824 protein-coding genes, 83 pseudogenes and 3 riboswitches (2 of these 910 only partly in view) are annotated in these 909,216 nt (G+C 61.6%); of the genes and pseudogenes, 462 read left to right on the forward strand and 445 right to left on the reverse strand.

Annotated features, from left to right (window positions below; all coding sequences use genetic code 11):
- The 4 genes and pseudogenes from NGR_RS00600 to NGR_RS00615 form a co-directional block, all read right to left on the reverse strand.
- A protein-coding gene (locus NGR_RS00600) for an SIS domain-containing protein (protein WP_164923783.1) crosses the window boundary here: on the reverse strand, positions 1-36 show its start. It extends 996 nt beyond the left edge of the window; only the first 36 of its 1,032 coding nucleotides appear in the window; it begins with the start codon at positions 34-36; the stop codon falls past the left edge of the window.
- 50 nt (positions 37-86) lie between these two features.
- Entirely contained in the window at positions 87-848 is a 762-nt protein-coding gene (locus tag NGR_RS00605; protein WP_012706191.1) for an ATP-binding cassette domain-containing protein, read from the reverse strand.
- A 10-nt stretch (positions 849-858) separates the two neighbouring features.
- Positions 859-2,055: an alanine racemase gene (locus tag NGR_RS00610; RefSeq protein ID WP_012706192.1), complete on the reverse strand. Its 1,197-nt coding sequence runs from the start codon at positions 2,053-2,055 to the stop codon at positions 859-861.
- A gap of 12 nt (positions 2,056-2,067) precedes the next feature.
- Positions 2,068-2,421 (reverse strand): annotated as a pseudogene (locus NGR_RS00615) (ABC transporter permease); the annotation flags it as partial.
- Positions 2,422-2,553: 132 nt separating this feature from the next.
- Between NGR_RS00615 and NGR_RS00620 the strand changes: the two are divergent.
- From NGR_RS00620 to NGR_RS00650, 7 genes and pseudogenes are all read left to right on the forward strand, one after another.
- Positions 2,554-4,194, forward strand: a complete 1,641-nt coding sequence (locus NGR_RS00620; protein WP_240545092.1) for an amidohydrolase — start codon at positions 2,554-2,556, stop codon at positions 4,192-4,194.
- Positions 4,195-4,296: 102 nt separating this feature from the next.
- A complete protein-coding gene (gene torT, locus NGR_RS00625; protein WP_012706195.1) occupies positions 4,297-5,373 on the forward strand; it encodes a TMAO reductase system periplasmic protein TorT in 1,077 nt (358 codons plus the stop codon).
- 3 nt (positions 5,374-5,376) lie between these two features.
- Positions 5,377-6,927, forward strand: coding sequence for a sugar ABC transporter ATP-binding protein (locus NGR_RS00630; RefSeq protein WP_012706196.1), 1,551 nt, complete (start codon positions 5,377-5,379; stop codon positions 6,925-6,927).
- A complete protein-coding gene (locus NGR_RS00635) occupies positions 6,924-7,961 on the forward strand; it encodes an ABC transporter permease (protein WP_012706197.1) in 1,038 nt (345 codons plus the stop codon). The genes NGR_RS00630 and NGR_RS00635 overlap by 4 nt, the downstream gene beginning before the upstream one ends.
- A 99-nt stretch (positions 7,962-8,060) precedes the next feature.
- On the forward strand, positions 8,061-9,185 hold the full coding sequence (locus NGR_RS00640; protein WP_012706198.1) for an FAD-dependent oxidoreductase: 1,125 nt from the start codon (positions 8,061-8,063) through the stop codon (positions 9,183-9,185).
- A 97-nt stretch (positions 9,186-9,282) separates the two neighbouring features.
- Complete coding sequence (locus tag NGR_RS00645) at positions 9,283-10,284, forward strand: Lrp/AsnC family transcriptional regulator (RefSeq protein WP_164923784.1); 1,002 nt, start codon at positions 9,283-9,285, stop codon at positions 10,282-10,284.
- Between the two features lie 5 nt (positions 10,285-10,289).
- A pseudogene (locus NGR_RS00650) lies at positions 10,290-10,796 on the forward strand (tetratricopeptide repeat protein); the annotation flags it as partial.
- A gap of 169 nt (positions 10,797-10,965) precedes the next feature.
- On the opposite strand, the gene NGR_RS00655 reads toward NGR_RS00650, so the two are convergent.
- The 5 genes and pseudogenes from NGR_RS00655 to bdcA all read right to left on the reverse strand — a co-directional run bounded on the left by NGR_RS00655 (position 10,966) and on the right by bdcA (position 17,128).
- Positions 10,966-13,242, reverse strand: coding sequence for a xanthine dehydrogenase family protein molybdopterin-binding subunit (locus NGR_RS00655; protein WP_012706200.1), 2,277 nt, complete (start codon positions 13,240-13,242; stop codon positions 10,966-10,968).
- Between the two features lie 9 nt (positions 13,243-13,251).
- Positions 13,252-14,149: pseudogene (locus NGR_RS00660) on the reverse strand (FAD binding domain-containing protein).
- A gap of 4 nt (positions 14,150-14,153) precedes the next feature.
- Positions 14,154-14,808 (reverse strand): annotated as a pseudogene (locus tag NGR_RS00665) (2Fe-2S iron-sulfur cluster-binding protein).
- A gap of 133 nt (positions 14,809-14,941) precedes the next feature.
- Positions 14,942-15,825, reverse strand: a pseudogene (locus tag NGR_RS00670) (helix-turn-helix transcriptional regulator).
- Between the two features lie 589 nt (positions 15,826-16,414).
- On the reverse strand, positions 16,415-17,128 hold the full coding sequence (gene bdcA, locus NGR_RS00675) for an SDR family oxidoreductase (RefSeq protein WP_012706207.1): 714 nt from the start codon (positions 17,126-17,128) through the stop codon (positions 16,415-16,417).
- 232 nt (positions 17,129-17,360) lie between these two features.
- On the opposite strand from bdcA, the gene NGR_RS00680 reads away from it, so the two are divergent.
- The 3 genes from NGR_RS00680 (at position 17,361) to NGR_RS00690 (ending at position 20,652) form a co-directional block, all read left to right on the forward strand.
- Positions 17,361-18,266, forward strand: a complete 906-nt coding sequence (locus tag NGR_RS00680; protein WP_012706208.1) for a LysR family transcriptional regulator — start codon at positions 17,361-17,363, stop codon at positions 18,264-18,266.
- Positions 18,267-18,554: 288 nt separating this feature from the next.
- The gene (locus tag NGR_RS00685) at positions 18,555-20,339 is read left to right on the forward strand and encodes an adenylate/guanylate cyclase domain-containing protein (protein WP_012706209.1); all 1,785 of its coding nucleotides are present in this window, start codon (positions 18,555-18,557) and stop codon (positions 20,337-20,339) included.
- Positions 20,340-20,361: 22 nt separating this feature from the next.
- Entirely contained in the window at positions 20,362-20,652 is a 291-nt protein-coding gene (locus NGR_RS00690) for a hypothetical protein (RefSeq protein ID WP_282096850.1), read from the forward strand.
- A 703-nt stretch (positions 20,653-21,355) separates the two neighbouring features.
- On the opposite strand, the gene NGR_RS00695 is transcribed toward NGR_RS00690, so the two are convergent.
- Positions 21,356-23,818, reverse strand: a complete 2,463-nt coding sequence (locus NGR_RS00695) for a sensor domain-containing protein (RefSeq protein WP_012706213.1) — start codon at positions 23,816-23,818, stop codon at positions 21,356-21,358.
- A 417-nt stretch (positions 23,819-24,235) separates the two neighbouring features.
- Here NGR_RS00695 and NGR_RS00700 point away from each other — a divergent pair, with 417 nt between their 5' ends.
- On the forward strand, positions 24,236-24,838 hold the full coding sequence (locus NGR_RS00700) for a hypothetical protein (RefSeq protein WP_012706215.1): 603 nt from the start codon (positions 24,236-24,238) through the stop codon (positions 24,836-24,838).
- A gap of 156 nt (positions 24,839-24,994) precedes the next feature.
- Here the strand turns inward: NGR_RS00700 and NGR_RS32220 are convergent, their stop codons facing one another.
- Positions 24,995-25,147, reverse strand: coding sequence for a hypothetical protein (locus NGR_RS32220; protein ID WP_012706216.1), 153 nt, complete (start codon positions 25,145-25,147; stop codon positions 24,995-24,997).
- A gap of 668 nt (positions 25,148-25,815) precedes the next feature.
- Between NGR_RS32220 and NGR_RS00705 the strand changes: the two genes are divergently transcribed.
- Positions 25,816-26,292, forward strand: coding sequence for a transposase (locus tag NGR_RS00705; protein WP_012706218.1), 477 nt, complete (start codon positions 25,816-25,818; stop codon positions 26,290-26,292).
- Between the two features lie 255 nt (positions 26,293-26,547).
- The gene (locus NGR_RS00710; protein ID WP_012706219.1) at positions 26,548-27,159 is read left to right on the forward strand and encodes a hypothetical protein; all 612 of its coding nucleotides are present in this window, start codon (positions 26,548-26,550) and stop codon (positions 27,157-27,159) included.
- A gap of 126 nt (positions 27,160-27,285) precedes the next feature.
- On the opposite strand, the gene NGR_RS00715 is transcribed toward NGR_RS00710, so the two are convergent.
- Complete coding sequence (locus NGR_RS00715) at positions 27,286-27,525, reverse strand: helix-turn-helix domain-containing protein (protein WP_012706220.1); 240 nt, start codon at positions 27,523-27,525, stop codon at positions 27,286-27,288.
- 288 nt (positions 27,526-27,813) lie between these two features.
- On the opposite strand from NGR_RS00715, the gene NGR_RS00720 reads away from it, so the two are divergent.
- Together NGR_RS00720 and istA (NGR_RS00725) are read left to right on the forward strand one after the other, a co-directional pair.
- Entirely contained in the window at positions 27,814-27,975 is a 162-nt protein-coding gene (locus NGR_RS00720; protein ID WP_240545151.1) for a ProQ/FinO family protein, read from the forward strand.
- Between the two features lie 127 nt (positions 27,976-28,102).
- Positions 28,103-28,888 (forward strand): annotated as a pseudogene (istA, locus tag NGR_RS00725) (IS21 family transposase); the annotation flags it as partial.
- Here the strand turns inward: istA (NGR_RS00725) and NGR_RS00730 are convergent.
- From NGR_RS00730 to NGR_RS00745, 4 genes are all read right to left on the reverse strand, one after another.
- Positions 28,862-30,946, reverse strand: coding sequence for a recombinase family protein (locus NGR_RS00730; RefSeq protein WP_010875070.1), 2,085 nt, complete (start codon positions 30,944-30,946; stop codon positions 28,862-28,864). The pseudogene istA (NGR_RS00725) and the gene NGR_RS00730 overlap by 27 nt on opposite strands.
- Positions 30,936-31,202: a transposase gene (locus tag NGR_RS32735; RefSeq protein WP_010875069.1), complete on the reverse strand. Its 267-nt coding sequence runs from the start codon at positions 31,200-31,202 to the stop codon at positions 30,936-30,938. Before NGR_RS32735 ends, NGR_RS00730 begins: the two co-directional genes overlap by 11 nt.
- Before the next feature lie 19 nt (positions 31,203-31,221).
- Positions 31,222-31,671 (reverse strand): helix-turn-helix domain-containing protein, encoded by a 450-nt coding sequence (locus tag NGR_RS32740; protein ID WP_010875068.1) that lies wholly within the window; start codon positions 31,669-31,671, stop codon positions 31,222-31,224.
- A 190-nt stretch (positions 31,672-31,861) separates the two neighbouring features.
- A complete protein-coding gene (locus NGR_RS00745; RefSeq protein ID WP_010875067.1) occupies positions 31,862-32,131 on the reverse strand; it encodes a DUF5372 family protein in 270 nt (89 codons plus the stop codon).
- A gap of 38 nt (positions 32,132-32,169) precedes the next feature.
- On the opposite strand from NGR_RS00745, the pseudogene NGR_RS00750 reads away from it, so the two are divergent.
- From NGR_RS00750 to NGR_RS00765, 4 genes and pseudogenes are all read left to right on the forward strand, one after another.
- Positions 32,170-32,952 (forward strand): annotated as a pseudogene (locus tag NGR_RS00750) (Mu transposase domain-containing protein); the annotation flags it as partial.
- An 11-nt stretch (positions 32,953-32,963) separates the two neighbouring features.
- Positions 32,964-33,701 (forward strand): IS21-like element ISRel16 family helper ATPase IstB, encoded by a 738-nt coding sequence (gene istB, locus NGR_RS00755; RefSeq protein ID WP_012706223.1) that lies wholly within the window; start codon positions 32,964-32,966, stop codon positions 33,699-33,701.
- Entirely contained in the window at positions 33,640-34,176 is a 537-nt protein-coding gene (locus NGR_RS00760; RefSeq protein WP_164923785.1) for a ProQ/FINO family protein, read from the forward strand. The genes istB (NGR_RS00755) and NGR_RS00760 overlap by 62 nt, the downstream gene beginning before the upstream one ends.
- A pseudogene (locus tag NGR_RS00765) lies at positions 34,160-34,339 on the forward strand (helix-turn-helix domain-containing protein); the annotation flags it as partial. The gene NGR_RS00760 and the pseudogene NGR_RS00765, both read left to right, overlap by 17 nt.
- 291 nt (positions 34,340-34,630) lie before the next feature.
- Here the strand turns inward: NGR_RS00765 and NGR_RS00770 are convergent.
- On the reverse strand, positions 34,631-35,215 hold the full coding sequence (locus NGR_RS00770) for a winged helix DNA-binding protein (RefSeq protein WP_164923786.1): 585 nt from the start codon (positions 35,213-35,215) through the stop codon (positions 34,631-34,633).
- Positions 35,216-35,321: 106 nt separating this feature from the next.
- Here NGR_RS00770 and NGR_RS00775 point away from each other — a divergent pair, with 106 nt between their 5' ends.
- From NGR_RS00775 to NGR_RS00785, 3 genes are all read left to right on the forward strand, one after another.
- Positions 35,322-38,933 (forward strand): hydantoinase B/oxoprolinase family protein, encoded by a 3,612-nt coding sequence (locus tag NGR_RS00775; protein ID WP_012706226.1) that lies wholly within the window; start codon positions 35,322-35,324, stop codon positions 38,931-38,933.
- Positions 38,934-39,256: 323 nt separating this feature from the next.
- A complete protein-coding gene (locus NGR_RS00780) occupies positions 39,257-42,598 on the forward strand; it encodes a M10 family metallopeptidase C-terminal domain-containing protein (RefSeq protein WP_012706227.1) in 3,342 nt (1,113 codons plus the stop codon).
- A 126-nt stretch (positions 42,599-42,724) separates the two neighbouring features.
- The gene (locus NGR_RS00785; protein WP_012706228.1) at positions 42,725-43,126 is read left to right on the forward strand and encodes a hypothetical protein; all 402 of its coding nucleotides are present in this window, start codon (positions 42,725-42,727) and stop codon (positions 43,124-43,126) included.
- A gap of 64 nt (positions 43,127-43,190) precedes the next feature.
- On the opposite strand, the gene NGR_RS00790 is transcribed toward NGR_RS00785, so the two are convergent.
- On the reverse strand, positions 43,191-43,763 hold the full coding sequence (locus NGR_RS00790; RefSeq protein ID WP_012706229.1) for a DinB family protein: 573 nt from the start codon (positions 43,761-43,763) through the stop codon (positions 43,191-43,193).
- A gap of 178 nt (positions 43,764-43,941) precedes the next feature.
- Here NGR_RS00790 and NGR_RS00795 point away from each other — a divergent pair, with 178 nt between their 5' ends.
- A complete protein-coding gene (locus tag NGR_RS00795) occupies positions 43,942-45,669 on the forward strand; it encodes an adenylate/guanylate cyclase domain-containing protein (protein ID WP_164924030.1) in 1,728 nt (575 codons plus the stop codon).
- Between the two features lie 124 nt (positions 45,670-45,793).
- On the opposite strand, the gene NGR_RS00800 is transcribed toward NGR_RS00795, so the two are convergent.
- The 6 genes from NGR_RS00800 to NGR_RS00825 all read right to left on the reverse strand — a co-directional run bounded on the left by NGR_RS00800 (position 45,794) and on the right by NGR_RS00825 (position 50,387).
- The gene (locus NGR_RS00800; RefSeq protein WP_012706231.1) at positions 45,794-46,468 is read right to left on the reverse strand and encodes a 4-carboxy-4-hydroxy-2-oxoadipate aldolase/oxaloacetate decarboxylase; all 675 of its coding nucleotides are present in this window, start codon (positions 46,466-46,468) and stop codon (positions 45,794-45,796) included.
- Positions 46,469-46,617: 149 nt separating this feature from the next.
- Positions 46,618-47,454, reverse strand: coding sequence for an ABC transporter substrate-binding protein (locus NGR_RS00805; protein WP_012706232.1), 837 nt, complete (start codon positions 47,452-47,454; stop codon positions 46,618-46,620).
- Positions 47,455-47,487: 33 nt separating this feature from the next.
- Entirely contained in the window at positions 47,488-48,219 is a 732-nt protein-coding gene (locus NGR_RS00810) for an amino acid ABC transporter ATP-binding protein (RefSeq protein WP_012706233.1), read from the reverse strand.
- The gene (locus NGR_RS00815) at positions 48,216-48,920 is read right to left on the reverse strand and encodes an amino acid ABC transporter permease (RefSeq protein WP_012706234.1); all 705 of its coding nucleotides are present in this window, start codon (positions 48,918-48,920) and stop codon (positions 48,216-48,218) included. Before NGR_RS00815 ends, NGR_RS00810 begins: the two co-directional genes overlap by 4 nt.
- Positions 48,917-49,624, reverse strand: a complete 708-nt coding sequence (locus NGR_RS00820; RefSeq protein ID WP_012706235.1) for an amino acid ABC transporter permease — start codon at positions 49,622-49,624, stop codon at positions 48,917-48,919. Before NGR_RS00820 ends, NGR_RS00815 begins: the two co-directional genes overlap by 4 nt.
- Positions 49,617-50,387 (reverse strand): SDR family oxidoreductase, encoded by a 771-nt coding sequence (locus NGR_RS00825; protein ID WP_012706236.1) that lies wholly within the window; start codon positions 50,385-50,387, stop codon positions 49,617-49,619. Before NGR_RS00825 ends, NGR_RS00820 begins: the two co-directional genes overlap by 8 nt.
- Positions 50,388-50,669: 282 nt before the next feature.
- Between NGR_RS00825 and NGR_RS00830 the strand changes: the two genes are divergently transcribed.
- Positions 50,670-51,575, forward strand: coding sequence for a LysR substrate-binding domain-containing protein (locus NGR_RS00830; RefSeq protein WP_012706237.1), 906 nt, complete (start codon positions 50,670-50,672; stop codon positions 51,573-51,575).
- 73 nt (positions 51,576-51,648) lie between these two features.
- On the opposite strand, the gene NGR_RS00835 is transcribed toward NGR_RS00830, so the two are convergent.
- From NGR_RS00835 to NGR_RS00865, 7 genes are read right to left on the reverse strand one after another with little or no spacing between them, the layout of a single operon-like run.
- Positions 51,649-52,851 carry a pyridoxal phosphate-dependent aminotransferase gene (locus NGR_RS00835; RefSeq protein WP_012706238.1) on the reverse strand — a complete coding sequence of 401 codons (1,203 nt, stop codon included), beginning with the start codon at positions 52,849-52,851 and terminating at the stop codon, positions 51,649-51,651.
- A gap of 57 nt (positions 52,852-52,908) precedes the next feature.
- Positions 52,909-53,676 (reverse strand): 5-oxoprolinase subunit PxpA, encoded by a 768-nt coding sequence (locus NGR_RS00840; RefSeq protein ID WP_012706239.1) that lies wholly within the window; start codon positions 53,674-53,676, stop codon positions 52,909-52,911.
- A gap of 39 nt (positions 53,677-53,715) precedes the next feature.
- Entirely contained in the window at positions 53,716-54,714 is a 999-nt protein-coding gene (locus tag NGR_RS00845) for a biotin-dependent carboxyltransferase family protein (protein ID WP_012706240.1), read from the reverse strand.
- A complete protein-coding gene (gene pxpB / locus NGR_RS00850; RefSeq protein ID WP_012706241.1) occupies positions 54,711-55,421 on the reverse strand; it encodes a 5-oxoprolinase subunit PxpB in 711 nt (236 codons plus the stop codon). Before pxpB ends, NGR_RS00845 begins: the two co-directional genes overlap by 4 nt.
- The gene (locus NGR_RS00855; protein ID WP_012706242.1) at positions 55,418-55,873 is read right to left on the reverse strand and encodes a hypothetical protein; all 456 of its coding nucleotides are present in this window, start codon (positions 55,871-55,873) and stop codon (positions 55,418-55,420) included. The genes pxpB and NGR_RS00855 overlap by 4 nt, the downstream gene beginning before the upstream one ends.
- Positions 55,870-57,255, reverse strand: coding sequence for an acetyl-CoA carboxylase biotin carboxylase subunit (gene accC / locus NGR_RS00860; RefSeq protein WP_012706243.1), 1,386 nt, complete (start codon positions 57,253-57,255; stop codon positions 55,870-55,872). Before accC ends, NGR_RS00855 begins: the two co-directional genes overlap by 4 nt.
- Positions 57,252-57,695 (reverse strand): acetyl-CoA carboxylase biotin carboxyl carrier protein, encoded by a 444-nt coding sequence (locus NGR_RS00865; protein ID WP_012706244.1) that lies wholly within the window; start codon positions 57,693-57,695, stop codon positions 57,252-57,254. The genes accC and NGR_RS00865 overlap by 4 nt, the downstream gene beginning before the upstream one ends.
- 269 nt (positions 57,696-57,964) lie before the next feature.
- Between NGR_RS00865 and NGR_RS00870 the strand changes: the two genes are divergently transcribed.
- Positions 57,965-59,038, forward strand: coding sequence for a flavodoxin family protein (locus NGR_RS00870; protein ID WP_240545152.1), 1,074 nt, complete (start codon positions 57,965-57,967; stop codon positions 59,036-59,038).
- 228 nt (positions 59,039-59,266) lie between these two features.
- Here NGR_RS00870 and NGR_RS00875 read toward each other — a convergent pair whose 3' ends face one another.
- The 4 genes from NGR_RS00875 to NGR_RS00890 all read right to left on the reverse strand — a co-directional run bounded on the left by NGR_RS00875 (position 59,267) and on the right by NGR_RS00890 (position 62,904).
- On the reverse strand, positions 59,267-60,151 hold the full coding sequence (locus NGR_RS00875; protein WP_012706246.1) for an MBL fold metallo-hydrolase: 885 nt from the start codon (positions 60,149-60,151) through the stop codon (positions 59,267-59,269).
- A 137-nt stretch (positions 60,152-60,288) separates the two neighbouring features.
- On the reverse strand, positions 60,289-60,924 hold the full coding sequence (locus NGR_RS00880) for an NADPH-dependent FMN reductase (RefSeq protein ID WP_012706247.1): 636 nt from the start codon (positions 60,922-60,924) through the stop codon (positions 60,289-60,291).
- 109 nt (positions 60,925-61,033) lie between these two features.
- On the reverse strand, positions 61,034-61,945 hold the full coding sequence (locus tag NGR_RS00885) for a LysR substrate-binding domain-containing protein (RefSeq protein ID WP_012706248.1): 912 nt from the start codon (positions 61,943-61,945) through the stop codon (positions 61,034-61,036).
- 86 nt (positions 61,946-62,031) lie between these two features.
- The gene (locus NGR_RS00890) at positions 62,032-62,904 is read right to left on the reverse strand and encodes an alpha/beta hydrolase (RefSeq protein ID WP_012706249.1); all 873 of its coding nucleotides are present in this window, start codon (positions 62,902-62,904) and stop codon (positions 62,032-62,034) included.
- Positions 62,905-63,176: 272 nt separating this feature from the next.
- Between NGR_RS00890 and NGR_RS00895 the strand changes: the two genes are divergently transcribed.
- The 8 genes from NGR_RS00895 to NGR_RS00930 all read left to right on the forward strand — a co-directional run bounded on the left by NGR_RS00895 (position 63,177) and on the right by NGR_RS00930 (position 70,470).
- On the forward strand, positions 63,177-63,986 hold the full coding sequence (locus NGR_RS00895) for an alpha/beta fold hydrolase (RefSeq protein ID WP_012706250.1): 810 nt from the start codon (positions 63,177-63,179) through the stop codon (positions 63,984-63,986).
- Positions 63,983-65,179 (forward strand): LLM class flavin-dependent oxidoreductase, encoded by a 1,197-nt coding sequence (locus NGR_RS00900; protein ID WP_012706251.1) that lies wholly within the window; start codon positions 63,983-63,985, stop codon positions 65,177-65,179. The genes NGR_RS00895 and NGR_RS00900 overlap by 4 nt, the downstream gene beginning before the upstream one ends.
- 42 nt (positions 65,180-65,221) lie before the next feature.
- Entirely contained in the window at positions 65,222-66,193 is a 972-nt protein-coding gene (locus tag NGR_RS00905) for an ABC transporter substrate-binding protein (RefSeq protein ID WP_012706252.1), read from the forward strand.
- 17 nt (positions 66,194-66,210) lie between these two features.
- Positions 66,211-67,002, forward strand: a complete 792-nt coding sequence (locus NGR_RS00910; RefSeq protein ID WP_012706253.1) for an ABC transporter ATP-binding protein — start codon at positions 66,211-66,213, stop codon at positions 67,000-67,002.
- Positions 67,003-67,011: 9 nt separating this feature from the next.
- Positions 67,012-67,848 carry an ABC transporter permease gene (locus tag NGR_RS00915; RefSeq protein WP_012706254.1) on the forward strand — a complete coding sequence of 279 codons (837 nt, stop codon included), beginning with the start codon at positions 67,012-67,014 and terminating at the stop codon, positions 67,846-67,848.
- Positions 67,841-68,608 carry an isochorismatase family protein gene (locus NGR_RS00920; RefSeq protein ID WP_012706255.1) on the forward strand — a complete coding sequence of 256 codons (768 nt, stop codon included), beginning with the start codon at positions 67,841-67,843 and terminating at the stop codon, positions 68,606-68,608. Before NGR_RS00915 ends, NGR_RS00920 begins: the two co-directional genes overlap by 8 nt.
- A 167-nt stretch (positions 68,609-68,775) precedes the next feature.
- A complete protein-coding gene (locus NGR_RS00925) occupies positions 68,776-69,864 on the forward strand; it encodes an AbrB family transcriptional regulator (RefSeq protein ID WP_012706256.1) in 1,089 nt (362 codons plus the stop codon).
- A 351-nt stretch (positions 69,865-70,215) separates the two neighbouring features.
- Positions 70,216-70,470 (forward strand): YMGG-like glycine zipper-containing protein, encoded by a 255-nt coding sequence (locus tag NGR_RS00930; RefSeq protein ID WP_012706257.1) that lies wholly within the window; start codon positions 70,216-70,218, stop codon positions 70,468-70,470.
- 134 nt (positions 70,471-70,604) lie between these two features.
- Here NGR_RS00930 and NGR_RS00935 read toward each other — a convergent pair whose 3' ends face one another.
- Both NGR_RS00935 and NGR_RS00940 read right to left on the reverse strand, forming a co-directional pair.
- Positions 70,605-71,426 carry an alpha/beta fold hydrolase gene (locus NGR_RS00935; protein ID WP_012706258.1) on the reverse strand — a complete coding sequence of 274 codons (822 nt, stop codon included), beginning with the start codon at positions 71,424-71,426 and terminating at the stop codon, positions 70,605-70,607.
- Between the two features lie 92 nt (positions 71,427-71,518).
- Entirely contained in the window at positions 71,519-72,469 is a 951-nt protein-coding gene (locus NGR_RS00940; protein WP_012706259.1) for a LysR family transcriptional regulator, read from the reverse strand.
- 201 nt (positions 72,470-72,670) lie between these two features.
- Between NGR_RS00940 and NGR_RS00945 the strand changes: the two genes are divergently transcribed.
- From NGR_RS00945 to NGR_RS00955, 3 genes are all read left to right on the forward strand, one after another.
- Positions 72,671-74,746: a tripartite tricarboxylate transporter permease gene (locus NGR_RS00945; RefSeq protein WP_012706260.1), complete on the forward strand. Its 2,076-nt coding sequence runs from the start codon at positions 72,671-72,673 to the stop codon at positions 74,744-74,746.
- A 363-nt stretch (positions 74,747-75,109) separates the two neighbouring features.
- Positions 75,110-76,090 (forward strand): AraC family transcriptional regulator, encoded by a 981-nt coding sequence (locus NGR_RS00950; RefSeq protein ID WP_012706261.1) that lies wholly within the window; start codon positions 75,110-75,112, stop codon positions 76,088-76,090.
- A 59-nt stretch (positions 76,091-76,149) separates the two neighbouring features.
- Complete coding sequence (locus tag NGR_RS00955) at positions 76,150-77,358, forward strand: MFS transporter (protein WP_012706262.1); 1,209 nt, start codon at positions 76,150-76,152, stop codon at positions 77,356-77,358.
- A 427-nt stretch (positions 77,359-77,785) separates the two neighbouring features.
- On the opposite strand, the gene NGR_RS00960 is transcribed toward NGR_RS00955, so the two are convergent.
- Both NGR_RS00960 and NGR_RS00965 read right to left on the reverse strand, forming a co-directional pair.
- Positions 77,786-79,555, reverse strand: coding sequence for a thiamine pyrophosphate-binding protein (locus NGR_RS00960; RefSeq protein WP_012706263.1), 1,770 nt, complete (start codon positions 79,553-79,555; stop codon positions 77,786-77,788).
- A gap of 88 nt (positions 79,556-79,643) precedes the next feature.
- Entirely contained in the window at positions 79,644-80,690 is a 1,047-nt protein-coding gene (locus tag NGR_RS00965) for a Bug family tripartite tricarboxylate transporter substrate binding protein (RefSeq protein ID WP_012706264.1), read from the reverse strand.
- Between the two features lie 216 nt (positions 80,691-80,906).
- Here NGR_RS00965 and NGR_RS00970 point away from each other — a divergent pair, with 216 nt between their 5' ends.
- Complete coding sequence (locus NGR_RS00970; RefSeq protein WP_012706265.1) at positions 80,907-81,410, forward strand: TIGR02444 family protein; 504 nt, start codon at positions 80,907-80,909, stop codon at positions 81,408-81,410.
- A gap of 3 nt (positions 81,411-81,413) precedes the next feature.
- On the opposite strand, the gene NGR_RS00975 is transcribed toward NGR_RS00970, so the two are convergent.
- The 4 genes from NGR_RS00975 to NGR_RS00990 form a co-directional block, all read right to left on the reverse strand.
- On the reverse strand, positions 81,414-81,998 hold the full coding sequence (locus tag NGR_RS00975; protein ID WP_012706266.1) for a UbiX family flavin prenyltransferase: 585 nt from the start codon (positions 81,996-81,998) through the stop codon (positions 81,414-81,416).
- Positions 81,999-82,013: 15 nt separating this feature from the next.
- Positions 82,014-82,700, reverse strand: coding sequence for a GntR family transcriptional regulator (locus NGR_RS00980; RefSeq protein ID WP_012706267.1), 687 nt, complete (start codon positions 82,698-82,700; stop codon positions 82,014-82,016).
- 111 nt (positions 82,701-82,811) lie between these two features.
- The gene (locus tag NGR_RS00985) at positions 82,812-85,100 is read right to left on the reverse strand and encodes a xanthine dehydrogenase family protein molybdopterin-binding subunit (RefSeq protein WP_012706268.1); all 2,289 of its coding nucleotides are present in this window, start codon (positions 85,098-85,100) and stop codon (positions 82,812-82,814) included.
- Between the two features lie 174 nt (positions 85,101-85,274).
- On the reverse strand, positions 85,275-86,906 hold the full coding sequence (locus NGR_RS00990) for a UbiD family decarboxylase (RefSeq protein WP_012706269.1): 1,632 nt from the start codon (positions 86,904-86,906) through the stop codon (positions 85,275-85,277).
- 255 nt (positions 86,907-87,161) lie between these two features.
- Between NGR_RS00990 and NGR_RS00995 the strand changes: the two genes are divergently transcribed.
- From NGR_RS00995 to NGR_RS01025, 7 genes are all read left to right on the forward strand, one after another.
- Positions 87,162-89,594: a xanthine dehydrogenase family protein molybdopterin-binding subunit gene (locus NGR_RS00995; RefSeq protein ID WP_164923788.1), complete on the forward strand. Its 2,433-nt coding sequence runs from the start codon at positions 87,162-87,164 to the stop codon at positions 89,592-89,594.
- Between the two features lie 10 nt (positions 89,595-89,604).
- A complete protein-coding gene (locus NGR_RS01000; protein WP_012706271.1) occupies positions 89,605-90,537 on the forward strand; it encodes an ABC transporter substrate-binding protein in 933 nt (310 codons plus the stop codon).
- A 21-nt stretch (positions 90,538-90,558) separates the two neighbouring features.
- Entirely contained in the window at positions 90,559-91,221 is a 663-nt protein-coding gene (locus NGR_RS01005; protein WP_012706272.1) for an SRPBCC family protein, read from the forward strand.
- Positions 91,222-91,242: 21 nt separating this feature from the next.
- Complete coding sequence (locus NGR_RS01010) at positions 91,243-91,734, forward strand: (2Fe-2S)-binding protein (protein ID WP_012706273.1); 492 nt, start codon at positions 91,243-91,245, stop codon at positions 91,732-91,734.
- Positions 91,735-91,744: 10 nt separating this feature from the next.
- Positions 91,745-92,560, forward strand: a complete 816-nt coding sequence (locus NGR_RS01015; RefSeq protein WP_012706274.1) for an FAD binding domain-containing protein — start codon at positions 91,745-91,747, stop codon at positions 92,558-92,560.
- A gap of 76 nt (positions 92,561-92,636) precedes the next feature.
- The gene (locus NGR_RS01020; RefSeq protein WP_012706275.1) at positions 92,637-94,016 is read left to right on the forward strand and encodes a class II 3-deoxy-7-phosphoheptulonate synthase; all 1,380 of its coding nucleotides are present in this window, start codon (positions 92,637-92,639) and stop codon (positions 94,014-94,016) included.
- 64 nt (positions 94,017-94,080) lie between these two features.
- Positions 94,081-95,001: an XdhC family protein gene (locus NGR_RS01025; RefSeq protein WP_164923789.1), complete on the forward strand. Its 921-nt coding sequence runs from the start codon at positions 94,081-94,083 to the stop codon at positions 94,999-95,001.
- A gap of 60 nt (positions 95,002-95,061) precedes the next feature.
- Here the strand turns inward: NGR_RS01025 and NGR_RS01030 are convergent, their stop codons facing one another.
- A complete protein-coding gene (locus NGR_RS01030; RefSeq protein ID WP_012706277.1) occupies positions 95,062-95,316 on the reverse strand; it encodes a hypothetical protein in 255 nt (84 codons plus the stop codon).
- A gap of 135 nt (positions 95,317-95,451) precedes the next feature.
- On the opposite strand from NGR_RS01030, the pseudogene NGR_RS01035 reads away from it, so the two are divergent.
- Positions 95,452-95,871, forward strand: a pseudogene (locus NGR_RS01035) (fumarate hydratase C-terminal domain-containing protein); the annotation flags it as partial.
- A gap of 74 nt (positions 95,872-95,945) precedes the next feature.
- Here the strand turns inward: NGR_RS01035 and NGR_RS01040 are convergent.
- The 6 genes from NGR_RS01040 to NGR_RS01065 form a co-directional block, all read right to left on the reverse strand.
- Positions 95,946-97,268, reverse strand: coding sequence for a TadE/TadG family type IV pilus assembly protein (locus tag NGR_RS01040; RefSeq protein WP_012706279.1), 1,323 nt, complete (start codon positions 97,266-97,268; stop codon positions 95,946-95,948).
- A 292-nt stretch (positions 97,269-97,560) separates the two neighbouring features.
- Positions 97,561-98,430 carry a glycerophosphodiester phosphodiesterase gene (locus NGR_RS01045; RefSeq protein ID WP_240545093.1) on the reverse strand — a complete coding sequence of 290 codons (870 nt, stop codon included), beginning with the start codon at positions 98,428-98,430 and terminating at the stop codon, positions 97,561-97,563.
- 52 nt (positions 98,431-98,482) lie between these two features.
- Positions 98,483-99,547 carry an ABC transporter ATP-binding protein gene (locus NGR_RS01050; protein WP_012706281.1) on the reverse strand — a complete coding sequence of 355 codons (1,065 nt, stop codon included), beginning with the start codon at positions 99,545-99,547 and terminating at the stop codon, positions 98,483-98,485.
- A gap of 5 nt (positions 99,548-99,552) precedes the next feature.
- A complete protein-coding gene (locus tag NGR_RS01055; protein WP_012706282.1) occupies positions 99,553-100,653 on the reverse strand; it encodes a carbohydrate ABC transporter permease in 1,101 nt (366 codons plus the stop codon).
- Between the two features lies 1 nt (position 100,654).
- Positions 100,655-101,608: a carbohydrate ABC transporter permease gene (locus tag NGR_RS01060; protein ID WP_012706283.1), complete on the reverse strand. Its 954-nt coding sequence runs from the start codon at positions 101,606-101,608 to the stop codon at positions 100,655-100,657.
- Between the two features lie 76 nt (positions 101,609-101,684).
- Positions 101,685-103,058, reverse strand: a complete 1,374-nt coding sequence (locus NGR_RS01065) for an ABC transporter substrate-binding protein (RefSeq protein WP_164923791.1) — start codon at positions 103,056-103,058, stop codon at positions 101,685-101,687.
- A 112-nt stretch (positions 103,059-103,170) separates the two neighbouring features.
- Here NGR_RS01065 and NGR_RS01070 point away from each other — a divergent pair, with 112 nt between their 5' ends.
- The 7 genes and pseudogenes from NGR_RS01070 to NGR_RS01100 all read left to right on the forward strand — a co-directional run bounded on the left by NGR_RS01070 (position 103,171) and on the right by NGR_RS01100 (position 109,852).
- Complete coding sequence (locus NGR_RS01070; RefSeq protein ID WP_164923792.1) at positions 103,171-104,193, forward strand: LacI family DNA-binding transcriptional regulator; 1,023 nt, start codon at positions 103,171-103,173, stop codon at positions 104,191-104,193.
- Positions 104,194-104,225: 32 nt separating this feature from the next.
- Complete coding sequence (locus tag NGR_RS01075) at positions 104,226-105,035, forward strand: glycerophosphodiester phosphodiesterase (protein WP_012706286.1); 810 nt, start codon at positions 104,226-104,228, stop codon at positions 105,033-105,035.
- Between the two features lie 192 nt (positions 105,036-105,227).
- Positions 105,228-106,745 carry a sulfatase-like hydrolase/transferase gene (locus NGR_RS01080; protein ID WP_012706287.1) on the forward strand — a complete coding sequence of 506 codons (1,518 nt, stop codon included), beginning with the start codon at positions 105,228-105,230 and terminating at the stop codon, positions 106,743-106,745.
- 331 nt (positions 106,746-107,076) lie between these two features.
- Positions 107,077-107,874, forward strand: a complete 798-nt coding sequence (locus NGR_RS01085) for an inositol monophosphatase family protein (protein WP_012706288.1) — start codon at positions 107,077-107,079, stop codon at positions 107,872-107,874.
- A gap of 31 nt (positions 107,875-107,905) precedes the next feature.
- Positions 107,906-108,181: a type II toxin-antitoxin system ParD family antitoxin gene (locus tag NGR_RS01090; RefSeq protein WP_012706289.1), complete on the forward strand. Its 276-nt coding sequence runs from the start codon at positions 107,906-107,908 to the stop codon at positions 108,179-108,181.
- Positions 108,178-108,502, forward strand: a pseudogene (locus NGR_RS01095) (type II toxin-antitoxin system RelE/ParE family toxin). The gene NGR_RS01090 and the pseudogene NGR_RS01095 overlap by 4 nt, the downstream one beginning before the upstream one ends.
- Before the next feature lie 558 nt (positions 108,503-109,060).
- Complete coding sequence (locus NGR_RS01100; RefSeq protein ID WP_012706291.1) at positions 109,061-109,852, forward strand: helix-turn-helix domain-containing protein; 792 nt, start codon at positions 109,061-109,063, stop codon at positions 109,850-109,852.
- A gap of 198 nt (positions 109,853-110,050) precedes the next feature.
- On the opposite strand, the gene NGR_RS01105 is transcribed toward NGR_RS01100, so the two are convergent.
- From NGR_RS01105 to NGR_RS33750, 3 genes are all read right to left on the reverse strand, one after another.
- Positions 110,051-110,356, reverse strand: a complete 306-nt coding sequence (locus tag NGR_RS01105) for a hypothetical protein (protein WP_012706292.1) — start codon at positions 110,354-110,356, stop codon at positions 110,051-110,053.
- A 95-nt stretch (positions 110,357-110,451) separates the two neighbouring features.
- Positions 110,452-111,456, reverse strand: a complete 1,005-nt coding sequence (locus NGR_RS01110) for an ABC transporter substrate-binding protein (RefSeq protein WP_012706293.1) — start codon at positions 111,454-111,456, stop codon at positions 110,452-110,454.
- 229 nt (positions 111,457-111,685) lie between these two features.
- A complete protein-coding gene (locus tag NGR_RS33750) occupies positions 111,686-112,144 on the reverse strand; it encodes a twin-arginine translocation signal domain-containing protein (protein ID WP_432654009.1) in 459 nt (152 codons plus the stop codon).
- On the opposite strand from NGR_RS33750, the gene NGR_RS01120 reads away from it, so the two are divergent.
- Positions 112,088-112,360 (forward strand): type II toxin-antitoxin system prevent-host-death family antitoxin, encoded by a 273-nt coding sequence (locus NGR_RS01120; protein ID WP_012706295.1) that lies wholly within the window; start codon positions 112,088-112,090, stop codon positions 112,358-112,360. The genes NGR_RS33750 and NGR_RS01120 overlap by 57 nt on opposite strands.
- A gap of 172 nt (positions 112,361-112,532) precedes the next feature.
- On the opposite strand, the gene NGR_RS01125 is transcribed toward NGR_RS01120, so the two are convergent.
- Positions 112,533-112,967, reverse strand: coding sequence for a pyridoxamine 5'-phosphate oxidase family protein (locus NGR_RS01125; protein WP_164923794.1), 435 nt, complete (start codon positions 112,965-112,967; stop codon positions 112,533-112,535).
- A 338-nt stretch (positions 112,968-113,305) separates the two neighbouring features.
- Here NGR_RS01125 and NGR_RS01130 point away from each other — a divergent pair, with 338 nt between their 5' ends.
- Positions 113,306-113,986: a DUF2161 domain-containing phosphodiesterase gene (locus NGR_RS01130; protein ID WP_012706297.1), complete on the forward strand. Its 681-nt coding sequence runs from the start codon at positions 113,306-113,308 to the stop codon at positions 113,984-113,986.
- 196 nt (positions 113,987-114,182) lie between these two features.
- On the opposite strand, the gene NGR_RS01135 is transcribed toward NGR_RS01130, so the two are convergent.
- The 4 genes from NGR_RS01135 to NGR_RS01150 form a co-directional block, all read right to left on the reverse strand.
- A complete protein-coding gene (locus NGR_RS01135; protein WP_012706298.1) occupies positions 114,183-115,124 on the reverse strand; it encodes an ABC transporter permease in 942 nt (313 codons plus the stop codon).
- Position 115,125: 1 nt separating this feature from the next.
- Positions 115,126-116,175 carry an ABC transporter permease gene (locus tag NGR_RS01140; protein WP_012706299.1) on the reverse strand — a complete coding sequence of 350 codons (1,050 nt, stop codon included), beginning with the start codon at positions 116,173-116,175 and terminating at the stop codon, positions 115,126-115,128.
- Positions 116,165-117,694 (reverse strand): ABC transporter ATP-binding protein, encoded by a 1,530-nt coding sequence (locus tag NGR_RS01145; protein ID WP_012706300.1) that lies wholly within the window; start codon positions 117,692-117,694, stop codon positions 116,165-116,167. The genes NGR_RS01140 and NGR_RS01145 overlap by 11 nt, the downstream gene beginning before the upstream one ends.
- Before the next feature lie 132 nt (positions 117,695-117,826).
- Positions 117,827-118,852, reverse strand: a complete 1,026-nt coding sequence (locus tag NGR_RS01150; RefSeq protein WP_012706301.1) for a BMP family protein — start codon at positions 118,850-118,852, stop codon at positions 117,827-117,829.
- Between the two features lie 196 nt (positions 118,853-119,048).
- Between NGR_RS01150 and NGR_RS01155 the strand changes: the two are divergent.
- Positions 119,049-119,241, forward strand: a pseudogene (locus tag NGR_RS01155) (nitric oxide dioxygenase); the annotation flags it as partial.
- Positions 119,242-119,419: 178 nt separating this feature from the next.
- Here NGR_RS01155 and NGR_RS01160 read toward each other — a convergent pair.
- A complete protein-coding gene (locus NGR_RS01160; RefSeq protein ID WP_012706303.1) occupies positions 119,420-120,226 on the reverse strand; it encodes an SH3 domain-containing protein in 807 nt (268 codons plus the stop codon).
- 460 nt (positions 120,227-120,686) lie between these two features.
- Here NGR_RS01160 and NGR_RS01165 point away from each other — a divergent pair, with 460 nt between their 5' ends.
- The 9 genes from NGR_RS01165 (at position 120,687) to NGR_RS01205 (ending at position 130,403) form a co-directional block, all read left to right on the forward strand.
- Positions 120,687-122,444, forward strand: a complete 1,758-nt coding sequence (locus tag NGR_RS01165) for a cytochrome c biogenesis protein DipZ (protein WP_012706304.1) — start codon at positions 120,687-120,689, stop codon at positions 122,442-122,444.
- Between the two features lie 32 nt (positions 122,445-122,476).
- A complete protein-coding gene (locus NGR_RS01170; RefSeq protein ID WP_164923795.1) occupies positions 122,477-122,668 on the forward strand; it encodes a hypothetical protein in 192 nt (63 codons plus the stop codon).
- Between the two features lie 116 nt (positions 122,669-122,784).
- Positions 122,785-123,588 carry an SDR family NAD(P)-dependent oxidoreductase gene (locus NGR_RS01175; protein WP_012706305.1) on the forward strand — a complete coding sequence of 268 codons (804 nt, stop codon included), beginning with the start codon at positions 122,785-122,787 and terminating at the stop codon, positions 123,586-123,588.
- Positions 123,589-123,645: 57 nt separating this feature from the next.
- Complete coding sequence (locus NGR_RS01180; protein ID WP_012706306.1) at positions 123,646-125,235, forward strand: MFS transporter; 1,590 nt, start codon at positions 123,646-123,648, stop codon at positions 125,233-125,235.
- Between the two features lie 163 nt (positions 125,236-125,398).
- On the forward strand, positions 125,399-126,343 hold the full coding sequence (locus NGR_RS01185; RefSeq protein WP_164923796.1) for a GlxA family transcriptional regulator: 945 nt from the start codon (positions 125,399-125,401) through the stop codon (positions 126,341-126,343).
- Positions 126,344-126,487: 144 nt separating this feature from the next.
- Positions 126,488-127,534 carry an alpha/beta fold hydrolase gene (locus tag NGR_RS01190; RefSeq protein ID WP_012706308.1) on the forward strand — a complete coding sequence of 349 codons (1,047 nt, stop codon included), beginning with the start codon at positions 126,488-126,490 and terminating at the stop codon, positions 127,532-127,534.
- A 409-nt stretch (positions 127,535-127,943) separates the two neighbouring features.
- The gene (locus tag NGR_RS01195) at positions 127,944-128,360 is read left to right on the forward strand and encodes an organic hydroperoxide resistance protein (RefSeq protein ID WP_012706309.1); all 417 of its coding nucleotides are present in this window, start codon (positions 127,944-127,946) and stop codon (positions 128,358-128,360) included.
- Positions 128,361-128,498: 138 nt separating this feature from the next.
- The gene (locus NGR_RS01200; protein ID WP_012706310.1) at positions 128,499-129,164 is read left to right on the forward strand and encodes a VOC family protein; all 666 of its coding nucleotides are present in this window, start codon (positions 128,499-128,501) and stop codon (positions 129,162-129,164) included.
- A 30-nt stretch (positions 129,165-129,194) separates the two neighbouring features.
- On the forward strand, positions 129,195-130,403 hold the full coding sequence (locus NGR_RS01205; protein ID WP_012706311.1) for an NADH:flavin oxidoreductase/NADH oxidase family protein: 1,209 nt from the start codon (positions 129,195-129,197) through the stop codon (positions 130,401-130,403).
- Positions 130,404-130,590: 187 nt separating this feature from the next.
- Here the strand turns inward: NGR_RS01205 and NGR_RS01210 are convergent, their stop codons facing one another.
- The 4 genes from NGR_RS01210 to NGR_RS01225 are packed head-to-tail and all read right to left on the reverse strand — an operon-like array spanning position 130,591 to position 133,245.
- Positions 130,591-131,913, reverse strand: a complete 1,323-nt coding sequence (locus NGR_RS01210) for an ATP-binding protein (RefSeq protein ID WP_012706312.1) — start codon at positions 131,911-131,913, stop codon at positions 130,591-130,593.
- A complete protein-coding gene (locus tag NGR_RS01215) occupies positions 131,913-132,650 on the reverse strand; it encodes a response regulator (RefSeq protein ID WP_012706313.1) in 738 nt (245 codons plus the stop codon). The genes NGR_RS01210 and NGR_RS01215 overlap by 1 nt, the downstream gene beginning before the upstream one ends.
- Positions 132,651-132,689: 39 nt before the next feature.
- Positions 132,690-132,833 (reverse strand): hypothetical protein, encoded by a 144-nt coding sequence (locus tag NGR_RS01220; RefSeq protein WP_164923763.1) that lies wholly within the window; start codon positions 132,831-132,833, stop codon positions 132,690-132,692.
- A gap of 10 nt (positions 132,834-132,843) precedes the next feature.
- Positions 132,844-133,245 carry a cupin domain-containing protein gene (locus NGR_RS01225; RefSeq protein WP_012706314.1) on the reverse strand — a complete coding sequence of 134 codons (402 nt, stop codon included), beginning with the start codon at positions 133,243-133,245 and terminating at the stop codon, positions 132,844-132,846.
- A gap of 388 nt (positions 133,246-133,633) precedes the next feature.
- Positions 133,634-133,865: riboswitch (cobalamin riboswitch) on the forward strand.
- 191 nt (positions 133,866-134,056) lie between these two features.
- Here NGR_RS01225 and NGR_RS01230 point away from each other — a divergent pair.
- The 13 genes from NGR_RS01230 (at position 134,057) to NGR_RS01290 (ending at position 147,007) form a co-directional block, all read left to right on the forward strand.
- Positions 134,057-135,091 (forward strand): ABC transporter substrate-binding protein, encoded by a 1,035-nt coding sequence (locus tag NGR_RS01230; protein WP_012706315.1) that lies wholly within the window; start codon positions 134,057-134,059, stop codon positions 135,089-135,091.
- Complete coding sequence (locus NGR_RS01235) at positions 135,088-136,116, forward strand: FecCD family ABC transporter permease (RefSeq protein ID WP_164923797.1); 1,029 nt, start codon at positions 135,088-135,090, stop codon at positions 136,114-136,116. The genes NGR_RS01230 and NGR_RS01235 overlap by 4 nt, the downstream gene beginning before the upstream one ends.
- Positions 136,113-136,916 carry an ABC transporter ATP-binding protein gene (locus tag NGR_RS01240; RefSeq protein WP_012706317.1) on the forward strand — a complete coding sequence of 268 codons (804 nt, stop codon included), beginning with the start codon at positions 136,113-136,115 and terminating at the stop codon, positions 136,914-136,916. The genes NGR_RS01235 and NGR_RS01240 overlap by 4 nt, the downstream gene beginning before the upstream one ends.
- Positions 136,913-137,368 carry a pseudoazurin gene (locus NGR_RS01245; RefSeq protein ID WP_012706318.1) on the forward strand — a complete coding sequence of 152 codons (456 nt, stop codon included), beginning with the start codon at positions 136,913-136,915 and terminating at the stop codon, positions 137,366-137,368. Before NGR_RS01240 ends, NGR_RS01245 begins: the two co-directional genes overlap by 4 nt.
- Positions 137,369-137,688: 320 nt before the next feature.
- A complete protein-coding gene (locus tag NGR_RS01250; RefSeq protein ID WP_012706319.1) occupies positions 137,689-137,880 on the forward strand; it encodes a DUF6494 family protein in 192 nt (63 codons plus the stop codon).
- A gap of 343 nt (positions 137,881-138,223) precedes the next feature.
- Entirely contained in the window at positions 138,224-139,249 is a 1,026-nt protein-coding gene (locus NGR_RS01255; RefSeq protein ID WP_012706320.1) for an ABC transporter substrate-binding protein, read from the forward strand.
- Positions 139,250-139,321: 72 nt separating this feature from the next.
- Complete coding sequence (locus tag NGR_RS01260) at positions 139,322-140,827, forward strand: sugar ABC transporter ATP-binding protein (protein ID WP_012706321.1); 1,506 nt, start codon at positions 139,322-139,324, stop codon at positions 140,825-140,827.
- Complete coding sequence (locus NGR_RS01265; protein ID WP_012706322.1) at positions 140,827-141,819, forward strand: ABC transporter permease; 993 nt, start codon at positions 140,827-140,829, stop codon at positions 141,817-141,819. Before NGR_RS01260 ends, NGR_RS01265 begins: the two co-directional genes overlap by 1 nt.
- Positions 141,816-142,772: an ABC transporter permease gene (locus NGR_RS01270; protein ID WP_012706323.1), complete on the forward strand. Its 957-nt coding sequence runs from the start codon at positions 141,816-141,818 to the stop codon at positions 142,770-142,772. The genes NGR_RS01265 and NGR_RS01270 overlap by 4 nt, the downstream gene beginning before the upstream one ends.
- The gene (locus NGR_RS01275) at positions 142,769-143,788 is read left to right on the forward strand and encodes a LacI family DNA-binding transcriptional regulator (protein WP_164923798.1); all 1,020 of its coding nucleotides are present in this window, start codon (positions 142,769-142,771) and stop codon (positions 143,786-143,788) included. The genes NGR_RS01270 and NGR_RS01275 overlap by 4 nt, the downstream gene beginning before the upstream one ends.
- 18 nt (positions 143,789-143,806) lie before the next feature.
- Entirely contained in the window at positions 143,807-145,051 is a 1,245-nt protein-coding gene (locus NGR_RS01280; RefSeq protein WP_012706325.1) for a Gfo/Idh/MocA family protein, read from the forward strand.
- Positions 145,052-145,171: 120 nt separating this feature from the next.
- Complete coding sequence (locus NGR_RS01285; RefSeq protein ID WP_012706326.1) at positions 145,172-146,098, forward strand: bifunctional helix-turn-helix transcriptional regulator/GNAT family N-acetyltransferase; 927 nt, start codon at positions 145,172-145,174, stop codon at positions 146,096-146,098.
- A gap of 141 nt (positions 146,099-146,239) precedes the next feature.
- The gene (locus NGR_RS01290) at positions 146,240-147,007 is read left to right on the forward strand and encodes a 3-hydroxyacyl-CoA dehydrogenase (RefSeq protein WP_164924031.1); all 768 of its coding nucleotides are present in this window, start codon (positions 146,240-146,242) and stop codon (positions 147,005-147,007) included.
- Positions 147,008-147,017: 10 nt separating this feature from the next.
- Here the strand turns inward: NGR_RS01290 and NGR_RS01295 are convergent, their stop codons facing one another.
- From NGR_RS01295 to NGR_RS01345, 11 genes are all read right to left on the reverse strand, one after another.
- Positions 147,018-147,443 (reverse strand): type II toxin-antitoxin system VapC family toxin, encoded by a 426-nt coding sequence (locus NGR_RS01295; RefSeq protein ID WP_012706328.1) that lies wholly within the window; start codon positions 147,441-147,443, stop codon positions 147,018-147,020.
- Positions 147,440-147,688 carry a FitA-like ribbon-helix-helix domain-containing protein gene (locus NGR_RS01300; protein WP_012706329.1) on the reverse strand — a complete coding sequence of 83 codons (249 nt, stop codon included), beginning with the start codon at positions 147,686-147,688 and terminating at the stop codon, positions 147,440-147,442. Before NGR_RS01300 ends, NGR_RS01295 begins: the two co-directional genes overlap by 4 nt.
- Positions 147,689-147,717: 29 nt before the next feature.
- The gene (locus NGR_RS01305; protein ID WP_012706330.1) at positions 147,718-148,845 is read right to left on the reverse strand and encodes an ABC transporter ATP-binding protein; all 1,128 of its coding nucleotides are present in this window, start codon (positions 148,843-148,845) and stop codon (positions 147,718-147,720) included.
- Complete coding sequence (locus NGR_RS01310; protein WP_012706331.1) at positions 148,842-151,106, reverse strand: glycoside hydrolase family 2 protein; 2,265 nt, start codon at positions 151,104-151,106, stop codon at positions 148,842-148,844. Before NGR_RS01310 ends, NGR_RS01305 begins: the two co-directional genes overlap by 4 nt.
- An 8-nt stretch (positions 151,107-151,114) precedes the next feature.
- Positions 151,115-151,936, reverse strand: coding sequence for a carbohydrate ABC transporter permease (locus NGR_RS01315; protein ID WP_012706332.1), 822 nt, complete (start codon positions 151,934-151,936; stop codon positions 151,115-151,117).
- Entirely contained in the window at positions 151,933-152,832 is a 900-nt protein-coding gene (locus NGR_RS01320) for a carbohydrate ABC transporter permease (protein ID WP_012706333.1), read from the reverse strand. The genes NGR_RS01315 and NGR_RS01320 overlap by 4 nt, the downstream gene beginning before the upstream one ends.
- Before the next feature lie 118 nt (positions 152,833-152,950).
- Positions 152,951-154,225: an ABC transporter substrate-binding protein gene (locus NGR_RS01325; protein ID WP_012706334.1), complete on the reverse strand. Its 1,275-nt coding sequence runs from the start codon at positions 154,223-154,225 to the stop codon at positions 152,951-152,953.
- Between the two features lie 125 nt (positions 154,226-154,350).
- Positions 154,351-154,788: a type II toxin-antitoxin system VapC family toxin gene (locus tag NGR_RS01330; protein WP_012706335.1), complete on the reverse strand. Its 438-nt coding sequence runs from the start codon at positions 154,786-154,788 to the stop codon at positions 154,351-154,353.
- Positions 154,788-155,033 (reverse strand): type II toxin-antitoxin system VapB family antitoxin, encoded by a 246-nt coding sequence (locus NGR_RS01335; RefSeq protein WP_012706336.1) that lies wholly within the window; start codon positions 155,031-155,033, stop codon positions 154,788-154,790. The genes NGR_RS01330 and NGR_RS01335 overlap by 1 nt, the downstream gene beginning before the upstream one ends.
- 125 nt (positions 155,034-155,158) lie before the next feature.
- Positions 155,159-156,229: a LacI family DNA-binding transcriptional regulator gene (locus NGR_RS01340; protein WP_012706337.1), complete on the reverse strand. Its 1,071-nt coding sequence runs from the start codon at positions 156,227-156,229 to the stop codon at positions 155,159-155,161.
- A 69-nt stretch (positions 156,230-156,298) separates the two neighbouring features.
- Positions 156,299-157,234: an AraC family transcriptional regulator gene (locus NGR_RS01345; RefSeq protein WP_012706338.1), complete on the reverse strand. Its 936-nt coding sequence runs from the start codon at positions 157,232-157,234 to the stop codon at positions 156,299-156,301.
- A 198-nt stretch (positions 157,235-157,432) separates the two neighbouring features.
- Between NGR_RS01345 and NGR_RS01350 the strand changes: the two genes are divergently transcribed.
- The 7 genes from NGR_RS01350 (at position 157,433) to NGR_RS01380 (ending at position 167,642) form a co-directional block, all read left to right on the forward strand.
- Positions 157,433-158,905, forward strand: coding sequence for an alpha-glucosidase/alpha-galactosidase (locus NGR_RS01350; protein ID WP_012706339.1), 1,473 nt, complete (start codon positions 157,433-157,435; stop codon positions 158,903-158,905).
- Positions 158,906-159,236: 331 nt separating this feature from the next.
- On the forward strand, positions 159,237-161,318 hold the full coding sequence (locus NGR_RS01355) for an ABC transporter substrate-binding protein (RefSeq protein WP_012706340.1): 2,082 nt from the start codon (positions 159,237-159,239) through the stop codon (positions 161,316-161,318).
- A gap of 109 nt (positions 161,319-161,427) precedes the next feature.
- Positions 161,428-162,441 carry an ABC transporter permease gene (locus tag NGR_RS01360; RefSeq protein ID WP_012706341.1) on the forward strand — a complete coding sequence of 338 codons (1,014 nt, stop codon included), beginning with the start codon at positions 161,428-161,430 and terminating at the stop codon, positions 162,439-162,441.
- Positions 162,438-163,565, forward strand: a complete 1,128-nt coding sequence (locus NGR_RS01365; RefSeq protein WP_012706342.1) for an ABC transporter permease — start codon at positions 162,438-162,440, stop codon at positions 163,563-163,565. The genes NGR_RS01360 and NGR_RS01365 overlap by 4 nt, the downstream gene beginning before the upstream one ends.
- 11 nt (positions 163,566-163,576) lie before the next feature.
- A complete protein-coding gene (locus tag NGR_RS01370) occupies positions 163,577-165,247 on the forward strand; it encodes an ABC transporter ATP-binding protein (protein ID WP_012706343.1) in 1,671 nt (556 codons plus the stop codon).
- A 23-nt stretch (positions 165,248-165,270) separates the two neighbouring features.
- Positions 165,271-166,644, forward strand: coding sequence for an alpha-glucosidase/alpha-galactosidase (locus NGR_RS01375; protein WP_012706344.1), 1,374 nt, complete (start codon positions 165,271-165,273; stop codon positions 166,642-166,644).
- An 812-nt stretch (positions 166,645-167,456) separates the two neighbouring features.
- Positions 167,457-167,642: a hypothetical protein gene (locus NGR_RS01380; protein ID WP_012706346.1), complete on the forward strand. Its 186-nt coding sequence runs from the start codon at positions 167,457-167,459 to the stop codon at positions 167,640-167,642.
- A gap of 259 nt (positions 167,643-167,901) precedes the next feature.
- On the opposite strand, the gene NGR_RS01385 is transcribed toward NGR_RS01380, so the two are convergent.
- The 4 genes from NGR_RS01385 to NGR_RS01400 form a co-directional block, all read right to left on the reverse strand.
- Positions 167,902-168,627 (reverse strand): hypothetical protein, encoded by a 726-nt coding sequence (locus tag NGR_RS01385; protein ID WP_012706347.1) that lies wholly within the window; start codon positions 168,625-168,627, stop codon positions 167,902-167,904.
- A gap of 138 nt (positions 168,628-168,765) precedes the next feature.
- Positions 168,766-170,112, reverse strand: a complete 1,347-nt coding sequence (locus NGR_RS01390) for an SLC13 family permease (protein ID WP_012706348.1) — start codon at positions 170,110-170,112, stop codon at positions 168,766-168,768.
- A gap of 97 nt (positions 170,113-170,209) precedes the next feature.
- Entirely contained in the window at positions 170,210-171,724 is a 1,515-nt protein-coding gene (locus NGR_RS01395; RefSeq protein WP_012706349.1) for a malonate--CoA ligase, read from the reverse strand.
- On the reverse strand, positions 171,721-173,142 hold the full coding sequence (locus NGR_RS01400; protein WP_012706350.1) for a malonyl-CoA decarboxylase: 1,422 nt from the start codon (positions 173,140-173,142) through the stop codon (positions 171,721-171,723). Before NGR_RS01400 ends, NGR_RS01395 begins: the two co-directional genes overlap by 4 nt.
- 169 nt (positions 173,143-173,311) lie before the next feature.
- Between NGR_RS01400 and NGR_RS01405 the strand changes: the two genes are divergently transcribed.
- The 3 genes from NGR_RS01405 to NGR_RS01415 all read left to right on the forward strand — a co-directional run bounded on the left by NGR_RS01405 (position 173,312) and on the right by NGR_RS01415 (position 174,838).
- The gene (locus tag NGR_RS01405; RefSeq protein ID WP_012706351.1) at positions 173,312-173,962 is read left to right on the forward strand and encodes a GntR family transcriptional regulator; all 651 of its coding nucleotides are present in this window, start codon (positions 173,312-173,314) and stop codon (positions 173,960-173,962) included.
- Positions 173,963-174,074: 112 nt separating this feature from the next.
- Positions 174,075-174,377: a type II toxin-antitoxin system Phd/YefM family antitoxin gene (locus tag NGR_RS01410; protein ID WP_012706352.1), complete on the forward strand. Its 303-nt coding sequence runs from the start codon at positions 174,075-174,077 to the stop codon at positions 174,375-174,377.
- Positions 174,374-174,838 (forward strand): type II toxin-antitoxin system VapC family toxin, encoded by a 465-nt coding sequence (locus tag NGR_RS01415; RefSeq protein ID WP_012706353.1) that lies wholly within the window; start codon positions 174,374-174,376, stop codon positions 174,836-174,838. Before NGR_RS01410 ends, NGR_RS01415 begins: the two co-directional genes overlap by 4 nt.
- Before the next feature lie 190 nt (positions 174,839-175,028).
- On the opposite strand, the gene NGR_RS01420 is transcribed toward NGR_RS01415, so the two are convergent.
- The 5 genes and pseudogenes from NGR_RS01420 to thiC form a co-directional block, all read right to left on the reverse strand.
- Entirely contained in the window at positions 175,029-175,634 is a 606-nt protein-coding gene (locus NGR_RS01420) for a thiamine phosphate synthase (protein ID WP_012706354.1), read from the reverse strand.
- Complete coding sequence (locus NGR_RS01425; protein ID WP_012706355.1) at positions 175,631-176,404, reverse strand: thiazole synthase; 774 nt, start codon at positions 176,402-176,404, stop codon at positions 175,631-175,633. Before NGR_RS01425 ends, NGR_RS01420 begins: the two co-directional genes overlap by 4 nt.
- Before the next feature lie 2 nt (positions 176,405-176,406).
- Positions 176,407-176,637 carry a sulfur carrier protein ThiS gene (gene thiS / locus NGR_RS32745; protein WP_348774922.1) on the reverse strand — a complete coding sequence of 77 codons (231 nt, stop codon included), beginning with the start codon at positions 176,635-176,637 and terminating at the stop codon, positions 176,407-176,409.
- 195 nt (positions 176,638-176,832) lie between these two features.
- Positions 176,833-177,783: pseudogene (gene thiO, locus NGR_RS01430) on the reverse strand (glycine oxidase ThiO); the annotation flags it as partial.
- A gap of 1 nt (position 177,784) precedes the next feature.
- On the reverse strand, positions 177,785-179,617 hold the full coding sequence (gene thiC / locus NGR_RS01435; RefSeq protein WP_012706357.1) for a phosphomethylpyrimidine synthase ThiC: 1,833 nt from the start codon (positions 179,615-179,617) through the stop codon (positions 177,785-177,787).
- A 97-nt stretch (positions 179,618-179,714) separates the two neighbouring features.
- Positions 179,715-179,826, reverse strand: a riboswitch (TPP riboswitch).
- A gap of 222 nt (positions 179,827-180,048) precedes the next feature.
- Here thiC and NGR_RS01440 point away from each other — a divergent pair.
- Positions 180,049-180,237: a DUF1059 domain-containing protein gene (locus NGR_RS01440; protein ID WP_012706358.1), complete on the forward strand. Its 189-nt coding sequence runs from the start codon at positions 180,049-180,051 to the stop codon at positions 180,235-180,237.
- 38 nt (positions 180,238-180,275) lie between these two features.
- Complete coding sequence (locus NGR_RS01445; protein WP_012706359.1) at positions 180,276-180,884, forward strand: class I SAM-dependent methyltransferase; 609 nt, start codon at positions 180,276-180,278, stop codon at positions 180,882-180,884.
- A 73-nt stretch (positions 180,885-180,957) separates the two neighbouring features.
- Here NGR_RS01445 and NGR_RS01450 read toward each other — a convergent pair.
- Positions 180,958-182,153, reverse strand: a pseudogene (locus NGR_RS01450) (MFS transporter).
- A 78-nt stretch (positions 182,154-182,231) separates the two neighbouring features.
- Here NGR_RS01450 and NGR_RS01455 point away from each other — a divergent pair.
- Together NGR_RS01455 and NGR_RS01460 are read left to right on the forward strand one after the other, a co-directional pair.
- The gene (locus NGR_RS01455) at positions 182,232-182,900 is read left to right on the forward strand and encodes an ArsR/SmtB family transcription factor (RefSeq protein ID WP_012706361.1); all 669 of its coding nucleotides are present in this window, start codon (positions 182,232-182,234) and stop codon (positions 182,898-182,900) included.
- 2 nt (positions 182,901-182,902) lie between these two features.
- On the forward strand, positions 182,903-184,162 hold the full coding sequence (locus tag NGR_RS01460) for an MFS transporter (protein ID WP_012706362.1): 1,260 nt from the start codon (positions 182,903-182,905) through the stop codon (positions 184,160-184,162).
- Positions 184,163-184,458: 296 nt separating this feature from the next.
- On the opposite strand, the gene NGR_RS01465 is transcribed toward NGR_RS01460, so the two are convergent.
- Entirely contained in the window at positions 184,459-185,199 is a 741-nt protein-coding gene (locus NGR_RS01465) for an SDR family oxidoreductase (protein WP_012706363.1), read from the reverse strand.
- The gene (locus NGR_RS01470) at positions 185,192-185,941 is read right to left on the reverse strand and encodes an SDR family NAD(P)-dependent oxidoreductase (RefSeq protein WP_012706364.1); all 750 of its coding nucleotides are present in this window, start codon (positions 185,939-185,941) and stop codon (positions 185,192-185,194) included. Before NGR_RS01470 ends, NGR_RS01465 begins: the two co-directional genes overlap by 8 nt.
- A gap of 90 nt (positions 185,942-186,031) precedes the next feature.
- Between NGR_RS01470 and ydiJ the strand changes: the two genes are divergently transcribed.
- The 3 genes from ydiJ to NGR_RS01485 all read left to right on the forward strand — a co-directional run bounded on the left by ydiJ (position 186,032) and on the right by NGR_RS01485 (position 191,138).
- Entirely contained in the window at positions 186,032-189,100 is a 3,069-nt protein-coding gene (ydiJ, locus tag NGR_RS01475; protein WP_012706365.1) for a D-2-hydroxyglutarate dehydrogenase YdiJ, read from the forward strand.
- A 47-nt stretch (positions 189,101-189,147) separates the two neighbouring features.
- The gene (locus tag NGR_RS01480) at positions 189,148-189,876 is read left to right on the forward strand and encodes a FadR/GntR family transcriptional regulator (RefSeq protein ID WP_164923799.1); all 729 of its coding nucleotides are present in this window, start codon (positions 189,148-189,150) and stop codon (positions 189,874-189,876) included.
- A gap of 350 nt (positions 189,877-190,226) precedes the next feature.
- Positions 190,227-191,138 carry a nucleotidyltransferase and HEPN domain-containing protein gene (locus NGR_RS01485; RefSeq protein ID WP_012706367.1) on the forward strand — a complete coding sequence of 304 codons (912 nt, stop codon included), beginning with the start codon at positions 190,227-190,229 and terminating at the stop codon, positions 191,136-191,138.
- 122 nt (positions 191,139-191,260) lie between these two features.
- On the opposite strand, the gene NGR_RS01490 is transcribed toward NGR_RS01485, so the two are convergent.
- The 9 genes from NGR_RS01490 to pedF form a co-directional block, all read right to left on the reverse strand.
- Complete coding sequence (locus tag NGR_RS01490; protein WP_012706368.1) at positions 191,261-192,946, reverse strand: thiamine pyrophosphate-binding protein; 1,686 nt, start codon at positions 192,944-192,946, stop codon at positions 191,261-191,263.
- A gap of 29 nt (positions 192,947-192,975) precedes the next feature.
- On the reverse strand, positions 192,976-194,169 hold the full coding sequence (locus NGR_RS01495) for an NAD(P)/FAD-dependent oxidoreductase (RefSeq protein WP_012706369.1): 1,194 nt from the start codon (positions 194,167-194,169) through the stop codon (positions 192,976-192,978).
- A gap of 9 nt (positions 194,170-194,178) precedes the next feature.
- Complete coding sequence (locus tag NGR_RS01500; protein WP_012706370.1) at positions 194,179-194,991, reverse strand: NAD-dependent epimerase/dehydratase family protein; 813 nt, start codon at positions 194,989-194,991, stop codon at positions 194,179-194,181.
- A 13-nt stretch (positions 194,992-195,004) separates the two neighbouring features.
- Positions 195,005-196,207, reverse strand: a complete 1,203-nt coding sequence (locus NGR_RS01505; RefSeq protein ID WP_012706371.1) for an aminotransferase class I/II-fold pyridoxal phosphate-dependent enzyme — start codon at positions 196,205-196,207, stop codon at positions 195,005-195,007.
- 20 nt (positions 196,208-196,227) lie between these two features.
- Entirely contained in the window at positions 196,228-197,880 is a 1,653-nt protein-coding gene (locus tag NGR_RS01510; RefSeq protein ID WP_012706372.1) for a hydantoinase B/oxoprolinase family protein, read from the reverse strand.
- Positions 197,881-197,893: 13 nt separating this feature from the next.
- Positions 197,894-199,975 carry a hydantoinase/oxoprolinase family protein gene (locus NGR_RS01515; protein WP_012706373.1) on the reverse strand — a complete coding sequence of 694 codons (2,082 nt, stop codon included), beginning with the start codon at positions 199,973-199,975 and terminating at the stop codon, positions 197,894-197,896.
- A gap of 310 nt (positions 199,976-200,285) precedes the next feature.
- A complete protein-coding gene (locus tag NGR_RS01520) occupies positions 200,286-201,269 on the reverse strand; it encodes a L,D-transpeptidase family protein (protein ID WP_012706374.1) in 984 nt (327 codons plus the stop codon).
- Positions 201,270-201,380: 111 nt separating this feature from the next.
- Complete coding sequence (locus tag NGR_RS01525; RefSeq protein ID WP_012706375.1) at positions 201,381-202,283, reverse strand: substrate-binding periplasmic protein; 903 nt, start codon at positions 202,281-202,283, stop codon at positions 201,381-201,383.
- Between the two features lie 3 nt (positions 202,284-202,286).
- Positions 202,287-202,973 (reverse strand): cytochrome c-550 PedF, encoded by a 687-nt coding sequence (gene pedF / locus NGR_RS01530; RefSeq protein ID WP_012706376.1) that lies wholly within the window; start codon positions 202,971-202,973, stop codon positions 202,287-202,289.
- 158 nt (positions 202,974-203,131) lie between these two features.
- On the opposite strand from pedF, the gene NGR_RS01535 reads away from it, so the two are divergent.
- Genes NGR_RS01535 through NGR_RS01555 form a run of 5 tightly spaced genes read left to right on the forward strand, consistent with a single transcriptional unit; the run spans position 203,132 to position 207,383 of the window.
- On the forward strand, positions 203,132-204,319 hold the full coding sequence (locus NGR_RS01535; RefSeq protein WP_012706377.1) for an ABC transporter substrate-binding protein: 1,188 nt from the start codon (positions 203,132-203,134) through the stop codon (positions 204,317-204,319).
- A gap of 1 nt (position 204,320) precedes the next feature.
- Complete coding sequence (locus NGR_RS01540) at positions 204,321-205,283, forward strand: YVTN family beta-propeller repeat protein (protein WP_012706378.1); 963 nt, start codon at positions 204,321-204,323, stop codon at positions 205,281-205,283.
- Positions 205,284-205,310: 27 nt separating this feature from the next.
- Positions 205,311-205,766 (forward strand): hypothetical protein, encoded by a 456-nt coding sequence (locus NGR_RS01545; RefSeq protein ID WP_012706379.1) that lies wholly within the window; start codon positions 205,311-205,313, stop codon positions 205,764-205,766.
- Between the two features lie 10 nt (positions 205,767-205,776).
- Positions 205,777-206,490 (forward strand): ABC transporter ATP-binding protein, encoded by a 714-nt coding sequence (locus NGR_RS01550; protein ID WP_012706380.1) that lies wholly within the window; start codon positions 205,777-205,779, stop codon positions 206,488-206,490.
- Entirely contained in the window at positions 206,490-207,383 is an 894-nt protein-coding gene (locus NGR_RS01555) for an ABC transporter permease (RefSeq protein WP_012706381.1), read from the forward strand. Before NGR_RS01550 ends, NGR_RS01555 begins: the two co-directional genes overlap by 1 nt.
- 89 nt (positions 207,384-207,472) lie before the next feature.
- Here the strand turns inward: NGR_RS01555 and NGR_RS33640 are convergent, their stop codons facing one another.
- The 7 genes from NGR_RS33640 to NGR_RS01590 all read right to left on the reverse strand — a co-directional run bounded on the left by NGR_RS33640 (position 207,473) and on the right by NGR_RS01590 (position 214,900).
- Positions 207,473-207,697 carry a hypothetical protein gene (locus NGR_RS33640; RefSeq protein WP_012706382.1) on the reverse strand — a complete coding sequence of 75 codons (225 nt, stop codon included), beginning with the start codon at positions 207,695-207,697 and terminating at the stop codon, positions 207,473-207,475.
- A 168-nt stretch (positions 207,698-207,865) separates the two neighbouring features.
- Entirely contained in the window at positions 207,866-208,117 is a 252-nt protein-coding gene (locus tag NGR_RS01565; protein ID WP_012706383.1) for a type II toxin-antitoxin system prevent-host-death family antitoxin, read from the reverse strand.
- A 150-nt stretch (positions 208,118-208,267) separates the two neighbouring features.
- Positions 208,268-208,702: a pseudoazurin gene (locus NGR_RS01570; RefSeq protein WP_012706384.1), complete on the reverse strand. Its 435-nt coding sequence runs from the start codon at positions 208,700-208,702 to the stop codon at positions 208,268-208,270.
- Between the two features lie 162 nt (positions 208,703-208,864).
- Positions 208,865-211,069 (reverse strand): hybrid sensor histidine kinase/response regulator, encoded by a 2,205-nt coding sequence (locus NGR_RS01575; protein ID WP_012706385.1) that lies wholly within the window; start codon positions 211,067-211,069, stop codon positions 208,865-208,867.
- Positions 211,066-212,247, reverse strand: coding sequence for an FIST N-terminal domain-containing protein (locus tag NGR_RS01580; protein ID WP_012706386.1), 1,182 nt, complete (start codon positions 212,245-212,247; stop codon positions 211,066-211,068). Before NGR_RS01580 ends, NGR_RS01575 begins: the two co-directional genes overlap by 4 nt.
- Before the next feature lie 73 nt (positions 212,248-212,320).
- Positions 212,321-213,043 (reverse strand): response regulator transcription factor, encoded by a 723-nt coding sequence (locus tag NGR_RS01585; protein WP_012706387.1) that lies wholly within the window; start codon positions 213,041-213,043, stop codon positions 212,321-212,323.
- Positions 213,044-213,133: 90 nt separating this feature from the next.
- Positions 213,134-214,900 carry a PQQ-dependent methanol/ethanol family dehydrogenase gene (locus NGR_RS01590; protein WP_012706388.1) on the reverse strand — a complete coding sequence of 589 codons (1,767 nt, stop codon included), beginning with the start codon at positions 214,898-214,900 and terminating at the stop codon, positions 213,134-213,136.
- A 486-nt stretch (positions 214,901-215,386) separates the two neighbouring features.
- Between NGR_RS01590 and pqqA the strand changes: the two genes are divergently transcribed.
- The 9 genes from pqqA to NGR_RS01635 all read left to right on the forward strand — a co-directional run bounded on the left by pqqA (position 215,387) and on the right by NGR_RS01635 (position 222,132).
- A complete protein-coding gene (gene pqqA, locus NGR_RS01595; RefSeq protein ID WP_037399381.1) occupies positions 215,387-215,482 on the forward strand; it encodes a pyrroloquinoline quinone precursor peptide PqqA in 96 nt (31 codons plus the stop codon).
- 45 nt (positions 215,483-215,527) lie between these two features.
- On the forward strand, positions 215,528-216,439 hold the full coding sequence (gene pqqB / locus NGR_RS01600; protein ID WP_012706390.1) for a pyrroloquinoline quinone biosynthesis protein PqqB: 912 nt from the start codon (positions 215,528-215,530) through the stop codon (positions 216,437-216,439).
- Positions 216,436-217,203: a pyrroloquinoline-quinone synthase PqqC gene (gene pqqC / locus NGR_RS01605; protein WP_012706391.1), complete on the forward strand. Its 768-nt coding sequence runs from the start codon at positions 216,436-216,438 to the stop codon at positions 217,201-217,203. The genes pqqB and pqqC overlap by 4 nt, the downstream gene beginning before the upstream one ends.
- Positions 217,200-217,493 carry a pyrroloquinoline quinone biosynthesis peptide chaperone PqqD gene (pqqD, locus tag NGR_RS01610; protein ID WP_012706392.1) on the forward strand — a complete coding sequence of 98 codons (294 nt, stop codon included), beginning with the start codon at positions 217,200-217,202 and terminating at the stop codon, positions 217,491-217,493. The genes pqqC and pqqD overlap by 4 nt, the downstream gene beginning before the upstream one ends.
- Positions 217,490-218,614 (forward strand): pyrroloquinoline quinone biosynthesis protein PqqE, encoded by a 1,125-nt coding sequence (gene pqqE / locus NGR_RS01615; RefSeq protein WP_012706393.1) that lies wholly within the window; start codon positions 217,490-217,492, stop codon positions 218,612-218,614. Before pqqD ends, pqqE begins: the two co-directional genes overlap by 4 nt.
- A gap of 264 nt (positions 218,615-218,878) precedes the next feature.
- A complete protein-coding gene (locus NGR_RS01620; protein ID WP_012706394.1) occupies positions 218,879-219,910 on the forward strand; it encodes a helix-turn-helix domain-containing protein in 1,032 nt (343 codons plus the stop codon).
- A 270-nt stretch (positions 219,911-220,180) separates the two neighbouring features.
- Positions 220,181-221,158, forward strand: coding sequence for an AraC family transcriptional regulator (locus NGR_RS01625; protein WP_012706395.1), 978 nt, complete (start codon positions 220,181-220,183; stop codon positions 221,156-221,158).
- Positions 221,159-221,242: 84 nt separating this feature from the next.
- Positions 221,243-221,749 carry a hypothetical protein gene (locus NGR_RS01630; RefSeq protein ID WP_012706396.1) on the forward strand — a complete coding sequence of 169 codons (507 nt, stop codon included), beginning with the start codon at positions 221,243-221,245 and terminating at the stop codon, positions 221,747-221,749.
- A gap of 209 nt (positions 221,750-221,958) precedes the next feature.
- The gene (locus tag NGR_RS01635) at positions 221,959-222,132 is read left to right on the forward strand and encodes a hypothetical protein (RefSeq protein WP_012706397.1); all 174 of its coding nucleotides are present in this window, start codon (positions 221,959-221,961) and stop codon (positions 222,130-222,132) included.
- Here NGR_RS01635 and NGR_RS01640 read toward each other — a convergent pair.
- On the reverse strand, positions 222,107-223,171 hold the full coding sequence (locus tag NGR_RS01640) for an adenylate/guanylate cyclase domain-containing protein (RefSeq protein ID WP_012706398.1): 1,065 nt from the start codon (positions 223,169-223,171) through the stop codon (positions 222,107-222,109). The two genes, NGR_RS01635 and NGR_RS01640, sit on opposite strands and share 26 nt — an antisense overlap.
- A gap of 237 nt (positions 223,172-223,408) precedes the next feature.
- Between NGR_RS01640 and NGR_RS01645 the strand changes: the two genes are divergently transcribed.
- A complete protein-coding gene (locus NGR_RS01645; RefSeq protein WP_012706399.1) occupies positions 223,409-223,864 on the forward strand; it encodes an SRPBCC family protein in 456 nt (151 codons plus the stop codon).
- A gap of 280 nt (positions 223,865-224,144) precedes the next feature.
- Here NGR_RS01645 and NGR_RS01650 read toward each other — a convergent pair whose 3' ends face one another.
- Positions 224,145-225,236 carry an extracellular catalytic domain type 1 short-chain-length polyhydroxyalkanoate depolymerase gene (locus tag NGR_RS01650; RefSeq protein WP_012706400.1) on the reverse strand — a complete coding sequence of 364 codons (1,092 nt, stop codon included), beginning with the start codon at positions 225,234-225,236 and terminating at the stop codon, positions 224,145-224,147.
- A 380-nt stretch (positions 225,237-225,616) separates the two neighbouring features.
- Here NGR_RS01650 and NGR_RS01655 point away from each other — a divergent pair, with 380 nt between their 5' ends.
- Positions 225,617-225,811: a hypothetical protein gene (locus NGR_RS01655; RefSeq protein WP_012706401.1), complete on the forward strand. Its 195-nt coding sequence runs from the start codon at positions 225,617-225,619 to the stop codon at positions 225,809-225,811.
- Between the two features lie 472 nt (positions 225,812-226,283).
- Positions 226,284-226,754, forward strand: a complete 471-nt coding sequence (locus tag NGR_RS01660; RefSeq protein ID WP_012706402.1) for a hypothetical protein — start codon at positions 226,284-226,286, stop codon at positions 226,752-226,754.
- On the opposite strand, the gene NGR_RS01665 is transcribed toward NGR_RS01660, so the two are convergent.
- Entirely contained in the window at positions 226,744-227,397 is a 654-nt protein-coding gene (locus NGR_RS01665) for a response regulator (RefSeq protein WP_012706403.1), read from the reverse strand. The genes NGR_RS01660 and NGR_RS01665 overlap by 11 nt on opposite strands.
- Positions 227,394-228,836, reverse strand: a complete 1,443-nt coding sequence (locus NGR_RS01670; protein WP_164923801.1) for a sensor histidine kinase — start codon at positions 228,834-228,836, stop codon at positions 227,394-227,396. The genes NGR_RS01665 and NGR_RS01670 overlap by 4 nt, the downstream gene beginning before the upstream one ends.
- 228 nt (positions 228,837-229,064) lie before the next feature.
- On the opposite strand from NGR_RS01670, the gene NGR_RS33755 reads away from it, so the two are divergent.
- Complete coding sequence (locus NGR_RS33755; protein WP_012706405.1) at positions 229,065-230,207, forward strand: hypothetical protein; 1,143 nt, start codon at positions 229,065-229,067, stop codon at positions 230,205-230,207.
- Between the two features lie 68 nt (positions 230,208-230,275).
- Positions 230,276-231,085, forward strand: a complete 810-nt coding sequence (locus tag NGR_RS01680; RefSeq protein ID WP_012706406.1) for an EAL domain-containing protein — start codon at positions 230,276-230,278, stop codon at positions 231,083-231,085.
- Here the strand turns inward: NGR_RS01680 and NGR_RS01685 are convergent.
- Entirely contained in the window at positions 231,071-231,988 is a 918-nt protein-coding gene (locus tag NGR_RS01685) for a LysR family transcriptional regulator (RefSeq protein ID WP_164923802.1), read from the reverse strand. The genes NGR_RS01680 and NGR_RS01685 overlap by 15 nt on opposite strands.
- Positions 231,989-232,109: 121 nt before the next feature.
- On the opposite strand from NGR_RS01685, the gene NGR_RS01690 reads away from it, so the two are divergent.
- Positions 232,110-233,567 (forward strand): MFS transporter, encoded by a 1,458-nt coding sequence (locus NGR_RS01690; protein WP_012706408.1) that lies wholly within the window; start codon positions 232,110-232,112, stop codon positions 233,565-233,567.
- Positions 233,568-233,827: 260 nt separating this feature from the next.
- Here NGR_RS01690 and NGR_RS01695 read toward each other — a convergent pair whose 3' ends face one another.
- From NGR_RS01695 to NGR_RS01720, 6 genes are all read right to left on the reverse strand, one after another.
- Positions 233,828-234,736 (reverse strand): homocysteine S-methyltransferase family protein, encoded by a 909-nt coding sequence (locus NGR_RS01695; RefSeq protein WP_012706409.1) that lies wholly within the window; start codon positions 234,734-234,736, stop codon positions 233,828-233,830.
- 114 nt (positions 234,737-234,850) lie between these two features.
- Positions 234,851-236,128, reverse strand: coding sequence for a trans-sulfuration enzyme family protein (locus NGR_RS01700; RefSeq protein WP_012706410.1), 1,278 nt, complete (start codon positions 236,126-236,128; stop codon positions 234,851-234,853).
- 141 nt (positions 236,129-236,269) lie between these two features.
- The gene (locus NGR_RS01705; RefSeq protein ID WP_012706411.1) at positions 236,270-236,959 is read right to left on the reverse strand and encodes an ABC transporter permease; all 690 of its coding nucleotides are present in this window, start codon (positions 236,957-236,959) and stop codon (positions 236,270-236,272) included.
- Positions 236,960-236,968: 9 nt separating this feature from the next.
- Positions 236,969-237,691 carry an ABC transporter permease gene (locus NGR_RS01710; protein ID WP_012706412.1) on the reverse strand — a complete coding sequence of 241 codons (723 nt, stop codon included), beginning with the start codon at positions 237,689-237,691 and terminating at the stop codon, positions 236,969-236,971.
- 76 nt (positions 237,692-237,767) lie between these two features.
- Entirely contained in the window at positions 237,768-238,535 is a 768-nt protein-coding gene (locus NGR_RS01715; protein ID WP_012706413.1) for a transporter substrate-binding domain-containing protein, read from the reverse strand.
- A 39-nt stretch (positions 238,536-238,574) separates the two neighbouring features.
- Positions 238,575-239,351 carry an ABC transporter ATP-binding protein gene (locus tag NGR_RS01720; RefSeq protein WP_012706414.1) on the reverse strand — a complete coding sequence of 259 codons (777 nt, stop codon included), beginning with the start codon at positions 239,349-239,351 and terminating at the stop codon, positions 238,575-238,577.
- 610 nt (positions 239,352-239,961) lie between these two features.
- Here NGR_RS01720 and NGR_RS01725 point away from each other — a divergent pair.
- Genes NGR_RS01725 through NGR_RS01755 form a run of 7 tightly spaced genes read left to right on the forward strand, consistent with a single transcriptional unit; the run spans position 239,962 to position 248,185 of the window.
- Positions 239,962-240,393, forward strand: a complete 432-nt coding sequence (locus NGR_RS01725) for a ParB N-terminal domain-containing protein (protein WP_012706415.1) — start codon at positions 239,962-239,964, stop codon at positions 240,391-240,393.
- Positions 240,390-241,763 carry a Y4yA family PLP-dependent enzyme gene (locus NGR_RS01730; RefSeq protein WP_012706416.1) on the forward strand — a complete coding sequence of 458 codons (1,374 nt, stop codon included), beginning with the start codon at positions 240,390-240,392 and terminating at the stop codon, positions 241,761-241,763. The genes NGR_RS01725 and NGR_RS01730 overlap by 4 nt, the downstream gene beginning before the upstream one ends.
- The gene (locus NGR_RS01735) at positions 241,764-242,774 is read left to right on the forward strand and encodes a PLP-dependent cysteine synthase family protein (RefSeq protein WP_012706417.1); all 1,011 of its coding nucleotides are present in this window, start codon (positions 241,764-241,766) and stop codon (positions 242,772-242,774) included. It begins immediately after the preceding gene.
- Entirely contained in the window at positions 242,771-243,910 is a 1,140-nt protein-coding gene (locus NGR_RS01740; RefSeq protein WP_012706418.1) for an NAD/NADP octopine/nopaline dehydrogenase family protein, read from the forward strand. Before NGR_RS01735 ends, NGR_RS01740 begins: the two co-directional genes overlap by 4 nt.
- Positions 243,910-245,796, forward strand: a complete 1,887-nt coding sequence (locus NGR_RS01745; protein WP_164923803.1) for an IucA/IucC family protein — start codon at positions 243,910-243,912, stop codon at positions 245,794-245,796. Before NGR_RS01740 ends, NGR_RS01745 begins: the two co-directional genes overlap by 1 nt.
- The gene (locus NGR_RS01750) at positions 245,793-247,022 is read left to right on the forward strand and encodes an MFS transporter (protein ID WP_012706420.1); all 1,230 of its coding nucleotides are present in this window, start codon (positions 245,793-245,795) and stop codon (positions 247,020-247,022) included. Before NGR_RS01745 ends, NGR_RS01750 begins: the two co-directional genes overlap by 4 nt.
- 35 nt (positions 247,023-247,057) lie before the next feature.
- On the forward strand, positions 247,058-248,185 hold the full coding sequence (locus tag NGR_RS01755; protein WP_164924033.1) for an ABC transporter substrate-binding protein: 1,128 nt from the start codon (positions 247,058-247,060) through the stop codon (positions 248,183-248,185).
- Between the two features lie 300 nt (positions 248,186-248,485).
- Here NGR_RS01755 and NGR_RS01760 read toward each other — a convergent pair whose 3' ends face one another.
- From NGR_RS01760 to NGR_RS01785, 6 genes are all read right to left on the reverse strand, one after another.
- A complete protein-coding gene (locus NGR_RS01760) occupies positions 248,486-250,627 on the reverse strand; it encodes a TonB-dependent receptor (RefSeq protein ID WP_012706422.1) in 2,142 nt (713 codons plus the stop codon).
- A gap of 402 nt (positions 250,628-251,029) precedes the next feature.
- Positions 251,030-251,791 carry an SDR family NAD(P)-dependent oxidoreductase gene (locus tag NGR_RS01765; RefSeq protein WP_012706423.1) on the reverse strand — a complete coding sequence of 254 codons (762 nt, stop codon included), beginning with the start codon at positions 251,789-251,791 and terminating at the stop codon, positions 251,030-251,032.
- A gap of 4 nt (positions 251,792-251,795) precedes the next feature.
- On the reverse strand, positions 251,796-252,614 hold the full coding sequence (locus NGR_RS01770; RefSeq protein WP_012706424.1) for an ABC transporter permease: 819 nt from the start codon (positions 252,612-252,614) through the stop codon (positions 251,796-251,798).
- Positions 252,614-253,480, reverse strand: coding sequence for an ABC transporter permease (locus tag NGR_RS01775; protein ID WP_164923804.1), 867 nt, complete (start codon positions 253,478-253,480; stop codon positions 252,614-252,616). Before NGR_RS01775 ends, NGR_RS01770 begins: the two co-directional genes overlap by 1 nt.
- A 147-nt stretch (positions 253,481-253,627) precedes the next feature.
- The gene (locus NGR_RS01780; protein WP_012706426.1) at positions 253,628-254,788 is read right to left on the reverse strand and encodes a polyamine ABC transporter substrate-binding protein; all 1,161 of its coding nucleotides are present in this window, start codon (positions 254,786-254,788) and stop codon (positions 253,628-253,630) included.
- Between the two features lie 51 nt (positions 254,789-254,839).
- The gene (locus NGR_RS01785) at positions 254,840-255,919 is read right to left on the reverse strand and encodes an ABC transporter ATP-binding protein (protein WP_012706427.1); all 1,080 of its coding nucleotides are present in this window, start codon (positions 255,917-255,919) and stop codon (positions 254,840-254,842) included.
- Between the two features lie 173 nt (positions 255,920-256,092).
- On the opposite strand from NGR_RS01785, the gene NGR_RS01790 reads away from it, so the two are divergent.
- The gene (locus NGR_RS01790; RefSeq protein WP_012706428.1) at positions 256,093-256,896 is read left to right on the forward strand and encodes a helix-turn-helix transcriptional regulator; all 804 of its coding nucleotides are present in this window, start codon (positions 256,093-256,095) and stop codon (positions 256,894-256,896) included.
- Between the two features lie 427 nt (positions 256,897-257,323).
- On the opposite strand, the gene NGR_RS01795 is transcribed toward NGR_RS01790, so the two are convergent.
- Positions 257,324-258,619: a pilus assembly protein TadG-related protein gene (locus tag NGR_RS01795; RefSeq protein WP_012706429.1), complete on the reverse strand. Its 1,296-nt coding sequence runs from the start codon at positions 258,617-258,619 to the stop codon at positions 257,324-257,326.
- 205 nt (positions 258,620-258,824) lie between these two features.
- Between NGR_RS01795 and NGR_RS01800 the strand changes: the two genes are divergently transcribed.
- From NGR_RS01800 to NGR_RS01815, 4 genes are read left to right on the forward strand one after another with little or no spacing between them, the layout of a single operon-like run.
- Entirely contained in the window at positions 258,825-259,337 is a 513-nt protein-coding gene (locus tag NGR_RS01800; RefSeq protein ID WP_012706430.1) for an A24 family peptidase, read from the forward strand.
- 34 nt (positions 259,338-259,371) lie between these two features.
- Positions 259,372-260,163, forward strand: a complete 792-nt coding sequence (gene cpaB / locus NGR_RS01805; RefSeq protein WP_012706431.1) for a Flp pilus assembly protein CpaB — start codon at positions 259,372-259,374, stop codon at positions 260,161-260,163.
- A gap of 25 nt (positions 260,164-260,188) precedes the next feature.
- Positions 260,189-261,931 carry an AAA family ATPase gene (locus NGR_RS01810; protein WP_012706432.1) on the forward strand — a complete coding sequence of 581 codons (1,743 nt, stop codon included), beginning with the start codon at positions 260,189-260,191 and terminating at the stop codon, positions 261,929-261,931.
- Positions 261,928-262,350, forward strand: a complete 423-nt coding sequence (locus NGR_RS01815; RefSeq protein WP_012706433.1) for a TadE/TadG family type IV pilus assembly protein — start codon at positions 261,928-261,930, stop codon at positions 262,348-262,350. The genes NGR_RS01810 and NGR_RS01815 overlap by 4 nt, the downstream gene beginning before the upstream one ends.
- 18 nt (positions 262,351-262,368) lie before the next feature.
- Here NGR_RS01815 and NGR_RS01820 read toward each other — a convergent pair whose 3' ends face one another.
- Positions 262,369-262,887 (reverse strand): pilus assembly protein N-terminal domain-containing protein, encoded by a 519-nt coding sequence (locus NGR_RS01820; protein WP_012706434.1) that lies wholly within the window; start codon positions 262,885-262,887, stop codon positions 262,369-262,371.
- A 268-nt stretch (positions 262,888-263,155) separates the two neighbouring features.
- On the opposite strand from NGR_RS01820, the gene NGR_RS01825 reads away from it, so the two are divergent.
- The 4 genes from NGR_RS01825 (at position 263,156) to NGR_RS01840 (ending at position 266,867) form a co-directional block, all read left to right on the forward strand.
- Positions 263,156-263,317, forward strand: a complete 162-nt coding sequence (locus NGR_RS01825) for a Flp family type IVb pilin (protein ID WP_012706435.1) — start codon at positions 263,156-263,158, stop codon at positions 263,315-263,317.
- Positions 263,318-263,419: 102 nt separating this feature from the next.
- Positions 263,420-264,844 (forward strand): CpaF family protein, encoded by a 1,425-nt coding sequence (locus NGR_RS01830; RefSeq protein WP_164923805.1) that lies wholly within the window; start codon positions 263,420-263,422, stop codon positions 264,842-264,844.
- Positions 264,845-264,888: 44 nt separating this feature from the next.
- On the forward strand, positions 264,889-265,887 hold the full coding sequence (locus NGR_RS01835; protein ID WP_012706437.1) for a type II secretion system F family protein: 999 nt from the start codon (positions 264,889-264,891) through the stop codon (positions 265,885-265,887).
- A gap of 8 nt (positions 265,888-265,895) precedes the next feature.
- Complete coding sequence (locus NGR_RS01840; protein ID WP_012706438.1) at positions 265,896-266,867, forward strand: type II secretion system F family protein; 972 nt, start codon at positions 265,896-265,898, stop codon at positions 266,865-266,867.
- A 154-nt stretch (positions 266,868-267,021) separates the two neighbouring features.
- On the opposite strand, the gene NGR_RS01845 is transcribed toward NGR_RS01840, so the two are convergent.
- The 6 genes from NGR_RS01845 to NGR_RS01870 form a co-directional block, all read right to left on the reverse strand.
- Entirely contained in the window at positions 267,022-268,068 is a 1,047-nt protein-coding gene (locus NGR_RS01845) for a chemotaxis protein CheB (RefSeq protein ID WP_012706439.1), read from the reverse strand.
- A gap of 8 nt (positions 268,069-268,076) precedes the next feature.
- Positions 268,077-270,203 (reverse strand): hybrid sensor histidine kinase/response regulator, encoded by a 2,127-nt coding sequence (locus NGR_RS01850; RefSeq protein ID WP_012706440.1) that lies wholly within the window; start codon positions 270,201-270,203, stop codon positions 268,077-268,079.
- A complete protein-coding gene (locus NGR_RS01855; protein WP_012706441.1) occupies positions 270,200-271,834 on the reverse strand; it encodes a methyl-accepting chemotaxis protein in 1,635 nt (544 codons plus the stop codon). The genes NGR_RS01850 and NGR_RS01855 overlap by 4 nt, the downstream gene beginning before the upstream one ends.
- Positions 271,831-272,469 (reverse strand): chemotaxis protein CheW, encoded by a 639-nt coding sequence (locus NGR_RS01860; protein ID WP_012706442.1) that lies wholly within the window; start codon positions 272,467-272,469, stop codon positions 271,831-271,833. Before NGR_RS01860 ends, NGR_RS01855 begins: the two co-directional genes overlap by 4 nt.
- Positions 272,456-273,310 carry a CheR family methyltransferase gene (locus NGR_RS01865; RefSeq protein ID WP_432654010.1) on the reverse strand — a complete coding sequence of 285 codons (855 nt, stop codon included), beginning with the start codon at positions 273,308-273,310 and terminating at the stop codon, positions 272,456-272,458. The genes NGR_RS01860 and NGR_RS01865 overlap by 14 nt, the downstream gene beginning before the upstream one ends.
- 191 nt (positions 273,311-273,501) lie before the next feature.
- Complete coding sequence (locus NGR_RS01870; RefSeq protein WP_012706444.1) at positions 273,502-274,185, reverse strand: LuxR C-terminal-related transcriptional regulator; 684 nt, start codon at positions 274,183-274,185, stop codon at positions 273,502-273,504.
- 305 nt (positions 274,186-274,490) lie between these two features.
- On the opposite strand from NGR_RS01870, the pseudogene NGR_RS01875 reads away from it, so the two are divergent.
- Positions 274,491-274,631 (forward strand): annotated as a pseudogene (locus NGR_RS01875) (tyrosine-type recombinase/integrase); the annotation flags it as partial.
- 112 nt (positions 274,632-274,743) lie between these two features.
- Here NGR_RS01875 and NGR_RS01880 read toward each other — a convergent pair.
- From NGR_RS01880 to NGR_RS01955, 16 genes and pseudogenes are all read right to left on the reverse strand, one after another.
- Positions 274,744-275,310: pseudogene (locus NGR_RS01880) on the reverse strand (Fic family protein); the annotation flags it as partial.
- Positions 275,262-275,654, reverse strand: coding sequence for a hypothetical protein (locus NGR_RS01885; protein ID WP_012706447.1), 393 nt, complete (start codon positions 275,652-275,654; stop codon positions 275,262-275,264). The pseudogene NGR_RS01880 and the gene NGR_RS01885, both read right to left, overlap by 49 nt.
- Before the next feature lie 27 nt (positions 275,655-275,681).
- Positions 275,682-276,269 carry a HupE/UreJ family protein gene (locus NGR_RS01890; RefSeq protein ID WP_012706448.1) on the reverse strand — a complete coding sequence of 196 codons (588 nt, stop codon included), beginning with the start codon at positions 276,267-276,269 and terminating at the stop codon, positions 275,682-275,684.
- A 25-nt stretch (positions 276,270-276,294) separates the two neighbouring features.
- Positions 276,295-276,828, reverse strand: coding sequence for a hypothetical protein (locus tag NGR_RS01895; protein ID WP_012706449.1), 534 nt, complete (start codon positions 276,826-276,828; stop codon positions 276,295-276,297).
- A gap of 10 nt (positions 276,829-276,838) precedes the next feature.
- The gene (locus NGR_RS01900; RefSeq protein ID WP_012706450.1) at positions 276,839-278,044 is read right to left on the reverse strand and encodes an agmatinase family protein; all 1,206 of its coding nucleotides are present in this window, start codon (positions 278,042-278,044) and stop codon (positions 276,839-276,841) included.
- Positions 278,037-278,843 (reverse strand): ABC transporter ATP-binding protein, encoded by an 807-nt coding sequence (locus tag NGR_RS01905; protein ID WP_012706451.1) that lies wholly within the window; start codon positions 278,841-278,843, stop codon positions 278,037-278,039. Before NGR_RS01905 ends, NGR_RS01900 begins: the two co-directional genes overlap by 8 nt.
- Positions 278,840-279,664 (reverse strand): ABC transporter permease, encoded by an 825-nt coding sequence (locus NGR_RS01910; protein WP_012706452.1) that lies wholly within the window; start codon positions 279,662-279,664, stop codon positions 278,840-278,842. The genes NGR_RS01905 and NGR_RS01910 overlap by 4 nt, the downstream gene beginning before the upstream one ends.
- 80 nt (positions 279,665-279,744) lie before the next feature.
- The gene (locus NGR_RS01915) at positions 279,745-280,827 is read right to left on the reverse strand and encodes a putative urea ABC transporter substrate-binding protein (protein WP_012706453.1); all 1,083 of its coding nucleotides are present in this window, start codon (positions 280,825-280,827) and stop codon (positions 279,745-279,747) included.
- A gap of 93 nt (positions 280,828-280,920) precedes the next feature.
- Positions 280,921-281,028: riboswitch (guanidine-I (ykkC/yxkD leader) on the reverse strand.
- 258 nt (positions 281,029-281,286) lie between these two features.
- Entirely contained in the window at positions 281,287-283,092 is a 1,806-nt protein-coding gene (gene atzF / locus NGR_RS01920) for an allophanate hydrolase (protein ID WP_012706454.1), read from the reverse strand.
- A 4-nt stretch (positions 283,093-283,096) separates the two neighbouring features.
- Entirely contained in the window at positions 283,097-283,444 is a 348-nt protein-coding gene (locus tag NGR_RS01925; RefSeq protein WP_012706455.1) for a cupin domain-containing protein, read from the reverse strand.
- Complete coding sequence (locus NGR_RS01930) at positions 283,437-284,105, reverse strand: cysteine hydrolase family protein (RefSeq protein WP_012706456.1); 669 nt, start codon at positions 284,103-284,105, stop codon at positions 283,437-283,439. Before NGR_RS01930 ends, NGR_RS01925 begins: the two co-directional genes overlap by 8 nt.
- Entirely contained in the window at positions 284,105-285,649 is a 1,545-nt protein-coding gene (locus NGR_RS01935; RefSeq protein WP_012706457.1) for an ABC transporter ATP-binding protein, read from the reverse strand. Before NGR_RS01935 ends, NGR_RS01930 begins: the two co-directional genes overlap by 1 nt.
- On the reverse strand, positions 285,646-286,362 hold the full coding sequence (gene biuH, locus NGR_RS01940; protein ID WP_012706458.1) for a biuret amidohydrolase: 717 nt from the start codon (positions 286,360-286,362) through the stop codon (positions 285,646-285,648). Before biuH ends, NGR_RS01935 begins: the two co-directional genes overlap by 4 nt.
- 12 nt (positions 286,363-286,374) lie before the next feature.
- Entirely contained in the window at positions 286,375-287,301 is a 927-nt protein-coding gene (locus tag NGR_RS01945; RefSeq protein ID WP_012706459.1) for an ABC transporter permease, read from the reverse strand.
- Positions 287,301-288,431, reverse strand: coding sequence for an ABC transporter permease (locus NGR_RS01950; RefSeq protein ID WP_012706460.1), 1,131 nt, complete (start codon positions 288,429-288,431; stop codon positions 287,301-287,303). The genes NGR_RS01945 and NGR_RS01950 overlap by 1 nt, the downstream gene beginning before the upstream one ends.
- A gap of 14 nt (positions 288,432-288,445) precedes the next feature.
- Positions 288,446-289,588: a BMP family ABC transporter substrate-binding protein gene (locus tag NGR_RS01955; RefSeq protein WP_012706461.1), complete on the reverse strand. Its 1,143-nt coding sequence runs from the start codon at positions 289,586-289,588 to the stop codon at positions 288,446-288,448.
- Between the two features lie 339 nt (positions 289,589-289,927).
- On the opposite strand from NGR_RS01955, the gene NGR_RS01960 reads away from it, so the two are divergent.
- The 14 genes from NGR_RS01960 (at position 289,928) to dhaK (ending at position 302,840) form a co-directional block, all read left to right on the forward strand.
- On the forward strand, positions 289,928-290,605 hold the full coding sequence (locus NGR_RS01960; protein ID WP_164924036.1) for a GntR family transcriptional regulator: 678 nt from the start codon (positions 289,928-289,930) through the stop codon (positions 290,603-290,605).
- Between the two features lie 302 nt (positions 290,606-290,907).
- Positions 290,908-292,233, forward strand: a complete 1,326-nt coding sequence (locus NGR_RS01965; RefSeq protein ID WP_164923806.1) for an ABC transporter substrate-binding protein — start codon at positions 290,908-290,910, stop codon at positions 292,231-292,233.
- A 124-nt stretch (positions 292,234-292,357) separates the two neighbouring features.
- Positions 292,358-293,284, forward strand: a complete 927-nt coding sequence (locus NGR_RS01970) for a carbohydrate ABC transporter permease (protein WP_012706464.1) — start codon at positions 292,358-292,360, stop codon at positions 293,282-293,284.
- A complete protein-coding gene (locus tag NGR_RS01975; protein WP_012706465.1) occupies positions 293,281-294,237 on the forward strand; it encodes a carbohydrate ABC transporter permease in 957 nt (318 codons plus the stop codon). Before NGR_RS01970 ends, NGR_RS01975 begins: the two co-directional genes overlap by 4 nt.
- Positions 294,234-294,446: a hypothetical protein gene (locus tag NGR_RS01980; RefSeq protein WP_012706466.1), complete on the forward strand. Its 213-nt coding sequence runs from the start codon at positions 294,234-294,236 to the stop codon at positions 294,444-294,446. The genes NGR_RS01975 and NGR_RS01980 overlap by 4 nt, the downstream gene beginning before the upstream one ends.
- 3 nt (positions 294,447-294,449) lie before the next feature.
- On the forward strand, positions 294,450-295,547 hold the full coding sequence (locus NGR_RS01985; RefSeq protein ID WP_012706467.1) for an ABC transporter ATP-binding protein: 1,098 nt from the start codon (positions 294,450-294,452) through the stop codon (positions 295,545-295,547).
- Positions 295,540-296,547: an ABC transporter ATP-binding protein gene (locus NGR_RS01990; protein ID WP_012706468.1), complete on the forward strand. Its 1,008-nt coding sequence runs from the start codon at positions 295,540-295,542 to the stop codon at positions 296,545-296,547. Before NGR_RS01985 ends, NGR_RS01990 begins: the two co-directional genes overlap by 8 nt.
- Before the next feature lie 41 nt (positions 296,548-296,588).
- Positions 296,589-298,223: a dihydroxyacetone kinase subunit DhaK gene (locus NGR_RS01995; RefSeq protein ID WP_164924037.1), complete on the forward strand. Its 1,635-nt coding sequence runs from the start codon at positions 296,589-296,591 to the stop codon at positions 298,221-298,223.
- A gap of 138 nt (positions 298,224-298,361) precedes the next feature.
- Positions 298,362-298,982 carry a dihydroxyacetone kinase subunit DhaL gene (gene dhaL, locus NGR_RS02000; protein ID WP_432654016.1) on the forward strand — a complete coding sequence of 207 codons (621 nt, stop codon included), beginning with the start codon at positions 298,362-298,364 and terminating at the stop codon, positions 298,980-298,982.
- The gene (gene dhaM, locus NGR_RS02005; RefSeq protein WP_164924038.1) at positions 298,979-299,377 is read left to right on the forward strand and encodes a dihydroxyacetone kinase phosphoryl donor subunit DhaM; all 399 of its coding nucleotides are present in this window, start codon (positions 298,979-298,981) and stop codon (positions 299,375-299,377) included. The genes dhaL and dhaM overlap by 4 nt, the downstream gene beginning before the upstream one ends.
- Entirely contained in the window at positions 299,377-299,721 is a 345-nt protein-coding gene (locus tag NGR_RS02010; RefSeq protein WP_012706472.1) for an HPr family phosphocarrier protein, read from the forward strand. Before dhaM ends, NGR_RS02010 begins: the two co-directional genes overlap by 1 nt.
- On the forward strand, positions 299,705-301,318 hold the full coding sequence (locus tag NGR_RS02015; RefSeq protein ID WP_012706473.1) for a putative PEP-binding protein: 1,614 nt from the start codon (positions 299,705-299,707) through the stop codon (positions 301,316-301,318). Before NGR_RS02010 ends, NGR_RS02015 begins: the two co-directional genes overlap by 17 nt.
- Positions 301,319-301,729: a hypothetical protein gene (locus NGR_RS02020; protein WP_012706474.1), complete on the forward strand. Its 411-nt coding sequence runs from the start codon at positions 301,319-301,321 to the stop codon at positions 301,727-301,729.
- 115 nt (positions 301,730-301,844) lie between these two features.
- Positions 301,845-302,840 carry a dihydroxyacetone kinase subunit DhaK gene (gene dhaK, locus NGR_RS02025; RefSeq protein WP_012706475.1) on the forward strand — a complete coding sequence of 332 codons (996 nt, stop codon included), beginning with the start codon at positions 301,845-301,847 and terminating at the stop codon, positions 302,838-302,840.
- A 761-nt stretch (positions 302,841-303,601) separates the two neighbouring features.
- Here dhaK and NGR_RS02030 read toward each other — a convergent pair.
- Positions 303,602-305,236 carry an ATP-binding protein gene (locus tag NGR_RS02030; protein ID WP_012706476.1) on the reverse strand — a complete coding sequence of 545 codons (1,635 nt, stop codon included), beginning with the start codon at positions 305,234-305,236 and terminating at the stop codon, positions 303,602-303,604.
- Positions 305,237-305,426: 190 nt separating this feature from the next.
- On the opposite strand from NGR_RS02030, the gene NGR_RS02035 reads away from it, so the two are divergent.
- Positions 305,427-306,059: a CGNR zinc finger domain-containing protein gene (locus tag NGR_RS02035; RefSeq protein ID WP_164923809.1), complete on the forward strand. Its 633-nt coding sequence runs from the start codon at positions 305,427-305,429 to the stop codon at positions 306,057-306,059.
- On the opposite strand, the gene NGR_RS02040 is transcribed toward NGR_RS02035, so the two are convergent.
- Complete coding sequence (locus NGR_RS02040; protein WP_012706478.1) at positions 306,031-306,759, reverse strand: GntR family transcriptional regulator; 729 nt, start codon at positions 306,757-306,759, stop codon at positions 306,031-306,033. The two genes, NGR_RS02035 and NGR_RS02040, sit on opposite strands and share 29 nt — an antisense overlap.
- A 103-nt stretch (positions 306,760-306,862) precedes the next feature.
- Between NGR_RS02040 and NGR_RS02045 the strand changes: the two genes are divergently transcribed.
- The 15 genes and pseudogenes from NGR_RS02045 to NGR_RS02115 form a co-directional block, all read left to right on the forward strand.
- On the forward strand, positions 306,863-307,738 hold the full coding sequence (locus NGR_RS02045) for a fumarylacetoacetate hydrolase family protein (protein WP_012706479.1): 876 nt from the start codon (positions 306,863-306,865) through the stop codon (positions 307,736-307,738).
- Positions 307,739-307,762: 24 nt separating this feature from the next.
- On the forward strand, positions 307,763-308,716 hold the full coding sequence (locus NGR_RS02050) for a VOC family protein (RefSeq protein WP_012706480.1): 954 nt from the start codon (positions 307,763-307,765) through the stop codon (positions 308,714-308,716).
- 94 nt (positions 308,717-308,810) lie between these two features.
- Complete coding sequence (locus tag NGR_RS02055; protein ID WP_240545095.1) at positions 308,811-309,503, forward strand: SDR family NAD(P)-dependent oxidoreductase; 693 nt, start codon at positions 308,811-308,813, stop codon at positions 309,501-309,503.
- A 70-nt stretch (positions 309,504-309,573) separates the two neighbouring features.
- On the forward strand, positions 309,574-310,002 hold the full coding sequence (locus NGR_RS02060) for a nuclear transport factor 2 family protein (RefSeq protein ID WP_164923810.1): 429 nt from the start codon (positions 309,574-309,576) through the stop codon (positions 310,000-310,002).
- A complete protein-coding gene (locus NGR_RS02065) occupies positions 309,999-310,817 on the forward strand; it encodes an SDR family oxidoreductase (RefSeq protein WP_012706483.1) in 819 nt (272 codons plus the stop codon). The genes NGR_RS02060 and NGR_RS02065 overlap by 4 nt, the downstream gene beginning before the upstream one ends.
- Complete coding sequence (locus NGR_RS02070; protein ID WP_012706484.1) at positions 310,804-311,544, forward strand: SDR family NAD(P)-dependent oxidoreductase; 741 nt, start codon at positions 310,804-310,806, stop codon at positions 311,542-311,544. Before NGR_RS02065 ends, NGR_RS02070 begins: the two co-directional genes overlap by 14 nt.
- A complete protein-coding gene (locus tag NGR_RS02075) occupies positions 311,495-312,625 on the forward strand; it encodes a sugar ABC transporter substrate-binding protein (RefSeq protein WP_164923811.1) in 1,131 nt (376 codons plus the stop codon). The genes NGR_RS02070 and NGR_RS02075 overlap by 50 nt, the downstream gene beginning before the upstream one ends.
- Entirely contained in the window at positions 312,622-313,419 is a 798-nt protein-coding gene (locus NGR_RS02080) for an SDR family NAD(P)-dependent oxidoreductase (RefSeq protein ID WP_012706486.1), read from the forward strand. Before NGR_RS02075 ends, NGR_RS02080 begins: the two co-directional genes overlap by 4 nt.
- A 21-nt stretch (positions 313,420-313,440) precedes the next feature.
- Positions 313,441-314,502, forward strand: coding sequence for a sugar ABC transporter substrate-binding protein (locus NGR_RS02085; protein WP_012706487.1), 1,062 nt, complete (start codon positions 313,441-313,443; stop codon positions 314,500-314,502).
- 7 nt (positions 314,503-314,509) lie between these two features.
- Complete coding sequence (locus tag NGR_RS02090; RefSeq protein WP_012706488.1) at positions 314,510-314,857, forward strand: putative quinol monooxygenase; 348 nt, start codon at positions 314,510-314,512, stop codon at positions 314,855-314,857.
- Position 314,858: 1 nt separating this feature from the next.
- Positions 314,859-315,896, forward strand: coding sequence for a sugar ABC transporter substrate-binding protein (locus tag NGR_RS02095; protein WP_012706489.1), 1,038 nt, complete (start codon positions 314,859-314,861; stop codon positions 315,894-315,896).
- A 30-nt stretch (positions 315,897-315,926) separates the two neighbouring features.
- Entirely contained in the window at positions 315,927-317,465 is a 1,539-nt protein-coding gene (locus NGR_RS02100; RefSeq protein WP_012706490.1) for a sugar ABC transporter ATP-binding protein, read from the forward strand.
- Complete coding sequence (locus NGR_RS02105; RefSeq protein WP_012706491.1) at positions 317,458-318,438, forward strand: ABC transporter permease; 981 nt, start codon at positions 317,458-317,460, stop codon at positions 318,436-318,438. The genes NGR_RS02100 and NGR_RS02105 overlap by 8 nt, the downstream gene beginning before the upstream one ends.
- A gap of 104 nt (positions 318,439-318,542) precedes the next feature.
- Positions 318,543-318,818: a VOC family protein gene (locus tag NGR_RS02110; protein WP_164923812.1), complete on the forward strand. Its 276-nt coding sequence runs from the start codon at positions 318,543-318,545 to the stop codon at positions 318,816-318,818.
- Between the two features lie 48 nt (positions 318,819-318,866).
- Positions 318,867-319,244, forward strand: a pseudogene (locus NGR_RS02115) (histidinol dehydrogenase); the annotation flags it as partial.
- 46 nt (positions 319,245-319,290) lie between these two features.
- Here the strand turns inward: NGR_RS02115 and NGR_RS32765 are convergent.
- The 9 genes from NGR_RS32765 to NGR_RS02155 all read right to left on the reverse strand — a co-directional run bounded on the left by NGR_RS32765 (position 319,291) and on the right by NGR_RS02155 (position 328,358).
- Positions 319,291-319,851 (reverse strand): Gfo/Idh/MocA family oxidoreductase, encoded by a 561-nt coding sequence (locus NGR_RS32765; RefSeq protein ID WP_012706494.1) that lies wholly within the window; start codon positions 319,849-319,851, stop codon positions 319,291-319,293.
- Positions 319,852-320,093: 242 nt separating this feature from the next.
- Positions 320,094-320,417 carry a Gfo/Idh/MocA family protein gene (locus NGR_RS32770; protein WP_012706495.1) on the reverse strand — a complete coding sequence of 108 codons (324 nt, stop codon included), beginning with the start codon at positions 320,415-320,417 and terminating at the stop codon, positions 320,094-320,096.
- 33 nt (positions 320,418-320,450) lie between these two features.
- On the reverse strand, positions 320,451-321,188 hold the full coding sequence (locus NGR_RS02125; RefSeq protein ID WP_012706496.1) for an SDR family oxidoreductase: 738 nt from the start codon (positions 321,186-321,188) through the stop codon (positions 320,451-320,453).
- A 26-nt stretch (positions 321,189-321,214) separates the two neighbouring features.
- Complete coding sequence (gene iolG / locus NGR_RS02130) at positions 321,215-322,222, reverse strand: inositol 2-dehydrogenase (RefSeq protein WP_012706497.1); 1,008 nt, start codon at positions 322,220-322,222, stop codon at positions 321,215-321,217.
- A gap of 11 nt (positions 322,223-322,233) precedes the next feature.
- The gene (locus tag NGR_RS02135; RefSeq protein WP_012706498.1) at positions 322,234-323,235 is read right to left on the reverse strand and encodes an ABC transporter permease; all 1,002 of its coding nucleotides are present in this window, start codon (positions 323,233-323,235) and stop codon (positions 322,234-322,236) included.
- Entirely contained in the window at positions 323,232-324,749 is a 1,518-nt protein-coding gene (locus tag NGR_RS02140; protein WP_012706499.1) for a sugar ABC transporter ATP-binding protein, read from the reverse strand. The genes NGR_RS02135 and NGR_RS02140 overlap by 4 nt, the downstream gene beginning before the upstream one ends.
- Positions 324,746-325,783 (reverse strand): ABC transporter permease, encoded by a 1,038-nt coding sequence (locus NGR_RS02145; RefSeq protein WP_012706500.1) that lies wholly within the window; start codon positions 325,781-325,783, stop codon positions 324,746-324,748. Before NGR_RS02145 ends, NGR_RS02140 begins: the two co-directional genes overlap by 4 nt.
- Before the next feature lie 13 nt (positions 325,784-325,796).
- Positions 325,797-326,861 carry a sugar ABC transporter substrate-binding protein gene (locus NGR_RS02150; RefSeq protein ID WP_012706501.1) on the reverse strand — a complete coding sequence of 355 codons (1,065 nt, stop codon included), beginning with the start codon at positions 326,859-326,861 and terminating at the stop codon, positions 325,797-325,799.
- Between the two features lie 423 nt (positions 326,862-327,284).
- On the reverse strand, positions 327,285-328,358 hold the full coding sequence (locus NGR_RS02155; protein WP_012706502.1) for a LacI family DNA-binding transcriptional regulator: 1,074 nt from the start codon (positions 328,356-328,358) through the stop codon (positions 327,285-327,287).
- Here NGR_RS02155 and hisD point away from each other — a divergent pair.
- Positions 328,357-329,667 (forward strand): histidinol dehydrogenase, encoded by a 1,311-nt coding sequence (gene hisD / locus NGR_RS02160; RefSeq protein ID WP_012706503.1) that lies wholly within the window; start codon positions 328,357-328,359, stop codon positions 329,665-329,667. The two genes, NGR_RS02155 and hisD, sit on opposite strands and share 2 nt — an antisense overlap.
- 8 nt (positions 329,668-329,675) lie before the next feature.
- On the opposite strand, the gene NGR_RS02165 is transcribed toward hisD, so the two are convergent.
- On the reverse strand, positions 329,676-330,854 hold the full coding sequence (locus NGR_RS02165) for an IS110 family transposase (protein WP_012706504.1): 1,179 nt from the start codon (positions 330,852-330,854) through the stop codon (positions 329,676-329,678).
- A gap of 220 nt (positions 330,855-331,074) precedes the next feature.
- Here NGR_RS02165 and NGR_RS02170 point away from each other — a divergent pair, with 220 nt between their 5' ends.
- The 3 genes from NGR_RS02170 to NGR_RS02180 are packed head-to-tail and all read left to right on the forward strand — an operon-like array spanning position 331,075 to position 334,907.
- Positions 331,075-331,848: an SDR family NAD(P)-dependent oxidoreductase gene (locus NGR_RS02170; RefSeq protein WP_012706505.1), complete on the forward strand. Its 774-nt coding sequence runs from the start codon at positions 331,075-331,077 to the stop codon at positions 331,846-331,848.
- A 22-nt stretch (positions 331,849-331,870) separates the two neighbouring features.
- On the forward strand, positions 331,871-333,445 hold the full coding sequence (locus NGR_RS02175; protein WP_012706506.1) for a Re/Si-specific NAD(P)(+) transhydrogenase subunit alpha: 1,575 nt from the start codon (positions 331,871-331,873) through the stop codon (positions 333,443-333,445).
- Positions 333,446-333,461: 16 nt separating this feature from the next.
- Positions 333,462-334,907, forward strand: a complete 1,446-nt coding sequence (locus tag NGR_RS02180) for an NAD(P)(+) transhydrogenase (Re/Si-specific) subunit beta (RefSeq protein ID WP_012706507.1) — start codon at positions 333,462-333,464, stop codon at positions 334,905-334,907.
- Positions 334,908-335,035: 128 nt separating this feature from the next.
- Here the strand turns inward: NGR_RS02180 and NGR_RS02185 are convergent, their stop codons facing one another.
- On the reverse strand, positions 335,036-336,136 hold the full coding sequence (locus tag NGR_RS02185) for a LacI family DNA-binding transcriptional regulator (protein ID WP_012706508.1): 1,101 nt from the start codon (positions 336,134-336,136) through the stop codon (positions 335,036-335,038).
- Positions 336,137-336,257: 121 nt separating this feature from the next.
- Here NGR_RS02185 and NGR_RS02190 point away from each other — a divergent pair, with 121 nt between their 5' ends.
- Positions 336,258-337,145: a TIM barrel protein gene (locus NGR_RS02190; RefSeq protein ID WP_164923813.1), complete on the forward strand. Its 888-nt coding sequence runs from the start codon at positions 336,258-336,260 to the stop codon at positions 337,143-337,145.
- An 82-nt stretch (positions 337,146-337,227) separates the two neighbouring features.
- Positions 337,228-338,121: a sugar ABC transporter substrate-binding protein gene (locus tag NGR_RS02195; protein ID WP_012706510.1), complete on the forward strand. Its 894-nt coding sequence runs from the start codon at positions 337,228-337,230 to the stop codon at positions 338,119-338,121.
- Between the two features lie 37 nt (positions 338,122-338,158).
- Here NGR_RS02195 and NGR_RS02200 read toward each other — a convergent pair whose 3' ends face one another.
- Both NGR_RS02200 and iolD read right to left on the reverse strand, forming a co-directional pair.
- Positions 338,159-339,031 carry an SMP-30/gluconolactonase/LRE family protein gene (locus NGR_RS02200; RefSeq protein WP_012706511.1) on the reverse strand — a complete coding sequence of 291 codons (873 nt, stop codon included), beginning with the start codon at positions 339,029-339,031 and terminating at the stop codon, positions 338,159-338,161.
- Between the two features lie 10 nt (positions 339,032-339,041).
- Positions 339,042-340,919, reverse strand: coding sequence for a 3D-(3,5/4)-trihydroxycyclohexane-1,2-dione acylhydrolase (decyclizing) (gene iolD / locus NGR_RS02205; RefSeq protein WP_012706512.1), 1,878 nt, complete (start codon positions 340,917-340,919; stop codon positions 339,042-339,044).
- A gap of 127 nt (positions 340,920-341,046) precedes the next feature.
- Between iolD and NGR_RS02210 the strand changes: the two genes are divergently transcribed.
- The 6 genes from NGR_RS02210 to NGR_RS02235 all read left to right on the forward strand — a co-directional run bounded on the left by NGR_RS02210 (position 341,047) and on the right by NGR_RS02235 (position 347,115).
- Positions 341,047-341,820: an SDR family NAD(P)-dependent oxidoreductase gene (locus tag NGR_RS02210; RefSeq protein ID WP_012706513.1), complete on the forward strand. Its 774-nt coding sequence runs from the start codon at positions 341,047-341,049 to the stop codon at positions 341,818-341,820.
- A 26-nt stretch (positions 341,821-341,846) separates the two neighbouring features.
- Entirely contained in the window at positions 341,847-342,989 is a 1,143-nt protein-coding gene (locus tag NGR_RS02215; protein ID WP_012706514.1) for a Gfo/Idh/MocA family protein, read from the forward strand.
- Between the two features lie 142 nt (positions 342,990-343,131).
- Complete coding sequence (gene iolG, locus NGR_RS02220; protein WP_012706515.1) at positions 343,132-344,118, forward strand: inositol 2-dehydrogenase; 987 nt, start codon at positions 343,132-343,134, stop codon at positions 344,116-344,118.
- Between the two features lie 100 nt (positions 344,119-344,218).
- A complete protein-coding gene (locus tag NGR_RS02225; RefSeq protein WP_012706516.1) occupies positions 344,219-345,346 on the forward strand; it encodes a Gfo/Idh/MocA family protein in 1,128 nt (375 codons plus the stop codon).
- A gap of 9 nt (positions 345,347-345,355) precedes the next feature.
- Complete coding sequence (locus NGR_RS02230) at positions 345,356-346,339, forward strand: phosphoglycerate dehydrogenase (RefSeq protein ID WP_012706517.1); 984 nt, start codon at positions 345,356-345,358, stop codon at positions 346,337-346,339.
- 2 nt (positions 346,340-346,341) lie between these two features.
- Positions 346,342-347,115 carry an HpcH/HpaI aldolase family protein gene (locus NGR_RS02235; RefSeq protein WP_012706518.1) on the forward strand — a complete coding sequence of 258 codons (774 nt, stop codon included), beginning with the start codon at positions 346,342-346,344 and terminating at the stop codon, positions 347,113-347,115.
- Positions 347,116-347,355: 240 nt separating this feature from the next.
- Here NGR_RS02235 and NGR_RS33540 read toward each other — a convergent pair whose 3' ends face one another.
- Positions 347,356-347,481, reverse strand: coding sequence for a hypothetical protein (locus NGR_RS33540; RefSeq protein ID WP_282096847.1), 126 nt, complete (start codon positions 347,479-347,481; stop codon positions 347,356-347,358).
- A 404-nt stretch (positions 347,482-347,885) separates the two neighbouring features.
- The gene (locus NGR_RS02240; protein WP_012706520.1) at positions 347,886-348,818 is read right to left on the reverse strand and encodes a LysR family transcriptional regulator; all 933 of its coding nucleotides are present in this window, start codon (positions 348,816-348,818) and stop codon (positions 347,886-347,888) included.
- 91 nt (positions 348,819-348,909) lie between these two features.
- Between NGR_RS02240 and speB the strand changes: the two genes are divergently transcribed.
- The 5 genes from speB to betA all read left to right on the forward strand — a co-directional run bounded on the left by speB (position 348,910) and on the right by betA (position 354,928).
- Positions 348,910-349,887 carry an agmatinase gene (gene speB / locus NGR_RS02245; RefSeq protein WP_012706521.1) on the forward strand — a complete coding sequence of 326 codons (978 nt, stop codon included), beginning with the start codon at positions 348,910-348,912 and terminating at the stop codon, positions 349,885-349,887.
- Between the two features lie 89 nt (positions 349,888-349,976).
- Positions 349,977-351,485 carry an aldehyde dehydrogenase family protein gene (locus NGR_RS02250; protein ID WP_012706522.1) on the forward strand — a complete coding sequence of 503 codons (1,509 nt, stop codon included), beginning with the start codon at positions 349,977-349,979 and terminating at the stop codon, positions 351,483-351,485.
- Positions 351,486-351,593: 108 nt separating this feature from the next.
- Entirely contained in the window at positions 351,594-351,761 is a 168-nt protein-coding gene (locus NGR_RS32225; RefSeq protein ID WP_012706523.1) for a hypothetical protein, read from the forward strand.
- 1 nt (position 351,762) lies between these two features.
- Positions 351,763-353,226: a purine-cytosine permease family protein gene (locus NGR_RS02255; RefSeq protein WP_012706524.1), complete on the forward strand. Its 1,464-nt coding sequence runs from the start codon at positions 351,763-351,765 to the stop codon at positions 353,224-353,226.
- A gap of 16 nt (positions 353,227-353,242) precedes the next feature.
- Positions 353,243-354,928 (forward strand): choline dehydrogenase, encoded by a 1,686-nt coding sequence (gene betA / locus NGR_RS02260; RefSeq protein ID WP_012706525.1) that lies wholly within the window; start codon positions 353,243-353,245, stop codon positions 354,926-354,928.
- A gap of 134 nt (positions 354,929-355,062) precedes the next feature.
- Here the strand turns inward: betA and NGR_RS02265 are convergent, their stop codons facing one another.
- Positions 355,063-355,314: a hypothetical protein gene (locus tag NGR_RS02265; RefSeq protein WP_164923814.1), complete on the reverse strand. Its 252-nt coding sequence runs from the start codon at positions 355,312-355,314 to the stop codon at positions 355,063-355,065.
- On the opposite strand from NGR_RS02265, the pseudogene NGR_RS02270 reads away from it, so the two are divergent.
- Positions 355,313-355,597: pseudogene (locus NGR_RS02270) on the forward strand (PIN domain-containing protein); the annotation flags it as partial. The gene NGR_RS02265 and the pseudogene NGR_RS02270 sit on opposite strands and share 2 nt — an antisense overlap.
- Before the next feature lie 179 nt (positions 355,598-355,776).
- Here NGR_RS02270 and NGR_RS02275 read toward each other — a convergent pair.
- Both NGR_RS02275 and NGR_RS02280 read right to left on the reverse strand, forming a co-directional pair.
- Entirely contained in the window at positions 355,777-356,160 is a 384-nt protein-coding gene (locus tag NGR_RS02275) for a type II toxin-antitoxin system VapC family toxin (RefSeq protein ID WP_012706527.1), read from the reverse strand.
- Positions 356,157-356,357 (reverse strand): type II toxin-antitoxin system VapB family antitoxin, encoded by a 201-nt coding sequence (locus NGR_RS02280; RefSeq protein WP_012706528.1) that lies wholly within the window; start codon positions 356,355-356,357, stop codon positions 356,157-356,159. The genes NGR_RS02275 and NGR_RS02280 overlap by 4 nt, the downstream gene beginning before the upstream one ends.
- Before the next feature lie 285 nt (positions 356,358-356,642).
- On the opposite strand from NGR_RS02280, the gene NGR_RS02285 reads away from it, so the two are divergent.
- Positions 356,643-357,278: a DUF1326 domain-containing protein gene (locus tag NGR_RS02285; protein ID WP_012706529.1), complete on the forward strand. Its 636-nt coding sequence runs from the start codon at positions 356,643-356,645 to the stop codon at positions 357,276-357,278.
- 261 nt (positions 357,279-357,539) lie between these two features.
- On the opposite strand, the gene NGR_RS02290 is transcribed toward NGR_RS02285, so the two are convergent.
- Positions 357,540-357,896, reverse strand: a complete 357-nt coding sequence (locus tag NGR_RS02290; RefSeq protein WP_012706530.1) for a low affinity iron permease family protein — start codon at positions 357,894-357,896, stop codon at positions 357,540-357,542.
- A 237-nt stretch (positions 357,897-358,133) separates the two neighbouring features.
- Between NGR_RS02290 and NGR_RS02295 the strand changes: the two genes are divergently transcribed.
- Positions 358,134-358,943 carry a Ku protein gene (locus tag NGR_RS02295; protein WP_012706531.1) on the forward strand — a complete coding sequence of 270 codons (810 nt, stop codon included), beginning with the start codon at positions 358,134-358,136 and terminating at the stop codon, positions 358,941-358,943.
- Positions 358,944-358,945: 2 nt separating this feature from the next.
- On the opposite strand, the gene NGR_RS02300 is transcribed toward NGR_RS02295, so the two are convergent.
- Genes NGR_RS02300 through NGR_RS02310 form a run of 3 tightly spaced genes read right to left on the reverse strand, consistent with a single transcriptional unit; the run spans position 358,946 to position 362,634 of the window.
- Entirely contained in the window at positions 358,946-359,161 is a 216-nt protein-coding gene (locus NGR_RS02300) for a KTSC domain-containing protein (RefSeq protein ID WP_164923815.1), read from the reverse strand.
- 50 nt (positions 359,162-359,211) lie between these two features.
- On the reverse strand, positions 359,212-361,764 hold the full coding sequence (gene ligD, locus NGR_RS02305) for a DNA ligase D (protein ID WP_012706532.1): 2,553 nt from the start codon (positions 361,762-361,764) through the stop codon (positions 359,212-359,214).
- A 3-nt stretch (positions 361,765-361,767) separates the two neighbouring features.
- Positions 361,768-362,634: a Ku protein gene (locus tag NGR_RS02310; protein ID WP_012706533.1), complete on the reverse strand. Its 867-nt coding sequence runs from the start codon at positions 362,632-362,634 to the stop codon at positions 361,768-361,770.
- A gap of 265 nt (positions 362,635-362,899) precedes the next feature.
- Between NGR_RS02310 and NGR_RS33545 the strand changes: the two are divergent.
- Positions 362,900-363,004 (forward strand): annotated as a pseudogene (locus NGR_RS33545) (DUF2934 domain-containing protein); the annotation flags it as partial.
- A gap of 21 nt (positions 363,005-363,025) precedes the next feature.
- Positions 363,026-363,208: a hypothetical protein gene (locus NGR_RS32780; protein ID WP_240545153.1), complete on the forward strand. Its 183-nt coding sequence runs from the start codon at positions 363,026-363,028 to the stop codon at positions 363,206-363,208.
- Positions 363,209-363,592: 384 nt separating this feature from the next.
- On the opposite strand, the gene NGR_RS02320 is transcribed toward NGR_RS32780, so the two are convergent.
- The 6 genes from NGR_RS02320 to NGR_RS02345 all read right to left on the reverse strand — a co-directional run bounded on the left by NGR_RS02320 (position 363,593) and on the right by NGR_RS02345 (position 370,288).
- The gene (locus NGR_RS02320) at positions 363,593-364,081 is read right to left on the reverse strand and encodes a GNAT family N-acetyltransferase (protein ID WP_012706536.1); all 489 of its coding nucleotides are present in this window, start codon (positions 364,079-364,081) and stop codon (positions 363,593-363,595) included.
- A 380-nt stretch (positions 364,082-364,461) separates the two neighbouring features.
- Positions 364,462-366,669, reverse strand: a complete 2,208-nt coding sequence (locus NGR_RS02325) for a xanthine dehydrogenase family protein molybdopterin-binding subunit (protein ID WP_012706537.1) — start codon at positions 366,667-366,669, stop codon at positions 364,462-364,464.
- A complete protein-coding gene (locus tag NGR_RS02330; RefSeq protein WP_012706538.1) occupies positions 366,666-367,643 on the reverse strand; it encodes an FAD binding domain-containing protein in 978 nt (325 codons plus the stop codon). Before NGR_RS02330 ends, NGR_RS02325 begins: the two co-directional genes overlap by 4 nt.
- A 3-nt stretch (positions 367,644-367,646) precedes the next feature.
- Entirely contained in the window at positions 367,647-368,249 is a 603-nt protein-coding gene (locus NGR_RS02335; RefSeq protein ID WP_012706539.1) for a (2Fe-2S)-binding protein, read from the reverse strand.
- A gap of 120 nt (positions 368,250-368,369) precedes the next feature.
- Complete coding sequence (locus NGR_RS02340; RefSeq protein WP_240545097.1) at positions 368,370-369,059, reverse strand: helix-turn-helix domain-containing protein; 690 nt, start codon at positions 369,057-369,059, stop codon at positions 368,370-368,372.
- 380 nt (positions 369,060-369,439) lie between these two features.
- Positions 369,440-370,288 (reverse strand): oxidoreductase, encoded by an 849-nt coding sequence (locus tag NGR_RS02345; RefSeq protein ID WP_012706541.1) that lies wholly within the window; start codon positions 370,286-370,288, stop codon positions 369,440-369,442.
- Between the two features lie 149 nt (positions 370,289-370,437).
- Here NGR_RS02345 and NGR_RS02350 point away from each other — a divergent pair, with 149 nt between their 5' ends.
- Positions 370,438-371,328 (forward strand): LysR family transcriptional regulator, encoded by an 891-nt coding sequence (locus NGR_RS02350; protein WP_012706542.1) that lies wholly within the window; start codon positions 370,438-370,440, stop codon positions 371,326-371,328.
- A gap of 457 nt (positions 371,329-371,785) precedes the next feature.
- Here the strand turns inward: NGR_RS02350 and NGR_RS02355 are convergent, their stop codons facing one another.
- On the reverse strand, positions 371,786-372,712 hold the full coding sequence (locus NGR_RS02355; RefSeq protein ID WP_012706544.1) for a LysR family transcriptional regulator: 927 nt from the start codon (positions 372,710-372,712) through the stop codon (positions 371,786-371,788).
- Positions 372,713-372,866: 154 nt separating this feature from the next.
- Between NGR_RS02355 and NGR_RS02360 the strand changes: the two genes are divergently transcribed.
- The 5 genes from NGR_RS02360 to NGR_RS02380 all read left to right on the forward strand — a co-directional run bounded on the left by NGR_RS02360 (position 372,867) and on the right by NGR_RS02380 (position 380,264).
- Entirely contained in the window at positions 372,867-374,564 is a 1,698-nt protein-coding gene (locus tag NGR_RS02360) for a GMC family oxidoreductase (protein ID WP_012706545.1), read from the forward strand.
- A gap of 22 nt (positions 374,565-374,586) precedes the next feature.
- A complete protein-coding gene (locus tag NGR_RS02365) occupies positions 374,587-377,100 on the forward strand; it encodes a CoA transferase (RefSeq protein WP_012706546.1) in 2,514 nt (837 codons plus the stop codon).
- Between the two features lie 111 nt (positions 377,101-377,211).
- Positions 377,212-378,210 carry an ABC transporter substrate-binding protein gene (locus NGR_RS02370; protein ID WP_012706547.1) on the forward strand — a complete coding sequence of 333 codons (999 nt, stop codon included), beginning with the start codon at positions 377,212-377,214 and terminating at the stop codon, positions 378,208-378,210.
- Between the two features lie 100 nt (positions 378,211-378,310).
- Positions 378,311-379,198: an ABC transporter permease gene (locus tag NGR_RS02375; protein WP_012706548.1), complete on the forward strand. Its 888-nt coding sequence runs from the start codon at positions 378,311-378,313 to the stop codon at positions 379,196-379,198.
- Positions 379,191-380,264, forward strand: a complete 1,074-nt coding sequence (locus tag NGR_RS02380) for a quaternary amine ABC transporter ATP-binding protein (protein WP_012706549.1) — start codon at positions 379,191-379,193, stop codon at positions 380,262-380,264. Before NGR_RS02375 ends, NGR_RS02380 begins: the two co-directional genes overlap by 8 nt.
- 99 nt (positions 380,265-380,363) lie before the next feature.
- On the opposite strand, the pseudogene NGR_RS02385 reads toward NGR_RS02380, so the two are convergent.
- The 3 genes and pseudogenes from NGR_RS02385 to NGR_RS02395 form a co-directional block, all read right to left on the reverse strand.
- Positions 380,364-380,606, reverse strand: a pseudogene (locus tag NGR_RS02385) (tyrosine-type recombinase/integrase); the annotation flags it as partial.
- Between the two features lie 189 nt (positions 380,607-380,795).
- Entirely contained in the window at positions 380,796-382,064 is a 1,269-nt protein-coding gene (gene fabF, locus NGR_RS02390) for a beta-ketoacyl-ACP synthase II (RefSeq protein ID WP_012706551.1), read from the reverse strand.
- A 76-nt stretch (positions 382,065-382,140) separates the two neighbouring features.
- A complete protein-coding gene (locus NGR_RS02395) occupies positions 382,141-382,731 on the reverse strand; it encodes a TetR/AcrR family transcriptional regulator (RefSeq protein ID WP_012706552.1) in 591 nt (196 codons plus the stop codon).
- A gap of 96 nt (positions 382,732-382,827) precedes the next feature.
- Here NGR_RS02395 and NGR_RS02400 point away from each other — a divergent pair, with 96 nt between their 5' ends.
- The 3 genes from NGR_RS02400 to NGR_RS02410 are packed head-to-tail and all read left to right on the forward strand — an operon-like array spanning position 382,828 to position 387,802.
- Positions 382,828-383,940: an efflux RND transporter periplasmic adaptor subunit gene (locus tag NGR_RS02400; protein ID WP_012706553.1), complete on the forward strand. Its 1,113-nt coding sequence runs from the start codon at positions 382,828-382,830 to the stop codon at positions 383,938-383,940.
- Positions 383,940-387,053 carry an efflux RND transporter permease subunit gene (locus NGR_RS02405; protein ID WP_012706554.1) on the forward strand — a complete coding sequence of 1,038 codons (3,114 nt, stop codon included), beginning with the start codon at positions 383,940-383,942 and terminating at the stop codon, positions 387,051-387,053. Before NGR_RS02400 ends, NGR_RS02405 begins: the two co-directional genes overlap by 1 nt.
- Positions 387,054-387,094: 41 nt before the next feature.
- The gene (locus NGR_RS02410) at positions 387,095-387,802 is read left to right on the forward strand and encodes a TetR/AcrR family transcriptional regulator (protein WP_240545098.1); all 708 of its coding nucleotides are present in this window, start codon (positions 387,095-387,097) and stop codon (positions 387,800-387,802) included.
- 103 nt (positions 387,803-387,905) lie between these two features.
- Here the strand turns inward: NGR_RS02410 and NGR_RS02415 are convergent, their stop codons facing one another.
- Positions 387,906-388,463, reverse strand: coding sequence for a PaaI family thioesterase (locus NGR_RS02415; RefSeq protein ID WP_348774919.1), 558 nt, complete (start codon positions 388,461-388,463; stop codon positions 387,906-387,908).
- A 195-nt stretch (positions 388,464-388,658) separates the two neighbouring features.
- Here NGR_RS02415 and NGR_RS02420 point away from each other — a divergent pair, with 195 nt between their 5' ends.
- Entirely contained in the window at positions 388,659-389,480 is an 822-nt protein-coding gene (locus NGR_RS02420) for an oxidoreductase (RefSeq protein ID WP_012706557.1), read from the forward strand.
- 835 nt (positions 389,481-390,315) lie between these two features.
- Here the strand turns inward: NGR_RS02420 and NGR_RS02425 are convergent.
- From NGR_RS02425 to NGR_RS02450, 6 genes are all read right to left on the reverse strand, one after another.
- A complete protein-coding gene (locus NGR_RS02425; RefSeq protein ID WP_012706558.1) occupies positions 390,316-391,926 on the reverse strand; it encodes a DUF1254 domain-containing protein in 1,611 nt (536 codons plus the stop codon).
- Positions 391,927-392,013: 87 nt separating this feature from the next.
- Positions 392,014-393,951, reverse strand: coding sequence for a DUF3604 domain-containing protein (locus tag NGR_RS02430; RefSeq protein WP_012706559.1), 1,938 nt, complete (start codon positions 393,949-393,951; stop codon positions 392,014-392,016).
- A gap of 66 nt (positions 393,952-394,017) precedes the next feature.
- A complete protein-coding gene (locus NGR_RS02435; RefSeq protein WP_012706560.1) occupies positions 394,018-394,698 on the reverse strand; it encodes a hypothetical protein in 681 nt (226 codons plus the stop codon).
- Positions 394,699-394,821: 123 nt separating this feature from the next.
- Complete coding sequence (locus NGR_RS02440; protein WP_012706561.1) at positions 394,822-395,823, reverse strand: HupE/UreJ family protein; 1,002 nt, start codon at positions 395,821-395,823, stop codon at positions 394,822-394,824.
- The gene (locus NGR_RS02445) at positions 395,820-396,695 is read right to left on the reverse strand and encodes a peptidyl-prolyl cis-trans isomerase (protein ID WP_012706562.1); all 876 of its coding nucleotides are present in this window, start codon (positions 396,693-396,695) and stop codon (positions 395,820-395,822) included. Before NGR_RS02445 ends, NGR_RS02440 begins: the two co-directional genes overlap by 4 nt.
- A 12-nt stretch (positions 396,696-396,707) precedes the next feature.
- Positions 396,708-397,004 (reverse strand): hypothetical protein, encoded by a 297-nt coding sequence (locus NGR_RS02450; protein WP_012706563.1) that lies wholly within the window; start codon positions 397,002-397,004, stop codon positions 396,708-396,710.
- Positions 397,005-397,133: 129 nt separating this feature from the next.
- Here NGR_RS02450 and NGR_RS02455 point away from each other — a divergent pair, with 129 nt between their 5' ends.
- From NGR_RS02455 to NGR_RS02475, 6 genes and pseudogenes are all read left to right on the forward strand, one after another.
- Entirely contained in the window at positions 397,134-398,903 is a 1,770-nt protein-coding gene (locus tag NGR_RS02455; protein ID WP_012706564.1) for a hypothetical protein, read from the forward strand.
- 139 nt (positions 398,904-399,042) lie between these two features.
- Positions 399,043-399,858 (forward strand): DUF2092 domain-containing protein, encoded by an 816-nt coding sequence (locus NGR_RS02460; protein WP_012706565.1) that lies wholly within the window; start codon positions 399,043-399,045, stop codon positions 399,856-399,858.
- A 2-nt stretch (positions 399,859-399,860) separates the two neighbouring features.
- Positions 399,861-400,142: a hypothetical protein gene (locus NGR_RS32785; RefSeq protein WP_240545100.1), complete on the forward strand. Its 282-nt coding sequence runs from the start codon at positions 399,861-399,863 to the stop codon at positions 400,140-400,142.
- A gap of 246 nt (positions 400,143-400,388) precedes the next feature.
- A pseudogene (locus NGR_RS02465) lies at positions 400,389-401,650 on the forward strand (alpha/beta hydrolase).
- Positions 401,651-401,758: 108 nt separating this feature from the next.
- Positions 401,759-402,550, forward strand: coding sequence for a hypothetical protein (locus NGR_RS02470; RefSeq protein WP_012706567.1), 792 nt, complete (start codon positions 401,759-401,761; stop codon positions 402,548-402,550).
- 115 nt (positions 402,551-402,665) lie between these two features.
- Positions 402,666-402,992, forward strand: a complete 327-nt coding sequence (locus tag NGR_RS02475; RefSeq protein WP_012706568.1) for a DUF2721 domain-containing protein — start codon at positions 402,666-402,668, stop codon at positions 402,990-402,992.
- A gap of 368 nt (positions 402,993-403,360) precedes the next feature.
- Here NGR_RS02475 and NGR_RS32790 read toward each other — a convergent pair.
- Positions 403,361-403,945 (reverse strand): annotated as a pseudogene (locus tag NGR_RS32790) (tyrosine-type recombinase/integrase); the annotation flags it as partial.
- Between the two features lie 339 nt (positions 403,946-404,284).
- On the opposite strand from NGR_RS32790, the gene NGR_RS02485 reads away from it, so the two are divergent.
- A complete protein-coding gene (locus NGR_RS02485) occupies positions 404,285-404,704 on the forward strand; it encodes a DUF1236 domain-containing protein (RefSeq protein WP_012706570.1) in 420 nt (139 codons plus the stop codon).
- A 12-nt stretch (positions 404,705-404,716) separates the two neighbouring features.
- On the opposite strand, the pseudogene NGR_RS32795 reads toward NGR_RS02485, so the two are convergent.
- The 3 genes and pseudogenes from NGR_RS32795 to groES all read right to left on the reverse strand — a co-directional run.
- Positions 404,717-405,111 (reverse strand): annotated as a pseudogene (locus NGR_RS32795) (trypsin-like peptidase domain-containing protein); the annotation flags it as partial.
- A gap of 183 nt (positions 405,112-405,294) precedes the next feature.
- Positions 405,295-406,923 (reverse strand): chaperonin GroEL, encoded by a 1,629-nt coding sequence (gene groL / locus NGR_RS02490; protein ID WP_012706571.1) that lies wholly within the window; start codon positions 406,921-406,923, stop codon positions 405,295-405,297.
- 29 nt (positions 406,924-406,952) lie between these two features.
- A complete protein-coding gene (gene groES / locus NGR_RS02495; protein ID WP_012706572.1) occupies positions 406,953-407,267 on the reverse strand; it encodes a co-chaperone GroES in 315 nt (104 codons plus the stop codon).
- A gap of 349 nt (positions 407,268-407,616) precedes the next feature.
- Here groES and NGR_RS02500 point away from each other — a divergent pair, with 349 nt between their 5' ends.
- The 3 genes and pseudogenes from NGR_RS02500 to NGR_RS32800 all read left to right on the forward strand — a co-directional run bounded on the left by NGR_RS02500 (position 407,617) and on the right by NGR_RS32800 (position 409,083).
- The gene (locus NGR_RS02500) at positions 407,617-408,078 is read left to right on the forward strand and encodes an Hsp20 family protein (protein ID WP_012706573.1); all 462 of its coding nucleotides are present in this window, start codon (positions 407,617-407,619) and stop codon (positions 408,076-408,078) included.
- A gap of 100 nt (positions 408,079-408,178) precedes the next feature.
- A pseudogene (locus NGR_RS02505) lies at positions 408,179-408,676 on the forward strand (Hsp20/alpha crystallin family protein).
- Positions 408,677-408,897: 221 nt separating this feature from the next.
- Entirely contained in the window at positions 408,898-409,083 is a 186-nt protein-coding gene (locus NGR_RS32800) for an NADH dehydrogenase ubiquinone Fe-S protein 4 (RefSeq protein WP_240545128.1), read from the forward strand.
- A gap of 114 nt (positions 409,084-409,197) precedes the next feature.
- Here the strand turns inward: NGR_RS32800 and NGR_RS02515 are convergent, their stop codons facing one another.
- The 3 genes from NGR_RS02515 to NGR_RS02525 all read right to left on the reverse strand — a co-directional run bounded on the left by NGR_RS02515 (position 409,198) and on the right by NGR_RS02525 (position 410,998).
- Positions 409,198-409,560: an SPW repeat protein gene (locus NGR_RS02515; protein ID WP_012706575.1), complete on the reverse strand. Its 363-nt coding sequence runs from the start codon at positions 409,558-409,560 to the stop codon at positions 409,198-409,200.
- Between the two features lie 123 nt (positions 409,561-409,683).
- Positions 409,684-409,983: a hypothetical protein gene (locus NGR_RS02520; RefSeq protein ID WP_012706576.1), complete on the reverse strand. Its 300-nt coding sequence runs from the start codon at positions 409,981-409,983 to the stop codon at positions 409,684-409,686.
- Positions 409,984-410,281: 298 nt separating this feature from the next.
- On the reverse strand, positions 410,282-410,998 hold the full coding sequence (locus tag NGR_RS02525; RefSeq protein WP_012706577.1) for a Crp/Fnr family transcriptional regulator: 717 nt from the start codon (positions 410,996-410,998) through the stop codon (positions 410,282-410,284).
- A gap of 299 nt (positions 410,999-411,297) precedes the next feature.
- On the opposite strand from NGR_RS02525, the gene NGR_RS02530 reads away from it, so the two are divergent.
- Both NGR_RS02530 and NGR_RS02535 read left to right on the forward strand, forming a co-directional pair.
- Positions 411,298-411,513 carry a hypothetical protein gene (locus NGR_RS02530; protein WP_164923817.1) on the forward strand — a complete coding sequence of 72 codons (216 nt, stop codon included), beginning with the start codon at positions 411,298-411,300 and terminating at the stop codon, positions 411,511-411,513.
- Between the two features lie 203 nt (positions 411,514-411,716).
- A complete protein-coding gene (locus tag NGR_RS02535; RefSeq protein ID WP_012706579.1) occupies positions 411,717-413,099 on the forward strand; it encodes an IS1380-like element ISRsp7 family transposase in 1,383 nt (460 codons plus the stop codon).
- Between the two features lie 310 nt (positions 413,100-413,409).
- Here NGR_RS02535 and NGR_RS02540 read toward each other — a convergent pair whose 3' ends face one another.
- On the reverse strand, positions 413,410-414,303 hold the full coding sequence (locus tag NGR_RS02540) for a LysR family transcriptional regulator (protein WP_012706580.1): 894 nt from the start codon (positions 414,301-414,303) through the stop codon (positions 413,410-413,412).
- 99 nt (positions 414,304-414,402) lie between these two features.
- On the opposite strand from NGR_RS02540, the gene NGR_RS02545 reads away from it, so the two are divergent.
- On the forward strand, positions 414,403-414,864 hold the full coding sequence (locus tag NGR_RS02545; RefSeq protein WP_012706581.1) for a cupin domain-containing protein: 462 nt from the start codon (positions 414,403-414,405) through the stop codon (positions 414,862-414,864).
- A gap of 68 nt (positions 414,865-414,932) precedes the next feature.
- Positions 414,933-415,770 (forward strand): annotated as a pseudogene (locus NGR_RS02550) (arylamine N-acetyltransferase family protein).
- A gap of 427 nt (positions 415,771-416,197) precedes the next feature.
- On the opposite strand, the gene NGR_RS02555 reads toward NGR_RS02550, so the two are convergent.
- The 6 genes and pseudogenes from NGR_RS02555 to NGR_RS02580 form a co-directional block, all read right to left on the reverse strand.
- Positions 416,198-417,100, reverse strand: coding sequence for a PGN_0703 family putative restriction endonuclease (locus NGR_RS02555; RefSeq protein WP_012706583.1), 903 nt, complete (start codon positions 417,098-417,100; stop codon positions 416,198-416,200).
- A gap of 85 nt (positions 417,101-417,185) precedes the next feature.
- The gene (locus NGR_RS02560; protein ID WP_012706584.1) at positions 417,186-417,905 is read right to left on the reverse strand and encodes a DUF2726 domain-containing protein; all 720 of its coding nucleotides are present in this window, start codon (positions 417,903-417,905) and stop codon (positions 417,186-417,188) included.
- Positions 417,906-418,239: 334 nt separating this feature from the next.
- Positions 418,240-418,884 (reverse strand): HNH endonuclease domain-containing protein, encoded by a 645-nt coding sequence (locus tag NGR_RS33760; RefSeq protein WP_432654017.1) that lies wholly within the window; start codon positions 418,882-418,884, stop codon positions 418,240-418,242.
- A 107-nt stretch (positions 418,885-418,991) separates the two neighbouring features.
- Entirely contained in the window at positions 418,992-419,855 is an 864-nt protein-coding gene (locus tag NGR_RS02570; protein ID WP_012706586.1) for a class I SAM-dependent methyltransferase, read from the reverse strand.
- Positions 419,856-419,909: 54 nt separating this feature from the next.
- Entirely contained in the window at positions 419,910-421,364 is a 1,455-nt protein-coding gene (locus tag NGR_RS02575) for an ATP-binding protein (protein WP_012706587.1), read from the reverse strand.
- A 341-nt stretch (positions 421,365-421,705) separates the two neighbouring features.
- Positions 421,706-424,064: pseudogene (locus NGR_RS02580) on the reverse strand (hypothetical protein).
- A gap of 170 nt (positions 424,065-424,234) precedes the next feature.
- Between NGR_RS02580 and NGR_RS02585 the strand changes: the two are divergent.
- Positions 424,235-425,147: pseudogene (locus tag NGR_RS02585) on the forward strand (HNH endonuclease).
- 172 nt (positions 425,148-425,319) lie between these two features.
- Here the strand turns inward: NGR_RS02585 and NGR_RS02590 are convergent.
- From NGR_RS02590 to NGR_RS02605, 4 genes are all read right to left on the reverse strand, one after another.
- Positions 425,320-425,799, reverse strand: a complete 480-nt coding sequence (locus NGR_RS02590) for a DUF302 domain-containing protein (RefSeq protein WP_164923819.1) — start codon at positions 425,797-425,799, stop codon at positions 425,320-425,322.
- Between the two features lie 138 nt (positions 425,800-425,937).
- Positions 425,938-427,212 carry an MFS transporter gene (locus NGR_RS02595; RefSeq protein ID WP_015886664.1) on the reverse strand — a complete coding sequence of 425 codons (1,275 nt, stop codon included), beginning with the start codon at positions 427,210-427,212 and terminating at the stop codon, positions 425,938-425,940.
- A gap of 78 nt (positions 427,213-427,290) precedes the next feature.
- On the reverse strand, positions 427,291-427,785 hold the full coding sequence (locus NGR_RS02600) for a cupin domain-containing protein (RefSeq protein WP_015886665.1): 495 nt from the start codon (positions 427,783-427,785) through the stop codon (positions 427,291-427,293).
- Positions 427,786-427,898: 113 nt separating this feature from the next.
- The gene (locus tag NGR_RS02605; RefSeq protein ID WP_015886666.1) at positions 427,899-428,843 is read right to left on the reverse strand and encodes a LysR family transcriptional regulator; all 945 of its coding nucleotides are present in this window, start codon (positions 428,841-428,843) and stop codon (positions 427,899-427,901) included.
- A gap of 267 nt (positions 428,844-429,110) precedes the next feature.
- On the opposite strand from NGR_RS02605, the gene NGR_RS02610 reads away from it, so the two are divergent.
- The 10 genes and pseudogenes from NGR_RS02610 to NGR_RS02655 all read left to right on the forward strand — a co-directional run bounded on the left by NGR_RS02610 (position 429,111) and on the right by NGR_RS02655 (position 438,812).
- Entirely contained in the window at positions 429,111-429,941 is an 831-nt protein-coding gene (locus NGR_RS02610) for a 3-hydroxybutyrate dehydrogenase (RefSeq protein WP_015886667.1), read from the forward strand.
- Between the two features lie 26 nt (positions 429,942-429,967).
- On the forward strand, positions 429,968-431,050 hold the full coding sequence (locus tag NGR_RS02615) for a patatin-like phospholipase family protein (protein ID WP_015886668.1): 1,083 nt from the start codon (positions 429,968-429,970) through the stop codon (positions 431,048-431,050).
- A 283-nt stretch (positions 431,051-431,333) separates the two neighbouring features.
- On the forward strand, positions 431,334-431,603 hold the full coding sequence (locus tag NGR_RS02620; protein ID WP_164923820.1) for a BufA1 family periplasmic bufferin-type metallophore: 270 nt from the start codon (positions 431,334-431,336) through the stop codon (positions 431,601-431,603).
- A 36-nt stretch (positions 431,604-431,639) separates the two neighbouring features.
- The gene (gene bufB, locus NGR_RS02625) at positions 431,640-432,671 is read left to right on the forward strand and encodes an MNIO family bufferin maturase (RefSeq protein WP_015886669.1); all 1,032 of its coding nucleotides are present in this window, start codon (positions 431,640-431,642) and stop codon (positions 432,669-432,671) included.
- Positions 432,658-433,458, forward strand: a complete 801-nt coding sequence (locus tag NGR_RS02630; RefSeq protein WP_164923821.1) for an HvfC/BufC family peptide modification chaperone — start codon at positions 432,658-432,660, stop codon at positions 433,456-433,458. Before bufB ends, NGR_RS02630 begins: the two co-directional genes overlap by 14 nt.
- Entirely contained in the window at positions 433,455-433,928 is a 474-nt protein-coding gene (locus NGR_RS02635) for a DoxX family protein (RefSeq protein WP_015886671.1), read from the forward strand. Before NGR_RS02630 ends, NGR_RS02635 begins: the two co-directional genes overlap by 4 nt.
- Before the next feature lie 3 nt (positions 433,929-433,931).
- Entirely contained in the window at positions 433,932-435,248 is a 1,317-nt protein-coding gene (locus tag NGR_RS02640; RefSeq protein WP_015886672.1) for an NAD(P)/FAD-dependent oxidoreductase, read from the forward strand.
- A gap of 2 nt (positions 435,249-435,250) precedes the next feature.
- Complete coding sequence (locus NGR_RS02645) at positions 435,251-437,173, forward strand: adenylate/guanylate cyclase domain-containing protein (RefSeq protein WP_015886673.1); 1,923 nt, start codon at positions 435,251-435,253, stop codon at positions 437,171-437,173.
- Positions 437,109-437,486 carry a DUF3307 domain-containing protein gene (locus NGR_RS02650; RefSeq protein ID WP_015886674.1) on the forward strand — a complete coding sequence of 126 codons (378 nt, stop codon included), beginning with the start codon at positions 437,109-437,111 and terminating at the stop codon, positions 437,484-437,486. The genes NGR_RS02645 and NGR_RS02650 overlap by 65 nt, the downstream gene beginning before the upstream one ends.
- Before the next feature lie 242 nt (positions 437,487-437,728).
- Positions 437,729-438,812, forward strand: a pseudogene (locus tag NGR_RS02655) (nucleotidyltransferase family protein).
- 5 nt (positions 438,813-438,817) lie between these two features.
- Here NGR_RS02655 and istB (NGR_RS02660) read toward each other — a convergent pair.
- From istB (NGR_RS02660) to NGR_RS02670, 3 genes are all read right to left on the reverse strand, one after another.
- The gene (istB, locus tag NGR_RS02660; protein ID WP_010875204.1) at positions 438,818-439,714 is read right to left on the reverse strand and encodes an IS21-like element helper ATPase IstB; all 897 of its coding nucleotides are present in this window, start codon (positions 439,712-439,714) and stop codon (positions 438,818-438,820) included.
- Entirely contained in the window at positions 439,711-441,225 is a 1,515-nt protein-coding gene (gene istA / locus NGR_RS02665; RefSeq protein WP_010875203.1) for an IS21 family transposase, read from the reverse strand. The genes istB (NGR_RS02660) and istA (NGR_RS02665) overlap by 4 nt, the downstream gene beginning before the upstream one ends.
- 543 nt (positions 441,226-441,768) lie before the next feature.
- Positions 441,769-442,371, reverse strand: a complete 603-nt coding sequence (locus NGR_RS02670; protein ID WP_164923823.1) for a TetR/AcrR family transcriptional regulator — start codon at positions 442,369-442,371, stop codon at positions 441,769-441,771.
- 156 nt (positions 442,372-442,527) lie between these two features.
- On the opposite strand from NGR_RS02670, the gene NGR_RS02675 reads away from it, so the two are divergent.
- Positions 442,528-442,926, forward strand: coding sequence for a RidA family protein (locus NGR_RS02675; RefSeq protein ID WP_164923824.1), 399 nt, complete (start codon positions 442,528-442,530; stop codon positions 442,924-442,926).
- A 175-nt stretch (positions 442,927-443,101) separates the two neighbouring features.
- Positions 443,102-443,214 (forward strand): annotated as a pseudogene (locus NGR_RS32805) (tyrosine-type recombinase/integrase); the annotation flags it as partial.
- Between the two features lie 26 nt (positions 443,215-443,240).
- Here the strand turns inward: NGR_RS32805 and NGR_RS32810 are convergent.
- The 4 genes and pseudogenes from NGR_RS32810 to NGR_RS02690 form a co-directional block, all read right to left on the reverse strand.
- Positions 443,241-443,424, reverse strand: a pseudogene (locus tag NGR_RS32810) (tyrosine-type recombinase/integrase); the annotation flags it as partial.
- Positions 443,425-443,871: 447 nt separating this feature from the next.
- Positions 443,872-444,048 (reverse strand): annotated as a pseudogene (locus NGR_RS32815) (ATP-binding protein); the annotation flags it as partial.
- A 17-nt stretch (positions 444,049-444,065) separates the two neighbouring features.
- Positions 444,066-445,385 (reverse strand): epoxide hydrolase family protein, encoded by a 1,320-nt coding sequence (locus tag NGR_RS02685; protein ID WP_164923825.1) that lies wholly within the window; start codon positions 445,383-445,385, stop codon positions 444,066-444,068.
- Between the two features lie 46 nt (positions 445,386-445,431).
- Positions 445,432-445,833 (reverse strand): cupin domain-containing protein, encoded by a 402-nt coding sequence (locus tag NGR_RS02690; RefSeq protein WP_164923826.1) that lies wholly within the window; start codon positions 445,831-445,833, stop codon positions 445,432-445,434.
- 284 nt (positions 445,834-446,117) lie between these two features.
- Between NGR_RS02690 and NGR_RS02695 the strand changes: the two genes are divergently transcribed.
- Genes NGR_RS02695 through NGR_RS02705 form a run of 3 tightly spaced genes read left to right on the forward strand, consistent with a single transcriptional unit; the run spans position 446,118 to position 448,036 of the window.
- Positions 446,118-446,804 (forward strand): TetR/AcrR family transcriptional regulator, encoded by a 687-nt coding sequence (locus tag NGR_RS02695; protein ID WP_240545101.1) that lies wholly within the window; start codon positions 446,118-446,120, stop codon positions 446,802-446,804.
- 35 nt (positions 446,805-446,839) lie between these two features.
- Entirely contained in the window at positions 446,840-447,061 is a 222-nt protein-coding gene (locus NGR_RS02700) for a DUF2798 domain-containing protein (RefSeq protein ID WP_164923827.1), read from the forward strand.
- A 33-nt stretch (positions 447,062-447,094) separates the two neighbouring features.
- Complete coding sequence (locus NGR_RS02705) at positions 447,095-448,036, forward strand: alpha/beta fold hydrolase (RefSeq protein WP_015886684.1); 942 nt, start codon at positions 447,095-447,097, stop codon at positions 448,034-448,036.
- Positions 448,037-448,276: 240 nt separating this feature from the next.
- Here NGR_RS02705 and NGR_RS02710 read toward each other — a convergent pair whose 3' ends face one another.
- The 6 genes from NGR_RS02710 to NGR_RS02735 all read right to left on the reverse strand — a co-directional run bounded on the left by NGR_RS02710 (position 448,277) and on the right by NGR_RS02735 (position 452,647).
- On the reverse strand, positions 448,277-448,441 hold the full coding sequence (locus NGR_RS02710; protein WP_015886685.1) for a hypothetical protein: 165 nt from the start codon (positions 448,439-448,441) through the stop codon (positions 448,277-448,279).
- Between the two features lies 1 nt (position 448,442).
- Positions 448,443-449,006, reverse strand: a complete 564-nt coding sequence (locus NGR_RS02715) for a hypothetical protein (protein WP_015886686.1) — start codon at positions 449,004-449,006, stop codon at positions 448,443-448,445.
- A 286-nt stretch (positions 449,007-449,292) separates the two neighbouring features.
- On the reverse strand, positions 449,293-450,252 hold the full coding sequence (locus tag NGR_RS02720; RefSeq protein WP_015886688.1) for a YeeE/YedE thiosulfate transporter family protein: 960 nt from the start codon (positions 450,250-450,252) through the stop codon (positions 449,293-449,295).
- Positions 450,253-450,384: 132 nt separating this feature from the next.
- Positions 450,385-450,840, reverse strand: coding sequence for a carboxymuconolactone decarboxylase family protein (locus NGR_RS02725; protein ID WP_015886689.1), 456 nt, complete (start codon positions 450,838-450,840; stop codon positions 450,385-450,387).
- Between the two features lie 24 nt (positions 450,841-450,864).
- A complete protein-coding gene (locus NGR_RS02730) occupies positions 450,865-451,275 on the reverse strand; it encodes a cupin domain-containing protein (protein ID WP_015886690.1) in 411 nt (136 codons plus the stop codon).
- Between the two features lie 163 nt (positions 451,276-451,438).
- Positions 451,439-452,647, reverse strand: a complete 1,209-nt coding sequence (locus tag NGR_RS02735) for an NAD(P)/FAD-dependent oxidoreductase (protein WP_015886691.1) — start codon at positions 452,645-452,647, stop codon at positions 451,439-451,441.
- A 281-nt stretch (positions 452,648-452,928) separates the two neighbouring features.
- On the opposite strand from NGR_RS02735, the gene NGR_RS02740 reads away from it, so the two are divergent.
- On the forward strand, positions 452,929-453,468 hold the full coding sequence (locus NGR_RS02740) for an RrF2 family transcriptional regulator (RefSeq protein WP_015886692.1): 540 nt from the start codon (positions 452,929-452,931) through the stop codon (positions 453,466-453,468).
- A 121-nt stretch (positions 453,469-453,589) separates the two neighbouring features.
- Here the strand turns inward: NGR_RS02740 and msrA are convergent, their stop codons facing one another.
- The 7 genes from msrA to NGR_RS02775 all read right to left on the reverse strand — a co-directional run bounded on the left by msrA (position 453,590) and on the right by NGR_RS02775 (position 458,770).
- Complete coding sequence (gene msrA, locus NGR_RS02745) at positions 453,590-454,096, reverse strand: peptide-methionine (S)-S-oxide reductase MsrA (protein ID WP_015886693.1); 507 nt, start codon at positions 454,094-454,096, stop codon at positions 453,590-453,592.
- Complete coding sequence (gene msrB / locus NGR_RS02750; protein ID WP_015886694.1) at positions 454,097-454,540, reverse strand: peptide-methionine (R)-S-oxide reductase MsrB; 444 nt, start codon at positions 454,538-454,540, stop codon at positions 454,097-454,099. It lies immediately after the preceding gene.
- Between the two features lie 46 nt (positions 454,541-454,586).
- Entirely contained in the window at positions 454,587-456,047 is a 1,461-nt protein-coding gene (locus tag NGR_RS02755) for an amidase family protein (RefSeq protein ID WP_015886695.1), read from the reverse strand.
- 94 nt (positions 456,048-456,141) lie between these two features.
- The gene (locus NGR_RS02760) at positions 456,142-456,639 is read right to left on the reverse strand and encodes a DUF6130 family protein (protein ID WP_015886696.1); all 498 of its coding nucleotides are present in this window, start codon (positions 456,637-456,639) and stop codon (positions 456,142-456,144) included.
- Between the two features lie 286 nt (positions 456,640-456,925).
- Positions 456,926-457,924 carry a thioredoxin-disulfide reductase gene (gene trxB / locus NGR_RS02765; protein ID WP_015886697.1) on the reverse strand — a complete coding sequence of 333 codons (999 nt, stop codon included), beginning with the start codon at positions 457,922-457,924 and terminating at the stop codon, positions 456,926-456,928.
- 56 nt (positions 457,925-457,980) lie between these two features.
- Positions 457,981-458,136 carry a DUF1127 domain-containing protein gene (locus NGR_RS02770; protein ID WP_164924046.1) on the reverse strand — a complete coding sequence of 52 codons (156 nt, stop codon included), beginning with the start codon at positions 458,134-458,136 and terminating at the stop codon, positions 457,981-457,983.
- A gap of 103 nt (positions 458,137-458,239) precedes the next feature.
- Complete coding sequence (locus NGR_RS02775; protein WP_015886698.1) at positions 458,240-458,770, reverse strand: YkgB family protein; 531 nt, start codon at positions 458,768-458,770, stop codon at positions 458,240-458,242.
- Between the two features lie 288 nt (positions 458,771-459,058).
- Between NGR_RS02775 and NGR_RS02780 the strand changes: the two genes are divergently transcribed.
- Both NGR_RS02780 and NGR_RS02785 read left to right on the forward strand, forming a co-directional pair.
- A complete protein-coding gene (locus NGR_RS02780; RefSeq protein WP_015886699.1) occupies positions 459,059-459,679 on the forward strand; it encodes a TetR/AcrR family transcriptional regulator in 621 nt (206 codons plus the stop codon).
- Between the two features lie 49 nt (positions 459,680-459,728).
- Positions 459,729-460,549, forward strand: a pseudogene (locus NGR_RS02785) (IS630 family transposase); the annotation flags it as partial.
- Positions 460,550-460,770: 221 nt separating this feature from the next.
- Here NGR_RS02785 and NGR_RS02790 read toward each other — a convergent pair.
- Both NGR_RS02790 and NGR_RS02795 read right to left on the reverse strand, forming a co-directional pair.
- The gene (locus NGR_RS02790; protein WP_015886700.1) at positions 460,771-462,534 is read right to left on the reverse strand and encodes an adenylate/guanylate cyclase domain-containing protein; all 1,764 of its coding nucleotides are present in this window, start codon (positions 462,532-462,534) and stop codon (positions 460,771-460,773) included.
- A gap of 766 nt (positions 462,535-463,300) precedes the next feature.
- Positions 463,301-465,262: a protein-L-isoaspartate(D-aspartate) O-methyltransferase gene (locus NGR_RS02795; protein ID WP_015886701.1), complete on the reverse strand. Its 1,962-nt coding sequence runs from the start codon at positions 465,260-465,262 to the stop codon at positions 463,301-463,303.
- Positions 465,263-465,458: 196 nt separating this feature from the next.
- On the opposite strand from NGR_RS02795, the pseudogene NGR_RS32820 reads away from it, so the two are divergent.
- Both NGR_RS32820 and NGR_RS33765 read left to right on the forward strand, forming a co-directional pair.
- A pseudogene (locus NGR_RS32820) lies at positions 465,459-466,024 on the forward strand (IS5 family transposase); the annotation flags it as partial.
- Positions 465,987-466,124, forward strand: a pseudogene (locus tag NGR_RS33765) (DUF982 domain-containing protein); the annotation flags it as partial. The pseudogenes NGR_RS32820 and NGR_RS33765, both read left to right, overlap by 38 nt.
- Before the next feature lie 66 nt (positions 466,125-466,190).
- Here NGR_RS33765 and NGR_RS02810 read toward each other — a convergent pair.
- Positions 466,191-466,313 (reverse strand): annotated as a pseudogene (locus NGR_RS02810) (heat-shock protein Hsp20); the annotation flags it as partial.
- A 353-nt stretch (positions 466,314-466,666) separates the two neighbouring features.
- Between NGR_RS02810 and NGR_RS02815 the strand changes: the two are divergent.
- The 5 genes from NGR_RS02815 (at position 466,667) to NGR_RS02835 (ending at position 470,900) form a co-directional block, all read left to right on the forward strand.
- Positions 466,667-466,981, forward strand: a complete 315-nt coding sequence (locus NGR_RS02815; RefSeq protein WP_015886705.1) for a co-chaperone GroES — start codon at positions 466,667-466,669, stop codon at positions 466,979-466,981.
- 54 nt (positions 466,982-467,035) lie between these two features.
- Positions 467,036-468,664 carry a chaperonin GroEL gene (gene groL / locus NGR_RS02820; RefSeq protein WP_015886706.1) on the forward strand — a complete coding sequence of 543 codons (1,629 nt, stop codon included), beginning with the start codon at positions 467,036-467,038 and terminating at the stop codon, positions 468,662-468,664.
- Positions 468,665-468,846: 182 nt separating this feature from the next.
- On the forward strand, positions 468,847-470,190 hold the full coding sequence (locus tag NGR_RS02825) for a DegQ family serine endoprotease (RefSeq protein WP_164923830.1): 1,344 nt from the start codon (positions 468,847-468,849) through the stop codon (positions 470,188-470,190).
- A 49-nt stretch (positions 470,191-470,239) separates the two neighbouring features.
- Positions 470,240-470,551: a DUF982 domain-containing protein gene (locus NGR_RS02830; protein ID WP_015886708.1), complete on the forward strand. Its 312-nt coding sequence runs from the start codon at positions 470,240-470,242 to the stop codon at positions 470,549-470,551.
- A gap of 94 nt (positions 470,552-470,645) precedes the next feature.
- The gene (locus NGR_RS02835) at positions 470,646-470,900 is read left to right on the forward strand and encodes a DUF982 domain-containing protein (RefSeq protein WP_240545104.1); all 255 of its coding nucleotides are present in this window, start codon (positions 470,646-470,648) and stop codon (positions 470,898-470,900) included.
- A gap of 223 nt (positions 470,901-471,123) precedes the next feature.
- On the opposite strand, the gene NGR_RS02840 is transcribed toward NGR_RS02835, so the two are convergent.
- From NGR_RS02840 to NGR_RS02870, 8 genes are all read right to left on the reverse strand, one after another.
- Positions 471,124-471,777: an IS630 family transposase gene (locus NGR_RS02840; protein ID WP_012708199.1), complete on the reverse strand. Its 654-nt coding sequence runs from the start codon at positions 471,775-471,777 to the stop codon at positions 471,124-471,126.
- Positions 471,716-472,075 (reverse strand): helix-turn-helix domain-containing protein, encoded by a 360-nt coding sequence (locus NGR_RS32825; RefSeq protein WP_015886710.1) that lies wholly within the window; start codon positions 472,073-472,075, stop codon positions 471,716-471,718. Before NGR_RS32825 ends, NGR_RS02840 begins: the two co-directional genes overlap by 62 nt.
- Before the next feature lie 402 nt (positions 472,076-472,477).
- Positions 472,478-473,656 carry an IS91 family transposase gene (locus tag NGR_RS02845; protein WP_015886711.1) on the reverse strand — a complete coding sequence of 393 codons (1,179 nt, stop codon included), beginning with the start codon at positions 473,654-473,656 and terminating at the stop codon, positions 472,478-472,480.
- Between the two features lie 12 nt (positions 473,657-473,668).
- Entirely contained in the window at positions 473,669-474,529 is an 861-nt protein-coding gene (locus tag NGR_RS02850) for a tyrosine-type recombinase/integrase (protein ID WP_012708196.1), read from the reverse strand.
- A gap of 281 nt (positions 474,530-474,810) precedes the next feature.
- A complete protein-coding gene (locus NGR_RS02855) occupies positions 474,811-475,494 on the reverse strand; it encodes a transporter substrate-binding domain-containing protein (RefSeq protein ID WP_015886712.1) in 684 nt (227 codons plus the stop codon).
- Positions 475,495-475,499: 5 nt separating this feature from the next.
- Positions 475,500-476,273: a 4-hydroxy-2-oxoheptanedioate aldolase gene (gene hpaI / locus NGR_RS02860; RefSeq protein WP_015886713.1), complete on the reverse strand. Its 774-nt coding sequence runs from the start codon at positions 476,271-476,273 to the stop codon at positions 475,500-475,502.
- An 8-nt stretch (positions 476,274-476,281) separates the two neighbouring features.
- A complete protein-coding gene (locus NGR_RS02865; RefSeq protein ID WP_015886714.1) occupies positions 476,282-477,064 on the reverse strand; it encodes a fumarylacetoacetate hydrolase family protein in 783 nt (260 codons plus the stop codon).
- 24 nt (positions 477,065-477,088) lie between these two features.
- Entirely contained in the window at positions 477,089-477,982 is an 894-nt protein-coding gene (locus NGR_RS02870) for an intradiol ring-cleavage dioxygenase (protein WP_015886715.1), read from the reverse strand.
- 254 nt (positions 477,983-478,236) lie between these two features.
- Here NGR_RS02870 and NGR_RS02875 point away from each other — a divergent pair, with 254 nt between their 5' ends.
- The 10 genes from NGR_RS02875 to NGR_RS02920 all read left to right on the forward strand — a co-directional run bounded on the left by NGR_RS02875 (position 478,237) and on the right by NGR_RS02920 (position 485,709).
- The gene (locus NGR_RS02875; RefSeq protein WP_015886716.1) at positions 478,237-478,974 is read left to right on the forward strand and encodes a GntR family transcriptional regulator; all 738 of its coding nucleotides are present in this window, start codon (positions 478,237-478,239) and stop codon (positions 478,972-478,974) included.
- Entirely contained in the window at positions 478,974-479,795 is an 822-nt protein-coding gene (locus NGR_RS02880; RefSeq protein WP_015886717.1) for a sugar phosphate isomerase/epimerase family protein, read from the forward strand. The genes NGR_RS02875 and NGR_RS02880 overlap by 1 nt, the downstream gene beginning before the upstream one ends.
- A gap of 46 nt (positions 479,796-479,841) precedes the next feature.
- The gene (locus NGR_RS02885) at positions 479,842-480,510 is read left to right on the forward strand and encodes an amino acid ABC transporter permease (RefSeq protein ID WP_015886718.1); all 669 of its coding nucleotides are present in this window, start codon (positions 479,842-479,844) and stop codon (positions 480,508-480,510) included.
- A 9-nt stretch (positions 480,511-480,519) separates the two neighbouring features.
- Complete coding sequence (locus tag NGR_RS02890; RefSeq protein ID WP_015886719.1) at positions 480,520-481,170, forward strand: amino acid ABC transporter permease; 651 nt, start codon at positions 480,520-480,522, stop codon at positions 481,168-481,170.
- 41 nt (positions 481,171-481,211) lie between these two features.
- A complete protein-coding gene (locus NGR_RS02895) occupies positions 481,212-482,036 on the forward strand; it encodes a transporter substrate-binding domain-containing protein (protein ID WP_015886720.1) in 825 nt (274 codons plus the stop codon).
- Positions 482,037-482,145: 109 nt separating this feature from the next.
- On the forward strand, positions 482,146-482,919 hold the full coding sequence (locus NGR_RS02900; RefSeq protein ID WP_164924047.1) for an amino acid ABC transporter ATP-binding protein: 774 nt from the start codon (positions 482,146-482,148) through the stop codon (positions 482,917-482,919).
- 18 nt (positions 482,920-482,937) lie between these two features.
- Positions 482,938-483,798 carry a shikimate dehydrogenase gene (locus NGR_RS02905; RefSeq protein WP_164923831.1) on the forward strand — a complete coding sequence of 287 codons (861 nt, stop codon included), beginning with the start codon at positions 482,938-482,940 and terminating at the stop codon, positions 483,796-483,798.
- 14 nt (positions 483,799-483,812) lie between these two features.
- Entirely contained in the window at positions 483,813-484,181 is a 369-nt protein-coding gene (locus NGR_RS02910) for a 5-carboxymethyl-2-hydroxymuconate Delta-isomerase (protein WP_015886723.1), read from the forward strand.
- A gap of 33 nt (positions 484,182-484,214) precedes the next feature.
- Complete coding sequence (gene aroQ / locus NGR_RS02915) at positions 484,215-484,664, forward strand: type II 3-dehydroquinate dehydratase (protein ID WP_015886724.1); 450 nt, start codon at positions 484,215-484,217, stop codon at positions 484,662-484,664.
- Positions 484,665-484,671: 7 nt separating this feature from the next.
- Positions 484,672-485,709, forward strand: coding sequence for a Gfo/Idh/MocA family protein (locus NGR_RS02920; RefSeq protein ID WP_015886725.1), 1,038 nt, complete (start codon positions 484,672-484,674; stop codon positions 485,707-485,709).
- A gap of 330 nt (positions 485,710-486,039) precedes the next feature.
- Here NGR_RS02920 and NGR_RS02925 read toward each other — a convergent pair whose 3' ends face one another.
- From NGR_RS02925 to NGR_RS02950, 6 genes are all read right to left on the reverse strand, one after another.
- Positions 486,040-486,591 carry a tyrosine-type recombinase/integrase gene (locus NGR_RS02925; protein WP_015886726.1) on the reverse strand — a complete coding sequence of 184 codons (552 nt, stop codon included), beginning with the start codon at positions 486,589-486,591 and terminating at the stop codon, positions 486,040-486,042.
- A gap of 197 nt (positions 486,592-486,788) precedes the next feature.
- On the reverse strand, positions 486,789-489,098 hold the full coding sequence (locus NGR_RS02930) for a rhodanese-like domain-containing protein (protein WP_015886727.1): 2,310 nt from the start codon (positions 489,096-489,098) through the stop codon (positions 486,789-486,791).
- 325 nt (positions 489,099-489,423) lie between these two features.
- Positions 489,424-490,866, reverse strand: a complete 1,443-nt coding sequence (locus tag NGR_RS02935; RefSeq protein WP_015886728.1) for an ABC transporter ATP-binding protein — start codon at positions 490,864-490,866, stop codon at positions 489,424-489,426.
- Entirely contained in the window at positions 490,863-491,681 is an 819-nt protein-coding gene (locus tag NGR_RS02940; RefSeq protein WP_015886729.1) for an ABC transporter permease, read from the reverse strand. Before NGR_RS02940 ends, NGR_RS02935 begins: the two co-directional genes overlap by 4 nt.
- Entirely contained in the window at positions 491,678-492,616 is a 939-nt protein-coding gene (locus tag NGR_RS02945) for an ABC transporter permease (RefSeq protein WP_015886730.1), read from the reverse strand. Before NGR_RS02945 ends, NGR_RS02940 begins: the two co-directional genes overlap by 4 nt.
- Positions 492,617-492,628: 12 nt before the next feature.
- Positions 492,629-494,149 (reverse strand): ABC transporter substrate-binding protein, encoded by a 1,521-nt coding sequence (locus NGR_RS02950; protein ID WP_015886731.1) that lies wholly within the window; start codon positions 494,147-494,149, stop codon positions 492,629-492,631.
- Positions 494,150-494,340: 191 nt separating this feature from the next.
- Here NGR_RS02950 and NGR_RS02955 point away from each other — a divergent pair, with 191 nt between their 5' ends.
- From NGR_RS02955 to NGR_RS02970, 4 genes are all read left to right on the forward strand, one after another.
- Positions 494,341-494,742 carry a DUF2946 family protein gene (locus NGR_RS02955; protein ID WP_015886732.1) on the forward strand — a complete coding sequence of 134 codons (402 nt, stop codon included), beginning with the start codon at positions 494,341-494,343 and terminating at the stop codon, positions 494,740-494,742.
- Positions 494,743-494,808: 66 nt separating this feature from the next.
- The gene (locus tag NGR_RS02960; RefSeq protein ID WP_015886733.1) at positions 494,809-496,179 is read left to right on the forward strand and encodes a PepSY-associated TM helix domain-containing protein; all 1,371 of its coding nucleotides are present in this window, start codon (positions 494,809-494,811) and stop codon (positions 496,177-496,179) included.
- A 122-nt stretch (positions 496,180-496,301) separates the two neighbouring features.
- Positions 496,302-496,832 carry a YcnI family copper-binding membrane protein gene (locus NGR_RS02965; RefSeq protein ID WP_015886734.1) on the forward strand — a complete coding sequence of 177 codons (531 nt, stop codon included), beginning with the start codon at positions 496,302-496,304 and terminating at the stop codon, positions 496,830-496,832.
- 44 nt (positions 496,833-496,876) lie between these two features.
- Positions 496,877-498,484: a copper resistance CopC/CopD family protein gene (locus NGR_RS02970; protein ID WP_015886735.1), complete on the forward strand. Its 1,608-nt coding sequence runs from the start codon at positions 496,877-496,879 to the stop codon at positions 498,482-498,484.
- A gap of 413 nt (positions 498,485-498,897) precedes the next feature.
- On the opposite strand, the gene NGR_RS02975 is transcribed toward NGR_RS02970, so the two are convergent.
- The 3 genes and pseudogenes from NGR_RS02975 to NGR_RS02980 all read right to left on the reverse strand — a co-directional run bounded on the left by NGR_RS02975 (position 498,898) and on the right by NGR_RS02980 (position 501,074).
- Positions 498,898-499,539, reverse strand: coding sequence for a peroxiredoxin-like family protein (locus tag NGR_RS02975; protein ID WP_015886736.1), 642 nt, complete (start codon positions 499,537-499,539; stop codon positions 498,898-498,900).
- Positions 499,540-499,554: 15 nt separating this feature from the next.
- A pseudogene (locus NGR_RS32830) lies at positions 499,555-499,882 on the reverse strand (adenylate/guanylate cyclase domain-containing protein); the annotation flags it as partial.
- A 292-nt stretch (positions 499,883-500,174) separates the two neighbouring features.
- The gene (locus NGR_RS02980) at positions 500,175-501,074 is read right to left on the reverse strand and encodes a LysR family transcriptional regulator (RefSeq protein WP_015886738.1); all 900 of its coding nucleotides are present in this window, start codon (positions 501,072-501,074) and stop codon (positions 500,175-500,177) included.
- A gap of 113 nt (positions 501,075-501,187) precedes the next feature.
- On the opposite strand from NGR_RS02980, the gene NGR_RS02985 reads away from it, so the two are divergent.
- The 4 genes from NGR_RS02985 to NGR_RS03000 are packed head-to-tail and all read left to right on the forward strand — an operon-like array spanning position 501,188 to position 504,917.
- Entirely contained in the window at positions 501,188-502,270 is a 1,083-nt protein-coding gene (locus NGR_RS02985) for a 4-oxalomesaconate tautomerase (RefSeq protein ID WP_015886739.1), read from the forward strand.
- A 45-nt stretch (positions 502,271-502,315) separates the two neighbouring features.
- A complete protein-coding gene (locus NGR_RS02990) occupies positions 502,316-503,317 on the forward strand; it encodes an ABC transporter substrate-binding protein (RefSeq protein WP_015886740.1) in 1,002 nt (333 codons plus the stop codon).
- A gap of 12 nt (positions 503,318-503,329) precedes the next feature.
- A complete protein-coding gene (locus NGR_RS02995) occupies positions 503,330-504,160 on the forward strand; it encodes an ABC transporter ATP-binding protein (RefSeq protein WP_015886741.1) in 831 nt (276 codons plus the stop codon).
- Entirely contained in the window at positions 504,144-504,917 is a 774-nt protein-coding gene (locus NGR_RS03000; RefSeq protein ID WP_015886742.1) for an ABC transporter permease, read from the forward strand. Before NGR_RS02995 ends, NGR_RS03000 begins: the two co-directional genes overlap by 17 nt.
- Positions 504,918-505,084: 167 nt before the next feature.
- On the opposite strand, the gene NGR_RS03005 is transcribed toward NGR_RS03000, so the two are convergent.
- Positions 505,085-505,252 carry a hypothetical protein gene (locus tag NGR_RS03005; protein ID WP_202800173.1) on the reverse strand — a complete coding sequence of 56 codons (168 nt, stop codon included), beginning with the start codon at positions 505,250-505,252 and terminating at the stop codon, positions 505,085-505,087.
- A 119-nt stretch (positions 505,253-505,371) separates the two neighbouring features.
- Positions 505,372-506,253 carry an aldo/keto reductase family oxidoreductase gene (locus NGR_RS03010; RefSeq protein ID WP_015886743.1) on the reverse strand — a complete coding sequence of 294 codons (882 nt, stop codon included), beginning with the start codon at positions 506,251-506,253 and terminating at the stop codon, positions 505,372-505,374.
- A gap of 201 nt (positions 506,254-506,454) precedes the next feature.
- Here NGR_RS03010 and NGR_RS33770 point away from each other — a divergent pair, with 201 nt between their 5' ends.
- Both NGR_RS33770 and NGR_RS33775 read left to right on the forward strand, forming a co-directional pair.
- Positions 506,455-506,703, forward strand: coding sequence for a helix-turn-helix domain-containing protein (locus NGR_RS33770; RefSeq protein ID WP_432654011.1), 249 nt, complete (start codon positions 506,455-506,457; stop codon positions 506,701-506,703).
- Between the two features lie 16 nt (positions 506,704-506,719).
- Positions 506,720-506,865: pseudogene (locus tag NGR_RS33775) on the forward strand (Lrp/AsnC family transcriptional regulator); the annotation flags it as partial.
- Between the two features lie 176 nt (positions 506,866-507,041).
- Here NGR_RS33775 and NGR_RS03025 read toward each other — a convergent pair.
- The 6 genes from NGR_RS03025 to NGR_RS03050 all read right to left on the reverse strand — a co-directional run bounded on the left by NGR_RS03025 (position 507,042) and on the right by NGR_RS03050 (position 514,635).
- A complete protein-coding gene (locus NGR_RS03025; RefSeq protein WP_015886745.1) occupies positions 507,042-508,703 on the reverse strand; it encodes an ABC transporter ATP-binding protein in 1,662 nt (553 codons plus the stop codon).
- Complete coding sequence (locus tag NGR_RS03030; protein WP_164924049.1) at positions 508,703-509,563, reverse strand: ABC transporter permease; 861 nt, start codon at positions 509,561-509,563, stop codon at positions 508,703-508,705. The genes NGR_RS03025 and NGR_RS03030 overlap by 1 nt, the downstream gene beginning before the upstream one ends.
- 2 nt (positions 509,564-509,565) lie before the next feature.
- Positions 509,566-510,516: an ABC transporter permease gene (locus NGR_RS03035; protein ID WP_015886747.1), complete on the reverse strand. Its 951-nt coding sequence runs from the start codon at positions 510,514-510,516 to the stop codon at positions 509,566-509,568.
- A gap of 94 nt (positions 510,517-510,610) precedes the next feature.
- On the reverse strand, positions 510,611-512,221 hold the full coding sequence (locus NGR_RS03040) for an ABC transporter substrate-binding protein (RefSeq protein ID WP_015886748.1): 1,611 nt from the start codon (positions 512,219-512,221) through the stop codon (positions 510,611-510,613).
- A gap of 185 nt (positions 512,222-512,406) precedes the next feature.
- Positions 512,407-513,783, reverse strand: coding sequence for an aspartate aminotransferase family protein (locus NGR_RS03045; RefSeq protein WP_015886749.1), 1,377 nt, complete (start codon positions 513,781-513,783; stop codon positions 512,407-512,409).
- A gap of 15 nt (positions 513,784-513,798) precedes the next feature.
- Positions 513,799-514,635: a GNAT family N-acetyltransferase gene (locus tag NGR_RS03050; protein ID WP_015886750.1), complete on the reverse strand. Its 837-nt coding sequence runs from the start codon at positions 514,633-514,635 to the stop codon at positions 513,799-513,801.
- Between the two features lie 321 nt (positions 514,636-514,956).
- Here NGR_RS03050 and NGR_RS03055 point away from each other — a divergent pair, with 321 nt between their 5' ends.
- Both NGR_RS03055 and NGR_RS03060 read left to right on the forward strand, forming a co-directional pair.
- Positions 514,957-515,625, forward strand: a complete 669-nt coding sequence (locus NGR_RS03055; protein WP_015886751.1) for a haloacid dehalogenase type II — start codon at positions 514,957-514,959, stop codon at positions 515,623-515,625.
- A 12-nt stretch (positions 515,626-515,637) separates the two neighbouring features.
- On the forward strand, positions 515,638-516,915 hold the full coding sequence (locus NGR_RS03060) for an NAD(P)/FAD-dependent oxidoreductase (RefSeq protein WP_015886752.1): 1,278 nt from the start codon (positions 515,638-515,640) through the stop codon (positions 516,913-516,915).
- A 27-nt stretch (positions 516,916-516,942) separates the two neighbouring features.
- On the opposite strand, the gene NGR_RS03065 is transcribed toward NGR_RS03060, so the two are convergent.
- Positions 516,943-517,860: a LysR family transcriptional regulator gene (locus NGR_RS03065; RefSeq protein ID WP_015886753.1), complete on the reverse strand. Its 918-nt coding sequence runs from the start codon at positions 517,858-517,860 to the stop codon at positions 516,943-516,945.
- Positions 517,861-517,972: 112 nt separating this feature from the next.
- Here NGR_RS03065 and NGR_RS03070 point away from each other — a divergent pair, with 112 nt between their 5' ends.
- Together NGR_RS03070 and NGR_RS03075 are read left to right on the forward strand one after the other, a co-directional pair.
- The gene (locus tag NGR_RS03070; protein ID WP_015886754.1) at positions 517,973-518,584 is read left to right on the forward strand and encodes a glutathione S-transferase family protein; all 612 of its coding nucleotides are present in this window, start codon (positions 517,973-517,975) and stop codon (positions 518,582-518,584) included.
- Between the two features lie 12 nt (positions 518,585-518,596).
- Positions 518,597-519,547 (forward strand): pyridoxamine 5'-phosphate oxidase family protein, encoded by a 951-nt coding sequence (locus NGR_RS03075; protein ID WP_015886755.1) that lies wholly within the window; start codon positions 518,597-518,599, stop codon positions 519,545-519,547.
- 4 nt (positions 519,548-519,551) lie between these two features.
- Here the strand turns inward: NGR_RS03075 and NGR_RS03080 are convergent, their stop codons facing one another.
- From NGR_RS03080 to NGR_RS03105, 6 genes are all read right to left on the reverse strand, one after another.
- Positions 519,552-521,006, reverse strand: a complete 1,455-nt coding sequence (locus tag NGR_RS03080) for an NAD-dependent succinate-semialdehyde dehydrogenase (RefSeq protein ID WP_015886756.1) — start codon at positions 521,004-521,006, stop codon at positions 519,552-519,554.
- Between the two features lie 13 nt (positions 521,007-521,019).
- The gene (locus NGR_RS03085; RefSeq protein ID WP_164923832.1) at positions 521,020-522,063 is read right to left on the reverse strand and encodes a tartrate dehydrogenase; all 1,044 of its coding nucleotides are present in this window, start codon (positions 522,061-522,063) and stop codon (positions 521,020-521,022) included.
- A gap of 109 nt (positions 522,064-522,172) precedes the next feature.
- Positions 522,173-523,636: an aldehyde dehydrogenase family protein gene (locus tag NGR_RS03090; RefSeq protein ID WP_015886758.1), complete on the reverse strand. Its 1,464-nt coding sequence runs from the start codon at positions 523,634-523,636 to the stop codon at positions 522,173-522,175.
- Positions 523,637-524,053: 417 nt separating this feature from the next.
- Positions 524,054-524,977, reverse strand: a complete 924-nt coding sequence (locus NGR_RS03095; RefSeq protein WP_015886759.1) for a 2-hydroxyacid dehydrogenase — start codon at positions 524,975-524,977, stop codon at positions 524,054-524,056.
- Positions 524,978-524,997: 20 nt separating this feature from the next.
- The gene (gene argE / locus NGR_RS03100; RefSeq protein WP_015886760.1) at positions 524,998-526,122 is read right to left on the reverse strand and encodes an acetylornithine deacetylase; all 1,125 of its coding nucleotides are present in this window, start codon (positions 526,120-526,122) and stop codon (positions 524,998-525,000) included.
- A 9-nt stretch (positions 526,123-526,131) separates the two neighbouring features.
- Positions 526,132-526,305, reverse strand: a complete 174-nt coding sequence (locus NGR_RS03105) for a hypothetical protein (protein WP_164923833.1) — start codon at positions 526,303-526,305, stop codon at positions 526,132-526,134.
- A 278-nt stretch (positions 526,306-526,583) separates the two neighbouring features.
- Here NGR_RS03105 and NGR_RS03110 point away from each other — a divergent pair, with 278 nt between their 5' ends.
- From NGR_RS03110 to katG, 4 genes and pseudogenes are all read left to right on the forward strand, one after another.
- On the forward strand, positions 526,584-527,441 hold the full coding sequence (locus NGR_RS03110; RefSeq protein ID WP_164924050.1) for a GNAT family N-acetyltransferase: 858 nt from the start codon (positions 526,584-526,586) through the stop codon (positions 527,439-527,441).
- A gap of 464 nt (positions 527,442-527,905) precedes the next feature.
- Positions 527,906-528,024, forward strand: a pseudogene (locus NGR_RS32845) (threonine/serine dehydratase); the annotation flags it as partial.
- A 495-nt stretch (positions 528,025-528,519) separates the two neighbouring features.
- Positions 528,520-528,876 carry a cupin domain-containing protein gene (locus NGR_RS03120; RefSeq protein WP_015886762.1) on the forward strand — a complete coding sequence of 119 codons (357 nt, stop codon included), beginning with the start codon at positions 528,520-528,522 and terminating at the stop codon, positions 528,874-528,876.
- A 353-nt stretch (positions 528,877-529,229) separates the two neighbouring features.
- Positions 529,230-531,387, forward strand: a pseudogene (gene katG, locus NGR_RS03125) (catalase/peroxidase HPI).
- A 358-nt stretch (positions 531,388-531,745) separates the two neighbouring features.
- On the opposite strand, the gene NGR_RS03130 reads toward katG, so the two are convergent.
- From NGR_RS03130 to NGR_RS03150, 5 genes are read right to left on the reverse strand one after another with little or no spacing between them, the layout of a single operon-like run.
- Positions 531,746-533,173 (reverse strand): aldehyde dehydrogenase family protein, encoded by a 1,428-nt coding sequence (locus NGR_RS03130; protein ID WP_015886765.1) that lies wholly within the window; start codon positions 533,171-533,173, stop codon positions 531,746-531,748.
- Positions 533,170-534,690, reverse strand: coding sequence for an NAD(P)/FAD-dependent oxidoreductase (locus tag NGR_RS03135; protein WP_015886766.1), 1,521 nt, complete (start codon positions 534,688-534,690; stop codon positions 533,170-533,172). The genes NGR_RS03130 and NGR_RS03135 overlap by 4 nt, the downstream gene beginning before the upstream one ends.
- Positions 534,687-534,989, reverse strand: a complete 303-nt coding sequence (locus tag NGR_RS03140) for a (2Fe-2S)-binding protein (RefSeq protein ID WP_015886767.1) — start codon at positions 534,987-534,989, stop codon at positions 534,687-534,689. The genes NGR_RS03135 and NGR_RS03140 overlap by 4 nt, the downstream gene beginning before the upstream one ends.
- Positions 534,970-536,097, reverse strand: a complete 1,128-nt coding sequence (locus tag NGR_RS03145) for an NAD(P)/FAD-dependent oxidoreductase (RefSeq protein WP_015886768.1) — start codon at positions 536,095-536,097, stop codon at positions 534,970-534,972. The genes NGR_RS03140 and NGR_RS03145 overlap by 20 nt, the downstream gene beginning before the upstream one ends.
- Positions 536,098-536,155: 58 nt before the next feature.
- Positions 536,156-537,478 (reverse strand): NAD(P)/FAD-dependent oxidoreductase, encoded by a 1,323-nt coding sequence (locus tag NGR_RS03150; RefSeq protein ID WP_015886769.1) that lies wholly within the window; start codon positions 537,476-537,478, stop codon positions 536,156-536,158.
- Positions 537,479-537,876: 398 nt separating this feature from the next.
- Between NGR_RS03150 and NGR_RS03155 the strand changes: the two genes are divergently transcribed.
- Positions 537,877-538,581 carry an aspartate/glutamate racemase family protein gene (locus NGR_RS03155; protein WP_015886770.1) on the forward strand — a complete coding sequence of 235 codons (705 nt, stop codon included), beginning with the start codon at positions 537,877-537,879 and terminating at the stop codon, positions 538,579-538,581.
- Positions 538,582-538,870: 289 nt separating this feature from the next.
- Here NGR_RS03155 and NGR_RS03160 read toward each other — a convergent pair whose 3' ends face one another.
- Positions 538,871-539,848 (reverse strand): threonine/serine dehydratase, encoded by a 978-nt coding sequence (locus NGR_RS03160; protein WP_193377871.1) that lies wholly within the window; start codon positions 539,846-539,848, stop codon positions 538,871-538,873.
- Entirely contained in the window at positions 539,845-540,840 is a 996-nt protein-coding gene (locus NGR_RS03165; protein WP_015886772.1) for an ornithine cyclodeaminase family protein, read from the reverse strand. Before NGR_RS03165 ends, NGR_RS03160 begins: the two co-directional genes overlap by 4 nt.
- Before the next feature lie 321 nt (positions 540,841-541,161).
- Here NGR_RS03165 and NGR_RS03170 point away from each other — a divergent pair, with 321 nt between their 5' ends.
- Entirely contained in the window at positions 541,162-542,004 is an 843-nt protein-coding gene (locus tag NGR_RS03170; RefSeq protein ID WP_164923835.1) for a GNAT family N-acetyltransferase, read from the forward strand.
- 229 nt (positions 542,005-542,233) lie between these two features.
- Here the strand turns inward: NGR_RS03170 and NGR_RS03175 are convergent, their stop codons facing one another.
- The gene (locus NGR_RS03175) at positions 542,234-542,716 is read right to left on the reverse strand and encodes a GNAT family N-acetyltransferase (protein WP_164923836.1); all 483 of its coding nucleotides are present in this window, start codon (positions 542,714-542,716) and stop codon (positions 542,234-542,236) included.
- 220 nt (positions 542,717-542,936) lie between these two features.
- On the opposite strand from NGR_RS03175, the pseudogene NGR_RS03180 reads away from it, so the two are divergent.
- A pseudogene (locus NGR_RS03180) lies at positions 542,937-543,050 on the forward strand (haloacid dehalogenase type II); the annotation flags it as partial.
- A gap of 12 nt (positions 543,051-543,062) precedes the next feature.
- Here the strand turns inward: NGR_RS03180 and NGR_RS03185 are convergent.
- The 6 genes and pseudogenes from NGR_RS03185 to NGR_RS03205 form a co-directional block, all read right to left on the reverse strand.
- Positions 543,063-543,539, reverse strand: coding sequence for an Lrp/AsnC family transcriptional regulator (locus NGR_RS03185; protein ID WP_015886776.1), 477 nt, complete (start codon positions 543,537-543,539; stop codon positions 543,063-543,065).
- Between the two features lie 15 nt (positions 543,540-543,554).
- A pseudogene (locus NGR_RS33780) lies at positions 543,555-543,646 on the reverse strand (MOFRL family protein); the annotation flags it as partial.
- Positions 543,647-543,959: 313 nt separating this feature from the next.
- Positions 543,960-545,033 (reverse strand): tartrate dehydrogenase, encoded by a 1,074-nt coding sequence (locus NGR_RS03190; RefSeq protein ID WP_015886777.1) that lies wholly within the window; start codon positions 545,031-545,033, stop codon positions 543,960-543,962.
- A 227-nt stretch (positions 545,034-545,260) separates the two neighbouring features.
- On the reverse strand, positions 545,261-545,944 hold the full coding sequence (locus NGR_RS03195) for a GntR family transcriptional regulator (protein ID WP_164924051.1): 684 nt from the start codon (positions 545,942-545,944) through the stop codon (positions 545,261-545,263).
- Between the two features lie 98 nt (positions 545,945-546,042).
- The gene (locus tag NGR_RS03200; RefSeq protein WP_015886779.1) at positions 546,043-547,413 is read right to left on the reverse strand and encodes an aspartate aminotransferase family protein; all 1,371 of its coding nucleotides are present in this window, start codon (positions 547,411-547,413) and stop codon (positions 546,043-546,045) included.
- Positions 547,414-547,421: 8 nt separating this feature from the next.
- Positions 547,422-548,423, reverse strand: coding sequence for a phosphotransferase (locus tag NGR_RS03205; protein ID WP_015886780.1), 1,002 nt, complete (start codon positions 548,421-548,423; stop codon positions 547,422-547,424).
- 476 nt (positions 548,424-548,899) lie between these two features.
- On the opposite strand from NGR_RS03205, the gene NGR_RS03210 reads away from it, so the two are divergent.
- A complete protein-coding gene (locus NGR_RS03210) occupies positions 548,900-549,589 on the forward strand; it encodes a haloacid dehalogenase type II (protein ID WP_015886781.1) in 690 nt (229 codons plus the stop codon).
- Positions 549,590-550,182: 593 nt separating this feature from the next.
- Here the strand turns inward: NGR_RS03210 and NGR_RS32855 are convergent.
- Positions 550,183-550,317 (reverse strand): annotated as a pseudogene (locus tag NGR_RS32855) (IS91 family transposase); the annotation flags it as partial.
- Positions 550,299-550,604, reverse strand: a pseudogene (locus NGR_RS03215) (site-specific integrase); the annotation flags it as partial. The pseudogenes NGR_RS32855 and NGR_RS03215, both read right to left, overlap by 19 nt.
- A gap of 319 nt (positions 550,605-550,923) precedes the next feature.
- On the opposite strand from NGR_RS03215, the gene NGR_RS03220 reads away from it, so the two are divergent.
- The 5 genes from NGR_RS03220 to NGR_RS03240 all read left to right on the forward strand — a co-directional run bounded on the left by NGR_RS03220 (position 550,924) and on the right by NGR_RS03240 (position 556,321).
- On the forward strand, positions 550,924-551,592 hold the full coding sequence (locus NGR_RS03220; protein ID WP_015886784.1) for a haloacid dehalogenase type II: 669 nt from the start codon (positions 550,924-550,926) through the stop codon (positions 551,590-551,592).
- A 116-nt stretch (positions 551,593-551,708) separates the two neighbouring features.
- Positions 551,709-552,983 carry a phosphotransferase enzyme family protein gene (locus NGR_RS03225; RefSeq protein WP_015886785.1) on the forward strand — a complete coding sequence of 425 codons (1,275 nt, stop codon included), beginning with the start codon at positions 551,709-551,711 and terminating at the stop codon, positions 552,981-552,983.
- A gap of 106 nt (positions 552,984-553,089) precedes the next feature.
- Complete coding sequence (locus tag NGR_RS03230; RefSeq protein ID WP_015886786.1) at positions 553,090-554,424, forward strand: aspartate aminotransferase family protein; 1,335 nt, start codon at positions 553,090-553,092, stop codon at positions 554,422-554,424.
- A gap of 70 nt (positions 554,425-554,494) precedes the next feature.
- Complete coding sequence (locus NGR_RS03235) at positions 554,495-554,971, forward strand: Lrp/AsnC family transcriptional regulator (protein WP_015886787.1); 477 nt, start codon at positions 554,495-554,497, stop codon at positions 554,969-554,971.
- A 75-nt stretch (positions 554,972-555,046) separates the two neighbouring features.
- Positions 555,047-556,321: an NAD(P)/FAD-dependent oxidoreductase gene (locus NGR_RS03240; RefSeq protein ID WP_164923838.1), complete on the forward strand. Its 1,275-nt coding sequence runs from the start codon at positions 555,047-555,049 to the stop codon at positions 556,319-556,321.
- A 351-nt stretch (positions 556,322-556,672) separates the two neighbouring features.
- On the opposite strand, the gene NGR_RS03245 is transcribed toward NGR_RS03240, so the two are convergent.
- The 3 genes from NGR_RS03245 to NGR_RS03255 are packed head-to-tail and all read right to left on the reverse strand — an operon-like array spanning position 556,673 to position 559,537.
- The gene (locus tag NGR_RS03245; RefSeq protein ID WP_015886789.1) at positions 556,673-557,371 is read right to left on the reverse strand and encodes a 4-hydroxythreonine-4-phosphate dehydrogenase; all 699 of its coding nucleotides are present in this window, start codon (positions 557,369-557,371) and stop codon (positions 556,673-556,675) included.
- A 1-nt stretch (position 557,372) separates the two neighbouring features.
- Positions 557,373-558,371 carry a 4-hydroxythreonine-4-phosphate dehydrogenase PdxA gene (pdxA, locus tag NGR_RS03250; RefSeq protein WP_015886790.1) on the reverse strand — a complete coding sequence of 333 codons (999 nt, stop codon included), beginning with the start codon at positions 558,369-558,371 and terminating at the stop codon, positions 557,373-557,375.
- Positions 558,368-559,537 carry a four-carbon acid sugar kinase family protein gene (locus NGR_RS03255; protein WP_015886791.1) on the reverse strand — a complete coding sequence of 390 codons (1,170 nt, stop codon included), beginning with the start codon at positions 559,535-559,537 and terminating at the stop codon, positions 558,368-558,370. The genes pdxA and NGR_RS03255 overlap by 4 nt, the downstream gene beginning before the upstream one ends.
- 75 nt (positions 559,538-559,612) lie before the next feature.
- On the opposite strand from NGR_RS03255, the gene NGR_RS03260 reads away from it, so the two are divergent.
- Complete coding sequence (locus NGR_RS03260) at positions 559,613-560,497, forward strand: LysR substrate-binding domain-containing protein (protein ID WP_164923839.1); 885 nt, start codon at positions 559,613-559,615, stop codon at positions 560,495-560,497.
- Between the two features lie 93 nt (positions 560,498-560,590).
- Here NGR_RS03260 and NGR_RS03265 read toward each other — a convergent pair whose 3' ends face one another.
- A complete protein-coding gene (locus NGR_RS03265) occupies positions 560,591-561,259 on the reverse strand; it encodes a FadR/GntR family transcriptional regulator (protein WP_015886793.1) in 669 nt (222 codons plus the stop codon).
- A gap of 227 nt (positions 561,260-561,486) precedes the next feature.
- Between NGR_RS03265 and NGR_RS03270 the strand changes: the two genes are divergently transcribed.
- From NGR_RS03270 to NGR_RS03300, 7 genes are all read left to right on the forward strand, one after another.
- Complete coding sequence (locus NGR_RS03270; RefSeq protein WP_015886794.1) at positions 561,487-563,151, forward strand: ABC transporter ATP-binding protein; 1,665 nt, start codon at positions 561,487-561,489, stop codon at positions 563,149-563,151.
- Positions 563,152-563,188: 37 nt separating this feature from the next.
- Positions 563,189-564,853: a peptide ABC transporter substrate-binding protein gene (locus NGR_RS03275; RefSeq protein ID WP_015886795.1), complete on the forward strand. Its 1,665-nt coding sequence runs from the start codon at positions 563,189-563,191 to the stop codon at positions 564,851-564,853.
- Between the two features lie 70 nt (positions 564,854-564,923).
- Positions 564,924-565,874: an ABC transporter permease gene (locus NGR_RS03280; protein WP_014332683.1), complete on the forward strand. Its 951-nt coding sequence runs from the start codon at positions 564,924-564,926 to the stop codon at positions 565,872-565,874.
- Between the two features lie 34 nt (positions 565,875-565,908).
- Complete coding sequence (locus NGR_RS03285) at positions 565,909-566,787, forward strand: ABC transporter permease (RefSeq protein ID WP_015886796.1); 879 nt, start codon at positions 565,909-565,911, stop codon at positions 566,785-566,787.
- Between the two features lie 174 nt (positions 566,788-566,961).
- Positions 566,962-568,272, forward strand: coding sequence for an NAD(P)/FAD-dependent oxidoreductase (locus tag NGR_RS03290; protein WP_015886797.1), 1,311 nt, complete (start codon positions 566,962-566,964; stop codon positions 568,270-568,272).
- 76 nt (positions 568,273-568,348) lie between these two features.
- A complete protein-coding gene (locus NGR_RS03295; RefSeq protein ID WP_164923840.1) occupies positions 568,349-569,683 on the forward strand; it encodes an NAD(P)/FAD-dependent oxidoreductase in 1,335 nt (444 codons plus the stop codon).
- A 113-nt stretch (positions 569,684-569,796) separates the two neighbouring features.
- Positions 569,797-570,273 carry an Lrp/AsnC family transcriptional regulator gene (locus NGR_RS03300; protein ID WP_015886799.1) on the forward strand — a complete coding sequence of 159 codons (477 nt, stop codon included), beginning with the start codon at positions 569,797-569,799 and terminating at the stop codon, positions 570,271-570,273.
- A 130-nt stretch (positions 570,274-570,403) separates the two neighbouring features.
- On the opposite strand, the gene NGR_RS03305 is transcribed toward NGR_RS03300, so the two are convergent.
- Positions 570,404-570,877, reverse strand: a complete 474-nt coding sequence (locus NGR_RS03305) for an Lrp/AsnC family transcriptional regulator (RefSeq protein ID WP_164924053.1) — start codon at positions 570,875-570,877, stop codon at positions 570,404-570,406.
- A gap of 525 nt (positions 570,878-571,402) precedes the next feature.
- On the opposite strand from NGR_RS03305, the gene NGR_RS03310 reads away from it, so the two are divergent.
- The 8 genes from NGR_RS03310 (at position 571,403) to eutC (ending at position 578,521) form a co-directional block, all read left to right on the forward strand.
- Positions 571,403-572,803, forward strand: coding sequence for an aspartate aminotransferase family protein (locus tag NGR_RS03310; protein ID WP_015886801.1), 1,401 nt, complete (start codon positions 571,403-571,405; stop codon positions 572,801-572,803).
- Between the two features lie 16 nt (positions 572,804-572,819).
- Positions 572,820-573,599, forward strand: a complete 780-nt coding sequence (locus NGR_RS03315) for an amino acid ABC transporter ATP-binding protein (protein ID WP_164924054.1) — start codon at positions 572,820-572,822, stop codon at positions 573,597-573,599.
- 33 nt (positions 573,600-573,632) lie between these two features.
- Positions 573,633-574,448: a transporter substrate-binding domain-containing protein gene (locus tag NGR_RS03320; RefSeq protein ID WP_015886803.1), complete on the forward strand. Its 816-nt coding sequence runs from the start codon at positions 573,633-573,635 to the stop codon at positions 574,446-574,448.
- A gap of 60 nt (positions 574,449-574,508) precedes the next feature.
- Positions 574,509-575,222 (forward strand): ABC transporter permease subunit, encoded by a 714-nt coding sequence (locus NGR_RS03325; protein WP_015886804.1) that lies wholly within the window; start codon positions 574,509-574,511, stop codon positions 575,220-575,222.
- Position 575,223: 1 nt separating this feature from the next.
- Positions 575,224-575,904, forward strand: a complete 681-nt coding sequence (locus NGR_RS03330) for an ABC transporter permease (RefSeq protein ID WP_015886805.1) — start codon at positions 575,224-575,226, stop codon at positions 575,902-575,904.
- 22 nt (positions 575,905-575,926) lie between these two features.
- Positions 575,927-576,280 (forward strand): cupin domain-containing protein, encoded by a 354-nt coding sequence (locus NGR_RS03335; protein ID WP_015886806.1) that lies wholly within the window; start codon positions 575,927-575,929, stop codon positions 576,278-576,280.
- Between the two features lie 263 nt (positions 576,281-576,543).
- Positions 576,544-577,509, forward strand: a complete 966-nt coding sequence (gene eutB / locus NGR_RS03340) for a hydroxyectoine utilization dehydratase EutB (RefSeq protein ID WP_015886807.1) — start codon at positions 576,544-576,546, stop codon at positions 577,507-577,509.
- A 16-nt stretch (positions 577,510-577,525) separates the two neighbouring features.
- Positions 577,526-578,521: an ectoine utilization protein EutC gene (gene eutC, locus NGR_RS03345; RefSeq protein WP_015886808.1), complete on the forward strand. Its 996-nt coding sequence runs from the start codon at positions 577,526-577,528 to the stop codon at positions 578,519-578,521.
- 423 nt (positions 578,522-578,944) lie between these two features.
- Here the strand turns inward: eutC and ltaE are convergent, their stop codons facing one another.
- The gene (ltaE, locus tag NGR_RS03350; RefSeq protein ID WP_164923841.1) at positions 578,945-579,979 is read right to left on the reverse strand and encodes a low-specificity L-threonine aldolase; all 1,035 of its coding nucleotides are present in this window, start codon (positions 579,977-579,979) and stop codon (positions 578,945-578,947) included.
- Between the two features lie 395 nt (positions 579,980-580,374).
- Between ltaE and NGR_RS03355 the strand changes: the two genes are divergently transcribed.
- Both NGR_RS03355 and NGR_RS03360 read left to right on the forward strand, forming a co-directional pair.
- Entirely contained in the window at positions 580,375-581,871 is a 1,497-nt protein-coding gene (locus NGR_RS03355; RefSeq protein WP_015886811.1) for an NAD-dependent succinate-semialdehyde dehydrogenase, read from the forward strand.
- A gap of 132 nt (positions 581,872-582,003) precedes the next feature.
- Positions 582,004-582,357, forward strand: a complete 354-nt coding sequence (locus tag NGR_RS03360) for a cupin domain-containing protein (RefSeq protein ID WP_015886812.1) — start codon at positions 582,004-582,006, stop codon at positions 582,355-582,357.
- A gap of 169 nt (positions 582,358-582,526) precedes the next feature.
- On the opposite strand, the gene NGR_RS03365 is transcribed toward NGR_RS03360, so the two are convergent.
- The 5 genes from NGR_RS03365 to NGR_RS03385 all read right to left on the reverse strand — a co-directional run bounded on the left by NGR_RS03365 (position 582,527) and on the right by NGR_RS03385 (position 587,102).
- Positions 582,527-583,366, reverse strand: coding sequence for a GNAT family N-acetyltransferase (locus tag NGR_RS03365; protein WP_164923842.1), 840 nt, complete (start codon positions 583,364-583,366; stop codon positions 582,527-582,529).
- A gap of 289 nt (positions 583,367-583,655) precedes the next feature.
- Positions 583,656-584,009 carry a cupin domain-containing protein gene (locus NGR_RS03370; RefSeq protein WP_015886814.1) on the reverse strand — a complete coding sequence of 118 codons (354 nt, stop codon included), beginning with the start codon at positions 584,007-584,009 and terminating at the stop codon, positions 583,656-583,658.
- Positions 584,010-584,146: 137 nt separating this feature from the next.
- Positions 584,147-585,469, reverse strand: a complete 1,323-nt coding sequence (locus NGR_RS03375) for an NAD(P)/FAD-dependent oxidoreductase (protein WP_015886815.1) — start codon at positions 585,467-585,469, stop codon at positions 584,147-584,149.
- Between the two features lie 29 nt (positions 585,470-585,498).
- Complete coding sequence (locus NGR_RS03380; RefSeq protein ID WP_015886816.1) at positions 585,499-585,924, reverse strand: RidA family protein; 426 nt, start codon at positions 585,922-585,924, stop codon at positions 585,499-585,501.
- A complete protein-coding gene (locus NGR_RS03385; RefSeq protein ID WP_015886817.1) occupies positions 585,924-587,102 on the reverse strand; it encodes a DSD1 family PLP-dependent enzyme in 1,179 nt (392 codons plus the stop codon). Before NGR_RS03385 ends, NGR_RS03380 begins: the two co-directional genes overlap by 1 nt.
- A gap of 91 nt (positions 587,103-587,193) precedes the next feature.
- Between NGR_RS03385 and NGR_RS03390 the strand changes: the two genes are divergently transcribed.
- Positions 587,194-588,123 (forward strand): LysR family transcriptional regulator, encoded by a 930-nt coding sequence (locus NGR_RS03390; protein ID WP_015886818.1) that lies wholly within the window; start codon positions 587,194-587,196, stop codon positions 588,121-588,123.
- Here the strand turns inward: NGR_RS03390 and NGR_RS03395 are convergent.
- From NGR_RS03395 to NGR_RS03425, 7 genes are all read right to left on the reverse strand, one after another.
- Positions 588,117-589,547 carry an aldehyde dehydrogenase family protein gene (locus NGR_RS03395; protein ID WP_015886819.1) on the reverse strand — a complete coding sequence of 477 codons (1,431 nt, stop codon included), beginning with the start codon at positions 589,545-589,547 and terminating at the stop codon, positions 588,117-588,119. The genes NGR_RS03390 and NGR_RS03395 overlap by 7 nt on opposite strands.
- Positions 589,548-589,758: 211 nt before the next feature.
- The gene (locus tag NGR_RS03400; protein ID WP_015886820.1) at positions 589,759-590,202 is read right to left on the reverse strand and encodes an Lrp/AsnC family transcriptional regulator; all 444 of its coding nucleotides are present in this window, start codon (positions 590,200-590,202) and stop codon (positions 589,759-589,761) included.
- 19 nt (positions 590,203-590,221) lie between these two features.
- Positions 590,222-590,956 (reverse strand): phosphotransferase, encoded by a 735-nt coding sequence (locus tag NGR_RS03405; protein WP_015886821.1) that lies wholly within the window; start codon positions 590,954-590,956, stop codon positions 590,222-590,224.
- Positions 590,957-590,968: 12 nt separating this feature from the next.
- Positions 590,969-592,384 carry an aspartate ammonia-lyase gene (locus NGR_RS03410; RefSeq protein ID WP_015886822.1) on the reverse strand — a complete coding sequence of 472 codons (1,416 nt, stop codon included), beginning with the start codon at positions 592,382-592,384 and terminating at the stop codon, positions 590,969-590,971.
- 114 nt (positions 592,385-592,498) lie between these two features.
- Complete coding sequence (locus NGR_RS03415; RefSeq protein ID WP_015886823.1) at positions 592,499-593,914, reverse strand: aldehyde dehydrogenase family protein; 1,416 nt, start codon at positions 593,912-593,914, stop codon at positions 592,499-592,501.
- Complete coding sequence (locus NGR_RS03420) at positions 593,914-594,972, reverse strand: homoserine dehydrogenase (protein ID WP_164923843.1); 1,059 nt, start codon at positions 594,970-594,972, stop codon at positions 593,914-593,916. The genes NGR_RS03415 and NGR_RS03420 overlap by 1 nt, the downstream gene beginning before the upstream one ends.
- Before the next feature lie 683 nt (positions 594,973-595,655).
- Positions 595,656-596,120 (reverse strand): Lrp/AsnC family transcriptional regulator, encoded by a 465-nt coding sequence (locus NGR_RS03425; RefSeq protein WP_164923844.1) that lies wholly within the window; start codon positions 596,118-596,120, stop codon positions 595,656-595,658.
- Positions 596,121-596,244: 124 nt separating this feature from the next.
- Between NGR_RS03425 and alr the strand changes: the two genes are divergently transcribed.
- From alr to NGR_RS03440, 3 genes are read left to right on the forward strand one after another with little or no spacing between them, the layout of a single operon-like run.
- A complete protein-coding gene (alr, locus tag NGR_RS03430) occupies positions 596,245-597,378 on the forward strand; it encodes an alanine racemase (protein ID WP_015886826.1) in 1,134 nt (377 codons plus the stop codon).
- Positions 597,379-597,399: 21 nt separating this feature from the next.
- A complete protein-coding gene (locus tag NGR_RS03435) occupies positions 597,400-598,647 on the forward strand; it encodes a D-amino acid dehydrogenase (RefSeq protein WP_015886827.1) in 1,248 nt (415 codons plus the stop codon).
- A gap of 35 nt (positions 598,648-598,682) precedes the next feature.
- Positions 598,683-599,063, forward strand: coding sequence for a RidA family protein (locus NGR_RS03440; protein ID WP_015886828.1), 381 nt, complete (start codon positions 598,683-598,685; stop codon positions 599,061-599,063).
- 656 nt (positions 599,064-599,719) lie between these two features.
- On the opposite strand, the gene NGR_RS03445 is transcribed toward NGR_RS03440, so the two are convergent.
- Entirely contained in the window at positions 599,720-600,214 is a 495-nt protein-coding gene (locus NGR_RS03445; RefSeq protein ID WP_193377878.1) for a DUF305 domain-containing protein, read from the reverse strand.
- 181 nt (positions 600,215-600,395) lie between these two features.
- Here NGR_RS03445 and petA (NGR_RS03450) point away from each other — a divergent pair, with 181 nt between their 5' ends.
- The gene (petA, locus tag NGR_RS03450; RefSeq protein ID WP_164924056.1) at positions 600,396-600,914 is read left to right on the forward strand and encodes a ubiquinol-cytochrome c reductase iron-sulfur subunit; all 519 of its coding nucleotides are present in this window, start codon (positions 600,396-600,398) and stop codon (positions 600,912-600,914) included.
- A gap of 111 nt (positions 600,915-601,025) precedes the next feature.
- On the opposite strand, the gene NGR_RS03455 is transcribed toward petA (NGR_RS03450), so the two are convergent.
- Complete coding sequence (locus tag NGR_RS03455) at positions 601,026-601,742, reverse strand: L,D-transpeptidase (RefSeq protein WP_015886831.1); 717 nt, start codon at positions 601,740-601,742, stop codon at positions 601,026-601,028.
- 181 nt (positions 601,743-601,923) lie between these two features.
- Between NGR_RS03455 and NGR_RS03460 the strand changes: the two genes are divergently transcribed.
- Positions 601,924-602,292 carry a hypothetical protein gene (locus NGR_RS03460; protein ID WP_164923845.1) on the forward strand — a complete coding sequence of 123 codons (369 nt, stop codon included), beginning with the start codon at positions 601,924-601,926 and terminating at the stop codon, positions 602,290-602,292.
- Here the strand turns inward: NGR_RS03460 and NGR_RS03465 are convergent.
- The 7 genes from NGR_RS03465 to NGR_RS03495 form a co-directional block, all read right to left on the reverse strand.
- Complete coding sequence (locus NGR_RS03465) at positions 602,208-603,563, reverse strand: adenylate/guanylate cyclase domain-containing protein (RefSeq protein ID WP_015886833.1); 1,356 nt, start codon at positions 603,561-603,563, stop codon at positions 602,208-602,210. The two genes, NGR_RS03460 and NGR_RS03465, sit on opposite strands and share 85 nt — an antisense overlap.
- Positions 603,564-603,765: 202 nt before the next feature.
- Positions 603,766-604,050, reverse strand: coding sequence for a copper-binding protein (locus NGR_RS03470; RefSeq protein WP_015886834.1), 285 nt, complete (start codon positions 604,048-604,050; stop codon positions 603,766-603,768).
- A 19-nt stretch (positions 604,051-604,069) separates the two neighbouring features.
- Complete coding sequence (locus NGR_RS03475) at positions 604,070-604,549, reverse strand: cupredoxin domain-containing protein (RefSeq protein WP_015886835.1); 480 nt, start codon at positions 604,547-604,549, stop codon at positions 604,070-604,072.
- A gap of 39 nt (positions 604,550-604,588) precedes the next feature.
- Complete coding sequence (locus NGR_RS03480; RefSeq protein WP_015886836.1) at positions 604,589-605,938, reverse strand: multicopper oxidase family protein; 1,350 nt, start codon at positions 605,936-605,938, stop codon at positions 604,589-604,591.
- A 14-nt stretch (positions 605,939-605,952) separates the two neighbouring features.
- Positions 605,953-607,416 carry a TolC family protein gene (locus NGR_RS03485; protein ID WP_015886837.1) on the reverse strand — a complete coding sequence of 488 codons (1,464 nt, stop codon included), beginning with the start codon at positions 607,414-607,416 and terminating at the stop codon, positions 605,953-605,955.
- Positions 607,413-607,640 carry a hypothetical protein gene (locus tag NGR_RS03490; protein WP_015886838.1) on the reverse strand — a complete coding sequence of 76 codons (228 nt, stop codon included), beginning with the start codon at positions 607,638-607,640 and terminating at the stop codon, positions 607,413-607,415. The genes NGR_RS03485 and NGR_RS03490 overlap by 4 nt, the downstream gene beginning before the upstream one ends.
- A gap of 94 nt (positions 607,641-607,734) precedes the next feature.
- Positions 607,735-608,115 carry a hypothetical protein gene (locus NGR_RS03495; RefSeq protein ID WP_015886839.1) on the reverse strand — a complete coding sequence of 127 codons (381 nt, stop codon included), beginning with the start codon at positions 608,113-608,115 and terminating at the stop codon, positions 607,735-607,737.
- A 274-nt stretch (positions 608,116-608,389) separates the two neighbouring features.
- Here NGR_RS03495 and NGR_RS03500 point away from each other — a divergent pair, with 274 nt between their 5' ends.
- The 4 genes and pseudogenes from NGR_RS03500 (at position 608,390) to NGR_RS03515 (ending at position 611,315) form a co-directional block, all read left to right on the forward strand.
- Positions 608,390-608,842, forward strand: a complete 453-nt coding sequence (locus tag NGR_RS03500; protein WP_015886840.1) for a YqaA family protein — start codon at positions 608,390-608,392, stop codon at positions 608,840-608,842.
- Between the two features lie 447 nt (positions 608,843-609,289).
- The gene (locus NGR_RS03505) at positions 609,290-609,712 is read left to right on the forward strand and encodes a DUF305 domain-containing protein (protein ID WP_015886842.1); all 423 of its coding nucleotides are present in this window, start codon (positions 609,290-609,292) and stop codon (positions 609,710-609,712) included.
- Positions 609,713-609,742: 30 nt separating this feature from the next.
- A pseudogene (locus NGR_RS03510) lies at positions 609,743-610,077 on the forward strand (four-helix bundle copper-binding protein).
- A gap of 71 nt (positions 610,078-610,148) precedes the next feature.
- A complete protein-coding gene (locus NGR_RS03515; RefSeq protein ID WP_015886844.1) occupies positions 610,149-611,315 on the forward strand; it encodes an FAD-dependent monooxygenase in 1,167 nt (388 codons plus the stop codon).
- A 9-nt stretch (positions 611,316-611,324) separates the two neighbouring features.
- Here NGR_RS03515 and NGR_RS03520 read toward each other — a convergent pair whose 3' ends face one another.
- Positions 611,325-613,550, reverse strand: a complete 2,226-nt coding sequence (locus NGR_RS03520) for a copper-transporting P-type ATPase (protein ID WP_164923848.1) — start codon at positions 613,548-613,550, stop codon at positions 611,325-611,327.
- A gap of 190 nt (positions 613,551-613,740) precedes the next feature.
- Between NGR_RS03520 and NGR_RS03525 the strand changes: the two genes are divergently transcribed.
- Positions 613,741-614,304, forward strand: a complete 564-nt coding sequence (locus NGR_RS03525) for a cytochrome c (RefSeq protein ID WP_015886846.1) — start codon at positions 613,741-613,743, stop codon at positions 614,302-614,304.
- Positions 614,305-614,331: 27 nt separating this feature from the next.
- On the opposite strand, the gene NGR_RS03530 is transcribed toward NGR_RS03525, so the two are convergent.
- Positions 614,332-614,853 (reverse strand): hypothetical protein, encoded by a 522-nt coding sequence (locus NGR_RS03530; RefSeq protein WP_015886847.1) that lies wholly within the window; start codon positions 614,851-614,853, stop codon positions 614,332-614,334.
- Positions 614,854-615,157: 304 nt separating this feature from the next.
- Between NGR_RS03530 and NGR_RS03535 the strand changes: the two genes are divergently transcribed.
- From NGR_RS03535 to NGR_RS33785, 4 genes are all read left to right on the forward strand, one after another.
- Entirely contained in the window at positions 615,158-615,508 is a 351-nt protein-coding gene (locus NGR_RS03535) for a hypothetical protein (protein ID WP_015886848.1), read from the forward strand.
- 29 nt (positions 615,509-615,537) lie between these two features.
- Positions 615,538-615,756, forward strand: a complete 219-nt coding sequence (locus tag NGR_RS03540) for a hypothetical protein (protein ID WP_164923849.1) — start codon at positions 615,538-615,540, stop codon at positions 615,754-615,756.
- A gap of 34 nt (positions 615,757-615,790) precedes the next feature.
- Complete coding sequence (locus NGR_RS03545) at positions 615,791-615,976, forward strand: hypothetical protein (protein ID WP_164923850.1); 186 nt, start codon at positions 615,791-615,793, stop codon at positions 615,974-615,976.
- 101 nt (positions 615,977-616,077) lie between these two features.
- Entirely contained in the window at positions 616,078-616,383 is a 306-nt protein-coding gene (locus tag NGR_RS33785) for a hypothetical protein (protein ID WP_432654018.1), read from the forward strand.
- A 280-nt stretch (positions 616,384-616,663) separates the two neighbouring features.
- Here NGR_RS33785 and NGR_RS03550 read toward each other — a convergent pair whose 3' ends face one another.
- From NGR_RS03550 to NGR_RS03595, 10 genes are all read right to left on the reverse strand, one after another.
- Positions 616,664-617,941 (reverse strand): MFS transporter, encoded by a 1,278-nt coding sequence (locus tag NGR_RS03550; protein ID WP_015886852.1) that lies wholly within the window; start codon positions 617,939-617,941, stop codon positions 616,664-616,666.
- Positions 617,942-618,035: 94 nt separating this feature from the next.
- Positions 618,036-619,529 carry an ABC transporter substrate-binding protein gene (locus tag NGR_RS03555; RefSeq protein ID WP_015886853.1) on the reverse strand — a complete coding sequence of 498 codons (1,494 nt, stop codon included), beginning with the start codon at positions 619,527-619,529 and terminating at the stop codon, positions 618,036-618,038.
- 76 nt (positions 619,530-619,605) lie between these two features.
- Positions 619,606-620,658, reverse strand: coding sequence for an ABC transporter ATP-binding protein (locus tag NGR_RS03560; protein ID WP_015886854.1), 1,053 nt, complete (start codon positions 620,656-620,658; stop codon positions 619,606-619,608).
- Positions 620,655-621,659, reverse strand: a complete 1,005-nt coding sequence (locus tag NGR_RS03565; protein ID WP_015886855.1) for an ABC transporter ATP-binding protein — start codon at positions 621,657-621,659, stop codon at positions 620,655-620,657. Before NGR_RS03565 ends, NGR_RS03560 begins: the two co-directional genes overlap by 4 nt.
- Positions 621,652-622,563 (reverse strand): ABC transporter permease, encoded by a 912-nt coding sequence (locus NGR_RS03570; RefSeq protein ID WP_015886856.1) that lies wholly within the window; start codon positions 622,561-622,563, stop codon positions 621,652-621,654. Before NGR_RS03570 ends, NGR_RS03565 begins: the two co-directional genes overlap by 8 nt.
- On the reverse strand, positions 622,553-623,497 hold the full coding sequence (locus NGR_RS03575; RefSeq protein WP_015886857.1) for an ABC transporter permease: 945 nt from the start codon (positions 623,495-623,497) through the stop codon (positions 622,553-622,555). The genes NGR_RS03570 and NGR_RS03575 overlap by 11 nt, the downstream gene beginning before the upstream one ends.
- 440 nt (positions 623,498-623,937) lie before the next feature.
- On the reverse strand, positions 623,938-625,428 hold the full coding sequence (locus NGR_RS03580) for a multicopper oxidase family protein (protein ID WP_015886858.1): 1,491 nt from the start codon (positions 625,426-625,428) through the stop codon (positions 623,938-623,940).
- Positions 625,429-625,460: 32 nt separating this feature from the next.
- Positions 625,461-625,934, reverse strand: a complete 474-nt coding sequence (gene cueR, locus NGR_RS03585; RefSeq protein WP_015886859.1) for a Cu(I)-responsive transcriptional regulator — start codon at positions 625,932-625,934, stop codon at positions 625,461-625,463.
- Entirely contained in the window at positions 625,931-626,974 is a 1,044-nt protein-coding gene (locus NGR_RS03590; protein WP_015886860.1) for a 2Fe-2S iron-sulfur cluster-binding protein, read from the reverse strand. The genes cueR (NGR_RS03585) and NGR_RS03590 overlap by 4 nt, the downstream gene beginning before the upstream one ends.
- Before the next feature lie 22 nt (positions 626,975-626,996).
- On the reverse strand, positions 626,997-629,519 hold the full coding sequence (locus NGR_RS03595) for a heavy metal translocating P-type ATPase (protein ID WP_015886861.1): 2,523 nt from the start codon (positions 629,517-629,519) through the stop codon (positions 626,997-626,999).
- 174 nt (positions 629,520-629,693) lie between these two features.
- On the opposite strand from NGR_RS03595, the gene NGR_RS03600 reads away from it, so the two are divergent.
- On the forward strand, positions 629,694-629,942 hold the full coding sequence (locus NGR_RS03600; RefSeq protein WP_164924058.1) for a heavy-metal-associated domain-containing protein: 249 nt from the start codon (positions 629,694-629,696) through the stop codon (positions 629,940-629,942).
- A gap of 1,228 nt (positions 629,943-631,170) precedes the next feature.
- Here the strand turns inward: NGR_RS03600 and NGR_RS03605 are convergent.
- Positions 631,171-631,839 (reverse strand): FadR/GntR family transcriptional regulator, encoded by a 669-nt coding sequence (locus NGR_RS03605; RefSeq protein ID WP_015886864.1) that lies wholly within the window; start codon positions 631,837-631,839, stop codon positions 631,171-631,173.
- A gap of 437 nt (positions 631,840-632,276) precedes the next feature.
- Between NGR_RS03605 and dmeF the strand changes: the two genes are divergently transcribed.
- Together dmeF and NGR_RS03615 are read left to right on the forward strand one after the other, a co-directional pair.
- Positions 632,277-633,275 carry a CDF family Co(II)/Ni(II) efflux transporter DmeF gene (gene dmeF / locus NGR_RS03610; protein WP_015886865.1) on the forward strand — a complete coding sequence of 333 codons (999 nt, stop codon included), beginning with the start codon at positions 632,277-632,279 and terminating at the stop codon, positions 633,273-633,275.
- Positions 633,276-633,298: 23 nt separating this feature from the next.
- Positions 633,299-633,574 carry a metal/formaldehyde-sensitive transcriptional repressor gene (locus tag NGR_RS03615; protein ID WP_015886866.1) on the forward strand — a complete coding sequence of 92 codons (276 nt, stop codon included), beginning with the start codon at positions 633,299-633,301 and terminating at the stop codon, positions 633,572-633,574.
- Between the two features lie 607 nt (positions 633,575-634,181).
- Here the strand turns inward: NGR_RS03615 and NGR_RS03620 are convergent.
- Positions 634,182-634,508: an HWE histidine kinase domain-containing protein gene (locus tag NGR_RS03620; protein ID WP_164923853.1), complete on the reverse strand. Its 327-nt coding sequence runs from the start codon at positions 634,506-634,508 to the stop codon at positions 634,182-634,184.
- 572 nt (positions 634,509-635,080) lie between these two features.
- Between NGR_RS03620 and NGR_RS03625 the strand changes: the two genes are divergently transcribed.
- The 15 genes and pseudogenes from NGR_RS03625 (at position 635,081) to NGR_RS03690 (ending at position 652,068) form a co-directional block, all read left to right on the forward strand.
- Positions 635,081-636,109: a substrate-binding domain-containing protein gene (locus tag NGR_RS03625; protein WP_015886869.1), complete on the forward strand. Its 1,029-nt coding sequence runs from the start codon at positions 635,081-635,083 to the stop codon at positions 636,107-636,109.
- Between the two features lie 62 nt (positions 636,110-636,171).
- Entirely contained in the window at positions 636,172-637,698 is a 1,527-nt protein-coding gene (locus tag NGR_RS03630; RefSeq protein ID WP_015886870.1) for a sugar ABC transporter ATP-binding protein, read from the forward strand.
- A gap of 22 nt (positions 637,699-637,720) precedes the next feature.
- Complete coding sequence (locus NGR_RS03635; protein WP_164923854.1) at positions 637,721-638,710, forward strand: ABC transporter permease; 990 nt, start codon at positions 637,721-637,723, stop codon at positions 638,708-638,710.
- 1 nt (position 638,711) lies between these two features.
- Entirely contained in the window at positions 638,712-639,719 is a 1,008-nt protein-coding gene (locus NGR_RS03640) for a sugar-binding transcriptional regulator (RefSeq protein WP_015886872.1), read from the forward strand.
- Positions 639,716-640,711: an aldo/keto reductase gene (locus NGR_RS03645; protein ID WP_015886873.1), complete on the forward strand. Its 996-nt coding sequence runs from the start codon at positions 639,716-639,718 to the stop codon at positions 640,709-640,711. The genes NGR_RS03640 and NGR_RS03645 overlap by 4 nt, the downstream gene beginning before the upstream one ends.
- Positions 640,712-640,723: 12 nt before the next feature.
- Positions 640,724-642,472, forward strand: coding sequence for a glycerol-3-phosphate dehydrogenase/oxidase (locus tag NGR_RS03650; protein ID WP_164924059.1), 1,749 nt, complete (start codon positions 640,724-640,726; stop codon positions 642,470-642,472).
- Entirely contained in the window at positions 642,445-643,287 is an 843-nt protein-coding gene (locus NGR_RS03655) for a class I fructose-bisphosphate aldolase (RefSeq protein WP_015886875.1), read from the forward strand. Before NGR_RS03650 ends, NGR_RS03655 begins: the two co-directional genes overlap by 28 nt.
- A gap of 31 nt (positions 643,288-643,318) precedes the next feature.
- The gene (locus NGR_RS03660) at positions 643,319-644,848 is read left to right on the forward strand and encodes an FGGY-family carbohydrate kinase (protein ID WP_015886876.1); all 1,530 of its coding nucleotides are present in this window, start codon (positions 643,319-643,321) and stop codon (positions 644,846-644,848) included.
- 2 nt (positions 644,849-644,850) lie between these two features.
- Positions 644,851-646,470: a GMC family oxidoreductase gene (locus NGR_RS03665; RefSeq protein WP_015886877.1), complete on the forward strand. Its 1,620-nt coding sequence runs from the start codon at positions 644,851-644,853 to the stop codon at positions 646,468-646,470.
- Between the two features lie 744 nt (positions 646,471-647,214).
- A complete protein-coding gene (locus tag NGR_RS03670) occupies positions 647,215-647,805 on the forward strand; it encodes an SOS response-associated peptidase family protein (RefSeq protein WP_015886879.1) in 591 nt (196 codons plus the stop codon).
- Positions 647,806-647,886: 81 nt separating this feature from the next.
- Positions 647,887-648,096: a cold-shock protein gene (locus NGR_RS03675; protein ID WP_015886880.1), complete on the forward strand. Its 210-nt coding sequence runs from the start codon at positions 647,887-647,889 to the stop codon at positions 648,094-648,096.
- A 3-nt stretch (positions 648,097-648,099) separates the two neighbouring features.
- Positions 648,100-648,462 (forward strand): annotated as a pseudogene (locus NGR_RS32860) (YkvA family protein).
- Between the two features lie 231 nt (positions 648,463-648,693).
- Entirely contained in the window at positions 648,694-650,088 is a 1,395-nt protein-coding gene (locus NGR_RS03680) for a sensor histidine kinase (RefSeq protein ID WP_164923856.1), read from the forward strand.
- Positions 650,089-650,818: 730 nt separating this feature from the next.
- A complete protein-coding gene (locus tag NGR_RS03685) occupies positions 650,819-651,292 on the forward strand; it encodes an Lrp/AsnC family transcriptional regulator (RefSeq protein WP_015886883.1) in 474 nt (157 codons plus the stop codon).
- Between the two features lie 284 nt (positions 651,293-651,576).
- Positions 651,577-652,068 carry a metallophosphoesterase family protein gene (locus tag NGR_RS03690; RefSeq protein ID WP_015886884.1) on the forward strand — a complete coding sequence of 164 codons (492 nt, stop codon included), beginning with the start codon at positions 651,577-651,579 and terminating at the stop codon, positions 652,066-652,068.
- Between the two features lie 33 nt (positions 652,069-652,101).
- Here NGR_RS03690 and NGR_RS03695 read toward each other — a convergent pair whose 3' ends face one another.
- The 3 genes from NGR_RS03695 to NGR_RS03705 are packed head-to-tail and all read right to left on the reverse strand — an operon-like array spanning position 652,102 to position 654,873.
- Positions 652,102-653,292, reverse strand: a complete 1,191-nt coding sequence (locus tag NGR_RS03695; protein ID WP_015886885.1) for an NAD(P)/FAD-dependent oxidoreductase — start codon at positions 653,290-653,292, stop codon at positions 652,102-652,104.
- A 30-nt stretch (positions 653,293-653,322) separates the two neighbouring features.
- Positions 653,323-653,643, reverse strand: coding sequence for a 2Fe-2S iron-sulfur cluster-binding protein (locus tag NGR_RS03700; RefSeq protein WP_015886886.1), 321 nt, complete (start codon positions 653,641-653,643; stop codon positions 653,323-653,325).
- Positions 653,644-653,691: 48 nt separating this feature from the next.
- Complete coding sequence (locus NGR_RS03705) at positions 653,692-654,873, reverse strand: cytochrome P450 (protein ID WP_015886887.1); 1,182 nt, start codon at positions 654,871-654,873, stop codon at positions 653,692-653,694.
- Positions 654,874-655,029: 156 nt separating this feature from the next.
- Here NGR_RS03705 and NGR_RS03710 point away from each other — a divergent pair, with 156 nt between their 5' ends.
- A complete protein-coding gene (locus tag NGR_RS03710; protein WP_015886888.1) occupies positions 655,030-655,953 on the forward strand; it encodes a LysR family transcriptional regulator in 924 nt (307 codons plus the stop codon).
- 35 nt (positions 655,954-655,988) lie between these two features.
- Here the strand turns inward: NGR_RS03710 and NGR_RS03715 are convergent, their stop codons facing one another.
- Positions 655,989-656,708: a GntR family transcriptional regulator gene (locus NGR_RS03715; protein ID WP_015886889.1), complete on the reverse strand. Its 720-nt coding sequence runs from the start codon at positions 656,706-656,708 to the stop codon at positions 655,989-655,991.
- A gap of 369 nt (positions 656,709-657,077) precedes the next feature.
- On the opposite strand from NGR_RS03715, the gene NGR_RS03720 reads away from it, so the two are divergent.
- The 6 genes from NGR_RS03720 to acnA all read left to right on the forward strand — a co-directional run bounded on the left by NGR_RS03720 (position 657,078) and on the right by acnA (position 664,728).
- The gene (locus tag NGR_RS03720) at positions 657,078-657,407 is read left to right on the forward strand and encodes a YciI family protein (protein ID WP_164924060.1); all 330 of its coding nucleotides are present in this window, start codon (positions 657,078-657,080) and stop codon (positions 657,405-657,407) included.
- A gap of 223 nt (positions 657,408-657,630) precedes the next feature.
- Positions 657,631-658,599 (forward strand): Bug family tripartite tricarboxylate transporter substrate binding protein, encoded by a 969-nt coding sequence (locus NGR_RS03725; protein ID WP_015886891.1) that lies wholly within the window; start codon positions 657,631-657,633, stop codon positions 658,597-658,599.
- Positions 658,600-658,651: 52 nt separating this feature from the next.
- Positions 658,652-659,125, forward strand: a complete 474-nt coding sequence (locus tag NGR_RS03730) for a tripartite tricarboxylate transporter TctB family protein (protein ID WP_015886892.1) — start codon at positions 658,652-658,654, stop codon at positions 659,123-659,125.
- 10 nt (positions 659,126-659,135) lie between these two features.
- Positions 659,136-660,635 carry a tripartite tricarboxylate transporter permease gene (locus NGR_RS03735; protein ID WP_015886893.1) on the forward strand — a complete coding sequence of 500 codons (1,500 nt, stop codon included), beginning with the start codon at positions 659,136-659,138 and terminating at the stop codon, positions 660,633-660,635.
- Positions 660,636-660,733: 98 nt separating this feature from the next.
- Positions 660,734-661,618, forward strand: coding sequence for a GntR family transcriptional regulator (locus NGR_RS03740; RefSeq protein WP_015886894.1), 885 nt, complete (start codon positions 660,734-660,736; stop codon positions 661,616-661,618).
- Positions 661,619-662,085: 467 nt separating this feature from the next.
- Positions 662,086-664,728, forward strand: a complete 2,643-nt coding sequence (gene acnA / locus NGR_RS03745) for an aconitate hydratase AcnA (protein ID WP_015886895.1) — start codon at positions 662,086-662,088, stop codon at positions 664,726-664,728.
- 93 nt (positions 664,729-664,821) lie between these two features.
- Here the strand turns inward: acnA and kdgD are convergent, their stop codons facing one another.
- The 3 genes from kdgD to NGR_RS03760 form a co-directional block, all read right to left on the reverse strand.
- On the reverse strand, positions 664,822-665,727 hold the full coding sequence (gene kdgD / locus NGR_RS03750) for a 5-dehydro-4-deoxyglucarate dehydratase (RefSeq protein ID WP_015886896.1): 906 nt from the start codon (positions 665,725-665,727) through the stop codon (positions 664,822-664,824).
- 187 nt (positions 665,728-665,914) lie between these two features.
- Positions 665,915-667,174 (reverse strand): hypothetical protein, encoded by a 1,260-nt coding sequence (locus NGR_RS03755; RefSeq protein ID WP_015886897.1) that lies wholly within the window; start codon positions 667,172-667,174, stop codon positions 665,915-665,917.
- A gap of 68 nt (positions 667,175-667,242) precedes the next feature.
- On the reverse strand, positions 667,243-668,172 hold the full coding sequence (locus tag NGR_RS03760; protein ID WP_015886898.1) for a prohibitin family protein: 930 nt from the start codon (positions 668,170-668,172) through the stop codon (positions 667,243-667,245).
- 90 nt (positions 668,173-668,262) lie between these two features.
- On the opposite strand from NGR_RS03760, the gene NGR_RS03765 reads away from it, so the two are divergent.
- Positions 668,263-668,436 carry a hypothetical protein gene (locus tag NGR_RS03765; RefSeq protein ID WP_164923764.1) on the forward strand — a complete coding sequence of 58 codons (174 nt, stop codon included), beginning with the start codon at positions 668,263-668,265 and terminating at the stop codon, positions 668,434-668,436.
- Positions 668,437-668,513: 77 nt separating this feature from the next.
- Positions 668,514-670,664 carry a hypothetical protein gene (locus NGR_RS03770; protein ID WP_164923857.1) on the forward strand — a complete coding sequence of 717 codons (2,151 nt, stop codon included), beginning with the start codon at positions 668,514-668,516 and terminating at the stop codon, positions 670,662-670,664.
- Between the two features lie 47 nt (positions 670,665-670,711).
- Here the strand turns inward: NGR_RS03770 and NGR_RS03775 are convergent, their stop codons facing one another.
- The 5 genes from NGR_RS03775 to NGR_RS03795 form a co-directional block, all read right to left on the reverse strand.
- Entirely contained in the window at positions 670,712-671,728 is a 1,017-nt protein-coding gene (locus NGR_RS03775; protein WP_015886900.1) for a sensor histidine kinase, read from the reverse strand.
- A gap of 2 nt (positions 671,729-671,730) precedes the next feature.
- Positions 671,731-672,420 carry a response regulator transcription factor gene (locus NGR_RS03780; RefSeq protein WP_015886901.1) on the reverse strand — a complete coding sequence of 230 codons (690 nt, stop codon included), beginning with the start codon at positions 672,418-672,420 and terminating at the stop codon, positions 671,731-671,733.
- Positions 672,421-672,433: 13 nt separating this feature from the next.
- Entirely contained in the window at positions 672,434-673,960 is a 1,527-nt protein-coding gene (locus tag NGR_RS03785; RefSeq protein WP_015886902.1) for a DUF4153 domain-containing protein, read from the reverse strand.
- Between the two features lie 329 nt (positions 673,961-674,289).
- Positions 674,290-674,775: a peptide-methionine (R)-S-oxide reductase MsrB gene (gene msrB / locus NGR_RS03790; RefSeq protein WP_015886903.1), complete on the reverse strand. Its 486-nt coding sequence runs from the start codon at positions 674,773-674,775 to the stop codon at positions 674,290-674,292.
- Between the two features lie 104 nt (positions 674,776-674,879).
- Positions 674,880-675,275: an organic hydroperoxide resistance protein gene (locus NGR_RS03795; protein WP_015886904.1), complete on the reverse strand. Its 396-nt coding sequence runs from the start codon at positions 675,273-675,275 to the stop codon at positions 674,880-674,882.
- Positions 675,276-675,427: 152 nt separating this feature from the next.
- Here NGR_RS03795 and NGR_RS03800 point away from each other — a divergent pair, with 152 nt between their 5' ends.
- The 3 genes from NGR_RS03800 to NGR_RS03810 all read left to right on the forward strand — a co-directional run bounded on the left by NGR_RS03800 (position 675,428) and on the right by NGR_RS03810 (position 677,778).
- Positions 675,428-675,937, forward strand: a complete 510-nt coding sequence (locus tag NGR_RS03800) for a MarR family winged helix-turn-helix transcriptional regulator (RefSeq protein WP_015886905.1) — start codon at positions 675,428-675,430, stop codon at positions 675,935-675,937.
- Between the two features lie 244 nt (positions 675,938-676,181).
- Entirely contained in the window at positions 676,182-676,466 is a 285-nt protein-coding gene (locus tag NGR_RS03805; protein WP_164923858.1) for a helix-turn-helix transcriptional regulator, read from the forward strand.
- A complete protein-coding gene (locus NGR_RS03810; RefSeq protein WP_015886907.1) occupies positions 676,456-677,778 on the forward strand; it encodes a type II toxin-antitoxin system HipA family toxin in 1,323 nt (440 codons plus the stop codon). Before NGR_RS03805 ends, NGR_RS03810 begins: the two co-directional genes overlap by 11 nt.
- A gap of 302 nt (positions 677,779-678,080) precedes the next feature.
- Here the strand turns inward: NGR_RS03810 and NGR_RS03815 are convergent, their stop codons facing one another.
- Positions 678,081-678,476, reverse strand: a complete 396-nt coding sequence (locus NGR_RS03815) for an Ohr family peroxiredoxin (RefSeq protein WP_015886908.1) — start codon at positions 678,474-678,476, stop codon at positions 678,081-678,083.
- 392 nt (positions 678,477-678,868) lie between these two features.
- On the opposite strand from NGR_RS03815, the gene NGR_RS03820 reads away from it, so the two are divergent.
- From NGR_RS03820 to NGR_RS03830, 3 genes are all read left to right on the forward strand, one after another.
- On the forward strand, positions 678,869-679,225 hold the full coding sequence (locus NGR_RS03820) for a hypothetical protein (protein ID WP_015886909.1): 357 nt from the start codon (positions 678,869-678,871) through the stop codon (positions 679,223-679,225).
- Positions 679,226-679,348: 123 nt separating this feature from the next.
- Positions 679,349-679,678 carry a hypothetical protein gene (locus NGR_RS03825; protein ID WP_015886910.1) on the forward strand — a complete coding sequence of 110 codons (330 nt, stop codon included), beginning with the start codon at positions 679,349-679,351 and terminating at the stop codon, positions 679,676-679,678.
- A 215-nt stretch (positions 679,679-679,893) separates the two neighbouring features.
- Positions 679,894-680,970 carry a diguanylate cyclase domain-containing protein gene (locus NGR_RS03830; protein ID WP_164924061.1) on the forward strand — a complete coding sequence of 359 codons (1,077 nt, stop codon included), beginning with the start codon at positions 679,894-679,896 and terminating at the stop codon, positions 680,968-680,970.
- Positions 680,971-681,247: 277 nt separating this feature from the next.
- Here the strand turns inward: NGR_RS03830 and NGR_RS03835 are convergent, their stop codons facing one another.
- Positions 681,248-682,378, reverse strand: coding sequence for an IS5-like element ISRsp5 family transposase (locus NGR_RS03835; RefSeq protein ID WP_015886912.1), 1,131 nt, complete (start codon positions 682,376-682,378; stop codon positions 681,248-681,250).
- A 135-nt stretch (positions 682,379-682,513) separates the two neighbouring features.
- Between NGR_RS03835 and NGR_RS32870 the strand changes: the two genes are divergently transcribed.
- The 3 genes from NGR_RS32870 to NGR_RS33790 all read left to right on the forward strand — a co-directional run bounded on the left by NGR_RS32870 (position 682,514) and on the right by NGR_RS33790 (position 684,275).
- The gene (locus tag NGR_RS32870; RefSeq protein WP_240545107.1) at positions 682,514-683,062 is read left to right on the forward strand and encodes a hypothetical protein; all 549 of its coding nucleotides are present in this window, start codon (positions 682,514-682,516) and stop codon (positions 683,060-683,062) included.
- A 668-nt stretch (positions 683,063-683,730) separates the two neighbouring features.
- Positions 683,731-684,078 (forward strand): helix-turn-helix domain-containing protein, encoded by a 348-nt coding sequence (locus tag NGR_RS03850; RefSeq protein WP_015886914.1) that lies wholly within the window; start codon positions 683,731-683,733, stop codon positions 684,076-684,078.
- A gap of 32 nt (positions 684,079-684,110) precedes the next feature.
- On the forward strand, positions 684,111-684,275 hold the full coding sequence (locus tag NGR_RS33790) for a helix-turn-helix domain-containing protein (RefSeq protein WP_432654012.1): 165 nt from the start codon (positions 684,111-684,113) through the stop codon (positions 684,273-684,275).
- A gap of 147 nt (positions 684,276-684,422) precedes the next feature.
- Here the strand turns inward: NGR_RS33790 and istB (NGR_RS03860) are convergent, their stop codons facing one another.
- The gene (gene istB / locus NGR_RS03860) at positions 684,423-685,319 is read right to left on the reverse strand and encodes an IS21-like element helper ATPase IstB (protein ID WP_010875204.1); all 897 of its coding nucleotides are present in this window, start codon (positions 685,317-685,319) and stop codon (positions 684,423-684,425) included.
- Positions 685,316-686,830 (reverse strand): IS21 family transposase, encoded by a 1,515-nt coding sequence (gene istA / locus NGR_RS03865; protein ID WP_010875203.1) that lies wholly within the window; start codon positions 686,828-686,830, stop codon positions 685,316-685,318. The genes istB (NGR_RS03860) and istA (NGR_RS03865) overlap by 4 nt, the downstream gene beginning before the upstream one ends.
- Positions 686,831-687,008: 178 nt before the next feature.
- Between istA (NGR_RS03865) and NGR_RS03870 the strand changes: the two are divergent.
- The 3 genes and pseudogenes from NGR_RS03870 to NGR_RS03880 all read left to right on the forward strand — a co-directional run.
- Positions 687,009-687,437: pseudogene (locus NGR_RS03870) on the forward strand (IS630 family transposase); the annotation flags it as partial.
- 80 nt (positions 687,438-687,517) lie between these two features.
- Positions 687,518-688,777: a group II intron reverse transcriptase/maturase gene (gene ltrA, locus NGR_RS03875; RefSeq protein ID WP_164923859.1), complete on the forward strand. Its 1,260-nt coding sequence runs from the start codon at positions 687,518-687,520 to the stop codon at positions 688,775-688,777.
- Positions 688,778-688,830: 53 nt separating this feature from the next.
- Positions 688,831-689,346, forward strand: a complete 516-nt coding sequence (locus NGR_RS03880) for an IS630 family transposase (protein ID WP_432654013.1) — start codon at positions 688,831-688,833, stop codon at positions 689,344-689,346.
- Between the two features lie 194 nt (positions 689,347-689,540).
- Here NGR_RS03880 and NGR_RS03885 read toward each other — a convergent pair.
- Positions 689,541-690,717, reverse strand: a pseudogene (locus tag NGR_RS03885) (IS701 family transposase).
- Between the two features lie 231 nt (positions 690,718-690,948).
- Between NGR_RS03885 and NGR_RS03890 the strand changes: the two are divergent.
- Positions 690,949-691,254, forward strand: coding sequence for a PilZ domain-containing protein (locus NGR_RS03890; protein ID WP_015886921.1), 306 nt, complete (start codon positions 690,949-690,951; stop codon positions 691,252-691,254).
- A 54-nt stretch (positions 691,255-691,308) separates the two neighbouring features.
- Here the strand turns inward: NGR_RS03890 and NGR_RS03895 are convergent, their stop codons facing one another.
- On the reverse strand, positions 691,309-691,746 hold the full coding sequence (locus NGR_RS03895; protein ID WP_240545108.1) for a hypothetical protein: 438 nt from the start codon (positions 691,744-691,746) through the stop codon (positions 691,309-691,311).
- Between the two features lie 618 nt (positions 691,747-692,364).
- On the opposite strand from NGR_RS03895, the gene NGR_RS03900 reads away from it, so the two are divergent.
- Positions 692,365-695,682: a PAS domain S-box protein gene (locus NGR_RS03900; protein WP_015886923.1), complete on the forward strand. Its 3,318-nt coding sequence runs from the start codon at positions 692,365-692,367 to the stop codon at positions 695,680-695,682.
- 296 nt (positions 695,683-695,978) lie between these two features.
- Here the strand turns inward: NGR_RS03900 and NGR_RS03905 are convergent, their stop codons facing one another.
- From NGR_RS03905 to NGR_RS03925, 5 genes and pseudogenes are all read right to left on the reverse strand, one after another.
- Positions 695,979-696,944 carry a hypothetical protein gene (locus NGR_RS03905; protein WP_015886924.1) on the reverse strand — a complete coding sequence of 322 codons (966 nt, stop codon included), beginning with the start codon at positions 696,942-696,944 and terminating at the stop codon, positions 695,979-695,981.
- 275 nt (positions 696,945-697,219) lie between these two features.
- Positions 697,220-697,612 (reverse strand): hypothetical protein, encoded by a 393-nt coding sequence (locus NGR_RS03910; RefSeq protein WP_164923860.1) that lies wholly within the window; start codon positions 697,610-697,612, stop codon positions 697,220-697,222.
- Between the two features lie 260 nt (positions 697,613-697,872).
- A pseudogene (locus NGR_RS03915) lies at positions 697,873-698,082 on the reverse strand (hypothetical protein); the annotation flags it as partial.
- A gap of 16 nt (positions 698,083-698,098) precedes the next feature.
- Positions 698,099-699,754 (reverse strand): M10 family metallopeptidase C-terminal domain-containing protein, encoded by a 1,656-nt coding sequence (locus tag NGR_RS03920; RefSeq protein WP_015886927.1) that lies wholly within the window; start codon positions 699,752-699,754, stop codon positions 698,099-698,101.
- 182 nt (positions 699,755-699,936) lie between these two features.
- Positions 699,937-700,092 carry a Flp family type IVb pilin gene (locus tag NGR_RS03925; RefSeq protein ID WP_015886928.1) on the reverse strand — a complete coding sequence of 52 codons (156 nt, stop codon included), beginning with the start codon at positions 700,090-700,092 and terminating at the stop codon, positions 699,937-699,939.
- A gap of 360 nt (positions 700,093-700,452) precedes the next feature.
- Here NGR_RS03925 and NGR_RS03930 point away from each other — a divergent pair.
- Positions 700,453-701,325 (forward strand): annotated as a pseudogene (locus NGR_RS03930) (pilus assembly protein TadG-related protein).
- Between the two features lie 207 nt (positions 701,326-701,532).
- Here the strand turns inward: NGR_RS03930 and NGR_RS03935 are convergent.
- Together NGR_RS03935 and NGR_RS03940 are read right to left on the reverse strand one after the other, a co-directional pair.
- Complete coding sequence (locus NGR_RS03935) at positions 701,533-701,799, reverse strand: DUF4242 domain-containing protein (RefSeq protein WP_240545109.1); 267 nt, start codon at positions 701,797-701,799, stop codon at positions 701,533-701,535.
- 234 nt (positions 701,800-702,033) lie between these two features.
- On the reverse strand, positions 702,034-702,618 hold the full coding sequence (locus NGR_RS03940; RefSeq protein WP_015886932.1) for an NYN domain-containing protein: 585 nt from the start codon (positions 702,616-702,618) through the stop codon (positions 702,034-702,036).
- An 884-nt stretch (positions 702,619-703,502) separates the two neighbouring features.
- On the opposite strand from NGR_RS03940, the pseudogene NGR_RS03945 reads away from it, so the two are divergent.
- The 5 genes and pseudogenes from NGR_RS03945 to petA (NGR_RS03965) all read left to right on the forward strand — a co-directional run.
- Positions 703,503-703,778: pseudogene (locus NGR_RS03945) on the forward strand (class I SAM-dependent methyltransferase); the annotation flags it as partial.
- A gap of 94 nt (positions 703,779-703,872) precedes the next feature.
- Complete coding sequence (locus NGR_RS03950) at positions 703,873-705,288, forward strand: hypothetical protein (protein ID WP_015886936.1); 1,416 nt, start codon at positions 703,873-703,875, stop codon at positions 705,286-705,288.
- Positions 705,285-706,604: pseudogene (locus NGR_RS03955) on the forward strand (glycosyltransferase family 4 protein). The gene NGR_RS03950 and the pseudogene NGR_RS03955 overlap by 4 nt, the downstream one beginning before the upstream one ends.
- An 18-nt stretch (positions 706,605-706,622) precedes the next feature.
- Complete coding sequence (locus NGR_RS03960; protein WP_015886939.1) at positions 706,623-707,801, forward strand: polysaccharide pyruvyl transferase family protein; 1,179 nt, start codon at positions 706,623-706,625, stop codon at positions 707,799-707,801.
- Between the two features lie 134 nt (positions 707,802-707,935).
- Positions 707,936-708,274: pseudogene (gene petA / locus NGR_RS03965) on the forward strand (ubiquinol-cytochrome c reductase iron-sulfur subunit); the annotation flags it as partial.
- A 372-nt stretch (positions 708,275-708,646) separates the two neighbouring features.
- Here petA (NGR_RS03965) and NGR_RS03970 read toward each other — a convergent pair.
- From NGR_RS03970 to NGR_RS04000, 7 genes are all read right to left on the reverse strand, one after another.
- Positions 708,647-709,999 (reverse strand): adenylate/guanylate cyclase domain-containing protein, encoded by a 1,353-nt coding sequence (locus NGR_RS03970; protein ID WP_015886941.1) that lies wholly within the window; start codon positions 709,997-709,999, stop codon positions 708,647-708,649.
- 93 nt (positions 710,000-710,092) lie between these two features.
- On the reverse strand, positions 710,093-710,377 hold the full coding sequence (locus tag NGR_RS03975; RefSeq protein WP_015886942.1) for a copper-binding protein: 285 nt from the start codon (positions 710,375-710,377) through the stop codon (positions 710,093-710,095).
- A 20-nt stretch (positions 710,378-710,397) separates the two neighbouring features.
- On the reverse strand, positions 710,398-710,877 hold the full coding sequence (locus tag NGR_RS03980; protein ID WP_015886943.1) for a cupredoxin domain-containing protein: 480 nt from the start codon (positions 710,875-710,877) through the stop codon (positions 710,398-710,400).
- Between the two features lie 39 nt (positions 710,878-710,916).
- Positions 710,917-712,266: a multicopper oxidase family protein gene (locus NGR_RS03985; protein WP_015886944.1), complete on the reverse strand. Its 1,350-nt coding sequence runs from the start codon at positions 712,264-712,266 to the stop codon at positions 710,917-710,919.
- A gap of 15 nt (positions 712,267-712,281) precedes the next feature.
- Positions 712,282-713,742 (reverse strand): TolC family protein, encoded by a 1,461-nt coding sequence (locus NGR_RS03990; protein ID WP_015886945.1) that lies wholly within the window; start codon positions 713,740-713,742, stop codon positions 712,282-712,284.
- Positions 713,739-713,966: a hypothetical protein gene (locus NGR_RS03995; RefSeq protein ID WP_015886946.1), complete on the reverse strand. Its 228-nt coding sequence runs from the start codon at positions 713,964-713,966 to the stop codon at positions 713,739-713,741. Before NGR_RS03995 ends, NGR_RS03990 begins: the two co-directional genes overlap by 4 nt.
- A 92-nt stretch (positions 713,967-714,058) precedes the next feature.
- A complete protein-coding gene (locus NGR_RS04000; RefSeq protein WP_015886947.1) occupies positions 714,059-714,463 on the reverse strand; it encodes a hypothetical protein in 405 nt (134 codons plus the stop codon).
- 213 nt (positions 714,464-714,676) lie between these two features.
- Between NGR_RS04000 and NGR_RS04005 the strand changes: the two genes are divergently transcribed.
- Positions 714,677-715,129, forward strand: a complete 453-nt coding sequence (locus NGR_RS04005) for a YqaA family protein (RefSeq protein ID WP_015886948.1) — start codon at positions 714,677-714,679, stop codon at positions 715,127-715,129.
- A gap of 70 nt (positions 715,130-715,199) precedes the next feature.
- Here NGR_RS04005 and NGR_RS04010 read toward each other — a convergent pair whose 3' ends face one another.
- From NGR_RS04010 to NGR_RS04020, 3 genes and pseudogenes are all read right to left on the reverse strand, one after another.
- Positions 715,200-715,694: a DUF305 domain-containing protein gene (locus NGR_RS04010; protein WP_015886949.1), complete on the reverse strand. Its 495-nt coding sequence runs from the start codon at positions 715,692-715,694 to the stop codon at positions 715,200-715,202.
- Between the two features lie 183 nt (positions 715,695-715,877).
- Positions 715,878-717,368 (reverse strand): annotated as a pseudogene (locus tag NGR_RS04015) (heavy metal translocating P-type ATPase); the annotation flags it as partial.
- Between the two features lie 83 nt (positions 717,369-717,451).
- Positions 717,452-718,935 (reverse strand): annotated as a pseudogene (locus tag NGR_RS04020) (multicopper oxidase family protein).
- 595 nt (positions 718,936-719,530) lie between these two features.
- Between NGR_RS04020 and NGR_RS04025 the strand changes: the two are divergent.
- Entirely contained in the window at positions 719,531-720,103 is a 573-nt protein-coding gene (locus NGR_RS04025; RefSeq protein WP_015886954.1) for a cytochrome c, read from the forward strand.
- Positions 720,104-720,267: 164 nt separating this feature from the next.
- Positions 720,268-721,530 (forward strand): acyltransferase family protein, encoded by a 1,263-nt coding sequence (locus NGR_RS04030; protein WP_015886955.1) that lies wholly within the window; start codon positions 720,268-720,270, stop codon positions 721,528-721,530.
- Positions 721,531-721,559: 29 nt separating this feature from the next.
- Here the strand turns inward: NGR_RS04030 and NGR_RS04035 are convergent, their stop codons facing one another.
- Positions 721,560-722,069, reverse strand: a complete 510-nt coding sequence (locus tag NGR_RS04035; RefSeq protein WP_015886956.1) for a hypothetical protein — start codon at positions 722,067-722,069, stop codon at positions 721,560-721,562.
- A gap of 337 nt (positions 722,070-722,406) precedes the next feature.
- On the opposite strand from NGR_RS04035, the gene NGR_RS04040 reads away from it, so the two are divergent.
- On the forward strand, positions 722,407-722,763 hold the full coding sequence (locus NGR_RS04040) for a hypothetical protein (RefSeq protein ID WP_015886958.1): 357 nt from the start codon (positions 722,407-722,409) through the stop codon (positions 722,761-722,763).
- Positions 722,764-722,814: 51 nt separating this feature from the next.
- Here the strand turns inward: NGR_RS04040 and cueR (NGR_RS04045) are convergent, their stop codons facing one another.
- A complete protein-coding gene (cueR, locus tag NGR_RS04045) occupies positions 722,815-723,261 on the reverse strand; it encodes a Cu(I)-responsive transcriptional regulator (protein ID WP_015886959.1) in 447 nt (148 codons plus the stop codon).
- Between the two features lie 92 nt (positions 723,262-723,353).
- Positions 723,354-725,207 (reverse strand): annotated as a pseudogene (locus NGR_RS04050) (heavy metal translocating P-type ATPase); the annotation flags it as partial.
- 393 nt (positions 725,208-725,600) lie between these two features.
- On the opposite strand from NGR_RS04050, the gene NGR_RS04055 reads away from it, so the two are divergent.
- The 3 genes from NGR_RS04055 to NGR_RS32885 all read left to right on the forward strand — a co-directional run bounded on the left by NGR_RS04055 (position 725,601) and on the right by NGR_RS32885 (position 728,136).
- Positions 725,601-727,340, forward strand: coding sequence for an adenylate/guanylate cyclase domain-containing protein (locus NGR_RS04055; RefSeq protein WP_015886962.1), 1,740 nt, complete (start codon positions 725,601-725,603; stop codon positions 727,338-727,340).
- Positions 727,341-727,735: 395 nt separating this feature from the next.
- Positions 727,736-727,957 (forward strand): hypothetical protein, encoded by a 222-nt coding sequence (locus NGR_RS32880; protein WP_240545110.1) that lies wholly within the window; start codon positions 727,736-727,738, stop codon positions 727,955-727,957.
- Positions 727,954-728,136: a hypothetical protein gene (locus tag NGR_RS32885; protein ID WP_240545111.1), complete on the forward strand. Its 183-nt coding sequence runs from the start codon at positions 727,954-727,956 to the stop codon at positions 728,134-728,136. The genes NGR_RS32880 and NGR_RS32885 overlap by 4 nt, the downstream gene beginning before the upstream one ends.
- Before the next feature lie 189 nt (positions 728,137-728,325).
- Here NGR_RS32885 and NGR_RS04065 read toward each other — a convergent pair whose 3' ends face one another.
- The gene (locus tag NGR_RS04065; RefSeq protein ID WP_015886965.1) at positions 728,326-728,547 is read right to left on the reverse strand and encodes a heavy-metal-associated domain-containing protein; all 222 of its coding nucleotides are present in this window, start codon (positions 728,545-728,547) and stop codon (positions 728,326-728,328) included.
- A gap of 194 nt (positions 728,548-728,741) precedes the next feature.
- Between NGR_RS04065 and NGR_RS04070 the strand changes: the two genes are divergently transcribed.
- The 10 genes and pseudogenes from NGR_RS04070 to NGR_RS33795 all read left to right on the forward strand — a co-directional run bounded on the left by NGR_RS04070 (position 728,742) and on the right by NGR_RS33795 (position 739,571).
- A complete protein-coding gene (locus NGR_RS04070) occupies positions 728,742-729,119 on the forward strand; it encodes a hypothetical protein (RefSeq protein ID WP_240545134.1) in 378 nt (125 codons plus the stop codon).
- Between the two features lie 109 nt (positions 729,120-729,228).
- The gene (locus NGR_RS04075) at positions 729,229-729,633 is read left to right on the forward strand and encodes a FixH family protein (RefSeq protein WP_015886967.1); all 405 of its coding nucleotides are present in this window, start codon (positions 729,229-729,231) and stop codon (positions 729,631-729,633) included.
- Positions 729,630-731,057, forward strand: coding sequence for an efflux RND transporter periplasmic adaptor subunit (locus NGR_RS04080; RefSeq protein ID WP_015886968.1), 1,428 nt, complete (start codon positions 729,630-729,632; stop codon positions 731,055-731,057). Before NGR_RS04075 ends, NGR_RS04080 begins: the two co-directional genes overlap by 4 nt.
- Entirely contained in the window at positions 731,054-734,230 is a 3,177-nt protein-coding gene (locus NGR_RS04085) for an efflux RND transporter permease subunit (RefSeq protein ID WP_015886969.1), read from the forward strand. Before NGR_RS04080 ends, NGR_RS04085 begins: the two co-directional genes overlap by 4 nt.
- A gap of 329 nt (positions 734,231-734,559) precedes the next feature.
- On the forward strand, positions 734,560-734,826 hold the full coding sequence (locus tag NGR_RS04090; protein ID WP_240545112.1) for a hypothetical protein: 267 nt from the start codon (positions 734,560-734,562) through the stop codon (positions 734,824-734,826).
- Between the two features lie 99 nt (positions 734,827-734,925).
- A pseudogene (locus NGR_RS04095) lies at positions 734,926-736,367 on the forward strand (multicopper oxidase family protein).
- 30 nt (positions 736,368-736,397) lie between these two features.
- Positions 736,398-736,838: a DUF411 domain-containing protein gene (locus NGR_RS04100; RefSeq protein ID WP_015886973.1), complete on the forward strand. Its 441-nt coding sequence runs from the start codon at positions 736,398-736,400 to the stop codon at positions 736,836-736,838.
- Positions 736,835-737,485 (forward strand): TlpA family protein disulfide reductase, encoded by a 651-nt coding sequence (locus NGR_RS04105; protein ID WP_015886974.1) that lies wholly within the window; start codon positions 736,835-736,837, stop codon positions 737,483-737,485. The genes NGR_RS04100 and NGR_RS04105 overlap by 4 nt, the downstream gene beginning before the upstream one ends.
- The gene (locus NGR_RS04110) at positions 737,482-738,213 is read left to right on the forward strand and encodes an SCO family protein (RefSeq protein WP_015886975.1); all 732 of its coding nucleotides are present in this window, start codon (positions 737,482-737,484) and stop codon (positions 738,211-738,213) included. Before NGR_RS04105 ends, NGR_RS04110 begins: the two co-directional genes overlap by 4 nt.
- A complete protein-coding gene (locus NGR_RS33795; RefSeq protein WP_015886976.1) occupies positions 738,207-739,571 on the forward strand; it encodes a DsbA family protein in 1,365 nt (454 codons plus the stop codon). Before NGR_RS04110 ends, NGR_RS33795 begins: the two co-directional genes overlap by 7 nt.
- Here the strand turns inward: NGR_RS33795 and NGR_RS04125 are convergent.
- A pseudogene (locus NGR_RS04125) lies at positions 739,540-739,956 on the reverse strand (class I SAM-dependent methyltransferase); the annotation flags it as partial. The gene NGR_RS33795 and the pseudogene NGR_RS04125 sit on opposite strands and share 32 nt — an antisense overlap.
- A gap of 143 nt (positions 739,957-740,099) precedes the next feature.
- Between NGR_RS04125 and NGR_RS04130 the strand changes: the two are divergent.
- On the forward strand, positions 740,100-741,482 hold the full coding sequence (locus tag NGR_RS04130; RefSeq protein ID WP_012706579.1) for an IS1380-like element ISRsp7 family transposase: 1,383 nt from the start codon (positions 740,100-740,102) through the stop codon (positions 741,480-741,482).
- A 405-nt stretch (positions 741,483-741,887) separates the two neighbouring features.
- Here NGR_RS04130 and NGR_RS04135 read toward each other — a convergent pair whose 3' ends face one another.
- The 7 genes and pseudogenes from NGR_RS04135 to NGR_RS04165 all read right to left on the reverse strand — a co-directional run bounded on the left by NGR_RS04135 (position 741,888) and on the right by NGR_RS04165 (position 747,829).
- Entirely contained in the window at positions 741,888-742,088 is a 201-nt protein-coding gene (locus NGR_RS04135; RefSeq protein WP_348774920.1) for a DUF1059 domain-containing protein, read from the reverse strand.
- A gap of 227 nt (positions 742,089-742,315) precedes the next feature.
- Positions 742,316-742,968, reverse strand: a pseudogene (locus tag NGR_RS33800) (IS630 family transposase).
- Entirely contained in the window at positions 742,907-743,266 is a 360-nt protein-coding gene (locus NGR_RS32900) for a helix-turn-helix domain-containing protein (RefSeq protein ID WP_015886710.1), read from the reverse strand. The pseudogene NGR_RS33800 and the gene NGR_RS32900 overlap by 62 nt, the downstream one beginning before the upstream one ends.
- 402 nt (positions 743,267-743,668) lie before the next feature.
- Complete coding sequence (locus tag NGR_RS04150; RefSeq protein WP_015886711.1) at positions 743,669-744,847, reverse strand: IS91 family transposase; 1,179 nt, start codon at positions 744,845-744,847, stop codon at positions 743,669-743,671.
- Between the two features lie 12 nt (positions 744,848-744,859).
- Positions 744,860-745,720 carry a tyrosine-type recombinase/integrase gene (locus NGR_RS04155; RefSeq protein WP_012708196.1) on the reverse strand — a complete coding sequence of 287 codons (861 nt, stop codon included), beginning with the start codon at positions 745,718-745,720 and terminating at the stop codon, positions 744,860-744,862.
- Positions 745,721-745,896: 176 nt separating this feature from the next.
- A complete protein-coding gene (gene fabF / locus NGR_RS04160) occupies positions 745,897-747,165 on the reverse strand; it encodes a beta-ketoacyl-ACP synthase II (RefSeq protein ID WP_015886980.1) in 1,269 nt (422 codons plus the stop codon).
- Positions 747,166-747,241: 76 nt separating this feature from the next.
- Entirely contained in the window at positions 747,242-747,829 is a 588-nt protein-coding gene (locus NGR_RS04165) for a TetR/AcrR family transcriptional regulator (RefSeq protein WP_015886981.1), read from the reverse strand.
- A 98-nt stretch (positions 747,830-747,927) separates the two neighbouring features.
- Between NGR_RS04165 and NGR_RS04170 the strand changes: the two genes are divergently transcribed.
- The 4 genes from NGR_RS04170 (at position 747,928) to NGR_RS04185 (ending at position 753,919) form a co-directional block, all read left to right on the forward strand.
- A complete protein-coding gene (locus tag NGR_RS04170) occupies positions 747,928-749,040 on the forward strand; it encodes an efflux RND transporter periplasmic adaptor subunit (RefSeq protein WP_164923863.1) in 1,113 nt (370 codons plus the stop codon).
- Positions 749,040-752,153, forward strand: coding sequence for an efflux RND transporter permease subunit (locus NGR_RS04175; RefSeq protein ID WP_015886983.1), 3,114 nt, complete (start codon positions 749,040-749,042; stop codon positions 752,151-752,153). Before NGR_RS04170 ends, NGR_RS04175 begins: the two co-directional genes overlap by 1 nt.
- A gap of 41 nt (positions 752,154-752,194) precedes the next feature.
- On the forward strand, positions 752,195-752,902 hold the full coding sequence (locus NGR_RS04180) for a TetR/AcrR family transcriptional regulator (RefSeq protein WP_240545114.1): 708 nt from the start codon (positions 752,195-752,197) through the stop codon (positions 752,900-752,902).
- A gap of 204 nt (positions 752,903-753,106) precedes the next feature.
- Positions 753,107-753,919: an oxidoreductase gene (locus tag NGR_RS04185; protein WP_015886985.1), complete on the forward strand. Its 813-nt coding sequence runs from the start codon at positions 753,107-753,109 to the stop codon at positions 753,917-753,919.
- Positions 753,920-754,138: 219 nt separating this feature from the next.
- Here the strand turns inward: NGR_RS04185 and NGR_RS04190 are convergent, their stop codons facing one another.
- The gene (locus NGR_RS04190; protein ID WP_164923864.1) at positions 754,139-754,372 is read right to left on the reverse strand and encodes a hypothetical protein; all 234 of its coding nucleotides are present in this window, start codon (positions 754,370-754,372) and stop codon (positions 754,139-754,141) included.
- A 231-nt stretch (positions 754,373-754,603) separates the two neighbouring features.
- On the opposite strand from NGR_RS04190, the pseudogene NGR_RS04195 reads away from it, so the two are divergent.
- Positions 754,604-756,293: pseudogene (locus tag NGR_RS04195) on the forward strand (ISL3 family transposase).
- Positions 756,294-756,635: 342 nt separating this feature from the next.
- Here the strand turns inward: NGR_RS04195 and NGR_RS04200 are convergent.
- On the reverse strand, positions 756,636-756,845 hold the full coding sequence (locus tag NGR_RS04200) for a hypothetical protein (protein ID WP_164923865.1): 210 nt from the start codon (positions 756,843-756,845) through the stop codon (positions 756,636-756,638).
- 635 nt (positions 756,846-757,480) lie between these two features.
- Between NGR_RS04200 and NGR_RS04205 the strand changes: the two genes are divergently transcribed.
- From NGR_RS04205 to NGR_RS04215, 3 genes are all read left to right on the forward strand, one after another.
- Positions 757,481-758,557 (forward strand): diguanylate cyclase domain-containing protein, encoded by a 1,077-nt coding sequence (locus NGR_RS04205; protein WP_165447128.1) that lies wholly within the window; start codon positions 757,481-757,483, stop codon positions 758,555-758,557.
- Between the two features lie 177 nt (positions 758,558-758,734).
- Positions 758,735-760,600 carry a putative bifunctional diguanylate cyclase/phosphodiesterase gene (locus tag NGR_RS04210; RefSeq protein ID WP_240545115.1) on the forward strand — a complete coding sequence of 622 codons (1,866 nt, stop codon included), beginning with the start codon at positions 758,735-758,737 and terminating at the stop codon, positions 760,598-760,600.
- A gap of 287 nt (positions 760,601-760,887) precedes the next feature.
- Positions 760,888-761,196, forward strand: a complete 309-nt coding sequence (locus NGR_RS04215; protein ID WP_015886994.1) for a PilZ domain-containing protein — start codon at positions 760,888-760,890, stop codon at positions 761,194-761,196.
- Positions 761,197-761,461: 265 nt separating this feature from the next.
- Here the strand turns inward: NGR_RS04215 and NGR_RS04225 are convergent.
- The 7 genes and pseudogenes from NGR_RS04225 to NGR_RS04255 all read right to left on the reverse strand — a co-directional run.
- Positions 761,462-761,950 (reverse strand): annotated as a pseudogene (locus NGR_RS04225) (nucleotidyl transferase AbiEii/AbiGii toxin family protein); the annotation flags it as partial.
- Complete coding sequence (locus NGR_RS04230; RefSeq protein ID WP_164923867.1) at positions 761,940-762,755, reverse strand: type IV toxin-antitoxin system AbiEi family antitoxin domain-containing protein; 816 nt, start codon at positions 762,753-762,755, stop codon at positions 761,940-761,942. The gene NGR_RS04230 and the pseudogene NGR_RS04225, both read right to left, overlap by 11 nt.
- A 284-nt stretch (positions 762,756-763,039) precedes the next feature.
- Positions 763,040-763,702, reverse strand: coding sequence for a GntR family transcriptional regulator (locus tag NGR_RS04235; protein WP_164923868.1), 663 nt, complete (start codon positions 763,700-763,702; stop codon positions 763,040-763,042).
- Positions 763,703-763,833: 131 nt separating this feature from the next.
- Complete coding sequence (locus NGR_RS04240; protein WP_015887001.1) at positions 763,834-764,853, reverse strand: TRAP transporter substrate-binding protein; 1,020 nt, start codon at positions 764,851-764,853, stop codon at positions 763,834-763,836.
- Between the two features lie 22 nt (positions 764,854-764,875).
- A complete protein-coding gene (locus NGR_RS04245) occupies positions 764,876-766,159 on the reverse strand; it encodes a TRAP transporter large permease (RefSeq protein WP_015887002.1) in 1,284 nt (427 codons plus the stop codon).
- Entirely contained in the window at positions 766,156-766,686 is a 531-nt protein-coding gene (locus NGR_RS04250; protein WP_015887003.1) for a TRAP transporter small permease, read from the reverse strand. Before NGR_RS04250 ends, NGR_RS04245 begins: the two co-directional genes overlap by 4 nt.
- Positions 766,683-768,101 carry an FAD-binding oxidoreductase gene (locus tag NGR_RS04255; RefSeq protein ID WP_015887004.1) on the reverse strand — a complete coding sequence of 473 codons (1,419 nt, stop codon included), beginning with the start codon at positions 768,099-768,101 and terminating at the stop codon, positions 766,683-766,685. Before NGR_RS04255 ends, NGR_RS04250 begins: the two co-directional genes overlap by 4 nt.
- A 124-nt stretch (positions 768,102-768,225) precedes the next feature.
- Here NGR_RS04255 and NGR_RS04260 point away from each other — a divergent pair, with 124 nt between their 5' ends.
- Positions 768,226-769,119 carry a dihydrodipicolinate synthase family protein gene (locus tag NGR_RS04260; RefSeq protein WP_015887005.1) on the forward strand — a complete coding sequence of 298 codons (894 nt, stop codon included), beginning with the start codon at positions 768,226-768,228 and terminating at the stop codon, positions 769,117-769,119.
- A gap of 12 nt (positions 769,120-769,131) precedes the next feature.
- On the opposite strand, the gene NGR_RS04265 is transcribed toward NGR_RS04260, so the two are convergent.
- Entirely contained in the window at positions 769,132-769,725 is a 594-nt protein-coding gene (locus NGR_RS04265) for a TetR/AcrR family transcriptional regulator (RefSeq protein ID WP_015887006.1), read from the reverse strand.
- Positions 769,726-769,842: 117 nt separating this feature from the next.
- On the opposite strand from NGR_RS04265, the gene NGR_RS04270 reads away from it, so the two are divergent.
- The 3 genes from NGR_RS04270 (at position 769,843) to NGR_RS04280 (ending at position 773,454) form a co-directional block, all read left to right on the forward strand.
- A complete protein-coding gene (locus tag NGR_RS04270; RefSeq protein WP_015887007.1) occupies positions 769,843-771,066 on the forward strand; it encodes an MFS transporter in 1,224 nt (407 codons plus the stop codon).
- Between the two features lie 157 nt (positions 771,067-771,223).
- Positions 771,224-771,652 (forward strand): OsmC family protein, encoded by a 429-nt coding sequence (locus NGR_RS04275; protein ID WP_015887008.1) that lies wholly within the window; start codon positions 771,224-771,226, stop codon positions 771,650-771,652.
- Positions 771,653-771,972: 320 nt separating this feature from the next.
- A complete protein-coding gene (locus tag NGR_RS04280) occupies positions 771,973-773,454 on the forward strand; it encodes a Do family serine endopeptidase (protein ID WP_015887009.1) in 1,482 nt (493 codons plus the stop codon).
- 36 nt (positions 773,455-773,490) lie between these two features.
- Here the strand turns inward: NGR_RS04280 and NGR_RS04285 are convergent, their stop codons facing one another.
- Positions 773,491-773,673 (reverse strand): hypothetical protein, encoded by a 183-nt coding sequence (locus NGR_RS04285; protein WP_015887010.1) that lies wholly within the window; start codon positions 773,671-773,673, stop codon positions 773,491-773,493.
- Between the two features lie 354 nt (positions 773,674-774,027).
- Here NGR_RS04285 and NGR_RS04290 point away from each other — a divergent pair, with 354 nt between their 5' ends.
- From NGR_RS04290 to NGR_RS04305, 4 genes are all read left to right on the forward strand, one after another.
- The gene (locus NGR_RS04290; RefSeq protein WP_015887011.1) at positions 774,028-774,618 is read left to right on the forward strand and encodes a helix-turn-helix domain-containing protein; all 591 of its coding nucleotides are present in this window, start codon (positions 774,028-774,030) and stop codon (positions 774,616-774,618) included.
- A complete protein-coding gene (locus NGR_RS04295; protein ID WP_015887012.1) occupies positions 774,611-775,840 on the forward strand; it encodes a type II toxin-antitoxin system HipA family toxin in 1,230 nt (409 codons plus the stop codon). Before NGR_RS04290 ends, NGR_RS04295 begins: the two co-directional genes overlap by 8 nt.
- Before the next feature lie 375 nt (positions 775,841-776,215).
- Positions 776,216-776,497 (forward strand): type II toxin-antitoxin system RelB/DinJ family antitoxin, encoded by a 282-nt coding sequence (locus NGR_RS04300; RefSeq protein WP_015887013.1) that lies wholly within the window; start codon positions 776,216-776,218, stop codon positions 776,495-776,497.
- Positions 776,487-776,822 carry a type II toxin-antitoxin system YafQ family toxin gene (locus NGR_RS04305; protein ID WP_015887014.1) on the forward strand — a complete coding sequence of 112 codons (336 nt, stop codon included), beginning with the start codon at positions 776,487-776,489 and terminating at the stop codon, positions 776,820-776,822. The genes NGR_RS04300 and NGR_RS04305 overlap by 11 nt, the downstream gene beginning before the upstream one ends.
- A gap of 143 nt (positions 776,823-776,965) precedes the next feature.
- Here the strand turns inward: NGR_RS04305 and NGR_RS32905 are convergent.
- The 9 genes and pseudogenes from NGR_RS32905 to NGR_RS04345 all read right to left on the reverse strand — a co-directional run.
- A pseudogene (locus NGR_RS32905) lies at positions 776,966-777,245 on the reverse strand (hypothetical protein).
- A 100-nt stretch (positions 777,246-777,345) separates the two neighbouring features.
- The gene (locus NGR_RS04310; protein WP_018237856.1) at positions 777,346-777,528 is read right to left on the reverse strand and encodes a hypothetical protein; all 183 of its coding nucleotides are present in this window, start codon (positions 777,526-777,528) and stop codon (positions 777,346-777,348) included.
- Between the two features lie 179 nt (positions 777,529-777,707).
- On the reverse strand, positions 777,708-777,884 hold the full coding sequence (locus tag NGR_RS33805; RefSeq protein WP_432654019.1) for a hypothetical protein: 177 nt from the start codon (positions 777,882-777,884) through the stop codon (positions 777,708-777,710).
- Between the two features lie 114 nt (positions 777,885-777,998).
- Positions 777,999-778,253, reverse strand: coding sequence for a type II toxin-antitoxin system ParD family antitoxin (locus tag NGR_RS04320; RefSeq protein ID WP_015887017.1), 255 nt, complete (start codon positions 778,251-778,253; stop codon positions 777,999-778,001).
- Positions 778,254-778,404: 151 nt separating this feature from the next.
- Complete coding sequence (locus tag NGR_RS04325) at positions 778,405-779,199, reverse strand: ATP-dependent Clp protease proteolytic subunit (RefSeq protein ID WP_015887018.1); 795 nt, start codon at positions 779,197-779,199, stop codon at positions 778,405-778,407.
- Positions 779,186-780,493 carry a hypothetical protein gene (locus NGR_RS04330; protein WP_015887019.1) on the reverse strand — a complete coding sequence of 436 codons (1,308 nt, stop codon included), beginning with the start codon at positions 780,491-780,493 and terminating at the stop codon, positions 779,186-779,188. Before NGR_RS04330 ends, NGR_RS04325 begins: the two co-directional genes overlap by 14 nt.
- Positions 780,494-780,595: 102 nt before the next feature.
- Complete coding sequence (locus NGR_RS04335; RefSeq protein ID WP_015887020.1) at positions 780,596-780,859, reverse strand: hypothetical protein; 264 nt, start codon at positions 780,857-780,859, stop codon at positions 780,596-780,598.
- Positions 780,852-782,414, reverse strand: coding sequence for a S8 family peptidase (locus NGR_RS04340; RefSeq protein ID WP_015887021.1), 1,563 nt, complete (start codon positions 782,412-782,414; stop codon positions 780,852-780,854). The genes NGR_RS04335 and NGR_RS04340 overlap by 8 nt, the downstream gene beginning before the upstream one ends.
- A 158-nt stretch (positions 782,415-782,572) precedes the next feature.
- A pseudogene (locus tag NGR_RS04345) lies at positions 782,573-783,086 on the reverse strand (IS5 family transposase); the annotation flags it as partial.
- Positions 783,087-783,832: 746 nt separating this feature from the next.
- Here NGR_RS04345 and NGR_RS04350 point away from each other — a divergent pair.
- Together NGR_RS04350 and NGR_RS04355 are read left to right on the forward strand one after the other, a co-directional pair.
- The gene (locus NGR_RS04350; RefSeq protein WP_015887023.1) at positions 783,833-784,162 is read left to right on the forward strand and encodes a helix-turn-helix domain-containing protein; all 330 of its coding nucleotides are present in this window, start codon (positions 783,833-783,835) and stop codon (positions 784,160-784,162) included.
- Positions 784,155-785,411 carry a type II toxin-antitoxin system HipA family toxin gene (locus NGR_RS04355; protein ID WP_015887024.1) on the forward strand — a complete coding sequence of 419 codons (1,257 nt, stop codon included), beginning with the start codon at positions 784,155-784,157 and terminating at the stop codon, positions 785,409-785,411. Before NGR_RS04350 ends, NGR_RS04355 begins: the two co-directional genes overlap by 8 nt.
- 280 nt (positions 785,412-785,691) lie before the next feature.
- Here the strand turns inward: NGR_RS04355 and NGR_RS32910 are convergent, their stop codons facing one another.
- The 3 genes from NGR_RS32910 to NGR_RS04365 form a co-directional block, all read right to left on the reverse strand.
- Positions 785,692-785,901 (reverse strand): hypothetical protein, encoded by a 210-nt coding sequence (locus NGR_RS32910; RefSeq protein WP_240545135.1) that lies wholly within the window; start codon positions 785,899-785,901, stop codon positions 785,692-785,694.
- 135 nt (positions 785,902-786,036) lie between these two features.
- Entirely contained in the window at positions 786,037-786,336 is a 300-nt protein-coding gene (locus NGR_RS04360) for a hypothetical protein (RefSeq protein WP_015887025.1), read from the reverse strand.
- A 427-nt stretch (positions 786,337-786,763) separates the two neighbouring features.
- Positions 786,764-786,970: a hypothetical protein gene (locus tag NGR_RS04365; RefSeq protein WP_164923869.1), complete on the reverse strand. Its 207-nt coding sequence runs from the start codon at positions 786,968-786,970 to the stop codon at positions 786,764-786,766.
- A gap of 776 nt (positions 786,971-787,746) precedes the next feature.
- Here NGR_RS04365 and NGR_RS04370 point away from each other — a divergent pair.
- The 4 genes from NGR_RS04370 (at position 787,747) to NGR_RS04380 (ending at position 791,152) form a co-directional block, all read left to right on the forward strand.
- Positions 787,747-788,607 carry a tyrosine-type recombinase/integrase gene (locus NGR_RS04370; protein WP_012708196.1) on the forward strand — a complete coding sequence of 287 codons (861 nt, stop codon included), beginning with the start codon at positions 787,747-787,749 and terminating at the stop codon, positions 788,605-788,607.
- Positions 788,608-788,619: 12 nt separating this feature from the next.
- Positions 788,620-789,798, forward strand: a complete 1,179-nt coding sequence (locus tag NGR_RS04375; RefSeq protein WP_015886711.1) for an IS91 family transposase — start codon at positions 788,620-788,622, stop codon at positions 789,796-789,798.
- Positions 789,799-790,200: 402 nt separating this feature from the next.
- A complete protein-coding gene (locus tag NGR_RS32915; RefSeq protein WP_015886710.1) occupies positions 790,201-790,560 on the forward strand; it encodes a helix-turn-helix domain-containing protein in 360 nt (119 codons plus the stop codon).
- Positions 790,499-791,152 (forward strand): IS630 family transposase, encoded by a 654-nt coding sequence (locus tag NGR_RS04380; protein ID WP_012708199.1) that lies wholly within the window; start codon positions 790,499-790,501, stop codon positions 791,150-791,152. Before NGR_RS32915 ends, NGR_RS04380 begins: the two co-directional genes overlap by 62 nt.
- Positions 791,153-791,530: 378 nt before the next feature.
- On the opposite strand, the gene NGR_RS04385 is transcribed toward NGR_RS04380, so the two are convergent.
- Both NGR_RS04385 and NGR_RS04390 read right to left on the reverse strand, forming a co-directional pair.
- Positions 791,531-791,779, reverse strand: coding sequence for a hypothetical protein (locus tag NGR_RS04385; protein ID WP_015887027.1), 249 nt, complete (start codon positions 791,777-791,779; stop codon positions 791,531-791,533).
- Between the two features lie 738 nt (positions 791,780-792,517).
- On the reverse strand, positions 792,518-792,949 hold the full coding sequence (locus NGR_RS04390) for a hypothetical protein (protein ID WP_164923870.1): 432 nt from the start codon (positions 792,947-792,949) through the stop codon (positions 792,518-792,520).
- Positions 792,950-793,315: 366 nt separating this feature from the next.
- On the opposite strand from NGR_RS04390, the gene NGR_RS04395 reads away from it, so the two are divergent.
- The 6 genes and pseudogenes from NGR_RS04395 (at position 793,316) to NGR_RS04420 (ending at position 802,334) form a co-directional block, all read left to right on the forward strand.
- Positions 793,316-794,566 carry a hypothetical protein gene (locus NGR_RS04395; protein WP_015887029.1) on the forward strand — a complete coding sequence of 417 codons (1,251 nt, stop codon included), beginning with the start codon at positions 793,316-793,318 and terminating at the stop codon, positions 794,564-794,566.
- Positions 794,567-794,811: 245 nt separating this feature from the next.
- Positions 794,812-797,298 carry a GMC oxidoreductase gene (locus NGR_RS04400; protein WP_015887030.1) on the forward strand — a complete coding sequence of 829 codons (2,487 nt, stop codon included), beginning with the start codon at positions 794,812-794,814 and terminating at the stop codon, positions 797,296-797,298.
- A 628-nt stretch (positions 797,299-797,926) separates the two neighbouring features.
- Positions 797,927-798,682, forward strand: a complete 756-nt coding sequence (locus NGR_RS04405; RefSeq protein ID WP_164923871.1) for a YrbL family protein — start codon at positions 797,927-797,929, stop codon at positions 798,680-798,682.
- A 279-nt stretch (positions 798,683-798,961) separates the two neighbouring features.
- Positions 798,962-800,782: an ABC transporter ATP-binding protein gene (locus NGR_RS04410; protein ID WP_015887032.1), complete on the forward strand. Its 1,821-nt coding sequence runs from the start codon at positions 798,962-798,964 to the stop codon at positions 800,780-800,782.
- A 415-nt stretch (positions 800,783-801,197) separates the two neighbouring features.
- Positions 801,198-801,571 (forward strand): annotated as a pseudogene (tnpB, locus tag NGR_RS33810) (IS66 family insertion sequence element accessory protein TnpB).
- Between the two features lie 131 nt (positions 801,572-801,702).
- Positions 801,703-802,334: pseudogene (locus NGR_RS04420) on the forward strand (transglutaminase-like cysteine peptidase).
- A 158-nt stretch (positions 802,335-802,492) separates the two neighbouring features.
- On the opposite strand, the gene istB (NGR_RS04425) reads toward NGR_RS04420, so the two are convergent.
- Together istB (NGR_RS04425) and NGR_RS04430 are read right to left on the reverse strand one after the other, a co-directional pair.
- A complete protein-coding gene (gene istB / locus NGR_RS04425; protein ID WP_015887034.1) occupies positions 802,493-803,230 on the reverse strand; it encodes an IS21-like element ISRel16 family helper ATPase IstB in 738 nt (245 codons plus the stop codon).
- Between the two features lie 11 nt (positions 803,231-803,241).
- Positions 803,242-804,024 (reverse strand): annotated as a pseudogene (locus tag NGR_RS04430) (Mu transposase domain-containing protein); the annotation flags it as partial.
- Positions 804,025-804,062: 38 nt separating this feature from the next.
- Between NGR_RS04430 and NGR_RS04435 the strand changes: the two are divergent.
- From NGR_RS04435 to NGR_RS04445, 3 genes are all read left to right on the forward strand, one after another.
- The gene (locus NGR_RS04435; protein WP_010875067.1) at positions 804,063-804,332 is read left to right on the forward strand and encodes a DUF5372 family protein; all 270 of its coding nucleotides are present in this window, start codon (positions 804,063-804,065) and stop codon (positions 804,330-804,332) included.
- A gap of 190 nt (positions 804,333-804,522) precedes the next feature.
- Positions 804,523-805,119: a helix-turn-helix domain-containing protein gene (locus tag NGR_RS04440; RefSeq protein ID WP_015887036.1), complete on the forward strand. Its 597-nt coding sequence runs from the start codon at positions 804,523-804,525 to the stop codon at positions 805,117-805,119.
- Positions 805,120-805,248: 129 nt separating this feature from the next.
- Complete coding sequence (locus tag NGR_RS04445; protein WP_010875070.1) at positions 805,249-807,333, forward strand: recombinase family protein; 2,085 nt, start codon at positions 805,249-805,251, stop codon at positions 807,331-807,333.
- On the opposite strand, the pseudogene istA (NGR_RS04450) reads toward NGR_RS04445, so the two are convergent.
- Positions 807,307-808,092 (reverse strand): annotated as a pseudogene (istA, locus tag NGR_RS04450) (IS21 family transposase); the annotation flags it as partial. The gene NGR_RS04445 and the pseudogene istA (NGR_RS04450) overlap by 27 nt on opposite strands.
- Before the next feature lie 252 nt (positions 808,093-808,344).
- Between istA (NGR_RS04450) and NGR_RS04455 the strand changes: the two are divergent.
- The 3 genes and pseudogenes from NGR_RS04455 to tnpC (NGR_RS04465) all read left to right on the forward strand — a co-directional run.
- Entirely contained in the window at positions 808,345-808,686 is a 342-nt protein-coding gene (locus NGR_RS04455) for a transposase (RefSeq protein WP_240545084.1), read from the forward strand.
- Positions 808,683-809,027, forward strand: coding sequence for an IS66 family insertion sequence element accessory protein TnpB (gene tnpB, locus NGR_RS04460; protein WP_015887039.1), 345 nt, complete (start codon positions 808,683-808,685; stop codon positions 809,025-809,027). The genes NGR_RS04455 and tnpB (NGR_RS04460) overlap by 4 nt, the downstream gene beginning before the upstream one ends.
- Before the next feature lie 74 nt (positions 809,028-809,101).
- Positions 809,102-810,520 (forward strand): annotated as a pseudogene (gene tnpC, locus NGR_RS04465) (IS66 family transposase); the annotation flags it as partial.
- Positions 810,521-810,608: 88 nt separating this feature from the next.
- Here tnpC (NGR_RS04465) and istB (NGR_RS04470) read toward each other — a convergent pair.
- The gene (gene istB / locus NGR_RS04470; RefSeq protein ID WP_012708757.1) at positions 810,609-811,385 is read right to left on the reverse strand and encodes an IS21-like element ISRsp2 family helper ATPase IstB; all 777 of its coding nucleotides are present in this window, start codon (positions 811,383-811,385) and stop codon (positions 810,609-810,611) included.
- Between the two features lie 11 nt (positions 811,386-811,396).
- Positions 811,397-812,947 (reverse strand): IS21-like element ISRsp2 family transposase, encoded by a 1,551-nt coding sequence (istA, locus tag NGR_RS04475; protein ID WP_010875060.1) that lies wholly within the window; start codon positions 812,945-812,947, stop codon positions 811,397-811,399.
- A 172-nt stretch (positions 812,948-813,119) separates the two neighbouring features.
- On the opposite strand from istA (NGR_RS04475), the pseudogene NGR_RS04480 reads away from it, so the two are divergent.
- A pseudogene (locus NGR_RS04480) lies at positions 813,120-813,323 on the forward strand (transposase domain-containing protein); the annotation flags it as partial.
- Positions 813,324-813,631: 308 nt separating this feature from the next.
- Positions 813,632-814,358: pseudogene (locus NGR_RS33645) on the forward strand (ABC transporter permease).
- On the opposite strand, the gene NGR_RS04490 reads toward NGR_RS33645, so the two are convergent.
- The 5 genes from NGR_RS04490 to NGR_RS04510 all read right to left on the reverse strand — a co-directional run bounded on the left by NGR_RS04490 (position 814,339) and on the right by NGR_RS04510 (position 821,519).
- Positions 814,339-815,418 (reverse strand): capsular polysaccharide biosynthesis protein, encoded by a 1,080-nt coding sequence (locus tag NGR_RS04490; RefSeq protein WP_164923873.1) that lies wholly within the window; start codon positions 815,416-815,418, stop codon positions 814,339-814,341. The pseudogene NGR_RS33645 and the gene NGR_RS04490 sit on opposite strands and share 20 nt — an antisense overlap.
- A 193-nt stretch (positions 815,419-815,611) precedes the next feature.
- On the reverse strand, positions 815,612-818,632 hold the full coding sequence (locus NGR_RS04495; protein ID WP_015887044.1) for a hypothetical protein: 3,021 nt from the start codon (positions 818,630-818,632) through the stop codon (positions 815,612-815,614).
- Positions 818,633-818,840: 208 nt separating this feature from the next.
- Entirely contained in the window at positions 818,841-819,608 is a 768-nt protein-coding gene (locus tag NGR_RS04500) for a hypothetical protein (protein WP_164923874.1), read from the reverse strand.
- Entirely contained in the window at positions 819,605-820,648 is a 1,044-nt protein-coding gene (locus NGR_RS04505; RefSeq protein WP_164923875.1) for a GSCFA domain-containing protein, read from the reverse strand. The genes NGR_RS04500 and NGR_RS04505 overlap by 4 nt, the downstream gene beginning before the upstream one ends.
- 487 nt (positions 820,649-821,135) lie before the next feature.
- Entirely contained in the window at positions 821,136-821,519 is a 384-nt protein-coding gene (locus NGR_RS04510; RefSeq protein ID WP_015887047.1) for a GNAT family N-acetyltransferase, read from the reverse strand.
- Between the two features lie 205 nt (positions 821,520-821,724).
- On the opposite strand from NGR_RS04510, the gene NGR_RS04515 reads away from it, so the two are divergent.
- From NGR_RS04515 to pseI, 8 genes are all read left to right on the forward strand, one after another.
- Positions 821,725-822,309, forward strand: a complete 585-nt coding sequence (locus NGR_RS04515) for a class I SAM-dependent methyltransferase (RefSeq protein ID WP_164924069.1) — start codon at positions 821,725-821,727, stop codon at positions 822,307-822,309.
- Positions 822,310-822,571: 262 nt separating this feature from the next.
- Positions 822,572-822,673, forward strand: a complete 102-nt coding sequence (locus NGR_RS33815) for a DUF1515 family protein (protein WP_432654014.1) — start codon at positions 822,572-822,574, stop codon at positions 822,671-822,673.
- Positions 822,674-822,878: 205 nt separating this feature from the next.
- A complete protein-coding gene (locus NGR_RS04520; RefSeq protein WP_015887049.1) occupies positions 822,879-823,655 on the forward strand; it encodes an ABC transporter permease in 777 nt (258 codons plus the stop codon).
- Between the two features lie 360 nt (positions 823,656-824,015).
- Positions 824,016-825,014, forward strand: a complete 999-nt coding sequence (pseB, locus tag NGR_RS04525; RefSeq protein WP_015887050.1) for a UDP-N-acetylglucosamine 4,6-dehydratase (inverting) — start codon at positions 824,016-824,018, stop codon at positions 825,012-825,014.
- Between the two features lie 3 nt (positions 825,015-825,017).
- A complete protein-coding gene (pseC, locus tag NGR_RS04530; RefSeq protein ID WP_015887051.1) occupies positions 825,018-826,178 on the forward strand; it encodes a UDP-4-amino-4,6-dideoxy-N-acetyl-beta-L-altrosamine transaminase in 1,161 nt (386 codons plus the stop codon).
- A complete protein-coding gene (gene pseF, locus NGR_RS04535; RefSeq protein ID WP_015887052.1) occupies positions 826,175-826,879 on the forward strand; it encodes a pseudaminic acid cytidylyltransferase in 705 nt (234 codons plus the stop codon). The genes pseC and pseF overlap by 4 nt, the downstream gene beginning before the upstream one ends.
- The gene (gene pseG, locus NGR_RS04540) at positions 826,854-827,987 is read left to right on the forward strand and encodes a UDP-2,4-diacetamido-2,4,6-trideoxy-beta-L-altropyranose hydrolase (protein ID WP_015887053.1); all 1,134 of its coding nucleotides are present in this window, start codon (positions 826,854-826,856) and stop codon (positions 827,985-827,987) included. Before pseF ends, pseG begins: the two co-directional genes overlap by 26 nt.
- Before the next feature lie 166 nt (positions 827,988-828,153).
- Positions 828,154-829,206 (forward strand): pseudaminic acid synthase, encoded by a 1,053-nt coding sequence (gene pseI / locus NGR_RS04545; protein ID WP_015887054.1) that lies wholly within the window; start codon positions 828,154-828,156, stop codon positions 829,204-829,206.
- A 119-nt stretch (positions 829,207-829,325) separates the two neighbouring features.
- Here the strand turns inward: pseI and NGR_RS04550 are convergent, their stop codons facing one another.
- The 5 genes and pseudogenes from NGR_RS04550 to NGR_RS04570 form a co-directional block, all read right to left on the reverse strand.
- Positions 829,326-830,657 (reverse strand): RkpR, polysaccharide export protein, encoded by a 1,332-nt coding sequence (locus tag NGR_RS04550; protein WP_015887055.1) that lies wholly within the window; start codon positions 830,655-830,657, stop codon positions 829,326-829,328.
- The gene (locus tag NGR_RS04555) at positions 830,658-831,317 is read right to left on the reverse strand and encodes an ABC transporter ATP-binding protein (RefSeq protein ID WP_015887056.1); all 660 of its coding nucleotides are present in this window, start codon (positions 831,315-831,317) and stop codon (positions 830,658-830,660) included.
- Positions 831,314-832,084 (reverse strand): ABC transporter permease, encoded by a 771-nt coding sequence (locus NGR_RS04560; protein WP_015887057.1) that lies wholly within the window; start codon positions 832,082-832,084, stop codon positions 831,314-831,316. Before NGR_RS04560 ends, NGR_RS04555 begins: the two co-directional genes overlap by 4 nt.
- Before the next feature lie 4 nt (positions 832,085-832,088).
- Positions 832,089-833,313: pseudogene (locus NGR_RS04565) on the reverse strand (capsular polysaccharide biosynthesis protein).
- 175 nt (positions 833,314-833,488) lie between these two features.
- Positions 833,489-834,403: a nucleotidyltransferase and HEPN domain-containing protein gene (locus tag NGR_RS04570; protein WP_015887060.1), complete on the reverse strand. Its 915-nt coding sequence runs from the start codon at positions 834,401-834,403 to the stop codon at positions 833,489-833,491.
- Positions 834,404-835,032: 629 nt separating this feature from the next.
- On the opposite strand from NGR_RS04570, the gene NGR_RS04575 reads away from it, so the two are divergent.
- Together NGR_RS04575 and NGR_RS04580 are read left to right on the forward strand one after the other, a co-directional pair.
- Entirely contained in the window at positions 835,033-835,464 is a 432-nt protein-coding gene (locus NGR_RS04575; RefSeq protein WP_015887063.1) for an antitoxin Xre-like helix-turn-helix domain-containing protein, read from the forward strand.
- Positions 835,461-835,943: an RES family NAD+ phosphorylase gene (locus NGR_RS04580; RefSeq protein ID WP_015887064.1), complete on the forward strand. Its 483-nt coding sequence runs from the start codon at positions 835,461-835,463 to the stop codon at positions 835,941-835,943. Before NGR_RS04575 ends, NGR_RS04580 begins: the two co-directional genes overlap by 4 nt.
- A gap of 62 nt (positions 835,944-836,005) precedes the next feature.
- Here the strand turns inward: NGR_RS04580 and NGR_RS04585 are convergent.
- A pseudogene (locus NGR_RS04585) lies at positions 836,006-836,511 on the reverse strand (adenylate/guanylate cyclase domain-containing protein); the annotation flags it as partial.
- A gap of 234 nt (positions 836,512-836,745) precedes the next feature.
- On the opposite strand from NGR_RS04585, the gene NGR_RS04590 reads away from it, so the two are divergent.
- Positions 836,746-838,917 (forward strand): adenylate/guanylate cyclase domain-containing protein, encoded by a 2,172-nt coding sequence (locus NGR_RS04590; RefSeq protein ID WP_164924070.1) that lies wholly within the window; start codon positions 836,746-836,748, stop codon positions 838,915-838,917.
- Between the two features lie 18 nt (positions 838,918-838,935).
- Here the strand turns inward: NGR_RS04590 and NGR_RS04595 are convergent, their stop codons facing one another.
- Entirely contained in the window at positions 838,936-839,445 is a 510-nt protein-coding gene (locus NGR_RS04595) for a YHS domain-containing (seleno)protein (RefSeq protein ID WP_015887066.1), read from the reverse strand.
- Positions 839,446-839,458: 13 nt separating this feature from the next.
- The gene (locus tag NGR_RS04600; protein WP_164923876.1) at positions 839,459-840,052 is read right to left on the reverse strand and encodes an ankyrin repeat domain-containing protein; all 594 of its coding nucleotides are present in this window, start codon (positions 840,050-840,052) and stop codon (positions 839,459-839,461) included.
- A gap of 226 nt (positions 840,053-840,278) precedes the next feature.
- On the opposite strand from NGR_RS04600, the gene NGR_RS04605 reads away from it, so the two are divergent.
- From NGR_RS04605 to NGR_RS04615, 3 genes are all read left to right on the forward strand, one after another.
- A complete protein-coding gene (locus tag NGR_RS04605) occupies positions 840,279-840,539 on the forward strand; it encodes an adenylate/guanylate cyclase domain-containing protein (RefSeq protein ID WP_193377873.1) in 261 nt (86 codons plus the stop codon).
- A gap of 191 nt (positions 840,540-840,730) precedes the next feature.
- The gene (locus NGR_RS04610) at positions 840,731-841,228 is read left to right on the forward strand and encodes a hypothetical protein (RefSeq protein WP_015887068.1); all 498 of its coding nucleotides are present in this window, start codon (positions 840,731-840,733) and stop codon (positions 841,226-841,228) included.
- Between the two features lie 134 nt (positions 841,229-841,362).
- On the forward strand, positions 841,363-841,656 hold the full coding sequence (locus tag NGR_RS04615; protein WP_015887069.1) for a hypothetical protein: 294 nt from the start codon (positions 841,363-841,365) through the stop codon (positions 841,654-841,656).
- Between the two features lie 815 nt (positions 841,657-842,471).
- On the opposite strand, the gene NGR_RS32930 is transcribed toward NGR_RS04615, so the two are convergent.
- From NGR_RS32930 to NGR_RS04635, 3 genes and pseudogenes are all read right to left on the reverse strand, one after another.
- Complete coding sequence (locus tag NGR_RS32930) at positions 842,472-842,738, reverse strand: hypothetical protein (RefSeq protein WP_015887072.1); 267 nt, start codon at positions 842,736-842,738, stop codon at positions 842,472-842,474.
- Between the two features lie 916 nt (positions 842,739-843,654).
- Positions 843,655-843,816 (reverse strand): hypothetical protein, encoded by a 162-nt coding sequence (locus tag NGR_RS04630; protein WP_015887073.1) that lies wholly within the window; start codon positions 843,814-843,816, stop codon positions 843,655-843,657.
- 29 nt (positions 843,817-843,845) lie between these two features.
- A pseudogene (locus tag NGR_RS04635) lies at positions 843,846-845,016 on the reverse strand (ATP-binding protein).
- 209 nt (positions 845,017-845,225) lie between these two features.
- Between NGR_RS04635 and NGR_RS32935 the strand changes: the two are divergent.
- Positions 845,226-845,462: pseudogene (locus NGR_RS32935) on the forward strand (cytochrome c biogenesis protein DipZ); the annotation flags it as partial.
- A 129-nt stretch (positions 845,463-845,591) separates the two neighbouring features.
- Here the strand turns inward: NGR_RS32935 and NGR_RS04645 are convergent.
- Both NGR_RS04645 and NGR_RS04650 read right to left on the reverse strand, forming a co-directional pair.
- Positions 845,592-845,867: a type II toxin-antitoxin system RelE/ParE family toxin gene (locus tag NGR_RS04645; RefSeq protein ID WP_015887076.1), complete on the reverse strand. Its 276-nt coding sequence runs from the start codon at positions 845,865-845,867 to the stop codon at positions 845,592-845,594.
- On the reverse strand, positions 845,864-846,127 hold the full coding sequence (locus tag NGR_RS04650) for a CopG family ribbon-helix-helix protein (protein ID WP_015887077.1): 264 nt from the start codon (positions 846,125-846,127) through the stop codon (positions 845,864-845,866). The genes NGR_RS04645 and NGR_RS04650 overlap by 4 nt, the downstream gene beginning before the upstream one ends.
- Before the next feature lie 451 nt (positions 846,128-846,578).
- Between NGR_RS04650 and NGR_RS04655 the strand changes: the two genes are divergently transcribed.
- The 4 genes from NGR_RS04655 (at position 846,579) to NGR_RS04670 (ending at position 849,528) form a co-directional block, all read left to right on the forward strand.
- Positions 846,579-846,866 carry a transposase gene (locus NGR_RS04655; RefSeq protein WP_164923877.1) on the forward strand — a complete coding sequence of 96 codons (288 nt, stop codon included), beginning with the start codon at positions 846,579-846,581 and terminating at the stop codon, positions 846,864-846,866.
- Entirely contained in the window at positions 846,863-847,210 is a 348-nt protein-coding gene (gene tnpB / locus NGR_RS04660; RefSeq protein WP_015887079.1) for an IS66 family insertion sequence element accessory protein TnpB, read from the forward strand. The genes NGR_RS04655 and tnpB (NGR_RS04660) overlap by 4 nt, the downstream gene beginning before the upstream one ends.
- Positions 847,211-847,288: 78 nt before the next feature.
- Positions 847,289-848,941 (forward strand): IS66 family transposase, encoded by a 1,653-nt coding sequence (gene tnpC, locus NGR_RS04665; RefSeq protein ID WP_015887080.1) that lies wholly within the window; start codon positions 847,289-847,291, stop codon positions 848,939-848,941.
- Positions 848,942-848,943: 2 nt separating this feature from the next.
- Positions 848,944-849,528 (forward strand): plasmid pRiA4b ORF-3 family protein, encoded by a 585-nt coding sequence (locus NGR_RS04670; RefSeq protein WP_015887081.1) that lies wholly within the window; start codon positions 848,944-848,946, stop codon positions 849,526-849,528.
- A 110-nt stretch (positions 849,529-849,638) separates the two neighbouring features.
- Here the strand turns inward: NGR_RS04670 and NGR_RS32940 are convergent.
- Positions 849,639-849,812 (reverse strand): annotated as a pseudogene (locus NGR_RS32940) (calcium-binding protein); the annotation flags it as partial.
- A gap of 201 nt (positions 849,813-850,013) precedes the next feature.
- Between NGR_RS32940 and NGR_RS04675 the strand changes: the two are divergent.
- A complete protein-coding gene (locus NGR_RS04675; protein WP_015887083.1) occupies positions 850,014-850,325 on the forward strand; it encodes a hypothetical protein in 312 nt (103 codons plus the stop codon).
- Between the two features lie 109 nt (positions 850,326-850,434).
- Here the strand turns inward: NGR_RS04675 and NGR_RS04680 are convergent, their stop codons facing one another.
- The 3 genes from NGR_RS04680 to NGR_RS33820 form a co-directional block, all read right to left on the reverse strand.
- Positions 850,435-850,713, reverse strand: coding sequence for a BrnA antitoxin family protein (locus tag NGR_RS04680; RefSeq protein ID WP_015887084.1), 279 nt, complete (start codon positions 850,711-850,713; stop codon positions 850,435-850,437).
- The gene (locus NGR_RS04685) at positions 850,697-850,999 is read right to left on the reverse strand and encodes a BrnT family toxin (protein WP_164923878.1); all 303 of its coding nucleotides are present in this window, start codon (positions 850,997-850,999) and stop codon (positions 850,697-850,699) included. The genes NGR_RS04680 and NGR_RS04685 overlap by 17 nt, the downstream gene beginning before the upstream one ends.
- Before the next feature lie 723 nt (positions 851,000-851,722).
- Positions 851,723-851,839, reverse strand: a complete 117-nt coding sequence (locus NGR_RS33820) for a hypothetical protein (RefSeq protein WP_432654015.1) — start codon at positions 851,837-851,839, stop codon at positions 851,723-851,725.
- A gap of 43 nt (positions 851,840-851,882) precedes the next feature.
- On the opposite strand from NGR_RS33820, the pseudogene NGR_RS04695 reads away from it, so the two are divergent.
- From NGR_RS04695 to NGR_RS04705, 3 genes and pseudogenes are all read left to right on the forward strand, one after another.
- Positions 851,883-852,152: pseudogene (locus NGR_RS04695) on the forward strand (nucleotidyl transferase AbiEii/AbiGii toxin family protein); the annotation flags it as partial.
- A 73-nt stretch (positions 852,153-852,225) separates the two neighbouring features.
- The gene (locus NGR_RS04700; protein WP_015887087.1) at positions 852,226-852,471 is read left to right on the forward strand and encodes a type II toxin-antitoxin system VapB family antitoxin; all 246 of its coding nucleotides are present in this window, start codon (positions 852,226-852,228) and stop codon (positions 852,469-852,471) included.
- Entirely contained in the window at positions 852,471-852,908 is a 438-nt protein-coding gene (locus NGR_RS04705; protein WP_015887088.1) for a type II toxin-antitoxin system VapC family toxin, read from the forward strand. The genes NGR_RS04700 and NGR_RS04705 overlap by 1 nt, the downstream gene beginning before the upstream one ends.
- Before the next feature lie 468 nt (positions 852,909-853,376).
- Here NGR_RS04705 and NGR_RS04710 read toward each other — a convergent pair.
- The 4 genes and pseudogenes from NGR_RS04710 to NGR_RS32955 form a co-directional block, all read right to left on the reverse strand.
- Positions 853,377-853,677 (reverse strand): annotated as a pseudogene (locus NGR_RS04710) (PIN domain-containing protein); the annotation flags it as partial.
- Positions 853,678-853,855: 178 nt separating this feature from the next.
- A pseudogene (locus tag NGR_RS33825) lies at positions 853,856-853,930 on the reverse strand (FitA-like ribbon-helix-helix domain-containing protein); the annotation flags it as partial.
- A 76-nt stretch (positions 853,931-854,006) separates the two neighbouring features.
- Positions 854,007-854,270 carry a hypothetical protein gene (locus NGR_RS04715; protein ID WP_164924072.1) on the reverse strand — a complete coding sequence of 88 codons (264 nt, stop codon included), beginning with the start codon at positions 854,268-854,270 and terminating at the stop codon, positions 854,007-854,009.
- 90 nt (positions 854,271-854,360) lie between these two features.
- Entirely contained in the window at positions 854,361-854,885 is a 525-nt protein-coding gene (locus NGR_RS32955) for a hypothetical protein (RefSeq protein WP_240545118.1), read from the reverse strand.
- Positions 854,886-855,137: 252 nt separating this feature from the next.
- Between NGR_RS32955 and NGR_RS04725 the strand changes: the two genes are divergently transcribed.
- The 3 genes and pseudogenes from NGR_RS04725 to istA (NGR_RS04735) form a co-directional block, all read left to right on the forward strand.
- Positions 855,138-855,452 (forward strand): sunset domain-containing protein, encoded by a 315-nt coding sequence (locus NGR_RS04725; protein ID WP_015887093.1) that lies wholly within the window; start codon positions 855,138-855,140, stop codon positions 855,450-855,452.
- Between the two features lie 136 nt (positions 855,453-855,588).
- Positions 855,589-856,581, forward strand: coding sequence for an adenosine kinase (locus tag NGR_RS04730; protein WP_164923880.1), 993 nt, complete (start codon positions 855,589-855,591; stop codon positions 856,579-856,581).
- A 788-nt stretch (positions 856,582-857,369) separates the two neighbouring features.
- Positions 857,370-858,155, forward strand: a pseudogene (gene istA / locus NGR_RS04735) (IS21 family transposase); the annotation flags it as partial.
- On the opposite strand, the gene NGR_RS04740 reads toward istA (NGR_RS04735), so the two are convergent.
- The 4 genes from NGR_RS04740 to NGR_RS04755 all read right to left on the reverse strand — a co-directional run bounded on the left by NGR_RS04740 (position 858,129) and on the right by NGR_RS04755 (position 861,398).
- Positions 858,129-860,213: a recombinase family protein gene (locus NGR_RS04740; RefSeq protein ID WP_010875070.1), complete on the reverse strand. Its 2,085-nt coding sequence runs from the start codon at positions 860,211-860,213 to the stop codon at positions 858,129-858,131. The pseudogene istA (NGR_RS04735) and the gene NGR_RS04740 sit on opposite strands and share 27 nt — an antisense overlap.
- Positions 860,203-860,469 (reverse strand): transposase, encoded by a 267-nt coding sequence (locus NGR_RS32960; RefSeq protein WP_010875069.1) that lies wholly within the window; start codon positions 860,467-860,469, stop codon positions 860,203-860,205. Before NGR_RS32960 ends, NGR_RS04740 begins: the two co-directional genes overlap by 11 nt.
- 19 nt (positions 860,470-860,488) lie before the next feature.
- Positions 860,489-860,938 (reverse strand): helix-turn-helix domain-containing protein, encoded by a 450-nt coding sequence (locus NGR_RS32965; protein WP_010875068.1) that lies wholly within the window; start codon positions 860,936-860,938, stop codon positions 860,489-860,491.
- Positions 860,939-861,128: 190 nt separating this feature from the next.
- A complete protein-coding gene (locus NGR_RS04755) occupies positions 861,129-861,398 on the reverse strand; it encodes a DUF5372 family protein (protein WP_010875067.1) in 270 nt (89 codons plus the stop codon).
- Between the two features lie 38 nt (positions 861,399-861,436).
- Between NGR_RS04755 and NGR_RS04760 the strand changes: the two are divergent.
- Positions 861,437-862,219: pseudogene (locus NGR_RS04760) on the forward strand (Mu transposase domain-containing protein); the annotation flags it as partial.
- A gap of 12 nt (positions 862,220-862,231) precedes the next feature.
- Entirely contained in the window at positions 862,232-862,969 is a 738-nt protein-coding gene (gene istB, locus NGR_RS04765; RefSeq protein WP_015887098.1) for an IS21-like element helper ATPase IstB, read from the forward strand.
- A gap of 141 nt (positions 862,970-863,110) precedes the next feature.
- Here the strand turns inward: istB (NGR_RS04765) and NGR_RS04770 are convergent.
- The 3 genes from NGR_RS04770 to NGR_RS04780 form a co-directional block, all read right to left on the reverse strand.
- Positions 863,111-864,171 (reverse strand): IS630 family transposase gene (locus NGR_RS04770; RefSeq protein ID WP_164923881.1). Its coding sequence is split into 2 segments (ribosomal slippage): positions 863,111-863,679 and positions 863,679-864,171, totalling 1,062 coding nucleotides; the frame shifts between segments, so codons are not numbered across the junction.
- Between the two features lie 306 nt (positions 864,172-864,477).
- Positions 864,478-864,834 (reverse strand): type II toxin-antitoxin system HicB family antitoxin, encoded by a 357-nt coding sequence (locus tag NGR_RS04775; RefSeq protein WP_015887101.1) that lies wholly within the window; start codon positions 864,832-864,834, stop codon positions 864,478-864,480.
- Complete coding sequence (locus tag NGR_RS04780; RefSeq protein ID WP_015887102.1) at positions 864,831-865,085, reverse strand: type II toxin-antitoxin system HicA family toxin; 255 nt, start codon at positions 865,083-865,085, stop codon at positions 864,831-864,833. Before NGR_RS04780 ends, NGR_RS04775 begins: the two co-directional genes overlap by 4 nt.
- 571 nt (positions 865,086-865,656) lie before the next feature.
- Here NGR_RS04780 and NGR_RS04785 point away from each other — a divergent pair.
- Positions 865,657-866,106, forward strand: a complete 450-nt coding sequence (locus NGR_RS04785) for a helix-turn-helix domain-containing protein (protein WP_015887103.1) — start codon at positions 865,657-865,659, stop codon at positions 866,104-866,106.
- Between the two features lie 206 nt (positions 866,107-866,312).
- Here the strand turns inward: NGR_RS04785 and NGR_RS04790 are convergent, their stop codons facing one another.
- On the reverse strand, positions 866,313-867,170 hold the full coding sequence (locus tag NGR_RS04790) for a Hint domain-containing protein (protein ID WP_015887105.1): 858 nt from the start codon (positions 867,168-867,170) through the stop codon (positions 866,313-866,315).
- Between the two features lie 355 nt (positions 867,171-867,525).
- On the opposite strand from NGR_RS04790, the pseudogene NGR_RS33650 reads away from it, so the two are divergent.
- Positions 867,526-867,757: pseudogene (locus NGR_RS33650) on the forward strand (hypothetical protein); the annotation flags it as partial.
- Here NGR_RS33650 and NGR_RS04800 read toward each other — a convergent pair.
- Positions 867,753-868,907, reverse strand: a pseudogene (locus NGR_RS04800) (tyrosine-type recombinase/integrase); the annotation flags it as partial. The pseudogenes NGR_RS33650 and NGR_RS04800 sit on opposite strands and share 5 nt — an antisense overlap.
- Positions 868,908-868,977: 70 nt before the next feature.
- Here NGR_RS04800 and NGR_RS04805 point away from each other — a divergent pair.
- The gene (locus NGR_RS04805; RefSeq protein ID WP_015887109.1) at positions 868,978-869,253 is read left to right on the forward strand and encodes a type II toxin-antitoxin system prevent-host-death family antitoxin; all 276 of its coding nucleotides are present in this window, start codon (positions 868,978-868,980) and stop codon (positions 869,251-869,253) included.
- Positions 869,254-869,307: 54 nt separating this feature from the next.
- On the opposite strand, the gene NGR_RS04810 is transcribed toward NGR_RS04805, so the two are convergent.
- The 3 genes and pseudogenes from NGR_RS04810 to NGR_RS32970 form a co-directional block, all read right to left on the reverse strand.
- Complete coding sequence (locus NGR_RS04810; protein ID WP_015887110.1) at positions 869,308-869,694, reverse strand: type II toxin-antitoxin system VapC family toxin; 387 nt, start codon at positions 869,692-869,694, stop codon at positions 869,308-869,310.
- The gene (locus tag NGR_RS04815) at positions 869,694-869,948 is read right to left on the reverse strand and encodes a type II toxin-antitoxin system VapB family antitoxin (RefSeq protein ID WP_015887111.1); all 255 of its coding nucleotides are present in this window, start codon (positions 869,946-869,948) and stop codon (positions 869,694-869,696) included. Before NGR_RS04815 ends, NGR_RS04810 begins: the two co-directional genes overlap by 1 nt.
- A 321-nt stretch (positions 869,949-870,269) precedes the next feature.
- Positions 870,270-870,371: pseudogene (locus tag NGR_RS32970) on the reverse strand (integrase); the annotation flags it as partial.
- Between the two features lie 86 nt (positions 870,372-870,457).
- On the opposite strand from NGR_RS32970, the gene NGR_RS04825 reads away from it, so the two are divergent.
- From NGR_RS04825 to NGR_RS04835, 3 genes are all read left to right on the forward strand, one after another.
- A complete protein-coding gene (locus NGR_RS04825; RefSeq protein ID WP_015887113.1) occupies positions 870,458-870,733 on the forward strand; it encodes a type II toxin-antitoxin system ParD family antitoxin in 276 nt (91 codons plus the stop codon).
- Complete coding sequence (locus tag NGR_RS04830; RefSeq protein ID WP_193377875.1) at positions 870,714-871,064, forward strand: type II toxin-antitoxin system RelE/ParE family toxin; 351 nt, start codon at positions 870,714-870,716, stop codon at positions 871,062-871,064. The genes NGR_RS04825 and NGR_RS04830 overlap by 20 nt, the downstream gene beginning before the upstream one ends.
- 222 nt (positions 871,065-871,286) lie before the next feature.
- Entirely contained in the window at positions 871,287-872,645 is a 1,359-nt protein-coding gene (locus NGR_RS04835) for an IS5-like element ISRsp18 family transposase (protein WP_015887115.1), read from the forward strand.
- Between the two features lie 11 nt (positions 872,646-872,656).
- Here the strand turns inward: NGR_RS04835 and NGR_RS32975 are convergent.
- The 6 genes and pseudogenes from NGR_RS32975 to NGR_RS04865 form a co-directional block, all read right to left on the reverse strand.
- Positions 872,657-872,916 (reverse strand): annotated as a pseudogene (locus tag NGR_RS32975) (tyrosine-type recombinase/integrase); the annotation flags it as partial.
- 126 nt (positions 872,917-873,042) lie between these two features.
- Positions 873,043-873,280, reverse strand: a pseudogene (locus NGR_RS04845) (type II toxin-antitoxin system prevent-host-death family antitoxin).
- 937 nt (positions 873,281-874,217) lie between these two features.
- The gene (locus NGR_RS04850; protein WP_015887115.1) at positions 874,218-875,576 is read right to left on the reverse strand and encodes an IS5-like element ISRsp18 family transposase; all 1,359 of its coding nucleotides are present in this window, start codon (positions 875,574-875,576) and stop codon (positions 874,218-874,220) included.
- 221 nt (positions 875,577-875,797) lie between these two features.
- Positions 875,798-876,040 carry a hypothetical protein gene (locus NGR_RS04855; protein WP_015887120.1) on the reverse strand — a complete coding sequence of 81 codons (243 nt, stop codon included), beginning with the start codon at positions 876,038-876,040 and terminating at the stop codon, positions 875,798-875,800.
- 219 nt (positions 876,041-876,259) lie between these two features.
- Entirely contained in the window at positions 876,260-876,619 is a 360-nt protein-coding gene (locus tag NGR_RS04860; RefSeq protein WP_015887121.1) for a hypothetical protein, read from the reverse strand.
- Between the two features lie 144 nt (positions 876,620-876,763).
- The gene (locus tag NGR_RS04865; protein ID WP_015887122.1) at positions 876,764-877,141 is read right to left on the reverse strand and encodes a MarR family transcriptional regulator; all 378 of its coding nucleotides are present in this window, start codon (positions 877,139-877,141) and stop codon (positions 876,764-876,766) included.
- 89 nt (positions 877,142-877,230) lie between these two features.
- Between NGR_RS04865 and NGR_RS32980 the strand changes: the two genes are divergently transcribed.
- From NGR_RS32980 to NGR_RS04930, 14 genes are all read left to right on the forward strand, one after another.
- Positions 877,231-877,752: a hypothetical protein gene (locus tag NGR_RS32980; RefSeq protein ID WP_015887123.1), complete on the forward strand. Its 522-nt coding sequence runs from the start codon at positions 877,231-877,233 to the stop codon at positions 877,750-877,752.
- Positions 877,752-878,366, forward strand: a complete 615-nt coding sequence (locus tag NGR_RS04870; RefSeq protein ID WP_015887124.1) for a transglycosylase SLT domain-containing protein — start codon at positions 877,752-877,754, stop codon at positions 878,364-878,366. The genes NGR_RS32980 and NGR_RS04870 overlap by 1 nt, the downstream gene beginning before the upstream one ends.
- On the forward strand, positions 878,363-878,665 hold the full coding sequence (locus tag NGR_RS04875) for a TrbC/VirB2 family protein (RefSeq protein ID WP_015887125.1): 303 nt from the start codon (positions 878,363-878,365) through the stop codon (positions 878,663-878,665). The genes NGR_RS04870 and NGR_RS04875 overlap by 4 nt, the downstream gene beginning before the upstream one ends.
- 4 nt (positions 878,666-878,669) lie before the next feature.
- Complete coding sequence (locus tag NGR_RS04880) at positions 878,670-879,008, forward strand: type IV secretion system protein VirB3 (protein ID WP_015887126.1); 339 nt, start codon at positions 878,670-878,672, stop codon at positions 879,006-879,008.
- Positions 878,983-881,358, forward strand: coding sequence for a VirB4 family type IV secretion/conjugal transfer ATPase (locus NGR_RS04885; protein WP_193377876.1), 2,376 nt, complete (start codon positions 878,983-878,985; stop codon positions 881,356-881,358). Before NGR_RS04880 ends, NGR_RS04885 begins: the two co-directional genes overlap by 26 nt.
- A complete protein-coding gene (gene virB5, locus NGR_RS04890; protein WP_015887128.1) occupies positions 881,358-882,053 on the forward strand; it encodes a P-type DNA transfer protein VirB5 in 696 nt (231 codons plus the stop codon). Before NGR_RS04885 ends, virB5 begins: the two co-directional genes overlap by 1 nt.
- Complete coding sequence (locus tag NGR_RS04895) at positions 882,050-882,283, forward strand: EexN family lipoprotein (RefSeq protein WP_015887129.1); 234 nt, start codon at positions 882,050-882,052, stop codon at positions 882,281-882,283. The genes virB5 and NGR_RS04895 overlap by 4 nt, the downstream gene beginning before the upstream one ends.
- 4 nt (positions 882,284-882,287) lie before the next feature.
- Complete coding sequence (locus tag NGR_RS04900; protein WP_015887130.1) at positions 882,288-883,202, forward strand: type IV secretion system protein; 915 nt, start codon at positions 882,288-882,290, stop codon at positions 883,200-883,202.
- Complete coding sequence (locus NGR_RS04905; RefSeq protein WP_015887131.1) at positions 883,202-883,531, forward strand: VirB7 type IV secretion related protein; 330 nt, start codon at positions 883,202-883,204, stop codon at positions 883,529-883,531. The genes NGR_RS04900 and NGR_RS04905 overlap by 1 nt, the downstream gene beginning before the upstream one ends.
- A 3-nt stretch (positions 883,532-883,534) precedes the next feature.
- The gene (locus NGR_RS04910; protein WP_015887132.1) at positions 883,535-884,206 is read left to right on the forward strand and encodes a virB8 family protein; all 672 of its coding nucleotides are present in this window, start codon (positions 883,535-883,537) and stop codon (positions 884,204-884,206) included.
- Positions 884,207-884,229: 23 nt separating this feature from the next.
- Positions 884,230-885,072, forward strand: a complete 843-nt coding sequence (virB9, locus tag NGR_RS04915; RefSeq protein ID WP_015887133.1) for a P-type conjugative transfer protein VirB9 — start codon at positions 884,230-884,232, stop codon at positions 885,070-885,072.
- Positions 885,069-886,235, forward strand: a complete 1,167-nt coding sequence (gene virB10, locus NGR_RS04920; protein ID WP_015887134.1) for a type IV secretion system protein VirB10 — start codon at positions 885,069-885,071, stop codon at positions 886,233-886,235. The genes virB9 and virB10 overlap by 4 nt, the downstream gene beginning before the upstream one ends.
- 13 nt (positions 886,236-886,248) lie before the next feature.
- On the forward strand, positions 886,249-887,244 hold the full coding sequence (virB11, locus tag NGR_RS04925; protein ID WP_015887135.1) for a P-type DNA transfer ATPase VirB11: 996 nt from the start codon (positions 886,249-886,251) through the stop codon (positions 887,242-887,244).
- A 758-nt stretch (positions 887,245-888,002) separates the two neighbouring features.
- A complete protein-coding gene (locus NGR_RS04930; protein WP_015887137.1) occupies positions 888,003-889,193 on the forward strand; it encodes a hypothetical protein in 1,191 nt (396 codons plus the stop codon).
- 304 nt (positions 889,194-889,497) lie between these two features.
- Here NGR_RS04930 and NGR_RS04935 read toward each other — a convergent pair whose 3' ends face one another.
- Positions 889,498-890,688, reverse strand: a complete 1,191-nt coding sequence (locus NGR_RS04935) for a DUF1173 domain-containing protein (RefSeq protein WP_015887138.1) — start codon at positions 890,686-890,688, stop codon at positions 889,498-889,500.
- Between the two features lie 294 nt (positions 890,689-890,982).
- Between NGR_RS04935 and NGR_RS04940 the strand changes: the two genes are divergently transcribed.
- The 4 genes from NGR_RS04940 to NGR_RS04955 all read left to right on the forward strand — a co-directional run bounded on the left by NGR_RS04940 (position 890,983) and on the right by NGR_RS04955 (position 894,213).
- Positions 890,983-891,174 (forward strand): hypothetical protein, encoded by a 192-nt coding sequence (locus NGR_RS04940; RefSeq protein WP_164923884.1) that lies wholly within the window; start codon positions 890,983-890,985, stop codon positions 891,172-891,174.
- Positions 891,175-891,188: 14 nt separating this feature from the next.
- Positions 891,189-892,226, forward strand: a complete 1,038-nt coding sequence (locus NGR_RS04945; RefSeq protein WP_015887140.1) for a DUF7146 domain-containing protein — start codon at positions 891,189-891,191, stop codon at positions 892,224-892,226.
- Between the two features lie 320 nt (positions 892,227-892,546).
- Positions 892,547-893,488 carry a DUF2493 domain-containing protein gene (locus NGR_RS04950; RefSeq protein ID WP_015887141.1) on the forward strand — a complete coding sequence of 314 codons (942 nt, stop codon included), beginning with the start codon at positions 892,547-892,549 and terminating at the stop codon, positions 893,486-893,488.
- Positions 893,489-893,583: 95 nt separating this feature from the next.
- Positions 893,584-894,213 carry a plasmid pRiA4b ORF-3 family protein gene (locus NGR_RS04955; protein ID WP_164924077.1) on the forward strand — a complete coding sequence of 210 codons (630 nt, stop codon included), beginning with the start codon at positions 893,584-893,586 and terminating at the stop codon, positions 894,211-894,213.
- A 99-nt stretch (positions 894,214-894,312) separates the two neighbouring features.
- Here NGR_RS04955 and NGR_RS04960 read toward each other — a convergent pair whose 3' ends face one another.
- Both NGR_RS04960 and NGR_RS04965 read right to left on the reverse strand, forming a co-directional pair.
- On the reverse strand, positions 894,313-894,714 hold the full coding sequence (locus tag NGR_RS04960) for a type II toxin-antitoxin system VapC family toxin (RefSeq protein ID WP_015887143.1): 402 nt from the start codon (positions 894,712-894,714) through the stop codon (positions 894,313-894,315).
- On the reverse strand, positions 894,711-894,971 hold the full coding sequence (locus NGR_RS04965) for an AbrB/MazE/SpoVT family DNA-binding domain-containing protein (protein WP_015887144.1): 261 nt from the start codon (positions 894,969-894,971) through the stop codon (positions 894,711-894,713). Before NGR_RS04965 ends, NGR_RS04960 begins: the two co-directional genes overlap by 4 nt.
- Before the next feature lie 342 nt (positions 894,972-895,313).
- Between NGR_RS04965 and NGR_RS04970 the strand changes: the two genes are divergently transcribed.
- From NGR_RS04970 to NGR_RS32240, 5 genes are all read left to right on the forward strand, one after another.
- Positions 895,314-895,574 (forward strand): type II toxin-antitoxin system Phd/YefM family antitoxin, encoded by a 261-nt coding sequence (locus NGR_RS04970; RefSeq protein WP_164923885.1) that lies wholly within the window; start codon positions 895,314-895,316, stop codon positions 895,572-895,574.
- A 362-nt stretch (positions 895,575-895,936) separates the two neighbouring features.
- The gene (locus NGR_RS04975) at positions 895,937-896,203 is read left to right on the forward strand and encodes a type II toxin-antitoxin system Phd/YefM family antitoxin (RefSeq protein WP_015633558.1); all 267 of its coding nucleotides are present in this window, start codon (positions 895,937-895,939) and stop codon (positions 896,201-896,203) included.
- Positions 896,200-896,598, forward strand: coding sequence for a type II toxin-antitoxin system VapC family toxin (locus NGR_RS04980; protein WP_015887146.1), 399 nt, complete (start codon positions 896,200-896,202; stop codon positions 896,596-896,598). Before NGR_RS04975 ends, NGR_RS04980 begins: the two co-directional genes overlap by 4 nt.
- A 613-nt stretch (positions 896,599-897,211) precedes the next feature.
- Positions 897,212-897,535, forward strand: a complete 324-nt coding sequence (locus NGR_RS04985) for a DUF736 domain-containing protein (protein WP_015887148.1) — start codon at positions 897,212-897,214, stop codon at positions 897,533-897,535.
- 489 nt (positions 897,536-898,024) lie between these two features.
- On the forward strand, positions 898,025-898,165 hold the full coding sequence (locus NGR_RS32240) for a hypothetical protein (protein ID WP_165447119.1): 141 nt from the start codon (positions 898,025-898,027) through the stop codon (positions 898,163-898,165).
- Positions 898,166-898,207: 42 nt separating this feature from the next.
- Here NGR_RS32240 and traG read toward each other — a convergent pair whose 3' ends face one another.
- Genes traG through NGR_RS05000 form a run of 3 tightly spaced genes read right to left on the reverse strand, consistent with a single transcriptional unit; the run spans position 898,208 to position 900,628 of the window.
- Entirely contained in the window at positions 898,208-900,121 is a 1,914-nt protein-coding gene (traG, locus tag NGR_RS04990; RefSeq protein WP_015887150.1) for a Ti-type conjugative transfer system protein TraG, read from the reverse strand.
- The gene (locus tag NGR_RS04995; RefSeq protein WP_015887151.1) at positions 900,112-900,351 is read right to left on the reverse strand and encodes a conjugal transfer protein TraD; all 240 of its coding nucleotides are present in this window, start codon (positions 900,349-900,351) and stop codon (positions 900,112-900,114) included. Before NGR_RS04995 ends, traG begins: the two co-directional genes overlap by 10 nt.
- Positions 900,341-900,628 carry a TraC family protein gene (locus NGR_RS05000; protein ID WP_015887152.1) on the reverse strand — a complete coding sequence of 96 codons (288 nt, stop codon included), beginning with the start codon at positions 900,626-900,628 and terminating at the stop codon, positions 900,341-900,343. Before NGR_RS05000 ends, NGR_RS04995 begins: the two co-directional genes overlap by 11 nt.
- Before the next feature lie 221 nt (positions 900,629-900,849).
- Here NGR_RS05000 and traA point away from each other — a divergent pair, with 221 nt between their 5' ends.
- Complete coding sequence (gene traA, locus NGR_RS05005; RefSeq protein WP_015887153.1) at positions 900,850-905,463, forward strand: Ti-type conjugative transfer relaxase TraA; 4,614 nt, start codon at positions 900,850-900,852, stop codon at positions 905,461-905,463.
- Positions 905,464-905,552: 89 nt separating this feature from the next.
- Here traA and NGR_RS05010 read toward each other — a convergent pair whose 3' ends face one another.
- The 4 genes in view from NGR_RS05010 to NGR_RS05025 are tightly spaced (at most 39 nt apart) and all read right to left on the reverse strand, a layout consistent with a single transcriptional unit that may run on beyond the window.
- Positions 905,553-906,626: an extracellular solute-binding protein gene (locus NGR_RS05010; RefSeq protein ID WP_015887154.1), complete on the reverse strand. Its 1,074-nt coding sequence runs from the start codon at positions 906,624-906,626 to the stop codon at positions 905,553-905,555.
- A 39-nt stretch (positions 906,627-906,665) separates the two neighbouring features.
- Positions 906,666-907,538 (reverse strand): ABC transporter permease, encoded by an 873-nt coding sequence (locus tag NGR_RS05015; protein WP_015887155.1) that lies wholly within the window; start codon positions 907,536-907,538, stop codon positions 906,666-906,668.
- Entirely contained in the window at positions 907,528-908,415 is an 888-nt protein-coding gene (locus NGR_RS05020; RefSeq protein WP_015887156.1) for an ABC transporter permease, read from the reverse strand. The genes NGR_RS05015 and NGR_RS05020 overlap by 11 nt, the downstream gene beginning before the upstream one ends.
- Positions 908,412-909,216, reverse strand: partial view of an ABC transporter ATP-binding protein gene (locus tag NGR_RS05025; RefSeq protein WP_015887157.1) — the 3' portion only. Its footprint extends 308 nt past the window's final position; the window shows 805 of its 1,113 coding nt (coding positions 309-1,113); its start codon lies beyond the right edge, outside the window; the stop codon is at positions 908,412-908,414. The genes NGR_RS05020 and NGR_RS05025 overlap by 4 nt, the downstream gene beginning before the upstream one ends.

Here is a 909,216-nt window from a genome sequence, read left to right on the forward strand (position 1 = left end):
GATCTCGCCCAACATATGGGTGGTGAACTCTTGCACCGCAAAACTCTGCTGAATCGAATGAAAGGACTGCCGGAACGTTCCAGCCGTCAGTGCTGCTGCAGGCCGGTGATCATGGCGATGATCTCGTTCTTGTCGGTCTTCGCGGTCTCGCGAATGCCGATCTGATTACCGCGCCGCAGGACGCAGATGCGGTCCGAGAGCTTAAACACCTGGTCGAGGCTGTGACTGATGATCAGAACGCCGATGTTGCGTTGCTTCAGCGACTGGACGATCTCCTCGACCTTCGCCGTTTCCGCCACGCCTAAAGCCGCCGTCGGCTCGTCGAGAAGGATCAGCTTGCTCGCCCAATGGGTGGCGCGGGCAATGGCAACGCCCTGGCGCTGGCCGCCGGACAGATCACGGATCGTCGCATGGGCGGAGGGAATGCGGACATCCAGATCCTTCACCAGCTTCTCCGTCTCGTCGATCATCCTGCGGCGGTCGAGCAGTCCGAAGCGATTGACCGGCTCACGGCCAAGGAACATGTTCATGTAGACGGTTTGCTGGTCCGCCAACGCCAGATCCTGATAGACGACCTCGATGCCATGGGCGCGGGCCATCGTCGCGTTCGACATGGCGACTGTCTCGCCTTCGATGGTGATCGCTCCCGATGTCAGCGGATGGACGCCGGAGATGATCTTGATCAGCGTCGACTTACCGGCGCCGTTGTCGCCGACGAGCGCGACGATCTCTCCAGGGTAGACTTCCAGCGAAAAATTCTCGATCGCGGTGATGCCACCGAAGGTCTTGCGTATATCACGCAGCTCCAGGACCGGAGCGTTTCTGTTGATCTCTACGTTCGCAGTCATGACGAAGCTCCTACACCGGCCAGGACGCGGTTTCACCGAAACCGTTCTCGATCGTTTTAACCTTGGGCGTCCCCTTTGATATGCCGGAGACGCCGACGACATAGGCGCGTGTGACGAAGGCCTGCCCACGAAACCCGAAGACGGCGGTATCGCCCGGCTTCGGGGCATTGGGGCCGGTCGCGTCGATCATCGCGTAATAGTCGATCGCCGACGGCGGCGGGATCTCGACGCTCCTCAAAGCAGCAGTCGTGGTCGGCTCCGCGCCGACGATTGCCCTGACGTGATAATCCGGGAAGATCGGGTCGATATAGAAGCCTCCGCCGAAGCAATAGGCCTTGCCGCCCGAAAGGTGGGACACTTCCGTCAGGTAGAGGATCGCCGGCAGTTCCGGCAGGTCTTCCATCACGTGCAGTGCCGTCGTGCCGTGCAGGCCGTTGCCGGGCTCGCACTGCGTCGCTCCGGCTTGAGCAAGGGAGGCAAGCATGACGCTCGAGTTCGTGCCCGGCGCGTTCACCTCGACCCCCCTGCGCCCGGCCCTGGCGAGCGCCTCGGCCGCCTTTGTCAGCGTTGCGAGGTTGTGGGTGGGCAGCACCTTCCTCGTCTCGTGATCGAAGAGCAGTGCCGGGAAAGTCGTGATGCCGGCGAAGCGGCCGCCATCGAGCGCATCGAGCCGATCGGCAACCGCGACCACATCGTTGGCATCAAACCCGCCCTCGTGACCGCGATAGAAGGTATCGCCCTCCGCGCGGATGCGGGCGAGCAGGTCCTGCCTGTAACCCGCCTGCTTTGCGCCGGCGGCCGCCTCGGCGGCCTTCGTGTCGTTGAATACCGTCCAAAATTCCGGCTCGAACGTCCGCGCCGCGGCAGCCGCCTCGTGGCGCGCAATTTGCTGGAGATGCCCCAGATGGGCGACTTTCAGGCCTGCATTGTGTGTGGCGCGCGCACAGGCCATGTCGACGGCGACCGAACGGTCGATGCCGCCACGCTTGACCGCCTGGCAGAAGGAGCTTGAACGGCCAACCTGTTTGGTCATGGCGAAGATCTTCAGGCCGAGGCGGTGCGCCTCTTCGCTGAGGGTGCGCGCATTGCGTTCGACCGTATCGAGGTCGAGCACATAGGCGTTCGCCGGGATCTTGCCCTGCTGATGCAGGGCCATCGCGGCTTCGATGAAGGCCGGGTTGCGGCGGCGCAGAACGTCGAGAAACATGGTCGAGCTCCTTCAGCGAGACTTTTCGCGCAGCGAAACGGCGACTGCAGCGAGAATAATGAGACCGCGAACGATCATCTGGTCGGAGACGGAGAGACCCATGAGGATCAGCCCGTTGTTGAGCATGCCCATCATCAGCGAACCAACGAGTGCGCCGACGATCGACCCCTTGCCGCCGTTCAGGAGCGTACCGCCAACGATGACCGCGGCAATCACGGTCATCAGATCCGTCTCGCCAAGCGTGTACTTCGCCGCCTGCAGACGGCCGGCATAAAGGAGGCCGGCAAGGCCGGCGAGACCGCCGCTGATCATCAGAACCGCAAGGCGGATGCGTGGGACGCTGATGCCGGAAACGCTCGCCGCGCGGCTGGCGAAGCATGCGACGAAAAAAGCCTAAAATGGCGGCAAACGTGCCGAATAACGGTATGATCACACATATTGACAACGAAATTCGGTTATGTTTTTCTTTTCCTATTGCTGGACATTGAAAGGCCCCAAATGAAGAAGGTAGTGCTCGGCGGCGGCGTCATCACCTGCGAAGATGGTTCCCGACCCGACTGGCAAGGTGTCGTCATTTCCGGCGATCGTATTGAGCGGCTGGTCCGTCGTGACGACGTGGCGGGCCTGGATGGTTATCAGGTCGAGGATCTCGGCGACGCGACGCTGATGCCGGGTTTCGTGGACGTGCATGCACATGCGGAGGTCGTCTGCCGCACCGCCTTCAGGACGATCGATTGCCGGGCGCCGGAATGTTCTTCGGTAGAGGATGTATCCGACGCCCTCATTGCAGGCGCGACCGACCTCGACCCCGGTGAATGGCTTGTAGGCCAGGCCAACCTGTTCTTCGACAGAAAGCTCAAGGAAGGCCGCCTCCCCACCAGAGCGGAACTCGACCGTGTTTCCAGAGACCGGCCGATCGCATTGCGAGCAGGGGGGCACATCACCGTGCTTAATTCGGAGGCACTCGAACGGGCCGGGATCGGTCGCGGCTTCCGTCCGCCGGAGCATTCGATCACCGGGAAGCCAGAAGTAATATTCGGCGACGACGGTGAACCCACCGGCGTCATCAAGGAGATGGACTCGCTGCTACCATTGCCGAGACCGAATGCGGATGAGTTGCGCGCCTGCATCGCCTCGGGCCTCAGGGATTTTTTCACCGATTTTGGTGTCACCACGATCGGTGAGATTTCCGAGACGGTGGCGGGTATCGAATGCATGAATGACCTTGCGGAGAGCGGAGAACTGCCCACCAGCATGCGTGTCTATCTCTGGTCGCCGGGCACGCTGGATGGCCTGGACAAGGTGAGAAACTGGCGCCACCACATCCGCCTGACGACCTCCGAAAAGGATCTGCGCATCCAAGGACTCAAGTTGTTTTCAGACGGGGGGTTCTCGGCTAAATCCGCAGCTGTCAATTGCTGCTATGTCGGCCATCCAGGTTCGTCGGGCTCCATCGCTTTCGACCAGTATTTCTTGAGACGGGCCTTCCTGATGACCCGCGAGGCCGGACTGCAACTCGCCGTCCATGCCAACGGCGATCGCGCTCAAGACTGGCTTTGCGACATGGTGATCAAGCTCGGCGGCACGGAGCCCGGCCGGTCGCGGATGCGCATTGAGCACGCCGGAAATCTCTTGCCGACTTCCGAGACGGCGCACAGATGGGCGAGGGCGGGTATCATTCCAGTTCCGCAGCCGGTCTTCCTCTATACATTCGGCGAGTACTTTCCGGACTATCTCGGCGCCTATGGCCGGCGGGGACGTTTTCCCTTCCGCAGCCTCATTGAGCAGGGTTGGCGTTTGTCCGGCAGCTCCGATGTCTGGATCGGCTCGGAGCGGGAAGCGACCAATCCTTTCTTCAGCATCTGGTGCTGCATGAAGCGCCAGACCTATTCGGGCCTCACGATCGATGAGGACGAAGCGCTCGATTTCGACACGGCGCTGAGGATGCACACGATCGATGCTGCAGCGGTGCTGGGCGAAGAAGATGACAAAGGGAGCCTTGCTCCAGGGAAGATGGCGGACGTGATCGCGCTCGAATGCGACCCGCGCAAAAAGCCCGTGGACGAAATTCGACGACTGAAGCCGACATATGTGATGTCACGCGGCAGAACGGAGAAGCATGCCGCGCCGCGCCACTAGATGATTTGAGAAGTTTGAGCGGGATGTGGGGGCGCACGCAGTTATCCTCATCCCGCCCTGAAGGGCACGCATTCCGGCGTGCTTTCAACTGGGAGGAAAGAAATGAAACTCAACAACACGCTCGCCTGCGTGGCAGCGATTGCATGCCTATTCGCTGGTTCGGCCCTTGCAACTGACAAGAGCTGGTTTCCCGTTGATGTCGAATCCTGGAATCCGCCCTTCGATATGAATAGCGCCCGCACCACGGTCCAGTATACGCCGACCGGCAAGCCGGCCGCGCCGCTCAACATCTGTGTTTCCGTGCCTCACATGAAGGATGCTTACTGGGTGGCGGTCGACTATGGCGTGACGCAAGAGGCAAAGCGTCAGAGTGTCCAGATGACCGTCCTTGAGGCCGGCGGATATACCAACCTCGCCAAGCAGATCTCGCAGATCGAAGATTGCGTCGCGAGCGGCGCACAGGCGGTGATCCTGGGTGCGATCTCGGCGGACGGTCTCAACAACCTGATTAAGGAACTGTCCTCGCAAGGTATTCCCGTCATCGACTTCATGAACGGCGTCACCTCGAAAGATGTCGCAGCCAAGTCGCTGGTCTCCTTCCGCGAGATGGGTGCCGGGGCGGGCACCTATATCGCTCGTAAGCATCCGACCGGTTCTGGGAAGGTGAAGGTCGCCTGGTTCCCAGGACCGGCCGGCGCGGGATGGGTCGAGGCGGGAAATCAGGGCTTCCTGAAGGCCGTTGACGGCAGTGATGTCGACGTCGTCGATACGCGTTACGGCGATACCGGCAAGGAGGTCCAGCTCAAGCTGGTGGAAGATGCGCTGCAGGCCAATTCAGACTTGACCTATATCGTCGGAACGGCGCCGACCGCAGAAGCTGCGATTGAGGTTCTCAAGCAGCGGGGCCTTACGGACAAGGTCAAGGTCATTTCCTATTACATCACGCCCAGTATCTATGAGGGCATCGTCAAGAAGGAGATTCTGGCTGCCCCCTCCGATCTCGCCGTCATCCAGGCGCGCATCGCAGTGGACCAGGCGATCCGCATTCTCGAAGACAAGGACTATATCCGCCATGCCGGACCGAAGCTGGCGGTCGTCGACCAGGAGAACGCGGCGAGCTTCGATCTCTATTCCTCGGTTGCACCAGCCGATTTCAAGCCCGTATTCACGGTCGAGTAAGCCATGGCGCACCAACTTGTGGCCACTCATGATCCAGTCGCCTTGGCGGCTGGACCGCCGTCTCTCCTCACAACGGAGGGGCTGACCAAGCGCTATCCCGGTGTCACTGCGCTCGCCAGCATAGACTTCGAGCTTCGGCATGGGGAAGTGCACGTGCTCTTCGGCGAGAACGGAGCCGGCAAATCGACGCTCATCTCGCTCCTTGCCGGCGCCCAGCAGCCAACGGAGGGCAGGATCAGGATGTGCGGACAGGAAGTCTCCTTCCAGTCCGTCCATGATGCGCGTGCTCATGGGGTGCGGGCAGTGTTCCAGGAATTTTCACTGGTGCCGCAGCTAACGGTCGAGGAAAACATGTTTCTCGGCCAGGAGTTCCGGCGCGGACCGTTCCTCGACAAGGCCATGCTTCGCCGACAAGCGCGGGAAATCCTGGATCGGCTAGAATTCGAACTGAGGCCGGAGGCGCTCGTCGCCACACTCTCCCGCGCCGACCAGCAGATGGTTGAGATCGCCAAGGCCTTCACCGAGGGGGTCTCGGTGCTGATCCTTGACGAGCCGACGGCGTCGCTGACGGAACGGGAGACGGACCGACTCTTCGCGCTCATCGAAACGGCGAAGCGCAACGGCACTGGCATCGTCTATATCACCCACCGTATGGCGGAGATCCGTCGGATCGGCGACCGGATCACAGTCCTGCGCGACGGAAGAAAAGTCGCGTCCCTGCGCGCCGATGAGGCTAATGATGACCAGTTGATCGAGCTGATGACCGGTCGGGTGATCGACCAGATCTATCCGCGCATCGCCCACCGGCCGGAGCGTGTCCTGCTCGAGCTCGATCGCGTCACATTGGCGAACCGGCTTCTCCGTTCCGTCTCGTTGAACGTGCGGGCAGGCGAGGTGGTTGGTGTCGCCGGTCTCGTCGGGTCGGGCAAGAGCAATATCGGACGGGCCGCGTTCGGACTCGAGAAGATCGAGGATGGCAGGATCCGATTCAAGGGCCGTGACGTTACCGGATTTTCGGTGAGTACCATGATGCAGGAGGGGCTGTTCTACGTTCCCTCCGACAGGCGAGACGAAGGGCTGGTGATGATGCGCGGCGCGCGGGAGAATATGGCGCTGTCCGCGCTCGATTCACCGAGCTTTGCGCGCTTCGGTATCCTGCGGCGGAGCGCGGAGGTCAAGCGGGCTTCCGATCTGGCGAAGCACCTGAAACTCCGGCCGATGGACCTCGAACGGGGCGTCGAGCAGTTTTCCGGCGGCAATCAGCAGAAGGTGATGATCGCCAAGGCCTTGGCCCGCGAGATCGATCTCTTCATCTTCGACGAGCCGACGGTCGGCGTCGATGTCGCAACACGCACAAGCATCTACGAGCTGATCGGCAAGCTTTGCGAGGCGGGCGCTGGGATCCTGCTCATCTCGTCCGACCTGCCGGAAATCCTCAATCTCAGCAACCGCGCCTACGTCATGTACCGCGGCGAACTCAGGGCCGAATTGTCCGGGGCAGAGATTACCCAGGAAAATGTGCTCGGCCACTTTTTTGAAAGGGACGCCAAATGACGTCTATTGAACTCACACATCTGGATCGAAGGACCACGGCCACGGCAGCAAGGGAGGTGATGAAGCGCCTGTTCGTCGGGCTCGGCGTCCTGCCGTTTCTGATGCTTGCGGCGATGATCACCTTTTCGCTCATGTCGGATAACTTCTTGACGTCGCGTAACCTGATCAATGTCGCGCGGCAATCGAGCTATCTCACGATCGTGTCGCTTGGCCAGATGCTCGCGCTGATCTCGGGGGGCATTGATCTTTCGGTCGGAACGACGCTGGCCGTCACTTCGGTGGTCAGCGCCATGGCGATGGTGGCCTCGCTCGCCGCCATGCCCGACATGGTGGGATTGGCGATCTTGATCGGTGTCTTCGCTGGCCTCGCCGCGGGCGTGGCGATGGGCGCGATTAATGGGCTCGGGATTTCGCTCTTCGGCGTGAACCCGTTTATGATGACGCTCGGCATGTCATCGGTCGGCTTTGGCCTGGCGCTCTATCTCACCTCGGGCATACCGGTACAGGGGATGCCGGAAGCCTTTGGCGCTATCCTTGGCTTTGGAACCCTGTTCGGGGTGCCGGTGCCAATCTATGCCACTGCGGTGCTGATCGCGCTTGTCTATCTCCTGCTCAACTGGACGCGTCTCGGCCGGTATATCTATGCCGTGGGCGGCAACATCAAGGCCTCCCGCCTGTCCGGCATCGAGCCCAAGCGCACGCTGTTCAAGACCTACGTCCTGTGCAGCGCGCTGACGACGATAGCGGGTCTGATGCTGACGGCGCGGCTCGCCACGGGGGAAGCGAACATCGGCGGCTCCATGCCGCTGGAATCGATCGCGGCCTGCGTGATCGGCGGCGTGAGCCTGAGCGGCGGCTCGGGCAGGGTCGGCGGCGTGGTGCTGGGCGCCGTCTTCATCGGCCTCGTACAGAACGGCATGAACCTAGCCCATGTCGACTCCTACCTGCAGATAGTGGCGATCGGTGCGATCCTGATCCTGGCGGTGATCGCCGACCGGGTGCGCTTAAGGCTCGCGAGCGAGATGACGAACTGACGCCTGCCGCGTCGCCGCGATCAACAAACCTAGAGACAACAAGACCACCGGCTTTGGCCCGTGCGGCATGCCGGCCGGTGAAACTGTGAGGAAAAAACCATGACGATCAACGGAAGACATGCGGAAATTGCTGGCGCGGGAATAGCCGGCCTGACCACGGCTGCGGCGCTCGCGCAGAAGGGCTGGAGCGTGCGGGTACACGAACGCGGCGAAGAGTTGCGCGAAATCGGCGCTGGCATCTTCATGTGGGAAAACGCGCTGCGCGTACTCGAAGCCATAGGCGCCTATGACGAAGCGATCGACGGCGGCGAGCGCAATCAGTATTGGGAGATCCGCGACGAGCGCGAGCGTCTCCTCCAATCTGGCTGGATGATGCAGGGTACGCGGCTCTACACCATCCTGCGCAGTCAGTTGCACAAAGCGCTTGCGAACGCCGCAACGCGCGCCGGCGTCGAGATCGTCGTCAATTCCCGGGTCTCGGGTGCCACCGAAGATGGGCAGTTGCTCCTCGAAAATGGCCAGAAACTGAAGGCAGATCTGATCGTCGGTGCCGATGGGGTAAACTCGGCGGTTCGCAATAGCCTGGGCCTGGCGAAAAGGGTCGTCGATCTCCAGGATGGTTGCGGGCGCTATCTCATTCCCCGTATTCCGGAGGATGCAGCGGGTCGGTCGCTTGAATACTGGAACGGTGGCCGCCGTGTCGGCGTGGTGCCCGCGAGCCGCGACACCGTCTATCTTTACGTCTGCTGCCCGGCCAGCGACCATGTCGGGCGGCTCTCCCCACCGGACAGGAAATCCTGGACGAAATCCTTCCCTGCACTAGCTTCCTATATCGATCGCCTAACGGACAACGGTCGGTGGGCCTCCTTCAGCGATGTGACCTGTCATTCATGGCGCAAGGGCAACGTCGCGATCCTGGGCGACGCCGCTCACGCCATGTCGCCCAATCTCGGCCAGGGCGCTGGTGTCTCCATGCAGACCGGGTTCGTGCTTGCCGACGAGCTTTCCAGAACGCCTGAAATCCGTGCCGCCCTTGCGAGTTGGGAAGCGCGGCAGCGTCCCGTCGTCGATGCGACGCAGAAATTCTCGCGTCTTTATGGCCGGGTGGGAACGCGCTGGCCGAGGCCCTTGCTCGACCTGCGTTCCGCTTTCGTCTGGGGCGTGGGAAAATCGACGCGGATCCAGCGCAGGGTTAATGTCGCAGCGCACAGCGACGTGACTTGAACCAAGGTGCACACGCGCCTAGAACCAAATAGTGGCAGGCCTCACAGGGGACAATCGGGGCTTGCCACCCCTTCGTTGCGTCTCCATGAGATCCGGCATGTCAGCGATCAAACGATCACCCCAGACACGGCACGCGAGCCTGCTGCGTGCCGGCAGCGGTTGCGAAATCAGCACATCGGATATCGAGCTTATCCGCCTGCTACAGGCCGATGGTCGCATCTCCTTCGTCGATCTTGCCGAGAAGCTGGGACTAACAGAAAAGACGGTGCGCAGGCGGGTTGGAGAGCTTCGCGCGCTCGAGCTCATAGAGATTACCACGGTCGCCTCGCCAAGGGCCATTGGCTACAGTTCGGTGGCGCTCGTCGGCATAAGGATAGTGGGTGGCTCCAATCGACTCGACATCGCTGAACAGCTCTTTGAGCTCAACGCCGTTGACTATGCTGTCACGACCTTCGGTGCTTATGACATTCTCGTCGAGCTTGTGTGCCGCGACAATCGTGAACTCGGGGACCTGCTGGACGGGGCCATCCGAGGCATGGATGGTGTCAGGGAGATCGACATCTTTCCCTATCTCAGCCTGCATTACCAGCAGCCGGCCTGGGACCGGACGCAGGTCAAGGAGGGAGGCTCGCGGTTCTCTTCCAACATTGTGCTCGACAAGGTGGATCGCGAGATCGTTCGCTGTCTCAGCCAGGACGGGCGCATGCCGTTTCTCGAGATTTCCCGTCATATCGGCATCTCCGAAAGCCAGATCCGGAAGCGTTACGCTCGGCTTCTCGAACAGGGTGCAGTCCAGGTGCTCGCCATGACAAACCCGCGCAGCATCGGATATCGCACTATCGCATGGGTATGTCTGACCGTCGCATCGGGCGCCAGCATCACCGCAGTCGGTGACCAGGTCTCGGCACTCCCATCCGTCGCCTATATCGCCCTGTGCGCCGGCAAGTTCGACATCATGGCGGAGGTCATGTGTCGGGATCCAGACGACCTGTTCGAACTGCTGGACAAGCGTATCAAGTCGCTTCCCGGGATAAGTTCAGTTCAGACGATCCTCTGCGAGGATTTCCTCTATCGGCGGATTACGCCCATAGAGGAATGATGGGACTGATGGCGCTGGCAAAGGCGCAGGTTCGGTTCGGCAGCTATGACGAGGCGGTACGCAACGCCGAGCGGGCGCGCCGGCTGCATCCGATGGCACCGGAGTACTATACCTATGTCTACGGTCAGGCGCTCTATGCTGCCGGCCGCCTCGATGAAGCCGACCAGGTCCTGCGGGAATGCCTGATCCGCGCGCCGCGCGAGGCGGATTGCCTGCTGATCCACACGGCCGTGCTCAGCCAGCGTGGTGATTTGCAAGGCGCGCAGCGCGCGATGGCACAGCTGATGGACGACGACCCTCAGTTTTCGCTCGCCCGGGAGCGCGCCAATCGTCGCTTCGGCAATTCCGCGCTCATGGACAAATTCCTACTCCAGCCTGCGGCAGCCAGAGCCCCGGAGGTTACAAGCGGATTCCATTCCCAGAGTATGCGATCATTGTTGTGGGCGCCCGCGCGGTTGGATCGGGAGGGGGAATGCGTGTGCGGTCTGCCGCCGGCATCCCGCTCTGCCTGATTTGGAATCGATCACACCTGAAAAATCTGGCGTGCGGTGTTGATACCCCTCTGCCCGGCAGGGCAGAGGGGGTGCTGCCCCGCGCAGCTTGGAAATGCGACCCTCGCGCGATGCTCGCATTCGTCCAATCAGGCCCGTCGTGTCCGTTGCGTCTGACCGCATCGACGCGTCAGATGGCCGTCAGCGGCAGGCCGGGGAGCAGCCTGTCCAGGGTGATCGGGAATTCGCGCACGCGGACGCCGGTCGCATTGTACACCGCGTTGGCTATTGCCGCGCCCGAGCCGCAGACGCCGAGCTCGCCGAGCCCCTTGGCGCCGAGCGGATTGGCCTTGTCGTCGAATTCCTCGAGAAAGACGACTTCCATCTCCGCGACGTCGCCGTTGACGGGGACATGATACTCGGCGAGATCGTGGTTGACGAAGTGGCCGGAGCGGGGATCGAGCACGGCTTCCTCCATCAGCGCAGCACCGATACCCCAGGTCATTCCGCCGAGGATCTGCGAGCGTGCGGTCCTGGCGTTGAGGATGCGGCCGGCGCCGATCACCGAGAGCATGCGGCGCATGCGGATCTCGCCGGTGTCGCCGTCGACCGCGACCTCCGCGAAGTGCGCGCCATAGGAGTGCTGGGAGTAGGCTCGGTAGCTTTCCGTGTCGCGGGCGGCGGCGACCGAACCGGTCGCCGCAATGCCGTCGGGCGCGATTCTGGCGATGAGATCGGTCAGGCTTACGGAACGGTTGCCGACCCGCACCTTTCCGTCGGCGAAACTCGGCGCGACGTCGTTCGCGCCCCTGAGCGGCGAGCGGTCGCTCGTTCGTGACGCCGCCATGATCCTCTCCCTGAGGGCGTTGCAGGCATGGTGCAGCGCCGAACCCGCGCTCGCCGCACCCCAGGAGCCGCCGGAGCCGGCCGTGCGCGGGAAGCGGCTGTCGCCGAGCTCGACCTTGACCGCGGCGACCGGAACGCCGAGGCTTTCAGCCGCGATCTGCGCGAGGATGGTGTAGGTGCCGGTCCCGATATCGGTCATGTCGAGCTGAGCCGTGACGCGGCCGTTTGCATCGATCGCCACGCGCGCCGTCCCGGCGCCGATGTAATTCGGCCGAATGGCGGCCGCCATGCCATAGCCGATGAGCTTGCGGTCTTCGCGAATGCGCCCCGGGGCCGGGTTGCGGCGCTCCCAGCCGAAGCGCCGCGCGCCTTCCTGCATGCAGGCGACGAGGTTGCGCGTTGAAAACGGAACGCCCTGTTCCGGGTCCGCGGTCGGCTCGTTGCGGATCCTGAGCTCGATCGGATCGAGGCCGAGCTTCTCGGCGAGCTCATCCATCGCCGATTCAAAGGCGAGCATGCCGGGCGCCTCGCCCGGCGAGCGCATCCATTCACCGCGATTGAGGTCGACGGGGACGAGCTGGTGGCGGGTCAACCGGTTCGGCGCGGCGTAGAGCGAGCGGCCGAAGACCGCGGTCTGCTCGCAGAACTCCTCGAAACCGGAGGTCGCGGACCAGACAACATGGCCGATCGACGTCAGTCGTCCGTCGCGCTCGGCGCCGAGCCGCACCCGCTGGACCATCTCGGCACGATGACCGGCATTGGCGAACATCTGCTGCCGCGTCAGCGCGACCTTGACCGGGCGGCGCAGGACCCTTGCGGCGAGCGCGGCGAGGACGGTGTCGGCATGGACGATCAGCTTGGAGCCGAAACCACCGCCGATGAACGGGCTGACGGTGCGTACATGCTCTCGCGGAATGCTGAGCGTGCTGGCGAGGCCGGCCTGGAAATTGGCAAGCGTCTGCGCGGACGTATAGACCGTCACCTCGTCGCCCGACCAGACCGCGAGCGTCGCATGCGGCTCCATGGGGTTGTGGTGCTCGTAGGGCGTCCGGTAGGTCGCATCGACCGTGACGGAAGCGGCGGCGAAGGCGCGGTCGAAGTCCCCGACGGCGCTGTCCGTCTCGAAGCCGGCATTGGTGCGCCGGGGCGCGTAGGCGTCGGCGAGACGCGCCGGCAGATCGAAGGCGCCGCGCTCCTCTTCATAGCGCACGTCGATGAGCGCCGCGGCAGCCCGCGCCGCCTCGAAGGTCTCCGCCAGGACGAGTGCGACCGGCTCGTCGTGGAAGCGAACGCGGTCGCTGTTGAGCATGGGCCTGGCGCGGCTGAAAACCTCCGGCACCGTGGGCGTAACCGCCGGGCCGAATTCCGGCTGGGCCGGTGCGTTGCGATGGGTCATGACGTGAAGGACGCCCGGCGCCTGCTCGGCTTTCCTACTGTCGATCTCGACGATGCGGCCCTTGGCGATGGCGGCGCCGAGAATATAGCCGTAGGCGGCGCCATTCACGGCGTGCTCATAGGCATAGGTCGCGCGGCCGGTGACCTTCAGCGGTCCGTCGATCCGCGCGATCGACTGGCCGACAAGGCCGTTCTCCGAGGAACGGTTTTCCATGGTCTCGGTCATCGTTGCACCTCATGCACCTTCGGCAGCCGCGGCAAGCGTCTGTCGTAGCGTGCGCTTTGCCAGCGGGATCTTGAAATCATTGCCGCCGCGCCCCACCGCTCCGGCGAGCGCGGTCTCGGCCCCGGAAAAGGCGGCGTCGGCGGCGGCCGCGCCGGCGAGCACGTATTCCGCTTCCCGCGGGCGCCAGGGCTTCGGTGCAACGCCGCCGATCGCGATGCGGGCGCTCCTTATGCGGTCGCCGCTCGTTTCGACAACGGTTGCGACCGAGACGAGCACAAAGGCATAGGAAGCGCGGTCGCGCACCTTGCGGTAGAGCTGCCGGCCGGGCGGCGGGGGCGGCAGGGTCACGGCCGTGATCATCTCGCCGTGGCCGAGTGCCGTCTCGACATGCGGGGTTGCGCTCGGCAACCGGCGGAGGTCGCCGATCGCGATCGTGCGAGTCGTGCCATCGGGCAGGGTGGTCTCGATCTGGGCGTCGAGTGCGGCCATGGCCACGGCCATATCCGAGGGATGCACCGCGATGCAGGTCTCGCTGGCGCCGAGCACGGCGTGCATCCGGTTGAAGCCCTGAAGCGCCGCGCAGCCCGATCCGGGCGCGCGCTTGTTGCAGGGCATGCTGCGGTCATAGAAATAGGGGCAGCGGGTAGCGGGACCGCACCCGCGGATCGGCGGCGAGATCGCCGTTGCGGACCTGTGCGCCGATGCGCAAGCCACCCTCCGGCGTCTCCTCGATCCGGTCAAGCGGCAGTCGGCTGATGTCGACGAGATGCGTCGGCCGCTCGATCTCCAGCTTCATCAAATCGAGAAGATTGGTACCGCCGCTGATGAACATCGCTTCCGGCACGGCCGCCACTGCGGCTGCCGCCTCGTTGACGTTGCCGGGGCGCACGTAGGTAAAGGGTTGCATGAGCTCACGCCTCCTCGGATGCGTCGCGGATGGCAGCGACGATGTTGGGATAGGCGGCACAACGGCAGAAATTGCCGCTCATGCGCTCGCGGATCTCCGCCTCGGTCAGCGCCGCGGGCCCGGCGACGTCGCTGCTGGCATGGCTTGGCCAGCCGGCGCGGATTTCCTTAAGCATTCCCACGGCCGAACAGATCTGTCCCGGTGTGCAATAGCCGCACTGGAAGCCGTCATGGGCGACGAAGGCCGCCTGCACCGGGTGCAGCCGGTCGCCGTCGGCGAGCCCCTCGATCGTCGTGATTTCGTCGCCTTCGTGCTGGGCTGCGAGCGAGAGGCAGGAGTTGATCCGTCGGCCGTTCACGAGAACGGTGCACGCACCACACTGGCCGTGGTCACAACCTTTTTTTGGAGCCGGTGAGGCCGAGATGGTTTCGCAGGGCATCAAGCAGGGTCGTGCGCGGGTCGAGCTCCAGGGCATGTTCCGTGGCGTTGATCCTGAAGCGCATCGGCGTTCTCGGTATCGGCGGCGCGACCGGCCCGGCCGTCATGGGGCCGCCAGTCACCGCGGCACCGGCGGGCAGGCCGGATGCGAGGACGAGGCAGGTCGCCGCCCCGCTTTCCAAAACCGCCCTGCGGGTAATCCTGTAGTCCGTTACAGCCATGAATGATCTCCCGGTCGCAACGGCATGAGCCGGGAGGGCTTCTGCCCTCCGGCGAGCCGGCGCCTTGCTATCTTCGACAGGCGGAATTTGGGCGTGCGGGGGGTCGCTTTCTTTCAGGAAACCGGAGGTCCTGTCAGGATTCCGGAGAAAACTGCAGCCGGTAGGCGCGCGGGGTGATGCCCTTGAGCCGACGGAAGGTCGTGGTGAAACGGCTCTGGCTGGAGAAGCCGAGGCGGAAGGCAATGGCACCTATCGCCAGGTCCGTCTCGCGCAGCAGCAGTTCCGCCCCGCCCCACGCGTTCCTCGAGGATATAGGCATAGGGCGGACGGCCGGTCGTCTCCTTGAAACAACGCGCGAAGCTATCGACCGGCATCTCGGCAATGGCTGCCACTTCGCTCAGCGAGATATCGGAGGCGATATGGGCGTCAATGTAGTTGCGGACGCGCTCGAACGTGCGACGGCCAAGGCGGCCTGCGCTCGCGGCCGGACGTGGCCGCCCCCAGGCCGGCCGTGCGCAAACCGACAAGGGAAACCAGATGCTCTACATAGACTGTGTCCGGGCGGTGGCCGAATAACATCTCGGTACAAAGCGATCGCAGAAGCGTGCCGATGACTGCGTCGCTTTCGTTTACCAGAATCGGAATGTCGCGCAGCCGTTCCAAACCGGGAAGCGCAAGGTCGGGATCAATCCACAGGGCAGAATAGGAGAGGTCGACGTCGCGGTAGAATCCGATCCGTTCCGCGCCGGCGGGAACGAAAGTGAGGATTCCGGGTCGGTCCTGCCCGTCATAGATGATCTTGCGCTCGGTCCGGCTCGATGTCCGGGACGTACTTCCCCCATCTGTCAGCACGATCAGATGATGAGGTGCCGTCCAATGGAGTTCTGCCTCCTGGCATGCCCAGCGCCGACTGTCGAACATGACTGACGAATCAATCCAGGACGCAGTTTGCAGCGGTGCTGATTCTTCTTCCCGGGTCCGGATACGTCCGTCGCCAAGCAATGGTTTGAATGACATCGCAGCATTCCATCAGTTCACCTCGGGAGCCCCGGCGGCTGCGCCACAAAGTGTATCGGTGAGGTTCGTCACCGACACATCGGAAGTCATAGGAACAACAGTCCGGCCTTGGTAGACCCCAGTCGTTCAAGGATGTTCAATGATTGGTGACCGCCTATTGCGGTGCGTTGTTACGAGCACTTCGATCGTCACGGGCTGTCGACCGATTTGTACAGCGTCACCCCCCTTCCGAATGGCGCGTGGGCGTTGAGATTGCGGACCTGTGGTTCGATTCCTATCAAGGCGAGGATGCACAGTCGACGGTCACATCGGCGAAAGATCGATCGCCTCCCGCGGCTTCCTCCTTCCAAGGTTTTCCAACGCGAGCCGGAACACACCCGGTGGCAACCGTCAGTTCGTGGCCCGCATCGAAAAACCTTCAGGTAGGCAGTCGCTCGCTGCGGCGAGCGCGAACGGCCGAGATGCGCTAAAGCGGTCATCTCGAATGTTGGTTGGCGATGGCCAAAAACTGAGGCCGCTAACGGGACCGGCCGCTGAAAGCGGAAGATCTGCTTTGGTGGGTCTGCGGACCTAGTGCCCACTGTGAAGACTAAGCACCGAAGCCGCCGTCTATCGTTTGCATTGAGCCAGTGATCATCGCGCCGTGTGGTCCGGCGAGATAGGCGGTCAGCTCGGCGATTTCGTCGCCGCGGGCGTGGCGTTTGATCGCCATGAAACCGTGCATCGTGTCCGCCATCGGCCCGCCGGCGGGATTCATGTCACTGTCGGTCGGCCCAGGCTGGATGCTGTTGACCGTGATCCCGCGTCCGCCGAAGTCACGCGCCAGGCCGCGAACCATGCCCTGCATCGCCGACTTGGTCAGCGCATAGGCGGCCCCGCCGGCGAACGGCATGCGGTCGCCGTTGACCGAACCGATCACGATGATGCGGCCATCGTCGTTCATCTGTCGCGCCGCCTCGACCGAGGCGTGGTAGGGCGCGCGGACATTGACATCGATCATCCGGTCGATGTCGTCGGAGTTCAGGGTGAGTGGGTCGCCCATGACCAGCGTACCGGCATTAATGACGATGACATCGAGCGCCCCGCGGTCAGCGACGGTCGAAATCAGCCTGTCGCGATTGGCACTATCGGCCTGGATGGCCTCGGCGCCCGTTTCCGCCGCGAGCGTCTCCGCCGCATCTTTCGAACCGGCATAGGTGAAAGCGACATTGCCGCCAGCCTTCGCAAAGCGCCGCACGATCGCGGCCCCAATTCCGCGGCTGCCGCCGAGGACCAGCACATTTTTTCCAGTGAAATCGTTCATGTCCGTTGTTCCTATTGCGTTAGATTTGGTCAGGGCCGGGGATCGGCGGCTTGATCGATGTAATGGGTGTCAGTTGGCCCGAAGCCGTGAATGTAGAGGACGACGGGCTTGCACACATCCTCCAGATCTTTGGCGCCGCCTTCTGACGCGCTTTCTGGACACGTAAATGCTTCTGATGCATTGTTCGTACTAGCCGGAGAACTCCGAAATTGGCCGACGGAATTTCCGAACAATGATCAAATTTGACGGCATCGCCGCTTTCGTTGCCACCGCCGAGGCAGGATCGATCAGCGCAGCCTCAAGACGGCTCGGCCTGGCCAAGTCGGTAGTCAGCGAGCGCCTGGCCGAATTGGAACGTATTCTCGGCACCAAGCTGATTCAGCGGACGACGCGCAAGCTTTCCCTGACGGAGAACGGGCAAACCTTCCTGCCGCGCGCTCAGCGCATCCTTCGCGAGGCCGACGAAGCTGCCGCCGAACTGGCGGCGCGGAGCGGGAAGCTCGCGGGCCCGCTGAGACTATCCGCACCGGTCAGCTTCGGGATCCTCCATCTGGCGCCGGCGCTCACCAAATTCATCCAGGAGCATCCCCAGATCGAAGTCTCGGTGGAGCTGGACGACCGATTCGTCGATGCGGCCGCCGGCGGGTTCGACGCAGTCCTTCGGCACGGCGCGATCGGCGACAGCCGGCTCATTGCCCGGCGCCTGGCGACGAGCCGCCGATTGCTCGTCGCCTCCCCCGCCTATTTGGAACGGGAAGGGCATCCGGCGTCGATAGACGAGCTGCAGCATCATTGCGGCATCCTCTATTCGATGCGCGAGGGCGATTGGCGCTTCTCGACCGAGCATGGCTGGCAAGTCGTCCGGCCGAAGGCCGCGCTCCGGGCCAACAATGGCCTGGTCATGAGGGAGGCGGCGATGGCGGGCCTCGGAATCACGCTACTGCCGACCTTCTTCATCCATGAAGCCGTAAAAAGCGGAGTGTTGGTGCCGATCGACGTCGGCGCCCGGGCCGAGGGCGCAGAGCTTTTCATAACTTACCCCCGCGATCATGGCGCCTCGGCGAAAATCCGCGCATTGGCCGACAGCTTGCAGCGGAGCTTCGGCAACCCACCCTACTGGGACCGGCTGGCCAGCTAGATTGATCTTCCGGCGGAGCTAATGGCTCGACTGGGGCCGAGAGAGGATTGGCAGCTTCGAGACTCGGAATCGTCAGAAGGAGACATTCAGGCGCCTCAGGGGCATCGACGTGATCTGGCCCCGAGCGGGTTTTCGTGTCAATCGATCGACCGCCGACAGAACAGTCATTGCCCGAATCTATACGGCGCTCGCCCACATGAGACATCGCCCACGATCGCTCCGCAAAGAAGCGAAAAGTTCCGTGTTGCCCACTGTCTTCCTGCTATAGTGGAGAAGAGGAGACGCTCAATGGGCGAGAACCGCAAGCTGGCCGCAATTCTGGCCGCCGACGTGGTCGGATACAGCAGGCTCGCAAGCGCGGACGAAGATCGAATCCTGGCGCGGTTGCGGGCACTGCGCAGCGACCTGATCGACCCAACTATAGCTGTGCACAACGGGCGCGTGATCAAGCGCACAGGCGATGGGGCATTGGTCGAATTCCGCAGCGTGGTGGACGCCGTCCGCTGCGCCGTCGAGGTGCAGAACGCCATGGTCGAACGCAATGCCGGCGTGCCCCATGACCGCCGTATCGAGTTCCGGATCGGCATCCATTTAGGAGATGTGGTCGAGGAAAGCGACGGTGACCTGATGGGCGACGGCGTCAATATCGCGTCGCGCCTGGAGGGCGTCGCAGCGCCGGGTGCGATTTGCATGTCGGAGGATGCCTATCGCCAAGTCAAGGCGAGGCTCGATCTCTCCGTCACCGATCTCGGCAGCACACAGCTCAAGAACATCGTCGAGCCGATCCGGATCTATTCGCTCCAGGTCGGCGCCGCCGCACCGTCAAAATCAACAGCGGTCACGTACGCCGCCGCTGGTCGCGCGCCAGCCGCATCGCCGCCGGCGCTCTCAATTGCCGTGCTGCCCTTCGCCAATATGAGCGGTGATGCCGAGCAAGAATACTTTGCCGACGGCATCTCCGAAGACATCATCACGGCTCTGTCGAAGCTGTCGCAGCTGTTCGTCATCGCCCGCAACTCTTCGTTCACCTTCAAGGGTCGGAACGTGAACGTCCAAGAGGTGGGTCGCGGCCTTGGCGTGCGCTACGTGCTTGAGGGCAGCGTCCGCAAATCGGGCAGCAGGGTGCGGATCACCGCACAGCTGATCGACGCAACATCAGGCGGCCATCTGTGGGCGGAGCGTTTCGATCGCGACCTGACCGACATCTTTGCCGTGCAGGACGACGTTACGCAGCAGATTGTCGACGCGCTCGCGCTCAACCTGAGAGAGGGCGACCAGCAGCGGCTGGCTGCGGAGCAGACCGAGAGCCTGGAGGCGTATGACTGCTTCCTTCGTGGCCGTGAACACATGTGGCGCTTGACGAGAGAGCAAAATACGCAGGCCCGTGAACTGTTGCAACGCGCCATCGAGCTTGATGCGAAATTCGTGCCGGCCTACGCGTTCCTCGCTGTCACACATGGCCTGGCCTACATCAACCAGTGGAGCCAATCGCCCTCAAAATCGCGTGAACTGGCGATTGAGGCTGCCACGCGGGCGGTGGCGCTCGACGATCAATATCCCTACGCCCATTGGGCGCTCGGCGTCGTCAAACTGCACTTGCGACAGCATGACGTGGCGATCGCCGAGGCCGAACGCGTGATCGCGCTTGCTCCCAATCTTGTCGAGGGATACGAGAATCTCGGCAATGCACTGCACTATGCTGGCAGGTCGGCCGAGGCGCTCGCCTATTTCGAGCGGGCAATGGCCCTGAATCCCTATTACCCGGATCTGTTCCTGCACTTCTACGCGCAGGCGATGTTCCAGCTAGGCAGGTACGAGGAGGCCGTCGTCATCCTGAAGCGGCGGCTCGTCCGTAATCCAGACACCGACGTCTCGCGAGTGCTGCTGGCGGCGAGCTATGGTCACTTGGGCCGCTTCGAGGAAGCGCGCGGTGAGTGGGTGGAAGTGTTCCGAATCAATCCCGATTATTCCCTGGAGCACAGGCGCAAAGTACTGCCCTACAAGAATCCTGCCGATTTCGAACGCATTGTGGACGGCCTGCGGAAGGCTGGCCTGACTGATTGTCGGCTTTGAGCCTCCGGCGACGCAAGGCGCCATTGGCCGGCTGCTGCTGGCGGCGAGGAAAGGCGAGGGACTCCATTACGTCGGCGGATGCGGGACAGGTTGGAGCTATCAGGAGTCAGCAAAGCTGCGTGAGCTGCTCGACGCGATCCGGACCGATCAGCCGGCGGTGGCGCTCAAACGCAAGGCTGCGGTCTTCATCAGGCCGGTACTTGTCGCCGAGACCGAGTATCGTGCCTGGACGCAGGACGGGAAGCTGCGCCACCCGTCGTTCAAGGGCATCCGCGAACGGGTGGATGATGCGACGATTTTTGCGATGCCATGAGGGCGCGGAAGCCGCTTACCTCTCGCGTCACGGCATCAGTCGAACTTCACACCCATGCTCTTTTGAACAAAATTGGAGGCTTCAGCAGGTGGCTTGAACAGGGGGGATCCAACAGCCGACCGTGACGACAATGTCTATATCGCCGATCTCTGGGGCGCGGCCTGGGGGATAGGGGGCAGACCAGCCCAAACGGAGCAGCTTGCCGGCGGCAGTCGGTCCCGATTTCCGCTCCGCCTGTCGGCGGCGCCATGCTAAATCTCCTGCGGCTACCGTGTTAACCGGTCAAGCTGCGCGGAACTGACTTCGGCGCTTCATTCGCCTGCGCCTGGTGTGCTCATCCTTGCTGATGCCGCACCAGTGTGCGGCGACCGCCTTGAGCATTGCCGAAATGAACTGCCGGCCGCATCGAGCCACCCATCAGAATAAGCGCGGAAGAAAAAAGGGCCGCCGGAAAAACCGCGGCCCGTGAGTTTGAAGGTATGAACCTCCAGAGGGGAACAGCTGTTGCAGCGGAACTGGGAGGAAAACCGCCATGTGCATCAACTGTGTGCATGATGATCGTTTTTTGATCATTTGGGAAACGTTTTTTGTACAAAGCAGCTATGCAAATGCCGGCTCTGTTGTGCAAGTGGCCACAGCCCTGGCGGTAGTCCTTTCATCCCAATGGGTTGCGGCGAGACAGCGCGTAACACCAGAGCGTTCCTCATCCCCGTTCGGTTGTGGAAGTCTCGACGTGGGCGGAATGAGCGAGCTTCGTTGCCTGCTCAGCGGGCAGGGGACGTGCGATCAGGTAACCCTGCGCCTCATCGAAGCCTTCTGCCTTGATCACGTCGAACTGCCTCTGGCGCTCCACACCTTCAACCGTTGTGACGATGCCGAGCGAGCGGCCGATCGCGGCAACCGCCCGGACAATCGCCAAGGATTCCCGGCCATCCGGAAGATCGGTGATGAAACTGCGGTCGACCTTGATCTTGTCGAACGGAAAGGTCCTGAGATAGCCAAGCGACGAGAAGCCGGTTCCGAAATCGTCAATTGCGATCTTCACGCCGAGCCGCCGGATCGCCTTCAGGATCTGAAGATTGCCGTCGCAGTCGTCGAGCAACACCGACTCGGTGATCTCGAGCTGCAGACGCGAGGCCTCCAGACCCGTCTCTTCCAAAATGTCGCCCACAGTCGCGGCGAGCCCCTGGTTCCTGAATTGCAGCGGCGAAAGGTTGACGGCGACGCTGACGTGGGGCGGCCACTTGAGCGCCTCCGTGCAAGCCTGTCGAAGGATCCACTCGCCGAGCGAGCCAATCAGGCCGGTTTCCTCGGCAACAGGAATGAATTCGGCCGGCGACACCTGGTCTCTTTCCGGATGTGGCCAGCGCGCCAGTGCCTCAAACGTCGTGATCTTGCCGGTATGAAGGTCGACGAGCGGCTGGTAGTGGACTTCCAGATCGCCGTTTGCGAGCGCCTGCCGCAGTGAAACCCGCATTTGCTGCACCGCCTGCAGATGCGCATCCATTTCGGGCTCATATTGGACGTATGTGCCACGGCCACCGGACTTGGCCCGATCAAGCGCCACGTCCGCGGCCTTGATCAGCTCGTCGACCGGCTGGTCACCCTTCGGGGCAGCCGCAAGTCCGACAATTACCCCTAGATCGACATGCGTGCCTGCGAGTTCATACGGTGCTTCGATGACATCGATCAGCTGCTGGGCCAGCAAACGGGCCTCAGCATTGCTGTTGATGCCAACGCGCAAGACGACAAATTCATCGCCACCCAGGCGACAGAGGATGTCGGATTGCCTGAGACAGTTCTGTAGCCGCTCCGCCACACGGCGCAGCAGCAGGTCGCCCGTGGCGCGACCATAGGCGTCGTTGACCGCCTTGAAGCCATCGAGGTCCAGGCAGAGAATTGCGATTCTCGTCCCCGCGGCGATCTGGTCCGACAGGCGCTCGAACTCTTCGCGCAGGAACTGACGGTTCGGCAAGCCGGTCAGCGCATCGTGCCGCGCCATGTGGTGAATTTGCTTCTGCGCCAGCAATCGCTCCTGTTCGGCGTTGCGGCGCTCGGTGATGTCGAGCGCAATGCCGACGAAGCCGAGAAACTTCCCGTCGGTTGCGAAGCGCGGTTGTCCAATGTCGATGACCCAGGCCGAGCCTCCGCCCGCGCGTTTCAGACGATATTCCATCCGGACTGACTTGCGGCGCTCAAAAGCCTGGTAAAATGCCCTTTCGACCGCGTTTCGGTCCTCGGGATGGACGGCATTCAACCAGCCTTTCCCCGCCGCCTGCTCGGCGGTTTGCCCCGTTGTCTCGAGCCACAGGCGACTGTGATAGTCGTCGGCGCCGTCTTCGCCGGTCACCCAGATCATCACCGGCGCGTCGTCGGCGATTGCCCGGAAGCGGGCCTCACTCTCCTTTGCGGCTTCGAGCGCCTTGCGGCGGTCATCGATATTTTCGACCGTGCCGTACCACCGAAGGATGCTTCCGTCTTCGGCTCTGCGTGTGGCGGCACGACTGCGATACCAACTGTAGCCGCCCTCCGCAGCCGCCAGGCGAAACTCGATATCCAGCGGCTCTCCGGTCTCAAGCGATTTCGCCCACGCTTGCTGCACGGGGTCCAGGTCATCCGGATGTGTTGCCTTCGCCCATCCCTCTCCGAGAGCTTCGTTTGGGGCAAAGCCGGTGTTTTCCCAACGCGGACCGATCTCCAGAACCTGTCCCGACGGATCGGCCGTCCAAGGCACCTGTGGATGCAGTTCCACGAGCGATCGATAATGTTCTTCGCTGGCGTGCAGTTCCGACTCGGCCCTTCGCCGTTCGGTGAAGTCAAGGATCGTCGCCACGATAACGTTTTCGCTCGTATTCCCTCTCGTCAGCTCGGCACGACACGTCCTTGTCAGCAGCGTCCTTAGCTCTCCGCCCGTTACGACAATCTCTGCCTCGATCGAAACCTCCTCGCCGGTACAAAGAACGCGTTTGTCCATCTCGCGAATTCGATCCGCCTCTGCCGTCGGATGAATGTCGTAATCGGTGCAGCCGATCAGGTCGCCGGGTCGTCGACCAACCAGCGCGCAAGCCGCCTCGTTGAGGAAGCTGAAGCGAAACTGCTCGTCCTTGACGATAATGGGGACGGGGATTGCGTTGAGGATGGCTTCGAAATCGGCGCCGACAGTCACATGCTACTCCGATGATCTCAGTTGCGTTTTTCTCATGGCGCCCCGCATCGCGGTTGCGGAAAGCGTGCTGCCGATATCGGCTTCGCAAGGGGCGAACCGGGACATGATCCGTGTTTCAGAGGCGAAATGGCGCGCACTGGCACCTTTTCAACACCCTAGAGTGGCGTCAGTTAACAGGAAATTGACGACAACGGTCCTGAGAACGAAGTTGTGCAAACCGTTGCAAATCACATCACGTGACCCATGGATTTCGCTCTCGCCATGGTAAGGTGTTGAAGGGCGCCTCAGCAGATGAGGGCGGCTTTGTTAACTGCGTCTTTCGGTCGGTTCGAACCTGTCGCAGCCGCATCACAAAGATGACCGGGCGGGTACAATGCTCAACAGGATCTCCGTCCGGCTTGCTCAAGGTGGAACGCTATGAAAACACCGTGGAAATTCCTTGCCCAACTGACGTCGCGGCGGCCATCGACGAAAGCGCAGGAGAGTTCGATCAGGCGTGACACCGATCCCAAGGCTCACGAGAGCGATGAGAAGCATAGGTCCGCACTGCGGCTGAGTCTGAAGGTAGCGGCCAGCCCACCTGCTCACGAGGACGACGTCCCGGTAGATCAAGTGTCGGTCGTATCGGATCAGGCGCAAGGCGAAGGCGACGTCGCCCAAGCGTTAAGATCGCCGATCGATGCTGAAAAGGCGCAAGCCACTACTGGTTCTGAAGCCGACACCTCGGGGGGCGAAGCGAATTGCTTGGCTCCGAAAAGCGTGGCAGGCACAAAGTCTCAAAGCAAACCGCGGATCAAGCGCCGAGAACGTCGGAATAGAGCCAATCCCCAGGCGGCTGCTCAGAGCGCTGTCGCTCCAAAGCATCAAAGATTGCAGCCCTTGTCTTCACGTGACTTGTTCTTCCGTGAAGCGACAACCCTCGATGAAGACATCAAAATGCTGAGGATCCAACTCGCTCAAAAGCTTCATCTGCAGAACGGTCAGCTTACGAAGATGCTTGAGCGGTTCGACGTACCGTGAGTCTGGCGGCGGTCCCGATAAGCGTGCACTTGCGTCATCTTTGCCTGGCGCGGCGACGGCCTCGCCGCCGCCACTCACTTGAAAGAGTGCGAGAGCCTGCTGAGCAGTCAGCCATCAATCGGCTCAGTGCGTACTCGCCGTTGGGCGCGCTGCTTCTCAGGACAGCCCCGCGACAATACTCAAGCCCAGGTCGTCGCGAACCCCTGCTTGACAAGCGTTGATCAGCTTTGCGGCGAGCGCTTCAGCTTCTTCAGTCTGGCGTGACAGAGCTCGCCTCTGCAGCTCGTCCTGGAAAGCCCTTCCGATCATTTCCAACTCGTCAGGCCCAATTGGATTGAAACTCAAGGTTTGAGCCGAACAGCCGAACTCATCAATCCCTCTCCTTCCACTACTCGATGCGACGGAAGAACCCTTGTGATGCTCGCGTTTTCAGTCCGATTTAGAAGGATGCAGCTTCGTTGGAGATTTATCGAAGAGCCGTTCTTACGGCCGGACCATCCGTATCGGTCGACTGCAGTGCCGCCATGGCGGAGCCGAACAGCAGAGCAGCTATTGCCAAAGCTCCCACGGACGTGAGCATTTGGAGCCGACGTGTGCGCTTTCCATCCCAGTCGTAAGTCATTGCTACGCCCTTGCACCCGGAAACAGACGCCAAGATAGAACCAGAGAACGACCTACTGGTCGAGCCAATTTTCAAGTACCACTTTCAAAACGAATCTCCTTTCGAATTTTATACTGCGCACCCTGAGTGTGCCGGTAGAAAGTTGGAAGCATGGTGGTCGAGCAACTGAAGCTGACGATCGCGCTGGCTGATCGGGGCCGTTGTTGAGATGGAAGCCGGGTGCCTTTCACCGTTGATCGTCAGGTTCCAGGCACAAGCCCAACAGCAATGATCCGTAAAGCAGGACTTGATGGTTGTGTTGACTCTGTGGTGCACTCAGCCGAAAACAGGCGATCACTAAAGGAAGGAATTGCTGATGGCTGACGAGAGTAATGCGGGTCCAGTTGCTGCGGATGTAGCGGCGGACGCGGAAGTGAAAGCACCAGCGGCTAAGAAGCAGAGGTCGCCACGGTCTCAGAAGGCGGCTTCCGAGCCGGCTCAATCAAAGACGCCGGCCGCCAAACGCAGAGGGTATAGCGAGCAAGAGAAGAAAGAGAAACTCAAGCTGATCGAGACGCAAGTCAGCGGAGGCAGCACCCTCAAGGACGCTATCAAGGGCGCCGGCATATCAGAGCAAACCTACTATCAATGGAAAGGTGCTGCCAAGCCTGCCGAGCCAAAGGCCGCCAAGAGCGAGTCAAAAGACACCAAGAGCACCAAGCCCCTGCCGGCCGGTGACGAGTTGGCAGATCTTGTCCAGCTCGAAGAGGAAAACCAGCGGCTCCGCAAGCTGCTGGCGGAAAAGCTGCGCAAGGAAAACACCGAACTGCGCAAGAGACTCGGCCTGGACTAGCCAGGACCGGGAATGCGCAGGGCGAGCGATTCTCCGGCGTGCTCGATTACGCCTGATGCTTCTATTTGCTCCATTTGACATTCCCGCGGCAACCGAAGCGCTGCCGTTCGCCCGCTCTTGTCGGGTGAACGGCGCGCAGGGCGAGTTTGCGAGCAGTTGAAGGACGCGAAGAAGGGCTGTATGGCTGCTCCAGCGTGGATGCCGCTGGCGCCAATCGGTTTTGCCTTTTTTATGCTCGCTTGGGATCGAAAGTAGATGAAGACGCCACAACGGAGATTCGTTGTTGAATTCAAGTCGGGGCGGCGACAGCCAAAAGCCCAGACGAAGTCAATCTGGGGAGACACGGATCTCAAGGCTTTGGCCCGCGACGTGGAAGAGACGGCGTCGCATCTGTTCAATTCAGATGAAGCACTTGGAACGCCAGACTCGGTTGAACCCAGGCTGGCCGATCCGGTCGATGCAGAACCTGTCAACGGACTCGCCGACGATGCCGGCGTTGCGTTAGCAGCGATACCAATCGCCGACGGCGCCGAGGTTGAAATCTCCAAGCACCATGGGGCCGACCATCCGGCCGAAGCGGTTGTGCAAGGACGGGAGATCCAACCGACAGCGCAGCCTCGAACGACAGGAACCGAGACTCCTCGAAGGCGGGCCAAGCGCGCCCCGGCCCAGACGATCGCCCAGAACTCGAAGCCTGGGCACAAGGATCGCGACGCGCAGATCGGGAGTGTCGACAATCCGGTCTCCCGCGACGAGCTTGCTGCTCTCGACGCGGACAACAAGCGCCTCAAGAGGTTGCTAGCCGAACGGCTTCGGGAGCAGAATCTTTGGCTCAATAAGAAGCTTGAACGCTTTAATGCGGACTAGCGAGGCCGCACCCCTGGCGTCGGCGCCAAAGAAGCCGGCTGAGGCGCGATTTCCTTGGATAGCCGCGCTGGCTGCGCGCTGAATGGTGAAGGGCTCGTGTCCGATGGAAAGTGAGAACCTATACTGCTAAACCAGGTGGAACGTGGAGGTTGACACTTGGAGCGCAGCGGCGATGCGCCTGAGCCTGTCGGGGTCGACATCGGTACCCAGTTCAATTCGTGTAATTTCGGCGCCGGTGAGACCGCAGGTCAAGGAGAGGTCCTCGACGCTATATCCCATTGCCTCGCGAGACTGCTTGACAGCGCCACCTATGTCGACGCGGCCTCGGCCGGTTGCAACGTCGAGGTTGTTCATAGCATTTGTCATGAAATGACTCCTTCGATAACGCGCTAGGAGCGCGCGCTTTACTCTGAGAGGGAGCCTGCAGCCATCGATAATCGGCCTGGCAGGATCAGTGATGTTGCGCCGCAATATAGTGCCAATAAATCGCTTTACAATGCTGGAACACTCCCCTGGGCCGAGAGTTAGCCTGGGAAGCGGGGTCGCGACAGATGAAATCGATGAACTCGGCTGGATGCTTCACGAACTCGTGGCCTGTCGCAACGATGGCCGAATGCCTTTGACGCAAAAGAGCCGAAGCCGCTTAAGATCGGCATTCGGGGAGACATTCGCGCACTTGGTAGCGAACTGTCCGAGGAGGAGTTGAACAAGGCCTTGCGCGCCTATACCCGAAGGGACAAATACCTGGCGTGCGGATTCCGAGGCAAGCCGCCCCCGCATTCCGAAATCATTCCGCCCCCCAATTCCGAGAATTAGTTGCCCCCTGATTCCGAGATGATGCCGCCCCCTGAACGGGGTCGTTTGTCGGGGTGTCCTGCTGGTGAGACGTTCCTCCTTTCAGTGTCAGAGGGGAAGGAACGGGATGCCAGCGGAGAGACTAAAGATGCGGCGTGTCCGCGAGATTCTGAGATACAGATTTGAGGAAGGGCTTGGCCACAAGTCGATTGCGGTGCGCGTTGGCGCGGCCCCCTCGACCGTGCGCGAGACGTTGCGCCGTTTGGAGCGTGCCAGACTTTCCTGGCCGTTGGGCGACGATGTCAGCGATGCGGTGTTGGAAGCGGCTCTCTATAAAGCTGCCGGCACGAAGACCGGTCACCGGCGCAGCGTTGAACCGGATTGGGCGCATGTTCATCGCGAACTGAAACGCAAGCATGTGACGCTGCAGATCCTGTGGGACGAGTATATCGGCCTTCATCCCGATGGATATCGCTACAGCCGCTACTGCGATTTGTATCGCGCTTGGGCCCTGAAGCTGCCGGTGACGCTGCGCCAGGACCATGCGGCCGGCGAAAAGCTGTTCGTCGACTATGCCGGCGACACGGTCACAGTGGTCATCGACCGATTGTCGGGAAAGACGCGGCAAGCGCACCTGTTCGTGGCAGTGCTCGGGGCATCGAGCCTGTCATTCGCACATGCTCGCTGGAGCGAAACACTTCCCGACTGGATTGAATGCCACCTGCTGGCGCTTGAGGCGTTCGGTGGTGCGCCGGCGCTGCTGGTGCCCGATAATGCCAAGGTCGCCGTCATCAAGGCCTGCCATTTTGATCCGCAGGTCAATCGCACCTATGCCGGCATGGCAGCGCATTACGGAAGCGCTGTTCTTCCGACGCGACCGCGCCGGCCGCGCGATAAGGAGCGGACATCACGATGCACCTTGTTGGAGTGGTTGAGCGACAATTAATCTGGGTTGACGGCCACCATATCGACTGCCGGCGCCTTTTTCGAGTCTGACGTTGCCCGGCGGTTCGTACAAGTATCGATGGTTGCTGGCGTATCGATGACGCTTGAGAGTGCCTTTGCGCCCGAGTTGGTGAACGGTCGATTCGCATACGCCGAGCTGCTGGGCTACTTCCTCGCCGGTGAGCATGCCGCCCTCGCGCAGCCGTTCGTACCGGCTCTTCAAACCATAGGTGCGGCGCACGAGCATGACCTTCTTCGGCGTGAAGGGTTCGCCGCGCCAGTTGCGATGCCCGAGTTCGTTGAGACGAGCGGCGATCTGCCGGTCGTTGGTGGCCTCCAGCAGCTCGTTGATCAACGCCACGACCTGTGCCGGCGTCTTGCGTATCACCGACATAGGCCGAGGTCTGGCCACCGACAGGCTCTGCGTGCGCCCGCCGCGCCAACGGATGTTGATGTTGACCTCATCGTCGACGAGCAGCGTCACGTCTTCGATGAGAAGGCCGAGCATGCGCTTGCGTTCGACGGCACCGGTGCGCTCGTCGTTCCAGATGCGCGGGAAATCGGCGGTCAGCGCCCTGATGCGCTGCTGCGCTGGCTCGTCCAGCAGCGAGTGGTCGGCCTCGTTCTGGCGCTCGTGCTCGCGCTGGAGTGCGTCGAGGTCGCGCAGCCGTGCGTTCCAGTCGGCTTCCAGCGCGTCGGCGACCAGGCGGTTGTCCGGATCGACCTTCAGGTAGCGCCGGCGGGCCAGTTCAGCCTCATAGCGGGCGCGTTGCAGCTGCGTGCCGCGCAGCGCCGCGGCCTGCTCCACGCGCTGGGTGATCTCCTGCTGCACGGCAAGCGCGACATCGATCGCTGCCGGCGCCATTACCTCCAGCAGTAGCGCGCTCACCGCCTCGTCGACCGGAGCACCGCGCACCCATTGGCAGTGTTTGCCGGCGTGTCGCACGACGGCTTCGTTGCAGACGTAATATGGGCGCAGCCGCCCCTCGAACGGCTCGTAATGGACCCGCATGCGTGCACCGCAGCGGCCGCACAGCAGCCGTCCCTGCAACAGGCCGCTGCCCTGGCGGGGCATGCGTCCACGCAGGCCGGGTGAAAAACCGGTGGCGTTCTGTTCCAGGGCTGCCTGATTGCGTTCGTATTCGGCCCAGGAAATGTAGCCGTCGTGGGCGTCGGGAATCAGTACCTGCCAGTCGGATCTCGCCACGCGCAGTTGCACGGGCTTCAGCTTGGCATTGTAGGCGGTGCGCGTGCGTCCATAGGCGAAGGCGCCGGCATAGCGCGGGTTGTGCAAGATCTGGAGCACGCGGGAATGGTCGATCTCGTTCCACAGGACGTCGCCCTTGCCGATGCCGCGACGGATACGCCGCGGAAAGAGGATCTTCTCGCCCCGCAGGCGGCGCACGACGGCGCAGGCCGAGCCGGTCTGGCGGAAAGTATCGAACAGGAGCCGCACCGTGTCCTGGATCTGTCGGTCGGGATCGAGCACGACCCGCGCGTCAGGGGTGTAGACCAACCCGATCGGCAGCGGCATCTCGAGTTCGCCGCGGCGCGCCTTGTTGAGAATGCCGCCTTGCAGCCGCGACTTCAGGATGTGCAGTTCGGCCTCGCTCATCGTGCCCTTCAGGCCGAGCAGCATGCGGTCGTTGAAATAGGCCGGATCATAGACGCCGTCCTCGTCCATGATGAGCGTGCGCGACAAGGCGGCCAGCTCAAGGAGACGGTGCCAGTCGGCATTGTTGCGTGCCAGGCGCGACACTTCCAGCCCCAGCACGATCCCTGCATGTCCCATCGCCACTTCGCTCACCAGGTGCTGGAAGCCGTCGCGGTCCTGCGACTGCGCGCCGGAGAGGCCGAGGTCGCTATCGATGACGTGGACACGTTCGATCGGCCAGCCCAGCGCCACGGCGCGATCGCGCAGGGCGTATTGCCGCTTGGTGCTCTCGGTGTTCTCGAACACCTGACGAAGCGAGGACTGACGCACGTAGAGGAATGCATCACGCCGCAGATGGTCGGCGTCAACCTTTATGGCGATGTCAGTAGACATGGTTCCCTCGGGTCTCTGCTGCCAGCACCATGTTGGCGAGCATGTGCACGAGCTGGCGATCGTGCACTGCGACCGAAGCCGTAGGCCGTGATTCCAGCCGCCGATGCGTCGGCGGGGGAGGCTGCGCGATCAGCACCGCCAGCCCTTGCCAAAGGCCGTGGAAAACGATGGCGCCCATGTCCTTGGCGCAGGCCTGACCGCAAAGGACGGCGGTGCGCAGCGTCTCGTAGAAATCCTTGCAGCTGCGCGGTAGCACCGGGGTGCGTGCATGGGGCTCACCGTTTTTTTTTACGGGCGATCGCGCGTTCGATGCTGCGGGGATGGACACTGATGCCGAGCGTCGAATGCAGCAGTTCTGCCAGGGAGCGCGCCTGCAGCGGGGCGCCCGCATGCTGGTTCTGCTCGATGAGCTGCATGACCTCGTCGGTGAGTTTGTGGGCCGACTTTGGCCCTCGGGTGCGCGGCAGCAGGCCGGCAATGCCGTCGCGTTCGAACGCGGCCTCGGCCTGATAGTAGGTTGGCCGCGACAGACCGAAAAGCGCGGCGGCATCGGCCTTGTTGACGCCATCCTCCTGGACGTGACGCAGCATCTCGTACTTCACCTGCACGAGATCGAGAGGATCGAAGAAGGTGGACTCACGAAACCAGGGTGCACGGACGGCTTCGGGCCGCGCATTGAGTGCTCCGAGCTCGCGCAGTCGCTCACGTTTGGTCTCGTTGGGCATGGCATAACCTCTTCCTAGTGGTGTAAATCAAATTACGCCTCGATAGAGAACGTGTCAACCTAACGACGCCGGGCGATATGGCTGTTTATGCTGCATATAACTACAATGTAGAGGCAATTATCGCTGTGAGCGCCCGTATGATTCGGCATAATTAGATTTACATAATCGGCATAAATTGCCTGACACGCATTCAGCCGCCATGGCTGCGCTCGATTTGCTCGATCAATGCGGCTAGGGTTGCCAGATCATCTGGACGCACGAACGACCTACCGGCCGCGATCTGAATGAAAACATCGGGTGCAGCGACGTCCGTCCATGACGCAAGCAGCGAGCGAAGCCGCCCATCCGCGTCGTAGAACATGACGCGATCCTCGCCCCAGTTCTGCTTGCGTGTCGACAACACGAAGCGCTGGCCGCGCCACGGATGGAACGGGTGCGTGACCTCGAACTCTATACGCACTTGAGTGTCAGTACGAACTGCAGTCCTGGACTTGAAAGAAGGCAAAAGTCGAAGCCGCGGTTCGCATTGTCGAGCGCTGGCTGCTGGGCCGGCTACGCCACCGCGTCTTCTACAGCCTTGCCGACGTCAATGCTGCGATTGGTGAATTGCTCGTCGATCTCAACGACACCCGTGTTCTGCGCCGGGTCGGGCGCACGCGACGGCAGTTGTTTGAAGAGATCGACCATCCTGCTCTGCGGCCGCTGCCCGCCGAACGCTACGTCTTTGCGGAATGGCGCATACGCCGGGCCGGGCTCGATTATCATGTCGATATCGACAAACATTATTACTCGGTGCCCTACCGATTTGCCCGTGAGCAGGTCGAGGCGCGCATCACCGCCAATACCATCGAGATCTTCCACAAAGGTGAGCGCATCGCTGCCCACCGACGCTCGAGTGGCAATGGCAAGCACACGACAACACCCGAACACATGCCATCATCGCATCGCCGCTTTGCCGACTGGACGATCGAGCGCATTAGCCGCGAAGCATCGGCAATCGGATCGGACGTTGCCTTGCTCTGCGAACGTATTCTCGCTGATCGGCCGCATCCGGAACAGGGCTACAGAGCCTGTCTGGGCATTATCCGCCTCGTCAAAGCCTTCGAGCGCGAGAGGGTCAATGCGGCGTGCGGCCGGGCATTGGAAATCGGCGCGCGAACCTATGGATCGGTGCGCTCCATTCTCGACAACAATCTCGACCGATCGCCAGCGTCAGCCGGCACAGCCTCACCTGAACCCATCCACCACTCCAACATCCGCGGTCCCCGCTATTACCACTGAGGAGAAGACCTATGCTTGCCCACCCGACCCTTGATAAATTGAACGCCATGGGCCTGACCGGCATGGCCAAGGCGTTCAACGAACTGATCAGCAACGGCGAGAGCGAACAATTGTCCCATGCCGAGTGGCTGGGGCTGCTGCTCGAGCGAGAATGGAGCTGGCGCTACGATCGCAAGCTTGCCGCACGTCTGAGGTTCGCCAAGCTGCGCCATCAGGCCGTGCCGGAGGATGTTGATTATCGCAGTGAACGCGGCCTCGATCGCGCGCTGTTCATGAAGCTGATCGGCGGCGACTGGATCGATGCCCACGACAACCTGGCGATCTGCGGGCCGTCCGGCGTCGGCAAGAGCTGGTTGGCCTGTGCGCTTGGGCACAAAGCCTGTCGCGACGATCGCTCGGTTCTCTACCAGCGTGTGCCGCGGCTGTTTGCCAATCTTGCCTTGGCTCGCGGCGACGGTCGATACGCAAGACTGCAGCGAACCCTCGGGCACGTCCAGCTCTTGATCCTTGACGATTGGGGTCTGGAACCGCTCAATGAGCAAGCGCGCCACGATCTTCTGGAGATCCTCGAAGATCGTTACGGACGCCGCTCGACGATCATCACCAGCCAGCTTCCGGTCTCAGCCTGGCACGAGATCATCGGCAATCCAACCTATGCCGATGCCATCCTCGACCGCCTCGTTCACAATGCCCACCGCATCGACCTATCCGGCGAAAGCTTACGGCAAAACCAGCGCCGGAAATCTTGACACGCGACCACGATCAACTGACAACAACTACAGCCAGCAGGACCCCAGCCTCAAGGGGGCGAGATCATCCCGGAATCCGGGGGCGCAATCATCTCGGAACAAAGGGGCGGCTTCATCGGAATCGGCATACCTGGCGCAATTGCGTGCCGGCGCGACGCGGGTTGATCTCGCCGGTGATGCCGCCGGCGAAGTGACGGAAGCAGACGCGGCAACGGCCAGGGCGTGGTTGCAGGCTCGTTTCGGCATGGTAGACCCGGCGCAGTCACCACGGCTAGAAGAAGAGCCGGCAGCGTTGGCGAAATCCGATCTCACGCAGGACGGCAAGGTAAACTTTCGCCCGGTAAGCCTCAGCGGTTTATCGTCGAGACGAAGCGCCGCCGCTTCCCCAGCCGCCGCTTTGGTACCTGACAGGTGGCTTGTCCGCCACCGAATGAGCCGGAGGTCGAAAAAGCGGTCGGCGGAAGGTGTTCCGTGACGCGTGCGAAGCGAGGGCCACGCTCGGCATTCAGGACCGCGCGCTGGCGGTGCTCGATGCCCTGCTGACGCTCTATCCGGATAACGAGCTTTGCGAGGATCGCAGTCTCGTCGTCTTCCCGTCGAATGATCAACTCTCGGTTCGCGTCCATGGCATTGCCGGCGTCCGCACCGCGTGAACGCGTTCACCGGGCACGACACCGTAATTGGGCTTGGCGGAGGCCCTTTCGCCCTCATCCCTGTGCTCGTCACAGTGATCCAGGAGCGCCGCGTCCGCGGCGCGGAAGAGTCTTTTGCGCCGAAGGACTTGGGCTGGCTGGATTCCTGTGACGAGCACAGGAATGAGGACCAAGAGAGGCCCGGCCGTACGCAATCGACGACGCACAGTAGCTGTTGTCGTGTACTGTGGAATACGTTTGAACGCGACGCGCTTTAGGCGGATTGCCGGACCGTCGTCAGAGCGTCGTCGCCGCGCGCGCCGATTGCTCGTAGGCGCCGGACAGGAAGCGCAGCACGGCGGCGATCTCCGAGAGAGTTTCTTCCGAAGGCCGCGCATGGGCCGTCGAGGCGACGAGCAGGCGCTCGCGGATCTGCGCGTAGCGGCCGCAGGCCTCGGCACCCTTCGGCGTGATCCGGACCGTCTTTTCCTTGCCTTGCCGGCCGGTCGTCGCCAGACCTGCGGCTTCGAGCTTGCGGATCGCATAGGTCGCGACGTGGGTGTCCTCGATGTCGAGGACGAGGCAGATATCGGAAAGCTTCTTGCCCCGGTCGCGGTGGCGGATGGTGTGCAGGACCATGATCTCCATCGGCGAAAGGCCGGCAACGCCGGCCGCCGCCATGCAGCGCACCATCCAGCGGTGGAAGGCGTGGGAGGCGAGGATCAGGCCGTATTCCACTTCCGAGAGTCCCGGCGAACCGCCTTCGGCAAGGTGCGCCGACGAGACGATCGGGCCGATGGCGGAGACGGGTTTCAGATGGTCGGGCAGCTCGGTCCCGGCCCAGTCCCGATTTTTCGGCATCTGCCCTCGCTTCTTGGTCATCCGCCTGCTCCTCATTTGATCAACGACAACATTTTATCGACAAATTGTCAATAAAATGCTCTTCTCTGCTCATGCGGAATGCTCATTTCAGCGAGGAGAGGCGAGGATGGCTGGCACTTGGAACTTCTGGGTGGATCGCGGCGGCACCTTCACCGATGTGATCGGCCGCGATCCCGATGGCCGCTTGCACGCCCTCAAGGTTCTTTCCGAAAATCCCGGCGCCTATCGCGACGCCGCCGTGCACGGCATCCGCCTGCATCTCGGCCTTGCCGCCGGCGCGCCGGTGCCGCCTGGTCTGATCGGCGAGGTCAGGATGGGCACGACGGTCGCCACCAATGCGCTGCTGGAGCGCAAGGGCGAGCCGATGGCGCTCGTCACGACGCGCGGCTTCCGCGATGCGCTGAGGATCGGCTACCAGGAGCGTAAGAAGATCTTCGCCACCGAAATCATCAAGCCGGAAGCGCTCTATTCGGAGGTCGTCGAACTCGACGAACGCGTGCTTGCCGACGGCGCGGTCGAGCGCCCGCTCGACGAGGATGCGGCGCGGAGCATGCTCGAAGCGCTGAAGGCCAAGGGTTATCGGGCGGTCGCCATCGTCTTCATGCATGCCTACCGCTATCCCGATCATGAGGCGGTTGTTGCACGGCTCGCGCGCGAAATCGACTTCGAGCAGGTCTCGGTCAGCCACGAGGTCTCGCCGCTCGTCAAATATGTCGGCCGCGGTGATACGACCGTCATCGACGCCTATCTCTCGCCGGTGCTCGGCCGCTATGTGGCGCAGGTGTCGGAGGAACTCGACGTCGCCCGCTCCGGCGCCCGGCTGATGTTCATGATGTCGTCGGGCGGGCTGACGGCTGCCGACCTCTTCCAGGGCAAGGACGCGATCCTGTCCGGACCGGCCGGCGGTGTCGTCGGCCTCGCCAGAACCGGTGAGGCGGCCGGCTTCGACCGCGTCATCGGCTTCGACATGGGCGGCACCTCGACCGATGTCGCCCATTTCGACGGCGAATATGAGCGCGCCTTCGAGACCGAAGTCGCCGGCGTGCGCGTCCGGGCGCCGATGATGCTGATCCATACGGTTGCGGCCGGCGGCGGCTCGGTCCTCCATTTCGACGGGGAGCGCTTCCGTGTCGGGCCGGATTCGGCCGGCGCCAACCCGGGCCCGGCCTGCTATCGCAACGGCGGACCGCTCGCCGTCACCGACGCCAATGTCATGCTCGGCAAGCTGATGCCGGAGTTCTTTCCGGCGCTGTTCGGGCCTGGGCAGAACCTGCCGCTCGACGTCGAAACGGTGCGGGCGCGTTTTGCCGCGCTCGCCGCCGAGATCGGCGACGGGCGCAGCCCGGAGGATGTCGCCGACGGCTACATCCGCATCGCGGTCGCCAACATGGTCGAGGCGATCAAGAAGATTTCCGTGCAGCGCGGCTATGACGTGACGCGCTATGCGCTGAACTGCTTCGGTGGCGCGGGCGGTCAGCACGCCTGCCTCGTCGCCGATGCGCTCGGCATGACGAGCATTCTCCTGCATCCAATGTCGGGCCTGCTCTCCGCCTATGGCATGGGCCTCGCCGATATCCGCGCCACACGCCAGAAGGCGCTCGGGGTGGCGCTCGACGATGCCGCACCACAGGCGCTTGCGGCGCTCGGCGCGGGACTGCAAACGGATTGCCTCGCTGAACTTGGCGCCCAGGGGATCACCCGCGACCGTATCCGCACGCATCTGCGCGCCCATATCCGCTATGCCGGCACGGACACGGTGCTGGCCGCCGAGGCAAGTTTTCCGGAGCATGACAGTGCGCCGCGTCTGCGCGCCGAATTCGAGCACTTGCACAAGCGCCGCTTCGGCTTCATCGCCGAGAACAAGCCGCTGGTGATCGATGCCGTCGAGGTCGAGACTGTGGGCGGCGGGGCTGCTGAGATGGAGACGGACGGGTTGGCGACCACCGCTGGCGACGTGGCCGTTAGTCGGCAAACCCGCATCTATTCGCAAGGCGCGTTCCACGACGCGCCGGTGGCGCTGCGTTCGGATATCAAGCCGGGGCAACGGCTGACGGGACCGGCGATCATCGTCGAAGCGAACCAGACGATCATCGTCGAGGATGGCTGGCAGGCCGAGCTGACGGCCAGGGACCACATCGTGCTGAAGCGCATCAAGCCACTGCCCGAGCGCACGGCGATCGGCACCAGGGCCGACCCGGTGATGCTGGAGATCTTCAACAACCTCTTCATGTCGATCGCCGAGCAGATGGGCGTGACGCTGCAGAACACCGCCTATTCGGTGAACATCAAGGAGCGCCTCGATTTCTCCTGCGCGGTCTTCGACAACAAAGGCAATCTCGTCGCCAACGCGCCGCACATGCCGGTGCATCTCGGCTCGATGGATGCGTCGGTCGCGACCGCGATCCGCGAGAACCCGGTGATCCATCCGGGCGACGTGTTCCTGATCAACGCGCCCTATAACGGCGGCACGCATCTGCCGGACCTGACGGTCTGCACGCCGGTCTTCGACGACGCGGGCCGCGAGATCCGCTTCTGGGTGGCAAGCCGTGGCCACCACGCGGATATTGGCGGTATTTCGCCGGGTTCGATGTCGCCGCTTGCCACCAATATAGAGGAGGAAGGCGTCTATATCGACAACTTCAAGCTGATCGACCGGGGCCGCTTTTCGGAGGAAGGACTGGAAAGACTGCTGAACGGGGCGCGCTATCCGGTCCGCAATATCCTGCAGAACGTCAACGACCTGAAGGCACAGGTCGCCGCCAACGAGAAGGGCGTGGCGGAACTGAAGAAGATGATTTCCCAGTTCGGCGAGGAGGTCGTCGAAGCCTATATGGGCCATGTCCAGGACAATGCCGCCGAAAGCGTGCGCCGCGTCCTCGATCAGTTGAGCGACGGCGAATTCTCCTACGAGATGGACCAGGGCTGCCGGATCGTCGCGAAGATCTCCATCGATCGCGAGCGCCGCGAGGCGACGGTCGATTTCACCGGCACATCGGCGCAGCGCGCCGACAATTTCAACGCGCCGGAGCCGGTGACGCGGGCGGCGGTGCTCTATGTCTTTCGGGTGCTGGTCGAGGCGGATATCCCGATGAATGCCGGCTGCCTCAGGCCGATCCGCATCGTCATTCCCGACGGCACGATGCTGACGCCGCGCTATCCGGCGGCGGTCGTCGCCGGCAATGTCGAGGTCAGCCAAGCCGTCACCAATTGCCTGTTCGGCGCGGTCGCGGCGCAGGCGGCCGCGCAGGGGACGATGAACAACCTGACCTTCGGCAATGCCAACTATCAGTATTACGAGACGATCTGCTCCGGCGCGCCGGCCGGCCCCGGCTATGACGGTGCCGACGCGGTCCACACTCACATGACCAATTCGCGCCTCACCGACCCGGAAATCCTCGAGACGCGCTTTCCCGTGGTGCTCGAGGATTTCCACATCCGCAAAGGCTCCGGTGGCCGCGGCAAATGGTCGGCTGGAGACGGCACCAAGCGGACGATCCGGGCGCGCGAGCGGCTGGATTTCGCCATCCTCTCGGGCCACCGCCGCATCCGGCCCTTCGGGCTGAAGGGCGGCGCGCCCGGCGAGCTCGGCCGCAACCGCGTCCGCCGCAATGACGGCCGGATCGAGGAACTGCCCGGCTCGGCCCATACCATCCTCGAAGCGGGCGAAGCCTTCACGGTGGTGACGCCGACCGGTGGGGGATATGGGGAGGCTGACTAACCCGGCGACGATAATCCGACATCGACCGAAGAGCCAAACAGACGCGCATCCACACGCCAGCAGCCGTCTCCCGTTCGGCGGGTAGCGTCGACGCCTTTCGCTGCGGTTTCGCAGCCCATTTGCCGCTCCAGGGCGGCCGCGGCGCTTCCAATCGCTTACGTGACGTTACCCCCGGCTTTATGGGGGTGACAAATCAGAGGTTGTAATAACATTATCCGGGCCGGGCGGTGGGGCTGACAGGCATGTGATGCCTGTCGTGGAAAATTGGCAGCTGCAGAACGGTACGCCGTACTGCGCATAATCGTCAGAGAGGGAACCTCACGATGCCGAATCCAAGCCAAACGAACGACGAATGGTGGGTCAACGATCAGACGCCGGATAACCCTTACGGCAAGAGCGAGGATTATGAGTCCTTTCTCGACTATCTGGGCGCACTGCCCCGCAGCCTGACGCCGGAGATCGCGGCGGGGACGCTGAGAATCAACGTCTACGAGCTCAACGATCATCCCGAGTACAAGGCCGCCGCAATCGGCGCCTTAGAGATGTGGGCGTCCGTCACCCCTCTGAAATTCGAGATCGTCGACGACGCGCCGTTCGACAGCACGACCGACTGGATGGAGGTTGTCAGCCCCGAACTCGGCGAGGAGGACGATGGCAGCGCCTATTCGAGCAATCGCTATGTCAGCATCGGCCAGCGTTTCCACGACACGGAACCGAACAAGACGGATATCGGCGGCTATGTCTTCGATTCCTTCATCCATGAATTCGGCCATGAATTCGGCCTCAATCATCCCGGGCTCTACAATTACAGCGGTCCCGGCGGCGTGCAGATCAACTATCTGAACAATGCGACCTGGACCTATGATCGCCAGCAATACAGCGTCATGTCCTATTTCGATGGGATCGATGTCGGCGAAACCACCCGCTGGTCCGCGTCGACGCCGCTGATGGCCGACATCGAGGCCGTCATTCGCCGCTTTTTCTCGACCGTCGACGCGAATGGCGTGCGCACCTATCAGCACATCGAGCTCAACACGGGGGACAATGTCTACGGCTTCGGGAGCACCCAGTACGGCTACCAGCTGACCTCCTCGGGCATGCAGCATGACATCGGCTTTGTGATCCATGACACCGGCGGAACCGACACGATTGACTTCTCCGGCTCGACGGCGGGCACGATCCTCGACCTGCGTGCCGGACAGTTCTCCAGCGTCAACGGTCATAGCAACAATGTGTCGATCTTCGCCGGGCACAACGCGGATCAGACCGACTATTACGTCGAGAACGGCATCGGCAGCAGCTATGACGACATCCTGATCGGCAACGACGGCGCCAACACGCTCGACGGCCGCGGCGGCGGCGACCGCATGGCCGGCAACGGCGGCGACGATATCTATTTCGTCGACTCATGGGACGACATCGTTCGCGAGGAAGCGAACGGCGGCAACGACACGGTCATCCTCCTGTCCAGACACCTGAAAATCAGGAAAATCGCCAATGTCGAAAACATCATCTACGCCGACGAGTCGACGACTGAGCCTGGCGACGGCGGCGACGAGACCCCGCCGAGCGTCGGCGACGACACGATGACCAGCATCATCATCGGCGGCGACGGAAACGATACGCTTGACGGCGGCGCCGGCGACGACACGATCTTCGGGCAGGGCGGTGACGACCTGATCGTCGGCGGCCGCGATTCGCTCGCCAGCCGCGACATCAACAACACGATCGACGTAGAGGATCTCGAAGACCAGACGGAAAGCGACGACGGGAACGACACGCTCTACGGCGGCGGCGGCAACGACACCATTCTTGGCGGCCAGGGCAACGACATTCTCGACGGCGGCGACGGCGACGATACGCTGAGCGGCCAGGACGGAGTGGATATATTCAGGGGCGGTGCGGGCGTCGACACGGTCGATTTCAGCAAGGAGAGCCCTTTCCAACTGCTCGTCAACCTCGCAACGAATGTCGCCAGCGGCGGCACCGCCTCGGGCGACACGTTCTACAGCATCGAAAACCTGATCGGCTCCGATGACCGCATCGACCGCTTCATCGGCACGGCCGCCGCCAATCATTTCTGGGGCCAGGGCGGCGGGGATTATTTCAATGGCGGCGACGGCAATGACATTCTGGATGGCGGCAACGATGGCGATATCCTGTATGGCGAAGCCGGCGACGACACGATCATCGGCGGCGCCGGCCAGGACTATCTGGACGGCGGCTCCGGCAATGACACGGTGGTCTACGCGGGTAGTCCTGACGGTGTGACGATCGATCTTGCCAACGGCACGGCCAGCGGCGGCGACGGCGACGGTCCGGTGCAGATCGTCGGCCGGGGCGCAGCGATCCGACACGACATACTGGCGGGCTTCGAGAATGCCGTCGGTTCGTCTTTCGAGGACCATCTCATCGGCAATGCGCTCGCCAATGAGCTCTCCGGCGGCGCCGGCGACGACACGCTGACCGGCGGCGGGGGGGCCGACAGATTGAACGGCGGCGCCGGCAGCGACACGGCAGACTACGCCGACGCGACGAGCGGCGTCAGGCTTGGTCTTTCTGGAGGCAGGTCCGGCGGAGATAGATATGTCTCCATTGAAAATCTTGCGGGTTCGGGATTCAACGACCGACTGACCGGCAACGACGCAGCCAATGTCTTGACGGGCCAGGGCGGGAACGACGCGATCGACGGCGGCCGCGGCGATGACACCCTGCTCGGCGATTTCGCCTATCAGGGCGACGCGCCGCCACGCCCGGGCATGGGGACCGGCTATGCGACGTTGGGACCGGACGCGACGAACAACTCGGTCGCAACCGCCTTCGACATCTCCAACAACTTTTCCCTCACCGCCGACCCCGACATCTTCGATTCGACGACGGTCCTTCACACGACCGTCAACGCCACCGGAAACGGCCAGGGCGGATATTATAAGATCGATCTCGCGGCCGGCACGGTCATCACGATCGACATTGACGGAATTGCCGATCCGAATGTCCATGACAGTTGGGTCAGGCTGCTCGACAGCGCCGGCAACATCGTCGCTCAGAACGATGACGGCGGCGGCGATCCCGGCTCTACAAGCAGCCGGGATTCGAGCCTGGTATTTGTCGTTCAGGAGAGCGGACCCTATTACATCTTGGAAGGCAGCTGGTCGCCGACGGCGCCGGGCGATGGCTGGGCGGAGGCCGTGCCGGCAGGCTCGACCTACGAGTTGAACGTATCGGTCGAGTTTCCCCCTGCGCCGGCCCAGCCGGGCGTCGCGGGATCCGACACGCTCAATGGCGGCGGCGGCAGCGATCTGCTGGATGGCGGTCTGGCCGCCGACACGCTCACCGGCGGCGAGGGAGAGGATGCTTTCCGCTTCTCGACGGAGCTTGGCAACGGCAATGTCGACTGGATCAGGGATTTTAGGGTCATCGACGACACGATCCTGTTGGACAACCTCATCTTTGAGAGCGTCGGTGCCGACGGCGCCCTCGCCTTGGGCGCATTCTACGGGAGTGCGGGAGGCGTCGCTCATGATGCCGACGACCGCATCATCTACGATACCGATAGCGGCGTCCTGTCCTATGACGCCGATGGTGCCGGAGAAGTCGCAGCCATTCAGTATGCGCAGCTGAGCACAAATCTGCGGCTTTCGGCGGCCGACTTCATTATCATCTGACGCGACCGCAGGTGGGGCGCTTTCAGGCGCCCCACCTGATGACACTGTTGCGGTTGGTTTCTCTATTCGAGGCACTGCAACGCCGCTACCGCACGGGTCTTGCGGGGCGATCATGGAGAGTGTGTGATGAAGCGCCGGACCGACCGCCGCACAGTGTTGATGACCGTCGGAGCCGCGGCTTTCGCCGTGGTCGCCGGGCCGGCCGCGGCGCAATCGACAGATATTCGCGGCACCGTCACGTTCGAGGGCGGCGCGGTTATCCCGGAAGGTCATCTCGAGGTTTACCTCGACGAGCCTGCCACTCAGGGGAGTACGCCACGTCGCGCCACGAAAACGCGCATCAAGAGCGACGGCAGGTCAAAGACGATAGCCTTTTCCCTGCTTCCGCCCGCAGGCTCGACTGCTTCGCCAACGCTGCGGATCATTGCGCGCTTGGAGCGTGCAGACGGCTGGCTGGTCGCGCGCGGCAGCACAAAGGTCGAGGCGGGTTCACCCGTCTACGTCACACTCAACACAGTTATGTATTGAAGCCAGCGGCCGACGACAAACTCATCTGGTGTCGGTTCGGATGCCGGGCGGCAACGGTTCTAGCCTATTGCGTCAGCCGCGCCTCGTTCCACCCGAGTGCGGCGAGGTCCTCCACCCGCGCCTCGCCATTGTCCGTCAGGATGAATTCATCGATCTGCGGCGGCGGAACGCTGGTGCCGGAGAGCATCGCGTGGATCTGGCCGCGATGGTGCTGGCCGTGCAGCAAGACGTGGAGGAGGGTATCGGCGACGGTTTCGGTCAGTGTCCGGTCCGGCCAGGGGATGCTGATCTGCCGAGAGAGCGCCTGTGGCGTCAGTGTCTCGCAGAATTCGACGAGCCAGTCGTCGACCTCGGCCCGTTCGGTCGCGAATTCGGCGGGTGTTGCGCGGCTGCCCGCTGGGTTCACGGGGCCGGGCCGGTCACCTCGAAGCGTGTCGATGTAGTAGCGATCGGCATCGAGAAGGTGGACCATCGTCGCCTTCAGCGAAGGGAAGAAAGACGTCCGGGCCGCCTCCCACTCGCCGGGCCGCAGCGCCATGCAGGCGCGATCGAGCCGCGCATTGGCAAGGCGCGCATTGCGCGCCAGCTGCCGATACGGCCGGCAGATGAGGTCCGCTGGAAGGGTCGTGCTGTCCATGGCTCGATCTCCTCGCATCCTCGGGCTTGCGTTTTGTGGCGGCTGCAGCGGGTCGAGTCAACGGCAAGGTGCAGGCCGGACGACAATCGCAGCCGAGACTTGCGTGGATTCTCGGCTGGCGATCCTCTACATTCTCCTTTGGGAGGGTAGGGTTTTGGAACGCCGCCTCGCCGCCATCATGGCCGCTGATGTCGTTGGCTACTCGCGTCTCATCCGGGTCGACGAGGATGGCACGCTCGCGGCGTTGAAATCGCTGCGCGATGAGCTGATCGGGCCGAAGATCGCCGAGCATCATGGGCGCGTCGTCAAGCTCATGGGCGACGGCCTGCTCGCCGAGTTCCCGAGCGTCGTGGAGGCGGTGCGGGCGGCCAGCGAGATGCAGCAGGCAATCGCCGATCGCAATGCCGGCCTGCCGGAAGGGCAACGGATCGAGATCCGCGTCGGCATCAATCTGGGCGATGTGGCGATCGACGGCGATGACATCTATGGCGACGGGGTGAATGTCGCGGCGCGCCTGGAGGCAATGGCCGACCCGGGCAGCGTCTATGTCTCCGGGGCGGTTCACGACCAGGTGCGCGACCGCCTCGAGCTGCGCTTCGAGGATCTTGGAAGACAGCAGGTCAAGAATATCGATCGGCCGGTGCGGGTCTGGCGCTGGCTGCGCGACGCCGCGGCGCCCGACCGCGGCGCCGTTCTGCAGGAAGCATCGCTGCCGGACAGGCCATCGATCATCGTGCTCCCCTTCAACAATATGAGCCGCGATGCCGATCAGGAATATTTCAGCGACGGGATAACCGAGGACGTCATCACCGACTTGAGCAAGGTCTCCGGCCTGTTCGTCATCGCGCGCAATTCGGCCTTCGTCTACAAGGACAAGACTTTCAACGTGCCCCAGGTATGCCGCGAGCTCGGCGTCAAGTTCGCCCTCGAAGGCAGCATTCGCAAGGCCGGAAACCGGGTTCGCGTCACCGCGCAGTTGATCGACGGATCGAGCGGCGGCCACGTCTGGGCCGAACGCTACGATCGGGACCTGACCGACATCTTCGAGGTCCAGGACGATATTACACAGCAGATCGTCGCGGCACTGAAGGTGACGCTCAGCGCAGCGGAGAAATCGCGCAGCGCCGAGGCCGGCACGCGCGATGTCGACGCCCATGACCTGTTCCTGCGCGGCCGGGAAATGCTCCGTGCCGTCAAGAAGGATCGCGACATGTTCGAGCAGGCAACGGCCTGCTTCCGGCAGGCGCTCGCACTCGACCCGAACTATGCCGCCCCCTGTGCGGGCCTCGGCCTCGCCTATGTCCTCGATTACCAGAACCACTGGAGCGCTGCGCCCGAGACCTCGCTCGACGCGGCCGAGCGCTTCGCCGACGAGGCGATCGGCAAGGACGACCAGGATCCTTTCAACCACTTCGTGGTTTCCCTGGTCGCCATGTTCAGGCGCAACTACCGGCGCTGGGGGGAATCGGCCGACCGCGCCCTGGCGCTCAACCCCAATTTCGCCTCCGCCCTCAATATGCGCGGCGTCCTGCATCTCTACACCGGCGAGCCGAAGCTGGCGATCCCCGATATCGAACGGGCGATGCGCCTCGATCCGGCCGTGCAGCAGCAATATCTGCATTTCCTCGGCACCGCCTATTTCGTCGATGGCGACTACGAAAAGGCGGCGACTCTCTTCCGCGACCGGATCGAAGTCAACCCGACCACCGATCTGTCGCGCGCTTTCCTGGCTTCGGCATTGGGGCATCTCGGCCGGCTCGACGAGGCGCGCCGGATCTGGGGTGAGCTCAAGGATATCAATCCGAAATACGAGCACGCGAAGCACGTTGCGCGTTTGCCGTTCCGGGATCCTTCCGACGCCGGGAAATTCACCGACGGATTGCGCAAGGCGGGCCTGGTCGAGTGACCTGGTGGAGTGACTTGGCGCGCATTGCTTTCGCGCCGGCGGGCGTCGCGATCAGCGCCCGGGCCGCGGCAGCAAAATCATGGCGATCGAAAGAGCCGACGTAGCGGCTCTCGAGAGGTGTCCGTCAGTCTTCGACCACCAGCCCCTTGGCCTTCAGCACGGCCTCCAGCTTGCTGACCTCGACGACCGACTTGCCGGCCTTGTAGGCGGCGATGTAGCCGGCTTCGGCATCTTCTCTGGCCTGCGACAGCTTGGCCACTTCGCCTGCTTCCTGTCGCCTGACGACGACCAGGCCGTCCGCGTCGCCGACGATAATATCGCCCGGATGGACGATTTCGTCGCCAATCAGGATCGGTTCGTTGGTGGCGCCCAGCGTCTCCTTGACGGTGCCCTTGATGCAGACGCTCAAGGAAAAGACCGGGAAGCCGAGCTCCCGCAGCTGCAAGGTGTCGCGAACGCCGGTATCGGTCACGAGCCCGCCGATGCCCTTGGCCAGGCAGGCATTGGCGAGCACGTCACCGAACGAACCCGCCTCCTCATATTCACCGGCCGAAACGACGATGATGTCGCCGGGCTGGGCGTAGTTGATCGCGACCTGCAGCATGATGTTGTCGCGCGGCGCGCATTTGACCGTGAAGGCCGGGCCGCAGAGCTTCATGCGATAGTCGATCGGCTTCAATCGGGAGGACAGCGCGCCCCTGCGGCCCTGCGCTTCATGAAGGGTAGCCGGCGAAAACCTGGCAATGGCCTCGATCTCCTCCTTGCTCGGGCGTTCGAACCGTTGCTTCAGTTTGATCATTGTCATGTCTCCTTGGGGCCGAAGGCGGCTGCCGGTATTGTTTTGATGGATGCTCCGGGCATTTTCCCGCAGGCCGGGCGCGCACGGGAGAGAATGCGGCCTGAGCTCAGGCCGCATTCTGGGAAGCGACATTCATCGCTTTAGAATGATTACGGGATCGGCTCGAACTTCAGTTCGGTGATCGGCACGACCTTGTCGGTGCGGGTCATCTTGTACTCGGTGTTCGGTCCGAGCCACTTCTCCCAGATCTTATTGATCTCGCCGGAGGTGTCGAGCGCAACCAGGATCTCGTTGATCTTGGCGGTCAAGGCCGGCTCGTCCTTCTTCATGCCGATGCCGATCGGCTGGAAGAGCATCGGCTCTTCGATCATCCGCATCTCGGCACCCTTGGTCTTCGACTCCTTGACGATCTTGGTCGTCGTCATCGTGTTGGCGACCAGGCCGCGCGCCTTGCCCTGCTGGACCGCCAAATAGGCCGAACCGGTGTCCTGGAACGTCAGGGGCTTCGACTCATTCTTGCGGATGGCGAGCTCAGACGTCGAGCCCTTCGTCGAGGCGAGCCGGACGCCGGCAAAATCCGCCTTCTTCTGGCCGGGATCATCGGCCTTCACGATCAGCATTTCCTTGGCGAGATAATAGGGGTGGCTGAACTGGATCTGCTCGGCGCGGCTCAGCGTATAGGCAAGATTGGCCACGGCGATGTCGACATGGCCGAGCTTCACTTCGGGAACGCGCGCTTCGACGGAGAGCGGCTTGATCTCGGCTTTCACGCCGAGTTCGCGGGCAATCGCGTTGCAGAGGTCGACGTCGAATCCCGCCATTTCTCGCGTTGACGGGTCCGGTGCGGCGAAGGGCGGCACGTCGGCGAAGGTTCCGCAACGGATCACCTTAGCGGCCGTGATGTCTGCGAGCTTGTCTGCCTTTGCCGGACCGGCGATCGCGGTCGCAACGAGCGCGGCGCCCAGTGTCCATGATTTCAATTTCATTGCTTAAGTCTCCTCTGGGGTTGGGTCTTTTGGTTAGTGCCGCAATTCGCTCAGGAAGCGCTGCGCTCGCGCGGTTTGGGGGCGAGAGAAGAATTCTTCGGGCGGGGCGGATTCGACGATCTGCCCCTGATCTATGAACCAGACGCGATCCGCTACATCGCGCGCGAATCCCATCTCGTGGGTGACGCACATCATCGTCATGCCGTCGGCGGCCAGACCCTTCATGACGGAGAGGACCTCGCCGACCATTTCCGGATCGAGTGCACTCGTCGGCTCGTCGAACAACATCACCGGCGGTTCCATCGCCAAGGCGCGCGCGATCGCAACGCGTTGCTGCTGACCGCCGGAGAGCTGGGCAGGATAGGCATTGGCCTTCTCGGCCAGGCCGACGCGCTCCAGGAGCTTCGTGGCCTTGGCATAGGCGACGTCGCGCTGAATATCCTTCACGCGGATCGGCGACATGGCGATGTTGTCGATGGCCGACAGGTGCGGAAACAGATTGAAGCTCTGGAAGACGAAGCCGATCCGGCTGCGCAGCCGGTTGAGCTCCTTGGCAGGCATCGGCTGATGGATGTTGTTGCCGTCGCAGGTGATCGAGCCGCTGCCGATTTCCTCGAGCCGGTTGACGGTCCGGATCAAGGTCGACTTGCCGGAGCCGGACGGGCCGCAGATGACCACGACCTCGCCGCGCGCCACTTCGGCGTCGATTCCCTTGAGGACCTCGTAGCTGCCGTAGCTCTTGTGAACGCCGGCCAGCGCAATCATGGGCGAATTCTTCGAGGGCGGGTGATGCGGCGCTCCGTGACGATGGCCACCCGGCTCAACGACCAGCAGATCACGTAGTAGACGGCCGCGAGGATGAAGAAGACCTGGAACGGCTGCGTCAGCAGCTGATTGTTGATCTGGCTGGCAGCAAACGTCAGGTCGGGCACGTTGATCACGTAGCCGAGCGTCGTATCCTTGATCGTCGCAACGAAGACCGAAATGATGCTCGGGATAACGTTGTAGAGCGCCTGCGGCAGGATGACGTAGCGCATGGCGCCGAGATAGCTGTGGCCAAGCGCCCGGGACGCCTCCATCTGGCCGTGGCCGAGGGCGACGATGCCGCCGCGGACCACCTCGCTCAGGAACGCGCCCTGGTAGACGACGAGCGTCACCAGCATGGTGAGGAAACTCGGGACATTGGCTCCCGTGGCAAGCGGCACGAGGAAGTAGCCCCACAGGATCAGCATCAGCAACGGCACGCCGCGGGTGAAGTAGACGAGCGCCGTTACTGGCCAGTTCAGGAAGGGGGACTTCGAAAGCCGGGCAAGCGCCAGGGCAATGCTCACCGGAAAGGCGAAGGCGATGGCGAGGATCGAAAGCAGCAGCGTTGCCGCAAGTCCTCCAAGCGGACCGTTCGGATACTGCCCGATGAGCAGCAGCAGCCAATAATCGCGGATGATGGCTATGATGTCGCTGATCATGCTCGGCCGCTCCTGACTGGGTCCGCTCGGCGGGCGACATAGGCGCCGAGCGCCATGATCATCAGCGAGAAGACGAGGTAGAGGACGGTGACCAGCAGGTAGCTCTCGAAGGTGCGGAAGCTTAAGTTTTCGATCTCCTTGACCGCGTAGGTGAGCTCCGCCACGCCGATCGCCACGGCAAGACTGCTGTTCTTGAACAGGGAGACGCTGTGGTTGATGAGCGCCGGCAGCGCGTTTCGGCTGCCTTGCGGAACCATCACGAAGCGCATGGCCGAAACATAGCTGTGGCCGAGAGCGCGGGCCGCTTCCATCTGGCCGGGGCTCACCGCCCGCATGCCGGAGCGAAGGTCCTCGCTGAAATAGGCCGCCTGGCAGAGGCCGAGCCCGATCACTGCGAAGATCGCCTCGGCATTGTGGTCGTTCAGCCAGAAGGTGACCGGGTCCGGCATCAGCGTGAAGATGCCGAAATACCAGAGCAGGAGCTGCACCAGCGTCGGGACGTTGCGGTGATAGGAAACGTAAGCCGTGACGAACGCATTTCCGAGCGGACCGGGCGCATAGCGAAGGCCGAGCAGAAGCAGCGCCAGCGTCATCGCAAGAGTCCAGGAGCCGATCGCCACGACGAAGGTCATCTTGATGCCGAGCAGCAGCATCGAGACGTATTCGGGATTGCCGAGGATCTCGGAAAGGTCGAAGCTACTCACGGCTCTCATCCCCGCTTTTCGGAGATTGCGGCTTTGCCGTCTGCAACCCGCCCATCACCTGAAGTGTCGGCGTGATCTCGATATGGCCGATATTGACGGCGACAGGTGCTGCGACCGCGAAGGCTATCGCATTGGCGATGTCCCTTGCCTCAGGGAGTTCGAAGCCGTCGATGAAGCGCTCGCGGATCTCCGGGCTGTCGCCATGCACATGCGCGAAGATGTCGGTCGCGACCCGCCCCGGGCAGATTTCGGTGACGCGGACACGCTTGCCGAAGGCATCGATGCGCAGCTGGTTCGACAGCATGCTGACCCCGGCCTTCGTCGCATGGTAGGAGGAGTTTCCGCCGAAATTGTAGATACCGGCGATCGACGAGATGTTGATCACGTGGCCGCGGTCACGCGTCACCATTCCCGGAACCACCATGCGGCACAAATGCAGGACGGCGCGAAGATTGACGTCGACGAGCAGATCGATGTCGCCGTCCTCGGCTTCGAGAAACTTCTTGGGACGATCGACGCCGGCATTGTTGACGAGAATGTCGAATTCGACGCGACGGGTGAGATCGGCAAGGGCGGCGCGGTCCGTGACGTCGATCGCATGCGCCACGCAACCGGTGCGCTCTGCGAGCTTGCGCAGCGGCTCGGCGCTGCGCGCGACTGCATGGACTTCAAGCCCTTCGGCTGAGAAGCGCTCGACGATCGCCGCTCCGATTCCGGAGGAAGCACCGGTGACAAGGGCGGTTCTGTAATCGGAAAACGGCATCGGCGATCCCCTTTGTTTCAGGAACCTTAGCTGAGCTTTCGAGACGGCGATAATTCCGATTATCTTTGGAGGGATAAGCCTATCTTATGAAGGTGGCGAGAAATCTCTACAGAATTGATTTTATTTGCTTAATCTGTAACTTCCCGGCGCGGCGGACCGACCTTTGCCGCGATCCGGGTTGCGATTTCGCCCTCAAGCCCGGCTTGGGAGAGAAGACGTTACAAGCTAACAGCGAGGCTGTAACATTCCGGCCGGCTGCAACAGTGAGCGAAAATTTCACCCATGGATACCAGGCGTTTCAAATCCTTCGTCGTGATCGTCGACACAGGCAGCATCACCAGGGCCGCCGACATCCTCCACATCGCGCAACCTGCCCTCAGCCAGCAGCTCGCCGCGCTGGAGGAACACTTCGGAACGAAGCTTCTCACAAGGAGTCAGCAGGGGGTCGTCATGACGGACGCCGGCGCGGAGGTTTACCGGCACGCCCAGATCATCCTCAGGCAGATGGATCAGGCGCGCGCCGACGTCACTGCCGCGGGGAAGCATCTCGCGGGCCGCGTATCCGTCGGGCTGACGCCGTTCAGCAGTGCGGCGACCCTGTCGTTCGAGCTTCTGGCGGAGACCCGGCGGCGCCATCCGGGCATCGTCCTGCACCTCACCGAAAGCGTCGGGCAGACCTATAGCCAGATGTTGATGAACAACCGGCTGGAGATCGCGTTGATCCATGGTGCCGGTCCGATGAAGGGCGTGCGCTTCGATCCGCTTCTCAGGGAGGATTTCTATCTCGTCGCGCACGAGACGTTCGGCATTGAAGCCGGCGACACACCGGTGCCGATCTCGGCTCTCGAACCGCTGCCTTTTCTGATGCCGCCGGCCTACAACTTCGTGCGGCGCGCGGTGGAAGCCGCCTTCGCGAGAAGCCGGGCGAATCTCACCGTTATCGGCGAGGTCGAGGTCATCCGGACGCTGACCCGCGCCGTCGGCAGCGGTCTCGGCGCGACGATCATGCCGAAGGCGGTCGCCGATCGAATTGTCTCGGAAGGGGCCGGTCCGATGATTTGCCGGAGCATCTCGCCGAGGATCGAGGAGACGCTCTCCTTGTGCGTGTCGGAATTCGCACCGCTTTCGGAGCCGGCCCTGGCCGTTCAGGAGCTTCTGCGCGAACTGACCGAGCGGCTGAAGCATTGATGCATGGAGCCCCGGGGACTGCGCCCCCTCTGCCCGGCAGGGCAGAGGGGGGCGACACCCGCTTCTCCGATCCCTATCTCAAATTGCTGCAGAACTCGGCGATCCGGGCGCAGCCGTCGGCGAGTTTCTCCACGCTGGTCGCGTAGGAGATGCGGAAGAACGGGCTCATGCCGTAGGCCGCACCCTGCACGATCGCCACATGCTGCTCGTCGATGAGCGCCATCACGAAGTCCGTGTCGGTTTCTATTCTGCGGCCCGCTTTCGTGGTCTTGCCGATCAGCCCGGCAATGCTCGGAAAGAGATAGAAGGCGCCCTCCGGCTTGTGGCAGGTGAGGCCGTCGATGCCGTCGAGGTTTTCGAGCACGAAGTCGCGGCGCTTGCGGTAGATCGCCGCGCGCTCCTTCAACAGATCCTGCGGCCCGTCGAGCACGGCAACCACCGCGGCCTGGGTGATCGTCGACGTGCCGCCGCTGTTCTGGCCGTTGACGTTGCTGATGGCCGAAATGAGGGCCTTCGGCCCGCCGCAGAAGCCCAGCCGCCAGCCGGTCATGGCATAGGCCTTGGAGGCGCCGTTGACCGTCAGGACGCGGTCGTAGAGGCGCGGCTCCACCTCGGCGATCGTGCAGAATTCGAAATCGTCATAGACGAGGTGCTCGTACATGTCGTCGGTCATGATCCACACATCCGCATGGCGCAGCATGACCTCTGCAATCGCCGCCATTTCCTGGCGCGAGCAGGCCGCGCCAGTCGGGTTGTTCGGGAAGTTGAGGAGCAGCCACTTGGTCCGCGGCGTAATCGCCGCTTCGAGGTCCTCGGGCCTAAGCTTGAAGCCGTTCTCGTGGCTGCAGGCGACGGGGACCGGCACGCCGCCGGCGAAGCGGACGATGTCGGCGTAGCTGATCCAAGCCGGAGACGGGATGACGACCTCGTCGCCCGGATTGCAGGTGGCAAGCACCGCGTTGAAGATCACTTGCTTGCCGCCGCCGGAAACGAGGATCTGGCCGGGTTCGTAGTCGAGATTGTTGTCCCGCTTGAACTTGCGGGCGATCGCCGCCTTGAGGGCCGGCGTGCCGTCCAGCGGCGGATATTTGGTGTCGCCCGCCAGCGCCGCGGCATGGGCCGCCTCGATCGCGTGGGAGGGGGTGGGGAAATCCGGTTCGCCCGAGGAGAGCGAAACCACGTCGACGCCCCGCGAGGCGAGATCGCGGGCACGCTGCGTCATGGCGGCAGAGGCGGATACGGAGACGTTCTTGAGGCGATCGGCGAGCGTGGGCATGGGTTTGTTTCTTTCGGATTCGTTGACGGTGTCGGTTCTTGCGCCAATCGGGGCCAGCTAGGCGAGGACCTCTCGGGCCGGTGCGATCGTCGCTCCGGCCGCCTCGATCTCGCTGCGGACGATCCGGGCGAGTTCGAGAGAGCCCGGCGTATCGCTGTGGACGAGGATCGAGCGGGCGCGGACCTCGATCGTCCGGTTGTCGATCGTCGTCACCGTTCCATATTCGAGGAACTGGCGAACCCGGGCGCGAACCGTTGCTTCGTCCTTGAGGACGGAATTCGGCAGCTTGCGCGATACGAGTTGACCCTTGGAATCATAGGCGCGGTCGGCCAGGAAAAGGGTGAGGCTTCTCAAGCCGGCCCGCGTGGCGGCCCGCTCTATTTCGCTGTCGGGCATCGCGAAGACGATGAGCTCCGGGTCGACCGTTCGGATCGCCTGCATGATTAGGTCGGCGAGCGCCGGGTCGCGGTTGATCATGTTGCCCATGGCGGCATGGAAGCCGATATGGGCGACGGGGACGCCTTCGCCCCTGGCGATCGCCGTCAATGCGCCCAATTGGTAGAGGACCTGCTGGCGCAGCTCGTCGGCTTCGACGGGCATTTCCCTACGCCCGAAACCGAGCCGGTCGGGAAAGCCGGGGTGAGCGCCGACACCGACGCCGCGTGCCTTTGCCAGCCGCACCATCCGCGCCATCGTCTCCGGGTCGCCGGCGTGAAAGCCGCAGGCGATGTTGGCCGACGACACCACGTCCATGAGGGCCGCGTCGTCGCAGAGCCGGTAGGGTCCGAAACCCTCTCCCATGTCCGAATTGAGATCGATTTTCATCGTTGCCTCTTCTGTCTTGGCTTGATCAGCATCGGAAAGCTATCGGCGCGCCATGGCTGCAAGGGCTTGGGCGAGCATCGGCACGGTGTGGTGGATGTCCTCGAGATAGGCTTCAACCGCCCGCTCGGCGGAACGCGCCTCGGCGACGCTCGATTGGACGAATCGGATGCGGCTGCCGATCCGCGCCTGGCCGAGCCGCCAAAGGTCAACCTCTATGACACCGGCGATCTTGGGGTAGCCGCCGGCGGTGTTGGCATCGCTCATCTGGACGATCGGCTCGCCCGACGGCGGCATCTGCACGACCCCCGGAACGACGCCGTGCGAGCGCAATTCCACCGGAGAGGCGAGCCTGATCGGCTCGCCCGACAGCCGATAGCCGGTGCGGTCGCTTTGCGAGGAAATCTTCCAGGTCTGCGTCCAGAACCGTTCTTCCTCGGCGCCGAAGAGCGCGTGTTCGCCGGCGGGAATGGCGCGAACGAGCAGCGTGCCGTCATCCGAGGCCGGGAAGTGCTCTGACAGTGCCGCCTCGGGCGGCTTGGCGCCGAAACCGTGGGGCGGCAGCGCGAATGTGCCTGCGCCGCCAATGTCCAACCGATCGTTCGCCGCCAGAAAGCGGCCGTCCAGTCCGCCGAAGCCGCCGCGCAGCGACGTGCTGCGCGACCCCATCACCGGCGCGACATCGATGCCGCCGGCAAAGCTCAGATAGGCGCGGGCGGAGCGTCGCGGCGTGTCGAGTTCGAGAACCTGGCCGGCCGAAACCGCTATCGCCCACCATGGCGGAAGCGGTCGCCCGTCGAGACGCGCGCCGCAATCGGCGCCGGTGATTGCGACGGTCATATCCCGACCGAACCGAAGGCGGAAGGGGAAGGTCTGCACTTCAAGAGCGGCCTCTCCCTCGTCATTGCCGACAAGCAGGTTGCCGACCGACAACGCCAGCCGGTCCATGGCGCCGCTCGAGGTGACGCCGGCGTTGCGGAAGCCGAAGCGGCCGAGATCCTGCACGGTGTTCAGGGGGCCGGTTTGAAGAACCTCGATCAAAGTTCGATCCTCTCGGGAACGAAGCGGACCTTGTCGCCGGGAGCAAGCAATGCCGGCGGGTCTTTCATCGGGTCGAACATCGGCAGTTCGGCGAGGCCGATCGAGTTCCAACCGTTCGGGCCGGTCAGCACCGACACGCCCGTCTGCATGCCGCCGATCGTCACCGTGCCCTTGAGCATCCGGAGCGACGGCACGGTCTTGCGCGGCATGTGGATGCGCGGATCAAGCCCGTGCAGATATCCGAAGCCCGGCGCGCTGCCGAGCGCGACGACCGTGTAATTGCCTTGCCAGTGCAGGCGCACGACCTCCCGATCGGTCAGTCCCGTGTAATCGCAGACGGAGGCAAGGTCCGTCGCATGCTCGCCGCCATAGGTGACGGGAATTTCCACCGTCTTTCCGGTGAGGTCGATGCTGCGTGCGCCATCCCATTCGTGCCGCAAGCGCGCCTCGAATTGCGCTGGCTCCTCAGGCGTCTGCTTGAGGATGACCAGCAGGTTCGTGACCCCCGGAACGACCTCCCGAATTTCCGGCCATGGCTCGACTGCATGCGCCAGGGCCCAGATTCGCCTCTGTGCGAGAAGGTCGAACGCCCCCGGGGCCTCGATAAGATAGGCACTCGTGCCGATGACGGAGATCTTCGGCTGTTCGGCGGAGGCAGTAGAAATGGATGCCGGCGTCGACAGGGCTTTGCTTTGCGCGTACGTCATTGGGCGGGCTCGATCAGAAAAACGGTGTCGCCATAGCCGACCAGACTGCCGGGTTCGACGACGCAATCTTTGAGGGTGCCGGCGTCTTCGGCCCGGATTGGCATGATGAGCGGTCCGATCCCGACGAAGCCGATGATCTCTTCCGGCGAGACGGTGCTGCCGATGGTCGCTTCCGCCGCATCACGGCCCGGATGCACGGGCAGGAAGTGGCCGGCGATCGGCGCCTTGGCGGGTCTTGCATCGTCTTGCGTAACCGAAGCATCCAGTGCCTCGCCGGCGCCATCCGCCGCGGCGCCCGTGCCGGCCACGATCCGCATGAGCCGGCCGCCTTCCGTTTCGATCTCGATCGAGTCGACGCCGGCATCCTCGAGCCAGCCGGCGATCTTCTCCAGGGTCGCCGGATCAAATATCTGTCCGGTGATCGCGCTCTTTCGCTTCCGCCCCTTCGTCATTGCTTTCGCTCGTCCAGCCATTTCTCGAGGTGATGGATATCGGTTTCGCCGGCGCAGAAGGCAGGGTCCTCGAAGAGCGCCCGATGCAGCGCCAGGTTGGTCGAGATCCCTTCGATCCTGGTATCCGCCAATGCCAACCGCATGCGGCGAATGGCCTGGTCCCGGGTCGGCGCATGGACAATCAGCTTGGCGATCAGCGAGTCGTAGTGGGGCGATACCTTGTAGCCGGTCGTGACATGCGTATCGACGCGGATGCCGGGGCCGCTCGGAAACTCGGCGGCGGTGATCCTGCCGGGCGAGGCGGCGAAGGTGAACGGATCTTCCGCATTGATCCGGCATTCGAAGGCATGGCCATGCGCCCGCACGTCGGCTTGCGCAAGGGTCAAAGGCAGCCCCTGCGCAACGCGAAGCTGCTCACAGACGATATCGATGCCGGAGGTCATCTCCGTTACCGGGTGCTCGACCTGGAGGCGCGTGTTCATTTCGATGAAATAGAATTCGCCATTCTCAAAGAGAAACTCGAAGGTCCCGACGCCCCGGTATCCGATCTGCTGGCACGCATCCGCACAACGCTTGCCAACGGCGGCAGCGATCTCGGCGGGAATGCCCGGAGCAGGCGCCTCCTCGACCACCTTCTGGTGGCGGCGCTGCATCGAACAGTCGCGATGGCCGAGCCAGACGGCATTGCCGTGGTCGTCACAAAGCACCTGGATCTCGACGTGGCGCGGGTGCTGGAGGAACTTCTCCATGTAGAGTTCCGGCGTGCCGAACGCCCGTCTCGCCTCTTCGCGCGTCACCGACACGGCATCCTTGAGGGCCGAAGCATCGTGGACGACGCGCATGCCCCTGCCGCCACCGCCGCCCGCCGCCTTGATGATCACGGGGTAGCCGATGCCGTCGGCGATCGCCGTGATGGAGGCGATATCGTCGGGAAGCGCCTCATCCGGCCCCGGCACGCAGGGCACACCCGTTTCGATCATCGCGCGCTTGGCGGCGATCTTGTCGCCCATCGTGCGGATCGCCGAGGCGGGCGGCCCGACGAAGACGAGACCGGCGGCCTCGGCGGCTTCAGCGAAACCGGCATTTTCGGAGAGAAATCCGTATCCGGGATGAATTGCGCCGGCGCCAGCCGACCGCGCCGCAAGGAGGACCGCAGCCTGGTTGAGGTAACTTTGTCCAGGAGCGGCTGGTCCGATGCAGACGAACGCGTCTGCTGTTGCCCGGTAGGGGGCATCCCGGTCGGCATCGGAGCAGACCATCACCGTCCGCAGGCCCAATTCCCGGCAGGCCCGCTGCACGCGCAGGGCGATTTCGCCGCGATTGGCGATCAGCACCGTATCGAAGCGGCGCCCGATCTCTCCCTTCTCGACGGCCGCTATCATCCGATCTCCATCAGCGGCTCTCCGGCTTCCACTTCTTGGCCGTCGCCTGCAAAAATGCGCGTGATCGATCCGGCCCTGTGGGCGGACACGGTGTTGAAGACCTTCATCGCTTCGACGATGCAGAGGCTCTGACCCACCTCGACGGTATCGCCTACCTCGACGAAGGGACGCGCGCCGGGATTGGGCGAGCGATGCAGGACGCCGAAGACGGGTGCCTTCACCGTTCGGCCGTCGGCTGGCTGGATTTCGGGCCTGTCGCTCCGATCGACGGCGGGCGGCGCTTCTGCTTGACGGCCGCGTTGCGGCTTCGGGTCCGCCGGGGTGCGCTTGGACCGATCACGCGATATCCGAACAATGGTACCGTTCTCGCCCACCACCAGTTCGGAAACACGCGAACGGCCGACGAATTCGATAAGCGTTCTGATCGTTTCCAGATCCATCAGGTCCCACCCATGCATCGCTCCCGGGTCGTCCTCGGACGATAAACTCGATCGATGACCGAGCGGTCCGACGATCAAATGAAGCGATTGGGAGTGTTACACGAGGGCCCCGTTGATGGGGGCAGACAAAGTTTCTATGGCCACGCCCTGCCTCATCCCTTGACGTTGCATCGCGGAACAATCGTTGCCGTACTCGATTACAGCGGGACAGAACCTCGCCGGTAGTACTGAACATGTCGAAACGCTCCGAGACGAAATCTTCGCCTGAAATGCTCGAGCCGCGGACGGGAACGCCGAGTCCCAGGCTGACGCAAAGCGAGTTTCGCCGCCGCTTCCTCAGCCGGTTTCCGGACCGGGCCTTCGACGGCCTTCGATCGGAACTGGACAAGATCGCTGCGGCGGCATGGGACGCCTATGAGCACCAGCGAAAGGCACCCCACACCCGCAAGGCCGGAGCCGCGTTCAAGGATCCCGACTACGAGCTGTCCGTCGATTGGCTCGCGGCGCGCGATGCCATCCATGCGGCGCAACAGCGCCACGTCGACCCGGACGGCCCGGCGCGCATTCTCCTGATCAGCGGGTCGTCGCGCAGCGAGCACACCTGTCCCGGCGAGATGTCGAAATCCTATCGGCTGACGCGGATCGCGCAGGAAACGATGGACCAAACGACCGGGGTGAAAACGACCGTTCTCGAATTGCATCGCCTCGCTTCCGAATACGGGCGGATGATCCATCCGTGTAAGGCCTGCTTTTCCACGTCGCCGGCGCTGTGCCATTGGCCGTGCTCCTGCTATCCCAACTATTCGCTCGGCCAGGTCGACGACTGGATGAACGAGATCTATCCGATGTGGGTCGAGGCGCATGGCATCATGATCGTCACGCCGGTCAACTGGTACCAGGTCTCCTCGCCGATCAAGCTGATGATGGACCGCCTGGTTTGCGCCGATGGCGGCAACCCCGACCCGACCTCGACCGAGGGCAAGGATGCGAGGCTCGCCAAGGCGCTCGAGCTCGAGGGCTGGAACTATCCCCGCCATCTTGCCGGGCGGGTCTTTTCCATCGTCGTGCATGGTGACGTGGAGGGGGTCGAGAACGTTCGGCGCAGCCTTTCGGACTGGCTCCGCTACATGCATCTCGAACCGGCCGGCCCCTTGGCGGAACTGGACCGCTATATCGGCTATTGGAAACCCTACGCGCAGAGCCACGCGGAGCTGGATGCCGACGAGGCGGTGCAGGAGGAGGTGCGCAACGCAGCGCGAACCGTGGTCGAGGCGGTGACGCTCAAACGAGCCGGAAAGCAGGTCTCTGCCGGGAGAGAGCTCTCGCAACCGCGGCAGAAGTAAGAGGTTTCAGGTCGATCGGCAGCGTCGGCGTGCAGCCTGACCATGCGATGCCGTCCGGCGTCCGGATGAGGTCCCAGTGGCGGCGGGTCTCCTCGTCCTCACGCGCCTCAGCATGTCCCCGGTGGGTTTGCGTCAAGCCGCGCGTGACCGCCGCCGATCAGGGTCGCATCAGACAGCCGGTCACCGATCGAGATCGTCGCAGGCCCGCGATCGGCGCGGTGGAGAAGCTCATATTGCCGATAGGGCGGCGATGTTCTTGCGGTGTACCGCTTCATAGGGCTCGAAATAGGAAACGGCGCCTCTCGCCAGCTCCGGTGCGATGAAGTCCGTCAGCGGTGCGACCGCGGCGGTTTGGCCTCCCTGCTGCACGGCATCCATCAACCGCTCGAGGTAGCGCCGGTTGGCGTCGATGAAGCGTGTGTCATAGCCGCCCGCCGCGATCCGATCCGGAGCGCCGTGGTTCGGCAGGATGCGGTCGATCGGCCAGGTCGCCAGGCGCGCCAGTTCGCGAATGTGCGTCGCCGTGTTTTGCGCTTCGGAGACATAGGTGATGGTGTCTTCAAGCGTATCGCCGGCCAATAGAATTCTGTCGTCCGGCAGCCACAGGACATTGCCGTCGGCGCTGTGGATGTCGAAATGATGAAGTTCGACGCGGCGGTTGCCGACCTGAAGATCCAACCGCCTTTCAAAGAGCCGGTTGGGCATGACGAGCGGGCTGATCGGCGGCGTGCCCGCGGCGAGTTGCTCGCGATGCGCCTCAAGCGCGTCGGCGGTCAGCTTCAGCGCGATGATTTCGCAGTCGGCAAAGACGGCATTGCCGGCGATATGGTCGTCATGCCAATGGCTGAGGACGACCCGAATAGACTTTGCGCCAAGCCCCTCGACATGGCGCCGGACGGCCTGCCCATGGGCAAGCGAAACATGCGTATCATAGACGAGCGCTTCGCCCGCATCGACGATGGCATAGGAGGCGATGCCCAATTCATAGGCGCCGTCATCGAGCCAATTCGGCTCCGTACTATAAAGCCTCCGCCCCTCGACGCGGCCGTCGTAATAGGCAAACACGCCCGGATGAGGTTCGAAGATCGTAAGGGTCTCGGTCATGCTCGTCATAAGGGCCCCCGCCAGCGCCGTGCGTCGTTTCGGCGCTGGCGGAGCTTTATCACGGCCCGCTCGGCGCCGAAATCGGCTTTTGCGGAGGGAGCGTTCCTGGAGCTTCGCGGCGGAGACGGCGCGGCCCTCTGAAGCCCTCATGCGACCGCGATCAGGCGGTCAGGCTTCCGGGCTGCGGCGAGCCCGGCCCGCATGGCAAAGGCGCCTTTGGCGACTTGCGTCGCCATGATCTTCAACTGATCGGCAATGGCCGTTTCGCTCGGCTCGCCTTCCGGCGAGAAACGGCAGGTCGCGCTGTTGATGCCGACGCCGAGCGGGGTCGGCCAGCCGCGCAGCGCATGGACGATCGAGCGCAGCGCGACCAGCGTCGTTCCGGCCGCCTGCGGACCATAGGCGCAGGTAATGCAGCCGACGGCGCGTCCGTCGAGATAGGCTGCGGCGTCGTTGCGCATGTCTTCCGTGTAGTCGAGCGCGTTCTTGACGAGGCCGGAGATGCTGCCGTGATAGGCGGGCGAGGCGATGATGATGCCGTCGGCGGCCCGCAGCGCCGCGATGAATGCCTGCGCTTCGGCGGTGCGGTGCGGCACCTCCGGCGCATACATCGGCATCATCAGCGCCTGGCCGTTGAAAAGCATGGTGCGGGCGCCGGCCTGCTCCGCCTCGTTCAGGGCATAGCGCAGTGCGAGCTCGGTCGATGATCCATCGCGCGTCGTGCCGCCCAGGCCAACGATCAGCGGGGCAACGGAATTCTTTTCGGTCGGCTCTCCAAACATCGCAAGTCCTCCTCTGCTTGACTGAAATCAAGTCTAGGCGCGGTGGCGAGGGCTGTGCAGACGACGATGAACCGGGCGTCATAACCCCTCGTTATCGCCGGCCGGGACCTTAGCGCGCGAGATTGTTGTAGCGCATGCCGATCTGGCGGAAGGCCTTGGCGAGGCTCGCGGCGAGCGGGGTCAGCGGCACCCCGGCGCGGGTGACGAGGCCGACCATGGTGTGCGAGCCGCCTCCGTCGAGCGCCAGGCCGACCATCCGGGCGCGGACCAGCGGATGGGTGAGACAGCTTCTCGGCAGGGCGGCGACGAGATCGGTCGAGGGCAGAATATCGAGCACCGCCGAGAAGGATTCGCAGGTCAGCAGAACCCGCGGCGGCGGCACGCCGTGATCGACGAAATGCTGGTTCATCAGCGCCATGAAGGCCGGTTGGTCATTGGTGTAAAGCCAGTTCGCCCTGGCGAGATCCTTGAGCGACCTTGCGTCCGCAAGCGGATGTCCAACCCGCACGACTGGAACGATACGGTTCTCGAAAAGCGGCTCGATCGTCAGGTCGTGACCGAGCGACGAAGGCGGCACGCCGCCCACCGCGAAATCGAACTCGCCCTGCCGGACACCGCCGACCAGCCGGTCGAGCAGTCCGTCCGATATCCGCACATTGACATTGGGGTTCTTCTTCCAGAAGCGTTCCAGCGCCTGCGACGCCATCAGCATCGAGGCGATCGCCGAGAGGCCGACGGCAACCTTGCCACCCTTCGCCCCCACCATCTGGCTGATTTCCTCCTGGGCGCGGGAGAATTCCGTATCAATGATGCGGGCCCGATGCAGGAAGGCACGGCCGAACTCGGTCGGCATGCTGCCATGGGCCGAGCGGGTATAGAGCGGCGCGCTGAGGATTTCCTCAAGCTCCTGAATGGTCTTCGAGAGCGCCGGCTGCGAGACGTTGAGTCGCAGCGCCGCGGTGCGGATGCTGCCGGTGTCGGCGACCGCGAGAAAGGCCTTGATGTGGCGGAGCTGGATCATCAACGCGCCGTCCTCCGTGGGGTTGTCCGAGCGTTTTTGTGCATGTCGTCACCCCAAAACCGCTGCACACTTTTGGGCGACATGCATTAGAGCTTCGCTTCGAGAAATCGCAGCAGCCGCGGTGCGAAAAAGCCGGAAAAGCTGCCGGCCTCGTCGAGCGGGTCGGAAATCCAGTAATGCGGAGCGGACGGGACCGGCAGACTGCGCACGAAAATGCCGGCCTGTTTGAGGGCAAGCACGAAGGCCTCGCTCTGGCTTGCCGGGTCGACCACGTCGTCGTTGATACCCCAGGCGACGAGGAACGCGGTTTCCTTGCGCGTCGCCGAGACATGCGAGAGCGGCGAGGCGTCGAAATAGGGGCGCCGGTCGTCGACGAGGCGTTCCCCCAGGAACCGTTCGACGATGTGGTCGTCGAAGCGCACGGCCTGGTCGTGCTGCCATTGGGCGGCAAGGTCGAAGATGCCGTAGACCGGGATGCACGCTTTGACGCCGGCGCTCCAGCGGTCAAGCCCGCCGTTCGGGGAACCGTCCTTGAAAAGCGGCAGGTCGCCGGCAAGCGCCACAAGCGCGGCCAGATGCGCTCCCGACGAATCCCCGAGAAGGGCGAGGCGGTTGGCGTCGAGGCCGAGATTTTCTGCCTCGGCGCGAACGAACTGAACGGCGGCGCGAACGTCGTGAACGGCCGCCGGATAGGAGGGCAACTCACCTTTCGCCAGCCGGTAGGTCGGGGCAAAAACCGCATATCCCTGCGCCGCGAGGTAAGGGCCGATATGCTGGTAGTTGCCCTTCGGGGCGAGGCGCCAGCCGCCACCATGAACGGCGACGAGGGTCGGAAGTTCGCTCTTTGCCCGGGGCCGGTAGAACGTTCCCGACAGCGGCGTTCCATCCCTTGCGACATAGTCCAGTGCGGTCGCCTCGACCGCATAGCGCCCGCTCTGCTCTTGGGTATGTGCGTTCATTTTTCGATTTCCTCCCGTCACATTGTATGCTTAACATAACGTATGACAAAAAACCATTCCCTGAAACCTGTTGCGATGACGCTCGATCGAGGCTCGGAGATCCTTCGATCTGCCAATGCTTTCAATGCCTTCTGGGAGATGGCCAGGTACTCGTCCGGGAGTGCCGCGATAACCGGTGTTTATCACCGGACTCTAATTTGCATCTGCCCTGGGGAATTGCGTTTTGGCAAAGTTGCCTCGCTTCAAACGACATGCAGGGAGGATGTTTGGTCGTGAAACATCATTTTCTTCACACAGGAGATGTGGAGCTGGAATGGCACGAAACGGGGGAGGGCGCTCCGATCCTCTATCTCCATGGCGGCCAGGGCTTCTTTCCGGATGATGCCTTTGTGGCGGAACTCGCCAGGACGCGCCGGGTGATCGTTCCTTCCCATCCGGGCTTCGGAAAATCTTCGCTTCCCGATTGGCTGGATTGCGTCAGCGACATCGCCCACGTGCATCTTGCCCTGCTCGACTATCTCGGCCTCGACGAGGTCGATGTCGTCGGCTGCTCGATCGGCGGCTGGATCGCCGCGGAAATGGGCACCATGTCGCCGGAACGTTTCGGCCGGATCGTGCTCGCGGCGCCGGTCGGCATCAAGGTCGGCCCGGTCGACCGCCTCGACGTGCCGGACATCTTCGCCCTGTCGCAGGAGCAGGTCACCGGCCTCTTCTATCACGATGCGGCGAAATTCCGGTTCGATGCTTCGGCCCATTCGGACGACAGGCTCACCATCATCGTGCGCAATCGCGAGACGCTGACGCTGCTCACCTGGGAGCCCTACATGCACAATCCCAAGCTCCGCCATCGTCTCCAGCGGGTGACCGCGCCGACGCTGATCCTGCGCGGCGGCTCCGACGGCTTCGTCTCGGCCGACTATGCGAACGCCTACGCCCGGCTCATCCCGAACGCCTCGGTCGAGACGATCGAGGCGGCGGGCCACAACATCGCCGAAGAGCGGCCGGAGGCCCTTGCGGCGCGTGTCGAGGCCTTCCTGGCCGACCCCCAGACAACCAAGACCCTTTGGAGGAACGCCGGATGAGAGCCTGGTTCTTCAGCGAAAACGCCTATCCGGATCTGCCGCCGGAAACCGAATACGACTCGATCCGGGTTACCCTGCCCAACAGCCTCTACGACCCGAAGAAGGGTGCGGCCCTCTACGATCGCTATATCGACGAATGGCTCGTCGCCGAGGAAGAGGGCCTGGACATCATGCTCAACGAGCATCACCAGACCCCCACCTGCGTCGACCCGGCAGCACCCCTGGTGCTTGCCGCCCTGGCGCGGCTCACCTCCAAGGCGCGGCTGCTGCTTCTCGGCAATCCGATCTCGAACCGCCGCGATCCCGTTCGCGTTGCCGAAGAAATGGCGCTCGCCGACATCCTGTCGCACGGGCGCCTCGAAGTCGGCTTCGTCCGCGGTGTTCCTTACGAGCTGGCGGCGGCCAACAGCAATCCGGTGCGCACCAACGAACGGCACTGGGAGGCGCTCGACCTCATCCTCAAGGCCTGGACGACCCGCGACGGACCGTTCAGCCATGAAGGGCAGTTCTTCCACCACCGCAATGTCAACATCTGGCCGCGTCCCTACCAGGACCCGCATCCGCCGGTCTGGGTCAGCGCCACGAGCCCGGGCGGCGCGGCGCGCGTCGGGTCGCGCGGCTTCGTCCAGGCGACCTTCCTGACCGGTTTCGGCGGCACGCCGAGGGTCTACGAATCCTATCGCCAGGGTTGGCGCGAGGCCGGCCGCGGCGCGGTCACGCCCGTCAACCGGCTCGCCTATGCGCCGCTCCTCTATACGAGCCCGGATCCGGCCCGCGCCCGGGCCGGCGCCGAGCAGCTGCTCTGGTACCTCAAGGCCAACAAGGTGCCGGTCCACTACAAGAACCCGCCCGGCTACGTGCCCGTCGACGTGAACGTCCGCTTCTTGCGCGGCGCCATGCCCCAGCTTGCCGCGTCGATCAAGGATCTGAACGTCGAGAAGGCGATCGAGGCCGGCATCATGTTCGCCGGCACGCCCGACCAGGTCTTCGAGCAGGTCAAGCACTTCTACGGCAAGGTCGGCGGCTTCGGCCACATGCTGCTGATGGGGCAGGCGGGCTTCCTGGACCACGAAGACACGGTTCATGGCATCCGCACCTTTGCTCGCGACGTCTATCCGCGACTGAAGGAGGCGTTTCCGGACGACGCGGCATCGGGCGCCGACGAGGAGCGCGTCCAAGCAGTCGCAGGCTGACCATCGGGGGCAGGATGCCCCACCATTCAGGGAGGAGAACACATGAAGCATATCCTTAGATCGCTTGCCGCCGGCGTGGTGGTTCTCGCCGGCATCGGCACCGCAGACGCTGCCGATGCCTGGCGCCATGGCGTCGTCGAAGCAAAGGGCGATGCCGGCATCCAGTTCATGCCGTCGAAATTCGCCGAGAAGTTCAACCTCGATCTCGAGACGGTGGAATTCGCCAGCAGCACCGTGCCGGTGAAGGCGCTGCTGGCCGGCGAGATCGACAGCTATGCGACGACGCCGCTCACCGCGATCGCCGCGATGGCGGAGGGAGCAAGCCTGAAGTTCCTCGGCTGCAACTGGCCGGGCATGACCTACGATCTCTATGCCAAGGGCGACATCAAGACGATCAAGGATCTCAAAGGCCGCAGCGTCGGCATTTCCGGTCCCGGCGGCGCGCCGGATCTCTTCGCCCGCGAAGCGCTGCGCTGGGGCGGGCTCGACCCGTCGGAGGTGACCTTCGCCAATGCCGGCGGCGGCGGCGACCGGTTCCGCGCCGTCGTGGCCGGCGTGGTGGACGCCACCGCAACCTCCAGCGAGTTCGAGCCGGAGGCCGCCGAACGCGGCGTCAACGTCATCGCCCGCGCCCCGGAGGCGACGCCGAACCTGCTGCGCATCTGCGTCGTCACCTCGGACAAGGTCATTGCCGAAAAGCACGACCAGCTGGTGCGGTTCCTCGCCGCGCAGATGGTGGGTCACAAATACGCGGTCGAGAACCCGAAGGAGACGGCCGACTACGCCCGTGAGGTCGCCAAGCTGCCGCCGGACGACAAGTCGCCGGAGTTCATCTTCGAGGAGGTCGTCAAATACGACGCGGTCAAGCCGGACCTGCCGATCATGGCCGACAAGCTGCAGTGGAATGTCGACATGATGCATCGCAACGGCCGCATCAAGGAATCCTACGACATCAAGAACTTCATCGACGAAGGCCCGCGTCAGGAAGCCCTGAAGCTGGCCGCCACCAATTGAAGCAAATCGGAGCCATCATGGGACATGTCGAACTTCTGAACGTCTCGAAGACATTCCCGTTGAAGGTCAAGGGTGTCCAGCGCCATGCAAGGGCGCTGGACAATCTCTCTTTCAGCGTGAACAAGGGCGAGATCGTCGCACTTGCCGGGCCGAGCGGCTGCGGCAAGACCACGGCGCTGCGCATCATCATGGGCCTCGAAAGCGCCAGTTCCGGCTCCGTCACGGTGGCGGGTCGCCAGATCAACGGCTGCGGATTTGACCGCGGCATGGTGTTTCAGCATGCCGAGCTCCTGCCATGGCGCAGTGCTGTGGAGAACATCAAGTTCGGCTTGGAGATGAAGAACCTTGCCCAGAAGGAGATTGACGAGCGCGCCGAGCGTTTCATCAACCTCGTCGGCCTCGGCCACGCCAAGGATCACCGTCCGCACCAGCTTTCCGGCGGCATGAAACAGCGCGTCGGCATTGCCCGGGCCTTAGCGATCGATCCGGAAGTGCTGCTGATGGACGAGCCTTTCGGGGCGCTCGACTCGCAGACGCGCGAGACGTTGCAGATGGAATTACTCGACATCCATCAGCGCACCGAAAAGACGATCATCTTCGTCACCCACGATCTGGACGAAGCCGTCCTGCTAGCGGACCGGGTCGTCGTCATGGTCGGCGGGCACCTGCGCGAGATCATCCCCGTCGAACTCGAGCGGCCGCGCAGCGACATGCGCCGCATACGCTCCGCAAGCGAGTTCACCAGGAAGCGCACCATGATCTGGGAGGCATTGCACGAGCCGGCGAAACCCCATGAGCTGGCCGCCTAGGAGGAATCCATGAGCATCACAGAAACAACAGCCCGCGCGAAGACAGGGAAGGAGCAGGCATCCGTGGCAGCGGAAAAGGCCTGGTCAATGCCCGATTGGGCAATCACGACGATTTCGCTGCTCATTCTGGTCGGTGTCTGGCAGGCGGCAGCGCCCTTCATCGATCCGCTGTTCGGATCCTATCCGTCGCAGATCTTTTCCTCGTTCCTCGTGATGATGGAGAGCGGCACGCTGGCAAGGGCATTCTGGCAGAGCATCCAGCCGTTCTTTGCCGGTTACCTGCTGGCTGCAGCGATCGGCGTCCCGGCGGGCCTTCTGCTCGGACGCTACCGGGTGGCTGAAGCGGCCCTCGGCATCTATGTCATGGCCGGCTACGCAACGCCTCTCATTGCACTCGTGCCGCTGCTGATGGTCTGGTTCGGCCTCGGTTTCGCGGTGAAGATGGTGATCATTTTCCTGCTCGCCTTCTTCCCGATCTGCATCAATACCTGGGTTGGCGTGAAGGCCGTGCCGAGAACGCTGGTCGAAGTCGGGACGGCCTTCTGCGCGCCGCAAAGCCGGATCATGCGCCAGATCGTCTTGCCGGCGACACTGCCCTACATCATGGCCGGCCTGAGGCTCGCGATCGGCAAGGCGGTCATCGCCATGATCATTGCGGAGTTCCTGACGGCGATTTCCGGCCTCGGCGGCATCATCATCAACGCGGCGAACAGCTTCCGGACCGCCGAGATGTTCGTGCCGATCATCTGCGTGATGATCCTGGCCGTGGTGCTCGATCGTCTGGTCGCCTGGCTCGAACGCAAGGTCGCGCCGTGGCAGAGCGAGATTGCCGGCGACCATGCGTGAGGGATCGAAAGCGGAAAACCAAGGCGCCCGCGTCTGGGACCGGTTCCTGACGGAACGTGACCGGGAGGTCGTCGGTATTGCCGGTTACGGCGCCCGGCAGGGCTTCGGTACAAGGCCGGCTGTTCTCGTCGTCGACGTCAACTACGCCTTTTGCGGCGACCGGCGGGAGCCGGTGCAGGACTCGATCCTGCGCTGGCGCCAATCCGGCGGCGAAGAGGCATGGGACGCGCTTCCGACCCTGTCCGGCCTCATCGGCCTTGCCCGCTCGAAGGGGCTGCCGCTCATCTACACGACCGGGGCCGAGCGGGAGGACAAATGGGACCGTGGGTCCTGGCTGTGGAAGAACAGCCGCAGCCGGGAGCGTCCCAAAGCGGTGGAACTCGACGGCAATACGATCATGCCGCAGATCGCGCCGGCACCCCAGGATGTCGTAATCCACAAGCAGAAGCCCAGCGCCTTCCACGGCACCAACCTCCTCGATTATCTCTTCCTCTTCAAATGCGACAGCCTGATCGTCATGGGCACGGCGACGAGCGGTTGCGTCCGGGCGACGGTCGTCGATGCCTTCAGCCATAACCTGCGCGTTACGGTGGTCGAGGACGGCTGCTTCGAGCGCTGCCAGGCAAGCCATGCGATGAGCCTCTTCGACATGAACTCGAAGTATGCCGACGTCTTGCCGAGCGGCGAGGTGCGGACGTTCATGGAAGGGCTGGAGGCCGGCCTCTTCGATCTGCCGGCCGGCAGTCGCGGCAAGGCCTGACGATGTCGGGCGTCCAGGATAGGCGCGGCGTCGACCGCGGGACCGATACATCGGTCGCACCGGATCTCCCGTTCGGAACTTGCAATGCCACGGCTATGATTGCTGAATGCGCCACCCCGCTTCAGCATGGCGGGCCTTCGCGACGAGAGGAGACTGGAGAGAAGTCCATGCGACGATACTTGGGTCGGTTCGCGCCAAGCAAGTTCCCCTATCGCAAGCTCCTGCTGGCCCTGGCGATCGGCTTTATCGGCGGATGCATCTTCTTCTATTTCCACCTGCCGCTGCCTTGGATGCTCGGCTCGCTGGTCGCCTGCCTCGTCGCGTCTCTCTTCAACATGCCGGTCGCCGTGCCCGGCATCGTCAGGCCGCCGATGCTGATGCTGGTCGGCGTCGTGCTGGGCTCCGGCTTCACGCCTGCGATGGCCGGCAGCATGATCGACTGGCTGCCGGGACTGGGCATATTGATGGTCTTCGTCGTCCTGACCGCCGGTTGTAGCTATGTCTATTTCCGGCGCGTCGGCGGCTTCGATCACTGGACCGCATTCTTTTCCGGAATGCCGGGCGGGCTCGTCGAGATGACGGCGCTCGGGGATGCCTATGGCGCGAATACAAGGGCGATCGCGCTCGTCCATTCGAGCCGCATCATGCTTGTGGTTCTGACGCTCCCCTTCGTCCTGACCGTTGTCGGCGGCCAGACGCTGGCCGGCATCAGCCGCTCCGGCGCGTCTGTCCTGGAGGCGCCGATCAGCGCCGAACTGTGGCTGTTCGGCACGGGCCTATGCGGCGCGGTTCTCGGGCGGCTTCTGTCGATGCCGTCACCCTTTCTGATGGGGCCGATGCTGGCGAGCGCCGCCGTCCACCTGACGGGGCTCTCGGCGTTTCATGCACCCTGGGAGATCATCGCTTTTGCGCAGCTGGTGCTCGGAAGCGCGCTGGGCTGCAGCTTCGCGGGGGTGAAGAAATCAAGCATCCTGCATATCTTGCGCCTGTCGGTCGGATCGACGGCCTTTCTCGTCGCGGCGAGCACCAGCTGCGCGCTGCTTGTCTCGCATCTGACCGGAAGCCCGATCCTCAGCCTGCTGCTCGCCTATTCTCCCGGCGGGTTGACCGAGACCAGCCTCATGGCCCTGTCGCTGCACGTCGACGTCGCCTTCGTCGCCACGCACCACGTGCTGCGCGTCTTCTTCGTCGCGGTTTCGGCGACGTTTCTCGCCCGGTTGCTGAGGCGGGGCAGGCTGGCAAACAAAGACGGGTAGCCGAACGTCATACCGGACGACCGTGTAAAGGCTACCTCGCGCGTAGCGTCAGACTGAGGAGCGCTGCAGCGCCATCGGTCCAGTCCATCCCGCCCTGGCGTCGGCGGCGCGACCACTACAGCGCGCGCGCCTCATCAGGCGCGCGAAGGTCGCTGTAGCACTTTGAATTGCTGCATGTCTTTGTCCCTGTATCGAGGTCGATTTAAGGGGACATGCAGTAGGGACAACCTCTTTCACCTATAGGAACCGGGCACTATCGACAATTGTGCGCGTTGCGTAGATGCTGGACCTCACGCGAAGGATGCAAAGTGGTGAAACGTCCAGGTTGATATCGAGCAAAGGGGTGAAAGCATGAGAAAGCTTGTCATTGCCGTTGGAATGATTGGTACCCTTGCGTCCTGCACCCAGACAGAGCGAGCAACGGCAATCGGTGCAGGAACCGGCGCAATCATCGGAGGCGTTGTGAGTGATAGCTGGGGCGGCGCGGCTATCGGCGCTGTGGCCGGTGGAGTCATGGGCAACTTGATAGGCCGCTCCCGGGAGCGCGACGGGTATTGTATCTATCGCGATCGCTATGGGCGCCGATACGAGGCACGCTGCCGGTGACGGCAGGCGGTCTCGGCGCCGACGGAGAAGGACTTCCGCCCACCCCCGTTTCCCGCTCCGCCTTTGGCGGAGCGAAGCAGGCGGAGGACTGAACGCGCGCTTCCAGACGTTGGCAAAGCCAGCCCCGCGAGGCCTTATGACCCTGGAGCGCCAGCCTTGACCAGTTCCTTGAGGTGCCCGGCGATGATCGACGGGATCTCGAGCGGCGTGAAATGCCGCACGCCCTCCAGGATGAAGAGCGAGGCGCCGGGAATGTTATCCGCCATATAGCGGGCCATCTCCGGCGGCGTCGCGTAGTCCTCGGTACCGACCGCGACGCGGCAAGGGAAATCGAACCTGGGAAGGGCGGCGCGCAGATCGGCATTGCCGAGCATGGCGCAGGTCGCCGCATAGGCCGGCAGCTCGTTCTCGAGGAAGACGCCGATCGCCCTTTCGACGACATCCGGATTGGCCTCGCGAAAGCCGTCGCTGAACCAGCGCGTCTTCTGGAAGCCGACGAGCGCGGCCATACCCTCCGCCAGCGCCTTGTCGGCGCGCTCGGCCCAGGCCTTGGGTGCGTTTTCGCCGTACCAGGCGGTGGTGTCGAAAAGGCCCAGCGCCTCGACGCGCTCCGGGTAGTTGGCGGCGAAGGCGAGCGCGACGCAGCCGCCCATCGAGGCGCCGGCGACGACGGCCGATCTCCAGCCGGCATGATCCATCAGATCGGCGACGTCATCGGCGAAGAGCTCGACGCTATAAAGAGCGGCGGGCTTGTCCGAGGCGCCATGGCCGCGGCAATCGAAGATCAGCGCATCGGCAAAACCGTCAAGGGCAGACACCGTCGGCTGCCAGAAGGTCTTGTCCATCGCAAGCGAGTGCACCAGGACGACGCGCCCTTGTCCGTTACCCCTCACCAGCCGGTAGGAAATCCTGGTGCCGTCGCGGCTCACGGCGATGCTGTCGGTGTTGTCGCTCACGTCGATATCCTCCACAAGATGACGTCATATTGTATGACAGTCATATAAACGAGACTCGTGCGTGAGACAACAGTCAATGTCCGGTTTCGCTTTCAGCCGGCGGCGGAGAGCGGCCTAACGTCGCCGCCCGACTCTGCGGCAAGCTGCCGCGCCGCCGCAGCGAGCTGCCGGCGCAGCCATTTATGGGCGGGAAGCTCGCTATGTACGTCGCCCCAGACGGCGGTGGCCGCGACCTGCATGTTCGGCACGGGGACGGAACAGAAATAGAAACGGGACGGGTCGAAGATGGGCACCATCTTCTCGAAGACCAGCACGATAAGGTCGGAACGGGAAACGATCGCGGGCGCGGCAAGAAACTGATGGACGGTGGTAGCGACGCGTCGCTTGAGGCCCGCCTCGGCAAGCAGCCGGTCGACGCGGCTGATATCGCTGATCCCGGGTTTGACCGAGAGCTGATCTGCGGCAAGAAACTCCTCAAGCGTAATCGGGCGGCCGGCGAGCGGATGGCCCTGCCGCATCATGCAGAGATACTTGTCCTCGAAGACGGCCATGTGCTTGAAGCGGCGTGGCAGGTTCGGGATGACGCCGACGGCCAGATCGATCTCGCCGTTGTCGAGCAGGGCCGGCAGTTCCTCGTTGGGCCGCGACTGGATGTTGAGCGTGACCCGGGGCGCGACACGGGCGATGTGCTCGATCAAGAGCGGCAGCAGGACCACCGATGCATGGTCGGAGACGGCGAGGCTGAAGGTCCAATCGGGATCGTGGGGCTCGAAGGCGGTCGGCTCCAGGGCCTCCTCGATCTGCCGCATCGCCGACTGGATCGGACCTGAAATTTCGATCGCGCGCGGCGTCGGCCGCATGCCCTCGGCAGTGCGCAGGAAAAGCCGGTCGTTGAGGAGCAGCCGCAGGCGGTTGAGCGCATTCGACAGCGCCGGCTGCGACATGCCGAGACGCGCGGCGGCGCGGCTCACACTGCCTTCCGCCATCATCGCATCGAAGACGACGAGAAGCTTCAGATCGATATTCGCCAAATTCATCGGCATGATATTACTCTTCGCTTTTTGAATTTGCCACGGCCGTCCGGTCGGTCCACCATTGTCATACAAGAATACAGTACTACACAAGCGCCGACGAGGGAACCGGTCGTGCGCCGCTTTTGTTTATCTCCCGGAGGGGGAAACAGGGCGCAGGCGCCCGTGTTTCCGTAGAATGAGCCTTGCGGACTGCGAGGCGGTGGAGGACTTATGCATCTTTTCGAACAGGCCATGATGGCGTTCACGGTCATATTCGACCCGATCCGCTTCATGATCATCATGCTGGGTTGCGTGCTCGGCCTTTTCATCGGGGTCATTCCCGGTATCGGCGGTCTGGCGGGCATGGCCCTGCTTCTGCCGTTCACCTACACGATGGATCCCTATACGGCACTCGCCTTCCTGATCGGCATGTGGGCGGTAACGCCGACGGCCGATACGATCCCGTCGATCCTGATCGGCGTGCCGGGAGCGGCCGGCTCGGCGGCGACGGTGATGGATGGCTATCCGATGGCGCGCCGCGGCGAAGCGGGAAGGGCGCTCGGCGCCTCCTACACCGCTTCGCTGATCGGCGGCATTTTCGGGGCGATCCTGCTGGGCCTGGCGATACCGATCCTGAGGCCGTTCATGATGGCCTTCGGCACCCCGGAACTGCTGGCGCTTTGCATTCTCGGCCTGACGCTGGTCGCGGCCGTCAGCCAGGGCAATATGATGAAAGGCCTCGTGGCGGCCTGTTTCGGCGTCGTCATCGCCTCGGTCGGCGATGAAGCGCAGACCGGCGAACTGCGCTGGACCTTCGATTCGCTCTATCTGTGGGAAGGCGTGCCACTCGAGGCGCTGGTGCTCGGTCTGTTCGCCGTCCCGGAACTGCTCGAGCTCGGCGCGGCCCGCCAGGCCGTCGCGATGCACAAGAGCGAAAGCATCCTGCGCGACCAGTTCCGCGGCGTCAAAGACGCGATCCAGAATATCCGCCTTGTCTTCCAGAGCTCCTGGCTGGGCGCCATCCTCGGTTCCGTCCCAGGCCTCGGCGGCCCGGCGATCGACTGGATCGCCTACGGTTCGGCGGCGAAATCCGTCAAGGACGGCACCAAGACCTTCGGCACGGGCGACGTGCGCGGCGTCATTGCCTGCGAGGCGGCCAACAATTCCCGCGAAGGCGGCGCCCTCATTCCGACGCTCGCCTTCGGCATTCCGGCCAGCGCCACCATGGCGATCCTGCTCGGCGCCTTCATGATGCACGGCATCCAGCCGGGCCCGAAGCTGCTGACCGAGCAGCTCGACATCACCTATACCATCGTCTGGAGCCTGATGATCGCCAACATCGTCGGCGTGCTGATTTGCTTCGCCTTCGTGTCGCAGCTTGCCAAGCTGGCGTTGGTGCCGGCCGCGATCCTCGTGCCGACGGTTCTCGCCATCGTCTTCATCGGCGCCTATTCGGCGACCCGCGACATCGGCGACATCATCGTGCTGTTGATCTTCTCGGTGATCGGCTGGGCGATGAAACGCTTCGGCTGGGCGCGTGCCCCTGTGCTTCTCGGTCTCGTGCTCGGCGATCTGGTGGAGCAGTACCTGTTCATCTCGACCAGCCGCTACGGATCCGACTGGCTCTATCGCCCGGGCGTGATCTTCATCCTGATGATCCCGGTCGTCTTCTTCATCTACAGCGCCCTCAGGTTCGTCATGAAGCGCCGCGGAGCCGTTCCCGTCGCCGTCGGTGCCGCCGTCAGCGAGCCGGCGGCGCCGAGGGAGCCGACAGGCCCGGTCTCGGCGGTCGACCGGATCATGCTGCCCGGCATGTGGGTGCTCGCCGCCATCCTCTTCGCCACAGCGCTTGTCACCTCGACCGAATGGGCGTTCGCCGCCAAGCTGATGCCGCAGACCGTCTCGGCGGTCGGCCTCATCGTGGTGGCCTGCGCGGGCGTCGGCGTCTTTATGAGGCAGCGTGCGGGCGAAGTCATCATCAAGCCGCGCCGGGCGCACGAAGCCGATCCGCTGGAAGCGATGTCCGACGGGGCACTCTACAAGCGGATGGGCGGCATGGCGGCCTGGGTGCTTTCGGTCTATATCGGAACGCTGCTGATCGGGCTGCTGCCGACGCTGCTCCTCTTCATGATCGCCTACATGCGTTTCGAGGGAAAGCAGCCCTGGGTCCGGACCCTCGTCATCTCGATCGTCATCTGGGTCGCCATGGTGGTCCTGTTCGACAGGCTGCTCGTGATGCCCTGGCCGCAGTCCTATCTGGGCGACGCCTTGCCGCAAGTGCGTACCCTGGTGTCCGACCTCATCTGAGGGAGCTCGGACGCACATAGGAGGCCGGGGCGGCGACGCTCCGGCCTTTTGCCTTGCCTTCTTCCAAAGGATGAGGGTGCTCAAGCCCGGAACCGGCGGACATTGCCTTCCGAATGGAGCCCTGGCGGGCTTCTTGTTCCGTTGGGAGCAGGGCTTCTGACGGGGGGTTCGTGCCATCGGCCATCCCCGCTGCCTGCCCATGCGGCCAAAGCGCAACGGGTACGTCCGGGCGTCAGTCAGGCCGAGACATTTGACTTCCACAAAGGAAAGGGTCAGCTGCCCATTGCCAATGATGACGCCGAAGGCGGCCGTGGCACAGATGCCTTACTTGCATGCCGGACGCCTGGCATATAAATTGGCCCAATGCTTGACCGTTCATCCCAATCTCCGACACATATTCCCACGGACGCGCTAAGCGAAGTTCTACAGGACTTTCGCCTCAGTGGGGTCAACTACGGCCGTTGTGAGCTACGCCATCCATGGAGCATCGCCTTTCCGCAGCAACAGCTGCTTCGCTTCCATTTCGTCAGTGAGGGGCCATGCTGGGTCCATACCGAAGCCCAGGGATGGCAGGAGTTACGAGACGGCGATCTGGTGTTGTTGCCACAAGGTGTGGAACACCGACTGGCCAGCAAGCCTGATGTTGTCGGGGACTCGCTTAAGAGCTGTCACGTCACCAAGTTGGGGGGCAATGTCTGCGAAGTGGTGCAGCAAGGAACAGGAGCAACGAGCACCCTGTTTTGCGGTTCCATGGCTTTGGGTGCGAATGCCCTCAACCCTTTGATCGCTCTGATGCCACCGATCATCAGGGGCTGTGATGTTGCTGGCAATGATCCGATCGTCGGCCCTCTCCTCGCCGCCATGACGGCAGAGGCGTCGCAGCCTCAGATAGGCAGCGCCACGGTTTTGTCGCGCATGGCGGACGTACTCGTCGCGCGGCTTATACGCTGCTGGGTCAATTGCAGCGGAGCCTCGACCAGCGGCTGGCTCGCCGCGATCCGTGATCCTCATATCGGTCGTGCGCTGGCAGCCATGCACCGAGATCCCGGCCATGACTGGACGCTTGAGACCCTTGCTGGCGTGGCAGGTCAATCGCGCTCGATCTTCGCGGAACGCTTCAGCGCCATTTTGGGGGAAGGCGCGGCACGCTATCTCGCCCGTCTGCGCATGCAGCTTGCACGAGAGTTACTCGGTCAAAACATGTCGGTTGCCGAGGTCGCTTCTCAACTGGGCTATGAATCTGAAGCTTCTTTCGCTCGCGCCTTCAAGCGCATCACCAGCGTTTCACCTGGCGTTGTGCGCCGCACCATTTCCGGACGAACGGACATGGAATTCGGACTTTAGGGCACATATCATCCTGAAAGACTCCGCTATGAAGACCTCCAAACCTTGGAGGTACTTCAATGACGGACACAACATCACAGCTTGACGGCCCCGCGATTGGCCTCGATTCTGCCGATCCGAGTGCATGGAGCCCCACTACCTGGCTTGCCGTTATTTCAATGGCAGCCACAAGCTTTGCGCTGGTGTCAGCTGAATTCCTGCCGGCAGGCCTGTTGACGCCAATGGCACGTGACCTTGGCATCAGCGAGGGAACCGCCGGTCAGGTTGTCACCGCCACCGCGTCTGTTGGAGCGGTGACGGCCTTGTTGAGTAATGTTCTCATCGGCAAACTGAACCGGAAGACTGTCCTGGTTGGCCTAAGTGCCTTGGCTATTGGCTCCAACCTTCTGGCCGCGTTCGCGACCGATTTTTGGCTATTGTTGTTGGGCCGAGCCGGGCTGGGCGTGGCGCTAAGTGGTTTCTGGGCGCTTTCAGTTGCCGTTGTGGCGAGATTGGTTGGCACCAACGCGACAGGTCGGGGCATGGCTATAGTCACCCTCGGCGTCTCTGTTGCCACCATCGCTGCACCATCGATGGGTGCTTTGATCAGCGATTGGCTCGGCTGGCGTGCCGCCACAGGCATGACGGCAGGGCTCGCAGCGATTGCGATGCTGCTGCAGACACTCAGCTTGCCGTCACTACCCGCAAGCACAAGCAACAGTCTTTCTGACGTTTTCCGGCTGACGAAACGGCGCACTGTTCAACTCGGAATGCTTGCCATCCTCTTGCTGATGACCGGACATTTTTCCGGCTCGGTCTACGTGCGCCCCTTCCTCGAACAAGTGACGCTCCTTGGCACGGGGCCGATTGCCTTGGCGCTCCTTGGGTTTGGCATCGCCGCTGTGATCGGCAATGTCGCCGGCGGCCGACTGGCAGACACCAATATCCACATGGCACTCGCTGTCACCGGCGTATTGATGGCGTTTGCGGCGCTTGCTCTCGTACTCTGGGGTGCACATAGCGGCATCGCGTTTGCCCTGGTTACACTTTGGGGTTTAGCTTTTGGGATGGCTCCGGTGGTATTGCCTACTAACCTGTCCCGGGGCGCAGGGAATGCCTTGGAGGCTGCCGGCAGCTTGATGGTCGTTTCGTTCCAGGTCGCCATCAGCATGGGTGCTGTGTTCGGCGGCTACATCGTCGATCATCATGGCGCTTCCGGGCCGTTGATCATTACCGCCGTCTTGGCGGCATCGACCATCGTCCTGGCGTTGCTGCAGCCCCGCAGCTGACTCTTGAGGCCCCAGCGAAGGTGAGCAGAAGAGGCGAGGTCTCAGGTGGCCAGAAGGCCGGGTGAGGCTAAATACGGGACGTGGCGATGCTTCTCGTTGCGGCGAGGAGCATTGACCGATCGCCCATGACCGCAATCACAGAAATTGGACTGAGCGGCGCTGCAGATCGGCGCTCACGAATGGCGCAACAAGTTTGCGCCCGCATGTCGGCCGTAGAGCCCGCGGTGGCGCCTCCCCGAAAGCAGACGTCTAGGAGTACCGGAAGCCGACCGGCAAAAAAACCCCGCTCGGATGAGCGGGGCCTACTGCATGCATCCTTAAATCCTAGCCGATTCAAGGATAAAACATGCAGCGTTCCAAAGTGCTACAGCGTCCTTTGTGCGTCTGAAAGACGCACGGCGCTGTAGTCGGGGGAAATGGGTATCGTCTAAGCGAGCTCGACCATCGGGTCGCGGCAATATTCCGGCGGCACGCGGACATCGATGACCCAGGGCTGGCCGGCCCTCACCTTCTCGATGCCGCGCTCCAGCGCGCCGGAAAGCTCGGTGATGTCGGTGATCGGGCCTTCGCCGTCGATGCCTTGGGCTTTCGCGAGCATCAGCAAGTCCGGGACCGGGTCCTGGAGGCGCTGGCCGACCCAGGCGTTCTCCGGCGGACGGCCGCGTTGGACGGCGACCTGCGCCTGGTGGTGCTCGTCGTTGAAGTAGGAATTGTTGTTGGAGATGACGTAGAGCAGCGGAATTCCCTGCGAGGCGGCGCTCCAGAGGGCCGTATTGCCCATGGTGAAGTCGCCGTCGCCGACGATTGCGATCGGCACACGCGGAGACTTCATGTCGCGCAGCGCCAGCGCTGCACCGATGCCGATGCTCGGACCGGAACCGACGCCGCCGCCGCCATTGTGGCCGAGATAGTCGTGCGGATGCTCAAGCTCGTTGGCATTGGTCGGCCAGCCGAGCGGCCGCGACGTGAGGCTGACGTCGAGATCGCGGGTCACCCGATTGAACACCCGGGCGAGATCCATGAGGCTGATCGGGCCTGAGGTTCTGGACGGTTCCGCGTCGAGCCGGCGGCGCTCGTAGGTCCTTGGCGCAGACAGGCGGGTTTCGAGCGCTTCGAGAAGCCGCGACACGGCGGTTTCCGGCACGGTCGGAATATTGACGTCGACCGCCGGCAGGCCCTGATAGTCCATGTTCCAGCCGCGATGGATGTTGAAGTCGTTCGAGACGCTGATGATCGGCGCACTTGGGCCGCCGGCCGGGAAGACCTGGTTGATCGTGCCGGCGAGGTCGAGCCAGTCGAGCGACAGCACTGCATCGGCTTCGGTGAGGTGCTTCAGCAGGTTCTTCGACAGTTTCCAGCCGGTCTCGCCGATGAACAGCGGATGGGTTGTCGGGAAGCTGGTCGCGAGCTTCACATGGGTAAGCACCTTGGCGCCGATGAGTTCGGCGAGCTTGACGCGTTCGGCCCAGCCGTCTTCGCTGCGCGAGGTGCGGCCGCTGAGGATGACCGGACGCTTGGCCTTGGCCAGGATCTCGATCGCCGCCTCCAGCTCGCGGCGCGGCGGCTCCGGATCGGCGGGGGCGCGGAAGCGGGAAATGTCATGCAGGGCCGGCACCTCTTCGAGCTCCATTTCCTGCACGGTAACGTCGAGATTGACATAGGTCGGGCCGGATGGACGTGCCGTCGCCAGCATCGCGGCGCGGCGGATCGATTCGACCGCCGCTTCCGGCGAGGCCGGCTCGTCGTCCCATTTGGTGAAGTCCCGCACGAGACCGCCCTGGTCGATCGTGCAGTGGATCCACTCGATCCACGGGCGGCGCTTTGTCGCGTCGAGCGGTCCGGTGGCGCCGATGACGACGAGGGGAACGCGGTCGCACCAGGCGTCGAAAATGCCCATCGTCGCATGCATCAGGCCGACATTCGAATGGACGGCGGCGGCAAGCGGCCTGTCGGTGATCTTCGCCCAGCCCTGGGCGATGCCGATCGCGTGTTCCTCGTGCATGCAGAGCAGGATCTTCGGCTTCTCGTTTCCGAGATAGTTGACGAGACTGTCATGCAGATGGCGATAGCTCGCGCCGGGATTGAGGCAGATATAGGGAAAACCCTGCTCGCGGATCGCTGCGGCGATCAGGTCGCTGCCGTATCGCGGCGCGCCGGTTTCAACCGGGACGAAACGCTTCGTACCCTGGTGGTCCATGGTCAAAATCCTCGATTTGCTGGAAGGGGAGACGCCCGGAGGCAAAGAAAAACGCGCGACGCAGGGGCGTCGCGCGTGTCTAGTTCGATCAGTTGTTGAAACCGTCGTTGATCGCCTGCTTCAGCGTGGCGACGACTTCCGGCGAGGTCGAGATGATCCGCTCGACGATCGCGTCCACTTCCTTGCCGGTTATCGGCGCAATCGGGATCGACCGGGCCTTGGCATCGGCGAGGAATTCCGGATCCTTCATCAGACCGTCGAAGGCGGCCGAGAGGCCGGCGACGCGGTCCTCCGGTGTTTCCGGCGGGGTCATCAGGGCGCGGCCGATATCGCCGCCGGCACCGAAGAACTCGATCGCCTGCTTCTTGGCCGGATCGTTGGTCAGTTCGACGGCGGTCGGGGTGTCCGGCAGGGCAGCCAGGCGCTTTTCGGAGAACTGGACGACCGGAACGACGTCGCCGGCAGAGAGCTGCTGGGCATAGTTGACCGACCAGTTGGCCCAGACGGTGGTCGTCAGATCGGCCTCGCCGCGGAACACGGCGAGCGCGCTGGCGGTGGCGCTGTCATAGCCGCAGACCATGTTGAACTTCGAGCCGATCAGCGATTTCAGTACCGCGCCCGTCTGGGCACTCGAGGTCGTGCGGCCGGAGCAGCTCACATTGGCTTCGGCTCTCAGCGAATCTTCGATCGACTTCACCGGCGAATCCTTGCGCGCCATCATGACGGAGGTGACGTCCGACACCCGGCCGATGAAGCGCATCTTGGAAACGTCCCAACGGCTCTTCTTCGGCTCGAGGACCTGGTCCTGTGCCAACGATTCCGGCAGGAGAGCAACGATGGTGCCGTCGCGCGGTGCTTTCGCATAGAAATGCGCCGCAGCGAGCGAGCCGCCGCCGCCCGGCATGCCCTGCACGATCACGGTCGGCTGGCCGGGAATATGCTTGCCGAAGTGCTGGGCGATAAGCTGAGCGTAAAGATCGTAAGAGCCACCCGGCGGGTGGCCGATCAGGATTGTCACGGTCTTGCCGGAATAGAAGTCGGAAACGGCATCGGCCTGTGCCGTCGCCGCGCCTGACATGGTGGCGCAGGCCGTAGCCGCAGCGGCGGCCAGCAGACGAATGGACTTGAGCTTCACAATTACCTCCCTTGCAGCCTGCCTCCCGGCAAGCGCTCCGTTTGATCACATGTTGTGATGATATGATTGTATGACAAAGATCATATCCATGCAACAGGAAAGCAGTCGCCTGCCCGGTGCCGCGGTCACTTTGTTTTAGGGTGCGCTAAATCTAGCTGGGAACCTTGCCTCTTTTGAGGCCCGGTTGTTAGATCGCGAGAATGATGGGAGAAGCACATGGCAACCGGGAGGCAGGGGCTTTGGGATTTCGCACTGCGTCTCTATGGCGCGCCGGGTGTCGGCGATGCCTGCCTCGTCCTGCAGGACGAAAGCGGTGTCGACGTGCCGGTCCTGCTTTTTGCCGCCTGGCTTTCGAAGCATTCCGTGGCGCTGACCGAAGCGGAGCTCGTCCGCATCGACCAGATCGTCGCGGACTGGCGCAACGAAGTGGTGAAGCCGTTGCGCGCGGTGCGCCGCCGGCTGAAGGGCGGGCCTTATCCGGCGCCGGCGGAGACAACCGAGACATTGCGAAACGGCGTGAAGGGCGTCGAGCTCAGTTCGGAAAAGATCGAACTGGCGGTGCTGGAAGCGGAAGGCGAGGCACTGCTCGCGGTGGGCGCGTCAGCGGTCAATGCGACCGGAAACCTTGCGGTCGTGCTGCGCCATTTCCGTGGGGCGGACCCGGACGCGACGGCGGCGGAAGCGCTTGCCACTGTCGGAAAGGCGCTGGCGGCGCTCTAGCGCCTAATGCTGGCCCGGAGAGCCCGGGCCTTCCTTCCAGCGTTTCACCATCGGCAGGTGAATATCGAAGAGGTCGAGCGCCCGTCCGACCGTCTGCGTGACCATGTCATCCAGCGTCTTCGGCTTCGAATAGAAGGCCGGGACCGGCGGCATGACGATCGCGCCGTTGCGGGTCGCCTGGTCCATCAAGGCGATGTGGCCGGCATGCAAGGGCGTCTCGCGGAAGAGAAGAACGACGCGGCGGCGTTCCTTCAGGCAGACGTCGGCGGCGCGGACAATCAGTTCCTCGTTGTAGCAATTGGCGATGCCGCTCAGGGTCCTGACCGAACATGGCGCGACCAGCATGCCCGCGGTGCGGAACGAGCCGGAGGAGATCGCCGCGCCGATGTCGCGATAGTTATAGAGAACATCGGCGAGCCCCTTGATCTCGTCGGCGCTCATGTCGATCTCGTCGGTCGCGGTGCGGAAGGCCGCCGGCGAGATGACCGCATGCGTTTCGACGTCCTCGAGCTCCCGGAGGAGTTGCAGCGCCCGCACGCCATAGATGATGCCGGAAGCTCCGGTGATGGCAATGATGATGCGGCGCATGCGGCTATCCCGTGATTATGACGCGTCGAAGGCGTTGCTGAAGGCGGAGACCGCCGAATTGGCGACGTGTTTTTCGGCGGCGGCCTTGGCCGCCGCCTTGTCGCGGTTGACGATCGCGGCGACGATCGCGTCGATTTCGGCGATGCTCTGGCTGCGGCGCTCCTTGCGCACGACGGAGCTGCGCCGCAGCGGCGAGGTCAGAAGCGTCAGCTTCTTCAGGAGATCGAAGGCGATCGGATTGCGGGCTCCTGTGCAGATGCGATCGTAGAAATCCCGCTTGGTGGCGACGATCTCCTCGGCATTGCCGCTCAGGTAGGCCTTCTTCAAAACGTCGCTCTGGGTCTTCAGCGCCTTGATTTCGTTATCCGGGGCGTTTTCGATGAACTGTTCGACGATCAGCGGCTCGAGAACGCCGCGAATGCGGTAGATGTTTTCCGCGTCGGCGCGGGTGACGGTCACCACGGTGAGGCCGCGATTGTTGAGATCGGTGAGGATGCCCTCCGCCTGGAGTTGGCGCAGCGCCTCGCGCAGCGACGTACGGCTGACATTGAGCTTCTCGCACAGGTCCTTCTCCACGAGACGGGTGCCGGGCTCCAGCGCTCCCGTCTCGATCGCCCGCCGCAGCGAGTTCATGATCTTGTTGCGCAAGGGGGCGGGCTCGTGGACGAGTGGATTGAGCGACTCTGCAAGTGAATTGGCCATGTGTGTCCTCGTATGCCCCTGCATTTCAAACCAATGTGATCGGATGATTGTCATACAAACAAAACGCGGCTCCGTCACCCTCCTTGCCGGGATATACGCCGTAAATCGAGCTCACGGAGCAGGCTCCTTGGCGGGTTGCATCTTGAGACAGCGCCAGATCCGATCGGGCGTCGCGGGCATATCCACGTGCCTCACGCCAAGCGGCCGCAAGGCGTCCGCGACGGCGCTCATCACAGCCGAGAGCGCCCCGACCGTTCCCGCTTCGCCGACGCCCTTGACGCCGAGCGGGTTCTGCCTGGTCGGGACGGAACGATCGACGATGTCGACGTCCGGCACGTCATGGGCGCGCGGCATGGCGTAGTCCATGAAGGTCGCTGAGAGAAGCTGGCCGGAATTCGGGTCATAGACAGCGTTCTCCGTCAGCGCCTGGCCGAGCCCCTGGGCCACGCCGCCGGTGATCTGTCCCTTGACCAGCAGCGGATTGACCATCTGCCCGACGTCATCGACCACCGAATAGGCGAGAAGGTCCACATGTCCGGTTTCGGGATCGATCTCCAGTTCGCAGATATGGCAGCCATTCGGGAAAGTGGCGCCGTCATTGCCGATGAAGTTCTCGGCCGCGACCGGCGCCGTTTCCTCGGAAATGACCTGCGCGAAAGAGACGGCGCGGTCGGTGCCGGCAATGCGGTATTCGCCGCGCTCGAAGAGAATGTCCGACCTATCTGCCTCCAGCCGATCGGCCGCTTGGTCCTTCAGGCGATCGATGATCGTCTCCGTGGCTGTCCAGATGGCCCCGCCCGCGGCCGCCAGCGTCCGCGAGCCGAACGTGCCGGTTCCCTGCGGCACTGCGTGCGTATCGCCGGTGACGATTTCCATGTCCTCCGCGCCGAGACCAAGCCGATCGGCGATGATCTGCCGGAAGGCGGTGCCATGGCCCTGGCCGCTGTCCATCGAACCCACATGGATTCGGACTTTTCCGGCGGGAGAGATTTCGACGCGGGCGAACTCGGGATTGGGCCTGGCAACCGGCCCGCCGGCAATCTCGATCGGATTGGCGATGCCGATGCCGCGCAGTTTTCCCCGTGCCCTGGCTTCGCTCCGACGGGCCTCGAATCCGGCCCAGTCGGCCATTTCGAGCGCCTTGTCGAGCACGCCGGGAAAGTCGCCGGAATCATAGGTGAAGATGAAACCGCTCGCATAGGGCATGGCTTCCTTCGGCACGAGGTTGCGGCGGCGAAGCTCGGCCCGGTCCAAACCGATCTCGCAGGCGGCGAGGTCGATCATCCGCTCGATGATATAGGTCGCTTCCGGCCGGCCGGCGCCGCGATAGGGCGCCGTCTGCTGGGTATTGGTGAAGACGCCGTCGACCTTGGCATAGATCTTCGGGGTGCGGTAAACGCCGGCAATGCCGCCGAGATTGGCAACCGGCGGATGCACTGTCGCCGGACCGAGATAGGCGCCGAGATTGGCACGGACATGCACGTCCAGCGCCAAAAACATTCCGTCGGCGTCGAGCGCCAGGGCGGCATCGGCCCACATGTCGCGCGCATGCGCGTCCGACTGGAAGGCTTCGAGCCGATCCGCCGTCCAGCGCAGGGTGCGGCCGGTCTTTCGCGCCGCAAAGAGGAGCGCCGGATATTCGGGATAACCGGCATTCTTCATGCCGAAGGAGCCGCCGCAATCGGACACCACCACATGAACCTTGTCCGGCGCGACGCCGAGCACCGGCGCCACATCGCCCGAAACCCGGTGCGGCGCCTGGGTGCCGAGTTCGAGCCGGTATTGGTCGGCGGCGGGATCGTAAGAGGCGATCGCCCCGCGCGTTTCGATCGGAGCGGCAACGACGCGGGAGATCCGCAAGCGCTGCCGGACCACGGTGTGCGCAGAGGCGATCGCGGCGTCGACGCCGGCCTTGTCGCCCTTCTCGTAGGTGAAACAGCGGTTGTCGGGAAACTCGTCCCAGACGCGCGGCGCGCCGGCGGAAACGGCTTCCAGCGGATCGACCACCACCGGCCGCTCGTCGATCTCGACCACCATGGCTTCGGCAGCGGCGAGCGCGGCCGATCTCGTCTCGGCGACGACGATGGCGACCGGATCGCCGACATAGCGCACGTGATCGATCGCCAGCGGATAGAAGAGCGGAACGCGCATCGCGCCGCCATCCGGCCCCGGGTGCCTGCCGCGCGGCTCTATCGGCGCGAGGCCGGCGGCCTTGAGGTCCGGACCGGTAAGGATGGCGAGGACCTCAGGCATTGCGGCCGCGGCTTCGGTATCGAGCAGGGCGATCCGACCCGAAGCCACCTGCGAGCGGACGAAGACGGCCGCGGCCTCGCCCTTGCCGGTGAGGTCGTTCACATAGCGGCCGCGGCCGGTGATCAGCGCGTCATCCTCGAAACGCAATTGCGATTGGCCGATCTTCAGCTTCGTTCCTCCCAAATTAGGTTAGAGCGGGATGCGGGCGGAAAACCGCACACACTTTTCCTCATCCCGCTCAAGGGCGCGTCGAATAAGTATGGATCGAACTTGCACAGTTGTGGCGCAGGCGGCCGTCGTGCCGCCTGCGCCCGGTTGCCGTCAGTCCTTTTCGATGTCGCGCGTCGGCGTCTCCGGCTTCATGCCGCCCTTGCGGCGGGCAAGGGTGTTCTCGCCGGTCCTGCGCCAGTCGCCGTTGACCGCATCGTCGGCGAACTCAGTCCAGCGGTCGGTCCAGTCGCCGAGCGAATAGCCATGCCATGGCGGCTGCGGGGTGAGGCGGGGAAGCTGGAGATCCTCCCAGATCTGTCGCGCCCTGACCATGTAGGGCTCGGCCGGCAGGGCGAGCGGCGGCATCGGTGCCTTCAACGTCGCGTCGATCAACAGCGTGCCTTCGGCGCTCTTCGAGCCGGACTTCGGCCCGTGTCCGCCGGAGCGATAGGGCGTGACGTGCACGTCGTCGATCATGTTGGCGCGGTAGGCGAGCGACCAGAAGACCGCGTCGGCATTGCGGCTGTCGATGTCGTCGGAAACGGCAATGATGATCTTGCCGCACTGGGCCTGCAGCGTTGCCGCCCCCTGCAGCCCGCGCCAGACTTCCGACTGCGGTGCCGAGCGGTCGAACTCCAGGAAGATCACCTTGCGGATATTGGTGAGCGGCTCGTGCATCACGACGCGCTTGAGGCCCTTGACGTTCAGCACCTTCTTCAGGTGGTTCAGGAACAGCGGCTCATAAGCGACGCGCTTCAGAACGCTCGATTCGCTCGGGGTCACCTGCGAGACGATCGAGACGAGCACCGGCTTCCTCTTGCGGGTGATCGCCGTCACCTGCATCGACATGTTGAAATCCTCGAGCGCCACATGGCCGTGGCTTTCGCCGAAGGGGCCTTCCGGCTCCAGCAGGACGGGATCGATGAGGCCCTCGATGACGATCTCCGCATCGGCAGGAACTTCCAGATCGATCGTCTTGCACTTGACGATGCGGATCGGCTCGCCGATCAGGCCGCCGGCGACGCCGAGCTCGTCCTGGTCGATCGGCAGCTTCTGCGGGCCGGTGAAGAGCACGGCCGGCGCACAGCCGATGACGATGGCGCAGGGCATCGGCTTGCCCATCTTCTGGTATTTCAGCCAGTGCTGGTAACCGCCGGCGCCGGAAAGGCGGCTCGCCATGCGAACGCCGAGCCGGTCTTCCGCCTTCAGCGCCGCCCGGTAGGTGCCCATGTTGCGGATGCCGTTTTCCGGGTCGCGGGTGACGCAGAGCGTCGCGGTGAAGTAAGGCGCGCTGTCGAAACCCGGCGTCGAGATCGGCACGGGCAGCGAGCCGAGCCCCTTGCCCTCCTGCTTCAGCGCGTCGCCGGTCACGACGACTTCCTGGCAGGGCGCCTCTGTGACGGTCACCGGATCGATCGGCTGCTCCATGGCCCTTACCCAGACGTCGCCGATCTCCTCCTCCGAGACGCCGAGGCCTGCCGCATAGATCGCCGGCGAGGCGGCCAGCACGCCGACGGCGACCGGAATATCGTATGTCTCGCCCTTGGCCCCCTTCACGTCGGTGAACAGGAAGCCGCGGCGCTGCTCATCCGGGAGCCCGCCCTGGAATTGCCAGCGGGCGAGCGGATGCAGCTCGCTGTCCTTGTCGATCGGCACCTGGATCTTCGTGAGAAGACCAAGCTCCTCCAGCCGCTGCAGGTGCTCCTGCAGATCGAGCGGCGCCTTGCGCGCGAATGGTGTCATAGCGTGCCTCCAAAGCCACGTTCGGCCTCCGCCCCCGGTGGGCCGATAAGCCGATGTTATTCCTCAATCGAAAAAGCACCGAGCCGGTTGCGGCGATCGACCTCTTGTCGAAGAGCGATCTTTTCGATTGCTTTATGTTTGCCATACTGTCATACATTCATACGAAGAGCAACAGCATACGTGCGATCTCGGGAGAACATCGCCGTAGCTCGGCGGGCAAGCAAAACCGCCGTGTTTTCAAAGAGAAGAGGTGTCATGACTAGCCCGCTCAAGACCGCCGCAACCGAGGTGATCATGCATCCGCTGAAGCAGTCGAAGTCCCCTTCGGCCGAGCTTTCGCCGGAAATGAAGCTGGTTCAGGAGGCCCTTTTCAAACATGTCGGCAAGCCTATCCCGCGCAAGGAAGACGGCCGCCTGATCACCGGCAAGGGCCGTTTCTCGGATGATTTCTCGCTGCCGGGCCAGACCTATGCGGCAATCGTCCGCTCTCCCTATCCGCATGCGCGCATCCTCGGCATCGACAAGGCCGAGGCGCTGGCGAGCCCGGGCGTGCTGCTGGTGCTGACCGGCGAGGACGTGCTTGCCGATGGTCTCAAGGACATTCCGCACAATCCGGTGCCGTCGACCAATTTTGACATGAAATTGCGGGCGAAGGACGGCAGCCACGCCTTCACCGGTCCGCACCACCTGCTGCCCGCCGACAAGGCGCGCCATGTGGGCGAGGCAGTGGCCATCGTCGTCGCCGAGACTGCCGCTCAGGCTGCCGACGGCGCCGAGAAGGTCCTGGTGGACTGGGAGGAGCTCCCTTACGTGACCGACACGGCCAAGGCGGCCGAGCCCGGCGCACCGACCATCTGGGACGAGGTTCCCGACAATGTCTTCATCGACACGACCTTCGGCGACAGGGAAGGCACCGACGCGGCCTTCGCCAGGGCCGATCATGTGGTGAAGGCCGAGTTCCACATCCATCGCGTCACGGCCGTCACCATGGAGCCGCGCGCTTCGCTTGGCCACTACGATCCGGAAACGAAGCGCTACACGCTCTATGCCGGCAGCGGCGGCGCCGTTCGCCAGAAGAACGAGCTTTCCAAGGTGCTCGGCATCGAGCCGAAGGACTTGCGCGTGCTCTCCTTCGACGTCGGCGGGAATTTCGGGGCCCGCAACCGCGTCTATGTGGAATTCGGCCTGGTGCTCTGGGCCTCCCGCAAGCTCGGCCGGCCGGTGAAATATACCGCGACGCGCTCGGAAGCCTTTCTCACCGACTATCAGGGCCGCGACCTGGTGACCAAGGTGGAGCTGGCGCTCCGCAAGGACGGCAGGTTCCTGGCGATGCGCGCCGACAACCTGTCGAATGTCGGCGGCCGCGCCGTGTCGCTGTCGCCGCTCAGCAAGGGTTCGGGCCTGATCACCGGCTCCTACGACATTCCCTACGCGACGCTGCGCGCCCGTGCCGTCTTCAGCAACACGATGTGTACCCAGGCCTATCGCAGTTCGGGCCGTCCGGAAGTGACCTACGCGATCGAGCGGATGGTCGAACTCGCTGCAGACCAGCTCGGCTTCGACAAGCTGGAATTGCGCCGCATGAACCTCATCCCGCCTTCGGCGATGCCCTACACCAACGCCGTCGGATCGGTCTACGACAGCGGCGAATACGAAAAGAACATGGACCGCGCCCTGGAGATCTCCGAGTGGGCGACCTTCGATGCGCGCAAGGCGGAGGCTGCCAAGCGCGGCAAACTGCTCGGCCGCGGCTTCGCCAACTATGTCGAATCGTCGATCGGCACGCCGAAGGAGCGCGCCGAGATCGAGATCAAGGACGACGGCAATATCGAAGTCGTCATCGGCACCCAGCCGAGCGGCCAGGGTCATGAGACGAGCTTTGCCCAGGTCGTCGCCGACATGATCCAGGTGCCGGTCGAAAAGGTCTGGATCGTGCTCGGCGATACCGACATCGTCAGCGTCGGCGGCGGCTCGCACTCGGGCCGTTCGATGCGCCACGCCGGCACGGTCATGGCCATGGCCTCGGCCGATCTCCTTGCCGAAGGCCGCAAGCGCGCCGCCGAACTGCTCGGCTCGGCGGCCGACGAGATCGACTTCGAGGGCGGCGTCTTCAAGCTGCGCAACACCAACCGGACGATCGACATTTTCGAGCTCGGCCGCCGCACGCGCCAAACGCACGGGGCACTGCGCGTCGTCAAGGACAACGAGATGCACACGCCGGTCTACCCGAACGGCGCGGCGGTCTGCGAAGTGGAAGTCGATCGTGAAACCGGCCATGTGGAGATCGTCCGCTATGCGACGATCGACGATGTCGGCCGCTGCATCAATCCGCTGATCGTCCACGGCCAGACCCATGGCGGCATCGCCCAGGGCGTCGGCCAGGCGATGTGGGAACTCTGTGCCATCGACCCGGGGAGCGGCCAGCCGCTCGCCGGCTCGCTGATGGACTACGGTATGCCGCGTTCGGACACCATGCCGAGCTTCAAATGCGAAATTGCCGAAGTGATTTCACCGACCAATCCGCTCGGCATCAAAGCAGGCGGCGAGGGCGGCACGACGCCGGCGCTCGCAACCGTCGTCAACGCGGTCGTCGATGCGCTCCAGGAATTCGGCGTCAAGGACATCCAGATGCCGGTGACGCCGGCCAACGTCTGGCGCGCCATGAACAACGGACGCAAGGCGTCCTGAGGAGGATTTTATGAGTGACTTGAAGACCGTCCGCGTCATAGCCTTTCCGGGCGCGCCGAACCTGCCGACCTTCGCGGCGATCGAACAGGGCTTTTTCGCCGAGGAAGGCATTGAGGTCGAGCTGGCGCTGACGCCGAGCTCGGTCGCGCAGGCCGAGAAAACCGCCGCCGGCGAATTCGACATCGTCTTCACCGCCTATGACAACGTGGTGGCCTATGGAGAAGGCCAGGGTGCCACGGCCGCTGGCGTCAACCCGGACTATGTGGTGCTGATGGGTGCCACGCAGCTCGAGCTCGCGATCGTCACCGCACCGGACGTCAGGACCTACGAGGACCTGAAGGGCCGTTCGATCGCCCTCGACGCACTGACGACCGGCTTTGCCTTCGTGCTTTTCGAGATGATGGCGAAGAACGGCCTGAAGCGCGACGACGTCAGCTTCGCCGCGGTCGGGGCGACACCGCAGCGCTGGCAGTCGGTCAAGGCCGGCGAGCATGCGGCGACCCTGACGATCGAGCCGTTCACCAGCATCGCCAGACGCGCCGACTTCAACGTGCTCGACGTCTCGTCCAACCATTTCGACAGCTACCAGGGCGGCGTGGTCGCGTCCCGCCGGTCCTACGCGGCCGAGAATCCGGAGACGGTCGAGGCCTTCCTGCGCGGCTACTTCAAGGGGCTCGAATGGACGCTCGATGCGAAGAGCCGCGACGCAGCCGCCGAACTGCTCAAGTCGAGAATGCCGGACATCCAGCCGGCCGCCGTGCCCTCGATCATGGCGAGCCTGCTTTCGCCACGCTCCGGCCTGACGCCCGGCTCGAAGATTCTGCCGGACGGCATGCGAACCGTGCTCGATCTGCGCTCCCGCTACGGCAAGGGCAGCAAGCTCACCGACATCTCGAAATATCTCGACCTCTCGTTCTTCGAGGCGGTCACGGGCGCCAAGTGACGGCAAAGGGAGGATAGATCCATGGATATGAAGGGCGAATACCGCATCGCCGCACCCCGCGAGCATGTCTGGGCATTGATCAACGACTCGGCCGTGCTGAAAGACTGCATTCCCGGCTGCGACAGCCTCGAGGGCACGCCGGAAACCGGCTACGCCGCCCGCGTCACCACCAAGATCGGCCCGGTCAAGGCGACCTTCGCCGGCGAGGTGATGCTCTCCAACGTCCAGGCGCCCGAAAGCCTGACCATTTCGGGCGAGGGCAAGGGCGGCGTCGCCGGCTTCGCCAAGGGCGGCGCTGACGTGCAGCTCTTCGTCGACGGTTCGGAGACGGTGCTGACCTATATCGCCAAGGCGCAGGTCGGCGGCAAGCTGGCCCAGCTCGGCGCCCGGCTCATCGATTCCACCGCCAAGAAGCTGGCCGACGAATTCTTCGAAAAGCTGGCGACGCGCGCGGCCAGCGAGGCGGCCGATGCAGGCGTAACGGAGAGAGCAGCCGCGACGATTGTACCGGTGAAACAGGCCAAGTCTGCGGAGACGGCCCGTGCTGCCTCTGCGACCGTTGAAGCCGCAGCGCCCGCTACAGCGCAGGCGGTGTCCACGGCGAAGCCACCGCGCCGCTTTCCCTTTGTCGCCTTCGGCCTCGTGGCCGTGACCGTCGTCATCATCGCGGCGCTCGCCGTCTGATAGTTTGAAGAGGAGGGGCCGATGTCCCGTATAACCATCACGATCAACGGGAAGGCAGAGACCCGGGAGGTCGAGGACCGCACGCTTCTCGTGCAGTTCATCCGAGAGCATGTCGGGCTCACCGGCACCCATGTCGGCTGCGACACGACGCAGTGCGGCGCCTGCACCATCCATCTCGACGGCGAGGCGGTGAAGAGCTGTACCGTGCTCGCGGCTGCTGCAGACGGTTGCGAGGTCACCACGATCGAGGGGCTTGCCGACGGTCCGAAGCTGCATCCCGTCCAGCAGGCCTTCCACGAGCATCACGGTCTGCAATGCGGTTACTGCACGCCGGGCATGATCATGGCCTCCGTCGACATGATCCGCCGCCATGACGGCGTGCTCGACGAACAGACCGTCCGCCACGAACTCGAAGGCAATATCTGCCGCTGCACCGGCTACCACAACATCGTCAAGGCGGTGCTGGACGCGGCGGAAAAACATCGCGCGGCACATGCCGTGGCGGCCGAATAGGGGACAAGCCGTGTACGCAACCACCTACCACAAGCCCAGGACGCTCGCCGAGGCCGTCTCATTCTACGAAGCCTCGGAGGAGCCCTCCTACATCTCCGGCGGTCACACGCTCATTCCCACCCTGAAGAACCGGCTCGCCGCTCCGCAGCACCTGATCGATCTGCGTTCCATTCCGGAACTCTCCGGCATTGCGGTGACGCCAGACAAGGTCATCATCGGTTCGGCCACCAAACATGCGGTCGTCGCTGCGTCGAAGGAGGTGAAGGCGGCGATCCCGGCGCTCGCGGGCCTCGCCGGCTCGATCGGCGACGTGCAGGTGCGCCATATGGGTACGATAGGCGGCTCCACCGCCAACAACGACCCGGCCGCCGACTACCCGTCCGCGGTGCTGTCGCTCGATGCGATCATCCACACGGACCGCCGGGAAATCCCGGCCGACGAATATTTTCAGGGGCTCTACACGACGGCGTTGGAGCCGGGCGAAATTCTCGTCCGCATCGAATTCAGGATTCCGGAAATCGCCGGTTACGCGAAGTTCCGCAATCCGGCCTCGCGCTACTCGATGGCGGCGGCGTTCGTCAGCAAGCACCGCGACGGACACGTCCGTGTGGCGATCACCGGCGCCGGCAACGAAGGTGTTTTCCGCTGGACGGAGGCTGAGGAGCGGCTGACGGAAAGCCTGACGCCGGCGGCGCTCGCCGGCCTCGCCATCGATCCGTCGCGAATGATGGGCGACATGCATGCGCCGGCCGACTACCGGGCGCATCTGGTTTCCGTGATGACCCGCCGCGCCGTCGAGAACCTCGGCGGCACGCACATTCTTTGAAGGACCAGCCGGCTGGGTTGGCTGACGATATTGGAACAAGGGTCCGTCGGTGCGCGACGAACCCAAGGAGCATGAAATGGCACAGAATTGGACCCCGAGCAGTTGGCGGCAAAAGCTGATAGAGCAGGTGCCGGACTATCCGGACCAGGCCGCGTTGGCGGCGACGGAAGCCCAACTCGCGACCTTTCCGCCCCTCGTCTTTGCCGGCGAGGCGCGCCGCCTGAAGAAGCAGCTTGCCAGCGTCGCGGAAGGAAACGCCTTCCTGCTGCAGGGCGGCGACTGCGCCGAAAGCTTCGTGGAGCACGGCGCCGACAATATCCGCGACTTCTTCCGTTCTTTCCTGCAGATGGCCGTCGTGCTGACCTATGGTGCCCAGCTTCCGGTCGTCAAGGTGGGCCGCATCGCCGGCCAGTTCGCCAAGCCCCGCAGCAATTCGCATGAGACGCAGGACGGCCGGACGCTGCTCACCTATCGCGGCGACATTATCAACGGCACGGATTTTACCGAGGAAGCGCGCACGCCCGACCCGGAGCGGCAGCTCGATGCCTACCGCCAATCCGCTGCGACGCTCAACCTGCTGCGCTCCTTCGCGATGGGCGGTTATGCCAATCTCGAAAATGTCCACAAATGGATGCTGGGCTTCGTGAAGGAGAGCCCGCAGAGCGAGCGCTACCGCACACTGGCCGACCGCATCAGCGAGGCCATGAATTTCATGCGGGCGATCGGCATCACCACGGAAAACAATCCGAGCCTGCGCGAGACCGACTTCTTCACCAGCCACGAGGCGCTGCTGCTCGGCTACGAGGAGGCGCTGACTCGCATCGATTCGACCTCGGGAGACTGGTACGCGACCTCCAGCCACATGATCTGGATCGGCGACCGGACGCGCCAGCTCGGTCATGCGCATGTGGAATATTTCCGCGGCATCAAGAACCCGATCGGCCTCAAATGCGGCCCCTCGCTCGAGCCCGACAGCCTCATCGAACTGATCGACGCGCTGAACCCGATGAACGAAGCGGGCCGCCTGACGCTGATCTGCCGCTTCGGCTCCGACAAGATTGCCGACCGGCTGCCGAAGCTGATCCGCGCAGTGGAACGGGAAGGCAGGAAGGTCGTCTGGTCCTGCGATCCGATGCACGGCAACACCGTCACGCTGAGCGGCTACAAGACGCGGCCCTTCGAGCGGATCCTTTCGGAAGTCGAAAGCTTCTTCCAGATTCATCGCGCCGAGGGCACCCACCCGGGCGGCATTCACGTCGAGATGACCGGCAAGGACGTCACCGAGTGCACCGGCGGTGCCCGTGCGGTGACGGCCAGCGACCTGCAGGATCGCTATCACACCCATTGCGATCCGCGCCTCAATGCCGATCAGGCGCTGGAACTCGCCTTCCTGCTTGCCGAGCGGATGAAAAGCCGCCGCGACGAGAAGCGGACCGGCGTCTGGAAGGCGGTCTAATCGTTGAAACGCCTGCTACAGCGCCGCGGGTCTTATCAGGCGCATGCAGCAGCGAGGACGTCCTATGTTGCGCAAACTTGACGAGGAATTGCCGGTTCCGCAGCCTGCCGTCCTCACCGACGACGCGGCGGAGATCCTCGCCTTTGCCCGCGACGCGCTGCGCAGCGGCTCGCGCTGCGCGCTGGTCACGCTCGTCGAGATCCGCGGTGGCGCGGCCCGTTCGCTCGGCGCGCACATGGCCGTGCGGGAGGACGGGATGTTCTGCGGCTTTGTCTCGGGCGGCTGCGTCGAGCCTGCCGTCGCTGCGGAAGCCCTTGAGGCGATCAGGGCCGGATGCGACGGCATGCTCGTCCTCGGCCAGGGTTCGAAGTTCTTCGACATCGTTCTTCCCTGCGGCGGCGCGATCACTCTCGCCATCCACGTGCTGCGGCGGAACGACCCGCTCGAAGCCGTGCTTGCGGCGCTCGCCGCCCGCAAGCGGGCCGGATTGCGCTACGACGCAGCGGCTCAGTCCCTCGAGTTCATAAATGCAGCGACGGAGCCAGGGTGGGAAGAAGGGAGGTTCTTCACCAGCTATCGCCCCGCGACGCGGGTCGTGCTCTGCGGGCGTTCGATCGAACTAAGGACGACCATCAGCCTTGCCGAGGCCGTCGGCTACGACGTCGTCGCTGTCGAGGGAGCAGCAGAACTGCGGCCCGAGCAGCTCGACGCGGATTCCGCCGTCGCCTTTCTGCATCATGACCTCGACAGGGAGATGGCCTTGCTCGAGATCGCGCTGGCAAGTCCGGCCTTCTATATCGGCGCGCTCGGCAGCGAGCGGACCCATCGGCGCCGCTGCGACGAACTCAGACGGCGCGGTTTCCCCGAGGCGTCGATCGCCCGCATCAAGGCGCCGATCGGCTTGTTTGCGAAAGCGCGCGATGCGGGGTCGCTCGCCCTGTCGGTTCTGGCGGACATCGCCGCCTGTCGTGCCGCGGGAAGATGAGCAGGGCGTTCAGCGGACGGCGGGATAGGCGGTGGCATCGACGATCGCTGTTTTCCCCCGTCAGGTCATCCGCCGAACGACCCACAGCGACCGGCCCGCATGCGCGATCCCGGACACCAGCCGAAGGCGAGGATTGTCCTTCAGCCGTTCGGCCTCGACCGCATCGAGAAGCAGCGCCTGCCGGTCGGTCTCGTTTGCGTTCGGCGTAATCCAGCAATGCCGATCGTCGCAGCAGAGGCCGGATTCCGGATGCTCCTGCAGGTATTCGATCGCATATTCGGCATCCACTTTTCGGAGTTCCGCGTCGATCGACATCTTCCTTCCTCCCGACCTGAGATAACCAAGGATTATACTTGATTGTACGGCATCAAGTAGCGGCTGTCGCACGGCCACCGGCGCGGCCCCCATCCCCAATCGTCAAGGTACGAAAAAACGAGGCCGCGGCGATTCCTGCCTGTGAGCTTCAAAGATAGAGTCGTCTACTATGTCGGTCCCGTGGGCCCCGTCGGAGACGAACCAGTCGGACCCGCCGGACCGACGACGGCCACTCGGATGGACAAGTATACGGACATGATGCTTGAGCTCGGCCTGCTTGGGAAGGTGGGAAAGGCGGAGCGAGGGCCTGCTGCCGACGCGTCGATAACGGCACATCGCAGAGCATATCTGATGGCGGTGGGCGGGGCCGCCTACCTTGTTTCAAAAGCTATCCGGTCCAGCCGCGTGGTCGCCTTCGAAGACCTCGGAATGAAGGCCATATTTGAATTCGACGTCAAGGACATGCCGGTCACCGTGGCGGTCGCAGCGGATGGTGAGAATGTACATGCCTCCGGCCCTAGCTATTGGCGACAAAGGCTTCCTCTGAACCGTTAGGCCGCCTTCCGGTGTGAGCCACGCCATCGGAGGACCCATGACGGGTCCCCCCGAGGTGCCGCGGCAAGGCGCATTCACTGAACCAGCCTGATAGCGCCCGGATTCAATATCTTGTTGTCAGCCAATTCGCTCTTGCAGTCGATTGCAAATCCGCTGTTGCCGATCATGGTAATTTCTTGCGCGATGATGCGGACACATTCGCCTCCGCTAGATCCATTGCCGGAATATTGGATCTCTTGGGATGCCGGCATGTAGATGATGCCGCTCAGCGAGGAGTTGCTGTTGCCGTTGATCACCGCCGGCTCTGTGTTGTTCCGGGCCGAAACGATTACGAAGCCGGCCCACTCACCGCTTGTGGCTGCTGTGACATGAAAGTTGGAACCACCATGAAGGTCGATCTCAGCGCCGTTGAGAAGGAAGAATGTCACCCCCTCGCCGCTGACTGCCGACTGGCTGGCGAACTTCAGGACACCGCCGTCGATGATGTAATTGCCGGGCTGCAGGGTGACCTTTCCCTTGATCTCGAGTTCCCCGTAGGTGCCTGGTTTCAGCGTAACGCTGTAGCCGTCCGGAACCTTGTTCGGCGTTTTGCCGGTGCCGTTGCAGTCCCCGTTGCCGCCACCATTTCCTACAAATCCTTGACCGCAACCAGACAGATTCACCCAGTTTCCCGCCGTCGGCACGGCTTTCTTCTTGAAGGGATCCGGTGTTCGTGACACGCCCTCGCGGGCTTGCCCGCAAGCCAACTCCAGATGAGCTAGGGTCGCATACACTTTGCCGGTTGCGTAAAGACATTCAGCGCTCAGCGTGGCTGTCCCACTCAGGTAGATTGATTGTGCGTCGTCTGAATTCGATGTGATCGTACAGTTCGACGTATCTACCGCCGCGCTTCCGCTAACCTCGATTGCGCGACTGGCGGTCGGATGCAGGGCCAATATGCAGGCTTCCCGATCCGTCAGTCGCGCAGCTACGCTTCGTCTACTAATGACGAAGGGCTGCAGGCCCCAGAACACCGGGTTATACTGTGCTGCATAAGAGGCACTGGCCCTTGTCTCCTGGCCAGTCTCGGAGAAGGTAAATTCCACCGCAGGACTTTCAGGAGAGGCCGAATTGTATCCGTCGGTGGCAGAAGGCGTTTGAAAGTTGGCAAAAAACAATCTGTTCGCCTCAGTCCGCACCGCATTCTCGCTTTCGCCTTCCCCGTAGGACCGGACGGCTTTTATGGCCGCAGCGTCCAACGCATCTTGCATTTTGGAAGCTTCCCTGGTCGCGTTCGCTATGTTCAGTGCCACCGAACCGCTAAGGAAGAGTACCGGAACCAATAGCGCCGTCATGAGGCCGAAGTTGCCGCTCTGATCCTTCAGCAGACGCTGCATCGCAGTTAAGACTTTAATCATGTCTATCGATGCCCCCATTTAAGGAGACGCTACTTTAAGGCGCCGTTCGTTGAACTCTCGTTGCCAAATTCATTAGACTTTTCGCATCCGGCCATGCCGAGAGAGCGCGTCGATAGTGGAATGTCCCGGTAGTAGGGAAAGGGCGCAGAGGGAGGCGGGCACGAAGAGTTCCGGGGCAACCGCAGCATTGCTGCCATCACGCGCGATCGATCGGCTTTCTCAGCCTGCCCGAAGCCGTCGAGCACCCAACGCCGCTCCGGCGGCTCGCATCCAACGCCCCAATGAAGCGTGCTCACAGCGAACGGATCAGGCGGAAGATCTCGCTCGGAACATCGGTCGTGATCTGGCGCACTCTCGCCCCCACGAGCGTACGCAGGATGGAGTCGTCGATGTCCCGGCCGGGATTGACCGTCCAGGCGTCCGTCTCGATGCCGAGGTCGAGCAGGCACGCCACGAGAGGGAAGCCCTGGTTTTCCGCGGCGACAATCGCATCGTAGCGGAGGTAGGCGAGGCTGACGCCGGTCATGCGCCGCTCGATGTGGCGCAGCAACCGCTGCGGATCGCGCAGGTCTCGCTGGCGGGATATCGCGAGCATCGGATCGTAGCCGAGCCGGGCTCCGGGAATGGCGGCGGCGAGACGGCGTGCGTCATCCAGGTGATGCGATCCGACGACGATGGCGTCCGCCAGCCCGGCGACGGCCGCTGCGGCATCGGTGACCGCCGAATCCGCAAGCGTGTGACCTTCGAGCAGCTTCAGGTCGAGCTGAAGGTTGGCCGATGGCGCTCTCGGCAGCCTTCGAAGCGGGTCTACCAGTTCGGCGAGCGCCAGGACCGGCGCATCGGGATCGGGGGCGCCGTCGGCGTTCCGGTGGAAAAGCCCTCTCATCGATGCGATCGGCATGCGCGCAACGCGACCGCGGCCGGTCGTCGAGGGGCCGAGCGTCGGATCGTGAAGGACGGCGAAGCGTTCGTCGGCTGTGGCGAGTATGTCGACCTCCAGGCTCGCGCCGAGTTGCCAGCCGAGGGCGAGATTCGAAAGTTTGAAGGGAGCCTCGGCGAGGTGCGTGCGCAGTTTGTGCCATTTGAGCCGCACCGGGCCATAGGGACCGTCAACTGCCACCGGCGGGTTCGACGTCTGAATGCTCGCCTCAAACGCTTCCACCGGCGCGCCCTCCTTTGCGCCTCGAGAACGGGGCAGCCACCGCTCGAGCTTGTCAATCGGGTGCACGGACATGCGCGCCCGCAATGAGCTTCTGTCGTTCTGTCTCGAACACAAGCGAGTCCTCGGGCAGGAAACCGATCCTAACCTCTTCGCCTGTCGAGTGCGCGGCGGACGAGCCCTGTTCGAGGACGCGAACGGCACCCAAGCCGGTTTCGACGACATAGAGGATCTCGCGGCCCATCGGCTCGATCTGCGCAATGCGACCGGCGAAGCCGGTATCACCGAACCTCAGGTGCTCCGGCCTCAGCCCGACCGTCAGGAGCCCCGACGCGCCCTCGACCGGAAATCTGGCACCGTTCACGGTGAGTGTGCCGTGCTGGGCTTCGCCGGCAATGAGATTGATGGGCGGCGAGCCGATGAAGCCGGCGACAAACAGGCTCGACGGCCTCAGATAGAGGTCGTCCGGCGTCCCGACCTGCTCGATCCGCCCAGCGTGCATGCAGATGATACGGTCGGCCATCGTCGTCGCCTCGATCTGGTCATGCGTGACGAGGACGGTCGTTACGCCGAGCTGCTCGTGAAGCGACTTGATCTCGGTCCGCATCGAAAGGCGCAGCGAGGCGTCGAGGTTGGAGAGCGGCTCGTCGAGAAGGAGCAGTTGCGGCTCCTTCACGAGGGCGCGTGCAAGGGCGACGCGCTGCTGCTGGCCGCCGGAAAGCTCGGCGGGGCGACGGTCCAGTAGTTCCGCGACCCGGACCAGCTCAGCAGCCGCCTTCACCTTCGCGAGAGCTTCGTCGCGCGGCGTTTTCTTGAAGCGCAGCGGAAAGGAGATGTTGTCGCGCACGCTCATGTGCGGGTAGAGCGCGTAGGATTGAAAGACGATGCCGACATTGCGGTCGCGTGCCTCAACCTCATTGACGACATGGCCGTCAAAGAGGAGCTCGCCGCCGCTCGGAAGGTAGATGCCGGCAAGCATGAACAGGCTCGTCGACTTGCCGCAGCCGGAGGGGCCGAGAAGCGCGACAAACTCGCCGTCCTCGATGACCAGGTTCATATCGGGGATCACTTCGACGGCGCCGAAGCGCTTCACGACGTTGCGGAATTCGATCTTTGCCATCGTCGTCAGCCCTTCACGCCGCCGATCGACATCTGCATGAGGTAGCGTTGCGCCGCCATGTAGAGGATGAGGCTCGGGACAAGGTAGAAGACTCCGACCGCAGAGACGACGCCGTAGTCGACGCCCATGACATCATCGCGCACCCAGTACATATAGAGGCTCATTGTCCAGTTGCTGTTCCTGATCAGAAATGTGAACACGAAGATGTACTCTTCCCAGCCGCGGATGAAGGTGAAGACGGCGATGGCGAGGATGCCGTTCCTCACCTGCGGCAGCACCACGCTCACGAATGCCTGGCGCCGTGACGCGCCGTCGGTCAGCGCGCTCATCTCGATGTCCCAGGGCACTGCGTCGAAGAAGCCCTTCATGATGAATATCGCGAACGGCAGCTCGAAGGCGACAAGCACGAGGATGACGCCGGACAGCGTGTCGAGGAGCCCGATCCAGTAGAGCATCAGGAACATCGGCACGATCAGCGTCAGCACCGGGAAAGCATGGAGCACCAGAAGCGAGCGCAGCATCGAGGAGCGGCCGGGAAACTGGAAGCGCGACAGATAGTAGGCTGCCAATGAGGCGACGGTGACGACGATGGCCGTCTGCGCACCGGCGATCAGGATCGAGTTGCCGAAGGCATGCCAGACGTTGGGAAACTGGACCGCGCCCTTGACTTCCCCGATCCTCGACCGCACGACCGAGGCGAAGTCCGGCTCCCACAGGAAGATGAAATTGCCGACGTGCAAATCGGGGCCGACCAGCAGGGCGAAGGCGAAGGCGGCGATCGCGGCGACTGCCGCAATTCCGATCCATACCTGGCGGCGGCTCTGCGCGAGCGCGGCAGTGAGCCAGAATGCGACGATGGCCGGCACGACCACGGCCATCGAGCGCCACAGAACGGCGGTCTCGGCAACACCGGTCCTGGCTGAGAAGGCGATCGTGACGAGCCAGAGATAGGGAAGGATGATCGGCAGCGACACGGCGATCAGGAAGGCGTAGAGGACGACCGCCTTGGCGTGCCGGACGGCACGCGCCCGCGCTGCCAACGCGTCCCAATCGGCCCCCCGCCTGGATGCCGCCGTGGACCCCATGGGGATCACTTGCTCGGCCATCTCAATGCACCTCTATGCGCGGCCGCTGCAGCAGGCGCTCCATATCGAAAAAGCGCCAGCCGATGAGCGCCACGATCACGCCGATCACGATGAGAAACAGCGCGAGCGCGGCTCCATAGCCGTATTGGCCGCTCTCGAAGGCGCGACGATAGACGTAAAGCGCATAGACAGTCGTGTCGTAGAACGGTCCGCCCTTGGTGAGGAGCAGGATGTATTCGAAGCTGACCAGCAGCGAGAGCGTCTGGTAGATCGTCACAAAGCTGATCGGCCAACGCAGCGCCGGCAGGGTGATGAAGCGGATCGTTGCGAACGTTCCCGCGCCGTCCACTGCCGCGGCGTGGAACAGGTGTTCCGGGATGCCGCGGATCGCGGCCGTGAAGATGATCATCCCCATCGAGGCGCCGATGAAGCCGTTCGAGATGATGATGAGCGCGATCGGCGCCGAGGTGAGCAGGTCGAGCGGCGCGTCGAGGCCGAACGCCTGCATGAGCACCTGGTTTACCAGGCCCGCCTCGGTGGGGCTCACCGCCCACAGCCAGAGCAGGATGTAGAGGACTGAGGGGCTCATCCGCGGCAGCAGCCACACACCCCGGAAAAAGCTGCCGGATACATTCCTGATCGCCGTGGTGGTGATGGCGAGGATCAGGCCAAAGGTCACGTTGAAGATCGCCAGCGTCCCGAAGACGTAGATGAAGGTTAGCCCGATGACCTGCGACAGCCGGCGATCGGTTCGAAAAACCTTCTCGTACTGCTCGGTGGTGAACTCGCTGATGCGCAGCGACCGGCTGAGGTCGGTGAACGACACCGTGATGTCGATGATCACGGGGACGACGAAGAAGAGGACCGTCAGGATGATCGCCGGGCCGAGAAAGATCACGAAATTCGTGCGCCGGCGTGCCGCCGACCCCTGATGGCCGCGTCGTTCGATCGTGAGTTCATCTGCTATCGTTGTCATCGTTTGGCTCGCAAGGCAGATGTCGTGAAACCCTCGACCCGGCGCGCCGGGTCGAGGGTGGCGAGAGCGATCTGACCTATTTGACGATCACGTCCTCGAGGGTGGACGACGCCTCCTCGATGACGAAATCGGCTGCCTGCTGTGCCGATAGCCGCCCCGATTCTATGCCTTGAATTCCAGCAAAGATGATGCCGTTAAGATCGCCGAACTGCGAGTTGTTGGGCAGGAACTTGGTGATCTTGAGCAGTTCGGTTGCTCTGGCGAGCGGCCAGGCCTTGGCATAGCGCGGATCTTCGAGTTGCTCGGGCTTAATGCCGAGATGTGTCGTCGTGACCGCGTGATCGGTGTTGAGGTCGGCCGCTGAAGCGTGGCCAAGCAGACGGACGGCGAGTTCCGGCTCCTTCGTGTCGGCTGCGATCGCATAGACGATCGGATGGGTCAGACTGACCGGCTTGCCGCCCTTCTGGGGTGCCGGCCCGGTGATCCAGCCCCAATCCGCGAAGAAGGCTTTTTCGTCCTGCGGCAGTCCGTAGGTCGGGAACGCGACGCTGCCGAGGTCCCAGATGCCGTACATCCAGAATGCGGCATTGCCGGTGTAGAACTCCTTGCGCAAGGCATCGAATTCCATCGCCGTGTTGTTGGCCGGGATGACCTTTTCCTTCACCCCGCGCTCGAACCAACCGAAGGCGGCAGCGAGCTTGTCGCGCTCGAGCAGCAGTTTGCCGGTTTCCGGATCGGCGAAGTCGCTGCCGTAGGCCTGGAACACCATGATGTAGTCCGGACCCTTGTTCGGCCGGTGAAGCACACCGTATTGCGCCTTGGTCTTGTCGACGACCTTCTTGGCGATCTCCAGCACCTCATCCATCGCCAGGTCGCCCGACAAGGCCCGCTCCGGCATGGCGTCGACAAAGGCGGCGTCGTAGCCGGCTTCGCGCAGCAGCTTCTTGTTGTAGAAGAACATCCTAGCCTCGGCGTCCTGCGGGATTGCATAGGTGCCGTCGGGGCACTTCGCCGATGACCAGAGCGACGGAAAGATCGTGCCGAAGTGCTGAGGATACTTGGCGATATAATCATCGAGCTTGAGAACGAAGCCATCCTCCTGGAAGGCGCAGATCCATTCGTGCGCGGCGATAAATATATCGGGGCCCTCGCCGATACCGAAGACCTTGAGAAGTTGCAGTGCGTCGTCGTCGAAGCCCTTGGCGGGGCTCTCGCGCACGGCAACCTCGACGCGCTTGGGGGAGCCCTCGGCCTCGAGCTCCTTGTTCAGCCGCTCGGCAGCCTTGACCACATTGCCCGGGCGCAGCGGCCCAGAGGGATCCTGACGCGACCAGAGCTCAAGCTTCACGGTTTCTTGGGCGAACAGAGGTGTGGCCGCAAGCAACGCCGCACTGCCGACCGACAATGCGGCGCCCAGAAGCGCAGCAGTTCCAATTTTCCAGTGAGTCATCTTGGTTTTCTCCCAGCAGCGATACGTTTTCATCGTGTCGTCATTGATTGTTGCAATGCTGTGCAACACGATTATGAATGCGCTGTGGGGAAAGTCCAGCGGGGTCGAGCGGGTGTCGGATAGCAGAGACAACAACCAGGGCCGCTTCGTGAGCGCCCAGGCAGTCGCCGAGCTTGCGGGGGTGTCCCGATCGGCGGTCTCGCGGGCCTTCACCCCTGGCGCAAGCATCGCACCGGCAACGCTGGCACGGGTGCGCGAGGCAGCCGCGGCGCTCGGATACCAGGTCAATGATCTCGCTCGCGGGCTTCTCGCCAATCGGAGCCGGCTGGTCGGACTCGTGACCTCCGACGCCGACGCTCCATTCCGGGCCCAGATGATTGCGGCCCTCTCGCACGCCTTGATCGAGCGCTCCAACATTCCGGCGATCATCAGCATCGGACCCACGGCGGACGATATCGCGAATGCCAGCCGGCAGTTGCTGCGCTATCGGGCAGAGGCGACCGTCTTCCTCTCGGGCTCGCCACCGGCCAGCCTTGTCGACCTCACGCGGCGAAACGGACAGCCGCTGATCCTGATCAATCGGGCCGAAACCGGCCTCGACAGCGTCCATTGCGATGACCGGGACGGCGCGCAGCAGGCCTTTGAGGCCCTGTGCATGGCGGGAGCCACCCGTTTCGCCGTGGTCAACAGCGCGAGCCCGAGCCCGAGCCTTTCCGCGCGTGAGCACGCCTTCGCCGAGTTTGCCGCCGCCTCCGGATTCGAAGCGAGGATCGTTCGGGCCGGCCGCTCCGACTATGGCGGCGGGCAAGAGGCGGCGCGACAGCTGCTTTCGAACGGCCCGGCGCCCGACGCGGTCTTCTGCGTGAACGACCTCATGGCGTTCGGAACACTCGATCACTTGCGTGATGCGGGCTTGCGCGTACCCCACGACGTTTCAGTCATCGGCTTCGACGATGTGCCCATTGCCGCATGGTCCTCATACCGTCTGACCACGCTGCGGCAAGATCCCTGGCGGATTGCCCGCGATGTCGTATCGATTCTCGACCGGCGCCTCGCCGATCCCGACTCGCCGCCGATTTCCGTCTATGTCCCGGTCGAGCTCGTTGTTCGCGAAACAGTCATGGCGCGGCGGTAGAGAAGGGCGTTCTGCGATAGAGGATATCGAACATGGCCTTCAGCTTTTTTGCCCATGAACAGGGGCGTGTCCATGTCTGTGGCCACCGCGGCTACAGCCTTCATTACCCGGAGAACACGCTGCCAGCATTCGAAGCTGCAAAGGCTGCAGGGGCGACTACGGTCGAGATCGACGTCGTGCTGACCGCGGACGGTGAGCCGATCATTCTGCACGACCTGACCGTCGACAGGACGACGGATGGACGCGGCTTTGCCGCCGACCTCTGCCTCGAGCAGATTCGCAGTCTGGATGCGGGTGGGCGGTTTCATCCCGCATTCGCCGGAACGAAGATACCGACCGTGGCGGAGGCACTCGATTGGGTGAAGGCGGATGACATGGGGGTTGTGCTCGAGATCAAGGAGGCGGAGCGCCCGGACATTGCCGTCGATCGCGTGGCGGCCTTGCTGCGATCGACGGGAACGGTCGACCGGGTCATTGTCATCAGCTTCGATCACGTGGTGCTGAAGCGTGCGGTCGAGCGCCATCCGGACCTGAGGACCGAAGCCATTACCCATGCGCGCCACGCCGACCTCGTCGGGGTGTTGAAGGCGTGCAGGGCAAGTTCGGTCTCGATCGAGCTCGACATGTTCCGCCCCGACGATGCGAGGGCGCTGCATGAAGCAGGCTTTAGCAACCGCGTCCACGTGCCTCGCCCAGATGTTCTCGCTGAGTTTTGGCGCAGCGGACGCGATCCCTTGCCGGACCTCGTGCAATGGATCGCCGACGGGCTCATAGACACGATCTCGGGTGATGACGTGCCCTTCATCGCCATGCTGGTCGGCCGCGCCGGGCGGGCCGGCTGAGCCTCCCCGATTCGAAGTCTCGTGGGGGCAGGCTGGCGCTCGGAAGTAAGTACAATCCAGTTGCGACCGCGCTCTTTTCGGCGAAAATAGGTGCCGGTGCCTTTCTGAGCGGCCAGCCGACGGAGGCGAGGACCGATCGAAACGCGCAAACAAGAAGCTGCATCGGCAGCTCTGAACGAGGGCCGAGACTCGATGAAGGCCGTCTTCGTCCTGTTTGATTCGCTCAATCGGCACGTGCTCGCCCCATACGGGGGAAGGCGGGTGCCGACGCCCAATTTCACCCGCTTGGCCGAGCGCGCCGCGACGTTCGACCGCCATTATGTCGGCAGCCTGCCCTGCATGCCGGCGCGCCGCGACCTGCAGACCGGACGGCTCGACTTTCTCCACAGGAGCTGGGGGCCGCTCGAGCCGTTCGACAATTCCTTTCCCGAACTGCTGCACCGTGCCGGCTTCTACAGCCACCTCGTCACCGACCACTTCCACTATTTCGAGGACGGCGGCGCCACCTATCACACCCGATACGACAGCTACGACTTCATCCGCGGTCAGGAGGGCGACCCGTGGAAGGCAATGGTGCAGCCACCATGGGAGCGCCTGCGCCAGATGTATCATGAGCGGCAATTCAGCCAGTCGGCACGCGACAAGTTTCGGCGCAACATCGTGAACCGCGAGTTCATCAAGGATGAGAGCGCGTTCCCATCGGTGCGCTGCTTCTCCGCCGGGCTGGAGTTCCTCGAGCGGAACCGGACCGCCGACAACTGGCTCCTGCAGATCGAGACGTTCGATCCGCATGAACCCTTCACCGCGCCCGAGCGGTTCCGCGAGGCATTCAGGACGGGCTGGAACGGTCCGGTTCGAGACTGGCCGCGCTACGGCCGGGTCGACGAGCTGCCGGAGGAATGCGAGGAACTGCGCGCCAACTACTACGCCGTCATGGCGCTTTGCGATTTCCTCGTCGGACAGCTTCTCGACTATTTCGATCGCCACGATCTTTGGCGTGATACTGCGCTGGTTGTCACCACCGATCACGGCTTTCTTCTCGGCGAGCACGATTTCTGGGCAAAGAACCGGATGAACATGTATGAGGAGATCGTGCACATCCCCCTCTTCCTGCGCGATCCGCGCCGGCCGGGAAGCGCCGGCACCCGCCGCTCCGCTCTGACCCAGACCATCGATCTCGCTCCGACATTCCTCGATCTGTTCGACGTGCCGGCCGCTGCCGAGATAGAGGGACATTCGCTCCTGCCGCTGCTTGACGCTGATCGCTCGCTGCGACAGGGCGCACTGTTCGGCTATTTTGGCGGCGCGATCAACGTGACGGACGGACGCTACACCTATCACCGCTTCCCGCCCGACCTTCGCTCCCAGGAGCTTTACCAATACACGCTGATGCCGACGCACATCTGGGAGCCCTTCACCCCGGAGGAACTCGCCGGAGCCTCGCTGGCACAGCCGATGTCCTTCACGAAGGGAGCGCCGGTCCTCAAGATCCCGGTGATCGAGCGGTCGCCCATGTTCGACAACTACGGTCCCGGCGCGCTCCTTGAGAGTGAAACCCGACTCTACGACCTTGCGGATGATCCAGGGCAGAATACGCCCCTTTATTCCCCGGAGATCGAGGAGGCGATGACGCGTCTCATGCGGGATCTCATGCGCTCCAATGATGCTCCGCCCGAAGCCTTCGCACGTATTGGGATTGAAGCTCAGTAACGCAAGACGCTTTTAGAACTGCCGTTCGCCGACTTGGCGGTTCAGCTTTGAAAGAGATTTTTGCTACTCATGGTCATGGCCTGTTTCGGCCAACTGCCCCGATCAGAGCCAGCACGCCGTAAAGCGGGTCGAGCGCGGAGATAACCTCGTTGAGAAGCATACCCTCATGCCGATCTCGGCGACCATGTCGAATGGGAGGTGGAAACCGAAGTCGGCACGCTCTTCATTACCGATCGACGTTTTTTGGCCAACGTTGCATACCGGCTTCAGGAATCGGGGCATCTCATCGATCACGAAGTAACACTTCTCTCATTGTGAAAAGGAAAGAACCATGAGCATGCATGAAGCGGGTCTCGACCGGCGATTTGCACTTGCGAAATCAATTGCCGAGGAGGCGGGGGCGCTCGCGCTCGACTACTTCAACAAGCGCGATACCCTGGTGATCGAGACCAAGCGCGACCCCCAGGATGTCGTCTCAATTGCCGACCGGAACGTCGAAACGCTGATCCGAGAGCGCGTCGCCGCGGAGCTCCCGGAGGACGGGTTCCTCGGCGAGGAATTCAGCCCCGTCGAGGGGGCCTCCGGCTATACCTGGGTCGTGGACCCGATTGACGGTACCGCGCCATTCGTCAATGGCATGTCGACGTGGTGTGTGTCGATCGCGGTGCTGCATGGCGGCGTGCCGGTGATCGGCGTGATCCATGCGCCCTGCGATGGCGAAGTCTATGCTTCGGCCGCGGGCAAGGGCGCGAGCCTCAACGGAAGGAAGTTGAGCCTCGATCCGTCTCGAACCATCCAGAACGCCATCACCGGCATCGGCTGCAATACCCATGTCGAGCCGGAGCGGGTTGGCCAGATCATCGCCACGCTGCTCGGCATGGGCGGCAACTTTATCCGCAATGGCTCCGGCGCATTGATGCTCGCCTATGTCGCGGCCGGTCGTCTGGTGGGTTATTACGAGCCGCATATGCACGCTTGGGACTGCATGGCCGGTTATTGCCTCGTCAAGGAAGCCGGCGGCGACCACCTGTCCTTCCCGGCCGAGGGCGAAGCCTTGTTGAAGGGCCACCCAGTGCTGGCCAGCAATCCGACGGCCTATGCCGATCTGTTGGCAATCCATGGCCGTTGAAAGAACGCGGGCTTGAGGGAAAGGGCCGGTCTTGCCAATTTTTGCCAACGCCGCCATCGTCATTTGCATGGGCACCATGAACATTTCCTTGCCGGACCATCTTAAGAGCTTCGTCGATGAGCAAGTTGCCGGAGGGGGTTACGGGTCAACCAGTGAGTATATTCGGGAGTTGATACGTCGAGATCAGGATCGGCTCGCGTTACGCAGGCTTCTGCTTGACGGAGCATCGTCCGCACAGACCGAACCGGTCGACGAGCACTATTTCACCAGTCTACGCGATCGAGTGCATGGTCAGCGCACCACGTGAAGAATAAGGCTGTTATTCCCCGGGAGTTGGCTCGGAGTCGAGGCGGCCATCGACTACTGTGTACGCGAAGCAGGAAGCGAGGTCACGCTCGGCTTTATCGACGCCCTTCAAGAGGCGTTCTTTTTGATCGCAAGTCATCCCGGGTCCGGATCGTTGCGGTATGCATACGAACTGGGATTACCCGACTTGCGGACTGTCTCACTGAAGCGATATCCCTATCTCGTTTTCTATCGCGACCAGCCGGGTCACGTCGACGTGTGGCGCGTGCTTCATGCCAAGCGGGACATTCCGCAGTGGATGCAGGAGCCGAACAGTCACTGACCGAACATTCCGGCCGTTGGAATCTATTGATGCCGGCGGTTCGCACCCGCTCAAGAGCACCGTCCCAGTGCCGCGGCGATTTACCCGTTGCCGCAGGTCTCACGAGGATCAGAGGAATCTTTAGCGCGTCGGACAGGCCGCGCGCCGTCGCAATTGAACGCCGGGAATTTCTGGACCGCAAAGTTCGACTATGTCGAGGCGAGTGCTGACGCGACAGTCCGGCCGAACTCCAGCACTCGGAGCTGTTTGACTTGCCCACAAAGAGCATCGCTCCTCAGGCACTGCACCCTGGTTGACGACGATCTGATCTAGACCATTTTGAGTAGAAATGAACGGCGCGACAACTATCGGAACCAGGTGATAACGACAATGGCGCTCGATGGCTGTATAGATATGAGCCAAGTATTCGTCGCATATCCGAGATCTTGTTTGGGGTTGTTTCCAAACTCCATTGGTTTTTACATGAATTTAATACGACGATAGTGAACGATTTTTTATAAAAATACATACAAGGAGACATGGAGACCGCAAGATAGCCGGAATGTCAAGGAGGGATAAATGTATCTCACGAACTCGACAATGAGCAATATTGAAGATTGCAACAAGGTATTGCCGAAAAGCAAGATTGTAATGCTCGCGAAGACCGACCTGTTCGCCGAATGTCTGACGCAGGCGATCAGCGCGCGTTTTCAGGATCAAGACATCGTAAGCCTTGCCGATGCCGACGGTCTCCTGGACCACAACCTTATCGACGTAAGCCTGGTCATCCTCTACAGCCTACCGGCGGCAGAATTTCCTTCGATCATGCGGACGATCCACGAGTTCCATCCGAAGGCTGCGGTCGGTGTGATGGTGCAGAATGCCGACGAGCTCGACTCGTCGATCGCGGACCTTGTCGACGAAGGGTTGGTCCACGGCGTGCTGCCCCTTAATCTCAATCTCGACGTATGCCTTACCGCCATCGATCTCTTGATGAAGGGCGGCGAGCACTTTCCCGCCGCGTTGCTTCGGCGCCTGGCGCCGGGCGGGCTCGCAGGCAGCGGCGTCCTCGGGCAAAAACCGGCGTCCTCGGAAGATGTCGACATGGAACGCAAGACCGACTTTGCCCAGGGCCTGCTGAGGATGCGCGAGATCCAGATTCTCGATCTCATATGCGTGGGCACGCCGAACAAGATCATCGCCCATCGTCTCGGGCTTTCCGAAAACACCGTCAAGGTGCATGTCCGCAACATCTACAAGAAGATGAACGTGCACAACCGGACGGAGGCGGCGTCGCGCTGCTTCCGGAGCGACGCCGATCTCGCCTCGCTCCCACGCTCTTGCGCCGACGCACCCGAGGTGTCGGCTTGAATGTCGTGGCGCCACGCGACCACAGCGCATGGCATTTGCCTCGATTGCGGCCGGCGGAGTCGAAACCTGCATGGCTGGCTCGATCGCAGCCAGATGTGGTTTTTACGCCCAGGCACAGGCTGCAGCGACGCCGTGAATGGCTATCGGATCAGGTTCAAAGGAACGAGCCGGATCGAAAGGTCCGCCCGGCGCGAGTTCTTAGATTCCTGACCCGTTGAGCTCTTGGTCGTCGTCGCCTTCCCAGGGTGAGGGCATCGTGATGCGATTGAGATTGGCCGAGGGCATCGGCATCCAGCACTTCAATTCCGGCTCGGCGTATTCGATGATGCGGCCGGGCGAGGAATCGGAGGCGCGCCAGCCTTCTGCGCCGAACTGATCGCCGTTCGACCAATAGGCGAGGTCAACTTCTGCCGCCCCCTGTTCGGACGGGCGGATCGTGACAAGGATCCGACTGCCGTTTTTCGGCGCGCTTGCCATGTGGCGCCAGCGGTCTGGCTCGGCCATTATTCTTCCTCCTGCCTTGCAGCAGGTTGCAAGTGTCTCCTCACCATCGAAAACGGTCAACTCAAACTTTGCACATACTCGCGTGCCAACGAAGCTCAGCTTTTCAACTCCTTCTTCAGTTCGTTCAAGAAACGCCAGTCGGTGCCTTGGGCCAACAGCTTCTCGGGCGAGCTCTTGAGCATCCCGACCTCGTGGAGGCGCAGCGCGTAAAAGCGCAGGGTGTCCTCGGCGCTATACTCGCGCCAACCGTAGGGAAGCGCCTTCACGACCTGGAGGGCATGGTCATAGCGCTTGGCATAGCCCTGCTCCACCATGAACTGCGCGGACTGTTCTGGCTCGCTTGCGCAGAAATCCGCCGCTTTCAGGATGGCGCGGAGGGCGCGTTTGGTGGCCACCGGATACGCGCGGACGAACTCCCGGTTGCCGGCCAGCATGCAGCAGAAGTATTGCGACCAGGGCCGGTCCACCGTGCTGCTGATCACCACATGGCCGATCTGCCGCTCCCGCATCTCCTGCGGTTCGGGGGGAAAGCCCAGGTAAGCATCGATCTTCCCCTCACTCAGGAGCCGGATGGACTCGGGTCCCGGATGCGTGACGAAGTGTATGTCCTTATGGAGATCCAGGCCCACATAGGCTGTTATACTGGCGAGAAAGACGTATCGGCTGGAATCCAGCGTCGGCACGGCAACAGTCTTCCCCTTGAGGTCGCGGATCGCCTGGACGCGATCGGTCCCGAACAGCTCAAAGCAGCCGACGTGGAGTCCTGCCAGGATGACGATGGGATCCCCCGCCTCCAGGTGGAGAAGGAGCGGGGCAGCGAAATGCCCATTGAGGTCGGCTTCGCCGGAGGCGAGGGCCGGCGCGATGTCTGCGGTCCCCTCTTTCTGGAGGTAGCGCACGTCGGTGAACCCTTCGCTGCGCAGCAGTTCTTCGGCCACATACTGGGGGGCCTGACAGATGCTGGGAATCCGGACGAGCGTGATCCGCGTCGTTTCCGCCGGTGGTTCGGCCCACGCCTTTGTCGCCTTTCCGAAAAAGCTCACAGCGCCGGCCGCTGCGGCGCCCGCGACGAAAGTGCGGCGATTCTGAATGATCTGCATCGGACGCTCCTCTCCCCAAATTGCCAAACGGCAAGTCTGGCCGGAACCGAGCAGGACGTATCCCGATTAGAAGCGCACGCGGCGCAGATCGAACAGCGCCTTTTCCTGATACGAGGGTTTGCGCTCTCAGATCACGATGATTTTAGGCCGGATCGACCTAAAATCATGAGCGTGATCGATTCTAACAGGTTAGAGCGGGATGCGGGCGGAAAACCGCACACATTTTTCCTCATCCCGCTCTTGTCGCTGGCCCGTGAGATCCCAGCCGGAAATGCGAAAGGATACGCCCTCCGGAGATTACTACGCTGCGTCTGCCGAAGACCTTCAGAGCTCTTTTCGAGGCGACCTCCTGGAACAGACGCACATTCTCGATCGCGATCGCCGCCTGGTATGTCGCGGCTGCGTTGTTGCGTGCCGAAGGGTTTACCTTCGTTCGGAACAACCCTGTAGCCACCAAGCGCGTGTTGCGCGCCATTCTCGGCGACGGCATTCTTGTCGTTTTCAACGATCCGGCCGTCCTGCCGAGAAATCCAACGGCGCCGGCTGCCGCTGCGCGCGTCAAAAAAGAGCGGCGGTTCTGTGCAAGGCCTCGGTTCAACGCCGCACGTGTTCGTGACCAGCATGGCTGCCTATGTCGGGCTTGACTGGACTTCGTGGTCGACTCTTGTCCAGCCGAGAGTTGGACCATGACGTCAGCAGCGCCAAGAAGGCGGCAAAGAGCGGCTCGGTTATCATCACGAGTCGCGGCAAGCCCTCCCATGTCCTGATGACCTATGATGAATTCGAGCGCTTACGCGGCAGGCACCGCAGCCTTGTCGACGCTCTCGCTATGCCGGGGCTCTCGGCAATCGATTTCGAGCCGCACCGCGTTGAAATCAGACCGCGCGACGTGGATTTGTCTTGAAACACCTGCTCGATACCAACGTCGTTTCCGAACTTCGCAAGTTCGAAACCCCGCGGACGCCGCTGATTGCTTTCGTCTCGGATCCCATAGGACGCGCGTCGAGCCAGCGAAGCAGGATTGGCAGGCCTCCGACCACGCCCTTAAGATTATAAATCGGGATTTTCATTCAGTCTCAGACGTGTATGACGCCGTTGTCCTCGCTGTCCCAATATTGAATGCGGTCGCCATGGACCTTGATCAGGACAAGACCCGGTGTCTCGACGCCCTGCGCAAACCAGCGCTCCAGATCGGCGACCCAGTGCTCTTGGAACTGCGCCTTGTCGCGAATGAGGGTCGCAGCGCCCTCGATAGAGATGAAGATCCCGGGCTTGCCGAGAAGGCTCGGCGGCTCGGCGAAGGCGAGCGTGATCCGGGGGTCGCGGATGATGTCCGATACCTTGTGGGTGTCTTCAAAAGAAAAGAACCAGGAGTCACCGTCATATTCGACATCACCATTGTTGCTCATCGGCCGGTTGGCGATGGCGCCTGAGCTCGCTTTTGTCGCCATCATGCAGAAATCGATTTTCTTGAGTTTCCTGGCGATATCGCGAAGCGTAAGCGAGGACATGGAAAGACCTTTCCGAAACGTGGGTAGGGTTGAGGCGGACCGGACAGGTGAGCCCGGTTGACAAGGCCCGCGCGCAACAGGGAATGGGGAAGCGGCGGAGAAGGTTCCTTCGCTTGGTCTACCGTCCCGCGGTGATTTTCGCTGCATGGCCGGAACCAAGCCGCCCTCGGGTTTCGAGAATTCCCCGCTCGACATCGACACGGTTCCCGTCGGTTGTCGATTTGGACGAAATGCCTCCATCGCCATACGGTGTAACTGGGTCGGCAGAGATAGATGGGTGTCTCGTACGGACGGATCGATGTAGTAAGGGAACGATTCTCCCTTAAACCTGCAGGCATATGGAAACGTCGCTTTATCTGCCCATCAAAGGTTTTCTCGAAAAGGCAGGTTACGTCGTCAAGGGCGAAGTCGGCGGCTGCGATCTCGTCGGCTTGAGCGATGACGATCCGCCTGTGGTGGTGATCTGCGAGTTGAAGCTGAGCTTCAATCTGGAGCTCATACTGCAAGCTGTCGATCGCGCAGCGATCGCGGACGAGGTCTGGATCGCGGCGCGCGTCTCGGCCAAGGGCAAAGGTCGGGAGGCCGACAAGCGCTACCGCGACCTCTGCCGCAGGCTCGGGATCGGCATGCTCGGCATTTCGGATGCCGGCGAGGTCAGCGTTATCGTCGGTTCCGTATCGCCGATGCCACGAACCAATCCGAAACGGCGTTCGAGGCTTATGCGCGAACACCAGAGGCGACGCGGCGATCCGGCCGTAGGCGGAAGCACACGCACGCCAGTCATGACCGCGTACCGTCAGCAGGCGCTCGGCTGTGCGGCAGCGCTGGCGTCAGGACCGCTGCGCGTGCGTGAAATCAGATGCCGCGTACCGGATGCCGGGAAGATCTTGCTTTCCAATGTCTATGGCTGGTTTGAACGGCTTGACAGAGGCGTCTACGGCTTGACCGATGCTGGACGGGAGGCACTGCAGCGGTGGCCGCAGCAAGACGTGCCGGCAACGATCGCCGTCCCAGCCTGAGTTGTATCCCACGAGAGAGGTTTGCTGCCCCATCGATGGCATGGCCTGGAGTTCGACTGCGCCCAAGGCGACGGGCCGGTTCTCGAAAGGGTGGCTACAGACCGGTTTGCGCCTGCAAAAGTCCTTCACCGTCGGCGTGATAGCCGATATCGGCGACCGTTCCATCGGGCAGCGTGCCGTCCTTTCAGGTCGAAACTCATCTTTCGCCTTTCTGGTACGGGATCATCAAAGCCTTGGGATAGGTGGCGCGGCGTGCGACCAGGATCAGCGCCAGGATCGAGAGCGCATAGGGCATCATCAGGAAAGCCTGATAGGGCACGATGCCGCCCGATATCTGCTGCAGACGAACCTGATAGGCATCGAAGGCGGCGAACAGGATGGCGCCGATCAGCGCCTTTCCCGGCCGCCAGGAGCCGAAGACGACCAGCGCGATGCAAATCCAGCCGCGTCCATTGATCATCTGGAAGAAGAAGGAATTGAAGGCCGAGGTGGTGAGAAAGGCGCCGCCGACCGCCATCAGCGCGCTCCCTACGGCGACGGCGCCCATGCGGATGCCGGTGACGGAAATGCCCTGCGCCTCGACCGCCGACGGGTTTTCGCCGGCAGCGCGAACGGCGAGGCCGATGGGTGTGCGATAGAGGATCCAGGCGACGGCTGCGACTGATACAAATGCGAGGTAGGTCAGCGGCGTCTGGGTAAACAGCGCCTCGCCAACAACGGGAATGCTGGACAGGCCGGGGAGCGGCAGGGGCTGGAACGGCTCGATCTTGGGCGGCGACGTCACCTCGGGTAGCGCAAGACGATAGATGAAATAGGTAAGGCTCGTGGCAAGCAGCGTAACGCCGATGCCGACGACGTGTTGTGACAGGCCGAGCGGTACCGTGAGCGTGGCGTGCAGCAGGCCGAACATGGCGCCGACAAGGGCAGCGACCAGCAAGCCGGCCCAAAGATCGCCGCCGGAATATACGGTGAACCACCCGGCGAAAGCGCCTGCCGTCATGATCCCCTCGATGCCGAGGTTGAGGACGCCGGCGCGCTCGCAGATCAACTCGCCCATGGTCGCGAAGATCAGCGGGGACGCTATGCGGATGGCGGCAACCCAGAAGGAGGCGGTGAAGAGGATTTCAAGCGCGTCCATGTCACCTCCACCTGATCCAGAATCGCGTCAGAAGGATCGCGACAACCATCGTCAGCAGCGAGGTGGCAACCATGACATCGGCGATGTAACTCGGCACCTTTGCCGCACGGCTCATGGCATCGGCGCCGACGAAGATGCCGGCGACGAAGATGGCCGATGCGATGACGCCGAGCGGATTGAGCATGGCCAGCATGGCGACGACGATGCCGGTGTAGCCGTAGCCCGGCGACAGGTCGAGCGTCAGGTTGCCCTTGAGCCCGGAGACTTCGGAAAAGCCCGCAAGTGCGGCCAATCCGCCCGAAAGCAGCGCCGTCTTCATCAGCGCGCGGTTGACCGGAATGCCGACAAATCGTGCGCCCTCGGGATTGAGGCCGACGGCGCGCATCTCATAGCCGAGAACCGTCTTTTTCATGACGACCCATACGAGAACGGCCGAAGCAAGGGCGATGACGAAGCCGCAGTGCAGGCGCTTGCCCTGGATGAGGCGCGGCAGTTGCGCTTCGGCGATGACCTTCTGCGATTGCGGCCAGCCGAGCCCCATCGGATCCTTGAGCACACCTTCGAGCAGCATTGAAACGAACAGCAGGACGATGAAGTTGAGCAGCAGCGTGGTGACCACCTCGTCGACGCCGAAGCGGGTCTTCAGCACGGCCGGGCCGAGCAGAAGCAGCGCGCCTGCAGCCATGACGGCGACGATGATCACCGGGATCAGAATGGCCGAAGGGAGTGGCAGTGCGCCGGTTCCCAGCACCACCGTGACGACGCCACCGATGTAGAGTTGGGCTTCTGCGCCGATATTCCAGAGTTTGGCCCGAAAGGCGACGGCGATCGCCAGGCCCGTGAAGATCAGCGGCGTCGCGCGGGTCAAGGTTTCCAGCAGCGCGAACTGTGAGCCGGCCGCGCCCTTGGCCACAAGGTAGAAGACGGACAGTGGCGAAGCGCCAGCGGCGAGAACCAGTATCGACGTCAGCATCAGCGTCGTGGCGATGGCTGCCAGCGGAAACAGCAAGGTGACCGCCAAGGATGGTGCGGGCTTCGGCTCAAGCCGCATGATCGCTGTGCTCCCCGCTGTGGCCTGCCATCAGTTCCCCCAGTTCCGGAATGGTGCGTTCGCCACGCGAAGACGGCGTCGAAAAGCGTCCCTTGGACATGACGATGATGCGGTCGGACAATGCCAGGATTTCCTCGAGGTCTTCCGAAATCAGCAATATCGCCGCGCCCCTGTCGCGCGCTTCAAGCAGCATGCGGTGTACATAGGCGACGGCTCCGACATCGAGGCCGCGGGTCGGTTGGCTTGCAAGGATGACCGCCGGGTCGGGATCGAGTGCGCGGCCGAGGATAAGCTTCTGCATGTTGCCCCCCGAGAGCAGGCGCATGCGGGCCTCGGGCGAGGGGCATTTGACGTCGTAGTCGGCAATGAGTTTCTCGGCGAAGCGTCCGGCTTCCTTCCAGTTCAGGAAGCCCATGCGGCTGAACCGCGGGCTCCGGTAGCGTTCGGCAATGACATTCTCCGCCACGCTCATGTCGCCGATGCTGCCGACAGCGTGGCGGTCTTCCGGAATCCGCGCCACGCCATGGGCGAGCGCGGCGCGCGGCGACCAGTCGGCGACTTCCCGCCCGGCGATGGAAATGCTCCCGCTGGTCGGATGCCGGATGCCGGCGATAAGGGCAGCAAGGACAGCCTGGCCATTGCCGGCAACGCCGGCAATGCCGGTGATTTCACCGGCTGTGAGGGTGAGCGACACCTCATCGAGGCCGGCCCCGTTGTACGGCGTCGTGGAGATGCGTTCGAGCGCCAAAAGCGGTGCCCCCAGTTTCAAGGGGCTGACCTCCGCCGGCTTGATCTCCCGGCCAACCATAAGGGCCGCCAGTTCCTTGCGATCAGTCGAGCCTGTTTCGCGCTCGCCAACGAGCTGGCCGGAGCGCAGAACCAGCACACGATCGCTGACAGCCATCACTTCGTGCAATTTGTGTGAGATGAAGATGATCGACAGGCCCTTGGCGACGAGCAGCTTCAGCGTCCGGAACAGTGCGTCAGTCTCGGCGGGAGTCAGAACGGCCGTCGGCTCGTCCAGGATCAGGATGCGGGCTTCGCGATAAAGGGCCTTGAGGATCTCGACGCGCTGGCGTTCGCCGACCGAAAGGGTGGAGACGGTGGCTGCGGGATCGACGGCGAGGCCGAAGTCGGCGGAGAGTTGCTCGATACGCCGCCGCACTGCGGCCCGATCGAGCCGCATGCGCCAGAGGCGCTGGGTGCCAAGCGCGATGTTTTCCTGGACCGTCATGTTGTCGGCGAGGGTGAAGTGCTGGTGGACCATGCCAATGCCGGCATCGAGGGCCGCGCCTGGATCTCCCGGCGGAAGCGGCTTGCCAAAGGCCTCGACGGTTCCCTCGTCGGCGACGTAGTGGCCGAAGAGAATGTTCATCAGAGTCGTCTTGCCGGCACCGTTCTCCCCGAGAAGTGCGATGACTTCGCCCCGCTTCAGGTCGAAGGAAATGGCCTCGTTGGCCCTGAGCGGGCCGAAACGCTTGCTGATGCGGGAAAGGCGAAGGGCCGGATTGCTGGACACGTCGGTGACCGGAAGTGGCGTTGCAGGGAGGCTTCCTTTCCCGTCCGGGGAGAGAATGGGCGCAGCCGGTGAAGGATAGTCCCTCGTCCGGCACTGCCGCCCACCTTTCCCATGAACGGGAGGGAAGGCGGGCTAGCTCGACTTCGGTTCGGCGTCGTTGATCTCGACGGTGAACGAGCCGCCCTTGATCATCTTTTCCTTCTCGGCGACCTTGGCCTTGATGTCGTCCGGAACCTTGCCGTCGAAGGTGCCGAGAGGCGCTAGCGAGCAGCCGCCGTTCTTCATGAAGGAATAGACGCCATAGTCGTCCGCCTTGAAAGTGCCGGCCTTCACTTCGGCGATCGCCTTGTCGAGCGTCGGTTCGAAATGCCACAGCGCGGAGGCGACAACGGTATCCGGATAGTCTGCCTGGGTATCGATGACATTGCCGATGGCCAGGATCTTCCTCTCCTTGGCGGCGTCGGACACACCGAAACGTTCGGCATACAGGAGGTCCGCGCCGCCATCGATCTGGGCGAATGCGGTCTCCTTGGCCTTGGGTGGATCGAACCACGAGCCGATGAAGGCGACCTGGAACTTGGTGTCCGGGGCGACTTCCTTCACGCCGGCCATGAATGCGTTCATCAGCCGGTTGACCTCAGGGATCGGATAGCCTCCAACCATGCCGATATTCTTGGACTTGGTCATCGCGCCGGCGATGAGGCCGGACAGGTAGGATGCGTCCTGGATATAGTTGTCGAAAACCGAGAAGTTCGGTACGGCGGCATCGGGCTTGAAGCTCGAGCCCATCAGGAAGGCGACGTCCGGATAGTCTTTGGCGACGGCGCGGGCGGCATCCTCGACGCCGAAGACCTCGCCCAGGACCAGCTTGTGACCGGCCTCGCAATATTCGCGCATGACGCGCTCGTAATCGTTGTTCGCGGTGTTTTCCGAATAGACATATTCGATGTCGCCGCGCTCCTTGGCAGCATTGGCCGCCTTGTGGATACGGCTGACCCACTGCTGCTCGACCGGCACGGTATAGATGGCCGCCACCTTTATCGGGTCCGCAGCGAACAGACGACTGGGCAGGCCCGCCGCAGCCACTAGGGCGGAGGCGCCGGCAGTTTTGATCAGAGCTCTTCTGGAAATGGCGAATTTGAAGGAATCGCTATGCATGAAATTCCCCTCTGATTGATTTGCGCGTATTGGAACGCGTCTTTTTTACCACTTGGTCAATGTAGGTGAAGTTGGGGGTTGCAGCAATTGGATGCGGCGGAAAGTTCACCGCGCTTTCAAGGGTGGAAGCAGGAGATTTGGGGTACTCGGGATTGCCGACAATCCGGACAACGCCATTTTCAGTCATCATGGGCTACTTGAGGGCCAGGACTACGACTATCCGGGTCTGGTCGACGTCGAGAAGATCAGGGACGAGATCCTCCTGGAAAATGCCGACATCTGCGGACCGGTTCCATTCATGCGCATGCAGCACGACCAGCTCCTCGGGCTTGGCATTCCCGAAGCGCATATCCACTACGGTATTCGGCCCGAATTTATTTGCTGAGTGAATCCCATAGTTCGGACTTGCTGATTGGTGCAGCCATGCGGTCGCATAGCCTCGGCGTGGACGGTGGTTCGGTTGCCTGATTGCTCGCTCGTCATCGCGCCTCGCTGCTGCGACGCCATGACCTGATTTGTCGACCGATGGTTCGCCCGGCGCGTCATGCTCTGCCGCCCCGGACCACATTAGTTCGGGCACTCCGGATCGCCGGGTTGGCAGACACGTCTCTGCGGCCTGCGGCGCTCATTGTCACCACCGCTGCGGCTACGATTGTCGTCGCCGCGGCGGATGACGCGGTTCCCATCGTCGCCCCCGCGCTCTAAGTTCCGGCGGCTGCGATTGCCGCTGGGCAGATCACGGTCAAAGTCCGGCTGCCTGTCGACATTAGGCCTGCGGTTGGGGGTGCGATCGAAATCCGGAACGCGATCCGGACGATCGTCAAAGTCCCGGCGTCTTTCGGGGGTCCGGCTGAAATCGGGGCTCCGCTCCAATCTCCGTTCGAATTCCGGGGGCGGAGCCGGCCGCTCGAAATCAGGTCCGCGGCTGGCGCGGCCAGGTGCGGCACGGCGATCCGGGCCGCGGTAGAATTCCGGTCCGCGGCGCCAGCGAGCGCGGTCGCGATAAAAATCACGGTCGCGGTAGTGGCGATCCCAATAGCTGCTGAAGCTGAAGACAACGACGGGAATACCGAGCCGGCCATAATATTGCGGACCGACATAGACTCGGCGCTGTTGATAAAGCGCCTGAATATATCGGCCGTGTACCCAGCCTCGACCGTCGTAAAACTCCACGTCGCACCAGGGTACGTCGGCAAGACAGCCGTAGATTTCGATGGATTCGCCAGCCGGAATTACGGTGATCGCCGGATATGCTGTGCTTGGGCCGGCCCGCATATTGACGTTCGCCGTCGCGTAGCCTTCTGCTGCCTGAGCGATCGCCGGAGCCAGCAAGAGCATCGCGGTCGCGGCGATTTTCAAAAGGGTGCGTTCCACGTTTTCAACTCCCTTGGAGGCAGGGCGTCATGCCACATTCGGCATTGGATTTTCCTCCGGCTTGTTCCCGGGCATATCTGGAGCGACTGCCAGCTCTTGTCAGAGCGGCCGCCAACGCCTTGTCTTTCAATGGTTTATAGCGCGTTTCGCATGAACGCAGCTTGAACGATTTGGGCGGCGCTGTTTCGCGCTCTAACCGCTCGCGGACACGCCGGTTGGCTTTTCGCGCTTCAGGCAGCCGAAGGCAGACCGACGCGATCGATGCAAACAGTGATCGCCGTCTTCGCCGACGCCACCGGAGATCCGGCCGCTGCGCTATGACGAACCGTGGCATTGTGCACTTCGATACAGTTCCTCGTGAAACGGGACACAAACGAGATACTTCGCGCTGATCCCATGCAGTGAGTGTCAAGCTCGACCGGCGCCGGAGAAGGCGCGGGTCCACTGCAGAGGGACGACGATGATCCTTTTCACGATAGCGTATATCGCAGGCGTGCTGACGATAGTCAGCCCCTGCATCCTTCCCGTCCTGCCTTTCGTCTTTTCTCGAGCCGGTCAGCCATTCACGCGCAGCATTCTTCCGATGCTCATCGGCAAGGTCGTAACATTCGCGGCGGTCGCAACACTGGTCGCCATCGGCGGCGACTGGGCGGTGCATGCAAATGAGGCCGGCCGATATGCGGCAATCGCGGTGCTTGCGGTCTTCAGCGTCATGCTGCTCTCGCCGCAGTTTGCGGCTGTGGTCACCCGCCCCGCCGTGACGCTGGGCGATCGCCTGTCCCAAAGGGCGGCCGGTCAGAAGACGAGCGTTGGAGCGTCTCTGCTCCTTGGTGTCGCGACCGGACTTCTCTGGGCGCCCTGTGCCGGTCCGGTTCTCGGGCTGGTCCTGACGGGCGCCGCCCTTCATGGCGCCAATGTGGGGACTACGCTTCTGTTGACGGCCTATGCGGCCGGCGCGGCCACCTCGCTGGCGCTAGCTGTGCTCGCTGGCGGCAGAATTTTCGCGGCGATGAAGCGGTCGCTCGGCATTGGCGAGCGTCTCAGGCAGGGTCTCGGCATCGCCGTGCTGGCGGGTGTCGCAGCAATCGCGTTGGGCCTCGATACGGGGCTCCTTGCACGCCTGTCCTTTGCCGGCACGACGGACCTCGAGCAATCGCTCTTGAATCGGCTCGTTAGCGACTCCCCCGAAGCGGCGCTCAGTCAGAGCGCCACACCGGCCGTGGGTGGCCAGCAGCAGGCCTATCGAAGCAATTTGCCGGTGGAGGGCATCTTCCCGCCGCTGGACGGCGCCGTAGAGTGGCTGAATTCCAAGCCGCTGACAGTGGAAGAGCTGCGCGGCAAGGTCGTGCTCGTCGATTTCTGGACCTATTCCTGCATCAACTGCATTCGCACCATCCCCTATGTTCGCGCCTGGGCGGAAAAATACCGGGACCAGGGCCTGGTGGTCATTGGCGTGCATGCGCCCGAATTCGCCTTCGAGAAGCGGATCGACAACGTCAGGAAGGCGGTCCGGGATTTTGAGATCGGCTATCCCGTGGCGATCGACAACGACTTCTCGATCTGGCGCGCCTTCGGGAACAGTTACTGGCCGGCGCACTATTTCATCGATGCGGAGGGACGGATCAGGCACCGCCACTTCGGCGAGGGCGATTACGACCAGTCGGAGCGCGTCATACAGGAACTGCTGGCGGAAACGGCAGGCAGCCGCAGAGGCGACGGTCTCGTGAAACCGGACACGAAGGGTACTGAAGCCGCCCCCGATCTCGCCAACCTTCAGTCCGGCGAGGACTATCTCGGCTACGTGCGTGCCGGGAATTTCGTGTCGCCCGAAGGTGTCGCAGCCGACAAGGCACGCGACTATTCCGTCGGACGACCGCGCCTCAACCGGTGGGGCCTCACCGGCAACTGGACCGTCGGAGCCGAGCAGGCAACGCTCAATCGAACCGGCGGGAGCATCACCTACCGGTTCAACGCGCGGGACTTGCACCTTGTTCTCGGGCCGGGGGCCGGCGGCAGGCAGGTGCGTTTTCAGGTAAAGGTCGACGGCGTTGCACCGGGTGCCGATAGCGGCTCGGACATCGATCCCGGCGGCAATGGGACGGTTTCCGAGACGCGCCTTTATCAACTCGTGCGCCAATCGGGAGAGGTGCGGGAGCGGACGTTCGAGATCCGCTTTCTCGATCCCGGCGTCGAAGCCTTTGTCTTCACGTTCGGATGAGCGTCACGCCATAACCAACAAGGAGAGTTCGAATGCGGATTTTTGCGATGGCCGTCGCCATCACGGCGCTCGCGGTCGCGCCGTGCGCCTGGGACACCGCTCCGCCGGAGCCGCCGGCGATCGGAGCGCTCTTCGGCGGGCCAATGGCTTCGCCCGATGAAGGTCCGGCGTTGGCGACGCCGAGACCGGTCACGCCGATTGCGGTAGATGCCGTGCTCAAATGACAGTACTCGCCGACATCGGTGCAGCGCATGACCTAAATCGACGGATATACGACATTTGAGACAAGAAGCGCGTGCCCTACGATCAAGGCTCCAAACTCGAACCAATGGAGCCTGTCATGACACAGAAATCAAAAGGGACCGCGCTGATTACCGGCGCTTCCTCCGGCATCGGTGCGATTTATGCCGATCGGCTGGCACGCCGGGGATATGATCTGATCCTGGTCGCCCGCAACCAGTCCCGCCTCAATGAACTGGCCAAGCGCCTGGCAGACGAGACGGAGCGTGCCATCGAGGTCGTTGCGGCCGACCTCGGCAACAAGCCGGATCTCGGCCGGGTCGAGCAGATACTTCGGACCGATGCCAGCATCACATTGCTGGTCAACAATGCCGGCGTCGGTGCAACAGGGCCGCTGCTCACGTCCGATGTCGACAAGATGGAGGAGATGATCACGCTGAATGTCAACGCCCTGACGCGACTGACCTATGCAGTGGTGCCCGGCCTCGTCGCCCGCGGCACGGGCGCGATCATCAACATCGCTTCCATCGTCGGTATCGCGCCGGAAGTGCTGAACGGCGTCTACGGCGCCAGTAAGGCCTTCGTGCTCGCCTTTACCCTGTCGCTTCAGAAGGAACTTGCCGACAGGAATATCCGCATTCAGGCGGTGCTCCCCGGCGCCACGGCCACCGATTTCTGGGACATTGCGGGAACTCCTCTGGAGCATGTGCCGAGTGAGATCGTCATGCCCGCCGAGGTTATGGTGGACGCCGCGCTCGCCGGCTTCGATCTCGGCGAACAGATCACAATCCCGTCGCTGCCGGAGGCTGCCGATTGGGAGGCTTATGAAGCGGCTCGGCAGACACTCATGCCAAACCTTTCCCTCAGGACGCCGGCGGCACGCTACCGGTCTGCGGCATTCTAAGGCGCGAAAGATCTCCCACAAACCACCTGCGACAACCCGGGCACCGAGGAGGGTTCAATGAGTACGCCACCCCTGACACGTCAAAATTTGCTGTTCCTCGCGACCGGGTTGGCCGGGTCCTTCCTGGTGAATCTGTCGGCCCAATTCACCTCGGCAAACATCTCCGACATCCAGCAAGGGCTCTTGGCAGGCGCGGACGAGGGCTCCTGGATCACTACCGCCTATACCATGGGCAGTTGCGTCGGCATCGTCACCTCAGGCCTGTTGATCGGGGCCTTGAGCATCGGCCGGTATCTGGTCGTAAGCTCCATCCTGTTTGCGGCCGCGGCTCTCGCTGGCGCCTCGACGAGCGAGCTTGGTGCAATGGTCGCATTGCGATCGCTGCAAGGCTTCGCAGCCGGCGGGTTCGGGCCGGCGGCATTCGTCGCCGTCTTCATGGTCGCCGGCGGACCGCGTCTGGCCCATGCCGTAATCATATTAGCATTTGCCCTCCTCTTTTCCGGGACAGCAGGGGCTGCCATTGCGGGCTATGTCTCAGACAGTTTCGGCTGGCGCGGTCTTTTCGCCGTTCAGGCAGCCATCGGCGCAGCTTTGGCGCTTGCCGCCTGCCTCTGGGTTCCACACAAGGCCCTGAACTGGTCGGCACTGAGGGCTGATTGGAGGTCCATCATTCTGTTGTCGCTCGCGCTTGCGAGCCTGATGCTGGTTCTCAATCAGGGAGCACGCCGCTTCTGGTTCGCAAACGAGATAATTGTCTGGGGCACGGCCTTGACCGCCGCCGCTTGGGCGAGCTTCATTTTCGTGTCCCGCTCTTCGCCTGTGCCGATTGTAGCGCCCCGGCTGCTTCTCACCCAGAAGTTCGGTCTTCCGATAGGCCTGAATTTTCTGCTACGCGCCGGCCTCGCCGTAAGCTCTTACCTTGTGCCGCAATTCCTCGCGACCGTAGAAGGTTATCGGCCGCTCGACGTTTCCGAGCTCATGCTTTGGGCCGCGGCTGCCCAATTGCTCGCCCTCCCGCTGGTATGGTGGTTTCTGCATCTATGCGACCTGCGCGTGGCGATGGCAATTGGTGTCGTCCTCCTGCTGTCCGGCATAATCCTCATGGGCAGTGAAGCGACTACGTCGGCGCGGGAATATTTCCACTATGGGCTCGCCATATATGCGGCCGGCCAACTGTTGCTGTTGACCCCAGCGATGATTGTGGGCACGGGCAGTTTAAAGCCTGCAGACCTTCCGACAGCATCGCTGACATTCAACATCAGCAACCTGGCTGGAACGACTCTCGGCGTCGGAATTCTATCCAGCTTCGTTGCTGAGCGTCAGAAATTCCATTCGGACGCCCTTACCGAGGCCGCGTCGCTCTACCGTGCGTCTGACGGAGAGTGGGTCTCCGGCCTCGTCGGCGCTGTTGCGGGCCGGGTTGCGAGCGATGCCGGCGCCACGGTGCGGGCAGCAGCGCAGATTGGGTCGGCGGCTAGGCGGCAGGCCTGGGCACTTGCATTCGGCGACGGCTTTCTCGTCGTAGCCCTCATGCTGGTGCTGGGCATCGTCGCGGTTGTGGCAATAGGCCGTTCGCCGCCCATTCCGCGTCCGGTCAAGTTTTTTCGCAGAGAGAAGCCGCTCGAGACTGAGAATCATGTCGCCTGAACAGACCGCGGTTGGGAGAACGATGTGCACAAAAGCAAAGTGCGTCACTCAAAATTTCCCCGATCGTGACGCGCTTCAGGCCCGGATCGGGGAAACCGCGTGGCAGTTTGCTTCAAGCAGGAATATCGTATCGCGGAAAAATCCAGCAAGGAAGTTGCCTCCAATGCACAGGGTCGGCTTTGTCGTCTTTCCAAGATTCCAGCTCATGGGTTTCGCGGCGGTAACCGCTTTCGAGATGGCGAACTCCGCAATTGGGGGCCCGGCCTACGGGATCGAGCTGCTCTCGGAGGCGGGCGGCGAGGTCAAGTCGTCGGCCGGCTTCGGCGTGCTCACGAAATCCTTCGACGACACGCCTTATGAGACCGTAATATTCGGCGCCGGCGCGACAATCGAGCCGATCACACCCGGGCTGATCGCATTTGCGCGGCACGCGCTTGAAACCTCGCGCCGAGTGGCAGCGCCCTGTACCGGCGCCTTCGTTCTTGCGGAGGCGGGCCTGCTCGATGGACGCCGCGCCACCACGCATTGGGCCTTCGCGCGCCAGCTTCAGGAGCGCTTCCCGGCCGTGAAAGTCGAGGACGATCGCATCTTCATCGTCGATGGAAGCGTGTGGACGTCTGCCGGGATGACCGCAAGCATCGATCTCGCTCTCGCGATGATCGAGAAGGACCATGGTCAGGACGTTGCGCGCTGCGTCGCTCGCAAGCTCGTCGTCTATCACCGGCGAGCCGGCGGCCAGTCGCAATTTTCCGCTTTGCTGGAACTCGAACCGAAGTCCGACCGGATCCAGAAGTCGATCGATTACGCCAAGGCGAATCTCCGCGGTGCGTTATCGGTAGAGGACCTGGCGGATGCGGCGGGGCTCAGTCCGCGCCAGTTCAGCCGGGCGTTTCGGTCCGAAACAGGACAGTCGCCCGCCAAGGCGGTGGAGAATCTCCGGGTGGAGGCGGCCCGGCTGATGATGGAGCAGGGCCGGCACTCGATGGACGTGATCGCGGTGGAGACCGGTTTCGCCGATCCTGACCGCATGCGCCGCGCTTTTCTTCGCACGCTTGGACAGCCACCGCAGACGATCCGGAGGAATGCGCGCGATCGTGTGTCCGCATAGCAAGCGGGGCCGGAGAATTGTAACGCACAGTATCCCGGGGCGCGCGCCCTACATGGGCTTTCAATCGCGGTCTTGCGAAGTCACAAGCAAGATACATGAACATCGCAATCCGCGACTGTAGTTCACACAGTCCGGAGAAGATCGATGACAGGGGAAATCAACTCACAGCGGCGTCGGTTCGTGGGGGCAGCGGCGTTGACGCTAGCGGCTGCGCAATTGGGCATGACCAGCCTCGCCGCCGCAAAATCAGCCAGCGAAGCCGGCATTCCGGCGATAACGCCGGGGACGAACACATCCTTCACCTCGTTCAAGCAAATCGAGGCCGGCGTCCTCAATGTGGGCTATGCGGAACTCGGCGCGGGCGATGCGCCTGTGGTCATCCTTCTGCATGGCTGGCCCTATGACATCCACACCTATGTCGACGTGGCGCCCTTGCTGGCGGAAGCCGGCTACCGGGTGATCGTTCCCTATCTGCGCGGCTATGGCACGACGCGCTTTATTTCGGAGGACACGCCGCGCAACGGTCAGCAGTCGGCGATCGCCGCCGACACCGTTGCGCTGATGGATGCGCTAGGCATCGGCAAGGCGATCATCGGCGGCTGCGACTGGGGCGCGCGAACCGCCAATATCCTCGCCGCCCTCTGGCCGGAGCGGTGCAAAGCCCTGGTCTCCGTGAGTGGCTACCTGATCGGCAGCCGCGAGGCCAACAAGATGCCGCTGCCGCCAGGCGCGGAGCATGCCTGGTGGTATCAGTTCTACTTCGCCACTGAACGCGGGCGAGCTGGCTACGAGCGAAACCGAAAGGAATTCGCCAGACTTATCTGGCAGCTCGCATCGCCGAAATGGAATTTCGACGACGTCACCTTCGACCGGAGCGCGGCCGCCTTAGAGAACCCGGATCATGTCGATATCACCATCCACAATTACCGCTGGCGGATCAGCCTGGCCGACGGCGAGCCGAAATATGACAACCTGGAAGAAAGGCTCGCCAAATTGCCGCTGATCGGCGTGCCGACGATCACGCTCGAGGGCGACGCCAATGGCGCCCCGCATCCGAAGCCCGCGGCCTATGCCAAGAAGTTCTCGGGCAAGTACGAGCATCGGCTGATCACCGGCGGCATCGGCCACAACCTTCCCCAGGAAGCGCCGCGGGCCTTTGCCAAGGCGGTGATTGACGTCGATCGTTTCTGATCCCTTTTGCCGCGCAGCTCGGGTCGCGTCCTTTCAGGCGCACTTCAGCGGCGCGCGCCTTATCAGGCGCGCAAAGGTCGATGTAGCGCTTTTGCTGCATGTCTTTTTCTTAAATCGAGGTCGATTCAAGGAGACAAGCGGTAGGACAGCTGTAGAATTCCAAAGCGCGTCCGCGTTCAACAATGCGACGCGCTTTAGGTTTCGTTTTCATGCAGTCGTGTTCGAACCGCGCCGCGCTTCTGACAGCGCTTTTCGTATCGCAGTGTGTCAATTCCGTCTTCTGCCAGCATTCGCTTACTTTTCGGTCGCGTCACGAAACATTCCATACATGTGCGGAGCGGCATGTGTGCCTCGACGGTCGGACAAGCCAATTGAGCCAGGCGTCATCATCTCAGGAAGGAAGGACACCATGACCGAGACCGAGAAGGTACTTTACACCGGCAAGACGCGCACCACCGGTGGCCGTGAAGGCGCATCCCGCAGTTCTGACGGGCGCCTGGACGTCAAGCTTTCCCTACCCGGCAGCTCGAAGCCCGGAACAAACCCGGAGCAGCTCTTCGCGGCCGGTTGGTCGGCCTGCTTCATAGGGGCGATCGGAAAGGCGGCCAGCGAGCGGAAGGTAACACTTCCGGTCGATCTGGCGGTGGATGCGGAAGTGGATCTTTTCCACGACGCCGGCGCCTATTCGCTGCAGGCACGGCTCAATGTGAACATGCCGGGCATCGAGCGCGACACGGCACAGGCGCTGGTCGAGAGGGCGCATCAGACCTGCCCTTACTCCAAGGCGACGCGCGGCAATATCGACGTCGCGATCAGCATCGTCTGAAACTGAAGAAGACGCATCCCGACCGAGGCGTCTCGGTCGGGGACAGCCGGCGATTTTCGCGCAGCTGAGGCAGCGTTCAGATCGCGGCGCACCGAATTGCACCGGCGCCTTGCGCCTCCCAAACTCAAGGAGAAAAGCATGACCACTGCAACCAACAGCGAAAGAGCGCGACCCCTCGATATGAAGCTCGAGGTCATCGTCGTCCCCGTGACCAATGTCGATCGCGCCAAGGAATTCTACGCCAGCCTCGGCTGGCGGCTCGATGCCGATTTCGCAGACGGCGAGGCGTTCCGAGTGATCCAGTTCACCCCGCCCGGATCCGGCGCCTCGGTCATCTTCGGGACCAATGTCACCGACGCGGCACCGGGTTCCGCGCGGGGGCTGTACCTCATCGTCTCCGACATCGAGGCCGCCCGCGACGACTTGCGTCGTCGTGGCGTCGACGTCAGCGAAGTGTTCCACGCGGGCGATGTGCATGCGGGGGACGACGAGCCCTATCTGTTCGGGCGGCTGCGGGTCGGCGGTGCGGATCCCGAGCGCCGCAGCTACCGCTCCTACGCTTCGTTCAGCGATCCAGATGGCAACGGCTGGCTCTTCCAGGAGGTCACCGCGCGATTGCCCGGGCGCGTCGACGCGAGTACCACGACGTTCGCCTCGGCCGCTGATCTGGCGAGCGCGTTCCGCCGCGCCGAGGCTGCCCACGGCGACTACGAGAAGCAACTCGGCCACCGGGACGAGGACTGGCCCACCTGGTACGCCGACTACATGGTCCGGGAACAGACGAGCGCACCGCAGCCGTCATGATCGGCCGGCGGCAAATGAAGAGTGATTCCAATGCAACACCGTGGAACTCTGTTCGAACCGCTGCAACTGCCTTGCGGTCTAACCCTGAAAAACCGAATTGCGAAATCAGCGATGTCGGATTCCCTAGGCGACGGAACCGGCCATCCGACTGCCGAACAGACCAGGCTGTATCAGCGCTGGGCTGAAGGTGGGTTGGCCGTGTCCATAATCGGTGAGGTACAGCTCACCGGTTGTTACGCCGAGAACCCCGGCAATCTGGTACTCAATGAGGCATCCAACCTTGACCGGTTCCGGGAACTTGCGCGACATGGCAGCGAAAACGGCACCAAGCTTTGGCTGCAACTGGGGCACGCCGGAGCGCTTGCGTACGCGCCGACCAGCAATCCCAAGGGCCCGAGTGCCCTCGATCTGCCGGGTCTGCGCTGCGTGGAAGTAACATTGGACGAAATGCGTCAACTACCCTTGGAGTTTGCGAGGACAGCCTGGTTAGCACAGCAGGCCGGTTTTGGCGGCGTCGAAATTCATGCGGCGCACGGGTTCTTGCTTAGCCAATTCCTTTCGCCACTGTTCAACAAGCGGAGCGACGAATACGGAGGGGCAATCGCCAATCGCATGCGTCCTCTGCTGGAAGCTATCGAAGCAACTCGAGCAGCGGTCGGCCCGGACTTCCCCATTGCCGTGAAACTCAATTCCTCAGATCAACTTGAGGGCGGATTCGACAAGGAAGACGCGCTCAAGGTGGTGGCGGCGCTGGACCGGTCTTCGGTCGACCTGATCGACATTAGCGGCGGGACTTACTTTCCCGGAGCAAAGTCCGCCTCCGACGGAATGGGACGTGGACCCTACTTCCTCGAATTTGCAAAGCGCGCCCGCGCGGTAACGACCAAGCCCCTTATGCTGACAGGCGGTTTCAAGACGCGCGCGCAAGCCGAGGACGCTGTGGCAAGTGGTGCGGTTGATATTGTCGGTCTTGCGCGCGCGCTCGTCCTCGAGCCTTCACTTCCCGACCTCTGGAAAGCAGAACGGAAGCCTGAACCGTTCTTTCCCAGGTTCTCCGACGCCCCGGAGGGCGGGATCACCGCGTGGTACACGATGCGGCTCACCGAGATCGGCGCTGATAAAGAAACACCGGTTTTCGGCGATCTCGGCCAGGCAATCCGAGACTATGAAGCGCGCAACCAATCTCGAACAGGAATTTGGTTGCGTCACTTTGCCAATGATGTCGTGAGGCAAACCTAAAGCGCGTTGCGTTCGAACGTACCCACGCGGCGCGCTTTAAGTCTTTGTTTTTGTGCATGTCGTCATCCTAAAACCGCTGCACACTTTTGGGCGACATGCATTAGCTATAGGCGTCGATTGGCCAGCCGTGGAGGTCATGTCGAACACAGTCATCGGCTTTCGAACGTTTGTCAGCCAACGCCAAAGTCTACTGGCGCAGCGCAATTTCAGCCGCAAGACCGCCGCCATCGCGGTTGCGCAAGGTGAGTGTGGCGCCGATCGCGGTTGCCAACTGAAGGGCAATGGCAAGGCCGAGACCCGTCCCGCCGGTGTCGCGGTTGCGGGATTGCTCCAGCCGGAAGAAGGGTTGCAGCACCGCTTGCAACTGGCCGTCCGGTATGCCCGGACCGCGGTCGAGCACTGTTATGAGCACCGTGCCATCGTGGCGCTGAACCTCGATCTCCGCACCGCCGGCGAATTTCAGCGCATTGTCGATTAGGTTGGTGAGAACGCGTCTCAAGGCGTGCGGCCGGGTCACGATCGCGCCGTCGCTCAATTCACCGATGGTGACCGCCTTGCCGGTATCCTGATAATCACAGGCGAGACTCTCGATGAACGAAGCGAGATCGACGCGCGAGGCGTTTTCCTCCTTGCCGTGGGCGCTGCGCGCATAGGCGACCCCTTCCTTGACGAGGCGTTCGACTTCGCCGAGGTCCTGAACCAGCTTGTCCTTATCGACCGAGTCTTCGGCCATCTCCGCGCGGAGCTTCATGCGGGTGATCGGCGTTTGTAGATCATGCGAGATCGCCGCAAGGATCTGCACGCGCTCCTCCAGATATTGGGCGATGCGATCGCGCATCGCATTGAAGGCCGTGGCCGCATTGGCCACTTCCGTCGGTCCGGTCTCGCTGAGGCGCGGCGTGTTGCTGTTGGGGTCCAGCGTGTCGGCGGCTTTCGCCAGGTTGGCAAGAGGACGGATGGCCTGGCGCATGGCGAACCAGCTGCACAATACTAAAAGAGAAAGCTGCGCGACGAGCACGTAAGGCAGCCAGTCGGCAACCGGCATGACGCCTCTTGGCGTGACGTCTATCGTCAACGGCTCGCCATCGTTCAAGCGAAGATGCGCCTGAAGATGGCGGCCTGCCCCGGGGATCGATTGAACCTCGACCGGGTATTTTGCACCTATTGCAGCCTGGATCTTTGACGCCACCTCGGCGTCGTCCGGCTCGAGTACAGGATTGCCGGGGATGCCCGGCCCCAGAACGAACCGATAGGAGCCACGAGCAAGTTGATCGAGCCAGCCGGCGCGTTCGGCCGCCGGCAACCGGTCGAGGATAGCGATCGATGTCGCGACGTCGTTCTCGAGCGTATTGAACATCACCGACCTGGCGGCGAAATAGCGCTCGGAAAACAGCGCCGCAAACGACATGGCGTGAGCGATCGCGAGGCCTGCAAGAAGAATAATGAAAAGCCGCGCCCTGAGCGTGCGCGGCCACAGACGGATCCCTTTGAGAACCGCAGGCGTGGCCATCAACGCGGCTCCAAGATTTCGACCGGCATCGAGAAAACGTAACCTTCGCTGCGCACCGTCTTTATGTAGGTCGGGTCGCGGGCATCATCGCCAAGGCGCTGGCGAACCCGGCTGACGAGGAGATCGATGGAACGGTCGAAGAGTTCGGCCTCGCGTCCCTGCGTCAGATTGAGCAGCTGGTCGCGATTGAGGACACGCTGCGGGTGATCGACGAAGACGCGCAGCAGCCGGTACTCGGCGCCGCTGAGCGCGATCACGGTGCCGTCGGCGTCGATCAGATGCCTCGCCGTCGTGTCTAGCCTCCACTCACCGAAGCCCAGCAATTGCCCGGCTTCCGAGATCTGCAAGTTCGGAGGCAGCATGCGCGCGCGCCGCAGGACGGCTTTGATGCGGGCGAGCAACTCGCGCGCCGAAAAAGGCTTGGCGAGGTAGTCGTCGGCGCCCATTTCCAGCCCGATGATGCGGTCCATCTCGTCGGAGCGGGCAGTCAGCATGACAATCGGTGTCGCCTTGTGTCTGCCGACGCGCAGCTCGCGACTGAGCACCAGACCGTCATCTCCCGGCATCATGAGGTCGAGAATGATGAGATCGACGGTATTTCCATCGAGGAACGCGCGCATCTGTCGCCCGTCGGCGACCGCGGTAGCGCGCAGACCGTTCTTCTTCAGGTAGCTCGACACAAGCTCCCGGATTTCCCGATCGTCATCGACAATCAAGATGTGATCGATATGCTCCATGCCGCGACCTCCACCGTTCGACTACCATTTCTATCAAACTCAGAACGCCGTGGTAGCGGTATTCACCGATTGGTGCGTCGTGCGCCGAAGGGGAGGTCGACGCAATGGCTGGAAAGCGGCGCGCAACTCGGTGCTGAACAGGGCCGGCTCTTCCCAGGCGGCGAAGTGGCCGCCCTTGTCCATGCGGAAACGCTCACTTGACCGGAACGACCAGCGGGGTGCCCTTCTCGACGATGTATGTCGCAAGCTCGGACGCCCTGCCGTCGCCGACATTCTTCGCCAAGTGTGCCACTCCAGCCGGGATGAACAAAGTTTCTCCGGCATGAAGGGTGACCGGCGCTCTGCCCTCGAGCTGATATTGCAACGAGCCTTCGAGCACATAGGCCACCTCTTCGCCCGGATGAGAGTGCTTGATGGAGACTGCGCCGGGCTCGAAGTCGACGCGCACCTGGACCGCCTCCCGACCAGGGACGCCGAGGTCGCGCTGCACGAGATCGGTACGCTGAATTCCCGCTTGCTGCGCCTTGGCCCCGTGCAGCGCCAATCCGCTCCCCACGATCAGCAGCGCAGTCGTCATGATCCGCGACGTTCTCATATACTCGTCCTTTCAGCATTTGGGTCGAGGCTCGTTTTCGAAGCCAATGCCGCCATTTGAGCGCCTACGTATATTGACGCTGTGTCCGCCGGCCCGGACTTTTGTAACCGCATGTATGGCGGAAGCAGCGGAGCGAACGCGGCGCTCGGCGGGAGGCAGGCTCCACTCGTGCGGGCCGGGGAAAGCGCGAAACTGAAATGGCATTGTTTAGCAACGCAACGTCGATTGCCGGCGGTCGCCCGGTGGCAGCCAGCGAAGTTCAGGACGGGGCCAGGACTATGCCGGTACCGTGCATATCCTTTCAACTGCGCCTCCCTCAGTCACCGAGGTCGATTTGAGGAGACATGCAGCAGCAATGGAACCGGCCTTGACCAATTAAGATCAACTCACTAAGCAAGCCGACGACGGTTCCCCTACGACGAAGCGAAGGGGATTAATAGGGAACACGGTGCGGACGACCCAACAGGGACCAAGACCGTGGCTGCCCCCGCAACTGTGAGCGGATTGCCGCCCATCCTCGTGACGCGCAAGCGTCGTGCCACTGCGAATTCGATCGCGGGAAGGCAGGTGGACGGCAGATATCCGCAAGCCAGGAGACCTGCCGTCATGCGTTCACTCCAATCACGGGCGGGGATGCCCGGAACAGGACACGTCATGACCTCTCCTTGCGCCGACCTGCGCCTTGTTGCCTTCGGTCTTTTCCGTTCCTCGACACCCTCGAGCTGTCGCTAGGCGGGCTCACTCCGTCCGTTCGCGCCATGCCAGACCGCATTTCCTTGCGGCCGCTTTATCGAATCCGGGGAATAACCTTATGAAAAGCATCTTTGCGAAATCACATCGCGGCATCGCCTGCGCCGCTGCCGTTCTGCTGGCGGCAATCGGCGTCGAGGCTCAGGCCGCCGAAACCAGCTACCCGCTGACGCTTACCAATTGCGGCCATCAGGTCATCTTCCAAAAGGCGCCCGATCGTGCAGTCTCGATCGGCCAGAGCAGCACGGAAATCCTGTATCTGCTCGGCCTCCAGGATCGCATGGTGGGGACCGCCGTGTGGATCGGTCCGGTCATCAATGGCTATGAAGAAGCCAACGCCAAGGTCGAGCGGCTGGCCGACAACGACCCGAGCTTCGAAAGCGTCGTTGCCAGGAAGCCGGATCTCGTGACGGCGCAGTTCCAGTGGCATGTCGGGCCCGAGGGCATCGTCGCCAGGCCCGAGCAGTTCGAGGAACTGGGCGTTCCGGTCTACACGTCGCCGGCCGATTGCGTCGGCAAGGACAATAGCGGCGGCGGCGACGGCGTTCGCCATACGGTCTTCACGATGGACCTGATCTACCAGGAAATCACCGAACTCGTCCAGATCTTCAACGTCCAGGAGCGCGGCGAGAAGCTGGTCGCCGAGCTGAAGGCGCGCGAGGAAGCGGCGAAGAAGAAGATCGCCTCGGCAGACGGCAGGCTTTCCGCGGTGTTCTGGTTCTCGAGCGCCGAGCTCGACATCGATCCCTATGTCGCCGGCAAGAACGGCGCGCCGGGCTACATCATGCGCTCCCTCGGCATCAGGAATGTCGTCGACAGCGAAGAGGAATGGCCGACGGTCGGCTGGGAAACCATTGCCAAGTCAGGACCGACGCTTGTCGTCGCCGGCAAGATGGAGCGCCGCCGCTTCCCTGCCGACGACATTGCCGTCAAGCACAAGTTCCTGGAGTCCGACCCGGTCACCAGCCTCATGCCTGCCGTCAAGGAGGGTCACGTCGTCGAGATGGACGCCCAGGCGATGAACCCGACGATCCGGACCATCGAGGGCATCGAGGTGCTCGCCGATGCCGTCGAGAAATCCGGCCTGAACAAGTGATCGGCATCACGCCATCCTTGTCGCGGACGAGCGCCGGCCTGCTGGCACTCGTCGTGCTGCTCGTCGCGCTCTGGTTGGGCGCGGCGATCGGCGAAACGGCGATCCCCATGGGCGTCGTCGCCAAGACGGTCGCCAACCGGCTGTGGGATGCCGGCTACGGGCTCGATGCGCTCGACGAGGGGATCATCTGGAACTACCGGGTGAGCCGCGCAATCGTCGCCGCCTGCTGCGGTTCGGCCCTGGCGCTTTCCGGCGTCGTGCTGCAATCGCTGCTGCGCAATCCGCTGGCCGATCCCTATATCCTCGGGATCTCGGCGGGTGCATCGACCGGTGCGGTCGCCGTCGCCGTTCTCGGCATCGGCGCCGGGCTGCTGACGCTGCCGGTCGGTGCCTTTGTCGGCGCGCTCCTCGCCTTCGGGCTCGTCAGCCTGCTGGCGATGCGCGCCGGCAGGGGCCATGGCGCAATCATTCTGGCCGGCGTCGCCGGCTCGCAGCTCTTCAACGCGCTCACCTCCTTCATCGTCACCAAGGCCGCCAATGCGGAGCAGGCGCGTGCCATCATGTTCTGGCTGCTCGGCAATCTTTCCGGCGTGCGCTGGCCGGACGTCTGGGTCGCCGTGCCGGTCGCGGCGGTCGGCCTCATCGTCTGCCTGTGGCATGCCCGGGCGCTCGACGCATTCACCTTCGGCTCCGAATCCGCCGCCTCGCTCGGCATCCCGGTTCGCCGGGTCTATGGCGTCCTGATCGGCGTAACGGCGATGATGACGGCGGCCATGGTCAGCATGGTCGGTTCGATCGGCTTCGTCGGCCTCGTCATCCCGCACGTGTCCCGGATGATCGTCGGCGTCCGGCACGGATTGCTGTTGCCGGGCTCCGCCCTGATCGGGGCTGTGTTCATGATCGCCGCCGACATCGTGTCGCGCATTATCATTCCGGGGCAGGTTCTGCCGATCGGCGTCGTCACCGCGCTTGTCGGCGCCCCCGCCTTCGCCGTCATTCTCAGCCAGCGCAGGACAGTTCGATGACGCTCGCCGCTTGCAACGTGTCGTGGTCGACGGGCGGGGTTTCGATCCTCCGGGATGTTTCGCTCGACGTCGTTCCGGGTGAGTTTCTCGGCATCGTCGGCCCGAACGGCTCCGGCAAGACCAGCCTGATGTCGCTGCTCGCCGGCCTTCGGCGGCCGCGATCGGGCCGGGTGCTGCTGGACGGAGACGCTGTCGAGAAGCTGGGCCGCAAGGACATCGCCAGGCGCATCGCGCTGGTCGAGCAGCAGGCCGAAACCAGCGAGCGCATCTCGGCGCGCCGGGCGGTGGAGCTCGGCCGCACGCCGCATCTCGGGCCGTTCACGCCGTGGTCGGCGAGGGATGACGCCATCGTCGACGAGGCGATCCGCAATGTCGGCATGGCCGAGCTTGCGGCGCGGCTGTGGCACACCCTGTCGGGCGGCGAGCGGCAGCGCCTGCATATCGCCCGTGCGCTGGCGCAGCAACCGCAGATCCTGCTTCTCGACGAGCCGACGAACCACCTCGATGTCGGCCACCAGATCGGCCTGCTGCATCTCGTGCGCCAGCAGAAGCTGACGGCGGTCGCCGCGCTTCACGACCTCAACCATGCCGCCACGTTCTGCGACCGCGTCGCCCTGATGAGCGGCGGTCGGATTGTCGCGTCGGGGCGTCCGAACGAAGTGCTCACCGAAGAGCGAATCCGCGGCGTTTTCGGGGTCGACGCCGACGTCGAATTTCATGGCGAGGGCCGCTGCCATATCCGTTACCGCGCACCCGGTTCGCCGGCTGCCGAAAGGCCGATGCTGAAGAGGATTTCATGATCAAGCCTGCCAGGTTGCTGTTGACCACGATAGTCGCGCTCTCGACACCGGCACTGGCCGGCGCCGAGACGGTCGAGGTCAAGATGCTGAACCGCGGCGAAAAAGGTTCGATGGTCTTCGAACCGGATTTCCTGGGGTTGCAGGCCGGCGACAGCGTCAAGTTCATCGCCACCAGCAAGAGCCACAACGCCGCGACGATCGACGGGATGGTTCCCGACGGGCACGCGGGGTTCAAGGGCAAGATCAACAAGGAGATCCTCGTCACCTTCGATCAGCCCGGCTTCTACGGCATCAAATGCTCGCCGCATTTCGGCATGGGCATGGTGATGCTGATCAAGGTCGGCGACGTCGAACTGCCGCAGAGCTACCGTGCGATCGAGGTTCCCGCCCGGGCGAAACCGCGCTTCGACGCGCTCTGCGCCGCAGCTCAGGCGGAAGTGGCAGGGAAATAGCCTCCGCGGACAGGGCCACAGGCAGTCTGGCGAAATCCACTGCCCTTCGGTGCTGGCGCCGCGGCGCAATGCTGCAATGTAACCCAGGGCACTACTTGCTGATGGGAAACGCTCTATTTTCATGATTGTCAAAGAGCAGTTCTCCTCCACCGCCCAAAACGACCGGTTGCACTCCTCCGCCTCTCGGAACCGGTCAGCTCAGCAACCCCGACGCCTCCTCCAGGCTCGGGGTCTCTTTTGTATGGCGCCGCGCGTCGCCGTCCTCTTTCCTTGGCTGCTGGCCTTCCCTTACAATCCCTTCTGGACAGAGGAGATCCGCCATGAGCGAAGACGCCTTCAACATGTCGATCCGCAAATTCCTGAAGGAAGTCGGCATCACCTCACAGCGCAAGATCGAGGAGACGGTGCGCGAGGGCCAGACCGGCGGCAAGAAGCTGAAGGTCCGCATGACGCTAACGGCGGAAGGCACCGGCCTCAACCACGTGGTGGACGGCGAGATCGAGCTTCCATAAGCCCCGGCGAAGCGATCAAGCGGCTCGTCCGGCGCGACGGAAGCAAGAAAGGACAGCCAGTCAACCGCTGGTGCAGTCCGGGGACGAATGCTTGACGACCAAGCCTCGAGCATCTGCCGAATGTGCCGACCCCCCGGGAGATTCCGATCAGGCAACCAGCACCACCGAGCCCGTCGTGCGCCGCGCCTCGGTGGATTGCGGGGAGTGGGTGATCGACGGACGGGTGACTTGAAGAGATCCTGCCGCTCCAGCATCGCGGGGTTCGGATACAACTCTAAACTCGCCATTGAAATCGATTACATTTTCTGGCTTCATAGCTCACGCAAGATTTTGGGAGGATCTTATGACGAAATTCATTGCTTTTGCGCTTGGCACGGTCGCGTCCATCGTTGTCTCGGCCTCGGCGGTCAACGCGGAAACATTCAAGATCGGCCTGTCGAACGGTTGGGTCGGCAGCGAGTGGCGCACCCAGATGATCGACGAGGCGAAGGAAGCCGCGGCGAAATGGAAGGACAAGGGCGTCGACGTCGAGGTTTCGGTGCAGAGCGCCAATGTCGACGTGCCCGGGCAGATCGCCCATATCCGCAACTTCATCGCCGAGGGCGTCAACGCCATCATCGTCAACCCGAACAGCCCGACGGCCTTCGACCCGATCTTCGCGCAGGCGAAGGAAGCCGGCATCCTGGTGATTGCAACCGATGCGGAAGTATCCTCGCCCGATGCGGTCTATGTCGGCATCGACCAGACCGCCTGGGGCGCGGCCGGCGCCAAGTGGCTCGCCGAGACACTCGACGGCAAGGGCAAGGTGGTGGCGATCAACGGCGTCGCCGGCCATCCGGCCAACGAGATGCGGGTCGCCGGCTACAAGTCGGTCCTCAAGGATTTCCCGGATATCCAGATCGTCAATGAAGTGAATGCCAACTGGGATCAGGCCCAGGGACAGCAGGCGATGCAGAACATTCTCGCCACCTATCCGGACATCAACGGCGTGGTGGTGCAGGACGGCATGGCAGCAGGCGCCTGGAAGTCGATCATGGATGCCGGCAAGAAGGACCAGATCGCCGCGACCGGCGAGATCCGCAAGGACTTCATCGACCTCTGGATCAAGGACAAGCTGAACTCCGGCGCCACCGTGAACCCGCCCGGCGTCATGGCGAGCGCCCTCAACGTCGCCGTGCTGATGCTGCAGGGCAAGGAACTGAAGGAGCCCGCCAAGGCCGGCCAGTACGGCAACGCACTCTACCTGCCGATCCCGTTCATCGACTCGAAGAACGTCGAGAAGGCGGCAAAGCAGCTCGAAGGCAAGCCCGGTTACTATTCCTATACGAGCTCGCTTTCGATTTCAGACGCGGAAGCGCTCTTCAAGTGAGCCTGTCGGAGCGAATGGGCGCCGGCCGATCTGGCCGGCGCCCATGACCCGCAGCGTAACGGACGCGGTTCCATGTCGAAATTGAAACTGAACGGCGTAAGTAAGGCTTACGGCGCGACCTTGGCGCTCCGCCGCGGCGACCTCGAGGTGATGGCCGGCGAGGTCCACGTGCTGATGGGCTCGAACGGTTCGGGAAAGAGCACGCTCTGCAAGATTATTGCCGGCAGCGTGCGGCCGGACGACGGCCGGATCCTGATCGACGACACGCCGGTGACGATCACCGGACCGCGTTCCGCGCGGGCGCAGGGGATCGGCATCTTCTATCAGGAGCTCAGCCTCGCCGCACATCGCACGGTCGAGGAAAACATCTGCCTTGCCGCGCTGCCGGCCAAGGCCCGCCTCTTCGTCGACCGGACGGCGCTGAAGGAGCGGGCGGCGCGCTACATAGCGCTGTTCGACGGCGTATCCGGCGATGGCTTTTCCGCCGATGCGCTGGTCGGCAATCTCAGGCCCGACCAGCGCCAGCTCGTCGAGATCATGAAGGCGCTGGCAAGCGAGGCGCCGCTGCTCATCTTCGACGAGCCGACCTCGGCGCTCGACCGCGCCCAAGTCGAGCGCTTCTTCGAGATCCTGCGCGATCTGAAGCGGCGCGGCCGCGGCATTATCTTCATTTCGCACCGCATGGACGAGATCAAGGCGATCGGCGACCGCGTCACGATCATCCGCGACGGCGAGACGATCACCACGCTCAGTCTTGGCGAGACCGATGCCGGCACGGTTATCCGGCTCATGGTCGGCGGCGCCGGCGACATGCCCGCCTCGCAATCCTCCGCGCCGGCGATTGTCGACGCGAAGGACGGGGCGGCGCTGACGGTCCGCAATCTTTCGGGCGCCGGTTTCCGCAATGTCAGCTTCGAAGTGGCGCGCGGCGAAATCCTTGGCTTCGGCGGGCTGCACGGCCAGGGCCAGTCGGCGCTGCTCCGGGCGATCTTCGGCGCCGGCTCGATCGCGTCGGGCGAAATCCTGATAGGCAACGACCGGTTCGATGCGGCCAGTCCCCGCGACGCGATCAGGCGCGGCTGCGCCTACGTCTCCGGCGACCGCGGCCGCGACGGCGTCATCAGCGGCCGGCCGATCATCGAGAACGTCACGCCGATCCACTATCTGCGCGACCGGCTGATGATTGCCAGGCCGTCGAAGCTCAGCGACCGCGTCGCGCCGGCGCTCGAAAGCATGCATACGAAATTCGCGAGCCTCTTCCACCCGATCAACTCGCTGTCCGGCGGCAACCAGCAGAAGGTGATCATCGCCCGCTGGCTGATCGACCGTCCGGACGTGCTGCTGCTCGACGACCCGACCAAGGGCATCGACCTCTCGGCCAAGGCCGACCTCTTCGCGCTGATCAGGCAACTGGCGGCCGACGGGCTCGGCATCATCCTCTACTCTTCGGAAGATGCCGAGCTGCTCGGCAATGCCAACCGCATCCTGGTCTTTAACGGCGGCTCGGTCAGCCGGGAGCTCACCGGTCCGGAGCGTACCCGCTACAACCTCTACCAAGCCGCTTACGAGGCCGCCTGATGGCAGAGATCGCAACCAGCCCGACCTATCGGCGCGCCGGCGGCATCCGCAGGCTGCTCGAGCGCTATCCTTTCCTGCCGGCCCTCGCCATCGTGCTGGTGCTGCTTGCCTTGAACGGCTTCTTCTCGCCGAACAGCCTCAGCTACCGCTCGCTGACCGGACTGTTGAGCACCTATATGGCGTTGATCCTGCTGGCGATCGCCCAGACCTATGTCGTCTATGCCGGCGACATCGATCTGTCGGCCGGCTCGATCCTGTCGCTCGTCAATGTGGCGATCGTCGTGCTGATGGAGCGATGGGGCGGCGGTGCCGGCGCCGTGCTGCTGGCGCTCGCCCTCGGCCTGCTGCTCGGGCTCGCCTGCGGCCTTGTCAACGGGCTCGTCGTCGCGGCGCTGCGGCTGCAGGCGATCGTCGCCACCTTCGCGACCAGCATCTTCTTCACCGGCCTGGCGCTCTACATCCTGCCGGTGGCCGGCACCCCGGCGCCGACGATCTTCTGGCGCACCTATGGCGGCCGGCTTCTTGGGCTGCCCTTCGTGTTCTACATCCTGGCCGGACTGGTCTTGCTCCTGCTGGTGCTTGGCCGCACCCGTCTCACCACGCAATTGCTCGCCGTCGGCGACGACCAGCAGGCGGCCTTCCAGACGGGACTGCCGGTGGTGTCGATCAGGATCCGCGGCTACCTGCTCTGCGGGCTGTTCTCGGCGCTCGCCGCCTTCTGCATCACCGGCGACACGGCAAGCGGCGATCCGCTGGTCGGCGGCAAGATGACGCTCTTCAGCGTCGCCGCGGTGGTGCTCGGCGGCAGCGCTCTCTCCGGTGGCTGGGGCACCGTGGTCGGCTCTCTCCTCGGCGCGCTGACGATCGGTCTCATCAGTTCGGTGGTTTTCTTCATGGGGACGCCGTCCGAGTGGCAGAACTTCGTGCAGGGCCTTGCGATCCTCGTCGTCCTGATGGCCGGCGTGCTCGCCGGCCGGAGGGCGCGTCCATGAGCAGCGTTGTCTCGTTCCTTCGCCAGCCGATCGTCGTCGCGCTCGTCCTCATCGTCCTCCTCCTCTATCTCGGCGAATTGTTGTCTCCGGGTTTTGCCAGCGGTGCGCAGATCCTTCGGCTGATGATCGTCGCCTCGCTGCTCGGCATCGTCGCGGCCGGCCAGAATGTCGTCATTCTCGGCGGACGGGAGGGCATCGATCTCTCAGTCGGCGGCGTCGTCTCGCTGTCGGCGATCATCGCCGGCAATGTCATGCAAGGTGCCGATATCGGCATTGTGCCGGCGATCGCCGCCTGCCTTCTGGCCGGGGCCTTCTTCGGCCTGCTGAACGGCCTCGGCGTCACGCTGCTGCGCATTCCGCCGCTGGTGATGACGCTCGGCATGCTCGGCGTGCTGCAGGGCCTCCTCGTCGTCATCCGTATGGGCATTCCCTCCGGCCAGGCGGCGCCGGCCCTGTCGCGCTTCGTCACCCAGCCGCTTTTCTTCGGCGTGCCGGGGATCATCTGGCTGTGGGTCGCGATCGGCATCCTCATGGCCTTCATGCTCAACCGCACCGTCTTCGGCCACCGCATCTACGCGATCGGCTCGAACGAGCACGCCGCCTATATGGCGGGCGTGCCGGTCCGGTTGATGCGCATCGCGCTCTTCATGATCTCCGGCATGTTCGCGGCGGTCGCCGGCCTTTGCCTGCTCGGCTATTCCGGCTCGTCCTTCGCCAATGTCGGCGAGCAATATACACTGACCTCGATCATCGCCGTCGTCTTCGGCGGCACATCGCTCGCCGGCGGCAAGGGCGGCTATACCGGCACCATGGCCGGCGCCTTCCTGCTCGTCATCCTGCAGGGCATCCTCACCACGGTGAACATCGACGAATCCGGCCGGCAGATGGTATTCGGGGCGACCCTGCTCATCCTCATGATGTTCTATGGCCGGGGTCGGGCGATGCGCGCATGAGGGATCGGCCGAAGATCAAGGATATAGCCGAGAAGGCCGGCGTGTCGGTCGCCACCGTCTCGCGGGCGCTTTCCGACTCGGCGCTGGTGACGGCCGAGACGCGCCAGCGCATTCATGATCTGGCGCGCGAGCTCAACTACCGCCCCAATGTCAGTGCCCGCAACCTGCGCACCCGCAAGTCGATGGCGGTGCTGCTCGTCGTCCGCGACGTCGGCAACCCCTTCTATCTCGACATCCTGAAAGGCGTCGAGGCGACGGCGCGGGAAGCCGGCTATGCGGTGCTGATGGGCAATACCGAGAATGATCCGCTCCGCGAGATCGAGTATTTCAACATGCTGCGCGACGGCCATGCCGACGGCATGATCCTGATGACCGGCAAGCTGCCGCCGGCCGGCGGCAATCGCGCCGGCGGCTGGAACCATCTGCCTGTCGTGGTGGCACTCGAAATGATCGAAGGTTCAGGCCTGCCGCATGTGCAGGTCGACAATGTCGGGGCGGCGCGCGCGGCGGTCGAGCACCTGATTTCGCTCGGGCACCGGCGGATCGCCCATATCAGTGGTCCCGTCCCCGAGCCGATGAGCGTCTACCGCCGCGAGGGCTACCGGCTCGCCATGCGCGAAGCCGGCCTCGCGATCCCAGACGGCTACGAGGTGCGCGGCAACTTCCTGCTCGAAAGCGGCCAGGAATGCTGCCGGGAACTCCTTGCCCTGCCGGAGCCGCCGACGGCGCTCTTCGTCGCCAATGACGAGATGGCCTATGGCGCCGCCCATGAGCTGCGGCGGACGGGGCGCGACGTCCCCGGCGAGGTTTCGGTCGTCGGCTTCGACGATCTTTATCTGAGCAAGGCCTTCTATCCGCCGCTGACGACCGTCAGCCAGCCGCGCGCCGAGATCGGCCGCACGGCAATGGGGCTTCTGCTCAGTATCCTGTCGGGCGGCAGCGTCGGGGGCGACGAACCGATCGTGCTGCCGACGGCGCTCAATATCAGAGGCAGCACGGCACCGCCACGTGGTTGAATTAGGGGGAGGGAAGGAATGACTGCACTGCCAAGGCAGACCCTGCGCATCGGATTTGTCGGAACCGGCTTCATCGCCCGCTTCCATCTGCAATCCTTGATCGGTGTACGCAATGTGGAGGTGACCGGCGTCTATAGCCGCAAGGCGGAGAACCGCGAGCGCTTCGCCGAAGCGGTGAGGGAACTCGAACTCGGCATCTGCCGTCCTCATGGCAGCCTCGACCACCTTCTCTCGGCCGGCGACGTCGACGCGATCTGGATCCTGTCGCCGAACTATACCCGGCTCGAAGTGATGCGGACGCTGCATGCGGAGATCAAGGCGGGCCGCAGCCAGGTCTTCGCCGTCGCCTGTGAAAAACCGCTGGCGCGCACCGTCGCCGAAGCCCGCGAGATGCTGCATCTGGCGCAAGACGCAGGCCTCAACCACGGCTATCTCGAAAACCAGGTCTTCTGCACGCCGGTACTTCGCGGCAAGGAGATCATCTGGCGTCGCGCCGCCTTGACGACGGGTAGGCCCTATCTGGCCCGCGCCGCCGAAGAGCATTCCGGCCCGCACGAACCGTGGTTCTGGCAGGGCGACAAGCAGGGCGGCGGCGTGCTCTCCGACATGATGTGCCACAGCGTCGAGGTGGCGCGCCATCTGCTGACGGCGCCAGGTGCTGCGCGCAATTCCCTAAAAGTCAAGGCGGTGAACGGCACGGTGGCGAACCTCAAATGGACCCGTCCGGCCTATGCCGACCAGCTGCGGCAGCGATACGGAAACGAGGTGGACTACCGCAATCGGCCCTCGGAGGATTTCGCCCGCGCCACCGTGACGCTAGAGGACGAGGAGGGCCGTGAGCTGATGATCGAGGCGACGACCTCCTGGGCCTATGTCGGCGCCGGCTTACGGATCCAGCTCGAGCTTCTCGGCCCTGAATATGCGCTGGAATACAATTCGCTCGGCACCGGGCTGAAGATCTTCCTGTCGCGGGCGGTCAAGGGTTCCGAGGGCGAGGATCTGGTCGAAAAGCAGAATGCCGAACAGGGACTGATGCCGGTGCTCGAGGACGAGACCGGCGTCTATGGCTACACGGACGAAAACCGGCACATGGTCGAGTGCTTCAGGAAGGGCGTGAAACCGCTCGAGACCTTCGAGGACGGACTCGCAGTGGTCGAGATCCTGATGGGTCTCTACCGTTCGGCCGAAATCGGCGCGACGCTCCATTTCCCGGCGCCTGAGCTCGAGACCTACGTGCCGCTGGTGGCGCGAACCGGCGTGTAGCCGATCCCGAACGGAAGCTGCAGTATTAGATCCAGCATTGCGCTGCCGATTTTCCATTCAAAATTAGTTGACTCAGTCCACTAATGGGGCGAAAGTCATGCTGCTTTCAAGGGAATGGAAATGCAGGTCGATCGGAGCGCGGTTGTCGGCGAAATCAGACGGTTCAACCGTTTCTACACGCGCACCATCGGCCTTCTCGACGAGACGCTGACTGAAAGCGCCTTCACGCTCACCGAGGCGCGTGTTCTCTTCGAACTCGGCCATCGCGAGAGTCCCGCAGCATCGGAAATCGCGACGGAACTGCGCCTCGACCCGGCCTATCTCGCGCGCATCCTGCGCAGATTCGCCGCCAACGGGCTCGCCAAGGCGCGCGCCGACGGCGCCGATCGACGGCGCCGGATATTGTCGCTCACCGAAAAGGGCCGGTCGGCACTGGCAGAGCTTCAGGCGGCGGCCGACGAGGACGTCGCGCGACTTGTCGATGATCTTTCCGATGAGAAACTCCGAGAACTCGACATCGCCCTCCGCAGGACGATGGAACTGTTGCGCCGGTCTCCCATGGAAACGCCGGTCATAACACTACGACCCCATCGTATCGGTGATATCGGCTGGGTCGTTCAACGCCAGGCGGTGCTCTATGCCGAGGAATATGGCTGGGACATCACTTACGAGGCCCTGGCGGCGGAGATCGGCGCCGCCTTCCTTCGCAATTTTCGGGAGGGTCGCGACTTCTGCTGGGTTGCCGAACGCGACGGGACCCCGGTCGGCGCAGTGTTCCTCGTATGGGAGGACGACGAGACGGCGAGGTTGCGCCTGCTCCATGTCGAGACGGAAGCGCGCGGCCTTGGCATCGGCAAGCGACTTGTCGACGCCTGCATCGACCAGGCGCGTGTCTCAGGGTACCGACGCGTGGTCCTTTGGACGAACGATGTCCTCGTCGCGGCCCGGACGCTTTATGAGCGCGCCGGCTTCCGGCTCATCGGCGAGGAAGGGCACCACAGCTTCGGCAAGGACCTTGTCGGCCAGACGTGGGAACTGGCGCTCTAGTATGCGCCCCAAAACCGACTTTGGGCAAAGACATACGTCAAAACAAAAACATGAGCACGGATCGAACAGCCAACGGCGGGAGGATGAGATGACGGTAGAGAATGCGGCCAGGCTGGGTGGCCCGGCATGCGGAGCACGGCCATGCTGATCCTCGACAAGGTATTTCTGGTCACCGGCGGCGGGTCCGGGCTCGGCGCGGCCGTCGCTCGGATGTTCGTCGCCGACGGTGCCCATGTGATCATCGCCGACGTCAATGTCGATGCAGGGACGGCGATTGCCGCCGAACTCGGCGCGCGTGCCCGTTTCGTGCGGACCGATGTGACGAGCGAGGCGGACGGCGCCGCCGCGGTGCAGGCGGCGCTCGACAGCTTCGGGCATCTCCACGGGCTCATAAACTGCGCCGGCATCGCGCCCGGCGAGAAGGTGCTCGGGCGCGACGGTCCGCACCGCCTCGACAGTTTTAGCCGTGCGATCGGCATCAACCTCATCGGAACTTTCAACATGATCCGGCTTGCCGCTGCGGCGATCGCCCGGGAGGAGCCGGATCTGGAAGGCGGCCGTGGCGTGATCGTCAACACCGCCTCGGTCGCCGCCTTTGACGGGCAGATCGGCCAGGCGGCCTATGCGGCCGCGAAGGGCGGCGTCGTGGCGATGACGCTGCCGATCGCGCGCGAACTCGCCCGCTCCGGCATCCGCGTCGTCTCGATCGCGCCCGGCATTTTCGAAACGCCGATGATGGCCGGCATGCCGCAGGAGGTGCAGGATTCGCTCGGCAAGAGCGTGCCCTTCCCGCCGCGCCTCGGCCGGCCGGGCGAATATGCCGCGCTGGTGCGGCATATCTGCGAGAACGACATGCTGAACGGCGAGGTCATCCGCCTCGACGGAGCGCTGAGGATGGGCGCGCGGTAGGTGTAACGGCCTATGGCCGATGATCCCAGGGATTGACGATCACGACGCCGGTGTCGGCGAAGTCGACGACGTTACGGGTCGCCAGCGCAGCGCCGCGGGAGAGGGCGATCGCGGCAATCTGGGCGTCGAACTGGCTGATGGGGCGGCCGCTCTTGCGCCGCCGGGTGGCAATGGAAGCGTAAGCGTCGGCGGCGTCGCTGTCGAATGCCAGAACGCGTCCGGAAAGGTCCTCGCGGAAGATGAGAGCGATCGCCGCTTCCAGCTCCCGCCGCGGGCGACCGTCGGGCATAAGTCGCACGCCGTAGAGGATTTCTGCCTCGGTGACGGTTGTCGTAAAGATCACCGCCGGCGGCTGCCCGGCAAGCCACGCCTCGACTGAAACTGACGGAGCGGGTGCCAGCAGGTCCGAGAGAACGTTGGTGTCGAGGATAATCAAGCCGAGAAATCCGGGGCTTCGCGAATTGGTTCGCGAGCGGGAAGCTCAAGCGCGACGCCCCCAAGCGGCGCAATGCGATCTCTGATCGCCGCGGCAAGATTGCGCGGCCGCCCTTCGCCGGTCGACAGTGCGGCGCGCAAGATATCGCGTGCCTCGTCCTCCATCGATCGCCCGTGCGCGGCGGCGCGAACGCGCAAGCGTTGCTTCAGCGCGTCATCAAGATTGCGGATCGTCATACTCGCCATGGATTGCCTCGTTCATCAATGATTGCATTTTAATCATCGATTGCAGGCATCGCAAGGTGGGCCTGTTCTGATCTTGGCTCCAGTAACCGCAACCGCTTGCCGCCCTCGTCGAATACCAACGCGCAGCCCGGGTCGAAGCGGGCGGCGATGCGGTCGCCGGATCTGAGGTCGCGGCCGTTCTTCGTTTCGATCACTACGAGCTCGCCATTGCCATGCCGGGCATAGGCGAAAGTCTCGCCGCCGAGATGTTCGAGCATGTCGATCGTCAGGTCGAGTGCTGCGGAGCCTTGCTCCTTGAAGTGTTCGGGGCGGATGCCGACGGTCACCGGCATTCCGGACGGTGCCCCCTTGAGACCGACGGGAATCTTCGTGTCGGCATAGTCCGGCAGCCGCGCATAGACTTCGCCGTCGACGGTCTCGATCACGCCCTTCAGAAAATTCATCTTCGGCGAGCCGATGAAGCCGGCGACGAAGAGGTTGGCGGGATCGTCGTAGAGGTCGAGCGGCGAGCCGACCTGCTCGACGACGCCGCCGCGCATGACGACGATCTTGTCGGCCATCGTCATCGCTTCGACCTGGTCGTGCGTCACATAAACGATCGTCGCGGCGAGTTGCTTGTGCAGCCTGGCGATCTCGATCCGCATGTGGACGCGCAGTTCCGCGTCGAGGTTGGAGAGCGGCTCGTCGAAGAGGAAGATTTTTGGATGCCGGACGATCGCACGGCCGATCGCGACGCGCTGGCGCTGGCCGCCGGAAAGCTGCTTCGGCTTGCGGTCGAGCAGGGAACCGAGTTCGAGGATGTTGGCAGCCTCCATTACGCGCTTTTGGATCTCGGCCTTCGGGACGCCGGCGAAGCGCAAGGCAAAGCCCATGTTCTCCCGGACGGTCATGTGCGGGTAGAGCGCATAGGACTGAAAGACCATGGCGATGCCGCGCTTCGACGGGTCGACATCGTTCATCAGCACATCGTCGATCGTGAGGTCCCCGGAGGTGATCTCCTCCAGCCCGGCGATCATCCGAAGGAGGGTCGACTTGCCGCAGCCGGAAGGGCCGACGAAGACGACGAACTCACCCGACTTGATCTCGAGGTCGACCCCCTTGATGACCTCGAAACCGCCATAAGACTTGCGGACGCCGTTGAGTTGCAATTCGCTCATACGCGCGCCGCTCCTTCGGATGTGGCGGAAAGGTCGAGTTTCGTTGTGCCGACACGCGACGAGGTGACGGTGACGGAAATGTTGCCCGCGGCACCCGTCGATCCCAGCCAGAAGCCGGTCGAGCCGCCCTGGAAGACGAGCCGGTTTGGGCCGATGAGCCGCGCCGGACCCTCAACCGCGATATCGACGGCATCATTGAGGAACGGCAGGACGTTGCCGACCTGGTCGAGAGCGCGGACGACGACGCGGACGCTGTCGCGCCCCTCGGCCCTGAGCGTCTTGCTGTCGGCCTCGACTTCGAGCGTCGTCGGCAGCGGATCGGCGACCATCCGGAGATGGGCGACCGCCTTGCCGCCGATGAAGCCGGTGAATTCCGCGCTTTCCCACTTCATCCCCCAGACGCCGAGCTCGTCCTTGGTGAAGTGGCGGTGGTCGATGACGACAGGGGCGTGCGGCAGGTGCGGGAAGGTCTCGCGGTCCGGACCGACGCGCTTCGTCAGCGAGCCGTATTTCAATTCGATCTCGTCGCAATTGGTGAGTACGATCAAGGGCAGCACGCCGCCGATATTGCGCTCGCCACGCGCCCAGAAGGTGACCGGCTTCATCACCACTTCCTCAGACGGCGCGCATTGGCTGGCATAGACGTAAGCGGCGAATTTCGGTTCGCGGAACATGTCCATGACGCCGTGATAGCAGATTCGGTCGCCGGAGCCGAAATCCTTGTGGGTGTTATAGTCGAACATGCACCAGCCGATCGCGCCGGAGATGCTCGGATCGCCATGCGCGGCGTTCAGCACCTCGAGGTGCCGGCGGACGTGCTCGGCCTGCCGCTGCTCCTGGTCGTAGATCTTCGTCGGATACATGTGGCCGCCGAATTCGGTGATGAGATAGGGCACCTTGCGGGAAAGCCCTGTGCATTCCTGCTGCGGGCGGAGGGCCGTGCGCGGCCGGTTGGAGCCGGGCAGTTCCTCGTTGCCAAGGATGAAGTCGTTCATCGTGTAGACGTCTTCGAGGAATTCGCTGTCGGTGATGTAGCGCACGCCGCCGGTCTGCCGGGTGGGGTCGAGCTCGCGGGCGAGCCGGTTCGTCTCGACATAGAAATCATGCGAATCCTGCGACTCGTTGATCCTGACGCCCCAGATGACGATCGACGGATGGTTCCAGTCACGCTCGATCATGCGGGCCACGTTCTGGATCGCTTCCTGTTTCCAGGCCTCGCCACCGATGTGCTGCCAGCCGGGGATCTCCTCGAAGACGAGCAGGCCGATGCGGTCGCAATGGTCGAGGAACCATTTCGATTGCGGGTAGTGCGAGGTGCGGACGAGATTGCAGTGAAGCTTGTGCTTCAAGAGTTCCGCATCGCGCTCCTGCGCGCTGCGCCCCATCGCATAGCCGACATAGGGAAAGGCCTGGTGGCGGTTGAGGCCGCGGATCTTCAGCGGCCGGCCGTTAAGCCGGAAGCCGTCGACCGTGAACTCCGCGGTGCGGAAGCCGAAATGGGATGCAAGCCGGTCGCGGCCGTGATCGGTGCGGAGCTGGACGTCCACCTGATAGAGCACCGGAGCGTCGATGTCCCAGAGCGACAGGCCCTTGAGGCCGGTCATATCGAGGGTGACACTTTCGCCGCTCGTCTCGCCGACCGCCTCGGCAAGGACCTCGCCATTGGCGTCTCTGAGGAGCGCCGTCACCGTGCCGGCAACGGCGAGGCCCTGCGGATTGGCGAGGTCGCAACGAACGCTGACGGATTTGGTGTCGCTCAGAACGTCGCGGGGCTCGATCTTGATATTGGCGATCGCGACCGGGTCGGTGATTTTCAGCCAGACGTCGCGATAGATGCCGGCATAGGTGAGATAGTCGATGCGGCCGCCGAAGGGCGGAATTTCCGGGTTCTCGCTGCCGTCGATCTTGACGGTGATCAGGTTGTCGCTCTCGCGGAGCCGGCCGGTCAGGCGCGCCTCGAACGGGGTATAGCCGTCCTTGTGGGCGATGATCTCCTCGCCGTTCAAGTAGACGACGGCATCGGCCATCGCCGCGTCGAAGACGATCGAGATTTCGCGGCCGGCGAAGTCCGGACGCCAGGCGATGACCTTCTGATAGGTGAAGGCGCGCTGATACGAGGTCTCGTCGAAATAGTTGAAGGGCAGCTCGACCGCATTGTGCGGCAGGCTGACCGGATCACCGGCTTGCAGCATGCCGGCATCGGCGGCGTTGAAGCCTTCGGAAAAGACCCATGAATCGTTGAATGAAGTGACAGAGCGCATCATCGTTCCTATTTGACTGAGCCCAGCATGCCCTGGACGAACTGGCGTTGCATGAAGAAGAAGACGGCAAGCGTCGGCAGCGTCGCCAGGATGGTGCCAACCATCACCACGCCGTAGTCGGGGTAATAGGCCGAGGCGAGCGACGAGATGACCAGCGTGATCGTCTTCGTCTCGTTCGACTGCAGCACGATCAGCGGCCAGAGATAGTTATTCCAGGCGGTCATGAAGACGATGATGAAGGCCGCCGCATAGGTGGAGCGCATCACCGGCACATAGATGTAGAAGAAGATCTGCCACTCTTTCAGGCCGTCGACTTTCGCGGCGTCGCGCAATTCCGAGGGGAACGCCTTCGTGCTTTGGCGGAAGTAGAAGACGATGAAGGCCGAGCCGATCGTCGGAAGCACGACGGCGATATGCGTGTTGATGAGGCCCATCTTGCCCATCATGATGAACAGCGGGATCATCAGCGCCGCAAAGGGGATCATCAGCGTCAGCAGCATGGCCCGGTAAAGGCGCTCGCGGTGGCGCGAGCGGAAGATCTCGAAGCCGTAGCCGGCGAGCGACGAGACGGCCAGTGTGAGCACGGTCGCGAAGATGGTGACCTTCGCCGAATTCCAGAACACCAGCGGCAGATTCACCAGTGTGAAGAAGTTGGCGATATTCGTCGTCAGCGCCTCGCCGGGCAGCAGCCGGCCCTTGATGATATCGATCGACGAATTGGTCGCCCCGAGCGCCATCCAGATGAAGGGGAAGATGGAGAGGAAGGCCATAAGCCCGACGAAACCATAGGTGAGGACGGCAGACGCGATATTTGAGGGGTTGGTTCTCATTTCTCGCGCTCCCTTGCCAGGAAGAACTGCAGGAAAGCGAGCAGCGCCACGAGCACGACGATAACGTAGGAGACCGTCGCCGCATAGCCGAAATTCGGCATGAAGCGGAAAGTCAGGTTGTAGATATAGAGTGACAGCGTCAGCGTCGCATTCGACGGCCCGCCCTTGCCCTCGGTCAGATTGTAGACCTCGTCGAAGAGCTGCAGCGTGCCGATCGTCGAGATTACCGTGGTGAAGAGGATGACCGGCTTCAACAGCGGAATGGTGATGTGGGTGAAGCGCGCCCAGGCCGGGACGCCGTCGATCCGCGCCACCTCGTAAATCGACCTGTCGATGTTCTGCAGCGCCGCGAGATAGAAGATCATGTTGTAGCCGGTCCAGCGCCAGGTGATGGCGATGATGACGAGCGCCTTCGCCCAGAAGGGATGCGTCTGCCACGGGATCGGCGAGGCGATGATGCCGATTGCCTGCAGTGTCGAATTGACGATGCCGTCGAACGCGAACATGCCCTTGAAGAGCACCGAATAGGCGACGAGCGAGGTGACGCACGGCAGGAAGATCGCGGTGCGGAAGAAGGCGCGGCCGACGAGCCGGGGATTGTTGAGCAGCGACGCCAAGATCAGCGCCAGCAGGATCATGATCGGTACCTGCACGACGAAATAGGTCATCGTGTTGGTGAGTGCCTTGATGAACACCGGATCGTTCCAGAGGCGGGCAATGTTTGCGAAGCCGGCGAACTTCATCATCATGCCGCGGCCGGACTGGAACGACATCCAGAGCGACCAGACGATCGGATAGACCATGAAGAGGGCGATCAGCCCGAGCGCCGGCGCGACGAAGAGCCAGCCATTGATGTCATAATATCGGCCGATGCCGCCGCGGCGGGCGAGAGCCATCGTCAACCTCATCGAAAACGGGGATCACTGGCTATGGCTTGGGGCGCCACGGCCGGCAAGCGGCGGAAAGGGCAACCTGCCGCCGAGATAGAGGCAGGCTGCCCGATGCAACACGCGGCTATTGGATATGACCGCTGATCTCGGTTTCGATCGCCTTCAGCGCGTCGTCGACCGGCATGCCCTGCGTCAGCGCCGGCAGTTGCGCGGTGACTGCAAGATCCGCCTCGTTGGTGAACACGCCGTAGTTCACCGACGGCACCTTCACCAGCCAGTCGGAGAAGTTCTGCCACACCTTCTCGCCGCCGAAGAACGGATCGGCCGCCTCGTAGGCCGCGCCGCCGCGGGCGGCAAGCAGCGAGCCGACAGCGCCGCGATCCTGCAGGATCTTCTGGTAGAAATCGATGTCCTTGCCGTAGATCTCATTCAGGAAGTCGATGGCCTCGGCCTTTTCCGCCGAGCTTTCAAGCACGTACCAGCTCGATCCGCCGAGGTTCGAGGCATGTGTCGCGCCTTCGATCGACAGCGCCGGGATCGGCGCCACGCCCCATTTGCCGGCCTGGTCCGGCTGCGCCTTGACGGTGCCGGTGATCCACACACCGGTGACGACGCTGGCGACGTCGCCGGAGGTGAAGGTGCCGACCCAGTCGGACCAGCCGTTGGCCGGCTTGTAGATATTGGCGGACATGATCTTGCCGACGGTCTCGACCGCCGCCTTCAGCGCCGGGTTGCCGGTGATGTTCGGCTTGCCTTCCTTGTCGAAATACCATTGGCCGGCCGACTGCATGATGATGCGGACGAGGCCGCCATCGTTCGGGTCGAGGCCCATCATCTTCTTGCCGGTCTTCGCCTCGACTTCCTTGCCGATCTCGATGAAGCGATCCCAGGTGAGGTTCTGCATGTCTTCGGGCTTGAAGCCGGCCTGCTCGAGGTAGTCCTTGCGGTAATAGAGCCCGGTGACGCCGGAATCGAAGGGCATGCCATAGACCTGGCCGTCGACGGTCATCACCTCGACCTTGTAGGGCGCGAAACCGGAATAATCGACGGTACCGGATAGGGGCGCAAAGGCACCCGGGAAGGATTGCAGATATTTCTGCGCGCCGTAGTCCTCGATCAAGACAATATCGGGCAGCGCGTCGGCGGTGCCGGAGGCAAGACCGGTCTGGAGCTTCTGCTCGACGTCGGTCTTGGCGAAATCGACGACGTTGAAGGTGACGTCCGGATGCGTCTTGGTATAGCGCGCGCCCGCTTCCTTCATGATCGCGACGTTAAAGTTCGGATCCCAGCACCAGATGGTGATTTCTTTCGCCTCGGCGGCGGTCACCGCCAGAAGGCTCGCGCTCGCAAGCGCCAGAGCGGCGATCCGCGGCAGATGGGCACGCGCGAAATTGTCCATGCATTCCTCCCTCAAGGTTCGTTCCCCGAGACAGTCCTCTCTGTCTCTGGGGCGGAGTATTTCCTAAAATCGGAGGGGACGCAATATTTTCAGTAAATTTTTACTCGGCTATTTTCTGAGCCAGCTTACGCCGGCTCGAGGTCGGTCTGGGAGAAATCATCGCCCTTGAAGAGCAAGGGGAGGCGGTAGGTTTTCGCGCAGGCATAGGAGAAGCAATCTCCGAAATTGAGCCTTGCGGGGTGGGCCACCACGCCGCCATAGGTCCGGCACGCATCGATCGCGGTGCGATGCATTGCGCTGTCAATCGTCAACTCTTTCGCGCCGATCGTCTCAATAAAAGCCTCGACATGCTGTTGCGCCAAATCGATCAGGTGCGGCGGGATAGGCACTTGGTTTCCGAGGGCGCCGTCCCGCTTATTGCGGGCGAGGCTGATGACCGCCTCAAATATGGAGAGCGAAGAATAGTAGATTGGCGTTGCCGCATTTTCGATCTTGGCGATCAGGAGATCGGCGTCCTCCTCGTCGCCGAGGATCGCGACGATGGCTGAGGCATCCAGGAACATCAGATATTGCCCCACTGTTCATCGGCAAATTTCTTCATATCAAAGTCGGGATCATCCGGCCCCATGGCGCGAACCTCGTTTTGAAGCCGCTTGATTCGGTCTTTCAAGGGAACAGCTTGTCTGGCGCGTTCCAATTCGTTGAGCAGCGCCCGACGCACCGCCTCCGTCTTGTTGGGAGCATTGATCGCCTGCTGGACCTGTTTCGCAAGTTCGTCGACTGCGCCATCGCGAATATAGAGTGACATCGGGGCATTTCCCGTATATTCCAGATTGAATATACACATATTCTAGTCGGAATATACGGCGGCGGCAAGCGCCGCAAGGTGGCGCCGACCGTGATATGCGACCGGCAGGGATCATGCGTAAGCGTCTACACGGACCGCAGCTCTTCGCGGGCGGCCATTGATCGGCCTGGTTCGCGATCGACCGGCTGGGGCGTGCTTCCCCGCCAGACCATCTCGGTTCCGAGAACCACCTTCTTGGCGACGTCGCGCCCGGAAAGGCGCTCGAGCAACAGGTCGACGGCGGTTTCGCCGATCAGCTCGGCCGGAATCTTGACGGTCGAAAGCGGCGGCCCGAGAAATTGTGCGACGGGAATATCGTTGAAACTCGCCACGGCAATGTCCTCGGGGATCCTCAGGCCCATCTCCTGAATGGCCCGGTAAGCGCCGAGCGCCATGTTGTCGTTGCAGGTGATCAGGACCTTCGGGGGATTGGGCTTCGACAGCATCGCCTTTGTCAGCGCGTAGCCGCTGTCGGGCGTCATCCGCTCGACGAGGCACAGTTCCGGATCGTAGAGCCCGGCCTTCACCATCCAGTCGATAAAGGTCCGGCAGCGACGCTCAGAATGGATGTTTTCCGGCTCGTGGAAGGCGTCGATCCAGCCGATGAAGCCGATGCGGCGATAACCCATGCGGTGGACTGCTTCGAGGAGCCGGGTCATGGCCATCGCGACGTCGCTCAACACGCTGTCGTCCGCATCGCCGGCGGGCGCGTAATCGGCAAAGACGAGATGGCGGCTGTGGCGGCGCAGCCATTCGAGCGCCTCGCCATAATAGTGACCGACCGCAACGACGCCCGATGCGCCCTCCAGGATCGCCGCTTCCGGCGGGCTGCCGGTCGGCACGACCTTGACGATCTCGCTCTTCATCGCCTGACAGCGGCTTTCGATGCCGAGCCTTACGCCGACATAGTAGGGATCGGCCAGTTCCTGGGCCGGCTCGAGGAAATGGACGAGCGCAATCTTCTGCCCGGCGCCGACCCCTTGGGCCGCCGCCCGGCCACGGTTGCGCGGCGTGGCGTAATTCAGCGCCTCGGCCGTCTCAATGATCGCCTGGCGTTTCCTGGTGGAGATCGACAGGGTCGGGTCGTAGTTCAAGACCCGCGACACGGTCGCCGACGACACACCGACAGCCGCTGCGATTTCTTTGATTGTCACCATTTTCTTACGCCCCGCCAGTCAGTCGCGTGCTTCGCGTCTTTTATTTAGTAAAATTTTATCGCGCAGATTTCAATCGCAAGCGGCAGCCAGCGTGGTCACCGATTCACTTATCTTCGGGGTTTTCGCCGGTACGCTGGCATACATACCGGTGGTGCGGAACTCCGTCGGGCTCGCGCCGAAGACGCGGCGGAAGACCTTGGCGAAATAATTGGGGTCGTCGAAGCCCGACAGGATAGCCACTTCCTTGACCGGCAGGTCCGCCGTCTTGGTCAGGAGCTTCACCGCCCGTTGCAGCCGCTTCTGCAGCACGAATTCGGCCGGCGGCATACCTTCGCTCGCTGCGAAGATGCGGGAGAAATGCGCGCGGCTCAAGCCGGAGACGCGGGCCAGTTCCTCGACGGGCAGCGGTTTCTCCAAGTTCGAAAGGATGTGGTCGATGACGTGCTGCATCTTCCGATACTCTTCACTGATGACCGGATGCGAACCGAAGACGTCGTCATAGAGCGCCATTGCTGCCTCGTAGGCGATTGCCGAGGCGCTGCCGGGCATTTCGCCGCCGGTGATGAGGCGCAGGCTGCAGTCGGCCAGGTGTTCGACCGTCTCCGGCTGCAGCTTCAACACCGGGCCGGTGACGGCGAGAATGGCGCGGTGGATGCGCAGCGCCTCCTCGCCGTTCATCGAGATCCAGAAGAACTCCCAGCGCCCGGCCTCCTCCAGCCAATAGCGGTGGTTGTGCGGGACGAGCAGCAGCAGCGTGTCGCCCTCGCGCAGGCGATAGCTGCGGTGCTCATAGCGGAGGTTTCCGGCGCCGCCGATCGTGTGCTGCAGCACCGTGAACGGCGTCTGGCCGCGCTTTCGCCCGTCCCAGTCGTAGCCGCCATCGGTCCTGATTTCGTAGCCGGTGCTCGTCGGCATGGTGTGCAGGCTCTGCCTTCCCCGCGGCAGCGAAACGGTCCGCATCACCGGGCCTCGGTCGATCAATTGCTGCAGCACAGAATTACCCATGAAAGCACAATCCCTCTCTAGTCGTGCGTGGGATTATACACATAATGGCCACAGATCGCGCAAGACGCATGGCTAACCGGTGTCTGGAGCAGGGTTTTCGGTGAAAACGGTCCGCCGCTCGTGGCCGGATCAATTCGATGAACTGATTTTACCCTTATAGCGCGAAGATCGACATTCGCGAGGAGGAATTGAACGAAGATGGCCAGCTTCAAGATCGCCATTATCGGCGCCGGCAGCGTCGGTTTTACCAAGAAGCTCTTCACCGACATCCTGTCTGTGCCGGAGCTCCGCGACGTCGAGTTCGCCCTGACGGACTTGAGCGAGCACAATCTCGGCATGATCAAGTCGATCCTCGACCGGATCGTCGGGTCGAACAATCTGCCGACGCGAGTGACGGCAACCACAGATCGCCGCAAGGCGATCGAGGGTGCGCGTTACATTATCAGCTGCGTCCGCGTCGGCGGCCTCGAGGCCTATGCGGACGACATCCGCATTCCGCTGAAATACGGCGTCGACCAATGCGTCGGTGACACGATCTGCGCCGGCGGCATCCTCTACGGCCAGCGCAACATCCCGGTGATCCTCGATTTCTGCAAGGACATCCGCGAGGTGGCCGAGCCGGGCGCCAAGTTCCTGAACTATGCCAACCCGATGGCCATGAACACCTGGGCGGCGATCGAATACGGCAAGGTTGACACGGTCGGTCTCTGCCACGGCGTCCAGCACGGCGCCGAGCAGATCGCCCAGATCCTCGGCGCCAAGGACGGCGAACTCGATTATGTCTGCTCGGGCATCAACCACCAGACCTGGTTCATCGACGTGCGGCTCAACGGCCGCAGGATCGGCAAGGACGAACTCGTCGCCGCCTTCGAGGCGCATCCGGTCTTTTCCAAGCAGGAAAAGCTCAGGATCGACGTGTTGAAGCGCTTCGGCGTCTATTCGACGGAGAGCAACGGCCATCTCTCCGAATACCTGCCCTGGTACCGCAAGCGTCCTGACGAGATCACCAAATGGATCGACATGTCGGACTGGATCCATGGCGAGACCGGCGGGTATCTGCGCTATTCGACCGAGACCCGCAACTGGTTCGAGACCGAATATCCGCGCTTCCTCGAAGAAGCGGGCAGGCCGCTTTCGACGATCAAGCGGTCGAACGAGCATGCGAGCCACATCCTCGAGGCGCTCGAGACAGGACGCGTCTATCGCGGGCATTTCAACGTCAAGAATGATGGCGTGATCACCAACCTGCCGGCGGACGCGATCATCGAATCTCCTGGCTTCGTCGATCGCTTCGGCATTAACATGGTGTCCGGCATCACGATCCCCGAGGCCTGTGCCGCCACCTGCAACGCGTCGATCAATGTCCAGCGCATGTCCGTGCATGCGGCGATCACCGGCGACATCGATCTTCTGAAGCTCGCGGTGCTTCACGACCCGCTGGTCGGGGCGATCTGCACGCCGGAGGAGGTCTGGCAGATGGTCGACGAAATGGTCGTCGCCCAGGCTGAATGGCTGCCGCAATACGCCCATGCCGTCGACGCGGCCAAGGATCGGCTCGCCCGGTCGACGGTGAAGACCCGCGAGTGGACCGGTGCCGCGCGGCGCGAGGTGCGCTCGATCGAGGAAATCCGCGCCGAGAAGGACGCCGCGAAGCTGCGCGCCGCCGGGTAGGTGGCGTGGCTGGTGATAACCGCTACCGCTCTGGCCCGGAACTGCCCCTCTCCTCGGTTTAACCCGAGGACTAGCCCTCTCCCCGCAGGCGGGGAGAGGGGACTGAGTGGATGCCGCGAGTCCCTTCGCCTCGCCTGCGGGGAGAAGGTGGCCGGCAGGCCGGATGAGGGGCAGTCCCCGGCCAGCGCGGCGTACGCGCGCGGGCCAAACCGTCCGCGTATCGAAAATACAGCCCCAAGAACACCTGCGTGAGGAGACGCGGATGCTTTTTGAGGCAGGAGGAATGCCACCCGTTCCGGGATGGCAAGTTTAGGAGGGAGAACCTGAAACAATGAAAACGCATCGACTGACAACGACGGCCAGCCTGCTGATCGGCATATCCGCCTTTGCCGTGCAGGCCTTTGCATCCGAGCCGACCGTGGTGCCCGAGCAGCCGCCCGTTCCGGCGCAGGGCAAGATCACCTATGTGCCGCGCGATTCCATTCTCGAGTTCAAGGCCTTGCCCGAATATCACGAGCCGGAATGGGTAACGGAGAAATTCGTCAAGGCCGGCAAGCTGCCACCCGTCGCCGAGCGCCTGCCGAAGGAGCCGATGGTCTTCAAGACCGGCAACATGCCGGACGGCGCTGGCGTCTATGGCGACGTCATGCGTCATGTGATCGGCGGCCGGCCGGAAGGCTGGAACTACAGCGCCGGCCAGACCCAGGGCTGGGGCGGCATCGACATCGGCATGTCGGAATGCCTGACGCGCACCGCACCGCTCTACCAGGTGGAGGCCAGCGACGTCGAGCCGCTGCCGAACCTCGCCAGAAGCTGGGAGTGGTCCGAGGACGGCCACAAGCTGACCATGCATCTCATCGAAGGCGCGAAATGGTCCGACGGCGACCCCTTCGACGCCGACGACGTGATGTTCTACTGGGACGACAACGTCGTCGATCCGAACGTTTCGCCGCTGAACGGCGCGACGCCCGAGACCTTCGGCGAAGGAACGACGCTCAAGAAAATCGACCAGAACACCGTCGAATGGACCTTCAAGGAGGCCTTCCCGCGCCAGCACCTCTATGCCATGGCCTATGGCACCTTCTGCCCCGGCCCGTCGCATATCCTCAAGACCAAGCATCCGAAATATGCCGGCACGACCTACGACCAGTACAAGAACGGCTTCCCGCCGGAATATATGAACATTCCGGTGATGGGCGCCTGGGTTCCGGTCGCCTACCGGCCGGACGACATCATCGTGCTGCGCCGCAATCCCTACTACTGGAAGGTCGACGAGGCCGGCAACCAGCTGCCCTATCTGAACGAAGTGCATTACAAGCTGTCGACCTGGGCCGACCGCGACGTTCAGGCGATCGCCGGGTCGGGCGACTTCTCCAACCTCGAGCAGCCTGAAAACTTCGTCGAATCGCTGAAGCGCGCCGCCAACGAAGCGGCACCGGCCCGGCTTGCCTTCGGCCCGCGCGTCATCGGCTACAATCTGCGCTTGAACTACTCGGCCAATGGCTGGGGAGAACCGGACGAACGCGCCCAGGCAGTCCGCGAACTCAACCGCAACCTGGATTTCCGCAAGGCAGTCACCATGGCGGTCGATCGCAAGAAGCTCGGCGAAGCGCTGGTGAAGGGCCCCTTCACGGCGATCTATCCGGGCGGGCTTTCCTCCGGCACCAGCTTCTATGATCGGAACTCGACCATCTACTATCCGTTCGACCTCGACGGTGCCAAGGCACTGCTCGAAAAGGCGGGGCTGAAGGACACGGACGGCAACGGCATCGTCAACTTCCCTGAAGGCACCGCCGGCGGCGCCGACGTGCAGATCGTCATGCTCGTCAATTCCGACTACGGCACCGACCGCAACCTTGCCGAAGGCCTCGTCGGCCAGATGGAAAAGCTCGGCCTCAAGGTGGTGTTGAACTCGGTCGACGGCACCAAGCGCGACGCGACGCAATATGCCGGCAAGTTCGACTGGCTGATCCGCCGCAACGACCAGGAGCTGACTTCCGTCGTGCAGAACACGACGCAGCTTGCCCCCACTGGTCCGCGCACCAGCTGGCACCACCGGGCCCCGGAAAGCGGCAAGGTCGATCTCCTGCCGCACGAGCAGGAACTCGTCGACATCGTCAACAAGTTCATCGCGAGCAACGACAACGAGGCGCGCGCCGATCTGATGAAGCAGTTCCAGAAGGTCTCGACGGAGAATGTCGATACGGTCGGGCTCACCGAATATCCGGGAGCGCTGATCATCAACAAGCGCTTCTCGAACATTCCTCCGGGCGCGCCGATCTTCATGTTCAACTGGGCGGAAGACACGATCATCCGCGAGCGCGTCTTCGTACCGGCCGACAAGCAGGGGGACTACGAGCTCTATGCCGAGCAGCTTCCCGGCAAGCCCGGCGACAGCGGCCCGAGCAACTGAACGTGATCGTCTCCCCCGGCTCCTGACTTGTCGGAGCCGGGGGACCGCCCTTCACCCCGCGGAGTGCCGCGCCAGCACTCCAACGGAAAACCGACAGAAGGAAACGGCCATGTTCAGGTTTCTGCTTGTCCGCATCGCCTCTGCCATCCCGGTGCTGTTCGTCCTGAGCGTGGTGACCTTCGCCATCATCCAGGCGCCGCCCGGCGACTACAGCGACTACATCCGCTCGCAGCTGATCAACCAGGGCGGCGCCTCCTTCGAAGAGGCCGACGCGCAGGCGCAGGCCTATCGCAAGGAACACGGTCTCGATAAGCCGCTGCCCATCCAATACGCCAACTGGGTGACCGGCATCGTGACGCGCGGCGACTTCGGCCACAGCCTCTATTACAACAAGCCGGTTGCCGACGTCGTCGGCGAGCGCCTGCCGCGCACGCTGGCGCTGGCGCTGGTCTGCCACATCCTCGCTTCGGTCATCGGCATTGGCTTCGGCATCCTTGCCGCTACACGGCAATATTCCTGGGTGGACAGCCTGCTTTCGACCGTCTCCTTCCTCGGCATGACGGTGCCGCGCTTCCTGATGGCGCTGATCATCGTCTATGTCCTCGTCTTCCATTTCAATGTGAGCGAGATCAACAGCTTTCATTCCGCCCGCTATGGCGGCGCGCCCTGGTCGTGGGACAAGTTCGTCGATCTGGTGAAGCATGTCTGGCCGGTCGTGGCGATCGCCACGTTCGGCGGGCTCGCCTACAACATGCGCGTCATGCGCGGCAACCTGCTCGACACGCTGAACGCCCAATATGTCGAGACGGCGCGCGCCAAGGGCCTGAGCGAGGGCGCCGTCGTGATGCGGCATGCCGTACCGAACGCGCTGCACCCGCTCATCATGTATCAGGGCGTCGTGCTTCCCTACATGCTGACCGGCGAGATCGAGACGGCGATCATCTTCGCGCTGCCGACCGTCGGGCCGGCGATCGTCGGCTCCATGTGGGTGGGTGACGTCTATGTCACCGCAACCTTCATGCTGGTGCTCTCGGCAACGCTGATCGTCGGCAACATCATCGCCGATATGCTGCTCGCCGCGCTCGATCCGCGCGTGCGCATGGGAGGAGGGGCCTACGCATGACCATCGAAGCCCACAGCACCGTGCCGGTCGCAATGCAGCCGGAAGAGAAGCACCACCACGAGAGTTATACCGCCCTTGTCTGGCGGCGCCTGAAGCGCTCCTGGACGGGCCTGCTCGGCCTGATCCTCGTCAGCCTCTTGATCCTCATGGCGATCTTTGCCGATTTCCTGTCGCCGGTTGATCCGAAGGCGACCGGCGTCGCATTCGCACCGCCACAGGCGATCAGCTTTACCGACAAGGACGGCAACTTCGTCTTCTCGCCGCGCAGCTACCCGGTGCGCGAGACGGAGGAGCTCGACCCGATCACCTTCCAGCCGGTCATCGGCCCCGATTACGAGAACCCGCAGATCCTCGGCTTCTTCGTCCAGGGCGCGCCCTACAGGCTCCTGGGGCTGATCCCGGCCGAGCGCCATTTCTTCGGCGCCGTCGACGGCACGCCGGTGCATCTGCTCGGCACCGACAAGTTCGGCCGCGACGTGCTGTCGCGCATTCTCTACGGTTCGCGCATCTCGCTGATCATCGCACTGACGGTGGTGTCCATCGTCACCGTGGTCGGCACGACGGTCGGCATGGTGTCGGGCTATTTCGGCGGACGCTTCGACGCCTGGATGCAGCGTTTCGTCGAGCTCGTGCTGGCCTTTCCGCAATTGCCGCTCTACCTGGCGCTCGCCTCGCTGATCCCGGTGACGGCGCCGACCAACGTCTTCCTCGCCTTCGTCGTCATCGTGATGTCGGCGCTCGGCTGGGCGCAGATGTCACGCGAGGTGCGCGGCAAGACCTTGGCGCTGGCGCGGATCGACTATGTGCGGGCGGCGATCGCCATCGGCGCGACCGACCGGCGCATCATTTTCCAGCACATTTTCCCGAACGTTATGAGCCATGTGATCGTCGCCGTGACACTGGCCATTCCGCAGGTGGTGCTGCTCGAATCCTTCCTGGGCTTCCTCGGATTTGCGGTCAAGCCGCCGCTCATTTCCTGGGGGTTGATGCTGCAGGACACGGCAAACTACTCGGCGATCGGATCCTATCCGTGGATCCTCTCGCCCGTCGCCTTCGTGCTCGTCACCGTCTTCGCCTTCAATGCGCTGGGTGACGGCCTGCGCGACGCAATCGACCCTTATTGAGGAGAACGCCGATGGCAACGATCGAAAGCATTGTCCCGGCACCCGAAGAACGGACGGACCGCCATACGAAGGAAACTCGGCCGGTCATCGACGCCCGCAAGGTGGCTGTCAACTTCAAGGTCGAGAACGGCACGGTCGAGGCGGTGAAGGACGTCTCATTCCAGCTCTATCGCGGCGAGACGGTGGCGATCGTCGGCGAGTCCGGTTCGGGAAAGTCGGTGACGGCCCGCACCATCATGGGGCTGCTTTCCAAGCGCGCCACGATCGCCTCACATTCGCGCATCGAATATGACGGTCGCGACGTCCTGAAGTTCTCGAAGCGCGAGCGCCGGGCGTTGCGCGGCGACCGCATCTCGATGATCTTCCAGGAGCCGATGAGCTCCCTGAACCCGGTCTATACGATCGGCAGCCAGATCATCGAGGCGATCCGGGCGCATCGCCGGATGAGCCGCCGTGCGGCGGCGGCCCGCGCGCTGGAATTGCTGCAGCATGTGCAGATCCCGGACCCGGAGGCCCGGCTCAACCAGTACCCGCACCAGCTTTCCGGCGGCCAGCGCCAGCGCGTGATGATCGCCATGGCGCTTGCCAACGACTCGGACGTGCTGATCGCCGACGAGCCGACGACGGCGCTCGACGTCACCGTGCAGGCGCAGATCCTCAACCTGATCCGCAAGCTGCAGCAGGAGCTCGGCATGGCGGTGATCCTCATCACCCATGACCTGACGGTGGTCAGGCAATTCTCCGACTACGTCTATGTGATGCAGCTCGGCGAGGTGAAGGAGCACAACACGACGGCGGCGCTCTTTGCCAATCCGCAGCATGTCTATACGCGCCGGCTGCTCGCCTCCGAACCGTCGGGCTCGGCCAAGCCGCTCCCGGACAACGCGCCGATCGTCCTCGACGGCCGCAACGTGCGGGTCTCCTTCATGCTGAAGAAGGGCGGCTTCTTCAAGCCGGAGCTCAAGGAGCTGGTCGCGGTCGACAGCCTCAGCCTCAATCTCCGCCGCCACGAGACGCTAGGCCTCGTCGGCGAGTCCGGCTCCGGCAAGACCACCTTCGGCCAGGCGCTGATCCGCCTGATCAATACCGATGCCGGCGAGATCTTTTTCGAAGGCGAGCCGATCCATGGCAAGGATCGCAAGGGCATGCGGCCGCTGCGCTCGCGCATCCAGATCGTCTTCCAGGATCCGTTCGCCTCGCTCAATCCGCGCATGTCGATCGGCCAGATCATCGAGGAGGGGCTGATCGTCAACGGCATCGGCGAGAACCGCAAGGACCGGCTTGCCCGCGTCCAGGATGCGCTCATCAGCGCCGGCATGCCGGCCAATATCCTGTCGCGCTTCCCGCACGAGTTTTCCGGCGGCCAGCGCCAGCGCATCGCCATTGCCCGCGCCATTGCCCTGGAGCCGGAGTTCATCCTGCTCGACGAGCCGACTTCGGCGCTCGATCTTTCGGTGCAGGCCCAGATCATCGAGCTCCTGCGCAAGCTGCAGGACGAGCGGGGCCTCAGCTACCTCTTCATCTCCCACGACCTGAAGGTCGTGCGGGCACTCTGCCACCGCGTCGTGGTGATGCAGCACGGCAAGATCGTCGAAGAGGGGCCGGTGAGCGAAATCCTTTCCAATCCCAAGACTGCCTACACGGAGCGGCTCGTCAGAGCCGCCTTCGAAGTGGCCGCGTGACTCCCAAGAACAGAGGCTATTCCATGACCAGACAACCCAAGATCACTTTCATCGGCGCCGGTTCGACCGTCTTCATGAAGAACATCATCGGCGACGTCCTGCAACGGCCGGCGCTTTCGGCCGCGACCATCGCGCTGATGGACCTGAACCCCGAGCGTCTCGCCGAAAGCGAGATCGTCGCCGGCAAGCTGGTGCGAACGCTCGGCGTCAAGGCCAAGGTCGAAACCTATTCGAACCAGCTGAAGGCGCTCGAAGGCGCCGATTTCGTCGTCGTCGCCTTCCAGATCGGCGGCTATGAACCCTGCACCGTCACCGATTTTGAGGTGCCGAAGAAATACGGCCTGCGCCAGACGATCGCCGACACGCTCGGCGTCGGCGGCATCATGCGCGGGCTGCGCACCGTGCCGCACCTGTGGAAGATCTGCGAGGACATGCTCAAGGTCTGCCCCGAGGCGATCCTGCTGCAATACGTCAACCCGATGGCGATCAACACCTGGGCGATCGCCGAGAAGTACCCGACGATCAGGCAGGTCGGCCTCTGCCATTCGGTGCAGGGGACGGCCTTCGAGCTTGCCCGCGACCTCGATATCCCGCTCGAGGAAATCCGCTACCGCGCCGCCGGCATCAACCATATGGCCTTCTACCTGAAGTTCGAGCATCGGCAGAAGGACGGCAGCTATCGCGATCTCTACCCGGACCTGATCCGCGGCTACCGCGAAGGGCGCTTCCCGAAGCCCAGCCACTGGAACCCGCGTTGCCCGAACAAGGTGCGCTACGAGATGCTGACGCGGCTCGGCTATTTTGTCACCGAAAGCTCGGAACATTTCGCCGAGTACACGCCCTATTTCATCAAGGACGGCCGTCCGGACCTGATCGAGAAATTCGGCATTCCGCTCGACGAATATCCGAAGCGCTGCATCGAGCAGATCGAGCGCTGGAAGGGGCAGGCGGCCGCCTTCAAGGAGGCCGAGACGATCGAGGTGGCCGAGAGCCACGAATATGCCTCGTCGATCATGAACTCGGTCTGGACCGGCGAGCCTTCGGTGATCTACGGCAACCTCAGGAACAATGGCTGCATCACCTCGCTGCCGGAAAACTGCGCCGCCGAAGTGCCGTGCCTCGTCGACGCCTCCGGCATCCAGCCGACCTATATCGGCGCGCTGCCGCCGCAACTCACCGCGCTGATCCGCACCAACATCAACGTCCAGGAACTGACGGTGCAGGCGCTCGTCACCGAAAACCGTGAGCACCTCTATCATGCGGCGATGATGGATCCGCACACCGCCGCCGAGCTCGACCTCGACCAGATCTGGTCGCTCGTCGACGACCTGCTCGTGGCGCATCGCGACTGGATCCCGGAATGGGCCCGGGTCTCGAAGAAGGTACAGGCCGCCTGATTCCTTTCTCCCGGTCAGGCGACCAGATGGCCCCGGAACGCACGCGTTCCGGGGCTTTTCTTTGGTGCGCCAGGCATGGCGCGTGGTGCGAAAGCACCGTTTGATCGGGATGGTATCCGGTCGATGACTTGGAGGTGGAAGTCCTCTACGGGCCCTGGTGATGGGAACCGTTAGCCGAACAGCAAGGGCGTCGTCGCGAGGCGGGGTCTGAAGGAAAGCTGTAAGCAAAGTGCCGGCCTGACGAACAGGAAGCGCATATAAGGCGTCCGCATCCGGGCGAGGGAGCCAAAGTGCCCGAAGCCCGATATCACCCGGAGGGTGCGGGCGTAGATGCGACAGGTATATGGCACGAAGGTCACGCGCATTACCCTGGGAGACCTGCCGGCCTGCCTCTGGAGACAGATGTGCTACCGGCGTCGAAAGGCGCCGGGATGGGGCGGCAGGAGTCAGCAGAGGCCGTAGTAGCCGGACCAAGCGGTGAAGGGCTGAACCTGACATGCGAAGCAAGGACCGCTTTTCTGATCGCCTTGAGCAGATGCCTCGCAAGAGGACCTAAAGCTGGAAGTAGCGGACGGAATCCGTGAGATAAAGCTGGGTGCTTATAAGGTGGCAGGCATTAAGGACCACAACGCCGAGGATGTCAGGAACCGCCGTGTACGGAACCGTACGCACGGTGGTGTGGGAGGAGGGATGCCGTAAGGCTCCCTCCTACCCGATCATGGCGGGTTCAGCAAGCTGGAACCGATCGGCCTTCAAACTGTTGGAGATTGGTCGCTCAGCGGCAACGCCCGAGACAACAGATGGAGCCTCAGATGGAAAAGAAACCGGATCGCCCGAAAAACAAGGGAGAAAGCGGTACCGCCAGGAAAAACCAGCCTGGCCATGTCGGCGGGGATCAGGCCCGCAAGGCGCAGGAGTGGGATGGAGGCTCCAAGGGCTCGAAGGGTCCCGTCACCGAGAAAGACAAGCACAACCCGAATTCGAGCGCCAAGACCTGAACTCAGAGAGAGCGGAATTGAAAATCGGGAGAACGGGTGTGACACCCCCCTCTGCCCTGCCGGGCATCTCCCCCACAAGGGACCCACAAGGGGGAGAATCGCTGGAAACGCCGCTCTGCCTCGCTTGGGCATGCCGAAATCACGGCACCTGCAAGTCCATGCATTGGATATTGATAGGCCGGGACGTCGCCACTTGCCGATCTCCACCCTTGTGGGGGAGATGCCCGGCAGGGCAGAGGGGTGTCTCCGCTTCAATCCCTCAGCTTCCGCACTTCTGGCTCTGCGACCAGCCGGAGCCGATCTGCTGGCTTTGGCTCCGCCCGTCTTGTTCCTGGCGGAAACCGCCGGAAGCGTCGGCTTCGGCCTGGGGCCAGGCACCGGAATTGGGCGAATGCGGCTGGGGTTCGTAAATTCCGCGCGGCGGCGTTTCGTGCACACTGACCGGTGCCGAAGCGCTTTCTGTCCGGTATGTCCGAACGGTCCCGGAGCTCCGGACATGATCCCTTGTCGCGGCTGCCGGGCGAGGGGCGTCGAAAGTATCTTCCGTGGACCCGGTCGGCAGTGCGTTCGGCGCAACGCCGCCTCCCTGCCAGCCGCTCCAACCCTCGCTCCTCCACAGGTCGGCACGCTCGTCGAGATCGATCGTGCCTTCGTCGTCGAGGATGTCGCGGACGGCTGCGTAACTCTGGTCGTCGATGCCGCTCACCGTCACCAGATATCCGCCGCGGGCGAGGCCCTCGGCATAGATCTCTCGATCCTCGTCGGGGAAGAAAAAATTCTCGATCGCCGACCAGATTCCTTCTCGCTCGAAATCAGAGCACCTTTCGCCGATGCCGAGGACAAGCTGAACCGAGGCGGCGCCGAGTTCTGCCTTGTGCAGCCTTTCTACCGCCGCTTCCGCGTCACGCCGACTATCGAAGAAGGCCGTCATCGTGCTGGTTCCCTGGGCGGCGGCAGTGCGTCCGTCCCTGTCAAAGTCGGGCATGGGTTCCTCCTGGGGTACGTAATCGATTTGGGGCACGGGAAGGCAAACCAGCGCCGTCGGCGATTGTTCCGAGTGCCTGTGGGAAGGCGGAGGAGGGCTCCGCTCTTCCCGGAGAAGGGGATGCCGACGCAGACGTCGTCAGACCAGGCCTGGCACGACGAAGACCAGCCAGGCGACGACCGGTCCGATGATGGCGATCAGTGCGCTGTAGATGAGCAGCTGGCGCAGCACGTGCTCGCGCTTCTCGTCCGGTGCGTTGGCGACGACGAGGGCGCCGTTCGTCGAGAACGGGCTGGTGTCGACGATCGTCGTCGAGATGGCGATCGCCGCGACGACGCCGATGGCGCTGATATGGCCCTGCAAAAGGAATGGCACGGCGAGCGGGATGATGGCGCCGAGCAGCGCCGTCGAGGAGGCGAAGGCCGAGACGATCGCTCCGGTGAAGCACAGGAGCAGCGCCACCAAGAGCGGCATGCCGAGGCTTGAAATGCCACTGGCGACATAGTCGATTGTCCCGGCCTTCTCCATGACGCCGACATAGGTGATGATGCCGGTGATCAAAAGCACGGTCGACCAGCTCACCTTGTCGATCGCCGCCTTCTGGGTCTTCGGCGAGATGAGCGCCAGCACCACGGCGACGGTGATCGCCACCAGGCCGACATTGAACTTGAAGACCAGGGCGCCGATGCCGAGCGCCGTCAGGCCGCCCAGGGTGAAGATCATTTCCGGGGTCAGGCGCAATGTCTGCAGGGTGTCCGCCGCCGTACCGTAGGCGTGCTCCCGGATCGGCTTGGCGGGCGTGCCGCCATGGCCGCGGATCGATGCGGATACGCCCTCGGGGTGGAGCTCGGGCAGCGGCCCGGCCGTTGCCGGTCTCTGCCTCATGATCTTGGCGCCGCCGAAGACGAAGAACACCAGCACGGCGATTGCCAGATTGAAGAAGAAGCTGGAGAGGAACAAGGACGTCGGGGCGAAGGGCAGGCCGGCTTTGACGACGATCTGGTTCGTGATGCCGCCATAGACGCTGATCGGCGAGAAGCCGCCGGCCTGTGCGCCATGGATGACCATCAGACCCATCATCGCCGGGTGGATGCGGTATTGTACGGCAAAGCTCAGCGCCACCGGTGCGAGGATGGCGACGGCGGCCGGCCCAAGGGCGCCGAAACCGGTAATGACGGCGGCGACCAGGAACATCACCCAGGGGATCCAGACGACATGGCCGCGCACCAGCCTGACGGCGCATTCGACGAGCCAGTCGATGGTGCAGTTGATTTGCGCGATGGCGAAGAGATAGGTGACGGCGACCAGCGTCAGGAACAGGTCGCTCGGGAAGCCGGCGAAGATGTCATTGGCCTTCATGCCGATGATCAGCGATCCGAGCAGGAAGGTGCAGCCGAAGGCCAGCGCACCCATGTTGATCGGCTGGATGGTCGCGATGATGAACATGCCGACCAGGAGCAGTATGGATAGGATTTCGATGCCCATGATTCCCCTCCCTCCGGCGCCTCGCGCGCCGGCAGTTCGCGATTCTTGAAGACTGAAAATTCCCGTGCGCCTCCCTCCTAGAGGCGCACGGGATGGGTTACCTCTTTCCGTAGAGGTCGGCGTATTGCTGCCGCAGCACGTTCTTCTGGACCTTGCCCATCGTGTTGCGCGGCAGGTCGTCGGCGAAGATGATGCGTTTCGGCTGCTTGTAGCGCGCCAAGCGGTCGTTGAGCGCGCCGAGGATGGCGCTCTCATCGATCGCCGCTTCGGGCTTGCGCACGACGATGGCGGTGACGCCTTCGCCGAAATCCGGATGCGGGACGCCGATCACGGCGCTTTCGGCGACGCCCTCGAGCTGGTCGATCTCGCCCTCGACCTCCTTCGGATAGATGTTGTATCCGCCCGATATCACCAGGTCCTTGCTGCGGCCGACGATGTGGACATAGCCGTCCCGGTCGATCTTGCCGAGATCGCCGCTGATGAAGAACCCATCGGCGGTGAATTCCGCGGCCGTCTTTTCCGGCATGCGCCAGTAGCCCTTGAAGACGTTCGCCCCCCTGATTTCGATCATGCCGGTCTCCTCCGGCGGCAGTGGGGCGCCGGTTGTGGGATCGGTGACGCGCACCGTCACGCCGGGCAGCGGAAAGCCGACCGTTCCGGCAATCCGTTCTCCGTCATAGGGGTTCGAGGTGTTCATGTTGGTCTCGGTCATGCCGTAGCGCTCGAGGATCGCGTGACCGGTGCGCTTCCTGAATTCGACATGCGTTTCGGCGAGCAGCGGCGCCGAACCCGAAATGAAGAGGCGCATGCTGGCGACCGCCTGCCGGTCGAGGCGCGGGCTCTGCAGCAGGCGCACGTAGAAGGTCGGAACGCCCATCAGCAGCGTCGCCTCGGGCATCAGCGACAGGATCTCGTCCGGATCGAACTTCGGCAGCAGGAACAGCGAGGCGCCGGCCAGCAGCGTGACATTCGTGGCGACGAACAGTCCGTGCGTATGGAAGAGCGGCAGGGCATGGATCAGCCGATCGGCGGCGGTGATGCGCCAAGAGTCGCGCAAGGTCGTGGCATTCGAGAGCAGGTTGCCGTGGGTGAGCATCGCCCCCTTGGAGCGGCCCGTCGTTCCCGAGGTATAGAGGATTGCCGCCAGGTCGTCGGCCGAGCGCGACGCATCGACGAAACCGGCCGGCTCGTCGCGTGCGAGATCGAGAAGCGAGCCCGTGCCATCGGCGTCGAGCGTTTCGACGATCGCGCCGTGCGGTTCCGCGATCGTCCTGACGCCCTCCCGGGCGGCCGGCGAAACGACGACCAGGCGCGGCTCGGCATCGCCGATGAAATAGTCGAGTTCGGCGAGCGTATAGGCGGTGTTGAGCGGCAGGTAGACGGCGCCCGAGCGAAGGCAGGCGAGATAGAGGATCAGCGCCTCGGCGCTCTTTTCGACCTGCACCGCGACCCGGTCGCCCGGACGGATGCCGAGCGCATCGATCGCGCTGGCGATGCGGCCCGAAAGGTCGAGCGCGTCATCATAGGTCCAGGTCCGGCCGCCATTGATGCGGATGAACGGCGCATCGCCGGTGGCGGCGGTCCGAATGGCGTCGAAAAGATGGTTGCTCACTTGCGCCCTCCTCCAGTCCTGTCGTTCATGACCTGTGCGAACGGCCGTGAAATTTCGCTCCTGCCGCCGCGGCGGCTTTCGCCGTTTCGGCCGAGCAGGCTCTTGACGGCCGGCGATGCGGTGACTTCACCGCGCTGCGCCAGAGCCTCGTGGTTCGCCTCGATGTCCTCGAGCTTGTAGAGATAATTGACCATCAGGCCGTGCCCCTGCTGCATGGCCTTGGCCGAGCGGTCGCCGAGGAAGTTCAGCCTGTCCAGGCGGGCGCCGTTGCCGAGATGGAAGCGGGCGACCGGATCGACCGGCCGACCTTCCGGCGTGCGCTCGATCAGGAAATAATGGGCCGCGAGCGGCAGCAGCACGCGTTCGATCTCGTTTGCCGCGTTCGCGTCGTCGACCCATGCCGGATCGTCGAGCAGGCCCAGAACCTTGCGATCTTCCTCGGTCAGCAGCGGCTCGGCTTCCGATGTGCGCGCCCTGGCAAGCCAACGGGCAAAGCCCGGCACCGGCGAAAGCGTGACGAAGTTCCTGAGGCCGGGCAGGTCCCTGCGCAGGTCCTCGACGACCTGCTTGATGAGGAAATTGCCGAACGAGATGCCGCGCAGGCCCTCCTGACAATTGGAGATCGAATAGAAGACGGCGGTCGTCGCCTGATCGGGATCGATCTGTTCCCGACCCTCGTCGAGCACGTCCCTGATGGCGCCCGGGACGGATCGGGCAAGCGCCACTTCGACGAAGACGAGCGGCTCGTCGGTGAGCCGCGGGTGAAAGAAGGCGAAGCAGCGCCGGTCGGCCGGCGCCAGGCGTCGACGCAGTTCCTCCCAGCCGGCGATTTCGTGCACGGCCTCGTATTTGATGATCTTCTCCAGGATGTGCGCCGGGGTCGACCAGTCGATGGGGCGGAGTGTCAGGAAGCCGCGATTGAACCAGGAACTGAACAAATGGGCGAAGTCGCTGTCGACGGCGCGAAATTCGTCCGATCGGTCCTTGGAGGCGAGAAGCTGCTGGCGTATCCGGACCAGCTTGGCCGTACCGCCTGGCGCATGATTCAACCGGCGCAGCAGTTCCTGACGACGTGGCTCCGCCGCCCCGTGGAGAGCGATGATTGCCGATGGGCTCTTTTCGGTGCGGTACCGGTCGACCGCCTTGTCGAGCTTTACCGTATCGGCGCCGAATTTTTCAGAGAGCACGTGCAGGAACGCTTCAACGCCGTCGCTGTCGAGCTTGCTCCAGCGCGCGAGGATCTCGGCTGCGATGGCCATGCCGGATGCTTCGCCGCGGCTCGACAGCAGCATTTCGCAAAGGGTCTCGAGATTTGCTTCGGCTGCGACATCCGCGGCGCGCGAACCGGCAAACAGCAGCTTCCGACCGCGTTCGGTGATGCCTTGCAGCATATCGCTGAAAAAAGAGGTTCCGGGCATGCCATTCTCCTCCTGCTGCATGGGTGCGTCGTCAGTCTAATCTATCGGCGCGCGCCGGCGTTCTCATTTTCAAGCTTGGCGGTATGGTATATAAACTGGCACACTACGTGTGCAACGTCAATGATCGTGTATACAAGATTTGAGTTCCTGCATTACGAAGGTGGAGCGGATGTCCGAGAATGTTGGCCGGTGGCTCCGGGACGAGATCGAAAACGCCATCCTTTCCAATGAGTTCGCTCCCGGCGAGCGGTTGGACGAGATGGTTCTGGCGAGCCGCTTCGGCGTATCGAGAACGCCGGTCCGCGAGGCGCTGATGCAGCTCAATGCGATCGGCCTCATCGAAATTCGGCCGCGCCGCGGCGCCGTGGTCATCGATCCGGGTCCGCACCGCATCTATGAAATGTTCGAGGTCATGGCCGAGCTCGAGGGCCTCGCCGGCTCGCTTGCCGCCCGCCGTCTCGACGAGCGGTCGCGTCAGGCGATCACGGCGGCGCACGAGCGCTGCGAGCACTCCGCCGAGGCCGGCGACAGCGACGCCTATTATTACGACAACGAGGAGTTCCATAGGGCGATCTATGCGGCGAGCCGCAGCGACTTCCTCGAGGAGCAATGCACGCAACTGCATCGGCGGCTGCGCCCCTATCGTCGGCTGCAGCTAAGGGTGCGCAATCGTCTTACCACGTCCTTCTCGGAACATTGCGGCATCGTCGACGCGATCTTCGCCGGCGACGGGGACGAGGCCCGCCGGCTCTTGCGCAGCCATGTCGGCATCCAGGGCGAAAGGTTCAGCGATCTCGTCGCCAGCATGGCGGCCAGATAGACGCATCGCGTCCGGGCTGGCATCGTGCTCCTCTTGACCGCGCCGGTGACGCAATCTGGAAAATCTGTGAGAGACGTGCTACATATCTGACTATCTGACTAGGTGAGCGACGATGGGCAAGAACGCGGACCTGACGAAGTTGAAAAAAGCGCGCCGACAAAACGCGGCCGGATGGTGGAAGCTCGAAGACGCCAAGGCGCGCTTCAGCGAGGTGGTGCGGCACGCGCGCGAGGACGGGCCGCAGCGCGTGACAGTGCGGGGCAGGGATGCGGTTGTTATTATGAGCGCCGAGGAGTTCGACCGCCTCGTACCCGAGAAGCCGCGAGCACCGTTCATCGAATTCATGGAAAGTCTGCATCTTGCCGAGCTAGATCTTGAACGCGAGATGGATCGCGGCCGGGATATCGAGCTTTGAAGGGCTGGTTGCTCGACACCAACGTCGTGGCCGCACTGATCAATCCGAGGGGTGCGCCTTCGGTAAAGACGTGGGCAGCCGATCAGGATGAGGAAGCCATCTACATCAGCATCCTGACACTGGCCGAGTACGACAAGGGCATTCACAACCTTCCGGAGGACCATACCGACCGGCCGCGCTACATGGCGGCGCGCGACGCGCTGGCCGAGCGTTTTGGCCGGCGGGTCCTCTCGCTTGACGACGTCGTCGTGCGGCGATGGGGACGAATTTCAGGGGAAGTGAAACGCGACAGCGGTCACGCCCCGCCTGTGATCGACACGATGCTCGCAGCGACGGCGATCGAACATGATCTCTATCTTGTCACACGCAATGTGAAGGACGCTCGGCCATCCGGCGCAACAATCTTCGATCCGTGGAATGACGATGCGGAGAAATTCCCGCTGAGCCCTCGCGGCCGCTGAGCGTCAGCGACAGAAACAAGGGCCGGCCTCACTGGAGACCGGCCCTTTGAGGTTGGGGGGCGAGGCCGAAATCGCCCGTTGCGGTTAGCCGAGAGCCGCCATCGGGAATTCGGCCGCCTTCCGGTCGACGGACCGGGTCGACGTGGCGCTTGAACGGCTTCGAAGTTGCGCCGAAGGCGACATGCATTAGCTAACGCCACGCTTCGGTCTTCCGAATCCATTCCCTGGTCCTCGCTTCGGGGTCGGCGTTGAGCGTGATGTCGGTGACGACGGCAGCGCTGTCGGCGCCGTGGGCGAAGACGCCGTCGATCCTCTCCGGATTGAGCCCGCCGATGGCGACGAGCGGCAGCGGGTGCACGCGCTCCCGCCAGGCGGAAAGCCGCGCCAAGCCCTGCGGCGCCCATTTCATTTTTTTCAGGATCGTCGGATAGATCGGCCCCAGCGCCACATAGTCCGGCGCGGCGGCAAGCGCCGCTTCGAGTTCCGCCTCGTCATGGGTGCTGAGTCCGAGCTTCAGCCCGGCGGCACGGATGGCGCCGAGATCGGCCTCGGCAAGATCCTCTTGGCCCAGATGGACGAAGTCGCAGCCCTCCTCGATCGCCAGACGCCAAAAGTCGTTGACGATCAGTTGGCAGCGATGGGCCGTGCAGATCGATTTGGCAATGCGGATCTGGTTTCGGATATCCTCGTCGCTTCGTTCCTTGATCCGGAGCTGCACCAGCTTGACGCCGAGCGGCACCAGGCGTTCGATCCATCGGGCGCTGTCGACGATGAGGTAGAACGGGTCGAGCGTCACGAGAAGACCGCCTTTCCAATGACCGGAGTGGAGGGGACGGCCATGTCGCGCGGTTCCAGCATGCCGGCCCCATGGGCCATGTGTCCGGCCTCGATCGCGGCTGCAAAGGCTTCGGCCATGGCGGCCGGATCGTCGGCGCCGGCCACCGCGGTGTTGAGGAGCACGGCGTCATAGCCGAGCTCCATGACCGTTGCCGCATGCGAGGGGCGGCCGATGCCGGCGTCGACGATCAGCGGCACGTCGGGAAATTCGGCGCGCATGGCGCGTAGCGCGGCCAGGTTCTGCGGACCCATGGCGCTGCCGATCGGCGCGCACCAGGGCATCAGCACCTGGCATCCGGCTGCGAGCAGCCGCTCCGCGACGACCAGGTCATCGGTCGTGTAGGGGAATACCTCGAAGCCTTCGCCGGTGAGGATACGGGCGGCTTCGACCAGGCCGAAGACGTCCGGCTGCAGCGTGTCGTGATGGCCGATCACTTCCAGCTTGATCCAGTCGGTCGCAAACACCTCGCGCGCCATCTTGGCCGTCAGCACTGCTTCGGAGACGGAGTGGCAACCGGCGGTGTTCGGCAGGACGCGCACGCCGAGCTCGCGGATCAGCTCGAAGAAGGCGCCGCCCTGACGGCCGCCGGCCGTCTCGCGGCGCAGCGACACCGTGACGATATCGGTGCGGGAGCGCCGCACCGCTTCAGCCAATATGGCGGGCGACGGATAGCGGGCCGTGCCGAGCAGCAGCCGCGAGCGCATGTCGGTTCCATAGAATTGCGGCATGGTCAGCCTCCCTGCATCGGCGACAGGATTTCGATCCGGTCGCTCTCGCTTAATCTGTGGCGCGCGCGATCGGCGCCGTGCACCAGTTCGCCGTTGACGGCCGTTGCCAGCCATTCGCCCTCGTATTCGAGGAGTAAGAGCAGGTCGGCCACAGTGGTCGCGGGGAGTTCGTGCTCCTCGCCGTTGATGGTGAACTTCATCGGGCATTTCCTTTCTGAGAAACCTTTCCTCATCCCGCGCCAGACTCTCCTGATTTCACCCCTCCCCAACCCCTCCCCACAAGGGGGAGGGGCTTCCTCGGCCGCGTTGCCTCCGCCTCGGTCACGTCCTTTGCATCTGGCGCGATGGTCGAAAATGGCGGGCGATCGCAGCGGCTGCTTAGCCCCTCCCCCTTGTGGGGGGGGGTTGGGGAGGGGTCTGCCGCAAGGTTGGCCAAGGGCGAGCGCCGCCACCTCCTCGGCCAGGGCTGGCGACAGGAGAAAACCGTGGCGGTAGAGGCCATTGACGGTGATGGTGCTTTCGTGTCGCGACACTCGCGGCAAGTTGTCGGCATATGCCGGGCGCACCCCCGTGCCGGTTTCGACAAGCCGTGCCTCGGCAAAGGCCGGATGCAGCGTATAGGCGCCGTTCAGGATCTCCATCAGCGAGCGCGCCGTCATCGGGCCGGCGTCGTCGCTCTCGATCATCGTCGCCCCGCACATGAAGAGCCCGCCGGAGCGCGGCACGATATAAAGCGGGATGCGCGGATGCAGCAGACGCACCGGGCGGGACAGGGCGACCTCCTCCGTCTGGAGATAGAGCATTTCGCCGCGAACGCCGCGCAGTCCCTCGATGTCGCCGATTTGGGCGGCGCCAGTGCAATCGATGGTCAGGTCGAAGCGGCCTTCGTCAATCGGCCCGCCGCTGAAAACCACGCCTTGCGCCTCGAGCCCCTGCCGGAGCGTCGAAAGCGCCAGGCGCGGGTCGAGATGCGCCTCCTCGGCAAAGAACAGCGCCTGACGGAACCGCCCGGCCAGCGCCGGTTCCAGCGCGCCGATCTCTTCCGCGCCGATCCAGCGGAAGCCGGAGGTGCGCGAGGCGAAGCGCTTGAGTTCGGCCGCATCGCGCGGCGGGGCGACGACCAGCGTGCCGTTGCGATGCACCGAACCGGCGGGAAGCACTGCCTCCCACCAGTCGGCAGCGCCGATGCCACGGGTAAGAACCGCCTCCTCGGCGCTTTCCCGCTCGCACCAGGGGGCGAGCATGCCGCCGGCATACCAGGACGCGGCGCTCGCGAAGCCGGGAGAAGGGTCGGACACCATGACCTCCGCGCCGCGCGCGACGAGTTCATGGGCAGAAGTGAGGCCGGCGACGCCGGCCCCCTTGATCAGCACACGCATGCTACTCTCCGGCGGGCTCGGCGGCCCCTGGAAGCGGCATGTAAAGGTCGCCGCCGTCGCGGTATTTCGCCGCCATCGCCTCCAGCCCCTCCTTCTGCGCCTCGGCGCGGATGTCGTGCGAGATCCGCATCGAGCAGAATTTCGGGCCGCACATCGAGCAGAAATGCGCCACCTTGTGCGCCTCCTTCGGCAGCGTCTCGTCGTGGAAATTGCGGGCCGTCTCCGGATCGAGCGACAGGTTGAACTGGTCCTCCCAGCGGAACTCGAAGCGGGCGCGCGACAGCGCGTCGTCGCGAATGCGGGCGGCCGGATGGCCCTTGGCGAGGTCGGCGGCGTGGGCCGCGATCTTGTAGGTGATGACGCCCACCTTGACGTCGTTGCGGTCCGGCAGGCCGAGATGCTCCTTCGGCGTGACGTAGCAGAGCATGGCGGTGCCGAACCAGCCGATCATCGCCGCGCCGATGCCTGACGTGATGTGGTCGTAGCCGGGCGCGATATCGGTCGTCAGCGGCCCGAGCGTGTAGAAGGGCGCCTCGCCGCAGACGGCGAGCTGCTTGTCCATGTTCTCCTTGATCTTGTGCATCGGCACGTGGCCGGGCCCCTCGATCATCACCTGGCAGTCCTTGGCCCAGGCGATCCTGGTCAGTTCGCCGAGCGTTTCGAGCTCGGCAAACTGCGCCGCGTCGTTGGCGTCGGCGATCGAACCGGGCCGCAGGCCGTCGCCGAGCGAGAAGGAGACGTCATAGGCGCGGCAGATGTCGCAGATCTCCTCGAAATGCTCGTAGAGGAAGCTTTCGCGGTGGTGATGTAGACACCACTTGGCCATGATCGAGCCGCCGCGCGAGACGATGCCGGTGACGCGACTGACCGTCAGCGGGATGTAGTGCAGCCGGACGCCGGCATGGATGGTGAAATAGTCGACGCCCTGCTCGGCCTGCTCGATCAGCGTGTCGCGGAAGACCTCCCAGCTGAGATCCTCGGCGATGCCGTTCACCTTCTCCAGCGCCTGGTAGAGCGGCACGGTGCCGATCGGCACCGGCGAATTGCGGATGATCCATTCACGGATATTGTGGATGTTGCGGCCGGTCGACAGGTCCATGACCGTGTCGGCGCCCCAGCGGGTCGCCCAGACCATCTTCTCGACCTCTTCGGCCATCGACGAGGTGACGGCGGAATTGCCGATATTGGCGTTGATCTTCACGAGGAAATTCCTCCCGATGATCATCGGCTCGCTTTCCGGATGGTTGATGTTGGCGGGGATGATCGCCCGGCCGCTAGCGACCTCCTGGCGGACGAATTCCGGGGTGACGAAATCGGGGACCGCTGCGCCGAAGCTCTCGCCGTCGCGGGCGAGCGCTTCCTTGGCGGCCTTGCGGCCAAGGTTCTCGCGGATGGCGATGAACTCCATCTCCGGCGTGATGATACCGGCCCTCGCATAGGCGAGCTGGGTGACGGCCTGGCCGGGCTTCGCCTTCAGCGGCTGGTGGCGAACGGGGAATTCCGGCGTCAGGCGCTCGCCGGTGGCAAAGCCGTTATCCTCCGCCTTGACGGTGCGGCCTTCGTAGCTGTCGACATCGCCACGGGCGAGAATCCAGTCGCGGCGCAGCCGCGGTAGGCCGGCGTCGATGCGGATATCGGCATTTTCGAGCGTGTACGGGCCGGAGGCGTCATAGACGGTGACCGCCGGCTCGCCGGAGGTCGGGTGCAGCGCGATCTCGCGCATCGGCACGCGGATGCCGGCATGGATCTCGCCGGGCTTGTAGACCTTGCGGGAGGCCGGCAGCGGCCCTTGCGTGACCGAAGGCGCTGCGGCGAGAGGCTTGAAAACATTCATCTTGAGGCTCCAAAGTTTTCGCGTTGGAGACCCAGTTCTGAAGCCGGAAGGATGAAAAGACGCATCGCCGGTGGATCGCGGGAATACGGAATCCTGGCATCAAACGTCCGCACCGTCCCTACGCCAGTATGAACTGGATCAGGTTCAACGGGTCACTGCGCGCTCTAGCAGTATCTCAGCCCCTTGCCGGGACCCCCCTGGTGAATGGACGCCAATAGTCACCGTTATCGCCGCAGCGTCAAGACTGTTTTTGTCGGTTGGCGGGGGAAACGGCGAAGCGTGGTGCTGGATGCGGTGTGTTGGTAGTCCGGTTTGAGCCCTATGCGGTCATTCGCAGAGTTCGTCCCAGGTTCGGCGGCTCCAGAGTTTTGCCTCTGTTCGTTGTCGGTACGACCCATGCTACTCTGATGGCAGCGTAGGAGGGTGAAGCAATGGCCTACTCATATCGCTGCAAGGACTACCCTGGAATGGAAACCTGTCCGGCGTCGTTCACGGCCGAGACTGAAGCGGAGCTATGGAAGCACATCGAACTCCACGGAGAAACCGCTCATCAGGAGGAACCCAACAAGTGGTCCTCGGAAGATCGGCAACAGATCAAAAACTTAGTTCACGAAACGTAGGACCGACGCGCACCGTCGCGTCATAAGGAGCCGCGCGGATGGGCATTTACAGCGATGTGATCCTGCCGAAGCTATGCGATCTTTCCATGCGCAACGAGCGCCTGCACCCCTATCGCGAGCGCGTGGTCGGTGCTGCAGAGGGCCGCGTTCTGGAGATAGGCAGCGGCTCGGGGCTGAACCTTCCCTTTTACCGTTCTGTCCGGGAAATACTCGCCCTGGAGCCTGACCCTGCCCTTCTCGCGATGGCCCGCCGCGTCCCGCATTCGGAGATGCCGGTCAACTTCATTGAGGCGTCCGCTGAAGCCATTCCGCTTGAGGACAAGAGCATCGACACGGTCGTGACGACCTGGACCTTGTGCACGATCCCCAGGGCTGCGACGGCACTGGCGGAAATGCGCCGGGTGCTGCGGCCCCAGGGCAAGTTATTGTTCGTCGAGCACGGGCTCTCTCCTGACGGTGGAGTGCGCTGGTGGCAAAATAGGCTCACGCCGGTCTGGCGGCGCATCGGCGGCGGCTGTCACCTCAACCGACCGATCAGGTCGATGATAGAGGACGGTGGCTTTCGTATCGATCGAATTGAGACGGGCTACATGCGAGGGCCGAAGCCAACGACGTTCATGTACGAAGGCGGCGCAACGCCCAATTAAACCCTGCTGGGAACCCGAGCCGATGACCCCTCATTTGCGAGAGGTAATTTTCGCAAGGCGGACGGAGGCTGCGTCACGCTGCGTGGGCGGGCTCGAGACCTCGGCGCCGACGGTAGCCCAGCCATGCCAAGGCAGCGGCAGCCACGGCCAGCCATGGCAGCAGCGCGAGGTTCAGCATCTGCCAGCCAAGCCGCTGCAGCAACGCCCCTGTTCCGAAAGAACAAGCGAGCCCGACCGCAAAGATCGTCATGTCGTTAATCGCCTGCGCGCGGCCCTTCTCTTCTTGCGTATAGGTGGTGGTCAGGAGCGCGGTGCCGCCGATGTACAGAAAGTTCCAGCCGACCCCGAGGAGCACCAGCGCCGCGGCGAAAGACCCGAAGCCAGTTCCGGTCAGGGTCATCAGCACGTGGCCCGAAAGGATCAGGACCCCGATGAACATGATCTGCAGGACGCCAAAGCGGGCGATCAGTGAACCCGTGAAGAAGGACGGCAGAAACATGCCGAGCACGTGAAGTTGAATGACCGACGCAGCGGTCGAAAGATCATGGCGGTGGTGAACCATGGCGATCGGCGTCGCCGTCATCGCCAGAATCATGATGCCGTAGCCCGTTGCCGCGCCGAACAGGGCCACGAGGTAGGCGGGTTGCGACACGATCGCTTTCCAATCGCGTCCTTCGACGATCGAATTCGCGGCCGTCGCAGCGGGTATCCTGAGGCCGAGCAGGATGCCAGCCGACAGCAGCGACACGAGCGAGAGCAGCAGGAACGACCCGAGATATTCCGGCCCGAGGAGCGGCCCGCCGAAGCGCCCGATCATCGGCCCCGCGAACGCAGCGACGATACCGCCCCCGAGAACGAGGGAAATTGCGCGTGGCCGGAACGCTTCGGTGGCCACTTCGCTCGCGGCGAAACGGTAGAACTGCGCGAAGGCCTGATAGACTCCGACGAGCATCGTCCCGAAGGACAGCAACAGGAGATCGGCTACCCATACGCCAAGGGCGGCCGTCGCGCCTCCAGCGACGCCAAGCAGCGCCCCGAGGACAAAACCGGGACGTCGTCCCACCCTGGACATCCACATCGACGCGGGCAAGGTGGCAATGGCCGTGCCTAGAAACATGGCGGCGATCGGCATGGTCGTTAGAGCGGGCGACGGCGCAATCTTGCTTCCTGCCAATCCGCCGACGGTCATGACCATGACGGATGCGGTCTGAACAGTGCCTGGGCGCTCGCGAGCAAGAAGACCTGACGATGCATGCCGCGACTGGTCATCGCATCCACCTTTCGACTTTACAGAACTAATCATTCAAGGTATAAATTGAATGATTACTCTTTGTGGATTGCTTTGCGATGTCAAGCCCCAAGGTCCAGATTTACGAGCAGCTCGCGGAACTGGCGAAGATGCTGGGCAGCGCCCATCGTCTCGAGTTGATCGAGTACGTCTCGCAAGGCGAGCGCTCCGTCGAACGGTTGGCCGAACTGACGGGGCTGACGGTCGCCAACACCTCGCAGCATCTGCAACTGCTGCGCCGGGGCGGCTATGTCCGCTCCCGGCGCGATGGCAAGCGCGTGCTGTATCGTCTCGGCGACGGACCGATCCTCGAACTGCTCGCGTCGCTGCACTGCTATGCCGAACGCAACAGCGCCGAGGTGCGCGAGATCGTCGGCGACTATTTCGGCAAGCTCGACCACCTCGAACCCGTGACCCGCGAGGAACTGCTCGGTCGTCTCGACGATGAAGATGTGACGCTTCTCGATGTCCGTCCGGAGGACGAATTCAACCTCGGCCACCTTCCCGGAGCGTTGAACGTTCCGCTTGGCGAACTCGAACGCCACCTGGCGGAGCTGCCGAGGGATCACGAGATCGTCGCCTACTGCCGAGGACCCTATTGCGTCCTGTCATTCGAGGCCGTCGCAGCGCTGCGCGCGAAAGGATATCACGTCCGTCGGCTAAAGGATGGCTTTCCGGAATGGAAGGCGGCGGGGTACGCGGTCGAGGTCGCCAGTTCCGGTATGTGACCATGGCAGGAGAGAGCGCAGCCGAGCCTCCATCCAGCATTCGACTCGGTCTGCGCGAAAACTGGTCTCAGTTCGCCTTGCTCGTTCTGATCAACGCCTTCGTCGGCGGCATGGTCGGGATCGAGCGGACCGTCGTGCCGCTGATCGGATCGGAAGAATTCCACCTCGCTTCGACGACTCTTGTCGTCTCCTTCATTGCCAGTTTCGGCGTTGTGAAGGCGTTCGCCAACCTCGTCTCCGGTCAGATGGCCGACGTCTGGGGGCGCAAGCGCGTGCTCGTCCTTGGCTGGCTTTTTGGCCTGCCGGTCCCCTTCATGGTCATCTGGGCACCGAGTTGGGCATGGGTCATTGCCGCCAACGCGCTGCTCGGCATCAACCAGGGGCTCGCCTGGTCGATGACCGTGATCATGAAGGTCGATCTGGTCGGACCCAAGTCACGCGGACTGGCGGTTGGATTGAATGAATTCGCAGGCTATCTCGCCGTCGGTTTGACGGCATTCATCACGGGCTATCTCGCTTCGGAATACGGATTGCGCCCGATGCCCATCTACATCGGCATCGCTTACGCCTTGTTCGGGACTGTGCTTTCCATCCTGCTGGTGCGTGATTCGCGGGACCATGTCCGCCTCGAGGCATCGGCCCGCCCGGAGCAATCCCCATCGATCGGGTTCCGTGAGGTCTTCGCAATGACCTCCTTCAAGGACCGCAATCTGTTCGCAGCATCGCAGGCCGGTCTCGTCAACAATCTCAACGACGGCATGAGCTGGGGCATCTTTCCGCTGTTCTTTGCCTCATTTGGCCTTGGCGTCGAGCGTATCGGCATTCTCAAGGCAGTCTATCCCGCAACCTGGGGCATTCTTCAGATTGCCACTGGTCCGCTCAGCGACCGCTGGGGACGCAAGGGCCTTATCGTTTCTGGCATGTGGGTGCAGTCCTTCGGCCTTTTCCTGACGGCGCTGACCCGTAGTTTCGAGTGGTGGCTTGTTGCAAGCCTCTTTATCGGCCTCGGCACGGCGATGGTCTACCCGACCCTGATCGCGGCAGTCTCGGATGCCGCGCATCCGACGTGGCGGGCCCGCGCCCTCAGCGTCTATCGCTTTTGGCGGGATCTTGGTTATGCGATCGGAGCGGTGTCGGCAGGTCTCATCGCTGATCGTTTCGGTCTTGCATGGGCGGTTGCATCGGTCGCCGCACTCACATTTGTTTCCGGCAGCATCGTCGCCTTCGCGATGCAGGAGCGCCCATCATCGGAGCCTAAATAACTACGCGCGGCGCCCCACCGTTAACTGGTGCTTGACACGTCTCCATTGGCGCAGCTTGCTCGTTCAGATGAGCAGGACGAAAGGCCGTCTTCCCTCAGATAGGAACCGGAAGAATCGACCCGTTTCAGTCGTTCGCCTGAAGGTTTGGAAGGTCGCCAATGTCCGCAATGCACCCATTGGCATGTGATCGAGTCATTGGTCCATGCGGTCGATTGCCGAGTGACACGCGCCCTGGATCTGGGGCTGCCGTGGTTATGGCATCTGGGTTAGGCAAGTCCCCAGCCGAAACCAATTGCTCACCCGTCGAACTTCACCATCAATCCGCCGCCAGTGGCCTGATCGGTCGGGAAGACCTCGATGCGGGCGACATCGACGAAGGCCGGGAGATCGATGACGGTGCCGATAAGACTTGCAATGTGTTCCGGCTGGATCGGGCGGTAGCCGTCATAGAGGGCGGAGCGGGCCTGTTCGGCGCCGAGTGCCGTCCGGTAAAGGTCCGTCTGCACGCGGCCGGGGACGATTTCGCTGACGCGGATGGAGGTGCCCAGCAGATCGCATCTGAGATTGTCGCAGAACAGGCTGAGCCCGGCCTTGGAGGGGCCGTAGGCGCCCATCGACGGGAAGGGCGCCAGGCCGCCGCTGGAGCCGAGATAGATCAGGTGGCCGCGCCTGCGCGCCACCATGCCCGGCAGCACGAGGCGCGTCAGGTGCATCGGCGCCTTCAGGTTGATGTCGATCATCGCGTCGATCTCGTCCGGATCGATCTCCTGGAAGCTCGCCCGGGTCGACAGGATGCCGGCATTGTTAACGAGGATGTCGATCTCGCGGTCGCCGATCTCCTCGGCGATCACTCGCGTGTCGCGGACATCGGCCTTTATCGGCAGGGCCCCGCACTCCGTGGAAAGCGCGGCAAGTGCTTCCTCGTTGCGCCCGACGGCGAGCACCGTCAGTCCCATGGCGCAGAGCTTAAACACGGTGGCGCGGCCGATGCCGCTGGTGACGCCGGTGACGAGCGCCGTCCTGTAGGCGTCAGACATAGATGTATCCTCCGCTGATGACGACGTTCTCGCCCGTTGCATAGGTATTGCGGCTCGACGCCATCATGACGATCCATTCGGCCATTTCGACCGGCTCGGCGGCGCGGCCGAGGGCGCTCGCCTTGGCGAGTTCCGGCAGGAAGCCGAGCTCCTTGGCCCGATCGGTCGCAAAGCCGGCCGGCGCGACGGAATTGACGAGGATTTGATCCTTCGCGCATTCCTGGGCGAACGACTTGGTCAGGCTGACGACGGCCGCTTTCGTGGCGGCGTAATGGGCGTTCTGGGGATGCGCCTTGAAGGCATCGACCGACGTCACGTTGACGATCCGGCCGGTCACGTCCGGGGCATTGACGAAGCGCCGCATGTGCAGCACGGCGGCCACCATCATGTGATAGGTGCCTTTGATGTTGATGGCATTTTCGAGATCCCATTCGGCGTCGGTGATCTCGAAGATGGCTTTGCGCGGATAGATCGCCGCGCTGTTGACGAGTGCGTGGATGCGCCCCAGGCGCCCGGCCAGGTCCTCGAAGGCGGCGTGGGCGCTTTCCCTGACAGAAATATCGCCGCTGGCGATCGCGACTTCGGCGCCGAGATCTGCCAGGATCCTCGCGGCTTCGGCGAGGCGTTCCTCGTTCTTGTCGATCAGGCCGATCTTCGCGGCACTCCGCTCGACCATCAGCTTCGCGGTGGTGAGGCCGAGGCCCGAAGCGCCGCCCACGATGACCGCTGTTTGTCCTTTCATTGCTACGCCCTCGCAATTTGAACTGTTGATTGCCAGGCTAGTATGATATCACTCATATGCCAAGTTATAAGATGCATCCGAGGTAAATCGATGATACCGGCCTTGGCCGCAAGACCCAAGATGGGACGCCAGTATACGGACTATCTCGACGCCCTGCGGCAAGCGAATTTTGCTGGCGATATGGAGGCAAGTGCCGGATCGACCACCGTCTTTGCGACCGATAACTCGATCTATCAGCTTCGTCCGCAGGCCGTGCTGTTTCCGAGGGGGCGGGCGGATCTCGTCCTGATCGCCCGGCTTGCCTCCGAGCCGCGGTTCCGGGGTGTCTGCTTCGCCGTGCGGGGAGGAGGGACCGGCACCAACGGCCAGTCGTTGACCGACGGCATCGTCATCGACATGTCCCGTCACATGAACCGGATACTCTCCATCGATCCGGCCGGGCGAACGGCGGTCGTCGAAGCCGGTGTCGTCAAGGATCAGCTGAACAAGGCGCTTAAGCCCTATGGCCTGTTCTTTGCGCCCGAGCTGTCGACCTCCAACCGCGCCACGATCGGCGGCATGATCAACACGGATGCCTGCGGCCAGGGCTCCTGCATCTATGGCAAGACGAGCAACCACGTTCTTGCGCTGAATGCCGTCCTCATGGACGGGACCGAGTGGCTGTCGCGGCCGCTTGCGCCCGAAGCGCTCAAGGATGTCCTCGAGCGACCGGACCGGGTCGGCGAAATTCATCGGCTTGCCGACGCGATCGAGCGCGAAAACCGCGATCTGATCGGTGCGACCTTCCCGAAGCTCAACCGCTTCCTGACCGGCTACGATCTCGCCCATCTCCGCACCGAGGATGGCGGTCTCAACCTGAACGCCGTGCTTTGCGGCGCCGAGGGTACGCTGGCGATGATCGCCGAGGCCGAACTCAATCTGCTGCCGATCCCGCGTTTCGCAGCGCTCATCAACATCCGCTACGACGATTTCGACATGGCGCTCCGGGATGCGCGCTTCCTCGTGGAACTGAAGGTCGCCTCGGTCGAAACGATCGATGCCAAGGTCCTGTCGCTGGCGCGAAGCGACATCGTCTGGGAGGAGGTCGGGCAATTCTTCGCGGATAATCGGGCCGGGGATGTCGCGGGGATCAATATCGTCGAAGTCCTCGCAGATGACGAAGAAGGGCTCCAAGCGAAGCTCGATCAGGTCACATCGGCGTTGTCGGCTGACGGCAGGCCCGGACGGCGTGGATTTACGCTGGCGCCAGACAAGCGCGACGTCGAGGCGATCTGGGCGATGCGCAAGCGTGCCGTCGGGCTGCTCGGCAATGTCGAGGGGCCGCGTCGGCCCGTCGCCTTTGTCGAGGACACCGCCGTGCCGCCGGAGCATCTTGCCGATTACATCGGCGAGTTCCGGGCGCTTCTCGACGCCGAGGGGCTCGACTACGGCATGTTCGGCCATGTCGATGCCGGCGTCCTGCACGTCCGGCCGGCCCTCGACCTGACCGACGAGCGACAGGAGCCCTTGGTGCGCCGGGTGAGCGACGCGGTGGCAAAGCTGACGCGGAAATATGGCGGCGTCTTCTGGGGCGAGCATGGCAAGGGCGTCCGTTCGGAATATGCTCCCGACTTCTTCGGTCCGCTCTATCCCGAGCTGCAGCGGCTGAAGGCCGCCTTCGATCCGCACAACCAGCTCAATCCCGGAAAGATCGCCACCCCCGGTCACGGAGCGCTGACGCGAATCGACGAGCTGCCCTTGCGAGGCGCCCTCGACCGCCGGATCGACCCAGAGACCCGCCAGGCCTTCGACAATGCCGCCTACTGCAACGGCAATGGCGCCTGCTTCGATTTCAACACTGATTCCGCCATGTGCCCGTCGTTCAAGGGAACCGGCGACCGGCGTTTCTCGCCCAAGGGGCGGGCCTCGCTGATCCGCGAATGGCTGCGGCTTCTGGCCGAACGGGGCGTTGATCCGAAGGCCGAGGCCGAGAGGCTGCGCCGGCGTCCCGTTTGGCGCGGCTTTCTTCCGCGCCTGATCGCCAGCCTCGGCCGGACGACAAAGGGCGACTTCTCTGATCAGGTCCGCGAGGCGATGGACACCTGCCTTGCCTGCAAGGCCTGCGCCGGCCAATGCCCGGTGAAGGTCAACGTGCCGGCTTTCCGCTCGAAATTCCTCGAACTCTATTACGGCCGCTACCTGCGGCCGCTGAAGGATCCGCTGATCGCCTCCATCGAGCACCTGCTGCCTGTGATGGCAAAGGTCGGCGGGCTCTACAATCTGGTCGCCGGCAGCCGGCCAGGCCAGGTGCTGATGGGGAGGGTCGGGTTGACGGCACTGCCGCTCCTTCCAAGCCAGTCTTTGCCGGCGGAGCTGCGCCGGCGCGGTGTCGCCCTCGCGCGGCCAGCAGAACTGGCTGCGCTTTCCGCATCGGAGAAGGAAAGAAGCCTGATCCTCGTCCAGGACTGCTTCACCTCGTACTTCGAGCCCGCGCTGCTCCTCGATGTCATCGATCTGCTTCTCGCTCTCGGCTTCAGGCCGTTCGTCGCGCCGCTGATGGCCAATGGCAAGGCCCTGCACGTCCATGGCTATCTCGGCGCCTTCGAGCGGGTGGCGGAGCGCAATGCCCGCCATCTCTCCCGCCTGGCGGCAAGCGGCGTGCCGCTCGTCGGTCTCGATCCGTCGATGACGCTTTGCTATCGCAGCGAATACCCGGGCGCATTGGGGGCGGAAAGGACGCCGACGGTGTTGCTTCCGCAGGAATGGCTGGGCGCCCGGCTCGACCGGCTCGCGAACCGCAAGTTCGACAGGCCGGAGACGCAGTATGTGCTGCTGCCGCACTGTACCGAGCGGACCAATGCGGCGGACAGCGTCCGGTCCTGGGGCGCGATCTTCGAGGCCTTCGGGCTGAAGCTGACCATCGAGGACGCGGGCTGCTGCGGCATGGCCGGAACGTTCGGCCACGAACGCAGGAATCGCGCCTTGTCCGAAACCATCTACAGGCTCAGCTGGCAGCAAAAGTTCGAGGGCGCCGGCCCGCATCGCGTCCTGATGGCGACCGGCTATTCCTGCCGGTCGCAGGTCAAGCTGATGGGCGCACCGGGTCTGCCGCATCCGCTGCAGCTATTGAAAGCGCTGGTCTGTAGCGATGCTGATTTCCACAACTCACATGATATGTGATATGTGAAACTATAGACCCGAAAGACCCGAAGGAATCAGGCCCAGACGTGAGCGTCATCACACAACGAGGCAATCTCGCCGAAATCGTCGTCGCGCAACTCGCCTCACGCATCGATTCAGGCCTGTACGGTCCCGGCGACAAGCTTCCCTCAAGCGCGCAGCTCTGCGAGGAGTTCGGCGTCAGCCGGACGGTGATCCGCGAAGCGCTGACCTCGCTGAAGGTGGCCGGGCGCGTGACCGCCCGTCAGGGTGCCGGCGTCTTCGTCACCGAGAAGGACGCCAAAACGCTCAATTTCGAGATCAGCCGGATCGACGATATTCGCTCCGCCATGCAGATCATCGAGCTGCGTCTGGGCGTCGAACTGCAGTCGGTGGCACTTGCCGCGTCGCGACGGACGCCGGAGGCCTTGGCCGAGATCGCGCGGGCCTACGATCAACTGGAAAGCCTCGACACGACCGACGCCGAGATCGAGGCAGAGGCGGATTTCGACTTTCACCTGGCGATCGCCAAGGCGACGCGCAATCCGCATTTTCCGCGCTTTCTCGAGGCTGTCAGAGGCGAAATCAGCCTTGACCTGGTGCTGAAGCACCGCCAGTCGGCCGGCGGCTATCAGGCTTATCTGAAGAAGATCAACAAGGAGCACGCGGCAATCCTCGCGGCGATCACCCAGGGCGACGTCAAAGGGGCGAAGAACGCCCTGGCGCTGCATCTCGAGGAGAGCCTCAACCGCTACCGCGCCATGCTCGACGAGCCGGCAACGGTGGCGGAGGAGTGAGAGCGCGGTTCTGCTGACACAAAGTCGAGAGCGGCTGTTGATACCCCCTCTGCCCTGCCGGGCATCTCCCCCACAAGGGACCTACAAGGGGGACATACGTGGGCGACGGGCTCATACCTGAAGGCCGCAGGTTTAAATCCTCCCCCGCAACCAAATTAACAAAGCCGCCCGTAGTGCGACTTTTTGCGCCTCAGCGAGATTAGCCATCATCAGCGCAGCGCCGTGTCGACAAAGTACGCGCGATCGCCGAGTACGGCCGCTGCCTTCCTCGCCAAACGCCAACGATCGCGGACGGTGTTCTCATAATTCCAGTAGTAGACGACGAGTCGTCTTTATCTTATCGGTTGCATATGAAAACGAGCCTCGAACATCTTCCGGAAAAGAAGCAGCGCGAGCTTGCCCGCGTAGTCGCGATCATCCACGAGGAGTTTGCCGATGCGCTCGAGGGAAGCTCGTCCGCCTTCAAGAAGCGCGGGCGAATCCTGAAAATCATCCTGTTCGGTTCGTATGCACGCGGCAGCTTCGTCGACGAGCCGCACACGATGAAGGGCTACCGCTCGGATTACGACATTCTCGTCATCGTTAATTCGAAAAGGCTCGCGGAACGTGAGTATTGGGACAAGGCGACCGACCGGCTGATGTGGGACAAGGGAGTCTCGACCCCGGTTGGGCTGATTGTCCATGGCGCCCGGGAGGTGAATAACTTCCTTGCGGACGGGCAATATTTCTTCGTCGACATCCTACGCGAGGGCGTCGTACTCTACGAACTCGATGACCGGCCGCTGGCCGAACCGAGACGGCTCTCGCCCGCCGATGCATTTCGATTTGCAAAGCAATATTTCGATGACCGCATACCTCACGCCAGGGTGTTCCTAAAAACCGCAAAGTTCTGCGTCAGAGAACACGATCTCAAAGAAGCGGCTTTCCTGCTACACCAAGCGATCGAACAATTGTACGCGGCGAGCCTCTTGGTCCTTACCAATTACAGTCCGCCGTCGCACAACCTCAAATTTCTCCGTGGTCTCGCTGAGGATCGTGATCAGCGGCTCGTCGAGGCCTGGCCGCGCAACCAGCACCGCTATATCGCCTGGTACAACATTCTCAACGAAGCCTATGTGAAGGCGCGCTACTCGAAGCACTTCGAGATCAGCGAGGAAGCACTCGCTTGGCTCCTCGAGCGGACCGAGCATCTGCACCGCCTCGTCGAGACCGTCTGCCAGGAACGACTGGCGGAATTGAAGCGGGCCGCGGGCGCCACCTAGTGGTTTGCGCCGGAGCGACTGCAGGGTGCAAACCGTGGCCTCCGATGTCCGGCAGGGCAGAAGGGGGTGCCGCCCCGGGGTAAGGCCCAGATGATGCTTGTCGCGATGTGGCGGTCGCACCGTTACGTGCCTTGCGCAAGTGCCTGGTCGCGGATCTGGGTGAGGCTCATTTTCGGCGTCAGGGCTTCGGGATCGATGCGCACTTCGATCAGCGCCGGCTTGCCGGATTGTTCGGCCCGCTCGAAGGCGGGCGCGAAGTCTTCCGTGGTCTCGACGGTTTCGCCATGCAGCCCGTAGGCGCGTGCCAGCGCCGCGAAATCCGGATTGGTCAATTGCGTGCCGGACACGCGGCCCGGATAGTGCCGCTCCTGGTGCATGCGGATCGTTCCGTACATGCCGTTGTTGATCACCAGGACGATGACCCGGGCGTCGTATTGCATGGCCGTCGCCAGTTCCTGGCCGTTCATCAGGAAGCAACCGTCGCCGGCAAAGGCGATCACCGGGCGCTCGGGCGCCGAAAGCTTGGCGGCGATCGCGGCCGGAACGCCGTAGCCCATCGAGCCGTTGGTCGGGCCGAGCTGCGTCCGGAATGTCCGGTACTGGTAGAAGCGATGCGCCCAGGCGGAATAGTTGCCGGCGCCGGTGGTCAGGATGGCATCGGCAGGGAGATGGTCGCGCAGCCATGCCATGATGTCGCCCATCTGCACCGGACCTGGGACGGCCGGGTGCTCGAGGTTTTCGCGGTAGTCCGCATTGGCTCCGCGCGTCCATTCGGCCCATCGCGGCTCGGCGATCGGCGCCAGTCCGGCCGCCTGCCGCGCGAAGGCGGCGGCGCTGGCGTTGATCGGCAGGTCGGCGTGATAGACACGGCCGAGCTCCTCGGCGCCGGCATGGACGTGGACGAGCGTCTGCTTCGGCACCGGTATGTCGATGAGGCTATAGCCGCCGGTCGTCATTTCGCCGAGCCGGGCGCCGATGACGATCAAAAGGTCGCTGTCCTTGATGCGCTGGATGAGTTTCGGCCCGGCCGCAAGGCCGAGATCGCCGGCGTAGTTCGGATGGGTGTTGTCGAACAGGTCCTGGCAGCGGAAGGAGGCGGCGACCGGCAAGCGCATCGCCTCGCTGAAGCTGCGGATGTCGGCGACAGCGTCCTCCGTCCAGCCGGCACCGCCGACGATCACGATCGGCCGTTCCGCCTGTTCGAGGCGGCTGCGCAGTTCGTCCAGTTGCGCTTGTCCGGCGTGCATCTCGACGGTCTTGTAGGCGGGCGCATCGGCAACATCGACGCAATCGATCAGCATGTCTTCCGGTAGCGCAACGACGATGGGGCCGGGCCGGCCGTTGACGGCGCGGTGAAAGGCCTGGCTCACCAGTTCAGGAATGCGTGCCGCGTCGTCGATCTGCACCACCCATTTCGCCATCTGCCCGAACATCCGGCGGTAGTCGACCTCCTGGAACGCTTCGCGCTCCACCTGATCGCGCGCGACCTGGCCGATGAAGAGGATCGTCGGCGTCGAATCCTGGAAAGCCGTGTGAACGCCGACCGAGGCATTGGTGGCGCCGGGGCCGCGGGTGACGAAGCAGATGCCCGGCTTGCCGGTCAGTTTTCCGTAGGCCTCCGCCATGTAGGCGGCGCCGCCTTCCTGGCGGCAGACGACGAGCTCGATATCGTCCTTCGCTTCATGCAGCGCATCGAGCGCCGCGAGATAGCTTTCGCCCGGAACGCAGAAGGCGCGCTCGACGCCGTGAATGCGCAGGGCATCGATCAGAATCTGTCCGCCATTGCGGCCCTTGGTGCCGGTTGTCATAGCTTGATCCCCCAATGTGGCCGGTTGTTTCAGATGACCGCGTCTTCGAGGAACGGCCTGTTGGCGACCACCCGCTCGTAGCCGAAGGGCGAAAGATCGAGCGTGCGGAAGCCGCCATAGGCGATGAGTTCGCTGAGGCCCCGGCCCATCGCCGGCGACTGCTGCAGGCCATGGCCGGAAAAGCCGTTGGCGAAGAGGAAGTTCCTCACTTCGGTATGCGGCCCGAGGATGACGTTGTGGTCGAGCGTGCAATAGTCGTAGTGGCCGGCCCAGCAATTGACCACCTTCAACGCCTCGAAGGCCGGGACGCGATTGGCCAGGATCGGCCAGATTTCTTCGTCGAACTCGTCGTGCATCACATCGAAATCGTTCGGATCGACCTCCGGATCGTGCTTCGGATAGGTGCCCATCAGGTAGAACTTGCCTTCCGGGCGGAAGAAGACGCCGGTCGGATCGATAGTAAGTCCTACCCTACCTTCAAGTGGTGTCCGGCAATCCACCACGAAGAGCGAACGGCGGCGCGGCTCGACCGGGATGTCGAGACCGGCCAGGCGCGCCACCTTTTTGCCGTTGGTGCCTGACGTGTTGACCATCGTCCCGCAGCCGATCGTCTGGCCGCTTCTGGTCGTCACGGAGACGATCCGGTCATCCTCCCGGTTTACGGCGACGACCTCGTCCTCGACATATTCGACGCCGAGCGAACGGGCCTTCTTGCGGAAGCCCTGCATCAGCCCGACGCTGTCGAACCAGCCTTCGCCGCGCTCGCCGGTGCTGCCGAGCACCAGGCCCTCGAGGTTGAGCCAGGGGAAGCGGCGGCCGAGTGCTTCGACATCGAGAAGCGTCACTTCGGCGCCGCAGGCGACCTGGTTTTCGTGGTTGCGACGCAACACCTGCTCGCCGCGTTCGTCACCGGCCAGGAACAGGTAGCCCGCCTCGTGGAAGCCGATTTCCGGCGTGTCGTCGTCGACCGCGACATGCTTCTTGAAGTCGCGGATGAACTCGGTTCCGAACTGGGAGACCTGCACATTGATGGCGTTTGAGAATTGATGGCGGATCGAACTAGAGGACAGCGCCGTCGCGCAACGCTGATACGTCCAGTCCTTCTCGATCACCAGAACAGAACCGGTGAAATCGGGATTGGTCGCCAGAAAATAGGCGGCCGAGCTGCCGACGACGGCGCCGCCGACGATGACGACATCATAGGAGGTTTTGGAAGCCTGCATGGCGGCGCCTTACTTGTTCTCGTCTTCGAAATGGCCGGCAGCACAGAAACTGCCGCCCTGGAAGCGCACCGCCGGATCGTTCGGGTCGCCCTGTGTGGTCTTGGCGAAGACCTTGTCGCGATAGTCGTCGGCGCTGTCCTCAGGCTTGTAGCCGAGCACGGCGGCGGTGCGGTTGTCCCAGAAGGCTTCCGAATTGTTGGACATGCCGTAGGCGATCATGAAGCCGACCCGGGGGGCCGACAGCGACTTTTCGACCAGCTGGCGGCAGTCGCGATAGGAGAGCCACGTGATCAGGTGACGACGATCGGTCGGCTCCGGGAAGGACGAGCCGATGCGCAGGCAGACCGTCTCGATGCCGAACTTGTCGAAATAGTAGCGCGCCAGATTCTCGACGAAGGTCTTCGACACGCCGTACAGGCTGTCGGGCCGTGTCGGCACGTTGCCGTCGATCGTCTGCGTCCGCTCGTAATAGCCGATTGCGTGGACGGAGCTTGCATAGACAATGCGCTTGACGCCGTGGCGGCGGGCCGCCTCGTAGATGTTGTAGCCGCCGACGATGTTGGAATCGAGGATCGTCTGCCACGGGCCTTCGAGCGCCTGGCCGCCCATATGGACAATGGCATCGCATCCCTTCACGGCTGCCGACACCGCGTCAAAATCAGCGAGGTCGAGCGGAAAGTCCTCTTCGTGAGGCGCGAGATTTTCGCAAGGGCCCCGGGCCGAGAGCCTGACGACTTTTCCAAGCCTGGTTCCGGATTTGCGAAGTTCGGACCCGAGGGCGCCGGCGGCACCGGTCAGCAATACTCTTTGATAATCGGACATGGGATTTCCCTCTTTAGCGAAGCTTGGCGAGTGCTTCGCCGATGCGCTCGATGGCGATGTGCAGGTTTTCCCGCGACGTTGCGAAAGACAAACGGATATAAGGCTCGACGCCGAAGGCAGCACCCGGAACGGTCGCGACCTTTCCGGCCGTCAGCAGGAAGGAAGCCAACGCGGTGTCGTTCTCGATGACCGTTCCGTCCGGCGCCGTCTTGCCGATATAACCGGCGCATTTGGGAAAGAGATAGAAAGCCCCGTCGGGTGCACGGACCTCGAGGCCGGGAATGGCGCTGAATCCCCGCGTCACCAGTTCCCCGCGTGCCTTGTATTCGGCGACGGCCTCAGCGACGAAGTTCTGCGGGCCGTTGAGCGCGGCAGCTGCGGCCGCCTGGGAGATCGAACTAGGGCATGTCGTGCTCTGCGACTGCATCTTGTTCAGGACCCTGGTCAGGCTCTTCGGCCCGGCGGCGTAGCCAAGCCGCCAGCCGGTCATCGCATAGGCCTTGGAAACGCCGTTGATGATCAGCGTCCGCTCGCGGACTTGCGGGCAGGCGTTCGCAAAGGAGGTGAAGGGCACATCATCGGCAACGATGTGCTCGTAGATCTCGTCGGACATGACGAGGACGTGCGGATGGCGCTCCAGCACCTCACCGAGTGCGGCGAGCTCGGCGCTCGTGTAGATCGCGCCGGTCGGGTTCGAGGGCGAGTTGAACAGCACCCAGCGGGTCTTCGGCGTGATCGCGTGTTCGAGGCGTTCCGGCGTCAGCTTGAAATCGTCCTCGACGCCGCACGCGATGATCCTGGGTACGCCGCCGTGAAGGATGACGATATCGGTGTAGGACACCCAGTAGGGGGCCGGGACGATCACCTCGTCGCCGGCTTCGAGCGTGCCGAGAAAGGCGTTGAAAAGGATCTGCTTGGCGCCATTGCCGATGGAGATCTCGTCCATGGCATAGTCGAGGCGGTTCTCGCGCTTGAACTTCGCGACGATCGCCGCGCGGAGTTCCTCCGTGCCGTCCGGGCCGGTGTAGCGGGTCTTGCCGCCGCGCATCGCCGCGATCGCCGCCTCGACGATGAAATCCGGCGTCTCGAAATCCGGCTCGCCGAGGGAGAGATCGACGACGCTTTCGCCCTTGGCCCGCATCGCCTTGGCGGCCAGCGACACGGCCATCGACGGAGACGACTTGATGCTGCCGGCCCGGCGGCTTTCGAAATTCATGATGTTCGTCCCCGCTCGTCCTATTTCTTCCTGCCGTAGTCGGCGGCCGCCTGGTCCTTGGTGATGTAGCCATTGGCGATATCGGCATCGATCGCCGCCGCCGGGCGCTTGGCCGCGTCCCCATAGCCCCCGCCGCCGGGGAGATGGAGGACGAGCTTGCGGCCCGCCGGGACGAATTGCAGGCCCTTGCCCTTGAACGTGGTGCCGTCGTCGAGCGACACGGAGCCCGCCGCCCCGTCGCCTCCGCCGTCGCGGCCGCGAGCCGGATGGCCGAGCCGGTCGAACATCGCGGAGAAGCGGAAGGCGTAGCCTTCGGCGGCGGCGATTTCGATCACTTGGCCGAGGCCGCCGCGCTGCTCGCCGGCGCCGCCGGAGCCTTCGCGCAGTTCCTTGCGCCAGACGATGATCGGGCCGACATTTTCCGTCGCTTCGATCGGCATCGTGTGGACGCCGCTCGGAAAGGCCGTGGCGCTGAGACCGTCGAGCGACGGGCGCGCACCGGTGCCGCCGGAATTGAACATCAAGATTTCGGCGCCCTTGCCGCCGATCTCGTCGGAAACGGGGCGCACACTCATGTGCAGGTTCCAGAGGGCGCTTGCGCCTTCGGCCGGCACCTTGCCGGGCAGAGCCTGGTGCAGTGCGCCGAGCACGAGGTCGGGCACGAAATGGCCGAGCACGTGGCGAACCGCGACGGGCGCCGGTCGCTTGGCATTGAGGATGCAGCCTTCCGGCGCGACGACGTCGAAGGGCGCCAGCGAGGCGGTGTTGTTCGGGATCTCCGGGGCAACGACGCATTTGATGCCGTAGCAGGCATAGGCCTTGGCGTAGACGAGCGGCACGTTGATGCCGAACCTGCTCATGCCGGACGTGCCGTCGAAATCGACGAGAACACCATCCGGGCTGATGGTGAGCTGCGCCGCGAGATGCACCGGCTCGTCGTAGCCGTCGAGGTCGAGACTGTAGGACCAGCTGCCGTGCGGAAGGTTCCTCAGCCGTTCGAGCGTCGCTTCGCGGCTGTGCTTCAGGATGAACGAGCCGATGGTGCCGAGGTCTTCGAGGTTGAATTCCGTCAGCATGTCGACAAGCCGGCGATGGCCGGTCTCGTTGCAGGCGGCGAGCGCGTAGAAGTCGCCGACCACCTTGTCGTTTTCGCGGACATTGTTGCGGACGATATGAATGAGCGTGCGGTTGACCTCGCCCCGATCGAAGAACTTCATGATCGGAATGAACAGGCCTTCCTCGTAGACTTCGCGCGCATCCGGGCCGAAGCCGCGGCCGCCGACATCGACGACATGCGCCGTGGAGGCGAAATAGCCGACCAGCTTGCCATGGTGGAAGGAGGGCGTGACGACGGTGATGTCGTGGAGATGGCCGGTGCCCTTCCAGGGATCGTTGGTGATGTAGACGTCACCCTCGAAGATGTTTTCCGGGCCGATGTCGTTGATGAAGTGCGCGACGGATTCGGCCATGGCGTTGACGTGGCCCGGCGTGCCGGTCACCGCCTGGGCGAGCATCCGCCCTTCGAGGTCGAAGATGCCGGCCGAAAGGTCGCCGGCCTCGCGCACGCTGGTCGAGAACGCGGTGCGGATCAGCGTTTGTGCCTGCTCCTCGACGACGGAGATCAGCCGGTTCCACATCACCTGCATGTGGATGTCGATCAGGGGTTCACTCATGGTCAGGACCCTTTCAGCGGCGCGTGACGAGAAGGCAGCCATCCACCTGGACGGTGGCGACGAAGGAGGAGGTGAGCACGGTCGACGTTTCGCGCTCGGCGATCACCGCCGGGCCGGAAACGACGTCGCCGGGGACGAGCATCTCGCGTTCGTGGATGCCTGCCTCGAGGAACGACCTTTGCCCCACATCGAACAGGCGGCGGCGTTTTCCGGGTTCGGCCTCGCGGCTTCGGCCGACGGCTTCGACACGCGCGACCTCGGGGAGGGGCGAGCTTGCCTTGACGGCCCAGCTGACGATCTCGATGTCGAGGCCTTCGATCGCCCGGCCGAAGAAGCGTGCATAGGCTCCCTCGAACAGCGCCCGGATCTGCTCGGCACTCGCCGCATCGAAATGCTCGAACGGGAGCGCAACGGGAATGTCCCAGCCCTGGCCGGCATAGCGCATGAAGACGGTGCGTTCGATGACCGGATCGGCCGTGTCGAGGCCGCCGGCGACGAAGCTCAGCGCTTCGCTCTTCATCGCGGCCATCAGCCGGTTGGCGCCATCGACGTCGAAGCGCGAGAGATTGAACACGGCGCTGCGGACCGATTCGTAGCCGAACGGCGCCCGCAGGAAGCCGATCGCCGACCCCACGCCGGCGCCGGGCGGCACGAGGAAGGTCGAGATGCCCATCTTCTCGCAGAGCCGGGCGGCATGCAGCGGGCCGGCGCCGCCGAAGGTGATCATGGTGAAATCGGAGATGTCCTTGCCGTTTTCCACCGTGTGAACGCGGCCGGCATTTGCCATGTTCTCGTCGACCATTTCGCAGGTCCCGTAGGCCGCGCCTTCGGCGTCGAGGCCGAGGCCGGGCCCGATCTCGCGGTCCATCGCATCGCGCGAGGCGGCAACGGAAAGCGGGATCGCGCCGCCGGCGAAATTGTCGGGATCGAGCTTGCCGAGCAGCAGGTCCGCATCGGTGACGGTCGGCTTGAGGCCGCCGCGCTGGTAACAGGCCGGGCCCGGTTCGGACGCGGCGCTGTGCGGCCCGACGCGAATCTGGCGCATGACGTCGACGCTGGCGATCGAGCCGCCTCCGGCGCCGATCTCGACCATCTCGACCACCGGAATGGAGATGGGCATGCCGCTACCCTTGCGGAAACGGTAGGTGCGAGCCACTTCGAAGGTCTTCGCGGTCTTCGGCACCTGGTTCTCGATCAGGCAGATCTTTGCCGTCGTGCCGCCCATGTCGAAGGAAAGGACGGTGTCGAGACCGTGCCGGCGGGCGATGTCGGCCGCGAAGATCGCGCCGCCGGCCGGGCCGGATTCGACGAGCCGCACCGGAAATTCGGCGGCACTCTCAACCGAGACGATGCCGCCGCCCGAATGGATCATGTAGACCGGGCAGCCGACGCCGATCTCCTTCAGCGAGACGACGAGCCGGTCGAGGTAGGATTTGATCGCCGGCTTCACATAGGCGTTGGCGCAGACCGTGTTGAAGCGCTCGAATTCGCGCATCTGCGGCGAGACTTCCGAGGAAACCGACACGGAGATCTGCGGCAGACGCTTGAGGAGCGCATCGCGCACGGCGGCCTCATGCGCGCCGTTGGCATAGGCATGAATGAAGCCGACGGCGACGCTCTCGTATTCACCTTTCGCGACCTGGTCGACAACGGCAGCGACGGACGCCGCGTCGAGCGGTTGCAAAACCTCGCCCACCGCATTCATGCGTTCGCGGACGGTGAAGCGGTCGGCGCGCTGGATCAGCGCCGGGGGCAGCGAAATGTTGAGGTCGTATTGCTCGAAGCGGTTCTCGGTGCGCATTTCGAGCACGTCGCGGAACCCTTCGGTGGTAACGAAGGCCGTCTTCGCGCCGCGTCGCTCGATCAGCGCATTGGTCGCAAGCGTGGTCCCATGGATCAGGATGTCGATGTCCGAAAGCGCGATGCCGGCCGTTTCGGCCACCGCCTTGACGCCCTTCAGGATGGCGCGCTCGGGTGCGGTGTAATCGGTCAGAACCTTGGTCGAGTGGAGCGTCCCGTCGAGGTCAAGGGCGATGTCCGTAAACGTCCCACCGATGTCGACGCCGACGCGGCAGTTCCGAGAAGCGCTTGTCACTGTTCAGTTCCCCATCGTTCGCTGAGCCGCCATTCCATTTAAGCCGCCAGCTCGAAGAGATGATTCCCACGGGCGCCTTGGCAAGGGCAAGAGGCTCAAAAAATATTCCGATGCAGAAGTAATATGTCACTTATCATACAAGTGTCAACTGCAAAGAACGGGTCGTGGCTGGTCTTCAAATCGGGTGGAGGAGGAGCGACCGCTTCGAGCCGAACTCGGCAATCGCTGCGCGGGCGCGCGACGAGGGGGAGGTTCAAACCCGCGAAAGAGAGCGAACTGCCGGCCACCGGGCTTGCGGATCGAGACCGGTTCAGTCGGTGAAGGCGACGACCACCCCCGGCTTGACCATCGCAGCCAGTTCCTCGGCGTCCCAGTTTGTCAGGCGAATGCAGCCGTGTGACCCCGCCTTGTCGACGAGCGACGGTTCCGGCGTGCCGTGGATCCCGTAGGTTGGCTCCGTCAGGTCGATCCAGACGCTTCCGACGGGACCGTTGGGACCCTTGGGGAGTTCCAGGACCTCGCTGTTGTCGCCCTGTTGGAAATTGACCTTGGGGTTGTAAACATAGACGGGCATTCGGGCGACCCCCTTGACTTTGTGCGTTCCGGAGGGGGAGGGCGACTCTTCGCTGCCGATCGTGGCGGGATAGACGGCAAGCACCGAGCCGTCCTCAGCGAATGCCAGGACTTGCCCGGCTCGCCTGCGCGCCTCTATCCGTTTGACCGTGCCCTCCTTCGCGGTGCCCGGCATGGCAACAGACACCGTCGCTCCGACGGCAAATGCCGAGCCGGGATTGAGCGCCTTCAACAGATCGATGTCCATGTGAAACCGCTCCGACAGTTTCTCCTCGACACTCGTATAGCCGAGATGCTCCATTTCGGCCTGCTCGGCGTAATCTTCGGGAATGCTGTCGACGAGACCCTTGGCATCGTCTTCGGAGATGACATAGGGCTCGATGACCGGCTTGCCGCCGGACAGCCTTTCGGTGACCTCGGGGTCCGGCTTTCCATCAACCGGAAGACCTTGCATCGCCTCGAATCCGGCAACCGCCTTGGTGACATTCTCGCCGTAGTAGCCGTCGATCACGCCGGGCGATGCACCGGCCCGATCCAGAAGAACCTGGAGACGAACGATTGCCGGCTCCGGTCGAGGCGAGGCTTTTGATGGCCGCTCCGACGGAATGGAAGCCATCGAAGCAGCGTTGACCGCCTCCGGCTGGAGTTCCTGAGCACTGACGGAGCCACTGAGCCCCAATGTGAGTGATGCTGCGAAAATAGCGACGCTCTTCATGACCATGAAATTCTACAGCCACCCAACTTGTTCCCTCTGCTGGTCGGTGATCGTCCCGCCAGACGCAAGCCTCCAACGTTGCCCGTGCTGACGTCAAAGATGTGTTGGCTTGCGGTACTATCTCGGCGGAGGTTCGAAGGTCAGGCCATACGCCTGGAAGATCGCCGCGATCCGCCCATCGGCAAGTGCCGCGGCGAGGGCGTCGTCGACGGCATAGGCGAGATCCTTGTGCTGGAAGTTCACAGCGACGCCCAATGTCCATTTGCCGCGCGCCATGCCGACGAGCGGCGGTTCGTGCACCGCCAGTGCGGCAACGGGATGAGCGGCAATGCCGGCCTGAAGTTGTGCCCGCGGGCCCATCGCGGCCATGGTCTCGCCGCCCGCCAGCGCTTCCACGGCAAGGGCGGTGCTGCGGTAGCGGCGGATCTTGTCCACCGGGCCGAGCAGCGACGTCAGATGGAAATCGGAAATCGAGTCGTTTTCCACCGCCACCGTATCGAAACGGAAGTAGGACGGCGTCGGTCCCTTGTCGGGGTAGCCGGCCTTGTCATAGGCAATGGCGATGGCCTCCCGCGCATATTGCCCGGTGAAGGTCACTTGCTCGATGCGGCAGGCATAGTCGCTGTCATAGGGCACATGCAGCATCACGTCGCTGACATGGCCGCCGACGACGGCTCCTTTCCACACATAGTTGATGAGGTCGGCGTCGAGCGTCTCGCCGGCCTGCACGAGACGGAAGCGGGGCTCGACGCCGAGTGCGGCGGCGACGAGCTTTCCGATCTCCACGTCGACCCCGTGCGCCTCGCCCTTCTCCTCAATGGACCAGGGCGGGAAATCCTCGTAGACGGCGAACTCGATCCAGCCCTCCTCGAGGATCCTGTCGAAGGAGCGCCCGACGTCCTGCGGAAAGGTGTTCTGCGGTTTCGGCTGCGGCACGTGGCCCTCGCATCGCGCGAAGGCCACGCCCGGCAGGACAAGGCAGGCCAATGCCGAGAGCACCACGGACCGAGGCGCGCGCATGGCTCACTCCGATGCCGATAGCCCGACGGTCAGGATGTCACTGGCCTTCTTCCAGCTCTCCGGCGTATCGGTCAGGACCCGGGCCGCCTCATAGGCGACGCTGTCGGCAACCGGCGCGCCCGAGGCGGTCTTGACTTCGGCGGCGATTTTCTCGAGCTCGGCTTTCAGGGCCTTGGGGTCCGAGACTTTGGACGAGGCCAGCTCGTTGCGGACTTCGTGCAGCCGGTCGGAGTGGGCGTCGAGCGCCCCGTCTTCCGGTCGCGTCTCGATATAGGTGCGGATTGCCCAGGCCGCCTTCTGGCCGAGAATGTCGCCGAAGGCCGGCATTTTCGTCGTCCCATCCTGGGTGTAGCCGAGACGGAAGCGCTCGATGAACCACTCGTCGCCATATTCCTCCGCCTCCAGGAGCCGGAGGTCGGGAGCGAGCCCGCCGGATACGGCGCCCAGCCCGTGACAGCGGGCGCAGTTCTGGTTGAATCCGGACGCGCCGATCTCGACGGCCTTCAGCCAGGTGTCGCGCCCGACTTTCTCCTCGCGATAGGGGTTCTCGGTAAGCCATTCCTCACCGACCTCCGGTAGCGCGTCGGTGTTGACGGGCTGGGGCGCCACATCGCCATGCGCGGCGACGATCGTCGCCGTTCCGAGCAGTGCAAGCGCCGCAAGCCCGGCGCGGATACGGTTCGTGGACATCTTTCCTCCCTGGCAAGACTTCGTTCCGATCCGCATTTTCTTACCGCTCATCGGCGATGCCGCGGAATACGACCTATGTCGGAACCGGGCATGGCACCTTGGTCGTATTCCACGCCGTGTCACCCACGACTTAAATTTGGCGGAGGGAGGAGTGCCCAATGCCGAAACGCCGCATCAGCTGGAAAATCTCTGCGTGCCTCCTGGTCGCCCTGGCCGGCTCCTCCGGTCCGGCGCGGGCGGAGATCACCGTCGCCATGACCTATCTGCGGCAGGAGGTGCAGGCGCCGCCGGTGCTGTCGAACCTCGACCCGATCCCCGCGGACCTCGGCATCGCCGGGGCGGAGGTCGCCCTTGCCGATACGGAGACGACCGGCAGTTTCCTCGGGCACCACTACACGCTGAAGGTGATTTCCGTTGCGCCGGGAGGGGATATCGCGGCTGCCGCGAAGGCCGCGCTCGCCGCCTCGTCCGTGCTCCTTATCGATGCGCCCGCCGAGAGCCTGTTGAACGTTGCCGACCTGGCCGAGGCCGGCGGCGCGCTGCTTTTCAACGTCGCATCGGGTGCGCGTGCGTTGCGCGACGCCGACTGCCGCGCCAACCTCCTTCACACCATCCCCGAGGACGCGATGCGTGCCGATGCGCTGATGCAGATGCTGAAGGCGCGGCGCTGGACGCGCACCGCCATGATCGTCGGTCCGAGGCCTGAGGATGCGGCTTATGCCGCAACGTTGCGCGCGGCGGCGGAAAAATTCGGTGTCGAAATCCTCGCCGACAAGGTGTGGAGCTTCGACACCGACTTGCGACGGGCGGCCGGCAAGGAGGTGCCGCTGTTCACCCAGGACCTGCCGGATCACGATGTTCTGCTTGTCGCCGACGAGGCGGACGATTTTGCCCGCTATGTTGTCGACAACACCTGGCTGGCGCGTCCGGTCGCCGGCTCCGACGGTTTGCGCGGCGAGGGATGGGCGCCCGTGCTGGAGCAGTGGGGAGCCGTGCAGCTGCAGAACCGCTTCGAAGGCGCGGCGAAACGCGAGATGCGGACGCGCGACTACGCCGCCTGGGCCGCTCTGCGCTCGGTCGGCGAGGCGGTGACACGCACCAATTCGGCCGACCCGGCGGAGCTCAGGGCCTACATCCTGTCGGATGCCTTCGCCCTCGACGGTTTCAAGGGCCGCTCGCTCACCTATCGGCGCTGGAACGGCCAGTTGCGCCAGCCCATGCCGGTCGTCAACGCCCGTGCGCTCGTCGAGCTCACGCCGATCGACGGCTATCTGCATCAGGAAAACGACATGGATACGCTTGGTCTCGACCGTGCGGAAAGCGCCTGCAAGGCATTCGGAGGCTGAAATGAGACGGATCTGCCTTTTCCTGGCCGCCGTTGCCGCGTTTCCCCTCGCGGCAACGGCCGGCGAAATCTGGGTGACGAACGAAAAGGACGACAATATCTCCGTCATCGACATCGCGACGCTCGAAGTCATCCGCACCATTCCGACCGGTGAGCGGCCCCGCGGGATCACCTTCAACTCCGACCATTCGCGCGCCTATATCTGCGCGTCCGACAGCGATGCCGTGGAAGTGATGGATCCGGCGACCGGCGAAATCCTCCACGAGCTGCCCTCCGGGGAGGACCCGGAGCAGTTCGTGCTCGCTCCAGACGACAAGCACTTGTGGATCGCCAACGAGGACGATGCGGTGACGACGGTGGTCGACGTCGATAGGCGGGAGGTCGTGGCGCAGATCAATGTCGGCATAGAACCGGAAGGCATGGCCGTTTCGGCCGACGGCAAGATCGTCGTGGCGACCTCCGAGACGACCAATATGGCGCATTGGATCGACACGGCGACCATGAAGATCGTCGCCAACACGCTCGTCGACAGTCGTCCTCGCCATGCGGAGTTCACGAGCGACGGCAAGGAGCTCTGGGTGTCCTCCGAGATCGGCGGCAGCGTGACGGTGTTCGACGTCGCGACGCGGTCGGAGAAGGCCAAGATCCGCTTCGCCATTACCGGCGTCAACGACGACCTGGTCCAGCCGGTCGGTTTCAAGTTCACGCCCGACGGCAAGACGGCCTTCGTCGCGCTCGGTCCGGCGAACCACCTCGCCGTGATCGACATGAAGACCTTCGCGGTCGAAGGCTACATCCTGGTCGGCCGGCGTGTCTGGCACATGGCCTTTTCGCCGAATCACAGCCAGCTTTTCACCACGAACGGCGTTTCCGGCGACGTCACAGTCATCGATGTGGCTGAGCGGCAACCGCTGAAATCGATCAAGGTCGGCCGTTTCCCCTGGGGGGCGGCGACGCGACCCTGACGGACTTCGAGAGCAAGGAGAAAGAGGATGAGGCACAGGATCGTGTTTGCGGCGCTGCTGGCGCTGGCCCTGCCAAACGGCGTGGCGCTGGCCGATGAAGAGAGCGAGACACCCGAGACGGGGCTTGCCGGGCTTCTTTCGGCGCCGAACCGCAAGGAACTGCCGAAGCTGACGCTTGCCGCCGGCGCCGCCCTCGCCGCCGAACCGATGCGGCTGAAGTCCGGCAGCTATTACAAGCTGACGGTCGAGGCCGATGGCAGCCAGGAACTGGCGCTCGAAGGCGCCGGCTTCTTCCGTGCCATCTGGATGAACGAGATCGTCGTCGAAGGCATCGAGATCCGGCCCCTCGGCGTCGCCTCGCTGGAGTTCGACGAAGCGGGGGAGGCGGAAATCAGCTTCGTCGCGGTCGTGCCGGGCAGCTACGAGCTGAAGGTTCCGGGCACCAGCGGCGACTTGCAGAAAGTCGCCATCACCATCGAATAGGGGGACGGGCGTGGACGGGCTGGCGGTCGAGGCGATCACGCATGATTGGGGCGCGCGGCGGGCCCTCGACGCGGTGAGTTTCTCCGTGGCGCGGGGTCAGTTCTGCGCGCTGCTCGGGCCGAACGGCGCCGGCAAATCGACGCTCTACGGCCTGCTCACCCGGCTGTTCACCCCGCGCGCCGGAGCGATCGTCATCGCCGGCCACGATCTCGCCCGCAATCCACGCGCCGCCCTTGCGCGGATCGGTGTCGTCTTCCAGCAACCGACCATCGATCTCGACCTCACGGTGCGGCGCAACCTTCTTTATTTCGCGGCGCTGCACGGCCTTTTCGGACGGCAGGCGGAGGCGCGGGTCGCGGCAGCGCTGGAGCGGCTCGGCATGGCGGATCGCGCCGGTGAAAAGGCGGCAGCGCTCAATGGAGGGCACCGCCGGCGCATGGAGATCGCCCGTGCCCTTGTCCACGGTCCCTCCGTCCTGCTCCTCGACGAGCCGACGGTCGGCCTTGATGCCGCCGCTCGCGCCGCCATCGTCGATCATGTGCACCGCCTTGCCGCCGAGGACGGCCTGACGGTGCTCTGGGCTACGCATCTCGTCGACGAGGTCCGGCCGCGGGACCGGCTGGTCGTTCTTCATCGCGGCCGCGTACTCGCTGCCGGTGAAGCCGGCGACATCGGTGGCGCCGATCTCACCGGCCGGTTTCTGGCACTAACGGGAGGAGCGTGATGACGCATGCTGAAGAGTGCAATGATCTTGAGCCCAGGCGCTTCGATGTCGTGACCGTCACTCGGTCCAGAACGCTGGAGTCGTCGGCGGCCGACACTCTCCTTAATCGCGCTCTCGTCGCCCTCAGCTCCATCCTTTGTCGGGAGGCGCTGCGTTTCCTCGGCCAACGTGGTCGCTTGCTCGCAGCCCTGGTGCGCCCGCTCGTCTGGTTGATCGTCTTCGCCGCCGGGTTTCGTGCGGCGCTCGGCCTGTCGATCACGCCGCCCTACCAGACCTATATCACCTACGAGATATACATCACCCCCGGCCTCGTCGGGATGATCCTGCTGTTCAACGGCATGCAGTCCTCGTTGAGCCTCGTCTACGACCGCGAGATGGGCTCGATGCGCCTGTTGCTGACGGCGCCGCTGCCGCGTTGGTGGCTGCTGACGTGCAAGCTCATCGCCGGCAGCCTGATCTCGGTCATCCAGGCCTATGTCTTTCTCGCTGCTGCCGCCGCCTGGGGCATCCGTTTTACCCTGACCGGCTACCTCTGCGCCCTGCCGGCCATCATGCTTGCCGCCCTGATGGTCGGGGCGCTCGGGCTCGTTCTTTCCTCATTCATCCGGCAACTGGAGAATTTCGCGGGCGTGATGAACTTCGTGATCTTCCCGGTCTTCTTCCTTTCAACGGCGCTCTATCCGCTGTGGCGGATGGCGGAAGCCTCGCCGCTCCTGCGCAACATTTGCGCCGTCAATCCGTTCACACATGCCGTCGAACTGGTCCGCTTCGCGCTCCATGCTCAAGTCGAGCCGCTCGCACTTGCGGTCACGGTCGCCGCGCTCGCCGTCTTCGGCGCCGGCGCCCTGTGGGGCTACGACCCGGCCCGCGGCCTCGCGGCCCGCAAGGTCTGAGCACGTCGCACTTGTCCCCAACGCTGCACACGCTTGGGCTACGTGCCGTGGGATGGCACAACCACGGCAATATGGCCGATGCCTGTTGTTTATTTACGGACGACGGCGCGGAGACGGCGCTGTGTTGCTGCCTGTTTGATGAGGATGGCTATTTTCCGGACGAAAGCCGGGCTGAAGGCGCCGCTCGGCGTCGTCGTCGAGAAATCATAGGCTTCGTCCAGTTCGACCCGATTGTACTCGTCGAGGACGAGCCAAGACGGGAAGCGAAGGCCGCCGCGGCGGCATTCGATTTCGCTGATGACGATGTGCACCATCGACGAACCGGGCCTCTGCGTGGTGATGGGAAATAGGAACAGCCTGGCCGGCTCCGTCGGTGTCTTTACCAGCAGGCAAACGGGCCGCTCCTTGCGGCCCGTTTCCTCCCCGGCGTCTGCCTCGCCCAGGGGTAGTGGTAGCGCAGGATGTCGCCGGCCTTGAGTGCCTTAACCATGGTCGTCATCGCCGGCAATAATGGCGTCGAGGCCGGCGATGAGCTCTTCGTGAACATCGTCCGGCGCATCCGCAAGCGTATAAGCCTCTACACGGGGCCGACCGACAAGCTTGTGGTAGTCGGTGGCAGACAGGATGACGAGCTTTTCCTTGCCGCGCTTGGTGAGAGCGACGGGCTCGATCAATGCCGTCTCGAGGATTTCGCCGGATGCCCGGTTCATGTCGCTGAAGGTGAATTGCTTCACAGGGACGCTCCGCAATCTGATATACGTAAAATACGTAATTTATGCGATTCTGTCCACTGAAACGTCACAGGTGTTTGCGGTGCGTGCGACCCCGCTCGGCACCGGAGCGGGCGAGCCTGAAGCCCGCTCCAAGCCAGTATGTTACTCTCGTCAACGAAATGAAGCGGCCAGCGCCTCCTTTATCCGCTCATCGGCCTTTTTCGGCAGTTTCACGGCCTTCACGGCTTCGACATTGGGCGGCACTTCACCCACCTGGATCAGCGCCACCATGCCCATGGCGAAATGCGGCGAGCACTTCACGCCGTAGAGGCCGGGCACGGTCGGCGTCATCACATATTCTTCATTGACCTTGCTTTTGAACTTGTCGACGCCGTCGGGCAGCATCCCCTTGATCGACTCGACATTGTGGCCCTTGTCGACGGGCACGAAGCGGATCGTGTCGCCGGCGGCGGCCTTCACGAAGGCAGGCTCGAAGATCATGGTCCCGCTCTCTCCCTTGTTCAGCATCTTCACTTCGTGCTCTGCGGCGATTGCCGCTCCTGCCATGAGCACCATCGCGGCAACGATTCCCATTCTTCTCAGCATTCGCTTCTCCCTGAGGCTTTCGACTGTCCTCAAGGAAACCTCGAAAGGCGGGGGTCATGCAATGCGACCTTGGTGCCGGTCATCGTCGTGCGGAGGGGCAAAAGGTATGGATTACAATAGGTTGGGATGAAGAGCGAGGACGTCGTGCCGCAATCGCTTTCCTCATCCCCCTCTCGTGACGAAGGCGTCGAGCACCTCCGGGTCGAGGGGCTTGTAGATGATCTCGATCTCGGCCGCGGCGCAGGCATCGCGCACACTCGGCGTGCGGTCGGCGGTGATGATCCTGGCCGGCCGGTCGCCGTGACGCTGCTTGAGAGCCGTCAAGGTCTCGATCCCCGTCAGTCCGTCGCCGAGCTGCTGGTCGACCAGGTAAAGATCGGGAACGATGCCCATCTCGTCGACCAGTTCCAGCGCCTCCTCGCCGCTCGCCACCTCCAGAACGGTGACGCCGCGCCGCTCCAGAACCAGGCTGATCGCATGGCGCAGTTCCTCGTCGTTCTCGACGAGAAGGGCGATGCGGTCGCCGACGTCGTCCGTCGCGCCGTCCTCGATCGCTTCGCCGCAAGGGTAGCTCGCCACGGCGCGCGCCGGCGCCTGTTCCAGTTCGATGGCAAAGCAGGTGCCGCGCCCGGGCGTCGAGTTGAGCGTCAGACGGTGGCCGAGCAGCGCGCAGGCGCGCTCGACGATTGCCAGGCCGAGCCCCAGGCCCTCGGAGGCGGATGCCGAGGCATTGAGGCGGTGGAACTCCCGAAAGATCGCCCGCTGGTCCTCGGGAGCGATGCCGGGACCGGTATCGTGCACCTCGATCCGCACGCCGCCCGGCAGGCGCCGCGGACCGACGAGCACGCGGCCGGTGCGCGTATATCGGATCGCATTGCTGATGAGGTTCTGCAGGATGCGCCTGAGATAGGCCGGATCGCTGAAGACCGTCAGAGCGCAAGGCAGGATGGCAAGCTGCAAGCCCTTGCGTTCCGCCATGGGCGCGAATTCGTCGGTGAGCTGGGCAAACAGCGGCGCAAGACGGACGGGCGATATTTCGACCACCGCCTCGTCGAGGCGCGAAATATCGAGGAGGGCACCGAGGATCGCCTCGACGCTCGCCAGCGCCTTGTGTGCCTTGTCGAGGGTGCCGCCGGCCCGCTCGTCTTCCGTTTCGTCGCGTGCCGAGGCGACAAAGAGCTTGGCGGCGGAAAGCGGCTGCAGGAGGTCGTGGCTGGCGGCCGCGACAAAACGGGCGCGGGTGGAATTGGCGCGCTCCGCATCGGCAAGCGCGGCGCGCAGGTCTTCGGTACGGGCCGCCACCCGCGCCTCGAGCGAAGCGTTGGCGCGCTGCATCGCCTGGATCGCTAGCCGCTCGCGCGTCACGTCGCTGAACGACATGACGAAGCCTCGGTCCGGCGTCTCCTCGGCAAACACAACGAGCATCACGCCCGAGGTGCGGCGGATCTCGAGGAACAGCGGCGGCCGTTGCGTCTGCTGGACAGCCCAGGAGAAAAGCTCGGGGGGCGTGATGGAACTGAGCAGTTCGCCGTCACGCTGCATCCAGCGTTGCAGCGTGTCGAAGCCTGTCCCGGTGCGCAGCACGGTCACCGGGATGTCGAGCAACAGGCGAAGCCGTTCGTTCCAGCCGACCAGCCGGCCGGCCGCGTCGAAGATGCATATGCCCTGGTTGATATGTTCCAACGTCGCGTGGATCAGGCGGGCCTGATCGTCCAGCATCCTGCCCCGTTCGCTTCGCTCCATGCGGATGATTTCCGTCACGTCGGTCTGGAGAACGACCGTGCCGCCGTCGGAGGTCGGCTGCTCGCTCACCTGCAGCCAGCGGTCGCCGGCAAGCGCCACCTGGAAGACGCTCCGCGTGCGATGGCGCTGCATCCGCGTCGCCATCCAGTCGGCCGGCCCCCCGCCCTTCGGCAAGGCGAGGAAGCGTGAACGGCTGCAGGCCTCGATGTAGTCGGCAAAGGACAGGCCCGGGCGAAGCGTGGCACGGACGTCCTCGAGATCACAGCAGAATCGGGAATTGTACATCACCAGGATTTCGCTGGCGTCGAACAGGGCAAATCCCTCTTCAACCGCCTCGATGGCATCGGCAAGGTTGCGGCGCGCACGCTCGGTCGCACGGTTCGCTTCGGCCAGCCGCGCATTCGTCTCGTTGAGAATCTTCAGTGTCGATTCAAGGTCGGATGTGCGCTGCCGCACCCGATCTTCCAAGAGGGCGGCGCGCTGGAACTGCTCGTAGGCGACGCCGCGTTCGCCGGAGGCCTGTTCGACCTGGCGCATCAGCACCTCGGCGATGGTCAGAAGCTTCGCGGTGTTGCGCTCGGGGTTGTCGGCAGGATCGATCAGCCAGTCGGAGATGCGGGTCATTCCGGGACCTTCTCGGGCAGTACGGTGCCCGGCGGGTAAATGGCGACGCCGGTCATCGTCTGGTTGACATGCATCGGCCCGAACTGTTCGCCATAGGTGGAAAAGCCGACGACGCCATGGCGGCGCAAGAGCCCGGAGACGCGGCCGATGACCTGCTTCTCTTCAGCCTCCAGCCGGCGCAGGATGCAGTCGAAGGCAAGGATTGCCGTCGGCCGCTCCGGCATGCACAGGCCGGCGAGTTCGCGTTTGAGCTGACCTACCATGTCGGCGGGCTCGGTGATCGTCAGCACGACGCCCTCGTCGATGGCCGAGAAGAAAACAAGATCGCCGTTGTCCATCACCTGACGGATGGCACGCACGTGGTGGCGCGTTCCCATGCGGACCGCGACCGGATGCGCGGCGAAAGTGAACGGGCTGAGCTGTTGCGGGTCCTTGCCGACGAGGCGGGCATATTCATGCGCTGCCGGTTCGGCATTGATCTGCCGGACGACGCGGCGGCGCGGATCGGCCTCGGTGACCACCATGCGTCTTTCGGTGGGCATGAGGTGGTCGAAGTTGAAAACGCGGACCGGACATTCCGTACGCACCAGCGCCAGAACGGCCGCGTTGCGCGACAGCCGACCGCCGTCGAGCACGAAGGTGCGCGCGTAACGCGTCCCGTCGCCGGCCGAGCCGCCGAGCATGGGCATCGCTCCGAGGCCGGCGGCAAGCGCGGAGGTCAATTCGTCCTCCTTCTGCGACAGGCCATCGACGAGCAGCAACGCGAATTCATGCGCCAGCTCGGGATATTGCCGGGCCATCGCCACACGCTTGCGAACGACGGCGGCGGCGAGCGCGGGCGGATCGAGCCGCATGAGGTCGGGAATAGTGACGGTATCGACGCGGAAGAATTCGGAAGGCAGGGCGAGTGCGACGACGGTGCCCTCGTCATAGCCGGCGCCGGAAATCTCGCCTGCGGTGGTGCAGCCAACGATCGGGACGTCGACGAAGACCCGCGCCGCCTCGGCCGGCAGGCGCTCCAGGTCGGCCGCCGGCGACAGGAAAAGCATGATCAGCGAAAACGGTCCGGGTCCCAGTTGGCGCGACAGGGTTTCCGCGGCATTCGGATCGTTTGCCGCCGTACTGGCACTTGGGACGATCGCGTCGCGAACCACGCCGCTTCCGCCGAATATCCTCATTCCCTCCTCCTGCGCGAACCGCAATGCAGCGTGTCTTGGGCTGCGAACCCACGCGGGCAGCGGGCCGAAGGCGTCAGTCCTCCGGCGCCAGAGCCGTAAAGCGCGCCTCCTGTGCGAACAAGACGGCCTGCATGCGTGTCTGCACGCCAAGTTTCCGCATGATCGCGGTAACGTGCGCCTTCACCGTGGTCTCGGCAATGGAAAGTTCATAGGCGATTTGCTTGTTCATCAGGCCGGCACAGACGAGTTGGAGTATCTTCGCCTGTTGTCGCGTCAGCAGCCCCAGCCGGGCGACGGCCTCGTCCGACAGGGAGGGGCTGCCCGGCTCCAGGGCCATCTGCGGCGCATGGATTTCGCCTCGCGCGATCGCCGCGAAGGCGGCGCGAAATTCATCCCGGGCGGCATGCTTCGGTACGAAGCCGTTGATGCCCGCCTTGAGCAACGCGCGGATGACCCTCAACTCGTCGAGCGACGAGACGACGACGATCGGAATTTGAGGGGCGGCCTGGCGGAGCCGCACGACACCGTCCAGGCCGTTGACGTCAGGCAGATTGAGGTCCAGCACGACCACATCCGGCGGCCCATCCTGGTCCAGCCGCGCGAGAGCGGCATCCAGCGTGCCGACGGACTCGATCGACTGGATCCCGACGAGTCCGCTCAAAGTCATCGCCAGCGCATCGCAGAACAAGGGATGGTCGTCGACGATCAGTGCCGATCGCAGTTCGACAGGTTTGAACAGCGGCTGCACCGGCGAAATCGTACGCGGTGTCTGGAAAGAATTGCGGATGATGATCATGTGAGCGCCCCGCACCGTTCTGCCATTGTCGTAACGGTCATTGTCGCACCGGTCAGGGGGCCGGGCGACCAGGCCCGACCCCCCTGTCCCCTATTTTGCCAAAGCCAGCTGCTTCGGCAAGCGGAAGGTCCAAACCATGCCACCTTGGTTGAGATAGTTGACCTTCTTGGCGACTTCGCCGCCCCAAAGGGGGACCGCGCCGCCCCAACCGGAGATCACCGACACATATTGCTCGCCGTCCTGCTCCCAGGTGATCGGCTGGCCGACCACGCCCGAGCCGGTCTGGAAGGACCAGAGCTCTTCGCCGGTCTCGTCGTCGAGCGCCTTGAATTCGCCCTCGGGCGTTCCGACGAAGACCAGCCCCCCGGCAGTGGCCATGACACCGCCCCACAGGGGCGCGGCGTTCTTGTATTCCCACTTGATCTCGCCGCTGTTCGGGTCGATCGCCTTCAGCGAGCCGATATAGTCTTCGAACAGCGGCTTGATGGTGAAGCCGGCCCCGAGGTAGGCGGCCCCCTTCTTGTAGGAGATCGGCTCATTCCAGATATCCATACCCCATTCGTTCGAGGGCACGTAAAAGAGCTCGCTCTTCTGGCTGTAGGCCATCGGCATCCAGTTCTTGCCGCCGAGGAAGGAGGGAACCGAAAAGACCTGCTGCCCCTTGCCGCCGTCGGCCGCCGAAGACGGATCGCCGGGGCGGTTTTCCTCGGCATAGATCGGCCGACCGGTCTCGTCGATACCCTTCGCCCAGGTGATGTTCTTAACGAAAGGATAGGCGGCGACGAACTTTCCGTCCTCGCGGTTGAGAACGTAGAAGAAGCCGTTCCGGTCGGCGGTCGCAAAGCGCTTCGTGCCGTCCTTGGAGATGAAGGGCACGACTTCATTCACACCGTCGAAATCCCAGCCTTCCCTCGGCGTCGTCTGGAAGTGCCACTTGATCTCGCCATTCTCCGGATTGATGCCGAGGCGGCTCGCGGCGTAGAGGTTGTCGCCCTTGTTGCCCTCGACCGGCTTGCCGGCGTTGCGCAGATGGCTGTTCCAAGGAGCGGGGTTGCCGGTGCCGAAGACCAGCGTATCGGTATCGGCGTCGTAAGATCCGCCGAGCCAGGTGGCGCCGCCGCCTGTCTTCCAAAGGTCGCCGGGCCAGGTCGCATTCAGCGTCCCGGTCATCGAGCTATCCTTGCCCTTGTAACTCCCGACGTGCCCTTCGATGACCGGACGGGTCCATACCAGTTCGCCGGTCTTGGCATCGCGGGCCTGGACCTCGCCGACGATACCGAACTCGCCACCGGAATTGCCGGTGATGATGAGGCCGTTCACGATCAAGGGCGCGGCCGTGTAGCTGTAGCCTTCCTTGTAATTGGCGATCTTCTTGTTCCAGACCACATCGCCCGTCTTGCGGTTGAGGGCGACGAGACGGGCATCCAGGGTGCCGAAATAGATATTGTCGCCGTAGATGGCGGCACCGCGGTTGATCACGTCGCAACAGGGCAGGATACCCTCGGGCAAGCGGGCGTCGAACTGCCAGAGCTCCTTTCCGGTCTTGATATCGATGGCGTAAAGCCGGCTGTAGGAGGCGGTGATATACATCACGCCATCATAGACGATCGGCTGGCTTTCCTGTCCGCGCTGCTTTTCGCCGCCGAGGCTGAAACCCCAGGCAGGCAGCAGGTTCTTGACGTTCGTCTTGTTCAGCGTTTCGAGGGGCGAGTAACGCTGCAGCCCCCTTCCCATGCCGTTGGTGAGCACGTCGCCGACCGTAGTGGCATCCTTGGCGAGGTCCTCCTCCGTCACCTCCGCCGAGGCCAGTCCCGCCAGTGACAGGAGCGTCACGGCAGTCAGCATCAATCTTTGCATATCCTTCTCCTTCCCTCGCAAATCCGTTGCGCGAGCCGCAACCGTCTGGCAGCACCGATCATCCCCCCGCGACAAAGCTACGGATATTGCACCTTGGTCGTAATTGCGGGGGTCGTAATGGCGGGGGGCGTAATGGCAGGAGTCGCAATGGCGGGTGCGGCCGAGGCCCGATGGGCGCCTCAGCGTTCAAGACCCGTTGTCGATTGTCCGTAGGTCGTATTGCCGGCCCCGACATGGTTGCTACCATCGGCACGAACAACGGGGTTCCGTAGTGCTGACCAGTTTGATCTGAACTACGACCACCGATGCGAAAAAGCCCGGCGGCAGCGCCGTTGCCGGGTCTTGCCGGTGCGGCAGAAAGCCGACCCGGCTCCTCACCCAAGCGGCGTTCCGACAAACACCGCTTGTTCCGTGCTCGACCCGGCAGCGACGGCGCCTGCAAGGGCCGGACCGGGCACCAAACCGCCTGAAGCGAATGGAGAAAACATGTCCTGGCATGCACCAAAATTCATCGACGTCAGCTGCGCCATGGAAATCACCCGCTACGCTCCCGCCGACGGGAGCGAGCCGGTCCTTTTTTGACGCTCCGCCACACGTTGGTCGGCGGAAAGCTCGTTAGGTCAGCCAATGAAGAATGCGTCCGATCTCCGTGTTGTCGTTCTGGGGGCCGCCGCTGGCGGCGGCCTCCCTCAATGGAATTGCGGTTGCCGGAACTGCGCAGCCGCCCGTGAGCCGGGTTCTTCCCTGCGGCCACAAACACAGTCGTCGCTGGCCGTCAGCCTGGACGGCGAGGCCTGGGCCATCTTCAATGCCTCTCCCGATATCCGCCAGCAGATACAAGTCAACGCGGCGCTGCAGCCCCACCGGCTCCGTCACAGCCCGATCAAGGCCGTGGTGCTGACGAACGGCGATATCGATCATCTGGCGGGACTTCTCGTGCTGCGGGAAAAGCAGCCGTTCACCGTGTTCTCGACCGGCGCGGTGGCCGAGGTGATCGCCGACAATCCGGTCTTTGGCGTCCTCGATCCGGGATTGGTGTCGAAAAGCGTCGTCGCCATCGAAGAGCCTTTCTCGCCGCTTCCGGGGCTCGAGGCGCGGCTCTTCGCCGTGCCCGGCAAGGTTCCGCTTTTCCTGGAAGACGGCGATCCCGAACTCGGTCTCGAAGGCGAGCAGACGGTCGGGCTCGAACTCAGGGCCGACGGCAAACGCGTCTACTACATTCCCGGTTGCGGCGCACTGAGCGGCAGCCTTGTCGCGCGCCTCGAAGGCGCGGACGCCTTGTTCTTCGACGGTACGCTGTTCAGCGACGACGAGATGATCGCAGCCGGCGTCGGCCAGAAGACCGGCCGCCGCATGGGACACATGCCGATCGCAGGCGAAGACGGCAGCCTGAAAGCGCTCGGTCCCCTGAAAATCCCGAGAAAGATCTATGTCCACATCAACAATACGAACCCGATCTGGCAGGCCGGTCCCGAGCGGGAGTGCGCCGAAGCCCACGGCTTCGAAGTCGGGTTCGACGGAATGGAGGTCCGCCCTTGACCATCGCCGCTGACAAACAGGCGTTTCACGCCCGCCTCTTGAGCATCGGAAGCGACCGCTATCACGACAAGCATCCTTTTCATGTGATGCTGCATGGCGGCCGCTGCACCATGACCCAGGTTCGCGCCTGGGTCCTCAATCGGTACTATTACCAGACCCGGATCCCGATGAAGGACGCGGCCTTCCTGTCGCGCTGCGACGACCCGCAAATGCGTCGGGCATGGCGCTCCCGCATCGAGGATCACGACGGCGGCCACGACGAGGGAGGCGGTATCCGGCGCTGGCTGCGCCTCGCCGAGGCGGTCGGCCTCGATGCTGATTTCGTCGCTTCCACAAAAGGCGTCCTGCCTGCAACCCGATTTGCCGTCGACGCCTATGTTGCCTTCGTTCGCCAGCAGCCGCTGCTGGAAGCGGTCGCTTCCTCGCTGACCGAGCTCTTTGCGCCCAAAATCCATTCGGAGCGGATCGCCGGTCTCCTCGAGCACTACGCCTTCGCCGACGATGCGGCGCTCGCCTATTTCCGCCAAAGGCTGGTGGAAGCGCCGCAGGACGTGAAGTTCGGCCTCGCCTATGTCCTCGACCATGCCGATACGGCGGAAAAACAGAATGCCGCCGTCGCGGCGCTGACCTTCAAGACGGAGGTCTTGTGGTCACAGCTCGATGCGCTCTACGGGGCCTATGTTGCCCCGGGCCTCATTCCGCCGGGCGGTTGGGATGGCCGGGAAGGCGTAACCGCTGCGGCAGCGGCGGAGGCGGCCGAATGACCGAGGCTCCGGCGATTTCGAGTTCCAGCGTCGTCAAACTGGCCCGCGGCGTGCGGTTGCGCGATGACGCGGTTCGGGGGCAGTTGGTGCTGTTGGCGCCGGAGCGCGCCATGGCCCTCGACGAAATCGCCGCCCGGATCGTCCAGGCCCTCGACGGTGAACGGACGCTCGATCGGATCGCAGCCGACTTTGCGGCGGAGTTTGAAGCACCGGCGGAAGAAATTGCAAACGACATCACGATCTTCATTCAGCAACTCGCCGCCCGCCGCATGCTGGAGATCGCCGAATGAGCAAGCCCATCACCGTCGGAAGCGATGCCGCCAGACATGCAAGGCCCGTACCGCCGCCCATGGCCATGCTGGCGGAACTGACGCACCGCTGTCCCTTGGCTTGCCCCTATTGTTCCAATCCCATCGATTTGACGCATGCCGATGGGGAGCTTTCGACCGGAGAGTGGATCGGCGTCTTCGAGCAGGCGGCCAAGCTCGGCGTGCTGCACCTGCATCTGTCCGGCGGTGAGCCGGCCGCGCGGCGCGATTTGGCCGAGCTGACGAGGGCGGCGGCTTCTTTCGGCCTCTATACCAATCTGATCACGTCGGGCGTCGGGCTGACAGAGGCCCGGATTGGTGAGCTTGCGGACGCCGGGCTCGACCACGTCCAGCTCTCCCTTCAAGGGGTTTCACCCGAGGGAGCCGACCGGATCAGCGGCTATAGAGGCGGTTATGACCGCAAGATGGCTGTCGCCGGCTGGGTAACGGCCGCCACCATCCCGCTGACGGTCAATGCCGTCTGCCACCGGCAGAACATGGATCAGATCGACGCCATGATCGATCTGGCGATCGGACTCAGGGCACGGCGCATCGAAATCGCGACGGTGCAGTTTCACGGCTGGGCCGAGCGCAACAAGGCGGCTCTCTTGCCGACACGGGTGCAAGTCGAGCGTGCGACCAGCACCGTTGCCGAAGCGCGTCGGAAATACGAAGGCGTAATCGAGATCGACTATGTGCCGGCCGACTATCACTCCAATTATCCGAAAGCCTGCATGGGCGGCTGGGGCCGTGTCGGCCTGAACGTCACGCCGTCCGGCCGGGTGCTTCCCTGTCATGCGGCCGAGACCATCCCGAGCCTCTCCTTCGACAATGTGCGCGACGGTTCGCTCGCTCGGATCTGGTATGAAGGCGACGCCTTCAATGCCTATCGTGGCGACACATGGATGCCGGAACTTTGCCGGAGTTGCGAGCGCAAGAATGTCGATTTCGGCGGCTGCCGTTGCCAGGCCATGGCGCTCGCCGGTGACGCCAGCGCGATGGATCCGGTTTGCGTTCGATCGCCGCTGCGCGGCGGGTTGACTGAGGATACGGATCGGCTGCTGGCACTGTCGTCGGCAGAGTTGGTTTTCCGCGGCCGGTGAGGGCATTCCTGCTGTAATTGTGCTTGACCACGCAGGCAGCCGCGGCCGTCCTCTGTGTTCGTCTACCTTTTAGGTGCAGACGGTCGAGCGCGCGCCCCGAAAGTCTTCAACGGCTCGCACACATGCGTGTCGACAGCGCGTCGTCGTAGGTCAAAACTGTCTCGGCATCGTCGCGGAGCGCTGTTGCGCATCGCTCTTGCCGGCTCTATGCTCCCGGCCAATTCGCGCCACAGCGTGCCGCTTTGAGGGAAAAACCGGGAACGCATGCCGGAAAACAGCACCGCACACGCCTCGTTTCAGTTTCGTGGTTCGTCATTCGACAGCATGATCGAAACGCTTGGCGGGGCGTTCGGCACATTCGATGCCGAGCCGATCAGCCAGGCCCGGGATTTCCGTTGGGGAATCGATCTTTCGGCCTGCGACAGTGCCGTACTGATCACCGGCTTCCATCAGACCGATTTCCAGTTCCACATCGAGCCAACCGCCGATACGACTGAGTATTTGTCGATCGTCGTGCCTCGAAGCGGCGGCATGGGGGTGACCTATGGGCCGCGCACGGCCGAGGCGGGGCAAGGAGAATTGCTTCTCTACAACAATTTCGAACCCAACAGCGTCATCATGCGCGGCGAAGAAAACGTGGTGGACGAGCTGTTGATCAACTGGTCTGTCGTCCTCCAGACATTGGGGCAGACTTTCGAGGCGCCCTTCGACGGGTCTCTCGACCTGGTGCCGCAGGTGAGTTTGGCTACGCCGGCCGGCCAGTTGATCGGCAATCTCACGGAAACGATCATGGGCGGCATCCGCAACGACGGTCCCCTGCTGCAGTCGCCGATCGCCATGGCGCATGTCACGCAGGCGCTGGCCGACGTCGTGGTGCGGCTGGTCCCGCATCGGCTATCGCATTTGCTGGACAAGAAGCCGTGCTTGATCGCCCCGCGTCACGTGCGCCGGGCGATCGAGTTCATGCAGGCCAATATTAGTCGGCCGATCACGATGCCGATGGTGGCCGAGGCGGCGGGCGTCTCCGTCCGGGCCCTCGAAACCGGTTTTCGTGCCTTCAGGGATACGACCCCCGCCGCTTATCTCCTCAGGCTTCGGCTGCGCGCAGCGCGACAGGACCTGCTCGATCCCGACAACAACCAGCCGATGAGAAAGATCTGCCTGAAATGGGGCTTCTTCCATTTCGGGCGGTTTTCCGCGGTCTACCGGTCGACCTATGGCGAAAACCCGTCCGACACAAGGCGACGTGTGGGCAGCTCGACGGCGCCTTACGTCTTTTCGGACGCGCAAAGGTAGTCCGCGTTCGACTACAGCGCCGCGCGTCCAATCGGATGCGATAAGGTCGCTGTAGCACTTTGAACTGCTGCATGATTCCTTAAATCGATCCCGATTTAAGGAATCATGCGTAGCTCGACGAGACGCGGTCCCGAGAGCCTGCGCTTAGCTGGCTTCTGGGGCCGCCTGTTGCATTGCAGGTTCGATCGTATGATGCTGTGCCGCCGCTGACATGCGTGACGACGAGAGCGGAAACCTGCTCATCCAGGATCCGCGAGGAGAGGATTATTCATGGCTTTGGGGGATCCGGCGAATCGTCCGGACTGGGTTACATTCGAAGGAAGCGACCCGGACCGCCTCGCAGCAACACTGACGAGCTGGACCTCCAATGTCGTTGTTCGACCACTCAGCAGGGAAAGGATCTCCTACAAGTGCGCGTGGGCGAACGCCGGCATCGTATCGATCGGCAGTACGCACTTCGACGGGCAGATTCTTTTCGAAAGCGAGGGCGCCGGCGGTCAGCTCGTGCTGATCGTGCCGCGCCGTGGCGGCGTCGATCTTCGTATGGGAAGGCAGGCATTTTGCACGTCTCCCGGACGGGGCGCCGTCATAGAAGGCAACCAGCGCATTGCCGCCCGATCGCTGAGTTCCCGGGAGCACATGTTCGTCGCTATCGATCAGGCGGCGCTTTACCGCCGACTGTGCGATGTGGTCGAGATGCCGGCCTCCGGGGCCTTGGAGTTCTCGCCGGAAATCGATCTGTTATCGGGACCAGGAACTGCAATCGCCAGCATTGCGGCGACGCTCCGAGCAGGCCTGGACGGCGAGGCACCGCTGCGCAGGTCGCCGCTCGCGCTGACAAACCTCAGTGAAGCCTTGATCCAGGTGATCCTCGATACGTTACCTCACCGCTTCTCGGAAAAAATGCGCCGCGCCGCTTCGCCGGTACCGCGTCATGTGAAGAAGGCGGTCGAGTTCATGATGGCCAACCTGTCGAAGCCGATCACTCTGGTGGAGGTCGCGGCCGTCTGCGGGGTCAGTTCGCGCACGCTCCAGCAGGGTTTTCGCCAGTTCAAAATGACCACTCCCATGAGTTATCTGCAGGATTTGCGCCTGAAGGCGCTCCGCGAAGAGCTGACCCAGGCGCGGCCCGGCCAAAGCATCGCCGATATCGCCTTCAAATGGGGCTTCACCCATATGGGACGTCTGGCCACGGACTACCGCAACCGTTTCGGCGAGCTTCCATCTCAGACACTCCGCTCCTGCTGATCGGCCGACAGGACGCCTGACTGCTCGAAATCGTCAGGCCCGGCCCTATAAATCAAAAGGCGACTAGATATGCCGGAGCCGGAGATGCGTGAACCTGAAACCATCAGTTTCCAGCCGAGCGAATGGGTACCGAACCACCCACGGCTGCCGGTGCTGGTCTATCGTCAAGCCTTGCCTTCTGTCGAGCGCGATGTCGCGGCTGAATTCGAGCGGCGCTTTGCCGAGGCCGGTTGGCAGGGCCTTTGGCGCAACGGCGTCTTTTCCTATCAGCACTACCACATCGGCGCCCACGAAGTCCTTGGTATCGCCAGGGGCATTGCAAGGCTGTTGATCGGCGGTTCCGAGGGCGCCGTGCTGGAGGTCGGCCCGGGCGATAGCCTGGTCCTGCCGGCCGGAACCGGTCACATGAATCTCGGAGCGAGCGACGGTTTTCTCGTCGTCGGCGGCTATCCGCCCGGCCAGACGGCCGATATTCAGACGAAGGCGGCCAGCAGAAGCGCCCTCCAAACGATTGCCGACCTGCCGCTTCCTCCAGCCGACCCGCTCTATGGCGCAAACGGGCCCCTCACGCGCCTCTGGCACAGTGCTTAGGCAGCAATTGATCACGGCACCGCGCATTCGAATGCGCTACCTTTGAACCCCCACGGCACTGCGAATCACGGGACGCTCACCGTTGAATTTCGAGCCTTGGGCCGGCTGAAGCCCCGCCTGTTCGATGCATTCACGGCACTAGGTACGGCGGAGGAGCACATTCAGGCGGTGCTTCCGCTGTTAGAGATCGCGCTTACTAGGAGAAGCGAATGACCGTAACTTTGGACCAGGCAATTGCGAAGATGGAAGCAACCGGAGACTGGGAGTTCGACGAGGACACTCTTTGGTCCGACAAGGATATTGCCGATTACGAGGCGGAGACCGGCCTGCTAAAGGGCGCCGATCTTCCAGGTCGGACTACGCGCGCGTCGCCGGCAGCGTGAACACGGGGCAGGGCGCCTGGATGCCGCGCAGCACGTGTTCGCCGAGCGGCACCAGCGGGCTGGAGGCCTCCGCGGCGACGGCTCCCGAAATCAGCACCGACTGGCCGAGCGGCCGGCACAGCCCCTCAAGTCGGCTGACCAGGTTGACGGCCGGGCCGATGGCGGTGAAGTCCAACCGGTCGACCGCGCCGATATTGCCCCACAGCACGTCACCGAGATGCAGCGCCGTTCCGAAGGGGAGCGGCGGCAGGCCCTGGGCCTGCCGCACGGCATCCAGATGCGCCATCCCGGCTCGGGCGGCGACCACGGCGCGCAGCGCCGCCTCACAGGCCTCGGGCGCCCAACCGGTGACCGGGAAGATCGCCAGCAGGCCATCGCCGATGAACTTCAGCACCTCGCCCCCGAAGGCATGGATCGCCCCGGCCACCCGGTCGAACCAGGCATCGAGGGCGGCGATCATCTCGGTGGGCTCTGTCGCTTCGGAGAGTGCGGTGAAGTTGCGCAGGTCGGCATAGAGCAGTGCGGCGCGTATGGTTTCGCCGGTTCCCCGTGTCAGCGCGCCGGCCTGCACTCGGGCAGCACTCCGCCGGCCGAGATAGGCCTCGAGCAGCGCCGACAGCGCCGCCTTCTCGGACAGGGCGGCCAGAGGCGCCGCGGCGAAGCGCGCCGCCTGGCGCAGCCGGCCGGCCTCGTCGTCGTCGAAGCCGCGCGTCCCGGCCCAGGCGAGTACGGGTTTGTCGGGCGCCGCACCGATCCTGTCCTCCAGCACCGGGCCGAGCGCGGCCAGCCAGTCGCGTTCGGCCTGGCTCGGCGGTCCGCCGGCGAAGCCCAGGGACTCGATCACCGCGCCGGACTCGGCCCGCCAGAGCCAGGTGCGACGGGCGATGATCGGATGCGGCACCGCGAGAGTCAGGGCGCCGCCGGCCAAGGGAAGACGGTCGGCCAGCAATCGGCCGCCGAGATCGGCCAGGAACCGGTCCGGCCCTGGTGAGGCGCCGGCCTCGTCCACCAGCCAGGCGAGGGGAGTGGGCAGATCCATGCGGCGATCATACCGCCACGGCCCGCGGCCTGTCACCCGCGTGAGGACATGGCCATTAAATCAAGATCGGTCGGGTGAAAGATCATTCAGCAACGCCATCCCTCGTGTGCGATTCCGGGGCGCGGCGCTGTCGGTGGTGGCATATCCGGCGCGGCGCGGCTATCATCAAGGCCGGCCCCGATCCTCTGCCGCGCATTCGCCGCAGTGGGGCCAGCCAACGCAATCATGGGGAGACCGATGCAAGAGTCCCTCGTCGTCCGTCGTGAGACGCACATAGCAGCGCCGCCCGCCGCGGTATTTGCGCTGCTGACCGATCCCGAGAAGATCCTGCGCTGGATGGGCACAGAGGCCGAGATAGAGCCGCAGCCCGAGGGGCTCTATCTGGTCAATGTGACCGGGGCTCGCTTCGCCCGCGGCGCCTTCCGTGAGGTCGTGCCAGTGCATCGGCTGGCCTATAGCTTCGGCTGGGAGGGGAGCGAGGTCGTGCCGCCGGGGTCGAGCCTTGTCGAGATCGACCTGATCGAGCAGCCGGACGGAACGCTGCTGCGCCTGACCCATACCGGCCTGCCCAGCGCCGAGCAATGCGCGGGGCATGCGGAAGGCTGGGCCCATTATCTCGACCGGTTGGGCGAGGCTGCCGCCGGGCGCGACCCTGGCCCGGATCCCTGGCATGGCCGCACCGGCAGCGACTGAATTTGGCCGTGCGCGGGTCGCGCTACTGGCCTATGGCGCTTCGTCGATTTCGGTACGGAGGGCTTCTCCTCCCTCCTCATTCCTGTGCTTGTCACAGGAATCCGGCCAGACCAAGTCATGGGCTGCAAAGACTCCTCCGCGCCGCGGACGCGGCGCTACTGGATCCCTGTGACAAGCACAGCGATGAGGATGAAAGGGCATTCGCCAGGCGCAAACACGTTGTCGCGTACTCCGGCGTCTCAAAAGACGCATAGCGCTGTAGGCGGCGAAAAATGCCGGGTTAAGGTTTCAAACGCGTCGTTCGCAGCGCATACCCGATGACAGTCCGGATTTTCTCGCCCAGCGAAAATGGGCGATCAGCGGGCGTGACGCGTACGGAAGGCGGTTTTGCCGCCGATCTGTTCTGCCGGCGACGCGCGGGCTTACGCGTCAGCCCCCATGAATGGGCGATGTGTGCGGTGGACGAGATGCCGACATCGAGCATGTAAGGACCACTCTTCCCGTAGCCGCTCGCCACGTCGAGCGGCAGCCCATGCCCCATGTCGCGGATGCTGTAGAGGGCGATGCGGTCGCGTCCGTCGATGCCTTTCCACACGTTCCTCGCCTGCCCGTCCACTGTCTCGGTGACGTCCGGCGTCGAACCAAGGCCGTGCGCGCCGCGCCATTGTTCGACGATTGCCCGCGCGTTTGCTTCGGAGACGGTACCATCGTTCGTCCCGTGCCAGACAGAGAGCGTCGGCCATGGCCCGGTGTGGCCGGAGGCGGCTCGAAGGATGGTGCGAAGCTCTCGAGCTTGCGGGATGCCGTGTCCGCGCATCCGGTCGAATGCCTCCGACACGGTCGACGCGGTTGCATAGGGAAGGCCGGCAATGATCGCCCCGCCGGCAAAGACTTCCGGATAGGTTGCGAGCACGACATTCGCCATTGCGCCGCCTGCGGAAAGTCCGGTGACGTATATGCGCTCACTGGCAAGCTTGTGCCTCGAGACCATCGCAGCGATCATTTGCCGGATGGAGAGAGCCTCGCCCTTTTCGCGGCCGAAGTCGTCGGGCAGGAACCAGTTGAAGCAGAGATTGCCGTTATTGTCGCGCAGCTGCTGCGGGTAGAGCAGCGCGAAGCCGTGCTCGTCAGCCATCTTCGACCAGCCTGATCCGGCATCGTAGTCGGCCGGAATCTGGGTGCATCCGTGCAGGACGACGACGAGCGCCGGCTTTTTTGCGAGGCTTTTCGGCAGGTAGTACTTGGCTTTCAGTCCTCCGGGGTTCGAACCGAAATCGGTGAGTGTCAAAAGCCTGCTGCGGGGGTGAACAGGCTCGGCCTTGCCTGGCTTGAGCCGCGTAGTCCTTGCAAGCGTATCGGATATTGTTCTCATGAAGGAGATCTCCTTGCGTCAGGAGCCGGGGACGCCACCAAAGCCATAACGTAGCTCAGCGGAAATTGTTGCTGCGCTGCACAATTAAATATCCGTGAGCTCCATCAGTACGCCCGGGAGCGGCAAGGGCAACGACCGGGCGGCTCCGTTTCGCAGGGATGACAAACTGGCTTGTGGCCCTGAAACACCGGTCCCTGCCTCACTCGAAGGACGGGGCGAACCACTGTCCATCCACCCGACCAGACCTTTGGTTAGATATTCTCCCCGCCCTTTGGACCGCCCTCTCACCGCAAAGGTCTGAGGACCACGTTGCCGTGGAACGAAAGACCATGGAACCGCATAGCTGTCGTTGAGGTCGCCCAGATGGATGGAGGTGCGCGATGCGATACAGAATATCCGCCTATCCGGAACGAGAAGCCCGCAGCGGAATACCCGTGGCATTGATGCTTGCGCTGATCGCCGTGTTGAGCGCCTATCTGTTCGTCGGGGATATGCTCACGGAGCCCCGCCAGCAAACCCGTGTCTATCCACCCGATGCCGTCACGATGGTCGAAAACGCGAAGAAGACGCCGTAGCGAGAGGCGTCCTGTCGCGCCCCTGGACATCCGACGCGCGGCGCATCGGCCTTTGGTCTGATCGGTACGCGCATAGGTCTGAGTGATGAGAAGATAAGGAACTTATAGGCGAAAGCGCTGTTCTTGACGCAAATCTTCGCGCAGCGCCGTCCCTTCCTGCGCGAGGGTAGAGCTCGCCGGGCCATCCGGCGGGCTCTCTTTGCGGCTGCGATGGCCGACAGGACGGCTGCGCCAAATGGATCTCTTCAGACCTTGGTCCGAAGGGAACTGGGCAAATGTCCGGGCGCGATGTGAGAAAGGTCCAAGAACCCCCGATATGACAGGCGGCGGGTTGACGATTGCGTAGCGCCGTGGGCAAGGTATTCCGAGAAAAGGCGAGCAACAAGAACGCCGGCTCGACTCCAACGAACTCGACATATGCCGGCCTTTGCTCGTCATAGCGGGTAGCCACTGCCAGGCGAATGGTGCGCCAATGATTTTTGTTAGAAGCAATGCCAGGACCAACGGACAAAAGTTCGTGGCGGTCCTGTGCACCGTGACGATCAGCTTCGTCCTCGCGAGCCTTCCCTATAAAGCAACCCTTACCGACTCCGCGCTCGAACTCTCGCTTCAGTCCGCCTTCGCCAAGAATGGCGGCAATGGCGGAAACGGGAACGGCGGTGGTGGGAACGGCAATGGTGGTGGGAACGGCAATGGTGGCGGAAACGGCAATGGAAAGGGCGGCTCGAACAGCAGCAGTTCGAGCAGCAGTTCCACCGGGGCGAAGGCAAAAGGCACGACCGTCGGAACCTTCGGCTCGATTCTGAAAATTCGCCACGTCGAAGGGATAAGCGAAGAAATCAGGAACGGCCGCTACATCATGAAAGATGGCCGCGGGCGCACCATCGTGAACCGGCGCGCGACGTCGGCTGACCAGAAGCGGCTGCTATCCCTTATTGACTGAGCGGGCGGTCGAGGGCATCGCGCAGCACCATCGCCGCCTCGGTCCGGTTGGCGACGTCGAGCTTTGCCATGATCTGCGTCATGTGGTGCTTGATCGTCTTCTCGTGAAGATTGAGATTGCGCGCCACCTGCTTGTTGCTCATGCCCGACGCCACGAGCTTAAGGACCTCTCGCTCCCGCGTGGTCAGTTCGCCGATCCCGTCGAATTTGCTGCCCGGTGTCGGTGCGCTATTGGACAGGAGCTTGGCCGAGAGGGTCGGAGCCACGTAGCTCTCGCCCGAGGCCACCGAGCGAATGACGTCGGCCAGCGCCCTCGATCCGATCCCCTTGAGGACATAGCCCTTGGCACCGCCTTGCAGGGCTGCCTTCACGTCGTCGCCTGCCTCGGAAACCGTCAGCATGACGATCTTTTGCGACGGAGCGATCTGAAGAATAAGCGGAACCGCCTCCAAGCCGCTGCCGGGCATGGAGATATCGAGCAGCATGACGTCCGGCGCGAGGTTCTCGGCAATCCTCAGCGCATCGTCGCGCGAGCCTCCTTCGGCCACGATCTCGAAGCCGTCGATCTCCGACAGGCTTCTCGTGACGCCCTCCCTGAAAAGAGGGTGATCGTCGATCACTGCAACGCGAATAGCAGCCGTCATATCTGAGCAATCTCCTCGATGCCGAGCGACATCCGGACAACCGTGCCCGGAGCGGCCGCATTCAGCTCAAACGTTCCGCCAAGACTTTCTATCCGTTCTCTCAGACCGGCAAGCCCAAGGCTGGTCGGCGTTACTTTATTCGGATCGAAGCCGGGCCCGCCATCGGCTACCTCGATTCGGATCCTGTTGCCATCGATGCTCTGCACGACACGCTGCCCGACGCCGCCGCCGTGTCTGTAGGCATTGTTCAGCGCTTCCTGCACAAAGCGGTATATACATATCTTTGCCGAAGGGGAAAGGCGATCGGGCGGACGGGATAGCGACAAGTCCACCGCCGAACCGGTTCGCTGCTTGTGCGCGTGAATACAGCGCTCGAGTATTTCCGGCAGGCTCGCGGTTTCGATCTGCGGCAGCACCAAGCCATTGCAGAGCGTGCGGATTTCATGCATCGCCTCGTCGAGGCTCGCCTTTATGGAGGCAACCTCGCGCTCGCGTTTTTCGGCCGGGACCAGGGGGTTCATCACGGCGTCGCTGTCCAGCCTCAGCGATGCGTAGGCCAGAAGCTGCGCCGGCCCATCGTGCAGGTCCGCTCCGATGCGCCGCAGCATCTGCTCGTTGAGAGCGGTTGTTCGTTGCGACGCTTGCTGCAGGCGCCCGCGGAGCGTCTCGTTCTGCGACAGAGAAGCGGACAATTCGTCTATCCGCTGCTTGAGCGCCAGGCGCTGCTTCTCGATCGTCCTGCCGCCGCGCATCACGATCGCGGAAAGGACGATGAAGAACGCAAGGGTAAACCCGGCAACCGCGAACCACGTCATGAGCCGCGCCCGGTGCAGGCTGAGCTCGAAGTCATTGGCAATTTCATGGAATTCCGAAACGGCGACGACCTGCCCCGACCAGGGCTGCAGCACCGGATTGTAGATTTCGAGAAGCGGCTTGTTGGCCGCCCGCTCGGTCTCGTTGTCCAGTTCGTCGACCGGCTTGAACTGAGCGCCCACCTGGCCATCGAATGCTGCTTGCAACTCCGGACTGAGCTCGAACCGTTTTCCGACCATCGCCTCTTCGTTGGCGTAGAGGATGGTGCCGTCGGCGCGCCAGAGGCGAAAGGCCAGCAAGCGGTTGCCGAGCGCACCCTGTCCCAGCGTCTCGTCGAGGGCGCGGGAGACGGTATCGTCGAGCACTTCGGTCGTTTGCATGTCAGGCAGCAGGGGGGCGATCACGCTATCGACATAGAGCGCTGTCGTCGCTGCCGAGTTTCGGGTGACGGCCTCCTCTATGAGGCTGGTGACGAAGGCGCCGACGACCAGCATCGCCACCGTCGCAACGATACCGCCGGCCGTCAGGAACTGCTTCGCCAAAGGCTGCGCGTTCCATCGTGTGATCAGGTTTTTGGCGCGCACGACAAATCTCGGGCCTGTCCGCTCGATTCGCTGGCGGCACATCGTTTGATTTGATGCCGATATAACTACCGCCTCCGGGAGGTGGGTCAATGGTGTGCCGTCCCCGACCATGGTCGCTCGGACTTTCTTGTGCCGGTCTGTCGGACCTAAGTCCTAGCCGCCTACGCAATGGTCCGACCGCTGTGGTGCCGCGGCATTGTGCAAGTTACCGTCGCTTTGAATTGAAAACTAGATGCCTCCGGTGATGAGGCGAGCAAAGGGAGGCCAGCCATGGCGATTTCCAGAACAATCGGACGGAGCGTCGTTGCTCTCTCCATCGCGGTCGCACCGCTGGCAGCCGTCACCTTCGGCGCCACGGAGACCGCTTTCGCCAAAAGCGGCAATGGCGGCGGCAACGGTGGCGGGAATGGCGGCGGAAACGGCGGCGGCAATGGCAAGGGTAATGGTAACGGCGGCAGTCACGGCGGCGGCCAGAGCAAGTCGCATTCTGGCAGTGGCAAGCAGGGCACCACGCGGGCCGGCAAGAGCAACGGCGACAACCTCCTGAAGTCGCTCTTCTCGCGCGGCACCAAATCCAAAAAGACGATCAAGGCGGCAAAGCCGGCGAAGACCGGAAACGTTGCCAAGATCAAGACAAAAAGCGTCGACCCGGAAACGCCGGGGCTTCGTCCGGCTTTCAGTTCGCTGAACAGGAACTATCACGCCTATCTGAACTCCAACGATCCCCGCATGGCGGCGATCGCGGCCTACGCCCTCTCCTATGCCGAGTTCGAGGCCGAGAACGGCACGGATGCGATCCCGAGCGATCCCGCCTTGAGCGACGAAGCACTCCGCGAGGCGCTCGAAAGCTTCAGCAAGGACGGAGTCGTTACCGATAGCGACCTTCTCGAGGCCAAGGAGATTCTTGGCGTCGGACCGGCATACGGCAAGATCGATGAGATACGCGGGACGCTGCCGGACACGTCGGACGTTTCGGATGTCTCGGATACGTCGGATGATGGCTTGGACACTTCGGATGATGGCTTGGACACTGCCGAGGACACTTCGGAAGATATTCCGGACGAACTGCCTGAAGTGGACGGGCACCGTCCTGGGTTCAATTCGTTGAACCGGAACTATCACGCCTATCTGAACTCCAACGACCCCCGCATGGCTGGGATCTCGGATTATGCGGTAGCCTATGCGGAGTTCGAGGCGGAGAACGGCACCGACGCCGTCCCGACCGATCCCGCCCTGAGCGACGAAGCGCTCCGCGAAGCACTCGAAAGCTTCAGCAAAGACGGCTTCGTCACCGACGAGGATCTGCTCGAGGCCAAGGCGATACTTGGTGTTGGACCGACATTCGGCAAGATCGACGAGATACGCGGGACGCTGCCGGAAACGACGACTGACGACTTGGGCGTCGCTGAGTGAACCTGAGCGCGGACGGTGCCGGCGGCAGTCGGCATCCGTCCGGCAATCCGGATGGGGCAGTCTGATCCATGAATTTGGAGACACGCGACGACGCAATTGGTGGTGCCGTGCGGGCGATGCAGCACGGACGGATCGGTTTTTCCCTGCAAAAGATCAACGCCGTCGATGATCCAAGCACGATCCTCTATTCCGAATGCCTGGGCAGGTTCGTGGAGCCTGACGGCACGGTCAGGACCCGCGGAGAGTTTTCAGCATTCCCCGAAGCCTCGCAGGTCGATCTGGCCTTTGGCCCCGATCTCCTGGGCCTGGCTTTTGAATGGCTCGCTTGTCATCCGTCGTATGTGCTCGGCTGCGATATCTCGGCTGAGAACATGGCCGACGAGCGAACCTGCACGGTGCTATACGATCTCCTTTCCAGGCATCGCGCATTGGCCACGCGCATGGTTCTTGAAGTCACGGAAAACCTGCGCCCGAACGGACTCTCGGTCGCTGCGGACCTGCTCAAGGGCGCTCGCGCGATCGGGTACAGAATTGCCATAGACAAGTTCGGGACCGGCAATTCGCGCTTGTCCATCCCGGCCGACGCCGTGAAAATCGATGCATGTTTCGCCCAGCATCGCCGGGGTGACGCAGCGCCGATCCTGCGCGACATGGTCGCTCTGGCCTCCTGTGCGGCAACGACCGTGGTTGTCGAAGGCATCGAAACCTACGATCAGCTTGAAGCCGCCAGGATCGCCGGAGCGACACATGTGCAGGGTTTTCTCCTTTCGGAGCCAACCCTGCCGCCCATTTACTCGCGAAGCGTCAGAGCGTTCAGGCGACGGCATCGCCCTGTGTCGCCCAGGTCGCAACCCCTGCAGCCATCATGGCCTCTGTAGCGGGCTGGCCAGCGGCTTGACGCACATTGCCCTGACGCATTCCCTGAGCCAGCGGTGGGCCGGATCGGCATCGAGCCGAGGATGCCAGAGCATCGACACGGTGATCTCCGCAATGGGTATCGGTAGGGTAAAGCTGAACAGACCGGCGCGTAGATTGCCGGTGTGGCGCTCGGGAACGGTGGCGATCATGTCGGAGTTTCGGGCCAGCGCCAGTGCGGGTGAAAAGCCGCCGACGGTCGCGGCGATCTCCCGCTCCAGCCCGAGCATCTCCAGAGCATCATCGATCGGTCCCTTGTCGAGCCGGTGACGGGCGACGAGGATATGCCGCCCGGCGGCATAGCGGACAGGCGTGACTTCGCCCTGGCAGAGTTCGTGTCCGACGCGCACGACGCCGACGAAGCGATCTCTGAACAGGGCCTGTGCGCGAACCTCCGGACCCTGGCTCCCCCCGACGACGCCGGTCTCCAGATCGACGCTGCCGTCGCGCAAGGGGGTGCTGTCCTTGTCCAGCTTCGGGACGAAGCGCAGCCGCACGCCGGGTGCCTCGGCGCCGACGCTGTCGATCAGCGCCGGCCCGAAATTCTCGACAAAGCCGTCGCTGGCGCGGAGCGTGAAGGTCCCGGCCAGCCGGCGGAGATCGAGCTGCTCGGCAGGCCTGAGCATCGCTCCCGCCTCCTCGACCAGATGGCCGACCCGCTCGCTGAGCTCGAGCGCTCGCGGCGTGAGGACGAGGCCGCGCCCGGCCCGCACCAGCAGGGGGTCGCCGGTCGTCTCTCGCAATCGCGCCAGTTGCCGGCTCATGGCGGAAGGGCTCAGCCGCAGCCTTCGAGCGGCGCGGGCGACGCTCCCTTCGGCAAGCAGTACATCGAGTGTCACGAGAAGATTGAGATCGGGGTGTGGCATGGCCGACGATAGCACGAACTCAATGTAGCGTTCTATGCACGAATGAAGTGCAGATCGTGCGTCTTCCGCCATGTCCGGCGACGATCTATCTGTCGCCTGACACTTTTGAAGGGACGCGACGATGACATCATCCTCACAGGATACGGCTGACGCAGCCACCGGGCGAACTGTCTCGGTCCGATGGAAGCTTGTGAGCCTCTCCCTCTCCATGCTGCTGGCCTCTTTGGGCACCAGCATCGCCAATGTCGGCCTGCCCACCCTGGCTGAGACTTTCTCCGCCTCGTTTCAACAGGTGCAATGGGTCGTCCTCGCCTATCTGTTGGCCGTCACCACGCTGATCGTCAGCATCGGAAGGCTCGGCGACATCGTCGGACGTCGCAGGCTGCTGCTGGCGGGGATCGCCCTGTTCACGCTGGCCTCGGCATGCTGCGGCAGCGCTCCGCACCTCGTCTGGCTTGTCGCGGCACGCGCAGTGCAGGGATTGGGCGCGGCGGTGATGCTGGCGCTTGCCGTGGCGCTCGTGAGCGAAACGGTCCCGAAGGAAAAGACCGGCAGCGCCATGGGGCTCCTCGGCACCATGTCCGCGATCGGCACGGCGCTCGGTCCTTCGCTGGGCGGCGCGCTGATCGCCGGTTTCGGCTGGTGGGCGATGTTTCTGGTGACGGTACCCGTCGGGCTGCTCGTTCTGTTTCTCGCTTACCACGCTCTACCGGCGGATCGTCCAGCATCGAAGGCCGGTCGATCCGGTTTCGACGCCATCGGGACGTTGGTCCTGGCCTTGACGCTTGGCGCCTATGCGCTCGCCATGACCATTGGGCACGGCGCAATTGGTACGACCAACCTGGCTCTGATGCTGGCGGCGCTGCTCGGCATTTTCCTTTTCCTGTTCGTCGAGACCCGGGCGGCATCGCCCCTGGTCGAGCTTGCGATGCTTCGCGAGACCCCGCTGCGTTCGGGGCTTATCACGAGCATGCTCGTTGCGACGGTCATGATGACGACGCTGGTGGTCGGGCCGTTCTACCTGTCGCGCGGCCTGGGGCTGGACGCGGCGCTCGTCGGCCTGGTGATGTCGGCCGGTCCGGTCGTCTCGGCACTCGCAGGCGTCCCCGCGGGGCGGCTTGTGGATCGCTTCGGGGTGCGGCACGTGTCCGTCGCCGGGCTCGGCGCCATGGCGACCGGCTGCCTCGCACTGTCCGTTGTTCCGCAACTCTTCGGCGTCGCCGGCTATCTCCTGCCGCTCGTCATCCTCACCGCCGGCTACGCGCTGTTCCAGGCGGCCAACACGACCGGCGTGATGAAAGACGCGCTGCCGGAGCAAAGGGGGATCGTCTCCGGCCTGCTGAACCTTTCGCGCAATCTGGGGCTCATTACTGGCGCGTCGGTAATGGGGGCAATCTTCTCCCTTGCGGCGGCGAGCGAGGCCGTAACAGCCAGTCCCGCCGCCGCTGCGGCCGGCATGGCAGCGACTTTTGCCGTCGCCACCGCGCTGGTCGTCCTGGCTGCCGCCATCGCGGCGGCAAGCCGGGCGCCTGCGGTAAGGCCGACAGCCCCAGAGGCGCAGCAAGCCGGGGGAGGATAGCCGTTCCGGAGCAAGGACCGATCTGGTTCAATCTCGGCTGCGGTCGGGGCACCCCCCCTGCCCTGCCGGGCATCTCCCCCACAAGGAGGGAGACTGGCCAGAGGCACGGCCCTGCCGAAATCAAGGCACCTGTAAGTTCCGGACATTTTGATGGCGGGACATCCCCACTTGCCGATCTCCACCCTTGTGGGGGAGATGCCCGGCAGGGCAGAGGGGGGTATCACCTGTTCTCCCGCCATTCTAACCCGATCGAATTCCGCTTAGCCCTTCAAGCTGTATGCCAGGTTGTGAATGTGACGCGCGCCAATGCCGCAGCAGCCGCCGACGATGGACGCGCCCGCTTCGACCCAGTCGCAGGCAAAGCGCGAATAGCGATCGGCCGTCAGGTCGGCGCGGGTGTGATGAAGCGTCTCATTGGCAGCGCCATCGGTTTCTTCCGCCTCGAAGGCGTTGGCATAGACGCCGATGCCGATATTCGCCTGCCTTTGGCGGAACGTCGCGGCAGCGGCAGCAACGGCACCGGCCATGACTTCCGGACGGCTGCAGTTGAACAGAAGCGCCTCGGCCCCGGAGCCGGCTGCCCAGTCGGCAGCCGCGGCCACGCTTTCCCCCGAGCGGAGCTTCGGCATATCGCTTGCCAACGCCTCTGCGTCGTCAGCCAGCGTAAAAGAAACCCAAAACGGCTTGCCGGTCGCGGCAACGGCGGCGCGCACCGCATCGCCTTCGGCGATCAGGCTCAGCGTTTCGCCGAGCCAGACATCGACATAGGGCGCCAGTCCTTCGACAAGCACCTTCAGATAGTCCTGCACGCGTGACGGGTCGAAGCGCTCCGGCTCGTAGGAGCCGAAGATCGGCGGCAATGAACCGGCCACCAAAACCTTGCGATCGGCGCTACCATCGGCAGCTTCGCGCGCGAGCTTTCCGGCCAATTCGGTCAGCGAAGGTCCTTCGGAGCGAAAACGCTCCTCGCCGATGTGGAACGGCACCAGCGCGTAGCTGTTGGTGGTGATCACGTCGGCGCCGGCCTCGATGAATTCCCGATGAACCTGCCCGACGATTTCAGGGTTCTCCATCAACGCCAGCGCGGACCATTCGGGTTGCCTGAGTTCGGCGCCGAGGCGGGACAACTCCCGGCTCATGCCGCCGTCGAGAATACGTATTTGGTTCATTTGATAATGGACTCCAATTTGCAGCTTCAGCGCCGGATCACCGCCGACGGGCAAATGCCGTCAGGCTGTCTTTCCGGGCTGTCTGGGAATTCGGATGGGATTTCGCTGCGGCCTTCATCGGAGCGCCCGATCCAGATCGGCGATGATGTCGTCGACCGACTCGAGGCCGACGGAAAGCCGGAAGACGCCGTCGCCGGCGAAGGCGCGATAGTCATCGAGCTGCGGGCCTTCCAGCCCATAGGTCGAGTTCATCATTTCCTTCGTATCGAGAAGCACGACGATGCTGCGCTGGTGGCCGAGCGAGAAGGCGTAGTGCACGACGCGCAGCCGTTCGGCGAGCCGGAGCGCGATTTTCTGCGGGTCGTCCGTCTGGAACGTGACTATACCGCCGAAGATGCGCATCTGACGTCTTGCCAGCGCATGCTGGGGATGCGTCTCCAGACCGGGGTAGGTGACCGATCTGACGCCCGGATGATCGCGGAGGAAATGGGCAATCCGCATTGCCGAATCGGACATCGCCTTGAGCCGCGGGAAGAGCGTATCGATGCCGCGCATGATAAGCCAGGCATTCTGGGCCGAGAGCGAAGCGCCGAGATAGACGCCGGCGCGCGATCGGATCTTCTCGACGAGTTCCTTGCGGCCGCAAACGATCCCGCCAAGCGCATCGCCGTGGCCATTGATGAACTTCGTCAGGGAGTGAATGACGAGGTCGACGCCGAGCGCAAGTGGCCGGGTCGCAACCGGCGTTGCCAGAGTGGAATCGACCGAAACCAATGCCCCGTGCCGATGTGCGAGCGCCGCTACCGCCGAAAGATCGGTCAACCGCAGGATCGGGTTGCAGGGGCTTTCGCAATGGACGAGCCGCGTGTTGGGCCGGAACGCCGCGGCGACCTCGTCGAGGCGCGACATGTTCACCGCGGTCACCTCGATGCCGTAGTCGGGCAACATCCGCCGCGCCAGCTCGTTGGCGCCCGCGTAGCAGACATCGCTGATGATCAGGTGATCGCCCCTTTTCAGGCAGGTCAGGAAGGTGGCGGCGATCGCGGCGACGCCGGTCGCGGTCGCCAGCGCATCGTCGGCGCCTTCGAGCGCGGCCATTCGCAGCTCGAGCTGCCGCACCGTCGGATTGGTCCAGCGCGCGTAGAGGAAGGGCAGCGCTGTCAGATCCTCGACGCCGTCGGCCGAAAAGGCGCCGTCGCCGGGGACCAGCAGGTTGTTGACCGACATCGATATATTGGGGGCGATCGCCTTCGTCGCAGGATCGATCGTCAGGCCGCCGTCGAGCGCCAGGGTTTCCCATGCAAGGCTCGGGTGGCCGGCAGTGTGCGGCCGGGCCATCGTCGGGCTGCGGCTCTCGGCTTTGGCCAGGGGGCCTGCCAGTTTCGAGGGCATGGAGGTCCTTTCCGAGGTGCGGTTCGATAGCGACTTTATTGCTCTCGGGATGGTTTTGGCCGCTCAGCTGCTTCCGATCCGCCGAGAAAAGGCGCGACAAGGGCTTCGTGCGCGGTCAAATCGAACGGGCATGCCGTCGCGCTAGCGCCGCACCGGAACCTGCGCTTCGACGATCTTGAAGGCGCGGGTGATGATGAGGGTCAGGCAGACATAGAAGACGGTGACGACCATCAGCGGTTCGTAGACCAGCAGCGTGTCCTGTCTCACCTTGTAGGCGACGGCATAGAGGTCCATCACGGTCACCGTGAAGGCGAGAGGTGTCGCCTTCAATTGCAGCACGACCTCCCCGGCGATCGTCGGCAAGGCGATGCGGATGGCGCGCGGCAACCAGATTCGCCTGAAGAGCGTCGAGGACGACATACCGAACGAGCGGCCCGCCTCGAGTTCGCCCTTCGGAACGGCGAGAAGCGCGCCGCGCAGCACCTCGGCCTCGTAAGCCGCATAGTTGAGGGTGAAGCTCACGGCTGCAAAGAAGAAGCCTTCGCGCAGGATCGGCCAGAGGAAACTCGCACGCAGCCCCGGGATCATCGGCAGCAGCGAGCCGACGCCGTAGTAGAGCAGCCAGAGCTGGATCAGCAGCGGCGTTCCGCGCAGGCAGGTGCAGTAGCCGCGTGCGAAGAGTTTCAGCCAGCGCGGCCCGACCACCTGCGCCAGGGCAAGGCCGATCGCCAGAATGAAGCCGCAGCCGACCGAAATCACCAGCAGCAGCACGGTCTGCACGGCGCCCGCGGCAAGCAGCGGCCAATAGGAGAAGATCCACGAAAAATCCAACGGAGCCTCCTATGCGGTCTTCGGCTGACCGCGCCGAAAGCGGGTTTCGAGCGCCGAGAAAACGACGTTGGAGATGAGCGTAATGGCGAGGTAGAGCGCGGCAGAGGCGAGGAAAAACAGGAAATAGTGCTTTGTGTTGCCGGCGGCGATCCGGGTCGCGAGCGCCAGCTCCTGATAGCCGACGACGGCGATCAGCGCGCTGTCCTTGGTGACGCACATCCAGAGATTGGCAAGGCCCGGCAGCGCATTCGGCATCAGCGCCGGCAGCACGATGCGGCGGAACCGGAGCGAAGGCCGCATGCCGAAGGCGGCGGCCGCTTCGATCTGCCCGACCGGGATGGCGAGGATCGCGCCGCGAAACACCTCGGTCATATAGGCACCCTGAACGATGCCGAGCACCGCGACGGCTGCAACAAATCCGTTGATCTCGACGGCTGGAAGGCCGAGCACTGCAAGGATGCGGTTCAGCCCGTCGGTCCCCGCGTAGTAGAGGCCGATGATCAGGATCAGCTCCGGGATGGCGCGAATGGCCGTGGTATAAAGATCGAGGACGAACCGGACCGGGCGATTGCCCTTCAGCTTGCCGATCGCGCCGGCAAGGCCGATGGCGATGCCGACGAGATAGGCGCCGAGCGAAATCAGCACGGTCGAAAGCGCCCCGGCAAGCAGCACGCCTCCCCAGCCCGGCGGGTAGGGGGAGAGCAGCTCCAGGAGTGATTGGCTGGACGACATGCGGGGCCTAACTGATCGGGTTCATAGGCAAGGAGCGGCCGGCGGATGATCGCTCATGCGCCCACAGCTCCTCCGGTCACTCGCCATAGGGATCGAAGTCGAAGTATTTCTTGGAGATCTCGGCATATTTGCCGCTGGCCCTGACGGCGGCGATCGCCGCATTGAGCTTGTCGCGCAGTGCGGCGTCGTCCTTGCGCAGCCCGCCGCCGATGCCGGTTCCGAGGATTGCCGGATCGTCCTTGACGTTGCCCTTGTCTTCGCAGCAATCCTTGCCGAAGTCCGACTTGAGGAATTCCGCCAGCGGAATTGCATCGCCGAAGACGTAGTCGATCCGCCCGGCGGCGAGGTCCTGGAAGGCCTCGTCGAGCGTCGCATAGCTCTGTTCCGATGCCTTGTCGGCGAAATACTTCTTGTAATATTCGGACTGGATCGTCGAGACCTGGATGCCGATGGTCTTGTCGGCGACATCGTCGGGGGCTGCTCCCGCCTTGCCGTCCTTGGCGCCGATCAGCTTGCTCGGGGTGTTGTAGTATTTGTCGGTGAAGTCGATCGTCTTCTTGCGTTCGTCGGTGATCGACATCGACGACCAGATGACGTCGAACTTCTTCGCCTCGAGACCGGGGATCAGGCCGTCCCAGGACATGTCGACGATCGAGCAGGTCTCCTTCATCTCCGCGCAGACCGCATCCATCAGCTCGATTTCCCAACCGACCCACTTGCCGGACGGGTCCTTCGTGAAGAAGGGCGGGTAGGCCTCGTTCATGACGCCGAAGCGCACTTCCGCACTGGCAGCGCTCGCAAGCGAGAGGGCCACGCCGGCCATCAGGATGGACATCAACTTCATTCGACTACCCCTTCTAGTTTTCGTCGGAATGGATACGGATCAATGGCTGAGACTACCGGTGAACGCGCGGCAGCGCGCGCTGAGCGGCGCACCGAAGACCTGGGCGGGCGGGCCTTCTTCCTCGACGCGCCCCTGATCGAGGAACATCACGCGGCTGGAAACGTCGCGGGCGAATTTCATCTCGTGCGTGACGATGAGCATGGTGCGCCCTTCTTCGGCCAGTTCGCGGATGACTTTCAGCACCTCGCCGACAAGCTCGGGATCGAGCGCCGAGGTGGGTTCGTCGAACAACATCACGCCCGGATCGACGCAGAGCGCACGGGCGATCGAGGCGCGCTGCTGCTGGCCACCCGACAGGAATGCCGGATAGGCGTGCCGCTTGTCGTAAAGACCGACCTTGGAAAGCAGGGCCTCGGCCTGCTCGGTCGCTTCCTTGCGGCTCGTTCCCAGGACGTGAATCGGCGCCTCTGTGACATTCTCGAGCACGGTCATATGGGCCCAGAGGTTGAAGCTCTGGAACACCATGGCGAGGCCGGTCCGGATCCGTTCGATCTGCCGCCAGTTGGCTGGATGAGCGCGCCCCTCACGGCCCGGCTTCATCCGGATTTCTTCGCCGTTGATGACGAACCGGCCACGGTCGGCAATCTCGAGAAAGTTGATGCAGCGGAGGAAGGTGCTCTTTCCGGAGCCCGACGAGCCGATCAGCGAAATGACGTCGCCCTTTTTCGCTGACAGCGAGACGCCCTTCAGCACATGGTGATGTCCAAAACGCTTATGGACGTCTTCCACCTGCAAGGCGGCGGCCGTTCGCGTCATACCTATCGGTCCCCGATGCGGTTTTCTAGTTATTTGGTCGGAATAATATTGTCATGTAGAGCGGCTTTACCGCAGATTTGACGCGTCGGATGCGGGTTGTCACTGAAAATGTGGCAAATTTGCTGTTTCGCCGCGCCGGCGGCAATTCAGGCTGGCGATGATTCAAATCCTGCCCGAGACCTGCACCAGACCATAGCTAGGGATCGGACATCGTTTCCGCTTCCGGTCTCAAAGACGACCTTTAGCTCCGCCGCTCTCGACAGCGGTAGCGGTGGTCGTCTGCTGGGTTAGTCCGAATGGCCGAGACGCGGACTTGCGACGTTCGTCCAACTGACCTTCCACCCTTCTCTACCCTTTCTCGCAGTAATCCTCCGGCAATCCGTGACCATAAGAGACGGGTCGGAACGAGGAGTAGCTCGAAATCAGGCAGGTGCATTTGCTGCCTTAAGAAAAGGGTTACGTTGTCGCGCGCTCTCCGGGCGCGCCAAGCAATCGTTCATTGAAGGCGCTCTTGACGATACAATCACCGCTGGCTATAGCGGCACATATCTTGAGTCATATACTCAAGAAATGTGTGCGATGCAAAACAGCGAGCGCGAGGCCGGACCGCATGGAATTTTGCCTTCTCTCCCCAGCACAATTGATCCCGACAGAAGAGGTGAATCTCGACAGGGTCGATGCACTGCAGACCCAAATCCTGCAAGCGGGCTCATGGACCGCCCCAATAACAGTCGAGAAGGATGAGTTGTTCGTGATGGACGGTCATCACCGGCTGACCGTCGCGCACCGCCTCCGACTCGCCATGGTGCCCGTGGTCCTTCTCGACTACGATTCCGTGCGGGTGGAAAGTTGGCGCCCGGATGAGAACATCACGCCCTCGGAAATCTTCGCGATGGCGCGCAGTGGGCGCAAGTTTCCCTACAAGACGACTCGGCACATTTTCGCGCAGGGCTTGCCGAGATGCGATGTGCCGCTTGAGCTTTTGAGCAGTCCCTCTCCGATGGACGTGGCGCCGGTCCATTCCGCGGGGGCCCTGTCATGACGCTGCATGGTCACAAGATCGGCTTTGGCCTGCCGCCCATCTTGCGATCGGCGACGGCAGACCTTCTCACCCGACACGGTCCCCTTCTTCTGGACTGGGTTACTTGCTATGGCTCGCCTCTCAATCTGGTTTGGCCGGATGCGTTGCAAAAGAATCTTGCCGCCTTGAAAGGCGTGCTGACGGAGCGCCGCGTCGGGCATGCGGTCTATTATGGGGTGAAGGTCAACAAATCGCTCGGTCTCATGCGGGCAGCGCTCAGCGCGGGTGCCGGGCTCGACGTTTCCAGTCTTTGCGAACTTCGCGACGCAAGGCGGCTCGGGGCCGAGGGTGTAAGGCTCGTGGCGACGGGACCGGCGAAGACGAGCGCTTTTCATAAAGAGCTGATCGATTGCAGCGCGCTGATATCGGTGGATTCGCCGGAAGAGCTGGAGGATCTCATCGACGGTCTGCCGGCAGATGCCGGTCCACAGCCGATCCTCTTGCGTTTGCGGCCGAGGGACCAGAGCAAGAGCCGCTTCGGCATGCCAGGCGACGCGGTCGTTCATTGCCTTGCTCGCCTTACCGCTGAAAACAGGTTGCGTTTCGACGGGCTGCATTTCCACCTGAGCGGCTATCGCTGGGAGACGCGTGTCGCGGCGCTCAGCGAAGCTGCCGACCTAATTACCAAGGCCCGGCGGATGGGATTTTCTCCGCGCATGATCGATATCGGTGGCGGCCTGCCCATCCAATATGTCGACCAGGTCAAATACCGGGCACATCTCGCGGCGCAGGCGCCCGAGGACTATCGCACCGGGAAAATACCGGACTCCTTCTATCCCTATGGTGGCACTCTCTCGCCGGCCGATTGGCTGCACCGGCTCCTGGAGGCGGAAATGAGCCAGGGGCAAAGCGTAGCCGGCTATCTGGCGCGTGAGGGCCTCACCCTCGCGATGGAGCCGGGCCGCGCCCTGACCGACCAGGCGGCGATCACCGTCTTCCGGATCTCGCGGGTGAAGGCACTCGGTCCGGATTCGCACGTCATCTTTGTCGAAGGCAGCAGCTTCAGCGCCTGCGAAACCTGGTTCGCCTCCGAATTCCTGGTCGATCCGATTCTCGTGCCGGTCACGAGGCCGGCCGCTCAATCGCCGCCAATCCGTGCCTATCTGGCCGGCCATAGCTGCCTGGACGAAGACGTCATCAGCAACAGATGGCTGACCTTCCCGATTGCACCGCAGGCCGGTGACCTTCTGGTCTACGCCAACACCGGCGGCTACCAGATGGATCTCCTCGAAAACGAGTTCCATCGCCACCCCATGCCCGCCCGCCTCTGCGTCATTGACGACGCAGAAGGGCGGGCCACTCTCGTCCCCGACACTATTGGAGAGGTTTAGATGCTGCACACGACCGTAACGCAACTGATCGGCCAGACGCCGGTCATGTCGATCGACGTACCGGAACGCGACGCCACCCTGGTGCTGAAGATCGAGAAGAACAATCCGGGCGGCTCAATGAAGGACCGCATGGCGCGCAGCATGGTGGTTGCCGCACTTGAGGACGGGCGCCTGGCACCCGGCGGCACGATCGTCGAATCCTCCTCCGGAAACACCGGTACCGGCCTGGCGCTGGCGGCGCTGGAATTCGGCCTGCGTTTCATCGCCGTGGTCGATCACCATGCGGCACCCGACAAGATCCGGATGATGCGGGCGCTCGGCGCCGAGATCCGCTACGTCGAAGGCGATTTTGCCGAGGACCAGGTCGCCGTCGTCGAGCGGCAGCGCCTCGCCGCGCAGCTTGGCGCCCAGCTTCCCGGCGCGATGTTCATGAACCAGTCCGACAACCCGGCGAATCCGGACGGCTATGCCGGCCTCGTCGACGAACTGATCGCCCAGCTTCCGGGCGGCATCGATGCCTTCGTCGGCTGCGTCGGGACCGGAGGATCGATGACCGGCATCGCGCAACGCCTCAAGCGACACAACCCGGCGGTGCGCACGATCGCCGTGGAACCGGCCGGATCGATCGTCTTCGGCAAGCCCGGGCATCCTTACTATCAATCCGGCACGGGCACGCCCGCCGGCGACGAGGTCGGCAAGGTGCTCGACTACGGCTGCATCGACGAGGGGGTCCAGGTGACCGACGTGCAGGCCTTCGAGACGGCGCGCTATATCGCCCGCCGCAAGGGACTGCTCGTTGGCGGTTCGACCGGCGGTGCCATCTTCAAGGCACTGGAGTTCATCGTCGAAGGCAAGCTGACCGGCACGGTCGTGACCACCGTCGCCGATGGCGGCGAGAAGTATCTCGGCACGATCTTTGACGATGAGTGGATGGCGAAGCGCCGCCTGCTCGAACCCGCCATCGCCGCCCAGCTCGACGGTTGGCTCGCCGGAAGGGCGCGTGCCGCATGAAGGTGACGATTTGCGGAGCGGGCCGCACTGGACATTTGAACGCGGTCCTCTTCAAGCAGCGCCCGGGCATCGAAGTTTCCGTGCTGACGAGTTCCACGGAAGTCGCGGAAGCCTGGGCGGACGGCGACGGCCTATGGTATGCGCAAACGCCGAACGATCAGTTGCTGAGCGCCCGGCCAGACCATGTCGGCACCGATCCCGGCATGGCGCTCGAACGCGCCGACGTCGTGGTGATAACACAGCCGGCCCAGGCGCGGCCGGCACTCCTATCGCAAATGGCACCGCACCTGCCGCGCGACAGAAGCGTCTATGTCGGGGCGATCCCCGGCTTTTGCGGCTTCGACTGGCTTGCGGCGGGAGCACTTGAGGGTCGCGATAATGTCGTCGTCTGGGGCATGAAGGACGTGCCGCACACCGCGTTTGATCTCGTCCCCGGGCAACGAGTGCGGATGGGCGGCGGCAAGGCCGAACTCTTTGCCGCCCTTCACCGCCGTGAAAGCGCGGAAAGCGCCGCCGCGCTCGGGGCGATGCTCAATCGCCTCTACGACGCGCCCGTTACCATGCTCGACGACTACCTCGAGATCACGCTGACCCCCGGCAACCCCTTGATGCACCCGGCGGTGCTCTACGCCCTGATCGGCCCCGGGGCTCCGTTCGAGGACAGGCCCTTCGCCGAGCCGATCTGCTGGTGGAGCGATTGCCCGCTTGCGGGTGCCGAACTACTCGAGGCCCTGGACGCGGAAAACCAGGCCATCCGGCGGGCGAGCGAGGCACGGCTCGGCATCGACCTCAGTTCGGTGAAGCCGCTTCGCCAGGAACTGATCGAGGCTTATGGAGACCAGATCGGAGACGATCGGACCATGTACTCGCTCTTGCGCACCAACCGCGCCTATGCGGGGATACAGGCGCCGCTCGTCCCCAATCCCGATGGCCCGGGTCTCGTCATCGATCGCGAAAGCCGCACCTTTCATGAGGACATTGCCTTTGGACAGGCGCTGCTCGTCTCGATTGCCGCACGGCTCGGAGTGGCGGTCCCCACGATCTCCAAGACCTATAACTGGGCGCGCCATTACCACGGCCAATTGGCCGGCGGCGCGCCGGACTATGTTCCGACAGGCTGGCCGGAGGCTCAATGATGGACGACAGAACTTCTTTCGCGGCAGATCCCGTTTCGGGCGATGATCTCGCGCTTTTGTCGAACGCGTCGCGCAACGCGATCAACCGGCTGGTGCGCTGCCTGTTCGCCGAACGCCTGCTCGATCCCGACGCGTTGCTGTGGGCGCGTGACGGCCGCCAGGCCTGGTTTCCGCTCTGGGCGTCGCGGCGCGTGCTGCATTTCACCGATTTGCGCCTTGCACCGGCCGGAACGTTGCGGAATCGCGGCCAGATCGAGGTGCTGGACGCGGCCAACGGTCGCCAGAGAATAGACGATCCGGCGGCACTGATGCGGGAGGTTGCTCCTTCTCTCACGTTCACGCCTGCTCCCGACGGGATCGAGCATCTGCTGCGCGACATCGACAACAGCATGAGCAACGATATCCTCGCCCGCCGCGCGCGGGAAAGCTGGAGTGCCACGCTGCGTCAGCAGATCGCCGTGGCCGGCGCGCGCGGCTTCCTTGCCTATCTCGAAGAAGCCCTGCCGACGCATCTCGCGGCGATGACGCTCGACCAATGGGGCGCCCTCGAGGGCCATCCCTTCTATCCGACCTGGAAGGCAAAGCCGGGGCTGGCGCCCAAGGATGTCGCGGCGCTGTCGCCCGAGTTCGGCGCGCGGGTGCCCCTGCGCATCGCGGCACTGCGTAGCGACTGGGCCTATGTCGAGAAGATGCCGCAGGTAGGCAGCTATTTGGAATGGTTTGCCGCGAACTTCCCGGACCTCTGGTACGAATGGGCCGAGGGCTTGAAGGCGCGCGGCAAGGCGCCCGAGGATTGGCTGCCGCTGCCCATCCACGGCTGGCATCTCGAAAATTTCGTGCGCCGCGAATTCGCGGCCGAAATCGAGTCCGGCGTGCTCGACCCGCAAGGTCCCGAGATCGTCACGCTCCCAGCCATGTCGTTCCGCACGATGCTTCCCGAGACCGAGGCGCCAAGGCCCTTCATCAAGCTGCCGGTGGCGATCTGGATGACAAGCGAACAGCGCACGCTGCAGGGGAAATCGATCCATATGGGACCGCGCCTCAGCACGCTGATTTCCGACATCCTGTCGAAGGAGGATGATCTGAGACTCGGGCTGGAGATATTCACCGAAGAACTCGGCGCGATTCTGCGCCATCCGGAGACGGGCGACGAACATCCCGGCCGCTTCCTTTCGGTGGTCTATCGCAATGTCGATGCCCTCGCTCGGCAAGACCGCATGCTGCCGGTGACCGTGGCGGCGCTGCTGACGGCAGGTCCGCTCGACGGCCGGCCGCTCATTTGCGAACTCATCGCCAGGGCCGGCAGCGAGAGCGAGGCGACTGTTACGGCGTTCTTCCGCGCCTATGCACGCACCGTCGTCCGGCCGGCGCTTGCCATGTATCTGCTCTACGGCATCGCCTTCGAGGCGCATCAGCAAAACAGCACCGTGCTTTTCGACGATCACGGCATGCCGCAAAAGCTGCTGATCCGCGACTTCGGCGACGCCCGCAGTTTCACGCCGCTCTTCAAGGAGCTTGGCTACGATCTGAAGCCGTTCAGCCGCAAGGGCATTCTGCCGACCACGTTCGACGACGACATCAGCCCCGTGCGATCTTTCGTCATCGACGCCTGCTTCGTCTGCCACCTCCATGAGATCGCGCTCTGCCTCACCGGAGAATATTCGCTCACGGGCGATAGCCTGTGGCGGATCCTGCGGGAAGAGACGGAATCCGCGTTCGAGGCGCTCCGGCCGCGCATGCAGTCGGATGCATTCTGGATCGAGGAGCGCGAAGCCTTCCTCGAACGGCCTTGGCCGACCCGCTCGGTCCTGCGCATGCATCTGGAGCGCTATCGCGATTACCGGGTCGAACATCACTTGCCCAATCCGCTGGCGAGCGCGCAATGACGGGGGCAGTCGCCGTCCTGCGCGGCTTCGGACCCGTCTTCGCGCTGCTCTTCGCCCTGCAGTTCATCTCCATGGGCGCCATGGAGATGAGCGGTCCCTTCTGGCCGATCCAGATCAGGGCGTTGAGCCCCTCCGAAGGCGTCTTCGCCCTCGCAGGCATCGGGGTCTATGTCTGCCCCATGCTCGGCGTCTCGCTGACGAGCGCTTTCTGGGGACGCATGGGCGACCGCTTCGGCAATCGCCTGATGATGGTGCGGGCCCTGGCGGGACTGGCGGTCACGCAACTGCTCGTCGCCTTTGCGCAGGATGTCTGGACCATTCTGGCGCTGCGCTTCCTGCAAGGGGCCTGCGCCGGCTACATCGCCCCGGCCCAGGCCTACGGCGTCCAGGTGACCGGCGGGCGCGATCGCGCCGCTCTCTTCGCCTGGCTTCAGGTGGCGACCAACGTCGGCTCGCTCGGCGGCGCCTTTCTCGGAGGCCTCATCCTCGATGCCTTGCCTTTCGCTGCCGTCAATCTCACCGCCGGCGTGATCTGCGCGCTCTGCGCCGGCGTCGCCTGGGCGAGCCTGCCGGTTCCGCCACAAGGAACCGGCGGCGTCGGACCGGCCAAGGCGACGGCGGCATCCGGCGCTGTCTCGACCGGCATATCCGTCTCCGGACTTCTCGTGCTGATGGGTTTGCTGCTCACAAGCCGGATGGTTCTGCAGGTGCCGTTTGCCCTCTATATGTCCGAGGTTTACGGCGCCCAGCACTGGATCGCGGGGTTGAGCTACGGGCTGCTTGCGCTCGGCTTCGTCGTCGGTGCGCCGGTTTGGGCAAGGATATTCGCGTGGCGCGCGCCGGCCTTTGTGCTCGGGTGGAGCGTGTTGATCGTGGCCGGTTGCCTCTTGGTCACTGGCCTCGCCGGCTCGACCCGCAACATCGGCCTTTTCGCCGTGCTCTATCTTGCCTGGGGCGCCCTTCTGGGGGGAACGACCCCGGTCCTCCTGTCGCTCGTTTCGGCCGCGACGCTGAGCGACCGGCAGGGGTCGATCCTCGGGCTCGCGCAAACCTGCCAGCAGGGCGCGTCGGTCGTGGGGATCATCGCCGGCGTCGTCGCAACTCAACGCTTTGGGCTCGAAGTGGCGTTCCCGCTCGTAGCAAGCCTCTACGGCCTTTCATTTTTAGTGGCGCTCGCCCTGTGGCTCAAATCGCGCCGGTCGTTTGATAAGGGAGAAATATCGTGAGGAGAATACGTTCGGCGTTTCTAGCCGTGGGAGCCATGCTGGCCCTATGGATGCCGGCCCCGGCCTTCGCCGAGGAGCAGGCGGCGACGGAGGGGCAAGCCCCGATCACCGTCACCGACATTGCCGGCCGCGAGGTGACGGTAAACGCGCCGGTCAAGCGCATCCTCCTTGGCGAGGGACGGCACCTCTATCTGATCGCCTCGCTCGATACGGAAGATCCCTTGTCCCGCGTCGTCGCCTGGCGCAACGACCTGATCGAAGCCGATCCGGCCACCTATGCGCAATATCTCCAGGCCTTTCCCAAGCTCGCCAAGCTGCCGGCCTCCCCGGGGCAGGAAAACGGGCTGATCGAGATCGAGTCGACCATCGTCCAGAAGCCTGACGTCGTCCTTCTCAATCTGGAGGCCATGCGCGCCAACGAGGACGCCAAATATATCGAGAAGCTGGCGGAGCTGAAAATCCCGGTCCTCTATATCGACTTCCGCCACTATCCGCTGAAGAACACGGAGCCGACCATTCGCCTGCTCGGCAAGATCATGGGGCGCGAGGCGCGCGCGGAAGAGATCATCGAATTCCGCCATAAGGCCATGGCCCGCGTGACCGACGTTCTTGCCCTGGCGAAGCCCGAGCGCCCAAGGGTCTTCGTCGAGCGGATCGGCGGCTATGCCGACGATTGTTGCCTTTCCTTCGGCGCCGAAAACTTCGGCAAATATGTCGAGCTTGCCGGCGGCCACAATATCGGCAGCGACATCCTCCCCACGACCTTCGGCCAGCTCAACCCCGAGCAGGTGATCGCCGCCAACCCCGAACATGTGGTCGTCACCAGCGCCGACTGGGAGGCCTATGTACCCGGCGGCCACTGGATCCCGCTCGGCCCCGGCGCCGATCCGAGGGTGACCCGGCAAAAGCTCGAATGGTTCACCAGCCGCAGTGCCTACACAGATATCGCAGCTGAGAAGACGCGGAACTTCCACGGCATCTGGCATCAGTTCTATAACAGCCCCTACGAGTTCTTTGCCGTCCAGCAACTGGCGAAATGGTTTCACCCGGACCTGTTTGCCGATCTCGATCCGGACGCGACATTTGCGGAGTACCACCGCCGTTTCCTGCCCATTCCCTATCGTCCGGGCTATGCCATCAGCCTTGCTGACAGCACCGAGTAAGGTGCATAAAAATGGCAGGCCGCTGCCAGCTCATTCTCAATGGACAACGAGGGAGCGGCGTCCGGCAATCAAACCTGAAAGTGCTTTTAATGGGCGGGATTCAACGAAGAGCCTGGCCTTTGCTTTTGCGCAGCGGCAACGCGTGTAGAACTGGTCGCCTGCGTCGGCAAGTCGCCGACCGACTTTCGCAAACTTGTATTTGTTTGGATCAAATGGCTGGAGGCCGCCGGCTACTAGCCGGCGCCTCCTCTAATTTCACCAGAGGCTGTGTCGTCATCGGCGATGGACGTGCACCCGATATCAGAAATCGGTCGTCATGGAGACCTTCACAGTCAGCGGCGCACCCTGCGAAATCGTGCCGAAGCTCGCGACCCCTGACCAGTAATCGAGGTCGAAGACGTTTTCGACGTTGGCCCGGAGAGTGACCGGCCTCTCACTGATCTCGGTCAGGTAACGGGCGCCGAGATCAAGCCGCGTCCAGGAGGGGATTTCCTGGGTGTTTGCGGTGTTCACAAATTGCTCGTCGGTGTGGATGACATTGCCGGTGAGCGTCAGGCCGGTCAAGAAGGGCGTATCCCACTCCGCCCCCAGATTGACCTGCAGCGAAGGCACGCCGATCGGCGTATTGCCGCGCGTCGCGTCATCATTCGTTTTCGTGATTTCACCGTGAATGAAGGTGACGCCACCGAGCACTCGGATCTCGGGGGTCACCTCGCCGAAGACGTTCAACTCCACGCCGCGGTTGCGCTGCTCGCCGCCTTCGACGAAGACCAGATCGCTGCCGCGCGCCTCGAGCACGCCGAAAGGCTTTTCGATCTGAAAGGCGCTGACGGTCACCGCGACCCGGCCCAGGTCGACCTTGGTGCCGACCTCGTACTGCCTGGATCGGTAGGGCGCGAGTGTTTCGCCCGAATTAACCGCCGTCGTCGGAGCGGTGTCGCCGACGCTCAGCCCCTCGACGTAGTTGGCGTAAAACGCGACATTCTCCCACGGCTTGACGACGATGCCGGCAAGCGGCGTCAATGCACTCTCATCGGAAGAGCTAGAGACGTCACCCGTGACTGGGCTGTAGTTTTCGGTGTCGATGTGCTGCCAGCGCCCACCCAAAGTCAGTTGCACGCGCTCGTCGAACATCGACATCGTGTCAGACAGCGCGAAACCGTGGAAGATGTTTTCCGAGACTCTTGGCACATGCGTCGGTTGCGGCACATCCTGCTCGGGGCGAGGAAGCGGATCGAAGATATTGGTTAACTGCGCAGTCCCTGAGTTCGAGCCGCGGGCGAGACTCTGCTGAAGTCCGCTGACCTGGAATGTGACCGAATGATCAATTGCCGCCGTCTCGAACTCGGCCCGAACGCCCGCCTCCGCCGTCAGGCGGTCGACATCGAAAACGAAATTCTGCGGCGTGACACTGACGTCGCCGGCGGAGTTAAGAAGCAGTGGCGTACCGAAGAGCCGCTCGACGCGCGAATTGCCGCCGCCGACGGCTGCGAACACGGTGACGGCGTCGCTGACGTCATATTCAACCCGCCCCAGCCAGGACAAGTCGTCCGTCCTTGCCCATTCCCAAGGTTCCTGGATGTTGGAGCGGCCGGCCGGCGCGTCGGGAATTTCAAAGCTGCCAAAGGGGAAGAATGGGCGCAATGGGGCGTCGATGTCCTGGCGCTGCCCGACGACGTCCAATGTCGCTCTGAAGTCTTCGCCCTCGTAGTCGAGTGCCAGCGCCCCGACCGCAACGTCCAGCGAGTGGTTGTCGATCGCCGTGTCGCCGCCGTGATAACTGCCGTTGAAGCGAACGCCGAACTGCCGCTGGTCGCCAAACCGGCGGCTGACGTCTAAATGGCCGCCGCCATAAAGATCCGAAGCATAGTCGGTCGTCACTCGGGTCAGGTCGACGTCAGACGCGCGCTTCGGCACGATATTGACAGTGCCGCCGACGCTGCTGTTGGGAGAGATGCCATAGAGGAGTGCTGTCGGCCCTTTGAGGACCTCCACACGTTCGATATAATCCGTAAACAGGCGGTAGGTCGGGGCGACGCCGTAGACGCCATCGAAAGCGACCTCGCCGAAGTTCCCCTCATTCAAAGGGAAGCCTCTGATGTAAAACGAGTCCAGCATGCCGCCGGATGCGTGCGTGCTCCTTACCGAGGGGTCGTTGGCCAGGACGTCGGCCACGGTCTTTGCATTCTGGTTTTCGATCGTCGCCGCCGTGTAGCTGGTGATATTGAACGGCGTGTCCATGAAGTCGCGATTGCCGAGGAAGCCCACGCGACCGCCGCGCGCCACCTGCCCCCCGGCATAGTCTTCCACCGCTGTGCCAATCGTCGCATTCGCGTTGCTCGCCCTCACTTCGAGACGCTCCAGCGCCGTCGCATCTTGCGCCAGTGCGACGCGGCTTACCGTCGCCAGCAAGACAGCCAGCAGTCCAACACGCAGTTCCATACGAGCCCCCTTTGAGAACAATGACCAAAACAGTCGGCTCGCTTTGCAGGAGCTGAGTGCGTTGGCACAAAGGGGTGTTAGATAACTTGATTTTTTCTGTCAAGAAATAGAGCGCATTGTTTGTCACTTACTCACTGGCACACCAACGTGCACGCGTGGGCTGCCCGGATAATCAAAGTGAAAACTACCTGTACGGCATCGTCTGCCGAGTCTGCATTGAGCTGCCCGTATCTTTTTTGGACCGAGTCCGCTTAAGATTCGTCTGGGAAGCAGCAAAGCATGAAGCCCTCTCTGAAGGATCATGGCGGCGTCGAACAGACCGTCGAGCACATAGGCTGCCTCGCTCCCGGGTTGCGAATGCTGTAAGCCGCATCACTCGCGGTTCTCGACTTGAACTGACTTTCAAACCACGGTTTCGCCGCCGTCGACCACCAGAATCTGACCGGTCATATAAGAGGAGCGGTCGGAAACAAGGAAGAGGATCGACTCAGCGATCTCGTCGACACTCGCCCAACGGCCGAGCGGCACCTTCTTGCGGATGTAGGCATCGATGGCGCTCCGCCCCCCCATCTGGTTGATAAAGGGTTCGTTGAAGGGGGTGTCGACCCAGCCGGGACAAAGAGCATTCACCCGCACACCATACTTCGCATAGTCGCCGGCCATCTGCCGAGTCATGGCGATCACCGCATGCTTCGTCGTTGTATAGGCGATCATCTCGCGGTCGTAGAGCACGCCGGAAGACGAGGAGGTATTGACGATCACGCCGCGGCCTGCGGCTTTCATCGCCGGCATGACGAAGCGGGCGGCCATGAAGTGAGCGCGGACATTGAGGTTCCAGGAGCGGTCGAAGCCCGCCACTTCGACCTGTTCAAGATCGCCGGCGACCTGGGCGCCAGCATGGTTGTGCAGGATATCAATGCGGCCGTGCCGCGCGGCGACGTCAGCTATGCCGCCCGCGAGCGCCTCGTCGTTGGTGACGTCGATAGCGAGCGCTTCGGCGCTGCCCCCCTTGGCGGCGATCGATGTCACCGTCTCTACGGCAGCCTTCGCGCTGCGGTCGACGACGACCACATGGGCGCCTTCACGCGCCATGATGGCAGCGCCCGCCTGACCGATCCCGGAGCCGGCGCCGGTCACGATCGCGATCCGGTCTTTCAGGATCATGGTTTCACTCCCCGGATTTACTTTTCTTCTCGCGCATCAGCAGGCGCGCTGTCAGGATCAGGAGAAGCGAGGCGACCAGAACCAGGGTCGCGATCGCATTTATCTCCGGCGTCACGCCGCGACGGATCGAGGCGAAGACATAGATCGGCAAGGTGGTCTTCGAGCCCGCGACGAAGAAGGCGATGATGAAATCGTCGAAGGAGAAGGTGAAGGCGAGCAAGAAGCCGGCGAGGATCGAGGGCAGGATCTGCGGCAGTACGATCAGCCGAAAAGTGGTGAGCGGCGTCGCATAGAGATCACTCGACGCCTCGACGATGTCGCGGCCGAGACTGGCGATTCGCGCCTTCACGATCATGGCGACGAGCGCCATCGAGAAGAGGCCGTGGGCAGCGATGATCGAGCCGTAGCCAAGCCCGAGCTGTGGCGGGTGATCGCCCGGCCAGATCGTCGCGAGCGCCGGATTGACGAAGGAGAACACAGCGACAAGGGCGACGAGCGTGGCGATGCCAATGACGACACCCGGAACGACGATCGCCGCGGCGAACAATGCATCGAAGACCGCCCGCGTGCGGATGCCGAGCCGCTCCATGCCGAGCGCGGCCATGGTCCCGAATACCGCGGCGAGTGCGGCGCTGGTGAAGGCGATCATCAGGCTGTTCTGCAGCGCGGAGACCAGGAAGGTGTTACCGAGGGCTTTGCCGTACCAGGCGGTCGAGAACCCGGTGAACTCGCTGGCATTGCGCCCCGCATTGAAGGAGAACAGGACGACCAGAACGATCGGCGCATAGAGAAAGAGATAGACGGAGGAGACGAGAGCGCGCATCAGACGAGATCCACCTGTCTTGTTCCGGCGACCTTCCAGGCAATGCGCATCGCGACCATGAGCACAATGACCACAACTGCGACCAGCGTGACGGCGATCGCCGAACCGAAAGGCCAGTTACGCGACTGTAGGAAAAGATCGACCAGCGCGTTGCCGATGAAGAAGACCTTGCCGCCACCGAGAAGCTGCGGGATCAGATACTCGCCGAGAAGCAAGATGGTCACGAGCGCGACACCGGTCATGACGCCCGGGAGCGACAGGGGCAGGGTTACGCCGAAGAAGCTCGAGACCGGCTTCGCCCCAAGATCGGCGGAGGCCTCCAGAAGACGCCGATCGAGCTTTTCGAGGCTCACATAGATAGGCATGATCATCAGCGGCAGGTAGCCATAGACGATGCCGAGCAGCACGGCTCCGGGCGTGTTGAGCAGGCGGACGTCCTCGATCCCGATCATCGCGAGCAGGTGGGGAATGCCGCGCGAGCCGAGAATATACATCCAGGCGTAGGTGCGCACGAGCAGGCTCGTCCAGAAAGGCACCACGACGAGCGACACGAGGATTAAACGGAAGCGCGGGTTCGCTTTGAGCGCGAGGTAATAGGCGACAGGGTAGGCGACAAGCAGGCAGAGCAGGGCGCCCGCGGGCGCCAGCAGCAGCGTGTTCCAGAAGGCGGCCGCCCGTGTCGGGAGATTGGCGAACTGCGCAAAGGTGAAGGCGGCCTGATAGCCGCCCTCCGGCGCGCGTTCACCGAAGGCGAAGACGAGCATGGCGATGAAAGGAAGGACCAGGAAGACGGTCAGCCACGCGGCCGCCGGCGCAACCAGCGCCGCCGTTACCAGGTTCCTCTTCGTCTTCATTGCCTTACGCATAGAGTGGTCCGTCAGAAATGCTCGTGAACCTGGCCCCCACCTTCTCCGGCAGCAGGGCGAAGGGCACTCGCGGCACCCGCCTGTCCCTTCTCCCATCAAAACTGGGAGAAGAGCGCGGCAGCGGGATGAGCGGCGATCAGCCTCACCTCAAGCCGCCTTGAAGCGCGCCATCAGCTCCGCGCGGCCCGGGTCGGTGAGCGTTACGGCGGCGCCGAATTCGAGCGGGGTCAGCGCCGCTTCGTCCGGATAAACGATCTTGTTCGAAGTCACCTCTGCCGGCAGCAGCTTCAGGACGCGGCTGTCGGTCGTCGGCGCGCCGTTGGCGATGTGCTCCTTGACGGCGTTTTCGGGCGCCATCAGGTAGTTGAGCAGGGCATATCCCGCAGCCTTGTTGGCCGCGCTCTTCGGGATCGCGTAGAAGTCCGACCAAATCTCGCCGCCGTCCTTACCGAGCACGAACTTGATTTCCGGCATGTCGCGATTGAGCTGAGCGCCGTCGTTGGTCCAACACATGGTCATCCAGGCGTCGGTCGCGCGCATGGCCGGCTGGTAATCGCTGTTGATCGCGTAGAGATGCGGCTTGACCTTGATCAGAACCTCCTCTGCCTTGGCGAGTTCATCGGGCTTGATCGAATTGAAGGAGAAGCCAAGCGATACCAAGGCATTGCCGATGGTGGTGAGCTGGTAGTCGTGCACCATGGCGCGGCCGTCGGCCTCGGCCATCGCCACCTCGAAGAAGTCCTTCCAACTCGTGACGGGCTTCTTGATCTTGTCGGAATTCAGCGCGATTCCGGTCGTTCCCCAGTTCTTCGGCAGCGCATAGGTCTTGCCGTCGACGATGCCTTCATTCGTGAAGCGGGGATTCTCCGTCGAGGCGTCGTAGTTCGGCAGCTTCGACATGTCGAGTTCGTCGATGAGGCCGAGCTTCACATAGGTCGAGATCGTGTAGTTGGTGGGCACGAAGAGGTCCCAACCCGTGCCCCCGGCCTGCAGCTTTGCAAGCATCTCCTCGTTCGAGCCGAAGACGTTGACCTCGACGGCGACGCCGGTTGCGGCCTTGAAAGCCTCGAAGGTGGCGGGGTCATGATAGTTCGGCCAGGTCGCGATCGACATCTGGGTGCCAAGATCTTCGGCGAATGCCGTCGCGTTGAAGATGCCGGGTTGGCGCGCCAGCACCGCGGTCGCGAGGCCAAGGCCGGTGACACCGAGGAAGTGACGGCGGGTGACCGAGCCGCGCTTCAAGCGCATCAACTCGTCAGCAAGCTTGTCCGCGGTGATCGGTGCATTCTTTCTATACCACTTCGTCATGATGCTGTTCCCTTATCGTTGACATGCGTTGATGCGATGGCTCCGGCGCGTTCAGGCCGGAAAAACATGCATTGCGTTTGGGTCGAAGACGAGCCCGATCCTTTCCCCGGGCTCCGCGAGCGCGCTTTCATCGAGACTGCGGCGATCGGCGGTGACGAGAAAATCGCCGAGCCCATCGACCTCGACCGAGTATTCGACTGATGAACCGAGAAAGATGCGGTGGGTAACAATGCCCTGGAGAGTTGCATCGCCAGCGCGAACGATGCTGATCGCTTCAGGGCGCAGGGCCACCAAGGCCGGGCCGACCGTGCCGTTGGCGCGCGAGGGCTTTTGAAGGCTGACCCCGTTGGCGAACCGGATCGCGCTTGCGTCCGGTTCGATTGTCGCGGCGATGCGGTTCGTCTTGCCGACGAAATCGGCGACGAAGAGGCTTGCGGGGCGGTCGTATATTTCCTGGGGCGGTCCAATCTGGACGATGCGGCCGGTACTCATGACGCAGACGAGGTCGCTCATCGACAGCGCTTCTTCCTGGTCATGGGTAACGAGAACGAAGGTGATGCCGAGCTCGCGCTGCAGGCTCTGGAGCTCGATCTGCATGGCTGTGCGCAGCTTCTTGTCGAGCGCCGCGAGCGGTTCGTCGAGAAGCAGCACCTTTGGCTTGTTGACGATGGCGCGAGCAAGCGCCACGCGCTGCTGCTGACCGCCGGATAGTTCATGGATGCGGCGCTTGTCGTAGCCGCCGAGGCGCACCAGTTCGAGCGCCTCCTGCGTGCGGCGGGCGATCTCGACAGGCGCGATGCGCGGGCGCATCTGCTTCAGCCCGTAGGCGACGTTCTGCTCGACGTCGAGATGGGGGAACAGCGCATATTGCTGGAAGACCATGTTGACCGGACGGCGATAGGCCGGGACACCGTTCATCGGGTCGCCACCGATATAAACGGCGCCCTCGCTCGGCTGCTCGAAACCGCCGATCATGCGCAGGCACGTGGTCTTGCCACAGCCGGAGGGGCCCAGCAGCGCCACGAACGCGCCTCTGGGTACGGTGAGGTTGATGTCCGACACGGCCGTCACGCTGCCATAGCGTTTGGTAACCGAACGGAATTCGATGTCGTTCGTCGAAGCGGATGTCACGTCTGTTCCCTGCGGCCATTCTCGGAATTTTAGCGGTTGTCCTGCCGCTTCTTCCCACCGTCATTGACAGTCAGCCTAGTCTTAGGCAGGCGCGCCGGTATATACCCCAAGAGAGGTATTTCAACGCCGCCGGTCCTGTGGAAGGAGTATACCTTGGAGCAGGGGAGAATGAGGTGGGCATCGATCTCGAGAAACTTTTTGAGATTCTGGCGCCGCTGATCAATGGCACGCCGATGAATGACGAGGCGGTAGGCAGCACGTTCCGGCGACTGATGTCCGCTCTGATGACCTTTGACTATGTGGTCGTCTTTGCTTATCGCGGCAAAGAGCGGCCGCTTGATCTCTACAGTACCTTCGATGCCAAGGATCACGTCCTCTTCGTAAGCCTTTACCAGGCGGGACCCTACCTTCTCGATCCGTTCTACCATGCGGCCTGCGCGCCGAAGCCGGGCGTTTGGCGGATGCGAGAGCTCGCGCCCGACCGGTTCTTTTCAAGCGAATATTACCGCACCTACTATGTGCGGACGGGGCTGGCCGAAGAAGTTGGCTTCTTTGTAACGGTGAGCGAGCAGGTCACCGTCGTTCTGTCGCTGATGCGGCGCGAGGCGACGGGCGTGTTTGGCCCGGCTGAATTCGCGCTTCTCAAAAAGGCGGAACCGATGGTGGCGGCGCTGGTGCGTCACCATTGGGCGGACCTCGATCGCCGCTTCGATGCGGCGCTTGCGAATATGGGGCGAAGCCGCCGCAAAGCAGTGCATCCGCCCGCCGATGGCGTCTGGCAGCATCTCAATCTCACCGAACGAGAGGCGGCGATCATCGAACTCGTGCTTCAGGGCCATTCGTCCGAATCGATCGGTTTGAAGCTCGGGATTTCAACCGGAACGGTCAAGGTTCATCGCCGCAACGTGTACCGAAAGCTCGGCATCTCTTCACAGACGCAGCTGCTCTCGCTTTATATCAAGAATCTCGGCCAGTGAGATTGGCGCTGAGCACGCATCGCAAGCGCCTGAAGTCCGCGAAAAAGTTCTTCGGCCGCTTGCTGTGTTAGGCCGCTCGCGCTGGTTTCTTCCCTGTCGGAGCAAGTTTCGCCCGTCCGCTAATGTCGTTCGCCGGAATGTCGGCAACCCGGTCACGAAACTGAATCGGGAGGACATAGACCCAAGCGCCGTTCGTCTTGTCACCAGAGGAGAATGGAGAGAGATCCTGGATTGCTGCTGCACTCCTGGCTGAACGAGACCCTATATCTATCCATTGTGACGTTGGCCGAACTGATGTTTGGAATCGCCGGCGACCGCCCTTCGCGCTGGAAGAACGGGTGATTAGAACCGACGCCGGACGTCCGTGACGATAGTGGAGGGACACCGCTTCAAAGCTTCCCGTTTCATAGCAGCGGTGCTTATACGACTATTCGACGAGCATTACCGTCTTGCCGACGATGATCTCATCGGTACGCGAGGCGCAGGTCTCCATCGCCGAATTGCCCGTAAAGGTGATCTCATTGGCAACGATCTGGGTGCAGCCGCCCGATACCGTTGAGTTGCCGGTAAACTCGATGCGGCCGGTCGGGATGTAGATATTCCCTTCAAGCGTCGATTCCGAATTCCCCGTCACCTGATGGACAACGCCCGCGTCGCGGCGACTTCCGAAGAAGAGCAGGCCGGCATAGGGGCCAGTCGTCGGGGCGGTCAGATCGATGTCACCATTGCCAAGCAGCTTCGCAGTCGCGGAGTTCGTGAAATAGAAGGTGACGCCCTCGCCAGAGAGCTTCGCTCCCGCGGTCACGGTAAAATCGCCTCCGTCGATGATGTAGAGGCCAGGCTTCAGGGTAATGGTTCCCTTGATGTCCAGCCCCCCGCAGAAGCGGATCGCGGGAACACCGCTTAGGAGGTGGTCGAGCACGTAGGACGAGTTGGAGACATGGTCAAGCGTCCGGCAGGGAAGCAACTGGACCTGCAACCTGTCCGGCTCGGCGACGCTCGCAAAAGGGTCCGGGGTTGGCGGGACCCGTTCGATCGGCTCGCTGCAGCCGGTCATTGTCAGCCCTGTCGTTGTTACCGCCTCGCCAACCGTGTAGACGCAATCCGTCGACATGACCGCGCTGCCGTTCCTCATCAGGAAGGCGTCCGCCGCGCTCGAGTTGGAGACCACGCTGCAGCCCGACAATTGCACCTGGGTCGAGCCGGTGACGGTCACCGCACCCGACGCCGAGCCCGACAGGGCCAACACGCAGGCCTTCGAGCCTCCCTTGACCTCCGCGACCGCACGGGCCGAGAGCGTGACGGGCTCGCCGACGAAGATGGACGAAAACAGGCGCGGGTGCGTCTCCGTCAGCTCGACCGTGATCTTGCTTGATCCTGCGCTCAGTCCGGGCTTCGTGCTGACGGTCATGGTGCCGGGCGAATAGCCCGATGCGCTTGCGATCCTCAGCGCCGTGTTCTCGAGCGCCGGTTTCGGATCGCCCGCCCGATGACGGATGGCAGCGGCATGGGCCGAAACGTCCGCCGCATGCTGCAGCTTACGCTGCTCCATATACCAATAACCGCTTTCCGCCCCGAGCCCCATGGCGCCGACCAGCACGGGGAAAACGATCGCCGCAACAACGGCGACCGCGCCGGCATCGTCCTTAAGGAGGCAGTGTGCACGTCGGCGCAGACGCGGCGACGTCTTTTCCACCTTGGTCACATAGTTCTCCCTGCTCATTTGGAAAGTCTCCGCTCCCGATATTCAGCGCGGATATATATCCGGCGCCGGGTGCACAAGCGATTCGGCTGGTTGGCCTAGTCCGACCGAGACCCCTCGATCCGTTCGCTTAGGCCATCAGGTCGAATGGCGATTGGGTGCTGCAGGCGGCATATTCGCGGCACTGAAACGGGCGACCGTTGCCCTCGTAAAAGGCACCACCACGATGATCTCCACAACCGCAACTTGGCTCGCATTCTTGCTCTTTGCCGGAACGATGACCTACGCCGGCATCAAGGACGTGATGACTATGACGATCTCGAACCGCCTTGTAGGATTCCTGTTGGTCGCCTTCGCAGTGCTTGCGCCGCTCGCCGGCGTGGATCTGCCGATGATCTGGTCGAGCATCCTCGTTGCGTCCGCGGTGCTCGCCTTCACTTTCACGTTTTTCGCCCTCGGCTGGATCGGCGGCGGAGATGCGAAGCTGCTGCCGGTCGCGGTGCTCTGGCTCGGTGCCGGCCTTGCTCTTCCCTTCGTCGTCTGCGCCTCGGTGCTTGGCGCGGTTCTGACGCTTTCGCTGATGCAGTTCCGCAAAATGCCATTGCCGGTCCTCCTGCAGAAACGAGCCTGGTCGAGCCGCTTGCACACGCCCCAGACGGGCATTCCGTACGGTGCCGCCATGGCCCCTGCTGCACTCCTGCTGCTGCCGGAAAGCCATTGGTTCGCTGCTCTCCTCTGAAGACATAATAGTTCGTAACAAAACAGGTCTTGCCATGATCCGCTTGGTCATTCTCCTCTTCGCACTCGCGTCGGGCGGTGCCGCCTCCTGGCTGGCGCTCGGCTTTGCCGATCAGCCGACCGTCGAGGCCGCCGAAGTTCAACAATCTCCTTCCCAGGAGGTGCTCGTCGCCGCTCAAGAGCTGGCCCGCGGCACGACCCTCGAGGAACCCCACCTGCGCTGGCAGGCGTGGGAGGGCGAGATTCCTCCTGTGTTCATCAGCCGCAGTGCGCGGCCGGACGCGAAGGAATCGCTCAAGGGTCTGCTCGCCCAGAGCAGTTTCGTCGCCGGAGAGCCGATCCGCGAGGACAAGCTTGCGCAGCGAGGCGCCGGCTTCCTGTCCAGTATGCTGCCTTCGGGCAAACGGGCGATTGCCGTTCGCGTGACGGCGGAAAGCACGGCCGGCGGCTTCATCCTGCCGAACGACCATGTCGACGTGATCCACACCGTCGCGCGCCCGGATTCCTCTGGAAAGGACGGCAAGGTCGTCAGCCGCGCGGTCCTTTCCAACATACGGGTGCTGGCCGTCGACCAAACTATTTCCGAAGGCGCCGATGGGACATCGGTCGTTGGAAAGACCGCGACGCTCGAGGCCGATCCCGGGCAGATCGACATCATCGCCGCGGCGGAAGCCTCCGGCACAGTCTCGCTTGCGCTGCGCGCGGTTGCTGACAACCTGGAGGCACCGGTTGTCGAGACGGAAGGAAGCCGACCAGGGGTCGTGCGCATTGTTAGTGGTGGGCGGCTGTCGATGATCGAAGTTCCGTCCCGCTCCGGTGGCAGCTGATGATTTTCAAAGGAATGTCGGAGAGATGAAACAGCTCGGCAAAATTATCCAAGAGGCCCCGCGGGAACCGGTTGCACCGCTCCTGTCCATCCCGAAGGTGGACATTGCCGTCTTCTGCCGATCGGAGGCGTTGATGGGGACGGTCCGCACGGCGGCGATCGACCGCCGGATGGCGCGTGCCACCGTGACGATCAACGAAGGTGGGATAGAGGAAGCGGCGGCGCTTTACGGCGGCGTCACCTCGCCGAACCTTGTCGTCGTGGAGAGCGGCGACGAGGAGGACCGCCTGATGAGGGCGCTCGAAGACCTGGCGATGGAGTGCATCACCGGCACCAAGGTCATTGTCGTCGGCCGTTCCAACGACGTGGGCCTTTATAAGAGGCTTTTGGACGCCGGCGTCAGCGACTACCTGGTCACGCCGCTCGACCCGATGGACTTCGTTGCGGCGGTGCATCGCTGCTTTCGCGACTCCGTCGACGGGAAACTCGGTCGTATCGTCGCCTTCATCGGCGCCAAGGGCGGTACCGGATCCTCGACGCTCGCCCACAACGTGGCCCTGGCGATGTCGAAACGCATCGCTTCTGATGTGCTGGTTGCCGACCTCGACCTGCAGTTCGGTACGCTCGGGCTTGATTTCGATGTTGAGGCCGTCCAGGGCATGACCGACGTCCTCAGTAGTCCTGATCGCCTGGACGATGTCCTCCTGCGGCGCCTGACTGTGCCGTACACGGAGCACCTGCACTTGCTTCCGACGACCACCGATCTCAACCGGTTCTTCTATCTCAAGGAGGAACATGTCGACCATCTCCTGGATGTTGCCCGGTCCAGCTCCTGGCAGATCGTCGTCGATCTGCCGCACATATGGATGCAGTGGACCCGAAAGATCCTGCTTGAGGCCGACGAGGTCGTTATCACGGCAACCCCGGATCTCGCGTCGATGCGCAACGTGAAGAACCTGGTCGACCTGCTGAAGAAGGCGCGCCCCAACGATCCGCCGCCCAGACTCGTGCTGAACAGGACAGATACGCCGAAGCTTGCCGAGATCAAGCCAAAGGACTTCGTCGCCGCAGTAGGGCTGGAGGAAAGCATATCCGTTCCCTTCGATCCGCAACTGTTCGGCAAGGCGGCCAATAATGGCCAGCTGGTCATCGAGTCGGCACCCGAGTCAAAGGCGGGGCAGGCCATTGTATCGCTTGCGTGGCGGGTCGGCGGCACGAGGGAGCGACGGACGCGGAAGAAAGGACTTGCGGGATTGGTGCAGAGATACATGCAGCAACGCAAGCAGAAGGCAGCGGCAGGGCTTCGCAATAAGGCGCAGGACCTAAAGAAGTCCGAGGCCGGCGCCTCGGCCGTGGAGTTTGCGCTGTTTGCACCGGTATTGGCGCTCGGCCTCGTCGCCATGGCCGATGTCGCACTGGCGCTGCACGAGCGCATGACGATCGACCATGTCCTTCGGGCGGGTGCGCAAGCCGCCATGGCCGATCCCGGGGCGACGCAGGTTGACAAGGTGCTGCAGTCGACACTGGCGCAAAGCGCCAAACCGGCCAATGTCACCCTGGCGCCGGTGAAGCGCTACTGCGCCTGTCCGGAAAACGCCGATGTCAAGCCGGAGGCCGCGCCGCAATGCGGCACGACACCCTGTGCGGATGCAGTGCAGCAGCTGGTATTCTATCGGCTCGAAGCGGCGAAATATTACCAGCCCATGTCCCTGCCGGAGGTGCTGCCGCCCTTCCAGCTCAACTCCTCGATGCAGGTGCAGGTCCGATGACCTTATCCCTCTTCCTTCGTCGCGCCTGGCGTAGCCAGTCGGGCGCGACGGCAGTCGAATTCGCGCTTGTCTGTTTCCCGCTGCTTCTGCTCGTCCTTGGCGTCATCGAGTTCGGCCGCGCCTTCTACGTGCGCAACGACATGTCCTACGCTGCCGACGTCGCCGCCCGGGAAGTGCTCATCGGGAAGATCGCGCGTGATGCGCCCGACAGCGAGGCGCAGGCGAAGCTGGCGAGTGCAGTGCGCGACAGCTTCGACAGCGGCGATCCAGCTCGCCTGGAAATTGCCGTGACGAAGCAAACGGTGGACGGGATCGATTTTCGCGTGCTGTCGATCCGCTATCCGCTCGAATTTCTTCTTCCCGGGATGACGGAGACCTCCTTCAGCCTTGCGCTTTCACGGCGCATCCCGATCGGCTGAACGATCGGCGGCAGTCGTTCATGGTTCGCCCCCTTCGTTGATCGGCGGAGCGGGACTGGCAGGGGGCGGAGGAGCAGTCGTTTCGTCGTTCGACTGAACCGGGTCGCAGCGCTCCGTGCAGCTGTAGGTTGCCCGGCCACTACCGCCGTCGACGGTGATCAACCGGCCGCCAGCAGCAGCCACATCCAGGATGATATTGGCGACCTCGGCGCCGGCGGCGTCCATGACGATGAGGTTCGTCGATCCCGGCGTCTTGCCGGTCAGGATGACTGTCTTGTCGTCGCTGAGCGTTGCCTGGGCGATGGTCGGATTGCCGATGATGAGCGTGCTTGCCGGCCGGGCGAGGATCAGCGGCCTTGCAAAGTCGACAATGACCCTGACGACGCCCTCGGTCTGCCGGGTCGGTTCCAGCGCCGTGGTCGGCGGGCGATCTTCCGCCGCCTGCGCCGCGCCAAAAAGGGTACAGGCCAGCAAGGCGGGAACAAGCCATCCGGCCCCTATATGCCCTGGAACCACATGCCTTGGAACCACCCGCATTTTTCGCTCCCGTCTCTGTGAACGGACGACGAGCCGTCTGTTCGAACAAGCTGGCAAAGCAAGAGGATAGTGCGGCCGGACGATTGGACTAGGCCAACAGGCCGACCCTGCCGCGGAAGTGGTATCGGCCATCAGGCTGAATGGATCAAAAGGGTTAATAAAGTCTATATCAAGGCCACACAGCAAGCGGGAACGAGCAGAACCCAGCCCCGGCCCTGTGATGCCGAACTTGGCGTCGGCGCAACCCCAACCCAATAAGGATCGCCCCATGAAAAATCTTCTCGTCCGCTTCGTCCGCAACGAATCCGGTGCCACGGCCATCGAATACGGCCTGATTGCAGGCCTCATCGCCGTCGTCATCATCAGCGCGGTGCAACTCGTCGGCACCGACATCGGCGCCAAATTCACCGCCATCTCGACGGCGCTCTGACCCCTTCCAGGATCAGCGCCGATCGCCAAGCGAAGCGGAAGGCATGATCGCCTTCCGCTGTCGCATCTGGAGAACACCCCAACGACGAGCGAAGCGACACCCATGTTCGGCAGAAAATCCATCCCGGATCATAAGGTTACCGAAGCGGAAGTCCATCAGGCGGCGAGTGAGGCGCCCGTCGCCATGCCGCGGGAAGTGCCGAAGCCTGCCGTAGTTCCGGCCGCTGCGAAGGCGGAAAAAGCCGATCAATATTACAGCTTCAAAAAGGAAATCTTTAGCGCGCTCATCGCCACCATCGACGTGGCGGCGCTGTCGACCATGGACGGAGACGAGGCGCGCACGGAAATCGGCGCCATCGTCAACGATATCGTCGCGGCCAAGAAGGCCGGGATTTCCATGGCGGAGCAGAACGAGCTGCTGCGCGACATCTGCAACGACATTCTGGGCTATGGCCCCCTCGAGCCTCTTCTCGCACGCGATGACATCGCCGACATCATGGTGAATGGCGCCGACCAGGTGTTCATCGAGGTCGGCGGCCGCGTGCAGCAGACTGGTATCCGTTTCCGCGACAACGAGCAGCTTCTCAACATCTGCCAACGCATCGTCAGCCAGGTGGGCCGGCGGGTCGACGAAGCGAGCCCGATCTGCGATGCGCGTCTGGCCGACGGCTCGCGTGTCAATGTCATCGCGCCGCCGCTGGCGATCGACGGACCGAGCCTGACGATCCGCAAGTTCAAGAAGGAAAAGCTGAACCTCGACCAGCTGGTGCGATTCGGCTCGATCTCGCCCGAGGGCGCCGAGATTCTCAAGATCATCGGCCGCGTCCGATGCAACGTTTTGATTTCGGGCGGCACGGGATCCGGCAAGACGACGCTGCTGAATTGCCTTACCGGTTATATCGACGACGGCGAACGCATCATCACCTGCGAGGATGCCGCAGAACTTCAATTGCAGCAGCCGCATGTCGTGCGGCTCGAGACCCGCCCGCCGAATATCGAAGGGCAGGGTGAGATCACCATGCGCAGCCTCGTCAAGAACTGTCTGCGCATGCGGCCCGAGCGGATCATCGTCGGCGAAGTGCGCGGGCCGGAGGCCTTCGACCTCCTGCAGGCGATGAACACCGGCCACGACGGCTCGATGGGGACGCTTCACGCCAACTCGCCGCGAGAAGCGATTTCGCGCGTCGAGGCGATGATCACCATGGGGGGCCATTCGCTGCCGGGCAAGGCGATCCGCGAGATGCTCGTTTCGTCGGTGGACGTGATCGTCCAGGCGGCGCGCCTGCGCGACGGCTCCCGCCGCATTACCCACATCACCGAAGTGCTCGGCATGGAGGGCGACGTGGTGACGACGCAGGACCTCTTCGTCTACGACATTCTCGGCGAGGACGGAAAAGGCAACATCATCGGTCGGCACCGTTCCACCGGCATCGGCCGCCCGGCCTTCTGGGATCGCGCCCGCTATTATGGCGAGGAAGCGCGCCTGGCCGCTGCCCTCGATGCCGCCGAAATCAAGGCAGCCGCCTGACGACCGTGAAGATCTCCGAGTATCCGAGAAAGGCTAATACGGACATGCTGAGTGCTTCGCTGTTTCCCGTGCTCATCTTCTTTCTGGCGTCGAGCTTCGTCGGCGGCCTGATGCTCGCTGCCTTTTATCCGCGGACCGTGAAAGCCAGCGCCTATCGGCAACGGTTCGAGCGGGTCGCCGGCCACACGCAGATCAACCGCACTGGTTCGGCTGATGAGAGCCGCGACCGTCGCCGCTCAGTGGAAAAGACGCTGCGCGACATAGAGGAGCAGCAGAAGGCACATGTGCGCAAGGGCCGCAAGCCGAAGCTTGAGGCTCGCCTCCGTCAGGCCGGTCTCGGCTGGTCGACCCGAGCCTATTGGGTCGCTTGCGCCGGCACGGGCCTCGCCATCTACGTTCTGGTGGCGCTTCTGGGGTTGGGCGCCTTCGCGGCGCTGGGCTTCGCCACAGCGGGCGGCCTGTACCTGCCGCACTTCCATGTGAACACGACGCGCAACAGGCGGCTGAAGCGGTTCACCGCCGAGTTCCCGAATGCGGTCGATGTGATCGTGCGCGGCCTCAAGGCAGGCCTGCCGATGACCGATTGCTTGCGCGTGATTGCTGCGGAAGCTCAGGAGCCGGTCAAGGGCGAATTCCTGACCATCGCGCACGACCAGACGCTTGGATTGCCGGTTGACGAAGCGGTCGAGCGCCTGTGCGAACGCATGCCCTTGCCCGAGGCCAGGTTCTTCGCGATCGTCATCACTATCCAAAGCCGCACGGGCGGCAGCCTCTCGGAGGCGCTGGGAAACCTCTCCAAGGTGCTGCGCGAGCGGAAGAAGATGAAGGCGAAGATCAAGGCCATGAGTGCGGAGGCAAAGTCCTCCGCCGGCATTATCGGCGCCTTGCCCTTCTTCGTCGCCGGTGCGGTGTACCTGACCAGCCCCGACTACATGTCGCTCCTGTTCACGACGATGACCGGGAAGATGGTGCTGGTCGGCTCGGCCCTGTGGATGGGCATCGGTACCCTCCTCATGCGCAAAATGATCAACTTCGATTTCTGAGAAACGACATGAACCTTGGCGCCCATATCCCCGATCCGGACCAGCTTTCCGCGATGTTGACTGGCATAGCCGCCTTTTCCGCCGTCGTGGCGGTTTCCTGGCCCTATGTTTTCCGCAATACCCTTGCAGAGCGGATGCGCAAGGTGGAGAGCGAGCGCGAGCGCATCAGGCAGCGTGAGCGCACTCGGCTGAATGCCGAAAAGAGCAAGGTGGCGCTGCGCGCAGAGCCCAGGCGCTTCTTCCAGGCGATCGTCGATCGCTTCAATCTTGCCAAACAGGCGGAGAATAGCGACATCCTCCGCCAGCTGAGCATGGCCGGTTACCGCGGCTACGCGCCGGTCACGACCTTTCTTGCCTTCCGGTTGATAGCGCCAATTGTGCTCTTTGCCGCTTGCCTCCTCTATATACTGCTCGTCCTCCGGCCCCAGGCGCCGCTGCTTGCGGTCATTGCGATGGCCGGCGCCATGGGGTCGCTCGGATATTTCGCTCCGGCGATATTCATCCGGAACAGGATCACCAAGCGCCAGCAGGCGATCCGCCGAGCCTGGCCGGAGGCGCTGGACCTCCTGTTGATCACCGTCGAATCCGGCATGGGCATCGAAAGTGCCTTTCGCAAGGTGGGCGAGGAGATCGGCGCACAGTCGCCCGAGGTCGCCGAGGAGATCCTGCTCACGACGGCGGAGCTTTCTTATCTGCAGGACCGGCGGCAGGCCTTTGAGAACCTGGGACAAAGGACCGGCGTCGAGGGTGTCCGCGCCGTCGTGACCAGCCTGATCCAGGCGGAGAAATATGGAACGCCGCTTGGTCAGGCGTTGCGGGTCATGGCGCAGGAGAACCGCGACATGCGGATGAGCGAGGCGGAGAAAAAAGCCGCCGCGCTTCCCCCGAAGCTGACCGTGCCGATGATCGTATTCTTTCTGCCGGTTCTCTTCGCCGTGATCGTTACGCCAGCTGCCATTCAGATTTCCGGGATTCAATAGGCAAGGCAGCGGCGTCGCGACGCGGCGCTTTGATGCGCGGCGCCGCAATCGAGCAAGGGTGTGCTCACATACGTTCGCGACGCCGCTCTGACACTTTTTTTGCCGGATTTGTGCTAACTGCAAAATCCTCCGTGAAGCGCAAACTCGCGGGCGGCTACGTGCCACTCTCTCGACCTTCGGCGAGGGCGACAATTTTGCCGCCGATGCTCTCCAGAGGCAGCACGAAATCGACAAGACCCGCACCAATCGCCGATTTAGGCATTCCAAAGACCACGGAACTCTCCTCGTCCTGGGCAATCGCCTTGCCGCCCGCCTCGCGGAGTGCGCGAAGCCCCTCGGTCCCGTCATTGCCCATGCCGGTAAGGATGACGGCGAGCGCCTCGCCTTTGAAGGCGCGGGCGATGGAGCCGAAGAGATAGGAGCCCGAGGGCTTGAAGCCGTCGACGGGAGCATCGTTCACGACGCGGATTCGAGATCGGCCGGAGACCCCGAGTTGTCGACCGTCCGGGGCAAGGTAAACCATTCCTGCCCTCAAGCGCTCGCCGTCCGTCGCGACCTTCACGTTCAGCGGTACGGTCGCGTCGAGGGAAGCGGCGACCCGGTCGATGAAGCCGCTCGACATATGCTGTACGATGAGGATCGGGGCGGGAAATTTACTCGACACATTCATCAATATAGACCGGATAGCGGCGGGACCGCCCGTGGAAGCCGCAATGCCGACAATGCCGATCGGCGCGTGAGCCGCAGCTAGATCGCCCTGGTCGTTCCGGCCGTCGCCTCCCGATTTCTTGCGCCATTGCCTGACAACCTTCACATGGGCCATGGCCTTGATCGTCGACAGGAACTTCTCCGTCGCCGCTTTCTCGAGGCGACCATCGACCGGTGGCGGCGCTGGAATGACCGCGAGAGCCCCGGCGTCGAGGGCTCGAGCCGCCACGGATCCCAGCTCCTCGACACGCGACACCATGACGATCGGCGCCGGCGCTGAAACCATGATTTCCCTGACCGCCTCGACGCTGTCGTGCTCACCGAGCCGTAGTTCCATCGTCACGATATCGGGCGACAGCTGCCGTGCCATCGTGACCGCCTCGGCAAAGCTTCTTGCGACGCCCAGGAGTTCCGCCGACGCGTCGCTGCGAACCGCCCTCTCGACGAGTTCCTGAAGGTCAACCCTGGAGGTGGCAAGCAGAATGCGAACCATTTGCTACCTCAGACGACCTGGCTCACCGTTTCCAGAAACTGATGTGCATCGAACTGGTTCTTCGCGACGTAAGCATTGGCTCCCAGTTCCAGGCCGTGAGCCTTGTCTTCCGGCGCTTCCCGCCCGGTGACGAGTATTATGGGCAGGCCGGCCAGCCGCTCGGAACGCCTGATCGCCTGGGTCAATTCGAACCCATTCATCGAGGGCATATCGACATCGGCCACTACGACATCGACCTCTTGATGGTGCAGGTGCTGCAAAGCCTCCTGACCGTCGGACGCCATGGCAACGTCATAGCCTGCCGCTTGGAGGATGAGCCTGACCAGCGTGCGGATATACTTCGAGTCATCGACGACGAGAACCTTGCGGCGCTTGGGCTTTCTAAACTGAGCGGCATCAGGAATGGATGCCGCAAATGACTCCGGCGCCGGCGCACACAGAAGGGAGGTATTGAGAAGCAGCGCGATGCGACCGTCGGGCAGCACCATTGCGCCGCAATAGCGTCGGACTTTCTCAAGGCGCGGCCCGAGCGAACGCGCAAGCAACTCCTGTTCGGCGGCGATCTCGTCCACAAGAACCGCAGCTTCCCTGCCCCCGGCGCGGATGATGATTGCTGGCCGGGCCTCCCTGGATATAGGTTCGCCAGCCGCCCGCAACCCCAGCCAATGGGCAAGATCGACAAGGGAGAACGTGCCCACCTCGGTTGTCACGACCTGCCTTTCCTGTTCGAAGCCGATGTTCTCGGCGGAGACCCTTATGACGCGCTCGACGCAAGAGGTGTCGATCGTGAGAACATGCCCGGCTACATGGACCACCAGGGCGCGCACCGTAGCGAGCGTGAGCGGAAGGGTCAGGGTGAAAGCGGCCCCGCCTTCCGGAACTTGCGCGACCGCCGCCGTGCCGCGCATATCCTCGACAGCCCTTCTGACGATGTCGAGCCCGATGCCGCGACCAGCCAGTCTATCGACCGAGGCCGACGTGGAAATGCCAGGCTCGAAAACGCGCTGGAGAAGATCTCCCTCGTCTTCCGATGCAATCGGAGCCCGGTCCGCGAGCTTGCGCAGCGATGCCATGTCCAGGCCCCGGCCATCATCCTTGACCACCACTTGCACCCGATCGCCCGAGACGGAAGCGGAGACGACGATCCTTCCCTTTTCAGGTTTGCCCGCCAAACGCCGTTCCTCCGGCGACTGGATGCCATGCGCCACGGCATTGCGGACGAGGTGGCGGAGCGAATCCTGCAATCCGGCGAGAATTGAGCGATCGATGTCGATTTCACCGCCCCTGATTTCCAGCGTCGCTGATTTATTCACGTGGGCTGCCATGTCCCTGACGATGCGCTCCAGCCCCTTGCACGCCGCGGCGAAGGGTTGTGTGCGCGCGCGGCGAACCTCGTGGCTAAGGGCGGTGACCGCGCTATGTAGCAGTCGTCCATTGCTGTGGAGCGAAGCAGCAAGCTCGCGCAACCCGTTTTCTATGCCAGCGGCGTCGGTCTCGGAAAAGGATCCGACCGTCCGCAATCTTCCTGCCTGTTCTCTGAGGTCCGAAGCCCGCTCGGCATGAGTCCGGACGACTGCATCGAAGGCGAGCAATTCTCCGCTCCTGTGAAGAAGCGCGTCGAGTCGATCGGCTGACACACGCATCGAGCCGTCCAGATCGGTCGAGCGAACCGGGACCTGATGTTCGGCGGAGGGTGGCGGTGGCCCCGGTGGCATATTGCCGTAAGCCACGCCTGGGGTAACCGTGGCCTCTAATTCGCGAACGACACTTCCTGTCTTGGCAGACGAGGGCATCTCGCCCCCTGCCAGGAGCCGGCCCGCCTCCTTAATCGCATCCGCCGCCCGTAGAAGCACGTCGAGCTCCAAACGACTGAGCGCCGACTGCTCCTTCGAGGCGCGCATAAGCACCTCCTCCATCCAGTGGCAAATGCTTTCGATGCCCCGCACCTCGACAAGTCCGGCGGCGCCCTTGAGACTATGCGCCATCCTGAGCAGCTCATCCTGGAGCCGACGTTTGTCTTCGGCGTCGCCAGCCTCGTCGATACCGATCAGTATGCGCGCCATGTCGGAGGATCGTAACCGCACCTCTCGCGCGAAGATCGTCAGGAGCTGGCGGTCAAGTTCTTCAGCTTTCATCGTCTTCCGTTGCTATGGTCAGCGAGCATGTCCCTCAGCCGGGATCCGAGCTCATTCAGGTCTTTTGCGGCTTCTTCCGCCTGGCGAATGGCCGACAGGTTCTGGCTGCTGGCCTGCTGAATGTAATGCATGGCGTCATGTATCTGCTTCATGCCAGCCTTCTGCTGGCCGGCAGATGCGGCGATCTGCGCGACGGAGCGCGCGGAATCCCCGATGATCGCCTCGAGCTGCCGGATCGTCTCGCCTGCTTCCTTGACCGTTTCGAGCGCTCGGCCGACGCTCTTGGAACCCTCTTCGGCACCAACGACTGCGGCGTTCGTCGACTTCTGGATCTCCATAAGGATCCGACGAACCCTGGTGGTGGCGGTTTTCGACTGGTCGGCCAAGGTCCTGATCTCGCTGGCGACGACGCTGAAGCCCCGACCGTGTTCGCCCGCACGCGATGCTTCGATCGCCGCGTTGAGGGCAAGCAGATTGGTCTGGTCGGCGATCTCGGCCACGACCGAGACGATCTCGCCGATTTCGAGGCTGTTTTCCGCGAGCAAGAGAATATTGCCGGCAATCGCCCCAGTTCGCGCATTGACCGCGTTCATCGTCGTGACAGTGTTATCGAGCGCCGTGCGCCCCTCGCTGCTAACCTTCACGGCGGTCTCATAGGAGGCGGCGACCTGCTGGGCGCGCTGTGCCGCTTGTTCCGACGTTTGCAACACGTCATCGACGCTGGTTACCGTTTCCGCGACGGCGGTGGACTGGTCGCGCATGCCTTCGACCTGTTGCGTGGTTCCGGCCAGGATCTCCGCCGCCGAGGACGAAAGATGCTGCGATGTCTCCGAGATCGTCGCGAGCAGGTCCTCCAGCCGTTCGCGGGCGGCACGCTCATTCTCGATCATGCCTGCAAGTTTCGCGGTCATGCCGTTGAAGGACGCGCCGAGAACTGACAGTTCGTCATATCCCGTGACAATGGCCCTCTGGTCCAGATTTCCGGCACTAACGCCTTTCGCTACATCCACGAGGATACGCACCCGGCCAGCGTAGTGGCGAACGACCCTCAGAACGAGGAAAAGCAAAACGATCGCCAGTGCGGACAAGCCCAGCTGCAGCATCTGCGACCGGTAGAGCCTTGTCGCGGCCGTCTGCTCGATTCCGTCGATCTTTTCGTTGATGCGGGCGGCGTAGGTGCGGATATGTCGATCGAGTTCCTCGAGCACGGCTTGGCTGGGCGGCGCCTGGCTTATGGTTCTTTCAAGCGCCGGTTTCACCTGATGCTGCCAGAGCTGGCGCAACTGCTCCAGCTGGGCAATGGCTTCCGGGTTGGCCTCCAAGGCAAACCCAAGCGCCTCGTCCCCGCCAGCCAGCCGGGCGAGCATCTGTTCATTGCGCTGCATTAGGTCGCGAAGCTCCGATACGGCTGCCGGGCGGTTCGGGTCGTTCGGTCCCGGCAGGCGGCCAACCCTATAGAGCATCTGGTAGAAGATGCGCTCCTTGCTGAGCGACGAGGCCGCAGCAAGATCGGCGCGGACTCTCTCCAAAGCGATGAAGCTTGATCCGACGAGCAAGGCGGATGCCACAGCGAACAGCAGCATTGCTAGACCCAGCATGCCGTAGAGGCTCTTCGTGCGCAGGAGTTTCATGGTCGCTCATCCCCTGCAATCTCCCCGACAGGCTGCTCGCTCTCCAGAAAGAACCGGCGATCGCTGAGGAGAAGAGCGCCGTCAAGAACAATGGTATCCTGGCTCGCGGTGGCGCTAGCCCATTCGGGGCCATCCTCGTTGCCAAACGAAGCACTATCCGGTGCAAAAACCCTGCTGATTTCGGGCATTCCCTCCGCCACGATCAGCAATTCCGCCTGCATCTCCCCACAGACGATCACCCAATCGCTATCTGGCGAAAGAGCGTCGGGAAGGTGGAGCAGGCTGCGCAGATCGAAAACCGGAAGCAACTGACCGCGTAGGTCAAAAATGCCCCGCACGTAGGTCGGCATGCCCGGAAGCGGCGTGACACGCGCCATGGAAACGATCTCGCAAACGTAGCGGACTTCCAGCGCAAGGCGGCGGCCCGACAGTACAAAGGATACGAAACGTGCCGAGCCTTCGGGCTCTTCACCCATCTCCACGTCCGACCGGGTCAGTGGGAAGTTTTGCTGGCCTGCCGCTTCGGCGTCCTGCGCCGCCGAACCGAGCAGCGCCTCCGTCTCCTCAAGGGCCATGGCGATCCTTCGTTTCACGTCGGCCCAGTCGGGACGTATCTTTCGGTCAAGGGCGATCATCTGCAGGCCTTTCCCGGCCGGACACCGCTCGTCGATAAACGGCGCCCGCGGATGTGATCGATGTTTCGAAAGGCGCATACTTCCAGAGCGGTGGATCGGTTGGTGCGGTCATCAGCCAGCCACCCTTGACCAGGCACGTAAAAAGCTGCCGTGCTATCCGGTGGACGGCGGCCGCATCGAGATAGACGAGGACGTTTCGACAGAGGATCAGGTCGAAATCGGCAAGGCCGATTTGGGGCGCAGGAAGGACGTCGGCCCCAAGGGCGACTTTTGTCAACGTCACACGCCGCGCCAGATCAGGTCTCACGCGATACCGGCTCCCGCTTCGGAGGAAATAGCGCTGCCTCCAGCATTCGCCGGTGTTCCTCAGAGACCATTCGCCGTATTCGGCCTCCGCGGCATCGCTGAGCGCCTTACGTGATATGTCCGATGCAGTGATTTCAACGCGGCTCGATAGATTGTCCGCCTCGCAGAGTATCGCCAGCGAATAGGGCTCTTCCCCGCTCGCGCAGCCGAGGCTCCAGATCCGGAGGGGCGAGCCGATCAGCCGGCTTCGGCACCGCTCCGGAAGAATTGTGTCCCTTATCAGGTCGAACTGGGCCGCACCGCGGAAAAAATGGGTCTCGCCGACGGTCAGTTCGTCGATGAATTCCTCCTTCAGATCTTCGTCCGCATCGATCTGACCGAGAAGATCGCTGACATGATTCAGACCTCGCCTGGCCATGACGCGGCCGATCGCCGAAACGGCAGCCTCTTTGCGGGACGCCGCGATGCTCAACCCGATCCTGTCGGCGATCCTTCCAGCGAGTGCGCCTGCCTGCAGGAGCATTGCGCCGGACATGTTTTCCACGTCCTCGTCCTTCACGGAGCGGCTTGGCGGGAGTGAGGCTCTCGTAGATCTGGCTTTCGCTGGGGCGCGGCGCATCGTCGTTCCACCTCAATTTCGTTGTTATCGTACCTACGTCCTCGCACGCATCTGAGCTATTCGTCCGGATGGCTAGAAAGCGGCCTAGCCGTCCGGCCTATCGGGGCTTACCTTTGCGCAATTGGCAACAGGCGGGCACCGGCGGCTGCTGCCTCCTGCCGGTTCCTCACCCTGAGGCTGCGGAAGAGCGCCGCCATATGTATCTTGACGGTTCCTTCACCGAGGCGAAGCTTGCGGGCGATTTCCTTGTTCGAAAGGCCCTCGACCAGGAGCAGCAGTACCTCGCGTTGCCTCGGTGTGAGGAAGTCGATCGTTCGCCGCGACGGCTCGTCGCTATGCCCGGTTGCTGCTGGCGGCGGTTCAGATTCAGCCGAACGGGGTGTGCAGCCGGCGAGGGAAGGCGGGACATAGATGGCGCCGTTCAAGATGACGCGCAGCGCGGCGGCGAGATCCGAGGCGCCGAGGCTCTTCGGCACATAGCCGTGGATTCCCGCCGCCAGGGAGGCAAGAATATCGTTCCGGCGCGATGAAGCGGAAACCACGGCCACTTTCACGTCCGGGTGAACTTCGCGCACTGCACCGAGGCTCGCGGCACTCTCCATACCCGGCATGGTAAGATCGAACAGAGCCAATGAAACATCATCGCGGTCCGCCAGGCGCTCGATCGCCTCATCGAGGGATCCTGTCTCGACCACGTCGGAAAAACCAAGCTTCGTCTTCAAGATGGCCGCGAGCGCGATCCTGAAGAACTCGTCATCGTCCGCGACAAGTGCGACGCCAAACGCATTCATCGATGCTCCCCCAGGTTCAGGTTGACCGGATCTCCGCGTCAATGGAAAAGGTCGGTCCTCCGATGAAGGTCACAAATGTCCTGCAACTAACGATCGTCCCGGCAGCTCGGTTCCCACTCTCGGCGTGTACGGTTAACTTTTTCCGCGAATTCCTTAGCCAATTGTTCTAGCTTGGCTGTCGTGACAAATTAAGCGGGGGAGGATTGAACTAACCCGCTGACGCGGGAGAGGTCGGGTTTGGAGGCGCGGTCTCCTGATGGGATGTTGGGGTGTTAAGAACCAACCCCTGACCAGGAGACCGACCGATGACCGACGCCCCGGCAGCGGTGAACCCGCTGCGCCGCCGCATGATCGACGACATGACGCTCCGCAACCTGTCGCCGGCCACGCAACGATCCTACCTGCATCAAACATCCAGGCATAATCCAGATTGGATACCCAGCCCGGCACATAGATGATATCGAACGGGCCATCGCCTATCGTTTGATAGGCGATGCGAGAAAGTTCCCGTTTCGCTCTCAAAAGATCGCGTAATATATCAACGGGAACCGCCCAAGCCTATGAACGAGCAGCGTCAGTGCCTGCGCCGTCACTGAGAATGTCCATATAAGCTCGATAAACGAACACCCGGCCACGGCGCCGCCCGGTGGCTTCCTCGACAATGCCGAGTCTCTGTAGTTGGTCCAGTGCAGCGTTCACGGTCGGCACTGTGAGAGCGCTTCGCTTCGCCGCGGACGCTGCGGTCAGATAGGGGCTCGTGCGCATGATGTCATGGATCTGAAGGACTGATCCTGTACGTTCGGATTCTCTCACGATCCGTCCCCTGTCGTCGTCAAGTAGTCGTGCAATACGGCTGGCTGTCTCAAAAGTTTGATCCGCTGTTTCGGCCACACCGTCCAGGAAAAACTCTAGCCAGGCTTCCCACGTTCCATATTCTCGGACTTCCTGCAAAAGCCGGTAGTAATCGGGCCGTCGCGATTTGAAATAAAGGCTGAGATTGAGCAGAAGTTGTCGAAGCACTCCGGTCGCGCAAAGGTAGAGTGTGATCAGAAGCCGACCGAGGCGACCATTTCCATCTAGGAAGGGATGAATGGTTTCAAACTGGACGTGGATGAGGCCGGCCTTTGATCGGCCAATACGGTTTCTGCGCCATAGCCAATGAGTGTATGCCCTCCGACCACGATCACCTCGATCGGGGCAATGATCACCAGCAGTTCCGCGGTATGGTAAACGGTGAGCGGCCGGGTCCCCAGAACACCCGGCAGCAGTGCGAGGTAAGAAATCGGCATCCTTGGGTTGGAGATGTTGAGAAGCAAGCCCGTGAGGTAAAGTCTGATCAGGCTGCCCGCATCACGTGCGGCCTGATGTCCGCCGAAGCGCTTGGTCCAAGGCCTTAAGACCAGCAAAGCGGAAAGCCATGCCCGCGAAGACGAGCTGTCGCCAGTAAAGCAAGATATTGATAATGGCACGCATATCCATCTCCTCACGCTAAAGCGTCATGCAATAAAGGCCAAGCCAATACCGGCGCCGATGATCCCCGTGCCGATGATGCGATGCGCCGGCATGGGGCCGGTGCCGCGCCGGGCAAGTGCATGCCAAACGGTCATGCCGGTGATGTGGAGGATCACCGTGCCGCCGATGAAACCGAGGATATGGCCGAGCGGTGCTGCGGCCGGACCCTCCGTGCCATGGGCGAAGCCATGGAAAAAGCCGAAGGTGGCGGCGCCGGTGATGGCGAGCGTAGCTGGTATGTTCGCGTTCGCGATCAACGCCGCGCCCAAGAGGATGACGGAGGTGATTACCGCCGCCTCGACGAGGGGGACCGTTACGCCGGTCAGGACATAGGCCGCGCCCGCAACCATGGCCGAGACGAAGGCGAGCGGCAGCCGGAAGAGCGCCGAGCCGCCGAGCCGTCCTGCGATCAGTCCGACCGCGATCATGGCGAGCAGGTGGTCGACGCCGGAAAAGGGATGCAGGAGTCCGCTTGCAACACCGTGGACATGATCATTGCCGGAATGGGCCAGCGCCTGGCCGGGAAGGCTCGCGGTGATGATTGCGAGTGCCGTCAGAGTCTTGAAATTCATGGTGTTGCCTTTTTGAAGGAGGAATTCATTCGGTCGGTTCTATGTCGAAATGCGAGGCGTCGGTCCGGTCCTCGAGCTTGCGCGCCTCGGCGAAGGAAAGCCGGACGACCGCCTCGCCGTCGTGATAGAGGAACGAGAGGTCGTGGCGGCGCGACGTCATGCGTGCCGGCAGCACGTCGTAACGCACGCCGTTGCCGCCGAGGAGCGGCACGACCGCGCCGATATCCGTACGATCTGCGATCTCGACGCGCAGCAGATGCAGGGCTTTCCCGGAAGCGTCGATGCCTACAAAGGGAATGCCCGCAAGTCTGAGAAAACTCGTCGCATCACTCGCGCGGGCAAAGTTCTCGACGAAACTCGCCTCGACGAGATCGAGATCACGCTCGTGCGGCGGCGACAGGTCCTTTCTTGTGGGGCGATGCGGCACCTGCCATTGTACGGTGCCGCGCTGCCGGTTATGGCCGGGACCCGCATGCTGGTGGCCGTGATGGTCGTGATCGTGATCATGATCACGGTGATGCGAATGCGCGCCGTGATGGTGATGATGTCCGCCGTGCATGGCCACCTCCTCAGAAGCTCACCGGCTTGTCGATCAGGTGCTTGTGGGAACCGAGCTTGCCATGTGCCAGCATCGATCCCAGCGCCTCCACCACCACCCGAACGCCAAAGAGTGCCGTGATGTCGGATGTGTCGTAAGGCGGGCTGACCTCGACGACCTCGAGGCCGCAGAGCCCTTCTGCCGCGACCAGCCCGAGGATCTTCAGGGCCTCGCGCGGCAGGAAGCCGCCCGGTTCCGGCCAGCCTGTGCCGGGCACGAAGCCGCAATCGATACTGTCGACGTCGAAGGAGATATAGACGGCGTCGGCGTCCTTCCAGGCAAGCTCGAGGGCGATCTCCGCAGTCTTCTCCGGACCGAGCTTTTCGATGTCGTCGATCGTCAGCACGTTGGTTCCGCGCTCGCGCGCCACCTTCACGCCGTCGCGCGGCACCTGCCAGCCGCCGATACCGAGCTGGACGAGATTTTTCGGCGAGACGTTCGGCAGATTGGTTGCCCAGTACCAGGGCGTCGTGTGCATGCGCTCGTCGAGATCCTTTTGCTGGATGTCGATATGCCGGTCGAAATGGATGATCCCGATGCGTTTCGATGTGCATTCGGCAATGCCGCGCACGCAGGGAAAGCCGATCGAGTGGTCGCCGCCGAGCATGATCGGCAGCGCGCCGGACGAAAAGACATGGGAGACGCCGCGGGTGATCTGGTCGAAGCTCTTTTCCAGATTGGCCGGGATGGTGAAGACGTCGCCGGCATCGCAGAGCGTCATCTGTTCGCGCAGGTCGACACCCATTTCGTAGTTATAAGGCGTGTAGAGCGCCGAGATGCGACGGATGCCCTGCGGTCCGAAGCGGGTGCCTGGACGATAGGTCGTGCCGCTGTCGAAGGGAATGCCGAGCACGGCCGCATCATACTTGCCGACATCGCGAACGTTTTCGACGTAGGGCGCCTTCAGGAATGTGTTGATACCGGCGAAATGCGGCAGCTCGCCCCTCGCGAAGGTCGGGATCGACTTGTCCGTCAGGCTCTCCGAGCCCGGCAGACCCATTTCGAGCGCCCATTGCTTTTCCCGCCCCCAGCCCTTGCCGGAAAGCTTCGCCTCCGCCTCGAGCGCCTTCCAGCCCTGGCTGTCGAGCATGTTGAAATCCGGATGGTGGCGGCGCTCGCGAACGGGCGCGTGCATCGCGCCGGCGCGCCGGGCTTGGCGGCTTGGGGGTTCACGCATGGGGCATGCTCCTTTTCGTTTCCTGGGACATGGTGTTGGGCTCGATCGGCCGCGAAAAGCCGAGGATCGGTACAGGGCCGTCGCGGCTCAAATCGAGGTCGTAGATGATGCGGGCGCCGTAGCGCTCAGGCGCTTGCGGATCGATTCGCGGCTTGTCGAAGGCGAGCAGCCGCGTCCCGAGACCGAAGGCTTCCTTGAGATCGTGGGTGACCATGATCACGGTCATGCCGCGCTCGCGCCATAGCGGCTTGATCAGCGCGTGCATCTGCGCCCTGGTACCCGGGTCGAGCGCGCCGAAGGGCTCGTCGAGCAGCAGCACCTTCGGCTCCTTGGCGAGCGCCTGGGCGATCGCCAGCCGCTGCTGCTGGCCGCCCGAAAGCGCGCTCGGATACTTCCAAGCGTGCTCGCTGAGGCCGACCGCTTGAAGAAGCGCTTCCGCCTTCTCGCTGGCCGCCTTTCGCTTCGCTCCAAACAGCTTGGCCAGAAACGGGCTTTCGGCGAATTCGTAGGCGATCAGGACATTCTGCAAAACGTTCAGGTGGGGAAAAACCGAATACCGCTGGAACACCACGCCGCGGTCCGAACCCGGCTCGCCCGGCAGCCCCGCGCCGTCGAGCGTGATGATGCCGCGCGTCGGCCGCTCCTGCCCAAGGATCATCCGAAGAAAGGTGGATTTGCCGCAACCCGAGGGGCCGACGACGGAGACGAAGGCGCCGGGGGCGATATCGAGCGAGACGCCTTCGAGCACGATCTGGTCGCCATATTCCATCCAGACGTTATGGACGCGGATCTCGCTCATCGGCGCGCCTCCTGGGCATAGGCCCAGGGGAAGCCGCGTCGCGCAATCCGTGCCAGCAGCCAGTCGAGGACGTAGGCGATGAGGGTGATCCAGGCCACATAGGGCAGGATAACGTCCATGGCGAGATAGCGCCGGACGAGGAAGATTCGATAGCCGAGGCCGCTTTCTGCGGCGATCGCTTCGGCCGAGATCAAGAAGAGGAAGGCTGGGCCCAGCGATAGCCTCATGGCTTCGATAAGCCGTGGCATCGCCTGCGGCAGTGCCACGCGCAGCATCACTTGCCACGTCGAAGCGCCGAGCGTCTGCGCCTTGACGATCTGCTCGCTCGGGATGGCGGCAACGGTCATGGCGAGGTCGCGAACTAGGAACGGTGCAATGCCGATTACGATCAGCACGACTTTGGAGAGTTCACCAAGACCGAGGATGATGAAGAGCACTGGCAGGATCGCCATCGGCGGGACCATCGAAATGACGGCGACGAGCGGCGACAGGCCGGCGCTTGCCACCGGAAGCAGCCCAAGCGTCAGCCCGAGCACCAGGCCGATGGCAGCAGCCGCACCGAGGCCGATGAACAGTCGCTGGAGGCTCGCCGTAGTATCCGACCAGAGGGTCAAGTCTCCCGACCGGCGGTCGGGCTCGGTCGCCAGCCGGTCCATGCTCGTGGCCATTTCCGCGATCGGTGGCAGCAGCTTGTCGCCCGGATTTGCTGCCCGCCGTTCAGCCGAGACGACGACATAGAGGCAGGCGATCAGCAGGAAGGGCAGGAGGGCGAGCAGGATCCGCGTTCCCGATCCTGGGACGATATTGATGGCACGTCGCATGAGCCGGTTCTCATCTTGGAGAGGCAAGTGGAGGCTAAGATCGTCAGGGTGCGCCAGCTCGGCCGCCTGAGCGGATGGACCTAGAGCGAGCCGTCGGCGGCGAGCTTCATGTAGCTCGCATCGAAGCGCAGCTTCACATTGTCTGCAGAACCCAGCACCTGGCCGCCCGGGAAGGCGATGCCCACGACGTCCTTGTCCGCGGCGCCGTCGCCGAGAAGGCCATGATCGAAGGAGAAGGTCCGCACCAGTTCCATGGTCCTGACGAGGTCCTCGCTCTCGGTGAAGGAGACCGCCTCCTGAGGTGTAGCGAACAGCTTGGTCGCCGCAAGCTGGGCCTCGAAGCCGGCAAGGTCCGTGCCGGACATAGTGCCCATCGCGGTGCGTGCAGTCTTGCCCTTCTCGCCCGGGTCCGTCAGGACAGACATTATCTCGTACCAGATGCCGGCGAGTGCCTTGCCGAAGTTGGGATTGTCCTTGAGTACCTCGGTGTTGACCATCATCGTATCGATGATCTCGCCTGGAATTTGCGTGGAATCGAACAGCGCGGCGGAACCGGGCTCGGCCTTGACCTCGGCGAGCAACGGGTTCCAGGTGACCACCGTCGAGGTCTCCGGCGACTTGAAGGCGGCGACCATGTCGGCATCGGAGGTGTTGACGATCGTCACGTCCCTTTCTGAAAGCCCCGCGGTTTCAAGGGCGCGCGCCAGCAGATAGTGCGAGACCGAAAGTTCGACGAGATTGATGCTCTCACCCTTGAGATGGGCGGGCGTCTTCGCGGTCTTGGAGACGATGCCGTCATTGCCGTTCGAGAAATCGCCGACGATCAGGATCGTCGTGTCGACGCCGCCTGCGGCCGGAATGGTCAGGCCATCCATGTTCGTCGCCGTCACGCCGTCGAAGCTGCCGGCCGTGTACTGGTTGATCGACTCGATGTAGTCGTTGACCTGCTTGACGTTGATGGTGATGCCGTATTTGTCGGCCCATTTCTTCACAATGCCGGCATCCGCCGCATAGGGCCACGGCATCCAGCCGACGTAGATCGTCCAGGCGATATTGAATTCCTTCTTCGGCTCCGCCCGCGTCCCGCTCGCCAGAAGCGTGAGCGACAGGCCGAGAGCGACCGAGAGGGCACGAAAACCGAATCTGCCATTTCCAAAACGCATCGTTCTATTCCCCTGTTCAAGTTGGGGCTCACGCTGCGCTCTTTTCTCGGAAACCACAGGCGGGATTCCCAAAGCAACGGCACCGCTGCATGAGCCTCCCGGGCTTTTATCCCGCCGTGGACCCGGTGGATGTCTCCCCACCGGAGGTTTCTCTCGGTCCAGACATGCCCTGACGGCATCGGAACCCTAGAAACATCTGCAGTATAATTCCATGACTCCGAAAGTAAAGTGGAAGTTCTGCCGAATTCCGCCCATAATTTGTGCATGAATGCTTATAAAATGATCAAATAGATCAATAATTATTGCGAGCATTTGAGGAGCCCTTGTAGCGCCGTTCTTCCGCGCGCTGAGACGTGATTGGCGATCGGCGGGTTTGGCCGGCCTGCCGAGAGTTATATTGAGTAGAAGCGACATTTTAAGGTCGCTCTCCCTCACCAGTCGGCTTCTCCATCAGCGCTCTCAGGCGGCCAAGCTGGCGATGTAGGCACGCCACCCGCCATAGCGGCTGATGTCTGCAGCTCCGGCGAGCCCGGCCGGCTCGACCAAAAAGCCCTTGCAGGCCGTTCCGTCGGCAAGCTGGACGGTACCGATCGCAAGTGGTGATGGAACGGCTGCGACGAAGAGTCCGAACGCCTCTGCCCCCAACTTCCAGACCTCAACCTCGATCGAGGCACCTTCACTCTCCTGACAACGCACGAGGCCGGGTTTCGCGGGCTCGGTGCTCGAAAGAGCATAAAGCCTGTAACATTTGGCCGTCAGCGCCCGCCGGGAAAATCTGGCGCCCAGGTCTCGCAACTGGGCGTTCAAGGGCATGCCGGAAAGATGCGCGCCGACGACAACGAGTTCTATCATCTGGCCCTCATCGGTGGCGGCCGGGAGATAGTTCGCCGGCTGCGGCCATCCCGTGGCGCCGAGCGGCAGGGCGCTTAGCCGATGCAGTTCGGCAGCGAGCGATGCGGTCAGGTGATCCTTGCCGGCAGGCGCGAGCAAGGTGACGCTCGCAGGCCGACCGTCGGATCTGTGACCCGTCGGCACGGCCATGCCGCACATGTCCAGCAGGTTGACGAAATTGGTATAGATGCCGAGCCGCGCGTTTTCGCGGATCGGTTCCGCTTCGACTTCCATACGTGTGAAGTGCGTCGGCGCGGTCGGAACGCAGATCATGTCGACGGACGCGATGAGCGGCGCGACCTTTCGCTTCAGCGCCTGCAACGCATAGAAACCCTCGAAGGCATCCGCCGCCGACAGTGCCTTGGCGCCGCCATAGATCTCTCGCGTCACCGGATGGAAGCTCGTCTCGTTCGCATCGAAGAAGTCCTTGACCGCTGCATATCGTTCGGAGACCCAGGCGCCTTCGTAGAGAAGCGCGGCCGTGGCATAGAAATCGGCAAAGGGCAACTCGACAATCTGATGCCCCAGTGAGCGCAGCATCTGAAGCGCGTCGGCGTAGGCGCTCTCCATGAGCACGTCCCCGAAGAAGCGCCGATCCGCCGTTGCCGGTACGCCGACTTTGAGGACCGGTGGCAAGGAGAGACCGCCCCTCGGCGCAATGTCCCGGGAATAGGAGTCGGTCGCATCGGGTCGCGCGGCGACTTGGAAAATTTGATAGGCGTCCGCGACGGCCAAGGCGAAGATAGAAACGCAGTCGAGAGTACGGCAGGCCGGCACGACGCCCGTGGTCGACAGGGCACCGATACTCGGCTTGAGGCCGACGATGTTGTTAAGTCCGGCCGGGATGCGGCCCGAGCCAGCCGTGTCGGTACCGAGCGCGAAGCTGACGATGCCGTGGGCAGTCGCCACCGCCGATCCGGAGCTCGATCCGCCGGGCACGAGCGCTGGATCGATGGCGTTGCGCGGCGCCGGATAAGGGGTCCGCACGCCAACGAGACCGGTCGCGAACTGGTCGAGATTGGTCTTGCCGACGACGAGGGCGCCGGCCTCGCGCAACAGTCGTACAACCGTGGCGTCCCTTTCGGCCAAGTAGGCATAATCCGGGCAGGCGGCCGTCGTCGGCATGCCGGCCACGTCGATATTGTCCTTGACGGCGAAGGGAATGCCCCACAACGGTTTGGCGACAGGATCGAACGCGCCGAGAGCGGCGGCCTCATCGAGGAGTTCGCTGCGATCGGCGAGATGGAGAAAGATACCCAGATCGTCGACGGCCGCGATGCGCTCGAAAACCGTCTTGATCGTCTCAGCCACGCTCCAACCCGACCGATAGGCGGCATGAAGAGAAGCAATGTCGAAAGCCTGTCCGTCTTTCATCGTTTCAATTTCCTTCAAGCATCGTCACGGGCCGATACCACTGGATCAGAACGACACAGCCGGTATCGCTCCAGACGGAATGTTCCGTGCCCGCGGCATTGACGATGTAGGTGCCGACCCCATAGTCGCCGCTTTCGTCGGATTGGGTGCCGGTGAGCACCAGGATCGTCTCCAAGCCGTCATGACGGTGACGCGGCACGGAAGCGCCGGCCTCGTAGCGGAGCAATGCAACACCGGGCTGACCGCCATCGAAGTGCCTTATCCAATGGATCATCACTCCATCGCGGAACGGCTCGAATTCAAGGTCACGCCAACTTCCCTGTGTCAGGCTCTCGCGTGTCGTTTCAGGCATGGGCGATCCCCCTGAGCACATCGGCGAGATGCGCCGTCCATCCGACGATAGCGCCCTGCGCACGGATCATCGCCAGGGTCGCGGACTTGAACTCGGGGAAGTAGCTTTCCGTCGCCTCCTCGACGAGCAGGCACTCGTAGCCGCGGTCGTTCGCTTCCCGCATGGTCGTCTGCACGCAGACCTCGGTCGTCACGCCGGCGAAGACGAGCTGTCCGATGTCGCGCTCCTTCAGGATGTAGTCGAGCGGTGTCGCATAGAACGCACCCTTGCCAGGCTTTTCGATGACCGTCTCGCCAACGGCCGGCGCGAGCTCCGGCAGGATCGCGGTGCCCGGCTCGCCCGCAATCAGGATGCGGCCCATGGGACCCTCGTCGCCGATCCTAAAGTGGGGGCGGCCGCGTTCGCGCTTGGCCCGCGGCAGATCGGAAAGGTCCGGACGGTGACATTCCATGGTATGGATCACCGGCAGGCCGGCGGCGCGAAAGCCCTCGATCAGCCGCTTGACGTCGGGCACGATCTTCGCCACGCGCGCTACGTCATTGCCGAGGCTTTCGCCGAAGCCGCCTTCCTCCGTGAAGTCGCGCTGCATGTCGATGACGATGAGCGCGACGGCGTCGCGGTCGAGCCGGAACGGAAAAGGTTCTGCCTTGATCTCCGCCATCAGTGGTGCCCCGCCATATGGGCTCCGATGACGGCCACGTCCGCGTCGCGAGTCGGCGTCTCGTAGACGAGCTTGCCGTCCGACATGACGATGATCCGGTCCGACATTTCCATCAACTCATCGAGATCCTCGGACATCAGGAGCACCGCAGCGCCGGCATTGCGCGCCTTCATGATGCGGGCGCGGATTTCCGCGACCGCTGAAAAGTCCAGGCCGAAACAGGGATTCGACACGATCAGGAGATCGACGTCGCCCGACAGTTCGCGCGCCAGCACGGCTCGCTGCACATTCCCGCCCGAAAGGGCTGCAATCGGCGAGGCGGGGGAGGCGGTCTTCACCTTGAAGTCGGTAATCAGCGCCGTCGCGCGCTTCTTCATGCCGCGTGCGTCGAGCCAGATCGCATCGCTGCCGTCCTTGGCAAGGTCGAAGGTGCGGAAGGCGAGGTTCTCCGTCACCGTCATCTTTTGGGCGCAGGCATTGTTGAGCGGCTCTTCCGGGATGAAGCGGACGTTGTTTGCCCTGGTCTCGGGCCGCGTTGCGCCGTAGGGCTTTCCCTTGACGATGACTGCCCCCTCGGCCGTGCGCTGGCCGGCGAGAACCTCGGAGAGCTCCTTCTGCCCATTGCCGGATATACCCGCGATGCCGACGATCTCCCCGGAGCGAACGACCAACTCGTCGATCTCGATAGGCTTCAGCCCGGTGCGGTCCGGCGCCTTGACCTTCTTGACCGCGAGCACCGGAGCGGCGTCCGGGGAAACGGGCAGGCGCGTGTCCAGTTCGGCGAGCTTGACGTCACCGATCATCATCCCCGCCATGTCTGCGGTGGAGAGCTCGGATACCCTGCCGGTGCCTGAAAGTCTGCCGCGCCGGAGCACGGAGACCGCGCCGGCGAACTTCGTCACCTCGTGGAACTTGTGGGAAATCATCAGGACCGTCAGCTCGCCGCGTTCCGTCATGCCGCGCACGAGGCCGAGCATGTCGTCGGCCTCGGCCGGAGTGAGAACGGAAGTCGGCTCATCGAGCACCAGGAACCGGCGCCCGAGATAGAGCTGCTTGATGATCTCGAGCTTCTGCTTCTCGCCGGCGGCGAGTTCGCTCACCGGACGATCGAGCGGTATGTCAAAGGGCATCGTCTGCATGAAGGCGCAAAGCCGCTTCTTCTCCTTCGACCAGTTGATGATCGCGGGCACGCGCGCGCGGCTGATGACCAGGTTTTCAGCGCCAGTCAACGAAGGCACGAGCGTGAAGTGCTGATAGACCATCCCGAGGCCGTGAGCGGCCGCATCGCGTGGCGAAGCGATCGCCACTTCGCGGCCGTCGACCTGCAATTGCCCGGAAGTCGGGTGGTAGAAGCCCATGATGCATTTCACGAGCGTGGACTTGCCAGCCCCGTTTTCGCCGAGAAGAGCATGGAAGGTGCCGGCCGGCACCTTGATCGACACTTGGTCGAGCGCGGTGAAGGAGCCGAAGCGCATCGTCATCTCGACGGTCTCGATGCCGACGGCGGGAATGCTCTTTGGAGCAGGGATTTCGCCGATGATCATGGCAACTGACCCACGAGCGTCGCAGAATTGGAGACGGAGCCGAAGACGCCGCCCTGCATCTTCACCATCTTGATCGCGGCAAGATGGTTGCCGTAGTCGGTCGCGCCGCAGCAATCCTCGAGCAGGAGGCATTCGAAGCCGCGGTCATTGGCCTCTCTCATGGTCGTGTGCACGCAGACATCGGTGGTAATGCCGGTCAGGACGATGTTGTCGATGCGCTTCTGGTTGAGGATCAGTTCGAGGTCGGTGGCGCAGAACGAGCCCTTGCCCGGCTTGTCGATGATTGTTTCCCCTTGGATCGGCTTCAACGCGTCGATGATTTCCCAGCCGGGCTCGCCGCGCACCAGGATCCGCCCGCAGGGACCGGCATCGCCAATCCCTGCCTTGATCCGCTGCGAGCGCCAGCGCTTGTTTGCGGGAAGGTCTGCCAGATCCGGCCGGTGGCCCTCGCGCGTGTGAATGATGTGGTAACCCTTGGCGCGCATTGCCGAGAGCACCTTCCTGATCGGTTCGATTGGCGCGCGAACCAGCGAGAGATCATAGCCCATGTGGTCGACATATCCGCCCGGACCGCAGAAATCGGTCTGCATGTCGATGATGATCAGCGCCGTGTTCTCGGGTCTGAGGTCGCCGTTATAGGGCCACGGATAGGGATCGGCATCGATATGGCTGAGCTTATGGCTCGTGATCGGCAGGGAGCCGAGACTGTTCATGACGGATCGCTCCTATTTGGTGATCGACAAGGCGCCAGGGGCGCCGGCGAGCGAGCGGGTGGGAGAGGATGTGGCGATCATGATGACGAGGGTCAGCACGTAGGGGGCGGCATAGAATAGGTAGTAGCCCTTCGTGACGCCGACCGATTGCAGGGCGGGCCCAAGCGCACCGGCGCCGCCGAAGAGAAGCGCGGCTAGGAAGCAGCCGATCGGGTTCCATCGGGCGAAAATGACGAGCGCGACGGCCATGAGGCCTTGGCCCGACGAGATGCCCTCGTTCCAGGAGCCCGGATAGTAGAGCGAGAGATAGGCGCCGCCGATCGCTGCCAGCGCTCCCCCGGCGGCTGTTGCAAGCAGCCGCACCGTATCGGGGTTCAAGCCCATCGCCCGGGCGGCGTCCGAACTGTCGCCGACAACGCGCAGGATGAGGCCGACACGGGTATTGCGGAAGGCCCACCAGAGAAAGAGGGCGAGGGCTGCGCCGATGAGGAAGAGAACGTTGATGTTGAGGACGGCCTGGATCGGCGGCAGATCCGACCAGGCGCCGAAGGCGATGGCCGGCAGCTTCGGAGCGGCGGGCTGAATGAAGGGCTTGCCGAGAAAGAAGGCGAGGCCGAGGCCGAACTGCATCATGGCAATGCCGATTGCGATGTCGTTCACCTTCCGAAACTTGCAGATGAAGCCGTGGGTGAGGCCGAAACAGGCGCCGACTGCCATTGCCGCCAGAACGCCGAGCCATGGCGAGAGCGTCATGACCGCGACCGCATAGGCCGTCATTGCGCCGAAGACGAGCGTGCCTTCGAGACCCAGGTTGATACGGCCGGTGCGCTCGGTGATCGCCTCGCCGAGACTGACGAAGATGAAGGGCGTGGAGACGCGGATCGCGCCGGCGAAGATCGCCAGCGGAACGCCCCAGACGCCAATGCCGGTGGCTTCCATCATGCGCTCCTTTTCCAGAGGTCCGGATTGAATATCTTGAAGCGGCCGTAGAACGTCTCGCAGAACAGGATGACGACGAAAAGCGTGCCTTGAAGCACCAGCACGGTTGCATCCGGCAGACCCATGCGGCGCTGGATCAAACCGCCGGAGGCATCGATGCCGCCGAGCAGCACCGCGACTGGAATGATCGCCAGCGGATTGTGGCGCGCAAGGAAGGCGACGAGGATGCCGGTGTAGCCATACCCTGCGGCAAGCGATGCATTGGCGCTGCCCTGCACCGCAGCGACTTCGATCATGCCAGCAAGACCGCCGAAGGCGCCGGCGAGCGCGGTGAAACCAACGATAAGCCTGCCTACCGGCAGCCCCTGGATCTGTGCGGCACGGACGTTGCCGCCGGCAATGCGCGCGGCGAAGCCGAAGCTCGTCGCCTCGATCAGCACCCAGGAGAGAATGCAGGCCATGACGCCAACGACGAGACCCCAGTGGAGATCCGTTCCTGGGATGCTGCCGAGCATGTAGTCCGGTGGCAACGGGGCAGTGGATGGCTTGTTGAGGCTTGCCGGATCGCGCAGCGGCCCCTCTATGAGGTGGTTCATGACGGCAATTGCGATATAGGCGAGCAGAAGTGAGGCGATTGTCTCGTTGACGCCGCGATAGTGCCTGAGAAAGCCCGCGAACCCGAACCAGACGGCTCCGACGAGCATGCCTGCAAGCGCCATGATGAGCCAGACGAGCGGAGCGGGTGCGTCGCCGACGAGGGGCAGGGCGATCGCGGCTCCGGCGACGCCGCCGAGTACGACCGCGCCTTCGGCGCCGATCACGACGAGGCCGAGCCTGGCGGGAAGGGCGACGCAGAGCGCGGTCAGGAGCAGCGGCGCCGCGCGGCTTAACGAATTCTGCACCGAGAACCATGTGCCGAAGCCGCCGGCGTAGATAAGCTCGAAGAGCTGGATCGGCGATCTGCCGATCAGTGCGATGAAGAGCGAAAAGAGCGCGAGCCCGACGAAGATGGCAAAGAGCGTAATCGCCAGCGGTTCCGCGCGGCGCGCCAGCCATTCGAGGAAGGGCCGGAGACTACCGACCCGGCCGTCGAGCGTGGCTAAAGTGTGGGAGTTGGCTTCGAGGGTCATGATGCCGACGCCCCTTAAGCAGTCGAGCCGACGACGCCCTCGACCAGGTAGTCCATGCTTTCGAGCTCGATCGCGTTCTCGGCGAAGGATTGCCCCACCGCCACGACGACATTGCCCTTGTTGTCCCTGATCGATCCCTTGAAGACCGAGAAGCCGCCGGCCATTATTGCGGCGAGCGTCGCTTCGAATTTCTTGCGCGCCTCCTCGGTAACCGCCGTGCCGAGCGGGCTCATCTTGACAAAGCCTTCCTTCAGGCCGCCGCGAACGAAATTTCCAAGCTTTTGCCCAGCCTGGGCCTTCGTCACGAAATCCGTGTAGACATTGCCCCATGCCCATTCGGCGCCGGTGAGGTACTTCTCGGGAGCGAGCGGACTTTGATTGGCGTGATAGCCGCAGATGAACGCGCCGCGGCCGGCGCCCGTCTCGACGACCACCTTGGGGCTATCCACATGGCAGGTCACGACGTCAGCGCCCTGGTCGATGAGCGCGTTGGTGGCCTCCGCCTCCTTGACCGCGAGCGACCATTCTCCGGTGAAGATCACTTGGCAGGTGATCGCGGGGTCGACCGAGCGGGCGCCGAGCAGGAAGGAATTGATGTTCTGCAGCACCTGCGGAATGGGCTTGGCGGCGACGAAGCCGATCTTCTTGCTCCTGGTCGCGTAGCCGGCGGCAATGCCGTTGAGATATTGCCCCTGGCCGATATAGCCGAAATAGGAACCGGTGTTGCCCGGATGCTTGCCCTCCTGCCAAAGGCCGCCGCAATGGCGGAACTGGATGCCGGGATATTTCTTCGCCAGCTCCAGCATGTGGGGATCAAAATAGCCGAAGGAGGTGGGGAAGAGGAGCGTCGCCCCATCGAGGTTGATCATCGATTCCATCGTCTTCTGAACGTCAACGGTCTCGGGGACGTTCTCCTCCTCGACGACGGTGACGCCCGGCAAGGCCTTGATTGCCGCCGCTCCCTCCGCATGCGCCTGGTTGTAGCCGTAATCGTCCTTGGGGCCGACATAGATGAAGCCGACGGTCAATGCGCTCTGGGCGGCGGCAGGCGAAAGGAGAAGACCCGGCGCGAGGCTCGCCACGGCGGCACCCGCGGCAGATGATTGCAGAAATGCGCGGCGGGATATGGCGTGGGAGGCATGAAGGAGTTTGGTCATTGGGATGCTCCTTGCGAGTGGCGCTGGCCGGTTCGAATTCGATGCAATGAAAAGTGCATGCAATGTGTGTGCCAAGAAGTAACCATATGATATCGTTGAGTCGCCCTCATTGGGTGGATCGCCGTTGAGCAAACTGTATGCAGTTTTCAAGCGATATGCTGATTTTCTATGCGACGCTAATGGAATGGGCGAGATGGTCTTGTGTGGGCGCCAATCCCTACGGAAGCTAAGCTAGGCGAGCTTGGAAAACCGGCTGAAGTTCTAGAGAGTTAAGCTTCCAGTTTGACTTGCGGACCACGTGCGTGCATCTGTATGCAAATTCCAATGTCGAATCCGCGCGTGAAACAGCCAAGAAGAAGAGAGATCATTCGGGCAGGTACGACCGTCGATGAGATGGTGCGGGCGATCGCCGACATGATCGTCACTGGTGAGATGCAGCCCGGAGAGAAACTCGACGAATTCTCGCTCGCCGCTCGCTTCGAGGTCTCGCGGACCCCGGTGCGGGAATCGCTGCGGCAACTCTGCGCCATGGGTCTCGTGGACCGGCAGCCCAATCGCAGTGCAATGGTCATGAACGTGACCGGTGAATACCTCGCCTCGATGTTCGAGGCCATGGCCGAACTTGAGAGGATCTGTGCGCGGCTTTCCGCCGAGCGTATGACCGTCGACGAGCGCCGCGCACTGGAAAAGATGCACGGAGACTCCATGCGCCTTGTCCATGCGGGCGCCGATGACGACTATGCCGCGCATAACATTGAATTCCATACAAGGCTTTATCGCGGCGCGCACAACGACCACATCTTCGAAATGGTCACTCAGACCCGGGCTCGACTTGCACCCTTCCGTCGCGCCCAATTCCGTCTGCCGGGGCGGCTCGCGAAGTCCTATAAGGAACATCAGGGCATCGTCACAGCCATTCTTCGTGCAGATGCTGAAGAGGCCGCCAAGGCGGCCTATTGGCACGTATCGAACGTCAGCGACGCAAGCACGGTCTTCGTGAGCCGCAACAAAGGCTGAACCGGAGCCCTGCACGCTCTCCCTTCTGGCCCTCTCCTCCCTACAGCGCCGCGCGTCTTATCAGACGCGCAAAGGCCGCTGTAGCACTTTGAAGTGCTGCATGTCTTTGTCCTTAGATCGAGGTCGATTTAAGGAGACATGCAGTGGATGCTGCATCGCAGCGACGAATTGCTCTTGATGTGTTTAGTAAAGTGTATATCACTAAACATATTGCTCAACATGAGGGAGTACGGCTTGGGCATGTGAGCAACGGAGAATTTTCCGAGGCCGACGTCGGTCGGCTCTGTATCTGGGAGGAATACATGCGGAAGATGACGAAGGCCCTGATGGGCATGTCGTCGGCGCTCTTGCTGTCGACGGCGATACCGGGAATGGCAAAGGCCGATGAATTGACGCTCTGCTGGGCCGCCTGGGATCCGGCCAACGCATTGGTCGAGCTCTCCAAGGATTTCACCGCGCAGACAGGCACCGCCATGAAATTCGAGTTTGTGCCCTGGCCGAACTTTGCCGACCGCATCCTCAACGAGCTCAATTCTGGCGGCAAGCTGTGCGACCTGCTGATCGGCGACAGCCAGTGGATCGGCGGTTCAGCCGAGAACGGCTACTACGTCAAGCTCAACGATTTCTTCGACAAGGAAGGGATTAAGATGGGCGACTTCGCCGAAGCCGCGGTCAATGCCTATTCGACCTGGCCGAAAGGCACGCCGAACTATTGGGCGCTGCCGGCCATGGGCGATGCCAACGGCTGGTTCTATCGCAAGGACTGGTTCGCCAAGCCTGAATTGCAGGCCGAGTTCAAGCAGAAATACGGTCGCGACCTCGGGCCGCCGCAGACTTGGGACGAGTTGAAGCAGGTCGCCGAATTCTTCACCGGGCGCGAGATCGACGGGCAGAAGGTCTATGGCGCGGCGATCTTCACCGAGCGCGCCTCCGAGGGCATTACCATGGGTGCGACCTCGGCGCTCTATCCCTATGGCTTCAAGTATCAGCAGACCGCCGGCAAATACGACATGGACGGCGCTGTCAATTCGCCCGATGCCGTCGCGGGGCTGGAGGCCTACAAGGCGCTCTACAAGTGCTGCCAACCGCCCGGTTATACCGACAGCTACATGGGCGAGGGACTCGACGCCTTCAAATCCGGCCAGGTAGCTATGGCGATGAACTGGTTCGCCTTCTTCCCTGGCCTCTACAAGGACGAGAAGGTCGGTGGCGAGAGGATCGGCTTCTTCGTCAATCCGAAACAGAAGGTCGCTGCCTCGACACTTGGCGGGCAGGGGATCTCCGTCGTTGCCAATACCGACAACATGGACGGCGCGCTCGCCTATATCAAATGGTTTGCCCAGCCTGAGGTGCAGAAGAAATGGTGGGCGCTCGGCGGCTATGCCGTGCACAATGCGGTCCTGAACGATCCGTCCTTCAAGGCGAGCCAGCCCTTCGCCGCCGACTTCCTCGTCGCGATGAACCAGGTGCAGGACTTCTGGCAGGAGCCGTCCTACGCGATCCTGCTGCAGGCGATGCAGAAGCGGCTGCACGACTATGTGGTGGCTGATCAGGGCACCGCTCAGGAGGCGCTCGACGCATTGGTCAACGACTGGAAGGAGATCTTCGAGGACGAAGGCAAGCTCTAGGCTTGCCTCAGTTTCACGGCCCGGCAGCGAAGTCCGGGCCGCGGGCCTCGAACCGATCCTTCCTCGACTTCAGGTGACGTCAGTGACCGATGCCCCTTCCACCATTGCGGAGCGACCCGCCGACATGCTTGCGCGCGCTACGCCATCAACGATCGCGGTTCGGGTGCGTGGCCTTTCGGACCGCGCCATCGCCTGGCTGTTCATAACGCCCACGATCGCCTTGCTGCTGGCGATCAATATCTTTCCCCTGATCTGGGCCGTCTATCTGTCATTCACGAATTTCCGCGCCAACCGCCCCAACGCCGAAGTCGAGGGCGTCGGCCTGCGCAACTATCAGCGGGTGCTGAACGATGCGGACATCTGGATCGCCATGCAGACGACGGCGCATTTCGTCTTCTGGACGATTCTCCTGCAGACCGTCATCGGCTTCGCGCTTGCCTATCTCATCGACCGCAAATTCCGCGGCCACGCGTTCTGGACGACGGTCATCCTCATCCCGATGATGTTGTCGCCAGCGGTCGTCGGCAACTTCTGGCGGTTCCTCTACCAGCCGCAGATCGGCCTCTTCAATTACATCGTCTCGTTCTTCACGGGCATTCCGCCGTCATCCTTCGAGATGCTCGGTTCAGTGAATCTCGCGCCTTGGGCGATCATCATCGTCGATACGTGGATGTGGACGCCCTACGTCATGCTGATCTGCCTCGCCGGCCTCAGGTCCATCCCGGACTACATTTACGAGGCGGCGGAGGTGGATCGCGCCTCCGCCTGGCGGCAATTCTGGTCGATCACCGTGCCGATGGCTCTGCCCTTCATCATGCTCGCGGTGCTGTTCCGCGGCATTGAGAACTTCAAGATGTTCGACATGGTGATGCTGCTGACGGGTGGCGGCCCCGGCTCGACGACCGAGGTCGCGTCGATCACGCTGAAGCGTGAAGCCTTCGAAAGCTGGCTGACCGGGCGCTCCTCGGCTTTCGCGATCGTCCTTTTCGTCGCGGTATTCGGCCTCGCCAACATCTACGTCAAGGCGCTCAACAAGGTGAAACAGCGATGAGTTCGGTCAACACCACCGCCCATTCCGTGGTCGAGCCGACGCCGACCGTGAAGCGCATCGCCGGCGCGATCGTCATCCTCTATGCGCTGATAACCATGGTCCCGCTCGGCTGGATCTTCCTGACGAGCATCAAGTCGCCGCCGGACTCGATCAGCTATCCGCCGAAGATCGTCTTTACGCCGACACTCGAGGGTTATTGCAACCTCTTCACCACGCGCACGCGGCAGACGCCGGACTATATCCAGTCGCTTCCGCCGCCGACCGGCACCTGCGACGAGATCACCCGCGGCCGCAACATGGTCATCGCCGGACCGTCGAACTACTGGCCGCGTTTTGGCAATTCGCTCATAATCGCCTTTGGATCGACCTTCCTCGCCGTCTCTTTCGGAACGCTTGCGGCCTATGGGTTCTCGCGCTTTCGCGTGCCGCTCGCCGACGACCTCCTGTTCTTCATCCTGTCGACCCGGATGATGCCGCCGATCGCGGTCGCGATCCCGATCTACCTTATGTACCGCCAGTTCGGCCTCTCCGACACGGCGCTCGGCATGATCTTGCTCTATACCGCGGTCAACGTCTCGCTTGCCGTCTGGCTGCTCAAGGGATTCATCGACGAAATTCCGCGCGAATACGAGGAGGCGGCGATGATCGACGGCTATACCCGCCTGCAGGCCTTCTGGAAGGTCGTGCTGCCGCAGGCGACGACCGGGATTGCCGCGACCGCGATCTTCTGCCTGATCTTCGCCTGGAACGAGTATGCCTTCGCGGTGCTGCTCACCTCGGGTTCGGCGCAGACGGCGCCGCCCTTCATACCGACGATCATTGGCGAAGGCGGCCAGGACTGGCCGGCGGTCGCCGCCGGCACAACGATCTTCCTGGTGCCGATCCTCGTCTTCACCATCATCCTGCGCAAGCAGTTGCTGCGCGGCATCACCTTCGGGGCGGTACGCAAATGACGAATCCGCAAGAGATGACTCGTGCAACCCGGCAGAAGCGGCCGGTCTTCCTCAGGCGTGGACCGATGGAGAACATCGCGACGGCGCTCATCGCCGCCGGCTTCCTGATGTTGTTCCAGCCGTTCCTGCTGGTTCTCTATACTTATTCGCTCGCCATGCTTCTCACTGGAACCGTCATGTTCATCATCGTTTCGAAATTCCCGGAGTGAACGATGTCCGAGATCAAGATCGTAAACCTCCGCAAGCAGTTCGGCGATTTCATCGCCGTCCAGGATTCGAGCTTCACCGTCGAGGACGGCGAGTTCCTGGCGCTGCTCGGTCCCTCCGGCTGCGGCAAGACGACGACGCTTCGAATGATCGCCGGGCTCGAACTGCCGACCAGCGGCAGGATCTATCTCGACGGCGAGGACGTCACCTTCAACCGCGCGAGCGCCCGCGACATCGCCTTCGTCTTTCAGCTCTTCGCCCTCTATCCGCACATGAATGTGCGCCGGAACATCGGTTTCCCGCTCCTGTCCCAGGGCGTGCCGAAGGCGGAAATCCGGGCTCGCGTCGAGGAGACCGCGAGGCTCTTGAGGATCGACCATATCCTTGACCGGTCGGTGTCGGGCCTCGCCGGCGGTGACCGCCAGCGTGTCGCGCTCGGCCGCGCGATTATCCGGCGGCCGAAATGTTTCCTGATGGACGAGCCGCTCGGAACGCTCGATGCGGAATTCCGCGAAGTCATGGTCCATGAGTTGCGCGAGCTGCACAACCGCATCCATGCGACGACTGTCTACGTGACCCATGACCAGCACGAGGCGATGGCGATGGCCGACAAGATCGCGGTGATGAACCATGGCGTCATCGAGCAGTACGGCACGCCGCGGGAAATTTACGATCGCCCCGCTTCGATGTATGTCGCCGACTTCATCGGATCGCCGCCGATGAATTTCATGCGCTTCCATTCGGGGCTCAACAAGGGGATGCGGTCGATCTTCCTCGATGATGTCGAGGTTGCCGTGCCGGAGGTGGGGGAGGACGTCGCACCGGGCGAAATGGCGCTCGGCATCCGTCCGGAACATATCCGCTTCAGTGATCAGTCCCCCATCCGCGGCGCCGTCTATGGCAGCGAATATCTCGGCACCAACCAGATCGTCGCGGTCGAGACCGCTGTCGGCATCGTCAAGGCGCGCGTTTCGGCCGATCACAGCTTCAGGCTCGGCGAAGCCGTCGGCCTCGAATTCAATCCGGCCAACATCGCCGTCTTCGATTGCGTCTCCGGCAGGGCGATCGCCTCCTCCCTTTACGCGGAGGCGCGCCATGGCTGAGGTCGTTCTTCACGGTATCGGTAAGACCTTCGGCGACACGGTCGCGGTCGACGATCTGTCGCTCACCGTCAGGGATGGGGAATTCGTGGTCCTCCTTGGGCCGACGGGTGCCGGCAAGACGACGACGCTCCGTTTGATCGCCGGACTCGAAAGACCGGATTGCGGGCGGATAGCGATTGGCGGTCGTGATGTCGGCGCCCACTCGCCGGCCGACCGGGACGTGGCCTTCGTCTTCCAGCAATATTCGCTCTATCCGCACCTAAGCGTCTACGACAATCTCGCCTTTCCGCTACGCTCGCCGGCACGCCGGCTCGGCGCCGAGGAGATCGACCGCCGCGTGCGCGAGGTGGCGCGCATGGTTCGGATCGAGCACAAGCTGCAGAACCGCTCGACTCGGCTTTCGGGCGGTGAGATGCAGCGCGTGGCGATCGGCCGCGCGCTGGTGCGCCGTCCGGCGATTTACCTCATGGACGAACCGCTGTCTTCACTCGATGCAAAGCTCAGGGCAGAGCTTCGGCTGGAACTGAAGCGGATCCAGAAAGAATTGAGCTCCACACTGCTCTACGTCACCCATGACCAGGTGGAGGCGATGACGATGGCCGATCGCATCGGCATCCTGTCCGAGGGGAAGCTCGTGCAGATCGGCACGCCGCGGGAGATCTATGCGGACCCGGCCAATCTGCACGTCGCCGCGCGCCTCGGCCAGCCGCACATAAACCTGCTTCCCATAGACCTTCTGCCCGGGGCCACACCACCTTCCGGCGCGCTGACGATCGGCGCGCGGACAGAACATCTGGAGATCGCGACCAACGCTCGGGGGAATGCCGAGGTGGACTGGATCGAGCACCTTGGCGACCAGAATCACCTGCATATCCGGGTGAAGGGCCACAAGCTCGTGACACTCGCAGATCCCCATCTCTCTATCAAACCAGGGGACCAGATCAGCCTCACGCTGAGACAGCCCCTTTATTTTGGGTCCGAGGGAGAGCGGTTGCGCTGACGCTACGGCGACCGATCGACGAGGCAATTTGGATGAGTACGATGAAGCACTTTTTCAACCGCAGGGAAAACATCGTTACCGAAGCATTGGACGGCCTGCTGCAGACCGCACCGGCCGGTAGCCTGGCGCGGCTCGACACCTATCCCGACATCAAGGTCGTCCTGCGCGGCGACTGGGACAAGGCGAAGGTCGCGGTCATCTCAGGCGGGGGGGCCGGCCATGAGCCATCGCATGCGGGTTTTGTCGGGAGAGGCATGTTGACCGCGGCGGTTTCCGGCGAGATCTTCGCTTCGCCGAGCGTCGAGGCGGTGCTGACGGCGATCCGCGCGGCGACCGGGCCGAAGGGCTGCCTGCTGATCGTCAAGAACTATACCGGCGATCGCCTCAACTTCGGGCTCGCAGCTGAAAAGGCGCGCGTCGAAGGCTTTCGCGTCGAGATGGTGATCGTTGCCGATGACATCGCGCTCCCGGATATCGTTCAGCCACGCGGTGTTGCGGGAACGCTCTTCGTCCACAAAATCGCCGGTCACCTCGCTGAGTGCGGCGCCGGTCTCGAGACCGTTGCCGCCGCCGCCCGCTCGGCGGCGCGCGATATTGTTTCGCTCGGCGTTTCGCTCTCCTCCTGCTCGATTCCCGGCCAGGCCCATGCGGAACGGCTCGAGGCGGACGAGGGGGAACTGGGGCTCGGCATCCACGGCGAACCCGGTGTCGAACGGATCGCCCTGCAGGAGGCGCGCAGCATCGTTGCGACCATGTCCGAGCGGCTTTCCAGAGCTTTGCGCGGGGGCGGCGGCTATGCGCTTCTCATCAACAATCTCGGTGCCGTGCCGCCGATCGAGATGGGACTGATCGCTCACACGGTCCTGTCCTCCTCACTCGCCGAGCGTGTGAAGCTGACGATAGGCCCAGCGCCGCTGATGACGGCGCTCAACATGAACGGCTTTTCGCTTTCCCTGATGCGGCTTGATGGGGAGCGCGAGGCAGCTTTGAAAGCGCCCGTCGGGCCGCACGCCTGGGTACCCGCAGTCGAGCGGCATGATGTCACCGTGCTGCCGGCGATTGCCGCGCTGGCCAAGCAGCCCGTGCCGGCCAGTCACGATCCGGCCGCCGATCGGCTGATCGCGGCGATTTGCGATCACCTGCTCTCGCTCGAAGCTGAGCTCAACCACCTCGACGCACGCGCCGGTGATGGCGATACCGGCTCGACCGTGGCGACAGGCTCGCGCAGCGTCCTGGCGCAGATCGAAAGGCTGCCGCTGAAGGACGTCGCCGCGACACTCTCGTCGATCGGCAGCATTCTCAGCACCAGCATGGGCGGCTCGAGCGGCGTGCTTCTGTCGATCTTCTTCACCGCCGCCGCCAAGGCCTATTTGGACACGAAGGACATGGCGGGGGCGCTGCTGGCGGGACTGGAACGGATGACCTTTTACGGGGGGGCAGGGGTCGGCGACCGCACCATGGTGGATGCTTTGGACCCGGCACTGCGCGCCCTCAAGGCCGGCGGTCTGGCCGCGGCCGCTTCCGCAGCGCGCGCTGGTGCCGACGCAACGCGGGCGATGAAGAAGGCGAAGGCCGGGCGCGCTTCCTATGTCGGCGAAAGAGACCTCGACGGCATACCCGATCCGGGAGCCATGGCGGTGGCCGCGGTCTTCGAAGTCGCGGCGGGGCTTCGTTAATGCATGTCGCCCTAGACTGTGCACCGGTTTGGGGATGACGACAGCACGAACCCTTTAGAATGCAAACGTGCCTTTAGCACATGCTCTAACGATGGCGGCCGATCGCGAGTAAGATCGAGCGAGGGTTGGTAAAAGGTGTTGGTCGTGCTGGCAAATGCAGCGCTTATAGGCGGGTTGATCGAGGTCTGCCGCGAGGCGATCGCCGCCAATGCCGATCACCTGTCGGAGCTCGACAGGGCGATCGGCGACGGAGACCACGGCATCAATATGCGGCGCGGGTTGGAGGCGGTCTATGCCGAGCGAAACCGGCTCGCAGAGCTTGCCCTGCCGAAAGCCTTGGAGGAGATCGGCTTGACGCTCGTCATGAGCGTTGGCGGCGCGGCCGGTCCGCTCTACGGGACGCTGCTGATCGCGATCGGCCGCCAGTTGGGCGGTGCGAACGGCCAGCAAGACTTCGCACGCGCGCTCGAGCATGCCATCGATGCCGTCGCCCGGCGCGGCCGCGCAAGCCCCGGCGACAAGACTCTGCTCGACGTGCTTTACCCTGTGCATGCCGAAGTGGTAAGGCGCGCGGGACTGGCAGGTATTTCCGAGCAGGCGGAAAGGGCGGCAAGCCTCACTTTCGGCATGAGGGCGATGCGCGGGCGTGCCGCGTTTCTCGGCGACCGGTCGATCGGGCATGTCGATCCGGGCGCGAAGAGTTGTGCGCTGCTGACGGCAGCGATCTGTCGTTTCTTGGAGGAGCAATGTCCGGCATGATTCCGAAATCTGCAAATGTCGGCATCGTCATCGTCTCACATTCTCCGCTCGTAGCGGAGGGCGCCGCCGACATGGTGCGCCAGATGGTCGGCGATTGCGTGCCGCTCGCCTGGTCGGGCGGAAACGCCGTAGGTGGTCTCGGTACGCATGCAGCCGGCATATTGGCAGCGATCGAACGGGCCTGGTCGGATGCGGGGGTCGCCGTCTTCGTCGATCTGGGCGGGGCGGAGACCAATAGCGAAATGGCGATCGAAATGCTCGGCGAGCCGCGTTCTGGAAAAGTGATCATTTGCGACGCGCCTCTGGTCGAGGGGGCTGTGATGGCCGCCGCTGAAGCATCGGGCGGTGCGGTTCTCGCCCGCGTCGTGGCGACCGCGCAGGAGCTGTCGCCGTGATGGATAACAGGTCGCGACGGGAAGCGCCGGAAGCAGTCGATACGCACGGTTACTACAAGGCGGAGATCGAGGTGACTCACGGCTTCGGGCTGCATGCTCGTCCGTCGGTCATCTTCACGCGGCTCGCAAAGTCGTTTCCCTGCAGCGTTGAGATCGAGGTCAACGACAGCCACGTCTGGCTGAACGGTAAGAGCATCGTCAAGATCATGGGGGCAAAGATTCGCAGGGGCTCGATGCTTAAAATCCGCGCCCGAGGTTTACGGGCCGCCGAAGCGATCCATGCCCTCAAGGCGCTTGTCGAGCGCGACTTCGATGAAGCAAAGAAGCATGGCCGAAGCGCTTGAAATCGCCGGAACCGCCGCCTCTCCGGGCGTGGGGCTCGGACCGGTCCATCGCGCCACCGATGTCACGGCAGAGGTGCTTGCGCTGCCCGACACCGTGGCCGCGGAGCGCGACAAGCTGCGGCAGGCCGTCGCTACCGCCCTTGCGGAGCTCCAGGCGCTCGCGGACCGGTCGGACGAGGAGAGCGCCGGCATCCTCGGTTTCCAGATCGAGATGCTGCTCGATCCGGCTCTCGCCGAAATGGCCGAGGACCGGATCGTCGCCGGCGATGGCGCCGCTCTCGCTTGGATCGGGGCCCTGGACGAATATATCGCCGGTATCAAGGAGGCGCCCGATGAGCAGCTGCGCGCCCGCGCGGTCGACATCGTCGATATCCGCAATCGCGTCATGAGCGCGCTCACGGGTCGCCCTCTGGACGGTTTCGCGCCGGGTTCGGTCTTCGTCGGCAAGGACCTTGAGCCAAGCCGCTTCCTTGCGCATGACTGGACCGCCGGCGGCGGAATCGTCCTCTTTGAAGGCAGCGTTTCAAGCCACGTGGCAATGCTTGCGCGTGGCCGCTGTGTGCCCATGGTCGTGGCGACGGGGCAGTTCGAAGTGGCTGACGGCGCACGCGTGCTCATTGATGCGAACAACGGCCGAGTCGTTGTTGCGCCCGACGACTCGCATGTTCGCCAGGCGAAACCGGCAAGAGCTGAAGCAACCCCGATCGCCGCGCGCCGCGCCGGCGGTGTGGTCGAAACCGCCGACGGCGTTGCGATCCGGCTGTCCGCCATCATCAACGATCCAGCGGAGCTCAAGGCCGTTGATCCCGCTTCCTTCGCCGGCATCGGTCTGATGCGGACCGAATTTCTGGTGGCTTCGCCCGCGGATGCCGTCGACGAGCAAAGGCATTACGACATCTACCGGCAAGCACTGGAATGGGCCGGCGACGCGCCGGCGATCGTGCGCATGCTCGATCTAGGCGGTGAAAAGACATTGCCGGGCATGGGGGACAGGAAGAGTGAATCCTTCCTGGGCCTTAGAGGCATCCGGCTGCTCCTGGCACGGCCGGCGCTTGCCCGCGCCCAGGTGCGCGCGCTGTTGCGCGCCGCCGTGCACGGCGATCTAGGCGTCCTCTTGCCGATGGTGACGGTGCCGGACGAGCTCGACGCGATGCGGACCTACTTCGAAGAGGAGCGTGCCGATCTGTTCAGGCACGGGGTGGAGACGCGCATGCCGGAGATCGGTATGATGGTGGAGGTTCCGGCGGCGGCGCTGATGCTCGAGCGCTTTTCGCACTCGGCTTTTTTTTCCTTCGGCACGAATGACCTGGCGCAATATCTGATGGCCGCCGCACGAGACGACCAATCCGTGGCCGCACTTTACGACGCCGCCACGTCAGCGGTGCTGAGGGTGATCGCGCAAGGCGTCGGGCATGCCGAGGCGATGAAAAAGCCGATCGGGATTTGCGGCGAGATGGCCTCCGACCCCCGACATATACCGGCGCTCATGGCCGCGGGCCTTCGCCACTTCTCCGTGGCCCCCAATCGCGTGACTGACATACGATCCACAATCGGCGGCTTTTACTCGGACGGCCGGGCCGCGGCGGAGATGAAATGAATGTCGCGCGAGACGGTTGAAGACCCCATCATCGCTTACAAGACGATCCTGGCGCAGATTATCGACAATCGGCCGTCAGGAACCCGTCAGCGGCTCGCAGAAGCACTCGGCAAGCATCGCAGCTTCGTCACTCAGGTGACGAGTCCGGCCTATTCGACCCCGCTGCCGGCGCGCCACCTCGCGGCGATCTTCCGCGTCTGCCATTTTAGCCTGGGCGAGCAGGAACGCTTTCTTCAGGCCTATCAGTCAGCGCACCCCGGCAAGCTGCCGGATTTCGGAAGTGCGCAAAAGCTGCGCCAGCTCTCGCTGATCGTTCCCGATCTGGGCGACGAAAAGAAGAACCGCCTGTTCGACGAGGCGATAGCAGAACTCGTCCGGAATATGGCGAAACTGGTCGGAACGATGGATTAGAGGGTTGTGATGTGTTTCAGTATGTCGCTGCCTCCGGCAGAGCCCTCTGCATTCGTGTCGGATCGGGCGGCGATTTGCGCGAGGCAGGAGAGCACGGCGTCGTGGGAAGGGCAGGATGAAGAAATTCATGAACCGAGCCGAGACGTTGGTTGCTGAGAGCCTGGCGGGCCTTGTGTCGGCCCACGAACGGCTGGTGACCTTCGGAGCCGACGGGAAGTTCGTTCGCCGGCGCAGCCTTCGGCCGGGCAAGGTCTCGCTCATCTCGGGCGGCGGTGCCGGGCACGAGCCGATGCATGTCGGCTTTGTTGGGAGAGGTATGCTGGATGCCGCGTGTACCGGGCATGTCTTCACTTCTCCAACGCCAGACCAGATTGTTGCCGCGATCCGGGAAACGGACCGGGGCGAGGGATGTCTGCTCATCGTTAAGAACTATGACGGCGATGTCATGAATTTCGAGATGGCCGCCGAACTCGTCGCGGCGGAGCACCGGATCGCCACCGTCGTGGTGCGCGACGACGTCGATCCCGGCGGGTCGAAGCGCAGCCAAGGCAGGAGAGGAGTTGCAGGAACCGTTGTGATGGAGAAGCTGCTCGGGGCGGCGGCGGAGGCCGGCTGGCGGCTCGATGAACTGAGCGCGCTCGGCGAGAGCCTGAACGGTCGCATCCGCACGATGGGGGTTTCGCTGCGTGGTGTTACCGTGCCCGACACGGAGCGGGAGACCTTCGTTCTCCCTGAGGATGAAATGGAGATCGGGGTAGGCATCCATGGAGAGCCGGGACGCGCACGGGTCAAGTTCGCCACCGCCGACGAAATTGTGGAAACCATGCTGGAGGCAATCTTAGGCGAGTTGGCATCGGAACGTGATGAAAATCTCCTTATGTTCATCAACGGCTACGGTGGTACACCGGCATCGGAGCTTTACCTCGTATACAATTCTGCGAAAGCGCAGTGCGAGCGCCTCGGCCTTACGATCGCCCGGCCGCTGGTCGGGACCTACGTGACCTCTTTGGACATGGCGGGGCTGTCAATCACCGTCGCGCGTCTTGCGGAACGAGAGCTTTCGCTGTGGGACGCGCCGGTCGACACCGCGGCGCTGCGCTGGGGAGGTTAATTTAATCCTGCCCTCTGCGCGCCGCAGCCCGAGGCGGGTACGCTTCGTGGCAGCATGATGTTTTTGCTCAGAACAGGTCCCAGGGCGACGCCATTCGGATGACGTTCGCGACAAATTTATGACCATGCCACGGGCCGCAACAGGCGCGCCTGATGGCGCGCAGGTAGGAAACTGCTGGGCCCGCCATTTGCACCGTTCCTCGACTGGCCGAGAGCTGTTCGTAGCGAGAAAATTGCCAATCAACGGCATACGATACGGCGGGGGGTGCGCAGGCCTGCTCTTTGGCGGGATGTTCATTGCCGCTGGCGGTCCGGGCTTCGCGGGATTCCGCAATTGTCGATCGATACGCTCGTCGCAGGGGCCACGATCGCCATTCCAGTTCGACGCCTTAAACCGAGTACTCGAAGCCCATGTGGCACAAGAGGACGCAGTTCGCATCAAGTCGACTGCATCGGAGTAGGAGCTTGAACCGCGGCAACTTCGCCTTTGTTTTCTAGACACTATGCCCGGCGAGTCAACAACTGAACGATCTCGTTTCGGGCTCCAAAGATCACATAATGTATCAACCGGAACAGCATGCCATAATCGGCCGGTCCGACGTTCAAATCCGTGCAAGGTGTTTAGCTCAGAATTTGGCTCAGCCAAGGAAGATGAGCCAAAGGAAGAAATCATAATTCTCATAGGTTTACCGGGCATTTTCCCTCAGTTTGGCTCAGAGCTTTGGTTCGAGTGAGACTGATAAGCTCTAGTTTGAGCCAAACTCATGGAATGCTGTAACGCGTGCCGCTGCGAATCCCGCTGGATATCAATCGCCCATCTTTCACCAGTTGCTCAACGCTTCGGCGGATCCGCGACCTTGGGATCTCAGAGCCAACTCGCTTATGGATATCGCCGATCTTTGATTGTGGGTAGCGACCGACATCTTCGACAATGAGCGCGAAAAGCCTGTGTGGCTCTATACGTTTGAGAGTGGTCCCTCCGATGAAGTCGTGACGCCGGAGCATTTCTGGATCCACAAAATAACGCGTGGCTTGCGTGCGGCCGGCGCTCCTGACGAGTTGCCATTCCAGAAGTCGCTTGATCCAGGGCTGAAGTGCATCGATCGAAGGAAGTTCAATTTGGGCAGCAAGCTCACGCGCCGTCAACGCATCATGTTGGGCGAGAAGGCCAAGCGCAATACGCTCCCGTTGAGTGAGTTGGTATGTGTCGTCAGCCTTGGCGATGAAGTCGATGATTTCCGGCTTCAATATGCGACGGCGAATGGTGACCTGCACTCGGTCATGTTGCTCAACCAGTTCCGGTGCCGGCCGGCCCTGTGAAAGTAGCACCTCATAGACTTTGTCGTATCCGCTTCCCTCTCTTTCCATAAGCTTGAGGTCGTGGAAAAGCCGAGCCAAGTGTTCATTGCGTCGTACCGTCGTATGAAGCACGTTCTGTGGAGTAACTCCTAGAGGGAGCAGCCCGGGATTGACGACTTCCAATCGATCCGGATGGAGATTGAGGAAAATGTCTCCCCGCTGCGTATAGGGCCTATGGACGAGCGCGTTGACTAGCAATTCGCGAACTACAACTTCGTCGAATGCTGGGACATTCTGCCGGAAGAGACCATCGGGCAATTCGTAGGACTCTTTGAAGTCGGGAACTTCCTGCCAAACGGCTTCTACCAGTTCCATAGGGTTGAGGGCGTGATCATCCCAGACGATCTTATTGACCTTCTGCCCATGATCGTCGAACTTGATGAACTGGAGCACCGGCGCTGTTATCAGCTGTGCCCTCCGAAACTGCTTTCCGACACAAAGGACACCGAGATTGGTGAGATACTCGCCTTGAGCCAACAAGTAGTGGTCCAGCAGCTCGTTCGGCGTCTTTTCCTTCACCGAGGACTTGACGCGATCAGACGCTCGTAGTCCCGTAACGATAGCATCGACCTTTACCGCGTCCAGTTCGGATCGAGGGATCTGCAACGAAATCTGCGTTTCCCATGGCAGTGCGGCGCGTTCGGATGCCAATCGCATGACATCATCGCCGGTGACCGGTTTGCTTTGGTCGGCCACACGAAGGTAGTAGCGACCGTCGGTCGTTGACGCGACGGCAAGAGATCTCGGAACTGTAAGCTCAATGTACTGGCCGCCGTTGATCGCCGTTACGATGTTTGGCAGGCCGATTACATTCACGGTTCTTTCCGCAAGCTTTCGCCGCAGCAAATCCGGCAGATCAGATTGAACACGTTGTTCTGCAGGGGGCAGCTCGTGACCATCTTCAATTCCGATCTTCAGAGTTCCGCCGGCGGCATTGGCAAAGGCAATGCAGTCTTTCGCCAACTCGGCCCAATTTGCGGTATTGCCGGTCACAGCCCGGAGCGATTTTTGGTCGGACAGGTGACCTTCCAAACTCAAGACTTTGTTCTTCCTTTGTTTTTCTAAGCAGACTAGCTGACAAAATATGCTGTCCGTTGAAGGAATCTTATGTGTTTTGTATCAGCTTGTCGGGTTTTTATCCAACCCGGTTTGCTGCCGCTGATGATAATGGCACCGCACGCTGGAAGGAACGATTCATGTTTGCCCAGAATTCGTTCCTCCTCGCAATATGCCACGACAATCGCTATATACGGAACTGACTAAGGTGGTTCCTATGCGACATGAATTTTCCGAAGGCGATCTTGCGTTTCGCTTTACATCCCATCGGCTGTGCCTCGATTTTCTTTCGACGATCGGCGAGGTCGGGCATAGGGATATTGAGCGAATTGGCACTCCCACATCCTATTCCCGGTGGATCGCAGCCTCGGGAATTCTCGATCGCGAACCACTCGTTTCAGTGACGGATGTCGAGGATGCGGTGGAGTTCCGGCGAATATTGCGGAGCTTCTTCTCGGATGTCACTGCCGAGATCAGGCCGCCTGCCAATGTGATCCGCGCGATCAACGATACGTCGCGTCGTCCCATTCCCTGGATGGAACTGGCAGATGACGGATATACTGTCTCGCGCCGCGCCGTTGCTCCGGCTCAGGCCGCGCTCGCCTCCGTCGCGCGCGACGCGCTTCTGCTGGTGTCGGAAGGCCTGCTTCCCCGTGTCAAGCAATGCAACGATCCGACATGCAACATGTTCTTCCTCGACAACAGTCGCGGAAACAACCGGATCTGGTGCTCAACAGAGGGGCGCGGCTGCGGCAACAAGGCCAAGAAGCGAGCGTTCAGGAAGCGTCACTCGGAACCATCTTGATAGGTTCCTCGCCGCCGCCATCCAGCCGCCGGCCGGCGGCCTCGCTGATGAGCATCGCGGTGCGTGACAGATGCGTTTCCATCAGCCGGCATGCATTTTCCGGATCTCTCTGAAGGGCGGCCTGCGCCAGAGCGTCATGTTCCGCCGCAACGTCGCGGTGATCCGCATCGACCGGTATGGACAGCCTGCGATAACGCTCAGCGCGGTCGAATAAGGTCTGCCGGATACCGAGCAGGGTCTGGTTTCGGCACCCGGCGACCAGCGCGACGTGGAAGTTCGCATGGGCTTCACTCCATGCCGCCGACATTTCGTCGTCGGATCCACGCTGCTCCCGCGGCGTTCCGTTCAGTCGGTAAAGCGCTGCCACGACTTGACTTTCCCAGGCGAGATCGCCCTGCGCGATGGAGAGGCGAAGACAGGCGCATTCGACTTCGATCCGCGCCTGCGTGAGGTCGAACATATCCTCTAGAGATACGCCCGTTACCTGAAATCCACGCTTGGCGTATGCATGCAGCAACCCTTCACCTTCCAGACCTGAAAGAGCTTCGCGGACAGCGCCAAGGCTAACGCCGAACTCCTCGCAGACATCGTTAATGACGATCCGTTCGCCTGGCTGCAGCTCGCAGCGAAGAATCCGTTGTCTCAACGTGCGGCGAACCAGAGCCGCGTTATTTTGCTTCTGATGGTCCATAGCCAACATATAGCCCCTCGGGACGAAAACGCATTACGAATATAAAAATATATTATTGCGTTGACAATGTCAGATTTGTGGGAGTATCTCTAACTCACAAATGGAGGAAAACATGCGCTTTCTAGCCTACACGCAAGGAAATCAGACCGGAGTCGCGGTTTTATCAAACGGGGAATGGCGCGGGGCGGCTGATGCAGGAACTACCTATGCAGGTTCCATTCAGGCCTGGATTGAGCAGGGAGGCGAGGCCCTCTGGCTTGCGGGCGACCGACTTTCGCGTGAACCGATAGTCGATCTCGCCAATGTCGACCTGCTTCCGCCCATCCTCCGACCGGGCAAGATCGTCTGCGTGGGCCTGAATTACGCTGATCATACGGAGGAGAGCGGCTACAAACAGCCCGACCATCCAACCCTGTTTCCCCGGTTCACATCCAGCCTGATTGCGGCGGGAGAACCGATCGTGCGGCCCTTCGTGTCCGAGACCCTCGATTTCGAAGGAGAGTTGGTTGCCGTCATAGGACGCCGCGGCCGGCATATTTCCAAGCATGACGCGCTCGATCACGTCGCCGGCTACTCGATTTTCAACGATGCATCCATTCGCGAATTCCAGCACCGGACCCCTCAGTGGACGCTTGGCAAGAATTTCGACGGGACGGGCTCGTTCGGCCCCTGGTTCGTGACGGCCGATGAATTGCCGCGCGGCGCGGCGGGTCTCCGCATCGAGACGCGCCTCAACGGCGAGGTGGTGCAGGCGTCGAACACCGATCAGCTGATCTTCGATGTCGCGACGCTGGTATCGACCATTTCGGAAGCGATCACCCTCGAGCCCGGCGATCTCATCGTCACGGGAACGCCGTCCGGCATTGGCCATGCGCGTAACCCGCGTCTCTACATGCGGGCCGGCGATGTGGTGGAGGTCGAGATCCAGTCGATCGGAACACTCAGGAATCCTGTTGTCGACGAGCCGCTCCAGCGCGCGGCCAGTTGATCGAAAAGGGAGGGGAGGCCCCAGATGACCGCAAACAGAGGACAGATCGGCGCAGAGGCGGTGAACGGACTTCTTGGCGCCCATTCGCTCGACACGTTCAGCTTCGGCGTGCCTGATCTGGATAAAGCGGAGGAGTTTCACCGTGCGTTCGGCCTCGTGACGCGAGAACGCGGCGGCGCATTGGAACTGCGGACCGAGGGCAACGACCATGTGTGGGCCAGGCTGACGGAAGGGCCGAAGAAAGCGCTCTCCTATCTTAGCTTCGGCATCTATGAAGAGGATCTGGAGCGCTTCAAGCGCCACTTGAAGTCCAATGGCGTCCTCGAGACCGACGCGCCTCCGGGCCTTGAATCCAACGGTATCTGGCTGAGGGACTTCGAGGGAACGTTGGTCGAGCTGAAGGTCGCAGCCAAAAGCTCGCCGGATCAGAAGTCCCACGGCGTGATGAACTCCTCGCCTGCCGGGATCGCCGGGGCTCCGAAACGTTCCGCCGCCGGGCTCGTGATGCCTTCCCGCATGTCCCACATCCTGCTTTTCACATCCGATGTCGACCGCGCCGTCGATTTCTACACGCGTGTTCTCGGCCTCGGCCTCTCGGATCGGGCCGGCTCCAACATCGCATTCCTGCACGGCCGTCATGGCAGCGACCACCACATGGTCGCCTTCGTGCGGTCGCATGCGCCCGGCATTCACCACACGAGCTGGGACGTGCCGAGCGTCCATCATGTAGGTCTCGGGGCAATGTGCATGGCGGACCGCGGCTTCTCGCAAGGGTGGGGTGTCGGCCGCCACGTGCTTGGGTCGAACTACTTCCACTACGTGCGTGACCCGTGGGGAAGCTATGCCGAGTACTCCTGCGACATGGACTTCATACCGAAAAACATCGACTGGTCGGCCGCAGACCATGACGACGAGGATGCATTTTATGTGTGGGGGCCGAAGCCTCCAGCCGATTTCGGCGTGAATCACGAGGCCTGACCTCGAACGGCATAAACAGAAAGGTCTGATAGTGGAAAACCGCGTTGAAGGTGCTGCGACAGCAGCGCCAAGGCCTCTTATTGGCAAAAGGATCGTGCTGACCGGCGCAACCGGCGGCCTCGGGCGCGCGATGGCCGTGGCCTTCGCCGCGGCGGGAGCCGACGTCATTCCCGTCGCACGCGGCGGTGAAGCGCTTGAAACGCTTGCCGATGAACTCGGCTCTGCGCCTCTGGCGGTGGATCTGACCGATCCGGCCGTGATCAGCAGCGCCATGAACGGTATCGGCCCGGTTGACGTGCTGGTCAACAATTCTGGCACGAACCGCCCTGGACCCTTTGAAGCGGTCACAGTGCAGGATTTCGACTTGCTCGTGAACCTCAACTTGCGGGGCACCTTTTTCGCAACCCAGTCGCTGCTGCCGCACATACGTGCCGGGGGAGCGATATTGAACGTCGGGTCGCAGATGGGGCACGTCGGGGCCGAAAACCGGACGGTCTACTGCGCGACGAAGCACGCCATCGAGGGGTTCACGAAAGCACTGGCGATCGAGCTTGCGCCCCGCGCCATCCGGGTCGTGTCGATCGCGCCGACATTCATCGAGACGCCGATGACCGCGCCGATGTTCGCCGATCCGACCTTTCGTTCGCAGGTGCTAACCAACATTCCCATGGGACGCATGGGCCGGCCGGAGGACGTGGCGGCGGCTGCCGTTTTCCTGGCGTCGGACGCCGCCGGCATGATCACCGGCACGAGCCTTCTGATCGACGGCGGCTGGACCGCCCATTGAGAAGCAAAAGGAGGATTTGGAGGTGACGTGCGCAAATCGAGACAGAAGCAGCGAGCCGCAGAGAAGCACCATGAGCGGTGACAATCCCGCTTTCGCAACCCTGAAGCGGTTCTACGCTGCAGAGACGGTCTACCTCGCGCCCGGCGGCGGCGATTTCGGGCCGATTGCGGAGACACTGGATCCGGGCTGCGTGCTTTATCAGCCGGCCACTCTTCCCTATGGCGGCGAATGGCGCGGTCCGGAAGGTTTTCGGGCGTGGATGGAGGCCTTCGGCAGGGTCTGGTCGCACCTGGAAGTGCGCGATCCGCAGTTCTATCCGTCGGGCGATGAGGTCATCGTCAGCCGCTCCCATGTTCATGCCACGGTGCGTGCGACCGGGCAGGCCGTCGACTGGCCATTGATGCAATTCTTCCGCGTCCGCAACAACCGCATCGTCGAGCTGCGTCCTTTCTATTGGGATACGGCCGCCCTGCTTGCCGGCATCGGAGGCAGGTCATGAGCAAGCGTGAAGTGGTCATCGTCACCGGCGCGAGCTCCGGCATCGGCCGCGCCACCGCGGTCCATCTGGCTGAGTTCGGCTATGATGTCGGCCTGACCTTCGGGTCCAACGAGGCGGCAGGCGAGGAGACGGCACGCCGGGTGCGCGCCGCGGGAGGCCGCGCAGAAGTGCGACAGATGTCGCTTGGCGATCCCGCAAGCATAGAGCGGGCGTTGGGCGGACTGATCGAAGCCTTTCGGGGCGTTGCTGCCTTCGTCAACAATGCCGGCACCTTGGCCCTTGCGAGTTTCACCGACATCAGCCTCGCCGATTGGCGCGGCGTGATCGACGTCAACCTGACGGGCAGTTTCCTGGCCGGCCAACTCATCGCCCGCCACATGATCGAGACGAAAACGCCGGGCCGGATCGTCAACGTCTCATCGGTGCACGAGGCGGTGCCACTTCTGGGAGGGGCCGCCTACTGCACATCCAAGGCGGGCATTGGCATGCTGACCAAATGCATGGCGCTCGATCTTGCGCCGCATGGCATCCGCGTGAATGCCGTAGGTCCGGGAGAAACCGCGACCCCGATGATCGGTGTGGCCGAAGGCGAGGACATCATGGGTCGGCGCCGGCCCGAAACACCGCTCGGCCGCCCCGGCACACCGGGCGAAATGGCCGGCGCGATCGCCTATCTGCTGGCTCCGGAGGCGAGATTTACGACAGGCACAACGCTGTTCGTCGATGGGGGACTGACGCTGATGGCGGCGATCGGCAATCAGCGGACGATCATGGAATCGATGCGCCAAGGGGAGGTCACCAATGGGAATTCTTGACGGAAAAACAGCGATAGTAACGGGAGGAGCAGGCGGCGTCGGCTCGGCCGTTGCCTCTCTCTTTGCTCAGGAGGGAGCAAAGGTCGCGGTCTTCGACATGAAGGAGGACGGTCCGCAGGGCATCGATTTCTACCGCAAAGTGGATATTACCGATGAAGGCGCCGTCCGCGCGGCCGTGGCGACTGTCGTGGAGGTGCTCGGCCTGCCCGATGTGCTCGTCAATGCGGCAGCCATAGCTGGTACCGGCGCGCCCACCCACGAGGCAACGTCGGAGGATTTTGACCGCGTCTTCGCGATCAACGTCAAGGGCACGTTCCTGTGTACCAAGCACGTCATCGCCGGACTGCTTGCGACCGGTCGCCCCGGCAGCATTGTCAATATCTCATCGACCTACGGCGTCGTCGGGAACGCGGATATTCCACTCTATCACGGCACCAAGGCGGCCGTTCGTCTTCTGTCGAAATGCGACGCCGTCACCTATGCCGAGAAGGGCATCCGGTCAAACGCAATCATCCTGGGGTCGACCCGCACGGACATGACGGTCGCGGCCATGAAGGCGAGTCCGGAGGGCGAGGCCTATGTCCGTAATCTGATCGCTGCACATCCGATGAAGCGGCAGGCCGAACCGGTCGAGATCGCAAGGGTCATCGCGTTCCTGGCGTCCGATCTCGCCTCCTTTGTCACCGGCGCAGATATCCCAGTCGATGGCGGCTACACCGCTCAGTGATCGAAAAACAAAACATAGGGAGGAGAGAATGAAACTGAGGAACTATTTTGCGGCCCTTCTGGTGTCGATGGCAATTTTGCCGGGCAGTGTGCGGGCGCAGGAGGTCAGGATCGATGTCGGCGACGGCATCACGGTGCCGCTCAAAACTGAAGGGCCATTGAAGATCGCCTTTTTTTCCGAAGGCGCGAACAATTCAGCAATGCAGGCCAGTATCGACGGGGCAACACGGGCGGCCACGGAGCTCGGTTGGCAGATCGACGTCTTCGACGGGAAGTTCGACGCTGTCACGCAGCTGAACCAGCTTCAGAACGCGCTGACCAGGGGCTACGACGCATGGGTTCTGAAGGCCGTCGAAGGCAATACCATGTGCGAGATCGCGACGAAGGACGCACCCGCCAAAGGGATTGTAGTCGTGATCTCCGTTCTGTCGATCTGTGGGCGAGGTGCGAACGAAGGCGAGGCGCTCTGGTCGCCGGGTACGCTCGCCTATGTCGGCGGGGCAGAAACGCCGAAGGCCTTTTTCCAGGTCCTCGATCGCATGGGGCGAGAGAATCCAGGCCCACAGAAGCTCGGTGTCATCACTGGCCCGGAACTCAACCCGATCACCAAGAACCACGAGGCAGCGCTGCGGATGTTCGAGGCCAAGTATCCCGACGTCGAAGTGGTTGCTGTCGCGCGAACCGACTACTCGACGCCCTCAGCCTTGGAGAAGGCAGCGCCGATGGTGCAGGCCAATCCGGACATCACCCTTTATTACACCGCTTTTTCCAACCTTGCGAAGGGCCTGGTCCCGGTGCTCGAGCAGGCGGGCTTAATCGATAAGGCGAAAATATACGACAACGGCGCCACCGCATGGGCCGCGGGGGCGATCATGGAAGGCGCTGTAAAGCTGTCGAGCGCCAACCGGCTAGGTTCCAACGCCTACAACGCCGTGATGGCGATCGACCGCGCCAGGAAGGGTGAGAACCTTCCGCGTGCCATCGGCGATCTCGGAGAGCCGCTGGTCGACGGCACGCCTCCAACCGATCCCTATCTGATCGATTCCGCCAACGTGGCGTCCTATCAACCGGAGGTCGAATGAGCACCGTCGGCGCCTCCATCGTTTACAACGTGCCGGTCCATTCGATGATGTCGCTTGCCGGCAGGCGGGCGCTTGTCACCGGCGGCTCCGGCGGCATCGGTCGCGCCATCGTGGACGAGTTCCTGGACCTTGGCGCCGCGATCGGCGTGACGGATCTGGTCGCGCCGGAGGTTGATCTCGCTTCCGGAGCCGTCTTCTGCGCGGCCGACATCACCGACGAGACCGATGTGCAGCGCATGTTCGATACGCTCACCACGAGCCTCGACGGCGCGTTCGATATTCTGGTGAATTGCGCTGCGATCGCCGGGACAGGCCGACCGACACATCTCGCCTCTGCCGAGGACTTCGATCATGTCTTCGCCGTCAACGTGAAGGGCGCGTTTCTATGCGGCGGGCAGTTCATTGCCCGCTGCCTCGAACGCGATGCGGAAGGCGTCATCGTCAATGTCTCGTCGATCAACGGTGTGATCGGCAGTGCCGACATCCCGCTTTATCACGCGACCAAGGCGGCGCTGCAGCTTCTGTCGAAGTGCGATGCCATCACCTATGCGGACCGGAAAATCCGCTCGAACTGCGTGCTGCCAGGTTCGACGCGCACGGAGCTGACGCTTCGCGCGCAGGCGGAGAGCGATGATCCGGACGGTTATGTGCGCCGCCTGGTTCAGGCACATCCGATCGGCCGGCAGGCGCTGCCGGAGGAAATCGCAAGGGTCGTGGCCTTTCTCGCTTCGGATGCATCCGCCTTCGTGACGGGTGCCGATGTCGCGGCCGACGGCGGTTACACCGCTCAATAAGATCAAAGGAGGAGGTTAAACATGAGAAAATTCAAATCACTGAAGAGCTCCCTGTCAATCGCCAGCCTGCTCGCCGCACTGGCGGCTCCCGCAGCCGCAGAGGATGTCTCGATCGACGTTGGGACCGACAAGCCGATCGTCGTGCAGAAAGGCGCATTGAAGCGCATCGCGCTCTTCATCGAGATGGGAACCAACACCGCTGTCCAGTCGACGGTGACAGGCGCTCAGGAGGCCGCAGCGCTGCACAGCATCACTGTCGATGTCTTTGATGCGCGTTTCGACATCGGCCGGCAGGTGAACCAGATGCAGAATGCGCTGATCGGCGGCTATGACGCCTGGATCGTCGCGGCGATCGAGGGCGAGCAGGTGTGCAACATGGCCGCCAGCGAGGCGCCGAAGGCCGGCATTCCGGTGGCGGTGGTCACGATGGCGATCTGCGGCCGTTCGATCAACGAGGGCGAAGCGATGTGGTCGCCTGGCACACTCACCTATATCGGTGGGAACGAAAGCCCGAACTCCTTCGAGCGCGTGATGCAGCAGGCGGTGATCGACCATCCCGGACCGCAGAAGATCGCCGTGCTGACCGGTCAGCCGTTGCACCCGATCACGCTCGCCTTCGACAAGGCACTCAAGAAATTCCTTGCCGAGAACCCGCAGGTGACGCTGGCTGCCACCCATCGCACCGACTATTCGCCGGAAATGAACCAACAGAAGGTGCAGACCACTCTGCAGGCAACGCCAGATCTCGACGCTATCATCGGTGTCTACACCAATATGTCGAAGGGCGCAGTCCCGGCGCTGGAGGCGGCGGGATTACAAGGCAAGATTCGTCTCTACGAAGCAGGCGGTACGGTGTGGTCGGTCGATGCGCTGAAGTCCGGCGCCATCGCCGCCACTACCGGATACTACCGCGGCACTGCCGCCGAAACCGCCGTCGAAATGCTCGTCAAGGCCTTCAACGGCGAGCCCGTGCCACGCGCCGTCATGAACGACGGCCATGCGCTGATCCCCGGACAGTCGCCCGGCCAGGTCGGAATCGTCACGGTCGCCAATGTCGACCAGTACGTTCCTCAGTCCCCGTGAGGCCGCGATGACCAACACCACCGATCAAATCGTCCTCATCGTGGCCTTCGATCCCATGCCGGGGCGTAAGGAGGCCTTTCGCGAGCACCTGTTCGCGCTGGTGCGCGCGATGAGCAAGGAACCGCACTTCGTCAACACGATTGTGCATGACGATCTGAACCACGCCGACCGGCTCGTCCTCTACGAGATCTGGTCGGGAACCAGGGAGCGCTGGCTCCGGGAGGAGCCGCAGAAACCCTACCGCAAAACCTATGAAGAGGGCCTGCCGGGGCTGCTCGCCGACCGCATCGTGCAATGGATGGTGCCTGTGGCCGAGTGGGGCAGCAGCCTGACGGCGCATATCCAGGGAGAATGAGATGAAACACGCAGCAATTGCCGCCTTCCTCTTAGCAGCCGGCTCGGCCTCGGCCGAAGAGATCAAGGTCGATGTCGGCCTGGACAAGCCCGTCGTCATCGATACCGAACAGCCGCTGAAGCTCGCACTGTTCATCGAGATCGGCACGAACAGCGCGGTGCAGTCGACCATCACCGGCGTGGAAAAAATGGCCGCGAAATACGGCTTTTCCTATGACGTCTTCGATGCCCGCTTCGACGTGGCGCGCCAGATCAACCAGATGGAGACGGCCCTTTTCAACGGCTACAACGCCTGGATCGTCGTACCCGTAGAAGGAAGCCAGGTCTGCGACATGGTGACGAAGCGGGCGCCGGCTGAAAACGTTCTGGTCGCCCATGCCACCGGAACCGCCTGCGGCCGCTCGTCGATGGAGGGCGAAGATCTCTGGTCTCCCGGAACGCTGACCTATGTCGGCGGCAACGAGACGCCCGGCGCGTTCAAGGCCATTATGGAAAAGGCGGCGGCCGACAATCCCGGTCGCCAGAAGGTTGGCATCCTGACCGGTCCCAACCTGCACCCGATCACTGTGTCCTTCGACAAGGCGCTCGACGAGATCAAGAAAGAGTATCCGGACTTCGAAGTGGTCGCCCTCCATCGCACCGACTACTCGCCGCCCGACAATCAGATGAAAACGCAAACCATGCTGCAGGCCAATCCGGACCTCAGCATCATGGTCGGCGCCTACACCAACATGTCGAAGGGCGCTGTTCCTGCACTGGAAGCCGCAGGCAAACAGGGCCAGGTGAAGGTCTACGAGGCGGGCGGTACCGAATGGTCGGTGGAAGCGCTGAAGTCGGGCGCGATCCAGGCAACGACCGGCTTTTACCGGCAGACGGCCGCCGAGGCTGCCGCTCAGGCCATCCTCGATGCGCGGGCCGGCAAGAAGGTACCCCGAGTGATCCTCAACGACGGTCATGCACTGATCCCGGGTCAGGAGGCTGGAAAAGTGGGTCTTGTCACCCGCGACAACGTCGCCCAGTACACACCGGAATCACCGTGATTTCATGAGGGCCACGGAGGAGGAACGGACATGAGCACGCTTGCAGCACAAAGACCACCGGCCATACGCCTGCGCGGTGTGCGCAAGTCGTTCGGAATGGTGGAGGCACTGAAACCGGTCACGCTGGACGTTGAGGCTGGGAAAATTCACGCGCTTGTCGGCCAGAACGGCGCGGGAAAGTCGACCACGCTGGGCATTCTCGCCGGCCGCATCGCTGCGAGCGGCGGCGACATCGAGATCGGCGGCAGCAGGGTAGAACTCGGCGATCCGCGCCGGGCCCGCGCAGCCGGCGTGGTCGCCATCTACCAGGAGCTGACCATCGTTCCCGCGCTCTCCGCCGTTGCCAACGTTTTCCTTGGCCAGACCTATGCACGCCGGGGCCTATTGGCCGAGGCGGCCATGCGCCGCCGGTTCCATGAACTGACCGCCCGCCTCGGCGTGACGATATCTGCCGAGGCGGAGGCCCGCAGCCTGTCGGTCGCCGACCAGCAGACGCTCGAGATCCTGCGCGCGCTTGAGGCGAATGCACGCATCATCCTGTTCGATGAGCCTACGACCGCGCTCGCGCCGCCGGAGCGGGAGGCCCTCTTCAAGGTGATGCGGGATCTTCGTGCGGCGGGACATACGCTGATTTATGTCTCCCACAACCTCGACGAGGTGCTCGACATTTCCGACGCCATCAGCGTCTTCCGCAATGGCCGCCTCATCGAAACGCGTCCAAGACCGGATTGGACCAAATCGCGGCTCGTTGCCGCGATGCTGGGCGAGGACATGGGCGACATCTATCATCGCCGCCCCGCCGCCCGGCCGCTCGGCGGCCCGCCCGCCCTCAGCGTTCTCGGCTGTTCTCTGCCGGGCGCGATCGAAGGCATCGGGTTCAGCGTCAGGGCAGGGGAAGTGTTGGGTATCGGCGGTCTCGTTGGCTCGGGGCGCAGTAGTCTGCTGAGGGCCGTGGCCGGCCTCGAGCCGCAATCCAGCGGCTCCATGGAGATCGGCGGCAAGGCCGTTGAATGGCCACGCACGCCACGGGCGGCGCGGCGGCTCGGCATCGCCCTTGTGCCGGAGGATCGTAAGCATCAGGGGCTCGTGCTCGGTCTACCGGCCGCCGACAACGTGACGCTTCCCAATTTCGGCGCCGTCGCCCCGTTTGGGCTCATCAACAACCGGTATATGACCGATCGTTCAGCCGTCGCCACGCGCGCCTTCGGCTTCGACCCGCGCAGGTTGGCGGCGCCGGTCGGAACGCTTTCCGGCGGCAACCAGCAGAAAGTGCTGCTGGCGCGCTGGGCCTATGAACGGCCGAAGATCCTGCTTGTGGACGAACCCACGCGCGGTATCGACGTGGGTGCAAAGTCCGAGATCCTCAATTCCCTCCGCGCCTTCGCGGACCAGGGCCTCGCCGTCATCATCGTTTCCTCCGAGCTTGAAGAGATCTGCGCGCTTGCCGATCGAGTGGTCGTGCTCGCCGAAGGTCGGCTTGTCGATCACATCGATTCGAACCGCGCCGAACTCTCCGTCCATCTTGTCCTGAACAGCGCCTTCGGCGTGGAAAGGCACCATCATGACTGACTCTCTCGCAATCGCTGCTCAGCCCATCGCAACTGGCCGCAGGCACTTCGTCGACATCGCGCTACGTTACGGGCTGATTATCGTGCTTGTCGTCCTGGTCGCCGTCAGCCAGTTCCTGTATCCACGTTTTCTCGATCCGCAAAACATCAAGAATATTCTGAGCCAGAACGCGCCGCTCGGCATCGTAGCGGTCGGCATGACGCTCGTCATGATCACCCGTGGTTTCGATCTCTCGGTTGGCGCGAGCTACGCTGCCGGCGCGACCGTTTTTGCAAGCCTTGCAGTTGCCGGATGGTCCCTATGGTGGGCCGGCGCGGTGACGCTACTCATCGGCCTTGTGGCCGGCCTGATCAACGGGACGATCATCACGCGTATCAACGTCAATCCGTTCGTGGCAACGCTCGGCACCACCTCGGTCTTCAGCGGTCTCGCCTTGCTCTACTCGAATTCCTCGCCTTTCGTGGTCTCCGACAAGACCTTCGCCATGATCGGCCGCGGGAGTTTCCTCGACGTGCCGATCAGCATCTGGATCCTCGCTGCGGTGCTCGTCGTCGGCGAGCTCGTGCTGGCGCGTACCGTCTACGGCCGCTCCCTCTACGCGATCGGCGGCAATGACGAGGCGGCTCGCCTCGCCGGGCTTCCCACAGCGATGCTGCGTACTTCGACATATGTCATTTGCGGCGTGTGCGCCGCGCTCGGCGGCATGATCATCGCCTCGCGCCTTTCCATAGGGCAAGCGGATATCGGCACGTCGATGGCGCTCGATTCCATCGCCGTGGTGGTCATCGGCGGCACGTCACTGATGGGCGGCGAGGGATCCGTCTGGCGAAGCGCCATCGGCCTCATGATCGTTGCGGTGCTGACCAATCTTCTCGACAGTCTGGCGGTCGATTCCAACTACCAGCTCGTCATCAAGGGAACGATCGTGGTTGCCGCGGTCGCGCTCGACGCCTTCGCTCGGTCGCGCCGATGATCGCCGGCATCACCATGTCGCGGTCGCCGTCGACGATCTCGCCGCAGGCCTCGCCTTCTACGGGTTCTTCGGCTTGCGGGAGGCGCAACGGGCGGAACTGCCCGATGGCAGGCTGCTGGTCCTCCTGCGAGGGGACCGCCGTTGAGCTCGTCTGGTCGAATACGACGACCCGCTCCGTTCCGCTGCCGCTTCCCGACGATCTCCGGCGAACCGGTGTGAAGCACGTCGCATTCCAGTCGGACAATCTCGATGCGGATCTGGGGCGGTTGGCGGATCTGGGCATCCGGCCGGTCGTCGGTCCATCGCATTCGCCCTACGGGCTCCGCTTCGTATTTTTGAACGACCCGGCGGGAAACCGGGTCGAGATAATGGGCAACTAAGCCCCCCAACGACGCCGCATCGCCCCGATGCGGCCTGAAAGGAAAGAGATGAGCAAATTTCTCAAATCCGGCAAGGCTGCAGACGCCCGCGCCGAGGACGATGCCAAGGTGCGTGCGACGGTCGAGGGCATTCTAAGCGACATCGAGAGACGAGGCGATCTGGCGGTCCGTGACCTGTCGGAGAAATTCGACCGCTGGTCGCCCGAAAACTTCCGTCTTTCCGAGCAGGACATCGAGCGGCTGATCGGCGAGGTCCCTGCACAGGATCTCGCCGCCATCCGTTTCGCGCAGGACCAGGTGCGGCGCTTCGCCGAACACCAGAAGGCTGCGCTTCGCGACGTCGAAGTCGAGACCTTGCCGGGCGTCGTCCTCGGACACCGCAACATTCCAGTGAACTCGGTCGGCTGCTACGCGCCGGGCGGCAAATAATCGCTATGCCTTGCTATTCAAACGGCGCCAGAGGCGCCGCTTGTCAGAATGATGTTTGAAGGGTCTGTCGTTGCCCTGTGGCAGCGGACTTATAGGCCGCCTCGATTATCTCCACCACGTGACGCGCGTGTTCGGCCGTTGCCACGCTACGTTTCCCTTCGCGAACCCAATCAACAAGTTGCATGAGGTCAGCAAATACGTGCTGTTCGCCGATAGTCCGGTGGACACCCTCAACATTCGGCAGGATCCATTCGTTTCCTCCAAAGCCTGGCTGTGTGCCGCCATCCGGTGCAGTTACTGCAATCTCACGGCCTGGATAATCGAAATACTCGCCGTTGAGCTTAAGTCCCTCGATCTTGCCCTGCGTTCCGAAATAGGTGCCGCTGAAATCCAGTGAGTGTTTTACTGCACCAGCTGCCGTCCCATAGACCTTCGCGAACAGGCCACTACCAAAATCAAGCAGCAGCAAGGTATTGTCGTCGGCTTCAGTGGGAATAACCCGCTCGACAAACCGTCTTTCTGGAATCCTTACGCCCGAAAGTGCTGTCACGGCGCGGGCAGGCCCAAAAATTCCGGTCATGCCATGCAAGGCGTAGACTGTCATATCGAAGAGCGGGCCACCACCCTAGGATCAATCGGTGTCAGGCCTTTGCCAAGATCGCGCTCAGGCTCGTCTTCATGCTAGGACTCAAATGCTGCGCCCGCGATTGCCCAGGTGACATCGCCGATAACATGTTCTTCGATCATCTTCTTAACAGCGACGTTGTGTGGCCGCAGCATCTCACCCGGTGAAGAAACAATTCTCAGATCCTTCGTCCCCGCCAGTTCTATCAGTTTATCGGATTCCTAGGTTGTGACCGACATTGTTTTGTTAAAATGAACATGCTTGCCCGCGTTCAGGGCCTTCATACCCTGTTCGAAATGGAGGCCAATAGGCGACGCAATCGTAATAGCATCGACGTCGCCTCTTTCCAGAAAGTCGTCAAATGAACTGAATGCATGTGGCACGCCATACTCGTGTGCCGCATGCTCTACCCGGTCAGAGATCGGATCACACAGGGCCGTCAACTGGACGCGATCGGCTATGTCATCCTGGGCGAGATGCGGAATCAGTCCACGCAAGCTCACCGTCTCGCAGCCAACAACGCCGAACTTCAATGGTGCTTTCAAGGTTTTTACTCCCACTATCGGGTTTCTAGTAACTCAGAGCAGTGTCCGGCCGCCATTGACCGCGAGCTTCTGCCCTGTGATGAAGTCAGCTTTCTCGGATGCGAGGAAGACGACCATGTGAGCGATGTCCGCGGGAGTCCCGAAGTGCCCGGCCGGCGTACGGTCCAGATACCAGTCGATCCGCTCTTTCGGTGATTCTGCGTGCCTTTCGACCGGGATCCAACCTGGCGCAACAAGGTTCACCGTAATGCCTTCTGGCGCAAGTTCCTTTGCCCAAGAGCGGGTCATGGAAAGCATCGCACCCTTAGCCGAGGCGTAATTGCCAAAATAGGGATTTCCGAGCTCAGCGATCTCTGAGCCAATATTAATTACCCGGCCGGCTTTGCGTTCCCTCCAGTCGGGCAGCACTGCTTGGAGCATTTCAAGCGGCGCTTTGACGAAAAATTCAAGCTGATCAAGATAAGTGCGCCAGGACTGCTCCATCAGCGGCATCTCCGGCTGCGGTCCCGTTGCGTTGTTGACGATAAGATCCACGGGGCCAAGCGAGTTCTTAATTTCCTCGATGCCCCTCGTGATCTCAGACTGATCGATGACGCTAAACCTGGCTGCGTGTGCTCTTCCGCCGCCGTCACGGATCTTGGCGGCCACCGATTCTGCTCCGGCGGTGTCACTTGCGTAATTGACTGCGACAGCCCAACCCGCAGAGGCCAATTCCTGCGCCATCACCGCTCCGAGACCGCGTGACGCGCCTGTCACGAGTGCAACTTTCATATTGGATGTCCTTTCGTTTCTGAATGTCAGCCCAGAGTCACGGTTTGCCCTGTGCGTGCAGATTGTTCAGCCGCGTAAGCGATCTGCAGCGCTTTCACTCCGTCGGCTACGCCCGGAGAGATTGTGCGGCCCTCCCATAGAGCACTGATGAAATAATCTAGCTCGGCATTGTATGCGTTGGCGTAGCGCTCAAGGAAAAACGGCTCAGGATTGGATTTCCAGGTACCCGAAGCACCCATTTGGGTAACGCCGTTCTGTAGGCGATTAGCAAGTTTCAACATACCCAGCTCTCCCAGAACTTCCACTCGCTGGTCGTAGCCATAGGCGGCGCGCCAGGAATTGTTGATGGAGACAATAGCACCGGATGGCATCGTCATCGTCACAACGACCGTGTCCGGCAATTTGGCTTCCTTCATAGCCACGGTGGTGAGGGCGGACGCTGTTGCGTGTACCGAAATCGGCTCTTCACCCGTCAACCATCGGGCGACATCGATATCGTGGATCGTGGTTTCTCGAAAAACTCCACCTGACTTCACGACGTAATCGATGGGCGGCGGAGAAGGATCGCGGCTTGTGAGAATCGCAAGCTCGACGGCACCTATCTCGCCGCCGCGCAGACGACTGGCCAACGCAACGAAATCCGGATCGAAACGGCGATTGAACGCCAACAGAAAAGGCAGCTTTGTGGCCTCGACCACCTTTGCGACCGACTGTACGGCTTCCAGATCTCGTGCCAAAGGCTTTTCGCAGAAGATCGCCTTGCGCGCGGCCACACTCCGTAGGATCAGGTGTGGATGAGAATCCGCAGCACTGGCTATGACCACCGCGTCAACATCTTCGTCATCGAACACGGCATCCTCTTCAAGGACACGCACACCGTGTTCAGCAGCTAGCCGCTCGGCGCTCGGAAGATGCGCATCGACGATACCGGCAAGACATGCATCGGAGCGCCGCACCAGAGTTGCGGCGTGGATGGCGCCCATACGACCTGCACCGAAGACGGCCACACGCAGGTGCGATTGCTTTGTGAACATATCGTTCGACTTCACTTTATGATGCCGATTTTTTCACGGTCGATGGTCAGCGCGACCGATACCAGCACCATTATGCCGAACAGAATATTCTGAAAGGCGGGATTGAGACCTAGCATGACGGTTCCGAGGCGCACCATCACCGCGATCAATCCACCTATGAGTGCGCAGCCTACGCCTCCAACACCGCCAGAAATCGCGTTACCACCAACCACAACCCCAACAATTGCCGGCAGGAGATAGTTATTGGCCATGGCAGGTGAACTGTATCCGGTCTGACTGAGAAACATCAAACCTGCGCCCGCGGCAAAAAACGACGACAGCGCGAAGGCAATTGCCTTGACTGGTCCGACCTTGACGCCGGCGACCAATGCTGCTCGTTCGGAGCTCCCAACCGCGAATAAATCTCGACCAAGTCGTGTAAAACGCAGCGTTAGGCTGAGACCAACAGCACAGAGCACTGCGACAACCAGGCCGTGGGGGACGCCCGCTGTCTTTGCTCCAAGGAACGGTATGATGAGAGACGAGCCGAGGGGTGCAGCAGTCGCCTGGGTTATATAATGGGCAGTTCCATAGAGAACCCCCAGCGTGCCAAAACTCACCACAAATGACGGTATTTGTGCGCGATGATGAATGACGCCCTGTAAGTAGCCGATAAAAGCCGCGAGACTCAGCACCACGACGATACCCAGATCGCCTGTCGTCGGCGAGATGATCACCAAGAGAACGGCAGAGAACGACGCCATTGTCGCCACCGACAAATCGATACCGCCAATCAGGATGACGACTGCAGAGCCCACCACGAGCATCAATAGCGGTGCGGCATCGGTTGCGACTGCTGTAAGCGCCCGCAGAGATAGGAAACGAGGTTGAAAGAAGGTGATGACCGCGCAGATAAGCAATAGCGTGACAAGCGGCACGACAAGCATACGCAGCAGTCTACGCGAGGAGATCCGCTTGAATTCTGACTTGCGTTCCCTTGAATTATAGCTAGTCGCCATTTGAATAAAGTTCATACCATAGCCTCCACTATAGCCTCAGGCGCCGGTTTCGCATGGAAGAGATCGGAGAACGTGGCAGAGACTTGTCCATCACGCATGACGACGATCGTATCGGCCATTCCTAAGGTTTCCTCCAGCGTTTCCGACACAAATAGAATCGATATTCCCTGATCTGAGAGATCACGTATTGCTTCGAACAAATCGGCCTTTGCACCGGGATCAAGTCCGCGGGTTGGATGATCGAGTATCAGTAACTGCAAGTTTTCTGACAGGAGCCATTTCGCCAGCGACACCTTCTGCTGGTTCCCGCCGCTTAACCTCTCGACATATTCGGCCGCGTTCGGAGTTTTTACCTTGAGGCGCGCGATCCAGTGAAGCGCCGAGCTGATTTCACGATCTCTGTCGATAAACAGTCCCTTCCCAAGTTTGCTTCCGAATGACAGTACGATGTTGTCAACAATGGTTCGCCCGGTAACCACTCCCTCAAGCTTTCGTTCTGCAGCGACATAGCCGATACCCTCCGCGATTAAGTCACTGGGACGCGCATCAACAGGATGTTCCTTGCCATTGAAGATGATTTTGCCCGTGACGCCCTCTTCGAGCCCGAAAAGAGCGCGGCAGAATTCTTCGGCGCCGGACCCGGCAACACCTGTTAGAGCCAGTATCTCACCTTGGCGGATGGCAAAGGAAACATCCTTAAAAGCCCCGGGCGCCGATAGTCTATGGGTTTCGAGCCGCGGCGGCGCTGCGCTCGTAGGGCGGCGGCGCTCCTCGAGAAAGTAGTCCTCGGATCGACGCGAACCGACCATCAGGTGATAGAGTTCCTTGTGATCTGTTTCCGACGGAGTGCGTTCGGCAACGTTTTCCCCATTGCTCATGACGTGAACGCGGTCGGAGATTTCAAGGACTTCGTCCATGCGATGCGAAACAAATACGATAGATGCGCGCTCTTTGAGCCGCCGGATCTGCCGAAAAAGCCCCTCAATTTCAGATGGGCTGAGAAGGGACGTCGGCTCGTCGAAAAGGATGACGAGTTGGTCGTCAATTAACTCTTCAACAGCGAGGACCTTTGCGAATTCCACAAGCTGTCGTTCCGGGAAGCTGAGCTTTTCCACTTTGAGGTCCGGTGGAATTTCGCATTCAAGCTTCGCAAGCTGGCGCTCAGCGGCCTTGTTCAGGCTCCTCCAGTTGTAGAAACCATACCGTTTGCCAAGTGCGTGCTTGTCGAAGAAGATGTTTTCGGCGACCGTCAGGTTTGTAATCAATGATTGTTCCTGATGCACCATGCCGATGCCGAGGGCGGCCGCTGCAAGAGGAGAGCGGATGATAGTTTGCTGACCCCTCAGCAGCAGCGAGCCTTCCGTTGGTTGTTCGACGCCAGTGAAAATCTTCAGTAGCGTCGACTTTCCAGAGCCGTTCTGGCCGATCAGGCCGAGGATCTCATTTTCCCGCAACTCCATCGAGACGTCAGCTAGCGCTCGAACACCAGGATAGCTTTTCGAAACATGTCTTGCAGCTAGGACACTCATTTAACCACCCTCGTCCGTGCGCGAAGTTGCCAGTTTCCAACGACCAGCGCGGCGATGATTATGATTCCTTCAACCACATGCCGCAGATATGGATCGACGCCGAGTTGAACCATGCCATTGCGGAGCACCTCGAGGATCAGAACGCCGTTGACGGAGTGAAGAACCCCCCCTTTTCCCCCACTCAAAAGCGTACCACCGATCACCGCGGCGCTAATGGTCGGAAACAGAAACCCTTGACCTGCACTGGGGTTGCCGACTGCAAGCTGGGCGGAAATCATCGCACCACCCATACCAGCGAGAACGCCCATAAATGAGAAAGCCAAAATCTTATGCAGCCTCACAGAGTTGCCAGAGAGACGTGTCGTCTTCTCGTCGATACCAATAGCGAAAGACATGCGGCCAAATTGAGAGTAATTTTGAAGTACAACACCAATTGTTGCCACTACAAAAGCGATACACACCAGGAATGATAGTCCGAACGGCTTATAGATGGCCAACATCGTAATTCGACCATCAAGTATTTCTGGCTGCCTACCTGGAAAGAGCAGTGTTGCGACACCAAGACCGATGAACCAAGTTGCCAAGGTCACGATCAACGAGGGCAAGCGGAGGTAAGTGTAGAGAAGGCCGTTAGAAAGTCCGAACGCCAGACCAAACACAGGGCCAGCGGCGATAGCAAGCCAACCATAGTCGAAGGTCGTGATAGAATTGGCGATGAGAAGCGCGACTGCCATGCTTGACGCGGCCATCACACCTTCTATCGAAAGGTCAATCGAGCCTTGAACAATAATAAACGTGATCCCCACGGCAAGCACTACAGGAATAGCCGCAGATTCCAGGATAGCTTGCACATTGGACATCGAGAAAAACTGCGCCGAAAGAATTGAAAAAGCCAAAGCCAATACGACAAGTGTAAATGCTGGCCCGAGTTCTTTTATGTTGATTTTCATTGCCTTTTCCGTGGTGCCAGAAAATAGTCGCCCCTCGTCGTAACGAGGGGCGATGCTGGCGGCAGTGCTTGGGAGTTGTGCCATCAGCCTGAACCTTTTATTTGTTGGCTCCAGCCGGAATCTGACCAACGGAGGCTGCCCAGAAGTTCCCCTTGAGCGCGTCGTAAGAAAACTGCGACGCATCCTTCTTTGAGTTTAGAACGGACGCCGCGTTGTCTTTTGTGACAAGCGTCTGAGACAGGAAGAAATCACGCTGATCCTGCTTCAATTCGTCCATCTTGATATCACCTTTGACGGCGGCGGCGGCGAGCGCGACGGCATAGGCGCCTTGGACATAACCGTCGATATGCATCGTCGATAGCATCTCGCCCTTTTCAATGAGCTTTATCACGTCACTTGAGCCGTCGGACCCTGTAACCAGGATCTTGCCAACCAAACCCTTCTCACGAAGAGCAGCGACTGCCCCCAGCGCCATGCCGTCGTTAGCGGAGAAAATGCCGTTGAGTTCATCGCCATACTTCGCGAGCCAAGCTCTAGTAATTGACTGACCTTGGGTCTGATCCCAATTACCTACCTGTGTGTCCAACAGCTTCAAGCCCGGGCACTCCTGCAGCGCCTTGTGAAGCCCTGCAATGCGCTGCTTTGCTGGCGGGTTGTCGGGGATACCGTTCAGGGCGACAATATTACCCTTTCCTCCCAGCGCGTTGCAGAGGGCCATACCGTTCTGGTAACCGGAGTCCACTCCATCGAATGAAATGTTTGCGATCCAAGTGTTGGGCACGGTGTCCCAGGGGTGGATTTCGTCGGGCCGGTTCCACAGGTTTACGTATTTAGCACCGGCAGTGTCAGCACGCTCAATCATCGCTTTGGTGAATGCGTTGGATGCGGGGTCGACGGTGACGACGCAATCCTCACAGCCGGCGGCAAATACTGCGCCGAATTGCTCCAGGAGTTTCTGCCCATCGAATTCACTCGGAATGACGTTCACGTCTTTGCCTAGCGACGATGCTACGGCCTTTGCCCCTTCGATGTAGGCGGCCCAGTATTCGCTGGACGCGCTACCGACGCCCAAGTAAACGTCGCCGACATCATTCGCGTGCGCTGAAGCTGCAAGCGCCAAAGCCGCCACGCTCGATACGAGCGCCATCGTAAGTTTCCTCATTGATAATCCTCCTGTGAGGCTCCTTCTCCCAAGGAGCAATTTGTTCTCTCATAAAATGCATAGCAATGCAACAGTGGAATTACTCTAAAGATGAAGCTTGTGACTTTGACCTACGCGGTGCGGAAGGCCGATAGCTGGCGTCTGGAACAAGGATTTAAACGAATTCAACGGCTTTGGAGCTGATTGGGGCTAAAAAGAGTTTCACCCAAACCTCGCGAATAGATCATGGGATAATGTGCAACGCTATGCATCAGCTTTGAGGAGCGTCTAGCTGATTCTGTCAAGAATGACGTTTGGCGAGTGTGGTCCTGATCGACCCGATTAGAGATATTGTTTGCATGCGTAGTCTCGTGCTAGGCGCATATGAAAGCCGCGAGGTACTTGCAAAACTGGAGGAGCGCCGACAAGTTTTAGGATCTCAAATCAAGCGCTGTCACGACGAATTAACAGACCCGAGAACATCCTGGTAATGCCATCGTCGCCCGGTTTGATCGCCGGATCGACGATGAGACTGAGCGCTTCCTGCACCATGCGCTCGACAGGCTGGCGGATCGTGGTCAGTCGGTACGCATTCCAGGAGGCCATCGGAATGTCGTCGAACCCAACGACGGCAACATCCTCGGGGACCCGGATGCCACGTTGGCGTGCCACGTCGATCAGTGCGAGGGCCATGATATCGTTGCAGCAGAAGATGGCATCCGGCGGGTCGTTCGCCGACATCAGCGTTTCGCCGGCACGGTAGCCGCGCTGGTAGTCGAACTCGCCGGATGTCTGCGCGTGGATCGACAGGCCGGCTTCCGCGAGCACATCGCGAAAACCGCGCAAGCGCTCCGCATGTGTCGAGGTGTTGGCAATCCCTCCGATAAAGCCGATTTTGCGGCGGCCGCGGTCCAGCAGGATACGGCCGGCATCGCGGCCGCCCTGGTAATTGTCGCAGGCAACAGCGTTGATGCGGATGTCGCGCTGCACCCGGTTCAGAAGCACCACCTTTATCTGGTGTTGTCGGCAGGCGCGCGTCATCCTTGAGGTCAGCTGTGCTGAGGTGACGATAATGGCTGACGGGCGCGACGCCAGGACCTGGTCGGTGGCCAGGTCGACATTGGCGTGTGCCGGAAGCGCGTAGACGATCAATTGCCGGCCGCTTTCCTGCAGACTGTGGGCCAGCGTGTCAACGACCGTTGGATAAAACGGGTTCAGCAGATCTCCCGATACCAAGGTGATGGTTCCGGCCGCAATCACATTGGCCGTCCGTCGCGCGGGGCTGACATAGCCGATCTCTTCGGCGGCGGCGAGAATGCGCTTTTTCTTCCCTGCCTCGATCGGTGCGCCCGGCGAGAAGGCTCGCGAGACTGCCGCCACAGAAACCCCCGCTGCGTGGGCGACCTGCTTTGCCGTCGGCTTCATCCGCAACTCCATTGAAAGTTTTTCACTCAAGCGATGAAAACTTGCAATCACCTCATAGCACCATATCCTCGCCATCGAAAGGGAGACATCCATGGCCATTACCTATCTTAAGCGCGGAAAGCCTGAAGCGGCCCGCTCCGAAGACGACGCCAAGGTCCGCACGACCGTTGAAGGCATTCTCAAGGACATCGAAACCCGTGGCGACGCCGCGGTGCGCGAGCTTTCAGAGAAGTTCGACAGATATTCGCCCCCGTCTTTCCGCCTCAGCGAAGGCGAGATCGAGGTGCTGATGAACAAAGTGTCGGCGCGCGACATGGAAGACATCAGGTTCGCCCAGAGGCAGGTTCGCACCTTCGCCCAGGCGCAGCGCGATTCCATGCGGAACATCGAGGTTGAAACGCTTCCCGGCGTCATCCTCGGCCACCGCAACATCCCGGTCCAGTCGGTCGGCTGCTATATCCCCGGCGGCAAGTTCCCGATGGTCGCTTCAGCCCATATGTCGGTCGCAACGGCCTCCGTCGCCGGCGTACCGCGCATCATCGCCGCGACGCCGCCGTTCAAGGGCGAGCCGAACCCGGCGGTCATTGCCGCGATGAAGCTCGGCGGCGCCCACGAAATCTACGTCATGGGCGGCATCCAGGCGATCGGCGCCATGGCGATCGGCACGGAGACGATCAAGCCGGTCGACATGCTCGTTGGTCCCGGCAATGCCTTCGTCGCCGAGGCCAAGCGTCAGCTCTATGGCCGAGTAGGCATCGACCTCTTTGCCGGCCCGACGGAGACCATGGTGATCGCCGACGACACGGTCGACGCCGAGATCTGCGCGACGGACCTGCTCGGCCAGGCCGAGCATGGCTACAATTCGCCGGCCGTGCTGCTGACCAACAGCCGGAAGCTGGCGGATGCCACCTTGGTCGAGATTGACCGCCTTCTTTCGATCCTGCCTACTGCCGACACGGCAAGACGCAGCTGGGAAGACTATGGCGAAATCATCGTCTGCCATACGCATAAGGAAATGCTGGAGGTCGCCAATGACATCGCTTCCGAGCATGTGCAGGTCATGACCGATCGCGACGACTGGTACCTGCAGAACATGCACAGCTACGGCGCGCTCTTTCTCGGCGCCCGCACCAATGTCGCCAATGGCGACAAGGTCATCGGTACCAACCACACCCTGCCGACCAAGAAGGCCGGACGCTATACCGGCGGTCTCTGGGTCGGGAAATATCTCAAGACCCACAGCTACCAGAAGGTCTTGACGGACGAGGCGGCGGCGTTGATCGGCGCTTACGGTTCGCGGCTGTGCATGCTCGAAGGCTTCGTTGGCCACGCCGAACAGTGCAACGTGCGCGTCCGCCGTTATGGGGGCCGCAACGTGGGTTACGGGCAGGCGGCTGAGTAATGCGCAAGTCAAGCGGCTTTTTGAGTTGGATCGAAGGTTTGCCTGGTCCGGAGCATTGTCCACAGGACGGTGACGCGTCGGCGGGCCAAGGCGATGATGGCCTGGGTGTGATGTTTTCCCTCTCGCCGTTTTCGGTCGTAGAAGGCTTTGGAGAGCGGGTCTCTGGTAGAGACGGCGCAGAAGGCACTCTGGAAGAATACCCGCTTGAGGGCCTTGTCGCCGCCAAATGCGCGGCGCCAGTTCCTGGATTTTCCGGATTGGCGGATGACGGGGGTCAGGCCTGCGGCGCTGGCCAGGGCGTCGGCCGAGTGGAATCGCTCGATGGTGCCGATGTTGGCGATGAGTTCTGCCGACAGCACAGCCCCCATCCCCGGCAGCGAGCGGATGAGGGCGCCGTCAGGGTGGCGCTCGAGCAGGGCCTCCAAGTCGCGGTCGATGCGGGCGATCGCCTCGCGCGCCCGCAGGGCCTCAGCGGCGAGCTCGCGGATCATGTCGGCGAAGCTGGCCTCGCCGGGAACGGCGATGCTCTGGCCCTCGGCGGCTTCGAGGGCGCGTTGGGCCAGTGCCTCGACGGCGTGCAGGTGAGGTGTTCGCTTGAGATGCGCCATGAGCCGTTTGAGGCCGGCCCGGCGGATCTCGGTCGGCGTGACGTAGCGGGTGACAAGGACGAGCGGTCCCTTGGCCGTCAGGTCGAGCCGGCGTTCGAGGCCGGGGTGGATAGCGCCCAGGAGCTGGCGCATGCGGGAGATGCGGCGCGTCTGGTCGTCGCTGAGTTCGCGGCGTCGCGTGACTTTGAGGCGCAGTGCGATGGCGGTCTCGTCGTCTGGCAGGATCGGGCGCAGATCACGCGTCCGGACCAGCTCGGCGATGGTGCGCGCATCGCGCGGGTCGGACTTGCTCTCTCCGCCGGGAAAGCCCTGTCCGGCCCGGTTGACGGCGATGCCGGGCACATGGACGAGACGCAACCCCTCGGCCAGGAGGATGGCCTCCAGGAAGCGCGCCAGCGATCCGGTGATGTCCAGCCCTACCACGACATCGCCGCCGAGGCCGCGCAGGTCGGCGACGAAGCGCTCGATCGCGGCCTGATCGTTATCGACCGCGCGGTCGAGCAGAACCTGCGCGCGCGCATCGAGAGCGCAGGCCCAATGGGTTTCCTTGGCAACATCTATTCCAACGTAAATCTCCATGACCTCGCATGACGTGGCGACCGCGCAGGCCCGGACACGCCGACATCGCCTTACATAGCCATCGCGGGCATCGAGCAATCAGCGGTCGATCCAGGTCGGTGAAGCGGGCGGCTCAGCCGCCGGAGCCATCAAGGACAGCCAGAATGACAACCATACCCGCATCACCTGCGCCTCAGCAGCTTCGCACCGCAGTAGGCACTATGAAAAGGGGTAAGGCGGAATGACCTCGTCCGCTCTGCCGCGCACTCCATCGTTCCGCCTCGACGGCAAGACAGCGCTTGTCGTCGGTGCGTCGTCGGGGATTGGTCAGGCGGCGGCCGTTGCACTGGCCGAGGCCGGCGCGAATGTCACTCTCGCCGCTCGCTCGATCGACAAGCTCGAGCGGACCGTGGAAGCATTGCAGCATATGGAACTCAGTGCGACTGCGCTGGCATTGGATGTTGAGGACGTTGAAGCAACCGAGCTAACCATTGAAAGCGGTGCGGCCTTCGACATTCTGGTCAACAGTGCGGGCCTTGCCTGCCACGGACCAGCGCTCGAGACCACAATTGCCGACTTCGACACCGTAATGGGGATCAACGTGCGCGGCGCTTATTTCGTGACGCGCGCCGTCGCCCGGAAGCTGGTCGCGACCGGCCGCACTGGCTCGCTCATCAATATCTCCTCGCAGATGGCGCATGTCGGCGGCATCGACCGCGCGGTCTACAGTGCCACCAAGCATGCCGTCGAAGGCTTCACGAAGTCTATGGCGATCGAGTGGGGCATGCACGGCATTCGCGTGAATACCATTTGTCCGACTTTCATCCGGACCCCGCTCGCCGAACGGACCTTTGCCAATCCCGAACGCGTCCGCTGGATCGAGGAGAAGATCAAGCTCGGCCGCATCGGCGAGCTGGAGGACATCATGGGTCCCGTGACGTTTCTCGCCTCCGAGGCGGCCGCCATGATCACGGGATCCGCACTCATGGTCGATGGTGGTTGGACCGCCGACTGATCACATCAACAGGGACAAGCCGATGAAAATAGCCACACCGAGCGAGGTGTTTGGGGGCGAGGCGCGCGTCGCCATGACTCCGGACAGCGCCTTGCACCTGCAGAAGTTGGGATACGAATGTCTCATCGAGACTGGAGCCGGGAAACTCGCCGGATATTCGGATGACGCCTATCGCGCGGCTGGCGTAAAGGTTGTGGAGGATCCGAGTGCCCTCTATGCCGCCGGTGACGTGATCGCCAAGGTGCGGCCGCCGGAACCTTCCGAGGTTGCGCACCTGCTGCCCGGCCAGACTTTGATTTCGTTCTTCTACCCCGCACAGAATAATGAATTGCTGGAGCTTGCGCGTTCCAATGGCGCCAACATCATAGCGATGGACATGGTGCCGCGTATTTCGCGCGCCCAGAAGATGGACGCCCTATCTTCCATGGCCAATATCGCCGGCTATCGCGCGGTGATCGAGGCTGGCAGCAATTTCGGCCGGTTCTTTACCGGTCAGGTCACGGCCGCGGGAAAGGTACCGCCGGCCAAGGTGCTGATCATCGGCGCCGGCGTCGCGGGTCTTGCGGCAATCGGCACGGCGACCTCGCTCGGTGCAGTCACCTATGCCTTTGACGTGCGCCCTGAGGTTGCCGAACAGATAGAGTCCATGGGCGCCGAGTTCGTCTATCTGGACTTCCCCGACCAGCAGCAAGATGGCGCGGCCACCGGCGGCTATGCCGCTCCCTCCTCGCCGGAGTTCCGCGAGAAGCAGCTGGCAAAGTTCCGGGAAATGGCGCCGGAGATCGACATCGTCATCACCACGGCGCTGATCCCTGGCAGGGCCGCGCCAAAGCTCTGGCTCGCCGACATGGTAGCGGCGATGAAGCCAGGTTCTGTCGTGGTCGACCTTGCGGCCGAACGCGGCGGCAATTGCGACCTGACGGTTCCCGACCAGAAAGTCGTGTCGGCGAATGGTGTGACCGTCATTGGTTACACGGATTTTCCGAGCCGTATGGCCGCGCAGGCCTCGACGCTCTATGCGACGAACGTCCGCCACATGGTCAGCGACCTGACGCCTGCGAAGGACGGCGTGATTGTCCACAACATGGACGACGACGTCATCCGCGGTGCGACGGTCACCAAGGATGGCGAGATCACCTATCCGCCACCACCGCCGAAGATCCAGGCGATCGCCGCGCAGAAGCCAAGGGAAAAGGTCAAGGAGCTGACGCCAGAGGAAAAGCGAGCCGCCGAGGTTGCCGCCTTCAAGGCGCAGACGAAGACCCAGGGTATCCTGCTGTTCGTCGCGACGGCTCTACTGCTCGTAGTCGGCGCTGTGGCGCCTGCCAGCTTTATGGGCCATTTCGTGGTCTTCGTACTTTCCTGCTTCGTCGGCTTCCAGGTCATCTGGAATGTCAGCCACTCCCTCCACACGCCGCTGATGGCGGTGACGAACGCAGTGTCCGGTATCGTCATCCTCGGCGCGCTCCTTCAGATCGGCTCGGGCAATTGGCTCGTGGTCACGCTCGCAGCCCTTTCGGTGCTTGTCGCCACGATCAACATTGTCGGCGGGTTCCTTGTGACACGTCGCATGCTCGCCATGTTCCAGAAGTCTTGAATTCGGGCCCACAATCATGACCATCGGTATCGTTTCGGCCGCCTATATCTCTGCGGCAGTTCTCTTCATCCTGTCGCTAGGCGGCCTGTCCGGCCAGGAAAGCGCCAAGCGCGCCGTCTGGTACGGCATTGCCGGCATGGCGCTTGCCGTCGTCGCCACCGTCTTCGGCCCCATGATCGACAAGTCCGTCGGCACCTGGTTCATCATTCTCCTGATGATTGCCGGCGGCTCCGTGCTCGGCACTTATGTCGCACGCCGCGTCCAGATGACCGAGATGCCGCAGCTTGTCGCCGCACTCCATTCCTTCGTCGGCCTTGCCGCCGTATTCATCGGCTTCAACGCCCATATCGAGGCGGGTCAGGTCGCCGGCATGGACGAGGCGGCGCGCGCGGCCCTTTCCGGCTTTGCCGGCATCCTCGCCCACAAAACTCCGGTCGAACTGGCCATCATGAAGGTCGAGGTCTTCCTCGGCGTCTTTATCGGCGCCGTTACCTTCACCGGCTCCGTGATCGCCTTCGGCAAGCTCGCCGGCAAGGTCGAAGGCAAGGCGAAGAAGCTGCCGGGCGGTCATTTCCTTAACGCTGGGGCGGTGGGACTGTCGCTGGCCTTGCTCGTGCTCTACTTCTATGGTGCCGACGTCTGGGCGCTCGTCGCCATGACGGCTCTCGCCTTCTTCATCGGCTATCACCTGATAATGGGCATCGGCGGCGCCGACATGCCGGTCGTCGTCTCGATGCTGAACTCCTATTCCGGCTGGGCGGCCGCCGCGATCGGCTTTACCCTTGGGAACGATCTTCTGATCGTCACCGGCGCGCTGGTCGGCTCTTCCGGTGCGATCCTCTCCTACATCATGTGCAAGGCGATGAACCGTTCGTTTGTTTCCGTCATCTTCGGTGGCTTCGGCGCGACGAGTGGCCCGCAGATGCAAATTGCAGGTGAGCAGATCGCGATCGATACCGATGGTGTCGCCGCCGCCCTCAACGATGCCGACAGCATCATCATCGTGCCGGGTTATGGCATGGCGGTGGCCCAGGCGCAGCAATCGGTCTCCGAACTCACGCGCAAACTGCGTGCTTCCGGCAAGACCGTACGCTTCGCCATCCACCCCGTCGCCGGTCGCCTGCCCGGCCACATGAACGTGCTGCTCGCAGAAGCCAAGGTTCCCTACGACATCGTGCTGGAGATGGACGAGATCAACGAGGACTTCCCGAACACGGACGTCGTGATCGTCGTCGGCTCCAACGACATCGTCAATCCGGCCGCCCAGGAAGACCCAAACTCGCCGATCGCTGGCATGCCGGTCCTCGAAGTCTGGAAAGCCAAGCAGGTGTTCGTGTCCAAGCGCGGCCAGGGCACCGGATACTCCGGCATTGAGAATCCACTCTTCTACAAGGACAACGCGCGCATGTTCTACGGGGATGCCAAGAAGAGTATCGATCTCTTGTTACCCACCATCGTTTAACCGCCACAAGCGCAACAAAGGAGTTATCGATCGCTTGAACGAAACGCCAATTGATTGATTATTTTTGCTGAGCTCACAGAGAAATGCCCGGCGTTGAAGGAGCAGTCAAAGCTCAACCTCGGGTTTATTCATTCAGCTTTTCGCGGCTCCCGTGCAGTAGATCCTCTCTCGACTAGCGGTGCTTGAATGAGATGGAGCGAATTTCCAGCGAGGTGCTCTCCATCAACCATGCGCGCGAGTTGGTCCATAGCCCTGCCAATCATCGCATCTCCGTCCTGTCGAACTGTGGTCAGGTCAAAACTTGGCCAAGCCGCAGCCGGGATGTCATCAAACCCCGCGACAAGCACGTCGTCAGGTACTGATAATCCGAGTGCTTTTACTGCCTCCATTGCACCGATTGCCATTAAATCATTAGCGCAGAATATGGCATCAGGTGGTTTTCGAGAGGAAAGTAGCTTTTTGGCTGCTATGAAGGCCTCGTCGTGTCGGAAATCTCCGTAAGCCATAGCCACGTCGCTGATGCCATTTTGCATAAGGCCGCTTAGATACCCGGCAAAACGGTCCTCGCTTGCGAGGTTACCCTTTTTGCCTCCGATGTAGGCAAAGCGCCGCGCCCCACGTTTCAAGAAAAGGGCTGCGATCTGCCGTCCGCCCTCCACATTATCGCTGCAGATCGACGCAACCCATTCGTTGGAGAGCTTGTTATTGAACAAGACCACCGGCGTGTGCATCTTGGCGCAACGCTCTGCTGCCTCCGCCGAAACAATCGACAGGGCTGAGACGATACCATCTACCCGGTAACTTAGTATATCCGGGATTATCTCATCGATGTATTCACCGTGGTTCACCGAGAAAAGCATAACGTTCGAACCAGATTTTTGGACCGCATGGGAGAGTTTTTCTACCACCCCCGCGTAAAATGGGTTGTACAAACCTCCGCTTACAATGGCGATCAAAGACGATTTGTGCGTCAGCATTATCTTCGGGATGATACTTGGCCCGTAGCCCAATTCGTCGGCCGCCTTCATCACTTTTTCCCGCGTCTTCGCAGAAACACTGGCCCCCTCGGTGAATGTGCGGGAAACCGCCGACTGCGAGACCCCTGCGAGCCTCGCTACGTCGATAGACGACGCGTACTTCTTTCGAGAAGGTCCGCTATCCAAGGCTTTTGCGCTTTTTTTCAACTCGCGTCCGATCCGCTGAATTCTTATCGAGTCAGAAAATAGCATAGGACACAGGAATTCCTAGCCATATCGTGGGTAGCTATTCATAAACATTGCATTGCTATGCAAAAGAGGGTAGATGGTTGCAAGGCCAGCGAATGGACCGTTGGAAAATGGAGGATTTCCTATGCATGTAAAACTTGCGAACGCCCCAGTATCCTGGGGCGTCGATTATGCCGACGATGCGAAGAACCCGCCTTGGCCGAAGATCATGGACGAGATCGCGGAGGCTGGCTATAGCTACACCGAGCTCGGTCCCTATGGCTTCTACCCGACCGAGCCCAAAAGGCTGGCGAGCGAATTCCAAAGTCGAGGGCTGACCGTCGAAGCAGGGTTCGTCTTCCAAATTCTTCACGATCCGGCGAAAACGGATACCGTGCTCGACAACGCGGCGCGGACTGTACAACTGCTTTCGGCCGTAGGCGGCCGCTATCTTGTAACAATCGACCACATCTCCGAAGAGAGAATGGCGACGGCAGGCCGTCGCGACCTCGCCAAGAAGCTGAGCGAGAGCCAATTCGAGCACATGATCGGGCTTATCGATCGTATCGCCGACATCGCGCTTGCTGCCGGTGTGAAGCCTGTGGTTCACCAGCACGCGGGCTGCTACATCGAGTTCGAGGACGAGATTGAAGGTGTCCTTCAGCGGCTAGATCCCGAGCGTGTCGGCATCTGCATCGACACCGGCCACATGGCATATGCCGGCATCGATCCTGTCGCCTTCTATGAGCGCCATGCGAAGCGGGTGCAATATTTCCATTTCAAGGACATCGATCCCGAGGTTCACAAGCGCGTTCTCGCCGAGAAGGTTCCGTTCCTCGCCGCAGTCGAACAGAAGATCTTCTGCCCAATGGGGGTTGGCGTGGTCGATTGGGAAAAACTGGCCAAGGCCTTCAAGACGTATGGGTATGACGGTGCGGCCAACATCGAACAGGACATCGATCCCACGATTTCCTTCGACCCACTCGGTGACGCTCGAAAGAGCCTTGCCTATCTTAAGTCGGCGGGTTTCTGACCAGTTTGCGGGCGGCTTGTGCCGCCCGCCTCACAAGCGGCTGTCAGCCGCCGGAGTTCGATTCGGAGGGTAGGGCTTACCTATGAGCAAGAAACTGAAATTCTACGCGGTCACACATGACATCCTCGGGGACGTCTTCTGGGAGGTGTTCCGCCGCGGACTGCTGGACGCCGCTGCGCGGTTCGATGTCGATGTCGAGCATCTGCGCCCCGGCAAATTTTCTCCCGAGATCCAGGCTGGCCTAATTGACGGCGCTCGTCATGCCCGTCCCGACGGGATCATCTCGACGGTGCCTGACGTCGCAGCAGTGGAAGGTGCGCTCAAAGCGGCGATTGCGGACGGGATACCCGTCATCTGCGTCAACGCGAAGGACAGCCGACCGGAAGGTGAACGCATTCCGTACCTGTTCTACATTGGCGGTGACGATTTCAACGCCGGCGAACTTGCTGGCCGGTACCTGCTCGAGCACGTGAAGCCGCGAGCGGCGATGTGTGTCGATCACTACCTCTACCAGCACATCTGCCATAGCGACCGCTGGCATGGCTTCAAGAGCGCCTTCGACAAGGCTGGCGTGCCGGCGGAACGGCTGCGCGTTCCTGGCGGGCAGCCTGAAGAGTGCGCCGAGGCCGTGGCCAAATATATGGAAAGCAATCCGAATGTGGACGCTGTCCTGACACTCGGCCCTCCGGGCGCGCAAGCCGTTCTTGATGCTGAAGCCATCGTTGGCGCCGGGCGGACCTGGAAGCACCTGACTTTTGACGTCGCCCAGCTTCAGCTTGACGGCATTCGCTCCGGCCGCATCATGGCGACGATCGATAGCCAGCAATATCTGCAGGGGTTTCTGGCAGTGCAGCACATGTGGATGCACAAGACCCAAGGCTTCACTCTCGCGGCGGATATCTATACCGGGCCCGCGATCGTGGACCTGTCGAATATCGATGAAGCAGAGCAGGGCGTGAAGGCTGGCACGCGGTAAGGAAAAACCCGGGCGGTTCAGCCGCCCGGGCTTTCGTCTATCCGAAGAGATGAGGCTGAAGTCCCCGAACTCCGGGCTCTACGACAAATAAATCACCGGAATGCGGCTGGGCTTTTCGTCCGCTCTCGTCCAACAGTCGTTTTGTTGTAATGATGACCAGGTGCTGCAGATCGGGCCCCGCGAAGACGCATGACGTTACCTGCGTGGCCGGCAGGATCACCCTCCCGATCCGCTTTCCCTCTGCCGAGAAGTGATGCACCGCCGCACCGCCGAATTCGGCAATCCACAGGCCGCCTTCCGAGTCGATCGCAACGCCGTCGGGAATGCCGGTAAAATCACTGACATCGATGAATACTTCGCGATTGCTGATCGCACCTGTGCCGGCGTCGTATTGGAAGCGCCAGACCTGCTTCGTGACGCTATCGGCGAACACCATGCCCTTACTGTCAGGCAGCCAAGCCATGGTGTTCGGGACGCTGACCTCGCTCAGGACTTCGCTGACAGAACCATCCTTTTCCAACCGGTAGAGGCACCCCGAGGGAAAGCGGCCGAGCGTGGAAATGGAGCCGATCCAGAACCGCCCTTCCGGATCGCATTTGCCTTCATTCAGCCGATGATCAGGTTTGTTTGGTTCCGGGTCGGTCACAAATTCAATGGCTCCCGACTCCGGCTCGATCATATGGATGCCGTTTTGCAGGCCAGCAATCAGCCGGCCGTCTTTCGCAAGCGCTAGCGCTCCGCCCAGTGCCGGAAGCTCCAGCACTCGGTCGTTGCCCGAGCTCCATTCGTAAGCATGGAGTTTCTTGCCGATGATATCCATAAAGAAGAGGGTGTTCCGGTCTGGATCCCAGACCGGGCACTCTCCGAGCTCCGTTTGAGCGGCAAGCAGCAGCTTCGGTTCGAGGCTCATCGGTATCTCCTCAGCCGAGATAACGCTGGTTGCGTTCGCCAGCACGGAACTTGGTGGTCGCGTCCGAAACGGATTTTGTGTTCGTCACCTCGGAAGCGCCAACATCCCACCAGACCCCAGAGCCGATGGACCGGCCGCGCTTTTCCGCCTTGACGACTATTACGGTCGGACCTCGAACGTCGCGTGCCTTCGCCAGCGCGTCCTTGAACTGCTCTTCGTCGGAGGCGGAAAGAACCGCGGCGCCCATGGATCTTGCGTTTGCGGCATAGTCAACTTCAAGGTAGCTGCCGTTCGGGCGCAGGACATCGTTATCGCGGGCGCGAAACTCGTTGCCCAGATTGTCGATACCGGTCGAGTTTTCCTGCAGATCGCGAATACACTGGTAGCCGTAGTTTTCGATGACGACCACGGTAATCTTGGCATTCTCCTGCACGGCCGTGACGATCTCGGTCGGGCCCATCAGATAGGTGCCATCGCCGATAATGACGAAAATCTCCTCGTCGCTGCGATTTGCCAATCGTGCACCGATAGCAGCCGGGATTTCGTGGCCCATCGTGGAGAAGCCGAACTCCAAAAACGCCTTCGAGCCGTTGGAATTGTCCCATGCCTTGTGAATTTCGCCAGGCGGCGTGCCGGCGGCGGCAATCACAACGTCGCCGGCACGCGTCGACTCGTTGACGATGCGCACGATGGTGCCCTGGTTCAGTTCTCCGCCAGGCGGCACGGCGATGTCGTTCCGGTAGGCTTCCTTCCACTCGCGCTGCCGCGATTTGATTTCGTCTCGATAGGTGCTGGCAGTCGAATACCCCGCCTCGCGGAGGCCAGCGGCAATGCGTTCGATGGACAGCCGGGCATCGCCGACGACCGGCACGCCGCGAAGCTTGTGCGCATCGTAGCTGTTCGTGTTGATCGAGACGAAGGTGACGTTGGGGGCGTGGAACGCCGAGCGCGAACCTGTCTGGAAATCCTGGAGGCGGGTGCCGATCGCCACGACGACATCGGCCCGTTCTGCAATTCGGCCGGCCGCGCCGGTTCCGGTGACGCCCATGCCGCCGAGGCACAGTGGCGTGTCAAGGCTCACGCCTTTGCCGGCATGCGTCTCGGCCACAGGAATCCCGAATTGATTGGCGAAGTCGCGGAGAGCGCGCTCGGCCGCGGAATAGCGGACACCACCACCTGCGATGATTAGAGGCGCGTGGGCTTGAGAAAGGGCGGCGATGGCTTCGTTCACGTCGTCCTGCGAGGGGTCGCGGCGGCGGATGACCCAGTTCCGCTCGCGGAAGAATTCGACGGGATAATCGTAGGCTTCGCCTTCGACATCTTGAGGGAATGAGATGGTGACCGCGCCGGTGTCGGCGGGATCCGTCAGGACGCGCATCGCTTCGGGCAGGGCGGTCAGGATCTGCTCGGGGCGCGAGATGCGGTCGAAGAAGCGGCTGATCGGTCGGAAGCAATCGTTGACGGTCAGGTCGCCGTCGACGGGATGTTCAAGTTGCTGCAGTACGTTGCCCGTGCGGCGATGGGCAAAGGTATCCGACGCAAACAGCAGAACCGGAATCCGGTTGACGGTCGCGGTCGCCGCGCCCGTGATCATGTTCGTCGAGCCCGGACCGATGGAGGCGGTGCATGCCAGCGTCGCGCGTCGGTTCTTCATCTTGGCGTAGCCCATTGCGGCGTGGACCATCGCCTGCTCATTCTTCGGCTGGTAGTAGGGCAGTTCCTCGCCATATTCCTCGATCGCCTGACTGATCGAAGCGACATTGCCGTGCCCGAAGATGCCGAAGATGCCGCCGATAAGTCGTTCCCGTTTGCCATCGAATACCGAATATTGCTTCTGGAGATATTTGATGGTGGCCTGGGCCGCCGTCAGTCTGATCGTGCTGGACATGGATTCCTCCCGCTGTGGCTGAGCACTTCCTGCGATTTTGAGATTTTTTCACTTAAACAAATTTGCAAAGCTATGCAAAGATAAAAGTTTGCGGTATATCCCGAATTAATCGCGGGGAACTAGCCGGTTGGAGGCGTGCTTCCATGGAGGAAGGCGAAAGCAAGCTATGCAACGATTTGCAAATAAAGTCGCGCTGGTTACCGGCGCCTCGACGGGCATTGGCCTGGAAACGATCAAGCGGATTCGCGAAGAAGGCGGTACGGTTTTTGCTGCGCACAGACGCGGGAAGATCGATATCGAGGGGGTCGCCTCCATCAGCCTCGACGTAACGGACGAAGGAAATTGGACGCGGGCCATCTCGAAGGTCGTCTCAGCAGCCGGTCGCCTCGACATCTTGATCAACAATGCCGGGGTTCGCGAAAGTGGCTCCGTCGAAGAGACAAGCCTGGAGCAGTGGCGCCGGCTCATCGACACAAACCTTACGAGCATCTTTCTAGGATGCCGGGCGGCCGTTCCGGCAATCCGGCAAGCCGGCGGTGGGGCGATCGTCAATGTGGGGTCCATCACCGGCATCCGGGGCACAGAAAACATGGTCGCCTACAGCGCGTCCAAGAGCGGCATCACTTCTATGACCTCGTCGCTCGCCCTAGATCTCGCGTCCGACAACATACGGGTGAACGCTGTTTGCCCCGCAGCGATCCGGACGCGGATGGTCACGAACTGGTTGAATTCTTCGCAGGACACCGATGCGGCCGAAGCCGCCGTCCTCGCAAAGCACCCGATCGGTCGCATTGGTCGGCCGGACGAGGTCGCAAGCGTTATCGCCTTCCTGGCAAGTGATGATTCTTCGTTCATGACGGGGATGTCCATCCCGGTCGATGGCGGCAGAAGCATTCGCTGAAATCAAAACATTCGAGGAGGATTTCCATGGAAAAAATTCGCTTTGGTATCGTCGGCTCCGGCTATATGGCCAAACTGCACAGCTTAGCGCTGCGAAATATCGGCGCCTACCTCTGGCCGAAGCTGCCCCGCATCGAGATGGTCCGCATGGCGGATATCGTGCCGGAGGCAGCGAAGGAAGGGGCGGAGCGCTGGGGTTGGCAAAGCCATACGAGTGACTGGAAAGAGGTGACCCGGGCAGACGACATCGATGTCGTTATCATCATCACGCCCAACGATAGTCACGCAGACATCGCCATCGACGCGTTCTCTCATGGCAAGCATGTCTTCTGCGAGAAGCCGCTGTCAAACACCGTGGCCGAGGCCGAGCGCATGACGGAAGCCGCCCGCGCATCCGGAAAGGTGAACCTCGTCAATTTCTCCTATCGCACTTGGCCGGGAATTGAACTTGCGCGGCAGCTCATCCGCGAGGGCGAGCTCGGCGAGGTCCTCCATTTTGAGGGGCACTTCTTCCAGGATTACGCAGCCGATCCTGCGCTTCCTTTCTCCTGGCGGTTTGACAAGCCGGTTTCCGGGGGTGGCGCTTTCGGCGATATCGGCTCCCATATCATGGACATCGCATCCGCTTTGATGGGTCCCGTCGAGTCTATCACCGCCAAGACGCGCCGCCTGTACGAAAAGCGCCCGGTCAACGGGCCGGATGCAAAGCAGGTCACTGTCGACGACCTGACCGCTTCGCTGGTGCAGTTCTCGAACGGCGCTCTTGGTTCGGTTCATGCGTCATGGGCAGCCGCTGGCCACAAATCCGATCTCAGCTTCTCGGTGACGGGCACCAAGGGCGCGCTCTCCTTCAGCTGGGAACGCAACAACGAATTGCACTTCTTCAGCGCCGCTGACCCGCAGCGCGTCGGCGGTTTCCGCCGGATCATGCTCGGCGGCATCCATCCTGAGGCGGACCCGTTCTGGTACGCGCAGGGCCAGGGGCTCGGATATGGCGAAGCCTTCGTCGTCACCGCCCGCCGCGCGATTGAGGCGGTCATCGATGCGAACCCCAACGCCGCGCCGAACTTCGCGCAGGCCCTACACATCAATCGCGTCATCGCCGGTGCTTTCCAGGCCGCGGAAGAGGACCGCTGGGTCAAGATCGAGAAAACCTCGGCGTTCGACTGAAGCAGCTTGATAAAAGGACCATAGAGGTTTCACTGGATCAACTGATCCTAAGAGATAATTCCTGGTCGTTGAGTCGGCGATCATTCGAACGCGATGGCGCCGACGCCTTCCCTTAGAGTCCAAGAATTTTTGAGATCACGCCATGGCACAATACGAGGTTGTTATCATCGGGTCCGGCCGAATAGCCGATGTTCATGCGATATCCGTCACTCGAAATCCGAGAATGCACCTCGCAGGTTTCGTGGATCCATTTGATGGAGCCTATTTCGGCGAGAAATGGTCCATTCCAGGATTTCAGACGCTCGCTGCGGCCATTGATACGTGCAAGCCGGACGCGCTTGTGATCGCCTCTCCGACCGAAACCCATGTGTCCTACGTGCTGGAGGCCTGCCGTTTTGGCTTGCCAACTCTTTGCGAAAAGCCCGTCGCCTTCTCGCGAGAGCCAATCCTGGAGGCGATCTCGGCTGTCGCAAGCAGCAACATCCCCGTAATTCTGGGCTTTCATCGGCGATTCGACGCCTACCGGCAAGAAGTTCACGCGCGCGTTCGGGCAGGGGATGTCGGGAAGGTCGAGCATATCCTGCAATTCAGTCGAGATCCCCGTCTTGCCGCTCGCTCGGCGGTCCTTCACCAGGGCAACATTGTTGCTGATATGGTGGTCCACGACCTCGACGAATTGAACTGGTTTATGGGCAGTCTTCCCGAGCGCGCTTACGCTCAACTGGACCGTAATGCCGACCCGACCCTCGCGGAGATCGGCGACTTCGATACCGCCAACATCATACTCTCGTGGGAGGGCGGGGCGGTAGCCCACGTGTCGGCAACGCGGCGCGCGGCACACGCGTTCGAACAGCGTCTAGAGGTCTTTGGCGGGGAGGGCCGGATTATCTGCGAAGATCCGCGTATCAGCCCTGTGATTTTTGACAGCGCAAAAGATACGCGTATTTCGCGCCGGTTCGAGCACTTCTGGGATCGCTATCGGCCAGCATACCAAGCCGAGATCGACCATCTCGCCGACATTCTCGCGAGAGGGGAGGCACCCCTCTGCACATTAGAGGATGGGCTGCGGGCGTACGATCTCGTCCAGATCGTTCTCTCCTCGGTTCAGGCCGTGACAGAGAGCAAATAACAGCGCTGTTTCATTCTCGCGCTGCAGGCTTTGGAGTTTGCAGCGTTGACATAGAAGCGACAGCAAAATACAAATGCATAGCTATGCAATGGAGGAGCTTATGACGGGACGAAACACAGTCGGGGTTGGCATGATCGGTCATGCCTTCATGGGGAAGACCCATTCCATTGGTTATCGGGATGTCGCCGTGATCGCGCCGCTTGACGTGCCCCGGCCGCGCTTGAAAGCGATCTATGGACGGGACACCGCTCGGCTTGAGGAGGCGCGGGAACGTTACGGATGGGAACGGGCTGTCTCCGACTGGAAGGAAATCATCGACGACCCAGATATCCAGCTGGTCGATAACGTCGGTCCGAACTCCATCCACGTCGAACCCATCATAGCGGCAGCACTTGCGGGAAAGCACGTCTATTGCGAAAAGCCGCTGGCGCCCGATGCGACTCAGTCCTTCGAAATGTGGAAGGTCGCACGCGAGGCCGGTGTGAAGCACATGTGTGCTTTCAACTATCGCTTCTTCCCCGCCCTGCAACTGGCCCGCCAGATGATCCAGGAAGGGGAACTCGGCGATATCTATCATTTCCGCTCGAACTTCCTCGTCTCCTCCTCTCTTTCCGAAAACCGGGTGAAGAGCTGGCGCGATGACAAGACGCTCGCCGGTTCAGGTGTGTTGGGCGATCTTGGTTCGCACCATATCGATATCTCGCGCTTCCTTCTGTCTTCCGACCCTGTTCGGGCGACAGCAGTAACCGGGATCGCGGTCGGCAAGGCAGGTGACCAACAGCGCATCGAGACCGACGATCTTTTCGCCGCCCTCCTGACCTACGAGAACGGCGCACTCGGCGTGCTCGAAGCGTCGCGTGTCGCCGGTGGCAACATGGTGACAAGCCGGATCGAGGTCGATGGGTCGCGCGGCTCGATCCGTTTTTCGATGCAGAATCTTAATGAGCTGGAATACGCCGGCACGGACAAGATCTGGCGGCGGATCAATGTGCTGCGAGACGGAGATCCCTATCAGAAGAACTGGCTGCCACCTGGGCATCCATTGGGGTGGGTCGACACCTTCAGCCACGAAGCCATGCATATGCTTGCCGCAATCGGCGGACTAGGGGAGATCGCGCCGATCGGCGCCACATTCCGCGACGGATATTATTGCGCGGAAGTCGTCGACGCCATCGTTCGTTCCGCCGCGGAAGGTGCGACCGCCAACGTCACCTATCGCAATCTGTGAGGACCGGACATGGCAAGGGTATTTATAAGCTGGCCGGGATATAGCCCCCGCGACGAGGACACTGGCGCCCGACTGATCGCAGCCGGCCACGAACTGGTGTTGAGGCCCAAGAGGGGCAACCGTACCGCGGATGAACTGGCGACGCTGCTCGAGGATTGCGACGCGGCAATCGTTTCCACTGATCCTTTCACCCGCGAGGTTTTGGCGGGTGACAGAAACCTCAAGGTGATCGCGCGTGTCGGGGTCGGTACAGACTCCATCGACCATGATGCAGCGAAGGAATTCGGCGTCGGGATTTCGGTTACGCCCGGCATGAATGCCGAAACGGTCGCAGATCAGACGCTCGCAATGATCCTTGGCCTGATGCGCAGGGTCGTCACCCAAGACCAAGCCGTCAAGGCGGGTCGATGGGACAGGGTAGGAGAGGCGACGCCGACCGAGCTTTACCGCAAGACCGTCGGCCTGATCGGTGCCGGCATCATCGGCAAGGCCGTCATTCGGCGTCTTCTCGGTTTCGGGGTGCGCGTGCTCTACTTCGATGCGATGGTAGAGAAAGTCCACGGGGCGGAACGCTGTGGCTCTCTAGATCAACTGCTGGGCAGCTCCGATATCGTCTCGTTGCACGCTCCGCTGCTTGCCGATACACGCGAGCTGATGAACGCCGCGCGTATCGCTCTCATGCCGAAGGGGTCCTACCTGATCAATACGTCGCGCGGTGGCCTTGTCCAACAGCCCGCAGTGTTTGCCGCCCTTCGCTCCGGCCACCTCGCCGGTGCGGCTCTCGACGTCTTCGAAGTCGAGCCGCCCGGTGCGGAGGCATTGGCGGACGTACCCAACCTCATTGCGTCGGCCCATATCGGCGGTATCAGCACGGAGTCGATTGCGAGGATGACGCGATCCGCAACGACATCCGTGCTCAGTGTCCTGAATGGAGAAATTCCCGACACGGTGATCAATCCCGATGCGCTGCGCGAACGTCTCGCCGGAGCTTGACCATGGAACGAACCCTGACCTTCAAAGAGCGCACGCGCGCTCGCGAACTCACCGTCGGAACGTGGATCAAGACCCCGTCGAGAATCGTCACCGAGGTCCTCTCCGGATCGGCTATGGATGTCCTTTGCCTGGATGCCGAGCACGCACCATTCGACCGAATGGACTTGGACGGAGCAATATTGTCGGCGCGGGCACAGGACATGCCGGTCTTGGTTCGGGTTCAGGCCCCATTTCCAACGGAGATATTAAATGCACTGGACCTCGGTGCCACCGGCGTCGTGATCCCCCATGTTTATGATGCCGCGAAGACGCGGGAGCTCGTGTCTTCCTGCCTCTACGCGCCCGGAGGCCGCGGTTACGCCGGGTCAAGCCGCGCGGCCGGGTACACTCGCGTCAAAATGGCCGATCACATAATGGCCTCGAATAAGATGACAACAATCATAGCGCAGCTGGAAGATGCAGAGGTCCTTTCGACGCTTGACGAACTTATGGCAATCGAGGAAATCGACTGCTTCTTCATCGGCCGCGCCGACCTGGCCGTAGGCCTCGGCGCCTCCTCGGCTGTTGCTCCAGAGGTAATTGATGCCTCGACAATGATCTGTGAGACCGCAGCAAAGCGTGGGAAGGCGGTCGGCATGTTTGTACCGGACCTAGCTGAGATCCCACGGTGGAATCAACTAGGAGTTAGCCTTTACTTGTTAGAATCCGATCAAGCTTTCCTCATTAACGGCGCGTCCCGTCTCAAGCACGCGGTATATCAGGCGAGTGGCCTCTAAACGGCCAATTGTTGGTTTCGGCGTAGATGGTGTCGCGACGTTTGCTATGGACGGCTCTTCAGATGGTCTACTTCACTTCCTCTTGTCATAGCGCTTCTGGAGTAATCTCACATATCTCCGCCGTATAGACCACCGCGGCGCCCGCTGCTATTCGCGTCCGCTCACCAAGATCGTGTTGAGAACCACGGATCATCTTGTTGATCGACGCCTTTGGCAAGCAGAAGTGCGTTCAGATAAAACTCAATCGAATGCAGAGCCAAAAGACGCCACGGAATGTGGTTGAGTTTCACCAAGCTTGACGGCCGTTTCTTTGTACTGCGCCGCTAAATCTAGAATACCTTGCTGCTTCGCCAGGATACGGCCCATCGAGATTGCCATCCAAGGCCGAATGAGACCCATTGGACGGGTGAATTCGAGGATCGAACCTGACGCAACTGCTAATTTTAAGGTCGGCGGTAGCGGATCGTGAACCGGACAAAAATTCGGGTGAGGAGGCCCTGTAAGGTCATACATGGGACAGGCTGTGCAGCCGATACTTCCATGACTGCTAGTGGCCGGCCGGAGGATCGAAGAGCAAACGGCGAAGTTGGGTATCGTCGCCGGTCAGGTAGAGGAAGTTCGACGCTGCACGGGGTCACGAGCATTGTGCAGTGTTTGTTTCCGTTTTGTGCGATAGGATCGCATAATGTATCATGCGGAACACCACTCGCGGCCGTTTGGCCGGCGTACAAGAGGTATGCACCTTGGAAGGGCCTTCCGAGCAACGTGGCTCAATGCGGCTTTCGCGCGCTTTTGGTAATGGCCAGCGCAAGTGTTTCGGCGGCCCGAGAGGGCTTGTTGCGCGGATAGGCGATGTGGAACATATCCTCGAAGGCCATTCGCTCCGGCGCGAGCATCCGCAGGCGGCCGGTGCGGACCCATTCGTCGGCGTAGTGATCGGGCAGGAAGCCGATATAGGCGCCAGAAAGGAGCAGTAGTAGCGTACCCTCCATGTGCGGCGTGGCGGCGGCCCAGCTGAAGTTCACGCCGCAGATCGTCTCGTTCAGCATGTAGGTGCGGCCGGCGAAGGATTGCTCTTCGAAAAGTTTGTCAGTGAGTTCCGCATCTGGCCGGGAGTAGAGCGGGTGCCCCTGCGCGCAGTAGAGTTTCTGTACTTCGGAGAAGACCGGGTGGCTGCGGAAATGCGGCGCGACACTGCCGACCGAGGGCATCAGCACAATCTGGTAGGAGCCGTTCAGCAGGCCCTGATGCAGCACCTGTGGCGCCGCGACATCGATTTCCAGATGCACGCGCGGTGCCGTGGCCCGAAAGGCGGCAAGCGCGCCCTGCAGGTCGAGGTCGCGATTGGTGATCATGGCGTCGACGGTGCCGAAGCTGAGATTGCCGGTCAGTTCGCCCTGCGCCTCGCCAATGCGACTCTGGAATTTTTCCAAGGACCCGAACAGTTCGAGCGCTGCGTCATAGACGAGCCGGCCCTCGTCGGTAAGCTGGAAGCCGCTGCGCCCGCGGCTGCACAGGCGCAGGCCCAGCCGCTCCTCCAGATGGCGCATATGAGTGGAGATCGTCGCCTGCGTCATGCCGAGCGCCGATTGGGCAGCGGAAAAGCCGCCCTGCTGTACCACAGAGGCGAAGACGCGCAACAGCCGAAGCTCTGCATCGCCGAGAGAGAGCTTTAGGACGCGGTGGCGGACCTTGTTGATCATGCATTGATTAATGCACAAGTAAACATGCAATCATAGAGGCTTTTAAACGTATCAGCCCCTGGCACACTCCTCCGATCTTGGAGGAGGGGACATGGCCAGCAATTCATATGAAACCGGACGTTTGAACCTGCCATTCGTCGGCATCTGCACCTTCGGAAAAAATCCCTACCAGCCGGATTGGGACGCGATCGACGCCGACGTCGCGATCCTCGGCGCTCCCTTCGACTGTGGCACGCAATGGCGGGCCGGCACCCGCTTCGGGCCGCGCGCGATCCGCGAGGCCTCGACCCTGTTCTCCTTCGGCCACCGCGGCGCCTACGATCACGAGGACGATATCACGTATCTGCCGAGCGGCGAGGTCTCGATCGTCGATATCGGCGATGCCGACATCGTCCACACCGACACGATGAAGAGCCACGCGAATATCGAATTCGGCGTGCGCAAGATCCTCGCTGCCGGCGCGCTGCCGGTGGTGCTCGGCGGCGACCACTCCGTCAACATCCCCTGCGTCAATGCCTTCGACGAGGACTGCGCCAGGAAAGGCCCGATCCATATCGTGCAGATCGACGCCCATCTCGATTTCGTCGACGAGCGGCACGGCGTGCGCTACGGCCACGGCAACCCGATGCGACGCGCGGCGGAAAAGCCCTATGTCAGCGGCCTGTCGCAGCTCGGCATCCGCAACGTCTCCTCGACGGCGAAGGAAGGCTATGAGGACGCGCGCAAAATGGGCTCTGACATCCTTTCGGTGCGCCAGATCCGGGTGTTGGGCACCGACGCCGTGGTGGAGCGGGTGCCGGCCGGCGCGCGCTACTACGTCACCATCGACATCGACGGCTTCGACCCGTCGATCGCGCCGGGCACCGGCACGCCGTCGCACGGCGGCTTCATCTATTACGAGGTGCTGGAGATCCTGGCGGCGCTGGCCAAGCGCGGCACGGTGGTCGGCATCGATTTGGTCGAAGTAGCCCCGGATTACGACCATACCGGCGGCACCTCCATCCTGGCGGCGCAGGTGCTGATGAACCTGATCGGCCGCGTCATGCATGCCAAGGCAAAACAACGCTGATCGATGAGCCCCGGCGGGTGGGTGCGACACGGCCCGCACAATAGGAAACCGGCAGGCGTGCAGCGGCCGGCTGATGAGGAGGAAAGGGCATGGACGAAAGCGTCCGCAATTATCTGGATCAGTATGGCGTCAGTGACGCGACGCGGCGGTTTCTGGCCAAGCCGCAGAAGATGTTCATCGATGGCGCCTGGAGCGATAGCAGCAATGGCGCGACCTTCGATATCTTCGAGCCCTCCACCGGCGGCCTGATCACCCGCGCTCCTTCGGGTACGCCTGAGGACCTCGACCGGGCCGTCCGGGCCGCCCGCCGCCAGTTCGACGGCGGAGCCTGGCGCCGCCTCAAGCCGCTCGAGCGCGAACGCCTGTTGCATAGCCTTGCCGACCTGATCGAAGCGCATTCCGACGAGTTGGCGGAGATCGAAGCGATCGACATGGGCAAGTCGGTGACCTTCGCCCGGGAAATCGATATCCGAGGCACGGTCGATACATTCCGCTATTTCGCCGGCTGGGCCTCCAAGCTGCACGGACGCACCGTCGAGCCGTCTCTTCCCGGCAATTACCTTGCCTATACCCGCAAGGAGCCGCTCGGCGTCGTCGCAGCCATCGTGCCGTGGAATTTTCCGCTTCAGACCCTGGCCTGGAAGCTTGCGGCTGCGCTGGCGGTCGGCTGCACCGCCATCGTCAAGCCGGCGGAGCTTACCTCGCTCTCTACGCTGCGCTTTGCGGAACTGGTGCAGGAGGCCGGCATCCCCGATGGGGTGGTCAATATCGTGACGGGCAAGGGCAGCATCATCGGTGCAGCCATGTCGACCCATCCGGGCATCAACAAGGTCACCTTCACCGGCTCGACGCCGGTCGGGCAGGAGGTCGGCCGCACGGCCGTCGGCAATCTCAAGCATGTGACGCTGGAACTTGGCGGCAAATCGCCCGTGCTGGTGCTCGACGATGCCGATTTGCAGAGTGCCGCCGTGGCCGTCGCAAACGGCGTGTTCTTCAATTCCGGGCAGGTCTGCGACGCCGGTACGCGCGTCTATGTCCAGGGGTCGGTGCACGATGCATTTCTCGACGAGCTGGTCTCCGTCACAAGCGCGCTGAAAATCGCGCCCGGCCTCGACCGCGATTGTTACATCGGCCCGCTGGTCTCGGCGCAGCAGAAGAAGGTCGTTTCCGGCTACATCGAGGCTGGCCGTCGCGAGGGCGCCGAGCTGATCCATGGCGGCGCCAGCCTCCACCGGCAGGGCCATTTCATCGAGCCCGCCATCTTTTCTCATTGCAAGCCGCAAATGAGCATCGTGCGCGAGGAAATCTTCGGCCCCGTGCTGGTGACCAGCCCCTTCGACGACCTGGACGATGCGGTGTCGCTGGCCAACGATACGCCCTTCGGGCTCGCAGCGGCGATCTATTCGAACGACCTGTCGCGGGTGCACACGCTCATCCCGCGCTTGCACGCCGGTTCGATCTACGTCAACGCCCATAGCACGATCGATCCCGCGATGCCGTTCGGCGGCTTCAAGGCCTCGGGCTTCGGCAAGGACCTTGGGCCCGAGCAGCTCGACTACCTGATGGAGACGAAGGCGGTGTGGATCACGCTGCCGTGAAAATTCGCCGGCCGTCGCCCATGGGCGGCCGGATTCGCAAGATCCGCGGCTGATGGGGTCGCATGATCGCGGAAAGACGCCGAAGGCGCGACGCGAAAGGGGAACGACATGGAAAACGATACCGCCTGGCAGAACGAACTGGCGCGTCGCGCCCGTATCTACGAGGACATCGAGGCGGGCCACCGCTTCGAAGGGACGATGACCGTCCTCGACTATGCCGGCATGGGCGCGCTGACGCTCGTGCTGGTCGTGGCCTTCTGGATCTGGGGGGCGTGAGATGACCGATCACGTCACGCACGGCGGGTTTGCCGCCATCGAAACCGAACGGCAGGAAGCCAGCCGCAACCGCGCCGCCGCAGAACGCGGCGATGCGCCGCTGCTGCCCTACGAACGGCTCTGGGGTTTCTGGGAGTTCACCTACGCCAATTCGGCCCTCGCCATTGCCACCTGGGCGTTCCTGATCGGCGGTTCCGTCGGCCTCTTCGTCGGGCCGAAGGAGGGCATCGCCGCCATCGTCATCGGCAATATCGTCGGCGTGATGCTGACGGCGCTGGCCACCACGCCGCTTTCCGGCCGCTACGGCATCGAGCAGTTCGTCGCGCTGCGCAGCCAGTTCGGCTACAACGGCAGCCGCGTCGTCTATGTCCTGGCCGTCGTAGTGCTCACCATGGGCTGGCTTGCCGTGCTTGCCATGATGTTCGGCCGCTCGATCGACGGGCTGGCGGCGCTCAGCGCCGGGGAAGCCGCCAACCCGACCGGCATCAAGATGATCGTCGCCGCCGTTGGGGCCATCCTCGTCACCTGGTTCGTCGTCGCTAGGGGGCCGACCTCGATCAAGTTCTTCAACATGGTCGTCTCGCCCGCGCTGGTGATCCTGATGATCGTCATGCTCTACCTCATTCTTCAGCACCGCTCCTTCGCGGAGCTTCTGGCGATGCCGGCGCTTGCCCCACCCTTCGAGGACAACACGCTCAACTTCATCATCGCCGTCGAGGTGAACCTTGCAGCCGGCTTCTCCTGGTGGCCCTATATCGGCAATCTCGCCCGCCTGACAAAGAACGAGCGCACCGCCTTCTGGCCAAACATCCTCGGCATCTTCGGCGCGGCCGCCCTTGGCGAAATCGTCGGCCTGCTCGCCGCCGTCGCGCTCGGCGACAGCGACCCGACCATCTGGATGACCAAGATCGCCGGCCCGGTGATCGGCATCATCGCTCTGCTTTTCGTCGCCTTCGCCAACATGACCTCGATGGCGAACATTCTCTACACCTCGATCGTCGGCCTTAGACAGGTGGGGACGGCCTCCGTGCGCGCGATTTCCTGGGGCACCATACTCTTCCTATTCTGCGTCATCCCGCTCGGGCTCGTGGTCTTCTATCCGCAGATGTACGACGGTTTTTTCATCTTCCTCGTCTGGACCTCGGCGCTCAATTCCGCGCTCGCCGGCATTGGTATTGCCGACTACTTCTTCCTGCGCGGCCAGAAGCTGGACATGCGCAGCCTGCATGGCCCGCAGGAAAACGGCCCTTATCGTTTCTGGGGCGGCTTCAATCCCATCAGCCTCCTCGCTCTCGCCGCCGGCTTCCTCGTCTATGTCCTCGTCTTCAATCCGCAGACGCTCGCGAGCCTGCCGGCCTTCAAGTACTTCACCGCCTCCGTGCCTTCCTGCCTTGCGGCCGGCACGGTTCACTATGTCCTGACCCGGCTCTTCGCCCGCAGGCGCGGCTGGGGCCTCTATCCGTAACTCCGGAAGCACCGTCATGACCGAGACATACGACTACATCATCATCGGCGCCGGATCGGCCGGCTGCGTGCTCGCCAATCGCCTGTCCGAAGACCCGGCCGCGAAAGTGCTCGTGTTGGAATACGGTGGCAGCGACATGTCGATCTTCATCCAGATGCCGACGGCGCTGTCCATTCCGATGAACGGCACGAAGTACAACTGGAAATACATGACCCTGCCGGAGCCCGGCCTCGGTGGGCGTCGGGTGCATTGCCCGCGCGGGAAGGTCATCGGCGGCTCCTCCTCGATCAACGGCCTCGTCTACATGCGCGGCCATGCCCGCGATTTCGACGAGTGGGAGGAACTGGGCGCGCGCGGCTGGCGCTATGCCAATTGCCTGCCCTATTTCCAGCGCGCCGAAAGCTGGCAGGACGGGGGCGACGCCTATCGCGGCGCCTCCGGGCCGCTCGCCACCAATGCCGGCAACAAGATGAAGAATCCGCTTTACCGCGCCTTCGTTGATGCCGGCCGTGAGGCGGGCTACATCACCACCGAAGATCCGAACGGTCATATGCAAGAGGGGTTCGGCGCGATGCACATGACCGTCAAGGACGGCGTGCGCTGGTCGACGGCCAATGCCTACCTGAAGCCCGCGATGAGCCGGCCGAACCTCACGGTGATCACCCATGCCATGACGCGGCGCGTGGTCTTGGAAGGAAAACGCGCCGTCGGCGTCGAATATGAACTCGAGGGCGAGCGCGTCGTGGCGAAGGCCAGCCGCGAGGTGTTGATCTCCTCCGGCCCGATCGGCTCGCCGCATCTCCTGCAACGCTCCGGCATTGGCCCGGCGGCGGTGCTGCGGCAGGCCGGCGTCGAGGTGTTGCACGATCTGCCGGGTGTCGGCGAGAACCTGCAGGACCATTCCGAGGTCTATATCCAGTATGTCTGCAAGGAGCCGATCACGCTGAACGGCAAGATGGGTCTCCTGAGCCGCGCCCTGATCGGCGCGGAATGGCTGCTGTTCCAGAAGGGTCTGTCGGTCTCAAACCATTTCGAGAGCGGCGGTTTCATCCGTTCCGACGCTTCGCTGCAATGGCCGGACATCCAGTTCCACTTCCTGCCCGCCGCCATGCGCTACGACGGCAAGAAACCGCTCGACGGCCATGGCTTCATGGTCCTGACCGGGCCGAACAAGCCGAAGAGCCGCGGCTATGTGCGCCTGCGCTCGGCCGAAGCGCATGAGCAGCCGGACATCCTCTTCAACTATCTCGACCGCGAGGAGGATCGCGAAGGATTCCGCCGCTGCCTGCGGCTGACGCGCGAAATCATCGCCCAGCCGGCCTTCGACCGCTTCCGCGGCGAGGAGATCGCACCGGGCGCGAATGTGCGCAGCAATGATGAGATCGACGCCTGGGTGTGCGAGACCATGGAAAGCACCTATCATCCCTGCGGCTCCTGCCGCATGGGCGAGGATGCCATGGCGGTGGTCGACAGCGATCTCGGGGTGCGCGGCATCGCGGGGCTGCGGGTCATCGACAGTTCCGTCTTTCCCTCGGAGCCGAACGCCAATCTCAACGCGCCGACCATCATGCTCGCCGAACGTGCCTCGGACATCGTGCGCGGCAAGCCGCTGCTTGCCGCCTCCAATGCCGAAGCGGGCGTCGCACCCGGGGTCGGCGTGACGCAGCGCAGCGGCACGCCGATGCGCACCGTGCGGCACTGACGCCTTCAAGGGGCGCAAGATGCCGCGGGGTATCGGCTACGTCATCGCACGCCGGGATCACGACGTTCCGGAGGAGACGCATACCTGGGCCATCGCTGTCGAGGCCGCCCTGAGCTGTCTCGTCTCCCGCTGCATCAGGTTCGCGCGATCGCTTCGGCGAGGCGAAGAACATAAGGCTTCATCCGGTCCGCCGGGACGCCCGCATAGCCGAGGATGATTGCGTCCGGCCGCGGTGTGGCGATCGTGTAGTCGGAGAGTGGATAGCATTGCAGCCCGGCATCGAGCACGGCGCGATGCACCGCCCGGTCGCCCCGGTCATCTTCCAGCCAGGCGTTGAGGCCGCTGTCGGAGCAGTCGATGCGAGCGAGGCCGGCAAGTGTCGCCATCCGAGGCATCGCCCTGACACAGAGGTCGGATCCGAAGAGTGCCGCGCACTTCACCGAATGGCTGCGCAAGCTGCGCCACGACCATGGCGACCGCATTTTGCCGACAACCGACCAAATCGCGGTCGAATGGGGCCGCATCGGGGCGATCCGCCTCCGCGGCGATATCGATGGGTTGATCGCTGCGACCGCTGTCGTCCACGATCTCATCCTTGTCACACGCAACGTCAAGGATTTCGAAGGCACGCACGCCTCCGTGATCAAACCTTGGGAGACGTCGGCGTGAGCCGTTCGGTGTAGAACATCCGTTGTAGAACATCCGCTGTATGCCGGCATTCACAGCGTCCATTCGACGGAAGTACCGGGTCGCTGCTTTGGACCTCTGAAGTTGCACGTATCTATCGGACTCTGCTCTCAGGCGGCTCACGACCAGCATGAGCAACGGCTATCGCTTTGAATCGGCATTTAGTTGCGCGCATTGGCAGGGGTGTGCAGCGGAGCCCCCACCCTTTCGGCCGCTGCCCGCAGACGCTTGTCTCTTGTCCACAAGGCGGCTCGCTGATCGAGAAGAACCGAGGCCATCAAGTGGGCATCTGTGTAGCCAATGCCCATACTGAAAATGGCGTGGCGATCAATCATCATCATGACTTCGTCGTGTGTTGCGACGAATGCTTCGCGCTGAGCCGCCAGGAAAGCTATCACATTACTGCGATCCCGGAGGCTGCCAAGCGCGAGTTCGCCAATCACGGCCGGGTGGCAGAAAAGACGATCGTCCTCAATAATCCTACGCAGCTCTGAATCGGCATGCCGGAAGTGATCAATCCAGATGGAAGTGTCAGCAAGTATCACTTGGCAGCTGCGCTCCGGCGGCGTGGGGCAGCCTCCGCATCCGGCATAGTTCCCCCGAGCGCGATGAGGCGTTTTCCCGACTCCACACGAACAAGCGTCTCCAACGCTTGGCGCACCAGAGCGGCGGTTTCTTTCGTGCCGGTTAGGGACCTAGCCCTTTCCAGGAGAGTGTCATCGAGGTTGATTGTCGATCGCATCGTTTGGTTCCTGATTCTGGTGTTGTAGATAGCACCATTTGGTGATGAAATCTACGCCTCGATCGCCGACGAAAGGCCGTCGACGCGTCGAAGCCCCTTTGAAGCGACAGGACTTACCGTCGTGAATCCTTGCAATCTACGAATATAAAGCGCGATCGCTGGTCTTGGGACCGATAGGTTCGAGGCGGACATCAGCATCGTGTTCGCACTCCAGCCACGGCGCGGCTGGCCGGTCGAGACAGTGTCTGATACATTCTCCTCCACTGGAAAATCGGGGACGTTGCCATGGCCTATGTTGATTGGGCGATCAAAGGCCCCAAGATCGCAGCGTGCAGTTGCGATTACGGCTGCCCGTGCGAATTCAACGGCAAGCCGACCGAAGGCCTGTGCGAGGGCCTCGAATGCATGCTCATCGAAGAGGGATGGTTCGGCGACCTGCGGCTCGATGGACTGAAGGTCGCTGCCGTCTATCGCTGGCCGGGTCCGGTGCATGAGGGCGGCGGCGTCGTACGCGGATTCTTCGATGCCAATGCGGACCAGGCGCAGATCGATGCGCTGTTCACCATCCTCGGCGGCAAGGAACAGGAGCCGACGACCGTCTTCAATATTTATGGCTCCACCATCGCCCAAGAGCTCGAACCAATTTTCGCCCCGATCGAGTTTCACAGCGACATAGAGAAACGCACCGGCGGCTTCCGCATTGACGGCCATCTTGAACTCGAACTCGAGCCGATCAGGAATCCTGTCACCGGCGCGCTCCATCGCGCGCGCATCGTCCTGCCAGAAGGCTTCGAGTTCCGCGAGGCGGAGGTCGCAAGCGGTACGTTTACCGCAAACGGCGCAATCGCAATGGGGCGGCAGAAGCGTTACGGTGCACTTTGGCGCGCCGCCTACGGGCCGTACGGCATCATCGAAGAGTGAGCAAGCGCACGGTGCAACGCACCGAAGTCGGATGGCCCTTCTCGTCGAGCACGACGGACTCGCCATCCAGGTTATTCCTCTTATTCCTGACGCATGAATGGCATTACCACTTCCTGAGCAGTGCGGCATCGCGAGCGCCTGACTGGTAGATCCCCAATCGAGGAAAAACACAAAAATTCCCGGCCGGGATCGGGCTCGGAACCGCCGATCGGAGAGGGGTTGCAAAAACCTGCAGAGCTCCGAGGCAGCGCATGCGGCGCTCTATCGAGCGGTCTCTGTATTGGCTCTGCCTTGCTCTTCAGCTTCCGCTTCAAGCCGTTGGACTGCCGCGGCTATGTGCTCCGGCTGTTCGTGTTCCAGACCGACCACTTCATTCCGGGTCTCACGCATCGACACGATGATTTCGTCGAGCTTGGCATGGATTGCCGCTGTGTCGCGATAGCCTTGGATCAGCACCACGCTGGTGATCAAGATCGCTGCGACCGACAGAGCATAGGTGACGACGTTGGTGAGGCCGAAAGGCACCAGAGCGGTGCTGGCAATCATCGCCACGATCACGAAATAGAAGCCCGGCGGGCGAGAAAGAAAATCAGCCATTCGAAAAAGAAGTTGATTCACTTTTAGGCACTCCGCGATTTGGTGCTCTCATAACGCATCAATCGAGATCTGGTTCTACGTCCCTGCTTGGGCATAGGCGCGCGCAGTGGCGCGACAATGTTCGCATCAACGTGGCTGCGCCGACCCAATGAGCGAAGAGGGGATGGCCATTGGGACTTTGCGCTGCTGCTTAGGAACTAACTCGCACCAGGGCCGTTTCGATTGATCGAAGCTAGCAAGTTCACGAGGCCTCGCATTATGGCGCCCCGCTCCTTCTGGAAAGGCTACCTGAAACTGTCGCTCGTCACCTGTCCGGTGGCGATGTCTCCAGCGACCACCGAGAATGAAAAGGTTCGCTTCCACACGTTGAACCGGAAGACCAGCAATCGGGTCGTCAGCCAGTATGTCGATGCGGTCAGCGGAAAGCCCGTCAGCGAAGATGACGAAGTCAAAGGTTACCAGCGTGGCGAGGACGACTATGTGCTTTTGGAGGACGACGAGCTTGAGGCCGTCGGTCTGGAAAGCACGCGCACCATCGACATCGACATGTTCGTCGAGGCCGACAGCATTCGCTGGATCTGGTACGACAAGCCCCACTATCTCGTTCCCGACGACCCTGTCGGGGAAGAGGCCTTCTCGGTGATCCGCGATGCGATGGCCTCAACTGGCACAGTCGGGATCTCGAGGCTCGTCATGTATCGTCGTGAGCGCGCCGTTATGCTCGAGCCGAGAGGCAAGGGGATCGTTCTTTGGACGCTCCGATACGGCGACGAGGTCAGGCAACCCGAAGAGTTCTTCCGCAACATCGGCGATGACGACAACGATCCCGAACTGATGCGGCTCGTGACGACACTCATCGAAGAGCGCAGCAAGCCGTGGAATCCCGACATGGTGGGTGATCCCGTGCAGGACCGTCTCCTGGATATCATTTCCGCCAAGAAGAAGGGCCGCAAACGGGTGGCGAAAGCAAAGGCTGACGAAGGGGAGCGCCCGAGCAACGTCGTCAACATCATGGACGCCCTTCGCAAGAGCATCAGCTCGGAAAAGACGAAGAAGACGAAAAGCTGAGATCATGGAGATCCGTCGGGCTCCGAGACGTGATACTTGAAACGGTCTCGGATATGCGCGTTGAAGAACCGCCCCTTCGAAAACGCTCTTCTGAAGGCCGCATAGGTCTCCACAGGCACATCCTGATAGTCGTAGCGTTTGTCGTTGGTCAGGAGCCAGACAGACAACGTCCGCGTCTCGGCATCGTAATCTGCTCGCTTTATCAAATGCGACGGCATCGGCTTCACCGCTTTGAACTAGAAGATCGCTCGCGGCTCCTGTTCCACGATCAGGCAGCTTTCTTTCGTCTGACCTTCGGCTCCGCCAGTGGAACGGCCGCGGCGCGAAATTCCCCCCACGGGTCGGTGCTCAAAGATGCAAGCCGCGTCGGCGTATTCTCCACCGTGAAGTAGGCCGGGCCTATGCCAGGGGCCAGTTCATCCCAGGAGAGCGGCATCGATACCGCAGCCCCCGGTCGCGCTCTCGTCGAATAGGCTGCAACGGCAGTCGCTCCGCGTTGGTTTCTGAGATAATCGACCAGGATCTTGCCACGGCGCTTCGATTTGGTGATCGTTGACACGAAGCGGTCGGGACTGTCGGACGCCATCGCGTCGGCAATCGACTTGGTAAAAGCTTTGGCTACGGGCCATTCTGCCTTTGGCTTCAAGGGGGCTACGACGTGAAGGCCTTTGCCGCCGGATGTCTTGACGAAGGGAACAAGACCGGCCGCTTTCAGCCGGTCAGCGGTCTCAAACGCGGCTTCGATAACAGCTTCGAATGGCACGTCATCGCCCGGATCAAGATCCATGATGATCGTGTCCGGCCTTTCCCAGTCGGCCACCGTCGATCCCCACGGGTGGATTTCGAGAACGGCTGACTGGACGAGCGCCGTCAGGCCGTCGAGGTTCCTGATGCTCAAAAGCTGTTCGTCGGGTGGCTCCTTCGGATCATTGACGAGCACTATGTTGGGGTTCAGCCCCTTCCAGGCGTGTTTCTGGAAAAACTGCTCGCCGGCAATGCCGTTCGGGCATCGGACCAACGCCAGGGGACGTCCGACTATATGCGGCGCGATGAAGCGCCAGACCTCGGCGTAGTAGTCGGCGAGCCCCTCTTTCGTCACGCCTTCATCAGGCCAGTAGAGCCGGTCCGGGTGCGTGAGCTTGACGGTCCGCTGCGGCGGTTTGGGCTGAGCGGTCGCGGACCTGGGTGCCTCCCGCACGATGTCGCTGGCGAGCTTGTCTTCTCGCAAACCCCGGAACGACGCGTGGCGCAGATGGCCGTCGGCGGTCCAGGCCCTGAACTCGATCTCGGCGACGAGCTCGGGCTTGACGTATCGCACCTGGCGCGCGTCTTCCGCGCTAAGCCGCGCCGAAAACGGGCTATGCGTCGTCCTCAGGCGGTCCAGTCTTTTGAAGAGGTCTTCGGCGAGCGCCGCAGTGAACCCCGTGCCAACCCGCCCGACGTGGTGAAGCTTGCCGGCATCGTAGACGCCGAGCACCAGCGAGCCGATCGCCTTTCTCGACGTGGTCGAGGGCACGTAGCCAGCGACCACGAACTCCTGGCGTGCCGAGCACTTGGATTTGACCCAGCTCTTGTTCCGGCCGGTGCGATAGGGCGCGTCGCGCAGTTTCGAGACGACACCTTCAAGGCTCAGCCTGCAGGCGTGACGCAGCACCAGCTTGCCTTCCTCCTCGAAGTGATTGCTGAAGCGGATGATCCCGTCCGCTTCGCCGATCAGCTGTCCGAGCAGCTCTTTCCGTTTGGTGAGCGGCAGGGGGCGCAGATCGTAGCCATCGAGATGAAGAAGGTCGAACACGTAAAACCGGAAGCGGTCGCTGCGACCTTCGCTCAAGTCGGCTTGCAGCGCCGAGAAGTCCGACGCACCAGAACCGGTTTCGACGACGATCTCACCATCGATCAGCGCCGTTCCGATCGGCAGAGCCTGCGAGGCCGAGACCAGCGTCTTTCCGAATTTCTTGGTCCAGTCCAGCCCGCCGCGGGTGAGAAGCTTGACGCGGCCAGCTTCGATCCGCGCCTGCAGCCTGTAACCGTCGAACTTGATTTCGTGGAGCCAGCGCTCGCCGGCAGGAGCGGATGAAACAAGGGTGGCCAAGGCCGGCTCGACGAAATCCGGCAAAGGCGCAGCCTTGGCGCCCTTTATTTTGGCGGGATCAGGAACGTTGGCAACGGCCTGGCGCTCCGCTTGTTGCGAAGCGGCTTTCGTCGTGCCGCGGCCCTTCTTGCGTATCCTGCCTATCTTCGATGACCAGCCCGGCTCTTCGCCCGCCACATCCTTGATTTCGCGGCCGGTCAGAACCGATTCCGGCCGTTCCTCGAGAATGTCGGGGTCGTCTTCGGATCTGGCCGCCTCGTCGTCACCCTTGATCAGCAGCCAATTCTCACGCTTTTCGCGGGGTTTGCCGGCCATCCGAACCAGGTGCCAGCGCCCGCCAAGCTTTTCGCCACTGAGTTCGAAGTCGAGATGCCCCTTGGCGTAGCCCCGATCCGCGTCGCCAATCGGCGACCAGGTGCCACGATCCCAGAGAATTACGGTTCCGCCGCCATATTCTCCCTTCGGGATCGTCCCCTCGAAATCCCCATATTCGAGCGGGTGATCCTCGACGTGCACCGCCAGTCGCTTCTCGCCGGGGATAAGGCTCGGCCCCTTGGTGACGGCCCAGCTCTTCAAAACGCCATCCATCTCCAGGCGGAAATCATAGTGCAGGCGTGTGGCGTCGTGCTTCTGGACAACGAAGCTGTTGCCCGAGCGGCGCGCCTTGCGGCCTTTCGGTTCAGGGGTCGATCCGAAATTGCGCTTTTTCCGATAGATCTCGAGAGCCATGGCTCAGCTCGCCTTACGCCGCGGCGCAGCTTCCTTCGTCTTCGCCGCGCGGGTCGCTTTCTTCCTGGTTGGGGTGGTCGCGTTGGTTTTCTTGGCCTTCACGCCGGCGCTCTGCCGCAACGCCTCCATCAGGTCTACGACCCTTTCGCGTTTCGGCTCCTTGCGCGGCTCGATCTTCTTGCCTTCGAGTTTCGCCTTGACCAACTCGGCAAGTGCCTCCTCGTAGCGATCGTCGAACTTTGCCGGATCGAACTTGCCTCGCTTGGTCTTGATGATGTGCTCGGCAAGTTCCAGCATCTCGCCCTCGATCTTCAGGTCCGGCACTTCATCAAACGCGTCTTTGGCCGAGCGAACCTCGTAGTCGAAATTCAACGTCGTCGCGATCAGCCCGTCCTCATAAGCGCGGATCAGCAGCGTGCGCACCCGTCGGAACAGAACGGCTTGAGCAATGGCGGCTACCTTCTTCTTTCGCATGCCCTCGCGGATCAGAGCGAAGGCTTCCTCGGCATGGCTCTTGGTCGGAGCAAGGTAGTAGGGCTTGTCAAAATAAACGTCATCGATGTCACCGCAGGCGATGAAGGCCGAGACCGACAGGGTCTTGTCGCTCTGCGGAACGGCCGCGGCGATCTCTTCGGGCTCAAGCACGACGTAATCGCCGGATCCGACCTCATATCCCTTGACCTGATCGTCCTTTTCGACCGGCTTTCCCGTTTCACTGTCGACGAATTGCCGGTGAACGCGATTGCCGGTCGCACGGTTGATGGTGTGAAAGGCAATCCGTTCCGAGGTAGAGGCTGCAGTGTAAAGCGCCACCGGACAGCTCACCTCTGCGACTTTCAGATAGCCCTTCCAATTTGCTCTCGGCGCCACGTGCGGCCTCACTCTGGCAAAACGGCGCGGCATAGCGCGCGCAACATCCTTCGACGATCTGGAACGTGGATGTGAACGGGTTTGTTCCGCGCCTAGACATTGAGGAGGGCGTTGAGCTGAAAGCGCTTCGACGCCGACCAGCATACACCCGAAACAGGTTGCCGTTGTGCCTCATCCCACCTAAACTCGACCGCAGACACCCGACCAGCCGACACCGCCTTTCTCCCACCATTTCCCAGCCCTCATTCGACAAGGAGCGTGTGCCATGAGGACGAGCCAGGAAGAACTTATCAGGACGCGGGCTTACGAGTTATGGGAGCGAGCCGGGCGTCCGGAGGGGGACGGCGTCCAGCATTGGCTGCAGGCCTCTGAGGAGATTCGGTCGACCGGGATGGATGGCGCAAGCGTCGGGGCGAACACGACACCGAATGCTGAAGCTGCACCGGCGGTCGGGGTCAACGCGAAGAAAGTCGCTAAACCAACTGGAAAGGCCGCGAAGCCGCAGAAGAGTGCTGCCAGCGGCAACGGCGTCCCTCCCACCAAGAAGAAGGCCAAACGGACGGAAGGCGCTTGATCAGCCACGCCGCCGTTGCGCCGTCGCTGTCCTATTTCAGTTAGGATGGCTCCAGTTGTATGGAACACATCCCGTCGCGGAAGATGCCTTCGTCAGGGAAGGTCGGTCGCCGCGTCGGTCTCCTGCGTTTGCGTCGATCAACCGATTTTGTGCCGGCGCAGAACAAGGATCTCAAATCCTGATGACGGCGGCCGCGTCAACGAGAACGTCTCTGATCTTGTCTACAGGCAGGTCTCATTTTCCCGCCGCTGAGTTGAAATTGGCGCCAAAAACGACCTTTGGCTCCGCTGCTCTCGATAGCGGCAGCGGGCGGGGAGCGGTCACCCAGGGCTGGCACGCGGAACGACCGAGTTGCGGACTTTGCTGCCGTTGCATCCATTCTGCTCACCGCCTAGCCAGCATTGGCAAGATCAAGCCCCATCTGGTCTCTTGAGGTGGTCCAGACGGTTCGAACCCCAACTTCTTGTAGACGGCTATCGCCCGTTCATTGTCTGGATGCGGATCGGTCGCGATCACAGGTACGCCCTCATCGAAAAGAGCCTGCATCCTCATTCCGATAAACGCTGAACCATGTCCAACGCCGACCATTTCGGGGTCTCCGATATATTGATCAATTCCCCGCGACCCTTTGGGAAGACCGGCAAAATGGTGATCTTCCCATCCGTGCACCGTGTAGTCCTGCAAGAACGCAAAGGGCCGTTCGTTAATTGAAATGATCCAGCGAGCCACCCGAGGATCAATCAGTTCTGCTTCACCATACGGCTCACCAGAACCCCACCATTCCAGGACATACGGATTCGACCGCCACGCCTTCAGTAAGGCGAGATCATCCAGGGTCGCTCTGCGAAACTCGTACGAATTGATCGCGAACATTAGATCACTCTAGCAGATTGTGCGACGGTGGTATGGGTGGATCTTTCGTATTGCTCAGAGGCCAAAAGGGCGGGTATCCGCTTGGGTCAGGTCTGCAGCGATGCGAACGAGCTCTCCGTTTGATGTGAGTTTCGAGGGCAGTCAGGTGACGACGATCGTTGTTCCGACTGAAGGAACCAGCAACCGGGTTATCGTGAATGCAGCAATGAAACTGGCGAGCAGCAGCGCTGCATCCGCACGGCTCATGCCGTGCGGGTTGATCTGCGCGTCTAGCTACAACCGGCAGCGCCGGCCATTCACGACCGCGTGGGAGAGATCGATCGCGGTCGCCCGATGACCTCCGCCAAAGCGTACATTCGGCGCATAAGCCAATGTCATGGTTATGCGGTCAGCACATCCTCGATGTGGATTGGCAGTGAGCGCACACGCTTGCCGGTCGCGTGGAATACCGCGTTTGCTATCGCCGGTGCGGTACCTACCAAAGCGATCTCGCCGAGCCCTTTCACCCCAAGCGGGTTTACATGCGGATCGACTTCATCGACGAAGAGCGCTTCCAGCTTGGGGATATCGAGATTCACGGGCATGAGATAATCGGCCATGTGGGCATTGACCGGCCGGCCGTCACGCCGATCGAGAACAGTGCGCTCCATCATCGCCATGCCCATGCCGCCAATCATCCCGCCCGTGCATTGGCTTCTGGCAAGCAGCGGATTGACCACGCGGCCTATGCCGTAGGCTCCGACGATGCGACGTATCCGGATGGTTCCGACATCGGGGTCAATGGCGACTTCGGCAAACACCGCGCCGAAGGAATGCATCGAATAGAGTTCCGCCGCTTCGGGATCGCGCTGTGCAGATCCCTCCGCCTCCACCGGCGCGCCGGTCCTGGCGACGATGTCCTGATAGGACAAACCGCCCGATGCTTCCCCACGTCGGCGCAAACGCCCCTCGCTCCACTCAAGATCGTCCACCGACGCCGCGAAGATCGGTGAGTCAGGATCCGCTACCGCGCGCCGGGCCGCCTGCGCCTGCGCCTCAACACAGGCAGCCCGGATTGCCGATCCCACCGACGCCATCGTCCACGAACCGCCATGCGAGGGAGTCTGCGGGAAATGCGACCTGCCGAGCCTGAACCGGACCTGCTCTTGCTGCAAACCGAGGAATTCCGCCGCGACCTGGGTCATGGACGTATAGGTTCCCGGCCCCATGTCGCTCGCCGCCGCCTCGACCTCGGCCAAGCCGTCCGCGAGCAGCCGTACTCTGGCGCTCGCAGGCGCATGGTAGGCCGGATAGGTGGCGGTTGCGGCTCCCATGCCGATCAGAAGACGCCCGTCGCGCATGGAACGCGGTTCAGGTGTTCTCCGAGCCCAGCCGAAGCGTTCGGACCCGAGCTCATAGCATTGCATCAGCGAGCGACTGGAAAACGGCTTGTTTTCGGCTTCGTCGCGTCGCGGTTCATTTCGCCGCCTCAATTCGATCGGATCGACCCCGAGCTTGTAGGACAGCTCGTCCATCGCGCTTTCGAGTGCAAAGATGCCGCTTGCCTCACCTGGACCACGCATATGATTGGGCGTGCTCGTGTCGAGTTGCGCCAAGCGGTACTGGGTGCGCACATTGGGGCAGGAATACAGGTAGGCGGTGACGGCGGTAAGTGCCTCCGTGAACTGCTCGTAGCGGCTCGTTTCGCCCGTGCCTTCGTGTATTACTCCGGTAAGCTTGCCGTCCGGTGTCGCGCCAAGCGCAATGCGTTGAAGCGTGCGCGGCCGGTGGCCGGTCGTGAAGAACATCTGCTTGCGGGTCAGCACAAGCTTGACGGCTCGCCCTGTTTGGCGCGCCGCAAGTGCCGCTAGCGTCACATGCGGCCAGGTCCTCAGACTTGTTCCAAAGGCTCCACCGATGAAGGGGCAGATGACTTCCACATTATCGACGGGCAGACCAAACACCGCGGCGATCTCGGCTTGCTCATTGACCAGATACTGGCTCTTGCTCCAAAGCGTCAGTCGATCGCCGCTCCAGGCAGCGATCGTCGCGTGCGGCTCCATGGGATTGTGGTTTTCTCGGGCAATCTCATAGGTCTCGTCGATCATGACCGGTGCCTGCGTCACCGCGGCATCGGCATCGCCCCGTGATCCGTCGGCCGACTTCGGAGCGATCCTCTCCATGGTCTGGTCTGCATGGTCGACGATCGGCCGCTTAGCCACGTATGTGATACGCAGTGCGGCCGCAGCGCGCTCGGCGTGATCGAGGTTGTCCGCAACAACGATGGCAACGGGCTGCCCGTAAAATTGCACCCGGTCGTCCTGCAAGACATGAAGGCGCTCACCCACGGCCGGGTCTATGACGCCTTTATGCGGTAGATAGGGCAGCTTCTGCGCATTGCGGTGCGTTATCACGGCGACAACGCCTGGCATGCGCTCGACCTCGGTGCTGGCGACCTCCGTCACTCGGCCGAGACCGACAGTGGCGCTGACAATCACGGCGTAGAGCTGGCCCGGTTGGTTGAAATCGGCGGCGTAACGTGCCGTGCCGGTGACCTTGGCGCGACCGTCGACACGGGTCACAGGCTTTCCAATGAAGCTCACGCTCATGCGACTTCTCCCGCCAGTTCCAGCGCCCGGACGACCGTCCGCGGCAAGAGTTCGACTTTGAATTGGTTGTGATGCAGCGGCCGCGCGCCCTGAATGGCGAGTTGCGCAGCTTCCTCGAAGGCCCGCCGTTCGGGCCGTTTTCCCACCAACGCGGCCTCGCAATCGCGAAGACGCCAGGGCCGCGTGCCGACCCCGCCCACCGCAAGACGTACCTGACGGATCACGCCATCTGCGACCAGGAGGGCGACCGCCGCCGACACCAGCGCGAATTCGTAGGAAGCGCGGTCGCGGACCTTCAGATAGCGCGCATGGCGACTGTGAGGCCCACCGGGGACACGTATTTCGACGATGAGTTCGCCTGGAAGCAATGTGTGTTCGAGATGCGGCGTGTCGCCCGGCAGCCGGAAGAGTTCTTCAACCGGGAAGCTGCGCTCGCCCTGCGGCCCTCGCACCCGCATCGTCGCATCGAGAGCCACGAGGGCGACGGCGACGTCGGAAGGGTGGGTGGCAACGCAGTAATCGCTCGTGCCAAGGATCGCATGACCGGAGTTCAAGCCGTCGATCGCGGCGCAGCCGGAGCCGGGCGCACGCTTGTTGCAGCCGGCATCCAGCATGCGGAAATATGGACATCGCACCCGCTGCAGCAGGTTGCCGCCCATCGACGCCATGTTCCGCAGTTGGGGGGACGCGCCCTCGATCAGGCTTTCCGCGATCAGCGGTTGCAGGCGCTGGACGTTCGGATCCGCGGCAACCTCGGCCATGCGCGCCAGCGCGCCGATGACCAGATCGTCACCCTCAATACGGATGCCGCCGAACGGAAGGCTGTTGATGTCGATGAGCCGCTCCGGACGCTCGACCTCCTCGCGCATCAAGTCGACAAGCGTCGTGCCGCCGGCAATGAAGCGCGCGCCGGAAGCGGCCGCCGCGATCGCGTCTTCGGTGCTAAGTGGCTTCTCCAACGTGAAGGGGAACATGGCTCAGCTCCTCCCGGCCGCGTCGGCGACGGCTGCGACGATGCCTGGATAGGCACCGCAGCGACAGATATTGCCGCTCATCCAGAACTGTATTTCCTCCGGCGAGCCGGCGTGGCCTTCGGCAATGCAGCCGAGACCGGACATGATTTGGCCGGGCGTGCAGAATCCGCACTGCAACCCGTCGTGCTCCACGAAGGCTTCCTGGAGGGGATGAAGGGCGCCGTCCTTCTCGACCCCCTCGATCGTTTCGATCCGGGCGCCGTCGTACATGGATGCCAATGTGAGGCAGGAGACGATGCGTTTGCCGTTCACAAGAACGGTGCACGCGCCGCAGGCACCTTGGTTGCAACCTTTCTTCGTGCCGGTCAGATCGAGAGTCTCGCGCAGGACGTCCAGCACCGACTGGCGCGGGTCGACAGTCAGCGTGTGGCCGCGACCGTTCACGGTCAGCGTCAAGGTCACGGCGGCAGCGGCAGGGGCATTCGTCGCTGCAGCCGAACCAGGCGGCAATGCGGCAAGTGCCGCTGCCGCGGCTGTTGCCTGAAGCGCCTCCCGGCGCGAGATGCGGGGTCCCGATAAGTGCAGTGCTGACGGATTCTCGGCCATGGAGGAACCTCTTCTGCAACTGGAGTGATCGATCGCGGCAAAGAATAGGGGCGACGCTGCCGCGGCACTGTCGCGATCTTTTGAAGTTGTCTGAAAGTTGCGATGATCGGTGGCCCAACTTCAGAGCCGCCTGCGGAACTCGCTCGGTGTCAGGCCGACGACCTTGCGAAAGCTCGCCGAGAAAGAGGACTGTGTTTCGTATCCCACGATGAGAGCGATATCGATGATGCGCAGCGCTCGGTCCTTCAGCAGCGTCTTGGCATGGGCGATCCGCTGGTGGGTCAGCCAGCCGTATGGCGTATGCCCGGTGGCCATCCGGAAGGCCGTGCAGAAATGAAAGCGGCTCAAACTGACCAGATCCGCGAGCTCCTGAATCCGGATATTCGCCGCAAGATTTTCGCGCATGTAGGTCGTCACGCGCCTGACTTGCCAGTTCGACAGGCCGCGCCGCGGCCCAGGCGAGATTGGCACCGAAGTTGCGGAGTGGGCTCTGAGGAGCTGAAGGCATGCAAGATCGAGAAGTTGCTCGATGAACAGGTGCGATATCGCATCGCCCGAACTGATTTCGTCGTTGATCAACGTCATGATCGTGAACAGCTTGGGGTCGCTGAAATGCACGCGGCCGAGAAGGTCGGGTTCCCGACCATTTCCCACCTGATCCGAGCAGGCGAGAAAGCGGCTACGCCCCAGGAAGGCGTTCGAGACCTCGACGGCACCATCCACGCGCCAGAACCCTCTATGCCCTCTCGGCCAGAACGATATCATCCCGGACCTTGCCGGAGCAGAAATCGTTTGCCGGCCGATCTTCACCGAGGCGGTGCCGGTACCGGCATATGTCGCGGAAAGAATGTGATCTTCGAGGGCCGGCAGATCGTATTCGAATGGCTTGTTATGCCAGCGGCCGACGAGCCGTGTGTCGCCGGAAAACGCCTCTGGAACGACAGGGGGCGATACGCCTCCTTGCAAACGGCGAACGTGAACCGTCGTATCCGCAAGCGCATGTCCGCCCATGGAGGACATCTCCTATCGATCTGCAGGAGCCTGTGTCTCCTGTGACGCTTAGCATTTCTCGCGGCGATCGATAAGTCACACTTTTGTCGGGCGCTGCTGACGTGGGCATTCGCCCCGTTCTGATTGTCAAGGACGATGGCTCCGTTGGCCTCATTGCGAACGGAGCCTCGGAGGAGGGATCAGGCGGCTATCTCGTCCTTCGGGAAATCCGTGGAGAGCGCAAGTTCGCGCCACTCGGCAAGCTCCCTGGCTACACCGGCATTCTGCTCCTCGATCACGGCGACCGTGTCGCTTCCGAAGGGCATGCGGAGCGGCGGGTTGGCCGCGTTGACCAGGGTGGCGATCCCGGCGGCAAGCTTCACCGGATTGCCCGGCTGAGAACGGTTCGCCTGGGCCGCAAAGGTGCGCATGTCGCCTGCCGGCGTGCCGACATAGTCGGGGATTGCAGCCGCACTGACCGACAGCGAGTTGTCGGCGAGAAAATCGGTGCGGAAGAACCCGGGCTCGACGATCGTCACCTTGATGCCGAATGGCTTGAGTTCGGCCGCAAGTGACTCCGAAAGCCCTTCGACGGCGAACTTGGTGGAACCGTAAACGCCCCAGCCGGGATAACCGAAGTATCCGCCGACAGACGAGAAATTCAGAACATGACCAGCACGCTGGCGGCGCATGTACGGTAGTACGGCACGCGTGACCTTCAGCAATCCGAAGACATTGGTGGCATAGAGCTTCTCAACTTCCTCTGCCGTCGCTTCCTCGACTGCGCCGAGCAGACCATAACCGGCATTGTTGACGAGGATGTCAATGCGGCCGAAGCGCTCGATGGCCTTTGCGGCCGCGTCCTTCGCCTGGGCTTCGTTCGTGACGTCGAGTGCGACGGCGAGAAGATTGGGGTTATCGCCAAACTGCTCGACGACGGTGCTTGAATTGCGGGCGGTAGCGACCACGGCGTCGCCGGCTGCCAGTGCTTCTTTGGTCATCAGCGCGCCGAAGCCGCGGGATGCACCAGTGATGAACCAGACCTTCATGACACGTTCCTTTTAGGGTCGATTCGGCCTTTCAAAGCCGATGTGGTTGTTCGCGTCCGCATCTCTGTGCTGACGGGCTGAATTTGACCTAAATCGTTCTGATGCATAAGGTTTGTTATTTTCGAGACTATGATGAGCGGTGTTCAGTAATGCGCGCGTCCGAGCTTTCCGAACTTGCAGCCTTTGCGGCCGTCGCCCGTCACAAGAGCTTTCGAATGGCGGGCGAGGAGAGGGGCGTTACGGCTTCGGCAATAAGCCACGCGATCCTCAATCTCGAGAACCGGATCGGTGTTCGGCTCTTGAATCGCACGACGCGCAGCGTCTCGCTGACGGAAGCAGGCGACCTCTTGCAATCGTATCTCGATCCGGCTTTCGGCGAGATCACATCCGCGCTCGATGCGCTGAACAGATTTCGCGACACGCCCTTTGGCCGGGTCAGAATCAATGTGCCGAACTCTGTCGCCCCATTTGTGATTGGCCACGTCATCGGGCCTTTGCTCGCGAAGAATCCCAACCTGCAACTGGAAGTCAGCGCCACCGATCGCCTGGTTGATATCGTCAAGGAGGGTTTCGATGCTGGCATAAGGTTCGGGGAGCGGGTGAGCGAGGGGATGATTGCAGTGCGCATCAAGCCACAGCTGCGCCTCGTCGTCGTCGGCTCGCCCGCCTATTTCGAGCGGCGGTCGGTGCCGATCACACCGCACGACCTCAAACGCCATTTCTGCATCCAGAATATGTTCCCTTCCGGGGCCAGATATGCCTGGGACTTTAAGAAGGGCGGACAGTCGGTGAGCTTCCAGCCGACCGGGCCCCTTTCGCTTGACGATCACGAGTTGATGGTTGAGGCCGCGCTCAGCGGTGTGGCGCTCGCCTATGTCTGGGAAAACCGTGTGCAAAAGCACATTGCAGACGGTGAACTCGTGCAAGTTCTGGACGACTGGTGTCAGCCGGAGGAGCCCCTTTACCTCTACTACCCCAGTCGGCGCCACTTATCTGCGGGTTTCCGTGCTTTGATCGATGCGATGAAGGGGCCAGTGTGAATCTATCGCGCGGTTTGCTTGCTGCGTCCTACCGCTGGGCAGCAGGCGCTCGAGGCGGGCGCGCTCGGTCGTCTGTAGTGGGTCGAATTTACCCGTTCCCATGCGTCTCGGAAGGGTGGTGAGCGGAAGTTTAAGCCGCAAAAAGCAGCTACTGCTGATCGCGATCAAAGCAGACTTACACTCTTAGGAGGCTAAAGTTCTTCACCACCGATAGAACCTCCTTGTACGGAAGCGTCGTGGCGCCGGCGACAGCGACGGAGATAGGGCGGCAACAGCGATCGGCAGCACCGCCGTCCGGTTGGATTGTCGAAAGCTTGCGCGTCGCCTCGAACAACTGGCTCGAATCGGGGATGTTGTCGGCCGGCCCGGGAGTGGGATCTTCAAAGACGTTCGTGGCCGAGCCCTTGCGTTCGGCCCGCCTGGTGATTCGCGCGTCATTTGCACGCCGGGTTCAACCTCAGTTCCACACGCGGTTGACAGCGTCAAATGCAATCTTGATAGCCGGATCGTCCATGCGCGCACCCAAGCACACGAAACTCAAAGCCGTTTCGATTGCGACCTTGTCGGCAATTACAAGACCGTGTGCTTGCTGCTCATGTAGTGCAAGGGATTCTCGGCAGAGGCTTAGCCCAAGACCCGTGCGGACCATCGCAAGCATGGATGGCTCCTGATCGACGGATGCGACGATGTTTTGGCGGACCCCTAGCTTTCCAAACACCTCGCTTAAAAGGCGATTGTGGACGGACGCGTGCGGCGTGCCGATCCACGGCAGGGCCGCAAGGGCAACCCAGTCCTGTCCACGTACAAAAGCCGCGAGCGATGGCGGCGCGACGACGCGGTAGGTCAGTCGGGCCAGTTCGCGAACGTGAAAGAGGCTGTCGCTTCCGTCCGCAGTGGCGCTTGCCACTGGATCGAAGTCTCTGATATCGCCAAGGAAAAAGCCGACATCCAGTTCGTTTCGCCGGAGCCCTTCCGGCACATCGCCGCTCATGCCGTGGCGAAGCTCCGTTTCGATCCCAGGTCCGCTGTCGACGAGGGCCTTCAGAAAACCGCCAAGCCTGGTGAACTCCGGATCGATGATCGTGCCGATCCTGAGCTTGCCGCGCACCTGCGCGCCTAAATGTCGGGCCGTCTGCCCGAAATCTTGGAGAGCGGCGAACACCTGTTCGGCCTTCGCGGCCAGCAACGCGCCCTGATGGGTCAGTTCCAATCCCTTGGACGTGCGCCGGAACAGGGTGACGCCTGTATCGGAGGCAAGACGTTTCAGGTGCTGGCTGAGAGCGGGCTGGGTGAGGTGCAGTTGCTCGGAAGCGCGCGTGACATTTCCTTCGCGAGCCACCGCAACAAACGCTCTCAGGGTCTTCAAGTCGATCGGGTGAGGCATATTAGTCCCGCTTATAATGTTTTGTCGCACTTCTAATTGGATTTCTCTCGGATTCAAGTTTTATCTGAGAAAGGACGAGGGAGGCGTGGGAAATGAGCCTATTACCGATCGATCTTTATAAGCCTGTGTCTCGATGCGCAGGAGCGTTCGCCCGATGAAACAGACGTCCGCCGTGCGCGACAACAATCTGGAGTTCGACTACATCGTCGTCGGTGGAGGCTCTGCCGGCTGCCTGCTGGCAAACCGTCTCAGCCGCGATCCCGCGACGCGCGTGCTTTTGCTGGAAGCGGGCAGGAAGGATGATTATCCCTGGATCCATATCCCTGTCGGCTACCTCTATTGCATCGGCAATCCGCGCACCGATTGGCTATTCAAGACCGAGCCGGACGCCGGGCTGAATGGCCGGTCGCTACGCTATCCCCGCGGCAAGACGCTCGGCGGCTGCTCCTCCATCAATGGCATGATCTATATGCGCGGGCAGGCCCGCGACTTTGACGGCTGGGCCGCGGCAACGGGAGACGATGCCTGGTCGTGGGAGAATTCTCTGCCGGACTTCAAAGCCCATGAGGATCACTACCGCCTGGACGGCGGCGCGGATTATCAGACGGGCGGCAACAGTCGGTTCTCCGACATGCACGGTCATGGCGGTGAATGGCGTGTCGAGAAGCAGCGGCTGAAATGGGACATCCTGGAGTCCTTTGCCGAGGCGGCCGTTCAGGCCGGCATCCCGCGTTCGGACGATTTCAACAGCGGTGACAATGAAGGCGTCGGCTATTTCGAAGTGAATCAGAGATCCGGCTGGCGCTGGAATACGTCGAAAGCCTTCCTCCGCCCTGCCAAAACTCGGCCGAACCTCAGCATCTGGACGCAGTCGCATGTCGAGAGGCTGATGTTGGAGACGGACGCTTCAGGGCGCACGCGCTGCGCCGGCGTCGTTCTGAGCCGTCGGGGGGACAGGGTGGAGGTACGCGCCAAGAAGGAGGTCATCCTTTCCGCCGGCGCGATCGGCTCTCCGCATATCTTGCAATTGTCGGGCATTGGGCCGGCACACCTGCTGAAGCGCCACGGCATAGAGGTGGTGCATGATCTACCTGGCGTGGGAGAAAACCTGCAGGATCACTTGCAGATTCGCGCCGTCTACAAGGTCGGCAATGCGAAAACACTGAACACGATTGCCAACAGCCTGATAGGGAAGGCGATGATCGGGCTTGAATATGCATTACGGCGCAGCGGCCCGATGAGCATGGCGCCCTCCCAACTTGGCGCCTTCACCCGGTCGGATGCAGCGCAGGCCCACGCCAATCTGGAATTTCATGTCCAGCCGCTCAGCCTCGATGCCTTCGGCGAGCCGCTGCACCGCATTCCCGCCTTTACCGCGAGCGTCTGCAACCTCAATCCGACGAGTGTCGGAACCGTCCGGCTGCGCTCCGGCAAGGCCAGCGATGCACCGGCGATCGCGCCGAACTATCTCAGCACGGAAGACGACCGGCGGATTGCCGCCGACAGCATCCGCCAGATCCGCAGGATCGTGACGCAGTCGGCTCTTGCGAAATATCGGCCGGAGGAGTGGAAGCCTGGCCCCCAGTTCCAGAGCGACGAAGAACTCGCCAAGCTCGCCGGGGACATCGCCAACACGATTTTCCATCCTGTCGGGACGACAAAGATGGGGCGCGATGACGATCCGACGGCGGTGGTCGACAGTCGCCTGCGGGTGAGAGGAATCGCCGGCCTTCGTGTCGTCGACGCGGGCATCATGCCAAAAATCACCAGCGGCAACACGAATGCCCCGACGCTGATGATTGCGGAAAAGACGGCGCGCTGGATCGTTGAAGAAGCCCGGCAGCTCGCATGAAATACTTTGGGAGGACACTTCAATGACATCGATCTCGCGTTCGGCGCTTCCGCTTTCCGGCGTTCGGGTGGTCGACTTCGGCCAATATATCGCCGGGCCAGCGGTGGCCATGATCCTCGGCGATCTCGGCGCAACCGTCGTGCATGTCGACCCACCCGGAGGTCCCATGTGGGACAATCCCGCCAACGCAATCCTCAATCGCAACAAGCTGATCGTCACCATCGATCTGAAGACCGCGCATGGGCTTGAAGAGGCGAGGGCGCTCATTGCCGGAGCCGATGTTGTCATCGAGAATTTCCGCCCCGGCGTCATGGCCCGGCTCGGCCTCGATTTTGAAGCGTTGCGCACGGTGCGCCCGGAGCTGATTACCCTGTCGATCCCCGGTTTTGGCTCCAACGACCAGTTGCGCCGCGATTGGCGGGCTTTCGAAACGGTGATCGCGGCGTCCTCCGGTGTCTTCACCGATATGGGGCTGAACCGGGTGTTGATGGGCATCAACCCGTCCTTCTCGCCGCTGCCGTTGGCCTCCGCCTATGGCACAATGCTGGCGGCCTCCGCGACGGTGCTCGCGCTCCAGGCACGGGAACGCACCGGCCACGGCGACCATATCGAGGTGCCACTGGCAAGCGCGGTGATGGAGGGGCTCTCCTACAACTCGATCAAGATCGACGACTATCCGCTGCGCTACCAGACCCAACGCGAGCGAGAGATCGAGCGGCGGCAGCGCGAAGGCTTGCCGATGGACATGTCCTACGAGGACCTCCAGCAGTTTCTGGATCCCTTCTATCGCAGCTACCTGTGCAGCGATGGGCGCATGTTCTACGTCGTCTGCCCCAGCCACAGGAATCATGCAAAGCGCTGCCTGCAGGCCCTGGGCCTCTACGATGAGCTCGCCGCCGAGGGTCTTCGCGAAGAGGAAGACACTTACCTGCCGGTTTCGCAGTGGTCTTCGGATGTCTCGCTGGGCGTTTACCCCCTGCCGAAACACTGGGCCGACAAAATCGCGGCTCGGATGAAAGAGGTTTTCCTGACGAAGACGGCGGCAGAGTGGGAACGCATTTTTGGGGAAGGTCTGTTTCCGGGCGCGCCGCAGCGCTGGCTGAAGGAGTGGATCAGCGATGATCACGCCAACGCCGCGGGGCTGATGATCGAGGTCGACGATCCGGTTTACGGACGCATGACGCAGCCGGGGCCTTTGACTTGGCTCCAGGAAAGCGCCGAAGCCATGCTTACGCCGCAACCGCGACGGTGGGGATCTGTCGATGAAGCGGTGGAACTGCTGTCCCGCACGGGCTCGTTGAAGATACCGGCCGCGACGTCGAGCAACTCCGGAGGCTGGCTGGATGGCGTAAAGGTGCTCGACCTGTGCAACGTCATAGCCGGTCCCCATTCGGTCGCCTATCTCGCCCGCTTCGGGGCGGAGGTCATCAAGATCGACCCCGCCAAGCCGCTTTACGACTGCTGGAATACCGTGATTTTCGGCATGTCGCATATGTGCGGCAAGCAGTCAGTTCTCTTGAATATCGGCTCGCCCGACGGGCGAGTGGTCTTCGAGCACTTGGTAAAATCCGTTGATGTCGTGGTCTGGAACGCCACCGATCGGCAAGTGAAGTGGATGGGCCTCGATGCCGAGAGCCTGGAGGCGCTCAATCCGAATGCGATCTTCTGCCAGCTCGACTGCTTCGGCGGCGTGAGGAAGGGGCCGCGCACCGACTATCTCGGCTATGACGATCTGGTCCAGTCGGCAACGGGCATCATGCTGCGTTTTGGCGGATCGATGCAGACGCCGGAAGAGCATGCGCATGTTGGCACGATCGATGTCATGTGCGGCTTTGGAGCCGCTCTGGGTGTGGCGGCTGCCCTCTATCAGAAATCGAAGACGGGTATCGTCGGCCGGCCACGGACTTCCCTTTCGGCGCTGACCGGACTTGCGCAGATTCCGTTCTGCTACGAATACGAGGGGCGCGGGCCCTTCGACGAGCCGTCCGGCCGTGACATCAAAGGGTATGACGCCCTGTCGCGGCTCTACGAGACCGGATCCGGTGACTATATTCTCCTATGCGCAACCGAGGCGGATCTGCCGCGGCTTGTAACTGTTGAAGGGCTGGAGAGGCTCGCTTCGGTCGCGGTGCCAGACCGCGAAGGCTGGCTTGCCCGCGCCTTCATGTCCGCACCGGCCGAAACCTGGCAGCACCGATTGTTACAGGCCGATGTCGGCGTGTCGCTTTGCGAGAACATCGAGACGATTAGGGCCAGGAGTGCGAGGGTTTCGGACGGAACTCCGGGTACCGACCGTGGCAGCTATTCCTTTTCGATCTTCCCCGACCATCCGAGTGGTCACACGGTGACCCAGCTTGATCCCTTCGCGATCCGGCCGGCGGTCGGCAAGGTCATCGCAGTGACTCCGGCGGAAAAATACGGCGCCTCGACGCGCTCGGTCCTCAAGGCCCTGAATTACACCGATGCTGAGATCGATCGGATGATCGCTTCGGGAACGGCAAGCGAAACATGGAGCGCGGAGTATCTGCCGAGCTGACGGATAACGGTGGTGCCGGTTCGTGGAGGAGCCGGAGCCGCCCGACAGTCCCTCGATGTTTGGCGATGGCGTCAGGGGCGAAGAACGGACATCGTATTGGGAGGAAACACGATGAAGAAACTGCTTGCTTCTACCTGCCTCATTGCCGGCTACCTGGCCGTGACGGGCACAGCCAACGCCGCCTGCGGCGACGTGACCATCGCCAGCATGAACTGGCAGAGCGCCGAGGTCCTTGCCGCGCTCGACAAATTCATCCTGACCGAAGGCTATGGCTGCAACGCCGAAATTATCGTGGGCGACACGGTCCCGACGATCACCTCGATGATCGAGAAGGGTGAGCCGGATGTCGCGCCTGAAGGCTGGGTCGGTCTGCTGCCGGAGGTCGTCAACGGCGGTATCGGGGACGGTAAACTCGTCGCCGCCGCCGACTCGCTCTCCGACGGTGGCGTGCAGGGCTGGTGGATCCCGAAATATGTCGCAGACGCCCACCCCGACATCAAGACGATCGACGACGCCCTCAAGCATCCGGAACTTTTCCCTGACCCAGAAGACAAGAGCAAGGGCGCCGTTCACAACGGCCCGGCCGGTTGGGGCGGGACGGTTGTGACCGGCCAACTCTACAAGGCCTATGGCGGTGCGGCAGCCAACTTCACGCTGATCGACACCGGCTCGGCCGCCGGCCTCGACGGCTCGATCGCCAAGGCTTACGAGCGCAAGGAAGGCTGGGTCGGCTATTATTGGGCACCGACTGCGCTGCTCGGCAAGTACGCCATGGTGAAGCTCGACCACGGCGTCGCTTTCAACGCGGCAGAATGGAAGCGGTGCAACACGGTTGCCGACTGCGCCGACCCGAAGAAGAACGATTGGCCGAAGGACAAGGTCCAGACACTTGTCACCAAAGGTTTCTCGGATCGCGCGGGCGCCGAGGTCATGGGCTATCTCGGCAAGCGCTCCTGGACGAACGACACGGTCAATAAACTGATGGCCTGGATGACCGATAACCAGGCGACCGGCGAGGATGGCGCCAAGCACTTTCTGGAAGAGAACGAAGCGCTCTGGACCCAGTGGGTCTCGCCGGAAGTGGCGGAAAATATCAAAGCCGCGCTCTAAGCAACACCTCATCTAACAATCGGCCGGCGCGCCTTCTGGCGCGCCGATGCGGGGATGCTTTGCGGCCAGCAACGGCCAACAAGGCGAGAAAGGGATCGGCATGGATTGGTTCATGAAATTTCCGACGATGGATGCTAACGGGCTTCGCAACCTCAAGAAGGCAATCGACGAGGGCTTTCGCGCTTTCACCCGCGCCTATGGGGACAGCATCGAATCCATCTTCGAGCCGTTGCAGCACTTTCTGATCTGGTCCGAGCGCTTCATGACGCGCACGCCGTGGCCGATCATTCTGCTGCTGATCGGCCTCATCGCCTGGCTCGCTAGCCGAAACTGGAAGATCGTCACCGGCGCCGTCGGCACGCTGCTCCTCATCGGCTACTTCGACATGTGGGACGACACCATGAAGACAGTCTCGATGATCTTCGTCTGTACGGTCCTCTCCATTGTTATCGGCATACCGATCGGTATCGTCATGTCGCGCTCCGATCGGGTGCAGAATGCTCTCAACCCGATCCTCGACGTCATGCAGACGATGCCGAGTTTCGTGTACTTGATTCCGGTCGTCATGCTGCTCGGTATCGGCAAGGTTCCCGGCCTGATCGCCGTCATCATCTACGCCATTCCGCCGATGATCCGGCTTACCAATCTCGGCATCCGCCTCGTCGATAAGGACGTCTTGGAAGCGGCCGACGCCTTCGGTTCGTCGAACTGGCAGAAGCTGAAGAACGTGCAGATGCCGCTCGCGCTGCCCACTCTCATGGCCGGCATCAACCAGACGATCATGATGGCGCTCGCCATGGTCGTCATCGCCTCGATGATCGGCGTGCAGGGTCTCGGCCAGCCGGTGCTGAAGGCGATCGCCAACCAATATTTTACGCTCGGCATCTTCAACGGCCTCGCCATCGTCGGTATCGCCATCATCTTCGACCGGGTCAGCCAGGCCTATGGTCTGCGACTACAGAAGCATCGGGAGATTGTTCATGGGTAATCGAAAAATCGGTGGTTTGGGTATCGAGATCAAACACCTCTACAAGATATTCGGGCCCGACGGCGCAGACTATATCAAGCTGGTGGAAGACGGTCTCACCAAAGCCGAACTGAACAGTCGCTACGGTCATATTCTCGGGTTGAGGGACATCAACATCTCCATGCCGGCTGGCGGGATTCAGGTGATCATGGGTCTTTCCGGCTCGGGGAAATCCACGCTGATCCGCCACATCAATCGCCTGATCGATCCGACATCGGGCGAGGTCCTCATTGGCAGCGAAGACGTGGTGAAGATGGACTCGAAGCAACTGCGCGAATTCCGTCGGCACAGAACGGCGATGGTGTTCCAGAAGTTCGCCCTTCTTCCGCACCGTACCGTTGTGGAAAACGCGCTTTACGGCCTGGAGATTCAAGGGGCGCCGCGCACACGTCAGGTAGATTGCGCGATGCGGTGGATCGAACGTGTGGGGCTCAAGGGTTTTGAACGGAAATATCCGAACCAGCTTTCGGGCGGAATGCAGCAGCGGGTCGGACTTGCCCGAGCGCTCGCGAACGATGCGCCGATTCTCCTCATGGACGAGGCCTTTTCTGCGCTCGACCCCCTCATTCGCATGGACATGCAAACAGTGCTGCTCGACCTCCAGAAGGAGATCAAGAAAACGATCGTGTTCATCACCCACGATCTCGACGAAGCGCTGAGACTGGGCGATCGGATTGCGATCTTGCGAGACGGTGAGGTGGTGCAGCAGGGAACCGGCCAAGAAATTGTGATGACCCCCGCCAATGAATACATCGCAAGCTTCGTCAGGGAAGTGAACCGCGCGCGGGTGCTCAAAATCGAGACGATCGCGCTCGGACCGCGCACCGCCGCTTCAGTGCCGAGAGTTTCGGTGCCGGTAGGCGCCACATTAGAAGAAGCAGCAAGGGTGATGACACGCGCCGGGGAAACAGAGATTGCGGTTGTCGACCCTGACAGGCAGACGATTGGAACGGTGACGCTGGAGCGCGTTCTCGCGTCCATGGTCGACGGCGTGGAGATGAAGACGGCCCTTCGCGGCACTGGGTGAGGCGGATTTCTCTGTTGCGGCAGAAAGCCGACGCGACCGCACCTCGCGTTTCGCGTGGCCACAGGGCGGCGCCTCTGTTCGAGGCGCCGCCATTGAGCACTACAATTCAACTTGCTCAGAGATGGCCAGGGCGTCGTCCACCTCGATTCCGAGGTATTGTATGGTGCTCTCCAGCTTCTTGTGGCCGAGCAAGAGCTGGACGGCGCGCAGGTTGCCTGTCTTCTTGTAGATGTGTGCGGCCTTCGTCCGCCTCATTGAATGCGTGTCGTAGCGTTTGGGATCAAGCCCGATGCTCGACACCCGTCGCTCGACAACCCTGCTATATTGCCGCGTCGACAGATGCGAAGCAGTGATTGCCCCTTCCATCGACGTCGAGGGCGATCCTCGCGAAGGCGTCCCGAAGACAGGACGAGAGTCCGCGTCGGCAAGTCGCCTCCGGCGCGGGTTCGCGGGTCCCAGAGCGTCGTCGTATCGTTCTTCGGAGCAGCACCGCTCTGGGGCTTCACCTTTCGGACCTGTGGTTTAGGCCGATCATTCGCTCCAACGCCGGAACAGGGCACTCGCATTCACGCCTCCGAACCCAAATCCGTTGGTGATTGCATAGTCCATCTGTAGTGGCCGGGACTTGCTCGCGACGAAGTCGATTCCGTCGCCAGCGGGATCGGGCGCATTCAGGTTCAGCGTGGGCGGTGCGACCTGATCCCTGAGTGCCAGGATCGTGAAGATTGCCTCCAGCCCACCCGCGGCGCCAAGGAGGTGCCCGGTTGCGGACTTCGTGCCACTGACTGCGATCCCTGCTGTCGAACCGAACACTGTCTTGATAGCCCCGATTTCTCCGCGATCGCCGAGCGGGGTCGATGTGGCGTGAGCGTTGAGATGTTGGATCTCATGCGGGGAAATACCTGCCTGCCCGATGGCAATTTGCATCGCTCTTGCGGCGCCGGATCCGTCCTCGGGACCGGAGGTAACATGATAGGCATCCGCCGTTGTTCCATAGCCCACCAGTTCAGCCAGCGGCTCGGCCCCGCGAGCCAGCGCATGGCTCAGGGATTCGAGCACCAAGACTCCCGCGCCTTCACCCATTACGAAACCGTCACGCATCATGTCGAATGGTCTGGACGCGAGGGCAGGGCTTTCATTGAACCCGGTTGAAAGAGCCCGGGCGGCGGCGAAGCCCCCGAGGCTTACGGTGTTCATGCACGCTTCCGTGCCGCCACAGACGGCAATGTCAGCCTCGTTCGCCCGGATCATCCGGGCCGCGTCACCGATTGCCTGGACGCCGGCCGCACATGCTGTCACAGGAGCTCCCAGCGGTCCCTTGAGACCATGTCGGATGGATACCTGGCCTGCCGCGAGGTTCACCAGGAACGATGGAATGGTGAAGGGTGAAAGGCGCCGCGGCCCTTTCTGATCGACGGTGCGCACCGCATCCGTGATCGCTGGAAAGCCTCCGATCCCGGAGGCTATGATCGTCGCCGTTCTGAGGCGGTCCTCTTCCGAGACAGGTCTCCACCGGGCTTGCGCAAGGGCTTCGTCTGCCGCCGCCATTGCGAAGAGGATGAATCGGTCGACCTTGCGCTGATCCTTCGGCGGCAAGACCCTGTCCGGATCGAAGCCAGCTTCGGCATCCTCTTCCAGGAAGGGGACAACGCCTCCGACCTTGGCGGGCAGATCGCCGACGACCTCGTCAGGAAGACGGTGGATGCCAGACTTGCCCGCGAGCAGGCGGCTCCAAGTGCTGCTGACGTTGGCACCGAGCGGACTGACCGCTCCCATTCCTGTTACGACGACACGACGCATGATGACTCCAGAAATAAAACCCGCAAACTCGCGGACAGCGGATGCTGAACCGCTTGAGAACTTGTCACTCCGCTCGTTACTCGGCCGGCTCCATGGCCGCGACACGCTTTGCTTCAGCCGCCGCTGCTTCAAGGAGACGGTCCGCCAGCTTCTCGTCCGTCAGGATGCGCGACAGAGTGACGGCGCCAACCATGAGCGCGAGCATCGCCATGGCCTTGCGGGAACCATCGTCATCGTCGCCGCTGGCCGGCATCAGTTCTTCGAGAACCTGCAGGTGGGCTTTAATGCCATCCTGAAACGGTTTGCGGACGTCTACGCTCTGGCGAGCAGCATCGGATCCGAGGGCGACCAAGGGGCAGCCATCTCCAGTTTCCCCACGGTGTCCTGCCGAAAGATAAAGGTCGATGACGCCTTGGAGCGGATCCCGGCTCGAAGCAGCGACCGAGGACCACCTGCGGGTCGCGCTTTCCATCGCGCGCCGCGACGCAAGTGCTACCAGATCATCCTTGGATTCGAACTGCTTATAGAAGCCGCCCTGGGTAAGACCGGCACCCTTCATCAAATCCTTGAGGCCGATGCCATCGAAGCCGCGCTCACGAAAGAGCCTGCTGGCGACGTTGATGACCGTCTCACGGTTCGCTTCGGCCTGGGCACGACTGACTCTCATGATCGCCTCCTTTAGATTTCAGTTGACATCTATACTTCTTTTAGAGTTAGAGGGCAATCTAAGAATTATGCCGCCCCCGTCAAGAAGGCCAGTGCGATGAAACGAAAAATCCTCCTATCAACCGTGGCAGTGGCCGCCCTGGTCGCTGTCGCCGCTGCAATTTTCCTTCTCCCCTCGACGAGCAGGGATGCTGAGGCCGCAGATCCCCGCAGCCTGGCTCCGCTCGTCAGTGTGACGAAGGTCAAGACCCCAGACGCAGCAAACCGAAGCTTCACCGGCACGGTTGCTGCCCGGGTGCAGAGCGATCTCGGCTTTCGAGTCCCCGGCAAGATCGTCGAACGGCTTGTCGGCCTTGGCGAAGAAGTCAAAGCCGGGCAGCCGCTGATGCGGGTTGACGACACCGATCTGCGTCTCGCTCTGTCGGCAAAGCGCAATGCTGTTGCTGCGGCCAAGGCAACATTCATCCAGGTGCAGGCCGACGAGCGACGCTATGCTGCCCTGGTCAAGAACAGCCTGGCAGCGTCTCCGCAGAGATACGAACAGTCGAAGGCAGTGCTCGATACCGCGACTGCCCAGCTCGCCGCGGCCGAAGCAGAAGCGAAAGTTGCAGAGAACGAGGCGGCTTATGCGGTTCTCGTCGCGGACGCGGACGGCACGATCGTTGAAACGCTCGGCGAGCCGGGGCAGGTAGTCTCGGCGGGCCAGCCGGTCATTCGGCTGGCGAAATCAGGGCCCCGCGAAGCGCTCGTTTGGCTGCCCGAAAATCTCAGACCCGAGATTGGCGCCGTGGCGCAGGCCACCATCTATGGCCGGAGCACGGCAGAAAACGCGGCACTCAGGCAGATCTCCGATGCCGCCGATCCTCAAACTCGGACCTATGAAACGCGCTGGGTATTGCAGGGTTCTGCGGCGTCCGCGCCCTTGGGGGCAACGGTCACGATAAGCCTGCAGAACGAAGCGGCCAAATCACATGCCGAAGTCCCCGTTGGCGCGCTTCTCGATGACGGCGCCCGCACCGGTGTCTGGGTTTTGGATGAGCAGGGTTCCAGCGTTCATTTCCGGGAAGTGAAGGTCGAACGGATCGGCGAGGAGAAGGCCATAGTCTCGAACCTGACGGCCGGGGAAGCGATCGTTGCCCTTGGAGCGCATTTGCTTCGGGACGGAGCAAGCGTGCGCACCGGCGTGGAAAAAGCAGAGGCGGCCAACTGATGAGCTTCAACCTCTCCGCGCTTGCTGTCCGCGAGCGAGCTGTCACCCTGTTCTTCATCGTCCTGCTGGCCGCCGCCGGCGCCTATGCCTTTGTCAAGCTGGGCCGAGCAGAAGACCCGTCATTCACCATCAAGACGCTGACCGTCACAACCGTTTGGCCGGGCGCGACCGCGCGCGAGATGCAGGATCTTGTCGCCGAGCCGCTCGAAAAGCGCCTTCAGGAACTGACCTGGTATGATCGCGTGGAAACGACCACGCGGCCGGGCTACGCCTTCCTGACAGTGACGCTCAAGGACAATACTCCCGCGTCGGCAGTCGAGGGGGAATTCTACCAGGCGCGCAAAAAACTCGGCGATGAAGCTCGAAATCTTCCTCCCGGTGTCATCGGTCCTTTCGTCAATGACGAATACTCCGATGTCAGCTTCGCCCTTTATGCCTTGAAAGCAAAGGGCATGGCGATGCGTGACCTTGTTCGTCAGGTCGAGACGATACGCCAGGACATGCTTCACGTCCCGGGCGTTAAAAAGATCAACATTCTCGGCGAGCAGCCGGAACAGATTTTCGTCGAGTTTTCCTATTCCAAGCTGGCAACCCTCGGGATCTCGGCGCAAGATATCGCTGCTGCCCTGCAACGGCGCAATACCGTCACACCGGCCGGATCGATCGATACGCAGGGGCCGCAAGTCTTCATTCGGTTCGATGGTGCCTATGACAGCATCGAGTCGATTGCCGAGACGCCGATCGTCGCGGCCGGACGCGTCCTGAAGCTGTCTGACTTCGCCGAGGTGCGCCGTGGATATCAGGACCCGGCTACCTATATCATTCGCCATGACGGCGAGCCCGCCATCATGCTTGGGGTGGTGATGCAGCAGGGCTGGAACGGGCTGGAACTCGGCAAGGCGCTGGAAGAACGATCCTCCAAAATTGCGGATAGTCTGCCGCTTGGCATCACGCTCGCAAAGGTGAGCGACCAGGCGGTGAACATTCAGGAAGCCGTCGGCGAATTCATGCTGAAGTTCGCCATGGCACTCGGCGTCGTCCTGTTCGTTAGCCTCGTTAGCCTTGGCTGGCGCGTCGGGATCGTCGTGGCGCTTGCCGTTCCGCTGACGCTTGGCGTCGTTTTCCTCATCATGCTGGAGACCGGGCGATTTTTCGACCGCATCACACTCGGTGCGCTGATCCTGGCGCTCGGTCTGCTCGTGGACGACGCGATCATCGCCATCGAGGTCATGGTGGTGAAGATGGAAGAAGGCATGGACCGTATCAAGGCGGCCGCCTATGCCTGGAGCCATACGGCCGCCCCGATGCTTTCGGGTACGCTTGTAACCATCATCGGGTTGATGCCGGTTGGCTTTGCCCGGTCTACCGCCGGCGAATATGCCGGCAACATCTTCTGGATCGTCGGTTTCGCGCTGATCGTCTCGTGGATCGTAGCTGTGATCTTCACGCCGTATCTCGGCGTCAAGATGCTGCCGGCGATCAAGCCGGTGGAAGGCGGTCATCACGCCATCTACAACACCCCGAACTACCGGCGCCTTCGTGGGCTTATCGAGTTCGCAGTCCGTCACAAGTTTCTGACCTGCGGCCTCGTCGGCGTTATCATGGCTGTCTCCGTCGTCGGCATGGGGTCCGTAAAGCAGCAGTTCTTCCCGACGTCGGACCGCCCCGAGGTTCTGGTGGAAGTGCGCATGCCGGAAGGAACCAGCATCGAGACGACCACTGCAACGGTCGAGAAACTCGAAGGCTGGCTCAAAGAGCAACCCGAAACGAAGATTGCCACCAGCTACGTCGGCCAGGGTGCGCCGCGCTTCTTCTTTGCCATGGCACCCGAATTGCCAGACCCGGCATTCGCCAAGATCGTCGTGCTGACACCCGATGCGCATGGACGCGAAGCCTTGAAGCATCGCCTGCGGGAGGCAATTGCGGGCGGGCTTGCTCCGGAAGCCTATGTGCGGGTAACACAGCTCGTATTCGGCCCTTATACGCCGTTCCCAGTCGAATTTCGCATCATGGGACCTGACCCGGATGAATTGTACAAAATCTCCGAACAAGCCCTCGCAATCATGAAGACTGTGCCCGACGTTCGCCAAGCAAACCGCGACTGGGGCAATCGCACACCTGTACTGCGCTTTATTCCCGATCAGGACCGGCTCAACCTTATCGGCCTTTCTCCTTCGGAAGCCGCCCAACAGATGCAGTTGTTGCTGAGTGGGGTGCCAATCACGCAGGTTCGCGAAAACATTCGTAACGTTCCGGTAGTCGCGCGCAGCGCCGGTGAAAACAGGCTCGATCCTTCGAGGCTGGCGGACTTCTCGCTGATGAGCAGGAATGGCCGTCCGGTTCCGCTCGATCAGATTGGCCACTCCGAGATCCGCTTCGAAGAGCCGATCATGAAGCGCCGCGACCGCACTCCGGTCATCACCATCCGCTCGGACATCAACGAGGCAACGCAGCCGCCGGAAGTTTCGCAGCAAGTCATGCTGGCACTTCAGCCGCTGATCTCCTCTTTGCCTGTTGGCTATCGCATCGAAATGGGTGGCAACATTGAAGAGTCACTGAAAGCGAACGTGGCACTTGTTCAGATTTTCCCTGCCATGATTGCCGCCATGCTTATCGTCATCATCCTTCAGGTTCGGAGCCTGTCGACGATGACCATGGTGATGCTGACGGGGCCGCTCGGGCTCGCAGGTGTGGTTCCGGTCTTGCTCATCTTCAACCAACCCTTCGGTTTCAACGCCATCCTCGGCTTGATTGGATTGGCCGGCATCCTCATGCGCAACACCTTGATCCTGACGGAACAGATCAAGGAAAATCAGGCGGCGGGTCTGGATGACTACCATGCGGTCATCGAAGCCACCGTGCAAAGGACGAGGCCGGTCATCCTGACCGCCCTTGCTGCCGTCCTCGCCTTTATTCCGCTGACGCACTCGGTCTTCTGGGGATCGATGGCCTATACGCTGATCGGTGGCACGGCCGTCGGAACAGTGATGATCCTGCTGTTCCTGCCGGCGCTTTACGCGACCTGGTTCCGCATCAAGCCGCCTAAGAGGGAGTCGCATCCGCAGTCAGAGGAGGGGGCTCCCAACCTAAAACTGGCGATGGCGGCGGAGTGACCCCCATGTCCAGTCTATGCACTCGCCTGGCCGACCCTGGCATGCAGGAAAAAGACAGCGGCTCAACATCGATGGTCCGGGACGCCGATTGGGCATCCCGTGGACATAAACCGGACGCTCAAGCGCTCGGGGTGTATTCCGCAGATTCGGATGGTGCGGTTTTGGCGCAGTGGCGCAAGCGTATCCTGGATGTCGCGGAAGAGCAGATTCGCCGTGTCGGTCATCGCAAGACAACAGTTGCTGACATAGCGTTCGATCTGGGTATAAGTCGAGCGAATGTGTACCGCTTCTTTCCCACGAGAGCGGCAATTAATCAGGGTGTCTGCGCTCGGATCGCCAACAGGATTCTCGACGTCGCGCGGGAAATCTCGCAAGGGGCCGTTCCGGCAACCATCAGGCTTGCTGAGATGTTTGCCGCTCTTCATCGACATATTCAGTTGCAACTGGCGGAAGAACGGCACGCTCACGAGCTTTTCGTCGCCGCCACAGACGGCAAGTGGGAGGTCGCGAAGTGGTACTTCGATGAAATGACGAGGATATTTGAAGCGACCATTCGTAAGGGCTTGGAAGCTGGGGAGCTCAAGGGCGATGATGCAGGCAACGCTGCTCGCTGCGTTATGGTGGCGCTAATTCCGTTCGTTCACCCGCGCCTCATGGAGGAGCGGATTTCGAAGGACGGCGATTTGAAATCTGAACTCGAAGCCCAGACCCACTTCGTACTGCGGGCTTTAGCGAAGGTGCCGGGATGACCGGGTGCTTCAGTTCCCGGTGACTGATGGTCAACCCCTGAAATTTGTCGTTTCGGTTCAATCAGCGTCAGTTGTCGCTCCTACAGATCGGGCTGACGGAGGCCTAGCCGCCTTTCGGCATGATCATGCAAGTCGAAGTGCCGTGCGCGTGAACTCTACCCTGCAACGTCTCTATTCTTCCCTCCAGGATTATGATGGTCCGGCTACGCGAAAGGACATGGCCTACAATTCGCAATTCTCCGCTATCGGCGAGGATCGGACGAACGAACTTCACTGACGTTTCCAGGGTGGGACATAGTTCACCGGGCTTGAGCGTCGTATGCGCAGCGAGCGCCATAGACGTGTCCAGCATAGTCATGCTCCAGCCGCCGTGCACGGTGTTCAACGTGTTGACGAAACGTGGTTCGGGAGAAGCCCTCAGTTCAACGGCGCCCTCGTTCGGTGGCAGGAGGAGGAACGGCAGCAACTCTGCCATCGGTGGGCGTGGCCGGCTTCCTTTTGCAAGGCTTTGTACGAACTCAAGGCCAGTGAGTTTTGCCAAATTCGACGATGGGTTGGTGGATGTCAGGGGTTCGCTTCGGTGTGTCATTGCTGGGTCAGCCTCTTTGGTTCCATGTGGGACGTTCCGCAACTGACGCGGGGCCGATTGCCTGCTCACCATCAAACTCGTGCTTCTCTTCGGATGCGCCGTTCACCGAGATTTTTTGACTGATGCCACTTGATTTTTTATATTATGAATGACATCTAAGAGCACCATAGATTGCAATCAACATCTATCAAAATTATGCTACCGCCGCGCTCCTGCCTGATGAGCCACCGGTCAGAACCGAAAACAAATTGGATAGAGGAGGCCACTGTGCCCGAACAGAAAGTTGTAGTGATCACGGGGGCGTCCTCAGGGATTGGCGAGGCAACCGCCGGTCTTCTTGCGCAGAACGGATACCGTGTATTCGGCGGGGCGCGCGATCCCAAGCGGGCCAAATCGATTTCCGGCGTAAGATTCGGGACCCTGGATGTGACTGATGACGCATCCGTTGCGAGCTTTGTCGATTGGGTTCTGTCCGAGGCCGGAAGGATCGACATCCTGATCAATAATGCCGGTGTTTCTCTGGCGGGCCCGGTCGAACACACTTCGATTGCGGAAGCAACGAGGGTCTTTGATGTCAACGTCTTCGGCCCGCTTCGCATGATCCGCGCCGTCCTGCCGTCAATGCGAAGCGAACGCAGCGGGCTCATAATTAATATCAGCTCAGTTCTGGGCTTCCTGCCGGCGCCGTTCATGGGAATCTACGCCAGCACCAAACACGCTCTCGAGGGTATGTCCGAATCTCTCGACCACGAGATCCGCGACTTCAACGTGCGCGTTATCCTGATGGAACCGACGTTCACGAACACCAATCTCGACGTGAATGCCGCGAATACGGAGGCGCCCTTGGGCGTTTATGCCAGCCAGGCCGAAGCGACGATGAAGACTATTCTGGCTCAGATCAAATCTGCGCCAGCTCCGATTTTGGTTGCAGAAAAAATCCTGGTCGCCCTCAAGAGCCCATACAAAATGCGTCAGCCTGTCGGGGGGCAAGCGACTCTTCTAAGCCGCCTGCGCAGATTCATGCCAGCAAAGGCGGTCGATGGGAGTCTGCGAAAGACGTTCGGATTTGGTAAGGCGCCATCCTCATAGGCCCGGTTAAATTGTCCGGAGCTTAAGGGCATGCTCGCGTCCAGGTCCCTCAGGCTTCGCAAACAACTGGGCAGGTCGCTCGTCTGGCGCTTGCAAGGCCGGATGTCATCGCCTTCGGCAGCGCTCGTTCGATCGCTGCCGTTTGCTCCGTCTCAGCCACCTCGGTCACACACCTTGCTACCGCCCTTCGACAGTTTTCGGGATTTCAAGTTATTCTAACAGCGCCTAAGGAGAACTGCGAACTCCTAGACCCGCTGGTGTGTTTGATGGGCTTCGGTCGACCGCGGCCTCTGCGGCGACCACCCTGGGCTCGTCGACGCGAGCAACGGTCAGCGACCGCTCTGGGGTCAGCACCGGAAATTGCGGGCGCTATAGGCGAATGACAGCGTCGGGTCGAGAATTAGCCTTCATCAGCGTCGTGGGTGGGTGCAGGCGGAAGTCCAGCGTGAAGGCGCGGAGTAGCTGCTTTGCGGACTTGAGCCGGCGCTCACGCGCAGGGCCCGCTCTTGAAGCCAGTGGCCAACGGGCTCTACGCCAATTCCAGAATGACCGGAACTGCAGAGTAACCGCTGACCAAACCCTGCTACCCCTCGCCAGCGGAGCAATCTCGCGGCGGATCTGATTTGGCAGCTGACGAAGGCCGGGGCGGCCTGCTCCTGCGGGGGGGGGCAGACGCGGTCGCCTGCGCGAGCGCCCCGGGTGCCTGGATTGACAGCATCAATATGCTGCCAATTGCAATCATCGCTGTCCTGATCATCTGTTTACTCCCTAGCGCCGGTTCGCTCTCGACCTCCCGGAGCAAACCGGCCACGCCTCTAGTTCCAGCGGCGACCCCTTACTTCACCAATTCGATCTCGCTCGGCCGCCATTCCTTCGTGAAGAAGCTCTCGAGAGGGCTGTAGAGCCGTAGGAGGGCAAACCAGCCTTTGCCGGGGACCGTTTGGATCCAGTTGCCACGCGCGACCCCCTTTGGTTGTTCGGGACCGAAATAGATTGTCGTGGTCCCGTCGGCAGCCGCCTCGACCGCCGGGGAGGGGTAGCTCTGGCTGCCAGCACGAGGATAGCGCTGCGGCGTTTGGAGCATCGACCGCGTCTGGTTGTCGTACAGGGTGAATGACCAGAACGCGGCGGCGGGAATATTTGGCGGCAGCGTCACCTTGTAGGTCTTGCCGCCGTCAAAGTAATTCTTGTCCGCGTCCACGAAGCTCATCAGATACTGAGATCCCACTTTCGGGACGCGCATGATCATGCCCGGCGAATCGAGCGTGTAGGCGTAGTAGAAGGCCGTCTTCGAATTCAGCGTTCGGGCGCCCGTCGCCGGCAGCGGCTTGAAGAGCCCCTCGCTGGTGATCATCGGCGGCGGCGTCTCGAAGTTCGCGCCACCCTCCCACAACATGTTCGACCAGCCCGATCCCGGATAATAGGCCCAGCCCGGCACCTCGTTGGCCCGCCAGTTGAGGGCGCGTCCGACGGCGTTTCCCATCGCGGCGGCTTCGGTCAGAATCTTGCGCATCCGCTCATCAGGTTCGAACGGCTTGCCTTTGGCGATGCCGATCGCGGCGAGTTGTCCCGCGAGCTCCACATTATAGGACTCCGCTGGTTCCTGCTGAACGTTCGCGTTGATCATCTCGAAGAAATCAAAGTCGCTCGGGGGGATCGTGTTGAACGATTTGCCGCTCGCCTCGACGAACTTCGTCTCCGGAACGGGCGGATTGGCTGCGAGCTTGACGGTTCCTTCGAGCGCGGTGGCGACGCTGGTGCCAAAGCCCCCGGCGGTGTATGGATAGATCTTCAGGGTTTTCCTGACCAGTTCAGCGGTGGCCTTCGGGTCATTGTCGACGAGATAGCCGCGGCAGGCATAAAGCACCCGCATCGTCCTCGACCGAGCCACGAAATATCCGCCCTCCGGCAGCGGGCCGTCATAGCCCGGTGGGACGAGAAGATACTTTCCCCCTTCGCCGCGGTCGGGGCCGGGGTAGCCGATGTCGATGATCCAGCCGAACCACATGTCGTTGATCGTGCCGACGCCCTTGGGCGGCTGTTCGACGACCATGGGACCATTCGTAAGATCGACCACGCCCATGTAGTAAACGGTATCGGCATTCGGGGTGAGAAACAGCGAATTCGAATCCATCAGCTCCGAAAAAATCGCGATCGAGTTGTCCTTCGCACCGATGCTGCGGAATCCTTCCCGAAGGGCATAGGCCGATGCGCCGCCGTAGCTGTTGAGGTAGGCGTCCAGCGCTCGGGTGAAGTCCAGCGTGTCGTAAGCCTTTTCGACGGTTTCCTTGCTCGGGGCACCGTCTTTGAACCCTAGCGCTCCGAGACGCGTCTCGACCTTGTCGGGTGTCGAAAGCGATTTGAGGGTCTCGTGTGAGACTTGCGCCGGCGCTGCTGCGGTTTGCGCCAGAAGGAACAGGAAACCGGCGGTGACTGCGTATCTCATTGTTGCAATCTCCTGGATCAAAACTCTGCTTATGTCGCGGTTCGAGACGAACTCCGGGAATATAATCGTGCACGCGCATTCTCGGCCTCAGGGCTTGGGCGTGTACCAGATCGGTGACGTGTAGGCGCGCTCCTGCAGGGTCATCGTGGTGCCGCTGAGCGCCTTCACACCGAAGCGCTTGGCGTCGTAGGCTGTCCAGCGCGGGGTCGGGATCTCGATGACGCGGCCGTAGTAGAAGGCGGATTGGCTGAGGTCGAAGTCGGGGTCCTGCCATACGGCGATCAACTCCGGCGCGCCGATCGTATTGGTCCATGTGGCGTTGGCGACATCCACGCTGTCGCCGACCGGCGGAAGCTTTCCGTCGGCGCCGGACTTGCGGTCGCCCGACCAGGCGACGTCGTAGACCTTCTCCTGCAGCTTGCCGTCGTTGTCGAGCCAGCCTTTGACGATCTGGTAACGATCGAGATTCGCCCCGATCGGATCCTTTAGCGCCGCGACGAGGAAGGTCGGCGCTTTACCCTCTGGTGCTTCGCCGAGATCTCCGCCCATCGGCACGCCCTTGGCGTAGCCGATGCCCGCCGGCATGCGGTTTTCCGCGTCCCCCGGTCCGAAATTCCAGCCGCCGAAGAAGCGCACGATCATCCGCGGGCCGGTCGTGGCGTAGGTTTCCTTGCGCTGCATGGCATCCCACAGCGATTCGCGGGTGTTTTCCTTGGCCCAGACGGCGGCATAGCCGGAAGCAGAGACTTCCCAATCCATCACCTTCACGCCGGTCTTCGGGTTGTCGATGAAGGCGGCGGTCATGCGATGCGGGCTCGGTTCCTGCGGCACGGTCTTGCCGAAGAAATTGTCCTCCTCCAAGGCCGTGAGGGAATTATGCGCGTCGCTGCTGCCGACCAGGCCGAACTTGTAGGGGTTGGTGCCGAGTTCCTTCTCCAGCTTCAGACCGTTCTTGTAGGCCGAGCGGACGTATTCGAATTCAAGCATGTCCTTCGTCTTCGCAACGCTACCATCGAGATTGCCCTTGTCCCAGATCTCGAAATTGGCGAACTCGTCATTCGGCGACAGGAACGGGTGCGCCTCGCCGGTGCCCTTGGTCTGGGTCGCTTCATAGAGGCGCTCCCACCTCGCGCGCGTTTCGACATAGCCGCTATCGAGTTTCTTGCCGAAGGCCTCGACGGTGGGGAACATCAAACCATTGCTCAGATTGCCGTTATGCGCGATCGCGAGGACGTTGCCGCCGGTCTTTTGTTCGTAGGCTTCCATCCACTTCCAGAGGTCGACCGGATTATCGCTGCCGTAGGGCGGATAGACGGTGAAGGGTTCGACCTGGCTCGCCTTGTCGCCATTGTCGCGGAAGATGACGTTGCGGTGCAGGTTGTTGCCGCCCGTATTCCACGTCCATTCGAAACCGATGAAAGCGGTGAATTGCCCTGGGTCGTTGTGGTGCTCCGCCGCGGCAATCGTCTCCTGCCAGGCGCTGTGATAGGGACGCGTCCCCGGGAAGTACATCAGATCCTTGGGGAAGGTGCCGTGCGAAAAGGCGACGATGATTTGCATCGCGGCCTCGCCGCCCTCGCCGGATTGGATCATGTCATACCATTTGCGGCCGGTTGGATCGGCGACAAGGTCTGGCTTACCGGCGAACAGATCGGGGAAAAAGCCCATATTGTCGGAGTGATCGGCGACGACGAGAAAGTCGAGCGGGCGGGAGAGCTTCACCGGTTGGCCGGTGGAGGAAACAACCTCTTCGCCCTTTGCGAATCGATAGGCGTCCATCGGTCCGAGACGCGCACCAAAGGCGCCGGCGTCCATGGAAAAGGACGTGTGCAGATGCGTGTCGCCGAAGAACGGTCGCGTCGGAAAGTCGCGGCCGACATAGGGCGAGTAAGCCGGCGGGCGCTGGTGCGCGCGGTCGGCGGCGTCCTTGCCGAGCGTGCCGGCGTCCTGCGCCAATGCGGGCAGCACGAGACCGAATATCACCAGGCTGGTAAGCGCCGTACCTTGCAACAAAGCTTTCGTCATGATTTTCCCTCCTGAGGCATCGATTTGTTTCAATGGTGTCCCGGACCGCAGGCGAGCGCGCCGCCGTTATCGGAAGTCATTGAGTTGGGGTGGGCTACTTGCCTTGGCGGTTGTCGTCGCGGGCGCGGCGAAAGCCGGCGACTTCGACGAGGCGGCCTTACCTGCGGTGACGGGAAGCGGCTGACGTCCGACCTGTTCATAGGCAAGCAGGAACTGCGCCTGTTGCGCCGCCGATCCATAAAGGCGGATGAGGCCGATCTCGTGCGCCTTGCCGATCGTCAATCGTCCGCTCGCAATTTCGCCGATGACGCTCTCGCCGGATACGAGAACGAGATCGTCCGGTTCGGGGCCTGTTACGTGAACGCGTGTGCGCCCGGCACCGCCCGGCTCAAAGCGCGCCCACAGCATCGGCTCGATGAGAACGACCGCCACCGGCGGGCCGCGCATCCCGCCCGAGGTCGCACCCAGTCCTCGGCCAAGCCGCTCGAGCGATCGCACCGTCTTGCCGTATTTTGCGCCGAACAGATCCGGTGCTCGGGCCGCTGGGGCCGGCGGCGGCAAACGATGCGCGGCGATGGCGGCCGAGATCGAGCCAAGCACGTGCAGCGCGTCCGGATAGACCCAGTTCAACAGCCCCCGCGCCATCGTGACATCGTCATGATAGCCGCAGGCGGAACTAGCCGAGGGCGACAGCGTTGCCGCGAGCGACAGCAGAAATAGACGGGTCACGTATACGTGTCGGCGCATCGTCGACTCCTCTATTTCACGATGATTTTAGGTTCGATCGACCTAAAGTCATGAACGTGATCGTTTCTAATAAGTCAGCGCGGGATGCGGGCGAAAACCGCGAACACTTTTCCTCATCTTGCGCTAAAACATCGCCAGTCGTTGCACCGTCCAGAACATCGCAACCGAACCGATCGCATAGGCCGGAACGCGTTGCCCCCAAGTTGGAAGCGGCAGGGGGACACGACGTGCAACGGCTGCAAGCGCCAGCACCGCGGCCACGAAGAGAAGCTGACCGATCTCCACACCGAGATTGAAGAAAAGAAGCGCAAGCGGAATGTGGGTCGTGGGCAGGCCGGTTTCGCTGAGCGCGCCGGCAAAACCGAAGCCGTGCAGCAGACCGAAACCGAAGGCGACGAACCACGGCGCCTGCGCCGCTATGCCATGGTATCCTTGGTCCCGACGTATGATTTCGGCGGCAACGAAAACGATGGAAAGCGCGATCACCGCCTCCACGGGTGTCTGTGGCACATGCACAAGCCCGAGTGTCGCGAGGGCGAGCGTGATGGAATGGGCAATGGTGAAGGCGGTGATCGTCTTCACCAGCGGCCTGATGCCATGTGCCAACATGAGAAGCGCGAACACGAAGAGCAGGTGGTCAATGCCGAACAGGATGTGCTCGATCCCGAGCACCAGGTAGACCCCGGCGACTTTCATGGCGGACTCGGCTACCGGAATCGTTGTCGACGGCTCGCTTGGGGTCAGACGCTGCGTCCATGCGCTGCCATCCAGGTACTCTATGTGCGCCAGAACGTCGGTCATCGTTGCCTCGAGGCCAGCGATCGTCAGCATCTGCCCGCGTAGGGCAGGGGCGTTTAACGCCCAGGTCTCGATTGCCGCACCTGGAATGATGTGGACTGTGGGCAGCGACGCTTTGCTCGCACCGGAAAATACGGGCCTGAGGGCCAGCCTCATCTCGCCGCGCATCGGTACCTTCCACATAACGGCGAACTCGCCCGGCGCCTGTTCGCGCAATTCGAGATAGGCCGGCCGGACCTCGTGCGCGAAGGCTGCGGCGGCGACGAGCAACGGCATAAGCCAGCCAACGACAAGGGCCGCGCAGCAGATGACGGCAAGTCGCCTCATCGGACACCCACCATTGTCTGTGCCCAGCTGCTGATAAGTGGCTCGGCGCTCGGCTCCGCCACGATCTCGTATTTCTTCAGCAACTCCGCGAAGTAGCGCCGCTCGTAATTGCGCCGCTGCTCGTCACGCCATTGCGCAAGCACTTCGGCTTTCACTTCGGCGAAGGGCCTCCCCGCGGCGGGAACGACTTCGTATACGCGAACGAGATGCTGCCCGTAGGCGGATTCGATCGGGCCCATCCATTCGCCCGTCGGCAGCGCGACGACCGCGCGGGCGAAGGCCGGGCCGAACTGTGCGGCGATGTCGCTTTCCTTGCCGGCCTTCAATCCCGCGGCAGCAAGCCACTGATCCCCTTGATCGATGATCGCCGTTTGGTCGGGGCCGCCTGATGCGGCGAGCACGCGACGCGCTTCGGCTGCCGCGTCGGGCCGTCTCGAGCCGCTGAAGAAGACGTGATCGAAAGACACACGCGCTTCCTGGCGGAACATGTCGGGATGGGCATCGTAGAACTGACGCAGATCGTCTTCCTTCGGTTCGGCGATGCGTGCGGCGTCCTCGATCAGGAAGGTTAGCTTTTGTGCCAGTCTGCGCCGAATGACGGTATCGTCCTGGTCTAGGCCCAAGGCGCGGGCTTCTCGCGCCAGCAACTCTTCCTTCACCAACTCGGCAACGAGACCGCGCAGTTCGTCGTTGGAGGGCGTGCGGCGCCATTGACTGGACCAGGTCTCGGAAACCCAACGCAGATGTCCGTCACTGATCCTGATCTCAGTCCGGTCGCTTGCCACAGTGTCGTCGTTCAGCCAGGCGTAGGCGGCAAACAGGGCGAGGCCGCCGATGGCGAAATGGACGAGAGGTTCCCTCAGCAGCTTCATGACACCATCCAGTTAGTACTTTGGCGATCGGGAGATCGGGAAGATGTTCGCCCGCTCCAGCGCCTCGGCAATCTCTTCAGCGAGGTCCTTGATGAGTTCCTCGTATTCGCGGCGTCGCGCCGTACGGAGGTATTCCGGCAGCTGCTCGGCTGCCGCGAGAGCCTCCTCTGCGGCGGCTAAATCATCGCACAGCCCGCGAAAGTTCTCGTCGCGTGCAAGCAATGCCCCAATTTCGGAGCCTAGCGCCGGAAAGCGCCGAGCGGCGGCCCGTAATCCGTTCCCCCCAGGGTCGTCCGACTGCAGACCCATTTTTTCGACCTCTCCGCGATATTTGCAGGTAGAGTATATTGCGTTGGACCAATGCAGGGATGTAGTTTACGCGAGCAAACAGGAGCGCTGGCAGGCAACGAACCTGCCTGGCCTGTGGAGGGGCAGGCAATGGTCCGCACCGGTTCTGTCGAAGTCGAGCCTCCGCCGGCAGCACCATTGCCGACAGAAGCAAAAATTCGTGCGCAGTTAGACCGCATTCGGTCGAGCCCGGAATTCGACGTGCCGGAACGGGCGCGAAGGTTTCTCTCCTATGTCGTGGAGGAAGCCATCGCCGGGCGAGGGGATCGGATAAAGGCCTATTCGATCGCGGTAGAGGTCTTTGGCCGTGACTCGTCGTTCGATGCGCAGAGCGATCCCGTCGTTCGAATACAAGCCGGACGCATTAGGAGAGCGCTTGAACGTTACTACCTGACCGCCGGTCAAAGCGACCCGATCCGCATCACCATGCCGAAGGGGGGGTATGTTCCTGCTTTCAGTCGGAATGATCGCGGCCCGTTCCCGGAAGGGAACGCTCAGGGCAAAACAGACGAGCATAGCGAGCCTTGGGTAGGGCGTTGGAAACCGATCCTTCTCGCCGCCTCCGGCATCCTCATTCTCGCATTCAGTGTACTGTACAGCTTCTCGAGAACCGACGAGTTGGCCGACGCCCCCATGAACTCGGCGGACATCGTGCGGGCGGTGCCGGATGTGCCGCGACTGATTGTGCTGCCGTTCGAGGATCTGTCGCGTACCGGTAGTTCGGACATCGTCGCGAGAGGTTTGACCGATAAGGTCATCGAACAGATCTCCAAGTTCAAGGAAATCGTCGTGATCGCCGGCCACTCACCCGAACCATCGGGGCAGACGCACTCGAGTGGCGACGCCATGGCGGCGCGCTATGCCCTCTCGGGTGGTGTGCGGCTCGACGGTGACAAGCTTCGCCTTACAACCCGTCTCGTCAAACGCGACGACGGTTCGGTCTTGTGGGCCGAAAGTTATAGCGAGAGCCTTCAGGTTCGCAGCCACCTTGACCTCGAAACCAATGTGGCGCGCGCGGTGGCCACGGCCCTGGCTCATCCCTATGGGGTCATTTTCCGAGCGGATGCATCGAAGGCTGCCAACATGCCGCCGGACGACTGGGAAGCCTATCAATGCACCTTGCTCTATTATGGCTATCGTGCCGATCTCAATCCGCAAACCCATACTGCGGTTCAGGGCTGTCTGAAACGGGCAGTCGAAAGATTTCCCGGTTATGCGACCGCTTGGGCACTGCTTTCGCTCACCTACATCGACCAGTTGCGGTTCCGACACCGGCTGGATGCGCCCTCTCCATCGCCGCTCGACCTTGCCATCGGTGCAGCCAGGCGCGCCGTCGAACTCGATCCGCAGAACGTGCGCGGTCTCCAGGCCGAGATGCTCGCCTTCTTTTTCCGCGGTGATGTCGACACGGCACTGAAGATCGGCTCGCGCGCGCTGGCGCTCAATCCGAACGATCCGGAGCTGAGAGCGGAATATGGCCTCCGGCTCGCCCTTTCAGGCGAATGGAAGACCGGCTGTGCGCTCGTCGCCGAAGCTGTCAGCAGAAATCCGGGGCCGATCGGCTACTTCGAGGCGACGCTCGCGCTGTGCTCCTACATGCAGCAGGACTACGCCACCGCCGAGCAATGGATCCGGGCGGCCGACGTGCAGGCCAATCCGCTTTATCATCTCATCGTCGCAGCCATTCTTGGGCAGCTTGAAAAGTCAGCGGAGGCGGCCAGGGAGCGCCGATGGATCGAGGCCCATGCGCCGGACCTTCTGGAAAACATTCGCGGCGAGGTGGCGATGCGAATCCTCCGACCGGAAGACCAAACCCACTTCCTTGAAGGGCTGGCAAAGGCGGGTATCGCTGTTCCGTAAGCCCGCACCGCAAAGGGCGACTAATCGCGTTCGGGGTGGTCACATCGATAGACGTTACACGATGCTACATGTGCTCAGCCCCTCTTCATACTAAAAGTCGCTAAGAAAACGCGGTCCAGACGATGAAGAGGAGGTACGCATGAACAACTCGCGATCGAATGGCCCACCATCGACTGCCCGGCCGAAGAGGGCGCGGCTGGCATCATTGACATTCCTGGTCGCTCTTGCGGTCTCATCCCCTGCACTGGCCGAGGGCGAGGACGCAAAGCAAATCTTGAAGGCGATGTCGGACTACGTCACCAGCCAACAGCACATCCAATTGCAGTATGACGTCGATATCGAGGTGATCACGCCGCACGTGGAAAAGCTTCAGTTCGCCTCCTCGGGCCATCTGAAACTGAGCCGACCCGACAAACTGCGGGCGACACGGAGCGGGGGATATACGGACGTTGAAGTTGTTTTCGACGGAAAGACCGCGACCGTGCTCGGCAAGGACAGCAATACCTTCACCCAACTCGATGCAAGAGGGTCGATCGACCAGATGATCGATCGGCTGAGAACCGAACACTATATTGAATTGCCGGGAGCGGACCTGCTTCTATCCAACCTCTATGACGAACTCGTCGCCGGTGTGATCGAGGCCAAATATATCGGCCACGGTGTCGTGGATGGCGCCGAGTGCGAGCACCTTGCCTTCCGCAATCAGGAGACGGACTGGCAGCTCTGGGTGGAGCGCGGAAACGCACCCATCCCGCGGAAGTACGTCATCACCAGCAAGACCCTCGCCGCGGCGCCGCAATACACCTTGCGGATCAAGGCATGGGATACCGACACGCCGCTCGACGCAAAGGCATTCACCTTTGAACCACCTGCAGGCGCAAAGTCTGTCGACGTCACGGCACTGGCCGATATCGGCGAACTGCCGCCCCCGGCAGAAGTGATGAAGGAGCAATGACGATGGATATACACAAAACGGCAACGCTCGTGCTCACAACTGCTGCCGGCCTATTCGCGCTCTTCTGGGACGGGACGTTTCCCGCTGGGGCACCAAGCCGATTGATATCGCAAGCGGAGGCAAGAATCGGGAGGCCATTAACACCCGTCAGCTACGCCGGTGTCGCGCGCCGCACGACACGGCGCGCCGTCTACGCGGGCGCTGCAGCGTCGACCTACTATGCACCGGCATGCGTACCCGTCCGGGATGCTTACGGAAACGTCGTCGGGTATCGATGCCCTTAGTCGATGCCTCCTGCCGAAATTCGCTCGTCGGGCGTCGCCGCCATTTGCTGCGCCAAGGGTCTGGTCCGCTGAAGATACACGTAGTCGTAAATTACGGCGACCGCCACCGCCAACCCGGGATATCAAGATGACAGTTGGGCAGGTTTCAGCTTGCGCGTCTAACAAGAACGGACTTGTGCCCCTATGAAGCACAGGTCCACCATCCATCCCTTCTTTGGAAATTCTGCGGGACGCGGTTTTGGCGCGCTGGCCGTGGTTGTTCTCGTCACGTCCTTGTTGGCAGCTTGCGCCAGCCGCCCGACGGGCGTGCTTCAACCGGTAACCGCCTCACCGGCCGCCAGCCAGGTCGAGATGCTGGTTGCGACCACGCGAGATCGATCGGAAAATCCCGGCGAGATGTCAGCGGCGAGCGTGCGCTGGCGCCCGCCTTCGCCGAGATCACCGTATCGGTTCCACCCACCGGTGTGAGAAAGGCCGGCGAAGTCGCTTGGCCGCGCAGGCTTCCGCCCAATCCGTCAACGGATTTCGCAACGCTCAAGGCCGAGCAGATCGATCGGACGGCGGCCGAGCAGTGGTTGAGCAATTCCGTGCGCAAGAGCCCGGATCGCAGCGTCCTCGTCTTCATCCACGGCTTCAACAATCATTTCGAGGATGCCGTGTTCCGCTTCGCCCAGATTGTCCACGACTCAGGCGCGCACAGCACCCCGGTACTGGCGACATGGCCGTCGCGCGGCAGCCTGCTTGCCTATGGCTATGATCGAGAGAGCACGAACTATACGCGCAATGCGGTCGAAAGGCTGTTCCAATATCTGGCGCGCGACCCGGAGGTGAAGGAGGTCGCGATCCTCGCCCATTCGATGGGCAACTGGCTGGCGCTCGAATCCTTGCGCCAGATGGCCATCCGCAACGACGGGCTGCCGGCCAAGTTCAAGAATGTCATGCTGGCAGCGCCCGATGTCGATGTGGACGTCTTTCGCTCGCAGATCGCCGACATGGGCAAGCAACGTCCGCGCTTCACGCTCTTCGTCTCGCGCGACGATCGCGCGCTGGCCGTGTCGCGACGCGTCTGGGGCAATGTCTCGCGGCTCGGCGCGATCGATCCGGAGCAGTCTCCCTACTGGGAGGAACTGGCGGCGAACAACATCGCGGTCATCGACCTCACCAAGATCCAGGCGGGTGACAGGCTGCACCACAGCAAATTCGCGGAATCGCCCGAAATCGTCCAACTGATCGGCACGCGTCTGTCGGCCGGTCAGACATTGACCGACAGCCGGCTGGGGCTTGGCGATCACATCGTGGCGGCGACCGCCGGCGCCGCGCATGCGGTCGGGACCACAGCGGGCCTGGTCGTTGCCGCTCCGGCTGCGATCGTCGACCAGAATACCAGGCAAAACTATGCCCACCACGTCGAGGCGCTTGTCGGGCCCGCGGGTCAGGCAACGGGAATCACAACCGACGCCACGTGCAACGGCAGAAATCAGGCCAAGGCCGCAAGTTGCGCTCGGTAGTTAATTCTAACTACGCGTGTCAAAAAGTGTCTGGTCAAACGACGGCACTCGGTCATGATGAAATCAAGGTGAGTCAATGACGATGCAACAGATCTATCGGGGGAAAAGATGACGTCTCGCCTCATTAGAGCTCTGACATTCGTCGGAAGCCTTCTCGCCACTGGCGGGGCCATGGCCGCGGATATCCGTTCACCGCTGACGCCGGAGGTTCAAGAGACGACGACCGAGAGCGGTTGGACCTTCTTGTTTGCGCCTTACTTCTGGGCGGCGGGACTATCGGGGGACGTTGCGCAATTCGGGCTGCCGGAAGCCCATGTCGACGCCAGTTTCAGCGATATTTTCGATCACCTCGATTTCGGGGCGATGGCAATCGGCGAAGCTCGCTATGGTCCCTACAGCATTTTCGGCGATGTCATGTACACCAAGATTTCCGGTCAGACCGGCACACCGAGGGGCATTCTTGCAACCGATGTCGAACTGACGTCCGAGACCTTCGCCGGCCTGCTCGGGGTGGGTTACGCGATCTTTGAGGACAGTTCCGGGCGGCTCGATATCGTCGGTGGCCTGCGCCTGTGGTCGGTCGAAAGCGAACTCTCCTTCCGCGGCGGAATTCTCGACGGGCGTTCCAGAACGGATGACGCGATCTGGGTGGATGGGTTGGCCGGCTTTCGCGGCACCTACTCGATCACGCCGGAAATCTACCTGACAGGTTGGGGGCTTGTCGGTGCCGGTGGTGCCGACCTCGACTGGGATGTCGCCGCGGCGATCGGCTACCGATTCAGCGATACGGTCTCGGCTGTCGCCGGCTACCGCGCCCTCGCGGTTGACTACAGCGACGACGGTTTCGTGTTCGACGTCGTGCAGCAGGGGCCGATCCTGGGCCTGGTGGTGCGGTTTTAAGGGCCGCTGCCGTCGAGCGTTCGCGCCAAATCCAGTGGAACGCGCGCCGACCACTGGCGTGCTGCTTTCCTACCTGAGACGTCGTGCCGTTCCGCCATAATAATGAAGAGCACTCATGGAGCCGCCACCAATCATCAATGATCTTGCCTCCATAATCCAAACCTCTCGGGCGCCCGTGTTTCTCCTCGCCGGTACGGCGGGTTTCGTGAGCGTGTACGCGACTCGCCTTGGCAGGGTATCGGATCGGGTCAACGAGGTAGGGGAGAAGGACGAGCAGAGCGAGGCACGCCGCGCGCAACTGGGCTATCTTCGGCGACGGACTCTCGCCCTGGAAATAGCGGTCGCCTTGGGGACACTGGCTGCCATCTGCACCTGCTGTGCGATCCTGAATCTGCTTTCTGGTGCGCTCGCGCTCGGATTCCGCGAGGAAAATCTCTTTTGATTTTTCGGCGGTGCGATCCTCTCGCTCATCGGGTCCCTCGTGGCGTTTCTTTTCGAGATGATCGCCGCCGGTCGGAACATGTTGCGCCAGATGCGCATGAATAAGGCAACCCTCAGACCAGATTGACTGCCTTGCTACGAAAGTCGCCAGCGGACTTTCGTCAGTGTCAATCTGCTCAGCGCGTCAACGAGTGAGCTTCAGCCAACTCGCTGCGGCTGTCGCCATAGATCTTCCCGTTCCCGGTGACTGCTTATTGTCCGATCCCTGACATGACCGGCGCTACAGGCGAGCGGCGGCTTTGGGTCGACTCTGGCCCTCGGCGGGGCAGCGAGCGGCGCTTCGATGAGAAGCACCGCAATTCGGTAGTACAGTTCAACTTGTTCAGAGATGGCGAGCGCGTCGTCGACCTCGATGCCGAGATACTGTACGTTGCTCTCCAGCTTTTTGTGGCCGAGCAAGAGCTGGCGCGCAAGTTGCCGGTCTTCTTGTAAATGTGCGCCGCCTTCGTCCGCCTCATCGAGTGGGTGCCATAGCGTTTGGGGTCAAGTCCGATGCTCGACACCCACCGCTCGACGATCCTGCCATATTGCCGCGTCGAGAGATGCGGCAATGCGTGCACGCGGCTCGGAAACAGGTAGTCCCGTTCACCGAGCGACTGCCAATCCATGCAGCGACGGCCTCCCGCGTTTGGTCGGTCAGTTCGAATTGTACAGGTCGGCTGGTTTTCCTCTGGATGATGATCGCCCGGTCGCGAACCCTTCCAGAAATCGAAACATCACCAACTGAGATCGCGACGAGATCACAAGCGCGCAATTTGCTGTCGATCGCGAGGTTGAACAGCGCCAGATCGCGCACTGCGCTCAACATCTGAAGGCGGTACGGATGGCCCAGATCTCCTTCGGCTTCAATGGCGGCTTCTGACCGATGATGCGGCCCGAGTTCCAGCTAGATATAGCCTTCCTCCCGACAGCCACCCCCCACACCACAGCGCTCAACTTCAAGCGGATGGATCGTACTTCGAAAAGCAATTGTTCGGGTGGTAGGCAGTCGTTCGCTGCGGCCAGCGCGAACGACTAAGATGCGCGCCATTTGCGGCCATTGCTACCGCCGCGCCGCAAACCATTGGTGCTGGCCGGTGGCTGCAAACCCGGAAACCCGCTCATGGCGGCAAATCTGGCGCCCGCTGCGGCCGCCAGGCGAAGGATATGACGCCTGCGCGCCGGAGCACTGGAACAAAACCTGAAGCGTGCGGTTTGCGCCGGGGAAGGGACGTATAACGAGGAGATTCTGTGATGGAAGGTGTACTCATCAAGGGTGCAATTGTGTTGAGTCTTGGAATTGCCGGGGCAGCTTTTCCTGCTGCAGCACAGAACACATCGAAGAACAGCACGGTCACCGGAGCCGCTGGTGGTGCCGCCGCTGGTGCAGTCATAGGTGGACCAGTAGGTGCCGCTGTTGGAGGCGTCGCAGGCGCTGTCGCCGGAGCGGCAATCGATCCCCCGCCGCCAAAGGTGATCGAATATGTTGAGGCGCAGCCGCTTCCAACTCAGCCGATCGTGATTCAAGAGCAGGTCGTGGTCGGCAAACCACTGCCAGAGACGGTGGTTCTTACCCCGGTTCCCGAAGACAGCCGCTATGCCTATGCGGTAGTCAACGAGAAGCGGATCATCGCTGACCCAAAGACACGCACCGTAGTACAGGTCATTCAGTAAAAAAAACGGACACCCGGTGAGTTCGGCCGCGAACCGGCGGCGGTCCTTCAGGGTCACGACAACCTCGCCGGCGTCCGCGACGACGTGGTGATTGGTGAGGATATAGCCTTTGTCGGCATCAACGATGACGCCGGAACCAGCGCTCAGCCGCTGCCGCTGCTGCTCAGGCAAGTTGAAATATCGACGGAAAAACGATCGTTGTAGAGAGGGTTGGTTTCGGCCGGAGCTCGGGACCTCACCGCAATGTTGACGACTGCCGGCGTGATGTCCTCCAGGACATCAGCGAGGGAACGTTGAGTGCCTGTCGAGATGGCGGCCTACGGCTGTGCCGCCGGTGGCGGCCCAGGAACCATAACGAGGACGAGTGCGGCGAATACGCCAACATATTTCGACGAACGCGTGGTCACGTTTGGCCCCGATTTTTTTTTAAGATCCTCCTTCGGGAGCGGGCTGGCGGTTCCGCGTCCAGCCTGTCGGAGCTATGTCTCGGGCTCGTGCCGACCTGCTCCAAACCTGTTCGAACGCTTTACCCATCGATGGGCAAGGCATTGGTTCACGGGGTCCGCGCCCGTCGGGCGCGGACCCTTCGGTCAGAAGTCCATGCCCCCAGGCGGCATCGGTGGAACCGGTGCTTCCTTCTTCGGCTTCTCGGCGACCATTGCCTCGGTGGTAATCAGAAGCCCGGCGACCGAGGCGGCGTCCTGCAAGGCGGTTCGAACGACCTTGACCGGATCGATTACGCCCTGCTCAAAAAGGTCACCGAACTCGTTGGTCTGGGCGTTCCAGCCATAGCCAAATTCGGTCTTCTCGCGCAGCTTACCAACGATGATCGAACCTTCGGCACCCGCGTTCTCGGCGATCTGGCGCACCGGCGCTTCGATCGCCCGGCGGACAATCTCGATGCCGTGCCTCTGGTCGGGGTTCTCGGTCTGAACTCTATCAAGGGCTTTGACGGCTCTCAGCAACGCGACACCACCGCCAGGCAGCACGCCCTCTTCGACCGCCGCCCGCGTTGCATGCATCGCGTCATCGACGCGGTCCTTGCGTTCCTTCACCTCGACCTCGGTTGAGCCACCCACGCGAATCACCGCAACACCGCCGGCGAGCTTGGCGAGACGCTCCTGCAACTTCTCGCGATCATAGTCTGAGGTGGTTTCCTCGATCTGCGCCTTGATCTGGGCAACACGGCCCTCAATCTCGGTCTTCGAACCAGCCCCGTCGACAATCGTCGTGTTTTCCTTTTCGACGACCACCTTCTTGGCGCGGCCGAGCATGTCGAGCGTCACGTTCTCAAGCTTGATGCCGAGATCCTCGGAGATTGCCGTACCGCCCGTCAGGATGGCGATGTCCTCGAGCATGGCCTTGCGGCGGTCGCCAAAACCCGGCGCTTTCACGGCAGCGACCTTCAGGCCGCCACGCAGCTTGTTGACGACGAGGGTGGCAAGCGCCTCGCCCTCGACATCCTCGGCGATAATCAGCAGCGGTTTGCCGGATTGAACGACCGATTCGAGAACCGGAAGCAGCGCCTGCAGATTGGACAGCTTCTTCTCGTGGATGAGCACATACGGCTCCTCCAGCTCGACGCGCATCTTGTCGGGATTTGTGACGAAATAGGGCGAGAGATAGCCGCGGTCGAACTGCATGCCCTCAACGACCTCGAGTTCCGTCACCGCGGTTTTGGCTTCCTCGACCGTGATCACCCCTTCGTTGCCGACCTTTTCCATCGCTTCTGCCAGGAAGCGGCCGATTTCCGTGTCGCCATTGGCCGAGATCGTGCCGACCTGGGCGATTTCATCGTTTTTTGTGACCTTGCGGGCGTTCCTCCGCAACTCCTCGACCACAGCATCCACCGCCTTGTCGACGCCACGCTTGAGGTCCATTGGGTTCATGCCGGAGGCGACCGCTTTTGCTCCTTCCTTGACGATCGCCTGGGCGAGAACTGTTGCCGTGGTGGTGCCGTCGCCGGCGATGTCACTGGTCTTGGAGGCCACTTCGCGCACCATCTGGGCGCCCATGTTCTCGAACTTGTCCTCGAGCTCGATCTCCTTGGCGACGGTGACGCCGTCCTTGGTGATCCGCGGAGCGCCGAACGACTTGTCGAGCACCACGTTGCGGCCCTTTGGGCCCAACGTCACTTTCACAGCATTGGCGAGAATGTCGACGCCCCGCAGCATCTTCTCGCGGGCTTCGGTGTGGAATCTCACTTCCTTGGCAGCCATTTTTCTACTCCTTCAATCGGCCCGATCGCTCAGGCGACCTTCTTGGCCGAGGCTTCGCTCTCAATCACGCCCATCACGTCGGATTCCTTCATGATCAGCAGATCCTCGCCATTGAGCTTGATCTCTGTGCCGGACCATTTGCCGAACAGAATGCGGTCGCCGGCTTTGACGTCGAGTTCGACAAGCTTGCCGCCGTCATCGCGTGCGCCGGGGCCAACGGCGATGACCTCGCCTTCCTGCGGCTTTTCCTTCGCCGTGTCGGGGATGATGATGCCGCCGGCCGTCTTCTCCTCGGCTTCAATGCGGCGGACCAGGATACGGTCATGCAAGGGACGAAACGTCATGTCGCTCTCCTCGTGGACTGACAGATTTTCAGAGAGTCCTCCCCGCCGCATCCGAGACGAATCCGACGCGGGACGCACGATGTTTTGGCATCGCGCCAATCGATCTGGTTTCCGATTTTTTTAGTTTCAAGAGGGGCGATGAATTTTTTTAGCACTCCATCACATGGAGTGCTAAAGGCATGATTTCGCAGCATCGCCGTCTGCTCTAATCGTCTCGCCTCACCTCTTGACGCGAGGCTCTGTATTTCCCTACTCATTCCTGCCGATGCCAATTGGGTCGGCATGGTCAGGGAGCGCCACGCTTCTTGGCGCTTCCTCGTATCTATGTTGCTCTACGGAGGATGTAGCTATGAGAACAAGCTTCGACTTCAACCCTTTCTACAGGTTCAGCATCGGCTTCGACCGCATGTTCGATCTGCTGGAAAACGCCAGCCTCAATGCTGAGACCTGGCCGCCCTACAACATCGTCAAACTCGGCGAAGATGCCTACCGGATCGTCATCGCGGCAGCGGGTTTTGCCGAAGACGAACTGATGATCACCCATGAGGCGAATATGCTCGTGATCACCGGTGCCAAGTCCGAGGATGAGGAGGTGCAGTACCTCCATCAGGGCCTTGCCGTACGATCGTTCGCGCGCAGATTCGAACTCGCCGATCATGTCCTCGTCGAGGGCGCAAAGCTCGAAAACGGGCTGCTCGTCATTAATCTCAGGAGGGAGATACCTGAGGAGATGAAGCCGCGTCGGATCACCATCGAAACCCAGACGGCGATGACCGCTTCGAAGCAGATCGAAGGCGACAAGGCAGCGTAGACGGCGCACCGCTCGAACGTCGCCTGTCGCCGGGCAGGCGAGGGGAGGGAGACTGCACCGAACCAAGAGGAGAGAATGAAACGAAAGAAAGGATGAAGCCATGAATGTACGTGACCTGATCCCGTGGAACCGTGGCAGCAGCCAGGTCCCGAGCGTCTATCGCGGTGATGAGATGGATCCATTCCTGTCGTTGCACCCGTCTGTTTGACGACGTCTTCCGCGGTTTCGGTCAGCCATCGCCGTTCGGTGGCATGACGCCCCTTAATGGATCGTGGCCGACCGTGGAGGTCGAGGAGAACGACAATGAGATCCGCGTGATAGCGGAGGTTCCGGGCATCGATCCAGACGTATGAAGGTGCTGCTGGACGAGGGGGTGCTTACCCTTCGGGGCGAGAAGAAATCGGACACCGAGGACAAGGAGCGCCGGTTCACCGAGCGTTACTACGGGCGCTTCGAACGGCGGCTGGCTCTTGGTCGCCAGGTCGATGAGAACAAGGTTGCCGCGACGTTCAAAAACGGTGTGCTCGCAGTGCCGTTGCCGAAGACTGAGAAGGCGCGAGCCAACGTCAAGCGGATCAGCATCGATAGAGACAAATAGTGCCACCGCCCGCCGACCGGGCATCGATTGCCCGACCGGCTATTCTCGTTACGAAATCGACGTCATGATGGAATTCCGTTCTCGACAGGGAAAATCTGGTAGCGCTGATCGGAAGTTCGCAAAGCAGGTAAGCGACAACCAGCACCCCGCGGCTGACAAGGACCCTCCACGGCCGAGCATCGATGCGGGTAGCACGCATCTTTCGTCCCTCACGCTCCGTAATGACGTCGGCGCGCGTTTCTAGACGACCTTGGCTGCTGGTGTTCGAACGGAGAGTCCCGCCGACGATCGATCATCTCATCGGCTATACCGGCGGGAGTGACACGCTCACGCAGGTCGAACTGCGCTTCCCGTCTCGCGATACCGCGGTTGCCTACGCCTGGATGACAGGAGCCGCTAGTGTTTAGGGGAGCAGTAAATGGCTTTGGCCGAAGCGCTGCACCGTTCTTGACGGCGAATGTTAGGTTCCCATCGTCAATACGGAACCGCCCGCCGCTGCAGCGGCGGGCGGTACTCTCGGATCATACATGGGCGTGCGGGTTCTGCCGATAGTCCCAGAGCGCCCAAGCCGACACGGCTGCCACGAGCACACCGAGGACCACATGGGTCCACATCGCGTTGATGTTCGTCGCGAATTGCAACAGCCAGGGCGAGACGATCAGCCAGATCCCGAGCACCAGGTTGGCCCACTCTTCCCACTCCGCAAACGCCGCGAGCGCGGCAATTGCCAGAGCGCCGAGCACGATGCCAACGATCCATGCGTTCCACGCCGGCATGGTCTCAGGCGCGAACCCGATCACCCACGGTGAGACAAACAGGGCGACAGCGAGCACCAGATTGAGCCAATCCTGTGCTTTCTTGCCCTCCATCAGTCCGTTTTCCATGACAACCTCCACGAATGAAGCTTGTTGACGGTGTTTTTGCGTTCTGCGCACGCTGCGTCACACGATGTAATTTTAGGCGAATTTATATTCAAGAGGTGATTTTTGCTGGCAGGCGCCGGCGCCCTAAAAATAGCTGACACTCAGCGGGCCAACATATTCGATGCGGTATCCTTCGTCGCGCGCGTTTCTCATGAACCGGTTAGCCCCGGTGAGACAGGTTCTGAACGCGTCGTTTCGCACAGGAGAATCTGGCCGATACTCGGTATTCAGCCATTTCAGGGCGCGATCGGACAAGGCTGAGATCTCCCAAATTCGCTCGGCTTTCTTCTGGATGCGGAAGTCGGCTGCAGTGGTGAACTGAGTGGAAAAGTGCGTGCTACGTGAAGCTGTACGCGCCTGAAACGAAACGACTGAATGATTCATGTTTCTCCTCCCATGCATTCTGTCGGATTTCTTTTGGGATGTGGCATGCGCAGCCGCTAATTTAGAGGTCCTAACGCTGGCGTCCAGTCAACAGGCCTGTTTCGTACGGTGGCGGACACGGACGTCCGTTCGAATCCGTGCAGAAGGGAGTTCACGGATGGAGCATTGGGGCAGGCGCGAGCCCGACCAAAGCGTGGCTTGCATCGAACTTGGCCTCTCTCGCAAAGAGGGGCCTTTCTTCTGAGCAAGGGACACCTTCGGCGATCCCAGCAAGCGGGAGGGTATTGCGCCAAGGCCCTCAAAAGAGCCCGGACATGAGACGCTGATATTCTTTCTCGGGTTTGCCGTATGCGTCACGCGCGAACTCTTCGAGGTCCGCGCGGTTGCGGATGACAATCTGCCCTCTCAAGGAACGAATGAAGCCGTTGCCCTCAAGAATGTGGAGCGCTGTCGTGACACTCGGACGCCGGACCGCTAGCATCAGCGAGAGGAACTCGTGCGTGAGCGGGATTTGGTTTCCGGGAACGCGATCGTGACACATCAAGAGCCACCGGGCGAGCCGCTCGTCGACACCGTGAACGGCGTTCGAAATGGCTGTGTAAGTGAGTTGGATCGAAAAGGCCTCGATGCAGCGGATCATGACCCTGGCAAAATTCCGGTTCCGCTCCATCCAATACCGGAACAAAGAGAACTCCATCCGATGGGCATCCCCGTCGATCTGCATGACCACCTGGTGGACGCTCAGCTCCACGCCCATAGCTGCGGATGTCGGGACATAGCCTTCGCTGCCGAATATGCCCGCCTCCGCTCTGTTGCCCTCAGGCGTCGACGCGATAAGGGAGCCGATGCCGGACGTCAGAAAGTAAACGTGCTCGATTGGCTCGCCTGCGTTCGCTAGAAGCGCCCCCCTTTGTAGATCGACATATTCGAGCTCGCCCGCGATCTGCAGATAGTCGGCTTCAGGGAGAAGCGCCAGCAACTGGTTGCGCAGCGGGCTCTGAGAAGTAACTGCCATTTAGCTCCCCGGCGAATGAGGCTCGGGAGTAGCCCTCGCCACCTGGACCCCTGTTCACTCTATCACAGTAACACAGGCGCCGTTGGGCGCCTATTTCTCAGGTCGATCTGGATGGGCCGGCAGACAAATTGGTTCGAAATGCTTCAGAGAATTGGTGCGGGCTGTCGCCGCAGTAGTCCCCTTCCGTACGGTATCAGACCCTGGGCGTCTCGGCGTTCTATTGACTCGTTATTCGCCTTAACAAGCGTAGAGTCCACTTGACGCAAGGCCCGGCAGGTTGGGCGCATGAAGGAGAAATCATGAGAAGCGCTCTGGATTTCGGATTTGAACCGATCGGGCCCGACGAACTGGAACTCATCGACAAGGTCTTCAAAAGCGAGTTGCAAACAAGGGCATTGCCGAGCGACGGCGAACAGGCGGAGGTGCTCGCGGCGACGCTGATCCGTGCCTATCAATCGGGGATTCGTGATGCCAGCGGTCTCAGCGCAGTGGCGAAGTCCGCCCGGAGTCCATAGGCCGGCTCACTGCACGTTGATGTTTTGGTTGGTGGTAAGCGCCCGGTTTCCGGCGCGATCATGTCCGGAAAATAGCGACGCTGCGGTGAGCCTTCCGGTGGATACTTTAGCCTGAATATCTCAAAGTAAGAGGTGCATCGGGCCCGCGAATCTGAGAAACTTCTTTTGCTACAAAGGGTTATCAGATTCGTTGAGGGGGTCCGATGCAAACACACTGTATCGCCGAGCAGCTCGAATTTGAAGGCTTCGACGGTCACAAAGTGGTCGCTGGTTTCGACGGCGGAGCGATCACCTCGGATGCCGGCGCCCTGCTGCTTCGCCATGTCGATGGGGTCATCGGACTGTTCGACCGGGTGGCCGCTTGCTTCGTTGATGACCGCGATCCGACGTGCACGGTCCACAGCGTGCGCACGCTGGTCGGGCAGCGCGTTGCGGCGATCGCGCTGGGCTACGAGGATGTCGATGACCACGACAGGCTGCGCCACGACCCGGTGCTCGCGCTTCTGTCGGAGCGGCTGACGCCGAAGCGGCAAGACTGTGCGGTGCTTGCCGGCAAATCCACCTTGAACCGGCTGGAGCACGGCCGTCTCGGCCAGCCGACGCGCTATCACAAGATCGCTTACGACAGGCAAGCGCTGGAAGCGCTGTTCATCGAGCTGTTCCTGGACGCGCACGACAGCCCGCCTGAGGAAATCGTGCTCGATCTCGACGCCACCGATGATCCGCTGCACGGTCACCAGGAGGGTCGGTTCTTTCACGGCTATTACAACTGCTATTGCTATCTGCCGCTGTACATCTTCTGCGGCCGCCACCTGCTTTCGGCCAAGCTACGGCGTTCGAACATCGACGCCAGCGCAGGCTCGGTCGCCGAAATCGATCGTATCATCGGGCAGATCCGCCAAAGCTGGCCAAACGTGCGCATCATCCTGCGCGCCGATTCCGGCTTCGCCCGCGACGAACTGATGGACTGGTGCGAGACCAACAAGGTCGACTATGTCTTTGGCCTTGCTCGCAACCCGCGGCTGGAAAGGCAAATCGCGCCGGCCATGGAGGAAGCAAGCCTGTTATCCCAGGCAAGCGCCCAGGCGACCCGCGTCTTCCGCGACTTCCTGTGGTCGACCAAGGACAGCTGGACACGACGACGGCGGGTCGTTGGAAAAGCGGAATGGACGCTGCTGGGCGCCAATCCGCGCTTCATCGTCACCTCCCTTAAGTCAGAGCGCTGGGCGGCACAGACGCTTTACGAGGATCTCTACTGCGCCCGCGGTGACATGGAGAACCGCATCAAAGAATGCCAGCTCGATCTCTACGCCGACCGCACCAGCGCCCACACCATGCACGCCAATCAACTGCGCCTCTGGTTCGCCTCGTTGGCCTACGTGCTGATCTGCGCCCTGCGCCGCCTTGGCCTTGCCCATACGCGGCTCGCCGAGGCGACCTGCGGCACCATCCGGCTGAAGCTGTTAAAGATCGGCGCCCAGGTCCGCGTCTCGGTGCGTCGCATCAAAATCGCGATGGCATCCGCCTGTCCCTATGCCGACGAATTTGCACTGGCACACGCCCGAATACGTGCCGCGGCCCGCTGATGCCGCCGGCCTGAAACCCTTCCGCAACCAGAACAGGAGACATCGCCGAACCCAGACCCGCCGCTCACAGTGGCGCCGACTCCGTTCGTCTTCGAAGCCGGAGCGCCAAACAGGCGTCCCGGCGGGCCGAGTTGCGCCACCGGCGCTAAAGGCGGTGAGAGAAGCGGGTTAGGGCAGCACCAGACATCGCCGCGGCCATCAGAGAGCGGCTGCAACGGGTCGAGCGTTGGTCTTCAGCGGGGCGTCCGTGAGAGCCTCCTGTCGCTTCTGCTCATTCTCACATTCATCCGGAGCGCGGGTTTCGCCTCGGCTACGGCCGCAGTTTGCCTGCCAGAAACGAGACGAAGCGTCGGACCTTTACCGCAATATGGCGATTGGCCGGATAGACCGCTTGCAATTGTATCGTGCTGATATGCCAATCGGGGAGAAGACGTATCAACCGGCCCTGCCTGAGGTCTTCGCCAACGATAAAGTCGGGCAGGAGGACGATACCCACTCCCAGCAAGGCGGCGTCGCGCAGGCCAAGGCTGTGATTGAGTTCCAGCCGAGGCACGATTGGAATGCGAAACTCCTCACCGTTCCTGCTGAACGGCCAGATCCGCCCCCATCTTAGTTCGGCGAAGTGGAGACAGGAGTGGTGGGCGAGGTCGTGCGGCGACTCCGGCGCACCATGTTCGTCAATATAGGCGGGCGAAGCGCATATTACGATTTGCGATGTCGCCAGTTGCCGGGTGATGAGATTGATATCGACCTCGAGGCGACCTCGAATTGCAAGGTCGAAGCCATCCTCGACCAGGTTCACGGCCCGATGCGACAGGTCCAGCTCCAGGGACACAGCCGGGTTGAGCTTGAGGAACTCCGAAACTGCCGGCACGATCACCAGATGCCCGAGATCGGGCGGCGCGGACACCCGCAACCGCCCGACGGCTTCCTTCTGGAACGAGGTTGCCGCCCGTTCCGCCTCTCTTATCTGCGGCAGGATACCCGAAAGGGCTTCCCGGTAGGCGGCGCCCGCCTCGGTCAGAACGACCTTGCGCGTCGATCTCTGAAAGAGGCGGATGCCGAGGCGATCCTCGAGCTGCCTGACCTGGGCTCCCACCGTCGCACGCGACATGCCCAGTTCGTCTGCCGCCTTCGTGAAGCTGAGATGCGTGGAAACCGTTAGGAAGGCGGCAATCCCGTCAAGCGGATCCAGCGTTTTCATGAGAGCGATTATCCGTTCAATAATGTCAATTTATCGCTCTTATCATGAGACGGAGCACAAAGTAATCGATGGGTGTCCTCAAGCAGAAGGAGACCCGACATGAAGACATTCACCTATGCGGCGGTATCACCGCCCGACCATGGAACGCCGGCAGCGGCGTTCGGCAAACACGTCATACGCATGTTGGCGGCCAATACAGGCGGCGCGCTGGGCATGCTAGAGGCCATCGTGCCGCCCGGAGAAGGCCCGCCGCTTCATGTGCATGAGCGAGAGGACGAGTTCTTCCGCGTCCTGTCCGGCTGCTTCGGCTTCTGGTGTGCCGGCGACTATGTCGAACTGGCGGAGGGTGGCTGCATCGCGTTGCCACGCGGCGTGCCGCATCGATTCCGGAACATTGGAGAAACGGAAGGCCGTCTGATGGCCGTCGTTACCCCCGGCGGGTTCGAAGCCTTCTTTCCGATCATCGAGCTCTGCAAGCCCGAAACGCCCGAGCAAATCGCCTCCGTCGCAATGGCTTTCGGCCTTACGTTCCTGCCCAACGAAGATCGTAAGGTCGCCTGATCCGGCGACAGGCCGTCCTGAAACACAGCGTCGAGAGTCTCAACAACGGTCCATCGAAAGGAGCAAGAATGACACACGTGCCTTCAAACGAAAACGGAATGTCCCTGACAACCAGCCAGTTGGACACCTATCTCGCAAGGATCGGAGTCGACCGGCCGGTTTCTCTCGACCTTAACACCCTGTCGAGACTGCACCGTGCTCATCTCATGACATTCACCTGGGAGGCGCTGGATGCCTTCATGGGATGGCCGTCCTCGATGACCCCGGCGTCCGCCTTCGCCAAGATGGTGGAGGGCAGGCGTGGCGGCTGGTGCTACGAGATGAACGGTCTCTTTGGCGCAGCTCTTGATGCGCTCGGCTTCCGGGTCACCCGTCTTTGCGGTGGCGTTGATCGTGAAAAACTGGGCGACATTGCCATCGGCAATCATCTGACGCTGCGCGTCGATCTCGACCGCCCCTATCTCGCCGAGGTCGGCGTGGCCGACGCCATCATCGAACCCGTGCCGCTTGCTGTCGGACCGATCAGCCAGCGGGGTTTCGATTTTTCAATCATGCCGACGGAGGACGGCTGGCTGCGCTTCAATAATCATGTGCATGGAATCGCGCACAGTTTCGATTTCCGGGCCGATCACAGCCTCCATGGCCGCGACGCGTGCCTGGTTGATGCGAGATCCAGGATCGCCCTTCACAAACGCGCTGGCAGTCATGCGTCATACCGCGGACGGCTATGTCGCCCTGCAGAACGACCGCTTGCGCACCGTCACGCCCAACAGCGTTAGCGAACACCGCATCACAAGCGCGGACCATCTCGCGGACGTCTTTGAGACCATTTTCGAACTCGACATTCCCCGGCCCGGACGTATCTGGAACAAGGTCCAGGCAATTGGCCGCGACAAGGCGGCCTGAATAGGCGGCAGCCTTGCAACACTCTGGAACTCGAGGAAACATCAATGCTTCGCATAGCCGCATTCTGTATCGGTTTCGCACTGAGCACGGTTCTCACGGTTGCCGCAGGTTCGATGAGCAGGCCCCCGCCGGTGGCTCTCCGTTGAACTTGGCTATCGGGGTAGCTCAGGGTCAACATACCCTGATAGGTCGGTTTGATTGCCGAACGACTGAGGATCGGCGCAAAGCGGTTTTCCACGGTTCGATCTATGAAAGTCGCCTTTGGGTCGAAGCGAGTCGTCTTCACGAGCTCTGTGCGCCTTGTTGCGAGGATGTTCACGTTCTGGGCTCAGAAGATCGCATAATGTCGTCTGGAACCGGATGCGGGTGCAGGGGCGTCGTGCGAAAATCCGAATTTAGGGAGTAATAAGCAAACCGCTGCAATCTGCTAGCGGGTGGCGACGGCGCTCTCAGGCTGCTGTGATGAGACCCTCGTAATTTTTTCGCCGACCCACTCGGAAAGATCGGTCCAAAGCTGCTGATCCAGCCCCACTTGGCGAGCGATCTCGATGATCTCCTGATAGGAGATCGGCGTGATTGCGGCTTGGCCGCCGCCCAGCCTGGCATCAAACAGGCCCAGTTTTGCCTTCCGGGCCGTCGGGAAATTTGGGTGGTCGGCGAAGGCGGCAACTGCGGCGGCGTGAAGGTTGCGGTGCTTGCCTATGGCTGCCGCCAGCACCGCGTTGCGCATCCACTGATAGGCGTCGCCGGCGAAAGGACAGGGTGCATACTCGGCCGTCGGATCCAAATCGAAGAGCTTAGGGATGTAATCCCAGTAGCGAATTCCCTTGCCTGTCAGGGTGCAGCGGGACCGGACGCCGTTGCCGGGATTGATCTGGTCGCTGTAGCTCCCATTGCACTGGGGCTTTCCAGTGCGGGACGCGGCAGTTTGGTTACATTTCCCTCCCGTCTCGGTAAACTTGCATTCGATAATCAGTGCCGCCTTGGAGCCAACGGCAAGGGCGTCGACTTGTGTCGGTCGGAGCTCGCGCAGGAGGCGATCGCCATCAGTCCATTCGAGGTTTATCGACCAGGGACCGCCGGGCGGCACGCCAACTTGCCTGGCGATGGCGTCGAGGATCCGGTCGCGATCAGTGCTCATCTTGAGCGTGCCGAACACATCAATGGCAATGGCTTGCGACGAATGCGCCTTGTGCGCCTGAACCCGGTTTTCACGGTCACGATGCCAAGGGAATGACCGCCAGTCGCTGATTGCTCCGTGACTGGCCGAAAACAGGTTCTGCCGAACTGCCGCGAAATCAATATCAAGAGCAACTGGCCATTCAGGCATCAAGCAACCTTCCAATGCGGGGGAGCCACTCCGACCCCGCTGGTGGTCGTGGCTCGTGATGCGCAGAATTCGACGAGGCAGGGAGCTAGTTGACATTCGGCTTTTCCACTAGCTTTTCGATCAAGCGCCTCAGCTCCGCCGGGGTCGTTTGGCCAGCCACGACCTCGTGGTAGCCGATTCCGGCGCGACGGAGAGCCTCTTTCTTGATGGCGTCGCGCGCGGCCGCGGCGCCCTGGTGGTGCGCACCACCCTGATACTCAATGGCGTGCCGAGGCTGGCAGTTTCCGTCGACCAGGAGCAGGTCGACGCGTTTTGAATTGATGCAGCTATGCGCGACCGGATCCTTGCTGCGGATGATCTCGCCCATAGAAACTTGGGCCATCACCTGCCATGTCGGGTTGCAGCCCATAACGACTCGGTCGAGTTCCTTGAACACGCGCGCTTCGCTCTTGTTGAGGAGGGGCTGAATCGTGAAGTTTGCGCCCATCACGATGCGCAACTGTTCGGCAGCATCGGGCTTTTTCGGCGGCTCCGGAACGAGTGCTGGCAGCCACGGCCCAGTGACGATGCTCGCGCCGCCACGCTTTTCCTGCCAGCGTGTATTGGCCCGCCAAGCCTGCCGCCGCATCGCGGACAAACACTGCTCAACGGCCATGCCAACGATGACCCCGACGAACAGAGCGGCGACCAGCAGCTCGGGTTTCTCGAAGTCGCTGACGGTCATGCCGCCAGAGACGACCACCGCGACCAATCCAACAACGAGCCAAGGTGCCGCGAACAGCACCGACTTCTGGCGATAGTGCATGCGCTTCTCCGCTCTACGCGCCAAGATAGTAGAACGCTTCGTCAAACGGCGAAAAGCTACACAAAGTAGTTAGTCCGACCTGCGGGTGCCTACGCGGTGGGCACTTCAAAACTCCGCTGAGAAATCTGAGGCGTGTTTCGGTGTGGTCCGGGTCCATTTCACCGATGCGCGTCCGGGTGCAAATTCTGGTCAGCCGAATCTCGCTTTCATGACCTGCGATCGCCCCTGTCAGAACAAATCCTCGACAGCCACCTTTCGAACACCTGCCCACTCGGGCACCTGCTGGTCCTGCCGCAGGCGCAGACGCCTCCATTCAAGGGCAGCAAAAACGTCTTCAGTGGAAGCACCGGTGCCGACCGGTAGCGCGGCTACGATTTCTCGTTCGAACCGGAGCTGAAGCGCCCTCGTCAGGGAGCCAGGCTTGGTCCCACCAGGCGATGATACTCTCCCGCGCCGCAGCCAGAGCTGACGCCGAGGGCAGCCGATCACGCTTGAGGTGCTGATTGACCCGCGGTGAGGCGGGAAGCAGATTCCAGAGATCTCCACAGGGCCAGACCGACCAAGGCAGGCAGTGATCAATGTCCAGCATTCCTGGGCCGAGCTGCGCACCAGTCCACACGCAAGTAACTGGCCGTCCTTGCTCGAGCATGCGCTTAGCCGTCGATCGTGCGAGAAGAGTGTCTCGGGCCGGGTCGAGCCAAGCAAGGGCAGCCTCGACTTCGCCATGCAATACGGGACGACCCATTCGCTCGCCGTAAGCGCGGACAAGACGCGACCACTCATGAACCAGCACCGGCTCGATCCATGGGCCGAGTCGCTGAAGCGTCCGCCAGATGTGTCCCGGATCGGTAAGGCTCCCGTAGGCCGTGAGCACCTCTCGGTCTAACGTCAGGTCGCCCCTGATACGTGGAGCCTTGGATGTGGCCGCCCGAAAAACCCTCACCTCTGTGTTCGGGAACCGGGTGTAGTTGGCCGGCATGTCGGCAATGGTGCGTCGGGCTTCTGCTAATGCGCGCGCAACAGCGGCAGCTCGGTCGCCGATGAAACGCGCCCCGATACGCAGATCCTGGCCGACGACCTTGTGGGCTAACAATTCACGGAAGCCTGCCTTGGCGAAGCCCAAGCCGTCCGGCCCTGAGTTGCCGGGCGTCTGCGGCAGCCGGCGCTGACGAGCGGCAGGTACATGCGGATCCAATTCAGGGCGACCATTCCGAGGGGTATGTCGACCACGTCCTCATCGGCGTGCGGTACGGCGAGCGCGGGCGTCGCGTCGGCGACCCGCGCCACGGCCCGGAGAAGGCCGAGCTTGTAGGTGGAAGACTTCTCGTCATTCAGAACGATACCTCGCAGCAGCGGGAGAGCGCCAGCGCCATCGTCTGGCAGGCGCAGGCACATTCCAGTCCATCGCACTTCATTGCGGCCGAACTGGTCCTGGCTCGTTACGGCTCGCAGGACGGCAAGTCCGTGCGTGCGTGCGAGCGCTTCCACCTCGCCAACCGGTGCCGGCCACATCGGTCGGTTCGGCTCGGACGGACCCTCGCGCAGGCTGATGAGGACGACGCCGCCCGGTTTCAACAAGGTCGCAAGCTTGCGAAAAGCGCGCGCCCGCGCAGGTGGCGGCACATGCATCCATACGGCACTTAGCAGGATTAGGTCGAATGCGAGGCCGAGGCGATGCACAACGGCCAGATCCGGTAGCCGGTCGTCGAGCCACCGAATCCGCGGGTCAGGGTGGCGCCGCTGTGCTTCGATGCGCATACCAGCCGCCGGCTCGGCCGCGACGACTTCGTAACCGAGTGAGGCAAGCCACGCCGCATCGCGACCGGATCCAGCGCCCACATCCAGTGCAATCAGATTGTAATCACGGCGAATGTATTCGAGCAGGGCAGTGCACCGCTTCGGCGGAGCCGCTTTCGTATTGGGTCGCGAAGGCGCCGGCGTGAGCGTCATATGCACTGACGGTGTCGCTCATTTGGTTTTGCATCCCGCTACTCATCGAAATGCTCAAGCGGCCCAGTAGGGGACATATCTTGCGTTCCGCTTTCCCTGGTCGGGATCGGCAGGTGCAATGCGGCCGAGCTTAATTGAGTCAGCGATGACCGCGGACACAGCCTGATACTCTTCCGGTGCCAGAGAGAACCGCTCTCTGAGCGTGGCGTTGCTCATGTAATCATGGGTGAGCCAGCGCAGGACGCAGTGGAAGAAGCATGCCCGCAGCTTCTCAGCCTTCGACATTTGACCGAACGTCTTCGGTGCGAACAGCACGACCCGCATCGAACTCTCGGATGAGATGAAGTCAGGAGCGGGCAGGTGCTGTGCTTCGATTTCGATCAGTGTTTTGTCAAGCCCACCGCCGCGCTCCTCGCAAAGGCCGAACGACCGCATGGTCGCAGCGAGCTTCTCGTTTCTCGAGCGGCGCTCATCGAGAATGCGGTCAGTGCTGATCAGAGAGCTACCTGGATTGGTGACTTCGATGCGGTTCTCATAGATTTCGACGACGGGACCGACGCCGGTCGCCATGAAATCCTGGTGTATGAGAGCATTGGCGATCACTTCACGAACGGCCGTTTCCGGGAAATGCGGCACCATCCGCCGAACGCCATCGATGTATCGCTCCTCTTTCGGCAGCCGCTCCATCAGAAACCGCATCATTCCGGTAAAGCCGACGGCGTACCCTTTCTTGCCTTCCTGCTCGAAGTCGGAACGCGATTTGTCGCGGCCGGAGTATTTGACGATGCGAACGGTCTTGCCAGCTATCGATGGGAAAACGGTGACATCACGCGCCAACATGATGGCGCCCAGATTGGTGATATCGAAACGGCCTTCCAGATTGTCGAGAAGGAAGCCAGCATCGACCATCTTTCGAATGATCTCCTGAGGATTTTTCGGCTTGGGATCACCTGTCAGATCGTAGATGGGGTCCGGGTCGAGCATAGCGAAGACGCCGTCCGCGGTGACGTTCGATGACGCAACTGCGGTTTCAAAGCGTCGGCGCCCTGTTGCTATCCAGAGTGAACGCTCGTGCTCAGGGAACTCGGCGAGCTTCTTCTTGTTTTCGCCGATGCGAACAAATTCGGTGCCTGCAAATTTTACAGGCCGCTCATAAGACGGCTCGATGGCAACGACGGAATACGCCAGATCATCGCAAACAAAGTCCAGAACCTCAATGAGCACCCGCGGCTCGACCATGCGAGTTAGCCAGTTGGTGAAATCCTCGTTGCCTTGCTTTTGTTGCTGCAGACGAAGCTCCGTGCCTACCCGCCTCTTCGTACGATCCTCCACTCCAAAGACGAGAAAGGCGCGATCTCTGCCGGCGAGCATGGCCGAATTCGCAAGCGCGGACACATATTCCCCGATCTCGCGTGGATCCTTATTGTTGACCTTGAATTCCAACCATGCGCTTTCGGTGGGTTCTTCCAGCAGTCGGCTTAGAAGTGCGCAGGGATCGTGAATCGGCATGGTTATGTCCTCGTTTTATCCCCCTTATATCAGATTCGGATGTGTCAGAACCCTGCGCGCAACAGAAACCGCAGAAATTTTGCATTGAAAACAAAGGGATGCCGCTGAGCATTCCATGCGGATTTTTATCCACGTTTTGAATGCTCGGTTCGCGGTTATACATTTCGCCGGCGGGCAAATTTAGTCGTTAGGTTTTATCCTTGTTATGTCAGAGTCCGAAGCTTTTTCTCTATCCGGGCACAATGAAAACAATAGGATAGATGTCTCGACCGACGATGCGTCATATCATTGCCGTAGACTGACGTGGTCCCTTTACTCGGCCCCTAGCGTGGAGCTCATCACTAAGCGGCGGACTCCCATACCTGGTTCAGAATCTTGGCCGCAAGAGCGGCCTTGTCTTGCGGGAGGAAGCGGCCATAGTGGCTGGCGACCATCTCGGGGGTGTCCTGGATGGCGTAACTCGCCTGCTCGTAGGAGCCCGTCTGTTTGAGGATGTGCGTGGCGAGCACGTCACGGACATTGTGCGGCCCATGCGGTAGCAGGCCCTTGATCGCGCCGCGGCCGGTATAAGGATTGTAGATGCCATAGCGTTGGATCGTCAGCCGCCAGGCCTCATAGAAGGTCGTCTGGTTATAGGCGGCGTCCCTGCTGTTTGCCTTCACCGTCTTCACAAATAGAGTGCCGGGGTCGTCGGCGCCGGCCAACAGCACCCCGCGATGCCGCTCGATGTAGGCGTTTAGGTATTTGTAAAGGTCCAAAGAGGTCCGGCAGGACCAGGCGGAAGGGTTTTGAGCCGAAGAAGGAGGAGTTGGCGTTCTTGAAGGCGTTCGCCGGGACCAGTACTTCCCAGCCGCGGTCGCGATCGCTCCAGCGGATTTCTCCACGCTTCATATCCTCGAGCCGGCGCTCCGATGTCGGGAAATGCCCGCGCGGGCAGACAAGCAATTGCCGCAGGTTCTTCTGGCGAAGGCCGAGGTGCAAGCCGAGCCGCAACATCAGGAACGACCGGACAGCCTCGGCGGCGGCCCGCGGATAGCGATCCTCGTCCGGCATGCGCTTGAGGATGTCGTCGGTGATCTTGCGGTATTCGGCGAGGGGGCTGTCCGCCTCGAGCACGCACATGATCGGCTCGAATGGATCCCGGTGAACCCGCATCACCCGCTGAATTTCCTTCGAGCGATTCGAAGCGTGCTTGAAGCAGGCTTCGCAGACCGCGTGCCAATCCCGCTCGGCCGCTGCAATCGCTGCCGCGGAGATCAGCCCAGGTATCGGCGTCACATTTCGGACGAGCTCCGGGTGTTGCCAAAGCCAGCCCGTTTCGGCGCGCACCAGGTTGAGAAGAACGCTCAGCATGTCCTCTTCCCAGGTGGTGTAGAAGCCGCGTCGACGCTCGCGCCACTGCAGATACCAGTCCCAGACACCGGGAAAAACCAGGAGGTCGAAGGTCTACTGGCTGAGCGGAACGCCATAGCCTTTGACGGGGCCCTTCGGAGATGCAGCCAAGGCGCCGAACATCAGCCCGAGATGTTCGATCTTCTGCGCAGCCGTTTCCTCTCCCCAGACGCCGTTTCGCTGGAACCCGAGTGCCGTCAGCGTGGCCGTCTTGAAACGGATGAGATTGGCCATTTCCATGGCGAGGCGGGGAGGGGCGTCGACCACGCCGAAAGAAGGTCGGGATCCTCGATAGGCGTATGATCGTTTTCTTCCCAATCCAAGGCATCAGCCGACGCTCGTGATGACGGGGATCCGCCGTAGGAAATCGCCGGGAATCGGATGGCGTAGCGCTGTCTGGTCGCCATTGCTTGGAAACGGCGGTAGTCGGTGGAACCGGAGATAATCACGCGGCGAACCCATTCGAGGATTTCCTGGCGCTTACCAAACGGCAGGCTGTTGAAGTTGTCCGGCAGATGCCGAGCGAGCCGGCGCCGCTCCGCGGCACTGATATTGCTTCCGACCTCATGGCCAGACGCCGATCGCGCCTGGTGCGGCAGCTTGGCCTTGAAATAGCCGTCGGGCAGCCGGTACCGACGCTCGATACGGGACAGGATGTCAAAGCTCGCGATCGACCGCGGCGCTTTGGTGCCTTTCGCCCAGCTCAGCAGAGTCTTGCGGTCGAAGGCATGCTCGTCGCTGATCACGGCGCGATGCAGATGCCAATAGCTGTCGCCGTGCCGGCGCATGTGATAGATGAGCGCCTGCTGAAATTCTTCAGGCTCCTCGGTCCGGTCGAACAGCGGCGTCGGGAAGTCCTCGATCGGCCTTAGCTCAACGGCCTGCTTCGCTCGTGACTGCTCTGGTTTCACGGTGGCCGTGGCTGCCGCGGAACTCGGCCGAGCCGCCATTGCTTTGGCCGAATCGCCAGCAGGCTTCATTTTCCCTTCTGGGTTGCTCGACTGCCGGGCGGTCATCCTCCTCCGGTCGCTCCTTGTCCAACCACCGAAGGATGGCTTCAAGGCCAGGACGAAGGTTCTTCTTCAGCTCCGCCGTCATCTCGTCCTCGATGCCGCAGGTGTCGGCGACGGCCTGCCAATCGATGCGCCCGTTCCGCATGGGCGGCGTCTTTCGATAGATGACCAAGCTGATGAGGTAAGGCCTGATGTTCTCGAGCGCGCGCTTCGAGGCAAACGGAGCGACGCGGATATTGCAGAATTCGGAGATCTTTCGCTGAAAGTAAAGGGAGGAAGTAGACTGTTTTCTCATGGCGATAAGCAGTTCACATGGTCTTTGGCCGGTTGTTGCCGGGCGTGGCCTGCTAAGCCCTTATGTTTAATGAAAGTTGAATCTTTATTGGGACGCATGCCGCATCGCGCCGTGTTCCGATATGACTACAACTCTGTCGAGCAGGTGCGAGAATCTGCTATAGCGGCAATATGGGATTCGGGGTTTTCATTCATCGCTCAGATTCGATCTACGACGACAGCCCGGCGGAACGGTATCAGTTTCCGAGCCAATATCTGGGACGTGCCCAGGGCTGCATCGGAGATTGGATCATCTACTACGAGCCGAGGAAGGTAGCCGAGACGCGTGGTTATTTTGCCATCGCCAAGGTAGCTGAGGTCATTCCGGATCGCAAAGCGCCCGGCATGTACCTTGCGTTGATTGAGCCGGGGACCTATCTCGATTTCATCAACCCGGTTCCATTCAGCAATGCCGAAGGGGTGGTCGAACGGGGCCTGCTGAATGCCGACGGCCGCATCTCCGGAAGAGCGCAGTCCGCCGTCAGGCCGATCTCTCCGGGTGATTTCAATCGCATTCTCTCGCTGGGATTCGATGAACGGGAGCCGGAGTTGCCACGGGTCTGCGAGCCGGAGATCGTCGATCCGGCGCCCGGATTTGGGGAGCAGCTGCAGCCACCCTTCGCTTTTGAGCAGGAGCGTGATCGCGTCACTCAGCTCACTTCTAGAATTGTTCGCAATCGTCTTTTCCGCCGTCTTGTCCTCAAAAGCTTACGACAAGCGATGTGCAATCACCGGATTGAAGCTGATCAACGGCGGCGGCCGTGCCGAAGTCGATGCCGCGCACATTCGTCCGGTGGAAGCCAACGGCCCTGACATCTTGAGCAATGGCATAGCACTTTCCGGAACCGCCCACTGGATGTTCGATCTGGGCCTAATCAGTCTTTCCGACGACCTGAACATTCTTGTTTCGCGGCAGGTAAATGACCCGGAGAGTATCCAGTCACTCATCAACAAAACGGGAGACGCGATCGTTCCGCAGCGACCTTTCGAAAGGCCGCATCCGCACTTCCTCCGATGGCACCGGGATAATTGCTTTAAGCATTGAGCGCGCGGTGGTTCCGGAGCGGACAGCATGGGGCCCGCGGTTCGATTCCCTTCAAGGCGAGCACGTAAGGGCCGAGGCCCTCTCGTCGAGAGCCTTCAAGCCCGTCGATGGAGAAGTGCAGAAGCGCTCGCCGGCTCCTGGAAGGAGTCAATGAGCGCTTTTGGCCGCGCGTCTACTCTCTGACACTTGATGTGACAGCTTGGATCACCTGCGACGCCATGGCAAACTCGCGCTCCCGACTCGAAATTCGATGCCGTTTTGCGATCCAGTCGAAGTCAGTGTAGGCGGCGTAGACGGATCCGTCCTTCGCCTGATAGACGAGGACCCGGACGGGCCAGTCGAGTCCGGCGAGAGGATTGGCGGTGATGAACGTCGTGCCGAGTGCCGGATTGCCGAACATCACCAGGCGCGACGGTCGCACCTCGTTGCCGGCGGCATTGCCGAGCTTGGCCTGGTCGATGACGCCGAAGAGGGTAATCCCCTTATCCTCGACGCTGACCTTGATGCGGTTCACGGTCTCGCTGACCGAATAGCGGCTCTTGACCGTGACGATACCGTCCCAGTCTGCGGCCTCGGCCGTCGACACATGAGCCAGTGCCGTCATTGCGATGAGCAAGGCTGCCGATAGTATCGCATTGCTGATCTTCATCATTTCAAAGCTCCTCTCTCTACAGCTTTGCGCGTCCAACGGACGCGCAAAGGTCGCCGTAACACTTTGAGTTGCTGCATGAATTGTCCCTGAATCGATTTCGATCAAAGAAATCATGCAGTAGCCCCCGATGGGGCTCATTCAAGGATGAGGCTCGTCGTTGCGATTTGATAATGCCGTCTCTTGTCCATTTCGATAACCGGACCTTATGGCGCGCAGCGGCACGGCAAAGAACATAGCGAGCACAGCCATCGCGACGAGCGTCAGGACTGAAGTGCTCCATCCGAAACGATCGTAGATCTGGCCGATCACCAGGCTGCCGAAGAGCCCGCCCGTGTAATAGGAGGCGAGGTAGGCGCCGCTTGCCGTTGCCTTCTCCGTCTCGGCGATGTGGCCGACCTGGCTGGTGGCAAGCGCCTGCGCGAGAAACGTGCCGACGGCGACCATGGCGAGGCCGGCAAGCACAACGGCGCAACTACTGCTCAGAAGGGCGACGAGCCCGAGCGCAGCGCATAGGAGCGTCAGCACAATGCCGGCCCCGGCTCCGAGGCGACGCGAGATATACCCGCCGAGCGGCGTCGTGAACAGCGATGGCAGGAATACCAGATAGACGAGGCCGAGCTGCATCGGCGACAGCCCGAGCTCGACCAGCCGGAAGTTGACATAGGTGAATGTCCCTATGAAGACGAAGAGGATCAGGAAGCCGATGGCGAGCACGATCTGCAGGCGTCGATTGCCGAGCACCGAGCGCCCACTTAGGTTCCAGTTTTCGCTCCTGCTTCGCCTGTGTCGGTCCGGCATCATGCGTTCCGTCCGCTTCAACGTGGTCCAGACGAGGGCCGCGCCCGCCAGGTTGAGCAGCGCGAAGGTCTGGAAGTTGATCGACAAACCACCGAGATCGGCAACTGCCGCCGAGAGAATGCGGCCGAAGAGGTTGCTCGCGACATTTCCGGTGATATAGGCGGCAAGCGCGCCCGTCGCCCGCTCGGCCGGGAACCGCTCCGAAAGATAGGCCATGGTGAGCGTGAAGGCGGTCGCCATGCACAGGCCCTGCGCCACGCGCAGGCCAGTGAAGATCGCGATGTCCCGCGATGTTGAGAGCAAGGCGGTCGGTATGGCAAGCAGTGCGAGACTGATCCAGATGCCGTTTCGCCGATCCAGATTGCGCCCGAAGATGCCGACGGCAACGCCAGCGGCCGCCATGCCGAAGGTGCTGGCATTGACCGCGAGACCCATTGTAGCGCGGCTCACCCCGAACTCTCGCTGCAGCGATGGCAGGATCGCCTGGGCGGCGAAGAGATCGACGAGGGTTAGGAATGCGATGAGCGCAATGATGCCGAAATGCCAGCGGTCGGCTACGGGGTTTGCCAGCACGGATACGGACGCCGGCGGCAAGGCATGATCGAGGTCCGCCATCGCTGTCCTCCTATAAATGTGGACGTTTCCGCCAGCGGCCGGAAACGTCCGATGATTGTATTGCTGTCGCCTTGCGGCTCACATGGCGTGATCGTCTTTCGACATCGGCGGCAGGATATCGGCCGAATAGAGCACGGCGGGCTTTGAGCCGTTGTTCTTCCACCAGTGGGCAAGGCTGCCGAACTCGGCGGTGACTTCGCCAGCCTTGTGCTGGATCGGGACCTTGCAGGTGCTGCGATATTCGGTGATCGAACCTTCGACGATCAATATGTTGGCGGGTCGCGCCTCATGCGAGTGCCACGGCACGACACCGCCCGGCTGGATGACGAGCTTGCGAAACCTAAGTGCATTTCCCTTCCAGGTACTACCCTTCGATGACAGATCAATCGAGGCGAGGACGTCGTCCGTGACGCCTTCCGGGGCAGTCGCCCCCGGCTCCATGGCGCCTGCCATCACCTGATCGCTGGGGCATTCCCCAGCAAAAGCGGGCATCGCCACGCTAGTGGAGGCGAAGAGGGCGAGCGTCGCAGCGACTGTCATGGGCAGGCGGCCTGCAGTGAGCTTTCGAGGCATGTGGGGTTCTCCTTTGTCGATCACGCCGGAGAGATTCCGGCGGGCACAAGGAGATTGCGAGATATTCGGCCGGCAAAGAAATGCCGCTTGCTTTTGATTTCGATAGCCCAGAGCTATTGCGGCAGAGGGGGCGCATCCGCATGGGCGTCGGGCGTGCGCCGCATATCGACGCCGGCGTGCGGTGCCGCCCAGCCGTAGGACTTCACCGCGCCGACGAAGGTGGCGACGGCCGGGGAGAATCGCCGACCGGCGACGGTGACGAGACATACCTCCCGCGTGACCTCCGGTTCAGCAACGGGCCGCACCTGAAGTCCAGGAATGACTGCGCTGTATTCGGGAATGAAGCAGATTCCGAGGCCCCCGGCTACCATGTTCTGTATCCAGTCCTCACGCTCGCTCGAATAGGAAACCCGGGTCTTCACCCCGAACGAGTCGCAAAGGTCCGACAGATAGTCCCAGTATTCGCAGTTCACTCGCCTAAGGTAGATCTCGCCATCAATCGCCGTGATCGGTATGGCATCATACTGACAGAGGCGATGGCCGGCGGGAAACGCCAGCATGAACCGTTCGCGAAACAGCGGCGTCACGTCGAAACGCTCGGGGAACTGGTCACTGCTCGCCATGATGGCGACGTCGATCTCTCCGGCCTCGAGCAGTTCGGAAAGTTTGGTGGGCACGCCTTCGACGAGTTGGAGCTGAATGCCGCGGTGCCGCATGTTGAAGTCGCTGAGCAGGCCAGTGAAGCGGCGCGGCCCGATCGTGCACATGACGCCGACCTTCACATGCGCATCCTCGAGGCAGAGGAAGCGCGAGGCCTCCTGCCGGACGCCCGACAACTCGTCTACGATCGACTGAAAGCGAGGCCGCAGCAAGTTTCCAAGGTCGGTCAGGTGGGTAAGATTGCGCTCGCGCCGGAACAAAAGCCCACCGACTTCGTCCTCGAGTTGCTGAATAGCGCGGCTCAGCGCTGGCTGAGTCACGTGGCAGTTCTCGGCCGCCCGCGTGAAGTTGCGCGTTTCGCAGACTGCCAGGAAATAGCGAACATGGTGAATGTCCATACCTGTCCCCCCGGAAGGCTTCTACGCCAATTCCTTCGGATCGACCCGAAGCTAAAAGGAATCTTGCAAATCGTTGCTAGCGAGACGCCACCAACTCTGACGCCGCGGAGTGCCGAAATCGAGGCAGCGAACTTCCTACGCACGCGCCGCCATCGCCAATGCAATTCACCTATCGAATTCATAGCACAGTGGCATTTCAGTTGAAATGAATACAGCGCCATTCTCTCCCCGAAGAGGCCCTTCGGCCAAACGAGAGGAGACGCGGACATGCTGAAAAGTACTGACGTTGAAACCGATGCAATCCTCGGGCGCAGAACCCTCGAGGGGCGCAGCGCCATTGTGACCGGCTCCACCAGCGGCATTGGTCTCGGCATCGCCCAGGCGCTGGCGAAGGCGGGCGCGGCAGTGATGCTCAATGGTTTGGGTGACCCGGTCGAGATTGAGCGGCAGCGGGCCGAGATGGCGGACGAGAACGACGTCGACGTCGCCTATGACAGCGCCGATATGTCGAGTCCGGAGGCGATCCGGATGATGGTCGAGCGCGCCGGCGCCCGCTTCGGGCAGGTAGATATCGTCGTCAATAATGCCGGTATTCAGCATGTCGCCCCGATCACCGAATTCCCCGAGGCCAAGTGGGACGCGATCCTGTCTATCAATCTTTCCGCAGCCTTTCATCTCGTCCGCGCGACCTACCCTGCCATGCGGGCCCGCGGTTACGGGCGCATCATCAACGTTGCCTCGGCCCATGGTCTTGTCGCCTCACCCTACAAGGCCGCCTATGTAGCCGCCAAGCATGGGCTCGTTGGTCTCACCAAGGTTGTTGCCCTCGAAGGAGCGGAATTCGGCATCACAGCCAATGCGATCTGCCCCGGCTATGTCTGGACGCCGCTCGTCGAGGCGCAAATCGACGCGCAGGCAAAGTCGCACAGTATAGCCCGCGATGCGGTGATCCGCGATATTTTCCTGAAGGACCAGCCGACGAAACGCTTCGCGACCGTCGACGAATTGGGGGCGCTGAGCATCTTCCTTTGCGGCAGCGCTGCCGCCTCGATAACCGGCGCGGCCATTCCCGTCGACGGCGGATGGACGGCGCACTGATTGTGCGGCGAAAGAGGAGGAGAGCCATGAACAAGCACGCCAAAGTTGGCCCCGCGCCTGATGATCAGGAAAAGCCCGCATTCGTCGATCTGAGGTCGCCACGAACGATTAACCTCGCGCTCCAGGGAGGGGGGGCCCACGGCGCCTTCACCTGGGGGGTGCTCGACCGGCTTCTCGATGAGCCGAACCTGTCCTTCGAGGGCATTGTCGCGACCAGCGCTGGTGCGATGAATGCCGCTGTGTTGGCCTACGGGCTTGCGGAAGGTGGCCGCAGCGGCGCCCAAAAGGCACTCGCCAATTTCTGGCGTCGCATCAGCCACGCGGCCGCCTTCAGTCCGCTGCAGCCGAGCTTGCTGGATCGCATTACCGGGTCGAAATCTCTGGAGTTTTCGCCAGCCTTTATCATCTTCGACATGGTGACGCGACTGCTATCGCCCTATCAGTTCAATCCGCTGAACTATAATCCTTTACGTCAGGTGCTGGAGCAATCGATCGATCTCGATGCGATCCGCATGGCGCGTTGCCCCGTCAAGCTGAACATCTGCGCAACCAATGTGCGCTCCGGCAAGGTCAAGGTGTTTCCGAATGACGAGATTTCGATAGACGCGGTGATGGCCTCTGCCTGCCTGCCCTTCCTCTTTCAGGCAGTCGAGATCGACGGCGAAGCCTATTGGGACGGCGGTTACATGGGAAACCCCGCAATTTTCCCGTTGATCTACGGCTGCGAGACGCCGGATGTGCTGGTAGTACACATCAATCCGCTCGAGCGAACGGAATTGCCGAGGACTGCGGCCGAAATCCTCAACAGGATCAACGAGATCAGCTTCAACTCATCGCTGCTCAGGGAGATGCGTGCAATCGCCTTTGTGACGCAACTGATCGATTCCGAGGCAAGCAATTCCCTCGGACTCAAACGCATCTTCGTGCACGGCATCTCGGACGATGAGACGATGAGAAACCTCAGCGTCTCGAGCAAGCTCAATGCCGAGTGGGGAGCCCTGGTAGACCTCCGTGATCGCGGCCGACAATGCGCGGAGGACTGGCTGATGGCGAACTACGACGCGATAGGGAAGCGTTCGAGCGTCGATATCAGTACGCGTTACCTCTAGGGCGCTTGTCGCTTCCCGACCAATCGCAGCGCGTCGCCGCAGAGTGCGCGCAAGCCCTCGTTGCCATCTCCCTCCCGATGGCAGTCTTGCTCCCTCCCTCCCGATGGCAGTCTTGCCCCTCCCCAGGGGCCTTTTTTTCGTCTCGGGTGCGCCATCGCCGACGGATAGCTCGGCCTATCGAAACCATGCCTGAACAGCATTTCAAAGAGCGAGAGCGGTCTGCCAAGCTTCCTCCATCAGGCCGATATCCGGTCTGAGCAACGTCAGATCCAGGAGATGTTCAATGATCAACTCTCGTACGCTCATCGGTTCCGCGCTTGCGGCGATCGCCTCTGTCTCGGCTTCGACGGCCTCGGCAGGTCCGGCCGCCCAGCCCGAGTTCTCGTTCGAGAAGTGCTACGGCATCGTCAAGGCGGGGCAGAACGATTGCCAAACAGCAACCCATTCCTGCGCCGGCACCTCGACGATGGACGACCAGGTCGACGCCTGGATCTACGTGCCAGCCGGTACCTGCGGAAAGATCGCCGGCGGCAGCAACGCCCCGAAGGCCTGACGGGCCGCTCGACAACAAAGCAAAGGGAGTAGACCGATGCCCAAGACGTTCCCAACCCACCCGGTGCCATGCGCTGCGGGCATCGGCCTCCGTTCCATACACATTGCTGAGATGCTTTCCCGCAGGCCTGCTGCGGGTTGGCTGGAAATTCATGCCGAAAACTACATGGGCCAATCAGCGGCTGTGGACGCGCTCGAAAAGCTGCGCGAGATTTATCCGCTTTCAGTGCACGGCGTCGGGCTGTCCCTAGGCAGCGCTTCAGGCCTCGATCGGGCGCATCTGGAGCGGCTTCGCCTCGTCTGCGAACGCTTCCAGCCGGCGATCGTCTCAGAGCACCTTGCCTGGAGTGTCGCAGACGGCGCCTACCTCAACGACCTCCTGCCGCTACGCTACGACAAAGAGGCGCTCGCCATCGTTTCCGGGAACATCGGTCGACTGCAGGACACACTCAAGCGCCAGGTGTTCATCGAAAACCTTTCCGCCTATCTGGCCTTCGCCAAATCCAGGATGACAGAGGCCGAGTTTCTGGCCGAGCTCGTCAGCCGCACCGGTTGCGGATTGTTGCTGGACGTAAACAATGTCCACGTCTCCGCATGCAACCTCGATTTCGATGCGCTGGCCTTCATCGACGCACTGCCTGCCGACGCGATCGGCGAAATCCACCTAGCCGGCCACGCGGTCAACGAAGTCGACGGTGACGTCATACTCATCGACGACCATGGGTCGCGCGTGCCACCGGCCGTCTGGTCTCTCTATGCCCACGCGCTCCGCAAAATTGGACCGCGACCGACACTGATCGAATGGGACACGGATGTTCCGCCGCTCGATGTGTTGTTGGGCGAAGCCATGTGGGCCGACATGCTCGCCAGCCGGATCGCCTTCGACGCGCGCCTTGACGAGCCGCCGGTTACTGCACCAGACGGTCGTTTCGAGACGATGAGGTTGCCCGGCCGCGATGGCACAAATGGCATCCGTTTCCCGGCGCTTGCCGCAATTGCGGCAGTCAAAGCCGTGTGCGGCAAGTGCGCATCGGCTCATTGCAGGAGGGACGGCCATGTCCTCCATTGAAACCCTACAGAGCGTCGTCGCTCGTGCGGTACTGACCACCGGCCCCGCAGATATCCTGCCGCTCCTGACGCAGGGCCGTTTCGACCCTGCAAGGCGGCTCAATATTTACCGCAATAATACGCTGGTATCGCTCACGACTACCTTGAAGGCCGTGTTCCCGGTGACGGTGCAGCTGCTCGACGAACGCTACTTCAGTTATGTGGCGAGCTGCTTCATCCGGAGCAATCCGCCACAAGAGCCACGCCTTTCGCGTTACGGCGCTGGACTTGCGTCATTTCTCGCGAACTTCGAGGGAACCGCGCACATGCCGTTCGTCTCCGAGGTCGCGCGTCTCGAGTGGAAGATTGCCGAAGCGCTCGACGCGCCGTTGGAGCGGCCGAGTACACTCATCGAGCTCTATGAGAGGCTTTCGAGCGGGTCCTTTGCGCTCTTCCTGCAGCCTTCGCTTCGACTTGTTCTCTGCCGCTGGCCCGCCCTCAGCATATGGGCGGCGCACCAGCATGGAGGCGAACCCGACAGACTCGCGGATTTCAACCGCGAACCGGAGCGCATCGCGCTCTGGAGACATGGCGACACTGTTCGCTTCCTGCGCCTCGACGCCGCGGAGTTTGCGTTTTGGCATGTATTGAGGCGGGGCAGGGGACTCGAGGCTGCGGTTGCCCGCGCCTGCCGCCACTCGCCTGAGTTCGATATCGCACGAGCGCTGACGGGCCTTTTCGTCAGCGAGCTCGTCATCGGCATCCATCACATGAAGGAATCTTCCAACCAGCCGGAGAGAGTGCCATGACCACAATGCGCGCAACACCGATCAGTTTTTCGAGAACGATATACAGGCTTCACGACACTGTCGTGGAGTGGGCGACCGCCCTGCCCCTATCGATCGTGCAATTGGCGTCCCGCGTGGCGATCGCAGAGGTTTTCTGGCAATCCGCCCAGACGAAGCTCGCATCCTGGCCGGTTACGCTCCAGCTGTTCGCCTTCGAATATCGCGTGCCGCTACTCGATTCCGGACTGGCCGCCGTCACGGCGACGACGGCGGAACTCAGTGGCGCGGCGATGCTCGCCTTGGGACTGCTCGCGCGGCTCGCCTCACTGATGCTGCTCGGCGTCGTCGCCACCATCCAGATCTTCGTCTACCCGGATCATTGGGTCGAGCATCTGATGTGGACGAGCCTGCTCCTGCTCATCCTATCGCGCGGCGCCGGAGTCATCTCCGTCGATCATCTGGTCTCCCGACGCATCCGTGCCGGAGGCTGATCGATGTCGGTGACGCCTGTTCAGAGCGGCTCCGTGCCGGGCAAGACTGCGGCCGGCACGGACCAGACAAAGCACCGGCCGCACGTGGTCATTCTCGGTGCCGGCTTCGGCGGCCTGAACGCGGCGGTGGCGCTCCATCGCGCGCCGGTCGAAGTCACCGTCATCGACCGGCGAAACTATCACCTGTTCCAGCCTCTGCTTTACCAGGTAGCGACCGCGGGGCTCTCGCCGGCGCAGATTGCCATGCCGATACGCCGCATTCTTTCGCGGCAATCGAATGCCACGGTCCTGATGGACAAGGTCGAGGCTCTCGACACCGCCGCGCGATGCGTCGTGACCGTCAGCCGGCGCATCCCCTATGACTACCTGATCGTCGCGACCGGCGCCCGCCATACTTATTTCGGCAACGACGACTGGGCGGACCACGCCCCGGGCCTGAAGACAATCACGGATGCGACGGCGATCCGCGCCCGCATCCTCTCAGCCTTCGAACGGGCGGAGGTGACCGATGACCCTTGTTTGCGTCACAAGTTGTTGACCTTCATTGTCGTCGGCGGCGGACCAACCGGCGTCGAACTCGCCGGTGCGATAGCCGAGCTCGCCCGAAGGACGATCGTTCGCGATTTTCGGCGCATTGACTCATCCTCTGCTCGCGTGGTGCTTGTCGAGGCGGGTGAGCGAATCTTGCCAGCTATGCCGTGCTGCCTTTCGAGGAAGGCCCAGAGGCAACTCGAAGGGCTTGGCGTCGAGGTCCTGCTCGGTAATGCCGTCGCTTCCTGCGACGATAGCGGTGTGCGGCTCGCTGACGGAACTGAAATCGGTTCCGCCTGCATTCTTTGGGCCGCCGGCGTCATGGCTTCACGTGCCGGCAAGTGGATCGGTGCGGCGGCCGACCGCGCGGGGCGGGTCATCGTCGACGAGCGCCTTAATCCGCCAGGCCACAGCGAAATATTCGTCATTGGTGATACGGCTTCGGTGACCGGTGCTGACGGACGTCCCGTACCGGGCGTGGCGCCGGCAGCCAAACAGATGGGGCGCTACGCGGCTCGCATGATTCTCGGCGACATCGCTGGGCGGCCATCGGCGCCTTTTCGCTACCGTGACTACGGGAATCTCGCCACCATCGGGCGCAAGGCAGCCGTTGCGGATTTCCGCCGGGCCAGACTTTCTGGCTATGCCGCGTGGCTCGTCTGGAACTTCGCCCACCTCTGGTTTCTCGTCGGCTTCCGTAATCGCCTCATGGTGTTTCTCGACTGGGCGGTCGCCTATCTCCGCAACGATCGCGCCGCGCGGCTGATTACCGGTCAACATGAGGCCTAGCGATGTATCGCCCGAAGCTCGCCCAGGTCGTCGTCGTTCTCGTCATGCTATCGGTGCTCTCCACTGCGGCGCTAATCCATCTCATCTGGCAGCGGGCTGCCGGCGAGAACATCGAGGAGATCGTCGCCAGCCTCGATGCACAGACAGCGGGGTCCGTCAGGAACGACCTGTCCCGGACGCTGACGCTCGTATCGAGCACTAGCGAAATTGTCCGCTCCATACTTTTCCAGGGTGCAATCAGCGCCAATGATGAGGTCAAACGCGAGTTCCTGTTCTTGTCACTGCTGCGCGAGCAGCCGGCGATCGCCTGGATCGGCTTCGGTTTTCCGGATGGCGGCTTTTTCGGGTCGCATGCGACCGCTGACGGCCGGATCGAAATGGTCGAAATCGGCGCTGCGAAAGCCGGCGAGGTCCGTCCGCTGCGGCGCGATCTCTACCGACCGATCCCGGGCGACATCTTTTTCGAGGAGCGCATCAAGGCGGAGAGCGCCTATGTGGCACTCGGCGCCCCCTGGTATCGGCTGGGCAAGGAAACCGGAGAGCCCGTCTGGACGGTCACCAATGTACTGCCGAACGGTTTCGAGCCCGCGATGGTGCTGTCGAAGCGAGTCGTGACCTTCGGGCGGTTCACTGGCGTGGTGATGGTGGCCGTGAGTCTCCGACGCCTTTCCGAGACCCTGCAGGCGCTCGAGCTACCGGCGCTCGGCAAAGCCTTCGTTCTTGACGAGCGCGGGCAGGTACTTGCGACATCGCAACCCTCCGACGGCGTGATGGCGGCGCATTTTTCCGACTTTCCGGCCTCCGATGCGGTGACGACGGCCGCCGCCAAGGCCGTCGCGGCCAATAAGGTCGACGCGTTCCGCGCCGTAGTGCCAAATGCTTTGCTCGGGCCCATCCTCGTGTCCTCGTCGCGCCTGCCATTCGAGAACTGGCGCTTGGTTACCGCCACCCCGCGCTCGACCTTCGCGGGCGGTATCGACAAGAATATCCGCCGCATAGCCGTAGTCGTGCTCGCCATGGCCGCGCTTGCCGCAGCCACTGCCGTCGGCTTTGCAAATTTCCTCTTCGCCCGGCCGCTCGCCCGGCTGGCGGAGCAACTGCGTGCGGTCGAGCGATTCTCGCTGGAAAGCATCCGCCATCACCCGACCTTCCTCGGCGAACTCAACGATTTGTCCCAGGCGTTGAAGCGGATGGCGGGGGGGCTTTCGGCCTTCGCCCGTTACATGCCGCTCGACGTCGTGCGACCGCTCATCGAAGGCGGCACCGAGCCGAAGCCCGGCGGCGAGCTCTGTGAAGTGACGGTCATGTTCGCCGACCTGCCCGGCTTCACCGAGTTGACGGAGAGGCTCGGGCCCGGCGTCGAGCCGCATCTTACGCGCTTCCTGACGATCGCGGTCGCAGCTATCCATGCCGAGGGAGGCACTGTCGACAAGTTCATAGGGGATGCCGTCATGGCGATCTGGAACGCTCCGGGCAAGCAGGCGGACCATGCCGCCCGCGCCTGCCGCGCGGCTGTCGCGATCCGGACGGCGATGCATGACGAGCCGCCAATTGCGGCCGGCGAGAATGCGATCCGCGTGCGCATCGGTATCAACACCGGCACGGCGCTGATCGGCAATATCGGCTCCGCTGAGAGACTGAGCTACACCGCCATCGGCGACATGGTCAATCTCGCGAGCCGGCTGGTGAACGTGGCCAAGGAGCGCGGCGTCGAAATCGTGATCAGCGACGCGACCATGCGCGAGCTGGGGGCAGAGCCGATAACGAGACCGCTCGGACTTGCGACGGTCCGCGGCAAGGTCAAGCCCGTTGGCGTACATACGATAGACCAGTTAAAAGTTCGGTCCGCGGGAGGAAGCGATGGAAATGGCGATTACGACGGTGGCGATGCTCGCGTGCCTGCAACTCAAGCACTTCGTCGCTGATTATGTGATACAGCCAGCCTGGATCCTGCGCGGCAAGGGCAATTTTCGCATGTTCGGCGGCTACGTGCATGCGGGAGGGCACGCGCTCGGAACCGTGCCGGCGCTGATGCTTGCCAACGCTGGCATGACGCGCATCACCATTCTTGTGCTCGCGGAATTCCTGGCTCACTATCTCATAGATTACGGTAAGGCACTGCTGTCACAGCATAGCCGCGCGGATGCTACGACCCGGGCCTATTGGGCCATGCACGGAGCCGATCAACTGCTGCACCAGCTCACCTACGCGGGGCTGATCCTTGCCGCGCTGCTGTAGGTGCTTTCGTTCCCGCGCTAAACATCACCGGCGGGGAATGGGCGTTGTTTGCGATGGCGTATCCGACGAAGAACCCTAGCTTATCCTCGTTCTGTGCTGAAAGGATCGCATAATGGATCGTCGGGAACCGGTTGAAACGAAGTTATAAGAATTTCACGATCGTCTTATAGTAGGCGGCTCCTGCCAGCGAACCGTTATGCACGTTATAAGAAGATTGCGTAAATCTTATAACTGGCTTTCTGATGAAGATGATCGACCTGATATACCGGACGATGTTCGCGGAGCTCGTTCAGCGTAGCCTTGATGCGTCGTTTGAGACAGATTTCTCCACGTCGGGCAATTTTGTCCGGGTTCCTGTGAAGGGAAGATATTACTGGTATTTCGAGGAGACCCAGCCAAAGAAAACACGCAAATATGTCGGTCCGGCAGATGATCCGGAGATTGCAAGACGTGTGGAGAGTTTCCAAAGCATCAAGGATGATCTGCGCGGTCGTCGAAAACTGGTGTCGACCTCTGACCCGGGAGGCAGGGCTGGCTGGGCCCGAGCGGTTCACGGGAGACGTGGTCGCAGCCATGGGCGCAGCCGGCATCTTTCGCCTACGCGGTGTTCTAGTCGGCACAGTCGCATTTCAGACCTATGCCGGACACCTGGGTGTCCGGCTGCCCGGAGCCTTGTTGCAGACCGGAGACGCCGATTTCGCTCAGCATTATTCGGTGTCCTCGACCGTCGAGGACAGCCTGCCGCCCGTCATCGACATTCTTAAGAGCGTTGATGCTACTTTCAGGGCGGTTCCACTTCGATCAGACCCGCACAGGATCACGCAGTTCGAGAATGCCGCCCGATACCGGGTCGAATTCCTCACACCCAATCGGGGTTCCGATGACTATGCCGATGCCAGCCCGATGCCCGCTCTTGGCGGGGCGTCGGCACAGCCATTGCGTTTTCTCGATTTTCTGATCCATGAGCCCGTACGGACTGTCATGCTGCATCGCTCGGGTGTTCCCGTGATGGTGCCATCGCCGGAGCGCTATGCAGTGCACAAACTGATAGTCGCCTTTCGCAGACAGTCGGATGCAAACGGCATCGCGAAACGGGAGAAGGACGTGTACCAGGCCAGCCTCCTGATCGAGGCACTGAAAGCCACCCGCCGACAAGAAGAACTCGCGGCGGTCTTTGCCGAAGCTTGGGGCAGAGGTCAGAGCTGGCGGGCCGCGATCAAGAAGGGCCTTAGCCTGCTTCCGGAAAAAAGAAAGGCGGCGGCCGAGCTAAGTCTTGGAGACTATAGCGCGGCGATCAGGATGAGACGGCGGCGACAATCTGGATGAGACTCTTATGTCGCGGTCGGCATGAAGGTATCATGTTGATTGTCGCTGGCAAGGGTCTCATCGTGTTCTGATTGTCGCTCCGCGACAATCAGGGAAGCACTTTTGGTTGTCGCGAAGGCGGCGGGTCTGCCGCGGTGGCGTTTGGCTTCCATGGCGGAACGTCGCCGATAGCTTTCGACGTTCATTTCGAAGATCGTTGCGTGATGAACAAGTCGGTCCACCGCGGCAAGCGTCATGGCCGGGTCCGGAAAGACGCGGTTCCATTCTCCGAAGGGCTGATTGGCGGTTATCATGATGGAACGCCGCTCATATCTTGCGGAGATGAGTTCGAACAGCACGCTGGTTTCGGCCTGGTCCTTGGTGACGTAGGCCAGATCGTCGAGGATGAGCAGATCGAACTTGTCGAGCTTTGCGATGGCGGATTCGAGCTGGAGTTCACGCCGTGCGACCTGAAGCTTCTGGACGAGGTCGGTCGTGCGCGTGAACAGCACCCGCCAACCATTCTCGATCAGCGCGAGGCCGATGGCGGCGGCGAGATGGCTCTTTCCGCCGCCCGGCGGACCGAACAGGAGGATATTGGCACCTTTGGCGAGCCAACTGTCGCCGGCGGCAATGGCCATGACCTGGGCCTTGGAGACCATGGGCACGGCGTCGAAAGCGAAGCTCTCGAGCGTCTTTCCGGGCGGCAGATGCGCCTCGGCGAGGTGACGTTCGATCCTGCGATGCGCCCGTTCAGCCAGTTCATGCTCGGCGATGGCCGAAAGGAAACGAGCCGCAGGCCACCCTTCACGATCGGCCTGTTCGGCAAATTGCGGCCACAGCGTTTTGATCGTCGGCAGCCTCAGGTCATTGAGCATGATGCCGAGGCGGGCTTCGTCGATGGTGTTGTGGACGTTTTTCATGCGGCCTCTCCCGCATAAGCAGACCCCATCAGGGCTTCATAGCTATTGAGCGATGCGAGCTGCACATGCACGGTCGGCAACTGATCCGGGTCCGGACCGAAGATGGCTCTCAAGGCCATCAGGTCGGGCAGTTTGCGGGCGTCGAGCGTTCTGGCAAGCTCCTCGGCCAGTTCACGCTCGCAACCGCGATCATGAGCCAGGGCCAGCAATTCGACGGTGATCTTGCAAGCCTGCCGGTCAGGCAGTTGCTCGATGAGAGCGTCGAAAGCCCTGCGATATTCCGGCCGGGGGAAGAGCTTGTCGCGATAGACCAGGTTGAGAAGCGCCATGGGCTTTTTGCGCAGAGAGTGGATGACGTGGTGATAGTTGACGACCTGGTCATGCTTGCCGCTCGCGTGGGCGCGACCTCGTGGCAACGTCAGCAGATGCGTGCCGCCGATGAAGACGTCGAGACGATCGTCAAACAAACGCACACGCAGCCGATGGCCGATCAAACGGGAGGGGACGGTGTAGAAGACTTTGCGCAAGGCGAAGCCGCCGGTGCGCGACACGGTGACGACTACCTCCTCGAAGTCGGTGGTGCGGCGCTCGGGAAGCACCTGCAGATGCGGGCGCTCGGCATCAATGCGCTTGCCATGCGCGGCATTGCGGCGGCTGACGATCTCGTCGATGAAGGCGCGGTAGGAGCGCAGATCGTCGAAGTCTCTGGTGCCGCGCATCAGGAGTGCATCGCGGACTGCGTTCTTGAGATGGCCGTGGGAGCTTTCGATTGAGCCGTTCTCGTGGGCGACGCCCTTGTTGTTGCGCGTCGGCGTCATCCGGTAGTGAGCGCACAGCTCCTCATAGCGGTTTGTCAGATCGACCTTGGCATCGGCATCGAGGTTGCGGAAGGCAGCCGACAGGCTGTCGCTGCGGTGATAGAGCGGCGAACCGCCGACCGACCACAGGGCGTTCTGCAGGCCCTCCGCCAAGGCGACGAAGCTTTCGCCGCCAAGGATGACATGGGCGTGCTCAAAACCCGACCAAACCAGCCGGAAGTGATAGAGCAGATGGTCGAGCGGTTGGCCGGCGATCGTCACGCTGAGGCTGCCCATGTCGGTAAAATCCGACAGCCCTAGTCGGCCGGGCTCGTGCGTCTGGCGGAAGATCACCTCCTGTGCTTCACCGTGAACCGCCCGCCATGACCGGATGCGCCGCTCAAGTGTGCGGCGAATGCCTTCGGGCAGTTCCGGATGACGCCGCAGCATCTCGTCGTAAACGGCGACCGCACGAATGCCGGGAGCGGCCTTGAGGAGCGGAACGACCTCCGCATCAAAGATATGCTCAAGCGGATCGGGTCGACGCCGACCGCGGGGCGGCTTGTTCTGCGACGGAAGGCGCTGCTCTTTCTCCATGCGGAACGCCGTCGCCCGGCTGATCGACGCCTTCGCGGCGGCGACCTCAACAGAATGCGTTTGTCGGTACTTCATGAATAATCTCATCTGATGATCGGTTACATGGCGACCCGGCACAAAGGTGGTTCTCCATTCCAGAAAACCGCCACCGTAGCGGGCCGACCGCGATCATGAGACGCCTAAAAATTGCGCCGCGGCGGGGGTGTAACTCCGGTCGGGCTACGCCCTCCCTTCGTCACACCCCCACCGCCGAGTCTCATCCTGATTGACGCTGAGTCTCACCTTGTTTGTCGCCGCGCATGGAGACGCTCTATCATCAATCGGAGCGGAACTCGAAGGCTTCACCGAAGCCGTCAAATAGCAGATAAGCTCGTTGGCGGGTTTTCGGCCCGTTCCCCCCTTGCATGAATGGCATTGCTGCGATTGTAGATGCCATGGTCTGCAGTTCGAATTGTGTCAAGGCGAGAGATAGGAGTCGACATCCCGGTCCGGTCGGCATGTTGGTCTGCATCGGTCGTAAGCCGCCGAGGTATCTCGGCGCGGTTCGCGCCAGAAGCGGAAGTTGCCCCAGTCGCAAGCCTCCCGCGGTCTTGAAGGCTGTAGCTTTAACTGAGGTTTCCGCGAAGCCAAAGTGTCAATCTGGAAGCTCGACTTTGGCCCTTAGTGGGCTCGCAAAGGGTCCAAATGCAGACCTGCCGCCAAGGAGCGAAAAGCCTCGACCGCCTTCGGCAGCACGCTCTGCGGGTTTTCGCTCGCGGCGATCCAGAGAGCAGCATTGAGAGCCGCGCCACTAAGCAATCGGGCCGCCGCTTCTGCGTCAAGCGGCTTGAGGATGCCTTGTGCGATTAGGCGCTCCACTGTTCTCTTGGTCACCTGTAGACAACTGTTCTGGCTAGGCCACTGCGAGGGATCACCTAACACCGCAGGTCCGTCGAGCAGAACGATGCGTTGGACTTCCGGATTTAGCGCCATCTCGATATAGGCCGCACCCTCGGCGAGCAGACGCTGCCAATCGTTATCCGCCCGAGCCCCAATCTCTTTAGCGCGCGCCGCCATTTCCATGTCAATCTGATCGACAACCGCTGCCAGGAGGCCGCGCTTGTCTCCAAAGTTGTGGTAAAGCGCGCCCCGTGTCAGACCGACGTCAGCCGTCAGCTCGTCCATAGACGCTGCCGCGTACCCCTTTTCCGCAAAAGCCTTTCGCGCAGCCGCTATCAACTTGACGCGGTTTTCCTGCATCGTTTCGCTGCGTGTTTTTGCCATCCGATCTCTCAATTTCACATACGAAGCGTATATGCGCTTGACGTACGGCACGTATGCCGGATATTCGACATACGTATCGTATATCAAATGGAGCGGCAGCTTGTGAAGCGTTGCTCCGCACTCATCGGTCGTTGCCAACAAAAAAGAGAGATCAGAATGCCCAAACGCGAAGCAATTTTTCCTGCTAACCGACACACTCTTTACGAGGAGCACGGCTATTCCGCCGCTATCCGATCCGGTGATCTGCTGTTTGTGTCCGGACAGGTCGGCAGCCGTTCCGATGGAACACCCGAACCCCATTTCGAACGCCAAGTACGGCTGGCCTTTGAAAACCTGACGGGCACGCTGAGCGCAGCGGGGTGCACGATGGATGATATCGTGGACGTAACCACCTTCCACACTGACCCTGAAAACCAGTTCGGAACTATCATGGCTGTCAAGCAACAGATTTTCAGCAAGCCACCCTACCCGAATTGGACTGCCCTCGGCGTAAACTGGCTCGCCGGCTTCGATTTTGAGATAAAGGTCATTGCCCGTGTTCCGGCAAGTACCTGACATCGTCACACCCCGGCTGCGCGGGAATCGCCTATTCTGTCGCACGCGCGCTCCAGAAGAAGGCTCATGCATTGGAGTTCGCGAAAGCTCGACGACCGCTTCGGCCGAACAGAGCCATTCATGTGCCGGATGTCGACGTCCGGATCGGGTCGACTATTGACCTTCAGCGGGGCCGAAGACGGGGAAGCTGCGCGCCGTCCAACTCTTGCTCGGCCACAAGAAGCTGGAGAGCACCGTACAATACTTCGGAAGGTTGACGACGCGCTCGCCATCTGTGAACAAGTTTGAATTGTAATAGTTTCGCGGCGCTCTTAGATGTGCCCCGCCTTGGTCCGTCTCATCGAGTGTGTGCCGTAGCGTTTGGTGGTCAAGCCCGATGCTGGACACCCACCTTTCGACGACCCTGCTATATTGCCGCGTCGACAGATGCGGCGAGGCGTGCACGCGGCGGGGTCACAGGCAGTACCGTTCACCGAGCCTGCCCCCGCCAATCCATGCACCACAGCGTCCCGCAAGGACGTTGTGGCAAGTGGTGCGGTTGATATTGTCGGTCTTGCGCGCGCTCGTCCTCGAGCCTTCACTTCCCGACCTCTGGAAAGCAGAACGAAGCCTGAACCGTTCTTTCCCAGGTTCTCCGACGTCCCGGAGGGCGGGATCACCGCGTGGTACACGATGCGGCTCACCGAGATCGGCGCTGATAAAGAAACACCGGTTTTCGGCGATCTCGGCCAGGCAATCCGAGACTATGAAGCGCGCAACCGATCTCGAACAAGAATTTGGTTGCGTCACTTTGCCGATGATGTCGTGAGGCAAACCTAAAGGGTCATCCGCAGCTATGTCATCTTGTCCGCATTCCCGACTTAGCTATAGGCGTCATGACCAGCCGTGGAGGTCATGTCGAACACAGTCATCGGCTTTCGAACGTTTGTCAGCCAACGCCAAAGTCTACTGGCGCAGCGCAATTTCAGCCGCAAGACCGCCGCCATCGCGGTTGCGCAAGGTGAGTGTGGCGCCGATCGCGGTTGCCAACTGAAGGGCAATGGCAAGGCCGAGACCCGTCCCCCCGGTGTCGCGGTTGCGGGATTGCTCCAGCCGGAAGAAGGGTTGCAGCACCACTTGCAACGGGCCGTCGAGGAAGACTAGAGTTGACGCAGTGGCCGGAAAGCGGCGCGCAACTCGGCGCTGAACAAGCCCGGCTCTTCCCAGGCGGCGAAATGGCCGCCCTTGTCCACGCGATTGTAGTAAATCAGGTTGCGGTAGGCGCGTCCCGCCCAGCTCTTCGGCGGCCTGTAAACTTCGCCGGGGAAAATTGTAACTGCCGCCGGGATCGCGATAGGCGCCAACTTGCTGTTGCCCGCGCTGTTCTCCCAGTAAATCCGGCCGCTCGAGGTCCCGGTGTTCGTCAGCCAGTAAAGTGTGATGTTGTCGAGGATCTCGTCACGGCTCAACGCGCGTTCCGGTTCGCCACGGGTGAATACCCAATCTGCGAGCTTGTCATAAAACCACGCCGCCAGTCCAACCGGCGAGTCGGCAAGGCCGTAACCGACGGTTTGCGGACGCGTCCCCATGATTGCCGCGTACCCGAAGCCTTTACCGAGGAATTCCCTGGCCTCATCAAACACAGCCCGTTCGTCGGCGTTCAAATACGCCGGCGCAGGATCACCGCTTCTCAACGCCCTGGCAACTTCCGGTGGAATGGTCGTCGAGCGCTCGATCCTGTTGACGTGGATTCCGAGCAAACCCGGAGGAGCCTGACGGCCCATCGCGTCAGAAATGATGGCACCCCAATCGCCGCCCTGTGACACGTATTTCTGGTACCCAAGGCGCTTCATAAGGAGGTCCCAGGCGCGGGCGATGCGGTCCGCATTCCAGCCAGTACCCTTCGGCTTCTCGGAAAAGCCGAAGCCGGGAATGGACGGTAGCACGAGATGGAATGTGTCCTCCGCGGTCCCACCATGCGCCGTCGGATCCGTTAGAGGACCGATGACTTTCAACAGCTCCAAGACCGAACCCGGCCAGCCGTGGGTCATGATGAGCGGCAATGCGTTTTCGTGACGCGAGCGAACATGGATAAAGTGGATGTCGAGGCCGTCGATATTCGTTTGAAACTGAGGCAAGGCATTGAGTTTCGCTTCGGCCTTACGCCAGTCATAGTGCGTTTCCCAGTAGCGGACAATTGACTGAAGCTTCGCAAGCTGCACCCCCTGGGTGCGGTCGTCGACCGTCTCCGGGTCGGGCCAGCGCGTGGCGGCAAGGCGCTGTCGGAGGTTGACGAGCTCTGCCGCCGGCACATCCACACGGAAGGGGCGTATGTCACCGGCTTCCAAAGGTGTCGCGGCCTCCACTTGGGCGAGGGCCGTCGCAGGGCGAAGCACCGCAAAGGCGGCCACCGCGGCTCCATTCAGGAGCAGAGCCCGGCGAGACGGCGCGGAAGCGCCGGTTGTTTCCTGTGCGATCATTTTCGCACTTCCTTCCACGTGGTTCTCAATGTCCTTGTTGAAGCGCTCACTTGACCGGGACGACGAGCGGGGTGCCCTTCTCGACGATGTATGTTGCAAGCTCGGACGCCCTGCCGTCGCCGACATTCTTCGCCAAGTGTGCCACTCCAGCCGGGATGAACAAAGTTTCTCCGGCATGAAGTGTGACCGGCGCTCTGCCCTCGAGCTGATATTGCAACGAGCCTTCGAGCACATAGGCCACCTCTTCGCCCGGATGAGAGTGCTTGATGGAGACTGCGCCCGGTTCGAAGTCGACGCGCACCTGGACCGCCTCACGACCAGGCACGCCGAGGTCGCGCTGCACGAGATCGGTACGCTGAATTCCCGCTTGCTGCGCCTTGGCCCCGTGCAGCGCCAATCCGCTCCCAACGATCAGCAGCGCAGCCGCCATGATTCGAGGCGTTCTCATATGCTCGTCCTTTCAGCATTTGGGTCGAGGCTCGTTTTCGAAGCCAGTGCCGCCATTTGAGCGCCTATGTGTATTGACGCTGTGTCCGCCGGGCCGGACTTTTGTAACGGCATGTATCGCGGAACAACGGAGCGAACGCGGCGCCCGATCGGCACGCATTGCTTTGAGGAAGAGGGCGCGCGACACATGAAGGCTCGCGGCCCCTGATGGCGGGAGGCGCAGGCTCCCACCCAGCGAGCGGGGCGCCCGGCGGGGTCAGCGAGGCGAGGTATCGCGGCAGCTATTTGGAGACAAAGCCCTATCCTTTGCGTCGGGACCAGTTTGCGAAGGGCCGCGGCAGCACCGGCATTGACAAAAAATACCGATCGGTATATTTCTGGATCATGAAGAAATCTGAGCGAACCAGACAGTTCATCGTGGAAAAGACAGCCCCTATCTTCAACGTGAAGGGCTACGCCGGGACGTCGATCGCCGACATGACGGAAGCCACGGGACTTACAAAAGGCAGCATCTATGGCAACTTCGCCAACAAGGACGAGGTCGCCTTGGCTGCCTTCGAGCATAACTGGCAACGGGTGAAAACGACGGTGCGCGCGGAAATGGACAAGCGCAGCACCAGCAAAGATAGACTGCTCGCCCTCGTGGGCGTGTATCAAGACCTCCAGTCCCACGACTTTCCTCAGGGGGGCTGCCCCCTGCTGAACACGGCAGTGGAGGCGGATGGCACTCACCCTGATCTCCGGGAAAAAGCGAGGGACGCCTTCAACGGCTGGCTGAAGAACATCGTCACGGTCGTTGAGACGGGTGTTGCGGCCGGGGAGTTCCGGGCGAGCGTTGATGCGGAACAGACCGCCCTTACGCTGATCGCCCTGATCGAGGGGGGGCTGATGATCTCCCAACTGACCGGCAATGTCGGTCACCGCACTGCCGTTATGCCTGCGGTGGAAAAAACGATCCTCGACCTCACGTGACGGCGGCCGAGTTCCTTGCGCGATTGGAGAAACCAATGAACATGCACCTGAAACGGAAAATTGCCTTTGCCCTGTTGATGGGCATCATGACGACCGGGATCATCTCGTTCGTACTTCTCGCCCTCAATATGGGTTTTTCTGAAACGTTCGCCGGGGCATGGCTGCGGTCCTGGGCTATCGGATACGTGATCGTCATTCCCGCGATCCTTCTGGTCGGACCTCGGCTGCAAGCCTTGGTCGATCGCGTGGTTCAATGAGCCAGCACACGGCACAAGCCGAGGAAGACTGCCATGATCAGACCATCGCTATCTGCGTTCTTTGCCCTCCTTTTCAGCTCTTCGATTGCCTGGGCGTGTGACCCCGCGCAAACGGAGAAACTGGACATCGATTACATCGAGACAAGTCCGGACATCACCCTCAGAAGGATGGTGGTGCAAAACTCCAACCCGAAGGGGACGGTGCTCTTCCTCCATGGTTTTCCAGAGACCCTGTGTGTCTGGAAGGATATCTCCCTTGCGCTCGCAGATGATTACGAAGTCCACGCTTTCGACTGGCCCGGCTACGGTCTTTCCTCGAGGCCTCCGGTCGACAAGTTTTCCTATGCGCCAAATGAATATGCCCGCGTCCTGCACGACTACATCGAGAAGGCGAACATCGACGAGTCCAAGCTCACGATCTACGCGACGGACATCGGAGCGTTGCCGGCACTTCTTCTGGCGCTGGAAAAGCCGGACATCGCCAAAAAGATCATCGTCGGCGATTTCGCGCCGTTCGACAGGCCGCAGTACATGTACGAGAGCTTACAAAACCTGAAGTCAGAGCCATCGGCAGGGAAGACACGCGCCTACATGAACCAGACACGCGCGGAAATCCTCGAAAATGCCTACAGGAGAGGTTTACCCGAAGAGGCACAATTCGATCTTTCCCCGGACGTCAAAGAAGACATGTCCAGAGGATGGGACCATGGCGGACTGACGTCAGCGGACGCCTTCTATTACTACTATTCCAACTTCACGCGTGACGAAAACTACTTCGAGGCCAACACCGACAAGCTGACGACCCCCGTTAAAGTGATTTGGGGCGAGAAAGACATTTACATCAAAAAAGAAATGGGCATCGAGTTAGCCGAAAAGATCAAGGCACAGCTTCGGCTTCTTCCGAACGTCGGTCACTACCCCCACCTGCAAAGTCCGAACCAGACCATAGAAGAGCTTCGTGACTCGTTCCGATGAGAAAGCACTGCCGCCTCTCTGTCACTTTTAAAGACGAGAAGCCGGGCGGCCAAGATTCTCACATTAGCTGCAATTGCGAGCGCGCTTTCGATCTGCACGTATGATCGCCTCGATAAGGCTGCTGAGCTGCGCTTTGGCCCCACCCGTCCCTTGGCCGAGCAGCGTTCGGGGCGGTTCCGATCCGGCGGGCCGGACGGTAATTGCTTGTACGGGACGACACAGTAACCACGCAGCGTCATCTCAGAACAGCGCGTAATCCGACAGCTCGATTGTGACGGCGTTGAAATCGCGGTCGAGAGTGCCATCCGGCTTGAGTGTGAACACGCTGCGGCGGGTCGGGTACTTCAGCCCGTCGACGTCGACGTAATCAGAAACAAAGTGCGCAGCCGGCGTGTCCGCCCACACATCAACCGTATAATCGTGTCGGCGCAGCAGCCCACCCGAGCCGAAGTAGAAGCGCTGTTCCCGCGTGTGGCTGTGGACGCCCCTCGGGAAAGCGCACCGCTACGCCGCGAAGCGTCTCACCGTCGTTCTCGATCGGAGCAACATCGCGAGCTTCATAGCCGGGCTCGCCGAACACAAACGGCGTCGCATGGTATGTCCACATCGCATAGCCGTTGAAGTAGGCGAGGTTCAGCGGGTCCCATTGTCCGTTAAAACTGCGATCGAACGCTTCACGTCCGTTGTCTCGCTCGGCGATAATCGAGCCGTCTCCGGCCCTGATCTCCACATGCTCGGGAGTCCAGCTCATCGTCCAATCTGGTTCTCCAAAGGGAGTAACTCGGGTCCATTGGCGGCGAAACTCGCTTGTTGCACGCCGCGGCACAGGAATCAAAGGAGCGCCTTTCAGCTCCCATAGCTTTCCACCGGTCCGTATGGTTGAGGCAATACCCTTAAACTTGCGCCAGCGGTCGTGCCCGCCATGCGCTTCCAGAGCCTCTTCCAGCAGCGGGTGCAACTTGCCACGCATCGATCTTCTCCTCAATTAGGATCCATGACGATCAAATTTAACGCTCCTGACCTTTGCCTCGTACCTCATATACCACCTTTAAGGACGCATCGCTTCAATCGCCGTTCCAAGCCAGGCGGCGGAGGCGACGATGTTGCGACCGCGCCGCAAGTCCACCTTGACTGGCAAGCCCTCCGGGTACGTTGCTCCAGGCATTTCATCGCCCACCTTGCGGGCCGGCGGACAAATCGGGTTCCAAGTGATGGCCCCGACATGGTTCACTGTCATTTTCGCCGGGGGAACAGCGTCATGACCAAGGTCTTGCCATTGAACCGAATTTGACAATGAGTGCGGCCAGCGTCGCAACGAATATCACGTAGGCGAGCGCCGCCTGCCAGGCCCCGGTGGGAAAACCAATCAGCAGCAGCGTGTCGTTCCCACCGGGAATGAGGAGCGCAGCCAATCCCATGAGGATGCCTGCGAGCGTTTTCTTGACTATGGTCGCCACTGTCGGCCATTTCAGCATGAATCCTTGCTTCCTAAGTCTTGCGGAGACAAGACTGCCGCCGAACATGCAGACAGGGATCAAGGCACCTGCGACCGGTATCGAAGCGATCGGTCCAAAGGATGCAGTGATCGAGAACCCAGGCGCAGGAACCGCCAGGATCGTAGAGGTGATGCCGATCGCCCCCATCACCAGCGTCAACTGCCGGAAATTTGATTCGGATCTGCGTGACACACCGAGCCTCAGAGCCACGATGGCCAACAATGCGAGCGCAAGCAGCGCCGCCTCTAGCGACGGGGGAGCACTTGTCGGTGGCTGATGCGAAAGCAGATCAAACAGGGAGTCAATGTATAGGACCGCATAGATGCCGAGAAACGTGAATGCGAATCCGATCTCCCCGTTTCCGATATGCCCAACAGACCCGAACACACAAGCGCCGTTTACATAGGTGCCGAGCCCAAGCAAAATGGCCGCAGGAACCAGGTAGCCGAGTGGCGACCAACCCTCCTGCATCATCGGTGCCGTTTCAAGGATTGCGTAGACGAGGGCCGCCCAGACGGCGCATTCGATCAAAGCGATGAAACGTGCCGGCCTCCTCTCCGATACCAACTGCCTCGTGGCGATGACGGTGCAGATCGATCCCCGGTTCATCGCGAAACCGAGAACAAATCCCAGCGCCGCGGCCAAAGCCATAATCGCCCAGGTTTCCAAGCTGGCGGCGACAGGTCCCATGCCTGATATGTCAATGAGAATTTCGCTCATTCGGCAAACGGCCTCGCGCACCGCTCGAGTTTCAGACACATCCAAGCATTCATTACTGATGGCCGTTTACTGATGGCCGTCGCTGCGATTTCGGACGCGCGACGAGCGCGCGTCCGCAAAGCGTTGCTACCATTATTTTTCGAGCGCAGCCTGTGGCGTGTTTCGGAAACTGATCGCCATGCGATTGTAGGCGTTCATCAGGCCGGTCGCGATCGTCAGATCGACGAGTTCGCGCTCATTGAAGACGGCGCGTGCGGCCTCGTAGGCTTCATCGGGAACGCCGGTCTCGGCCACGCGCGTCACCGTTTCGGCCCAGGCAAGGGCGGCTCTCTCACGTTCGTCGAATAGGTTGCCAGCTTCCCGCCACGCCTGCACCAGCGCGATCTTCTCGATCTGTTGCCCCTTCTTCAGCAGGTCGCGGGTGTGCATGTCGAGACAGTAGGCGCAATTATTGATCTGCGAGATGCGCAGATAAACCAGGTCGACCAGCACTCCAGGGAGGCCGCTCTGCAGGATGTAGCCGTAGACGCTACCAAGGGCTTTGGCGCCCGCCGGTGCGATCTGGTTGTAGTCGAGACGCTTGCTCATCGTTCTGTTCCTTAAAGGTCGGTTTTACTCAATGGGAGTGGTCAGGGCCTTTTCGTCGCTATTGAGGACGAATACGGCGAGGAGCTTTGCGGGCTTGGTGTTACTCGCATTGCGGCTGACGAGATGCTTGGACGCCGGCGGTTCGTGCCAGCTCTCGCCGGTGCGGTAGATCTGCCTCGGGCCGTCATTCACCTTCGACTCGATTTCTCCGGAGAGCACGTAGGCGAAGATGAACGACGAGCCCGCGTGCCGGTGCGGTACCGATGCCCCGCCCGGCGGATAGTCGACGATTACGGCCTTCAGCGTCTTGCCCGGAATGTTGGGAATGGCCTCTTCGAAATGTGGCGTGACAACTTCACCGGGGTCATGCGCTGCGGCAGGCATGGCGGTGGCGATGGCGATGCAGGCCGCGCCTATGATGAACCGTGCATTCATGATGACATTTCTCCTTTGTGACGTCTTCTTGGGAAAACGAGCCCGTATCCTCTCGGAAGGAGGAGTTGGGACAGGCTCGCTTGCGGCAGCCAGTGCAGCGCGGGGGATGCGTGCATTTGGCTGCCTGGAACGGTCGTTGGCTTTCCGGGACCAGATCTCACGATCAAGCGACGACGATGCGCAGAGGGTCTGCAGCCGCAAGCGCCGCTGCGCGTTCGGCACTCGGCGGATAGATCCATTCGGTGTTGATCCTGGTTTTCAGCCTTTTTGCTTCGGCACCGGAAAGCTTTATCTGACGGTCCCAGCCTTCGGTATAAACTGCGCCCCATGGGCCCAGATCGAGGCACGTGACGTACTTCTCCTGGCTGTAGGGTATCGGATCCACCCCGAGCAAATCCGCCGCGACGTTGTGTCCCGCGGAGCGCCCGAGATTCTGGGCGTGCTGGCAGCTCATCTTCGTGCGGTTGCCGTCATCATCGGTCGCGGCATAGGCAACGTCGCCGGTCGCATAGACGTTAGAGTGACCGATGACCTTAAGGTTCCGATCGACATGAAGACGTCCGAAAGCATCTTTTTCCGCGTCGATCTGCTTCGTTATGGGGTTGGCGCGGGCCCCTGCCGTCCAGACCACTGTGGCCGCGTCGATCCGTTCGCCGGACGCTAGCGTCACGCCCTCGGGATCGATGGCGATGATCCCTTCGCCGAGACGGGTCTCCACCCCGAGTTCCGCGAACGCCTGCTCGATGACCGGGCGAGGGCCTGGTCCGAGATCAGGTCCAATCGCATCGTTGCGCTCGACGACGACGACGCGGACGTCGGCGTCCTTTCCGAGTGCGGCACGAAGACGATGCGGCATCTCTGCGGCCGTCTCGATCCCGGTGAAGCCGCCGCCGGCGACGACCACCGTATTGCGGGAACGGCTTTCCGGAAGGCGCGCCAGTTCAGAGATATGTTCCTCGAGCACCGCGGCGTCGGCAAGCTGGTCGACATTGAAGGCGTGCGCCAGCCCCGGGATGTCGGGACGGAACAACACGCTGCCAGTCGCCAGAACAAGCTTGCTATAGCCGATTGTGGTCTCGCGGCCCTCCTCGTCCGAATAGGTCACGGAATTCTTTGCCGTTGAGACAGCCGTCGCATAGCCTTTGATGAAGCGCACGCCTGCATTGGCGAATATCTCCGACAAGGGTGCCTTCATCGTGGACGCGTTTTTCTCGTAGAGGCGTGGGCGGATGTGCAGTTCGGGCTGCGGGGCGATTACCGCAACCTCGACAGAACCGTCCGCCTTTCCCTGCTGGTCCAGCAGCCGCATCGCACCAAGTGCCGACCACATTCCGGCAAAGCCGGCGCCGATAATCAGAATTCGTTCGCTCATTTCTGTTCCTCTTAGACAAGGCTTGGCTTTCGGCGGGACGACGTCCAACCGGTCAGACGATTGCCGTTCAGCTAGCTGTCTCCGGAGCGGAGACGGGTTCCGCGACGATCTTCATAGCGCCGCGTTAACTACGACTAATCTAATCGTAGTTAACGCGCAACGATAATTCCGGCCGATTCCGGAGACGCATTGTCAATACGAGGGAGACGGGAGAGGCATTGCAGAAACGGATCACCAATAGTATCTACGACTGCATTTGTCGTTGTTTTAGCGGTGGTTCCATGGCGCATGTAAGCGCAGGCGTTGAATACGCTCTTCACTGTCTCCTTTACCTCATCGATGCGGAGGAGTTGGGCCAGCCGGCAAGCGCGCGCGATCTTGCCGAGTTGCAAAAGGTCCCTGCCGAATTTGTTGCGAAGCTTTTCACCAAACTCCAGAAGTCGGGCATCGTGGTCGCCCGTGAGGGAATTGGCGGTGGCTTTGCGCTCGCGCGTCCTGCGACAGACATCACCGCACTCGATGTCATCGAAGCTGTCGATGGGCGTAAAGCGCTGTTCGAATGCAAGGAGATCCGTGCTCAGTGCGCGCTTTTCGGAGACCGCACGCCCGTCTGGGCGATGGACGGCGTCTGCTCCATTCACGCGGTCATGATCGAGGCTGAGAAGCGGACAAGAGAAGTGTTGGCCGGTCACACGCTGGCAAGCATCGCCGGACGCGCAGCGGCGAAGGCACCCAAGGATCATGCGGACCGCGTAAAAGAATGGCTGGCGGCGCGCACGCCGCGGCGTCGCCGCCGCGGCATCCAGCAAAGGGTCGATTGATATACGGTCCTCTGCGGAGAGACGTGCGTTCAGTCTGAACGCGCTCCCCTGGCTGCACGCCTCGATGAGCAGGCATGAACGCGAGGACAGACGCCCGCGGCCAGAGATTAGCGCTGGCCGGCTATTCGGCCGCCGCGCGCCGGGGCAGCACCCAGTCGGGGCGCGGGAAGTGGCAGGTGTAGCCGGTGGGGTAGTTCTCCAGGTAATCCTGGTGCTCCGGCTCCGCGTCCCAAAAGTCTCCCACCGGCTCGACTTCGGTCACGACCTTGCCCGGCCACAGGCCCGAGGCCTCGACGTCTGCAATCGTGTCCTCGGCAATTCGCTTCTGCTCGTCGTCGACATAGTAGATCGCCGAGCGGTAGGAGGTGCCGATGTCGTTGCCCTGTCGGTTCTTCGTGGTCGGATCGTGGATCTGGAAGAAGAACTCCAGAATCCGCCTGTAGCTGATCTTCTCGGGATCGAAGATGATTTCGATGCCTTCGGCGTGGGTACCGTGATTGCGGTAGGTCGCATTCGGCACGTCGCCGCCGGTGTAGCCCACGCGGGTCTCGATGACGCCGGGGAGCTTGCGGATCAAGTCCTGCATCCCCCAGAAGCAGCCACCAGCCAAAACAGCTCTCTTGGTCATTCAGATATCCTCCACCTGGTTGATATAGGCGCCGTAGCCCTCTGCCTCCATTTCCTCGCGCGGAATGAAACGCAGTGCGGCGGAATTGATGCAGTAACGCAGGCCGCCCCGGTCCTCGGGGCCGTCGGGAAACACATGGCCGAGATGGCTGTCGCCATGCTTCGAGCGCACCTCGGTGCGGATCATACCATGCGAGGCATCCCTGAGTTCGTTGACATTTGCCGGTACGATCGGCTTGGTGAAGCTCGGCCAGCCGCAGCCGGAATCGAACTTGTCGGCCGAGGCGAACAGCGGTTCGCCAGAGACGATGTCGACATAGATCCCCGGCCTCTTGTTGTCAGTGTACTCCCCGGTGAAGGGGCGTTCGGTGCCATTCTGCTGGGTTACCCGATACTGTTCGGGAGTAAGCTTGCTGACCGCTTCGTCGGTCTTTCTATAGGTCATTTTCCTTGTCTCCGTTTTTAGATCCTGATCGAGCAGCGCCGATCATTCAGACAGGTGATGGGAGCGCCCCGACGGCCGCTTCCACAAGGCGTGCGAGTTCGAGGAGGCTTCTGTCACGCCCGTGCGCACCGTCGATTTCGAGCCCTATCGGGAGCCCATTCCTGGACAGGCCCGTAGGAATGCTGATGCCTGGCAAACCGGCTGCGCTCGCGGCGATGGTGTTTTTTGCCAGAACCAGATCACTGACCTCCTGATCCGCAATCGAGAACCTTGACTGATGCTCGATCAATGGCGCCGTGCAGGGAGTCGTTGGAAAGAGAAGTGCAACGGCTCCGCTGCGAGTAAAAGCTTCGCTGAATCGACGTTGAATTTCCGGACGATCCAGCGATAGCGCTGCCTCATATGTTTCGCGAGAATATCCAGGTCCGCTCGGCAAGACGACGTTCCCCCAAGCTTCTCTCAGGCCAGGTTTCAAGCCGTCATAGATTGCGTCGAATGAGGTCGGAACGCGGTTGTGATGAAGAAATCCTGAGATCGCTTCCATCGTCTCATGGAAAAAGATGTTCCACGTTGCCCTTTCGGTGATCGAGGAGAAGTCTTCTCCGAGGTCTATCGCGACAATCTCTGCGCCAGTCTCGCGTAGCCGCCGAACCGTCTCGTTGAAATGCACCTCGATCTCAGGGTCGACCAGATCGAGATATTGCCGAGGCGCATAGGCTAACCTGACACCCTTCAGGTCGGACCGATCGGAGCGTCCGGTTGCTTCAGCCTTCGTGACGATCTGATCGATCAGGGCGCAATCTTCGACATTGCGCGCAAGCACGCCTGTCGTATCGAGGGTATGAGAGATCGGGGCGACCCCGTTACCCGGCCACCGCCCCGTCGTCGGCTTGAAGCCAACCACGCCACATAGCGATGCGGGCACCCGGATCGAACCTACCGTATCGCCCCCTAGGGCCGCGGGCACGATGCGAGCCGCGACGGATGCGCCACCCCCGCTGGAGGAGCCCCCAGTGACATGATTGCGCTCATGCGGGTTTTTCACCTGACCATAGGGTTCGTTGTTGCCGGTCAAGCCATAGGACATCTCGACAAGGTTATTTTTGCCAAAGACAACGCCGCCAGCATCCTTGATCGCGCCAACCACCACGGCGTCCTCTTCCGGCACAAAACCTTCGAGGTTCCGCACCCCAAGCGTCGTTCGCAGTCCTTTAGTCAGATAGCTGTCCTTGACCGCCAACGGAACGCCGAGAAGGGAAGCGTTGGAACCAGCGGCGCGAGCCTTGTCAGCGTTTCTGGCCGCCGCCAGCGCAGCGGTTTCATCTATCGTGATGAAGGCATTCAGATCGGAGTGCGTCCGCGCGCGCTGGAGGAGCGCGGCCGTATATGACTCCGACGAGATGTCGCCATTACGAATGGCGGCAGCCGCAGCGGCGACGCCAAGCCCTGTGAGCCCGTCCGCCTCCAGTTCCAAGGCTGTTCTAACGAATGCTTCGTTCTCGTGCATGATAACCTCACTTTAGCACGGGACGATCAACGTCCCGTTGCCGGTTCAGGGGCGCGCAGTGCCAACTGTGCGGCAGCGCATCGGAGAGCGATCCTCAGTGGCTGTGAGGCGTCGCCGTGTCGGGGACAGTGAACGTATGCGTCACCTCCTGCCCGGGGATCACGTTGTGATTGGCGTCGACCAATCGGATATTCACCTTGTGCGGGCCGGGCGGGAAATTGGCTATGTCGACCGTGTTGTTGTCGCTCGCATCCGCCCACCACCACGGCAGGTCATCGACGATAACGTGGAGATGGCCGATGCGTGGAGACACGTCGACGGCGCCGGCTCCGAACACCGGCACGATGCGCAGGTTCTCCACGCGGTACTGGGCCCAGTAGACACCCTGGGCAATCCCTTCGGGAAGCGGGGGGTCCACGATCAGCTTGGGCTCGGGCTGGTTCTCGACGGCGACATAGGGCGAAGGGCCGCGGATCTCCCGTGCGCTCTGGGCGAAGGCTCCGGTTGCGAGCACGGTGGCGGCAGTGGCGGCGGCAAGCGTCTTGATGAACAGGATCATTTTCAATCGTTCCTTTGGTTCGGAGAGATCCATTTCCTCATCCCGGACATCAACATGAGCCCGGCAGGCGAAAGACCGAATAACCACGTCGCGGGAGGCTCTCTTTCACGTTGTGCGCGAACGATCCCAGCTCATGCCCCGGTCTCACGGCTCGCTCTCGGTCCGAACCGTTGGGCGAGACTGACGCAAGCTCGTATCTTGAATGTGTTCGGATGCCCGCAAACTGTATCGCTATGTAGGAGCAGGGGCGATCCACGCCACCGAGCACTGCGGCCGGAGTCCGCGCTTTCTCAGGGGACGGCTCCTGTCGCCGCCGTCCTTACGCTCCAACCATCTCCGCTTCGCGCGCCTCGACCGCCCGGGCGACCGGATCGGGTGAATGCTCGGCCAGAAATTTCTCGGCTTCCAGGGCCGCCATGCATCCCATGCCGGCGGCGCTGATGGCCTGACGGAATACCGGGTCGATGACATCGCCGGCGGCCAGCACCCCGGGGACGGTTGTTTTCGTCGACCAGGAGCCGACCTTGATGTAGCCGGCCTCATCCATGTCGAGCAGGCCGCGAAACAACGCCGTTGCCGGATCGTGTCCGATCGCGACGAAAAGGCCGTGCGCGGACAGCTCCTTCACGTCGCCCGTCTTCACGTCACGGATCCGGACGCCGGTTACCGATTTTCTCGGCTCGTGCTCGCCGATGACCTCGTCGATGACGTGGTTCCAGACGACTTCGACATTCGGTTTCGCCAGGAGACGGTCCTGCAGGATCGACTCCGCGCGGAAACGATCGCGGCGATGAACGACCGTGACCTTGGAGGCAAGGTTCGACAGGTAGAGCGCTTCCTGCACGGCTGTGTTACCGCCGCCGACAACGACTACTTCCTTGTTTCGGTAGAAGAAGCCGTCACAGGTCGCGCAAGCCGAGACGCCGAATCCATTGAATGTCTTCTCCGAGGGCAGGCCAAGCCAGCGGGCCTGGGCTCCAGTCGCGATGATGAGTGCATCGGCGATGTACGTGTCGCCGGAGTCACCTTTGAGACGGAACGGGCGCTCGGAGAGATCGACGGAGGTGATGATATCGTACACCACCTCGGTGCCGACATTCTCCGCCTGCTGCCGCATCTGCTCCATCAACCAGGGTCCTTGGACCGGTTCGGCAAAGCCGGGGTAGTTCTCGACATCCGTCGTGATGGTGAGTTGGCCGCCCGCCTGCAGCCCGGTCACAAGGAGCGGTTTCAGGTTGGCGCGGGCAGCGTAGATGGCGGCGGTATAACCGGCCGGTCCGGCCCCGATGATCAGGACCCTGGCATGGTGCGTGTTCATGAGGTGATCTCCTTCTGCGTCACGGTCTGGGATCAGCCGTGACGCAGTCTCAGGGTTCATTGATCGTATTGCCGGCGCGCGACTACGTCGATTTCGTTGCGGGTAATGCCGACATCCTCGAGCAAGTGGTCGTTCAATTGCGTGAACGCGCGAAGGGTCCGACGATAGCGCTGGTGGGCGCGGATCTTAGACAGAACAAAGGTCAAATACATGGGATGTTCCTTTCGTTGAACCGACCGGCACGGCTGATCTGGAATGGTGGTTTCGTTCATTGCAATTTCGGGATGCGGGCGGAGGCGGGGCTCCGCCCGTTGGTCAAGCGCTGGTTGAGCGGAGCGCCGCGAGCGAGTCGACGGCAATCCAGAGGGAGAGTGCGAGCAGGCCGATGTCCTTGAGCAGGAACTGACCGGCAGCGACCGAAATCGCCGGAAAGCCGAGCTCCGGCACAGTGACTCCCGGGGTCGTCACCATGAAGCTGAGCGTGGTTGCGAACAGCCCGGCCGAGAGCAAGCCGCCGACGAGCGAGTAAACCGGGTTGACGAGCCGTGCCGCGATCAGGGCGCCGATGCTGAGTTCGAGGAAGCCTAGAAGGCTTGAGAAGTCCCTTACGCTGAAGAGCGAGTAGGTCCAGCTCAACAACGGACTGTTGCCGACCAGGCCGGTTAGCCCTTCCGCTTCATAAGCGGTGAACTTCATACCGCCGAACCAGCCATAGATCACGACCAGCGAAATATAGAGGCCAGCCGCGCTTACGGTCCGGCCGTGGTGCTCGGCCAGATCGAGGGAAGCGGCGCGAGCCTGCGCACGCGAATGAGCCGCGGCGCTGCGGATAGGAACATGAGGCATTGTCTTCTCCTTGGGTTGTCCGCGGTGGGCGATCCGCCCGGCTGATGCGGAGTAAACGATACCGATCTGTATCGAACGAAAAGAAGAATTATACCGATCTGTATCGTTTTGCAAGGGCGATCTCTGAAGGGGTCCCGGCCTTGTTCCCCAGGGAACTCTTCTTGTTCGGGGCCACAGTGAGCAAAAAATGGCTGCTCGCTGCAGGGAAAGCCTCAGAAAGCCCCTTGTATTTGCCTCCCGCTACCAGTAAGAAACGATACAGATCTGTTACAGATTGAGAGGACGATAATGCGCCGTTCGGAAATCCGGGACCACCTGCTCGACATCGCACTCCGGCTGTTCAATCAGCACGGCTATCACGCGACGGGCATCGACCTGATCATCGCCGAGGCGAGGGTGGCCAAGACGACGCTATACCGGCACTTCGAAACCAAGGAAGACTTGATCCTCGCCGCGCTCGAACGGCGCGACGAGGAGGACCGCAGTGCCATGCGTGCCTTCGTGGAGCAGCATGCGAGCGATTCGGTCGAGCGCCTCCTGACGACGTTCGATTTCCTCGAGGCCTCGGTCCGCGACAAGCAGTTCCGCGGCTGCATGTTCGTGAGCGCCGCGGGGGAGCATAAGGACACGGTCAATCCCGTATTCCGCGCTGCAGTGATGCACAAGCGCCTGGTAATCGCCTATTTTGAGGAACTCGCCCATGCGGCGCAGTTTGCGGAGCCGAAGCGGATCGCGACCGAGATCAACCTGCTGCATGAAGGGGCGATGGCCGTCGCACAGATGACCCGGATGGCCGAGCCCGCGCGGCAGGCCAAACGCATGGCGCAGCAACTGCTCCCGGCGAAACAGCGTTCTCCTTTGACGTCAGGCGGGAGAGAGGACGCCGAGCAGCGAAAGCAGGCCTCCTGATTTCTCCATCTGGCACTGCATCGCCAAGTCGCATAGTGGATTAGGGATGGTACGGCTCTTCCGTGAGACGGGCAGCGCCGCCGCCGGCCAGATGGGCGGCCACAAGCCGCGGGCGATCGCCGGTGAGCACCGGGTCTGGCTGGTCGAGCGCTGCCGTGCGCAGGCGTTCACCTTGCGCGGGCTGGTCGCGGAATTGGCGGAGCGGGGCCTGCAGGTCGACTACCGCTCCGTCTGGATCTTCGTGCATGAGGAAGGGCTGAGTTATAAAAAAGACGTTGGTCGCCAGCGAGCGCAACCGGCCCGATGTCGCCGCCCGACGCAGCCGCTGGCTGAGACATCGCCATCGCATTGATCCGGCCCGCCTCGTCTTCATCGACAAGACCTGACGAAGACGAACATGGCGCCGCTGCGAGGCTGGGCACCGCGCGGCGAACGGCTGTTCGGCCACGCTCCCTTCGGCCACTGGAACACCATGACGTTCATTGCCGCCCTGCGTGTCGATCGCGTCAGCGCGCCATGGGTAATCGACGGGCCGATCAACGCGACGAGCTTCCTTGTCTATGTCGAAAAGGTGCTGGCGCCGGAGCTGAAGCCCGGCGACATCGTCGTAATGGACAATCTCGGCTCGCACAAGGCCGCGGCGATCCGCACCGCCATCCGCAAGGGCGGCGCGCGGCTGTTCTTCCTGCCGCAATATTCCCCCGGTCTCAATCCGATCGAAAAGCTATTCGCCAAGATCAAGCACCGGCTACGCGAGGCGCAGGCCAGAAGCCGCAACGCCATCCATGACGCGCTCGCAACCACCTCCAAACCGCTTCACCTAAAGAATGCCAGAACTATTTCAAAGAGGCCGGATATGAACGGATCTAAAATCATCCCGCTTTAGCGGCGGCGCCGGCAGCTCGCTCGGAGCTCGATTTCCTGAGGTTAGAGATCTCGCGGTCCCGACCCTCAGGTCTCGAGGCCAAAGGCTGGTAAACGCAAAAATCCGCCTCGGGACACAAGAGAGCGCCGGCGCCAAACCCGAACGGCGAAGACGCCCCTTAGCCTCGAGGGGCACGGCACGCTGCCGTGCGCACAGGATAGCGGCACTATTGCGCCGCCATGCCGCTCGCTGTCGGCGGACCTTCGTCGGCTCCGGCTTTGACAAGCCCTTCGCGGATGTGCTGGGTCTCGGATTCCTGAGCATAGTGCAAGGTAGCGAGGAAGGATTCGATGCCGAAGTCAGGAGCGAGCGCTCGAAGCTTCTTGATATGCGCAGAAGCAGCGATTTCATCGCCGAGCCAGCCATAGCAGGCGGCGACGAAAGCTTGTTGGACGTGGTCCATCGTCGAAAGATGCATGAATGCCTCGATCGCTTCGGCGTACTGCCGTGCCGCGAAGTGAGCCTTTCCGAGATGGCTCCAGAATCGTTCCGGGTGATGGGGGTTGAGCCGCATTGCCTTGCGGATCCATTCTACCCCTTCCTCCGGACGACCGAGCCACGTCAGCAGCTCGCCCTGCTGAACCACCACCAGGTCGTAATTGGGATTGAGCGATAGGGCGCGCTCCTGATGATAGCGTGCCGTCGTCAGCTCGTTGTTGTTTACGCTTACGGCCGCGAGGATGCGATGCACGTCGGCATCGTTGTCGTCGAGCGCCAGCGCCTGTTCAAGCTCGGCAACGATTTCGGCCCAGACCGCGTCCTTGTCCTCGCACCAGCCGTACACCCATGCCTGCCCGAGGATGCAGGCCCGCCAGGCATGGGCATGCGCGTATGCGGGGTCGAGCGCGATCGCCCTGTCTATCAGGGCCTGCGCCTGCTTGTTATCCGCGACAGTGGTGCGATGGTGCAGCACCTTGGCAGTGAGGGCGCACTCGTAGGCGGCCATGTTCGTCGGCGTCGTTCGGGCGAGCTGGTCTCGCTGGGCCGCTTCAAGCCGCCCTGGAAGAGTCGCTGAGATCGCCGCCGTCACCTCGTCCTGAATGGCGAAGATGTCGTTGAGTCTTCGGTCGTATTTATCGGCCCAGACGTGGGTATCGTTGGCAGCGTCGATGAGCTGGACTGTTACGCGCACCCTGTCGCCAATCTTACGGACGCTGCCTTCCACCAGATACTGGGCCCCAAGCTTCTCGGCCACTTCGCGGACGTTCACGGGCTGGTTCTTGTAGAAGAAGCTGGAGTTGCGCGAGATGACAAAGAGCTCGTGGCGGCGGGACAACTCGGTGATGATATCCTCGGTCAAGCCGTCGGTGAAAAACTCCTGCTCGGGATCGCCGCTCATGTTGTCGAACGGCAGCACGACGATCGATGGCTTGGAGACGGCCCGCTTTGCGTCCTTCTCGTCCGGCAGGACGGAGCCTTCGAGTCCAACCCGGTAAAGATGCACGGGACGGCTGATGTTCTTTAGCATCTTGTCGCCAAGGTCTTCAATGGAGACCTCGAGGCGATCGGCAATTTGCGTCGCAACCGCCGCCGTGACGCAGATGCCGCCCACATCGGCCAGTTGCTCGATGCGGGCGGCGATGTTCACGCCGTCGCCAAAGATGTCGTCATCATCGAAAATGATATCGCCGACATTGATCCCGATCCTGAACTCGATCCGCCGATCCTGGGGCACGTCGGAATTGCGACGTTTCATGCGCTGCTGGATTTCCAGGGCGCATCTTACGGCGTCAGTGACGCTCTGGAATTCAACGAGCATCCCGTCGCCCGTCGTTTTGATGATCCGGCCCTCGTTCTTTGCGATGGCGGGATCGATCAACTCTATGCGGTGCGTTCTGAGACGGGCGATCGTGCCTGCTTCGTCGGCCTCCATCAGCCGGCTATAGCCTGCCATATCGGCCGCCAGGATTGCGGCTAGTCTCTGTTTCATCGAGTCGCCACCGGACTGGCAGATTAGCGATCGATTCTAACCCAACACAGTGTTCTCGCCTATCTTAAATTAGCGCCTTCTTTCCAAAGGCGCTCAGGCCGCAAAGGGCGAAGGGCAATCACCGCCAAGGCAGTTCGCGGGCGGCGGCGGCCGTGGCGTCACGCTGTCGGGCAGGCTGAAGACGTCGAACGCTGAGGCTTGCCGTTCGTGCTTGTTCCCTCTGGAAAGGCAAACCGGCCGCCTTAAATTGCGGGGAGCCGCATTCAATTCCGCTCTCCGACGTGCCCGACCGCGTTTTCGCAGGAACTCTTTTGCCCATTTTGCCACTCTTATTCTTGCGTAGCATCGGCCGACGGTTCGGGGACACCTGAAGCGCGGAGCCACGATTGCTCCTGCCGGGCCGCTGAGAGGCGCGGTGCAGTGACGGAGACGTCTCCGCCGATCGATCTGCCCCGGCAAGTCTTTGTTGGAGAGGAAGGACGACAGATGGGCGGTCAAATAGCGCTTGTACTCCCGATTGCCATCTGCGCCTTCCGAGGCCTCGGAAGGCGACGAGAACGTCGAGCAGGCTTGAAGCCGTCAAAAGAATCCCAGAAAAGCAAAAGCTGAAGGTGGCAAGCTCACGACGCCGTCCATGGGTCTTTCGGATGCGGGCGATCGGGACATGGTGCGGGGGCGCAACCAGGAGAGCCGTAACAAGGGCTAGTCTTTGGGCGCTTGCAGCGACAGTGCGTAGCGGACAGGTCTGTACCATCGGCTCGAAAGATCAAAGCCCGAAAGGAAAAGTGTCCGGCACGTGCCCGGACCCTGCTGTGACGGGCAGCGGCGACACGGCCCGCGTTTCGTCGAACCACACGTATGCATCGAACTGCTTCGAAAGCTCGGCGCGGGCGTAGTGGCTAAGGAGTTCACTCTCTGGGCGGTAGATGACGCCGATGAAGCGTTCCAGCCGCTCGCTCGAAAGGCTCTGTGCCACATCGGGTTTGCGGACGAAATCGAGTAAAAATCGTTCCTTCCCGGAGAGGTGGCAACATCGCTCAACGGTCTCCTCAAGTGAAGGGCGTACGGCCTTGATCTCCATTTGGCCGTCCCATTCGCTCGCTGCGGCAACCGTTCCCCTGTGGGTGCCAAAGCCGACAAGAGCGACCTCGTCTCCGTACTTCTCCCGGCAGAGCTGGCCGAGATTGAGTTCCCCTCGCAGCTTGCCCATGTCGGTGTGGCGGGCATCCCCTATGTGAGAATTGTGCGCCCAGACGATTGCTTTGGACGTCGGGTCGGCTCGTTCGAGGAGGTGGTCAAGCGTCTCGAACATGTGCCGGTCGCGCAAGTTCCAGGCGTCCGCACCGCCATAATACATGATGCGGTAGTACTTTTCCGCCGTTGCTATGAGGCGGGCATTTTGCGCCGCATCGAACACCGCATCGTCTCCTGCCGTATCGAGAGCACGCGCTAGTAGCTCCTGGCATTGGCGGATGACCGCGTCCTCGCATCTGCGGTAGCCAGAGGTCAATACAGCGCGGCCGTAGGTGCCAGGCTCGTTCTGCCATGGAGTGAGACAACCATAGCGTTCGCGTGCCACGGTCGCGGCCTCGCGGTCGGACTCGTCGAGATAGGAGAGGACGGCCGCGATCGAGCCCCGCATGTTGTAGAGATCGAGCCCGTAAAAGCCGGCCTGCCGCTGCGTCGACTGTGTTCCGTTGTGAGTCTTCAGCCAGGAGACGAACGCCGCGAATTCGGCATTTCGCCACATCCACGCGGGAAAGCGCTGAAATGGTGGCTCCCCACTCGCTGCTTCCCGCGTGCGCACGACGGCGTTGACCGCGGCGGCATCGGGCCAGTCCGCCTCGACAGCGACGATGGCAAAACCGTGCCGCTCTATGAGGCGTTGGGTAATGACGGCGCGCGCCTGGTAAAACTCCGATGTCCCATGGGTTGCTTCACCCAGCAGAACGATACGATGACGGGCAAACCGCTCGAACGGGTCGGCAAAGCCTGGGTCTGTGACCAGTGGCAGATCATCTGCGGCCTCTGCAACCAAATCCGGCACACGCCTTCGTGCGTGTGCGTCTGGCTCGCTAGATTCGCTCCATCCTCCTTCGCCGATCAAAGGTACAAAAAGAACGCCGCCGAGATCCTCCTCCTCGTAGCGATTGGCGGCGGTCCGGGTGATGCGGAGTAGCCGTTGTGCCTGCTCTTGGCGACCCACTGGAATGATCAGCCGGCCGCCAATCTCCAGCTGCTCCTTTAATGCTCGCGGGACTACGGGCCCGCCAGCGGCGACAAGTATGGCATCGAATGGGGCTCGCTCCGGCCATCCCTTGGTCCCATCACTTGCACGGACGTCTACGTTGCTCCGCCGGAGCTTCAAAAGCCGTGCCGACGCCGTCTCGGCAAGCGTGCGGTGTCGCTCGATGGCAAAGACACGCTCGGCGAGATGGCTGAGTACGGCCGCGGCATAACCCGATCCGGCCCCGACCTCGAGGACGCTGTCGTCGGGCTCGATTTCGGCAGCCTCGGCCATGCGGGCGACGATGTAGGGCTGCGAGATCGTTTGACCTGCGGCGATCGGCAAAGCGGAATCCTCGTAGGCGAATTCCTGGAAGCCGTCTTCCACAAAAGCCTCCCGCGGCACGGCCCTCATCGCCGCAAGCACGCGTGCGTCAGTTATGCCGCGCCGAACGAGCTGCCGTTCAGCCATCTGGTGCCGGGCATGGGCGTAGTCGAGCATGACGATCTCTCCTGGCCAAAATGGGATTGTGTAAAGCGGCAAAATTTTTCCATATTCGGGAACCCAGTGGAGCGCGCATTGTTCCCGATGTTTGGGAGCCAGCAAGACACCATTCGTCGGGGCCGCGGGGCGGACGGGAATGCAGGAACTAGCGTGTGCGCGAGGATGTGGTGGACGGTGAAGCTAGCCGCATTGTCTGGGTAAGCCAACCGACCCCGGACGTAGCGGTAGCGACAATCGTCGCTTCGTGGAGGCGGTGTTGTGGATTGTGCGAACCGGCTCGCCGTGGCGCGATCTGCCCGCGCATTTCGGGAACTGGAGCACGGCGTTTCGCCGCTTCAGCGACTGGCGCAAGGCCGATGTCTTCGTGAAGTTCTTCCAGGCCTGCTCGGACGAGCCCGACATGGAATACGCCATGGTCGACGCCACCATCGTCAAGGTCCATCGCCACGGACAAGGCGCAAAAGGAGGACTCAGAGCCAGGCCATTGGCCGCTCCAAAGGTGGCATGACCACCAAGATCCTCGCGTTGACCGACGCGCTTGGTAATCTTGTGCGCTTCGAACTCCTGCTCGGCCATCGCTTCGACACGGTCGGAGTCGAGCCGCTGATCGAAGGCATCGATTTCGGTGGCCTCATCGCCGACAAGGCATTCGACAGCGATGCCATCATCGCCGATCTCAACGCGCGCGGTGCCAAGATCGTCATCTCTCAACACCCAAGACGCGATAAACCGAATGACGCCAGTCGCCATCGCGCGCGAGGCGTTCATTGACGCCTGCCGTGATGCGGGCATGTCGACGGTCGCGGATGGGCCGTTCGGGGCGACGACCGGCGCTGGCGGCCAACACTCGCTTGCTTAGAATGGCTGGGGCCGGCCACTTGCAGGAGCCGCATGCCATGTATCATCGAGAAAAGAGAAAGTGGGGTTTGACGATGTTGTGGGGCGGCCAGTTGTCAGCGTTGAGGCTGGCGTTCTCGAGCAGGTCGAAGATGCGGTCGAAGCCGATGCTTGATCTGTAGAAGGGGGCAAAGTCGAGGTTTGTTCTCATAGCTACATCGTCCGTAGAGCAACATAGATATGAGGGAGCGCCAAGAAGCTCGGCGCTCCCTGACCAGGCTGACGCCATTTTGGCGGTCGGCGAAAATGAGATGGGGATTGGGTTGTCTTCCGTCAAGAGGCCGCGAATGGGCATGGGCGAGAAATAGCTCCATGAATTCATGCCGGTAGCACTCTCAAGTGGCGAGTGCTAAAAAATTTGCGCCCCCTCTTGAAACTCGAAAAAACAAAAACCAGATCGATTTGCGGGCGAGGCCGAAAGGCTCGGCGCGCCCCGCGTCGGTTCGCTCCGAATGCGGCGCGGAGGACCTCTTGAAAAATCTGATTGTCCATGAGGAGAGCGATATGACGTTCCGTCCCTTGCATGATCGTATCCTGGTTCGCCGCATCGAGGCCGAGGAAAAAACGGCCGGCGGCATCATTATCCCAGACACGGCGAAGGAAAAACCACAGGAAGGCGAGGTCGTTGCCACCGGCCCTGGTGCGCGCGACGACAGCGGGCAGCTGCGACCGCCCGACGTGAAAGTGGCTGATCGCATTCTCTTCGGCAAATGGTCGGGCACCGAGATCAAGCTCGATGGCGAGGATCTGCTGATCATGAAGGAATCCGACGTGATGGGCGTGATCGAGGTCGACGCCGCAGCGAGAAACGCAGCCTAGGCTGATCCGGACCCATGTCAGAGAAGGAATGCTGCCTCAGGAAGGAGTAGAAAAATGGCTGCCAAGGAAGTGAGATTCCATACCGACGCCCGCGAGAAGATGCTGCGCGGCGTCGATATCCTCGCCAATGCCGTCAAGGTCACGCTGGGCCCGAAGGGACGCAACGTGGTGCTCGACAAATCGTTCGGCGCTCCGCGGATCACCAAGGACGGTGTCACTGTCGCCAAGGAGGTCGAACTCGAGGACAAGTTCGAGAACATGGGAGCGCAGATGGTGCGCGAAGTTGCCTCGAAAACCAGCGACATCGCTGGTGACGGCACCACCACCGCGACAGTGCTCGCCCAGGCGATCGTCAAGGAAGGTGCAAAAGCGGTCGCCTCCGGCATGAACCCGATGGACCTCAAGCGCGGCATCGACAAGGCGGTCGACGCTATCGTTGAGGAATTGAAGACAAACGCGCGGAGAGTCACCAAGAACGACGAGATCGCCCAGGTCGGCACGATCTCGGCCAACGGGGACATCGAGATTGGCCGCTTCCTCGCCGAGGCTGTCGAGAAAGTCGGCAATGAAGGCGTCATTACGGTCGAGGAAGCCAAGACCGCCGTGACGGAACTGGAAGTCGTCGAAGGCATGCAATTCGACCGCGGTTATCTCTCGCCGTATTTCGTCACCAACCCGGACAAGATGCGGGTTGAGCTCGAGGAACCTTACCTGCTCATCCATGAGAAGAAGTTGTCGAACCTGCAGGCGCTGCTTCCGGTTCTCGAATCGGTCGTTCAATCCGGCAAACCGCTGCTGATTATCGCCGAGGATGTCGAGGGCGAGGCGCTTGCCACCCCTGTCGTCAACAAGCTGCGCGGCGGCCTGAAGATCGCTGCTGTCAAAGCGCCAGGCTTCGGCGACCGCCGCAAGGCCATGCTGGAGGATATCGCGATCCTCACCGGCGGAACGGCGATCTCCGAAGATCTCGGCATCAAGCTCGAGAACGTCACCCTCAATATGCTTGGCCGCGCCAAGAAGGTCGTCGTCGAGAAGGAAAACACGACGATCGTCGATGGCGCAGGCTCGAAGAGCGAGATCCAGGGCCGCGTCGCTCAGATCAGGGCGCAGATTGAGGAAACCACGTCGGACTACGATCGCGAGAAGCTGCAGGAGCGGCTGGCCAAGCTTGCCGGCGGCGTTGCCGTCATCCGCGTTGGCGGCTCGACCGAGGTCGAGGTGAAGGAACGCAAGGACCGCGTTGACGACGCCATGCATGCGACGCGGGCGGCGGTGGAGGAGGGCGTGCTGCCCGGCGGTGGTGTCGCGTTGCTGAGAGCCGTGAAGGCACTGGACAGCATCCGGACCGAAAATGCCGACCAGAAACATGGCATCGAGATCGTCCGCCGTGCACTCGAGGCGCCGGTGCGCCAGATCGCCGAGAATGCGGGTGCCGAGGGTTCGATCATCGTCGGCAAGCTGCGCGAGAAGACCGAATTTGGTTTTGGTTGGAACGCCCAGACCAACGAGTTCGGCGATCTTTACGATCAAGGGGTAATAGATCCGGTCAAGGTTGTTCGTACCGCGTTGCAGGACGCCGCCTCGGTCGCCGGCCTGCTGATTACCACCGAGGCAATGGTCGCCGAGAAGCCGAAGAAGGACGCACCGCTCCCGCCGATGCCGGGAGGCGGCATGGACTTCTGACGGAAACGATCGGTCGGCGCCCCGACGCGGCGCCGACCGATCGATAGATTGTGAACCATGCGTTGCGCCGGATTGGGGCAGCGTTTGCGCAGGTGGCCGGAGCCAAACGGGGCTCCGATGAGGCTGGCCCGATGGCCCGCCCGCCTGCACGCAAGGAGGATCTGAAGAATTCGGGGCCAAAAATGACCGCGCGTTCGTCGAAATATGTTGGCGTATTCGCCGCACTCGTCCTCATCCTGGTTCCTGGGCCGCCACCGGCGGCGCAGCCGCCGTCGGCGATTTCGGCAAGCACTCAACCGTCGCTCGCTGATGTCCTGGAGGGCGTCACGCCGGCAGTCGTCAACATTGCGGTGAGGTCACGCGCTCCCGCCGAAACCAATCCTCTCTACAACGATCCTTTCTTCCGCCGCTATTTCAACCTGCCGGAGCAGCAGCAACAGCGGCTGAGCGCCGGTTCCGGCGTCATCGTCGACGCCGACAAAGGTTATATCCTCACCAATCACCACGTCGTCGCGGCCGCCGGCGAGATCGCCGTGACTCTAAAGGACCGCCGCCGCTTCACCGCCGAGCTGGTCGGCAGCGACGAGGCAACCGATATGGCGTTGCTGAAGATCGACGCTGACAAGCTGACGGCGCTTTCGTTCGGCGATTCCGGCGCGCTGCGTGTCGGCGACTCGGTTGTTGCGATCGGCAATCCGTTCGGGCTTGGTCAGACCGTCACCTCCGGCATCGTCAGCGCCCTTGGCCGTGGCGGCATCAATGTCGAGGGCTATGAGGACTTCATCCAGACGGATGCCTCGATCAATCCCGGCAACTCGGGAGGCGCGCTGGTGACGGCGGACGGGCGTTTGGTCGGCATCAACACCGCAATCATCGCGCCGGCTGGTGGCAATGTCGGCATCGGCTTTGCGGTTCCGATCGCGATGGCGTCGGCCGTGATGGAGCAACTGATCGAGCATGGCGAAGTGCGGCGCGGCCGGATCGGCATCTCCGCCCAGGACCTGACGCCCGACCTGGCCGAGGCGCTCGGCATCGAGCAAAGCTACGGCGCCGTCGTCGGCGGCGTTGAGCGGAATTCGCCGGCGGCACATGCGGGCCTTCGAGCTGGCGATGTCATCATCGCCGTCAACGATCGTAAAATCACGGGCTCGGCAGATCTCCGCAATCGCATCGGCCTGGCTCCGGTCGGATCGGAAGTCGAAATCGAATATCGGCGCGATCGGGTTCCTAAAACGGTAACAATGCGCGTCGAGCCGGACGAGACAATTGCCAATCCAGGCTCCATGCCCTCCCGCCTTGACGGCGCTGAGTTCCAGGACGCGGCCGGTAATGTGATCGTTTCCAGTGTTGAAGATGGAAGTGCTGCGGCCCGAGCCGGTCTGCGCATGGGCGACGTCATCGTTGCGGCCAATCGCCGGCCCGTCGCGACAGTGGCGGAGCTCGCGGCGGCCTTGAAGAACGCCGGCGGCACGATAGCGCTCGATCTGTTTCGCGGCGGGTCGAAACACTTGCTGGTGATCCGGTAGGTGGTTGCCCGACGCATGACGTTAAATGTCGCGTGAATGGAGGAGAACGATGAAACACGATTGCTTCCGACATCCAGTCACAATCCTTGTGGGGCTCGGATTTCCGGCTGAGATCCACGGCGTGAGAGACGCCTATGCCTGGCTGAATGAGTGGCCGCCATCGAAGCGAAATGCAACCCACGCCGTCGCGCTCAAGGCCTGCAGAGCAGCACTTGAAGGCGAAATTGAAGTCGAGACCGCTCGCGGAACGTTTGTCGCCTTCGCGCGACGGGCCAATCGTCTCGCGCCAGACACCGAGGCGATCGTCGCAGGTGGCGGAGCCGATGCGCGTGCGCAAGCCGGAAACAGTAAATCGGTGTGATCCCTGGGATCGAGTAGGTGATGAGCGATATTCAGTTTCCCGTTCCAGTGAGACTGCATCTGAACTCTGCTGGCGAGCGGGTTGTCGCCAATTCATGGGAAGCATTTGGAGTGTCTTCGCGACCAGTGGCCCGAAGGCGCGAGAGGGCCCCGTCGCAGCCTATCGGGCCTGCCGCGACGTCCTGGACGGCTGGAGACAGCCGCACGAAGCAAGGCGCGCATTCGTGAAGGCGGCACGCCGCGCCGGGCTGCTAGAGGACATAGCGTGGGGTTCCCCCGCCAAACAACGCAAGAACGAAGCCGGATTACCGTCACGCAGCGCGTCATTTTCGCCGACCAAAGGGAGGTAGCGTTATGTGCCCCAGCATAGACTTCTATTCCCTGCCGCTCTCGTCCGCTGACCTCGATATGCTCCAACGAATACTGGATCGAGAATTGGAAGCTAGACACGTCTCAGGCAGCAGCGATGAAGCGGGCATGCTTGCACGAACTCTTATAGAGCTTTTTCAGGCCGGCGTGAGAGCTGAAGAAGCCCTGCGCGAAATGGTGAAGGCGGCCTAAAGCGTGTCGCGTTCAATCGGCCTCATATCCGGCCGCATTGAAGTAGTTCCGGCATTCTGTGACGGAGAAGAGATTGCAGATATCGCCGAGTGCATCGGCGATGGCGTCGAAACTGCGGGCGGCCCGCTTGCGCAGCAGCGCCTTGAGCTTGGAGAAGGCCATTTCGATCGGGTTGAGGTCGGGCGAATAGGGTGGCAGGAAGAGCAGCCATGCGCCTTTCGCCTTGACCATTTGTTCGGCCCGCTCGCTCTTGTGGAAGCCGACATTGTCGAGAATGACGACGTCTCCGGGCGACAGCGTCGGGGCGAGTTGCGTTTCGATCCAGGTCTCGAAGATGCGCCGGTTCATCGGCGCGTTGACGATAAAGGGCGCGACCACGCCATGTGATCGCAGGCCGGCGATGAAGGTCTGCGTCTTCCACGAACCGAAGGGGGCGTGGGCGCGATAGCGTTGCCCTTTTGGTGCCCAGCCTGAGCGCTTGGTCAGCTTGGTATTGGTCGAGGTCTCGTCGATAAAGACCAGTCGCGCCAATGCCTTGTTGAAGAAGCGCCGGCGTCGCCGGGTCCAGAGCTCACGCGCCCGCGCGATCTCTGGGCGCTGCTGCTCACTTGCCTGCAGGCTTTTTTTTATGGCTGAGGTCGAGGCGGTGGAGAAGACGGCCAACATTGGAGCGGTGCACGATGACGCCGCGCCCGGCGAGTTCCAGGCACAGTTCGTCCAGCGTCAGGTCGCCATTCTGCGCCAGGCGCTCGCGGACCCACTCGCCATGCGCGTTCAGCTTGCCGCCACCCAGATGGCCTTGCCGCCGTGGCGCCAGCGATCCGGTCGCGCGTTTGAGCTTCACCAGATTGTTCACGAAACGCGGCGACACCCGGAAGTGCCGGGCCGCGGCCCGATGGCTGTGACCGTCCTCGACAAACGCAATGACACGACTACGCAAAGCAAGCGGATGTGATTTGCCCATGGTGTCCCTCCCGTCAAAGCGAGGGAATCACAGCCAACCCCGATTCGGGAATCTGGAGGGTTCTGTGAGGTCCGGCCGCTTTGGATGCAGCATTCGCTGATCGGACCTCATTGAAGCCGGATTGAGCGAAGGCGCGGGTTGTTTGGCACTATGGGGATTTAACCGAAGCGGTGGATGGCGTTTGGCTGGGGCGAGCCCAGGCGGGGCTGGAAGAGCGGCTGAGAAGAAGGTTCTTGTCGCCAATTGAGATGTGTCTGGCGGTGTTTTTGGTTGATCTGTGCCGAACGAGGCTTCGGCGATGCTGCGTTTTGTGTTGCGCCGGCATGCTTGGCCAAAGCCATTCGCTCGCGGCCCTTCGATCTGCCGACGTTGATTGTTGGAGTGATGCCAGGTCTGATAGGGTCATGAGCTATCGTTCCATGCTGGTCGACAGGCTGGTTGACGCGGCTTCCAGGTGCCGAGGATGTTCATCCTTCCGCCGCAACAGGGACAGCGGTGTGCAAATGGCGGGGCCTCGACCGTATCCAGGTCTTCGACCGGCTCTTCCGGCTGCGGGACATTGAGGAGATTGCGGCATGCCTCCAGCTTCTGCTGCCGCTGTCCGTTGGCAAGCAAGCCAAAGTGACGGATGCGATGGAAGCCGTCCGGAACCGTATGCAGCAGGAAGCGACGAATGAACTCGTGGGCATCGAGCGTCATCCGCTTCTGCCTGCCACCCCTGCGATAATCCTTCCAGCGGAATGTGACCTGACCACCATCCATGCTGACGAGGCGGGAATTGGAGATGGCGATGCGATGGGTGTAGCGGCCGAGATAGGCCAGCACCTGTTGGGGTCCGGCAAAGGGCGGCTTGGCATAGACGATCCAATTGACGCGCCGCGCTTCTCTGATCATGCGCGTGAATGCAGCTGGATCGGCCAGGCTCGCGATGCTGCCGAAGAACTGAAGCTGGCCTTCGTCATGAGCCTGCTTCAGGTATTCGAGAAACAGTCGCCGGAACAGGCGCGACAGCACCCGCACGGGCAGGAAGAAGTTCCTCCGACAAGCCACCCAGCGGGTTTGATCGAACGACAATCCGCCGCCCGGCACGATGCAGTGGATGTGTGGGTGATAATGGAGGTTCTGCCCCCAGGAATGCAGCACGGCGATAAAGCCGAGTTCAGCACCCAGATGTCTGGGGTCAGCGGCAAGTCTGCGGAGTGTCTCGGCGACGGCGCGAAACAGGACAGCATAGACCACCTGCTTGTTCTGGAAGGCAATCGCGGCGATCGCTTGCGGCACGGTGAAGACGACGTGGAAATAGCTGACCGGCAGCAGGTCGGCCTGCCGGGCGGCAAGCCAATCGCGGCTGGCCTGTCCCTGACACTTTGGGCAATGCCGGTTACGGCAGGAATTGTAGGCGATGCGGAGCGCCTCACAATCCCGGCATTGCTGGACATGGCCGCCCAGCCGCGCGGTCCGACACATCTCGACCGCGCTCATCACCCGGCGCTCAACCCGCCCGAGATGCGTGTCATGCGATTGACGATATCCTTCCCCGTGGCGGCGAAAAATGTCCGCCACCTCCAATCCCGCCGCCATGGCGGAATGTCCTCAGCCTGTCGGCACCACCTCCAGCGTCAGCCGGTCGAGCGGACTGGTCGTGGCGCGGATGAGTGTGTTGGACACTTTCGTGTAACGCGCCGTGGTCGACAGATTGTTGTGGCCGAGCAGGACCTGGATGATACGAATGTCGGTGCCGCTCTCCAAGAGATGGGTGGCAAAGCTGTGGCGCAACGTGTGCACCGATATCCGCTTGTCGATGCCGGCTGCGGCACGTGCCGAACGGCAGGCAGAATGCAGAACCTGGACATCGATGGGTTTGCTCTCGTCACGTCCCGGAAACAACCAGACCTGCGGTCGCACCAGCTTCCAATAGACCCGAAGGATATGAAGCAACTGCGCCGACAGCATCACGTTGCGGTCCTTGCCGCCTTTGCCATGCTCGATGCGGATGACGCCGCGCTCGCCGTCGATGTTGCTGACCTTGAGACTGACCGTCTCGGTGGCGCGCAAACCAGCCGCATAAGCCGTCGTCAGCGCCGTTCGTGTCTTCAGGCTCGGGACCGCTTCCAAAAACCGCACGATCTCATCGCCGTTCAATATCGTCGGCAACTTGGCGGGCGTTCGGGCATAGGCAATGCGCTCCGGTATCTCCGCATGTCCAAGCGTGACGCCGAAGAAGAAGCGAAGGGCGCAAACCGTCTGGTTCAAGGCCGGCCATGATAGCCCCGACGACACCAGATGCACCTGAAAGGCACGCACATCCTCCAGCCCCAACCGGTCCGGCGACCGACCGAAATAGCGCGAAAACTTCGTCACTGCATGCAAATACGATCGCTGCGTCGCCGGCGACAAATTGCGGATCGTCATGTCCTCGATCATCCGTCGCCGCAGCGGGCTCATCTCACTCATGATACTCTCCTGTTCAAAGGTTGGGCCAAACAGCCCAATCCTTCAAAACAGGGGCACACCATGCAAATCAGATGCCCCAAATGCCGCGTCAGCGGCTTCGTTCAATCCTGAATCCTAAAAATCGCGACCCGCTTTAGGCATACGAACAGCCTGGGCGTAGGCGCCGATCTGGCCCATTCTCGCGGTCGCCGCGGGGCGCGGCGAGGATTCCAATTGACTATTCGAGGATTTACGTGTCGTGCCCCCTCGACTTGGCTCCATCGCATGTCTCGCCGACTGCTTCAGTTGCCCGGCTTCCCAGCACTGCGATGCTGCTGGATGAAGTCCGACAGGAACGTTGAAGCGTGAACACACCTCCGATGCACAGCGATCGCCTGAGGCACTTTCGAGAATGTCCCCTCAACAATGCGGAAACCTGGATTCTCTTCGCAGAAACGTGACAGGGACTCGGTCAAGCCCGCAGCCGCATCGCATTGAGAGGATACAAGCATGTCCAGGGCGGAGGCGGGATTTTCGGTACGGAGGAGGATTGCATTTCTAACCTGTCGCTCAAGCTGCTTTGTATACGCAGCGGTTCTGGCGGCGGCGATGCGTACCCCTTCGACGTCGACATGCTCGACGCTGCCCAGCGGGCTGCTGTCTGACACCAGAAAGCTGCCGGTCACCGTGGTATAGGGGGGCGAGAAGGAGAACCTGCCGGCACGTGACGGATCGGAAGCAATGAATGCAACGTCCCACTCGTTGCCTTCGGCAGCCGCGAGAATGTCAGCGGCCGATCCGTATCCAATCAGCGACAAACTGCAGTCGAGTTCTGCCGCAAGTGCGATCGCGATCTGCGCGCTCCGCCCTGTGAGAGAGCCCGTCACCGGATCGAGTTGGACAAGTGCGGCATTCGACATGTTGACCGCCGCTCTGATGACTCCCGTCGGTGCGATTTCAGCGAGGATCTCATCACGTTCCGGCATCGTGGTCACGCTCTTTGCGATGCAAATCGTGCCGCCAGTGCCTCCGATCCCCTTGCCAGAACGGCGACATCGACGCCAACGGCAGTAAATAGTGTTCCCATTGCGATGCACCGTGCCGCGAACTTCTCATCCGGGGTAAGAATACCCGCAGGCTTGCCCAACGCTTTCAGGCGTTCAATCGCGTCGACAATTGCATCGACCACCTCCGGGTGGCTCGGTTGGCCCCTGTGTCCGAAACTCGCCGCGAGGTCTGCCGGTCCTACGAATACCCCATCCACTCCCTCTACCGACGCAATCGGCTCGAGGTTGCCAAGGGCTTCACGCGTCTCAACTTGCAGCAACAGGCAGATTTCCCGTTCCGCATTTTGCGCATAATTCGCAACTCGGCCGAAACGAGTGGCGCGCGTCAGGGCAGAAACGCCGCGAATTCCATCCGGAGGATATCGCACCGCCGCGACTGCGGCTTTCGCCTCTTCCGCGTTCTGAACGTAGGGAACGAGCAGGGTCTGGACACCAATATCCAGGAAACGTTTGATGAGAACGGGGTCGTTGATGGCCGGGCGGACGACTGGGGAAACGTCGTATGATGCGACCGCTTGCAATTGCGGCAGGACGGTCAGAACGTCACCCGGAGAATGTTCCGTGTCGAACAGGAGCCAGTCGAAACCCGAAAGCGCGACGATTTCCGCGGCGTAGCTTCCAGGCAAGCCACACCACAGGCCGATCTGGCTTTGACCGGCAAGAAGCTTCTGCTTGAACCGATTGACAGGATGTTCCATCCAGCACCTCACACGAACGACACGCCGATGGAGCCAACAGGGCCGTAGTCGGCCTGAATGACATCACCTTTCGCGATATCGACCGGACGCGTGAAGGAGCCGGCCAGGACTATCTGTCCTTTCTTCAGGCCACCGCCCACGGCATGAAGTTTGTTGACGAGCCACGCGATGCCGGCTGCCGGATGTCCCATGATCGCCGCCGACACGCCCGACTCCTCGATGATGCCGTTCTTGGAAAGAGTCGCTCCGACCCAACGGATATCAATGTCCATCGGGCGAACTATACGGCCGCCAACGACAAGGGCCCCGAATGCCGCGTTGTCCGCAATGGTATCGGTGATCGCTCGAGGGACTTCGGTCCGGTAGTCGATAATCTCGAGCGCCGGGACAACGAACTCGGTCGCACGCATGACGTCATAGATCCTGGTGCCGGGGCCGACGAGATCCTCACCCATGACAAAGGCCAGCTCGACCTCGAGGCGCGGCTTGATAAACAAGTCAGCCCTGATCTGCGCTCCGTCGTTGTAAAGCGCATCGTCAAGAATGCAGCCGTAGTCCGGCTCCGTCATCTTCGAAGCCATCTGCATTGCGCGTGATGTCAGGCCGATCTTATGCCCGACGATCCTTGCGCCCTTTGCCACCCTCGCCTCCGCCCATAAAGCCTGAATCCGGTAGGCGTCCTCGAGTTCGAGGTTTGGGTAGGTCTCGCTGGGCTGTATGATGGGCTTGCGATCGATTTCAGCTTTGAGCAGCGCGTCTGCCGCGGCCCGGCGTTCTTCTTCGGTGATCATGTCGTTTGCTCTGCTGATCGTGATTTATTTGATCGGGGGACGCGGCAAAACGGCTTCGCCGGGCTCCATGACGTAGGTGTAGTCGAGCGAGAACCACGGACCAGGAATATCCGCTTCGGTCGGATGGGGGTCCTCGTGACGAATGAAGTCGCCGGTCAGCGCTGCCGTGACACCAAACTGAACATCGGAGTCGATGTTCGGGTCGCTGGGGTCGAAGACTTGCGAAATCAGCGTTTTGTATCCGTGCTTGAAGATCAATGCGTGCAGGTGCGCTGGTCGGTACGGATGGCGTCCCTGAGCTTTGAGCAGGCGTCCGACCACGCCATCGACCGGTATCGGATACCCGACCATCTTGACGGTCCTGAACCAGAACCGACCTTGCTCGTCGGTCCTGAATTTGCCGCGCAAGTTCATCTCGGCCTGGTCCGGGTCCTGGTTTTCATAAAGACCGACGGGAGATGCATGCCACACATCCACTTCGGCGCCGGCAATCGGCTTACCGTCGCGGTCAACGACCTTGCCATGCACGAACAAGGGCGTGCCCGGCGTCTCGGACCGGATGATCGACCCGCCATTTTCGACTCGTGGAGAGTTGAGGCGCCAGAATGGGCCCAACAGCGACTGGGAGGTCTCAGTCTGTCCCCTGTCGCCATTGTTCAGCAGGCAGACAAGTGAAGACACGCCAAGAGAACCGGCCATCAGCACAAACTCGTTGTGTTGATCAGTATGCAGCTTCCCGATCTCGTTCAGCATGGCTGTCGCCTCCCGAAACTCAACCTCCGTCAGTCGAACCTCGCGCACGAAGGCATGAAGATGCTTGACCATCGCGACGAGGATTTCTCGCAAACGGGGCTCTTCAGTGCGATTCATCACAGCGAGGACGGCTGCCGTCAGATCGCTTTCCTTTTTGATCACCATGTGGGCTACCTCCCGATTTCCCGACTATCAAAATAATCGATTATTTGTCAAGGCCGCCGCACACTCTCGCGGCGCCAATTACACAAACAAAATACGATAACGACATCCATTAAGTTGATTTAATTACATTATCGTTTTTCGAAGGGAGGCCGAGGCTTATCTTTCTGCAGATTTCGGTGCGCTCACGTTGACACGAATAATCGTTTATTATATCGATCATCGACAATTAGTTCGGGGGAGCCTTGGGAGGAACAATGGTACCGCATGACGACGGCGCATTTGCTCCGACGACAGAAGATGCTCCATCGTCTTCTGGCTTTCTTGACGACGGCAAAATCACCATCGGAAGCCAGCTTGCATCCCGTCTTCGCGAAGCGATCATCTCCGGCGAGCTTCAGGCCGGCAGCAAGATCAATCTCGACAAGGCGCGCAAGACGTTCAACGTGAGCCTCAGTCCGCTGCGGGAAGCGTTGGCACGGCTGATATCGGACGGTTTAGTCGAGTTCGAGGACAATCGCGGCTACCGCGTTTCCTCAATTTCCTTGGCCAATCTGGAAGAGATCACCACCCTGCGCGAAGAGTTTGAAGTCTTTGCGCTTCGCGAGTCCATGCGGCTCGGCGATGTGAAGTGGGAGGGCAACGTCATGCGCGCGCTGCATCGCCTTAACCGCACCGAGCGCGACGCGGCTCGGTCGGAGACACTGGAGCGCTGGGAAGAGCTCCACCGCGAATTTCATCTGACGCTCATCTCTGGTTGCGGGAAGCCGATCCTGCTCCATTTCTGCAGGTTGCTTCTTAATCTCAACGACCGCTATCGCCGGGTGTTTCTGACCCGCACGTCGGGCGACCGCAACGTCAGCCAGGAGCACAGTGAGATTGCTCAGGGAGCCGTCGCGCGGGATCTGGACTATTCGTGCGACATGTTGCGTCAGCATATCCACCGCACGGGGACCAATCTGCGCAATCACCTCGCGACAAAGGGAATCTTGTGATGACCGTCGCGACGCCAGGACCGAGCCTTGAACTGGGCGTGGCGCATTTTTCATCCATCGCGCTGCCGCCCAGGGAATTCGCCGCGATAGCTGCTCGGGCGGGTTTTGCGTCGATAGGTCTGCGTCTGCACCCCGCCTTTCCGGGAGCTCCTTTCTACGAGTTGCCGGTGGGCAGCCACAGTGCCCAGGAATTCAAGACAGTTGCCGATGGCGAAGGCATCAAGGTGTTCGATATCGAGTTCTTCGTGATCGACGAGAGCTTCGACCCGGGCTCGCATGAGGCGACCGTGGCAGCCGCTGCGAACATAGGGGCGCGCCGGCTGAGTGTTTGCGGCGATGATCGAGAAGGCGGCCGTCTTGCCGCAAACCTTTCTGAGTTTTGCGCCCTCGGGGCGCGATATGGCATGTCGGTCGACATCGAAAACATGGGCTGGCGGACGGTAAGGACCTTTCGCGACAGCCTAGCGGTCGTGAAAGCCTGTGGAGCAGAGAACGCCGGTGCCCTCGTTGACGGGATTCACTTCTTCCGCAACGGCGCTTCGATCGACGAGCTTCACGGAAATGCAGGGACGATAAAACACGTCCAGCTTTGCGACGTCCGGGGGCCCGCTCCGAAAACATCGGACGCAATGATCGCCGAGGCGAGGAGCGGTAGGCTCGCTCCAGGAGAAGGCGAACTGCCATTGAAGGACCTCTTGGCTGCAACCGAATATGGTACTGCTATCTCGGTTGAAGTGCCACTCGTCGGGTCGGTGGACCCGGAGGCACATCTAAAGCATCTGCATGACAGCGCATCGGGGATCTTGAAGCCGGATCAGTGATCCGGCGCCGACGCGGCGTAAGCCGGTCGGAGGGAGGAAGTCTTACATGACTTATGGGTTTGATTTCGGCGCGGTCCTCGACCGCGCCCCGGAATTGCTGTGGGGTTCGCTTGGAACGCTTGGCCTTGCGTTGGCTGGGATGCTCCTCGCACTCGTCATCGGAATCCTGGGCGTTGTTGCAAGGACTTCCAAGAGCGAGATCGCGCGCACGCCCGTGATCGTCTTCGTCGAGGTCGTGCGCAATACGCCATTCCTGGTGCAGATCTTCTTCATATATTTTGCCCTTCCTCTCATGGGCATCCGCCTCAATCCGACCGTTACGGCGATCCTTGCCCTTGGCATCAATGGTGGGGCGTACGCAATCGAGATCATCCGAGGCGGGGTCGAGAGCGTGTCGCGCGGCCAGATCGAAGCAGGTTTCGCACTTGGTCTGCACAAGGCGGATGTCTTCCGGCTCATCGTGCTCAAGCCGGCGCTGCGGGCGATTTATCCCTCGCTCACTAGCCAGTTCATCATGCTGACACTGACAACGTCTGTCTGCACGTCAATCGCCGCCTACGAACTGACCTCGGCCGCTCAGCGCATTGAGTCTGACACCTTCCGCAGCTTCGAAGTCTATTTCACGGTGACCGCTATCTACCTGGTTATCTCGACGCTGATGATGGGCCTCTTTGCCCTCGTTTCTCGTCACTACTTCAACTACCCGACGCGATAGGAGGCAGCCATGGGTCCCATCGGCGAAAATGAATTCTTCTTTTTGATGCAGGGTTTGAAGTGGACCGTGCTGCTCGCGATCGTGGGTTTCATCGGTGGGGGGATATTCGGAATCCTGATCGCGCTGCTGCGCACCTCCAAGAAGAAGGTCGCCCGGACGATCACCGCAGGATATATAGGCGTCTTCCAGGGCACGCCCCTTCTGATGCAGCTCTTCGTTGTATATTACGGCGTTGCGCTATTGGGCATCGAGGTCAACGCGTGGATCGCGGTCGCAATCGCCTTCACGCTCCATGCCAGTGCTTTCCTGGGCGAGATCTGGCGCGGCTCCATCGAGGCTGTGCCGAAGGGCCAGACGGAAGCCGCCAACGCCCTCGGTCTGCATTATGTCTCGCGGATGAAAGACATCATCCTGCCGCAGGCCCTGAAAATCTCGATGCCGGCCACCATCGGCTTCCTTGTCCAGCTCATCAAGGGCACGTCGCTGGCAGCAATCGTCGGCTTCATTGAACTCACTCGCGCCGGCCAGATCATATCAAACCAGACCTATCGTCCGCTGCTCGTCTTCGGGATCGTCGGCGCAATCTACTTCATCATTTGCTGGCCGCTCTCCCATGCCGGAAGTGGCCTCGAAAAACGGATGGCGAAAGCTGCCCGCTAACCGCTTCGCTCGAAGCAAAACTCTTGAGGAGGAGAATAAGCATGCATAACAATCGTAGGAGTTTTCTCGGACTTGCACTGGCAACCGTTGCCTTCGCAACCGTTGGCGCTGCCGCCGCCTCTGCGGCAAGTGTGGAGGAAATCAAGGCAAAGGGCACGCTGGTGGTCGGCATCCAGGGCGACAATGCGCCATGGGGGTTCGTCAACACAAGCGGCGTTCAGGACGGCTTCGACGCTGACGTCGCCAACCTTTTTGCCAAGGAATTGGGCGTGAAGGTTCAATTCCAGCCGCTCGCCGTTGCCAACCGAATTCCGGCACTTACGACCGGCAAGGTCGACATCCTGTTCGCAACGATGGCGATGACGGAAGAACGCGCGAAATCAATTCAATACAGCAAGCCCTACGCCGCCAACACGATTTCGCTTTATGCCGCGAAGTCCGACACGGTTACGAAGCCTGAAGACGTTGCGGGATGGGAGATCGGCGTCCCGAAGTCCAGTTCGCAGGATAAGGCAGTAACGGACGCCGTGGGATCCACCGCAACGGTTCGCCGCTTCGATGACGACGCCGCAACCATCCAGGCTCTGATCTCCGGACAGGTCAAGGCGGTTGGCGGCAACCAGTTCTATGGTCAGCGTCTGGATGCGGCGAGTGCCGGCACCTACGAGCGCAAGATTGACTTTCTGACGACCTACAACGGCGTCGGAACCCGCCTCGGCGAGAAGGACTGGAACGAAGCCGTCAACGTCTTCATCGACAAGATCAAGGCCAATGGTGAGCTGGCCGCCATCACGAAGAAGTGGATGGAGATCGATCTGCCGCAGTTCCCGGAATCCATTCCGAACATCCCGTTCACCGTCAATTAGAGCGCGTGTCGATCTGACTGGATCAGATCGGCGCTCTAACGCTTTCTTTCTGACGCATGATCTTATCGATCCTCGTTTCACTCCGGTCGGATCATGCTCTAAAGCCCAAATGGAGGGTTCCGTGCTCAATTGCGCAAAAGATCAACCGACGCTGATTTCCCTTGAGGACGTGCAGAAGTGGTACGGCGCTTTCCATGCCTTGAAATCCATCAGTCTGTCGGTCCGCAAAGGCGAAAAGATCGTCCTCTGCGGGCCGTCAGGCTCGGGGAAATCAACGTTAATCCGCTGCATCAATGCCCTCGAAACGATCGAGGACGGCAAGATCGTCGTCGAGGGTCAGCTACTGGACGGAAGCACCAAATCCGTCGATGCGATACGTCGCGAAGTGGGAATGGTCTTCCAGAGCTTCAATCTCTTCCCGCACATGACCGTACTTCAGAACTGTACACTTGCCCCGATGCGTGTTCGCGGCACAAGCCGCACTGACGCAGAGCGACTGGCTCAAAAATATCTCGAGCGCGTTCGGATCCTTGACCAGGCGGAAAAGTATCCGGCACAGCTATCCGGCGGGCAACAACAACGCGTTGCCATCGCTCGCGCGCTCTGCATGGAGCCGAAGGTCATGCTCTTCGACGAACCGACCTCTGCCCTCGATCCAGAAATGGTGAAGGAGGTACTCGACACCATGATCGGGCTCGCCCGTGACGGCATGACGATGATCTGTGTCACGCACGAAATGGGGTTTGCCCGTCAGGTCGCTGATCGCGTCATCTTCATGGCCTCCGGAGAAATCGTCGAAGAGGCCGAACCGGACGTCTTCTTCAAGTCTCCCAAGCACCAACGCACGAAAACCTTCCTCGGCGAAATCCTCGCCCACCACTGACGTTCGAAAGCGATGCCAATGCACGACAAGAAATTCCTCGTGGGACTGATCGGCGCCGATATCCAAATGTCAAAGTCCCCGGCGCTCCACGAAACGGAGGCTCGACACCAGGGCGTCGACTATCGTTACGAGCTTCTCGACCTAGCCGAGCGAGGCCTTCCCCCTTCGGCGCTGCCGGACCTCCTAGACGAGCAGGAGCGGCGCGGTTTTGCCGGGAGCAACATTACACATCCGTGCAAGCAGACGGTGATCGCCCACCTCAATCGCCTTTCCGATGATGCAGAGATGCTCGGTGCGGTCAACACCGTGGTCTTTCGTGACGGCGAGAGGATCGGCCACAACACTGATTGGTACGGTTTTTACGAGAATTTCCAGCGCGGCCTTCCGCACGTCGCGAAGTCGCATGGCGTCCTGCTTGGCGCCGGCGGCGCCGGTGTCGCCGTGGCGCATGCCGCAATCAAGCTTGGTATTGAGACATTATCGATCTTTGACCAGGATTCGAAACGGGCAGAAACCTTGGCTCGGCAGTTGAACCATCGGTTCTCAAGGGATTGTGCTCGTGCCACGACGGATGTCGGCAGCACCCTGCGCTCCGCGGACGGCCTCATTCACGCGACGCCGACGGGTATGAAGAGCCATCCTGGTTTGCCGATCGACCCGGAATGGCTTCTGCCACGGCATTGGGTCGCCGACATCGTCTATATGCCGCTCGTCACAGAGCTCCTTGCTCTCGCTGAAGGAAAAGGCTGCCGGACCCTTCGTGGCGGCGGCATGACCGTCTACCAGGCAGCAGCGGCTTTCGAATTGTTCACCGGGATAGCACCCGACGCAGAGCGCATGTCCCGTCACTTTACGGATCTATGCCGCCTGTCGGCTTGATGGGGAGATCCCAAATGCCGCATATCATCATCGATTATAGCCGGGGCGCAGGCGAGCATGTAGCCATGGACCGGCTGACGCTGACCGTACATCGCTGCGTCCGCGATGGCGGTCTTGTGAAACCTTCCGCCGTGCGCACGCTTGCGCGGGAGGCGACATACTCCTGCGTGGGCGATGAGCATGTCGATAATCATTTCATCCAAATCATCGTGCGGATGGCACCGGGGCGTACTGCAGAGACCAAGCAGAAGCTTCTCACTGCCGTTCTCGACGCCGCGCGGGCGATCGCCGCGCCTGCTCTCGAAGCGGGAAGGCTCGGCTTGCGCGCAGATCTCTACGAGTCGGACCCTGATTTTGCTGTTCAAGCAATCGCGTTCGTCTGACCAGGACGAAGTGCTCAACAAGGACACTATGCTATGAGCCTGATCTACGTTCTCAATGGACCAAACCTCAACCTGCTTGGCAAACGCCAGCCGCATATCTACGGGCATGAAACGCTCGCAGACGTGGAGGCGGACTGCCGCAAGCTGGCAGCCGAACTCGGCCTTGAAATCCGCTTTCATCAGAGCAACCGGGAATACGAGATCATCGATTGGATTCATGAGGCGCGCGAGGACGGTGCGGGCATCGTCATCAACCCGGCGGCCTTCACCCACACCTCACTCGCCATCCTTGACGCTCTGAACACATTTGAAGGGCCTGTGATCGAGATCCACATCTCCAATGTGCACAAGCGCGAAAGCTTCCGACATCATTCGTACGTTTCGCACCGCGCGGACGGCGTGATTTGCGGCCTTGGAACAGAAGGATATCAGCTTGGCATCCGGCGTGCGGCGACAATGATCAGCGGCGCGAGCAAGGGCTGAGGTGGTCATGACCCAACGGGTTAAGCTGGCCGTACTTGGGGCAGGCCTCATCGGTAAGCGGCATATTCAGCACCTCCTGGCCGAGCCCTCGGCGCAACTCAGTGCCGTGGTCGATCCCACGCCCGCTGGCCAGACCATTGCCAAGAAAGCGGGTGTGAAGTGGTTTCCAAGCTTCGCAGACATGATTGCCGCAGACCGACCTGACGGGATCATCGTGGCTACGCCCAACCAGGCTCACGTCCAGAACGGGTTGGAAGCCGTTGAAGCCGGCGTTCCCGCACTCATCGAGAAGCCGATCGCCGACGACACTATATCCGGGGAAAAGCTGATCGCAGCGGCTGAGGCAAAAGGTGTTCCTCTTTTGACCGGCCATCACCGCCGGCACAATCCGGTGATTCAGAAGGCAAAGGAAATCATCGAAAGCGGGAAGCTCGGCCGCGTTCTTGTTGCCAATGTGATGTTCTGGCTGTTCAAGCCCGACGATTACTTTGACATCTCGTGGCGTCGTGAGCGCGGCGCGGGGCCGGTTTTCCTCAATCTCATCCACGATGTCGATAATCTGCGTTATCTTCTCGGCGATGTGGCTGCGGTTCAGGCACGCGAGTCCAACGCGGTGCGCGGCAACGCAGTTGAGGAAACTGCTGTGATCCTGATCGAGTTCAAGAATGGCGTTTTGGGAACTGCGACAGTCTCGGACGCGGTGGTCGCACCGTGGAGCTGGGAGATGACAAGCGGCGAGAATCCGGCTTACCCCAAAACCGAGCAATCCTGTTACATGATCGGAGGAACGCACGGGTCGCTGGCTGTTCCGTCGCTCGAGGTCTGGCGCAATCCTGGTAAACGGAGTTGGTGGGAACCATTTGACCAAACGCGCATCGAGGTCGACGACGAGGACCCGCTCGTTCTGCAGATCAGGCAATTCTGCAAGGTGATCCGCGGAGACGAACCGCCGCTTGTCAGCGGGCGCGAGGGGCTCGAAACCTTGAGGGTAGTCGATGCGGTAAAACGCGCGGCGGCAACGGGAGAGCGTATCGCTTTGAACTGAGGCCTGAGTAATGTAACCGCCTGCTCGCTCTTCGCGTCTCCTTGCATCCGATGCGATGAGAACGCCGGCTCAACACCGACGTTAGGATCGCGCCTCTGGCGGAGGAAATCGTCGCCGCCCTGTCTTCGCCGCCATAGAAACGCGCCGTCTTCCGGCAACGACCCAACGCTTCATCGAATTTCTGGGGTGACTGCTTGAAGCCGACTTAAGGCAGAAATCAACGTCCGCCTTGACGTACCTTTTTGTCATTCGGATGTCCGCAACGCGTCGAATTTGGCCTTCCGCGTAGCGAGATAGCGGCGCTTCTGTTCGAAGCGCCGCAATTCATCACTACAATTCAACTTGCTCAGAAATGGCCAGGGCGTCGTCGACCTCGATCCCGAGGTACTGCACGGTGCTCTCCAGCTTCTTGTGGCCGAGCAAGAGCTGGACGGCGCGCAGGTTGCCTGTCTTCTTGTAGATGTGTGCGGCCTTCGTCCGCCTCATTGAATGCGTGTCGTAGCGTTTGGGATCAAGCCCGATGCTCGACACCCACCGCTCGACAACCCTGCTATATTGCCGCGTCGACAGATGCGGCTTTGTGTGCACGCGGCTCGGAAACAGGTAATCCCGTTCCCCGAGTCTGCGATTTTCAATCCATGCGCCGAAAGCCTCCCGCGTTTGATCGGTCAATTCGAATTGCACGGGTCGGCCGGTCTTCTTCTGAATGATGATCGCCCGGTCACGAACCCTTCCGGAAGTCGAAACATCACCAACTGAGATCGCGACCAGATCACAAGCCCGCAATTTGCTGTCGATCGCGAGGTTGAATAGCGCCAGGTCGCGTACTGCGCTCAACATCTGAAGGCGGGTACGGATGGCCCAGGCCTCCTTCGGCTTCAATGGGGGCTTCTGACCGATGATGCGGCCGAGTTCCAGCTAGACATAGCCTTCCTCCCAGAAGCCACCCCCACACCGAAGCGCTCAACTATTTTTCGGGTGGAAGACGGCCCTTCGTCCTGCTCATCTGAACGGGCAAGTTGCGCCATTTGCCGTCATGAGATCGCGGATGGCATTTGGCAAGGCTACTCCTGCCCGAGCTACTTCCTGACCTCGACCACAAGGGGATAGCCTTCGTCTTCCCACTCCAAACATCCGCCGGCGAAATAGTATATGCGCGTGTAACCCCAGGCAATCGCCTTGGCCGAAGCATAGGCCGCGTAGGGGCCATGCTTGCCGTGAGAGTAGAACGCGACTTCGTCTTCCTTGCCCACCACCTTGGCGAGACTTTCCTTTGACAGGCCGGTGACCAGCGATAAGTTGATGGCTTTTGGAATGTGCCCATTGTCATAGTTGAGCGGGGCACGCACATCTATGAATGGTACGTCGCGTGCCAGCAGCGCCTTTGCTTCCGTGACATCGACTTTTATCGTCCTGTCGACGCTGAGATCGCCCTTCGTAAGGGTCATGAACTTGAAATAGTCGTCAAGAGCGAGGTCTGTGCCGGCCCCCTCGGGCACTCCGGCCTTACGGAGTCCTTCCTGCAGGCGCGCAATGTAAGGCCGATGGTACCTGAACGCATTGCCATACCAGTCAAACGCACTTTCCTGGACGGTGAGCGAATCGCCTAAGAAGGACGTAGCCAGTTTGTTGTACCTGTTGATCAGCGCCTGAATGCCGTCCGTCCGTCCGAGATAGCCGTAACTCGATATCAGCGTGGCGTAGTCCGCTTGGAGATCAGACTTCTTCTCGATCACGCGTTCGAGGGTGTCGGCGGCTTCGTTGTATTTTCCCTGAGAGAAGAGCGAGACTGCGAGCATGCGCAGCGTTGCCTTCGGGGGATGGGGATCGATTCTCATTGCCAGGCGCACTTGCTGTTCCGCCTCCGCCGCATGTCCCGTCGCATTGAGAACCCGCGCCATGCTGACATGGTTGTCGGGATCATTCGGCGCAAGCTTCATCGCCCGGTCGATGGCAGCGAATGCTTCATCATAGCGGCCCTGCTGAGCAAGCAATTGCGCCGATATCGCATAGGCAAGCGGCGTCGGCTTCTCCATGGCCTTCGCAAGATTTCTGTCCAGGTTCCTGGAAGCGGCCTCTCTACGAGAAAAATTCCAGGATAAGATGCTGGTCCTCCAGTTTGCCGCCGCGAGCGACGCATAGGCGCGACTATAGCTCGGATCGAGCACGATAGCCTTCTGGAAGAACGCGGCGGCCATTGCCATTTCCGCCTCGGTGTCCCGGCGAAGATGATCCCAACCCTGAAGCAAAGTATCGTAGGCCCGCGGATTTATTGTTTCCGGTACTGCTGCGACGCTTTTTTCGGCACTCGTCAGCTTCACGGAGAGCGTTGAAACGATCTGTCCGATCACCCTGTCCTGCAGCCCGAACACGCCGCTCATTTCACCATCATAGCGCTGAGCCCAGAGGTGGTGTCCGTCGAGAGCGTCAATCAATTGGGCATTGACCCGAACATGATTTCCCTCTCGACGTACGCTGCCCTCCAGGATGTAGTGCACGCCCAGTTCTTTGGCCACCTGCTGCACCTTGGTGGGTTTGCCCTTGTAGGCAAACGTCGAGTTGCGTGCGATGACGAAAATGCCAGATAGTTTCGAAAGTTCGGTGATCACGTCGTCGGTCATTCCATCGGCGAAATAGCTCTGCCCGGCATCAGAACTCAGGTTTTCGAATGGCAGGACGGCGATCGAGGGCTTCTGGGGAAGCGGAAGAGCCATCCGCGGAACGGACGCGGCGTCAGCGCTCTCGCGCCTCTGGGCCAGCCATACTGCGGGAACGCTGATCAGCAGTAGGAGGGCCAAAGCGGCTGGAATTATCCAACTCCGAAAGCTTCTGACCTGGAAGCGCCGATGCCGTGCATTTCCCTCGAACCTCACCCGGTAGACACGGACAGGCCGCTTGATATTCTTCACATGCTGCTCGCCGATGAATTCCAGCGGCAATTCGAGCGTGCCCTGCAAGTGATCGAAAGCAGTGCCAGATATGAAAAGGCCTCCTGGCTCACACATCTGCTCAAGGCGAGCCGCGACGTTCACGCCATCACCGAGCAAATCATCCCCGTCGACGACCACATCGCCGAGATTGATGCCCATGCGGAGGAGAAGTCGATGTTGGGATGCTACATCCGCCTGGCGTGCAGCGATCTTACTCTGTGACGCGACTGCGCAAGCAACCGCGTCGACGACGGAACCAAATTCCACAATCGCGCCGTCGCCCATGAGCTTCACGATGCGTCCGTGATAATCTTCCACAAAGGGGTCGAAGATTTCGGAACGCCACGCCTTCATTGCTGCCAGGGTCCGGGCCTCGTCGGCTTCGATGAGGCGCGAATAACCGACAATGTCGACGGCAAGAATTGCAACCAGCCGCCGCTCGGCGCGAGCTGCTTCCATAACCACCTCTCCCAAAAGGAGTAGAAGGCCTCGCTGTTGCGTTGGTCAGGGGCGGGAACTCTCAGCCTCCTAACTTGCGAAGCTACACTTGTTTCCTCGCTCGTTCCAGATTTATTGGGACTTGCCGGTATGGCCGCTTCAGGCCGCGTCACCGGAAATTCCGGCTTGTAACCACGAGCGGCAGCTCAGGGTCGACCTTTGGCCTTCAGCAGGGTCAGCACGCGGCATTTCAATAAGAAGGGCCGCAGTTCAGTGCTTCAGCTACGTGTTCGCGATCAATCCCCTCCACCTTCTGTCCCTCAAAGCGGTTTCGCAGATGCCTCGCTCAATGTTGGCACTTGGGAGCGGTTTCATGTGGCCCTTTGTTCTCGAGATTTATTACTCGTGCCGATAGCTTCTCGGCGATGTCCCGGTCGTGTGTAACCAACAGGACAGCGAGGCCGGTTTCCCTGACGATCTCCTGCAGGAATGAGATCACCTCTTTCTGGCTGACGGGATCGAGCCGTGAAGTCGCCTCGTCGGCGAAGAGAAAGGCCGGATTGAGCAGCAGCGCGCGCAACAACGCAAAACGCTGCAGCTCGCCGCCCGAAAGGTGGCCGGGCAGACGATCGAGAAGAATTTCCGGCAGGCGCAAGCGGTCCAGCAATCCCTTGACTGCCGTCCATTCCTTGGCATGGAGGCGCACCAGATCGGTGAGCCCTTTGCGGATCGTCTGATGCGACGCGAACGCGGCGGGCGGATCCTGGTAGAGCTTCTGGAAGCGGAGGGGCGACACTCCCGCCTTGCGCTCGACCACTCCTGCATCAGGCGGGGTCAGGCCAAGAAGGATATTGCCGACCGTCGTCTTGCCGCAGCCGCTCGGCCCGAAGATCGAGACGATATCGCCGGCAGCGACCGCAATATCCAGATCGGAGAAGAGGATCCTGTTAGCATATCGCTTCGCCAGCCCGCGACCGGCAAGGATGACCTCGCCGAAGGCCGATGACGCCCGCCGCCCCCAGCTTGCGGGCTCAGAGGCGAGAAGCGCCTTCGTATAGGCGTGCTCGGGCGCTTGGAGCAGTTTTTCCGCGGGCGCGTATTCGACCAGCCGGCCATCGAGCATGACGCCGATCATGCCGCCGAGCGCCCTGGCGACGGCGACGTCATGGGTGATGGTCAGCAGCAAACGACCCGCTTCGGCCTCCTGTTTCAGGCGTGCCGTCACCGAGTCCCGCAGCGCCGTGTCGAGACCCTTCGTCGGCTCATCCGCGATCAGAAGCTCGCTGTCGGCGGCGTGCGCCATCGCGATCGCCGCCCGCTGTCCCATGCCGCCTGACATCTGAAAGGGATAAAGCGCTTCCGTAGAGGCAAGGGAAACCCCCGCGAGATTCTCCTTGGCAAGCGCATCGCTCCGCGTGGCATCCTTGTCTTTGACGAAGCGATGTATTTCTGCCACCTGCGGCAGGACGCGCATGGTCGGATCAAGCGCCAGCCACGGCTCCTGCGGCAGCAGGCAAATGCTCCGGCCCCAGTGGCGGCGGCGCTGGGCAGGCGTCTCCGCAAAAAGGTCCGTCCCCTTGAAGATCACGCGCCCCGTCGTACGCAGCCCTGGCGGCAAATTGCCCATGATAGCCTGGGCGACAAGCGACTTGCCCGATCCACTTTCGCCAAGCAGCGTTAACGGGCGCCCCCTTGCTATCGCAAGGGACACGTCGGACACGATGCGGCCTTCCAGGGAGTCGATCGACAGAGCGGCAATCGACAGGTTCAGGTTTGCTTGAATGTTCATGGATGATCTCCCTGGGCGAGAAGCTGAAGGCCGAGGACGAGCAGGAAGATCAGCATGGCTGGAAGCAGCACATGCACCGGCGCCTCCGCGTAATACGGCAAGAGCTCCACGATCATGCTGCCGAGTTCCGGCGTCGGAGGCTGTAGCCCAACGCTGATGGCGCTCAAAGTCGACACCGCAATGATGGCCGTAGCCATGGCAAAGGTCGAAAGCGTTGCGATCATCGGTGCGACCACCGGCAGGACGTAGTTGACGAGGATATAGCGCGAGCCGAAGCCGAGCATGAGCGCCGCCTCGATATGCGGCTGCGCGAGGGCGGACTTCGTCGTCGCCTTAGTCACACGATAGAACTCGACCCACAGGGTCAACGACAGGCCCAGGAACAGCGGGCCGTAATTGCCGGGTGCGAAAGCCAGCAGCAGGAGCACCAGCATCAGACCGGGCAGTGCCAGCACAATTGTGGCCGTCAGTTCCAGGAACCGCTCTGTCCAGCCGCCTTTCCAGGCGGCGGCAAGACCGAGCAGAACGCCGGGGACCGCGGCCGCGAGCATGGTCAGGAAAGCGAGGCCGAACGAAAGGCGCGCGCCGTGGGCGAGACGGGCGAGGAGGCTACGCCCGTAGTGATCGGCCCCGAGCAAAAAGTCGCCACCGAAAGGCGCGAGGCTGGCGCTAAAATCCTGCGCCGCGGGATCGGCAGGAATGAGCACTGGCCCGATGGTCGCAAAACCACCGAGCAGGACGAGGAGCCCGGCGCCAAACATGCGCCCCGTGGTCAGCCGCCCTTTCGGCCGAGCAATGTCGCCAATCGTGCTCATGCCATTCTCCTCATACGCGGATCGAGCCAATGGGTTAGAAGGTCGACAATGGCGGCGATGACGACGAACATCAGCCCCATGGCCAAGGCTGTCCCCTGCACCATGGGAATGTCCCGCTCGACAACCGCATGGACCAGGGCGTGACCGATTCCCGGATAGGCAAAAAGCGATTCCACGACGACGACGCCTTCGACGAGGTAGACGGCCTGCAGTGCGATATAGGAAACGACAGGGATGGCGGCGTTCCGAAGCCCATGTCGGCGCACGACAACGGACTCCGGCAGACCCTTATACCGGGCGAAGGCGAAATAGGGTGCCCTCGCGACAGCAGCGACCGAATTGCGCATGACCCGGCTCGACATGGCGGCGAGCCCGAGAGCGAGCGTCAGCGCGGGAAGCAGCATCTCACGCGCCGAGCCAAAACCGGCTGGAGGCAACCAGCCGAGCTGCTTCGAAAAGACCAGCATCAGCATCAGGCCGAGCACGAACGGCGGGATGGCGCGGAAGATCACCGCACCCGCCAAACCCAGACGGTCAATGGCGCCTCCCGCCTTCAGTCCCGAGAAGAGACCTATGACCGGGCCGATGAGAAGCGATAGCGCGAGCGCCGATGCGGCGAGCCACACGGACGCGCCGAGCTGCACCTTCAGCTCATGAATGACGGGCGAGCCCGTGACGAGCGAATGTCCAAGATCAAGGCGCAAGAGGTTGCCAAGCCATTCCAGGAACTGGGCTACGAGTGGCCGGTCGAGGCCCAGCTCGAGCCTGACCATTTTTGCCGCTTCGGCAATCCGCGCATCCGGTCCATAGCGGCCGGCAGCAATGCGCATGGCGGCGTCGCCGGGCATCACGCGCATGAGGACGAAACAAAGGGCGCCGACCACGACGGCCACTAGCCCCGCCTGGAGCAGGCGCGCAAGGAGGAAGTTTCGCATTGTGGCTCCCCGTTAGTCTGCCCAGCGGATAGCCGACAGGCCGTAGTTCACCTCAAGGGGATCGACCTGGACGCCAGAGACCCTCTTGTTCGAGACGATGGCGAGCTCCGACCAGGTGACTGGTATGCTCGGCAGTTCTTGCTGCAGGATCTCGACGGCGCGGCCCTGAAGCGGAGCTCGGGCCGCCGCATCGCTCGTCGCAGCAAGTTGTTCGACAACGCTCTGGATTTCCTTGTTGTCCCAGCCCATCGAACCCCAGTCGCTTCCGCCGGGACCGTAGTCCTGGAGCAGCGTGCCGACGGGATCCGGCACGATGGAGTAGAGCCGCGATATCAGCCCCATCTCCAGTGTTCCGTCCTGGTGACGCGCCGGAATTTCCGAGCTATTGCCCACGGATACTTTTGCCTCGATCCCCACCTGTCTGAGCTGAGCCTGCAGTGCCGTCGCGATGGGCGGCAGTTCGGGCCAACTTGAATAGGTCAGCAGCGTCACGCTGAACCGCTTGCCATCCTTTTCCAGAATACCGTCGCTGCCGGCTCTCCAGCCCGCGGCAGCCAGGAGTTCTTTCGCCTTGTCTACGTCCCGCACGAGCGGCTGGACGTCGGGGGAATTCCAGCCCTTCATCGCAGGCGGGAATAGCTGGGTTGCAGCAAGATCGGGGTTGCGCAGGATCACCTTGGTAATCCCGGCGCGGTCGATCGCTGCACTGATCGCCTGCCGCTCCTCAATCTGGTCGAAAAATGGGGACGCCGCATTGAGCTTGAGAATGCGCGTGCGGGGGATGGTGGCAATCTGCACATCGAGTCTCGGATTGGCTTTGAGACGATCCACCGAGACCGGCAGCATCGAAAAGGCCAGATCGACTTCGCCGCTTTCCGCCATCAGCGCTCGGGTCTCGCCTTGTCCCACTGCGAGATAGCTGACTTCCTCGATCGCGGGCTTGCCGCCCCACCACCCGCCGGAGGCCTGCAACTCCAAGCGTGCCGGAGCGGTGAGGCTTTTCACCTTGTAGGGTCCGGACCCAACAATCTGCGTGACTTTGCCCGCCGCATCGAATGAAGACGGCGCCAGCACGATGGTGCTGAAATGCACGAGATAGGCGGGCAGAGCAGAGAATGGTTTCGTCAGCCTGATTACTACGTCACGACCGTCACTGGCGATGTCTTCAATCGGCGCCTGAGCCAGCACACCGACGCCTGCAAGGGCTCGCTGCAGACTGGCCGCTGCCGCTTCCCCCGTCACGGGCATGCCGTCGTGGAAACGCGCATTCTCACGGAGTGTAAAGCGCCATGTCAGACCATCGCCACTGACGCTCCACCGATTCGCCAGAGCGGGCACGATCTCGCCTTCGTGGTTGGCGGTCACGAGCGTTTCGGCGACTTGCAATCGGCTGAAGACATAACCGGTCTGGGCCGGATCAATGCCGGTAATCTCCCATGGGCCGGCAACCTTGAGCACCTCGGCATGGGCCGGGTTAAGCGACGCGGCGACGCTGAGTGCAACCGTAGTGAACAGCACGCGCAGTGTGCGCATTCAGACCTCCAATCATTTTTTCCGTGACGAAAATGGGTACGAGTGCATGTGCCCGCTCCCTCGATATGTTACGTTATTACGTTCGTCAATTGGAAAGTTACGTAATAACATTATGAGCCGTCACGGATGTCGACGCGTATAAGCCGGCAGGCAGCGGTGACTTTTCGCTGCAACTGTGCGATGGGCAATTCATGATCACCATGCGGGGCATAGTAGGGGACAGGATAACGGCGACGGCGATTGCGCTGCTGTTCGCGTATCTGTTGCTGCTGCAGGGGCTCTTGTCGGGCACGTCGCAAGGTGCGATGGCGGCCGCCGCTGTCGATCCTCTCCACGAAATCTGCTTCTCGTCGGGATCCATTGGCCAGGCACGGGACGATGGCACTCCGGCCAAAAAATCGAGCAATTGCCCTTGTGGTACTCTCTGTCGCCTCGCCTCGACCGACATGCCGGCGATCCTCGGCGGCGAGAACCCTGTCGCTCTTGCCGCCGTTGACATTCCAGTCGGGGTTGTGCCTTCTCCTGAAGAAGTCGCGTCAACCACGCTTCGGCGATTGATCGCCGAGCCTCGCGCGCCTCCCTTCTTCTCCTGACATCGCCGTTACCATCGCCGACCCGCCTTCGCGGATTGGCCGCGTTTTGATGTTTTGGAGTCACCAATGACCGACCTGACCATTGGGCAGGAGAGCACCGGCGCTGCCGTGCGATCCGCGTCCGACCTTTATCGCGCCGTCTGGCGCTGGCATTTCTATGCGGGGCTGCTTGTCCTGCCTTTCATGATTACCCTGGCGATCACCGGGGCGCTTTATCTCTTCCGCGACGAGATCGACGCGGTCGTCCACGCCAACCTGAAGCAGGTCGAAGTCCGAGAGGGCGAGGCGAAGGCGACCCCGTCGGCGATGGTGGCCGCGGCGCTGGCCGCCCATCCGGGCACAGCCGTCAAGTTCACCGACCCGGCGTCGCCAGTCTCCTCCGCGGAGATCACGGTCAGCACCGAGGCTGAGGGCAAGCTTGCCGTCTATGTCGATCCGTACAGCGGAAAAGTGCTGGGCGCGCTCCCGGATCGCGGCACGATCATGTGGACGATCCGCTATCTGCACAGCCTCAAATATTTCGGATCGTTCAGCCGCGCCCTGATCGAGATCGCCGGTGGCTGGTCCATCCTGCTGGTCGGCACGGGCATCTATCTCTGGTGGCCGCGCCGGCAGACGGGCGGCGTGCTCAGCGTCCGCGGCACCCCGAAGCGGCGGGTGTTCTGGCGCGATACCCATGCGGTCACCGGTATCTTCGTCGGCTTCTTCATCGCCTTCCTCGCCGTCACCGGCATGCCCTGGTCCGGCGTCTGGGGCGCCAAGGTCAACGAATGGGCGAACGGCAACAATTTCGGCTATCCGGCCGGGGTCCGTGTCGCCGTGCCGATGTCCGACGAACATCTCGACCACGTCGCCAAGACCTCCTGGTCGCTCGAGCAGGCGCAGGTGCCGCAGTCGCCCGGCGATCAGCATGGCGCAACGCCGATCGGCCTCGACGAAGCCGTCGCGACCTTCGATCGTCTGGGCCTGCATCACGGCTACACGGTTGCCATCCCCGCGACGCCGACCGGCGTCTATACCGGTTCCGTCTATCCCGACGATCTGTCGCAGCAGCGCGTCGTGCATCTCGATCAATATTCCGGAAAGCCGCTCCTCGACACGAGCTATTCGGACTACGGCCCGCTCGGCAAGTGGCTCGAATGGGGCATCAATGTGCACATGGGACAGGAGTTCGGGCGGGTGAACCAGATCGTGCTCCTTGTAGCCTGCATCGCCATTATCGCTCTCGCCGTATCTGCCGGCATCATGTGGTGGAAGCGCCGGCCGGCGGGGTCGCTTGGCGTGCCGCCGATGCCATCCGACAAACGGGTGTTTCGCGGGCTGCTGGCGATCCTGGTCGCTGGCGGTATTGTCTTTCCGCTGGTCGGAGTTTCGCTGGTGATTATGCTTGCCTTGGATTGGAGCTACTCGAAGCTTTCGAGGCAGCGAAGCGCGTAAGCGGGCCGACTGACCTGTATCAATGCAATTTGCCATGGCGCGAAGCAAACCTGCCTGCGACGACACGATCGGGCTTTCCGCTCGCGCCATACTGCAACACGACAATTGCAACGGAGAACACCATGTTGAAATCCCTCATAAGCGCCGCTGCCCTGACCGTCCTCGGCGCGACTGCCGCGTCCGCCCACTCCACCCTCGAAGTGACGGATGCCCATGTCGGGTCCTCCTACAAAGCGGTGATCCGCGTTCCGCATGGTTGCGAGGGCAAGCCGACGATCGCGGTCCGTGTCCAGGTTCCGGAAGGAATGATTGCGGCAAAGCCGATGCCGAAGACCGGCTGGACGCTGGAAAAGATCAAGGGTCCCTACGAGAAGTCCTATGACTACTTCGGCACGCCGATGAAAGAGGGCGTAAAGGAGATCGTCTGGAAAGGCGGCAGTCTCGCTGACGACGAATATGACGAGTTCGTGTTCCGCGCCTTCCTGACCGACAGCCTGCCCGTCGGCAAGACGATCTACGTGCCGGTGGTGCAGGAATGCCCGGAGGGTGCGGCCGAGCGCTGGATCGAGATTCCGAAAGAAGGGCAGTCGAGTGACGAGCTGGAATTTCCGGCGCCTGGGATCAAGCTGCTTGAAAAGCAGAGCGCGCACTGATCAAGGCTAAATGGCCGCACAGGTCCGCTAACCGGGGAGCACGCATGGCGCTCATGTCACCGATCGTCTCTCGCCTGGCGAGGCTGTTGGTGATCGCACTGTGCGGGCTTCTCGCGCAGGTTGCCGTGGCCTCAGCGCATGCGACGCTCAACTCGAGCGACCCAAAGGACGGCGCGGTTGTCGACGCCGCGCCATCTTTCTACGCGCTGACGTTTAGCGAGCCGGTGTCGCCGCTCTCTCTGAGGCTCGTTCGGCCGGACGGGTCGTCGATTCCGCTCGACCGGTTCGAGGTGAAGGATCGAACCGTCGAAATCGCCGCGCCGGCGGATCTCGGCCGCGGGACCCATGTGCTGAGCTGGCGGGTGACCTCCGCGGACGGGCACCCGATCGGCGGATCGGTCGTGTTTTCGATCGGTCTGGCAAGCTCTGCGCCGCCGCTGGTCGGCGACCAGATCGACTGGGCTGTGCGTGCCGGCGTGCTGGCAGGAAGGATCGCGCTGTACGTTGGCCTGTTCATCGGTGTCGGCGGCGCGTTTTCGTTGTGCTGGCTCTTCGGCGGCTCTCGATCCGGCCGCAATGTCGTTGCAGGCACTCTTGTCATCGGGGCTCTTGGCGCGCTCGGTTCTGTCGGCTTCCAGGGCCTCGATGCGCTGGCCGTCCCGGTAACGCGCATCGCCGAGCCAATGGTCTGGTCCACGGCGATGGGAACAAGCCTTGCGCACACGGTCATCGCCGCCTTCATCGCTTTTGCCGCGGCGGCATTGGCTCTTCTCAAAAAGGGACAGTTTTCGCGCGTGCCGTCGCTCGCCGCACTCATCCTTGCGGGTGCGGCATTGTCGCTCAGCGGCCACGCGGCTGCTGCCGAGCCGCAATGGCTGATGCGACCGGCAGTCTTCCTGCACGCCATGGCAATCAGCTTCTGGGTAGGATCGCTCGCACCTCTAGCCCTTGCACTGAGGCGCGGCGACCCGGCCGCCGTTCCCGGACTGCGTCGCTTCTCAACGGCCATCCCGCTCCTGCTCGTCGTGCTTATAGCTGCGGGAGCTGTGCTGGCCATCGTGCAGGTGGAGAAGCCCCAGGCCCTCGTCGATACCGCCTATGGCCGGGTGTTTCTGATCAAACTCGGCCTGCTTGTCGGATTGTCCCTGCTGGCTGCCGCCAATCGTTGGCGTTTGACCAAACCGGTTGTGGCCGGCGATGGCCGCGCCACCAAGCGGCTGGTTCGCTCGATCGCCGCGGAAACGGCGATCGTGCTCTTGATTTTTGCAGTCGTGGCCTGCTGGCGCTTCACGCCGCCGCCGCGCGCCCTGGCGGCCGCTGCGGCCCAGCCCGCGACCGTGCACATCCACGCCGACGAGGCGATGGCATTCGTTCAGGTCATGCCCGGACGTGCCGGCGACGTGACGGTGTCGATCGGCGTCCTCTCCGGCGAGTTCCAGCGGCTCGATGCGAAGGAGGTGACCCTTGTCCTTTCCAAGCCCGATTCCGGCGTCGAGCCGTTCAGACGGGCGGCCGGCCGTCGTGACGAAGCGACCTGGCGGATCGACCATATGACCATCCCGCTGCCGGGAACCTGGCGTGTCCGCGTCGACATCCTGATCAGCGACTTCGACAAGGTCAGCCTCGAAGATCAGATCAGCATCAGGCCGTGAATTGACTGCCCGTCCTCCGCAACACGATACCTTGACCCGGCGTCTGCCGGTAACGTCGCCTCCCGATGCCGCCGATGCGGTAGATTGTTCGCCTCTGCGCGCATGGCTGTGACACATGGGAAGACTGACAATCATCGCGGCTGCATTTTTATGGATCGTCGGGTCGTCCGCTTGGGCCCATGAAACGCGTGCGCCCAGGAACGACTCGGGAATTCCCATCCCCTTCGTGACGCATGGCGAGATGGCAGTGCTGTCCTCCTATCGCCATGACATCTTGGCGCTCGGTGCCGTTGCATGGAAATCGCTACGAAGCTTACGGGCAGACCTTAGCCGCCGCGCTTGACTACCTTGATGATGGCTCAAACCCACGGAATTACCACAGGACGGTGGTCGTCGAGCGAGTTTTCAGCAGCCTATTGATGTGCGACTTGGGAAGCCGCCGACATCAGTTCCTCGGGATTGGGGGCCGTGAACGTATAGCCAACCTCCAAAACTTCAGTGAAGCTCCAGCGTACGATTCCCGCCCGGTCCAGTAGGAACTGACCGACAAGTTGCGCCTGGCCGGAAGCCATCATCTGCTGATCGGCTTTCGTAATCTGATACCTTTCCTTCTTGTTGAGAAACTCGTTCATTGCCACTACGTCCATAGGCTCGGGCAACTCGCCCGGGAGATGAACCCGTATCGCCATGATCGTGTCCATCCCGACCTCACGCAAGCCGAAAGCACGATGCGAGGCTCGCTCCGGGTCGGACGCCGCGAGAAGATCTAGTGTCGGGTGGTACCGGAAATAGAGCCGCGCGCGTTCGACCGGCGTGTTGACCACCGCCAGGCATTCGACGCCTTTCTCATGTAGGGCCGGTTTGAGTTGCGCCATCGCCGCGACATGGCGCCGGCAGAACGGGCAGTGTAGGCCTCGAAACAAACCGATCAGTAACGGGCTACGGCCTCGAAAATCATTGAGCGCGACCTTGCCTTCGCGCGAGATGGCATCGAGTACAACATTTGGTGCCCGGTTGCCCGGCTGCAGCGGGCGGTCGACACTACCTGTGGACATGGACAACCTCCTCGCAAGAAAAGGCAACACGACAAGCGCTTCGGGGTTTGAGCCCGTGCTGGGCGCAAACTTCCCGCGTCAGAGTAAGTTAGCGTTTGGCTTCTGCCACATTGCCGAGGTCGAGATTAAGCGTTGCAAGCCCATCTTAACACTGAAAAAGCATCTGCGGTTCGCCTGTCTCCCGAGCCGTCATGAGCGCTCGCTGTATAACGGACGGCGAGTTCCGGCTTCCGTGGCATTGGTGGATTTGCGCCAGCGCCAGGACGATCAAAGGCACCGCCAGATGCTCACGTTGGTCGAGCGCACAGTGGATCTCGATTGCCTTCTCGGCGGTCGATACACCTCCCAGTGTCCAACGTCTTGAATCTCGGGCGGCCTCGATGTGACCGGATGCCAAATGAGGCGAATGACCTCACACGAGAGCACTCCCGAATGCTATTGCGGTGAAAGTCGGATTCCCGACCTCGTTTTGGACGCTCAAGTCTGCGACGAGCAAGTTCTTCAACGGGTCGATTACCTCAGAGCACTTCTTCGCGCTCCTGATCCGGCGTAGTCCCATCATGTGCTGGAACGGTCAAGGTATACTTCCACGATTGCGGTGTTCACCTAAACCAGACGCGTAAAGGGGCTCGCCTTCAATTACGGCCCCATGCGCCCATCAGCATCTCGAGAAATCTCTCCGCCGCGGGCGACAAGGTGCCGCCGCGACGGCGGACCACGCCGATGGTACGCGATATCTCGGGATCGCCAATCGGACGTGTGATCAAGAACGGATGGTCATCCTGCGGGGTAGCCATGCGCGGCAGGACCGAAATACCGAGGCCGGCCTCCACCAGACCGAGCGAGGTGGACAGATGGGTCACCTCGTAGAACCAACGCAGCTTGATATTCGATTTTGCCAGGGCCGCGTCAAGCAAGGTTCGGTTGCCGCTCGATCGATGAACGGTAATCAGATGGTAGGGCTCGAGCTCTGCCCAGCCGACCGCGGGCTTGGCGGCGAGGGGATGATCCCTGCGCGCTGCCAGCACGAAAGGGTCTTCCACAAGCCGGTCGAAGATCAAGTCCGGATCCGACGTGCCCATGATATTTATCCCGAATTCCACCTCACCGCGTGCCACGGCCTGGAGGCCGTCGGTCGCGGGCAGGTCGAGGATACGAAAGCGGATGTTGGGATACTCCTCGTTGAACTGGCGCACGACGGTCGGCAGAAAGTAGAATGCTGCGGTCGGGAGGCATGCGATTGTTACCAATCCGCCCCGATTGGCACCAATATCGCGCACGGCGAACAAGGAGCCGTCGAATTCCTCCAACATGCGTCGGACAAGTGGAATGAGCTCCGTCCCGAGGGCCGTCGCCGACACATGTCTCGTCGTGCGCTCCAGGAGCGGTGCTCCGATCGCCTGTTCGAGCTTCTGGATCCGCCGGCTCAGCGCCGGCTGCGACAGGTGCAGCGCATCTGCAGCGCGATGGAAGCTCTCCAACTCGACCACGCTCAAGAACGCCCGAAGATCAAGGATCTCGCAATTAATGCTCATCTTGCATCAATTTCCCGATTCTTAGCATTTCACAAATCAACCGTACTTCCGATAATTGGATCAAATAGGCCGATTGATACGGCGATGACATAATTCCAGTGGAAGCACAAGCGATGAACGACCTGTTGGCGATCCCTTGCGTCCTGATGAGAGGCGGCACCTCGAAAGGTCCGTTCTTCCTGGCAAGCGATCTTCCTGCGGATGCCAGCGAGCGGGACAAGATTCTGCTGTCCGTCATGGGTTCGGGTCACCCGTTGCAGATCGATGGCATCGGCGGCGGCAATCCGGTCACGAGCAAGGTGGCCATCGTCGGACCTGCCACCATCCGTGGCGCTGACGTGGATTACCTCTTTGCCCAGGTGCGGGTCGACCAACAGATCGTCGACACGTCACCGAACTGCGGCAACATGCTTGCTGCGGTCGGCCCTTTCGCCATCGAGGCGGGTCTCGTTCCAGCCCGAGGGGAAACGACGCTCGTCCGAATCCACAACGTCAATACCGGCAAGATGATCGAAGCCGACGTTCCCACGCCGAATGGCAACGTCTCCTATCTCGGCGAAGCGGCGATCGACGGTGTACCGGGCAGCGCAGCGCCGATCGCGCTGACCTTCATGGACGCAGCCGGCGCGCGTACCGGTCAGCTTTTTCCCACCGGCAAGCCTATCGATTCGATCGACGGTGTGGCTGTCACATGCATCGATTGCGCTATGCCGATGATGTTGGTCGAGGCTGGCGCGATTGGCGCAATCGGCTTCGAGACGGCGGTTCAGCTCAATGCTGATAAGACGCTGCTTGACCGGTTGGAGAGGCTGCGCATCGCTGCCGGAGAACGAATGGGCCTTGGCGACGTGCGGAGCCAAGTAACCCCGAAGCCCGTGCTCATTTCCCGGCCAAAGTCGGGAGGCGACATCAACGTGCGCTATTTCATGCCGCATCAATGTCACCCTTCGCTGGCGACGACCGGGGCCGTGGGGATTGCCACCGCCTGCATCAATGAAGGCACCGTCGCTTCCCTTCTCGTCGGCACGCGCAAACCGCCGGTGGTGCTCTCGATTGAGCAGCCGAGCGGCCACCTGGACGTCAAGCTTCATGAAAGGGACGGCAAGGTCGTTGCCGGCATCCTTCGCACCGCCAGGCGGCTGTTCGAAGGACATGTCTTCGCAAAACCTGTCACGCAACTGGGTTGCGCGGCATAATGATCGTGGTCGCCGGGAGGGCGTCACCAATAGGAGGAGAATATCATGCACAAGCTCATGCTCGCCCTCGCGGCAACCGTCGCCTTCGCCGGTTCGGCGTTGGCGGATCCCGTCCGCATCAGCGTCGGTTCTTATAATCTCAACAATCTTCCCTTTCCGGTCGCCCAGGGGCTTGGCCTCTATGAAAAGGAAGGTCTGGAGGTGACCGTCGAAAACTTCGCATCGGGCGGCTCGAAGACGCTCCAGGCGCTCGTTGCCGGCTCGACGGATATCGCCGTCGGCTTCTACGACCACACCATCCAGATGCAATCTCAGAAGAAGGCCGTCGTGGCCTTCGTGCAGCTCGCCCGCAATTCCGGGCTCGTGCTGGCTGGCGGCAAGAACAGCACTTTCGACCCGGCCAAACCGGAAACGATCAAAGGTGCAAAAGTCGGGATCACCTCGCCAGGCTCGTCTTCCGATTTCTTCGTCCGCTATTACCTGCAGCGCAACGGCTTGTCCGCGGACGACGTCTCGCTGATCGGTGTTGGCTCCGGGTCTGCCGCCGTCGCGGCCCTTGAACAGGGCAAGGTGGACCTCCTCGTCAACTACGACCCGGCGGCGACCTTCATCGAGGCCAAGGGCGTCGGCAAGATCCTGATCGACGGGCGTAGCGACGAGGGTGCCAAGGCGATCTATGGCGGGATCTATCCAACCTCCGTCCTCTATGCCACGCAGAGCTATATCGAGGACAACCCGGAAACCATCCAGAAGGTCACCAACGCGACAGTCAAAGCGCTCGAGTGGATGAATAGCCACTCCGCTGAAGAGATCGTCGAAAAGCTGCCGAAGGAATTTATTTCCGGCGATCGCGATACCTACATCAAGGCGGTCGAGAACGCGAAGGCGATCTTCTCGAAGGACGGCCATATCGACGAGGAGGATGTCAAGACTCCGCTCGCCGTCCTCAAGAGCTTCAACGAAAAAGTCGCTGCGGCTGAGATCGACCTTACGAAAACCTACACGAACGCGTTCGTCGGCAAGGTACCGAACGTCGCCGCCAACTGACAGGAGGAGGTCATGGCATTGGCCGTAGTAAAACCCGCATCCCCAACGGACAGTCCGCATCCAGCAAAGTCGATGGTTTCCATCGAATCGGTGACCATGTCCTTCGGCGCCTATGTGGCCGTGCAGGATGTGAACCTGAACGTCAACGATGGCGAGTTCCTCGCCATCGTTGGACCTACCGGATGCGGCAAGAGCACCATACTCAATGCGATTGCAGGCCTGCTGAAACCTGCGAGCGGCACCGTCTCGATCGATGGTCAGCCGGTGTGCAGGATCCAGAACGACATCGGTTACCTCTTCCAGCAGGATGCATTGCTTCCGTGGAAGACCGCGATCGAGAACGTGGAACTCGGTCCCATGTTCAAGGGTGTCGGCGGCTCCGAACGTCGCGAGCAGTCGATGAGATGGCTGGCCAAGGTCGGCCTCAAGGGCTTCGAACATCGCTATCCCCATCAGCTTTCCGGCGGTCAGCGCAAGCGGGTGCAGATGGCACAGGCGCTGATCACTGGCCCCAAGGTGATCCTGATGGACGAGCCTTTCTCCGCGCTCGATATCCACACCCGCCACCTGATGCAGAACGAGCTATTGCGGCTTTGGCAGGAGGAACGGCGCGCCGTGGTGATGATCACGCACGATCTCGAGGAGGCAATTGCTCTCGGTGATCGGGTCGTGGTGCTTGCCGCCGGACCGCGATCGCGGGTGATCGACAGCTTCCCCGTCGATCTCGAACGCCCGCGCGATGTCGCCGAAATCAAGCTCGATCCACGCTTCATGGATCTTTATCGCAACATCTGGTCGTCTCTGCGCGGCGAAGTGGAGAAAAGCTATGAACGCCATGACTGAACGCCTCATCCAAGTCGTGCTGCTGGTGGTAATTGTCGGCAGCTGGCAGCTCGGTGTCGCGGCAGGGGTTATCGACGTCTTCTTTTTCCCGGCGCCGGTCGACATCCTCAACCAGGTTGTTTCATGGGTAATGGACACCAGTTTCTATAGCCATGTGGCGATCACCCTGACGGAAACCGTGCTGGGCTATCTGGTCGGAACGGCACTTGGCGTGGCGGCAGGCGTCTGGCTCGGTCTTAGCCGTTCGGCCGCGCGCATCCTGGACCCCTTCATCAAGGGCCTGAACGCAATTCCCCGTGTCGTGCTTGCACCGATCTTCGTGCTGTGGCTTGGCCTCGGGCTGTGGTCGAAAGTGGCGCTGGCCGTGACGCTGGTGTTCTTCGTCACCTTCTTCAACGCGATGCAGGGCGTCCGTGAAGTGAACCCGGTGGTGCTGTCGAACGCCCGCATTCTCGGTGCCAAGCGATCGGACCTGCTTCGCCACGTCTACTTCCCGGCGGCAGCAAGCTGGATACTCTCCTCCCTGCGTACATCGGTCGGCTTTGCCGTCGTCGGGGCGATCATCGGCGAGTATCTCGGTTCTTCCGCCGGCCTCGGATACCTCATCGCACAGGCCGAAGGCAATTTCGATGCAGTGGGCGTCTTTGCAGGTATCTTTATTCTTGCGATCTTCGTCCTGATCATCGACAGCGTATTGGACGTGGCAGAGAGACGCTTGATCAAGTGGCGGCCGAGCGCATCCGAACGCCCGGCTTGAAGCAGATCTTTGACCCGGCACTAGGCAAACCCATTGACGCCGCGTTCTCCCCTTCGGTCATGAAGGGGAGAACGCTAGCGCCAGCGGAATTCGATGCACTACGTTCGCAACCGCTCGCGAACTCGGTCTGCCTGGTCAGCGTTGTCGTGCGCTGCTCGTGCTAATGTTCAATGGCCGCGTCGGGCGAATATCTGCTGCAGGGTCTGGGCCAGAATATCCTCGCGGCTGATCTTGTCGTACAGGGCGTAAAAGCGATAGTCGGCTTCCGCCTTGGCTTTCGCGCGTAACGCGGTCTGCAGTTTCTCGACACTTGTCGGAGTTGATAGGTTTCCCAAGCTCCGGCCCCTCTCCACTTGCCGCGTTCGATTTGAACAGCCTATCCACTAGAGGCACATCCGCCCCCCACCACCAAAGCCGTTGCAAAGCTTGGGGTCGTTTTCGCGTTTCCAGATTGTCAGGCGGAACCGGCATTTTCCGCCATATAGTCCAGATCCTTGAGCGTATCATCCGACAGATTGATTTTGGCCGCAGCGATGTTTTCACGCAGATGGGCGACGGACGACGTGCCGGGGATCAGAAGGATGTTAGGCGCGCGGCGAAGCAGCCATGCGAGCGCGACCTGCATCGGTGTTGCGGCAAGGCGTTGGGCGATCGCGGATAAGGTGGACGACTGCAATGGCGTGAACCCGCCGAGCGGAAAGAAGGGGACATAGGCAATGCCGTCGCGAGCGAGATCGTCGATCAGGGCGTCATCAGCGCGATGCGCCAGATTGTAGCGGTTCTGAACACAGACGATATCGCAGATCCGGCGTCCTTCGGTAACCTGCGCAGGCGTGACGTTGCTCAGGCCGATATGGCGCACCAGGCCTTGTTGCTGAAGCTCGGCCAGAGCCGCGAGTGGCGCCTCGATCGACCCTTCAGAAGGGCCGTGCGCATCGAACATGATGCGGAGGTTCACCACGTCCAACACGTCGAGCCCGAGGCTGCGCAGGTTCCCATGCACCGCCTGTGTCAGTTCTTCGGCCGAAAAGGCGGGGAGCCATCCGCCATTTTCGTCGCGTCGGGCGCCGATCTTCGTGACGATGACGAGATCGTCGGGATAAGGTGCGAGCGCCTGGCGGATCAGCTTGTTGGTGATATGCGGGCCGTAGAAATCGCTGGTATCGATGTGGTTCACGCCGGCAGCCACGGCCTGGCGCAGCACGGCGAGTGCCGCATCCTGATCCCTGGGCGGGCCGAACACGCCGGGCCCGGCGAGCTGCATGGCGCCGTAACCGAGACGTTTTACGGTGCAGTCGCCAAGCGTGAAGGTTCCTGACTGGTCGATGCTGGTCATGATCTCTCCTTATCTGACGGTGCACAGATAAGCGTTGCTGGAATGCGCGATAATCCGGTACAATCCGCACAGGCTGTACGGATTCGCGAACGATGAAGGTGGACCTAAGCGATCTGAACGCTTTTGTGGCGGTGGCGCGCGCCGGTTCCGCGACGCCGCACGCCCAAGCGGCGCAAGCGCGTAGGGTTCTTCAGCGAAACGGTGCGGCGTCTGGAAAGCCTGCTCGGGGTCAGGCTGCTGAACCGGACCACGCGCAGCGTCGTGGTGACCGAGGCGGCGTCCTCGAGCCCGTCCTCGAGCCCGTCCTCGAGCCCGTTCTCGAGCCCGTTCTCGAGCCATGGTGGGAGCGCTTCTCGGGGCCGTTCCTCTACTATCCCGGATGACGCCTGGTGCCCACTGCGCTTAGGGGCATTCATCGACTTCATTAAAGCGTCGGCCGGCCAATCCTGACGTTTGGTGGACGAGCAAGTTCGTCACCGCGGGTATCGTCGAATACAGACGATCATGGAACGGCTGACGACACGGATGTCGGCATCGAGATTCAGCTACGTCGTCTTGAAATCGCCGATTGTCAAATCGCACATGCCGCTGACGAGCCTGTTTCCGGTGTAATTTGGATTGTCGCGATCGATCGACGGTTGCCCTTGAATTAGCCTCAGTCCCTTCTCCCCGTTCTGACGGGGAGAAGGGACTGAGGCTAATGCGGCATCGTCCCATCGCCCCGTCTTCACGGGAAGAAGGTGCCGGCAGGCGGCTGAGGGGCTGCTGCAGCGCGAGACCGCAGCCCGCTATCCCGCCTTGCTGAAGGCCCGTGCTAGTTCCGGCTGATGGTCGAGAGTGTCGAGCCAGCCGGTGTCGAGTTTCGGCACCGAGGCGAAGAGCAGCTTGGAATAGGGGTGCCTGGCGCCGCTTGCAAGCTCGGCGGCGGCGAGCTGCTCGACCTTCTCGCCCGCATACATGACGACGACCTCGTCGCAGATCGCCTGCACGGTCGACAGGTCGTGGCTGATGAAGACGTAGGAGAGGCCGAGCTCGCGCTGCAGCTCCTTGAGCAGGTCGATGACCGCGGCGGCGACGACGGTGTCGAGCGCCGAGGTGATCTCGTCGCAGAGGATCAGCTTCGGCTCGGCGGCGAGCGCCCGGGCGAAATTGACGCGTTGCTTCTGCCCGCCGGAGAGCTCCGACGGCCGCCGATGGCGCAGGTTGCGCGGCAGGCGCACCATGTCGAGCAGCTCATCGATGCGGGCGCTGCGGGTGCTGCGACCCATGCCGTGATAGAAGGCGAGCGGCCGGTCGAGGATGTCCTCGACGGACTTTGCCGGGTTGAGCGCCGTGTCGGCATATTGGAAGACGATCTGCATCTCGCGCAGTTGTTCGCGTGAGCGCTCGCGGGCGCTGCGGCCGAGGTCGCGGCCGTCGAACCGGATGCTGCCCGAAACCGCAGGCAGGATGCCGGCAATCGCGCGGGCAAGGGTCGACTTGCCGCAGCCGGATTCGCCGATGATCCCGAGATTGCGGCCCTTCTCCACCTTGAGAGAGACCTGCTTGACGGCGCGCACGAGCGGCAATCCGTCCGCCTGGCGCGGCCCGTAGCCGGCGATGAGCGTATCAATCTCCAACAGCGGGGCCGGGTGCGGCGCGGCGGGACCGGCGGCGCCGCGCGGCTTCGGTTCGAACGCGTCGAGCAGTTCGCGCGTATAGGGATGCTTGGCATCGCTGAGGATTTCCTCGGTCGTGCCGACCTCCTGCACTTCGCCGCCCTTCAGGACGACGATGCGATCGGCGATCTGGGCGACGACCGCGAGGTCGTGCGAGACATAGACGCCGGCAATGCCGCCCTTCTTCATCACCGACTTGAAGGCACGCAGCACCTCGATCTGGGTCGTGACGTCGAGCGCGGTGGTCGGCTCGTCGAAGATGACGAGCCTGGGATCGCCGATCAGCGCCATGGCGGCGGAAAGGCGCTGCAGCTGCCCGCCCGAGACCTGGTGCGGATAGCGGCTGCCGATCGTCTCCGGCTCGGGCAGCGACAGCGCCCGGAAGAGCTCGACGGCCTTGGCGCGCGCCGCCTCGGGCGGCATCAGCTTGTGGATGCGGGTGATCTCGATCACCTGGTCCATGATGGTGGCAGCCGGGTTGAAGGCGGCGGCTGCCGATTGCGGCACATAGGCGACCTCGGTGCCGCGGATGCGGGCGCGTTCCTTTTCGCCGAGCGCCGCCATGTTCCGGCCGCCAACGGAGACGCTGCCGCCGGCAATGCGGCAGCCGGGACGGGCGTGGCCCATCAGCGTCAGCGCGATCGTCGTCTTGCCGGAGCCGCTCTCGCCGATCAGCGCGACGATCTCGCCATCGGCTATGTCCAGGCTTATCCCCTTGATGATCTCGACGCGGCGGCCGGAATCGGTGGTCGCTTCGACCTTCAGGTCACGGATTTCGACGAGCTTTGCCATTATGTGCGGTCCCGGATTTTCTGCGGCAGGTTGTCGATCAACAGGTTGACGCTGATCGTCAGGCTGGCGATCGCAAGCGAGGGGAACATGACCGCCGGTGCGCCGAAAGGCAGACCGCCGATGTTTTCGCGCACAAGCGCGCCCCAGTCGGCATACGGCGGCTGCACGCCGAGGCCGAGGAAGGAGAGGCCGGAGAGCAGCAGGACGATGAAGACGAAGCGGAGGCCGAGATCGGCGAGTACCGGCCCGACAATGTTCGGCAGGATCTCGGAGCGGATCAGGTACCAGGTGCTTTCGCCGCGGATGCGGGCAACGGTGATGAAGTCCATTGCGTTGATGTTGACGGCGAGCGCCCGGGCGAAGCGATAGGCTCCCGGGATGTAGATCACCGACAGCGTCAGAATCAGCACCGGAATGGAGGAACCAACGGCGGCTACGACCACGAGGCCGAAGAGCTTGCTCGGGATCGAGTTGAGCGCGTCGAGAAAGCGGCTCAGAAGCGTGTCGGGCCAGCCGCCGGCGACCGCCGCGATCATGCCGAGCACGACGCCGGAGAAGCAGGCGATCGTCACTGCGGCCAGCGAAATGCCGACGGTGTAGCGGGCGCCCGTCAGGATTCGCGAAAGCATGTCGCGGCCGAGATAGTCCGAACCGAGCCAGAAGTCGCTGCTCATCGGTCCGAAATAGTCGAGGTCGACGATCTCACCGACGGGGTAGGGGATGATCAGCGGCGCGAAGATCGCGACGAGCGCCCAGGCGATGATGATCGAAAAGCCGATAACGCCGACGAGGTTGAAACGATAGCCAAGGCGGCTTCCGGACTTCCGGATGGAGGTGGTCGATGTGCTCGAAGTGGTCATTGTCATCGAAGCCTCGGATTGGAAAGGATGGCGATGAGGTCGGCCGTGGTGGTCAGCAGCAGGTAGCCGAGACAGAAGATCATCGCGCAGCTTTGGATGAGCGGCAGGTCGCGCGTGGCGACAGCGTCGACCATCAGCTTGGCAACACCCGGATAGTTGAAGATCGTCTCGACGATGATCACGCCGCCGAGCAGGTAGGAGAGCGAAAGCGCAATCGCATTGACGATCGGGCCGAGAGCGTTCGGCAGCGCGTGGCGAAACACCATGCGCGGCCGAGAGGCGCCCTTGAGCAAGGCCATCTCCACATAGGACGTGTTGAGCGTCTCGATCACCGCTGCCCGCGTCATTCGGATCATCTGCGCCGAGACACCGAAGGTCAGCGTGATCACCGGCATGGCATAGATGCGCAGGAGATCGGCGAGCGAGGTGACTTCGTTGGCAAAGGAGAGCGCCGGCAGCCACTTCAGATAGACGGCGAAGACCAGCACGGCGGAGGTCGCGATCATGAATTCCGGCACCGAGATGACGCCGATCGTCAGCACGGTGACGGCGCGGTCATAGAGCGAGCCGCGCAGCATCGCCGCGGTGATCCCAAGGGTGAGCGCGATAGGCACGGAGAAGAGCGCCGTGACGCCCGCGAGCTTCAGCGTGTTGACGAAGCGCCCGGCGATCAGATCGGCGATCGGCATCTCGTTGGCATAGGAGGTGCCGAGGTCGCCCTGCAAAAGACCGACGATCCAGCGCAGGAAACGAAAGATGGCCGGTTCGTCGAGATGCATGGCCTTTCGCAAGCCTTCGACGGCTTCCGGCGTGGCGGCCTGGCCGAGCAGGATCGACGCGGTGTCCCCCGGCAGGAGCGTCGTCGCGAAGAAGACGGCGAAGGAGACAATCATCAAGGTGATGAAGGCGATGAGCAATCTGCTCAACGCAAGGGATAGGACCCGGTTGTTCACGCGCGCTCCCCTTTCGGCTTTCAAGATAGGTTTCAAACCACAATGCCGGGGGTCGCAGCGTTGCAGCTGCAGCCCCCGAGCGCAGTTGCTTCAATCAGGCTTCGAACCACACATGCTCAGCCATGCGGTAACCCATCATGCCGCCGAGCGGGTTGGTTTCCATGCCTTTGAGCTTGTCGGTGATGGCGTCGATACCTGTCAGGTAGGCGGGAATGATGGTGCCGGCCTCATCGGCGACCATCGCCTGCATTTCGCTGTAGATCGCTCTGCGCTTCTCCTGATCGAGCGAACCACGCGCTTCGATCAGCATCTTGTCGAATTTTTCCGATTTGTAGTGGCTCTCGTTCCAGGGAGCCCCGGAAGCGTAGAGCAGCGAGAACAGGATGTCGGGCGTCGGCCTGTAATTGATGTTGCCGAAATGGATCGGCGCCTTGAGCCAGTAATTGTCCCAGTAACCATCCGAGGGCACGCGCTGGACATCCAGCCTCAGACCGATCTCGGCAGCGGCAGCCTGGATGACCATCGCCATGTCGACCGAACCGGTAGCCGCGTCGGAAGCGACGACGGGAATCGTCTGGCCGAAAACGCCGGCCTTCTCGAAATGGAACTTCGCCTTTTCGGGATCGTACGCCTTCGCCTTGATATCGTCATTGCGGTAGACGTTGCCCGGAAAGACCGGCTGGTCGTTGCCGATTTCGCCGCGCCCGCGCAGAGCTGCCCTGAGGATCTGCTCGCGATTGATCAGGTGCTTCATGCCGGCCACGAAGTCCTTGTTCTGACCCGGGGCCGCGTCAAGGCGCATGTTGAGGTTGGTGTAGCTGTTGGCGCTCGACTTCGACAGGACGAAACCTGGCTGGCTTGCGACAAGGCGCTCCGAACGGGGGTTGATGGCGGCGGCGACATGGATGTCTCCGGACAGCAACGCATTGACGCGCGAGCTATCGTCGCTGATCGCCAGGAACTCAAAGGAGTCGACATAGGGCCCCTTAGACTTCCAGTAGTTCTCGTTCCTCCGCATGACCGAGCGTACGCCCGGCTCGAAATTTTCGAGAACGAACGGTCCCGTGCCGTTCCCCTTGGAGAAGTCGGTGGTGCCGTCGGCGACGATCATGAAGTGATGCAGCGCCAGGATTGTCGGCAGATCTGCGTTGGCATCGGCAAGTGTGATTTCGACCGTGAGATCGTCGACCGCCTTGAAACCGGTTATCTGCTTCGCGATGGCATTGACCTTGGAACCGACATCGGGATCCAGATGGCGCTTGAGCGAGAAGATCACGTCCGCAGATGTCAGCGGCTTGCCATCGTGGAACGTAACGCCCTTGCGCAATTTCACGGTCCACACCTTGGCGTCGGCACTCTCGATGCTTTCGGCCAGCTCCATCTGGGTGGTGCCGGATTTGTCGAGGTTGGAGAGGCGGTTATAAACCGCGCTGCAGCGTGAATAGTCCGTCGAGTTCGAAGCTTTGGCCGGATCGAGCGTGTCGGCGGTCGAAGACGTGAAGCCCGCCACCTTGAGGTGGCCGCCGGTGGCCGGCGTTGCGGCCAGCGCGTGCGAGGCGCGACCGAGAATGACCCCGCCTAAAGTCATCGCGACGCCGCCCGCGAGCAGCATCTGGAGAAGTTCTCGGCGCGTGGCGCCACGCCGGATGGCGCTTTCAACCACGACGTCGTCGGATCTGGTCCAATTGGTGATCTTGTCGTTCATCGCATTCCCCTTTTCTCAGTTAAACAACGGCGTGCGGCGCGGGATCTCTGTCCCGCTTTGATCTGAAGGCTGCATCTGCTGTTCAGTTTGGCAGCCGTGCCGCGCCGAAGCTTTCGAAGCGACGTCGTCGCGCGGCACAAAATTTCGAATATGATCCATCCGCGATATATCGCGAATGGCACTCTTCAATCGCTTAACCCGGAACGCACGGCCGGATCCTCCAGCGTCTCGTCCAGCACCTTGCGGGTGCGCTCGACGATGCCGTCTATTTCCGCTTCGGTGCAGCAGAGCGGCGGCGCATAGCCGAGTACGCCATTGGCAAAGGCGCGGATGACGAGGCCGTTTTCCCAGGCGCGGTCGAAGATACGGCGTGCCGGTTCGGCTTTGGCGGGCAAGGGCGTCTTCTTTTCCTTGTCGACGACGAGTTCGACGGCGGCGAGCATGCCCCGGCCGCGCACGTCGCCGACGAGGGGATGATCCTTGAGGCTTTCGAGGCCCGCCATGAGACGCGCGCCCGCCTTCCGGCCATTGTCCAACAACTCGTTCTCGTAGAGCTTCAGCACTTCGAGACCGACCGCTGCGCTGACGGGGTGGGCCGAATAGGTGTAGCCGTGGCCGACCGCCCCAGCACCGGCGCTGTCGGCGATCGTCTGGTAGATATGGTCGCCCATGAAAACCGCGCCCATCGGCACATAGCCGGAGGTCAGGCCCTTCGCCACGGTCATGAAGTCCGGCACGATCTCATCCTCGTGGCAGGCAAAGAGCGGACCGGTGCGGCCGAAGCCGGTGATCACCTCGTCGGCCACGAAGAGGATGCCGAGCTCCTGGCAGAGCTGGCGCATTGCCTTCATCCAGCCCTTGGGCGGTACCAGCACGCCGCCGGAGCCCTGGATCGGTTCGGCATAGAATGCGGCGACCCGCTCAGGCCCGATCTCCTCGACCTTCTGCCTCAGGGCGGCGAGCGAGGCGTCGATGATCGCCTGCGGATCGTCGCCGACCGGGTTTCGGTAGGCATAATGCGACGGAATCTTGTGCTGCCAGTCGAAGGGGATGCCGAAGCCGGCATGGAAGGCCGGCAGGGCCGTCAGGCCTGCGCCAACGGTGGATGAGCCGTGATAGCCCTGTTCGACGGAGATGAACTGGTCGCGCTGCGGCTCGCCGCGGCCGATCCAATAATAGCGGATGAAGCGGATTGTGCTGTCGACGGCATCGGAGCCCCCGAGCGTGAAGAACACATGGTCGAGGTTGCCGGGGGCTCGCTCGGCGAGTTCCGAGGCAAGACGGATCGCCGGCTCCGAGCCCAGCCCGAAATATCCGGTTGCATAGGGAAGCTCCCGCATCTGCCGGGTGGCGGCTTCGACAATGCTCTCGTGCCCGTAGCCGGCATTGACGCACCAGAGCCCGGCGAAGCCGTCGATCAGCTGTCTGCCGGAAGCGTCGGTTACCGTCGCGCCCTTGGCCGAGGCGAGCACACGCACGCCGAGCTTCTCGTGGCCGCGATAGGATGCGACCGGATGGATGAGGTGGGCGCGATCGAGTTCTATGAGGGAATTGCTGTACATGGGGATGTCTCCGGATCAGCCGAGTGCCTGGTTGGTGAGGGCGAAAGTCATGGCGACGGGATCGGCCGGTGGCGCGGTCGGAGGTTTCATCATGGCGACGCCGCCGCCGACATGGGCGAGACCCTGCGCCGCGAGCCACGGTGCGAGGCCGGAACTTTCGATCGTGTCGACGCGCAGAAACCGGGCAGGGCGACGGGCGATGAAATGGGCGACGAGCGCCTTGGCATCGTCGAGGTCGGCGGCGACGACCGGCCCGATGACCTCGCCACGGCCGAAGGCGCGCAACGCTGCGAAGCCGGCCACACGGCCGCCACGGCGGATGACGGCGAATTCACCGACCTTGGCGAGATAGGCGATCAGCGCCTGCCGGTCGGCGCCGAAGGCGAGCCGATCGAGTTCGGCGATCGCTTCGAGATCGGCCATCGCCGCAGCCTCCGTCTCAACCGGTGCGGCGATGTCTCCGGCAACACCCTGGTGCTGCAGGATGCGATCGGTCTCCTTGAAACCGAACTTTTCATAGAGGGGCAGGCCTTCGGTGGTTGCCACGAGCCGGAGCGACCGGTCGCCGGCGAGCCGCAATGCGGCGTCCATCAGCTTGCGACCGAGGCCACGGCCGCGCATCGCCTCGTCGACGATCACCATGTTGATCGTCGCGCAGTCGTTCCCGTAGGCGGTCACCAGCGTCGTTCCGACGACCCTGCCGGCTTCGAGGGCGACGACTCCCTGGCTCAGCGCTAGCGCCATCCGCCAGTCTTCCAGACGGTGCGGCCAGCCGGCCTGCCGGGAGAGATTGACGGATGCCTCCAGGTGTTCGGGGCCGAAGGCCGCAAGATCGATCTGATTTGTCTGCATGGGTCGTTCCTTCATGTCCTGGCTGGAAGTCTGAAGGATGGCGGGCCGGCAGATCGTCTGAAGGCCATGGTCCGCGCGGTATCTTATAGCTTTGCATTGATCGGCCGCCGCATCTTATGCTGGCGGGGATGGCACCGGAGGACATGGCAGGCCTCCAACAGAGCAGGGCGGCGGGAAGGCCCACAACCTTCTGCCGAAGCCGACTTTGTATACGATAGATTCTGCTTTCGACGGCCCCACAATCAGGCGAGCCGAGGGGCGGCCGCCGCCTATGCTTCTTCTGGAGATACCCGGATCGCGTCATTGAAGAGGAGAATGCGCATGGCGAGCTTCCGCCCGAAATACATCACCTTCGACTGCTACGGCACGCTGACCAACTTCCAGATGGCCGAAGCGGCGCGCGATCTTTACAGCGAGCAGCTCGACGAGCCGCGCATGCAGGAGTTCATCAGGAATTTCGCCGCCTATCGCCTCGACGAGATCCTGGGCGACTGGAAGCCCTATGCCGAGGTGGTGCACAATTCGCTGGAGCGCACCTGCAAGCGCAACGGCATAAAATTCCGCGATGAAGCCGCCCGCGTGGTCTACGAGCGCGTGCCGAACTGGGGCCCGCATGCAGACGTGCCGGCCGGGCTTGCCAAGGTCGCCAAGGAGATCCCGCTGGTCATCCTGTCGAATGCGATGAATTCGCAGATCATGTCGAATGTCGAGAAGCTCGGCGCGCCCTTCCACGCGGTCTACACGGCCGAGCAGGCGCAGGCCTACAAGCCGCGCTTCAAGGCGTTCGAATACATGCTCGACATGCTGGGCTGCGGCCCGGAGGACATTCTCCACTGCTCGTCCTCCTTCCGTTACGATCTGATGTCGGCGCACGATCTCGGTATCAAGAACAAGGTCTGGGTCAATCGCGGCCACGAGCCGGCAAATCCCTATTATGGATATACGGAGATAAAGGATATTTCCGGCCTGCCTGGCGTCGTCGGGCTCTGACGGGAGATCATCATGCAGTTCAAGTCCTACTGGCACGATACGGCCCGCCCCTTTGAGAGGGGCAGCCGCGCACCGGTTGAGGGCCATTATGACGTCGCCGTCATCGGGGGCGGGTTCACGGGGCTGGGGGCTGCACGCCAGCTCGCGATGGCCGGTGCGAAGGTGATCGTGCTGGAGGCGGGCGCGGTCGGCTCGGGTGCCTCCGGCCGCAACGGCGGCCATCTCAACAACGGCATCGCCCACAGCTTCGCCGCGGTCAAGGCGGAACTCGGGGCCGAGCGAGCGGCAGCGCTCTACCGTGCCTATGACGCCTCCGTCGACACGATTGAACGGATCGTTGCGGAAGAAAATATAGACTGCAGCTTCCGGCGCGCCGGCAAGCTGAAACTCGCGTCGAAACCGGCGCATTTCGACGCCATCGCCCGGAACTTCGAGATTGTGAATCGCGAGGTCGACCCGGACACGGCGCTTCTGACGAGAAACGACCTGAGGGACGAGGTCGGCTCGGACTGCTTCCATGGTGCGATGCTTTCGAAGAAGAGCGCCATGATGCACATGGGCCGCTTCGTCGTCGGCCTTGCCGATGCAGCCGTCCGCCATGGTGCCGTCGTCGTCGAGAACACGCCGGTGACGGGCCGGCGTCAGTTGGGCGGCAAGCAGGAACTGACGACGCCGCGCGGCAGCGTGACGGCGGATACGGTACTGCTGGCGACCGGCGCCTATACCACCGGCGCCTTCGGCTATTTCCGCCGCCGTATCATTCCGGTCGGCAGCTTCATTATCGCGACGCGGCCGCTGACTGGGGCGGAGGTCGCCGCGACCATGCCCGGCAACCGCACCTGCGTGACCTCGCTCAACATCGGCAACTATTTCCGGCTGTCGCCCGACAACCGCCTGATCTTCGGCGGCCGGGCGCGGTTTTCGGCGACGTCGGACCAGAGCTCCGATGAAAAGAGCGGCGCCATCCTGCGCGCCAGTCTCGCCGAGATCTTCCCGCATCTCGCCAAGGTCGAGCTCGACTATTGCTGGGGCGGTCTCGTCGACATGACCAAGGATCGTTTCCCGCGGGCGGGGTTCACCGACGGGCTTTGGTACGCCATGGGCTATTCCGGCCACGGCGCCCAGATGTCGACGCATATGGGGATGCTCATTGCCGACGCGATTCTCGGCAAGGCGGATCGCAACCCGGTCAAGGATCTCGCCTGGCCGGCGGTGCCCGGCCATTTCGGCAAGCCGTGGTTCCTGCCGCTGGTCGGCATGTACTACAAGATGCTCGACAGAATTCAGTAGCCGCAGTGGCCCGTTATGCTGCGGCTCTCATCCGCCTTCCAAGAATCCAACATGCATCCCAGGGTGACGGCGAAAGCGCTCGGCCGCGAAATCGACGAATGCACGTACGCGTGCCGAGACCATGCGCCCCTCCGCATGCACGATATGAATCGGCACCGGTTCGCGCTCGTAATCGGCTAGCACAACCTTGAGGCGACCCGCCTCGATCTCCGGCGCCACCTGGTAGGACTGGAACCGGGATAATCCCCATCCGGCCACTGCGGCGGCGATCGCCACGTCGTTGGTGTTGCAGATGAGGCGCGGACTGATCGGAACGCGAATGCTGTTGTCGCGCCCGAAAAGCCATTCCGAATGACCAAAAAGGCCGTCGCGCCCAATGATGCGGTGATGAATGAGGTCCTGCGGGATCTCCGGTTCGCCGAAGCGCGCGAAATAGCCCGGCGACGCACATAGCACTTGCCTGACCGAGCCGACCCGACGTGCGATCAATCCGGAGGCGGGCAGTGCCGCGATGCGGACGGCGACATCCAGGCCTTCCTCGACCAGATTGGTCACGCGGTCGACAAAAACGGTCTTGACCTGCATGGACGGATAGCGATCGAGAAATTCGAGAATGACAGGCAGCACATGGATGCGCCCGAAGAGCGCAGGCGCGGTCACCGTGAGCAAACCCGCCGGGTGAATGAAGCTGCCCGCCGCATTGGCTTCCGCTTCGGCGATCTCGGCGAGGATACGCCGGCAATCGGCGACATAACCCTCGCCGGCGGCCGTCAGCTTCAACGAACGGGTCGTGCGAACCAGAAGCCGCGTGCCGATCTGTTCCTCCAGCTTCGCGATGGCTCGAGTCACCGAGGGCGGGCTCATATGCAGCATCTTGGCGGCAGGCGCAAACCCGCCGCTTTCCACCACCTGCACGAAGACCTGCATCGCCTGCCAGCGATCCATTGCGCTTTTGTCCAACTATTTCACTTGATGAAATAGTCTAGTGTCACATGGAAGGCTTATCAACTCTGCGCTCAATAATCATTCTGTGCCTCCATTCTTCCAGGAGGCAAACATGAAACTTTACTATCATCCGCTGTCCGGCCATGCGCATCGCGCCCGGCTCCTACTCACGCTGCTCGGTCTCGAGCATGACCTCGTGCTCGTCGATCTCGCTGGAAGAGAACACAAGCAGGAGCCGTTCCTGAAGCTCAATCCGTTCGGCCAGGTTCCGGTGCTCGATGACGACGGCACGATCATCTGCGATTCCAACGCCATTCTCGTCTATCTAGCCAAGAAGGCAGGCCGCACGGACTGGTTGCCGGAAGACCCGCGAGCCGCGGCCGCCGTGCAACGCTGGCTGTCGGTCGCCGCCGGCCAGATCGCCCATGGTCCGGCGCAGGCGCGGCTCATCACCGTGTTCAAAGCCCCCTACAGGCCGGAAGAGGTCATCCCTCGCTCCCACGCCATCCTGACATTGATCGAGGATGCGCTCGAAGCCGGGGACTGGATTGCTGCCGACCGCCCGACCATCGCCGATGTGGCGCTTTACAGCTATGTGGCGCGAGCGCCCGAAGGCGACGTGGATCTTCAGCCCTATGCGAATATCCGCGGCTGGCTCGAGCGCATCGAAGCGTTGCCGGGCTTCGTCGACTTCCAGAAAACCCCGGTTGGTCTCGCCGCCTGAGGAGGCAATGTCATGGACGGTCGCATTCTGCCTGCCTCGCCCTGGCATGAAGGTGAGATCATGCTGCAGCGGCAATCGGGCGTTGAGACACGCATGGACGAGGTCGGCCGCCGCGTCGTGCGCGACCATCTGGTCGAGCAGCACCGCGAATTCTATCCGCTGCTGCCGATGGTGGTGCTGGGGGCGGTGGACCAGGACGGGAACGCTTGGGCGACGCTGCGGGCAGGGCGCCCCGGCTTTCTCCGCGCACCGGATGCCCACCGGCTTACCGTCGAACTCGTCAGGGAGCCGGCGGATCCCGCGGAGGGAGGCATGGAAGACGGCGCGTCGCTCGCCCTTCTCGGTATCGATCTTGGCACGAGGCGCCGCAACCGGCTGAACGGTCGGCTCAATCGCCACGCCGGGGGCTTCGATGTCAGCGTCGACCAGTCCTTCGGCAACTGTCCCAAATATATCCAGCTCCGGCAGGTCCGCTTCATTCGGGATCCGTCGGAGTTGCCATCGGCGCCGCCCACGATGAGCGCAGAGCTCGACGACGCTGGACGTGCTCTCGTCGGGCAGGCGGATACGTTCTTCGTCACCACCTATGCCGATCTTCCGGATGGGCGTCAGGTGGACGTCTCCCATCGCGGCGGCCGCGCGGGGTTCGTCCATGTCAGAGAAGACAGTAGCCTGATGATCCCGGATTTCGCCGGCAACCGCTTCTTCAACACGCTCGGCAATATCGCACTTAACCAGCGTGCCGGGCTTGTCTTCCCGGACTTCTCGACGGGTGGTCTGTTGCACATGACCGGCGAGGCCGAACTCTTTTCCGGGCAGCCGGCGGCCGGGCCTCTCGAAGGCGCCGAACGCCATTGGCGGTTTCGTCCGTGCCGGATCGTCTGGCGGGCCGACGCGCTGCCGATCCGCTACGAACTTGCCGAATGGCCGCCCTTCGCGCTGGCCACCGGTAGCTGCTCCTAGAGGCTTACGCCAGCCCGCCGATGTGGAAGCTCTTCAGTTCGAGATATTCCTCGATGCCGACCTGCGCCCCCTCGCGGCCGAGCCCGGATTGCTTGACGCCGCCGAAGGGCGCGACTTCGGTGGAAATGGCGCCGGTGTTGAGGCCGACCATGCCGAATTCCAGCGCCTCGGCGACGCGCCAGGAGCGCTTCAGGTTTTCGGTGTAGAAATAGGCGGCGAGGCCGAATGGCGTGCCGTTGGCAATAGTGATCGCCTCTTCTTCGGTCTCGAAGCAGAAGAGGGGGGCGACTGGACCGAAGGTCTCTTCGCTGGCGAGCAGCATTTCGGTGGTGGCGCCGGTGAGGACGAGCGGCGCCGTATATTGCCGTCCCACCGGCAGCGATCTGCCGCGCGCTGCGATCTTCGCACCCTTGGCGAGCGCATCCTCGACATGGCGGTCGATCTTGTCGATCGCCGCCGCGTTGATCATAGGGCCGATCGCGACGCCCGGCTCGGTCCCCGGGCCGACCTTCATGGCATTGACACGGGCGGCGAGCTTCTCGGCGAATGCGTCATAGACGCCCGATTGCACCAGGATCCGGTTGGCGCAGACGCAGGTCTGGCCGCCGTTGCGGAACTTCGATGCGATCGCGCCTTCGACGGCAAGGTCGAGATCGGCGTCGTCGAATACGATGAAAGGAGCATTGCCGCCAAGTTCGAGCGAGAGCCGCTTGACGCTGTCAGCGGCGCCGCGCATCAAGAGCGAGCCGACGCGGGTCGAACCGGTGAAGGAGATTTTCCGGACCGTCTCGTTTGCCATGATCTCGTTGCCGATCGCCGTCGGCATGCCCGTGACGATGTTGACGACGCCGGCCGGAATGCCGGCGCGCTCGGCGAGCACGCCGAGAGCGAGCGCCGAAAAAGGCGTGAATTCGGAAGGCTTGATGACAACGGTGCAGCCGGCGGCGAGCGCCGGCGCCACCTTGCGGGTGATCATCGCGTTAGGGAAATTCCACGGCGTCACGATGGCGCAGACGCCGACCGCTTCCTTGAGGACGACGATGCGGCGGTCCGGCGTCGGCGAGGGGATGGTGTGGCCGCCGATGCGGCGGGCTTCCTCGGCGAACCACTTGACGAAGGCCGCGCCGTAGCGGATCTCGCCGCGCGCCTCGTCGAGCGGCTTGCCCTGCTCCAGGGTCAGGATCAGCGCCAGATCCTCGAGATGTTCGATCATCAGCGCGTGCCAGCGTTCGAGGAGGGCGGCACGCTCGGCATGCGTCTTCTTCTTCCACGGGCCGAAGGCGGTCTCGGCCGCTTCGATGGCGGCCCTGGTTTCGGCCGTTCCCATGTCCGGGACGGTCCCGAGGACCGCCTGGCTCGCCGGATCGAAGACCTCGACGACGTCGCCCGATGCCGCCCCGATCCACTCACCGCCGATCACGCCCGCTTGCCGGAACAGTTCCTTGTCCTTCAACTTCATGTGTCGTCCCTCCTCAATCGAGTGCGGCGAGAACTGCCGCGGTGATGGTTTCGGTCCTGTTCTTGCCGGGCACGGTGCCGATGCCGCGGGCGGTCGTTCTTTCGAGCGCCTCGATCACCTTGCGTGCGGCCCTTGCCTGGCCCAGATGGTCCAGCATCATCGCGCCGGACCAGATGGCGGCGATCGGGTTGGCGATGCCGAGATGGGCGATGTCCGGTGCAGAACCGTGCACCGGCTCGAACATCGATGGGGCGCTCCTGTCGGGATTGATATTGGCGGAAGCCGCAAAGCCGAGGCCGCCCTGGATGGCGGCGCCGAGGTCGGTCAGGATGTCGCCGAAGAGGTTGGAGGCGACGACGACGTCGAGGCTTTCCGGCGCCATCACCATCCGCGCGGCCATGGCATCGATGTGATAGCTCGTCACCTCCACGTCCGGATATTCGGCAGCAAGCTCACGGGTGATCTCGTCCCAGAGCACCATCGAGTATTTTTGGGCATTCGACTTGGTCACCGAGGCGAGCTTGCGGCGACGCTGGCGTGCCTGGTCGAAGCCGAAGCGCAGGATTCGCTCGACGCCCGTGCGGGTGAAAATCGAGGTCTCGACCGCGACCTCGTCCGCCGTGCCCTGATGCACGCGGCCGCCGGCGCCGGAATATTCGCCCTCGGTATTCTCGCGGATGCAAAGTATGTCGAAGCCCTCGGCCTTCAACGGCCCCTTCACACCCGAGAGCAGCCGGTGCGGGCGAATATTGGCATATTGCACGAAGGCCTTGCGGATCGGCAGCAGCAGGCCGTGCAGCGAAACGGAATCCGGCACTTCCGCCGGCCAGCCGACGGCGCCGAGCAGGATCGCGTCGAAGCGGCGGAGCGTTTCGATGCCGTCCGGCGGCATCATCGCGCCGGTCTCCTTGTAGAAGGCGCAGGACCAGGGGAAGGGCGTGGCGGTGAGGGTAAAACCGGAATGTCTGGCGACGGTCGAAAGAACCTGCCAGGCGGCGTCGGTCACGTCCTGGCCAATGCCGTCGCCGGGGATGAGTGCGATCGAATAGGATTTCATTGAGGCTCCCTGGTGCATTTTGCAGTCAGGTGGATTCACCTGACGCCGCACAAATGCGGCAAAAACAAACGGATAGAGCGGCAGCGCGAACGCATGTGAGCGCTCCGCTCTAAAGGCTGATGAGTACGCTCTTGCTCTTGCGGTTGGCGTGGTATGCCTCACGCCCCAGGTCCTTGCCGATGCCGGAGCGCTTGTAGCCGCCGGTCGGCAGGATGTGGTCGCGTGAGCGGCTGTAACGGTTGACCCAGACCGTGCCGGCCTGGAGGCGCCGCGTCAGCCGCAGTGCCCGCGACAGGTCGCGGGTGAAGAGGCCGGCGGCCAGGCCGTAGGTCGGATGGTCGGCGAGAGCGAGTGCTTCCTCCTCGTCGGCGAAGGTCTGCATGGTGAGGACCGGCCCGAAGATTTCTTCGGTGATCGCTGGCGAGGAGCTGTCACGCACCGCCATCAGCGTAGGCTGGTAGAAATAGCCCGGCGCATCCATTTGCTTGCCTCCGAACAGGCATTCGCCACCCGCCGCAACGGCGGCCTCGACGATGCCGTGGATGCGGTTCAACTGCCGCTTCGAAATGATCGGCGAATATTCGGTCGCCTCGTCCCAAGTCGGACCGGGCTTGGCGGCCTTCATACGGGTGACGATCGCCTCGGCAAGCGGCGCGGCGACGCTTTCCTCCACGATCAGACGGGAGCCGGCGACGCAGGCCTGGCCGGCATTGGAGAGCATGCTCTGGGCAATCGCCGCCGCCGCCTTGTCGAGATCGGCATCGGCGAAGACCAGTTGCGGGCTTTTGCCCCCGAGCTCCAGCGTCATCGGCTTGACGCCGGTGCGGGCGATATTGGCCATGATCGCAGCGCCGGCGCCGGTCGAGCCGGTGAAGCTCACCTTGGCGATGTCCGGGTGACCGGTGATGGCCGTCCCCGTGACGGTGCCGTCACCGAGAACGATGTTGATCAAGCCCGCCGGCATGCCGGCACGGATCGCGAGCTCGGCGAGATATACCGTCGAGAAGGGAGTCATCTCGGAGGGTTTCAGAACCACCGCATTACCCGCCGCGAGCGCAGGGCCGAGCTTCCAGGCGGCCATGGAAACAGGAAAGTTCCAAGGCGTGATGGCGGCGACGACTCCATAGGGCTCGGTCATGATCATCCCCAGGTTGCTGTCGTCGGTGGGGACGAGGTCGCTTCCCTCCTTGTCGGCGAACTCGGCGAAAAAGCGGATCTGTTCGGCACTGACGGCTATATCGCCCGCGACGAGGTGTCCGACGGGGCGGGTCGAGGAAAGCGCTTCGAGTTTGGCGAGAGTTTCAGCCTCGCTCTCGATCAGGTCCGCCCAGCGCTGCAGCGCCACCGTGCGCTCGCGCGGCCGGAGACCGCCCCAGTTACTCGCCTTCAAAGCTTTCTTGGCCGTCTCTACGGCTTGGTCTACGAGAGCTTCGTCGGCGATCGGGCAACCCGCATAGGCCTTGCCGTCGGACGGCCGATGCATGTCGATGAAGCCTTCGGCCGGAAGCAGCCGGTCGCCGATGAAGTGCCCAACGGGCAGGGGAAGACTGTCTGGATCAAAGCTGAGTGTCATCGCGCGTCCTCGGTATGGGCTCATGGCAAGGCTAGCGGAGGAAGGCGAGCAGCATGCATCGACTGAAGATGCAGGAACGGCGGAAAATTACGTTTTTCGCGGCGCGACAGTAAAATCTTCGGCGGTCGCGCAGGCCTGGGCAACCGGCGCGTCGGAAAAGGAATCGAAAAACCCTCCCGGCCGCATAGCGATACGGTGACGATCCGGGTCGCGCCGCAGGTAAGGGCGCGTGGTGCCGACGGCGGCCGCTGGGTGCAGTTGATGACTGAGCCTCCGGGCAGTTGGCCCGCCCCGGCCGCAGCGTACCGGCGTCGAGGAGCAGGCCGTTGTCCAGACACTCCGGGAGCTGACCGAATCCGCGCGCCGCGAAGCAGGGCTGGTGTCGATCACCTTCAACAGGGGCATGGCTTTCGTTTACTAATAGCCGCGGCCACGGTCGACCAGTCCGATGGGATCGCGACCCGACCGGTGGCGCCGGATGTTTTCGATGACAGCCTGGGTGGCGGTTCTCGGCTGTGTGACGCTCGCAACGTGCGGCGTCAGCAGGATTTTCGGGTGGTTCCAGAAGCGATGGCCCGCAGGCAGCGGCTCGGGATCCGTGACGTCGATTACGGCACCGGAGAGATGCCCGTTGTCAAGCGCCTCGAGAAGTGCGTCGTGATCAAGCTGCGGGCCGCGGCCGACATGGACAAGCGCGGCACCGGCGGGGAGTTTGGCGAAGAGCTCGGCATTGATGAAGGCGCGCGTTTCATCCGTCAGTGGCAGCAGGCAGATTAGGATGTCGGTCGAACCCAGCAGAGTATCGAGACCGTCACGGCCGTTCAGGCATCTGACACCTTCGATTTCGTGCGGGCTGCGGCTCCAGCCGGAGAGCGGAAAACCGAAGGGTTTCAGCCGTTCGAGCACCGCGGTGCCGAGCATGCCGAGGCCGAGCACGCCGATGCGGCGTTGCGAGGCCTGAACCGGTGAGATGGCCTGCCAATTTTGGCTGCGCTGCTGGCTGAGATAAGCCGGAAGATCGCGGTGGAGCGCGAGTACGCCGAGCGCCACATATTCCTGCATCATCCGGACGATGCCGTCTTCGACCATCCGCACCACTTTCACATGCGGCGGCACCGCATCAATACGGAACTGGTCGACGCCGGCGCCGATCGAGAAGAGGATTTCGAGGTTGCGATAGCGCGCGAGATCTTCCGGAACCGTCCAGGTGATGAGGTATCTGACCTCGTCTGGCTCGACCGTCGCGGGGTCCATCGAGAAGGGAATTTCGGGCAGTTCACGCGAAAAGGCTTCGGCAAAGATCTCACCGCGCTTCGCGTCGGAATTAAACAGGAAGGTCATCGCTGCTTCTCCTTGAGTTCTCAAGCGCGGCAGCGCTCGCCGAGCGCCTCGACCATGGCTTGGCAGGCCACGAGTTCGTCAGCGAGGATGAATTCGTCCGGCTTGTGGGCGCGGCCGATCTCCCCGGGACCGCAGATGATCGCGTCGATACCCGCCCGTTGAAAGAGTCCTGCCTCGGTCCCGTAGCTGACGGCGGGCAAAGGCTCGAGCCCGGTCAACTCCTCGAGAAGTGCCGCGAGCGGCGCATCGGGAGGGAGAGAAAGTGCCGGATAGGCGCTGAGTTGCTGCCATTCTACCTTGAAGCCCCGTCCCGACAGCGTCTCGGCAGCCTCTCGCACGGGCGCGAGCAGCGCGGTTGGATCGACGCCGGAAATCGCGCGCGCCTCGAATTCAGCCTCGCAGCTGTCCGGAATGATGTTGACCGCTTGACCGCCCTTCACAATGCCGACCTGCAGGGAGGAATAAGGCGGCTCGAAGACATGCTCGAAGGGACCCTGGGTCAGCCGGTCGGCTGCCGCGACGGCACGCGAAAGGACGTTCGCGATGGCGTGAATGGCATTCAGCCCCTCGTCGGGCCTTGAGGAATGGCCTGAGCGACCCCTGACCGTCAGCCGCGCAGCCGCCTTGCCCTTGTGGGCGCGGATCGCCCGCATGCCGCTTGGCTCGCCGATGATCGCGCCGAGCGGGCTTGCACAAAGCTCCGGCAGGCGCGCGATCATGTGCGGCACACCGCGGCAGCCAGCCTCCTCGTCATAGGAGAAGGCGAGGTGGATCGGACGGCGGAGCGGCGACGCCGTGAGCCTGGGAAGAGAGGCAAGAACCGCCGCAAGGAAGCCTTTCATGTCCGTGGCACCGCGGCCGAAGAGCGTGCCTGTCTCGGCGCGCAGGCGAAAAGGATCGCTCGTCCAGCCACTCTCGGCGGCGGGGACGACGTCCATGTGACCTGAGAGAATGTAGCCCGGCACCTCCTTCGGACCGATCGTCGCAAACAGGTTGGACCGGTCACCCTCTGGCCCCGGAAGGACGGCCACGGCGATGCCGTGGATTTGCAGATAGTCGCGGATCCAGGCCACGATGTCGGCATTGGACGTGCCGACGACGGTGGGGAAGCCAACAAGCTTTTCGAGGATTTTAATTACCTGCATAGGTTGTCCTCACAGCATGCACTCGCCGAGGTTAGGTGCCGTCGATGGTGCCGGATCGAAGAAGAGCGCATCACCGCGGAGAAGATCGACGGAGAGGCGACCTGCCGCGGGGCCGATGACGACGCCATCGGCATGGGGCGGGATTTTCGAGGCGCTTTCGATGGGACTGACGGGCGACGACATCTCTGGGCTCTTGCGGAGAATCGGCAGCGACTACCGGTTCGCTTCATGCCCGACTACTTTAGAAGCCCGTGCTGCCTTTACGTGCCGAATGTGCAGCTTGATTTGAATGAATGTTGTGTATGTGGCCGCCTCACAAGCGATTTCTATCGGCCACGCTGCTGTATCTTGAAGCAGACGCGAACCAGATGCGACGCCATTGGCATTGCGTGGCATGAAGTTAAAAGTCCGGGAGGAAGAAGGTGGTCGCCGGAGGATCGAGAGTTGTCGATAGCTTCGAAATGCGGATTGGCGATATCAACAATGCAGATATCGAGCAATTGCATGGATTGTCGCTTGCGGTCGGCTGGCCGCATCGCGCTGAGGATTGGCAACTTGCGCGAGAGGTCGGCAACGGCATCGTGGCGCTTGATGGAATCGGTCGCATACAAGGCTCTGCGATGTGGTTTCCATACGGTTCAGATTTTGCCACGATTGGCCTGGTCATAACCACACCCCGCCTGCAGGCCTATGGCGCGGGAAAATGGCTAATGGGCCATGTCCTGGACCGGGTCGGTGGGCGGAACCTGGGACTGAACGCAACGCGGGCAGCGCGGCGTCTCTATCGTTCTCTGAATTTCAGCGCTGAAGCGCTCGTCTTCCAATGCCAGGGCGAATCGACCCTCCCGCCTGATGTGGAATCTTCGTCCGGTAGGGTGCTCCGGGCGCTCGCGCAGACAGATCTTCAGGCAATCGCTGAATTGGACAGGGTCGCGTTCGGCGCAGACCGCGAGATGCTCCTGGCCCGGTTGCTTGGATGTTCCGAGAGCGTTGGACTGATTCGCGACGGTAGGATCGAAGCCTTTTCGCTTTGCCGGCGGTTTGGGCGCGGCCGGGTCATCGGCCCGGTGGTGGCAGCAAATGACGCCGACGCGATCGCGGTCGTTCGCCCATACGTCGCCAAACATGCAGGATCGTTCCTGCGCCTTGACACTCGTGAGCAGGGCGGAGCCTTTTCCGAATTTCTCTCCCGCTGCGGTCTTCCTGTTTACGACACCGTGACGACCATGTCGCGGGGTCACCCATGGCTAACTGCTCCGGGGCGTCAAGCTCCGCGCGAGCCGAGAACATATGCTCTTGTTGGTCATGCGCTCGGTTGACACAAGTCAACCCCGGCAATCAGGGAGGGATATCCATGGCGGTCGAACCGCTCGCCGAACGGACCCAAAGGATCGTTCATGAGGATCGAGCAAGTCTTCCTCGGGGACTTCGCCTTGCCGTCGCAACCACCCGAGGCGTCGCCTCCACGCAGGTATCGGCTCGAAACCCCTCTGTGGGGATGGGTGGGGATGGGAATCCGCAGCACAAACTCGGCACCTTCCAATACAAGAGTACGCATCCGAGGAGGGCCGCCCGATGGGGACAGCGGGCAAGGTCTGGCTCTCGACAGGGTTGACGGACATGCGCTTGGCTTTCCCTCCCTGGCGCTTCGGGTGCAGGAGGTTCTGAAGCATGATCTGTTGGCAGGCATCTCTTCGTCTTCAGGGGGCGCAGATCGGATATTTTAAAGATCTGGATGATGGTCTGGATGCCTGCCTCTTTACCCGGCGGCTGGAGAAGGGCCGTCGGAGCACTATTGGCGGACAGCATAGACGTGGAGCCCGATGAAAAAGTCTGTGCGGTGTTGTTGGCGGAAACTGGGATCTACGCGACCTTGCCGAGATCTACAAATCTGCTGAGTAGGCATATCTAGAACGGACTTGAACGCTCCCTAACGCTAGAAAAGTCGAACTGCTTGGGAGAGCATTTCAGCATCTGCAGGAGCTTACATGCCGGGCTGAATAAAAAAAACGTAAGGGATGGGGTAAAGAAATTTGCCGCTGTGTAAGCAAACTCGGCGGCATCTGTCACAGGGACGAGCAGGTTTCGCTGGTTTGCGGTGAATTTCTGTAATTATCTGCTTAGCCGACGCTCTATTTGGCAAGACCTACTCCTGCATCGACCTATTCTGGGTGACACCTAACGCAGGTCAGGGCGCACCGCGATATACTCAATGTAGCGGTTGCCGGCTGCTGCCGAAGGAATGCGCGTGTTCATCTGAAGGTACTGACAGTGCCGCCTCTCGCTGGCTCCACCGCGCAGGGCAGCATAGTCGGTCAAAATATCGGGCCGCGCCGGAAAAAGAATTTGGACGGCCTCATCGATCCGTCAATCCGCGAACCAAAGAAGGAACATGACATGTCACTGTTGCTTACTATCGACACCGATCCGGACTTCACACCAAAGGACGCGATTCCCGGACCCGAACGGCTCATTTCGGGCAATCCATTCTTCAAGACCTGGGCACAGGATGCCTCCAAAGGAGAGAAGGTGCTGACCGGCGTCTGGGAGGCGACACCTGGCGAGCACCATTCGATCAAGGGGACCACCTACGAATTTTGCCATATCGTCTCCGGTCTCGTGGAAATCGAGGAGATGGGCGGCGAGACGAAGACCTATCGCGCTGGCGACAGCTTCGTCATGAAGCCTGGTTTCGTCGGCGTTTGGCGCACGATCGAGACTGTACGCAAAATCTACGTTTGTGTTTACGAGTGACAGCGAAACTCAGGTGCGTCCGACTGCTGGCGCACCTGAATCCCAGATGACGCGAACTGAACCGACGCGGTTCGGCTCCAGTGGTCTCTGAAGACGGCGTTCACGGTGTCGTTCCGCGAACAACATCCCGCGCTGCCGCTGCCTCGAAATAGCGAAGCTGCATGGTGAGGTTGTTCATAATCTCAACTTATCGAGACGATCGGTATTTCAAACTTAAATTTATGAGGCGCTTCCGATAGGAAGAGAGAAGGGAAGGGTGCGCGCCGCGGAACAGCATGCAGCTGAAGCGAACAGTTTGCGGACAGGCTGCCTTTTTTGAAGGGTAGCCTCACACAAAGAAGCAGGAGATGACCATGGATCAGAAAAGTGACAACGCGGGCAAATGTCCCGTCGCACATACGGTACCGAAAGGCAGGTCGAACCGCGACTGGTGGCCGGATCAACTTGACGTCCAGGTTCTCCACCAGCATTCCGGTCTTTCCGACCCGATGGGCAAGGCGTTCAACTACGCCGAGGAGTTCAAGAAGCTCGACCTCGAGGAGCTGAAGAAAGATCTGCACGCGCTGATGACGGAGTCGCAAGATTGGTGGCCGGCCGACTTCGGTCACTACGGCGGACTCTTCATCCGCATGGCCTGGCACAGCGCCGGCACCTACCGCATCACTGACGGCCGCGGAGGCGCCGGTCAGGGCCAGCAGCGCTTCGCACCGCTCAACAGCTGGCCGGATAACGCCAATCTCGACAAGGCCCGCCGTCTGCTGTGGCCGATCAAGCAGAAATACGGCAACAGGATTTCTTGGGCGGATCTGATGATCCTCACCGGCAACGTCGCACTTGAATCCATGGGCTTCCAGACCTTCGGTTTTGCCGGCGGCCGTGCCGACGTGTGGGAACCTCAGGAACTGTTCTGGGGACCGGAGGGCACTTGGCTGGGCGACGAGCGCTATAGCGGCGAACGGCAATTGGACGAGCCGCTCGCCGCCGTGCAGATGGGTCTCATCTATGTCAATCCTGAAGGTCCGAACGGCAATCCCGATCCGGTTGCTGCCGCGCGTGAGATCCGCGAGACCTTCGCCCGCATGGCGATGAACGACGAAGAGACCGTGGCGCTGATCGCCGGTGGCCACACCTTCGGCAAGACCCATGGCGCCGGCGATCCGTCGTTCATCGGTCCGGACCCGGAAGGTGGTGCGATCGAGGATCAGGGTCTCGGCTGGAAGAGCACCTTCGGCACCGGTGTAGGCAAGGACGCGATCACGGGCGGGCCGGAGGTGACCTGGTCTCAGACGCCGACCCGGTGGAGCAACTATTTCTTCGAGAATCTTTTCAACTACGAATGGGAGCTGACCAAGAGCCCGGCTGGTGCCCATCAATGGAAGGCGAAGAATGCCGATGCCTCCATCCCGGACGCCTTTGACGCGTCCAAGAAACATGTTCCGACCATGCTGACCACCGATCTGTCGCTCCGCTTCGACCCGATTTACGAGAAGATCTCGCGCCGCTTCCTCGAAAACCCGGATCAGTTCGCCGACGCCTTCGCCCGCGCCTGGTTCAAGTTGACCCACCGCGACATGGGTCCGAAGGTCCGCTATCTCGGCCCGGAAGTTCCGGCGGAAGACCTGATCTGGCAGGACGTGATCCCGGCTGTCGACCACAAGCTGGTTGACGAGAATGACGTCGCCGACCTCAAGGGCAAGGTCCTTGCCTCCGGTCTTTCGGTGCAGGAACTGGTTTCCACGGCCTGGGCTTCGGCTTCGACCTTCCGCGGCTCCGACAAGCGCGGCGGTGCCAATGGTGCCCGCATCCGCCTCGCACCGCAGAAGGATTGGGAAGTCAACCAGCCGGCCCAACTCGCCAGGGTCCTCTCCGTTCTTGAGGGCATCCAGAAGGACTTCAACACTGCTCATACCGGCGGCAAGAAGATTTCGCTTGCCGACCTGATCGTGCTTGCTGGCGCGGCCGGCGTGGAGAAGGCGGCAAAGGCAGGCGGCCACGATATCACCGTGCCGTTCACGCCGGGTCGAGCGGATGCCTCGGAGGCGCAGACCGACGCTGCGTCTTTCGCGGCGCTCGAACCCCGTGCCGACGGCTTCCGCAATTATGTGAGCCGCCGCCGCCGGCAGTTCATGAAACCGGAAGAGGCTCTGGTGGATCGGGCGCAGCTGCTGACGCTGACCGCGCCGGAACTGACCGTGCTCGTCGGCGGCCTGCGTGTGCGTCTTCACCTCCCGTCCGGAGGTTCTGACGAACGACTTCTTCGTCAACCTTCTCGACATGGGCACGCAGTGGTCACCCATGGCCGAAAAAGAAGGCGTCTACGAAGGGCGCGACCGTAAGACACATGAAGTCAAGTGGACCGGGACCCGCGTGGACCTCATCTTCGGCTCGCACTCGCAACTGCGTGCCCTGGCGGAGGTCTATGCGTCGTCCGACGCCAAAGAGAAGTTTGTGGGGGACTTCGTTGCGGCCTGGACGAAAGTGATGAACGCCGATCGGTTTGATCTTGTCTAATCGGCAAAACCTTGGCTTGGACGTGGCTTCGAGCTGCGTCCAAGCCCGCGCTTTCTCGTGAAGTCAAATCTGCGCGAAACTTTCCAGAACGTTGACGTTGACGATCATCTCGAGAGGCGACTGTCAGATCTCTACCTGACCATATGTCGCATCTCAAAATGCCGCTACACGGCGAGGCAGATCGCTGTTGTCGCCCCCGCTGTTCCGGCTCGAGGATGCGGGTGCCCGCCTCTTTCGGCCATTCGGCTCGGTCGCAACTCCCACCTGGCGTCACGACCTTGCGGGGGAGCTACTTATGCGGCCAGAAGCAATATTAGGCGCGACGTGCGCCAGGCATCCGGCCGGGCTTTCGCACATTTCACTCGTTCAGGAACCCGACGATGCCCTTGATCTCGGTAAACTCGTGCAGCCCGAACTTGCCGTACTCCCGACCGTTGCCTGATTGCTTGTAGCCGCCGAAAGGGGCGGCGCTGTCCCAGCCGGAGCTGTTGAGGCGAACAGTGCCGCTGCGCAGCTTGCCTGCGAGCGCCCGTGTTTCCTTCGGATCGCCCTGAATGTAGGCTGCCAGGCCGTAAGGCGTGTCGTTGGCGACCGCGATCGCTTCATCCTCGCTGTCATAACCGATGATCGACAGCACCGGGCCGAAGATCTCCTCGCGCGCAATCGACATCTGGTTGGTGACGCGGGCAAACACCGTCGGGCGCACGTAATAGCCGGCATTGAGATGCGACGGGCGGCCGAGGCCACCGGCGACGAGCTCCGCTCCTTCGGCGATGCCGCGTTCGATCAGCGCCTGGATCTTGTCGAACTGGGCGGCGCTTGCGACCGGTCCGAGGTCGGTGCGCGAATCCGAGGGGGGACCGACGACGAGCGCATCCGCTTGCCTCGCGGCGATCGCGCCTGCCTCGTCCATTCGCTCAGCGGGCACCAGCATCCGCGTTGGCGCGGTACAGGTCTGGCCGGAATTGCCGAAGCAGCGGCGCACGCCGGCGGCGACTGCGGCGGGGAAGTCGGCGCTGCGCAAAATGATGTTCGGCGACTTGCCGCCGAGCTCCTGATGCACCCGCTTGACGGTCGGCGCAGCCGCCTGCGCCACGGCAATGCCGGCGCGGGTCGACCCGGTGAAGGACACCATGTCGACGTCCGGATGGCTGGCGAGGGCCGCACCCACCGTCGGCCCGTCGCCCTGGACGAGGTTGAAGACCCCCTTCGGCACGCCGGCCTCATCCATGATCTCTGCGAAGAGCACGGCGTTGAAGGGGGCGATCTCCGAAGGCTTGAGCACCATGGTGCATCCCGTGGCGAGCGCCGCAGCGACCTTGCAGGCGATCTGGTTGATCGGCCAGTTCCACGGCGTGATCATCGCGACGACCCCGACCGGCTCGTGGACGATGCGCGTGGTCCCCTGCATGTAGTCGAAGGCAAAGGTCTCGAAGGATTTGATCGCCTGCTCGAAATGCGCAGCGCCGATGCCGGCCTGCTCGGCCCGGGCCATGGCGAGCGGCGCGCCCATCTCCCGCGAGATGATGTCGCCGAGCTCGTCATTGCGGCGCTTCAGGATCGTTAGAATGCGCCTCAGCAGTTCGACGCGCTCTTGCTTCGACGTCTGCGAGTAGGAGGCAAAGGCCCGCCGCGCGGCCGCGACCGCCTTTTCCGCGTCGGCGGCACTGCCGAGTGCGATCGTCCCCATCGGCTGCTCCGTCGAGGGATCGATGACCTCAAGTGTCTTCGACACGGACGGCTCGACCCACTCACCGTCGATATAGAACTTGCGGGCATGTTTCATTGCTGGCTCCCATTTATGATGTCCTGCGCCCCATCGGCGGCGCGTTCCACGAATCCGGCGACAGCGACGATGGCTGCCTCGGTGTGCGGCAAAGCGGCGAGCTCGCCGAGCGTCACCGGTTTGATGGGTGGGCGTAGCCGGTAGTAGCCGACTTCGCCGGGCGCAACGCCGCGGCATTGCGCCAGCAGTTCAACCGCGGTCAGACCGCACAGCCGGCCCTGGCATGGTCCCATTCCGCATCGGGTGAACGCCTTCATCTGGTTAGGGCCCGGCACGCCGAGCGCCGCGACTTCACGCAACTTGCCGGCGGTAATTTCTTCGCAGCGGCAGACGATGGTGCCGTCGTCCTCGGGCACGCGAAACCTTTTGCCGGGCCGGAACCGATGCTCGATGAAAGCCCTGCCCCTCAGGGCCCGCGCGAGCTTTCGCGCGAGTTGGTTCCGGCGCTGTTGGTAGGCAGCCTGGCCAATGCGATTTAGGTCGAGCGCTGCAGACAGGCCAGCGAGCTCTCCCTGGTGAGCCGAGGCAACCGCCCCGACAATTCCCGCCGCATCACCGGCGATCGAAACCCCCGGAACCGAGCTTGCGCCGCGACCGTCGACGGTCGGCCGGAAGGCTGCCAGCCGCTCGTCCCAGACGTAGTCGCATCCGGCTGCCAGCGTGAGATTGAGATTCGGCGCGATCCCCTGGTGCAGGAGGAGCAGGTCGCCCTCAATGTGCATGGACTTGTTGCCGCGACGAACCCGCAAGGCGCTGAATTGTCCGGAACCGACCGCCTTGAGCGCGGTCACCCCGCGAATGACGCGGGTACGACGGTGAACGTCCAAAAGAAGCTTCAGGCCCTTGAGGGCATAGGGCGACGCGGCAAAGCCAAGCAGATGAGGCAGGGCCGAACGCCAGTTCCCGGCCGGCGTAGTATCGATAACCGCTGTTACGGACACGCCTGCCCGCAGGAGTTGGCTCGCCAGCAAGTACAAAAGCGGCCCGGCCCCGGCGAGGATGGTCCGTCCGGAGGGCACCAGGCCCGACGACTTCATCAAGATCTGCGCCGCGCCTGCCGTCATGACGCCGGGCATGGTCCACCCCGGGAACGGGAACGGACGCTCGAGCGCGCCGGTTGCGAGAATGACGCGATGGGCGGCGATCGGCCGAGCAGTGCCGCCCAGCGAGATCGTGACCTCGAGCGCATGTGCGCCATCGCCGGTTTCCTCGTCAGCGGGTCCGACGCTCCACACCGTCGCCCGGCGGGCATAGCTCAGGTCCGCGCGCCGGAAGCGCTCGATGAGCATCCGACCGGCAGCGTAGTCCGGCCCCATGCGCGCGCGATCGGCGTCCGAAGCGCGCTCGACCGCCCGATAGATCTGGCCGCCAGGCGCTTCGTTTTCGTCAGCCAGCAATACGGCGAGGCCGTGGGCCGAGGCTTCGATGGCTGCCGAGAGGCCGGCGGGCCCGGCGCCAACGACGACGAGGTCATAGGCAGGCGCGAGATCGGCGGCAGACTGCAGGTCTTTTATCATTCTTCCTGCCCCGGCATGGCTGCGCCATCCTGTGTTTCGACCCGCATGCCCTCCACGACGGTGGTCATGCAAGCCTGCCGGTTCGGCCGGCCATTGATCTTGACGAGGCATTCGAAGCACACACCCATCATGCAGTAAGGACCACGGGCGGCGCCGGAAACCGGGGTGCGCCGCGTACTGCAATGTCCCGCGGCCAACAGTGCAGTGGCAAGGCTGTCGCCCTGGCGGGCGATGGTCGGCACGCCGTTGAATGTGAATGAGACCGAACTCTCTTTTCTGTCAGACAGCCGCCGGAACATGGAACCTCCGGGAATGAAATACGGAAAGATCCTCAGAAAGCGCCCCGGCCGAGATTTGCCGCGGCAGGATCAGCGCATGGTTCGCCGCCAGCGTCACGCCGGAATGGCAGGCGACTGCAAACGCACCTGGGAACCGCTCCGATTGCTCGTAAATCGGGTAGCCGTCCGGCGTCACCACGCGGAATGCGGCCCAGATCCGCACCGCCCTGGCGTCCCTGAGCAGCGGGAAGGTGCGTTGCGCGCGTTCGGCCAGAACTGCGGTGATTGGTCCTCGCGGCCGCTGATGATCGATCGTCGCCTCCTTGCTCTCGCCGATCAGCACAGAGCCCTCGTCCGTCTGCCGCAGGTAGCCGGTGGCATGGCTGAGGAAAGGCTTCAGCCGCTCGGTGACGATGATCTGGCCACGGCTTGGGGCGAGCGGAACGTCCAGCCCAACCATCGGGGCGAGCGCGGTATTGCCGATGCCCGCCGCAAGCACGATCTTGCCGGCACCGAGCCTCCACCCTTCCCCGGCCACTTCGAAGCCGTCAGCGCGATGGCGGATCGCGGTCGTCTTGCGATGTGGCAGATAGTGAACGCCACGCTGCTGCAGCGCCTTGTGAAAGGCGGCGAACAGCCGCAGCGGGTTGGCATGTCCGTCGAGCGGGCTGAAAATCGCGCCTGCCACCGTCTCGCCGACGAGGGGCAAACGGCGGCGCGTCTCCGCCTGGTCGAGGATCTCATATTCGAGCGGCGGCGTTCCTTCCGCGTCCATTCCTGCTTGGCCGGCGAGCTTCGCCATCGATGCGATCCCGCGTTCCAGCTCCGTTGGCGTGAGCCGGATCGAGAAGCCGCCCGACTGGACAAAGCCGGTATCGATGCCGGTTTCGGCCTTGAGTTCGGCTGCCAGCCGGTGCCAGTTCGCCGTCGAGGTTCGCGACCACCGTGAATAGGCGGCGTTGCCGAGGCCCTTGCTGGAGCTCCATACCAGGCCGAAATTCGCCCGGGCGGCCCTGTTTGCCACATCGCCCTCGTCGACGATCGCAACCCTTTGTCCGCATCTCGCCAGCCCCCAGGCTATCGATACCCCGACCAGCCCGCCGCCGATGACGATTACGTCGTAATCCATCCCGCTAGCTTCCCTCGGCGCATCACCCCAACGGCTGTCTCCGGATCTGGCCTCACGATCAGATTGCTCCGACTTTGACTTTCGAACCATCAAGGAGACGCGACAGGCGGAAGGGGGCGGGGTCGACACAGGGTGTATCATTGGCCACCAGGTCGGCCGCCAGGCGGCCGATGCCCGGGCCAAGTCCGAAGCCATGGCCGGAGCAGCCCGCGGCCAAATAGAGACCTTTCACACCATCGGCCGGCGAGATGACCGGCACCGCGTCCGGCGTGAAATCCACGTAGGCTCCCCAACTGTCGGCGACTTCGACCCCCGCCAATGCAGGAAACTGCTCGGTGACCCGTTTCAAGATTGCCGCGATGGTGCGGCGGCTCGGCGGCGGGTCGAGAACCCGCATCCGCTCGAAGGCCGTCGGTTTGCTCTTGTTCAAGCCTCCCAATGCCTCCGGACCCTGGAGGAAGGATTTGCCGATGCCGAACTGCACCGCTTTCAGACGCTTCATGAACATCGGCATGAACCAGCGAGCGTAGCGAATGCCTTGCGGGGTGATGTCGAGCATCGCCCTGCCGCTGATGGCAAGCGTGTAGCTGCCATCCAACCGGCGGGTCAGCGCGCACTCCGGCGTATAGATCGCCTCGCCCAGATCCGCTGTCGGTCGCGTACGAAGCGCTGTCTGGCGCACGCTCGCTTGCGGAAACAGAACGCCGTGCTGGCGACAAAACATCGACGTCCAGGCACCGCCGGCGCAGAGAACGGCTTGTGTCCGGATGAGCCCCTTTTCGGTGATCACCCCGGCGACGGCCCCATTGACCAGATCGAGCCCTCGCGCAGCACACTCCTGGTGGATCGTCGCCCCGAATTTGCGAGCGCCGTTCGCGATCGTCGGTGCGGCGATGGCGGGTTCGCCCTTGCCGTCATCGATCGAATGCACTCCGCCGAGCCATCGGCGGCCGTTCGCCGGAATCGTGGCGGCCGCCTCCTTGGCGCTCAGCATCTTCGTATTGACGTTGAACTGCCGGGCCGTCTCGCGCCACGCCTCCCACTCCGCAAGTTGCCGCGGATTATCGGTAGCGTAGAGCAGGCCGCAGCGACGGAAGCCGACGTCCTCTCCGATTTTGGACTGAAACTCACCCCATAGCCGCAGCGCGACGCCCGAGAGCGGCAGTTCGCGCTCGTCCCGGTTCTGTTGGCGGCACCAACCCCAGTTGCGGCTCGACTGCTCGCAGCCGACATGACCTTTTTCGACCAGGGCGACGGACAGTCCCCGCTCCGCGAGAAAGAACGCTGCCGTTGCACCAATAATGCCGCCGCCGACGACGACGACATCCGCCTTGGCGGGAAGCTCTTGATCGCTGTGTATGCGCTTGACGATTGGAGACATGAGGGACTGACCTGTAATTATTGGCGGCTGATCTACAGCGCACTATTGTCTGCCCCTTCGACCGCGCACTCCCTCGCCGATGAAATTCCCCGACGGGGGAGACTGTCTCAAAGCTTGTCGTCGCGCGTCCTCGAAGTGAGCTCATTGGAGGCTACCCGAGGCAGGCGAGCAGCATGCATCGACTGAAGATAGAGGGACGGCCGAAAGTTCCGTTTTCGGCGGCGCGACGGTCAAATCTGCGGCTGTCGCGCCGGTAAGCTACAGAGCATCGTCAGACGACAGTGGTTTTGAATCGACTTCCGGTCGAGCATGACGAACGCCGCGATCGGTTCACGGCACCCCTGCTGCTACAGGCTCGAATTGTAGAGCGTGCACAATCAAGAACAGAGATGTAAGCCATGACTACAGGCACTCACGAGTCCCCCGCGCTTGCCATGATCCATACGGTCCCCGGGATCATCCCCGCGTTCAACGATCTCGTCGGCCGCCATCTGCCCGGTTGGCGCCCGTTCAACATGTTGGATGAGAGCCTGCTGGGGAACACGATCCGCGAAGGCACGCTGTCACGTCAGACCATGCGGCGGCTTGCGACTCACATCTGGTCGGCGGTGGATGCGGGGGCTTCGGCGGTCCTCGTCACCTGTTCCTCGCTCGGCCCTGCAGTGGATGCGGCAATGCCACTCTGCCCTGTCCCCCTCTTCCGTATCGATGACGGGATGGCGATCGAGGCGATCAACCGCGGAAATCGAATCGGTGTCCTCGCGACCCTGGCCACAACAATGGAGCCTACGACCCGGTTGATTGAACGCCATGCGCAAAGAATGAATCGCGACGTTTCCGTCACCGGTCGTCTTTGTGAAGGAGCCTTTGATAAATTGCGAAACGGGGACAGGGCGGCGCATGATGCGATGATACGTGAAGTCCTCGCTTCCCTCGTGAACAGCGTCGACGTGATTGTTCTCGCTCAAGCATCAATGGCAAATGCCCTGAACGATATAGGCGAGATATCGGTGCCGGTACTTACCAGCCCTGAACTCGGCGTGCTGCACATGTCCTCCGCACTGAATGTGCGCTCCCGCGTCCACGAAAGTGCGCAAAGTTAGAACAAGCCGTTGAATGACAGCAATGCGCGCGAGAGGTCGGTAGTTGCCACACCCCCCGGGGGCAAATGTGCACAGATCACATCTGAGCCTGAAAGTCGCATGCGGTTATCAGCACCCCCTGTGCACCGGACGACCACCTGTTGAGGCTTTGCCTCCGTCATGGTAGTCCGAAGGCACTATGGGCGCTTTGATGCAGATAACGGATCGCAATAGATCCTCGCTCAGGAAACACTTTGTGGCCGGCCTGCCGCGACAATATTGCCCTGCTGATGCACGAAAGGCCGTGACCTTACCCCGCTGCCTTGTATATCTCTGCAAGATCGCCTAGGTCCCAGTTGCCGCCAGACAACACCGCACAGACTTTTTCATCGGGCTTGACGTCTATGCTGCCCGCCAACAAGGCTCCAATGCCAATCGAGGCGGCTGGTTCAGCGATCAACTTCGCATCCCTGGCAAGCGCGCGCATCCCGGAGATGATGTGCTCGTCTTCAACAAGAACAATCTCGTCCACATATTTTTCGATAATCGGATACGGGTTTTTACCCGGAACACTTAACCTCAAGCCATCCGCAATGGTGTTCTTCAACGGAAGCGATGTGCGCTCCTTGTTGATCCGGCTGTGATAATACTTCGGTGTCAAGGCAGGCTCTGCCCCGATAACGCGCACCGATGGTTTCGTTTCTTTTATGGCGGTAGCGATTCCCGAGATTAGGCCTCCGCCGCCTAAGGGGACGATGACCGTGTCCACATCGTCCAAGTCTTCGAGTATCTCGCACCCGATCGTTCCCTGGCCAGCCATTACAATGGGGTCTTCAAAGCCGTGAATAACCGCATACTTGTTTCCTTCAGCGATTTCGTAGACCTTTTTCCATCTAGCAGCATTATCACCATCAAAAAGAATGACTTCCGCGCCAAGGGCTTTTGTATTTTCAATCTTGATTTTGGGTGTGGTCACCGGAAGTACCAATATCACCTTTACGCCGAGCATCTTGGCCGCGTAAGAAAGCCCCTGGGCATGGTTGCCCGACGACGTCGCGATGATGCCGTTTGCGATCTCTTCTCTCGAGAGCGAGAGAGCCTTGTTCAGGGCGCCGCGGATCTTGAAGGCGCCAGTAATCTGCAGGGTTTCGGGTTTGAGATAGAGCTGACAACCAGCAGCTTTCTCAATCTTGTCCGCGCGCAACAGCGGCGTGTGCCTGACGTGTGGTCTCAGCCGTTCCCGGGCTTCACGGATGTCCTGAATGGTGGGGTAATTGCGCATGGTCATTCCTCAAAGAACTGGAAGAAGGTGCCGACGTTATTGGCTATGGCGTTCTGGTAGATTTTGCCGGCTGTCGTATTGTCTTGTATGGCCATGCCGGTGGAATCGAAGATCGTGATTTCGTCATCCCTTTCTCGTCCGGGTTTCCTTCCCAGCAATATCTCGCCGATTTCGCCATGGATGGCGTTTCTGGTGATGATATTCTTATTCAGCGGGTGCCAGGTCTCGCCTTTTTCGGCGCACTGCGCAATTGAGTCGACGACTACTTTTGCGTTCCTGAATATCTCCGGATCCAGTTCTTGTTTGCCGCGTTGATCGGTGCCGATTGCAACGATGTGTGTGCCGGGCTTCACCCAATCCGCTTCCACAAGCGACCCTTTTCCGCGGGTCGTCGTGATCAGGATATCGGCCTGCTCAACGGCTTCTTTCTTGGAGTTGGCCACGATGACAGGAATGCCAAATTCGCTTTCGATATCCGTCTTGTATTTGGCAAGCGTGTCCGGGTGACGGTCCCATGCGTGGATCTCTTCGATCTTCATGATCTCGTTGATCGCCCGGATTTGCATTCTTGCTTGATTGCCAGTGCCTATCGATGCGATCGTCGAGGCGTTCTTCCTCGCCAGTGCTTTGACGGAAACGGCACCAGACGCACCGGTTCTGAGACCAAGGATCAAGCTTCCATCCATGACGCAAATCAACGCACCGCTCCTGCCATCAAACAGGAAAATAGTCGCCATGCCGTTGGGCACGCCATGTGCTGTCGGGTTGTCAACGAACCCTCCAGACGAGGCTTTCATGGAGATCACTTCATTGGCTTTGTAATACCCAAGCTTGAAGTCGATTTCCCCACGAGGCGACGGGAGATCTATTCCGATATAGTCGGGTTGTTCGACCTGATCGCTGTTAAAGGCCTTGTATGCCTCTTCCACCGCGCCGATGACTTCCGGCATGCCGATTAGCCGTCTTACTTCATCCTTCTTAAGCAGCAGCGTTTTCATGCATGACCTTTCTGTTTCTGGCATCGGCATAGCACGCCCAGCACCGCAATCACGATAGTGGGAGAGTCGGGAGATTAGTGGTCGGATTCGCCTCGACCGGAAGCAGATTGTTCTGTATCGCACAAAGGCTCTGGCAGAGAGTTGCAGCCGGCGCCTTTCCGAGTGCAGGCATTGGCGTATCGGTTCCGTTACGGTCGGCACAAGATGCGGCACAGTTGGTAAACCTTAGCGCTAACGCGTGGCGGATGTCGGTGGGTCGGGAGGAACTGCTGTCTTATGCGGGCTACCTTGAACCTTGAAGACACAGGCCGGAACCGCATCATGACCAACCAAGCGATCATTCTCGAGAAGATGACACCAAAGCATCTGGACAGGGCATTGGAACTGTCCCGCAAGGTCCAATGGCCGCATCGGCGCGAGGATTGGGAGCTGGTCCAGTCAATCAGCCAAGGAATCGTCGCACTCGAAGAGGATCGCCTCGTCGCGACCGTCATGATGACGCCCTATGGCGATGACGCCGCCACTATCAACATGGTCATCGTCGATGCCGCGATGCGCGGCCGCGGCCTCGGCCGGAAGATGTTGGAAGAGGCGCTTGTCAAAGCGGGAGAGCGCACCTGCTATCTGGTGGCGACGCAGGAAGGTCTTCCGCTCTACGAGAAGGTGGATTTTGTCGTGACCGGAGAGACCGTGAAGCACCAGGGCGAGCCGTTGCGGGTTGAGGCGCCGGCCCATGTAACATGGAGCGAGAGTGGCGACCATGCCTACCTGGTGGAGCTCGACCGCGCGGCAAGCGGCCATGACCGTTCGGCATTGATGGAGATTTTGCGCGAGCGAGCGAAGTTCGCTGTCATTCGCGATGACGGGGAGATCCAAGCCTTCGCGGCGATCCGGTCTTTCGGCCGTGGGCTGGTCATCGGACCGGTGGTAGCGAGGAACGATTCCGAAGCCAGGGCCCTGATCGATTTCCTGCTCGCCCATCACCAGGGCAGCTTCGTCCGTATCGACACGGATGTCTCCACGGATCTTGCAGGGTGGCTCACCGCGCGCGGGCTCAACCACGCGGGCTGTGGGATCAAGTTGCGACGTCGCGGGGCCGCGTGCGGGCAAAGCAAACCCACGTATCACCGCAACTACGCGCTGGTCAGTCAGGCACTCGGTTGATCTTGGTGGAAGAAATGCGTGGACTCGCTTGTCGAACTCGACGGTGCGATCTGTCTCATCCACTCGCCCTCCTATCGCGGCCATCGGCGGGCGGGTGGTGAAACGGCCAAAGGCGCGATTGTCACCGCGACCGGATATAAGCTGCTCGACGAGCTCGCGGGTCTGTGGAGTGTCAATGCGGATACGGGCAGCACAGCATCTCACCCTACATCCCGAACACCAACTGCCCTTATAGCGCTTGATACATAACGAAGGCGTCGACGTAGCCATGCGTCGGGTGCCTGAACGCGCCGGGCAATGTGCCCACGACTTCAAAACCCATTTTCTGCCATAGTGAAATAGCCCGCAGGTTGGTGCTCACGACGAAGTTGAACTGCATCGCCCGATAGCCGTGGGCGCGGGCGGTTGCGATTGAGTGTTCGCACAAACTACGTGCGACGCCTCTACCGGTCGCATAAGGCGCTGTGACGTATCCACAGTTGCAAACATGCTGACCACCGCCAGCCTGATTGGGGCGCAGGTAATAGGTGCCGAGGATGGCGCCCGCTTGCTCGGCAACGAAGACTTCCTTGTCTGCTCCCATCCAGTACGCGAGAGCCTCTGCCCGGCTCAGGTTGGGGTCAAGCGCATAGGTTTCTCCCGCTCGGATCACGGGCTCGATGATTGACCAGACGGCGGGAGCGTCCGCGGATGAGGCGGGGCGAATATGCATGGCAGCATCATTAGGCCTTGCGGCAGGTGCTGAGAAGCGGGTCATGGTGTTTTTAGCCTTTGCTGAGTTGCATCCCGCCGCGCGAAGTCGAAAGACCCAACCTGACCTTTAGTCCAGAATTCGTGCTGACGGGCCGAGGAATCCGGCCGGTACAGCGGCTGAGGCGCGGCCTACGATTGCTCATAACGGAAACAGATTCCGCCAATAAAGGGCGAAGCGCATGACCACTTTCCGCCCGAAAAACATCACCTTCGACTGCCACGGCAGGCTGATCAACTTTCAGATAGCGGAGGCGGCCCGCAATCTTTACGGCAATCGAATGAGGGAATCGAGGTCTGCCACGAGGTTACTGCTGGAACAGGTTTGCCAGCGGCAAATGCGCTTTGACCAGGGGCGATTTCAGCACGACGAAGCTGAAGTACTTGTCGATGCCGATTTCCAAACCGAGGAGCCGCTCCATCAGCATCTGATACTCTTCGATTCCTGCGGTGACGAATTTTACGAGATAATCGTAGCCTCCCGAAACCAGATGGCACTCGATGACCTGATCGACCTTCTCGATCGCAGCAAGAAATCTCGCGAAGTCGACTTGACGGTGGTTCTTCAGCGTGATTTCGGTGAACACCGTCAACGTCTGCCCCAGTTTTCCGATATTGATCTGCGCAGAATAGCCCTCGATATAGCCCTCCGCCTGCAGCTTTTTCACTCGCAGCAAACAGGGACTTGGCGAGAGATTGACCATTTCCGCAAGCTCGACATTCGTCATTCGGCCATTCTTCTGCAATGCGTTGAGTATCCTGACGTCGATCCGATCAAGTTTCATTGGCTTGCTCCCGCTGATGAGGATGGCGCGGATGTCATTGATGTTAGTGAGGGTTGGGCCGGTGAGCCCGAGATCCCCGATGGCCTGAAAGCCTTATAACTATTGTGGTGCGCGGCTTCAGCCCAAGGCTCGTCGGAGCTTCGGCAGCGGCTGCAAGCGCCAGAGCGGGCGCCGCCGCGGCACGTACTTCTGCTGGCGGCCCCAGGGCCTTCGGCGTTTCTTCCCCTTACTCGAGCACCCGAAGGGTTGCCGGCGAATGCCTTTCCGGCGCCGATCACAACACATCTGCCTTTCGGCAGGGGCGGCAGATGCCGCGGGACGATCAACATGGGGTCGGCGCTGCCGACAGAAGCGTCAAAGATCCGGCGCAATGCCTTCCTTGCTTTATGATCGTCCCACATCATCATCTGCCACGTGTCCCTAGACGTTGGATGAATGAATCGCGTCGCAGACGGCCTCGGTAACCTCCCGGGTCGTGGCGGTACCGCCTACGTCGGGGGTAAGGATTCTGGCGCCAGTCACCCGCTCGACAGCGCGCATGAGGCGGGCCGAAGCGTCCTGCTCGCCGAGGTGGTCGAGCATCTGGGCCGCCGTCCAGAACGTGGCGACGGGGTTGGCGATGCCCTTACCGGTAATGTCGAAGGCGGACCCGTGGATCGGCTCGAACATCGACGGAAAGCGGCGCTCCGGATCGATGTTCGCCGTCGGTGCAACCCCCAGGCTACCGGCAAGCGCGCCAGCGAGATCGGAGAGTATGTCGGCGTGCAGGTTGGTTGCCACGATGGTGTCGAGGCTCTGCGGCTTGAGCGTCATCCGGACTGTCATCGCATCGACCAGCATCTTGTCCCAGGTCACGTCCGGGAATTCCTCCGCCACTTCGGCGGCGATCTCGTCCCACATGACCATGCCATGCCGTTGGGCATTCGATTTCGTGACGACGGTGAGCAATTTGCGCGGTCGGGATTGGGCCAACTTGAAGGCGTAGCGCATAATGCGGGTGACGCCGACGCGGGTGAAGATGGCGACCTCAGTGCCGACCTCTTCAGGCAGGCCGCGGTGGGCGCGACCGCCATGGCCAGAATATTCGCCTTCGGAGTTCTCACGCACGATCACCCAGTCGAGGTCGCCGGGGCCGCAATTGCGCAGCGGGGAGGTTATGCCAGGCAGGATCTTGGTTGGCCGGACATTGGCATACTGGTCGAAACCCTGGCAGATCGGCAATCTGAGCCCCCAAAGGGTGATATGGTCCGGAACATCCGGTGCTCCGACCGCGCCGAAATAGATAGCGTCGAATTTCTTGAGCTGCTCCAGCCCATCCGACGGCATCATCACGCCATGTTTTCTGTAATAGTCAGATCCCCAGTCGAAATTTTCGACGGTGAATTTTACGTCGCCGAGTCGCTTCTCGAGGGTCGCAAGAACCGTCCGGCCGGCCGCGATCACCTCAGGTCCGATGCCGTCGGCGGGTATGGTTGCGATGGAGTATTCACGCATCAAACTTCTCCGTAGCGTTATTCACTCAAGCTGGCAGCGGCCGTTACTGCGCCTTCGGCGCCATGCGATTGGCGTCGACGCTGCGACTCCGCCGAAAAGCAGGCTCTGGCGGAGCCGGAGAGGAAGCATCCGAGATGGTGCTTGCATCGCAACCGGCGGCACCGGCATCCTGAGCGCCGCCTGGCAGGATATCCTTCGGAGCTGTCAAATTCCGCAGGGAGCGCTGGTCAGCGTTGATCGAGCAATTTGATCTGGAGATCTTCCCAGTGCTCCTGGAACGCCTCTCGCGCCGTATCGTAGTGGCGGCTTCTCAAGCTGTTGATGAGCCGCTCGTGTTCTTCCGCCATTTCTTCTGCAGTGGCGTAGAAATCCTGCCGCTGTGCGAGGAGAAGCTCGATCTCGCCCTCGAGGTCTGAATAGGTTCGCTTCAGCCGAGGGCTGCCGCTAGCGGCAATGATCGCGCGGTGGAAATCACGGTCCGCAGCAACCAGCAGGGATCTGTCGGAGGATAGAGTCGACCTGTGCATAACCTCGACCGCCTCCAGCGCCTGAGATGGGATGACGCCGGTCAGCACGATCAGACGAATGGCCTCGCCTTCGATGGCGCCGCGCACGCGTGTGATATCGACAATATCGTCGGGCCCGAATTCAGGCACCACAAAGCCTCTGTTCGGTATCTGACGCAGCAGGCCCTGCGTGACGAGCACCTGGGCTGCTGTACGGAATGTGTGCCGCGAGGTCGAATGCTCTTCGCACATCTTCACGTCGCGAAGGAACTCGCCCGGTCGGAAATCTCCCGACAAGATGCGCCGTCGCAAGGTGTGGGTCAGGGTTTCCACGGCGCTAGTGGGCAGGGGCTCGACATTCATCTCGAGGTCTTCGGCTTGATTCTTGGCGTGCAGCGGCGGCATGGCTTTGCTCGTTGATTTTGTTTGCATACCTACGCCACATGCGGTGGCGTAGGGCAAGGGAGATGATATTGTGCCGCTCAACTTCATGGTGGCGGTTCCTAGATCTGCACGGACCGAAGCGCCTCGTCGACGCCCTCGAGCAGCCGCGCGGCGTTGGCCGATGTGAAGATGAGCGGAGGCCTGATCTTCAGGATGTGCGCGTCCACTCCAGTGGCGGAAATGAGGATGCGCCGGTCGCGCAAGGCATTGACGGCTGCAAGCGCTCGGTCCATGTCCGGCGTTTTCCGGTCTCTATCCTTGACGAGTTCGACGGCGAAATAGAGGCCGGCCCCGCGAACGTCGCCGACGAATTCATATTTCGTCTGTAGGTCCCGGAGGCCGTCGAGGATCTCGCTGCCGACCTTGGCGGCGTTGTCCATCAGGCCCTCTTCGAGGATCGTGTCGAGCACGGCCCTTGCCGCGGCGATCGCGACGGAGTTGCCGCCAAACGTGTTGAAGTAGCGCATGCTGGATCCGAACTCGGCGACGAGTTCGGGCCGCAGGACGACGCCGGCAACGGGATAGCCGTTGCCCATCGGCTTGCCCATGGTGACAATGTCCGGATCGACCTTGTGCCGGGAGTGACCCCAAAGATGGGTGCCGGTCCGCCCGAATCCGGATTGCACCTCGTCGGCGATGAACAGGCCGCCCGCCTTTCGCACCACTTCCGCCACCGGTGCCAATACGTCCGTCGGATCGACGTAGAGACCATCGGAGGAGAAGACGGAGTCGGCGATGAAGGCCGCTAGGCCGCCGCCATGCCGCTCCATGTCGGCGATCTGCCGCGCGACATCCTCGGCCATCCGCCGGCCGATTTCCTCGACTGGCAGGCGGTAGGAATCCGGCGCGGCGACCGTGCGAAGATAGGGGTCCAGGGCCGACTTCTTGCCGAGCGAGGGCGAGATTGCCGCCACCGCCCCGCTGTTGCCGTGATAGGCTTCGGCCGTGACGATGACGCCGGTCTTGCGTGTGTGGTAACGCGCGATGCGCAAGGCGAGATCGTTGGCTTCCGAGCCCGTGCACGTAAACATCGCGCATCCGGTCCGGCCGAGTTCGCCACCGAACGTATTGATCAGGGCTTCGGCATAGTCCAGCAGGGGCTCCTGCATGTAACGCGTGTGGGTACACAGTACCTCGAGCTGCTTCTGGATCGCCTCGACGACACGCGGATGAGAGTGACCCAGCGATACCACGTTGTTGTAGGCGTCGAGATATTCGTTGCCGTGCCTGTCATAGAGGAAGACGCCCTTGGCGCGGGAGACCTCAACCGGCGACTTGTAGAAGAGCCGATAAGCCGGCCCGAGCAGCCTTTGCCGCCTGGTGATATGGGCCAGATCTTCACTTGTGAGATGAGACGTGTCCTGAGGATTGAAGCCATTTGGCATGTCGCCACGGAAGCCCTTGGGCAGGGTAGTCGCTTGCTTGGACATTGCGGTTCCTATCGTGTCAGAAGGTCGGAAATCTGTGCGGTCGAAATCGAGTGGAACCACTCGAGGTGGGCCCAGCCGGCTTCGGTATTTCGCAGGATATAGCGGCTATTCTCGGGGAAGATTTCGGCGCGCCAGCACGTCAGCAGCGCACGGACTGCAAGACGGCCCATTGACAGGAAGGGGATGAGCCGGAGTTCCTCGTCCGTCAGTTCGGCGTGGCGAAGATAGCCACGCAGTACGTCGCGCGGTTCGTCGAACAGGTCACGCCGGTTCCCATGGTCGAACGTTTTTGGCATCTGGTTCATCAACGCCGTGGAGACGTCGACGGCGATGGCGGTACGGACCGCATCGCCGAAATCGATGACGCCGGTCAGGAACTGCGGGCTGGCGTGATCGACGACCAGGTTCGACGTATTGAAGTCGTTGTGGAGCACCTGCCGCCGGCACCGGTCGAGGCTCGGCTTGACCTCGGAAAAGCGCTCGAGCGCGCGGACGGTCCAGGCCCGCTTGCCGCCGTCGGGGATAAAGCTCAACAGTTCGGTGAGATCGAGCAGATGGGTGACGTCCCATGCTACCGCCCGGCCGTCTGCGGGATGCGAAAAATCGGCCAGGGAATGACGCAGCTTCGCCAGGATCTCGCCGATTCTTTCGCGCTGCGGGGCTGTGGCAGATGTCCGATCGAGCGGAGTGCCGGGAAGGAAGGTAATGAGCCGCGCCACGCGCCGCTCGCCGGCACTGGTCGTGACGATGGGCAATTCCGCGCCGTCGAGGTCGCGAAGTGCACGGGGGATGGGTAGATCAGGGGCCCGCTGCTCGAGATGACGCATCAGCGCGACCTGGAAATCGAGCTCCTCCATCCGCTCGGAAGGGTGAGCGATCTTCAGCACGAACTTCCCGCGGGCCGCGCAATCGAGGAGAAACGTGTCGTCTTTCTCGGTCTCAAAACGCGTGGCCGAGCCACGCGCGCCATATAGCCGTGCGGCGATTTCTTCGGCTTCCGCAGCGCCCACGCGATGGCACGCCTCGGAAAGCTCAGGGACGCGGGCTGGCCCGCACTGATGCTTGTGACCCATCTTCAACTCATTCAGATCCTGCCTCGTGAATGGGCAGCTCGATGGCCTCACTATCGCACATCCCAACTTTTGTACAACAATTTATTTGTAGGGGGAGATTTCTTACCGTTGGAATGGATCTCTTTCTGATGAATGATCATTGACGATAGCGCGGGGGGCATGCCAGTGAAATTCCTACAGAACTTTGGAATTTTGGGGCGCTTTAGCTGTATACCGCGTCAGTTTGCTGTTGTTTGGATGCGGCGCACGCAAGCTGGGGCAAGTGCCAGGGCGGCCGGCCATCGGAAAAAATTGTTGGACAATCAGTTGCTATCGCCGCAAAGTTATGCCAGTGTGCTCGCACTGGCCAAAATGCAGTTACGATGACCTTGGATAGGCACACTGTGCCGTCAGAATTGGAAGGAATACACGCCATGACTCAATTTCGACCGAAGTACGTCACCTTCGACTGCTACGGAACGCTCACCAATTTCGATATGGCCGGCGCTGCGCGACGCGTCTACGGCGAGCGTCTCTCCCCAGAAGCGATGACCGGCTTTGTCGAGGCCTTTAGAGGCTATCGCCTTGACGAGGTGCTAGGGCCATGGAAGCCTTTCCTCGAAGTGGTGCACAATTCCATCGAGCGCAGCTGCAAGCGCATCGGTATCGCGTTCAAACCCGAAGACGCGCAACGCATCTATGACGAAGTGCCAACCTGGGGTCCGCACCCGGACGTCCCGGCTGGCCTGTCCAGGGTGGCCAAGGAAATTCCGCTGGTCATCCTGTCGAACTCCATGAACAACCTGATCATGTCGAATGTGGAAAAGCTAGGCGCGCCCATTCATATGGTTATCACGGCAGAAGAGGTCGGGGCGTACAAACCTCTGATGAAGGGCTTCGAATACATGCTCGACAAGCTCGGCTGCGGGCCAGAAGACATTACTCATGTGTCCTCATCCTTCCGCTACGACCTGATGACCGCCTATGACCTCGGTATCAAGAGCAAGGTCTGGGTCAACCGCGGGCATGAGCCGGCCAATCCCTATTACGAGTACACCGAGATCAAGGATATCGGCGGGTTAGCCGCTGCCGTTGGCCTGGAGACAGCCCTCAAGCGCGCCTGAAAAACTAGCGTTCAGGCGCTGTTGCTACGAAGAGACAGGGGCGGTTCATTCGCCCCTTCGCTTTATTGTTCGACAGGGGAGCAAAGCATGGCCTTTCCGGCGACGCCTTCCGCACGAGTGACCTGCTGGCGTTAGAGGATGGTGTGATCCGAACGTGACGCAACGGCACGTCGGGGCTCGGGAGGCGTTGTTACGCGGCCGCTATCGATGTCCGCTTTCGAGTAAGCGGGGCTGTTCCTCAACGACCGATTTGGTAAAGGTTTTTCGATGCGGGCTCCTGCATGACGGTGGCGGCTGGGGCTGTGTCGGCCTGCGTTGAAAAACCTCCCAAGGAGGAGGCCGCGGGGGCTGGGTGGAGCGCCTATGGGGAAAGCGTGCGGCGGCGGTTGTTCAAGGTGGCTATCGGTGGGAGCGTCGGGTGCAAAAGGAAAGCCCCGAAGGCTTGCAATGGGTGGATCGGGATCGGGATCACTGGTGTTTCGTAGGCTGGCATCGGCGGTTTTGCAGCGTGCTGGGTTGCTTGGGGCAGACCGGCGCCCTCCCGGAACGCATCGCGATCCCGGCCGGCCTTGGCTGATGTGACATGCGTTTCGTCATGCGGCGTCCTTTCGGGGTGGCGCGCGGGATCTGGGTTGCTGGCGACGGCGGAATATCTCAACGATGCGCATCGGACCGCCGCAGTGCGGGCATGGCTCTCTCAGGGTGAGCGGGGTAGCCTCGGCGTTTGGCGCTTTACCCTGCGCTTCATCGCCTCGCGGCCGCAGGTGGTGGCGAAAAAGAACCGCAGCGCCACGATGCGGGCGTTGAAGGTCGTCGGCGTGACGCCGGCGTTGGTCATGTGCAGTTGGTAGGCGCGCAGGTCATCGGCTGTCGCCGTATCCGGTGATCGCTTCAGAAACCCGGCGAAATCCTTGATGGCTCGAATATGCGCCTGCTGAGCTTTGTCGCCCATCCCACGGATGCGCATGTCTTCGATCATCCGCTCGCGCAGCGGGGTCGTCGTCTCCTCCGTCATGGCAACCTCCTGTCTGAAGATTGAGAACACCCCAATCGTCAGCCAGGATCACAGACCCGCAAATGCATAGCGTTCAAATCATTGCTGCACCCTCACCACGGGCGCCAGTGCCGCGCGAGCGGCTTCGTCCTTGGTTGCACAGCGGTCGCGGCTTTGGACGCCGGTCGGATCACCGTTCACGCGCAATCGAAAGGGCTAAGCCGACGCCGGGTGCAGAATTTTCTGCTGACAAACCGAGGAATCCGACCGATGCATCGGCTGGGACCGGCCTACGATTGCTCATAACCGAAACCGATCCGGTCAAAAAAGGACGAAGCGCATGACCACTTTCCGCCCGAAATATATCACCTTCGACTGCCACGGCACGCTGATCAACTTCCAGATGGCGGAGGCGGCACGCGATCTTTACGGCGACCGGATGAGCGAGCAGAAAATGCTGCAGTTCATCGCGGACTTCTCTGCGTACCGGCTCGATGAAGTCATGGCCGACTGGAAGCCCTATGCGGAGGTGGTCTATAACGCACTGGCGAGGACCTGCAAGCGCAACGGCGTCGACTTCAAGGACGAAGACGCCCAGATGGTATACGAACGCGTTCCCACCTGGGGGCCGCATCCGGACGTTCCGGCTGGTCTTGCCAAGGTCGCCAAGGAAATCCCGCTGGTCATCCTGTCAAATGCCATGAACTCGCAGATCATGTCCAACGTCGAGAAGCTCGGCGCGCCTTTCCACGCTGTTTACACCGCCGAAGAGGCTCAGGCCTACAAGCCGCATTTCCGGGCCTTCGAATATATGCTCGACATGCTTGGTTGCGGTCCGGAGGACATCCTGCATTGCTCCTCCTCGTTCCGCTACGATCTGATGTCCGCACATGATCTCGGGATCAAGAACAAGGTTTGGGTCAATCGCGGTCACGAGCCGGCCAATCCCTATTACGGCTATACCGAGATCGCCGGCATCTCGGAATTGCCAGGCGTCGTCGGGCTCTGAAAGTCTCTCTCCGGCAGTTCGATTACTCGGTTCGCAGGAATGTCGAGGACCGATGGAAAGCCATCGCGGTGCCGCCGTCTTCGGCGGTGGCATCACGATCCCGCGCGGGTAAGGTAATGCCCAAAGCGAACCGAGACGATCGTGCTGGAGGCGGGGACGGTAGTTCCGGCGCCCTCAGCAGCAAACGCCCGACCGTAATCGAGGCTGGGCGCAGCGAAACAGATGCCATCTCGACGGCCGCTTTTGGGATGAGCATGCCGCTGGCACCAAACAGTGCGAGGGTCTCTATCTTGGGTGCTTGTAACGATGCGGTTCCAGACGACGGCGAGGGTCATCTCGACGGCAACCAGTCGGTCTGCGCGCCTTTCACCGAAGCATATTTTCGAGCCGCTGCCGCTATTCTGGCGACAAAGCGAAGCGCTGCGGAAGCACGAGTGTCGGGTGGTGAGCTGCTACTACGCCATTACGGCTTGACGGGAACGATCATGGTCCTGTCCTCGGAAGTCGAGTGTACCTCGGACGTCACCCTGTTGAACGGCGATCGGTTGATCCTCAAAACGTCAGCGCGGCCGGAAGGACGAGACAGTTTCCGCTTCCAGGTTGCGGCCCTTGCAGGGCTGGAAGGCGCTTCCGGTTTCGCAGTACCTCAGATCGTGCGTACCAGCGGCGGCATGCTGATGTTCGAAGAGGACGAGATTTGCGGCTACCTGCAGACCCGACTTTCGGGGGTGCCGCTGCACCAGGCGAACGCAACTCCGGACGTCCTTTACCAGGTCGGCCAGGCGCTTGGTAGGCTCAGTTTGGCTCTCGAGCCTCTGAAGTTGCCCGACATTCACCGCCCAGTCCTTTGGCATGTCGGATGCTGGCCGAGGCTAATGGAACTGGAGAAGCACCTGCCTTCAGGGTCGGTTGCCGATTCCGTGCATCTTGCCATCAGCAACTATGTCGAGTTTACCAAGCCGCAGCTGCGCGAGGTAGCATGGCAGGTTACGCACAATGACCCTAATCCGTTCAACACATTCCTGATCGATGATGGTGTCGCGTTCATCGATTTCGGCGATGGTTGCTGGGGCCCACGGATCCAGGATCTCGCGATTGCGGCAAGCCATGTGGTGGCGGAGCCGCCTTTGGCTCTGGGCGGCGCAGAAAATCTCATCGCTGGTTATGCTTCGGTGCGCCCGCTTTCCGCTCTTGAGGCAAAACTGCTCGTCGGGCTGATAAAGGCGCGGCAGAGCGCCCTCATCCTGATCAACTACTGGCGAGCCGAGCTGTTTCCGGCCGAGGCAGCTTATATCAAGAAGAACGTGGCCCGAGCCGAACGCGGGCTCGCTATCCTATCGGCCCTGGACGAAGGGGAGGCGGAGATGGCTGTGCGTCGCTCGGTGACTTAGCCCGGCGTCGCTGGAGGCAATCGGAGTGTTGCATCCCTCACCTCGGTAATCACTACGGCAACTCGCGACCTTCTCGCGGATGGAAACTCTAAGCAGGATCAAAGCTATGTCCACCGATCTCATGCCCAACCGCTTTACCCCCGGGGAAGCTACAATTCCCCCGCGGGAATCTGAGTTGATCGCCCGGCGCGACAGCGTGCTGGGAGCCTCCTACAGGCTTCAATACCGCCGACCGGTCCTTTTCGTTCGCGGCGAGGGCATATGGCTCTACGATCCCGACGGACGTCGCTATCTGGATTTCTATAACAATGTGCCTTCTCTCGGGCATTGCAATCCAGAGATCAACGCTGCCGTGGCGGATCAAGCCAGCCGAATAAGCGCAAATACCCGCTATCTCGAACCGAGGCTTGTCGACTATGCCGAACGGCTCGTGGCCACCTTCCCTGGGGAGCTGAACCGCGTTGTCTTTACCTGTACGGGAAGCGAATCGAACGATCTGGCGCTTCGGATCGCCCGTTTGACCAGCGGCAATGAGGGCGTAATCGTCTCTTCCCACGCCTATCACGGCACCAGCGCGGCCACGGCGATGGTGTCGCCCAATCTGGGCGACGCCGTCAAGCTCAGTCCTGCCGTCCGCATGGTGTCTCTACCAGGCCCGGCAGGCATTTCGGAAGCGCAGGCAGCGGACTTCTTTGAAGCGCAAGTGCGAGCCGCCATTACAGACCTGAACCGGCGTGGCACTGGCATCGCGGCACTCCTCATCGACAGTATTTTTTCGAGCGACGGCGTCTGGGTCGACCCGCCTGGCTTCATCGTCGGCGGTGTTAGGGCAGTGCGGGAGGCGGGCGGCCTCGTCATCGCCGATGAAGTTCAGCCGGGATTCGGACGGACGGGCACGCACATGTGGGGTTTTGAGCGGCACGAAGTTGTTCCGGACCTCGTTACCCTCGGCAAGCCCATGGGCAATGGATTTCCAATCGGCGCGGTCGTCGGCCGTAAGGCGCCGATGGATCGCTTTGGCGCCACTGCCCGGTACTCGAACACCTTCGGCGGCAACACCGTCGGCATCGCGGCGGCTGACGCCGTCCTGACAATCTTGCAAAGGGATCAGATCCCCGAGCATGCGCACGCCATGAGTGAGCGCCTGAGGCTGGGGTTGGAGCATCTTGCCAAGCTGCACCCCGGCATTCGCGGTATCCGAAATGCCGGGCTGTTCTTCGGCATCGACATCGGGTTGGACGGAGCGGAAGAGGCCAGCCGGCGCGCCATGGCCTTGGATATCGTAAACCTGATGCGTGACGATGGCGTTTTGATCAGTACGACGGGCGCCAACGAGGATACGCTGAAGGTGCGCCCGCCGCTGATTTGCCAGGCGGCGCATGTGGACCGGTTCCTCGAAGCCATGGAATGCGCGCTCAAGAAGGCCGTCGCGCAGATGTAACATGGACTGCCTCGGCGGCCGAATTTACCGGATCGCGGGCTCGAGCGATCCTCATAAGCGAAAGTAAGTCATGAAACTCGATCGGATCGACGTCAAGATACTGCACGTGCTGCAGCAGAACGGCCGCATGACAAATGTGGAGCTTTCGGAGGTTGTGAACCTATCGCCGAGCCCGTGCCTCATGCGCGTGAAGAAGCTGCAGTCGGAGGGCTTTATTGAGGGCTATTCGGCGCAGATCAATGTCGCCAAGTTGGGGCAGACATTAACGGTGTTCACGGAGGTCACGCTCAAGAACCACCGGCAGACCGACTTTGCACGCTTCCTCGCCGCCGTTGAGAAGATCGATCAACTGATCGAGTGCCATGTGGTCTCCGGCGGCTATGACTACCTGTTGAAATTCGTGACCACCGGGATCGGCGAATATCAAGAGATCATGGAGCGGCTGGTCGAGTTGGACGTTGGCATCGACAAATATTTCAGCTTCGTCGTGCTGAAATCGCCGATCGTGAAGGGGCACCTACCGCTGACGGACCTGTTTCGGCCATAGAATCTTATCAACACTTCGCCCTTTGCTCCGATGGGACAAAGGGCGTTTCGATCTCGAGCGAGAAGGCGCACCCCCATGAAATTCCTCCCCTACTGGCACGACAATGCCCCGGCCTTCGCAGGGGCGTCACAGGGTCCGGTCGATGGACACTATGACGTCGCAGTGATCGGCGGCGGCTTCACCGGTCTCGGCGCTGCCCGGCAGCTCGCCAAGGCAGGGGCCAAGGTCGTCGTGCTGGAGGCGGAAAAGGTCGGTTCGGGCGCCTCCGGCCGCAATGGCGGGCATTTGAACAACGGGCTCGCCCACAGCTATCTGGCCGCAAAGGCGGAGCTCGGCAAGGAACGGGCAATCGCCCTCTATAAGGCGCTCGACGATTCGATCGACACGATCGAGGCGCTGATCGCGGAGGAAGGCATCGACTGCAATTTCCGCCGTGCCGGAAAGCTGAAGCTCGCCTCCAAGCCCCAGCATTTCGACGCGATCGCGCGCAACTTCGAAGCCGTGCACACGGAGGTCGACCCCGACACGGCGTTGCTCAGCGCCGACGACCTGAAGCAGGAAATCGGCTCGCCCTTCCATGGCGCGATGCTCTCGAAAAAGAGCGCAATGATGCATATGGGCCGCTACGTCGTCGGGTTGGCCGAGGCAGCCAAGCGTCACGGCGCGACGATCTTCGAGAAGGCAGCCGTCACAGAACATCGGCAGGCGGGCAGCCGCCATCGTCTGAAAACGACCCGTGGCAGCGTCACCGCGGATGCGGTGCTTGTCGCCACCGGGGCCTATACGCCCTCGACCTTCGGCTATTTCCGCCGTCGGATCATCACGGTTGGCAGCTTCATCATCGCCACGCGGCCACTGACCGAAGCGGAGATCGCCACGACGATGCCGGGCAACCGCACCTGCGTCACGTCAATGAATATCGGCAACTACTTCCGGCTCTCGCCGGACAACCGGCTGATCTTCGGCGGCCGCGCTCGCTTCTCGGCAAGCTCCGACCAGCGTTCGGACGCGAAGATCGGCGCAATTCTCCAGGCACGCCTCGCAGAGATCTTCCCGCAACTCGCCAATGCCGAGATCGACTATTGTTGGGGCGGCCTTGTCGACATAACCAAGGACCGCTTCCCGCGCGCCGGCTATCATGACGGCGTATGGTACGCCATGGGCTATTCCGGCCATGGCGCCCAGCTTTCCACCCATCTCGGTATGATCATGGCGGATGCGATCCTTGACCGACCGGACCGCAACCCGCTGAAGGGCCTCGATTGGCCGGCGGTGCCGGGACATTTCGGCACGCCCTGGTTCCTGCCGCTGGTTGGCATGTATTATAAGATGCTGGACAGGTTCCAGTAGGATACTTCTTCTCTGCTTACGGAAACGTCAGGGCCGAGGTTACGGACGGTCGACGTAAGGCGAGTCGGAGGGCCTAGCCGATACACAGACGGCGTCCCCGTTCGTGCTCAATCAACTGGAGCTGAGCGCCGCTGATCGGAGACTCGCGCGACGCTCGAGGCAGTCGATTCTTCCATCGTAGATGAACGAGAGCGAAGTCCGGTGACCTTAACGAGCAGGGTCTGGACAACGCCGATCTCGACCTGTTCTTCGAGCCGACCGACATCAGCGGCGCCGACATGACCTTTATGCACCAATTTCCGGTTCGACGCAGAGGAGGAGGCTAGCGCCCTGACCAAGGCCGCATTTCCGTTACTGGTCGATTAACGCTTTCGCTTGGTTCTTCATGGAGGTGATCGCAAGAAGCTGATGCGTCAAGCCTGGACTGCTTGCAGGGAAGCGGCCCTCCAGGGCGGCGGTGCCTACCGTGAAGCCGGCTGCCCGGCCGCTGACGACGGCATGGATGCGTTCGGCGCGGTCGATCGAACCTGCGACGATGACGGGCTTGGCGACGGCGTCGCAGACGGCCCGGATGAGGTTTGCGACATCGACGTCGGCGCGATAGGCGAGGAGATCGAGGCCGTGGACGCCCTCGCGGGCCGCAAGGTCTTTTGCGCTTGCAACTATCTCCGTCGTGGACCCCTCCAGAACGCTGGGATGGCCCACAATGCGGCCGGGGAACGGGTAGTAGCGGATTCCACTTCCCTTAACGAGGGGAAGGACGTCGTCGACATGGGTGCCGCCGAGCAGATAGTCGACGCCGAGTGTGAGGGCGGCCCGCACCGAGGCGATTTCGCTGGCGCGGTCGAGTGAAACCACTTCGAGATAACTCTTCGCGCCCGCGGCCCGGATTTCCCGATTAAGCTGCGAAAGCACCTCGAAGGGGAGGCCGATATCCTTGAAGCCGATATGACGGACACCCGCAGAAAGCACCAAGGGAAGCTGCGCCAGAGCATCCGGGATCGTCCGGTCGTTGCGGGTCAGCATGAAGATGAAATCGATGGGGGTCATGTCAATCCTCCTGGTCGCACGATGCCTTCGCCAGTCGGCGGGCGTAGTCGATCGCTGTTTCGAGACTCCTCGGATCGGCAATGCCACGGCCGGCGATATCGAAGGCGGTGCCGTGGTCGGGGCTTGTGCGCACGAAGGGCAGGCCGAGCGTGATGTTCACGCCCTTTTCCAGTCCGAGATACTTGACCGGGATCAGCCCCTGGTCGTGATACTGCGCGACGACCACATCGAAGTGGCCGTTTCGCGCCTGCATGAAAACAGTATCGCCGGGCCAGGGGCCGCTGGCGTCTATGCCTTCCGCGCGGGCTGCCGCGATGGCGGGCGCGATGATGCGGATTTCCTCGTCTCCGAAGAGACCCCCTTCACCCGCATGCGGATTGAGCCCCGCAACGGCGATGCGCGGAAGGGCGATTCCCAACGCACGACCCCCCTGGTGGGCGAGGCGTATCGCGGACATCTGGGCCGGAAAATCGGCCTGGCGGATCGCGTCTGCCAGTGAACAGTGGATCGTCACCAGAACGGTTCGAATATCGTCATTGGCGAGCATCATCGCCACGCGTCCCGCACCACCTTTTTCCGCGAGGATTTCCGTGTGGCCGGGGTATGGAAGCCCCGCAGCGGAGAGCGCCTCCTTGTGGATCGGCGCCGTCACCATGCCGGCGACTTTGCCCGTCCTGGCGAGTTCGATCGCCGCAACGATAGCATCGTAGGCCATGCGGCCGCTGGCGGCGCTCACTTTGCCGATTGCAGGTGGGGTTTCGATGCGGGTCGCGGCGAGGATATTCAGGGCCCCATCCGGTTTCGCGTCGACGACGTCATGGATCTCGTTCAGGTGCAGACCGCCGCCGAGGCTGGCGATGGCCTTCGCCATCACGGCCGGATCGCCGACGACGACACTGCGACGGAGGTCGGTGCGGGCAAGCATCGTCTTTGCCACGATCTCCGGCCCGATGCCGGATGGATCGCCCATGGTGACGGCGAGCGGCAGGGAGGTGTTCATGCTGGCTCCTTTCCAATTCGGCGAATGGTGTCGGCGGCATTGCGCAGCGTCATGCCGGAACCGAAACCGCCTGCTTTCATGGCAAGGAGCATCATTCGGCCATCTGCAAGACGAGCGCAGCCGAGGGGAAAGCCGGGCTCGAGTTCGCGAATCAAATCGAAGGCGTGAATGGTGAGCCGTTCCAAAAGGGCTTGCATCGTTTCTCCACCCGTTGCGACGATGGCGTCGTATCGGTGCCGGGATAAAGCGATCTCTGCCTCGTCCACTAGAGTGGCGAGAGCCTTCGCGGGATCACTGGTTCGGATGTGCGGTGTACGGATGCAGACAACCGAAGCTGCCTCGTCGAGATCAGTCGCACGCATTGCGACCGAAGCGCCTGTCGCGGCCAACCTCTCGCACTGCGAGCGGCTGACATGGTTCGCGCTGCCGACAAGCACGAGTACACGGTTCGGCGTGACTTCGGGCGTGAAGATGTCCTGGCCTGTGCGCCGCTCGACTACCGTGGCCAACGCCTCCGCCATTCCTGGTGAGCCGACCCACAGCGCCGGGCCGTGCTTCTGAATTTCCGCAATCCGACGATTCAGCATCACCTGCTCGCATGCATCGACGATGACCACCGGAGCGTCGCCAATGGCGTTGCCGATCTCGCCGTCCTCGGTGTGCGCGGAAATTCTGGCGATCCGGCCGAGGCTGGGCTCGATCAAGTCTTCTATGCGAGACGTGCGGGCGGGATGGACAGGGTCGCGGCTGTACGCCGTTTGTGCAACCGGCTCGCCGTGCAGCAGTTGAATGCCGTCAATCGTCGTTCGCCCGGCAGCGGGAAAAGCAGGCGCGATGACCAGACGTGGCCGGCCGCTGGCTTGGAATGCGGCGGCAATTTCCACGCGGATATGACCACGTAGGGTCGAGTCAATCGTCTTATAGAGGAGCGGCCTGTCTGCAAGCGTGGTTACCGCCTGGCGCGTCACATGCGCTGCATCGGCTTCATCGAGTGTGCGGCTGCCGGTGTCGATTGAGACGAGACTGGCGTGGGTATCGTCGGATCCTACTCTGCAGATGCGAGGGATATAGCCGCGTTCCAGGAAAGCGATTGCCCCGTCCGCCGCGCTTGTCAGGTCGTCTGCAACGACGCCGATGTGTTTGATTTGGTCAATGGTTTCTGCCATGACCTCAAGCTATTCTTTAAATCTTGGGACGAAAATCGATATGATTTCACGGGTATTGGTGATACATTGTCACCAATGAAGCGTTCGGACTTTCCTTCTCTCGATGATCTGCGTGCCTTTGAGGTCGTTGCGCGCCTGGGTTCCGTACGTGCGGCCGCGTCTGAGTTGAACTTGACGCATGGTGCCGTCAGCCGGCGCGTTTCGAAACTCTCCGAACATCTCGATATCCGGTTGCTCGAACCGGATGGGCGCGGCCTAAGGCTGACGCACGAGGGAACGCGGCTCGCGCAGGCGACGACGAACGCGCTGTCGCTCGTTGCGTCGGCGTTGGAGGATATTCGCAAAGTCGACGTGTCACCGCCGATCGTCGTTTCCTGCGAACGGTCGGTCGCCATGCGCTGGCTGATCCCCCGGCTTTCGGAGTTCCAGGATCGCCAGCCTGAGATCGACCTTCACCTTTCCGTCGGTGGTGGGGGCTTCGACTTTGCGCGCGACCATATCACGCTCGCAATCCGCAGGCTCGATTTCGCGATCGATGCGAACTGGCAGGTCGAACGGTTGGTCGAAGAGGAAGTCGGTCCTGTCATGCATCCCGCCATGACGGAACGGTTCGCAGCCGGTGATTATATCGCGCTTGCAGCAAAGACCCGGCCCGATGCCTGGCAGACGTGGTCCGCCGCCCATCCGGAGGCGCCGAAGCCGCGCTCGACGCGCTTTCTTGACCATCATTTCCTGATGGTGGAGGCCGCAGCCGGCGGTCTGGGTGTGGCCATGTGCCCTAAGATCATTGCCATCGACGATATCCGCAAAGGCCGCCTCGTCGCGCCACTCGGCTTCCAGCCTGATGGCTCGCATTACGGCATCATTCGTTCGGCGCAGGCGAAGAAGTCGACCGGGATCGATCAATTTGTGTCTTGGCTTCTCGCCACCATTCACGCAGATTTCCATGCTGCGTCTTGAGTCGACACACCGTCGCGGTGCCCAACCTGACGTCAAACCGGTCTAGCATTGGAAGTGCAACAACACGCTTCAACACCAGACGCTATGAGGTGCTCAGGTATTCGGGCCAAGGATATTTGTTCTGGCCTCGACAATGTGGTCGTACATGTGTCGCTCGGCCTCTCTGCTGTCGCGATCTTTGATGGCGTCGAGGGTGGCCTGATGCTTGGCGATATAGGCCTTCATGCGCTCAGGGGTTAGTGACTGCTCCTTCATTTTCCCCCAGAGATTTCCTGCCCGTACCGTGTGAATGCCTTCATAGATCGAGGCGAGCAAACCATTACGGGCGGCTCCGACGATGATGCGGTGAAAGACAGCGTCCCATTTCTCGAATTCGACCAGGGTGTCTGCCGCGCTCCCCCGATCGATCGATTTCTGCATTTCGTCGATCTCCTGCCTGGTTGCCCGTAACGCCGCCAACGCCGCGATCTTGGGCTCCATGATCAGCCGAGCCTCAAAAACTTCGGCCGGATAGGTGCGCAACGCATCTCCCGTGCTGCCTGGCGGGCGACGCAGGGCCGTCGAGGTAACCCCGCTGCCAGCGATAAATGTTCCCCTGCCCACGTGCCTGATGAGCCGGCCCTCCTTCTCCAGAGACGCAAGCATTCGTCGAAGTGCGGTGCGGGGTAGCCCGAGTTTGAGCGCCAGGTCGCGCTCAGGCGGTAATCGATCCCCGGGCTCCAGACCTTCGGCTTCGATGAAATCTTTCAAGACTACGCTCATGAGCCCTCGCTAACTATTTTTCGCAACCAAATTGATCTATATTGACACCAATTGCAAGACCAATCTTATATTGATTGCAGGTCCAGCCCTGATTGGTAGCGAATGGCGCTGAAGTACAGGGAATGCATGTTGGGCACTGCCGGCAGAACGCTTGCCGGACGGCAGCGCGCATAGGAGCAGCGATTAAAATCGCAAGGTAACGGCTCCATTGAAAGGGAGGAATCTCGATGGCCGCTAGAACAGAGGCTGTTTCTGGAGACGACGCAGCGCTTTCGGTGCGCGGCCTGACGGTCGACCTGCCGAAAGGCATGGAACGGACCCACGCTGTCGAGAACATCTCGTTTGATCTCAAGCGGGGTCAGATCCTGTGCATTATCGGCGAGTCCGGTTCAGGCAAGTCAGTAACGGCCAACACGATCATGGGGCTCTTGCCGAAGCTGATCCCCGTTTCGTCCGGCGCTATTCATCTCGATGGTACGGCCATCATCGGCGCACCGGCGAAAAAACTGCGAGGACTGCGCGGCCGCGTCGTGTCCATGATTTTCCAGGATCCTCTTTCGGCGCTCAACCCGCTGATGACGGTCGGCGAGCAGATTACCGAAGTCCTGACGGCACATGGTGTGGGCACAAAGGCGTCGCGGCGCAGCCGCGCCATCGTGCTGCTGACGGAAGTGGGTCTGCCCGATCCGGAGCTCATGTACTACCAGTATCCGTTCCGGCTTTCGGGCGGGCAGCGTCAGCGCGTCATGATCGCCATGGCGCTGGCGCTCGAGCCCACGGTCCTGATCGCCGACGAACCGACCACGGCCCTCGACGTCACCACGCAGGCGCAGATCCTGAAACTGATCCGTGACATTCAGCGCCGCAAGGGCATGAGCGTGATGTTCATTACCCACGACTTCGGTGTTGTGGCTGAGATCGCCGACAGTGTCGTGGTGATGGAAAAGGGCCGCGTTGTCGAGCAAGGCAGCGCCGAGCAGGTTCTGAAATTCCCCACTCACCCCTATACCCAGCGCCTGATTGCCGCCGTACCCCACCTGACGGGAAAGGATCGAGCAGTTCAGGAGAAGGCGAGCAACGAGACGATCCTGAAGGTCGAAGGATTGTCCAAGACTTATCGCAGCGGCAGTGCCCTGTTCGGCAGCCAACGCATCGTGCCTGCGGTGAAGGACGTCTCATTCGATCTGGCTGCGGGACGCACCCTCGGCGTTGTCGGCGAAAGCGGTTCCGGCAAGTCATCGCTCGGAAGGCTTTTGATCAAACTGCAGGACAATGATGGCGGTCGGATTCTCTTCGAAGGCCGGGATATCGCAAAGCTTTCGGAATCGGAGTTCCGTCCACTGCGGCCTCGGATTCAAATGATCTTCCAGGATCCCTTCGCGTCGCTCAACCCGCGTTCGACCATTGGACAAATTCTTACCGTCGGTCCCGTCGCGCACGGCATGCCTTATCATCAGGCGCGTGAGGAGGCGCGAGCGTTGCTGGCCCATGTCGGTCTCGATGCCGGCGCCTTCGGCCGCTATCCGCACGAGTTTTCCGGGGGGCAACGCCAGCGTATCGGCATCGCCCGGGCTTTGATGTTCAAGCCCAAGCTGCTGATCGCCGACGAGGCGGTCTCTGCGCTCGACGTGTCCATCCAGGCGCAGATCCTCAAGCTGCTCGACCAGATCCAGCGGGAAACTGGCGTTTCGATGATCTTCATCACCCATGATCTGCGCGTCGCTAGCCAGATCTGCGACGAAATCGCCGTGATGCAGAAGGGGCAGATCGTCGAGCGCGGCCCGCCATCTCAAATCTTCCTGGACCCGCAATCGGCCTACACGCGAGAGCTGGTGGCCGCGATTCCCGGGGAGCGACCGAGGGACACTCGACCGATTGCCGTTAACTCTTGAGAGCTGCCGACGAAATACAAACTAGGGAGGAAATATCATGACGAAAGATTCTACACCGAAATCGGGCTATTCACGGCGCGACGCGCTCCGCTTGATGGCAGCGGGCGGAATTGCGTGCTTTGCCGCTCCCAACCTGCTCGGCAAGCCTGCCTTTGCCGATACTGCTAACCCAACCGGCCGCGTCGTCGTCGGGCTTTCGCAGGAACCCACCGTCTTCCATCCGCTGATGGCCCATATCGAGGTAGACGATGCGGTCCATTTTTCCCTATTCGACGCCCTCTTCCGCATGGATCCAAAGGGCGTTCTTCAGCCCAATCTTGCGGCGGAAGTGCCCACACAGCAGAACGGCGGCATTTCGGAGGACGGTCTGAAGTGGCGCGTCCGCCTGCGTGATGACGTTCGCTGGCACGATGGCGAGCCCTTCACCGCCGAGGATGTGAAGTTCACTCTCGAGCTCATAACCAACCCGAACTTCCGCGCCTGGCGCACGGGCGGGCATTCACTGGTAAGAGATATCACGGTGGTTTCGCCGACTGAGCTTACCTGGCGGATGGAGGAGGCTTTCGCCCCTTATCTGTCGTTCCTCACCGAAACCTTTATGGTGCCCAAGCACATTCTTGAGAAAGAGGCCGATCCCAACGCTGCCGCCTTCAATCAGGCGCCTGTCGGCACCGGTGCATTCAAATGGGCGCAGCGCGTCGCGGGCGATCATCTCGAGCTGGTCGCGAACCCTCAATATTTTGGGGATGGCCCCTATGTCGAGCGGCTCGTCTTCAAGTACATCCCTGACATGACGGTGCTCTACACCCAGTTCAAGAGCGGCGACATCGACCTTACCGACCAGGCATACATCACCGCCGACCACTACGAGGAAGCCAAGACATTGCCGGGCCGTGTGGTGACGCTGGTATCCGGGGCATCAGTCGAGTCGATCTATCTCAATCTCGAGAAGCCGCAATTCAAGGACCCGGCTGTCCGCAAGGCGCTCTATGCCGCGATGGACAGAAAAGCAATTATCGACGCGATCTATTACGGCGTCGGCACGCTCACCGAGACGTTCATGCCACGGACGTCCTACTATTACAATCCGAATCTGCCGGCGCAGGAGTTCAACCTTGACCGGGCGCGACAGATCCTCGACGAGGCGGGCTGGGTTCCGGGGCCGGACGGAATACGTGCCAAGGACGGGGTGCGGCTGTCGTTCGCCAATTCGACGACGTCGGGCAACAATCTGCGCGAACAAGTGCAGCAGTTCCTGCAGCAGACATTCGCGGAGATCGGCGTCGAGATGACGATATCCAATCTGCCGGCGGCCGTCATGTTTGGTGAGTTCTGGCTCAAGTCGCAATTCGACTCGGCCATCGCGGGTGTTACCCATCTCATTGCGGCGGATCCGGACGCCACTAACCGCCTCGCTACCAGCGCAATTGCTGCCAAGGGCGGAAAAGGCTCGAATGTCGGCCAGTACTCCAATCCGGAAGTTGACGCGCTGCTCAAGAAAGGTGCCCAAACCTTCGATCCGGAGGCGCGTCGCGAGATCTACTCCCGTATTCAGGAAATCGTTCGTGAGGACCTGCCGTTCCTGCCGTTGTTTGCGTCTACCTATGTCGTTGGTCGCAAGGAAGGTCTCGAGGGGTGGGAGCCCAATTCCAACACCCGCACGGCCTCCTGGCATGCCGCCGGATGGCGCTGGCAAAGCTGACATACGCTGCCGCCGTCGCGAGTTGCGGCGGCGGCCTATCCATTGATGCTGTCATGAAGGAGGAGAGCCAATGCGCGGCTTCCTGCTCAATCGCCTTTCACAAAGCCTCGTCCTGCTCCTGATCGTTTCGGTCATCGGGTTCGTCGTCCTGAATCTCATTCCGGGCGGCCCGTTGGCGCAATTCGGGCTTGATCCCAGCATGACACAGGATGATCTCAATCGTCTGAAGGAGCAGCTGGGGCTCAACCGCCCGCTGTGGATGCAATATCTGGACTGGGCCTGGCGCCTCGTACAGGGCGACTGGGGTCACTCCTTCCGCGACGGCGCGCCGGTCCTGGATGTGATCGGCCGTCACCTCGTTGCAACGCTGTTGTTGATGGGTTCATCCACAGTCATCGCGATCGCCATCGGCACGTGGATCGGCATTCGTGGCGCCACGCACCGCTACTCTGTCTTCGACTATCTGGCGACAGTCGGTGCGATGGTGGCGTTGTCGATCCCGACCTTCTGGTTTGGGCTTGTCGGCATCTACGTATTCTCGCTCAGGTTGGGCTGGCTGCCGGCTGGCAACATGTACACGATCGGCGACGGCTCGGCCCTGAATTACCTCCATCACCTAATCATGCCGAGTATTGTGCTGGCGCTGGTCCATGTCGCCATCTGGAGCCGCTACATGCGCACGGCGACGCTTGACGTCATCAGCCAGGAATTCGTCAAGACAGCCCGCGCCAAGGGGCTGAGCGAGCGCCGGATTTTGATGAAGCATGTCGTCGGCAATGCGCTGCTGCCAATGATCACACTTGCGGGAATGCAGCTTCCCAGCGTTCTCACTGGTGCTCTGGTCACCGAGACGGTGTTTACCTGGCCGGGGATGGGCCGGCTCTTCCTCGACAGTCTCGGCTACAGCGACTACCCGGTGGTGATGGGACTGCTCATGTTCTCGGCAATACTCGTCGTGCTTTGCAACCTGATCGCCGATATCGTCGTCGCCATCATCGATCCCCGTATTCGTCTGAGCTAAGCGCCTCATGGACGCTCAACAGGAGGCCACCATCATGACTGCAATTGTCGCAAATTCACCCCACGAGCGTTGGTGGAACAGCCGAACGGCACACCGCTTCATGAACCACCATCTGGCCCTCATCGGGATGGTAATGATCGCCGTCCTGACGCTGGCGTGCGTCCTGGGCCCGTACGTGCTGCCGTATGATTCACTCTACATCGATCTGCGCGCCCGCTTTGCTCCGCCGTTCACCGGCCACCATTATATGGGCACCGATCCACTGGGACGGGACCTGGCGGCGCGGCTGTTCATGGCGGGGCGGGTTTCCCTGCTGGTCGGCTTCTCCGCGATGCTGTTGTCGACGCTGATCGGCACCCTTGTCGGCGTGCTCGCGGGCTACCGGGGCGGCTGGATCGGCACGACGCTGATGCGGACGGTGGATGGGTTCCTGTCCTTCCCGTCGATCTTCCTGGTGCTGGCGCTTGCCGCAGCGCTGAAGCCAAGCCCGATGATGATTACGGTTGTCATCGCTGCCACGAGCTGGATGGAGGTTGCGCGGATCGTCGAGGCCGAGGTCCGCTCCCTTCGCGAGCGCGAATTCGTCCAGGCCGGTCGCATGCTGGGCTTGAGCGGAACCCATATCATGTTCCGCGAAATCCTTCCCAACGCCATCGGCCCGATCATCGTCGCGGCCACTTTGACCGTCGCCCGCGCGATCCTCATGGAGGCCTATATCAGCTTCCTCGGCTATGGAATTCAGCCGCCGCTGCCCAGTTGGGGAAACATGCTGAACGGCGCGCAACAGTATCTGGGTAGCGCCCCGTGGTTGGCGATCATTCCGGGTGCCGCCATTACCATCGCGGTAACCAGCTTCAACTTCATCGGCGACGGCCTCAGGGATGCGCTCGATGTTCGCGGTGATCACACCTGAGGGAAATGGGTCCGTCCGATGGCGGCAGCTTCGGGGAAAGGCTCGCTCTTCGCGGGGTTCGCAAAGGGGGAAGCGTAGCTGCCGCCACACTTGATCGAACCATATTGGGCGAACGCCCCTGTTTTCCCAGAAACCTCAGAAGGCTTTGGCCGAACGCAACGAGAAGTCAGTCTTATGGAAGACTCCAGAATCGCAGACAAGAATACGCCCTACTGGTGGGAAGAGGCGCCGGTCAAACCGCTGCCGCGGCAGCCGCTGGCCAAGAAGCTCGACGTCGCGATCATAGGCGCCGGATACGCCGGGTTATCGGCCGGGCTCGTTCTGGCGCGCGAGGGTCGGTCGGTCGCGGCCTTCGATGCGATGAACCCGGGCGAGGGCGCGTCGACGCGCAACGGCGGGATTACCAGCGGAAGCATTCGACCGGACTACGCCACGATTACGCGGCGCTTCGGCGAACAGAAGGCGATTGCAATCGAGGCGGAGGGCAAGATCGCCCGCGAATTCCTTTATGATTTCATCAGGACCGAAGGGCTCGATTGCGACTTCCAGCTGGTTGGCCAGTTCAAGGGCGTGATCGGATATGACGATTACGAGAAGACGGCCCGGAGCGCCGAAGTGCTGGCGAAGAGACTGGGGATCGAGGCCTTTGCAGTGCCGTACGCCGAACAGCGCAACTTCATCGGCACGGACTTCTATCGCGGCGGCATGGCGCGGATGGATATTGGCGGGCTGCACCCGGCCAAGTTCCACGCTGAGCTCCTGCGTGTGGCGCTGGCTTCGGGACTGACGGTCCATTCGCAGACCCACGTGCACTCTATAGAGAAAGACGGCTCAGGGTTCCGGGTCGTGACTTCGGCCGGAACGGTTCAGGCGCGGCAGGTCCTGGTCTGCACGAACGGCTATACTGACGGCGCGGTTCCCTTCTTGCGCCGCCGGCTTGTCCCGGTCCGCAGCCGGATCATTGTCACGGAGGAGCTTGCGCCAGAAGTGATGGCGCGGCTGATGCCGAAGCGAATGATGATGATTGAGGGCAGGCAGCTTGGGTTCTACTACCGCCCGACGCCCGACGGCAAACGCATTCTTCTAGGGGGGCGCGACAGTTCTCGCGCCGGCGATCCCGCCGCTCCGAAGCTGTTCCTGCGCCGGGGTCTCGTGAACCTATTCCCGGAACTGGAAAACGTCCGCCTTTCGCACACCTGGTTCGGCAATGTGGCCATGCACCGCGACATGCTGCCCCGCATCTTCGAAAAGGGCGGCGTGGTCTACGCGACCGGTTTCTGCGGCTCGGGCGTCGTCTGGGCGCCATGGATCGGAACGCGGGCAGCTCACAAGCTCATGGGACATGGCGAGCAGGCGCGCACGGCCTTCGACTTCCGGCCGCCTGCGTTCATTCCCCTTTACCGGGGCAATCCCTGGTTCATGCCGGCCATCATCCAGGGCTATCGGATGCAGGACCGCATCGCCCTGTTCCGCGCCCGCCGATAGAGCTTAATCGTTTGAGGAATTCAGCGCTCCTGCCGGGGGCGAGAATCTCATGCATTGTTGCAGAGGAATACAGATCATGCCGGTCGACGTTCAGAAAGTCCGTAACAGCGCCTCTTTCCCAACTCAGGTCGATGTCGTCGTCATCGGGGCAGGAATCGTCGGTACATGCACGGCCTATGAACTCTCCCGCCAAGGGGTCTCCGTTGCCCTGCTCGAAAAGGGCATCGTCGGCGGCGAGCAGTCAAGCCGCAACTGGGGGTGGGTCCGTCAGCAGAACCGCGACCTCCATGAGCTTGCCCTTGCGATGTACAGTCTGCGGCGCTGGGAGGAATTGGGAACCGAGATCGGCCGCGATCTCGGGTTCCGTCGAAGCGGGATACTCTACTGCTCCAAGAACGAGGCGGATGTCGCCCGTTGGGAAAAGTGGGGCCAGGCCGCACGCGTCCAGGGATTTCACAGCCAGATACTCACGGCTTCCGAGGCGAACGAGCGGGCCTCGGGCGGCACGTCCTCCTGGGTCGGCGGCGTGTGGTCTCCGAGCGACGGGAGAGCGGAACCGAGCCTTGCCGTGCCGGCCGTCGCCGAGGCAGCGAAGGAAAAGGGCGTGTCCCTCCACCAGAACTGCGCCGTTCGGGGCCTCGACATTACCAATGGCCGGGTAACGGGGGTATGGACCGAGCGGGGAATTGTGAAAGCGAGCACGGTTGTTTGCGCCGGCGGGGCATGGGCTTCCCGCTTTTCTCATCGTTATGGTATCGAACTGCCAGTCGCCAACATCGCCGGGACTGCGATCAAGACAACCCCGGCGCCCGAAATCGTTCAAGCAGGGTGCCTATCGGCTTCGAACTTCGTGTTGCGGCGTCGGATTGACGGCTCCTACACCATTGCCGTACCCGGTCATGGTACGCTCGACATCACGCCGCGAGGGATGCGATATGCGTTCAAATTCTACGAGATGTATCGCAGCAAGATCGGCAAGAAGCTCAAATACCGCCTCAACAGCAGCTTCTGGAATGGTCCCGACGCATTCGGCAGCTGGGAGAACGACGAGATCTCGCCGTTTGAAAAGAGCCGCATTCTGGATCCGGCGCCCGACGCGGAACTCGTCAAGCTCGCCGTGAAGAACCTTGAAAGCGAATACCCTACGCTTAAAGGGATCGGGGTCGAGCGCGCCTGGGGCGGGCTTATCGATACCTCTCCGGACCTCGTGCCGGTTATCTCGCGAGTGGAGGAACTTCCCGGCTACGTAATCGCAGCAGGCTTCAGCGGACACGGTTTTGCGATCGGACCGGGGGCTGGCCGGCTGGTGAGCGAGATCGTCTTGAATAAAGAGCCACTGACCGACATTTCGCCTTACAGGCTGAGCCGGTTCGGCGATGGCTCGGCGATCCGAAGACCGGAAATGATGTAGCCGTTAGATCGGCTGCCGTTTGGAATCCAAGGGATTATTGTCACCGGGTCCCGTCCACTGACGAGACTCCAACCGCTCATGCACAGGTCGTGGCAACAACCGGGTGGGCGCACATGAAACTGGACAGAATTGATATCAAGATCCTTTCCGAGCTCCAGAAGAACGGACGTATTACTTATGTCGAGCTCGCTGAGCTCGTCAACCTATCCGCGACCCCTTGTCTCGCGCGAGTAAAGAAGCTGCAGGCAGAAGGCTATATCGGCGGCTACTCTGCGCGGATCAACATGGGAAAGCTAGGCCAGGTTCTGACCGTCTTTACAGAGATAACCCTGAGGAACCATCGCCAGGCCGACATCGCCCGCTTCATGTCGGCCATCCAGAATATAGAGCAAATCATCGAATGCCACGTCGTCTCGGGCGATTACGACTATCTCGTCAAGTTCGTGGCGAGCAGCATAGGGGAATATCAGTCGCTGATGGAGCGGCTGATAGAAATGGACATCGGAATCGAGAAATACTTCAGTTTTGTCGTGCTCAAATCGCCGATCACGAAATACCATATGCCCCTGACGAATCTGTTCGACATTTAGTGAGCCGTGGATCGACCGGACAGCTCCCTTGATGGAGCCCGGTTTATCAAGCATTCGACGATAACGCCTCGCAAGGCGAAACAGCCGCAGTACCAAGCCAGCAACCGGGTTACCCTGATCGAAGCAGAACTCAGAAAGCAGTAAGGTCGATCGGCAATGCAAAGCCGACCTTCACTCTGTCCATGATCACCATTGTCTTGAATCCCTTGATATCCGGGTTCTCATAGAAGAACTTTCGCGTAAACACCTCATAATCCTCCATGCTTTGGGCTGTAACGATCAAGACAAAGTCCGACTCGCCGGTGATGTAATAGCCGTTCATCACCTCAGGTGTTTGGCGGATAGATTGCTTGAAGCGGTCCACTATGTCGGCGCGTTCCCGTTCCAAGGACACAAGCACCAGCATGGCGATCGGCCGGCCGATCATCTTCGGCTTCACGATCGAGACATCCGCCTCGATGACCCCCTGCTCCCTCAGGCGCCTTACACGTCTCTGCACGGCCGTCGGCGACAGCCCCACCATTTCACCAAGCGCCTCATAGTTGTGCCGGTTGTTTGTCTGCAAAACGCTCAGGAGGCGAGCGTCTAGCCTGTCGAGTTCCACCATACACTCCCTATGCAGTTTATCTTCGCTTGAGCGCCGCAAAAGCAGGATTCCTGCGCGCGGGGCCCTCAGTCCGTTAAAATCGATCGCTCGGATGCACATAAGCTCTCGCTCATTGGACACGCCAATCCGAGAGAAAATATGCTGAATAATGGGCTGTCGGCGCGGGATGCGCTGAAAACAAGGAGCAATCCGACGCTTCTCCGCACCCGAACTTTTGTGGCGGGGAGATGGTATGGATCGGGTGGCGCCGCGCTCGTCGATCCTGCAGGCGAACGGAAAATCTCCCATGTCGATGACGGAGACCTTAGCCGCTTTAGCGAGGCGATCGAGCGCGGCCCGATAGGCGGCGTCTCTGTACAGCATCACTAAACGCGCAATGGGCCTCTATTCGGCGAGGTCACAGCTCAACGCGGCGACGCGTGCACCGATCCCTTTTGGCGTTTGAAGCAATCGGCTCCCCAGAAGGCATCCATCAATTTTGAAACGTGTGTTTCGGCGGTTGTGCCGCCTGAGGAAGTTGCAATGAAAACTGTTGTTGAAATAGGCGAAATGGATAGGCGCTCTGTCCTGCATCCATTCACATATCTGAAGGACTACGCAGAAGGTGCGACCGCGCCGACCATTGTGGAAACCGGCAAGGGTGTTCGCATCAAGGATGCGAGTGGGCGCGAATATATCGATGGTTTTGCGGGTCTTTATTGCGTAAACGTCGGCTATGGCCGAACGGAGGTGGCCGAAGCCATCGCTCGTCAGGCGTACAAGCTGGCCTATTATCACTCCTACGCCGCTCATACCACGGAAGAACTCGCCCGGCTTTCCGATCGGCTTGTGAAAATGGCACCCGGGCACATGTCCAAGGTCTTCTTCGGCCTTTCCGGGTCGGACGCCAACGAGACGCAGGCTAAAATCGTTTGGTATTACAACAATCTTCGCGGCAAGCCCGCGAAGAAGAAGATCATTGCGCGCGAACGTGGCTATCACGGATGCTCCGTAGTGTCGGGCTCGATGACCGGCCTCAGCTTCTACCACGACCACATGGATCTGCCGGTAGCCGGCATACTGCGCACCGGCGTGCCCCATCATTATCGGGGCGCCTTACCGGGCGAGACCGAAGAGACGTTTTCCGAACGTCGCGCACGTGAGCTTGAAGCCCTTATCCTGGCCGAAGGCCCGGAAACGGTGGCCGCACTCATCGCTGAACCGGTGCTCGGCACCGGCGGTATTATCCCGCCGCCCTCAGGCTACTGGCCAAGAATCCAGGCGGTGCTGAAAAAGTACGACGTCCTGTTGATTGCTGACGAGGTGATCTGCGGTTTTGGCCGCACGGGAGCAATGTTCGGCTCCGATTTGTACGGCATGGTGCCTGACCTCGTCACGGTCGCGAAGGGGTTGACATCGGCATATGTGCCGCTTTCGGCCTCGATTGTGTCCGAACAGGTTTACGAGGTCATGCAGGAAGCTACGCCTCAAGTGGGCGCCTTCTCGCACGGCTACACCTATTCCGGCCACCCCCTCGGCGCAGCAGCCGCAAACGCAGTGCTCGATATCGTAGAGCGCGACGACCTTCCCGGACAGGCGGCGAAGAAGGGGGCCTATCTCATGGGCCGGCTCAAAGCCGAATTTGAACAGAACCCAATCGTCGGCGAAGTGCGCGGCGTGGGCATGATGGCGGCGGTCGAATTTGTCCCGGACCGCGGGGCGAACGTGCCATTCAGTCCTGCGTTGAAGGTCGGCGCGCGTATTTCTCAGGCGGCGCGCAACCGGAACCTCATCGCTCGCGCCATGCCCCATGGCGACATCCTGGGCTTCGCACCACCTCTCACCATGAGCGAAGCGGAGATCGACGAGATGGTCTTCATCGCAAAGGCTGCAGTGGATGAAGTCCTGCGCGAACTTTACGCGCAGGGTGCGGTGAAAGGCTGAGGATACGGCATTGGTGATGACGGCAAACGTGCTGAAGGTCCGTGAACTCTGCAAATCCTTTGGGCCAACCAAGGTTTTGAACGGCGTCAGCTTTCGAATGACAGAGGGCGAGGTCATTTCGCTGGTTGGATCGTCCGGTTCGGGCAAGAGCACGGCGCTACGCTGCGTGAATTTCCTTGAGACGCCCACCTCCGGTGAAATCGAGGTTATGGGGGACGCCGTTTCGGCGGTCGTGAACGAGCATGGCAAGACCGTGGTCCACGGTGCTCACAACATACATAACTTCCGCCGTCGCATCGGCATGGTGTTCCAGAATTTCAATCTGTGGCCGCACCAGACTGTCCTCGGCAACGTGACCCTGGCGCTGCTCTACGCCCTGGGAAAGAACAAGCGCGACGCGAAGGAGATCGCGCTCTCGGCACTTTCGAAGGTCGGCATGGCCGATTTTCGCGACCGATATCCTCATCAACTCTCCGGCGGCCAGCAACAGCGTGTCGCGATCGCCCGCGTGCTCGCGATGAGCCCGAAGATCATGCTTTTCGACGAACCCACCTCCGCCCTCGATCCGGAGCTGGTCGGGGAGGTTCTGAGGGCCATCAGAGGGCTTGCAGATGAGGGAGCCACCATCCTTCTCGTCACCCACGAGATGCGGTTCGCGCGAGACGTCTCGAACCGAATGATCTTCCTGCACAAAGGTGAAATTGAGCAGGACGGTACGCCGGAAGAATTGCTTCGCAATCCAGCGTCTGACGCTGTGGCGCGATTCCTTTCCAGCGTGATGCCACTGGCCGCCTGACGGCCGCTTTCAAACGAAAAGAGGGGTAACTCCATGTCGACAATCACGAAACTTCGCTCAGTTCTCGCATCCGGACTCTTCCTGGTCTCAGCCGCGGCATCGCAAGCCGAAGAAGGCGTGCTGCGGATCGGCACTGAAGGAGACGCACCGCTGTTCAGCATGGCCGACGCTGACGGTAACGTTACCGGCTTCGATGCCGACATAGCGAACGGCATCTGCGCTGAACTCAAGTTGAAGTGCAAGTTCGTTGTCCAATCCTTCAGCACGCTTGTGCCTTCCATGGACAGCGACCGGTTTGACGTCATCATCTCCGGTTTGGGCATCACGGCGGAACGCCAGAAGAAAATCGACTACTCCATTCCGTATGCCACCACGCCCCTCTATTTCGTGGTGGCGAAGGACTCTCCCCTTGCCGGTCTCAAGAGCCTGGATGAGATCGTAAAGGCGCTCGACGGCAAGAGCCTCGGCGTGGTCACCGGAACCACATACGCCAAGTTCATCCAAAAACATGTTCCCGGCGCAGATCTGAAAACCTACGACGCCACGACGCAGCAGACGGCTGACCTTGCTGCAGGCCGCCTTGATGCCGCCTTCGGCGACTCTCCGACCTGGGCGGATTTCCTCGCCACTCCGGACGGGGCGGGGTTCACCCGAGTGGACGTCAAGATCATGGCGATGGACGATCCAACGTCGCTCGGTCACGGCATGGGCGTCGGGATGCGCAAGGGCAATTCCGAGCTCAAGGCAAAACTGGATGCGGCGCTCTGTAAGATGGTCACCGAAGGCGAGGTGAAGAATGCCAGCCTTCATTGGTTCAAGGACGATTACACCATTCCCTGCACGAAGTGAGGCTGAGATCCACACGTCGTCGCGGCCGAAGTCGCGACGACGTCACGGGAGATATGTCCGATGTCTTTTGACCTATGGGTTCTATTGGTTGAGCGGGGGTGGGGATTTGCCCTTCTGCGCGGCGCGACGGTGACACTGGCTGTCGGCCTGCTCGGGATGCTCGCTGGGATCATCGTGGCAGTGCCGCTGGCCCTTTTGAGGTGGCGACGCCTTCCCATATTCTCGCAAGCGGTGGACGGCTACAGCATTCTTGTGCGCGGCGTTCCCGGACTGCTCGTCATCTACCTCTTGTTCTTCGGCTCGATCGAGTGGGTTCAGCGGCTGGCAACCGCTTTCGGTTATCAAAATAGCGCCGACGACGCTTATCCCTTCGTCATCGGCGTTGTTGCGATCGCGGCTATATCATGTGCCTATTCGATCGAAGTGTTCCGCGGCGCGCTCGAAGCCGTGCCGGTGGGCTTGCTAGAAGCGGCAAAATCCCTTGCTCTGCCGAACCACGTCACCTTCTTCCGCGTCACGCTGCCTATCGCTTTGCGACTGGCGCTCGGCGGCCTCAACAATGTTTGGCAGATGACCATTAAGGACACCTCGCTGGTGTCGGTCGTGGGTATGCAGGAATTGATGCGCTCCGCGGCGATCGCCGCCGGCATTACTCGCTCTCCACTTTTGTTCTACTGCGCTGCTGCCGGGATGTTTTTTGCGCTGACGGCAATCAGCCAGACGCTCTTCAGTCATACGGAGCGCTTCTTCAACCGTGGCTTCAGTCGGGGATAAGATGGAACTAGATCTTGTCACATACGCGGTTCCGTTCCTTCTGGTGGGCGCCAAGATAACCTTGCTGATCAGCGTCTTCGGCGTCGCTCTCGGATTACCGTTCGGCATTGCATTGGCTGTCATCCGCGCATCCAAGCACCGGATGTTGAGCAGGAGCGCGGATATCTACTGCGCGGTCTTTCGCGGCACGCCCATGCTGGTGCAGATCTTCGTGATCTACTATGGGCTAGGCCAGCTTAGCGCCATTCGAAGCAACCCGGTGATCTGGTGGATCGTCGGCGACAGCCTGCATGCGGCGATCCTGGCCGTCGTGCTCAACACCGGTGCCTATACCGCGGAAATCTTCCGGACGGCACTGCTTTCCCTTCCGCGGGGTCTGATCGAGGCGTCGCAAGCCTGCGGCCTGTCGGTGTGGTCCACTTTTCGCCACGTCAGGTTTCCGCTGGCGGTTAGGCAAGCCTTGCCTGCCTATAGCAGCGAAGTGGCCATCATCGTCAAGGAATCAAGCCTTGCATCGACGATCACGGTCCTCGAGATCACCGGCTATGCCAAACGGTTGATGAGCGAAACCTTCGCCATCATGGACATCTTCATCATCACCTCGGCGTTTTACCTGATGATGAATGTGATCAGCTTAACTTCGCTAAAGTTGATCGAAAGAAAATTGTCTTTCGACAAGTAATCCTCAACTAGAAAGGTGATTTATGTCCAAGCTAACCTTCATCGACCAGAACAATCTCCCGACGCCGCGCAAGGGCGCCCCGCCTCCCGAGCGGCTGGTCGACGGACAGCCGCAGTTTCTTGCCTGGGACATAGCCGCGACCGCAGACGGAAAGATGCGGACGGGCGTATGGGAGGCAACTCCAGGCGCCTACCGTTCGATCAAGGGCGAGACCTTTGAATTCTGCGTCATTCTTTCCGGAGTGTCCGAACTCACCGAGGATGGAGGCGAGCCCCGCAGGATCAGTGCTGGTGACGCATTTGTGATGCATCCCGGATTCGTCGGCACATGGCGGGTTATCGAGACCACACGAAAACTTTGGGTCGCGCGCGACTGAGGGCGCCAACATCCGCGCAAATCGGTGAAGTGCGCGCGACCGCCAGCTTTGTGAAATAGCGGCGCGCGCAATAACCTGAACCTGTTTCTGCGGCAGGCTCCTGATTGTGATTCACATAGCGTCTGGCTGTTCGACGGTGCCACCAACTCGGTGGCGTACGATGAACTGGGCGGTCGCGCCGAGTTGCTGCGTCAGCACCTCCGATGAGGAGCCGGGACCATTCCGCCGATCATGACCGGTTTAAGCAGGTGAAATATAACGCAATGATTAGCCATGACCTGATCAAGCAGGCACGTGAGCGCATCGCCAGTCACGTCCTCCGTACTCCTCTAACGATATCGACATCGCTCTCCGAACGCACCGGAGCGCAGGTCAGTTTGAAGCTCGAGCATCGCCAATCGACCGGTAGCTTTAAGCTCCGGGGTGCAACAAATGCAGTTCTTCAACTCAGCCAAGTGGAGCGCGATCGCGGCGTCATCGCAGCCTCAACCGGCAACCACGGAAGGGCATTGTCCTATGCTGCCCGGGCAGTCGGTTCCTGCGCGACCATCTGCATGTCACGTCTGGTGCCGGAGAACAAGGTCGCGGAAATCCGACGGCTGGGCGCAACAGTACGCATAGTCGGTTCTTCGCAGGACGATGCGCAAGCGGAAGTCGAGCGGCAGGTTGCAGAGGAAGGGCTCAGCATGATCCCGCCTTTTGATCATCCTCACGTCATCACCGGCCAGGGAACGGTCGGGCTTGAAATTGTCGAGGAGATGCCCGAGGTCGCGACCGTTCTTGTTCCTCTTTCTGGAGGTGGGTTGGCCGCAGGCGTCGCGGCAGCCGTAAAGACGATCCGACCCCAGGCCAAGGTAATCGGCGTCACTATGGACCGGGGGGCAGCCATGAAGGCTAGCATCGACGCCGGCCACCCGGTGCAAGTGAAGGAATATCGCAGTCTGGCCGACTCGCTCGGCGGCGGAATCGGCGTGAATAACACCTGGACTTTCCCGATGTGCAAAACCCTTCTCGACGACATCGTCCTCGTCAATGAAGGCGAGATAGCTGCCGGTGTGCGGCACGCGTACGAGCAAGAGCGTGAGATTGTCGAAGGCGCTGGCGCCGTTGGTATCGCGGCGCTGCTTTCCGGCAAGCTGGCTCATCTTAAAGGTCCGGCAGCAGTCATATTGTCGGGTCAGAATATCGACATGACGTTGCACCGAAAAATCGTCAACGGACGCATATAGCGACTGAGGTGGAGTGATGCCTATTATCAGAATACTTACTGAGCCTGAGCTCAGACAGATCATTCCGCTCGACGTCGATGCGGTTGAATGCACGGAACGCGCGTTTCGCGCGCTGGCCGTCGACAATCAGGTGGAGATGCCGCCCATTCTGCGTCTGGATGTGCCTGAGAGCAGGGGCGAAGTCGATGTGAAAACCGCCTATATTCCAGGCTTGAGCGGTTTCGCGATCAAGATCAGTCCCGGTTTCTTTGACAATCCAAAGCTCGGCCTTCCGAGTACAAACGGGATGATGGTTTTGCTCTCAAGTCAAACCGGACTGGTTCAGGCACTCCTCCTGGACAATGGTTACCTGACCGACGTCAGGACAGCTGCCGCTGGTGCAGTCGCGGCAAAACACCTGTCGCGAAACGATGCTTCGATCGCAACCGTCTTCGGCGCCGGTGTTCAGGCGAGACTGCAACTCCAAGCGCTCAGTCTGGTGAGACCAATCCAGGAAGTCCGTATCTGGGCGCGTGATCACTCCAAGGCGGAGGCGCTCGTCGGACAGTTAAAGCTCGAGCACAGCGTGCGGGTTACTGCATTCGCCGATCCGAAGGAGGCAGTCGCGGGTTCCCATGTCATTGTGACAACGACACCCGCAGACCGGCCGATCCTGAATGCCTCTTGGCTTGAACCCGGGCAGCACGTGACAGCCATGGGCTCCGACGCTGAACATAAAAACGAGATCGATCCGATGGCGATTGCGCGCGCAGACATTTATGTGGCGGACAGCCTGAAACAGACGCGGAGGCTGGGGGAACTTCATCATGCCATAGAGGCTGGGGTGGTTGCGAGCGACGCGGATTTTCCGGAACTCGGCCACATCATTGCAGGCGGGAAGGTCGGACGTACTCGCGATGCGGACATCACAATAGCCGATCTTACCGGTACAGGTGTTCAGGACACCGCAATTGCCACGTTGGCCTTTCAGCGCGCCGAGGAACTTAAGACCGGCAAAATGTTTGAGTGCTGAGCCGGTTTGTGTCTTTGCGTCGCGCTCAGGTTCGGGCACCCGCCGACTGCGGGCTCAAAGGTGACCACAAAGATCGCAGCAAGGAAGCATCGTCGCTGCGGAAAATCGTGCAGCTGAACTCGCGACATCGTTAAAGTCTAATACCAAGGTGCGCTGATGCCGACCTATGAGACCGTTTGCTGGCGAGCAGGAGTGGCGAAGGCGATGTCGTGCATCGTCGAGCCGCTCGAAGCCCAGCGGGCGGAATCGACAACCCTGCGGGCCAGCTTGCGGCGGCCCTCGGACTGCGTCGCGCCCTCGGTCCGATCAAGACATCACTCCTTCGGACGCGGCGCAGTCATGAGGCTATGACGACGCAGGGGCTGTTCGGTGCGTCAGTGGCGTTTGTTATTCTGACGATCAATTGTGGATTGGGGACGCCTCTCACGTCCGGCTCTCAGTGATGTCGCGCACTGCCGCGATGGCCTCGTCGACAGCGGCACGGTTCACATCGAGATGGGTGACCCAGCGCATTCGCCCACCGGGCCAGAAACTCGCCGCGATGCCGAGCTCGCGTAGCGCCTCGGACAGCCGGGTCGCCAGATCGGGCGCGAGCTCGACAAAGACCACGTTGGACTGCGGCGGGGTCACCTTCATCCCCTCGATTCCCGCAAATGCTTGCGCAAGCACCTGAGCATTGGCGTGGTCCTCGACCAGCCGGTCGACATGATGGTCGAGGGCGTACAGCCCCGCCGCTGCAATTATTCCTGCCTGCCGCATCCCTCCGCCGAGCATCTTGCGCCAACGGCGCGCGCGCGCGAGCAAGGGGGCATCCCCGACCAGCACCGATCCGAGCGGCGCACCGAGTCCCTTCGACAGGCACAGCGACACGGTGTCGTAGCCATCGGCCAGGCACCCGACGTCAACGCCGAGCGCCGCGGCCGCGTTGAACAGCCGCGCACCGTCGAGATGGGTGGCGAGCTTCCGCTCCCGCGCGAAGTCGGCAACCTCGGCCAGATGATCGCGCCGCAGGACCCGTCCGGCGAATGTGTTCTCGATGGTTACCAGTCGCGTGATCGCAAAATGCGGATCGTCGTCCTTCACCGCGGCGTGAAGGTCCTCGAGGGGGATCGTGCCGTCGGTGCGCACCGGCAAGGGCTGCGGCTGGACCGAGCCCAGCACCGCAGCGCCTCCGGCTTCCCACAGATAGGCATGAGCGCCGGTTGCGCAGAGAAATTCCTCGCCGCGCTGGCAATGGCTCATGATCGCAGCGAGATTGGACATGGTGCCGGTTGGCACGAACAGTCCCGCTTCCTTGCCGAGCAGTGAGGCAAGTCGGGCCTCGAGCGCCTTGACCGTGGGGTCGTCGCCCAGGACATCGTCGCCCACCTCGGCGGCAGCCATCGCCGCACGCATGCCAAGGGTCGGACGAGTGACCGTATCGGAACGGAAATCAAGGCGGATGACAGGGGTTTGCATAGTCCATATCCATCGTTGCGGCTGCCTGGTGATACACCCAAGCGACCGCACCGGACTATCGAATTTTGCTGACGGCTTTTGGTGATGCAGGGTCACCAATACGGCGATCAGTATTTCCTCGATTGATGAGTGTCGCGACGGATTATTGTGACCGAGAACCGGTACCAAGGCGCATTGATCAGCACCAGAGAGCGGCGGGGAAGTTAAAAGCGGCCGCTTCGAGATCGTTTTGCGCGTAGTGGCGTTAGTCGAAGAACCTGGTGCTTCGGGGGGGAGCGCGTTCATGAGCGTCGCAAATTATTTCCGCAACCAATTTGATCTATGTTGACACCAATTCGAAAACCAATCTTATATTGATCGCGTGTCGAACCTGATTGGTAGCGAAGGTGCTGAACGTGAAGCCAACTCCCGCGCAAAAAACAACCCCGCTTGTCTCTCCCGCCTCGGCTGCAGTAGTCCGCGATGCTCCTACGCGACTGTTCATCGGCGGCCAATGGGTTTCTGCAAAAGAAGACCGCACCTTTGAAGTGGTCGACCCCGCGACCGGAGATGTGATCGCCACCGTTTCCGATGGCGATATCGCCGATGGAATATCCGCGGTCGATGCAGCGGAAAAGGCCGCAGCGGCTTGGAAGGCGACCTCGCCGCGGCGTCGCTCGGACGTTTTGATGAAGTGTTTTCACCTTGTGCTCGAACAGGCTGAATGGCTGGCACAACTGATCACCGTGGAAAACGGCAAGGCACTCGCGGACGCCAGGTCGGAGGTCGCCTATGCCGCCGAATTTTTCCGCTGGTACGCGGAAGAAGCTGTACGGGCGCCGGGCGAATTCGGACCTGCGCCCTCCGGCGCCAACCATATCATCGTCAACCATGAGCCGATTGGTATCGCCGTATTGGTGACACCCTGGAACTTCCCCGCGGCAATGGCGACCCGAAAGATGGCACCCGCACTGGCCGCGGGCTGCACGTGCATCCTGAAGCCCGCAGCGGAGACCCCGCTGACGGCGCTGGCGATCGGCGAGATCATGCGTCAGGCCGGCGTTCCGGCCGGAGTGGTCAACATCGTGACAACGCGGAAGGCCGGCCCCGTGGTCAGCGCCATGCTGCATGACAAGCGGGTACGGAAACTGTCGTTTACCGGCTCGACAGGCGTCGGCCGGACATTGCTGCGCGAGGCTGCGGACCAGGTCGTCAGTTGTTCCATGGAACTCGGCGGCAATGCGCCCTTCGTTGTGTTCGACGATGCCGACCTCGAGACGGCTGTCGCCGGAGCAATGGTTGCCAAGATGCGCAACGGCGGCGAGGCATGCACTGCTGCGAACCGCTTCTATGTCCAGAAGGGGATTCTGGCGGACTTCACGCGGCGGTTCGCGGAAGAGATGGCCGTACTCAATGTCGGACCAGGGCTGGCTCCGGACACGCAACTCGGGCCACTGATCACCGAGGCCGCGGTCGCCAAGGTGGAACGCCTGGTGGACGACGCCATTGCCAAGGGAGCCCGCCTGATCACGGGTGGCAGCAGGTTGAACGGCGATGGATTCTATTATCTGCCTACCGTACTGGCAAACGTTTCTCCCGATGCCGAGATCCTTCGCGAAGAAATCTTCGGGCCGGTTGCGCCAGTCATTGCATTTGAAACCGAGGACGAGGTCGTCCAGATGGCCAACGACACCGAATACGGGCTGGTGTCCTATGTGTTCAGCAGTGACCTCAAACGTGCGCTTTCGGTCGCCGGACGGTTGGAAAGCGGCATGGTCGGAATCAACCGAGGCGTCGTCTCCGACGCTGCCGCGCCGTTTGGCGGCATGAAGCAGAGCGGCCTCGGCCGCGAGGGAAGCCACCACGGCATGCTCGAATATCTCGAAACGAAATACATCGCCGCAAGCTGGTAGGCACCCGGCGATTCTGACCGCTTCCTCTACCGTTTATTTGACAATCCCGTACCGAGGTCGGGGCCGACTCGCGTCCGTCTTGTCTGTCGATGACGCGGATTTGCTTTCACTCGGGTGAAAATGGAGAACCAGATGTCACTACTCAAATCGATCGACCCGAATCCTTCCTTCGAACCGAAGCACGCGACGCCCGCGCCGGATCGCCTTATTGCCGGGGCACCCGCCTTCAAAACCTGGGCGCAGGACAGCGACAAAGAGGGCAAGGTGAATACCGGCGTCTGGGAGGCCACTCCCGGCGAGACGCACTCCATCAAGGGCGAGACCTTTGAGTTCTGCCATATCCTGCAGGGAGTGGTGGAGCTGACAGAGAACGGTAAGGAGCCGGTCATTTATCGCGCCGGCGACAGCTTCGTGATGAAACCCGGTTATGTCGGGGTCTGGAAAACGATCGAGACGGTACGGAAAATCTACGTCACCGTCACTTGATCGTTGCCGCCGAGCGCCTGCCTTCTATTTCTAAGGCGAGGACGGAGGGACCTGGCAGGGGAGGCCCGCCGGTCGGCAATGCCCAAAACGGGCTGGGCGGATTATTCGCCCCAGCGTCTACTAAACCCAGTCCCGTGCTTCCAAGCAGTATGCCCTGGAGATATTCAGGTCAGCCAAGAGCCTGGCTGGCCAGGACGAAAGTTCGGACCTCCGGCGTTTGCGGCACGCCGGTAGCGCCTCGAGCCATCGCAACCACGCCGCCATCGTGAGGCAGCCCCCAACCTTCGAGCAAGGACGAAAGGCCGCTCTGTTCAGGGATGTCGATGCGCACGAAACGGCCTTCCTTACTGGAGAGGATGAAGGCGATCAAATCCCGCGCCTGTTCGGCGTTCTCTGCCACGACCGGCCCGACGACTTCGCCGATCCCGAAAGGCCGCGTGGCCGCGAAGGCGACGATATTGTCACCGTTGCGGACAACGGCGAACGGTCCCTCCTTCGCCAGCGCATCGTGGAGGGGGCCCCGATCGGCGCCAAAGGCCGTACGATCGAGCGCTTTGATTGCCGACAGGGCGTCGTCGGGCGCGATCCATCCGACATTTTCAGGTGTATCGACCCGACCCACAACACCCTGATGGCGAAGGATTTCATGCGTCGCAACGAACCCCAGCTTCTCGTAAAGAGGTAAGCCGTCACTCGTCGCCGTCAAACGGCATTCCCGATCCCCGGCGAGTTCGATCACGGCGGTGGTCAATTGTCGTCCCAGTCCCTGGCCACGCTGGCTTTCGTCGACAATAATCATGTTGATGGCTGAACAGGTGCTGCTGAAGGGGGTCATCAGCGCCGTGCCCACCACACGGTCACCCGCGAGCGCAACGCGTCCCTCGCTTATCGACCAAATCATTTTCCAGTCTTCTCTCCTGTGCGCCCAGCCCGCTGCCCGCGACAGCGCCAGTGCACCATCCAGATGGTGAGCCTCGAAAGGCGCGATAGTGACCGTTTCCGTTTGCATGGGTTTATCCATTTCGTTGGCCTCTAAGCTCACCTCGGCGGGTTGTCGCGATACGGGTGAAATATTGAAGTTTCAGGCTGTACCCGCGACGACAGCGATGGGCGAACCCTTCTTCGAAGGGGCTTCCGCTGCAAGCGCGAGCCGGGGTTGGAAGTCGGCATGGGCGGATAGACCGCCCATCCAATTTCGGGATGAAGCCGATCGAAAGGCCCTGCCTGCCGGATCGGTCCGTTCCCACCCTGAAATCAGGAGACAATGCACCTCGAAACGGCATCGCTCCTTCGAGTGATCAGGTGACTGTGACGAAGATTTTCCGCACCGTCTCGATCGTTTTCCAGACTCCGACATAGCCGGGTTTCATGACAAAACTGTCGCCCGCGCGATAAATGACCGGCTCCTTACCCTTCTCGGTCAATTCGATCACGCCATGGACAATATGGCAGAACTCAAACGTTTCGCCTTTGATGGAGTGCGTCTCGCCCGGGGTCGCCTCGAAAACACCGGTATTGACTCTGCCCTCCTTGGCGGTGTCCTGCAACCAGGTCTTGAAAGCGGGGCTGCCGGCGATCAGGCGATCCGGCTCGGCAGTCCTATGCTTTGGTTCAAACGATGGATTCGGGTCGATGGTTTTCAGTAGTGACATCTGGTTCTCCGTTTTTTACCTGAGTGAAAGTGATATCCGCGAATTGGCCCGCGTCGCGGGGGAACTGGGGACGCATCGGGGCTCCTCGCCCAGGCGAAACCTGTTGCGCCGACCTCACACGAGCTTCATCCACACCATCAGATTCCGCCCACCTTGATTCTGGAGCCGTCAAAGAAGCGCGACAGCCGGAAGGGCGCGGGGTCGACACAGGGTGTATCATTGGCAACCAGGTCGGCTGCCAGACGGCCGATGCCCGGCCCGAGCCCGAAGCCGTGGCCGGAACCGCCCGCGGCCAGGTAAAGGCCTTTCACACCATCGGCCTGCGAGATGACCGGTACCGCGTCCGGCGTACAATCCACATAGCCTCCCCAACTGTCGGCGACTTCGATGCCCGTTAGTGCAGGGAACTGGTTTGTGACACCTTTCAGAATAGCCGCGATCGTGCGGCGGCTCGGCGCCGGGTCAAGAACGCGCATCCGCTCGAACGGCGACGTCGTGTCGCTATTCCAGCTAGCGAATGCCTCCGGACCACGAAAGAAGGACCCGTTGATGCCTATTTGCACCGCTTTCAGACGCTTCATGAACATCGGCATGAACGAGCGGGCGTAGCGAAGGCCTTGTGGAGTGATATCCAATGTAGCCCTGCCGCTGATCGCAAGCGTGTAGCTGCCATCCAACCGGCGGGTCAACGCGCACTCCGGCGTATAGATCGCCTCACCCAGGTCCGTTGTGGGTCGGGTACGCAGCGCCGTCTGGCGCACGCTCGCCTGCGGGAACAGGACTCCGTACTGGTGACAAAACATCGACGTCCAGGCACCACCGGCGCAAAGAACGGCTTGCGTCCGGATGGTCCCCTTTTCCGTGATAACCCCCGCCACCGCTCCATTGACCATATCGAGGCCTCGGGCAGCGCATTCCTGGTGGATCGTCGCCCCAAATTTGCGAGCGCCGTTCGCGATCGTCGGCGCGGCGATCGCGGGCTCGGCCTTGCCGTCATTGATCGAATGGACCCCGCCAAGCCATTGGCGGCCTTTCGCCGGAATTGCGGCAGCCGCTTCCCTGGCGCTCAGCATCTTCGTATTGACGTTGAACGGGCGGGCCGTCTCACGCCATGCTTCCCATTCCGCCAGCTGCTTCGGATTGTCCGTGGCGTAAAGCAGACCGCATCGGCGGAAGCCGACGTCGTCACCGATCTTCGCCGCGAACTCATCCCAAGCTTGCAACGCGATGCCTGAGAGCGGCAACTCGCGCGCATCCCGCATCTGCCGCCGGCACCAACCAAAGTTGCGGCTCGACTGCTCGCAGCCGACATGGCCTTTTTCGACCAGAGCGACGGACAGCCCCCGCTCTGCGAGAAAGAAAGCTGCCGTTGCACCGACGATGCCGCCGCCGATGACGACGACATCCGCCTGGGCGGGAAGCTTTGGATCGTTCTGTATGCGTTTGACGATTGGAGACATGGGGGCTGACCTGAACTTTGGCGGCCGATCTAAACGGCACTGTTTCCTGCCCCTCCGGCAGGAGCATCTGAGGCAATGACGGCTATCGCATCGACTTCGACGAGATATCCATAGTGCAGTTCCGGCACCGGAACGACGGTGCGAGCCGGGCGGGAATCCCCTAGTCGCGCCGAATAAACCTGGTTGAAGCGGGGCCAATTGGCCACGCCGACGATGTAGGCGGTCACCCTGACGAGATCGGCCGGGGTTCCGCCTGCGGCTTCAAGGATCGCCAGCAGGTTGTCGAGGGCCTGTACCGCCTGGGTCTCGAAGCTGTCGTCCGGCAGGGCTTCTCCACCCGGTCGGATCGGCAGCTGGCCCGAAATGTAGAGGTGCTGACCGACGAGCTTCGCTTGTGAGTAGTGGCCCGCCGGGCTTGGCGCTCGATCGGTATTCACTGTCATGGATTTGGGCATCACCAGCCTCCAAAGCGGGTCCAACGGGCCTCGACAGCGTGCGAGCGGCCGCGGACCACGTGATACGTTTCGTGCTGCGCAGCGGTCGCACAGGCGTGATTCGGCAGGATCCGCACCCGGTCTCCGACCGCCAGATCCGGGAGTCGTGCATTCGATCCGGGGCGCACCGCTATGATTCCATGTTCCTGGTTCGCGTCGGCAACGATGATGTCATGATAGGGCGCGCCATCCATGTCACAGACCAGGCCATAGCCCTGGTCGGCGGCCTGCTTGCCAGTGCCGCGGTCCCGCGACAGAGACATCCATCCGCCATCGGTTATGATCCAGCCTTTCTCGCGCTGGTGTCCGATGACGGTTGCGAGCACGCTGAGCGCGATATCGTCGATTTGGCAAACACCAAGCCCAGCCATCACCAGGTCGAAGAAGACGAACACGCCCGCGCGGACTTCCGTCACTCCAGCAAGATCCGTTGCGTGATGGGCCGTCGGGGTCGAGCCGACGCTGACGACCGGGCAGGGCAGCCCCGCGTTCCGCAAAATGCGCGCGGCCTCCACGACGGCCAATCGTTCCGTTTCCGCGTAGAGCCGCAGCGCCTCGACACCTCCGCCCTTATAGCTGTCGCCGGCATGGGTGAGCACGCCACGCAGCTCGGCACCTGCCGTCAACGCCTGCCCGATTTCCACCAGCTGCGCCTGGTCAGTAGGTCGCACACCGGAGCGGTGGCCGTCGCAATCGATCTCGATTATGGCCGGGATGCGCGTCCCGCTCTGCCGAGACGCCTCGGCCACCGCTTGTGCCTGCAGAACAGTATCCAGAGTGACGACGAGATCGACGCCGCTCGCCCGCAGTTCCGCGACACGCGCGAGCTTCGCTGGGGCGATGCCGACCGCATAGATTATGTCCCGGACGCCTGCCGCCGCGAACTGTTCAGCCTCCTTCAGGGTAGAGACGGTCGCCGGCCCCTCCGGCGAGCTCATCACCCGCCGTGCGACTTCGATCGACTTAGCGGTCTTCAAATGGGGCCGGAGTGACACTCCCATGGCGTCAAGTCGGCTCCTGAGCCGCTGAACATTCCTGTCCATTCGGTCGGCGTGCAGGACCAAACAGGGTGTTTCCAGGTCCTCAAGGCTGGTCGAGGCGGCCAGCCGGGTGGTCGGGTCGATCGTCGCTAGGACCATGATCTGATCTCCAATTCGGGTTTTCACCTTGCGGTCAAATCATAAAGATGACAATTAATGACAAGTGAATGTTTGCTTCAGGTTTTCATTAATGTTGACGTCCGATGACCTTGCCTTCTTTTCGGTGCTGACAGGCTCGAAATCTCTCGCGGAAAGCGCGAGAAAGCTGAACGTTACGCCTCCGGCAGTGACACAGCGCCTGCGAGCGCTGGAAGAGAAAGTCGGGGTGCGGCTGATCGATCGGTCCGGACGGCGGCTGCGCCTCACGGAAGAGGGCTCGCTGGTTGCTTCTCACAGCGTTATCGTCAGCGAGACCATCGATTCGCTTGCCGAAGCCCTAGCTGATCGCAGAGGCGCGGTTCGCGGGCACCTCAGGGTCGCCGCACCACACGGCTTTGGACGGCTCTATGTGGCCCCGGTCGTGGAAGCGTTCGCACGAGAGCACGGCGGCGCGACCGCTACGCTGCAGTTGTCCGATCATCCGGCGGCTCTGCTCGTCGAAAGCTATGATGTCGTTGTTCACATTGGGGCGCCGGGGCATCTGGACCAGGTCGTCACGACACTGGCGCCGAACCCTCGAATACTCTGCGCAAGTCCGAGGTACCTCGACTCGGCATCACCGATTTCAACGCCCGCTGATCTTGCTCAGCATCGCTGTCTTGCCGTTCGGGAAAACGACGAGGACGTGACGCTGTGGCGCTTCAAGGGGCCGCGACAGGAGATGGCGACGGTGCGCGTCAATCCGGTCATGTCGAGCAACGATGGTGCCGTCATCCGCGAGTGGGCGCTTGCCGGTCAGGGCATCATGATCCGTTCCGAGTGGAACGTGGCAGAAGATCTCGCTGACGGACGGCTGCAGCAGGTGCTGCCCAACTGGAAGCTCCCACCGGCCGACATCGTCGCGATGCTCGGCTCGCGTCACGGGCGAAGCGCCCGGACTACTGCTTTCCTGACGATGCTTCGACAAGCGCTGAAGCCGCCGCCCTGGCAAGCGGCTTGTGCGGAACCGGGTGGTCAATAGCCCAGAATGGACTTCGTCTCGAGATACTCCTCAAGCCCGTGCACGCCATATTCGCGCCCATTGCCCGAGTGCTTGTAGCCACCGAACGCGGCCGTCCCGTCCCACGCCGGATAGTTGATGTGAACCTGCCCGGCGCGGATCCGCGCGGCGACTCGTCGAGCCCGCTCCGGATCCGGGGACTGGACATGGGCTCCCAGTCCATAGACCGTGTCGTTGGCGATCGTGATTGCCTCTTCTTCGTCCCGGTAGGGCATGATCGCAAGGACCGGCCCAAAGATCTCCTCGCGAGCAACGCGCATCTCTGGCCGAACCTCGGAAAAAATCGTCGGCTGCGTGAAGAAACCTCGATCGAGACCTGCCGGGCGTCCCAGTCCGCCGCACAGGAGCTTCGCGCCTTCGTCGATTCCCGCCCGGATCATGGTCTGCACCCGCTCATACTGGGCGCGATTGGCGATGGGCCCCATTGCGGTCGCCGGATCCCTCGGATCGCCGACGCGGATGGCATGTGCGGTTTTGCTGGCCAGATCCTCGACCTCGGCGAGCCGATGGGCGGGCACGAGCATGCGTGTCGGGGCGCTGCACGACTGGCCGACATTGCGCATTCCGGCAAGGACGCCTTTTGGTACCGCCTCGGCGAAATCAGCATCATTCAGCAGGATGTTGGGGGACTTGCCGCCAAGTTCCTGGACCACCCGCTTGACCGTCGGGGCCGCCGCCTGCGCGACGAGTACCCCCGCACGCGTCGAGCCGGTGATCGAGATCATGTCGACCTCTGGGTGGCTGGAGAGAGCTGCGCCGACACTCTCTCCAGTGCCATTGACCAGGTTGAACACGCCTGGCGGAGTGCCGGCATCATGCATCAGTTGGGCGAAGAGCAAGGCGCTGTAGGGGGACAGCTCACTGGGTTTGAGGACGACGGTGCAGCCCGCCGCGATCGCTGGGGCAAGCTTGGCGGTGATCTGGTAGAGTGGCCAGTTCCACGGGGTGATCAGGGCGCAAACGCCGATCGGCTCCTTGGCCGTTGCGGTGCGCCCATCGACCGTCACGAACCGGTAGTTCTCGAGCACCTCCATCTGGACACGAATGTGTTCCGCGGCAAAAGGAACCTGCGAGGCCCGCGCAAAGCTGATCGCCGCCCCCATCTCCATCACGAGCGCCTCGGCGAACAGCTCCGCTCTCTCCTTCAGGAGCGAATGCACCCTGCCGAGGAGCTCAAGCCTCTCGGGCACAGATGATTGAGAGAAGGCCGGGAAGGCCTTGCGCGCTGCCGCAACCGCGAGATCGACGTGGTTTGCCTCTCCGGCGGCGATATGGCCGATAACCCGTTCCGAGGCGGGATCAACGACGGGCAGACTTGTTGCGTCCGCGTGTTCTTGCCACTCCCCGCCAATATAGAACTGGGTTCCTCGTTCGGTTATCGTCATTTGAACCTCTTGGTAGTGCCATACGGCTGGGGCGGGCCTGCGTCAGAAGCATGCCTCATTTCACCTGAAGGCGACATTTAAGTCGCCTGAATGTCGGCTTAAGAAGGGAGTTAACAAACGCGTCTACGCTCGGTGTCGAGCGATCGCTGATCTGAACGCGTCTCCTTTTGCGGTAACGTCCAAACAAGATGTGCCCCTGTTTTGCGGCGCTCTATTTCCGGATTACAGAGGAGAGGGCAAACGCAGTCAGGGTATCGCGCACCCCCGGCATCTCGGCTATCTGCTGCCAAATCTGCCGGATGCGGTCGGCCTCGGGAGACTCGACCCTGACGAGGAGATCGAAGTCGCCGGTCATAACGTCGCAAGCCACGACTTCCGGGATTTTCCGCAGCGCTTGAATAACGTCGCCGCCCCTCATGCGATCGTGCCGATAGACGAAGATCAGTGCGGTCGTAACGTGCTGGCTACTCCCCCCATCGCCGGTGACGATCGTATATCCTTTAATGAAGCCTTCGCGCTCAAGTCGTTCGATCCGCACTCGCACGGCGTTACGCGAGAGATTCACCTTCGCCGACAACTCCGCGTGCGAGATCCGGGCGTTGGCCTTCAATTCGACAAGTATCTGTTCGTCGGTTCGATCGAGAAGATATTTCATGGGGTCGGTGCCGGGTCGATTAGCCTGTGATTTCGGGCGTTACCGATCGATACGCTACCACGGCGATTTCCGGTAGGAAGGCTCTTTCCTTCTGGCTCGCAAATCGCTTCGATGTCGAAGCCATTATGAAGCCTGGCAATGCCTCCCTTTCCGCGCCGGTCAGGCCTCGAACCTCTTCATAACCCTGCAGCAGGGCGCGCGCCCGCTCCTTGTTCAGTTCGCCGTTGGTTTCGTGCCGCAGCCTGAAATTAATGACCCCGCTTACGTCCTCTCCAAGAAAAAAGACATTCTCTCGGGCCAACGCGCCATGAACTGCCCCAGTTGGAAGATCCGCTGATGTGCGCTTTACCTTTCGTTCCAAGACAGTATGGATTTGAGCCATCACACGACCCAGGCTTCGGCATTTTGCCGCGCCTGCAATGGTGGATGAGGAACCCGGTACGAAGCTGACGACGGCAACCAATCGACCCGCGGCCCGGCACGTGGCGTGGCCATCGACGGTGCGCAGCGGTTTGGGGCAGGGGACGCCCTTTCGATGGAGCTCCTCCATGGTTTCGAAGGCTTTTTCGAGATCTAAGGGCTGGGCTCCGTTCTCGAAAAGCGTAACGATGAATTCGCCTTCCTGGGCGCGAAACAGGTAGGTGGTCTCAGTGTCGCCGTCAGCGATCCCAATCACTGACAAGAGCGACATAAAACCATAGGCTGCAGTGATCGATTGGCGATCTTCGTCAGAGAGCTCTGTAAAAACAGCCATTTTCCTACCCTATCAGACCGATGAACTCAGCGAAGTATTTGCGAAATCCGAGCTGCCTTCAAAGAGCTCGTCAATTTGGCCAGGCGCCAAAATTCCTTCCTCTTCCACGACCTGCCGCAATTCCCGCTTTTCAGTCAGCGCCTTTTTGGAAAGATACGCTGCCTTGCTATACCCGATAAGCATTGCCAACGGCGTCGCGAGCACGAGAGACTGGTCCAGGAGGGCTTTACAGCGGTCGACGTCGACTTCAATTCCGTCGATGCATCGCTGCTTAAAAATATCCATCCCCCGCGTCAGCATCCGCATGGATTGAAGGATGTTGAGAACCATCACTGGCTCCATTGCATTCAGTTGCAACTGCCCCGCGCTGGCCGCGAGCGTTACCGTGAGATCATTTCCGATAACCTGGAACCCGATCTGGTTCATCATTTCCGGAATGACGGGATTGACTTTGCCGGGCATGATTGAGGATCCCGCTTGCATAGGCGGCAGTCGGATTTCACCCAGGCCCCCGCGAGGTCCACTGCTCAGTAGACGTAAGTCATTGCAGATCTTAGTCAGCTTCACTGCGATTCGTTTCAGAACACCGGAGAACGAAACGAACCCGCCCGCATCAGATGTGGCCTCAATCAGGTTTCGGGCCGGAAAGACGTCGATTCCCGAGATCTGCGTAAGGTGCACGCAAGCTGCGCCGGAAAATCCGGGAGGGACGTTGATTGAGGTGCCGATTGCAGATCCACCGAGATTGACCTCTTTCAACAGCTTGGAAGCTGACTGCAGTTGGATGATATCTTCGTCGAGGAGCTCCGCGAACGCTTCAAATTCCTGCCCTACTGTCATCGGAACAGCATCCTGCAACTGAGTGCGGCCGACCTTCAACGCAGCCGCATACTGACTTGCCTTTGCACGGAATGCGCCGCGCAAGCCGACCTGGGACGCTATCAGCCCGTCACAAGCGCGAAGTATGGTCAGACGGAGCGCGGTGGGATAGACATCGTTGGTCGACTGGGAAAGGTTCACATCATCATTGGGATGCAGCTTTGCGTAATCGCCGACATCGGCCCCGAGCTTCAAGAGCGCCAGGTTCGTTACCACCTCATTAACATTCATATTCGTCGACGTCCCAGCGCCGCCCTGCATCATATCGATCGGGAAGTTCTCATCGACACCCTTCAATTCGATGAGATCATCGCAGGCTTCGGAGATCGCCCATGCTTTTTCCACCGGCAGAAGACCAAGCTCAGCGTTCGCGAGAGCGGCCGCTTTCTTGACCGTAGCCATAGATTGGATAAGTTCGGGAAAGTCTTTCAGCCGAAGGCCCGAAACGTCGAAGTTGAGCTCGGCTCGACGAGTGTGGACGCCGTACAGAACATTACGAGGGATCGGAAGAGACCCGATCAAGTCGGCCTCTATGCGTACAGTTCCCATTCTCTACTCCCCGTAGCCTGAATTCCGGCGTGTGCATTGCATCAGTGATTGCCTTTTGAGCACGTGGGCTCACCTAGACGCATTGATGAGCTGACCTGAAGGAAGCGGCGCCTGCTACCGCTTCAGCCGATTGATGCAGACGACCTTCGGCTGGGTCATGTCTTCGTAGGCAAACCGAACGCCTTCACGTCCCATGCTGCCGTATTTGAAGCCGCCAAAGGGCATCGCGTCGAACCGATAGTCGGACGAGTCATTGATCATGACACCCCCGGCGTCGATTTGATTGGCGGCATCGAGAGCCTCCTCCAGATCGTTGGTGAAGATACCAGCGTGGAGGCTGTATTCCGGGCTGTTTGCCAACCGGATTGCCTCCTCCAGTTCATCGAACGTCTGCAGGATGGCAATCGGTGCAAAGACCTCCTCATTCCACAGGTCGCACGTTGCTGGCACGTTCTCCAGCACTGTTGGAGGGTAAAGATTGCCGGAGGGCCTATGCCCGCAAAGGAGAGTGGCGCCAGCGGCGATTGCGCGCTCGACCATGGCAGCAGCTCGGCTGACCGCCTTTTCGGAAATCATCGGCCCCACGTCAGTGTCTGCTTCCAACGGATTGCCGGTCTTGAGCTTTGCAGTCTGAGCCACGAACTCTGCTTTGAACCGTTCATAGATCGGTCGCTGGACCAGAATCCGCTGCGTGCCGATGCAGTTCTGGCCCGCCGCCCAGTAGGCACCCGACACGCACCCTTGAACCGCCGCGTCAAAATCGCTGTCTTCCATGACGATAACCGGTGCATTTCCGCCGAGATCCATCGCGAGCTTCTTGATGCCGGCACTCTTTGCGATGGCCTCGCCGGTGGAAAAACCACCCGTGAAGGAGACCATCCGGACGTCCTTGGCCGAGACGAGGGCTTTGCCCAGATCCGCCCCGCCGACAGCTACCGTGATGACTTCCTCCGGCAACCCGCTTTCGAGCAGCACTTCCACCAGCTTGATGGCCGAGAGAGGCGTAAGCTCCGACGGCTTCAGGAGTATCGCATTGCCGCCGGCGATAGCCGGGCCGAGCTTGTGGGCCACGAGATTGAGCGGGTCATTGTAAGGTGTGATTGCAGTGATGATGCCGAGCGGCTCCCGTGTGTACCAGCCTTGACGGGATTCCGAGCCGCCATAGGAATCGAAGGGGATCACCTCGCCAGCATTCCGCTTGGCTTCGTCCGCCGAGAGCTTCAAAGTATTGACGCACCGCGTAGCTTCTTTGCGGGCCTGGGTGATTGTCTTCCCCGCCTCCCGCACGATAAGGAGTGCAAATTCTTCCTTGCGGGCTTCAACGGTCGCTGCCGACTTTTCCAGGATTGCGGAGCGCTTATGACGGGGCAGGAACCGCGCGATCTGCGCACCCCGATTGGCGCGCTGAAGCAGCAGGTACACACTGTCGGAATTGGTCTCAGAGACTGTTCCGACAAAGCTGCCGTCGAAGGGATTGCTGATAATGATCTCGTCCACGGATGTCTTCTTGCTGAAGGCGAGGCTCTGCATCAGGCGGCCTCCCTCTTAGCAGTGGCCTGGGCATTGTGGATGGCGATAATGTCGGAGAGCAGCGCATAAGCGGTCTCAATTCGGCCGGCGCCAGGGCCGGTGATGGTGACAGAGCCGAGTAGTTCGGTGTTAAGCGACACGGCATTGGTCGCGCCGTTTACACCAGCGAGTGGATGCTCGAAGGGAAGTTGCTTCGGAGAAACACTGCCTGTTACCGTCCCGTCTTCATTCCGAACCGCCGATCCGACCAACTTCCAACGGCTATTTGCTGCTGCCGCGTTTTCGATATCGGACGGAGAAAGCTTGGAGATCCCCTTGCACGTGACCTCTTCGGGCTTGAGGCTTGCCCCCAGCAGCTCGTTTGCCAGGATCACCACCTTGAGGCGAACGTCAAAACCTTCGACATCGGCGGTCGGATCGGCTTCCGCATAGCCGAGTATCTGCGCTTCCTTGACTGCAGTGGCGAAGTCAAGGCCTCCTTCCATACGGCCGAGGACGAAGTTCGAAGTCCCGTTCAAGATCCCCTCGAAACCCTTCACCTCCGCGCCCGCAAGCGTCCTTTCCGCCATGCGGATGACAGGGGTACCGCTCATGACGGAGCCCTCATATTCGAAATGAACGCCGTTCGCGTGCGCAACGGCCTTCAGTTCCTGGGCAGCGATCGCGACCGGCCCTTTGTTCGTGGTGACGACATGCTTGCCGGATTGGAGGGCCCAGCGGCAGTGCGAAACAGCCGGCTCGCCGTCCTTCGGGTTTGTAAATGTCGCTTCCACGATGAGGTCAGCAGGCGCCGTCTTGATGATTGTTTCGTTGTCTGCTTCCGCACTGCCTCCAGAGAGCTGGCCAAACCCGCCTTTCGCGAAGTTCGCTTCAACGAGGGTCTTGGCATCAAGCCCGTTGGGCGAAATAACGGACCCGAGATAGAGGTCGCTGACAGCTACGATGTTCAGGCGAAAGCCGAGGTCTCGTTCCCACAGCGGGTTCTTCGTCGCGATGAGCTCGGCCAAAGCGCGATTGACGCCACCAAACCCGATAAGTGCAATGTTGTAGGTTGTCATGTGGATCCTCCGGTGAAGCATTCTGCTCCGCAATGATGAGATGCGGATCGCTCAGTCGGAACGGCACAAACAGACCAATCTACCGAGCGTTTTGCTCATTCCACCGCCGTCGTGGCCGGTGACCCGGGTTGAGCCGACGGCAACCGTCGTCCAACATCCCACGTGCGGGCAGCTGGAACCCGGGTCAGGCGGTTCGAGAAGAAATCCGAGGGCGATTCGGATGAAATGTCAGCCCGTCCATGCGGATTGTTGCGGCTGCTCGCCGGGCTTAGGCGGCCGCTGTCCCGCCAGATCACACTCGATGGCAAGGATATAAGGCAGAGCGAGGACATACCGGCTCTTTCCACCCGCCCCACTCCGAGGTGCCGTGACGTGGATACTTAGGAGCCTACAAGAAAAGCGTAAGCTAATTTAGCTGTATCGCTGTCAATTAACGGATGAACATGCTTGCGAGCTTCGGAATGCGGCAGCCCATCCGCCGCTTCGCTGTTAGGATATAGATCGATGGTGGGGACCACGAAGCCTCTTTTATTCGCCGTGTCCACCGCGTCGCCCTTCCTCCCCAGGGCAAAATTTGGCTGCCGTCGCACAGGTCCCGACGGCAGCCGTGCTTTTTTCAGGCCAAATTCGGGACGATCAATGGTGCAGCGGCGCCGGTACACGTCGGCTCGATTGACTCGACTTCACCGTTGCCCCTTGATCCGGGTGGCCAAGACGTTACGAATTGAGAAGCTTGAATGAATTCTCAGGACGCCGGGCAGTGTCGAGAGAATCTCCTTATGGATCTTCTCGAACTCGCCCGCGCCCCCCACTTCCACCCTAAGCAGATAGTCCGAGCCGCCGGTCATCAGAAAGCACTCGCGGATTTCCGGGTGCTTGCGTACGGCAGCTTCAAAACGGTCGAGGTGTTCCTCGGTCTGCCGCTCGAGCGTGATGTTGATGATCACCGCAATCGTGTCCTCAGAACTCCCGCTGTCCACCAGGGCCGTGTAGCCGCGGATGACGCCGGCTTCCTCGAGCAATCGTATGCGACGCAGACAAGCCGAAGGTGAGAGGCCAACTTCCTCCGCAAGGCGCGCATTGCTCAACCGAGCATTCAGCCTCAGCAGACGCAGGATATTGCGGTCGATCGCATCAATGGCGGCCATGCATAATCTTCCATTTGTTCGCAGTTTATTCGACGAATGATCATACATCGAAACCATCGATTATAAGTAGGAGGGATATTCAACGAAAGTTTCAATATGTTCCGGTGCAACGAAAGGGTTGCACATGAACTGTCATGCTTCGCATATTCAAAGTTGGGATGCAGACGCTGTTACGGGCTCTTCAGGCCACCTGACCATTGATCTCGCCGCCTTACAGCGAAACTACCGCAAGCTTTCAGCCGCGGTCGCCCCCGCATCGGCCGCCGCTGTGGTCAAGGCCGACGCGTATGGGCTTGGCGCCGAGCAGGTCTCCAAAGCGCTTCATGCGCAGGGCTGCCGGCACTTCTTTGTTGCACATCTCCCTGAGGCGCTGAAACTCAGACCGCTTCTGCCGAACGACACGCACATATTCGTGCTCAATGGGCTGCAGCCGGGAGCAGAGATCACTTGCACCAATGCCGACGTCGTTCCGGTTCTCAACTCTCTCGAGCAGTTCCGGCGGTGGTCCTTCACCGCTGAGAAGCTCGGACGCGTTTTTCCTGCCGTTCTGCAGTTCGACACTGGCATGTCGCGTCTCGGCGTACCTCCACAGGAAAGAACCGCGCTCGCCGCCGAACTCAAGGGCTGCGGGAACCTCGAAATCCTCTTCATCATGAGTCATGTCGCCTGCGCCGACGAGGCCGACAAAAAGCAGAATGCCGATCAGCTCGCCGAGATGCGCGTTATCGCCGCCGAGTTCGCAGGGCTCGATGTCTGCTTTGCCAATTCGGGCGGCGTCTTTTTGGGCGGGGACTATCACGGCGTGCTGGCTCGTCCCGGTATCGCCCTCTACGGCGGCGCCCCCACTGCCGGCAGATACAACCCCATGGAGCCCGTCGTTCGGCTCGAGGTCGCTGTCATCCAAACAAGGACGGTCCCTGCCGGAACGCGTGTCGGATACGGCGGTGCGCACGTGACCTCCGCTAAGACCAGGCTCGCTACAATCGCTGCAGGTTACGCCGACGGTCTTCCCCGCAGTCTCAGTGATTGCGGCGCCGTTTTCTACGATGGCGTTCGCCTGCCAATCGTTGGCCGCGTCTCGATGGACAGCATCACGGTGGATATCACCGCCTTGCCCGAGGGCACGCTTTCCCTGGGCAGTCTCGTCGAGGTTCTCGGTCCCCATCAGACGCTTGAGGATGTCGCCGAAGCCGCCGGCACGATCTCCTACGAAATCCTGACCAGCCTCGGCCGGCGTTACGAACGTCGGTATCGCTGAGCAAACATCATCGAGGAAAGCATGAAAGTCATCGTTCTCGGCGCCGGCGTCATCGGCGTGACCAGCGCGTACCGGCTTGCCAAGGCAGGACACGAGGTCACAGTCATCGACCGCCAACGGGGGCCGGCTCTGGAAACCAGCTTCGCCAATGCAGGGGAGGTCTCTTTCGGTTACTGCTCGCCATGGGCCGCACCGGGCATCCCGATGAAGGCGCTGAAATGGCTGTTCATGGAGCACGCGCCGCTGATCCTGCGCCCGAAGCTCGATCGCGCCATGCTCACATGGATGTTCCAGATGCTGAGAAACTGCACCGCTGAACGCTACGCGATCAACAAGAGCCGAATGCTGCGTCTCGCGGGCTACAGTCGGACGTCTCTGGCGGAGGTGCGGGCGGAGACCGGCATTGCCTATGACGAGCGCATGCAAGGCACCCTGCAGCTCTTCAGGACGCAGCAGCAGCTCGACGCTTCGGCCAAGGACGTCAAGGCGCTCGCCGCCGACGGTGTGCCGTACAAGGTGCTCGATCGCGACGGCTGCATCCGGGTCGAGCCCGCGCTGAAGCATGTCCGCGACAAAATCGTCGGCGGGCTGCTGACGCCGAAGGACGAGACGGGTGACTGCTTCAAGTTCACCAACGCACTTGCCGCCAAGGCCGCGGCGCTTGGCGTTCGCTTTGTCTACGGCAGGCAAATCGCGGGACTGGACGTCGAGAGTGGCCGCGTGCGTGGCGTGCTGACTGACCGCGAACGGATGAGCGCGGACGCCGTCGTCGTCGCACTCGGCAGCTATTCGCCGCTGCTCCTCAAGCCCCTCGGCATCAAGCTGGCGGTCTATCCCGTCAAGGGCTATTCCCTGACGATCCCGATCACCGACGCATCGCGCGCACCGGAGTCGACGGTAATGGACGAGACCTACAAGATTGCGATCACCAGGCTGGGCGATCGGATCCGCGTCGGCGGCATGGCGGAAATATCCGGCTACACCAATGACCTCGGCCACGCGCGGCGTCGCACGCTCGACCATTCGGTAACCGACCTGTTTCCCGGCGGGGATTTGCAAAAGGCATCATTCTGGTCGGGGCTGCGGCCGATGACCCCGGACGGGACCCCGGTGATCGGGCCGACAAAGGTTGCCGGCCTTTTCCTCAACACGGGCCACGGGACGCTGGGATGGACGATGAGCTGTGGCTCGGCGCGACTGATCAGCGATCTGGTCAGCGGGCGAAAGCCGGAAATCGACGCGGCCGATCTCGCGATCAGCCGCTACTGATCAATCACTCACCCAGAAACAACTTGGAGCCAGCAATGATCGAGGCGGTAACAACAACTGAGGCACCGGGCGCGATCGGCCCGTTCTCGCAGGCGATTAAAGGGGGCAATCTGCTTTTCGTCTCGGGGCAACTCCCGATCGATCCCGCAACCGGAGAGCTCGTTTCGAACGATCCCGTCGAGCAGGCGACGCAGTGTTTGAGAAACATCGCCGCGATCGCCGAAGCGGGGGGATCGGGAATCGAGAGGACCGTCAAGACGACCGTGTTGCTGACGGACCTTTCCCGTTTCGCCGACATCAACAGCGTATATGCGACATTCTTCCAGAAGCCATTCCCTGCCCGCGCGTGCTATGAGGTCAGCGCGCTGCCAAAAGGGGCACAAGTTGAAATCGAGGCGGTGATCGCGCTGGGATAAGTGCCGCCAAGCCGGCAGTCTCGCGCCGCCCCGACCACCGACGGGTGGCCGCCACGCAGCTGTCCGGCTCAACGCGATTTTCCCCACTCATGATGGGACGCGAGAATTGGCCGCCCATGGAAAGCCGGCAGCCGATAAACGAAACGCCGCATTTCATGACTCTGGTGAATACTTAAGCGAGTTAAAGAGCCGGATAGTTGCGGACCCGCATGCGCCACGCGAACCACCGCGATGCTCGGGCGTCGGTTCTTGACCGAGGACCGCTTTTGGTTACGTCAGCAGGCATTGGACCATCGCATGTTGAAGTTCAGCAACGGGTCGATCTTTCTGGTTCCCGGAGGGTGGCCGCACTGGGTGGTGAGCAGAAGTCCAACGTGAGGAAACCATACAGCGGCTTTGCAGGACTTAGCTGCCAATCAAACCCCGTCCGACACCGCATGCAACAAGCACGCTGGCGGTTAGGCTCACACGAATAATGCCGATTTCCTCGCGCCTCTGCCTCGTCGCCGATGCTTGGCATTGTACCGACGTACCGCCTTTAAGGGAGGTAGGGAGCGGGGGGTACGGTGACTATAGGGTCTCAGCGGAGCCTGTGCCGCTATATGGCACCCTGACACAGTCGTTTCTCATCCGAATACTATCGGCGATACCGTGACTTACTGCCCTCGATCCAACCTCGCGCGAATGGCATTCATCTGCTCGATTTCTTGCCGCTGTCCTTGCGAGATGTTTCTGCAAAGATCCTTAAGTTCTTCGTCCTCAAGACGGGCCTCGCGACACATTAGGATCGCCCCAGAGTGATGCGGGACCATCGAAGCAATGAACTGCCGGTCGCCGATTCCCGATTGGATACGGGTACCCGCGAAAGCAGCGCAGAAGAGCGCGAGCAATCCGATGTAAAGGAGGACGTTTAGCCGCCTGTTCTTGTACATGCCCGCCATCGTCGCGAGCATAATGATCCCCATCGGAGCCACCATGGTTAGCGCCATGTAGAACGTATTCAGGTTGTTGCGGAAATCACCCCATCCGTCGATCATCGAAAACATTACGAAGTACATGACGACAACGCTGAGGATCACGTTGACGGCGAACATCAGATAATGGTGCCCAATCGTGCCATGCTGCTCCGTTGGTTTGCCGTGCGTTACCATGACGACCTCCATCTTCCTACGCTCAACCATTCGCCATTCGATTTTAGGGTGCGGAACCGACAAGATCGTCGTTCGTTCCATCACAACCTTTCCGCCAATAACCAGCGAAGGTGCCCTCCTTTCCCTGCCCATCCATACGGGATAGAATTTGTTTGCTGGATATTGCTCAACCGCGAACCGCCTGCATCGTGAAGAGTGCTATCCAGAAAAGGGCAGCGTTTCTTGCGATGACGAAACAGCCGAACCTACCAAACGTGAATTTCTCTATCTGGTGACAGCCATGGCCGGGGTGATGGGTGTCGCAGCCGCCTCTTGGCCGTTCATTGACCAGATGCGTCCTGACGCGTCCACGCTCGCAATGGCCTCCATCGAGGTGGACGTATCGTCCCTGGTGGAAGGTGTGTCGCTGACCGTCCAATGGCGGGGCCGGCCTGTTTTCATTCGCAACCGGACCCAGCCTGCGACCGATCTCGCACGCTCTGCGGGGGAGGGGAGGGAGAACTGGATCGTGATGATTGGAGTGTGCACGCACCTCGGCTGCGTACCTCTCGGACAGGCCGGTGACTTCGGGGGCTGGCTCTGCCCTTGCCACGGATCGCATTATGACACCGCCGGGCGTATCCGGAAGGGACCCGCACCGGAGAACCTCGCGATTCCCCGCTTCGAATTCGTCTCGGAAGCCGTCGTTCGCATCGGATAAGCCGCGCACCAGGTGGAGCACTCGCAACGCGCCGCTATATGTCGCATCTTCTTCAATCGTGAAGCGCCCTCCTCCTCCGGCCCCGCTGGGGAATTTGGTGTGGGCACGTTTCTAGGATCGGTCAGGCCTGTTGTTCGACAGGTCCGTGACAAGGATCGGGGTTCCGTCCGCAACTCGGTCATAGAGATCGATGACATCCTGGTTGATCATCCGGACGCAACCGGACGAGACATGCTGGCCAATGGTCCACCATTCCGGCGAACCGTGAACGCGGTAGAGCGTGTCCTCGCCATTCTGGAAAATGTAGAGAGCGCGGGCTCCGAGCGGATTGTCTGGACCGGGCTCCATTCCGCCGCGCTCCAGACTGTATTTCTTAAGCTTCGGCTCCCGCTCGAGCATCTCATCCGCTGGTATCCAGCGGGGCCACTTGCGCTTGTACTGCACGACACCACGACCTGACCACTCGAAGCCGGCGCGGCCCAGAGCGACGCCGTACCGCAAAGCCTGACCCTTCACCTGCACGAGGTAGAGGAAGTGGTTGCCGACGTCGACTACAAGAGTTCCGGGCGGGTCGCCCGTCGGGTCTGCCACGACCTGTCGGTGAAACCGGGGGTCGATCTTTTGGTAGGGAACCGCCGGCACTGGGTAGGGTTCTGTCGGCCTTTCCCCGTACATCTGCGCCAGGATTGAGCCTGTGCCTGAAGCAGGCGGCGTGCGGCCCTCGTTCTTTGGGGCGCTTACGGCGGCGGTGCGGCCAGTCCAGCCCAGGGCCGCCATCATGGCAGCGAGTTTCAAGAACGAGCGGCGGCAGACCTCGTATCCATCCATCTTTCTCACCTGTCTCGATCTCCCGCAGCCGCGGACGAGAACGAGTACGCTTAGATGTTGATCCGTGAATTTTGAACGGGGAGCGGCGGCATCGGTTCCCGTGGGATCGCGGAAATGGTGATCGCAGGCGGGGCCTCGTCATGATACAATCTGATCAGCGCATGAACCATGGGAGGTGGGAATGCGTCACCTTGCATCCGCACTAGCGGCTGTGATGCTCGCCGCTCCGAACGCGGCAGCCGAGGAGCCCGTTGTTTTCCATACGGCGCAGTTCGACGACGCCACAGTCGTCAGCCTCGGGCTCGTCAGCAACATGATGACCGAACGCCCCGGATACGACTACGACGTCATCATATCGCTTTGGCAGACCGACTCCCGTAGCGGGGCGGTCTACAGCGATCCCGGAAAGCATCGGGCACTGGTAAAGTGCGGCGATCCGGCCATGGTGTCGGTCAGGGGCGTCGACTATACGGTACCTGCGTCCGGCGCAGGTGGAGAAGACTGGAAGACGGATCTCTGGCGAGCGGTCTGTGAGACGCCCGTTTCGTAAGCCGGCACATGCTCCACGGCTCGGGAATCCATCGCTCCGAGCAGATACCAGACATCTATGGGAAGCCGCCGACCTGGCAGGGCGGCTGATTTCAAGGACATCCATGTGGCGTCCGCGACCGGCATTCGCAGCCGCGCGACCAGGTCGGAAGAGATCACAAGCGAAGCGTCGAGGGATTTCGCCAGAATTTCAAGGCGCTGAGCGACGTTCACCGCGTCACCGATGACCGTGAACTCGCTGTGGCAGCCGCTGTCGAGAACGCCGCCGACCACCGTGCCGTAGTGCAGCCCAATTGCGACATCGAGGGCGGGATAGCCCTTCAGGAGGTTGTTGTTTTTCCAGTCGTTCAGTGCATCGACGAGATCGAGAGCGCATGCGAGCGCCCGATCCGCATCGTGGGCGGTCGGTTTGGGCTGCCCGAACACCGCCATGACGCCGTCGCCGATAAACTTGTCGACGGTTCCGCCATGGTCGAAGATCGTCTGGGAGACGAGCTGGCGATATTCCGCCAGCACGAAGGCAAGCTCCGGAGCGGGCGCGGTCTCGGCAAAGCTCGTGAAGTCGCGCAGGTCGACGAACATGATTGCGGCGTTCCGGCGCTCGAGACCGAGACCGACGCCTCCGTCCTGAAGCTCCGCCACCACCAGCGGCGAGAAGAAGTGTGAGAGATTGAGACGCCGCCGGTCCGCTTTCAGCGCCTCCTTGCGCGTCCGGTCGTGATCCCGCGCGAGCAGGTAGATGGCAAAGGCGGTAAAGGCGAAACTGACGGTCAGGCCCAGATCCTGGTTGAAGAACGCCGCGAGCAACGATGCCACGTCAGCGGTGTGATGTCTGACGGCGGTGATCGCCAGCATCGCCACCCAGGAGACGAGGACGATGCCGGAGAAGACCAGCACGAGCCGACGGTCCAGCTTGAGGCCCACATGGTTGAGCAGGATGAACGCCACCACCAGGCTCGTCGTCGTCAGGTTGTGATTTTCGGTGACGGGGCCTGCAAGAATATGGGCGTAGAGAAGCAGCGCTACCAGCAACGCATCGAGGACGACAAAGAGTGTCTTGAGCCAGGAGCGGTCAGGCAGGTGGGGCGCGGTTGCGACCGAGGCGATGCTGATGACGAGATAGCTGAGGACGACAATTGAATGCATGCCTTCGGCTCCCTCGTTGCCGCCGAGCAACAGGTTGGCGAGAAGAATCACGAAGGCGACAAAGCGCAGAAGGATCGAGCGCATTTCGCGCGCGGAATCCCAGTGGGGGTGGAGTGTAGACCTCATGTCTTTCGACTTGCAATAGCAGGGATTGAGAACAAACAGCACTCCGCGCCTATCAGACGCGGATGGGCCGCTGCTGCACTTTGGATTACTGCATAATTCCTCAGATCGTATTCGATCTGAGGAATTATGCAGGAGCCGCTCTATACGTCGTGAACGCGCGCGGCAAAGGACGCGGCCGGGTAGGGCCGCGTCCTGATCTGGATTACTTGACCTGCGTGACGGTCAGCTTGCCGCCGACGCGCTCGGCGACGAACTCGATATTCGCGCCTTCCTTCAGCTTCTCCATCAGCGCCTCGTCCTGGACGCGGAACACCATCGTCATCGCCGGCATTTCGAGGCTCTTCAGTTCCTCGTGGATCAGCGTGACCTTTTTGGCTTTGGCGTCGACCTTCTTGACGGTGCCCTTGGTGAACTCCTGCGCCAGCGCGCCGTAGGCAGTTCCGAGGGCAAGCGTAGCGGCGAGCGTGAGCTTGACGAGGCTTTTCATATTGGACTCCTTTCGATGATCACTTCTTGGCAACGGTGACGTCGCCGTGCATGCCTGCGTCGTAGTGGCCCGGCACGAGGCAGGCGATCTTGAACGTGCCGTCGTTGGTGAACTTCCAGATGATCTCACCGGATTCGCCGGCAGCGAGGCGGATGGCGTTCGGGTCGTCGTGCTCCATCTCCGGGAACTTCTCCATCACCGCCTTGTGCTCCATGATCTTGTCTTCCTGATCGAGCACGAACTCGTGGTCGAGTTCGCCGGCGTTCTTGATCGCGAAGCGGACGGTCTGGCCCTTGCGGACCTTGAACGTCGATGGCGTGAAGATCATCTTGCCGTCTTCCGTCTCCTTCATGGTGACGCGGATCGTCTGGGTGGCGTCGGCTTTCTTGCCGGGTTCGCCGACGGCCATGGCTTCGCCATGCCCGCCTGCGTGATTGCCGGTGGCGAGCGCCGGAGTGGCGAGCGCGGCGATGAGAAGTCCAAAGGTTTGAGCTTTCATTGTGTGGTCCTTAGGTTTGTTGAACATCGGCATGCGGGATCAGCCGTGGCTTGAGTGTTTCGGCGTGATCTGGGTCTTGGCGTCTTTGGACTTGGTCGCGTCGGGAACTTCGCCCGTCCACTCCCAGGCCTGGGTACCGGGTGGGTTTTCGTACCAGCCGGGATCGGCGTAATCGCCGGCCGAGATGCCTTCGCGCACCTTGACGACCGAGAACATGCCGCCCATCTCGATCGGGCCGTGCGGACCCCAGCCGGTCATCATCGGGATGGTGTTTTCGGGGATCTCCATCTCCATCTCGCCCATGTCGGCCATGCCCTTGGTGCCCATCGGCATGTATTCCGGGCGGATCTTCTTGATCTTCTCGGCGACCTTCGTCTTGTCGACGCCGATGAAGGTCGGGATGTCATGTCCCATGGCGTTCATGGTGTGGTGCGACTTATGGCAGTGGATCGCCCAGTCGCCGGCGTATTTGGCGTCGAACTCATAGGCCCGCATCGCTCCGACCGGAATGTCGATGCTGACCTCCGGCCAGCGCGCCTCCGGCCGCACCCAGCCGCCGTCGGTGCAGGTGACCTCGAAGTCGTAGCCGTGCATGTGGATCGGGTGGTTGGTCATCGTGAGATTGCCGACCCGGACCCGCACCCGGTCGTTCTTGGACACGACGAGCGGGCTGATGTCCGGGAACACCCGGCTGTTCCAGCACCACATGTTGAAGTCGGTCATCTCCATGACCTTCGGCACGTAGGAGCCGGGGTCGATGTCGTAGGCGTTGAGCAGGAAGACGAAATCGCGGTCGACCGACATGAACTTCGGGTCCTTCGGATGGACGACGAAGAAGCCCATCATTCCCATGGCCATCTGCACCATCTCGTCGGAATGCGGGTGGTACATGAAGGTGCCGGACTTCACGAGATCGAACTCGTAGACGAAGGTCTTGCCGACCGGGATGTGCGGCTGCGTCAGGCCGCCGACGCCGTCCATGCCGGAGGGAAGGATCATGCCGTGCCAGTGGATCGTCGTGTGCTCCGGCAGCTTGTTCGTGACGAAGATGCGCACCCGGTCGCCTTCGACCGCTTCGATGGTCGGACCCGGCGACTGGCCGTTATAGCCCCAGAGATAGGCGGTCATGCCCTCCGCCATTTCCCGCTCGACCGGTTCGGCGACGAGGTGGAATTCCTTGACGCCGTTGTTCATCCGGTAGGGCAGTGTCCAGCCGTTGAGGGTAACAACAGGGTTGTAGTCCGGACCGGACGTCGGCTTTACCGGCGGCTGCGTCTCCGCCTTCTCCATCACGGCGGCCTCCGGCAGACCCATGTTGGAAGTCTTCGCCCAGGCGGCGGTCGACACCAATGCGGCGCTCGCGCCGAGCAACTGTCTTCTGTTGAACATCGTCTGTTCCTTTCTCAATGGCCGCCACCGCCGCTTTCGGCGGCGGCCGCGACTTCCGTCCCGCCGGAGGTCGATCCCGCGCCACCGCCGTAGATCGCGGGGGCGAGATTGGCCTCGGCCAGCCAGAAGTCGCGCTTGGCGTTGACGGCAAGCAGGATCGAATTGACCTTCTCGCGGCTATCGGCGAGCAGTTCGAAGGTGTTGGTGATCATCGCGTTGTAGGTGAGGAGGGATTCCTCCTCGATCTTGGTGCGCAGCGGCACGACGCTGTTGCGGTAATGCCGGGCGATGTCGTAGTTGGCGCGATAAGCCTGGTATGCCGAGCGTGCTTCCGACCGCACATTGACGGCCTTTTCGGCAAGCAGGTTGGCCGACCGCATGTAGGCGAGCTCGGCCTTGCGCATGCGTGCCCTGCCGCTGTCGAAGATCGGGATGACGAATTCGACCTCGCCTTGCCCCGTTGTTTCGCTCTTGATGTCCCCGTCTTCAAGTTCCCTCTCGGTCTCGAATCCCGCCAGGAGTTCGAGGTCCGTCACGTAACGGGTCGCTTCGGTGAGCTTGTAGGATTTGGCCGTCGCCTCGAGATCGAGCTTCGCCATCTGCAGGTCGACGCGGCGCTGCAACGCTTCCGCCTCGATCAGGTCACGCTTCATTATTCCCGTAGGCAACTGCGGCAGACGGTTCGGAACCTGATAGTTAATGCCCGAACCCCAGAGCCCCATCAGCCGCGTCAGTTCTTCCTTGGCGAGCCTCGCCTCCAGCCGCGCCTTTGCCGTCTGTCCCGCCAGCTCGGCATAGAACACATGCTCGCGGGCCTGACCTTCTTTCGTCAGCGCGCCGCTCTTGCCGAGTTCCTGTGCAAGTTCCGAGGCCGCATCCGCCGCCGCCTGCGCCTGATTGAGCTGGGCCACCGTTTCCCAGGCAGCCACCGCATTGATCCAGGCACGGCGGGTATCCGAGGCAAGCTGCAGCGTGCGAAGCGCGGCATTCAACTGCGCCTTTCGGAATTCGGTATCGGCGATGGCGATGTTCCGGTCTCGCGTGGCGAGCGCCAGGATGTTGTTGGCGATCATGCCTTCGACGGTCTTGAACGCTTCGAGCCCCGGCGTGCCGATGCCCGTAAACCCGACAGAGACGGTCGGATTGACGAGCATGGTGGACTGCCAGGCCTCGGCGGCCGAGTCGCCGAGGTCCGCGTAGGCCGCCTGCAGACCCTTGTTGTTCAACAGCGCCACCTGAACGGCGGTCTCGACGTCGATGGTCTTCTTCGCCATCAGCGTCTTCACCCGGTCGGAGACGACACGTGCCTGCTGTTGGTTCTGGATCCAGACCGTCTGCTTGCCTGCGGCCTCGGAGGTCTTGGCCTCGACCGACGAGAAGCCAGCGTTCTTCGCTGCATATTCGCTGGCGGACACGCAGCCGCCGAGCACAAGCGGTAGGGCGAAGGCCGCAGCCAGTTTGACAGTGGCTCTCATCATGACGCGCCTCCTTCCGGAGTCTGCGCGCCGTTCTGGTTGCGCCATGGCTGGGGATCGACCGGTACGCGGTGGGTGTAGCCCGAAACCGGACTCGTATATCTGATTGGGCGGACCTCGGTCTGGGAGGCGGCGAGGTCGCCCGTAGCAATGACATCGGGAGGCAATGTGGCGGCGCATCCGCTGGCAAATAGCGGCAGGGCGGCCACGAAGAACAATGGTTTCATGGTTTTATCCGAATAGGAAATTGCAGCGGCGCTCGAGAGCGAAACTGCTCGCGAACACTCCCTAGACCCGTGAGAAGAACGGGTGAGATCCTATTCAGATGTTCGGGGGTCGGTGCAGAGGCGGAAGCTCGCCTGTGGTCCGGGCGTCGTCGATGAACTCGCGGATGGAGGCTACCCGCGGTCCACCAACAGGGTCGGTTTCCGCGACAATCGCCATGCTGGCGCAGAATCCCTTGCAGCACTCGGTCTTCGCGAGCTTCTGCGCATCGTCTGGGGAGGATTTCTGGTCACCGTGTGTATGTCCGCCGCTCGCCAGCTCATGATGATGGCCCTCGGACTGCGAAATTTCCGGAGTGGACCAAGCGTCGTGCATGGCAGCAGTGGCGGTCGGCAATGAGTACACCGTCAGCGACATGACCATCGCCAACCGGAGCAGAACCAACATCCTTTGCAATGTGATTCGAACCATACCCATGCCCGAGGACTACCATCGGTCCCGAAGTTGTCAATTGTCAGCTCGTATCAACACGCGATTCGCGTCGATAGTGTGGCACGGCTACAGCGGCAAACCCAACCTGCAGCCCGGTTCGAGTTCTAGGGCTTACAACAGTGGTAAGGTCAATTGGAAAAAAAATCAAACAACACTGTGAACTGCTGCTGCCGCTGGTGGCAGCAGCAGTGTGTGGCGATAGATTGGTGGTTCTCCTCCTGGCAAAGCTGATGACATCGTCAAACTTGGACGTGACCGGATGCTGGCATTGAGCGCCTACCTCGGATTGTTCACCGTCGCCTTCGGTGCGGCAACCCTGCTGCCGTTCCAGTCCGAACCGCTGCTGGTCGGCCTTCTTCTGTCCGGAGAGTTCTCAACCCTCGGGCTTGTCGCCGTTGCGAGCTTCGGAAATGTCCTCGGCGCTGTTTGCAACTGGATTGTCGGGCTTTTCATCGACCGCTTCCACGACAGGCCTTGGTTCCCGGTCAAGCCCTCCGCCTTGGAAAGGGCGAGCGGCTGGTATAGGCGCTATGGTCGGTGGTCGCTGCTTCTTTCCTGGATGCCGCTGTTCGGGGACGCCTTGACCGTGCTTGCCGGAGTGCTGCGGGAGCCGCTGTGGTCCTTTCTCATTCTGGTGACGGTCGCGAAGACGGGACGCTATCTTGTGCTGGCGGCCGCAACACTCGGAACGAAGGCGGCGATCGGCTTCTGATCCGGTTCCGCACAGCCCATACGGGAACTTTCGTCGACAAGGCGGGTTTGGCCGACGAAAGGGAATCCGGCCCGATGCCCGTCCTCAGAACAATATCCCGGTTCATCCGGTTCGCCGTCCTATGCTTCGCTTTGGTGAACCTCCATGGCTTTGCGGCGGCGGCATATTTCCAGGCGGACCATCAGTGCCCATCAATAGCCGCGTCAGATCACGACGGCTCCCAGAAGGCGATCCACCCCGGACCCTGTTGCCCAAAACTTCACTGCTGCCCGATCCTGCAGGTGCCGCCGTCCGAATCCATGCACGGGATTTCGCGAACCTGGCCGACGCTTCTTGCCGGAGCGCAGCCGTTCCTGCTCATACGGGCGCTCTATCCTCCCCCCAAACCTCGGTTCTCCTGACCAGATTACACAAGCAAGTTCAATCGTGAGATGACAGGAGAATGAAATGAACAGAATTCTCAGGACCGCGGTCGTGGCTGCGGGCGTGGCGGCCATCAGTCTTACTGCTGCGACCGCGGCGTTGGCCCAGATGACAATGCCGGAAGCCTGCAAAGCCAAGATGTCTGCGAGCGGCATGATGCAGATGCCGGATGCCGACATGGGCCAGATGGCCGAACACCAGAAGGCAATGATGGAAGGAATGCGGGAGACGGAACCCGCCATGATGCAGGGCATGATGGCGAAGAATCCGGACGTAGCGTTCGTCTGCGGCATGATCGCCCACCACACGGCCGCGATCAACATGTCGGAGGTCGAGTTGAAGTATGGCGGCGACCAGCAGGCGAAGTCGATGGCCGAGAAAATTATCGCGGCGCAGAAGAAGGAAATCGAAGAGATGACCGAGTGGGTGAAGCAACACGCCAAGTGAGCCCTTCAGTCTCTCGAAAGGAGGTTTGCCATGCATCATCATCAATCGCCGGAAATGAAAGCTTGCACTGCCGAGTGCCTGGCCTGCTATCAGGAATGTCTCTCTACGGCGATGCAACACTGCCTGGAGACCGGTGGCGAACATACCGGCCCCAAACACTCAGGTTGATTTCGGCTTGCGCGGAGATCTGCCGGACGGCGGCCCATTTCATGTTGATCGGCTCGGAACATCACAAGCATGTCTGCCGTGAATGCGCCGAAATCTGCACCGAGTGCGCGGCGGACCGCGAGCGGATCGGCGATATGCAGGGCTGCGTCGATGCGTGCCGCCGATGCGCCGAGAGCTGCCGCAAGATGGCGGCCTAGTTCAACGGCGCGCTGCCAGGAACGTCCGGCAGCGCAAGGTGTTGCGCTGCCGGACGAAGAAAGGACACATCATGCGCACAGTGATCGTCGGCGCGGGCATTGCCGGATTGACGGCGGCGCAGGGACTGCGTCTCATTGGATGGGATGCAGAGATCTACGAGCAGGCAGAGACGCTCGAGCCGCTCGGAGCAGGGCTCAGTCTAAGCGCCAACGCGCTTCGGGCCCTTCGCACGCTTGGTCTTTATGACGCGGTCACTGCCGCGGCGCAGCCGATTCAGCGGCTTGAGCTGCTGGACCAGGGCGGGGGAGTTCTGCAATCCACCGACTTCCAGGATTTCGGGAGCCGTTACGGACATCTGGGGATGGCCGTGCTTCATCGAGGCGACCTTCACAAAGCGCTTCTTTCGCAACTCCCTGAGAGGATGATCCGGACGGGCATGGAGTGCGTGGGCGCACGCAAGGCCGACGATCGTATCGTACTGGATTTCGCAAACGGCGAAGCAGTCGAGGCTGATTTCGTCCTCGCCTGCGACGGCATTCACTCTGCGGTGCGTAAGGCCCTCTTTCCGGAAGCGCGTGAGCATTTTGCCCGCTACACGTGCTGGCGGGCAATCTCGCCGGGCGTGCCTGGTGGCATGAATCCGGTTCGCCTTACCGAGAGTTGGGGTGCTGGCAATCGACTCGGCCTCGCCGCATTGCCAGGCGAGCGAGTGTATTGGTTTGCCTGTTGCGGGTCCGAGAGGACAGATGATCCTGCCTTGGCCCAGCTCGATCTGGAGGGTGTTAAGGACATCTTTGCGAACTTCCATGAGCCGATCCCGGAGGTGCTCGATTGCACGCCACCAGACTCGCTGATCTGGACCGACATTCTCGATCTCGATCCGATGCCCTCGTTCACCCGGGGCAAGATCGTGCTGCTAGGGGATGCTGCCCATGCGGTGACGCCGGACCTCGGGCAGGGGGCCAGCCTGGCGATCGAGGATGCCGCAGTTCTTCCAGCGTTGCTCGGAGGCCTACCCATTGAGAAAGCCTTAAGCGAATACGACGCGCGCCGGGTCAATCGTGCGCGCCGCATAGCGAAGGCGTCCCGACTTTATGCGCGGGTGGCGCAATGGAGCAATCCGCTGGTCGTTCCGATCCGCAATTTGCTGATCAGCAGCATTCCCCATGGCTTCATGGACCGGCAGCTCAATGCCGTTCTCGACATCGGTTTCGAGCCCATCCGGTCAGCCGCGTAGACCACAGTTTCATGGCTGTGAAGTCCTCAGCCTGAGCGAATTGCCGATCACGCTGACGGATGAGAGCGCCATCGCGGCGGCGGCGATAATCGGCGACAGGAGGAGTCCGAAGGCGGGGTAGAGGACGCCCGCGGCGACCGGCACGCCGGCGGCGTTGTAGATGAAGGCGAAGAACAGGTTCTGCCGGATGTTCCTCATCGTGGCGTGGCTGAGCTGCCGCGCCCGCACGATGCCCTGAAGATCGCCCTTCAGCAGTGTGACGCCGGCGCTCTCGATCGCCACGTCGGTTCCCGTTCCCATGGCGATGCCGACGTCGGCGGCGGCGAGGGCAGGGGCGTCGTTCACCCCGTCGCCTGCCATGGCGACGATGCGGCCTTCGCCCCGCAGGCGCGCGACGATCTCGCTCTTGTGCTCCGGCAGGACTTCCGCCTCGACCTCAGTGATGCCGAGCTTCCGTGCAACGGCGTTAGCGGTCGTCTTGTTGTCCCCGGTGAGCATCACGACGCGTATGCCGTCCTTCACCAGCGTCTCTACCGCGGCGGGCGTTGTCTTCTTGATCGGGTCGGAGATCGCGAATATCCCGCCGACGCGGCCATCGACCGCGGCAAAGATTACGGTCGCGCCTTCGCCGCGAAGAGTCTCCGCCTTGTCGGCGAGCGGGCTCAGATCCACTCCTTCCTCGGTCATGATGCGGTGGCTTCCGATAACGAGCCTGCGGCCGTCGACCGTGCCGGTGACGCCCTTGCCGACGGGGCTGTCGAAGTCCTTCGCCGCGCCGAGCGCCACGCCGCGTTCACTGGCAGCCTCGACAATTGCTGTTGCGAGCGGGTGCTCGCTGGACCGCTCAAGGGTGGCGGCCAGTCGCAGCAGTTCGTCTTCCGCGAGACCGTCGACGGCCACGATCGATGTGACCTTCGGCCTGCCCTCCGTCAGGGTGCCCGTCTTGTCGACGACGAGCGTGTCGACCTTCTCGAAGCGTTCAAGCGCCTCGGCGTTCTTGATGAGCACGCCCTGGCGCGCGCCCTGTCCAACGCCGACCATGATCGACATCGGAGTGGCGAGGCCGAGAGCGCAGGGGCAGGCGATGATGAGAACGGCGACGGCGCTGACAAGCGCATGTGCAAAACGCGGCTCCGGTCCGAGCGACATCCAGGTTGCGAAGGCGATGAGGGCGATGAGAATGACGGCGGGGACGAACCAGCCGGAGACATCGTCTGCGAGCCGCTGAATGGGGGCGCGCGAGCGTTGTGCCTCGGCGACCATGCGGACAATCTGCGACAACATGGTGTCGCGGCCGACCTTTCCAGCTTCCATGACGAAGCCGCCCGTCTTGTTCATAGTACCGCCAATCAGATTCGCGCCGACCTCCTTGGTCAGGGGCATCGGCTCCCCGGTGATCATCGATTCATCGACCGAACTGCGGCCTTCGACGAGCTTCCCGTCGACCGGAACCTTCTCACCCGGACGAACGCGCAGTCGGTCGCCGACGGCGACCGCCTCGAGCGGTACGTCTTCGTCGGTGCCATCACCGCGGACGCGACGAGCGGTCTTCGGCGCAAGGTCCAGCAGCGCGCGGATGGCACCACCAGTCTGCTCGCGGGCACGCAGTTCAAGCACCTGGCCGAGCAGGACGAGCACGGTGATGACGGCGGCCGCCTCGAAGTAGACCGGGACGGAGGCGTCGGCGGATCGGAGCGCTGCCGGAAACAGACCGGGAACGAGCGTTGCGAACACGCTGTAGACCCAGGCGGCACCAGTGCCCATGGCGATCAGTGTGAACATGTTCAGGTGTCTGGTGACGAGGGACCGCCAGGCCCGTTCGAAGAAGGGAGCGCCCGCCCAGAGCACAACCGGCGTCGCGAAGACCAGTTGCAGCCAGTTCGAGGTCTGAGGACTGAGCAGCATGTGGAGATCAATAAAATGGCCCCCCATCTCCAGGATGAGAACGGGGATGGTGAGCGCCAGTCCGATCCAGAACCTCCGCTGCATGTCGACAAGTTCCGGGCTTGGACCTGTTTCCGCTGTCACGAATTCGGGTTCGAGGGCCATACCGCAGATCGGGCAGTTGCCGGGGCCGATCTGCCGTACCTGCGGGTGCATCGGGCAGGTGTAGATGACGTCCTCACGCTCTTTCGTGCGCGCTGCCTGCGCGGACTCTGCAGCGATATTCCCGGTGGCGGAATGATGGTGATGGTGGTGCTCGTGCCCATCAGGCTGGTGTTTGTGTTCATCCATGGTCAACAGCTCCATGACGGGACCCGCTCGGAGCAAAGATAGAGCCGGAAGCCTCAGGGCCAATGCCACGCCCCAAAATGGCCAATATCCCTGACGATCTCGCTGCAGGCCTTTGTGCTCACATTGCGGCGAGGGTCGAAACGGTTACCTTGATCCTGGTCAACAGTCGACGTGTTAGGAAGGTTTGTGAATGGGCTCGACGGCGGTGAAGATGTTCGGTCTCATTCTGCTGGCGAACGCAGGCGCAGCGTTGTCCGTCACGGCGGCAGAGGGGCTGCAGTCGGACAATGTCGCGCAAAGACAGCAGGGCATGAAGGCAATGGCGGCAGCCGCCAAGACCATCAATGCCATGTTCAAGGGATCGTCGGCCTATGACTCGAAGGCGTTCAAGGCCGCCGCAGAAACGATCGGGTCTCATTCGGGGGAAGGCCTGTCGTCCCTCTTTACCGGTTCCGTCATTGCGCCGGGTTCCAAGGCCAGCGCGAGCATCGCAGCCGAGCGCGAGCAGTTCGACAAGCTCGCCGCCGACCTTTTAATCTATGCTTCCGCGCTCTCAGCCGCGGCGGATCGCAACCCGAATGTTCTCAGCCCTCAGATGCGCATGCAGGGCGGCGATGCGATGATGGGCGGACCGCTCGCGAAGAAACCGCAGGCGGCACGGGACGTCGCGTCGATGCCCGCCGAACACGCGTTTCACATGCTGCTGCAGACTTGCACCTCTTGCCACGCCAAGTTTCGCATGAAGGACGAATAGCCGGAGGCTTGAAGCTAACCCGTATCTCTACGGTCGCTCGCGGAGTTGGCTCTGCTGCTTTCGCCAACCGTATCGTGTCAGACCGCGCGGCTTGTAGATCGAAAGCACCGTCGTCATGAGCAAAACGACGATCCCGCCGGCGGCGTGGACTACGAGCGAGCGCCTCATGCCGAGAAGATCGCCTTCCGCCAAGCCTTTCGCGGCCGCCCCCGCGACGTAGCTTATCAAATCCAACTGTAGCAGCAGCACGACCGCGGTCAGCAGGGTCAGCAGCAATTTCGCGAGCACCCAATAGTGTCGGAACAGGCCCCAAGTGGTGCCGAGCGCCTGCACGAGGCCCGTAAGGAGCGACGCGAAGACCAGCGGGACGATGACGAGGCGTGCGATGGCGTCCATCGCGGCATACGGGCTTTGCGCCGTCTCAGCTCCCGTGCTGACCAGCCCGACTACGCCGAGCGCTAGGAAGCACGCCACCGCACCAAGTGAACTCACCGATGAAATGACATGAAGAACGAGGGTGAACTTGCGGAGAGCACCAGGCATTGTCATGGGCGGTCATTCGCGGGCGGCGTTTCGCTTGCGGGAGACATGTGGCGGCCCGGCCCATGGGGACCGCCGATGTCAAACGCGATGACAATCACCGCCAGCGATATGAGCATCGCGGCAACGACCCCGGAGATTTTCACCCAACGTGGCATGCCAGGGTAAGGGGACTGATCTGCCATCTTTGCTCGCCTCGTGGCCATTGCTTATCTCGATAGCGCAATTCTACATGAGTGATCACTAAAATTAGCTCCCAACTGTCGGAGTCTGGCGTAGAATCGGTTGGGCCAGGCAGCGCGTGAGGGGTCGAATGACATTCAAACCGTTCTCCGTGTCGGTGATCAGCTTAGCCGTCATGTCGATTGGCCTCGTTGTAGCGAGCGACGCCCATCAGGCCAGCAGTGGATGGAGCTATCCTCCGGCCTGCTGCAAGGGCAACGACGTCGGAGGGGACTGTCATGCGATCCCCGGCTCGGGCGTCAGCAAGGGCCGCCGAGGTTTCTCGGTTGTCCTCAACCCCGGCGACCATCACCTCGCAACCAAGCCACACAGTTTTTTCATTCCCTACAGGGGGCACGGCTCGCTTCTTCTGCTTCCTGTTGTCGCCGGCGGCGGAACTCTGTCTCGATCCTCATTTGGCTTGACCTTGCCACCGTTGTAAGCCGTAGCATTATCGGGTGGAGACTACTTATGACGAACCCTCGCCGCAAATTGGAGGAGGACATCCTCGCGCTGTTCGAACGGGCGTGTCGCCTGCGTGAGCTCGCTGTGGCCGAACACCTGTTGCGGGCATTGGAAGCGGCTACCGAAGCGAACGACCCTGACAGACTGGCTGATGGCAGCGGCGCGCTAGCGGATGCTTACCATGCCGTCGCAAGGATGCGGCCATATCGCCGGCGCTCGCGCTGACGCAGTGCCGGCAGGTCATGTCGGGGATATCAAGATGGTGCGTTTGGAAGTCTCCTTTGATCTGACTTGGCCGAAAATCGAGTTTCCGGTGTGCGCGAAAATCTTTGCCGATGTTGGCGCGCGCGGCGCACCATCTTCGCTGGTGTTGATGCTGCTGCCATTGCTTATGACCAGGTCGAGAGGGCCGGCCGAAGGCATCCCCCGGTTCGCGAGTTTCTAAGCTTTCAGCAGATGGGACGTCGAACGGAGTAGAGCTAGGCGTGTTTACCGAGGCCGTGAACAAGAGGATTCGCCATGCGCAGCACGAGACCGCCTGCACGTATGCTGTTTCTGCACTTCGGCTTCGTCGTTGCCGTCTGCATTGGAAGGGAGGCGTCGGCGCATAGCTCCCCGTCGGGATGGTATTATCCCTATCAGTGCTGTAGTGATCGGGACTGCCAACCGGTCCATGGTGCCGCCATCACGGAAGGACCGGAAGGATATGTGGTCGAGGAAACAGGCGAGGTCATACGTTACCGCGATTCGCGAGTGAAATCGTCTCCGGATGGCGAGTTTCATCTATGCATGCAACCGGGTAAGGTTGGCTCTCGAGCGATATGTCTCTTTGTGCCGCCGCGGTCTTTTTAGGCTGAATTCACCAGCGTCGGGCGCACGCTCGAGTGGAATGCGTTTGGAGCGGATCGGTCGTTTTTCGTCGCTGGGACCTCACCGAAACCTGGCATGGTAGCCCCCGCACAATCGCGGCTGCCCCCGTGGTCAGATGGCAGAGTACTCGGTCGGGATGATGCTACGTGTGACCGGAGGCATCATGCGGCCGGCGCGGGCATCCGGCCGCTCCTTCCTCCACCTCAAGAGTGAGCCCGTTCACTTCGAACATTTGAAACGAGAGTGCGTGCAAAACGACGCCTCATTGCTCGCGGTGATCGTCGCTGACGATAGCCGCTACGGCGGCATGATCGGCGGGCCAGACTAGCGCGGCGACGAACAGCCCGGCCGCGGACATGGCAGCGAGAATTGCGAACGTGAATGCGATGCCAACAGCCGCCCCCGCCATCCCGGCCGTCAGATAGGCAACGAACCAGCAAGCGTGGGTCAGGGCAAACTGGGCGGCAAAGAGAACGGACCAGTCCGACCTTCCCGCCGCCCGCGCGACTAACCGGCCAGCCGGCGTGAGGATCAGTGCGTAACCCGACCCAAGGACCAACCAGAGCAGCAGCATAGTTGCATAGCCGGTGACCGCAGCACCGGCGCCCAAGCCGCCCGAGCAGAGACACGCGCCCGCCAGCATTACGACACGTTCCGGAAAGCGGTCGAGCAGCCTCGGTATGAGCATGGCCGCTGACATGGATCCAACCCCGAAAACACCGACTGCAAGGACAGTGGCTTTCGGCCCCAGGCCCAGTTCCGACTGGACGATTACAACCGTGTTGACGAGCACCATGGCGCTGGCGGTGGCCGCGCAGAAGGTAAGAGCGAGAAGACATCGCAACCTCGGCGTGCCGACGTAAATCCGAAGACCTTTCACTGCGCGCGCGCCCACGCCGAGACCGACGGCAAGGTTCTGCGCCGGGAGAGACACGGACGCGATCAGGGCCGCCGAAACCAAAAACCCTGCGACAGCAACGATGAAAAGCCCGTCGAGCGGGACGAGGCTCAGCAGGAGGAGGGCGAGCAGGGGACTCGCCACCGTCTCCATGTCGTAGGAGAGCTGGGTGAGTACTAGGGCCCGGGTGTAATCCTTCTCGTCGGGCAGGATGTCGGGAATGGTGGCCCGCACGCTCGGCACGAGACCGGCGGAAACCGAATGCAGCAGCACGATCAGGAGGTAGACCTGCCAGACTTCCGTGACGAATGGGAAGAGGAACATCACCGCCCCGCGGGCGATTTCGAGCCCGATCAGGACGCTGCGTCGGGAGAACCGCTCAAGCCCGGCGGTGACGAAGGGAGAAAGTCCGACCGTGGTCAGCGTCTTCAAGGCAAGCGCGGTGCCGAGCACAGCGCCGGCCGCACTGCCGGCCAGTTCGAAGGCCATGAGCCCGAGCGCGACGGTCGCCAGCCCCGATCCGACGAGCGAGGCGACCTGTGCAAGGTAGAAGGCACGGAAGGTCGGATTGGAGAGGACACTGAGCATCTGACGCGCCTGCAGGTTCTGGGATCCGGCGGTTCCGACGTGACTCACGCGCATGGCTGCGCCTGCCGACGCATGGACTGAAACGCGCGGGGAGAGATTGAGTCGGTGTGGGATCGCTCGGAGAAGCCCGCGCGATCCCGAGACGAAGTTATTCGACGGAAAGATCCTTGGTCATGAGGTAGTAGACTAGAGGATGCATGTCGTAGTTCTTCACCCGCTCACTGCGAGCGTCGAATGACGTCTCGTTCACCAGATAGACGGTAACCGCCTCATCGAACAATTTCTTGGCAAGCTGCGCATAGATCTCGTAACGCGCCTGCGGATCGATGAGCGAGGATGCCTTCTCGATCAGTGCATCGACGTCTTCCGAGCAGTAATGCGACATGTTGTAACTGCCGCCGCAGGAATAATCGGCCGTCAGAAAGCCGTAGGGATCGGCAATGTCGGTGAGGTATCCACGCGACATCAGCGCCATGTCATAGTCGCCGGAGATCATCTGGGGTTCGATCGCAGTATACTCGGCCACGCGCAGATTGACCTTGATGCCGATCTCGCCAAGTTGTGCCTGGATGATGGCACCAACGTCCCTTAGTTCAGTTCTTGACGTATAGGCCAGAAGTTCAAGCTGCAATTGCCCCGGCCGGATTCCGGCCTCCTCCAGCAGCGCCTTCGCTCGAGCCGGATCGTAGATCGGCTTGAGATCCTTCGGCGCCCAGGGATCGTCAGGCTTGAAGGCAGAAGCGGCCGCCGTCACCGTGCCTTCATAGACGCTTGCCGCAATCGCCGCGCCGTCGATTGCGGCCTGGATGGCCTGGCGGACGCGAACATCGTTGAGCGGTTCCTTCTTGTTGTTGAGCAGCAATTCGGTCACGCGCGGCGTTTTAAGCTGTATCAGGTCGATCCCCTGCGCCCCTTCCAGTTGCTTGACGCCATAGGCCGGGATCAGCCGTGCGATATCGGCCTCGCCGCTGCGAACCTGGGTCATGCGGGTATTGGCATCGGGAATGAAAACAACCATGCCTCCCTCGAGCACGGGCTTGCCGCCCCAGTAATTGTCATTGCGCTTGAATTTCAGATATTCCTTGGGCTTGACTTCAACGATCTCGAAGGGGCCGGTGCAACGGCCGACGGGATCGATCGTCGCGCCCTGATAGGCGGCGGGCGACAGGATCGTGGTGTTTGGCGCAGCGAGTTGCGCCGGCAGCAGAACCGAAGGGGTCTGGGTGATGATGCGAACCACCTTCTCCCCGACCGCCTCCACGGACTTGATCAGTTTGGGCGAGAAGGGCCGCGCCGGCATTTCTGCGGCCAACAAATGCTTCAGCGCGCCGACCACGGCTTCGGCCGTCAGAGGCGCACCGTCCTGGAATTTAACGCCATCGCGCAGCGTGAACTCCCACACCATCGGCTCGACCTGTTTCCACGACGTGGCGAGACCCGGTTCAAGCTGCAATTGCCAATTGAGACGCACAAGCGTCTCGAAACAGCCGGCGCGGCTACCAAGGTAGGAATCGTCGCTGGCCATCTGCCAGTTGGTCTGAACCGTCTGAAAATCAGCATAGGTCAGCGTTTTGCCTTCCTGGGCACTGGCGCTTGTAGCCAATGCCGTCGCGCAGACTGCCGCCATTGTGTATCGCTTCATCTTCTGTTCCTCCTCTTTTTGTTTCGTATCGACCTGTTCCACCATGCCGGGATGTGACCGACGGCCACGACCCTCTCTAGGCCGAGCTCGCCTCTGCCGACTTGTCAGGCTGCAACTCCCGCCAGAAGTGGCAGCGCACCTGATGGCTCTCGCTCGCCGACTCGAATTCCGGCTCGGCCTGTGAGCACTTCGCCTGTGCGTGGGCGCAGCGGGTGTGGAAACGACAGCCGCGGGGTGGGTTGAGCGGGCTCGGAAGGTCGCCGCGCAACTGGATCTCCGGCGCATAGAGCCCCGTCCGATCGAGCATGGAGGCGGCGATCAGCGCCCGCGTATAGGGGTGGCGCGGCGTCTTGAAGAGCGCATCACGGTCGGCGACCTCGACGATCCGCCCCAGATACATCACGGCGATGCGGTCGCAGATGTGGCGCACCACCCTGAGGTCGTGGGAGATCATCAGCATCGTCAGGCGGTGGCGGCGCTTCAGATCCGTCAACAGGTTGAGGATCTGCGTGCGCATCGAGGCGTCGAGCGCCGATGTCGGCTCGTCGCAGATCAGGAACCGCGGCTCGAGGAGCAGGGCCCGACCGATGACGACTCGCTGCAATTGTCCGCCCGAGCATTGCCGCGGGTAGCGTTCATAGAAGCTTTCGTCCAGGCCGACTTCCGCGAGCATGCGCATGACCTTGTCGCGGCGCTCCTCGCGCGTTCCGATGCGGTGCTGCGCCAGCGGTGCCTCCATGCTCGTGCCGATCCGCATACGCGGGTCGAGCGCCCCGAACGGGTCTTGGAAGACGAGTTGCACGGTGCGCCGGAGGCGCTTCAGATCCTCGCCGCAGACGTCGGCAATCTCCTGCCCGGCGATTCTCACCTGGCCGCTCGTCGGCGGTGTTTGCCGTGTCAGCAGCCGGGCGATCGTACTCTTACCGCACCCCGACTCGCCGACAAGGCCGAGCACTTCGCCTTGTCGAATGGCGAAAGAGACACCGTCGACCGATTTGATCGAGAACAACCGGCTGAGGAAGTAGTGCTTGGCAAGCTGCTCGACCTCGACGAGTGGCGATTGGACGGCCTGGCCGGCGGGCTCCGAGACATTCCTCGGAACGGTCTGCAAAAGCGTGTGGCTGTTCATGCGGCCGTCTCCTTTTCGGCTTCGACGGCCCAGCAGCGCGTCACGTGGCCATCCGGATCAGGTTTGAGCGCCGGTTCGGATCGCATGCACCGGCCGGCGACGCCGTGCTGCGACGCCGCACTGCAACGCGGATGGAAGCGGCAGCCGCAGGTCAGTTCTCGCGCATGCGTCCCCGAGCCGGGGATCGACAGCAATTGCCCTCTCGGATCAGGAACGAGCAGCGAGCAGCGCATCAGTGCCTGCGTATAGGGGTGTTGCGGCGATTGAAGCACCGCCTTCGCCGGTCCCTCCTCGACGATCCGCCCGGCATACATCACCGCTACCCGGTCGGCGAGCGCCGCGACGACGGCGAGGTCGTGGGTGATGAGCAGCGTCGCCAGGTTGCGCTTGCGCCTCTCCTCGTCGATAAGCCGCAGGATCTGCGCCTGCACGGTGACGTCGAGCGCGGTCGTTGGCTCGTCCGCGATCAGCATATCCGGATCCCCGCTCAGGGCCGCCGCCATCATAACGCGCTGCGCCATGCCGCCGGAGAGTTCGTGCGAGAAGCACCGCGCCCGCACCGCCGGATCCGGGATGCCAACGTCGCGCAGGAGATCGAGCACCCGGTCCATGGCCGCCCGTCGCCCGAGGCCACGATGCAGCCGCAGCGGTTCGGCAATCTGGGCGCCGACCCGCGAGGTCGGATCGAGCATCGCCTGTGGCTGCTGGAACAGCATCGCCATGCGGCCGCCGCGCAGCCGGTTCATCTGCCGGTCCGGCAGCGACAGGACGTCCTCGCCGTCGAAGCGGATGCGCCCGCCGGCAATCGCGCCGCCGGCCGGCAGCAGCCGCATGAGCGATAGCGCCGTCATGCTCTTGCCCGAGCCCGATTCGCCGACGAGCGCCAGGACCTCGCCCCGGTCGAGCATCAGGCTGAGCCCGTCGATCACCGGCGTCGGCTGGCCGGGGAAGGCGACCGTGAGATCCTCGATCACCAGCAATGGTTCGTTCGTCTTATTCATCGCCCGAGTCTCCATCTCTGGCTTCGATCTCCAGCCCATGGCCGATCCAGGTGACGCTGAGCGCGGCCACGAAGATCGCCAGACCCGGCGCGATCATCAGGATCGGCAGCCGCTCGACATAGGGCTGTGCATCGGCGAGCATCAGCGCCCAGTCGGCCGCTGGCGGCTGTACGCCGAGCCCGAGGAAGGAGAGCGCTCCGACCGTGATCAGCTTGTGGCCGAAGCGCAGGAAGCTCACCGCCGCGATCGGACGGATGATGTTCGGAATGACGTGGCGAAGGATGATGAAGGACCGGCTGCAGCCCAGCACCTCCGCCGCCCGGATGTAGCCCTGAGCGTTGATCGCCAGGGTCAGCCCGCGGGCGAGCCGCGCAAACGGCGTCCAGCCGATGACCGTGAGCGAGGCGATCAGCGTCGCATAGCCCGGGCCGAAAATGGCCACGAGGAAGATCGCCACCACGACGTCCGGGATCGAGATCAGCACGTCGATGATCCGCATCGTGATCTCGTCGAGCAGACTGCCTTGGACGCGTCCGGCGACGACGCCGGTCAGCGTGCCGATGGCAAAGGACAAGAGAACGGTGATCATGGCGATGGTGACGGTGAAGCGACCGCCAACAAGGAGGCGGCTGAAGAGGTCGCGCCCGAGATGGTCCGTGCCCAGCCAGTGCTCGGCGCTCGGCGCAGACAGCCGTGCAACCAGGTTCTGCACCGCCGGATCATGAGGAACGATCCACGGCGCCAGGATGAGCGTTATCACGAGCGCCACCAGGATCACGACCCCCGTGCGGAAGGTCCAATGGCGTCCGCGGAGGAACCGCCACAGCCGCAGCGCCGCCGGGTGCCTCGGCATCGGCAGAAGCGAGCTGGCAGCGACACCTTGTGAAGTGTTGTCAATGCGCATGGCCGGACCTCACTGCCGGGTTGAGCGCGACATAGAGCATGTCGGCGATTGTGTTGATCAGGATCGACAGCGCCACGATGGCGACGAAACCGCCTTGCAGCATCGGGACGTCGCGATTGATGACAGCCTCATAGAGCAGCCGCCCCATGCCGGGGATGGCGAAGATGACCTCGATCACGACCGAGCCGCCGAGGAGCCCGGCAAGCCACAGCGCGAAGAAGGTGACGACCGGCAATGAGCCGTTTCGCAGGCCGTGGCGCATCACCGTCTGGCGCATGCTGAGGCCGCGGCTGCGCGCTGCGGTGATGTAAGGGGCTTGGAGCACATCCATCATCGCGGCCCGCGTCACCTGCGTGAAATAGGCCATCGGGCGCAGCGACAGCACCGTGGCCGGCAGCACGAGCGCAGTCCAACTCGTCCAGCCGGCCGACGGCAGCCATCCGAGGTAAAGCGCGAAAACGAGAATGCCCATCGGCGCCAGCCAGTATTCCGGCGTCGCCACGAAGGTCTGGACCATCAGCGTCGTGGCGCTGTCGACCGTCCCGCCCGGCCGCGTTGCCGCCAAGGTGCCCAGCGGTATGGCGACGGCAGCGGCAATGCCGAGCGCCGTCAGCGCCAAGGTTATCGACACGCCGAGCGCCCGCCCGATCTCGGAGGCAACGGGCCTGCCGCTCGCGAACGAATAGCCGAGATCTCCCTGGAGCGCCTGCCACAGCCAGGCGCCATATTGCACCGGCAGCGGCCGGTCGAGGCCTAAATGGACGCGCATCGCCTCAACGGCGGCAGGATCGACATCAAGATCGCGAACCCGAGACATCAGGATCGTCCGCACCGGATCGCCACCGCTTACATACGGCACGAGGAAAGCCAGAAGCGAGACGCCAAGAAGCATCAGGCCTAAGATCAAGAAACGTTGAAGCCACGTCGTCCACATGCCCGTTCTCCCATTTTCGCGCCGCGGTTACGAGTCGCCTCGTCACTACAGGACGCCGTGCAGAGGGAGTCTAAGCTCCGCCGAGGCCCCACTCCTGCGGAGCTCGAACAAGATGCGGACATCTCAGTCCTCCCATTTCCGGCGAGCGCCTGCCCCCTCTGGCTTATTGCGCTCCCAACCCGGCTGGCTGTCGCAAAGGTCACACTGGACCTTCGCTTCCGTTCATTCCTTCATCGCTCGTCACTTCGGTCAAACAGAGTGTACTGCATTTCAAAAAGACGAATATGCTAAATTAGGACCACTAAAAGCATTTGTTATTGTTTCTAAGAACTTTTTCGAGAACTCCGGATATAGTCCAAATAAAAATGTCACAACGTCCCCGAGATATATTCACCGAGATACAAATTCTCATAACGTCACCTGACGAGCTGTAGAAGAATCTAGGTTTGATACTCGACCGCCGTCATCATTCCTCCGTTCATATGGTAGAGGTGGTGGCAGTGAAGCGCCCACTTGCCTGGGTTCACCGCATCGAAAGCGATTGTCACGCTACCCTGCGACGGCACGAGGACGGTGTCGCGCACCGCGCCCGGGAACCGCTTGCCGTTGATGGCAACCACCTGAAAGTGATGGCCGTGCAGATGCATCGGGTGCGCCATCGTGGTGTGGTCACGGAAGGTGATCTCGACGCGCTCGCCCTCGGCCACCGGGAGCGGCGCATCCTCACCGTGCCTCTTGCCGTTCAGCATCCAGACATAACCGGGTGCCTCGGTGATGGTGACCGTGTGCTCGCGGTCGGCCGGACGTCCCGCCAGCGGCTGCGCAGCCCGTAATTTTCCTTCAAGCGCGAGCCCTACGGCGGCGGCGGCTTCGTCTGCATCTCCGCCGACGCGCTCTACGGCACCGGAGGCGGTGGCCAGTATGAAACCGGTGCGCGCACGCTCTCCCTCGCGGATGGCAAAGATCGGCCATGCGCCTTCGTTCTTCGGCAGGTCCAGCGCGATATCGAGGCGTTGCGCGATGGCGAATTCGAAACGCCGTCCGCGGACCGGCTCGACCGGCATTCCGTCGACCGCGATCAGGCGCCCCTCGAGCCCGCCAAGATCGATCCAGAAGTTTGTCGCAGCAGCGCCGTTGATCAGCCGCAGGCGCACCCGCCCACCGCGCTCCACCCGGAAGATTTCGGGATCGTCAAGCGTACGGTCATTGGCGAGGAAGGCGTCGTATTCGACATCGTTCAGGTGCGCACCTGCGGGCGCAGCCACGCCCCTTCCGCCGGAATGCCCGCCTGCGGCGGGCGCCGGAGCACCATGACCCATCGCTGCGTGGCCCATTGCGGCATGGTCCGGCGCGGCCGGTGCCTGGGCAACCTGTTCAACACCCTGCAGGCCGGCCAGCACCTCAGCCGGATCGCGGAACGTGAAATCGTGGAAGAGGACGACCACTTCCTGCACGTCTTCGCGAGCTTCGGCAGGGCCGCGCACGACAAGCGGCGCCGCCAGCAGGCGCTGTTCCTGCAGACCGTGATGGGAGTGCATCCAGTTGGTGCCGGCCCGGTTCAGCAGGAAGTCGTAGTTGTGCGCGCCGCCGGGGGAAAGCAGCGCCTGAGAGACATTCGGAACACCGTCTTGCTTCCACGGAGGGGTAAGGCCGTGCCAATGAATCAGCGTCTCCTCGTCGAGCCCGTTTTCCAACCGCACTTGGAACGGACCGCCTGCCTCCGCGATAAGCCCGTGCGTGCCGTTAGCCTGCATCAGACCGTACACCGTGGCGGCCCGGCCGTTGACCTCTATCGTCCTGGTTCCGGCCCTGATCAAGGTTGCCGGCGTTGCGGAAGCGTGGCGCGCGGGGACCAGCAATGACGGACTGGCTACAGCCATACCGGCGGCGGCGCAGGAAGTGAGAAACTGACGACGTGAGAAGTCTGGCATTTTCGTCTCCAACTCTTTTCCCTAGCGGCCGCTCACAGGATTTCTTTCTTACGGCGCACGGGGTCGACACCGCCCGCCCCAAAGCGCGTAAGGTCCATGTGCCTGGCTTCAACCTCAATCGCGCCGGCCAAGTCCTCGAGGATCGGACACTCCGGGCGGTGGTCGCCATGACAATGTTCGGCCAGGTGTTTCAGTGCGTCTGTCATCGCCCGGAGTTCCTGGAGCTTGTGTTCCAGTTCCGCGATGTGCTGGCGGGCTATGCGCTTGACGTCTGCGCTGGCGCGATGGCCATCCGACCAAAGGGCCAGCAACTCGGTCAGTTGCGTCACGGAGAAGCCGAGATCCCGCGCCCGCCGGATAAAGCGCAGCTTGTGCACATCCTTCTCGCAGTAGATGCGGTAGCCCGCCTCAGTCCTATGAGCGGCCGGAATGAGCCCGATCTCTTCATAGTAGCGGATCATCTTTGTGGAAACGCCCGACTCTCGGGAAACATCACCAATATTCATTTCACATCCTCCAGTTCCTGCTCCGGCTCGGCCGGTGCTTCAGGTGTGAAAAACACATCGACATGCAGATTTTCCGGCCTGAGCCCGCACTCGAGAAGGATCGGCGTCGCGCTGTCGGTCATTGCCGGCGGACCCGCCATATAGGCTTGCCAGCCATCGAGATCCTGCAGATCCTCCGCGATCGCCCGGGTAACCATGCCCGTCCGGTAACCAGCACACTGCTGGATCTGCGAAAGGACCGGGATAAAGGACAGGTTTGGATGGTGCTGGCACAAGGTCCGGAAGTGGTCCACCAGGTAAAGGTCCCGCTCCTCGCGCACGCCGAAGTACAAGTGGATAGGCTGCCGGAATCCCTGGTTCAACGCCGTGTCCACGATAGCCTTCATCGGCGCCATGCCGGACCCGCCGGCAATGGCCAATATCGGCCCCGTATGGCGCTGGCGCAGGAAAGCGCTCCCGAAGGGGCCGCGCACCGTCACCTCGTCTCCGACGGCCAGCGTGCTGGCTACCCGTTCGCTTGCCGCTCCATTGGGGATGCGGCGTATGTGGAACTCGAGTTCCCTTTCGCCAGGCCGGTTTGCCATGGAATAGTCGCGCGTCGGCGCTCCCGGAAAGGAAAGCTGTGCATATTGCCCGGCGCTGAAGGAGAGCGGCAGGCCGCTTTCCGGCATAATCCTCACACGCTTTATATCATGCGTGGCGTCGTCCAGCGAAATGACCTGTGCCTGAAACGTCTCAACCGAATGGTCCGCCCGGTCTTCCTCTCTGCCCAGCCAGGCGACCGTCGCGTCCGTCTTCGGCTGCGCCCGGCAGGCAAGGATCAGCCCGATAGCCCGCTCTTCGGGCGTCAGAGCGAAGGGCGTGTGCGGCAACAAGTCAACCTCACCTGTTATCAGGCGCGACTTGCAAGAGCCGCAGCGACCTGAGCGGCAGCCGTGAGGATAGGCGATACCCTGCTCCAGGGCAGCCTCGAGGATGGTGCGCTCGTCCGCTACAGCAATCTCCCGGTCCGCCTGACGGATATGGACTGACTTTCCCACGAGTACCTCCTCCTCACCATTGCTATTGCGCTGCCGCCAGGCGGCCATTCAAGTCAGTCTGCACCGCATCAAATTTCATGGGAGCCCGGAAGCGCTTGAGCCGCAGCGCGTTGCCCAAGACAAAAACACTGGACAGCGCCATCGCGCCGGCTGCGATCATGGGCGAGAGCAGCAGCCCATAGGCGGGAAACAGCGCGCCGGCCGCAACGGGTACTAGTACCGTGTTATAGGCGAAGGCCCAGAACAGGTTCTCCTTGATATTGCGGATCGTCGCCTTCGAAAGGGCGATGGCATTCGGCACCCCGCGCAAATCGCCGGACATCAGCACGACGTTTGCACTTTCGATGGCCACGTCGGTCCCCGTGCCGATAGCAATGCCGACATCAGCGGCCGCCAAAGCAGGGGCATCGTTGATGCCGTCCCCCACGAACGCCACCTTGCGGTCACCGGCGCGCAAGTTTTCCAGAGCCTGAACTTTTCCGTCTGGAAGCACCTCGGCCACCACCTCGTCGATCTTCAGCCGGCGAGCAATCGCCTCGGCGGTCTTTCGGTTATCGCCGGTGATCATCGCAACTCTAAGCCCGAGCTTGTGCAGCGTGTTGACGGCCTCGATGGTTGTCTGCTTGATCGGGTCCGATACGGCGATCACCGCGGCGATCTTGCCGTCGATGGCTGCGAACAGCGGGCTCTTGCCCTCATCGCCAAGCCGATTCACTTCGCCTGCGAAGGCGGAGACATCGAGGCCGAGCTTTGTCATCAGCCGGTCAGCACCGACCTGGACAGTACGCCCCCCCACCTGCGCCTTGGCGCCGAATCCGGGGATAGCGTCGAACCCTTCCACTTCAGGCAGAGTAAGACCTGCACGGTTCGCCGCCGCGATGATGGCTTCTCCGATGGGGTGCTCCGACCGCGTTTCGACGGCGGCCACAGCGGCGAGCACCTCCTCCCTGTCGAACCCCCCGGCGGGGATGAGATCCGTGAGTTCGGGACGGCCCTTGGTCAGGGTGCCTGTCTTGTCCACGGCGATTACATCAGCGCTTTTAAGCGTTTGGAGCGCCTCGCCCTTGCGGAAGAGAATACCCATTTCGGCGGCACGACCCATACCGACCATGATCGAGGTTGGAGTAGCAAGGCCCATCGCGCACGGGCAGGCGATGATGAGGACGGCCACCGCGTTAACGAGTGCGAAACTGAGTGCCGGCGTCGGACCAAAGAAAAGCCAGACGACGAAGGTGGCGGCGGCTGCCAGCATCACTGCCGGAACGAACCATGCCGTGACCTTGTCGACAAGCGCCTGGATCGGCAACTTGGCGCCCTGTGCCTGCTCAACCATTCGGATGATCTGGGCGAGCACCGTATCGGCGCCGACCTTGGTGGCGCGGAAGGTGAAGGCGCCTGTCTTATTAATCGTGCCGCCGACCACGCTCGCCCCCAAGCCCTTTGCAACGGGCACGGGCTCTCCGGTGATCATCGATTCGTCGACATAGGACGAACCGTCCACCACCTCGCCATCGACTGGCACCTTGTCGCCCGGGCGCACGAGAATGAGGTCCCCCATCTGCACCTGATCGAGCGGGACCTCGACAGTCTCGCCATCGCGCACAACTCTGGCAGCCTTGGCCTGCAGGCCAACGAGGCGCTTGATCGCCTCGGACGTGCGGCCCTTGGCGCGGTTTTCCAGATAGCGGCCGAGCAGGATGAGGGTCACGATCACTGCAGCGGCCTCGTAATAAATATTGGCCGTGCCGTTGGGTAGGATCGACGATGCGAAGGTGGCGACGACGGAGTAGCTCCATGCCGCAGCCGTGCCGAGCGCCACGAGGCTGTTCATGTCGGGGGCCCCACGCAAGAGAGCGGGCACGCCCTTGCGGAAGAAGCGGAGGCCGGGTCCGAAGAGCACGATCGTCGCCAGCAGGAACTGCAAATACCAGCTCTCCTGCATGCCAATACTGGTCATGACGAAATCATGGATCGCCGGCACGAAATGCGAGCCCATTTCAAGCACGAAAACGGGAAGCGTCAACACGGCCGAGACGCTCAAGGCGCGCGCGAGACTGCGCGCCTCGCGCTCGCGAGCCTCTGCCTGTACATCCTCGGGGTTTTCGGCCGCGACTGCCCGGGCGGTGTAACCCGCCCGCTCAACGGCCGTCATCAGGTCGTGGACACTGGCAGCGCCGCTGACCACACGCAGGAAGGCCCTCTCGGTGGCAAGGTTCATCGCGGCGTCGAGGACACCCGGCACCCGTTTTAGCGCCGCTTCAATGCGATTGACGCAGGAGGCGCACGTAGCGCCCTCGACTGCGAGTTCTATGCTGTCCGTTCTCGTGGAATAGCCGGCGTTCTGAACCGCCTTTAAAATGGCACCCAAATCGGCCGGGCCTGTGAACGCCACATCGGCGCGCTCCGTCGCCAGGTTCACGGCGGCGGACTTCACGCCAGGTACGGTTCGAATAGCCTTCTCGATTCGATTGACGCAGGAAGCGCAGCTCATTCCTTCGACATAGATGCCGAGAAGAGCAGGATCTGTAGCAGTCGCCGGGCTCATATTGCTCCTCCGAAAAATCGACTGCATCTATTTGTGGGGCTTACAACGGTCGGAAGGTCAAGCCCCAAAACAAAATTTATTTCGGCCGCGTAAAGGCGAAAAAAGCTCTTGACCTTCCAACCGTTGGAGACGGCAGGATGCGCCTGCATCAATCATAACCAGGAGATGAATTTCATGTGCGGAGAACATCAGCATCATGCTTCCAGCTCTAGCGAACCTGCCGTTTCGGGGGTCCGCTTCAAGGTAGCGGACATGACCTGCGACCATTGCGCGGGTACCATACGCAAGGCCTTCGCGACGACCATGCCGGGGACCGAAATCTCTATTGATCTGGCCTCTCGGGAGGTCACTGTAGCAGGAGACGCGGCCGCAGCCGCAGAGACCCTTCGGACAGCCGGATACGAGCCCCAGCCGATCGGCTGATCCACGAGAGCAGCCGCTCGGCAGCGATCAAGGCAAACCTCTGAGGCTCCGACATCGACGGGCCTCGGAGGCGTGCCTGGGGAGCGGCGGCGTCTGAAAGATGTTTCCGCCATGTTCCAAGAAAGCTGCCGGCTGCCTTTGGCGCAGGTGCGCATAGCCATCGCACCAGGTTTTGGTTCGCGGCGCGTCCAGGGCCGCCGCAGATCCTGGGCCCCATGTCAAAAGTTGTCAGCCACTTGCGATTGGGCAGCCGAAGTGGCTCGGCCCAGATGCAGCCGTCACGATCGATCTCCTTGTGAGTCATGCCGTTCGGCCGCTAGCACCTTGACCCCTTGGCGGAGGCATCAAGCTGCTGCTGCGGAATGCTGCGAGGCCCTGAGTTCGGCGAACCGGCGCAGCCAATCATTCTTCCCGAAGACCGTTACGACCATGTCGAAAGGGCGCAAACCCGAACCGAGATATAACGTGGTCTTACGGCTTAGTCGGGCATGCTCGAAAAAAGTGGTTGACGGACTCCTGTGGTCGAACAGTGAAGCTCGTCCGTTACGTCCAAAAAGAAAAGTGGCTGCCATCGTCCCTTGGACGGCAGCCAATCTGGTTCACGAGGGGGAATATGAAGGATGGAAGGCTGTGATGCACTCGGCTTCGGAAGTCTCCATCCAACGATTGCTATTCTAACACCGGCGCCACCGGTGGGCTGCGGTATTTGAAGGATTACAAGGCATATCATTTGGTTTTCGGCCGCTCTACAGCTATTTTGGCTGGCGCTCCCTCGCTCTCAATCGTCGCCAGAATGGTGTCAAACCGGAACTCAGTCTAAGGACGCAGTTGCCCAATTTGGGGGAGAGGTGATCGCCGCTGAAAAAGCAGATTTTCGGGTCAATAGACGGAGGAAGTCTTCCCGTTCGGCAGATTAAAGAGAGATGGTGCACTTGTCTCCTTTTCATCTGAACCCGTCGACCCTAACCCGAGAGGTAGAATGGGATGGTTCCGGGCGCGCTTGTGCGCCTGCGCCATGCCACGCCTCAGCCTCCCCACGCCATAGACGGATGCCGGGGCTGATGCAGCCGCCGATCAGGCCCGGCAAGAGCTTCCTGTACGAGTTCATCCCGCCGAATGCTCCCCCCGCATGCCACTGTCTCGAGCTCGGCCGCGGACGCCTGAGCCCGAACCGATCGCTATCAACCGTGACGACAACACGCACTCAATAGACCGCTTAAATAGATGCTCAGGTATTTGGGCCAAGTATATTTGCTCTGGCTTCGACAATGTGGTCGTACATGTTTAGCTCGGCTGCCCCGCTGTCGCGATCTTTGATTGCGTCAAGAATGGCCTGATGCTTGGCGATATAGGCCTTCATGCGCTCAGGGGTTAGTGACTGCTCCTTCATTTTCCCCCAGAGGTTTCCTGCCCGTACCGTGTGAATGCCTTCATAGAGCGAGGCGAGCAAACCATTACGGGCGGCTCCGACAATGATGCGGTGAAAGACGGCGTCCCATTTTTCGAATTCGACCAGGGTTTCTGCCGCGCTCCCCCGATCGATCGATTTCTGCATTTCGTCGATCTGCTGGCTGGTCGCCCGTAACGCCGCCAACGCGGCGATCTTGGGTTCCATGATCAGCCGAGCCTCGAAAACCTCGGCCGGATAGGTGCGCAACGCGTCTCCGGTGCTGCCTGGCGAGCGACGCAGGGCCGTCGAGGTAACCCCGCTGCCAGCGATAAATGTTCCCCTGCCCACATGCCTGATGAGCCGGCCCTCCTTTTCCAGAGAAGCAAGCATCCGTCGAAGTGCGGTGCGGGGCAGTCCAAGTTTGAGCGCCAGATCGCGCTCGGGCGGCAACCGATCCCCCGGCTCCAGACCTTCCGCCTCGATGAAATTCTTCAAGACTACGCTCATGAGCCCTCGCTAATTATTTTCCGCAACCAAATTGATCTACATTGACACCAATTTCAAGACCAATCCTCTACTAATCGCGTGTCAAACCTGATTGGTAGCGAAGGGTGCTGAACCTGGACCCAACTCCCGCGCAACAAACCAATCCCCTTGCCTCTCGGCCTCGGCTAGCAGTAGTCGGCGATGCTCCTGCCCAGTTGTTCATCCCCGCCGTGATCGTGACCCAGACACTCGGGTAGCTGCTGAGCCAATTGTTCTATGTACGCTTTCCGCCCAGCTGGGAGCAATTGCCGCAGCATTCTCGCCGGCGGCTTGATCACACACCGACGACGGCATTCGTCACTGGTATTCTAAGCTTGCATTCAGCAGACAGGCGTTGCCCTCTGTCGTCCATTATAGTATACCCCCCTATGTCATTATCCGAGTAGTTTGGGAACTTCATGATGCCATCCCACAACCTGCATGGTCATTCCGACCCTCACAGCCAGGATCACGGACATCGCCACGAGTCCAGTCGGGCGCTCAACGCGGCTCATGATCATCTTTTCCTCGGCGACAGCCACGCTCGCAACGAGCGGCGGACCTGGCTCGTCATTGCCATCACCGCCACTATGATGGTGGTGGAGATCGTCGCAGGAAACCTGTTTGGGTCGATGGCGCTTGTGGCCGATGGTTGGCACATGTCGACACATGCCACCGCCCTGCTCATCACGGCGCTCGCCTACCTCTATGCTCGCAAACACGCCCATAACCGGCGTTTTTCTTTTGGCACCGGCAAGCTCGGTGACCTTGCCGGCTTTGCCAGCGCCGTCGTGCTCGCCCTGATTGCTCTGCTGATCGGCTGGGAAAGCCTCATGCGTCTCAGAAGTCCTGTCGCCATCGACTTCAATGAAGCGATTTCTGTTGCTGTCGTGGGCTTGGCTGTCAATCTCCTTTGCGCATGGCTTCTGAAAGACGATCATCACCACCACGGGCACGATCACGGTCATCACGCGCATCATGGCCATGCGGGCGAGGACAAGAACCTTCGGGCAGCCTATCTCCATGTCCTGGCCGATGCACTGACGTCGGTACTGGCGATCGCAGCGCTGGCCCTTGGCAGCCTTTATGGTTGGACCTGGCTGGACCCCGCCATGGGCATCGTCGGCGGCTTGGTCATCGCGCGCTGGTCATGGTGGCTCATTCGCGATGCCGGCTCGGTGCTGATCGACTACATTCCTGAAGGCGAGGACCTGCCGGACGAAATCGAGGAGATCATCACGCGCGAAGGTGCGGACATCGTTGATCTGCACGTATGGCAACTCGGACCGGGCCATCACGGCGCCATCGTTTCGATCGTAACGGACAAGCCCCGTGCGCCCTCCTATTATCGGGAAAAGCTTGCAGCTATTCAGGATTTGTCGCATGTGACCGTGGAGATTGAAGCTCGCGCGGCTTAAACCGGGGCGACAAGGAACTGCACATGAGCCACACCATCCGCGAAAAACAAAAGCTGATCAATCGCGTGCGCCGCATTCGCGGCCAGATGGAGGCTGTCGAGCGGATGCTCATCGACGAGAAGGACTGCGCCGAAGTCATGCAGGTGCTCGCCGGGGTGCGTGGCGCGGTCAACGGCCTCATGGGCGAGGTGATCGAGGACCATGTCCTGATGCACGTCGCCGCCGAGGGGCTATCCCAGAAGGAACGCGACGAGGGCGCTGCCGAACTGATCGATGTTCTGCGCGCCTACCTAAAGTAGCGGTCGGTTTTGCGGGCCTGCGGTACAGGGTTCGGCGCCCGTTCGACCGCGAGCTTCCGTCAGACTGACGTTCGTGGCCAAGTCGAAGGCGGCTCCGGCTAGAATGTCGCCTGTGGCCCCCGGTCGGTTCGCCGCGCGCAGCCTCGGATCTTCGCCTGTCGCGGCGAGAACTAAATTAAAGCGCGGGTGCAAATGTCCGCGAATTGCGCGGCCGCGGTCAATAGCCGTTTCCGGTTCGGGGACCGGCCGTTCTGACTGAATGCTAGCGAGGTCCGCAAAGGGTCGTTCTTTGCATTCCCGTGAAAGGTGTGAGGGCGCGTCACCACCGCCTTGTCATTGCAAGCGGCGAGCGAAAACCTATTCCTGCAGTTTGAATTCCGCAACGAACTCGGCACCGTCGGGATGCAGCGTCAATTCGGACGTGCCGTCCAGGGAATCGCTGAACACACCCTCACTTGCAAGCCGTAGCCCTTGCGAGCGGGAGCCGTATTGATCTCACGGCGGTTCTCTCGCCAGCGAAAACTGATATGTGTTGCATTGCCCTTTGGTCGGTGTGCTGTCCAAGTTACCTTCAGCCGGCCTTCGGGCGAGGCCCAGGCGCCATGCTTTATGGCATTGGTCGCCAGTTCATGAATCGCCATGGCAAATGCTTGCGTAGCCTCGCGCGACATGGTGATGTCGGGACCGTCAAGGTGGTAATTTTCCCCCTCATGGCCGCCCTGGCCTGCAACTCCAAGCGCAGAACTTCTGCCATGAGGACATCGCGCTCAGGTGCTCGCATCAGCAGGTCCTGAGTCCTGGAGAGAGCACCTAGGCGCGTTGCAAAGCTGTTGCGAAACTCATCAAGCGATCGGCTCTCATTCAGGCTGCGCATTGCCAGCGCGTTCACGCTCGCCAGATCGTTCTTCACCCGGTAATGGAGCTCGCCCATCATTGTCCGCTGCTGCGCCTCCATTCGCCGTGGTCGCGCACTGCACCCGCGGGTTCCTCTCGACGGAATGCCTAGAGTGTCGCCGCTCGGATTCAATTGTCGGAGTGGCCGCGACTCCAGGAACACAGCTTCGTCCTGACCCTTGCCATCCCCAAGCGTCTCGACATTGCGGAGGAGGTGACACTTCAAGGGTGTTTTTCGGTTCCTCTGTCTACTACGCCTACGTCGCACACCCAGTTTGACGTGAATATCGAAATGCCCAGCGAAGCATTCCTGAGCCGCGCAGGAGGAAGTAGGCTCGACTGTACGGTCCTCTCGTCCGGAGGCTGCCGCTTGCCGCATTGCTCCCGCTTGTCGAAGGGACCTTTTGATCGACGCTCGCCACATCGCTCTCGCTCGGCGTGCCGCTCTAGCGTGAATTAAAATTCATGCCGTGAATTATATTGACATAGAAGCCGCTTTGCGTTTAGCTGCCCATACCGGACTTCGAGGAGGAAATCCGGTCTTCACTCAGATCGGCGCCGGTTCGGCGCCCTCGGGTTTTTTGGGAGGGGCTCCGGCCTCGAGGAGGACACTTGCGCACTTTTTTCAACACCACCGCGATGGCGGTCCTTGCGGCAACGCTTTTTGCCGGTTCCGCGGCCGCCGAGGCGGAGAACCCGTTCCGCTGCAAGCCGGGCGAAAAATACGTCATGAACGTCATGGTCTCGGGCGTCGAATACTGGTTCCCGGTCTATGAAATGTTCAAGCAGGCGGGCCAGCAGTTCGGCTGCGAGACGGAATATACGGGCACGCCGGAATATGACGTCAACAAACAGATCGCCACATTCGACCAGGCACTGGCACAGAATCCGGCCGGCATTCTCGTCCATCCGATGAACTCCGACCCCTTCATCGAGCCGATCAACCGCGCGATCGAGCTGGGCACGGCGGTGGTGACCTTCGCGGCCGACTCGCCGCTCTCCAAGCGCGTGTCCTTCATCACCTCGGACAATACCCGCGAAGGCATCTATGCCGCCGACGCAATCGCCGAGAAGATGGGCGGCAAGGGTGAATATGCGGTTCTGGAAAATCCGGGCCAGGACAACCACGACAAGCGCATCGCGGCTTTCATAGGCCGCATGGAGGAGAAGTGGCCGGACATAAAGCTGGTCGGTCGTGCTGCCTCCAACCAGGATCCGACCAAGGCCTATCAGGGTCTCAACAGCATCATCCAGGCCAATCCGAACCTCGGCGCCGTCTTCATGCCGGAGGCGAATTCGGCGATCGGCGCTGCCCAGGCCAACAAGGAAAGCGGCGGCAAGGTCCTCGTCATGTGCGCGGACGTCAACGCCAATATCCTCGACATGATCAAGGCCGGCGAGGTCTTCGGTTCGATCAACCCGAACCAGGGCATGCAGGGCTATATGGGTTTCATGTTGCTTTGGCTCGCCAAGCATCCGGACCTGATCGATCCGATGAACGACGCCAAGCGCTCCGGCTTCAACCCGATGAGCATCCCGGTCGTCGACAATGGGCTCTCCATCGTGACGGCGGAAAATGCCGACGACTTCTATTGGGACAAATACCTGAAGCGTCGCGGCACGAAGGGTATTGAGGAATAAGTTCCGGATTTGCGCCATCCGCGCCTCATGGCGCGGATGGTCTCAGGGAGGGGAGGAACACGATGGCGGAGCCATTGCTTACAATTCATGGCGTCACCAAGCACTTCGGTCCGGTGAAGGCGCTGACGGACGTTGATTTCACACTTGAGCAAGGTGAGATCCATGCGCTCTGCGGCGAGAACGGCGCCGGAAAGTCGACGCTGATGAACATCATCGCCGGAGTACTGCAGCCGACCCAGGGCGAGATCCGCATGGACGGCAAAGCCGTGCGAATCTCCTCGCCTGCCGTCGCCCAATCGCTCGGCATCGGCCTCGTGCATCAGGAAATCGCGCTCTGCCCGGACGTGACGGTTGCGGAAAACATGTTCATGGCGGCGACCAACCGCCGCCGCGTTCCCTTCATGAACTACAGCGCGCTCGAACGCGATGCGCAGGCGGTAATGAACCGGCTTGCCGCAATCGACGTCGCCCGTAAGGTTGCGGAGCTGTCGATCTCCAGCCAGCAGCTCGTCGAGATCGCCAAGGCTCTGACGCTCGACTGCCGGGTACTGATCCTGGACGAGCCGACCGCAGCGCTGACCGAAAGCGAGGCACAGCAGCTCTTTTCGATTATCCGCGACCTCAAGGCGAACGGCATATCGATCATCTATATCAGTCATCGCATGGCCGAGATATTCAGCCTCTGCGACCGGGTCACCGTGTTGCGCGACGGCCGTTACGTCTGTACCGATCGCATTGCCGAGATCACGCCGGACGACGTGGTACGCCGCATGGTGGGGCGCGAGATCAGGCAGCTCTACCCCGAAAAGCTCAGGCCGGGTGAGGCGCCCGGGGAGACGATCTTTGAGGTGGACGACATCGGGGACGGCGAGCGGTTCCATGGCATCAGCTTCGCGCTGCGCAAGGGCGAGATTCTTGGCATCGGCGGCCTGATCGGATCCGGCCGCACGGAAATCGCCGAGGGCATCTGCGGGCTTCGAGCGCGCACGGCGGGCATGGTACGCGTGCGCGGCGAAGCGCAGAAGATCAATTCCTATTCCGATGCCGTGCACGCCGGGATCGTCTATCTGTCGGAGGACCGCAAGGGCTCTGGCGTGTTTCTGGAGATGTCGATCGCGCAGAATATTTCCGTGCTGGATCTGAAGCCGCTGACCAATTCCGCTGGCCTGATGAACACACGTGCGGAAGCTGCTCTTGCCGAGGGGTTCGCCCGGCGGCTTGCGGTGCGGATGGCCGGTATCGAGGCACCCGTAAAATCGCTCTCCGGTGGTAACCAGCAGAAGGTCGCGATCGCCAAGCAGCTCGCGGTGAAACCGAAAGTCATCCTGATGGACGAGCCGACACGCGGCATCGATGTCGGCGCGAAGGCGGAGATTCACCGCCTGCTGCGCGAGCTTGCGCGCTCGGGCATCGGCATCGTCGTCATCTCTTCGGAAATGCCGGAACTACTCGGGCTCTCGGACCGCGTACTCGTCGTCCGGGAGGGGCGCATCGCTGGGGAGCTCGGCGTCGACGAGATGACGGAGGAGGCTGTGATCCGCCTCGCCTCGGGGGTGGGAACGGCAAGGGCGGCAAGCCATGCAGCGTGACGAGAAAATGGGAGGGACGGGAATGGCAATCGACACGATGGTGGCAGGTGCGCCGAAGACATCGTCCTGGAAGCGCATAGGCAGGATGCGCGAGGCGGGGCTGATCGCGATCATCCTTGCACTCTGCGTGATGATGAGCTTTGCCTCGCCGCATTTTCTGACACTAGGCAACTTCCGCGCCATGCTGATGAGCTTTTCGGTCGAAGGAATCGTCGTTGTGGGCATGACGATCCTGCTCATCGTCGGCGGCATCGATCTCGCGGTTGGCTCCGTCGTCTGCTTTGCGATGGTGTTCTCGGGTTCGCTCTTTCTAGCCGGCGTTGACCCTTGGACGGCCTCTCTTGTAGGCATTGCCGCAAGCAGCGTGATCGGCGGCATCATGGGTTTCTTCGTGACGATCGTGGGCCTGAACCATTTCATTACGTCGCTCGCCGCCATGGTGATCGTGCGCGGGCTTTGTCTCATCATCACAAAGGGCACGCCGCTTTCGCTCTTCACACTGCCTTCGGGCTTCAAGGCGGTGGGGCAGGGCACGCTTTACGGCGTTCCCTATGTCATCCTGATCTTCATCGCCGTCGTCATCCTGTTTGACTTCCTGCTGCGCCAGGCAACCGCCTTCCGCAAGGTCTTCTACACCGGCAGCAACGAGAAGGCGGCGCTCTATTCCGGCATCAAGACCAATTGGGTGAAATTCTGGGTGACGGTGCTCTGCTCGACGCTCGCCGGTGTGGCGGGAGCCATCTACATGTCCCGTTTCGGTGCCGCGACTCCCACTTTCGGCGTCGGCATGGAACTGAACATCATTGCGGCGGCGGTAATTGGTGGCGCCTCGCTAAACGGCGGCTCCGGCACGATCCTCGGCGCCATCCTCGGCATAGCGCTTCTCTCTGTCGTCACCAGTTCGCTGATCCTGCTCGACGTGTCCGTCTATTGGCAGGACATGATCAAGGGGTGCATTCTGCTCGCTGCTGTTTCAATCGACCATTTTCTGCACAAGCGGAAGGCCGCCTGACATGCCGATCACAAAACTGAAACCCAGGACGACAGTACCGCGCGAGGAGATCGTCATTGCCCGCCAGATGCACCAGGCGCTCGTCCTGCACTATATGGAAGGCTTGACGCAGGCACAGATTGCCGACCAGCTCGGCATCTCGCAGGCCACCGTCAACCGCCTCATCAAGCGCGGGCGCCAGCTTGGTCTCGTCGAGATCAAGATCAAGTCTCCGGTCGAGCCGCTGGTCGACATGGAGGAACGCCTGCGCGGGCTCGGCGGGATCAGCCGAGCGGTCGTGGTTCCGGCGGTCTCCGACAATCCGCAGATCGCACTCCAGGCGGTCGGCGAGGCGGCGGCCCGCCTGCTGACCCAGGAGATCGGCGACGGCGACACAATCTGCATCACCGGCGGCAAGGGGGTGAGCGCCGTCGTCGCCGGCCTGCAGCCGCCGCGCCGCTTTGATGTCGAGGTGATTCCGGCAACGGGCTGCGTGCAGGGCAAGCACTATACCGATGTCAACCATGTTTCGACCCTGATGGCCGAGCGGCTCGGGGGGCGCTCCTACCAGATCCACGCGCCGCTCTTCGCGGACGATGCCGAGCAGCGGGAAATGCTGATCAACATGCGTTCCGTGGCCGACGTCTTCAAACGGGCGCGCGAGGCGAAGGTGGCGGTGGTCGGCATCGGCTCGATCCTGACGGACGACTCGAGCTACTACGATCTGCATCCGTCTTCCAGCACCGACCGGGCAACGATTGAACGCTCGGGCGCGACTTGCGAGCTGCTCGCCCACCTGCTCGACCGGCGGGGCCAGGTTTGCGAGTACAGCCTCAACCGATCGCTGGTATCGCTGACGCTTGAGGAATTCGCCTTGATCCCGACCAAGATCGGCGTTGCCAGCGGGCCGAACAAGGCGGGCCCAATTCTCAGCGTCATGCGGGGCAACCATCTCGACACGCTCGTCACCGACGAGGCGACCGGCGCGCGTATTCTTGAAATTGCGTCCGAGGAAGGATTTTCCGCATGAGCGGTGAGCAGCTAACCCGCGAGATCGGACGCTCCGGCGTCAGGGCATCGGCCGTCGGCCTCGGTACCTGGGCGATCGGCGGCTGGATGTGGGGCGGAACGGATGAGGCGGAATCCATTGCCGCCATTCACGCTTCGCTCGATGCCGGCGTTACCCTTATCGACACCGCGCCGGCCTATGGCCTCGGCCGGTCGGAAGAGATCGTCGGCAAGGCGATCGCGGGCCGCCGCGACAAGGCGGTGATCGCCACGAAATGCGGCCTCGTGTGGCACATGCAGGAAGGCAGCCACTTCTTCGACCAGGACGGCAAGCCGGTCCATCGTTATCTCGGTCGGGACTCGATCATCCATGAGGTTGAGCAAAGCCTGCGGCGGCTCGGCACAGATCATATCGACCTCTACATCACCCACTGGCAGGACGCGACGACGCCCATCGAGGAGACGGTCGCGGCGATGGAGGACCTGAAGCGGGCCGGCAAGATCCGCGCGATCGGCGCCAGCAACGTCAACCGCTCGGAACTGGAGCAGTACATCAACACCGGGTCGCTCGACGCGATCCAGGAGCGGTACAGCATGATCGATCGCCAGATCGAGGCGGACCTGCTGCCCCTCACCATTGCCAATCGGGTGTCTACGCTCAGCTACTCTTCGCTGGCGCTCGGCCTGCTCTCCGGCACGATCAGGTCGGACCGGGTCTTTTCGGGCGACGACCAGCGCAAGGACAATCCGAGATTTTCCGTCGCCAACCGGCAGAAGGCGAAGGAATTCGCCGAGGCGATTCGGCCCGTCGCCGAGCGGCATGGTGCCAGTATCGCGCAGACGGTAATCGCGTGGACGCTCGGTCAGCCAGGCGTGACCTTCGCGCTGTGCGGCGCGCGAAATCCGTCGCAGGCGCTCGACAATGCGCGGGCCGGAACGCTGCGGCTTGCCGATGAAGACCTGGCAGCTATCGAAACGGCCGTTTCGGCGAAGCTGGCCCACATGGACGGATAACGGATCGTCATGATGAACCGGAAAGAGATATTGGACGGGCTCCGCCACAGCCCGACGGTAGACGTGTGCGTCCTCGGCGGCGGCATCAACGGGATCAGCGTCTTTCGCGAGCTTGCGCTGCAGGGCGTGAGCGTGCTGCTGGTCGAAAAGCGCGACTATTGCTCCGGCGCGAGCGCTGCCCTCTCGCGCATGGTCCATGGCGGTCTGCGCTATCTCGAGAATGGTGAGTTTAGTCTGGTGCAGGAGTCGCTCGTCGAGCGCGATCGGTTACTGCACAACGCCCCGCACTATGTCGCGCCGCTGCCGACCACCGTGCCAATCTTCGCTACCTTCTCCGGTCTCGCCAATGGCGTCGTCCGTTTTCTCGGCCTCACTCGCCGTCCCAGCCGTCGGGGTGCCGTCGCCATCAAGGCCGGTCTTGGCATCTACGATTTCCTGGCGCGCAAGCGGGCGCTGCTGCCGCGCCACCAGTTCCGCGGCCGCAAGTCGACGCAGAAAAAATGGCCGGCGCTCAATCCGGCGATCTGCGGCTCCGCGACCTATCATGATGCTTGGGTCAGCCATCCCGAACGGATCGGCATCGAGCTGTTGCGCGACGCTCTGTCTGCCGGGGCGAATGCCGGTGCCTTGAACTACGCGACGATCGAACGGGCCGATGCCGGGGAAATCCTGCTTCATGACAAGCTTTCTGGAGAAAAATTCCCGATACGGTCGCGGCTGGTCATCAATGCCACCGGCGGCTGGATTGATATGGCAAACGGCACGCTGTTTCCTGCAGATGACCGACCCGCTCCGCTGATGGGTGGCACGAAGGGCTCGCATCTGATCGTCGACAATCCGGCACTTCACGACCTGCTGGACGGGCACATGATCTACTACGAGAACGAGGACGGCCGCATCTGCATCCTGTTTCCCTATCTCGGAAAGGTACTGGTTGGCTCGACGGATATCCGCGTCGAAGATCCCGATGCGGTGCGGTGCGAGGCCGAAGAGCGGGACTATATCCTGCAATCGCTCGCCTTCGTGCTGCCGGGGGTGCGCATCCGCCCGGAAGAGATCGTCTTTCAGTTCGCCGGCGTACGACCGCTGCCGGCCAGCAAGGACAGCTTCACCGGCCGCATTCCGCGTGACCATTTCTGCACCCTGCTCGAGGGCCGCGACGGCGTGCCGCCGGTGCTCTGTATGATCGGCGGCAAGTGGACGACTTTCCGCTCCTTCGGTGAACTCGCCGCCGAGATCGCGCTGGAAGCGCTTGGCCGGGGCCGCCGCCTCGACACGGCGGATCGCGCTTTCGGCGGTGGACGCGCATTTCCGAAAGACCGGAGCGGCTGGATCCGGAACTTGTCGAAATCGACAGGCCTTTCCGTGGATCGCGCCGCAGCGCTTTTCAAGCGCTATGGCACGGACGCGAAGGACGTCGCCCGCTTCATTATGGCGGGGCCGGACCATCCCTTGCCTCACGCCAACTATAGTGCTCGGGAGCTTCTCTATCTCATCGGCAAGGAGGCGGTCGAGCATCTGGACGACCTGCTCATCCGGCGCACCACACTTGCCATCACCGGCGAGCTTTCCCTCGCTATGACCGAAGCCGCGCTCGACCTGCTTGCAGCCGAAAAGGATTGGCCGGAGCTGCGCAAGGCCGAGGAGCGCAGTCGCTTTCTCACCCTCATGCGCGACCGCCACGGCGTCGCGGAGGCAACCCTTTCCGCCAGGAACGAACAAAGGAGTGAATTATGCGAGACAACCGCAAGGTCCGGATGAACCGGCTGTTGGGGAGAGGCCGTTGCCTGGACGTGGCGATCGATCACGGTGTGTGCAACGAGCCGTCTTTCCTCGATGGGCTGGAGAATATGCCAGCCGTCGTAAAGGCGCTGGTCGATGCCAGACCTGACGCGATCCAGATGAACTACGGCCAGGCCGACCTGTTGCAAGACATTCCCGGTAAGGACAAGCCGGCGCTCGTCATGCGCATCGACATGGGCAATCCCTATAACCGCATCCGCCATCGCGACATGTGGGCGGTATTGCAGAACGAGGCAGAGCCGCTGGTCGGCGCATTGCAGATGGATGCCGCCTGCGTGGTGGTCAACCTCTTCATGCTGCCGGACGAACCCGATCTCTTCCGCCAATGCGTTCAGAACATTTCGCGCGTGCGGGCAGACTGCGAAAAATACGGCATGCCGCTGATGATCGAACCGCTCGTCATGCAGCCTGTGACGGAGCGCGGTGGCTACATGGTCGACGGCGATGCGGGAAAGATCGTCACGTTGACGCGGCTTGCCCGCGAGATGGGGGCCGACATCGTCAAGGCGGACCCGACGACGAATGTGGAGGATTTTCATCGCGTCGTGGAGGCGGCGCGCTGCCCTGTTCTGGTGCGCGGTGGCGGCAAGGAAGACTTGCGGGCCGTCTTCGACAAATCGGCCGCCTTGATGCGGCAGGGCGCTATGGGCATGGTCTACGGGCGCAACATCTACCAGCACGACAACCCGAGCGCCGTTGTGCGCGGCCTGATGGCGATCGTGCACGAGGATGCGCGCGGCGAGCACGCCTTCGCACTCTATCAGCAAGGGTGAGGCGCGACACGAACCTTGGGAGGGGTTCAGAATGCAACAGTATCTGCTGGGCCTCGACGCCGGCAACACCGTTATCAAGGCGGTGATCTTCGACCACACAGGCAGGGAAGTGGCGCATGCCGGGGAGGAGGGCCATAGCCGAATGCCCTTCCCCGGCCATGTCGAGCGTGATGTCGGCGAACTCTGGGCGAATGCCAAGCGCGTCATTCGTGCCTGCCTTGACAAAGCGCGGATTGCCCCGACCGACATCGCTGCGATTGGTTGCGCCGGTCACGGCAACGGGCTCTATGCGCTCGACCGGCAGGGCGAGCCGCTTCTCGGCATCCAGTCGCTAGACACGCGGGCGACCGCCCTCGTCGGGGAATGGTCAAGGGACGGCGTCGGTGACCGAACGTATCCGATCGCCCGCCAGCGCCCATGGTCCTCGCAGACGCCGACGCTGCTCGCCTGGCTGAAGCGCAATCGGCCCGACCTCTTCAAGCGCATCGGCACGGTGTTCTTTTCAAAGGATTTCGTCGTCAACCGCCTGACGGGAAGCCGCGTCAGCGAGGTCTCGGACATGTCCGGCGCCGGCCTCCTCGACCTCGCTAGCCGCCGCTACGATGAGACCCTGATGGACGCCTACGGGCTCGCCGATTGCATGGACCTGCTGCCGCCGCTCATCGAAAGCGCCGACATCGCCGGCACGGTCACGGAAAGGGTGGCGCAGGAAACCGGGCTTGCCACCGGCACACCGGTGATCGGGGGGCTCTTCGATGTCGTCGCCTCGGCGCTCGGTTCCGGCGTCTCGCGCACCGGCAGCGCCTCGATCATTGCGGGCACATGGAGCATCAACCAGGTCATCATCGACCGTCCCGACCTCGACGGCCCCGTATTCATGTCCTCGACCTTCGACCGCACCCGCTTCATGGCGATGGAAAACAGCGCCACCTCTGCTGTCAATCTCGAATGGCTGGTGCGGGAGTTCTTTGAGGGCGAGCATGCGGAGAGTGTGTCGCCCTTCGACGCCTGCTGCGCGCTGGCGGCTGGCGTCGAACCCGCCGCGGACGATCCGCTCTACCACCCTTATCTCTACGGCGCCCAGCAGGACGGCTACGCGAGGGCCGGTTTCTACGGAATTGCCGGCTGGCACGGAAAGGGGCATCTAATCCGTGCCCTGCTCGAAGGCGTCGCCTTCGGCCACCGCCAGCATATCGAGACGATCCGCAACGCGGGGGCCAGATTCGACGAGGCGGTGCTGTCCGGTGGAGGTTCGCGCAGCCGATTCTGGCCGCAGGTCTTTGCCGATGTGCTCGGCGTACCGGTGTCCGTCTCGGCCTCGCGGGAAACGGGGGCGCTGGGTGCCGCGATCGCCGCGGGAACGGGCGTCGGCCTCTTTGCCGATTTCGCGGAAGGCGCGGCTGCCATGGTGCGGGTCGACCGGCACTATGAACCGAACGGCGCGCTCGTCGCGCACTACGACCGCCGTTACGCGCTCTGCAAAGACATCACTGAAGCCATGGCGCCGCTTTGGCGGCGGCTTTCTGCACAGAAAAAGACGGCAACGGGGGTGGCGGCGTGACCATGCATGTAAACGAAACGCCGGTCGACGAGGGCAGTTACGATTTCATCATCGTCGGTGCCGGTTCCGCCGGCTGTGTGTTGGCAAACCGGCTCTCGGCCGATCCGAAGAACCGGGTTCTCCTGCTCGAAGCAGGCGGCTCTGACCGCTACCATTGGGTGCATGTGCCGATCGGCTATCTCTACTGCATGGGCAATCCGCGCACCGACTGGCTGATGAAGACGGCACCTGAGGCCGGCCTCAACGGCCGGAGATTGAATTATCCGCGCGGCAAGGTGCTCGGCGGCTGCTCGTCGATCAACGGCATGATCTACATGCGCGGCCAGGCTGCCGACTATGACGGCTGGCGACAGGCGGGCAATGGCGGTTGGGGCTGGGACGACGTGCTGCCCTATTTCCTGAAGTCGGAGAACAATTACCGCGGCAAGTCCGCCGTGCATGGGGCAGGAGGCGAGTGGCGCGTCGAGCGCCAGCGCCTCTCGTGGCCGATCCTAGACGCCTTCCGCGATGCGGCGGAAGAGCTCGGGATTCCGAAGACTGATGACTTCAACGATGGTGATAACGAGGGTTCCGGCTATTTCGAGGTCAACCAGCGCGGCGGCGTGCGCTGGAACACAACAAAAGCGTTCCTGCGGCCGGCAATGAAGCGCAAGAATCTGCGCGTCCTGACCGGGGCCGAGACCGAAAGGCTGATTTTCGACGGCATGATGGTCACCGGCGTGCGTTTCCGCATTGGCGGCCGCCTCTGCTTCGCTCATGCTTCGCGTGAAGTGGTGCTGTCTGCGGGTGCCATCAACTCGCCGAAAATCCTGGAGCTGTCGGGCATCGGTCGGCCGGACCTGCTCTCCGCCGTCGGCATTCCCGTCCATCACGAACTTCAGGGTGTCGGTGAGAACCTTCAGGACCACCTGCAGATCCGCACCGTCTTCAGGGTCGAGGGCGCGCGCACACTGAACCAGCTCTATCACAGCCTCTTCAGCCGCGCCGGCATGGGGCTGCAGTACGCCATCAGCCGATCCGGCCCGCTTTCCATGGCACCGAGCCAGCTCGGGATCTTCGCCAAGAGCGATCCGGCCGTCGCGACGGCCGATCTCGAATATCACGTTCAGCCGCTCAGCACGGACCGGCTCGGAGAGCCCTTGCATCGCTATCCCGCCGTCACCGTATCCGTCTGCAATCTCCGGCCGGAAAGCCGCGGCACCGTACACGTCACCGTGCGTGATGCGGCACCGCCACCTGAAATCCGCCCGAACTATCTCTCCACCGCCGGCGACCGATTGCTTGCGGCGAAGTCCATCCGCCACGCCCGCAGCCTCATGGAAACGAAGGCGCTCGCGCAATTCCGGCCGCAGGAAATGCTGCCCGGCCGAGAGCACGATAGCGATGAGGATCTTATCCGCCGCGCCGGCGACATTGCGACGACCATCTTTCACCCCGTCGGTACCTGCAAGATGGGAAGTGACCCTATGGCCGTGGTGGACGCGGAGCTGCGTGTGCACGGCATCGAACGATTGCGCGTCGTCGACGCCTCCATCATGCCGACGATTGTGTCCGGCAACACGAACTCGCCGGTGATCATGATCGCGGAGAAGGCATCAGAAGCCATTCTGAGGCGGTTATGAGAATTACTCGAGACGTGCTTGCTTGGAGGCGACTTGGAGCACAGCCACGGCGCTGGAGCCCGCACTCGGAAGTTATGGGGGCTACGTCGAAACCGGTCGCTTGACGAATAATAGAGCTTGGCTTGATAACCCGCTCGGCGATCGCCGGCGTCACCTTTGACCCGGTGGCAGTGCCATGACGGCACCCCGCAGCAAACGTTCGCCTTTTGCAATGGCAGGTCGGCGGTCATTCGACAAATCGGCGATTCACCTGCAAACGTCGTTATGCGAAGTAATGGGGGATAACAGCATATAGCAACAAACGCCGTTTGGAGTCCGGCCCTGAGGCCCCTGGGTTGAGGCGCGCGCTGGGCCGGTCAAGCAGATGACTCTTCCCGCGGCTTGCGACGAAATCCCCAGCCATCGACATATTTGTCGATCAGATCGCCGAGGACCCTGTCCGATTCCCATGGATCGCAGCCCTGGGCATTCAACCCCTCGAGGACCGCCTCTTCAATAAGGTTCATCCGACGAGGATTGCCTTACACGCCGTGCCGACGATCAGCAAGCGGAGTGCCACCCCGGCGATGTCGTCGCGCCTTCTTTTGCTGGTCGCGATAGGCCCGTTGCCGCTGGCGCTGTTCCCGCAGATGTACGCTCTTCGGCTTTGTCATTCCCGCCCCTCTGCAACGCCGTTCGCAGCTGAATCGCGAGTGTTGGGGTAGGAATCACGAGCAATCGCCCGAGAATCGAGGGCTGCAAGCGATGAATCGAAAGGGGAATGCAATATCGCGGCTTAGGGGGACGCGACCTCAACTACTCCCGCTCCATCCGCCGCAAAAAGCCGGATGGTCAGATGAATCTGAGGGGGTCAAAATTGGACGCCGATTACTCCGCCAAGACCCCGCCAAGGGGTCAAATTTGCGTGCCGAAACACACAGGCTGGCACCGCAATATCGCTGCATCGTGCCGTGGACGGCATTTTGCGAGTACGAGGACACAAAGCCGAAGAAGACGGCGCGGTGGTTCTCACTCGACCCGAGCGAGCCGGCTGCCTTCTTCGCGGGGATCTGGACTCCCTGGAACGGAGAGCGCGGTTCTATGAAAAACCCGCGCGCCGGCGAACACGAGCCATTCGACTTTCTGACCTGCGATGCCAACGAGATTGTGAAGCCGATTCATCCGAAGGCCCTGCCGGTCACCCCTGACGGCGCCTGCAGAAATCGAGCTCTGGCTCACTGCGGAGTGGAAGGAAGCAAAGCAACTGCAGAGACCATTCCCTACAGATGCTATGATGCTGCTGCCAGTTGGACGGGACGAGGAGGCGATCCTCATCTAACGTTCCATCGATGGTAGATTTCCGCGGTTGCGCCTGGCAAGGTTCATTTTGCAATCGCCGAAAGGAATATTTTCTCTAACGACGAAAGGGGCACACTCGTGGCTTCGGGAACGGTAAAGTGGTTCAACAGCACCAAAGGCTTCGGCTTCATAGCACCTGACGACGGCTCGCCGGATGTTTTCGTCCATATTTCGGCGGTAGAGCGTGCCGGGCTCTCGACTCTCAAGGAAGGTCAAAAGGTAAGTTTCGAAGCTACCCAGGATCGCCGATCGGGCAAGACGTCCGCGGATAATCTTCGCGCACTCTGATCGATGATGCGGCTCGAAGACCGGGCGAGGGCAATCACACGGGACGTGCACGCTCTCTGGCTCGCGGCCGCGATCTTCGTACGCCGTGGTACGCAAAGGCATTCGCCTTCGCCATAGCTGCCTATGCGCTCTCGCTCATCGATCTGATCCCCGATATTATTCCGCCCTGGATACCTCGACGATGCGATCCTCCTGCCTCTGGCAATTTGCTGGCGGTTCGGTTACCGGCAGGCGGAGCATCGGGAGACTGCTGCTGCCGACGCGGAAAAGCCCCTTAGTCGCGGTGGCGCCATTTTCATAGTGGCGCTTTGGGTCCTGGCTGCCGTGTCGATTCAATGGTCGTTCATGCCGACTGCTGCAAAATAGACTCCCTTCGAAGCTGGTACCTATAGCGGCAAATACCATCAGTACTGGACGCGCTTTGCGATGTTCGGATACGCTGCTCCCGGTCGGTAGCTTCGCCGCCGAATGCAGCGCCCGACAGTTCTGGTCAGCGGCGATAGCAACGCATAACGGTCCTCCGCGATGGGTTCCGCAGACGCTTGCCCTTCCTACAATTGGCTAGACTCTCGCGCAATAGGTGCCACATTATGAAGCATGATCGGCGGGAACGACAGCGTGGGGAATGCGGGTGACGCAAGGCAGCGCTTCGCTTTGGCCGGACTTGCTGAAGCGATCGTCGAAACGCTCGATCAGCCGCTGCTGATCCTCACGTCCAATCTCACCGTCGCGGACGTCAACTCCGCATATTGCCAAACTTTCGGTGTTACAGCCGAGGAGACCCGCGGCCAGCCGATATACCGGCTGGGCAATAGCCAATGGGACATTCCCGAGCTGCGCCGGCTTCTGGAACAGGTTCTGCCCGAGCGCACGATGGTGAAAGGCTACCGGATCGAGCACAAGTTTCCCAATATCGGAAGGCGAGTCATGATCCTGAACGCCCGAAGACTAACCGACGATGACGGGCGTCCGGAACTGATCCTGCTCACAGTCTCTGATCGAACGGAAGCCGAGCAGGCCCGGTTCGAACTCGAGGGACATCGGGAGTTTCTGGAAAAGCTGATCGATAGCGTTCGCGAAGGGCTTCTGGTGCTTGGCTGGGATCTGAAGGTCGTCAGGGCGAACCAGACCTTCTATGACCTGTTTCAGGTTTCCCCGGCCCACACCGAAGGCCGGCTGGTGTACGAGCTTGGGAACCGGCAATGGGACATTCCGAAACTGAGGGAGCTCCTGGAGGACGTTCTTCCCGACAACAATGCCTTTGATGATGTCGAGGTAGAGCACGACTTCGAAACGATCGGACGGCGCATCATGCTCCTCAATGGCCGTCGTCTCGATCATCTCGACCTGATCCTGCTGGCGATACGGGACGTCACCGAACAGCGCCGAATGGAGGCGCAGCAACAGACGTTGATGGGCGAGCTTCATCACCGGGTGAAGAACGCCCTATCGAGCGTGAACGCGCTGGCGAATCGCAGTTTGGACGAAAGTCAATCTCTTGATGAGTTTCGCGACAGGTTTGCAATTCGCCTGGGCTCCCTCTCGAGGACTCAGGATCTGCTGATGCGCGCACCTGAGCACGATGTCCTCATGGCTGAGGTTCTGCGCTTGGAGTTGGGGGCCCAGGGCGGCCATGAGGGAGAAAACTTCCACCTTGCGGGCCCGGACGTCGCCATGTCGCGCGAGGCCACGCAAGCATTTGCCATGGCAATCCATGAACTGACCACCAACGCCGTAAAGCATGGTGCCTGGGCCTCGCCCGAAGGGCGGGTGAACGTCACCTGGACAGCCCGCGCAGGTGAGGGCGACGTAACGCATGTCTCTTTCCGCTGGCGAGAGAGTTGCGTCGACATTGATACCGCCCCCGCTCGCGAGGGTTACGGCTCGCGTGTTCTGGAGGGAGTGTTCAGCCATTCCCTGGATGGCGCGGCGGAGTTGACGCTCCACCCCGACGGCGCCGAGTTTGCCGCGGAGTTCAAGCTGCGCGCTTAGTTTGGCCTGCTACGGGCTTCCCGACACGATGAACGGCGGCTGTTCGGACATAAAACCTGACTTCGACCCCTGCATCGGGCAGCACCGGAAATACCCATCGGCATTGACGGGCGATAACTATCAGGGTCGTCTCTGGCGGTGCGGCAAGCGGCACTTCAACGCCACGGTTGTTCTTTGGAAGTTCGCCCTACTCCTCCTCCTCGTCGTTTTCCTTCGTAGCCCGGTGCCAATGGCCCTCGTGATTTCCATAAGCCCGGCCTTCGCGCGCTCCCAAACCTCATGCTCATCAAGGGCGAAAGCCGCGCCAGCGCGCTGGCCATCTGCCTCGCGGCCGCGCCGGACTATCACCTGAAAGAAGCGGAAGCCGCCGCACTGATCACTGATCGAGCAGCAGGTCACGACCATCGCCGAACATCCGAAAGCGATCTGCGAGGAAGCCGAACTGAGCCCGGTCGATCGGAGGTTGTTCGCCGGGCGTCAGTTTCTCAATAGCTGTGCTCTTGAGAGGCTGGATGGTACAAGCCGCTGCAAGACGCGTTTCGTGCCGCACCGGGATGCGCTCAAGCGCAAACGCTTAAAAATGCCAGGGCCTACCCAGTTAAGGAACCAGATTGCGGGACCGCGGGCCGAGCGTTCGCAATGCGGAGGAAATGCGTGAACTTGGTGAAATTGGGCTGTGTCAAGCGCTGATGCTGTATAAGCTGCGGCAAATCACCGAGGCGAGGAAACAATGACGGAGCCACTGGACCAATTCGACCGGAAGATCCTCGAGATCGTGCAGCGCGACTGTCAGCTCAAGGCGGAGGCGATCGGCGATATCATCGGCCTTTCGGCGTCCGCCGTTCAGCGCCGCCTCAAGCGGATGCGCGAGGACGGGATCATTTCCGCCGAGATAGCCCTCGTCGACCGCAAGGTCGCCGGAAATCCGATGACCTTCATCGCCGGCATGGAGATCGAGCGTGAAAACTACGATGCTCTGGCGAGATTCCGCAGCTGGGTCGACAAGCAGGATCACATCCAGCAGGTCTATTACGTGACCGGCTCGGTGGATCTCGTGGCCATCATCACCGCCCAGGATGTCACCCAGTACGACGAGATCACCGCGCAGATCATGTCGCAAAATCCGCAGATCAAGCGCATCCACACGAATGTCGTGTTGAAAGATGTCAAGCTCGGAATGTTCGTCCCCGTGGCCTCCGATTAGCGTCGCATCCGATCGAATTGGAACGGTGAATAGGTGTGCCCCCCTCTGCCCTGCCGGGCATTTCCCCTACAAGGGTGGAGATCGGCAAGGGGCAATGTCCCGCTCATCAAATACCCAAACTCATGGCGTGTGCAGGGGCCTTGATTTCGGCATTCGCAGGCTGGCGTGGGGCAGAGCGGCGCCTCCCAGCCGATCTCCCTCCTTGGGGACTCCTTGGGGGGGATGCCCGGCAGGGCAGGGTGTACCCTCGATCTCAGCAATGATTCAAGCGGAAAGCCGCCAAGATGATCTACTTTACGAGTGACACCCATTTTGGCGAGGCGCGGGTCCTCAACATCGATCGTCGACCCTTCTCAACTCTGGCCGAGCATGACGCGGCCCTGATCGCCAACTGGAACGAGACGGTCTCGCCGGACGACGAGATCTGGCACCTCGGCGATTTCGCATCGAAGAAGAAGGGCCTTGCAGACGACCTGCTTTCCCGGCTGAACGGCAGGAAGCATCTGGTTGTCGGCAACAACGATCCGGTCGGAACGATCGAAGCGAGCGGCTGGCGGAGCGTGCAGCACTATGCGGAACTCACCGTCGAGGGGCATTTGCTCGTCCTCTGCCACTATCCGTTTCGAACCTGGAACCAGATGGGAAAGCGGTCGATCGATCTGCATGGCCACTCGCACGGTCGATTGAAGCCGATGCCGCGGCAGTTCGACGTTGGTGTCGATGCCAGAGGGCTGCGGCCGGTCAGCCTCGCTGATCTTCTGCCGCGGCCGCGTTAAAGGCATGGCGCCCGGCCCAATGCTCGGCGCGCTTCAGGCGAGCGCACCGTCCGCAACATCGCGCGGCGAGGGCGATCGTCCCGCGTCAATCAGTCTCTTGGCCGTCATGTAGGCGCGCGCATCGTTGATCGCGTCGACGGCGAGCAGTTTCTCGCCGGCAAAGTACCAATAGGAGCACGAGCCCGGCCTGGCGCCCTTTCTTTCGACGGTCCGGTCGTAGCCGCTGTTGAGGCCGGCGATCTGCAGCTTGACGTCGAACTGATCCGACCAGAACCATGGCCTCGGGCGATAATCGCGGTTCGCCCCGAGGATGTTGGCGGCGACCGTCTCCGCCTGATCGATCGCATGCGGCACGCTTTCGATGCGCAGCCGGCGGCCACTCCATAGGAGGGAAGCGCAGTCGCCCGCCGCCCAGATCCCGGTTCCGGACGTCCGTCCCTGAAGATCGACGCAGATGCCGTTCTCCACCGCCAGTCCGGCAGCTTCGGCAAGTGTCACGCTCGGGCGGACGCCGATGCCGACGATGACGAAATCCACGTCGACGCAGGAACCATCCGAAAGCCGCGCCCTCAGGACGCGATCTTCGCCCTCCAGAGAGACAAGTCCGACGCCTTCGAGGAGCCTGACGCCGCGCTCGGCATGGAGCGATCGGAAATAGGCGGAGGTCTCGGCGGCGGCGACGCGGCCGAGGATGCGCTCCTGAAGCTCGACCAGCGTGACGTCGACACCCGTCTGGTTGAGTGCCGCGGCAACCTCCAGCCCGATGTAACCGCCGCCGACGATCAAGGCGCGCTTTCCGGGGCCGACATGTGGGGCGATCTCTTCGACGTCGCCGATCGTGCGCAGCGTGAAGATATTGGCGAGCGCTCCGCCGACCTCGACCGGCAGAGAGATCGGTGTTGCGCCCGTCGCAAGCACCAGATCGTCATAGGCGAGGCTCTCCGAACCGAATTCGATGCGATTTTCGGCCGGCACGATCCGCGTGACCGTCGTTGCAAGTCTGAGATCGATGCCACGTTCGGCGTAGAAGGACGGGCCGCGAAGCGCGAGCCTGTCGGCGGCGAGCTTGCCGGTGAGATAGGCCTTGGAAAGGGGCGGGCGCTGATAGGGCGGATGGGGCTCGTCGCCGATCAGCGTGACGCGGCCGTCAAAGTCGAGTTCCCTGAGCTTTGCCGCAAGACTGCTGCCGGCCTGGCCCGCCCCGATGATCGCCACGTGGCGCATATTGCCCTCCCTTGCTTCCGCCAGCAGGTCCTACTGCATGGCAGGAATGCGCACGGTCATCCCGTCGAGCGTGTCGACGACGCGGACCTGACAGCTGAGCCGGCTCTCCGGACGGCGCGGCGCCGCGGTGAAATCGAGCATGTCGCTCTCGTGCTCGCCGACCGGGCCGATAGCCTCGGTAAAGGCCGGGTCGAAATAGCAGTGACAGGTGGCGCAAGCGGCCGATCCGTTGCACTCGGCGACGACGCCCGGGATGCTTTTCTCCAGCGCGATCTCCATGACCGATCTGCCGATCTCGGCGGTCACCGCGTGTTGCTTGCCCTCGGCGGTAATGAAGGTGATGGTCGGCATTGAACGTTCCTCCTGGTCAGGCGGGTAGGTTGAACATGGGGGCGGGCGTCATATGTCCCAGGCGACGGGCAGGGAAACAGGCCCGCGGAACACCCATCCGTGGATCCGTGCCGGCGCGTCGGGTCTGAGCCGCAGGTTCTTCAGGCGCGAGAACAGCATCGGCACGACGATCCGGCCTACCATCTGGCGAGCAACCCAGGCGCCGGCGCAGAAATGCGGCCCGGCGCCGAAGGCGAGATGCGGCTGCTTGGGGCGGAAGAGGTCGAAGCTATCAGGGTTGTCGAAACGGCGGTCGTCGCGATTGGCCGCGCCGACACAAAGGCCGATCTGGTCGCCGGCGCGCAGTTCTACGCCTGAGAGCTCGACATCGCGCGTCACGCGGCGCGGATACATGCCGATCGGCGAGATCCAACGTATCGCTTCCTCGAAAGCCAGCGGCCCGAGATCGGGATTGGCCATGACCTCGGCCCGTTGCGCCGGATTGGACAGAAGCCCGAGCGTCAGGGAGAGAATGGAGTCGCGCGGCTCGTTGAGACCGCCGCCGATGATTACCTTGATGTTCGCCCGGATCTGCTCGATGTTCATCGGGTTTTCGGCATTGACCATCGAGGACAGCACTGCCGGGTTGGGGTTCTCGCGATGCCAGGCGATGACCGCGTCGATCGCCGCATCGACGCCCGCGGCGGCTTCGGTCGCCCGGGCGGAAATCTCCGGATCGCCGGAATAGTTGCCGGCGCCATCCATCAGCGCCTGAGACCAGCACGCCAGCGTCTGCCAGGAAACATCCTTCAATCCGAGAAGCTCGATGAGGGCAAGCGATGCCATCGGCGCCGCCAGGGTATCGAACAGGTCCGCCGCGCCCTGGCTTTCGATATCCGCGATAAGCCGATCGCTGGTCGCCTCGAATTGCGCCGCCCAGTGGTTCTTGATCGTGCCCGGCCGGAAGCTGATCTCGACGGCACGGCGTTCCATGGCATGCGCTTCGCCGTCCTTGCGCATCATGGTGTGACCCATGACCTTGTTGACGAGCGAACCGGGATTGCTCGAGGCGAAGGTCTCGGAGTCGCGCTCGATCGCCATGATGTCGTCGAAGCGCGTCACCAAAGCGAGCCGGGCGGAATCCACATAGACGGCCGGAGCCATCTCGCGCAGGCGCTTGTAGATGGGATAGGGATCCGCAAGCAGATCCGAAACAGCGATGTCCGACACCACGGGAACGGCGTGCGCCATCTTGTCCCTCCCTGACAATCCGTTGCACTGAATGCCAGGACGTTACCGCAAACCGAGATCATCATTCAATTCGATGAGTTCTATTGATGATATGCAATAATTGCATAGCCTCTGGCTGGGACGTATTCTGGGTCAGACGATACGGGGGAGGGACGAATGGGCCAGAAGCAGCAGCTCGACGGGATCGATCTCGGCAGCCTCAAGGTGCTCGTGCTGGTTTGCGATCTCGGCTCGTTTTCTGCGGCTGCGAACCGCCTCGACGTCAATCAGTCGACGGTGAGCTACACGGTGGAGCGGCTGAGGGCGGTATTCCGCGACCCTTTGTTCCTCAGGCAGGGCAACCGCATGCTGCCGACGCAAAAGTGCTCGGAACTGACCGAGGCAGCCCGCCGCATGCTCGATCAACTTGCCGCCTTCACGGCCGAACAGGCTTTCGATCCGAGCTCGGCGACGGGGTCGGTCACGGTCGCCTGCAATTTCCACGAACGGCAGATCGTCCTGCCGGAATTCTGCGCCCGCCTCAGGCGGGCGGCGCCGAATGTTCGGCTCGTCGTGCTCGAGTCCGCCGTGCACGGCAAGCGGCAGTTGAAGCAGAACGAATGCGACATCGTGCTCGGCCCGATCGAGATATTCGGCGAGGCCTATTTCCGCACGCATCTCTTTACCGACCGCTATGTCTGCGTGATGGATCCCGGCAACGTGCTGGTACAGGCGCCGCTCAGCCTCCAGGCCTACCGATCAGCGCAGCACATCCAGGTGAATCACAATGGCGAATGGCAGGGCCTCTATATCGCGGCGCTGGAGGCAAAGGGCGTCCCCTTCGAGCCGGCCGTCGTTCTTCCGAGCCATGACAATCTCGATCGCATCATAGCCGGAAGCGATCTGGTCGCGACCATTCCCGGCCGGCTTGCGCACGGCTTGAAAGAGAAGCTGAGCGTGGTGGAATTTCCGCTCGACGTGCCGATCCATATCGACATGTACTGGACGGCGCGGACCGCCCAGTCCGGCCTGCATCGCTGGGCGAGACAATTGCTCGCCGAGGTCGCCCGGTCGAGGCCGGACGGAGATGGTCCGTCTTAGCAACAGCGCGCGTCTCGCTGTGCCGAGAAACGAGACTATTCGGCGGCCACGTCCGCGCCGCTACTCGGAAGGCCGCCGCTGAACAGGTGGCCGGCATGCTCAACCACGTTCTCGGTGGTTTCGCGGATATGGCGCTCGATCAGATCGCTGGCCCGTTTCGGATCGCGCGCCAGAACAGCTTCCATGATGGTGCGATGCTCGACGTCCTTCTCGCGCCATTTCGGCCGAAACTGCGAGGACATGCGCCGGTAACGGTGGGCGCGCTCGAAGAGTTTCTGGCGGATTTCCAAAAGGGTGGGCGAACCGCAAGCCGAAACGAGCGCATAGTGGAATTCGCCATGGACCTTGGACCAGTCCTCCGACAGGTAATATTCGTGGCCGAGACGGCCCTGCAGCCTGTCCATGCGGTGATAGGTACCGATGATCTCGGCCTCCCAGCGATCGTCGCCCTTATCGATGGCGAGGCGAAGCGCCTCGCGCTCGACCAGCACCCGCACGTCGGTCAGATCAACCAGGTCAGCCAGTGAGAGCGGCGCGACGATGAAGCCGCGCTGGCCTTCCGCAACGACCAGACCTTCCGCGACCAGACGGGACAGCGCTTCCCGCAAGGTCGAAAAACTGACCGCATACATGTCCTTCAACGATTCGAAGCGCAGCTTCGCCCCGGGTTTCAGAACGCAGGAGATGATGTCGAGGCGCATGCGCTGCAGCACGTCGCCGGCGCGGGTTTCTCCCGATGATTTCCGGCCGTTCATGTCTCTCGGGATCCTCTTCGAAGGTGCTGCGGGCGGTAGAGTCACAGGTGCATCGCATAAAATAACGATAATTTCGAAAAGATCAAATTGACCGAGCCCGACAGGCAGGCGCGGATCCACCCAGCAGTAGAACAGAGCGGTCCGCTAAAGGGAAACCGCTTTGTGAAGACCGTGCAGCGGAAAGCAATAATTTCGAAATCATCCTCAACTTCATGGTGCGGTTGTCATCTAGACGCGGTCATAGTTCCCTGCACGGGAAGGAGGGTCGTGGTCTGCCTTCGTCAGAAGCGGGATCCTTCGATGTCGGCAAGGCTTGCCGGAACCGGCACGACTGTCCGTCCATTATCGTTGGCGATGGAGGAACTGCAAGTGCCAAAGTACATTACCATCGGCTACGGCGACCAAGCTGGATATGATCGGACGCCGCAGGACACCAGGGAGGCAGCCCATCATCACGATGCGTCACTCAAGCAGCGTGGTGTGACGATGGGAATTGCCGGGACACCCGTTCAAGTGCGAAATCCGAACGGTGCAGGGGTCCTGACCCAAACCGGCCCCTACCTGTCTTCGGACCTGCCTATCGCCGGCTTTTCGATCATGGAAGCGAAGGACCTCAACGAAGCAATCGAACTTGCATCGAAATCGCCATGTGCCGTCACACATGGCGTGGTTGAGATTTGGCCACTCAAGGAACAGTAAAGGGCTGTCATGGATGGTCGCGGCTCTTCGGCCGTTACGCGGTGAAGACGTCCAAATGGGGGCGCTTGAAGAAATCGGGGAGGGCGGGGTCTCATTGTAAGGCGCATTCGAGAGGGGCTTTCATGCCGTCTCACTATTGCATTTTATAATTATTTAATGCAGATTGCTTGGCAACGGCTAAGGAGGCTCGCCGTTCGTTTTCCGTTTTGGGAGGAGCAATCGCATGCGACAATTTCTGAAAACCGCCATCTGCCTGGCTGCATTGGCGGGAACGGCCCTTTATCCCGGCGTCGCGCCCGCCAGTGATCTCGAATTGACCATCACGGCGCCGGCCGGCGCCGGCGGCGGCTGGGATTCGGCCGCGCGCTCGCTGCAGGAGGCAATGATGGCGACGGGCCAGGCGAAAAGCGTCCAGGTCGTCAACGTGCCTGGCGCCGGTGGCACGGTCGGCCTCGCCCAGTTCGTCGGCAGTGCAAAGGGGGCGGCCGATCAGCTACTTGTCGCCGGCATCACCCTCGTCGGTGCGAGCATTTCGAACAATTCGCCGGTCGACCTCACCCAGGTGACGCCGTTGGCGCGTCTGACGGGCGATCCTCTCGTCGTCGTGGTCCCGAAGGACTCGCCGATCAAGACGATCGACGACCTGCTCGCGACGATCAAGAAGGATGTCGCGACCACCATCTGGGTGGGTGGATCGGCCGGCGGGGCCGACCATATCCTGGCGGCGCTGATCACCAAGTCTGCCGGTGCCGATCCGAGCAAGATCAACTATGTCGCCTATTCCGGCGGCGGCGAGGCGCTCGCCGCCATGCTCGGCGGCCAGGCGACGGCCGGCGTCTCCGGCTACGGCGAATGGGAAGGGCAGATCAAGTCGGGCGATCTGCGGGCACTTGCGATTTCCTATCCGGAGCCGATTGCAGGCATCGAGGCAAAGCCGCTGAAGGCCCAGGGTCTCGACATCGAGCTCGTCAACTGGCGCGGCATCTTCGCTGCTCCCGGCGTCGAAGGCGAGGACCTCGAGGCGCTCAAAGCCGCCGTCGACAATACGGTCAAGTCGCAACAGTGGCAGGACATCGTCAAGGCGCGCGGCTGGACCGATTATTATGCCCCGTCCGACGAGTTCAAGGGCTTCATCGCCTCCGAAACCGACCGCGTCCGCACCATCCTGACGTCGATCGGCCTTGCACAGTGACGACTGCTAGAGGGGAGGCAATAGCCTCCCCCGACTGCCCGATGAGGATTTCATGACCGAGAGAAGCTTGAAGCTGGCAAACCGGCCGGCGGCGGCCGTTGCCATGGTGCTGTTTACAGTGGCAGCGGTGACCTATTGGGATGCGAGCCAGATGACCGCCCGCGCCACCTACGGCATGGGCGCCAGTGCCGCCTCCAATTTCATCTGTCTCTTCCTGGCCGTGCTGGGCGTCGGGCATCTGCTTACCGCCTTCCAAACGCCGGCCATTGAGGCTGAAGACTCCGACTGGAAAGCGATCGGCTGGATTGCGATCGCCCTGTCGGGGCTGATCGGCTCGATCTTTCTGGGAGCCGGCTTCATCCTCGGCTCGACCTTGCTGTTCGCGTTCACCGCGCGTGCCTTTGGCCGCAAGGCGCTGTTCGTCGATCTCGCCATCGGCGCCGTCATGGGCCTCATCATTTTTCTGCTGTTCAACAAGCTCCTGAGCCTCGCCTTGCCGCAAGGTCCATTCGAGCGGCTGTTCTAGGGGCGCGGCAATGGACGCAATCAATCTGCTTCTCGAAGGTTTCGCGCTGGCGATCCAGCCGGCCAACCTCATCTTCGCGGCCATCGGCGTATTCATCGGAACGGCCGTCGGCGTGCTGCCGGGCATCGGCCCGGCGCTGACCGTCGCGCTTCTGCTGCCGGTGACGTTCAAGCTCGATCCGGGCGGCTCGATCATCATGTTCGCCGGCATCTATTATGGCGGCATGTATGGCGGCTCCACCACGGCGATCCTGCTGAACACGCCGGGCGAAAGTGCTGCCGTCGTCACCGCGCTCGAAGGCAACAAGATGGCTCGCTCCGGGCGCGGCGGTCCGGCGCTGGCGACGGCCGCGATCGGTTCGTTCGTCGCCGCCTTGGTCGCCACCTTTGCCTTGGCCTTCCTGGCGCCGCCGCTCGTCAAGGTCGCGGTCAAATTCGCGCCGTGGGACTATTTCGGCCTGATGCTGATCGCCTTCGTCACTGTCTCGGCGACCTTCGGTTCGTCGCCGCTGCGCGGTCTTACGAGCCTTGCCTTCGGCCTGTGGCTCGGCCTGATGGGGCTCGACCAGCTGACCGGGCAGGCGCGCCTGACCTTCGGCCTGCCGCAACTGCTCGATGGCGTCGAGGTGACGACGCTCGCGGTCGGCCTGTTCGCAATCGGCGAAGCGCTGCATGTCGCCTCGCGGCACCTCTACAAGCCGGAAAAGCCCATACCCGTCAAAGGCTCGATCTGGATGACCCGGGAAGACTGGGGGCGTTCCTGGAAGGCCTGGCTGCGCGGCACGGCGGTCGGCTTCCCGATCGGCGCATTGCCGGCCGGTGGCACGGAAATTCCGACCTTCCTCAGCTACACGATGGAGAAAAGGCTGAGCCGCAAACCGCAGGAGTTCGGCTCCGGCGCGATCGAGGGCGTCGCCGGCCCGGAGGCGGCCAACAACGCCTCGGCGGCCGGAACGCTGGTTCCGCTCCTGACCCTCGGCCTGCCGACCTCGGCGACCGCCGCCGTCATGCTCGCCGGCTTCCAGCAGTACAACATCCAGCCGGGTCCGCTGCTCTTCACCCAGCACGCCGATCTCGTCTGGGGGCTTGTGGCCAGCCTGTTCATTGCCAATGTGATGCTGCTCGTGCTCAACCTGCCGCTTGTCGGCCTGTGGATAAAGCTCTTGCGCATCCCGCTGCCCTGGCTCTATGGCGGCATCCTGGTCTTCGCCTCGATGGGAACGATCGCCGCCAATCCTTCCGTCGTCGAACTGCTGCTGCTCAGCGCATTCGGCGTGGTCGGCTTCCTGATGCGGCGCTACGATTACCCGGTGGCGCCGGCGGTGGTCGGACTGATCCTTGGCCCCTTGGCCGACAACGCTCTCAGGCGTTCGCTGCAGATGAGCCTCGGCGACCCGATGATCTTCCTGCAGCATCCGAGCTCGGCGATCATGATCGCGATTGCGACCATGGCGCTGATCGCACCCTTCGTGTTCAAGGGACTGTCGCGCTTCCAGCAGGACGAGGATTGAGGCTTTGGATGAGAAAAACGCCTTTTGCAATCGCGATGCCGGATGCATAAATCGACGTTGAGCGCGCTCGTTACCGAGCCGAAACCGCACGGCGAACCATGGCAAGACAAAGCGTATCCCCGCAGATCACGGCAAATATCCTCGACTTCGTGAAAACGAACCAGATGCGCGCCGGCGAGCACCTGCCTTGCCAAATGCTCGCCGATGCGTTTCGTGTCTCCCGCGCGCCGGTCAACGCCGCATTGAAGAAGCTCGAAACGATGGGGATCGTCCGGGCGGAACCCAATCGCGGCTATTTCCTGACGATGGATGCGGCAAAGGTCGAGACGGCGAAACCCGACGGTGAGCCGCCGCACGAGGAGGAGGATCCGCTCTACTTTCGCATCGCCGAGGACCGCCTCGCCGGCAAGCTCGAGGAACGCGTCAGCGAGAACGAGCTGATGCGGCTCTATGATGTCGCCCGCAGCCGTCTGTTGAAGTCGCTGCATCGGATCGCCGAGGAGGGCTGGATGGAGCGACTGCCGGGCAACGGCTGGGCCTTCCGCGAGACCCTGACATCGCGCCAGAGCTACGAAGAGGGCTATGTCTTCCGTGCGGTCATCGAGCAGCAGGCGATGCTTTTGCCGACGTTCCGGCCGAATGAGGAAGAATTCAGGAAGGCGCGTGCCGTGCAGACGGCGCTTGGGCAGGGCGGTTACGAAATCTGGTCGCGCGCCGAGATCTTCAAGGCCAACAACGATTTTCACGAAATGCTCGTGGCCTGCTCGCAGAACGACTTCTTCCTCGATGCCATCAAGCGGATCAACCGGCTACGCCGCCTGATCGAGTACCACATCACGATCGACCGCAGCCGCCTGCCTCGGCAGACGAGCGAGCACCTGCATATCCTCGATCTGGTCGAGGCGGGACGCAGAACGGAAGCGGCAGCGTTTCTCTATACCCACATCCTGGGCGCGAGCCGGATCAAGACGCCGCAGGTTTAGTACGAAGGATGCGGAGTTGTCCCACTGCAGCGATTGAAAGTGCAGCAGCGACCTTTTCTGCGTCCAAAAAGGCGCACGGCGCTGCAGGGCTTGGTTTTCCCCGGAGGCTTCTCCGGCCGTGGACCTCCGATTGTGGCCTCGACGTACCTGCATTCAGTGATGCGCCCAGCGTGGGCCAATTGATAGCGTGGGTCTTGCTGATTAGCCCAGGCCAAAGAACGCCAATATAGCGAGCACGACCACGACCAATCCAACCAGGTAAATTATCTGATTCATCGTTCACTCCTTTCATGGGCAATGAACGGACTTCTTCGCGGGTATGTTCCAAACCGGCTATCCACATGCCGGCCGCGTCGCAAGGGAAGAGGCCGCAGCTTTCACAATCTGAATTGCATTTTATAACTACAATATGTAATTTGCTGCCGAAGGCTTACGGAGCCGCTGATATCTTGAGACGGAGGACACCAATGCCCGCGACAAAGCTGGCACATCTCGGCGTCAACGGCGTGGATCATACGATTATCGATCTTCCCGCGGAGGCCGGCGAGGCACTGGCGCGTCTTCCCTACATCCACCGCGTCCTGCTGGAAAACGCGCTGCGCACCGCCGGCGACGATGCCGCGCTGGCGAAAGAGGCGATCCTCGGCTGGCTCGACAGAGGAACCAGCGAGCAGGAGATCCCGTTTCTGCCCAATCGCGTCCTCATGCACGACACCACTTGCGGTCCCGCTCTCGTCGACATTGCCGGCATGCGCTCGGCGCTCGCGGAAGCCGGCGGCGATCCCGCGCTTCTCAATCCGGTGGTTCCGGTGGACGTCTCGACGGATCACTCGGTCGGCGTCGATTTCTTCGGACAGACAGGCTCGCTCGAAAAGAACATGGAGCGCGAGTTCGAGCGCAATGCCGAGCGCTACCGTTTCATGAAATGGGCGACCAACACGATGAGCGGCTTCACGGCGCATCCGCCCGGAACCGGGATCATGCACACGCTCAATCTCGAAAGGCTCGCGACGGTCGCGACGAGCAAGCTTATCGACGGTGTCCTGTGGGCAATGCCGGACACGCTGATCGGCACCGACAGCCACACGCCGATGATCAACGGCATCGGCGTGCTTGCCTGGGGCGTCGGTGGTCTCGAGGCGGAGAGCGTGTTCTTCGGCATGCCTGTGACGCTCCGGGTCCCGGACGTCGTCGGCGTGAAGCTCACCGGCGCGTTGAAGAGTGGCGTGCTGGCAACCGACCTGGCGCTCACCCTGACCGAACAGCTTCGCAAGATCGACCTGCAGGACCGCTATGTCGAATTCTTCGGCCCCGGTGTCTCGACGCTGACCGCCGGCGACCGTGGCGTCGTCGCCAATATGACCCCGGAGTTTGGTGGAAACAGCGGTTACTTCCCGATCGATGCGCAGACGCTCAAGTATCTCGAAGCCACGGGGCGCTCGCTCACGCAGGTCGCGTTCGTCGAAGCCTATGCCAGGCGCGCCGGGCTGTGGTTCGATCCGCAGACGGACCCGCGCTATACGTTGGTCGTCGAGCTCGATCTTTCGAGCGTCGAAGTCAGTCTCGCCGGACCGACACGACCGCAGGACCGCATCGCTGCCGGGGCCACCCTCCAGGCGATCAAGCCGATGATCGAAGCGCGCGACCAAGACGAACGGACGGGCAGGCCGGAGGGCGGCGCGGTGGCGATCGCGGCGATCACCAGCTGCACCAATACTTCCGATCCGCGACTCGTCGTGGCCGCGGGACTGATGGCCCGCAAGGCACGGGCGCTCGGACTGAAGCCGCCCCACTGGGTGAAAACGTCGCTCGCACCCGGCTCGCCGACGGCGGAACGCTACCTTCGCCGCGCCGGGCTACTCGAGGACTTGGAGGCGGTCGGCTTCGGCATCGTCGGCTATGGCTGTACGACCTGCATCGGAAATTCGGGGCCGCTTACCGCGCCGATTGCCGCTGCCATGGAGGAGCGCGGCATCGTGCCGGTCGCGGTGCTGTCGGGCAACCGGAACTTCCCGGGCCGCGTCCACCCGCAGCTCGAAGCAGGCTTTCTCGCCTCGCCGCCGCTGGTCGTCGCCTTCGCGCTCGCCGGTACGGTGAAGCTCGATATCCTGACCGATCCGATCGGAACCACCGCCGACGGCAGGAGTATCACCCTTTCGATGCTGTGGCCGACGAGCGCCGAGATCGACGAGGTGCTGGCGCTTGCATCGAGCGCGGACGATTTCAAGCCGGCCTATGACGCGGCGGAGGCAAGCCGTGTCTGGGGCGCACTCGACGCACCGACCACGACGCTTTTCCCGTGGGATCCGCGATCGACCTATATCCGCAGGCCGGCGTTCGCGGGTTTCGGCGACGGTACCCTGCTCGGCTGCTACGAGGCGCATCCCCTGCTTGTTCTTGGAGACGACATCACCACCGACCACATATCGCCGGCCGGCGCCATTCCGGCAAGCGGCGCGGCCGGCCGATATCTCATCGAGCACGGCGAGAACCCCACGGACCTCAATGTCTTTGCGTCCCGGCGCGGCAATTGGGAGGTGATGGTGCGCGGCCTGTTCACCAACAAGACAGTGACCAACATGCTCGGCGACGTCCCGCCGGGCTCGACCATCCACGCGCCGTCGGGCGATATACTGCCGCTTTTGGACGCGGCGCGGCGCTACCGCGCCGCAGGCCAGTCGGTCGTCGTCGTCGCCGGCGAACGCTACGGCATGGGTTCGTCGCGCGACTGGGCGGCAAAGGGCGTGTCGCTGCTCGGCACCCGTGCCGTGCTGGCCTTGAGCTTCGAGCGTATTCACCGCTCCAACCTGATCGGCATGGGCGTTCTGCCACTGCGTTTGCCGGCGCAGTTCGGTCCCGAGCGGCTGCACCTGGAGCCGGGGGACCTTATCGCTATCTCGGCAAGCCCGGAGGCAATCCTCCCGCGCTCTCCGGTGGCGGTGACGATCCGCAGGAAGGACGGCAGCAGCTTCTCCTTCGAGGCGAGCGCGGCCATCGAAACGAACGTTGAAATGCGCACCCTTCGGGCGGGCGGTATTCTTCCCTACATCCTCAATGACGTTCTGAATTCAAGCGGCAAGGCAAAGCGCGCCGACGGCGACTTCCAATAGCGCTTGCACCCGTATGCCATCAGCACCATGCCGGCTGCGCACGGTGCTGGAAATGGCGAACATCTCTTCTGCTTCCGGGAAGCAGACGGAACCCTATGCGGCAGCCTTTTCGATCAGGCCCCAGAGGAGTTCCTTTTCCTTGGGCTTCAGGTCCGTCAGCGGCGGACGCACCGGCCCCGGTGTCCGCCCGATCAGTTCGACGCCCGCCTTGATGATCGAAACCGGATAACCCTGCTCGCGGTCGCGCAACGCCGCGAAGGGGAAGAAGAAGAAGTGCAGGATCTCTTCCATCGTCGCGCGATCGCCCGCCCGCATGGCCTTGTAGAAGCGCTGCGCCAATTTGGGCACGAAGTTGAAGACTGCCGAGGAATAGGTCGTCACGCCGACGCCGTTGAAGCCCTCGGCAAAGAGTTCATGGGTGGGCATGCCGCCGATATAGCAGAGCCGGCTGCCGAGCTTTGCCGTCACGTGACGGACGAGATCGACCTTGCCGGTGCCGTCCTTGAATCCGATGAGGTTGGGGCAGGCTTCGGCGAGGCGCGCCACCGTATCGGCATTGGCGACCGAGTTCGCCCGGTTGTAGATGATCACCCCGAGGCCGGTCGATTCGCATACGGCCTTCACGTGGCGGTAGATGCCCTCCTGTGGCGCTTCCATCAGATAGTGGGGTAATAGCAGAAGTCCGTCGGCGCCGGCCGCTTCGGCCCGGCGGGCCGTCTCCCTGGCGAGCGCGGTGCCATAGCCGCAGCCGGCAATGATCGGCACATTCCCCGAGGCTTCCTTTGCGGCGCGGGTCACCTCGCCGACTTCCTCGGGCGACAGCGAAAAGAACTCGCCCGTGCCGCCGGCAGCGAACAGGGCCGCCGCGCCGAAGCCGGAAAGCCACTCCACATGGCTGCGATAGCTCTCGAGATTGAGGCTGAAATCTTCGTGGAAGTGGGTGACCGGAAACGACAATAGCCCCGAAGCGATACGGCCTTTGATCTCATCTGGCGACAAAGGAAACTCTCCCAAATTGATAATATGTCTTGACCAGTCATATGATGATGGATGACGGGTGTCAACCGTGGAGGTGCCCGCTTATCCCCGCCGAGACAGCGGAAACGTGAGGCGCGCCATATAGACCGGACGCGCCTTTGCATGAGGTCATCATATGTATTTGCTGGCCAGGAGCCTCTCTGTCCTCTCAGTTGAAGTAGAAGGCATAGGCGGCGAAATTCCCCTCGAAGATCGCCAAAATCTGGTTCCATTCATTGCCGGCCATCACCGGTCCTTCGGAGAGGTAGGGTAGCGCCGCCGGCCCGGTCACCCACAGGATGAGATCGAACGACTGCGGCTCATCGAAGAGCTTGGCGATGTCGATGCCTTTCGAGAAACGCCAATGCGGGATCAGCAGCCTGCCATCAAGAGCCGCTTCGAAACGCGAGAGCAAGCCGAGCCAGGCCTCGATCCGTTCTTCGGTGACGTTGAAGGACGGCAATACGCCCGACTTCTGCCGCGGGCCGGGCAGCCATTCATGGTCATCATCGGTTTCCTTGCCGATCAAAGTCCAGGTTTGGCGATTGAGGGCAATGACGGTCTTGAGATGGTTGCGCACTTCGGCCCAAAGCGCCTTGTCCTGAACCGGCCAGCGGATGGTATGCAAAAAAGTGACGAGATCGGCGAGATCGTCGGCCTGCTGCTTCTCTACCCCGAACAGGGTGTTGTCGTGCACGTCACCGCCCTCGGCGGCGGCAATCGTCGACACGGCCCGTGGAAAAAGCAGACGGAAGCTGAAATCCCAGGTTTCCGAAAAATCATGGGACAGCCAGGCCTTCGTCACCGCCATCAAGATGTTGCAATAGCCGCGCAGCCATTTGGCGTCTGCCGTGTCGAAGCTCACGAGAAAGGGCTTTGGGCTGCCGGCATCATTGATATCGGAGATGGCCATGCCGAACTGGTCCTCGGGACCAAGCATGCCATCGCCATTCCAATCGAAACGCGCGACGGAAAGGTCCACGCTCAGTTTTGCGGGTTTGTCGCCGACTGCCTGCAGCGCCTGGTCAGCCGATTCGAGGTCGGCGATGAAGGTCGCCAGCATGCCGCGGAACTCCTCATAGGTGACCGGCTGCGGGTCCGGATTGACGGGAATTGGAGCGTGCAAGCCGAAGAGCGCTTGATACCCCCCGACCTTGGAAGCGAAGCCGACGCGATAGAGCGCCTGCGACAGTTTCTCGAACGCACGCGCCGATCGCACCAGCCCGAGGCCGAGGTGTGCATCGGCATTGCCGCCGGTTGCGGCGGTCATGGCCAGCAGTTGCTCTTCGGCTTCGCCGATACGGCCATTACCAAGATGGGTTTGAACGAGAGCCGCGGCATTGGTTTTAGCATGCGCAGGCAAGCCGGAATAAATCAGGCCGACAGCCAGGAGGGGCGCGATGAAGGATTTCAGAATGCGGTACTGCATGCGCTTTCCTCCCATTGCGGGCAATCATGCAAGGCCGGGCGGATTGCAGGCGACCCGCATCGGCCCGCTCACTGCGTGAAGCCGGATTCACCATCGGCCATCGGCGGAGCCTTCAAATCGATCATCGGCAGCGCACCGTTCGGCAACATGGTGCTGGGTAGCCTTCCGTCCCAGCGTTCCGCCTGGGTCAGGGAAACGAGGCCGGGATTGTCCTTGAGCGCGTCGCCGCGCGCCTTGATCGCCGTTGCTTCGGCCTCACCCTTGAGCTTTATGGCCTCGGCATCCGCTTGCGCCTGGAGGCGAACCGCATCGGCCTGCGCCTGCGCCTCGGCGCGACGTGCGTCGGCAAGCGCGTTCGCCTGGGTGACGGTGATTTCGGCCTGCACCTTCTCGCGCTCGGCATTCTGGCGCAGCTTCTGGACCTCGACCTCGGCGAGCATTCGCTGTTCGATACTGGCTTCATAGGCATCGGAAAAATCGATGTTCTCGATCTGCACGCTGTCGATCATGACCGGGCCGCTCACACTTTTCTGAATGGCTGCCGCGACTTCCTGATTGAGCCTGGCGCGCTCTTGAATGGCGGTGACCGCATTGAAGCGACCGAAGACGGTCTTGGTCTCCTCGAACACCTTGCGCTCCACCAGACGGCTCAGCAAGCCGTCTTCCGAGCCATAGAGTTCATAGACGGTCGCGACCCGATCGATCGGGATGCGGTAGTTGACCGACAGCTTGACGGTGGCGGGCTGCTGGTCACGGCTATAGGCCTCCATGCTCTCGTAGACGGCGGCCTTCGACTGGACGGAAATACGCACGATGGAGTCGATCAGCGGCAGCTTGAGGCCGAGCCCCGGATCCGCGGTTCCGACGATTGCGCCATAGCGCAGAACCACGCCGCGTTCACCCTGATCGATCGTGTACCAGGAGCCGAAGATGACGCTCAATGCGCCAAGAGCGACAAGCCCAAAGATCACCGAGGGGATTGGGGCGAAGGTTCTCATGTTGCCTCTTCTGATTTCAGTGAAAAGTCCGCTGTGGACGTTTCGCGCATAGGACGCACCATCCGGGGTCCTGCATAGCAGAGAGGTTGCATGCGTACACTGATTTCTTTGGTGGTGAAGCTGCAGCCCATAGAAGAAAACCGTGAAAATCACTACCGCAAAACTTGCGAAGCCATCGCCGCCTGTCTACTTCGTGATTCCTTAAATCGGAATCGATTTAAGGACAAAATCATACAGCGCTTCAAAGTGCTGCAGCGACCTTAGCGCGTCCGATTGGACGCGCGGCGCTGTAGTCAACGCGCAGCAGTTTCAGCCATGCGGGTCGCGAAAGGATGAAGATCGTGGAGCAGTCAGGGAAGGAAACCGGCCAGGGCCGCGGCAGGGCGCTCTGGGCAGCCGTTGCAGTCATCGCGATCGCCGCAGCGGGTGTCGTCGGCGGCAAGATCGCCCTTAAAAGCAAAGTCAACGAATTGGTCGCCGAGCGTGGTGGCAAGGCGGGCGCCGTCGAGGTGGACTTTCTGGGACGAATTCACCTGCGTGACGTGACGCTGCCGCTTGGCGGTCGCTCCAATGCTCGCATCGCGGCGATCGACGGGCGACCCAAAATCCTCTTTCTGAATGGGACGCTCGAGATGACCGGTCTCGACATCGAACTGCCGACGGCCAGGATCTTAGTACCGCATGCAAGCGTCGAGGACGCCAATCTGGACCCAGCGACGCTGACGGAACTCATCAGCCGCAAAAGTGCTGCCCCGCTCGCGAAGCGCATCGACCGCTTCGCGGCAAAGCGCGTGTCCGCGACGGAGGTCGCCATCACCCAGGCCATTGCCGGCAGCGAGCAGAAGACCGTCTACAGACAAGTCAACCTCACCGACATCGCCAATGGCAGCGTTGCGCGCTATTCCGCCGACGGCGCCAGCTTCGAGTTCGCCATGGCCATCCCCGATGGAGCGGGTGGGTCGAAGCAGGAGGTGATGACCGGTTCGATCGGTCAAATGACGGGACAGGACTTCGACGCGGCCTACATGGCCCGACTTTACACGGAAAAGGCCGGTCCGGACGACAAGGAGCCAAGGCCGCTCTACGGTCCTCTTTCCGCCAAGGCGATCGCGTTTTCGAACGGCCAGGCGCGCTTCGCCTACGACGAAATGCGCAGCAGCGGATTCAGCATGCGCATGCCGGCCGAGCCGCTTCTCGAAACACTGGAGAAGTTGACGTCGGTCACGAATCCCGAAGAACTCGAGCCCGAGGAACGCCGCGCCTTCTTTGGTCGGCTCCTGTCGCTTGCCGACATTATCGGCAAGGGCGACATGGAGATGCTTGGCCTCAAGATCGACGCGCCGGCAAAGGCCGGCGAAGCCGAGGGCGAGAAGGTCAAGCTCGCCGTCGATCGCATGGCGCTTCAACTCGACGGACGGAGGCTCGACGCGGCCCTTCATGGCGTGTCGATGGGGGAGGGCGGGGACTACGTCAAGTTCTCCGAAGCGAGCATGACCGGCTTTTCGTGGGATTCCACCTTGGAAGCGCTGAAGAAGATGGCCGGCCTCGACGAGCAACAGCTTGAAACCTTCCCCTTCACCACGCTGCTGCCGGAATTCGGCACGTTCCGCGTCGCGGGCATCGATGTCAATCTCCCCAATCCGGATACCGGCGCAGACAGTACCGGTACAGAAGGCTACGCGGACGAAACGGGCGAGACGGATGCGCTTGCCGCCGAGGGGCTTATGCCCGATGCCGAACAGGAGGCCGGGGCGGATCAGCAGACGAATCAGCCGGTAACCTCCATGGAGAAGCCCGCTGCCGCCGTCCCGGAACGCATCCGCTTCACGCTGAAGAATTACGAGCTGGCGCTCACCAAGCCCTTTAACGGCATACCGACGGATATCCGCTTCAGCTATGAGGATCTGAGCGTGCCCGTGCCGGCGAAGGCGCAGGACGAAACCTCGGTGCAGCTTCGCAAATTGGGTTTCGATGAGCTGGTGGTTTCCTCGAACATTCAGGCGGCGTGGGATGAGCCCAGTCAGAACCTGGCGATCAAGGATATTTCGGTGAGCGGCAAGGATGTGGGCAGCTTCTCCGTCTCAGGCTTGATGGGGGGATTTACCAAAGACTTCTTCTCCGGCGACCCGGCCATGGCCCAGGTAGCGCTTCTCGGTCTCACCGCGCGGGAAATGAAGCTCGAGATCGAGGACAAGGGGGGCATGGCCAAGGGTATCAAGTTCTACGCCGACCAGAACGGCATGACGGAGGATCAGGCGCGCGGAATGTTGACGATGATGGCCGCGGCGGTGTTGCAGCAACTCGCCGCCGACCAGCCGAAGCTCCAGGGTCCGGTCGACGCGCTCTCGCGCTTCATCGCCAAGCCCGGAACCTTCACTCTCACGGTCAGATCCAAGGCTGAAACCGGCATCGGCGCGTTTGATCTCATTGCGGCTTCCGAGAACCCAATGCTGCTTCTCGACAAGGTCGACCTCGAGGCGACAGCGCAGTAAGCCGATTTTCTCCAGGCCTTGCGCGGCAGGGCCTGGAGGTGAAGTCTTCACCCGACAACTGGTATGGCGATCTCAAACCGGGTGCCGCGTTCGTCGGCGTCCATGAGTCCGATTGTGCCGCCATGCGAGGCGAGCATTGTCCGGGTGATCGCCAGACCCATGCCGGTGCCGCCGCTTTCGCGGCGGGTCGAGAAGAACGGCTGAAATATGAGGGCGCGACTACCGTCGGGGATACCGGAACCGTCGTCGGCGACGAGGACCTTCAGCATGCGCTCTTCGGTGGTGGCAACAAGCGTCAGCCGAGACGCCCCATGCTGGTGGGCATTCTCAGCGATGTTTCCGATTGCGATCGCGAAGGCTTCCGGCGTCAGAGCAATGGGGGTCTCGATGTCGCCGGAGCTCGTAACCTCGAGTCCTGGAAATCGTCGGGTCAGTTCGGCAGCGACCTCCGCTATCGTCGTCCGGCCTTTCGCCGCCGGCAGTTCGGCATGCGCAAGCTCTCTCAGCCGCACGAGCAACCGGTCGAGCCTCTCAGCATCGGCCAGGATATTTTCAAGGAAACGTTGGCGGTCCGCTTTGGGCATGGGCGCCTCCGGATCGTCGTCAAGCAGCAGTTCGGCGGCACCCCGGATCGCGGTCAGCGGTGACTTCAGCTCATGGCATACGTGGGCGGCGAAAGAACGAACATAGTCGGTGCGATCGACCAATTCGCCGGCAAGATCCAGAAAGCTTTGCGAGAGCGTCGCGATCTCGCGTGTGCCGTAACGCTCCAGCGGACTAAGAGCGGCCTTTCCCTTTTGTGCGATTTCCTCAGTTCTGCCGATCAGCGCGTCGATCGGTCCGGTAATGCTGCGTGTCAACACATAGGCAACTACCAGCGTGAAGGCGAGGGCGATGACAAGGGCGCCGATTTCCGCGGCAGCGAGGTAGCCGGTCCCTCGTTCGACAGTACGAAACCAGATGAGAATGATGATCGGCAGGGCAAGGACCGCGAGAAGGACCGCATAGACGACCAGCGACAAGGTCGGTCGCCATTTCCGCTTGATCCGTGGTGCTCGCGTCATGCTCATGTCCCGAGGGCTGGGGCAAGCTTGAAACCGACGCCATGAACTGTGGCGATGACAGTCGTGCATCCGAGGTTGGAGAACTTCGCCCTGATGTTGCGGACATGGCTGTCTATGGTCCGGTCGGCCACGTGGATGCCGGCTCCATATGCCGCCGCCATAAGCTGCTCCCGCGTGTGTACTGTATTTGGACGAGCCAGCATGGTTGCAAGGATGGCGAATTCAACGGCAGTCAAACCGACATCCAAATCGTCATAAGTGACGGACCTGCTATCCCGATCGAGACGGATCGGCCCTCTCGTCAGATGCAATTGCTGTTCGCCCGCGGTCCCGTTCGCTCGCTTCAGGATGGCTTTGACACGCGCAATCAGCTCGCGCGGACTGAAAGGCTTGGTAACGTAATCGTCGCCGCCGATCTCGAGACCGACAACCCTGTCGATCTCGTCGTCGCGAGCGGAAGGAAAAAGGACAGGCAGTGCCGACTCGGTGCGAATGCGGCGGCACACTTCAAGGCCATCCATTTCGGGCATTCCGATATCCAGGATGGCAAGGTCTACGTTTCCGCGCCGGAACGCCATCATGGCTTCCGCGCCGTTTCTGGCGACGACCGAAGTCATGCCGGCTCGCTCGATGGCGAAGCAAATAACGTCGCGAATATGCGGCTCGTCGTCGACGACCAGGATGCGTAACACCGTGTCTGTCCTGTCAGAATTGTTCTCGATAGTTCTTATCGGCCTGCGCACGTGTTGCAACGTTTATGTGCCCCGAAAGGTAGGCCCGAAGACGATGGCGACGATAGCTCCAGGCCCGCCAATTGGAAGCCTGTCCAAAGTCGGCGGCAAGGCGGGCCCTGACGGAACGGGCCCGAAGGCTGCTTTCGATGGCATCTGACGGCAGCGCGGCGATGTAAGTGTCGAGTGCCGGAATGGCGGATGGCCCAAGCGAGAGCAAATAGTCGATGTCGAGCGGCATCGCGGTTCCGGTGAGCTCCCGGCTGTGCTCTACATTGAATCGCGCCACCAATGCCGGAATATCGACAAAAGCGCAGACATAGAGCGTCGACGCCAACGCCGTCAGGTTCGTCGCGATCAGCCACGCGTTGGAACGGCGCAACAAGATGCGCAAGAGGATCAGGGCGAGGCCGACTGCGACAAGGCCCATCCAGATGCCTGCGGCAATACGCAATTGGCTCAGTGAATAAACCTCCACATAGAGCTCGAGCCGGAGGATAGAAGACACGCAAAGCAGGATGTTCTGGCCGATCCACACGTGAACAAGACCACGGATCAACGGGTTGCTTTCTCCCGGCCCGTCACGGCGCATGGCAACAAGCACGAAACCGCCGGCGAGCAGAGCGGTGATGATCAGCGGATAGGCACCGCGATGGGCGTATTCCGCATGGGTCATGCCGGCCGGTAATTCCGCTCGGCCCCAGAGATAGGCGAGATCCAGCAAGGTCTGAACGGCGAACAGGGCGTTGAAGACAAGCAGCGATCGCAGAATGGTGGCCTCTGCGAGGAGCAGGCCCTCAATGGCGTTGCTGCTGGCTTGCGCCGGCGCGGACGATCTCTTGCGTCGCTTGAGCCGCGGCCGAAGCACCGGCCAGACCGTCGCAGCAACGAGAAGCCAGAGGCCAATGCGCCACGGATTGCAGAAGCGAAGAAGTGCGGCGAGATCAATGGCCGAGATCGCCTGCTCGATGAGGGGATTGGCGAGTGCGAAGAGCGACACGAAAATCAGGGCGAAGACCGCGGGGATGAGCCAAACGATCAGGCCGGCCATGACAGTGGCAGTCGTGTGCCGCGATGCGCGTTTGCCAAAGTGCCTGCGGCAATCCTGGACGAGCCGCATGGGAGCGGCAAGGGCGAAGCGGAACAGGACAGAGGGCAGGCGAGTGAGCCGCTCAGGGACAAGCTTCGATCGGATCAATGCCACCAGGATCAGACCGCAGGACGCGCTCACGGCTCCCAACAAGGTCGGCGCTTCCAGCAACGGGGCGGCGGCAATGAACGACAACCCTGACAGGCCGGCGACCGCCGACGCCTCCAGCCGCCTTGGTCCGGAAAGCAGGATACCGGTGGCGACAGCCATCGTAAATGCAAACGCGTTCACGCCGAGCGGTTGCTGGAAGAAGAGGACGTCGGCCAGTATCACGAGGGCAAGCCCGGCGGCTGCGCGGCCATTTCGGCGATCGATCCGGTTTGGTTCGATAGCGTTATCGGTCAATGTCATCAGCTGATTTCTCCTTGAAGCCGTCTGCGGCCATGACAAGAATTCGCGCGCGGTCGCGACCGGAGAGGACGCCTTTGCTGACGGCTTCCGGTTTCAGCCACCATCCGTCGTTGCGGAGGCGATCTGGAACGGGGCGTGGGGAGGAGGGACTATCGGTGCGGGCCATGACAACAGCATGCCGCCCGCTCTTGCAGATTCTGTGCAGGCGCTTGGGAATAATTCAGGAGCGTAGCGCCCGCTTGGCGCGAGATGTCGACGCGATTTTGCTCAGCCGCCGCAAACCTTGGCTGCACCGGCCTCGAGGATAAGCGGCGGTGGCAACTGCTTGTTCAGCTATTCCACGGCTGACCTTCGGGAGCGCCGCGGCCGAGCTTGTCGGGGAGCGGTTCTCCCTTGGGCGTGAATTCGAGCGATCCTGAGTTTATGCAGAAGCGCTCTCCGGTCGGTGGCGGGCCATCCGGGAAAACATGGCCCTGGTGCGCGCCGCAACGGGTGCAGACGATCTCGGTCCTGACCATGCCATAGCGAGTGTCGCGTATGCTCCGAAGATGAGCTTCGGTGAAGGGGGCAGTGAAGCTCGGCCAGCCGCTGCCGCTTTCAAATTTCGCACCGGCCTTGAACAATGGCAGGCCGCACAGGCGGCAACTATAGATTCCCTGCCGTTTCTCATGCAGGAAGATGCCGCAGAACGGCGCCTCCTCACCATGATCGAGCAGCAAGTGCCGCTCATCCTCGCTTAGGTCTGCCACCAGTGTCCGCATTTCGTCGCGGGTCGGAGGTGTGAGATCAAACAGCATTTCGAATGTGTCGCGCAATGTCTATCTCCCTGTCGATCGACGGGCCCTGCATCCCTTTCAGGGGCAGAGCCCGTAACGTTGCCATTCGGCCCGGCTATTTTGCCGGAGCGGTGGTGATCCAATCAGACGAGGTTGAGCGCAACGTCGATGTTGCCGCGGGTCGCCTTCGAATAAGGACAGATGTCGTGCGCCGCCTCGATCAGCTCCTCGGCAAGCTGGCGCTCGACGCCGGGCACGCTGACATTGAGGCGGGCCCGCAGGAAGTAGGAGCCGTCGTCGACATTGAGATCGATCTCCGCATCCACCTCCGCATCCGAAGGCAGCCTTACCTTTCTCCGGCTGGCCGCGACCTGGACGGCCGCGATGAAACAGGCCGACCAGGCAGCGCCGAAGAGCTGTTCGGCGGCGGGGTGGGGCTGCGAAAGGCGGAGCTCGAGCTGGCCGTCGCTGCTGCGCGTGCCGCCGTTGCGGCCGCCGGTGTTGTGGGTCTTGCCGGTGAAAAGGAGCTTCTCGGTCATCGGTCATTCCTTCTATTAGAGGTTTACATCGGATCCGTTTAAATCGGATGCGATTCTAATCCGCCTCGACAGCTCCCCTGTCAATACCATTGCGATTTAATCGCATCCGATTTATATAGGTATCAGAGGCAAACACCTGGATTGGATATGCAATGACCACTTTCCCCACGGCCAAGAATGCGGACACGCCTGCCCCTGCTGGCCCCCGGATAAGCAAGAAAAAGCCGAAGCTGTCGAATTTCCTGTGCTTCGCGATCTATTCGGCGAACCTCGCCTTTGGCCGCGCCTATAAGCCGATTCTCGATGAGCTTGGACTTACCTATACGCAGTACATTGCACTGGTCGCGCTCTCCGAACGGGACGATCAGACGGTTGGGGAACTCGGCGAAAAGCTGTTTCTCGAATCCAACACGCTGACGCCCATCCTCAAGAAACTCGAGCAGATAGGTCTCATCAGCCGCCGCCGCGATCCGCAAGACGAGCGGCAGGTTCGGGTAAGCCTGACACCGAAGGGCGAGGGCCTGATAGATGCGGATCCCGGCGCGTCGCTGACGGACGCCACCGGGCTCGGGGACGACTTTGACGCGGTACAACAGACCGTAGCGAGGCTGCGCGACAATCTCCTGCGCGCCACCCGGGACGAGCGAGAGAAGCCGGAATAACTTCTCGAGTCGCGCCCTACGACCAGCTTTACTGACTAACCGGTCTCGAACTTCCGTGTGTTCATAATTATGAGCACGAAGTACCCTTATGATCAATCTAATGAGCAAAGCTTGCCTCATGGTTAAGCCTCATGGCACAATGTGCAAGATTCTGGACGCAAGCGCCGTACAACCAAATGCACAAAACAGGTGACAGGTGCCCCGCACGAGAAGCTATTCCAGAGTAACCCGCGAAGCGCTCACCATGCTCGGCAAACTGATCCGCATCGGCCGGGCCGAGCGCGGCCTGACGGCGCAGGATCTCGCCGACCGCGCCGGCATCAGCCGCACGACGTTGTCCAGCATTGAAAAGGGCGCGGCAGGCCCAGAGATTGGCATCGTCCTCGAGGTCGCCTCCCTCGTTGGTGTGCGCCTGTTCGACCATGACGAGCGCACCCTGAAGATGCACAATGCCCGCCTTGATGAAAAACTGACCCTGCTGCCCAAGAGCGTCCGCCATACGGTGAAGGAGGTCGATGATGACTTCTAGGCCGGAGGCAACTGAAGGCTTTGTCTGGATGTGGCTGCCAGGTGCAACGGAACCGGTCGTGGCGGGCCGCCTCGACCAGAATGGCGAGCGCCTGCTCTTTATCTATGGCGCCAGCTACCGGCGCCGCGGGAACGCCATTCCTATCTATGAGCCGGAACTTCCCCTTCAGGAAGGCGTCATCGTGCCCATCAACGGCCTGTCGATGGCGAGCTGCATTCGCGATGGCTCGCCGGATGCCTGGGGCCGCCGGGTCATCATCAACAGGCTGACGGGCAAGAAGCCTGACGCAGCCGGCGTGCCGGAGATCAGCGAGCTTACCTATCTGCTTCAGTCAGGGTCCGACCGGATTGGCGCCCTCGACTTCCAGGCATCGGCTACGGAGTACGCCCCCCGCCTTGCAGCGCAAGCCTCGCTCGACGAACTCCTCGAAGCAGCCGCTTTCGTTGAAAAAGGCGTCCCCTTGACCCCGGCGCTCGACCAAGCCCTCAATCACGGCACTTCGATTGGCGGCGCGCGCCCCAAGGCGCTTATCGATGACGACACGAAGAAATGCATCGCCAAATTCTCGGCCAGCAACGACACCTACAGTGTCGTGAAGGCCGAATTCATCGCCATGAAGCTGGCATCAGCTTGCGGCCTGAACGCCGCAGCAGTCTCCATGACCCGCGCCGCCCACAAAGACGTCCTGCTGATCGAGCGCTTCGACCGCACGCACACAAAGGATGGCTGGACGAGACACGCTATGGTCTCAGCCCTCACCATGCTGGGCCTTGACGAGATGATGGCCCGCTATGCCTCATACGAGGATCTTGCCGAACTGATCCGCCACCGTTTCACTGATCCCAAGGATACGCTCAGGGAACTCTACGGGCGGATTTGCTTCAACGTACTGTGCGGCAACACGGACGACCATGCCCGTAACCATGCGGCGTTCTGGGATGGCAAGATGCTGACCCTGACGCCCGCCTATGACATCTGCCCGCAAAACCGGACAGGCAACGAAGCCACGCAGGCCATGCTGATCAAGGGCGATGGGCGCGCCAGCACGCTTGCAACCTGCCTTGCCGCCGCGGCGGATTATCACCTGAAAGAGGCCGAAGCCGCAGCGCTGATCGAACACCAAGTCACAACCATCGCCAAACACTGGCAAGCTGTATGCGAGGAAGCCGAGCTGACCCCGGTCGAACGCAAGCTGTTCGCCGGGCGTCAGTTTCTCAATAGCTACGCTCTTGACGGTCTGAATGGTCTCAAAGCGCTGCAGGACGCGTTTCGCGCTGCCCAGGATAACCTGATCGCAAGCGGAGGCGCCTGAGATGGCAGCGCCGAACCAGCTCAAGAGACGCGCATGGCCGAGCATTTCTCCGCTCCGTTGATCTTGCGTCATGGGCTGCAGAGCAGACAGCCCCAGGCATCACCTTCCTTGGCAGCCCTTCTCACTCCTGTCCCTGCGCGCGACCGCCATCATCGGTTCATTACCCGCAAAACATCCCTGACGGCGTCCTGTCAGAGGACCAGCAAAAGGCGGGGTTCCTGGTTGTCGCCATTCTGCCAGGTCTGGCGAGGGAGTCGGGGTCTGCCTGCCCGCCAGGCAGACCCGAGCGAAAGCTTTTGCTTTTAGAGAAGGCTGGTCGCAACGTCGATGTTGCCGCGGGTCGCCTTGGAGTAAGGGCAGATGCTGTGTGCCGCCTCGATGATCTCCTCGGCGAGCCCGCGCTCGATACCCGGCAGGCTGACGTTCAGCCGTGCCCTGAGGAAGTATGAGCCGTCGTCGGCATTGAGATCGATCTCGGCATCGACTGCGGCACCTGCGGGGAGCTTGATGTTTCTCTGCGAGGCGGCGAGCTCGACCGCTCCGATGTAACAGGCCGACCAGGCGGCACCGAAGAGGTTCTCTGCTGCCGGATGCGGCTGCGACAATCTGAGGTCCAGCTGGCCGTCGCTGCTGCGCGTGCCGCCGTTGCGACCGCCGGTGTTGTGAGTCTTGCCGGTGTAAAGAAGCTTCTCGGTCATGGCGAAATCCTTTCTAGATCTGCTTGTGTTGTAATCCGAGTTAATCGGATGCGAGCTAAATAGGCGTGGCAAAGCTCCATGTCAAGCGAGTCCGATTTAATCGGATCCGAATTATACGAAGGTCGAATGGCTTGCGGGTTGTCTGAAGGGTCTCTTCAGGGCAAGGGGTTGGGGGTGGCGGCTCGCGAGAGGCCGGTACGCGGGCCCTGCAAGTCTCGACAATGCTAAATTAGAGAGTGATAATGTGAATGGCGCGACCAAGGTCGGGGCAGGGTAGGCGCTATCGAGCCGAGCCGTTACCGATGGATGCGGCAGGGCCCGGCATATGGCCGCTGGCCCCGCTGGACCCGGGGCGGCCGTGGATCAGGACAGCAGGTCTGTTGGAGGGGGCGATGACTTCCACGTCACTAACGATGTCCGTGATCACCCTTGCTGGCATCTCGATGGTTCTTGTCGCGCCGAGCGACGCCCACCAGGCTCGCAGCGGCTGGATCTATCCTCCAGCGTGCTGCAAGGAGAAGGATGTCGGAGGAGACTGCGCCCCCATACCGAGCTCGGACGTCAGAAAAGGTGCCCACGGGTTCTCGGTGACCCTTCGTCCCGGGGACCATCACCTTGCCACGAAAAACCATCGGTTCTTCATCCCCTATGGCGACGAGATTCCGTCGGGAGACGGCGACTATCACATCTGCCTCCATCCGACTGAAGACAACGTCAACTGCTTCTTTGCGCCCCCTGAGGATGTTTGACGGCATGCCGCATCGCGTTGCGTACGGAGACGCGGCATCGAACCGGGCAGGTTGAAGTTAAATCTGCGTTCAACTTTTAGAGATACTGGTACCCGTAGAGTTGATTTTCATGAGTTTATATCGATGAGCGTATTTCAAAACAAAGCCGTTCGACTGATGGCGACCTGCGAAGAGGGTTCCCTGGGTGATCTCGCTGAGCGCCAGAGGAAGTTTTTGCTTTCGGCGCTCGAGCTCTACCGGGCGATAGGCGGATCGTTCGAGCAACTCGAGGCGGTCGTCATGCGCGATGAATCGGAAATTCCCCGGCGCGTCGACCTGGTCCTCGGCGAGCTGATGAGCGAACTGGCCGCCATCGGCTACCTATATGACCTGGACATCATGCAGGCCGCCCACAACACACTCGACAGGAGGCGCCAGGAGGAGGCGGCCATGGGCGTTGATCTGGCGGGGTGACAGCCGCTGGACTTCACCAATTCTTAAGCGGCCCGGTTTTACTTTGAGTTGTCTGATCGGATGCACTAGCGCCAATACAACCGCATGAACGCGGGTCGGACGCGACAATTCCTGCCGCCGCAAAATCCGATGCGAGGTCCTGACCTCACGCCTACCTGTTTCGACGTCGTCACGGGCGTGATTGCCTGCGACGCTTCTTTGAAAGGCGCTGCATGATGGCAATTGTGAATGCATCTTCCAAACAGCTTGCGCTCCAGAACCGCAAGGAGCTGTTCTACACGGTCTTTGCGACCCTGAGCCGGTTGGAGATCGACGCGTCTCCGGTGAACTACGAACTCATGTATGAGATCGTCAGCGGCAACAATCCGGAGCTTCGTGAGAAATTCGCGCGGCTTGGCAAGCCGATCTCCGACGAGGAACTCGAAGCCCTGGCGCGGACCTACCTGCCGCATCACTTCGGCAAGTCGATCCATGACCAGTCCGCAGGTCGCCTGCAGAGCGAATTGTCGACCCTGAAGGAGTCTCTGCTATCGGGTCAGAACTCGCTGTCCAACTACACGAGCATGCTCGGCCAGGCGACCGGCAAGATTTCCTCTGCCGATCCGCGCGACATGAATACGATCCAGTCCGAGCTTCAGGCGATCCGCCAGATGACGGAAGTGCAGCACTCGGCGAGCACGCAGATCCTCGAGCGCGTCTCGAACCAGATATCGGCCGTCGCGGCGATCACCAGCGATGTGGACGCGTTCGAGCGGACAAAGTTCACCCACCTCGTCACCAATCTCGCCAACCGGCGTGGCTTCAACAAGAAGCTCGCCGAACTCTATGGTGGCGAACACTATCCCGACGGGGTGTCGCTTCTTCTCTCTAATCTTCTGGTCCTCGAGCCCTTCGAGGGCAAGGATCTCATCAAGGTCAGGGAAGCCATCCTGGAGCGCCTCGGTTTTGCCGTGACGCGCGCCGTTCAGGCCACCGACTTCGCCGCCTGGCTCGAGCGGCCCCAGATCGGCATTCTCGTCTGGACGACGGCAGAAGCGGAAATTCAGAAAATGGCGGACCATCTTCGAAAAAGCTGCCTTGCGGCATTCGATAGCCGCCAGGCGAAGATGCCTGCCGTCGTCACTCGGTTCGGCTGCAGCACGACCTATGACGCCAGCACGGCCTCGGACCTTGTGGGGCAAGCGGAAAAGGCCCTGCAGACCGCCACGGAGACGACTAGCGACAAGGTAGTGTTCTCTTCTACGGGCGGGGCTGGCGGCGCCCGCAAGGATTGGATGCTCTATCGCGGCTGACCGGCAGGATCGGGCAGCGCCTTGAATTTATAATTTGCAGTAAAAGCATTCTTTGCAATCGGTTTTGGCGAATGGGTGAGTGGGGGCGAGCCTGTGTGCGCAAGCAATTTGATTCAGGATTTAATTCTATCCAGATCGGCCGAATACAAGGACGCGCTGCTTAGCAGGCTGCTGAAAATCGTGTTGCGTTACCGCAAGATACTGCGGTGGGCGCGGTTTTTTGGCGGGTATCGGCAGGAAACAGGCCGGTCAAGGCAGGTTTTCCGGTCATATTGGCCTATTTGCCTCCCTCAAGGCACACTTCTCCCGTCGAGCCGAGCAATTTCGGAAGACGAACGATGTTGTAGGCGGCAAGGGCGAAGGTGAAGGCCGCCTTCACCTTGTCCAGTCCGCGGACCTTGAGTTGGGTGAAGCCGGCCGTCGTCTTGATCCAGCCGAAGATTTCCTCGATCCGCTTGCGGCAGCGCAGGCTGATCGCATAGCCGGGACTTTGCGCGACCTGCGGCGGCACTGCCGTCTTGCGCACCTTGCCGGTCTTGCTCACCGTGCCGTTGATCGCCACATGCGGCACGATTTTGCGGTCCTTCAGCCCCTCGACGAACGCTTCCGCGTCGTAGCCCTTGTCGCCGCAAAGCGTCGCGCCTTCGGCAAGGTCCGCACTCAGTTCGGTGGCCGCTTCCCGCTCGGCGGTGCCGGTCGCATGCGTCACCATGCCGGCGACCGCCAGGCCGTTGCGGTTCTCCATCAGCGCGTGCCCCAGATAGGCCAGCCGGCTCTCCTGACCATTGCCCTTGCGGTAAAGCCGCGCGTCCGGGTCGGTCGTCGAGGCATGCGTCTCGTTCGAGCGCTTCTCCTTGCGGAAGTCGCGCTCGCCGTTGCGGCCGTCTTCCGGTGGCTGGTCATTGTCGCCCTTTGGGCCATCCTTGGCCCGGAAGCTCTTCATCGAGGCGAACGCCTTCAACATCGTGCCGTCGACCGAGAAATGCTCGGCGCTCAGGAGCTTCTTCACCGCCGGCTGCGAAAGCAGCGCCGACAGGAAGCCCTGCGCGATCTTAGTCGTCAGCAGCCGGTCCCGGTTCTTCGAAAACGTCGAGGCGTCCCACACCGCATCGTCGATCCCAAGGCCCACGAACCAGCGGAACAACAGGTCGAACTCCAGCCGTTCCATCAACTGACGCTCGGAGCGGATCGAATAGAGCATCTGCAACAGCACTGCCCGCAGCATCCGTTCCGGAGCAATCGATGGGCGACCCCTCTTCGCATAGAGCGCCGCGAACGACCCATCCAGCGCCACAAGCGAAGCGTTCACCAGCGCGCGCATCACCCGAAGCGGGTGACTGGCCGGAACCCGTGCCTCAAGGTCGACATAGGAAAACAGTGATCCCGTTTGGTCGTCCCCACCGCGCATGCAAATCAGTCCCCTCTGTTGCAACCGCAGGGAATCATTGATCCAACCCAAGCGCCAGGGCTTTTTCAGCAGCCTGTTAGAGCGCAGTGCAAGGTGATATCGAGGCAGGTTCCGCTGATGCATGTCCTGTGCATCGTGAATATCTGGGCGCTCTCCTTTACGACGTTCAGCGATGCGCCGCTCGCCCTGAGCCTGTATTGTCCCTTGATCCTGACAATGCTCTGCGCAAGCCAGGCCCTATGGTGGCTGAAGATTGGTGCGGGCGTTCCAGCGGTTGAAGACGCCGAGCTCGCCTTGGTTCGCACCGGCCGGTTCTCGGGCCTTATCACGCTTGCACTCTGCGCCTGGGCGCTGGCCGTTTTTGCGCATGTCGATGCGTATGGTCAGTCGCACGTCATGTTCTTCATGGCGATAACGATTATCGGCAGTGTTTCCTGTCTCACGCATCTGCTGCCCGCCGCCATTGTCGTCGGCCTCGCACGGCGGCAAGGCCATCTGGGTGGCGGCAAGCTGAACGCGCATGGCGAGTGGGTCCGCGAGCGCCTGGCGCAGAATGGCGACCTGACGCTGGACGAACTGTGCCTGGAACTCGCCGGGCGCGGCGTCATCGTGCACCGCTCCAATGTTGGCCGTCTTCTCCACCGCCTCGACCTCAGCCATAAAAAAAAGCCTGCAGGCAAGTGAGCAGCAGCGCCCAGAGATCGCGCGGGCGCGTGAACTCTGGACCCGGCGACGCCGGCGCTTCTTCAACAAGGCATTGGCGCGACTGGTCTTTATCGACGAGAGTGTGCTGCAGAGGCACGGAAGGAGTTCAACATGAACTAAGACCGTGGCGTAAAGCTGCGTGAATGATGGGGGACGGCCCTCCGGGATCGGCTTTCAGGAGCGGGTCTCAAACCAGTCCGAGCTGCTGCGGTAAAGAGCCGTGGTGGTGAGCGTCGGATGAAACGTTCGGACGAGATCCGAGCAGGTGCATGTCCAAAAGACGAACGAAAGTGAACCCTCCGAGGACGCGTCGTTATGAACGTAAGTGTCGTCGAAACCAGGACCGTTTCGTCATCCTGGGGCAAGTCCGCCAGATGCCTGATGACCGGGCGGTGCGGCGACCGGCGTAGAGGGGGCGTGAGTTGGACATAGGCTTTCACGCGGAACTGCAGGAACCAGGCTCCTGATGCAAAGGGAGAAGCTCAAGCGGAGCAAACCGCAAGGCGAGAGTACCGATGCAGGAGACTGGGGCGGACCGACCCGTACGAGCGTTGAGGGCCATGTAATACCAAGCCTCAATAATCCCGACTCTCGAGATTCCCAAAAGCCGACGAATCTGAATCGATGGCGCAAACAGGAGGTTTGCGATGGGTTCAGCGATTTCGTTGCGATCGGACTTTGATGGGAACAGGCTGCGACTACTGGCCCGACAGACAAAGGATGCCAGCCAGGCGCGGCGTTTAGAGGCGCTTGCGTCGATTTATGATGGCGGCTCTCGTGCGGATGCTGCTCGGCTCGGCAGCGTCACTGTGCAGATCGTGCGTGACTGGGTGGTGCGGTTCAACAGGCGCGGTCCCGACGGTTTGATCAACGGCAAGGCTCCAGGCAAGCCGACGCTGTTGAACGATGATCAACGCGCGGCCTTGGCGCAAGCCATCGAGCCGGCCCCACACCCTATCTGGATGGCGTCGTGCGCTGGCGTCTGTGTGACCTAGCCCAGTGGCTGTGGGCGGAATTCGGTGTCTCGGTGAGCGAGCAGACCTTGGGTCGCGAAGTGCGCTCGATGGGCTACCGCAAACTCTCAGCTCGCCCGAGGCATCATGCGCAGGATGCTGATGCGGCCGAGGCATTTAAAAAAACTTCCCCGCCGCAGTGGCAGAAATCGCCGTTGGCCCCGCCAAGGGTAAAATGATCGAAGTTTGGTTTCAGGACGAGGCGCGCATCGGCCAGAAGAACAAGATCACACGTCGCTGGGCCAAGCGTGGATCGAGGCCATCCGCGCCGCACGATATAGCGCGGCGATCAGGATGAGACGGCGGCGACAATCTGGATGAGACTCTTATGTCGCGGTCGGCATGAAGGTATCATGTTGATTGTCGCTGGCAAGGGTCTCATCGTGTTCTGATTGTCGCTCCGCGACAATCAGGGAAGCACTTTTGGTTGTCGCGAAGGCGGCGGGTCTGCCGCGGTGGCGTTTGGCTTCCATGGCGGAACGTCGCCGATAGCTTTCGACGTTCATTTCGAAGATCGTTGCGTGATGAACAAGTCGGTCCACCGCGGCAAGCGTCATGGCCGGGTCCGGAAAGACGCGGTTCCATTCTCCGAAGGGCTGATTGGCGGTTATCATGATGGAACGCCGCTCATATCTTGCGGAGATGAGTTCGAACAGCACGCTGGTTTCGGCCTGGTCCTTGGTGACGTAGGCCAGATCGTCGAGGATGAGCAGATCGAACTTGTCGAGCTTTGCGATGGCGGATTCGAGCTGGAGTTCACGCCGTGCGACCTGAAGCTTCTGGACGAGGTCGGTCGTGCGCGTGAACAGCACCCGCCAACCATTCTCGATCAGCGCGAGGCCGATGGCGGCGGCGAGATGGCTCTTTCCGCCGCCCGGCGGACCGAACAGGAGGATATTGGCACCTTTGGCGAGCCAACTGTCGCCGGCGGCAATGGCCATGACCTGGGCCTTGGAGACCATGGGCACGGCGTCGAAAGCGAAGCTCTCGAGCGTCTTTCCGGGCGGCAGATGCGCCTCGGCGAGGTGACGTTCGATCCTGCGATGCGCCCGTTCAGCCAGTTCATGCTCGGCGATGGCCGAAAGGAAACGAGCCGCAGGCCACCCTTCACGATCGGCCTGTTCGGCAAATTGCGGCCACAGCGTTTTGATCGTCGGCAGCCTCAGGTCATTGAGCATGATGCCGAGGCGGGCTTCGTCGATGGTGTTGTGGACGTTTTTCATGCGGCCTCTCCCGCATAAGCAGACCCCATCAGGGCTTCATAGCTATTGAGCGATGCGAGCTGCACATGCACGGTCGGCAACTGATCCGGGTCCGGACCGAAGATGGCTCTCAAGGCCATCAGGTCGGGCAGTTTGCGGGCGTCGAGCGTTCTGGCAAGCTCCTCGGCCAGTTCACGCTCGCAACCGCGATCATGAGCCAGGGCCAGCAATTCGACGGTGATCTTGCAAGCCTGCCGGTCAGGCAGTTGCTCGATGAGAGCGTCGAAAGCCCTGCGATATTCCGGCCGGGGGAAGAGCTTGTCGCGATAGACCAGGTTGAGAAGCGCCATGGGCTTTTTGCGCAGAGAGTGGATGACGTGGTGATAGTTGACGACCTGGTCATGCTTGCCGCTCGCGTGGGCGCGACCTCGTGGCAACGTCAGCAGATGCGTGCCGCCGATGAAGACGTCGAGACGATCGTCAAACAAACGCACACGCAGCCGATGGCCGATCAAACGGGAGGGGACGGTGTAGAAGACTTTGCGCAAGGCGAAGCCGCCGGTGCGCGACACGGTGACGACTACCTCCTCGAAGTCGGTGGTGCGGCGCTCGGGAAGCACCTGCAGATGCGGGCGCTCGGCATCAATGCGCTTGCCATGCGCGGCATTGCGGCGGCTGACGATCTCGTCGATGAAGGCGCGGTAGGAGCGCAGATCGTCGAAGTCTCTGGTGCCGCGCATCAGGAGTGCATCGCGGACTGCGTTCTTGAGATGGCCGTGGGAGCTTTCGATTGAGCCGTTCTCGTGGGCGACGCCCTTGTTGTTGCGCGTCGGCGTCATCCGGTAGTGAGCGCACAGCTCCTCATAGCGGTTTGTCAGATCGACCTTGGCATCGGCATCGAGGTTGCGGAAGGCAGCCGACAGGCTGTCGCTGCGGTGATAGAGCGGCGAACCGCCGACCGACCACAGGGCGTTCTGCAGGCCCTCCGCCAAGGCGACGAAGCTTTCGCCGCCAAGGATGACATGGGCGTGCTCAAAACCCGACCAAACCAGCCGGAAGTGATAGAGCAGATGGTCGAGCGGTTGGCCGGCGATCGTCACGCTGAGGCTGCCCATGTCGGTAAAATCCGACAGCCCTAGTCGGCCGGGCTCGTGCGTCTGGCGGAAGATCACCTCCTGTGCTTCACCGTGAACCGCCCGCCATGACCGGATGCGCCGCTCAAGTGTGCGGCGAATGCCTTCGGGCAGTTCCGGATGACGCCGCAGCATCTCGTCGTAAACGGCGACCGCACGAATGCCGGGAGCGGCCTTGAGGAGCGGAACGACCTCCGCATCAAAGATATGCTCAAGCGGATCGGGTCGACGCCGACCGCGGGGCGGCTTGTTCTGCGACGGAAGGCGCTGCTCTTTCTCCATGCGGAACGCCGTCGCCCGGCTGATCGACGCCTTCGCGGCGGCGACCTCAACAGAATGCGTTTGTCGGTACTTCATGAATAATCTCATCTGATGATCGGTTACATGGCGACCCGGCACAAAGGTGGTTCTCCATTCCAGAAAACCGCCACCGTAGCGGGCCGACCGCGATCATGAGACGCCTAAAAATTGCGCCGCGGCGGGGGTGTAACTCCGGTCGGGCTACGCCCTCCCTTCGTCACACCCCCACCGCCGAGTCTCATCCTGATTGACGCTGAGTCTCACCTTGTTTGTCGCCGCGCAGCACGACCAGAGAACCCGCTCGGCCTACATCTTCGGCGCGATCTGTCCCAGCCAAGGCAAGGCCGCAGCCCTGGTGATGCCTTGGTGTGACACTCATGCCATGAACCAGCATCTGATCGAGATATCGCGAAACGTCGCCGACGGTGCGCACGCCATCCTGATCATGGACCAGGCAGGGTGGCATATGTCCAACAATCTGATGGTTCCCGAGAACATCACCATTCTGCCCCTGCCGCCGAAATCGCCCGAACTCAATCCCGTCGAGAACATTTGGCAGTTCATGCGCGAAAACTGGCTCTCAAACCGCGTCTTCAAATCTTACGAGGACATCGTCGACCACTGCTGTCACGCATGGCGAACACTGCAGGACCGACCCTGGAAGATCATGTCCATCGGTCGCAGGCAATGGGCCCATGGGTTCTGATCAATGAGGGTTGGTATAATGGGGCCGGAGCAAAGGGGTCGGATCAGGTGGTCGTATTATTTGGAACAACTGGCGACAGGATGACTTCGACAGGTACGACAGACAAACCGTTTCGAATTGAGAAACGTCGAGTGTACGAAGCTTACAAAGCGGTCAAAGCCAACCATGGCGCAGCCGGAGTGGACGGGCAGACGCTGGAGATATTTGAGAAAGACCTTGCAGCAAACCTCTACAAGATCTGGAATCGGATGTCCTCGGGAACTTACTTTCCGCCGCCGGTGCGCGCCGTCTCCATTCCGAAGAAGGCTGGAGGCGAAAGGGTTTTGGGTGTGCCCACGGTCAGCGATCGGATCGCGCAGATGGTGGTCAAGCAGATGATCGAGCCGGATTTGGACTCCCTCTTTCTTCCGGACTCCTACGGTTACAGGCCGGGAAAATCGGCTCTGGATGCCGTCGGAGTGACGCGTCAGCGGTGCTGGAAGTATGATTGGGTTTTGGAATTCGACATCAAAGGGCTGTTTGACAATCTTCCGCACGATCTCCTGCTGAAGGCGGTCAGAAAGGACGTGAAGTGCAAGTGGGCTCTGCTCTACATCGAAAGATGGTTGACAGCGCCGATGGAAAAGAACGGAGAAGTCATCGAGCGGTCACGCGGTACCCCACAGGGAGGCGTGGTTAGCCCGATCTTGTCGAATCTCTTTCTGCACTATGCATTTGATCTCTGGATGACGCGGACGCATGCCGACCTTCCATGGTGTCGATATGCCGACGATGGTCTTGTTCACTGCCGGAGCGAGCAACAAGCCGAAGCCCTCAAGGTGGAGCTGAGTTCTCGGCTGGCAGCGTGCGGACTTCAGATGCATCCGACAAAGACCAAGATTGTCTACTGCAAGGATCAACGGCGCAGGGAGGCGTATCCGAATGTCACGTTCGACTTTCTCGGGTATCAGTTCCGGCCGCGACGGGTGGCGAACACACAGCGGGACGAGTTCTTCTGTGGCTACACGCCTGCGGTCAGTCCGACGGCGCTCAAGTCGATGCGGGCAACGATCAAAAGTTTGAACATCCCGCGGCAGACGCCGGGGACGCTGGCCGAAATCGCCAAACAGCTCAATCCACTCCTTCGGGGATGGATTGCCTACTATGGACGGTACAGTCGTTCGGCCCTGTCCACTCTGGCTGATTACGTTAATCAGAAACTCAGGGCTTGGATCAGGCGCAAGTTCAAACGCTTTCAGTCCCATAAGACACGCGCCAGTCTCTTCTTGCGAAAGCTGGCGCGGGAAAATCCGGGGCTGTTCGTGCATTGGAAGGCGTTCGGAACGAACACGTTTACCTGATGGGAGCGGTGTGAATCGAGAGGTTCACGCACCGTTCTGCGAGAGGCCGGCTGGTGAAACTCCTCCGGCCTACTCACCCCTCGACCAATACCAAGCTGACCAAGCGCTCAGGCTGGGCACCAAAAGGGCAACGCTATCGCGCCCACGCCCCCTTCGGTTCGTGGAAGACGCAGACCTTCATCGCCGGCCTGCGATCACATGGCGTGGTCGCGCCCTTTATCGTCAACGCGCCGATGAACCGGCGCATCTTCGAGACCTGGATCGAAACGCAACTCGCCCCGACGCTGTCGCCCGGAGACGTCGTCATTCTCGACAATGTCGGCTTCCACAAGAGCGAGCGGGCCGAACAAATGGTCAAGGCGAAAGGCGCATGGCTGCTCTTCCTGCCACCCTATTCGCCCGACCTCAACCCGATCGAAATGGCCTTCTCCAAGCTCAAGGCGCTGCTGCGCAAGCGGGCCGCCCGCAGTTTCGACGCCATCGCCGATGCACTCGGCGATATCTGCAATCTCTTCTCCGTCACAGAATGCCGGAACTACTTCAATGCGGCCGGATATGAGGCCGATTGAACGCGACACGCTTTAGTTCTACAGTTGCAAATAACCTCGTTTTCTGTAGTGGGCGAGCATGGCTTGCGCCTGATGGGTTCGTCGCCAGAGAGACCAGGCGAGAATGAAAGCCCGTTTTGCGGGCTTTCGCATGATCAGCCGAGCGATGAGGGTGCGGATTTCGGCGACGGTGGGGATGAGTCTGAGCTTGCGCGTCAGGCAGCGATTGGCGGATTTGGACTCGTTTCGTTCGGTTTGCCGCAGGCCGAACGGCGTAGATCGGCGCCGAGCTTGGCGAGGAAGGCAGCGGCGGCCATGACGAGCGTCATGTGGCGATGCCAGCCGTGCCAGGAGCGGGCCTCGCAGTGGTCGAGGCCGAGATCGTCCTTGGCGCGCTGGAAGCATTCCTCGATCGTCCAGCGCAATCCTGCCGCGCCTGCCAGTTCCGCAAGCGTGGCCTCGGCGGGCGCAAAGACCAGATAATAGCTGAGGGCGTGCGGATCCGAGCGGCTTTTGCGGATGAGGACGTAGCGGGCATAGCCTTCCTCAACGACATAAGGCAGAGCAATGCGTGCCCAGTGATAGAGACGCAAACCCTTGGCGCCTTCACCGGCCGGACAGGCGGCCCAGGCCGCAGCGGGCAGTTCCTCGGCCATCTCTTTCGGGTCCGTCTGCAGCAGCCCCTGATCGGTCAGCAACCGTAAGGTATTGTTGGAGCGTACCGCGACACATAATCTGTCGGCGCTCCTCCAGCATGCGGCGCGTCTGGTAATCGCCACCATAGACCGCATCGGCCAGAACCCAGGCGCACGGCACGCCGCGATCAAGGGCTTGCGCCAACATGGCGCGCGCCATCGCCGGCTTGGTCAAGAATTCCGCCTCCTGGGGAATGCCGGCCGCCTTGCGCCGCGCCGGGTCTTTCGCCCAGGCTTCCGGCAGATAGAGCCGTCGGTCGATCAGCGTCTGGCCAAAGCGGCTGGCATAGGCGACGAACACGCCGATCTGGCAGTTCTCGATGCGGCCGGCGGTGCCCGAATATTGCCGCGCCACCCCCACCGAATGGGTCTTCAAGCCGGTTTCGTCCACCACCAGCACGCCCGATCGATCGCCGAGCGCCTCAATGGCGTAGTCGCAAACGATGTTGCGCAACCGGTCCGCATCCCATTGCGACCGCCCCAGCAGTGCCTGGATCCGCCACGGGCGCCCAAAGCCGGCCTGCTCGGAAAGAAGCCAGCCGGTCTTGCGTTCAATCCCCGACAAAAGCCCGTCGATAAACGCCCCGCAGCCCTCCCGCGCCTCGGAACGGCGGAACACCACGCCGAGACGCGCCTTCAGCGCCGACAGCTCCCCCTCCCAGGAAATCCCCGAACCCGACCATTCCGAAACAGACATGCCAAACCCTCTTCAAGAAATCCCTTGAAGAGAATCATGATTTGCCTTCATTTACAACTGTAGTATTAGGTATGTCGTTGCGAATTTTTTTACGCACATAGTACAGGTCCATCTATGCGATAGAATAGCTATGTCGTATGTAGAAATATTGAGCTGTTGTTGAGGTATTATAAGTTGATTCAGGTTTTTAAGCTAATTTCCAGGCGGTCAATGTAAATTCGCGAGGACGATATGCCATACAAGGACAGTGTTCAGCGTGTTTCTACGAGAACGCAAACCCAGATCACCGGGAACGTCAGTTGCAAGACAGGATCGAGCAACGGGATCGTCAAGGACCTTTCCGAAGAGGGTATCTGCTTTCAGCTCTTTTTCGACATCGGCGCCCGCACCGGCCAGGAGGTCACGATCCGCAGTGCCGAGCTCGGGCTGCTGACCGGCATTGTTCGGTGGAACAGGGGGGACCGCATCGGCATTAAGCTCAAGCTCTCATCCAATACCGCGGCGCAGATCGCCTCGTACTACAAGATCTTTCGCTGACAGAAGCACCGGTAGCAGGCGACCCAGGAGTTCACTATCGTCGGAACTGGATATTCATCGATAAAGGTCGATACGAAACTCACCTTGTCGTTGGTGACGACGCAAGCCCATGACTGCGCGGGGTGGGACGAAGAGACATGTCGTTAGTCGAGGATGGATGTCATCCGCGTCCAAACAGAGATGGATCTCACCATCTGGCGACGGCATTACTCGTGGATCGCGGTAGTCGATGGTCTCGCCTGTTCCTCTCACCACATACCCTTCAGGCCCTTCAACTACTGAGCCATCGTGGACCGGCCAGCAATCTCTCTCACCGCAGCACTGGGATGGATAGTCCCATCCTGATGGGGCGCTGTGCGCCTCCAGCTTTGCGGGAGGGGAAATGCCGATGAGCAGCCCCAGCGGCATCAGGAACAATCGTGCGGCATTCCACGCCTGCCGCGAGATCCAAAAATGAACCGGGTCAACAATCTCTTTGCTGGAATCGCGCATGACAATCCTCGGCATTTTCAGAATCGCGTGATATGGGCAGCGTCTTTACCAATTAAAGCGGCGAGCAGACAATTGTTCAAGTGGAAGGGTCTGCCGCGCACCTCATCCGTCGACCGACAGAATGGCCCGGGATCCGGGCGGGGATCACGGGAGTCCCCTCCAGAGGATACGTGATAAGACGCGACCGCCGATTAGGCGAGAGTGACTCTCTGAGAGAGAAGTAGTACTCTAAGAGATCGCTAGCGGGAAATTTTCCCAGGGCGTCGATCAACTTACCCCGCTTCGGCGGGGTTTTTGTTGCCTTCGGGTCAGGCAGCCAGGCGAGACCCGTCGGCTTTGCTGGCCTCTGGCCGCCCGACCTTTGGCGTGAAGGCGGCTAAGTCTGCTCGCGCCCTCTTTCGATCACCCCTGACGGCGAGGCGATACTGATCGACCGGGGAGCGTCCGCTGCGTCGATCTGGCTGTTCGCATGGCTCTCGCGCACGTCTTGTTCACCGATACTACCAACGGCTGTTGAAATCATTTCGGCCCGCGCCATTTCCACAGCGGAACGGATTTCATTTCGCCGCCGCGTTCGCACAAGGCGCCAAACTTTCCAGAATGGGTCATTGAAGCACTATGGAAAACACGCAACTCAGCTTATCGAAATCGCCTTTGCGTTTCGATGACGGCCTTGAAGCCATTCTCGATGCTATTCCTCAACCGATTATCGTCAAGGATGAGCAATCGCAGTTCCGCTTCCTGAACGATGCGGCATGCGCCCTTATCGGCAGAGGACGCGACGATCTCATCGGCCTCACAGATTTCGACGTCCTGCCGGCGAGCGAGGCCGATCGTATTCGCGAGATGGATAGAAGAGTCCTCAGCACCGGCGAGGAGTTTTTGTTTGAGCAGGAAATTACCTCCGCTGACGGAAGCGTGAGGAACCTGCTGACACAGAAGCGACGCGCCGAACTGACCAGCGGGCATTCGAAACAGCAGCTGGTCGTCGCAACGATTCTAGATGTCACCGCGCGTCGGAGGGCCGAATCGGAGCTGCGCGCCAGCGAAGAGCATTATCGCTCGCTCGTTGAACTCCACCCTCAGGTGCCTTGGACGGCCGATCCATCGGGAGACGTTCTCGAGGTTGGCCCACGCTGGAAGGAAATCACCGGCTTTGAACCCGCCGATGCGTTCGGGACGGGATGGGCGAAGGCGATGCAGCCTGATGACCTCGAGACTGTGGAGCGGCAATGGTCCAAATCAGTTGCAACCGGGAATCCGTTGGACGTCGAATTCCGTCTCGCGGACGGACAAGGAGGCTATCATTGGTTTCGCAGTCGTGCTGCCGCGCGAAGGGCCGAAGACGGCACGGTTACTCGCTGGTACGGTCTTGTGGAGAATATCGATGATCGCCGCAAGGCGTTGGAGGCGCTCAAGGAGAGCGAAGCTCGCTTTCGGGCAATTGCCGACGACGCACCGGTGATGATCTGGGTGGCCGATGAGAATGGGGCATCCGTCTACCAAAGCCGCGTCTGGCTGGAGACGACAGGGCAGATTGCAGAACAAGCTCAGGGCTTCGGTTGGCTCGATGCGATACATCCTGACGACCGGATCGACGCCGAGGCTGCCTTCAATGAGGCCCTTCGGCTCCGCACACCCGTCCGAACCGAGTATCGTCTTCGCCGCGTCGACGGCAGTTATGCCTGGGTGATAGATGTCGGGCAACCACGATTTGCAACGGACGGCGGCTTCCTCGGCTACGTCGGCGTTGGCCTCGATATTACAGAACGCCGGCAGGCCGAACTGGCCCTGGTGGAAAGCGAGGCTCTCATCCGCAGTGTCTTTGAGAGCACACCAGATTGCATACGCCTCCTCGACCTCGACGGGCGTCCGCTGCTTATGAACCGTGCGGGAAGGCAGCTTTTTGGACTCGGTGAGAGCACAAGGCTAGAAGACGTACGCTGGGAAAAGATGGTTCCCGCATCGGATGTGGCCAAGGCGGAAGCGGTTTATTCCGAGGTTCGCCAGGGCAGGACGACGCGTGTCGAAACCGCCATCCGCGACAATACGGGTGCGGAACGATACATGGACGTCATCACCGCTCCGGTGCTTGGAGCATTCGGTGAACCGATCCGCATGCTCGCAATCTGGCGCGACATCACAGAGGCGCGGAAAGCCAGAGACGACGCGGAGGCGGCCCGCCTTCATGCCGAGCGTCTCGCTGAACGCCTGTCTGGGGTGCTTGAGAGCACAATGGACAGCGTGGTGGTTGCCGACCGTGACTGGCGGATAGAGTATCTCAACTCCAAAGCCATGCGTCTCCTGCAAGTGGACGAACAGGCAGTCGGACTGGATCTTTGGCGTTTATTCCCGGTGAACGACAGTTCTGTGTTCGCCGTCGAATACCGGAAGGTAATGTCGGAGCACAGCAGCACAACGTTCGAGGCGTATTTGGAGGGGCTGGAGCGCTGGCTTGAAGTGCACGCCGCCCCGACTTTTGAGGGGATATCTCTGTTCTTCAGAGACATAACGGAGCGCCACAAGGCGGAACAGGAGCGGTTGCTTGCTCACAGGCAAATCCATCATATGGCGCGGCACGACGCCGTGACTGGGCTGCCAAACCGTCAATTCCTGCGCGAGGCCTTCGAACGCCTTTTTGAAGGGACCCGCGCAAGGTCGAAGACAGCGGTTCTCAGCCTGGATCTCGACGGCTTCAAGGCCGTCAACGATGCTTATGGTCATCCAACCGGCGACCTGTTGTTGCGAAGCGTGGCCGAGCGGCTGCGCAGATGTGTCGAGGGGGGCGACACTGTTGCTCGGTTGGGTGGTGACGAGTTTGTCATCCTGAGGACCGGCGTACGTCAGGAGGAGGAGGCGATCGACCTGTCGCAAAGGATCATAGATGCCCTTGGCGCGCCCTATGAGCTGGACGGCGTGCAAGCCGACATAGGCGTGAGGGTGGGTATAGCGTTTTCCCCAAGAGACGGGAGAGCGGCAGATCAGCTTATCAAGGCGGCCGACATTGCGCTCTATCGGGCAAAAGCGCGCGGCCGTGGCACTTACATCCAGTTTGAGCCCGGAATGGACGCGCATCTGCAGGCTCGACAGCAGATGAAGGTCGAGCTTCGACGGGCGCTGGCAAATGATGAGCTCGAACTGCACTATCAGCCACTGGTCAATCTCCGTACAGGCCTGATCGCGACTTGCGAGGCGCTCGTCCGGTGGAACCATCCGGAAAAGGGGGCCATCTCGCCCGTGGATTTCATTCCGCTCGCGGAAGAGACCGGATTGATCGTTCCCTTGGGAGAATGGATACTGCGCCGGGCGTGCGCCGAGGCGGTTCAATGGCCGCAACAGGTCAGCGTGGCGGTCAATCTATCGCCCTTGCAATTTCGTAGCCGGCGGCTGGTCTCTGTCGTTAGAGACACGCTGAAAGAATCGGGTCTGGATGCTTCCCGTTTGCAGATTGAAGTGACCGAGTCAGTTTTGCTCGATGAAAGCGACAACAATCTGCGTGTCCTTCAGGATATCCGACGGCTTGGGGTCAAGATCGCAATGGACGATTTCGGGACGGGGTATTCCTCCCTCGGCTATCTCAGAACCTTTGCCTTCGACAAGATCAAGGTCGATCGAGGCTTTATCAGCGATTTGCCAACGGGCAAGGAGTCTCTGGCGATTATCAGGGCGGTTGCCGGAATCGGGCGCACGCTCGGAATAACGACAGCCGTGGAAGGTGTGGAGACTCAGACGCAACTTGACGTCATTCATGCCGAGGGATTTGACGAGGCCCAAGGTTATCTGTTCGCGCGCCCTCTGACCGCTGCACGGGTGCTTGAGGCCATTCAAGTTTCACTGCTCTGTCGGGTCGACTTTGTCAATTCCCACACCACCGATCCACGGTCTCGCTCTGTTAAGGCGAGGGTTTCCTTCCCAAAGGGGAATGCCGGTCGATGACGAGATACTTTGATTGGCCCCAGCAATTCAGCGCTCGGAGCCAGACGCCCTCGTTCCCTCTCCGAGCTTCTCCAGCGACTGCATGGGCAACGGGCGCATCTGGAGAGTAGTCTTCCGCCCCCTTCCCAAGGGTGCTGGTCTCATTTCCGCCGCTAAGCTTTCCACCCAGGAGGTGCTAATGAACGGCCACCTCTTCCTTCCACCGCTCCCAATCTCCTTGTTGTCGCCGGCCTTAGCATCCATGCGTTTGCGGCTGCGGCGCTCGGGATCTGTTGTGCTGCTTAGCGGGGGGTCCGTTATCGAATCACGGGCTCGCCATGGTAGCGACGCTTTGATGGCTTTGACACGCCAAATCCGACTTCCATCATCAGGCGCGGAGTCTGGCGCGCCAAGGTTCCCATATGGAAGCCGAAAGGATCCTCGACGAAGCCTGAACCCGCCTTGCCTGTCAAAGTGATAGCATTTTCTTCACCGTAGAAATCCAGCACTTCTTCTGCCGGATGCCCGACGAGCAGCGTCAACTGATGCTTCAAGCGTCGGCGATTATGGCTGCCACGCATGTAGACATGCGGACCTGAATCGGGATCGACGTCTGAAAGATAGAAGAAGAACTTCAACATTCGCCAATCATCAAGATCAAAGTGGAATTTGAAGGAAGCTCGGCTGAGATCCGCGTCTGTGGCGGTCTTTGTCGGGAAGCTCCACCAGGTTCGCGTGGTGATCAGCTTCGCTTCACCGCCAAGGTAATGCTTGGCCACATTGAGGAGCAGCGGGTCTTGCTGTACGGCGACGGCCGCCTCGCATTGCAAGACTCGCTCGAAATGATGACCGCTCAGAATGGTTCGGCCGAAGCGTCGCTCGGCTTCGGTATGCTCGCCGGCCAAAAATTCGAGCTTCCGGTCGAAATTGCCGAAACAAGGGGTCTCTTGCGCAAACCGCGCGATCGCCTCATGAATTTCGGCGGGCAATGTGAAGCCGGAAAATATACCGGTTGATTTCAGTTTCGCCGCGATCATCCGCGCGTCGAGATCACCGAACATTGAGGGCGAAGAATTTGCTTCTCGCGGAACAGGCCTTGCGGTCAGCCAATGCGCCTTGCGAAACAGGATGGTCCGGGCCAGCAGGAACATCGGTAGCCAGGCCGGATTCTCCCTCGCGTCCGTCCAATAGGTCGGTATGCGTGCTGCCATGCGATGCAAAGCTCCGCCGCTGCGGGCTATTGATTCGAGGTCCTTCGTTTTGGACTCAGGTGAGCCAAGCATCCGATATCCTTTCGTGCATGCTACCATCCTCGTGATCTCTTGGGACATTACCAGCAGCTGCGGATGCTGCAATGCACAAAAATGGGGGTGGAAGCTGAAGATTGATCCGCCTGGACTCCCAAATGACCGTTTGCCTGCGGCAGCTTGGATGCGATACGCGTGACGGGAAACCATATCGCAGCTCGCATAACGCTGAATGACCGGGGACTTCGATGTGATCGTTAGGCCATGCCTCGCCACGCGAAACGCCTCCGCTATACAGTGCGTAGCCGTAGTCAAACAACCATCCAATAAATTGTCAGGCCGTCTTCGCGCTCGCCCTTGTCAACGAAGCGGCAGCCAAGAAATTCCGCTGCGGCGTACACTTCTTCCTCGCTAGGTGTCGAAATCTCATCCGTTGTCTCCGGTAAAGGCGAGTCGGGTGAGTGATGGGCCACCCATCCAAGCGTTAGGATGGCGGCGCCGTTCACAATTTCAACCTGCCGCCGTAGGCTCGGAGTCCACCCAATTGCGGCGTATTGAAAAAGGCGTCTTTTGACGGCCTCGGTAAGGGTCGGTAACTGCATCACACCTGTTTCCCTTATCGCATATTGCACAATACCAGCGGCAGGAATTCCTACCGGCTGCAGTAGCCATTGCAACGTTTCCGGGTTAATCGGCGGTTTCATTCAACTGCGCGTGAGGATAAAAGTTCCTTACTATGCTGATTTCTGGCCGTATAATTTCAACTCTAAGAAGCGCGAGAAGCGCCTGCTGGCTGGGTTAATGCATCGCAACGCAGGCGCGGAGGGTGCAACACCCACGTCGGGAAGTCTGGGGCATGACACCTTCACATCAGTTTATTGCATAAGTTGAAAAGTCGATTGAGCGGCCCGTTCGGCTGGTTCACAGCCGTTCCGAGATCCAGACTCATCAGCCAGCGATCCAGCGGCTCCGGTATCGGCGAGGAGTGCCGCGGCCGGCGCTGCGGTACGGCGCGAAAGCGCTTGGGCTGGGCCTCCCAGTCAAAAGGCAGCGGCAGCGGGACGACGCAACCGGTGAACAGGGTCTGCTCGCCGTTGGTCACCTCAAAGACTATGCCGGGACGCTCCATGCTCTTGCAGTCCGGCCAGCGTTCAAAATCGATCCATTCGCCCATCGCGTTTCGAGCCCCGTCAGAGGAAGAAGTCGGCTCCAGAAAGAACCGACAGGTTCAGGGCCTTCACCTGGAAGTCCGCGAGACCGTCGCCGTTGATGTCGCCGGCGATGACTCCGTTCTTCACGTTGAGCTCGCCTGCCCTGCCGTGGAATGCATTGCTGCCGATGAACAGGAATGCCTGGTCCCCACTGTTATTGCTGTTGGCATCAATGGAACGCAAATCGATCCGGTCCACGCCGGAGGCGAAGTCTTCGATGATATCCCTTGCGGCCGGTGCCGATTGAACCGTCGTCTGAAAAACAAAGGTGTCTGCGCCGCTTCCTCCGATCAGCCGATCAGCACCGCCACCGCCGATGAGCGTATCGTTGCCATCGCGTCCATGGAGCACGTCGTTACCGCCCAGTCCGTTCAAAAGGTTTGCGAGATTGTCTCCGCGCAGCGTGTCATTGAAGGCCGATCCGTAGAGCCGCTCGACAGACACATAGGTGTCGCCGGCCGCCTCGCCGCTGTTGGCGCCAGGCGAATGCAGATCGGCAACTATGCCGGCCGCGGCCCTATAGTAATTCGCTAGGTCGCTTCCATTGCCGCCGTCGAGCCGGTCGGCGCCTATGCCGCCGACAAGATTGTCGTTACCGTCGCCACCGATGAGCGTGTCTTTGCCGGCATTTCCCCACAAGGTATTCGCCGCGGCATTGCCGGTGATGGTGTCGTTGCCTGCGCCACCCTTGGCGTTTTCGATGAGCGAGCGGGCGTCGCCCTTGTATTGCAGTGCGTTGGCAATATTGCCGACCGCCACCTTCGAACCGTCATAGCGCAACCTTGCCAGTTGCGCCGACGAGGTCGTGGTCCATTCGCCCGGGCGCAGATCAACTTTCAGTGCGGTCGCATAGTTGGAGAAGTCGTAGGTATCGATTCCGCCACCATCCCACACCGTGAGAAGGATCTTGTTACCGCCCGGTGCACCCTGTGCGACGCCGTTGATCGACATCTCGCCCGTCGCCTGGTTCCAGCAATAGGTCGTGTTCTCGCTGTGCGTGGTGAAATCCGCCCCATACATGTGCTGTATGGCGGCAATGTCGTACATCATCAGCGACTGCGCAAAGCCCCAGGTCTCGTTGGTATAGCCGGTTGTCGTCGAGGCCCCGACATAAGAACGGTAGCTCATGACGGTGTATTCCATCGAGTCGCGGTTTGCCGGCATCACGTTCCCTTCATGGGCGTGCTCCAGTCCCAGCGCATGGCCGATCTCGTGAAGGAAAGTCGTGTAGGCGTAGTTTCCCTTCACCGGCCGGCTGTAATAGCCGGATGACTTGTCGAACCATGCATCGCCGCCTTCTGCCGCCGTCGAAGGGAAATACGCCCAGGCGGTACTCGGAGCGTCGGACGAGGCGAGGCGGAGATCGCCGTGCTTTGTTGCGCTCTCCGTTATTTCGGTGAGGGTCACGTTGGCGACCGAGGCGAACTGATCGAAGGCGGCCCGCGCGGCGGTCATCTGTGCGGCATTGAAGGTCGCGAAACCTTTGAGCGGCTCGCCACTTCCATAACCGTAACCGTAGAAGGAAGCACTGGCCGGAAAACTGAATGTGAAGTCACTGACGGCCCATTTCCAGTCGCCGAGGATCCCGTCGATATAAGCATTGCCGGTCAGTGCATAAGTCGTCGTTGCAGGCATTCTCGTTCCTGGTCAAAGTTGGGGTTATGTTAGCACCCGAACGACAGCAGTTCGGGGAGGAAGATGTTGGCGTGCTGTCTATTCAATCGCCTGATTTCTCAATTCAGCAGCCCGGCCCGGTGGATAGAGGATGGCGATTCTGCCTTCCGCTTCGCTTCGCGACTACTGTGTGCGAGGTCTGCTTAGAGTGCAGCCGCGATAGCGTCGAACGCGGCATCGATGTCTGTACCGACGGTCTGCACGGCAGTGATGACGGCGATGAGGCCTGTGATCAGGCCGTATTCGATGGCCGTGGCACCGGATTCGTGGCGGACGAAGCGGAGGAGAAGATTTTTCATGAGACGATCCTTCAAGTGGCCGGGTTGCGCGAACGCCAAGTTCGGTATCACAGGCCGGGGCCGCTTTTGCTTCCCGCTGCGGCGTGGCGCTCATATAGACTCCACGAATCCCTTTGATCCATTCAGCCTGTTGGCCTAGTCCAATCGTCCGGCCGAACACTGCCCTCTTGCTTTTGCCAGCTTGTTTGAACGGATTGGCTCGTCGCCCGTTCGGCATCGACAAGAACGGTATAAATTTGCCGTTCATGAGACTGACATGCTGCCGTGGCGCTGGAGGGCTAGGCCGAGTGGTCGAGTGGTAAGACGTTCCAAACCGGCATATCTGGGTCGTCTGCGGCATGAGGATTCAAGGAGATCCAAATGAACGAGAAACTCGGCACCACGAATTCGCGCCGTCGGAGCGGTCTTCCCCGTGGTTGGCTCAAAGACGAGAGCGGCACAGTTGCAGTTATCGCGGCGGTCACGCTACCCGTCCTGGTCGGCGCTATGGGACTGGGTGCGGAGACGGGGTATTGGTATCTGAAAGACCGTAAGCTGCAGCATGCGGCAGATGTCTCCGCACATGCGGCCGCAGTACGCTATCGGGCGGGTGATCAGAAGCCGGCCTTGGAGACCACAGCGAAGAGGATCGCCATGGCGTCGGGCTATTCTCCCGGTAGTCTCTCCGTCAGCACCGGGGCCGGCGCGGGAGGGAGTCACAAGGTAACGGTCGAACTGAGCGAAACGCATCCCCGCTTGTTTTCGTCCATCTTTTCCAGCGAGCCTGTCACGATGAGCGCGCGCGCGCCGTGGCCGAGATCAATGGTGGCTCCAAGGCTTGCGTGCTAGCTCTGTCCAACTCGGCCTCGGGCGCACGGTAACCGCGGGGGCGCGGCTCTCGGGCGAAGGCGTCACCTTGTTCTTCACCAATGGGGCCGCGACCAAGCTTCTCGGCAATGGCGACATCGATTTGACTGCTGCGACCAGCGGACCCTACGCCGGCCTGCTCTTTTTCGGCAGCCGCCATGATACAGGTGTCACCCATCAGGTTACGGGTAACTCCGAGTCGAGGTTGGAGGGGAACCTCTACATGCCCACGGCCGCATCGACTTTACCGGAAACTCAAACGTATCCGGAGGGTGCACACAAATCGTAGCGAACCAGATCACGTTCACCGGCAATTCAGCCATGGAAACCTGCGCTTCGCCAACGGACGAGATTCTCGTGGGTCAGACCGTGTCAATTATCGAATAGGCTGCAGATCCGAGCGCGCCGGAGACTTCAACCTCGCAGGCTGTCGCAATTTCGCAATCGCGACACGGTTCACCGCTGGAGCTTAGGACAGCGTGGCGCCTCATCGCGCCCGCTGCCCCAAGGAGTAGGGGCTAGGCCTCCTTGTTCACGCCTTGCTCTCGGTGTTTCCCTGACGCCGCAGGTGCTACCGCCGTGTTGCCCTGCTCGTCATGGCGTGAGGTCGAGCGCCGGCACGATCCTGTCATAGGGCAAGCCCGCATCGTCGTTCAGGCGCTTCACATCTGCGGCGGACTGCGCATCAAACAAACACATGCAGCGCCCATCTTCCGGTGCGAAGGTGGATCGCAGGTATTTGATATCCGTGCCTTGGGATGACATTTCTGCGGCTTTGTCGATGGCCGCCTTCTGCGCGCCGCCGAGGTCCTCCATAGTAATTCCCTTAAGATCTCGTTCCACCATGTAAACGGTCATCATCAGCCCTCCTCTAAACCGAAATTTACCGCCCGTGAATTTCAGCGCAGCAGTCCCAAAAAAGAACAATCATCTTATCATTGATCGATGGCCGACAATATCGACCAAAGGGCCAAAATTGTCGGAAGTTAGCCCTGAGCGCCCCTCGAGCTTCCTTGCCATTCTGCTCGTCCTTGCCCCCCGTACGCGAGTGCGGTGTCGGACAAACATCGCGACAGCCTCAGGTCGTTTCTCGGTCTACGGGTCAACATCGGCCTCATCTAAAACTGGCGCGGCCGTTCGCATCGCATGTTCCCGTGGATGGCGACCAATCTCACTACGGAGCGTGGCCAAATCGATGAAATGATCCGCCTGTCTGCGCAACTGGTCAGCAATCATCGGCGGCTGCGTCAAGATGGTCGAGACAACGGAAACCTTGCGTCCCTTGCGCTGAAGCGCCTCCACCAGCGGGGTGAAATCACCATCGCCCGAAAAGATCACGAAGTGGTCGACGGTTTGCGAATGTTCCATCGCATCGATCGCCAGTTCGATATCCATGCTTCCCTTGATCTTGCGTCGACCTTGGGAGTCGGTGAATTCCTTGGCCGGTTTGGTGACGACCGTGTAGCCGTTGTAGTCCAGCCAGTCGATCAGCGGCCGGATCGAGGAGAATTCAAGATCTTCGATGAGTGCCGTATAATAGTAGGCTCGCAAGAGGTAAGCGCGGCTGCGAAAAGCCTCGAGCAGCTTGCGGTAATCGATGTCGAAGCCCAAGGTTTTGGATGTGGCGAACAGATTGGCGCCGTCGATGAAAAGTGCGATTTTCTCGCGAGGATCGAACATAGTGAATCCCTTTTGTGTCGGCCTCTGTTGAGCCGCTCCGCACTCCTCACGCGCCGAACAGCGGCGCGTCATAAACAATATTGAGATGTAGGGCTTTTCCAGCTAGTGGCAATTTACGAGTGCATCTGAGCGATCGATTTTCAATCGAACGGTTAACCATCCTTGATCAGAATCGGTTCGGGATAAAAGTCGATGAAGTTAATCGGGAAAACGCGTCTGCGGTAGACCTCATCACCGACTTGCCGAAAGTCGCCGGTCCCCTGGTGATCGCCCGGCATTCTTCGTTCGCATACGAAGGCAAGCAGGCCGTCGATCAATCGTCATAAGGACGAGATAATGGCCAAGGTCCTGAGTGCCTGCTGCCGCCGGCACCCGCCGTTGCAAGTCAAAGGGCAGCAAATCTTGAAGCCTATGACCTTTTTGTGCGCGGGCGGGCGCTGGTCAACCAGTCGGTCAAAGCAAACATACGCGCTCGTCTTCTCATTGAGAGATCAATCGAACTCGATCCGGGTTTCGCGGACGCCCACGCCTGGCTCGCCGTGAGCGACCTATGCGACCTGGCTGCGGGTCAACGGGCCGTTTCGCTCGATCCATTCCTGGCAACCGCTCTGATCTGCGAAGGCAGACTGGAGGCGAGCGCGGCGGAATTGGCCTCGGCCCTCGAGATCAACCCCAACCACGCCGACGCCTGGTTATTATTCCGGGGTGAGTAGAACGCGTACCAAGAGCGACGCTGCCACGGGCATCGACCATGTCGAACAAGGCGTTTCGCCTTAAGGATACCCCATCAAAGCTTGGGATCAAACACCTAGCGTCACCCTTGAGGAACCGCGCGTCTCGGCATTTACAGCGATGTCATCCTGCCGAAGCTCTGCGATTTTTTCATGCGCAACGAGCGCCTGCATCCCTATCGCCAGCGCGTGATCGGCGCTGCGGAAGGTCGCGTCCTGGAGATAGGCAGCGGTTCCGGCCTGAACCTGCCCTTCTATCGTTCGGACGTCCGGGAAATTCTCGCCCTTGAACCTGACCCAGACCTCCTCGCGATGGCGCGCCGCGTCCCGCATTCGGGGATGCCGGCCAACTTCATCGAAGCGTCCGCGGAAGCCATTCCGCTTCACGAAAAAAGGGTCGACACGGTCGTGACGACTTGGACGCTGTGCTGCGACGGCACTGGCGGAAGAACGGCGGGTAGTCGTTGGAGCGTCCGCCAGATGTGCCCCGGAACAGTAAGGCTCACCCGGCCATATCCGCTCGGTGCTGCTTCAGACCCACACCTCGCCCGAGGTTCTTCTGCGCCTGCGGGCGGCCGCGAACAGTTTCGATGGCCGGGAGACGGTCTCCACGCTTTCGCTTCCCGTGCGCATGGGTCTGGACAATGTCTTTCAGGCGAACGGCGGGCTCCTGATCTCGGGGTGGCTGCTCGACCCCGACAGCCATGTCCAAAGCGTCAGGCTTTGCTGCCAGCGGGCCGCAATGCGGATCGACGATCGCTGGACGAGGATCGACCGGTCCGACGTAACGGATGCCTTTACGGACCAGCCGTCGTTCCGAAATGGGCTTGAAGGTGGAGGTCATGGCCACGGCTTCCTCATCTTTGCCGATCGCCTCGCCGGAGGCGCTCAAGCGCCCCTTCATCTGGAGCTGACGCTCAGGGACTCGCGTCGCGCCTTCCTGCCGCTGACGCCCCTCAGGATTCCGGCCCGTGCTGCCGTCCTTCGGCAGTTGAAGTCCATCAACCCGACCGATTGGGCTCTGCCGGAGATCATCGATCGCCAGATCGTGCCGTTCCTGTCCGGATCGGAAAGACCTCTACCGACGGTTGGCGCCACGCTCGAGGCAGGCTCGTTCGACCGGGCGGGCGGCCCGCCGATCGTCGTCGCCGTCGGCGATAGCGAAGAGGAAGACATCGCCCCGTTCCTCGGGCTCCTCGCCCTCGACCCGGAAACGCGGCGGGCGCCGATCGCCCTCGTCCTTACCGCCGCACGCTTTCGCCGGCAGGCCGCCCGCATACGGCGGCTTGCCGAATTCTACCAACTGTCGTTGCGGCTGATGTCGACCGACGCGGCTGGGGACGTCTTCGATCTCCTGGAAGCCGGGGCACGTGCACTCACCAGAGAAACGGTGGTTCTGCTTGCCGGCTCGTTGCTGCCGCATCGGAGGGGCTGGTACGGCAAGCTCGCCGCCGCCCATGCGGCGCGGAAGGGTTCGATCATCTCCCCGACACTTGCCTATGAGGACCACTCCGTGCGCTGGGCCGGAAGCTGGCCGACCGCCGAAGCAGAATGCCCGCCGTCGGCCCGCTATGCCGGCTATCCGCTGGGCGCACTGGCCGGTCTGAAGCTGACGCAGGTCGCGGCGGCGTCGCTCGACTGCTGCATCCTGCCGCGCGAGTCTCTCCTGCTCGCCGGAGGCTTTGCCGCCGGCTATCTCGGCTCCGGGCACAAGGGGCTTGATCTCGGCCTGAGACTCGGCCGATCCGGCACCGAGTCCTATTGGCTTCCATCGGTGCAGATGCTCGGTTCCGACGAGGCATCCGGCGTCACCACAGCCGCAACGGCTGCGCTCGTGGAACGGATCGACCAGAGGATGTTCAGCATTCGCTGGGCAGTCGCTCCAGCAGGCGAAACAGAGCCGACGGACAGGGCTTCCGCCAAGAGGATCTCCGCATGAACGAACTGCTCCGGGTCCTCGTTGTTTCGCATGGCCATCCGGCAATGTCGCTCGGCGGGGCGGAGATCGCGTCGCACAGCCTGCACAAGGGCCTGAATGCGCTGCCGGGGGTCGAGTCGATCTATCTCGCCCGGACCGGCCATCCGGTGCCGCGCCACGGCGCGTCAGCGCTGATGAGCCTGCGTCTAACCGTTGATGAGGTACTCTACCACGCCGACGACTAAGACCATTTCTTCCTGTCGAATGGAGATACCGATGCGATCCGCCGCGACCTGCTGCGGTTCGTCGGCGACCTCAAGCCCCATGTCGTTCATTTTCATCACATCATCGGCATGGGGCTGGAGGCGCTCTATGCGCTTCGCGAGGCCCTGCCGCACTCGGTCATCGTGGTGACCTTCCATGAATATCTGCCGATCTGCCACAACCACGGTCAGATGGTGAAGCGGGCCTCGGGGCAGCTCTGCAGCGAGGCGTCCCCGATCAGTTGTCACGGATGCTTTCCCGAGATCCCGGTCTCGCAATTCCTGAAGCGGGAACAGTTCGTCCGCGGCATGCTCGACCTTGCCGACGCCTTCGTTTCACCGAGCATGTTCCTCGCCACGCGCTATGTCGAATGGGGAATCGAGGCGGAGAAACTCTCGGTGATCGAGAACGGCATTGTCATGCGGGAACCGGCGCCGGCGCGCGATCTCCCCGCTCCGGCCGCACGCCGCAACCGCTTTGCCTACTTCGGTCAGATGACGCCCTTCAAGGGCATCGACGTGCTGATCGACGCGGTGTCGCGCGTGCGGGAGGAGATCTGGGGCGACGATTCCTGCCTGATGATCTATGGCGGCAATCTCGAGCGGCAGCCCCTGGAATTCCAGGACCGCGTGAAGAAGCGCATCGACGAGGCCGGTCGCCGCGTGCGCTTCTACGGAGCCTATCAGAATGGCGACCTGCCGCGGCTGATGCGCTCTGTCGACTGGGTGGTGCTGCCCTCCATCTGGTGGGAAAACTCGCCGATCGTCATCCAGGAGGCGCTGCATCACCGCAGGCCGATCGTCTGCTCCGACATCGGCGGCATGGCCGAGAAGGTGCAGGTCGGCAGAGACGGTCTGCATTTCCGCGCCGGCAGCGCCCAGGATCTCGCCGACCGGCTGGTCGAGGTGTTGAGCGAGCCGCAGGCCTGGGACCGGCTGCACGCAAGTCTCAGGCCGCCGATGAGCCATATCGACTCGGCCCGTCAACAGGCCGAACTCTATCGCCGGCTGCTGCGGGAAAAGCTCGGGCAAGCGAATGCCGCGAATCCCGCCGTGCTCGCGCGCGCCGGCTGACGCTCGAGAAGGATCGCCATGACACGCGTGCTTGTGATGATTCCCTCGGGGGAGGTATACGGCCACGACAATGTCCGCTGGTATGAACATCACGACGTGCAGCGCTACATCGATAGCTACCACAATATCGGCGACGCCTTCGTTTTCGATTCCTCGCTGAAGCTCCTGAGCTACGACAAGCTCGCAGTCCTCGATATATCCACATTCCGGCCGGACGTCATCGACCGGCTCCGCGGCGAATACGATTTTGTCTTCCTGCGCGGCTCCAACTACATCCACGCATCGATGAACTGGGAACAGGCCATCCCGATCCTGAAGCGGCTGGGGCTGCCGGTGATCGGCTTCGGCATTGGGGCGCAGGCGCCTGTGAACGGTAAGATCCAGCTTTCCGACGAGACGCGGACGCTTCTCCATCTGATCGCCGACTCCGCCGTCTCGGTCGGCATGCGCGGCGCCTATTCGGCACAGGTTCTATGGGATCTCGGCATCCGCAATGTCCGCATCGTCGGCTGTCCCACCGCCTTCCGGCGGAACGACCCCGAGCTCCGGGTCAAGCTGCCGCCGCTCGAAAGCGTGCGGAAGGTCGGCGTCACGATCCGACGCGAAGTCTCTCCCGACTATGCGCGGGATATCGAGCGCTACCTCACCTTCCAGCGCGACCTTGCCAAGTCCATGGCGGAGCGTTTCGATACGGTGCTGATGGCGCAAGGCGAGGTCGAGGAAAAAAAGCTCGTTCTGGGGACCGAAGCACAGCGGGCGGACGCGATGGCCGCCTTGCGATCCAATGGCTGGGCCGCATCCTGGTATCTCGATGACACGATGGAACGGCTTTATCGCGAGCGGCTGTTCTATTCCGACGTCGTCGCCGACTACGAAGCGCTGGTGCGCTCACAGGACCTTGTCCTCGGCTATCGGCTGCACGGCAACCTCATGGCGCTCGCCAACGGGACCCCTTCCATATATTTCACCTACGACAGCCGGACCGTCGAATTCGCCGAGACATTTCAGATCCCCAGTTTCGATCTCTTCGGCCGCGACGCGTTCCGGCTCGAGGACTATTGGGACCAGTCGCTGTTCGACAGGTACAACCGTGCCTGGTACCAGACCTACGGCGAGATGCACCGGCTCCTCACGGAAAACGGCGTCGCCCATAAGCTGATCGACACGACCAAGCCGCTGCCGAGCCCCGCTCGCTAGGTCGCATGACAAGGGGGTGCCCCATGCGCGGAATCTGGAAGCCTGTCGAGAACCAGGTGACGATTGTGTGTATCCATCTTCGCATCAGCGGACGAGGCCGGCGTGGCCGGCTGGGAGAGTTTGTCCCGCCTGTGAACCGCACCCAGCAGGAGATCGAGACGGCAAGGGCGACTGCACTCGATGATCTCAAGGACCCCTTGGCGCGGAATGCCAACCTTGCCGATGACCAACCGGCGACCGATCTTGCCCGCTCAGCAGGCGAGGGAAGGGAGAACTGGATCGTCATGATCGGGGTCTGCACGCATCTGGGCTGCGTTCCGCTCGGCCAAGCAGGCGATTACGGAGGCTGGTTCTGCCCGTGCCACGGTTCGCACTACGATACGGCCGGTCGTGTCCGCAAGGGTCCAGCGCCGGAGAACCTCGCCATCCCGAATTTCGCATTCGTATCCGACACCGTAGTTCGGATCGGCTGAGCTCGCTCCGCCACTGGAAACTCGGGGGGCACGAGCTGCCAGCGATTATGATATAGTCAGCTTTTCGCATGAGCCACGGGAGGGGTGAATGCGTGCCACTGTTTCATTCCTTGCGGCCCAGGTCCTGCTGCTGTCAGCTGCAATGGCCACAGAGCCCTTAGTCTTCCATACCGCGCACTTTGCAGACGATACGGTCGTGAGTCTAAGCCTTGTCGGAAACCAGGCCGCCGCGAGTGTCGAATACGACTATGATGTCTTCATTTCGCTCTCACAATCGAGGGCCGACGGAGACGCCGCTTATAGCGATCCCGGCAAACACAAGGCATCAGTGCGATGCCATCCACCGCAGGCGGTCTCCGTGAGGGGCGTCGATTACCCGATACCCACGTTAGAAGCGGGCGGGCCTGATTGGAAAGACGACCTCTGGAGAACTGTCTGCACGCCTTCGATATCGTAGCGCCGACCAAGCATTCGCTTCGCATCGGGTTCCCGACGCAGATACCAGACGTCTATAGGAATCCGTCGACCAGGTAGCGCAACGGCCGTTTGTGGCGTCCAGAGTGCAGGCGGAACTGGACCTTTCAGCCGCGCCAGCAGTTCTGATGACACCACCAGCGGTGTGTCGAGCGACTTCGCCAGGGTCTCGAGGCGTTGAGCCACGTTCACCGTGTCGCCGATGACGGTGAACTCGCTGTGGCAGCCGCTGTCCAGAACGCCGCCGACCACAGTGCCGTAGTGCAGCCCGATTGCGGCATCGAGGGCAGGATAGCCATTCCGAACGCCGTGGTTCCTCCAGTCGCTCAATGCGTCGACCAGATCGAGCGCGCATGCGAGTGCACGGTCCGCATCGTCCTCCTTCGGCTGCGGCTGTCCGAACACGGCCATGATCCCGTCTCCGATGAATTTGTCGACGGTTCCGCCATGGTCGAAGATCGTCTGGGTCACCAGTTGACGATACTCAGCCAGCACGAGCGCAAGCTCCCGGGCGGGCGCGGTCTCGGCGAAGCTCGTGAAGTCGCGCAGGTCGACGAACATGATCGCCGCGTTGCGATGCTCCAGACCGACGGCGTCGCCTCGTTCCTGCAATTCCGACACGATGAGCGGTGAGAAGAACCGCGAAAGGTTGAGACGTCGCTGATCCGCTTTCAGGGCCTCCCTGCGCGTCCGATCGTGGTCTCTGGCAAGCAGGTAGATGGCGAAGACGGCGAAGCCGAAGCTCACCGTCAGGCCGAGGTCCTGGTTGAAGAAGGATGCGAGCAGCGACACGGCGTCGGCGGTGTGATGCCGGACCGCAGTGGTCGCCAGCATGCTCACCCATGAGGTGAGCACGATCCCTGCGAAAACGAGAACGAGCCGCCGCTCGAGCTTCAGTCCGACGTGGACGAGCAGGATGAAGGCGACGACCAGACTCGTGGTCGTCAGATTATGGTTCTCGGTGATCGGTCCCGCGAGGATATGGGCGTAGAGGAGCAGGGTCACCAGCAGGGCATCGAGGACAACGAAAAGCGTCTTGAGCCAGGAGCCGCCCGGGAGATAGCGCGCGACCGCGACCGAAGCGATGCTGATCACGAAATAACTGACGACCACGGCAACGTGCGTGCCTTCCGCCCCCTCGCTGCCGCCGAGGAGGAAGTTTGCGACCAGGATCGCGAAGGCGACGAACCGCAAGAGGATCGAGCGGATTTCCCTTGCGAAGTCCCATTCTGGATGAAGCGAAGACGTCATTTCGGACCATGTGGGGCTTGGCTGCGTCGCCCCGGTTCACACTGGGCAGAGGTAGAAGGACGCGGCCGAGTACGGCCGCGTCCGCTGTCTTGATTACTTGACTTGCGTGACTGTCAGCTTGCCGTTCACGCGCTCGGCGACGAACTCGATGTTCGCGCCTTCCTTGAGCTTCTCCAGGATGGCGTCGTCCTGGACGCGGAACACCATCGTCATCGCGGGCATCTCGAGGCTCTTCAGTTCCTCGTGGATCAACGTGACCTTCTTAGTCTTAGCGTCGACCTTCTTGACGGTGCCCTTGGTAAACTCGGCGGCGAGAGCGCCGTAGGCGGTACCGAGGGCGAGCGCGGAGGCGAGGGTGAGCTTGATGAGGGTTTTCATGTCGTTCTCCTTTGCAGTGATTACTTTCCGGCGACGGTGACGTCGCCATGCATGCCAGCGTCGTAGTGGCCGGGGAGCAGGCAGGCGATCTTGAACGTTCCGCCATTGGTGAACTTCCAGATGATCTCCCCGGATTCGCCTGCGGTCAGACGGATGGCGTTCGGATCGTCGTGCTCCATCTCCGGGAACTTCTCCATCACCGCCTTGTGCTCCATGATCTTGTCTTCCTGGTCGAGCACGAACTCGTGATCGAGCTCGCCCACGTTCTTGATCGCGAAGCGGACGGTCTGGTCCTTGCGGACCTTGAAGGTCGATGGCGTGAAGATCATCTTGCCGTCTTCCGTCTCCTTCATCGTGACGCGGATCGTCTGGGTGGCGTCGGCTTTCTTGCCGGGCTCGCCGACGGCCATGGCCTCGCCGTGGCCGCCTGCGTGGTTGCCGCCTGCGAGTGCCGGCGTGGCGAGCGCGGCGACGAGAAGTCCGAAGATTGCAGCTTTCATCGTGTGTTCCTTTGGTTGGTTGAACATCGGCATGCGGGATCAGCCGTGATTTCCATGTTTCGGCGTGATCTGGGTCTTGGCGTCTTTGGCCTTGGTTGCGTCGGGGAGCTCGCCCGTCCACTCCCAGGCCTGGGTTCCGGGTGGGTTTTCGTACCAGCCGGGATCGGCGTAATCGCCGGCCGAGATGCCTTCGCGAACCTTGACGACCGAGAACATGCCGCCCATTTCGATCGGGCCGTGCGGTCCCCAGCCGGTCATCATCGGCACGGTGTTCTCTGGGATTTCCATTTCCATTTCGCCCATGTCGGCCATGCCTTTGGTCCCCATCGGCATGTATTCCGGGCGAAGCTTTTTGATCTTCTCGGCGACCGTCTTCTTGTCGACGCCGATGAAGGTCGGGATGTCGTGTCCCATGGCGTTCATCGTGTGGTGCGACTTGTGGCAGTGGATCGCCCAGTCGCCGACGTACTTGGCGTCGAACTCGTAGGCCCGCATCGCCCCGACCGGGATGTCGATGCTGACCTCTGGCCAGCGGGCCTCCGGCCGGACCCAACCGCCATCGGTGCAGGTGACCTCGAAGTCATAGCCATGCATGTGGATCGGATGGTTGGTCATGGTCAGGTTGCCGACCCGGACGCGCACCCGGTCGTTCTTCGAAACCACCAGCGGGCTGATGTCGGGAAACACGCGGCTGTTCCAGCACCACATGTTGAAGTCGGTCATCTCCATGATCTTCGGGACGTAGGAGCCGGGATCGATGTCGTAGGCGTTGAGCAGGAAGACGAAGTCCCGGTCGACCGGCATGAACTTCGGGTCCTTGGGATGGATGATGAACATTCCCATCATCCCCATCGCCATCTGCACCATCTCGTCGGAGTGCGGGTGGTACATGAAGGTGCCCGACTTCACGAGGTCGAACTCGTAGACGAAGGTCTTGCCGACCGGGATGTGCGGCTGCGTCAGGCCGCCGACGCCGTCCATGCCGGACGGCAGGATCATGCCGTGCCAGTGGATGGTCGTGTGCTCGGGCAGCTTGTTGGTGACGAAGATGCGCACCCGGTCGCCCTCGACGGCCTCGATCGTCGGTCCCGGCGACTGGCCGTTGTAGCCCCAGAGATAGGCGGTCATGCCTTCCGCCATCTCGCGCTCGACCGGCTCGGCGACGAGGTGGAATTCCTTGACGCCGTTGTTCATCCGGTGGGGCAGCGTCCAGCCGTTGAGCGTGACGACGGGGTTATAGTCCGGGCCATAGGTCGGCTTGAGCGGCGGCTGCGTCTCCGCAGTCTCCATCACCGCAGCCTCGGGCAGTCCCGTGTTGGAGGTCTTCGCCCAGGCGGCCGAGGACACAAGCGCCGCTCCTGCTCCCAGTATCTGTCTTCTGTTGAACATCTTGCGTTTCCTTTCTCAGTGGCCGCCGCCGCTTTCGGCGGCCGCCGCGACTTCCGTTTCGCCGGAGGCCGCTCCCGCGCCACCGCCGTAGATCGCCGGGGCGAGGTTCGCTTCGGCGAGCCAGAAGTCGCGCTTGGCGTTGACCGCGAGCAGGATAGAATTGACCTTGTCGCGGCTGTCGGCGAGCAGTTCGAAGGTGTTGGTGATCATCGCGTTGTAGGTGAGGAGCGACTCTTCCTCGATCTTGGTGCGCAGCGGCACGACGCTGTTCCGGTAATGCCGGGCGATGTCGTAGTTGGCGCGATAAGCCTGGTATGCCGAGCGTGCTTCCGACCGCACATTGACGGCCTTTTCGGCAAGCAGGTTGGCCGACCGCATGTAGGCGAGCTCGGCCTTGCGCATGCGCGCCTTGCCGCTGTCGAAGATCGGGATGACGAATTCGAGTTCGGCAATCCCGGTCGTCTCGGTCTCGACGTCACCATCCTCCTTCTCCCGCTCGGTCTCGAAGCCCGTGAGGAGTTCGAGGTCGGTGACGTAACGGGTTGCCTCGGTCAGATTGTAGGACTTCGCCGTCGCTTCGAGGTCGAGCTTGGCAACCTGGAGGTCGACACGGCGCTGCAGCGCTTCCGCCTCGATCAGGTCACGCTTCATTATTCCCGTAGGCAACTGCGGCAGACGGTTCGGAACCTGATAGTTAATGCCCGAACCCCAGAGCCCCATCAGCCGCGTCAGTTCTTCCTTGGCGAGCCTCGCCTCCAGCCGCGCCTTTGCCGTCTGTCCCGCCAGCTCGGCGTAGAAGACATGCTCGCGGGCCTGCGAGCCCTTGGTCATCGCCCCGGACTCGCCAAGTTTCTGGGCGAGTTCGGAGGCCGCGTCGGCGGCAGCCTGCGCCTGGTTGAGCTGGCCGACCGTTTCCCACGCCGCAACGGCGTTGATCCAGGCGCGGCGCGTGTCGGCTGCGAGCTGAAGTGTCCGCAGCGCCGCGTTCAACTGTGCCTGGCGGAACCGGGTGTCGGCGATGGCGACGTTCCGCTCACGGGTGGCGAGCGCGAGGATGTTGGAGGCAATTACTCCCTCTACCGACCTGAATGCCTCGATTCCTGGCGCTCCAATGCCGTTGAAGCCGATGGCGACGGTGGGATTGACCAGCATTGTCGACTGCCAGGCTTCGGCGGACGAATCCCCAAGGTCGGCGTAGGCGGCCTGGAGTCCCTTGTTGTTCAACAGCGCGACCTGCACCGCCGTCTCCACGTCGAGGGTCTTCTTTGCCATCAGCGTCTTCACGCGGTCGGAGACGATACGGGCCTGCTGCTGGTTCTGGACCCAGACTGTCTGTTTTCCGATCGCACCAGCGGTCTTCGCTTCGACTGAGGAAAACCCGGCGTTCTTCGCTGCGTAGTCGGTGGCCGAGACGCACCCGCCGAGGATGAGTGGAACTGCGACCGTCGCCGCCAGCTTCATCCTACTCCTGATCATGACGCATCTCCTTCCGGAGCCTGCGCATCGTTCTGGTTGCGCCACGGCTTGGGGTCGACCGGGGCGCGGTGGGTGTAGCCCGAAACTGGGCTGCTATAGCGAAGGGGGCGAACTTCGGCCTGGGAGGCGGCCAGATCGCCCGAAGCAATGACATCGGGAGGCAATGTAGCTGCGCATCCGCTCGCGAGAAGCGGCAGGGCGGCCACCAGAAATATGGGTTTCATGGCGTTGTCCGAATAGGAGATGGCGTCGGCGCTCCGAGCAGATCACGCTCGCAAACGCTCGGGTTCGACCCGCAAAAACGGGTGCGTCCTATTCAGATATTCGGGGGGCGGTGGAGCGCCGGGAGTTCGCCGATGATATGTGCGTCGTCGATGAATTCGCGGATTGAGGCCACACGCGGGCCGCTGACGGGCATGCTGCCGGTCACGATGGCCATGCTGACACAGAAGCTGTTGCAGCAGTCCTGTTTGGCGGCTTTCTTGGCAGCATCGTCCGGTGAGGATGCGTGATCACCGTGCGAATGGTGGCCGCTGTCCACCTGGTGATGATCATCCACCTGAACCTGGTGATCATGGGATTGCAGGAGTTCCGCCCCGGACCATGATCCGTGCATGGCGGCGGTGGCGGTCGGCAAGGAGTATCCCGCCAGTGACATGACGATCACCAGGCGAAGCAGAACCAGCATCTTCTGCAATGTGATTCGATACATCTTGCTCATGTCCGAGGACTACCAGCAGCCCCGTAGTTGTCAATTGTCAGCTCGTATAACACGCGATTCGCGATCATTATGTGGCAGCACAGCGGGTTATTCCGAAGTCCTATGAAGGCTTAATGTTTCCAACGATGGTAAGGTCAAGCAGGAAATGGCCGGACGTGCAACGAAGCAGCTGCAGCGCCCGTTCTTCTCGTTCCTGAACCCGCGCGAGGTTGGATGACCGGACTAACCGCGTATCTCGGATTGTTCCTCGTCGCGTTTGGCGCGGCCACTGTGCTGCCTTTCCAGTCCGAACCCTTGCTTGTCGGCTTGCTTGCGTCAGGAAAATTCTCGACGACTTGGCTCCTCGTCGTCGCAAGCATCGGCAACGTTCTGGGAGCAGTGTTCAACTGCGTGCTCGGGCGTTTCATCGATCGGTTTCACGATCGGTCCTGGTTCCCGGTGAAGGCGTCGTCATTGGACAAGGCCGCTGGATGGTACCGGCGCTATGGTCGGTGGTCGCTGCTGCTCTCGTGGATGCCAGTCTTCGGAGACGCACTGACTGTACTTGCCGGAGTCTTGCGGGAGCCTTGGTGGTCCTTCCTGCTGCTGGTCACAGTCGGAAAGACGGTGCGATACCTTGTCCTCGCCGCCGCAACGCTCGGGACGCGGGCGGCGATCGGAATCTGAGGTTTGGAAGGGCTGGCCCGCACGCGCGGAGCGAGGGCCCACTCGCAGAGCAACTGCACAACACTCATTTTCAGCCGGAGCTGTCCAATCTTACTCGGATCGAGTCCATCTGCTCGATTTCCCTGCGCTGCCCCTCAGAGATTCGATTACAAAGATCGACCAGCTCTGCATCCGTGATACGCGCTTCGCGACACATCAGAATTGCTCCGGAGTGGTGCGGGATCATCGACGCGATGAACTGATGATCATCGATAAGGGCCTGCGTGCGTGTGCCCGCAAACGCTGCAACAAAGAGGGCGGCCAGACCGAGGTAAAGGGCTACGTTCAGTCCCTTCTTCTTGTACATCCCACCCATGGTCGCCAGCATGATGATCCCCATCGGAGCAACCATCGTCAGCGCCATGTAGAGCATGTTGAGATTGTTACGGAAATCGCGCCAGCCGTCGATCATGGAGAACATCACGAAGTACATGACCACGAGGCTGACCACCATGTTGACGGCGAACATCAGGTAGTGGCGTCGTGACGTACTTTCGTGTTGGTTCGAGTGTTCGGGCTCTTTCATGGCGATCCTCCGCTCATTGGCCGTCGTCGACGGCTACAGCGCGTGAGATGAGCTTTGCGCAGCCTTAGGAACCGCCGGTTGGGTCGTTCGTTCCATCAAAAGCGGCATTGGGACGCGACTATGCAACCCAATTCAGCTCGAAGAACCACTGTCCTGAGACTTGGCGGGACCGCTTTAGGCTATGACACCTTTGCCGACGGGGCTATCGAAGTCCTCTGCCGTTCCAAGGGGAAGACCTCTTTCCGTGGCAGCGTCTACGATTGCGGTCGCAAGGGGATGCTCGCTGGCCCGTTCCAGCGTTGCCGCCAGTCGGAGCAGCTCGTTCTCGGTCAGTCCGTCTGTCGCGGCAATCGACGTCACCCTGGGCCTGCCTTCGGTCAGCGTCCCGGTCTTGTCGACGACGAGCGTGTCGACCTTCTCGAAGCGTTCCAGCGCCTCGGCGTTCTTGATGAGCACCCCAAGGCGTGCACCCCGTCCGACGCCAACCATGATCGACATCGGCGTGGCGAGACCAAGAGCGCAGGGGCAGGCGATGATCAGTACGGCGACCGCCGCAACAAGGCCGTGGGTGAAACGGGGTTCCGGTCCCAGCCACATCCAGACGACGAAGGCTATCACGGCAATCGCGATGACCGCCGGAACAAACCATCCTGACACCTCATCGGCCAGGCGCTGGATCGGAGCACGCGAGCGCTGGGCTTCCGCCACCATCTGCACGATCCGCGACAGCATGGTATCGCGGCCGACCTTGCCCGCCTCCATGACGAAGCCGCCCGTCTGGTTCATCGTTCCGCCGATGAGGTTCGCGCCGACCTCCTTGGTGACGGGCATCGACTCTCCGGTAATCATCGATTCATCGACCGAGCTGCGGCCTTCAATGAGGGTACCGTCGACAGGAATCTTCTCGCCTGGCCGAACGCGCAGGCGGTTGCCGACGATAACTGCTTCGAGCGGCACATCTTCGTCGGTGCCATCGCTGCGGATGCGCCGGGCGGTCTTCGGGGCAAGGTCGAGGAGGGCGCGTATTGCGCCGCCCGTTTGCTCGCGGGCCCGCAGCTCCAGAACCTGTCCGAGCAGAACAAGCACGGTGATGACGGCGGCCGCCTCGAAATAGATCGCGACCGCTCCGTCGGCGGATCGGAACGTGGCCGGAAAGAGACCAGGGAAGACAGTGGCGGCAACGCTGTAGACCCAGGCGACGCCGGTACCCATGGCAATCAGGGTGAACATGTTCAGATGCCTGGTGACGATTGAGCGCCATGCTCGTTCGAAGAACGGAGCGCCCGCCCACAGGACCACAGGCGTCGCGAAGACAAGCTGCAGCCAGTTCGAAGTCTGCGCACCGAGCAGCATGTGCAGGTTGGTCAGGTGGCCGCCCATTTCCAGGGCGAGAACCGGAATGGTCAGTACCAGCCCAATCCAGAACCTGCGCTGCATGTCGATCAATTCTGGGCTGGGACCCGTTTCGGCGGTCACCACTTCCGGCTCCAGCGCCATGCCGCAGATCGGGCAGTTTCCAGGGCCGATCTGCCTCACCTGCGGATGCATGGGGCAAGTGTAGATCACCCCTTCGGTCCGATCGGCAGCGGCTCGCTTTTCGGCTGGCGCTGCGACTACGGCATGGTGCTCATGATGATGGTGATGATGACCTTTATGGTCTTTCTGATCGTCCATTGGATTACTCCGTGATGGTCCGTCTCTTATTGGAAGGCCCAGCGCTCAATCGGCGCTAAGCCCGGCCGCACTAAGCTGTCGGCTCAGCTACCTTTCTCGTAGGCGACGAAGGACATCATCCCGGCCGCCATATGGTAGAGATGATGGCAGTGGAGCGGCCAGCGGCCGGGATTGCCCGCGTCGAAAGCGATGACAACGCTGCCCATCGGCGGCACCAGGACCGTATCGCGTACCGCTCCCTGAAGCGCCCTGCCGTTGATGCCGACCACCTGGAAGTGATGACCGTGCAGATGCATCGGATGAGCCATCATCGACATATTCTGCATGGCACCTCGACCCTGTCGCCGCGCTTCACGTTGAGCCTTTCGCCGCCGTCGATCTTCCAGGTGTAGCCCGCCATGTCGCCCTTCAACGTCAGCGCGACGTGGTTATCTGCGCGACGGGTCGGAAGCGGATCAATCGCTTTCAGCCCCTGTTCAAGATCAAGTCCGAGAACAGGCCCTTTCTCCGATCCGATGGGGGCGATCCTTCCGATGTCCGCCCCAGGCGAGGCGAGGATCACTCCAGTCCGTTCCATCGAGCCTTCGCGCAAAGCGAGGATCGGATAGGTTCCGCCGGTCCTGGGAAGCTCCAGCAGGATATCGAGGCGCTGGCCCATCGAAATCGGAAAGCGGCTTCCCGAAACCGGTTCGATAGGCTGTCCATCGACGGCGACAAGCTGGCCGCTCAGGGCTCCCGTATCCATGGTAAATGCGGTGGCCGTTGCGCCGTTGATGACGCGCAGACGGACGGGGCCGCCTTTCTCCGTCGCAACGACTTGCGGGTCGTCAAGGGTACGGTCATTGGCGAGATAGGCATCGTACTCGATGTCGTTGAGGTCCATGGCTGCCATTCCCGGCATCGCCATCCCGGTCATGTGTCCGCCATGCGCCCCGCCTGCCATGCCTTGCATCATGGCCTCATGGTCCATGGCCATGCCGCCCTTGGACCCGGAGCCTTTGAGTTCGGCGAGCAGTTCCTCTGCAGGCGTGAACGAGAAATCATGCAGGAGAATGACGACTTCCTGCTCATCCCGTTTCGTGTCTTCGGCGGTTCTGACGATCAATGGTGCTGCCAGCAGGTTTTGTTCCTGCAGCGTATGACCGTGCATCCAGTGCGTGCCCCCGGCACCTACCGGGAACGAGTAGCGCCGGGTCTCGTTCGCCGCCAAAAGCGCGGCTGGATTGTCCGGCACGCCATCCATTTCCCACGGAGGCGTCAGGCCGTGCCAGTGGATGAGCGTGGGTTCGCCGCTGTTGTTGGAAAGGGCGACGTCGAATTGCCCACCGGCGTCCAGTACGAGGCCCGTAGTGCCGTCTGGCTGAACGAGTCCGAAGACATTCGCGGCCTTTCCGTTGACCTCGATGACCCGCTTTACGATCGAAAGCGACCGCGTTCCGGTGCCCGCTGACGATATGGGATTGTCGGGGGTCGTCTGGGACCAGCCGGTCGCAGGCGATATTGCGGAGCCGGAAGCAATGATCGCAGCACCCGTCGCCAAGTGCGCCAAGAACTCACGACGTTTCATGTATTTGACCCTCTTTTTCGTATCGGCGACTGCCGACGAGATCGTCGCCATGCGGAATCGACTGGCGACCGACGAACCCTCCGACGTAAAGGCGAAGGACGTTCAGATGACGGAACGGGGAGGGCCAACGGCGGGCGGAGAATCGAGCCCGGCTATGGATTGATCCGGATCGGGGTATAGGTGACCGCCGGATGCCAGGTGCAGAACGGCGAGATCAGGAGCCGGAACGACGGCGCTGCACCAACCGCACGCGGCGACACAGCAGACCTTCTGGGGATGGAGGCCCTTGTCTCCCGTATGATCTGAATTTTGCTGCGTTTCGGAGTGTTCAAATTGCGCGACGTGGCCATCGCATATTGCCGCAGCGGCCGCGATCGTCGGCGCGGCGAGGAACATAATTGCGACCAAAACGGCCAGCAATTCTCTCGCGCATCTTCTAAAGGTCTGGCTTGCGACGATCATGTTCTCGTTCGACCCTTCATCTCGTATTCAAGCACAGTGCCGTACCGTTGCAAGCGCTGCGTTGACCTTGATCAAATACGACGCTCGCGCCTGGAGACCACCGTCTGTCGGGCGGATCGAGTTGGAGACAACTATGCGAGTGAATGTAAATGTGACGAGAATGGCTGCTCTTATGCTCTCGATCGCGGCTTTCGTCATGGTGATCTCGGATGCGACGGCGCAATCGGTCCCGCCGAATGTTGCCCGGAGACAGCACGACATGAAGGCGATGGCAGACGCGGCCAAGAGCATCAACGCCATGTTCAAGGGCACGTCGCCCTATGATTCAAAGCTATTCAAGGCGGCCGCCGAAACCATTCGGTCCCAATCGGGAACTGCCCTGTCGACGTTGTTCGAGGGGTCGGTGACGGCGGCCGGATCGAAAGCCAGCTCGAACATCGAGATCGAACGCCAGGAGTTCGACAAATTGGCCCTCGATCTCGGTGCCTACGCAGCCGCCTTGTCGGGAGCAGCAGATCGAAATCCGGATACGCTCGGCCCCGGAATGCGGATGCACTCGGGGGATGCAGTCATCGGCGGCGGCCCCCTCGCGAAAAGGGTCGATGCGACAAGAGACGCAACATCGATGGCCGCAGAACATGCCTTTCATCTGATGCTGCAAACCTGCACGTCCTGCCACGCCAAGTTTCGTGTCGAGAGCAAATAGAGGTCTCCCTTCGATCCGGCCTGGACATTTCAAAGTTTACGAAAAATTTAGGTTAATTTTGTCTAAACTCGCCTATTCCGATCTATAGAAAGAACGCTACAACTTTCCGTGACGCGTCCCTGGGCGTGTGCCAACCCCTTCAGACAGAGCCACGGATCGTCGAAATGAATATCATTGCCAATTCGAATTCTGCATATTTTCCGGCAGCGCGAAGTCTCTCAGAGCAAACCACAGAGAAGGTCCAGTCGAGGGCGGTTGGCCCCGATGTTTTGCGATCCTTGGCGATCCTTCTCGTCATGCTCGTGCATCTCCCGGTCGAGGCGACACCATCCTTGCTGGTCGGCGTCCGTACCTATGCGTGGCTGGGCGTCGATATTTTCTTTGTCCTGAGCGGTTTTCTGATCGGAACCCAACTCTTCAAGGAGGTTGCTCGGAGGGGAGGCGTTGACTTGAAATGCTTCTATCTCCGCCGCGCCTTTCGTATTTTCCCGGCGTTTTTCGTTGTTCTCGGCCTTTACGCAATTTTCCCCATTCTCCGGGACGCGCCGACTATGCAACCGTTCTGGAGCTTCGCGACCTTCACCGTGAATTTCGACTTCGACCCGCGCGTAGGCAGAGCTTTTTCGCAGGCGTGGTCGCTTTGTGTCGAGGAGCATTTCTATCTGGTTCTGCCGCTAGTCGTTTTGCTTTTGAATCGGCAGATCAGCACGGGTTGGACGCTTCTCCTCGCAGGTTCGATAGTAATCGCAGGGATGATCCTTCGATACACGCTTTGGGAGAGCCAAGTCGGCGTGCTCGTTGATGCAGGCAAACTGAGAGATGCCTTCGCCGTATATCTGAGGGACGTATACTATCCGACATACACCCGCCTGGACGGTCTGATGTTCGGTGTGATCCTTGCGGCGGCGAGATTTTTCAAACCTGAACTTTGCAAGCGTTACGCACCTCCGCGTGTTGCTCTGCCCGTCGGCGTTGCTCTCGTCATAGCCGCACTTGCGCTGTTCTCAATTCGGGGTCCACTTGCGGGATCAAATCTCTTTCTCGTCTTTCAGGCTCAGCTCGGTGCGGTCGCCGGATTCCCGCTCATCTCGATCGGTATCGCTATTATTCTTGGCGCTATGCTCGACCTGGAGCAGGTTCTGCGACGGTGGCCGGTTCCGGGTGCCGCCCTCGTCGCCACCCTATCGTACAGCCTCTATCTCACTCACAAATCAGTTTTCCATGTCGACAGGCTCATCTTCGGGGAAGAGAACCTTCAGGGTGGTTTTGGCTTCGTGATTTATGTGGCGACCAGCTTTGCGGCAGCAGCGGTGCTCTGGTTTTGCGTAGAGAGAACCTTCCTCGATCTTCGAGATCACCTTCTCCCTTCCGACAAAGGACCGGGACTTGCAGAGCTTCGACCAGAACTCGAAGCTGCCTCACGGTGAGGAGTTGAAGCCTTCGCTCGCACCCCCTTCTACTGGCGCTGCAATTTCCGCCATCCGTATCGCGTCAGTCCGCGCGGCTTCAGCACTGACAGCGTCGTCGTCACGAGAAGCACGACGAGGCCGCCAGCGGCGTGCACCACGAGTGAGCGTCGCAGTCCGAGGAGATCGCCGCTGGAAAATGCTGTTTCGGCCGCCCTGGCTGCGACGTATGCAATCCCGTCCATCTGGAGCATCAGGACAGTCGCCGTGAAGATGGTCAGCAGGAGCTTGGTCAGGACCCAGTAGTGCCTGAACAGGCCCCACGTCGTACCCAGCGACTGGATCAGTCCTGTCGCCAATGACGCGAAAACCAGAGGGATGATAACGGTACGCGCGATCACTTCCATTGTGACATAGACGCTGCGGATCACCTGACCGTCCTCGCTGGAGAGCCCTGCGATGGCCAGAGCAAGGAAGGCAGCGACTGCGCCAAGCGAGCCTACCGAGGAAATGATATGCGCTATCAGCGCGATCTTGCGCAGCAGAGGTGCCATCGTCATTGGCGGTCACCCGCAGGAGGTGTCTGGTTCCCAGTATCTTCGGGCGAAAGGTGCCGACCTGGTCCATGTGGACCACCGATGCCGGACACCATCAGCATGGCGGCCAACATTATCAGCACTCCAAGGAGGATACCGGAGATTTTCACCCAACGTGGCGTTCCGGGATAAGGGGACTGATCTGCCATCTTCGCTCGCCTCGTGGCCATCCCTGCTTTGAAGTCTCGCTCGCTCTGCACTGATATCGCAATGCTGTATCTCACTAAAATTAGCTCCCAATCGTTGGCATTCGGCGTAGAGTCGTCTCGACAGGACGCGCGTTCGAAGCGGGGGCGTTCGGATGACCTTCAAACCGTCAGCAGCGTCGGTGTTCAGTTTTGCTGTAATATCGATCGGCCTGGTCGTACCGAGCGACGCTCATCAGGCCAGCACTGGTTGGACCTATCCTCCGGCCTGCTGCAGGGGCACGGACATCGGAGGCGACTGCGATGCGATCCCCAGTTCGGACGTCAGCAAGGGCCGCCGTGGGTTCTCGGTTATCCTCCGGCCCGGCGACCACCATCTCATCACCCGAAGGCACAATTTTTTCATTCCTTACGGAGACGAAATTCCCTCCGGCGACGGCAACTATCACATCTGCCTTCACCCGACCGAAGACAACGTGAACTGCTTCTTTGCGCCGCCAGACAACGTCTGACGCCCAGCGATATCCGGCGACAGGCTTCTGAACACCGGATCAACAACACGATCATTTCAGCGAGGCAACGCCGAACCGCGCACTGACGGCATCTATGCGGTCGATTTCGGCTCCGTTGGCGATTTCGTCTATGATCGGGCACGCCGGGCGGTCGTCGCCGTGGCAGTGGCTCGCGAGGTGCTTGAGCGTTTTCGTCATCTCCTGGATGGCGGCGATCTTTCGCTCCAGTTCGGCGACGTGTTCCAGGGCGACGGCCTTGACGTCCGAGCTGGCTCTGGCGCGGTCCCGCCATAGGGCAAGCAGTTCCTTGATCTGTTCCACCGAGAAACCGAGATCGCGGGCTCGGCGTACGAAGCGAAGGGTATGAATGTCGTTGTCGCCGTAAGTCCGATAGCTGGAAGCGGTCCGGAGAGCGGGTTTGATCAGCCCGATCTGCTCGTAGTAGCGGATCATTTTCGAGGAGACTCCGCTGGTCCTGGAGGCTTGGCCGATGTTCATGTCTTTCTCCTTCTTTGTCGTTTGGGCATCCGACCAGGGCCGGACGCCGATGCGCTCAGGCCGGGTTGACGGACTTCAGCCGCAGCGCGTTGCCGCTTGGCATCGGCTGCGAAACCGGAGAGATCGATCTTGCGCTTGACCAGCGCTCGGTCCGCACCGACGAGTACCTCCAGGCCGGAGACTACGCCGCGCACGCCGAAGCCAGGGGTGGCTTCGAAGTCCTTGGCGGGAACCAGCGCGACACCCTTCGACTTTGCTGCTGACACGATCGCTTCCGCGATCGGATGCTCGGAAAGGGCTTCAAGGCTTGCGACGAAGGACATAACCTCGTCCGCATTGAACCCATCGCTAACGATGATGTCCGTCAGTTCCGGGCGGCCCTTGGTGAGGGTCCCAGTCTTGTCGAGCGCGACGACATCCGCCTCGCGGAGGCTCTGCAAAGCTTCGCCCTTGCGGAACAGGATGCCGAGTTCGGCGGCGCGCCCCGTGCCGACCATGATCGAGGTCGGCGTTGCCAAGCCCATGGCGCAGGGGCAGGCGATAATCAGCACGGCGACTGCATTCACCAGCGCGAATGAGAGCGCGGGCGAGGGGCCGAACGCGTACCAGGCAACGAAGGTCAGCACGGCCGCAAGGATTACCGCGGGAACGAACCAGCCCGTCACCTTGTCGACAAGGGCCTGGATCGGCAACTTCGAACCCTGCGCAGCCTCCACCATCTTGATGATCTGAGCGAGCAGGGTGTCGCTGCCGACCTTGGTGGCCTTGAAGGTGAAGGACCCGGTTTTGTTGATGGTTCCGCCGACGACCTCGCTGTCCGCCGCCTTCTGAACGGGGACCGGTTCTCCGGTGATCATCGATTCGTCCACGTAGGAGCTGCCATCGAGGACCGTGCCGTCGACGGGAATTTTTTCGCCAGGCCTGATCCGGATGACGTCGCCGACCACGACATCGCTGATCTGAATCTCGACGAACTCTCCGCCATGCGAGACGAAGGCAGTCTTCGGCTGCAGGCCGATCAGCCGCTTGATCGCCTGGCTGGTCCGGCCCTTCGCACGGGCTTCCAGGTATCGTCCGAGCAGGATCAGGGTGACGATGACCGCTGCTGCCTCGTAGTAAACGTTCGCGGTTCCGGAAGGCAGAATGCCAGGAGCGAAGGTCGCCACGACGGAATAGCCCCAGGCTGCAGTCGTACCGAGGACCACCAGCGAGTTCATGTCGGGCGTCCATCGCAGGAGGTTCGGCACGCCCTTTTTGAAAAAGCGCAGCCCCGGTCCGAACAGGACAACAGTGGCTAACACGAACTGGATATGCAGGTGGTGGCGCATGCCGATGGTTTCCATGAGCAGCTCGTGGACACCCGGCAGGAAGTGAGAACCCATCTCGACCAGGAAAAGCGGGAGCGTCAGCAGGGCCGAGAATATCAGCAGGGTCTTGAGTGTTCGGATTTCCGCGGCGCGGTGGTCTTCAGCGTCCTCCGCTGTCTCGGTGGCGGCCGTCTTGCGGACCGCATATCCGGCCTCTCGAACCGAGGCTTCGAGAGCGGCGACGGCAACCGCACCGGAGACAAGGCGAACGGTGGCCTTCTCCGTTGCAAGATTTACCGATGCATCCGTCACGCCTGGAACGGTCTTCAAGGCCTTTTCGACACGCGAAACGCAGGAGGCGCAGGTCATGCCTTCGATATCGAGTTCCTGGGTTTCGACCTTGGGCTCATAGCCCACCTTCTCTATCGCGCGGAGGACTGCCTGTGTGTCCGGCGCGCCCGCGAACTGAACGGTCGCTCGTTCCGTAGCCAGGTTGACGTTTGCCGAGGCGACGCCGGGCACCGCCGCAATTGCCTTTTCGACGCGCCGCACGCAGGAGGCGCAGGTCATGCCGTCGATGCCAAAGTCGGTGGCAATCGAAAAAGAGGCGGACTTCTCAATCGGAGTTAATGCAGTCATCGGAGCGATCCCAATTGCAACTGCACTATCAGATAATCCTTCCAACAATGGTAAGGTCAAGAGAAGTCGTAAAATATTACGAGCAGCTAGTGGTCATCATCAAAATCTGACGCCTGGTACCGGAGCCGCAGGCCCGCTCAGGGTGGGGAGCGTCCCCCCGACCAACCAAGCTGCCACGGCTGGAACGCGGAGTTTGCGGAAGTTCGAGGCAAATTCGACGAACGGCCGCTGTCGATGCGACGCGGCCGTTCTGGCTGCGGTAATTCGTGCAACGGTTCTAACTCAAGCCGGTAGAAAAGTGAAAAGCCCCAGCATCGGTTTCGATTGCTGGCTGCAGTCGAAGGTGCGAGAATTGCAGCGCATAGCCTGGCGGACTGGCGCTGGAGGGCTTTCATGCCGAAAATTCGGGTGGAGCGGCGGCTCGCTGCAATCTTAGCGGCCGACATTGTGGCCTACTCACGTCTGATCGAGAAGGATGAGGCCCGCACCCTCACCGCAATCAGAGCGATCCGCTCGGAAGTACTGAACCCGCTTATCGGAGACCACAAGGGACGTGTCGTCAAGCTAATGGGCGATGGCGCGATCGTGGAGTTTGGCTCTGTCGTCGATGCCGTGACTTGTGCCGTCGCGGTCCAGGAAGCGGTGGCTACCCATCAGCGGGAGGTCCCGACCGACGGCCGCATCCTGTTTCGCATCGGGATCAATGTCGGCGACGTCGTAGTGGACGACAGCGACCTGCTCGGGGATGGCGTCAACATCGCGTCGCGGCTTGAGGCACTGGCGGAGCCGGGGGGAATTTGCGTCTCCGATGCCGTGCATAAGCAGCTTGCGGGCAAGACCGATTTCGCCTTTGAGGATACGGGCGAGCGCATGCTGAAAAATATCGCGCAGCCGGTTCGCGTGTGGCGCTGGGCCGGGGACCAGGCTCCGACTACCGCGGCTGCTCTGCTGCCGCTGCCAGGCAAGCCCTCCATCGCTGTGCTTCCCTTTGACAATCTGAGCAGCCAACCGGAGAAAACCTATTTCAGCGACGGCATAACCGAGGACATCATTACCGGATTGGCGCGCTTCCGTTCTCTCTTTGTCATCGCGCGCAACTCCTCCTTTGCCTTTCGCGGCAAGCCGATCGACCTTGCTGAGATCGGCCGACGGCTCGGCGTTTCCTATCTGCTGGAGGGCAGCGTACGGCGGTCCGGCGACCGCGTGCGCATCACCGCACAGCTGATTGAAGCGGCGACCGGGGCGCATCTCTGGGCTGAACGCTATGATCGAAGTCTCGACGACATCTTCGCAGTCCAGGAGGAGGTCGCCCAGATGATCGTCGCGGCCCTCTTCGGCCGCATCCAGGAAGCTGACTTCGAACGTTCATCACGCATGCCGACCGCGAGCCTCACCGCATACGACTGTCTGCTGCGCGGCCTCGCTCACTTCAGGGCCTATGCGGAGGACGCGAACCAGCGCGCCTGCGAGTTGTTCGAGAAAGCGGTCGCGCTCGATCCACGTTACGCCTTGGCACATTCGTATCTCGCTTTGGTGCGGATCACGTTCCATGGTTGGGCCACCGCGCCGACTGAGATTCTGGACACCGCATTTGCGGAGGCAAGACGCGCAACCGAACTCGATCCCCAAGAGAGCCGCTGCCATCGAATTCTATCGGAAATTTGCCTCCTCCGCCGTGAGTACGACATGGCCGAAGAACATGCCTGCCAGGCATTTGACCTGAACCCAAACGATGCAGACGCAATGATGGAGAAGGGCCGTGTATTGGCTTTGCGTGGCCGGCCGGAGGAAGCGCTGAATTGCCTGGAGGCGGCCGTCCGCCTGAACCCGCTACACCCCCCCTGGTACAATTCTTCTTTTGGCATTGCACTCTATTCACTTCGACGTTTCGGCGAGGCAGCGCGGGCTCTCAAACGGATACCGGACCCGGGCACATGGTCGCGGGCGCGGGTCGCGGCCTGCTATGCCCAGCTCGGAAAAAGTGCGGAGGCACAGGCAGTGGTAGCGGAGGTCCTGCGACTGCAGCCCGATTTCTCGACGGCCGAATACATGCGCAAAAGCGTGCTCCTTGAACGCGCAGAAGACCGGGAGCTACTTAGCGAAGGGCTCATCAAGGCGGGATTCCCCCCGTGAGTTGGTTCCGTGCTCGAATGACCGCGCAAATGTGCTCGTCAGGACGGCTGGAATGAATGACGGCTCGTCACTCCTGAGCCGCCCTTTGCAACGCTAGGGGCGAACGACGGCATCGGGTCGGAACAGGTAATCCGCATCGGGCACCAACCGTCAGATTTTTACCACGTGGTGAAAGCCTGACGGTTGATACCCGTCGTGGAAGACCGCTCTGGTAGGACTTTCCGTTCGTCTTTCGCAATTAGAACGAGCAAACAGTATACTATGCTGACTTCGATGATTGCGAGGAAACGGCCTGTCGATGGTATGGGGTTGCCTGCTGAACCGATCCCGTACCGGCCTGGGGAGTACTGGGGCGGGTTATGCAAAGAGATGCTGTTTCGGACCGAGGTTCAATCATGATCGACAACCGCCTCACCATCCTGAATCTATACGAGCTGAAGAAGACGCCGGGAGACTTCGAGATTGCGGTAGGCGCGCTGGCAAGGCGGGTCGAAGCCGAAGGTCATCCGGGAGTCCTGTCCTACAGGTTCTTCGTGAACGCCTCGGAGGGGACAGCGCGCGGCGTCATCGACTACAACGATCCTGACGCTGGATCGGGCATCATGACATCGCCATGAGCTGGCCCGAAATGACCGCGTTGCATGCGGCCGCGACATTGGCGGAAATCATCTTTCTCGGCCCGCTGACATCCGAAATCCAGGCCTGGATTGGAAGCTCGGCGCTGACCGCACGAGTTTGTAACGGGAATATATTCGGAGGCGGATTCCAGAGGCTGAGTGGCTGGTCGAACGAATGACTGGATTGGATCACGACTTTCCCCTTCGGACTCTTCGGCGGAAGGGTAGAAAAGGGGTCGTGAGTTGTATTCGCCTCGGGTACCAAGTGTTGGATTTTCACCACTAGGTTTCCATCCTTGTTTTGGAGATAGCACGCGCCGTTTCGACGCCGCGTGCTTGTGTTCGATGACATAAAAGCGCGAGCTGGATCAGGCGACGTGGCTGCAGCAGGATTTCCTGAATGACGCTTTGTATCCCGCGTCTTCGATAGCGACGATGAATGCGTCGGACCCCAGTTGGGAGTCGATGGATGCGGTCTTGGAATCAAGATCGACGGCGACCTTGGCATCCGGATCGACCGTTTTCACGGCCTTCTCGACCGCGCGCGCGCAGTGGCCGCAGGTCATGTCGGACACGTTGAGATGATACATTGAAGTCTCCTATTTGATTTCACTGCTGCAACATGGGGCTTCCAACGATGGCAGGGTCAAGAGGCTTTGCCGAGATTATCGCCGCTCGCAAGAAGAGGACAATTCGATCACTTGCTATGCGTCACAGCCGAGTGCGTCCCTCCGTCGCAACTTTCCGTGACGGGCTTCCAATGAACTTCTCCCTGTGCCAGCATATGCGAATGTTCTACCTTGTCGTGCTCCGGCGTCTCATGCTCGCGCTTGCATTGCTCGGGATCGTTCTCGGTCCCATGAGCGTCAGCACGGCTGTCAGCGCCATGGCGGCTTCGTCGGACATGCAGATGGCAGCCATGCCCGGCATGGACAGTGCCGATGAAATGCCCTGCTGCCCGGAAGAACAACCTCAAAAGAATACCTGCGGAAGCTCATGCCCGCTGGCGCTGATATGCTCCTCGACCATCCTGGTGCATGAACACAGCGCCGATGGCTGGCGCGTCGACCTGGCATCGCTCGGTTTGGCGCATCAGTTCCTCCAGGACAGCCAGCTGCCTTCCGCAATCGTTGAGCCGCCTGCGCGACCTCCCAAAGCCTGATCTCATCCGCTGATTAAGCCGAACGGCTGCTTTCCATACGGCGAGCACCCCACCGATCTTAGTTATTTCATGGACGCGGCCCGAAGTGCCTGTCCAGGGTGAGATTCACATGACCACAAGCTTTATTTCTCCGAGGACGATCCTCGGTTCGGTTGCCATCATTTTGGCTGCAACCACGACATCGTTCGCCGCTGCCACGGACTATGAGTTCCAGCTCGTCCAGCCGGAAGTAGCGCAGGGACCCGAAGCGACCGTTGCCGTTCGCCTGATCGACAAGAGGACGTCAAAGCCCGTGCCAGACGCCGTCATCTTCAGCACACGGCTGGATATGGCTCCGGAAGGCATGGAAGCCATGACGACGTCGGTCGAGGAGATGCCCTCGACGGAGCCCGGCGTCTACTCTTTCAAGACGAACCTGAGCATGGAGGGCGGCTGGCGCTTCAAGCTCGCCGCCAAGGTCCAGGGCGAGACCGACACTGTCCAGGCCGAACTGGTTCTGCAGGCGCAACCGTGAAGACCTTCAAATTTCTGCTGTTCGTCAGCTCCCTCGCCATTGCAGGCGGGGGAGGGTACGTGGCTGGCACTCGCGGCCTTGCCCCGGAACTGAGCCAATTTCTCTCCGAGCGTGCGTTCGGAGAGACGGTCACCGCGCGGCCGGTGCCGACGGGAAGGATTATCTATTATCAACACCCGGACGGGCTGCCGGAGTATTCCGCCAAACCCAAGTCGGCATCGGATGGACGCCCCTTCCGTGCCGTGCGGCAGAGCGAAGACGTGAGTTTCGAACCCATCAAGCCGAGCGCCGTGAAAACAAACGCCGCATCGGCCGGTGGCGGCCGCAAGATACTGTATTACCGCAACCCCATGGGCCTTCCCGACACCTCTAGGGTGCCGAAGAAGGACTCGATGGGCATGGACTATATCCCGGTCTACGAGGGCGACGAGGCGAACAGGTCCGTCGTCAAAGTCTCCCTGGGCAAGTTGCAGCGTACGGGAGTGAAAACCGCCACGGCAGAGCGAACCGTGATTGCACGTGAGGTGCGGGTCCCAGGGACAATCGCCTTCGACGAGCGGTTGACCCGCATCGTCTCGATGCGGGCGGACTCCTTCATCGAAGACGTCGCGAACGTCACTACGGGCGACCTCGTGAAGAAAGGCGACGACCTCTTCCGCTTTTATTCGAAGGATATTGCGAAGGCAGGAGCGGAATACGCAACCGAACTCCGGAGCGGCGGGAAGCCGAATCCAGATGTCGGAGGGGCGCTGCAATTGCGCAATCTCGGAGTGCCGGAAGAAGCGATCAGCTCGATCGCCAAGAGCCGCGCGGTTCCCCGGAGTATCGCCTATCTCTCGCCGAACGACGGTATCGTCCTCGAACGCAGTGCGACGACCGGAATGATGGCGGAGGCAGGCGACGTCCTGTTTCGCATTGCCGACACTTCGCGGATATGGGTGATCGCCGACGTTCCCGAATATGATGTCGCATCGATCCGGAAGGGCGTTCCGGCGACGGTCACGGTTCGGAACCTTCCCGGTAAGACCTTCAAAGGCGTCATCGATCTGATCTACCCGGAAGTCCAGACGCAGACCCGGACCGCAAAGGTCCGGATAGAGCTTCCCAATCCCGACGGGCTGCTGCTCGCCAACATGTATGCCGAGGTCGAGATCGAGTCCGGTGCAGCCGACCCCGTCGTCGCCGTCCCGAACAGCGCCGTCATCGATACGGGCGATCGGCAGATCGTGTTCGTCGACAAGGGGGACGGGCGGTTCGAGCCGAGGGATGTGTCGATCGGCATGCGTGGCGAAGACAAGACGGAGGTTACCAAAGGGGTCGACGTCGGGGAGAAAGTTGTCGTCTCTGCGAACTTCTTGCTCGACGCCGAAAGCAACCTCAACGCGGCGCTGGACGCGCTCGGCAACAGCGAGGCCCAGCCATGATAGCGAATGTCATCGCATGGTCGGCCCGCAATCTCGTGCTGATCGTCGTCGGGGCGGCGCTCGCCGTCGCGGCAGGCGTCTATTCCCTGCGCACGCTTCCCCTCGACGCCATTCCCGACCTCTCGGACGTCCAGGTCATCGTCTTCACCGACTATCCGGGGCAGGCACCGCAGGTCGTCGAGGACCAGGTCACGTATACGCTGACGACGTCGATGCTAACGGTACCGCGATCGCGGGTCGTCCGGGGCTTCTCCTTCTTCGGCGTCTCCTTTGTCTACGTGATCTTCGAAGACGGAACCGATCCCTATTGGGCGCGCAGCCGCGTGCTCGAATATCTGAACGCTGCGTCCAGCCGTCTTCCCGAAGGCGTGTCGCCGAGCCTCGGTCCAGACGCGACCGGGGTCGGCTGGGTCTACCAGTACGCCCTTGTCGCCAAGGAACTCTCGCTCGCCGAACTGCGCTCGCTCCAGGACTGGGTCGTCCGTTTCGCCGCCTCGAAGTCCGAAGGCGTCGCCGAGGTCGCGAGCGTCGGCGGCTTCGTGAAGCAATATTCCGTCGTCGTCGATCCGGCCCGGTTGAAGGCCCAGAACGTCACGCTGAAGCAGATCGCCGACGCCGTTCGAGCAAGCAACCGCGACGTCGGTGGCCGAACCGTCGAAATCTCTGAGTTCGAATTCATGGTCCGGGGCAAGGGCTACCTGCAGGGCGTTAAGGACATCGAGAGGATCGTCATGACGACCGAGAACGGCACGCCGCTGCGCCTCGGCGACGTCGCCCGGGTGGAGATAGTCCCCGACGAACGGCGTGGCATCACCGAGCTGAATGGCGAGGGAGAGGTCGCCAGCGGCATCGTGCTCCAGCGCTTCGGCGCGAACGCGTTGACCGTCATCGACAATGCGAAGAGAAGCCTGGCCGCAATCAAGGACAGCTTGCCTGCCGGGACGGAAATCCTGCCCGTCTATGACCGTTCCGAACTGATCAACGCTGCCATCGAGACGCTGAAGGGAACGCTGGTCGAGGAATCCATTGTCGTCGCCTTGGTGACGATCGCGTTCCTTCTCCATGTCCGCAGTGCCCTGGTGGCGATCATCATGCTGCCGATCGGCATCCTGATTTCCTTCGTCGCCATGCGGTCGCTCGGCATCGGGGCGAACATCATGAGTCTCGGCGGCATCGCCATCGCCATCGGCGCGATGATCGACGCCGCCATCGTGATGATCGAAAACGCCCACAAACATCTCGAACGTGCGCCGCCCGACAAGCCGCGGACGGAGATACTCATCAAGGCCGCGAGCGAGGTCGGGCCTGCGCTCTTCTTCAGCCTGCTGATCATCACGGTGTCGTTCCTGCCGATCTTCACGCTGGAATCCCAGGAAGGCCGGCTGTTCGGGCCGCTCGCCTTCACGAAGACCTTCGCCATGGCGGCGGCCGCCCTCCTTTCGGTGACGCTCGTGCCTGCGCTGATGGTGGTCTTCGTCCGGGGGCGGATCGTTCCGGAGCACAGGAACCCGCTCAACCGTTTCCTGATCTGGATTTATCGCCCGGTCATCTCCGGGGTGCTCCAGGCGAAGACGCTTACCATCCTTCTGGCAATCGTCGCCTTGGCGGTAACCGTCTGGCCCGCCCGTCAGATCGGCAGCGAGTTCATGCCCAGCCTGAACGAAGGCACGCTGATGTACATGCCGACGACCTTGCCCGGCCTTTCGGTAACGAAGGCAGCCGAACTGATGCAGACGCAGGATCGGATCATCAAATCCTTCCCGGAGGTCGAGACGGTCTTCGGCAAGGCGGGAAGGGCGCTGACCGCCACCGATCCCGCGCCCACGGAGATGTTCGAGACGATCATCACTTTGAAACCGAAGTCGGAATGGCGGCCCGGCGTCACAATTGACAGCCTGAAACAGGAGATGGACGCAGCGCTGCAGTTTCCCGGCGTCTCGAATGCCTGGACAATGCCGATCCGCGCCCGAATCGATATGCTGTCGACGGGCATCAGGACCCCCGTCGGCGTCAAGGTCTACGGGACGGACCTCAAGGAGATGGAGCGGATCGCCCGCGATGTCGAGACCGTCCTGAAGACGATCCCCGGGACGTCGAGCGCCTACGCGGAGCGGGTGATCGGCGGCTACTATCTCGACATCGTTCCGGACCGGATGGCGCTCGGGCGATACGGCTTGAGCGTCGATGACGTCCAGGAGGTCATCGGCACGGCGCTGGGTTCGGAGGTGGTGACCTCGACGGCCGAGGGCCGAGAGCGCTACGGGGTCGCCGTGCGTTATCCGCGCGCCTTCCGGAGCGATCCCCAGTCGATAGCCCGGGACGTCCAGGTCGCCCTTCCTGGCGGCGGCACGGTGCCGTTGGGGGAGGTCGCCGAGGTGAAGCTGACTCGGGGCGCGACGACGATCCGGACCGAGAACGGCCAGCTTGCCGTCTATGTCTTCGTCGACATAACGGGTCGCGATCTGGGCGGCTATGTCGCGGAAGCGCAGCATGCGGTCGCCAGCAGCGTGAAGATGCCGGCCGGGTATTCGGTCGCCTGGAGCGGCCAGTACGAATACCTCGAGCGGGCGAAGGCGCGTCTCGCGATCGTCGTGCCGCTGACGCTCGCCCTGATCTTCCTGCTGCTATACCTGAACTTCAAGGCGCTCACCGAGACGCTGATCGTCATGCTGTCGCTACCGTTCGCCTTGGTCGGCGGCATCTGGATGATGTGGTGGCTTGGCTTCAACGCCTCCGTCGCGGTGGTCGTCGGCTTCATTGCCTTGGCCGGGGTCGCGGCCGAGACGGGCGTGATCATGCTGATCTATCTCGACCAGGCTTGGAAAGAGCGGAGCTCTGCTTGCCAAGCCGACAATCGAGAACCGACCAGAACTGACCTTCATCAGGCGATCATGGTCGGCGCGGTCGAACGGGTTCGGCCGAAAATGATGACCGTCGTCGCGATCATGGCCGGGCTTGTGCCGATCCTCTGGAGCACGGGTGCAGGCTCGGAAATCATGCAGCGCATCGCCGTGCCGATGATCGGCGGGATGATCTCGTCCACGATCCTGACGCTGGCGGTCATCCCGGCGATCTACGGGCTGGTTAAGGGTTGGCGGCTGCAGGCAGGCGGGACCGTCGGGACGGCGCGAATCGAGGCAGAACAGGCGGCCCTGAAAGAGGCTGCCGAATGAAGGGAGGATGCCATGACGGACGATATGATGGGCGGCGGCATGATGTGGGGCATGGGGGGCATCGGCATTCTCGCGCTACTTATGATCGTGCTCGTAATTGCGGCCCTGATAAAATACGTGTTCTTCCGCTGAGACGTCCGCGGGCGTCGCATAACGCGATGTTGACCCGCCGGGCCGCCGTAGTGCCGCATAGTGGCTTGTATTCCCGAGTGTTCGGCGCGATTCTCTCTGGTGATATGAAACACCTGTCGGTCCGACAACTTGTCGTCTTGATCCTCGCGATATTCGTCGCCGCGGGAATGGGGCTGGCCGTCGGCCAGGCGAGTGGCATGGCTGCGAAGATGGCGGTGATGTCCGAAATGGCGGCGGCGGATCACGGCGACTGCCAGGACTGCCCTGAGCAGCCCGCCGATAGCGCCATGAAGGCGATGGCTTGCGGCAACGTCTGCGCCGCTCCGGTCGTCGCGCCGCTACCAATCGCGGCGCTCGTCCCGACCGGGGAGAAGGCGGCTCCCTTCGCGGTTGGCGATCTGCTCGTCGATGGCAGGGCGCTGCCGCCCGACCCCGATCCTCCACGAACCTCCTACATCGGCTGATTTCCGGCTGCCGCGACCAGTGGCCGAGCCGGGCAAGCGAACGCGTGCGCATTCAAGGCCCACGTGTCCTCTCATCCTCGATGATCGGAAAGATCGAACGTGACTGAAGTACCCAACAGCGTCGTGTCTCGTCGGAGCCTGCTCCAGGCCGGAGCGGGTCTTCTGCTGGCGACGGCATTGCCGCCGCTCCCGACGCGGGCCGCGTCGCCCGACGGGTACCGGATCGTCACCGCGCCGGCCCGCGCACGGCTTGTCGGTCCGGATCAGCCAAAGACGGATGTCTGGACCTATAATGGCACCGTGCCCGGTTCGCTTGTCCGGCTCCGCCAGGGTGAACCAGCCCGCCTCCTCGTAGAAAACCGTCTCGCCCAGGAGACGACGGTTCATTGGCACGGCATCAGGCTGTCCAATTCGATGGACGGCGTGCCTGGCCTGACGCAACCGCCGATCAAACCCGGGGGGAACTTCGTCTACGAATTCACCCCACCGGACGCGGGTACCTTTTGGTACCACCCGCATGCCAACAGCCTCGAGCAACTCGGTCGCGGCCTCGCCGGAGCGGTGATCGTCGAAGAGCGGGAACCCGTCGCCGTCGATCGGGCCCTTCTCTGGCTCCTTTCCGACGGGCGGCTGACCGGGGAAGGCGGCATCGCCTCCGGGTTCGGCAACCGCATGGAAGCGGGGATGTCCGGGCGGGTCGGCAATACCGTCACCTTGAACGGCCGGGTCTCTGCAGCGGAAACAGTCCGAGCAGGAGAGCGCGTCCGTCTGCGCCTCGTCAACGCTTCGCTGGCGCGGATCATGGCCCTGCGCTTCGAGGGACATCGGCCCCGGGTCGTGGCGGTCGACGGCCAGCCCTGCGATCCCCACGAGCCCGACGGCGGCCGCATCCTTCTCGGTCCGGCGATGCGGGCCGACGTCATGCTCGACATGCTGGGCGAACCTAGACGGCGCTACGATGTCATCGACGATTTTTACGATGGCCTGTCCTATCGGCTGACGCAGCTCGTCTATGATGGGAGGCAACCGATCCGCGGGCACGCTCCCGACGCGCCGCTGGAGTTGCCCCGCAATCCCTTGCCCGAACCCGATCTCGCCTCCGCCGAGCGCCACACGCTGACCCTCCAGGGCGGCATGATGATGGGCGGAGGTGGCATGCAGGGCGGGATGCTGGTGGTGGCGGCATGATGGGCATGGGCCATGGCGCTGTCTGGGCGATCAACGGTCAGTCGATGACCGGGGACGGTCATGCCGGAATGGAGCCCGTCCTCGCTTTCAAGCGCGGCCGCAGCATCGTGCTGGAACTGCGCAACGAGACTGCCTGGTGGCATCCGATGCATATCCACGGGCACAGCCTGCGGGTCCTGAGCCGCAACGGCAAGACCGTGCCGCATCGCCAGTGGCAGGACACGGTGTTGGTGGCTCCCAAGGATGTCGCCGAAGTCGCGTTCGTCGCCGACAATCCCGGCGACTGGATGCTCCACTGCCACGTCATGGACCACCAGATGACCGGAATGATGACCGTGCTGCGCATAGCCTGAACAAGCAAAGCCTGCTCAAGGAGAACAGAAATGAACCGAACAATCCGTTTCGCCAGCGTCGCCGCTCTCGTAGCCTTCGCCGCGCCGGCGCTCGCCGATCCGCTCCAGGCGACGCTCTACAAGAATCCGCAATGCGGCTGCTGCGAGGGCTATGCCGTCTATCTCCGCGAGAACGGCTTCAACGTCGATGTTAAGCCCACAAATGACCTTCTGGAGATCAGCCATAAGGCGGGCGTGGCGGAAGGAATGGAGGGCTGCCACACGATGTTCATCGACGGCTACGTTGTCGACGGGCATGTGCCCGTGAACGTCGTCCGAAAGCTCCTGAAGGAGCGGCCCCCGATCGCCGGCATCACGCTGCCGGGCATGCCGATGGGCTCGCCCGGAATGGCCGGGACGAAGACCGAGAAGTTCGTGATCTACACCGTGCCCAAGGACGGCAAGAAACCGGAGGTTTACGCGACTGAATGAATAAGACCGTCCGCGTCGTCACACCCCACCGATCCGGCGCATCCGGCCCGCGCCGACGGCTGCTGCTTCTGTTGGTGATCCTGGCCGTCACCGGGATTGGGACCATGCTCATGCTCCGCGCTCCCGTCGGCCCCACGCTTGATGGCACTCCAAAAGGCTTCGTGCTCAGCGATGACCCGAGGCCCGTCGCGGATGTCCGGTTTACAGAGGGCGATGGGCGGCCGCGCGCGCTCGCCGATTTCGGCGGCAAGATCGTGTTGCTCAACGTATGGGCGACTTGGTGCCTGCCATGCCGCAAGGAGATGCCCACGCTCGATCGGCTGCAGGCGACGCTGGGCGGCGACGGCTTCGAGGTTGTCGCGCTCTCGATCGACCGCCAGGGAGCCGAGGCAGTGAAGACGTTCTACTGGGAGATCGGCGTGCGGAACCTCGCCGTGCGAGTCGACGCCTCCGGTCAGGCGCTCTCCGCCCTTGCGGCGGTCGGGCTGCCGACGACGATCCTGATTGACGCCGAGGGGCGCGAGCTTGGTCGTCTGATTGGGCCTGCCGAATGGGACGCGCCGGACATGGTCTCGTTCCTCAAGTCGATCGTCGCGCGGAAAACGGAAAGCTCCGCTGCATCCGAAATCAAGGAGAATTCGCCGTGATCGTTTGTGCCTCCGGCTGGACCTTTGGCGTTTCCCCGATTCTCCGCCTGGCGACGCTGGCGATCGCCACGCTGATCGCGTTGATCACGTGCGCGGCGGCGCACTCGCTCGAGGAGGTGGGCCAGGACATGCGCGATAAGGAGCGGTACTTCCAGGCCGTCGACAGCGAAGCGCCCCGGTTCTCGTTGCAAGACGCGGGCGGCGGCATGGTCAGCCTCGACTCCCTGCGCGGCAAGGTCGTCGTCTTGAATTTCGTCTACACAAACTGTCCCGACGTCTGTCCGCTTCACGCCGAGCGGATCGCCGAACTTCAGAAGATGGTCAACCAGACGCCAATGAAGGAGATGGTCGAGTTCGTCACGATCACCACCGACCCGAAGCACGACGCCGGACCGGTTCTCCGCGACTATGGCGCGGCGCACGGGCTAAGTCCCGCAAACTGGGTCTTCCTGACGTCTGCGCCGGACAGGCCGGAGGACACAACCCGCAAGATCGCCGAGGCCTATGGACTCAAGTTCACCGAAGGCGATGACGGCATGCAGATGCATGGGATCGTCACCCACGTCATCGACCAGGACGGCCGCCTCCGCGCCCGGTTTCACGGGCTGAAGTTCGAACCGATCAACCTCGTCGTGTTCGTCAACGCGCTGACAAACCGGACCCAGAAGCCGCATCCTCACCCTGAGCCCGGCTTCTGGGACAAGCTCAAAGGATCGCTTCCATGGTAGCAGACGCGCCGAAAGATTTGCCATCGGTTTCCCCGGAGCCGAACGCCGACACTGGAAAGCGGTCGTGGGGCCTGAGGCCCTTGGTGTTCGCCTCGTTTGCCCTTGCCGGGCTGTCGGCTGTGTTCTCCGCCCTCGCGCTGCTGTTCGCGGCGGGAGTTCTTCCGCCGCTTCGCGGTACCGACGATCTGGAGCATCAACTGCGCGCTTACCTCCTCGACAATCCCGAGGTGATCGTCGAATCCGTGCAGGGCATGGAGGCCCGCCGGCAGGCCGCGGCAAACAGCGAAGCGACCGCCGTCATCGCGCAACGGCGAGATGAAATCTTCAACGATCCCGATGCCCCGGTCGGGACCAATCCTCGGGGCGACGCCGTCCTCGTGGAGTTCTTCGACTACAACTGCCCGTACTGCCGTCAGGCGACGCCGATGCTTGATCGGTTCGAGCGGGAGGACAAGGGACTGCGCCTCGTTTTCAAGGAATATCCGATCCTCGGTCCCGGCTCGGTCTTCGCCGCCCGAGCCGCCCTCGCAAGCCAGAAGCAGGGCAAATACCTCACCTTTCACAAGGCAATGATGGCCTACGAGGGCCGCATAACGGAAGCCTCCAGCCTCGAAGTCGCAGCCAATGTCGGTCTCGATGTCGAGAAATTGAAGCAAGACATGAAGGACCCGGCAATCGACGCGGCCATCAAGCGCAACATCGCGCTCGCACAGGCGTTGCAAATCTCGGGTACGCCGAGTTTCGTCGCAGGCCGGAAGATCGTGCGAGGTCTGACCGACGCGGACGGGTTCAAGCGACTGATCGCTCGGCTCGGGGGAGCTAGCCATCATGTCTGCGAGGACGGCTCTCTTCTCAGTGCTGGGAATTGCCGCGGCGGCCTTGGGAATCGTAGGCGCGTGGCCATGGCTGGCCGCTCGGATCACGGGCGGCGATCCCTCGTCCGAGACCATCGCGCTCGGCAAGACGCTCTACACCAGACATTGCGCCGCCTGTCACGGAGCGAACCTCGAGGGGCAGCGCGACTAGAAGAGCCCGCTGCCATCCGGGCGCATGCCCGCGCCGCCGCACGATGCATCCGGCCACACCTGGCATCATGCGGACCGCGTGCTCTTCCGCATTACCAGGGAAGGACCGGCGGGGGTTGTCGGCGGGGGTTACCAAAGCGATACGCGAGGCTTCGGGAATATCATGAGCGACGACGAAATCCGCGCCGTGATCGCCTTCATCAAAAACACATGGCCGGAGCAGGAGCGGCAATATCAGGCGGAGATGACCCGGCGGGAGCGGGAGACGCAGTGACAGAGGGCGTGCGCCACTCGGATCATGTTACTTCGGCCGTGCGCTGCCCTCGTACATGAACGTCATCGGCTTTGGCCCTTGCATGTAGCCGGTCTCGATCCGATCGCCAGATCGGCGTAAGGCTATCCTGCCACCAGCGCACACCATGATCGGGCGACAGGCCGTGCTCGACGAACAGCAGCCTGCCTTGAGGTTTGAGGACGCGGCGCATTTCCGAAAGTGCGACGGCCGATCCCGGAATGGTGCACAAGGTCCACGTCGTCACGACCGTGTCAACGCTGCGGTCGTCGAGCGGGATTGCTTTCGCGGACGCTTCGATGAAATTCATTTGCATCCCGGAATCCGGAGCATGACGGGCCATCGCGAGCAGGTTTGGGTCAGGCTCGGGCGCAAGTACTTCCCGCACCGCCGCACAGTAAATGGCAAATTTGGGCCTCCGCTAACGCGAGTTGCCCGAGTTGCAGGTCGATCAGAGCCGTTCTTGACCGACCTAGCCTGAATATCTCAAAGTAAGAGGTGCATCGGGCCCGCGAATCTGAGAAACTTCTTTTGCTACAAAGGGTTATCAGATTCGTTGAGGGGGTCCGATGCAAACACACTGTATCGCCGAGCAGCTCGAATTTGAAGGCTTCGACGGTCACAAAGTGGTAGCTGGTTTCGACGGCGGAGCGATCACCTCGGATGCCGGCGCCCTGCTGCTTCGCCATGTCGATGGGGTCATCGGACTGTTCGACCGGGTGGCCGCTTGCTTCGTTGATGACCGCGATCCGACGTGCACGGTCCACAGCGTGCGCACGCTGGTCGGGCAGCGCGTTGCGGCGATCGCGCTGGGCTACGAGGATGTCGATGACCACGACAGGCTGCGCCACGACCCGGTGCTCGCGCTTCTGTCGGAGCGGCTGACGCCGAAGCGGCAAGACTGTGCGGTGCTTGCCGGCAAATCCACCTTGAACCGGCTGGAGCACGGCCGTCTCGGCCAGCCGACGCGCTATCACAAGATCGCTTACGACAGGCAAGCGCTGGAAGCGCTGTTCATCGAGCTGTTCCTGGACGCGCACGACAGCCCGCCTGAGGAAATCGTGCTCGATCTCGACGCCACCGATGATCCGCTGCACGGTCACCAGGAGGGTCGGTTCTTTCACGGCTATTACAACTGCTATTGCTATCTGCCGCTGTACATCTTCTGCGGCCGCCACCTGCTTTCGGCCAAGCTACGGCGTTCGAACATCGACGCCAGCGCAGGCTCGGTCGCCGAAATCGATCGTATCATCGGGCAGATCCGCCAAAGCTGGCCAAACGTGCGCATCATCCTGCGCGCCGATTCCGGCTTCGCCCGCGACGAACTGATGGACTGGTGCGAGACCAACAAGGTCGACTATGTCTTTGGCCTTGCTCGCAACCCGCGGCTGGAAAGGCAAATCGCGCCGGCCATGGAGGAAGCAAGCCTGTTATCCCAGGCAAGCGCCCAGGCGACCCGCGTCTTCCGCGACTTCCTGTGGTCGACCAAGGACAGCTGGACACGACGACGGCGGGTCGTTGGAAAAGCGGAATGGACGCTGCTGGGCGCCAATCCGCGCTTCATCGTCACCTCCCTTAAGTCAGAGCGCTGGGCGGCACAGACGCTTTACGAGGATCTCTACTGCGCCCGCGGTGACATGGAGAACCGCATCAAAGAATGCCAGCTCGATCTCTACGCCGACCGCACCAGCGCCCACACCATGCACGCCAATCAACTGCGCCTCTGGTTCGCCTCGTTGGCCTACGTGCTGATCTGCGCCCTGCGCCGCCTTGGCCTTGCCCATACGCGGCTCGCCGAGGCGACCTGCGGCACCATCCGGCTGAAGCTGTTAAAGATCGGCGCCCAGGTCCGCGTCTCGGTGCGTCGCATCAAAATCGCGATGGCATCCGCCTGTCCCTATGCCGACGAATTTGCACTGGCACACGCCCGAATACGTGCCGCGGCCCGCTGATGCCGCCGGCCTGAAACCCTTCCGCAACCAGAACAGGAGACATCGCCGAACCCAGACCCGCCGCTCACAGTGGCGCCGACTCCGTTCGTCTTCGAAGCCGGAGCGCCAAACAGGCGTCCCGGCGGGCCGAGTTGCGCCACCGGCGCTAAAGGCGGTGAGAGAAGCGGGCTAGCCGGAAGGAGCGACTCGGATAGAGCTATTCACTCTGTTACAATTTGAGAGCCAATATAGGCGGAGGGTCGCGTGCTTGAGATTGGCTGCGGTTCGGGCCGTCCGCATACAGAACCTCCTAAACGTTATTGAAAGCGCCAGTTGAGCTCGCCGGGAAGGCGTGGCGTGAACCGCTCAGCAGGTGCTTCCAAGCTCCCGTGCGCAAATGCGGAGGCGATGCAAAGCTGCGCCAGGCTACGTTTCGCGTATCAAGTTTTCGATCTGTTGCCGATCCTCCGAGGACCACTTCTCGGGATTCTTCTGATGAGCAGTCGCTCCATGGAGTTCAATGTGCTTCCACAGCTCCGCTTCGGTCTCGGCCGCGAACGACGCCGGACAGGCTTCCATTCCTGGATAGTCCTTGCAACGGTATGAGTAAGCCATAGCTACTGCCATCACAGTAGCACGCGGAGTCTCGACTACGAACAGAGAAGCGGGGGCTGTGGGAGGCTTGCCGAAAATGTGCTCGCGCCAAGCCTTAAAATCACTGTGATCTTAGGCTTCCAGCCAGTCATCTCAAGCGAAGGCATTACTATCATCCCATTCGGTCTTGGTGTCCGATATGTCGCCAGGCACCAGGCGCCCACCATGGTCAAGCTTTTTCATCCTAAAGCGTGTCGCGTTCAATCGGCCTCATATCCGGCCGCATTGAAGTAGTTCCGGCATTCTGTGACGGAGAAGAGATTGCAGATATCGCCGAGTGCATCGGCGATGGCGTCGAAACTGCGGGCGGCCCGCTTGCGCAGCAGCGCCTTGAGCTTGGAGAAGGCCATTTCGATCGGGTTGAGGTCGGGCGAATAGGGTGGCAGGAAGAGCAGCCATGCGCCTTTCGCCTTGACCATTTGTTCGGCCCGCTCGCTCTTGTGGAAGCCGACATTGTCGAGAATGACGACGTCTCCGGGCGACAGCGCGGGGCGAGTTGCGTTTCGATCCAGGTCTCGAAGATGCGCCGGTTCATCGGCGCGTTGACGATAAAGGGCGCGACCACGCCATGTGATCGCAGGCCGGCGATGAAGGTCTGCGTCTTCCACGAACCGAAGGGGGCGTGGGCGCGATAGCGTTGCCCTTTTGGTGCCCAGCCTGAGCGCTTGGTCAGCTTGGTATTGGTCGAGGTCTCGTCGATAAAGACCAGTCGCGCCAATGCCTTGTTGAAGAAGCGCCGGCGTCGCCGGGTCCAGAGCTCACGCGCCCGCGCGATCTCTGGGCGCTGCTGCTCACTTGCCTGCAGGCTTTTTTTTATGGCTGAGGTCGAGGCGGTGGAGAAGACGGCCAACATTGGAGCGGTGCACGATGACGCCGCGCCCGGCGAGTTCCAGGCACAGTTCGTCCAGCGTCAGGTCGCCATTCTGCGCCAGGCGCTCGCGGACCCACTCGCCATGCGCGTTCAGCTTGCCGCCACCCAGATGGCCTTGCCGCCGTGGCGCCAGCGATCCGGTCGCGCGTTTGAGCTTCACCAGATTGTTCACGAAACGCGGCGACACCCGGAAGTGCCGGGCCGCGGCCCGATGGCTGTGACCGTCCTCGACAAACGCAATGACACGACTACGCAAAGCAAGCGGATGTGATTTGCCCATGGTGTCCCTCCCGTCAAAGCGAGGGAATCACAGCCAACCCCGATTCGGGAATCTGGAGGGTTCTGTGAGGTCCGGCCGCTTTGGATGCAGCATTCGCTGATCGGACCTCATTGAAGCCGGATTGAGCGAAGGCGCGGGTTGTTTGGCACTATGGGGATTTAACCGAAGCGGTGGATGGCGTTTGGCTGGGGCGAGCCCAGGCGGGGCTGGAAGAGCGGCTGAGAAGAAGGTTCTTGTCGCCAATTGAGATGTGTCTGGCGGTGTTTTTGGTTGATCTGTGCCGAACGAGGCTTCGGCGATGCTGCGTTTTGTGTTGCGCCGGCATGCTTGGCCAAAGCCATTCGCTCGCGGCCCTTCGATCTGCCGACGTTGATTGTTGGAGTGATGCCAGGTCTGATAGGGTCATGAGCTATCGTTCCATGCTGGTCGACAGGCTGGTTGACGCGGCTTCCAGGTGCCGAGGATGTTCATCCTTCCGCCGCAACAGGGACAGCGGTGTGCAAATGGCGGGGCCTCGACCGTATCCAGGTCTTCGACCGGCTCTTCCGGCTGCGGGACATTGAGGAGATTGCGGCATGCCTCCAGCTTCTGCTGCCGCTGTCCGTTGGCAAGCAAGCCAAAGTGACGGATGCGATGGAAGCCGTCCGGAACCGTATGCAGCAGGAAGCGACGAATGAACTCGTGGGCATCGAGCGTCATCCGCTTCTGCCTGCCACCCCTGCGATAATCCTTCCAGCGGAATGTGACCTGACCACCATCCATGCTGACGAGGCGGGAATTGGAGATGGCGATGCGATGGGTGTAGCGGCCGAGATAGGCCAGCACCTGTTGGGGTCCGGCAAAGGGCGGCTTGGCATAGACGATCCAATTGACGCGCCGCGCTTCTCTGATCATGCGCGTGAATGCAGCTGGATCGGCCAGGCTCGCGATGCTGCCGAAGAACTGAAGCTGGCCTTCGTCATGAGCCTGCTTCAGGTATTCGAGAAACAGTCGCCGGAACAGGCGCGACAGCACCCGCACGGGCAGGAAGAAGTTCCTCCGACAAGCCACCCAGCGGGTTTGATCGAACGACAATCCGCCGCCCGGCACGATGCAGTGGATGTGTGGGTGATAATGGAGGTTCTGCCCCCAGGAATGCAGCACGGCGATAAAGCCGAGTTCAGCACCCAGATGTCTGGGGTCAGCGGCAAGTCTGCGGAGTGTCTCGGCGACGGCGCGAAACAGGACAGCATAGACCACCTGCTTGTTCTGGAAGGCAATCGCGGCGATCGCTTGCGGCACGGTGAAGACGACGTGGAAATAGCTGACCGGCAGCAGGTCGGCCTGCCGGGCGGCAAGCCAATCGCGGCTGGCCTGTCCCTGACACTTTGGGCAATGCCGGTTACGGCAGGAATTGTAGGCGATGCGGAGCGCCTCACAATCCCGGCATTGCTGGACATGGCCGCCCAGCCGCGCGGTCCGACACATCTCGACCGCGCTCATCACCCGGCGCTCAACCCGCCCGAGATGCGTGTCATGCGATTGACGATATCCTTCCCCGTGGCGGCGAAAAATGTCCGCCACCTCCAATCCCGCCGCCATGGCGGAATGTCCTCAGCCTGTCGGCACCACCTCCAGCGTCAGCCGGTCGAGCGGACTGGTCGTGGCGCGGATGAGTGTGTTGGACACTTTCGTGTAACGCGCCGTGGTCGACAGATTGTTGTGGCCGAGCAGGACCTGGATGATACGAATGTCGGTGCCGCTCTCCAAGAGATGGGTGGCAAAGCTGTGGCGCAACGTGTGCACCGATATCCGCTTGTCGATGCCGGCTGCGGCACGTGCCGAACGGCAGGCAGAATGCAGAACCTGGACATCGATGGGTTTGCTCTCGTCACGTCCCGGAAACAACCAGACCTGCGGTCGCACCAGCTTCCAATAGACCCGAAGGATATGAAGCAACTGCGCCGACAGCATCACGTTGCGGTCCTTGCCGCCTTTGCCATGCTCGATGCGGATGACGCCGCGCTCGCCGTCGATGTTGCTGACCTTGAGACTGACCGTCTCGGTGGCGCGCAAACCAGCCGCATAAGCCGTCGTCAGCGCCGTTCGTGTCTTCAGGCTCGGGACCGCTTCCAAAAACCGCACGATCTCATCGCCGTTCAATATCGTCGGCAACTTGGCGGGCGTTCGGGCATAGGCAATGCGCTCCGGTATCTCCGCATGTCCAAGCGTGACGCCGAAGAAGAAGCGAAGGGCGCAAACCGTCTGGTTCAAGGCCGGCCATGATAGCCCCGACGACACCAGATGCACCTGAAAGGCACGCACATCCTCCAGCCCCAACCGGTCCGGCGACCGACCGAAATAGCGCGAAAACTTCGTCACTGCATGCAAATACGATCGCTGCGTCGCCGGCGACAAATTGCGGATCGTCATGTCCTCGATCATCCGTCGCCGCAGCGGGCTCATCTCACTCATGATACTCTCCTGTTCAAAGGTTGGGCCAAACAGCCCAATCCTTCAAAACAGGGGCACACCATGCAAATCAGATGCCCCAAATGCCGCGTCAGCGGCTTCGTTCAATCCTGAATCCTAAAAATCGCGACCCGCTTTAGCCTTGTGCCTTCACCTTTCGGACCTGTGGTTTAGGCCGGTCATTCGCTCCAACGCCGGAACAGGGCACTCGCATTCACGCCTCCGAACCCAAATCCATTGGTGATTGCATAGTCCATCTGCAGCGGCCGGGACTTGCTCGCGACGAAGTCGATTCCGTCGCCAGCGGGATCGGGCGCATTCAGGTTCAGCGTGGGCGGTGCGACCTGATCCCTGAGTGCCAGGATCGTGAAGATTGCCTCCAGCCCACCCGCGGCGCCAAGGAGGTGCCCGGTTGCGGACTTCGTGCCACTGACTGCGATCCCTGCTGTCGAACCGAACACTGTCTTGATAGCCTCGATTTCTCCGCGATCGCCGAGCGGGGTCGACGTGGCGTGAGCGTTGAGATGTTGGATCTCATGCGGGGAAATACCCGCCTGCCCGATGGCAATTTGCATCGCTCTTGCGGCGCCGGATCCGTCCTCGGGACCGGAGGTAACATGATAGGCATCCGCCGTTGTTCCATAGCCCACCAGTTCAGCCAGCGGCTCGGCCCCGCGAGCCAGCGCATGGCTCAGGGATTCGAGCACCAGGACTCCCGCGCCTTCACCCATTACGAAACCGTCACGCATCATGTCGAATGGTCTGGACGCGACGGCAGGGCTTTCATTGAACCCGGTTGAAAGAGCCCGGGCGGCGGCGAAGCCCCCGAGGCTTACGGTGTTCATGCACGCTTCCGTGCCGCCACAGACGGCAATGTCAGCCTCGTTCGCCCGGATCATGCGGGCCGCGTCACCGATTGCCTGGACGCCGGCCGCACATGCTGTCACAGGAGCTCCCAGCGGTCCCTTGAGACCATGTCGGATGGATACCTGGCCTGCCGCGAGGTTCACCAGGAACGATGGAATGGTGAAGGGTGAAAGGCGCCGCGGCCCTTTCTGATCGACGGTGCGCACCGCGTCCGTGATCGCCGGAAATCCTCCGATCCCTGACGCAATGATCGTCGCTGTTCTGAGGCGGTCCTCTTCCGAGACAGGTCTCCACCGGGCTTGCGCAAGGGCTTCGTCTGCCGCCGCCAGTGCGAAGAGGATGAATCGGTCGACCTTGCGCTGATCCTTCGGCGGCAAGACCCTGTCCGGATCGAAGCCAGCTTCGGCATCCTCTTCCAGGAAGGGGACAACGCCTCCGACCTTGGCGGGCAGATCGCCGACGACCTCGTCAGGAAGACGGTGGATGCCGGATTTGCCCGCCAGTAGGCGGCTCCAAGTGCTGCTGACGTTGGCACCGAGCGGACTGACTGCTCCCATTCCTGTTACAACGACACGACGCATGATGGCTCCAGAAATAAAACCTGCAAACTCGCGGACAGCGGATGCTGAACCGATTGAGAACTTGTCGTTCCGCTCGTTACTCGGCCGGCTCCATGGCCGCGACACGCTTTGCTTCGGCTGCTGCTGCTTTCAGAAGACGGTCTGCCAGGTTCTCATCAGTCACGATGCGCGACAGAGTTACCGCTCCGACCATGAGCGCGAGCATCGTCATGGCCTTGCGGGACGCATCGTCATGGTCGCTAGCCGGCATCAGTTCTTCGAGAACCTGCAGATGTGCTTTGATCCCATCTTGAAACGGTTTGCGGAGGTCTGCGCTCTGGCGAGCAGCATCGGATCCCAGGGCAACCAGCGGGCAGCCATCTCCGGTTTCCCCACGGTGTCCTGCTGAAAGATAAAGGTCGATGACGCCTTGGAGCGGATCCGGGCTCGAAGCGGCGACCGAGGACCACCTGCGGGTCGCGCTTTCCATCGCTCGCCGCGACGCAAGCGCTACCAGATCATCCTTGGATTCGAACTGCTTATAGAAGCCGCCCTGGGTAAGACCGGCACCTTTCATTAGATCCTTGAGGCCGATGCCATCAAAGCCACGCTCGCGAAAGAGCCTGCTGGCGACGTTGATGACCGTCTCCCGGTTCGCTTCGGCTTGGGCACGACTGACTCTCATGATCGTCTCCTTATTAGATTTCAATTGACATCTATATATCTTTTAGAGTTAAAATGCAATCTAAGAATTATGCCGCCCCCGTCAAGAAGGCCAGTGCGATGAAACGAAAAGTCCTCCTCTCAACTGTGGCAGTGGCCGCCCTGGTCGGTGTCGCCGCTGCGATTTTCCTACTCCCCTCGACGAGCAGGGATGCCGAGGCCGCGGATCCACGCAGTCTGGCTCCGCTCGTCAGCCTCACAAAGGCCAAGACCCCAGACGCAGCAAACCGAAGCTTCACCGGCACTGTTGCTGCCCGGGTGCAGAGCGATCTCGGCTTTCGGGTCCCGGGAAAGATCGTCGAGCGGCTGGTCGGCCTTGGCGAAGAAGTCAAAGCCGGGCAGCCATTGATGCGGGTTGACGACACCGATCTGCGCCTTGCCCTGTCGGCAAAGCGCAACGCCGTTGCGGCGGCCAGGGCAACATTCATCCAGGTGCAGGCCGACGAGCGGCGGTATGCTGCCCTCGTCAAGAACGGCTTGGCAGCGTCTCCGCAGAGATACGAACAGTCGAAGGCAGCGCTCGATACCGCGACAGCCCAGCTCGCCGCGGCCGAAGCAGAGGCGAAGGTCGCGGAAAATGAGGCCGCATATGCGGTTCTCGTGGCGGACGCGGACGGCACGATCGTTGAAACGCTCGGCGAGCCGGGACAGGTAGTCTCGGCGGGCCAGCCGGTCATCCGGCTCGCCAAAGCAGGTCCCCGCGAAGCGCTCGTTTGGCTGCCCGAAAATCTCAGACCCGAGATTGGCGCCGTCGCGAAGGCCACCATCTATGGCCGGAGCACGGCAGAAAAGGCGGCACTTAGGCAGATCTCCGATGCCGCCGATCCTCAAACTCGGACCTATGAAACGCGCTGGGTATTGCAGGGTTCTGCGGCGTCCGCGCCCTTGGGGGCAACGGTCACGATAAGCCTGCAGAACGAAGCGGCCAAATCACATGCCGAAGTCCCCGTTGGCGCGCTTCTCGATGACGGCGCCCGCACCGGTGTCTGGGTTTTGGATGGGCAGGGTTCCAGCGTTCATTTCCGGGAAGTGAAGGTCGAACGGATCGGCGAGGAGAAGGCCATAGTCTCGAACCTGACGGCCGGGGAAGCGATCGTTGCCCTTGGAGCGCATTTGCTTCGGGACGGAGCAAGCGTGCGCACCGGCGTGGAAAAAGCAGAGGCGGCCAACTGATGAGCTTCAACCTCTCCGCGCTTGCTGTCCGCGAGCGAGCTGTCACCCTGTTCTTCATCGTCCTGCTGGCCGCCGCCGGCGCCTATGCCTTTGTCAAGCTGGGCCGAGCAGAAGACCCGTCATTCACCATCAAGACGCTGACCGTCACAACCGTTTGGCCGGGCGCGACCGCGCGCGAGATGCAGGATCTTGTCGCCGAGCCGCTCGAAAAGCGCCTTCAGGAACTGACCTGGTATGATCGCGTGGAAACGACCACGCGGCCGGGCTACGCCTTCCTGACAGTGACGCTCAAGGACAATACTCCGGCGTCGGCAGTCGAGGGGGAATTCTACCAGGCGCGCAAAAAACTCGGCGATGAAGCGCGAAATCTTCCTCCCGGTGTCATCGGTCCTTTCGTCAATGACGAATACTCCGATGTCAGCTTCGCCCTTTATGCCTTGAAAGCAAAGGGCATGGCGATGCGTGACCTTGTTCGTCAGGTCGAGACGATACGCCAGGACATGCTTCACGTCCCGGGCGTTAAAAAGATCAACATTCTCGGCGAGCAGCCGGAACAGATTTTCGTCGAGTTTTCCTATTCCAAGCTGGCAACCCTCGGGATCTCGGCGCAAGATATCGCTGCTGCCCTGCAACGGCGCAATACCGTCACACCGGCCGGATCGATCGATACGCAGGGGCCGCAAGTCTTCATTCGGTTCGATGGTGCCTATGACAGCATCGAGTCGATTGCCGAGACGCCGATCGTCGCGGCCGGACGCGTCCTGAAGCTGTCTGACTTCGCCGAGGTGCGCCGTGGATATCAGGACCCGGCTACCTATATCATTCGCCATGACGGCGAGCCCGCCATCATGCTTGGGGTGGTGATGCAGCAGGGCTGGAACGGGCTGGAACTCGGCAAGGCGCTGGAAGAACGATCCTCCAAAATTGCGGATAGTCTGCCGCTTGGCATCACGCTCGCAAAGGTGAGCGACCAGGCGGTGAACATTCAGGAAGCCGTCGGCGAATTCATGCTGAAGTTCGCCATGGCACTCGGCGTCGTCCTGTTCGTTAGCCTCGTTAGCCTTGGCTGGCGCGTCGGGATCGTCGTGGCGCTTGCCGTTCCGCTGACGCTTGGCGTCGTTTTCCTCATCATGCTGGAGACCGGGCGATTTTTCGACCGCATCACACTCGGTGCGCTGATCCTGGCGCTCGGTCTGCTCGTGGACGACGCGATCATCGCCATCGAGGTCATGGTGGTGAAGATGGAAGAAGGCATGGACCGTATCAAGGCGGCCGCCTATGCCTGGAGCCATACGGCCGCCCCGATGCTTTCGGGTACGCTTGTAACCATCATCGGGTTGATGCCGGTTGGCTTTGCCCGGTCTACCGCCGGCGAATATGCCGGCAACATCTTCTGGATCGTCGGTTTCGCGCTGATCGTCTCGTGGATCGTAGCTGTGATCTTCACGCCGTATCTCGGCGTCAAGATGCTGCCGGCGATCAAGCCGGTGGACGGCGGTCATCACGCCATCTACAACACCCCGAACTACCGGCGCCTTCGTGGGCTTATCGAGTTCGCAGTCCGTCACAAGTTTCTGACCTGCGGCCTCGTCGGCGTTATCATGGCTGTCTCCGTCGTCGGCATGGGGTCCGTAAAGCAGCAGTTCTTCCCGACGTCGGACCGCCCCGAGGTTCTGGTGGAAGTGCGCATGCCGGAAGGAACCAGCATCGAGACGACCACTGCAACGGTCGAGAAACTCGAAGGCTGGCTCAAAGAGCAACCCGAAACGAAGATTGCCACCAGCTACGTCGGCCAGGGTGCGCCGCGCTTCTTCTTTGCCATGGCGCCCGAATTGCCAGACCCGGCATTCGCCAAGATCGTCGTGCTGACACCCGATGCGCATGGACGCGAAGCCTTGAAGCATCGCCTGCGGGAGGCAATTGCGGGCGGGCTCGCTCCGGAAGCCTATGTGCGGGTAACACAGCTCGTATTCGGCCCTTATACGCCGTTCCCAGTCGAATTTCGCATCATGGGACCGGATCCGGACGAATTGTATAAAATCTCCGAACAAGCCCTCGCTCTCATGAAGACTGTGCCGGACGTTCGCCAGGCGAACCGCGACTGGGGTAACCGTACGCCCGTGCTGCGTTTTATTCCCGATCAGGACCGGTTAAATCTCATTGGCCTTTCTCCGGCGGAAGCTGCCCAGCAGATGCAGTTGTTGCTGAGCGGCGTGCCGATCACACAGGTCCGCGAAAACATCCGCAACGTCCCCGTGGTCGCGCGGAGCGCCGGTGAAAACAGGCTCGATCCTTCGAGGCTGGCGGATTTTTCGCTGATGAGCAGGAATGGGCGGCCGGTCCCGCTCGATCAGATCGGCCACTCCGAGATCCGCTTCGAAGAGCCGATCATGAAGCGCCGTGACCGCACTCCGGTCATCACCATCCGCTCGGACATCAACGAGGCGACGCAGCCGCCGGAAGTGTCGCAGCAGGTTCTGAAGGCGCTGCAGCCGCTGATTGCCTCTTTGCCTGTGGGCTACCGCATTGAAATGGGTGGCAACATCGAAGAGTCATTGAAAGCAAATGTGGCGCTTGTCCAGATCTTCCCGGCCATGATTGCCGCCATGCTCATCGTCATCATCCTCCAGGTTCGCAGCCTGTCGACCATGACAATGGTGATGCTGACGGGGCCGCTCGGGCTCGCCGGTGTGGTTCCGGTCTTGCTCATCTTCAACCAGCCCTTCGGCTTCAACGCTATCCTCGGGCTGATTGGTTTGGCGGGCATCCTCATGCGCAATACCTTGATCCTGACGGAACAGATCAAGGAAAACCAGGCGGCTGGTCTGGATGACTACCATGCGGTCATTGAGGCGACGGTCCAAAGAACAAGGCCCGTCATCCTGACCGCGCTCGCGGCAGTCCTGGCCTTCATTCCGCTGACGCATTCGGTCTTCTGGGGATCGATGGCCTATACGCTGATCGGCGGCACGGCCGTCGGAACGGTGATGATCCTACTGTTCCTGCCGGCGCTTTACGCGACATGGTTCCGGATCAAGCCGCCTAAGGGGGAGTCGCATCCGCAGTCGGAGGAGACGGCTCCGCGCCTAAAACTGGCGATGGCGGCGGAGTGACCCTCATGTCAAGTCTATGCACTCGCCTGGCCGACCCTGGCATGCAGGAAAAAGACAGCGGCTCAACATCGAATGTCCGGGACGCCGATTGGGCATCCCGTGGACATAAACCGGACGCTCAAGCGCTCGGGGTGTATTCCGCAGATTCGGATGGTGCGGTTTTGGCGCAGTGGCGCAAGCGTATCCTGGATGTCGCGGAAGAGCAGATTCGCCGTGTCGGTCATCGCAAGACAACAGTTGCTGACATAGCGTTCGATCTGGGTATAAGTCGAGCGAATGTGTACCGCTTCTTTCCCACGAGAGCGGCAATTAATCAGGGTGTCTGCGCTCGGATCGCCAACAGGATTCTCGACGTCGCGCGGGAAATCTCGCAAGGGGCCGTTCCGGCAACCATCAGGCTTGCTGAGATGTTTGCCGCTCTTCATCGACATATTCAGTTGCAACTGGCGGAAGAACGGCACGCTCACGAGCTTTTCGTCGCCGCCACAGACGGCAAGTGGGAGGTCGTGAAGTGGTACTTCGATGAAAGACGAGGGTATTTGAAGCGACCATTCGTGCGGGCTTGGAGGCCGGGGGGACTTAAAAGCGATGATGCGGGGAATGCTGCTGGGTGCATCATGGCAGCGATTATTTCGTTCGTTCACCCCGGCCTCGTAGAGCAACGGATTGGCGGTGGTGAGGATGTGGAGGATGAACTCGAAGCTGAGACCCGCTTCGTATTGCAGGCCCTGGGGAACGCGCCGGACTGAACATTTGGACGCCAACAAATGCGAAATCCATCGACATTTCGCGCCTTCTCGGTCGATATCACCTGATTTTAATATGACGAATGACATCTAATTCTGAAATCGATTTCATGAGAAATCTATCAAGTTCGGTACCGTCGCCGCGTGAACTCATCTGACGAGCCACCGGTCTAGCACAGAAGACAAATTTCAATAGAGGAGGCCGCTGTGCCCGAACAGAAAGTAGTAGTGGTAACAGGAGCGTCTTCAGGGATTGGCGAGGCTACAGCCCGCCTTCTCGCGCAGAACGGCTACCGCGTGTTTGGCGGTGCGCGCGACCCTAAGCGGACCAAATCGATTTCGGGCGTAAAGTTTGGGACGCTGGATGTGACTGATGATGCATCGGTTGCGAATTTCGTCGGGTGGGTCCTGTCCGAGGCGGGCAAGATCGACGTTCTGATCAACAATGCTGGTGTTTCGCTGGTGGGCCCGGTCGAAAATACCTCGATTGCTGAAGCAACAAAGGTTTTTGATGTCAGCGTCTTCGGCCCACTTCGCATGATCCGAGCGGTCCTGCCATCAATGCGGAGTGCACGCAATGGGCTGATCATAAACATCAGCTCGGTTCTGGGTTTCCTGCCCGCGCCTTTCATGGGAATCTATGCCAGCACCAAACACGCTCTTGAGGGCATGGCCGAATCTCTCGACCACGAGATCCGAGACTTTAACGTGCGCGTTATCTTGCTGGAGCCGACTTTCACGAACACCAATCTTGATGTGAATGCCGCGAATACGGAAGCGCCCTTGGGCGTCTACGCCGATCAGGCCGAAGCGACGATCAAGACGGTCTTGGCCCAAATCAAATCCGCACCTGCTCCAACCTTGGTTGCAGAAAGGATCCTCGTCGCCCTTAAAAGCCCGTACAAAATGCGTCAGCCCGTTGGAGGCCAAGCAACACTTCTGAGCCGTCTGCGCAGGTTTATGCCAGCAAAGGCGGTCGACGGGAGTCTGCGAAAAACATTCGGCTTCCGTAGGACTTAACTCCCCGAGAACGGGAGGCCAGCTCAAATCGGGTGCCACGCTATGCTTATGCTGCCGCTTGGGATGGTGGGCGCGGTGAATCCACCTCGCTTTCGACCGCGACATGCGGGAAGCACTGAAGGAATTGGATGTCGTCGAGATCGAGTGCCTGATTCTAGGCGCTCAAGTAGGACGCGGCCGCAGAGACTGAGAGTCAAGCGTCGGAAGAGGACTGAGTTTCTAGAACTGGCAGCGGTTGGTCGGTGGTGATCGTCGCATGCGTCGGGCGGCCGGTGTCGCGGCGCTGAGCAAGTTTGAGAGGTCGACGATTGGTCGGCGGTCCTTGGTCGCAACTGGTCGCCCCGTTTTGCGCACGAGCGCATCCGCAAGCTGCCGGATCAACGCGTTGTGGCCATCCGCCGGTGGAAGCATGAAGCGCTGCTGATCGACGACCTCACCATGGTCCTCCATCATCCAGTCGCTCGGGTGACCGACAAGCCGTTCGAAGCAGCGCGTCCGGGTGGATATCGACAGGCTGGTCAGGATTGTCCCCGGATAGATGCCGACGAGCCGGGGTATGTTCAGAAGACGCCGAACGAGCGCGCCGCCGACGGGCGAGCCGGCTATCGATTCCAGTCCGCAAAGGGGTCTTCCTCAATTTGTGTGGTTCACTCGCCGTTAGACATAATGCCGCTATAGGCGGGTATGCGAACGAAAATGAAATGGTCGCCCGGCCCAGGGGCAATAGTTCTGGGTGTTGCGCTCACAGATGATGGTGGTTGGGTTGTTTCCGCTGCCGGGCCAGCTTTCGGCATCTGCCCTGATTGCGGCCGGCGGACCCGAAAATCGGCACGGTTGTTCCGACCGAAGCCTTCAGGATCTGCCGGTCCAGGGCAAGACCAGTTAAGCTTCGGTTGAGCCGCTGGCGGTGCGCACACCAGCACTGTCAACGACAAACGTTCGCCGACCAACTGCCGACGATTGCTCCCCCTTATGCGCGCCGGACAAGGAGGGTCTCGGAGATTGTCAGTCTGCTCGGCCACAGTGCCGGCGGTCGTCCTGGCGAGCGCTTGATGCGTAGACTCGGCATGGCTGTCAGCGACGACACGATCCTGCGGCAGCTGAAGCGGGATGCCGCGCTCGTGCGTAGCGACCCCACGATCCGGGTCGTCGGCATAGATGACTGGAGCTGGCGGCGATCCTGGCGCTACGGCACGGTGATCGTCGACCTGGAGCGCCGTGCGGTTGTCGATATCCTTGAGGACCGGAGCGTGGCGAGTGCCGCGCAATGGCTGGAGCGGCACCCTTCTGTCGAAATCGTGAGCCGAGACCGATGCGGGCTTTACGCGCAAGCTGCTCGCGAGGGTGCGCCGCAAGCGCGTCAGGTGGCTGATCGGTTTCATCTCATGCAGAATCTGCGCGTCGCAATCGAGGAGCAGATGAGCCTTTCCGGCCGCGCCACGGGACGAGCTTTGCTGCCGAATAGAAATACCGGAAGCGCGCAAATGGATCTGATTGAGGAGGATCCGCAGGTTGATGCAACGCATCGGCGCCGAGTGCGCCACGCTCATCGACAATCACGGCAGGCGGTGTTCGATACCGTGCACGCCTTGCACAAGGAGGGCCTGTCCTGTTCGGAGATCGCACGGCGCACCGGCTACGGCCGGCGCAGCGTTGCGAAATGGCTGACTTTCGAGACATCACCCGACCGGCGAAGGTCGGCGTTGAAGCCGACATCCCCCTTATATTTCGAGGCGTTCTCGCCGAGTGCTGGAAAGATGGCAATCGCTGTGGACGGCATCTGTTTCACGATATCAAACAGCGCGGCTACACGGGCAGCTTTTCGAATCTCGAGCGGCTTCTCGCAACCTGGCGCCGCGCCGAGAGGTCGGTCAAGGACAGTGCGTCGCCGGCTCCTATCATACCCGATCAACCGGCTCGCGATGCTGTCCCGATACGGGATCCGGAGACCGGCCATGTGATCTCGCCGGTAGTCGCAGCTGCCCTCTGCATGAAGCCGCGAAGCATGGTGACGATCAATCAGGCTAGCAAGGTGGACGCGCTGAAGCAGGGATCACATAAGTTTGCCCTGATGCGCAGCCTTGCCATGCGATTTCGCGGCATTCTCCGGAGCGGTGAATCGAGCAAGCTCGACATTTGGATCGACGATACCATCAGCTCCGGGCTCGCCCCGATGGTCCGGTTCGCGCGGGTCTTGCACCGTGACATCGGCGCCGTCCGCAACGCCATCGAATTGCCCTGGAGCAACGGCCAGGCAGAAGGCCAGATAAACCGCCTGAAGACGATCAAACGCGCGATGTACGGCAGAGCAGGCCCGGAGCTGCTCAGGGCGCGCATGCTGCCGCTTGACCAAAATCGCCACCACACAAAGTGAGGAAGAACCGCTTTAAATGCCAAGCGACAACAACACCGAAAAAATCTTAGGATTCTTGCGCTCCACTTCCCGAAGACTGCGACGAATGCCCAGACGATCGGAAAAAGCGTTTCTCCCGAATTTGGGGAACGGCCGGAGCAACTCGGGCTCGGCGGTCGCCCGGCGCGAAGATGAGAGCAGCACCCGCGGGAGGTACGGACACTGCTCTCCAGGTGCACCCACATAGTCGCTCGGGAAGTAAGCGACGCACGCAAACTGATCAGCTGGTGAATTGTTCCGAGCAGATCGCAGCTAAATGAAGATCTCAGTCACGAGCTCGCCCCCGGACCCGATCCGCCAACGTCACGGTTGAAGCCGAAGCGCCAGTCGTTTTCCCTGTCTATCCTGGATTGCTTGCATGAGCAGGTCGAGCTCCCTGGCAGAAGGACCAAACTTGCCGAACAGCTCACTCGCCTTTTGTCGGGCGAGACTGTATCTTTCTGCAAATTCGTCCAGGCAATACTCGGGACCTGTTTGCCGCTTCACCTGGCGCTGTTTTACTATCTCCACCATGAAGACTGCTCCAATCTCCCCAAGTGCGGACACTGCGTTCCTCTGCCGACGACGACAAGTCTGGACATGGGATTTTGTTCCACGGTGAACCAAAAAATAGTTTACCCGAGGCTAGTGGTCGAGACCACGGCCCGACCGTGAACAACGTGGCGAATTTTCCCGAGGTTCTGGGCGACGGCTGCAAGTCAGCGTGGGCACCCGATATCGACAGGGCGTGCGATGTGTTGAAGGTGGTGTCGGGCGCGAAAAGGTGCGGAGAAACGCTGTGGTTGGAGGTTAAGTCTGTTTCCCAGTAATTCATGCTCTTTGCGAACATCACCGCGTCCGATGACAAAACGCTGTGCACTCGATGGAAAACGTCGGCAGACGCGGCCTCGCCTAATTCTCTTCGTCGGGGTGGCAGCTCCTCTTTACGGCTGTTTCTCAACAGCGTTTCACCAATTATTAATTGGGGCGGTTTTACCGTAAGTTGTCCGATGGGTTGCATCTAGCGCCAATACAACCGCATGAACACGGGTCGGACGCGACAATTCCTGCCGCCGCAAATCCGATGCGAGGTCCTGACCTCACGCTTACCTGTTCGACGTCGTCACGGGCGTGATTGCCTGCGACGCTTCTTTGAAAGGCGCTGCATGATGGCAATTGTGAATGCATCTTCCAAACAGCTTGCGCTGCAGAACCGCAAGGAGCTTTTCTACACGGTCTTTGCGACCCTGAACCGGTTGGAGATCGACGCGTCTCCAGTGAACTACGAGCTCATGTATGAGATCGTCAGCGGCAACAATCCGGAGCTTCGTGAGAAATTCGCGCGGCTTGGCAAGCCGATCTCCGACGAGGAACTCGAAGCCCTGGCGCGGACCTACCTGCCGCATCACTTCGGCAAGTCGATCCATGACCAGTCCGCAGGTCGCCTGCAGAGCGAATTGTCGACCCTGAAGGAGTCTCTGCTATCGGGTCAGAACTCGCTATCCAACTACACGAGCATGCTCGGCCAGGCGACCGGCAAGATTTCCTCTGCCGATCCGCGCGACATGAATACGATCCAGTCCGAGCTTCAGGCGATCCGCCAGATGACGGAAGTGCAGCACTCGGCGAGCACGCAGATCCTCGAGCGCGTCTCGAACCAGATATCGGCCGTCGCGGCGATCACCAGCGATGTGGACGCGTTCGAGCGGACAAAGTTCACCCACCTCGTCACCAATCTCGCCAACCGGCGTGGCTTCAACAAGAAGCTCGCCGAACTCTATGGTGGCGAACACTATCCCGACGGGGTGTCGCTTCTTCTCTCTAATCTTCTGGTCCTCGAGCCCTTCGAGGGCAAGGATCTCATCAAGGTCAGGGAAGCCATCCTGGAGCGCCTCGGTTTTGCCGTGACGCGCGCCGTTCAGGCCACCGACTTCGCCGCCTGGCTCGAGCGGCCCCAGATCGGCATTCTCGTCTGGACGACGGCAGAAGCGGAAATTCAGAAAATGGCGGACCATCTTCGAAAAAGCTGCCTTGCGGCATTCGATAGCCGCCAGGCGAAGATGCCTGCCGTCGTCACTCGGTTCGGCTGCAGCACGACCTATGACGCCAGCACGGCCTCGGACCTTGTGGGGCAAGCGGAAAAGGCCCTGCAGACCGCCACGGAGACGACTAGCGACAAGGTAGTGTTCTCTTCTACGGGCGGGGCTGGCGGCGCCCGCAAGGATTGGATGCTCTATCGCGGCTGACCGGCAGGATCGGGCAGCGCCTTGAATTTATAATTTGCAGTAAAAGCATTCTTTGCAATCGGTTTTGGCGAATGGGTGAGTGGGGGCGAGCCTGTGTGCGCAAGCAATTTGATTCAGAATTTAATTCTATCCAGATCGGCCGAATACAAGGACGCGCTGCTTAGAGCGCAGTGCAAGGTGATATCGAGGCAGGTTCCGCTGATGCATGTCCTGTGCATCGTGAATATCTGGGCGCTCTCCTTTACGACGTTCAGCGATGCGCCGCTCGCCCTGAGCCTGTATTGTCCCTTGATCCTGACAATGCTCTGCGCAAGCCAGGCCCTATGGTGGCTGAAGATTGGTGCGGGCGTTCCAGCGGTTGAAGACGCCGAGCTCGCCTTGGTTCGCACCGGCCGGTTCTCGGGCCTTATCACGCTTGCACTCTGCGCCTGGGCGCTGGCCGTTTTTGCGCATGTCGATGCGTATGGTCAGTCGCACGTCGTGTTCTTCATGGCGATAACGATCATCGGCAGTGTTTCCTGTCTCACGTATCTGCTGCCCGCCGCCATTGTCGTCGGCCTCGTCGCCAACGCAGTCTTCCTCGCCTTTCTGGTGCCGAGTGGAAATACCGTCTTCCTGACGATGTCGCTCAATGTCGTCGTCGTATCCGGCGCCTTTCTGCTTGTTCTCGCGGGCAATTACAGGGAGTTTACCGCACAGGTCGAAGCGCAACTGAGAACGGAGGCGCTCGGCCGCGAAAACCAGCGCCTGGCGAACATCGACAGCCTCACGCACCTGCCGAACCGGCGGAGCTTCTTTGCGCGATTGTCGGCGGAATGCGCCGCCGCGTCGTCGAACCAATCGCGGCTGGCCGTTGCCATGCTCGATCTCGATGGGTTCAAGGCCGTCAACGATCTGTACGGCCACCCCACGGGGGACTGCCTTTTGGTCGAGGTCGGGCGCCGCTTGGAGCAGGCTTGTCCAGGTGACGCCTTTCTTGCCAGGCTGGGCGGGGACGAGTACGCCATCATTGTCGCAAGCGCCGACGAGGCCGATCTGCTGAGGCTCGGCGACCGGATATGCGAAGAAGTCGCGGCCCCTTATGTGCTCGACGGCATCAGCGTGCTGATTTCGGCCTCTGTCGGTTTCGCCGTCTATCCGGACCATGCGGCCGAGCCGGATCTGGTTTTTGAATATGCCGACTATGCGCTCTACGAGGCGAAGCAGAACAAGACGGGGCGGCCCGTATTGTTCTGCAGGGAGCACAGCTTTGCGATCCTCAGAAACGCCAAGATCGAACAGGCGCTCCGCGATGCGGATTTGCGCTCGGAGATCGCCGTCGCCTTCCAGCCAATCATCGACCTGGAAACGGGTCGCGTCGCGGCTTTCGAAGCGTTGTCTCGCTGGGAAAGTCGCGAGCTCGGCGATGTTTCGCCCGCACAGTTCATCCCGATTGCCGAGAAGGCGGGCCTCGTCAGCGAACTGACGCGCGTTCTTCTCGAGCAGTCGCTTTGCGCCGCGCAACAATGGCCGGAACCGTTGCGGCTCTCATTCAATCTCTCGCCGAAGGACATATGCGCGGCCGGGGGTGCGTTGCGGATCGCCAATATCGTCCTGAAGAGCGGCTTCGACCCGAGGCGGATCGACTTCGAAATCACCGAGACCGCGATGATGCACGACTTTCCGCATGCCAGGCAGGCCGTCGAGGCCCTCAGGGCGCTTGGATGCGGCATTTCGCTTGATGATTTCGGTACCGGATATTCGAGCCTTACCCAGCTTCAGACGCTGCCGATCACGAAGCTCAAGATCGATCGTTGCTTTGTCACCGACCTCCAGGAGCAAACGACGGGCTACAGGATCGTCAAGTCGATGCTTTCGCTGGCAAGGGAAATGGGCATTGATTGCATTGTCGAAGGCGTGGAAACCGAGGAGGAGTTGCGTACTTTGCGTCAGCTGGGCTGCCGGCTGGTACAGGGATTTCACATGTCGAAGCCGCTCGATCAGCAGGCCGCTCGGCGATATGTGGGAGCGGTCTTGATCGAACCGGGCAGGCTCTCGGCCTGATGGCGCCGCTCGATCGATGCATCGGGGAGTTTGCGGCACCTGTCTATCGCGATGCCGCCTGGCTAAGGAGGACTTTCCAACCCGAAGTGTGCGTCGCGCCCGAAATGTTGGCGTAGAATACGCGGGGAATGTCTTGCGCATTTTCTGGTTTCCACGAGTAAAGGTCTATCTATGCGCTTGAATATCTTATGTCGTATCTTAAAATGCAGAGATATTGCGGAGATTATAAGTTGATTCAGGATTTTAAGCTAGTTTCCAGGCGGTCAAGGTAATTTCGCGAGGACGATATGCCATACAAGGACAGTGTTCAGCGTGTTTCTACGAGAACGCAGACCCAGATCACCGGGAACGTCAGTTGCAAGACAGGATCGAGCAACGGGATCGTCAAGGATCTTTCCGAAGAGGGTATCTGCTTTCAGCTCCTATTCGATATCGGCGCCCGCACCGGCCAGGAGGTCACGATCCGCAGCGCGGAGCTCGGCCTTCTGACCGGCATCGTTCGGTGGAACAGGGGCGACCGTATCGGAATCAAGCTCAAGCTCTCATCCAACACCGCGGCGCAGATCGCGTCGTACTACAAATTCTTCCAGGCCTGACTGCCTGTCTCCTTAAATCGACGTCGATTTAAGGACAAAGACATGCAGCAATTCAAAGTGCCACAGCGGCCTTTGCGCGCCTGATAAGGCGCGCGGCGCTGTAGGTCCCGTTCGCCCGGCTGACCAGCGAGCTCGGGAAATGCCGGGAGGTATGTGAGGATCAGAGGCGCAGCGCCGCCGTGTAGGCTCTTGGCGGTGTCCGTCACGTGGATGCGCATCAGCCGGTCGAATTCTTCGAAGTCGCCCTTTTCGAGGAGCGCGACGAGCGCGGGTGCTGGCGGTCCATGGCGGCGTGGAGCTTTCCGCCGAACAGATCTTCGAAGGAGACCACCTGCACGGCGGCGTAGCCGAACTCGTCTTTTACGGCCGCGGATACGGCGCGTTCCTCTAGATCGTGGACGACGCCCCGTGTGACGGGCGAGGTTTCGACTTTGACTTCGGCGCCGCCGAGGCGGGCGCGGATGCGGGTTGCGCCGCCGCCGCCGCCGTCGATGCGGCGGGCATCGAGTCCGGCGATGCCGCGACTGGCGGCGATCATGATCCGGTCGAGTGTTTCGTTGATGTCGGCCAAGCTTTCGGCTCGGTCGCGCACGGGCAGGTAGGTCAGGTCGATGTCGACCTACAGGCGCGGCATATCGCGGTAGAACAGGTTGATGGCCGTGCCGCCTTTGAGGGCGAAACCCTTCTCCAGCGCAATGAACGATAGGAGGCGCATCAGCAGGGATACCTGCGCGGCGTAAGGTTCACGGGCCATCGGTCTCTCCTATTGGCTGGACGAATTCCGGAGGGACCGTGATCCGGTACCGGGGATGTAACTTGCCCCCCTTCACCAGCGCGCGGTCGCCGGTGCCGAGGTCGAATTCCTCTGCCTGGAGGCGTTCGCGCCAGGAATGCTTGTGGCGGTCCGCGAAGACGAAGAACAGGCGGCGGACCTTGATCTTGCGGCAGCTGTTCAGGAGTGCTGCGAGGCGGCGCGGGCTAAGAGTGGCGAGCCCTTCGAACACCATGTCGAGATTATGGAAGCTCTCATGTTCCGGCAGTTCGTCGAGAGCTTCGAGGATCGCGCGTTCCGGGGAGGATATCCGCATGGCCCATCCCCAGGGCAACGTAGTCGCGCTCGCCGACTTGTTTTCGGTGAGGCCGAGATCGGGTTCGCTGAACAGGGAGAGGGTGCGCGTGGTTATCGGTGCGTCGAGCTGAAGGCGGGCCAGCCATGACGGAATGTCATCGCCATAGAGCCAGGCGGGCCTAGATGCGCCAAGCGGCAGGTGGTGGATGTAGCCCAGCAGGCCGAGAGCGGTGCTGCCGCCGGCATGGACCGGATAGTTCATGATATGCTGGAGTGAAAGCAGGCAGGTCTGCCAATCAAGCGGGACCGGCTGCGGGGCTGGACGGCGGAAGACCCCGCGCTCAAGGCGATCCAGCCAGCCGCTCTCTATATATTTGCGGGTCAGGAACCGGCTGACGCCGTGTGACTCCAGCCATGGCGCATCGACAACGAAGCCAGCCGGGACGGCTTCGAGAACGCTCTTTAGCTTGTCTTCTTTAAGTGCACCCATGGTACACATAATAACAAATTTATAAAGAGATGTGCAAGGGACTCTTTGAGAGCCGCCTAATTTGGGTATCCAAGGTACACGAAAATGGCAATTTTCGAAGAGAGGCTCGCTCCGCCATAGGCTAGCCAGGCTCTGGGCTGGCGCCCGAACCACTTAAGGGCAAAGGCATGCAGCAATTCAAAGTGCACAGCGGCCTTTGCGCGCCTGATAAGGCGCGCGGCGCGGTAGGTCCCGGTCGCCCGGCTGACCAGCGATCTCGGGAGGAGCGCGGAGGCGTGCGCGGATCAGAGGCGCAGCGCCGCCGTGTAGGTCTTCGCGGTGTCCGTCACATGGATGCGCATCAGCCGGTCGAATTCTTCGAAGTCGCCCTTTTCGAAGAGCGCGACGAAGGCGCGGTGTTCCTTGAAGGAGCGGGGCGTCTGCACGTCGATCGGCGCGCTGTAATTGGTCCTGAGCGCCGCAACCCGCCCGGCGACCAGCCGGTAGGAGTCCTCAACGTAGCGATTGCCGCAGTGGTTGACGAAGGCGTCATGAAAGGCCGTATCGGCCCGTCCGTAGGCAACCTTGTCCTTTGCCTCCACGGCCATCTCCATCTCGCCGATTACCCGTCTGAGCTCGACGAGCGTGCCGTCCCGGTCATTGCGGTAGGCAAGCCTGGCCGCCTGCGGTTCCAGAATGGCGCGGAATTCGCAGAGCATGGCGATATCCTCGGCGTCCGGGCTGAACACGAAGCTGCCGACCTGCGGGCGGATCACCACCAGTCCCTGCAACTGGAGCTGGTTCAGGGCTTCCCGAACGGGGGTCCGGCTGATCCCGAAGGATTGCGCCAGCATCTCCTCGGCGATGACGGCGCCCGGCGGAAACTCGCCTTCGATGATCGCCTGTCTGAGACGCGACGCCACCTTCTGGGCCAGAGATTGTGACGGCTCGAGCTTCAATGACGGCATGGCGGGATCCATTTGCAGGCGACTGCCGCCGTTGAGGAAAGACCCGTTACGGCGGCTGCCAGAGATATATACACGGGCGCCGGATGGCGACAAGCCGGTCCGGCGCCGAGCGATCTTGCTGCTTCGAAGTGTCAATCGGCCCGGATGCGCTTGAGCTCGCCGAAGACGAGATCGAGCGTTTCGGGTCCGATCGCCGCCGCATGGCGCTCGGAGATCACCTTGAGCTTGTCGCGCAGCCGCTCCATCTCCTCGGGCGTGATCTCGTTGACCTCCATTCCCTGGGTCTTCAGGTTGGCCAGGCTCACCTCGGACTTCTCCCGGTTGACCTTGCGCTGTTCCTTCTGCCCGACGAGGGCGCAGTCCTTGAGGACCGTCTGCTCCTCCGGCGAGAGCCCGTCCCATATCTTCTTGGAGAACAGCACCAGCGTCGGGCTGTAGGCGTGCTTGGTGAGCGTCAGGTATTTCTGAACCTCGTAGAACTTCATGTTCTCGATGTTGTTGAACGGGTTTTCCTGACCGTCGACGGTTCCGGTCTCGAGCGCAGAATAGATCTCCGAAAAGGCGAGAGGCACGGCGTTGGAGCCGAGCTCCTTGAAGGTGTCGATGAAGATGTTGTTCTGCATGACGCGCATCTTGACGCCCTCGAAATCCTCGGCCTTGGCGATCGGGTGGCGCGAGTTGGTGGTGTGGCGGAAGCCGTTCTCCCACCAAGCGAGGTTGACGGCGCCGACCGCCGGCAGCTTGTCGGAGAACCATTGGCCGACCTTGCCGTCGAGCACCTGGTCGGCTTCCCTCTCGTCGTTGAACAGGAAGGGCAGATCGAAGACACCGAAGGACGGGACGATCGAGGTCAGCGGCGCCGTCGAGGTCAGCACCATCTCGAGCGAGCCGGTGCGAACGCTTTGCGTCGCGGTCAGGTCATTGCCGAGAGCGCCGTCCCAATAGGGCTGCATCTTCATCTTGCCGCCGGTTTTTTCGAGCGTGCAGGCGCCCATGGCGGCAAGGCCGTTGCCCATTGGGTGTTCCTTGCTGACGCCGTTCGAGACGCGGATCGTTCGTTCCTGGAACTCGGCGTTGGCCGATCCGGCAGTGAAGAGTGCGGTGGCGGCGATGGCCGCCGCCATGCCGGTTCGTGTGAAGAGCATGCGCATTTTCAATCCTCCCTTGGATTTCTTATCGATGCGTGAGCCAGTCGAGTGGTACCATGACGAGATCGGGGAAAAGGACGAGCAGGAAGAGAACGATGAGCTCGGCCCAGAGGAAGGGCCACAGGCCCTTCATCAGATCGCCCATGGAGATGTTGGCGACCCGGCACATGACGTTGAGCACGATGCCGACGGGGGGCGTTATCAGCCCGATCGCGTTGTTCATGATGAAGAGGACGCCGAAATAGACCGGGTCGATGCCTGCCTGCTTGATCACCGGCATCAGCACGGGGGTCAGGATCATCAGGGTCGGCGCGAAGTCGAGCGCCGTGCCGACGATCACCACGATGACCATGATGACAGCCATCAGCAGGATCTTGTTGTCCATGAAGGGGCTGAGCATCGCCTCGACCTGGGAGGGCAGCTCCGACAGGGTGATGAGCCAGGCCGAAATCAGCGCTGTCGCGATCAGGAAGACGATCACGGCGGTGCTCTTTGCCGCGGCGACGATGATCGGGTGAAGTTGGCGGAGCGGCAGTTCCCGGTAGACGAAGGCGCCGACCAGGAACGCATAGACGCAGGCGACGACTCCGGCCTCCGTCGGTGTGAAGATGCCGAATTTGAGCCCGCCGATGATGCCGGCCGGCATGACGAGCGCCCATATACCGTCGATGCCGGCGCGCAACCGGGCGCCCCAGTCTTGACGCGGCAGAACCTTGGCCTTGTCGCGCCGAGCCACCCACAGCCAGGCGAAGAGAAGAGAGATCCCCATCATCAAGCCCGGAACGATCCCGGCCAGGAACAGCTTGCCGATCGAGACATTGGCGATGACGCCGAAGACGATGAGGCCGATCGAAGGCGGGATCACCGGCGCGATCACGCCGCCGGCGGCGATGAGGCCCGCGGACCGCGGCACGTCGTAGCCGGCCCGGCGCATCATCGGGATCAGCAGCGCGCCGATCGCCGCCGCGTCGGCTGCTGCACTCCCCGAGATCGCGGCCATCAACACGGAAGCGAAAATCGCCACGAAGCCGAGGCCGCCGCGAAGATGCCCGACGAAAGTCAGCGCGAAGGTAACGATACGCTTCGAAATGCCGCCGGCATTCATGAGTTCGCCGGCCAGCATGAAGAACGGAATGGCGAGCAGCGGAAAGCTGTCGGCACCCTCGATGATCTTCTGCGACAGGATCGTCGTGTCGATATTGCCTTGCAGCACCATCAGCGCGACGGCGCAGATCAGCAGGGCGAAGGCGATCGGCACGCCAAGGGCAATGGCGCCGATCAGCGAACCGGTGAAAATCGCGATGGTCATCGCTCAGCCCTCTCAGTTGCGGGAACCGGCGGGATCTCTTCGCTCTCGCTGATTTCGAGAAGTTCGTCGTCGCGGATCTGGCCCGTTACCGCGCGCCAGAGCTTGGCGAGCGCGTGCAGGCCGATGCCCGTCGCCGATAAATAGACGACGCCATAGACCCAGATCATCGGAATTTCCGTCACCGGTGCCAGGGTGCTGGCATTGACCTCGTGCTGAAGCCATGTGCCGCGCAAGAGCATCGCGCAACAGATCAGGATGAGGCTCTGGCCGAGCACGCAACAGGCAATCCTGCCGCGCCGGGAAAGGGCGCGCACGAAGGTGTCCATCCCGAGATGGGAGCCGTCGCGCATTGCCACGACCGCTCCGATGAAGGTGATCCAGACGAAGAAGATGCGCGAGAGCTCCTCGGAGATCACGATGCCGGAATTGAAGGCATAGCGCAGCACCACATTGCCGAAGACCATGACGACCATGGCGGCGAGCAGAAAAGCGAGCAGCGCCTCGATCGCCTGGAACAACCGGTTCATAGCGAAACGACCTTGCCGGGGTTGAGCAGGTTTTCGGGGTCGAGCGCCCCCTTCAGGACCCGCATCAGCGCGATCTCGGCGTCACTGCGGGCATGGCCGAGCCATTTCTTCTTCGTCGTGCCGATGCCGTGTTCCGCCGAAATGCTGCCGCCCATTTCGCGCACGAGCCCGTAGATGATCGCGTCCATCGCTTCCTTCGGCTGCTGCTCCATCGGCAGTCCGGCGACCCAGGCGACGAGATGCAGGTTCCCGTCGCCGATATGCCCGTAATAGACGCTGTCACAGCCGGGAATGCCCGCTTCGAGGGCCGCCTTGCATCGGCTTGCGAAGCTGTCCATCCGGTCGACCTGGAGGCCGATATCGTAGGAGATGTGCGGCCCCAGCCCGGTTCCGAATTCGGCGCAGGCATCGCGCACCGCCCAGAAGTCCTTCACCTGGGCATGGGACTGGGCGACCGCGGCATCGGCCAGAATGCCGCTCTCCGCCATCTCCTCCAGCCAGGATTGGAACCGCGCCGCATCGGTTGCCTCGTCCGAGCCGTGCGTCTCGACCAGCACGTAGAAGCCATGGCCGGAGGCGACCGGCGAACGAACCTTCAACCGTTCGGTGACGACCTGCCAATAATCGGGCCACATCACCTCGAACGCGGAGAGGATGGGTCCGAGCCCGCTGCGGGCGCCGGCCAGGAGTGCCGCAACATCCGCATAACTCGAAAGCGCGCAGAGCGCCGCCGCGGTGGAGCGTGGCCTGGGGAACAGCCGCAGCACCACCCGGGTGATGATGCCAAGCGTGCCTTCCGACCCGATGAAGAGGTGCTTGAGATCGTAGCCGGCATTGTTCTTCAAGAGCTTGTTGAGGTTGGTCAGCACCGTTCCGTCCGGCAGGACCACTTCGAGGCCAAGGACGAGATCGCGGGTCATTCCATAGCGGATGACGCGATTTCCGCCGGCGTTGGTCGAGAGATTGCCTCCGATCGCGCAGGATCCGCGCGAGCCGAGGTCCAACGGAAACAGAAACCCCGCCTCGTCGGCCGCCCTCTGCACGACCTCGAGCGGCGTACCGGCCTTGACGGTCATCGTCGCGCTGACGGGATCGATTTCCTCGATGCCGACCATGCGTTCGAGCGAAATAGCGATCCAGCCGGGCTCCGGCGTCGCGCCGCCGCAGAGGCCGGTCAGTCCGCCCTGCGGCACGAAGGGCAGCCGCGCCGCCCGGCAGGCGGCCACGGCGCGCGCCGCTTCCTGGGCATTGCCAGGCCGCAATACCGCCAGCGGTTCGCCAGGAGGTTTGCTGCTCCAGTCGTTGCGGTTGCGCAGAGGAATGTCGTTGCCGGTCAGGACCGCCTGGGTCCCGAGCTCCGCCCTCAATTCATCGAGCAAACCTTCGCTCGAACGATCCCGTTCCCTTGCATCCATTCGCTGGCTTCTTTCTTGTATGTAAGGTACTGTACCTTAGCAGTGGCGGGTGATATGTCAAGCTCCGCTAACGCACACAGAACTTCGCCCAGCACGGGGGGAGCCAGAACGAGGGAATATCGCGATGCCAGAGAGATCCAGCCGGTTCGGCCTGTCCGCAGCAATGGTGACGCCATTTCGCCAGGACGGCAGCATCGACTTTGCCCGCTTTGCCCGGCATGCCCGAGCCTGCCTGGACAACGGTTGCACCAGCGTGACAGCCTTCGGCACGACCGGGGAAGGCGCCTCGATCGACATCTGCGATCGCGAGCGGGCGCTCGGTGCGCTGGCCGGCGTGGGGATCGAGGGTAGGGACGTCGTCGTCTGCGTCGCTGCCGCCTCGGTGGGAGAGGCGCTCGCGCAGGCGCGCATGGCTGCGGATTTCGGCAGTCGAAATCTTCTTCTGCCGCCGCCCTTCTACTTCAAGGGTGTGAGCGACGAGGGCCTGTTTGTCTGGTTCTGCGAAGTGCTCGAAAGGCTCGGAACGGCAGCGGGCGGCGTCATCCTCTACAACATCCCTTCGGTCACCCAGGTGCCCCTCTCTGTCGAATTGATCGCCCGGTTGAAGCAGGCCCTTCCGGGCGTCGTGACCGGCGTCAAGGATTCCTCCGGCGACTGGGCCTATACGCAGAAGCTGATCGCGGCGCACAACGACCTCGCCATCCTGATCGGCGACGAACGTTATCTGGCTGAAGGCGTGCGCCTGGGAGGAGAGGGGGCGATCTCGGGTCTCGCCAATGTCTGCCCGCAGGTGCTGCTTGCTCTGGCGCAGGACGGGCGAGGGGACGCGCGGATCAACGGTCTGGTGGACGAGGTGCTCAAATACCCGGTGGTGCCGGCCGTGAAAGCGCTCGTCGCTCACCGCAGTGGCGACCGCGCCTGGCTGAATGTTCGCGCGCCGCTGGTGGGCCTGGGCGAACTCGAAGCGGACCGGCTCGGTTCGTTTTTCGACCGCCTGTTCGAGACCGGGGCGGATTGACGCCAGACCGGCCTACTTCCTGTCGACCCTCAGTCCCTCAAGCAAGGCCCGGAAGCCGTCCACCGCTCTTCGCGATGTTTCCTCGGCCGCGTCGGAATTGGCGATCCACAAGGCGGCATGGCTGCTGGCGCCGTTGATCAGGCGCGCCGCCACTTCAATGTCGACGTCGATGATAACGCCGTCGGCCTTCAGCTGGCGCAGGCTTTCGCTCAAGGCAGCGATGCAGCCGTTGGTGCTCGGCCATTGCGAGATGTCTCCGAGCACGGCCGGCCCATCGCGAAACATGATGCGCTGGATTTCCGGCTCGAGCGCCATCTGGATATAGGCGACGCACTCCTCCACGAAGCCTTCCCAGCGGTTCGGCGCGGCTGCCGAGACGCGATTGAGCCGAGCCGTCATCTCTGCGTCGATCTCGTGGATGACCGCCTGCAGCAGTCCCTTCTTGTCCCCGAAGTGGTGATAGAGCGCGCCTCTCGTCAGTCCCGCCCCTGCGGTGAAATCGTCCATCGAAGCCTCGGCATATCCAGCCGCCCCGAAGGCTTGTCGGGCGGCGGCAATCAGCTTTGCGCGTGTTTCGGCAATCATCTCCTGGCGCTGTCTGCGCATGTACTCTCCTGTTCACATACGTCGCGTATTTTATTTGACATACGGGACGTATGCAACTAACTAAGGCATACGCCACGTATGTAAGTGGTGAGCTCGGGTCCTTACAAGGAACGTCCCATGTCCAATCCTTACGCAGAGATATTCAGGGCGCCTGGCGCTAAAAGCTTTTCGGCCGCCGGCTTTCTCGCCCGCCTGCCGATCGCCATGGCCCCGATCGGCATCGTTGCGATGCTCTCTCAGACGCACGGGGAATACTGGTTGGCGGGTGCGGTGTCGGCGACCTTCGCGCTGACCAATGCGCTGATTTCTCCGCACATATCGCGATTGGTGGACCGTTACGGCCAGACGGCGGTGGTGATCCCCACCACGACGATTTCGGTCTCTGCCTTCCTCGCCCTCATTGCGGCGACCCATCAGAACTGGCCCGTTTGGACGCTCTTCGTTTCGGCCTTACTGGCCGCAGCCATGCCCAGCATGCCGGCGCTGGTGCGCGCCCGCTGGACCGAGATCTTCCGCAACCGGCCGGAACTGAACACCGCGTTTGCCTTTGAATCGGCCGCGGACGAACTGGTCTATATCGCCGGCGCTTCGTTCTCGGTGGGCCTGGGGGTCGCTCTCTTCCCGGAGGCCGGCATGCTTGCCAGCACGATTTTCCTGGCGCTTGGAACGCTGGCATTCATCCTGCAGCGCGCGAGCGAACCGAGGCTGCGCCATGAGGACGTCGACGCCCAGCAGGGTTCGGCGATCCGCCTGCGCGCCGTGCAGATCATCACGCTTGCCCTCGTCTTCGTCGGTTCCACGTTCGCGACGGCTGAAGTGAGTGCCGTGGCGATCACCAGGGAACTCGGACAGCCGAATGCGGCAACCCTCGTCATCGGCGTCTACGCGATCGGCTCCTTCATACTTGGCCTGGTGCTGGGCGCCATCAACCCGGCCGTGCCCTTGCACCGGCAGCTCCTGATCGCCGTCAGCGTCCTTGCCATCACCGCCTGGCCGCTACTGGTGGCCGATACGGTGCCGCTGCTGGCGCTTGCCGTCTTTGTCAGCGGTATCGCCATCTCGCCGACCTTCATCACAGCCTTCGGCCTGATCGAGCGGCGCGTGCCCGCCGCGATGCTGACCGAAGGGGTGACGTGGGTGACGACCGGGATTGGCATCGGCATGGCACTCGGTGCCTTCGTCGCCGGCTGGGTCGTCGATATCTTCGGTGCTGAGAACGGCTTCTGGGTTTCGGTGATCGCAAGTGCTGCCGCCGTGGCGACTATCGGTCTAGGTCAGCGCAGCCTTGCCGGAACCACAATGGAATGCCCGGCGGGTTCGCTTGCCCAACCCGCCGAATAGCCACGGCGCAGGTGTATGATAGCCGGATGGAATTGGCGCTGGATGCCGAATTCCGTGGGAACATGTCGCGCTCCCTCAGTGCGGCATGTTCTTGCGCGTTCATTCCCGTTATCAACGTCGACGCACTACGATCGGCATATCGCGACAGGAGAGCATCATGAAGGCGCGCATCAAATGGGTCGAAGGGCGAACCTTCGTCGGCCAGTCCGGCAGCGGCCATAATGTCGTGCTCGGCACGGCTTACGGGCCGGAGGGAAGCACCCCGGGGCCGAGTCCCATGGAGTTGGTGCTGATCGGCACCGGCGGCTGCTCGGCCTTCGATGTGGTCCACATCCTCGAAAAGGGCCGCCAGCCGGTCGAGGATTGCATCGTCGAGCTCAGCGCCGAGCGGGCCGACCTGGAACCGAAAGTGTTCACCCGCATCCACATGCACTTCGTGGTCAAGGGGCGCGGGCTTGCGGCCAGCAAGGTCGAACGCGCCGTCGCGTTGTCGATCGAGAAATATTGCTCCGCATCGGCAATGCTCGCCAAGACCGCGACGATCACCCACGACTTCGAGGTCGTCGATACCGCTTCGCCGGTCTGATTTTGAGCGGCGTGCCGGTTGGTCCTGGTGCAGCCGCTCGGGCCTGGACAGCTCAGTGCATCGAACAAAAGCGCAAGCAAGTTCTTCAAGAAGAATTGCGACTATGGCGGCACATTTACCAGCGAGATGAAGATTAACGGAATTTCATGAACGAAATTTAATCCGGCGAATTTGGAAAATTTCACATTTTTACTTTCGTCGTGGCGCTATCTGGTGCTGACGACGCGGTGAATTGCCGAAATGCTATCGTTTATTCTAGCCGGAATGTAGTTCACCGTGGTCGCGTGCACCAACCTCCAATTTCGAGAAGGAGACACGCCATGGCCAATTTACCAGAACAGAAGAGCTCGCGGGCGCGCCGCTTGACCGCCGCCCTGGCGGCTCTGTCCTCCGTTTCCGCACTCAGCCTTGCCGCTCTCGTCGCGGAACCCGTCGCCATGCACACAACGACGGGTACCGGTTCGACGGTGCGGGCGGCCACAAACGCTGTGCAGCCGCCATCGGCGGCGGAGCCCGGCGACTTTGCCGACATCGTCGCCCGGGTGAAGCCGGCGGTCATCTCGGTGCGCGTGGAACTCGACGGAGCACAGCAGCAGGCCTCGTCCGACGAAGATGACGGCACTCCCGATCCCGACGCCGGGCAGGGCGTCATGATGGGCGAAGGCTCGGGCTTCTTCATCTCGGCGGACGGCTATGCCGTGACAAACAATCACGTCGTCGACCATGCAAAGACCCTCGAGGTGATGACAAGCGACGGCCGGAGCTACGACGCGACAGTCGTCGGCACCGATCCGAAGACCGATCTCGCCTTGATCAAGGTCGATGGCCGGGATCTGCCGCATGTCCGTTTCGCCGACCGGCGGCCGCGCGTCGGCAATTGGGTGATCGCCATCGGCAACCCCTATGGGCTGGGCGGTACCGTCACCGCCGGCATCGTTTCGGCCGAAGGCCGCGACATCGGCGCCGGACCCTATGACGACTTCATTCAGATCGATGCGCCGATCAATCGCGGTAATTCCGGCGGCCCGGCCTTCGACGTCAACGGCGACGTGATCGGCGTCAACACGGCGATTTTCTCGCCCTCCGGCGGCTCGGTCGGCATCGGCTTCGACATTCCGGCCGACACGGCGAAAGCCGTCATCGCCGAGTTGAAGGACAAGGGCCATGTGACGCGCGGCTGGCTCGGCATCAAGGAGCAGCAGGTCACCGCCGACATCGCCGAGGGCCTCGGCCTGAAGGAAGCCAAGGGCGCCCTCGTCGACGAGGCGGATCCGGCCGGCCCGGCCGGCAGGGCCGGCATCCGGTCCGGCGATCTCATCATCGCGCTCGACGGCGCAACGATCAACGACCCGCGTGAACTGGCCCAGAGGGTCGGCGCGATGGCACCGGGCACGTCCGTCACGGTGAGCATCCTGCGCAATGGCGCACCAAAGGACCTCAGCTTCAGTCTCGCAACGATGCCGGAGGAAAGCCCGGCTCCGGTCGAGACGGCCAGCGACGCCAGTGCAGCGCCGACCAGCGAGCAAGGCTTCGGGCTTCTGCTTGCGCCGGCAACCAAGGTGGCAGGCTCCGGTGGCAAAGGCATGGTAGTTGTGGCCATCAATCCGAAGGGAGCAGCGGCGCAACATGGCCTGGAGGCGGGCGACGTCATTCTCGACGTCGGCGGCAAAGCGGTTTCGAGCGCCAGGGACTTCCGCCGTGATCTTGCGTCGCTTCGCAAGGAAGGCAGGGCGGCCGCGCTGCTCCGGATCCAGTCGGGCGACACGACGCGCTTCGTCGCCTTGCCGCTCGGCCACGCCTAGCGAGGGGACGGGCGGCCGGAGAGCGGAAAGACGGTCTTAGGCCATTCCGGCCGGGTCGCCGATCGGCAGAAGCGCGGGATCCGTCGGGCTCTTGCTGTCCTCCGGCTTTTTGACCGGCGGCTCCGCGGGCTTCTCCTGGCCGCGGTCCGGCTGGCCGAGCGTGTGCCGTGGTTCTCTCCGGTTTTCAGTGGGGGCGGGATTGGGATATAGCTTCGGCATGGCGTTTTCCTTTGCGAGGACAACCGCCATGGGAGGCTATGATTCCTCTACGTTGCTTCCTCAAGGTCCGCCTGCGCCACTTCGGCGAGCCGGTATGTTCGCGTCCTCCACTTCCGGCATCCCTCTTGCCGACAGGCAGAGAAAAGGCCCGCGCGCCAAAAGTGGTCGTTGCGGACGGATCGGATCTCCAAACGCAGAGGAAATGGACAATTGTGAGTCCTAAGACTGTAACATGATATATGATTATATATAAGATGTCGCGTCGATACGGTTTTATATATCAGTATTGCATCGCTCTCTAACTCCCTATATATTATCCTGTATGTTTCGCATCGTGCGATGCAGGATAATGATATGGCATATAAAACGGAGCATATAACGCAGCAGCTGCGGGCTGCGCGCGAAGCGCGGAAAATGAGCCAGCGCGAGTTGAGCGCACGATCGGGCCTGACGCAAAGCCATATTTCTCAGATAGAACGGGGCACCATGGAGCCCGGACTTGGCAGCCTAGTGGATGTGGCGCGCGCGCTCGACCTCGAGATCGTCCTTGCCCCGAAAAAACTGATGCCGGCGATCCGCAACATCCTCTATAGCGCGCCGGCATCGACTGATGCCCTAACATCCGCCCAGCGCAAACTGGTGGGCCGCCTTGAGCGGTGGTTTGCGCAGCACAGGGGCGCGTTCGGTAGTGCTTCCGAGGCAGATACATTCAAAGATAGCCTCGCGCTCTTAAGGCATCTTCCTCTGTCAGCCGAGGACATGGACACATTCAAAGAGGCGACTGCACGCCTCGACCGGTCGCAGGCCGATCCACCGTCCCGTCAGGAACTGAGCAGGATCGCACATGCCGTAAGACACCTACGCAACGCCGCGGTGCACCGCGACCGTGACGACGGGGTCCCTCGCTCGGCCTATGCGCTGGATGAGGAAGACGATAATGCCTAAGGTCACGGTACTCGATGTCAGGCTGTATGGGGAACCGGTTGCGACCCTTACGAATCTGCAGGACCGGCGCACCATCTTCGCTTTCAACGATTCTTATGTCGAAGACCAAAAGCGGCCGACGCTTAGCCTGTCCCTGAAAGACGCGTTCGGGGCGCTCATCACGAAGTTCAGGCCGTACAACATGGTGGTCCCGCCCTTCTTCTCGAACCTACTGCCGGAAGGACCGCTACGCAAATACCTCGCTCATCGTGCGGGTGTGAAGCCGTCGCGGGAATACTGCCTGCTCTGGATGCTCGGCCGCGACCTGCCTGGGGCTGTGACGGTGCATCCCTCCGAAGGGGATGACGCGCCTCAGGATGACGAGCAGGCGATCGTCGAGGCGCGGCCGAACGCGCTACGCTTTTCGCTGGCGGGTGTGCAGCTGAAATTCTCGGCCTTTAAGAACGACAATAAGGGCGGCGGCTTGACCATTCCGGCCGAGGGCACGGGTGGCTCGTGGATCGTGAAGCTGCCGTCCCAGCAATATAGCGGCGTGCCCGAGAACGAGTTTGCGATGATGACCATCGCCCGCATGATGGGCATGGACGTGCCCGAGATCCAGCTGGTTGATCTCGATGCCGTGAGCGGCCTGCCGCAGGGGGTGGGCGAACTGCACGGGCAGGCGCTGGCGATCAAGCGTTTTGACCGCACGTCGGAGGGGCCGGTGCATATCGAGGATTTTGCGCAGGTCTTCGGCGTCTTTCCCGACCATAAATACGATAAGGGCAATTACCGGATGATCGGCCGCGTACTGGGGATCGAAACCAGCACGGCCGATGTGGCGGAATTCATCCGGCGGCTAGTCTTCAGCACGCTGATCGGCAATGGTGACATGCACCTGAAGAACTGGTCGCTCATTTATCCTGATCGCCGCACCCCTGCGCTCTCGCCAGCGTATGACCTGTTGTCGACTATCCCTTACATCGAGGGGGAAGATACCGCGGCGCTCAATTTCTCCCGCACCAGAAAGATGGCGGCACTGTCGAAGGACGAGCTGGCGCATCTGGCTGCGAAAGCGGAGCTTTCCGAAAAGCTGGCGATCGACACCGCACGCGAGACCGTTGAACGTTTTAGGGCCGTATGGGAGGCGGAAAAGAAGAACCTGCCGATGGCAGCCAAGGTCGCCGACACGATCGATACGCACGCACCGACGGTCGAGCTGTATCGCGAGTTCGCGAAGTAGTGCCTTGCCGCTTGGATGGCTCGGCTGCCCTCCTCAGCCGCTCGTCTGGCGTCGGCTGACAGCCAACACCGCAGCGTGGCGGCGATGGGCAATGGCGTTGAGGGACATGTTCAGGCTGCAGAAGTCGACGGTAGACACGGCAGACCGGCGGCCGAAAAGGCCGCGGGAAGATCAAAGCTGTATGCGCATCATCCTGAACATGACGCAGGCTCTTACCTGGACTTTCCGCAGAAGTCGATCGGAGGACGGGCATATGGTTAACTGGCGAGTGTGTGAGGCAACTATCATGGCGGCCCAGTTCAATCGCCCTATTACGCAGCTTGAATATGTTGCTCAGTTGGGCTACATACTTATCAAAGTCGATTGGAGGCAAAAATGGCTGCAAACGCATATGTGCGCGCCCGCATTGAACCTTCGGTGAAGGATAGCGCCGCCTTGGTGCTCGATAGTCTCGGACTGACCACCTCGGATATCATCCGGATCGTTTTGACCAGGATCGCCCGAGATAAAGCTCTTCCCGTCGAGTTGACTCGACCGAACGCCAAAACAATCGCTGCGATGGAGGAAGCAAGAGCCATCAAGGCGGGTCACGGCAAGCATTTTGATACTGCTGGTGAGTTGTTTGAGTCACTCGAGGGACACAAGGTTGTCAAGTGATAAGAAACGAGCAAAGTCCGCTTCCAGCAAGCGGGCTTCGCTGCCGCGGCAATCAAGTCATACCAAGCAGTTTCAAAAAGATTGGGAGCGCCTTTCCAGGTCTGGCCGATATGACATGGTCGCACTGAAGAAAGTCCTGGGTTTGATCGTAGACAACGATGACCCTCTGCCGGCTGAGCTGAAAGACCACGAGCTGACGGGTGATTGGAAAGATCATCGAGAATGTCATATCGGCGGTGATTTTCTCCTCATCTACACGTTGGACGAAAGAAAGAACCTGGTTGTGTTCGTGGCCGCTGGGACACACGCCGAACTTTTTGAATGAAGCATTCGCTCAGACGGTCCCACGGACCTACCTCGGCCTAAACTCCAATCGTTCAGCCAGACGTCGCCTGTGCCGCAGCCGCCAACCGACGTATCAGGGCTATCGATGCCAATCCGATTCGATGCTAGAAATTGTGTTTTGATTCAGTAATTTAATTGGAGTTTGGTGGTTTTTTGCTGCCTAATGCCGTTCCATTGCACGTCCTCGAGAAGCTCCACATAGATCGGCGCCTCACCCCCGCTATGGGCCCTTGCCAGCCGGAAGGCGGCTTCCGGTTCCATTTCCTCGCCGGGAAAGATAACGTCATCCTTCGGCGGGTCGATGACCTGCCGTACATACCCCCGGATTTCATCGCCGTAGCGGTAGAGCTTGACAATGATTTGCGCCCGGAACCGGCTTGTCGCGCAGCAGTTGGATCAGCATGCGCATCTCTCCTCTCAAGGAGGCGGCGCTCTGTATCGCAACCCAAATGGGGAATAGATGTTCCCCCCCCGGGCTGCGATGTCTCGCGCTTGTCTATCGGTTAGGCCATTCCGGCCGGATCGCCGATCGGCAGAAGCGCCGGATCCGTCGGATCCTTGGTGTCCTCCGGCTTCTTGATCGGCGGATCGGGGGACTTCTCGAGGCCTCGATCCGGTCGGCCGGGGATTCCTTGCGGCTCTCTCGGCGTTTCGGCAGGGGCGGGGATCGGATCTTGCTTCGGCATTGGCGAACTCCTTTCGAAGAGACAACGACCATGGGAGACGATGGTTCCTGACCTTGCTTTCCTCGAATTGCGCGGGAAACCTTGGTCGGCGACCACGAGTATGCGCCGCATTGCCAGCGACCGGTCGGCTGACTCAGCCGACAGTCCGACTTCCCCAAATCCTATCCGAGCGAACTTCCCTAGAAGGCGCTGTTCGCCCAATCCTCGTGTCCGCAACGCACGCGGACAATGAAAATATCTTCGTCGGACTCGGTCTGGTAGATAACGAGTTGCGCCTTGAAGGTGGATGCGCATCGGCGCGATAACTCTTGGCGCTCACATGCGATGCGGGGGTTGGCCGCGATCAGAGCGGAGATACTGAAAAGCTCGTCATGACACCGTCTCGCCTGCGCGGCACCTAAAGAGGCGGACGCCTTCCTCGGCGATCACGATAATGTCTTCTTCTGCCGCGAGGGAAAGCCGAAATCCCATTATCGGGGGTTGCGCGGGGGTTCAGCCCGCGCTAGCGCCGCAGAGAAAAGTTCGTCCTTTGAGCGATTTCCAGCACCGCTTTTCAGTCCATCATCGACAAAGCGCTGCATTATGACAATCTTGTCATTCCGCTCTTGGTCCCTGCGGATGAGATCGCGCACATAGTCGCTGGCGTTCGCATAGCGGCCTGTTCGCGTCTGTGCTTCCACCCAATCCTTCATGGGGTCGGGCAAAGATACGTTCACCGTGGCCATGTCGGTCTCCATACCTACGACCAGAATGGCACGCTTTGGCAAAACTTTGTCAAATTCAGGCGTGTTCAGAAACCCACGAGCGTCCTTTCCGTTTCGGGAAGGAACTCCCTGACGCCCCATGATTGATCGAGGGTCTTAAAGCATGGCAACGCTATTCAGACTCCGCCTTCTTCCTGGCGGTCGCGGGCGGCTCCGTTGTCAGCTTGAACTTGGCCATTTCCGCCGATGTCAGATAGTGGAGCCGGTCCGGCGGCGTTTCGAGTGCGTTGATCCAGAGCCCGGCGCCTACCCCCATCGTGTCGAGATGGCGGGTCACTCGGGCCGTGGTGGATTGTGCTGCCGACATCGCTTGATCCGCCGTTTGCCGGCCGCTGCCGCCATTGAAGACCTGGTGCACGCCGACGATCGCATCCTTTTCGGCGACACGGCTCACGCCGCCCGCAAAGATGATCGGGCAGGAGGACGCGCAGAGCGCTCGCGAGGCCACCTTGGTCCCAAGCTTCCTTTCGCGGATCAGGCTCGAAATCGCCAAGGCGTCGTCCACCGAGCCGCCGGGAGAATTGAGCGCCACCGTCTTCACATATTCGCCACGCGCGGCAATCTCCTCTGCGAAGCGTGCGCTTGCGCCGGGATCGATCGTGCCTTCGGCGAGCAAGACGCCGCCGGATGCGAGTTCGAATGTCATCGGCCGCCGCAGCACTTCCTCCGGGCTTGCGGGCTGGACGCGCGGAGTGGTCGGCCCGCCTTCGGTCAGCGCCGGCGGCAGGAGGGGCCGGTTCTCATGGAATGGATCGAACGCTGGCAACTCGGCATTCATCGCCGTCAAGTCGCGCACGTCGACCAGCAGGAAGACCGTCGCAGCCGATAGCAGTGCGTAGAAGGCGCCGCGCATCAGCACGCCGTCGTCGAGCCGCATCAGCGCCTTGAAAGTGTCATCGATCCTCATGCGAGCGATCCTTTGCACGCGTTCTCGGGTCGAGATTGGTGATGTTGTTCAGTTCCTCCGCTTTGCTCTCGGCTTCCGCTTGCGTGACCATCTCTCCGAGATTGGCGCCATTCGCGGTTACCGCTCGCTGCACGTCCAGCGCTTGCAGAAGTTCGGCAGCCGTGATGCGCTCGGCAAAGGGCAGCTTCTCCTCCTGTTTGCGGATCGCCCCATGCACGGCAGCAAGAATGAAGACGAGCACGCCCGGCAGCAGATCGATGGAAATCGCTCCGGCCCAGGCCGGAATGAAATCGGCCGCATAGCGCAACACGGCCTCGGCGGAGGAAAGCGGGACGAAGCGCCGCTCCGCCACCGGCGTCCGGGCCAGGATTTCGTCGGCCGCTTCGGAGAGCACCTTGGACTGCGCCGCCACGGAGGCCCGCACCGTCTCCATCACCTGGTCCTGGCGGTTGACGAGGTCGGCATCGCCGCCATCGGCCACCGGTGCGATAAAGCCGAGCGACAGGTCGTCCGCGGCGCGGCGGATCGAAGGTGCAATCGAGGTCTGGCCCAACGAGGCGATGACGCCTGTGAGCGCCACAACTTCCGAGGAGAACTGGTCGGCACGCGGTTCGATCGCACCTGGTGCGGATACGAGCGTGCGCATCGTTTCGAGCCGCTTCTGCCCTTGGCCGAACAGCGTCGTCACCTGTTCGCGGGAGGCGTTGATGCCATTTTCGAGCTCCTTCGTCTGCGCTGACATTTGCGTCAGAAGCTGCACGACGCTTCCCGCTCCCGTAGTCCCGGTGAGCGCACCCGTCTGCCGCTCCGAAGCCGCAAGCTGGGCGAAGCGTTCGGAGGCACGCTGGATGTCGGGCAGCAGGCTCTGGGCGGCAAGGGCGTTCTGGTGCGCCTGATCGAGGTCGGCAGTATAGTCCTCCACCGTTTGCGCCAGATGTTGTTCGAGCGCGGCCGAACCGGCCAGCGCCGCCGCATTGAGCCAGCTTGACATGGCGATGATCATGGCGGCGCCCAAAGCCATTACGCCAAGCATCGCAGCCCGACCCGTATGGGTAATCACATGCGGATAGAAGCGGGCCATATAGGTCCAGAAGGCATAGATTCCGACGGAGACCGAGGCTGAATAGATCATCGCCGCGAAGAAGACCGCGGTCGCCGAGCCGTCGAGAATGCTGCGCACGCCGAGATAGGTATAGACGCCGGAGGCGAGCGCCAGCGCCGCAAGCGCAAAGCGCGTCATGGTTTCGACAGCCGCGACGCCGTCGTGCAAACGTTGGGATGCGCCGACTGCCATGGGGAAGATCTCCGCGAAGGAATGTATTCCTTAACTGAGAATTAAGAAGCGGGCGGAATAAAGGCCGCGGCCTACCACCAATGGCGTAACAGGTGTGGGACGTTACGTTCCGCTGGCGCCACTTCGGCGAGCCGGTATGTTCGCTTCTTCCACCTCCGGCATCCCTCGGATTGCCGACAAGCAGCCGGTCGCCTCGGAATAGCTCGTCAAACGGGCAAAATGAATCCGCCGCAACGCCTCACTGCTGCTGTCGCGCTTGACCGGGGCTGCCAGCTCGACACCTGGAATTGCCTGAATCCTTATCAACAGGCGTTCTCGCTCCTCGACGCTGACGTCGGCCCGGATCGTAAACAGGATGTCAGTCATCGTCCGAGTTCCCGGTGCGTAGGCCGCCAATCAGCTGCTTCAAGTTCAAACGACCATAGCCGAAGTCGGGCGTAAAGTCTTGGCCACCCATGGCCGGCACCTTGTCGGCACTCGAAGCCAGGGCGCTGCGGATCACCGCGGGATCTCTGGAGCCGCCATTTGCAATATAGAGTGCAGCAGCCGCAGCGACATGGGGAGACGCCATCGATGTTCCGGGCCATGCGTCATAATCCGTCTCGCGTATGTCTGGCTTTCCCTGCCGCCAGCGCCCGTCTGGACCTCTTTCCGCCCTCCAGCTCGTTTGACCCGGATAGGTCGGCAGCGTCGACCAGATAGCCTCGCCGGGAGCCGCGATCGTGATGTGGTTGCCTCGGTTGGAAAAGGTCGTGATCCGGTCCTGCAGGTTTGTCGCACCGACAGCGATGACGCCGGGTATCGCTGCGGGATAGGATACTGGGCTGCCTTCGCGCCGCTCGTTTCCCATCGCCGCAACGATGGTCGTTCCGTTCGCAAGCAATTCCTCGAATGCTGCACTCTCCGTCGGGTCGGGCGCGCCTGCGCCGCCGATCGACAGATTGATAATGTCGATACCCGCGTCCGCGCAATCGAGCAGTGCGCGCAGATACATCACGGGGTCGACGAAATAGGCAAATTCCGCAGTTCCATCCGGATAAGTCAAAAGGTCGGGGCGGTCGTCGAAAATCTTCCAGGCGTGAATCCTGCCCCTCGATATGCCGTTGATGCCGAGATCGTTGTTGATCGTCGCCGCAACGGTGCCTGCCACATGGGTGCCATGACCGACAAGATCCTGAGCGGAGCTTGCGGCAGGAAGGTCAGGGTGCTCATAGATAAATCCGCCAATCTGGTCCTTGAGGTCGGGATGCTCGGCGTCAATACCCGTATCGAGCACCGCGACCTTGACCCTGCTGGCGTCATCGAAGCCGGTTAAACGGCGCGCTTCATCCCATTTGATCTTGCGGAGGTTCCACATTGTATGGGCAGGTGGCGGCACGGCGGCAATTCGGCCAGGACCGGCGGGTGACGGTTTCCTGGACGAGGACCCGGCCGATTTTCGCGGAGACCTTGCCACGAGGTAACGCAGCGGCACCCGGGACACGGATGCAACTGTCGGATCGCCGGCGAGAGCCAGCTGAAGCTGCCGCAGATCGACGTCATTGGCCAACTCGACCAGGCTGGTGGCTCCGCCCGGTGTTCGTTCGTCCATGGCGGCGTTCATGTTCAGAGCAGGCGCCGACCATCCTTCTACGTCACTGCCAGGAACCCCAAGCACCTCGGGTTTTGCGCCGGCACCACGGGTCGGCCGTACCAGCATCCGGCTGGCATAGTGGGGCGCTTCCCGGGACAGAGGTGTAACGCGCTTCACCAGGCCGGCTCGCTCGTAATAGCACAAGGCCTGAAGGCCGCTGCTCAACGGCGTGCGCGCGGCCGCAAAGGTGGCTTCAAAGCTTGCCTGGCGCGGCTGGGGCCGCATGCGGACAAACAACGTTGCTGCATGGTAGGTAGCAAGCCCGGCGTTCCTGAACAACGGTCCCATCAGTCAAACCCTCCCGGCAACCTCGGAATTTTTCGACTTTCCGCATTCTCCGCGTGCCGGATGTCCCTTCGAATTCCGTACCTAAGAGGGCGCTGAATATTTACGCAATGCAGGGTGGTTTTCAACCGGGCACCGCAAGCGGGCTCACGGAAGCGTTTCAGATTGCGTTCGCGGTAGAGCCGCTTGCTGAAGCAGGGCTTCCACTTTCGATTGGATTTTGCCGGGATGTTGGGCCTGGCACCTTGCTCCTCGATCAGCGCGCGGATGCGGTCGGCATCGTATGCCTTGTCCGCGAGCACGATCATGTGCGGTCCAAGATGGTTGAGCAAGGTCCTCGGCGACCTGACCATCGTGCGCCTGACCAGCAGTCAAGGCGAGCCGGATCGGGAGCCCTTGCGCGTCAACGACGGCATGGATTTTTGTGGTGAGCCCACCGCGTGATCGGCCGAGACAATGATCTCGATCCCCCCTTTTTGCCGTCGCAGCCTGTTGATGCGCCCGTACGGAAGTGCTGTCTATCATCTGGATTTCGCCATCGTGTGCGGCGGTGATGGCATCCATCATCCTGTCCCACACACCCGCCTTTCGCCCTCGTACGAAGCGATTGTAGCAGGTCGTGCGCGGTCCGTAGCGCTCGGGCAGATCGCGCCACGGTGCGCCTGATCGCGCGATCCGGAAAAGTGCGCCGATGTCGCGCTTCTGACGCCGCTTTGCTTCGCCCGGCCGCAACCGCTCGAACGCCAGACCTGGCGCATCCGCCTATCCACCTCGGGGGTTCAGGCGCTCTGCGATTTTCCGAACCAACGTATTGGCTTTGCTGGAAAGATTTCTCCGCCGATCCGCCTATAGCGAATATGGCCTGGCGACGTTAGTCGAGTCGCTGATCGTCGCGCAAATTACTGAGAGCGGACGCACTCACACCGCTCCTGCCTTCCCTGACACGATCTCAAAATTTGCCGATTTTTGCTCGCATGCGCCTGGTAGGCTGGCTGTCAGCTCCCGATGCAACCCGCTTCGTGGCGATTGCGTTTGGCGCGGGCGACCACCGCACGCGCACCGAAGACCGGCTGCCACCGCCTGCGCTGTCAACAGCCGACGGAGTCCGGCTCGGCCTGCTTGAAGCCGTCGTCTGGCAAGGATCGCCGCATGCGCCATCACGCAAGCCATCCGCCCGCATATTCACAGAGCCTGCCACCGCAGCCCACCCACACTCGTCGAACGCCAAACAATCTCTTGCAGGAAGCACATGATTGAATCTCGCGCGGGACCGCTGGATCGATTCCCATCAAAGGAGATTTCTAACGGCTATTAAAATGACACGGTAACATGTCATTTTCACGTAAATGAAACGCAAACAGATCTATCACATTGACAAAATGCCGAGAAAAAGATATCTATACGTTTCAATACAAGGTCAAATGAAGCGCTTAGGTATCATTATGAGGCCGGAGTCGGAGATTTTATTTGAAATAGGGCACCTGTTGAAGAAGGCACGACTGGCCTCGGCGATGACGCAGGAACAGGTCTCCGACTTGGCAGGCATATCGCGCCCCCGTTATCGCGACATCGAGACGGGGATTGCTGCTGCGCGCGCAACAACACTGATGAATATCGCCCGCGCGCTGGGCCTCGAGATGATGCTGATCCCACAATCAATGGTTCCAGCAGTCGAGGCTTTGCTGCGCCCGCATGACGACGACGATCTCCCCGCGTTTATCTCCCGTCCCGACGATGACGATCATGGCTAAAATATTTCAGGCTCCCAAGGCCATCCCTTCGCTCGAGGTACTGCTGAACGATCTGAAGGTCGGCACGCTCGTCAGAACGCCCGGCGATTTCAATGCGTTCAACTTCGCCGACGCCTATCGCGCGACGGGTGGTTTCCCCGTGCTCAGCCTCTCGTTCCGGGCGGCGGCGGGAGGGTTGCGCAAGAATCCTAAGCCTCTTGCCAGCGCCCTGCCAGCCTTCTTCGCCAACCTTCTTCCCGAAGACAAACTGCGCGAGGCGATGGAAAAGCACCACGCAGGCAATGTACGCGCAGGCAACGATTTTGATCTGCTGGCCGCGCTCGGCGCGGACCTGCCGGGCGCTGTCCGCGTCGTGCCGAGCGATGGCAAGACGGCGATTAGCGAGGATGCCTCAAAGGACAAGCCGAAAGCGCGGTTTTCGCTAGCAGGCGTGCAGATGAAGCTCTCAGTCATGAAGAACACCGGCAAGGGTGGTGGTTTGACTTTGCCGATGGGAGACGAACATGGTCAGTACATCGCCAAGTTCCCTTCGACAGCGTTTCCTGGTGTTTCCGAAAACGAGTACGCCAACCTTGCACTGGCGGCAGCGATCGGCATGGAAGTGCCCGAACGAGAGCTTGTCGAGAAATCCGATTTCGACGGGATTCCCGAGGAATTCAACACGCTGTCGGAAGGCAAGGTCCTCCTGGTCAAACGCTTCGATCGTGGCGCCGGCGGCGAACGCATCCATATCGAGGATTTCGCCCAAGTCTTCGGCATCTATCCCTCGCGCAAATATGAGGCCGCCGCATACCACGATATAGCCTCCGCTCTGGTCGCTGCCGTCTCGCCCGCGGCCGCCCTCGAATTCGTGCGCCGACTGGCCCTGACGGTAATCACCGGCAATGGCGACATGCACCTCAAGAACTGGTCATTGATCTACCATGGCAATGGCGACAAGCCGGAGCTCGCGCCGATCTACGATGTCTTGTCGACCGTGCCCTATATTCCCGCTGACGCAATGGCGCTGTCGCTCGGAGGTGAGCGCTCCTTCAAGGCGCTCACCGCGCAGCGATGGAAGGTCTTTGCCAATCGTGCGAGGCTGCCGGAGCCTGCTGTACTCAAGGCGGTTACCGATATCGTTGAAAGCGTTAACGAGCATTGGTGGAGCCTTCCAGAACGGGCTGTCGTTCCGGAAAAGGTGCTTGAGCGGATCGACGAGCATTTGAGGGTGATGACGCCGATACTCAGCACTTGCGCCGACAAGTGAGATTGGAGTCCGAAGCGGCCGAAAAATTTGTCCCAGCTTACGCAGACCGACTTCCGGAACGAAGTCTTCGCGGCATAGTTCAGATGTCTAAAAAGATAAATAAAAGATTGACCGCCTCTTTTTAAGTAAGTTTTGATGGAGAAGAATCACCGTATCATGCGATGGAATTTATAATTGAATGCAAGAGAGTGAGCGACATTCTTGGTGCAGACGGGATGTTTCCTTTAGGAAGGAAGTCTTACTTTAGATTTAGAGCAAGTCGTGAAGGCTGCGACTTGCCTCATTGAAGTGATCTCGCCCCACTTCGTCGAGCCGGTATGTTTGCTTCTTCTACCTCGGGCATCTCTCTGATCACCGACAGGCAGTCAATCGCCTCGGAATGTCTCCTCAAACGTGCGAAATGGATCCATAGCAAAGCCTCGCTGCGGCTGTCACGTTTCACCGGGGCCGCCAGCTCGACACCTGGGATTGCTTGAAACCTGGTCAACAGGCGTTATCGCTCCTCGACGCTGACATCGGCCCGGCAGCTGCCGTAAACCGACGTCATTGGCCAACTCGACCAGGCTGGTGGCTCCGCCCGGCGTTCGCTCGTCGATGCGGCGTTCATGTTCAGAGCGGGCGCCGACTATCCTTCTATGTCACTGCCGGAGACCCCAAGCACCTCGGGTTTTGCGCCGGCGTTGCGGGTTGGCCGTACCAGCATCCGGCTGGAGGAATGGGGCGCTTCCCGCGACACAGGTGTAACGCGCTTCACCAGGCCGGCTCGCTCGTAATAGCACAGGGCCTGAAGACCGCTGCTCAGCGGCGTGCGTGCGGCCGCAAACGTGGCTTCGAGGCTTGCCTGGCGCGGCTGCGGCTTCATGCGGACAAACAACATTGCCTCATGATAAGTCGGTAGCCCGGCGTTCCTGAACAACGGCCCCATCGGCGCAATCCTCCCAATGAGTGTCTCAGACAATCTTTCTGAGATGTGGGTTTCCAGTTTTGCACCGAGCTCGGCGTCTGCCGCTATCTGATGCTTCCTACTTCGCAGTACCAGTTTCAGGTGCGAGCAATGAACCAGCTACGCTTAGCCAGCACCCACTCACCAGTGGAACTGGGTCGATCAGCGCCCATTCGCGGCATGGAATGCTGGGAAGTCGTTACTTTAAATAGCGTCTATTGGTTTACGCAATTCAGAGTGGATTTCAACCGAACTGCAAAACAGCTACTTAAGCGGCCGCGGGGCCCCGACAGCTTGCTGGTTCGAGATTCTCCAAAAGAAAAGGCTCGGTGTCTACCGTCTAAGGGCTGGTGGGCCAAGTACCCCGCATCCGGCCGTTCGTGCCTGTCACACTTGTTGGAGGTGGGGCTTAGTGAAGCGCCCAACGGAGCTTTCGAGGCGAGCAAGACACTTCTTGGCGCGCCCGGCACCGCCAGGCATTCATTGCCTCCGCCTCGGCAGTTGGCGAGAATAGGTATTCCAGAGATTCGCCGCTTTCAGCCTTGATCTCGACTTTGGCGGCCATGTCGACTTTGGCGCGTGTCGCGCCCGCGACGGCGATCTTCATCTGGTCCATGGTGCACATCCGCTAGAGATTTACGTGAATCGACCAACGATGCGGTGTCCCCAGTGAGGACACGGAAAAGAAGTTCTCCATTGAATGCTGCGGCCTCTGGAGCGATATTCCGCGTTTTTTCTATTATAGTGCGGAATTCCGCTTGCAAAGAATTCGCTGCTGTTGTCGTAGTGGCGACGATGCGCTTGCCGCGCGGTCGCTTGGCCGCCTAGGTGACACCGCAACAGCGCGGTTTCGTGGACCGTATGGGTGGTCTGTGGCGCGTCTGGATGGGGCGTCCAAATGGAGGCGACTGTCGCCCGCTGTGCTATCCTCTCTCATTGAGCGAGGGGCAAGATGAATTTCCGACGTGGCCTCTTTCGATTGTGACTGACCGTCTCTGCACTTTGGGTGCTGACACTGGTCGTCTACGTCGAAATTGAAGGACGTCGGCGAGACGTGACAGATGGAGGCTCCATCTTCGTCAGGGGCTGGGTAGCGATCACAGATGGCTGGAAAGCCGAGAAAGAGGTAGCAGCCACGAGGGAAAAGGCGGCTGCATCTGGAAGCCCGAGCGTTGTCGTGCCAGACGAGATTGGGAGCCGACTTCGAACTGGCTGGAATGCGGAGAAAGCGGCTTTGCTTTTCGGCGGTATCCTGCTAAAGCGGGTCGCGATTTTTAGGATTCAGGATTGAACGAAGCCGCTGACGCGGCATTTGGGGCATCTGATTTGCATGGTGTGCCCCTGTTTTGAAGGATTGGGCTGTTTGGCCCAACCTTTGAACAGGAGAGTATCATGAGTGAGATGAGCCCGCTGCGGCGACGGATGATCGAGGACATGACGATCCGCAATTTGTCGCCGGCGACGCAGCGATCGTATTTGCATGCAGTGACGAAGTTTTCGCGCTATTTCGGTCGGTCGCCGGACCGGTTGGGGCTGGAGGATGTGCGTGCCTTTCAGGTGCATCTGGTGTCGTCGGGGCTATCATGGCCGGCCTTGAACCAGACGGTTTGCGCCCTTCGCTTCTTCTTCGGCGTCACGCTTGGACATGCGGAGATACCGGAGCGCATTGCCTATGCCCGAACGCCCGCCAAGTTGCCGACGATATTGAACGGCGATGAGATCGTGCGGTTTTTGGAAGCGGTCCCGAGCCTGAAGACACGAACGGCGCTGACGACGGCTTATGCGGCTGGTTTGCGCGCCACCGAGACGGTCAGTCTCAAGGTCAGCAACATCGACGGCGAGCGCGGCGTCATCCGCATCGAGCATGGCAAAGGCGGCAAGGACCGCAACGTGATGCTGTCGGCGCAGTTGCTTCATATCCTTCGGGTCTATTGGAAGCTGGTGCGACCGCAGGTCTGGTTGTTTCCGGGACGTGACGAGAGCAAACCCATCGATGTCCAGGTTCTGCATTCTGCCTGCCGTTCGGCACGTGCCGCAGCCGGCATCGACAAGCGGATATCGGTGCACACGTTGCGCCACAGCTTTGCCACCCATCTCTTGGAGAGCGGCACCGACATTCGTATCATCCAGGTCCTGCTCGGCCACAACAATCTGTCGACCACGGCGCGTTACACGAAAGTGTCCAACACACTCATCCGCGCCACGACCAGTCCGCTCGACCGGCTGACGCTGGAGGTGGTGCCGACAGGCTGAGGACATTCCGCCATGGCGGCGGGATTGGAGGTGGCGGACATTTTTCGCCGCCACGGGGAAGGATATCGTCAATCGCATGACACGCATCTCGGGCGGGTTGAGCGCCGGGTGATGAGCGCGGTCGAGATGTGTCGGACCGCGCGGCTGGGCGGCCATGTCCAGCAATGCCGGGATTGTGAGGCGCTCCGCATCGCCTACAATTCCTGCCGTAACCGGCATTGCCCAAAGTGTCAGGGACAGGCCAGCCGCGATTGGCTTGCCGCCCGGCAGGCCGACCTGCTGCCGGTCAGCTATTTCCACGTCGTCTTCACCGTGCCGCAAGCGATCGCCGCGATTGCCTTCCAGAACAAGCAGGTGGTCTATGCTGTCCTGTTTCGCGCCGTCGCCGAGACACTCCGCAGACTTGCCGCTGACCCCAGACATCTGGGTGCTGAACTCGGCTTTATCGCCGTGCTGCATTCCTGGGGGCAGAACCTCCATTATCACCCACACATCCACTGCATCGTGCCGGGCGGCGGATTGTCGTTCGATCAAACCCGCTGGGTGGCTTGTCGGAGGAACTTCTTCCTGCCCGTGCGGGTGCTGTCGCGCCTGTTCCGGCGACTGTTTCTCGAATACCTGAAGCAGGCTCATGACGAAGGCCAGCTTCAGTTCTTCGGCAGCATCGCGAGCCTGGCCGATCCAGCTGCATTCACGCGCATGATCAGAGAAGCGCGGCGCGTCAATTGGATCGTCTATGCCAAGCCGCCCTTTGCCGGACCCCAACAGGTGCTGGCCTATCTCGGCCGCTACACCCATCGCATCGCCATCTCCAATTCCCGCCTCGTCAGCATGGATGGTGGTCAGGTCACATTCCGCTGGAAGGATTATCGCAGGGGTGGCAGGCAGAAGCGGATGACGCTCGATGCCCACGAGTTCATTCGTCGCTTCCTGCTGCATACGGTTCCGGACGGCTTCCATCGCATCCGTCACTTTGGCTTGCTTGCCAACGGACAGCGGCAGCAGAAGCTGGAGGCATGCCGCAATCTCCTCAATGTCCCGCAGCCGGAAGAGCCGGTCGAAGACCTGGATACGGTCGAGGCCCCGCCATTTGCACACCGCTGTCCCTGTTGCGGCGGAAGGATGAACATCCTCGGCACCTGGAAGCCGCGTCAACCAGCCTGTCGACCAGCATGGAACGATAGCTCATGACCCTATCAGACCTGGCATCACTCCAACAATCAACGTCGGCAGATCGAAGGGCCGCGAGCGAATGGCTTTGGCCAAGCATGCCGGCGCAACACAAAACGCAGCATCGCCGAAGCCTCGTTCGGCACAGATCAACCAAAAACACCGCCAGACACATCTCAATTGGCGACAAGAACCTTCTTCTCAGCCGCTCTTCCAGCCCCGCCTGGGCTCGCCCCAGCCAAACGCCATCCACCGCTTCGGTTAAATCCCCATAGTGCCAAACAACCCGCGCCTTCGCTCAATCCGGCTTCAATGAGGTCCGATCAGCGAATGCTGCATCCAAAGCGGCCGGACCTCACAGAACCCTCCAGATTCCCGAATCGGGGTTGGCTGTGATTCCCTCGCTTTGACGGGAGGGACACCATGGGCAAATCACATCCGCTTGCTTTGCGTAGTCGTGTCATTGCGTTTGTCGAGGACGGTCACAGCCATCGGGCCGCGGCCCGGCACTTCCGGGTGTCGCCGCGTTTCGTGAACAATCTGGTGAAGCTCAAACGCGCGACCGGATCGCTGGCGCCACGGCGGCAAGGCCATCTGGGTGGCGGCAAGCTGAACGCGCATGGCGAGTGGGTCCGCGAGCGCCTGGCGCAGAATGGCGACCTGACGCTGGACGAACTGTGCCTGGAACTCGCCGGGCGCGGCGTCATCGTGCACCGCTCCAATGTTGGCCGTCTTCTCCACCGCCTCGACCTCAGCCATAAAAAAAAGCCTGCAGGCAAGTGAGCAGCAGCGCCCAGAGATCGCGCGGGCGCGTGAGCTCTGGACCCGGCGACGCCGGCGCTTCTTCAACAAGGCATTGGCGCGACTGGTCTTTATCGACGAGACCTCGACCAATACCAAGCTGACCAAGCGCTCAGGCTGGGCACCAAAAGGGCAACGCTATCGCGCCCACGCCCCCTTCGGTTCGTGGAAGACGCAGACCTTCATCGCCGGCCTGCGATCACATGGCGTGGTCGCGCCCTTTATCGTCAACGCGCCGATGAACCGGCGCATCTTCGAGACCTGGATCGAAACGCAACTCGCCCCGACGCTGTCGCCCGGAGACGTCGTCATTCTCGACAATGTCGGCTTCCACAAGAGCGAGCGGGCCGAACAAATGGTCAAGGCGAAAGGCGCATGGCTGCTCTTCCTGCCACCCTATTCGCCCGACCTCAACCCGATCGAAATGGCCTTCTCCAAGCTCAAGGCGCTGCTGCGCAAGCGGGCCGCCCGCAGTTTCGACGCCATCGCCGATGCACTCGGCGATATCTGCAATCTCTTCTCCGTCACAGAATGCCGGAACTACTTCAATGCGGCCGGATATGAGGCCGATTGAACGCGACACGCTTTAGGCCCGCCACTTGTCCTGCTTGCGCTGGGCGCCTGGGTTATTCGCGGTTAGGGCGCACTGCGAACGCCTTAAAGTAGACTACCCCCGCGGAGCCGGATGTGGCGTCTGAAGCTTCGACTGAGGCGGATGTGCGATGAAAAGCCGGATTTGCAGCGCACAAGCGCAATCATTTGCAGTTTTTTCTTTGCAGGACAGAAAAACCCTGCCTTTTCGCGCTCCGCGTGGAGGTTTGTTCAGCGTAAGTGTTGTTTTCGGTTTCGAAGAAACCGCCGTGAAACCATCTACCTTGGTACACATGGCATAGCTCGCTCCGCGCGGCGCAGACTGCGCTACTTACGGTGGAGGCGAAGCATGCGAGGACCGTCACGCGTCGTCCGGCGCGTCGTCCGCTACAACAATATAGCGGCGTCTTGGGTCCTCCTCCTGAAGGGCCACCCATGCTTGGCGTAGCTGCTCCATTGCGGGCGTCCGCACACCGTTACCAGGCCAAAGAATGCGATATGCCATATGGACCATAGCTGTGGCAAAACGCTCGCGTCCAACGTTGTCGTCTAGCTCCTCCCATGCATGTGCACTGCACATCCTGAGGATGTTGGTTTCTTCGGCCTGCATCGGTCAACTCCTTCCGCTAATTTCTGGCCTTATTGCTCGAAATTGCCGCTCGGGCGGCATGTTCTCTAGCGTGCGGCATGAGCGAACTAAGGACAAGCAGATTTGCGTGAACTTGCGTTCGCTAAACGCTTCGCTAGGGCGATTGTGATACATTCTCACTTCGATGTCAGAAGTGCCAGAGTGAGATCCCCCAGGCCTTGCATAGGCGCTCTAACCCAGATCCCCAGGGGCAATCGCAGGCAATGGCTGCTGCGTTGCACGGTATGCGTGTGGCGCCTCATGGAGACGGCGTGAGTCGCCATGCGCGGCGTGCAAAAAGTTAATGAAAACAATGGCTGCGGCAGCATGCCCCGTCTCGCCCATCTCATTTCGTCTCATGCTTGAGACAGTCTAGACCCCATGAAACCCCATCCGTCACGTGTCTCACCCCCATTTTTGTATGGGTGAGCCGAGACAGGCCTTTTTTTTGAAATACAAGTTTTGGTTGCGGAGGACAGCCGCTTGTTGCCGATGCACAAGCGCAGCAGCCTGCTGATAGACAAAACCTCGCAGCATGGCCGAACCGCGCCAACGAGCCTGGAGTGAGGACAAGGCACACCAAAAGGAGACCTCAACGGTTCCCATGCCGAAGTATTAGCTATCTTGCCGAAAACCCGCGAACCGTTCCTAGCGGACATACTATGATTTCCAGAGGTGCCCAGACGGCGAGGACGCGTGCTAGGGTGGTTGCCCAGATCACTAATTGTCGGGGCGCACCACCTTTGATCTCTTAACCGCGACCAATTCGCGCGCGTATGATCTGATGCGTTCCATATTTTCTCTGATCTCCTCCGACAACATATCAGCTGTAGCTGGATCATTTAATTGAAGGGCTGAAGCAAGGGCCTCACCACTTTGCTTTTCAATCGCTTCCAACTGCTCCTCAGGCGTCCCTAACATCAAATATAACCTGCTAAGGGTGTGGCCAATCATGTACTCGATGGCGGCCAATCTGGCTTCAAACTTCGATTCCTGTTCGGTCATAGCGGTTTCCCCAGACAGTCCAACCTTTAGGCCAGAGGTTTCGCGCGCCTTTGCCTGAAAGGCAACCTTCATCTTAGACGCAGTGGAAAAAAACCGAGAGAACAGCCGTTCCGTCGCCATTTCGGAAACTTCCAGCGACTCGCGCATTGCCACTCAATGGCGCTACATATCCCTGTAGTTGGATATCGACTTCATCATCGATGCGGCCGCGGCCGGATGAGAATCTTTATGAGGCACGTGTCCCGCGGGCGATTCACGGTTGACTCTCGAATTTCACGACCATTATGTCATTTGCCCTAGGATCCGATTTACGATGGCGATCATGACTATACTTTAAACCCGTTAAACGAACGCGGTACGCCTAACGAGCAAGGGTTCGAATACAACTCAGGAAGGAACGAGCGCTTCTTGAAACTCGACGAAATAAGCACATTCAATGCAGATGCGATGAGAGGGGTCGAGTAGGGCGTCGTCGCCTGCTCTTTGAACGGTGGCTGCCTTCAGGAATAACAGATGGACTTTTCCGCCTATCGCGCCTTTGACGACGAATTTCGGGCAAAGTATGCCGACCTCCTTGAGGGCCACCCGTTCGCGGCTATGTTGATCGAGAAGCAGCTGCGAAATCACGAATCGGGCGCGGCAGCCATCGCAGGCGCAAATATCCGCAAGCTCACCAGATCAAATTACGGGCGCCGCTTTCGCGCGCAGCTTGCCTTTCGTCTGGGTGGGCTCCTGTCTCGAGAATCTGAACCACGCTACTATCTGAAACTCGAGCGATTCGACACATTCAAGAGCAATCTGTCTTCGCCGCTGTCTGGCTTGGGGATGAAACCTCTACGAGAGGTAGGTGCGGGACTCATGCCCGAGATGAGGGTCTTGCACCAACTCGCCACGCTGGGCGGCGCATTTCGAACTTTCATGCGTACGGCCGAGGCCGAGGGAATTGAAAAGGCGATCGCTAACCGAAGACTCATGAACCGGCTCGACAAGCAGGCACGCAAGAACTTTGCGCTAGTCAAAGCAATGATCGAGAAGCAGCGGATCCAGCTTTTTATCGCCGATGGGGATACTCTACCGTTCTCCCGAATGATTTGCGCTGCCGCGAAGGAACTTGCAGTGCCCTACGTGGTCATTGCTCACGGCTACATACAGAGCCCAAAGCTCGTGGGTATCGCGCCAATTTACGGAGACTATCTGGTAACTTGGACGGAGCAGCAGGCGGCAGATCTGCGTCAAACACTCAGAGAGGAAGAGAAAGCCAAAGTTTTGTGCTTCGGCTATCCAAAGGACACGTACCGTTGCGATGTGACGGGCAACCAGGCTCTGATCGTCTGGCATCCCTTGCATGACGGAGACCTCGCTCCGCAGGTCGAAGAGATTCGCGGTATCATCGCTGCCTTGCAAGCGGCCGGATACGACAGCCGCTTGCGCCTCCATCCAAGGGATACTAAGGCCCATGCACTTCGACGATTTCTTTCAGACACTGGCATTGAGATTTCGAAAGATTCCCTTGCGGATGATCTTGAAAGGTCGGTCGTCGTCATAGGCTCGCGTTCGAGCGTGCTTGTCGAAGCGGCGGTGAGCGGCAAGCGAGTATTTCAGTTGGCGGCCTACAACACGACGCCGTTGGAATGCGTCGTTCCAATAGAACTCGGGCACTCATTCGAGGCCTCTCTCAATATCGATGCACAGCACGGCAACTGGCGACCATTCGACTACGAGGCGTTCCTCGGTTTCTTGCAAAGAATTCGACGGCCTCACTAACAGGACGGCATGTTTTCTCATCGGATAATGTCCGGGCGGTAGGGGCCAGAGCTTCCAGGTTACTCAGCTGAGGGCCATAGTCTCTCACGCGCAGGAACTGTTGCGGAGGCGAATGGTCAGCGCTTTGGTTGTCGCATGTCTTCCAATCCGGTTGGGAGACAGGGATTGAACGAGGTACGCCGAAGCGTACTAGAAGTGCCACTTACACCACACGCCAACTTTGATTGAAGTTCAGGAAGAATATCATGAAGTTCGCCGGCACTGATCTTGCTTATCGAAACAAGGATTACGATGTCTGTATCGTCGGCAGTGGGCCCGCTGGCTTTACGGCTGCCCTTGAGCTCAAAGACTCCGGCCTGACCGTTTGCATACTCGAGAGCGGCGGCGAGATAGCTACTCCGACGGATGACGACCTGAAAGTCGTGGAAAGTGATGGACTGAGGATTCGTGAGGATTCGCGCGAGCGCGTTCTAGGGGGGACGTCTCTCACGTGGTCTGGGTTCATTGCACCGCTGGACGCGATCGATTTTGAGTCGCGACCCGGAATTCATGAAGGGTGGCCGATTTCGCGGAGCGAGATTCAGTCACATATCGATAATCTTGGCTATCGCTACATGATGCCCTCGGCCGATGCATTCGAATATGAGCGGGAGACCGTCGGCGAGAGCTGCCGCATTCCTTCTCTGCCGTCTTTAGATTTTAAGGTCTTCAGGACGCAAATTCCACCGTTTCGCTATGGAAAAACGTTTCGTCATACCTTCCTGCCGGAGAACTTTGATCTGTTTCTTGGCGCGACCGTCGTGAAACTCGCGTGGCATCACGAAGGGGCGCGTGAAGTGGTGAATGCCGCGGTTGTGGCGGATGCGTCAGGACGGCATTATGAGGTGAGGGCGAAAACCTTCGTGCTCGCTGCTTCCGCGATTGAATCTGTCCGCATACTGCTGAATTCCGGGAGGCTCGGGAATGCCCACGATCAGGTTGGGCGATATTTCATGAACCACCCCAAGGGCAACGTTGGGAGCGTAACCTTCTCCAAGGCGATTGCTCCTTCCCACGAGCTCTTCGAGCGCAAACATCAGAGCTTCAATGGATACGTCGGCCTGCGGCTCAACGAGAGCGTTCAACGGGAGCAAGGCGACCTCAATTCCTATATTCGCCTTGAGGTTACGCGCGACGAAGGCGACTATCCAAAGGCCAAGGAGCTCTCCAAGGCGTTCCGCTCGACCTTGAAAGCAATCGGTCGAGGTGATTATCGTGGTGCAGGTTCATCGGGCATAAGCATGGTGCGACGTGCAGGTGGCTTGGGCCAAATCATCGCCAGGGCAGCGAAGCGGATGAGGAACCGGAATGCCGGCCTTGTGAAAACCGCCCGGCTGCGCTGCTTCGTCGAGATGGAACCGGCACCCGATCACAGGATCACCTTGACGGATAGGCGAGACCGGTTTGGCGTGCCCTTGCCAAAGGTATCTCACGCTATTTCGGAGCTTGCCCTCCGTTCGGTCGAACGATTGATTTCGAAGATAGAAAGTGAATTCGCGCAGACAAACTTCGGGAGGGTTTACCGCGCTCAAGGGTCCCTAGCTGATATACTGGGCGTGGATTCGAGCCACCACTTGGGCGGGGCTAGAATGGGAGAGGATCCGAAATCGTCTGTCGTGGATCCTTCTTTGCGTGTGCATTCGTCGGACAATCTCTTCATCGCGGGCGGGGCAGTGTTTCCCACCGGCGGAAACGCAAATCCAACACTTACAATCGTCGGTCTTTCCATACGGCTCGCCAAGTTCATCAGGGACAGGATGGGACATCACGTTGCTGCTGCAGCGCAGCCGCATGGCGCGGGCGTTCTTATCATTGGGGCGGGCAGGCGTGTCTCGGAAGATGTCGTTCCCGCTGTCGAGAGCCTCGCTCCGAGCGCTCATATCAAAGGTATATACGCCACCAAGCGAAATGTCGTGTTTGGACCGACCGCCGCTCACGAGGTGCTTCCTCTCAATGAACTTTCTGAGGAGGCAATCAAATCGTCGCGCCTTGTTTACGTCGCAGTACCACCTCAAAAGCTGCAATCGGTTTTGGCAAAGTTCCTGGATCACAATTGCGAGCATCTTTCGCTCGTGGTGGAAACGCCCGCGGTCGATGCGAAAGCCGTTCGAGGAGCCTATGCCCATTTTGGAAAAGTCGTGGTGGCGGAGGACTCGGCATATCTTCCGTGGCTGGATCTTCTCACTGACGAGAACAAGGTAATCCGGGCGGATTTTGACAGATCTGGATACAGATATCATGCGACTGCTATTGCGCGCGCACTAGCTGGTGACAGCGGCCAGGAGAGGCCACGGATCGCATCCACGCGTGGTAAGAAGAATGACATCGAAGTTCGTTTCGATAGCGGTCTCGCTGTTCGCATTCGGGGACCGAGGGACTACGACAATGGCCGTATGTCCTTTCAGACACTTTCAGGACCGACCGTTTCGTCCCATCCCGGCGACAACCATACTCAGATCCGCCCAATGATTTCCGGCAATCTCTGCGTGGGATTCGGATTGGGAGATGACGTGGTTCATCTCTCCGAAACGGAGTCTCGTCTTATTGGGCGGTTTACTGAGAGAGATACGATCGTATCGCGAATGTTGGATATCAAACGCGCGGCTCTTTATCGCCTCCTCCAAGGAGCGCTTGCCGGCCAACCCGGCTACACGCTTGCGGAGGGGTTGGAAGACGCTTCTTTACGTTGGTAGGGAAACAGACGCCATCGAACTGAAGTTTGGTGCGTGGTGGATTATTCGCACATCATTTCGTTGTTGTGCCGCTATGGGGAGCGCCCTCCGTCGACCAGCAAGAACATGGTACTCCGGCCGGGCCCGTACCATAAGCGCACACCAGTTTCGGTGTGGTGCACTGTCTGGGTGTCTCCTGCTTTACTGCCATCTCATTGCCGTGTGGCTTGCTTACGGCAGCAGGACCGTTTGACGACGCAATGCCGACACCGGTTTCACTGCATGCGGAAACTATCGAAAGGAGCACTAAGAGAGAGATTCGATTGAGATACTGCATGCGCATGGCGTATTCCGTATGAGTCGAACTTTCAAGTCCGTTGCAACTGAATTGGGCCGTAAGGCCGCCTGTGAGGTCATAGAGGCCTGTCTTCGATCGAGTTGATGTTTGACGCGCATGACATGCGCTGTCCTACCTCGTTTCCCCAAAGCGGCGTTGGATATCGAGATCGCAAACCGCCCCTTCGTTGGAGCGCACCAGACCTATAGCCCTCCCTGGCGTTCGGTGACGGTACCAAGATCGCGCGCATCTCTTGAATTCTGTCCCGCCACACTGCTCTGTTATAAAACTGTCACAATCCAGGGGAGGGATATGTTCGACGGGAAAATCGAGCTGTCGGATTGGGACCAATGCGCTGCGGGACATCAACGCAGCATCTTCGCCCATCAACTCTATCCCAATGTTCTGATCAAGGTGCTGAAACCGGAATCGAGAGGCGAGGGCGGCACGCGCCGATCGAAGACGGTCCGTTTCCTCATCCGGTTCAAACGGTTCGGGGCGTATCGGACGTTTCAACGAGAGGTAGATGAGTTCCTTGAGCAGGCAAGAAAGTTTTCACTTGCCGATGATGAGGAACTTCCCATCCCGAGGATATTCGGTTTCGCCTATACCGACCATGGCCTCGGCCTGGTTGTGGAAAAGATAACCAAAGGCGATGGGGAGCTGGCTCCCACTCTGGGCGAATTGGCGTTTTCGGGCCGCTTGACCGCACGGCATCTTAGGATGATTGACGAGCTCTTTGAACGCTTTTGTCGACTGCACATCGTCATGATGGATGTAAATCCCGGCAATTTCGTCGTCACCGATCGCCGAGGTTTTGAGGAAGTCATGTGCGTCGATGGTACTGGAGAAAAGAGCTTTCTGCGCGTATTCGCGTTGAGCCGCCGCGCGAACAACGCGAAACTCGGGCGGATGCGCGCGAAACTGCTTACGAAGCTTGCCCGAATCTTGATTCATCCCGCTGCAGTGTGTGGAGATGAAAGTGTCCGCGCCGCACTCGAACCATACCAACGGCAGACGGGTCAGCGAGTTCGCTTGAGAGCTCTTTCGCCGCAACGCGCCCTCTGACTTCGCCTTTCGCGCCAATGCTGACGCGAATCCCTAGACACGATGGGTGCTTACAATGGTTGGCAGGCCCATAGAGCCGCTGGCGGATGCGGCCACGCGTATCCAGGGTTGGCGGAATCGGCTACTACCCCGCGAGATTTCGGTGTTGCAATGGAGGGACGGCGCTGGAGAAGCTGAACGCGCCTGCCGACGCAAAGACTCGCCAAAATGGCTTCAAACCACTATAGAGCGCCCGACACGTTGGTCGGTAGCCACCATGGGCCAGGGAAGACGGGCTTTTTGAACGCCAGGGACAGACAACAGCGCGCAGTCGACTCCGAGACGATCACCGGAATCCTGCGACGCGTCATCGCCGAAAACGGCCGCGACCATATTCGCGGCTATGCTTTTGCCATCGCCTGTCTCATCGTCGTGGCGGCAACGACGGGCTTCACGGCCTGGATCATGGAGACCGTGATCAATGAGGCCTTCGCCAACCGGCGGGCCGACATCGTCCTTGTGATCTGCGTTGCCATCTTCGGCGCGTTCGTGCTGCGCGGTCTTGCGACTTACGGGCAGGCGGTCGCGCTCTCGAAGATCGGCAACAACATCGTGGCGCGCTACCAGCGCCGCCTTTACGCCCACCTGATGGCGCTCAGCGTCGGCTATTTCCACGAGCATCGTTCGGCGCAGCTCGCCGCCAAGATCAGCCAGAACGTCAGCGGCATCCGCAACGTGCTCAACATGACGGTGACCTCGATCGCCCGGGACTTCCTGACCCTGGTCGGCCTGGTCGGCGTCATGTTCAGCAAGGACTGGCTGCTTTCGCTGATCGTGTTCTTCGTCGCGCCGCCTCTGTTCCTTGGCCTGCGCTACATTTCCAAGCGCCTGCGGCTGGCGACCCGCGAGGCCGTCGAGGTGAACAGCCGCGTTCTCGGGGCGATGCAGGAGACGATCCCGGGGATCACCATCGTCAAGGCCTTCACGATGGAGAACGAACTGCGCCGCAAGGTGGAGACGATCATCGATCGGGCCGAAAACCGGGCGAACCGGATCGCGCGGCTGAGCGAGCGCACCGCGCCGATGACCGAGACCTTTGCCGGCCTGGCGATCTCCAGCGTGCTCGCCTATGCCGCCTTCCGAACGATCTACAGCAATATCCCTCCGGGCGCCTTCTTCGCCTTCGTCACGGCGCTGCTCATGGCCTACGACCCGGCGCGGCGCCTGGCGCGGCTGCAGGTGTCGCTGGAGCGCGCCGCCGTCAACGCCCGGATGATCTACGAGATCCTCGACACGGTTCCGCATCAGCGCGACCGTCCCGACGCGACCGAGCTGAAGCTCGGCGAAGCGACCGTGGAACTGCGCGACGTGCGATTTGCCTACGGCAATGGCGAGGAAATCCTCAAGGGCGTCAGCTTCCGCGCCGAGGGCGGCAAGACGACGGCGCTGGTCGGCCCTTCCGGAGCCGGCAAGTCGACCATCATCAGCCTCATCCCGCGCTTCTACGATCCGGCGGCCGGCGAGATTTTGATCGATGGCCAGGACATCGCCGGCGTCACCAAGCAGTCGCTGCGCAACGGCCTCGCCTATGTCTCGCAGCAGCCCTATCTCTTCGAAGGCTCGATCCGCGACAACATCCGCTATGGCCGGCCGGACGCCACCGATGCGGAGATTGAGGAGGCGGCGCGCCTCGCCTATGCGCATGATTTCATCCTGGCGCAGCCCGAGGGCTACGACACGCCGGTGGGCGAACACGGCGTCACCCTTTCCGGCGGCCAGCGGCAGCGCCTGTCGATCGCCCGGGCGCTGGTGCGCAATGCTCCCATTCTCCTTCTCGACGAGGCGACCTCGGCTCTCGACACCGAATCCGAGGCGGCCGTGCAGAAGGCCCTCGAACAGGCGATGAGCGGGCGTACCGTGATCGTCATCGCCCACCGGCTCTCGACCGTCGTCAACGCTGACAAGATCGTCGTGATGAAGGACGGCACGGTCGTCGAAGAGGGGTCGCATGAGGAGCTTGCGCGGCGGACGGACGGTCTCTACGCTCGTCTCCACAAACTTCAAGTTACGGTTTCGGAAACAACCGCGGGTGCGCCGGCTTATAGATCCGAGATAACCTGACAGGTAACATCTTTAGGCGCCGCCGAATCGCAAAAGAGGGAAAGCAGCCGTATCTCCGGTAGGGTGTGTCGCTTGGCAGCTAAAAGCGGTCTTCTGTCGCTTGCAGGAAATCGCGGCAAGCAGGACACGAATCTTCAAGAACTTCAGCTCAGGTTGTCACCGCCGCTGACGATCGCCTGAAGGAGCTCGGGGTCTTCGTCGAGCAATTTGCGACCTAGTCGATGCGGAACACATGGGTCACGGTTGCCATCAGGCGGCCTCGCGCAAAGAGTCGCGTCAGGTGCATCGCATACCTCGCCCAAGACACGTCGCTAACGACGTCGTTAAACACGTGTCTTAGGCCATCAAGGCCCTATCCGGCAGGCGGTACCAATCGGACGGTTACGCTGAGGCATGAGGTGTCCACCAAAAATAGGTGGACGCTAGGTCGTGGAAGAAGGTCTACCTGCATCGCGAACCAATCGACTTTCGGGCTGGCATTAACAGTCTTGCTGTATTGGTTCAGGAGACAATACACTCGACCCGTTCGCGCCAGCGGTTTTTGCGTTCTGCAATCGCCGTCGCGACCGGATGAAGCTCTTGTTCTTCGATCGGTCGGGCTTTGTGCTGGTCCTGAAGCGGTTACCGAGGACAGGTTCCGATGGCCCCGTCGCCAGGAGGTGGTCGTCACGCTTGTGGTTTTCAACCTCGAAGTTCGACAGAGCCGCGCGGATCGTTGACAAATCTGCTCATTCACCCGTCTTCGGCCGATTTGACCGCGTTTGCTCTTTGACATTCGCATTTCTCTAGAAGTGTAACTCCGTTGTGTCTGCATGCTTCAGATAAGTACAGCGTTCCATCATTAAGAAATGATATAGTATTTGTAGAACTAAATAAAAGTATCGGAAAGATATCGTCTCTCCGCCGCTGGAGGGGCAGTCATGAAAAAGTTTCTTGTGAAAACCGCGTTTGTCTCGCTGAGCTTGATCCCAGAGGTCGCCGATGCAGCTTTTCTCATGAGGCTGGGTGGAAATGCTTTTTCTCCACCTGCCTTTTACGTGTTCTGTTCATGTGAAGCGTGGGTGTGCAGAACAGGCGGAGGAACGGCGGCAGTCGCCCTCGGCCTAGGGAGGCCAGTGAACTCAGCCAAGTCAATGTCGCGGTCAACGCCCGTATAAAGGAGCATAGCGACCGTGCGAATGTCGGCAAGGACGACGACTGGCGCGTACCGGCCAGATACGAAGATTGCGAGGACTATGCCATTGCCAAGAAGCGCGAACTGCTAAAGTGTGGTTGGCCGGCCTCTGCCTTGTTGCTCACAGTCGCCCGTTTCCCCGGCGGCGGCCATACGGTTCTGACGGTGCGGACCAGCGAAGGTGATCTGGTGCTCGACAATCAGACCAATGCGGTCAGAGACTGGTCGAGAACCACCCCCTACGTCTATCTGGCACGCCAGTCGCAGTTGGACGGCAGCCGCTGGGAACTGATTGAGGGGAGGAGCTGGTTCGGCGTTGAAGCGGCGCTCGACACTGCGGCGAATGCAAATATTCTCGCGTCGCGGGCGTACAAATAGCGCGCTGTCGGCTGCACATTATCGTCTTCGGTGCCGATTCCGATGAAGCCGCCCCTTTGTTCCGAGATGATTGCGCCCCCGGATTCCGGGATGATCTCGCCCCCTTGAGGCTGGGGTCCTGCTGGCTGTAGTTGTTGTCAGTTGATCGTGGTCGCGTGTCAAGATTTCCGGCGCTGGTTTCGCCGTAAGCTTTCGCCGGATAGGTCGATGCGGTGGGCATTGTGAACGAGGCGGTCGAGGATGGCATCGGCATAGGTTGGATTGCCGATGATCTCGTGCCAGGCTGAGACCGGAAGCTGGCTGGTGATGATCGTCGAGCGGCGTCCGTAACGATCTTCGAGGATCTCCAGAAGATCGTGGCGCGCTTGCTCATTGAGCGGTTCCAGACCCCAATCGTCAAGGATCAAGAGCTGGACGTGCCCGAGGGTTCGCTGCAGTCTTGCGTATCGACCGTCGCCGCGAGCCAAGGCAAGATTGGCAAACAGCCGCGGCACACGCTGGTAGAGAACCGAGCGATCGTCGCGACAGGCTTTGTGCCCAAGCGCACAGGCCAACCAGCTCTTGCCGACGCCGGACGGCCCGCAGATCGCCAGGTTGTCGTGGGCATCGATCCAGTCGCCGCCGATCAGCTTCATGAACAGCGCGCGATCGAGGCCGCGTTCACTGCGATAATCAACATCCTCCGGCACGGCCTGATGGCGCAGCTTGGCGAACCTCAGACGTGCGGCAAGCTTGCGATCGTAGCGCCAGCTCCATTCTCGCTCGAGCAGCAGCCCCAGCCACTCGGCATGGGACAATTGTTCGCTCTCGCCGTTGCTGATCAGTTCGTTGAACGCCTTGGCCATGCCGGTCAGGCCCATGGCGTTCAATTTATCAAGGGTCGGGTGGGCAAGCATAGGTCTTCTCCTCAGTGGTAATAGCGGGGACCGCGGATGTTGGAGTGGTGGATGGGTTCAGGTGAGGCTGTGCCGGCTGACGCTGGCGATCGGTCGAGATTGTTGTCGAGAATGGAGCGCACCGATCCATAGGTTCGCGCGCCGATTTCCAATGCCCGGCCGCACGCCGCATTGACCCTCTCGCGCTCGAAGGCTTTGACGAGGCGGATAATGCCCAGACAGGCTCTGTAGCCCTGTTCCGGATGCGGCCGATCAGCGAGAATACGTTCGCAGAGCAAGGTAACGTCCGATCCGATTGCCGATGCTTCGCGGCTAATGCGCTCGATCGTCCAGTCGGCAAAGCGGCGATGCGATGATGGCATGTGTTCGGGTGTTGTCGTGTGCTTGCCATTGCCACTCGAGCGTCGGTGGGCAGCGATGCGCTCACCTTTGTGGAAGATCTCGATGGTATTGGCGGTGATGCGCGCCTCGACCTGCTCACGGGCAAATCGGTAGGGCACCGAGTAATAATGTTTGTCGATATCGACATGATAATCGAGCCCGGCCCGGCGTATGCGCCATTCCGCAAAGACGTAGCGTTCGGCGGGCAGCGGCCGCAGAGCAGGATGGTCGATCTCTTCAAACAACTGCCGTCGCGTGCGCCCGACCCGGCGCAGAACACGGGTGTCGTTGAGATCGACGAGCAATTCACCAATCGCAGCATTGACGTCGGCAAGGCTGTAGAAGACGCGGTGGCGTAGCCGGCCCAGCAGCCAGCGCTCGACAATGCGAACCGCGGCTTCGACTTTTGCCTTCTTTCAAGTCCAGGACTGCAGTTCGTACTGACACTCAAGTGCGTATAGAGTTCGAGGTCACGCACCCGTTCCATCCGTGGCGCGGCCAGCGCTTCGTGTTGTCGACACGCAAGCAGAACTGGGGCGAGGATCGCGTCATGTTCTACGACGCGGATGGGCGGCTTCGCTCGCTGCTTGCGTCATGGACGGACGTCGCTGCACCCGATGTTTTCATTCAGATCGCGGCCGGTAGGTCGTTCGTGCGTCCAGATGATCTGGCAACCCTAGCCGCATTGATCGAGCAAATCGAGCGCAGCCATGGCGGCTGAATGCGTGTCAGGCAATTTATGCCGATTATGTAAATCTAATTATGCCGAATCATACGGGCGCTCACAGCGATAATTGCCTCTACATTGTAGTTATATGCAGCATAAACAGCCATATCGCCCGGCGTCGTTAGGTTGACACGTTCTCTATCGAGGCGTAATTTGATTTACACCACTAGGAAGAGGTTATGCCATGCCCAACGAGACCAAACGTGAGCGACTGCGCGAGCTCGGAGCACTCAATGCGCGGCCCGAAGCCGTCCGTGCACCCTGGTTTCGTGAGTCCACCTTCTTCGATCCTCTCGATCTCGTGCAGGTGAAGTACGAGATGCTGCGTCACGTCCAGGAGGATGGCGTCAACAAGGCCGATGCCGCCGCGCTTTTCGGTCTGTCGCGGCCAACCTACTATCAGGCCGAGGCCGCGTTCGAACGCGACGGCATTGCCGGCCTGCTGCCGCGCACCCGAGGGCCAAAGTCGGCCCACAAACTCACCGACGAGGTCATGCAGCTCATCGAGCAGAACCAGCATGCGGGCGCCCCGCTGCAGGCGCGCTCCCTGGCAGAACTGCTGCATTCGACGCTCGGCATCAGTGTCCATCCCCGCAGCATCGAACGCGCGATCGCCCGTAAAAAAAAAACGGTGAGCCCCATGCACGCACCCCGGTGCTACCGCGCAGCTGCAAGGATTTCTACGAGACGCTGCGCACCGCCGTCCTTTGCGGTCAGGCCTGCGCCAAGGACATGGGCGCCATCGTTTTCCACGGCCTTTGGCAAGGGCTGGCGGTGCTGATCGCGCAGCCTCCCCCGCCGACGCATCGGCGGCTGGAATCACGGCCTACGGCTTCGGTCGCAGTGCACGATCGCCAGCTCGTGCACATGCTCGCCAACATGGTGCTGGCAGCAGAGACCCGAGGGAACCATGTCTACTGACATCGCCATAAAGGTTGACGCCGACCATCTGCGGCGTGATGCATTCCTCTACGTGCGTCAGTCCTCGCTTCGTCAGGTGTTCGAGAACACCGAGAGCACCAAGCGGCAATACGCCCTGCGCGATCGCGCCGTGGCGCTGGGCTGGCCGATCGAACGTGTCCACGTCATCGATAGCGACCTCGGCCTCTCCGGCGCGCAGTCGCAGGACCGCGACGGCTTCCAGCACCTGGTGAGCGAAGTGGCGATGGGACATGCAGGGATCGTGCTGGGGCTGGAAGTGTCGCGCCTGGCACGCAACAATGCCGACTGGCACCGTCTCCTTGAGCTGGCCGCCTTGTCGCGCACGCTCATCATGGACGAGGACGGCGTCTATGATCCGGCCTATTTCAACGACCGCATGCTGCTCGGCCTGAAGGGCACGATGAGCGAGGCCGAACTGCACATCCTGAAGTCGCGGCTGCAAGGCGGCATTCTCAACAAGGCGCGCCGCGGCGAACTCGAGATGCCGCTGCCGATCGGGTTGGTCTACACCCCTGACGCGCGGGTCGTGCTCGATCCCGACCGACAGATCCAGGACACGGTGCGGCTCCTGTTCGATACTTTCCGCCAGACCGGCTCGGCCTGCGCCGTCGTGCGCCGCCTGCGGGGCGAGAAGATCCTCTTTCCGCGGCGTATCCGTCGCGGCATCGGCAAGGGCGACGTCCTGTGGAACGAGATCGACCATTCCCGCGTGCTCCAGATCTTGCACAACCCGCGCTATGCCGGCGCCTTCGCCTATGGACGCACGCGCACCGCCTACAATGCCAAGCTGAAGCCCGTGCAACTGCGCGTGGCGAGATCCGACTGGCAGGTACTGATTCCCGACGCCCACGACGGCTACATTTCCTGGGCCGAATACGAACGCAATCAGGCAGCCCTGGAACAGAACGCCACCGGTTTTTCACCCGGCCTGCGTGGACGCATGCCCCGCCAGGGCAGCGGCCTGTTGCAGGGACGGCTGCTGTGCGGCCGCTGCGGTGCACGCATGCGGGTCCATTACGAGCCGTTCGAGGGGCGGCTGCGCCCATATTACGTCTGCAACGAAGCCGTCGTGCGACACGCCGGCAAACACTGCCAATGGGTGCGCGGTGCTCCGGTCGACGAGGCGGTGAGCGCGCTACTGCTGGAGGTAATGGCGCCGGCAGCGATCGATGTCGCGCTTGCCGTGCAGCAGGAGATCACCCAGCGCGTGGAGCAGGCCGCGGCGCTGCGCGGCACGCAGCTGCAACGCGCCCGCTATGAGGCTGAACTGGCCCGCCGGCGCTACCTGAAGGTCGATCCGGACAACCGCCTGGTCGCCGACGCGCTGGAAGCCGACTGGAACGCACGGCTGCGCGACCTCGACGCACTCCAGCGCGAGCACGAGCGCCAGAACGAGGCCGACCACTCGCTGCTGGACGAGCCAGCGCAGCAGCGCATCAGGGCGCTGACCGCCGATTTCCCGCGCATCTGGAACGACGAGCGCACCGGTGCCGTCGAACGCAAGCGCATGCTCGGCCTTCTCATCGAAGACGTGACGCTGCTCGTCGACGATGAGGTCAACATCAACATCCGTTGGCGCGGCGGGCGCACGCAGAGCCTGTCGGTGGCCAGACCTCGGCCTATGTCGGTGATACGCAAGACGCCGGCACAGGTCGTGGCGTTGATCAACGAGCTGCTGGAGGCCACCAACGACCGGCAGATCGCCGCTCGTCTCAACGAACTCGGGCATCGCAACTGGCGCGGCGAACCCTTCACGCCGAAGAAGGTCATGCTCGTGCGCCGCACCTATGGTTTGAAGAGCCGGTACGAACGGCTGCGCGAGGGCGGCATGCTCACCGGCGAGGAAGTAGCCCAGCAGCTCGGCGTATGCGAATCGACCGTTCACCAACTCGGGCGCAAAGGCACTCTCAAGCGTCATCGATACGCCAGCAACCATCGATACTTGTACGAACCGCCGGGCAACGTCAGACTCGAAAAAGGCGCCGGCAGTCGATATGGTGGCCGTCAACCCAGATTAATTGTCGCTCAACCACTCCAACAAGGTGCATCGTGATGTCCGCTCCTTATCGCGCGGCCGGCGCGGTCGCGTCGGAAGAACAGCGCTTCCGTAATGCGCTGCCATGCCGGCATAGGTGCGATTGACCTGCGGATCAAAATGGCAGGCCTTGATGACGGCGACCTTGGCATTATCGGGCACCAGCAGCGCCGGCGCACCACCGAACGCCTCAAGCGCCAGCAGGTGGCATTCAATCCAGTCGGGAAGTGTTTCGCTCCAGCGAGCATGTGCGAATGACAGGCTCGATGCCCCGAGCACTGCCACGAACAGGTGCGCTTGCCGCGTCTTTCCCGACAATCGGTCGATGACCACTGTGACCGTGTCGCCGGCATAGTCGACGAACAGCTTTTCGCCGGCCGCATGGTCCTGGCGCATCGTCACCGGCAGCTTCAGGGCCCAAGCGCGATACAAATCGCAGTAGCGGCTGTAGCGATATCCATCGGGATGAAGGCCGATATACTCGTCCCACAGGATCTGCAGCGTCACATGCTTGCGTTTCAGTTCGCGATGAACATGCGCCCAATCCGGTTCAACGCTGCGCCGGTGACCGGTCTTCGTGCCGGCAGCTTTATAGAGAGCCGCTTCCAACACCGCATCGCTGACATCGTCGCCCAACGGCCAGGAAAGTCTGGCACGCTCCAAACGGCGCAACGTCTCGCGCACGGTCGAGGGGGCCGCGCCAACGCGCACCGCAATCGACTTGTGGCCAAGCCCTTCCTCAAATCTGTATCTCAGAATCTCGCGGACACGCCGCATCTTTAGTCTCTCCGCTGGCATCCCGTTCCTTCCCCTCTGACACTGAAAGGAGGAACGTCTCACCAGCAGGACACCCCGACAAACGACCCCGTTCAGGGGGCGGCATCATCTCGGAATCAGGGGGCAACTAATGTAACCGGCAAGGAGACCCCGTCTGGCGTAGGGGGTTGGCGGTCGGATATCGATAGCGCACGTTGTGAGCCGATGTGAGCTTCTATGTCTGCACCTAGTTCTGGAACTAGAACCTTCCACATGATCGAAGCTGTCGCTGAGCGCCTCGAGGGTGCGCCACGGCAGCTTCGCCGGCGGTGGTCGGATGAGTTCAAATCGCAGGTGGTGGCCGAGGCGCTGGAGCCGGGCGCGAGCGTGTCGGCGATCGCCCATCGGATAGGCATTCGTCCGTCGCAGCTGTTCGCCTGGCGTCGTGACGCTCTGGACCATGCCGCCTCGCAGCGTTCGGCTGGCGAAGTCGCCTCGGCGCGCCCGGCTGCCCCGGTGATAGAGGTTGTCATTGGCGACATTGTCGTGCGCGCCGGCGCAGATGTCGACGAGGCGCACTTGCAGCGGGTGATCCGGGCGGTGCGTTCGGCATGATCCCGTCCGGCGTGAAGGTGTTCCTGGCCAGTCATCCGGTCGACTTCCGCAAGGGCCCGGACAGCTTGCTGTCGCTGGTGCGGGATGCCGGCAGTGATCCGTTCAACGGCGCGCTATACGTCTTCCGGGCCAAACGGGCGGATAGAGTGAAGATCGTCTGGTGGGACGGCTCCGGGGTCTGCCTTTATGCCAAGCGGCTGGAAAAGTCGCAGTTCTGCTGGCCGCGGATCGGCCATAACCGGGTTCAGCTCAACCATGCCCAGCTTCTGGCGCTGGTCGATGGCATGGACTGGAAGCGGGTTCGAGCCGTGCCGGTCAAGCCGCCGGAGATTGTTGGGTAAAAGCCCTGCGGCGAAGTGAATCAGTAGCCTGAAAGGGCAGGAAAACCGGAGCAAAATGTGCTCTGGTCGAACCGATGACGCCGCCCGATCTTGACCTCCCAGACGACGTTGAAGCGCTGAAAGCCATGGTGTTTGCCATGGCCGAAAAGGCGGCACGGGCCGACGCGCTGGAGAGCGAGGTCGCAGATCTCAAGGCGCGCAACGCCGATGCCGATGAGCGTATCGAACGGTTGACGCAGATCCTGAAGGCCTTCGATCGGGCCCGCTTCGGCCGGCGATCGGAAAAGCTCGGCTCCCCCTCCACCGACGACGAGCAGCAGGCCTTTGTCTTCGAGGAAATCGAGACCGGCATCGCCGCGATCAGGGCACAGGTCAACAAGGGCCGCGAGCGCCCGGAAGGCAAGCGTCCACCGCGGCCACGCAAGGGCTTCGCACCCCACCTCGAGCGGGTCGAAGTGGTGATGGAGCCGGAGGAGCTGCCGGAGCATGCCGGCAAGCAGAAGGTGCTGATCGGCGAGGACGTGTCGGAGCGGCTGGATGTCGTGCCGGCGAAGTTCCGCGTCATCGTTACCCGCCGGCCGAAGTATGCCTTCAAAAACGAGGACGGCGTCGTCCAGGCACCGGCGCCGGCACACATCGTCGAAGGCGGCATTCCGACGGAAGCGCTTCTGGCCCAGATCGCCGTCTCCAAATATGCCGATGGCCTGCCGCTCTACCGGCAGGAGGCGATCTACGCCCGCGACAAGGTCGAGCTCGACCGCAAGCTGATGGCGCAATGGATGGGCAAGCTCGGGTTCGAGCTGGAGATCCTCGCCGACTACCTCTTCGATGAGATCAAGAAGGGCGAGCGGATCTTCGCCGACGAGACCACCTTGCCGACGCTCGCTCCCGGCTCCGGATCGACGAAGACAGCCTATCTATGGGCCTATGCCAGGGATGACCGACCATTTGGCGGCAGCGGTCCGCCGATGGTCGTCTACCGCTTTGAGGACAGTCGGGCCGGCGAGTGCGTCGCCCGGCATCTCAAGGGCTACCGCGGAATCCTGCAAGTCGACGGCTATGCCGCCTACAACAAGCTGGTCCGCTCCGATCGTGGCAATGACGGTGTCACATTGGCTGGCTGCTGGTCACACAGTCGGCGCAAGTTCTATGAGCTGCATGTCGCGGAAAGCTCGAAGGTCGCAACGGAGACGGTCGAGCGGATGGCGAAGCTCTGGCAGGTCGAGGAGACCGTGCGCGGGCAAAGCCCTGACGCCCGTGTCGCGGTGCGTCAGCAAACCTCCGCCGCGATCGTCACCGAGCTCTTCGCTCTCTGGCAGAAGACCCTGCCGCGGATCTCCGGCAAATCGAAGCTCGCCGAGGCGATCCGCTACGCCATCTCGCGTCGCGCCATCTTCGAGCGCTTCCTGGCCGACGGCCGCATCGAGCTCGACTCCAACATCGTCGAGCGAGCAATCAGGCCCCAGGCAATCACATGCGCGCTTCGCAAAAACTGGACATTGATTCCGCTAAATCCCGGACAGCAATTTCATTAAAGTCCGGACAGTTTGATGCGGTTGGTCCTCGGCAGCCTGGTTAGCATCAGGGCTGATTGATTTCGCCGTTTTCTGCCCCAGTCAAGAGGGGTGCGCTTTTTTGCTTTCGCATGCTCTCGCCCCGGAGGGTGATGCGGTGAGCATTGTGGACGATACGGTCGAGTATGGCGTCGGCGACCGTGCTGTCGGCAATAAGGTCGTGCCAGCTTGCCACGGGAACCTGAGCTGTGATCAGGGTGGACTTTCGCTGATAACGCTCCTCGACGATTTCGAAGAGGTGAAAGCGCTGCTGATCGGAGAGCGTATGGGTTCCAAAGTCATCGAGGATGAGGAGCTGGACGCGGGTGAGCCTGTCGATGAGGCGGGGGAAGGAGCCGTCGAGGCGGGCAAGCGCGAGCTCCTCGAACATTCGGGGCACGCGCACATAGAGCACGGAGTGACCGAGCCTGGCCGCTTGCCTGCCGAAGGCACAGGCCAGCCATGACTTGCCGGTGCCGGTGTGGCCGGTGATGATCAGGCCCTCGTGGGCGGTGAGCCATTGCCCCTGGGCGAGCGCCATGGTGTTGCGCCGGTCGAGACCGCGGGCGGCGGCGAAGTCGATATCTTCGATACAGGCCTGGGCAAAGCGTAGCTTGGCGGAGGCGAGCCGGTTACGGATGCGCTTGTCGGCGCGCAGGGTGACTTCGCGGTCGAGCATCAGTCCGAGCCACTCATCGCGGCTGAGCTCATTGGTGCCGGACTGCTCGGTCAATTCGCGCCAGGCGGCGGCCATGCCCGTCAGCCCGAGGGCCTGCATCTGGTCGAGGGTGGGGTTCGTCAGCATTCTTGCTTCCTTCACTGGTAGTAGGATCGGCCACGGATATTGGTATGCGCAGGCGTGGGGGCCGCGTGTTCAGCCTGCGGTCTTTCCCGGTCGAGGCCGGATTTGAGGATGGAGGCGACGGAGGAATAGGTGATGGCATTAATGGTGAGCGCCCGCTCACAGGCCGCCTCGAGGCGCTGGGATCCATAGCGCGGCGCCAGCGACAGAATGCCCATGGCCGAGCGGTATCCCTGTTCCGGATGCGGCCTGTCGCGCATCATGCGTTCGACCAGGATGGCGGCATTGGGGCCGATCTGGGTCGCACGGCCGATCAGATTGGCCGGCGTGGTGTTGGCATAGCGCTGATGCGCCTTGGGCATATGGTCGTTGACGGTGACGTGGCCGGAACGCTGGGAGCGGCGAACATGGCTGGCGACACGCTGGTGGTCGTGGAAGATCTCGACCACCCGGTGGGTGAGCCGCACCTGGAGGGTGCATCCGATCAGCCGATGCGGCACCGAGTAGAAGGTCTTGTCGACCTCGACATGATAGTCCGGATGGACCTTCGCCGACTTCCATTCCGCATATTCGAACGGTATCGCCGGCAAGGGCTTCAAGGCTGGCCGCTCGATCTCCTCGAACAGCTCGCGGCGGCTTTTGCCGACATGGCGCATCGTCCGGTTGTTCAGGTCCTCGAGCAATTCGGCAATCGCCGTGTTGAGGGCGGCAAGCGAGAAGAAGGTACGGTTCCTGAGCCGGGCCAGAATCCAGCGTTCCACGATCAATACCGCGCCTTCGACCCGGCCTTTGTCGCGCGGTTTCCTGCTGCGGGTCGGCAGGATCGTGGTGTCGTAATGCTCCGCCATGGCGGCGAACGTCGCAGTCAATGTCGGCTCGAACCAAAGGGCCTTGGCCACCCCCGATTTGAGGTTGTCGCACACGATTGCCTTGGTGACCCCACCATAGAAGGTCAGAGCACGCACCTGACCGTCGATCCAATCCGGCAACTGCTGGCTAAAGCTGGCATGGGCGAAGGTCAGGTTGGAGGCGCCCAGCACCGCGACAAAGATTTGGGCCGGATGGATGACACCGGTTGCCGGATCGATCACCGGCACCGTCGGCCCGGCATAGTCGGTCTGCATCACGGCGCCCGCCGCGTGCCGATTGCGGAACGCTACACTGGTGCGCTGCCGAAAGGCGGCAACCTGCTCGCAGAACCAGGTGAAGCCGTAACCATCAGGATGGCTGGCGCGGTATTCCTGCCATAGAAGCGTCAGCGTCACGCCTTTGCGCTTCAGCTCCCGAACCACCAGCGCCCAGTCCGGCTCGCTGAGATCGCGCGGCGGTCGACCGGCTCGGCCGAACAGCCGCCGCTCCAGCTTTGCATCCTCGTCCGCGCCGATTGGCAACGGCCACGAAAGCCCGGCTTCCCGAGATCGCAGCAAATAGGTCGATACCGAGCTCTTGCCGATCTTCAGCCGCTCGGCAATCTCGCGCACCGAAAGACCCTCTTCATGGGTCAGGCGCAGAATAGTCCGGATATCCCTCACTGTCGTTCGTCTTGCTTGCTTCCGTCTCGGCATCGGCCCCTCTCAACGTTGTCGTGAGAGGCCTAACCAACAAGACGGCGCAGCCGCGAACCAACCCGTCAAACCGCCGCCGGAAACTGTCCGGGATTTAGCGGAATCGCTGTCCGGGAATTACTGAAAACTGTGTCCGGAGATTACCGGAAATCCTGTCCGGACTTTGCCGAAACCCGCAATCACACGCAAGAACTCGCTCTTCGCCGGCAGCGACGGCGGCGGAAGGAGCTGGGCGACCATCGCGACACTCTTGCAGACCGCAAAAATGAACAACGTCGATCCGCTCGCCTGGCTCACTCAGACACTCGAGCGCATTGCCAACGGATGGCCGAGTTCAGAAATCGACGCGCTGATGCCGTGGAACTACGCCGACTGAATGGCCTCAGCTTGCCGCTTACCAACTAATTCTCGGAATTGGGGGGCGGAATGATTTCGGAATGCGGGGGCGGCTTGCCTCGGAATCCGCATCTTCGGTGGGGGGCGCGTCGTTGCGCGTAGGAGAAACTCGGGTTAGCTGCGGTTGCGCAAAGGACGTGCGGTGTGTCAAAAATTGGCCAGCAAGAGCGGATTGTGAAATATGCGCGGCGAAGCGACGAACTCGCCGCCCGCAATCCGCATCACGGTGATCCGCACGAGGCCCAAGTGAAACCCATCGAATAGCACTTCAGAGTGACCGCGGCGCTCATGGTGCCGCAAATGTCAACGCGCTACGGCTCCAAGCCTGGCGGCTATCTCTGGGCGGTTTTCGACCCGGTCGCCCACGTTGCCATGATGACGCTGATCTTCCAGGTCTTCGCCCGCATGCCGGCGCTTGGTTTGAGCTTTCCGCTGTTTTTCGCGAGCGGCTATCTGCCTTTCACCTTCTATGTCCTCTTTCATGGCTGGCACGATGAAGGCCAACAAGGCGCTGCTTTCCTATCCCGTCGTCTCGCCCTTCGACGCGATCGTCTCGCGCTTCACCCTGCAGCTGATGACCGACTCGCTAGTGTCGGTGCTCATCCTCTTCCTCATCATCGAACTCGGCGGGGTCAGCCAGTCGATGGATGTCGCTGGCATGGTCGTGGCGGCCGGCGCCGCCGCCGTGCTGGGCTTGGGCATCGGCACGATCAACATCGTGATGTTCGCCCGCTTTCCGCTCTACGAGCAGATTTTCGACATCATCAACCGCCCGCTCTTCATGATCTCCGGCGTTTTCTTCCTGCCGGAAAGCCTGCCGAATCCTTTCCGCGACTATCTTCTCTACAATCCGCTCGTGCACATCATCATGTGGGTTCAGGAGTTCGATCTACGCCGAGTATCGGGCTGACGGGCTGGACGAAGGCTATGTGCTCGAGTTCGCGCTGATCTGCTTCACGCTGGGATTGCTCCTCCTGACGACTCTATGCGGGAGATCAGGGAGGAACGGCTCTGAGGTGGGGCCTTCCGGCCTCCATCTGCTCAGCGCGCATCCTGGCGAGAACCTCGAGCGCCTGCTCGATCTCAATCGGCGTCTTGGTGACCGGATCGAGATACTTCGCGTAGAGTATATAGGCGGCGGCGAAGATCTCGTCGATCGACAGTGCCCGGCCGCGCCGCGGGTGTGGCTGGCGATCATCCGTCAAGCCCCAGCCGGAATAAAAGGGGCAGCCGACGGTCGTCACCGTGATGCCGCGCAGCAGCGCCTCGAAACCCGAAAGCGATGTAATCGTATAGATGTGATCGACGGTTTCCAGCGCATCGGCGAGACTGATATCCTGCTTGAGGATCATCGCGATGTCGCGCACGTGTTCCGGGTTGGACTTCGCCTCGGCCGTGCCCTTCAGCACTTCCGGGTGCGGCTTGTAGATCACTTGCGCGTCCGGGTTCTCCATCCGGGCCAACCGCACCAGATCGTTGTTCGTGATTTTGGTGGCACAGCCATAGGCAATCGAGGCGTCGCGCTCGACCTGCCCGATAACGAGCACGCGCCTTCTCATTTTCTCGCCATAGACGGAGGCGATGTCGAGCGAATGGCCGGAGTTGTACTTGCTGAGGCGCCTTGCGAGCAGTTGCTCTCGCGCAGTCCTCGCTCTTTGCACCAAAGAGGGGTCGTTCTCGAAATCGTAGTTTCGCAGAATGTCTTCGAGATCGGTCGGGGCTCGCGCGTTGAAGTACATGTCCTGCGTATCGAAGGTAAGCGACAGCGGCGGCACTCTGAGCGCCCCGAGCGCGACCGAACGGAGAAAGCCGTCTTCGACATATTGGAACGGGATGCCGTGGCGCGCGCAGAACTCTTTGAGCTGAGGCGGCCCTTTATACTGCCATGCTAGAACGCTCGTGCGGGGGTCGCGGAGAATTCGGCGTTTCCAGTAGAGGTCGAATTCGAGCGGCCAGGCGTTTACGCAGCCAAAGATCACGTCGTTTTCGGGAAACCAGTCGCGAATAAAGGTTTTCCATTTGCTGAAGCCAAATAGAAGAAGTGGGGCTGGTCGCGACGCGTGCTGTTTTTTCATGGCACAGCTCGCTGGCATGGTATTGCCGACGATGCGACAACCCTTGCCAAAAACCGACGTTGGTCCTGTGTGCGGTAATGCGATGTCATCGAAATCGAACTCTGCCTGTGCCGAATGGAAGAATCCAGGTTCACACTGCTTACTTTAAGAGGAGACCTCACTGAGGTAGCCTCGATAACTCCCTCTCATGAAATCAGTGCAAGGAATGGATTCCAGCTTCAAGCCATTCATCCATCACGCTGCCCAGGTCTAGTGCGACTCCTCCGGCCTCCTTGGCGGTTCCGATGAATATTTTGCCTACGATGCCGCCGGCAATGAGAACAAGTGTGCCGGGCGATGTCTTTCTCCGTATTTCCTCATTGATCGCTTCATAAACGAGGGGCAGGGGTTGATCAGAGGCGTGATACTTTTCATTGCGCGACGTCCGAAAGTGCGTCGGGATCGTCACATGGCTCATGGACGTGAGGCCGCGCATCCAATCGGGGAGCTGGCTAATGTTTGCGCTGCTTACCAGGACGCAGTGCTGTGAGGCAATCAACATCTCTCTCACTGCTTCATGCGACCGAAACAGCGGAACATTCATTTTCTCCTCTCCAAAAAGCGCCGATGACGGACGATTCGAGAAATAATGGAGAACTTGCAGCAGGCCGCGGCCCTGAACGCTCGCCTTGAAGGTGGTGCTCTTCTGGTGGATATCTCGTACAAACCGATGGATTGCCGGAATGCCTAGAATGTCGGCGTGATCGACGGCGGCTCGAATACGAGCCGTAATGGATGATCTCAACTCCGTCTCGAGCTCAATGCCCCACCAATGCCGTTCTCGGTTGAGCTGGTCGTCAAGAGTAAAAAACTCCTGATGCTCCGCAAATGCATACCCTTCGCCGTCACTGAGACGGATCATGGACAAGGGTTTCTTCTCCTGAATGGCATCCACTACAACCTGCTGGAAGTGCTTCCGTTCTTCAGCATTCGACCTGACATCCATGAAGCGCATGCCGTGTCGGAGACGGGTGTAGACCGGTTTAATGTTCGCCTTAAACTCTGCGGCGATGGCTGAGGGCGCCTCGTTTTCGAAAGCGAGCTCTGTCTGCTCGTGGGTCGAACCGCAATGTCTTGTGCCGAAAACATTGTCCACATCGGCGATTTTGAGCCGGTGGAACGGTGTCTCTGCCTCCCAGAACTCTTTACGAGCTTTCTCATACTTTTCGATATTCCCCGTCCGGATCAAGTGCCGAAGAAGCGCGATGCGGCGCGTGGTTGACAGCGTTTCGTGGCGGACACGCAGCGCTTTCTCGAATAGGAGATCGAGCAAATCCAGGCGGTTCTCCCTGAGGCAAGCGTTGAACGCCAGCCCCTCCAACGTCAACCGGACAAATCGGCGGTTCGGAACGTCAAGTATCGCGTCGATCATCCCGTCGAGTGGATAAGGGAGGGCTACCCCGGTTACTTCAAATCGTTTGAAGGAAAGCCAAAGGTAGACGGCCAGATGCTCCTCAAGGTCGTCGACGTGGTCGAAAAGCGTGAATACCACCGGGTGCCGGCTCAAGTAGAGCTGGTCAATCGCCTTGATGGCGTCCTCGTGGTCCACGATTCCGATGGCAAGAGTGCTACACAGCCATTCGCTGGGATTGCGCGCCCCACCTATGGACGCTTGTAGCCACGGGAGCTTCTTAGGGTCTGCAGCCGTTGAGGACGTGTGTCCCGACACGCACAGTTCTTGAATCGCTTGCCTAGCCTTTAAAGGCGACTCATAGGCTATGTACTTTACCGTTTCCAGGACCATCCGAGACGATATTTTGGCTACTATGTTCACGATGGCTTTCCCGTAGGACGGCAACTTGGTCTTGGGACTACGAACCGGGTTCGGCGGCGGGTATTTCATGGCAACACCCGCGCGGGGGCGAAAGCGGTGGCCGAGAATCGGGGAGATCTTTTCCAAGAACCTGGCCTTGTCGCTTTCGGACGCTGACTCCGGGGGAGCGTAGAGGTCCGCATAACGCGAATACCATTGCTCATCGAAGTCGAATTGATTCCAAAATGCGCCGCTCAGCGCGTCCATAGACGCAGAACCGGCGACACCGCTTCTGACAAAACCATAGTAGTCGGGCTCGACAGGATCGAAATCGAAGTTCTGGAAGACGGGTATGCCTCGGTGCAGCAATTCGATAACGACTGAGGAATTCGCTACCACGGCGATGTGGGGAAAAACGGGAAAGTCGTTGAGAGCGGAAAGTCCGCGCGGCCATTCAACGGCTGCCTGATTCGGGTGCGGTTTAACATGTACCGACGAGACATGCGGATTGGTCCTCAGGCGCTCAAACACAAGCCGGAGACCGTCGACGTCAACACGCCCGGTTGTATACAAGACAACGCTCTGTTTTCCCAACTCGTCACGGTTGCATTGCGGATAGCGGAAAGGCTCGGGGAAACGGGAAATAATGAAAGCGTCACCATTGATGGGACCGATCTCTTCGTAAATCCGGCGAGAAACAGCGTTCCGAAGAATGCTGAACTCAAAGTCAAGGGGGGGGAAGCTGGTCGAAACCTCGGCGTGTTGTACATAGAGCCGTCTGATGTTGAAGGTTTTCATCGCCAATGAAAACGCAACGGGATTTGGCGAATGATCGTTGGCGACAATGGCCAAGAACGGATGCTTGCTGTCGCTTCGTGCCAGCGAGAACAGATACCGGATAAAATGGACGGCGAATTGTCCGAGCTGATACACGAGTTCCGGCCCGAGCGTCGCTCTGCTGTCGATGTAATCGACCATGACCGGCGTCAGGTGCTCGACAAGCTGGTCGAGATCAGCCTGGCTGTGCCGTCTCTTGGAAAACTTCAAGTCGACGGCGTTGAAGTGGCTAAATTTTCTGTCGATCCGCCCGAGAACGTCAAGAAGGAATGAAAACTCACGGAGGTTGTTTTCCGTCCGGCCAAGAAACAGGATATCAACGTCGGGCAACGCATAGGTGGCTTGCTTCGACATCCTGATGGCCGCCTGCAATTCCGAGATGGCGGAACGCCGTCGATCCTCGATCGGTGCCGACGGGCTGAATCGATCACGGAAGTCACTGGTGAGCTTGTGACCAATGATTGCGTCGTAGTCGGGATTCCCGTCGATTACCCGCGCTACTCTGTCTAGACCGGCCAAAAAGTGGGTCCGCACCGTCTCTGAAACGAGGATTTTACCGATGGAGGCGGGGTCGCTGGATAGCATGGAACGGGCCCTTTTATTCTCTGCTGAACCTAATGACGCGTCGGCGTTTAACACGCCTGCAGGGGGCTGTCAGCAGCGCGATGGGGTCAATCAAGGTCAAATACTGTTCGTAGGGCCTCTCTCCCAGCCGACGAAGACAATGCGCCACTTAGTCAGCGTCGACGCTGCGTCCGGAGGACAGAACCGGTGCATTACGCCGGCTTAGTATTCACTCGGATGACTTGATCCCCGCCAGATCAAAGAGAAACCGCAACACATCGATGCCATATGCACTGTTCATATGATACGGGTCTCCGTCATTGGTCGGCCGCGTCCATCTTGCTTTCAGGAGCCGCGCCTCCTTCGCGTAATGCGACTTTGTTAAATATGTGCTGGCCAACGTCGCTTCTGGCTGCGGAATGTAGTTGACGCCCGTCAATCTGGAAATCGCTCGATCGAGATACCGATTGCAGTCGTCGAGCAAGTTCTCGTCCAGCCAATAAGACGTCGATTGCCTTTCCGTAATATCTGCACTCGGAAAAGGGTTTGGGACCATGAAGATTGGTGTGTCACCGGCAATTTTTTTTACCAAGTCAAGACACTTGATGGCTGGCGAGCCCTCAATGAGGGTTTGCCGCGCTTCATCCAGCAGGGTATCTGAGATTAAGTGTGTATCGCCAGCCGCGGAATAAAAATGAAGAGGCCTGTGTTTGGCAAATAAGGCCATGAGCGGGACTAGGCCGAATCCCATGCCAACCAGAACATAGATGTCATAGTCGGACGCGATCGACTCTTGACCGCCATAAGCGACGAACATTTCGCGCACTGCCTCCGTGGTCGGGAAGATGCGCCCTTGCCTGACCTCGAGCTGCTTCATGGCGTTCGCTGCGCCAGAGAAGAAGTCTATTGTGACGTTCGGGTAAGAGGACTTGATCTCATCCCAACCGAGTTTGAAAGCTGCATTGTGGGAATTGCCAAGGCACGCTATTCTAATCATTGAGGTGCAAAAGCCTCCAACAAAGCGTCTTCGCATACGACTTCCTCAGAAGTCTTGGTTCCAAAGACTTCCGGTTTGGTCTTCGTCTCTACGCCTTCGTGCGCTGCAAAGAATGAACGCATGACGGCTTCGACACCTGCGCGCTGGACTGTCCTCTTGTTTTGTTCGAATAGCGCCTCACCTAGGAAGGGAGTGCTCAAAAGCTCGTAAGATGGAAAATAGTCGATATCGTCGAATGTCTCAGAAAGTTCGCCGGCGACCGCCCTCAGAGTTGATTTAGAGCGCACGGTGGAAACAAGAACATGGCGAGACTCAGCGGTTGCTGTCAGCGGGACAGGAGAAACAGTTAGAAGGAAGCGCATCTCGGGGTTCATACGCCTGGCGATGTTTCTAAAAGAAAGCATGTCCTGAAGGATTTCAACAAACGTTAGGTTCCTGAAGACATGTACATCATCGGAAAACTTGCCAGCGGAGACGCCGGGAGCGGTCTGATAAACGAGGCCGGTAGCCTTGTGAAACCAGGCTTCGGTGAGGCCAAGCGTGAAAATGAAAAGGTCGCATTGCGACAATAGCGATCTGAACCTGGACAGATGATCACGACGCTGAAGCACTACTTCTTCACTGGTTGGCAGTCCGCTGGGTTCGACGGTCGGGCGGAAGGCATCATAAAAGCGGCCATCCTTTTGCCAAAGGTAATGCTGCGGCTGAATTTCAAGTTCGCCTGTAGCTTCCCTCGTCAGCTGCAGGAGGTGTCTAGACGTATAGATGTTGCCGTGTCGCGCAGAGTAGAGCCCAAATCCAAAACGATTGGCTAGCTTACCAGATACACCGGACGGTGGGGGTTCAACGTCAAGGACATTGTATTTTCTGTCGCGGAGCGCGCGGGCGATTTCTTGAGCGAAACAACTGCCAGCGGTGGCTATACGGAGGCCCTCGATGGGCCATTTAGGCGAGTATATCTCTTCAATGGTGCAAGACGTGAAAGGCGTCACGCCAGTTTTCCAGAACTGGCGTGACGGCAATGTACTATATGGCGTCATGCGTCCTCCAAGAGCTATTGCAAGAGTTTCACGACACGAAAACACATTCGGCAACAGCGAAGTTGCACATGTCCGGTCATTCTGGAATGTCTTCGCTTAGGCAGCGGAGTGCAGCGACACAAAGCGCCAGCGCTGGCGTTGCTGCCTGGGCATATTCTCCACCGCCGATTACAGCAGTTCCATTTCCACCCACCCAACTGCAGCCACCAGTGTGACCGGGACGTATTGCATGCGCTAACTCGAATGCATCTTGGAGATTTGATGTGTACAAGGGAACTCTGCCGAAATCATCCCCGGCCGGGACAAGCCAAAGAGTTCGAACTCGCGTTTCACCTGTTTTGGGGTCGGTGGAGAATTGCTCACGCCGCCTCCAGCCGATGACCTCCGCTATCAAGGCGTCTAAGCCTCGAGTTGGGGAGGATGCATTCTCAAGGCGGGTTATAACTACTTGCAAGTCCATCTCAGTGCTCAACGACGAGATCGCTTCTTAATCGACGAATTTGACGATGTGCCCAGCGCGCTCCGCTGCTTTCATGGATGCGATGTTTTCACGCTTCACCTCAGCCACCTTCTGGCCGAACGCTCTCTTTGCTTCGACAAGCATTGCCTCGCCGACTCCCTTTTGGCGTTGCTCCGGGGCGACTGTATAGCTGATCTCATCGCGGTCAATTCGAACAGTGCCAACTGGAATTCCGTCAACCTCGGCTATGTAAAGGCCGTGGTCTTCGCACTGCAGGCGTCTGGTGAGCCAGCCGACATGGCTATCCCAAACTAATTCAGATGTGTCGCGTGACACTTGCCTGGTCTCGGGGTCGTTTCTCCAGTCGAACAGCAACTTGGCATCGTCCATTGTCGCTTTGCGAAGTTCCATGTGTCCTCTCCGGTTAGTGGCTGTTTGTCTGCTACGAAATGCACGTGAGTCAATAGGCAAGCCCCTATTAGATGTGTAGAGTCCGCGCCGCGCATCGCTCGGGGGCGGTGAGACGACGAAACAAAATTGGAATAAGGTCCATTGTATGTCTGGGGAAAACGAAAAGGTTGAAAAGCTAAGCCTGGAAGAGGCGCATAACTATTGGATGCACCCAGACGATGGTGCAAACAATCCGCTAGAATATCTTGTCGACAGCGAGAGACTCAGAGCGCGAAACGCCTCACTCTTGTCTATATTCGAAAAACACGTGGACCCTTCAGATTCGATCCTCGAAATCGGGTGCAATGCCGGCAGAAATTTGCATGCACTTTGGAATGCCGGTTATCAGAATTTGTCGGCCGTCGAGATCAGCACCAATGCGATCGACATCATGAGTAGATTTCTGCCCGAAGTGCGGAAGAACACGAAGATCACCATTGGCGCGATAGAGGACATCATTAAAGGGATCCCAAGCACGCGGCATGATGTGATCTTTACAATGGCTGTACTCGTGCATTTGCCCTACGAGAGCGATTGGATCTTCAAAGAGATCGCCAGACGCGCGAAAAAGAAGATAATAATCTTTGAATGCGAAGCACAGAGTGAGCACTCGCCGCGCCATTTTCCTCGAAAGTACAAGCGGCTGTTCCAACTCTGCAAGAGGCCACAGATTGACCAAGTCTGGCCAGTCCCGGGCCTTCCTAAATCATATGTCTGTCGTGTCTTTGGGCCACGCCCTGGTGACGATTAATCGCGAGCCAGCCCCGCCATTCAGAGGGTTTAGTGCGATCGGGGCAGAGAATGCATTCCCAGAAAAAAGGCGGAAGCGATAGATGAAACCGGACCTCATGCGGGAGCCCGCTTGACTACCGGCCAAATCGGCCTCGTTGAATTTGAGAGAACCTAGCGCTGACCGGGCTTTCCTGCCGGTGCTGACCGCGCAAGGCGCGAAGTGGCAGATTCGACACGGATGGGCTTAGCAAGGCGCAGAACTGCTGGCCAACCGCGGATTCATGCGCGTGAATGAACTGGTCCAGCAAGTCAGCACCCTCGAAGGGCCGACAGCGGCGAGGCGGGGAGAGATCGCGGAGATGAAGTCGATCACCGAAATGTGAAACGGTGGACGCTGAAGGGCGGCGGACTTCAGGTGTTCGGTATTGAAGCGGCGGCGCCCCCGCGTGATCTTTGCCGGCGTGGTCAATCGCGCTCTTGGGCTGCTGTTGCGCGATGGGTAAAGCCGCCTTGCTCGCCCAGGTATTGCTACGGGTTGTCCAATGCTGATATGAGGCGTCGGCTCACGATATCGGAGACGATCGCTCTATGGAGTGGCTGAAGAAACATATTCGCGTGACGATATCCCTGATGATCCGGGAGATGTCGACGCGATACGGCGGTAAGCCCGGGGGATACCTATGGGCCTTCATCGACCCGATTGCGCATGTCGGTTTCATGACCTTCATCTTTCATGCGATCGCGCGCGTTCCGGCGCTCGGCTCCAGTTTCGCGCTGTTCTTTGCGTCCGGATATCTGCCGTACATGTTCTACTCATCCATGGCCGGCTTCATAAATGGCTCGATTAAGGCAAACCGCTCGCTCCTCAGCTATCCGATCGTTGCGCCGGCCGATGTGGTGGTATCGAGATATTTCGTTCAGATTCTGACGTCGTCCTTCGTTGGCTTTCTTGTGCTGTTTCTCGTCGCTGCCGAGGATAACCTCTCTGTTTTCCGGGCGATCCAACTCGACAGGGTTGTGACTGCCTCTCTAATGGCCACATTGCTGGGATTGGGTGTAGGGACGGCCAACATCGCGCTTTTTGCAAGGTCGTCGCTCTACGAAAAGGTCTTCGGGGTCATCATGCGGCCGCTGGTATTAGTGTCCGGCGTGTTCTTCATTCCGGACTCTCTTCCGCATCCATTCCGCGACGTTGTTTTGTACAATCCGCTAGCCCACGTGATCATGTGGTTCCGGAGTGGCATCTACCCGGAATACCGGGCCGCCGCCCTCGATATCCATTACCTCGTCGAATGTACGGCATCCGCACTCTTCATCGGAGCCCTGCTTTTCACGATGTCCGCTCAAGAGCTTCGAGAAGGATAGCTTGTGAACGACACCGAATCATCGGTCGTATCGGTTGGCATTTCCACAATCTGGTAGACCCAATTGCTGTAGATATCCCCAGGACTGATCTGTAGTTGGGTCGTTTTGCTTGCCACAGGCGCCTCCCCTCGGCTATTAGGTCGCCAGTTTTCCAGCGTTCATCGGGCGGTATGCGACAGGCACGAAGAAATATCCAGGTGAATGAGAGCTTAGATGAAGCCTCACAGGCGCCCAGGAGCGTTGGCATTCCGTGTCCAGGCATTCGACTTGGCGTGGGACGAGAAGTTGTTAGGTGCTTGTGTGAAGTGTTTCTTATAAGTCGCCTTAGAAATTCTTCGCATAAACATTAAGGAGATGGTAATGATTTCTGGCAGCACAATACTTGTTACTGGCGGCACGGGCTCGTTTGGAAATGCGTTTGTTCCCATGACGCTCGCCAAGTATAACCCTGCAAAGATTATTATCTACTCCCGAGATGAGATGAAACAGTGGGAGATGGCGAAGAAATACGGGGACGATTCGCGTGTCCGCTTCTTCATCGGCGATGTTCGCGACCGTGAAAGATTGTACCGCGCACTCGACGGGGTGGACTATGTCGTTCATGCGGCCGCAACCAAGATTGTGCCCACCGCCGAATACAATCCATTTGAATGCGTGAAGACGAACATCAATGGCGCCATGAATCTCATCGATGCCTGCATCGACAAGAAGGTGAAGCGGGTCGTTGCTCTCTCCACGGACAAGGCGAGCAGCCCGATCAATCTCTATGGCGCGACGAAGCTGGCTTCCGATAAGATGTTCGTTGCCGGAAATTCCTACGCGGGTGGTCACGACACACGATTTGCCGTCGTTCGGTACGGCAATGTCATGGGGTCCCGCGGATCGGTCATTCCCTTCTTCCTGTCGATCAAGGGCAAGGGTGTTCTGCCGATCACCGATGAGCGCATGACACGTTTCATGATCTCGCTCGAGCAGGGCGTCGAACTGGTCTGGCACGCATTCGACGACATGGAGGGAGGGGAGATATACGTCAAAAAGATCCCCTCGATGAAAGTCACCGATTTGGCCCACACGATTGCGCCGGAAGCGAAGCTCGAAATCGTCGGCATCAGGCCCGGTGAGAAGCTTCATGAGCAGATGATTGGCGAGGAGGATGCCTTCCATACCTATGAGTATGAAGAGCATTTCAAGATCTTGCCGGCTATTCACAACTGGACAGCGTCGGAGGCCCGCATCAAGGACGGCAAGAAGGTGCCGCCCGGCTTCAGCTACACAAGCGACAACAATAGGGCTTGGATGACGCAAGAGGAACTGCAGGATTGGATCGCTGCGAACGCCGAAAAGATCGGGAGCCTTTAAGCGATGATCCCCTACGGGCGCCAAGAGATCACGCAGGCTGATATCGACGCGGTTGCGGAGGTGCTCCGCTCCGATTTCCTGACGCAGGGGCCAATGGTGCCTCGTTTTGAAGAGGCGCTTGCTGCGTATAGCGACGCCAAGTTCGCCTTGGCGGCAAGCAGCGCGACGTCGGCACTCCACATCGCCTGCATGGCCTTGGGGCTCGGACCGGGCGACTGGCTGTGGACGTCTCCGTTGACCTTCGTGGCATCTGCCAATTGCGCGCTCTATTGCGGAGCCAAGGTAGACTTCGTGGATGTCGATCCGCGAACCTATAATCTCTCCCCGGTAGAGCTCGAGCGCAAACTGGTGAAGGCAGAACGCGACGGCGTGCTCCCCAAGGTCGTCGTCCCCGTGCATCTCACCGGACAGCCTTGCGCGATGGCGGAAATCCATGAGCTTGCAAAGCGCTATGGATTCAGGGTCATTGAGGATGCTTCCCATGCTATCGGCGGCAAATACCGGGGTGAACCGATCGGCAACTGCCGCTACAGCGACATCACCGTCTTCAGCTTTCATCCGGTGAAGATTGTCACGACAGCGGAAGGCGGCGCTGCCCTGACGAACGACAAGGAGCTTGCAGACCGGATGGCGCTGCTTCGCAGCCACGGGATTACGCGCGATCCCGCGGTCATGACGCGCGAACCGGATGGTCCATGGTACTACCAGCAGGTGGATCTCGGATACAATTATCGCATGACTGACATGCAAGCCGCTCTGGGGTTAAGCCAGATGGCTCGCCTCAACGACTACGTCGAGAGACGCCACGTACTGGCGAAGCGGTACGACGAAATGTTGGCGCATCTCCCACTCATCACGCCGTGGCAGCATCCTGACAGCTACTCCGGCCTGCATCTATACGTCATCCGTTTGAATCGCGCGAAGATGAAGAAAACCCACCGCACGGTTTTCGAGGGACTGCGCGCGCGGGGCATTGGTGTGAACCTGCACTATATTCCAGTCCACACGCAGCCTCATTATTCGCGGATGGGCTTTAGCAGCGGCGACTTTCCCGAGGCGGAACGGTACTATCAGGAGGCGATAACGTTGCCGATATACCCGACGATGAGCGAAGCGCAGCAGGATGAGGTCGTATCTGCACTGACGGCGGAACTGACGACATGAATTTGGCCGTCATTCCAGCTCGGGGAGGAAGTAAGCGGATACCTCGCAAGAATATCAAGTCCTTCTTGGGACGGCCGATGATCGCTTGGTCGATCGGTGCGGCCGTCGATAGCGGCTGCTTTGACCGCCTCATCGTATCTACCGATGACGAGGAGATCGCCGAGATCTCGCGGCAGTTGGGGGCGGAGGTCCCGTTCCTGCGACCTGCTGAGTTGGCCGATGACTACGCCACGACCAGCGACGTGATCCGCCATGCGATCAGCTGGTCGGCCCAAAATAACAGGGTGCCGGAACGAGTTTGCTGCATTTATGCAACCGCGCCCTTCCTGCGAGCAGACGACATAACTCGGGGGTTTGACCTGCTCGAGGACGGCGGAGCGGATTTCGTCTTCTCGGCGACCAGCTACGCTTTCCCGATCCAGCGCGCGATCAGGTTGACGCCAGCGGGGCGGGTCGAAATGCTGATGCCTGAGCAATTCAACACTCGTTCGCAGGATCTCGACGAGGTCTATCATGACGCCGGCCAGTTCTATTGGGGACGGTCTGAGGCCTGGCTTTCGGGGAAGCCTATCTTTTCATCAGCTGCAACCGCCCTGATTCTGCCCCGTTATCGCGTGCAGGATATCGATACGCCCGACGACTGGTTGCGGGCGGAACTCATGTTTAAGGTCCTGCATGAATTCGATGCCGCCCGCTCATAGACATAACGTCGTTTTTCGCGTCGATGCGTCGATTGACATCGGCACCGGCCACGTCATGCGTTGCCTTACCCTTGCGGACATGCTGTCCCAGGCAGGCTTCGAATGCCTTTTTGTTTGTCGTCCCGGGCCAGGCAACTTGATAGGTCTCATTCGCAGCAGGGGCTTTGCCGTGGCGGAGCTACCTTCCGCTGTGGCAGGGGTTAAAGCTGGCGACCGGGATCTCGCGCATTCCCATTGGCTGGGTGTCGACTGGAAGACGGATGCACGCCAAACAATGATGGCGATCGCCGATGCTTCTCCGAGCTGGTTGATCGTCGATCACTACGCGCTCGATATCCGCTGGCAGCAGTTTCTGCGCCCGTCCTGCGGATACCTGATGGTGGTAGATGACCTGGCAGATCGCGAGCATGACTGTGATCTGCTGCTTGATCAGAACGTCGGCAGAACTGTGGGCGACTATCGACTGCTCGTTCCGGCCCCTTGTCAGATGCTGGTGGGGGCACGATTTGCGCTTCTTCGGCCACAATTTGCACGCGAGCGGCCCCATAGCCTTCTCCGGCGTCGGCACGCCGCCCCCCGTCGCCTGTTGGTGACGCTTGGAGGCGTAGACAAAGACAATGTTACCGAACGGGTGCTGCATACTCTCGAAAGATGCGAACTCCCGAATGATGCTGAAGTGACTGTTGTGATGGGGCAGCATGCTCCTTGGCTCAGCTCCGTGCGCGAAAGCGCCGCTCAGATGCGGTGGAAAACACGCGTGCTGTCCAACGTTGACGATATGGCGAGTTTGATGTCGGAAGCCGACCTCGCCATCGGTGCTGCCGGAGGTACGTCCTGGGAGCGGTGTGCGCTCGGTGTGCCGACCATCCTGATGGTTCTCGCCGAGAATCAGCGTGAAGTTGCGCAGAAACTAACTGTTGAGGGTGCGGCACAGGCGGTTGAGCTCGGAGCTGATTTCGATTCGACTCTCGAGAGCCTTATTGAAAGCCTTATCTTCGACAAATTGGCACTGGCCGCGATGTCCGAGCGAGCGGCAGCTATCTGCGACGGTGAGGGAGGTTTGGAGGTGGCGCGAAGGATTGCGGACGGCCTCCGTCGTAGTGTCTAATCCGAGGTTCATGAAACGACGAACAGTGCACATCGTCACCTTCGCCCGGGAAGGGATGGCGGGTACACGCAACGGACAGTTTTACAAACATATATCGACGTGGCGGCCTGGCGAGTGACAAAGCGCGGCCATACACTTGCGTCCCACCATCTACGAGGAGGGTAAATTGAGCAGAGTTTTGACCATCGCTGGAAGACAGATTGGCCCGGGTTTCCCGCCGTACGTCATTGCCGAGATGTCTGCCAACCATAACGGTCGAATTGAGACCGCGCTGTCGCTCATCGATCGAGCGAAGGAGGCGGGAGCCGATGCCGTCAAGCTCCAGACTTACCGGCCGGACACGATAACTTTGGACAGTGACGGGGAAGACTTCCGCATCGAGAGTGGGCTTTGGGGCGGAAAGACGCTCTATCAGCTCTACAGTGAGGCCTATATGCCGTGGGAATGGCACACGGCGCTTTTCGAACACGCCCGCAAAATTGGCATCACGATCTTCAGTTCCCCCTTCGACACCACCGCGATTGACCTTCTGGAAGATCTGAATGCTCCTGCTTACAAAATCGCGTCCTTTGAGGCAGTGGATCTTCCCCTAATCCGCTATGCCGCTGCCACCGGTAAACCAATGATCATTTCTACGGGGATGGCGGATGACGAGGAAATCGCGGAGGCGATCGAGGCTGCGCGCGAAGGCGGATGTAAGGATCTCGCTATTCTTCATTGCGTGAGCGGCTACCCAGCCCCCCCCAGCGACTACAATTTGCGCACGATACCCGACATGATCGAGCGCTTCGGATTGGCGACCGGGCTTTCGGATCATACGCTGGACAATACGACTGCCATCGCAAGCGTGGCCTTAGGAAGCTCGTTGATCGAGAAGCATTTTACTCTCGACAGGAGCGGTGGCGGTCCCGATGATAGTTTTTCTCTTGAGCCGCAAGAATTGGCAGCGCTTTGCCGTGATACAAGCACTGCTTGGGAAGCCCTTGGCAAAATCGATTATGGCCGCAAATCGAGTGAGACCGGTAACATCCGATTCCGGCGATCGCTTTATTTCGTGAAGGCTCTCAAGGCCGGTGACGTCGTGACCGCGGACGCCGTTAGAAGCGTGAGGCCCGGCTTCGGGCTAGCGCCAAAATATCTTGATCGGGTCCTAGGCAAGAAATTGCACAGAGACGTCGAGATCAACACACCGGTTACAAAGGATTCGGTCGAATTTTGAGAAATCTCCTGCCGTTTGACTTTTCCGTCCGGCGGCAGGAGATGTTTCTGTCTAAGGCAAAACGCGGCGGCGATCGCCAAAGTTCTTGGCCAGGGAAATGGGCTGTGGCTCAAATACGCCTAGGCCCGATCCCGAATGTTGTAATACCCCATCACACCGATTCCCCAGGCAAACAATAGCCCTAGGGTCACTAGCAGCGCACTCAACAGCCGGTGCGGATACTGCGCCAGCTGTGAAAGCGTAGGCTCGATGAACAGGGCTAGATAGCGCTGGCGGTTGTTCGCCTCGATACGGGCCTTCTCAAGGGAGCTCAAAGCGGCCGCATAGGCACGTTCGGCGAATTCCCTCTGGGTTTCCAGCTCCTCGAACTCGGCAATGCGTCCCGCGACGTCCGGCGAATTGGGATCATTCGTAGCCGTTTCCCTTTCGCCGGTGCCGAGGCGCTGGCGCTCGACGCTGAGCTGTTGCTCCAGGCTTTCGATTCGCGTCTTGAGCACGCGAATGCGCGGCGTGTCTTCGCTCATCTGGCTCTTCGCGGTGGCGAGGTCCGCGTTGAGTTTTGTCAGCTCTGCCTCAAGGCCGCCAATTAGCTGCACGGCTAGCTTTGCCCCTTCCTCGGGGCTGATCTCCTGCGACTTGTCGCGATAGTCGCGCAGCGCCGCGCGCGCCTTGGAAAGCCGCGCTTCGCCCGCCAGCACTTCGTCCTGGGCGGCCCTCAGCACGTCGTTACGCGCCGAAAGCGAAAGGCTGTTCACGAGGCTGTCGCTCTGGTCAACGATGAACTGCGCGATTGCCTGCGCCTGTTTCGGATCGAAGGCTTTGACGGTCACCTGCATGATGCCGGAGGCGTAGTCGAAATTGACGCTCACCATGTCCTGCCAATAGGCGAGCTTGTCCTCGATCGACAGATCGGAGCCGATGCCATAAAAATAGTCGAGCCCGCGAGTGGCGTAGACCTCCTCGAGCCTAAACCTGCGGTCGGCGTCGCCAGCCATGCGCTCGCTTAGGATATATTCCATGAGAATATAGCTGTCGGAAACCGTACTGCCACCCGAGGCCTGGGTGAACATGCCCAGGATGTCGCCAGAAACGCCGCCTTCGATGCTGCGCACGGCGAAGGATGTCGTGCTGTGATATTGATCGGCGGCGATGAAGGCCATGTAGAGCGAAGCGAGCGTTGCCGGCACGGCGACGAGCCCAAGGAACGAGGCGCCGATGATGGCGTGGCGCCAGCGCAGCTTCGTCAGCCATTTCGGTTGCCAGCCGGCTTTCTTGACCGGCTCGAGCTTGGTGCGCCCCGGAAGCGGAATGACCGGCGCGCTCTCCTTGCCGAGCAGCCCTTCAAGAACCGCGATCCCCTTGCTTTTGGCGGCCGCCTTGACGGTCTCCTTCTTGTAGGCGGCCTGCACGGAGTCAGGCTTGTTCACTGCCGCGTCTTTGCTTGCCGCCATTCAATTTTCCCTCATGTTCTTGTCGTGCGCGCGGATCGCGTCCTCGACGTCTTCATAATATGTCAGCTTGCCTTTTTCCAGCACGACGCCGCAGTCGCAGTAGTCGCGGATCGTACCGGTGCTGTGCGAGACCATGATCACGTCGGAGTCCTGGAGCTTGGTCTGGAAAACAGCTTGGCACTTCTTCTTAAAATTTGAGTCACCAACGGCGGTGATTTCGTCGACGAGATAATAGTCGAAGTTGACGCCCATGCTCAAGCCGAAGGCAAGCCGTGCCTTCATGCCGGAGGAATAGGTGCCGACGGGTGCCTTGAAGAAGGGCCCGAGTTCGGCGAAATCCTCAACATAGGCGATGAGTTCCTCCGTATCGACGCCGTAGATGCGGGCGACGAAGCGCACATTCTGTTCGCCAGTCATCGAACCCTGAAAGCTGCCGGCGAAGCCGAGCGGCCAGGAGATCTTGCCGAGGCGGATGATCCGGCCGCTGTCGAGCTTGAGCGCGCCGGCAATCAGTCGAAGCAGCGTAGACTTGCCGGCGCCGTTGCGGCCGAGCAGCCCGACGCTCTTGCCGCGGTTAAGGGTCAAGGAGGCATCCTCGATGATCGGCTTCTTGATGCCCTTGGTGCGGGCATATTTCGTCGCCTGCTCGAACCGGATCATTCGTTTCTCAGCGTCTTTCGGGAAAGGGTGAACACAAGCATTCCGGCAAACAATGTCAGAAATGCGATTCCGTAAAGATAGGTCATGTCGAGGCCGATGGCGCGGTATTCCGGATAGAAGCCCTTGCGGAAGCCCATGATGACGTGGACGAGCGGATTCATGAGCACGAGATCGCGGTAGGGGACGGGGATGGAATCCGGCAGGAAGAAGACGCCGGAGATCAGGAAAAGCGGCCGGTTGACGATGTTGAAGACCTGCTCGTACAGCGGATATTTGAGGAACAGCACGCAATTGACCATCGCCACGCCGAGACCGAAGAGGCAGGCCATCGCCCCTGCCTCGAGGATCGCCGGCCAGTGTAGGCTGGTTTTGACCCGCATGGTTGCGACGATCGTGCCGAGCACGATGAAGGCGACGAGCGAGGTGGTGCCGGCCTGCAGGACGAAACGGGCGACGACCGTATCTATTGGTGCGACATTCGGGTAACTGAGCAGCGCCTTATTGGCGCGCACCGCGCTGTTCAGGTAGCTCGACATCGTCTGGTAGAACTGGAAGGCGATATAGCCGGTGGCGAAGAACAGGGCAAAACTGGTGCCGAGCGCCGGCGCCCGGGCGATCGCCTGGAAGATCACCGTCATCAGCAGGATATGGGCGGCTGGGTCGAGCAGTGCCCAGACATAGCCGCCGGGCTTCGAGCCGAAACGCGTCCCCATTTCCCGGACGAGAAGAGCGCCGACGACGCGGAGATGGGTGGCGAGATGGCTCACGGCTTCACCCGGACGGATAGACGATGCGTCCGATCAGCCTCAGCCGCCGGTCGGAAAGGCCGCGGAAGAAGCCGATGGGGTCGGACTGGAAATCTTCGACGTCGCGGTCGTTGCCCGCATGGCGGATGGCCGGCGCGACGATTGCGGTCAGCAAATGTCGCCAGCCGAGCACGCCGTAAGGACCCAACGGACGCCAGGCCGGGCGGGAAGGGTGTTGGGCTTCGGGCTCTTCGAGTTGCCGCTTGATCGCGGCGACGGTCGCTTCGAATGGCGTTTGCTCTCCGGTGACGGGGTCGAAGTAGTAAGGATAGAGGAGATAGGCGCCGGCGAAAAGCGCCTCCAGCGAAAGCTTCCTGCCGCGGCGCGGATTCGGCTGCCGGTCACTGGTCAGCCCCCACCCGGCATAGAAGGGCGAACCGGCCGTCGTCACGCGGATGCCGCGCATCAGCGCCTCGAGGCCGGCCAGCGATGTGATCGTATAGACATGATCGACCGTCCGCAGCGCTTCGGCGAGCGGCAGGTTTTCGGTTATGAGTTCGCAGAAATGCGCCACTTCGGCCGGGTCGGAGCGCGCCGGCCGAACACGGCTCAACACATCCGGGTGCGGCCTGTAGAGAATCTGGGCCTCCGGTTGCTCCGATGCGGCAAGGCGCACGAGGTCGTTGTTGGTCACCGCGCTTGGGCAGCCATAGCGGATCGAGGCATCGCCCTCGACCTGGCCGACGACCAGCACGCGCTTGCGCGTCTTTGCTCCATAGACTTCCTCAGCTGCGCGCTGAAGGCCGCCATTGTATTTGCTAATGCCGCTTCCAGAAGAAGCGAGATGCCCGCTCGGGCGCGTCTATCAACGCCGCGTCCGCCTCGAAGTCATGGGTCGAGAGCAGCACTTCGAGATCGGACGGCCGGCGGCAATAGGGCGTCCTGTTGTCGAGCGTCAGCGAAAGCGGCGGCGTGTGGCTGGCGCTCGGGCGTGCCGAGCGAAGGAAGCCGTCTTCCACGAACCAGACGGGGATGTTTTGCGCCGTGGCAATTTCGGCGAGCGCCGGCGGCAAGGCGGCGCCCCACACGAAGAGTTCGCATGGCCCCACCGCGAGAATGCGACGCTTCCAGATCCTCTCCAAATCCCGCCCACTCGGGTCCTTCGGCAGAAAATGAAAGCGTCGGTCGGGAAACGAGCGCTCGAGAAAGGCCCTCTTCCACTCGGTCACGTGGACGGCAAATGTCGAAATCCGCCCCGCCGTACCGACGCGAACGGTTTTGTCCGACTCTCTCTTGGCTTCTACCGTATCTGTGTTCATCTCTTGCACAAGCTGCGGGAATATGATGGTCGCGCTGCATGTACATCTTTCGCCACTTATCTGCCAGTCTCTAGCGACATCCAGGCGCTTCCTCTCACCCGGATTGTCAACTGCCGTCGCGCGTCGCCCGCTCCAACTCTGCCAATCGCTCTTTGCAGATCAGCATGACCATTCGGTGCAGATGTTCTGTCTGCTCGAGCAGCCAAGCAAGCGCTTCGTCCGTGATTTCGAAGTGCTTCGAGTAGCGCGCCTTCACATAGGCCTCGTTGAGAATGTTGTACCAGGCCGTGAAGCGATGCTGGTCGCGCGGCCATGCGTCGACGAGCCGGCGGTCCCGGTCTTCGGCAAGCCCCCGCAAGAACTTCAAATTGTGCGAAGGTGGACTGTAGTTGGAAAGCGTAAGCAGCAGGCACGAATAGGCGGTCTCTATCGACTGGTGCAGTTCAAATGCCGAATGTTTGAGTTGACCCTTCCTGAAAAGATATTGCGCTGTATCGAGAAAACTGAGCGCCGACGGAAATTTGTTGTCGAGATGCTCGCTTACTACTCGAAGCGCATCGGCGGGAGACAACCGCTTCGGTTCTGCCAGCGGTCGGTCGTCGAGTTCGTAAAGCACGATGCCTTCGCGCACGATGTCGACGAAGAAATATTGTCCGTCGGCCAGGAAGTTATTTACCTCGCGGGCGCCATGAACGATAGGGCTGACCGGCGTCGAGATCGCCTTGTCCCACATCAGTCGGTCGGTCGCCTTGTCCCAGTATTCCGGTTCGGCGAGTTTCTTCGAATTGACGATGACGAGGATGTCGTAGTCGGAGCGGTAACCCTTCATCGTGTGCGGCTCGTCGACGAAGGTGCCGCGGGCATAGGAACCGAACAGGATGATCTTCAGGATCCGCCCGCGCTTTTTGAAGGCGGCCGAGGTTCCCTCGAGCGCGTCGGAAAACTCCTCATGGATGATCTCGACGACGCGGGAAAGCTCGCGCTGCTTCTTCTCCGGCAAATGTTCGAGGCTCGATCTCATACTCAACCGATAGGGCAAACATGACTCATCGTCTACTGTCTGTTTTCATTGGGTTTTGAGCTTGCGAGGTATTCCAATCGACGTCGGAGGCAAACATCGGCAAAACTGTCGGCCGCATGTGGGTTTCCGATGGCGCCCTGCGATCCGAAAGCAAGAGTGTGATCGAGAGCCTGCACTGCAGAAGTTAGCCGGTCTCATTCTTCATGCCGGATTGCAGGTCGAGGCGTTCATCCAGGCCGGCGAGCGCACGGCGCTCTCCTATCTTGTCAAGCCGCTCGCTGATCAGAGCGCTCGGACAATGCGGGAGGAATGAGCTTCAGGCAAGCCTGGTCACACTGAAGAAGGAGCTTCTGGGTTATTCTGTGAGTGCTGTGGGAAATCGAGGCGATAACGACAGACGTCGCCAGTTGTTTCCACGGGGTCAGCGCTTCGTTCGAGCGGCGTCGACCTTTTCGGACAGCCATGTCTTGATAAGGGACTGATAAGGAACGTCGCACTTGGCGGCTGCGACTCCTCGACGGGCTGCCAGTGGCGTATGTTTGCGCCGCTCCCTCGCACGCGCCAACATCGCGGTCTTGCGCTGCTCCTCATGTGAGGCTATATTTCGCCTCAATCGGAACTGAGAAACGATGTTGGCGTTTGAGCATGTTGCCGATGTCCTCGGACTGCCGGCCAAGGAGACAGCCGCACGGTCACCGCTTGGGCTAATTAGCCGCATCGAGGGCGGGCTCCCGATTGCGGCGTTGGAGCGTGTGGTTCACCTTCTCGCGCCACATGACAGCCAGTTCAAGTATCGCCTTGTACCCAAGGCTACATATGAACGGCGAAAGGCAGCGCTTCGCCTCTCGCCCGAGGAGGGGATGCGCATTGCGCGTGTCGCGAGAGTCTGGAATCTGGCCCTGGATGTTTGGCAGAGCGAGGACGAGGCCCGCGAATTCCTGTTTCGGTCGCATCCGATGCTCGAGGACAAACGTCCGATCGATGTGGTCATTCAGAGCGAAATCGGTGCTGAACTGGTCTTGGAAATTCTCGCCAGCCTGAAATACGGCAGCGCTGCGTGACGGCCCAAATACTTGACCGCACGCTGTCGGCTTATCGAATAGGCGACCCGAACGGCGCCTATCCGATATTCGACGGGACCGGATCGACAATTGCACCAGGTCGCTGGAACACGTCGATAAGTCCGATCATCTATAGCAGTGAACACTATTCGACCGCTGTGCTAGAAAAACTGGTTCATGGCAGCGGACGATTGCCGCCTAACCGGCACTATGTCGAGATCGCGTTTCCACGTGGGCTGAGCTATGAGGTCTTTTCGCCGCCTGTTCTCCCAGGCTGGGATCGGATGCCGCCGACGGTGAGCAAGAGGTTCGGCGAGCAATGGTGCCTCGAGAAACGAAGCGCTATTTTGCTGGTCCCGAGCGTCGTCGCGCGTCTCGACAGGAACGTCCTGATCAATCCGGCTCATCCAGCGTTCCCCGAGATCCAGGCCAGCCTTCATCAGCCGGTCTATTGGGATCGCCGCCTCTTTGGTGTGTAGCCGGATGGTTGCTTTACATACGCGCTCCGGCTCAGAAGCCTTGGAAGCTTCAGGAATTCTACTAGACGACGTCGTCCAGTAGCGCGAACTTGGTCGATTATGCTATCAAAAATAACGCAGTACGCGGCGATCATGCGCTGTTCGCCGAGAAAGATAAAACCGACATCGAGGTGTTTCTCGACATGATCGTAAGCCGTGCCTGAGATGACCATCCCGCCGGGTTCGGCCAAGCTCTGCAGGCGCTCGTCGATGTTGACGCCATCGCCCTCGATGTCGTCCCCCTCGACGATCACGTCGCCGAGATTGATGCCGATACGAAATTCTAGACGGTGTTCATCCGCCCGGCGGTTCTCGGACAACGGACCGCCTCTACAACACTGTGAAACGCGACTAGTAAGCCGTCGCCCATGGTCTTGATCAACCGTCGACGATGCGCGGCGATCCTTTGTTCGAACAGTTCGTGTAAATGGGCCTGAAAGCGCGCGCAGGTGCCTTCCTCGTCGGCTTGGCTGAGTAGTCCATAGCTGCACACGTCGGCAATCATCACGGCGGCAAGCCTACGCTCCATTTTGCCTTCCGAATGGACAAAGTCATTCCGTCGGCATTCTATCCCAATACCTTCGATTGCTAAATTAGAGCCTCATCTCGCGGCAGGCGGGGCCGCGTGTTTCGCAAGTGATCGCCCCATCTCTCGACTTTGCCAAAATCAATCCAGAGATGCGGTGTCGAGGCATCGGTTGCGATGCCCGCGCGCCCTCGAAGTGGTAGGATAAAGCTGGCCATCGGAAGGGTGGATAGGGAAATGGAAAGGCGGCTCACCGCGATCCTTTCTGCCGATGTAGTCGGCTATAGCCGCCTCATGGGAGAGGATGAGGTCGGCACGCTCGCCCGGCTGAAAGCCTGCCGCCGGGAACTGGTCGATCCCGCTATAGCGGAATTCCATGGTCGCATCATCAAGCTCATGGGCGATGGTGCGCTCGTCGAGTTCGCGAGCGTTGTCGACGCGGTCCAGTGTGCCGCCGTGATCCAGCGGAAAATGGCCAGCCGCGATCAGGGCGTCTCCGAGAACCAGCGAATTCAGTTTCGCATCGGCATCAACCTCGGCGACGTCATTGTCGAAGGCGATGATATCTACGGCGACGGCGTCAACATAGCCGCGCGACTGGAGGGACTGGCCGAACCCGGCGGCATTTGCATCTCCGGCACAGCGTTCGACCAAACCGTGCACAAGGCCGATGTCGGCTTCTTGGCTCTCGGTGAGCAGCACCTGAAGAACATAACCGACCCGGTTCGCATGTACCGCGTTCTGCTCGACCCCTCCAAGGCGGGGAAGGTGGTCGCCGCGACCCGCCGGCCCGGCCAACGGGCTTTGATTTTGGCAACGGGCGCAACGCTGCTGATCGCGCTCACGGCGATTGCCTTCGCATGGCAATGGCCGTTTGCGCCGCAACGTCCATCCATCGCGGTGCTTCCATTCCTCAATTTGAGTGGCGACCCCGACCAGGACTATTTCACCGATGGCATCACCGACAACCTGATCACCGATCTCGCCAGGCTTTCGGACCTTGACGTCGTCTCCCGCAATTCGGTCTTTGCCTACAAAGGCAAGCCCGTCGTTTTGGCAGACATCGAACGCGATCTCGGTGTGCGCTTTGTCGTTGAGGGCAGCGTGCAGCGGACCGGCGATCAAATCCGCGTCAACGCGCAACTGATCGATGCGGCAAGCGGCGACCATCTGTGGGCCAACCGGTTCGGCCGTGGCGGGGCGGATGTGTTTGCCGTGCAGGACGAGCTCAGCAGGCAGATCGCCGAAGCGCTCGGCCTGAAGCTGACTCCGTCCGAGGCCGAGCGGATCGCTCGGCCGCCGACCGCCAATCTCGAAGCGTACGACTACTACCTGCGGGCCGCGCAGGAGACGCGGACTGGTCGCCGTTCCCGGATGCTGGAGGCACTGGCGCTCTTTGACAAGGCGGAGACGCTCGACCCCGGTTTTGCCGAGGCCTTCGCCGCCGACGCGCACGCTACCGCCTATGTCTGGCGAAGCGCCTACGACGACGTTCTCCAGAGCGCGTTGGCGCGAAAAAGGGCCTACGACAAGGCAAGTCGCGCGCTGGCCCTCGACCCCGAGCTTTCATCGCCGTACGCCGTTCTCGCCGTAATGCAGGTCGTGGAGCGCCGTCACGAGCAGGCGATCACCTCGGCGCGGAAGGCCGTGTCTCTTGGACCTGCCGATGCAGACGCTCATATGGCCTTCGCATACGTTCAACTGGTCTCCGGTAATCATGCCGAAGCCGCTGCGGCCGTAGCGACGGCGCTCAAGCACGATCCGAACCTCTCCGCCATCGGCAGATACACTGCTGGCCTGGTCTTTTATCTGCAGCGCGATTACGCGAAGGCCATCGACAATTTCGAACGTGCCCGAGATGGTTCGCCGGGGAACGGCGAGTTCGTTACCCCTCTCGCCATGGCCTATGTCCGTGCCGGCCGCCTTGATGACGCCCGCGCGGCTGTCGCAGATGGAATCCGCCTTCAGGACGGGCGCGATTGTCTAGCAGGCTGGCGGCTCAGCCACGCCCACTTCCGCAAGCAGGACCTTGCGTTTATCCTCGAAGGCTTGCGCGAGGCCGGCCTGCCAGAGTGGCCATTCGGCTTCAAAGGCGACGAGCGTGAGCGGCTGAACGGGGACGAAATCGCAAGCACCGTCATAGGCAAACTGCTGCGGGGTAAGACCGAGCCCTCGGGAAGCCCGGCACTCATGCAAATCGGCCTCAATGGCAGCGCGGCATTCCGCTCGGCGACGCAGTTGATGACCGAAACGGTTTCCATCAAAGGAGACATGCTCTGCGAGCAAAGCGAGAATGCATTCGGTCAAGCAGATTGCGGTCCAGTCTACAGACGTGCCAACTCGCCCGACGAGACCATCTTTGCCTATGTGAACTCTACCAAGGTCTTCTATTTCTCGCCCGCGAAATAGGTGACGGCCGATCTTCCGTCAGTGATACTGATCCATTTCGAGGTCGGCCGCGACCTTCGGCCAGTTGCCGTCTGCCTTTGCCACGACGTCCTCCGTGTCGGCGGCGAACCCCTCCGCATGCTTCTTGTCGTAGATCAGGTAAAGCTTGCCGTCGATGATCTTGAATGCCTCCGGATCGATGTTCACCGTAACTGAGCCGAAGGCGACCTCGCCCGCGCAGTAGCCGCCGTACTGAGGCGCGTATTTGGTCGGCTCGCTGATGAACATTTCGCGGTGTTTGGCATTGGCGAAATGCCACGGCGTACCCAGCCATTCGTAGGAAAATTTCTCTGATCCCTTCGTCGCTTTGCCTTCGGTGAAGTAGGCGACTGTGTCGTATCCCATGATCGCCACGCCGCCGAAGTAACCCGTGTTTACCGAGTCGTCGGCGAGAGCCGGCGACCCGCCGCCAGCCGCTGCCACAACCAGGACGAACGCCGCCACATAGCGACCTGTCCCTCGTGCACCGATTCTGGTCACCGCATCCATCCGTGCCTCCTGTTCAATCGTGGAGTTCCATGCATTTTGCGTAATCTCCCTCGCCGAGGAGGCTGGCCGGAGGGCAGGTCGCACCGTGCCGCTTGAACATCCGGACAATGTCCGTATTGCCCTTCCAGAATGCCCGTGTGATTGGCGTGTAGCCGTGAACCTCGGCGTGACCGACATCGGCCCCTTTGGCGAGCAGAAACTGCGCGAGGGCAACGTGGTTTTCCTCACCGGCTACCATCAGCGGCGTCACACCCGCCTTGTTGGCCGCGTCGTCAAGCGCCGCTCCGTGGTCGAGCAGCAGCTTGATAATCGGCAAGCTGCCGGAAAAGGCCGCGGCATGAACTGGTGTAAAGCCGCCGGCGTTGCGCGCCATGACGTCGGCATCTTTGCCGATCAGCAATTCGGCTATGGCGAGCTGGCCTGCCAGGGCGGCGTTGATGAGAGGCGTTGCCTGGTCGCGTGCCCGGCTGTCCACAATGGCACCCGCGGCAAGGACCCGCTCGACGGCGGCGGCATCTCCGGCCGCAACTGCATCGAACAAGGGATCACCCGCGGCCGCCATTGTCGCGGCGAAAAACAACGCTACCGATGCAAGCAATCGGCGCATGGCTCCGCCTTGGTCGTTTCTGATGAAAAATAGCACAGCTCCCCGATTTTGGGTAGGCAACGCGTGCCGATAGAGGCGCTGCCCGCCATCAGGAGTTGGCCTGACGCGAAGGCACGAGGCGACTGTCAAACGGCCCGACTCCCCATAGCGGCATGGACGTTTCTTGTCGCCTTGGGGAGCTTCTTCTTTGCTTGAAGGCAGAACTGGCGCGGCGTAACCTCCTCCAATGCCGGACGACGACGAACCAACCCTGGTATCTGCCGCACCTCAAAGGAAGCTGGCAGTCATCCTTGCGGCTGTTGTCGCCGGCTACAGTCGCTTGATGGAGCGCGATGAGGAGGGCACCCACCAGCGGCTGCAGGGACTGCTGCGCGAAGTCGTCCGGGCAGCGGCCGAAACACACCGGGGGCGCATCTTCAAGACGGCAGGGGGCCGGATTCATGGCAGAATTCGCGAGCGCCATCGAAGCGGTGCGCTGCCCCGTTGACCTCCAGCGGGCGATAGCCGAGCGGTGCAAGGATGTTGCCGAAGATCGCCGACTGGATTGAAGACGAAGAGATGCCCTGACAGGGGATCATGCTGTCTTGACCTCAAACTCCTCATGTGAGCGCCAGGAGGGAAACCCGCAGCGCATGTCCGTGAACCCCGTCGAAAGCCGTCGACGGGGAAGCCCGAGAGTTGATTTGCACGCCAAGCCACCACTTCCTAGACCAGTTCGGGAGCTTCCCACCGATCAGCGAGATGGTGGTGCGCGTGCGACGGGTGATGACGCCGACGGGTGCTTTGACCGAAGTCGCGGTCGAAAGAATCGTCTACTCCGCAGAAACGGTGGATCTTTTCGCGCGGGCGGTTGTCGCGGGCATGAGTGCTGGTGGCGCGGCACTTCAGCCTGTCGAGGTCGATGGTTGGCAGACCTACAATTTCGAGGTCGAGGACGTGCACACCTATGTGGCAGGCGGCGTGCGCGTTCACAACACGTCGTATGGCTGGGCCCATGAAGCTGACCTCGGTCTCGGCGAGAAGGTCAGGCATGACGCGGTCAGGCGGGGCGTTCCGGGCGACTACGCCGCGAGCCTTGGACGTGCTCTAGTGGCCGAGAAACTGAATAGTCACAAGGTAAATCAGTGCCAGGGCCAATATTCCTGCACCTTGCCCCCGGGGGGGCAGGGACGCTAATGCCTATCACAGGCATTGTTGAATCCTACAATTGACCGGGAGCGACCACTTTTGCGAGTGGGGGCTGGGTGGAATGCAGACCATGTCCAGTGCAACAGCTACGAAAAGTCCCGCAAAACGCTTGGAGGTAAGGTATGTGCCAAGGCGAGTCGCTCACCTTCTACACTTACGCACGTGTCGACGAAGGCCGTGACGATCGGTGGGCCTACACAGGTATTCCCGACTTTTTCTTTTGCGACGAAGACGGCGCACGTGAGGCGCTTTGTGAGCTGCGCGGAGATGTCGAGAGCGAGGATGACGAGTGGCTGCCGATGCAGCTTGAGAAGATCGAAACCCTCCCCATCTCCACGGAAAGCATCCTGGCGCTTCTAAATGACGGTGTAGGTGCATTTGTGAAGAGCTACGAGATTGTCGAGGTTATCGGTTGAAAACTGCTACGAGCGGGCGGGAGGAGAGCGCGGGGGGAGGGCCACAAGGGCGTTTCCTCGTCCTGGCGCGGCACGGGGCCAACGACAGGGTGCCCGGGCCGTCACAGTCATATTGGATTTCCGGTCATGTGCCAACTATGTCGGCTTACCGAGGCGGCGAAGCTCCACGGCGCCACGCACTAAGCCGTGGTTCCAGTTCATCACACCTAAACGCATGCCGAAGATCAAGGCGGGCCGCAATCAGATCGTCTTCAACTGCCGCAAAGACATTGCAGCAGTAGAGCCGGGGGCATCGAGGCCGCAAGACGGATACAGGGAGAATGAAGCTATCATCCCTGCCGAAATGCTGCTGTCGGAACGCCAGCGATTTCGCCTTCAGGCCCGGTCAGAATGCCGAGCCGCTCCACCTTCGCCGCCGTCGCCGGCCATACCCGCTTTGAGCGAAGGGGATGCAGTGCCCGCGCGCTTCGGCGACATACTTGTTCAACAGCGCCTCCACGCCGTCGGCGCTGAGCCTGCCGCCGTTCATATTCGGAAAGAAAGCCGTTGTTTCGCTTCCCTGGTTCCTTGAGCCCGAAGTGAAGGCAGCCGGCGGCGCGTTGGTGCTTGGCAAGGCCGGCGATCCGGCCCGGAATGGCGCCATTCGGGCGTATGCAATTTTCAGCGCCGGCCGGTTCGAGACGAGGAATAAGGAAAGTCGTGACTCTTGGCGCGGAGTCTCGCTTTCGCTGTGGAACCATTGGCTCAAGCGCTTCCTACGATCTCGCTCTCGTCGCAAGGAATACGATAAAGCAGCCAAGCACCAGGGCGACCGGTCAGAAATCGGTGCTCTGGTCCCAGGTCCACCTCCACATTTCATAACCTTCGAGATCCGGAGGCGGCAGGTTTGCGGTGATCTCAAAGTCACGCTTCTCGCGACCGTGGAAGTGCCCGGCTGCGAATGCGAGATCTAAAATAATTGCAAATGCCCTGGGAGCAATCATAAGGAACAACACGGCGACTACGGCGGCGATCCCGAACCCCTCGACCACATGGCCAAGCCAATCGAGGTGAGTGTGGATATAGTCCCACGAGATGTCCATTTTCGTAAGCGTCCCGACCTACTCGACGTTCTAATTTGGCTAGCTCGTCATCGATAGTTTACAAATCGGGAGACTTTTGGGGCTCGGAAACCTTTTGCGGCGCCACCGCCGGCTGTGTTTCATCGGGCCGCCTCGTCCGCGCGAAGATTGTGTGTAGATGACGCTTGGAATCTGGTCAGACGCCGAGCCGCGTCGACCCTTGGCAGACGCTCCCGGAAGAGAAATGATAACTTTGAAGGTATCCGGATCCCGTGGCGACCGTATCTGGCGAAAAAGCTGCTGTCCCAATTTTCGAGTGCTTTGCCTCGGGCGCCGTTTCTTAGCCAACCAGCGAACCACTCCGAAATCGAAGGCGAGGGCCACACGACCAGCGTCAACGTCAGCACTAGCACGCCGAGCGGGGAAGTCTGGGACACGGCAAGGACTCGGATTTCGAGAGCGGGCTGCAGAAGCTCGGCAGACTGGCCCTTCACCCTGGAATACCGGCGGGAGGCGTTCATCCAGACCGGCGAACGTACGGCGCCCCGGATGCCGCCACGCGCGGGCAGGATCCAGGAGTCTTACGGAAGGCTGAAGCACGGACGTTGTGCCTGCTGATGGGTTCTTCTAAACGGAGCAGCTTGCCGGGGGCAGTCGGTCCCGGGTTCCGCCCTTCGGGCGGCGCTCACGCTAACCCTCCTGCGGCTGCCCTCTTAACCGGTCAAGCTGCGCGCGAACGGGCTTCGGCGCTAAAGCGCCTGCGCCTGGTACGCTCTTTTTTTGGTGGGCATTCATAACGGTGGCATTGTCGGTCGCGATGCCGAGATCGCAATTGGGCTCGCCGTACGGTTGGAATCTTCAAGGAAATCCGTCCACCGCTCGGCTCTGTCGAGCGCCTAGCGAATTCAAGCCGGTTCGTCGCTCAAGAAATCGGACTTCAACGTCCTGTGCAGCGTAAGGCAAAGAAGATCGCCAGGCCGGTCTTGTCGAATGTCGAGCGTCTGTCGATCGAGAGGTTGCGGTCTTTTGCAAAGGGAGCCCCTTCGCAGGGTTCAGCCCGGTATAGCATCACCGGTGCAAAGGTGCCGCGCACCAGCATTCCGAACGTCGGGTGGATGTCTCAAAGATTCAGGCAAGATCACGCAGGAGCTTTCCAGCCGCCGAAAGAGGCATTGCCTCGACACCGTCCCTTAGAGGAAATATTTCCGAACCTGGATAAACGACGAGGCGTTTTTCAGGGTCAATCGCTTCGCAGGCAAGGTAAAACCCCTTTCCCACTTTCGGAGCGAGGCTGCGTTTGATCTCAATTGCTGAAGGGCGAGCCCCAGGGGGCGTTATGAGTAGATCGATTTCGGCTCCCGCCGCTGTCCGATAGAAGCTCAGGTGACTCGCATAGGGCGCCGCAGCGGATAATGTCTCGATAACGAAACCTTCCCAGCTTGCGCCGGCGACGGGGTGACCAAGGACCTGCTCAAGAGTTGCCAGCCCCAGAAGGGTGTGAGTTATCCCGCTATCGCGAACGTAAACGCGTGGTGACTTAACCAGGCGCTTGCCTGCATTCGAATGCCAGGGCTCCAGGCGCCGAACAAATAGAAGCTCAACGAGCAGGTCGAGGTAAGTCGCTACAGTCTTACCGTCGACACCGAGAGAGCGAGCAAATTCTGCGGCGTTGAGAAGTCCCGCTTGATGATGGGCGAGCATCGTCCAGAAGCGCCTGAGCGTCTCGGCTGGAATGCGGGGGCCGAACTGCGGGATGTCCCGCTCAAGGTATGTTCGGATGAAGTCCTGCCTCCAGCGCTGGCTTAACCGGTCATTGGCGGCAAGGAAGCTGTCTGGAAACCCGCCTCGTACCCAGAGAGGGATGATATCTTTATCGGCGACCTCGAGACCGTCGATTGGGTGCATCTTCAGATAGGCGATGCGGCCCGCAAGGGTTTCCCCGGATTGTTTCAGCAGGTCGACGGAGGCCGATCCAAGCAAGAGGAACTGTCCGGTCCTTCTACCCGATCGCCGCGCGCGATCGATCAGTCCACGCAGGTTTTGAAAGAGGTTCGGGAGGCGATGGACTTCATCGACGATGACGAGCTTATCCCCGTGTTGCTCGAGGTAAAGCTCCGGTTCACTGAGCTTGGCGCGATCAGCATCGGACTCGAGATCGAGGTAGACCGAGGGACGCCGCTCAGCGATAGCGAGTGCAAGAGTCGTTTTCCCCACCTGTCGCGGCCCGATAAGCGCGACGGCGGGGTTTGTTTGCCTCGACAAGTTCTGTCAGCGTGGTGGTTATATGGCGCTCAATCATCCTTGCATTTATGGAGTGTGATTCCGGAATTGCAAGGTTGAATCTGCTATTGTTAGCCGGTCCAAGGCTTGAAAGTGTGTCCGACGAGTTATTAGGTGTCGTCCACCATCAAACACCTTGAATTGGACTACGATCGATTGTCCGGCGTTCATCCGGGACGTGACAAATAAAATGGGAGCGAGGCGCGGGTCCACTGCAGAGGGACGATGATGATCCTTTTCACGTAATACTTATATTGCAGGTGTGCTAACCATAGTAAGCTCCTGCATCCTTCCGGTCTTGCCTTTCGTCTTTTCTCGCGCCGGGCAGCCGTTCACGAGCAGCATTCTTCCGATGCTCAACGGCAAGATTGTGACATTCGTGGGGTTGCAACACTCGCCGCGATCGGCGGCGACTGGGCGGTGCATGCAAATGAGGCCGGCCGATACGCGGTCATCGCGGTGCTTAAGGACCACCCCCTGCCTCATGCTGGCGCTGCGAAACTCGAGGACGGAACAACGGCGGTGCCGGTGCTGCCGATCACCATACGCCACTACCCGCACAGACGAGACGATTAAGATCCGAGCAGCACCGTGTTATCGCTCTTCACGCGTATGCCAAAGCCGCAGCACGTAGATCGTCGACTGCCTGATCTCATAGCGCATTTCGTAATGGCCAATGAGGATTCGGCGGACCTCCCGGGGATCGAACTCGTCCAGGCGCTCGCCGATCCGCGGTTGTTCAAGCAGGCGGGTTGGAGCGCTTGTCAATGATTGGACGGTTCGGACAGCAGCTTGCCGATTTACTGGCGCCAGGAAATCGTAGAGGCGCCCGATATCGGACACCGCTTTACTCGTCCACTCAAGCTTCATGATATCGGTAGCGGTCGCGGGTTATCGCTGTCGAGACTGTCGGCCCACGCCTGCACGGACTGGTGGTGGATTACCCGGCCGCTGTCCACGTCAGCGAGCGCCTCCAGAGTCAAACGCCGGCGTTCCTCTTCCTGGTCGATCCAGGCCGCCAACGCTTGCTTCACGATCCAACCGCGCGAACGCTCAAGTCGAGCCGCGATTTGATCGACTTTCTCGGCGAGCGGCAGCGGCACGTGCGCTGTCAGTACCTTCGTTTCCATGTTTTGGCTCCACCGATTCTTTCGCAATCACAATGATTAGTATTGATTAACGCCAGAGAGAAATCAAGGACCGAAAGGGTTCATTCGTCCCGTGGCCGTTCACTGGCAGCACCAGTCATTCTAGCTTGCTACGCTTGCGGGACTCGGACATTGCTCGGGGCGGGCTCGATCTTGAGGATCCACCTCAGAGTAGCGCCAGAGGCGCCGCAAATGGCGAGAAAACTGGCTCACAAGCATCCCTATATACGGCGTCGCTCGACGCTCGTCACCATCCACTGATCTGAACCACGAGCGATCGAACGCGTTCAGTATCCCTCCGGCGGGGACCGTCTTGCGAAGTTCCGCGTCTCCCGTGAGTCTGCGCTCTTAAGAGTGGACTTAAGAGCGCACTGAGCAATTCATGGGACATGCAGTTTTGCTGACGGGGCCAGAGCGGCGCCGGCGATGGTCGTTGGAAGATCGCGCGCAGATACTGGCGGAGGCCTTCGCGCCGGGCGCGGTGGTTTCCGAAGTTGCGCGCCGCTTCGAGGTTTCGACCGGCCTGCTCTACACGTGGCGGCGGCAAGCTTTGGTCCAGCAGGCCGAGCCCGCCTTTGTCCAAGCCAAGCTTGTTGGCTTCGCCAGCAGTGATGCGGTGGAACTGGCCATGACCGTGGACTTCCCGAACGGCGTGAAGGTGAGAATTGGCTCAGCAGCGCCATGCGACCTGGCAGCCGCAATTATGCGAGCGCTCCAATGATCCCGATCAGTTCCGGGGTGCGGGTGTGGATCGCGAGCGGTCACTGCGACATGCGCAAGGGCATGCAGGGTCTGGCGCTGCTGGTGCAGGAAGGCCTCGGTCGCGATCCGTTTAGGGGCGACGTCTTCGTCTTTCGGGGGCGCAGCGGCCGACTGATAAAAGCTCTTTGGCATGATGGGATCGGCCTATCGCTATATGCGAAACGGCTCGAGCGCGGCCGCTTCATCTGGCCGGCGACGGAGGGTGGCGCGATCGCGCTGACCGCCGGTCAGATGTCCTATCTGCTGGAAGGGATCGATTGGCGAAACCCGCAGCAGAGCTGGCGTCCGACCAGCGCGGGGTGAGCCATCTGAAGGCGAATATTCCGGGACAAGTCCTTTGAAACACTAGGCAAATCAGGGCTTCTGTGATTCACTTCGGACATGGAAAACAGCCCTGATCTGCTTCCCGACGATGTTGCTGCCCTACGGGCAGAGCTCATCGCGGCACGCGCCAAGGGCGCCCAGATCGAGGCTGAACTTGCCGTTGCCAAGGCCAAGGCGTCCGACGATCTTGCCGTCATTGCCCGACAAAAGTTGCGCATCGAAAAGCTCGAGCGGCAGCTTTATGGCCCGAAGGCGGAGCGTCGTGCCCGGCTGATCGACCAGATGGAGTTCCAGCTGGCAGAGTTGGAGATGGCGGCGACCGAGGACGAGCTCGCTGCCGAATTGGCGGTGGCGGCCACCGTCAATGTCGCCGGCTTTACCCGCAGCCGGCCGGCGAAGAAGGCTTTCCCCGAGCATCTTCCGCGCGAACGCGTCGTCGTGCCCGGTCCCATGAGCTGCCAGTGCTGTGGCGGCGACCGGCTGCGCAAGCTGGGTGAGGACATTACCGAGACCCTCGAGGTCGTTCCGCGCCAATGGAAGGTGATCCAGACGGTGCGCGAGAAGTTCACCTGCCGCGATTGCGAAAAGATCAGCCAGGCTCCGGCCCCCTTCCACGCCATCCCGCGCGGATGGGCCGGCCCCAATCTTCTGGCGATGATCCTGTTCGACAAGTTCGGCCAGCATCTGCCGCTCAACCGTCAGGTCGAGCGCTTCGAACGCGAAGGCGTTCCGCTCAGCCTGTCGACGGTGGCCGATAGCATCGGCGCTTGCTGTGCCGTACTCGATCCGATCCTCAAACGGATCGAAGCCCATACATTTGCGGCAGAGCGGTTGCACGGCGACGACACGACGGTTCCGGTCCTGGCGGCAGGAAAGACCGATATCGCCCGAAGTTGGGTCTATGTGCGCGACGATCGACCGTTCGGCGGCACAGCCGCACCGTCGGCGATGTTCTACTATTCCCGCGATCGCGCGGGCGAGCACCCGCAGGCGCATCTCGCCGGCTATAGCGGCATTCTGCAGGCGGACGCCTATACCGGCTACACCAAACTCTATCTTCCGGATCGACGGCCAGGCCCGATAACTGAAGCAGCCTGCTGGGTCCATGCGAGGCGGCCCTTTTTTGCGATGGCCGACGTCGAGGCGAATGCGCGCCGAAGAGCGCAGGGCAAGAAGCCGGCTGTCATATCGCCGATCGCGCTGGATATGGTGCAGCGGATCGATGCCCTGTTCGACATCGAGCGCGAGATCAACGGTCAAAGCGCAGAGATCCGCAAGGCCGTTCGTCAGGAGCGCAGCAAACCCTTGGTCCTTGACCTGGAAGCGTGGATGAAGGGTCAACGTGCCAAGCTGTCTCGCAACGATGATCTCGCCAAGGCCTTCGATTACCTGCTGAACCGCTGGTCTTCCTTCACCCTCTTCCTCGACGACGGGCGTGTCTGTCTCTCGAACAATGCCGCCGAACGCGCCCTGCGCGGCATAGCGCTGGGCAGGAAATCGTGGTTATTCGCCGGGTCGGACCGCGGTGGCCAGCGCGCCGCCGCCATGTACAGTTTGATTGTCTCGGCCAAGATGAATGACGTCGACCCGCAAGCCTGGCTCGCCGACGTGCTTCACCGCATTGCCGGTTACCCGGCGCATCGGATCGATGAGCTCTTGCCCTGGAACTGGAAGAGCGCGTCGCCAGCGGCACAGATGCTGGCGGCCTGAGAATGCCGGCTTCCCTGGTCCGCCTTAAGGTCACCCTCGACCATGTTGAACCGACGGTGATGCGGCGCGTTGTGGTGCCGTTCCGCATCAAGCTCCATCGCCTTCACGAGGTGCTGCAGGCGGCGATGGGCTGGACCAACAGCCATCTTTACGAATTCCGCATCCGTGACGTCGGCTTTGGTCTGCCTGATCAGGACTGGGGAGATGGCCCGCTCGATGCGCGGAAGACCTCGCTGCTGGCGGCAATCGAAGATATCGGCGCGAAATCGTTCAAGTACCTTTACGACTTCGGCGATGGCTGGACGCACAGCATCAAGATCGAGCGCACATTCCCCGTCATCGGCCTTGCAGAGCCAATGCTCCTCGAAGCAATCGGGCGCTGCCCTCCCGAGGATATCGGCGGACCTTGGGGCTATCAGGAGTTCCGCGAGGCTCTCGCCGATCCGGCCCACGAGCGGCACGCCGAGTTCGTCGAGTGGTGGGGCGGCAAGGATTACGATCCGGATCAGGCCAACTTCGCCGAGCTCAACAAAGCCGTCGATGATCTGGCCGCAAAGTGGGACCGCAAATCACGCCGAAAAATCTGAAAGCCTTCCGGCGGCGGTCCTCGCCGGATGCTTACCGCGTTCATCCAGACGGGCTGACATAAGATGAAATGGGAGCGCGACGAAGGTTGACGCGGCTCCCGATGCACCACTTATATTATGAAGAAGTCTGCCGCGGTCAGGCCTAAATTCGTGCCGACCGTCGCGAAATGTACTGAGCCGCCTGCGGCATTTCCGTTGCCGTCGTAGAACAGTTTGCCGGTGTCGCTCTCAAAGATGATCCGGTCGCTGGCATCGAACGCCAGGCCGGTGGTGTTCTTGACGAACCCCGTCGGTAAAGGGGTTACCTCAGACTACATGTTCGATGCGCAACAACTCCGCAAGACAGAATTTTACAACGACTACCTGCGTAAAATCGGCCTGAGGGTGGTGCAGGCATAACAATCTTCCGCGACAAGGGGCGTTCCCTTGTCCTCACATCGTTGATGTCGGCGCGGGACCACGAGGCGAGTGCGGACCTAGCCAAAATGTTTACCGAGCTGTCGCCTCACATTGCTCGCGCGTTCTCCTATTACCGAAAAGGCACTAAGACCAGTGATGAAGCAAATTCGCAATGCACGCTCCTCGACCTAGTGGGGACCGGCCTGATCCTGGTTGATGAAGACGCCCAACTGAAAGCCCTCAACAAGACCGCAGAGCAGTTTGTTGATCAACGTTGCGGACTACGCATTACGCCAACGAACCGGATCGCGTTCGAGAAGCAGCGGCTCCAGGAGATGCTCTCCTATCTTGTCAAGCCGCTCGCTGATCAGAGCGCTCGGACAATGCGGGAGGAATGAGCTTCAGGCAAGCCTGGTCACACTGAAGAAGGAGCTTCTGGGGTATTTCTGTGAGTGCTGTGCGAAATCGAGGCGATAACGACAGACGTCGCCAGTTGTTTCTACGGGGTCAGCGCTTCGTTCCAACGGCGCCGACCTTTTCGGACAGCCATACCTTGATAAGGGACTGATAAGGAACGTCACGCTTGGCGGCTGCGACCTTTATTCTTTCCAATAGTGTGTTTGGCAGTCTCAGCGAAATCGACGTCGATGAGGGCCTGAGGTTCGGAAGACGTACACTAGCTGCTTTACTCCAGTCGACATAGTCGGAGGAGTCGTGTGTTTCCCAGTATGCCCGCTCCTCCGCTTCAGTCTCGAAGGAGGGAATCGGCTTACGCGCTTTGATCATAGTAACTCCGCTCCTTGCGGCTCATGTCCCGGGCCGAGATGACCCGGATCTTGGTTTCGCTATCCCGAAGCATGAAAGTGACGTGAAGCAATCTCTCGTCATCAGTCCGCCCGAGAGCGTGGACACGTTGCTCTACAACACTATGTGCGATGTCAGGCAGCATAAGCAGCGGCTCGTTGAAAAAGATCTGCTCGGCTTCGGCTTGGCTAACATCATGCTGGTCGGCGTTCTTTCGGGCGTTTCCCTCGGCCCAATCGAAGCCGGCAATCTGTTCCCAATCGATCATGGACGTATATTTTCATAATATACACTGAATTCAAGAGTGTCTTAAACGTCGGGCGAGTCCAGTGACGCGAAAATTTGCCAGCTGACGAACAGGCACGTCGACTGGCGAACTCGATGTCGTTGTCGCTAACGATCAGCCTGGGCTTACCGTGTGCCTGGATAATCCGGTCAGGCTTAAGTGCAACACGCAGGCCGGACTGCGAAGTATCGGCGACGCGGCCAAGTATTCTCTGGAGCAATCGTCGACCACTTTCTGACCCCTGAGCCTTTCGTCCTCCGCAGGTTGTCCCGGTCAACCACAGCCTCGTCATCGATGCGAACGCTCCAGTCGGCCGATATCGATTAGCTGCATGTCGGCCAGGAGGCGACCTTGCGGTCTTCCGCGTTTAACCAGCGTACCACGCCCGAGATCGGACGCGAGTCCAGACGCCAACTTGAGCACCAAACCGCAGACCGGTGAAGCGTGGGGCACCGCGCGCATCCGCATCTCAAACCGCAGAACTTAACCGGCAAGCCGGGATGCGCGTGTAGGGCGTCTATCCAGATCGGCGATCGCACGTACCAGTCGTTCCCCGTCAAGCCACTCGCCGACTCTCGCCGACTGGATCGATTGGCGATGCGGAAGGAATGGGACGGGGTGGAGTGCGCGTAATGCCGAAACCGATGGGACACCATACCCCATCGGCCGAGCAGTCGGACAAACTCCCTTCTTGTCCGAACGAGACTACAGGCCCATTACCTGACGGATTGCAGCCCCGATGAGCTTCAATCGACTCTCGTCAAGCTGTCCAATTTGTCTCCCCAAGTTGCCTTTGGGGATCGCAGTTATCTTTTCCGACATAGCATAGGCACGTTCGGAAAGACCGTTCTCGCCAGTCGGATCAATTTGTTGCGCCTCGGTGCGGGCCTGCCTGCTGCAATTCGCCAAGGCAAGCGGGGGAAGCCTCGATCTGGTTCTGACGCGTTTTGCCCTTGAGCGGTTACTGTTCCGGCTTAGCCAGCCGCCCGATGCCGGTCGCTTCGTGCTGAAGAGCGCCATGCTGATGATGAACTGGTTCGACGACTCGCACCGCGGCACGCGCGACCTCGACCTTATGGGCTTTGGTAATCCCGAACCGGACCCGATGCTGGAGACATTTCGGGAAATTCCGGCGCCGCCTTGCACTTGATGTATATTCCATCTACTATATGCGCATATTCAGCGACGCATATACGCGAGGAAAAGTCATGTCTCTCTACATTCGCGACGACGATGTTGATGCGCTGGCAAAGAAGGTCCAGCAGGTCACTCGGGCCCCGACAAAGACTGAAGCGGTCCGCCGCGCCCTGCAAAACGAACTGGCGCGAGCGGAACAAGCTGTACCACTAAAAGAGCGCGTCAAAAAGATTCAGGACAGTGTGCGAGCCAAGATGGGACCCAACACCCCAGGTTTTGACATGAAGAAGTTCACAGACGAGATGTGGGAAGTTTGATGTTCTTGGATGCGTCAGCAATCGTTGCCATCTTGGCTGGCGAGGAAGATGCGGGTTACCTTCTCGCCAAAATCGAAATGTCACAAAAGCCTAAATTTTATTCGCCGCTCTCGATGTTCGAGGCCGTGATCAGCTTAGCCCGGATAATCTCGATCTCGCAGTTTGGCGATCGAGCCCCGACCCCGCCCGAGTTGATCGATCGGGTACAAGAGGACGTAGCAATGTTCATGGAAACGATCGGAGCGCGCGAAATGTCCATGAACGGCTCCTTGCATCGCAAGGCAATTGAGGCGGCTCGCAACTATGGCCGCTTTGTCGCCCATCCGGCGCGACTGAATTTTGCTGACTGCTTCTCCTATGCCTGCGCCAAGGAGCACCGTCTCCCCCTACTCTTCAAAGGCGATGACTTTTCACAGACTGACATAGAGGCAGCGTAGATCGTTCCCAGGCGGCTTGGGACGGGGGACCGCTCCCTCGAACACCTGGATTATCTGCAGCAGGCGGCGGCACAGTTGCCGCTGGCGGCAGGTCCGGCGGAACTCCGGAGGCCATGGTCTGCTACTATCGGCCGCTAATCGCGCGGATCATCGGTCAAACGGGTCGCTCGCGAAGCGGGAGCCGCTCAGCGAGCGCCAACGCGAAGCCCGCGATGAGGTCGCCGGCGGCCTGAGCGGCGCAGCAGGGTTGATCGGTCTATCGTCTCCGCCGAAGGGCTTGCCCTCCGGTAAATTCTGTTTCAAGAAATCCGAAAATCCGGCCGACCTAGCAATCACATCATGATGCAAATAATGAACCTTTTGTACAGTCCAAGGCGGGTGCAAGGGAGAAGGAGGGGTGAGTTCCGATGCCGCACGTTCCTCTATCTCCGCACCACCGGGAGGCGCCAAAATCAACCTGAGGCTCATCACCGGGCGGCCGGTTTTGCGCCGGTCCGCGGCAAGCGTGGCGTAGGCGTGCGCAGCCTCGCTGTCGAATGGCAGAATGCGCCCGGCTAGATCCTCACGGAAAATTGGGACAATCGCCGCCTCAAGGTCACGTCGGCGCCGCCCGTCCGGCAGAAGCCGCAGTCCGTAAAATATCTCGGCTTCGGTGACCGTCGTGGTGAATACCGCGGTCGGCGGCTGCTCGGCGAGCCATGCCTCGACGGCGGCGGACGGCGCCGGTGTCAGCAAACTCCGACAGGACATTGGTGTCGAGAATGATCACCCGGAAAAGTCCGGCGCCTCGCGGATAGCCTCCCGCGGGGGGCTTCGAGCGCGATACCGCCCGTCGGTGCGATGCGGGCGCGGATGGCGGCGGCAAGATTGCCCGGCCGCCGTTCACTCGTCGACAGTGCCGCACGCAGAATGTCGCGGGCCTCGTCCTCCATCGAGCGTCCGTGTGCGGCGGCCCGCTGTCGCAGCCGCTGCTTCAGGCCGTCGTCAAGATTGCGGATCGTCATCCTGGCCAACGGCATCATTGATTGCAACCGGGCAAGGCCGTGCGCTTGGTGGGCGCGAATTGCAAGTAATTGCGCGAGACCATGCGGTCAAGCGTCAGTACAACTTTTGGACCGGCTCGTCGAGAAAGCTGCGGATCCCGTCACGCTGAACGGTGGCGAGAAATTCTTCGAATGCCTCTCGATCGGTATCGAAGGGGTAATTCCAGACGGTGGTATTTCCTTCCTCGTCGCATACTTTGAGCACCCAATCGTGGTTGGTGCCGGCAGGGCGGTAAATGCGCAAAATGACCGTAACATCATCATCGATGAACTCGCCGGAGAATTCTGAGTATTCAAACTGCGGATCGTTGTCGGTCATCGTCATTACACTGATGAAGAGCTCGTCGATCTGGCGGCTCGTAATGCGGTCGTCTCCGAGCAGGGAAGCAGAATTTCAATCTAAAGTCGATTAGCCCTTCTTGCGTAGTCGAACGCCGGGGCCTTCGCCGTTCTCGTCGATGAAATTGCCCCCCGCGGCTTCGAACGCTGATCGAATCGCTTGCATGGGGCTCATTCGCGAATCCGTTACGCCGCGCACAATGTTCTTCACGCTCATTTCGGACAGGCCAGCAGCTTGGGCGAGATCCGTTTGCTTCCAGCCGATTAATGCCCTGGAAGAGTTCAAGCCGAACAGAACTGCATTGCCCCGCCGGTTGGTCGGCAGAAGGCATGCCGTTTTGCAATTGGCCAACTGGTGTCCAGCGGCGACATGCTCGCTGTAGTAACAGATAGAAGAAGAAGAAGAAGAAGAAGAAGAAGCGGCGGGACGAGAACTATGACGTGCAGGTGTTGGGCGCCGACTACGGCAGACCGCGCCGAACTTTTCTGGGCGACGTACTGGTCGCCGCAGACTGAATTCCACCAGTTGCCTATGGCTGGCGCCGCCACCACCGTCGCCCACATCAGACGCGCGCCAGCCGGTATTCTCCCCCACGCACCGCGATCGTGTTTCCCGGGTTATCAAATCTCCCACCACAGCACTGGCCGTCGACCTCACCAGTCGGCGGCTTTTGGCGTGGCAATGTTGTGTGCGCCCGGTGTTGGTCGGTACAACTCCCGACGGGCGCGATCACCACCCGAACGGACACAAGCGGCGCGGCGGCCGGGTAGGACTAATCCAATTGGCCAGCTTTTGCTTGCCATCACTCTTATCTACGATTTCGGCGTGAGCCCGTAGGAGAGAGGTATGCGCTATCACTCGAGCTATCAGCGTCCACGAAGACGATCCATTCTGTTCACCGCGCCTGGATTGGTGATCGGAGCGATTACCGTTGGTGCAGCCGGTGGCATGACGGCATCGGACCTGATTGCCTCATTGAGCGGCGGCGCAGGCGAAACTTGCAGGATCAAGGGCAACATCAGCATTACTGGGGAGCGCATCTTCCACGCGCCAGGGCAGCGGTATTACTCGCAGACGAAGATTAGTTCCCAATATGGGGAACGCTGGTTCTGCTCGGAGTTTGAGGCCTGGGCAGCGGGCTGGCGGAAGTCGACGGTTTAGATAGCCTAGGTCACGATGATTTTGGGTCTGATCGATCCAAAACGTGATCGCTAAGTGCCGGGCGCCGTAGTGTCTTCCAGATGGCCGGAAAACCGCTATTAACGAACACCGGCCATTCAGGAACCGGATGGAGCTCATGACGACATTCGACGTACTGACGATCGGCAATGCGATCGTCGATATCATTGCGCGCTGCGATGACGGCTTTCTCGTACACAACGGCATCATCAAGGGCGCGATGAACCTCATCGATGCGGAACGGGCGGAACTCCTCTATTCGCGCATGGGGCCGGCGGTCGAAGCGTCCGGCGGCAGCGCCGGCAACACCGCCGCGGGTGTGGCGAGCCTCGGCGGCCGGGCCGCCTATTTCGGCAAGATCGCCAACGACCAGCTCGGCCAGATCTTCACCCACGACATCCGCGCTCAAGGCGTGCATTTCCAGACGAGGCCGCTCGACAGCCTGCCGCCGACAGCCCGCTCGATGATCTTCGTCACCGAGGACGGCGAGCGCTCGATGAACACCTATCTCGGCGCCTGCGTCGAGCTTGGTCCGGAGGATGTCGAGGCCGACGTCGTCGCCCAATCCAAGGTCACCTATTTCGAGGGCTATCTCTGGGATCCGCCGCGCGCCAAGGACGCGATCCGCGAGGCGGCGCGAATTGCCCATACGCATGGTCGCGAGACGGCGATGACGCTGTCGGATAGTTTCTGCGTGCATCGCTACCGGGACGAATTTCTCGAACTGATGCGTTCCGGCGCCGTCGACATCGTTTTCGCCAACAGGCAGGAGGCGCTGGCGCTCTACGAAACGGAGGATTTCGCTGTTGCGCTCGCCTCGCTTGCCAAGGACTGCAAGCTCGCCGCCGTGACCCTCAGCGAGGAAGGCTCGATCGTCGTTCGCGGCGAGGAACGGGTGCGGGTCGGCGCGACCGCGATCGAGCAGGTGGTCGACACGACCGGCGCCGGCGACCTCTATGCGGCCGGCTTCCTCTATGGCTACACGACCGGCAGATCGCTGGAAGATTGCAGCAAGCTCGGCAACCTGGCGGCCGGCATCGTCATCGGCCAGATCGGCCCGCGCCCGATGGTATCGCTCGCCGGCGCTGCCCGGCAGGCCGCCCTCGTCTAGCGTATCCTTCCATTATACATGGAAGATAAGCCTATCACTGGGAGTGCGCAGTAGCTTGGCCAACCTCAAGCGCCAGCATGGATTTGATCCCGGCGCCGTGGTGGGCAAGCAAGTCGTCCTCTGATGCGCTATGCTCTGCGGCCAACGCGGCGACGTGAGCGCGTATGCTCTTTTCAAAGCCTTCGTTGGTCCGAGTCATCACCGGGCCGCGTCAGAATGGCGGCATCTAGGTCCAGCATTTCACCCGCTGCGCTCAGGACGAAGTTGCCGATGGGCATTCGCAACTTGCCAGGAATTCGAAGTCGGGCGATTTGTTCGCCCGGGCGGACTGTTTTCGCGTGCTGGGTAACTACGAAGACACCGACGCCAGGTGAATCTATAGCCGCGCCGAGGACAAAGTAGGAAAGGCTCGCAGTTGTCTCGAGGCAGGTGAGACGATACTCCGGGCGTGGAGAAGTCTGGCGGACGGAGCGGCCAAGCGGGAACAATCGTTCGAGATCGCTTCCCTCGAAGTTCAAGACGCGTCTGCCGATAGCACGTAAGCGCCCGATTGGTACCGCCTGCCGACTAGCGGCTCGATTGCCTAATACCAACCTGCAAATTCCGAAGCAATCCGCCCCTTGATTCCGAAATGATCTCGCCCCTCAATTCCGAGAAATAGTCGCCCCCTGATTCCGAGATGATGCCGCCCCCTTCGGAAGGCGTCTGGCATGGGTGTTCTGCTGGTGTGAAGTTTCTTCCTTCGATTGTGACGAGGAAGGAACGGGATGCCTGCGGAGAGACTGGAGATGCGGCGTGTCCGCGAGATATTGAGATATCGCTTTGAGCAAGGGCTTGGGCACAAGTCGATTGCGGTGCGGGTTGGAGCTGCGCCATCGACGGTGCGCGAGACGCTGCGGCGTGCGGCCATTGCGGAGCTATCGTGGCCGTTGAGCGACGGTGTCAGCGATGCAGTCCTGGAGGCGGCGCTTTACAAGGCGGCCGGGACGAAGACGGGTCATCGTCGGAGCCCTGAGCCGGACTGGGCACATGTCCATCGCGAGCTGAAGCGCAAGCACATGACGCTGCAGATCCTCTGGGACGAATACATCAGCCGTTATCCGGACGGCTATCGCTACAGCCGGTACTGTGACCTTTACCGCGGCTGGGCGATGAAGCTGCCTGTGACGATGCGGCAGGATCACGCTGCCGGCGACAAGCTGTTCGTCGACTACGCCGGCGACACGGTCACGGTTGTCGTTGATAGGCGGTCGGGCAAGACACGGCAGGCGCATCTGTTCGTGGCGGTTCTGGGGGCATCGAGCCTTTCCTATGCGCAGGCGCGCTGGAGCGAGACGCTTCCCGACTGGATCGAATGCCATATCCTGGCGCTGGAGTTTTTTGGCGGTGCGCCAGCCTTGCTGGTTCCCGACAATGCCAAGGTGGCGATCATCAAGGCCTGCCACTTCGATCCCCAGGTCAACCGCACGTATTGCGGGATGGCTGCTCACTATGGGAGCGCGGTCCTGCCGACGCGGCCGCGACGCCCGCGCGACAAGGAGCGGACATCACGATGCACCTTGTTGGAGTGGTTGAGCGACAATTAATCTGGGTTGACGGCCACCATATCGACTGCCGGCGCCTTTTTCGAGTCTGACGTTGCCCGGCGGTTCGTACAAGTATCGATGGTTGCTGGCGTATCGATGACGCTTGAGAGTGCCTTTGCGCCCGAGTTGGTGAACGGTCGATTCGCATACGCCGAGCTGCTGGGCTACTTCCTCGCCGGTGAGCATGCCGCCCTCGCGCAGCCGTTCGTACCGGCTCTTCAAACCATAGGTGCGGCGCACGAGCATGACCTTCTTCGGCGTGAAGGGTTCGCCGCGCCAGTTGCGATGCCCGAGTTCGTTGAGACGAGCGGCGATCTGCCGGTCGTTGGTGGCCTCCAGCAGCTCGTTGATCAACGCCACGACCTGTGCCGGCGTCTTGCGTATCACCGACATAGGCCGAGGTCTGGCCACCGACAGGCTCTGCGTGCGCCCGCCGCGCCAACGGATGTTGATGTTGACCTCATCGTCGACGAGCAGCGTCACGTCTTCGATGAGAAGGCCGAGCATGCGCTTGCGTTCGACGGCACCGGTGCGCTCGTCGTTCCAGATGCGCGGGAAATCGGCGGTCAGCGCCCTGATGCGCTGCTGCGCTGGCTCGTCCAGCAGCGAGTGGTCGGCCTCGTTCTGGCGCTCGTGCTCGCGCTGGAGTGCGTCGAGGTCGCGCAGCCGTGCGTTCCAGTCGGCTTCCAGCGCGTCGGCGACCAGGCGGTTGTCCGGATCGACCTTCAGGTAGCGCCGGCGGGCCAGTTCAGCCTCATAGCGGGCGCGTTGCAGCTGCGTGCCGCGCAGCGCCGCGGCCTGCTCCACGCGCTGGGTGATCTCCTGCTGCACGGCAAGCGCGACATCGATCGCTGCCGGCGCCATTACCTCCAGCAGTAGCGCGCTCACCGCCTCGTCGACCGGAGCACCGCGCACCCATTGGCAGTGTTTGCCGGCGTGTCGCACGACGGCTTCGTTGCAGACGTAATATGGGCGCAGCCGCCCCTCGAACGGCTCGTAATGGACCCGCATGCGTGCACCGCAGCGGCCGCACAGCAGCCGTCCCTGCAACAGGCCGCTGCCCTGGCGGGGCATGCGTCCACGCAGGCCGGGTGAAAAACCGGTGGCGTTCTGTTCCAGGGCTGCCTGATTGCGTTCGTATTCGGCCCAGGAAATGTAGCCGTCGTGGGCGTCGGGAATCAGTACCTGCCAGTCGGATCTCGCCACGCGCAGTTGCACGGGCTTCAGCTTGGCATTGTAGGCGGTGCGCGTGCGTCCATAGGCGAAGGCGCCGGCATAGCGCGGGTTGTGCAAGATCTGGAGCACGCGGGAATGGTCGATCTCGTTCCACAGGACGTCGCCCTTGCCGATGCCGCGACGGATACGCCGCGGAAAGAGGATCTTCTCGCCCCGCAGGCGGCGCACGACGGCGCAGGCCGAGCCGGTCTGGCGGAAAGTATCGAACAGGAGCCGCACCGTGTCCTGGATCTGTCGGTCGGGATCGAGCACGACCCGCGCGTCAGGGGTGTAGACCAACCCGATCGGCAGCGGCATCTCGAGTTCGCCGCGGCGCGCCTTGTTGAGAATGCCGCCTTGCAGCCGCGACTTCAGGATGTGCAGTTCGGCCTCGCTCATCGTGCCCTTCAGGCCGAGCAGCATGCGGTCGTTGAAATAGGCCGGATCATAGACGCCGTCCTCGTCCATGATGAGCGTGCGCGACAAGGCGGCCAGCTCAAGGAGACGGTGCCAGTCGGCATTGTTGCGTGCCAGGCGCGACACTTCCAGCCCCAGCACGATCCCTGCATGTCCCATCGCCACTTCGCTCACCAGGTGCTGGAAGCCGTCGCGGTCCTGCGACTGCGCGCCGGAGAGGCCGAGGTCGCTATCGATGACGTGGACACGTTCGATCGGCCAGCCCAGCGCCACGGCGCGATCGCGCAGGGCGTATTGCCGCTTGGTGCTCTCGGTGTTCTCGAACACCTGACGAAGCGAGGACTGACGCACGTAGAGGAATGCATCACGCCGCAGATGGTCGGCGTCAACCTTTATGGCGATGTCAGTAGACATGGTTCCCTCGGGTCTCTGCTGCCAGCACCATGTTGGCGAGCATGTGCACGAGCTGGCGATCGTGCACTGCGACCGAAGCCGTAGGCCGTGATTCCAGCCGCCGATGCGTCGGCGGGGGAGGCTGCGCGATCAGCACCGCCAGCCCTTGCCAAAGGCCGTGGAAAACGATGGCGCCCATGTCCTTGGCGCAGGCCTGACCGCAAAGGACGGCGGTGCGCAGCGTCTCGTAGAAATCCTTGCAGCTGCGCGGTAGCACCGGGGTGCGTGCATGGGGCTCACCGTTTTTTTTTACGGGCGATCGCGCGTTCGATGCTGCGGGGATGGACACTGATGCCGAGCGTCGAATGCAGCAGTTCTGCCAGGGAGCGCGCCTGCAGCGGGGCGCCCGCATGCTGGTTCTGCTCGATGAGCTGCATGACCTCGTCGGTGAGTTTGTGGGCCGACTTTGGCCCTCGGGTGCGCGGCAGCAGGCCGGCAATGCCGTCGCGTTCGAACGCGGCCTCGGCCTGATAGTAGGTTGGCCGCGACAGACCGAAAAGCGCGGCGGCATCGGCCTTGTTGACGCCATCCTCCTGGACGTGACGCAGCATCTCGTACTTCACCTGCACGAGATCGAGAGGATCGAAGAAGGTGGACTCACGAAACCAGGGTGCACGGACGGCTTCGGGCCGCGCATTGAGTGCTCCGAGCTCGCGCAGTCGCTCACGTTTGGTCTCGTTGGGCATGGCATAACCTCTTCCTAGTGGTGTAAATCAAATTACGCCTCGATAGAGAACGTGTCAACCTAACGACGCCGGGCGATATGGCTGTTTATGCTGCATATAACTACAATGTAGAGGCAATTATCGCTGTGAGCGCCCGTATGATTCGGCATAATTAGATTTACATAATCGGCATAAATTGCCTGACACGCATTCAGCCGCCATGGCTGCGCTCGATTTGCTCGATCAATGCGGCTAGGGTTGCCAGATCATCTGGACGCACGAACGACCTACCGGCCGCGATCTGAATGAAAACATCGGGTGCAGCGACGTCCGTCCATGACGCAAGCAGCGAGCGAAGCCGCCCATCCGCGTCGTAGAACATGACGCGATCCTCGCCCCAGTTCTGCTTGCGTGTCGACAACACGAAGCGCTGGCCGCGCCACGGATGGAACGGGTGCGTGACCTCGAACTCTATACGCACTTGAGTGTCAGTACGAACTGCAGTCCTGGACTTGAAAGAAGGCGAAAGTGGAAGCTGCGGTTCGCATTGTCGAACGCTGGCTACTGGGCCGCCTGCGCCATCGCATCTTCTACAGCCTGGCCGAGGTCAATGCGGCGATCGGCGAATTGCTCCATGATCTCAACGATAAGCGGGTCCTGCGCCGCGTCGGTGCCACCCGCCGCCAACTGTTCGAAGAGCTTGATCGCCCAGCTTTGCGACCACTGCCTGTCGAACGCTATGTCTTTGCCGAATGGCGTATCCGGCGTGCCGGGCTGGATTATCACGTCGAGATCGAGCGGCACTATTATTCCGTTCCCTATCGCTTCGCCCGTGAGCAGGTCGAGGCTCGTATCACCGCCAATACGATCGAGATCTTCCACAAGGGCGAGCGTATTGCCGCCCATCGCCGCTCCAGCGGCAATGGCAAGCACACGACGATCCCTGATCATATGCCCTCGGCGCATCGCCGCTTTGCCGATTGGACGATCGAACGGATTCAACGCGAAGCCTCTGCCATGGGGCCGGATGTTGCGCTGTTGTGCGAGCGCATCCTTGCCGACAGGCCGCATCCCGAGCAGGGCTTCCGCGCTTGTCTCGGGATCATCCGCCTTAACAAGAGCTTTGGCCGCGACAGGGTCAATGCCGCTTGTAGCCGTGCGTTGGAGATCGGGGCCCGGACCTATGGCTCGGTGCGCTCCATCCTCGACAATCACCTTGACCGAACAGCTGCCTCAAATGGAGCGGCGTCGCATGAACCGATCCATCACGCCAACATCCGCGGACCCCGCTATTATCACTAAGGAGAACGAAAGATGCTTGCTCATCCAACACTGGATAAATTGAATGCCATGGGCCTGGCCGGCATGGCAAAGGCCTTCAGTGAACTCGTTGGCAACGGCGAAGCCGAACATCTCTCGCACGCCGAATGGCTCGGATTACTGCTCGAACGGGAATGGAGCTCCCGTTACGATCGCAAGCTTGCGGCACGCCTCCGGTTTGCCAAGCTTCGCCACCAGGCTACCCCGGAAGATGTCGATTATCGCGCCGAACGCGGCCTTGACCGCGCCCTCTTCATGAAACTGCTCGCTGGCGACTGGATCAACGCGCATGACAATCTGGCCATCTGCGGACCCTCAGGTGTCGGAAAGAGTTGGTTGGCTTGCGCTCTTGGCCACAAGGCTTGCCGCGACGATCGCTCAGTGCTCTATCAGCGTGTCCCGAGGCTGTTTGCTCAGCTTGCGCTCGCTCGTGGTGACGGCAGGTATGCCCGGCTGCAACGGACCTTGGGCCATGTTCAGCTCCTGATCCTCGATGATTGGGGACTCGAGCCGCTCAACGAACAGGCCCGTCACGATCTGCTCGAAATCCTCGAAGATCGCTACGGCCGTCGATCGACGATCATTACCAGCCAACTTCCCGTATCCGCATGGCACGGCGTCATCGGCGACCCAACCTATGCCGATGCCATACTCGACAGGTTGGTCCACAATGCTCACCGCATTGAACTGAGCGGCGAAAGCCTACGCCGAAATCTGCCGCGCAAAGCTTGACACCTCGCCTGAATGAACTGACAACAATCATCGCCTGCAGACCCCACTAAACAGGGGGCGAGATCATCCCGGAAACCGGGGGCGCAATCATCTCGGAACAAAGGGGCGGCTTCATCGGAATCGGCAACCAACCCTCATTGATCAGAACCCATGGGCCCATTGCCTGCGACCGATGGACATGATCTTCCAGGGTCGGTCCTGCAGTGTTCGCCATGCGTGACAGCAGTGGTCGACGATGTCCTGGTAGGATTTGAAGACGCGGTTTGAGAGCCAGTTTTCGCGCATGAACTGCCAAATGTTCTCGACGGGATTGAGTTCGGGCGATTTCGGCGGCAGGGGCAAAATGGTGATGTTCTCGGGAACCATCAGATTGTTGGACATATGCCACCCTGCCTGGTCCATGATCAGGATGGCGTGCGCACCGTCGGCGACGTTTCGCGATATCTCGATCAGATGCTGGTTCATGGCATGAGTGTCACACCAAGGCATCACCAGGGCTGCGGCCTTGCCTTGGCTGGGACAGATCGCGCCGAAGATGTAGGCCGAGCGGGTTCTCTGGTCGTGCGGCGCGGATGGCCTCGATCCACGCGTGGCCCAGCGACGTGTGATCTTGTTCTTCTGGCCTATGCGCGCCTCGTCCTGAAACCAAACTTCGATCATTTTACCCTTGGCGGGGCCAACGGCGATTTCTGCCACTGCGGCGGGGAAGTTTTTTTAAATGCCTCGGCCGCATCAGCATCCTGCGCATGATGCCTCGGCCGAGCGGAGAGTTTGCGGTAGCCCATCGAGCGTACTTCGCGACCCAAGGTCTGCTCGCTCACCGAGACACCGAATTCCGCCCACAGCCATCGGGCCAGGTCACACAGACGCCAGCGCACGACGCCATCGAGATAGGGTGTGGGGCCGCGCTCGATGGCTTGCGCCAAGGCCGCGCGTTGATCATCGTTCAACAGCGACGGCTTGCCTGGAGCCTTGCCGTTGATCAAACCGTCGGGACCGCGCGCGTTGAACCGCACCACCCAGTCACGCACGATCTGCACAGTGACGCTGCCGAGCCGAGCAGCATCCGCACGAGAGCCGCCATCATAAATCGACGCAAGCGCCAGAAAACGCCGCGCCTGGCTGGCATCTTTTGTCTGTCGGGCCAGTAGTCGCAGCCTGTTCCCATCAAAGTCCGATCGCAAAGAAATCGCTGAACCCATCGCAAACCTCCTGTTTGCGCCATCGATTCAGATTCGTCGGCTTTTGGGAATCTCAAGAGTCGGGATTATTGAGGCTTGGTATAAGACACGTCACTAACGACGTCGTTATCCCGCGATCGTCGCGAACCATGATCCTCGACTCCCCTTAGCTTTTTTGGCCGACATGTTCGCCTTGCCTTCAGGTTATGATAACCAGCCAATTTGCGCAAAGAAGCCGTGAAAAGTTCAATGAAATCAATAGGTGTTGGGCGGACCGGGTGGATAGCCGTACGGCGAATTTCTGATTTATCATGGCCGCTATCGACACTATGCCGATATGCGTGCCTCGGCAAAGTGGTCGGCTGCTTCTTGCAACACCTCTTCTGCCCACTGGTTGAGACTCTTTCCCGAAAGCTCAGCAGCAAGAGCTGCTCGGCGATGGACGTCGGGAGCGACACGAAACATGATCTTGCCTGAATAGGCTCTCTGAGACTCTTTGCCTATTTTCCTGCAGGTCTCGAGGTAATCATCAACTGCCTCATGGAAGGCCTTCTTGATTTCAGCGACACTGTCGCCCTGAAAACCGATTACATCGGAGATACCTGCAATCTTGCCGAAAAACACTTCGTTCTCGGCGTCGAATTCGATGCGAGCGTGATAGCCGTTGTAAGTCATAGTGTTCATGGCGTTACTCCAATCTGCATCAGGAACTCGCGAGCATCGCGCACCTGATAACGCTTTGCTTCCTTGTCTGGATGAGGTCGATGGAAGCTCGCAATGATGCCGTCTTTTTCGAATTTAAACCGGGAGCCGTTTCCTTCGATTGCGTTCGCGCCAGCAGCCACAAGCAGGTTCTCTATGGCGACCCATTCAATGGTTCCAGAAACCGGGTCCTTGAACACGGCCGCGAGGGTCTTTCTCTGCTTGCTGTTCACGCCAGCAAATAAGACGCTTGCTGATTATGCAAGCAGAGACTCGACGGTCTTTCTGTTGGTGCGACAGGCATGAAGCGGACCCGCTGAACCGTAAGCCTGTAAGAAGGCCAAATCGGGAGCGATCGGACCTTGGTCCAACGCGCGCCGCTAAAGGTCTGAGACAGGTTGCCCAATGGCTAGCGCGACACATAATTGTGGCGAATGCCGGAGTGCAATCGGAGCTATAGCGATGCCGGACCGTAAATGGAAAGATCGGCTTGCGGAACTGGGTTGGAGGGTCGCATCCGGCCCCGGAGCGACAGCGATTTACATCACAGCGGCCATGTTGATCGCTGCGCTTGCGAACGCGACGACCGGTATTCCGGCATATGTACTCGTTGCGGTCGCGGTTGTTCTGATGTTGCTCGTTGACCCACCGCTGAAGATTCGAAAGTTCCGACAGCAACAGCGCCGGCGGCATAATGGACTGCGGTCCCGGTCGGCCGGCCACGAGCCCGCAATGGGTCCCAGGGCAAAGGCTCGATAGTCGCTTCACGCCATTCGGTCCGGGCCTCAGTGGAAGGAAAATCGTTTGTCCAGCAACTTGTCGGCACGAAGGAGGCCAGATCCGATAGACTCGCACGTGGGGCAAAAAATCCGTATGCAGCGCCTCCTGTTGCACATGTCACAGACGGAACTGGCCAAAGCACTTGGCGTGACGTACCAGCAGGTGCAGAAATATGAAAACGGCCGCACCAGGGTCAGCGCGAGCCGGCTTCAAGCGATTGCGAATGTGCTCGAAGTACCGCTTACTTTCTTCTTTGAGAGCTCCGCGAGCGACCACAGCGACGACGCTGGGCTGGCCGCGAGCAGATCGACGGTAGAGTTTGTCTCAAGCCCGATGGGACTTGCTCTCAATCGGGCCTTTTCCCGTATCGCAGACGTGAGGGTAAGACGTTCGTTCCTCGGATTGGTGCAACGGCTTGCTGAGGATGATGGGACGCACGCAGGAAGCTTTGCTTCATCGCCGCCGGGTCAGTAGGGCGAGGAAAACGCCAAACGCCAGCGACAACATGATCCACAGGATCGTCCAATAGTCGGCGCTGCTCATCGGGGGGTACTTTCCACGGTTGTGGCGCTCCGTAGGAACGAGCCCCAGAGCTGACGAGGGATTCGTGGGCATGCTCTGGAGCCCCCCGTCCACCCACGCCGACTGGGGCGGCCAGCCGGCGTGATTCGCAGTGGCATTTAGCCGAGCTCCTCTCCACGAGCGGCAAGTCGCTCGTAGGTGTACTGGAGCGGAGAGGCACGAACGAGCCGACCCGAAGCCAGGCGCAACAGCGCCTTCAGGTGCTCCCTGCCTCCATAGCCGACGAGCGGCGCGAAGGGCGTCATCTTAGAGGAGTGGTCTGCCGGATAAAGGCGTGAGAACTCGACGAAGTTCGTAAAGCCCTCGTAGTTGCAGTCCTCCAGCAGACAGGTCTCAACCGGCGCTCCTTCGGCCAGCACCACCTCATGGGTGTCGAGCACGATGTGGAAATACTCGATGGTATCGCGGGCATCCGGAAGCGCCGGCGTGATCGAGGTTCCATTGACAAGGTCCGTGGCTCGGATGAGAACCCCATCAAGGTAGAGGGCATGGCCGGCGGAGAGGTAAAGGTCCTTATGTGGTCTCTGTCCGTCGATGGCCAAGCGGGCGATGCGAACCGGCACTACGTTCTTGTGCCACATTGGCCCGCTACGACGATAGACATGGCGACCGATCCATTTGATCGGCATGGCTGGGCCCCGCACCGTTGCGACCAGGTCGCCGATACGAAGCGCCTCGATTCTGACTTCGCCTGACGGCGTCATGATCGATGTACCGCGCAACAGGCACATCGGTCCGCCGCCGTTACCCCCTTTTCCATTTCCATTACCGTGGCCCTTGCCCGGGTTCGACCCTCCAATCTTCCACCAGGCCTTGCCTCCGGCCTTGGCCGGCGAGGAAAGGAATGTACCGGCAAGCGAACCCATTGCCGCCATTCTGGCGCCGATCGCTATAGTCAGGCCGAGGATGTGGCGCCTTGTCTCGTTGATCGGCGGGCCGCCTTTTTGGCTCGACATCGTGGCTTCTCCCAAGTTTTTTTGGTGCAGCCATTGTCCTTCTTTGCCCTACGGTAGGACAATTTCCCCTTTAGGTTATTACGTCTGTAGACGAATGGCGGCAGTACCGCTCAGACAGTAGCATGATGAACCTTCGAAGTAGGCGCTTAACCTTGACTGGCACCCTGCCGGGCACGCGAATTGCTGAGGATATTGCCCGGAACCTTCTTGCCGGCAAGGAGTTGCAAACAATCACTTTAAGCATGTGCTCTATGCGACCTCTACCCCCGAGGCACGGAGAGTCCGAACTGGCGGCCCCTGCGATAGTTCTTGCTCTCGCTATCGCGGCAACCGAATGGCTATATCAGCTCCGGCAATATGCGCGCCATCGAGAGGATGTGTGCTATGTGGAAGGCTATGTCATTCAGCGACAAAAGCCGAGTTGGATAGCTTGAAGAAACAGTTGGAGGAAGCACACACGACAGGCGGCCGACGGGACGATCGATGTGTTCTACGATCCCCGCCAGAACGCCGAGCACGCCGCCGACCTGCAGCGCTCGCATCGCCTGAAGGGAGAGATGGTATCGCTGATGCAGCGTGCCGAAGCCTAGCAGCGAGACATTTCTTTCGATCGGCGTTGTTGTAGTAGCTCGCCGCCTGCGTCACCGACTTGTGCAGCGACTGCTGCATCGCTTCGGAAAGGGAAACCGTGGTTGGCCGCCTCGGTCAGATAGCCGGACCTCAATCCATGCGCCGAAAATTTTTCGGCATCAAGCCCGGCCTGCTGGCAGCGGCGCTTCAAGACAAGGTTGACCGATTGGGGTGTCAGTGCCCGACGGTCGACGTTGCCCCACTGATCGATGCGCCGGAACAGCGGTCCGTCGTTGATTTGCGCCTCGGTCAGCCATTGCTTCAACACGGTGACCGGCCGGGCGATCAACAGCACATGCTCGTCGTCATCGGCGGTCGTCGTCTTGGGGCGGCCGAGACGGATCGACAGGCAGGCAGGGGAGTTCTTGTCGGCCCGATCGGCGCGCACCGGTTCCTCGTCGGTGAGATCCTCGACCCGAAGCCCGGCCACCTCGGAACGGCGCCGACCGCCGGCGGCAAAAGCCGTCAACAGCAGCGCCCGATCCCGGCGATCGACAATCGCCGGCACAGGCGTTAAGCAGCTCTACCAGAACGGCGACCGTCACCGCCTTCTTGCTCTTCCTCTGCCGTGGCCGGTTGCTCGCCTTGACCGCCAGTCGGAGTGCGCTCTTCAGCGACGGCGCGGCGAAGGCGCCGGTGAGACCGCGCCAGCGGGTGAGGATCGACCACGAGGTCAGCCGCCGCCGCACCGTGCCGGGCGCATGCGGGCCGGGCGGCCCTCAGCGGCCGCTCGGCGCGCAATCCGGCCGCGATATCTGCCGGCATGCCATGGGCCGGATCCTCGGCGCGTTTAGCCGGATCCCAGAGGTGATGCGCGACGAATTTCAGGAGCAGCGACTCCGGCGCGGGCCAAGGGGAGGGGGTGCTGGTCGCCAGCCGGCACCAGGCCTCGAGATATCCGAGGTCGGAGGCAAGCGCGCGGAGCGTATTGTCGCCCATGCCTTCGCTGGCGAGACGTTTCAAGGTTGCGACGTCTTCGTCGGTCAGCAGCGCGGCGAGCTGGTCGCGGCGGTCGAACGGCAGAATCGCATCGAGTGCGTCGAGCTCTTCGGCGCGGCGATGAACCGCTTGGCTGTCTGAACCCGCTACTCGGTGGTCGTCGATCATCGCTTCAGCCTCCGACGCTCTTGTGGGCATTTCGGAAAATCCGTGTATCCCGGAAAAGGGGAGTGTTGAAATGGCGTTGACCGTAACCGCTGCGGTGACCTCGAAGGGTTTCGGGGCCTACCACGATGCCGCCGTGCGCGAGCCGGTGATCATCACCAAGAATGGCCGGCCGCGCACCGTGCTGATCGCCTACGAGGACTATCTGCGGCTGTCGCGGCGTGGCCGTCGCGTCGAGGCGACGGCGGAGTTGGGCGGCGCCGATCTCGCCGCCGTCGACAAGTTCGAGGAGCCGGGCCTCGATCGTCTCAATGCCGAACGGCTGACGGACAAGCATGCTGCCGACTGAATTCTTCGATGATCATGCTGCTTGCGGCGGCTGCCGGGTGCAACGGATGTGATCTCATGCGGCCTGGATGTCCGTGCGCGAGAAATCATCGCCTTTATAGAGCAGCGGTTCGTTGCGTGTCCTGGCCAGCGCATAGGAGAAGCAGTCCCCATAGTTCAGACCGGCCGGATGGCGGCCTTTGCCGTAGCTGCGCCAGGCTCGCCTTGCCACCGCAATCTGTTCCGCGTCGACGGCGACGACTTCGACACCCGCCTTGTAGAGCCACAGATCGAGCTCTGCGGCACCTGCCTCGCCGAGGCGCGCCTCGATGACGATGGCGAGTTCAAGGACTGTGGCGGCGGAGATGAAGCGCCGTGGAGCGTCGACGACTTTTTGTTCGTAGGTTTCTGCTTCCGGCTCGTTGAATGCGATCGCGAGGATGGCGGAGGTGTCGATGACCATCAGTTGGGGAGCCCGTTCCCGTCATAGCCCAAAATCTCGTCGGCGGAGCGGTTGTCGGCAACCGGCAGCCTGGCCCAGCGTTTGCGGCTGGCGGCCAGTTCCTCGAGAAGGACATCGCGATTTCCGGCGTTTGCGAGACGCCGCAGCCGTTCCTCCAGTGCCCGGCGGGTCGCCATGGTAATGGTTTCACCGGTCTTCTCAGCCAGTGCCTTGGCCAGGCGTTCCGTCTCTAGATCTTTAATGCTGAGCGCCATTTGTGGTTCCTTGGTTCCTAATTCTCTATATTCTACCTTGTTTGGGCGTCGGCGCAAGCGGCTGGTCGTCGTATCTGGCCGAAACCGAGCTCTCGAGCGCAAGCGTGCGCCGGCTCGACTTGGCTCCGTTCGACTGTGATTTGGCGCGAACATGGTGATTTGCGACTCAAGAGCCATCACTATCGATACTGGGTCCGGAGAAGGCGTCTGGATAACGGAAATTGGGCTTTTACTTGCTGATTTCAAATGAAGCGCTAAGCTGAAAACCCAGCCCTAAATTTTGACCTAACGATTTCACGCCGGGAGCGGGGAAGGGGGCTCTCAAAGCCCGGATGCCTTGGTGAGATTGACCTGGAAACTGTCGCGCCGGCGCTGATATTTTGGGGTCATTTCCGCGCTAGCATGGCCGAGCTGCTTTTGCACCGTCGTTGACTTCTGTCGCCCTGACATCTCGTCAGATTGACAAATATGCTACTGAGTAGCAAATTGGGCTCAAAGGAGTTAAACCGATGAGTGTTAAATCGTCGATCTCGCTGACCGACCAGCAGGATGCGTTTGCCCGTTCGCTGGTGGAGAGCGGCCGGTATTCCAGCATGAGTTCTGTCCTTCAGCAGGGCCTAGAACTGCTTCGCCAAAAGACGGAAACAGAGACCGTCGAAACGGCAGCGCTTCGCGAATTGGTCCAGCGGCGATTGAACGGACCGATGATTTCTGCGACGGAAATGGAAAGCCGCGTCGCGGCAATGATTGAGCGGAAGCGACGGATTGTTCGTGTGGACTCTTGAATATTCTGAGGATGCCGAACGCGATTTCGAGTTGATCTTCGATCACCTGTTCGACGCCTATGTCGAACTCGGGGACTCGCCTGACGAGGCCGTGGAGCGTAGCGCTGAACGGATCCACAAATTGCGTGTCGAAATCGTTCGTCTCGTCGATACGCCTTATATCGGCACTCTGCGGCCGGATATTCATCCCGGGATCCGGTTTCTGCGGCGGGACAAGGCGGCTATTTGGTTTCTACCGGTGGAACACAGCCGCACAATCATTGTCGCGGCAATTTTCTACGGCGCGCAGGACCACATCAGAAATATGCTCGCACATATGCTGGCCGGATAAGGTCCCTACAGCCCCGAGGCCCTCGTCAGATCGACCCTAAATCGTCGGCCGTGAAGAACTCGGAAGCCGCTGATTAAACATAGGAATCGAGGGATCTGCAGTTCTTCTATTTGCAGGAAACAGCCGCCGAACGGGCTGTTTCCTTGCAAAATCAGTTTGAGGTTTGCCTGGTTGGCGAAGCGTGATTCACTGGGTTTATCGCGGTGAATCGGAGAGCCAGGAATGGGTAAACCACGCGAACGGCGCCAAACGGGTGAACAGGATTTATTCCGATCCCGGCTCGACCAGATCATCAATATGAAGCACGAACTGGTGCGTCTGGCGCAGGCTATTGACTGGCCGGTGTTGGAAGCCCGCTTTGGGACGGTCTATTCGGACGGAGCGGGCATGCCGCCATTGCCGACACGGCTGATGGCGGGGCTGGCCATTCTGAAGCATACGTTCAACCTGTCGGACGAGGCGCTGTGCGAGCGCTGGGTGGAGAACCCCTATTTTCAGTACCTGTGCGGCGAGGAGTTCTTTCGGCACGAACTATCGTTCGACCGCTCCTCGATGACGCGCTGGCGGCAGCGCATGGGCGAGGAACGGATCGGCGCGCTCTTGCAGGAGAGCCTGGCCGTGGCAGTCAAGACAGGCGCGATGAAGCCGCAGGATACGCGGCAGGTGATCGTCGACACGACCGTTCAACCGAAGAACGTCATGTTCCCGACGGATGCCAAGCTTATTCACCGGGCGCGCGAACGGCTGGTGCGGCTGGCGAAGAAAATGGGGCTCGACCTGCGCCAGACCTATATTCGGGTCGGTAAATTCGCCCTGATCCAGCACCAGCGCTACGCTCATGCGAAGCAATTCAAACGGGCCGGCAAGGCGCTGCGCAAGTTGAAGACCTATCTCGGCCGGACCGTTCGCGACATCGAGCGTCAGATCGCCGGCGACGAACAACTCGACGCGATCTTCAAATGGTCGCTCTATCAGGCAAAAACGGTCATCGCGCAGCGGCAACGTCAGCGTGGCCGCAAGATCTACAGCCTGCATGCCGACGAAGTCGAGTGCATTGGTAAAGGCAAGGCGCACAAGCCCTATGAGTTCGGCGTGAAGGTGTCCGTGGCCACAACACTGAACCGTTCAAAGGGCGGGCAGTTCGCCCTGCACGCGACGGCGCTGCCCGGCAATCCCTACGACGGCCACACGCTCGCGACCGTCATTCCGGATATGGAAAAGATGATCGGCAACGAGCTCTCCCGCATTCTCGCCGATGCTGGATACCGCGGCCATAATGCTCCCGAAAGTCACAAGCTGAGGGTCTTCACCAGCAGCCAGAAGCGCCGCCTCACGCCCGCCATCAAACGCCAGATGCGACGACGATCGGCGGTCGAACCCGTCATTGGACACCTCAAGAGCGAACACAGAATGGACCGGAATTATCTCGCTGGCGAACAGGGGGATGCCGTCAATGCCGTTCTGGCCGCCGCCGGATACAACTTCTCCCTCCTGCTGCGATGGTTCAGGCAACTTTTGTGTCTGTTCGCCGCACTACTCCTCACGTTCCAGAGCCGACCAACGCCGCAGCAAACTGCCTGAAAGCGAGTTCTTCACGATCGACTCAATCGGTCGCGTCGGCGCTGGTATTTGCGGGTCATTTCGGCGCTAGCATTGCCGAGCTGCTTCTGCACATGACGCTCATCGACTTCGGCCGAGGAGGCCAGGCCGGCGCGCAGCGAATGACCGGAGAATTTGGCCGCCCGCTCGACTTCGCTTCCGCGGACTTGACGAGGCGGGCGACCGCCTTGTCATTGAGGCGGTCCGGCCCAACGTCTTTGCTGCTTTCGGTGACGCAGCGGAAGAGGGGCCCCTTGAAGCTCGCCGAGGGTGAGCGCACTCAGGAACACGCTCGACGGGTCAACGGAGCGCAGCCAGGAAACAGCCTGTCGCGTGCCACGCCGCGCCTCCGAAACGATGTTGGTGTCGACCAGATACATCAGAAGTTCACATCCCGGCCGGGGCTTTTAGCGCGCGTTTCGACCACATCGGCGAACGCTTCATCCCAGGCTGGTCCCCTGAGGAGATCATCGACCAGGCCGGCCAGCGCGCAGCGCGTCGTAGTCGTGGGCTGAGAGCGCGATGGCCGTGCGCCCGCCGCGCACGGTGACGACCTGCGGTCCCTCGAAGCGCGCCTTCTGCACGACTTTCGAAAATTGATTTTTAGCATCCTGCAATTGCCATTATTTACCCCGACAAAGCGGCCCTCTATCGGAAAGTCGGCCGAGAAGCTGGCATCGAGCAGGCGTTGACCGAGTTCTCCGTCATGGTGCGATACATGAGATCGATCTGTTTCATGTCGGTCCCATTGTACTAACTCCACAATTTTTAGTACAACGCACCTATCCCTCAATAATCGGCCCTTTTTGGATCGGGAAATGGCAGTTGGAGCGCTGTACTAAATTCGCAAATTTAGTGCAGCGCTGACACCGCTTTTCAAGAGCAATCTTCACAAACGCCTGCATTTGCGGGTTTTTGGGGAGGCGAGGGGAGGGCTGGGAACCTCCGAGCGGAGCAGCTTGGGGGCAGTCGGTCCCGGGTTTCCCCTTCGGGCGGCGCTCACGCTAACCCTCCTGCGGCTGCCCTTTTAACCGGTCAAGCTGCGCGCGAACGGGCTTCGGCGCTAAAGCGCCTGCGCCTGGTACGCTCTTTTTAGTGGGCGCTCACTACCCCAAAAATTATCGTGTCGAGGTCACCTTCCCCCGTGAGTGCGACAATTGGTCGACTTCGTTTGCTGCCCTGATTAGCCCTGCAATGAAATTGGTCTTCAGGATCACTGGATTGATCCCTGTTCGCATTCCCCCACGTGAGATGGCAGCGCATCCTTCCGCCGTTCGGTGAGATTGGGACCGGGACTTCGAAGGAGAGCGATTGTGGCTTGTAAACGCGCGCTCGGCAGCCGGTCGCACCTGCAGCCGAATTGGCATCGGAGAAGACATCGCGCACCTCTTTCCAGATATGCGCCGGCAGGGGCGGTATCCTCGCTTGGCATCCCGCCGCGTTGGCAGCGGGTTACCGAGCATTTTCATCGCTTGCCGATTTCTCTCGTTTTGTTTGCTCAACAATCCGCCGTTGAAGCCCTCGACTACGGCGTCGATCGTGAAGAACTCGCTTTCAGGCAGTTTGCTGCGGCGTTGGTCGGCTCTGGAACGTGAGGAGTAGTGCGGCGAACAGACACAAAAGTTGCCTGAACCATCGCAGCAGGAGGGAGAAGTTGTATCCGGCGGCGGCCAGAACGGCATTGACGGCATCCCCCTGTTCGCCAGCGAGATAATTCCGGTCCATTCTGTGTTCGCTCTTGAGGTGTCCAATGACGGGTTCGACCGCCGATCGTCGTCGCATCTGGCGTTTGATGGCGGGCGTGAGGCGGCGCTTCTGGCTGCTGGTGAAGACCCTTAGCTTGTGACTTTCGGGAGCATTATGGCCGCGGTATCCAGCATCGGCGAGAATGCGGGAGAGCTCGTTGCCGATCATCTTTTCCATATCCGGAATGACGGTCGCGAGCGTGTGGCCGTCGTAGGGATTGCCGGGCAGCGCCGTCGCGTGCAGGGCGAACTGCCCGCCCTTTGAACGGTTCAGTGTTGTGGCCACGGACACCTTCACGCCGAACTCATAGGGCTTGTGCGCCTTGCCTTTACCAATGCACTCGACTTCGTCGGCATGCAGGCTGTAGATCTTGCGGCCACGCTGACGTTGCCGCTGCGCGATGACCGTTTTTGCCTGATAGAGCGACCATTTGAAGATCGCGTCGAGTTGTTCGTCGCCGGCGATCTGACGCTCGATGTCGCGAACGGTCCGGCCGAGATAGGTCTTCAACTTGCGCAGCGCCTTGCCGGCCCGTTTGAATTGCTTCGCATGAGCGTAGCGCTGGTGCTGGATCAGGGCGAATTTACCGACCCGAATATAGGTCTGGCGCAGGTCGAGCCCCATTTTCTTCGCCAGCCGCACCAGCCGTTCGCGCGCCCGGTGAATAAGCTTGGCATCCGTCGGGAACATGACGTTCTTCGGTTGAACGGTCGTGTCGACGATCACCTGCCGCGTATCCTGCGGCTTCATCGCGCCTGTCTTGACTGCCACGGCCAGGCTCTCCTGCAAGAGCGCGCCGATCCGTTCCTCGCCCATGCGCTGCCGCCAGCGCGTCATCGAGGAGCGGTCGAACGATAGTTCGTGCCGAAAGAACTCCTCGCCGCACAGGTACTGAAAATAGGGGTTCTCCACCCAGCGCTCGCACAGCGCCTCGTCCGACAGGTTGAACGTATGCTTCAGAATGGCCAGCCCCGCCATCAGCCGTGTCGGCAATGGCGGCATGCCCGCTCCGTCCGAATAGACCGTCCCAAAGCGGGCTTCCAACACCGGCCAGTCAATAGCCTGCGCCAGACGCACCAGTTCGTGCTTCATATTGATGATCTGGTCGAGCCGGGATCGGAATAAATCCTGTTCACCCGTTTGGCGCCGTTCGCGTGGTTTACCCATTCCTGGCTCTCCGATTCACCGCGATAAACCCGGTGAATCACGCTTCGCCAACCAGGCAAACCTCAAACTGATTTTGCAAGGAAACAGCCCGTTCGGCGGCTGTTTCCTGCAAATAGAAGAACTGCAGATCCCTCGATTCCTATGTTTAATCAGCGGCTTCCGAGTTCTTCACGGCCGACTACGGCAATTTCCGAAAGGCAGCAATGGGCACGGCGCGCAGCTCATGGTGCACTTGGCGCCCGTTGAACGTAGTCGGGCTTAAGATTGCTGAAGATATGCAGCCAGAACGTGAATTCGCCCTCGCGTTTTTCGACCCATGCTTCAATCGCGCGATGCGCCGCGGCGGTCTTTGCGTCGCAGCTATAGACCTCCATCGCAAGTTCCACCGCCGTCGCGGCCGCGACGTCATCTTTCTCGACCGTCTCGTTCGACGGGTGAGGGGGCACCTTCGTTAGCTTCGACATGAGGACTCTCCTTCAAGAGTCCGGCGCAGAGGATGTGGCCGGACGCTCTCATAGCGATGATTTGAATCGCATCGTCCGGAAGCACAGGTCCGCTCATGTCGGCGGAGTTGAACGCTAATTGATTTCCCGCGGAAGGGGAAGATCGTTTTTTCGGCGCGAGATTGCGGTCCAGGCTCGTGCGTCGCAGCCGGAAAAGCCCCTTGACCGTGTGTCTTCCGATTAGACCCCGCCGGGCCGATCAGCATGCGCTGTCTCGAAGGAGCCGGTCAGAGCTTCAAACACTGTCCGGGCAATGAAGTCGGTTGCTGCTGCTCGCGGCGCGGCGTCTTCCTGAGCGAAATCGCCGAGTACCCTCTCCGGAACAGTCAGGATGGCATCGACGGTCCGGTCGACCAGATCTTCGAGGGTTACTTCATTCTGGTCCCGGCGAAACAGCAGGTGGGGCCGCGTACGCAACAACAGGTGCACCGCAATTGCCCTCACTGTCCTCTTTCGGTCGACGAGGAGCAGACCTCGCAAATCGTCGTCGACCTCCATCAACGGAACCTGAAACACAGCCGGGCTCTGATCGTTGCCCAATCGTCTGCCTCCAACTTCTTTCCGCTTGCCAGCAAGGCCATATATCGATCGACGCACTGACCCTTCCTCGGATCCGCGAGGAGCTTGGGAATTAAGCCTTCCATGCGGCTAATAAAGTCACTTGTAACAAAGACTTTGATTCGTCTAACGCTCGCTCGGCTCGCTGTTGGAGTCCGGCTGAAAGCTTCGAAGCTTCTCCAGGATCTGCGGCGCTATATCGAATTGGCGAGCCTTGCCGCGTCCCATCGAATTCTTCACGAACTTCTCTGTCAATAGCCCGCGCCGAACCAGGGGATCAATCGTTTCCGTCACGCCGGTGCGGGTCAGGCCGGTAAGTTCAACGATATTTGAAAGGGTTAGCTGCTGGTGTCCCTGGTGCATGATGTAGAGCACACTCATCATGCCGATCTGCTTAAGGCGCGACTGGGGTGTCTCGTCCTCCTGTGGATTGTCGACGATTTCGTGAAAGATGAAAGCCGAGAAGGCGAGGCTGTGCCACTGCAAATTGAGAGCTCTTGTCATTTTTTTAACTGCGTTATATAAGGCTGTATATCGGCTGAAACAATCGAACGGCGCTGGGACTTGGGGCGGCGCTCGCGGGGACTTTCTCCATGAAGAACCTATTGATCAGGACATTCCTTTCGACGATTGGCGCTTCGTCAGCTTACCTCGTTTCAGACGGTATTGCGCGGGCGGATGATTGGGGATGCGAGGTTATCCTGTGCCTTTCAAACCCGGGCGGAGCGACGCAGTATGCGCCATGCCGGCCCCCGATCCAACGACTTTGGCGCGAGCTTGCAAGGGGGCATGGCCTTCCGACCTGCAACGGCGTCGGCTTCAGCGCTTCCCGGCCGCGATATGAACCCTACGCCTGTGGTGAAGGTTTCAGGCTGACGACCAGAACCAGTGACCGCGGTGCCGAGGCAAGCTGCGTCTCGACGACGCCCCAGACTGTCGCAAACAGTGAATGCGACTACGATCAGGACGGCGGCCCGCTTTCGCCCCGCTGGTACCACCTGGGCGGCCAACGACAATGCCGGCGCTACGTGACCCGACGACCCAGCGTCCGCTCGAAGCCTCATCATGTCGATCTGACCATAGATGGGATCGGCACTCAGAGGGTGTGGTACTGATGGCCGCCGACTTTGTCGAACTTGCTGAAAAGTGCGCTCCGGAGATTGGGCTCGAAACACTTGCCGCAGTTGTCAGTCTGGAAAGCGGTTTTCACCCTTTCGCAATCCGGATCAACAGCGGGGCGCCGCTTGGTGAACAGCCTGCAACCAAGGCAGAAGCGATCGAAGCCGCAACAGCCCTTGTAGCCGCGCAGCAAGACGTCCAGCTCGGTCTTGGCGCTATCGGGTCGAGCGAACTCGCAAGGCTTCGTCTCACTCTCGCCGACGCCTTCGATCCATGCCTGAACCTCAAGGCAACCGCGACATTGCTGACCGGCTACTACAGGCAGGCCATTCGTGCCGGGAGGGCGTCGCAAGAAGCGGACCGCGTGATGCTGCAGGCCTTTTTCGGGCGGGGCGATGCTTCGGTCGGCGCGATCGTCAGATACGACGAACAGGTCCGCCGTGAAGTCGAAAGGCTTTCCGGCAAACTGACCTCCGCGGACGCAACACCCGTAGAAGATGCCGTCGTCCTCCCGAAGCCTGCAGACGAGCGGCCGTGGAATGTCTTTGCCTCAGGGCGGAGCGTGTCCGTTCTTGTCTTTCGAAATGATGAAGAGGAGCAACACCGATGAGTTCTGTGACGACCGCCCGTTCCATTGCAAGCGTCGCCTTGGCGGCAGCCATCGTTTCTGTCGCCATGGTCCAACCAGCCTTTGCGCAGGCGACCGGCGGGATTGAAAGCGTCCTGCAGAACATCGTCGATATGCTGACCGGCAATGTCGCCAAGCTTCTCGCGACGATCGCCGTCATCATCGTCGGTATCGCCTGGATGTTCGGATATCTCGACTTGCGCAAGACCGCTTACGTCGTCCTCGGCATCGGCATCATCTTCGGCGCCTCCGAGATTGTCAGCACGATCTCGGGTGCTTGACGCAATGGCGCCAGAAATCTCATTGGAGGAAGACACCCTGTTCCTTGCCTGCACACGACCCGCGATGGTGGCGGGCGTGACTATGGAGGCGATGGGCGTCAACCTCATGGCGACGACCCTACTCTTCATCGTCGCGGGATCTATCGCCTACGCGCTTGTCGGCGTCGTCCTTCACTTTTGTTTCCGCAGCCTCGTCAAGCACGATCACAACATGTTTCGCATCGTGGCCGCCTGGACCGAAACCAGAGGCCGCACGCGAAACGGGGTGGCCTGGGGTGGCTCCACCGTGACGCCGCTGAAGCTCGTGCGGCGCTACGATGAAAGGGATCTCGGCCTTGTCTAAGATTGCCTCCCGCGAACTCGAGCCGGAAACCTACATTCCCTACGTTCGCCATGTGGATGAGACGACGATTGCGCTCGATTCAAGGGCCTTGATGGTAGTCCTGGCGCTCGAGGGGGTTTCGTTCGAGACCGCCGACGTCCTCGATCTCAATGCCCTGCACCGCGACCTCAACACGCTTTATCGCAACATCGCCGACGAGCGCCTGTCGATCTGGACGCATGTCATTCGCCGCCGCGACAACGACTATCCGGATGGCGTATTCAAAAGCCCGTTCTCGACCTCGCTCGATGCCCGGTACCGCGAGCGTATGGTGGGGGAGGATTTGTTTTGCAATGATCTCTATCTCACGCTTGTCTGGTCGCCGAACCGTGATCCGGCGGAGAAAATCACCAAACTGTTTTCGAGATTGCGGAGAGCGCGGCAGACCGGCGTCGAGCTCGACCAGGATGCGCTGAAACTTGTGCGCGACAAGGTCTTCGACGTGACGGCAGGTCTTGAACGCTTTCGACCGCGCCTCCTGTCGCTCGCGGAGCGAAACGGTCTGGTGTTTTCCGAACCGAGCGAGGTCCTGCATCAGATCGTCGGCGGTCGTCGCGAACCGGTTCCGCTGACGCAAGGGCGGATATCGTCGGCAATCTATTCCGACCGGGTCATTTTCGGCCGCGAGACGGTGGAAATCCGCCATGAAGGCATCAGCCGGTTTGCCGGTATGTTCGGCTTCAAGGAGTACCCGGCAAAGACCCTGAGCGGCATGCTGGACGGCGTTCTGACCGCCCCCTTCGAGCTGATCCTCACGCAATCATTTTCGTTCATATCGAAGGCGGACGCTCGCGCTATCATGGGGCGCAAGCAGAACCAGATGGTCAGTGCAGGCGACAAGGCTGCTTCGCAGCTCGAGGAGCTCGATGCCGCAATGGACGATCTCGAATCCAATCGTTTCGTGCTTGGCGAGCATCACCTGACGCTTTGCGTATTGGCCGCTTCGGTCAGGGAATTGACCGACAATCTCGCCAGGGCCCGCACAAATCTCACGAGCGGCGGCGCCGTTGTGGCTCGCGAAGATCTTGGGCTGGAGGCGGCCTGGTGGGCGCAATTGCCGGGCAACTTTCGCTATCGCGCCCGCTCGGGCGCCATTACAACACGGAATTTTGCGGCGCTGTCTCCCTTCCATTCCTATCCGACAGGGCAGAAGCACGGCAACGAATGGGGGCCGGCCGTTGCCATGCTCAAGACTGCGTCCGGCTCGCCGTTCTACTTCAACTTCCACTACGGCGATCTCGGCAACACTTTCGTCTGCGGTCCATCGGGTGCCGGCAAGACCGTGCTCCTCAATTTCATGCTCTCCCAGCTGGAGAAACATGGGCCTGACATCGTGTTCTTCGACAAGGATCGCGGCGCCGATCTCTTCGTAAGGGCCGCGGGTGGCACCTATCTGCCCTTGAAGAATGGCAGGCCGACCGCATGCGCCCCTTTGAAAGCGCTCCAGCCGACGTCGCGGAACAAGCTGTTCCTGACGCGCTGGGTCGGCAAGCTGGTCGGTTCGGCAAGCCGCGAACTTTCGACGGTCGAATTGCGCGACATCGCCGCGGCCATCGATGCGCTTTCCGACCTGCCGGTCGAACGCCGCACCATCGGGGCGCTCAGAACTTTTCTCGACAATACCCAGCCGCAAGGGATCGCCGCACGATTGCGCCGATGGGAGACGGGAGGGCCGCTCGGCTGGGTGTTCGACAATGACGCCGACGATATCGGCATCGGCGCACATTTTCTTGGCTATGACATGACCGACTTTCTCGACAACGAGGAAATTCGCACACCCCTGATGAGCTATCTCTTCTACCGCGTCGAAGAGCTGATCGACGGACGTCGCGTCATCATCGTCGTCGACGAATTCTGGAAGGCGCTCGCCGACGAGGAATTCCGCGATCTGGCCGAGAACAAGCTCAAGACTATTCGCAAACAGAACGGGCTGATGCTCTTTGCAACGCAGAGCCCGCGCGATGCGATCGCCTCGCCGATCGCCCACACAATCATCGAACAGTGCCCGACCCAGGTGTTCCTGCCGAACCCGCGCGCCAACCGCTCCGATTATGTCGATGGCTTCAAGCTGACCGAGCGTGAGTTTTTTCTCATCGCCCGCGAGCTTTCCAATGAAAGCCGCCGCTTTCTCGTCAAGCAGGGTCACAACAGCGTCGTCGCCGAATTGAACCTCAACGGCTTCGACGATGAGCTTGCGATCCTTTCCGGCCGGACAGCGAATATCGAGCTCGCTGACGTGATCCGCACCGAACTCGGCGTGCGTCAAGATGACTGGATTTCGATCTTCCATGAACGAAGGAGAAAAAGTTGATGGTCCCGCCCGATAAGCTTCATGCGGCACTTGCCGCCTTTCTCCTTCTTGCCGCCCCTGCCGCTGGACAAGGCATACCTGTGATCGATCAGACCGCGATCGCCAAGCAGATCGAAAGCATTGCTGAGCTGAAGTCGCAGCTCGACACGCTGAGGCAACAGCTTGACCAGGCACAAAGGCTTTACGGCTCGCTGAACAAGCTCACGAATATGGCCGACGTGGCGAACCTCCTTAACGATCCCACGATCCGTCAGGCATTGCCCGCCGATTTTGGGCAAGTTGCGGATCTATTTCGCGGGTCCGGCGCAGGCGCCCTGGGTGGCTCCCAGGCAAAATTCCTCGAGGAGAATTCGACCTACCAGACGAGCGCCAACGATTTCTATGCTGAGGAGCTTTCGCGTCTCCAGAACATTAACGCCGGGCAGTTGAGCCTCGGTCAGCAGATCTACGACACGGCCACGAAGCGCATCGATGGGATCGACGAATTGCGCCAACAGATTTCCTCGGCCGCCGATGCCAAGGACATCGCCGATCTTCAGGCGCGCCTCCAGGCAGAAACCGCCTTTCTTCAGAACGACCTGCTCAGGATGCAAGCGCTTCGCATGATCCAGCAGGCTGAGATCCAGGTCGATGAACAGCGCAAGGCCGAAGATTGGCGCAAGCGCATGGATACCATAGGAGCAGCACTTCAATGAGACCCTTCTGGATCTGCATCTCGCTTCTTTCCATGGCCGGCTGCTCAAGCGAAGCCGAACGGATCTATACCGTCGAGGAACTCGTGGCCGACCAATCGCTGCTTGCCGGGATAATCGGTAAATGCCGCAACAATCCGGGCGAGCTCAGCAACACGCCGAATTGCCAGAACGCCGAAGCGGCAGACTTCAAGGCTCGGCTCGGACGCATCGGAAAGGCGCTCGGAGGATAAGGGCATGTATCAGGTCTTCGCCTTCGTCGACAGGCAATTCCAGGCCCCGCTGGAAAATTTCATAGCCTCGGGGACGTCGAATATCGCCGACTGGGTTACGGGCCCGCTGACCGCGGCGCTGACCCTTTACGTCGTGCTTTACGGCTTTCTCGTCATCCGAGGATCGGTGAGCGAACCGATCATGGACTTCGCATTCCGTGCGATGAGGCTGGCAATCATCCTCGTTCTGGTGAGGAATGCCGGCGACTACCAGGCCTATGTCAGCAGCGTCTTTTTCGAGACGCTTCCCAGGGAAATCTCACAGGCCTTGAACTTGGGAGCAGCACCCAGCGCTTCCACCTTCGACGGTCTTCTCGACAAGGGGCAGAAATGCGCCAAGGAGATCTGGGCTCGTGCGTCGTGGCCGGTCGACATCGTTACCGGCATTGGCGGCATGTTCGTCATTGCAGCAAGCTTCGTCGTTGCCGCGATCGGCTATGTCGTTTCCCTTTATGCAAGGCTGGCGCTGGCGATCGTCCTTGCGATCGGCCCGATCTTCATCGCGCTTGCCATGTTCCAATCGACAAGGCGATTCACCGAGGCGTGGATCGGCCAGGTGGCAAACTTCGTGATCCTGCAGGTTCTTGTCGTCGCAATCGGATCGCTCCTCCTCAACTCAATCGATACGACATTCACAGCGATCGAAGCCTATAGCGACCTGCTTATGCGGCCAGCGGCGCTCTGCGCCATCTGCCTCGCAGCACTCTACGTCTTTTATCAGCTTCCCGGCATCGCTTCCGCGCTCGCTGCGGGCGGAGCATCGCTCACCTATGGCTACAGCGCGGCCAGAGATGCCGAGGAGAGCACCATTGCCAGGCGCGCGTCACGTGCGGCTCGTGCTGTTGGCCGCATCGTTCGCGCCGCCGGCCGCGAGATTTGATGCGCAACGGCCTGACGACGGGCTTTTTCGCAAATGATAGCAAGGGCAACATCATCATGATCCGCATTGCGCTCTTCTTATGCGTCGCATCGACCGTCAGCGGATGCACGACGCTTTCGCAGCCTCTGCCCAAGTGTGACGGGTATTCCCGGCGGCCGCTCAATCGTTCGATGTGGCAATGGCAGCAGGACGACGTCCTCAAGGGTCCCCACTCAGGTCTGACGCCCACGGAGCCGGCAAGCCTGAGATCGTCCTATGCCGAGGAGGGGCCGGCGGACCCGCAATCGAACTTCGATTTGATGGGCTCCTACCTTTCTTGCGCGGGGTAGGCGATGGTCACGGCCGACAGTCTCAAGAGCTATTTCGACAAGGCGCGCCGTTTCGATCAGGACCGGATGATCATGGCCGAACGCTCCGTGCGCATCGCCTGGTTCGCGGCAATGATCGCCGGCATCCTTGCTGCTGCCTCGATCTTTGCCGTGGTTGCCCTGATACCGCTAAAGACGATCGAACCCTTCGTCATCCGGGTCGATAATTCAACCGGCATCGTCGACGTCGTCTCGGCACTGGACTCGGCGCAGGGGACCTATGACGAGGCCGTCACCAAATACTTCGCCGCCAAATATGTGCGCGGCCGTGAAGGCTATGTCTGGAGCGAGGCGGAGGAAAACTTTCGCACCGTCGCGCTCCTGTCGAGCGAGGCCGAGCAGTCGCGCTTTGCCGCAGCCTACCGCGGCAGCAATCCGGGTTCGCCCCAGAACATATACGGGCGCAGCGCCACGTCGAAGATCGCAATAGCCTCGATCTCGCTGATCAACCGCCAGGTCGCCTCCGTCCGGTACATTCGAACCGTGACGCGCGGCGAGGAGGTTCTAACCACCCATTGGGTGGCAACGCTCACCTTCGACTATGTCAACGCCCCGATGAATGCGACCGACCGTCTGGTCAATCCGCTTGGCTTCGCGATCAGCGAGTACAGGGCAGATCCGGAGACGATCAATTGAAATACCGCCTTGTCACCGCATGCATGTTGAGCGCAGCTCTCGCATCGCCTGCCGTCGCGCTCGACATCCCTCGCGGCGCGTCGCAGGATAGCCGGGTCCGTTTTGTCGACTACCAGCCTTATAACATCACCCGTATCATCGGCTCGCTGCGCTCCTCGGTTGAGGTGGAGTTCGCGGCCGACGAAGAGATCGCCCATGTCGCGCTCGGCAACAGCGTGGCGTGGGAGGTCGCGCCGGCGGGCAACATCCTGTTTCTCAAGCCGCGGGAAAACCAGCCGGTCACCAATATCTCTGTCGTAACCACCCGGCGCGATGGATCGACCCGAAGCTACCAGATGGAACTGACCGTGCGGGATGGAAAGGTGGACGTGGGTCAAAACACCTACTTCTACGTCAAGTACCGCTATCCCGCCGACGAAGCCGAACGTCGGCGCCAGGCCGCGGCCGCGCGTGCGATCGCGGCTGAGGCGAAGGAGGCCGATCACGTGCTGGCGCTTCATGAAGCATACGGTCCCCGCAACTGGCGTTATTCCGCACAGGGCTCGGCCGTTCTCGAGCCGCAGGCTGTCTACGACAACGGCAAGATAACGACCTTCGTCTTCTCCGGCAGCAGCGAGATACCGGCGGTCTACGTGGAAAATCCTGATGGCACCGACAAACTCGTGCCGAAATCAATCGATGGCGATCTCGTGCTCGTCCATCAGATCAGCCGGAAGTTCGTCCTTAGAAGCGGAAGAGAGGTGCTTTGCATCTTCAACGAAGCCTATAGCCGGGCGGGCATCGATCCGGGCACCAACACGACCTCTCCGTCGGTCGAGCGCATCGTTACGGAGGGGTCGCCGAGCCATGACGAGAGGGCGCAATGAACGAGGGGATTGAGCACACGATCCCGGGGGAGCGCGCCGAGACGGTGTCCGGTCGCCGGCAGGACGGGAACCCATTGGTAAAGCGTGGAGTCGTCACAATGGCGATGGTCGCCTTCATCGGGTTCGCGCTCTGGTCGATGCGGGACCAGGAGCGGCAGGCCGAGCCGAGCCAATCTCCGCTGCCAATCCGCCAGACCAGGAGTTTTGAGCCCGTGAAGGAGGTGCCCAAGGTTGCCGAGCCTGTGCCGGAAGTGAAGTTGCCAACGCCTGTCGCCACCGAACCTGCAGCTCTAAACGACGATCCGCTACTCGACTCTGCGCGCCGGGCACCGGTCATTGCCTTCGGTGGACATCAGACGGCAGCGGCCGGTCGCGGCGACACGACGGCTGATAATCGGTCGGACTATCTGCCTATCCAAGCAGCCGGAGGCGGTTTCAACACACCGGATGAAGACGAGGACCAGCGCTTCAACAGGCTGATGAGGCCAACTCCGCTCGAAGGATCGCGCGCCGGGACGCTCGGAAATCGGGACTTCGTCGTGGCCATGGGGACATCAATACCTTGCGTCATGGAAACGGCGCTTGCATCCGATCAGCCAGGCTTTGCCAGCTGCGTCATCAATCGCGATGTGCTTTCCGACAATGGCAGGGTCGTGCTCATGGAGAAGGGCACTCAGGTGGTGGGCGAATATCGCGGTGGGCTGAAGCGCGGCCAGGAACGGCTGTTCGTTCTCTGGCGCCGGGCGAAAACGCCGGCGGGCGTCATCATAACCCTCGCCTCGCCCGCGACGGATGCGCTCGGCCGCGTCGGCATGGACGGCCATGTCGATAGCCACTGGTGGGAGCGGTTTGGCAGCGCCCTTCTGCTTTCGATCGTCGGGGATGCCTCCTCATATGTCGGTCGCCGCCTCGATGAAAGCAATGTGGACGCGCAAGACACGACGTCAGCCGGCCAGCGGGCCGCGGCGATTGCCGTTGAGCAGTCGATCAACATACCGCCGACGTTGAACAAGCATCAGGGTGAACTCGTCTCGATCTTCGTGGCGCGCGACCTCGATTTTTCCGGCGTCTACAGCCTTCGCGTGATCGAGCCTGTGAACAGGATCCGCGGCCGGGCCGTGCTCGGGGATTTCGGCCGGCGACCGGCGCTGGCTGGGAAATAGAGGGAAGAAAGCAATGGCGGAGGCGCCTGACGCAGGTGTCGTGCGTGAGCTGCTTTCGCCGCTCTCGAGCTTTCTCCAAGACGATTCGCTCTATGAAGTCGTGGTGAACCGGCCGCGCGAAGTGCTGACAGAAGGCGCCGGCGGATGGGTGAGGCATGGTGCACCCGAACTGACCTTCGAGAAGCTGATCAGATTGGCCCGTGCCGTTGCCACCTATTCGAACCAGGCGATCGATGACCAGCGTCCCATCCTCTCCGCCACCTTGCCCGACGAGGAGCGCATCCAGATCGTCATTCCGCCTGCCACCAGCAAAGGTACCGTCAGCATAACCATTCGCAAACCGGCTTCTGTGGCGGTCAGCCTCGAGGATCTCGAGAGGCAGGGACTATTTTCGCAGACGACGCCCGGAGGCGACGAACTCCAGTCATCGGATCACGGGCTCCTTGAGCTTCACAAGGCCGGAGCCTACACGGAATTTCTGCGCAAGGCGGTTCTTGCACGCAAGAACATCATAATTTCCGGGGCAACGGGGTCGGGCAAAACGACACTTTCCAAGGCCCTCATCCGGTATATCCCTGACCACGAGCGCATCCTCTCGATCGAGGACACGCCGGAGCTCGTAATTCCGCAGCCAAATCACGTCAGGTTGTTCTATTCAAAAGACGGACAGGGGGTCGCGAAAATCGGCGCGAAAGAACTCCTGGAGTCCTGCCTGCGGATGCGCCCGGATCGCATTCTCCTGCAGGAACTGCGCGATGGAACGGCCTTCTATTTCATCCGCAACGTCAACTCCGGGCACCCGGGATCGATCACGACGGTGCATGCCGATTCCACCAAGCTGGCGTTCGAACAGCTGACGCTTCTCGTAAAGGAATCCGACGGCGGCAAGGACCTGGAGCGGCAAGATATCATGAGCCTCCTGAGAATTGCGATCGACGTCGTCGTTCAATGCAAGCGGATCCACGGGCGGTTCCACGTGACCGAGATCTACTTCGATGCGAAGTGCTGAACGGGGGTGAGGAGAAATCATCATGCTGCTTCGGGTTCCGGCAATATGCTCGTCAGCCCGATCTTCGTCTTATGCATGCACTCTGGCCGCTGCGACCTGTCGGCAGGCGGCAGCCGCGCCGGAGAGGATAGCAAGCGGGCGGTTCGAGAGGGAGAGGAGGGAGGGGGATTCGTGACGGATTCAGAGGATCGGAGAGAGGCTCCGGGCGGTCCGTAACGGAGAAACGACATGGCTCAAGCCACTGAGAAAGCCCGCTTAAGCGCCGCATGCGACACACCCTTCAATAAGCTCGGAGGCGCGGATTCTGGAGGCGGTTCGCGATGTGAAGGGAGACGAGGCAACGCAATCGATCGACCATCTCAAGGAGCCCGACATGGCTCTGGCCGAGCGCCTGCTCGATGGCACCGGTTGGCTCCCCGGGCCGCTCTGCCTGCCGGCTGGCGACCACGCTTCGAGCAATTTTGCAACCAGGCCGAAATTACCATTGGCCACCCTCAAGATATGGCCGCCTCGATCGATGATAATGCGCTGGATCCGACCGAGCCGCCGGGGTTCCCCAAGGCGAAAGACGTCGGCGGGGCATCGCCAGATTAAAGTCTTTCCGTCGGGTGCAGCGGCGTTCTGCAGCTCGCCATAAAGCCCCTCAAACAGCATCCACAATTGTCGCGAGGCCCGGTGTAGCAGCCGGGCCCTTCCGTTTCATCGAGCCCGCCACGCAAAAGCGATCGGTCGGGCACGTTATTATCGGAGATTGAAACATGAATATCCTTCCTCAGAATGCGCGTCCTGTCTCGGCTGGCTTCCGGGTCGATATCTCGCGCGGCGAGCGTGTCGGCCGCGTCTCGTCCGAGTGGTTCCTTCGTCCGGACGACCAGCGCTACCTGTCGCTCGGCGCGTTGCATGACGCCGTAAAGTCACGCGCAGACGGTGCCCATGCTCGTACCGTCGAAAGCCGCGCGATCCGCGTCGAAGCCGCCCGTGATAACGCCGAACGTCTTTCGCTGGTGGTTCCCGGCCAAGATAGACCCCTTGCCCCGACCCACTGGAGCTTCGGCCAGCTGTGCAGTCTTGTCGGCGCGCCGGCGACCTACATGCGTCAGCTTCCGGCACCGCTGGCAGGGATCAATCTGCAACACGGCCTCGTCAGCAATCGTGCCGATCTCGTGAAAACGCTCGAAACCGATCACGGCGATGTCGAGCTTCGCGCCGTCACCGGGCCGGACTACGGGCGCATTTGGGATCATGAACTCGTCGCCGCCGTCATGAACATCGCAGGCAATGGCACAGGCGACACGATCTGGAAGGTCCCGGGCGTGCTTGATTGGGCGACGATGACGCACAATCCGCTTGTGGACATCACCAAGGAAACGACGACGCTTTATGCCAGCGACCGCGACGTCTTCCTGTTTCTCGTCGATGACACCCATCCGATCGAGGCCGGCCGCTTGGCGAACGGAGAGCCGGACCTTTACTTCCGAGGTTTTTATTGCTGGAACAGTGAGGTCGGATCGAAGAGCCTCGGCATAGCCTCCTTCTATCTGCGGGCGGTCTGCCAAAATCGCAATCTGTGGGGCGTCGAAAATTTTGAGGAAATTACCATCCGGCATTCCAAATTCGCCGCTGAGCGCTTTGCCCACGAAGCGGCCCCCGCGCTGATGCGTTTTGCCAACTCCTCGCCGGCACCCTTCATCGCCGGCATCCGGGCGGCACGGGAGCGCATTGTCGCCCGTAGTGATGAGGACCGGGGCGCCTTTCTGCGTCGGCGCGGCTTTTCGAGAAGCGAAACCGGCAAAATCATCGATACGGTCCTGTCCGAAGAAGGACGGCCGCCGGAATCGATTTTCGATTTCGTCCAAGGCATCACGGCGCTCGCCCGCACGAAATTCCACCAGGACACCCGCCTTGACCTGGAAGCCAAGGCCAGGAAACTCCTGGAAGGGGCTGCCTGATCGCGTTTTCCACGGATCGCCTGCGCAAGGTCCTTGGAGCGACCCGCGGTTTACCCGTTTCTGTCATGCACATTCAACAAGGAGAGGAGCGAGCCTTGTTCCGCTCAAGATTCGAGACGCGTCCGCGGCCGTCTTGCCTTGACGATATCTCGACAAGCGAACGCCGGGGCGTGTTCCGACCGGATGGCTACTCCATGGACTGCCGACGCGGGTCGAGAATGACGGGCTCGCGAACGAAGTCCGAAACCGACGTGTCGCTCCGACGTCGAGCGCTGGCCGAAACAGTTGTCGCCGTTCAAAGGCATCAGGGCAGTGTCGGCATGTCCCCATCGGCAACGCGCCAGATCCACGGTGTCATTTCTGGCCTCGCCTCGATCATCTCTGCAAGCGCCTGCTCGTAGTCCCGATCAGTGCCCGCCGGAACGATGTACATCGCGACCGGGGTCGGTCGAGGTTCTGGTAAAGTCACGGAGGCGATCGGCTGGTGGCGGGGCAGGTTGAAACGCAACCCTTTGATGCTCTTGCGCCGGAGTTCGGACAGGCACCCCAGAAGGCGCTGTTCGTGGATGGACTCGAAGGGAACCCAGTTCTCGTTCACCACCATCATGGCAATCTCCTCGATCGACGCGATGCCCGTATCGGAAATTTGGAAAGTGGCAATCGCGATCAAATGGAACGCCTGGTTCGACCGCCACAGCTCCAATTCTGCCACATACCGGGAATTCAGTTGCTTCCAGGCGCTGTCCTCGATCATGAAAGGAAAGGGAAGATGCCGGACAACAATCTTCTGCCCGCTGCGTGACGACGCAAACTCCTTGACCTCGGCGACCGTGATCATCAGTCGTCGAGGCCCGGTCCCGGCACCCTGGATCGGCGCGAGCGCCGCGGCTCTTCTCGCCGCAATTGCTTTCCTGTCGCCCGCGTGGAAGACCTCCGGTACGAACAAGATGTCACCGAGTGCACCGCTGCGCACAGTCATCTGCCTCGCGGCATTCATGAGGCTGCTTCGAACCCGGCCCCAACCACGCTTGCCCGACCAGAGCGACGTCCATTCCGTAAGCTCGCCCATATCCCAGAGATAATGCAGCACAGCTCTCAGCGACAGCTTCTTCGCCTCGTTGCGAACCACATCTGCGTTTTCCGATGATGTTGCGTGCGCTGAACGGCTTCCTCGCTTCGACAGCGAAAAATCGAGCTTCAACATTGCCGAGCCGGTCTTCTCGTCGATCTGGATCGCGTTGCCGATCAATGGTCCGAGCCCGGAAAGCTCATAGGGAGGTTCATAGGAAGGGCAGCCGGGATCATGGTCTCGCCCGGAGAGCGGCATCCGTTTGACGAGATAAAGGCCATCCACTCGCGCAATATACATCGGCACTGCCGGCTGGCGGCATCGGCAATGCGGCCGCAGTTTCCGCTCGTATGCGTGCTGCAAGATCGTTTGGAGCCCCACTGCTTCCTCATCAAACGTGCGATCTCCGATCGTGAATTGCCGCATCGCTTCAGCCCTCACCGCTGCCCGGACCTTCCATTCATCAGCGTTTCAACGACGCCCTTGCACGAAACTTGGAAATTTAAACTATCTCAAATAAGGTAGTCAATCAAGCGAGGAGCAGCGCTAACGGACGTAGGACAGAGCGTGGGACGGAAGGCGGGAGCGGGGCGGACACGGTTGGGCTCAACGAGGCGAGAGGGCTTCCGGGGTCAATCGCTCTCGCCGAAAGTGCCAACCGATCAGTCCGATCACCGCTCCGTCCTAAGGCGCGCCTTCGCCGGCAGCTTTGCAGGCGACATGAACATTCAGATGAATGGCGATCGTGTCGCGCTCAGCAGATTTTCCGACGGTAGCCGTGACTGGCTCAAATCGGTCGGGCCGTTCTCGGAATTTATCGACAGGAAGACACGGTTCTTCGTGCCGACGACGGGGGAGTGGGACCGCGTGACGGAACCGCATTGCCCGGTCGAACTCGCCAACCTTCATTGAAGGGGAGGACCATTATGCTCACCGCCTCAGACCTGGCAAGCCGACTGGCAAAACATGCCGAGGCTGTCTGTCGTTACTATCTCTCCGCCGGCATTCGCGCCGGCAACTATTGGATCGTGGGCGATGTGACGAACAGCAAGGGTCGCTCGCTCTATGTTCATCTTTCGGGTCCGCGCAGCGGGAAATGGACGGATGCGGCGACCGGCCAGCATGGAGACCTGCTGGATCTTATCCGCGAAGCCTGCGGTCTTGTCGATTTCCACGCTGTTGCCGAGGAAGCCCGGCGCTTCCTCAGCCTCCCGCAGCCGGAAGCAATTCCTCGGCGTGAGCTTGACGCGGCCGTTCGCCCGGCTTCTGAAAGGGCGCGACGGATGTTCGCGATGGCCGCGCCGCTCTCCGGTACGGTTGCAGATGCCTATCTGCGCCAGCGCGGCATCCTCAGGGGATCCACGCATAAAGAGCTTCGTTTCCACCCCTCCTGCTACTATCGCGATCTTTCGACCGGCAGAGCGTCGACTCTCCCGGCGATGATCGCCGCCGTCACCGATGCGACTGGAAAGATCACCGGCGTACATCGCACTTATCTTGCTGTATCGAGGGTTGATCCGATCAGCGTCGGGAAGGCAAAGGTCGACAGTCCGCGCCGCGCGCTCGGCAGTCTACTCGGCAACGCCGTGCGCTTTCGCATGCCCGTTTGGGCTCCCGTGCGGGTGATGGCAGCCGGCGAAGGCATCGAAACCATGCTGTCGCTGTCAGACGCGATGCCGGCGATGCCGATGGCGGCCGCGCTCTCCGCCAATCACCTTGCCGCCTTCTCGCCGCCGGCTGATTGCCTGCGCCTCTACATTGCGGGTGATCAGGATGCGGCGGGCCGGCATGCGATCGAGGGATTGAGCCGCCGTGCACAGGCGCTCGGCATCCTGCCGCTGGTGATTTCGCCGGAGCTCGGCGACTTCAACGAGGATCTGAGGCGGCTCGGACCGGACCGGCTAACCGCACTTCTGCGAGCTCAGGTCGTGCCCGAAGACGCACTGGCCTTTCTGCCCGCATGATGAAAGCCGCACGAAGCAGGCGGGTTGGTGGGCCGCCGTGCGGGAAGGATCGGTGCATGGTGTCTTCTTGTCCGGGCGTCGCGCCCACGGGCCTTTCGGAGGGGACCCTTATCACGCGGTGGCGGACCTTCAGCGGGTCAGTCGGGTTTCTTCCCCGCGCCGGCGGAGCCGGCGCTCCTCGCGGGCCAAGAAACCCTTCTTCCGCCGCCCGGCGCTCATGCTGGGCCGCGGCTTGCCGCCGCGGTTCCGGCCCGTCCGTCGCGTGACCGGGATCGCCGTCAGGCCGCGAGAGGCGCGGCCGCAACCGGATAGAGACCACCATGGACCTTTTCCTACCCCTCGACGACGGCCACGAGCCGCACCACGCGTCTTCCCCGACCGGCCGCTTCATCTACGAGATGCAGATCTATGGCCATCGCCCTTTTGAGGACGAGCCGGACCCGCGGCCGCTGCCCGAAGAGCCGGTCGTACAGTCGGCGCTGACCGCAATCTTCGACGCCCTCACCGAAATGCTCGGCGACACGCGACTGGAGCCCGATCTCGAAGACCTGCTCTGGTCGACGGTTAACCTGTTCCATCGCGCCGGCGAGCGCATCCAGCGCGAGCTTCAGCGCAACGAGGACGCGCAGCGCGCCGGACAGAGCGAACAGGATGGCTCGGAAGTTAAGAGCGTCGAACTGGAACGCCTGATCGCCGAGGGCATCACGCTCCTCGAACGCCGCAACGCGTTCGAGTTTATGCGCGACTATGAAGCCGATCTCTTCGAAGCCCAGACCGGATCGGCATGGCGGCCGCGCACCGGCTCCAAGGTCAACCATGCCAACATGACCGCGGCGATGATCGACTCCAGAGATTTCCTGTCCGCCCGCCGCCGCGCCGAGACCGAGGTGCTGATCCCGGGCGGCACCAAGATCGCGGTCGGCGGCGGCATCGACTACAACGATCACGAACGGATCTGGGCGAAACTCGATCAGGCCCTGGCGAAACATCCTGATATGGTTCTGCTGCATGGCGGCTCGCCCAAGGGTGCCGAACGTATCGCCGCCTGCTGGGCCGAGGCGCGCAAGGTGACGCAGATCGCCTTCAAACCGAACTGGACCAACCACGCCAAGGCGGCACCTTTCCGGCGCAACGACGATATGCTGTCGGTTATGCCGGCCGGGGTCATCATCTTCCCTGGCTCCGGCATCACCGGCAATCTCGCCGACAAGGCTCAGCGGCTCGGCATCCCGGTCTGGCAGGCGGCGGGGGATGGCGCTTGACAAGCTATGTCATGACGCCATGCGGGTTTTTCCGCATGGCGTTCTTCCGTCGGCTTGACTTGACCCTCGCCGATCCATGCATGTTCACATGCAGCATGTTCAAAGCCATCAACGCCGTACAGATCCACGTTTCACTCGACGAGATCGAGCCGGCGGTCTGGCGTCGACTGATTTTGCCGTCACGCTGGAATCTTGAACAACTGCATCTTGCCATTCAGGCCGCCTTCAACTGGTGGAACTATCATTTGCATGAATTTCAAATCGGCGGCTTGCGCTACGGCGACGTGGAGCTGTTGACCGAGGATGCCTTCGAAGACGATCTTCGTGTCTTCGATTTTCGTGAGATTCGCCTTTGTGACTTCGAGCACGGAACCATTTTCAACTACCTTTATGACTTCGGCGATAGCTGGCGCCATTCCGTGGCAATCGAGGATTTCAAGGCTCTCGATATCACGCCCAAACACGGGACTTGCATCGATGGTAGGCGTGCCAGGCCACCCGAAGATGTCGGCGGCGTGCTCGGTTACGAGCGCTTCCTGGAAATCATGTCGGACAGAGAAGACCCCGAATGCGTTGAAACCAAACGGTGGTGTGGTGGTCGTTTCGATCCAGAGTGGTTCGATCTCGCTGTCGTGGACAAGGACGTGCGCAACGCACTGCGCCTGAACGTGAAGCGTCGGCTATATCAGCCAAAGCCGAAGCGCAGCGAGCCGACGACGGCATAGAGCAATGAGGCGGCACCGTCGCCCACATCGCTCCGCCGTTAGCATTCACCCTTGGCGACGATCGCGGTTTCGCTTGCGCGGCCCCGAAGCAGCCGAGGCTCACAGCGACCAATCCTCCACCTGCAGGTTCTCAACCCTGTTGAACTCGCCGACATTGTTGGTGACGAGGGTCAAGCCACGGGCTTTCGCCTGCCCTGCGATCAGCACGTCATAGGGGCCGATGGGCGTCCCCTTCGCGGCAAGAGCAGCCCGGATTTCGCCCGCGACAAAGGCATCGTTCTGGTCAAAGTCGAGGATCGGAAAATCCGCCATCAACAAACGCAAGGTTTCGAGGTTGTGTTGGACCTTCGCGCTTTTCTGCCCTCCGAAATAGAGTTCATAGGCGACGACCGACGGCAGGCCGATACTGCCCTGAGGGCTATCGAGTACCCGGCTGACCAATCTATCCGAGCGGCCGATCAAGGCAATGACGGCGTTGGTGTCGAGAAGATGCGAGATCACTGAAACACCGCGTCAAGCTCCGGTCGATCCTGCTGTTCCGGCTGCTCGCGCCCGCTCTCGATGAAGTCGTCACTCATGCCCCGGGCCAGCGCTGCTTTCAGCGACGACCACGGCTCGCCCGCCTCGACATGCGGGCGGAGAATGAGAGCATCGCCCTCCTGCGTGATCTCCACGCGCTCGACGTTGAAGCGGAATTCTTTCGGCAGGCGGACGGCCTGCGAGTTTCCGGACTGGAATACCCGTGCAAGATGGGGCATAGGCGCCTCCCTTGTGTATCTACGGATGCGTATATACGGCCTTCTGGCCCTCAGTTCAAGAAGGCCAGGTCACTTGATTGCATCCGGCGATCCGCCCGACCGGGCGCTGTTTCGCCGGCAAGCCGGCTCCACGAAGCCTGCACGCAGTCTTCGCGCTTGGCGACGTAACGATCCCTTGCGTTGTCCCGGGTCGCCGACCGGCCTGATCGCCGAGGGCGTTACGTTTCTGGACCGCTGCAACGCCTTCGAGCTCAGCGCAATTCAAAGTGCTACAGCAACACTTTGCGGTTCCTGCACATCGGAAAAATCGGGATAATGAGAGGATCAACAGAGGAGTGGGCAATGCGGCAATTTACGACACGCGACCTAAGCAAGCACATTGGCGATGTCACCGCCGCCGCCGGCCGCGAACCCGTCGTACTCACCCGGCATGGGAAATCGAGGTTCGTGCTGATGAGCCACGAACATTACGAGCGAATGCGAGCCGGTGGAGATCCTCGACGCAGCCATCTTGTCTCCGAGATGCCGGAAGAACACACGGAACTCTTCGCCGCGGCGATCGACCGGCTGGCGAACGGCGAGGGGTATGACGCCGAGCCGTAAGCTCCTGCCTGTGCGATCGCACCGACGTCAAGCGATCCCAATGCCTCAGGGCCGACTGATCGGAGCAGGCAGGTGTCTGTCGAGGCGACTGCGGTCGTGCCGAGACCGGACGGCGGGCCATATTGTTGAAGATCGCTTGGTCGATGTCGGCGGGGGCAGCGTCTCGAAATATTGCGTTGCTTTTGGCCGGCGACCCGGTCACCGCGGTCGTCTCAACGTGCATGCGAGAAAGGCTGCGCCCCTCGACCGCATGACAACATGCTCTCGTCACGCCGGCCGTAGGCACCGTTTCTCCACACGGTTCGAGATGCTTGCATTTATCGGGAATTGTGTACACATTTCCACGGAAACGGAGCATTGCTATGCCTCAATCCCGGCAGCAGACATCAACACCCCGCCGTGTCGGCGTGCGGGAGTTTCGCGGCAACCTGACGTCCTTCCTCAAGCAGGTCGAAGACGGGCAGAGGTTCGTCCTGACGTCCCATCATAAGGTCGTTGCGGAAATCGGACCGCCGTCGTCAGACGTCGTCATACGGAAACCAGGTGCATTGCGCGGAAAGATCAAAGTTGCCGATGACTTCGACAGCCTGCCGGAAGATGTTCTAAAGTCCATGGAAGATGGGACGTGAGGCTGCTGCTCGATACGCATGCCTTGTTGTGGTGGCTGAACGACGACGAGAAGCTGGGGAATCATGCGCGAGGCCTTATCGGCGATCCTGAGAACGACGTCCTGGTCAGTGCCGTCTCCCTTTGGGAAATCACCGTGAAGCTGCGGATCGGCAAACTTGATGCCGATATAGGAGAGATTCTTGCGGTCTTGCCCGATCAGGGATTCGACCGGCTGGATATCACAGATGCGCATCTAGTCGCGCTTACTGCTCTTCCGCTTCATCATCGCGATCCCTTCGATCATCTTCTCATGGCGCAGGCCGTGGCGGAGGGAGCGCATTTCGTTTCCCAGGATCAGAATGTCGCGCTCTATGGCATTCCGTTCGTGACTTGCTCGGATCCTGTTGTGTCGTGATCGCCGACGGGCTTGGTTCTGCTGACTAAGCCGGCTCCGATCGCTCGGATGGCGCGCTTGCCAGTGGCGATGTGCCTGGCGAACACCGACGGCTCAGATGGCCGGGCGCGGACGGACGAGTGGGGAAAAGATCACTCATCTGATGGCCACCGCGATCAGCTTCACCCGGTATTGCCGCAAGGTCTGCAGGCAGCATACCGTCGCCGTGTCGACCTCGGATCAACAAAGGGATGATATCGACAGGGGACGTGCTCACCCGCCTGCTGTAGCGGGCGAGGGTACGCAGTTGACTGGCTTGGAGGCAAAACGTTCAAGGGATGCGCGGCCGATACCCCGCAGCGCTGGGCCGGGCGGCTATGATGGTTGTCGCGTCCTTCAGTTGCCCCGAACCATTCCCGTTTTATGTCGCTCGTATAGACGACCGCCTGCTTTTGCGGCCAACCCCTGAAGGGGGTAAGACTCGGCCGAAATTTTTGCAAAATTCGATTTCGGTTCTTTTGTTTTGGCGGCAAATAGAATCTTGCAAAATTTTCGGCCGAGCTGACCACAGCAGGTCGGCCGTCTCTTCGTGCGCCATCGGGAATGGTCCCGAGCAACCGAAGGAGACAAAACCATGGCCACCACGATCGCAACCCTGACGCAGAAGACCGATGGCACCCTCGAGGGCGTCTTCGCCACCATCCGGGTCAACGCCCCGATCGCCATCGTCCCGAACACTGGCAAGGCGAGCGAGGAAGCCCCCGATTATCGCGTCATCCACCGTAAGACCGGCTTCGAGATCGGCGCCGCTTGGAACCGCATCGCCCGTCAGACCGGCGAGGAATACCTCTCGGTGAAGCTGGAGGCTCCTGAGATCGGTGTTATCTTCGGCAATCTCGCCCCAGCCCCTGGCGGCGATCCGAACCGCAAGGTCATCCTCTGGAACAATCCGAGCTGAAGACTGGACGGCCGGCCCCGAGCAATCGGGGCCGGCTTCCAAGTTCCGCCACTTCGATCATCGGGAGCCCCTCGCAATACACTCGTCGGAGATCATCCGCATCAGCCTCCGGAGAACGGCGAGTGCTATGTCCGCAGCCCGAACGTCGCCCGCAGCCTCAGCTGGCCGATCCCGGCATCCCCAGGGCCTCGATGTACGCCCGATGCATCGCCGCCTGAATTGACGCAAAGCATGGGGCCGCAACCGGCCGGTCGCGGCTCGATCTTTTTTTGGTGCCACACGAGACCGAGGACCTGTCTGCTCAGGATGCCGCAGTTTGCCATGGCGGATCGCCACGCCTCAAAACCGCGCGGCCCCTCCAATTTTCTCTCCGACAAAATCGGTTCCTCCGCGCGCCGGCTCTGCCGGTCGCGTGAAACGCGAGTTTTGACCCGCACCGATCCGCCATGACCGCCGGCGTCATCTTTCACAAACGTCAAGGAGACGCAGATGACGATCGAGCAGCATATCGAGGAACTGCGGGCCGAGCTGAAGAATGCGGGCAGCGCTGAGGAGCGTCGGCAGATTGAGGCGGAGCTTGAAGCGGCGCACGCCGAGCTTGCAGAGCGCCGTACGGAGGGACTGCCGTGAGGCAGTTTCTTTCCGCTTACTTCCAAGCGCATCTCGTGCGGGTCAATATTTTACGAAGCGGCTGGGCTTCGCAGCGCGGTTCATCTCATTGCGCCGGAAGTAAATCGCCCGTCCACAGCGTATCGGGCTATGCCCCTGCACGATAATGATCTGCTCGTCCTTGCGCATCGACTGCGTGATCTCGTGTGCCATGATCAGCGGTCTGCGTTGATAGTTCACGCTCTCGGACTTGCGCGAGCCGCCGGCCTTTGTGTCCCAACTGACGTTGCGAGATTGGCTCCGTACCTCGACCGTCATTTCCCCGCATTGCGCCGAGACGTTACGAGCAGTATCGAGTGCCTTGACCGCCGCATAACTCGCGAACGCGCAGCTTTCGATCCAAGATGTCGCGCCATCTTTGCCGAAATGCCGCTCGAGTTGGCCCAGGGACTGGTACATAAGCATCATGGTGAGGCCGTACTTGCGCCCACGGTCGCGGGCCTCTTCCAGCACCCGCATATAGCCAAGAAGATCCACCTCATCGAGCATGAAGAGCGCCCGGCGCTTGAAGCGGCCATCGGCCCCGATCATCGCATTGATCAGCGAGCCGATGATGACGCGACCAATCCCCGGGTAGGAGCGCAGGATGGATGCGGGAATGTTCAGAAACACGTCCTTATTGCCGGTTACGATATCAGTCGATTTGAAAGCATTTCCGCAGGCGAGCGCGGCATAGCTGTCGAGCGACAACCACTGCGTATCCTTCGAAGCGGTCGAATAGACGCCGCTGAACGTCTGCTCGGTCATGTTGGTGAAGACGCCGAGCGTTTCGCGTATGAAGGCGGATGCCGAATGCTCCTGAATGTCGCGCAGCATGGCAAGCACGGAAGGCTCAGGCTCGGATACGATCTGCCGAAGACTGCGAAGGTGGCGCCGTCCGGCATATTCCGGTGAGAGCATGACGTGCGCCAGGAGGCCGGTGAGGAGATTATGCGCCTGGTTCTGGAAATAGGCGCCGCTCGAGGATTCGAAACGTGCGCTCTCTGACAGCAGCATGTGAGCGATGCCGACGATTTCTTCCTCCTTATGTGTTGAATTCTCAATTCCATCGAGCACGTTAAAGCCTATGATCGGGTTCGTCGGATCCAGCACCATCACCTCGCGACCAAGTGCGCAGGTGCGATGCTCGACGACCATGGGAGCGACTTCTGTCGAGGGATCGAGGCAGATCAGCGGGCCGGTGTAGCGAAGCGCCGTTGGCACCACGTTACTGGTCGTCTTGTATCCACCAGACCCGGCAAAGAACAGCATATGGGTCGAATCGAAGTCCTGCTTGTAGGTGAGCAAAGCAGCTTTGCCGCCCTGTCCCCAAGTACTGCGATCATTCGGATCGAAGGGCAGCTCATGGATGATTTGCTTGTCGACGCGGTAGCGCTCGCCGACGACGATCTCGCCGTCCTCCGGGAACAGCCTCGCCGCTGCCGACATCGGCAGCCAGTCGGCGTCGCCGAAGGTTCCGCGCCTGGCGCGCCTGACCGGTTCTGGCACGACGACAGAAATGCGGGCGGAGACGGCTACCGCCAGGAAGCCGATGACCGCGCCGACGACGACAAGCAGGTCTAGGTAGGAGAGTGCGCGGTCCCATGTGACCGCTCCACTCTCGACGGACGGGACGAGGCGACCGTATTCACGCAAAGCATAGAAACCGACGACCACCAGAAAGCACGCGAGGCTCGCTATCGCGACCGGTCTACGCCGGTATAGTGGCAGCGCCCACACAGACACAAGTCCCGCCAGTGGTCCGAATAGAAGCGCCGGCACGGGTGCTGCCCGCAAGAACCAGTATGCCGTCTTGCCTGACATCCCCGCCGCCAATTCCTGCCACCGCCAGCCGACAACATAAGCGGCAAAGGCGGTAACTGTGACCGGCACAAGAATGAGGAGCAGATTTGGATGCCGTTTGCCCTTCACTGCCAATCCGTCGCCTCGCCGATCCGCAGCTGCGTTGCATCCGGTGAAGGCGTCTTGAAGGCCCTTTCGCCGATATCGCGCAGCCGCCGATGCTCGGCAGAGCCCGGAGCGATCCGGGCCAGTTCGATGAAGCCGCCAAGCAGGAAGGCCCGATCGGCCTTCGACAGTCCCGCCTTCACCACGATCCCGCCCAGCAGGAATTTCTCCCGCGCTTGCCTCTTGCGGTCAGCCGTCATTTGAAGCCTTTGCCGTCGTTCCAGCCCCGATATCTGCTGGTCGACGCGTTTGAGGAGATGCGCCAGCGAGCCCCTTCCTCTCACTTTTGCGAAATCGCGCAGCGAGCTCGGTGAAGATTGCACCGAGCTGATCGTCGGAAATTTCCATCTCGGCAAGGCCCGCCTTCGTCGCGGCTCGGGCAAAACGTTCGGCAGATTTAACTACCAAAAGTTTTCTGCGTTCCTTGAGCCGCTCGATCTGCGCGTCGAGTTCAGGAATCGATGCTTGTGCCGCCATTTTGTATTTCCTCAAATTGTGCGTCCATTCTGATTGTTGCATTATACATACTAGAACACGGCAGTTAAATTGTCTAGTTTGTGCCAAGCCCAAGAACATCGTGCCAGAAGACGGCCACTGGCCGCCTTCCGGAAAAGCGGCATCGGCCCTTCAGTCCGATCGGTTTGAGGGCGCAATATACGTCGCTGTCGCGACGTGCTCGGGGATGTCTGGAGACAGTCGTGGCGATCATGTTCGTCAGAGCGCAGGTGATCAGCAGGGGAGCGGGACGTAGCATTGTCTCGGCCGCCGCCTATCGCCATCGTTCCCGGATGATGGACGAGCAGGCCGGAGCCTCGTTCAGTTATCGCGGCGGCGCGGCGGAGCTGGTGCATGAGGAACTGGCGCTGCCGGACGATATTCCCGCCTGGCTGCGGTCGACGATAGATGGACGTTCGGTCGCAGGTGCAAGCGAAGTGCTATGGAATGCCGTCGATGCCTTCGAGAAACGGGCGGACGCGCAGCTTGCCCGCGAACTGATCATCGCGCTTCCGGAGGAACTGACCCGGGCGGAGAACATCGCCCTGGTGCGCGAGTTCGTCCGTGACAATTTTACGTCGCACGGCATGATCGCGGACTGGGTGTTTCACGACAAGAACGCCAACCCGCACATCCATCTGATGACTGCGCTCAGGCCACTGATGGAGAAGGGGTTCGGGCCGAAGAAGGTTCCGGTGCTTGGCGAAGACGGCGAGCCGTTGCGCGTCGCCACGCCGGACCGACCGAACGGCAAGATCGTCTACAAGCTCTGGGCTGGCGATAAGGAAACCATGAAGGAGTGGAAGATCGCCTGGGCGGATACAGCGAACCGGCATCTGACGCTTGCCGGCCACGAGATCCGCCTCGATGGGCGTTCCTATGCCGAGCAGGGCCTCGATGGCATCGCACAAAAACATCTTGGGCCAGACAAAGCGGCGCTTGCGCGCAAGGGTGTCGAGATGTATTTCGCGCCGGCTGATCTCGCGCGCCGGCAGAAAATGGCGGACCGGCTGATCGCCGATCCTGAGCTCCTCTTAAAGCAGCTCGGCAATGAACGCTCCACTTTCGACGAGCGCGATATCGCCAGGGCGTTGCATCGCTATGTCGACGACCCGGTGGACTTCGCCAATATCCGCGCGCGGCTGATGGCCTCGGACGATATGGTGCTGCTGAAGCCGCAGGAGGTCGACGCCGAGACCGGCAAGGCGACGGAGCCGGCGATTTTCACCACGCGAGAGATCCTGCGCATCGAATTTGACATGGCGCAGTCGGCCGAGGTTCTGTCAATGCGAAAGGGCTTCGGCCCCTCCGGTACCCAGGTCTCCGCCGCCGTAAGAAAGGTCGAGAGAGCCGATCCGGAAAAGTCCTTCAGACTCGATGCGGAACAGGTCGCTGCCGTCCGTCACGTGACAGGTAACGATGCCATCGCGGCCGTCACCGGTCTTGCCGGTGCGGGCAAGTCGACGCTTCTGGCGGCGGCCCGCGTCGCATGGGAAGGTGAAGGCCGCCGGGTGATCGGTGCAGCGCTTGCCGGCAAGGCGGCCGAAGGCCTGGAGGACAGTTCCGGCATCAGGTCGCGCACGCTAGCTTCCTGGGAACTGGCGTGGGCCGGCGGGCGTGAACAGCTCAACCGGGGCGACGTGCTGGTGATCGACGAGGCCGGCATGATCTCCTCGCAACAGATGGCGCGAGTCCTGAGGATTGTGGAGGAGGCAGAGGCGAAGGTCGTGCTCGTCGGCGACCCGATGCAGCTGCAGCCGATCCAGGCGGGCGCGGCGTTCAGGGCGATCACTGAACGGATCGGCTTTGCCGAACTCGCCGGCGTGCGCCGCCAGCGTGAACTGTGGGCGCGCGATGCATCCCGTCTCTTCGCTCGCGGCAAGGTCGAAGAGGGTCTCGACGCCTATGCGCGAGAGGGCCGTATTGTCGAGGCCGAAACTCGTGCCGAGATCATCGACCGCATCGTTGTCGATTGGACCGATGCCCGTCGTACCCAACTTCAAAAATCTGCCGCGGGCGAAAATCCGGGTCGTCTTCGCGGCGAAGAACTTCTTGTTCTCGCCCACACCAACGAAAATGTTCGGAAGCTCAACGACTCCCTGCGCAAGGTCATGATCGACGAGGGCGCCCTGACCGGTGCGCGTGAGTTCCGGACGGAGCGAGGCCTGCGCGAGTTCGCCGCCGGCGACCGCATCATCTTCCTCGAAAATGCCCGGTTTCTTGAACCCCGCGCAAGGCGGCTCGGTTCGCAATATGTGAAGAATGGCATGCTCGGCTCCGTCGTTTCCACTGGCGACAAACGCGGCGAGTCGCTGCTGACGGTACGTCTCGACAATGGCCGCCACGTCGTTATCAGTGAGGACAGCTATCGCAATGTCGATCACGGCTATGCCGCGACCATCCATAAGTCGCAAGGGGCGACGGTCGACCGGGCCTTTGTGCTGGCCACCGGCATGATGGATCAGCATCTGGTCTATGTGGCGATGACCCGCCATCGCGACCGTGCCGATCTCTATGCGGCGAAGGAGGATTTTGAACCGAAGCTCAAATGGCGGCGCAAGCCGCGTGTCGATCACTCCGCCGGCGTCACGGGCGAGGTTGTGGAGGTCGGCCAAGCCAGATTCCGGCCCAATGATGCAGATGCGGACGAGAGCCCCTATGCTGACGTGAAGAGCGATGACGGAACCGTCCATCGCCTCTGGGGCGTCAGCCTGCCGAAGGCGCTCGAGGACGCCGGCGTCTCGGACGGCGACACAGTGACCCTGCGCAAGGACGGCGTAGAGCGGGTCAAGGTCCAGGTTCCTGTCGTCGATGAAAAAACCGGGCAGAAGCGGTTCGAGGAAAGAGAGGTCGATCGAAACGTCTGGACGGCCAAGCAGATCGAAGCCGCCGAAGCGCGCCAGGAGAGGATCGAGCGGGAAAGCCATCGGCCGGACCTGTTCAATGAGCTTGTTGAGCGCCTTGGGCGATCCGGCGCCAAGACGACGACGCTCGATTTCGAAAGCGCGGAAGGCTACCGGGCGCACGCCCGCGATTTCGCGCGACGGCGCGGCATCGATACGCTCGCCGAGGTCGCGGCGGGGATGGAGAAGGGCGCGGCCCGGCGGCTGGCGTGGATTGCGGAGAAGCGGGAGAGGTTGGCGAAACTCTGGGAGCGGGCAAGCGTTGCACTCGGCTTTGCGATCGAGCGCGAACGGCGTGTCTCCTACAACGAGGAACGGACCGAATCCCTTTCGACCGGAATCGGTGGGAAGTATCTGATCCCACCCACCACCGAGTTCGCGCGCAGCATCGAAGAGGATGCGCGTCGCACGCAGCTCGCCTCGGACCGGTGGAGGGAGCGGGAGGCGATCCTGCGGCCGGTACTGGCGCAAATCTATCGCGACCCCGATGACGCGCTGTCGGCGCTGAATGCACTGGCGTCGGATGCCACCATCGAGCCGCGTAAGCTCGCCGAGGATCTTGGCTCTGCTTCCGATCGCCTCGGTCGTCTGCGGGGATCCGACCTCATGGTCGATGGCCGCGCCGCACGCGACGAGCGCAGCGCCACCACGGCTGCGCTGTCGGAATTGCTACCCCTGGCGCGCGCCCATGCAGCAGAGTTTCGCAGGCAGGCGGAGCGCTTCGGTATCCGCGAACAGCAGCGGCGCGCTCACATGTCGCTGTCGGTTCCCGCGCTCTCGAAACAGGCGATGGCGCGTCTGGTCGAAATCGAGGCGGCCCGTGACCGCGGCGGGACCGACGCCTACAAGACAGCCTTCGCCTATGCCGTCGAGGACCGCTTGCTGGTGCAGGAGGTCAAGGCCGTCAACGAGGCGCTGTCGGCGCGCTTCGGCTGGAGCGCCTTCACCACGAAGGCGGATGCGATCGCCGAGCGCAATATGCTCGAGCGCATGCCGGAGGATCTTGATCCTGAGCGGCGCGAAAAGCTGACTCGCCTGTTCGCGGTCATCAGGCGCTTTGCCGAGGAACAACACCTTGTCGAGAAGAAAGACCGGTCGAATGTCGTTGCCGGCGCCAGTGTCGAGGCCGAAAAGGAGACCGTGCCGATGTTGCCGATGCTCGCCGCCGTGACCGAGTTCAAGGCGCCGATCGAAGAGGAGGCGCGGGAGAGGGCACTCGCCGTTCCTTACTATGCCAACCGCCGCTCCGCCCTCGTTGAAACGGCAGTGCGCATCTGGCGCGATCCGGCCAGCGCGGTCGCCAAGATCGAGGACCTGGTCGTCAAAGGGTTTGCGGCGGAACGGATCGCCGCAGCCGTCACCAACGATCCCGCCGCCTTTGGTGCGCTGCGCGGCTCCGACCGCATCATAGATAAGCTGCTTGCCGCCGGTCGTGAGCGGAAGGGCGCAATTCAGGCCGTTCAGGAAGCGGCAAGCCGTGCCCGCTCGCTCGGCGCGTCTTATGCCAGTGCACTCGACGCCGAAACTCGAGCCGTCACCGAAGAGCGCAAGCGCATGGCCGTCGCTATTCCCGGGCTGTCGCGAGCGGCGGACGAAGCGCTGCGGCGGCTGACAGCTGAGATGAAGAAGAAAGGCAGCAAGCTCGACTGGGTCGCCGGTTCGCTCGATCCGGACATCCGGCAACAGTTCACTGCTGTCAGCCGGGCGCTCGACGAGCGTTTCGGTCGCAGCGCTATCCTGCGCGGCGAGAAGGATGTCATCAATCGCGTTCCACCGTCGCAACGCCGAGCGTTGGAGGCGATGCAGGAGAGGCTCAAGCTGCTTCAGAGGATCTTGCGAATCGACAGCAATCAGAAGAGCGTCTCCAAGCGCCGCGAGCACGCGATCAATCGGATGCGTGATGTCGATAGGTAGAGTCCATGATCTGGTGGATGCGAACCAAAGGCCAAGGCGCTGCGGTGGTTCGCAGCGCCGGCACCGTAATGCTAGGAGGGACTTGGCAATCAGCGAAACCACTCATTCCAACGCTGCAGCATCATTGCCGCATTGGCGTTTATCCACGCCGCATCAGGCACGATAACGTAATTCCGAACGTCGTCGCCTTGCGGCATCGTCTGGCGCGCCTCGTCGGACATCAGCGCAATGGCGTCACGGCTTGGGGGCGTGCAGGAAAGAACTTCGCACGCTTTAGCCTGGGCCGCTGGCGAATTCAGCCAGAAGGCAATCAACTTGAGGGCGTTGTCACGATGGGGCGCCCCTTTGAGGAGGGCGATGCGGTCGCCAACGAGGAACGAGGCCTTGTACGACCAGGCAATAGGCAGTCCCTCGTTTTGCATCGCCTTTGCACGCGTCAACCAGATCTGCCCAAGCGAATATTCGCCGTTGCGGAATCCCTGCATGCTTTGATCGCCGGTTTTCCACCAGAGCGCGACGGCGGGCCTGATCTGGTCGAGCTTGGCCAGCGCCCGATCGATATCGAGGGGAAACAGTTGGTCGCGGCTGACGCCGTCGGCAAGGAGCGCGGCCGCCATGACGCGCCAGGGATCATCGAAGTTCGGGAATGCCCGTTCTCCCTGGAACTTCTTCGTATCCCACATATCGGCCCAGGTCTCCGGAACGGGCTCCCCGGGATTTCCGGTCCTGTAGGCCAGCAGCGTCGCCGTGGATTGCAGGAGCGCACCGCCCGAGGCGCAGGCGTTAGCGCTCAGATCCTTGCGATCGGCAAATTGGCGGCAGAACTCTGTCAGATCATCCGTGACGTCGCGATGTGCCTTTGACGCGGCCTGGATTTCTCCATCGAGATAGAGATCCCAACTGACGTTTCCTGCCTTCACCATCGCCGCAGCCTTGGCTCGCATTTCGGCGTTCGTCGCAACGACGGTGACAACTTCGATGCCCGACGCCTTCGTGAACGGATCAAACCATGCCTCTTTCAAGGCCCGGTCATAGGCACCGCCCGTCGACGCGATGATGACTTGCTCGGCCGCGTGTGTAGGGAGCGCCAAGGCCATGAAGGACACAAAACCGGTAATTGTCGGCTTCAGGTTTTTTGCGAAACGCGAAAGCAGAGAGGTCATGTAAGATCCCTTTATTATCGGTCAGAGAGACAGAACTCGTCAGTTTCCGGAGTTGGGCTTCCGTGCATTGAGGAAATGAACCGCACACATGAGCAGCAGAGAGGTGGCGACAAGCACGGTTGAGGCCGCGGCAATGACAGGCGTCAGATTGAAGTCGATGTCCTCGAACATCTTGCGCCCAATCGATTTACCACCGATGTCCGATATGAAGAACGCAACGGTTGCTTCATCGAATGAGGCGAGAAAGGCGAACACGGCCGCGGCCGCGACGCCCGGCACTATGTTCGGCAGCACGATCAGAAAGAACGCCTGCAGCCTGTTGGCCCCGCAGTTCAGCGCTGCCAGTTCGAGCGTCGGATCGAAACGCTGCAGCGACGCCGTGACGGTGATGATCACATAGGGAACCGCAAGGACAGTATGTGCGACAAGGAAGCCGAAAAAGCTCCCGGTGAGCTGCAGTGGCGCAAAGGCGAGATAGAGCGCCACACCAAGGATGATGTGGGGCACGATCATGGGACCGAGCGCAAGCGCCTGCAATGCGGTTCGGAAGGGAAGACTTCCGCGCACGATCGCCAAAGCCGCCATGGTGCCCACGACAGTTGCTGTCGCGGTTGTCGCCACGGCGATCTTGAGACTGAACCAGGTAGCAGCCATCCAGTCCGGGTCATTGAAGAAGACGCTGTACCATTTGAGCGTCAGGCCGCGGGGTGGGAACTCGATATAGTCGGTTTCGCTGAGCGACATCGGTACGACGATGAGTGTCGGAAGCAGCAGAAAGAAGAGAATGCATCCGATCCCTCCACCGACGACCAAAATCCCGGCCGCTCTTGCGCAGGCGTGAATCGTCGGAGACGTCGAGACAGCAAGGCCTGCGGGGAGGTGGCCGCGCATCTGTGCTTGATCAATGGACACTGTTCAATCCCTTGCTGAGCGATAGCGTCCTGCGGAACAGCAGGACAAAAAGGAGAGTGACTGCCAGAAGCATGGTCGAAAGTGCTGCCGCAAACGGCCAATCGAGCAGCACGGTCGTCTGTTGACCGATGAGTGTCGCCATCAGCATCGAGCCAGGGCCGCCCACCAGCGCTGGTGTGATGTAGAAACCGAGCGCGAGCACGAAACACATCACGCTGCCGGCAAAGACACCGGGGAGGCTGAGCGGTAGGGTCACGGCAACGAAAGCCCGCACTGGCCCGGCTCCGAGGTTGCGGGCGGCGCGAATGTAATCTGGGGGAAGGGCGCGCAGTGCCGAATAAATCGGCAGGATCATGAATGGCATCAGCACGTGCGTCATGGCGAGGATGACTGCACTCTGCGTGTAGATCAGCTTCAGCGGCCCCTCGGTGACACCCATTCCAAGGAGCAGTTCGTTGACGATGCCGTTTCGCTGGAGAAGGACGACCCATGCGTAGGAGCGGATGAGGACAGACGTCCATAATGGGATGAAGACGCAGGCTGCCACCGCCATGGCCAAGCCCTTCCTGAGCCGCGCCATGAGGTAGGCAACGGGGAAGCCGAGAACGAGACTCGAGATCGCTACCACGAAAGCAACCTCGATCGTGCTTAAGAGAACGCCGAGATGTAGCGGTTCGGTGAAAATGCGCCGGAAATGGTCAAGGCTTCCTCCGGAAAAGCTCAACGCGACGAGCCGCGAAACCGGATACAGAAATCCGGCGATCAGGGCAGCAAGGAGCGGAGCGGCCAATCCCAAGGATGCGGCCGGCGGGTAAAAGCGTGCTGACGATAACGTTGGGCGACCCGAGGAGTAAGAAGTTTGCGTGGAGTTCGTCATGCGGCACGCCTCTCCGTCACAGGAAATATGTGCAAGGCCTCCCTATCGAGAATGATGTCGACATTCTCATTTTTCTGGAACGGCACGAAACCGTCGGCGGCGGTCTGTACCTGGAGGGCGGCCTCAGGGCGATCGGTAAGGCGGACGAGATGAATGTAGGTGGAGCCGACGAAGAGGACGGTATCCACGACGCCGGGCAGTGCATCCGCGCCGCCTGTGCCTCGTCTTGCAAGGCGCACCCGTTCCGGACGGATTGCCATGCGCAACGCCTCGCCGGGCGCGCACCGGCGCTCATGGTCGTTCGCCCGAACGAGGAGCACGATTTCCTCGGAGAACCGCACGGCCGCTTGTCCGCCCGTACTTTCGACGAAGTCGCCATCGATAAAGTTCATCCGGCCGATGAAGTCCGCGACGAACTCGGTCTCCGGTTGCCGGTAGAGCTCCGCCGGCGTGCCGAACTGCACCAGACCGCCATCGGACATTATGGCGACCCGATCCGACATCGTCAGCGCTTCGTCCTGATCGTGGGTTACATAGACGACCGTGGCGCCAAGCCGCTCCTGCAGGCGCTTGATCTCAAGCTGCATGGCCTCTCGCAATTTTTTGTCAAGGGCGCCGAGCGGCTCATCCATCAGAAGGACGGGTGGCTCGAACGCCAGAGCGCGCGCAACGGCGACGCGTTGCTGCTGGCCACCTGAGAGCTGGTTGGGATAGCGTTCTGCGTAGTCGGAGAGTTGCACAAGCTCCAACATCTCGTCGACCCGCCGCGCAGCTGCGGCTTTCTGCATCCGATTTCTCATC

Source organism: Sinorhizobium fredii NGR234 (assembly GCF_000018545.1).
Taxonomy (GTDB): Bacteria; Pseudomonadota; Alphaproteobacteria; order Rhizobiales; family Rhizobiaceae; genus Sinorhizobium; species Sinorhizobium fredii_A.

Bases quoted from the DNA above. Each gene is read 5' to 3' on its own strand.
- NGR_RS00760 (WP_164923785.1), top strand. From the start codon at position 33,640: ATGCCCACCGCATCGACCTATCCGGCGAAAGCTTACGGCAAAACCAGC.
- NGR_RS01965 (WP_164923806.1), top strand. From the start codon at position 290,908: ATGCGGAAGATGACGAAGGCCCTGATGGGCATGTCGTCGGCGCTCTTG.
- NGR_RS01810 (WP_012706432.1), top strand. From the start codon at position 260,189: ATGAAACAGCTCGGCAAAATTATCCAAGAGGCCCCGCGGGAACCGGTT.
- NGR_RS03810 (WP_015886907.1), top strand. From the start codon at position 676,456: ATGACTTCTAGGCCGGAGGCAACTGAAGGCTTTGTCTGGATGTGGCTG.
- NGR_RS02865 (WP_015886714.1), bottom strand. From the start codon at position 477,064: ATGATCACCGAAGAAGAACGCCGGGCCGCGGCAGACGCGCTGCTCAAA.
- NGR_RS01105 (WP_012706292.1), bottom strand. From the start codon at position 110,356: ATGGCCGAGCCAGACCGCTGGCGCCACATGGCAAGCGCGCCGAAAAAC.
- NGR_RS02885 (WP_015886718.1), top strand. From the start codon at position 479,842: ATGACTTATGGGTTTGATTTCGGCGCGGTCCTCGACCGCGCCCCGGAA.
- NGR_RS03395 (WP_015886819.1), bottom strand. From the start codon at position 589,547: ATGACGATAACCGAACGAGGAACCCAGTTCTATATTGGCGGGGAGTGG.
- NGR_RS04630 (WP_015887073.1), bottom strand. From the start codon at position 843,816: ATGCTGGTGCGCGGCACCTTTGCACCGGTGATGCTATACCGGGCTGAA.
- NGR_RS01245 (WP_012706318.1), top strand. From the start codon at position 136,913: ATGATCAAGCCTGCCAGGTTGCTGTTGACCACGATAGTCGCGCTCTCG.
- NGR_RS01855 (WP_012706441.1), bottom strand. From the start codon at position 271,834: ATGAAACTCCTGCGCACGAAGAGCCTCTACGGCATGCTGGGTCTAGCA.
- NGR_RS00620 (WP_240545092.1), top strand. From the start codon at position 2,554: ATGAAGAAGGTAGTGCTCGGCGGCGGCGTCATCACCTGCGAAGATGGT.
- NGR_RS03090 (WP_015886758.1), bottom strand. From the start codon at position 523,636: ATGACACTCAGCTTTGATCCAGACAGTCTTCCCCTGCCCGTTGGGCAC.
- NGR_RS03435 (WP_015886827.1), top strand. From the start codon at position 597,400: ATGAAAGTCATCGTTCTCGGCGCCGGCGTCATCGGCGTGACCAGCGCG.
- NGR_RS04445 (WP_010875070.1), top strand. From the start codon at position 805,249: ATGTCTACTGACATCGCCATAAAGGTTGACGCCGACCATCTGCGGCGT.
- NGR_RS01780 (WP_012706426.1), bottom strand. From the start codon at position 254,788: ATGACGAAGTGGTATAGAAAGAATGCACCGATCACCGCGGACAAGCTT.
- NGR_RS01085 (WP_012706288.1), top strand. From the start codon at position 107,077: ATGAGCATGCATGAAGCGGGTCTCGACCGGCGATTTGCACTTGCGAAA.
- NGR_RS02675 (WP_164923824.1), top strand. From the start codon at position 442,528: ATGCCCAAACGCGAAGCAATTTTTCCTGCTAACCGACACACTCTTTAC.
- NGR_RS00640 (WP_012706198.1), top strand. From the start codon at position 8,061: ATGACGATCAACGGAAGACATGCGGAAATTGCTGGCGCGGGAATAGCC.
- NGR_RS01580 (WP_012706386.1), bottom strand. From the start codon at position 212,247: ATGAGGATATTCGGCGGAAGCGGCGTGGTTCGCGACGCGATCGTCCCA.
- NGR_RS02775 (WP_015886698.1), bottom strand. From the start codon at position 458,770: ATGCCTCATGTTCCTATCCGCAGCGCCGCGGCTCATTCGCGTGCGCAG.
- NGR_RS03185 (WP_015886776.1), bottom strand. From the start codon at position 543,539: ATGAAACTTGATCGGATCGACGTCAGGATACTCAACGCATTGCAGAAG.
- NGR_RS03805 (WP_164923858.1), top strand. From the start codon at position 676,182: ATGCTCGGCAAACTGATCCGCATCGGCCGGGCCGAGCGCGGCCTGACG.
- NGR_RS03105 (WP_164923833.1), bottom strand. From the start codon at position 526,305: ATGTCGTCGCCCGTCAGTCCCATCGAAAGCGCCTCGAAAATCCCGCCC.
- NGR_RS03295 (WP_164923840.1), top strand. From the start codon at position 568,349: ATGCCGGTCGACGTTCAGAAAGTCCGTAACAGCGCCTCTTTCCCAACT.
- NGR_RS02440 (WP_012706561.1), bottom strand. From the start codon at position 395,823: ATGAGGCGACTTGCCGTCATCTGCTGCGCGGCCCTTGTCGTTGGCTGG.
- NGR_RS03130 (WP_015886765.1), bottom strand. From the start codon at position 533,173: ATGAAACATGCCCGCAAGTTCTATATCGACGGTGAGTGGGTCGAGCCG.
- NGR_RS03190 (WP_015886777.1), bottom strand. From the start codon at position 545,033: ATGCGTGAATACTCCATCGCAACCATACCCGCCGACGGCATCGGACCT.
- NGR_RS00605 (WP_012706191.1), bottom strand. From the start codon at position 848: ATGACTGCGAACGTAGAGATCAACAGAAACGCTCCGGTCCTGGAGCTG.
- NGR_RS03300 (WP_015886799.1), top strand. From the start codon at position 569,797: ATGAAACTGGACAGAATTGATATCAAGATCCTTTCCGAGCTCCAGAAG.
- speB (WP_012706521.1), top strand. From the start codon at position 348,910: ATGGCCAGCAATTCATATGAAACCGGACGTTTGAACCTGCCATTCGTC.
- NGR_RS03775 (WP_015886900.1), bottom strand. From the start codon at position 671,728: ATGACGCGAGCACCACGGATCAAGCGGAAATGGCGACCGACCTTGTCG.
- cpaB (WP_012706431.1), top strand. From the start codon at position 259,372: ATGATCCGCTTGGTCATTCTCCTCTTCGCACTCGCGTCGGGCGGTGCC.
- NGR_RS02545 (WP_012706581.1), top strand. From the start codon at position 414,403: ATGAAGACATTCACCTATGCGGCGGTATCACCGCCCGACCATGGAACG.
- tnpB (WP_015887039.1), top strand. From the start codon at position 808,683: ATGATCCCGTCCGGCGTGAAGGTGTTCCTGGCCAGTCATCCGGTCGAC.
- NGR_RS02965 (WP_015886734.1), top strand. From the start codon at position 496,302: ATGTTGAAATCCCTCATAAGCGCCGCTGCCCTGACCGTCCTCGGCGCG.
- NGR_RS03690 (WP_015886884.1), top strand. From the start codon at position 651,577: ATGATCTACTTTACGAGTGACACCCATTTTGGCGAGGCGCGGGTCCTC.
- NGR_RS01440 (WP_012706358.1), top strand. From the start codon at position 180,049: ATGGCCTACTCATATCGCTGCAAGGACTACCCTGGAATGGAAACCTGT.
- NGR_RS01585 (WP_012706387.1), bottom strand. From the start codon at position 213,043: ATGATCATCATCCGCAATTCTTTCCAGACACCGCGTACGATTTCGCCG.
- NGR_RS01340 (WP_012706337.1), bottom strand. From the start codon at position 156,229: ATGGTGACAATCAAAGAAATCGCAGCGGCTGTCGGTGTGTCGTCGGCG.
- NGR_RS03385 (WP_015886817.1), bottom strand. From the start codon at position 587,102: ATGGTCCTAGCGACGATCGACCCGACCACCCGGCTGGCCGCCTCGACC.
- NGR_RS01390 (WP_012706348.1), bottom strand. From the start codon at position 170,112: ATGGGCATCGAAATCCTATCCATACTGCTCCTGGTCGGCATGTTCATC.
- NGR_RS02105 (WP_012706491.1), top strand. From the start codon at position 317,458: ATGACTGACTCTCTCGCAATCGCTGCTCAGCCCATCGCAACTGGCCGC.
- NGR_RS33820 (WP_432654015.1), bottom strand. From the start codon at position 851,839: ATGTCGGAAAAGATAACTGCGATCCCCAAAGGCAACTTGGGGAGACAA.
- NGR_RS02050 (WP_012706480.1), top strand. From the start codon at position 307,763: ATGACCGCAAACAGAGGACAGATCGGCGCAGAGGCGGTGAACGGACTT.
- NGR_RS04985 (WP_015887148.1), top strand. From the start codon at position 897,212: ATGGCCACCACGATCGCAACCCTGACGCAGAAGACCGATGGCACCCTC.
- NGR_RS03695 (WP_015886885.1), bottom strand. From the start codon at position 653,292: ATGCGCCACGTGGCGATCATCGGGGCGGGCCAGGCCGGCAGCAGTCTT.
- NGR_RS04995 (WP_015887151.1), bottom strand. From the start codon at position 900,351: ATGACGGCTGACCGCAAGAGGCAAGCGCGGGAGAAATTCCTGCTGGGC.
- NGR_RS05000 (WP_015887152.1), bottom strand. From the start codon at position 900,628: ATGGCGGCACAAGCATCGATTCCTGAACTCGACGCGCAGATCGAGCGG.
- NGR_RS03240 (WP_164923838.1), top strand. From the start codon at position 555,047: ATGAAATTCCTCCCCTACTGGCACGACAATGCCCCGGCCTTCGCAGGG.
- NGR_RS04615 (WP_015887069.1), top strand. From the start codon at position 841,363: ATGTGCCAAGGCGAGTCGCTCACCTTCTACACTTACGCACGTGTCGAC.
- NGR_RS04835 (WP_015887115.1), top strand. From the start codon at position 871,287: ATGGGTAAACCACGCGAACGGCGCCAAACGGGTGAACAGGATTTATTC.
- NGR_RS03570 (WP_015886856.1), bottom strand. From the start codon at position 622,563: ATGCGCATTGACAACACTTCACAAGGTGTCGCTGCCAGCTCGCTTCTG.
- NGR_RS02470 (WP_012706567.1), top strand. From the start codon at position 401,759: ATGACGTCTCGCCTCATTAGAGCTCTGACATTCGTCGGAAGCCTTCTC.
- NGR_RS33750 (WP_432654009.1), bottom strand. From the start codon at position 112,144: ATGGTCCAACTCTCGGCTGGACAAGAGTCGACCACGAAGTCCAGTCAA.
- NGR_RS04005 (WP_015886948.1), top strand. From the start codon at position 714,677: ATGACCGGACTAACCGCGTATCTCGGATTGTTCCTCGTCGCGTTTGGC.
- NGR_RS03730 (WP_015886892.1), top strand. From the start codon at position 658,652: ATGACCGAGAGAAGCTTGAAGCTGGCAAACCGGCCGGCGGCGGCCGTT.
- NGR_RS04035 (WP_015886956.1), bottom strand. From the start codon at position 722,069: ATGACGATGGCACCTCTGCTGCGCAAGATCGCGCTGATAGCGCATATC.
- NGR_RS01620 (WP_012706394.1), top strand. From the start codon at position 218,879: ATGCCGGAAAACAGCACCGCACACGCCTCGTTTCAGTTTCGTGGTTCG.
- NGR_RS03685 (WP_015886883.1), top strand. From the start codon at position 650,819: ATGACGGAGCCACTGGACCAATTCGACCGGAAGATCCTCGAGATCGTG.
- NGR_RS02945 (WP_015886730.1), bottom strand. From the start codon at position 492,616: ATGCGAAACTTCCTCCTTGCGCGCCTGCTCCAGGCGGGGCTAGTGGCC.
- fabF (WP_015886980.1), bottom strand. From the start codon at position 747,165: ATGCGTCGTGTCGTTGTAACAGGAATGGGAGCAGTCAGTCCGCTCGGT.
- NGR_RS04380 (WP_012708199.1), top strand. From the start codon at position 790,499: ATGTTGGCCGTCTTCTCCACCGCCTCGACCTCAGCCATAAAAAAAAGC.
- NGR_RS01335 (WP_012706336.1), bottom strand. From the start codon at position 155,033: ATGTCACTCTATATTCGCGATGGCGCAGTCGACGAACTTGCGAAACAG.
- NGR_RS04705 (WP_015887088.1), top strand. From the start codon at position 852,471: ATGTTCTTGGATGCGTCAGCAATCGTTGCCATCTTGGCTGGCGAGGAA.
- NGR_RS04405 (WP_164923871.1), top strand. From the start codon at position 797,927: ATGTTCGACGGGAAAATCGAGCTGTCGGATTGGGACCAATGCGCTGCG.
- NGR_RS01995 (WP_164924037.1), top strand. From the start codon at position 296,589: ATGAAGCACTTTTTCAACCGCAGGGAAAACATCGTTACCGAAGCATTG.
- NGR_RS04090 (WP_240545112.1), top strand. From the start codon at position 734,560: ATGGCTGCGAAGATGGCGGTGATGTCCGAAATGGCGGCGGCGGATCAC.
- NGR_RS02835 (WP_240545104.1), top strand. From the start codon at position 470,646: ATGGGAAGCATTTGGAGTGTCTTCGCGACCAGTGGCCCGAAGGCGCGA.
- NGR_RS04685 (WP_164923878.1), bottom strand. From the start codon at position 850,999: ATGATCGATTGGGAACAGATTGCCGGCTTCGATTGGGCCGAGGGAAAC.
- NGR_RS01575 (WP_012706385.1), bottom strand. From the start codon at position 211,069: ATGACCCGCATCTCCGACTGGCTGATCGATCCTGCCGACAACCCCGAG.
- NGR_RS03935 (WP_240545109.1), bottom strand. From the start codon at position 701,799: ATGATGACCGTTTACATGGTGGAACGAGATCTTAAGGGAATTACTATG.
- NGR_RS03290 (WP_015886797.1), top strand. From the start codon at position 566,962: ATGGAAGACTCCAGAATCGCAGACAAGAATACGCCCTACTGGTGGGAA.
- NGR_RS03025 (WP_015886745.1), bottom strand. From the start codon at position 508,703: ATGGCAAAGCTCGTCGAAATCCGTGACCTGAAGGTCGAAGCGACCACC.
- NGR_RS00875 (WP_012706246.1), bottom strand. From the start codon at position 60,151: ATGACGAGCATGACCGAGACCCTTACGATCTTCGAACCTCATCCGGGC.
- NGR_RS03680 (WP_164923856.1), top strand. From the start codon at position 648,694: ATGATCGGCGGGAACGACAGCGTGGGGAATGCGGGTGACGCAAGGCAG.
- NGR_RS04870 (WP_015887124.1), top strand. From the start codon at position 877,752: ATGGCCGCCGACTTTGTCGAACTTGCTGAAAAGTGCGCTCCGGAGATT.
- NGR_RS01460 (WP_012706362.1), top strand. From the start codon at position 182,903: ATGGCAGGAGAGAGCGCAGCCGAGCCTCCATCCAGCATTCGACTCGGT.
- NGR_RS03760 (WP_015886898.1), bottom strand. From the start codon at position 668,172: ATGAGAACCTTCGCCCCAATCCCCTCGGTGATCTTTGGGCTTGTCGCT.
- NGR_RS02950 (WP_015886731.1), bottom strand. From the start codon at position 494,149: ATGCGCACACTGCGCGTGCTGTTCACTACGGTTGCACTCAGCGTCGCC.
- NGR_RS03265 (WP_015886793.1), bottom strand. From the start codon at position 561,259: ATGAGCGTAGTCTTGAAAGATTTCATCGAAGCCGAAGGTCTGGAGCCC.
- iolD (WP_012706512.1), bottom strand. From the start codon at position 340,919: ATGTCCAGCACGATCAGACTGACGGCGGCCCAGGCCACCATCAAATAT.
- NGR_RS32900 (WP_015886710.1), bottom strand. From the start codon at position 743,266: ATGGGCAAATCACATCCGCTTGCTTTGCGTAGTCGTGTCATTGCGTTT.
- NGR_RS01500 (WP_012706370.1), bottom strand. From the start codon at position 194,991: ATGTCCGATTATCAAAGAGTATTGCTGACCGGTGCCGCCGGCGCCCTC.
- NGR_RS01635 (WP_012706397.1), top strand. From the start codon at position 221,959: ATGACCGTAACTTTGGACCAGGCAATTGCGAAGATGGAAGCAACCGGA.
- NGR_RS03530 (WP_015886847.1), bottom strand. From the start codon at position 614,853: ATGACAATGCCTGGTGCTCTCCGCAAGTTCACCCTCGTTCTTCATGTC.
- NGR_RS03795 (WP_015886904.1), bottom strand. From the start codon at position 675,275: ATGACCGAGAAGCTCCTTTTCACCGGCAAGACCCACAACACCGGCGGC.
- NGR_RS01590 (WP_012706388.1), bottom strand. From the start codon at position 214,900: ATGCAAAGATTGATGCTGACTGCCGTGACGCTCCTGTCACTGGCGGGA.
- NGR_RS04600 (WP_164923876.1), bottom strand. From the start codon at position 840,052: ATGCGCCGATTGCTTGCATCGGTAGCGTTGTTTTTCGCCGCGACAATG.
- NGR_RS03225 (WP_015886785.1), top strand. From the start codon at position 551,709: ATGCCCAAAGCGAACCGAGACGATCGTGCTGGAGGCGGGGACGGTAGT.
- NGR_RS01665 (WP_012706403.1), bottom strand. From the start codon at position 227,397: ATGACGGCTGCTATTCGCGTTGCAGTGATCGACGATCACCCTCTTTTC.
- NGR_RS02895 (WP_015886720.1), top strand. From the start codon at position 481,212: ATGCATAACAATCGTAGGAGTTTTCTCGGACTTGCACTGGCAACCGTT.
- NGR_RS02830 (WP_015886708.1), top strand. From the start codon at position 470,240: ATGAAACACGATTGCTTCCGACATCCAGTCACAATCCTTGTGGGGCTC.
- NGR_RS02605 (WP_015886666.1), bottom strand. From the start codon at position 428,843: ATGGACATTCACCATGTTCGCTATTTCCTGGCAGTCTGCGAAACGCGC.
- NGR_RS04510 (WP_015887047.1), bottom strand. From the start codon at position 821,519: ATGGAACTTCGCAAAGCGACAATGGACGATGCCAAGTTGCTGTTCGAC.
- NGR_RS32225 (WP_012706523.1), top strand. From the start codon at position 351,594: ATGGAAAACGATACCGCCTGGCAGAACGAACTGGCGCGTCGCGCCCGT.
- NGR_RS02370 (WP_012706547.1), top strand. From the start codon at position 377,212: ATGAAGAAACTGCTTGCTTCTACCTGCCTCATTGCCGGCTACCTGGCC.
- NGR_RS01405 (WP_012706351.1), top strand. From the start codon at position 173,312: ATGTCCGAGAATGTTGGCCGGTGGCTCCGGGACGAGATCGAAAACGCC.
- NGR_RS02875 (WP_015886716.1), top strand. From the start codon at position 478,237: ATGGTACCGCATGACGACGGCGCATTTGCTCCGACGACAGAAGATGCT.
- NGR_RS02320 (WP_012706536.1), bottom strand. From the start codon at position 364,081: ATGTTCGCGATCAATTCGTACGAGTTTCGCAGAGCGACCCTGGATGAT.
- NGR_RS00890 (WP_012706249.1), bottom strand. From the start codon at position 62,904: ATGAACGCACATACCCAAGAGCAGAGCGGGCGCTATGCGGTCGAGGCG.
- NGR_RS04495 (WP_015887044.1), bottom strand. From the start codon at position 818,632: ATGCTATCCAGCGACCCCGCCTCCATCGGTAAAATCCTCGTTTCAGAG.
- NGR_RS02920 (WP_015886725.1), top strand. From the start codon at position 484,672: ATGACCCAACGGGTTAAGCTGGCCGTACTTGGGGCAGGCCTCATCGGT.
- NGR_RS04025 (WP_015886954.1), top strand. From the start codon at position 719,531: ATGCGAGTGAATGTAAATGTGACGAGAATGGCTGCTCTTATGCTCTCG.
- NGR_RS02095 (WP_012706489.1), top strand. From the start codon at position 314,859: ATGAAACACGCAGCAATTGCCGCCTTCCTCTTAGCAGCCGGCTCGGCC.
- NGR_RS01410 (WP_012706352.1), top strand. From the start codon at position 174,075: ATGGGCAAGAACGCGGACCTGACGAAGTTGAAAAAAGCGCGCCGACAA.
- NGR_RS02445 (WP_012706562.1), bottom strand. From the start codon at position 396,695: ATGAAGCTGCTGAGGGAACCTCTCGTCCATTTCGCCATCGGCGGCCTC.
- NGR_RS02985 (WP_015886739.1), top strand. From the start codon at position 501,188: ATGAACGACCTGTTGGCGATCCCTTGCGTCCTGATGAGAGGCGGCACC.
- NGR_RS02970 (WP_015886735.1), top strand. From the start codon at position 496,877: ATGGCGCTCATGTCACCGATCGTCTCTCGCCTGGCGAGGCTGTTGGTG.
- NGR_RS03665 (WP_015886877.1), top strand. From the start codon at position 644,851: ATGCATGTAAACGAAACGCCGGTCGACGAGGGCAGTTACGATTTCATC.
- NGR_RS01355 (WP_012706340.1), top strand. From the start codon at position 159,237: ATGAAAACGCATCGACTGACAACGACGGCCAGCCTGCTGATCGGCATA.
- NGR_RS32240 (WP_165447119.1), top strand. From the start codon at position 898,025: ATGACGATCGAGCAGCATATCGAGGAACTGCGGGCCGAGCTGAAGAAT.
- NGR_RS01400 (WP_012706350.1), bottom strand. From the start codon at position 173,142: ATGCCCGGAACCTCTTTTTTCAGCGATATGCTGCAAGGCATCACCGAA.
- NGR_RS00685 (WP_012706209.1), top strand. From the start codon at position 18,555: ATGGGCGAGAACCGCAAGCTGGCCGCAATTCTGGCCGCCGACGTGGTC.
- NGR_RS03700 (WP_015886886.1), bottom strand. From the start codon at position 653,643: ATGCCGACCATCACCTTCATTACCGCCGAGGGCAAGCAACACGCGGTG.
- virB5 (WP_015887128.1), top strand. From the start codon at position 881,358: ATGGTCCCGCCCGATAAGCTTCATGCGGCACTTGCCGCCTTTCTCCTT.
- NGR_RS03405 (WP_015886821.1), bottom strand. From the start codon at position 590,956: ATGGCTGTTTTTACAGAGCTCTCTGACGAAGATCGCCAATCGATCACT.
- NGR_RS32800 (WP_240545128.1), top strand. From the start codon at position 408,898: ATGACGTCGGCGCGCGTTTCTAGACGACCTTGGCTGCTGGTGTTCGAA.
- NGR_RS02535 (WP_012706579.1), top strand. From the start codon at position 411,717: ATGCAAACACACTGTATCGCCGAGCAGCTCGAATTTGAAGGCTTCGAC.
- NGR_RS01730 (WP_012706416.1), top strand. From the start codon at position 240,390: ATGACGCTGCATGGTCACAAGATCGGCTTTGGCCTGCCGCCCATCTTG.
- NGR_RS01010 (WP_012706273.1), top strand. From the start codon at position 91,243: ATGTCCCGTATAACCATCACGATCAACGGGAAGGCAGAGACCCGGGAG.
- NGR_RS03330 (WP_015886805.1), top strand. From the start codon at position 575,224: ATGGAACTAGATCTTGTCACATACGCGGTTCCGTTCCTTCTGGTGGGC.
- pqqB (WP_012706390.1), top strand. From the start codon at position 215,528: ATGAAGAATGCGTCCGATCTCCGTGTTGTCGTTCTGGGGGCCGCCGCT.
- NGR_RS04030 (WP_015886955.1), top strand. From the start codon at position 720,268: ATGAATATCATTGCCAATTCGAATTCTGCATATTTTCCGGCAGCGCGA.
- NGR_RS03995 (WP_015886946.1), bottom strand. From the start codon at position 713,966: ATGAAACCCATATTTCTGGTGGCCGCCCTGCCGCTTCTCGCGAGCGGA.
- NGR_RS01455 (WP_012706361.1), top strand. From the start codon at position 182,232: ATGTCAAGCCCCAAGGTCCAGATTTACGAGCAGCTCGCGGAACTGGCG.
- NGR_RS02200 (WP_012706511.1), bottom strand. From the start codon at position 339,031: ATGAGCCTCGAACCGAAGCTGCTGCTTGCCGCTCAAACGGAGCTCGGA.
- NGR_RS03740 (WP_015886894.1), top strand. From the start codon at position 660,734: ATGGCAAGACAAAGCGTATCCCCGCAGATCACGGCAAATATCCTCGAC.
- NGR_RS03650 (WP_164924059.1), top strand. From the start codon at position 640,724: ATGAACCGGAAAGAGATATTGGACGGGCTCCGCCACAGCCCGACGGTA.
- NGR_RS03820 (WP_015886909.1), top strand. From the start codon at position 678,869: ATGACTTCCACGTCACTAACGATGTCCGTGATCACCCTTGCTGGCATC.
- NGR_RS02530 (WP_164923817.1), top strand. From the start codon at position 411,298: ATGAGAAGCGCTCTGGATTTCGGATTTGAACCGATCGGGCCCGACGAA.
- NGR_RS02280 (WP_012706528.1), bottom strand. From the start codon at position 356,357: ATGCGATCGACAATCAACCTCGATGACACTCTCCTGGAAAGGGCTAGG.
- NGR_RS02960 (WP_015886733.1), top strand. From the start codon at position 494,809: ATGACCGACCTGACCATTGGGCAGGAGAGCACCGGCGCTGCCGTGCGA.
- NGR_RS02540 (WP_012706580.1), bottom strand. From the start codon at position 414,303: ATGAAAACGCTGGATCCGCTTGACGGGATTGCCGCCTTCCTAACGGTT.
- NGR_RS04040 (WP_015886958.1), top strand. From the start codon at position 722,407: ATGACCTTCAAACCGTCAGCAGCGTCGGTGTTCAGTTTTGCTGTAATA.
- NGR_RS03260 (WP_164923839.1), top strand. From the start codon at position 559,613: ATGAAGCGTTCGGACTTTCCTTCTCTCGATGATCTGCGTGCCTTTGAG.
- NGR_RS02725 (WP_015886689.1), bottom strand. From the start codon at position 450,840: ATGAGCAAGCGTCTCGACTACAACCAGATCGCACCGGCGGGCGCCAAA.
- NGR_RS03800 (WP_015886905.1), top strand. From the start codon at position 675,428: ATGACCACTTTCCCCACGGCCAAGAATGCGGACACGCCTGCCCCTGCT.
- NGR_RS03630 (WP_015886870.1), top strand. From the start codon at position 636,172: ATGGCGGAGCCATTGCTTACAATTCATGGCGTCACCAAGCACTTCGGT.
- NGR_RS03960 (WP_015886939.1), top strand. From the start codon at position 706,623: ATGACACGCGTGCTTGTGATGATTCCCTCGGGGGAGGTATACGGCCAC.
- NGR_RS01170 (WP_164923795.1), top strand. From the start codon at position 122,477: ATGCGGATTTTTGCGATGGCCGTCGCCATCACGGCGCTCGCGGTCGCG.
- NGR_RS01715 (WP_012706413.1), bottom strand. From the start codon at position 238,535: ATGAAGTTGATGTCCATCCTGATGGCCGGCGTGGCCCTCTCGCTTGCG.
- NGR_RS04255 (WP_015887004.1), bottom strand. From the start codon at position 768,101: ATGGATGCAAGGGAACGGGATCGTTCGAGCGAAGGTTTGCTCGATGAA.
- NGR_RS03390 (WP_015886818.1), top strand. From the start codon at position 587,194: ATGTTGACGTCCGATGACCTTGCCTTCTTTTCGGTGCTGACAGGCTCG.
- NGR_RS03715 (WP_015886889.1), bottom strand. From the start codon at position 656,708: ATGAACGGCCGGAAATCATCGGGAGAAACCCGCGCCGGCGACGTGCTG.
- NGR_RS04595 (WP_015887066.1), bottom strand. From the start codon at position 839,445: ATGGATGCGGTGACCAGAATCGGTGCACGAGGGACAGGTCGCTATGTG.
- pseG (WP_015887053.1), top strand. From the start codon at position 826,854: ATGAATTCGATGCCGCCCGCTCATAGACATAACGTCGTTTTTCGCGTC.
- NGR_RS02060 (WP_164923810.1), top strand. From the start codon at position 309,574: ATGAGCGGTGACAATCCCGCTTTCGCAACCCTGAAGCGGTTCTACGCT.
- NGR_RS02145 (WP_012706500.1), bottom strand. From the start codon at position 325,783: ATGGCACAACTCCCAAGCACTGCCGCCAGCATCGCCCCTCGTTACGAC.
- NGR_RS02930 (WP_015886727.1), bottom strand. From the start codon at position 489,098: ATGGAAGCAGCTCGCGCCGAGCGGCGGCTGGTTGCAATTCTTGCCGTC.
- pqqE (WP_012706393.1), top strand. From the start codon at position 217,490: ATGAGCAAGCCCATCACCGTCGGAAGCGATGCCGCCAGACATGCAAGG.
- NGR_RS01275 (WP_164923798.1), top strand. From the start codon at position 142,769: ATGAGGGATCGGCCGAAGATCAAGGATATAGCCGAGAAGGCCGGCGTG.
- alr (WP_015886826.1), top strand. From the start codon at position 596,245: ATGAACTGTCATGCTTCGCATATTCAAAGTTGGGATGCAGACGCTGTT.
- istB (WP_015887034.1), bottom strand. From the start codon at position 803,230: ATGCTTGCCCACCCGACCCTTGATAAATTGAACGCCATGGGCCTGACC.
- NGR_RS01685 (WP_164923802.1), bottom strand. From the start codon at position 231,988: ATGCCACACCCCGATCTCAATCTTCTCGTGACACTCGATGTACTGCTT.
- NGR_RS04935 (WP_015887138.1), bottom strand. From the start codon at position 890,688: ATGCGGCAATTCACGATCGGAGATCGCACGTTTGATGAGGAAGCAGTG.
- NGR_RS03210 (WP_015886781.1), top strand. From the start codon at position 548,900: ATGACTCAATTTCGACCGAAGTACGTCACCTTCGACTGCTACGGAACG.
- NGR_RS03400 (WP_015886820.1), bottom strand. From the start codon at position 590,202: ATGAAATATCTTCTCGATCGAACCGACGAACAGATACTTGTCGAATTG.
- NGR_RS03970 (WP_015886941.1), bottom strand. From the start codon at position 709,999: ATGACGTCTTCGCTTCATCCAGAATGGGACTTCGCAAGGGAAATCCGC.
- NGR_RS00635 (WP_012706197.1), top strand. From the start codon at position 6,924: ATGACGTCTATTGAACTCACACATCTGGATCGAAGGACCACGGCCACG.
- NGR_RS04570 (WP_015887060.1), bottom strand. From the start codon at position 834,403: ATGAGATCGAGCCTCGAACATTTGCCGGAGAAGAAGCAGCGCGAGCTT.
- NGR_RS04730 (WP_164923880.1), top strand. From the start codon at position 855,589: ATGACGACATTCGACGTACTGACGATCGGCAATGCGATCGTCGATATC.
- NGR_RS02365 (WP_012706546.1), top strand. From the start codon at position 374,587: ATGACATCGATCTCGCGTTCGGCGCTTCCGCTTTCCGGCGTTCGGGTG.
- NGR_RS03835 (WP_015886912.1), bottom strand. From the start codon at position 682,378: ATGCGCGGTGGGGACGACCAAACGGGATCACTGTTTTCCTATGTCGAC.
- NGR_RS01910 (WP_012706452.1), bottom strand. From the start codon at position 279,664: ATGCGACGTGCCATCAATATCGTCCCAGGATCGGGAACGCGGATCCTG.
- NGR_RS00610 (WP_012706192.1), bottom strand. From the start codon at position 2,055: ATGTTTCTCGACGTTCTGCGCCGCCGCAACCCGGCCTTCATCGAAGCC.
- NGR_RS00730 (WP_010875070.1), bottom strand. From the start codon at position 30,946: ATGTCTACTGACATCGCCATAAAGGTTGACGCCGACCATCTGCGGCGT.
- ltaE (WP_164923841.1), bottom strand. From the start codon at position 579,979: ATGCAAACCCCTGTCATCCGCCTTGATTTCCGTTCCGATACGGTCACT.
- NGR_RS02905 (WP_164923831.1), top strand. From the start codon at position 482,938: ATGCACGACAAGAAATTCCTCGTGGGACTGATCGGCGCCGATATCCAA.
- NGR_RS04650 (WP_015887077.1), bottom strand. From the start codon at position 846,127: ATGGAAACGAAGGTACTGACAGCGCACGTGCCGCTGCCGCTCGCCGAG.
- NGR_RS03500 (WP_015886840.1), top strand. From the start codon at position 608,390: ATGCTGGCATTGAGCGCCTACCTCGGATTGTTCACCGTCGCCTTCGGT.
- NGR_RS04165 (WP_015886981.1), bottom strand. From the start codon at position 747,829: ATGAGAGTCAGTCGTGCCCAAGCCGAAGCGAACCGGGAGACGGTCATC.
- NGR_RS02335 (WP_012706539.1), bottom strand. From the start codon at position 368,249: ATGGCCGAGAATCCGTCAGCACTGCACTTATCGGGACCCCGCATCTCG.
- ltrA (WP_164923859.1), top strand. From the start codon at position 687,518: ATGACTTCGACAGGTACGACAGACAAACCGTTTCGAATTGAGAAACGT.
- groL (WP_012706571.1), bottom strand. From the start codon at position 406,923: ATGGCTGCCAAGGAAGTGAGATTCCACACCGAAGCCCGCGAGAAGATG.
- NGR_RS04790 (WP_015887105.1), bottom strand. From the start codon at position 867,170: ATGTCGAGCCAAAAAGGCGGCCCGCCGATCAACGAGACAAGGCGCCAC.
- NGR_RS00630 (WP_012706196.1), top strand. From the start codon at position 5,377: ATGGCGCACCAACTTGTGGCCACTCATGATCCAGTCGCCTTGGCGGCT.
- NGR_RS04240 (WP_015887001.1), bottom strand. From the start codon at position 764,853: ATGCGCATGCTCTTCACACGAACCGGCATGGCGGCGGCCATCGCCGCC.
- NGR_RS02175 (WP_012706506.1), top strand. From the start codon at position 331,871: ATGAAAATAGCCACACCGAGCGAGGTGTTTGGGGGCGAGGCGCGCGTC.
- NGR_RS32965 (WP_010875068.1), bottom strand. From the start codon at position 860,938: ATGCCCAACGAGACCAAACGTGAGCGACTGCGCGAGCTCGGAGCACTC.
- NGR_RS03985 (WP_015886944.1), bottom strand. From the start codon at position 712,266: ATGTTCAACAGAAGACAGATACTGGGAGCAGGAGCGGCGCTTGTGTCC.
- NGR_RS01300 (WP_012706329.1), bottom strand. From the start codon at position 147,688: ATGGCGAGTATGACGATCCGCAATCTTGATGACGCGCTGAAGCAACGC.
- NGR_RS02140 (WP_012706499.1), bottom strand. From the start codon at position 324,749: ATGAGTGTCCTAGCTGCAAGACATGTTTCGAAAAGCTATCCTGGTGTT.
- NGR_RS04295 (WP_015887012.1), top strand. From the start codon at position 774,611: ATGCCTAAGGTCACGGTACTCGATGTCAGGCTGTATGGGGAACCGGTT.
- NGR_RS04075 (WP_015886967.1), top strand. From the start codon at position 729,229: ATGACCACAAGCTTTATTTCTCCGAGGACGATCCTCGGTTCGGTTGCC.
- NGR_RS01125 (WP_164923794.1), bottom strand. From the start codon at position 112,967: ATGTCCTCGCTTACGCTTCGCGATATCGCCAGGAAACTCAAGAAAATC.
- NGR_RS04645 (WP_015887076.1), bottom strand. From the start codon at position 845,867: ATGAAGCTTGAGTGGACGAGTAAAGCGGTGTCCGATATCGGGCGCCTC.
- NGR_RS00950 (WP_012706261.1), top strand. From the start codon at position 75,110: ATGCTTGACCGTTCATCCCAATCTCCGACACATATTCCCACGGACGCG.
- NGR_RS02900 (WP_164924047.1), top strand. From the start codon at position 482,146: ATGGAGGGTTCCGTGCTCAATTGCGCAAAAGATCAACCGACGCTGATT.
- NGR_RS04250 (WP_015887003.1), bottom strand. From the start codon at position 766,686: ATGAACCGGTTGTTCCAGGCGATCGAGGCGCTGCTCGCTTTTCTGCTC.
- NGR_RS03110 (WP_164924050.1), top strand. From the start codon at position 526,584: ATGCGGATTGGCGATATCAACAATGCAGATATCGAGCAATTGCATGGA.
- bufB (WP_015886669.1), top strand. From the start codon at position 431,640: ATGCCCAAGACGTTCCCAACCCACCCGGTGCCATGCGCTGCGGGCATC.
- NGR_RS01755 (WP_164924033.1), top strand. From the start codon at position 247,058: ATGCTGGCCCTATGGATGCCGGCCCCGGCCTTCGCCGAGGAGCAGGCG.
- fabF (WP_012706551.1), bottom strand. From the start codon at position 382,064: ATGCGTCGTGTCGTCGTAACAGGAATGGGAGCGGTCAGTCCGCTCGGT.
- iolG (WP_012706497.1), bottom strand. From the start codon at position 322,222: ATGTTCACAAAGCAATCGCACCTGCGTGTGGCCGTCTTCGGTGCAGGT.
- NGR_RS00975 (WP_012706266.1), bottom strand. From the start codon at position 81,998: ATGCGCCGCATCATCATTGCCATCACCGGAGCTTCCGGCATCATCTAT.
- NGR_RS02065 (WP_012706483.1), top strand. From the start codon at position 309,999: ATGAGCAAGCGTGAAGTGGTCATCGTCACCGGCGCGAGCTCCGGCATC.
- NGR_RS00865 (WP_012706244.1), bottom strand. From the start codon at position 57,695: ATGGATCTGGAAACGATCAGAACGCTTATCGAATTCGTCGGCCGTTCG.
- NGR_RS02325 (WP_012706537.1), bottom strand. From the start codon at position 366,669: ATGAGCGTGAGCTTCATTGGAAAGCCTGTGACCCGTGTCGACGGTCGC.
- NGR_RS02165 (WP_012706504.1), bottom strand. From the start codon at position 330,854: ATGGAGATTTACGTTGGAATAGATGTTGCCAAGGAAACCCATTGGGCC.
- NGR_RS03600 (WP_164924058.1), top strand. From the start codon at position 629,694: ATGTGCGGAGAACATCAGCATCATGCTTCCAGCTCTAGCGAACCTGCC.
- NGR_RS03535 (WP_015886848.1), top strand. From the start codon at position 615,158: ATGACATTCAAACCGTTCTCCGTGTCGGTGATCAGCTTAGCCGTCATG.
- NGR_RS03070 (WP_015886754.1), top strand. From the start codon at position 517,973: ATGAAACTTTACTATCATCCGCTGTCCGGCCATGCGCATCGCGCCCGG.
- NGR_RS01720 (WP_012706414.1), bottom strand. From the start codon at position 239,351: ATGACGCGAACGGCCGCCGCCTTGCAGGTGGAAGACGTCCATAAGCGT.
- NGR_RS03235 (WP_015886787.1), top strand. From the start codon at position 554,495: ATGAAACTCGATCGGATCGACGTCAAGATACTGCACGTGCTGCAGCAG.
- NGR_RS01650 (WP_012706400.1), bottom strand. From the start codon at position 225,236: ATGAGAACAATATCCGATACGCTTGCAAGGACTACGCGGCTCAAGCCA.
- NGR_RS01370 (WP_012706343.1), top strand. From the start codon at position 163,577: ATGGCAACGATCGAAAGCATTGTCCCGGCACCCGAAGAACGGACGGAC.
- NGR_RS02635 (WP_015886671.1), top strand. From the start codon at position 433,455: ATGACCACAATGCGCGCAACACCGATCAGTTTTTCGAGAACGATATAC.
- NGR_RS04515 (WP_164924069.1), top strand. From the start codon at position 821,725: ATGCACCCAGACGATGGTGCAAACAATCCGCTAGAATATCTTGTCGAC.
- NGR_RS01640 (WP_012706398.1), bottom strand. From the start codon at position 223,171: ATGGATCTGCCCACTCCCCTCGCCTGGCTGGTGGACGAGGCCGGCGCC.
- NGR_RS03055 (WP_015886751.1), top strand. From the start codon at position 514,957: ATGGCGAGCTTCCGCCCGAAATACATCACCTTCGACTGCTACGGCACG.
- bdcA (WP_012706207.1), bottom strand. From the start codon at position 17,128: ATGAACGATTTCACTGGAAAAAATGTGCTGGTCCTCGGCGGCAGCCGC.
- NGR_RS03505 (WP_015886842.1), top strand. From the start codon at position 609,290: ATGAACAGAATTCTCAGGACCGCGGTCGTGGCTGCGGGCGTGGCGGCC.
- NGR_RS02300 (WP_164923815.1), bottom strand. From the start codon at position 359,161: ATGCCGTCGCATTTGATAAAGCGAGCAGATTACGATGCCGAGACGCGG.
- NGR_RS01280 (WP_012706325.1), top strand. From the start codon at position 143,807: ATGACTGCACTGCCAAGGCAGACCCTGCGCATCGGATTTGTCGGAACC.
- NGR_RS01220 (WP_164923763.1), bottom strand. From the start codon at position 132,833: ATGGACAAGGGCGGCCACTTCGCCGCCTGGGAAGAGCCGGCCCTGTTC.
- NGR_RS02670 (WP_164923823.1), bottom strand. From the start codon at position 442,371: ATGGCAAAAACACGCAGCGAAACGATGCAGGAAAACCGCGTCAAGTTG.
- NGR_RS00815 (WP_012706234.1), bottom strand. From the start codon at position 48,920: ATGATCAGCGACATCATAGCCATCATCCGCGATTATTGGCTGCTGCTG.
- NGR_RS04910 (WP_015887132.1), top strand. From the start codon at position 883,535: ATGGTCACGGCCGACAGTCTCAAGAGCTATTTCGACAAGGCGCGCCGT.
- NGR_RS01345 (WP_012706338.1), bottom strand. From the start codon at position 157,234: ATGGGTAATTCTGTGCTGCAGCAATTGATCGACCGAGGCCCGGTGATG.
- NGR_RS01795 (WP_012706429.1), bottom strand. From the start codon at position 258,619: ATGAGCAGGGAGAACTATGTGACCAAGGTGGAAAAGACGTCGCCGCGT.
- NGR_RS04360 (WP_015887025.1), bottom strand. From the start codon at position 786,336: ATGGGGCCGTTGTTCAGGAACGCCGGGCTACCGACTTATCATGAGGCA.
- NGR_RS03150 (WP_015886769.1), bottom strand. From the start codon at position 537,478: ATGTCTCCAATCGTCAAGCGCATACACAGCGATCAAGAGCTTCCCGCC.
- NGR_RS03910 (WP_164923860.1), bottom strand. From the start codon at position 697,612: ATGAAACCGCCGATTAACCCGGAAACGTTGCAATGGCTACTGCAGCCG.
- NGR_RS03520 (WP_164923848.1), bottom strand. From the start codon at position 613,550: ATGGATGAACACAAACACCAGCCTGATGGGCACGAGCACCACCATCAC.
- NGR_RS00855 (WP_012706242.1), bottom strand. From the start codon at position 55,873: ATGACGAAGGGGCGGAAGCGAAAGAGCGCGATCACCGGACAGATATTT.
- NGR_RS01350 (WP_012706339.1), top strand. From the start codon at position 157,433: ATGGCCAGCTTCAAGATCGCCATTATCGGCGCCGGCAGCGTCGGTTTT.
- NGR_RS04235 (WP_164923868.1), bottom strand. From the start codon at position 763,702: ATGCCGTCATTGAAGCTCGAGCCGTCACAATCTCTGGCCCAGAAGGTG.
- NGR_RS00880 (WP_012706247.1), bottom strand. From the start codon at position 60,924: ATGTTTGGAGAGCCGACCGAAAAGAATTCCGTTGCCCCGCTGATCGTT.
- pdxA (WP_015886790.1), bottom strand. From the start codon at position 558,371: ATGAACACCTCCCTGCCGCTCGCCGTCACCATGGGCGATCCATCCGGC.
- NGR_RS04190 (WP_164923864.1), bottom strand. From the start codon at position 754,372: ATGATGGAGGACCATGGTGAGGTCGTCGATCAGCAGCGCTTCATGCTT.
- NGR_RS04825 (WP_015887113.1), top strand. From the start codon at position 870,458: ATGAGTGTTAAATCGTCGATCTCGCTGACCGACCAGCAGGATGCGTTT.
- NGR_RS02380 (WP_012706549.1), top strand. From the start codon at position 379,191: ATGGGTAATCGAAAAATCGGTGGTTTGGGTATCGAGATCAAACACCTC.
- NGR_RS02770 (WP_164924046.1), bottom strand. From the start codon at position 458,136: ATGTATTTGACCTTTGTTCTGTCTAAGATCCGCGCCCACCAGCGCTAT.
- NGR_RS02240 (WP_012706520.1), bottom strand. From the start codon at position 348,818: ATGATCAACAAGGTCCGCCACCGCGTCCTAAAGCTCTCTCTCGGCGAT.
- NGR_RS01975 (WP_012706465.1), top strand. From the start codon at position 293,281: ATGAGTTCGGTCAACACCACCGCCCATTCCGTGGTCGAGCCGACGCCG.
- NGR_RS02035 (WP_164923809.1), top strand. From the start codon at position 305,427: ATGCCACGACAATCGCTATATACGGAACTGACTAAGGTGGTTCCTATG.
- NGR_RS04180 (WP_240545114.1), top strand. From the start codon at position 752,195: ATGCAGGAAAAAGACAGCGGCTCAACATCGAATGTCCGGGACGCCGAT.
- NGR_RS00705 (WP_012706218.1), top strand. From the start codon at position 25,816: ATGGCTGACGAGAGTAATGCGGGTCCAGTTGCTGCGGATGTAGCGGCG.
- NGR_RS01215 (WP_012706313.1), bottom strand. From the start codon at position 132,650: ATGGAGCATATCGATCACATCTTGATTGTCGATGACGATCGGGAAATC.
- NGR_RS01815 (WP_012706433.1), top strand. From the start codon at position 261,928: ATGACCTTATCCCTCTTCCTTCGTCGCGCCTGGCGTAGCCAGTCGGGC.
- NGR_RS01745 (WP_164923803.1), top strand. From the start codon at position 243,910: ATGGACGACAGAACTTCTTTCGCGGCAGATCCCGTTTCGGGCGATGAT.
- NGR_RS04245 (WP_015887002.1), bottom strand. From the start codon at position 766,159: ATGACCATCGCGATTTTCACCGGTTCGCTGATCGGCGCCATTGCCCTT.
- NGR_RS32915 (WP_015886710.1), top strand. From the start codon at position 790,201: ATGGGCAAATCACATCCGCTTGCTTTGCGTAGTCGTGTCATTGCGTTT.
- NGR_RS01970 (WP_012706464.1), top strand. From the start codon at position 292,358: ATGCTTGCGCGCGCTACGCCATCAACGATCGCGGTTCGGGTGCGTGGC.
- NGR_RS04335 (WP_015887020.1), bottom strand. From the start codon at position 780,859: ATGACTGACATCCTGTTTACGATCCGGGCCGACGTCAGCGTCGAGGAG.
- NGR_RS04350 (WP_015887023.1), top strand. From the start codon at position 783,833: ATGAAGCGCTTAGGTATCATTATGAGGCCGGAGTCGGAGATTTTATTT.
- betA (WP_012706525.1), top strand. From the start codon at position 353,243: ATGACCGAGACATACGACTACATCATCATCGGCGCCGGATCGGCCGGC.
- NGR_RS02815 (WP_015886705.1), top strand. From the start codon at position 466,667: ATGACGTTCCGTCCCTTGCATGATCGTATCCTGGTTCGCCGCATCGAG.
- NGR_RS04775 (WP_015887101.1), bottom strand. From the start codon at position 864,834: ATGAACACTATGACTTACAACGGCTATCACGCTCGCATCGAATTCGAC.
- NGR_RS03065 (WP_015886753.1), bottom strand. From the start codon at position 517,860: ATGGATCGCTGGCAGGCGATGCAGGTCTTCGTGCAGGTGGTGGAAAGC.
- NGR_RS01210 (WP_012706312.1), bottom strand. From the start codon at position 131,913: ATGGCCACGCCTGCGGTTCTCAAAGGGATCCGTCTGTGGCCGCGCACG.
- NGR_RS01800 (WP_012706430.1), top strand. From the start codon at position 258,825: ATGATCTCCACAACCGCAACTTGGCTCGCATTCTTGCTCTTTGCCGGA.
- pseB (WP_015887050.1), top strand. From the start codon at position 824,016: ATGATTTCTGGCAGCACAATACTTGTTACTGGCGGCACGGGCTCGTTT.
- NGR_RS01060 (WP_012706283.1), bottom strand. From the start codon at position 101,608: ATGACAACGATAGCAGATGAACTCACGATCGAACGACGCGGCCATCAG.
- NGR_RS03735 (WP_015886893.1), top strand. From the start codon at position 659,136: ATGGACGCAATCAATCTGCTTCTCGAAGGTTTCGCGCTGGCGATCCAG.
- NGR_RS03320 (WP_015886803.1), top strand. From the start codon at position 573,633: ATGTCGACAATCACGAAACTTCGCTCAGTTCTCGCATCCGGACTCTTC.
- NGR_RS02110 (WP_164923812.1), top strand. From the start codon at position 318,543: ATGGCAGGCTGCTGGTCCTCCTGCGAGGGGACCGCCGTTGAGCTCGTC.
- NGR_RS02890 (WP_015886719.1), top strand. From the start codon at position 480,520: ATGGGTCCCATCGGCGAAAATGAATTCTTCTTTTTGATGCAGGGTTTG.
- NGR_RS02285 (WP_012706529.1), top strand. From the start codon at position 356,643: ATGGCCTATGTTGATTGGGCGATCAAAGGCCCCAAGATCGCAGCGTGC.
- NGR_RS04680 (WP_015887084.1), bottom strand. From the start codon at position 850,713: ATGATCAAAGCGCGTAAGCCGATTCCCTCCTTCGAGACTGAAGCGGAG.
- NGR_RS03890 (WP_015886921.1), top strand. From the start codon at position 690,949: ATGCCATACAAGGACAGTGTTCAGCGTGTTTCTACGAGAACGCAAACC.
- NGR_RS02015 (WP_012706473.1), top strand. From the start codon at position 299,705: ATGGCCGAAGCGCTTGAAATCGCCGGAACCGCCGCCTCTCCGGGCGTG.
- NGR_RS00870 (WP_240545152.1), top strand. From the start codon at position 57,965: ATGCTCGAGCCGCGGACGGGAACGCCGAGTCCCAGGCTGACGCAAAGC.
- NGR_RS03595 (WP_015886861.1), bottom strand. From the start codon at position 629,519: ATGAGCCCGGCGACTGCTACAGATCCTGCTCTTCTCGGCATCTATGTC.
- NGR_RS02645 (WP_015886673.1), top strand. From the start codon at position 435,251: ATGTATCGCCCGAAGCTCGCCCAGGTCGTCGTCGTTCTCGTCATGCTA.
- msrA (WP_015886693.1), bottom strand. From the start codon at position 454,096: ATGACCAAGAGAGCTGTTTTGGCTGGTGGCTGCTTCTGGGGGATGCAG.
- NGR_RS02085 (WP_012706487.1), top strand. From the start codon at position 313,441: ATGAGAAAATTCAAATCACTGAAGAGCTCCCTGTCAATCGCCAGCCTG.
- NGR_RS00710 (WP_012706219.1), top strand. From the start codon at position 26,548: ATGAAGACGCCACAACGGAGATTCGTTGTTGAATTCAAGTCGGGGCGG.
- NGR_RS04105 (WP_015886974.1), top strand. From the start codon at position 736,835: ATGAATAAGACCGTCCGCGTCGTCACACCCCACCGATCCGGCGCATCC.
- ligD (WP_012706532.1), bottom strand. From the start codon at position 361,764: ATGGCTCTCGAGATCTATCGGAAAAAGCGCAATTTCGGATCGACCCCT.
- NGR_RS01710 (WP_012706412.1), bottom strand. From the start codon at position 237,691: ATGTCGTCCAGCCAATCACTCCTGGAGCTGCTCTCCCCCTACCCGCCG.
- NGR_RS01850 (WP_012706440.1), bottom strand. From the start codon at position 270,203: ATGAAAGCTGAAGAACTTGACCGCCAGCTCCTGACGATCTTCGCGCGA.
- NGR_RS03375 (WP_015886815.1), bottom strand. From the start codon at position 585,469: ATGTCTCCAATCGTCAAACGCATACAGAACGATCCAAAGCTTCCCGCC.
- NGR_RS01535 (WP_012706377.1), top strand. From the start codon at position 203,132: ATGCCGAAACGCCGCATCAGCTGGAAAATCTCTGCGTGCCTCCTGGTC.
- NGR_RS01360 (WP_012706341.1), top strand. From the start codon at position 161,428: ATGTTCAGGTTTCTGCTTGTCCGCATCGCCTCTGCCATCCCGGTGCTG.
- NGR_RS00840 (WP_012706239.1), bottom strand. From the start codon at position 53,676: ATGAAAATCGATCTCAATTCGGACATGGGAGAGGGTTTCGGACCCTAC.
- NGR_RS01505 (WP_012706371.1), bottom strand. From the start codon at position 196,207: ATGAATTTCGAAAGCCGCCGGGCCGGCAGCATCAAGTCGTCTCCGTCG.
- NGR_RS02640 (WP_015886672.1), top strand. From the start codon at position 433,932: ATGTCGGTGACGCCTGTTCAGAGCGGCTCCGTGCCGGGCAAGACTGCG.
- NGR_RS33540 (WP_282096847.1), bottom strand. From the start codon at position 347,481: ATGGGCCGTATCCTGGCGAAGCAGCAAGGTATTCTAGATTTAGCGGCG.
- NGR_RS01670 (WP_164923801.1), bottom strand. From the start codon at position 228,836: ATGTGCCGCCAGCGAATCGAGCGGACAGGCCCGAGATTTGTCGTGCGC.
- NGR_RS00795 (WP_164924030.1), top strand. From the start codon at position 43,942: ATGGCCGCTGATGTCGTTGGCTACTCGCGTCTCATCCGGGTCGACGAG.
- tnpC (WP_015887080.1), top strand. From the start codon at position 847,289: ATGGAAAACAGCCCTGATCTGCTTCCCGACGATGTTGCTGCCCTACGG.
- NGR_RS00905 (WP_012706252.1), top strand. From the start codon at position 65,222: ATGAAGCATATCCTTAGATCGCTTGCCGCCGGCGTGGTGGTTCTCGCC.
- NGR_RS02595 (WP_015886664.1), bottom strand. From the start codon at position 427,212: ATGGCGGACCTCGATCATGCCTTGCCGCCGGCGTCCGTATCCGTGCTG.
- NGR_RS01925 (WP_012706455.1), bottom strand. From the start codon at position 283,444: ATGCCTGAAACGACACGCGAGAGCCTGACACAGGGAAGTTGGCGTGAC.
- NGR_RS03420 (WP_164923843.1), bottom strand. From the start codon at position 594,972: ATGACAACCTACAACATTGCACTTATCGGGTTTGGTGGCGTCAATCGC.
- NGR_RS03335 (WP_015886806.1), top strand. From the start codon at position 575,927: ATGTCCAAGCTAACCTTCATCGACCAGAACAATCTCCCGACGCCGCGC.
- NGR_RS01545 (WP_012706379.1), top strand. From the start codon at position 205,311: ATGAGGCACAGGATCGTGTTTGCGGCGCTGCTGGCGCTGGCCCTGCCA.
- NGR_RS02045 (WP_012706479.1), top strand. From the start codon at position 306,863: ATGCGCTTTCTAGCCTACACGCAAGGAAATCAGACCGGAGTCGCGGTT.
- istB (WP_012708757.1), bottom strand. From the start codon at position 811,385: ATGCTGACGAACCCCACCCTCGACCAGATGCAGGCCCTCGGGCTGACG.
- NGR_RS04320 (WP_015887017.1), bottom strand. From the start codon at position 778,253: ATGGCCACGGTGAACGTATCTTTGCCCGACCCCATGAAGGATTGGGTG.
- NGR_RS02250 (WP_012706522.1), top strand. From the start codon at position 349,977: ATGGACGAAAGCGTCCGCAATTATCTGGATCAGTATGGCGTCAGTGAC.
- NGR_RS01225 (WP_012706314.1), bottom strand. From the start codon at position 133,245: ATGAGAACGTCGCGGATCATGACGACTGCGCTGCTGATCGTGGGGAGC.
- NGR_RS01555 (WP_012706381.1), top strand. From the start codon at position 206,490: ATGACGCATGCTGAAGAGTGCAATGATCTTGAGCCCAGGCGCTTCGAT.
- NGR_RS03560 (WP_015886854.1), bottom strand. From the start codon at position 620,658: ATGAACAGCCACACGCTTTTGCAGACCGTTCCGAGGAATGTCTCGGAG.
- NGR_RS03060 (WP_015886752.1), top strand. From the start codon at position 515,638: ATGCAGTTCAAGTCCTACTGGCACGATACGGCCCGCCCCTTTGAGAGG.
- NGR_RS03470 (WP_015886834.1), bottom strand. From the start codon at position 604,050: ATGAAAAGCCTCGTCAAGCTCACGCTCGCCGCTACGCTTGCCCTCGGA.
- NGR_RS02590 (WP_164923819.1), bottom strand. From the start codon at position 425,799: ATGATGAAGATCAGCAATGCGATACTATCGGCAGCCTTGCTCATCGCA.
- NGR_RS03655 (WP_015886875.1), top strand. From the start codon at position 642,445: ATGCGAGACAACCGCAAGGTCCGGATGAACCGGCTGTTGGGGAGAGGC.
- NGR_RS02125 (WP_012706496.1), bottom strand. From the start codon at position 321,188: ATGAAAGTTGCACTCGTGACAGGCGCGTCACGCGGTCTCGGAGCGGTG.
- NGR_RS00920 (WP_012706255.1), top strand. From the start codon at position 67,841: ATGCGTGAGGGATCGAAAGCGGAAAACCAAGGCGCCCGCGTCTGGGAC.
- NGR_RS03000 (WP_015886742.1), top strand. From the start codon at position 504,144: ATGAACGCCATGACTGAACGCCTCATCCAAGTCGTGCTGCTGGTGGTA.
- NGR_RS02295 (WP_012706531.1), top strand. From the start codon at position 358,134: ATGGCGCCCCGCTCCTTCTGGAAAGGCTACCTGAAACTGTCGCTCGTC.
- NGR_RS01955 (WP_012706461.1), bottom strand. From the start codon at position 289,588: ATGACCAAACTCCTTCATGCCTCCCACGCCATATCCCGCCGCGCATTT.
- pedF (WP_012706376.1), bottom strand. From the start codon at position 202,973: ATGTCCACGAACCGTATCCGCGCCGGGCTTGCGGCGCTTGCACTGCTC.
- NGR_RS00700 (WP_012706215.1), top strand. From the start codon at position 24,236: ATGAAAACACCGTGGAAATTCCTTGCCCAACTGACGTCGCGGCGGCCA.
- dhaK (WP_012706475.1), top strand. From the start codon at position 301,845: ATGAAGAAATTCATGAACCGAGCCGAGACGTTGGTTGCTGAGAGCCTG.
- NGR_RS02715 (WP_015886686.1), bottom strand. From the start codon at position 449,006: ATGCGTGGCAAGTTGCACCCGCTGCTGGAAGAGGCTCTGGAAGCGCAT.
- NGR_RS01320 (WP_012706333.1), bottom strand. From the start codon at position 152,832: ATGGCTCTCGCCCGCCGCGGCGGCATCGGCCGATATTATGACATCAAT.
- NGR_RS02430 (WP_012706559.1), bottom strand. From the start codon at position 393,951: ATGACGAAAGCTTTGTTGCAAGGTACGGCGCTTACCAGCCTGGTGATA.
- NGR_RS03270 (WP_015886794.1), top strand. From the start codon at position 561,487: ATGGCCGCTAGAACAGAGGCTGTTTCTGGAGACGACGCAGCGCTTTCG.
- NGR_RS33640 (WP_012706382.1), bottom strand. From the start codon at position 207,697: ATGGTGCACATCGTCATCAGCGAAATCGAATGCCGCCGCGGCGGCCTT.
- pqqD (WP_012706392.1), top strand. From the start codon at position 217,200: ATGACCGAGGCTCCGGCGATTTCGAGTTCCAGCGTCGTCAAACTGGCC.
- thiS (WP_348774922.1), bottom strand. From the start codon at position 176,637: ATGAGGAAAGGTTTCTCAGAAAGGAAATGCCCGATGAAGTTCACCATC.
- NGR_RS02935 (WP_015886728.1), bottom strand. From the start codon at position 490,866: ATGAACATTCAAGCAAACCTGAACCTGTCGATTGCCGCTCTGTCGATC.
- NGR_RS03135 (WP_015886766.1), bottom strand. From the start codon at position 534,690: ATGATAAAAGACCTGCAGTCTGCCGCCGATCTCGCGCCTGCCTATGAC.
- NGR_RS01695 (WP_012706409.1), bottom strand. From the start codon at position 234,736: ATGAACCAAATACGTATTCTCGACGGCGGCATGAGCCGGGAGTTGTCC.
- NGR_RS02415 (WP_348774919.1), bottom strand. From the start codon at position 388,463: ATGGTGAGCAGGCAATCGGCCCCGCGTCAGTTGCGGAACGTCCCACAT.
- NGR_RS03145 (WP_015886768.1), bottom strand. From the start codon at position 536,097: ATGGATTACGACGTAATCGTCATCGGCGGCGGGCTGGTCGGGGTATCG.
- NGR_RS02525 (WP_012706577.1), bottom strand. From the start codon at position 410,998: ATGGCAGTTACTTCTCAGAGCCCGCTGCGCAACCAGTTGCTGGCGCTT.
- groES (WP_012706572.1), bottom strand. From the start codon at position 407,267: ATGACGTTTCGTCCCTTGCATGACCGTATCCTGGTCCGCCGCATTGAA.
- NGR_RS03365 (WP_164923842.1), bottom strand. From the start codon at position 583,366: ATGCAAACGGAAACGGTCACTATCGCGCCTTTCGAGGCTCACCATCTG.
- NGR_RS33755 (WP_012706405.1), top strand. From the start codon at position 229,065: ATGGCGATTTCCAGAACAATCGGACGGAGCGTCGTTGCTCTCTCCATC.
- NGR_RS01265 (WP_012706322.1), top strand. From the start codon at position 140,827: ATGGCAGAGATCGCAACCAGCCCGACCTATCGGCGCGCCGGCGGCATC.
- NGR_RS03440 (WP_015886828.1), top strand. From the start codon at position 598,683: ATGATCGAGGCGGTAACAACAACTGAGGCACCGGGCGCGATCGGCCCG.
- NGR_RS04395 (WP_015887029.1), top strand. From the start codon at position 793,316: ATGGACTTTTCCGCCTATCGCGCCTTTGACGACGAATTTCGGGCAAAG.
- NGR_RS03140 (WP_015886767.1), bottom strand. From the start codon at position 534,989: ATGTTCCGGCGGCTGTCTGACAGAAAAGAGAGTTCGGTCTCATTCACA.
- NGR_RS04215 (WP_015886994.1), top strand. From the start codon at position 760,888: ATGCCATACAAGGACAGTGTTCAGCGTGTTTCTACGAGAACGCAGACC.
- virB11 (WP_015887135.1), top strand. From the start codon at position 886,249: ATGGCGGAGGCGCCTGACGCAGGTGTCGTGCGTGAGCTGCTTTCGCCG.
- NGR_RS01110 (WP_012706293.1), bottom strand. From the start codon at position 111,456: ATGCAGATCATTCAGAATCGCCGCACTTTCGTCGCGGGCGCCGCAGCG.
- NGR_RS01185 (WP_164923796.1), top strand. From the start codon at position 125,399: ATGCACAGGGTCGGCTTTGTCGTCTTTCCAAGATTCCAGCTCATGGGT.
- NGR_RS02560 (WP_012706584.1), bottom strand. From the start codon at position 417,905: ATGCACTATCGCCAGAAGTCGGTGCTGTTCGCGGCACCTTGGCTCGTT.
- NGR_RS00800 (WP_012706231.1), bottom strand. From the start codon at position 46,468: ATGATCAAACTGAAGCAACGGTTCGAACGCCCGAGCAAGGAGGAGATC.
- NGR_RS04810 (WP_015887110.1), bottom strand. From the start codon at position 869,694: ATGGTCATCGACACCTCCGCCATCCTCGCGATCGCATTCAACGAGCCG.
- NGR_RS01690 (WP_012706408.1), top strand. From the start codon at position 232,110: ATGACATCATCCTCACAGGATACGGCTGACGCAGCCACCGGGCGAACT.
- NGR_RS03900 (WP_015886923.1), top strand. From the start codon at position 692,365: ATGGAAAACACGCAACTCAGCTTATCGAAATCGCCTTTGCGTTTCGAT.
- NGR_RS01270 (WP_012706323.1), top strand. From the start codon at position 141,816: ATGAGCAGCGTTGTCTCGTTCCTTCGCCAGCCGATCGTCGTCGCGCTC.
- NGR_RS02650 (WP_015886674.1), top strand. From the start codon at position 437,109: ATGGAAATGGCGATTACGACGGTGGCGATGCTCGCGTGCCTGCAACTC.
- NGR_RS03045 (WP_015886749.1), bottom strand. From the start codon at position 513,783: ATGTACAGCAATTCCCTCATAGAACTCGATCGCGCCCACCTCATCCAT.
- NGR_RS01950 (WP_012706460.1), bottom strand. From the start codon at position 288,431: ATGACCCTCGAAGCCAACTCCCACACTTTAGCCACGCTCGACGGCCGG.
- NGR_RS03555 (WP_015886853.1), bottom strand. From the start codon at position 619,529: ATGAAGCGATACACAATGGCGGCAGTCTGCGCGACGGCATTGGCTACA.
- NGR_RS01835 (WP_012706437.1), top strand. From the start codon at position 264,889: ATGCTGAGTGCTTCGCTGTTTCCCGTGCTCATCTTCTTTCTGGCGTCG.
- NGR_RS01510 (WP_012706372.1), bottom strand. From the start codon at position 197,880: ATGAGTGAACCCCTGATCGACATCCACATGCAGGTGATGTGGAACCGG.
- NGR_RS02190 (WP_164923813.1), top strand. From the start codon at position 336,258: ATGCATGTAAAACTTGCGAACGCCCCAGTATCCTGGGGCGTCGATTAT.
- NGR_RS04975 (WP_015633558.1), top strand. From the start codon at position 895,937: ATGCCTCAATCCCGGCAGCAGACATCAACACCCCGCCGTGTCGGCGTG.
- NGR_RS04605 (WP_193377873.1), top strand. From the start codon at position 840,279: ATGCCGGACGACGACGAACCAACCCTGGTATCTGCCGCACCTCAAAGG.
- NGR_RS01255 (WP_012706320.1), top strand. From the start codon at position 138,224: ATGACGAAATTCATTGCTTTTGCGCTTGGCACGGTCGCGTCCATCGTT.
- NGR_RS03170 (WP_164923835.1), top strand. From the start codon at position 541,162: ATGACCAACCAAGCGATCATTCTCGAGAAGATGACACCAAAGCATCTG.
- NGR_RS04100 (WP_015886973.1), top strand. From the start codon at position 736,398: ATGAACCGAACAATCCGTTTCGCCAGCGTCGCCGCTCTCGTAGCCTTC.
- NGR_RS01140 (WP_012706299.1), bottom strand. From the start codon at position 116,175: ATGCGGCTTGAGCCGAAGCCCGCACCATCCTTGGCGGTCACCTTGCTG.
- NGR_RS32740 (WP_010875068.1), bottom strand. From the start codon at position 31,671: ATGCCCAACGAGACCAAACGTGAGCGACTGCGCGAGCTCGGAGCACTC.
- NGR_RS03850 (WP_015886914.1), top strand. From the start codon at position 683,731: ATGGGTTCAGCGATTTCGTTGCGATCGGACTTTGATGGGAACAGGCTG.
- istB (WP_010875204.1), bottom strand. From the start codon at position 685,319: ATGAAAAACGTCCACAACACCATCGACGAAGCCCGCCTCGGCATCATG.
- NGR_RS02040 (WP_012706478.1), bottom strand. From the start codon at position 306,759: ATGTTGGCTATGGACCATCAGAAGCAAAATAACGCGGCTCTGGTTCGC.
- NGR_RS02975 (WP_015886736.1), bottom strand. From the start codon at position 499,539: ATGTCCACAGGTAGTGTCGACCGCCCGCTGCAGCCGGGCAACCGGGCA.
- NGR_RS02150 (WP_012706501.1), bottom strand. From the start codon at position 326,861: ATGAGGAAACTTACGATGGCGCTCGTATCGAGCGTGGCGGCTTTGGCG.
- NGR_RS01425 (WP_012706355.1), bottom strand. From the start codon at position 176,404: ATGCCGCAATTCTATGGAACCGACATGCGCTCGCGGCTGCTGCTCGGC.
- NGR_RS04500 (WP_164923874.1), bottom strand. From the start codon at position 819,608: ATGATTAGAATAGCGTGCCTTGGCAATTCCCACAATGCAGCTTTCAAA.
- NGR_RS01080 (WP_012706287.1), top strand. From the start codon at position 105,228: ATGAAGGCCGTCTTCGTCCTGTTTGATTCGCTCAATCGGCACGTGCTC.
- NGR_RS04865 (WP_015887122.1), bottom strand. From the start codon at position 877,141: ATGACAAGAGCTCTCAATTTGCAGTGGCACAGCCTCGCCTTCTCGGCT.
- NGR_RS01900 (WP_012706450.1), bottom strand. From the start codon at position 278,044: ATGCGTGAACCCCCAAGCCGCCAAGCCCGGCGCGCCGGCGCGATGCAC.
- NGR_RS33815 (WP_432654014.1), top strand. From the start codon at position 822,572: ATGCGCGTGAATGAACTGGTCCAGCAAGTCAGCACCCTCGAAGGGCCG.
- NGR_RS01905 (WP_012706451.1), bottom strand. From the start codon at position 278,843: ATGAGCGAGATCCGCGTCCATAACGTCTGGATGGAATATGGCGACCAG.
- NGR_RS03725 (WP_015886891.1), top strand. From the start codon at position 657,631: ATGCGACAATTTCTGAAAACCGCCATCTGCCTGGCTGCATTGGCGGGA.
- NGR_RS04895 (WP_015887129.1), top strand. From the start codon at position 882,050: ATGAGACCCTTCTGGATCTGCATCTCGCTTCTTTCCATGGCCGGCTGC.
- NGR_RS03360 (WP_015886812.1), top strand. From the start codon at position 582,004: ATGTCACTACTCAAATCGATCGACCCGAATCCTTCCTTCGAACCGAAG.
- NGR_RS02870 (WP_015886715.1), bottom strand. From the start codon at position 477,982: ATGGTGATCAAAAAGGAAAGCGATCTGACGGCAGCCGTCCTCGCTGTG.
- NGR_RS00925 (WP_012706256.1), top strand. From the start codon at position 68,776: ATGCGACGATACTTGGGTCGGTTCGCGCCAAGCAAGTTCCCCTATCGC.
- NGR_RS03095 (WP_015886759.1), bottom strand. From the start codon at position 524,977: ATGACCTTCCTGTTTAATTCCGACGCGAAGCGCGGTGAGATCTTTGCC.
- NGR_RS03460 (WP_164923845.1), top strand. From the start codon at position 601,924: ATGCGTCACCTTGCATCCGCACTAGCGGCTGTGATGCTCGCCGCTCCG.
- groL (WP_015886706.1), top strand. From the start codon at position 467,036: ATGGCTGCCAAGGAAGTGAGATTCCATACCGACGCCCGCGAGAAGATG.
- cueR (WP_015886959.1), bottom strand. From the start codon at position 723,261: ATGAACATCGGCCAAGCCTCCAGGACCAGCGGAGTCTCCTCGAAAATG.
- NGR_RS01820 (WP_012706434.1), bottom strand. From the start codon at position 262,887: ATGCGGGTGGTTCCAAGGCATGTGGTTCCAGGGCATATAGGGGCCGGA.
- NGR_RS03200 (WP_015886779.1), bottom strand. From the start codon at position 547,413: ATGTCCAAGCAAGCGACTACCCTGCCCAAGGGCTTCCGTGGCGACATG.
- NGR_RS02500 (WP_012706573.1), top strand. From the start codon at position 407,617: ATGAGAACAAGCTTCGACTTCAACCCTTTCTACAGGTTCAGCATCGGC.
- NGR_RS00940 (WP_012706259.1), bottom strand. From the start codon at position 72,469: ATGCCGATGAATTTGGCGAATATCGATCTGAAGCTTCTCGTCGTCTTC.
- NGR_RS00780 (WP_012706227.1), top strand. From the start codon at position 39,257: ATGCCGAATCCAAGCCAAACGAACGACGAATGGTGGGTCAACGATCAG.
- NGR_RS01465 (WP_012706363.1), bottom strand. From the start codon at position 185,199: ATGTCTGACGCCTACAGGACGGCGCTCGTCACCGGCGTCACCAGCGGC.
- NGR_RS02090 (WP_012706488.1), top strand. From the start codon at position 314,510: ATGACCAACACCACCGATCAAATCGTCCTCATCGTGGCCTTCGATCCC.
- NGR_RS01930 (WP_012706456.1), bottom strand. From the start codon at position 284,105: ATGGCGGAGATCAAGGCAGAACCTTTTCCGTTCCGGCTCGACCGCGAC.
- NGR_RS05020 (WP_015887156.1), bottom strand. From the start codon at position 908,415: ATGACGAACTCCACGCAAACTTCTTACTCCTCGGGTCGCCCAACGTTA.
- NGR_RS04965 (WP_015887144.1), bottom strand. From the start codon at position 894,971: ATGCCCCATCTTGCACGGGTATTCCAGTCCGGAAACTCGCAGGCCGTC.
- NGR_RS01260 (WP_012706321.1), top strand. From the start codon at position 139,322: ATGTCGAAATTGAAACTGAACGGCGTAAGTAAGGCTTACGGCGCGACC.
- NGR_RS02850 (WP_012708196.1), bottom strand. From the start codon at position 474,529: ATGAGTGAGATGAGCCCGCTGCGGCGACGGATGATCGAGGACATGACG.
- NGR_RS01845 (WP_012706439.1), bottom strand. From the start codon at position 268,068: ATGGTTCGCATTCTGCTTGCCACCTCCAGGGTTGACCTTCAGGAACTC.
- NGR_RS02135 (WP_012706498.1), bottom strand. From the start codon at position 323,235: ATGAACTTTATTCAAATGGCGACTAGCTATAATTCAAGGGAACGCAAG.
- NGR_RS04400 (WP_015887030.1), top strand. From the start codon at position 794,812: ATGAAGTTCGCCGGCACTGATCTTGCTTATCGAAACAAGGATTACGAT.
- NGR_RS00715 (WP_012706220.1), bottom strand. From the start codon at position 27,525: ATGACAAATGCTATGAACAACCTCGACGTTGCAACCGGCCGAGGCCGC.
- acnA (WP_015886895.1), top strand. From the start codon at position 662,086: ATGCCCGCGACAAAGCTGGCACATCTCGGCGTCAACGGCGTGGATCAT.
- NGR_RS02265 (WP_164923814.1), bottom strand. From the start codon at position 355,314: ATGGCGACACTTGCCGGCCTCGCTCGCATCGACTGCTCCGACAGCGGC.
- NGR_RS04200 (WP_164923865.1), bottom strand. From the start codon at position 756,845: ATGGTGGAGATAGTAAAACAGCGCCAGGTGAAGCGGCAAACAGGTCCC.
- NGR_RS03925 (WP_015886928.1), bottom strand. From the start codon at position 700,092: ATGAAAAATCTTCTCCTCCGCTTCGTCCGCCACGAATCCGGTGCCACG.
- NGR_RS01990 (WP_012706468.1), top strand. From the start codon at position 295,540: ATGGCTGAGGTCGTTCTTCACGGTATCGGTAAGACCTTCGGCGACACG.
- NGR_RS04740 (WP_010875070.1), bottom strand. From the start codon at position 860,213: ATGTCTACTGACATCGCCATAAAGGTTGACGCCGACCATCTGCGGCGT.
- NGR_RS03830 (WP_164924061.1), top strand. From the start codon at position 679,894: ATGGCAATTGTGAATGCATCTTCCAAACAGCTTGCGCTCCAGAACCGC.
- NGR_RS01890 (WP_012706448.1), bottom strand. From the start codon at position 276,269: ATGAATTTCAAGACTCTGACGGCACTCGCAATCATCACCGCGAGCCTT.
- NGR_RS32780 (WP_240545153.1), top strand. From the start codon at position 363,026: ATGGATGGCGCAAGCGTCGGGGCGAACACGACACCGAATGCTGAAGCT.
- NGR_RS02760 (WP_015886696.1), bottom strand. From the start codon at position 456,639: ATGGATCTCTCCGAACCAAAGGAACGATTGAAAATGATCCTGTTCATC.
- NGR_RS03370 (WP_015886814.1), bottom strand. From the start codon at position 584,009: ATGTCACTACTGAAAACCATCGACCCGAATCCATCGTTTGAACCAAAG.
- NGR_RS32930 (WP_015887072.1), bottom strand. From the start codon at position 842,738: ATGGACATCTCGTGGGACTATATCCACACTCACCTCGATTGGCTTGGC.
- pseC (WP_015887051.1), top strand. From the start codon at position 825,018: ATGATCCCCTACGGGCGCCAAGAGATCACGCAGGCTGATATCGACGCG.
- NGR_RS01870 (WP_012706444.1), bottom strand. From the start codon at position 274,185: ATGAATGCGTTTGGCGTCGCACTTGTCGCGGACGATGACGAGTTCTTC.
- NGR_RS01325 (WP_012706334.1), bottom strand. From the start codon at position 154,225: ATGGACAATTTCGCGCGTGCCCATCTGCCGCGGATCGCCGCTCTGGCG.
- NGR_RS02730 (WP_015886690.1), bottom strand. From the start codon at position 451,275: ATGAATGCACGGTTCATCATAGGCGCGGCCTGCATCGCCATCGCCACC.
- NGR_RS01985 (WP_012706467.1), top strand. From the start codon at position 294,450: ATGTCCGAGATCAAGATCGTAAACCTCCGCAAGCAGTTCGGCGATTTC.
- NGR_RS01470 (WP_012706364.1), bottom strand. From the start codon at position 185,941: ATGAAAGGACAAACAGCGGTCATCGTGGGCGGCGCTTCGGGCCTCGGC.
- accC (WP_012706243.1), bottom strand. From the start codon at position 57,255: ATGATAGCGGCCGTCGAGAAGGGAGAGATCGGGCGCCGCTTCGATACG.
- NGR_RS03230 (WP_015886786.1), top strand. From the start codon at position 553,090: ATGTCCACCGATCTCATGCCCAACCGCTTTACCCCCGGGGAAGCTACA.
- NGR_RS02570 (WP_012706586.1), bottom strand. From the start codon at position 419,855: ATGACGCTCACGCCGGCGCCTTCGCGACCCAATACGAAAGCGGCTCCG.
- NGR_RS03325 (WP_015886804.1), top strand. From the start codon at position 574,509: ATGTCTTTTGACCTATGGGTTCTATTGGTTGAGCGGGGGTGGGGATTT.
- NGR_RS02955 (WP_015886732.1), top strand. From the start codon at position 494,341: ATGATCACCATGCGGGGCATAGTAGGGGACAGGATAACGGCGACGGCG.
- NGR_RS02910 (WP_015886723.1), top strand. From the start codon at position 483,813: ATGCCGCATATCATCATCGATTATAGCCGGGGCGCAGGCGAGCATGTA.
- NGR_RS04900 (WP_015887130.1), top strand. From the start codon at position 882,288: ATGTATCAGGTCTTCGCCTTCGTCGACAGGCAATTCCAGGCCCCGCTG.
- NGR_RS03765 (WP_164923764.1), top strand. From the start codon at position 668,263: ATGCGTACACTGATTTCTTTGGTGGTGAAGCTGCAGCCCATAGAAGAA.
- NGR_RS04150 (WP_015886711.1), bottom strand. From the start codon at position 744,847: ATGGCGGCGGGATTGGAGGTGGCGGACATTTTTCGCCGCCACGGGGAA.
- NGR_RS03920 (WP_015886927.1), bottom strand. From the start codon at position 699,754: ATGCCTGCAACGACGACTTATGCACTGACCGGCAATGCTTATATCGAC.
- NGR_RS04815 (WP_015887111.1), bottom strand. From the start codon at position 869,948: ATGGCGCTCAGCATTAAAGATCTAGAGACGGAACGCCTGGCCAAGGCA.
- NGR_RS01050 (WP_012706281.1), bottom strand. From the start codon at position 99,547: ATGGCAAAGATCGAATTCCGCAACGTCGTGAAGCGCTTCGGCGCCGTC.
- NGR_RS02795 (WP_015886701.1), bottom strand. From the start codon at position 465,262: ATGCTCGACTACGCCCATGCCCGGCACCAGATGGCTGAACGGCAGCTC.
- NGR_RS00680 (WP_012706208.1), top strand. From the start codon at position 17,361: ATGATCAAATTTGACGGCATCGCCGCTTTCGTTGCCACCGCCGAGGCA.
- NGR_RS02225 (WP_012706516.1), top strand. From the start codon at position 344,219: ATGACGGGACGAAACACAGTCGGGGTTGGCATGATCGGTCATGCCTTC.
- NGR_RS03635 (WP_164923854.1), top strand. From the start codon at position 637,721: ATGGCAATCGACACGATGGTGGCAGGTGCGCCGAAGACATCGTCCTGG.
- NGR_RS04550 (WP_015887055.1), bottom strand. From the start codon at position 830,657: ATGGCGGCAAGCAAAGACGCGGCAGTGAACAAGCCTGACTCCGTGCAG.
- aroQ (WP_015886724.1), top strand. From the start codon at position 484,215: ATGAGCCTGATCTACGTTCTCAATGGACCAAACCTCAACCTGCTTGGC.
- argE (WP_015886760.1), bottom strand. From the start codon at position 526,122: ATGCAGGTAATTAAAATCCTCGAAAAGCTTGTTGGCTTCCCCACCGTC.
- NGR_RS01915 (WP_012706453.1), bottom strand. From the start codon at position 280,827: ATGCGTTTTGGAAATGGCAGATTCGGTTTTCGTGCCCTCTCGGTCGCT.
- NGR_RS04085 (WP_015886969.1), top strand. From the start codon at position 731,054: ATGATAGCGAATGTCATCGCATGGTCGGCCCGCAATCTCGTGCTGATC.
- NGR_RS01935 (WP_012706457.1), bottom strand. From the start codon at position 285,649: ATGATCATCGGCGAAATCCCTGCTCCAAAGAGCATTCCCGCCGTCGGC.
- NGR_RS01165 (WP_012706304.1), top strand. From the start codon at position 120,687: ATGATCCTTTTCACGATAGCGTATATCGCAGGCGTGCTGACGATAGTC.
- NGR_RS02215 (WP_012706514.1), top strand. From the start codon at position 341,847: ATGGAAAAAATTCGCTTTGGTATCGTCGGCTCCGGCTATATGGCCAAA.
- NGR_RS03040 (WP_015886748.1), bottom strand. From the start codon at position 512,221: ATGAACGACAAGATCACCAATTGGACCAGATCCGACGACGTCGTGGTT.
- NGR_RS02855 (WP_015886712.1), bottom strand. From the start codon at position 475,494: ATGCCGGAACGTGATGAGATCCTCGCTGAAATCGCACCGACGGGAGTC.
- NGR_RS02010 (WP_012706472.1), top strand. From the start codon at position 299,377: ATGGATAACAGGTCGCGACGGGAAGCGCCGGAAGCAGTCGATACGCAC.
- NGR_RS04370 (WP_012708196.1), top strand. From the start codon at position 787,747: ATGAGTGAGATGAGCCCGCTGCGGCGACGGATGATCGAGGACATGACG.
- hisD (WP_012706503.1), top strand. From the start codon at position 328,357: ATGGCCATTACCTATCTTAAGCGCGGAAAGCCTGAAGCGGCCCGCTCC.
- NGR_RS01865 (WP_432654010.1), bottom strand. From the start codon at position 273,310: ATGTCCGGCGCAATGCTCCTGCAGGCAGGCGCACTCGCTGGAAGGATC.
- NGR_RS02845 (WP_015886711.1), bottom strand. From the start codon at position 473,656: ATGGCGGCGGGATTGGAGGTGGCGGACATTTTTCGCCGCCACGGGGAA.
- NGR_RS00785 (WP_012706228.1), top strand. From the start codon at position 42,725: ATGAAGCGCCGGACCGACCGCCGCACAGTGTTGATGACCGTCGGAGCC.
- NGR_RS00955 (WP_012706262.1), top strand. From the start codon at position 76,150: ATGACGGACACAACATCACAGCTTGACGGCCCCGCGATTGGCCTCGAT.
- NGR_RS02705 (WP_015886684.1), top strand. From the start codon at position 447,095: ATGATCAGACCATCGCTATCTGCGTTCTTTGCCCTCCTTTTCAGCTCT.
- NGR_RS04330 (WP_015887019.1), bottom strand. From the start codon at position 780,493: ATGGCAGTCGGCGCATCCCAACGTTTGCACGACGGCGTCGCGGCTGTC.
- NGR_RS01135 (WP_012706298.1), bottom strand. From the start codon at position 115,124: ATGGACGCGCTTGAAATCCTCTTCACCGCCTCCTTCTGGGTTGCCGCC.
- NGR_RS32785 (WP_240545100.1), top strand. From the start codon at position 399,861: ATGGATATACACAAAACGGCAACGCTCGTGCTCACAACTGCTGCCGGC.
- cueR (WP_015886859.1), bottom strand. From the start codon at position 625,934: ATGAATATTGGTGATGTTTCCCGAGAGTCGGGCGTTTCCACAAAGATG.
- NGR_RS04260 (WP_015887005.1), top strand. From the start codon at position 768,226: ATGCCAGAGAGATCCAGCCGGTTCGGCCTGTCCGCAGCAATGGTGACG.
- NGR_RS03825 (WP_015886910.1), top strand. From the start codon at position 679,349: ATGAGCGTATTTCAAAACAAAGCCGTTCGACTGATGGCGACCTGCGAA.
- NGR_RS01230 (WP_012706315.1), top strand. From the start codon at position 134,057: ATGAAAAGCATCTTTGCGAAATCACATCGCGGCATCGCCTGCGCCGCT.
- NGR_RS01065 (WP_164923791.1), bottom strand. From the start codon at position 103,058: ATGACTCACTGGAAAATTGGAACTGCTGCGCTTCTGGGCGCCGCATTG.
- NGR_RS03415 (WP_015886823.1), bottom strand. From the start codon at position 593,914: ATGCAGAGCCTCGCCTTCAGCAAGAAGACATCCGTGGACGAGATCATT.
- NGR_RS01385 (WP_012706347.1), bottom strand. From the start codon at position 168,627: ATGCCCGACTTTGACAGGGACGGACGCACTGCCGCCGCCCAGGGAACC.
- NGR_RS02780 (WP_015886699.1), top strand. From the start codon at position 459,059: ATGCGCCGTTCGGAAATCCGGGACCACCTGCTCGACATCGCACTCCGG.
- NGR_RS02330 (WP_012706538.1), bottom strand. From the start codon at position 367,643: ATGTTCCCCTTCACGTTGGAGAAGCCACTTAGCACCGAAGACGCGATC.
- NGR_RS03425 (WP_164923844.1), bottom strand. From the start codon at position 596,120: ATGGCCGCCATTGATGCGATCGACCGCAATATCCTGCGTCTGCTGAGG.
- NGR_RS04905 (WP_015887131.1), top strand. From the start codon at position 883,202: ATGCGCAACGGCCTGACGACGGGCTTTTTCGCAAATGATAGCAAGGGC.
- NGR_RS02425 (WP_012706558.1), bottom strand. From the start codon at position 391,926: ATGAGATACGCAGTCACCGCCGGTTTCCTGTTCCTTCTGGCGCAAACC.
- NGR_RS02485 (WP_012706570.1), top strand. From the start codon at position 404,285: ATGGAAGGTGTACTCATCAAGGGTGCAATTGTGTTGAGTCTTGGAATT.
- NGR_RS04885 (WP_193377876.1), top strand. From the start codon at position 878,983: ATGAAAGGGATCTCGGCCTTGTCTAAGATTGCCTCCCGCGAACTCGAG.
- NGR_RS01445 (WP_012706359.1), top strand. From the start codon at position 180,276: ATGGGCATTTACAGCGATGTGATCCTGCCGAAGCTATGCGATCTTTCC.
- NGR_RS01075 (WP_012706286.1), top strand. From the start codon at position 104,226: ATGGCCTTCAGCTTTTTTGCCCATGAACAGGGGCGTGTCCATGTCTGT.
- NGR_RS03495 (WP_015886839.1), bottom strand. From the start codon at position 608,115: ATGGGTATGGTTCGAATCACATTGCAAAGGATGTTGGTTCTGCTCCGG.
- NGR_RS02475 (WP_012706568.1), top strand. From the start codon at position 402,666: ATGGAGCCGCCACCAATCATCAATGATCTTGCCTCCATAATCCAAACC.
- NGR_RS02980 (WP_015886738.1), bottom strand. From the start codon at position 501,074: ATGAGCATTAATTGCGAGATCCTTGATCTTCGGGCGTTCTTGAGCGTG.
- NGR_RS00655 (WP_012706200.1), bottom strand. From the start codon at position 13,242: ATGACCGAGACCATGGAAAACCGTTCCTCGGAGAACGGCCTTGTCGGC.
- NGR_RS03445 (WP_193377878.1), bottom strand. From the start codon at position 600,214: ATGGTAACGCACGGCAAACCAACGGAGCAGCATGGCACGATTGGGCAC.
- NGR_RS01365 (WP_012706342.1), top strand. From the start codon at position 162,438: ATGACCATCGAAGCCCACAGCACCGTGCCGGTCGCAATGCAGCCGGAA.
- NGR_RS03975 (WP_015886942.1), bottom strand. From the start codon at position 710,377: ATGAAAACCCTCATCAAGCTCACCCTCGCCTCCGCGCTCGCCCTCGGT.
- NGR_RS03160 (WP_193377871.1), bottom strand. From the start codon at position 539,848: ATGACCATGCGCAATTACCCCACCATTCAGGACATCCGTGAAGCCCGG.
- NGR_RS04505 (WP_164923875.1), bottom strand. From the start codon at position 820,648: ATGACGCCATATAGTACATTGCCGTCACGCCAGTTCTGGAAAACTGGC.
- NGR_RS03175 (WP_164923836.1), bottom strand. From the start codon at position 542,716: ATGCATATTCGCCCCGCCTCATCCGCGGACGCTCCCGCCGTCTGGTCA.
- NGR_RS03010 (WP_015886743.1), bottom strand. From the start codon at position 506,253: ATGACCAGCATCGACCAGTCAGGAACCTTCACGCTTGGCGACTGCACC.
- NGR_RS02450 (WP_012706563.1), bottom strand. From the start codon at position 397,004: ATGGGTCTGCAGTCGGACGACCCTGGGGGGAACGGATTACGGGCCGCC.
- NGR_RS03155 (WP_015886770.1), top strand. From the start codon at position 537,877: ATGACTACAGGCACTCACGAGTCCCCCGCGCTTGCCATGATCCATACG.
- NGR_RS04300 (WP_015887013.1), top strand. From the start codon at position 776,216: ATGGCTGCAAACGCATATGTGCGCGCCCGCATTGAACCTTCGGTGAAG.
- istB (WP_012706223.1), top strand. From the start codon at position 32,964: ATGCTTGCCCACCCGACCCTTGATAAATTGAACGCCATGGGCCTGACC.
- NGR_RS02790 (WP_015886700.1), bottom strand. From the start codon at position 462,534: ATGAAACAGAGACTAGCCGCAATCCTGGCGGCCGATATGGCAGGCTAT.
- NGR_RS04455 (WP_240545084.1), top strand. From the start codon at position 808,345: ATGATCGAAGCTGTCGCTGAGCGCCTCGAGGGTGCGCCACGGCAGCTT.
- NGR_RS03645 (WP_015886873.1), top strand. From the start codon at position 639,716: ATGAGCGGTGAGCAGCTAACCCGCGAGATCGGACGCTCCGGCGTCAGG.
- tnpB (WP_015887079.1), top strand. From the start codon at position 846,863: ATGATCCCGATCAGTTCCGGGGTGCGGGTGTGGATCGCGAGCGGTCAC.
- NGR_RS03075 (WP_015886755.1), top strand. From the start codon at position 518,597: ATGGACGGTCGCATTCTGCCTGCCTCGCCCTGGCATGAAGGTGAGATC.
- NGR_RS02155 (WP_012706502.1), bottom strand. From the start codon at position 328,358: ATGGATGTCTCCCTTTCGATGGCGAGGATATGGTGCTATGAGGTGATT.
- NGR_RS03755 (WP_015886897.1), bottom strand. From the start codon at position 667,174: ATGCAGTACCGCATTCTGAAATCCTTCATCGCGCCCCTCCTGGCTGTC.
- NGR_RS01290 (WP_164924031.1), top strand. From the start codon at position 146,240: ATGCTGATCCTCGACAAGGTATTTCTGGTCACCGGCGGCGGGTCCGGG.
- NGR_RS02170 (WP_012706505.1), top strand. From the start codon at position 331,075: ATGACCTCGTCCGCTCTGCCGCGCACTCCATCGTTCCGCCTCGACGGC.
- eutB (WP_015886807.1), top strand. From the start codon at position 576,544: ATGATTAGCCATGACCTGATCAAGCAGGCACGTGAGCGCATCGCCAGT.
- NGR_RS04490 (WP_164923873.1), bottom strand. From the start codon at position 815,418: ATGAAAAAACAGCACGCGTCGCGACCAGCCCCACTTCTTCTATTTGGC.
- NGR_RS03165 (WP_015886772.1), bottom strand. From the start codon at position 540,840: ATGAAAACGCTGCTGCTTAAGAAGGATGAAGTAAGACGGCTAATCGGC.
- NGR_RS33795 (WP_015886976.1), top strand. From the start codon at position 738,207: ATGGTAGCAGACGCGCCGAAAGATTTGCCATCGGTTTCCCCGGAGCCG.
- NGR_RS01840 (WP_012706438.1), top strand. From the start codon at position 265,896: ATGAACCTTGGCGCCCATATCCCCGATCCGGACCAGCTTTCCGCGATG.
- NGR_RS04555 (WP_015887056.1), bottom strand. From the start codon at position 831,317: ATGATCCGGTTCGAGCAGGCGACGAAATATGCCCGCACCAAGGGCATC.
- NGR_RS03525 (WP_015886846.1), top strand. From the start codon at position 613,741: ATGGGCTCGACGGCGGTGAAGATGTTCGGTCTCATTCTGCTGGCGAAC.
- NGR_RS04230 (WP_164923867.1), bottom strand. From the start codon at position 762,755: ATGGGTGCACTTAAAGAAGACAAGCTAAAGAGCGTTCTCGAAGCCGTC.
- NGR_RS04055 (WP_015886962.1), top strand. From the start codon at position 725,601: ATGCCGAAAATTCGGGTGGAGCGGCGGCTCGCTGCAATCTTAGCGGCC.
- NGR_RS01540 (WP_012706378.1), top strand. From the start codon at position 204,321: ATGAGACGGATCTGCCTTTTCCTGGCCGCCGTTGCCGCGTTTCCCCTC.
- NGR_RS03670 (WP_015886879.1), top strand. From the start codon at position 647,215: ATGAATCGAAAGGGGAATGCAATATCGCGGCTTAGGGGGACGCGACCT.
- istA (WP_010875060.1), bottom strand. From the start codon at position 812,947: ATGCCGAGACGGAAGCAAGCAAGACGAACGACAGTGAGGGATATCCGG.
- NGR_RS03660 (WP_015886876.1), top strand. From the start codon at position 643,319: ATGCAACAGTATCTGCTGGGCCTCGACGCCGGCAACACCGTTATCAAG.
- NGR_RS01525 (WP_012706375.1), bottom strand. From the start codon at position 202,283: ATGCGCGCGCCTCGGTCCGTGGTGCTCTCGGCATTGGCCTGCCTTGTC.
- istB (WP_010875204.1), bottom strand. From the start codon at position 439,714: ATGAAAAACGTCCACAACACCATCGACGAAGCCCGCCTCGGCATCATG.
- NGR_RS01825 (WP_012706435.1), top strand. From the start codon at position 263,156: ATGAAAAATCTTCTCGTCCGCTTCGTCCGCAACGAATCCGGTGCCACG.
- NGR_RS04000 (WP_015886947.1), bottom strand. From the start codon at position 714,463: ATGAGCAAGATGTATCGAATCACATTGCAGAAGATGCTGGTTCTGCTT.
- NGR_RS02255 (WP_012706524.1), top strand. From the start codon at position 351,763: ATGACCGATCACGTCACGCACGGCGGGTTTGCCGCCATCGAAACCGAA.
- NGR_RS04970 (WP_164923885.1), top strand. From the start codon at position 895,314: ATGCGGCAATTTACGACACGCGACCTAAGCAAGCACATTGGCGATGTC.
- NGR_RS04590 (WP_164924070.1), top strand. From the start codon at position 836,746: ATGGAAAGGCGGCTCACCGCGATCCTTTCTGCCGATGTAGTCGGCTAT.
- NGR_RS03615 (WP_015886866.1), top strand. From the start codon at position 633,299: ATGAGCCACACCATCCGCGAAAAACAAAAGCTGATCAATCGCGTGCGC.
- dmeF (WP_015886865.1), top strand. From the start codon at position 632,277: ATGATGCCATCCCACAACCTGCATGGTCATTCCGACCCTCACAGCCAG.
- NGR_RS02080 (WP_012706486.1), top strand. From the start codon at position 312,622: ATGAGCACCGTCGGCGCCTCCATCGTTTACAACGTGCCGGTCCATTCG.
- dhaM (WP_164924038.1), top strand. From the start codon at position 298,979: ATGATTCCGAAATCTGCAAATGTCGGCATCGTCATCGTCTCACATTCT.
- NGR_RS32980 (WP_015887123.1), top strand. From the start codon at position 877,231: ATGAAGAACCTATTGATCAGGACATTCCTTTCGACGATTGGCGCTTCG.
- NGR_RS02020 (WP_012706474.1), top strand. From the start codon at position 301,319: ATGTCGCGCGAGACGGTTGAAGACCCCATCATCGCTTACAAGACGATC.
- NGR_RS04805 (WP_015887109.1), top strand. From the start codon at position 868,978: ATGGCGTTGACCGTAACCGCTGCGGTGACCTCGAAGGGTTTCGGGGCC.
- NGR_RS04850 (WP_015887115.1), bottom strand. From the start codon at position 875,576: ATGGGTAAACCACGCGAACGGCGCCAAACGGGTGAACAGGATTTATTC.
- iolG (WP_012706515.1), top strand. From the start codon at position 343,132: ATGGCACAATACGAGGTTGTTATCATCGGGTCCGGCCGAATAGCCGAT.
- NGR_RS03080 (WP_015886756.1), bottom strand. From the start codon at position 521,006: ATGAAGTTGAAGGACAAGGAACTGTTCCGGCAAGCGGGCGTGATCGGC.
- NGR_RS02740 (WP_015886692.1), top strand. From the start codon at position 452,929: ATGGCGCATGTAAGCGCAGGCGTTGAATACGCTCTTCACTGTCTCCTT.
- pseF (WP_015887052.1), top strand. From the start codon at position 826,175: ATGAATTTGGCCGTCATTCCAGCTCGGGGAGGAAGTAAGCGGATACCT.
- NGR_RS01055 (WP_012706282.1), bottom strand. From the start codon at position 100,653: ATGGCCGAGCAAGTGATCCCCATGGGGTCCACGGCGGCATCCAGGCGG.
- virB10 (WP_015887134.1), top strand. From the start codon at position 885,069: ATGAACGAGGGGATTGAGCACACGATCCCGGGGGAGCGCGCCGAGACG.
- NGR_RS01005 (WP_012706272.1), top strand. From the start codon at position 90,559: ATGGATATGAAGGGCGAATACCGCATCGCCGCACCCCGCGAGCATGTC.
- NGR_RS04940 (WP_164923884.1), top strand. From the start codon at position 890,983: ATGAACATTCAGATGAATGGCGATCGTGTCGCGCTCAGCAGATTTTCC.
- NGR_RS04880 (WP_015887126.1), top strand. From the start codon at position 878,670: ATGGCGCCAGAAATCTCATTGGAGGAAGACACCCTGTTCCTTGCCTGC.
- NGR_RS01645 (WP_012706399.1), top strand. From the start codon at position 223,409: ATGCAAGAGTCCCTCGTCGTCCGTCGTGAGACGCACATAGCAGCGCCG.
- NGR_RS02435 (WP_012706560.1), bottom strand. From the start codon at position 394,698: ATGCGCCGACACGTATACGTGACCCGTCTATTTCTGCTGTCGCTCGCG.
- NGR_RS02990 (WP_015886740.1), top strand. From the start codon at position 502,316: ATGCACAAGCTCATGCTCGCCCTCGCGGCAACCGTCGCCTTCGCCGGT.
- NGR_RS03605 (WP_015886864.1), bottom strand. From the start codon at position 631,839: ATGAGCGTAGTCTTGAAGAATTTCATCGAGGCGGAAGGTCTGGAGCCG.
- NGR_RS03940 (WP_015886932.1), bottom strand. From the start codon at position 702,618: ATGTTCGATCCTCGCGAGAAAATCGCACTTTTCATCGACGGCGCCAAT.
- NGR_RS00900 (WP_012706251.1), top strand. From the start codon at position 63,983: ATGAGAGCCTGGTTCTTCAGCGAAAACGCCTATCCGGATCTGCCGCCG.
- NGR_RS03710 (WP_015886888.1), top strand. From the start codon at position 655,030: ATGGGCCAGAAGCAGCAGCTCGACGGGATCGATCTCGGCAGCCTCAAG.
- NGR_RS02690 (WP_164923826.1), bottom strand. From the start codon at position 445,833: ATGAGAACGCCTCGAATCATGGCGGCTGCGCTGCTGATCGTTGGGAGC.
- NGR_RS01380 (WP_012706346.1), top strand. From the start codon at position 167,457: ATGGAAAAGAAACCGGATCGCCCGAAAAACAAGGGAGAAAGCGGTACC.
- NGR_RS03980 (WP_015886943.1), bottom strand. From the start codon at position 710,877: ATGAAAGCTGCAATCTTCGGACTTCTCGTCGCCGCGCTCGCCACGCCG.
- NGR_RS04265 (WP_015887006.1), bottom strand. From the start codon at position 769,725: ATGCGCAGACAGCGCCAGGAGATGATTGCCGAAACACGCGCAAAGCTG.
- pqqA (WP_037399381.1), top strand. From the start codon at position 215,387: ATGTCCTGGCATGCACCAAAATTCATCGACGTCAGCTGCGCCATGGAA.
- NGR_RS00830 (WP_012706237.1), top strand. From the start codon at position 50,670: ATGGATACCAGGCGTTTCAAATCCTTCGTCGTGATCGTCGACACAGGC.
- NGR_RS00770 (WP_164923786.1), bottom strand. From the start codon at position 35,215: ATGACCAAGAAGCGAGGGCAGATGCCGAAAAATCGGGACTGGGCCGGG.
- NGR_RS04725 (WP_015887093.1), top strand. From the start codon at position 855,138: ATGCGCTATCACTCGAGCTATCAGCGTCCACGAAGACGATCCATTCTG.
- NGR_RS00995 (WP_164923788.1), top strand. From the start codon at position 87,162: ATGACTAGCCCGCTCAAGACCGCCGCAACCGAGGTGATCATGCATCCG.
- NGR_RS03285 (WP_015886796.1), top strand. From the start codon at position 565,909: ATGACTGCAATTGTCGCAAATTCACCCCACGAGCGTTGGTGGAACAGC.
- NGR_RS00980 (WP_012706267.1), bottom strand. From the start codon at position 82,700: ATGGCCAATTCACTTGCAGAGTCGCTCAATCCACTCGTCCACGAGCCC.
- NGR_RS02455 (WP_012706564.1), top strand. From the start codon at position 397,134: ATGGTCCGCACCGGTTCTGTCGAAGTCGAGCCTCCGCCGGCAGCACCA.
- NGR_RS01740 (WP_012706418.1), top strand. From the start codon at position 242,771: ATGAAGGTGACGATTTGCGGAGCGGGCCGCACTGGACATTTGAACGCG.
- NGR_RS00960 (WP_012706263.1), bottom strand. From the start codon at position 79,555: ATGGACCACCAGGGTACGAAGCGTTTCGTCCCGGTTGAAACCGGCGCG.
- NGR_RS03785 (WP_015886902.1), bottom strand. From the start codon at position 673,960: ATGACATTGACCGATAACGCTATCGAACCAAACCGGATCGATCGCCGA.
- NGR_RS03220 (WP_015886784.1), top strand. From the start codon at position 550,924: ATGACCACTTTCCGCCCGAAATATATCACCTTCGACTGCCACGGCACG.
- NGR_RS02600 (WP_015886665.1), bottom strand. From the start codon at position 427,785: ATGCCTCGAAAGCTCACTGCAGGCCGCCTGCCCATGACAGTCGCTGCG.
- NGR_RS00945 (WP_012706260.1), top strand. From the start codon at position 72,671: ATGCATCTTTTCGAACAGGCCATGATGGCGTTCACGGTCATATTCGAC.
- NGR_RS01100 (WP_012706291.1), top strand. From the start codon at position 109,061: ATGTATCTCACGAACTCGACAATGAGCAATATTGAAGATTGCAACAAG.
- NGR_RS04070 (WP_240545134.1), top strand. From the start codon at position 728,742: ATGCGAATGTTCTACCTTGTCGTGCTCCGGCGTCTCATGCTCGCGCTT.
- NGR_RS01200 (WP_012706310.1), top strand. From the start codon at position 128,499: ATGACCACTGCAACCAACAGCGAAAGAGCGCGACCCCTCGATATGAAG.
- NGR_RS02345 (WP_012706541.1), bottom strand. From the start codon at position 370,288: ATGAAGGTCTGGTTCATCACTGGTGCATCCCGCGGCTTCGGCGCGCTG.
- NGR_RS01000 (WP_012706271.1), top strand. From the start codon at position 89,605: ATGAGTGACTTGAAGACCGTCCGCGTCATAGCCTTTCCGGGCGCGCCG.
- NGR_RS01760 (WP_012706422.1), bottom strand. From the start codon at position 250,627: ATGGAACTGCGTGTTGGACTGCTGGCTGTCTTGCTGGCGACGGTAAGC.
- NGR_RS02460 (WP_012706565.1), top strand. From the start codon at position 399,043: ATGAACAACTCGCGATCGAATGGCCCACCATCGACTGCCCGGCCGAAG.
- NGR_RS03280 (WP_014332683.1), top strand. From the start codon at position 564,924: ATGCGCGGCTTCCTGCTCAATCGCCTTTCACAAAGCCTCGTCCTGCTC.
- NGR_RS02185 (WP_012706508.1), bottom strand. From the start codon at position 336,136: ATGCTATTTTCTGACTCGATAAGAATTCAGCGGATCGGACGCGAGTTG.
- NGR_RS01130 (WP_012706297.1), top strand. From the start codon at position 113,306: ATGGAAACGTCGCTTTATCTGCCCATCAAAGGTTTTCTCGAAAAGGCA.
- NGR_RS02350 (WP_012706542.1), top strand. From the start codon at position 370,438: ATGCGCGCGTCCGAGCTTTCCGAACTTGCAGCCTTTGCGGCCGTCGCC.
- NGR_RS03990 (WP_015886945.1), bottom strand. From the start codon at position 713,742: ATGATCAGGAGTAGGATGAAGCTGGCGGCGACGGTCGCAGTTCCACTC.
- NGR_RS02940 (WP_015886729.1), bottom strand. From the start codon at position 491,681: ATGAGCACGATTGGCGACATTGCTCGGCCGAAAGGGCGGCTGACCACG.
- NGR_RS04575 (WP_015887063.1), top strand. From the start codon at position 835,033: ATGTTGGCGTTTGAGCATGTTGCCGATGTCCTCGGACTGCCGGCCAAG.
- NGR_RS02610 (WP_015886667.1), top strand. From the start codon at position 429,111: ATGCTGAAAAGTACTGACGTTGAAACCGATGCAATCCTCGGGCGCAGA.
- NGR_RS01240 (WP_012706317.1), top strand. From the start codon at position 136,113: ATGACGCTCGCCGCTTGCAACGTGTCGTGGTCGACGGGCGGGGTTTCG.
- NGR_RS32885 (WP_240545111.1), top strand. From the start codon at position 727,954: ATGAGCTGGCCCGAAATGACCGCGTTGCATGCGGCCGCGACATTGGCG.
- NGR_RS04290 (WP_015887011.1), top strand. From the start codon at position 774,028: ATGGCATATAAAACGGAGCATATAACGCAGCAGCTGCGGGCTGCGCGC.
- NGR_RS04205 (WP_165447128.1), top strand. From the start codon at position 757,481: ATGGCAATTGTGAATGCATCTTCCAAACAGCTTGCGCTGCAGAACCGC.
- NGR_RS04325 (WP_015887018.1), bottom strand. From the start codon at position 779,199: ATGAGGATCGATGACACTTTCAAGGCGCTGATGCGGCTCGACGACGGC.
- NGR_RS04175 (WP_015886983.1), top strand. From the start codon at position 749,040: ATGAGCTTCAACCTCTCCGCGCTTGCTGTCCGCGAGCGAGCTGTCACC.
- NGR_RS00775 (WP_012706226.1), top strand. From the start codon at position 35,322: ATGGCTGGCACTTGGAACTTCTGGGTGGATCGCGGCGGCACCTTCACC.
- NGR_RS02375 (WP_012706548.1), top strand. From the start codon at position 378,311: ATGGATTGGTTCATGAAATTTCCGACGATGGATGCTAACGGGCTTCGC.
- NGR_RS04520 (WP_015887049.1), top strand. From the start codon at position 822,879: ATGGAGTGGCTGAAGAAACATATTCGCGTGACGATATCCCTGATGATC.
- NGR_RS03245 (WP_015886789.1), bottom strand. From the start codon at position 557,371: ATGACCCCCATCGATTTCATCTTCATGCTGACCCGCAACGACCGGACG.
- NGR_RS04270 (WP_015887007.1), top strand. From the start codon at position 769,843: ATGTCCAATCCTTACGCAGAGATATTCAGGGCGCCTGGCGCTAAAAGC.
- NGR_RS02735 (WP_015886691.1), bottom strand. From the start codon at position 452,647: ATGAGCGAACGAATTCTGATTATCGGCGCCGGCTTTGCCGGAATGTGG.
- NGR_RS00790 (WP_012706229.1), bottom strand. From the start codon at position 43,763: ATGGACAGCACGACCCTTCCAGCGGACCTCATCTGCCGGCCGTATCGG.
- NGR_RS03410 (WP_015886822.1), bottom strand. From the start codon at position 592,384: ATGGGAACTGTACGCATAGAGGCCGACTTGATCGGGTCTCTTCCGATC.
- NGR_RS01205 (WP_012706311.1), top strand. From the start codon at position 129,195: ATGCAACACCGTGGAACTCTGTTCGAACCGCTGCAACTGCCTTGCGGT.
- NGR_RS01180 (WP_012706306.1), top strand. From the start codon at position 123,646: ATGAGTACGCCACCCCTGACACGTCAAAATTTGCTGTTCCTCGCGACC.
- NGR_RS02700 (WP_164923827.1), top strand. From the start codon at position 446,840: ATGAACATGCACCTGAAACGGAAAATTGCCTTTGCCCTGTTGATGGGC.
- NGR_RS03640 (WP_015886872.1), top strand. From the start codon at position 638,712: ATGCCGATCACAAAACTGAAACCCAGGACGACAGTACCGCGCGAGGAG.
- NGR_RS04375 (WP_015886711.1), top strand. From the start codon at position 788,620: ATGGCGGCGGGATTGGAGGTGGCGGACATTTTTCGCCGCCACGGGGAA.
- NGR_RS04275 (WP_015887008.1), top strand. From the start codon at position 771,224: ATGAAGGCGCGCATCAAATGGGTCGAAGGGCGAACCTTCGTCGGCCAG.
- NGR_RS02195 (WP_012706510.1), top strand. From the start codon at position 337,228: ATGAGCAAGAAACTGAAATTCTACGCGGTCACACATGACATCCTCGGG.
- NGR_RS01025 (WP_164923789.1), top strand. From the start codon at position 94,081: ATGTTGCGCAAACTTGACGAGGAATTGCCGGTTCCGCAGCCTGCCGTC.
- NGR_RS04700 (WP_015887087.1), top strand. From the start codon at position 852,226: ATGTCTCTCTACATTCGCGACGACGATGTTGATGCGCTGGCAAAGAAG.
- NGR_RS03465 (WP_015886833.1), bottom strand. From the start codon at position 603,563: ATGAGGTCTACACTCCACCCCCACTGGGATTCCGCGCGCGAAATGCGC.
- NGR_RS04390 (WP_164923870.1), bottom strand. From the start codon at position 792,949: ATGCGCGAGTCGCTGGAAGTTTCCGAAATGGCGACGGAACGGCTGTTC.
- NGR_RS01520 (WP_012706374.1), bottom strand. From the start codon at position 201,269: ATGGTCATGAAGAGCGTCGCTATTTTCGCAGCATCACTCACATTGGGG.
- torT (WP_012706195.1), top strand. From the start codon at position 4,297: ATGAAACTCAACAACACGCTCGCCTGCGTGGCAGCGATTGCATGCCTA.
- NGR_RS04135 (WP_348774920.1), bottom strand. From the start codon at position 742,088: ATGGCAGTAGCTATGGCTTACTCATACCGTTGCAAGGACTATCCAGGA.
- NGR_RS33760 (WP_432654017.1), bottom strand. From the start codon at position 418,884: ATGCCGGCCAACTACACCCGGTTCCCGAACACAGAGGTGAGGGTTTTT.
- NGR_RS04280 (WP_015887009.1), top strand. From the start codon at position 771,973: ATGGCCAATTTACCAGAACAGAAGAGCTCGCGGGCGCGCCGCTTGACC.
- NGR_RS04715 (WP_164924072.1), bottom strand. From the start codon at position 854,270: ATGACCGACAACGATCCGCAGTTTGAATACTCAGAATTCTCCGGCGAG.
- NGR_RS00810 (WP_012706233.1), bottom strand. From the start codon at position 48,219: ATGATTGCGCTGGCCGGCGTTCACAAGAGCTACGGCAGCTACGAGGTC.
- NGR_RS03030 (WP_164924049.1), bottom strand. From the start codon at position 509,563: ATGACCACTTCGAGCACATCGACCACCTCCATCCGGAAGTCCGGAAGC.
- NGR_RS03565 (WP_015886855.1), bottom strand. From the start codon at position 621,659: ATGAATAAGACGAACGAACCATTGCTGGTGATCGAGGATCTCACGGTC.
- NGR_RS03315 (WP_164924054.1), top strand. From the start codon at position 572,820: ATGACGGCAAACGTGCTGAAGGTCCGTGAACTCTGCAAATCCTTTGGG.
- NGR_RS01250 (WP_012706319.1), top strand. From the start codon at position 137,689: ATGAGCGAAGACGCCTTCAACATGTCGATCCGCAAATTCCTGAAGGAA.
- NGR_RS03275 (WP_015886795.1), top strand. From the start codon at position 563,189: ATGACGAAAGATTCTACACCGAAATCGGGCTATTCACGGCGCGACGCG.
- NGR_RS04440 (WP_015887036.1), top strand. From the start codon at position 804,523: ATGCCCAACGAGACCAAACGTGAGCGACTGCGCGAGCTCGGAGCACTC.
- NGR_RS04155 (WP_012708196.1), bottom strand. From the start codon at position 745,720: ATGAGTGAGATGAGCCCGCTGCGGCGACGGATGATCGAGGACATGACG.
- NGR_RS01315 (WP_012706332.1), bottom strand. From the start codon at position 151,936: ATGAGAACCAACCCCTCAAATATCGCGTCTGCCGTCCTCACCTATGGT.
- NGR_RS33785 (WP_432654018.1), top strand. From the start codon at position 616,078: ATGCTGTTTCTGCACTTCGGCTTCGTCGTTGCCGTCTGCATTGGAAGG.
- NGR_RS01945 (WP_012706459.1), bottom strand. From the start codon at position 287,301: ATGGAAGCCACCGGCATTGGCGTCTGGGGCGTTCCGCTGGCGATCTTC.
- ydiJ (WP_012706365.1), top strand. From the start codon at position 186,032: ATGATACCGGCCTTGGCCGCAAGACCCAAGATGGGACGCCAGTATACG.
- NGR_RS01120 (WP_012706295.1), top strand. From the start codon at position 112,088: ATGTCGGGCTTGACTGGACTTCGTGGTCGACTCTTGTCCAGCCGAGAG.
- NGR_RS03705 (WP_015886887.1), bottom strand. From the start codon at position 654,873: ATGGCGCACGCCGTTCCCGTGGTGTCGGACATCGCTGTTTCGGATCTG.
- NGR_RS01630 (WP_012706396.1), top strand. From the start codon at position 221,243: ATGCGTGAACCTGAAACCATCAGTTTCCAGCCGAGCGAATGGGTACCG.
- NGR_RS00990 (WP_012706269.1), bottom strand. From the start codon at position 86,906: ATGACACCATTCGCGCGCAAGGCGCCGCTCGATCTGCAGGAGCACCTG.
- NGR_RS04065 (WP_015886965.1), bottom strand. From the start codon at position 728,547: ATGTATCATCTCAACGTGTCCGACATGACCTGCGGCCACTGCGCGCGC.
- NGR_RS03195 (WP_164924051.1), bottom strand. From the start codon at position 545,944: ATGCCGCCGCTGCACGCCAAGAATCAAGCCGAAGACCTCGAGATGAAT.
- NGR_RS03475 (WP_015886835.1), bottom strand. From the start codon at position 604,549: ATGAAAGCTCAAACCTTTGGACTTCTCATCGCCGCGCTCGCCACTCCG.
- NGR_RS01770 (WP_012706424.1), bottom strand. From the start codon at position 252,614: ATGCGCGCTCTCGTCTCCTCCGTCTATCTCTTTCTCTATGCGCCGATC.
- NGR_RS02555 (WP_012706583.1), bottom strand. From the start codon at position 417,100: ATGCCTGAATGGCCAGTTGCTCTTGATATTGATTTCGCGGCAGTTCGG.
- NGR_RS04285 (WP_015887010.1), bottom strand. From the start codon at position 773,673: ATGCCGAAGCTATATCCCAATCCCGCCCCCACTGAAAACCGGAGAGAA.
- NGR_RS03895 (WP_240545108.1), bottom strand. From the start codon at position 691,746: ATGCGCGATTCCAGCAAAGAGATTGTTGACCCGGTTCATTTTTGGATC.
- NGR_RS02685 (WP_164923825.1), bottom strand. From the start codon at position 445,385: ATGATCGCACAGGAAACAACCGGCGCTTCCGCGCCGTCTCGCCGGGCT.
- NGR_RS03905 (WP_015886924.1), bottom strand. From the start codon at position 696,944: ATGCTTGGCTCACCTGAGTCCAAAACGAAGGACCTCGAATCAATAGCC.
- NGR_RS01765 (WP_012706423.1), bottom strand. From the start codon at position 251,791: ATGATCCTGAAAGACCGGATCGCGATCGTGACCGGCGCCGGCTCCGGG.
- NGR_RS02520 (WP_012706576.1), bottom strand. From the start codon at position 409,983: ATGAATCATTCAGTCGTTTCGTTTCAGGCGCGTACAGCTTCACGTAGC.
- NGR_RS03480 (WP_015886836.1), bottom strand. From the start codon at position 605,938: ATGTTCAACAGAAGACAGTTGCTCGGCGCGAGCGCCGCATTGGTGTCG.
- NGR_RS02410 (WP_240545098.1), top strand. From the start codon at position 387,095: ATGCAGGAAAAAGACAGCGGCTCAACATCGATGGTCCGGGACGCCGAT.
- atzF (WP_012706454.1), bottom strand. From the start codon at position 283,092: ATGAAAGACGGACAGGCTTTCGACATTGCTTCTCTTCATGCCGCCTAT.
- NGR_RS03545 (WP_164923850.1), top strand. From the start codon at position 615,791: ATGGTGCGTTTGGAAGTCTCCTTTGATCTGACTTGGCCGAAAATCGAG.
- NGR_RS01030 (WP_012706277.1), bottom strand. From the start codon at position 95,316: ATGTCGATCGACGCGGAACTCCGAAAAGTGGATGCCGAATATGCGATC.
- NGR_RS01310 (WP_012706331.1), bottom strand. From the start codon at position 151,106: ATGCGCTCTGTCACTTCATTCAACGATTCATGGGTCTTTTCCGAAGGC.
- NGR_RS04675 (WP_015887083.1), top strand. From the start codon at position 850,014: ATGTTTACCGAGCTGTCGCCTCACATTGCTCGCGCGTTCTCCTATTAC.
- istB (WP_015887098.1), top strand. From the start codon at position 862,232: ATGCTTGCTCATCCAACACTGGATAAATTGAATGCCATGGGCCTGGCC.
- NGR_RS03550 (WP_015886852.1), bottom strand. From the start codon at position 617,941: ATGCGCGTGAGTCACGTCGGAACCGCCGGATCCCAGAACCTGCAGGCG.
- NGR_RS00930 (WP_012706257.1), top strand. From the start codon at position 70,216: ATGAGAAAGCTTGTCATTGCCGTTGGAATGATTGGTACCCTTGCGTCC.
- NGR_RS03490 (WP_015886838.1), bottom strand. From the start codon at position 607,640: ATGAAACCATTGTTCTTCGTGGCCGCCCTGCCGCTATTTGCCAGCGGA.
- NGR_RS04130 (WP_012706579.1), top strand. From the start codon at position 740,100: ATGCAAACACACTGTATCGCCGAGCAGCTCGAATTTGAAGGCTTCGAC.
- NGR_RS04010 (WP_015886949.1), bottom strand. From the start codon at position 715,694: ATGAAAGAGCCCGAACACTCGAACCAACACGAAAGTACGTCACGACGC.
- NGR_RS00970 (WP_012706265.1), top strand. From the start codon at position 80,907: ATGGCAACCGGGAGGCAGGGGCTTTGGGATTTCGCACTGCGTCTCTAT.
- NGR_RS02100 (WP_012706490.1), top strand. From the start codon at position 315,927: ATGAGCACGCTTGCAGCACAAAGACCACCGGCCATACGCCTGCGCGGT.
- NGR_RS04355 (WP_015887024.1), top strand. From the start codon at position 784,155: ATGGCTAAAATATTTCAGGCTCCCAAGGCCATCCCTTCGCTCGAGGTA.
- hpaI (WP_015886713.1), bottom strand. From the start codon at position 476,273: ATGGAACATCCTGTCAATCGGTTCAAGCAGAAGCTTCTTGCCGGTCAA.
- NGR_RS02575 (WP_012706587.1), bottom strand. From the start codon at position 421,364: ATGCCGATTCACGATCCCTGCGCACTTCTAAGCCGACTGCTGGAAGAA.
- NGR_RS04385 (WP_015887027.1), bottom strand. From the start codon at position 791,779: ATGCAGGCCGAAGAAACCAACATCCTCAGGATGTGCAGTGCACATGCA.
- NGR_RS00885 (WP_012706248.1), bottom strand. From the start codon at position 61,945: ATGATCCAGCTCCGCCACATCAAGGCCTTTCTCGCGGTCGCCGACACC.
- NGR_RS04365 (WP_164923869.1), bottom strand. From the start codon at position 786,970: ATGGACCAGATGAAGATCGCCGTCGCGGGCGCGACACGCGCCAAAGTC.
- NGR_RS02840 (WP_012708199.1), bottom strand. From the start codon at position 471,777: ATGTTGGCCGTCTTCTCCACCGCCTCGACCTCAGCCATAAAAAAAAGC.
- NGR_RS01485 (WP_012706367.1), top strand. From the start codon at position 190,227: ATGAAAACGAGCCTCGAACATCTTCCGGAAAAGAAGCAGCGCGAGCTT.
- NGR_RS04955 (WP_164924077.1), top strand. From the start codon at position 893,584: ATGTTCAAAGCCATCAACGCCGTACAGATCCACGTTTCACTCGACGAG.
- NGR_RS02515 (WP_012706575.1), bottom strand. From the start codon at position 409,560: ATGGAAAACGGACTGATGGAGGGCAAGAAAGCACAGGATTGGCTCAAT.
- NGR_RS04945 (WP_015887140.1), top strand. From the start codon at position 891,189: ATGCTCACCGCCTCAGACCTGGCAAGCCGACTGGCAAAACATGCCGAG.
- NGR_RS03455 (WP_015886831.1), bottom strand. From the start codon at position 601,742: ATGGATGGATACGAGGTCTGCCGCCGCTCGTTCTTGAAACTCGCTGCC.
- msrB (WP_015886694.1), bottom strand. From the start codon at position 454,540: ATGACCTATAGAAAGACCGACGAAGCGGTCAGCAAGCTTACTCCCGAA.
- NGR_RS01725 (WP_012706415.1), top strand. From the start codon at position 239,962: ATGGAATTTTGCCTTCTCTCCCCAGCACAATTGATCCCGACAGAAGAG.
- NGR_RS01330 (WP_012706335.1), bottom strand. From the start codon at position 154,788: ATGTTCCTGGATGCCTCAGCCATCGTCGCGATCCTCGGCGACGAGGAG.
- NGR_RS04950 (WP_015887141.1), top strand. From the start codon at position 892,547: ATGGACCTTTTCCTACCCCTCGACGACGGCCACGAGCCGCACCACGCG.
- NGR_RS01570 (WP_012706384.1), bottom strand. From the start codon at position 208,702: ATGCTGAGAAGAATGGGAATCGTTGCCGCGATGGTGCTCATGGCAGGA.
- NGR_RS05010 (WP_015887154.1), bottom strand. From the start codon at position 906,626: ATGACCTCTCTGCTTTCGCGTTTCGCAAAAAACCTGAAGCCGACAATT.
- NGR_RS01655 (WP_012706401.1), top strand. From the start codon at position 225,617: ATGCGATACAGAATATCCGCCTATCCGGAACGAGAAGCCCGCAGCGGA.
- NGR_RS32765 (WP_012706494.1), bottom strand. From the start codon at position 319,851: ATGACAGTCTACGCCTTGCATGGCATGACCGGAATTTTTGGGCCTGCC.
- NGR_RS01490 (WP_012706368.1), bottom strand. From the start codon at position 192,946: ATGACAACCGGCACCAAGGGCCGCAATGGCGGACAGATTCTGATCGAT.
- NGR_RS02755 (WP_015886695.1), bottom strand. From the start codon at position 456,047: ATGCACGAGAACGAAGCATTCGTTAGAACAGCCTTGGAACTGGAGGCG.
- virB9 (WP_015887133.1), top strand. From the start codon at position 884,230: ATGTTGAGCGCAGCTCTCGCATCGCCTGCCGTCGCGCTCGACATCCCT.
- trxB (WP_015886697.1), bottom strand. From the start codon at position 457,924: ATGAACACGCACCATGCCAGGGTCCTGATCATCGGGGCCGGACCGGCC.
- NGR_RS00645 (WP_164923784.1), top strand. From the start codon at position 9,283: ATGTCAGCGATCAAACGATCACCCCAGACACGGCACGCGAGCCTGCTG.
- NGR_RS00805 (WP_012706232.1), bottom strand. From the start codon at position 47,454: ATGAAATTGAAATCATGGACACTGGGCGCCGCGCTCGTTGCGACCGCG.
- NGR_RS01860 (WP_012706442.1), bottom strand. From the start codon at position 272,469: ATGATCGCCCTTGACCGAAAGATACGTCCCGACTGGGCCGACGTGAAA.
- NGR_RS01040 (WP_012706279.1), bottom strand. From the start codon at position 97,268: ATGATTAAAGTCTTAACTGCGATGCAGCGTCTGCTGAAGGATCAGAGC.
- NGR_RS02630 (WP_164923821.1), top strand. From the start codon at position 432,658: ATGTCCTCCATTGAAACCCTACAGAGCGTCGTCGCTCGTGCGGTACTG.
- NGR_RS02825 (WP_164923830.1), top strand. From the start codon at position 468,847: ATGACCGCGCGTTCGTCGAAATATGTTGGCGTATTCGCCGCACTCGTC.
- NGR_RS01375 (WP_012706344.1), top strand. From the start codon at position 165,271: ATGACCAGACAACCCAAGATCACTTTCATCGGCGCCGGTTCGACCGTC.
- NGR_RS00915 (WP_012706254.1), top strand. From the start codon at position 67,012: ATGAGCATCACAGAAACAACAGCCCGCGCGAAGACAGGGAAGGAGCAG.
- NGR_RS03120 (WP_015886762.1), top strand. From the start codon at position 528,520: ATGTCACTGTTGCTTACTATCGACACCGATCCGGACTTCACACCAAAG.
- NGR_RS01700 (WP_012706410.1), bottom strand. From the start codon at position 236,128: ATGCCCTCGAAACTGGCAGGCCCCCTGGCCAAAGCCGAGAGCCGCAGC.
- NGR_RS02230 (WP_012706517.1), top strand. From the start codon at position 345,356: ATGGCAAGGGTATTTATAAGCTGGCCGGGATATAGCCCCCGCGACGAG.
- NGR_RS03050 (WP_015886750.1), bottom strand. From the start codon at position 514,635: ATGCAGACAAATCAGATCGATCTTGCGGCCTTCGGCCCCGAACACCTG.
- NGR_RS03085 (WP_164923832.1), bottom strand. From the start codon at position 522,063: ATGAAATCCTATTCGATCGCACTCATCCCCGGCGACGGCATTGGCCAG.
- thiC (WP_012706357.1), bottom strand. From the start codon at position 179,617: ATGAATGTTTTCAAGCCTCTCGCCGCAGCGCCTTCGGTCACGCAAGGG.
- NGR_RS01830 (WP_164923805.1), top strand. From the start codon at position 263,420: ATGTTCGGCAGAAAATCCATCCCGGATCATAAGGTTACCGAAGCGGAA.
- NGR_RS01285 (WP_012706326.1), top strand. From the start codon at position 145,172: ATGCAGGTCGATCGGAGCGCGGTTGTCGGCGAAATCAGACGGTTCAAC.
- NGR_RS01750 (WP_012706420.1), top strand. From the start codon at position 245,793: ATGACGGGGGCAGTCGCCGTCCTGCGCGGCTTCGGACCCGTCTTCGCG.
- NGR_RS32880 (WP_240545110.1), top strand. From the start codon at position 727,736: ATGATCGACAACCGCCTCACCATCCTGAATCTATACGAGCTGAAGAAG.
- NGR_RS04310 (WP_018237856.1), bottom strand. From the start codon at position 777,528: ATGCCGAAGCAAGATCCGATCCCCGCCCCTGCCGAAACGCCGAGAGAG.
- NGR_RS01305 (WP_012706330.1), bottom strand. From the start codon at position 148,845: ATGAGCGAATTGCAACTCAACGGCGTCCGCAAGTCTTATGGCGGTTTC.
- NGR_RS04340 (WP_015887021.1), bottom strand. From the start codon at position 782,414: ATGGGACCGTTGTTCAGGAACGCCGGGCTTGCTACCTACCATGCAGCA.
- pxpB (WP_012706241.1), bottom strand. From the start codon at position 55,421: ATGACGTACGCGCAAAGCAAAGCCCTGTCGACGCCGGCATCCATTTCT.
- NGR_RS01195 (WP_012706309.1), top strand. From the start codon at position 127,944: ATGACCGAGACCGAGAAGGTACTTTACACCGGCAAGACGCGCACCACC.
- NGR_RS00910 (WP_012706253.1), top strand. From the start codon at position 66,211: ATGGGACATGTCGAACTTCTGAACGTCTCGAAGACATTCCCGTTGAAG.
- NGR_RS03815 (WP_015886908.1), bottom strand. From the start codon at position 678,476: ATGACCGAGAAGCTTCTTTACACCGGCAAGACTCACAACACCGGCGGT.
- NGR_RS02615 (WP_015886668.1), top strand. From the start codon at position 429,968: ATGAACAAGCACGCCAAAGTTGGCCCCGCGCCTGATGATCAGGAAAAG.
- NGR_RS04670 (WP_015887081.1), top strand. From the start codon at position 848,944: ATGCCGGCTTCCCTGGTCCGCCTTAAGGTCACCCTCGACCATGTTGAA.
- NGR_RS32825 (WP_015886710.1), bottom strand. From the start codon at position 472,075: ATGGGCAAATCACATCCGCTTGCTTTGCGTAGTCGTGTCATTGCGTTT.
- NGR_RS03515 (WP_015886844.1), top strand. From the start codon at position 610,149: ATGCGCACAGTGATCGTCGGCGCGGGCATTGCCGGATTGACGGCGGCG.
- eutC (WP_015886808.1), top strand. From the start codon at position 577,526: ATGCCTATTATCAGAATACTTACTGAGCCTGAGCTCAGACAGATCATT.
- NGR_RS00825 (WP_012706236.1), bottom strand. From the start codon at position 50,387: ATGCCGTTTTCCGATTACAGAACCGCCCTTGTCACCGGTGCTTCCTCC.
- NGR_RS02395 (WP_012706552.1), bottom strand. From the start codon at position 382,731: ATGAGAGTCAGTCGTGCCCAGGCCGAAGCGAACCGTGAGACGGTCATC.
- NGR_RS02235 (WP_012706518.1), top strand. From the start codon at position 346,342: ATGGAACGAACCCTGACCTTCAAAGAGCGCACGCGCGCTCGCGAACTC.
- NGR_RS01625 (WP_012706395.1), top strand. From the start codon at position 220,181: ATGGCTTTGGGGGATCCGGCGAATCGTCCGGACTGGGTTACATTCGAA.
- NGR_RS03575 (WP_015886857.1), bottom strand. From the start codon at position 623,497: ATGTGGACGACGTGGCTTCAACGTTTCTTGATCTTAGGCCTGATGCTT.
- NGR_RS01735 (WP_012706417.1), top strand. From the start codon at position 241,764: ATGCTGCACACGACCGTAACGCAACTGATCGGCCAGACGCCGGTCATG.
- NGR_RS01775 (WP_164923804.1), bottom strand. From the start codon at position 253,480: ATGCGTAAGGCAATGAAGACGAAGAGGAACCTGGTAACGGCGGCGCTG.
- NGR_RS03310 (WP_015886801.1), top strand. From the start codon at position 571,403: ATGAAAACTGTTGTTGAAATAGGCGAAATGGATAGGCGCTCTGTCCTG.
- NGR_RS02070 (WP_012706484.1), top strand. From the start codon at position 310,804: ATGGGAATTCTTGACGGAAAAACAGCGATAGTAACGGGAGGAGCAGGC.
- NGR_RS04875 (WP_015887125.1), top strand. From the start codon at position 878,363: ATGAGTTCTGTGACGACCGCCCGTTCCATTGCAAGCGTCGCCTTGGCG.
- NGR_RS01190 (WP_012706308.1), top strand. From the start codon at position 126,488: ATGACAGGGGAAATCAACTCACAGCGGCGTCGGTTCGTGGGGGCAGCG.
- NGR_RS00835 (WP_012706238.1), bottom strand. From the start codon at position 52,851: ATGCCCACGCTCGCCGATCGCCTCAAGAACGTCTCCGTATCCGCCTCT.
- NGR_RS32220 (WP_012706216.1), bottom strand. From the start codon at position 25,147: ATGATCGGAAGGGCTTTCCAGGACGAGCTGCAGAGGCGAGCTCTGTCA.
- NGR_RS02400 (WP_012706553.1), top strand. From the start codon at position 382,828: ATGAAACGAAAAATCCTCCTATCAACCGTGGCAGTGGCCGCCCTGGTC.
- NGR_RS03540 (WP_164923849.1), top strand. From the start codon at position 615,538: ATGACGAACCCTCGCCGCAAATTGGAGGAGGACATCCTCGCGCTGTTC.
- NGR_RS03620 (WP_164923853.1), bottom strand. From the start codon at position 634,508: ATGATGGGCGAGCTCCATTACCGGGTGAAGAACGATCTGGCGAGCGTG.
- NGR_RS01895 (WP_012706449.1), bottom strand. From the start codon at position 276,828: ATGCACGGCGGACATCATCACCATCACGGCGCGCATTCGCATCACCGT.
- NGR_RS02360 (WP_012706545.1), top strand. From the start codon at position 372,867: ATGAAACAGACGTCCGCCGTGCGCGACAACAATCTGGAGTTCGACTAC.
- NGR_RS03580 (WP_015886858.1), bottom strand. From the start codon at position 625,428: ATGCCAGACTTCTCACGTCGTCAGTTTCTCACTTCCTGCGCCGCCGCC.
- NGR_RS01020 (WP_012706275.1), top strand. From the start codon at position 92,637: ATGGCACAGAATTGGACCCCGAGCAGTTGGCGGCAAAAGCTGATAGAG.
- NGR_RS02720 (WP_015886688.1), bottom strand. From the start codon at position 450,252: ATGAGCGAAATTCTCATTGACATATCAGGCATGGGACCTGTCGCCGCC.
- NGR_RS01680 (WP_012706406.1), top strand. From the start codon at position 230,276: ATGAATTTGGAGACACGCGACGACGCAATTGGTGGTGCCGTGCGGGCG.
- NGR_RS03380 (WP_015886816.1), bottom strand. From the start codon at position 585,924: ATGCCCAAATCCATGACAGTGAATACCGATCGAGCGCCAAGCCCGGCG.
- NGR_RS02405 (WP_012706554.1), top strand. From the start codon at position 383,940: ATGAGCTTCAACCTCTCCGCGCTTGCTGTCCGCGAGCGAGCTGTCACC.
- NGR_RS01980 (WP_012706466.1), top strand. From the start codon at position 294,234: ATGACGAATCCGCAAGAGATGACTCGTGCAACCCGGCAGAAGCGGCCG.
- NGR_RS03485 (WP_015886837.1), bottom strand. From the start codon at position 607,416: ATGATGAGAGCCACTGTCAAACTGGCTGCGGCCTTCGCCCTACCGCTT.
- NGR_RS04855 (WP_015887120.1), bottom strand. From the start codon at position 876,040: ATGTCGAAGCTAACGAAGGTGCCCCCTCACCCGTCGAACGAGACGGTC.
- NGR_RS04930 (WP_015887137.1), top strand. From the start codon at position 888,003: ATGAATATCCTTCCTCAGAATGCGCGTCCTGTCTCGGCTGGCTTCCGG.
- NGR_RS03255 (WP_015886791.1), bottom strand. From the start codon at position 559,537: ATGGCAGAAACCATTGACCAAATCAAACACATCGGCGTCGTTGCAGAC.
- NGR_RS02880 (WP_015886717.1), top strand. From the start codon at position 478,974: ATGACCGTCGCGACGCCAGGACCGAGCCTTGAACTGGGCGTGGCGCAT.
- NGR_RS01495 (WP_012706369.1), bottom strand. From the start codon at position 194,169: ATGCAGGCTTCCAAAACCTCCTATGATGTCGTCATCGTCGGCGGCGCC.
- NGR_RS01150 (WP_012706301.1), bottom strand. From the start codon at position 118,852: ATGCATAGCGATTCCTTCAAATTCGCCATTTCCAGAAGAGCTCTGATC.
- NGR_RS02355 (WP_012706544.1), bottom strand. From the start codon at position 372,712: ATGCCTCACCCGATCGACTTGAAGACCCTGAGAGCGTTTGTTGCGGTG.
- biuH (WP_012706458.1), bottom strand. From the start codon at position 286,362: ATGAACAGTCTCGGCTCCCTGCCGATCACGAGCCATAAGCTCAGCCAT.
- NGR_RS01660 (WP_012706402.1), top strand. From the start codon at position 226,284: ATGATTTTTGTTAGAAGCAATGCCAGGACCAACGGACAAAAGTTCGTG.
- NGR_RS02620 (WP_164923820.1), top strand. From the start codon at position 431,334: ATGATCAACTCTCGTACGCTCATCGGTTCCGCGCTTGCGGCGATCGCC.
- NGR_RS04170 (WP_164923863.1), top strand. From the start codon at position 747,928: ATGAAACGAAAAGTCCTCCTCTCAACTGTGGCAGTGGCCGCCCTGGTC.
- NGR_RS01175 (WP_012706305.1), top strand. From the start codon at position 122,785: ATGACACAGAAATCAAAAGGGACCGCGCTGATTACCGGCGCTTCCTCC.
- NGR_RS02180 (WP_012706507.1), top strand. From the start codon at position 333,462: ATGACCATCGGTATCGTTTCGGCCGCCTATATCTCTGCGGCAGTTCTC.
- NGR_RS02995 (WP_015886741.1), top strand. From the start codon at position 503,330: ATGGCATTGGCCGTAGTAAAACCCGCATCCCCAACGGACAGTCCGCAT.